This is a genomic window from Syntrophobacter fumaroxidans MPOB (assembly GCF_000014965.1).
In the GTDB taxonomy this organism is placed as follows: Bacteria; Desulfobacterota; Syntrophobacteria; order Syntrophobacterales; family Syntrophobacteraceae; genus Syntrophobacter; species Syntrophobacter fumaroxidans.
In genome coordinates this window covers 1,945,759-2,868,504 of the sequence record NC_008554.1, presented here as the reverse complement: position 1 = coordinate 2,868,504, position 922,746 = coordinate 1,945,759, and the positions used below count along the sequence as shown (strand labels likewise).

Annotated in this window: 714 protein-coding genes, 4 tRNA genes, 1 other RNA gene, 6 pseudogenes and 4 riboswitches (2 of these 729 cut by a window edge); of the genes and pseudogenes, 410 read left to right on the top strand and 315 right to left on the bottom strand. The window is 60.4% G+C overall.

The genetic code is table 11. From position 1 onward, the window contains the following. Positions 1 to 426: the 3' portion of a HAMP domain-containing protein gene (locus tag SFUM_RS12075; RefSeq protein WP_011699184.1), read on the top strand. The gene continues 192 nt to the left of window position 1, outside the view; the window shows 426 of its 618 coding nt (coding positions 193-618); its start codon lies beyond the left edge, outside the window; the stop codon is at positions 424 to 426. Positions 427 to 494: 68 nt separating this feature from the next. On the opposite strand, the gene SFUM_RS12070 is transcribed toward SFUM_RS12075, so the two are convergent. Continuing rightward, positions 495 to 1,928 (bottom strand): MATE family efflux transporter, encoded by a 1,434-nt coding sequence (locus SFUM_RS12070; protein WP_041440425.1) that lies wholly within the window; start codon positions 1,926 to 1,928, stop codon positions 495 to 497. Between the two features lie 329 nt (positions 1,929 to 2,257). Here SFUM_RS12070 and SFUM_RS12060 point away from each other — a divergent pair. Beyond that, a pseudogene (locus SFUM_RS12060) lies at positions 2,258 to 2,830 on the top strand (peptide-methionine (S)-S-oxide reductase MsrA); the annotation flags it as partial. 267 nt (positions 2,831 to 3,097) lie between these two features. On the opposite strand, the gene xth reads toward SFUM_RS12060, so the two are convergent. Further along, positions 3,098 to 3,895: an exodeoxyribonuclease III gene (gene xth / locus SFUM_RS12055; protein WP_011699181.1), complete on the bottom strand. Its 798-nt coding sequence runs from the start codon at positions 3,893 to 3,895 to the stop codon at positions 3,098 to 3,100. 79 nt (positions 3,896 to 3,974) lie between these two features. Beyond that, positions 3,975 to 4,259 (bottom strand): DUF3467 domain-containing protein, encoded by a 285-nt coding sequence (locus SFUM_RS12050; RefSeq protein WP_011699180.1) that lies wholly within the window; start codon positions 4,257 to 4,259, stop codon positions 3,975 to 3,977. A 583-nt stretch (positions 4,260 to 4,842) separates the two neighbouring features. Between SFUM_RS12050 and SFUM_RS12045 the strand changes: the two genes are divergently transcribed. Further along, the gene (locus tag SFUM_RS12045) at positions 4,843 to 5,649 is read left to right on the top strand and encodes an alpha/beta hydrolase (protein WP_011699179.1); all 807 of its coding nucleotides are present in this window, start codon (positions 4,843 to 4,845) and stop codon (positions 5,647 to 5,649) included. 259 nt (positions 5,650 to 5,908) lie between these two features. Here the strand turns inward: SFUM_RS12045 and SFUM_RS12040 are convergent, their stop codons facing one another. The 3 genes from SFUM_RS12040 to SFUM_RS12025 all read right to left on the bottom strand — a co-directional run bounded on the left by SFUM_RS12040 (position 5,909) and on the right by SFUM_RS12025 (position 10,941). Further along, a complete protein-coding gene (locus SFUM_RS12040; protein WP_011699178.1) occupies positions 5,909 to 7,066 on the bottom strand; it encodes an ATP-grasp domain-containing protein in 1,158 nt (385 codons plus the stop codon). Positions 7,067 to 7,500: 434 nt separating this feature from the next. Continuing rightward, positions 7,501 to 8,760 (bottom strand): AAA family ATPase, encoded by a 1,260-nt coding sequence (locus SFUM_RS12030; RefSeq protein WP_011699176.1) that lies wholly within the window; start codon positions 8,758 to 8,760, stop codon positions 7,501 to 7,503. A gap of 339 nt (positions 8,761 to 9,099) precedes the next feature. Continuing rightward, positions 9,100 to 10,941: an ArnT family glycosyltransferase gene (locus SFUM_RS12025; protein WP_011699175.1), complete on the bottom strand. Its 1,842-nt coding sequence runs from the start codon at positions 10,939 to 10,941 to the stop codon at positions 9,100 to 9,102. A gap of 498 nt (positions 10,942 to 11,439) precedes the next feature. Between SFUM_RS12025 and SFUM_RS12020 the strand changes: the two genes are divergently transcribed. The 3 genes from SFUM_RS12020 (at position 11,440) to SFUM_RS12010 (ending at position 15,558) form a co-directional block, all read left to right on the top strand. Beyond that, complete coding sequence (locus SFUM_RS12020; RefSeq protein WP_011699174.1) at positions 11,440 to 12,744, top strand: B12-binding domain-containing radical SAM protein; 1,305 nt, start codon at positions 11,440 to 11,442, stop codon at positions 12,742 to 12,744. A 437-nt stretch (positions 12,745 to 13,181) separates the two neighbouring features. Continuing rightward, a complete protein-coding gene (locus SFUM_RS12015; RefSeq protein ID WP_011699173.1) occupies positions 13,182 to 14,447 on the top strand; it encodes a DUF3300 domain-containing protein in 1,266 nt (421 codons plus the stop codon). A gap of 76 nt (positions 14,448 to 14,523) precedes the next feature. Further along, entirely contained in the window at positions 14,524 to 15,558 is a 1,035-nt protein-coding gene (locus SFUM_RS12010; RefSeq protein WP_011699172.1) for a DUF2950 domain-containing protein, read from the top strand. A 132-nt stretch (positions 15,559 to 15,690) separates the two neighbouring features. Here the strand turns inward: SFUM_RS12010 and SFUM_RS21780 are convergent, their stop codons facing one another. The 4 genes from SFUM_RS21780 to SFUM_RS11990 all read right to left on the bottom strand — a co-directional run bounded on the left by SFUM_RS21780 (position 15,691) and on the right by SFUM_RS11990 (position 19,318). Further along, a complete protein-coding gene (locus tag SFUM_RS21780) occupies positions 15,691 to 16,248 on the bottom strand; it encodes a phosphatidylglycerophosphatase A family protein (protein ID WP_011699171.1) in 558 nt (185 codons plus the stop codon). A 189-nt stretch (positions 16,249 to 16,437) separates the two neighbouring features. Then, on the bottom strand, positions 16,438 to 17,034 hold the full coding sequence (locus SFUM_RS12000) for an NAD(P)H-dependent oxidoreductase (RefSeq protein ID WP_011699170.1): 597 nt from the start codon (positions 17,032 to 17,034) through the stop codon (positions 16,438 to 16,440). Between the two features lie 794 nt (positions 17,035 to 17,828). Further along, the gene (locus SFUM_RS11995) at positions 17,829 to 18,911 is read right to left on the bottom strand and encodes a radical SAM/SPASM domain-containing protein (RefSeq protein WP_011699169.1); all 1,083 of its coding nucleotides are present in this window, start codon (positions 18,909 to 18,911) and stop codon (positions 17,829 to 17,831) included. 92 nt (positions 18,912 to 19,003) lie between these two features. Further along, entirely contained in the window at positions 19,004 to 19,318 is a 315-nt protein-coding gene (locus tag SFUM_RS11990; protein WP_150109504.1) for a hypothetical protein, read from the bottom strand. A 991-nt stretch (positions 19,319 to 20,309) separates the two neighbouring features. Between SFUM_RS11990 and SFUM_RS11985 the strand changes: the two genes are divergently transcribed. The 7 genes from SFUM_RS11985 to SFUM_RS11955 all read left to right on the top strand — a co-directional run bounded on the left by SFUM_RS11985 (position 20,310) and on the right by SFUM_RS11955 (position 26,885). After that, on the top strand, positions 20,310 to 20,960 hold the full coding sequence (locus tag SFUM_RS11985; protein ID WP_011699167.1) for a GntR family transcriptional regulator: 651 nt from the start codon (positions 20,310 to 20,312) through the stop codon (positions 20,958 to 20,960). 61 nt (positions 20,961 to 21,021) lie between these two features. Beyond that, entirely contained in the window at positions 21,022 to 22,335 is a 1,314-nt protein-coding gene (locus SFUM_RS11980) for an ABC transporter substrate-binding protein (RefSeq protein WP_011699166.1), read from the top strand. A 94-nt stretch (positions 22,336 to 22,429) separates the two neighbouring features. Further along, on the top strand, positions 22,430 to 23,323 hold the full coding sequence (locus tag SFUM_RS11975) for a branched-chain amino acid ABC transporter permease (RefSeq protein ID WP_041440408.1): 894 nt from the start codon (positions 22,430 to 22,432) through the stop codon (positions 23,321 to 23,323). Further along, positions 23,324 to 24,406, top strand: a complete 1,083-nt coding sequence (locus SFUM_RS11970; protein ID WP_049766364.1) for a branched-chain amino acid ABC transporter permease — start codon at positions 23,324 to 23,326, stop codon at positions 24,404 to 24,406. Continuing rightward, positions 24,403 to 25,152 carry an ABC transporter ATP-binding protein gene (locus SFUM_RS11965; RefSeq protein ID WP_011699165.1) on the top strand — a complete coding sequence of 250 codons (750 nt, stop codon included), beginning with the start codon at positions 24,403 to 24,405 and terminating at the stop codon, positions 25,150 to 25,152. Before SFUM_RS11970 ends, SFUM_RS11965 begins: the two co-directional genes overlap by 4 nt. Next, positions 25,152 to 25,862, top strand: coding sequence for an ABC transporter ATP-binding protein (locus tag SFUM_RS11960; RefSeq protein ID WP_011699164.1), 711 nt, complete (start codon positions 25,152 to 25,154; stop codon positions 25,860 to 25,862). Before SFUM_RS11965 ends, SFUM_RS11960 begins: the two co-directional genes overlap by 1 nt. A gap of 36 nt (positions 25,863 to 25,898) precedes the next feature. Then, positions 25,899 to 26,885, top strand: coding sequence for a nitrilase-related carbon-nitrogen hydrolase (locus SFUM_RS11955; RefSeq protein WP_011699163.1), 987 nt, complete (start codon positions 25,899 to 25,901; stop codon positions 26,883 to 26,885). 195 nt (positions 26,886 to 27,080) lie between these two features. On the opposite strand, the gene arfB is transcribed toward SFUM_RS11955, so the two are convergent. The 5 genes from arfB to SFUM_RS11930 form a co-directional block, all read right to left on the bottom strand. Continuing rightward, positions 27,081 to 27,515 carry an alternative ribosome rescue aminoacyl-tRNA hydrolase ArfB gene (gene arfB, locus SFUM_RS11950; protein WP_011699162.1) on the bottom strand — a complete coding sequence of 145 codons (435 nt, stop codon included), beginning with the start codon at positions 27,513 to 27,515 and terminating at the stop codon, positions 27,081 to 27,083. Between the two features lie 875 nt (positions 27,516 to 28,390). Beyond that, on the bottom strand, positions 28,391 to 29,461 hold the full coding sequence (locus SFUM_RS11945; RefSeq protein WP_011699161.1) for an SPFH domain-containing protein: 1,071 nt from the start codon (positions 29,459 to 29,461) through the stop codon (positions 28,391 to 28,393). A gap of 13 nt (positions 29,462 to 29,474) precedes the next feature. Beyond that, complete coding sequence (locus tag SFUM_RS11940; protein WP_011699160.1) at positions 29,475 to 29,924, bottom strand: NfeD family protein; 450 nt, start codon at positions 29,922 to 29,924, stop codon at positions 29,475 to 29,477. A gap of 143 nt (positions 29,925 to 30,067) precedes the next feature. Further along, positions 30,068 to 30,994: a DMT family transporter gene (locus SFUM_RS11935; RefSeq protein WP_011699159.1), complete on the bottom strand. Its 927-nt coding sequence runs from the start codon at positions 30,992 to 30,994 to the stop codon at positions 30,068 to 30,070. Between the two features lie 308 nt (positions 30,995 to 31,302). Further along, complete coding sequence (locus SFUM_RS11930; RefSeq protein ID WP_011699158.1) at positions 31,303 to 32,958, bottom strand: PAS domain S-box protein; 1,656 nt, start codon at positions 32,956 to 32,958, stop codon at positions 31,303 to 31,305. Between the two features lie 650 nt (positions 32,959 to 33,608). Between SFUM_RS11930 and SFUM_RS11925 the strand changes: the two genes are divergently transcribed. The 4 genes from SFUM_RS11925 (at position 33,609) to SFUM_RS11910 (ending at position 39,407) form a co-directional block, all read left to right on the top strand. Next, positions 33,609 to 34,742 carry an ABC transporter substrate-binding protein gene (locus SFUM_RS11925; protein ID WP_049766363.1) on the top strand — a complete coding sequence of 378 codons (1,134 nt, stop codon included), beginning with the start codon at positions 33,609 to 33,611 and terminating at the stop codon, positions 34,740 to 34,742. Between the two features lie 61 nt (positions 34,743 to 34,803). Further along, complete coding sequence (locus SFUM_RS11920) at positions 34,804 to 35,946, top strand: ABC transporter substrate-binding protein (RefSeq protein ID WP_011699156.1); 1,143 nt, start codon at positions 34,804 to 34,806, stop codon at positions 35,944 to 35,946. A gap of 141 nt (positions 35,947 to 36,087) precedes the next feature. Further along, on the top strand, positions 36,088 to 38,700 hold the full coding sequence (locus tag SFUM_RS11915) for a hybrid sensor histidine kinase/response regulator (protein WP_011699155.1): 2,613 nt from the start codon (positions 36,088 to 36,090) through the stop codon (positions 38,698 to 38,700). A gap of 23 nt (positions 38,701 to 38,723) precedes the next feature. Beyond that, a complete protein-coding gene (locus tag SFUM_RS11910) occupies positions 38,724 to 39,407 on the top strand; it encodes a response regulator transcription factor (RefSeq protein ID WP_011699154.1) in 684 nt (227 codons plus the stop codon). Between the two features lie 87 nt (positions 39,408 to 39,494). Here SFUM_RS11910 and SFUM_RS11905 read toward each other — a convergent pair whose 3' ends face one another. After that, entirely contained in the window at positions 39,495 to 41,318 is a 1,824-nt protein-coding gene (locus SFUM_RS11905; RefSeq protein WP_011699153.1) for a 3'-5' exonuclease, read from the bottom strand. A 132-nt stretch (positions 41,319 to 41,450) separates the two neighbouring features. Continuing rightward, positions 41,451 to 41,654, bottom strand: coding sequence for a tautomerase family protein (locus SFUM_RS11900; RefSeq protein WP_011699152.1), 204 nt, complete (start codon positions 41,652 to 41,654; stop codon positions 41,451 to 41,453). Between the two features lie 871 nt (positions 41,655 to 42,525). On the opposite strand from SFUM_RS11900, the gene SFUM_RS11895 reads away from it, so the two are divergent. Next, positions 42,526 to 42,753 (top strand): hypothetical protein, encoded by a 228-nt coding sequence (locus SFUM_RS11895; RefSeq protein ID WP_041440404.1) that lies wholly within the window; start codon positions 42,526 to 42,528, stop codon positions 42,751 to 42,753. Positions 42,754 to 42,877: 124 nt separating this feature from the next. Further along, positions 42,878 to 43,249 (top strand): hypothetical protein, encoded by a 372-nt coding sequence (locus SFUM_RS11890; RefSeq protein ID WP_011699151.1) that lies wholly within the window; start codon positions 42,878 to 42,880, stop codon positions 43,247 to 43,249. A gap of 163 nt (positions 43,250 to 43,412) precedes the next feature. Here SFUM_RS11890 and SFUM_RS11885 read toward each other — a convergent pair whose 3' ends face one another. Next, positions 43,413 to 44,870 carry an SBBP repeat-containing protein gene (locus SFUM_RS11885; RefSeq protein WP_011699150.1) on the bottom strand — a complete coding sequence of 486 codons (1,458 nt, stop codon included), beginning with the start codon at positions 44,868 to 44,870 and terminating at the stop codon, positions 43,413 to 43,415. A 290-nt stretch (positions 44,871 to 45,160) separates the two neighbouring features. Between SFUM_RS11885 and SFUM_RS11880 the strand changes: the two genes are divergently transcribed. The 5 genes from SFUM_RS11880 (at position 45,161) to SFUM_RS11855 (ending at position 51,699) form a co-directional block, all read left to right on the top strand. Next, entirely contained in the window at positions 45,161 to 46,873 is a 1,713-nt protein-coding gene (locus tag SFUM_RS11880) for a tetratricopeptide repeat protein (RefSeq protein ID WP_011699149.1), read from the top strand. 3 nt (positions 46,874 to 46,876) lie between these two features. Continuing rightward, the gene (locus SFUM_RS11875) at positions 46,877 to 47,620 is read left to right on the top strand and encodes a glycosyltransferase family 2 protein (RefSeq protein ID WP_011699148.1); all 744 of its coding nucleotides are present in this window, start codon (positions 46,877 to 46,879) and stop codon (positions 47,618 to 47,620) included. A 527-nt stretch (positions 47,621 to 48,147) separates the two neighbouring features. Continuing rightward, complete coding sequence (locus SFUM_RS11865) at positions 48,148 to 49,614, top strand: HAMP domain-containing sensor histidine kinase (protein WP_011699145.1); 1,467 nt, start codon at positions 48,148 to 48,150, stop codon at positions 49,612 to 49,614. A gap of 49 nt (positions 49,615 to 49,663) precedes the next feature. After that, positions 49,664 to 50,302 carry a hypothetical protein gene (locus SFUM_RS11860; protein WP_011699144.1) on the top strand — a complete coding sequence of 213 codons (639 nt, stop codon included), beginning with the start codon at positions 49,664 to 49,666 and terminating at the stop codon, positions 50,300 to 50,302. Positions 50,303 to 50,310: 8 nt separating this feature from the next. Then, on the top strand, positions 50,311 to 51,699 hold the full coding sequence (locus SFUM_RS11855; RefSeq protein WP_011699143.1) for a sigma-54-dependent transcriptional regulator: 1,389 nt from the start codon (positions 50,311 to 50,313) through the stop codon (positions 51,697 to 51,699). An 890-nt stretch (positions 51,700 to 52,589) separates the two neighbouring features. On the opposite strand, the gene SFUM_RS11850 is transcribed toward SFUM_RS11855, so the two are convergent. The 3 genes from SFUM_RS11850 to SFUM_RS11835 form a co-directional block, all read right to left on the bottom strand. Further along, positions 52,590 to 53,270 carry a 3-oxoacid CoA-transferase subunit B gene (locus SFUM_RS11850; protein ID WP_011699142.1) on the bottom strand — a complete coding sequence of 227 codons (681 nt, stop codon included), beginning with the start codon at positions 53,268 to 53,270 and terminating at the stop codon, positions 52,590 to 52,592. Position 53,271: 1 nt separating this feature from the next. After that, a complete protein-coding gene (locus SFUM_RS11845) occupies positions 53,272 to 53,931 on the bottom strand; it encodes a CoA transferase subunit A (RefSeq protein ID WP_011699141.1) in 660 nt (219 codons plus the stop codon). Positions 53,932 to 54,402: 471 nt separating this feature from the next. After that, entirely contained in the window at positions 54,403 to 56,538 is a 2,136-nt protein-coding gene (locus tag SFUM_RS11835; protein ID WP_041440389.1) for a sigma-54 interaction domain-containing protein, read from the bottom strand. Positions 56,539 to 57,025: 487 nt separating this feature from the next. On the opposite strand from SFUM_RS11835, the gene SFUM_RS11825 reads away from it, so the two are divergent. The 12 genes from SFUM_RS11825 (at position 57,026) to SFUM_RS11770 (ending at position 70,540) form a co-directional block, all read left to right on the top strand. Then, positions 57,026 to 58,354 carry an aminotransferase family protein gene (locus SFUM_RS11825; protein ID WP_011699139.1) on the top strand — a complete coding sequence of 443 codons (1,329 nt, stop codon included), beginning with the start codon at positions 57,026 to 57,028 and terminating at the stop codon, positions 58,352 to 58,354. A 146-nt stretch (positions 58,355 to 58,500) separates the two neighbouring features. Further along, positions 58,501 to 60,330 (top strand): aldehyde ferredoxin oxidoreductase family protein, encoded by a 1,830-nt coding sequence (locus SFUM_RS11820; RefSeq protein ID WP_011699138.1) that lies wholly within the window; start codon positions 58,501 to 58,503, stop codon positions 60,328 to 60,330. A 21-nt stretch (positions 60,331 to 60,351) separates the two neighbouring features. Continuing rightward, positions 60,352 to 60,585: a MoaD/ThiS family protein gene (locus SFUM_RS11815; RefSeq protein WP_011699137.1), complete on the top strand. Its 234-nt coding sequence runs from the start codon at positions 60,352 to 60,354 to the stop codon at positions 60,583 to 60,585. A gap of 139 nt (positions 60,586 to 60,724) precedes the next feature. Continuing rightward, positions 60,725 to 61,912: an ABC transporter substrate-binding protein gene (locus SFUM_RS11810; RefSeq protein ID WP_041440387.1), complete on the top strand. Its 1,188-nt coding sequence runs from the start codon at positions 60,725 to 60,727 to the stop codon at positions 61,910 to 61,912. Between the two features lie 520 nt (positions 61,913 to 62,432). Beyond that, a complete protein-coding gene (locus SFUM_RS11805; protein ID WP_011699135.1) occupies positions 62,433 to 63,290 on the top strand; it encodes a branched-chain amino acid ABC transporter permease in 858 nt (285 codons plus the stop codon). A gap of 24 nt (positions 63,291 to 63,314) precedes the next feature. After that, complete coding sequence (locus SFUM_RS11800) at positions 63,315 to 64,271, top strand: branched-chain amino acid ABC transporter permease (protein ID WP_011699134.1); 957 nt, start codon at positions 63,315 to 63,317, stop codon at positions 64,269 to 64,271. 13 nt (positions 64,272 to 64,284) lie between these two features. After that, positions 64,285 to 65,004, top strand: coding sequence for an ABC transporter ATP-binding protein (locus SFUM_RS11795; protein ID WP_011699133.1), 720 nt, complete (start codon positions 64,285 to 64,287; stop codon positions 65,002 to 65,004). 5 nt (positions 65,005 to 65,009) lie between these two features. Beyond that, positions 65,010 to 65,711, top strand: a complete 702-nt coding sequence (locus SFUM_RS11790; RefSeq protein ID WP_011699132.1) for an ABC transporter ATP-binding protein — start codon at positions 65,010 to 65,012, stop codon at positions 65,709 to 65,711. 97 nt (positions 65,712 to 65,808) lie between these two features. Next, the gene (locus SFUM_RS11785) at positions 65,809 to 67,089 is read left to right on the top strand and encodes a thiolase family protein (protein WP_011699131.1); all 1,281 of its coding nucleotides are present in this window, start codon (positions 65,809 to 65,811) and stop codon (positions 67,087 to 67,089) included. A 591-nt stretch (positions 67,090 to 67,680) separates the two neighbouring features. Continuing rightward, positions 67,681 to 69,450, top strand: coding sequence for a S8 family serine peptidase (locus SFUM_RS11780; RefSeq protein ID WP_011699130.1), 1,770 nt, complete (start codon positions 67,681 to 67,683; stop codon positions 69,448 to 69,450). A gap of 115 nt (positions 69,451 to 69,565) precedes the next feature. Further along, on the top strand, positions 69,566 to 69,895 hold the full coding sequence (locus SFUM_RS11775) for a hypothetical protein (protein ID WP_011699129.1): 330 nt from the start codon (positions 69,566 to 69,568) through the stop codon (positions 69,893 to 69,895). A gap of 135 nt (positions 69,896 to 70,030) precedes the next feature. Beyond that, positions 70,031 to 70,540: a hypothetical protein gene (locus SFUM_RS11770; protein ID WP_011699128.1), complete on the top strand. Its 510-nt coding sequence runs from the start codon at positions 70,031 to 70,033 to the stop codon at positions 70,538 to 70,540. A gap of 8 nt (positions 70,541 to 70,548) precedes the next feature. Here the strand turns inward: SFUM_RS11770 and SFUM_RS11765 are convergent, their stop codons facing one another. The 3 genes from SFUM_RS11765 to SFUM_RS11755 all read right to left on the bottom strand — a co-directional run bounded on the left by SFUM_RS11765 (position 70,549) and on the right by SFUM_RS11755 (position 72,674). After that, positions 70,549 to 70,848, bottom strand: a complete 300-nt coding sequence (locus SFUM_RS11765) for a hypothetical protein (RefSeq protein WP_041440383.1) — start codon at positions 70,846 to 70,848, stop codon at positions 70,549 to 70,551. Positions 70,849 to 71,029: 181 nt separating this feature from the next. Next, positions 71,030 to 72,043 (bottom strand): inorganic phosphate transporter, encoded by a 1,014-nt coding sequence (locus SFUM_RS11760; RefSeq protein WP_011699126.1) that lies wholly within the window; start codon positions 72,041 to 72,043, stop codon positions 71,030 to 71,032. After that, positions 72,036 to 72,674: a DUF47 domain-containing protein gene (locus SFUM_RS11755; protein ID WP_011699125.1), complete on the bottom strand. Its 639-nt coding sequence runs from the start codon at positions 72,672 to 72,674 to the stop codon at positions 72,036 to 72,038. The genes SFUM_RS11760 and SFUM_RS11755 overlap by 8 nt, the downstream gene beginning before the upstream one ends. 756 nt (positions 72,675 to 73,430) lie before the next feature. Between SFUM_RS11755 and SFUM_RS11750 the strand changes: the two genes are divergently transcribed. Further along, positions 73,431 to 75,167, top strand: a complete 1,737-nt coding sequence (locus SFUM_RS11750) for a cation:proton antiporter (RefSeq protein ID WP_011699123.1) — start codon at positions 73,431 to 73,433, stop codon at positions 75,165 to 75,167. A 452-nt stretch (positions 75,168 to 75,619) separates the two neighbouring features. Here the strand turns inward: SFUM_RS11750 and SFUM_RS11745 are convergent, their stop codons facing one another. Beyond that, positions 75,620 to 76,561 carry a universal stress protein gene (locus SFUM_RS11745; RefSeq protein WP_011699122.1) on the bottom strand — a complete coding sequence of 314 codons (942 nt, stop codon included), beginning with the start codon at positions 76,559 to 76,561 and terminating at the stop codon, positions 75,620 to 75,622. A 1,044-nt stretch (positions 76,562 to 77,605) separates the two neighbouring features. Between SFUM_RS11745 and SFUM_RS11735 the strand changes: the two genes are divergently transcribed. Next, the gene (locus SFUM_RS11735) at positions 77,606 to 78,241 is read left to right on the top strand and encodes a TVP38/TMEM64 family protein (RefSeq protein WP_011699119.1); all 636 of its coding nucleotides are present in this window, start codon (positions 77,606 to 77,608) and stop codon (positions 78,239 to 78,241) included. Between the two features lie 54 nt (positions 78,242 to 78,295). Here SFUM_RS11735 and SFUM_RS11730 read toward each other — a convergent pair whose 3' ends face one another. After that, entirely contained in the window at positions 78,296 to 78,859 is a 564-nt protein-coding gene (locus SFUM_RS11730; protein WP_011699118.1) for a hypothetical protein, read from the bottom strand. 756 nt (positions 78,860 to 79,615) lie between these two features. Between SFUM_RS11730 and rfbC the strand changes: the two genes are divergently transcribed. The 7 genes from rfbC (at position 79,616) to SFUM_RS11695 (ending at position 87,126) form a co-directional block, all read left to right on the top strand. After that, complete coding sequence (rfbC, locus tag SFUM_RS11725; protein WP_041442478.1) at positions 79,616 to 80,167, top strand: dTDP-4-dehydrorhamnose 3,5-epimerase; 552 nt, start codon at positions 79,616 to 79,618, stop codon at positions 80,165 to 80,167. A gap of 93 nt (positions 80,168 to 80,260) precedes the next feature. Further along, positions 80,261 to 81,328: a dTDP-glucose 4,6-dehydratase gene (gene rfbB / locus SFUM_RS11720; protein WP_011699115.1), complete on the top strand. Its 1,068-nt coding sequence runs from the start codon at positions 80,261 to 80,263 to the stop codon at positions 81,326 to 81,328. 244 nt (positions 81,329 to 81,572) lie between these two features. Next, on the top strand, positions 81,573 to 82,490 hold the full coding sequence (gene rfbA, locus SFUM_RS11715; RefSeq protein WP_011699114.1) for a glucose-1-phosphate thymidylyltransferase RfbA: 918 nt from the start codon (positions 81,573 to 81,575) through the stop codon (positions 82,488 to 82,490). A gap of 50 nt (positions 82,491 to 82,540) precedes the next feature. Then, entirely contained in the window at positions 82,541 to 83,425 is an 885-nt protein-coding gene (gene rfbD / locus SFUM_RS11710; protein WP_011699113.1) for a dTDP-4-dehydrorhamnose reductase, read from the top strand. Between the two features lie 197 nt (positions 83,426 to 83,622). Further along, the gene (locus tag SFUM_RS11705; protein WP_011699112.1) at positions 83,623 to 84,855 is read left to right on the top strand and encodes a glycosyltransferase; all 1,233 of its coding nucleotides are present in this window, start codon (positions 83,623 to 83,625) and stop codon (positions 84,853 to 84,855) included. 68 nt (positions 84,856 to 84,923) lie between these two features. Further along, on the top strand, positions 84,924 to 86,372 hold the full coding sequence (locus SFUM_RS11700; protein ID WP_011699111.1) for a lipopolysaccharide biosynthesis protein: 1,449 nt from the start codon (positions 84,924 to 84,926) through the stop codon (positions 86,370 to 86,372). 412 nt (positions 86,373 to 86,784) lie between these two features. Then, the gene (locus tag SFUM_RS11695) at positions 86,785 to 87,126 is read left to right on the top strand and encodes a hypothetical protein (RefSeq protein WP_011699110.1); all 342 of its coding nucleotides are present in this window, start codon (positions 86,785 to 86,787) and stop codon (positions 87,124 to 87,126) included. A gap of 495 nt (positions 87,127 to 87,621) precedes the next feature. On the opposite strand, the gene SFUM_RS11690 is transcribed toward SFUM_RS11695, so the two are convergent. Together SFUM_RS11690 and SFUM_RS22540 are read right to left on the bottom strand one after the other, a co-directional pair. Further along, complete coding sequence (locus SFUM_RS11690) at positions 87,622 to 88,704, bottom strand: ATP-binding protein (RefSeq protein WP_011699109.1); 1,083 nt, start codon at positions 88,702 to 88,704, stop codon at positions 87,622 to 87,624. A gap of 201 nt (positions 88,705 to 88,905) precedes the next feature. Continuing rightward, a pseudogene (locus SFUM_RS22540) lies at positions 88,906 to 89,235 on the bottom strand (DUF4372 domain-containing protein); the annotation flags it as partial. Positions 89,236 to 90,662: 1,427 nt separating this feature from the next. On the opposite strand from SFUM_RS22540, the gene SFUM_RS23335 reads away from it, so the two are divergent. Beyond that, positions 90,663 to 90,809, top strand: coding sequence for a hypothetical protein (locus SFUM_RS23335; RefSeq protein WP_167321342.1), 147 nt, complete (start codon positions 90,663 to 90,665; stop codon positions 90,807 to 90,809). A 725-nt stretch (positions 90,810 to 91,534) separates the two neighbouring features. Here SFUM_RS23335 and SFUM_RS11680 read toward each other — a convergent pair. Beyond that, positions 91,535 to 92,710: a glycosyltransferase family 2 protein gene (locus SFUM_RS11680; RefSeq protein ID WP_011699106.1), complete on the bottom strand. Its 1,176-nt coding sequence runs from the start codon at positions 92,708 to 92,710 to the stop codon at positions 91,535 to 91,537. A 267-nt stretch (positions 92,711 to 92,977) separates the two neighbouring features. On the opposite strand from SFUM_RS11680, the gene SFUM_RS11675 reads away from it, so the two are divergent. Beyond that, positions 92,978 to 94,093: a glycosyltransferase family protein gene (locus tag SFUM_RS11675; protein WP_049766359.1), complete on the top strand. Its 1,116-nt coding sequence runs from the start codon at positions 92,978 to 92,980 to the stop codon at positions 94,091 to 94,093. Positions 94,094 to 94,253: 160 nt separating this feature from the next. On the opposite strand, the gene SFUM_RS11670 is transcribed toward SFUM_RS11675, so the two are convergent. Beyond that, a complete protein-coding gene (locus SFUM_RS11670; RefSeq protein ID WP_049766358.1) occupies positions 94,254 to 95,480 on the bottom strand; it encodes a glycosyltransferase in 1,227 nt (408 codons plus the stop codon). Positions 95,481 to 95,496: 16 nt separating this feature from the next. Then, positions 95,497 to 96,711 (bottom strand): radical SAM protein, encoded by a 1,215-nt coding sequence (locus tag SFUM_RS11665; protein WP_011699103.1) that lies wholly within the window; start codon positions 96,709 to 96,711, stop codon positions 95,497 to 95,499. Positions 96,712 to 97,287: 576 nt separating this feature from the next. Here SFUM_RS11665 and SFUM_RS11655 point away from each other — a divergent pair. Together SFUM_RS11655 and SFUM_RS11650 are read left to right on the top strand one after the other, a co-directional pair. Then, positions 97,288 to 98,535 carry a zinc-dependent alcohol dehydrogenase gene (locus SFUM_RS11655; protein WP_011699102.1) on the top strand — a complete coding sequence of 416 codons (1,248 nt, stop codon included), beginning with the start codon at positions 97,288 to 97,290 and terminating at the stop codon, positions 98,533 to 98,535. A gap of 1 nt (position 98,536) precedes the next feature. Then, positions 98,537 to 99,472, top strand: a complete 936-nt coding sequence (locus SFUM_RS11650; protein ID WP_011699101.1) for a polysaccharide deacetylase family protein — start codon at positions 98,537 to 98,539, stop codon at positions 99,470 to 99,472. Between the two features lie 355 nt (positions 99,473 to 99,827). Here SFUM_RS11650 and SFUM_RS11645 read toward each other — a convergent pair whose 3' ends face one another. Beyond that, entirely contained in the window at positions 99,828 to 100,106 is a 279-nt protein-coding gene (locus SFUM_RS11645; RefSeq protein WP_011699100.1) for a hypothetical protein, read from the bottom strand. Between the two features lie 353 nt (positions 100,107 to 100,459). Here SFUM_RS11645 and SFUM_RS23950 point away from each other — a divergent pair, with 353 nt between their 5' ends. The 5 genes from SFUM_RS23950 (at position 100,460) to SFUM_RS11615 (ending at position 110,868) form a co-directional block, all read left to right on the top strand. Beyond that, on the top strand, positions 100,460 to 102,985 hold the full coding sequence (locus SFUM_RS23950; RefSeq protein WP_049766357.1) for a multicopper oxidase domain-containing protein: 2,526 nt from the start codon (positions 100,460 to 100,462) through the stop codon (positions 102,983 to 102,985). Between the two features lie 103 nt (positions 102,986 to 103,088). After that, positions 103,089 to 105,302 carry an efflux RND transporter periplasmic adaptor subunit gene (locus tag SFUM_RS11635; RefSeq protein WP_011699098.1) on the top strand — a complete coding sequence of 738 codons (2,214 nt, stop codon included), beginning with the start codon at positions 103,089 to 103,091 and terminating at the stop codon, positions 105,300 to 105,302. Next, entirely contained in the window at positions 105,299 to 108,601 is a 3,303-nt protein-coding gene (locus tag SFUM_RS11630) for an efflux RND transporter permease subunit (protein WP_011699097.1), read from the top strand. The genes SFUM_RS11635 and SFUM_RS11630 overlap by 4 nt, the downstream gene beginning before the upstream one ends. Before the next feature lie 356 nt (positions 108,602 to 108,957). Continuing rightward, the gene (locus tag SFUM_RS11620; protein WP_011699096.1) at positions 108,958 to 109,488 is read left to right on the top strand and encodes a hypothetical protein; all 531 of its coding nucleotides are present in this window, start codon (positions 108,958 to 108,960) and stop codon (positions 109,486 to 109,488) included. A gap of 333 nt (positions 109,489 to 109,821) precedes the next feature. Next, the gene (locus tag SFUM_RS11615; protein ID WP_011699095.1) at positions 109,822 to 110,868 is read left to right on the top strand and encodes a tyrosine-type recombinase/integrase; all 1,047 of its coding nucleotides are present in this window, start codon (positions 109,822 to 109,824) and stop codon (positions 110,866 to 110,868) included. A gap of 70 nt (positions 110,869 to 110,938) precedes the next feature. Here the strand turns inward: SFUM_RS11615 and SFUM_RS11610 are convergent, their stop codons facing one another. After that, the gene (locus SFUM_RS11610) at positions 110,939 to 111,733 is read right to left on the bottom strand and encodes a glycosyltransferase family 2 protein (RefSeq protein ID WP_011699094.1); all 795 of its coding nucleotides are present in this window, start codon (positions 111,731 to 111,733) and stop codon (positions 110,939 to 110,941) included. A gap of 254 nt (positions 111,734 to 111,987) precedes the next feature. Between SFUM_RS11610 and SFUM_RS11605 the strand changes: the two genes are divergently transcribed. From SFUM_RS11605 to SFUM_RS11540, 14 genes are all read left to right on the top strand, one after another. Next, on the top strand, positions 111,988 to 113,601 hold the full coding sequence (locus SFUM_RS11605; protein WP_011699093.1) for an ArnT family glycosyltransferase: 1,614 nt from the start codon (positions 111,988 to 111,990) through the stop codon (positions 113,599 to 113,601). After that, positions 113,579 to 113,989, top strand: coding sequence for a hypothetical protein (locus SFUM_RS11600; RefSeq protein ID WP_011699092.1), 411 nt, complete (start codon positions 113,579 to 113,581; stop codon positions 113,987 to 113,989). Before SFUM_RS11605 ends, SFUM_RS11600 begins: the two co-directional genes overlap by 23 nt. Before the next feature lie 19 nt (positions 113,990 to 114,008). Beyond that, the gene (locus SFUM_RS11595; RefSeq protein WP_011699091.1) at positions 114,009 to 115,430 is read left to right on the top strand and encodes a hypothetical protein; all 1,422 of its coding nucleotides are present in this window, start codon (positions 114,009 to 114,011) and stop codon (positions 115,428 to 115,430) included. Beyond that, on the top strand, positions 115,427 to 116,722 hold the full coding sequence (locus SFUM_RS11590; RefSeq protein ID WP_011699090.1) for a glycosyltransferase family 9 protein: 1,296 nt from the start codon (positions 115,427 to 115,429) through the stop codon (positions 116,720 to 116,722). Before SFUM_RS11595 ends, SFUM_RS11590 begins: the two co-directional genes overlap by 4 nt. 51 nt (positions 116,723 to 116,773) lie before the next feature. Beyond that, positions 116,774 to 119,809, top strand: a complete 3,036-nt coding sequence (locus tag SFUM_RS11585) for a glycosyltransferase family protein (RefSeq protein WP_011699089.1) — start codon at positions 116,774 to 116,776, stop codon at positions 119,807 to 119,809. A gap of 379 nt (positions 119,810 to 120,188) precedes the next feature. Further along, positions 120,189 to 120,989 (top strand): TVP38/TMEM64 family protein, encoded by an 801-nt coding sequence (locus tag SFUM_RS11580; protein ID WP_011699088.1) that lies wholly within the window; start codon positions 120,189 to 120,191, stop codon positions 120,987 to 120,989. A 69-nt stretch (positions 120,990 to 121,058) separates the two neighbouring features. Next, positions 121,059 to 121,520: a hypothetical protein gene (locus tag SFUM_RS11575; RefSeq protein WP_150109501.1), complete on the top strand. Its 462-nt coding sequence runs from the start codon at positions 121,059 to 121,061 to the stop codon at positions 121,518 to 121,520. A gap of 464 nt (positions 121,521 to 121,984) precedes the next feature. Then, positions 121,985 to 123,259, top strand: a complete 1,275-nt coding sequence (locus SFUM_RS11570; protein ID WP_011699086.1) for an aminotransferase class I/II-fold pyridoxal phosphate-dependent enzyme — start codon at positions 121,985 to 121,987, stop codon at positions 123,257 to 123,259. A 174-nt stretch (positions 123,260 to 123,433) separates the two neighbouring features. After that, positions 123,434 to 124,579, top strand: coding sequence for an ABC transporter permease (locus tag SFUM_RS11565; protein ID WP_011699085.1), 1,146 nt, complete (start codon positions 123,434 to 123,436; stop codon positions 124,577 to 124,579). Between the two features lie 10 nt (positions 124,580 to 124,589). After that, positions 124,590 to 125,342 carry an ABC transporter ATP-binding protein gene (locus SFUM_RS11560; RefSeq protein WP_011699084.1) on the top strand — a complete coding sequence of 251 codons (753 nt, stop codon included), beginning with the start codon at positions 124,590 to 124,592 and terminating at the stop codon, positions 125,340 to 125,342. 338 nt (positions 125,343 to 125,680) lie between these two features. Continuing rightward, complete coding sequence (locus SFUM_RS11555; RefSeq protein ID WP_167321341.1) at positions 125,681 to 126,982, top strand: TolC family protein; 1,302 nt, start codon at positions 125,681 to 125,683, stop codon at positions 126,980 to 126,982. Continuing rightward, positions 126,966 to 127,937 (top strand): efflux RND transporter periplasmic adaptor subunit, encoded by a 972-nt coding sequence (locus SFUM_RS11550; protein WP_167321340.1) that lies wholly within the window; start codon positions 126,966 to 126,968, stop codon positions 127,935 to 127,937. The genes SFUM_RS11555 and SFUM_RS11550 overlap by 17 nt, the downstream gene beginning before the upstream one ends. Before the next feature lie 141 nt (positions 127,938 to 128,078). After that, positions 128,079 to 129,215: a hypothetical protein gene (locus SFUM_RS11545; protein WP_011699081.1), complete on the top strand. Its 1,137-nt coding sequence runs from the start codon at positions 128,079 to 128,081 to the stop codon at positions 129,213 to 129,215. A 3-nt stretch (positions 129,216 to 129,218) separates the two neighbouring features. Beyond that, positions 129,219 to 130,919 (top strand): hypothetical protein, encoded by a 1,701-nt coding sequence (locus SFUM_RS11540; protein WP_011699080.1) that lies wholly within the window; start codon positions 129,219 to 129,221, stop codon positions 130,917 to 130,919. Here the strand turns inward: SFUM_RS11540 and SFUM_RS11535 are convergent. Continuing rightward, positions 130,916 to 131,326 carry a hypothetical protein gene (locus SFUM_RS11535; RefSeq protein WP_150109500.1) on the bottom strand — a complete coding sequence of 137 codons (411 nt, stop codon included), beginning with the start codon at positions 131,324 to 131,326 and terminating at the stop codon, positions 130,916 to 130,918. The genes SFUM_RS11540 and SFUM_RS11535 overlap by 4 nt on opposite strands. Positions 131,327 to 131,823: 497 nt before the next feature. Between SFUM_RS11535 and SFUM_RS11530 the strand changes: the two genes are divergently transcribed. The 17 genes from SFUM_RS11530 to SFUM_RS11445 all read left to right on the top strand — a co-directional run bounded on the left by SFUM_RS11530 (position 131,824) and on the right by SFUM_RS11445 (position 154,855). Further along, entirely contained in the window at positions 131,824 to 137,631 is a 5,808-nt protein-coding gene (locus SFUM_RS11530; protein ID WP_041442457.1) for an alpha-2-macroglobulin family protein, read from the top strand. 183 nt (positions 137,632 to 137,814) lie between these two features. Beyond that, entirely contained in the window at positions 137,815 to 140,121 is a 2,307-nt protein-coding gene (locus tag SFUM_RS11525; RefSeq protein ID WP_208597060.1) for a transglycosylase domain-containing protein, read from the top strand. A gap of 741 nt (positions 140,122 to 140,862) precedes the next feature. Then, a complete protein-coding gene (locus SFUM_RS11515) occupies positions 140,863 to 142,695 on the top strand; it encodes a fumarate reductase/succinate dehydrogenase flavoprotein subunit (RefSeq protein ID WP_011699075.1) in 1,833 nt (610 codons plus the stop codon). 11 nt (positions 142,696 to 142,706) lie between these two features. Then, complete coding sequence (locus SFUM_RS11510) at positions 142,707 to 142,934, top strand: 4Fe-4S dicluster domain-containing protein (protein WP_011699074.1); 228 nt, start codon at positions 142,707 to 142,709, stop codon at positions 142,932 to 142,934. Between the two features lie 84 nt (positions 142,935 to 143,018). Next, entirely contained in the window at positions 143,019 to 143,921 is a 903-nt protein-coding gene (locus SFUM_RS11505) for an NADH-quinone oxidoreductase subunit B family protein (RefSeq protein WP_011699073.1), read from the top strand. A gap of 13 nt (positions 143,922 to 143,934) precedes the next feature. Then, on the top strand, positions 143,935 to 145,383 hold the full coding sequence (locus SFUM_RS11500) for a Ni/Fe hydrogenase subunit alpha (protein ID WP_011699072.1): 1,449 nt from the start codon (positions 143,935 to 143,937) through the stop codon (positions 145,381 to 145,383). A gap of 8 nt (positions 145,384 to 145,391) precedes the next feature. Further along, complete coding sequence (locus tag SFUM_RS11495; RefSeq protein WP_011699071.1) at positions 145,392 to 145,904, top strand: hydrogenase maturation protease; 513 nt, start codon at positions 145,392 to 145,394, stop codon at positions 145,902 to 145,904. 109 nt (positions 145,905 to 146,013) lie between these two features. Continuing rightward, positions 146,014 to 147,351, top strand: coding sequence for an ABC transporter substrate-binding protein (locus tag SFUM_RS11490; RefSeq protein WP_011699070.1), 1,338 nt, complete (start codon positions 146,014 to 146,016; stop codon positions 147,349 to 147,351). A 148-nt stretch (positions 147,352 to 147,499) separates the two neighbouring features. Continuing rightward, positions 147,500 to 148,372, top strand: a complete 873-nt coding sequence (locus SFUM_RS11485; protein ID WP_011699069.1) for an ABC transporter permease — start codon at positions 147,500 to 147,502, stop codon at positions 148,370 to 148,372. Positions 148,373 to 148,417: 45 nt separating this feature from the next. Continuing rightward, positions 148,418 to 149,251 (top strand): ABC transporter ATP-binding protein, encoded by an 834-nt coding sequence (locus tag SFUM_RS11480; RefSeq protein ID WP_011699068.1) that lies wholly within the window; start codon positions 148,418 to 148,420, stop codon positions 149,249 to 149,251. 21 nt (positions 149,252 to 149,272) lie between these two features. Beyond that, the gene (locus tag SFUM_RS11475) at positions 149,273 to 150,217 is read left to right on the top strand and encodes an ABC transporter permease (protein WP_011699067.1); all 945 of its coding nucleotides are present in this window, start codon (positions 149,273 to 149,275) and stop codon (positions 150,215 to 150,217) included. A gap of 9 nt (positions 150,218 to 150,226) precedes the next feature. Further along, the gene (locus tag SFUM_RS11470) at positions 150,227 to 151,066 is read left to right on the top strand and encodes an ABC transporter ATP-binding protein (RefSeq protein ID WP_011699066.1); all 840 of its coding nucleotides are present in this window, start codon (positions 150,227 to 150,229) and stop codon (positions 151,064 to 151,066) included. A 23-nt stretch (positions 151,067 to 151,089) separates the two neighbouring features. Beyond that, positions 151,090 to 151,278: a hypothetical protein gene (locus tag SFUM_RS11465; RefSeq protein WP_041440361.1), complete on the top strand. Its 189-nt coding sequence runs from the start codon at positions 151,090 to 151,092 to the stop codon at positions 151,276 to 151,278. A gap of 5 nt (positions 151,279 to 151,283) precedes the next feature. Further along, positions 151,284 to 151,478 carry a hypothetical protein gene (locus SFUM_RS11460; RefSeq protein ID WP_041440360.1) on the top strand — a complete coding sequence of 65 codons (195 nt, stop codon included), beginning with the start codon at positions 151,284 to 151,286 and terminating at the stop codon, positions 151,476 to 151,478. Further along, the gene (locus SFUM_RS11455) at positions 151,465 to 153,243 is read left to right on the top strand and encodes a sigma 54-interacting transcriptional regulator (RefSeq protein ID WP_011699065.1); all 1,779 of its coding nucleotides are present in this window, start codon (positions 151,465 to 151,467) and stop codon (positions 153,241 to 153,243) included. The genes SFUM_RS11460 and SFUM_RS11455 overlap by 14 nt, the downstream gene beginning before the upstream one ends. 74 nt (positions 153,244 to 153,317) lie before the next feature. After that, a complete protein-coding gene (gene hypB, locus SFUM_RS11450; protein WP_011699064.1) occupies positions 153,318 to 153,986 on the top strand; it encodes a hydrogenase nickel incorporation protein HypB in 669 nt (222 codons plus the stop codon). A gap of 101 nt (positions 153,987 to 154,087) precedes the next feature. Beyond that, a complete protein-coding gene (locus SFUM_RS11445) occupies positions 154,088 to 154,855 on the top strand; it encodes a phosphate ABC transporter substrate-binding protein (RefSeq protein WP_011699063.1) in 768 nt (255 codons plus the stop codon). A gap of 451 nt (positions 154,856 to 155,306) precedes the next feature. Here the strand turns inward: SFUM_RS11445 and SFUM_RS11440 are convergent, their stop codons facing one another. From SFUM_RS11440 to SFUM_RS11420, 5 genes are all read right to left on the bottom strand, one after another. Then, the gene (locus SFUM_RS11440) at positions 155,307 to 156,197 is read right to left on the bottom strand and encodes a hypothetical protein (protein WP_011699062.1); all 891 of its coding nucleotides are present in this window, start codon (positions 156,195 to 156,197) and stop codon (positions 155,307 to 155,309) included. Between the two features lie 346 nt (positions 156,198 to 156,543). Continuing rightward, positions 156,544 to 158,241 (bottom strand): B12-binding domain-containing radical SAM protein, encoded by a 1,698-nt coding sequence (locus tag SFUM_RS11435; protein ID WP_011699061.1) that lies wholly within the window; start codon positions 158,239 to 158,241, stop codon positions 156,544 to 156,546. 121 nt (positions 158,242 to 158,362) lie between these two features. Continuing rightward, positions 158,363 to 160,897, bottom strand: coding sequence for an EAL domain-containing protein (locus SFUM_RS11430; RefSeq protein ID WP_011699060.1), 2,535 nt, complete (start codon positions 160,895 to 160,897; stop codon positions 158,363 to 158,365). Next, complete coding sequence (locus SFUM_RS21775; protein ID WP_011699059.1) at positions 160,887 to 163,358, bottom strand: hybrid sensor histidine kinase/response regulator; 2,472 nt, start codon at positions 163,356 to 163,358, stop codon at positions 160,887 to 160,889. The genes SFUM_RS11430 and SFUM_RS21775 overlap by 11 nt, the downstream gene beginning before the upstream one ends. Then, positions 163,355 to 163,747, bottom strand: a complete 393-nt coding sequence (locus tag SFUM_RS11420; protein ID WP_011699058.1) for a response regulator — start codon at positions 163,745 to 163,747, stop codon at positions 163,355 to 163,357. Before SFUM_RS11420 ends, SFUM_RS21775 begins: the two co-directional genes overlap by 4 nt. Before the next feature lie 586 nt (positions 163,748 to 164,333). Between SFUM_RS11420 and SFUM_RS11410 the strand changes: the two genes are divergently transcribed. From SFUM_RS11410 to SFUM_RS11385, 5 genes are all read left to right on the top strand, one after another. Then, positions 164,334 to 165,308, top strand: a complete 975-nt coding sequence (locus tag SFUM_RS11410; protein WP_011699056.1) for an ABC transporter substrate-binding protein — start codon at positions 164,334 to 164,336, stop codon at positions 165,306 to 165,308. After that, on the top strand, positions 165,305 to 167,239 hold the full coding sequence (locus SFUM_RS11405) for a SpoIIE family protein phosphatase (RefSeq protein WP_011699055.1): 1,935 nt from the start codon (positions 165,305 to 165,307) through the stop codon (positions 167,237 to 167,239). Before SFUM_RS11410 ends, SFUM_RS11405 begins: the two co-directional genes overlap by 4 nt. Positions 167,240 to 167,824: 585 nt before the next feature. After that, the gene (locus SFUM_RS11400; protein WP_011699054.1) at positions 167,825 to 169,411 is read left to right on the top strand and encodes an aldehyde dehydrogenase family protein; all 1,587 of its coding nucleotides are present in this window, start codon (positions 167,825 to 167,827) and stop codon (positions 169,409 to 169,411) included. A gap of 597 nt (positions 169,412 to 170,008) precedes the next feature. Then, the gene (locus tag SFUM_RS11395; protein ID WP_011699053.1) at positions 170,009 to 170,467 is read left to right on the top strand and encodes a CBS domain-containing protein; all 459 of its coding nucleotides are present in this window, start codon (positions 170,009 to 170,011) and stop codon (positions 170,465 to 170,467) included. A gap of 331 nt (positions 170,468 to 170,798) precedes the next feature. Beyond that, positions 170,799 to 171,122 (top strand): hypothetical protein, encoded by a 324-nt coding sequence (locus tag SFUM_RS11385; RefSeq protein WP_011699052.1) that lies wholly within the window; start codon positions 170,799 to 170,801, stop codon positions 171,120 to 171,122. Between the two features lie 133 nt (positions 171,123 to 171,255). Here the strand turns inward: SFUM_RS11385 and SFUM_RS11380 are convergent, their stop codons facing one another. Further along, entirely contained in the window at positions 171,256 to 171,456 is a 201-nt protein-coding gene (locus tag SFUM_RS11380; RefSeq protein WP_011699051.1) for a cold-shock protein, read from the bottom strand. Positions 171,457 to 171,938: 482 nt separating this feature from the next. Between SFUM_RS11380 and scmD the strand changes: the two genes are divergently transcribed. The 5 genes from scmD (at position 171,939) to scmC (ending at position 176,269) form a co-directional block, all read left to right on the top strand. Next, positions 171,939 to 172,244, top strand: coding sequence for a SynChlorMet cassette protein ScmD (gene scmD, locus SFUM_RS11375; RefSeq protein ID WP_150109498.1), 306 nt, complete (start codon positions 171,939 to 171,941; stop codon positions 172,242 to 172,244). Next, a complete protein-coding gene (scmE, locus tag SFUM_RS11370) occupies positions 172,244 to 173,365 on the top strand; it encodes a SynChlorMet cassette radical SAM/SPASM protein ScmE (RefSeq protein WP_011699049.1) in 1,122 nt (373 codons plus the stop codon). Before scmD ends, scmE begins: the two co-directional genes overlap by 1 nt. Continuing rightward, positions 173,362 to 174,468 (top strand): SynChlorMet cassette radical SAM/SPASM protein ScmF, encoded by a 1,107-nt coding sequence (gene scmF / locus SFUM_RS11365; protein ID WP_011699048.1) that lies wholly within the window; start codon positions 173,362 to 173,364, stop codon positions 174,466 to 174,468. Before scmE ends, scmF begins: the two co-directional genes overlap by 4 nt. Positions 174,469 to 174,863: 395 nt before the next feature. Further along, on the top strand, positions 174,864 to 175,082 hold the full coding sequence (gene scmA, locus SFUM_RS22535) for a SynChlorMet cassette protein ScmA (RefSeq protein ID WP_150109496.1): 219 nt from the start codon (positions 174,864 to 174,866) through the stop codon (positions 175,080 to 175,082). Positions 175,083 to 175,213: 131 nt separating this feature from the next. Next, positions 175,214 to 176,269, top strand: a complete 1,056-nt coding sequence (gene scmC, locus SFUM_RS11355; RefSeq protein WP_041440351.1) for a SynChlorMet cassette protein ScmC — start codon at positions 175,214 to 175,216, stop codon at positions 176,267 to 176,269. 459 nt (positions 176,270 to 176,728) lie between these two features. On the opposite strand, the gene SFUM_RS11350 is transcribed toward scmC, so the two are convergent. Further along, positions 176,729 to 177,235, bottom strand: coding sequence for a C40 family peptidase (locus SFUM_RS11350; protein WP_011699046.1), 507 nt, complete (start codon positions 177,233 to 177,235; stop codon positions 176,729 to 176,731). Positions 177,236 to 177,607: 372 nt separating this feature from the next. Continuing rightward, a complete protein-coding gene (locus SFUM_RS21770; protein ID WP_150109495.1) occupies positions 177,608 to 178,798 on the bottom strand; it encodes a DUF4328 domain-containing protein in 1,191 nt (396 codons plus the stop codon). Between the two features lie 379 nt (positions 178,799 to 179,177). Between SFUM_RS21770 and SFUM_RS11340 the strand changes: the two genes are divergently transcribed. Beyond that, the gene (locus SFUM_RS11340; RefSeq protein ID WP_041440350.1) at positions 179,178 to 180,911 is read left to right on the top strand and encodes a capsule assembly Wzi family protein; all 1,734 of its coding nucleotides are present in this window, start codon (positions 179,178 to 179,180) and stop codon (positions 180,909 to 180,911) included. 351 nt (positions 180,912 to 181,262) lie between these two features. Here the strand turns inward: SFUM_RS11340 and SFUM_RS11335 are convergent, their stop codons facing one another. The 11 genes from SFUM_RS11335 to SFUM_RS11290 form a co-directional block, all read right to left on the bottom strand. Then, the gene (locus tag SFUM_RS11335; RefSeq protein WP_011699043.1) at positions 181,263 to 182,411 is read right to left on the bottom strand and encodes an NAD-dependent epimerase/dehydratase family protein; all 1,149 of its coding nucleotides are present in this window, start codon (positions 182,409 to 182,411) and stop codon (positions 181,263 to 181,265) included. A gap of 46 nt (positions 182,412 to 182,457) precedes the next feature. Beyond that, positions 182,458 to 183,165, bottom strand: coding sequence for a class I SAM-dependent methyltransferase (locus SFUM_RS22530; RefSeq protein ID WP_083764032.1), 708 nt, complete (start codon positions 183,163 to 183,165; stop codon positions 182,458 to 182,460). 192 nt (positions 183,166 to 183,357) lie between these two features. Beyond that, entirely contained in the window at positions 183,358 to 184,296 is a 939-nt protein-coding gene (locus SFUM_RS11330; RefSeq protein WP_011699041.1) for an NAD-dependent epimerase/dehydratase family protein, read from the bottom strand. A gap of 15 nt (positions 184,297 to 184,311) precedes the next feature. After that, the gene (locus SFUM_RS21765) at positions 184,312 to 185,670 is read right to left on the bottom strand and encodes an exopolysaccharide biosynthesis polyprenyl glycosylphosphotransferase (RefSeq protein ID WP_011699040.1); all 1,359 of its coding nucleotides are present in this window, start codon (positions 185,668 to 185,670) and stop codon (positions 184,312 to 184,314) included. Between the two features lie 183 nt (positions 185,671 to 185,853). Beyond that, complete coding sequence (locus SFUM_RS11320) at positions 185,854 to 187,014, bottom strand: glycosyltransferase (RefSeq protein ID WP_167321339.1); 1,161 nt, start codon at positions 187,012 to 187,014, stop codon at positions 185,854 to 185,856. Positions 187,015 to 187,117: 103 nt separating this feature from the next. Continuing rightward, positions 187,118 to 188,674, bottom strand: a complete 1,557-nt coding sequence (locus SFUM_RS11315) for a DUF4091 domain-containing protein (protein ID WP_167321338.1) — start codon at positions 188,672 to 188,674, stop codon at positions 187,118 to 187,120. A gap of 165 nt (positions 188,675 to 188,839) precedes the next feature. Continuing rightward, positions 188,840 to 190,219 (bottom strand): ArnT family glycosyltransferase, encoded by a 1,380-nt coding sequence (locus tag SFUM_RS11310; RefSeq protein ID WP_150109493.1) that lies wholly within the window; start codon positions 190,217 to 190,219, stop codon positions 188,840 to 188,842. Between the two features lie 27 nt (positions 190,220 to 190,246). Further along, positions 190,247 to 191,542, bottom strand: a complete 1,296-nt coding sequence (locus SFUM_RS11305; protein ID WP_011699036.1) for a lipopolysaccharide biosynthesis protein — start codon at positions 191,540 to 191,542, stop codon at positions 190,247 to 190,249. A gap of 67 nt (positions 191,543 to 191,609) precedes the next feature. Beyond that, positions 191,610 to 192,824: an SDR family NAD(P)-dependent oxidoreductase gene (locus tag SFUM_RS11300; protein WP_011699035.1), complete on the bottom strand. Its 1,215-nt coding sequence runs from the start codon at positions 192,822 to 192,824 to the stop codon at positions 191,610 to 191,612. A 121-nt stretch (positions 192,825 to 192,945) separates the two neighbouring features. Next, complete coding sequence (locus SFUM_RS11295) at positions 192,946 to 195,183, bottom strand: GumC family protein (RefSeq protein WP_011699034.1); 2,238 nt, start codon at positions 195,181 to 195,183, stop codon at positions 192,946 to 192,948. A 224-nt stretch (positions 195,184 to 195,407) separates the two neighbouring features. After that, positions 195,408 to 196,523, bottom strand: a complete 1,116-nt coding sequence (locus SFUM_RS11290; RefSeq protein WP_041440343.1) for a polysaccharide biosynthesis/export family protein — start codon at positions 196,521 to 196,523, stop codon at positions 195,408 to 195,410. 1,254 nt (positions 196,524 to 197,777) lie between these two features. Between SFUM_RS11290 and SFUM_RS23140 the strand changes: the two genes are divergently transcribed. From SFUM_RS23140 to SFUM_RS21760, 4 genes are read left to right on the top strand one after another with little or no spacing between them, the layout of a single operon-like run. Continuing rightward, positions 197,778 to 197,918, top strand: coding sequence for a hypothetical protein (locus SFUM_RS23140; RefSeq protein ID WP_153307211.1), 141 nt, complete (start codon positions 197,778 to 197,780; stop codon positions 197,916 to 197,918). Then, entirely contained in the window at positions 197,915 to 199,051 is a 1,137-nt protein-coding gene (locus SFUM_RS23565; RefSeq protein ID WP_208597059.1) for a protein-L-isoaspartate O-methyltransferase family protein, read from the top strand. The genes SFUM_RS23140 and SFUM_RS23565 overlap by 4 nt, the downstream gene beginning before the upstream one ends. Beyond that, positions 199,048 to 201,717 carry a hypothetical protein gene (locus SFUM_RS11280; protein WP_011699031.1) on the top strand — a complete coding sequence of 890 codons (2,670 nt, stop codon included), beginning with the start codon at positions 199,048 to 199,050 and terminating at the stop codon, positions 201,715 to 201,717. Before SFUM_RS23565 ends, SFUM_RS11280 begins: the two co-directional genes overlap by 4 nt. Before the next feature lie 10 nt (positions 201,718 to 201,727). After that, complete coding sequence (locus SFUM_RS21760; RefSeq protein ID WP_011699030.1) at positions 201,728 to 202,804, top strand: hypothetical protein; 1,077 nt, start codon at positions 201,728 to 201,730, stop codon at positions 202,802 to 202,804. 333 nt (positions 202,805 to 203,137) lie between these two features. On the opposite strand, the gene SFUM_RS11270 is transcribed toward SFUM_RS21760, so the two are convergent. The 7 genes from SFUM_RS11270 to SFUM_RS11240 form a co-directional block, all read right to left on the bottom strand. Continuing rightward, a complete protein-coding gene (locus SFUM_RS11270) occupies positions 203,138 to 203,341 on the bottom strand; it encodes a hypothetical protein (RefSeq protein ID WP_041440342.1) in 204 nt (67 codons plus the stop codon). A 267-nt stretch (positions 203,342 to 203,608) separates the two neighbouring features. Next, complete coding sequence (locus tag SFUM_RS11265) at positions 203,609 to 204,475, bottom strand: TIGR02452 family protein (protein WP_011699029.1); 867 nt, start codon at positions 204,473 to 204,475, stop codon at positions 203,609 to 203,611. Positions 204,476 to 204,517: 42 nt separating this feature from the next. Then, positions 204,518 to 206,248, bottom strand: coding sequence for an HD family phosphohydrolase (locus SFUM_RS11260; RefSeq protein ID WP_011699028.1), 1,731 nt, complete (start codon positions 206,246 to 206,248; stop codon positions 204,518 to 204,520). 178 nt (positions 206,249 to 206,426) lie between these two features. Further along, entirely contained in the window at positions 206,427 to 207,035 is a 609-nt protein-coding gene (locus tag SFUM_RS11255; RefSeq protein WP_167321337.1) for a ComEA family DNA-binding protein, read from the bottom strand. Between the two features lie 200 nt (positions 207,036 to 207,235). After that, positions 207,236 to 207,694 (bottom strand): hypothetical protein, encoded by a 459-nt coding sequence (locus SFUM_RS11250; protein WP_041440340.1) that lies wholly within the window; start codon positions 207,692 to 207,694, stop codon positions 207,236 to 207,238. A 101-nt stretch (positions 207,695 to 207,795) separates the two neighbouring features. After that, positions 207,796 to 209,382 (bottom strand): citramalate synthase, encoded by a 1,587-nt coding sequence (gene cimA, locus SFUM_RS11245; protein ID WP_011699025.1) that lies wholly within the window; start codon positions 209,380 to 209,382, stop codon positions 207,796 to 207,798. Positions 209,383 to 209,755: 373 nt separating this feature from the next. Beyond that, positions 209,756 to 211,009, bottom strand: a complete 1,254-nt coding sequence (locus SFUM_RS11240) for an aspartate kinase (RefSeq protein WP_011699024.1) — start codon at positions 211,007 to 211,009, stop codon at positions 209,756 to 209,758. Positions 211,010 to 211,455: 446 nt separating this feature from the next. Between SFUM_RS11240 and SFUM_RS11230 the strand changes: the two genes are divergently transcribed. Then, positions 211,456 to 212,994 (top strand): B12-binding domain-containing radical SAM protein, encoded by a 1,539-nt coding sequence (locus tag SFUM_RS11230; protein WP_011699022.1) that lies wholly within the window; start codon positions 211,456 to 211,458, stop codon positions 212,992 to 212,994. Positions 212,995 to 213,280: 286 nt separating this feature from the next. Continuing rightward, complete coding sequence (locus tag SFUM_RS11225) at positions 213,281 to 213,589, top strand: DUF4389 domain-containing protein (protein ID WP_011699021.1); 309 nt, start codon at positions 213,281 to 213,283, stop codon at positions 213,587 to 213,589. 91 nt (positions 213,590 to 213,680) lie between these two features. Here SFUM_RS11225 and tsaE read toward each other — a convergent pair whose 3' ends face one another. From tsaE to SFUM_RS11190, 7 genes are all read right to left on the bottom strand, one after another. Then, positions 213,681 to 214,184: a tRNA (adenosine(37)-N6)-threonylcarbamoyltransferase complex ATPase subunit type 1 TsaE gene (tsaE, locus tag SFUM_RS11220; protein WP_011699020.1), complete on the bottom strand. Its 504-nt coding sequence runs from the start codon at positions 214,182 to 214,184 to the stop codon at positions 213,681 to 213,683. Beyond that, the gene (locus SFUM_RS11215; protein ID WP_011699019.1) at positions 214,181 to 215,746 is read right to left on the bottom strand and encodes a bifunctional ADP-dependent NAD(P)H-hydrate dehydratase/NAD(P)H-hydrate epimerase; all 1,566 of its coding nucleotides are present in this window, start codon (positions 215,744 to 215,746) and stop codon (positions 214,181 to 214,183) included. The genes tsaE and SFUM_RS11215 overlap by 4 nt, the downstream gene beginning before the upstream one ends. A 103-nt stretch (positions 215,747 to 215,849) precedes the next feature. Then, a complete protein-coding gene (acpS, locus tag SFUM_RS11210) occupies positions 215,850 to 216,275 on the bottom strand; it encodes a holo-ACP synthase (RefSeq protein ID WP_011699018.1) in 426 nt (141 codons plus the stop codon). Beyond that, positions 216,276 to 216,992, bottom strand: a complete 717-nt coding sequence (locus SFUM_RS11205; RefSeq protein WP_011699017.1) for a pyridoxine 5'-phosphate synthase — start codon at positions 216,990 to 216,992, stop codon at positions 216,276 to 216,278. 63 nt (positions 216,993 to 217,055) lie between these two features. Beyond that, positions 217,056 to 217,535 carry an rRNA maturation RNase YbeY gene (ybeY, locus tag SFUM_RS11200; RefSeq protein WP_244148057.1) on the bottom strand — a complete coding sequence of 160 codons (480 nt, stop codon included), beginning with the start codon at positions 217,533 to 217,535 and terminating at the stop codon, positions 217,056 to 217,058. Continuing rightward, on the bottom strand, positions 217,432 to 219,921 hold the full coding sequence (locus tag SFUM_RS11195) for an HD family phosphohydrolase (protein ID WP_011699015.1): 2,490 nt from the start codon (positions 219,919 to 219,921) through the stop codon (positions 217,432 to 217,434). The genes ybeY and SFUM_RS11195 overlap by 104 nt, the downstream gene beginning before the upstream one ends. 5 nt (positions 219,922 to 219,926) lie before the next feature. Further along, complete coding sequence (locus SFUM_RS11190; RefSeq protein ID WP_150109492.1) at positions 219,927 to 220,949, bottom strand: PhoH family protein; 1,023 nt, start codon at positions 220,947 to 220,949, stop codon at positions 219,927 to 219,929. Positions 220,950 to 221,322: 373 nt separating this feature from the next. Between SFUM_RS11190 and SFUM_RS11180 the strand changes: the two genes are divergently transcribed. The 15 genes from SFUM_RS11180 (at position 221,323) to SFUM_RS11105 (ending at position 245,054) form a co-directional block, all read left to right on the top strand. Further along, positions 221,323 to 221,904 (top strand): CvpA family protein, encoded by a 582-nt coding sequence (locus tag SFUM_RS11180; RefSeq protein WP_011699013.1) that lies wholly within the window; start codon positions 221,323 to 221,325, stop codon positions 221,902 to 221,904. Then, entirely contained in the window at positions 221,901 to 222,590 is a 690-nt protein-coding gene (locus SFUM_RS11175; protein WP_011699012.1) for a MazG family protein, read from the top strand. The genes SFUM_RS11180 and SFUM_RS11175 overlap by 4 nt, the downstream gene beginning before the upstream one ends. A 76-nt stretch (positions 222,591 to 222,666) precedes the next feature. Next, positions 222,667 to 223,173, top strand: a complete 507-nt coding sequence (locus SFUM_RS11170; RefSeq protein WP_150109491.1) for a hypothetical protein — start codon at positions 222,667 to 222,669, stop codon at positions 223,171 to 223,173. A 569-nt stretch (positions 223,174 to 223,742) separates the two neighbouring features. Further along, a complete protein-coding gene (locus tag SFUM_RS21755) occupies positions 223,743 to 229,061 on the top strand; it encodes an NHL domain-containing protein (RefSeq protein ID WP_049766352.1) in 5,319 nt (1,772 codons plus the stop codon). 95 nt (positions 229,062 to 229,156) lie between these two features. Further along, complete coding sequence (locus tag SFUM_RS11160) at positions 229,157 to 230,365, top strand: anaerobic sulfatase maturase (RefSeq protein ID WP_011699008.1); 1,209 nt, start codon at positions 229,157 to 229,159, stop codon at positions 230,363 to 230,365. Between the two features lie 151 nt (positions 230,366 to 230,516). Beyond that, positions 230,517 to 231,980 (top strand): sulfatase, encoded by a 1,464-nt coding sequence (locus SFUM_RS11155; RefSeq protein WP_011699007.1) that lies wholly within the window; start codon positions 230,517 to 230,519, stop codon positions 231,978 to 231,980. 1,072 nt (positions 231,981 to 233,052) lie between these two features. Beyond that, positions 233,053 to 233,514 carry a hydrogenase iron-sulfur subunit gene (locus tag SFUM_RS11145; RefSeq protein ID WP_011699005.1) on the top strand — a complete coding sequence of 154 codons (462 nt, stop codon included), beginning with the start codon at positions 233,053 to 233,055 and terminating at the stop codon, positions 233,512 to 233,514. 73 nt (positions 233,515 to 233,587) lie between these two features. Continuing rightward, the gene (locus SFUM_RS11140; RefSeq protein ID WP_041440331.1) at positions 233,588 to 234,205 is read left to right on the top strand and encodes a hypothetical protein; all 618 of its coding nucleotides are present in this window, start codon (positions 233,588 to 233,590) and stop codon (positions 234,203 to 234,205) included. A 42-nt stretch (positions 234,206 to 234,247) separates the two neighbouring features. Further along, positions 234,248 to 236,890 carry a molybdopterin-dependent oxidoreductase gene (locus SFUM_RS11135; protein ID WP_011699003.1) on the top strand — a complete coding sequence of 881 codons (2,643 nt, stop codon included), beginning with the start codon at positions 234,248 to 234,250 and terminating at the stop codon, positions 236,888 to 236,890. A gap of 5 nt (positions 236,891 to 236,895) precedes the next feature. Next, on the top strand, positions 236,896 to 237,741 hold the full coding sequence (locus tag SFUM_RS11130) for a sulfide/dihydroorotate dehydrogenase-like FAD/NAD-binding protein (RefSeq protein ID WP_011699002.1): 846 nt from the start codon (positions 236,896 to 236,898) through the stop codon (positions 237,739 to 237,741). 15 nt (positions 237,742 to 237,756) lie between these two features. Then, complete coding sequence (gene gltA, locus SFUM_RS11125; RefSeq protein WP_011699001.1) at positions 237,757 to 239,199, top strand: NADPH-dependent glutamate synthase; 1,443 nt, start codon at positions 237,757 to 237,759, stop codon at positions 239,197 to 239,199. Between the two features lie 14 nt (positions 239,200 to 239,213). Beyond that, positions 239,214 to 242,255 (top strand): FAD-dependent oxidoreductase, encoded by a 3,042-nt coding sequence (locus SFUM_RS11120; protein ID WP_011699000.1) that lies wholly within the window; start codon positions 239,214 to 239,216, stop codon positions 242,253 to 242,255. 77 nt (positions 242,256 to 242,332) lie between these two features. Beyond that, positions 242,333 to 242,812 carry a hydrogenase iron-sulfur subunit gene (locus SFUM_RS11115; protein ID WP_353743167.1) on the top strand — a complete coding sequence of 160 codons (480 nt, stop codon included), beginning with the start codon at positions 242,333 to 242,335 and terminating at the stop codon, positions 242,810 to 242,812. Positions 242,813 to 242,841: 29 nt separating this feature from the next. Next, on the top strand, positions 242,842 to 243,627 hold the full coding sequence (locus tag SFUM_RS11110; RefSeq protein WP_011698998.1) for a 4Fe-4S dicluster domain-containing protein: 786 nt from the start codon (positions 242,842 to 242,844) through the stop codon (positions 243,625 to 243,627). A gap of 101 nt (positions 243,628 to 243,728) precedes the next feature. Beyond that, positions 243,729 to 245,054: a (Fe-S)-binding protein gene (locus SFUM_RS11105; RefSeq protein WP_011698997.1), complete on the top strand. Its 1,326-nt coding sequence runs from the start codon at positions 243,729 to 243,731 to the stop codon at positions 245,052 to 245,054. An 8-nt stretch (positions 245,055 to 245,062) separates the two neighbouring features. On the opposite strand, the gene SFUM_RS11100 is transcribed toward SFUM_RS11105, so the two are convergent. The 7 genes from SFUM_RS11100 to SFUM_RS21750 form a co-directional block, all read right to left on the bottom strand. Continuing rightward, positions 245,063 to 246,460: a dihydroorotase gene (locus SFUM_RS11100; RefSeq protein ID WP_011698996.1), complete on the bottom strand. Its 1,398-nt coding sequence runs from the start codon at positions 246,458 to 246,460 to the stop codon at positions 245,063 to 245,065. A gap of 56 nt (positions 246,461 to 246,516) precedes the next feature. Further along, positions 246,517 to 247,233 (bottom strand): ABC transporter ATP-binding protein, encoded by a 717-nt coding sequence (locus SFUM_RS11095; RefSeq protein ID WP_011698995.1) that lies wholly within the window; start codon positions 247,231 to 247,233, stop codon positions 246,517 to 246,519. Further along, complete coding sequence (locus tag SFUM_RS11090; protein ID WP_011698994.1) at positions 247,230 to 248,003, bottom strand: ABC transporter ATP-binding protein; 774 nt, start codon at positions 248,001 to 248,003, stop codon at positions 247,230 to 247,232. The genes SFUM_RS11095 and SFUM_RS11090 overlap by 4 nt, the downstream gene beginning before the upstream one ends. Beyond that, on the bottom strand, positions 248,000 to 248,974 hold the full coding sequence (locus SFUM_RS11085) for a branched-chain amino acid ABC transporter permease (RefSeq protein ID WP_011698993.1): 975 nt from the start codon (positions 248,972 to 248,974) through the stop codon (positions 248,000 to 248,002). The genes SFUM_RS11090 and SFUM_RS11085 overlap by 4 nt, the downstream gene beginning before the upstream one ends. A 15-nt stretch (positions 248,975 to 248,989) precedes the next feature. After that, positions 248,990 to 249,868, bottom strand: coding sequence for a branched-chain amino acid ABC transporter permease (locus tag SFUM_RS11080; protein ID WP_011698992.1), 879 nt, complete (start codon positions 249,866 to 249,868; stop codon positions 248,990 to 248,992). Positions 249,869 to 249,974: 106 nt separating this feature from the next. After that, a complete protein-coding gene (locus SFUM_RS11075) occupies positions 249,975 to 251,198 on the bottom strand; it encodes an amino acid ABC transporter substrate-binding protein (RefSeq protein WP_011698991.1) in 1,224 nt (407 codons plus the stop codon). 200 nt (positions 251,199 to 251,398) lie between these two features. Next, on the bottom strand, positions 251,399 to 252,130 hold the full coding sequence (locus SFUM_RS21750; protein WP_011698990.1) for a Rossmann-fold NAD(P)-binding domain-containing protein: 732 nt from the start codon (positions 252,128 to 252,130) through the stop codon (positions 251,399 to 251,401). A 119-nt stretch (positions 252,131 to 252,249) separates the two neighbouring features. Between SFUM_RS21750 and SFUM_RS11065 the strand changes: the two genes are divergently transcribed. Continuing rightward, a complete protein-coding gene (locus SFUM_RS11065; RefSeq protein ID WP_011698989.1) occupies positions 252,250 to 252,645 on the top strand; it encodes a DnaJ family domain-containing protein in 396 nt (131 codons plus the stop codon). An 880-nt stretch (positions 252,646 to 253,525) separates the two neighbouring features. On the opposite strand, the gene SFUM_RS11060 is transcribed toward SFUM_RS11065, so the two are convergent. After that, positions 253,526 to 256,150 carry a UPF0182 family protein gene (locus tag SFUM_RS11060; protein ID WP_011698988.1) on the bottom strand — a complete coding sequence of 875 codons (2,625 nt, stop codon included), beginning with the start codon at positions 256,148 to 256,150 and terminating at the stop codon, positions 253,526 to 253,528. Positions 256,151 to 256,431: 281 nt separating this feature from the next. Further along, a riboswitch (cobalamin riboswitch) is annotated at positions 256,432 to 256,625 on the top strand. Between the two features lie 257 nt (positions 256,626 to 256,882). Between SFUM_RS11060 and SFUM_RS11055 the strand changes: the two genes are divergently transcribed. The 10 genes from SFUM_RS11055 (at position 256,883) to cobJ (ending at position 266,994) form a co-directional block, all read left to right on the top strand. Continuing rightward, positions 256,883 to 257,557: a precorrin-8X methylmutase gene (locus tag SFUM_RS11055; protein WP_011698987.1), complete on the top strand. Its 675-nt coding sequence runs from the start codon at positions 256,883 to 256,885 to the stop codon at positions 257,555 to 257,557. 12 nt (positions 257,558 to 257,569) lie between these two features. Further along, entirely contained in the window at positions 257,570 to 258,289 is a 720-nt protein-coding gene (gene cobI, locus SFUM_RS11050) for a precorrin-2 C(20)-methyltransferase (protein WP_011698986.1), read from the top strand. A gap of 26 nt (positions 258,290 to 258,315) precedes the next feature. Then, positions 258,316 to 259,389 carry a FecCD family ABC transporter permease gene (locus tag SFUM_RS11045; RefSeq protein WP_011698985.1) on the top strand — a complete coding sequence of 358 codons (1,074 nt, stop codon included), beginning with the start codon at positions 258,316 to 258,318 and terminating at the stop codon, positions 259,387 to 259,389. Then, the gene (locus SFUM_RS11040; protein WP_011698984.1) at positions 259,386 to 260,156 is read left to right on the top strand and encodes an ABC transporter ATP-binding protein; all 771 of its coding nucleotides are present in this window, start codon (positions 259,386 to 259,388) and stop codon (positions 260,154 to 260,156) included. The genes SFUM_RS11045 and SFUM_RS11040 overlap by 4 nt, the downstream gene beginning before the upstream one ends. 124 nt (positions 260,157 to 260,280) lie before the next feature. Then, positions 260,281 to 261,180 carry an ABC transporter substrate-binding protein gene (locus SFUM_RS11035; RefSeq protein WP_011698983.1) on the top strand — a complete coding sequence of 300 codons (900 nt, stop codon included), beginning with the start codon at positions 260,281 to 260,283 and terminating at the stop codon, positions 261,178 to 261,180. Positions 261,181 to 261,626: 446 nt separating this feature from the next. Next, entirely contained in the window at positions 261,627 to 262,940 is a 1,314-nt protein-coding gene (cbiD, locus tag SFUM_RS11030; protein ID WP_011698982.1) for a cobalt-precorrin-5B (C(1))-methyltransferase CbiD, read from the top strand. Continuing rightward, on the top strand, positions 262,925 to 264,205 hold the full coding sequence (locus SFUM_RS11025) for a bifunctional cobalt-precorrin-7 (C(5))-methyltransferase/cobalt-precorrin-6B (C(15))-methyltransferase (RefSeq protein ID WP_011698981.1): 1,281 nt from the start codon (positions 262,925 to 262,927) through the stop codon (positions 264,203 to 264,205). The genes cbiD and SFUM_RS11025 overlap by 16 nt, the downstream gene beginning before the upstream one ends. Positions 264,206 to 264,246: 41 nt before the next feature. Next, the gene (gene cobM / locus SFUM_RS11020; protein ID WP_011698980.1) at positions 264,247 to 265,026 is read left to right on the top strand and encodes a precorrin-4 C(11)-methyltransferase; all 780 of its coding nucleotides are present in this window, start codon (positions 264,247 to 264,249) and stop codon (positions 265,024 to 265,026) included. Then, entirely contained in the window at positions 264,995 to 266,215 is a 1,221-nt protein-coding gene (locus tag SFUM_RS21745; RefSeq protein WP_049766351.1) for a cobalt-precorrin 5A hydrolase, read from the top strand. Before cobM ends, SFUM_RS21745 begins: the two co-directional genes overlap by 32 nt. A gap of 29 nt (positions 266,216 to 266,244) precedes the next feature. Next, complete coding sequence (gene cobJ / locus SFUM_RS11010) at positions 266,245 to 266,994, top strand: precorrin-3B C(17)-methyltransferase (protein ID WP_049766350.1); 750 nt, start codon at positions 266,245 to 266,247, stop codon at positions 266,992 to 266,994. A 155-nt stretch (positions 266,995 to 267,149) separates the two neighbouring features. Here the strand turns inward: cobJ and SFUM_RS11005 are convergent, their stop codons facing one another. The 7 genes from SFUM_RS11005 to SFUM_RS10970 form a co-directional block, all read right to left on the bottom strand. Next, the gene (locus SFUM_RS11005) at positions 267,150 to 267,488 is read right to left on the bottom strand and encodes a lipopolysaccharide assembly protein LapA domain-containing protein (protein WP_011698979.1); all 339 of its coding nucleotides are present in this window, start codon (positions 267,486 to 267,488) and stop codon (positions 267,150 to 267,152) included. Further along, entirely contained in the window at positions 267,475 to 267,975 is a 501-nt protein-coding gene (locus SFUM_RS11000; RefSeq protein WP_011698978.1) for an HIT family protein, read from the bottom strand. The genes SFUM_RS11005 and SFUM_RS11000 overlap by 14 nt, the downstream gene beginning before the upstream one ends. Positions 267,976 to 267,984: 9 nt before the next feature. Next, a complete protein-coding gene (locus SFUM_RS23330; RefSeq protein ID WP_011698977.1) occupies positions 267,985 to 268,461 on the bottom strand; it encodes a metallophosphoesterase family protein in 477 nt (158 codons plus the stop codon). A gap of 420 nt (positions 268,462 to 268,881) precedes the next feature. Beyond that, positions 268,882 to 269,619 carry a UPF0280 family protein gene (locus SFUM_RS10990; protein WP_011698976.1) on the bottom strand — a complete coding sequence of 246 codons (738 nt, stop codon included), beginning with the start codon at positions 269,617 to 269,619 and terminating at the stop codon, positions 268,882 to 268,884. A 158-nt stretch (positions 269,620 to 269,777) separates the two neighbouring features. Beyond that, complete coding sequence (gene guaA / locus SFUM_RS10985; protein WP_011698975.1) at positions 269,778 to 271,334, bottom strand: glutamine-hydrolyzing GMP synthase; 1,557 nt, start codon at positions 271,332 to 271,334, stop codon at positions 269,778 to 269,780. A gap of 213 nt (positions 271,335 to 271,547) precedes the next feature. Further along, on the bottom strand, positions 271,548 to 273,023 hold the full coding sequence (guaB, locus tag SFUM_RS10975; RefSeq protein WP_011698974.1) for an IMP dehydrogenase: 1,476 nt from the start codon (positions 273,021 to 273,023) through the stop codon (positions 271,548 to 271,550). A gap of 49 nt (positions 273,024 to 273,072) precedes the next feature. Then, a complete protein-coding gene (locus tag SFUM_RS10970) occupies positions 273,073 to 274,089 on the bottom strand; it encodes a Ppx/GppA phosphatase family protein (protein ID WP_011698973.1) in 1,017 nt (338 codons plus the stop codon). Positions 274,090 to 274,305: 216 nt separating this feature from the next. On the opposite strand from SFUM_RS10970, the gene SFUM_RS10965 reads away from it, so the two are divergent. Beyond that, positions 274,306 to 274,920: an L-threonylcarbamoyladenylate synthase gene (locus SFUM_RS10965; protein WP_011698972.1), complete on the top strand. Its 615-nt coding sequence runs from the start codon at positions 274,306 to 274,308 to the stop codon at positions 274,918 to 274,920. A gap of 283 nt (positions 274,921 to 275,203) precedes the next feature. On the opposite strand, the gene sppA (SFUM_RS10960) is transcribed toward SFUM_RS10965, so the two are convergent. The 4 genes from sppA (SFUM_RS10960) to hisC (SFUM_RS10945) form a co-directional block, all read right to left on the bottom strand. Beyond that, entirely contained in the window at positions 275,204 to 276,076 is an 873-nt protein-coding gene (sppA, locus tag SFUM_RS10960) for a signal peptide peptidase SppA (protein WP_011698971.1), read from the bottom strand. A 325-nt stretch (positions 276,077 to 276,401) separates the two neighbouring features. Next, positions 276,402 to 278,192, bottom strand: a complete 1,791-nt coding sequence (locus SFUM_RS10955) for a 30S ribosomal protein S1 (RefSeq protein ID WP_011698970.1) — start codon at positions 278,190 to 278,192, stop codon at positions 276,402 to 276,404. Between the two features lie 111 nt (positions 278,193 to 278,303). Next, entirely contained in the window at positions 278,304 to 278,981 is a 678-nt protein-coding gene (gene cmk / locus SFUM_RS10950) for a (d)CMP kinase (RefSeq protein WP_011698969.1), read from the bottom strand. After that, positions 278,978 to 280,087, bottom strand: coding sequence for a histidinol-phosphate transaminase (gene hisC / locus SFUM_RS10945; RefSeq protein ID WP_041442373.1), 1,110 nt, complete (start codon positions 280,085 to 280,087; stop codon positions 278,978 to 278,980). The genes cmk and hisC (SFUM_RS10945) overlap by 4 nt, the downstream gene beginning before the upstream one ends. A 255-nt stretch (positions 280,088 to 280,342) precedes the next feature. Here hisC (SFUM_RS10945) and SFUM_RS10940 point away from each other — a divergent pair, with 255 nt between their 5' ends. Beyond that, a complete protein-coding gene (locus tag SFUM_RS10940; protein ID WP_011698967.1) occupies positions 280,343 to 281,323 on the top strand; it encodes a sigma-70 family RNA polymerase sigma factor in 981 nt (326 codons plus the stop codon). A gap of 338 nt (positions 281,324 to 281,661) precedes the next feature. Further along, a complete protein-coding gene (locus SFUM_RS10935; protein WP_011698966.1) occupies positions 281,662 to 281,928 on the top strand; it encodes a hypothetical protein in 267 nt (88 codons plus the stop codon). A gap of 63 nt (positions 281,929 to 281,991) precedes the next feature. Here SFUM_RS10935 and glgA read toward each other — a convergent pair whose 3' ends face one another. After that, on the bottom strand, positions 281,992 to 283,458 hold the full coding sequence (gene glgA / locus SFUM_RS10930) for a glycogen synthase GlgA (RefSeq protein WP_011698965.1): 1,467 nt from the start codon (positions 283,456 to 283,458) through the stop codon (positions 281,992 to 281,994). 480 nt (positions 283,459 to 283,938) lie between these two features. On the opposite strand from glgA, the gene ispG reads away from it, so the two are divergent. Next, entirely contained in the window at positions 283,939 to 285,018 is a 1,080-nt protein-coding gene (ispG, locus tag SFUM_RS10925) for a flavodoxin-dependent (E)-4-hydroxy-3-methylbut-2-enyl-diphosphate synthase (RefSeq protein WP_011698964.1), read from the top strand. Positions 285,019 to 285,197: 179 nt separating this feature from the next. Next, entirely contained in the window at positions 285,198 to 287,348 is a 2,151-nt protein-coding gene (locus SFUM_RS10920; protein ID WP_011698963.1) for a RelA/SpoT family protein, read from the top strand. Between the two features lie 100 nt (positions 287,349 to 287,448). Here the strand turns inward: SFUM_RS10920 and SFUM_RS10915 are convergent, their stop codons facing one another. Further along, the gene (locus SFUM_RS10915; RefSeq protein ID WP_011698962.1) at positions 287,449 to 287,736 is read right to left on the bottom strand and encodes an antibiotic biosynthesis monooxygenase family protein; all 288 of its coding nucleotides are present in this window, start codon (positions 287,734 to 287,736) and stop codon (positions 287,449 to 287,451) included. 433 nt (positions 287,737 to 288,169) lie between these two features. On the opposite strand from SFUM_RS10915, the gene SFUM_RS10910 reads away from it, so the two are divergent. From SFUM_RS10910 to SFUM_RS10870, 8 genes are all read left to right on the top strand, one after another. Then, complete coding sequence (locus SFUM_RS10910; protein ID WP_011698961.1) at positions 288,170 to 288,562, top strand: cache domain-containing protein; 393 nt, start codon at positions 288,170 to 288,172, stop codon at positions 288,560 to 288,562. A gap of 863 nt (positions 288,563 to 289,425) precedes the next feature. Further along, entirely contained in the window at positions 289,426 to 289,698 is a 273-nt protein-coding gene (locus SFUM_RS10900) for an HU family DNA-binding protein (protein ID WP_011698959.1), read from the top strand. 610 nt (positions 289,699 to 290,308) lie between these two features. Next, positions 290,309 to 292,246: an aconitate hydratase gene (locus tag SFUM_RS10895; RefSeq protein ID WP_011698958.1), complete on the top strand. Its 1,938-nt coding sequence runs from the start codon at positions 290,309 to 290,311 to the stop codon at positions 292,244 to 292,246. 143 nt (positions 292,247 to 292,389) lie between these two features. Then, positions 292,390 to 293,583 (top strand): citrate synthase, encoded by a 1,194-nt coding sequence (locus SFUM_RS10890; RefSeq protein WP_011698957.1) that lies wholly within the window; start codon positions 292,390 to 292,392, stop codon positions 293,581 to 293,583. Between the two features lie 100 nt (positions 293,584 to 293,683). Continuing rightward, complete coding sequence (gene sdhA / locus SFUM_RS10885; RefSeq protein ID WP_011698956.1) at positions 293,684 to 295,408, top strand: succinate dehydrogenase flavoprotein subunit; 1,725 nt, start codon at positions 293,684 to 293,686, stop codon at positions 295,406 to 295,408. A gap of 1 nt (position 295,409) precedes the next feature. Then, positions 295,410 to 296,123, top strand: a complete 714-nt coding sequence (locus SFUM_RS10880; RefSeq protein WP_011698955.1) for a succinate dehydrogenase/fumarate reductase iron-sulfur subunit — start codon at positions 295,410 to 295,412, stop codon at positions 296,121 to 296,123. Positions 296,124 to 296,360: 237 nt separating this feature from the next. Further along, positions 296,361 to 297,740: a class II fumarate hydratase gene (locus SFUM_RS10875; protein ID WP_011698954.1), complete on the top strand. Its 1,380-nt coding sequence runs from the start codon at positions 296,361 to 296,363 to the stop codon at positions 297,738 to 297,740. A gap of 54 nt (positions 297,741 to 297,794) precedes the next feature. After that, on the top strand, positions 297,795 to 298,730 hold the full coding sequence (locus tag SFUM_RS10870) for a UbiA family prenyltransferase (protein WP_011698953.1): 936 nt from the start codon (positions 297,795 to 297,797) through the stop codon (positions 298,728 to 298,730). A 554-nt stretch (positions 298,731 to 299,284) separates the two neighbouring features. On the opposite strand, the gene SFUM_RS10860 is transcribed toward SFUM_RS10870, so the two are convergent. Continuing rightward, positions 299,285 to 300,922, bottom strand: coding sequence for an RNA-directed DNA polymerase (locus SFUM_RS10860; RefSeq protein ID WP_011698951.1), 1,638 nt, complete (start codon positions 300,920 to 300,922; stop codon positions 299,285 to 299,287). A gap of 979 nt (positions 300,923 to 301,901) precedes the next feature. Continuing rightward, positions 301,902 to 302,789, bottom strand: a complete 888-nt coding sequence (locus SFUM_RS10855) for a carboxymuconolactone decarboxylase family protein (RefSeq protein WP_011698950.1) — start codon at positions 302,787 to 302,789, stop codon at positions 301,902 to 301,904. A 509-nt stretch (positions 302,790 to 303,298) separates the two neighbouring features. Between SFUM_RS10855 and SFUM_RS10850 the strand changes: the two genes are divergently transcribed. Continuing rightward, the gene (locus tag SFUM_RS10850) at positions 303,299 to 304,135 is read left to right on the top strand and encodes an AraC family transcriptional regulator (RefSeq protein ID WP_150109489.1); all 837 of its coding nucleotides are present in this window, start codon (positions 303,299 to 303,301) and stop codon (positions 304,133 to 304,135) included. A 619-nt stretch (positions 304,136 to 304,754) separates the two neighbouring features. On the opposite strand, the gene SFUM_RS10845 is transcribed toward SFUM_RS10850, so the two are convergent. Next, on the bottom strand, positions 304,755 to 305,597 hold the full coding sequence (locus SFUM_RS10845) for an amidohydrolase family protein (RefSeq protein ID WP_011698948.1): 843 nt from the start codon (positions 305,595 to 305,597) through the stop codon (positions 304,755 to 304,757). 783 nt (positions 305,598 to 306,380) lie between these two features. Here SFUM_RS10845 and SFUM_RS23325 point away from each other — a divergent pair. Beyond that, positions 306,381 to 307,190 carry an inositol monophosphatase family protein gene (locus tag SFUM_RS23325; protein WP_011698947.1) on the top strand — a complete coding sequence of 270 codons (810 nt, stop codon included), beginning with the start codon at positions 306,381 to 306,383 and terminating at the stop codon, positions 307,188 to 307,190. A 430-nt stretch (positions 307,191 to 307,620) separates the two neighbouring features. Here SFUM_RS23325 and SFUM_RS10835 read toward each other — a convergent pair whose 3' ends face one another. Next, positions 307,621 to 308,016, bottom strand: coding sequence for a hypothetical protein (locus tag SFUM_RS10835; protein ID WP_011698946.1), 396 nt, complete (start codon positions 308,014 to 308,016; stop codon positions 307,621 to 307,623). 223 nt (positions 308,017 to 308,239) lie between these two features. Between SFUM_RS10835 and SFUM_RS10830 the strand changes: the two genes are divergently transcribed. Further along, entirely contained in the window at positions 308,240 to 309,166 is a 927-nt protein-coding gene (locus SFUM_RS10830) for an AEC family transporter (protein WP_011698945.1), read from the top strand. A 44-nt stretch (positions 309,167 to 309,210) separates the two neighbouring features. Here SFUM_RS10830 and SFUM_RS10825 read toward each other — a convergent pair whose 3' ends face one another. The 3 genes from SFUM_RS10825 to SFUM_RS10815 all read right to left on the bottom strand — a co-directional run bounded on the left by SFUM_RS10825 (position 309,211) and on the right by SFUM_RS10815 (position 313,207). Beyond that, positions 309,211 to 310,599 carry a sigma-54-dependent transcriptional regulator gene (locus SFUM_RS10825; RefSeq protein WP_011698944.1) on the bottom strand — a complete coding sequence of 463 codons (1,389 nt, stop codon included), beginning with the start codon at positions 310,597 to 310,599 and terminating at the stop codon, positions 309,211 to 309,213. Between the two features lie 309 nt (positions 310,600 to 310,908). Next, positions 310,909 to 312,228: a dihydroorotase gene (locus SFUM_RS10820; RefSeq protein WP_011698943.1), complete on the bottom strand. Its 1,320-nt coding sequence runs from the start codon at positions 312,226 to 312,228 to the stop codon at positions 310,909 to 310,911. A 61-nt stretch (positions 312,229 to 312,289) separates the two neighbouring features. After that, complete coding sequence (locus SFUM_RS10815; RefSeq protein ID WP_011698942.1) at positions 312,290 to 313,207, bottom strand: aspartate carbamoyltransferase catalytic subunit; 918 nt, start codon at positions 313,205 to 313,207, stop codon at positions 312,290 to 312,292. Between the two features lie 360 nt (positions 313,208 to 313,567). Here SFUM_RS10815 and greA point away from each other — a divergent pair, with 360 nt between their 5' ends. Beyond that, on the top strand, positions 313,568 to 314,038 hold the full coding sequence (greA, locus tag SFUM_RS10810) for a transcription elongation factor GreA (protein ID WP_011698941.1): 471 nt from the start codon (positions 313,568 to 313,570) through the stop codon (positions 314,036 to 314,038). Between the two features lie 375 nt (positions 314,039 to 314,413). Further along, positions 314,414 to 314,674, top strand: a complete 261-nt coding sequence (rpsT, locus tag SFUM_RS10805; RefSeq protein WP_011698939.1) for a 30S ribosomal protein S20 — start codon at positions 314,414 to 314,416, stop codon at positions 314,672 to 314,674. A gap of 73 nt (positions 314,675 to 314,747) precedes the next feature. Here rpsT and holA read toward each other — a convergent pair whose 3' ends face one another. From holA to serC, 4 genes are all read right to left on the bottom strand, one after another. Then, complete coding sequence (gene holA / locus SFUM_RS10800; RefSeq protein WP_011698938.1) at positions 314,748 to 315,746, bottom strand: DNA polymerase III subunit delta; 999 nt, start codon at positions 315,744 to 315,746, stop codon at positions 314,748 to 314,750. 2 nt (positions 315,747 to 315,748) lie between these two features. Beyond that, a complete protein-coding gene (locus SFUM_RS10795; RefSeq protein WP_011698937.1) occupies positions 315,749 to 316,303 on the bottom strand; it encodes an LptE family protein in 555 nt (184 codons plus the stop codon). A gap of 30 nt (positions 316,304 to 316,333) precedes the next feature. Then, positions 316,334 to 318,823, bottom strand: a complete 2,490-nt coding sequence (leuS, locus tag SFUM_RS10790; protein ID WP_011698936.1) for a leucine--tRNA ligase — start codon at positions 318,821 to 318,823, stop codon at positions 316,334 to 316,336. 538 nt (positions 318,824 to 319,361) lie between these two features. Further along, entirely contained in the window at positions 319,362 to 320,444 is a 1,083-nt protein-coding gene (gene serC, locus SFUM_RS10785; RefSeq protein WP_011698935.1) for a 3-phosphoserine/phosphohydroxythreonine transaminase, read from the bottom strand. A 544-nt stretch (positions 320,445 to 320,988) separates the two neighbouring features. Between serC and SFUM_RS10775 the strand changes: the two genes are divergently transcribed. Together SFUM_RS10775 and SFUM_RS10770 are read left to right on the top strand one after the other, a co-directional pair. Then, complete coding sequence (locus tag SFUM_RS10775; protein ID WP_011698934.1) at positions 320,989 to 321,855, top strand: HesA/MoeB/ThiF family protein; 867 nt, start codon at positions 320,989 to 320,991, stop codon at positions 321,853 to 321,855. A gap of 240 nt (positions 321,856 to 322,095) precedes the next feature. Further along, positions 322,096 to 323,613, top strand: coding sequence for a leucyl aminopeptidase (locus SFUM_RS10770; protein WP_011698933.1), 1,518 nt, complete (start codon positions 322,096 to 322,098; stop codon positions 323,611 to 323,613). 164 nt (positions 323,614 to 323,777) lie between these two features. Here the strand turns inward: SFUM_RS10770 and SFUM_RS10765 are convergent, their stop codons facing one another. The 5 genes from SFUM_RS10765 to SFUM_RS10745 form a co-directional block, all read right to left on the bottom strand. Continuing rightward, positions 323,778 to 324,359, bottom strand: a complete 582-nt coding sequence (locus SFUM_RS10765; protein ID WP_011698932.1) for a four helix bundle suffix domain-containing protein — start codon at positions 324,357 to 324,359, stop codon at positions 323,778 to 323,780. A 465-nt stretch (positions 324,360 to 324,824) separates the two neighbouring features. After that, the gene (locus SFUM_RS10760) at positions 324,825 to 326,525 is read right to left on the bottom strand and encodes a transposase family protein (protein WP_011698931.1); all 1,701 of its coding nucleotides are present in this window, start codon (positions 326,523 to 326,525) and stop codon (positions 324,825 to 324,827) included. Positions 326,526 to 326,959: 434 nt separating this feature from the next. After that, on the bottom strand, positions 326,960 to 327,799 hold the full coding sequence (locus SFUM_RS10755; protein WP_011698930.1) for an MBL fold metallo-hydrolase: 840 nt from the start codon (positions 327,797 to 327,799) through the stop codon (positions 326,960 to 326,962). Between the two features lie 51 nt (positions 327,800 to 327,850). After that, complete coding sequence (locus SFUM_RS10750; RefSeq protein WP_011698929.1) at positions 327,851 to 329,500, bottom strand: acetate--CoA ligase; 1,650 nt, start codon at positions 329,498 to 329,500, stop codon at positions 327,851 to 327,853. Between the two features lie 334 nt (positions 329,501 to 329,834). After that, on the bottom strand, positions 329,835 to 330,443 hold the full coding sequence (locus SFUM_RS10745) for a CBS domain-containing protein (protein ID WP_011698928.1): 609 nt from the start codon (positions 330,441 to 330,443) through the stop codon (positions 329,835 to 329,837). 328 nt (positions 330,444 to 330,771) lie between these two features. Between SFUM_RS10745 and pyrG the strand changes: the two genes are divergently transcribed. From pyrG to SFUM_RS10650, 19 genes are all read left to right on the top strand, one after another. After that, positions 330,772 to 332,445, top strand: coding sequence for a CTP synthase (pyrG, locus tag SFUM_RS10740; RefSeq protein ID WP_011698927.1), 1,674 nt, complete (start codon positions 330,772 to 330,774; stop codon positions 332,443 to 332,445). A gap of 17 nt (positions 332,446 to 332,462) precedes the next feature. Next, complete coding sequence (gene kdsA, locus SFUM_RS10735; RefSeq protein WP_011698926.1) at positions 332,463 to 333,329, top strand: 3-deoxy-8-phosphooctulonate synthase; 867 nt, start codon at positions 332,463 to 332,465, stop codon at positions 333,327 to 333,329. Then, complete coding sequence (locus tag SFUM_RS10730; RefSeq protein WP_011698925.1) at positions 333,326 to 333,883, top strand: KdsC family phosphatase; 558 nt, start codon at positions 333,326 to 333,328, stop codon at positions 333,881 to 333,883. The genes kdsA and SFUM_RS10730 overlap by 4 nt, the downstream gene beginning before the upstream one ends. 262 nt (positions 333,884 to 334,145) lie before the next feature. Continuing rightward, positions 334,146 to 334,745, top strand: a complete 600-nt coding sequence (gene lptC, locus SFUM_RS10725; RefSeq protein ID WP_011698924.1) for an LPS export ABC transporter periplasmic protein LptC — start codon at positions 334,146 to 334,148, stop codon at positions 334,743 to 334,745. Next, positions 334,742 to 335,341, top strand: a complete 600-nt coding sequence (lptA, locus tag SFUM_RS10720; protein ID WP_011698923.1) for a lipopolysaccharide transport periplasmic protein LptA — start codon at positions 334,742 to 334,744, stop codon at positions 335,339 to 335,341. Before lptC ends, lptA begins: the two co-directional genes overlap by 4 nt. Continuing rightward, entirely contained in the window at positions 335,342 to 336,079 is a 738-nt protein-coding gene (lptB, locus tag SFUM_RS10715; protein ID WP_011698922.1) for an LPS export ABC transporter ATP-binding protein, read from the top strand. 12 nt (positions 336,080 to 336,091) lie between these two features. Further along, positions 336,092 to 337,558 carry an RNA polymerase factor sigma-54 gene (gene rpoN / locus SFUM_RS10710; protein WP_011698921.1) on the top strand — a complete coding sequence of 489 codons (1,467 nt, stop codon included), beginning with the start codon at positions 336,092 to 336,094 and terminating at the stop codon, positions 337,556 to 337,558. Between the two features lie 70 nt (positions 337,559 to 337,628). After that, complete coding sequence (hpf, locus tag SFUM_RS10705) at positions 337,629 to 338,171, top strand: ribosome hibernation-promoting factor, HPF/YfiA family (RefSeq protein ID WP_011698920.1); 543 nt, start codon at positions 337,629 to 337,631, stop codon at positions 338,169 to 338,171. A 93-nt stretch (positions 338,172 to 338,264) separates the two neighbouring features. Next, positions 338,265 to 338,726 (top strand): PTS sugar transporter subunit IIA, encoded by a 462-nt coding sequence (locus SFUM_RS10700; protein WP_011698919.1) that lies wholly within the window; start codon positions 338,265 to 338,267, stop codon positions 338,724 to 338,726. 319 nt (positions 338,727 to 339,045) lie between these two features. Next, a complete protein-coding gene (rapZ, locus tag SFUM_RS10695) occupies positions 339,046 to 339,921 on the top strand; it encodes an RNase adapter RapZ (protein WP_049766463.1) in 876 nt (291 codons plus the stop codon). A 9-nt stretch (positions 339,922 to 339,930) separates the two neighbouring features. Beyond that, complete coding sequence (locus SFUM_RS10690) at positions 339,931 to 340,374, top strand: PTS sugar transporter subunit IIA (protein WP_011698917.1); 444 nt, start codon at positions 339,931 to 339,933, stop codon at positions 340,372 to 340,374. 1 nt (position 340,375) lies between these two features. Next, complete coding sequence (rimI, locus tag SFUM_RS10685; protein WP_011698916.1) at positions 340,376 to 340,930, top strand: ribosomal protein S18-alanine N-acetyltransferase; 555 nt, start codon at positions 340,376 to 340,378, stop codon at positions 340,928 to 340,930. A 182-nt stretch (positions 340,931 to 341,112) separates the two neighbouring features. Further along, positions 341,113 to 345,363: a PEP/pyruvate-binding domain-containing protein gene (locus SFUM_RS10680; protein WP_041442353.1), complete on the top strand. Its 4,251-nt coding sequence runs from the start codon at positions 341,113 to 341,115 to the stop codon at positions 345,361 to 345,363. Between the two features lie 221 nt (positions 345,364 to 345,584). Further along, entirely contained in the window at positions 345,585 to 346,919 is a 1,335-nt protein-coding gene (locus SFUM_RS10675) for a type I glyceraldehyde-3-phosphate dehydrogenase (protein WP_011698914.1), read from the top strand. Positions 346,920 to 347,010: 91 nt separating this feature from the next. Next, complete coding sequence (gene gap, locus SFUM_RS10670; protein ID WP_011698913.1) at positions 347,011 to 348,021, top strand: type I glyceraldehyde-3-phosphate dehydrogenase; 1,011 nt, start codon at positions 347,011 to 347,013, stop codon at positions 348,019 to 348,021. 401 nt (positions 348,022 to 348,422) lie between these two features. Then, positions 348,423 to 349,616, top strand: coding sequence for a phosphoglycerate kinase (locus SFUM_RS10665; protein WP_011698912.1), 1,194 nt, complete (start codon positions 348,423 to 348,425; stop codon positions 349,614 to 349,616). Between the two features lie 365 nt (positions 349,617 to 349,981). Then, positions 349,982 to 350,746, top strand: a complete 765-nt coding sequence (gene tpiA, locus SFUM_RS10660; protein ID WP_011698911.1) for a triose-phosphate isomerase — start codon at positions 349,982 to 349,984, stop codon at positions 350,744 to 350,746. Positions 350,747 to 350,764: 18 nt separating this feature from the next. Beyond that, a complete protein-coding gene (gene secG / locus SFUM_RS22520; protein ID WP_011698910.1) occupies positions 350,765 to 351,376 on the top strand; it encodes a preprotein translocase subunit SecG in 612 nt (203 codons plus the stop codon). A 333-nt stretch (positions 351,377 to 351,709) separates the two neighbouring features. Then, positions 351,710 to 351,795, top strand: a tRNA-Leu gene (locus SFUM_RS10650). Positions 351,796 to 352,209: 414 nt separating this feature from the next. Here SFUM_RS10650 and SFUM_RS10645 read toward each other — a convergent pair. Together SFUM_RS10645 and SFUM_RS10640 are read right to left on the bottom strand one after the other, a co-directional pair. Beyond that, the gene (locus SFUM_RS10645; RefSeq protein WP_011698909.1) at positions 352,210 to 353,343 is read right to left on the bottom strand and encodes a Fic family protein; all 1,134 of its coding nucleotides are present in this window, start codon (positions 353,341 to 353,343) and stop codon (positions 352,210 to 352,212) included. Positions 353,344 to 353,628: 285 nt separating this feature from the next. Then, positions 353,629 to 353,820 carry a hypothetical protein gene (locus SFUM_RS10640; protein ID WP_150109487.1) on the bottom strand — a complete coding sequence of 64 codons (192 nt, stop codon included), beginning with the start codon at positions 353,818 to 353,820 and terminating at the stop codon, positions 353,629 to 353,631. 615 nt (positions 353,821 to 354,435) lie between these two features. Here SFUM_RS10640 and SFUM_RS10635 point away from each other — a divergent pair. The 3 genes from SFUM_RS10635 to SFUM_RS10625 all read left to right on the top strand — a co-directional run bounded on the left by SFUM_RS10635 (position 354,436) and on the right by SFUM_RS10625 (position 357,844). Continuing rightward, on the top strand, positions 354,436 to 355,038 hold the full coding sequence (locus SFUM_RS10635; RefSeq protein ID WP_011698907.1) for a type IV toxin-antitoxin system AbiEi family antitoxin domain-containing protein: 603 nt from the start codon (positions 354,436 to 354,438) through the stop codon (positions 355,036 to 355,038). Further along, positions 355,035 to 355,967, top strand: coding sequence for a nucleotidyl transferase AbiEii/AbiGii toxin family protein (locus tag SFUM_RS10630; RefSeq protein ID WP_011698906.1), 933 nt, complete (start codon positions 355,035 to 355,037; stop codon positions 355,965 to 355,967). The genes SFUM_RS10635 and SFUM_RS10630 overlap by 4 nt, the downstream gene beginning before the upstream one ends. Positions 355,968 to 356,110: 143 nt before the next feature. After that, positions 356,111 to 357,844, top strand: a complete 1,734-nt coding sequence (locus tag SFUM_RS10625) for a hypothetical protein (RefSeq protein WP_011698905.1) — start codon at positions 356,111 to 356,113, stop codon at positions 357,842 to 357,844. A gap of 227 nt (positions 357,845 to 358,071) precedes the next feature. Here SFUM_RS10625 and SFUM_RS10620 read toward each other — a convergent pair whose 3' ends face one another. The 5 genes from SFUM_RS10620 to SFUM_RS10595 form a co-directional block, all read right to left on the bottom strand. Beyond that, a complete protein-coding gene (locus SFUM_RS10620) occupies positions 358,072 to 359,415 on the bottom strand; it encodes an ArsB/NhaD family transporter (protein ID WP_011698904.1) in 1,344 nt (447 codons plus the stop codon). 107 nt (positions 359,416 to 359,522) lie between these two features. After that, the gene (locus SFUM_RS10615; protein WP_011698903.1) at positions 359,523 to 360,566 is read right to left on the bottom strand and encodes an amino acid ABC transporter substrate-binding protein; all 1,044 of its coding nucleotides are present in this window, start codon (positions 360,564 to 360,566) and stop codon (positions 359,523 to 359,525) included. A gap of 1,231 nt (positions 360,567 to 361,797) precedes the next feature. Further along, positions 361,798 to 362,298 (bottom strand): GDYXXLXY domain-containing protein, encoded by a 501-nt coding sequence (locus SFUM_RS10605; protein WP_011698901.1) that lies wholly within the window; start codon positions 362,296 to 362,298, stop codon positions 361,798 to 361,800. After that, positions 362,291 to 363,379: a DUF4401 domain-containing protein gene (locus SFUM_RS10600; protein ID WP_011698900.1), complete on the bottom strand. Its 1,089-nt coding sequence runs from the start codon at positions 363,377 to 363,379 to the stop codon at positions 362,291 to 362,293. Before SFUM_RS10600 ends, SFUM_RS10605 begins: the two co-directional genes overlap by 8 nt. Then, entirely contained in the window at positions 363,376 to 364,347 is a 972-nt protein-coding gene (locus SFUM_RS10595) for a DUF2157 domain-containing protein (RefSeq protein ID WP_011698899.1), read from the bottom strand. The genes SFUM_RS10600 and SFUM_RS10595 overlap by 4 nt, the downstream gene beginning before the upstream one ends. Positions 364,348 to 364,797: 450 nt before the next feature. On the opposite strand from SFUM_RS10595, the gene SFUM_RS10590 reads away from it, so the two are divergent. The 3 genes from SFUM_RS10590 to SFUM_RS10580 all read left to right on the top strand — a co-directional run bounded on the left by SFUM_RS10590 (position 364,798) and on the right by SFUM_RS10580 (position 367,187). Further along, on the top strand, positions 364,798 to 364,977 hold the full coding sequence (locus SFUM_RS10590) for a hypothetical protein (protein ID WP_041440308.1): 180 nt from the start codon (positions 364,798 to 364,800) through the stop codon (positions 364,975 to 364,977). 897 nt (positions 364,978 to 365,874) lie between these two features. Next, positions 365,875 to 366,306 (top strand): peptidoglycan-binding protein LysM, encoded by a 432-nt coding sequence (lysM, locus tag SFUM_RS10585; protein ID WP_011698896.1) that lies wholly within the window; start codon positions 365,875 to 365,877, stop codon positions 366,304 to 366,306. Between the two features lie 92 nt (positions 366,307 to 366,398). Beyond that, the gene (locus SFUM_RS10580; protein WP_011698895.1) at positions 366,399 to 367,187 is read left to right on the top strand and encodes a tellurite resistance TerB family protein; all 789 of its coding nucleotides are present in this window, start codon (positions 366,399 to 366,401) and stop codon (positions 367,185 to 367,187) included. A 255-nt stretch (positions 367,188 to 367,442) separates the two neighbouring features. On the opposite strand, the gene SFUM_RS10575 is transcribed toward SFUM_RS10580, so the two are convergent. The 8 genes from SFUM_RS10575 to SFUM_RS10535 all read right to left on the bottom strand — a co-directional run bounded on the left by SFUM_RS10575 (position 367,443) and on the right by SFUM_RS10535 (position 376,036). Further along, on the bottom strand, positions 367,443 to 367,958 hold the full coding sequence (locus SFUM_RS10575) for a hypothetical protein (RefSeq protein ID WP_041440306.1): 516 nt from the start codon (positions 367,956 to 367,958) through the stop codon (positions 367,443 to 367,445). Between the two features lie 590 nt (positions 367,959 to 368,548). Further along, entirely contained in the window at positions 368,549 to 368,776 is a 228-nt protein-coding gene (locus SFUM_RS10570) for a hypothetical protein (protein ID WP_011698893.1), read from the bottom strand. 353 nt (positions 368,777 to 369,129) lie between these two features. Then, positions 369,130 to 369,984, bottom strand: a complete 855-nt coding sequence (gene ypfJ, locus SFUM_RS10565; RefSeq protein WP_011698892.1) for a KPN_02809 family neutral zinc metallopeptidase — start codon at positions 369,982 to 369,984, stop codon at positions 369,130 to 369,132. A gap of 73 nt (positions 369,985 to 370,057) precedes the next feature. Further along, complete coding sequence (locus SFUM_RS10560) at positions 370,058 to 370,360, bottom strand: hypothetical protein (RefSeq protein ID WP_011698891.1); 303 nt, start codon at positions 370,358 to 370,360, stop codon at positions 370,058 to 370,060. Positions 370,361 to 370,554: 194 nt separating this feature from the next. Continuing rightward, positions 370,555 to 370,947, bottom strand: a complete 393-nt coding sequence (locus SFUM_RS21740) for a ComEA family DNA-binding protein (protein ID WP_011698890.1) — start codon at positions 370,945 to 370,947, stop codon at positions 370,555 to 370,557. A 221-nt stretch (positions 370,948 to 371,168) separates the two neighbouring features. Continuing rightward, positions 371,169 to 371,597 carry a hypothetical protein gene (locus tag SFUM_RS21735; protein WP_011698889.1) on the bottom strand — a complete coding sequence of 143 codons (429 nt, stop codon included), beginning with the start codon at positions 371,595 to 371,597 and terminating at the stop codon, positions 371,169 to 371,171. Between the two features lie 282 nt (positions 371,598 to 371,879). Then, on the bottom strand, positions 371,880 to 372,482 hold the full coding sequence (locus SFUM_RS10540; RefSeq protein WP_011698888.1) for a hypothetical protein: 603 nt from the start codon (positions 372,480 to 372,482) through the stop codon (positions 371,880 to 371,882). An 80-nt stretch (positions 372,483 to 372,562) separates the two neighbouring features. Beyond that, a complete protein-coding gene (locus tag SFUM_RS10535; RefSeq protein ID WP_011698887.1) occupies positions 372,563 to 376,036 on the bottom strand; it encodes a clostripain-related cysteine peptidase in 3,474 nt (1,157 codons plus the stop codon). 1,022 nt (positions 376,037 to 377,058) lie between these two features. Here SFUM_RS10535 and aqpZ point away from each other — a divergent pair. The 3 genes from aqpZ to SFUM_RS10515 all read left to right on the top strand — a co-directional run bounded on the left by aqpZ (position 377,059) and on the right by SFUM_RS10515 (position 380,206). Further along, a complete protein-coding gene (gene aqpZ / locus SFUM_RS10530; protein WP_011698886.1) occupies positions 377,059 to 377,763 on the top strand; it encodes an aquaporin Z in 705 nt (234 codons plus the stop codon). An 88-nt stretch (positions 377,764 to 377,851) separates the two neighbouring features. Continuing rightward, on the top strand, positions 377,852 to 378,184 hold the full coding sequence (locus tag SFUM_RS10525; protein WP_011698885.1) for a hypothetical protein: 333 nt from the start codon (positions 377,852 to 377,854) through the stop codon (positions 378,182 to 378,184). A 786-nt stretch (positions 378,185 to 378,970) separates the two neighbouring features. Continuing rightward, positions 378,971 to 380,206 carry a radical SAM/SPASM domain-containing protein gene (locus SFUM_RS10515; protein ID WP_011698884.1) on the top strand — a complete coding sequence of 412 codons (1,236 nt, stop codon included), beginning with the start codon at positions 378,971 to 378,973 and terminating at the stop codon, positions 380,204 to 380,206. Positions 380,207 to 380,328: 122 nt separating this feature from the next. Here the strand turns inward: SFUM_RS10515 and SFUM_RS10510 are convergent, their stop codons facing one another. Further along, on the bottom strand, positions 380,329 to 380,946 hold the full coding sequence (locus SFUM_RS10510) for a helicase HerA domain-containing protein (RefSeq protein WP_011698883.1): 618 nt from the start codon (positions 380,944 to 380,946) through the stop codon (positions 380,329 to 380,331). A gap of 143 nt (positions 380,947 to 381,089) precedes the next feature. Here SFUM_RS10510 and SFUM_RS23560 point away from each other — a divergent pair, with 143 nt between their 5' ends. The 3 genes and pseudogenes from SFUM_RS23560 to SFUM_RS10495 all read left to right on the top strand — a co-directional run bounded on the left by SFUM_RS23560 (position 381,090) and on the right by SFUM_RS10495 (position 383,649). Then, positions 381,090 to 381,290 carry a hypothetical protein gene (locus tag SFUM_RS23560; RefSeq protein WP_041440301.1) on the top strand — a complete coding sequence of 67 codons (201 nt, stop codon included), beginning with the start codon at positions 381,090 to 381,092 and terminating at the stop codon, positions 381,288 to 381,290. A 154-nt stretch (positions 381,291 to 381,444) separates the two neighbouring features. Then, positions 381,445 to 382,200, top strand: a pseudogene (locus SFUM_RS23795) (RecB family exonuclease). A gap of 72 nt (positions 382,201 to 382,272) precedes the next feature. Next, positions 382,273 to 383,649, top strand: coding sequence for an IS1380-like element ISSfu1 family transposase (locus tag SFUM_RS10495; protein WP_100255602.1), 1,377 nt, complete (start codon positions 382,273 to 382,275; stop codon positions 383,647 to 383,649). A gap of 403 nt (positions 383,650 to 384,052) precedes the next feature. Here the strand turns inward: SFUM_RS10495 and SFUM_RS10490 are convergent, their stop codons facing one another. Further along, positions 384,053 to 384,553: a hypothetical protein gene (locus tag SFUM_RS10490; protein WP_011698880.1), complete on the bottom strand. Its 501-nt coding sequence runs from the start codon at positions 384,551 to 384,553 to the stop codon at positions 384,053 to 384,055. A gap of 736 nt (positions 384,554 to 385,289) precedes the next feature. Further along, positions 385,290 to 385,568 carry a hypothetical protein gene (locus SFUM_RS22945; protein ID WP_150109483.1) on the bottom strand — a complete coding sequence of 93 codons (279 nt, stop codon included), beginning with the start codon at positions 385,566 to 385,568 and terminating at the stop codon, positions 385,290 to 385,292. A 352-nt stretch (positions 385,569 to 385,920) separates the two neighbouring features. Here SFUM_RS22945 and SFUM_RS10485 point away from each other — a divergent pair, with 352 nt between their 5' ends. The 4 genes from SFUM_RS10485 (at position 385,921) to SFUM_RS10470 (ending at position 392,417) form a co-directional block, all read left to right on the top strand. After that, on the top strand, positions 385,921 to 388,614 hold the full coding sequence (locus SFUM_RS10485) for an AAA family ATPase (protein ID WP_011698879.1): 2,694 nt from the start codon (positions 385,921 to 385,923) through the stop codon (positions 388,612 to 388,614). Between the two features lie 115 nt (positions 388,615 to 388,729). Continuing rightward, entirely contained in the window at positions 388,730 to 389,911 is a 1,182-nt protein-coding gene (locus tag SFUM_RS10480; protein ID WP_150109482.1) for an ABC-three component system protein, read from the top strand. 17 nt (positions 389,912 to 389,928) lie between these two features. Beyond that, entirely contained in the window at positions 389,929 to 390,447 is a 519-nt protein-coding gene (locus SFUM_RS10475; RefSeq protein ID WP_011698877.1) for a three component ABC system middle component, read from the top strand. After that, complete coding sequence (locus tag SFUM_RS10470; RefSeq protein WP_011698876.1) at positions 390,447 to 392,417, top strand: DUF3732 domain-containing protein; 1,971 nt, start codon at positions 390,447 to 390,449, stop codon at positions 392,415 to 392,417. The genes SFUM_RS10475 and SFUM_RS10470 overlap by 1 nt, the downstream gene beginning before the upstream one ends. Positions 392,418 to 392,770: 353 nt before the next feature. Here the strand turns inward: SFUM_RS10470 and SFUM_RS10465 are convergent, their stop codons facing one another. Beyond that, complete coding sequence (locus SFUM_RS10465; RefSeq protein WP_011698875.1) at positions 392,771 to 394,522, bottom strand: thaumatin family protein; 1,752 nt, start codon at positions 394,520 to 394,522, stop codon at positions 392,771 to 392,773. 673 nt (positions 394,523 to 395,195) lie between these two features. Between SFUM_RS10465 and SFUM_RS10460 the strand changes: the two genes are divergently transcribed. Then, on the top strand, positions 395,196 to 395,657 hold the full coding sequence (locus tag SFUM_RS10460) for a hypothetical protein (protein ID WP_011698874.1): 462 nt from the start codon (positions 395,196 to 395,198) through the stop codon (positions 395,655 to 395,657). A 40-nt stretch (positions 395,658 to 395,697) separates the two neighbouring features. Here SFUM_RS10460 and SFUM_RS10455 read toward each other — a convergent pair whose 3' ends face one another. Together SFUM_RS10455 and SFUM_RS10450 are read right to left on the bottom strand one after the other, a co-directional pair. After that, the gene (locus tag SFUM_RS10455) at positions 395,698 to 396,084 is read right to left on the bottom strand and encodes a hypothetical protein (RefSeq protein WP_011698873.1); all 387 of its coding nucleotides are present in this window, start codon (positions 396,082 to 396,084) and stop codon (positions 395,698 to 395,700) included. Positions 396,085 to 396,175: 91 nt separating this feature from the next. Next, entirely contained in the window at positions 396,176 to 397,375 is a 1,200-nt protein-coding gene (locus SFUM_RS10450) for a hypothetical protein (protein ID WP_011698872.1), read from the bottom strand. Positions 397,376 to 397,795: 420 nt separating this feature from the next. Between SFUM_RS10450 and SFUM_RS10445 the strand changes: the two genes are divergently transcribed. Next, positions 397,796 to 398,686 carry an MBL fold metallo-hydrolase gene (locus SFUM_RS10445; RefSeq protein ID WP_011698871.1) on the top strand — a complete coding sequence of 297 codons (891 nt, stop codon included), beginning with the start codon at positions 397,796 to 397,798 and terminating at the stop codon, positions 398,684 to 398,686. 237 nt (positions 398,687 to 398,923) lie between these two features. Here SFUM_RS10445 and SFUM_RS10440 read toward each other — a convergent pair whose 3' ends face one another. Continuing rightward, positions 398,924 to 399,349 carry a hypothetical protein gene (locus SFUM_RS10440; RefSeq protein ID WP_011698870.1) on the bottom strand — a complete coding sequence of 142 codons (426 nt, stop codon included), beginning with the start codon at positions 399,347 to 399,349 and terminating at the stop codon, positions 398,924 to 398,926. Between the two features lie 374 nt (positions 399,350 to 399,723). Here SFUM_RS10440 and SFUM_RS10435 point away from each other — a divergent pair, with 374 nt between their 5' ends. The 7 genes from SFUM_RS10435 to SFUM_RS10405 all read left to right on the top strand — a co-directional run bounded on the left by SFUM_RS10435 (position 399,724) and on the right by SFUM_RS10405 (position 408,286). Then, positions 399,724 to 401,037 (top strand): ATP-binding protein, encoded by a 1,314-nt coding sequence (locus tag SFUM_RS10435; RefSeq protein ID WP_011698869.1) that lies wholly within the window; start codon positions 399,724 to 399,726, stop codon positions 401,035 to 401,037. 5 nt (positions 401,038 to 401,042) lie between these two features. Beyond that, a complete protein-coding gene (hisC, locus tag SFUM_RS10430; RefSeq protein ID WP_011698868.1) occupies positions 401,043 to 402,164 on the top strand; it encodes a histidinol-phosphate transaminase in 1,122 nt (373 codons plus the stop codon). Between the two features lie 115 nt (positions 402,165 to 402,279). Next, a complete protein-coding gene (locus SFUM_RS21730; protein ID WP_011698867.1) occupies positions 402,280 to 403,323 on the top strand; it encodes a GNAT family N-acetyltransferase in 1,044 nt (347 codons plus the stop codon). Next, entirely contained in the window at positions 403,320 to 404,609 is a 1,290-nt protein-coding gene (locus SFUM_RS10420; protein WP_011698866.1) for an MFS transporter, read from the top strand. Before SFUM_RS21730 ends, SFUM_RS10420 begins: the two co-directional genes overlap by 4 nt. Continuing rightward, the gene (locus SFUM_RS10415; protein WP_011698865.1) at positions 404,606 to 406,909 is read left to right on the top strand and encodes a xanthine dehydrogenase family protein molybdopterin-binding subunit; all 2,304 of its coding nucleotides are present in this window, start codon (positions 404,606 to 404,608) and stop codon (positions 406,907 to 406,909) included. Before SFUM_RS10420 ends, SFUM_RS10415 begins: the two co-directional genes overlap by 4 nt. Positions 406,910 to 406,958: 49 nt before the next feature. Beyond that, positions 406,959 to 407,435 carry a (2Fe-2S)-binding protein gene (locus SFUM_RS10410; RefSeq protein ID WP_041440293.1) on the top strand — a complete coding sequence of 159 codons (477 nt, stop codon included), beginning with the start codon at positions 406,959 to 406,961 and terminating at the stop codon, positions 407,433 to 407,435. Beyond that, the gene (locus tag SFUM_RS10405) at positions 407,432 to 408,286 is read left to right on the top strand and encodes an FAD binding domain-containing protein (protein ID WP_011698863.1); all 855 of its coding nucleotides are present in this window, start codon (positions 407,432 to 407,434) and stop codon (positions 408,284 to 408,286) included. Before SFUM_RS10410 ends, SFUM_RS10405 begins: the two co-directional genes overlap by 4 nt. Positions 408,287 to 409,021: 735 nt before the next feature. On the opposite strand, the gene SFUM_RS10400 is transcribed toward SFUM_RS10405, so the two are convergent. Continuing rightward, a complete protein-coding gene (locus SFUM_RS10400; RefSeq protein WP_011698862.1) occupies positions 409,022 to 409,531 on the bottom strand; it encodes a hypothetical protein in 510 nt (169 codons plus the stop codon). A gap of 770 nt (positions 409,532 to 410,301) precedes the next feature. Here SFUM_RS10400 and SFUM_RS10390 point away from each other — a divergent pair. The 4 genes from SFUM_RS10390 to SFUM_RS10375 all read left to right on the top strand — a co-directional run bounded on the left by SFUM_RS10390 (position 410,302) and on the right by SFUM_RS10375 (position 414,863). Then, positions 410,302 to 410,973 carry a winged helix-turn-helix domain-containing protein gene (locus SFUM_RS10390; protein ID WP_011698860.1) on the top strand — a complete coding sequence of 224 codons (672 nt, stop codon included), beginning with the start codon at positions 410,302 to 410,304 and terminating at the stop codon, positions 410,971 to 410,973. 10 nt (positions 410,974 to 410,983) lie between these two features. Continuing rightward, positions 410,984 to 412,393: a sensor histidine kinase gene (locus SFUM_RS10385; protein ID WP_011698859.1), complete on the top strand. Its 1,410-nt coding sequence runs from the start codon at positions 410,984 to 410,986 to the stop codon at positions 412,391 to 412,393. 230 nt (positions 412,394 to 412,623) lie between these two features. Next, complete coding sequence (locus tag SFUM_RS10380) at positions 412,624 to 414,111, top strand: DegQ family serine endoprotease (protein ID WP_167321336.1); 1,488 nt, start codon at positions 412,624 to 412,626, stop codon at positions 414,109 to 414,111. 257 nt (positions 414,112 to 414,368) lie between these two features. Continuing rightward, positions 414,369 to 414,863 carry a GNAT family N-acetyltransferase gene (locus SFUM_RS10375; protein ID WP_011698857.1) on the top strand — a complete coding sequence of 165 codons (495 nt, stop codon included), beginning with the start codon at positions 414,369 to 414,371 and terminating at the stop codon, positions 414,861 to 414,863. 176 nt (positions 414,864 to 415,039) lie between these two features. Here the strand turns inward: SFUM_RS10375 and SFUM_RS10370 are convergent, their stop codons facing one another. Further along, the gene (locus SFUM_RS10370) at positions 415,040 to 415,264 is read right to left on the bottom strand and encodes a YMGG-like glycine zipper-containing protein (protein ID WP_011698856.1); all 225 of its coding nucleotides are present in this window, start codon (positions 415,262 to 415,264) and stop codon (positions 415,040 to 415,042) included. Between the two features lie 309 nt (positions 415,265 to 415,573). On the opposite strand from SFUM_RS10370, the gene SFUM_RS10365 reads away from it, so the two are divergent. The 5 genes from SFUM_RS10365 to SFUM_RS10345 all read left to right on the top strand — a co-directional run bounded on the left by SFUM_RS10365 (position 415,574) and on the right by SFUM_RS10345 (position 421,192). Continuing rightward, positions 415,574 to 416,344 (top strand): amidohydrolase family protein, encoded by a 771-nt coding sequence (locus SFUM_RS10365; RefSeq protein WP_011698855.1) that lies wholly within the window; start codon positions 415,574 to 415,576, stop codon positions 416,342 to 416,344. Positions 416,345 to 416,410: 66 nt separating this feature from the next. Continuing rightward, complete coding sequence (locus tag SFUM_RS10360; RefSeq protein WP_011698854.1) at positions 416,411 to 417,358, top strand: DMT family transporter; 948 nt, start codon at positions 416,411 to 416,413, stop codon at positions 417,356 to 417,358. A gap of 515 nt (positions 417,359 to 417,873) precedes the next feature. Beyond that, positions 417,874 to 418,539: a succinate dehydrogenase/fumarate reductase transmembrane subunit gene (locus tag SFUM_RS10355; RefSeq protein ID WP_011698853.1), complete on the top strand. Its 666-nt coding sequence runs from the start codon at positions 417,874 to 417,876 to the stop codon at positions 418,537 to 418,539. Between the two features lie 10 nt (positions 418,540 to 418,549). Continuing rightward, the gene (locus SFUM_RS10350) at positions 418,550 to 420,409 is read left to right on the top strand and encodes a fumarate reductase flavoprotein subunit (RefSeq protein ID WP_011698852.1); all 1,860 of its coding nucleotides are present in this window, start codon (positions 418,550 to 418,552) and stop codon (positions 420,407 to 420,409) included. Positions 420,410 to 420,424: 15 nt separating this feature from the next. After that, positions 420,425 to 421,192 (top strand): fumarate reductase iron-sulfur subunit, encoded by a 768-nt coding sequence (locus tag SFUM_RS10345; protein ID WP_011698851.1) that lies wholly within the window; start codon positions 420,425 to 420,427, stop codon positions 421,190 to 421,192. Between the two features lie 376 nt (positions 421,193 to 421,568). Here SFUM_RS10345 and yihG read toward each other — a convergent pair whose 3' ends face one another. Then, a complete protein-coding gene (gene yihG / locus SFUM_RS10340; protein ID WP_011698850.1) occupies positions 421,569 to 422,483 on the bottom strand; it encodes a 1-acylglycerol-3-phosphate O-acyltransferase, YihG family in 915 nt (304 codons plus the stop codon). Positions 422,484 to 422,964: 481 nt separating this feature from the next. On the opposite strand from yihG, the gene amrB reads away from it, so the two are divergent. Next, positions 422,965 to 424,536: an AmmeMemoRadiSam system protein B gene (gene amrB, locus SFUM_RS23790; protein WP_150109479.1), complete on the top strand. Its 1,572-nt coding sequence runs from the start codon at positions 422,965 to 422,967 to the stop codon at positions 424,534 to 424,536. Then, a complete protein-coding gene (gene amrS / locus SFUM_RS10330; RefSeq protein WP_011698848.1) occupies positions 424,511 to 425,728 on the top strand; it encodes an AmmeMemoRadiSam system radical SAM enzyme in 1,218 nt (405 codons plus the stop codon). Before amrB ends, amrS begins: the two co-directional genes overlap by 26 nt. 9 nt (positions 425,729 to 425,737) lie before the next feature. On the opposite strand, the gene SFUM_RS10325 is transcribed toward amrS, so the two are convergent. Together SFUM_RS10325 and SFUM_RS10320 are read right to left on the bottom strand one after the other, a co-directional pair. Next, positions 425,738 to 428,011, bottom strand: a complete 2,274-nt coding sequence (locus tag SFUM_RS10325; RefSeq protein WP_011698847.1) for a spermine/spermidine synthase domain-containing protein — start codon at positions 428,009 to 428,011, stop codon at positions 425,738 to 425,740. A 73-nt stretch (positions 428,012 to 428,084) separates the two neighbouring features. Then, complete coding sequence (locus SFUM_RS10320; protein ID WP_011698846.1) at positions 428,085 to 428,891, bottom strand: L,D-transpeptidase; 807 nt, start codon at positions 428,889 to 428,891, stop codon at positions 428,085 to 428,087. Positions 428,892 to 430,053: 1,162 nt separating this feature from the next. Here SFUM_RS10320 and SFUM_RS10310 point away from each other — a divergent pair. After that, the gene (locus SFUM_RS10310; RefSeq protein WP_011698844.1) at positions 430,054 to 431,988 is read left to right on the top strand and encodes an ASKHA domain-containing protein; all 1,935 of its coding nucleotides are present in this window, start codon (positions 430,054 to 430,056) and stop codon (positions 431,986 to 431,988) included. Positions 431,989 to 432,229: 241 nt separating this feature from the next. Continuing rightward, entirely contained in the window at positions 432,230 to 433,594 is a 1,365-nt protein-coding gene (locus SFUM_RS10305; RefSeq protein WP_041440290.1) for a TolC family protein, read from the top strand. Positions 433,595 to 433,648: 54 nt separating this feature from the next. Here the strand turns inward: SFUM_RS10305 and shc are convergent, their stop codons facing one another. The 3 genes from shc to SFUM_RS10290 all read right to left on the bottom strand — a co-directional run bounded on the left by shc (position 433,649) and on the right by SFUM_RS10290 (position 438,362). Then, positions 433,649 to 435,781, bottom strand: a complete 2,133-nt coding sequence (gene shc / locus SFUM_RS10300) for a squalene--hopene cyclase (protein ID WP_011698842.1) — start codon at positions 435,779 to 435,781, stop codon at positions 433,649 to 433,651. After that, the gene (locus SFUM_RS21725; RefSeq protein WP_011698841.1) at positions 435,778 to 436,404 is read right to left on the bottom strand and encodes a TetR/AcrR family transcriptional regulator; all 627 of its coding nucleotides are present in this window, start codon (positions 436,402 to 436,404) and stop codon (positions 435,778 to 435,780) included. Before SFUM_RS21725 ends, shc begins: the two co-directional genes overlap by 4 nt. A gap of 170 nt (positions 436,405 to 436,574) precedes the next feature. After that, a complete protein-coding gene (locus SFUM_RS10290) occupies positions 436,575 to 438,362 on the bottom strand; it encodes a S8 family peptidase (RefSeq protein ID WP_011698840.1) in 1,788 nt (595 codons plus the stop codon). Positions 438,363 to 438,928: 566 nt separating this feature from the next. On the opposite strand from SFUM_RS10290, the gene queD reads away from it, so the two are divergent. The 7 genes from queD (at position 438,929) to SFUM_RS10250 (ending at position 444,379) form a co-directional block, all read left to right on the top strand. Continuing rightward, on the top strand, positions 438,929 to 439,309 hold the full coding sequence (gene queD, locus SFUM_RS23535) for a 6-carboxytetrahydropterin synthase QueD (protein WP_011698839.1): 381 nt from the start codon (positions 438,929 to 438,931) through the stop codon (positions 439,307 to 439,309). Then, positions 439,310 to 439,957 carry a radical SAM protein gene (locus SFUM_RS23530; protein ID WP_011698838.1) on the top strand — a complete coding sequence of 216 codons (648 nt, stop codon included), beginning with the start codon at positions 439,310 to 439,312 and terminating at the stop codon, positions 439,955 to 439,957. Positions 439,958 to 440,001: 44 nt separating this feature from the next. Next, the gene (gene queC / locus SFUM_RS10270) at positions 440,002 to 440,706 is read left to right on the top strand and encodes a 7-cyano-7-deazaguanine synthase QueC (RefSeq protein ID WP_011698837.1); all 705 of its coding nucleotides are present in this window, start codon (positions 440,002 to 440,004) and stop codon (positions 440,704 to 440,706) included. Between the two features lie 54 nt (positions 440,707 to 440,760). Then, on the top strand, positions 440,761 to 441,228 hold the full coding sequence (gene queF / locus SFUM_RS10265) for a preQ(1) synthase (RefSeq protein WP_011698836.1): 468 nt from the start codon (positions 440,761 to 440,763) through the stop codon (positions 441,226 to 441,228). Between the two features lie 215 nt (positions 441,229 to 441,443). Beyond that, positions 441,444 to 442,694 (top strand): inositol-3-phosphate synthase, encoded by a 1,251-nt coding sequence (locus tag SFUM_RS10260; protein WP_011698835.1) that lies wholly within the window; start codon positions 441,444 to 441,446, stop codon positions 442,692 to 442,694. Further along, on the top strand, positions 442,695 to 443,558 hold the full coding sequence (locus SFUM_RS10255) for a sugar phosphate isomerase/epimerase family protein (RefSeq protein ID WP_011698834.1): 864 nt from the start codon (positions 442,695 to 442,697) through the stop codon (positions 443,556 to 443,558). It begins immediately after the preceding gene. Further along, the gene (locus SFUM_RS10250; RefSeq protein WP_011698833.1) at positions 443,555 to 444,379 is read left to right on the top strand and encodes a sugar phosphate isomerase/epimerase family protein; all 825 of its coding nucleotides are present in this window, start codon (positions 443,555 to 443,557) and stop codon (positions 444,377 to 444,379) included. Before SFUM_RS10255 ends, SFUM_RS10250 begins: the two co-directional genes overlap by 4 nt. A 142-nt stretch (positions 444,380 to 444,521) precedes the next feature. On the opposite strand, the gene SFUM_RS10245 is transcribed toward SFUM_RS10250, so the two are convergent. Next, complete coding sequence (locus SFUM_RS10245) at positions 444,522 to 445,370, bottom strand: tyrosine-protein phosphatase (RefSeq protein ID WP_011698832.1); 849 nt, start codon at positions 445,368 to 445,370, stop codon at positions 444,522 to 444,524. 278 nt (positions 445,371 to 445,648) lie between these two features. On the opposite strand from SFUM_RS10245, the gene SFUM_RS10240 reads away from it, so the two are divergent. The 13 genes from SFUM_RS10240 to SFUM_RS10170 all read left to right on the top strand — a co-directional run bounded on the left by SFUM_RS10240 (position 445,649) and on the right by SFUM_RS10170 (position 464,677). Next, the gene (locus tag SFUM_RS10240; protein ID WP_011698831.1) at positions 445,649 to 447,235 is read left to right on the top strand and encodes a carboxypeptidase M32; all 1,587 of its coding nucleotides are present in this window, start codon (positions 445,649 to 445,651) and stop codon (positions 447,233 to 447,235) included. A gap of 730 nt (positions 447,236 to 447,965) precedes the next feature. Continuing rightward, positions 447,966 to 451,031 carry a CoB--CoM heterodisulfide reductase iron-sulfur subunit A family protein gene (locus SFUM_RS10235; RefSeq protein WP_011698830.1) on the top strand — a complete coding sequence of 1,022 codons (3,066 nt, stop codon included), beginning with the start codon at positions 447,966 to 447,968 and terminating at the stop codon, positions 451,029 to 451,031. 72 nt (positions 451,032 to 451,103) lie between these two features. Continuing rightward, positions 451,104 to 451,862, top strand: a complete 759-nt coding sequence (locus tag SFUM_RS24195; protein ID WP_150109477.1) for a hydrogenase iron-sulfur subunit — start codon at positions 451,104 to 451,106, stop codon at positions 451,860 to 451,862. A 67-nt stretch (positions 451,863 to 451,929) separates the two neighbouring features. Then, the gene (locus SFUM_RS10220; RefSeq protein WP_279614599.1) at positions 451,930 to 454,971 is read left to right on the top strand and encodes an FAD-dependent oxidoreductase; all 3,042 of its coding nucleotides are present in this window, start codon (positions 451,930 to 451,932) and stop codon (positions 454,969 to 454,971) included. Positions 454,972 to 455,044: 73 nt separating this feature from the next. Further along, positions 455,045 to 455,476: a hydrogenase iron-sulfur subunit gene (locus SFUM_RS10215; RefSeq protein ID WP_011698827.1), complete on the top strand. Its 432-nt coding sequence runs from the start codon at positions 455,045 to 455,047 to the stop codon at positions 455,474 to 455,476. Further along, a complete protein-coding gene (locus tag SFUM_RS10210) occupies positions 455,477 to 456,427 on the top strand; it encodes a 4Fe-4S dicluster domain-containing protein (RefSeq protein ID WP_011698826.1) in 951 nt (316 codons plus the stop codon). It begins immediately after the preceding gene. 127 nt (positions 456,428 to 456,554) lie between these two features. Beyond that, entirely contained in the window at positions 456,555 to 457,607 is a 1,053-nt protein-coding gene (locus SFUM_RS10205) for a 4Fe-4S dicluster domain-containing protein (RefSeq protein WP_011698825.1), read from the top strand. A gap of 31 nt (positions 457,608 to 457,638) precedes the next feature. Next, on the top strand, positions 457,639 to 458,481 hold the full coding sequence (locus SFUM_RS10200; protein ID WP_011698824.1) for an FAD/NAD(P)-binding protein: 843 nt from the start codon (positions 457,639 to 457,641) through the stop codon (positions 458,479 to 458,481). A gap of 132 nt (positions 458,482 to 458,613) precedes the next feature. Beyond that, positions 458,614 to 459,840 carry a (Fe-S)-binding protein gene (locus SFUM_RS23940; RefSeq protein ID WP_083764016.1) on the top strand — a complete coding sequence of 409 codons (1,227 nt, stop codon included), beginning with the start codon at positions 458,614 to 458,616 and terminating at the stop codon, positions 459,838 to 459,840. Positions 459,841 to 459,926: 86 nt separating this feature from the next. After that, on the top strand, positions 459,927 to 461,144 hold the full coding sequence (locus tag SFUM_RS10185; RefSeq protein WP_150109476.1) for a hypothetical protein: 1,218 nt from the start codon (positions 459,927 to 459,929) through the stop codon (positions 461,142 to 461,144). Between the two features lie 23 nt (positions 461,145 to 461,167). After that, entirely contained in the window at positions 461,168 to 461,566 is a 399-nt protein-coding gene (locus SFUM_RS10180; RefSeq protein WP_011698822.1) for a secondary thiamine-phosphate synthase enzyme YjbQ, read from the top strand. A gap of 320 nt (positions 461,567 to 461,886) precedes the next feature. Continuing rightward, positions 461,887 to 464,025 carry an acetate--CoA ligase alpha subunit gene (acs, locus tag SFUM_RS10175; protein WP_011698821.1) on the top strand — a complete coding sequence of 713 codons (2,139 nt, stop codon included), beginning with the start codon at positions 461,887 to 461,889 and terminating at the stop codon, positions 464,023 to 464,025. Positions 464,026 to 464,143: 118 nt separating this feature from the next. Further along, entirely contained in the window at positions 464,144 to 464,677 is a 534-nt protein-coding gene (locus tag SFUM_RS10170; protein WP_011698820.1) for a ferritin, read from the top strand. A 616-nt stretch (positions 464,678 to 465,293) separates the two neighbouring features. Here SFUM_RS10170 and SFUM_RS10165 read toward each other — a convergent pair. Both SFUM_RS10165 and SFUM_RS23320 read right to left on the bottom strand, forming a co-directional pair. Then, a complete protein-coding gene (locus tag SFUM_RS10165) occupies positions 465,294 to 465,470 on the bottom strand; it encodes a hypothetical protein (RefSeq protein ID WP_167321335.1) in 177 nt (58 codons plus the stop codon). Between the two features lie 5 nt (positions 465,471 to 465,475). After that, complete coding sequence (locus SFUM_RS23320) at positions 465,476 to 466,153, bottom strand: 1-acyl-sn-glycerol-3-phosphate acyltransferase (RefSeq protein ID WP_011698819.1); 678 nt, start codon at positions 466,151 to 466,153, stop codon at positions 465,476 to 465,478. A gap of 745 nt (positions 466,154 to 466,898) precedes the next feature. Between SFUM_RS23320 and SFUM_RS10155 the strand changes: the two genes are divergently transcribed. Further along, the gene (locus SFUM_RS10155; RefSeq protein WP_011698818.1) at positions 466,899 to 468,047 is read left to right on the top strand and encodes a transporter substrate-binding domain-containing protein; all 1,149 of its coding nucleotides are present in this window, start codon (positions 466,899 to 466,901) and stop codon (positions 468,045 to 468,047) included. Between the two features lie 544 nt (positions 468,048 to 468,591). Here SFUM_RS10155 and sppA (SFUM_RS10150) read toward each other — a convergent pair. From sppA (SFUM_RS10150) to SFUM_RS10135, 4 genes are all read right to left on the bottom strand, one after another. Further along, positions 468,592 to 469,581: a signal peptide peptidase SppA gene (sppA, locus tag SFUM_RS10150; protein WP_011698817.1), complete on the bottom strand. Its 990-nt coding sequence runs from the start codon at positions 469,579 to 469,581 to the stop codon at positions 468,592 to 468,594. A gap of 72 nt (positions 469,582 to 469,653) precedes the next feature. Beyond that, entirely contained in the window at positions 469,654 to 470,535 is an 882-nt protein-coding gene (locus tag SFUM_RS10145; protein WP_011698816.1) for a radical SAM protein, read from the bottom strand. After that, positions 470,536 to 471,279 (bottom strand): 4Fe-4S binding protein, encoded by a 744-nt coding sequence (locus SFUM_RS10140; protein ID WP_011698815.1) that lies wholly within the window; start codon positions 471,277 to 471,279, stop codon positions 470,536 to 470,538. 49 nt (positions 471,280 to 471,328) lie between these two features. After that, on the bottom strand, positions 471,329 to 472,186 hold the full coding sequence (locus tag SFUM_RS10135; RefSeq protein ID WP_011698814.1) for a substrate-binding domain-containing protein: 858 nt from the start codon (positions 472,184 to 472,186) through the stop codon (positions 471,329 to 471,331). 540 nt (positions 472,187 to 472,726) lie between these two features. Here SFUM_RS10135 and SFUM_RS10130 point away from each other — a divergent pair. Beyond that, complete coding sequence (locus SFUM_RS10130) at positions 472,727 to 473,377, top strand: MBL fold metallo-hydrolase (RefSeq protein ID WP_244148122.1); 651 nt, start codon at positions 472,727 to 472,729, stop codon at positions 473,375 to 473,377. Positions 473,378 to 473,849: 472 nt separating this feature from the next. Here the strand turns inward: SFUM_RS10130 and SFUM_RS10125 are convergent, their stop codons facing one another. Next, the gene (locus SFUM_RS10125; protein ID WP_011698812.1) at positions 473,850 to 474,380 is read right to left on the bottom strand and encodes a hypothetical protein; all 531 of its coding nucleotides are present in this window, start codon (positions 474,378 to 474,380) and stop codon (positions 473,850 to 473,852) included. A gap of 429 nt (positions 474,381 to 474,809) precedes the next feature. Between SFUM_RS10125 and nuoE the strand changes: the two genes are divergently transcribed. From nuoE to rpe, 6 genes are all read left to right on the top strand, one after another. Continuing rightward, positions 474,810 to 475,301, top strand: a complete 492-nt coding sequence (gene nuoE, locus SFUM_RS10120) for an NADH-quinone oxidoreductase subunit NuoE (RefSeq protein WP_011698811.1) — start codon at positions 474,810 to 474,812, stop codon at positions 475,299 to 475,301. Positions 475,302 to 475,308: 7 nt separating this feature from the next. Then, positions 475,309 to 476,574, top strand: a complete 1,266-nt coding sequence (locus SFUM_RS10115; RefSeq protein ID WP_011698810.1) for a complex I 51 kDa subunit family protein — start codon at positions 475,309 to 475,311, stop codon at positions 476,572 to 476,574. 77 nt (positions 476,575 to 476,651) lie between these two features. Next, complete coding sequence (nuoG, locus tag SFUM_RS21720) at positions 476,652 to 479,108, top strand: NADH-quinone oxidoreductase subunit NuoG (protein ID WP_011698809.1); 2,457 nt, start codon at positions 476,652 to 476,654, stop codon at positions 479,106 to 479,108. 232 nt (positions 479,109 to 479,340) lie between these two features. Then, positions 479,341 to 480,306, top strand: a complete 966-nt coding sequence (locus tag SFUM_RS10105) for an ROK family protein (RefSeq protein ID WP_011698808.1) — start codon at positions 479,341 to 479,343, stop codon at positions 480,304 to 480,306. Between the two features lie 167 nt (positions 480,307 to 480,473). Next, a complete protein-coding gene (locus tag SFUM_RS10100) occupies positions 480,474 to 482,372 on the top strand; it encodes a phosphoglucose isomerase-related protein (RefSeq protein WP_011698807.1) in 1,899 nt (632 codons plus the stop codon). A gap of 62 nt (positions 482,373 to 482,434) precedes the next feature. Beyond that, a complete protein-coding gene (rpe, locus tag SFUM_RS10095; RefSeq protein WP_041440272.1) occupies positions 482,435 to 483,121 on the top strand; it encodes a ribulose-phosphate 3-epimerase in 687 nt (228 codons plus the stop codon). 210 nt (positions 483,122 to 483,331) lie between these two features. On the opposite strand, the gene SFUM_RS10090 is transcribed toward rpe, so the two are convergent. Continuing rightward, on the bottom strand, positions 483,332 to 483,670 hold the full coding sequence (locus tag SFUM_RS10090; RefSeq protein WP_011698805.1) for an EF-hand domain-containing protein: 339 nt from the start codon (positions 483,668 to 483,670) through the stop codon (positions 483,332 to 483,334). Positions 483,671 to 484,204: 534 nt separating this feature from the next. On the opposite strand from SFUM_RS10090, the gene SFUM_RS10085 reads away from it, so the two are divergent. The 15 genes from SFUM_RS10085 (at position 484,205) to SFUM_RS10000 (ending at position 506,082) form a co-directional block, all read left to right on the top strand. Then, positions 484,205 to 485,341, top strand: a complete 1,137-nt coding sequence (locus SFUM_RS10085) for a two-component system sensor histidine kinase NtrB (RefSeq protein WP_011698804.1) — start codon at positions 484,205 to 484,207, stop codon at positions 485,339 to 485,341. 1,701 nt (positions 485,342 to 487,042) lie between these two features. Next, on the top strand, positions 487,043 to 491,344 hold the full coding sequence (locus SFUM_RS10075; RefSeq protein WP_011698801.1) for an RHS repeat-associated core domain-containing protein: 4,302 nt from the start codon (positions 487,043 to 487,045) through the stop codon (positions 491,342 to 491,344). Between the two features lie 20 nt (positions 491,345 to 491,364). Then, complete coding sequence (locus SFUM_RS10070; protein WP_041440268.1) at positions 491,365 to 491,616, top strand: hypothetical protein; 252 nt, start codon at positions 491,365 to 491,367, stop codon at positions 491,614 to 491,616. Positions 491,617 to 491,956: 340 nt separating this feature from the next. Then, positions 491,957 to 493,774, top strand: a complete 1,818-nt coding sequence (locus SFUM_RS23935) for an RHS repeat-associated core domain-containing protein (RefSeq protein ID WP_011698800.1) — start codon at positions 491,957 to 491,959, stop codon at positions 493,772 to 493,774. Next, positions 493,771 to 494,022, top strand: a complete 252-nt coding sequence (locus SFUM_RS10060; protein WP_150109474.1) for a hypothetical protein — start codon at positions 493,771 to 493,773, stop codon at positions 494,020 to 494,022. The genes SFUM_RS23935 and SFUM_RS10060 overlap by 4 nt, the downstream gene beginning before the upstream one ends. Positions 494,023 to 494,634: 612 nt before the next feature. Then, a complete protein-coding gene (locus SFUM_RS10050; RefSeq protein ID WP_041440261.1) occupies positions 494,635 to 494,955 on the top strand; it encodes an IS1182 family transposase in 321 nt (106 codons plus the stop codon). 733 nt (positions 494,956 to 495,688) lie between these two features. Continuing rightward, positions 495,689 to 496,099, top strand: a complete 411-nt coding sequence (locus SFUM_RS10045; protein WP_011698798.1) for an NADH-quinone oxidoreductase subunit A — start codon at positions 495,689 to 495,691, stop codon at positions 496,097 to 496,099. Next, the gene (locus tag SFUM_RS10040; RefSeq protein WP_011698797.1) at positions 496,096 to 498,459 is read left to right on the top strand and encodes an NADH-quinone oxidoreductase subunit B/C/D; all 2,364 of its coding nucleotides are present in this window, start codon (positions 496,096 to 496,098) and stop codon (positions 498,457 to 498,459) included. The genes SFUM_RS10045 and SFUM_RS10040 overlap by 4 nt, the downstream gene beginning before the upstream one ends. Positions 498,460 to 498,498: 39 nt before the next feature. Next, on the top strand, positions 498,499 to 499,494 hold the full coding sequence (gene nuoH, locus SFUM_RS10035; RefSeq protein WP_011698796.1) for an NADH-quinone oxidoreductase subunit NuoH: 996 nt from the start codon (positions 498,499 to 498,501) through the stop codon (positions 499,492 to 499,494). Positions 499,495 to 499,733: 239 nt separating this feature from the next. Next, positions 499,734 to 500,270 (top strand): NADH-quinone oxidoreductase subunit NuoI, encoded by a 537-nt coding sequence (nuoI, locus tag SFUM_RS10025; RefSeq protein ID WP_011698795.1) that lies wholly within the window; start codon positions 499,734 to 499,736, stop codon positions 500,268 to 500,270. Positions 500,271 to 500,385: 115 nt separating this feature from the next. Beyond that, on the top strand, positions 500,386 to 500,904 hold the full coding sequence (locus SFUM_RS10020; RefSeq protein ID WP_011698794.1) for an NADH-quinone oxidoreductase subunit J family protein: 519 nt from the start codon (positions 500,386 to 500,388) through the stop codon (positions 500,902 to 500,904). After that, on the top strand, positions 500,901 to 501,245 hold the full coding sequence (gene nuoK, locus SFUM_RS10015) for an NADH-quinone oxidoreductase subunit NuoK (RefSeq protein WP_011698793.1): 345 nt from the start codon (positions 500,901 to 500,903) through the stop codon (positions 501,243 to 501,245). The genes SFUM_RS10020 and nuoK overlap by 4 nt, the downstream gene beginning before the upstream one ends. Beyond that, positions 501,242 to 503,155: an NADH-quinone oxidoreductase subunit 5 family protein gene (locus tag SFUM_RS10010; protein WP_011698792.1), complete on the top strand. Its 1,914-nt coding sequence runs from the start codon at positions 501,242 to 501,244 to the stop codon at positions 503,153 to 503,155. Before nuoK ends, SFUM_RS10010 begins: the two co-directional genes overlap by 4 nt. A gap of 30 nt (positions 503,156 to 503,185) precedes the next feature. After that, a complete protein-coding gene (locus tag SFUM_RS10005; RefSeq protein WP_011698791.1) occupies positions 503,186 to 504,667 on the top strand; it encodes a complex I subunit 4 family protein in 1,482 nt (493 codons plus the stop codon). After that, positions 504,664 to 506,082: an NADH-quinone oxidoreductase subunit N gene (locus SFUM_RS10000; RefSeq protein WP_011698790.1), complete on the top strand. Its 1,419-nt coding sequence runs from the start codon at positions 504,664 to 504,666 to the stop codon at positions 506,080 to 506,082. Before SFUM_RS10005 ends, SFUM_RS10000 begins: the two co-directional genes overlap by 4 nt. A gap of 966 nt (positions 506,083 to 507,048) precedes the next feature. Here the strand turns inward: SFUM_RS10000 and SFUM_RS09995 are convergent. The 5 genes from SFUM_RS09995 to lpxC form a co-directional block, all read right to left on the bottom strand. Further along, a tRNA-Pro gene (locus SFUM_RS09995) sits at positions 507,049 to 507,126 on the bottom strand. A gap of 405 nt (positions 507,127 to 507,531) precedes the next feature. Continuing rightward, on the bottom strand, positions 507,532 to 508,962 hold the full coding sequence (locus tag SFUM_RS09990; RefSeq protein WP_011698789.1) for a sigma-54-dependent transcriptional regulator: 1,431 nt from the start codon (positions 508,960 to 508,962) through the stop codon (positions 507,532 to 507,534). A gap of 58 nt (positions 508,963 to 509,020) precedes the next feature. Further along, on the bottom strand, positions 509,021 to 511,246 hold the full coding sequence (locus SFUM_RS09985) for an ATP-binding protein (protein WP_011698788.1): 2,226 nt from the start codon (positions 511,244 to 511,246) through the stop codon (positions 509,021 to 509,023). A 9-nt stretch (positions 511,247 to 511,255) separates the two neighbouring features. After that, positions 511,256 to 511,828, bottom strand: a complete 573-nt coding sequence (locus SFUM_RS09980; RefSeq protein WP_011698787.1) for a DUF4390 domain-containing protein — start codon at positions 511,826 to 511,828, stop codon at positions 511,256 to 511,258. A gap of 272 nt (positions 511,829 to 512,100) precedes the next feature. Continuing rightward, a complete protein-coding gene (gene lpxC / locus SFUM_RS09975) occupies positions 512,101 to 513,048 on the bottom strand; it encodes a UDP-3-O-acyl-N-acetylglucosamine deacetylase (protein WP_167321333.1) in 948 nt (315 codons plus the stop codon). Between the two features lie 374 nt (positions 513,049 to 513,422). Here lpxC and thrC point away from each other — a divergent pair, with 374 nt between their 5' ends. Beyond that, positions 513,423 to 514,928 (top strand): threonine synthase, encoded by a 1,506-nt coding sequence (gene thrC, locus SFUM_RS09970; RefSeq protein WP_011698785.1) that lies wholly within the window; start codon positions 513,423 to 513,425, stop codon positions 514,926 to 514,928. A 198-nt stretch (positions 514,929 to 515,126) separates the two neighbouring features. Then, positions 515,127 to 515,675 carry a gamma carbonic anhydrase family protein gene (locus tag SFUM_RS09965; protein ID WP_011698784.1) on the top strand — a complete coding sequence of 183 codons (549 nt, stop codon included), beginning with the start codon at positions 515,127 to 515,129 and terminating at the stop codon, positions 515,673 to 515,675. A gap of 150 nt (positions 515,676 to 515,825) precedes the next feature. Here SFUM_RS09965 and SFUM_RS09960 read toward each other — a convergent pair whose 3' ends face one another. Next, complete coding sequence (locus tag SFUM_RS09960; protein WP_049766346.1) at positions 515,826 to 516,098, bottom strand: hypothetical protein; 273 nt, start codon at positions 516,096 to 516,098, stop codon at positions 515,826 to 515,828. Positions 516,099 to 516,436: 338 nt separating this feature from the next. Here SFUM_RS09960 and SFUM_RS09955 point away from each other — a divergent pair, with 338 nt between their 5' ends. From SFUM_RS09955 to SFUM_RS09945, 3 genes are read left to right on the top strand one after another with little or no spacing between them, the layout of a single operon-like run. Then, complete coding sequence (locus tag SFUM_RS09955) at positions 516,437 to 517,225, top strand: DUF4412 domain-containing protein (RefSeq protein WP_011698782.1); 789 nt, start codon at positions 516,437 to 516,439, stop codon at positions 517,223 to 517,225. A 49-nt stretch (positions 517,226 to 517,274) separates the two neighbouring features. Then, positions 517,275 to 517,547 carry an ATP-binding protein gene (locus tag SFUM_RS24130; RefSeq protein ID WP_353743165.1) on the top strand — a complete coding sequence of 91 codons (273 nt, stop codon included), beginning with the start codon at positions 517,275 to 517,277 and terminating at the stop codon, positions 517,545 to 517,547. Then, complete coding sequence (locus SFUM_RS09945; protein ID WP_049766345.1) at positions 517,507 to 518,412, top strand: RluA family pseudouridine synthase; 906 nt, start codon at positions 517,507 to 517,509, stop codon at positions 518,410 to 518,412. The genes SFUM_RS24130 and SFUM_RS09945 overlap by 41 nt, the downstream gene beginning before the upstream one ends. Here SFUM_RS09945 and SFUM_RS09940 read toward each other — a convergent pair. The 3 genes from SFUM_RS09940 to SFUM_RS09930 form a co-directional block, all read right to left on the bottom strand. After that, positions 518,315 to 520,681, bottom strand: coding sequence for a dynamin family protein (locus tag SFUM_RS09940; protein ID WP_011698780.1), 2,367 nt, complete (start codon positions 520,679 to 520,681; stop codon positions 518,315 to 518,317). The two genes, SFUM_RS09945 and SFUM_RS09940, sit on opposite strands and share 98 nt — an antisense overlap. Positions 520,682 to 520,981: 300 nt before the next feature. Continuing rightward, positions 520,982 to 522,262, bottom strand: coding sequence for a DUF308 domain-containing protein (locus SFUM_RS09935; protein ID WP_011698779.1), 1,281 nt, complete (start codon positions 522,260 to 522,262; stop codon positions 520,982 to 520,984). Positions 522,263 to 522,393: 131 nt separating this feature from the next. Continuing rightward, a complete protein-coding gene (locus SFUM_RS09930) occupies positions 522,394 to 523,197 on the bottom strand; it encodes an SDR family oxidoreductase (protein WP_011698778.1) in 804 nt (267 codons plus the stop codon). A gap of 630 nt (positions 523,198 to 523,827) precedes the next feature. Between SFUM_RS09930 and SFUM_RS09925 the strand changes: the two genes are divergently transcribed. Both SFUM_RS09925 and nspC read left to right on the top strand, forming a co-directional pair. Further along, entirely contained in the window at positions 523,828 to 525,006 is a 1,179-nt protein-coding gene (locus tag SFUM_RS09925; protein WP_011698777.1) for a saccharopine dehydrogenase family protein, read from the top strand. A gap of 523 nt (positions 525,007 to 525,529) precedes the next feature. Then, positions 525,530 to 526,666 (top strand): carboxynorspermidine decarboxylase, encoded by a 1,137-nt coding sequence (gene nspC / locus SFUM_RS09920; protein WP_011698776.1) that lies wholly within the window; start codon positions 525,530 to 525,532, stop codon positions 526,664 to 526,666. On the opposite strand, the gene miaA is transcribed toward nspC, so the two are convergent. Together miaA and mutL are read right to left on the bottom strand one after the other, a co-directional pair. Continuing rightward, positions 526,645 to 527,562, bottom strand: a complete 918-nt coding sequence (miaA, locus tag SFUM_RS09915; RefSeq protein ID WP_353743164.1) for a tRNA (adenosine(37)-N6)-dimethylallyltransferase MiaA — start codon at positions 527,560 to 527,562, stop codon at positions 526,645 to 526,647. The genes nspC and miaA overlap by 22 nt on opposite strands. Before the next feature lie 256 nt (positions 527,563 to 527,818). Then, positions 527,819 to 529,831 (bottom strand): DNA mismatch repair endonuclease MutL, encoded by a 2,013-nt coding sequence (gene mutL / locus SFUM_RS09910; protein WP_011698774.1) that lies wholly within the window; start codon positions 529,829 to 529,831, stop codon positions 527,819 to 527,821. A 300-nt stretch (positions 529,832 to 530,131) separates the two neighbouring features. Here mutL and SFUM_RS09900 point away from each other — a divergent pair, with 300 nt between their 5' ends. Continuing rightward, complete coding sequence (locus tag SFUM_RS09900) at positions 530,132 to 531,580, top strand: GAF domain-containing protein (protein WP_011698773.1); 1,449 nt, start codon at positions 530,132 to 530,134, stop codon at positions 531,578 to 531,580. An 87-nt stretch (positions 531,581 to 531,667) separates the two neighbouring features. Continuing rightward, positions 531,668 to 532,690, top strand: coding sequence for a rod shape-determining protein (locus SFUM_RS09895; RefSeq protein ID WP_011698772.1), 1,023 nt, complete (start codon positions 531,668 to 531,670; stop codon positions 532,688 to 532,690). Here the strand turns inward: SFUM_RS09895 and SFUM_RS09890 are convergent. After that, entirely contained in the window at positions 532,683 to 533,093 is a 411-nt protein-coding gene (locus SFUM_RS09890) for a hypothetical protein (protein ID WP_011698771.1), read from the bottom strand. The genes SFUM_RS09895 and SFUM_RS09890 overlap by 8 nt on opposite strands. A gap of 113 nt (positions 533,094 to 533,206) precedes the next feature. Between SFUM_RS09890 and SFUM_RS09885 the strand changes: the two genes are divergently transcribed. From SFUM_RS09885 to SFUM_RS21715, 3 genes are all read left to right on the top strand, one after another. Then, positions 533,207 to 533,878 (top strand): CBS and ACT domain-containing protein, encoded by a 672-nt coding sequence (locus SFUM_RS09885; protein ID WP_011698770.1) that lies wholly within the window; start codon positions 533,207 to 533,209, stop codon positions 533,876 to 533,878. Between the two features lie 124 nt (positions 533,879 to 534,002). Continuing rightward, entirely contained in the window at positions 534,003 to 534,605 is a 603-nt protein-coding gene (locus SFUM_RS09880) for a hypothetical protein (RefSeq protein ID WP_150109473.1), read from the top strand. A 55-nt stretch (positions 534,606 to 534,660) separates the two neighbouring features. Next, positions 534,661 to 535,641 carry an ROK family protein gene (locus tag SFUM_RS21715; protein WP_011698768.1) on the top strand — a complete coding sequence of 327 codons (981 nt, stop codon included), beginning with the start codon at positions 534,661 to 534,663 and terminating at the stop codon, positions 535,639 to 535,641. Positions 535,642 to 535,744: 103 nt separating this feature from the next. Here the strand turns inward: SFUM_RS21715 and SFUM_RS09870 are convergent, their stop codons facing one another. The 3 genes from SFUM_RS09870 to SFUM_RS09860 all read right to left on the bottom strand — a co-directional run bounded on the left by SFUM_RS09870 (position 535,745) and on the right by SFUM_RS09860 (position 537,433). Then, positions 535,745 to 536,350, bottom strand: coding sequence for a PAS domain-containing protein (locus tag SFUM_RS09870; RefSeq protein ID WP_011698767.1), 606 nt, complete (start codon positions 536,348 to 536,350; stop codon positions 535,745 to 535,747). 161 nt (positions 536,351 to 536,511) lie between these two features. Further along, positions 536,512 to 536,997: a ribosome biogenesis factor YjgA gene (gene yjgA, locus SFUM_RS09865; RefSeq protein ID WP_011698766.1), complete on the bottom strand. Its 486-nt coding sequence runs from the start codon at positions 536,995 to 536,997 to the stop codon at positions 536,512 to 536,514. Positions 536,998 to 537,199: 202 nt separating this feature from the next. Then, positions 537,200 to 537,433, bottom strand: coding sequence for a hypothetical protein (locus tag SFUM_RS09860; RefSeq protein WP_011698765.1), 234 nt, complete (start codon positions 537,431 to 537,433; stop codon positions 537,200 to 537,202). Between the two features lie 275 nt (positions 537,434 to 537,708). On the opposite strand from SFUM_RS09860, the gene recD2 reads away from it, so the two are divergent. Together recD2 and tsaA are read left to right on the top strand one after the other, a co-directional pair. Next, the gene (recD2, locus tag SFUM_RS09855; RefSeq protein ID WP_011698764.1) at positions 537,709 to 539,907 is read left to right on the top strand and encodes an SF1B family DNA helicase RecD2; all 2,199 of its coding nucleotides are present in this window, start codon (positions 537,709 to 537,711) and stop codon (positions 539,905 to 539,907) included. Positions 539,908 to 539,910: 3 nt separating this feature from the next. After that, positions 539,911 to 540,306, top strand: coding sequence for a tRNA (N6-threonylcarbamoyladenosine(37)-N6)-methyltransferase TrmO (gene tsaA, locus SFUM_RS09850; protein WP_011698763.1), 396 nt, complete (start codon positions 539,911 to 539,913; stop codon positions 540,304 to 540,306). On the opposite strand, the gene SFUM_RS09845 is transcribed toward tsaA, so the two are convergent. Together SFUM_RS09845 and SFUM_RS09840 are read right to left on the bottom strand one after the other, a co-directional pair. Continuing rightward, the gene (locus tag SFUM_RS09845) at positions 540,290 to 541,216 is read right to left on the bottom strand and encodes a LysR family transcriptional regulator (protein ID WP_011698762.1); all 927 of its coding nucleotides are present in this window, start codon (positions 541,214 to 541,216) and stop codon (positions 540,290 to 540,292) included. The genes tsaA and SFUM_RS09845 overlap by 17 nt on opposite strands. A 464-nt stretch (positions 541,217 to 541,680) precedes the next feature. Further along, a complete protein-coding gene (locus tag SFUM_RS09840) occupies positions 541,681 to 543,540 on the bottom strand; it encodes a hybrid sensor histidine kinase/response regulator (protein WP_011698761.1) in 1,860 nt (619 codons plus the stop codon). Positions 543,541 to 544,035: 495 nt separating this feature from the next. Here SFUM_RS09840 and moaA point away from each other — a divergent pair, with 495 nt between their 5' ends. Continuing rightward, on the top strand, positions 544,036 to 545,025 hold the full coding sequence (moaA, locus tag SFUM_RS09835; protein ID WP_011698760.1) for a GTP 3',8-cyclase MoaA: 990 nt from the start codon (positions 544,036 to 544,038) through the stop codon (positions 545,023 to 545,025). Between the two features lie 459 nt (positions 545,026 to 545,484). Further along, positions 545,485 to 545,919 carry an OsmC family protein gene (locus SFUM_RS09830; protein ID WP_167321332.1) on the top strand — a complete coding sequence of 145 codons (435 nt, stop codon included), beginning with the start codon at positions 545,485 to 545,487 and terminating at the stop codon, positions 545,917 to 545,919. Positions 545,920 to 546,384: 465 nt separating this feature from the next. Here the strand turns inward: SFUM_RS09830 and SFUM_RS09825 are convergent, their stop codons facing one another. After that, entirely contained in the window at positions 546,385 to 546,750 is a 366-nt protein-coding gene (locus tag SFUM_RS09825) for an FmdB family zinc ribbon protein (protein WP_011698758.1), read from the bottom strand. A 794-nt stretch (positions 546,751 to 547,544) separates the two neighbouring features. On the opposite strand from SFUM_RS09825, the gene SFUM_RS09820 reads away from it, so the two are divergent. Then, a complete protein-coding gene (locus SFUM_RS09820) occupies positions 547,545 to 549,266 on the top strand; it encodes an IS1634 family transposase (RefSeq protein ID WP_041440246.1) in 1,722 nt (573 codons plus the stop codon). Positions 549,267 to 549,387: 121 nt separating this feature from the next. Here SFUM_RS09820 and SFUM_RS21710 read toward each other — a convergent pair whose 3' ends face one another. The 4 genes and pseudogenes from SFUM_RS21710 to SFUM_RS09800 all read right to left on the bottom strand — a co-directional run bounded on the left by SFUM_RS21710 (position 549,388) and on the right by SFUM_RS09800 (position 553,320). Next, positions 549,388 to 551,319 (bottom strand): hypothetical protein, encoded by a 1,932-nt coding sequence (locus tag SFUM_RS21710; RefSeq protein ID WP_011698755.1) that lies wholly within the window; start codon positions 551,317 to 551,319, stop codon positions 549,388 to 549,390. Positions 551,320 to 551,413: 94 nt separating this feature from the next. Next, a pseudogene (locus tag SFUM_RS24215) lies at positions 551,414 to 551,965 on the bottom strand (DUF6650 family protein). Between the two features lie 30 nt (positions 551,966 to 551,995). After that, on the bottom strand, positions 551,996 to 552,640 hold the full coding sequence (locus SFUM_RS09805; RefSeq protein ID WP_041440244.1) for a hypothetical protein: 645 nt from the start codon (positions 552,638 to 552,640) through the stop codon (positions 551,996 to 551,998). A gap of 476 nt (positions 552,641 to 553,116) precedes the next feature. Further along, positions 553,117 to 553,320, bottom strand: a complete 204-nt coding sequence (locus SFUM_RS09800; RefSeq protein WP_011698752.1) for a hypothetical protein — start codon at positions 553,318 to 553,320, stop codon at positions 553,117 to 553,119. 270 nt (positions 553,321 to 553,590) lie between these two features. Between SFUM_RS09800 and SFUM_RS09795 the strand changes: the two genes are divergently transcribed. Next, entirely contained in the window at positions 553,591 to 554,175 is a 585-nt protein-coding gene (locus tag SFUM_RS09795) for a hypothetical protein (protein ID WP_011698751.1), read from the top strand. Between the two features lie 245 nt (positions 554,176 to 554,420). On the opposite strand, the gene SFUM_RS09790 is transcribed toward SFUM_RS09795, so the two are convergent. From SFUM_RS09790 to SFUM_RS09645, 32 genes are all read right to left on the bottom strand, one after another. After that, positions 554,421 to 554,648, bottom strand: a complete 228-nt coding sequence (locus SFUM_RS09790) for a hypothetical protein (protein ID WP_011698750.1) — start codon at positions 554,646 to 554,648, stop codon at positions 554,421 to 554,423. A gap of 13 nt (positions 554,649 to 554,661) precedes the next feature. Next, positions 554,662 to 554,940 carry a T9SS type B sorting domain-containing protein gene (locus SFUM_RS09785; protein WP_011698749.1) on the bottom strand — a complete coding sequence of 93 codons (279 nt, stop codon included), beginning with the start codon at positions 554,938 to 554,940 and terminating at the stop codon, positions 554,662 to 554,664. 9 nt (positions 554,941 to 554,949) lie between these two features. After that, positions 554,950 to 559,884 carry a TipJ family phage tail tip protein gene (gpJ, locus tag SFUM_RS09780; protein WP_011698748.1) on the bottom strand — a complete coding sequence of 1,645 codons (4,935 nt, stop codon included), beginning with the start codon at positions 559,882 to 559,884 and terminating at the stop codon, positions 554,950 to 554,952. Positions 559,885 to 560,199: 315 nt separating this feature from the next. Then, positions 560,200 to 560,667: an NlpC/P60 family protein gene (locus SFUM_RS09775; protein WP_011698747.1), complete on the bottom strand. Its 468-nt coding sequence runs from the start codon at positions 560,665 to 560,667 to the stop codon at positions 560,200 to 560,202. After that, on the bottom strand, positions 560,667 to 561,278 hold the full coding sequence (locus tag SFUM_RS09770) for a DUF1833 family protein (RefSeq protein WP_011698746.1): 612 nt from the start codon (positions 561,276 to 561,278) through the stop codon (positions 560,667 to 560,669). Before SFUM_RS09770 ends, SFUM_RS09775 begins: the two co-directional genes overlap by 1 nt. A 2-nt stretch (positions 561,279 to 561,280) precedes the next feature. After that, entirely contained in the window at positions 561,281 to 561,631 is a 351-nt protein-coding gene (locus tag SFUM_RS09765) for a hypothetical protein (RefSeq protein ID WP_011698745.1), read from the bottom strand. Beyond that, positions 561,624 to 564,644: a phage tail tape measure C-terminal domain-containing protein gene (locus SFUM_RS09760; protein WP_011698744.1), complete on the bottom strand. Its 3,021-nt coding sequence runs from the start codon at positions 564,642 to 564,644 to the stop codon at positions 561,624 to 561,626. Before SFUM_RS09760 ends, SFUM_RS09765 begins: the two co-directional genes overlap by 8 nt. A 229-nt stretch (positions 564,645 to 564,873) precedes the next feature. After that, complete coding sequence (locus SFUM_RS23135; RefSeq protein ID WP_011698743.1) at positions 564,874 to 565,020, bottom strand: hypothetical protein; 147 nt, start codon at positions 565,018 to 565,020, stop codon at positions 564,874 to 564,876. Positions 565,021 to 565,160: 140 nt separating this feature from the next. Continuing rightward, entirely contained in the window at positions 565,161 to 565,553 is a 393-nt protein-coding gene (locus SFUM_RS09755; protein WP_011698742.1) for a hypothetical protein, read from the bottom strand. Between the two features lie 61 nt (positions 565,554 to 565,614). Then, positions 565,615 to 566,547, bottom strand: coding sequence for a phage tail tube protein (locus SFUM_RS09750; protein WP_011698741.1), 933 nt, complete (start codon positions 566,545 to 566,547; stop codon positions 565,615 to 565,617). Beyond that, positions 566,534 to 566,725 carry a hypothetical protein gene (locus SFUM_RS09745; RefSeq protein ID WP_041440242.1) on the bottom strand — a complete coding sequence of 64 codons (192 nt, stop codon included), beginning with the start codon at positions 566,723 to 566,725 and terminating at the stop codon, positions 566,534 to 566,536. Before SFUM_RS09745 ends, SFUM_RS09750 begins: the two co-directional genes overlap by 14 nt. Before the next feature lie 38 nt (positions 566,726 to 566,763). Then, positions 566,764 to 567,204, bottom strand: a complete 441-nt coding sequence (locus SFUM_RS09740; protein WP_011698740.1) for a phage protein Gp37 — start codon at positions 567,202 to 567,204, stop codon at positions 566,764 to 566,766. Positions 567,205 to 567,233: 29 nt separating this feature from the next. Further along, positions 567,234 to 567,665: a gp436 family protein gene (locus SFUM_RS09735; RefSeq protein WP_011698739.1), complete on the bottom strand. Its 432-nt coding sequence runs from the start codon at positions 567,663 to 567,665 to the stop codon at positions 567,234 to 567,236. Further along, entirely contained in the window at positions 567,646 to 567,933 is a 288-nt protein-coding gene (locus tag SFUM_RS09730; RefSeq protein ID WP_011698738.1) for an HI1506-related protein, read from the bottom strand. Before SFUM_RS09730 ends, SFUM_RS09735 begins: the two co-directional genes overlap by 20 nt. A gap of 157 nt (positions 567,934 to 568,090) precedes the next feature. Next, positions 568,091 to 568,972 carry a Mu-like prophage major head subunit gpT family protein gene (locus SFUM_RS09725; RefSeq protein ID WP_011698737.1) on the bottom strand — a complete coding sequence of 294 codons (882 nt, stop codon included), beginning with the start codon at positions 568,970 to 568,972 and terminating at the stop codon, positions 568,091 to 568,093. A 115-nt stretch (positions 568,973 to 569,087) separates the two neighbouring features. Then, on the bottom strand, positions 569,088 to 569,483 hold the full coding sequence (locus SFUM_RS09720; RefSeq protein ID WP_011698736.1) for a hypothetical protein: 396 nt from the start codon (positions 569,481 to 569,483) through the stop codon (positions 569,088 to 569,090). 11 nt (positions 569,484 to 569,494) lie between these two features. Next, entirely contained in the window at positions 569,495 to 570,574 is a 1,080-nt protein-coding gene (locus tag SFUM_RS09715) for a phage protease (RefSeq protein WP_011698735.1), read from the bottom strand. Positions 570,575 to 570,626: 52 nt separating this feature from the next. Next, the gene (locus tag SFUM_RS21705) at positions 570,627 to 571,133 is read right to left on the bottom strand and encodes a phage virion morphogenesis protein (RefSeq protein ID WP_011698734.1); all 507 of its coding nucleotides are present in this window, start codon (positions 571,131 to 571,133) and stop codon (positions 570,627 to 570,629) included. A 100-nt stretch (positions 571,134 to 571,233) separates the two neighbouring features. After that, a complete protein-coding gene (locus SFUM_RS21700; protein ID WP_011698733.1) occupies positions 571,234 to 572,610 on the bottom strand; it encodes a phage head morphogenesis protein in 1,377 nt (458 codons plus the stop codon). Further along, positions 572,607 to 574,355: a DUF935 domain-containing protein gene (locus SFUM_RS09700; protein WP_011698732.1), complete on the bottom strand. Its 1,749-nt coding sequence runs from the start codon at positions 574,353 to 574,355 to the stop codon at positions 572,607 to 572,609. Before SFUM_RS09700 ends, SFUM_RS21700 begins: the two co-directional genes overlap by 4 nt. A gap of 56 nt (positions 574,356 to 574,411) precedes the next feature. Then, positions 574,412 to 575,953, bottom strand: a complete 1,542-nt coding sequence (locus tag SFUM_RS09695; RefSeq protein ID WP_011698731.1) for a hypothetical protein — start codon at positions 575,951 to 575,953, stop codon at positions 574,412 to 574,414. A 4-nt stretch (positions 575,954 to 575,957) separates the two neighbouring features. Then, positions 575,958 to 576,554, bottom strand: a complete 597-nt coding sequence (locus tag SFUM_RS09690) for a hypothetical protein (protein ID WP_011698730.1) — start codon at positions 576,552 to 576,554, stop codon at positions 575,958 to 575,960. A gap of 69 nt (positions 576,555 to 576,623) precedes the next feature. Further along, complete coding sequence (locus SFUM_RS09685; RefSeq protein WP_011698729.1) at positions 576,624 to 576,866, bottom strand: hypothetical protein; 243 nt, start codon at positions 576,864 to 576,866, stop codon at positions 576,624 to 576,626. Then, on the bottom strand, positions 576,863 to 577,225 hold the full coding sequence (locus SFUM_RS09680) for a hypothetical protein (RefSeq protein WP_011698728.1): 363 nt from the start codon (positions 577,223 to 577,225) through the stop codon (positions 576,863 to 576,865). The genes SFUM_RS09685 and SFUM_RS09680 overlap by 4 nt, the downstream gene beginning before the upstream one ends. Positions 577,226 to 577,309: 84 nt before the next feature. Beyond that, positions 577,310 to 577,711, bottom strand: a complete 402-nt coding sequence (locus SFUM_RS21695) for a 3TM-type holin (protein ID WP_011698727.1) — start codon at positions 577,709 to 577,711, stop codon at positions 577,310 to 577,312. A 58-nt stretch (positions 577,712 to 577,769) separates the two neighbouring features. Beyond that, positions 577,770 to 578,327: a glycoside hydrolase family 108 protein gene (locus SFUM_RS23315; protein WP_011698726.1), complete on the bottom strand. Its 558-nt coding sequence runs from the start codon at positions 578,325 to 578,327 to the stop codon at positions 577,770 to 577,772. 185 nt (positions 578,328 to 578,512) lie between these two features. Next, complete coding sequence (locus SFUM_RS09665) at positions 578,513 to 580,573, bottom strand: tetratricopeptide repeat protein (RefSeq protein WP_011698725.1); 2,061 nt, start codon at positions 580,571 to 580,573, stop codon at positions 578,513 to 578,515. 784 nt (positions 580,574 to 581,357) lie between these two features. Then, positions 581,358 to 583,019, bottom strand: a complete 1,662-nt coding sequence (locus SFUM_RS09660; RefSeq protein ID WP_011698724.1) for a hybrid sensor histidine kinase/response regulator — start codon at positions 583,017 to 583,019, stop codon at positions 581,358 to 581,360. Between the two features lie 371 nt (positions 583,020 to 583,390). Next, positions 583,391 to 583,558, bottom strand: a complete 168-nt coding sequence (locus SFUM_RS23130; RefSeq protein WP_153307210.1) for a hypothetical protein — start codon at positions 583,556 to 583,558, stop codon at positions 583,391 to 583,393. Between the two features lie 296 nt (positions 583,559 to 583,854). After that, positions 583,855 to 584,073, bottom strand: coding sequence for a helix-turn-helix domain-containing protein (locus SFUM_RS09655; RefSeq protein ID WP_041440241.1), 219 nt, complete (start codon positions 584,071 to 584,073; stop codon positions 583,855 to 583,857). Between the two features lie 71 nt (positions 584,074 to 584,144). Then, entirely contained in the window at positions 584,145 to 584,411 is a 267-nt protein-coding gene (locus SFUM_RS09650) for a hypothetical protein (RefSeq protein WP_041440240.1), read from the bottom strand. 181 nt (positions 584,412 to 584,592) lie between these two features. Further along, positions 584,593 to 584,799: a helix-turn-helix domain-containing protein gene (locus tag SFUM_RS09645; protein ID WP_041440238.1), complete on the bottom strand. Its 207-nt coding sequence runs from the start codon at positions 584,797 to 584,799 to the stop codon at positions 584,593 to 584,595. 153 nt (positions 584,800 to 584,952) lie between these two features. On the opposite strand from SFUM_RS09645, the gene SFUM_RS09640 reads away from it, so the two are divergent. Next, entirely contained in the window at positions 584,953 to 585,687 is a 735-nt protein-coding gene (locus SFUM_RS09640; protein ID WP_011698721.1) for an XRE family transcriptional regulator, read from the top strand. A 3-nt stretch (positions 585,688 to 585,690) separates the two neighbouring features. Here SFUM_RS09640 and SFUM_RS09635 read toward each other — a convergent pair whose 3' ends face one another. Both SFUM_RS09635 and SFUM_RS09630 read right to left on the bottom strand, forming a co-directional pair. Further along, the gene (locus tag SFUM_RS09635; protein WP_011698720.1) at positions 585,691 to 586,860 is read right to left on the bottom strand and encodes a class I SAM-dependent rRNA methyltransferase; all 1,170 of its coding nucleotides are present in this window, start codon (positions 586,858 to 586,860) and stop codon (positions 585,691 to 585,693) included. A 73-nt stretch (positions 586,861 to 586,933) separates the two neighbouring features. Next, positions 586,934 to 587,206 (bottom strand): hypothetical protein, encoded by a 273-nt coding sequence (locus SFUM_RS09630; protein ID WP_011698719.1) that lies wholly within the window; start codon positions 587,204 to 587,206, stop codon positions 586,934 to 586,936. 312 nt (positions 587,207 to 587,518) lie between these two features. Here SFUM_RS09630 and SFUM_RS09625 point away from each other — a divergent pair, with 312 nt between their 5' ends. The 4 genes from SFUM_RS09625 (at position 587,519) to SFUM_RS09610 (ending at position 593,440) form a co-directional block, all read left to right on the top strand. Beyond that, positions 587,519 to 588,172 carry an LOG family protein gene (locus SFUM_RS09625; RefSeq protein ID WP_011698718.1) on the top strand — a complete coding sequence of 218 codons (654 nt, stop codon included), beginning with the start codon at positions 587,519 to 587,521 and terminating at the stop codon, positions 588,170 to 588,172. Positions 588,173 to 588,404: 232 nt separating this feature from the next. Further along, entirely contained in the window at positions 588,405 to 591,014 is a 2,610-nt protein-coding gene (locus SFUM_RS09620) for an ATP-binding protein (protein WP_011698717.1), read from the top strand. Between the two features lie 26 nt (positions 591,015 to 591,040). Further along, complete coding sequence (locus SFUM_RS09615; RefSeq protein WP_049766462.1) at positions 591,041 to 591,430, top strand: response regulator; 390 nt, start codon at positions 591,041 to 591,043, stop codon at positions 591,428 to 591,430. A 255-nt stretch (positions 591,431 to 591,685) separates the two neighbouring features. Beyond that, the gene (locus SFUM_RS09610; RefSeq protein ID WP_011698715.1) at positions 591,686 to 593,440 is read left to right on the top strand and encodes an ABC transporter ATP-binding protein; all 1,755 of its coding nucleotides are present in this window, start codon (positions 591,686 to 591,688) and stop codon (positions 593,438 to 593,440) included. Between the two features lie 121 nt (positions 593,441 to 593,561). On the opposite strand, the gene SFUM_RS09605 is transcribed toward SFUM_RS09610, so the two are convergent. Together SFUM_RS09605 and SFUM_RS09600 are read right to left on the bottom strand one after the other, a co-directional pair. After that, positions 593,562 to 595,916, bottom strand: coding sequence for a hypothetical protein (locus tag SFUM_RS09605; RefSeq protein WP_011698714.1), 2,355 nt, complete (start codon positions 595,914 to 595,916; stop codon positions 593,562 to 593,564). Between the two features lie 838 nt (positions 595,917 to 596,754). After that, positions 596,755 to 597,228, bottom strand: coding sequence for a hypothetical protein (locus SFUM_RS09600; protein ID WP_011698713.1), 474 nt, complete (start codon positions 597,226 to 597,228; stop codon positions 596,755 to 596,757). Positions 597,229 to 597,968: 740 nt separating this feature from the next. Between SFUM_RS09600 and SFUM_RS09595 the strand changes: the two genes are divergently transcribed. Continuing rightward, positions 597,969 to 598,553 carry a GAF domain-containing protein gene (locus SFUM_RS09595; protein ID WP_011698712.1) on the top strand — a complete coding sequence of 195 codons (585 nt, stop codon included), beginning with the start codon at positions 597,969 to 597,971 and terminating at the stop codon, positions 598,551 to 598,553. 123 nt (positions 598,554 to 598,676) lie between these two features. Here SFUM_RS09595 and SFUM_RS09590 read toward each other — a convergent pair whose 3' ends face one another. Continuing rightward, positions 598,677 to 600,173, bottom strand: a complete 1,497-nt coding sequence (locus tag SFUM_RS09590) for a serine hydrolase (protein ID WP_011698711.1) — start codon at positions 600,171 to 600,173, stop codon at positions 598,677 to 598,679. Positions 600,174 to 601,190: 1,017 nt separating this feature from the next. Between SFUM_RS09590 and SFUM_RS09585 the strand changes: the two genes are divergently transcribed. From SFUM_RS09585 to SFUM_RS09550, 8 genes are all read left to right on the top strand, one after another. Next, on the top strand, positions 601,191 to 602,429 hold the full coding sequence (locus tag SFUM_RS09585) for an amidohydrolase family protein (protein WP_011698710.1): 1,239 nt from the start codon (positions 601,191 to 601,193) through the stop codon (positions 602,427 to 602,429). A gap of 23 nt (positions 602,430 to 602,452) precedes the next feature. Further along, positions 602,453 to 603,517, top strand: a complete 1,065-nt coding sequence (locus SFUM_RS09580) for a phospholipase C/P1 nuclease family protein (protein ID WP_011698709.1) — start codon at positions 602,453 to 602,455, stop codon at positions 603,515 to 603,517. 370 nt (positions 603,518 to 603,887) lie between these two features. Then, positions 603,888 to 604,769, top strand: a complete 882-nt coding sequence (locus tag SFUM_RS09575; RefSeq protein WP_011698708.1) for a thermonuclease family protein — start codon at positions 603,888 to 603,890, stop codon at positions 604,767 to 604,769. A gap of 1,173 nt (positions 604,770 to 605,942) precedes the next feature. After that, positions 605,943 to 606,881 carry a type 1 glutamine amidotransferase domain-containing protein gene (locus tag SFUM_RS09570; protein WP_011698707.1) on the top strand — a complete coding sequence of 313 codons (939 nt, stop codon included), beginning with the start codon at positions 605,943 to 605,945 and terminating at the stop codon, positions 606,879 to 606,881. Between the two features lie 58 nt (positions 606,882 to 606,939). Then, entirely contained in the window at positions 606,940 to 608,640 is a 1,701-nt protein-coding gene (locus tag SFUM_RS09565; RefSeq protein ID WP_011698706.1) for a thiamine pyrophosphate-binding protein, read from the top strand. A gap of 13 nt (positions 608,641 to 608,653) precedes the next feature. Next, positions 608,654 to 609,355, top strand: coding sequence for an EthD domain-containing protein (locus tag SFUM_RS09560; RefSeq protein WP_011698705.1), 702 nt, complete (start codon positions 608,654 to 608,656; stop codon positions 609,353 to 609,355). A gap of 41 nt (positions 609,356 to 609,396) precedes the next feature. Further along, positions 609,397 to 610,149: a muconolactone Delta-isomerase family protein gene (locus tag SFUM_RS22495; protein ID WP_011698704.1), complete on the top strand. Its 753-nt coding sequence runs from the start codon at positions 609,397 to 609,399 to the stop codon at positions 610,147 to 610,149. 263 nt (positions 610,150 to 610,412) lie between these two features. Beyond that, complete coding sequence (locus tag SFUM_RS09550; RefSeq protein ID WP_011698703.1) at positions 610,413 to 611,900, top strand: ankyrin repeat domain-containing protein; 1,488 nt, start codon at positions 610,413 to 610,415, stop codon at positions 611,898 to 611,900. Between the two features lie 366 nt (positions 611,901 to 612,266). Here the strand turns inward: SFUM_RS09550 and SFUM_RS09545 are convergent, their stop codons facing one another. From SFUM_RS09545 to SFUM_RS09495, 10 genes are all read right to left on the bottom strand, one after another. After that, entirely contained in the window at positions 612,267 to 613,454 is a 1,188-nt protein-coding gene (locus tag SFUM_RS09545) for a SpoIIE family protein phosphatase (RefSeq protein WP_011698702.1), read from the bottom strand. Further along, positions 613,451 to 615,169: a [Fe-Fe] hydrogenase large subunit C-terminal domain-containing protein gene (locus tag SFUM_RS09540; protein WP_011698701.1), complete on the bottom strand. Its 1,719-nt coding sequence runs from the start codon at positions 615,167 to 615,169 to the stop codon at positions 613,451 to 613,453. Before SFUM_RS09540 ends, SFUM_RS09545 begins: the two co-directional genes overlap by 4 nt. A 9-nt stretch (positions 615,170 to 615,178) precedes the next feature. Beyond that, complete coding sequence (locus tag SFUM_RS09535; RefSeq protein WP_011698700.1) at positions 615,179 to 615,442, bottom strand: (2Fe-2S) ferredoxin domain-containing protein; 264 nt, start codon at positions 615,440 to 615,442, stop codon at positions 615,179 to 615,181. 17 nt (positions 615,443 to 615,459) lie between these two features. Then, positions 615,460 to 616,542: a [FeFe] hydrogenase H-cluster radical SAM maturase HydE gene (hydE, locus tag SFUM_RS09530; RefSeq protein ID WP_011698699.1), complete on the bottom strand. Its 1,083-nt coding sequence runs from the start codon at positions 616,540 to 616,542 to the stop codon at positions 615,460 to 615,462. Beyond that, positions 616,529 to 617,797 (bottom strand): [FeFe] hydrogenase H-cluster maturation GTPase HydF, encoded by a 1,269-nt coding sequence (gene hydF / locus SFUM_RS09525; RefSeq protein ID WP_011698698.1) that lies wholly within the window; start codon positions 617,795 to 617,797, stop codon positions 616,529 to 616,531. Before hydF ends, hydE begins: the two co-directional genes overlap by 14 nt. A 19-nt stretch (positions 617,798 to 617,816) precedes the next feature. Next, positions 617,817 to 619,229 (bottom strand): aspartate ammonia-lyase, encoded by a 1,413-nt coding sequence (locus SFUM_RS09520; RefSeq protein ID WP_011698697.1) that lies wholly within the window; start codon positions 619,227 to 619,229, stop codon positions 617,817 to 617,819. 95 nt (positions 619,230 to 619,324) lie between these two features. Continuing rightward, positions 619,325 to 620,731: a [FeFe] hydrogenase H-cluster radical SAM maturase HydG gene (gene hydG / locus SFUM_RS09515; protein ID WP_041442232.1), complete on the bottom strand. Its 1,407-nt coding sequence runs from the start codon at positions 620,729 to 620,731 to the stop codon at positions 619,325 to 619,327. A gap of 349 nt (positions 620,732 to 621,080) precedes the next feature. Beyond that, the gene (locus tag SFUM_RS09510) at positions 621,081 to 621,686 is read right to left on the bottom strand and encodes an outer membrane protein (RefSeq protein ID WP_041440233.1); all 606 of its coding nucleotides are present in this window, start codon (positions 621,684 to 621,686) and stop codon (positions 621,081 to 621,083) included. A gap of 293 nt (positions 621,687 to 621,979) precedes the next feature. Further along, positions 621,980 to 622,774, bottom strand: a complete 795-nt coding sequence (locus SFUM_RS09505; protein ID WP_011698694.1) for a patatin-like phospholipase family protein — start codon at positions 622,772 to 622,774, stop codon at positions 621,980 to 621,982. A 267-nt stretch (positions 622,775 to 623,041) separates the two neighbouring features. Then, on the bottom strand, positions 623,042 to 625,333 hold the full coding sequence (locus SFUM_RS09495) for a Tex family protein (RefSeq protein WP_083764193.1): 2,292 nt from the start codon (positions 625,331 to 625,333) through the stop codon (positions 623,042 to 623,044). A gap of 846 nt (positions 625,334 to 626,179) precedes the next feature. Here SFUM_RS09495 and SFUM_RS09490 point away from each other — a divergent pair. From SFUM_RS09490 to SFUM_RS09470, 5 genes are all read left to right on the top strand, one after another. Beyond that, positions 626,180 to 626,602 (top strand): RlpA-like double-psi beta-barrel domain-containing protein, encoded by a 423-nt coding sequence (locus tag SFUM_RS09490; protein WP_011698692.1) that lies wholly within the window; start codon positions 626,180 to 626,182, stop codon positions 626,600 to 626,602. A 414-nt stretch (positions 626,603 to 627,016) separates the two neighbouring features. Beyond that, the gene (locus tag SFUM_RS09485; protein WP_011698691.1) at positions 627,017 to 628,015 is read left to right on the top strand and encodes a D-cysteine desulfhydrase family protein; all 999 of its coding nucleotides are present in this window, start codon (positions 627,017 to 627,019) and stop codon (positions 628,013 to 628,015) included. A gap of 4 nt (positions 628,016 to 628,019) precedes the next feature. Further along, entirely contained in the window at positions 628,020 to 629,249 is a 1,230-nt protein-coding gene (locus SFUM_RS09480) for a CaiB/BaiF CoA transferase family protein (RefSeq protein WP_011698690.1), read from the top strand. Between the two features lie 188 nt (positions 629,250 to 629,437). Further along, complete coding sequence (locus tag SFUM_RS09475) at positions 629,438 to 630,505, top strand: galactose-1-phosphate uridylyltransferase (RefSeq protein ID WP_011698689.1); 1,068 nt, start codon at positions 629,438 to 629,440, stop codon at positions 630,503 to 630,505. Between the two features lie 248 nt (positions 630,506 to 630,753). Continuing rightward, entirely contained in the window at positions 630,754 to 631,713 is a 960-nt protein-coding gene (locus tag SFUM_RS09470; RefSeq protein ID WP_011698688.1) for a hypothetical protein, read from the top strand. A 224-nt stretch (positions 631,714 to 631,937) separates the two neighbouring features. Here SFUM_RS09470 and SFUM_RS09465 read toward each other — a convergent pair whose 3' ends face one another. From SFUM_RS09465 to SFUM_RS09445, 4 genes are all read right to left on the bottom strand, one after another. Beyond that, the gene (locus SFUM_RS09465) at positions 631,938 to 632,417 is read right to left on the bottom strand and encodes a DinB family protein (protein ID WP_011698687.1); all 480 of its coding nucleotides are present in this window, start codon (positions 632,415 to 632,417) and stop codon (positions 631,938 to 631,940) included. A gap of 227 nt (positions 632,418 to 632,644) precedes the next feature. After that, positions 632,645 to 634,132: an Rne/Rng family ribonuclease gene (locus SFUM_RS09455; protein ID WP_011698686.1), complete on the bottom strand. Its 1,488-nt coding sequence runs from the start codon at positions 634,130 to 634,132 to the stop codon at positions 632,645 to 632,647. An 8-nt stretch (positions 634,133 to 634,140) separates the two neighbouring features. Then, positions 634,141 to 635,502, bottom strand: coding sequence for a CoA activase (locus SFUM_RS09450; protein ID WP_011698685.1), 1,362 nt, complete (start codon positions 635,500 to 635,502; stop codon positions 634,141 to 634,143). Between the two features lie 355 nt (positions 635,503 to 635,857). Next, positions 635,858 to 638,923 (bottom strand): acyl-CoA dehydratase activase, encoded by a 3,066-nt coding sequence (locus SFUM_RS09445; RefSeq protein ID WP_011698684.1) that lies wholly within the window; start codon positions 638,921 to 638,923, stop codon positions 635,858 to 635,860. Positions 638,924 to 639,415: 492 nt separating this feature from the next. On the opposite strand from SFUM_RS09445, the gene SFUM_RS09435 reads away from it, so the two are divergent. Both SFUM_RS09435 and SFUM_RS09430 read left to right on the top strand, forming a co-directional pair. Further along, positions 639,416 to 640,255: an ABC transporter ATP-binding protein gene (locus tag SFUM_RS09435; RefSeq protein ID WP_011698682.1), complete on the top strand. Its 840-nt coding sequence runs from the start codon at positions 639,416 to 639,418 to the stop codon at positions 640,253 to 640,255. Beyond that, a complete protein-coding gene (locus tag SFUM_RS09430; RefSeq protein ID WP_041440228.1) occupies positions 640,252 to 640,986 on the top strand; it encodes an ABC transporter permease in 735 nt (244 codons plus the stop codon). Before SFUM_RS09435 ends, SFUM_RS09430 begins: the two co-directional genes overlap by 4 nt. A 73-nt stretch (positions 640,987 to 641,059) precedes the next feature. Here SFUM_RS09430 and bioB read toward each other — a convergent pair whose 3' ends face one another. The 6 genes from bioB to SFUM_RS09400 all read right to left on the bottom strand — a co-directional run bounded on the left by bioB (position 641,060) and on the right by SFUM_RS09400 (position 646,091). Then, a complete protein-coding gene (gene bioB / locus SFUM_RS09425; RefSeq protein WP_011698680.1) occupies positions 641,060 to 642,040 on the bottom strand; it encodes a biotin synthase BioB in 981 nt (326 codons plus the stop codon). Between the two features lie 193 nt (positions 642,041 to 642,233). Next, the gene (thiE, locus tag SFUM_RS09420; protein ID WP_011698679.1) at positions 642,234 to 642,902 is read right to left on the bottom strand and encodes a thiamine phosphate synthase; all 669 of its coding nucleotides are present in this window, start codon (positions 642,900 to 642,902) and stop codon (positions 642,234 to 642,236) included. Beyond that, positions 642,903 to 643,103, bottom strand: a complete 201-nt coding sequence (gene thiS / locus SFUM_RS09415) for a sulfur carrier protein ThiS (protein WP_011698678.1) — start codon at positions 643,101 to 643,103, stop codon at positions 642,903 to 642,905. It lies immediately after the preceding gene. A gap of 278 nt (positions 643,104 to 643,381) precedes the next feature. After that, positions 643,382 to 644,518, bottom strand: coding sequence for a 2-iminoacetate synthase ThiH (thiH, locus tag SFUM_RS09410; protein ID WP_011698677.1), 1,137 nt, complete (start codon positions 644,516 to 644,518; stop codon positions 643,382 to 643,384). A gap of 7 nt (positions 644,519 to 644,525) precedes the next feature. Continuing rightward, complete coding sequence (locus SFUM_RS09405; RefSeq protein WP_011698676.1) at positions 644,526 to 645,296, bottom strand: thiazole synthase; 771 nt, start codon at positions 645,294 to 645,296, stop codon at positions 644,526 to 644,528. A 6-nt stretch (positions 645,297 to 645,302) separates the two neighbouring features. After that, positions 645,303 to 646,091, bottom strand: a complete 789-nt coding sequence (locus SFUM_RS09400) for a HesA/MoeB/ThiF family protein (RefSeq protein ID WP_011698675.1) — start codon at positions 646,089 to 646,091, stop codon at positions 645,303 to 645,305. 55 nt (positions 646,092 to 646,146) lie between these two features. Beyond that, positions 646,147 to 646,241: riboswitch (TPP riboswitch) on the bottom strand. Positions 646,242 to 646,822: 581 nt separating this feature from the next. Between SFUM_RS09400 and SFUM_RS09395 the strand changes: the two genes are divergently transcribed. After that, entirely contained in the window at positions 646,823 to 647,491 is a 669-nt protein-coding gene (locus tag SFUM_RS09395; protein ID WP_011698674.1) for a type 1 glutamine amidotransferase, read from the top strand. Between the two features lie 358 nt (positions 647,492 to 647,849). Here the strand turns inward: SFUM_RS09395 and SFUM_RS09390 are convergent, their stop codons facing one another. Further along, on the bottom strand, positions 647,850 to 648,065 hold the full coding sequence (locus SFUM_RS09390) for a dodecin family protein (RefSeq protein WP_011698673.1): 216 nt from the start codon (positions 648,063 to 648,065) through the stop codon (positions 647,850 to 647,852). A 623-nt stretch (positions 648,066 to 648,688) separates the two neighbouring features. Here SFUM_RS09390 and SFUM_RS09385 point away from each other — a divergent pair. Continuing rightward, positions 648,689 to 650,404: an ABC1 kinase family protein gene (locus tag SFUM_RS09385; RefSeq protein WP_011698672.1), complete on the top strand. Its 1,716-nt coding sequence runs from the start codon at positions 648,689 to 648,691 to the stop codon at positions 650,402 to 650,404. Positions 650,405 to 650,595: 191 nt separating this feature from the next. On the opposite strand, the gene SFUM_RS09380 is transcribed toward SFUM_RS09385, so the two are convergent. The 3 genes from SFUM_RS09380 to SFUM_RS21690 form a co-directional block, all read right to left on the bottom strand. Beyond that, positions 650,596 to 651,693: a hypothetical protein gene (locus SFUM_RS09380; protein ID WP_011698671.1), complete on the bottom strand. Its 1,098-nt coding sequence runs from the start codon at positions 651,691 to 651,693 to the stop codon at positions 650,596 to 650,598. An 85-nt stretch (positions 651,694 to 651,778) separates the two neighbouring features. Further along, entirely contained in the window at positions 651,779 to 652,618 is an 840-nt protein-coding gene (locus SFUM_RS09375; protein ID WP_011698670.1) for a 1,4-dihydroxy-6-naphtoate synthase, read from the bottom strand. Beyond that, positions 652,615 to 653,511, bottom strand: a complete 897-nt coding sequence (locus tag SFUM_RS21690; RefSeq protein ID WP_011698669.1) for a phosphorylase family protein — start codon at positions 653,509 to 653,511, stop codon at positions 652,615 to 652,617. Before SFUM_RS21690 ends, SFUM_RS09375 begins: the two co-directional genes overlap by 4 nt. Before the next feature lie 408 nt (positions 653,512 to 653,919). Between SFUM_RS21690 and dusB the strand changes: the two genes are divergently transcribed. The 3 genes from dusB (at position 653,920) to SFUM_RS09355 (ending at position 657,828) form a co-directional block, all read left to right on the top strand. After that, positions 653,920 to 654,978 (top strand): tRNA dihydrouridine synthase DusB, encoded by a 1,059-nt coding sequence (dusB, locus tag SFUM_RS09365; protein WP_011698668.1) that lies wholly within the window; start codon positions 653,920 to 653,922, stop codon positions 654,976 to 654,978. Between the two features lie 22 nt (positions 654,979 to 655,000). Continuing rightward, positions 655,001 to 656,743: a 4-hydroxy-3-methylbut-2-enyl diphosphate reductase gene (gene ispH / locus SFUM_RS22490; RefSeq protein WP_011698667.1), complete on the top strand. Its 1,743-nt coding sequence runs from the start codon at positions 655,001 to 655,003 to the stop codon at positions 656,741 to 656,743. A gap of 200 nt (positions 656,744 to 656,943) precedes the next feature. Beyond that, positions 656,944 to 657,828 carry a glycosyltransferase family 2 protein gene (locus SFUM_RS09355; protein WP_011698666.1) on the top strand — a complete coding sequence of 295 codons (885 nt, stop codon included), beginning with the start codon at positions 656,944 to 656,946 and terminating at the stop codon, positions 657,826 to 657,828. Positions 657,829 to 657,859: 31 nt separating this feature from the next. Here SFUM_RS09355 and SFUM_RS09350 read toward each other — a convergent pair whose 3' ends face one another. Then, positions 657,860 to 659,074: an ABC transporter substrate-binding protein gene (locus SFUM_RS09350; RefSeq protein ID WP_041440227.1), complete on the bottom strand. Its 1,215-nt coding sequence runs from the start codon at positions 659,072 to 659,074 to the stop codon at positions 657,860 to 657,862. Positions 659,075 to 659,088: 14 nt separating this feature from the next. Beyond that, positions 659,089 to 660,429 carry a ribosome biogenesis GTPase Der gene (gene der / locus SFUM_RS09345; RefSeq protein WP_011698664.1) on the bottom strand — a complete coding sequence of 447 codons (1,341 nt, stop codon included), beginning with the start codon at positions 660,427 to 660,429 and terminating at the stop codon, positions 659,089 to 659,091. Between the two features lie 269 nt (positions 660,430 to 660,698). Further along, a riboswitch (cyclic di-AMP (ydaO/yuaA leader) is annotated at positions 660,699 to 660,834 on the top strand. A 56-nt stretch (positions 660,835 to 660,890) separates the two neighbouring features. Between der and SFUM_RS09340 the strand changes: the two genes are divergently transcribed. From SFUM_RS09340 to SFUM_RS09260, 17 genes and pseudogenes are all read left to right on the top strand, one after another. Beyond that, positions 660,891 to 662,876, top strand: coding sequence for a potassium transporter Kup (locus SFUM_RS09340; RefSeq protein WP_011698663.1), 1,986 nt, complete (start codon positions 660,891 to 660,893; stop codon positions 662,874 to 662,876). A 767-nt stretch (positions 662,877 to 663,643) separates the two neighbouring features. Beyond that, positions 663,644 to 664,213, top strand: a complete 570-nt coding sequence (locus SFUM_RS09335; RefSeq protein ID WP_011698661.1) for a 4Fe-4S dicluster domain-containing protein — start codon at positions 663,644 to 663,646, stop codon at positions 664,211 to 664,213. A 14-nt stretch (positions 664,214 to 664,227) separates the two neighbouring features. After that, complete coding sequence (locus tag SFUM_RS09330; protein ID WP_011698660.1) at positions 664,228 to 665,073, top strand: CoB--CoM heterodisulfide reductase iron-sulfur subunit B family protein; 846 nt, start codon at positions 664,228 to 664,230, stop codon at positions 665,071 to 665,073. 80 nt (positions 665,074 to 665,153) lie between these two features. Beyond that, a complete protein-coding gene (locus SFUM_RS09325; RefSeq protein WP_011698659.1) occupies positions 665,154 to 668,183 on the top strand; it encodes a CoB--CoM heterodisulfide reductase iron-sulfur subunit A family protein in 3,030 nt (1,009 codons plus the stop codon). 10 nt (positions 668,184 to 668,193) lie between these two features. Beyond that, positions 668,194 to 668,664, top strand: coding sequence for a hydrogenase iron-sulfur subunit (locus SFUM_RS23760; RefSeq protein ID WP_167321331.1), 471 nt, complete (start codon positions 668,194 to 668,196; stop codon positions 668,662 to 668,664). Positions 668,665 to 668,798: 134 nt separating this feature from the next. After that, positions 668,799 to 669,917, top strand: coding sequence for a (Fe-S)-binding protein (locus tag SFUM_RS09315; RefSeq protein ID WP_011698656.1), 1,119 nt, complete (start codon positions 668,799 to 668,801; stop codon positions 669,915 to 669,917). Between the two features lie 40 nt (positions 669,918 to 669,957). Next, positions 669,958 to 671,496, top strand: coding sequence for a CoB--CoM heterodisulfide reductase iron-sulfur subunit A family protein (locus tag SFUM_RS23505; RefSeq protein ID WP_271121193.1), 1,539 nt, complete (start codon positions 669,958 to 669,960; stop codon positions 671,494 to 671,496). A 14-nt stretch (positions 671,497 to 671,510) separates the two neighbouring features. Further along, a complete protein-coding gene (locus tag SFUM_RS23930; RefSeq protein WP_041440223.1) occupies positions 671,511 to 673,226 on the top strand; it encodes a CoB--CoM heterodisulfide reductase iron-sulfur subunit A family protein in 1,716 nt (571 codons plus the stop codon). A 57-nt stretch (positions 673,227 to 673,283) separates the two neighbouring features. Further along, positions 673,284 to 673,703: a hydrogenase iron-sulfur subunit gene (locus SFUM_RS09295; RefSeq protein ID WP_083764009.1), complete on the top strand. Its 420-nt coding sequence runs from the start codon at positions 673,284 to 673,286 to the stop codon at positions 673,701 to 673,703. 152 nt (positions 673,704 to 673,855) lie between these two features. Beyond that, positions 673,856 to 674,662, top strand: coding sequence for a 4Fe-4S dicluster domain-containing protein (locus SFUM_RS09290; protein ID WP_011698654.1), 807 nt, complete (start codon positions 673,856 to 673,858; stop codon positions 674,660 to 674,662). A 12-nt stretch (positions 674,663 to 674,674) separates the two neighbouring features. Continuing rightward, the gene (gene fdhF / locus SFUM_RS09280) at positions 674,675 to 676,711 is read left to right on the top strand and encodes a formate dehydrogenase subunit alpha (protein ID WP_083764008.1); all 2,037 of its coding nucleotides are present in this window, start codon (positions 674,675 to 674,677) and stop codon (positions 676,709 to 676,711) included. 377 nt (positions 676,712 to 677,088) lie between these two features. Then, a pseudogene (locus SFUM_RS24190) lies at positions 677,089 to 677,270 on the top strand (CoB--CoM heterodisulfide reductase iron-sulfur subunit A family protein); the annotation flags it as partial. A 14-nt stretch (positions 677,271 to 677,284) separates the two neighbouring features. Next, entirely contained in the window at positions 677,285 to 679,015 is a 1,731-nt protein-coding gene (locus SFUM_RS09275) for a CoB--CoM heterodisulfide reductase iron-sulfur subunit A family protein (protein WP_011698651.1), read from the top strand. A 182-nt stretch (positions 679,016 to 679,197) separates the two neighbouring features. After that, a complete protein-coding gene (locus SFUM_RS09270) occupies positions 679,198 to 679,629 on the top strand; it encodes a hydrogenase iron-sulfur subunit (protein ID WP_083764007.1) in 432 nt (143 codons plus the stop codon). A gap of 7 nt (positions 679,630 to 679,636) precedes the next feature. Next, positions 679,637 to 679,801: a hypothetical protein gene (locus SFUM_RS23125; protein WP_153307209.1), complete on the top strand. Its 165-nt coding sequence runs from the start codon at positions 679,637 to 679,639 to the stop codon at positions 679,799 to 679,801. A 32-nt stretch (positions 679,802 to 679,833) separates the two neighbouring features. Beyond that, positions 679,834 to 680,772: an NADH-quinone oxidoreductase subunit B family protein gene (locus SFUM_RS09265; RefSeq protein ID WP_011698649.1), complete on the top strand. Its 939-nt coding sequence runs from the start codon at positions 679,834 to 679,836 to the stop codon at positions 680,770 to 680,772. A 3-nt stretch (positions 680,773 to 680,775) separates the two neighbouring features. Then, positions 680,776 to 682,125 (top strand): Ni/Fe hydrogenase subunit alpha, encoded by a 1,350-nt coding sequence (locus tag SFUM_RS09260; RefSeq protein WP_011698648.1) that lies wholly within the window; start codon positions 680,776 to 680,778, stop codon positions 682,123 to 682,125. A 241-nt stretch (positions 682,126 to 682,366) separates the two neighbouring features. Here SFUM_RS09260 and SFUM_RS09255 read toward each other — a convergent pair whose 3' ends face one another. Then, positions 682,367 to 683,299, bottom strand: coding sequence for a universal stress protein (locus tag SFUM_RS09255; RefSeq protein ID WP_011698647.1), 933 nt, complete (start codon positions 683,297 to 683,299; stop codon positions 682,367 to 682,369). A gap of 1,257 nt (positions 683,300 to 684,556) precedes the next feature. Here SFUM_RS09255 and SFUM_RS09240 point away from each other — a divergent pair. After that, positions 684,557 to 685,582: a Tim44 domain-containing protein gene (locus SFUM_RS09240; RefSeq protein WP_011698645.1), complete on the top strand. Its 1,026-nt coding sequence runs from the start codon at positions 684,557 to 684,559 to the stop codon at positions 685,580 to 685,582. Positions 685,583 to 686,300: 718 nt separating this feature from the next. On the opposite strand, the gene tsaB is transcribed toward SFUM_RS09240, so the two are convergent. From tsaB to rpsB, 9 genes are all read right to left on the bottom strand, one after another. Next, entirely contained in the window at positions 686,301 to 687,038 is a 738-nt protein-coding gene (gene tsaB, locus SFUM_RS09230) for a tRNA (adenosine(37)-N6)-threonylcarbamoyltransferase complex dimerization subunit type 1 TsaB (RefSeq protein WP_083764005.1), read from the bottom strand. A 22-nt stretch (positions 687,039 to 687,060) separates the two neighbouring features. Then, positions 687,061 to 688,170 carry an RIP metalloprotease RseP gene (gene rseP, locus SFUM_RS09225; protein WP_150109470.1) on the bottom strand — a complete coding sequence of 370 codons (1,110 nt, stop codon included), beginning with the start codon at positions 688,168 to 688,170 and terminating at the stop codon, positions 687,061 to 687,063. A gap of 70 nt (positions 688,171 to 688,240) precedes the next feature. After that, a complete protein-coding gene (locus tag SFUM_RS09220) occupies positions 688,241 to 689,413 on the bottom strand; it encodes a 1-deoxy-D-xylulose-5-phosphate reductoisomerase (RefSeq protein ID WP_011698641.1) in 1,173 nt (390 codons plus the stop codon). Positions 689,414 to 689,464: 51 nt separating this feature from the next. Then, complete coding sequence (locus SFUM_RS21680) at positions 689,465 to 690,289, bottom strand: phosphatidate cytidylyltransferase (protein ID WP_011698640.1); 825 nt, start codon at positions 690,287 to 690,289, stop codon at positions 689,465 to 689,467. 285 nt (positions 690,290 to 690,574) lie between these two features. After that, positions 690,575 to 691,321, bottom strand: coding sequence for an undecaprenyl pyrophosphate synthase (uppS, locus tag SFUM_RS09210; protein ID WP_011698639.1), 747 nt, complete (start codon positions 691,319 to 691,321; stop codon positions 690,575 to 690,577). 1 nt (position 691,322) lies between these two features. Further along, positions 691,323 to 691,880: a ribosome recycling factor gene (gene frr, locus SFUM_RS09205; RefSeq protein WP_011698638.1), complete on the bottom strand. Its 558-nt coding sequence runs from the start codon at positions 691,878 to 691,880 to the stop codon at positions 691,323 to 691,325. Continuing rightward, positions 691,870 to 692,607, bottom strand: coding sequence for a UMP kinase (gene pyrH, locus SFUM_RS09200; RefSeq protein ID WP_011698637.1), 738 nt, complete (start codon positions 692,605 to 692,607; stop codon positions 691,870 to 691,872). The genes frr and pyrH overlap by 11 nt, the downstream gene beginning before the upstream one ends. Before the next feature lie 268 nt (positions 692,608 to 692,875). Next, a complete protein-coding gene (gene tsf / locus SFUM_RS09195) occupies positions 692,876 to 693,478 on the bottom strand; it encodes a translation elongation factor Ts (protein ID WP_041440215.1) in 603 nt (200 codons plus the stop codon). 374 nt (positions 693,479 to 693,852) lie between these two features. After that, positions 693,853 to 694,677, bottom strand: coding sequence for a 30S ribosomal protein S2 (gene rpsB / locus SFUM_RS09190; protein WP_011698635.1), 825 nt, complete (start codon positions 694,675 to 694,677; stop codon positions 693,853 to 693,855). Positions 694,678 to 695,309: 632 nt separating this feature from the next. Here rpsB and aroF point away from each other — a divergent pair. The 10 genes from aroF to SFUM_RS09145 all read left to right on the top strand — a co-directional run bounded on the left by aroF (position 695,310) and on the right by SFUM_RS09145 (position 704,883). After that, positions 695,310 to 696,326: a 3-deoxy-7-phosphoheptulonate synthase gene (gene aroF, locus SFUM_RS09185; protein ID WP_011698634.1), complete on the top strand. Its 1,017-nt coding sequence runs from the start codon at positions 695,310 to 695,312 to the stop codon at positions 696,324 to 696,326. A gap of 56 nt (positions 696,327 to 696,382) precedes the next feature. Beyond that, a complete protein-coding gene (locus tag SFUM_RS09180; protein ID WP_011698633.1) occupies positions 696,383 to 697,975 on the top strand; it encodes an anthranilate synthase component I family protein in 1,593 nt (530 codons plus the stop codon). Between the two features lie 14 nt (positions 697,976 to 697,989). Further along, positions 697,990 to 698,580, top strand: a complete 591-nt coding sequence (locus SFUM_RS09175) for an anthranilate synthase component II (protein ID WP_041440213.1) — start codon at positions 697,990 to 697,992, stop codon at positions 698,578 to 698,580. Then, complete coding sequence (trpD, locus tag SFUM_RS09170; RefSeq protein WP_011698631.1) at positions 698,577 to 699,590, top strand: anthranilate phosphoribosyltransferase; 1,014 nt, start codon at positions 698,577 to 698,579, stop codon at positions 699,588 to 699,590. Before SFUM_RS09175 ends, trpD begins: the two co-directional genes overlap by 4 nt. Positions 699,591 to 699,606: 16 nt before the next feature. After that, positions 699,607 to 700,404: an indole-3-glycerol phosphate synthase TrpC gene (trpC, locus tag SFUM_RS09165; RefSeq protein ID WP_011698630.1), complete on the top strand. Its 798-nt coding sequence runs from the start codon at positions 699,607 to 699,609 to the stop codon at positions 700,402 to 700,404. 54 nt (positions 700,405 to 700,458) lie between these two features. Further along, entirely contained in the window at positions 700,459 to 701,202 is a 744-nt protein-coding gene (locus tag SFUM_RS09160) for a phosphoribosylanthranilate isomerase (RefSeq protein WP_011698629.1), read from the top strand. Further along, entirely contained in the window at positions 701,199 to 702,431 is a 1,233-nt protein-coding gene (trpB, locus tag SFUM_RS09155; protein WP_011698628.1) for a tryptophan synthase subunit beta, read from the top strand. The genes SFUM_RS09160 and trpB overlap by 4 nt, the downstream gene beginning before the upstream one ends. A 215-nt stretch (positions 702,432 to 702,646) precedes the next feature. Further along, complete coding sequence (gene trpA / locus SFUM_RS09150; protein WP_011698627.1) at positions 702,647 to 703,441, top strand: tryptophan synthase subunit alpha; 795 nt, start codon at positions 702,647 to 702,649, stop codon at positions 703,439 to 703,441. A gap of 358 nt (positions 703,442 to 703,799) precedes the next feature. Continuing rightward, positions 703,800 to 704,114: a zinc ribbon domain-containing protein gene (locus tag SFUM_RS24125; RefSeq protein WP_083764004.1), complete on the top strand. Its 315-nt coding sequence runs from the start codon at positions 703,800 to 703,802 to the stop codon at positions 704,112 to 704,114. Positions 704,115 to 704,151: 37 nt separating this feature from the next. Beyond that, positions 704,152 to 704,883, top strand: coding sequence for a hypothetical protein (locus tag SFUM_RS09145; protein ID WP_011698626.1), 732 nt, complete (start codon positions 704,152 to 704,154; stop codon positions 704,881 to 704,883). A 133-nt stretch (positions 704,884 to 705,016) separates the two neighbouring features. On the opposite strand, the gene SFUM_RS09140 is transcribed toward SFUM_RS09145, so the two are convergent. The 4 genes from SFUM_RS09140 to SFUM_RS09125 form a co-directional block, all read right to left on the bottom strand. Further along, complete coding sequence (locus SFUM_RS09140; protein WP_167321330.1) at positions 705,017 to 707,755, bottom strand: CHAT domain-containing tetratricopeptide repeat protein; 2,739 nt, start codon at positions 707,753 to 707,755, stop codon at positions 705,017 to 705,019. A gap of 214 nt (positions 707,756 to 707,969) precedes the next feature. Beyond that, the gene (locus SFUM_RS09135; RefSeq protein WP_011698624.1) at positions 707,970 to 708,563 is read right to left on the bottom strand and encodes a superoxide dismutase; all 594 of its coding nucleotides are present in this window, start codon (positions 708,561 to 708,563) and stop codon (positions 707,970 to 707,972) included. Positions 708,564 to 709,252: 689 nt separating this feature from the next. Further along, positions 709,253 to 710,584: a radical SAM family protein gene (locus SFUM_RS09130; RefSeq protein WP_011698623.1), complete on the bottom strand. Its 1,332-nt coding sequence runs from the start codon at positions 710,582 to 710,584 to the stop codon at positions 709,253 to 709,255. Next, positions 710,574 to 711,425, bottom strand: coding sequence for a polysaccharide deacetylase family protein (locus tag SFUM_RS09125; RefSeq protein WP_011698622.1), 852 nt, complete (start codon positions 711,423 to 711,425; stop codon positions 710,574 to 710,576). The genes SFUM_RS09130 and SFUM_RS09125 overlap by 11 nt, the downstream gene beginning before the upstream one ends. Before the next feature lie 423 nt (positions 711,426 to 711,848). Here SFUM_RS09125 and SFUM_RS21675 point away from each other — a divergent pair, with 423 nt between their 5' ends. Next, complete coding sequence (locus SFUM_RS21675) at positions 711,849 to 713,084, top strand: THUMP domain-containing class I SAM-dependent RNA methyltransferase (RefSeq protein WP_011698621.1); 1,236 nt, start codon at positions 711,849 to 711,851, stop codon at positions 713,082 to 713,084. Positions 713,085 to 713,457: 373 nt separating this feature from the next. On the opposite strand, the gene SFUM_RS09115 is transcribed toward SFUM_RS21675, so the two are convergent. After that, on the bottom strand, positions 713,458 to 713,820 hold the full coding sequence (locus SFUM_RS09115) for a DVU0772 family protein (RefSeq protein WP_011698620.1): 363 nt from the start codon (positions 713,818 to 713,820) through the stop codon (positions 713,458 to 713,460). 237 nt (positions 713,821 to 714,057) lie between these two features. After that, positions 714,058 to 715,041 carry an aldo/keto reductase gene (locus SFUM_RS09110; RefSeq protein WP_011698619.1) on the bottom strand — a complete coding sequence of 328 codons (984 nt, stop codon included), beginning with the start codon at positions 715,039 to 715,041 and terminating at the stop codon, positions 714,058 to 714,060. Positions 715,042 to 715,528: 487 nt separating this feature from the next. Between SFUM_RS09110 and SFUM_RS09105 the strand changes: the two genes are divergently transcribed. From SFUM_RS09105 to SFUM_RS09050, 10 genes and pseudogenes are all read left to right on the top strand, one after another. Then, positions 715,529 to 716,191, top strand: a complete 663-nt coding sequence (locus SFUM_RS09105; protein ID WP_011698618.1) for a zinc-ribbon domain-containing protein — start codon at positions 715,529 to 715,531, stop codon at positions 716,189 to 716,191. Positions 716,192 to 716,207: 16 nt separating this feature from the next. Further along, a complete protein-coding gene (locus tag SFUM_RS21670) occupies positions 716,208 to 716,513 on the top strand; it encodes a hypothetical protein (RefSeq protein ID WP_011698617.1) in 306 nt (101 codons plus the stop codon). A gap of 205 nt (positions 716,514 to 716,718) precedes the next feature. Further along, entirely contained in the window at positions 716,719 to 717,237 is a 519-nt protein-coding gene (locus SFUM_RS09095; protein ID WP_167321329.1) for a cob(I)yrinic acid a,c-diamide adenosyltransferase, read from the top strand. A gap of 322 nt (positions 717,238 to 717,559) precedes the next feature. Further along, positions 717,560 to 717,787, top strand: a pseudogene (gene rpoZ / locus SFUM_RS24120) (DNA-directed RNA polymerase subunit omega); the annotation flags it as partial. A 173-nt stretch (positions 717,788 to 717,960) separates the two neighbouring features. Then, positions 717,961 to 718,323, top strand: a complete 363-nt coding sequence (locus tag SFUM_RS09085; RefSeq protein WP_011698614.1) for a hypothetical protein — start codon at positions 717,961 to 717,963, stop codon at positions 718,321 to 718,323. 411 nt (positions 718,324 to 718,734) lie between these two features. Next, complete coding sequence (gene dnaJ, locus SFUM_RS09075; protein WP_011698613.1) at positions 718,735 to 719,889, top strand: molecular chaperone DnaJ; 1,155 nt, start codon at positions 718,735 to 718,737, stop codon at positions 719,887 to 719,889. A gap of 293 nt (positions 719,890 to 720,182) precedes the next feature. Next, a complete protein-coding gene (locus tag SFUM_RS09065) occupies positions 720,183 to 721,133 on the top strand; it encodes an ABC transporter ATP-binding protein (protein ID WP_011698612.1) in 951 nt (316 codons plus the stop codon). Continuing rightward, entirely contained in the window at positions 721,130 to 721,900 is a 771-nt protein-coding gene (locus SFUM_RS09060) for an ABC transporter permease subunit (RefSeq protein ID WP_011698611.1), read from the top strand. Before SFUM_RS09065 ends, SFUM_RS09060 begins: the two co-directional genes overlap by 4 nt. A gap of 173 nt (positions 721,901 to 722,073) precedes the next feature. Next, positions 722,074 to 723,519, top strand: coding sequence for a GldG family protein (locus tag SFUM_RS09055; RefSeq protein WP_011698610.1), 1,446 nt, complete (start codon positions 722,074 to 722,076; stop codon positions 723,517 to 723,519). Next, positions 723,516 to 724,892: a DUF4340 domain-containing protein gene (locus SFUM_RS09050; RefSeq protein ID WP_011698609.1), complete on the top strand. Its 1,377-nt coding sequence runs from the start codon at positions 723,516 to 723,518 to the stop codon at positions 724,890 to 724,892. Before SFUM_RS09055 ends, SFUM_RS09050 begins: the two co-directional genes overlap by 4 nt. Positions 724,893 to 724,991: 99 nt before the next feature. On the opposite strand, the gene SFUM_RS09045 is transcribed toward SFUM_RS09050, so the two are convergent. The 4 genes from SFUM_RS09045 to SFUM_RS09030 all read right to left on the bottom strand — a co-directional run bounded on the left by SFUM_RS09045 (position 724,992) and on the right by SFUM_RS09030 (position 728,145). After that, a complete protein-coding gene (locus SFUM_RS09045) occupies positions 724,992 to 725,810 on the bottom strand; it encodes an energy-coupling factor transporter transmembrane component T family protein (protein ID WP_011698608.1) in 819 nt (272 codons plus the stop codon). Beyond that, entirely contained in the window at positions 725,795 to 726,541 is a 747-nt protein-coding gene (locus SFUM_RS09040; protein ID WP_011698607.1) for an energy-coupling factor ABC transporter ATP-binding protein, read from the bottom strand. The genes SFUM_RS09045 and SFUM_RS09040 overlap by 16 nt, the downstream gene beginning before the upstream one ends. Next, positions 726,538 to 727,086, bottom strand: a complete 549-nt coding sequence (locus tag SFUM_RS09035; RefSeq protein ID WP_011698606.1) for a biotin transporter BioY — start codon at positions 727,084 to 727,086, stop codon at positions 726,538 to 726,540. Before SFUM_RS09035 ends, SFUM_RS09040 begins: the two co-directional genes overlap by 4 nt. Before the next feature lie 120 nt (positions 727,087 to 727,206). Continuing rightward, a complete protein-coding gene (locus tag SFUM_RS09030) occupies positions 727,207 to 728,145 on the bottom strand; it encodes an REP-associated tyrosine transposase (RefSeq protein ID WP_011698605.1) in 939 nt (312 codons plus the stop codon). 329 nt (positions 728,146 to 728,474) lie between these two features. Here SFUM_RS09030 and SFUM_RS09025 point away from each other — a divergent pair, with 329 nt between their 5' ends. After that, on the top strand, positions 728,475 to 728,885 hold the full coding sequence (locus SFUM_RS09025) for a hypothetical protein (RefSeq protein ID WP_150109469.1): 411 nt from the start codon (positions 728,475 to 728,477) through the stop codon (positions 728,883 to 728,885). Positions 728,886 to 729,300: 415 nt separating this feature from the next. On the opposite strand, the gene SFUM_RS09020 is transcribed toward SFUM_RS09025, so the two are convergent. Continuing rightward, positions 729,301 to 731,061, bottom strand: coding sequence for a hypothetical protein (locus SFUM_RS09020; RefSeq protein ID WP_041440206.1), 1,761 nt, complete (start codon positions 731,059 to 731,061; stop codon positions 729,301 to 729,303). A gap of 668 nt (positions 731,062 to 731,729) precedes the next feature. Between SFUM_RS09020 and SFUM_RS09015 the strand changes: the two genes are divergently transcribed. Beyond that, positions 731,730 to 733,334, top strand: a complete 1,605-nt coding sequence (locus SFUM_RS09015; protein ID WP_011698602.1) for an alginate export family protein — start codon at positions 731,730 to 731,732, stop codon at positions 733,332 to 733,334. Between the two features lie 114 nt (positions 733,335 to 733,448). Here the strand turns inward: SFUM_RS09015 and SFUM_RS09010 are convergent, their stop codons facing one another. The 3 genes from SFUM_RS09010 to SFUM_RS09000 all read right to left on the bottom strand — a co-directional run bounded on the left by SFUM_RS09010 (position 733,449) and on the right by SFUM_RS09000 (position 735,889). Next, positions 733,449 to 734,591 carry a radical SAM protein gene (locus SFUM_RS09010; protein WP_011698601.1) on the bottom strand — a complete coding sequence of 381 codons (1,143 nt, stop codon included), beginning with the start codon at positions 734,589 to 734,591 and terminating at the stop codon, positions 733,449 to 733,451. Between the two features lie 378 nt (positions 734,592 to 734,969). Then, a complete protein-coding gene (locus tag SFUM_RS09005; protein WP_011698600.1) occupies positions 734,970 to 735,368 on the bottom strand; it encodes an Hsp20/alpha crystallin family protein in 399 nt (132 codons plus the stop codon). A 62-nt stretch (positions 735,369 to 735,430) separates the two neighbouring features. Beyond that, on the bottom strand, positions 735,431 to 735,889 hold the full coding sequence (locus SFUM_RS09000; protein WP_011698599.1) for an Hsp20/alpha crystallin family protein: 459 nt from the start codon (positions 735,887 to 735,889) through the stop codon (positions 735,431 to 735,433). Positions 735,890 to 736,169: 280 nt separating this feature from the next. Between SFUM_RS09000 and SFUM_RS08995 the strand changes: the two genes are divergently transcribed. The 5 genes from SFUM_RS08995 (at position 736,170) to cobD (ending at position 745,252) form a co-directional block, all read left to right on the top strand. Beyond that, positions 736,170 to 739,658 (top strand): UvrD-helicase domain-containing protein, encoded by a 3,489-nt coding sequence (locus SFUM_RS08995; protein ID WP_011698598.1) that lies wholly within the window; start codon positions 736,170 to 736,172, stop codon positions 739,656 to 739,658. A gap of 104 nt (positions 739,659 to 739,762) precedes the next feature. After that, positions 739,763 to 741,169 (top strand): cobyrinic acid a,c-diamide synthase CobB, encoded by a 1,407-nt coding sequence (locus SFUM_RS08990; protein WP_011698597.1) that lies wholly within the window; start codon positions 739,763 to 739,765, stop codon positions 741,167 to 741,169. A gap of 188 nt (positions 741,170 to 741,357) precedes the next feature. Then, entirely contained in the window at positions 741,358 to 742,902 is a 1,545-nt protein-coding gene (locus SFUM_RS08985; RefSeq protein WP_011698596.1) for a cobyric acid synthase, read from the top strand. Positions 742,903 to 743,024: 122 nt separating this feature from the next. Further along, on the top strand, positions 743,025 to 743,993 hold the full coding sequence (gene cbiB / locus SFUM_RS08980) for an adenosylcobinamide-phosphate synthase CbiB (RefSeq protein WP_011698595.1): 969 nt from the start codon (positions 743,025 to 743,027) through the stop codon (positions 743,991 to 743,993). A gap of 170 nt (positions 743,994 to 744,163) precedes the next feature. Continuing rightward, positions 744,164 to 745,252 (top strand): threonine-phosphate decarboxylase CobD, encoded by a 1,089-nt coding sequence (gene cobD / locus SFUM_RS08975; protein WP_011698594.1) that lies wholly within the window; start codon positions 744,164 to 744,166, stop codon positions 745,250 to 745,252. Positions 745,253 to 745,293: 41 nt separating this feature from the next. On the opposite strand, the gene SFUM_RS08970 is transcribed toward cobD, so the two are convergent. The 11 genes from SFUM_RS08970 to SFUM_RS23120 all read right to left on the bottom strand — a co-directional run bounded on the left by SFUM_RS08970 (position 745,294) and on the right by SFUM_RS23120 (position 755,887). Beyond that, the gene (locus tag SFUM_RS08970; RefSeq protein WP_011698593.1) at positions 745,294 to 746,223 is read right to left on the bottom strand and encodes a ketopantoate reductase family protein; all 930 of its coding nucleotides are present in this window, start codon (positions 746,221 to 746,223) and stop codon (positions 745,294 to 745,296) included. A gap of 518 nt (positions 746,224 to 746,741) precedes the next feature. Continuing rightward, positions 746,742 to 747,002, bottom strand: coding sequence for a hypothetical protein (locus tag SFUM_RS08965; protein WP_011698592.1), 261 nt, complete (start codon positions 747,000 to 747,002; stop codon positions 746,742 to 746,744). A gap of 226 nt (positions 747,003 to 747,228) precedes the next feature. Then, positions 747,229 to 748,575, bottom strand: coding sequence for an inositol-3-phosphate synthase (locus SFUM_RS08960; RefSeq protein WP_011698591.1), 1,347 nt, complete (start codon positions 748,573 to 748,575; stop codon positions 747,229 to 747,231). 118 nt (positions 748,576 to 748,693) lie between these two features. After that, a complete protein-coding gene (locus SFUM_RS23925; RefSeq protein ID WP_011698590.1) occupies positions 748,694 to 749,236 on the bottom strand; it encodes a methylated-DNA--[protein]-cysteine S-methyltransferase in 543 nt (180 codons plus the stop codon). A 48-nt stretch (positions 749,237 to 749,284) separates the two neighbouring features. Next, complete coding sequence (locus SFUM_RS08950) at positions 749,285 to 749,929, bottom strand: MBL fold metallo-hydrolase (RefSeq protein ID WP_011698589.1); 645 nt, start codon at positions 749,927 to 749,929, stop codon at positions 749,285 to 749,287. A gap of 91 nt (positions 749,930 to 750,020) precedes the next feature. Then, positions 750,021 to 750,854: a phosphonoacetaldehyde hydrolase gene (gene phnX, locus SFUM_RS08945; RefSeq protein WP_011698588.1), complete on the bottom strand. Its 834-nt coding sequence runs from the start codon at positions 750,852 to 750,854 to the stop codon at positions 750,021 to 750,023. Positions 750,855 to 750,934: 80 nt separating this feature from the next. Beyond that, positions 750,935 to 753,115, bottom strand: a complete 2,181-nt coding sequence (locus tag SFUM_RS08940; protein ID WP_011698587.1) for a xanthine dehydrogenase family protein molybdopterin-binding subunit — start codon at positions 753,113 to 753,115, stop codon at positions 750,935 to 750,937. Then, on the bottom strand, positions 753,112 to 753,567 hold the full coding sequence (locus SFUM_RS08935; protein ID WP_011698586.1) for a (2Fe-2S)-binding protein: 456 nt from the start codon (positions 753,565 to 753,567) through the stop codon (positions 753,112 to 753,114). The genes SFUM_RS08940 and SFUM_RS08935 overlap by 4 nt, the downstream gene beginning before the upstream one ends. A gap of 151 nt (positions 753,568 to 753,718) precedes the next feature. Continuing rightward, on the bottom strand, positions 753,719 to 754,456 hold the full coding sequence (pyrF, locus tag SFUM_RS08930) for an orotidine-5'-phosphate decarboxylase (protein WP_011698585.1): 738 nt from the start codon (positions 754,454 to 754,456) through the stop codon (positions 753,719 to 753,721). A gap of 84 nt (positions 754,457 to 754,540) precedes the next feature. Beyond that, positions 754,541 to 755,161, bottom strand: coding sequence for a GyrI-like domain-containing protein (locus SFUM_RS08925; RefSeq protein WP_086014326.1), 621 nt, complete (start codon positions 755,159 to 755,161; stop codon positions 754,541 to 754,543). Between the two features lie 570 nt (positions 755,162 to 755,731). Continuing rightward, positions 755,732 to 755,887 carry a hypothetical protein gene (locus SFUM_RS23120; RefSeq protein ID WP_153307208.1) on the bottom strand — a complete coding sequence of 52 codons (156 nt, stop codon included), beginning with the start codon at positions 755,885 to 755,887 and terminating at the stop codon, positions 755,732 to 755,734. A gap of 855 nt (positions 755,888 to 756,742) precedes the next feature. Here SFUM_RS23120 and SFUM_RS08915 point away from each other — a divergent pair. The 5 genes from SFUM_RS08915 to SFUM_RS08895 all read left to right on the top strand — a co-directional run bounded on the left by SFUM_RS08915 (position 756,743) and on the right by SFUM_RS08895 (position 764,489). Continuing rightward, the gene (locus tag SFUM_RS08915) at positions 756,743 to 757,873 is read left to right on the top strand and encodes a class II glutamine amidotransferase (RefSeq protein WP_011698582.1); all 1,131 of its coding nucleotides are present in this window, start codon (positions 756,743 to 756,745) and stop codon (positions 757,871 to 757,873) included. Then, positions 757,837 to 759,495: a glutamate synthase-related protein gene (locus tag SFUM_RS08910; protein WP_011698581.1), complete on the top strand. Its 1,659-nt coding sequence runs from the start codon at positions 757,837 to 757,839 to the stop codon at positions 759,493 to 759,495. The genes SFUM_RS08915 and SFUM_RS08910 overlap by 37 nt, the downstream gene beginning before the upstream one ends. Before the next feature lie 52 nt (positions 759,496 to 759,547). Beyond that, positions 759,548 to 761,881 carry an FAD-dependent oxidoreductase gene (locus SFUM_RS08905; protein WP_011698580.1) on the top strand — a complete coding sequence of 778 codons (2,334 nt, stop codon included), beginning with the start codon at positions 759,548 to 759,550 and terminating at the stop codon, positions 761,879 to 761,881. A gap of 368 nt (positions 761,882 to 762,249) precedes the next feature. Further along, positions 762,250 to 762,690 carry a Fur family transcriptional regulator gene (locus SFUM_RS08900; protein WP_011698579.1) on the top strand — a complete coding sequence of 147 codons (441 nt, stop codon included), beginning with the start codon at positions 762,250 to 762,252 and terminating at the stop codon, positions 762,688 to 762,690. A 338-nt stretch (positions 762,691 to 763,028) separates the two neighbouring features. Further along, the gene (locus tag SFUM_RS08895) at positions 763,029 to 764,489 is read left to right on the top strand and encodes a catalase (RefSeq protein WP_208597213.1); all 1,461 of its coding nucleotides are present in this window, start codon (positions 763,029 to 763,031) and stop codon (positions 764,487 to 764,489) included. A 485-nt stretch (positions 764,490 to 764,974) separates the two neighbouring features. On the opposite strand, the gene SFUM_RS08890 is transcribed toward SFUM_RS08895, so the two are convergent. Both SFUM_RS08890 and SFUM_RS21665 read right to left on the bottom strand, forming a co-directional pair. Next, positions 764,975 to 765,748, bottom strand: coding sequence for an ABC transporter substrate-binding protein (locus tag SFUM_RS08890; protein ID WP_011698577.1), 774 nt, complete (start codon positions 765,746 to 765,748; stop codon positions 764,975 to 764,977). Next, positions 765,745 to 766,623, bottom strand: a complete 879-nt coding sequence (locus tag SFUM_RS21665) for a DUF3786 domain-containing protein (protein ID WP_049766334.1) — start codon at positions 766,621 to 766,623, stop codon at positions 765,745 to 765,747. The genes SFUM_RS08890 and SFUM_RS21665 overlap by 4 nt, the downstream gene beginning before the upstream one ends. Before the next feature lie 340 nt (positions 766,624 to 766,963). On the opposite strand from SFUM_RS21665, the gene galE reads away from it, so the two are divergent. After that, a complete protein-coding gene (gene galE, locus SFUM_RS08875; RefSeq protein WP_011698575.1) occupies positions 766,964 to 767,920 on the top strand; it encodes a UDP-glucose 4-epimerase GalE in 957 nt (318 codons plus the stop codon). Positions 767,921 to 768,096: 176 nt separating this feature from the next. On the opposite strand, the gene SFUM_RS08870 is transcribed toward galE, so the two are convergent. From SFUM_RS08870 to trxA, 10 genes are all read right to left on the bottom strand, one after another. Then, positions 768,097 to 768,918: a metallophosphoesterase family protein gene (locus SFUM_RS08870; RefSeq protein ID WP_011698574.1), complete on the bottom strand. Its 822-nt coding sequence runs from the start codon at positions 768,916 to 768,918 to the stop codon at positions 768,097 to 768,099. Between the two features lie 104 nt (positions 768,919 to 769,022). Further along, on the bottom strand, positions 769,023 to 771,563 hold the full coding sequence (locus SFUM_RS08865; protein ID WP_011698573.1) for a DNA internalization-related competence protein ComEC/Rec2: 2,541 nt from the start codon (positions 771,561 to 771,563) through the stop codon (positions 769,023 to 769,025). A 203-nt stretch (positions 771,564 to 771,766) separates the two neighbouring features. Next, a complete protein-coding gene (gene murA, locus SFUM_RS08860) occupies positions 771,767 to 773,023 on the bottom strand; it encodes a UDP-N-acetylglucosamine 1-carboxyvinyltransferase (RefSeq protein WP_011698572.1) in 1,257 nt (418 codons plus the stop codon). Positions 773,024 to 773,026: 3 nt separating this feature from the next. After that, the gene (gene prmC / locus SFUM_RS08855; RefSeq protein WP_208597129.1) at positions 773,027 to 773,947 is read right to left on the bottom strand and encodes a peptide chain release factor N(5)-glutamine methyltransferase; all 921 of its coding nucleotides are present in this window, start codon (positions 773,945 to 773,947) and stop codon (positions 773,027 to 773,029) included. Continuing rightward, positions 773,937 to 775,004, bottom strand: a complete 1,068-nt coding sequence (gene prfA / locus SFUM_RS08850; RefSeq protein WP_011698570.1) for a peptide chain release factor 1 — start codon at positions 775,002 to 775,004, stop codon at positions 773,937 to 773,939. The genes prmC and prfA overlap by 11 nt, the downstream gene beginning before the upstream one ends. 395 nt (positions 775,005 to 775,399) lie before the next feature. Continuing rightward, complete coding sequence (gene rpmE / locus SFUM_RS08845; RefSeq protein WP_011698569.1) at positions 775,400 to 775,630, bottom strand: 50S ribosomal protein L31; 231 nt, start codon at positions 775,628 to 775,630, stop codon at positions 775,400 to 775,402. Positions 775,631 to 775,901: 271 nt separating this feature from the next. Further along, a complete protein-coding gene (rho, locus tag SFUM_RS08840) occupies positions 775,902 to 777,149 on the bottom strand; it encodes a transcription termination factor Rho (RefSeq protein ID WP_041442153.1) in 1,248 nt (415 codons plus the stop codon). 410 nt (positions 777,150 to 777,559) lie between these two features. Then, entirely contained in the window at positions 777,560 to 778,336 is a 777-nt protein-coding gene (locus SFUM_RS21660; protein ID WP_011698567.1) for an outer membrane protein assembly factor BamD, read from the bottom strand. A gap of 28 nt (positions 778,337 to 778,364) precedes the next feature. Beyond that, positions 778,365 to 779,300, bottom strand: coding sequence for a thioredoxin-disulfide reductase (gene trxB / locus SFUM_RS08830; protein ID WP_011698566.1), 936 nt, complete (start codon positions 779,298 to 779,300; stop codon positions 778,365 to 778,367). Between the two features lie 95 nt (positions 779,301 to 779,395). Next, positions 779,396 to 779,728, bottom strand: coding sequence for a thioredoxin (trxA, locus tag SFUM_RS08825; RefSeq protein WP_011698565.1), 333 nt, complete (start codon positions 779,726 to 779,728; stop codon positions 779,396 to 779,398). 225 nt (positions 779,729 to 779,953) lie between these two features. On the opposite strand from trxA, the gene radA reads away from it, so the two are divergent. Beyond that, positions 779,954 to 781,315 carry a DNA repair protein RadA gene (gene radA / locus SFUM_RS08820; protein WP_011698564.1) on the top strand — a complete coding sequence of 454 codons (1,362 nt, stop codon included), beginning with the start codon at positions 779,954 to 779,956 and terminating at the stop codon, positions 781,313 to 781,315. 44 nt (positions 781,316 to 781,359) lie between these two features. Here radA and mtnA read toward each other — a convergent pair whose 3' ends face one another. Both mtnA and gatB read right to left on the bottom strand, forming a co-directional pair. Then, complete coding sequence (gene mtnA, locus SFUM_RS08815) at positions 781,360 to 782,409, bottom strand: S-methyl-5-thioribose-1-phosphate isomerase (protein WP_011698563.1); 1,050 nt, start codon at positions 782,407 to 782,409, stop codon at positions 781,360 to 781,362. A gap of 173 nt (positions 782,410 to 782,582) precedes the next feature. Continuing rightward, the gene (gene gatB / locus SFUM_RS08810; RefSeq protein ID WP_011698562.1) at positions 782,583 to 784,013 is read right to left on the bottom strand and encodes an Asp-tRNA(Asn)/Glu-tRNA(Gln) amidotransferase subunit GatB; all 1,431 of its coding nucleotides are present in this window, start codon (positions 784,011 to 784,013) and stop codon (positions 782,583 to 782,585) included. A gap of 563 nt (positions 784,014 to 784,576) precedes the next feature. Between gatB and sucC the strand changes: the two genes are divergently transcribed. Further along, positions 784,577 to 785,743: an ADP-forming succinate--CoA ligase subunit beta gene (gene sucC, locus SFUM_RS08800; RefSeq protein WP_011698560.1), complete on the top strand. Its 1,167-nt coding sequence runs from the start codon at positions 784,577 to 784,579 to the stop codon at positions 785,741 to 785,743. 14 nt (positions 785,744 to 785,757) lie between these two features. After that, positions 785,758 to 786,639 carry a succinate--CoA ligase subunit alpha gene (gene sucD, locus SFUM_RS08795; RefSeq protein WP_011698559.1) on the top strand — a complete coding sequence of 294 codons (882 nt, stop codon included), beginning with the start codon at positions 785,758 to 785,760 and terminating at the stop codon, positions 786,637 to 786,639. Here the strand turns inward: sucD and SFUM_RS08790 are convergent. Then, a complete protein-coding gene (locus SFUM_RS08790) occupies positions 786,634 to 786,999 on the bottom strand; it encodes a winged helix-turn-helix domain-containing protein (protein ID WP_208597128.1) in 366 nt (121 codons plus the stop codon). The genes sucD and SFUM_RS08790 overlap by 6 nt on opposite strands. Before the next feature lie 337 nt (positions 787,000 to 787,336). On the opposite strand from SFUM_RS08790, the gene SFUM_RS08785 reads away from it, so the two are divergent. Beyond that, complete coding sequence (locus tag SFUM_RS08785) at positions 787,337 to 788,611, top strand: molybdopterin molybdotransferase MoeA (protein ID WP_011698557.1); 1,275 nt, start codon at positions 787,337 to 787,339, stop codon at positions 788,609 to 788,611. Positions 788,612 to 788,642: 31 nt separating this feature from the next. Here SFUM_RS08785 and SFUM_RS08780 read toward each other — a convergent pair whose 3' ends face one another. Both SFUM_RS08780 and SFUM_RS08775 read right to left on the bottom strand, forming a co-directional pair. Then, positions 788,643 to 789,266, bottom strand: a complete 624-nt coding sequence (locus SFUM_RS08780; RefSeq protein ID WP_041440198.1) for a UpxY family transcription antiterminator — start codon at positions 789,264 to 789,266, stop codon at positions 788,643 to 788,645. Positions 789,267 to 789,510: 244 nt separating this feature from the next. Continuing rightward, positions 789,511 to 792,432, bottom strand: a complete 2,922-nt coding sequence (locus SFUM_RS08775) for a DEAD/DEAH box helicase (RefSeq protein ID WP_011698555.1) — start codon at positions 792,430 to 792,432, stop codon at positions 789,511 to 789,513. A gap of 376 nt (positions 792,433 to 792,808) precedes the next feature. Between SFUM_RS08775 and SFUM_RS08770 the strand changes: the two genes are divergently transcribed. The 6 genes from SFUM_RS08770 to thiD all read left to right on the top strand — a co-directional run bounded on the left by SFUM_RS08770 (position 792,809) and on the right by thiD (position 799,511). Beyond that, positions 792,809 to 793,444, top strand: coding sequence for an MBL fold metallo-hydrolase (locus tag SFUM_RS08770; RefSeq protein ID WP_011698554.1), 636 nt, complete (start codon positions 792,809 to 792,811; stop codon positions 793,442 to 793,444). 171 nt (positions 793,445 to 793,615) lie between these two features. Next, complete coding sequence (locus SFUM_RS08765; RefSeq protein ID WP_011698553.1) at positions 793,616 to 794,626, top strand: radical SAM protein; 1,011 nt, start codon at positions 793,616 to 793,618, stop codon at positions 794,624 to 794,626. A 138-nt stretch (positions 794,627 to 794,764) separates the two neighbouring features. Continuing rightward, positions 794,765 to 795,847, top strand: coding sequence for a type IV pilus twitching motility protein PilT (locus SFUM_RS08760; RefSeq protein ID WP_011698552.1), 1,083 nt, complete (start codon positions 794,765 to 794,767; stop codon positions 795,845 to 795,847). A gap of 66 nt (positions 795,848 to 795,913) precedes the next feature. Continuing rightward, a complete protein-coding gene (locus SFUM_RS08755) occupies positions 795,914 to 797,083 on the top strand; it encodes a type IV pilus twitching motility protein PilT (RefSeq protein WP_011698551.1) in 1,170 nt (389 codons plus the stop codon). A 378-nt stretch (positions 797,084 to 797,461) separates the two neighbouring features. Next, on the top strand, positions 797,462 to 798,484 hold the full coding sequence (gene thiL, locus SFUM_RS08750; protein ID WP_011698550.1) for a thiamine-phosphate kinase: 1,023 nt from the start codon (positions 797,462 to 797,464) through the stop codon (positions 798,482 to 798,484). Positions 798,485 to 798,659: 175 nt separating this feature from the next. Continuing rightward, positions 798,660 to 799,511 (top strand): bifunctional hydroxymethylpyrimidine kinase/phosphomethylpyrimidine kinase, encoded by an 852-nt coding sequence (gene thiD / locus SFUM_RS08745; RefSeq protein ID WP_011698549.1) that lies wholly within the window; start codon positions 798,660 to 798,662, stop codon positions 799,509 to 799,511. Here the strand turns inward: thiD and SFUM_RS08740 are convergent. Further along, positions 799,490 to 800,620 carry a patatin-like phospholipase family protein gene (locus tag SFUM_RS08740; RefSeq protein ID WP_041440195.1) on the bottom strand — a complete coding sequence of 377 codons (1,131 nt, stop codon included), beginning with the start codon at positions 800,618 to 800,620 and terminating at the stop codon, positions 799,490 to 799,492. The two genes, thiD and SFUM_RS08740, sit on opposite strands and share 22 nt — an antisense overlap. Positions 800,621 to 800,750: 130 nt before the next feature. Here SFUM_RS08740 and SFUM_RS08735 point away from each other — a divergent pair, with 130 nt between their 5' ends. From SFUM_RS08735 to SFUM_RS08655, 16 genes are all read left to right on the top strand, one after another. Beyond that, the gene (locus SFUM_RS08735; protein ID WP_011698547.1) at positions 800,751 to 801,389 is read left to right on the top strand and encodes an alpha/beta hydrolase; all 639 of its coding nucleotides are present in this window, start codon (positions 800,751 to 800,753) and stop codon (positions 801,387 to 801,389) included. 305 nt (positions 801,390 to 801,694) lie between these two features. Then, on the top strand, positions 801,695 to 802,087 hold the full coding sequence (locus SFUM_RS08730) for an Lcl C-terminal domain-containing protein (RefSeq protein WP_011698545.1): 393 nt from the start codon (positions 801,695 to 801,697) through the stop codon (positions 802,085 to 802,087). Between the two features lie 34 nt (positions 802,088 to 802,121). Further along, positions 802,122 to 802,616 (top strand): tRNA (cytidine(34)-2'-O)-methyltransferase, encoded by a 495-nt coding sequence (locus SFUM_RS08725; protein WP_011698544.1) that lies wholly within the window; start codon positions 802,122 to 802,124, stop codon positions 802,614 to 802,616. 434 nt (positions 802,617 to 803,050) lie between these two features. Further along, entirely contained in the window at positions 803,051 to 803,533 is a 483-nt protein-coding gene (locus SFUM_RS08715) for a hypothetical protein (protein WP_011698543.1), read from the top strand. After that, on the top strand, positions 803,530 to 804,039 hold the full coding sequence (gene rfaE2, locus SFUM_RS08710) for a D-glycero-beta-D-manno-heptose 1-phosphate adenylyltransferase (RefSeq protein ID WP_011698542.1): 510 nt from the start codon (positions 803,530 to 803,532) through the stop codon (positions 804,037 to 804,039). The genes SFUM_RS08715 and rfaE2 overlap by 4 nt, the downstream gene beginning before the upstream one ends. A gap of 56 nt (positions 804,040 to 804,095) precedes the next feature. After that, on the top strand, positions 804,096 to 804,848 hold the full coding sequence (locus SFUM_RS08705) for a YfgM family protein (RefSeq protein ID WP_041440192.1): 753 nt from the start codon (positions 804,096 to 804,098) through the stop codon (positions 804,846 to 804,848). 326 nt (positions 804,849 to 805,174) lie between these two features. Further along, entirely contained in the window at positions 805,175 to 806,476 is a 1,302-nt protein-coding gene (locus SFUM_RS08700) for a phenylacetate--CoA ligase family protein (protein ID WP_011698540.1), read from the top strand. 21 nt (positions 806,477 to 806,497) lie between these two features. Continuing rightward, positions 806,498 to 806,929, top strand: a complete 432-nt coding sequence (locus tag SFUM_RS08695; RefSeq protein WP_011698539.1) for an ACT domain-containing protein — start codon at positions 806,498 to 806,500, stop codon at positions 806,927 to 806,929. Positions 806,930 to 807,307: 378 nt separating this feature from the next. Beyond that, entirely contained in the window at positions 807,308 to 808,465 is a 1,158-nt protein-coding gene (locus tag SFUM_RS08690; protein ID WP_011698538.1) for an ABC transporter substrate-binding protein, read from the top strand. Positions 808,466 to 808,543: 78 nt separating this feature from the next. Next, positions 808,544 to 809,419, top strand: a complete 876-nt coding sequence (locus SFUM_RS08685) for a branched-chain amino acid ABC transporter permease (protein WP_011698537.1) — start codon at positions 808,544 to 808,546, stop codon at positions 809,417 to 809,419. Between the two features lie 169 nt (positions 809,420 to 809,588). Next, entirely contained in the window at positions 809,589 to 810,542 is a 954-nt protein-coding gene (locus SFUM_RS08680) for a branched-chain amino acid ABC transporter permease (RefSeq protein ID WP_011698536.1), read from the top strand. Beyond that, complete coding sequence (locus SFUM_RS08675) at positions 810,490 to 811,281, top strand: ABC transporter ATP-binding protein (RefSeq protein ID WP_049766332.1); 792 nt, start codon at positions 810,490 to 810,492, stop codon at positions 811,279 to 811,281. The genes SFUM_RS08680 and SFUM_RS08675 overlap by 53 nt, the downstream gene beginning before the upstream one ends. A 49-nt stretch (positions 811,282 to 811,330) precedes the next feature. After that, a complete protein-coding gene (locus tag SFUM_RS08670; RefSeq protein ID WP_011698534.1) occupies positions 811,331 to 812,074 on the top strand; it encodes an ABC transporter ATP-binding protein in 744 nt (247 codons plus the stop codon). Positions 812,075 to 812,076: 2 nt separating this feature from the next. Further along, positions 812,077 to 813,333, top strand: a complete 1,257-nt coding sequence (locus tag SFUM_RS08665) for a phenylacetate--CoA ligase family protein (protein WP_011698533.1) — start codon at positions 812,077 to 812,079, stop codon at positions 813,331 to 813,333. A 166-nt stretch (positions 813,334 to 813,499) separates the two neighbouring features. Then, a complete protein-coding gene (gene lipB / locus SFUM_RS08660; RefSeq protein ID WP_011698532.1) occupies positions 813,500 to 814,186 on the top strand; it encodes a lipoyl(octanoyl) transferase LipB in 687 nt (228 codons plus the stop codon). A gap of 93 nt (positions 814,187 to 814,279) precedes the next feature. Beyond that, the gene (locus SFUM_RS08655; RefSeq protein ID WP_011698531.1) at positions 814,280 to 815,260 is read left to right on the top strand and encodes a hypothetical protein; all 981 of its coding nucleotides are present in this window, start codon (positions 814,280 to 814,282) and stop codon (positions 815,258 to 815,260) included. A gap of 204 nt (positions 815,261 to 815,464) precedes the next feature. On the opposite strand, the gene SFUM_RS08650 is transcribed toward SFUM_RS08655, so the two are convergent. Further along, on the bottom strand, positions 815,465 to 816,073 hold the full coding sequence (locus SFUM_RS08650) for a GAF domain-containing protein (protein WP_041440189.1): 609 nt from the start codon (positions 816,071 to 816,073) through the stop codon (positions 815,465 to 815,467). Between the two features lie 1,037 nt (positions 816,074 to 817,110). On the opposite strand from SFUM_RS08650, the gene SFUM_RS08640 reads away from it, so the two are divergent. The 7 genes from SFUM_RS08640 (at position 817,111) to SFUM_RS08610 (ending at position 825,072) form a co-directional block, all read left to right on the top strand. Then, on the top strand, positions 817,111 to 818,397 hold the full coding sequence (locus SFUM_RS08640; protein ID WP_041440186.1) for a bifunctional folylpolyglutamate synthase/dihydrofolate synthase: 1,287 nt from the start codon (positions 817,111 to 817,113) through the stop codon (positions 818,395 to 818,397). Between the two features lie 86 nt (positions 818,398 to 818,483). Beyond that, a complete protein-coding gene (locus tag SFUM_RS08635) occupies positions 818,484 to 820,754 on the top strand; it encodes an LPS-assembly protein LptD (RefSeq protein ID WP_011698527.1) in 2,271 nt (756 codons plus the stop codon). 143 nt (positions 820,755 to 820,897) lie between these two features. Beyond that, positions 820,898 to 821,326 carry a 50S ribosomal protein L13 gene (gene rplM / locus SFUM_RS08630; RefSeq protein ID WP_011698526.1) on the top strand — a complete coding sequence of 143 codons (429 nt, stop codon included), beginning with the start codon at positions 820,898 to 820,900 and terminating at the stop codon, positions 821,324 to 821,326. A 29-nt stretch (positions 821,327 to 821,355) separates the two neighbouring features. Next, positions 821,356 to 821,748 carry a 30S ribosomal protein S9 gene (gene rpsI / locus SFUM_RS08625; protein WP_011698525.1) on the top strand — a complete coding sequence of 131 codons (393 nt, stop codon included), beginning with the start codon at positions 821,356 to 821,358 and terminating at the stop codon, positions 821,746 to 821,748. Positions 821,749 to 821,935: 187 nt separating this feature from the next. Beyond that, positions 821,936 to 822,970, top strand: coding sequence for an N-acetyl-gamma-glutamyl-phosphate reductase (gene argC / locus SFUM_RS08620; RefSeq protein WP_011698524.1), 1,035 nt, complete (start codon positions 821,936 to 821,938; stop codon positions 822,968 to 822,970). A 105-nt stretch (positions 822,971 to 823,075) separates the two neighbouring features. Beyond that, complete coding sequence (gene truA, locus SFUM_RS08615) at positions 823,076 to 823,861, top strand: tRNA pseudouridine(38-40) synthase TruA (protein ID WP_011698523.1); 786 nt, start codon at positions 823,076 to 823,078, stop codon at positions 823,859 to 823,861. A gap of 14 nt (positions 823,862 to 823,875) precedes the next feature. Beyond that, entirely contained in the window at positions 823,876 to 825,072 is a 1,197-nt protein-coding gene (locus tag SFUM_RS08610) for a pyridoxal phosphate-dependent aminotransferase (RefSeq protein WP_011698522.1), read from the top strand. A 413-nt stretch (positions 825,073 to 825,485) separates the two neighbouring features. Here the strand turns inward: SFUM_RS08610 and SFUM_RS08605 are convergent, their stop codons facing one another. Then, complete coding sequence (locus SFUM_RS08605) at positions 825,486 to 826,142, bottom strand: response regulator (RefSeq protein ID WP_011698521.1); 657 nt, start codon at positions 826,140 to 826,142, stop codon at positions 825,486 to 825,488. Between the two features lie 369 nt (positions 826,143 to 826,511). Between SFUM_RS08605 and SFUM_RS08600 the strand changes: the two genes are divergently transcribed. Together SFUM_RS08600 and SFUM_RS08595 are read left to right on the top strand one after the other, a co-directional pair. Beyond that, complete coding sequence (locus SFUM_RS08600) at positions 826,512 to 826,916, top strand: response regulator transcription factor (protein ID WP_011698520.1); 405 nt, start codon at positions 826,512 to 826,514, stop codon at positions 826,914 to 826,916. A gap of 284 nt (positions 826,917 to 827,200) precedes the next feature. Beyond that, positions 827,201 to 827,485 (top strand): helix-turn-helix domain-containing protein, encoded by a 285-nt coding sequence (locus tag SFUM_RS08595; RefSeq protein WP_011698519.1) that lies wholly within the window; start codon positions 827,201 to 827,203, stop codon positions 827,483 to 827,485. Between the two features lie 513 nt (positions 827,486 to 827,998). Here the strand turns inward: SFUM_RS08595 and SFUM_RS08590 are convergent. Together SFUM_RS08590 and SFUM_RS08585 are read right to left on the bottom strand one after the other, a co-directional pair. Next, positions 827,999 to 830,929, bottom strand: coding sequence for an insulinase family protein (locus SFUM_RS08590; RefSeq protein ID WP_011698518.1), 2,931 nt, complete (start codon positions 830,927 to 830,929; stop codon positions 827,999 to 828,001). A gap of 572 nt (positions 830,930 to 831,501) precedes the next feature. Continuing rightward, a complete protein-coding gene (locus tag SFUM_RS08585; RefSeq protein ID WP_011698516.1) occupies positions 831,502 to 833,589 on the bottom strand; it encodes a hypothetical protein in 2,088 nt (695 codons plus the stop codon). A gap of 480 nt (positions 833,590 to 834,069) precedes the next feature. Beyond that, positions 834,070 to 834,248, top strand: a riboswitch (M-box (ykoK) riboswitch). Between the two features lie 448 nt (positions 834,249 to 834,696). Between SFUM_RS08585 and SFUM_RS08575 the strand changes: the two genes are divergently transcribed. The 3 genes from SFUM_RS08575 (at position 834,697) to SFUM_RS08565 (ending at position 837,429) form a co-directional block, all read left to right on the top strand. Beyond that, complete coding sequence (locus tag SFUM_RS08575; RefSeq protein WP_011698514.1) at positions 834,697 to 835,731, top strand: magnesium transporter CorA family protein; 1,035 nt, start codon at positions 834,697 to 834,699, stop codon at positions 835,729 to 835,731. Positions 835,732 to 835,978: 247 nt separating this feature from the next. Next, complete coding sequence (locus SFUM_RS08570; RefSeq protein WP_011698513.1) at positions 835,979 to 836,743, top strand: MBL fold metallo-hydrolase; 765 nt, start codon at positions 835,979 to 835,981, stop codon at positions 836,741 to 836,743. Positions 836,744 to 837,066: 323 nt separating this feature from the next. Next, positions 837,067 to 837,429 (top strand): DsrE family protein, encoded by a 363-nt coding sequence (locus SFUM_RS08565; RefSeq protein WP_011698512.1) that lies wholly within the window; start codon positions 837,067 to 837,069, stop codon positions 837,427 to 837,429. Between the two features lie 504 nt (positions 837,430 to 837,933). On the opposite strand, the gene SFUM_RS08560 is transcribed toward SFUM_RS08565, so the two are convergent. From SFUM_RS08560 to SFUM_RS08485, 14 genes are all read right to left on the bottom strand, one after another. Further along, complete coding sequence (locus SFUM_RS08560; protein ID WP_011698511.1) at positions 837,934 to 838,551, bottom strand: GTP-binding protein; 618 nt, start codon at positions 838,549 to 838,551, stop codon at positions 837,934 to 837,936. Between the two features lie 10 nt (positions 838,552 to 838,561). Next, positions 838,562 to 838,951, bottom strand: coding sequence for a roadblock/LC7 domain-containing protein (locus SFUM_RS08555; protein ID WP_011698510.1), 390 nt, complete (start codon positions 838,949 to 838,951; stop codon positions 838,562 to 838,564). A 294-nt stretch (positions 838,952 to 839,245) separates the two neighbouring features. Beyond that, positions 839,246 to 840,313: a chemotaxis protein CheB gene (locus SFUM_RS21655; protein ID WP_011698509.1), complete on the bottom strand. Its 1,068-nt coding sequence runs from the start codon at positions 840,311 to 840,313 to the stop codon at positions 839,246 to 839,248. A 2-nt stretch (positions 840,314 to 840,315) separates the two neighbouring features. Then, positions 840,316 to 841,902 (bottom strand): response regulator, encoded by a 1,587-nt coding sequence (locus tag SFUM_RS21650; protein ID WP_011698508.1) that lies wholly within the window; start codon positions 841,900 to 841,902, stop codon positions 840,316 to 840,318. Between the two features lie 211 nt (positions 841,903 to 842,113). Further along, positions 842,114 to 845,596 carry a chemotaxis protein CheA gene (locus SFUM_RS21645; RefSeq protein ID WP_049766329.1) on the bottom strand — a complete coding sequence of 1,161 codons (3,483 nt, stop codon included), beginning with the start codon at positions 845,594 to 845,596 and terminating at the stop codon, positions 842,114 to 842,116. 163 nt (positions 845,597 to 845,759) lie between these two features. Beyond that, on the bottom strand, positions 845,760 to 846,116 hold the full coding sequence (locus SFUM_RS08535; RefSeq protein WP_011698506.1) for a response regulator: 357 nt from the start codon (positions 846,114 to 846,116) through the stop codon (positions 845,760 to 845,762). A gap of 120 nt (positions 846,117 to 846,236) precedes the next feature. Beyond that, on the bottom strand, positions 846,237 to 848,735 hold the full coding sequence (locus SFUM_RS08530; RefSeq protein WP_011698505.1) for a methyl-accepting chemotaxis protein: 2,499 nt from the start codon (positions 848,733 to 848,735) through the stop codon (positions 846,237 to 846,239). A gap of 56 nt (positions 848,736 to 848,791) precedes the next feature. Beyond that, positions 848,792 to 849,313, bottom strand: a complete 522-nt coding sequence (locus SFUM_RS08525; RefSeq protein WP_208597126.1) for a chemotaxis protein CheW — start codon at positions 849,311 to 849,313, stop codon at positions 848,792 to 848,794. Positions 849,314 to 849,746: 433 nt separating this feature from the next. Beyond that, positions 849,747 to 851,756: a response regulator gene (locus SFUM_RS08520; RefSeq protein ID WP_011698502.1), complete on the bottom strand. Its 2,010-nt coding sequence runs from the start codon at positions 851,754 to 851,756 to the stop codon at positions 849,747 to 849,749. Between the two features lie 109 nt (positions 851,757 to 851,865). Then, entirely contained in the window at positions 851,866 to 852,897 is a 1,032-nt protein-coding gene (locus tag SFUM_RS08515; protein ID WP_011698501.1) for an ABC transporter substrate-binding protein, read from the bottom strand. Then, a complete protein-coding gene (locus tag SFUM_RS08510; RefSeq protein ID WP_011698500.1) occupies positions 852,894 to 853,706 on the bottom strand; it encodes an ABC transporter ATP-binding protein in 813 nt (270 codons plus the stop codon). Before SFUM_RS08510 ends, SFUM_RS08515 begins: the two co-directional genes overlap by 4 nt. After that, positions 853,693 to 854,388 carry an ABC transporter permease gene (locus tag SFUM_RS08505; protein WP_011698499.1) on the bottom strand — a complete coding sequence of 232 codons (696 nt, stop codon included), beginning with the start codon at positions 854,386 to 854,388 and terminating at the stop codon, positions 853,693 to 853,695. The genes SFUM_RS08510 and SFUM_RS08505 overlap by 14 nt, the downstream gene beginning before the upstream one ends. Positions 854,389 to 855,490: 1,102 nt before the next feature. Next, on the bottom strand, positions 855,491 to 856,375 hold the full coding sequence (locus tag SFUM_RS08495) for a phosphate/phosphite/phosphonate ABC transporter substrate-binding protein (protein WP_011698497.1): 885 nt from the start codon (positions 856,373 to 856,375) through the stop codon (positions 855,491 to 855,493). A gap of 757 nt (positions 856,376 to 857,132) precedes the next feature. Continuing rightward, on the bottom strand, positions 857,133 to 857,657 hold the full coding sequence (locus tag SFUM_RS08485; RefSeq protein ID WP_041440181.1) for a shikimate kinase: 525 nt from the start codon (positions 857,655 to 857,657) through the stop codon (positions 857,133 to 857,135). 37 nt (positions 857,658 to 857,694) lie between these two features. Here SFUM_RS08485 and SFUM_RS08480 point away from each other — a divergent pair, with 37 nt between their 5' ends. The 5 genes from SFUM_RS08480 (at position 857,695) to cysS (ending at position 861,967) form a co-directional block, all read left to right on the top strand. Further along, positions 857,695 to 858,399, top strand: a complete 705-nt coding sequence (locus tag SFUM_RS08480; RefSeq protein WP_167321328.1) for a lysophospholipid acyltransferase family protein — start codon at positions 857,695 to 857,697, stop codon at positions 858,397 to 858,399. Positions 858,400 to 858,564: 165 nt separating this feature from the next. Next, positions 858,565 to 858,940, top strand: an RNA gene (rnpB, locus tag SFUM_RS22260) — RNase P RNA component class A. A 25-nt stretch (positions 858,941 to 858,965) separates the two neighbouring features. Next, positions 858,966 to 859,673: a 2-C-methyl-D-erythritol 4-phosphate cytidylyltransferase gene (gene ispD, locus SFUM_RS08475; RefSeq protein WP_011698494.1), complete on the top strand. Its 708-nt coding sequence runs from the start codon at positions 858,966 to 858,968 to the stop codon at positions 859,671 to 859,673. Further along, positions 859,674 to 860,153: a 2-C-methyl-D-erythritol 2,4-cyclodiphosphate synthase gene (ispF, locus tag SFUM_RS08470; protein ID WP_011698493.1), complete on the top strand. Its 480-nt coding sequence runs from the start codon at positions 859,674 to 859,676 to the stop codon at positions 860,151 to 860,153. Positions 860,154 to 860,485: 332 nt separating this feature from the next. Continuing rightward, positions 860,486 to 861,967 carry a cysteine--tRNA ligase gene (gene cysS / locus SFUM_RS08460; RefSeq protein ID WP_011698491.1) on the top strand — a complete coding sequence of 494 codons (1,482 nt, stop codon included), beginning with the start codon at positions 860,486 to 860,488 and terminating at the stop codon, positions 861,965 to 861,967. A 200-nt stretch (positions 861,968 to 862,167) separates the two neighbouring features. Here cysS and SFUM_RS08455 read toward each other — a convergent pair whose 3' ends face one another. After that, positions 862,168 to 864,027, bottom strand: coding sequence for a hypothetical protein (locus tag SFUM_RS08455; RefSeq protein ID WP_011698490.1), 1,860 nt, complete (start codon positions 864,025 to 864,027; stop codon positions 862,168 to 862,170). A gap of 874 nt (positions 864,028 to 864,901) precedes the next feature. On the opposite strand from SFUM_RS08455, the gene SFUM_RS21640 reads away from it, so the two are divergent. After that, entirely contained in the window at positions 864,902 to 867,535 is a 2,634-nt protein-coding gene (locus SFUM_RS21640) for a mechanosensitive ion channel domain-containing protein (RefSeq protein ID WP_011698489.1), read from the top strand. A gap of 96 nt (positions 867,536 to 867,631) precedes the next feature. On the opposite strand, the gene SFUM_RS08445 is transcribed toward SFUM_RS21640, so the two are convergent. From SFUM_RS08445 to SFUM_RS08420, 5 genes are all read right to left on the bottom strand, one after another. Further along, entirely contained in the window at positions 867,632 to 869,017 is a 1,386-nt protein-coding gene (locus SFUM_RS08445) for a coiled-coil domain-containing protein (protein WP_011698488.1), read from the bottom strand. A 12-nt stretch (positions 869,018 to 869,029) separates the two neighbouring features. Then, entirely contained in the window at positions 869,030 to 870,304 is a 1,275-nt protein-coding gene (locus SFUM_RS21635) for a DUF6384 family protein (RefSeq protein WP_011698487.1), read from the bottom strand. Further along, the gene (locus tag SFUM_RS08430; RefSeq protein WP_011698486.1) at positions 870,297 to 871,475 is read right to left on the bottom strand and encodes a hypothetical protein; all 1,179 of its coding nucleotides are present in this window, start codon (positions 871,473 to 871,475) and stop codon (positions 870,297 to 870,299) included. Before SFUM_RS08430 ends, SFUM_RS21635 begins: the two co-directional genes overlap by 8 nt. 824 nt (positions 871,476 to 872,299) lie before the next feature. Then, positions 872,300 to 873,583 (bottom strand): DUF8689 domain-containing protein, encoded by a 1,284-nt coding sequence (locus SFUM_RS08425; RefSeq protein ID WP_011698485.1) that lies wholly within the window; start codon positions 873,581 to 873,583, stop codon positions 872,300 to 872,302. A 217-nt stretch (positions 873,584 to 873,800) separates the two neighbouring features. Beyond that, on the bottom strand, positions 873,801 to 876,269 hold the full coding sequence (locus SFUM_RS08420) for a mechanosensitive ion channel family protein (RefSeq protein ID WP_041440178.1): 2,469 nt from the start codon (positions 876,267 to 876,269) through the stop codon (positions 873,801 to 873,803). Between the two features lie 202 nt (positions 876,270 to 876,471). Here SFUM_RS08420 and SFUM_RS23920 point away from each other — a divergent pair, with 202 nt between their 5' ends. Beyond that, a complete protein-coding gene (locus SFUM_RS23920; protein WP_011698483.1) occupies positions 876,472 to 876,606 on the top strand; it encodes a hypothetical protein in 135 nt (44 codons plus the stop codon). A 104-nt stretch (positions 876,607 to 876,710) separates the two neighbouring features. Here SFUM_RS23920 and SFUM_RS21630 read toward each other — a convergent pair whose 3' ends face one another. Continuing rightward, entirely contained in the window at positions 876,711 to 878,450 is a 1,740-nt protein-coding gene (locus tag SFUM_RS21630) for a tail fiber domain-containing protein (protein ID WP_011698482.1), read from the bottom strand. Between the two features lie 593 nt (positions 878,451 to 879,043). Between SFUM_RS21630 and SFUM_RS08405 the strand changes: the two genes are divergently transcribed. From SFUM_RS08405 to SFUM_RS08365, 9 genes are all read left to right on the top strand, one after another. Beyond that, positions 879,044 to 880,984, top strand: a complete 1,941-nt coding sequence (locus SFUM_RS08405) for an HzsA-related protein (RefSeq protein WP_011698481.1) — start codon at positions 879,044 to 879,046, stop codon at positions 880,982 to 880,984. A gap of 92 nt (positions 880,985 to 881,076) precedes the next feature. Continuing rightward, positions 881,077 to 882,636, top strand: coding sequence for a CRTAC1 family protein (locus SFUM_RS08400; protein WP_208597125.1), 1,560 nt, complete (start codon positions 881,077 to 881,079; stop codon positions 882,634 to 882,636). A gap of 17 nt (positions 882,637 to 882,653) precedes the next feature. Then, entirely contained in the window at positions 882,654 to 885,578 is a 2,925-nt protein-coding gene (locus SFUM_RS08395) for a multiheme c-type cytochrome (RefSeq protein WP_011698479.1), read from the top strand. A gap of 31 nt (positions 885,579 to 885,609) precedes the next feature. Next, the gene (locus tag SFUM_RS08390; RefSeq protein WP_011698478.1) at positions 885,610 to 886,887 is read left to right on the top strand and encodes a ligand-binding sensor domain-containing protein; all 1,278 of its coding nucleotides are present in this window, start codon (positions 885,610 to 885,612) and stop codon (positions 886,885 to 886,887) included. A 62-nt stretch (positions 886,888 to 886,949) separates the two neighbouring features. Continuing rightward, positions 886,950 to 888,281: an ABC transporter substrate-binding protein gene (locus SFUM_RS08385; RefSeq protein WP_011698477.1), complete on the top strand. Its 1,332-nt coding sequence runs from the start codon at positions 886,950 to 886,952 to the stop codon at positions 888,279 to 888,281. Next, entirely contained in the window at positions 888,278 to 889,504 is a 1,227-nt protein-coding gene (locus SFUM_RS08380; protein WP_011698476.1) for an ABC transporter substrate-binding protein, read from the top strand. The genes SFUM_RS08385 and SFUM_RS08380 overlap by 4 nt, the downstream gene beginning before the upstream one ends. Before the next feature lie 197 nt (positions 889,505 to 889,701). Next, complete coding sequence (locus tag SFUM_RS08375; protein WP_011698475.1) at positions 889,702 to 893,103, top strand: FG-GAP-like repeat-containing protein; 3,402 nt, start codon at positions 889,702 to 889,704, stop codon at positions 893,101 to 893,103. A 57-nt stretch (positions 893,104 to 893,160) separates the two neighbouring features. Further along, positions 893,161 to 894,963 (top strand): CRTAC1 family protein, encoded by a 1,803-nt coding sequence (locus tag SFUM_RS08370; RefSeq protein ID WP_011698474.1) that lies wholly within the window; start codon positions 893,161 to 893,163, stop codon positions 894,961 to 894,963. After that, the gene (locus SFUM_RS08365; RefSeq protein WP_011698473.1) at positions 894,960 to 896,594 is read left to right on the top strand and encodes a tetratricopeptide repeat protein; all 1,635 of its coding nucleotides are present in this window, start codon (positions 894,960 to 894,962) and stop codon (positions 896,592 to 896,594) included. The genes SFUM_RS08370 and SFUM_RS08365 overlap by 4 nt, the downstream gene beginning before the upstream one ends. A 383-nt stretch (positions 896,595 to 896,977) precedes the next feature. Here SFUM_RS08365 and SFUM_RS08360 read toward each other — a convergent pair. Continuing rightward, a tRNA-Lys gene (locus SFUM_RS08360) sits at positions 896,978 to 897,052 on the bottom strand. A 19-nt stretch (positions 897,053 to 897,071) separates the two neighbouring features. Then, positions 897,072 to 897,148 (bottom strand) — tRNA-Arg (locus SFUM_RS08355). Positions 897,149 to 897,805: 657 nt separating this feature from the next. Between SFUM_RS08355 and SFUM_RS08350 the strand changes: the two genes are divergently transcribed. Genes SFUM_RS08350 through polA form a run of 4 tightly spaced genes read left to right on the top strand, consistent with a single transcriptional unit; the run spans position 897,806 to position 903,491 of the window. Further along, entirely contained in the window at positions 897,806 to 898,705 is a 900-nt protein-coding gene (locus SFUM_RS08350) for an AAA family ATPase (RefSeq protein WP_244148108.1), read from the top strand. Between the two features lie 38 nt (positions 898,706 to 898,743). Continuing rightward, positions 898,744 to 899,946: a hypothetical protein gene (locus tag SFUM_RS08345; RefSeq protein ID WP_011698471.1), complete on the top strand. Its 1,203-nt coding sequence runs from the start codon at positions 898,744 to 898,746 to the stop codon at positions 899,944 to 899,946. Positions 899,947 to 899,995: 49 nt separating this feature from the next. Then, a complete protein-coding gene (locus SFUM_RS08340) occupies positions 899,996 to 900,817 on the top strand; it encodes a PP-loop family protein (RefSeq protein ID WP_011698470.1) in 822 nt (273 codons plus the stop codon). Beyond that, complete coding sequence (polA, locus tag SFUM_RS08335) at positions 900,783 to 903,491, top strand: DNA polymerase I (protein ID WP_011698469.1); 2,709 nt, start codon at positions 900,783 to 900,785, stop codon at positions 903,489 to 903,491. The genes SFUM_RS08340 and polA overlap by 35 nt, the downstream gene beginning before the upstream one ends. Before the next feature lie 137 nt (positions 903,492 to 903,628). Here the strand turns inward: polA and SFUM_RS08330 are convergent, their stop codons facing one another. Further along, positions 903,629 to 903,925: a hypothetical protein gene (locus SFUM_RS08330; protein ID WP_011698468.1), complete on the bottom strand. Its 297-nt coding sequence runs from the start codon at positions 903,923 to 903,925 to the stop codon at positions 903,629 to 903,631. 585 nt (positions 903,926 to 904,510) lie between these two features. Here SFUM_RS08330 and SFUM_RS08320 point away from each other — a divergent pair. The 8 genes from SFUM_RS08320 to SFUM_RS08285 all read left to right on the top strand — a co-directional run bounded on the left by SFUM_RS08320 (position 904,511) and on the right by SFUM_RS08285 (position 913,053). Next, positions 904,511 to 907,060, top strand: a complete 2,550-nt coding sequence (locus SFUM_RS08320; RefSeq protein ID WP_011698467.1) for a TIGR03960 family B12-binding radical SAM protein — start codon at positions 904,511 to 904,513, stop codon at positions 907,058 to 907,060. Beyond that, the gene (locus SFUM_RS08315; protein WP_011698466.1) at positions 907,032 to 908,624 is read left to right on the top strand and encodes an Rne/Rng family ribonuclease; all 1,593 of its coding nucleotides are present in this window, start codon (positions 907,032 to 907,034) and stop codon (positions 908,622 to 908,624) included. The genes SFUM_RS08320 and SFUM_RS08315 overlap by 29 nt, the downstream gene beginning before the upstream one ends. A 409-nt stretch (positions 908,625 to 909,033) precedes the next feature. After that, positions 909,034 to 910,335: a glutamate-1-semialdehyde 2,1-aminomutase gene (hemL, locus tag SFUM_RS08310; protein ID WP_011698465.1), complete on the top strand. Its 1,302-nt coding sequence runs from the start codon at positions 909,034 to 909,036 to the stop codon at positions 910,333 to 910,335. 75 nt (positions 910,336 to 910,410) lie between these two features. Next, positions 910,411 to 910,650: an AtpZ/AtpI family protein gene (locus tag SFUM_RS08305; RefSeq protein ID WP_011698464.1), complete on the top strand. Its 240-nt coding sequence runs from the start codon at positions 910,411 to 910,413 to the stop codon at positions 910,648 to 910,650. A 29-nt stretch (positions 910,651 to 910,679) separates the two neighbouring features. Continuing rightward, positions 910,680 to 911,051 carry an ATP synthase subunit I gene (locus SFUM_RS08300; protein WP_167321327.1) on the top strand — a complete coding sequence of 124 codons (372 nt, stop codon included), beginning with the start codon at positions 910,680 to 910,682 and terminating at the stop codon, positions 911,049 to 911,051. 3 nt (positions 911,052 to 911,054) lie between these two features. Continuing rightward, positions 911,055 to 911,774, top strand: a complete 720-nt coding sequence (gene atpB / locus SFUM_RS08295) for a F0F1 ATP synthase subunit A (protein ID WP_011698462.1) — start codon at positions 911,055 to 911,057, stop codon at positions 911,772 to 911,774. Positions 911,775 to 911,862: 88 nt separating this feature from the next. Beyond that, complete coding sequence (gene atpE / locus SFUM_RS08290) at positions 911,863 to 912,234, top strand: ATP synthase F0 subunit C (protein ID WP_083763992.1); 372 nt, start codon at positions 911,863 to 911,865, stop codon at positions 912,232 to 912,234. A gap of 186 nt (positions 912,235 to 912,420) precedes the next feature. After that, on the top strand, positions 912,421 to 913,053 hold the full coding sequence (locus tag SFUM_RS08285; RefSeq protein WP_011698460.1) for a redox-sensing transcriptional repressor Rex: 633 nt from the start codon (positions 912,421 to 912,423) through the stop codon (positions 913,051 to 913,053). A 289-nt stretch (positions 913,054 to 913,342) separates the two neighbouring features. Here SFUM_RS08285 and uvrA read toward each other — a convergent pair whose 3' ends face one another. The 6 genes from uvrA to SFUM_RS08255 form a co-directional block, all read right to left on the bottom strand. Beyond that, positions 913,343 to 915,958 carry an excinuclease ABC subunit UvrA gene (uvrA, locus tag SFUM_RS08280; protein ID WP_150109467.1) on the bottom strand — a complete coding sequence of 872 codons (2,616 nt, stop codon included), beginning with the start codon at positions 915,956 to 915,958 and terminating at the stop codon, positions 913,343 to 913,345. A gap of 36 nt (positions 915,959 to 915,994) precedes the next feature. Beyond that, complete coding sequence (gene pdxA, locus SFUM_RS08275; RefSeq protein ID WP_011698458.1) at positions 915,995 to 917,032, bottom strand: 4-hydroxythreonine-4-phosphate dehydrogenase PdxA; 1,038 nt, start codon at positions 917,030 to 917,032, stop codon at positions 915,995 to 915,997. 38 nt (positions 917,033 to 917,070) lie between these two features. Further along, complete coding sequence (gene nadA, locus SFUM_RS08270) at positions 917,071 to 917,985, bottom strand: quinolinate synthase NadA (RefSeq protein ID WP_011698457.1); 915 nt, start codon at positions 917,983 to 917,985, stop codon at positions 917,071 to 917,073. A gap of 9 nt (positions 917,986 to 917,994) precedes the next feature. Continuing rightward, entirely contained in the window at positions 917,995 to 918,738 is a 744-nt protein-coding gene (locus tag SFUM_RS08265; protein ID WP_011698456.1) for a LolA family protein, read from the bottom strand. Positions 918,739 to 918,756: 18 nt separating this feature from the next. Next, positions 918,757 to 920,961, bottom strand: a complete 2,205-nt coding sequence (locus SFUM_RS08260) for a DNA translocase FtsK (protein ID WP_011698455.1) — start codon at positions 920,959 to 920,961, stop codon at positions 918,757 to 918,759. 213 nt (positions 920,962 to 921,174) lie between these two features. Beyond that, positions 921,175 to 922,746, bottom strand: partial view of a ribonuclease J gene (locus tag SFUM_RS08255; protein ID WP_011698454.1) — the 3' portion only. Its footprint extends 114 nt past the window's final position; the window shows 1,572 of its 1,686 coding nt (coding positions 115-1,686); its start codon lies beyond the right edge, outside the window — the gene reads right to left on this strand; it ends in the stop codon at positions 921,175 to 921,177.

The following is a 922,746-nucleotide window of genomic DNA, read 5'->3' as shown; positions in this document are numbered from 1 at the left end:
GTCCGGTCCCTGCGGAACAAGGCGATCCTCATGGTGTGCATCGTCATGATCGTCGTTGCCATCGTTTTGATGATGTTCATCAAGAAGATAACGGAACCCCTGCAGCACATGATCGAGACGGCCAGAAAAATATCGGCGGGCGACCTCAGCCGGACGGTGGCCATATCCACGCAAAACGAACTGTCGGAGCTGGGAAACGTCATAAACGACCTGACCAGCAACCTGCAGGAGCTTCTCCTGCTCTCGCAGGACGTGTGCACGGCGGGACGGCATTTCATCGCCGAGGTGGAGGAGATCCGCAGGCACCCCGGCATGGATGCCGCCGATGTCGAAAGGCTCGAAGCCGGGCAGGAGGCCCTGGGAAAAAAAGTGAAGATGCTTGGGAAGATCATCCAGGGCTTCGAAGTCTTCAGAATAGGAAAATAGGCGATTCCCGGCGGGTCGTGGATTCGCTGACGGCATTGGAAACGGCGGGGATCGTCCCCAACCGGGACTCACGCATCGGAAGATGAAATCGTCTTGTGCCAGTATCCCCTGTGAAACGTCCACGTCATCATGACCGCCTGGACGACGATCGAGGTCGACATGGCCAGCCATATGCCGAGCGCTCCCAGGTCCAGGGTGAAACTCAGGAAGGCGGCCAGCGGGATGCGAATCAGCCATGTGGCGATCACCACCACCGCCATGACGCCCCGCGTATACCCCGCTCCCTGCATGCCTCCCCCGAGCACGATTCCGAGAACCATCGCCGGCGCCACGACCAGGTTGATCCTCAAGTAGCGGATCGTTTCGAACAGGACGTCGGGATTCGAGGTCAGGCGATGGGCGATCCAGGGGGCGGCGGCATACAGGACCGCGGCGATCGCCGAAAGGGAAAGCACGCCCATGCCGGCGATCCTCCATCCGAATCGTCGCGCCTGTTCCACCGAGTGTGCCCCGAGGCTCTGGCCGACCAGCACCGCCGCGGCCATGTTCAGCGCGAATGCTGGCAGAAAGGTGAGCGATTCGATCCGCAGTCCGTTGGCGTATGCGGCCATGGCGGGCACGCTCCAATCCCCGAGATAACCCAGGAACTGGTAGATGACGAGGCTCGCGGCGTTCCATGCAATCTGGACCACCACGGCGGGCCAGCCGATGCGGCCCAGCTCCCGGAGCACCTCTCGCGACAGCCGCCATGTATCGCTCCACATCGGTTTCCATTCATGCCTCAACAGGACCGCCAGGATTCCACAGGCTCCGGCGGACATGGACACCGCCGTGGCGACGGCGATTCCCGCGTAGCCGAGCCTGGGCAGAGGGCCGAGGCCGAAGACCAGCCCGAAATTCGCCAGGATGTTGAGAGCGGCCACGACGAACATGATGCGAAAGGCGATCACGGGCTTGCCCACGGCGCGAAAGACGGCTCCCGCGACGATGATGACATAGTTGGGGAAGAGGGCGGCAGCGTATATCTTCACATAGACCAGCGCAAGGGGTTGCACGGTTTCGGGCAGGCTGAAGAGGCGCAGAACGGCGTATGGTCCCACGGAGAAACCGAGCAGCGTGAGCAGCAGCCCGGAAAGCACGCACAGGATGAGCGACTGCCGGGTGAGGTCGAGTACCCCGGCCCAGTCGTTCCTCCCGGCCGCCTTGGACACGACGGCCACAGTGCCGATTGCCAGGGCGTTGGCGAGGACGATGAGCACGAAGTACTGCTGGCTGATGAATCCCACGGCGGCCTGCACGTCCGGCCCCAGGAGGCCGGCCACATAGATGTCCGTGTAGCCCACCACGAAATTGAGCAGCATGAGGCCCAGCACCGGCCAGCTGTTGCGCCAGATGATGCCCGTAAGGCCCTTGGACGTGCCGTCGGTTTGCCGCTCCATCAAGAAGCCCTCTCCTCCATACTGTTGTCGTTCCACATCCCTGAAGACCGCAAATTTTCCCAACCGCTCCTTGTAGCCGATTTTTTCGACCGATGCACCCCTTGAAAGAGGTCCGCGGCGTGAATACCCGAAAGGATGGCCCACGGCGGTTTGCAGCGATGATGAAGACGGGTCTTTCAGACCTTGTCCACAGCGTGCGGGGCCGTGGCGGGTTGCAGAACTATAGAGTAATTCTTAACTTTCTCCTAATATTATGCAATTATAGCAAAGGAGAGCTTGAAATGTCTCGGGAACCGCTTATGGAAATGATCACGGCGGAGCCGTCCGTCAGAATCGCCGCGCCGGGCGCTGTGGAAACCGCTACTTTCGCCATGGGCTGATTCTGGGGGCCCGACGCCCGGTTCGGGTGCATCGACGGTGTTCTCAGGACGCGGGTCGGATATGCGGGAGGCCGGAAGAAGAATCCGACCTATCATGACCTGGGCGATCACACGGAGTCGCTGGAAATCGTCTACGACCCCGCGATGGTCTCATACGAGCGGTTGCTGGAGGTGTTCTGGGCGGAACACAATCCCTCCGTTCCTCCCTGGTCGAAGCAGTATATGTCGATCCTGTTTCATCATGACGAGAGGCAGAAAAGCGCGGCACTGCGGAGCAGGGACAGGGAATCGGCCAGGCGGATGCGCCGCGTATTCACCGAGATCCTGCCGGCGCGGGAATTTTACCAGGCGGAGTCCTACCATCAGAAGTATTACCTGCGGAGATTGCCTGAAATACTGAGGGAACTGGCAACCCTGTATCCTTCCGACACCGACCTCACGGCCTCCACGGCAGCGGCCAGGCTGAACGGGTACCTGGGAGGCTGCGGAAACCTCGCCATGCTCGAAGCCGCTCTGAAGAAGCTGGACCTGCCCCCTGAAGCGGGCCGGAAACTGCTCCGACATGTCCCGGGTGGGAGGCATTAGAAAGTCGGGCCGGCACACAAGGCGGCGGCGACGGACGGTCCGTCCCGGTGAACGGTCGGCGGCCACGGTTCCCCGGCCGTCCGGCCCGCTCAGGCAGGTTCCCGGAGGGGGAGCCGGAAGCCGTCAGGTTCGGAGCGCCGCCGGTCGTGACTCCCGCGAAGTCCGAACGCTCCCGCAACCGGGTCGAAGTTCGAGCGGACCCGGAAGTCACGAGGCCGAGGGCTCCGGGTTCGGCGCGACCTGAACGGCCTTATTACCTTTACCGGATCATTCGGCTCCCAGTCTTTCGAGATCGAACTCGGCCCAGACCGGAGTGTGATCGCTTGGGGTCTCGCGGCCGCGCGGCTCGCCGTCGGCCTGGCATTCCAGGCAGGCATCGGCGAGGGTGCGGGTGGCGTAGATGTGGTCCAGGCGCCACCCGAGGTTTCTCTTGAAGCTTTGCGGCAGCCGATAATCCCAGAAGGTGAATTGCTTGGTGTCGGGGTGGAGTTTCCTGAAAACGTCGACCAGTCCCCACGCGGCCACCGCCGCAAGGGCTTCGTGTTCCCTCGGGTGGAAACTGACCTTGCCCGCCAGCCTCTTGGGGTCGAAAAGGTCGATGGCTTCAGGGGCGACGTTGATGTCTCCCGTCCACACCAGCGGCTGCGAAGGCTCGAAGCGGCCGTCAAGCCAGGATTTCAGTCGGCCGAAGAAGTCCAGTTTGTACTCGAAGGCGGGCTCTTCAGGGCTGCGCCCCTGCGGCACGTAGGTGTTCACGATCCATATTCCGTTCAGTTTCACGGCGATCAGTCGGGCTTCCTCGTCGGGCTTTCCGTCTCCGAATTCGAGCAGGACTTCGGAGGGTTCCGATCTGCTCAGGACCGCCACCCCGTTGAAGGCCTTCTGACCCCTGAAGGCGGCGAAATAGCCTGCTTTCCTGAAGGCGTCCAGGGGGAAATCGGCGTTTTGGCATTTCAACTCCTGCAGGCACAGGGCATCCGGCCGGTGGCGGTCGAGCCACTCCAGCACCGGCGCCATGCGGGACCTTATGCCGTTGACGTTGAACGTGGCGACTTTCCAGGCCATGTTTCAGTCCTCGTTGCGTAAATGGTTTCGGGCTCCCGAATGCGTTCGACCCGGATCGAGTCCTCCTTCGATCCTCCCGTCAGTGCGCCGTTCCACCCGGCATCCGGATGGCGCCGAACTGTTCCTCGTACTGGTCGACGTGCTGCGCCAGAACCCCCAGGAGGGCCTTGGCATGCTGCGGCGACATGACGACGGAAGCCTGCCTCTCAACGATCATCCTGCCGTCGGTCCCCGTGAGCATCTGCCTGAAATCGATGCGAAAGTCGAAGTAGCTGATCTGCACGTTGGCATTGTTGGTGTAAATGGACTGGAATTTTTCCGATTGCACGTGCTCAACCTGAATTTTCTTTTTCTCGTCGGACATTTTACTGAGCTCCTTTGCTCGAGTCGGTCTTTCGCCGCTGCGGGAAAACGCCTCGCACCGTTGCCGCAATTCGTTTCAACACGTGACTTCAGTCCGCCGAGCGCCTCATTTTAAGGCAATGGCCTTTTCGGGGCACATTTCCCGGCAGCAGAAGCAGGTGATGCAGACCTCGGGACTCGCCACCCGAACACTGCCCCCCATGAGCAGAGGCGATACCGGGCATTGTTCGATACACGTGCTGCGGCCCGTGCGCGGCAGGGAACAGGCCTGAGGGCGCGGTCCACCGCCGGGCGCACGTTCTCGTAATCGGCGGGATGGATCATGACTTTTTGCATGTCGGGGCCCTCCGTGTCTTTCGGGTTTGAATAAGCACAAGAGTATAACAACGAGGGGCGAAGAGCACAAGCAACGACGGGTTGGGCCGGAGGAGCTTCGCCGGCAAGGGCGAAATCATGACAACGCACTTCCCCGGGACGCCGGCTTGTCATAGAATGTGGAAGCCGGCGGGAACTCGTCCCGGGAATTCGTCCCGGAGGCGCCCGGGTTCCACGGATGCCCCTTTTCCTGAAATCCAGGAGCGGACATGAGCGAAATTCGGATTCTGCGCGATTTCTATTCCTACCCGGAAGAGACGACCAGGACCCTGCGCATCTATACCCCGGATGCCTATCAGGCGCATCCGGACCGCCGGTTCCCGGTTCTCTACATGATGGACGGCCAGAACGTCTTCAACCACCCGGAATCGGCCCTCTACCATACCTGGTGCGCGAACACGACCATGGACCGTCTCATCTTCGAGGGCCGTCTCCAACCCTGGATCATCGTCGGGATCGACCACCTCCCCGACCGTTTCGCGGAGTACGTGCCGTGGCCCGAACCGGCCATCGGCGCGGACGGGCGCGGCCGGCTGTTCGCCGATTTCCTGGTCAACCACCTCAAACCGTTCGTCGATCAGACCTACAGAACGCTGGGGACCCCTCAATGGACCGCGGTCATGGGGGCCAGCCTCGGAGGACTGATGAGCCTCGTTTTGGGCAAGACCCACCCGGACGTTTTCGGCCGGATCGGGGCGGTTTCCCCTTCGGTCATGTGGGCGGGGAGTGAAATCTTCCGGTTGTGGGACCGCCCCACCGGACGGTGGTGCAAGATCTACCTGGATGCGGGGACGCTCGAGCGCTACTGGTATTATGATATCTACCTGGACTACGTGGAATCTGTGGCAAGCTTCCACCGGCACCTGAAGGACATCGGCCTGGGCGACCACGAGCTCAGGTTCGTGCTGGCGGAAGGGCATTTTCACAACGAGGAAGCCTGGCAGGCGCGCCTGCCTGACATCCTGCCGTGGCTCCTGGAGGCGGGGTCAAACCTACACTTTTCACATTTTTCATGACCCGGGGATCACAACGAAGCATGCAATTCTTTCGCGCAGACCCTCCATTCACACAAAGCGTCATTTCCTTCCGGTACCGTTGAAGGATGAAACGCCGCCCAGCGGCTGCATGACCCGAGGCCGCCCGATTCCATTTTCCATGTACCCGGCATGAGAGACCTCCCGCGGATCGAATCGAGAGCCGATCGAGGAGCCCCGCCACCCGATCCCGCGCCTCACTCGATATCGCGCGGCGATTGTGCGTGCGGCCCGGACCCGATCAGGCCGTCGCCTCGACCTTGGCGATGGCCTCCAGTATCTCGCCTTGATCGGGCGATCGCAGCAGGTACGCGTAATTGCCCATGGCGCCGCTGAGCGCGTCCGGAATTTCCAGGTGGTTGACCACCAGCGGACCGATTTCGGCGAGCAGCTGTTCGTGGCCGAACCGGTAGTTGACCCCATGCCGTCGCGAGGCATGCGCCGCGTGGTATTTTCGCTCGAAAGAGAAATCACGCCGGTCGTGTACGACCGACTCCGCCCACCAGCGGAAGAGGTCGATGTCGCAGGCGTAGTTCATCATATCCAGGGAGAAGCCGCCCGGTGGACGGACATTGATTTCCAGGGCGTGGTAGGTCGACGGGTCCCGGCGGAAGAATTCGATGTGGAAAAAGCGTTCCCGGACGTCGAAAGCGGCAACGGTCTTTCTCCCCAGTCTCTCGAGCTCGGGGGGGATGTCGCGCAGGGAATAGTAGTGCAGGTGGCGCCGCTCGTTCACCGTTTCCATGATGCCCGCGGAGAAGTGATGGGCCGTCCGGAAGACGATGGACCCGTCGCGGGCGGTCAGGCCGTCGAAGCTGAGCAGATCGCCGGACAGAGCCTTCTCGACCATGTACCCCGGAGGCAGGTTGCCCAGAACGGCATCCAGCTGTTCGTCGCCGGCGACCTTGAAGGTATCCGCCGCGCCGACGCCCTGGTCCGGTTTGAAAATGACCGGATAGCCGTGTTCCGCCACAAACCTGCGCACGACCGTCGCGTCCGTGGCAAGGACCCCGTCGGCGCAAGGAATTCCCGCCTTGATGAACCCTCGCTTCATCCCCGTCTTGCGGCGGTTGATTTCCAGGTCATGCGGTTTCTGGCCGAAAACGTTGAAATCCTCGCGCAGCCGTGCGTCGATTCCCAGCCAGAACTCGGTATGCGACTCGATGCGGTCTATTTTTCCATACCTGTGCGTGAAGAATCCGCAGGCCCGGAGCATGGCGTCGTAATCGCCCATGGCCGGGACCCGGTAGTATTCGGTCAGCGCGGCGCGAAGCTCCGGGCGCAACTCGTCGTAAGGGGAATCCCCGATTCCCAGAACCGTTGCGCCCGCCTCCCGCAGGGCCGTGCAGAAGTTGAACCAGGTGGGAGGAAAGTTCGGCGAAATGAATACGACGTTCATCGTGTCTCTCCTTTGGGACGATCATATTATGCACCGCCGGTGTAAGGCCACTCGAAACGACCGGTATTTACCCCGGCGCTCGGGGATTCCGCAAGTGGAATGCGCCGAAAGGAGCGGATTTGCCGGCCGGGCGTCCGGGCCGCGCGGGCAGGGCGGAGCGCACTTCCGGATCGTCGATACAACGAGAGGCGGCCGTTTTGCAGGCCGCGCCGACAAGGGCGGAGCGCATTCGCCCCGGTATTTCTGGAGTCGTTCACAAAACAGGGAAAGAGTGGGATGGAACCCGGCCCGACAATGCCGATCACGGGCGCCGGAACCGATGGAACCGGGGCATTCCGGGCATTGAAGGACATATCGCGGCGGCAGGGGGATTGCGCTGAAACGTTCGGTTCAACGCTCCGGGAAACGCTTCACGCCCGAAAGAGCACGCGGTTTCATGTAATGCTGTTCGCCCGATGATCGTCCATCCGGCGCTGAAATTGTGCCACCGCGCGGAGCAGATCCTTCTGATCGATCTTCTTCCGGTCTTCGAGGAGGGCATTGAGGACCGCCTCGCGGACCACGAGACGCAAATCCGAACCGGAATATCCCGCGGTGAGGCGGGCAAGCGCATCGGCATCGACGGAGGCGTCCATCCTCCGGAGGACCATCGCCAGGATCCGGCTGCGCATGTCTTCATCCGGCAGGGTGAAGCTGAGGACCTTGTCGAATCGCCGCCATGCGGCATGATCCAGCAACTGGGGATAGTTCGTGGCGGCAACGAGCAGAACGCCGTCCTCCACCAGGCTCACCTCGTCCACGGCCTTGAGGAGCGTGTTCACGGCGCGCTTCATGGCCCCGTGATCGTCCGAATCCCGGGTCTTGGCCACGAAGTCGAATTCGTCGATGAACAGGATGCACGGGCCCAGCTTCTTGGCCAGCATGAACACGTTGTCGATGTTCTTGGACGTCTCGCCCAGGTACTTGCTGATGAGCATGGAAAGGTTCACCTCCACCAGGGGCAGGTCGAACCACCTTCCCAGGGCTCTGGCCGATGAGGTCTTCCCCGTTCCCGGAGGCCCCACCAGCAGGATCTTCCCGATTTCGAACAGCCCGATGTCCTTGAGATAATCCCGGTATTCGAGGGCCTTCTGGGCTTTGGCGATTTCCTCGTGCTGCTCGTCGGTCAGGACGAGCTCGTCCAGCCGACTCCTCACTTCGCCCGGGACCTTTATGGTCACGAGCTTCATCAGGCTGTCCGCTTCTTCCCCGAACATCTTCTCGATCCTGGCCTCGATTTCCGAAACGGGCGGGCGCTTCCACCGGGCTTCGGCGTAACTGATGGTGGGGTCATCCTTCTGATAGTGGAAGGCCAGAACGGGGTTCGATTGAATCAGATCGTAGGAATCCTGGTGCGCCAACCACTGGGCGCCCGAGTCGAAGGGAGCCAGCCAAATGTGCCCGTCGGATTCCTCCTGTTCGATGAAGGGCAGCATCCGGACGATCGCGTGGCCGCCCTCGATGCCGTATATCTTTTCCACGTCGGCGAGGGTGACGCGCATGGGGCGCGAAACAATCCCGGTTTCCGGGTCGCGGTAATGGTCCCGAATCTTTTGGGGGAGGTCGTTTGCGCCGAGATCCGCGACGCTGTTGTATATGTCCGCCGTCAGCAGCAGTTCGATGATCTCCATTGCACCCGGCTTGTCAGCATCCATCGTCGTAACTCCATAAGACAGAGGAAAATGAACTGTTCAGCACATCGAGAGAACATGAGGAAGCGAGGCTTCTTCCGGAGCCGGCGTCAGACCGGGCGCAAAGGGAGGGATATCTTCGTCCGCTCACCCCCCCCTTGAACGCAAACCGTTCTTCTTCGATCGGTTCTCCGCACGGGTCGGAACCCAAAAACTCTATTCCGAATGGGAAGCGGTGTCAACTTTCATGTCTCGTCGCAGTCTCGCGCCCCATGACGGCTCACCGGACTGAATCGCCCGGCGGGGAGAAGCCGCGCAGCCCGCGGTACGGGGCGCTCGTCTTGCGAGCAAGCCGGTTCCGGGTCACTTCCCGTTGCTCAGCACGTAATGAATCGCCGACCGGCCGACGACCGTCACGGGACCGGCCTGGTTCAAGAAATCCGCCAGGTCGCCTCGGGTCGTCTCCCCCACGAAGACGACCTTCTTCCCGGAAGCCCACAGCCGCTGGAGTCCCGCGCCGTCGAGAAACCGATCGGGCGGCTCCCGCAGGCGACTCGCCACGCCCTCGAATCTCGGATCCTTGAGAATGTGCACGTAGCGTTTGGCGTAATAGGTGATTCCGCTGGTCCACATGTATTCGTAAGGCTCCTGGAAGACCACGACGTCCTCGGGGCTGGCCGCCCGCGTTACGATCTCGGCTGTCCGGGCGCTCGAATGGAACGGCTCCACCACCAGGAAGCCCCAGTGGATCATGAGAAAAAGCGGGGCCGTCATGACGGCGGTGATCCCCAGAGCGACTTTGGGGCGGGACTTGAGGGCGGCGACCAGGGCCGCAACGGTGAAGACGGCCAGTCCGGCCATGCTGGCGATGCTCGGGATGCGGAGCCGGTCGAGCAAGGCGGCCTGCTCGGGGCCTTCGATCCAGCCCGAGGTCGGCCAGGACGTGGCGTAGAACCGGAACACGACTTCCTGCCACGGGCCGAACACCGCGAAAGCGGCGAAGGCGGCCAGCACCATCACCCCCGCCATGACGCCGAGCGCCGTCGCCAGAGTTCGCCGCGAGGCCGGACCGGGTTCCAGGAGGTCGTCCCATAGCCTGCCGAGCAAGAGCGCAAACGCGGGGATAGCCGGCATGGCATAGTACTCGAGCCTGGACTTCGAAGCCGAGAAAAGGAGCACGACGACTCCAATCCACACAAGGGGGAGCAGGTCCACGCCCTTGAGAAACGGACCGGCCTTCAACCTGCGTACAGCCCGCCAGAGCGCCTGCGGAACCAGGGACAGCCACGGGAAGGTCCAGACGAAGGTCAGGACGAGAAAGACCGGCAGGGCGACGCATTCGTCCGGCGGGAAACGCTCGCCGGTGAAGCGCATCAAATGTTCGCGTATGAAAAAGTAGCCGAGAAAATCGGGGTTGGCCCGGGCCGCGGCGACATACCATGGGACGGCAATGGCCGCCGTCACGGGGATTCCCGACGCGAACCGCAGGGTCAGAAACGAGCGGAGCCGCCCGCTCAGGATGGCGTGAAGCCCGATGACGGCCGAGGACAGGCCGAGCCCGACAAGACCTTTCGAGAGGGTTGCCAGTCCGAAGCCGACAAACATCAGCAGCGACCAGCGGCCGGAGGCGGGAGACTCGATCAGGAAGCCGCGGACATACCCGAGGATGGCGAGGGTGATGCAAAACACCAGCGGCAGGTCCGGCATGGCGAGCTTGCCGAAGAGGTGAGGCCCCAGGCTGGTGATGAAGACCAGGGTGGACAGCCAGGCCGCGCGCGCGCCGTACAGCGACCTGCCGATGGCCCCCACAACCAGGGCACCCCCCAGGGTGGCCAGGGCCGCCCACATGCGCGCGGCATATTCCGTTTCCCCGAGAACGTTCTGGCCCAGGCCGATCAGCCAGTAGAGCAACGGGGGCTTGTCGAAGTGGCGTTTTCCGTTGAGGTGCGGCGTGATCCAGTCTCCGGTAAGGCGCATCTCCCGCGCGATTTCCGCGTACATGCATTCGCCGTCGTTGAATGCCGGAGTGCTCAGATCGAAAAGATAGAAGGGAGCGACCGCCAACACGATCCACAGGACCGGGTGGCGAAAAAATCGAAAAAAGCCGGTTTTCCCGGCCGGCCGCGGGGAATCCCCTTCCACCGGCGCCGCCCCGGAAGCATCGGTCTTCGAAGGAGAGGAATCGATGCGTTCGACATTCATCATGTTGTATCCTGCATCCGATTTGAGCAAACGGGGCCTGTTTCCCGCCCCCCGAACCGGCACGGATGATAACACAGCAAGCGACTATTTCAATAGCGCGCGGCAGCGGCGCCTGCCTTCGCACGCCGCGTCGCGGATTTCTCCCCGCCGCCCAGCGGGTCCCGTGGAAGACCGGGTATCGGCACCGCGACGCCGCGGGAGCCGGGGGTATTCCCTCGAATCCGCGGATGATCGCGAGGCCCCGCCGCATGCACCGACGGAAGGCATGGCCGCCCAACCCGGCTCGCGGGGCGGTCGTTCCAGGGTGCGTGCTTTCAAGGAAAGGCTCCATGCCTTAAATGAAGGACGCGGCACCGTGAGTCGTCGATAATATTGACAGGTGTGTCCAGTATTTTTATGATTCACCCGGTGCTGAAAACGCACGGGTTGAGACGTTTCTCTACAGGTCCCGGTCCGGATGGGGCCGTGGCCGCCCTCTACGAAAAAGAAGCGACGGAGACTATGAAAGTCCTAATCGTTCTACCGGCAACCGTCTTTGCGAACGGTCTCCCCTATAAAACCAAGAGGCGCTGGATCATGGGGCTCGCCCTCCCCTACATGGGCGCGCTGACTGCACCCCATGCGGAGGTCGAGCTCATAGACGACCGGATGGATGAAATCAATTACGACGGCCCCTACGACCTGGTCGGTCTTTCGGTGACCATCGGGACGGCGGAACGCGCGTATGAAATCGCCGCGAAATTTCGGAAGCGCGGAGTGGCGGTGGTGATGGGCGGATTTCATCCGACGCTGCTGCCGGAGGAGTGCCTCCAACACTGCGACGCCGTGGTGGAGGGGGAGGCCGAGTACGCTTGGCCGGAGCTGCTCGAGGATTTCCGGGCCGGCCGCATGAAAAGCCGATACAAGGCCGACCGGTTCCACGACCTCAAGAACCTTCCGACACCGCGTTGGGACTTGCTCGACCGCAGAAAATACTTCGTTCCCTACCTGCCGTTGCAGACGACCCGGGGGTGTCCGTTCAAGTGCAGCTTCTGCGAGGTCCCCATATTTTACGGAGGGACCTACCGGCACAGGCCCATCGGGGAGGTGATCGAGGATATCAAGCGAATACCGACCGGCAAGGTCCAGGTGGTGGACGACAACATCACCGGGAGTCACGAGTACGCCCGGGAGCTGTTCAAGGCAATGATCCCGCTCGGGGTGAGGTGGAGCTGCCTCTGGACCATCAATACTTCACGCGATGCGGAGTTGCTCGATCTGGCCGTCAGGGCCGGGGTCTACCACGTGAATATCGGGATAGAATCCGTTTCCCAGAAGAGTCTTTCCAGTATCAACAAGAGGCAGAACCGGGTGAAGGATTATGTGGAAATGCTGCGCGAGCTCGAAAGACGCGGCATTTTCTACTCGCTCAACTTCCTGTTCGGGCTGGATGAAGACACCCGCGAGATTTTCGCGGAGACCATGGACTTCCTGAAACAGGTGAGAGCCCCGATGGCCTTCTTCAACACGGTGACGCCGCGGGAGGGCACGCCCATGCGCTCGAGACTCATCGCGGAAAACCGTGTGCTCAATCGCATGGCGGATCGTTACCTCGGCATGGACTGCCTCTTCGTTCCGAAGAACATGAGCCCCCGGGAGGTGGAAGACGGAGTATGGGATTGCTTCCGGAAATTCTATTCCATTCCCTCCATCTTTCGACGTCTGTCCACCGCGCCCGCGTGGTCCTATGTCACCCAGGGGTTGCCCAGCAATCTCATTTTCTGGTGGGCGGTCCGGCACAGGAAAGACCCGGTGGATTACTATTGATACCGGCTGTTCCATGAAGGACAGGCAGCGATGACCCCGTACACGGGTAGACATCCGCCGGAATGCCGTATCCTTCCTTGATGGCTGCCTCAGCCCCTTGCGCACGAATGACGATGCCGATCGTCATGTTTCGGCGTGAGCCCTCCGGTTTCCGGCCTTCCGCGGAGATCGCGTCCCTTTGTCCCCCCCTCGGCGACTTCCATGGATGATTGCGGCAAGAGCATCGGGAGCGGTTGAGGCCCCGGAAGTCGCCATGAATAGGTTTCTCCACTGAAAGCATTACATTTGTCTGCCGGGTCATGGACTTGTTCTTGACGGTATGACGGGGCCGTGCTATCCACAATGCCTTGAGCTTTTTTACAAAAGCGATTTCATCCCGGTTGCAGTTCACTCATATCTATTACCCGAGACGCATGAAACCTGAAGGAGGGGGCGGCATGAAGCGAAGAAATATCCCATGGTGTTCTGTCTTGGTACTGTTTATTCTAGCGGCGTTGCCCGCCGGAGTGTGCGCCCAGGGCGGCGCTCCGCTTGCAACCCCCCAGCAGATCGATCAAATGACGGCTCCCGTGGCCCTCTATCCCGATTCCCTTCTGAGCCAGATTCTCATGGCGTCGACCTATCCGCTGGAGGTAGTGGAAGCGGACCGGTGGAGCAAGGCCAACCAGGGTCTCAAGGGCAAGCAGCTGGATGATGCCGTCGAACAGCAGGGCTGGGATCCCAGCGTCAAATCGCTGGTCTATTTTCCCCAAGTGCTGGATATGATGAGTCAGAAGCTGGATTGGACCAGCAAGCTCGGTGACACTTTCCTCGGCCAGGAACAGGACGTGATGGATTCGATCCAGCGCCTGAGGAAACAGGCCAAGGCGCAGGGGAACCTCAAGAGCACCAAGGAACAGAAGGTCGTCGTCCAACAGGACGTCATCAGTGTCGAGCCCGCGGATCCCCAGGTGGTCTACGTGCCCGTTTACAACCCGACCGTGGTGTACGGCGCCTGGGCTTATCCGGCATATCCTCCGGCTGTTCTCTATCCGCCCGGATACGTCGCGGCGCCCGGCTTCGTGAGCTTCACCGCCGGTTTTTTCGCGGGAGCGTATCTCTACGGCGGCTTCAACTGGGGCACCCACAACGTCATCATCAACAACAACAATTTCTATAACAGGAACGTCTGGAACAATCGGCGCGGTCCTTATCCGGGGCCTCCCCACGGTCACTACTGGAACCATGATCCCTATCATCGGCAGAATGTCCCATACAGGAACGCGAATGCCTCGCAGCGTTACAACCAGAGCCAGGCGAACGCCCGGCGTGATGCGGTCCGCACCAATCCATCGACTCTGAACAATCGCGGTTACGACGCGGCGCGATCCAATCAGCCCAAATCTGCCATGAACGTCGACAAGGGGCAGAGTCGGCAGAATCAGGCGTTCGGCGGCCTCGACAACGGGCGAAAAGACCAGTTCGCCGGTCAGCGCGGGCAGGCCAGCCGCAACAGCCCCACCTATCAGCGCCAGGTTCTGCAGCAGCCTTCAGGAGGTCAGGGGAGCCGCGGCGGATTCGGTGGCCAGAGCTTCCAGGGTGGCGGAGCGGGTGGCCAGGGCGCCCGTGGCGGCGCCGGTGGCGGCCAGAGCATCCATGGCGGCGGTGGCATGGGCGGCGGCGGTTTGCACGGAGGAGGCGGCGGAGGCGGTCGGCGACGATAGCCGAAGCGGTGCGAACCTGGTCAAGAGCTGAAATCTGAACGCCAATAGTTGGGAATTCTCGATGGAGGAAAAGACGATGTTTCAGTCTGAATCGAATATGCGGGTGAGGTCATTCCGGTACTTCGGCGTTGCTCTGCTTGCGACCGTCATGGCGGTCGTCCTTGCGGGTTCCCCGGCCTGGGCTCAGACGGACAAACAGGCTGCGCCGACTCCGGTTCGGAAGGTCAAACCGAAACAGCGGGCGGTCGCCCAGGAGATAAAGCAGAAGGCGTTCGCGAGCCCCGAGGAAGCTTTGAAGAGTCTCATGAACGCGGCTGAGGCGGGGGACAGGGGGCAGCTGCTGGTCATTTTCGGGGCCGAGGGCAAGGGAATCATCGCCTCGGGCGATGACGTCGCCGACAAGGCGGATCTCGACAGGGTCGTGCTGGCCTACAAGGAGATGAACCGGCTGGAAGCTCGGGGCGACGGAAAGGTGATCGCGCATCTGGGCAGGGACGAATGGGCGCTGCCCATCCCGATCGTACGGAAAGACGGCGGGTGGGTGTTCGACACCAGGGCCGGCAAGGAAGAAATTCATAATCGGCGCATCGGCCGCAATGAGCTCAACGTCATGGAAGTGTGCAAGGCCTACGTCGATGCCCAGCGGGAATATATCGGCAAGGACCGCGATTCCGACGGCGTGCTGGAATACGCTCAGAAGCTGGTGAGCGAGGAAAGGCAGGCCGACGGATTGTACTGGCCTTCCGGGGAAGGTCGGGAAGAGAGCCCCATGGGACCGCTCATGGCACTGGCCGCAAAGGAAGGCTACAAGAAACAGCCCGAAGGCGTGAAAGTGCCTTATCACGGCTATTTCTACCGGATCCTCAAGGCCCAGGGAACTCACGCGCAGGGCGGGGCCAGGAACTACGTGGTCAAGGGCGACATGACGGGAGGGTTCGCCCTCGTCGCCTACCCGGCCGAGTACGGCAATTCCGGGATCATGACCTTTATCGTGAACCAGGACGGCATCATCTACGAGAAGGACTTCGGCAAACATGCCGCGGAAGCGGGCTCCAAGATGAGCAGGTTCGATCCCGACAGGACGTGGAAAAAGGTCGAACCGCCGAAATGACGAAAGGATGAGAAGAGCTCCGGCCGGACTTGCGGGTCCGGCCGGGATTTCCCGCACCACCGCGGCCCCGGCCGCTTCGGTCTCCTGTTTTATCGACACCCGCCGCCCCTGAATCGGGGTCCGCGCCGGGCATCATCCGGAACCCGAAACAAGCCACGCCTCGAAGCCGATGCAACGCCCGATCCACATCATTGCGTACAGTCCCAGAACCGCGTAGCAGCCGCTCACCAGGTCATCGAGCACGATCCCCCAGGAACCGGTCAGCTCGCGGTCGATCTGCCTGGCGGGGGGAATCTTGACGATATCGAGCACGCGAAAGAGGATGAACCCCCACAGGGCCACCTGCCAGAATCTCCCGTGGTGGAATAGAATGGGCACCACCAGGTAGCCGGCGACCTCGTCGAGAACGAAATGCGACGGGTCTTTGCTTTTCCAGTGAGCGACGGCCCAGGGGGTCAGGAAATGGTTTGCCGCGCACACCAGGAGCAGGGCCCCAACGAGAGCCCCCGTGCACAGGTCCGGGGGGAGAAGGGCGAAGGCGGCGAAGTGTATCAGCACACCGAGAAGCGCGCCGCAAGTTCCCGGCGCCACGGGAGACAGGCCAAGCCAGAACGCCGACGCGACCATGAGCCGCAGGCGATCCGCCGATCCGGGGCCGGGTCCGCTCATCGATTTCGTATCCGTTTTCATGATTCCTCGGTGTATCGACGATAGGAGATCGAGCGCGTCCGCCGCGGACGGTTTTTCACCGGTCCGGAGCTCTCCCGGACGCATTCCGGGGACGGCGCATGGTGCACGACGCCGCGGGGGACATGCTCGATGCCGTGTCGAAGCGGCCGGAGCTCCCGAGTGAAGTCGGCGAGCCCGGACCGTCCCGGCTCAGGCTGCGGGGAAAACCTCGCCGACTAACCCCTTCGCCTCCTCGATCCATTGCCTGCGTTCCTCCGGCGTGCTCGTGACGATGACGCCAAACATCCTGCGGCAAAACCGCTTCACCCCGCAAAGGTCGAAAATACAGTTTTTCCACAGCAACTGCAACGGGTCGCCGAATACCTGTGATTCCCGTTCCGGCGGCGTATTGGAGGTATTGAACACAACGGCCGCCCGCGCTTTGAGCAAGCCGACGGGGACTCCCTCACCGTTGTCCCCCTCCTCGAATTCGTAGGCCACGCCAGGGCGGAGGACCCGGTCCACCCAGCCCTTCAGAATCGCGGGCGGCTGCCCCCACCAGTTGGGATGCACGATCACGACGCCGTCCGCCGCGGACAGCTCCGCGCAGTGATTCGCCACAACCGCATCCAACGCGGCGTCCCGGGCGTCTTCTCCCCGGGCGAGGAGAGGGTCGAAGCCCTCCGCGTAAAGATCGTGAAACACGACCCGGTGTCCGTTGCCGCGCAGAACCCCTGTGACGGCGTCGGCGATGGCCCGGTTGAAACTGGTATCGCTCGGGTGCGCAAGGACAACCAGAATGTTCATCGGCTTCATCTCCTCGGTGACTTGACTTGCGAACGGCGCGCCGCCGGTGTTTCGCGTCATCCCGGCAGCTTCGGGCGCGTCACCGCCCCCTTCATACGGATTTGCGTTCAAAATGATACTCTAAAAGCGTGGGGAACGTATCCCCCACACCCCCTCGCCGCTTCGCGGCTCCGTGTGGCGCTGCGGCGGCGGCCTTCGGCCAGTCGCCGACAGCGCCGAGCACTCGGCCTCACGCGCTTGCGCGTGTGGCCGAAACTTGGGGGGTGCGGGGGAATCATTCCCCCGCTTTTTTGTGCTTGAAAGATCCATCTTGAACGCAATTATCCATGCCCCCTGCGACACCCGCGAAGCATGAAAACAGACTCACCCGGGAATCTATTTTCTAGGTAACTTCGTATCAAACCGTTCAAGTTGCACAGGACGCCGTCCGGAAAGCTCATTTTCGCCTCTTTTGCTCCTTTCCCGGAAACCCTGTCGGCGCCCGTGAAGAAATACGCCCGGAAACCGCCCCGGACAGGGATATCGATCTTCGTCCGGGAGTCCGGACTGCCTGGGGTGCCGTCAAAGGCAACCGTCGCGGTCCATCATTGATACCACACAAGGGGTCGCGGTGCACAGCCGGATGTATGTGTGCCCTGCCCTGGAACCGGCGCGGGGGAATTGCCGGTCGGAGCGCGGCCAGGGTCAGGGTGGGGCTGTTGGATGGGTGGAGTCCCGGGATGGGTGGGGTTCCGGGATGGGTCGGGGCACGGCCGGCATGCCGGCTCTCCTGTGCGAGGGGCCTCGGCGAATCGTCAGCAGCATTCACTCTGGAACGCCGGGTGTTCCGTTCCATTGGCCCATCTCGTTTTGATCCCGTAAAAGCAGTAGGAGTCGTTGTGGAACATCCCCGTGTTCGCGTAGGACATGGCGTTGCAGCCGCCGCGGCACTGGTCGGAGCGGTCGCAGTCCGCGCAAAGCGAGTCTGGGGCGACGGAGGAGAATTTTCGATTGTACGCGAAGGATTCAGGATTGAACCAAAGGTCCCACAGGTCGCGCTCACGCACGCTGCCCTCGATGAGCTCGTCGGGCAGGGAGAGACAGCCCTTGATTCCCCCGTCGCTCGTTATTCCGCATGAAATCAACCCTGCCGGACACCCGCGCCAGGGAGGTTCGCCGTCGTCAAGCTCGGTGAAATAGCCAAAGGCATCGCCGGTCCGCATGACCATTCCCTCCGCTCTGGCCCTGGGTCCCCATTTTCTCACGAACGCGCCGAACTCGAGATATCCCCTTTCCGTCAAGCGGAACCGAATGCTGCCGGAGACTGCTCTCCCCAACGGCAAGATCGGCTGCAGCCGCCAGTTGCGTACGCCCACCGCCAGGAGCTCGTACATCATCTCCGCAAGCTCGTGGAGATTGCAGGGGTGAACGCCGGTGATCACCGTCAGGGGCAGGCCCGCTGCAACCGTGCGCTCAACGGACGCCATGACGCCGTCGTAAAGACCTTTGCGGCCGCGAATCGCGTCATGGGTCGCGCCCAGCCCGTCGATGCTCACACCGACCCCCTCCACCCCGGTCTCTTTCAGCAGCCCGATGGTTCGTTCGTTCAACAGGGTCCCGTTCGTGACCACTCTGACGGTGATGTCTTGGTCGCGAAGCCGTTTGGCCAAAAGCGGCCAATCCGGCCGCAACAGGGGCTCTCCTCCGGTAAAGTCGACCTCCTGCACCAGCAGGTGGGGAAGCTGATCGCACAAGGCCAGGGCTTCATCGGTCGAAAGTTCCCGCTGCCTCGGGATACCCGCTGCAGCCCCGCAGTGCCCGCACCGCAAATTGCACTCAAGCGTCAGTTCCCAGCCGAGGATCAAAGGGAATCCGTCAAAGGCTTCGTTGGAATCCATGGCAGGCTTTCTCCGTGGCGGGTGTGACCATTGTCCGCCGTCCAGGGCGGACGAATCGGCGTGGTCCTTTCTTTGTGGAATCGATGGGCGGCTTACCTGCCGCCCGCGCGAACAAACCGCTGGAGAGCGATGTATTCACCGGCCCGAAGCGTCGGCACTCTCCCGGCGCGAACATCCTCCGCGATGTTCAAGATCGCCGGCGCGATTTCCGTCGGGGGCATCCCACGCCCATCGATGTGGGCTCGGGTGTACTTGCTCACCACCGCGAAGAGCCGCCCGGCACTGCCGGGCCGGATGGACTTTTCGTGTTGCGGCAACCCGTCGGGGCCCAGGACCATGTACATCACCTCGGTCCTGCGTCGAAAGACCCACCCGGGAAATTCTATCCGAATCGATCGCAAGGTCATGGATTGTCTCTTTCCTCCTGAAGAATTGCCGTGCGGAAGCCCGATTTCCAATCCGGAACAGCCGCGGGAGGCGGTAACCGTCGCCATCTCCGTTCTTCATGGGACTTGACCGGCAAGCGCCTGTCGTGAAAACCCGGGGGCCGCCTTTCGATCGTTCCCGAAAAGGCCGGGGGCCCGCATCCTCGCTCCGGCCCGGGTTCAAGACGGCAGCACCGTTCTGCAGGGCATGAAGCCCCGCCCTGCAATTGAGCAGGCCGCACGGGGCGCGGGTCTTTCCCCGACCTCCTGCCTTCCCCTGATTCCTTACTCCGCGAGCGTGAGCGTGAGTCGCTATGGGACCGGGCCGATTCCAACCCGGCGGACAACTTTATGGGGTTGTCAAATGAACGTCAGGCAGCGTGAAAGAGAACTCGAGTCTTTGCTCCAGGAGGATGCGAACCGGCGGCGACGGTTCCGAGACGAGGTTTTCGGGACCGTCTGCAACATACCGAAGATCGAACCCGGCTCGAAGAATACCCGGCTGTTTCCGCGCGAGAACCCTCTTCGATTTCCGACGTGAAACGGACTACGCATAGGCACATACACAACATGCCCAACAAGCTAAGAATCCTCACCGGGATAATCAAATTAATTTCCTGCAATTTTTTTCCGCATGGAAGCCGCGCTCGAGCGACGCTGCGTTTCGGGGGCGGGGCGTTTTCTCGTAGAGACCCGCCTCGGTGATTCACGAAGCGGAAGGCGTTGCAGGATAGCGGCCCGCGCTGCCGTGCGCGTCCCTTCCGCGCTCGATTCAAGGCTGACGGCGGTTTCATCGGTCTTGGGCATCCGCTGCGCGTGTTGAAAAAAGCGATTGACAAAAGGGAAAAATCGCATAATAAATTGGATCATATTTAAGATAACGAAACTGATTACTGACGGGGCGGATCCGTTATTCTTGTTTTCGGCGGGCCGGCGGTCCGCCGTTTTCGCAAAAGTTGAGGGCGCATCGATTATGCAAGAAACTGAAACATCCAAAAATATTGAAGCATATCAAGCGATTAAACAGCTGATCGTAAACCAGAGACTATTCCCGGGACAGAAGCTCATCTATCGGGATCTGGAAGAGATGTTGGGGATGAGCAAGACGCCCATCATCAACAGCCTCATGAGACTGGAGCAGGAAGGGTTCGTTGTTTCGAAAAGAAATCGGGGATTTTTCATGAAAGAGGTCAGCGCCAGGGAGGCCGAGCAAATATTCGAGTTGCGGGAACGTCTGGAGGTGATCTCACTGGAATACGCGGTAAAACATCGAAACGCCGAGGACTTGAGGGCACTGGAAAAGAAGATATCCCTGTATGAAAATCACAAGGCGCTTATCTATGACAGGAAAAGGTGGGAAATCGATACTGCAATACACATGCAGATCGCGACGATGAGCAAGAACGATTTCTTTACCTCCATGATCAAGAGCTTTTATGACAGCATTTATTTCATATTAAATGTGGTTCATTTGACTCCTCATATTAATAAATTTAATGAAGAGCACCGGATTCTTCATGCCGCCATCAGGGATAGAGACGTTACTGTAGCGACTGAAGTGATCAGGTCGCACATACAGGCTGCCGGAAAACTCCTGATAGCGGCGTTATCTGTACGGGAGTAGCTTCTTGGGCAGAAAAGGCGGGCGGGCAAATTTTCCAACCATTCGGAAAAAGGGGACGGTCATGAGCGGTGATGAGAGGAAGGATTGGGGACGCAGTATTGAGATCATGAGTCGAGGGGTCAGCCGCCGGGATTTCATCATCACATCCATTGCCGCCGGCGTACTGACGATGGTACCCAGGTTTACGGGAGCGCAGGCGGGAGAACCTTACAGGATAGGCGTTTTGCTGCCCACCACCGGCAGCGGCGCGAACTATTCGGAACGCCCGATCAAGATACTGCCGCTGGTTGCCGCTCAGATCAACGCCAGAGGGGGCTTCCTGGGCAAGCACCCCATAGAGCTTTATTTTCGTGACACTCAGACGAAGCCCGACGTTGGGGCTCGAGAAGCCAGGTCCCTCATTCTCAACGACAAAGTGAAAACGATTATAGGGACCTGGAGCAGCGCGGTTGCAATGGCGGTTCAGGAGATCATACACGAGCACAAGGTTCTGCACCTGACCGCAACGAGCAACAGCTCAAAGATCGTGCACGAGAACTTCACGCCCTACACCTTCATGTTCGGCCCGGACACCAGGATGCAATCGGGAGCCACGGTGGTCGCGGTGGCCAAGTTGATAAAGGAGAAAGGCTGGAAGAAGTATGCGACCATAGGACTGGATTACGAATGGGGGCGTGACGCGCAGAAAGTCTTCGTCGAGAACCTCAAGGCGGCTTCTCCCGGCACTGAATTGATGAAGGAGCTCTGGGCAAAGCTTGGCGAAACCGATTTCACCTCGTACATCACCGCCGTCATGTCGTTGAAGCCCGATTTCCTGTTCGGGGCCATCGCGGGCAAAGACAATGAGACGTTCCTCCAGCAGGCCAAAGCCGCCGGACTTTTCAAGTCCGTGTCCTACCCGGGGGTATTCCTGCCTGTGACGGAATTGATGCAGCAGCGCCAGACCTTGCCTCGCGGCATCATCGGCTTGAACCGGTGTCCGTTTTTCGCGCACATGGACAACCCGATCATGCAGAACTACGTCAAGATTTATCAGGAGAAGTTCGGCAAGGACGATTACCCGGACGATTTTGCCTGTATGTACGCCGATTCCTTGAACGCTCTGGACCAGGCCGTCACAAAGGCGTCGACGGTGGAAACGGAGGCGATAAGAAAAGCGCTGACGGGGGCGACCGTCGACACCTGCCGCGGCAAGCTGCCGTTGCGCGACTGCAACAACCAGCTCGACGCTCCGTCGTATGTCGGCGAGGTCGTGGATACTCCGGACTATCCATTCCCCATTTTCAATCCCAAGACCATGATCATGGTGCAAGGCCATGAGGTTTGGGTACCGACTTGTGACGAGGTTCGCCGGCTGCAGAAGAAGAGAACCTGATCCGCTCGCGCCGGCCCGGTTTTTCCCGGGGCGGATGTGATGGATCGACTGAATGCGGCCGGACCGATTCGGGTCCATAATTCAGGATTCAGGTATGCCGACGGATATTGGTTCTCTCCTGATTCAGCTCTTCAGCGGTCTTTCCCGGTCCATGATGCTCTTTCTGGTTGCATCCGGGCTGTCGCTGATATTCGGGGTCATGAACATTCTCAATTTTGCCCACGCCAGCCTGTGGCTGCTGGGCGGCTATCTGACGTTCAGCCTCTACCAGGCGTTCTGCAGCGCCTTTGGACAGCACGGCCTTCTGCTGCTGCCGGCGATTGTCGTCGCAACCCTGTTCATGTTTGCCGTCGGCTGGCTGATTGAGAGAGTCCTGATCCGCAGGATGTACGCGCGGGAGCTCCCCGAGCAGTTGTTGCTCACCTTTGCCCTGATCCTCATCATCAGCGATCTGATCAAACTGATCTGGGGAGTTCAGAACCGCCGTATCTTCCTGCCCATCGAGCCGGTCGAAGCCTTGGGAGCCTACATCAATCCCTACCTGTTCGTGGTGATAGGGTGCGGATTCGGAGTGGCCGCCGGTTTGTGGTTCTTCCTGCACCGCACGCGGTACGGAAAGATCGTGCGAGCGGCCGTGCACAGCCGCGAGATGGTCGGGGCGCTTGGTATTCGAATACCGACGATATACGCCGGCGTCTTTGCCCTGGGGGTGGCGATTGCCGCTTTTTCCGCCGGCGTATTCCTGCCCATTGTGCCCATCGGCCTCGGGCTCGATATGGATCTTATCGTTCAGTGTTTCGCGGTGGTCGTCATAGGAGGGTTCGGCAGCATTCTCGGCACTTTCGTGGCCTCGCTTATCGTGGGAATAGTCTATTCCTTTTCAGTGTTGATCTGGCCGGGCGGCGCGCTGGCGATCATTTTCCTGATCCTGGTCGCCGTTCTCATCCTTCGGCCCTGGGGTCTTTTCGGAACTGAGATGAGGTTCTAAATGCCGACCACAACAGAGAAGCGTGTATCGACTGAAGGCACTGAAAGAAAGGGTTGGTTCCGTGCTCTTTACGGCCGCGCCGGCTTGTCCGCGTCGGTATTGGCGGTGCTGGTTCCCGTGGCGCTTCTGGCGCCGCTGGTTGCCGGTGAGTTCTCCACCGTTGTCGGCGTCGAAATCCTTATTCTCGGCCTTTTCGCTCTGAGCTTCAACCTGATCTACGGCTACATGGGTCAGATATCCTTCGGGCAGGCGGCGTTTTTCGGGCTGGGAGCATACGCCACCGCCCTCGTCTGCCGGGCTTTTCAGGCATCGACCGGGGAGATTGGCTACTTCCAGTTCTTTTTCGCGTTGTTTCTCGCCATTCCCGTGTCCGCGGTCGGAGCGCTCGTCGTCGGGTTTTTCCTCGTTCGGCTCACGGGTATTTACTTCGCCATCCTCAGTCTGGCTTTCGGGGAATTGCTGTTCTACCTGGTCTTTTCCTGGTACGGCTTTACGGGCGGCGATGACGGCATTCAGGGCATTCTCTCGCCTCCTTTCTTTCGAAATTCGATCCATTACTACTACTTCACGCTCGGGGTGGTGGCCGCGGCCATGGTCATCATCTGGAGAATCACCCAATCGCCTTTCGGATACACTCTGCGCATGCTTCGCGACAACCAGCGGCGCGCCGCGTTCGTGGGGATCAATGTGCGAAGGGCCATGCTCCTCAATTTCGTTATCGCGGGAGTGTTCGCGGGCATCGCCGGGTCCCTCTGGGCCCCCTTCCAGCGCAGTGTTTCACCTGCCCTGCTCGGATGGATGCAATCGGGCAGTCCTGTTTTCATGACCCTCATAGGAGGAGCCGACTTTTTTGCGGGGCCGTTGGTCGGCTCCATGATCTACACTGCCCTGAACGCCTACGTGACGCGCTACACGGTGTTTTGGCCTCTCACCATAGGCTCGATCATTCTTGTGATCGTTTTGTTTTTTCCCGGAGGAATCCTCTCGATCATCGACAGCCGGTTGTCCGGATCCTCTCGAAAAGCGGAGGAGCACGGGATGTCCGGATCGCCGGAGTTGGCAAACGACAGGGCTGTGAAATGAAAACAAAGATCCTGGAGGTAAGCGGCCTGAACAAGAGCTTTGGGGGTCTCCATGCGACCAGGAACCTGGATTTTGCGCTGTCGGAGGGAGACCTGGACGCGATTATCGGTCCGAACGGCGCCGGCAAAAGCACATTCTTCAATTTACTGACGGGCTATCACCGTCCCGATTCCGGAAGCATTCTGTTCAATGGAGAGAACATCGCCGGCCGGCTTCCGCACGAGATCACCCGGATGGGCATTTCGCGCGCCTTTCAGATCAGCAACATATTCCCGAAAATGACCGCTTTCCACAACGTGCGGTCCGCCGTGCAGGCTCAAATGGGTCTGGCTTTCAGTCTGTTCAGGTCCGCGGACAAAAGTGGCAACGAGCAGACGGAAGAAGTGCTTTCCCTGTGCGGCCTGATTGAAAAAAGGGAAGCAATGGCCGGGGCGCTGTCCCAGGGAGACAAGAAAAAGCTGGAATTGGCCATCGCGCTTGCCGGGAAACCAAAGCTTCTGCTTCTGGATGAACCGACCGCGGGCATGTCGCTGGAAGAGACCCAGGAGACGATGGCGCTGGTCGACCATCTCAACCGGGACCGGAACATCACCGTCCTGTTTACGGAACACGATCTTTCGGTTGTATTCAATCATGCGCGCAACATCACTCTCTTGCATTACGGCAGGATCATCATACAAGGCATGCCGGACCAGGTGAGAATGAACGAAACCGCACAGAAAGTCTACTTTGGCGAGCAATACTGATGGGAAATCTCAAGCTGAAGAACGTCCATACTTTTTTTGGAACGAGCCACATCCTGTTCGGAATCAGCCTCGAAGTGAAGCGGGGCGAGTGCGTGTGCCTGCTGGGCCGAAACGGAGTCGGCAAGACCACGACCTTGAAAACCATCATGGGACTTGCCCGGCCCAGCGACGGGGAAATCACTTTCAACGGGAAAAGCCTCGTTGGACTGCCCCCGTATGAAATCGCCGGGATGGGGGTCGGATATGTCCCGGAGGACAGGATCGTTTTCCCGGACTTGACGGTGCTGGAAAACCTCGAGGTGGCCGCCAAGCCGCCCCTGACCGACGACATACCTCCGTGGGATGTTCCGGCGATTTTCGGGCTTTTTCCTTCTTTGAAGCCGTTGGAAAACCGCCCCGCCGGCTACTTGAGCGGAGGGGAGCAGCAGATGCTCACCATCGGCCGCACCCTGATGGGAAATCCTCAGATGATGCTGCTCGATGAGCCCGTGGAAGGTCTCGCGCCCGTCGTGGTTCACGAAATAGTTCGTCAGCTCAAACACCTGAAAGAACTGGGCCTCACCATTCTCTTCACCGAGCAGAACATACGGTTTGCGACCGAGATTTCCGACCGGGCGTACATCATTGAAAGTGGTCTGGGAAGATACGAGGGGACCATGGCCGACCTCGAACGGCAACCGGACATAAAGAAGAAATATCTCATGATATAAATATGTTACGAACGGTCAACCTTAGAGGACAAACACATGAAGACGGATTTGCGCGTTGCGGTCGTTCAGGCGGGGGCAATCCCTTTCGACGTGGAAGGCAGTGTTGAAAAGGCGTGCAGCCTCCTGGCCGATGCCGCGGCCAAGGGAGCCGAATTGGCCGTTTTCCCCGAAGCCTTCGTTTCAGTGTATCCCAAAGGCCTGGATTTTGGCTGCCGGCTTGGAATGAGACTTCCCGAAGGCCGGGAGGAATTTCGCCGATACTGGGCAAGCGCCATAGAGGTTCCGGGTCCCTACACGGACAGGCTTGCCGCGGCCGCGCGCGAGAACCGCATGCATTTCGTCATCGGTGTTATCGAGCGAGACGGTGGAACTCTCTATTGCACGGCCCTGTTCTTTTCTCCCGAGGGAAGGCTGCTCGGCAAGCACCGGAAGCTGATGCCCACGGCGATGGAAAGGCTCGTATGGGGTTTTGGAGACGGGTCCACCATCCCCGTAATCGACACTCCCATCGGGAAAATGGGAGCCGTGATCTGCTGGGAAAATTACATGCCGCTCTTGAGGATGGCCATGTACTCCAAGGGCATTCAACTCTATTGCGCTCCCACGGCCGACGACCGCGAGACGTGGGTGCCGACCATGCGGCACATCGCCCTGGAAGGCCGTTGTTTCGTGCTCACAAGCTGCCAGTATATCAAGCGGGGAAGCTTCCCGCCGGACTATGCCGCCATTCAGGGAGATGACCCCGAGACTGTCATGATGAGAGGCGGCAGCTGTATCGTGGACCCCCTCGGCAGGGTTCTGGCGGGACCGGATTACGAGGGTGAGTGCATTCTCACCGCCGACATCGATCTCAACGATATTGCAAGGGCCAAGTTCGACTTTGATGTTGTCGGGCACTATGCGCGCCCTGAAGTCTTCAAGCTCTATGTAAATGAAACTGCGACCCCGCCCGTGGTGTCATGCGGCGATCAATCCGGGGAGCCCTTTGTCGCCGCCCGGGAAGCCAAGGCCAAGGACCAGTAAGGGTTTTTCGCGTTCAAATCGAGAAAACCCAATCGGCCTTGCATGGACCGATGTGCAGGTCATGCATGCAAGGGAGAGCCTTATACCCTCCCGCCCAATGCCGTCATCTCGAACGAAATTGCCCATGGCGCCCGCGTCACCCGCGAAGCATGAAAACAGGCTCCCCCTGGAATCTTTTTGCTGGGTAACCCGGCATCACATGTCCCGGTCGTTGTCGGCATTCCCCTTCGACCTCTGTCGCTTGACACTGCTCCGCAGCTTCTTCTCCTCCAATCGCCGCTCCTTGGCCGCTTTGCTCACCCGCGTCTCTTTCCTCACGGGCGCTCGCTTCAGCGCCGATTTCAGAAGCTCCGCGAACCGCTCCACGGCCAACTCCCGGTTGGCGTGTTGACTGCGCGTCGACTGGGACACCACGCGGAGCATGCCGTCCTTGGCGATGCGGGTACCGAGACGAGTGGCGATGAGAGCCTTGTCCTCCGGGGAAAGGCTCGGCGAGTTGGCCAGATCGAACCGGAGCGTCACCCGGGTGTTCAGCTTGTTCACGTTCTGGCCCCCCGGCCCGCTGCTGAGCGATGCGGTGAAGCTGAGCTCCTCCTCCGGGATGGATATGCGGTTCGTTATCCGTATCATGTGCCCACCCGATTCGGGCGTTTCCCTCGGCGCGCGGCGACAGCCATTCGGTTCCCCCCGGCCTGCGGCGCGGCCGGGAGCCCTGCGGACAACGAGGGACTCCGGGACACTCCATGGACGGGGTCCGGAAAGGAACGGAGCCCTTGAATCTGCCCCGGGGGGAGGCTCCTTCCGCGTTGCGGGGACCGATGAGGGAGCGCTCGCCGGGACCGGTCCGGTCCTCCGACGATGCCCCGGGGATCCGTGAGACTACTTGACATGGACCATGCGAGTCGGCCCGACGTATACAAATGATCGGCGTTCATGACAGCCGGACTTTCCATAGTTTACGGATTGATAGTTGTTATCATTGCATAATATATGGCTTCGATGATGCAATAATGCCGCAGCGGTTGCCCTTATCGTGTTGGAAGGGCGAGGCAAGCCTCGCCCGTGAGGAATTTGGAACTGTGCTGTAGTAGTATACGAATCCTAGTTTCAGACTATAAGTGATCCATGGAACAAATGCAATACATAAAAGCTAAATGAAAATTTATTCATCATAGATTAATGAATAATTATTAATGGTAACGAATTGCCTTCAAGAATATATCTCCACTAATATTCATATTGCGACAAATGGACATCCTTAATTCCTGACAAGATTATTCCCGGTCTCAAGGGCCCGGGTTCTGTTCCATTAAGGGTTAAGACCAGGTAAATCGAAAGGGAGCCTCGAATCCGCCGGTTCAACGAAACACCCCCGGTAAGCGGCGCGACGACTCCGGGGACGTGCGGCGGGTCGGTCCGGCGCGGCGTTTCCGTTCCGCCCGGCTCCAGGCCGCAAACCAACGGGCAACGAGAGGGCGCCCGTCGGCGGCACGGGAACGAGGGGGTCACTCGATGTTCGAAATGATGAGGTCGGAATCGTCACCGGCCTGACGAGGCGATTCCTTCGCGGGCTTCCCGGGAAAGTTCTGCATCGGCCGCATCGTTTCCAGCATATCCTTTATCCCGCCGATGGAACCGAGAACCGCCGTCGCTTCGTACGGCAGATAGACCACTTTGTTGTTCTGTCCGGACACCATTTCCTTAAGCGTCTCGATATACTTGACGGCGATCAGGTAGTTGGTGGGGTCGCCTTTGCTCAAGGCAACGGCCTCCGTGATCATCTTGATCGCCATGCCTTCCGCTTCGGCGGTTCTGACTCTTGCGAGCGCCTCCCCTTCGGCAACCAGGATGCGGGCCTGCTTCTCCCCTTCGGCCTTGTTGATCTCCGCGGTCCGCGCTCCCTCGGCTTCAAGAATACGGGCCTGCTTCAACCCTTCCGCTTCGAGGATCGCCGCCCTTCGATCGCGTTCGGCCCGCATCTGCTTTTCCATGGCGACCCTGATCTCGGGTGGAGGACTGATATCCTGCAGTTCGACCCGGTTGACCTTTACCCCCCACTTGTCCGACGCATCGTCGAGTATCGCTCTCAATTTGCTGTTGATTGTGTCCCGGGATGACAGCGTCTCATCCAGGTCCAGCTCGCCGATGAGGTTTCGGAGGGTGGTCTGGGTGAGCTTTTCGATGGCGTCGGGAAGATTGGCGATCTCGTACACCGCCTTCACGGGGTCGATGACCTGGAAATAAAGCAGAGCGTTCAGCTCGGTGACCACGTTGTCCTTCGTGATGACGCTCTGTTTGGGGAAATCATAGACCGTCTCGCGAAGGTCGATTCGCTTGACGGTTTCCCTGCGCACGAACGTCCGTCCGGAAGAGTCGGTCTGAACGTAACGCCATTCGATCTGTCGGGGTTTGTCGAAGAGGGGCCAGAGGATGTTGATGCCGGAGGAAAGCGTCCGGTGGTATCTTCCGAGTCGTTCGATGACCATCGTCTCGCTCTGCTGGATGATCATGAACCCTCTCACGGCGAAAAAGATAACGAACACGGCCAGTACCGTCAGGACGATCAACAATCCCATGGTCAATTCCTCCTCATTTCGATGTCGGAGCGCGTCTTACGATGACCTTGACCCCCTCGATCCCGATCACTTCGACCCGCGCATTCATTTCGATCGTTTCTCCATTGGCGGCGACGGCCTTCCAGTCATCGCCTCCAACCGTGACACGACCGGAACCGCCCGCATCGTCGATGGTTTCCGTCACGCGACCGATCGTTCCGATCAGTGCGTCGAGGTTCGTTCGCGTGTGCGGGGACGCCTTGTAGCAATACCGGGTAAACAGTGGCCGGACGGTGAAGAAGGCCACGAGGGTTCCTGCGATGAACCCGAGAATCTGCATCTTGAGGCCGAGGCCCAGTCCCGCTGCAAGCGAGGAGGCCATGCAGCCGATTCCGAAGGACGCAAGCACGAATGCGGGCGTAAAAATCTCCGCTATGAAGAGGATTATTGCCAGAATCATCCACAGATGCCATGCGGAAAGCATGATGCGTCCTCCCGGTGAATTGGGGCGAATCGAGAACCGAACCCGAACGGCGGCTGTCGGAACCGGAGACTATCAAGCAATTCAAAAGCAGTCAAAGGTTGTTTGAGCGGGCGCTTGCGAAGGACCCCGGGCGAGCCGCGGCCTCAATCGACGGAATGTCCCCCAATTCGCCGGGGAGGACGGGCTCGCGCCGGCTCCCGCCGGACCGCCGCATCCCGGGTGGTGTCGAGGGCCAGGACGACCGCGCTGGAGACGACCAGGACCCCGCCCAGGATCTGACGCAGGCCGACGGCTTCACTGAACAGCACGTAGCTCGCAAGGCCGCCGAAGACGATTTCCGACATCCCGACGATTCCGACTTCCGCGGAGGAGATGCAGGTCGCCGATTTGATCATGCAAAGCTGCGCAAGGCCCGCGGTGACGGCGATGCCGCCCAGAGCCGCCCAACCCTCGAGGCTCAAGGGCGTCGATGCCGGGCTGAGACCCACGGCGACCGCCGAGACCACCGCCCCGACCGCGCAGAAGTAGAAAAATGGGGTCACGGCGCCGTTGTGCCTGCTGAACCGGCGCACCAGAGTCAGGGCAAGCCCGTGGCAGAAACCCGATCCAACCCCCAGGAGGTGTCCCCCGTTGACATCCGAGACGGCGCCCTGCGGCCACAGGACAAATGCGGTTCCACAGAAGGCGACGGCGATCAGGGTCCACAGCTTCAGACCGATCCGTTCATCGACGAGGAACGGCGAGAAGAGGGCGGCGAAGACGGGATAGAGATACAGAAGCAAAACCGCCTCGAACACCGGCAGGCGAAACAGGGCGAAAATAAAGCAAAGCACTCCCACGACGAGAATGAGTCCCGTGAGCAGCATGCCCGGACGATTTCTGCCCAGCGGATTCAGATGGAAAGCCCGGGCCAGGACGGCTGTGAGAGCCAGTCCGAAAACGGCCCTGGTCAGAAGGATCTGCCAGGGCGTGATTCCCGAGGAACCGAAACGGGTGATGATGTCGTATATCGTGGCAAATCCGGCTGCCGCCAGCGCAAGGGTCAAACCCTGGATTCTTTGTGTCTTCAAAGCGATGATCCACGTTCACGAGAGGTCACGAGCACCAACGGGGAATCCGTTGCCGGTTTCCGAGTCCGGAACCGTCCATGAGCGGCATCCGTCCGGCTCAGCTCCGGGACCGTCCTGGAATGCCGGCCTTCGGCCAGGTACATCATAGGACGAGACGGGCCGGATCGGCAATCGGGAAATCTCGGCGAGTCTCGGCCGGCATCCGAAAACGGTTCGGACGAAGGAGGCCTTGCGCCCTCCCCGTCAGGAGGACGACCGGTACGGGTTTGCGGCCCAACGCATCTTGCCTGCGTCGGCACAGGGAAGCGTCAGTGTCCCTCCATCCGGAAGGGGCGCCACCGGACGGGCAGGGAGATCCGGATGGCGATAAGGCCGGGCGATTCCTGCGAAACCTCGATCTCCCCTCCGTGCTTGTGCACGATGATTTTCGACATGGGGAGATCGGCCGCCGGGTAGTCCATCTTCGATGTCGTGAAGGGATAGAAGAAGTGGTCCACGTCCTCGGGTGACAGGTTCCGGACCGGATAACGCACCAACAGCTCGATCACGTCCTCCTCCAGGGCGGAGGAGATGGTCAGCGTGTCGCCGGGAACCATTTGACTCAGCGCCTTTTTCAACAGGCTCTTCAAGACCTGCTTCATCTGGAGCTCGTCGACCGCGATACGGGGCAGGCCAGGGAGCAATGTGGCGCGGATGGCAACGGCCTTTTCCCTCAGGTCCGTTTCGATTCCGCGCAATGCCGTTTCCACCAGTGATTTCGGGTCCACCGGCGACAGCTCGAGCTCGATGGGCTGGATGTAATTGAGGATCATGCGCAGGATGCCTTCGAGACGGCTGACTTCCTTGACGATGATCTCCACCTTGTCCCGATTCGGGTCGCTGGGGGGCATGGACGAAAGCAGGCGCCGCGCGAACCCGCCCGCCGAAACCAGGGGGTTGCGGATTTCGTGCGCCAGTCTGGCGGAAACCTCGCTGATCGTCTTTATTCCTTCGCTCCGAATGAGTTGTTCCTGGAGCTTCACGCGCCCCGTCACATCCATGATGATGCCGTCCAGCGTGTTCACCCGGCCATCGGGCGTCCGGGTCGGGATGGCGTGGTCCATCACGTGGACGATGGAGCCGTTCTTGTGCACGACACGGTATTCGGCGATGAACTCCCTGCCGTCGAGAAGCGCTTTCTTCCGGAGGTCCGCGACCCTTGAGCGGTCTTCATCGTAGATCGCTCTACTCCACAGAGCCGGCTCCCGGAGTATCTCGGCCGGGCCATAGCCGATGATCTCCTCGACGAACTGATTGATGAACAGCAATTCCCCCGTCGGCCTTATGCGGTAGACGACCAGCGGAACGTTCTCGACGATCGTCCGGTATTTCTCTTCGGATTCCTCCAGGTCGGCCGTGCGCAGCCTCACCAGCGCCTCGGCCTCCCTGTATTCGCTCACGTCGCTCAGTATTCCGACAGAACCCACGAGTCTGCCGGACTCATCGTACCAGGGAAAGGAATGGTCTCTCAACCACTTGCGTTCTCCCGTCCTGGTCACGATCAGGTAGTCTCCCCTGTACTCCCCGGTTTTCCCTTCGTGCCGATCTCTGACCAGCACTTCCGGATCGACGTCTTCCTTTCCGGGCAGATCGATTCGGGTCACCAGCCGGGAAAAGCCGGAGTCCATGATTTCTTCCGGCGGATATCCGGTGAGCTTCTGGATTCCGGGACTCAGGTAGTCGTAGCGCATGGTGTCATAATGCAGGCGGTAGATGACATCCCCGGTGGTTTCCACCATGAATCGGAACCGTTCCTCACTCTCGCGAAGCAGGTCGTCCGACTGCGAGACCGCCGCTTGGTACAGTGCCCGGAGCTTCTCCAATTCCTCCCGGAGGTCCGCCTCCACCCTCGCGTTCTCTCGAACAGCCCGATCGAGAAGGTCCACTTTCCGTTTCAGCTCTTCATAGGATGGTTTTTTCGGCATGACTACCCCTGGAGGCGGCCGCCGGAACGAACGGCACCCCCCGCCTCCCTTTCTCGAGAAGGCGCGCGACGGCCACATTCCCGCTCAAACGGTTCACCGGGCAATAGACTGTCTGCTTCAACAGGATAAACGCATTGCTTTAAATCATACCACATTCCGCTCCCTGTTGAACGCATTTGTTGGCCTCCGGCCGTCCGAAGAGTGCAGACAAAAGACGTGTTCCTCGACACTCCACGGGTCGTCCCCAGCGTATCTTTACGTATGCCGGTGCCGGTCCGGCGCCCGGCATCGGCTCCGGAGTCCTGGGCGAACCCGAGATGCGGGAACTGGCTCCGGTGAAAAGAAAATGCTTTGTTATTTCATTCCTTTGCCGTAACATGTGCGTACACTGTAATGGCCGTTGCCGGCCCAATTTGCCCTCGCGCAAGGAAAGCAACCGCTCCGGCGCTGGTGCGGGCGGAGCACCGAAGAAGCCGCGGACGGGACGTCTATCCCCCGACGGTCAGCCGGTTCCGGCGGCCGAACCGACTGGGATTGCGTTCAAGGTCATGACGGCTGCCGCCCTTCGGGTGTGCCCTCTCCGGCTGAGTTCCATCCCGTGAGTGGATGCGGGCAAGCGGACGGCGACCCCTGTACCGGATGGGTGATCGATGATGCGACGGTTCGGCAGCCTTTGCGTGATGATCCTGCTGGCCATAGTCCTGTCTGCATGTCCGGGTTTGGCCGCTGAATCCATCACCGTGGGAGCGATCTTCTCCCTTTCCGGGATCGCGGCGACGCATAACGGGCCGCTGATTCCCATGCTGGAGCTTGCCGTCGAAGAGGTCAACGAAGGGGGCGGATTGCAGGGGCGTCCGGTGAAGCTCGTGTTCCTGGACAATCAAAGCACCCCCATCGGTTCCGTGAAAGCGGCCGAAGAAGCGGTCCGGCTGGGGATGACCGCCGTGATCGGCGCCCACTGGAGCTCCCATTCGCTGGCCATGGCTCCCGTTCTGCAGAAAGCGGGGATTCCCATGATCAGTCCCGGTTCCACTCATCCGATGGTGACCCGGGTCGGGGACTACATCTTTCGCATATGCTTCGTGGATTCCTTTCAGGGAAGAGCCATGGCCCGGTTCGCCTTTAAGGAACTGGGGGCCAGAAGGGTGGCGGTGGCCAAGAACATCGATGAGGACTACAGCGCGATGCTGGCCGATTGCTTCTCGGAATCCTTTCAGCTCTACGGTGGGAAGGTCGCATGTGAAGTCCAGTATCGCGGCAAGGCGGTCGATTTTTCCGATATCATGGAGCAGATCAGGCGGGCCAGGCCGGATGTCGTGTATGTTCCCGGTTATACGCGAGACAGCGGGCTGCTGATCCGCCAGGGGGTGTCCATGGGAATACGTGCCACGTTCCTGGGCGGTGATGCGTGGGATGAGATTTCCATATACGCCGGGGATGCCGTTGAGGGCAGCTACCAGTCGGCGCCGTGGCATCCGTCCGTTCCGCGTGCCGAGAGCCTTCGCCTGAAGGAACTCTATTTCCGGAAGTACGGCGCGGAAATCAAGAGCTTCAGCGCGCCCCTGGCCTATGACGCCGTGATGCTTCTCGTGGATGCGATCAGGAGGGCGGGGACGTCGGATCGAGCCAGGATCCGGGATTGCCTGGCGGGCACCCTGGACTTTCGGGGAGCGACCGGACTGATAAGCTATCACGGCGGGGGAGATCCGATCGACAAGGAAATCGTGATGTTGAAATGGGAGAAAGGGAGCCCCAGGTATTACCAAACCATCAAACCGGAATGATGGAAGAATCCGCCTCGATGAAAATGCCGGCCGGCAGGCGGTGCAGCGGACCGGAGGGCCGATGGACCATGGCGAACTGCAGGGGAACGCGATGAGGGGCGCCTTTTGGATGTTCATCGCGCTGGCCGCGGCCGTTGCGGCGTTTCCCGCGCAGGCCGCGGATGTCATCGAGATAGCGGCCATCTATGCCTTGACCGGGGAAGCCACGGACACCAACGCAACCTCCGTTCGGGGCGTGCGGATCGCGGTGGAGGAAATCAACGCGCGCGGCGGCGTTTTGGGCCGACGGCTCCGACTGGAGATCCACGATAATCGGAGCACCCCCATCGGCTCCCACCTCGCGGCGGAGCGGGCGGCGGATTCCGATGCCGTCGCCATATTGGGTGCGTCCCGGAGCCCGCATTCACTGCCGATTGCAAAAGTGGCTCAAGCCCGAGGTGTGCCGATGATCACGAACCATTCGACCGATCCTGATATCACGCGGGTGGGCAACTGCATCTTTCGCGTCTGCTTCACCGACGAGGTCCAGGGCGCCGCTCTGGCGCGATTCGCGCGAGAAGACCTCAAGGCCTCCACCGCAACCCTGTTCGTCAATCTGGCAAGCGAGTACAGCACCGGGATTTGCCAGGTCTTCCAGAAACACTTTGAACAGCTGGGCGGCAGGGTGATCCTGGTGAGGGAATACAAGTCCAGGCAGAGGGATTTCGAGGATCTGGTCCGGGACGCGGGCCGCGTGCAGGCGGACGTTCTTTTCCTGTCGGGATATGACGAAAGCGGTCTCATTGCCGTACTCGCCCAGGACAAAGGGGTGACATCCAAATTTGTGGGCGGAGACGGTTTGGCCAATCCGAGCTTTCTGGCCAAGGGTGGAGACCGTCTCAAACGGGCGTACTACTCATCGCACTGGACACCGGCCATGGATTCACGGCGGTCGAGGGAATTCACGGCACGATACGGCGACGTGCCCGATTTCGGCACCGGGACGGCCCTGGCCTACGACGCGGTCATGGTATTGGCTGATGCCATCAAGCGGGCGGGTTCCGCGGAGCGGGGCAGGATTCGTGCCGCACTGGCCGAGACACGCTCCTTCGAAGGCGTGACGGGGGTCATTTCCTTCAACGGCCATGGAGATCCGGTCAAGAGCGTGGTGATCATGGAGGTCAGGGACGGACGGCCTCACTATTTGAAGACGATGCTTCCCTGATGCTGCCGCCCCGGTAGCCGGGGAGGGCGCTCGGCTGCAATCGGCGCGGAGGGCGTCGCCGGTTTCGCGTAGGGCCTCCGCGCCGTGAAGCTTGCCGGCGCGAAGGCGGGAGTTGCCCGGTTCTCCTTTCCGAGGGTGTGGATGAAGATCCGAAGTCTGCGTTTCAAAATCAGTGCGGCTATTCTGGGGACTTCCGCCCTGATCGCCGTCCTTTCCTTTGCGATTCTCTATCCTTTCGAGATGAGCCGCCACGCCGCCTATGAAAAAAAGATTTTTCTGCTGCTGGACACCGTGTTCCATCAAAAGCGCGAAGACCTCGCCAATGAGCTGTTCGCCGGGCAGAAGAAGGCGCTCGCGGCGTCGCTGCAGGACATGCTGAAGGTCGAAGGAATTGTCGGAATAACGGTGTGCCTTCCGGACGGCCAGGTTTTCCTGGCCACGGAGGACGCTTTCGCCGTTCCCATGAAAGGCTCGGAACGTCGGGCCCTCTCCGAATCGTCCACTCTGCTGCCCAGGTACCGCACCCCCCGGTTCCCCTCACTGGGAGTCTACACACGACAGATTGGGGTCATCGGAATGCCGGTGGGGTACATACGGCTCTACTACGACGTTTCAGGGCTGGAGAGAGAAACCCAGTCCTTCGTCATGATCTTCGTGGTGTTGCTGGTGACGATCCTGGTCCTCATGTCGGGCCTTCTCAACTTCCTGCTCACGCGCTTCGTCACAAGGCCCATGTCGCTGCTTCGCGAAGCGATCCTCAAGCTCCAGAAGGGACACCTGGGCGAGACGGTGCACCTGCCTTCGGGCGATGAAATCGGCGACGTGGGGCGTGTCTTCAACGAAATGTCGGTGGACCTCGAGAGAAGCCAGGTGGCGCTCCAGCAGGCGGAGGAGAAGTACCGCGGCATCTTCGAGAATGCAACGGAAGCCATCTTTCAACGTACCCCCGGCAAGGGCCATTTCCTGACGGTGAATCCTTCCATGGTCCGAATGCTGGGATATGCCTCCGAGAAGGAACTGCTGACCAGCGTGACCGATATCGGCCGGCAGCTCTACGTCAGACCGAAGGACCACGAGGAATTCGAGCGCGTGTTGGCCGAGCAGGGGCGCATCGTCGGGTTCGAGACCGAGCTGTATCGCAAGGACCGCAGCACCGTGTGGGTGTCCGCTTCGGCCCGAAGAGTGCCCGGGACGAGCGGTGGAGGTTATTATTATGAAGGGCTGCTGGTCGACGTCACGGAACGCAGGGAAAAGGAGAAGGCCGAACGGGCAAAGGACACGGCCGAGGCCGCCAGCAAGGCAAAGAGCGAGTTCCTGGCGAACATGAGCCATGAAATCAGGACGCCGATGAATGCCATTCTCGGTTTCACGTCGCTCCTCAGCCCTCTGATCACCGACCCGCGCCAGAAGAACTATCTTCAATCGATCCAGTCGAGCGGGAAAAATCTGATGTCGCTCATCAACGATATCCTCGACCTGTCGAAAATCGAGGCGGGGAAGATGGAAATCCAATATGAACCCGTGGTGCTCCGCTCCGTCTTTGTCGATCTGGAGAAGGTCTTTTCCTGGATCATACAGGACAAGGGTCTGCAGTTCATCACGTCCATCGCCTCCGATGTTCCGGAATGCGTGCTCCTGGACGAGGTGCGGTTGAGGCAGATCCTCTTCAACCTGGTGGGAAACGCTCTGCGGTTCACCGAAAGCGGCTGGATCAGGCTTTCGGCCTGGAGGGAAGCGGGGGCGGGCGATGGGAGCTTCTGCCTGGTGATGGTTGTCGAGGACACGGGAATGGGGATCCAGCCGGAGGCTCACAACCGGATATTCGAGTCGTTTCGACAGCAATCCGGGCAGAGAGCGCGCGTGTATGGCGGCACGGGGCTGGGCCTCACCATCTCCAAGAGCCTGGTGGAAATGCTCGGGGGAACGATCTCCGTGCAAAGTCGCCCCGGTGCCGGAAGCGTATTCGAAATCCGTCTTCCGGATGTGTCTGAGGCGGCCGAGACTGACCGGGCCGAACAGGCCGAAACGTCCGATGTCGATTCGATCCTGCTGGACAAGGCAAAGGTGCTCGTGGTGGACGACCTCGACCTCAACCGCAAACTCGTGAAGGAATTCCTGCAGAACACCCGGGTCGAAGTCATCGAGGCGGACAATGGGCAAACGGCTCTGCAGGCCGCCGAGACCGCGAACCCCGACCTCATCCTGATGGACATCAGGATGCCCGGGATGGACGGCTATCAGGCGCTGCGGCGACTCCGCAGAAATCCCGGAACAAGGCGCATTCCCGTTGTCGCTCTGACGGCCTCGGGCATGAAGGAAGAGATCGAGCGCCTCGAGAGGAGCGGGTTCGACGGGTGGCTGGTCAGGCCTTTCAGCAAGCCGGAACTCCTTAAGGAACTGCACCAGTTCATCCATGATCGGAAAGCGCGGACGATTCCGGCGAAACGTCCCCAGGCTTCCGGCCTCGCATCCGCGGATTCCGTCTCGTCGCTGCCGGAACATGTCAGGGATGAAATCGTCGCTTTTCTGGAGAATGAGCTGATGGATCGCTGGGAGATCGTCAGCCGCAAGCAGCACATCTCGGAAATCGAAGACTTCGGCTGCCGCATCAAGGCGCTGGGCGACCGCTACGGAGTGAGCTATCTTTCGACATATGCCGACAATCTGTTGTTTCATACGGCCGGTTTCGACGTTGAAAACATCCGCCGGGCGCTCGACGCGTATCCCGAGTTCGTGGCCGGCGTCAGGAAGTGAGCTCTGTCTGCAAAGGAGCGGGGGTGAGCAGGATCCACAACGGGCAGTGCAACATTCTGATCGTGGATGATATTTCCAAGAATATTCAAGTACTCGGGAATATTCTGCGCCGGGACGGCTATTCCCTTTCCTTTGCCACCAGCGGCACGCAGGCGCTCGATATGGTCTTTGCCGACGACTACGATCTCATTCTTCTTGATGTGATGATGCCGGAGATGGATGGCTTCGAGGTCTGCCGCAAAATCCGCGAGCTTCCGGACGGTCAGGCCATTCCGATCATCTTCCTGACCGCCAAGACCGATGAGGAGGACATCGTCAAGGGGTTTCAGGCCGGGGGGACCGACTATGTGACAAAGCCTTTCAATTCCGAGGAGCTGCTGGCTCGAGTGCATGCGCATCTCGAACTGAAAAGGGCGAGGGACGAAATCCAGCTGGCTTATCAGGAGCTTGCTGAAAGGACCAACGACCTGATCGTCCTCAACGAGGAGCTGCAGAATGCGCTGAGAGAAATCAAGACGTTGCGGGGGTTTCTTCCCATCTGCGCCAATTGCAAGAAGATTCGCAAGAAAGATGCGCCCTACGACAGGCAGGATTCCTGGGTGGACATTGAGAGTTACGTGAAAGACCACACCGAGGCGGAGTTCACGCATTCCATCTGTCCGGAGTGCATGCGGCTGCTCTACCCCGATTTTGTCCGCAAGCCCTGAGCGGACATCGCCCCGAAGGCGCCGCCCGCGCCGCCGGGAAGGCTCGGAGGACCGTCGGCCTCAGGCGCTCTTTCCCACAGCCGTGTCCTAAAGACAGGTCGACATGTTCCTGATCAGCGAGTTCCTGCGGACATAAGGGATGCACAGCCTGTGGCGCGCTCTCGTCATCCCCACGAAGGCGTATCGCCGGGCGCGATCCGTCAGCCCGATGTCCGGTGCCAGTTCGTCCAGACCGAGCAGAAAAACGCAGGCCCAGTCGAGGCCCCGGGCACCGTGGATGGCCGATACGCATACCCTGTCGGTCGAAATGTCGTAGGAACGCCTGGCGCTGTAGTTTTCCGTGGTCCAGTCGGCGATGATGCCCCTGGATTCCAGCGCCCCGATGAGCAGCTCGGGCAATGAAACCCGCTCTCCTTTCGCATCCCGGGTGAACCGCACGGAATAGAGAACGGCCATTTCCGACAGGGGATATTCCCCACAGGCGTGCAATGCCTTGATCATGTCCGCCACGTGAAAAACCAGCTCTCCGATGTCCCCCATCCGGGTCATGACGGGTTTTGGCCCATGAACCGCGCATTCGGGCGGGAGCGCCGATTCGCCGGCATTCTCATACTTCATGAAGCCGAACGCAAACTGCCTTATTTCGCTGGTGAAACGGTAGGATGAACCGACCCGATCGATGCGGACCTTTGTCCCGTTTTCCGGAACATCCCAGAACGCGCCCTCGCCGTACAGGCTTTGTCCTTCATCGAGGGCCACGGTCAGATCATTCGAGTCGGGATCGAGCAGATTGACGATCACCTTGCCCATAGCCGGGGTGAAATCCTGGCCTTCGTCGACCAGAACGGCATCGTACTTCACTCCTTCGGTCCGCTGGCGCGCAAGGGTCTCCTCGACCACAAGCTCGTAATAGCTCTTGTCCGCACTGTCGAAGCGAATTTCTTCCCCGAGGATCTTCGAACAAAGCTCGAAGAAATGGCAGACCTCGACCCCGCCCGGTCCGAACCCCGCTTTCTTCTCCGAAAGCAGCCGCTTGACGTAATTGACGAGAGAAGCGTTGTGGCAGACGAAGAGCATGTTCTTGACGTCCTGCCTGTAGAGCCTCAGGAACACCGCCTTGTGAACCAGGATGAGGGTCTTCCCGCTTCCCGGGGGTCCCGTGATGATGTGCCGGCCCGGAGCGAACCTCCGTGCGAGGGCTTCCTGGCGGTCGTCGAGCACATTCAACCGCCTGGAAGGATCCACATAGGCGCACGCATCCCGTTCCGGTTGAGTGATGCGGACCACGGGGAAAAGCAGATGCTTCAGGTGATTGTATTCCGCCCGGGTGATGCTGAAGCGGAACCTGGGCGGAAACATGTCCCGGAGCTTCCTGCGGAAACACCTGCCGCTGCCGTCCAGGCAGATTTCCGAGCTCGCGTGCAGGTCGTCCCAAAGAAAGACGCGGTTGAGGTTGATCACCCTGTCCAGTCCACGCCGGCAGTATTCGTCCTTGCGGATGTTCGGGAAAACCACCCCGTAGTCGATCGGGACCTTGGGGTTGCCGTAATGTGCCGCATCCGTCGACAACAGCCTGCCGTCGGCTTTCAGCCTGTCCTTGAGGGAGTTGAGATACTCGCGAGCCTGGTGAAGAGGACTCTTCAGGCTCTTGGTGGCCTTGCCCATGCGCAGTTTGAAGCTGGACGGGTTCGCTTCCAGAATCTGGCTCAGCTCCCAGTCCTTGACCTCAAAGACGATCAGGCCGATCTCCTCGCAGTAGAGGATGAAATCCGGTTCTTTCCCGGCGATGTCGGGGAGATACCACGTGGTGAACTCACGGTCCGGCTTTGCGAACGTTTCCAGGAAACTGTAAAACTTGCGTTCGCCTTCCGTGGTGAATTCGTCGATGTCGTGCGGAATCATTGTGGCCATGATTGCACCCTGGTCGAGCATTCCGTTGCAGATGTGCCGCCGTCCCGCGAGCGGATTCCACACGGCGGGCAGCGACTCCCGCAATGCGCATCCGCTCCCCCGAAGACGCCGCAGCGGCGAGGCCGCGTGCGGCTAACGGCCCGTGCGCCGCCTGACCGTTACCGTCTCGCCTCCTATGCCCCAGTTGTCGGTGTCCACTTCTTCGATCACGACAACCGTCGTCTGAGGGTTCTTCCCCAGAATATCCGAAAGGAGACTCGTCACTCCCTTGATGAGGCGGGCCTTCTGTTCCGCCGTAGCACCCTCTCTGGTGATCTTGATGTTCACGTAGGGCATCGCAATCTCCTCTTTCAATAGGGTTTCCGCAGGACACAAGACCTCCCCCGCTCACGCTCCGTTCCTTGCCCGAATGACCCGTTTCCGCGCTTTCCCATGCGCGAGGCGCCGTTGTCATTCCTGACACTCAATCGGCTCCCGGAACGCGAAACTGAAGAAGCATCGGGCTGCCGCGTTGGAAGCCCATTGATCGCCAGGGGCGGTTCTTCCCGCCCGGGGATTGTCGAAAGCCGGAGCGGAGACGGTCGACTCAACCCTGCTCAAAAGCGGTCTCAACCGCCGGAACGGCCGTCCGTCACGTATCCTCATTGCAAATCGTACGGATGTCAAGCGGGTTCCCGGTTGAATCCCCGCCTCTGCATCCGTGGAATCCGATACTGCGGAAGTCCGCCCACCCGACTTCGCCGAAGTGAAGCGTAGCGGGATGGGTTCTTCCCGCCGTGGAGCCGAACCGTTCGCTTGTCCGGCCTGCCGAACGGCATTGACGCTCGGCGTGCGTTCCATTGCTTCGCGGGCCCCCTTATTTTTTTACCGGAAGAAAAGGAACGAGATCCCTGTCCTGTTATGATGGAATCAACTTGAAGATCCAAGGTGGAAAGTAAAAGGATTCCTATTCCGTGATTAGAGTAGGAATATTTAGTGCCTGCTTTCTAAGGAATTGGAATTATGAAAATATAGAATATAGTCATATTCATTGATGATTTTTGTTGACATGACATTCTATATATATTGATATTAGACTTGACCAATAAAGCGTAGTTCATGATACACAATAAACTATATCCATCAATAATAGTCATGGCCTTCGAAGGAGTGTCCGTTCGCGTGGAGGGAATCCTGATAGGAGCTTGTGTGGAAATGAAGCTATCGGATGAGCCTGTTTCCAAGCTTCGCGGGTGACGCCGGCGCCATGGCGATTGTGCTCAAGACGGTATTGCTGACGGGAGGGCATGAAGCTTTTCCCTTTTATGTGTCCGACCGGCGCACTCCCGCGGACGATCTTTCCGACGCGGAGACGGGGCATGGCCCGCCGCGCAGCCTGGGGACCTGGTGTTGTAGCGTCTCGAACGCGAATTGCTCCGGGGACATGAATTTGTGAGGGGGGAGCCGAGCGCGGGCGAAGTCCGGTGGACAAAGCGTGTTGGTCCGACGGGTGAGGTTGAGGAGGGTCTTGGTTTTGATCAGGTGAGTCGTTGAAACATCAAACCGACGAGGAGATTCGAATGAAAGCTGTTGTTTCACTCTCTCTTGCCGTTCTTTTCGCACTGTTGCCCCAATGGGGTCATGCGGCCGCCATGAATCCGTTATTCGACTTCGGGAGTCTGTACGGCTTTATGATGTTCCTGCTCGTGATCGCGGTGATTTTTCTCATCTGCAGGGAAATCGTATGCTGGTACTGGAAGATCAACAAAGCGATGGTTCTGCTGACGGAGATTCGCGACTCGCTCCGGGGGAACGCGCTTTCCGGGGGGAGACCGGGCGGGGCGGGGGCGCAAGGGTTGCAGTGCCCTTCGTGCGGCAAGACGGACGCCTACTACGACGTATACAACAGGCTGTTCTGCCCGAACTGCAAACGGTATGTGAACAACCCCTGACCGGCGCCTGACGCAAACCGAGCCATATCGTGGATCAGGCGCGGTTTACGGCTGCGGAGCACCCCGAAGGGATGGGGATCATCTCGAAGGGGTGCGCGATTTCGGGGAATACGGGGAACCATCGATGGATTGCCGATTCCATACCGCAGCTGCGCCTGATGCACTATTGCCCGGAATAGTATTTGACCCAGGTTCGTTTGCCGCTGGAGTCGTACTTGACGGTCGCGAAGCCAAAATCGTCCGAGGAGGACAATTGCGACTGGCCCGTCACGTAAACGTTCCCGGCACTGTCGACGGCGATGGCGCTCGGGGTGTCCTGGCCGTTCCCCTTCCCGTTGAATCGCTGCACCCAACACGTCTTGCCCCCCGGTCCGTACTTTATGGTGGCAAAGTCCGTGCCGGTGCCCGATCCGTCCGATTGTCCGGTCACATAGGCGGCTCCGCTCGAGTCCACGGCGATGGCCCGTGCAAAGTCAGAGCCGCGGGCAGGCCCGTTGTACCTTTTCGTCCACACGAGGGCGCCCGAGGAATCATACTTGACGGTCAGGAAATCCCCGTCGCCCGATGACCCTGTCACATATGCGCCCACGTTTCCACAGGCCGCGACCGCGCTCGGGTTATCGTTCCCTGTGCCCGAGTCGAAATTTTTCACCCATTTCCGGTTGCCGGTCGTCTTGTCGTAGCTCACCGTGGTGTAATCCTGCGAAGAGGAGCTTCCTTGAGTGCCGCCCGATACGTACACGGAACTCTTGGACACGGCCAGCCCCACGGGGTAGTTGACGGAACTGCCGCTTCGCGTGTGGCGCCTGGCCCAAATCTGTTTGCCGGAGGAGTCGTACTTGACAGTCGCAAAATCAAATTCCGATTCTCCTGACTGGGATGTCCCCGTCACATAGGCGTTTCCGAAGGAATCCACCGCGATGCCCGACGGCCTGCTCGACCCTTTGAGAGGACCGTTGTAGCGCTTCGCCCAGAGTTGCTTGCCGGCCGAATCGTATTTCACCGTGGTGAAATCCCACCGGGTGTCGGACACCTGGCTGTCGCCCGTGACATAGGCGTTGCCGGAGGAATCCACGGCGATCCCGGTCGGCCAGTCGGACCTCGATACCGGTCCGTTGTATCGCCTGATCCATTGTTGCTCGCCGCTCCTTGAATACTTCACGGTCGCAAAATCCTCTTGAGTGCCCGTCCCTGGGGAAGCTCCCGTGACGTAGGCGTTTCCCGCGGAATCCACGGCGATTCCGCCTGCAAGGTCGTCGCCTTTGGCCGGGCCGTTGTAGTGTCTCACCCAGGCCGCCGCACCGGCTTTGGAATACTTGATCGTCGCGAAATCGGAGTTGCCGGACGTATTGACCCATTGTCCCGTGACATAGGCGTTGCCTTGTGAATCGACGGCGATGCCGACAGGCTGGTTCGAATCCTGCAAAGGATTCCCCTGCGGATTTGACCGGCTCATGGGACGCCGCGCTGCCGGCCGGTCCTCTCCTTCCAGGCCGGTCGACACTCCGGTGCCCTGCCCGTCCGGGCCGGCTCCGGCTCCGGACACGATCCAACCCGATGCCAGGAACAACGCCAACGCGCAAAACACGATCCCATGCAAGGACCTTTTCAGGAAATCCATCGCTTCCTCCTCTGCGGCACCGTCGCCGTCCCGGAACACGACCCGCGCCCGGTCGTCCTGTTCCCGCAAGTTGCCGGACACACTGAAAACATCATGATATTGCGGCAACCCGGCCATCAATGTAATATTGAAAAAACAGGGGAGTCAACGAATAATCGCGGGGCGGAACAATACGTTAACCTTTGCGATGAAGAAGTGTTTCGCATGAGAAAGCGACTGGTGATTTTAAGGCATTCGAATCGCGGGAACCACAAGCCTTCCTTGGGCCGACCTCTCGCATGGGAGGGCAAATGATTCCGCAGCGAAGCCGATTTCCTGCCTCACTGTGGCACGAACCGGCTCTCCATCTTTCGGTCGTTGCTCTGACCGCCTTTCTATCCTATTCCAATACCTTCGACGCATCGTTTCATTTCGACGATGTGAGAAACATCGTTTCCAATTCCATCATCCGGGATTTCGGCAACTTCATCGAACCGTCACGGGTTGCGGATCACCCGTATTACTTCGACTTCAAGATGAGATACGTCGGTTTTCTCACCTTTGCGTTGAACCATGGTCTTCATGGATTGAAACTTGCGGGATTTCACGCGGTGAACCTACTGATCCATGTCGTCAACGGTTTTCTCGTCTACTTTCTCGTGCTCCTGACTTTCAGGACCCCCGGGATGCGTTCCACGGTCATGGGCGGCGAGCGACACGACGACGCCCAAACCGGCCCACGCCGCCTCATCGCGTTCTTTGCCGCCCTCTTTTTTGTCTCGCACCCGATTCAGACACAGGCCGTGACCTATGTCGTGCAAAGATTCGCTTCCCTGGCCACTTCGTTCTACCTGGCAGCGGTTGTGTCATATGCCGGGAGTCGCCTCAACGCAATGCATCGTCGCCCCGTCGCGGCCTGTTGTCTTTATGGGCTGGCGCTGTCTTCGACCGTCCTTGCCATGAAGACCAAGGAGATATCCTTCACCATTCCAATCATCGTGGCGCTCTATGAATACCTGTTCTTCGGCAAGACTTCAGGCAGCCGGGCCGCAAGATTGGCGCGGCTCGTCCCCTTCATCCTGACCTTCGCCGTGATACCGCTCGGCGCGGTCGATTTCGACGGCGATGCATCCGTCCTGAGTCAGTTGGGCGACCGTTCGAGAGTGCTGACCGGCATGTCCAGGCACGACTATTTTCTGACTCAGCTCACCGTAATCCCGGTCTATATCGGCTTGATCTTTCTCCCTCTCGACCAGAACCTCGACTACGATCATCCGATCCACACGGTGTTTTTGAATTCGCAAGTCGTGTACTCCACCCTGCTGATTCTCTTCGTGCTGTTCGTCGGGGCCTTCCTGGCGAGTCGCTCGCGCTCCGGTGCGGGAGGATGGAGGCTGACCGCGTTCGGGATTTTCTGGTTTCTTGTGGCTCTGTTGCCTGAGTCCAGCATTGTGCCGATCGTTGACGTGATCTACGAGCACCGGGTGTACCTGCCGTCGGTGGGGGCGTTTGTGGCCATTTCGTCCGGGGTCGTTCTGTTGGCCGAGAAATACCGGGCGGGACAACCATGGGCAATGCGGGCGGTGTGTTTGTTGCTTGGCGTGGCGGTACTTCTTTTTTCTGCGATGACGCACGCAAGGAATGCCGTCTGGAAGGATGAGATCACCTTGTGGGAGGACGTCGTCTCAAAGAGCGGGAACAAGGACAGGGCCCGAAACACCCTGGGGGCCGTCTACCTGGAGTCGGGCCGGCTCGATCGGGCGGAAGCCGAGCTCTTGAAGACCCTCGAGATAAACCCACGGTACTGGGCCGCGCACGTCAATCTGGGCAGTTGCTACATGAGGAGGGCCGAATCGGCGCGGCGCGAGGGCGGTTCATCCGAGCGGGTGCTGGAGTTGGTCGACAGGGCGATTGCCTCCTATCGGCATGCCCTGACGATCGACCCCGGCAATGAAATGATCGATTCGTTGATCGAATCGGCTTACCGGACCCGGCATGTTCTGACGACGAATGCTGAGAGGTGAAACGTGCGAAACGAAGGCGCCGTGGTACTCATTCCTGCCTACAGACCGTCGGAGGCTCTCACGGAACTCCTGAAATCCCTCACAGCGAGCCGACTTGTTCGGGCGGTAGTCGTTGTGGATGACGGAAGCGGGCCGGAATTCCACTCGTTGTTCGATAGCTTTTCCGAATTCGACGAACCCCTTATCATCCGTCACCGCGAGAACCTCGGAAAAGGTGCGGCGCTGAAGACCGGCCTGGGACACATCGCGCGGTTGTTTCCCGACGGCATCGGAGTGGTCACGGCGGACGCGGACGGTCAGCACACCGCCCGAGACACCCTTGGGATCGTCAAGGCGCTTGGAAACCGTCCCGGAGCCTTGATCCTGGGAGTCAGATCCTTCGGACGGAAGGTTCCATTTCGGTGCAGGATCGGAAATCTCGTCGTCGTGAACCTGTTGAGCCTCATGACGGGACGCCGGATAACCGACACCCAGACCGGCCTGCGCGGGATTCCCATGTCGTTCGTTGCCGATCTGCTCGACAGTCCCTGCGACGGCTATGAGTTTGAAACGGATATGCTCCTCCAGTGCGTACGCAAGAACATCGAAATATGCGAGGTCAAGATCGAGACGATCTACATCGACGGCAACTGCTCCTCGCATTTCGATCCAGTGCTTGATTCCGTGCGCATCTGCCGGGTTTTGCTTCGATTCGGCGCATTGTCGCGCCGCCTGCGGCCTTCCTCGACGGCGCGGTGTTCATGCTGACGTTCACGATCTGCTCCGGCATCGCCGTGCCCATGGGGACGGGAAGGCGCGTGGCTGGTTCTTTCAACGCCGTCTCGAACGGAAAAGTCCTGTTCCGATCACGGGAAGGAATTGTCCCGCCGCTCCCCGGATACGGGCTGCCTGTGGTTTTCTCGGGGATAACAGGATATAATTTAAAAGATCTCCTGTATACCTTAAGACCGGCACGGGTGTGTTTCTTGCCGGGGTGATATCCGAGACCGGCATGCTCATTCCGGAGTTTCTTTCATCGCTCGGCGGGGCTTGGTGTTTTTCCGGGAAAGGGAAAAGCTCCGGCGACGAGTTCCCGAAGGGTGGGGGAGGCACTGGAAATGACGGGGCGAGAATGATGCCGGACCGGGCGCATCGGGCGAAATGCCGGGAAGGGCTTGTCGCCCATGCGATCTGGGCCGGGCTTGGCGCTCCCGGGATGTCTGCCTGATTCCGACACGGTTCTGAAAGCGGCCTGAAGAGCCGATGGCGCTCCGGGTCCGAAACGAGTGAACCTCATGAGGCTAAGAATTTTCTGGCGCGTGATTTTCGCCCAGGGCGTACTGATCCTACTCGTCCTCGTGGTGAGCCTGTACGCCCTCGACAAGCTCAACTGGCTCATCCGGCTCAACGGACGCATTGTCGAGGTGGATACCGTGTGCCTGAAGGAACAGAGGCGGCTCTTGAAGACCTTTCTGGTGGAGATGCGCAATGCGGAAAAATACATGCTGATTCAGGACCCGGTTCTCCACGGAGCCTATATCGAGGCGAGGCAGGACTTCGCTGAAGCCCTGGCCAGGATCAACGCCTTGGTCGATTCCGAGCCGGAACGGAGTCTGATCGCGGAAATCAAGGACCTACACACCCGCTACGACGAGGAGTTCAAGCGGGCCGTGCCCGGGAAGGGTACCGAGGACCAGACCAGAAAAGGAATCGCCGAGGGGTTGCTCGAACGCGGCAATGAGCTCGTTCGCCACCGTGAAGAACTCATCGGCGCCAAGACCGTGGAAGCCCGCGACATGGCGGAATCCGCCGCCCGAGACATGGGCTGGCTGACGGTTGCCGGCATAGGAGGCGCCCTCATGCTCGCTTTTTTCCATGCGCGCGGGATGAGCAGGCCTCTGAAAAACCTGGCCCAGGAAATGCGCAGAGTGGGCCGGGGGGAGTTCACCCGCTCCCTCGACCTGAGGGCGCCTCTGGAAGTCGTGGAGCTTGCCGAGACCTTCAACTGGATGACGGAACAACTGGCCCGCCTCGAAGAGCTCAAGGCGGACTTCACCGCTCATGTCTCGCATGAGCTGCGCACTCCCCTCACCGCCATCCGCGAAGGAATCGCCCTCCTGCTGGAGGAAATCCCCGGACCGCTCTCGTCTTCACAGAAGGAAATCCTGGAGGTCGTGCGCGGCAACGGCGAACGGCTTTTTGTGAGCATCTCCTCCATCCTGGATCTTTCCCGGATGGAAGGTGAAATGATGGAATACCAGTACGCGCCGTGTGACCTTCAGACCCTCATAGAGAAAAGCGTTCAAGGGCTGGACCCCATTGCGAGGAAGAAAAACATCGGGGTCGAGACCATCCGAACCGGGAATCTGCCGCTCCTCATGCTCGATGAATCCAGGATGCGGCAGGTCATTGACAATCTCATGAGCAATGCGCTGAAATTCACCCCCGAGGGGGGCCGTATTTCCATAACCACCGTCCTGAAAAGAGATGACCGGGAGAAAGGGAGGGTGGTGGAGGTGAGAGTTTCGGACACGGGGCATGGAATTCCGGAAGAAGATGTCGAAAAGGTGTTCGGGCGCTTCTACCGGAGTCCGCACCATCGAGGCAAACGGCACCAGGGAACCGGATTGGGCCTGGCAATCGCCCGCCATATCGTCACTGCCCATGGAGGGCGAATCTGGGCGGAGAACGAGCCTGCAAGCGGTGCAACCATAGTGTTTACTCTTCCCGCAAATTTTGCTTACAATAGATCGTCGGTTTGAGATCGTCCGGGAAATCGATATCGCTGCGGGCTGATCCGAAGGTTTGAGCATGATGGCCACACATACCCTTGTATACAGAAGACTTGCGGGGCTGGTGCTCCTTCTCGTTGTGCTGGGCGGGTGTTCGACGAAGACGCCCGAGCCGCCCCCCCCCGTTCCCGCCGCCTCCATTCCGCTTTTTCCTCCACAGGAAGCCTTGACGGGCGGGGATTTCAGCGGTTTTGCGGAGGCGAACAAAAAGACACTCGAAACGTGTGACTCGGACGACGGGTGCGCCACGGCGCTTTTCAATCTGGGCGTCGTCCATGCCTATCCACCCGCACCGATCTATAACCAGTCGGAAGCCTTGAAGTATTTTCGAGAGCTCATCGCGAGATACCCGGACAGCCCCTGGGCATCCCAGGCCAAATTCTGGGTGGAGCTGCTCAGAAAGACCGTTGCGTTCGAAAAGGACCGCAAGCAGCTGCGCAGAGAGATCAAAGCCAGAAAGTCGGATATCGAAGAACTGAATGAACAGATTCGACGTTCCCGGGACATCGATACCGAAATCGATCAGAAGGAACAGGAACAGTTGCGACAGGAAATTAAAGAGAGAGAATCGGCCATCGAAGAGCTGAGCGAACAGATTCGACGTTCCCGGGACATCGATTCCGAAATCGATCGCAAGGAACGCGAGTTGCTGAAATAAGGGATTCAATGGCGGGAGAAAAGATCCTTGTCGTGGATGATGATCGGGGGCTGCGTACCCTGATGAAGGCCCGCCTGGAAGGGGCCGGGTACCGGGTGACGCTTGCGGAGCGGGGAGAGGAAGCTCTGACCGCCGCGCAGGAGGAGGTCTACAGCGCAGCCGTGCTGGATCTCAAAATGGAGGAGATGGACGGCATGGTGCTGCTGGAGAAGCTGCTCCTGGTTCAGCCCTACCTCCCCGTGATCATCCTGACCGCCTACGGGACAATCGCCGGAGCCGTCGAAGCCACCAAAAAGGGGGCCTACGACTTCATGACCAAACCGTTCGAAGCCAAGGATCTCCTGTATCGTCTGGAGAAAGCCCTGGAGGTGGGCAGCCTCAGAATGGAAGTGGAACGGCTGCGGACCCTCGTGCGCGAACGCTACCATTTCGACAACATCATTGCGTCGAGCGAGAAGATGCAGCAGGTTCTGCTCCAGGTGTCGCAAATCGCCGCCACCGACTCGACGGTCTGTCTCTACGGGGAAAGCGGCACGGGCAAGGAGTTGATCGCAAAAGTGCTTCACCTGACCAGCACTCGGTCCCGGGGGCCGTTCGTGGCGATCAATTGCGGAGCCATTCCCGAAGGCCTGCTGGAGAGCGAGTTGTTCGGGCACACCAAGGGTGCTTTCACGGGTGCGGATCAGGCGAAGAAAGGGCTTCTGCAACAGGCTGAAAGGGGCACGCTCTTCATGGACGAGATTGCGGAGCTCACTCCGGCACTGCAGGTCAAGCTATTGCGGGTGTTCCAGGACCATGAGTTCTATCCCGTCGGAGGCGTCCAACCGGTCAAGGTGGATACGCGCCTTGTGGCCGCCACCAACCAGGACCTATGGAAAGCGATCCAGGACGGGAAATTCCGGGAAGATCTATATTACCGCATCCATGTCATTCCGGTTTATCTGCCGCCTCTTCGCGAACGCCCCGAAGATATCCCGCTGCTGGCCCATCACTTCCTGCAACACTTCAACGGCACCATGAACAAGAACATCCCCGGCTTTTCTCCGGATGCCATGCACCGCCTGATGCTGCATCGATGGCCCGGGAACGTCCGCGAACTGGCCAACGTAGTGGAGAGGGCCGTCGTGCTGGCCCGGGAGGGCAACATCTGCGCCGAGCACCTGCTCCTGGAGCGGGAGGCGGTTTCCGACTCGGGGACCGAACTTCCTCCCCTGACGGCGGCACGGGACGAATTCGAACGGGCGTACCTGATCCAGGTCCTCCACAGCACGAAGGGCAACGTCTCGCGCGCGGCGGCCAAGGCGGGTCGATACCGCGCCGAGTTCTACAAGCTGTTGCGCAAGTACGATCTGGACCCCGCCACCTTCAAGGAAGAGGAACGCTCGTCCGGCGCGTAGCAGCCTCATCCGTTGTCTCCCCCTTTTTTCCTTCCTGTAGGGTTTTGCCGCCAGTCTTGCAGTGGTTTTCCTACACTTCGTCGTGTCGTCGTGGCGCGATGGCTGTGTCGCCGCGCCATTGACCTGTGCGCGGGCGCCCGGCGAGGACGCTTCGAAATCCTCGCTCCACGGAAGGGGAGACGCCCGCAAACCCTTTTCTGGAGCCGCCTCACCTTACTCCAGCGGTTGATCGTCACGGCCTGCCGATGAGCCTGAATGAAGGCGACAAGGCGTTCTTTGCCTCCCTTCCGCCTGGTTGGCATGTCGATTGCTCTACGGTAGGGGAAGGCTGCCGCACGGTTTTATACGGAGGTGCGTTCAAGATGACACAACACCTGCCCGTCGGGAGGTTGACGCGGGCGGGCTTTATGCCCTCCCGCCCAATGCACTCATATTGAACGCAAAATTGTCTTACAGGGATGGATATGAGCTTGCGTTCACCGCAAGATGAGAGAGCATGAAACCTTTCCTTTGCTGCGTCCGACCGGCGCGCCCCTGTGGACGATCTCCACGACGCGGAGACATGGTGTGAGACGCCCGTCGCACAGCCTGGCGAATTGCTGTTCTGTACTCTCGATCGCGAATTGGCACGAAGGATTTCAGGCGAGAAAACGAACCTGTCGTATTCCCGCTGGGGGCGCCCGGCAACCGAAGCAGTTCCGTGGCTCCGCTGCAGGGGACGGAGCCTGCTGCCCGGGTCGACCGGGGCTGGGGAATGGACGGTAAGAGGGGGCCGGGAGGCCCCCTCTTTGCTTTCGTGGTGCGCCCGGCAGGGGAAGCCCGGCGCCGGAGGCTCGGGATTTCGATGCTTTGTCTCCGTGCGCCGGCAGGGTGCACGCGCCCGGGAGCGCCTAGGCGGCCATGGTTTTCAGGCCGGGGGCAGTAATGAAAGCGGCTTCCGTGAGAGCGGTCAGTGCCTCAACCGTCACTTCGGGTGCGATCTCCCTCAGGATCAGCTTCCCGTTTTGGAAAGCGAACAGTCCCAATTCCGTGACCACCAGGTCGGCCTCGGCGAATCCGGTGACGGGCAGAGTGCAGCGCTTCACGAGCTTCGGTTTCCCATCCCTGGTCGTGTGCTGCATGCCGATGATCACCTGCCTGGCGCCGGTGATGAGGTCCATGGCGCCCCCGACCCCGAGTTGCTTGCCGTTGGGGATGATCCAGTTGGCGATGTTGGCTTCCTGGTCCACCTGGAATGCGCCGATCACCGTGGCGTCAACATGTCCCCCCCGGATCATGCCGAAGGACGCGGCACTGTCGAAATAGCTGCAGCCGGGAGTCTCGGTCACGGGCTGCCGACCGGCGTTGATCAGCTGCCGGTCGATCCGTTCCCCGACGGCCAGCGGGCCAACCCCCAGGATTCCGTTTTCGGCCTGGATGAAAACGTCCGCCTTCTGAATGTAGTCGGCCACCAGGGTGGGGATGCCGACTCCCAGGTTGATCACCAGTCCGTGGCCCACCCCGTCGAACTCCTCGGCGATTCGACGCGCGATGCGGACCTTGGCTTCCTCCTCTGAAACTAACGGCACCATGCTAGACTCTCCGTACCATGATATCGACGAAAATATGGGGAGTGACCACGGACTCCGGGTCCAGGCTGCCCACCGGTACGCTCTCGTCCACTTCGGCTATGGTCAGTGCCGCCGCCATGGCCATGAGAGGATTGAAATTGCGGGCCGTCTTGTAATAGACGAGATTGCCGAGATCATCGGCGCGACTTGCCTTTATCAGGGCAACGTCGGCGTGGATGGCGCGCTCGAGGACGTAGGTCCGGCCGTCGAAGACTTTGGTTTCCTTGCCCTTGCCCAATTCCGTTCCGGCGGATGCCGCCGTGTAGAACGCCGGGATTCCGACACCGGCCGCGCGGATGGCTTCGGCAAACGTTCCCTGCGGCACCAGCGTCACCCCGATTTCTCCCCTGCTGTAGGCGAGACCGACCTCGGGGTTCCAGTTGTAGTAGTTGCCGACCAGCGCCCGGATCTGCCCGTTGGTCAGGAGCTTTCCGAGACCGACCCCCGGAGAGCCGAGATCGTTGCTGATGATGGTCAGATCACCGATGCCGGAAGCCGCCAGCGCCTCGACCAGTCCTTCCGGGTATCCGGCGAGGCCGAAACCGCCCACCATGATCCTGGAGCCCGGCTGAATGAGGGCTATCGCTTCCGCAACCGTTCGAAACTTGCCTCTATCGCCCATGGAACAACCCCAAAAAGTCGTTTCAAGATGAGCGCCCGACTCGAAGGCCCGAGAAGCCCGTCCATCCCGTTGGGCAGGATTGTGGCCGGCTGTCCCGGGAGGGGCTCCGACGAGCCGGGCGCCCGATGCAAAAAAACCTGAATAGACGAAAAGAACCATTGTCATCGGATGTACCGAGCAAGACCCATGCCATGAGCGGAGGGCGGGGCTGCGGAGGGTTGAAGGCGGCAATTGACCGAAAGCACTGCGGAAAATTCCACTCTCGGGGGTTGGCGCGCGTGGAGTTTCCGGGTGCCGGGAAAATGCGTGTCCCGGGTTCCGGACGCCCGTCCCTCGTCTGCCTGCCAATCGATGAACCCGCGAGGCTGGAGGCGCGGCCGAAGGGAAATCGCGCGGGCGCGTAAGGAAGGCCGAAGGGCTGCGGTCCGATAGCGGGGGTGCAAACGGACGCGTGGCGGACTCTTGCGGTGCCTAATTGTCCCAATCGGGAAAGGGCGGTCCGGAAGAGCCGCCTCGCTCGGCAATGAGGAATTCCAGCAGTCCTTCGCCTTTCGGAGTGAGCGTCGTTCCCTGCTTGGTGGTTCCCACTCGAATCAGTCCATCGTTCCTCAAAAGCCGCAGATATCGCTTCATTCTTCCTTCGCTGACGAAATGGCCCCGGCTGCCGAGTTCACGCATGAGTGTTCTTCTGCCGTTCAGCAGCCTTTTGCGTTCGCGCAGAACGTGGAGCAGCCCCGACAATTCCTCCATCGACGCGCACGCCGACTCCAACAGGCGCCGGACGGTGTCGCGCTGGTCGCCGTCGCTCCCTCCCCGGGCCGGTCGCCGGTCGAGGGCGAAGGTTTCCGAAAGACTCCGCGGCACATGTTCCAGTTCGACCACTGCGGCGTTTCTGGATGAAATCTGAAGATAATCGGCAAGATTGAGCAGCTCCCGCACGTTTCCCGGCCAGCCGTAGCGCCGCAGACACTCGGCGACGTTCGGGGAAAACGCCTTGCGGCTGCCGTATTGTTCTTCGAGGTACCGGTTGAGGACGTAGGGAATGTCTTCGCAGTGCTCGCGCAGCGGCGGAATATCAAGCGGCAAAGTGTTCAAACGGTGATACAGGTCGCGTCGGAACTTCTTTTCGGCGATCGCCTCACGCAGGTTGCGGTTGGTTCCCGCAATGATGCGAACGTCGATGGGGATGATCCGGTCGGCTCCGACCTTCATGATTTCCTTTTCCTGGAGGACTCGAAGCAGCCTGGACTGGACGTTGAGCGGCGCGTCGCCGATTTCGTCCAGAAAAATCGTGCCTCCGTGAGCCTGCTCGAAAAACCCGGTCTTGCCCCCCTTCTTGGCCCCCGTGAAGGCGCCCGATTCGTATCCGAACAGCTCGCTCTCGATCAATCCCTCCGGAATCCCGGCGAAATTGACGGCAACGAACGGCCCGTCCCGCCGTGGCGAGCTCCGATGGATGGCGTGCGCGAACAGCTCCTTTCCGGTTCCGCTCTCGCCCGTGATGAGAATGTTCTTTTCCGTGGCGGCGAACTGCAGCGCTCTTTCCTTCAAATCGTCGACGGCCCCGTTCAGGGTCCAGATGTCGTCGAATCCGTACTTGGTGACATGCCCTTTGCGCGCGAGGTGCAGCCGTACATCCTTTTCCAGGCGCTGGAGGCGGGCGATTTCCCGGAAGGTGTAGATCTCCCGGACCTCGTTCTCGCTCACCACCGGGATCTTCTGAATCAGGATCTGTTTGCCGTCATGGTCGTAAATGGAGGACGAACCGGAATCCTTTGACGACTTGCCCGTGAGATTGACGGTGTGCTTGAAGCCGGCCAAAAGATCGTTGATGTTCGTGGCGAGTATGGCGTCGATGTCCTTTCTGAAAAGCCGGGCCGCCGATTGGTTGGCAATGTCGATTCGGCCGGTTTCCTTCACCGAAAGCAGACCGTCCTCGAATTGGTTGAGGATGACTTCCTGGTATCTGCGGAGCAGCTCGGACTGTTCGAGGACCGCGGCCAGCTTGCGGCTCGATTCCATCAGGAAGTTGTGATAGTAGGTGGCGAAGTTCTCCACGTAGCCGGGGTCGAGGTCCAGGGCGAGGAGCAACTGCAGAAAAGAGTGGATGCTGATGATGCGCGGCCCTATGTCGATCACCCGCCTGATTTCGCCGGGGCACAGGTGGGTCATCCCGGGGGAGATGGCGGCCGCGATGTCCCCCAGGCTCCGCTTGGAGCCCCTCCAGTAGGGCACGTAGTCGAGATGGGTGATCCCGAGGCTCTTGAGCGAATCGACGGTTTCCTCGGTGGCCGCCCTGGGATCGTTCACGACGAGCACCCTGGACGCGCGGGGAAGCATGAGCACCTTCTCGAGGTTGTAGCCGGTGATCAACCGCTTGGGCGCCACGATCGGCAGATCGGGGTAAATCGATCGCAGGCGCGGCAGCAGAAAGGCGCCCGACGTCATCACCACGTCGGTCCGCGGCGGCGCGGCGGCGCACTCCTGGAACGTCTTGCTGCGCACCTTCACTTCCCCCCCGATGATGTTGTTGATGATGGTACACAAGAAGTTGTTCACGTTCCTGTCGATGGAAACGATGAGAAGGGTCTTTTCCTGATGCTTCATGGTCCGAGCCTCCCCTCCGGTCGAAACGTCCGAGGCGCTGTGCGGCATCCCTTCGGGTCGTGCCGCCCCGGTTCGGTTCCCGGTCTTGATTAGGATGATCGGGGCAGTGATCTGGATTCTAAAAGTCCTAATAATCATGCCCCAGTTGGCTTCACCCTTCAAGCAAAATCTCCCCGGGGCCCGAACGAGCATTGCCGCCGCATATCGAATTCGGGCCGGTCCGCAGGCGGCCCACGCCGTCCCGCCGTTTCTCCCGCAAGGCCGGCACCGATCCTTCCCGACGCCGCGGTCCGCCGATCTTTCCGGCTATGGCGCCGCTTCTGCGCGGGCGTCCGCCAAAAAGGCACCGGCGATATTTTAAATCGCTTGGCACAGCTATTGCGTATAGCTCTCAAAGGAAGCGGGCGGAGGTTCCCGCCCGCGAGGAACATCGCCGTGAGTTTCAGACACAACCCGAATTTCATAACCGAAAGAGGTGCATGGTCCCATGAACGCGATTCCGGGGAACGTGTTTTCGAGGCGGCTCGACATGGCTCTGCCGGTGGCGGACGGAGCCCGCGGGCTGTGGATTGAAGACCGGGACGGCAACCGGTATCTCGATGCGAGCGGGGGGCCCCTGGTGGTCAACGTCGGCCACGGGCGGGAGGAAATCGCCCGAGCCATGTATGACCAGGTTTTGCGGTGCGATTACGTGCATCCCACCATGTTCACCACCCGGGCGGTGGAGGACCTGGCGAAAGCGCTGGCCGCTCACGCGCCTCCGGGCATCGGACGATTTTACTTTCTTTCCGGAGGGGGGGAAGCCGTCGAGACCGCGATCAAGCTGGCGCGGCAGATCCACCTCGAGAACGGCCGGTCCGGGCGCATCCGGCTCATTTCCCGCTGGAAATCGTATCACGGTCTTACCCTGGGCGCGCTGGCGGCAACTGGGAGGACCACGTTCCGGGCCCCCTTCGCTCCCCTGCTCACCGAGGTGGAACACATCCCGGCCCCATACTGCCTGCGCTGCTCTTTCGGTTCGACCTATCCGGAATGCGGCCTGCGCTGTGCCCTGGCCCTCGAAGAGACCATCCAGAACCTCGGTCCCGATACGGTTTCGGCTTTCCTGGCCGAAACGGTGAGCGGAGCGACCATCGCCGCCGTGCCCCCGCCTCCGGGCTATTTCCCCCTCGTGCGGCGGATCTGTGACCGCTACGGCGTGCTGTTGATCCTGGACGAGGTCCTGTGCGGATTCGGCCGGACCGGCCGATGGTTCGCGAGCGAGCACTACGACGTCGTCCCGGACATCGTCACGATGGGCAAAGGATTGGCTGGAGGCACCATCGCCCTGTCCGCCGCGGCGGTTCGCGACAGCCATTTCGAGGCCATTCGCAACGGCAGCGGCGGGTTCGTCCACGGCGGGACGTTTTCGCACCACAGCGTGGCCGCCGCCGCCGGGCTCGCGGTGATCGGCATCATGGAGCGGGAGGGACTGGTGGAACGGGTCGCCCGACTGGGCGAGGTCCTCGGAAAGAAGCTGCGCGCGGCCCTGGCGGATCATCCCAACGTGGGCGAAGTGCGCGGCATCGGCTTTCTGTGGGGGGTCGAATTCGTGAAGGACAGGAAGTCCCTGCAGCCCTTCGCGCGCGGCGAGAAATTCGTGGAACGGCTGTGGCGCAACGTTATGGCGCGGGGGGTCCAGTTGTATCGCTCGACCGGGCTGGCCGGAATCGACGGCGATGCGCTGGTGATCGGCCCGCCCTACATCATCGAGGAAGACCAGTTGGACCTGGTCGTCACGGCGTTGGCTGAGGGACTCGAACAGACCCTGGCATAGGGAGTGCTGTTCCTCCCTGGTTTCGGGCCTTGGAGGCCGGCCGGGGATTCCACCCGGGGCGTTCCATGTGAAAGAACGGAACACAAGGTGCCGGCGCCGCGGCGGCGGATGTGGTTGCGTAAACCATCAATCCGGAAAGGTGCGCAATGAACGGATGGATGGGGAAGATCCTGCGCGTGGATTTGACCCGGGGCGAAGTACGGGATGAGGCACTGGAAGCCCGGATCGCCAAGGATTATATCGGTGGGAGAGGCCTCGGCATCGAGACGTTGCTCCGGGAAGTGGACCCGAAATGCGATCCGCTGTCCCCCGAAAACAAACTGGTGATGGCCAACGGGCCGCTCACGGGCACCAAGGCTCCGACCGGGGCGCGGTACATGGTCATGACCAAGTCGCCTCTGACCGGTTCGGTCACCTGTTCGAATTCGGGCGGATATTTCCCGGCGGAGTTGAAGAAGGCCGGCGTGGATATGATCGTCTTCGAGGGACGGGCGTCCGAACCGGTTTATCTTTACATCGAAGGGGAACGCGCGGAGTTGCGTTCCGCGGCGCACCTTTGGGGAAGGACAACCCACGAGACGGACGCCGCAATCCGTCGGGAGACCGTTCGAGGGACACGTGTGGCCTGCATCGGACCGGCGGGAGAGCGGGGCGTGCTGTTTGCCTCGATCATGAACGACCGGGACCGGGCGGCCGGCCGTTCCGGGGTCGGGGCGGTCATGGGGGCCAAGAATCTGAAGGCCGTGGCCGTGCGAGGGGACAAGGAAGTCGTGCTGCACGATGCCAGGGCATTCGCTGAAATCGTCAGGAAAATCATCAAGCGGTTCCGGGATTCCCTCAAGGGCGGCAAGCACCCGCTCAACCTGCACGGGACCGCGGTCACGGTCATGGCCACGCAGAATTTCGGCGTTTTTCCCACCCGGAATTTCCAGCAGGGAACGTTCGACGCGTGGGAGGAGATCCACGGCGAAAGCCTCACGCGAAAGTTCCTGGTCCGACCCAAGGCCTGTTTCAATTGCCCCATCGGGTGCGGCCGGGTCACCAAGGTGGACGAACCCGGTTTCCAGGGGACGGGGGAAGGCCCGGAATACGAGACGGTGTACGCCATGGGAAGCAACTGCGGGGTGAGCAACCTGGCGGCGGTGACCAAGGCCAACTATATTTGCAACGAGATGGGAATGGACACCATCTCCATGGGAGCCACCATCGCCTGCGCCATGGAACTTGCGGAGCGCGGGTTCCTGCCGGAGGCCGACGTGGGAGGACCGCTGCGTTTCGGAGACGCTCGCGCTCTAGTGGAGCTTACCCTCAAGACGGCATCGCGCGAAGGCTTCGGGGATCTGCTGGCCCGGGGCAGCTATCGCCTCGCCGAGCACTACGGGCACCCCGAACTGGCCATGGTCAGCAAGAAACAGGAATTTGCGGGCTACGATCCCAGGGGTGCGCAGGGCATGGGACTGGCCTACGCCACCTCTCCCGTGGGTGCTTCGCACATGCGCGGGGATTCGGCCTATATCGAGCTTCTCGGGGTTCCCATGGTGCTCGATCCGCTCAGTTGGGAGGACAAGTCGGAGCTTGTGAAGGATTGGCAGGACGTGTTCACCGTCATCGATGCGGCGGGGCTCTGTGTCTTTTTTTCGGTGAGGAACCTGGTGACGCCCACTCGCGATATCCGGCCCCAGGGCATCATGGAGCTCCTGAACGCGGCAACCGGGGCGGACTACGGCCTGGATGAGCTGGTTCGGGCCGGAGAGCGGATTTTCAACGCCGAACGATTGTTCATGATCCACGCCGGGCTGTCGTGCAAGGATGATTCGCTGCCGCCGCGGATGACCGGCGAGCCGCTTCCCGACGGTCCGGCTCGAGGCAGTGTCTGCCGCCTGCCGGAAATGCTCCGGTCCTATTATCAGCTGCGCGGGTGGGATGAGAACGGCATACCGACCTGGACGAAACTCAGGGAACTGGGACTCGTCTGAGTCCGGCTGAGGGGGGCGGTCATGCGGGTGGAGGTTCAACTCTACGCCACGTTGCGAAAGTACGGGCCGCCGGACGGAGGCCCCCGGACCGTGGTCGTGGCGGAGGGCGAGCGCCTCGGACGGGTCCTGGAAGCGATCGGCATCCCGGCGGATGTGGAGCGGGTGATTCTCGTCAACGGCCGGCCCGCAACCGCCGACTCGGTGCTCCAAGAGGGCGATCGCGTGGTGTTGTTCCCCCCCGTGGCGGGCGGGTGACGGCCAATCGGCGGCTCAATTCAAGAAATGCGGCGAATCGTAGGGTCCGGGATGTTGCCCGGGGTCTTGGGGGATGAGGTTTTCCGCCCGGCGGGAAGGGCGGGAGCAACCATCAGTCATCGACAAGGGAGGTAGGGAAATGAGAGGGAACGGGAAAAGTCTGTGGATACTGGCTCTCATCGTCGGCCTGGTCCTGGCGGGCGGGCCGGTCTGGGCTCAGGACACCGTCAAGGTCGGTGTGGTCGGACCGCGGACCGGGACGGCGGCGGCAACCGGGAAAGCCTTTGAGGAAGGAATCAAGCTGGCCACGGATTACGTGAACGCCAAAGGCGGAGTGCTCGGCAAGAAACTGGAAATCGTGTTCGAGGATACGGCGGGCGCTCCGGACAAGGCTGCTTCCGGCTTCGAACGCCTTGTGACCAGGGACAAGGTGGCCTTGGTGCTGGGTGAGAGCCATTCTTCCTCCGCGTTGGCCGAAATTGAGGTCGCCGAACGTTTCAAGGTGCCTTTCATCGTGGTCGAGGCCTGGGCGGATCCCATCACTGCAAAGAATTACCGGTATGTGTTCCGGGCGGGCCCGTCCAACACCGGCGTGGTCAATGAATCCATAGCCAAGTGGGTGGTGAGCGAGAAGTTCAAGAAAGCTTACATCGTGGCGGAGAACACGGACTGGGGCCTGGGCATCGCCGAATTGTCCAAGGCTGCCCTGACCAAGGCCAACATCCCGTTCGAGATGCTGGTAACGGAGCGGCAGAGCCAGGATCACTACACCGAGCTGAACAAAATCAAGGCATTCGATCCGGATGTCGTGCTGGCCTATATCTATGGGACCGGCCTGCACTACTTCGTGGCCCAGGCGGGCGAAGTGAAACTGACCCCCAAAGCGATCGTGCTCGACGGGGCAGGTCCTCCGAGCCTCTGGCCGGATTACTGGAAGAACGTGGGGGATTACGGGGACCTGGAGTGTTTCGTTTCCTCGATGCACGAAAAGGTGGAGCTGACCAAGCTTGCAACCGAGTTCCGCCAGGCCTATGTCAAGGCGTTCGGCGGCCCGCCCACCGATTACAAGTCGCGTTCCATTTACGACAGCATTCTCATCGCGGCGGACGCCATCAACCGCGCCAAGTCCACGGATCCCGAGAAACTGGTGGAAGCCCTGGAGAAGACCAGCCTCGAGGTGACCCGCGGCACCGTCAAGTTCGGACTGGAAAAGGGCGGCACCACCTATCATCAGTGGGAGCCCCCGATGCTCATCGTCCAGTGGCAGGCCAAGCAGCAGGTGGTCCTCTACCCGGCGGCGGCGGCGACCGGCAAATTGAAGAAGTAATACAATTGACCTGGAAAACAGGCTCCCGGGTGAGTCTGTTTTCATGCTTCGCGGGTGTCGCAGGGGGCATGGATAATTGCGTTTAAGATGAGTGCATTGGGCGGGAGGGCATAAAGCCCTTCCCTACGTCTGAGGGGCACATCGGTCCGTGGCAAGGGGCGGGTTTATCCCCTCCCGCGTCAACCTCCCGACGGGCAGGTGCCGTGTCATTTCGAACGCACCTCGGTATAAGGACGATCGCGGGGGATCGATCCGCAAATCCTTGTGGGCGGTTCCCGGGAAAGGGGGTCCTGTCTTCCTTTTGTGGGAGGAGCGGGCCGCCTCTTTCGGCACGGAGACGAAGCCCAGGGTGGGTTGCTTCGAGCGGGATTCACTCCCTGCCGGGGCGCCAACGGTCTGAATTCCCCCTGTTCCAAAGCAAGGGGAGCGGGGGGGATTCGAGCTCAACAGCAGCCGGGTGCGGCGATTGGATGCGAGGACCGGCCACATCGAATCGCCGCGAGACGGGAAAGGTACTGTCATGTTTGCTCTAGCCGTCATGAACGGCCTGGTGATCGGGGTCATCTATGCCCTGGCCGCGCTGGGGGTATCCCTGGTGGTCGGTATCATGAACGTGGTCAACTTCGCCCACGGGGAGCTCTACATTCTGGCCGGTTATTTCAGTTACCTGTTTGCCGGGGCGCTCGGAGTGAATTTCGTGGCGGCGATGATCGTTGCCGTGCTGCTGGTGTTTCTCTTCGGCCTTTTTGTGGAATGGGTGCTCATCCGTCCGACCTATGGCAACGACATGTATTCGCTCATCCTCACGTTCATTCTCTCTATCGTGTTGCAAAACGCCTACCTGCTCATTTTCGGACCCTACCCGAACAAACCGCCCGGATGGGTCGGCGGCGCAACCAACGTTTTCGGGCTGTTCTACTACGGCAATCAGCGACTGGCCGCGCTGGCGGCCGCAAGTGTGGTGATCGCGCTGCTCTTCGTGGTGATCAAGAAGACCTGGTTCGGGCGGATCATCAGGGCCACGAGCCAGGACCGTGAGATGGCGGAGCTCAACGGGGTGAACACCACGCGCCTGAATATGCTGAGCTTCGGGCTCGGCTGTGCCCTGGCGGCGGCGGCGGGGGTGATCCTGGCTCCCGTGTTTCCGGTCACTCCAACCGCCGGGTTGCCCGTGGCGCTCACCGCCTTTGTCGTCGTGGTTCTCGGCGGCATGGGATCACTCTGGGGGTGCGTCCTGGGAGGCCTGATTCTCGGCCTGGTGGAGAACCTCGGGGCGGCCTTCATTTCCACCGGGTACAAGCACCTTTTTAATTTCATCATCCTGATTCTTGTGCTCCTCATCAGGCCGGCGGGTCTTTTCGGCCGAAGGGAAGCCTAGCCCATACGATTTACGAGGGGTTCGGTGACTGACAAACGCTTCTACCAGGTCCTTGTCCCGGCTGTCGTGCTGTTCGGCTTCCTGCCGTTCGGCCTCGGCTCCTATCACCTGCACGTGGTGATCGTCAGCCTGTTCTACCTGATGATGGCATCGAGCTGGAACCTGCTGGCCGGGTACACGGGCCAGGTTTCCTTCGCCCATGCGGCTTTTGCGGGGATCGGCGCCTACACGTCGGGGATTCTGGCCGTCAGGTTCGGACTGAACCCCTGGATCGGCGTGGTCGTCGGCACGATGCTGGCCGCGCTGCTCGGCCTGGCGGTCGGCGTTCTTTGCCTGAGGATGGGGGGCATCTACCTGTCCCTCACGACGCTGGGCTTTTCCGAAATCCTGCGGATCATCATCACCAACGAATACGAGGTGACCCGCGGCACCATGGGGCTCCAGGTGCCCGGCCTGTTCGCGGAGTATTCCAAGGTCGGCTATTTCTACGTCATGCTGGGGGCGGCGGTGCTGACCCTGATCATCATATACCGACTGATCCATTCCAACATCGGACTGAATTTCCGCGCCGTGCAGAATGATGAGCGGGCGGCCGCCTCGCTCGGAGTCGACGTGGTCAGGGTGCGCGTGCTCGCCTTCACGGTCTCCAGCGCCCTTGCGGGCATGGCGGGCGGGCTCTACGGGCACTACCTGCTCCTGATCACGCCGGAAATCCCGTCGCTCGATCAGCAGTTCCTGGTGCTGTCCATGACGGTGATCGGCGGCATGGGGTCTTTTCCGGGGCCGATCATCGGGGCTTTTTCCCTGGAGATCCTGTCCGAATACATTCGTGCGTACGGGGAATATCACGTCCTGGTGTTTGGCCTGATCGCCCTGGTGGCGGCCCGGTTCGCCCCCAACGGCCTGATGGGGCTGGCGAAAGATCGGCTGGTGCGCCGGCGTGCGCCTGCAAAGACGGTCGCCGCGGCGGCGAAATCTTAGGGAGGGAAGAACCTTGGCGTTGTTGGAGGGGCATGGGCTGACCAGGCGATTCGGGGGCGTGACGGCGCTCGACGCCGTGAGCTTCACCGTGGAAGAGGGAACCATCGTGGGGTTGATCGGGCCCAACGGGGCCGGCAAGACCACGCTTTTCAACCTCGTTGCGGGAGCGCTGAAACCCGGTGCGGGGAGGATCCTTTTCGAGGGGCAGGACATAACCGGGAGGCCGGCCAACGAGCTGTGCCGCAGGGGCATTGCCAGGACTTTCCAGGTGACGCGCCCGTTCGCCGCCATGACCTGCCTGGAAAACGTCGGAGTGGCCCTGGTCAACGGGCCCGCCCCTCAAGGTCGCGCCCTGTGGCGCCAGACCGCCCCACGCTACCTGGAAATGGTGGGCATGGGGGGCCTCGCCGATACCCCGGCCGGGAGTTTGAACGTGATTCAGAAGAAACGGCTGGAGATCGCCCGGTCCCTGGCCACCCGGCCGAAGCTGCTCATGCTGGACGAAGTGCTGGGGGGCCTCAACTCCCAGGAAATCGTCCAGGCCGTCGATTTCATTCGCAAGCTGCGCGACGAGCACCATTTGACCGTGTTCTGGATCGAGCACGTCATGGGGGCGATCATGAGGGCGGCGGAGAAGGTGATCGTCCTGGACCAGGGCAGGCACTTGATGAAAGGAACCCCCGAGGAGGTCGTCAGGGATTCGAGGGTCATTCAGGCCTATCTGGGAGAATAAGGACCATGCTCGAAGTATCGGCAATCGACGTTTTTCGGGGGGAGACCCAGGTGCTCTGGGAGGTCTCGTTCGACGTGCACCTGGGGGAACGCGTGGCCATTCTGGGCAGCAACGGCGCGGGGAAGTCTTCATTGTTGGCCGCCATTACGGGGGTCCTGCCCCCGCGACGGGGAGAAATCAGGTTCAGGGGAGAGCCCTTGAGAGGCATGAAACCCCACCGCATCATACAGTCGGGCGTGGCCCTCGTGCCGGAAGGCCGCCGCGTGTACCGCGAGATGACCGTGGCGGAGAACCTCGAAATGGGTGCTTACCCCAAGCGGGGTCGGGCAGACATGCAGCGCACCATGGAACACGTCATGCACATCTTCCCGGCGCTCGAAAAACGCAGGGGCCAGGCGGCGGGGACCCTGTCCGGCGGCGAACAGCAGATGCTTGCCGTGGGACGGGCGCTCATGAGCCGGCCCGAACTGCTGTTGATCGATGAATTGTCCCTCGGCCTGGCGCCCCTGGTCACCAGGGAAATCTACCGCGCGCTCGACCGGCTCGTGGAAGAGACCACCATCCTCCTGGTGGAACAGAACGTGGAACAGGCCCTGCGACACTCGCAACGGGCCTACGTCATGGAAAGCGGCCGTATGGTCCGCGAAGGGGTGTCGGCGGACCTTATGGAGGATGACGGCATTCGACGCGCCTACCTGGGCATGTAGCACCATTTTGTGCGGCGGGAAGGATCCCCGCGCCTTTGAAAAGCATTGTGACCACCCTCCTTGAAGGGGGCCTGGTTCAGCGAGGGAGATGAAGGAAATGGAACAGGTTGTGATCGCTTCGGCGGTGAGGACTCCCATCGGCAGTTATCTCGGGGCGTTGCGCGAAGTGCCGGCGTATGTCCTCGGGGCGCTGGTTCTCAACGAAGCGGTGAAACGCGCGAACGTGGACCCCGCCCGGGTGGAAGACGTCATCATGGGACAGTCCTACCAGAGCGGCGAATATGTGAATATCGCCCGGATGGCGCTCCTCACCGCCGGCTGGCCGGTGGAAGTCCCCGGCATCACCCTCGACCGCCGCTGCTGCTCCGGCTTGGATGCAATCTGTTTCGGGGCCATGAAGATCCAATGCGGTCACGCTTCCATTGTCGTCGCGGGCGGAGTGGAAAGCATGAGCACCGCCGAATTCTACATACCGGGGGAATTCATCAAATGGGGGATGGAGGGCCGGCGCGATCCGCGCTGGGGTTTCATGCCGCGCGGACATGGATCGCTTTCCATGTGGGGCCTTCCCTTGTTCGACCGGATCCAGCGGGCACGGGTAATGTCGCAGCCCATCGAACGGTTCGGGGAGCTCAACTCCATGATGACCTGGGCGGAAGCGGCCGCCCGCGGGGAGAACATATCCCGCGAGGAGGCGGACCGGTGGGCGTTGCGCAGTCACCGCAGGGCGTGTGAAGCCATCGATTCGGGCAAGTTCCGGGAGGAGATCGTTCCCGTGGTGGTTCCGCGCAAAAAGGGACAGTCGCTCGCCATCGACACCGACGAGCCGCCGCGCCGCGACACGGCCCTGGAGAAACTGTCGCGTCTGCCCGTGGTCTACGAAGACGGAATCTGCACGGCGGGCAATTCCTCGAGCGAAAATGACGGAGCCGCCGCGGTCGTGCTCATGGGCGAGAGCTGCGCCCTTGCGCTGGGCATTCAGCCGCTCGCCTCGCTCAAATCCTTTGCCGTTGCCGCCGCCGATCCGACGCTCACCTACCCCGCCGTGCCGGCCGCCGTCGACAAGGCGATGAATCGCGCCGAGCTCACCGTGGAGGACATGGACCTCATCGAAATCCAGGAGGCTTTTGCGGCCCAGATGCTCGCGGATGCGAAGCTCATGAAGATCGATTCCGCGGACCTCGACCGCAAGGTGAACGTGAACGGGTCGGGAATCTCGCTCGGGCACCCCATCGCAGCCACCGGGACCATGCGCATGGTCACCCTGCTCCACGAGCTTCGCAGGCGAAATGCCCGCTTCGGCCTGGAAACCATCTGCGGAGGCGGCGGCCACGGCATCGCCGCCATCGTTGAACGCACACCGGACGGCGATTCCTGATCGCGAACCGTTGATGCATGGCGACCGATGACATCCCGCCACGGACGCGGGCCGGATTTTTCGGCCGTACTCGGTGATGACGCGCGTTCGCGTCTTCGAGGCGCAATCCACAGGTCATGCAATTTTACCTGGAAAATAAGTTCCCGGATGAGTCTGTTTTCATGCCTCGCGGGTGAAGCGCAGCCTCATGGATAATTGCGTTCAGGATGACACAACACCTGCCGTCGGGAGGGTGACGCGGGCGGAGATAAACCCCACCACGACGAACCGATATGCCCGTCAGACGTAGGGAAGGGCTTTATGCCCTCCCGGCCAACGCGCTCATCTTGAAGGCACCTCGGTATAAGCCGTTCCCCAACCCCGAGAAGCCATTTCCCAATGCCGGATACGGTTGTCAGCCGAAGTGCCCGATGCGGCCGAGCGCCGTGCCGCGGTCTTGTATCCCTGTGATTTGTAGGCTATATTGCCCGTGTTTTCCGTAAGGTACGGGCAACGCCCACCGGGGCCGATCTTTCGCGGGGAAGCAGGGGGGCGTGCCGCGCGGGAATTTGCCGGAAAGGCATATGGGCGTCTCGTCGGGAGCAGCGGATCATGTGGCGGGCACTGAAGCGATTGGCCCTGATTTCCGCCGTGACCGTTTTTGCGGCGGTTTGGGCGGGGACAGGGAGACCGGGGGCGACGGTTTTCATCGAACGGCCGGCGAAGGTCGACCGCCTGGTGATGCGGAAGGCCTCGGAGGGGAAGACGGAATTTCTCGTGTTTCTCGCGGAACAGGCCGATCTGAGCGGCGCGGGAGACCTCGCGGACAAAGCCCAAAAAGGCCTGTACGTGGTTCGCGCCCTGACGGCTGCGGCCGAGCGCGCCCAGGGGCCGGTGATCGAGGCTTTGCAATCGCTCGGAGCCGACTTCCGGCCCTTCTGGATTGCCAACATGATATGGGTTCGCGGCGGGGCCGAGGTGGTCAACGCCATGGCCGCTCGTCCGGATGTGGCGCGCGTCCACGCCAATCCGTCGGTCCGCCTCCAGCAGCCGTTCCCTTCCGCCGCGGGCGCGGCGCCGCAATCTCCGGCGGCCGTCCAGTGGAACATCGCCAGGGTGAATGCCCCGGCCGTGTGGGATGCGGGGTTCACAGGGCAGGGCGCGGTGGTGGCCGGACAGGATACCGGTTACCAATGGGATCATCCCGCGCTGAAGCGTCAGTACCGCGGATGGAACGGAACCTCGGCAGACCACGACTACAACTGGCATGACGCCGTTCACAGCGGGGGAGACGGAACCTGCCCGGCCGATTCTCCCGTCCCTTGCGACGACTATGGTCACGGCACGCACACCATGGGCACCATGGTCGGCGACGACGGTGATGCCGACCGGATCGGGATGGCACCGGGCGCCCGCTGGATCGGCTGCCGCAACATGGACAACGGGATGGGCACGCCTGCGACCTATGCGGAATGTTTCCAATGGTTCATCGCCCCGACGCGGATGGATGGCAGCGACGCCGATCCCGCCATGGCTCCGGACGTGATCAACAACTCCTGGAGCTGTACGCCGGGTGAAGGCTGTGAGGATCCGAACGTTTTGCTCACGGTGGTGAACAACGTGAGGGCGGCCGGCATCCTGACCGTGCAGTCGGCGGGCAACGCCGGGGCCCCCTGTGAGACGGTCATGGACCCGGCCGCCATTTACAGGGCCTCTTTCACGGTCGGAGCCACGGACAGGAGCGACGTCATCGCCACGTTCAGCAGCCGGGGGCCAGTCACCTCCGACGGAAGCAACCGTCGCAAGCCGGATATCTCCGCGCCGGGAGTCTCCATCCGTTCCAGCTTCAAGGGCGGCGGTTATTCCATCATGAGCGGCACCAGCATGGCCGCGCCTCACGTCGCGGGACTGGCGGCGCTGCTCGTTTCGGCCAATTCGCGCCTCTCCGGGCAGGTGGATCTGCTCGAACGCATCGCCGAACGGACCGCGCTCCACCTGGTCACAAGCCAGGGCTGCGGCGACGACGGCCCCACGGACGTTCCCAACAACGTCTACGGCTGGGGACGGATCGATGCCTACGCGGCCTACCGGCGGGCCATATCGACCGGTACGCTCCAGGTGACCCTGGAGCCCTCGCAGGCGGTCGCCGCGGGGGGGCGGTGGAGAGTGGACGGAGGTCCCTGGAAAGTCGACGGGCAACAGGTTTCGGGTCTCGCGGCCGGAGGGCACACGGTGGAATTGAAAATCGTCGCCGGATGGAAAACGCCCGTTGTCCTGACGGCGGTCGTCGAACCCGGTCGGACCACTCGTCTGAGCGCGGTCTACAGCAGGCCGAATCCGGCGTCCTGGCTGCCGCTGCTGCTCAGGGACGGCTCGCGGTGACCGTGGCCGAAACCCTGCCGGGCGAGTCGCGCCATACGCATTCCGGCGGGGCCGGTCGCCGGGTGCGGGAGTCCTGTGGTTCCTGCCGGCCAAATACGTTTGAAGGAGTCTTTTCATGAACACGGCGAGGAAGATGCTGATATTGCCGGTGGTGTTCTGCTTGCTTGTCCTGACCGCGGGAAACGCCCTGGCTGATTATGCCTGGTACAACTGCACGGTGGTCAGAGTCGGGCAGAATCGGATGGGCGTCTTTCAGATCACCCTGGCGCGCCCGGGGGTGACCGAAAGCAGGACGTTCACGTTGCCCGCCGATCGGACGGACAGGCTCCTGGCCATCGCCCTGAGCGCAGTGAGCGCCAACCTGAAGGTGCGCGCCTATGTGGACTGGCGCTTCGAGGAAGGAAGAACGTTAAAAGGGCTGCAGGCTGTTGGCGCGGTCCAATAATGAAGCGACTTTCATGGTGGATGCCATCGCCGGGGTCGCACCGGGCCGATTGAAGCCCGGCAGGGCTTGTTTCATGATGGATTCCCCGCCCGGTCGGATTCAAGAGCCGTCGCGCAGCCAAGAGAGGGCAATGAGATGAAACGGCATATCCTTGCGGTTCTCGTGTTGTGGGGCTCGCTTGTCGGTGTCGCGGTCGGCGGCGGTAAGACCGCCCTGATCGAGCTGAACGACGGCAGCACCGTGCGCGGGGAAATCGTGTCCCTGGTCGACGGGGTGTATACCGTGCAGTCTTCGGGCCTCGGGACGCTCACCATCGATCAATCCAAGGTGCGGGGCGTCAGGATCGGAAGCGCGGTCGAGGCGGGGTCCGCCGCGGCGGTGCCGCCGAAGCCGGCGAAAGCGGGACAGATTTCCATCGGGGAACAGGTGGACGTGTTGAGGCAGACCATGGCAGGTAACGAAGAGCTCATGAGCATGGTCGGCAGTCTGGCCGAAGACCCGGATTTCCAGGCGGTTCTGCGAGACCCCGAAATCATGACGGCCGTGAATTCGGGCGATCTGAACACTCTTCTCGCCAATCCCCGATTCATGGAGCTCCTGAACAAGGCCACGGTACGAGACATTACCAATAGAGCGGCAAAGTGAAGCCGCCCTCAGCAGGCGGTTTCCGACGGGGTGAACTCGTATTCCTTGCCGTCCGCGTCGAAAACCAGCCTGTCCTCCGCGTTTTCCTTGAGCTTTCCTTCCACCATCCGTTTGCAGCCGAACGTATAGTACGTGATCTGGTAGGAGGGCGCCGGCCCGTCGCCGGGGTCGCTTTCGCTTGCGGCTTTCGGCTTTCCGGAGAGAGCGATCAGGCTCAACTTCTGGCAGATTTCCTTGCGTTCGAAGCCCCCGTGGCGGACCGCCACCCGGTAGCTGCCATGGAATTTCACCGGCATCTTGATGCTCATGGGGATCGCCTTTCCTTCGAGTTGTTCATATCCGGAGCTCAACGCCCCCGCCTGCATCATGCGCGGCGTTGAGCGAATCGCAGATCGTCGCGCATCGTATCCGTATAAGTGTATATCCGAGGCGATGTCCGCGTGCAACGGGTTTCCCCGGATTGGCGAAGCGATCCGTGCGGGTGTATGCCTAATAGGTGACAAGACCGAGCAGGTGGAAGCAATGGAGGAAGAAACCGGCAACAAGAGCGGCGGCCGGGAGCGTGAGAATCCAGGCGATCACCATGTGCCCGGCAATGCCCCACCGGACTGCGGAAAGCCGCTTGGAAGCCCCCACTCCCAGCACGGAGGACGAAATGGTGTGAGTGGTGCTGATGGGGGCGCCCACGGTGGAAGCCGCGGTGATGACCAGGGCGGCGGCGGTTTCCGCCGCAAAACCGTGAACGGCTTCCAGTTTGAAAATTTTGTGGCCCATCGTCTTCACGATCCTCCATCCGCCTGTGGCGGTTCCCAGGGCCATGGCCACGGCGCAGGACAGCTTTACCCAGAGAGGAATCTCCAGGACGGGTACCTGGTGGAAGAGGAACAGGGCCAGGGTCATGATTCCCATGGTCTTCTGAGCATCGTTCAGACCGTGGCTCGTAGCCATAAAAGCCGAAGAAAGCACCTGGAGCCTTCGAAAGGTACTGTTGCATTTGCGCGGATGGGACCTGAAACACAGCCACGCCAGCGACACCATGAGAACGTAACCGCCGATCATGCCGGCCATGGGGGACAGGAATAGGGGAAGAATCACTTTATAGAATATATTCCAGTAATTGAGGGAGTCCCAGCCGCCGTGCGTGACCGCCGCCCCCACGAGCCCGCCGATGAGCGCATGGGAGGATGACGAGGGCAGCCCGAGGTACCAGGTCAGCAGGTTCCAGGCGATCGCTCCGGACAGTGCGGCCAGAACGATTCCCTGCGACCCGGTGATCATCTCCGGGCGCACGATTCCGCTGCCGATGGTGTGAGCGACCTTGGTGCCGGCCAGCGCTCCGACGAAGTTCAGTACGGCGGCCATGAGCACGGCGGTTCTGGGGGACAGGACCTTGGTCGACACCACCGTGGCGATGGCGTTGGCGCTGTCGTGTGCGCCGTTGGTGTAATCGAAGATCAACGAGACCACGATGACCAGGATCAATATGATCAGTTGATCATGCATTCTTGAGGATTATCCCCTGTATGATGTCGGCGAGCCCTTCCGTGCGGTTGATGGCCTGTTCGATCCGGTCGTAAATCTGCGACCACTTGATGATGTCGAGAATGTCCAGAATCACTTCCGGCCGGTTCACATTGTACCCGTAGATTTCTTCCAGGGCCAGGAGCAGCAGCGTCTCGGAATCCTCCTTGAGCTGTTTGACGGTCTTGTAGTTCCCCTCAATTTCTTTCCGGGAGCCGAGCTTCTCCAACATCCGCCCGACCTCCACGATCATCGCGTTGAGGTGGTCGACCACTTCTTTGGCCGTATTGTTGATTCGCGTGAAACCGCAGATGGCTATTCTGGTGGAGACGGCGTTGATGAGGTTGTGGACGTCCTTTTGGGCCAGGTTGATCTGGTGGATGTCCTCCCGGTCGATGGGGGTGATGAATGTCTTGGATAACTGCCGGAATACCTCGTAGTAGATCAGGTTGGCGTCATCTTCGATGACGTGGATGCGGTTGCATCGTTCCTCGACGTCGGTGAAGTCGTGGAACAGCTCGGTCAGAATGGAGACCGATTCAATCAACTTGGCGCTCTGTTTCATGAAGAGGTCGAAAAACTTGGGCGTTTTCGGGAAGAAACTGAAACCCATCCTTGAGCTCCGTAGGAATTCCTTCATCCGGGTATTGCAGCGAGGTTTCCCGTGCCCTTGGGCACTCTCCTCCACGCCGCGGATTCGGAAAACCCCGTGTCCGGCCCCCGGGGCTCGTGAAAAGCGCACAAGGGAGGAAAGGGACGGGCAGACCCCATTGGTCCTTTTTCTTCCGAAGCCTGCCCCTCAGACTCCAGGTGGGATTCCTGCTCTCCGGACGGATATCGGGTTCGGGCGCGTAGCGTCTCCGGGCGTTTTCCGGCGAGATTATAGATCTCCGGAGCCTCCCGATCAAACAGCTTTTAACTTTTCGAATTCCAAAAGTCCTGCGTTGGGGGACCGTGATTCGACGGGGGACAGGCCACGCTTCCCCGTTTCCCTGCGAAGAGCCGGTCGGAGGAGTCTGTCGGAGAATTGGCATTGGAGGCTATTTTATGGTATCATGGCTCCACTATGGGAAAGCCGTTCAAGTCACGGCGACCGCAAACAAACGCCGCTGCTCCTGCCTTCTCTTCCGTGGTGGCATCGTCGGCTCGCACTGCGCGGGCGGTGATCCGTTCGTGGATGACCAAGGGCGGGTGTTCGATGCGGCCCAATGTTGTTTGGCGGAAGTCAGGTCTTCGTATCGCAGCGTGGTCCTCAGGAACATCGAAAGACTCAAGCCTCGCCCGTGGGTGATCGCCCGAACAGGGGAAACATCAATAGGCGCTATGATGCACAGGGAAAACCGACCAGCGTTCCTTGCGGGAGATACCGATGGATGAACTCGGCGTATTGATAACTTTTGCCACGGGCTTAACGGGAGCCTTGGTTTTCGGCTATCTTGCACTCCGTCTCAGGTTTTCCCCCATCATTGGTTACCTGCTCGCAGGCATTGTCGTCGGCCCATTCACCCCCGGGATCGTCGCCAACCGCGCGATTGCTGAACAATTTGCTGAAATTGGGGTTATTTTGCTTCTTTTTGGCATCGGCTTGCGTTTTCATTTGCGTGAACTGCTCGCGGTCTGGCGCGTAGCCATACCGGGCGCCCTCATTCAGAGCACGATATCCACGACCGCTCTGGCGGTGCTGCTGCGTCTGATGGGTTGGGACTGGACCTCCGGTTTTATCCTGGGAATGGCTATTTCGGTGGCCAGTACGGTTGTGATGGCTCTGGTACTGGCCGAGTGGCACGATCTGCATGCCAAGATCGGTCATATCGCGGTAGGCTGGACCGTTGTGGAAGACCTCCTCACGGTGGCACTTCTGCTCATCCTCCCCATCATCTTCGCCCCGGACAGGAGCGCCGGGCAGAGTATCGGGGCTGTTCTCGGACTGGCCGGACTCAAGATTGTCGTTCTGGTTGCGATCGTGGTGCTGTTAGGCAAATGGGGGGTCCCCCGGGCGCTGGAGCTGATAGCCAAGACCCGTTCGCGAGAGCTTTTCACTCTTGCGGTGCTGGTCCTCGCGGTAGGAATCGCCGTCGGCTCCGCTAAGATCTTTGGAGTCTCGATGGCCCTCGGTGCTTTTCTTGCCGGATTGGCCGTTGGTCGTTCCGAGTTCGCGGCACGGGCGGCCAATGACGCGTTGCCGATGCGCGACGCATTTGCCGTGCTTTTCTTCGTTTCGGTCGGCATGCTGTTCGATCCGCGGAGCCTGATCCAGGTCCCTCTGATAATCACCGCGGTGCTTTTTGTGGTTGTGGTTGCCAAGCCACTGGCCGCCATGCTGACCGTACGAGCCCTCGGCCAGCCGCTGACGTCGGCGCTGCCGATTGGCGCCGCTTTCTCTCAGGTGGGTGAATTCAGCTTCATCCTCGGTACCGTCGCCATCAGCCTCGGACTCATTGAAGCCAGTGGATGGAATGCACTGGTGGCCGCTTCCATCATTTCAATCGCTTTGAATCCATACATCTATGGCTGGGCGCGCCGCCTGGGGTCGAGGAAGAAGGGCGGCGGGCCGGTTCAGATTGAGGCAGGCAGGCGTGCCGCAGTCAATCCCAACCGCTGCATTCTGGTCGGCTACGGCCCGGTCGGAAGAATCGTACACCGGCTCCTTCTGGAACGTGGCGTCGAAGCCACGATCATCGATCTCAACCTCGACACGGTGCATCAGCTGAACACAGAAGGATACGCCGCATTATACGGCGATGTCTTGCGTACGGGAACCCTCGAGGACGCAGGCATCGCGACGGCCGGCAGTCTGATTCTGAGCGCGGATATCGAAGACGCAGCCGAAATCATCAAGCATGCGCTCATCCTCAACCCCGACCTGCGGATCCTCGTTCGTTGCGCTCATCTCCGCGACGCTCCCGCGCTGTATCGAGCAGGTGCCACGATCGTCGCCGCCGGTGAAGCGGAAGTCGGTGTGGCCCTGGCCGAAGTGGTGGCGGCAGGCCGTCAGCCGACCTGCGAAACGGCAGCCGAACATCGGGAAGCCATTCGCCGCAGTCTCTATGACACGCCGGAGGCCGCCGTGGAGGGCCTTGAACCGGGAAGACACGAAACGGGCTAGCTTTTCCCGCGATCTCCCGGGGCCGCCTCGCTCAACCCAAAGGGTGACTTGTCTTTTCCCGGCACGCGGACTTCGTCCTCAGGCCGGACTTGCCGGTTCGCAGGTGTGGTCCCGGCAAATGCCGGTCATCAGGTCCCCGCGCCGGACATTGTCGGTGGCCGGCCCGTCCTGCCGGATTTCGCCTAAGTCGAAGCGTGTCGCGATCACGAACTCATGAGCGCACCGGACATCGGCATCGAAAGAGACCGGGGGTTCAACGAGCTACACTGCCGGAAAACCCTCGAGGGACAGGCGAGGGAACCGGTAACTGTGAGCGCTTCCCCAACGGAATGTCGACTCCGTTGCGGTTTGGGATGAACGAGACCGTCCGGGAACCGTGAGGAACGGAATTTCCGTGCTAAACCATGCAAAACGGCGTTACTGCTCCCCGCGGCGAAACCGCCGCGGCCGGTTCAATCCGCCTTCACAGGTGAAACAAAGCTGCTGGGTTTGAGGGCCAGCAGCGAACAACGGAGTTCCGTCATGATGCTTTCGGCGGTATTGCCGATGAGAAAGCCCAGAATGCCGGATCTTGCGACCGTCCCCATTACGAGAATGTCAACGGCACGCGTCTCGACGAAGTTGGGGATGACTTTGCCGACTTGACCCCGAAGGTAGTTGAGATGATAAGTGCCGGCGATGCCGGAGTCCTGTATGAGGCGGCCGAGAAGAGCATGATGTTGGTTTTGCACTCGTTGCATGGCTCCGAAGATGGTTTCCTCTGGGACAGCCACCCGTGTATTCCGACGCAGGTATTCCTCGAACTGGTCATCCGAGCAACAAACGATGTCCAGTGCTCCGCTGCAGCTGTCGGCCAGGGAGCGGGAAAGCCGGAGCAGCCTCAACGACAGCTCGTATTCCGCCTGGTCCCGGCTCTCCGGGCTGATCGCAACGGCAACATGCACCTCCTGACGGGAACGCCCAATCGGCCGCGCCAGCCAGACCGGACATGGGCATTTGCGGAGCAGCGTCATATCCGTCGGGCCGAATCCTGTGCTTCCTTCTTTTGGCTCGGCCTCCTTGATAACAAGATCGTGCCCGTCACGGAGAACACGCCGGATAATAGTGATCGCCGTCGGAAGGTCTCCGCTTTCGACGTCCATTTTGACCGGCACCTCGGACTCTTTCATATCGAGGGCGGCCCGGGTTGCCTGTAGAGCCGTTTCAGCCTGGCTCAAGAGCGACGCCTCGAAGGTTTCCCTGTAGGCCTCCATACTCTTCGGCAATTCGGGGTAGACCAGGACGACCGTCATTTTCGCCCGACTCTCACGAGCCAGACCGAACGCTTGTTTGAGCCCTTCGATTTCTTCTCCGATGCCGGTGCTGGCGTAGAGCAGGTTGAAAAAGTCACACATTGCATTTTCTCCTTACCGGAAACACACTAGCGGGTTGGAAGTCGATGCGGAGCGCAATCCGGAACCCGTAATCGCAGGGATGAGCCATGCAAGCCAACGGACTGATCGACATGTTCACATGATCCGGACCTTGTTGTCAAGAAAAGGGCCGGGCAAAGTTCGAGGAGCTTTGTCACCTGGCCCGGCCGGGTGGGCTGACGCGATCCGCCGGCCTGCATCAGCGCAACATAACCCGGAAGTCGGCCCTATTCTCTTGCCTGCAGCAACATGCCGCCCGCAGTCAAGGCCAGGGCAGGAACGCGGTTCCCGCGCAACGGCCGCGTCCCGGCGCGGCCGCTATGCATCAGGAATGCCGCGACCGATCGGCCGGTTCTGTCCCACCTCCGCGCCCCGTCGAAACGGCCCCGCAAAGGCATGCCGTCTCCCTGAGAATCGCCATCCCGGTTTCCTTGCGGGAACCCCTTCCCCCAAGAACTCAAAAGGTTGAGAATGGTCCTCATAAGGACTTCCATATTCGGATTTTGAGATTTATATAATTGCTGGGCTTCGAAAACTGATGAAACCTGAGGCGGCGCCCCCCGCGCGAACGCGGTCGAGAAGCCGACGGCGATTCGAGGCTCGTGAGGGGGTGATGATTCTTCCGGTCGCCCATGGTCTCGTTGTTAAGAGGCGGATGGGGATGAATCCAGCCCTGTACCGGGCCGATGGCCCGGTTGTCGAGACTGTATCGCGCATCCGGCTCACACGACGGTTTCAAGGCTTGCCGGGGGTGGGAACGGGGGTCCGTTCGAGCGGCCGAAGACGGAATCTGATGCGTCCTCGGGGGGGAGGAACCCCTCGAGCGCCGGATCGATGCCGCAAAGTGTGCCCGACGGGGTTTGTCTTGTGTGGAAGGATTCCGATACTCCCTGCGATTGGGAGCCGGACGGGGCCGGGAGGTATTAGAAAATCGACGCGGAAAAGAAAAACTATGTATGGGCCAAGCTCCTGATCCTCATCATCATTCTCGGTGGTCTGTCGCTGTGGCTGTACACTTCCGGTCTCATGGCCGTCTTTATCAGCAAGAAAAAACTGTTGCACTTCCTGGACACGCTCGGTCCCTGGTCATTTGCCGGATTCGTCGTGCTTCAGGCGCTCCAGGTGGTCATGGCACCGATTCCGGGGGAGGTGACCGGTCTTCTGGGCGGGTTCCTGTATGGACCGATGATGGGGGTCATCCTTTCCACGATCGGGCTGACCGTCGGGTCATACCTGGCCTTTGCGTTGTCGCGGTACTTTGGCAGGCCCTTCGTGGAGCGGTTTGTCGACAAGGCGACCCTGGAGCGGTTCGACTACATTCTGCATCACAAGGGGGCTTTTCTCGTTTTCGTTCTGTTCCTGATCCCGGGGGTTCCCAAGGACTACCTGTGCTACATCCTCGGGCTGGGTCACCTGACGACGCTGGAATTTCTCATCATAGGCGGGACGGGCCGTTTCCTGGGGACCCTCCTGCTGACCCTGGCCGGCAACTATGTGCGGCGCGACCAATGGGGCAGCTTCTTCATCCTGGTCGGCATTGCCGTGATTTTCGCGTTGCTGGTGATGCTCTTCAAAGACAAGCTGGAAAGGCGCTTTCGTTACTGGCATGCAAAAAGCCGTCGGCGGAAGAAGAAACAGGATGTTTCAGACACCCCCACATGATGTCCTGCGGACCCCGTCAGCGGGATCGGGTGCAATGGCCTCGACGGCGAACGGTCACTCCTGGGCGTCCTGCCGCCGCGCATCGGGGGCGGGGGAATGTGGCCGGGCAGAGGCCCTCGTTTCGCCGGATCCGGGCGTCGGATTTTCTCCTGCCGCCTCCTTGCGAGGCTTGACCTTCGGGAATTCCTCCTTGAACGTTTCGAGCTGATTCTGGGTTTCGGCAAGCTTCTCCTGCACCACAAGAGTGGCGGCATGGTAACTCTCGATCAATTCCTCGAGCTGGGCCAGGCGAAATCTTGCACTGTCCAGCTGAGTCCGCAATTCGAGTACCTCCTGGCTCAGCGACCTGGCCTCGTCCTGGCTTTCGGTTTCGGAAGCGTGGAGCAAGGGTTCCAGCTCGACGAGTCTGCCGTGCAGCTTGCCCAATTCCCTTTCGTGATCCAGCGAGAGTGCATCGATCCGACTGGACAGGGCCGCGATCTTCTGGTTGGCCTCTTCGATTTGCCTGGTGATTTGCGGTGAGGCGTAGAACCTGTCGAGGGGATTGTCGTGGGTGAACAACCAATAGCCGACTGCGCCGGCAAGGGCGAAAATTATAACGGTCAATGCGTATTTCATGAATCACTCCGATCATCCTGGAAGCTTCCGTGTCCGGTGGCCGTCATCCCCGCCACCCTGCCCCCGAAAGACGAGATGACGAGGCGAGCCCCCCTCCGGGATGTCCGGGTTGTCTCATGTCTCTCGAGAGAGCTTTCAGGCCAAAGGGCAAGAGCTGAAGAGCCGTGGTCCCTCCGTCCCGGGCATCTGCGCTGTCGGCAGCCGGCGCGGGGGCGCTCGTCGATGCCGCTTGAGCCGGATGCACGGCGGGAGGAAGCGGCAGCGAACGAATGTAATGAATGAGGAATTTAATAAAAATTATTATGAATGGCGAGAAAAAGTTCAATTTATTCTTTTCTCAGGGTTATGGAAAAATATATCCCTCAGTCCGGCGCGAGCCGGAGCCCGGCGGCTTTTTCCGGATTCCCGCCTTGAGCGGGAACGTCTTTGATGAAGTTGTTCTTCATTTTGGTTCGGCAGTGTGGTTTAGGGCCTGGCATGCGACACCGCGATGCTTGCGGGTAAGCTCCCGGTTCCTGGCGGCTCGCGCGCGACGGCGGATTTCTGGCACGGGAAGGCCGCTTTCGCGGGAGCCGAACAAATGGACCGGCCGGCCCCGAGGCCTACTCGGCGCTCCCTTGTCCCACAGGAGGAAGCCTGCTGCCGTGAATGGGCATACGGAGCTTGACAGCAATTCCGGCGGGGTGCGATATTTCAAGTTCGAAAAGACATCTTCCGATGGAATGGAGAGTGGATTTCGACCGACGGATGTGAATGATGCGTATCGTACATGGCGACCTGCCCGGACTGCTTGTTTTGGAGCCCAGAGTATTCGGGGATTCGAGGGGATTCTTCTTCGAGAGTTACAATCAGAATACGCTCAGGCAATGGGGCATTGTCCTGCCGTTTGTCCAGGACAACCACTCCGGTTCCCGGAAGGGTGTTTTGCGGGGGCTGCATTACCAGGTGGGACACGCGCAGGGGAAGCTCATCCGGGTCGTCGCCGGCGAAGTGTTCGATGTCGCGGTGGACCTCAGGACGAAATCGCCGGCGTTCGGTCGCTGGTTCGGCATGATACTCAGTGCGGCCGAACGGAAGCAGATCTACATACCGCCGGGTTTCGCGCACGGATTTCTGACGGTTTCCGATTGGGCCGAAGTGCTTTACAAGACGACGGACTTTTATGCACCGGAGTGCGAGCGCTGCATCATCTGGAATGACCCCGACATTGGGATCGATTGGCCCCTTGAGTGTCCCCCCACGCTCTCCTCGAAGGATTCCGAAGGGTTGCCTCTGTCCAAAGCCGATCGATATGAAGATCTCTTCTGACGTTGTCCCCGGGAAAACGTCGGGGGGATGCCGACGAATCTCCGGCAATTCCGAAGGGGGCGCACGAACCGAGAGCGGAGGAATGATCTGCGCATGGAGACCATACTGGTAACAGGAGGCGCCGGGTTCATCGGAAGCGGCTATGTCCTCCGGCAACTCGATTTGAGCGACGTGCGTGTCGTCAACCTGGATCTGCTGACCTACGCCGGGAATCCCGCGAATCTTGCCGCCGTCGAAAAGCATCCCCGTTATGTGTTCATTCGCGGGGATATCGGCGACGCCGACCTGGTGCGCGCCGTCTTGAACGAATACCGGCCGGCCGCGGTGCTCAATTTCGCCGCCGAATCCCACGTTGACCGTTCCATTGCCGGTCCGGCGGCTTTCATGCAGACCAACGTGATCGGGGTCTTCCGGCTCCTGGAGGAGGTCCGGCGCTACTGGGAGCAGCTGCACGGCGAAATGAGCGAGTCCTTCCGCTTTCTCCACGTCTCAACGGATGAAGTGTACGGGTCGCTGGGTCCTGATGAGCCGCCCTTCCACGAGGCCACCCCTTACGCCCCGAACAGTCCGTATTCGGCGTCCAAGGCGGCAGGCGATCACCTGGTGAGGGCATATCATCATACCTACGGTTTGCCGGTCCTCACCACCAACTGTTCCAACAATTACGGACCGAGGCAGTTCCCGGAGAAATTGATCCCCTTGATGATCCTCAATGGTCTCGAAGGCAAGCCGCTGCCCGTTTACGGAGACGGCTTGAACGTGAGGGACTGGATATTCGTGGACGATCACTGCGCCGCCGTGGAAATGGTTCTGAACAACGGTCGCGTGGGTGAAACCTACAACATCGGAGGGGGGTGTCAGAAGACGAATCTGGAAGTCGTGCGGGCGGTGTGTGATATCCTCGATGAAGTCCGGGGGGATTCACCGTTTGTCCCTCACGCGTCGCAGATCAGGTTTGTCGGGGACCGGCCGGGGCATGACCGTAGATATGCCGTCGATTCTTCGAAGATCGAGCGGGAACTGGGCTGGGGCCCGATGGAATCGTTCGAGTCGGGTTTGAGGAAGACCGTGCGCTGGTACCTCGACAATCCGTCGTGGATCGATTCCGTCAGGTCGGGGGAATACCGGGACTGGATCCGGTCGCACTACGGTCCGGAATGATCGTTGTGTTCACCGGCCGAACAATTCCGTTGGTCCTCGCGATTCGGAATCGATATAGTGGTGCCTGAACGGAAATCCGGCGGCCCGGGTTATCGGGGGTGCCCGGACGGGCGATTCCGGGAGGCGCGGGACGCAGCGGGGCTTCGAGCGGGCTGCGGCCGGGCGCATTCGCTCCGGCGGATGCGCGGCGGCATACGGAACGGCGGAAGGCAGCGGAGCAAACTCAACGGGCGGGAGCGCGAATATGGATCGAATTTCGACGGCCCACGACGGCGGTACGCCGCCGTCCCGATGGAAAGGCATTATCCTGGCGGGAGGCTCGGGGACCCGCCTCTACCCGCTGACCAAAGCGGTCAGCAAGCAACTCCTGCCGGTCTATGACAAACCCATGGTCTATTACCCGCTTTCGGTTCTCATGCTCGCCGGAATCCGCAATATTCTCGTTATTTCCACGCCCGAGGATCTGCCGAGGTTCGAACTGCTGCTCGGCGACGGCAGTCAATGGGGAATCCGGCTGCACTACGCCGAACAACCCCGGCCGGAAGGACTCGCTCAGGCCTTCATTATCGGGCGGGACTTCATCGGGTCCGATCCCGTCTGCCTGATTCTCGGGGACAACATCTTCTACGGGCACGGGTTTCGCGGCATCCTGAGACGTTCCCTGGAGCTGGAAAAGGGGGCGATCATCTTCGGGTATTCGGTTCGCGACCCCGAGCGCTACGGGGTGGTGGAATTCGACGACTGCGGAATGGCGCTCAGCATCGAGGAGAAACCGGCCCGGCCCAAGTCGAAGTACGCCGTTCCGGGCCTCTACTTCTATGACAATGGTGTGATCGAAATCGCATCCCGGCTCAAACCCTCCGCCCGCGGGGAGCTCGAAATCACCGACGTGAACCGGGAATACCTGCGGCGGGGAGAGCTCAAGGTCGAAGTGCTGGGAAGAGGTTTCGCCTGGCTGGATACGGGAACGCACGAATCGCTGATCGAAGCGAGCAACTTCATCGAGACCATCGAGAAACGCCAGGGACTCAAAGTGTCCTGCGTTGAAGAGGTGGCCTTCCGAATGGGGTACATCGATGCGGAGCAAGTCAGGAAAATCGCGGAGCCTTTGCGGAAGAACGGCTACGGGGAGTACCTCCTGAGGCTTCTGGAGGAGCGCTGACGTTCTCTCCGATTCCTTCAACGATCAACGACCCTCAGATCATCCGAACCATGACGAAAATCCTGATCATCGGCCATAGGGGCATGCTCGGCACCGACCTCACGGAGAGACTCCGGTCGCAGGGCTTCGCGGTGGAAGGGGTGGACCGGGACGAATTGGACATCGCCGTGCCGGAGGAGGTTCTCCGCTGCCTGGAGACCATCCGGCCCCGCCTGGTCATCAACTGCGCCGCCTACACGGCGGTGGACCGGGCCGAGGGCGAACCCGGAGCCGCGTTCGCCGTCAACCGCGACGGGCCGGCTCACATCGCCGCCGCCTGCGGGCGGCTCAATAGCCCGCTCATTCACATTTCCACCGATTACGTCTTCGACGGCCGTGCGTCGGCGCCATACAAGGAGGATGATCCGGTCAATCCCGTGAGCGTGTACGGGCGGAGCAAATGGGAGGGGGAGGCGGCGGTCCGGTCCCGGCTGCAAAACCATCTCATCGTCCGCACGGCCTGGTTGTTCGGGGCGAACGGCAACAGCTTCGTGAAGACGATCCTCAGGCTTGCCGCGGAACGGGCGGAGCTGCGCATCGTTTCCGACCAGTACGGATGTCCCACCTGGACGGGAGACCTGGCGTCGGCTTTGACCGGTTTGAGCAAACGAGTCCTGGACGGTGCCCGTACCGTTCCCTGGGGAACCTATCATTACTGCGGCAAGGGCGCCGTTTCGTGGTACGAGTTCGCGCGGGCCATCGTCGAGGCCTCGGCCTTCGCCAGAGGCGGAAAGATGCCGGCGGTCGTTCCCATCGCCACCGCGGACTATCCGCTTCCGGCCCGCCGCCCGGCCTGGTCGGTGCTCGACTGCGGCAAGATGGCGTCGGAATTCGGCATAGAACCCGTGTCCTGGCGGGAGGGGCTGGCCGTGGTGATCGGGGCCTTGAGCGCGTGAGCCCAAGGGGGTCCCTTCGGAGGGGCCGGTTGTCGCCGGCGGGTGAGCGCAGGCCCACGAGAAGCCGGGGCGGAGAGGCGGAGTGTCTCGTCGCCGGCGAGAGCCGGACCGGCGGGGTTCTGCGTCGCACGCCCCGTCCAATGCCGCCGTCGGGAGCGCTGTATGGCGTCGGCCTTCCTGGGGTAGGTGGAGCGATCTTGGATTATCCGCGCATCGCGTTCGTTGGATTGTGGTTTCCCCTGGCTTCCGAGACGTTCGTCTTTCACGATGTCGTCCATTTGCGGGCGTTGGGGGTTCCGGTCAGGGTGTTCACCCTCTACGGGGAGCGGCCGGCAAACCTGTCTCCCGAGATGCGGGCGGTCTCCGGCCGGGTGGAGCGGCTGGGGATTCCATATCTCAAGGAAATCCACCGGTATCTGGTCTACTGGTGGAAACGGGCGCCCGCATCGGTGAGGCTCCTCTTTCGAACGGTGCCGTTCAGGCGCTGGTGCGATTTGGAGATGGCGGGCGAGAACCTGTGGGCCTTTCTGTGCGGATTCCGACTGGCCCGGCGCTTCGAGGAGGAGGGGATCCGGCACATCCATGCGTCCTGGGGCGGAGGTCCGGCCACCGCGGCCTGGGTCGCGTCGCGGCTCACCGGCATTCCGTTCAGCTTTTCCGTTCATGCCACCGATATTTATCCTCCCGACGGCGCCCTGGGGGAGAAGGTCCGGGATGCGGCCTTCGTTCGGACGGCAAACCGGGTCAACGTCGAACATGTCCTCCGGTTCGCCCCGGGTCATGAAGCGAAAATCCACGTGGTGCACATGGGGTTCGGCCTGGAACCGGGCGATCGGGTGCCCAGGGGTTCGGGCAGGCCCTTCAGGATACTGGGCCTGGGCCGTTTCGTGCCGAAAAAGGGCTTTGACATCCTGATCCGTTCCTGTAAGCTCCTGGAGGAAAGCGGGGTGGATTTCGAACTGGTCCTGGGGGGCTCCGGGGCATGCAGGCCAAAACTGGAGCGGCTCGTTCGAGAGCTCAAACTGGAAGCCAGGGTGCGCTTCCCGGGTTTTTTGACCCATGACGGAGTATCGGGCTTCCTTTCTTCCGGGGATGTGTTCGTCATGCCGAGCGTGATCGATGCGAGCGGGGATCGGGACGGTTTGCCCACGGTCATCATGGAAGCGCTGCTGCATGAGCTTCCCGTGGTGGCGACGGATGTTTGCGGGATCGGCGAGGTCATTCGCGACGGGGAAACCGGGTTTCTGGTGCCGCAAAAGGATCCCGTCGCCCTGGCTCGCGCGGTGGCCCGGGTGATCAGCGACCCGGAGGGCGGTTTGCGCATGGCCCGCAAGGGTCGTTTGCTCGTGCGGGAGGAGTTCGATCCGGAGAGAAGCTCCCGCGCCCTTCTGCGCTGTTTTCTGGAAACGACGCCGGCAGGAATCGAATGAGAAAACATCTTCCGATACATTTGCCCGTCGGTGCCGTCGGTTTGGTCAATGTCGAATAGGCGCCGTCCATGACGGATTCCCCTCCCACAATACATAAGCGTTCCTCCCACCGCATCATCAGCAAGCTCGCCTACCTGCTCAGCGCCAGGTGGGTCCGCGAGGCGCTGCAGGGCGTCTTTCTGATCGTTCTGGCGCGAATGAGCTCCACGACGTACGGCGAGTTCATGCTCGCCCTGAACGTCGGACAGGTGCTCCTGTTCGTCGTGGAATTCGGGCTGGACCAGCACCTGGTCCCGCAGCTGGCGCAAAAGAAGAACCGCCAGGGCGAAGTCCTGATGCAGTTCACCATGCTGAAGGTGATTCTCCTGTTCGCGGGGATGATTGGGATGCTCCTGTTCGTCCACTGGCAGGGCTACGCGCCGTCCCTGAGGATACTGGTCCTTGTGATCGGCACGGGAGTTGGACTCGAAGCCGTTGCCAGTTCCTTTTTTGTGGCCTGCCAGATGCAGGGCAGGCAGGATCTCGAAGGCAAATTGAAGTCGCTGGGCGCCACGGCGGGCTTCGGATACGGGATTGGGGCTCTTTATCTCGGGGCCCTGCCGTTGATCGTGGCCTTCTTCAAACTGATCGAAACCCTGGTCAACATGGCCGGATCGATGCTGATCGTGCTCAGGCAATCCCGCCTCCGATTTGCCGTGCCGGATTTGTGCAGCATTTACGCCACCGGCAGGGGCAGCTTGGTTTTTACCCTGATGGCGGTCGCCACGATCCTCTACGGCAAGGCCAACCTTTTCTTCCTCCAGAGCCATGCGGGGGCGGAGGCCGTCGCTCAGTACGGCGTGACCTGGCAACTCGTCGACGGCATGTCGTCCATCACCTCCAACGTGCTCCTGCGCAACATCCTCTACCCTCTTTTCGTCAACCTCTGGCAGTCGGACCGGACGGAGCTCTCCGCCGTGGCCGAAAACGCCGCCCGGTGGCTGCTTGCCGTCGCCATGCCGCTCATGTTCGTGCTCTACGTGGAGAGCGACCGGATCATCCCATTGTTGTACGGATCGGGCTACTCGGATGCCGTCTGGATGCAGAAGATTTTGGTGCCGACCATCGGGATATCGTTCATTCACAATCTTGCCGCCTACCTCATGCTGACCTCCGGGCGGGAACGGCTTTTGCTGGGATTCTACGTAGCCGGGCTCGTTTTCAACCTGATGCTGTGCCTCACGCTCATCCCGGGATCGCCCCTGATGGGGACGGTGCTGGCCATCGTTCTGACCAAAGGCGTCGTGGCCGTAATGACCGTGTACACATGCCAGGTCAGCCTGCGAATCCTGCAGCGGCGGTCCATGCTGCACCTGGGCGCGGCGCTGGTCCTGGGGGCCGCCGCGTACTGGCTTGCCGGGAAATTTGTGTTCCGGGAACTGGCCGAAGCCTTGGCCGTCGTTCCGACGCTGGTGCTCGGCTACCGCTGGTGGAAGGAGTTTTCGGGGCGGCCCCGGCCGGCGTCCGAAGCGGCCTAGCTCCGCGGCGCGCGATCGGCTGAAACGAACTTGCCTGGAAGATAGATTCCCGGGTGAGTCTGTTTTCGAACTTCGCGGGTGACGCAGGCGCCATGGGCAATTGCGTTCGAGAGGGTGATATTGACTGGAGGGCATAAAGCCCTTTCCCTTGTGGTCCGACAGCCGCACCCCTCCTGAAGATCTCTCCGGCGTAGGGACATGCATGACACGCCCGCCGCACAGCCTGGGGAACTGGTGTTGCGTAATCTTACCGCGAATTGACATGAGATGAGACTGGCCGGATTGTGATTGCGCGCATGCGGGGTGCACAGGGTTGTCGACCGGCGGCGTCTCTGCGTCCGTGACCGCGGACGGCCTAGGCCATTGCTGTAGGAACTGTTGTGGAAGCATCGCTGTAAGGAGAAGATTCCACATGGAAAGACAGGCGAGAGGCACAGTATCCGGAATGAAAATCTTTGCCGCCGTCTTCCTGGTTCTCCTGTTCTCTGTCACGGCCCGGGCACAGTCCATCCTCACAATGAATGAGGGATACCCGGTTTGTGTGTCGGAGAGCGCCTTGGACCGGTTCCTCACGTCCCAGGAGCGCAAAGACGACAGGTCGATGGCCGCGCTGTTGACGTCGGAAGAGTGCACCATCTCGAGGGGCGGGCAGAAGGCCTATCTTGAGGACTACACGATTTTCACTGGGAAAGTCAAAATCCGGCTCGAGGGGCGGACGGTGGGATTCTGGACGGTGAATGAGGCGATCAATTAGATTTGAAGCTGCTGAGTGTCAAGTCCTGCGATGTAGTCACAACATCCAGGTGACCGATGGCGTGAAGCGCCGCCGGGGATGGGTGCGCACGTGCCTTGCCGCGCAGGTGAGAATGCCGAGGTTCCGGGGCCACCGGCGAATTGCAGTATCGCCGGACTCCATCCCAACCCATGGGACGGCCCTCGCGTTCTTGGAATAGTGCAGGCGACCCATTACGGAAAAACCTCCAGGATTGCCGAGAGAAACGGTTTCCTGAGGACACTACGATATCGAACGACCTAACATGGCGAAAATACACCGTAAAAGCCTTACGGCGGAGCGTTGCTCCGAAACTCCTGATAGAGCCCGGATCCTAAGCTTCATTGGACAGCACCATAATGAAAAAACGAACCGAAATCAGGCATTCGTTATGATGTTCACATTTGCCTCGATCGAAAGAAAGAGACAATGGCTGCCTTAAAAGGGAAAGATATTTAAAGGCAACAGCAATTGACCCTAAACTCGTGCGTAGGTAATACTATCTCTCTCGAATTCGCTAATGATTTCATCCGTCAGAGATGGATGCATTCTTGACATCATGTGCAAAATGGTCTCTGTGGTTACTTTGTAATCTTCTTTCCTGGCAATTTCCTGTTCAAATGCGAATTGAGCACCCTGTTCAAAAAGGTACTGAATATCAGCCGGTGTAAACCTGGACGTCTCTTTCACAATCAGATCCAGGTCGATCTCTCCTCTATTTAGCCGTGATACGTAGTATTCTAAAATAGTTCTTCTCTCCTCTTCATTCAATCCCCCAACAGGAATGATACAGTCGAATCTGCCCGGACGAAGCAGCGCCGGATCGAGATGTTGAATAAAGTTGGTGGCGCATACCAGCAGCACCTTGTTCGCTTCGTTCTTGAACAGCGGAACCTGTTTGAGAAATTCGTTAGTGATGGACTTATCGAGGCGATCTGCGCGATCTCGATGCCCTGCCAATTCTTCAAACTCATCGATGAAAATGACAGCATCTTCAAGCTGTCGTGCCTTCTCCATCATTCTCCGCAGGTTGGCGCCGACCTTCTCCGTGCCGTCCTCCATAAGCATGCTGGGTGCAATTTCAATGTACCACCATGAAAGGACTCCAGCTATCGCCTTGACGAAATGAGTCTTTCCGGTGCCCGGAGGCCCAAAGAAAATGATGGTCTTGGGAGGACTCACGCCGTGTTTTCTGGACAGATCCTCTTCCGTAAGCGGGAGGATGATCCTCCGCTGAACCAACTGTTTGGGGGGTTGTGAATCGGAAATTACATCCCATAACTCTCTACCGATGGTCTGGGCTCCCATTTCCTTGAGAAGGTCTTTTCGTTTATAGTTCGTGTATTCGACAACCGCTTGTTCCATGTTTTCAAGAAAATCTATGCATGCAGTTCGAAAGCCCACATCTCGACCCACTTTTTCTGACAAGAGCCACTTATGCTGCAGGATCTTGCCCCACAAATCCTGTGCGATTGCGGGCTCAAACCTTGCGTCACTCAACTCGAAGATTTTGCTCGCGCATTCTTCAGGTGAAAGACTTTCTGGAATATTTTCATTCATGTTTGCTCACTCGCTGATCTGTAGAGAACTCCAGGTCGTGTCGCTTGAGACACGTCCACAATATCTCGATGGTAAATTCACAGTCCCATTGCGCCAGGACTCATAACGAGGTGCGTTCAAGATTATGCAACACCCGCTCAGCGGGAGGTGACGCGGGCGGGATAAACCCAGCCCCTACGGACCGATGTGCCGATCAGACGTGGCGGCGCCGATCAGGACGCGGCCGAAGTCCTCAAAAATGGGGTAATCAGGGCGTTCATTCGCGCCGGCAGGTGTTGTCCGGGAAACCGCCCCTTGAAATCCGATGTGGCAGAGTTTGTCCCGGTGGGAATTCGGGCATGTTTCAATGTCCCGCAGACTCTCTCGTCCCGACGGCTGGAAATATGCCGGGCAGAGGAACTGGTCGAAGGTGGTGAAGGTTTTTACCCGGTGCTCTCCTCGACATCGGCGGACGCAAAAGTCGAACTCATGCCGGGGGAGAAACTGGAGCAATTGGCGGGAAACGGCATTGCCGGAATATATGGTCGCCATCCCAAGGTGCCGGGAGGGCATCACCGGTCGAAATTCAAATCGAAAACGAAAAAATATGTCAAAGAGCTTTAAAAATCCAAGAGTTACAGGGGGTGATCAAAATTTTGCCGGACCGTAACGGGCTGCCGTCAGTAAAATGAGAGTAATCCAAGACAAATTCACCAGGTGAACTGTTTGAAGGCGGTTTCACCGAGTGCGACACCCTTCGTATCAATAACCCCTTCAAAAGAGTAAGGCAATGTCTTGCCTTGCATCGAGAGGTGAGAAACGGGCAAGAATTGAGACGAGAGGAGAAATTATGGCGCTCCAAGAGACCCTTCTCCAGCCTCGAAATTGAGTGCTGACCGACGACTGGTTCTTGATAGGTAACTGATCACGGGATATCTACATTTCAACATGATCTATCCACGCCGGATCAGAATGTTGTTCATGAGAAGGACGTGAATGCCTCCTTAGTTCATGACCGTTGAACGCAAGTTCCTATAAGACCGTACCATCACAGCGGTAAGGAACCCTTTTCATTTTGAAATAAAGCATGCCGAACGGCTCCTGATACTTGCCTGGCGGGGTCGCGTTAATGGGGGCCATTCATCCGTATGTGTGCGGATTGGAACCGTGTGGAAAGGCTGCGCCCTGCCGGCCGACGAAGCTCCGGATGGGGCTCAGCCTGTTTCGAAATGTGCGGTGCGTGCTTCCGTCACGGGAATCTCGTGTGAACGACGCTGTGGGCGTGCCTGAAGAAAAGGCCGGTACCGGCAACCGGCCTCAATTTCGGAGCCTGGGTGGGGGATGCGCGCCGTGGTTCCGTTTGCTGCGATCTCCCGGGCGGGGGACCGGGTATACTGGGGGTGGCTTTCCGGATTACCGCATCTTTATGAGAATCCGACCGACACTCCGGGGAAAGCAGGGGGCCGGTTCCTTCAGATGGGACGATTGTCCCGGATTTGTGAAAAGTGTAGGTTTGACCCTCAGTGTACACCACGATTTTCACTGGGAAAGTCAAAATCCGGCTCGAGGGGCGGACGGTGGGATTCTGGACGGTGAATGAGGCGATCAATTAGATTTGAAGCTGCTGAGTGTCAAGTCCTGCGATGTAGTCACAACATCCAGGTGACCGATGGCGTGAAGCGCCGCCGGGGATGGGTGCGCACGTGCCTTGCCGCGCAGGTGAGAATGCCGACCGCCCCGCGCGCCCCCGCGAATGGCAGTGTTGCCGGCCTGCCCCGCCTCAGGGACGATCCGCGTGCTTTCGTGAGGAATGTAGATTCGACCCCGTGCAGGAAAAACCTCCCGGATTGCCGAAAAAAACTCCGGAACTTTCCAGGGATTGGATTGTCAAAAAGGTTAAAGGCTCAAGTCGGCCCGAGTTGGAAGAAGATGGGTGATCAAATGAAGGCCCCATACCGGTCCGTGATGGAGGCGACGTCATGAAAACAGTTCGCCAATTCATTCAACACAATGTCAATTCCCTGCATGTTTACTGTCGACTTTGCGACCACATCCCCTGCCACATGGCCAAGAAGATTGCCAGGTTATATGACAAGACCATCCAGAGGCTGGTGTATATTATTTAAAAAATCACAGGCATGGAATAAAACAACCACAAAGAATATTGGGATTGTTATAAATAAGAGACAGTATGCAATAAAGTTAACATATAAAATCAAATATAATAATTTATTACAATGATAAAATGGAGATTCGGCATGATTATAACAAAAGTCAGATCAGTTATAATATCTGGAATTGCATTTATTTTACTACCATTAATTGGCTTTGCTCATTTGGATTGCAATGTAGAATATCATAATTGTATAAATAATATAACTTCTATCGATACCTGTATGCGCAGTAGAAAGCGAGTTTGCATAGATTCATGCTATATGCATGGAGGAAGGACTGAAGAATGCTATGCTGATGAGTGCGAATTTGATGCCGGTTGGGAACGAAGCTGCCGGGATCAAATCAAGAGGGAAGAGGAGAATTGTCGAAGCAACCTGAAGTCGTGTTCAAATAACATTTGAAGGAATTTGCTGCATTTTGCCGGTTCCGTTTCACGCGGCGACGCGGGAAGACTGGTTCGGCTCGCCGATATCAAAGTGCTCACGTCGTGTCGATTCCATGACCCAATGATTCGGGAAGGGAAGATGATCTCGTTTCAATGTGCAGGCGGACCCGAGTGTCTTTCCGGATGAGCGCCTTCCCGCGGGAACGCAATCGTTGACGCGGCGATGGCAGGGGGGCGGTCCGTCCCCGAGGAACGACCATCGGAAATTTGTGAAAAGTGTAGGTTTGACCCTCAGTGTATGGAGATGACTCTGCCCTTGGCGCCCACGCGATAGCGGATGCCTTTCCAGCGGATTTCATGCGCGCGCCAGGTTCGGAGGTGGCTCCATATCGCCACGAACACGGCCGCTGCCACGGCGGCCGGCCAATACGGGACAGGACCCGGGCGGGGATGGAACTTCCTGAGGGAGAGCCCGATTCCGGCCAGGCCCGCAAGGAACGCAAGCGAAGCGAGGTTTAGGAGTGAGGCGTCGGCACCGGTCAGCAGCAGGAGGGCCTGGAGGCCGGCCAGGGCGATGAGCGCTGCCAGGGCTGCGAGGAGCATGCCGGCGGCCGCCCAAGAGCCGGGGAAGCAGAATTTCAGGTACAGCCACTGGCGGGTCAGCCACCGGGTCCATGCCGAACAGTCCTGATCATTCAAGGGAGTGGTCAGGCACGCCTCCCGCACCGGCGTCGCCCGCAGGCCCGCCTGCCGGAGCAGCATCGCGAGCGACACATCGTCCACCACGTTGCCCGCCCACGTGTCCGCCACTTTCAGGCGTTCGAACAACGCTCTGGCGATGGCCGTGTTTCCGCCCCACGGCTGCGTGATGAACCGGCATTCCTGCAGTCGATACAAGGCCAGGACGGTGACGGCGCGCCCGAGCAGGGGAAGGGTGGCTCTTGCGGGCAGGATGTGGTGGTAGCCCGTGGTGACGGCGGTCCGGCCGAAGCAGATGGGGGCCACGAGGGCCCGCAGCCAGTCGGGCCGCGCTTCATGAGTGCTGTCCGCAAAGACGAACACCTCCGTGTCGGCCGCCGCGGCCGCGACGCCGGCAAGGAGGTTGTGGTTCTTCTGCCCGCATCGCGACGCGGGACCGCTCGTAACGAAGCGAACCAGGGGCGTGGCGCTCTCTTCCCGTTCCCGCGTCAGCCGGCGCAGCAGGGAAACCGCGTCGTCTTCGGCGTCGCGCGTGACCCAGAGGATTTCGAACGTCGGGTAATCCTGATCGAGCAGCGATCGAAGGGACGTCTCCGTGCAGTCCGCAATTCCGGCCACCGGGACGATCAGGGACACCCGGGGCCAGGTTGTCGGCCGGAGCGCCGGTCCGCCCTCCGCCCCGCGGGAGCGGCCGGAGCAGTCCGGCACGAAGAGCAGGCCCAGAGTTGCCAGCACGGCCGCCATCGATGCAGCGATCCAATAGACCATGGTCCGTTCCTTCGATCCCGAAAATGGAGTCCGGAGGCTCCGGTGATTCCAATTGACACGGGATGCGGCCTTTCGCAAGCAAATAATTCGAGCGACCGGAAGCCGGGGAGATTTTTCCAATTGCGTGCTCGGGCTTCATCCTTTATAAACGAAGCGCTTGCATCCGTATCGATCGTTTGCGAGGGGGGTGCCGCACCCGAATGACAACGCCGAGGCGGTGATGCCCCGAGGACTCCGTTGCCTCCCCTCCGGAATGGAAATGAAAGAATGGCCAGAATTCTGTATGGAGTGCACGGCACCGGCCATGGGCATGCAATCAGGGCTTTGACCGTCGCCAGGCGCTTTCCGGAGCACGAATTCCTGTTTGTCAGTCACAGTGATGGAGCGGCAATTCTCTCCCGCGAATACACGGTGTTCGACTGCCCGAACCCGGTGACTCCCATTCGGAACCACAAAGTCGCCACCGGGCCGGTCATCTTCCAGAATGCGGGGTTTTTCCTGCACGAGAAGGAGTTGTTCCGGTCGGTTCTGGACCAGATGGAACGCTTCAAGCCCGACGTGGCCCTCACAGACTACGAATACCTGGTGCCGCGGGCCTGCCGCAAAACGGGGATTCCCTGTCTTTCCGTCGATCACCAGCATATCACCAACTTCACCGATCACAGCATCCCGCGGTGGCAATACCGCAACTACCTGCTGAACTACTGGGCTTCGCGGTTCCTCTTCACCGAGGCTTCGGAGTACCTGGTGATTTCATTCTTTCATCCTCCGATGAAGAAAAACGTCCCGAAGGCCGTCCTGGCGCCGCCTCTGCTCAGGGAGAGCGTCCTCGCCAATATGCCGTCCGACGGCGGCTACGTGCTGGTCTACCAGGGCTTTTCCACCACGTTCAAAAACTTCTTCCCGTTCCTGCGAAGCATCGACCGAAACGTGATCGTTTACGGTTTCAACTCCGACCACCTCAGCGGCAACCTGCAGTTCAAGAAGAACTCCGAGGCGGAATTCCTCGCGGACCTGGCCGGATGCACTTACGTGATTTGCGGCGGCGGGCACACCATGATTTCGGAATCGCTCTACTATGGCAAACCCGTCCTCTCGATTCCGTTCAAGAACGCCTTCGAACAGCAGCTCAACGCGCATTACGTGGAGAAGCTGGGGTACGGCCTGTGCTGCTCCCACCTCAAACCCGGGCCCGGCATCATCCCCGAGTTCGAAGCGAACCTGGATCAGTGCAGGCGGAAAATCACCGAGGGCAATTTCATCGGAAATCAGGAGATTTTCGAACTGGTGGGGCGTTTCATACAGAGGTGCGTTCAAGATGACACAACACCAGCCCGGCGGGAAGTGACGCGGGCGGGGATAAACCCCGCTCCTACGGACTGATGACAGCCGTCGGCGCTGTGATTTCCAGCATACCCCCCCTTGTGCGGACTAATGCGCCGGTCAGACGCAGCGCTTATGGGGATAAATCCCGCCCCTTGTATGGACCGATGTGCCGGTCAGACGTGGCGGCAGGTGACGCGGGTGGGGATAAATCTTGCCATTACGGGATGTTAGGCCGGTCAGACGTAGGGGAAGGCTTTGTGCCCTCCCGCCCAATGCACCCCTCTTGACCGCAACCCTGTTTCATACGCGAACGGGCGATGGCCGTTCCATCGGGAGCCCGCTCATGGAGCAGGCGTTCGAAAATGTCTTCGTGCTGCCTGGCCGCCGTCCGGCAGTGGTGTTTTGTCTCCACTTTCATTCTCCCCGCCTTGCCGTAAGAATCCCGAAGGTTCTCATCCGAAAGCAGCCGGTCCAGCGCGGATGCCATGGCCCGGACGTCTCCCGCGGGGACCAGAAGGCCGGTGCGGCCTTCCTCCACCACTTCCGGAATGCCGCCCACGCGGGTCGCAACCACGGGGAGTCCGGTGGCCATGGCTTCGAGAATGACGTTGGGGAGACCCTCCCGAAGGGAGCTGAGAACGAACAGGCTGCTCTGGTGGAAGAGCGGGAGTAAATCCAGGCGTCCGGGCAGGAAGGCCACGCGGCTTTCGGGCAGGAGCGCGAAGGCGTGCCGCCTGACCGGTTCCAGGCGGGGGCCGTCCCCCACCAGCCGGAGCTCGGCACCCGGATGACGATCGGCGATGGCGGCGAATGCCTCCACGAGGGTTTTCTGGTCTTTGTCGGGGACGAACCGGGCAATGGACAGAATGACCTCGCCGTCCGGCGACCGAAAGTTCGGCGGGCGGAACAATTCGAGGTCCACCCCGTTCGGAACGACGCTCACCATGGCGTCGGGCATCGGGCAGCTGCGCAGCAGGACATCTTTCAAATCACGGCTGTTGCAGATGAGATGGTCCGCCCGGTTCCACAACCACCGTTCATGCTGGCGGCGAGGAGAGCCGCCTCCCCGGCAGGTACCCACGATCACCGGCACTTTCGCCGGCCTTCCGAGCAGCCTTCCCCAGATGTTCGGCACGACGGTGAACAGCACGAGCAGTTCCACCCGCTCCCGGCGCAGCAGGCGCCACAGGCGGAAAAGGCACAGCGGGCCGGCGAACCTCGCCCGGGAAAGCCATCGCAGGGGTATGCCGCGGTCGCGGGCCAGGGGGACCAGATCGTCTCCCGCCTGCATCATCCACAGCTCCACCGCGAAACGGGTCCTGTCCAGGTGGAGCGCCAGGTCCAGGACCTGTCGTTGCGTGCCTCCATACAGCAGATCCTGGAGCAGGAACACCGTCTTGACGGGCACATCGCCCGCGGGCTGCCGCGAGACGTTCGGGGGCATCGGGCGGGAGCGCACTTCAGTAACCCATGAGGCCGCAGCAACGGGAGCAGGCAGGCATGAGCCCGTCCTTCGTCAGGCTGCGCCTGAACTGCCGATAACGGGCAGAATTCCACAGCTCGGTGATGGATCGTTCCTTGATGTTTCCCACCACGTAATCGTGATAGTCCCGGCACGGGGACATGTCCCCGTTGCTGTTCACCTCCACGGCCTGGTAGATGGATATGCACCGGTCGAAGCCGAATCGGGCGCGATGGTCGGTGAAATAGGTCCGCAGATCGTCGCCGCCTCGAATATTGGGAATGAAAATCACCGGAGGGGCGTTCAAACCGCGCGACACGTCTTCCAGCGTTTTCATCTGCCGCTCCAGCGCGTCGCAGTCGTCGGGCTTCCAGTCTCCCGTCCAGCCCCAGTGCAGGGTGGGGGTGAAGCCGAACCGGCGCGAAAAATCCTCGTCATGCAATCGGGCACGCTCCTCGTCGATCCACCATGACAGGTAGAACACGAAGAGATCCGCGCGGTCCCGGAAGGTCTCGTAAATGTCGACCAGGTGCCGGCTATTGGTGCGTGAGATCACGGTGAGCGAGGCGATGAGAGGCAAACTTCCGCCTTGGGTTTCCCGCTCCCGCCGGACCGCCTGGAAGGCCGCTTCGATGGCGGCGAAGTTGTTCATTCCGCCCAGCGCCGGCCGCGCGCGGTTGTGCACCTCGGCGCAGTGGCCGTCAATGGACATCTGCAGCAGGAACATCGGTGCGGCCGCAAGTCGCCGGGCGTTGGCGGCGACGTGCGTGCCGTTGGTGGCGATGGAAACCGGCAGCCCCATCATGGAGGCCCGTTCGATCAGTTCCACGGAGCCTTCATAGAGCATCGGCTCACCGCCCCACAGATAGACGAACGGCCGGTGGCCCTCCCGAACGAGGTCCGACAGCACCTCCACGTAACGGTCCAGGGACACCTCCTGCTTCTTCAGCTCCTTCTGATCCCGGCCGTGCAGGAAACCGTCCTTCCCCCACTGGCCGCAAGTGGTGCAGCGCAGGTTGCAGATGTCGGTGATGCGAAAGCTCACCTGCCTGATTTTCTTTGCGAAACCCTCGTCGACTCGCGGATTCAAAAGATCGAAAAACCATTTTTCGGTCTGCAGCGATGCCAGCCGCAAGGCAATCTGCGGGTGCCGGGCCATTTTCCGGATGTTCTTGACGATTGCGTTCAACGAAATCGCACTGGTTCTGCCCATAAACGGTCTCCGAGTCAACAGTCCCGTACCGGCTTCGCGGATGTGGCGCGAGACGTCAAAATTACCTGGAAAACAGACTCCCGGGTGAGTCTGTTTTCATGCCTTGCGGCGACGCCCGCGCCATGGACAATTGCGTTCAAGGCGGCGACATCGGGCGGGAAGGGCACAAAGCCCTTCCCTGCAATTGCGCGGGTCGCAGGGGGTATTCTTCGGCCTCGCCTTCCCGTGATGCCTTGTTCCCCGCCCTTGAACGCGAATCGATATCAAACGCCGGGCATGCGAAAGGGCTCATCGGCTCGGCCTGGAGCGCCCGCGAACCGGCGAAGCCCGATCGACACTGCGCGGTGAAGCTGCGCGAGTGCGGTTTTGCCCGGTCTTTTCCGAACGGCATCTTCGCCCTTCCGGTCGAAATTTTCAACCGGAAGGTGCACTCCATTGACAGGGCAAGGCCATTCGTGACAGACTCGCGGCTGCGCATCCGGGCCGAAGGATGTCGGCCGCGGTCCGATACGATCCGACGCATTATAGTCGTATCGGACCCGATCACAAGGTCCTTGAGCGGTGGTGTGGAGGAAGATGAAAGCGCTGGTGTATCGACGTTCCGTCGTCCGTTATCTGCTGGGGCGGCTGCTGAGCCGTTTTCGGCCGCGCCGGTTCTTCCCGCGAGTGACCCCGCTGCGCCTGGAGCAGGTGCCGTTCGCTCCTCCTTCGACGGATTGGGTCACACTTCGCCCGAGGTATTGCGGCATTTGCGGGTCGGATCTCAGGCTCCTGCAGGGGGTGGAGTCATATCTGCTCGAACCCTACGCGTCCCTTCCCGCCGTTCTCGGCCACGAGGTGGTTGCCGAAGTGGTCGATGCGCCCGCCGGATCGGCCTGGAAGCCGGGGGATCGAGTAGTGGTGGAACCGGTTCTCCACTGCGAGGTGCGGGGCGTGCCCCCGTGCCGCTCCTGCGCGGCGGGCCATTACAACCTTTGCGAGAACTTCACGACCGGGGGTCTCCCTCCCGGGACCGTGCTGGGCTACACCCGGGGCGTCGGCGGCGGGATGGCCGAGCTGATGGCCGCTCATCCGCGCCAGCTGATCCGGGTGCCGGAGGAGATGCCCGACGAAACCGCGGTCCTGACGGATTCCCTGGCTTCGGCCCTGCAACCGGCGCTCGATCACTTTCCGGCCGACGGCGGCACGGTGGTTGTCTACGGGGCGGGCATTCTCGGGCAGCATCTCATCCGGATCCTCCGGGCGCTCGGCTCGGCGGCCAGGCTCGTGGCCGTCGCCCGGCATCCGTTCCAGGGCGATCTGGCGCTCCGGGGAGGCGCGGATTCCGTGCTTTTGTCCCCGGGGCGAGCCCGGTTGGGAGAAGCGGTCGGGGCCCGGATGATGCCCACGACCCTGGGAGGCGGAAACCTGGAGGGCGGCGCCGATCTTATTTTCGATTGCGTCGGCAGCAGCCACTCGCTCCAGGAAGGGTTGCTGGTGCTGCGCGGCAGGGGAACCTACGTGATGGTCGGAACGGCAGGGCGGCTGGGTCCCGTGGATTTCTCCAGCCTCTGGTTCCGGGAATTGCGCATGACCGGATCGGCCTGTTACGCTTACGCCTCCTTTCGGGGGCAGACCGTGCGCACCTACCGGATGGCCGTGGACCTCCTGGCGGATCCCCGTTTCCCCATCGAGGGGCTGCTCACCCATGTGTTCGGCCTCGATGCATATCCCGACGCGTTTCAGACCGCGTTCGACAAGGCGAGGAACCGGAGCGTGAAGGTGGCGTTCGACGTTTCGCGAATGGAAGGCCGGAGCCCGGTGCCCACGCCCAAGGGGAAGTGATTTGAAGCTGGTCTTCAGCATCGATGTTGAAGAGGAAGGGCTGTTCACCGGCGAATATTCCCGGGAGCCCCCGGGCGTGGAGAACATACGGGGGCTCGATCGCCTCGAGTTCGTTTCGAAGGAATTCGGTTTTCCCCTGACCCTGCTGGTTTCTTACCGGGTGGCCCGGGATGCGTGTGCCCGGAAGGTTCTCCTGGACTGGAAAGATCTGAGGGGGGCTGAAATCGGCGCGCATCTGCACCATTGGAGCACTCCTCCGTTCGACAAACTGCCCTATCCCGAACCGGTCCCCGCGGACCTGTTGCCGCCGGCTCTTCTGCGGGCCAAGCTCGAAAACCTGCTCGACGCGTTGAAGACGAACCTCGGCGTGACCGCGCGTTCGTTCCGGATGGGACGGTTCGATATCGGGACACAGGTTCCAAAGCTGTTGCCTGAACTGGGCCTGCTCACCGACAGCAGCATCGTTCCCTTGCGCCGAACGGCCGGAGGACCGGATCATTTCATGGCCCCCTGCGAACCCTACCGCCTGGAAGGTTCCGACGGCCGGACCCCCTCGGTACTGGAAGTCCCCCTCACCATGATTCCCCTCTTTCCCCGGACGCGAAACGCCGTCTATCGGCAGTCATCGTTTCTGCCTCCCCGTGTTCGGGATTTCCTGCTGACCGCCTATCGCCATGCCGCGGTCGTCGGGGTCCACCCCGCCTGGTTTTCTCTGAGCGCAATGAAGCTTGCCGCGAATCTGCACAGAGCCCGCGGCGGATGTGTCCTGTGCATGTTCCTCCATTCCTCCGAAGTCCATCCGGGAGCGACGCCAAAATTCCGAACGGAGTCCGATGTCAGGCGCCTGGTGGACAAGATCCGGGCCTTCCTGGCCTGGCTGGTGCGCACGGGTCCGGTCCGGGGGATGACGCTGGAGGACCTTCGCGCTTTTTTTTGACCCCGGCCTCCGTCGTTCTCAGGAATAAAATCCCTCGATGTACGCTGACGTGGGCATCCCGCGATCACTGCCGCAAAGCCCGGCTTTCGGCCGCTCGATTCGCGGCCCTGGCGCTGCAGATTTTACTTTAATTATATCGGTGTGTTAATTGTCTTCCGTCACGTTCAGGAAGGAGCAACGCCGGAGTTGCTCCCGAGGGGTGGTGGGGAAAACCCGGTATGGACCGGATAGAAAGGGGGGGCGAAGGATTCCGTTCGCGCCGCCGGTTTTTGTCAACAATACTGTCAGGCACATGGAAAAATAAGCAATTCGCTCTATGTACTGCGTCTCAGGCAGGTTATATTATTTCTCACCATTAAAAATAATTAATGTTTGAAAAGTTGACGTCCGGGTGAGCGGTAGATTTCATTTCCCCCCTCATTCTCGCGACATCGGCCGGGCCGATGAAGCGAACCACACCTGCCGAACCGCTCGACAACAGCAAAGGACAGGCATCAATTCGTGCCGTGCGGAGCCCGTTTCGGGTTGAATCGCCATAAACGATGCATTTTGAGAGGTTCATGACGATGTCGCCGAAGTATCTCGACTTCGCATCCGGTGAGTGAGATGTGGCGAGGAGAAAAGTCTTCTGCACCTTCTCCTTTTGAAGGTCATCCCTTCGCGTAATGGAGTTCCGACAAAATCGTCAAACCCGATAAATCGGCCGCTCCCCATATCCGGGGATGGGGCCTCCACTTCCGCGAAAGCGGGACTCCGGCTCTCCTGCAACTTCCAGTTCTCCGGTTACTACGGGTCTGATCCTGACGAGAGAGAGACGGCTTAGTGCTTGGTCTGCAGAACCATGCTGCACTCGATCCGAAAGGGGATTTGTCTCTTCCGGAGGGATTCGGGTCAATGGCAGGCATGTCACTGCCGCCAGGTCTTGAGGGTGACGTGAACCGTCATTCCGTCCGACCGAAAACTCGCACCACAAGGAGGTTTTACGCCATGAAAACAATCGAAAGAATCATGCCGTTTCCCGCATTGCCCACGGTTTTGTGCGCGGGGCTCGCTGTCCTGCTCCTTTGGAGCGTCCCGGCGATCGCGGTGCAGCCCACCCTGACGGCGGCCCCGATAGTCCGGGCGGCGCCCGCGCCGGCCGTGCAGACACCTTTGAACCCCACGAAAATACCGCAGTTCAGACAACCTCTGGATGTTCTGGACGTCACCGGGGCCACCGGGATTCCGGTCGCCGTCGGAACGAAGGATCCGGTCACCGGCAACCAGGTGATCGATGTCAGCATCTGCGAGTACCAGACAAACGTCCTGCCGCCGGGCACCCCTGTTGTGGGGGCTGTCGCCGGTGTTGCCCCGGCGACCTGGGTCTGGGGCTACCAGGAGGGCGCGGCTTGTACCCCAGGGCTTCAGCCCCGCTCCTATCTCGGCCCGGTGGTCCTCGCCAACCGCCACACGCCGACGCAAATGAATTATTACAACCGGCTTCCCGGCGCGAACGTGGCCAATGTCAAGGCGTACACCACATCCACCGACCAGACGCTGATCTGGGGCGATCCGCTGTCGCTCAACACCGCGCCGCCGCCCATCAACTTCAACGTTCCCGTCGGTACGGCCCTTCCGGAATTGAACCTGTGCTGGCAGGCGGCCCAGGCCTTTGTGCCGGGCGTGAGCGTCATGCCCGCCCCATGTCTCAACAATTACGGCTTCCTGGGGCTCCAGGCGGTCCCGCCGCCCGCGAGTTACGGCTCGCCCGTTCCTGCTTCGGTGCACATCCACGGCGGGGAGGTCCCGTCGGTGGTTGACGGCGGCCCGGACTCCTGGTGGACGCGAAACGGTGTCTTCGGGCACGGCTACTACTCGAAGGGCGGCACCAATGACGCGACCGCCGGCAAGGCGGTTTACGTCTACCCTAACGGGCAGGAGGCCGCGCCGATCTGGTTTCACGACCACATGCTCGGCGCCACCCGCCTGAACGTGTACGCCGGCCTCGCGGGCGGTTACATCATCACCGAGCCCGCGTCCACCCTCGCAAAGGGCCTGCACCCCCTGGGTCTGGCCGACGCCACATGGGTGCCGCCGGTTGGTCAAACCGAGAATGATCGCCCCCTCGCAGACCTCACCGTCCCCCTCATCATCCAGGACCGCATGTTCGACACCAACGGTCAGCTCTTCTTTCCGAACGTCGGCATCAACCCCGAGCATCCTTACTGGGTGCCGGAGTTCGTGGGCAACACGATCCTTGTGAACGGCAAAACGTGGCCCTACTTCGCCGTCCAGCCGAAGCGCTACCGCTTCCTTTTCCTGAACGGCTCCAATGCCCGCGCCTACGAGCTGTTCCTCATGAGCAAAACCACCGGGTTGAAGGGTCCCTCGATGTGGGTGATCGGCAACGACCAGGGCTACCTCGACGCGCCCCGGGAGATCAACCCGAACCTCAAGCCGAACGACAAGCTCGCCATTATGCCGGGTGAGCGCTACGAGGTCATCGTCGACTTTTCCGGAGTTGCCGGCCAGACCCTGGAGATGCGCAACACCGCCAGGACTCCCTGGGTCGGTGGCGCTCCCGTCAACGGCAACACCACCGGCAAGGTCATGCAGTTTCGGGTCGCCGCCACGCCCGTTGTGGACAAAACGTTCAATCCTGCCGCTCTGCCCGCTCCGGCCATCCGGGTGAATCCCGCCGACGGCCTCCCGAAACCCATGGTCCGCCTGACCACGGCGCTCGGCACCACGCCGGCCGCGGGGGTGACGATCCACAAGACCCGGCGCCTCACCCTCAACGAGGCCATCGGCGCGGGTGGTCCGCTGGAGGTCCTGGTCAACAACACCCTGTACGACGGCAGCAAGCCTCGCCTCTACAACGATTTCACCCCGATCAACACGATGTGGAACACCAGCTACTATTCCGAACTGCCGCACGAGGGTGAGACGGAGCTCTGGGAGATCCTCAACCTCACGGCTGACGCGCACCCGATCCACCCGCATTTGGTGGCGTTCCAGGTCTTGAACCGGCAGGGTCTCGACGTCAAGGGCTACCTTGCCGCCTACAACACGGCTTTGACTGCCGCAGGTCTTCCTCTGGACGGCGCGGGCCCGCCGCTGGACTACAACAGCTCCGGCGCCATCGGCTGCGCGGTCACCGCTCCGGGGAGAGGGGACCCCCGCTACAGCGGGCTGAACCCCCAGTGCGTGCTGGGAGGCAACCCTGATCCGGCCCTTACCCTTTCCCTGGTGGGCCTCCCGGTTCCGCCGACCCCGCAGGAGATCGGCTGGAAGGATACCGTCCAGGCGCTTCCGAATATGGTGACGCGCATCCTCGTGCGCTTCGCCAAACCCGACCTGCCCGCCGTCACCCTCGCCGACGCGGCCGGGTACGATTTCAGCCCGAATCACGGCCACGGCTACGTGTGGCACTGTCACATCATCGACCATGAGGACAATGAGATGATGCGGCCTTTTACCGTAAACGACAACGCGTTGTATCCTCGCAATTTCCTGATTGGAGTCAACTACTAGCCGCGCGTACCCGAGCGGAAACCGAAGGAGAGCCGCACGCAGGGCTCTCCTTTGTTTCCTGCGGCTGCGCCGAAAGTCCGATTCCAGGATAAACGGACGACTCATGCGCCAGCGAACGTTTCTGATCCTTGTCGCAATCCTGGTCCCCGTCGCTTTTATTGCCGGCTGGTACGCAAGCCGGGGGAGCGGGGGTACCGGGGGGGCCGGGGATCGGAAGCTCCTCTACTACGTGGACCCCATGAATCCCTCTTTCCGTTCGCCGGAACCGGGGACCGCGCCCTGCGGGATGCCGCTCGAGCCCGTCTATGCCGGCGGGGCCACGCCGGGCGGGGTTGGGACAACCCCTCCGGGGGCTGTGACGGTCCGCGCCGACCGGTTGCAGCTCATCGGCGTGGCGCGCGAAGCGGTCCGATCCGGCACCCTGCGTCACACCCTGCGGCTGGTGGGGACCGTAGCTCCTGATGAGACGCGGCTCTTCCGGGTCACGGCGGCGACCGCCGGGAGGATCCGCGAGATGGGCGCGGCGACGACCGGGAGTCTCGTGAACAAGGGCGAAATCCTGGGCTCGTACTACTCCGGTGAACTGCTCGTCCCCCAGCAGAATTTTCTTCGCATGTTCGAAACCTATCAGAACGTGCAGAAGGGTGGCACGAATCCTTACGACAACTTCCAGGGCGGCGGCCAGCTCGCGACCTACGTGCGGAACGTGGACGTGGCTCGCCAGGCGCTCCTGAATCTGGGCATGACCGCGGAACAGGTGGAAGAGGTTGCGGCAACACGCCAGCCCGCCTATCTCGTGCAAATCCGAGCCCCTGCCGCTGGGATCGTCACCTCGCGCAACGTCTCCCTCGGGCAGTCGTTCGACGCGCGTGCGGACCTGTTCACGATCGCGGATCTCAGCCTCGTCTGGGTGCTCGCCGACGCCTTTGAGGGGCAGGAGGAGCACTTCAAGGCGGGCACACGGGCGATTGTGATGCAACCCGGAGCGGGCCGCAGGTTCGCGGCCGTGGTCAGCGGGGTCCCACCCCGGTTTGAAGCCGCCACCCGGACGCTCAAGGTTCGTCTCGACGTCGTCAACCCCGGCCTCCTTCTTCGCCCCGACATGCTGGTGGACGTCGAGCTTCCCGTCGAGATCGGCCCCGGCCTTTTCGTTCCCAAGGGGGCTGTGATCGACTCCGGAACGCGCCGGATCGTCTTCGTGGAGCAGGGCGAGGGCGTGTTCGTGCCCCGCACGGTCCGCGCGGGGCGGCGGCTCGGCGAACGAGTCGAGATCGTCGGCGGCCTCATGGAGGGTGAGACGATCGTTACCGCCGGGAACTTCCTTCTCGATTCCGAGAGCCGGATGCGGGCTGCAGGGGCCGCTGTGGCCGGCATGGCACTCGACCCCATCTGCGGCATGGAGGTGGATGAGACCAGGGCGCGGGCGAACGGGCTTGTGAGCGAATATGGGGGAACGACCTGGTTCTTCTGCGCGCCGGTCTGCAAGCAGGAATTCGACAGCGATCCGAAGGCGGCGGCCGCCAAGGCCGAGGGCGTAAAGGAGGTTGCGGCGCAGGAGCGGCAGCCCGCCAACGGCATTGGGACAAAGGCGTTCCACATGGAGGACCCGGTCTGCGGCATGGACGTGGACCCGGACGAAGCAAGCCGCGCCGGGCTCATCAGCACCTTCCAGGGAGCGCCCTTTGTCTTCTGCTCCCCGGAGTGCAAACAGGAGTTCGACAAGGACCCCCGGGGCGTTCTTTCCCGTCCCGCCGGGGAGCGCTCCATGCCCCCCGCTGTTTCGGCCCCTCACGAGGATGGGCAGCACGGGATGCCTCCGTCGATGCAGGAGAAGACGCCACCTCCGGCTCCGCAACCGGAGCAGATGCCCATGCGGGCACCCGCCCGCGGTGACGATGAAAGCCACGGAGCGGCGTCCGCGGAGCCCATGCGAATGCAGGTCGATCCGGTCTGCGGCATGCGGGTCGACTCGCTGAAGGCCCGGGCAAAGGGGCTTGTGAGCGAATATGGGGGAAAGACCTGGTTCTTCTGCGCGCGGGTCTGCAAGAAAGCGTTCGATCGCGATCCACAGGCAGTGGCTGCCAAGGCACAGGGGGTGAAGGAGTCCGCGGAGCAGGAGCGTCGGCTGCCAAACGCTCACGAGAGCATGGCGTCCCGGATGGAAGACCCGGTTTGCGGCATGGAAGTGGATCCGGTGGAGGCCCGGGAGCAGGGTCTGCTGAGCGAGCACGCGGGAAAGACCTGGTTCTTCTGTGCGCCGGAGTGCAAGCAGGCGTTCGACGCCGATCCGACGGTCTACCCGCAGGTGGTCCGATGATCGACCGCATTGTCGACTTTTCCGTGCGCAATAAGCTCGTCGTCTTCGCGGCGGTGCTCGCCGCCGTGGTCGCCGGGTGGTGGTCCATCGTGCGAATGCCGCTCGACGCCATCCCGGACCTCTCCGACACCCAGGTCATCGTTTATTCCCGCTGGGACCGCTCCCCCGACCTCGTGGAGGACCAGGTCACCTATCCGATCGTGACCGCCATGCTCGGTGCCCCGGGGGTTCGGGCAGTGCGCGGTTTCTCGGACTTCGGGTACTCTTTCGTCTACGTCATCTTCGAGGACGGCACCGACCTCTACTGGGCGCGTTCACGCACGCTCGAATACCTGTCCCCGGTCGTGCCGTCGCTCCCGCCGGGGGTGAAGACCGAGCTCGGCCCCGATGCTCTGGGTCTCGGCTGGGTTTTCCAGTACGCGCTGGTGGACGAGACCGGCAAGCGCAGCCTCGCCGAATTGCGCTCGCTCCAGGACTGGTATCTGCGCTACCACCTCAAGGCCGTGCCGGGTGTGGCCGAGGTCGCCGCGGTGGGCGGTTACCAGAAGCAGTACCAGGTGAATGTTGACCCCGCGCGCCTTCGTGCCTACGGCATCCCGATCCAGCGGGTCACGGAGGCGGTGCGCGGCGGCAACGTCGAGACCGGGGCCCGTCTTATCGAGTTCGGCGGGACCGAATACATGGTGCGGGGGCGTGGCTATGCCCGTACGATCGAGGACTTCGAAGAGATCGTCGTATCTTCGAGCGAGAACGGCTCGCCGATCCGGGTGCGCGACATCGGGCAGGTCACGGTGGGACCGGACCTGCGACGCGGCATCGCCGAGCTCGACGGCCGAGGGGAGGTTGTGTCGGGCATCGTCGTGATGCGCCAGGGACAGAACGCGCTCGAGGTGATCGACCGCCTCAAGCGCAAGCTTGTCGAGATCGGACCGGGGCTTCCCGAGGGTGTGCGGCTGCTGACCGCCTACGACCGCTCCGATCTCATCCGCCGGGCAATCCGGACGCTCACCACCGCCATCATCGAAGTCATCGTCACGATCTCGGCCATCATCATGCTCTTCCTCTGGCATCCCCCGAGCGCGCTCATCCCGGTGGTCACGATCCCGGTCGCGGTGCTGATCGCCTTCATACCCTTCGGCGGACTCGGCCTGACCGCGAACATCATGTCGCTCGGCGGCATCGCGATCGCCATCGGGGCCCTCGATGACGCGGCGATCGTGGTCGTCGAGCAGGCCCACAAGAAACTCGAGGCGTGGGAGCGGGCGGGTCGGAAGGGCGACTACCGGCTCGTCATCCAGAAGGCGATCACGCAGGTCGCCGGTCCAAGCTTCTTTTCGCTGCTCGTGATCGGGGTCTCCTTCCTTCCCATCCTCGCGCTCGAAGCGCAGGAGGGGAGGCTTTTCAAACCCCTCGCCTACACGAAGACCCTCTCCATGTTCGTGGCGGCGGTCCTCGCGGTCACTCTCGATCCCGCGCTGCGAATGCTCCTGACCCGCCCGCACCCCTTCGAATTCGGGCCGGCCTGGCTTCGCCGCACTGCCAACGCCCTTCTCGTCGGCACCGTCCGCCAGGAGGAGAGCCATCCGGTGAGCCGCGTCCTCATGCGGCTGTACGCTCCCGTCGCAGCCTGGACCTTGCGGCGCAAGTGGCTCGTGATCGCCGCCGCGATCCTGCTCGTCGTCGCGACGGTGCCGGCTTTCCTGAGGCTCGGCAGCGAATTCATGCCGCCGCTCGAGGAAGGCTCGCTCTTCTACATGCCGACCACGATGCCCGGCATCTCGATCAGCGAGGCCGGGAGGCTTTTGCAGGTGACGGACCGCATCATCGCTTCCTTTCCGGAGGTCGACCGGGTCCTCGGCAAGGCCGGGCGCGCCGGCACCTCCACCGACCCGGCGCCGCTTTCCATGCTCGAGACCGTCGTTACGCTCAAGCCCAAATCCGACTGGCGAAAGATCGACACGTGGTATTCGTCGTGGTCTCCGGAGTGGCTTACCCCGCTGCTGAGGCACATCACTCCCGACACCATATCCCAGGAGCGCCTCATCGACGAGATGAACGACGCCTTACGGATGCCTGGACTTTCGAACGCCTGGACGATGCCGATCAAGGGGCGCATCGATATGCTCGCGACCGGCATCCGGACACCGGTCGGATTGAAGATCTCCGGCTCCGACCTCGCGGAGATCGAACGCATCGGCGTGGCGACCGAGGCCGTTCTGAAGGGTGTGAAGGGCGCCCGGAGCGTGTTCGCCGAGCGCACCGCCGGGGGGTATTTCCTCGATGTCGCCTGGAGGCGCCAGGAACTGGCGCGTTACGGGCTGAGCGTTCAGGAGGCGCAGGACGTCCTTGCTGCCGCGGTCGGCGGGGAGAGCGTGACGACCACCGTGGAGGGGCGGGAGCGCTATACGGTGAATGTTCGCTACCTGCCGGACTTTCGTGCTGACGAGGAGTCGCTCGCGGCCGTCCTGGTGCCTGTCGGCGACGGTCGGGTCCAGGTGCCGCTCGGCCGGCTCGCCGACGTCGTCGTGAAGACCGGTCCGGGCATGATCCGCAATGAGGACGGCCTGCTCACCGGCTACGTTTACGTGGACCTCGCAGGGCGCGACCCGCAAAGCTTTGTGCGGGAGGCCGAGGCGCTTCTGCGTGACCGCGTGAAGCTGCCCCCCGGCAACGCCCTCGCGTGGAGCGGCCAATACGAGGCGATGGAGCGAGTCCGGGAGCGCCTGAAGGTCGTGATTCCCTTCACCCTCCTGCTCATCCTGCTCCTGCTTTACCTCAACACCCGATCCGTGGTTAAGACCATGATCGTGCTCCTCGCGGTGCCGTTCTCGGCGGTCGGGGCCGTCTGGTTCCTGCACCTGCTCGGCTACAACATGAGCGTCGGCGTCTGGGTGGGGCTGATCGCGCTCCTGGGCGTCGACGCCGAAACCGGTGTCTTCATGCTGTTGTACCTCGATATTGCTTACGAGCAGGCAAAAGCCGATGGGCGGCTGCGCAATCTCGACGAGCTGCGGGCCGCAATCATGGAGGGGGCAGTCAAGCGCCTCAGGCCCAAGTTCATGACGGTGACGACCACCTTCATCGGTCTCGTGCCGATCATGTGGGCCATCGGGGCAGGGGCGGACACCATGAAGCGCATTGCCGCACCGATGATCGGGGGGATCCTCACCTCCTTCCTCCTCGAATTGCTCGTCTACCCGGCGGTGTACGAGGTCTGGAAATGGCACTTCGAGCTGAAAAAGGGCGGGAGGGCCTCCGTGCCCGCGCCGCCCGCGATATCCACCGAAGTCGGCACATGACGCTGTGGAAATTTCTCACCGATGGCGGGGGTGGGCCGTGAGGCGGTGCTTTCGCCCGGAGTGGATCCCGTTGGAGCACGGCGGGGCATGAATCGCGGAGAGGGGGGAACACCGGACGGGCGACGGGACCGCGCCTGCACCTCCGCCTGCGACGGTTCCGGCAGTGGATTGCACGGTGAGGCCCCGGGGGGGTTCTTTCCGGAATGAGTGGCTTTTCCCGTGCATGGACGGGCACCTTGACCCCGCGCGCGGGCAATTCCATACTGAAACTCCACCAGTGATGGATTTCGGGGATGCGAACGGGACAAAAATCGGAAGGCTCGCCGTCGCTGACGGCGAAAGGGAGGGGAAACGACATGAAGCAGGGGATCTGGTGGTCTTTGGCGTTGTTGGGGTTGGTGGGGATGATCGTGCTGAAGACGGACCCCGCATGCTCGGTAAGTGATCTCTGCCCCATGGGCGGTGTGATGGTCAGGGCCGCCACCGTGAAGGATAAAGCCCTGGACTGGGCCAGGGACCTGCCCAACGCCGCAGTCGATGCGGCGGATGCCGACGTCTGGGCGGTGCTTGCCGTCAGCCGCACGAACCAGGATATCGCCCTGCTCGTCGGGCCGGGATACGTCTTCTTCGGCGTTGCCGGCAGGGGCGGCGAGGTTTACCCGCAGGATATCGAAAGGGCCTTCGGGAAGGACCTCTCAAAACTCCGCGAGGTCGTGAAGAAAGAGATGGACGAACTCCGGAAGGCCGGCGTCGCCCGGATCGAGGGCGGCGATGTGCAGAAGATTTCCGACGCCGTCGGTCTCGGCTTTCTCGAGAAAGTCGGCCCGGACTGGGCACTCAGGACCACGGACTGTCAGGCCGTGGATCTACCCGCTTCCGGCCTTTAGCGGTCCCATCCTCAAGGCCGGTCCCCCTTCAATAAGCCAGCGTCAACCCCCCACGCGGGCCGGCCGGCTCCGTGGTGCGGGAATGATCCTCCTCCTGCCTTCGCGGATGTGAAAATAATTCGACGGTCCGATGCAATACCGCTCCCTGCCGAAAGCCATAACTACTTGAAATTTGTCTAATCTCTCCTGATTTTGCACCTTGTCGCTCTGTTATCATAGATTAAAATGCTGTGAGGGAATTTAGTAGCACTTATAAATTAAATGGTTTATGGTGCAGACTGTGTCACAGTGGTCTTTATGATCCGGACGATTCATCGTGTGGAGGGAACGGCAATGTCCGTGTACAGGCGAGGAGAGGTCTACTGGGTGGATGTCAAGGTGAAGGGACATCCACGGATCAGGAAGAGCGCCGCGACGTCCGAGCGGTTGAAGGCATTGGATTTCGAGGCCGCTTTGAGACGGACGCTGACGGGTGTGGTTTCGCATGAGCCGATTCGGGGGGAAATGAGCTTGAGTGAGGCCATGGCGCGGGCCTTCAAGGTCCACTGGAATCACAAGAAGAGTGCGAAGACCGTCGGGTTTCACGCAAGATCGCTGCTGGAAAAGCTGGGAAACGACATCCGACTGAAGGATATCGGCGAGAACGAGGTCCGGGGTCTGGTCAGGCAGCTTCAATCCGACGGGAACAGCGCGGCCACCATCAACAGTAAGCTCTCCGTGCTTCAAACCCTGCTGAGGATGTCGTGCAACGAATGGCGTGTCATCGACCGGGTGCCGCGATTCGACAGGCTCAAGGAAAAGGAGGGCAGGCTGAGGACCCTCAGCCCGGAGGAGGAGAGCAGACTCCTCGCGCTTTTGAGGAGAACGGGCAGGCACGATGCCGCGGACCTCTACATGGTGCTCCTGGACACTGGGGCCAGCCTGAGCGAGGTGTTGTCACTGAAATGGAAAGGTGTGGATCTGGTGGGCGGGAAAATCGGAATTGACGTGGAATCCGGAAGAAACAGAATCCTGCCGATGACCCGCAGGGTCAGATCGATGTTGATGCAGCGCATGGGAATGGGGATAAAGTCTCCCTTTTCGAACGTGACGTATCAGCAGGCCGAATACAACTGGAAGTGGGTTCGCAAGCAGATGGGGCTGGGAGGGGATCCCGGTTTTGTGATCCACTCGCTCCGGCACACCTTTGCGGCCCGGACGGTGCAAAGGGGTATCGGTCTGCCGGCGCTCAAGGCTCTTCTGGGTCATTCGACCATTCGATTGACCGAGCGCTATGCGCGGTTCGGCGCCGGGAACATCGACCGGGCCGTGGACGCCTGTTCGGGCGGCGGGGTTTCGGGAATGGAAAAACGCCTGCCTTTCGACGGGCGGCCCGGGTAGAGCGATGATCCCCGATCAAATGGGCGGGGCTTCCAGGCAGTTCGGGGATCGTTGTCCGCCGCGCGCGCCATCAGGGTGAGGAGGTCTTTTCCTGATAATAGGAAGGCGGCTTGATGGTGCGGCCGGAGGGCGAAAAAATCCTGAACCTTGCAATGCCCAGCCTCTGCAAAACGAACTTCACCGAGGTCGCCAGCACGCCCAGGCCGTATTTCACGCTTCGCCTGAAATTTATCGACGACGCTTCCGGAAAGTAGCGGGTCGGGCAGGAAACCTCCCCCACCGCGAAGGAGAAGTAGATCGCCTGGGCGAGCATCTCGTTGTCGAACACGAAATCGTCGGAATTCTCCCAGATGGGGAGGGTTTCGAGCACGCGCCGCGAGAAGGCGCGAAAGCCGGTGTGGTATTCGGACAGCTTCGCGTCCAGCAGCAGGTTCTCGAAAGCGGTGAGAAAACGATTGGAGATGTATTTGTAGAGCGGCATGCCGCCTTGCCGGGTTTTGCCGCCCAGTATTCTCGACCCGAGCGCGACATCGTATTCCCCGCTCGCAACCAGGCCCGCCAATGCCGGAATGATCCTGGGCGAATACTGGTAGTCGGGGTGAAGCATGACCACGATGTCGGCATCCAGCTTCATGGCCTCGGTGTAACAGGTCTTCTGGTTGCGGCCGTACCCCATGTTCCGCTCGTGCAGGAAGCACTTTATCCCCAGGCGCTGAGCCACCTTGATGGTTTCGTCGCGAGACGCGTCGTCTACGAGAAGCACCTCATCGATAATATCCATGGGAATGTCTTTGAACGTCTGCTCCAGCGTCTGCGCCGCATTGTAAGCGGGCATGACGACGACGATCTTTTTCCCGGTCAACATTTTCTTTTATTCTCTCCATGCGTCTGCTATATCGGTCGTGATTGATTCGGGAGGGGCTCGACCACCCGAATGGGAGCCTCACGCGACCGTGAGCTTTCCATACAGCAGTTTCGAGTAAAAAGCAATCAGGCGAGTGATTCATGCCCGTCGGACGCCGTTCTTCAGTCGGCCGTGCCGATGCCGGATGTGCGCGGACAAAGGGGCCGCGGCTCCACAGCCGTTCATGGATTTCTTTTCGAGATGCTCAGGTCTTCATGAAGCTAATGCCATCCCGCGCTTGCGGCTTCCTTTTCCCGGCGATACTTCTGTGTGCTTCCTTCCTGTTCCTGTACCGGCTCGACCATCGTCCCCTTTGGCAGGATGAGGCGGAAACGGCCTGCCTTGCCGGAAGCGTGCTCGAACACGGCGTACCCCTCGCCTTCGACGGCAAGAACTTCATCTCCCAGGAAGAAGGGCGGGAGTTCGGCTCGGACACGCTGTGGCGATGGTCGCCCTGGCTTCAGATATACATCGCGGCAGGCGCCTTCCGGGTGGGGGGCTTCACCACGGAAGCGGGGCGCTTCCCGTGCGCTCTGGCCGGTCTGGCTTGTGTGGCCATGGTTTTCCTGCTGATCCGCAGGCGCTTCGAGGATCCCGCCTGGGCACTCGTTGCCGCCCTGATCCTGGCCACTTCCGTCGTGTTCATCCTCTTTTCCAGGCAATGCCGGTATTACAGCATGGGCGCATTGTTGGCCACGGTTTCGGTGCACGCTTTCCTCGGAGACTGGCAGTCCCGCTGGAAGCCGGCCGCGACGCTGGTGCTGGCCTTATGTCTCCTGTTCTATGCCAACTATCTGCTGTTCTTTTGTTACGCCGGCTCCGCGGGGCTTGCAGCCATCCTCGTTTATCGAAACCGGCTGCCGCTCGTCAGGGTGTCCATGCTCGCTTGTGCAACGGCGCTCCTGCTGCTGCCGGGAGTATTCCTGTTCAGGCTCGGGCAGCAGTCGGGAATGCTGGATTTCACCCTGATCTTCGGCTCCCTCGGACGGTATTTTTCCGACTGCTTCCAGTTCATCGTTCCCCTGCCGCTCGTCCTGGTCCTGCTCTGGAAATGGAGGGACGCGGTTCTCAAAAGGAGGCTTCCCGAAGACCCGGGCGAACGCTTCGCCCTTTTCCTTGCCTTGATCATCCTGTTCAATGTTACGGTCATGCTCGCCGTTCCCCAACAGGAACACCGCTACCTGCTGCACTTGTACCCCCTGGCCGCGATGTTGCTCGCCTGGGTGATCCGCAAGCTGTGGAACCGTCAAAAATTTGCCGCCGTGCTGCTGGGACTGATGCTTGCGTTCACCAACTGGCTTCACATTCTCCCGATGGACTGGCTGGGCATCGTCAATCGTCCGTGGCAAAACGGCCCGACCATGCTCACCTCCCCCAACATTCCTCTCAGGCTTTTCCTGACCGAGCTCTTCTCGGATTATCCCGACGTGAACGGGAGCCTGATCGCATTTTTCAACGCCCACGCCCGCCCTGGAGACACCATTCTGACCACTTACGGGGATTTGCCCCTGCAGTTCTACACCGGCTGCCGGGTCATCGGCGGCCTCCAGGGCCCAGCGCTGCTCCGGGGGAAGACGCCCGACTGGGTCGTCAAGAGGCACTACACCCGAAGGAACCGGGAGCTGATGCTCAACGCGTCGGAGAGCGCCGCCCTGGAGTATATTGGCCGAAGCCTGGAATACGAAGCGATAACGCTGCCTTGCCCGGACGAGATGTACGGAAACAGGGCGGATCCCTACTACCACAGATTTATTCCCGAGAGAGAACCCTATCAGCATCTGGTCGTATACAGGAGGAAGGTTACAGGTGACGAAGGGAGTCCCCCTTGATTTCGCGCGAACCGGAAACGTTCTGCTGGTGTCGTCGCTGCTGCTGATGTTCGTCGTGGGGTTTCTGGAAACGCCGGACGTCGCTTTGCGGTTGTTTCCGGAACGTTTCTGGAATGAGGAAGCCCAACGGATCGAATCGAGAGCGGTCTCGGCGCGGATGATGCTTGCCAGGGCCGAGGCGACGCTGGAAGCGTTGCGGCTGATGGAAAAGCGAGGTTTGCCTCGACTCGGGAGCGCGCCGGAGCCGGGCCGGGCCGCCTGGGAGAGCGCCCTGAAGCGTGCGGAAGCGGAACTGCTGTACAGGAAAGCGGTAATGGAGGAAATGACGGACAGCTTGCGGCGGAATCGACGCAACGCGGATGCCGCCAGACGGAGGAGTGGGTTGTGACGATTGCGGGAGGTTGCCATTGACAAGCATCGCTACCGCCGACCGGCTCAAGAACGTGTGCGCCGCCGTTGTGCTGCCGGCTGTGACGGTTTTGCTGTTCTGGCGAGCCGGTTTCTTCTTCATCCAGGACGACTGGACCGCACTGGCACAAATGGCGGAAAACCCGCTCCTTCGATTTCTCGTTCTCCCGGATGGAGAACAATGGTTCCCGCTGTGTCACCTGGCGTTTTACGGGCTGATTCGAACCTTCGGGGATCGGTATTCATTCCTGGTTCTGGCAAACTGCATCGGTACCGGGCTGAATGCTTTTCTCTTCCATGTGCTGGCGAGGCGGCACCTCGGGTTCGCGAAAGCCCTGACGCTGAGTGTCGTGTATTCCGCGGCGGCGGCTCATCACGCCATTGCCTGGAACAGCTTCTACATCTGCTACGTTCTCAGCCTGGGTTTCCTGCTGGGGGCACTGCTGTTGACCCATGAATACGCGCGTTTTCCGTCCGCGGGCAGGCTTGCGGGCATTGGCTGCTGCGCCCTCTGTTCCGTGCTTTCGCACAATTACACGCTACTGGCGCTCCCCGTGATCCCGCTCTACCCGATCATCGCGATGCCTCCGGGAGTCGGCCGGGCGGGCCGGCGGGCTCCGGCGGCGATGATGGGCGCGGTTTACGTTTTGTTTTCAGTGGGATATCTGAGCTTTGCGGGTTCCATGGCGCCCGCCAGCCACAACCAGGCGGTTTTTTCTTCCATCCCCGGTCCGGCGTACCTGGTTCATTGGTTTTCGGGCTCGTTCCTGTCTCCCTTCCTCTATTTGTTCTGGGGACATTTTCATTTTCCGGTCTGGGACTATGTGGTAAGCATTACGCTGTTTGCGCTGGGGGTGTGGGTCATCCTGCGGTGGGGAAATTCCGCCGAGAAGAGGCTGGCCGCCTGGGCTTGCCTGTTCAACAGCCTGCCGATGCTGCTGGTTTCACTCACCCGGTACACGCGGCCCTCCGGACAGGCCTTTGTGGCTCGTTACGCGGTCTTTACCCTGCTGGGAGCACTCCTGCTGCTTGGGATCGCATGGACCATCGTGGAGCGCAAGACGCCGTCGCGCCGCTGGTCCACCCTGCCGGCGGTGACGCTGGCGATCCTGATGATCGCGGGCCAGGCATTCAGCCTGCCGCGTTGGCTGGATGCGTATACGAGAATGAGCCGCGCTTCGCTCCGGTTCTACCAGTCGCTCGATGCCGGGAAATGTTCCGACCCCGGTTTCCCGGACAGACCCTTCAACGAATTCTGGATGGATGTTCGGATTCCTTTGACGGGCCGTCAGTTCCTCGAGATTCGACGGATGCTGGAAGCAGCGGCAGTGCCGCCTGAAAAGGACCGAGGCGCCGGTGGAACCGGGCCGGAGATCAAAAGGGCTCGCCTCCTCTCTGGGCCGCTGGAGGTTGATCGATGAATGCCAGGCAGAAGATACGGATTGACCGGATGTTCGGCGCTCCCGTCGCGTATATGCTCAACGTCGCCGCGCGCGTGCTTGGCTGCGTACTGCGCCGGGACCACTCCTTCCCGGGCAGGCCGGGAGTGATCTGCATTGCGAAGTTCGTCGGCATGGGGAGCATACTGTCCGCCGGTCCCATGCTCCAATCCATCCGGCGACGTTACCCGGGCGCCCGGCTGGTCTTCATCAGCAGCAGGAACAACGCTCCCCTGCTGCAAAGGATGACGCTGGTTGACGAATGCCTCTACATCTCCGAAGCCTCGCTTCCGGCCATCGCCGGTACGACGCTGAAAGTCGTGTGGAAATTGTGGCGGTTGCGTCCCGCGCTGTACTTGGATCTTGAATTGTATTCCTTCTACTCGAGCATCCTCGCCACGCTCAGTTGTGCCCGGAACAGGGCCGGATTCTATCGGAAGTCCACGGAATTCAAGGACGGTCTGTTCACCCACCTCATTTTTTTCAACACCGGCATGCCGGTGGAGGCGCTGTACCTGCAGATGTCCATCGCGGCCGGGGCCGGCGCCGACCACGAGGCTCCGGAAGACGTGTCCATTGCGATCCTCGAAAAGGATCGGGATGAATTCTCGGTCTTCGCGAAAGGCTGGCTGGAACCCGGCGACCGATTGCTGGCGGTCAATCCCAATGCGTCGGACCTTTGCCTGGAAAGGCGGTGGCCGACGGCCTGCTTTGCCGAGACGATCAAGGCGCTGCTCGATCGCATACCGTCTCTCAAGGTGGTCCTGACGGGAAGTCCTGGTGAAAGGGAGCACGTCGAAGGGCTTGCTTCGGTGTTTGACGGGTATCAGGGACGCGTACGAAACGCGGCGGGGAGATTGTCCCTGGGGGGGTTCCTGGCGTTGCTGAACCGGGCGGATTGCTTTCTGACGAACGATTCCGGGCCGATGCACATGGCGTTCGCCCTGAAACGGCCGGCGGTGGCCTTGTTCGGACCGGGGCATCCGACGCACTACGTTCCCCGGCATGCCGGTGCCGACAGCCTGATCTTTTACGAGCACATCCTGTGCAGTCCGTGCCTGTATCACAGCGATCTTCCCCCATGCCGGGGAGACAACCAGTGCATGAAAATGATCGCGTCGGAGAAGGTGACCGCGGCATGCCTCGCCCTGCTGTGGCCGGAGGGCGTGTCCATCGAGGATCGAGCACCGCCGACGTGGAAACCCGCACCTCGCCGCCCGATCAATCGAACCCCCGACGGCAGACCTTTGGGGACGATTGCCTTCCGGCATTAGAATCGGGGGCGGAACCGAGTCGACAACACGATCATTCAGGGTGAATGCCTTATGAGAACGCATGTCCGGCCTGTCATGTTGCTGCTGCTCATCTTCGTCTGCGTGAACGGTCTAGTTTTCTTTCTCGGACGCAGCCTGATCCCGATGGCTCCGGGATACGGCCTGATCAGCCCGGTGCCATACGGCTACAAGGGGCCGATTTCCAAAAACATGACCTGCCTCGATCCCGCCGGCGCCTTGAACGTGGACTATGCTTCCGATGCATTTGCCTCTGGGGCCATGAAACAAGGGATACTGCCTCTCTGGAATCCTTACCAGGGGATCGGGCAGCCGTTCCTCGCCAACTCCCTGTTCGCGGTGCTCTATCCACCCAGTTGGCTGCGCCTCATTTTGCCTCCACAATGGTGGGACGTCGTGTTCCTCCTGAACTGGCTCCTGGCCGCCTTGTTCCTGTACCTCTACCTCGATGTGCTCGGGGTTCCGAAAGCGGCTTCGGTGCTCGGGGGGACCGTGGTTCTCGCCAGCGGTTACTTTCAAAGCTACCTCGCGCTCCGGGAACTGCCCGCTGTTGCGGCCTGGTGGCCTTTGCTCGCGTTCGCCGTGGAACGCATCGTCCATGATCCTTCCTGGAGGCACCGCCACTGGGTGCTCGCCCTGGGCATATACTGCAGCATCACGGGGGGGCAACCGGAATCGTCCTTCATAAGCCTCTTCGTCATCCTGGTTTATGCCGTCGTTCGACTCTTCCATGCCGGCAGGAAGGGATGGCGGGTGTTGCTGGGCTTCATTCCCGGTTCGCTCGCAGGGCTTCTGATCGCGGCTCCGCTGTGGGTCAATTTTTCCGAGTACGCGTTCACCTCCTTTTCGTTTCATGCCCCGGATTCCGTACACGGGCTGAAGGGCCGCTCGCTGAGTGCGCTCTACGCATATATTTTCCCCTATCTGTACGGCCCTCCGCAGGGATATCCGCTGGGCGTTCTCAATGATGCCGATTGGGATTCATCGCCGGGGTGGATCCCGGCCGTTGTGGTCTTTCTTGCCCTGTGTTCGTTCGCCGCGTGGAAGAAGAAGCGCGATGCCGGGCTCGTTTTTCTTTCCGTCCTGGCAGTGGCGGTCGGCGCAAAGATATGGTGTGCCCCGGGGATCAACGAAATAGGGGCGCTGCCCTTTTTCAAGCTCATCGTCTTTCCCCGCTATGCGGGATTCCTCTTCGTCTTCGCCCTTGCGGGCATGGCAGCCTACGGGATCCATTTCCTGGCCGGGCTCGAGGCGAAGAAATGGCGTCGGCTCCTGGTGCCGTGGGCGCTGCTGATGATAGCGCTGCTGGTGTGCGGTATCCATGCGGTGAGAGGCAACCTGGAAACGCTGGGCTACACGGGCGGGCCTGCGGTCCACCTGTTCGGTTTCGGTGTGCTGGGCCTTTTTTGGGCGATTTTGGGGCCGGTCATGCTGTGGATGGTGAAAAGGAACGCTTCGGGGCAAAACGGCGCGTTCTACCTGGTGGCCGCGGCGGGGATCGTCTTGCAGGGGACGGCCTACGCCCCCGTAGGCTTCGACGCAGTGAGCACCGGGCTGCTTTCGGGCATCTGCCTCGTTCTTTATTGCGCTTTCGCCTGGTGGCTCTCCCGTTTCCGGGTGCCTATTGGCCTGAAGCCGATGGTCGTGGCTTCCGCGGCGGCGGTCCTTCCGACGCTGACCATCGCCCTGCTCGGCCCGCACGGTTTGCCTGCCCGGTACAATCCGCTGACACCGGCGCCCTACCTCGACAAGCTTGCGGCATTGCAGCAGGGGGGCATATTCCGATCGTACTCTTTCGATGGGGTCCCCCAGCCAAATTTCGCGTCTGCCTTCAGGTTGTCGAGCCTGAGTGTCCTCGAAGCCATATCTCCACAAGGTACGGCTCGGTTCATCGAGCATTTTCTCGATCGCGGAGCTTCCGCACTCTGGCTGGCGGGAAACAAGACGGGTTTTCGCAGCAAGGGAAATCCTTCCACCGAGGTCGTGACAAACCTGAGGTACTATTCCCTCGCGTCGGTCCGGTTCTTTGTCGCGCGCGATTCCGAACCGCTCCTTGCCCCGGTCTACGACACGGATGATTCGCGTGGGGCGATTTCCCCCCTGCCGCTTCGCCGGCCTGCCGAGGCTCGGGTAGTCTGCCCGTCCGACAGACTGGCAAGAGTCGACGTCAAGCTCGATACCAGCGGTCGGGTCCATACGGGCCGACTCCTCCTTCGCGTTTTCGGCCCCGACGGCGCCGTCATTGCAACTCGTGAAGCGAGAAGCGAAGGGCTTCGCAACCACGCCTACCTGGGCTTCACTTTCCCGCCCGTCGACGGGCTTGAAGGGAAGGATCTCAGGCTTGAGATTTCCTATGTCCCCGAAAAGCGAGACTCCATGATCGCGGTTTACAGGTATCCGTCCAAACCCGAATTGGGTTTTGCCTTTCGCATGTATGACACGGCGGTTCTGCCGGGCGGCTGTTCTCTTCTGTATGACGATCCTGAGACGGGGGTTCGGATTTGGGACAATCCCGGGGCGGTTCCGAGGATATTCCTGGCCCCGTCCGCCGGCGTCGCCGGCACTTGGCAGGAGGCGATGGAACGCATGAGGGAAACGCCGGATCTTGCACGCCGCGTCTGGCTCAGCCGGGGCCCTGAAATCGTTTCCAACTATCCGCTGAACCTGCCAACCGGCAGGCTGCTGTCTTTTGATCTCCAGCCGAATGAAGTCCGCTCGAAATACGAAGCACACACGGCAGGCATTCTGACCTTTACGGAAAGCTTCTGCCCCGGCTGGAGCGTGACCGCAAACGGCAAGGAAACACCGGTCCTGCTCGTGGACGGGGTATTCCTCGGAATTCGGATCGACAAGCCGGGGACCTACGACCTTGTGTATCGATATCGTCCTCCCTTGTGGAGCCTGACCCTGGCGATGGCCGTGCTGGGATTCGTGCTCGTGCTCTTCGGCAATCGCATGACGGGGAGACGTCCAGGGAGCGAGGAACCCCCGGGCGTCCCCGAATCGATGAACAGGAACGGTGCTTCGTCGGGCGATGATCCCCCGACGTTCCCTCCTTTGAAGGCGTGATGGGGACATGAGCCGGCCCCGGGTACCCGAACCGGCACCCCCGGGAAGATTTTGCGGGGCATGCGGGGTTTGGGTGAAAACGCCCCGGCCCGGCACCTTCTCCACCTGACGTTGTGGCCTCCGGCTCCTGGGATATGTGAAAAGTGTAGGTTTGACCCCCTTGCCAAGACGGCGTGCAAAAGTTTAATTAAGGCAAATCCGTACGGTTCTCGATTCCCCATGAACAGGTGGAAGAAGCGGGTGCTTGTATGGAAGTCGTTGCATCATTTCGATCTGCATTGAATGTTGTACCGGTGATAAAGGTGCGGCTCGCCCGGGTTCTCTGGAAGAAATGATCGTCATGCATCACTGTATCGGACCCGGATATCAGGAACATTTTATGAAAAACCATACCTGGAAGCTATCCAATGTGGATTTTCAGAAATACGGCTCACGGATTCTGCTGGCTTGCCTGCTTTTCGCGGCCGTAGCGGTTTCGCTGTTTTTCCTGCCGGTCAAGAAATACGTGCTGGAAGTCCTGGAATGGACGAGGCACCTGGGGCCGCTCGGCCCTCTTGTGGTCGTCTTGTCTTTTCTGGTGGCATGCGTGCTGCCGATTCCGGGGTCGATTCTGGCCATGGGATCGGGATTTCTCTTCGGTCCTTTCGGCGGGACCGCCACAGCGGCAACCGGCTGCACTCTGGGAGCCTGTTTTGCATTCATCCTGGGACGAACCATCGCCCGAAGCTGGGTGGAGCGGAGAATTGCCGCCAGCGTCCGACTCTCGGCTTTTGACGAGACCCTGGGAGATCACGGGTTCAAGATCATCATGCTCATGCGGTTGAGCTCGGTGTTTCCTTTCGTGCCGTTGAGTTACGCGCTCGGCGCGACGCGGGTGTCCTTCCGGGATCATGCGATTGCCTCGGCCATAGGCATGTTTCCCATCGTGGCCGCCTACGCCTATATCGGTTCGGCTGCCGGAAACCTGGCGGACGTGATATCCGGGCGCACGTTGATGGGTAACCCGCAGCAGTTCCTGTACTGGGGTGGTCTGGGCGTCATTCTGGTGGTTGTCTTCCTGTTGATCCGTTATGCGGGCAGGGCCTTCAGAGTGGCCGCGGGACGGGCCCGGGCCGTGGAAGACGGGGCGGATGGGATGGGGCGCTACGAGGCCCGGCGGGAAGACCGGGACTGGTTGTAACGGTTGGAACCGGGTCGGTCGCGGAGGTTATGGCGGGATATGCTTCGTGTCCGGGAAAGAAGATGGCCGGTGGTTTGCGTCTTGCTGAGCGGCCTCGGCGTGCTTGGGCTTCTGTGGTTCAATCTGCTCTATTATCCCGGCATCGGCCTGGACGGCATCGGTGGCGACAATTCCGGTGCCGCGCTGACCGGAGCGGCGAAAGCCTTTGCCGAGTCCGAGTCCCTGTTTTTCGATCGACTGCTCGACTCCGATCAGCTCACGAAGCCGGACGGCGGCATTGTGGCGTGGTCGACGGTCGCGCTCCGGACCCGGGATGGACAGGAGCTTCGTGCCTGGGTCGCGCTGCAATGGACTCGGACCTGGGGCTGGAATCGATATGCGTGCCATCTGCTTGCGGACCCCCGCGACAGGATTCTTTTTTCCGAGAGTCAACTGGGAATCGGGAGCATGAACAAGGTGCGATATGTGTTGCGGCGTTTGTGGGCTGAGGAACTGCGCCGGTTCAGAGAGGTCCACAGGGTTTTGCTTTGAAGAACGGTGGCATGATGATATCTTGGTGAGCGCCCGGGCGGACGTCGGCGAAGCCAAGTGCCTGATCTTGAGGGGATATTCGTTACTAATGGGACTGTCTGCGGGGTGCGGGTACATACTGATAAAGAAAACTCCTATAGCTACGGGATCGCCCGGTTCTCGATGCCTTTCCCAAGGCGATGGGTGTTGATGGGGCGCGCCCCGGAGCGCGGATGGGCGCAGGGGGTGCTCCGATGGCCGCGGGCACGGCATCCGTCAGGGGTGCGCGGGCGAGGTGGAAGGGGATGCCCGGGTCGCTTCGCACCGTTCGGTCCCGGCGTGAGTGCCTGGGGGCCATCCGTGGGGAAGCGGCTTCTCGTTGGGGCGATTGCGGACTTTCTGTTGCAAGAACTTATGGATTTTGCTAGCATCTATAAATTTCGCGGGACAGGATTGATCATAAGAAAAGGAGCGAGACATCCCTTATGACGCTGAAGGAGCGTTGTTATCCGTTCGCTCACATGATTCGGACCGGTAAGGAAGAGGGGATTTATCCCTACTTCAGACCGGTGACCAGAACATGGGGGCCCGAGGTGGATGTGGGAGATCGTCATCTGATCATGGTCGGCTCGAACGATTACCTCGGCCTGACCCATGATCCGCGGGTGAGAGAGGCGGCAATTCGCTCCCTGAGCAGTTATGGAACCGGACCGGGAGGTTCGCGTTTTCTGTGCGGGAATATGGCCCTGCATGAAGTGCTCGAGGACCGCCTGGCGGCTTTTGTCGGGAAGAAACGGGCAATCGTGCACACCACCGGTTTTTCGGTCAATCTGGGCGCAATCGGCTGCCTGCTGAACTCGGATGACGTGATTCTGTGCGACAGAGAGGACCACTACAGCATTTTCGAGGGCTGCCGGTCATCGCGGGCCAAGATCGTTCCGTTCCCCCACAATGACGTGGAAGCTGCGTCCCGCAAGCTGGCGCATGCGGTTCAGAAGCATCCCGACGGAGTCGTTATTCTGATCACCGAGGGCGTGTTCAGCATGTCGGGCGACGTTGCGCCGCTCGCCGATTTTGCACGGCTGAAGAAGAAGTATCCGAATCTGTGGATGTACCTTGACGACGCTCACGGACTGGGGGTCATGGGGCCGGGGGGCAAGGGAACCGCGGCCCACTGCGGGGTGACCTCCCAGATCGATTTCATCATGGGCACTTTCAGCAAGGCACTGGCGTCCATCGGTGGCTTCATCGCTTCCGACGATGACGACATCATCGAGTACATGAAACACAACTCGAAGACGCTGATCTTTTCGGCCGCTTTGCCGGCCAGCAACGTCGCCACGGTACTTGCCTGTCTGGATGTGCTGGAGGAAGAGCCGGAGAGGATTCAGCGCCTGCGGGACATCACTCGCCAGGTCCGCGAAGGCTATCGCCGAATCGGATTGGCCGTCAGGGAGTCGGAGACTCCGATCATCCCCATCCGGATCGGTCCCGAGGAAAAAGCCTACGTGTTCGCTCAGGAGCTTTTTGAAAACGGCGTTTTTGCGCTGCCCGCGGTATTCCCCGCCGTTCCCAAGGGACAGGCGGTGATTCGCACTGCGTACATGAGCACTCATGAACAGCGGCACATCGACTACGTGCTCGAGACCGTGGACCGGTTGGCCAGAAAGCACCGGATCCGCAGCGTGGATCTGCCGGAAAGCGAAGCGTTCCTCGAACCGTGCGACTTTGCTGCCGCCAAGTCCTGCGGGGCGCAGTAGGGGCCGCCGCGTTGTCTTCGCGAAAGAAGCGCCTGGAGAAATGAAAGACGCGGGCTTTCGTTCCAACGGTCCGTGAACGGCGGCCCCACTCGGGAACGCAGCGGGGAAGAATCTCAATCCATGTTAAGGCTATTCGATCTCCTACGCGTCGCTGTGCGCCAGGTTATGCGCCAGATGCGACGATACCTCGGGGTGGTCCTGGCCATCACCGTGGGGACCGCCGGCTTCATCGTGGTCATAACGATGGGGCAGGAGGTCAAGAAAACGCTCAATACGGACCTGGACCTGCTGGGGGGAGCGACCCTCGTCAAAGTGCGTTTCGAGGAATACCTGCCCAACCGCGATCGGTTCTCCAAGCCTCCCACATTCCAATCCGAGACGGTAAACGCCCTGAAGACCATGCAGGGGGTGCAGGCGGTGAGTGCGGCCGCCGCAAAAATGACCTGGGGCACTTCCACGTGGTATAATGCGCGTCGTAGTTTCGCCGTACTGGCCGCCGACGGCCTTTTCTTCAGAGTGAACGGCCTGGCGCCGGTCTCGGGGGAGCTGTTCGGCGCGGATGCCGTGAATGAACGGGCCCGGATCGTGGTGATCGGGGAAGAGCTGGCGCGGAGCCTGTTTGAGACCGCCGACGCCACGGGCCGGATTCTGCCCATCGACAAGGATCTTTTCCTGGTCACCGGAGTGCTTGGGGGGACCCTGGCCGGCGACCGGGTCAATTCCGCCTTCATTCCGCTCACGACCGGCCGGGATCGCCTTGAAAATCTCGGTCCCGTGGACCGCCTCTACATCCGCTGTTCTTCCTGGGACGACGTCGCCAGAGTGGCCGAAGCGGTTCCCGCAATGGTGGGAATGCATCAGTCGGCCGAAAGGCTGCGGGTCGATGTCGCCTGGGATCCGTTGAAGCGTGTCCAACGGATTGCCTGGTGGATCGAAGTCTTTGTCTACCTCGCCATAGTCGCAACCCTGGTGCTCGGGGGGTTCGGAATCTGGAACGGGATGATGGCGGCCGTGCAGGCCAGGACCCGGGAGATCGGCCTGAAAAAAGCGATGGGCGCGGAAGACAGGGATATCCTGATTCAGTTCCTGATCGAATCGCTGTTCCTCAGTTCCGGTTCCGCCGCGATGGGCGTCCTTCTGGGACGGGTGTGCGTCGAGACGATGAGCTCCTTTCTGAAATGCCGCCCTCCCGAGGAATTGTTTGCAACCTGCGTGATGATGGGGATCGGTTTTTCGGTTTTGCTGGGGATAGGGGCCGGATTCTATCCGTCTTTGCGAGCCAGCCGCATGGAAGTGGTATCTGCGATCCGGTATGAATAAGGTGACGCTCTTGCATCGACATCGACCCGAGGAACCTGTCATCGAGATCTGCGATCTGACCAGGAGTTTTGAGAACGGGGTGGGGATGATCCCCGTTCTGCACAGGGTGGACCTTACGATATACCCCGGGGAGATGGTCGCCATCATGGGGCCTTCGGGCTCCGGGAAATCCACTCTCCTTGCCATCCTCGGGCTTTTTCTCGCGCCTTCCTCCGGGACCTACAAAGTGCTCGACCGAAATGTCCTGGAACTGTCCCGCGCCGCCCAGGCCGAGTTCCGAAGGAACGTCGTCGGCTTCGTATTCCAGAGCTGCAACCTGATCGAACATTCCACGGTTTACGAGAACCTGGAGTATCCCCTGATTTACGCCGGCATCAGGCGGCGCGAGAGAACGGGGCGTATCCTCGACGCCCTGACGCGCGTCAACATGAGCCATCGCCTGCACCATCCTTCGAATCTTCTCTCAGGCGGGGAACAACAGCGGGTGGCGGTGGCCCGGGCGGTTGTCAACCGCCCCAGGATCATTCTGGCGGATGAGCCCACGGGACAACTGGATCGCAGCAATGGGCAGATGGTCATGGACTACTTCAATCATTTCGTGGAGGATGAAGAGACCGCGGTCGTGCTGGTGACCCATGACCCCGAAGTCGCGGCCCGCTGCCACAGGATATGCTATCTCGAGGACGGAGTCCTGGTCTCGCGGGGGCGCCCCGGCGTATTCCGGAGCCGGTCGTCCTCGGTTCATACGCCGGGCGAAGCTTAAGGATGAACGGAGCGACCCGCTCCGGGCCCTGCGCCGGTGAATGCCCGGGGGGCCGTCCCGTTTGCCTGGATTTCCGCCTGCGCGGGAATGACGTTGACGATTTTTTATGCTTCGTTGTGCGCCACCGGCTCGCGGCGTTCGTGGGAACGGCGGCCGGGATTTCTCCGGATTCTCCTGGGCGGGCGGTCGAACGGTTTACGGTCGTTGCGTCCCGATGGGGTGAAGGGAGTGCGCCCAAACGGGGAGGGGATGCTTTGTGCTTGCGCGATAAGGGGCGGAAGGTCCGTCTCGATCGGGGACGGAGAACGGCGATAAGAAATCGCCTGGTTTCGATTTGCATGATGATCTGGTTGAGCGGCCTGCTGTTCGGCGTCGGCGTCGGGCGTGCGGATGAGGATGTCATGCCCGGCAAGGACGTGTTTCCGCAGGGCAGGAAGACTTTTTCGGAATGTGTGAGGCTGGCGATCACCCAGTCGCCGTTTCTCACCGTCAGTTCCCTGGAGGTCCAGCTCAAGCGGCTGGACGAGGCAGACAGCAAATATTCCCTGTTCCCGTCGCTTTCGTTGCACAGCCGCTACTATTTCGACCAGCCCAAATTTCAGAACGAAGACCCCAAGCCCTACACGCTGGCTTTCGTGACCGACGGATACAATCCCATCGAGGCCTATGTCACCCTCCAGGCCCAAAAGTTGATCACTCAAATCGCCATCTACGGTCACCTGCGCATTATTTCGGAGAGCATCCACAGGATAGCTTCCGGCTTTCTCGAACTGGACGCCCTGGAAGAGATGGGCGCTCTTCAACGGGAGGTCGTCGAGCTGGCTGAACGGAATGTCGATTATGTCTCGAGGCGCGTCGGCACGGGAGGGGCAACCCCGCTGGACTCCCGGGTCGCCGCCCAGGATGTGGAATTGGCGAATTTGGAGGGCCGGAAGATCGCCTCGTCCAAAGAAACGATTCAGGACGGGTTGAAGGCCCTGCTCGGGCTTCCGGCCGACCAGGTCCTGGAGCTGGACCTGCGTGACGCGCGAATCCAGGTCCTGGATCACGCCGGCCCGAATTCCCATACGCTCGATCAGGCCCGGGCCAACTCCTACGACCTCAAGATCGAAGCCCTCAAAAAAGAGCTCCAGACGCGGAACATCAAACTGGCCTATACGAGGTTCTTTCCCACGTTTTCACTCGGACTCCAGTCAACGGATCCGTTGAGCGGCATCGACAGCAACGGGTACTTCTTCTCCATCGGCTTCGATCTTCCCCTTTGGGACGGGTTGAAGCGCTACCGCAACGTCGGCCGCCAGGAGACCGTGCTGAAGCAGTTCCGGAACCAGGCGACCCAGAAGGACCTCGATATCGTCTCCAAGTGGAAGACCGGCGTGGAAAAAGCGTCCGAAGCCGCCGCGGAGCTGAAACTGGCACGCACCCAGGTGGAACTGATGGAACTCAAGCAACAGCAGGGGGAAATCGGCTACCAGTCCGGGCGCATTCCTTTTTCCGGCTTGCTGGCGGACAAGAAAGCCTGCCTCGAAGCCCGCAAGAATGCCCGCATCAAGACTCTGGAGTACGATAAGGCGCTGTTGAACCTTCGTTTTCTGTCCGGAGAACTGTCAAAGGCCTATGTCGATGCAAAAGTCATGTAGAATGAACACCCTGTTGAAACGGACGGCTTGGCTTGCCTGTTGTGCGATGTTGTTCCTTGCCCCTGCCGCCGGCATTTGCGCCGGGGCCCAGCCGGGCCGGGCGGCGGCCGAGGTGAAAACCGGCGATATCCTGCTGCAGGGGAAATTGATGTGCCCCTTGAAGCGGCAGGTGGCGGTGCCTTTTCGCGGAATCGTGACGACCGTGAAGGTTCACGCCGCACAGGCGGTGAAAAAAGGGGAGGTCCTTGCGCGGTATCGGCTGGGGGCTGAAGTGATCATGCAGTTGCGGCGCAGGCTCTCTCCTTCTCAGATCAGTGAGATGGGAACTCAGTTGGCCGAGATCGACAAGAACCTGTCGTCCCTCGAGGTCAGGCGCAAGGAACTCCGGGAGCTGTCCTCCCGGAATATGGCCCCGGCCCAAAGCCTGAATCAGGTGGAGAAGGAGATTCAACTGGCCTCGCGGCACCGCGTTTCCATCGAGTCCCGCCTGCGCCTGGAGCAGCAACTGGCCCGGGACGATCTTCTCGTGTTGAAGGAGCAGCTGGGCCAGGCGGTCAACGCGAGCAGCATTCCGGAAGAGGTGTCTCTCGTCGCCCCCATCGACGGATACGTCATCGCGGTGAGCCCCGACCTTCGGGAGGGGGCTGAGGTCGGTCCGGGGACGCCGGCGTTTATTGTCGGTGCGATGGACCCGATGGTGATGCGCTCCCAGGTGCATGAAATGGATGCCATTCATGTTGCCGTCGGGGACAAGGCGTCCGTGTCCTTCGACTCGATCCCCGGAAAGACCTTCGAGGGCAAAGTGAGCCGCCTGTCCTGGTCTCCGGCGGGGGCGGCGCTCGAACAGCCTTCGTACTATGAAATGGAAGTTTTGCTGCCCAATCCCGATCTTGCCCTGAAAGACGGTTTCAAGGGGCAGATCGTTCTTCCCGGGACGAAAGCGACCGGGCGTTGATGCGGTTTCGCCGTGTCGGCATTTCTGGCGCGCCGTCCGGCGGATTCGGCGCCCTTTGCGGATTCCGGAATGCACATCCGGGAACATGGTCGGCTTACAGCCGGGTTGCCGTGACGGTGCGCGGCTTTGGAGTTGCGGAGTATGAAGAATAACGGGATCACGGTCGTCCCCGTCCTCGATGAGGCCGGGATGAGGGAGTTCCTGAAGCTGCCCTGGAAAATCCAGGGAGACGATCCCTGCTGGGTTGCGCCCATCCTTTCGGAGCAAAAGCATTTTCTCGATCGCAAGAAAGGCCCCTTCTTCGAAATCGGCGAAGCCGAGTACTTCCTGGCTTACGTGGACGGAGAACCCGCGGGGCGGATATCCGCCCACGTCAATCACGCCTACGAAGCCCGCCATGACCGGGAGACGGGTTTTTTCGGCTTTTTTGAATGCGTGCGCAATCCGGACGTGGCTTCGGCTCTTTTCGAGGCCGCGGCCGAGTGGGTCAGGAAGAAGGGCAAGAACCGCCTCCAGGGTCCCATGAATTTTTCCATCTATGACGAAATCGGTCTGCTCGTCGAGGGCTACGACTCCATTCCGGCATTTCTACAGACGCACAACCCGCCGTACTACGCGGAGCTGGTGGAAGGGTGGGGATTTCGCAAGGCCATCGACTGGTTCGCAATGCGGATCACGGAACGCCACCCGGATGAAGAAGGCCTGGCAAGGCACCTCGAAGACATTCTGCGCAGACAGAAGCTGACGCTGACCGCGCCGGACCCTGAAACGATGTTGGAAAGAACCGAGGAAGTCTTCCAGCTGTTCAATGAAGCGTGGGAAGCCAATTGGGGGCACGTTCCCCTGACGCGCAAGCAGTTCACCGACGTCTTCAAGCTCCTCAAACCCCTGTTGCGCGCCGATTTGATCACCATGATCCTCGACGGGGATTCCGTGGCGGCATTCATCATCAACATCCCGGACCTCAACCCCGCCATCCGCAAGCTCAACGGGAAACTCACCCTCTGGGGCAAGCTCAAGCTCTACTACGAAGCACGGTACAGGCCGGTGCGCAGGATCCGCACCCTGCTCCTGGGGGTCAAGCGCATCTATCAGCGCAGGCAACTGCACCTGGCCCTCATCATGAGCAGCTTTCTGAGCATCTCGCGACATCATGAGCAGCTTGAATTCGTCGACTGTTCTCTGATACCCGAAACACTCCATCACTACATCAGGGCCATCGAGTCGTTCGGAGCGCGACGGTACAAGACCTGGCGAATTTATGAGCGGGAAGTCTGAGCCATGAACGTCCCGCACTCCATGCCGGAACCGGAGGCGCGGGTATGGCGGGACACGATCGTCGCGGCCCTCTGTTCCACCGCACTGTTCCTGTTCGCTCATTTCCACGCGCTATCGAATCCCTACGTCGTCAACGACGATGTACGCCAGCAGGTTTACTGGATGCAGCAGTGGCGGGATCCGGGGCTCTACCCTGACGACCTGCTGACCGACTACGCCCGCCGCTACGTTCCGTGGGGCGTCCAGGGAATCTACCGGGCGGCGTCCGAAGTGATGAGCCCTCTTTTCTTCTCCAAGATCCTCACCGGCCTGCTGTTCGTTTTCTTTGCCCTGTGCCTCTTCCGGATCGGCATGCTCATTGCCGGCCGAGAAACGGCCTGGTGTTGCGTTATCGTATTCTGGTTGATGCCTTTCTTCCTCGACAACCTCTCGGGAGGACTCTCCCGTGCCTTCGCCGGGCCGCTTCTGGCACTGTTCCTCCTGTGCCGGCTGAAACGCGCGCCGTGGGCGATGGGCGTTACCCTGGTGCTCCAGGCGCTGTTCATTCCCTACATCGCCGTCCTTTGCGCAACGGCCTGCGTCATGGCCTGGGGGGCGAGGGTGCTTGGCCGGGCCCCGTCGCCTCCTTTTCTTTCGAGGCCGTTTCACTTCATGTTCCTGCTTGCGGCCGCCGTGCCGGTCTATTGCATGAGCTCCGGCATGGACCTCGCGGGGTTCGGACCATTGGTTACGGAGGCCGACATGGCGGGCCATCCTGAATTCGGCATCCACGGGCGCTACTGGATCTTTCCCGGCCCGTCGGTTTTCCGGGACCTGGTGGTGGACCCCTGGGAGTACATCGCCCTGTTTCGCGAAGGGGGGACCGCGGCGGGCATCGTGAGTGTTGCGATCATCGTGATCGCCCTGCTTTCGGGCGCGGCGCGCGCGCCGTGGCGTTCTTTGGAAAAGGTCGCGGCCCCGGCGCTGTACCTTGCCCTTGCTTCCCTCTTCCTGTACGTTCTTGCCCGGGTATTCCTGCTGCGGCTTTTCATCCCGTCGCGCTACCTGATGTACACCGTCAACCTTTTCTATTGCCTGGGATTTGCCGTTTGTCTGCAGGGACTGTGGAGAAGGTTGCCGCCGAGGGGCGGGCCGCTGCCTGTCGTGCTGGTCCTGGTCCTGGTCCTGGTGTCGTCCGGGCTGAGGTTGAGAGGAGTGGCCGTTTTTGACTATTCGGCGGATGCCGAGCTGTACCGCGCCGTCGAACGGACTCCCAAACAGGCGCTCATCGCCGGGCATCCGGCGACCATGGACAACGTGATGACGTTCGGACGCCGGAAGGTCCTGGCCTCTTTCGAGCTCGCTCATCCCTGGTGCAAGGGGTATTGGGACAGGGTGAAGCCGCGCCTGGAAGATACGTTCAAGGCCTACTATGCCGCGGATGCGCAGACCGTAATCGCCTTTTGTGCGCGGTACGGCATTGATTTTCTCGTCGTGGACGAACGCCATTACGAGCCGTCGTTCATCGCCGGCCGGCCCTTTTTTGCCCCCTTCGACGATCTCATCCGCAACGTTGCGGGGCAACGGCGCGATTTCGCCCTGCTGTCCTCGGAGTGTTTCGATTCGATGAAGGCGGGGCGGCACCACCGGCTGATCGATATGCGGGAATTGCGAAAAGCAGCAGCCACGGAACCGGGCAATACGGCTTTCCCGGGTGAACGCTAGTTCGTGAGTCCCCTGGCGGCGATGTGCTGCGGTTTGGAGAAACGTTCGACTTCCACTTCGATGGCTGTTCCGGTCCTCGTGGTCAGCAACCCGCACACCCTGCCCCGAGCACAGACGCGGCCTCGAAAGGAATGTCCCGTGTAGTGCGAACCCGTGACCTGCCCGTCTTTGAACGAACCGGTGAAGTGGTAGACATCCTTCCTGTTGAACGGCCCGATCACGGTGAGCACGCCGTCGAGTCGTTCGTCGTGCTGATCCACCCGTGCGTCGATCCGGCTGAGAAAATGAGAACCTTTCCACTCGCCGGACAGGTCGTCTTCCCCGCCGAACGCTATCGACGCGGCTAAGAGCATCAAGAGCAGGCCCGCCACAATGAGCAGTATGGAGCGAATTTTGGAGCTGTCCATCGCATTGTCCGATTTGAGGTTTACGCAAGCGCCGCGGGGGACGGGGAGCTGACGGTCCGTCCGGAACGCGGCTCCGGCCGGCGCGGCAGGGGACGCGGTTCCACCCGTTGGCGTTCCGGTCACGGCCACCGGCATTCCATGCCGGTGTTCACCTGATTGCCATGCCATACTCATCGCGTGAAGTCCAGTCACTTTTCCGGCAAACGGTGTTTTCAATCGTCGTCGGCGATTCCGAAGCGGCGATGCCCGGCGGCCGTCCGGGGAACATCCCAACGCGCGGCAAACGGCTTCGTGCCGTTCGCGAAACGCGGGAAGCGGCTTCCCGGGCAGCGGAATCAAAAACCTCTGGCGGGACGTATGCGCAGAGTTTAAACTGACGCGGTGCCGAAAGTTATACCATGAAAGCGCTCATTGGATCGTATTTCCCGAAGGAGGATACTCCCATGTCGACCCGCCCGGAATCAGTCCTTTCTTCCGTTCACGGTCAACGTTTCCGCATGACGTTGTTCTCCGCATGCGCGCTGATGCTGTTGCTGCTTTCGACGGTGTTGTCCCCGCCTTTTCCGGTCCCCGGCATGGCGGCGGAAACCGCCGGGGGCAAAGGCGGAGTGGAGTTGCGCGTCGTGCGGATCACTCCATCGGGCGAAGACGTGCCCCCCGGCCGCCAGGTCGTATTCGAGTTCGATCGGGCCGTGGTTCCTCTGGGACGCATGGAACGCGACCCTTCGGAGATCCCCATCGGGTTTGAGCCCGCGCTGGCGTGCAAATGGAGATGGCTCAATCCGAAGACGCTGGCCTGCCAGTTGGACGAAAAGGCCGCGACGCTGCCTGCCACGCGCTACCTTTGCACCGTTCGGCCGGGGATCAGGGCGGAGGATGGCGCCACGTCGTCCGGGGAACTGACGCACACCTTCCTGACCGAACGACCGCGCGTGGTGGACGCCACGGTGAGGACCTGGCTCGCTCCGGGGACGCCTCAATTCGGCGTGCGCTTCAACCAGCCCGTTCGACTGGCCTCCGTAAAAGCGCACCTCTATTTTCGTTCCGAAAGCGGGGAGCGCATACCGGCTGTGGTTTCCGAAGAAACCGAAACCTATCGCTACACCAACTACAGGCGGGGCAGCGCCTGGATTCTCCGGCCCGGCAAAGACCTTGCCTCGGGAAAGGACTTCGACCTCATGGTCGAGCCGGGTCTGGCCGGCACGGACGGCCCGGAACCGGGTGTGGAGAAGAGAAAAATCGTGTCCTTTCAGACCTTTCCGCCGTTTCGCCTGATCGGCGTGAAGTGCAAGACTCTGGCCGGCAAGTCAGTGGTCGTTCGCCCCGAGGATCCTCCGGCGGGCAGGCCGCGGTGCAACCCGAACGAGGAAATTTCCCTCCTGTTCACGGCTCCGGTCTTGGCGGACAAGGCGCGCGACGGGCTGCGGTTCACACCGGCTCTTCCCCGGGGCGACGAAGACACGGACCCCTGGGACGCCACTTCCTCCTATTCGCGCCTGTCCGACCCGCACAAGAAGAACCAGGCCTACGACCTCCAACTCCCGTGGCTGAAGCCGTTTACCGACTACAGTCTCAAGGGGCGGCCGGGAGGCATTGCCGACGAATTCGGCCGGACGCTTGCCAAACCCGTCGACCTGCAGCTTTCCACCGACCACCGTCCGCCGGACTACGTGCTGTACAAGTCCATGCCCGTTCTCGAGAAGTATCTCGACACCGATGCGCCCGCTCTCACCACGAACATCAACCAGATCGACCTCTCCTATGAAACCCTGACGACCGAAGGGAAGACCGCGCGGCAAACGGCGGCCGTTCCCGTGAAAAAACCTCTCGATTCGACGGCGGCGGTTCCGCTGGGCATCCGCCGGATGCTGTCCGGGAAACCGGGCGTGGCGACGGGCCGGTTGAGCACCCAGCCGCCCGTGGGGGGCAAGGAGACGGGGGACAAGTGGTTCTTCGCGCAGGTTACTCCCTATTCGGTTCACGTCAAACTCGGACACCACAACACCCTGGTGTGGGTGACGGATCTCAAGACCGGCAAACCGGTCATGGGCGTGGACGTCCAAATCTACAAGGACGCCTACAAGGTCCTGACTTCATCCCCCCGGAGCCTCTCGCGAGGAAAGACGAAACCCGACGGCACGGTGGAGCTTGCCGGAACCGCCACGCTCGACCCGGACCTCAAGTTGAGCCATTCCTACAAATTCGATTCCCCTCACTTGTTCGTCCGGTGCGAGAAAGGCGAGGACCTGGCCGTGATGCCGCTGGTTCACGACTTCCGCGTCGACGCCGAAGGAGCCAATCACGACTACATTCCCAGCTATCAGCGCGTCCGCCACGGACACCTGCGGGCGTGGGGAGCGACGGCCCAGGGGATCTACAAGGCGGGCGACACGGTTCAATACAAAATCTACGTCAGGGATCAGGACAGCCACCGCTTTGCCCCGCCCCCGAAGGACCAGTACAGCCTGAAGGTGGTCGACCCCGTGGACAAGGTCGTCCATGAGCGTGAAGGGATCGTTCTGTCCGAGTTCGGGGCGTTCGACGGCGAGTTCGCGGTTCCGAAGACCGGGGCCGTCGGCTACTACCGGTTCGTGCTCAAACCCGCGTTCATCGAGGAGGACCTGGAGCCTCTGAAGGTTCTCGTAAGCGATTTCACGCCCGCGCCGTTTAAAGTCGAAACCGAGCTCAGCGGCAATCTCTTCGGGTCGGGAGATGCCGTCAAGGTTTCCACCCGTGCCCGGATGCACGCCGGAGGTCCCTACGCCGACGCGGATACCCGCATCATGGCCTATGTGCAGAGCCGGCCGTTCGAGCCGCAGAACCAGGCGGCGCGCGGCTATCAATTCGATGTCCAGGAGGGATCCGAGCATCATGCCCCTTCCACGGAGATGGTTCACCAGGCTCAGAAGAAGCTCGACAACGACGGGAACCTGGAGACGGAATTCAAGCTCGCCGAACTGGCCATTCTCTATGGCCGGCTGAACGTGGAGAGCGCGGTTCGTGACGACCGTGGAAAATTCGTTGCGAACAAAGCGGCCGCAACCTACTACGGCAGGGACAGGTACGTGGGCATGCTTCTGGACGGCTGGGTCTTGCAGGAAGGAAAACCGGCGAAGGCCGGGTTCCTGGTGGTGGACCAGAACGGAAGCCCGGTGACCGGAGTGCCCCTGCACATCAAGGTGGAATGGGAGCAGACGAAGGGTTCCCGAGTCAAGGGCGCCGGGAACGCCTACCGCACCGAGTACGTCACCGAGTGGGTTGAAACCGAAAGCCGGGACGCCGTATCCGCCTCCGCGCCCGGTCAGTTCGAGTTCACCCCGAAACGTTCCGGGGCGTACCGCATCACCGCTGCCATCAACGACACCCGGGGACGGCCGCACGAGACCAGCCTGCGCCGCTGGGCGACGGGAAAGGGCTACGTCCTGTGGGAATCGGTTCCGGGCAATCTGCTCAACGTGTCTCCCGAAAAGACGGAAGTCCGCGTCGGCGAGACTGCCCGCTTCCTTGTGCAGAATCCCTTTCCGGGAGCGCAGGCGCTGATCACCGTCGAGCGCTTCGGCGTGCTACAGAGCTGGGTGAAGACCCTGGCGAGAAGCACGGAAGTCGTCGAGATCCCGGTGCTTCCCGACTACCTGCCGGGTTTTTATCTTTCGGTCCTGGTGACCTCTCCCCGGGTGGACAAGCCGCTCAGCCCGGAAGGCGACGACCTGGGCAAACCGACCTTTCGCATGGGCTACGCGAAAATCGACGTCAAGGATCAGTACAAGGAAATCACCGTAAAGGCCAAACCGGAAAAGGAAGAGTACAAACCGGGAGACACCGTCACGGTGGAGCTCGAAGCGCGTCCGCGCAATCTCAGGCAGGGAGAGGCGGCGCCGCCCGTCGAACTGGCGGTGACGGTGCTCGACGAGGCGGTATTCGATCTCCTGATACAGGGCAGGAAAGCCTACGATCCTTACCTGGGGTTCTTCCAGGAAGTCGACGACCTGGACCTTGCCAACTACAGCCTGCTCATGCACCTGGTGGGCAGAGAAAAGCTGGAGAAGAAAGGGGCCAGCCCCGGCGGCGGAGGGGGATTCGATCTCGGGTTGAGATCGGTGTTCAAATTCGTGAGCTACTGGAATCCCTCGGTGCCGGTGGACGCTGAGGGCAAGGCCAGGATCCGGTTCAAGGTGCCGGACAACCTCACCGGCTGGAGGGTCCTTGCCATGGCGGTAACCCCGGACGACCGGATGGGACTCGGCGACACCACGTTCCGCGTGAACCAATCCACGGAGATAAGGCCCGCCCTTCCCAACCAGGTGATCGCGGGGGACGGCTTCGAAGCGGGCTTCACCGTCATGAACCGCACCGATGCGCCGCGCGTCATTGAAGTCTCCATCGAGGCGTCGGGACCGGTCGAGCTCAAGGATGGCGCTCCGCCGAAGATCGTCCTGCAGATCACGGCCGAGCCATTCCGGCGGCAGTCGGTCCGGTTGCCGCTCAAGACGACGGGACCGGGTGAGATCGTGTTCTCCGCCCGTGCCGGTGACGAACGCGACCGGGACGGGTTGAAACAGACCTTGAAGGTGCTTCCGCGCCAGTCCCGGGAGACGGTGGCCCTGTATGGATCGACCGAGGAAGGAGAGGTGAGCCGAAACGTCGCCTTCCCCGAAAACCTGCGTCCCGAAATGAGCCGGCTGGCCGTAACGCTTTCCCCGACCGCCCTCGCGGGGCTGGACGGGGCCTTCGCCTACATGAAGCAATACCCGTTCAGTTGCTGGGAACAGAAGCTGGCCGTCGGCGTGGCGGCAGCCCTCTACCCGCAGCTCAAGCCACACCTGGGCGAGTCCTTCTCGTGGGACGAGAGCGAAGCGCTCGTCGGGAAAACCATCGCTTTGGCGGTCGAATACCAGGCACCTAACGGAGGCATGACGTTCTACACGCCCAAGAACGAATACGTGAGCCCCTATCTGAGCGCCTTCACCGCCCTTGCCTTCAATTGGTTGAGGGAATCCGGCCATGAGATCCCCGGCGCGGTGGAAAAGAAGCTGCATGAGTACCTGCAGGGGTTGCTGCGCCGCAACGAAACCCCGGAATTCTATTCGCAGGCCATGGCGTCGACGGTTCGCGCGGCGGCGCTGGCGGTCCTGGCGGAAAGCGGGAAGCTCAAGGCGGAAGACCTCGACCGGTATCGTGACCGCGTCAAGGAAATGAGCCTGTTCGGAAAAGCCATGTATTTGCGCGCCCTGTTGCGGGTGCCGACGGCCCGGACGCCGCAGCGGGAGGTGCTCGAAGCCATCCTGGCCCATGCCGACGAGACCGGCGGGAAGCTCCTCTTCACCGAGACGCTCGATTCCGGGTTTCGCTGTTTCCTGGGATCGTCGATGCGCGACAACAGTGCCGTCTTGAGCACCTTCATCGCCTACCAGGCCGCCAATCCGGCGGCATCCGGCCTGGGCGACATGTCCGCGCGGCTCATGCGCGCCATCGTCGAGCAACGCAAAGGCCGCAACCACTGGCAGTCCACGCAGGACAACCTGTTTGCGATGAAGGCGCTGGCCGACTTCGCCCGTGTCTACGAAAAAGCGGATCCGGACATGAGTGTTTCGGCATTCCTGGATGCGACCCCCCTTGGAACCGCCGAGTTCAGGAAGAGCACCGATCCGCCCGCCCTGCTGGTCCGGCCGCTGGAGGCCGCCGATCCCGGGCGCAAGGCGGTGGTGAAACTGGAACGCAAAGGAACGGGGCGCCTCTATTACACTACCGCCCTGTCGTATACGCCTCGGGAGCCGAGCCGGGAGTCCGTGAACGCGGGCATCGAGGTCGGGCGGGAATACAGTGTCGAGCGCAACGGCTCGTGGGTGCTGCTGAAGAGCCCGATGGAGATCAAGACCGGAGAGCTGGTCCGCATCGACCTCTTCGTCTCGGTTCCCGCCGAGCGATTCTACGTGGTCGTCGAGGACCCGCTGCCGGGCGGCCTGGAACCGGTGGACCGCCAACTGGCCACGGCTTCGACGGTGGATGCGGCCAAGGGGGAGGCCGCCGTACCGGAGGGGTCCTTCCTGCGCCGGTACAGCGACTGGCTCGAGTATGGGGGCTCCCGGTGGAGCTTCTACCACAGGGAACTTCGGCACGAAGCGGCGCGGTTCTATTCCGAACGGCTCCCCGCGGGCAGGTATCACCTGTCCTACACGGCCCAGGCGATCGCTCCGGGAGAATTCGTCGCCCTGCCTGTCCGTGCCGAGGAAATGTACGATCCGGACGTCTTCGGCAAGGGGCTCCAGGAAACTCTCATCGTTCGACCGGGGGAGAAAACGGATTGATCCCGAGCCGTTCCGATTCGCGTTCGAGATCGCGCGGTCGGGGAGCCGCGGAAGGTGAGGCGGGGGGAATGAACCTCGCCCCTTCTGCGACTCGCGATCGTTGGGGCCGGCTTTATGACCGTCCGCCCGATGCGGCCGCCCTGAAGGCAGGCCGAGATCGGATCGTCGGCCCGTGGAAGACCGATGGGTAACCCGGTGGGTTCGAAAGCCATGACTTTAAAAGGGAGCGAAGTTTCCTCGAGGCGTTCCCGCCTTCTGGCGGGGTTGTTGGCCTGCCTTGCGCTCGGGGCGGCGGGGACGCTTCTGCTCGCCTGGAAAACCGTTCGCGATTTGCGTCCGCCGCCCGAAAGTCTCTCCCTCGGGGACGCCCCCGTGCGCAAAATGAAGATTCTCGACCGCAGCGGCATCCCGCTCTCGGTCACTTACATCAACCACTGGAATCTTCACGATGCCCTGCCCCTTCGGGACGTCCCGGAGCTTTTGAGGCAGGCGTTCATTACCTCTGAGGACAAGCGCTTCTTTGAGCATCACGGGGTGGACTGGCAGGCCCGGGGCCATGCCCTGTGGCAGAACGTGAAGGCGCTGAAAGCGGTGCGCGGCGCGAGCACGATCACCGAGCAAACGGTGCGGATGCTTCATCCGCGCCCTCGAACCCTCTGGTCCAGGTGGCTCGAAGGGATCGAGGCGTACCGGCTGGAACGACGTTTTTCCAAAGCCGAAATCCTCGAATTCTACCTCAACCAGGTTCCATACGCGCACCGAAGACGAGGGGTGGTCCAGGCCGCAAGGCTCTACTTCGACCGCGATCCGGATACTTTGAGCGTGCGGGAAATGCTGGCCCTCGCCGTCGTGGTGCGCGCTCCTTCGAGCTTTGATCTGCGCCGGGGGGGCCGGGGCGTGGATGGGGCCGTCAGGAGGCTGGCGGCGAACATGAAACGGCGCGGGACGCTCACCGAAGACCAGTACCGGAGCGCCGTGGAAGACCGCATCGAGCTGCGCGAAGCACGGCCTCCGGTGGACGCCACGCACTTCGTGCAGCATCTCCATCGCGCCGGGGCGGAAGGAGCCGCGTTCGGCAGCACCCTCGTCACCACCCTGGATGCGGCCCTCCAGGAGCGAGTTCGACACATACTCGGCAGTCGCCTGAGGGATCTGCGCTCGAGCGCCATCGGCAACGGTGCCGTGCTGGTGGTGGATCATCGGTCCGATGAAGTGCTGGCATGGGTGAACGGAGGCGCAATGGCCGAGGACGCCCCCGGTGCGTGGATCGACGGCGTCACCACGCCAAGGCAGCCGGGTTCCACCCTGAAACCCTTCCTCTATGCCCTGGCGCTCGAAATGGGCTGGACCCCCGCCACCCTCATTGACGACTCGCCCGTGGCGCAGGCCGTCGGATCGGGGCTCCACAACTTCCACAACTACAGCCGAACCTACTACGGGCCACTGCGGTTGCGGGAGGCGCTCGCCAATTCGTTGAACGTTCCCGCCATTCGCGCCATCCAGTTCACCGGGACGGAGCGGTTCCTCGGCCGGCTGCGCCTGCTCGGGTTTCAATCCCTGGCGCAACCGGCCGACTTTTACGGGCAGGGCCTGGCCCTGGGCGACGGGGAGGTGAGCCTGTTCGAGCTGGTTCGCGCCTACGCGGTTCTGGCTCGGCAGGGCGAGTACCGGCCACTGCGGACGACCCGGGCTCCCGTGACTGTGTCCGAGCCGCCGCGCCGCGTTTTCGCCGCGACCACGGCAGCCCTGATTGGAGACATCCTGTCCGATCCCCAGGCCCGGCGGCTGGAATTCGGCGACGGGAACCTGCTGCGGCTGCCCGTTCAGACGGCCGTGAAGACGGGGACGTCCACCGACCACAGGGACAGTTGGATCGTGGGGTTTTCAAGCCGATACACCGTCGGAGTCTGGATGGGAAATCTGGACCGCGGTCCGACCAAAGGCGTCACCGGCCTGGCGGGTCCCGGGCTGGTTTTGAGAGCGGTCTTCGCGGAGCTGAATCGATACGGCGACGCGGCTCCCCTTCCTCCGTGTCCGGGCCTGGCGATGGCGACCATATGCGCCGAGAGCGGGCTTCCGGCCGGACCGAACTGCCCCGGGTTGCAGGAGTGGTTCGAACCCGGGACGGTCCCCACCGGGGTGTGTTCCATCCACGAACGGCCGGGCCGACGCGATTCCGGCGGGGTCGTCGTCGAGGCGAACCGCTCCCGGGAGCTGCGCCTGCAGCAGCCGACGCCCGGGCTGCGGCTCGCCATGGATCCTCGTATTCCCGACGAGCTCGAAGCTTTTCCGTTCAAGGTTCCCGAGCGGCCGCCGCCCAGCCGCATCGAATGGCTGGTCGACGGAGAGGTGATCGGCGCAACGGGGCCCGGCGTGTGCCAATTCGCGTGGCCGCTCTCCAGGGGCGCTCATCTGGCGCGCGCCCGGGTGTGGCGCGCCGATGCGCCCGGAGCCGAGGAAACGCCTGAGGTGCGGTTCACCGTGGAGTGACGACGTCTCATTCCAGGTTGCGTTCAAGACCGTAATACGGTTGCGCGGGAGGGCTGTGAGGCCGGGTCGAATGCTTCCCATTTACTTCGGACAACGTCAAGGGTGGGCGCCGATAACTCTGTGTTCACGAACCGATACGTTTTCTTATCACATGCGATTCATGTTTGGATCGGCCACAGATCTAGGCCCCGTAAGGTTTTGAGCCCAAGCGATACGTTTCTGTATCGCCGATACGAAAATCTCTCCGGAAACCTCATTCTATAATACCCCATTATAATTGCGTTTTTTCACATTTCAAGGGCTGGCACGCCTCTTGCTCCATGTGCTGCCAGAGGCTTCCGCCGATTCCGTGTTTTTAAAACGGAACCTCCGGTCATCCGGGCATTGACGGATGGTCGTAGCGGTTGACGGTACGGAAGCGCTCGAAAACCTCACTTCCACGTGTGCCAGGAAGGGGAATCTGCCCGGCGATGAGTTGTCGGCGGATTCCCCTCTCCCTGCGCGCGATGGGATGCGGATGGAGGCGGGCGGATCAAAAGACAGACAGGGAACCCGGGATTGCCGGTCCGGACGGCTGGAGGTGGTTGCAGGGTCGTCGGTTTCCGGTGGAAACGGTTTCCACGTTTTTGAAGCCTCCGAGCCGTCGGGGGCATTTGAATGCAGGGGAGGTGATGAAGAATCGGGGTAGTTCCTGTGAATGTGGTGCTGACTTAAACAAACAATTGAGAATGAGGATGAATCATGGGTGTTAAACAAATCGACGCTGATGTTGTGATCGTAGGCGGTGGAAGCGCTGGAACGTTTGCGGCCATCAAGGCCAAGACCGCCAACCCCAAGGCCCGGGTCGTCGTCATGGACAAAGGCCCGATCGAGACCGCCGGGGCAATCGGCCGCGGCATGGACGCCTTGAACGTCGTCGCCGTTCCCGGTTACGGGACCCCCGAGGATGTTGTGGAGGCCTTGACGAAGGTATCGGAAGGCATCCTGGATCAGGAATGCGCTTATACCCTGGGCGCCGAAATCTACGACAGAATCAAGGACCTGGAAGAGTACACCGGTCGGGAACCGGGCGATCTCTTTCCGGTAGACGATAACGGCAATTACAAGTGCAACTATCTGCACCCCACGGAAAAGGCTCTCTACCTTGCGATGGACGGCGAGGAAATCAAGCGGGCCCTTGCGCGTGAAGTCAGGCGGCAGGGCTGCATCGTACTCGACCGCACTCCGGCGGTCCGGCTGTTCACCACCGACGGCAAGGTTTCCGGAATCTTCGGCTTCAACATCAGGACGGGAGAGCAATACCTGATCAAAACCCCGACGGTGGTGCTCACCTCCGGATGTGTCGGCAAGTTCGGGATGCCCCGCGACGGTTACCTGAGCGGCATCTACGAATTTCCGGGCAATACCGGTGAGGGTTATGCCATGGCCTATCACGCAGGGGCGGAACTGATCAACCTGGAGTGTTTCCAGACGAACCTGCTGATGAAGGACTTCAACGGCCCCTCCTGCGGTTACGTCGTGATTCCGCGCGGCGGATGCGGCGTCAACGCCCTGGGAGACAGGTACTGGACTCACGGTTACTGGTCCGGGGACATGTTCCTGGCCGTCTGGCGCGAATTCGCCGAAGGGCGTGGCCCCATCTACCTGAAACTCGACCATCTGCCCGAAGAGACCATCCAGGGTCTGGAGAAGATCCTGTGGGGTACGGAGCGCACGGTCCGCGGTCAGTTCCACAAGCAGCGCGATGAGAACTATCGCCGTTGGGATTCCGTTGAGCAGGGTCTGGAAGAGATCACCCTTTGCAGCGGTCACAGCATGTCCGGCATCCTGATCAACAAGAACACCGAGACGAGCGTACCGGGCCTTTACGCCGCGGGCGACTGCGCCGCGGTGCCTCATCAGTACCTGCCCGGAGCGTTCGTGTTCGGCGCCATTGCCGGCCGGATGGCAGCGGAATACGCGGCGAAGAACAAGGCTCCGAAGCTCGAAGTGGACGGCATGGGCGTCTGGAAGGAAATCAGAAAGCCCCTCGAGACCGCCGAGCCGGGAGTGCCCGTCGAGATGGTGGAAATCAAGATCCGCACCAAGGTCAGCCAGTATCTCACTCCGCCCAAGAGCGATCCCCTCATGCAGAAGATGCTGTGGTGGGTGGATCGTATGCGCAGGGAAGACGTTCCGCAGATCAAGGTCTGCGATTATCACGACCTCATCAAGGCCACCGAGGTGCAGAGCATCATCGACTGTGCCGAAATGGCCGCCAGGGCCTCCCTGTTCCGTACTGAGAGCCGCTGGGGACTTTCCCACTATCGCATGGCGTACCCCAAGGTCGATCCCAAGTGGGACGGCAAGTACGTCGTGGTGAAGAAGAACATGAACACCGGGGAGATGGAAGTTTCGGCCAAACCGGTTCCCGCATACAAGTGGAATTATCCCACCCGGCTCGAATACGAATATCCCAAGTTCAACCTGGACATTGGACCTGGCTTCAGCCATCCGCCCAATGACATGCACGATCCATGGATCTCGCAGAAACTCGGCGATGAAGGTTTGGCCGTACCCAAGAGAATGAGGTAGGAGGGCTGATAATGGAACGATACGACTGCAAGAAATACGAATGGGTGAAAGTGGATAGGACCAAGTGCGACGGCTGCGGCGACTGCGTGGCGTACTGTCCTCGTGATGTCCTGCGCATGGACAATCAGGGATACCCTTACATGGCCTACCGTGACGACTGCTGGTACTGCGACGTTTGCACGTTCATGTGCCAGTTGGACGCCATCCGGCTGGAGAGTGTTCCTTACCTGATCAAGTAGCTCGTAAAACCGTTCCGTCCGGCTCCCCCTGTGCAAACACGGGGGTGCCGGGCGGTGAGTGACATATGGCAGGAGGTAGGAGCCATGTCTGCGACCGTAGTCATTGAAGCCCTTTCCGCTCACTGCGCCGGCTGTGAAGTGGCCATTCTCGACCAGGGCGAGTTGCTGCTCGATATCCTGGAGAGGATTTCGATCGTCCACGCGCCCATTTTAATGGACAGTAAGTATCGCGACCCTGCGGGGGATTCTGATGTCGTCAGCATTCCCCGGGCCGACGTAGGGATTGTCTCCGGAGGTATCCGCACGGAGCACGGCCTGGCCGTGGCCAAGGCCGTTCGGGAGAGTTGCGACATCCTCATCGCCAATGGTTCCTGCGCTTGCATGGGGGGAATACCGTCCCTCGCCAACCTGGTTCCTCCCGACGTGTTGAAGCAGGGCGTTCCGAACCTGGAACACGGGGTGGAGGACGGCGATTTCGAACTGCCTCCCTTGACCGCCAGGGTGGCAGCCATCAACGAGGTGGTGCCGGTGGATATTTTTCTGCCCGGCTGCCCACCGCCCACGCACCTGTTTGCCGCCGCTCTGCAGGCCGTTCTTGAAGGCAGGAGTTTCGATCTGCCGGAGGACACCGTTTGCAACGAATGTTCCAAGACAAAGGAGAAGCGAACGGTTTTCGCCGACAACGGCCTCCAGTTTCCCGAAATGCTGAGGCCGCTGGAGACGCCGCCGCTGGATAAACGCTGCCTGATCGAGCAGGGGTTCTTTTGCATGGGAGCGGCCACTCGGAGCGGCTGCGGAGCTCGCTGTACGCAGGTCAACATGCCCTGCCGGGGTTGCATGGGGCCGAAACGGATCGGAGAGAACCCGCGGGCTGAAATGCTGGGTGCGCTTTCCGTTTACAACTATGCCTTGAGGGATGTTCACGACCGGCGAGCGGCCTTCAACTGGTTCACGGGTGGGCACAGCAACCTGCGACCGGTCCGCTAAGGAGATTGGCAGTATGGGAAAGAAGCTTGTCATCGAGCCAGTAACGAGGGTAGAGGGTCATGCAAGGGTCACCATCGTGCTCGAGGATTCCGGAAAGGTCAAGGATGCGCGGGTGCAGGTGATCGAGATGCGGGGGTTCGAGAAGTTCTGTGTGGGCCGCCCCGTCGAAGAAATGCCGCGCATTGTCACGGCAATCTGCGGTATTTGCCCGTGGGCGCACCACATGGCTTCATCGAAAGCAGCGGATGCCCTTTTCGGCGTCCAAATACCGGAAACGGCGCGCAAGATCAGGGAGGCCGCTTATTCCGCCCACATCGTGCACAGCCACCTGTTGCACTTTTTCTTCCTGGCCGCGCCGGATTTTCTCAGCGACCCCGGTGCGGATTTCGGGGTTCGAAACATCATCGGACTGGCCGCCAGGAATCCGGACCTGGTCAGGAGAGCGGTGCGGGCCCGGCACATGGCCCAGGAGATGACGGGGATCATTGCCGCCAACGCAACGCGTCCCGACGCAGTGGTGCCGGGCGGTTTCAGCAGGGCCATGAGCGAGGAGCAGAGGCAGGAACTCTTGCCCATGGCTCGGGAGGTCCTCGAATTCACGCGGTTCGCGGTTGACTTTGCCAAGGAAAAGGTTTTTATCCCCCAATGGCCTCAGGTCAAGGAGGAGCCTTCCCTGGCGACGGGTTTTCTCGGCACGGTCGACGCGAATGGAGGTCTGAATTTCTACGATGGCAGGCTGAGGCTGAAGCAACCCGGCGACAACGGAAACTACAAGGAGTTCGAGCCTAAAGACTACAGGGACTTCATCGAAGAACAGGCAATGGATTGGAGTTACGTGAAATTCCCCTTCGTCAGATCGGCGGGGCGCCTTTCGCTCGACCCCGAGGATCCGGTTGGGGTATACCGCTCCAACTCGCTGGCGCGCATCAATGTGTGCGACCACATCACCACGCCCCTTGCGCAACAGGAACTGCTCGAATTCCGCGAGACGGTGGGAAGGCTGCCTCAGCATTCGTTCCTGCAGCACTGGGCCAGGTTGATAGAAGCTTTGTACAATTCGGAACGCGCCGTGGAGCTGCTGAGCGATCCCGAAATCACGAATCCCAATGTGCGCGAGACCGTAACACCCGTGGCCGGAAGAGGCGTCGGCGTGGTGGAAGCCCCCCGGGGCGCGCTCATCCATGACTACGAGGCGGACGACAAGGGGTTCATCACCAAGGTCAACCTGATTGTCGCCACGACGCACAACAGCGCGGCGATGAACATCGACGTGCTCATGGCCGCGCGGCGAATCCTGGATGGCGGTCGATCCGACGAGGAAGCGCTCAACAAGGTTGAAATGGTCATTCGGGCATACGATCCCTGTTTCAGCTGCTCCACCCATGTGCTGGGCGGCGCGCTGCCCGTGAAGCTGCAGTTTCGCGACACTCGCGGGCAGGTCATACGAACGATTCAAAACTGAGGGAAGAGATGTATCGTCAGATCCGGGGTGCGGAGGTCATGGTCATCGGTTGCGGTAACGTCCTGTTTGGCGACGACGGCTTTGGCCCCGCGGTGATTGAGCGACTGCAGACCGGGTACCGGTTGCCCGACGGGATGGTAGCCGTCGACGCGGGAACCGCCGCGGGTGAGCTGCTGCTGGACGCGCTTCTTGGTGACGAAGCGCCCCGGACCCTGATCATTGTCGATGCGATGGATCTCGGCCTCAGTCCTGGAACGGTTGAAGAGATTCCCCTGGAAGCCATCCCTGAGAACAAACGGGCGGACTTCAGCGTGCACCAGTTTCCCGCTGTCGACTTCCTGAGAGAGCTCAAGGAACGCAAGGGCATTTCCTTGCGGCTTCTGGGGTGCCAGGTGGAATCGGTGCCCGGGGAGATTTGCCCGGGCCTGTCCGTCTGCGTTGCCCGATCCGTTGGGGAAACGGCGGAAGATATCTACCAAATGGTCTGCAAGGAGGTCGGAATCCAACACTCGACGATCTGACGCATCTCCGGACGCTGCTTGTGAGCGGCGTTTTTCGTGCGGGTAATCGAACTGCTTTTGTTGCATTTCCATTGGATGTGCCTGTGGAAACAGTCAAAGGAGATTGTTGATGAGCGAAGAAAAAAAGATCCAAAAAACGATAGATGACAGCCGGAGAGCATTTCTAAAATATTCTGGAATGGGATTTGCCTTTTCCACGGTGATGGGCATGATTCCCGGGAATCCCATAACGGGTTCGCTGGGCTGGAAGGCGTTTGCCCAGTCCGAAAAGAAAGTATCGGACGAGCTGATGGAAATTGCGGCCAAGTATGGAAAGCCCACCGGAAAGTACGGGAAGATCGGAGAGCCCGTTACGTTGACCGTGGGCTATCAGCCTTACTGCACCCCTTACTGGACTTCCTCCATCAACAAACAGGCCCAGCTCTGGAAGAAATATCTTCCCCAGGGAAGCAACGTCGTCTGGTTCAGATCGCTTTCGGGGCCTCTTATCAACAACAACATGTATGCGGGCAAGAACCAGTTTGGGTACATGGCTGAAACGCCGGCCATGAGGAGCGGCGACACGGTGCCGTGCGACCTCATATCCGTCACGGGCTACGACGTCGGCGAAGCCGGGGCAATCTGCATCGATCAGAAATTGCTCGAGGAGGGGAAATTCAAAGAGGCCAAGGACCTGGCAGGGAAGAACGTGGGGACCCCCGTGGGGTCGTTCTCGCACAGGCAGATACTCGCATGGTCCGAGCAGACGGGAGTGAAGACAAACATCCTGGACCAGTCGACGGAGCTCCAGATCACGAACCTCAGGGCGCAGAACATCACCGCCGCAGTCACCTGGGAGCCTTATCCCAGCTGGCTCGAACAACGCGGGATCGCCAAGCGGTGGTTGACGGGTCAGGACATGGCCTGCACCTGCAAGAAGTACAACCCCGAAGCTGTGGATCACACGTACAGGGTGGTGGGAAGCCTTCTGGCAATTCACGAATGGCTCAGGGACCGCCCCGATATCATGGTGGCATTTCTCAAGGCAGAGGAAGAATCCCGAGATATGCTCATGAATGACCGGGACCTTGCCGCGTACTACATTTCCACCGACATTTCCGAGATTCATCCCGCGGTGACCCGGGTGGTTCTGGACATGATGGTCTGGGACGGAAGGATCACTCCGGAATGCCGCAAGCACCTCAAGGCCGTGGCGCGGATGTGGAAGGAAATCGACATCATCCGCAGCGCCCGGACGAAAGATCCGGATAAATTCGTCGACGAGTGGGCCGATGACAGGTATTTGCGCCTGGCCATCAAGGAGCTCAAGGCCCAGGGGCAATGGACCTCCGAGCAGTTGCCGGGGTTTCCGAAAGAGGCTCGACCGGATCAAATCAAGCCGCATACCTGGAAAACCTATGAAAAGATTGAATTGAAAGAGAAACCGTGGAACGCAAGTAAAGCCTGATTCGTCGCGGCAGGTACAAAGTCCCACGCGCTTTCGGGAAAGGTGCGGGCGTGCCGCTCCCTGGGGGGGGACCGGCACGCCCCGCACTCATACCGCAAGAATAGTTTTTCCAGGCAGGGCGTATTCCAACGCTGAGGAGTAACAGGGCATGTCCAACTCGCCACAGGATCGGCAAAGCAAGGAAAATATCGTTACGAGCCACATGCGGGCGTCCGTCAAGGCTCGTTACGAAGAGGTCTATTTGAAACGGAGCCAGGAGCAGAAGAGACTGAAAAGAAGCCAGGTGATCACCGGTATTCTGGGCGGCGTAGCCTTTGTGATCTTCTGGCACATCTGCTCCCAGACGATCATGTCGAAACTTCCCAGCCCGTGGGACACTTTGGTCCAGTCCATCAAGACGGTCATGGACCCGTGGTATTACAAGAGCGTCTACCACAGCTTGTTTCGTGTCCTCCTGGGTTTCTGCACCGCGTCCGCGATAGCCATCCCACTTGGGCTCACCATGGGGTGGAACCGCATTGTGCGGGACCTGACAATGCCCGGGTTCGAACTCTTCCGGTCCGTCCCGCCCGTTGCCTGGGTTCCGCTTTCGATCATCATCTTTGCCCAGATGGAATACAGCATCGTGTTCATTACGTTTACGGGCGCCTTCTTCGTGGTGGCCCTGAACGCAAAGCTCGGAGCCGAGTCCATAGATCAGTCCCTGTTCAGGGCGGCGTGGTGTCTTGGCGCCAATCCACGCCAGGTTTTTCGCCACATCCTCCTGCCCGGTTCCCTTCCCTCGATCTTCATGGGGCTTGCCCTCGGCATGGGGATCGCGTGGCAGACAGTGGTTGCGGCCGAAATGATCGCCGGGCAGTACGGGCTCGGGTACCTTGCGTGGGAGAGCTACAGTCTCATACGGTTCCCGGAAGTGATCCTGGCCATGGCCAGTATCGGGGTGCTGGGATACGTCTGCAGCGCCATCCTTCGTGGAATTGCGAACAAGTACCTGGCGTGGCGGAAAGTCTACACGGCTTAGATTCCGCAAACTCCGAACATGACTCTCACTCAGGGGTGACAAATAATGGCAAAGGCAACAGAAGGCAACGTCGTAGCCAAGCATGTGAGCCTGGTGTACGACCCGCTGGGAGTGAACGTGCTCGCCGTGGCCGATTGCAGCTTCGAGATCGAAGCGGGATCCTTTCTGGCCATCGTCGGACCCTCGGGCTGTGGGAAGACCACGTTGCTCAACATGATCGCGGGCTTCGACACTCCCACCGAGGGCGAAATATGGGTAGATGGGGCCTGTGTCGCCTCTCCCTCGATCCGTCTCACTCCCGGGCCCGACAGGGTCGTGGTCTTTCAGCACGGGGCGCTGTTCCCGTGGAGGACCGTTCTTGAAAACGTGTGCTGGGGACCGGTGATGCAGGGGACCATGTCTCGGGATGAGGCTGTCGAGAAGGGAAAGGAAATATTGAAAATCGCGGGTCTCGAAGGCTGCGAAAACGAATATCCCATGAACATCTCCTCCGGGATGCAGAGACGGGTCGAGATTGTCCGGGCACTGGTCAACGAACCCAAAATACTGCTCCTGGACGAACCCTTCCGGGCACTCGACGCCATGACCAAGTCGGTCATGCATCAGTACCTTCTCGATCTGTTCGATGCCACCGGCAAGACCATCATGTTCATCACTCACGACCTCGATGAGGCCATTTTCCTGGCGGACAGGGTCTTTGTGATGACAACGAGGCCCGGGCGTCTCAAGCAGATGATCGAGGTGGATCTTCCCCGGCCGCGGAATTTGAAGACCAAGGTGACCGACAGGTTTATCCAACTCCGGAACGAGGCCCTCGACGCCGTTCACGAGGAGGCTCAAAAGGCTTTCGAGCGGGGCGAGCGTGAAATGGCCAAGTAGAACCGATCGTCGGGGCATCCAATGGAACCAACGGAAAGTGAGGGGGCCGAAGTGGCACAGGAAACCACAATAAGAATCGAATCCGAACAAGAAGCCTTGGGGGCCGGTAAAGCGGCTGACAACGGCGGGCAGGTGGACTGGAGCAACAGGATCGGGGCGTACAGGGAGTATTCCGCCCTTGAAAAGTTCCTGCGGCGCAGCGTCCGTGGTATGTTCAATTACTCGAACCTTCGAAAGATACTGTCTCTTGTCATCATTGTCATCCTCTGGCAGTTGGTCACCACGTACAAAATCCCTCCCTTCACGCGGGTTCCTTCCCCGAACGAGGTCTGGAAGGAAGCGGTCGCCTTTATTCCCAGCACGCACTGTCTCATGTGCGTGATCTTCAGCATGGGGCGAATCTACCTCGGGTTCATGATCGCGTGCCTGATCGGCATCCCCCTGGGTTTGATGATGGGGTGGAATCGCACCTTCAAGAATTTCACGTTTCCCACCTTTGAAAGCTTGAGACCGATTCCGGTGATTTCCTGGATACCCCTGTCCGTGATCATGTTTCCGCTCACCGAGCACAGCATCGTTTTCCTGGTGTTCCTCGGGGCGTTCTACCCCATCGTTCTGAACACGCTCCTGGGGGTGGAAAGCGTTCGCGCGGACTACATCCAGGGTGCCCTGTCCCTGGGGTCCAAACCGCGTCACATCTTTTTCGACATCATTCTGCCCGGCGCGCTGCCCTCGATCTTCACGGGAATGACCGTGGGGATGGGCCTGGCGTGGGTCATGGTGGTCGCCGCGGAAATGGTGGCCGGCGGCTACGGGCTGGGGTACATGACGTGGGAGTCGTACATTCTGATCGCCTATCCCCGAATCATCCTCGGGATGTTCATCATCGGGGCCTGTGGGTATCTTTCCAGCACTGTTCTGAGGTATCTCGCCACCAAAGCCATGCCGTGGCGAAGCCTTTTCTAAGGAGGACCAATGAGTTTACCCGCACTTAACACGGTGACAGGGGTTGAACCCGGTGAGATGGAGATGAGGGGTGTCTATTACTCCTTCGGCGAAGGGAAGGAAGTCCTGGACAATGTGTCCTTCAAGGTTGAAAAGGGGTCTTTTACCTGCTTCTGCGGTCCTTCCGGGTGCGGCAAGACGTCCATCATCAATCTGCTGGCCGGTTACACCGTGCCGGACATGGGGGAGTGCCTCATCGACGGCGTGCCCGTCAGCGGTCCGGGGGCGGACAGACTCGTCGTGTTTCAGGAAACCGCGTTGCTGCCGTGGATGACGCTCTGGGAGAATACCCTCTATGGTCCGAAGGTCCAGGGGAAGGACTTGATGGGCGAGGTTGCCGACAGGGCCGAGGAACTCATCAACATGGTGGGCCTCACCGGGTTCGAGGAAAAATACCCAAGCCAGCTCTCCGGCGGCATGCAGCGGCGCGCCGAATTGATCCGCGCGCTGATCAATCAACCCAAAGTCCTGCTGATGGATGAGCCCTTTCGCGGCCTGGACGCCATGACGCGCTCCATCATGCAGGAATACATCATCAAGCTGTTCGAACACTCGGGGACCACGATTCTGTTCGTTACCGCGGAACTGGAAGAGGCGATCTTCGTGGGGGACGTGGCCTATTTTCTTACCGTCGCGCCCGCGACCGTGAAGAAAAGGATGGTCATCGACCTGCCTCGCCCGCGCAAATTCGAACATCTCACGACGTCGAATTTCGTCGAGTTGCAGCGCGAAGCCATCGAAACGGTGGATGAAGAAGCTCAGAAGGCGTTCTCCGCTTTTGTCAAGGCCAAGGAGAAACGGACAAAATAGAACCGTGCAAGGGAGGCAACGGGATGGGATACGCTGACGTTTACAGAAGAAGCCGCAAACCCTGGAAAAGAATTCTTAGGGGCAGCGTTTACGCCGCGATTTTCGGTGTGCTGCTTTATTTCTCACTGCAACTGCTGGGCGCACAGTCGGGGTTGATGGTGGGAGGCGCCATGCCGGGCAGAGACACCACCACCGCGGCTCCCGGGAAGTGATTTCCATGAAGATGCGCAGGACGCGGATGCCGCGCGTGCTCGCCGCGTGGGTGGCGTTGCTGTTCTTGACCGTTATCTTCGTGGCCGGGCCGACGGGATTCCGCTGGGGATACTGGGTGTACGGCCTTGTCTGGGGGGTTGCCACAACTGCCATTCACTATCTGTTCCGGGGGTTCTTTGAGGAAGATGTTGAAGTCTGACAAGAAAGACATGGAACAGGGAGCCAACCTCCTGGACACTGTCCTTGAATTGGTCCAGGCCGGGATCGTGGTGATCGACAGCCAGGCCAGGATTGTCCGGATCAATGCGGTCGCCGAAATCCTCTTCGGCCTCAGTGGAGAGGAGATCGTCGGGGAGCCGTTGTCTGCAACCCTGGTCGATTCCGCTCTTGCCGACGTGCTGAAAACCGGCCAACCCTTGGGCCCCGTGTCCGAACATCGCAATGGGCGGCACTTGCTCGCCAGACATCACCCGGTGATGGACGAGGGCGGGAAAGTGAGCGGGGCCCTGGGGGTCTACGTCGACATCACCAGGGACGGCCGGGTAAAGCAGCAGCTGATGGAGGCGCGGCAAAAGGAGAAGGAGCTCGAAGCGCTGCTCGACCACTCCCACGATGGGGTCTGGATTATGGACGGCAAGGGCGTCACCCTTCGAGTGAGCAAATCGTGGGAGGATTTTTCCGGGATTAAGCGGGAGGAAGTCATCGGCCGCACGGTGTACGATCTTGTGGCCGACGGCATCTATACCGACTCCGCCGCCATCCACGTCATCGAAAAAAGAGAACCGGTCACCATCATGTATACGACCAGGACCATGAAAGTCGCCCTGGTCACGGCCAACCCCGTTTTTGGCGCCGATGGAAGGATCTGGCGCATAATATCCAATGTCCGCGACATCACCGAGCTGAACCGGTACAGGACGGAGCTGGAAAAAAGCGAGGCCAGCAGCCGCCGTTTCAGGGACGAACTCAAACTCCTGCGCCAGCAACAATCCGACGACAACGGCATTATCGCCCGCAGCCGGGCGATGAAACAGGTACTGGAGGCGGCGGCGCAAACCGCCGCTTCGGAAGCGACGATCCTGATCTCGGGTGAAACCGGGGTCGGCAAAGACGTCCTGGTCCGTTACATCCACGGCATGAGCGGCGGTAACGGCACGTTGATCAGGGTGAACTGCGGGGCGATCCCGGAAGCCCTGATGGAATCGGAGCTTTTCGGGTACGAGGAGGGGTCGTTCACCGGGGCGCGCGCAAAAGGCAAACCCGGGCTGTTTGAGCTTGCCCAAGGGGGCACGCTGTTCCTGGACGAGGTGGGGGAGCTGCCGGTCGCGATGCAGGCCAAGCTCCTGCACGTTCTTCAGGATCGCACCATCATGCGGGTTGGAGGGGTGCTGCCCATCACTCTGAACGTGAGAGTCATCGCCGCAACCAACCGGGACTTGAAAGCCATGGCCGAAGAAGGACAATTTCGCCAGGACCTCTACTATCGGCTGAATGTCATTCCTTTGCACATTCCGCCTTTGCGCGACCGACCCGATGATATTATCCCGCTTGTCATGCATTTCCTGGAAAAGCATAACAAGAGACATAAGACCTGCAAGACCGTCGGCTCTCGTGCCCTGGAACTGCTCAAGGAATATGTCTGGCCCGGCAACATACGCGAGCTGGAGAATACCATCGAGCGGCTGGTCCTGACATGCCCGAAGGATATGATCGATGTTCAGAACCTGCATGCACTCATCGACAAAGAAGACGTTCCGCCTCTGAAGGAACTGTGTTTTTCCCTGAACGCTTCCCTCAAGGACGCCAGGGAAGAAGTGGAGAAATCCATGATCGACTGGGCGCTGAAGCGCTTCGGCAGCACTCGCAAAGCCGCCGCGGCCCTGGGGGTGACCCAGCCGACGGTCGTAAGGCTCGCCCGCAAGTTTGCGCTCAACAAATCGGGCATTCGATTGCCGGACGAATAGAGGCGGCATTGACGGTTGCACAATGGAAGAAGACGTTCGAGTATTTCTTGAGCTTTCATAAAGGAGAAACAGCCATGGTTACAGCGCAGTTGGCGGAGGAGCCCACACGTACCAACGATGAGGCCGCGGCGGAGAACAGGAGCCTCTTGGAAAAACACGGCGTGGTGTTGCTGAACCTCATCGGCGAGCCCGGAGCAGGGAAGACGGCCATTTTGGAAAAGATTCTGCCCTTCCTGAAAAGCAGACTGAGTGTCGGGGTGATCGGGGCGGACATCCAGGCCGGCCAGATCGAGAAAATCGCGGCATTGGGAGTGGACGCGGTTCGGATTGAAAGCGAAGGAAGTCCCGGCCTGGACGCTTCCATGGTCAACAAGGCCTTGCGGCAATTACCCCTCGGCAACCTCGATCTCGTGGTCGTGGACAATGTCGGCAGCCTGGTTTTCCCTGCCGAAATCGATCTCGGCGGCGATTTGAAGATCGTGGTGACCAGTGTCATCGAGAGCATGGATACGCCGGCCAGATACCCCAATGTCTTCAAGCATGCCGCGGTGGTTTTGATCAGCAAAATAGACCTCTTGCCGTACGAAGAATACAGTTTGGGTCTCTATATCGAACAACTGGTCGCAGCCAACGAGAGCCTCAAGATATTTCCCGTCTCGGCCCTGAAGGGTGAAGGCATTGAGGAGTTCAGCGTTGCCCTCGGCAGGATGGTCTGGAAAAGAAGAAGACATCTGCCGACCTGAGATGGTCAAGACCCATCGTGATGATTGTATGGAGGCCGGGCAATGCCGGCCTCCCGATGCAGCCGAAAGCGTTCGCGCTCAAGGAGGAGCCTGTGTACCGAATGATTGTCGCAATTTCGCTGGTCCTTGTCTTGACCGGTTTTGCCGGCTCTGCCGGCTCGGTCTCCATTATCCGCTATCAGGGCTCTCCGGCTATAGCCAAGTTCATTGAAGTCGCCAATGTTGCCTACGGGAAGGCCTATTTTACCTCCAACGTGCTGACGAAAAGCAAAGGGGGCGAGGAGTGCGTTTTCAACGGCAGTTGCGACATCGGCGGGGTTGCGAATGAGCTCAAGCCCGGCATTTCGGAAAAAGGGGGAAAGGCTGTACTGATCGGAAAGGACGGCGTCGTGGTCATCATCCACAAGGATAACCCGGTGGAGACGCTTTCCCTGGAGCAACTCAGAGCGGTTTTTTCAGGGAAGGTGAAGAACTGGAAGGAACTGGGAGGGTTTGATGAACCGATTCAGCCGCTCGCCACGGCGCCCTTTTCGGCAACGCATGAGCTTTTCAAGAGAATCGTGATGGAACATGCCGATCTCAACGCGAAGGTCATGGAACCGGACCCCACCATACTGCTCTACGTCGCAAGGAACAGGGGGGCCATCGGGCTCACGAGTTTCTTTCTGGTCGACAAGCCCCGGGGGGTCAAGGCGGTGAAGCCCGATGGGAAGGAGGCGAGTGTTTCGAATGCCGCATACCCGCTCTTGAGGCCTTTGTACCTCATCACGAAAGAACCTCCTCGAGAGGATGTGAAGAAATTCATCGACTGGGCGGTTTCGAAGGAAGGGCAGTCTTACCTGAAATGCTGTTTCCACGGGATAGAGTAGTCCGTCCCTCTCCAGCCCATGTGGGGGCGCGGCGAGCAGTGATTCATGGCAACCCGGAGAGTGAATTCCTCTCCATCCCACGTGTGGGCGCCGCGGACGTCCCTCGGGGGAAAAAGGATGCGGGCAGCCTGCCTCAGGATGCGGGCGAGGATTGAAAGCCTGGAGGAAAACGGGCCATGGCGGAGGCAATGCCTTGCCATGGCCCGTTTTGTATCGTTTCGGACCGGAGCGGATTCAGCCCGACAAAAACTTATCGCTCCCCGGGGTGCCCCGCAAGAGGTTCCGGACCGACCCCTGGACCGGCCGGCATGAACAACCCGTCGAGGGAGCGCCGCCGCTGTCGGGTCATATCACGTTCACGACAGGCAGGACCGCGGGAGTGAGAAAACCGCGATCGGGACCGGATGCGCCGCCGGTCGGTCCATCCCCCCCTCCCCCTCGCTGCTCCACGCTATTTCACGGCGGAGCAATCGACCTCGACGTTCTTCGTGCCGATGCCGAACAGGGTGGTCGGCCCGTATTTGTTGCCGCCCAGGTGTTTCTGATCGAACGACAGGTCGGTCAAGCGACACGAACCGTCATTGCGCTTGAGAACGGTATTGGTGTTGATCTCTCTTTTCACGATGTTGCCGAACGCATCGCGGATGATCCTCCAGTCGGCTTCCACGATGATCACCTTGACCGGGGTTTCGTTTTTCCACCCTCTCGCCTTGATCGCGTCAATCATCTGGGCTTCGAGGGCAGGGTCCTTTTTCAGCGCCTGGGGGATCGATCCGCCTCCCGCTTTCTCTCCGGCCTGCTTCTTGAGCGTGAAAGACCCTTCGGCATACTTCGCTTCACATCCCGCCTTGCCGGCCCAGAATTCGAATCGTACGTCATGCTGCCCCGCGGGCAGTTCGTTTGCAATCTTCGTCCAGACTGCGGGGAACTTCTGATTGATCCTGTCGCCCTCATCGCCGGGAGCGAGGTTCGGGGTGACCTGGCAGGTCGTCCAGTTGCTTTCGAACCTCTGTTCGTGGACGAATCCCTTGTCCTGTTTGTCGACGAACAACTTCAAAAGATACCGTCCTTCGGCGTTGTCGCAGTTGGGCTTCTTCGATTCCCGCGACAACAGGAGCAGCGTATTGTTGAGGAACACCCTGCCGTAGATCGGGTCGGACGTGTTGAAGACGGTTTCGTACTTTATGCTGTCCTGCACATCCATCTTGATGCGTTGCTTGGCCCAGAGGATTTTCCCGACGTTCTGTTTGTGAGTTTGGCTTGTGAATCCCTGTCCGCCTTGAGCAAAAGCACTGGAAGCCACGAAAAGCATCATCAACGTCAGCGCGATCATTTTCCTCATGATGTGATTCCTTTCCGGATGGATCCTGTTTGAGTGAATCGAAACCGTCTTCCTGCCACGTTCTCCCGTACTCTCTTCTTCTCGCCCGAATTTGAGCAAGCCTCCGAAGATTTCCCCGTCAAGCCGACATCATTTGACGGGAAAGGCGACCCGCTCACCCGCACTCCCGCAAAAGCGCGCGCCTCCCGAAATATACCCGATGCCCGCGCGCGCGTATCGCCCTGCCCGCAGCCTGAGAGCCGGTGCTCAATCTTTACTTCGAAATAACTATGAATTTTACCTTTGGAGACTCTTGGTTACCATATCCCCAACCCGGGGTCAAACCTACACTTTTCACTTTTAACAGTTACTCATGGTGCTGTGTGGATTCCCGCGGCGAATCGCGCAGCACCGCGTGCACGAGCATGTGGTCGCGGTACCGGGGAAAGAACGGAGAGCGCCCGAACCGGTTCAAGTACGGCATCCGTTCTTCGTAGAACCGCCGGGCTTCGGCCTGGGTCGGGCCGTCGGAGACTTCGTAGTCGAACGCCACGGATACGGGATCGCGGTCGGTTCGATCCAGTACCCGGGTGATGTGAAAGCGCTCGGGGGTTTCGAGCATGTCGGCGCCTTCGAGCAGGATGAAGCGGGACTTAGACAACGCATCGATGCTGTCCCGGTGCGCTTCCAGGAAACGCATCGTGTCTTCCCGTTCCTGCCGGGTTTCCGAAGGGAAACCGAACATGACGAAAACCAGGTTCCGGATGCCGGCGCGGCGGGCATCTTCCAGGACCCGGCCCATGCGGTCCGCGCGAGTCCCCTTACGCATCAGGTCGAGCACCCTCTGGTTTCCGGATTCCACTCCCCACATCACAACCCTGGCCCCGGAAGCATGCAGCCGCCCGAGCAGCGCCGCGTCAAAGCGCGCCGTCGGTTTCGCGTAGGCCGCGTAACGGATGTCGAGCCCCGCTTCGAGGATTTTCCGGGCAAGACGGCTGAAGCGATGCGGATGGATCATTTCGTCCACCAGGCTGAACAGGACCGCTCCGTGCCGCCGGCTCAGCTCTGCAAGCCGCGAGACGGTGTATTCGGGGGGCTCTTCGCGGTAGGCCAGGTAGGTCTTCCGGTGCGTGCAAAACGCGCATCTTCTCCAGAAGCATCCCCGCGACGAAAGATACGGCAGGATGGGCATCGGGGACAGGTACGCCGCCGGGTTGCAGTCATCGAAATCGGGCAGGGGCAGCTCTTCGAGCTTCTCGATCCTGCGCGGACCGTTTCGCCGGACCCGTCCCGCATCGGAGTAAACCAGGCCGGGGACATGCGCCGGGTCGCAGCCGCCCGCTCCGGCGAGTGCGTCGATGCCCGTTTCTCCTTCGCCGACGATGAGCCCGTCGATGAAGCGTCCGAAAGGGATGCCGGCGCGGGTTTCGCCCACGGGGACCACGGTCCGGTCGGCGAGCAGGACCTCGGGGCGGGGCATGACCGAGAGCGTGGCCCCGCCGAAAACGATCGTCGCGTCGTCTTCCTTCAGGTACCGGGCGAGGATCGCGGCGAAGTACACCTGCTGGCTGAAGAGGATGGAAAATCCCGCCAGCCGCGGACGAAACCGTTTCACCGGGCGGATCAGCTCGCGGAAATATTCGTCGGCGAGGGGAGGGACCCGCAGGCTGGCGAGGAGCTTCCGGGCGAAGCTGTCGAAGAGGCCGTTGAGCACGGTTTCGAAGCTGCTGAAAAATCCGGCGTGCTCATCGTAGTCCGGCAGGGACGCGAACGCATCCAGCCCCTTTTCCCCCCGCAGAAAGCGGAAGGTGTCGGCCACGCGCTCGGCGGAGGATGCGTGGTCCATCTTCCGGAGGCTCATCTTCAGCCGCCCTTCCCGCATCCAGCGCAAGGCCTGTTCGTAGTGGGCGAGGTTGAGGTCGAACACCCTGACGGAACGCGACGGATCGCGCGAGAGCAGGAATGCCTTGAGGGCGGCCGCGCCGAGCGGAGGGCCGGTGGGGTGTATCGCGGGCGGAAACACGAGGGCGATACGCCGGTCTTCGGTTTCTTCCTTTGTATTCATCGTCCTCGGGCGGTGCCGGCGGGGCCGGGATGCTTTCGACCGCCGGGCGGCTCATCAATCGTTCGCGCATGAAGGAAAGCAGTGCCCGGGCCGGGTGGAAACGCCTTCGACCGGCGCCCGGTCATTGCTCGAAAAGATCGGACAGGTTCAACCCGGACGGGTTCACGAGGAATTCGGTCATGCGGTCGGCATCTACCGGCTGACTGAACAGGTAGCCCTGGGCTTCGTCGCACTGGTAGTTCCGAAGGACCGTCAGTTGCTCCTGGGTCTCGACTCCTTCCGCCACCACCTTCAGGTTCAGGGTCTTTCCCAGGGAGATGATCGACATGGCGATGGCCGTATCGTCAATATTGGAAGGAATGTGCCGGACAAACGACTGGTCGATCTTGAGAGCCCCTATGGGGAACCGTTTGAGATAACCGAGGGACGAATACCCGGTGCCGAAGTCGTCGATGGCCACGTTGACGCCGAGTTCCGCAAGGCCCTGGAGGGTCGCGACGGCCTTTTCGAGGTTTTCCATCATGGCGCTTTCCGTGATCTCGAGCTCGAGCAGCCCGGGGCTCAGCCCCGTTTCCTTGAGAATTCGATCCACCGTCGAGGTGAGGTTGTCTTTCTTGAACTGGTGAGTGGACAGATTCACGGAGACCCGGGGGTGCGGAACCCCGGCGTCCTGCCATTTCCTACACTGCAGGCACGCTGTTCTCAGGACCCACTCCCCGATGGGGATGATGAAGCCGCTTTCTTCCGCCAGGGGGATGAAATCCAGGGGCCACAGCAGGCCTCGATCGGGAAGATCCCAGCGGATCAACGCTTCGGCGCCCACGATCAGGCCGGTGTTGATGTTGACCCTGGGCTGGTAATGGAGCACGAATTCGTTGCGTTTCAAGGCGTAGCGCAAGTCGCCTTCGAGTTTCAACCGTTCGAGCCCGCCCGTGCTCATGGTGGATTCGTAGAACTGGTAGTCGTTCTTGCCGCTGTCCTTGGCCCTGTACATCGCGATGTCGGCGCATCGGAGCAGGGCCTGGACGTCCTCGCCGTCCCTTGGGTAGACGCTGATCCCGATGCTGCCGCTGACGAACACTTCGTGGCCCTGGACGCTGAAAGGTTCGGCCAGGACGTCGAGGATTCTTCGCGCGGCCACGGCCGCATCCTCGGCTCCGCGGATGCTCTCCAGGAGGATGATGAACTCGTCGCCGCCCCACCGGGCAAGGGTGTCCGATTCCCGGGTGCCTCCGAGCAGCCGCTTGGTGACCCCCTGCAGGAGAAAGTCGCCCACGGTGTGCCCCAGTGTGTCGTTGATGACTTTGAAACGGTCCAGGTCGAGGAACAGGATGGCGAATTCGTGCCGGTCGCGGCCGGCTCGCGCCAGGGCGTGGGTCAGGCGGTCGTGAAACCGCGCCCGGTTGGGCAGCCCGGTGAGGGCATCATGGCTTGCCTGGTAGCTGAGGCGCTCTTCGGCTTCCTTGCGCAGCGTGATGTCCCTGGAGATTCCCACGTAATTGGTGATCTTGTCCTCGCTGTTGCGCACGGCGCACAGGGTCAGCCAGGCGGGGAAAATATCGCCGTTTTTCCGACGGTTCCAGATCTCGCCCTGCCACTGCCCGGTGCTGCTCAGCGTGGCCCACATGGCGCGGTAGAATTCCTCGTGGTGATTTCCGGATTTCAGGAGGCGTGGGTTCTTCCCCACCACTTCGTGATCGGCATACCCGGTCATGGCCGTGAAGGCGCTGTTGACCCTGAGTATGTTGGCCCGGGCGTCGGTTATGATGATGGCTTCCGTGCTCCCCTCGAACACGGTGGCGGACAGGCGGAGATTGTCCTCGAAATTCTTGCGCTCGGTGATGTCTTCCACAATGTGTATGAAGTACTTGGGGACGCCCGCCGCGTCTTTCATGGGAGAAAGGGTGAGCTTGGTCCAGATGATCCTGCCGTCCTTATGGACCAGGGGAATTTCGAAGCCGTGATATTCGAGTCCTTGTTCGACGGACTTTTTCAGCTCGCGTTCGTGAACGTCCCTGTTCTCGGGTACGCAGAGGTCCGGGAAGGAGGACTCGATCAGCTCCCGTTCCTGGAACCCGAGCATTTCGCACAGGCGCCGGTTGATGAGCAGAAGACGGCCGTCCGCATTGACATGGGCGATGCCGACCGGTGCCTGGTCGAAGGTGACCCGGAATTTTTCTTCGCTCTCCCGCAGCTCGCGGGTTTTGTGGTGGCGAATCACGCGTTCCCTGTAAAGGGCCAGCGCGGAGTGGATGCGCATGAACAATTCGACTTCGTTGATGGGCTTGGTGACGAAATCGACGGCTCCCGCGGCGAAGCTTTTCTGCACGGCTTCGTTGTGCCGCAACGCCCCTCCCGTCACGATGATGACCGGTATGTGGCGGGTCGATTCGTGGGTGGTGATTCGCCGGCACATTTCATGACCGTCGATCCCGGGCATCATCATGTCCATCAGTATGACGCCGATGTCGCGGTGCGTTTCCAGGAACTCCAGCGCCTCCTGGCCCGAGGGGATCAAATGAACGACTTCGAATCCTTCGCTGACCAGCAGGGCTTCCATGAGATCGAGGTTGTCCCGAAGGTCGTCCACCACGAGGATGGGGATCTGCTTATTGGAGATATCGTCGGGCAAATATGGGAGGACCCTATCCGACATAGTGAAGTACCTCTTGCAATTGTGTTTCCAGAGAATCGCCTTTCTGGATGAATCCGACGACCCTCCGTTCAAGTTCGCGGCGTTCCGCGGCGGTCATCTGCTTGGCCGTCACCACCACCACCGGCAGCCGCCACAGGTGCTTATCGGCCCTCAACACGCGCAGAAACGTGAAACCGTCCATCTGGGGCATGTTGAGGTCGAGGAAAATCAGGTCCGGAGTGAACTCTTCGAGCACCTGCAGCGCTTCGCGGCCGTTCACGGCCGTGCGAAGCTCTCCCACCTTGTTTTCCAGGTGAGAAGCGAGCAGCTGCCTGGCATCCTCGTCGTCGTCGACCACCAGGACCTTGCTCACCGACTGCCGGCGGACGTAATGCTGCAGGAGCGCCTGGAGCTGGTTGCTCGAGATCGGTTTGGTGAGGGCGTCGACCGCGCCGAGCACCATCGCCTGGCGCCGGTTGGCGACGATGCTGATGATCACCACCGGAATGTGACGGGTTTCGGGGTTGTCGCGCAGGCGGCTCAACACTTCCCATCCGTCCATTCCGGGCATCATGAGATCCAGGGTGATGAGGTCCGGCTTGCATTCCAGGGCCATCTGGAGCGCCTTCTCACCGTCCTCGCAGGGAATCACTTTGGCTCCCATGCCTTCGATGTTGTTCATGAGCAGTTCCCGGGAATCCGGATCGTCATCGACGACCAGGACGCGCGCTCCCTTGATGGGCGCCTGGCTTTCCGGCCATTGCAGAGTGGGGGGAACGGGCCCCAATTCCTGCGGCTCAACGGGTGCGGCCGGTTCTTCAACCGCCGGCGCCGGTTGCCTTGCGGCGTCGCCGCCGAGGGGAAGACTCACGGTGAACGTGCTGCCCTCTCCGGGTTTGCTGCTCACCGATATTTCCCCACGGAGCATTTCCACGATAGATCGCGTGATCGTCAGGCCCAGCCCCGTTCCGCCGTATTCGCGGCTGGTGCTGCTGTCGACCTGCCGGAAGGGCTGGAAGATGGTTTCCAGCTTGTCCTGGGGAATGCCGATGCCGGAATCGTTCACTTCGATGTTCAGCCGATGCCCGCTCTGCGAGATCAACCGCACCTTGACCCCGCCTTTGTGCGTGAACTTGATGGCGTTTCCCAACAGGTTGATCAGGACGCGTTTGAGCTTCTCGCCATCCGTCTCGAACATCGGGATCTCGCCCGCCGTTTCGAAGGTCAGGGAGAGATTTCGTTCGTCGGCCTGGGGCCGCAGCATGTCCACCACTTCCTTGGTGAGGACGTCGATTCGCGTGGGCCCGATTTGGAGCTCCATCCGGCCGGCCTCGATCTTCGAGAGGTCCAGGATATCGTTGATCAGGTTCAGAAGATGCTTTCCGTTGCGATTGATTTTCTCGGCATAGCTCAGATCCGTGGCGACGAGATTGCCCCCCCGGTTTTTCATCAGGAGTCCCGAAAAGCCGATGATGGAGTTGAGCGGTGTCCTCAGCTCGTGGCTCATGTTCGCCACGAATTCGCTCCGCAGGTGATCGGCTTCGAGCAGCTCCATGTTTGCCTGCTCCAGTTGCAGGGCCTGCTGCTGCACGGTCTTGTAAGTCATGGCGTTGTTGAGGGCACTGCCGAGCGTGCCGACCGTGCTTTCCACGATTCTCCTCACCGTATCGTCAAGCTTGTGCATTGCCGACAGGATCAGGACCCCCAGGATTTTCTGTTGAAACAGGACGGGCACCCCCAACACGCTCCGCAGTCGGGCTCTGGTGAATCCGAGGTTCACTTCGGGCAGGGCCTGTTCATCGATATCCTTGATGGTCAGCCACTTGCGCTCGGACACCACTTGAGCCGGAAATCCATCCTCTGTCCTCGTGAGGGCGGCCAGGGCCTGAGAATCGATTCCGCGCTCCGCCACCCGCTGCAGCTTTCCGGAGCCCCTTTCGCGCAGGTAGAAAATCCCGAAATGCATTTCCGTTTCCCGCAGCAGGTATTCCAGGGTCTTCTCGGCGATGGCGTTGATGTCCACGGCGTTCAGGGCGACCAGGTATTCACCGAAAGCCGCCTGCCTCTCGAACTCCTGTTCGAGTTTCGCGTTCTGTTCCGACAGGAGCTTGCGGCTCTCAACGAGATCGTTCTGTCGATGTTCGAGCTCCCGGAAGGCCGACTGGATCCTCTCCGCCATGGAATTGATCGTCCTGGCGAGCATCCCGATGGCATCCTCCCCGGTGACCTCGGTGCGCGCCGAATAGTCCCCTTCTTCAATGGACCTGGCGGCATCGGCCATGAGCACCAGCCGATGATTCATCCGGCGGATGAAAAAGAGGCCGCCGACCAGCCCGAGCAGCGCCACGCCCACGTTGATTCCCATGAGGATTTCCCCCCTCACGGTAACGATCTGGGGTATGATCGCCAGGGCCGACAGCAGCAGGACGATGGTCAAAAACATCAGGGCAACGCGGTACATCTTGAACTTGTGAGATTTCATTCCCGCCCCCTGCCTCTCGACTCGATTACGGTGTTGATGGTTTCGATGAGCAGCATCTCGTCCACAATGGGCTTGCTGAAATAGCCGTCGAAACCCGATCCGATGAACCGTTCCTTGTCGTCTTTCATGGCATGAGCCGTCAGAGCGATCGCCGGAATACCCGCCAGCCGGGGGTCCGAGCGGATCCGGAAGAGGAACTGGATGCCGTCCATCCCCGGCAGCGAAATGTCCACGAGCATCAAGTCCGGCAGATGCGTTTGCGGATTGTCGAGCAGAGCCAGAGCTTCAACCGCGTCCGTACAGCTCTCGACATCGAAGGCATCTCCAATCAGAGCGCACACCAGTTCCCGGTTGTCTTCGTTGTCCTCGACCAATAGGATTTTCTTCATTCCATCAACCTCGCGAAACCGAGCAGGCCCCCTTTTCAGTGCCTCGGGACGCTTCCTCGACTCGGCAGAAACCATGGAAGAGGCATCACGCCCAGCCCCGAACCCGGCATGCCTGTGGCGGATTCCCTGGTCCTGGTTTCCATTTCCTTTCGCAAGTCCACAGCGATTTTCCCCAATGACTTCAAAGTGTTGTGAAAAATCTGCCTCATCCTCCCGTTCACCCGGTTTCTTCCGTCGGGAAATCGGCAGATGCGGGGTGGGGGCGAGAGATTGAAACTGGGATCATGCATACAATGAAACGCGTCAGGCTGCAATTGTTTACTGGCCCTGAGCCCGAATGTGGAAAACGTTTGCTGCGCAGCGGCCGTTCACTTCCAACGCACAAATTCCGCTCAACTCTAGATCGGATGATTGTCATGTAAAGTTTAATGTTGTAGTGTGCCCGCAATGTGGGATAAAGCAGGTTGCGGCGCTGTATCGCGGGTCTGCACGGGTATGGCGGCGGGGTGGGGACGCCGCGCGTTCAGGCAACCGGGCGGGCAGCGGCGCTCGGGTGTTCGCTCCCGGGGTGGGACAGGGACGGCTTATGAGGAAATTCTGGAGTATTTTCACCGCGCTCTTGCTCCTTTGGGCCACCGACTCGCTTGCCCAGGAGTCGTCCCGGAGAGTGTCCTACCTCCCGCACTGGCTGCCCCAGTCGCAGTTTGCCGGGTACTATGTGGCCTGCGAAAAGGGATTCTACAGGAAGCACGGCATCGACATCGAGATCCTCCGCGGCGGTCCGGACCGGTCCCCCATGGAATACCTGCGCCGGGGGCGCGCGGATTTTGCCGGCAGTTTTCTGTCCTGCGCCATTCGAGAACGAGTACGCGGGTTGCGGTTGATCAACATCGCGCAGATCATCCAGCGTTCCACTCAAATGCTTATCGCGAAAAAATCCAGTGGAATCGAGTCGCCCAAGGACATGGACGGCCGCAGAGTGGGTTTGTGGGGGGCGGATTTCCAGGTTCTGCCGAAGGCTTTCTTTATGAAGTACGATCTGAACGTCAAGGAAATCGAGCAGGGGCCGACCATGAACCTCTTCCTCCGGGGGGCGGTGGATGTGGCGTCGGCGATGTGGTACAACGAGTACCATACCGTGCTCAATTCCGGAGTCAACGAAGACGAGCTCACGACGTTCTTCTTTTCCGATCATTGCGTGAATCTGCCCGAAGACGGCCTGTATGCCCTGGAAGATACCTGCAAAAAAGATCCGGAGAAATGCCGCCGGTTCGTGACGGCTTCGCTGGAAGGGTGGGCCTATGCCTTCAGGCGCCCTGAAGAAGCGTTGGACATCGTGATGAAGTACGTCGATGAGGCGAACGTGGCAACCAACCGTTGCCACCAGAAGTGGATGCTCGAGCGCATGAAAGACGTCATCCTTCCCCCCGGCCTCGATGTTCCCGTGGGAGTCCTCCGGGAAGAAGACTATGCAAATGTCGTGAAAGTGCTCGAGACCGGCGGGTTGGAGGGTGAGGTGCCGGCATATTCCTCTTTTTTCTTGAACTGTGTTGAGCAATGAAGAACCGCGGTCTCGCTTTCAAGTTGATGGTTTTCATCCTCGCCAGTAGTGCCTGCATTTTCAGCGCGGCCTTTTCCTACAATTACTATTCGTCGAAGAAGACCGTCATCAGGGATGTGGAGGAAAATGCCAGGAATCTTGCACGATCGACGGTGTACCGGATCGAGAGCGTGCTGCAGGGAGTGGAAAAGGTCCCCCTGAACATGGCTTCCGTCATTGGGCGGTATCCCTACGGCGTGGTCGATATCTTCCACCTGGTGCAGTCGGCCGTTGCCAACAACCCGGAAGTCTACGGCTCCATAATTGCCTACGAGCCGTACAACTACGAACCGGATACCGAATACTTCGCGCCCTACTGCTACCGGGGGAGCAACGGCAGTATCAAGTCCGAAGTCCTCGGCGGCGAGGACTATCGGTACTTCGTCATGGACTGGTACCAGATTCCCAAGTTGCTCAAAGAGGTGGTCTGGAGCGAGCCGTATTACGATGAGGGGGGCGGCAACATCGTCATGGCCACGGTTTCCGTTCCATTTTACAAGGAAGCCGACGGCGAGAAGGATTTCCAGGGCATCGTGACGGCCGATATCTCACTGTCGTGGCTCACGGAGATCCTGTCCTCGGTGACGATATACCGAACGGGGTATGCCTTCGTCATCACGCGCAACGGGGTCTTCGTCACGTATCCGGACAACGGTTTCATCATGCGCAAGAGCATCTTCAGCATTGCCGAGGAGAATGCGGATCGGAACCTGCGCGACATCGGCAGAGACATGATCGCGGGCCGCGAAGACTTCATTCCCCTGGTGGACTTCGCTTCCGGGAAAAAATCCTGGATGTACTACGCTCCTCTGCCTTCCAACGGCTGGTCCGTCGGAGTCATTTTCCCCGAGGACGAGCTGTACGCGGATGTCTGGGACCTGGGAAAGGAAGTGGTCATCATCGGCCTGATCGGTTTCCTGTTCCTCTTCTTCACGGTGGCGATGATCTCCCAGACCATCACCAGGCCGCTCCGTTTTCTGGACGCGACCACGCACGAGATTGCCAAAGGCAACCTGGACATCGAGCTTCCGGAACCGAGGAGCAACGACGAAATCGGCCGCCTGACCCGTTCTTTCAAAGAGATGAAGTCGGCGCTCAAGGAGTATATCGCCAACCTCGCCGAGACCACCGCATCCAAGGAGCGGATGGAGAGCGAGCTGAAGATCGCCCGGACCATTCAGATGAGCTTTCTGCCCAAGCGGTTCCCGTCGCTTCCCGAAACGGAGGTGGTCGAAGTTTTCGCCACTCTCGAGCCGGCCAGGGAAATCGGCGGGGATTTGTACGACTTCTTTTTTCTGGACCGTGACCATCTCTTCTTCGTTGTGGGCGACGTTTCGGGAAAAGGCATTCCCGCCGCTCTTTTCATGGCGGTGAGCAAGACCCTGTTGAAAGGGGTGACCGAGCTCGGCATGGAACCGTCGGAGGTCCTGGAGCGGGTGAATGCCGAGCTTTGCATCGACAACGAATCCATGATGTTCGTGACGGTGTTTTGCGCCGTTCTCGACCTGAGAACGGGAGAGCTGCGCTATTCCAACGGAGGCCACGTGCCGCCGGTCCTGCTGCGCGAGGGAGGGGAGCCGGTCTGGGTGGAAATCCCCCCCGGGGTTTTTCTGGGAACCTTCGATGATGCCCGGTACAAGACCGGGACATTGAGTCTGATCCCCGGTGACACGATCCTGGTGTATACGGACGGGGTCTCGGAAGCGATGGATGCCCGGCGTGAGCTGTACACGGGCGCCAGGCTCATGACGGCGCTCCGGTCCGTCCCCGACGGGTCGCCGGAAACGGTCGTGAGGGAGGTCCTCGAGTCCGTCCGGGATTATTCCTCCGGAGAGCCCCAGGCCGACGACATCACGATCCTGGCCGTTCGATTCAAGGCATTCAAGACCTAGACGCTTCGAGTTGAAGCTCCGCAATGCCGAACGACTCCGTATGATACTCTAAAAGCATGGGGGACGTATCCCCCCCACCCCCTCGCCGCTTCGCGGCTCCGTGTGGCGCTGCGGCGGCGGCCTTCGGCCAGTCGCCGACAGCGCCGAGCACTCGGCCTCACGCGCTTGCGCGTGTGGCCGAAACTTGGGGGGTGCGGGGGAATCATTCCCCCGCTCTTTTGTGCTTGAAAGATCCATCTTGAACGCAATTATCCATGCCCCCTGCGACACCCGCGAAGCATGAAAATGGACTCACCCGGGAATCTATTTTCCAGGTAACTTCGTATCAAACGTAGGGGAGGACTTTATGCCCTCCCGCCCAATGCCGTCATCTTAAACGCAACGTGGTATCAAGCAAGGCGCGGTCCGCGTGGTCCGCAAGGCGGCCATTCGAGGGCGCCTGCGGCCGTTGCCGGGAACGGTCGGTTTTCCTGGACAGCCGGGGCCGGTTCCGTTATTCATTGTGTCAGCTTTGACATAATGAATAACAGGCGGGGCTCGCCACCCCCACATTCCAGATGCGGCAAGGAAGGAGGTTCGTTTGCGATGGCGGCTGAAACCGGATTCAGACTCACCTATTCCACCATGTTCGATCCCCCCGAAGTCCTTCACGCGCGGTTCGAAGAGGCCCTGGCCCGGACCCGGGCACGACTGGGCCGGGAATACGGGATGCTGGTCAACGGGAAAGACCTTTTCGCCGTGGACAAGTTCGAGGACCGTTCACCAGCCGACACGGAGGTGATCCTGGGCGTGTTTCAAAAAGGAGGCCCGCGGGAGGCCCATGCGGCGGTTGCGGCCGCCAGGGAGGCCTTCCCGAAATGGAGTCGCACTCCCTGGCGGGAGCGAGCGGCGTTGTTGCGAAAAGCGGCCGACAGAATAGACGACCGCATTTTCGACATAGGCGTTGCGATGGCCCTGGAGGTGGGCAAGAATCGCATGGAGGCTCTCGGAGACGCGGCGGAAACCGCCGACCTGATTCGATATTCCTGTGAACGCATGGAGGCCGGCAACGGTTTCGTCGCCGAGATGGGACGCGATCCGTTGCAGGGGTTCGATTCGCGCAATGTTTCGGTCTTGCGGCCCTATGGGGTCTGGCTGGTCATCAGTCCGTTCAATTATCCGTGCGCGTTGACGGGAGGCCCGGCGGGAGCCGCCCTGGTCGCCGGCAACACCGTGGTGGTCAAGCCCGCTTCCCTCACGCCCTGGTCGGCTCGGCTGATTGCGGAGTGCATGCGTGATGCGGGGCTTCCCCCGGGGGTGATCAACTTCGTCACCGGCCCGGGCGACACCCTGGGCCAGGCTTTGCTCGACCATCCCGATGTGGCGGGAGTCACCTTCACCGGTTCGAAAGAAGTCGGCATGGGCATCTGGCGCGCTTTTGCCAGGGGGCCGTGGGTGCGCCCCGTCATCCTGGAACTGGGCGGCAAGAATCCGACGATCGTCTCGCGTAACGCCGATCTCGATGACGCTGCAAGCGGGATAACCCGCTCCTGCTTCGGGCTGCAGGGGCAGAAATGCTCGGCATGCTCGAGAGTGCTGGTCGAGGCGCCCGTCTACAATGCCTTGGCGGACCGCTTGAGAGCAATGACGGCGAAGCTGGTCGTCGGGGACCCGACCGAGCGCGGCGTCACCATGGGACCCGTAATCAGCGAAGGCGCGCAACGCGATTTCAGGAATTTCGCCCGGGAGCTGGGACAAGCCGGGAGCTTCCTGACCGGCGGTGAAGTGCTGACGGAAGGCCGGTACGCAAGGGGCTATTTCTGCGCTCCGACGCTGGTGGCCGACGTGCCCCTGACCCATCGCCTGTGGAAGACCGAGATGTTCGTCCCCATCGCCCTGGTGGCGAAGGTCGACAACCTAAATGAGGCGATGCAAATCGCAAACGACGCGGACTATGGCCTCACCGCCGGCTTTTACGGTTCGCGGGAAGAAGCGGACCGGTTTTTCGACGGCATCCAGGCGGGCGTCGTTTACGCCAATCGTCCCCAGGGGTCCACCACCGGCGCCTGGCCGGGGTTCCAGCCTTTCGGGGGATGGAAGGGGTCGGGCTCGAGCGGGAAGAATGCGGGAGGACTGTATTACCTGCCGCTCTACATGCACGAGCAGGTTCGCACGATGGTGCGGCGTCTTTAATAAGAAGTTGCGCGCAAGATGGATCTTTCAAGCACAAAAGAGCGGGGGAATGATTCCCCCGCACCCCCCAAGTTTCGGCCACACGCGCAAGCGCGTGAGGCCGAGTGCTCGGCGCTGTCGGCGACTGGCCGAAGGCCGCCGCCGCAGCGCCACACGGAGCCGCGAAGCGGCGAGGGGGTGTGGGGGATACGTCCCCCACGCTTTGAGAGTATCATTTTGAAAGCAAATCCGTATAAGAGCGTCTGAGCCGCAAGCGCCCGGGCTGCCGGTCCGCCCGGAGGCCGGGCCTTGCGCCGGCATCCGTGCTCGACCCGACCCGCGTCGGGCGAGTCCCGACGAGCCGTGAAAATGGGCCGGGACGGGGAATTTTCACGCAAAGAGCGGTTCCCGTTTCTTTCCTGTTGGCGATGACGGGCCGGTTTGGGTATGCTTGTCGGGAAGGAGGCTCGGGGTTGCCCGGCTTCCATGAGGTCTCGTTCGATCGGTGCTGAACGAAGGCAAGGCTTTGGCGAGAAGTGTCGGTGCGGCGGCATGGCCCGGGAGCGGCCCGCCGCGGGCGCATCCGGCGGACCGGAAGGTCGGGGGAGGAAGGCGTACATGCTCAGAGTCGCGGATATCATGACCCGGGACGTCATATCGGTTTCTCCGCAAACGGAGATCGTTCAGGCGGCGAAACTCCTGCTGGACAAACACATCAACGGTCTCCCCGTGATCGACGATCGCGGGAACCTGGTGGGCATCCTCTGCCAGAGCGATCTGATCGCGCAGCAGAAACGGTTTCCCCTGCCGTCCGTTTTCAACCTCCTGGACAGTTTCATTCCGCTCACCTCGCCGAGCCGGTTCGAGAAGGAGGTACAGAAGATTTCGGCCGTCACGGTGGGTGAGGCCATGACGCGCGAGCCGGTGACCGTCAGCCCGGACACCACCATCGAGGAAGTGGCGCGGCTGATGGTGAACAAGAACCTTCACACTCTGCCGGTGGTGGATGGGAACAAGCTGATCGGGATCATCGGCAAGGAAGATGTGTTGCGAACGCTCCTTCCCTCCGATAAGTAGGGGGAGGGATTCGGCCATCGACGACATGACCGGGAGGTCCGCGTGGAACGACGGGAACGCGCGGCGCGGGACCCGGGCAGTCCGGCGCGGTTCGCGCGGGCCGTTGGCCGGGATTCGGATCGAAAAAACGAGGACGGTTCACGGGGCTCCGGAAGCTCCGGCGGACAGTCGATTGAGCGGCGTTGTCGCTTCGGCTGGGGGACCGCGCCTCCATGGGGTGACACCGGTCTACGACATGCGGGGGGTGAATCCCGTGCGGCCGGATGAGTGGAAGCAGGCTGAATGAGGAAGCACTTGGGGATTAACGAAGGACAGTTGGAGGAAGCCCTCTATGAAGAAGAAATCCTTTGTGGTGCTGTTCATGATTGCGGCGGTGTTCGTGCTGGTGACGGGAGCCGCCTGCGCGGAATCCATTCCGGATAAGGTTGCGAAACAGCAGAGCCGGATCGACCATGGAATACGGTCCGGCCAGCTCAGCGTGGCTGAGTCCGAGATCTTGCAGAACAATCTCAATCACATCAAGAATCGTTACTACAGGCTGGTTTCCGAGGGGAGGCTGACCCGATACGAGCGCGCGAGCCTCAACCGGCAGCTCCAGCAGAACAGCCACATGATCTACAACAGGAAACACAACGCCGTCAGGGCGCTGTATTGATGCCGTTCCGGGCGGACGCTCTCGATGTCGCCCCCGGATTCTGAAGAGAAGACGTCCCAAAACGAAAGAGGCCGGGGAAATGCTCCTCGGCCTCTCGATTTTCTATGCGCCCGGGTCAGTCCGGAAGCTTCGACTAGAGCTTCTTAACCCGCACCGCCTGAGGGCCTTTTGCGCCCTTTTCAATTTCGAAGGTCACTTCCTGGCCCTCGCTGAGGGTTTTGAAGCCTACTCCTTCAATCGAGCTGTGATGGACGAACACGTCCGGCCCACTGCCGGTTTCGATGAATCCATAGCCCTTTTGATCATTGAACCACTTGACTCGACCTTCCGCCATTTGCAATTCCTTTCGTAAGTTTTCGTTCTAACTGGTGGCGCGCTACTCAGAGCTACTACGGAAACGTTCTGTGAGGCGAAAGACCGATTTCCTGCATACCCCGAAATATCGAACCCCTTTACAAGAATGGCGCACTATAGCATCTTCGGCAGGAATATCAAGTACGATAATCAAAAAAGGTGCGATCCATGGAAAAATACTTTCAGCGAGGGGTGGGGACATGTTCGGCCCGGCCCCCGCTGCCTTGTCCGGCTTGGCATTCGGGTGGTTTGACCGCGGCGCCCGTGCATGTTAGTAATAACGACATGCTCAGACCGGTTGCTCGATCCGCCTGGCTCCCGTCCACGGCGTCGGGCGTTCGGGCATGACATAGGGCTGTGCCGCGGGCGCCCATCCAAGGCCGATGCCCACCGCCCCGCCATGTCTTGACCGGCAGCCGTTCCGCGGCGATTACGGGCCGCTTCAACCGTTCGATGAGGTGAATGAGAATGCATCTGAGCAAGCCGATTGCCAACCCCCTGATCGTCCTGCGCGAGGAGTTCGACGACTGGGCTATTCTGTTCGATCCGGAATCGGGCAACGCCTTCGGTCTCAATCCCGTGTCCGTGTTTATCTGGAAGTTGCTCGACGGACACCACACCGTCGCGCAAATCGTCGAGTCGATTCGCGCCGAGTGCGATGATGTCCCCGATGACGCGCAAGATCGGGTGATCGCCTTCGTGCAGGACCTGCTCGATCGCGGCCTCGCGCGGCTCCAAGACGGGGATCGGGAACCGCCGTGCGGCTGATGCAAACCCCGAAAAGCATGGACATTTCCATCACCGGTGAGTGTAACCTGCGCTGCGCGTATTGTTCGCACTTTTCCAGCGCGGGAGAGGTCGCCCGGGATCTCGGGACCGGGGAATGGCTCCGGTTCTTCGAGGAGTTGAACCGGTGCGCCGTGCTCGGCGTGTGCCTGTCGGGCGGCGAGCCTTTCCGCCGCTCCGACTTCGATGAAATCCTGCGGGGGATCGTTCGAAACCGCATGCGGTTTTCGATCTTGAGCAACGGGACCTTGATCGATGAGGACACGGCAGTATCGATCGCCGCCACCGGACGATGCGATTCCATCCAGGTTTCCGTCGACGGCTCCCGCCCCGAGACCCACGACATCTGCCGGGGCCCGGGGACTTTCCAAAAGGCTCTCGAGGCTATCCGCGCCCTGCGAAGGCACAACATTCCGGTCACCGCCAGGGTGACCATCCACAAGCACAACGTGCACGATCTCGAAAGTATCGCCCGGTTGCTCCTGGACACGCTCTCCCTCCCCGGCTTTTCCACGAATGCCGCTTCGTACATGGGGCTGTGCCGGCACAACGCGGAGCACCTGCAGCTGAGCGTGGAGGAGCGCTCGCTGGCGATGGAAACCCTTTTGACGCTCGCCGCCGGGCACCCCGGGAGGGTCTCGGCCTCGGCCGGGCCCCTGGCCGAGGCGCGGCAATGGCTGGAAATGGAACGGGCGAGGCAAAACCGAGCGCCGGGGTTTCCCGGCGCGGGATATCTGCGAAGCTGCGGCGGGGTGTTCGCGCGCCTTGCCGTGCGCGCGGACGGGGTGATCGTTCCCTGCAGTCAGATGAGCCACATCGAGCTCGGACGCATCAACCGGGACGATCTGCGCGAAGTGTGGCGCGGCCATCCCGAGCTCGAACGGCTGCGGCGGCGGCGCGAGGTCCCGCTGGGCGAATTTTCCTTCTGCCGCGGCTGCGAGTACATCCCCTACTGCCGGGGCAACTGTCCGGCCCTGGCGTACACGATTCTCGGAGAGGAAAACCATCCGAGCCCGGATGCCTGCCTGCGCCGATTCCTGGAAAGCGGCGGGAGGCTGCCGCGCGAGGAGCCGGTTTTTCCGGCGGGAGGTGAAACGGGGTGAGCGAAGCATCGCGAGCGGACGAAAGACATCCCCTGCGGCAGCTCTACTTCTACCTGACCGAGGGCTGCAACCTGTGCTGCCGCCACTGCTGGATCGGCCCGAAGCACCTGTCGGCGGCCGACCGTCCCACCGGGCTCGATGTCCGCCTGGTCCGCTCCATCATCGACCAGGCGAAACCCCTGGGGCTGAGCGGGGTCAAGCTCACCGGGGGGGAACCGCTGCTCCACCCGGGCATCCTCGACATCCTGGAGATCCTGCGCGCCGGGAACCTGCCCGTCAACGTCGAGACCAACGGAACCCTCTGCACGCCGGAACTTGCCCGCGCGCTCGCGGGATGCTCGAGCCCTTCCGTCGCGGTGAGCCTCGATGCCCCCGACGCCGAAACTCACGACTGGATGCGGGGTGTCCGGGGCGCGTTCGCCTCCGCTTTGAAAGGCATACGCAACATGGTCGGCGCCGGGTTGAAGCCGCAGATCATCATGTCGGTGGTGAGGCGCAACCGCGATGGGATGAGGGCTCTCGTTCACCTGGCGGAATCCCTCGGCGCGGCCTCGGTGAAATTCAACCTCGTTCAGCCCTCCGTTCGGGGCGAGCAGATGCACCGGGCGGGAGAGACGCTCCCCGTGCCGGAACTGGTCGAGCTGGGGAAATGGGCGGAGTCCGCGCTGGCAGCCGAAGCCCGCGTCAGGATTCATTTTTCTCATCCCCCCGCCTTCATGCCCCTCAGCCGGATGTTCGCGGAAGAAGGAGCCGGCTGCGGAACGTGCGGCATTCTGAGTATCCTGGGGGTTCTTTCCGACGGCTCCTACGCCCTGTGCGGCATTGGCGAAAGCGTTGCGGACCTGGTGTTCGGACACGCGGGGGAAGATCGCCTCGAAGCGGTCTGGCGCACATCGCCGGTATTGCGGGAACTGCGCGCCGGGCTTCCCGGGAGGCTGGAAGGGGTCTGCGCCCGATGCCTCATGAAGCACGTCTGCCTCGGTTCCTGCATCGCGCAGAACTATTACATCAGCGGGAATCTTTGGAGCTCGAACTGGTTCTGCGAGGAGGCGAAGGCGCGAGGGGTCTTCCCGGAATCCCGGCTGATCCCCGAATCCGCCTGATTCGCCCGCCTCATTGACCGGTCCCCGTGGCTCCTGCCGGTCGCGATCCTTTCCGCGTGCGATTCTGTATTGAAAATGAAAGAATATTAACTCTCTGATTATCTCACATCATGCGATTTTGCTTGCTATATTAGAATCCTCACCTAGAATGGGACCATTCATATCTCACGGTACCGCAGCGAACTGACATACTTTGGCCGCACCCGGTTTTTCCCGAAAGGACCGGAGGAGTGGTCGGGGCTTGAACGGCAGACCGGAGGATAATGCCGCTCCGGGCGGAGTGTATCTACATATCCGCCCGGAAGAATCGCGGTCCGGCGTTCCGCGCAGTGGAGTCGAGGGCTCACGGAAACCATCTCATGGCGGCATGACCGCCGGTGTTCGGATGGTGCGCCATGAACGGCAAAAAAGAAGAGTTGTCTTCGGATTCGAAAAAGAAGCCCCTGAAATGGCAGGTTCCCCTGCTCATCAGCTTTATCGCCACGGAGGCGTGGGCGCAGTCGTGCAGGACGGGGTCCACCGTGAGCGGGAACTGCTCCGTGGGCGGCACCGCGAGCAACTGCAACGCGGGCAGCCTCGCGGGCGGCTGTAAGCCGGGCTCCAGCGCGGCGTAGGAAGCGTTTCGCGGTCTTCGGCCGGCTTTGCGTTCAGCGATCCGCCGGGTGGGGCCAGGAGACGGCGTGACCGCGCGAATCGCTGAGAGCCCCGCGTTCGCCGGGGGCTGGGTATGGGTTGTGGGGGCAAAATGAAACGGGGCCGTCGTTTCCACTCCGAGGAACCCGGCTACGGGCTGCGGCTCGGCGACGGGGACGCCTGGTTCTTGACCGCGTCGGCGGACGCTCGGGACTGGCTGGACCGCTTTGCCCGCATCCTCGGGCTCGAAGGGGGCACGGGTTCCGAGCCGTTGCGGATCGTATTTTCCAGGGGGTCGGATCCCCATGGGAAAGGTTACCCCCCCGTGGACCCATGGGACCCCCGCCGTCGACGGACCGTTCGCGTCCGTTGCGCCGACAAGGCCTGCTCCGAAGTCCTCTGTGAAATCCTCAAAGACACCCCCGACGACGTTCGATGGGTGAGCATGTGGTCGGCGCTCATGCCGGTCTACCGGCGCGCCCGGGAACGGGGCGGGCTCCCTTTGCACGCGGCGCTGGCGGAAAGGGACGGGAAGGGTGTGCTCCTGGCCGCGCCCGGCGGCACCGGGAAGTCGACCGCCTGCAGGCGTCTGCCTGCTCCGTGGATCGCAAGGGCCGACGACGAGACGCTGGTGGTCAGGACCCGCAAAGGCGGTTATCGCGCGCACCCGTTCCCGACCTGGAGCGACTTCCTGTGCGGCAGGGTAAGCCCTGCCCGGAAGGTCGAACGTTCGGTGCCGGTTCAAGCGGTTTTCTTCCTGGAACAATCCGAAAAGGACGACGTGGCTCCTCTCGGCCAGGCGGAGGCGGCGGTCATGCTGAACGGGTCGGCGGTCGAGGTGTGTACCAAGTATTGGCTGGGGCTCGAGAAAGAGGACGAAATCGCCCAAAGGCGAGCCGTGTTTGCCAATGCCTGCGACTTTGCCCGGCGCGTTCCCGCGTACGCGCTTCGGTTGAGTCTTCACGGGAGGTTCTGGGAAGAAGTGGAAAAGGCCCTGGACGGCAGGCTGTTGCTCTCCGACGTAAGTCCGCCGCCGGATGCCGGAAGGCTGCGGATGCTGCGCTGCGTGGAAACGGGGGGCCGTTCCCGCGAGGCGGAGTCTCCGGGCTGTAACCCCTTGCCGAAGCGATTCGACCTGCCGGACTTCCCGCTTTGGGATTCGGAATAGCGTTTGAATGCGAACCGGCCCCCGCGGGACCGGAGCCGGTCGGGCCCGCCGCGCCGGCTTCATTGAACGATTCCCCGGGAAAACGTCATTGCCCGCCATGCCGCCGGTGGGGAAAGGCTCCGCAAGCCTTGGCAATCGCGGCGCAATCCGTCTTATGCGAAGTTGCGTTCAAGAGATGGATCTTTCAAGCACAAAAGAGCGGGGGAATGATTCCCCCGCACCCCCCAAGTTTCGGCCACACGCGCAAGCGCGTGAGGCCGAGTGCTCGGCGCTGTCGGCGACTGGCCGAAGGCCGCCGCCGCAGCGCCACACGGAGCCGCGAAGCGGCGAGGGGGTGTGGGGGATACGTCTCCCACGCTTTTAAAGTATCATTTTGAACGCAATTATCCATGCCCCCTGCGACACCCGCGAAGCATGAAAACAGACTCCCGAGGGAGTCTATTTTCTAGGTAATCCGTCTCACGGAGAGTCCCCGGCACCCTCCCGGCCCGGAAGGACTCTGCATGCTCCCAGGTAGTGCCTCCGCCAGTAGCGGTCCGAGAACCGCTCCTCCCTGACGCGTCCTCCCGAGCTGGGGCAGTGAATGAAACGGTCGCGGCCGGAATAGATCCCGACGTGGGACGCTCCCTTCCGCCATTCTTCGAAAAAGACCAGGTCTCCCGGCAGCAGCTCCTCGGGCGACACCGGGAGGCCGAATGCAGCCTGGTCCTGCGATTGCCTCGGCAGATTCACCCCGTGCTGGTGATAAACCCACCAGGTGAACCCGGAGCAATCGAACCCGGAATCGGGCGAGAAGCCCCCGAAGCGGTAAGGCCTGCCGATCTGGGAGCGTGCCGTGCAGACGACGTCTCCCGGCGGGCAGGGGCGCATCTCGGGCACGGCGTCCGGCCGGAGTCCGCCGCACCCCGCGCAGAGGCCGAGCACCAAAACGAGCACAAGAAAGCATGGAGCGAGAGCCAACCTCATCGCGACCGTCCCTGCATGAAATCGTCCCGACGGCGCAAGGGAACCCGCCGAACCCTTCCCGGCCCGGGCGCGCCGTCTCAAGACAATAGCATCAATCGAGTCGCGTGATAATAGCCTGTTGAAACCGTCCGGGTGGAAGCTGTCCGAAAGAGCCCGAGATGCCCCTTCTCCAGGCGTCCCGGGGGAAATCATTGTGCGAAGCGGGGAGGGGGAACCCTCTCGCGGGAACCCCGGGAGGAAATCTTTCCAGCCATGCGTGCAAGGGCGCGAGTGTGCGCGATTCGCCGCGGATGGCGGCAATGTCCCTCCCGTCATGCGCGCAAAGACGCCCGGGCAGGATAATCGACCGGATCGACGGGAAGGGGCTTCCCCTCACGAGCGCGAGTGAGCGTGGGCCATCTGCATCTTGGTGATTTTCTTGACAAGGATGAGAAACGACACGGTCAGGGGGATTTCCAGGACGTCCATGACCGCGGCGAGCGCGTTTGCGGCGATGAAATCCTGTATCCGTTCCCCGATTGCCCAGAAAAAACGAAAGACCGCATAGTTCGCAAAAGTGGACAGGAGCCAGAGGAACCACCAGATGCCGAGAAGCGCTCCGGACGGTGCCCCCTGCCAGTTGGCGGGGCTGCTGCTGGCCTTCCAGATCTCTTTCATGGCCTGGTAGGGTTTCCAGAGATTGACGATAGGAATGAAATAGGAGCCGACGGCCCACCCCGGAGTGAAGCGCATGCCTTCCGCTCCCAGTTGCCGCGCGTTGAAGTTCGCCCGGTGTATCCACTTCAGAGCCAGGACGGAGGTGACCGCGAACAGGAACAACTCCATGACGCTCAGGAACCGTTCTCTGCGGTCGAAGGCTTCCGACGCCGTTGCGGACAGGGCCGCCGAGGCATAGGTCCCGTCCCTCAGGTCCGTCAGAATGCCGTGGCTGACGATGCGCGTGGCGATTCCGACGACGGCGAGGCAAAGGCATGCCCAAAGACAGATTTCCACCCAGTTCACGAGCAGGGAAGGATCCCGGAATTTTCCCGAACGCGCGGCGGCGGGGGCAGCAATCGGCTTCAGGGCGATTTCCGGCAGCCGGGACGCTTTTTTGCCGGAATCCGCGCCGTGCCCGGAGCGCTCTCTTGCAGGCTCATCCACCCGGCTTCGGCTGGGAGCGACACCCGCGGGAGCCGTCCGAGCGGGCGTCGGCGAACGCTTTGTCCCCGCGCCTTCCGGCCGGAGCTTCCCGGCGGCGGTGGCGGAGGAGGATGAGGAGGAGGTAGCGGTTGTGGCGGAGGTAGCGGCGGCGGCGGCGGAGGAGGAGGAGGTAGCTGTGACGGCGGGCTTGACGGATGCCGTCCCCGGCCGCGGCGGCGCGGTTTTCGGAGGGGCGGTGCCGTCCAGAAGTCCCCTGACCCTGCCCGCCGGCACGGCTTGCGTCATATCGTCCCTGCGCACGGGCGTGTCGGGACGAATCTTGCCCGCCCGCGCGAGGCTGAAAAGAAACCTCGCGCTCAGGGGACCGTGCTCGGTTCCATTCAGCCATATGTACCACTGGTGCCGCGGTTGTCCGGCCATCGTTCCCCCGGTTTGGGCATCGCGGACCGGAGCCGCCCCTGCGCCCGGACCCGCGCGTTTTCCGTCCGATCGAGCCGAGGCCTTTTCCATATTTCGCCGGTTCGATCCTTGTGATTCTTTAGATCGGTCGATTCTTTCAAACGCTTCAGAATAGAATGTCATCCTTGAAACAACCAGGTGACGGAAAGGAATCGGACGGTTTCACATAATGTCTTTCCGTCGTTGGATCATATCCTCGAATAGATTCATCGGGTTCATTCCGACAACTGATGGACACACTATGACCTTAAACGCCATTTATTGGCTTGACCTTTTGGAACGGCGCGGGGTATAGATGGGGCATCGATGCAGCGTCAACCTCAATTCGGATGTTTCTATTATGACTTTTCCCACCAATGGTTCATGGACGGATAAGCTGTGCGCCGGGAACAAGATCGCGCGCACGGTTTTCGCCGCGGTGTTTCTGATCGCCGCCGGGATGGTGTCCGTCGCCCATTCCGTGCCCGTATCCAACAACGTTCCGCTCGACCACTGGTCCTACGGGGCGCTGGACAAGGTGGCCGGGTTCGGCCTCATTCGCTCGGACCTGCACGGGATCAGGCCGTACACCCGGATGGAAGTGGCGCGGCTGGTGCACGAGGCCCTGGCCGTCCGGGAAGAGAAATCGCTCAAGCTGCCGCCGCTCATCGAGCACTTCCTGGAACGTTTTCAGCGGGAATTCCGCGAGGAGCTCACCGTTTACGGAAGGGGCGATTCGGACGGCGCGGCGATCATGACGATCAAGCCCATCGAAGAGGCGCAGGCGCGCTATGCCTTCGTGGACGGGAAGCCTCGCGATTTCGTCAATTTCGGGAAGCGCAACGGGCAGTATCCCTGGAGCCCGAGCGGGATCGTCGCGTCGGAGAAAACTCCGCTCCTGTACGGGAACGAGGGAATCGTCTACGGCGAGGGGAGCAATTTCTCTTTGCAGTTTTCTTCGAGCGCGAAACTGTGGGACCTGTTCTCCGGGTACGTGGAACCGATCCTGATCGTCCGGCAGAACGAGGATCCGGGCCGGAGCCTGGACGGGTTGAGCGGCGGGCGGGAGCACGGAAGCCTCGGCGCATTCGACCGGGTGGGGTTCGATCTGCACAAGGGGTACGTGAAGTTTTCGCCGTGGAACGTCGAAATCGAGTTCGGGCGGGATTCCATGTGCTGGGGCCAGGGATACGCCGGCAGTCTCATCATGGGCAACAACGCGGGCCCGCTCGACATGCTCAAGATCACCAACCCGACCAACACGCTCCTCCCCTGGGTGTTCCGGTACCTGGGGCCCTTCAAGTACACGGTCTTCGTCGCGCGGCCGGACGATTATCTCAACCCGTTGAATCCCCTGCTGAGCGGGGGGAGCGTCAACTTCAAGCCGCTGCCCTGGCTGGAGCTGGGTTTCGAGACGGCTTTCCTGATGAACGGCGAGGACCGGCCGTCGACGTCCTTGTCCAACTACTTGAAGGCCCTGTTTGGGTTCGGATTCGGTCAGCCGAACGAGATCGACCAGGTGGGGTCTTTCGAGGCCAGGTTGCGCCTGCCGTTCCTGTGGAACGCGGAGCTTTACCTGGAATACGGGGGGGAGGACAGCGGCGGGGAGGAGTTTTTCGAGGAATGGTTCGGGTTCGGGGATGTCGGGTATTTGACCGGTATCTATTTACCCAGGATCACCCCGGACGGGAAAACCGATTTCCGGTTCGAATTCGCGCGGACCGCCCACCGCGTCGACTCGACGCCGGGGTTCTGGTACGGGCACACGAGTTATCGATGGGGATACACCAACGACCAGATGATCGTGGGGCACCGCATCGGCCCCGACGCGATCGATTATTTCGCGCGCGTGACCCGTTACCTGAGAAACGATCTGCGCGTGGGCGTCGACTTCGAGCACATGGTGCGGGGCGTTTCGCTCAACGTGGTGGAGGAGGAGAGCAACGGGTTCGGCGCGGACGTCGCCTGGGATATCGATTCGCGATGGAGCGTGGCGGCGCGCTACGCATTTCAGGACATATCCAACTTCAACCTGGTCCGGGGCGACGACCAGGCAAACCACCTGCTCGTGACCGGCGTGAAGTTCAGCTTCTGAACGGGGCCGGCCGCCCGGATCATCATCCGGAACGCACGGTCCGTTTCATACGGATTTACCTAAAAAATAGATTCACGGGTGAAACTGTTTTCATGCTTCGCGGGTGTCGCAGGGGGCATGGATAATTGCGTTCAAAATGATACTCTCAAAGCGTGGGGGACGTATCCCCCCCACCCCCACGCCGCTTCGCGGCTCCGTGTGGCGCTGCGGCGTCGGCCTTCGGCCAGTCGCCGACAGCGCCGAGCACTCGGCCTCACGCGCTTGCGCGTGTGGCCGAAACTTGGGGGGTGCGGGGGAATCATTCCCCCGCTCTTTTGCGCTTGAAAGATCCATCTTGCACGCAACTTCGTATCAGTTCCACCTGACTCCTCGATAGATGGCGCCGCGGTTGATGCTGTCGCGGTGTTTTTCCACCAGCCGGAACATGTCCGCCAGGGCTTCGCGGGTGAGGCAGTGCGGCTGGAGGCCGAGTTCCAGAAGTCCGGTGCACGCCGGGTTGTAGTAATGATTTTCTTTTTCGATCCTGGGGTTTTTGATGGAATCGATGCTCACCCGGTACCCCAGGTCCTCGCCGACTTCCTTCACCTTTTCGGCCAGATCCTTCACCGAGAACGTTTCCACGATCTGGTTGAAGATCCGCAGCTCCCCTCGGTCCGCCGGTTTGGTCAGCGAGAGGTACAGGCACTGCAGGCTGTCGATGAGGTTCAGGTAGCCCCGGACCTGGCTGCCGTTGCCGTACACCGTGAGGGGGTAGTCGGCGATGGCCTGGACGACGAAGCGGTTGAGGACGGTGCCGAAGACTTCGTCGTAATTGAAATTGGGCTGGAGTCGTTCGTCGCAGGCGGTTTCCTCCGTTGCGATGCCGTAGACCGGTCCCTGCATGAGGTCGGTGACCCGCAGCCCCCACGTGCGCACGTAAAACCACAGCAGGTCCGTGTCCTGGATTTTCGTGGTGTGGTAGAGGGAGCTGGCCTGGCGCGGGAAGAGGAATTTGTCTTTCCTGCCCCGGTGTTCGATTTCGATCCAGCCTTCCTCGATATCGATGTCCGGCGTACCGTATTCGCCCATGGTGCCGATCTTGACGATCTGGCAGTCGGGGTTCGTTTCCCGGACGGCGTAGGCGACGTTGAGGGTGCTCACCAGGTTGTTGTGGATGGTGGTCGCGGCCCTTTCCCGGTCGATCATGGAATAGGGGGCGGAAGGCTGTTCGGCGAGGTGGACGACCCCGTCGGGTCGGAAGTCTTCGAATAGGCCCCTGAGGAGGCGGTAGTCGGTGATGTCTCCGACCATGGCCTTGACGTCCTTGCCCGAAGCGTCCTTCCAGATTTGGACACGCCGGGCCAGGTTCGGGTTGGGGACCAGGGGTTCGCAGTCCAGCTCGCGGCACATGTTGCGCCGCAGGTAGTTGTCGACTCCGATGACCTCATGCCCCTGCTGCGAGCAATACATGCACAGGGGCCAGCCGAGGTAACCGTCGGCTCCCAGAATGAGAATACGCATAGTAGCTCCTGTTGAATTGGGGAAAAAGACACTGATGTACACCTCGCTAGGTATTCGATGCTGCGGTTCTCTTGGCAATTACCAGGTAATTTGCCAGTGTCTTGTTGACTTGTTTAAATTTAAGCTCAAAATTCGATAATAATTTAATTACAAAAAGTGGTATACCTATTTTATACAGTGTAGCTCCATAAATTGACATGATTTTTTTTATGGTAAATCTGTGTTTTGCTAATAAATATTTTATCAAATCATCGTCGAAACTGGTCATATGCCCCCAATGGTGAAATATGTGCTTGCATTGTGGACAAGAAACTGCTCCAGTTTTCAACTTTTCTTTTTTAGGAACTGTAAAAAACAAATAGCCATTTGGCTTTAAAATTCTATATATATTATCAAGTATATTATGTATATCATCTAGTTTGAAATGCTCTAGAAATTCATAACAGATAACAACATGGAATGAATTTTGGTTAAAAGGTAGTGGTTTGGTAGCATTGCCAAGAATGACTTTCCGTCCAGCTTGTTGAAGTAATTTAACATTACTAGATGAATAATCAAATCCAATTGCATTTACTCCTTTGCTAACCAAAGGATTAAGGATGCTTCCTCTCCCACATCCCAAATCAAGAACTAGATCATTAGAAGAGATATATTTCTGTATTAATTTGAATGTATATCTATCTTTACCATCTTCTAGGCCTATTGCATGTGCTCTTAAGTCATACATTTCCTTGTAATCGATATTCCTGCTCATTATTTATTCTCCTTAATGGGAACTTCCGTTTTGTGAGGTTGTGAACCTATACTACGAGGATTTCAGATATTAGCGACGCAAACCATCGCATGGGTCAGCTTGTGCCGATTGGTGTCGGGTGTGCAGTCCCCAAGAAGATTATTCATGGACCGCGCACACTTCAGTTGTCCTTGGGATTGTCCCTGCATTAGCTCAGCATCTCAGCCCTTTGAACCATTTCCATGTCTCTGTCAGGCCACTCGGCAAATCGGTTGCCGGCGAGAAATCCAAGTATTTCTCCGCCCGGGCGGTGGATACGTAATTGCGCAGCACCTCGCCCGCGCGTGGCGGAGCGTAGGTGACCGGGGGGAACCAGTCCCCCCCCACCGCCTCGCGCATCAAAGCCACCATGGAGTTGACGGTGGTTTCCCGGCCGCTTCCCAGCTGGATGGATCCACCGAAGGGCAGAGGCGCTTCCAGCGCCCTGGCGATGCCCTGGCAGAGGTCTCCCACAAACAGAAAATCCCGCGTCTGCTCTCCGTCGCCATAGATGGTGAGCGGCTTTCCGGCCTGCACTTCGCGGAAGAATTTGGCGATGACGCTCCCCTTGTGATAGGAAAACGGGCCGTAGATGTTGGAAAACCTGAGGCTGACAGTGGGCAGGCCGTAAGCCCCCCAGAAGGCGGAGCAGTACCCTTCCCCGGCCAGTTTGCTTGCCCCGTAGGGAGAGATGGGGTTGGGTGGCATGTCCTCGTGAACCGGAGGGGTGACGTCCCCGACGATGGCGCCGCCGGTGGAGGCGAAGACGAATCGCTCCACGCCGTGTTCGACGCTGGCCCGGAGCAGGTTGAACGTTCCCCGGACGTTGACGTCAAGGTTGAGTTCCGGGTTGGCGACGGATTGGACGACGTTCGTGTTGGCGGCCAGGTGGATGACCTTTCGCGCGCCCGCGACGGCGCGATGCACTGCTCCCGCATCCTGGATGTCGCCCTGCACGAACTCCACATCGAAGCCGTCGAGGTCTTCACGGCGCCCGGCGCTCAGGTTGTCGAGCACCCGTATCCGGACGGATGGTATCGAAAGGCGGCGGATCAGGTTGGTGCCGATGAAGCCGGCCCCTCCGGTAATAAGATAGACTATTGCTAAGCTCACAGGGCCTCCCCGGTTTCAGGTTCCTTTGCCCCAGACCATGACTTTCACGGTCTTGAACAGGATGAAGAGATCCAACAGGAAGGACTGGTGGATCAGGTAGAACAGGTCGTATTGCTGCTTGTCCGCCTGGCCGGCGTTGGAGCCGGCATAGTCATGGTTCACCTGGGCCCAGCCGGTGAGGCCGGGCTTGATCAGGAAACGCAACCGGTAATATGGGATTTCCCCGGCAAGGATGTCGGCGAAGTGCCGGCGGATGGGGCGTGGGCCCACCACGGTCATGTCTCCCCTGAGCACGTTGTACAGTTGGGGGAGCTCGTCGAGGCGAAGCTTGCGCAGAATTTTTCCAATACGCGTGATCCGCGGGTCGTCTTCGGTGGACCACTTCGGTCCGGTGAGGCCCTCGGCATTGTGGATCATGGTGCGCAGTTTATAGAGCCGGAAGGGGACTTCATTCTTTCCCAGGCGCTCCTGGATGAAGAGGACCGGCCCCGTGCTGTCCAACTTGACGGCCAGGGCGACAATCAGGAAGGCAGGCAAGACGAAGGGCGCCAAGAGAAGGACGCCCGTGAGATCCAATGCGCGTTTCAAGTTGCCGACCACGGCAGGCATGAAGATTTCCTTGTTCGCATTGAGCAGCAGCGAAAAATCGTCCAGGAAATGGAGAGGACACTTGTAGGTCAGCTCCTGGTAGAAATTATAGGCGTCGATGATGCTCTTCTTTCTGAAATTGGCGGTGATCAGGTCGTCGGCGATCTCTTTGACCAGCCCGCTACGGAGCGAGTAGACAACTAGCTCCACGTGATTCTTTTCCAGGTAGTCGTAGAGGTTCGGCCGCGAGGCCTGATGATTGTGCCGGTCCCACTGTTCCACCAGGTCGTAATGCTGCGCGTACTGCTCGTTGATGAGCAGCGAGATCTCTTCGAAAATCGGGTCGTTCCCAATGAACAGCAGGCGCTGTGGCTTGATGGGCACGAGTTTCTTGAAGGTACGTCTCCACATGAAGGTGAATGCGGCGGTTATGGATATGAACAGCAGCAGGTTGATCTTGCCTGGCCGCAAGGAAATAAGAAAGTAGGCGAGTGCGCTGTAAACGATGGTTACGGCTCCAAGCCCGATGCAAATGGTGAAAAATGTGATTTCCGAACCCTTGGGACTGGTCGGATCGTACAGGTCCAGCACATAGAACACGACGACCGTGACGGCGGGAACGGTGAAATAGATGGCAAGGATCTTGGCCAGGCTCCAGGCTGGCGGTTCCTGCCTGCCGGGTTCCAGCAACAGGACGATAGACAGGCTCCCCATGGTGAGGAGAAGATCGCCCACGATAAGGATGAGGCTGTATTTACGGTGTGCCTGCAGGATCAGCTTGTGCATAGTGCGAGAAAATCTCAGTTGCGGGTGGCGATATAATACAAGTTTACCCTTGAGAAAATGGCCCGACTGGCCAAAGGGCGAGTGTCTTTGGTGACGATGGAACCTGTGACTGGGCTCATCCAAAACACACCATTCTGGGCTTGATATTTGGCAATCCTAAGCCGTTGCTCAGACCAATCGGTGTTAGTCACCCCGTTTGCTAGAGTTCGGGTCGCGAATTCCAGCTCCCTGATCATCGACCAACCTCATGTAAAAATCAGACAACTCCTGGTGCCATCGCCGTGATGAGAATTTCGCTACCAGGGCTTGGCGAAATGCCGGAGATGGACAGACGGCTGTCGGAGTCGTTGACAACAGCGTCAGGCACCGATCCAGTCCCTGCGCCAGTCCCTTCGCGTCGGCGAACGGACAGACGATCGTCTCAGATGGGCAGAATTCATGTACTGCGGGGATATCGAAGGCCACTACGGGCAGTCCCATGACCATAGCCTCAAGCATGGCATTGGCAGTGCCTTCGTAGAGGGACGGCATAGCAAAAAGGTCAAACATCTGATAAAAGGGGATGACTTGCAGTTGGTGTCCCGTGAAGATCACCTTTTCTACCAGGTGGAGGGCATCAACCTGAGCCTGCAACCGCTGGCAATACGCTTGCTCTTCCGGCCAGATGGCGCCCCCCACCAGCACAAGCCTGGCGTGGGGCCAGCGCTCCGCCAATCGGGCGAAGGCCTCGATAGCCAGGTGGTGGCCTTTGGATGGCACCATCCGGGCCACGTAGCCGACAACCAGGTGATCGGGCGCCAGATGCCAGATCCGTCTGAGCCTTGACCGCTCTTCCACCGGGAGAGGTGGAGCATCGAGGAATTGCTTTAACCGCAAGTCCGGGTAGATTACCCTATGCTTGGCGTTGTTTCCAATTCCCTTCGTGGCGAAAGTGTCTTTGAGGTGGTTGGTGTAAAACAAATAATGAGTGGTCACCAGGCCCGCCAACCGTTCCAGGTTGATGAAGAGCTCACGTCCCGGCAGGCTTTGCGAAGACGAGAAACTGGGGCCGTGGACATCATGAACAATTATCGGCACACCGGCCAACCCGGCGGCAAGGCGCCCCAGTACTCCTGCTTTGGCGAGATGCGTTTGAACGATCTGGTACCTGTTCCGTCGAAACAATGAGCAGATATCAAAGAAGGCCTTAGCGTCCCTATGAGGGTAAATGTACTTGCTCAGGGCAGGGATGCGCCAGTAGGTGACGCCTTCCACTCCTTCAGAAATTAGCCTGCCGTCTCGCGGCCCGACTCCGGTGACGACATCCACATCGTACCCGAGATCTCGCGCGATCTTCGCCTCCATCCGAGTCCGCAGGCCCGAACTGTACTGATCGGTAGGTGTCGTTATGACGTGGCAGATGCGAGGCCTTGGATTCATCACTCTGCATATCCTTCAAGATGATCGATCAATTATGCAGCTCCCGCGTCTTGCCTTGCATAGCGCCGGTTCCGTCCGGCAACGTTGCGCTGATAAGTCGGGTTGATACCACGACGTTGGTCGTCGCCTTGCTGCCCTCGCCCTGCTGAACGCCCAGCCGGTCCAGCATATCCCCCATCTGGTTACGCAGGGCTTCCAAATCTGCCATGCTCACCTGTGGATCCAGTGCCTCGATGTTTCGGGTGAGCATTCCGGCTTTCTGTCTGATACCGGCAAACTCACTGGGGGCCAAGCGTTTCTGTCCGATAGCCTCTTCGACCAAAAGCAAGTATTGGCAGTCTTGAAAACCTCTGCGCAGGGCTTCCAGGCGCGTTGTCGGCACGGGTTTCCCGGTCGTGGGGTCGGGGTAATAAAAGGTCCCCCGCCGCAGACTGTCCTCTCTTCCCGGGTTTGCAGTCCAGGGGTCCTGGGGCCATTTGGCCAACCCCCAGAAGAGTATGCCGGGGAAGCGGTACTCGTAGAGATACCAGCCGATAAGCCGGAGGTTTACCAATGGCTGGTCTATGCCGTGCAACTTGTTAATATACAGCCACACCTCCTGACCCTGCCTGGTGGCCTCGGCAATCTGAGCGGGATTGTAGTATTTCGCATAGCTCACCCAGATGTCTATAGCCCCGGCAAGCTTGGGGTCCGGCTCTCTTCCGGCGGATGCGGTTCGGATCCCGGGGGCGAGAGACTTCACCAGTGCGTAAGCATTGCGCACGGCATCGTATGCAGCGGGTTCGGGCTCGTCGATGATCTTGATAACGGCCCGGTTTTCCCACCGATGCCGCTGCAAATATTCCAGCCACAAGGGGTAGAAAGTCTTAGCCTCTTCCACGAAGCCCCTGCCGGGACCTTCGCGCCCTCCCGCCCCGGGAAGCACGGGAACCCGGAAGAATCGATAATTCAAATCCTCCAGCACGTGGTGCACCATGCGATCGTAGGCGGGGAAATCTTCCACTTTCCTGGGCGGCCTCAGTTGGTGGGCCGGGAATGGGAGAATCCAGCCCAGAGCGTTGAACTTGTATGATCTCATGCTGCGCAGGTAGTCCCTGACCAGTATGTCGAATTTCTCTGGAGAGTCGGCGCCGTGCCGCGCAAACCAGGCCGGTTTGAAAAACGGGTTGCCTTCAATAGTGATCGGCAGGTCCTCGGGCAAGGCAAAGTTCCAGACCCTCAGTGCAATCGGCTGTACGTAGCTTCCGCGGTCGTCACTGAAATTGATTTCACAGGCATGGATCCCTCGCGGGCAAGTGGCCGGGATCCTAAGGGTCACCCAGACCTCCAGTGCATTCCCGGTGTTTTTCAGCCCCTGAGAGAGCGGGACAAGGGCGTCCGCCTGAAACAATCCATGCGCGGACAACGGCGCTGTGAGGACTTGGTATAACTGTGCTTCGATGGCACTTTCCCCCTTTGCCAGGAAGTTGCCTCTGAAGGAAGCTGCATTGGCGCCGCGGATCTGAAAGGACAGGTTCAGATATTCGTTGCGGCCCCCTGACACCTGCAGTGTCTCGACCGTTTTCTTGCCTGCCGCCCATTCCACGAGAACGGCCGGAAATTGCTTTTCGGTAGGAACTGGCCAAGCTCGCGCCGGCCGGGCGACAGCCGAAACTGCAGCCGTGAGAAGGCAAACCATCAAAGTCCAGGATTTAACACGGGCGTCTAAGCTCCTGGCGCGCTTGGGTCTCAATCTCATTTGTCGCGCCCCTTAACGTACAGGTGCCGGCACACGATCTGCAAGGGGGGGATCCGGATAGAGCCGACTGACGCCCGGCACCGAGCCGCCCGTGAACGACGAAAGGCCCGGTGCGGCCCCCCAAGCGGAACGATTGATGGCACGATGCTTTCCCCACAGGAATTTGGCGATACCATGGGCGGCAAGCGGCAGAATGATCACCGTAAAAATCAGGCGGTGACGCTGGGCTGCCGCGAGGTTACTCTGCAGCGCCGCAGACGCCGATACACCCACGACCAGATAGCTGAAAATGATCCCACCCCATTTCCTGTTCCGCCTGAAAAATTGCACCATTTCCGGAAGGAAGAAGAGATACAGGAGCCACAGTGCTCCCGAATCGAGCATGGCCAGACCCTGACTGACCTTCTTCACCTGCCAGGGAAATGGGCCGCCCATGAAATCGACGATGAGCAGAGGGAGATACTGCAGGATGTCAGTGAAACTGCCGTAGTTGATTGCGGGGGCGTAGGCTGACCCGGCATCCGCACTCGCCGCCTGCCGAGCGTTTATTGCCTCAATGTCCGAGTACTTCACTCCTTGCATGATTCTGGCTTGGGAGATCACATCAACTTTGTTGATCAGGCTGAAAATGAAGGCCAGGACTACAATCGCACTGGTCAGCGCAGTGATTCGAAAAAGAATTCCTCTCCGTTGCGTCGGGTTGAAAATGGTCTTGGCACACACCACGGAAAAAAGAATGACAAATATGATAGCGGGGCGCAGCAACCCTGCGTAGCCGAGGCTGAAGATCATCAGGAGTCGGTATTTGATGACTGGTTCCCGGTCATGCAAAAGCCAGAGCCGGAAAAACCAGAGGATGAAGAGAAGGGTCATCGTGTCCCTGAGGAGCATGGTTGACAGGAGGCAGAAGAGCGGTGAACAAACCAGCAGGAACGCTGCTAGCTTGGCGGTCCGCTCGTCGAACAAGTCCTCGGCGATGTGGTAGAGCTCATAGATGCACAGAATACCGAAGATGGTGCTGAGCAGGTAGCCGCAAAGGATGGAGTAGTCAAAAAGGTAGAACAAGATGGCGAGCGGGACGGTGTAAGCGGGAATTTGCTTGGCTGTCTCCATCAGGTTAATGGAAGTAATGCTCTGCAAAATACTCTTCTGCCAACCGGCGGCTATTGCCGTTGCCCAGGGAATGTACCGCTCCACCGCATCCGGAGTCAACCCGACGATTGGGAGCAGGTAATTCAGGATAGCAAATCCAGCCGTGATGAAGAAGAAAGCCAGCAGAAGAACCGACAGCATGTTGCGCCGTCGATAGAAAAAGATCGTCAGGCAGGCCAGCATGCAAGAACTCATGACCAGGCCCCCGATAAATGGTGTGTCGAGCAGCTTGTATAACACGATTTCACCTTTTCGGGTGCGTGCTTTTTAAGGCACTCGCCCGATACATTTCCTCCAGCCAGAGAGCACGGATGCCAGGTGCTGGAGGTCTGCTCGTCTCAAAAATAAAAGGGAGGAAGGTCTGGCCTTGAAGATCACGCATATGAGAAACATCAGCAGCATAGTCCCGCTCAGGTAGCCCCAGCTCAATGCCATGGCGGCGCCAGTGGCGGCCATGTGGGGAATAAGGGCCAGCCCAATCGTGACGTTTACCAGGAGGCCTCCCAAGCTGCCCAGTAAGGCCGTCCCAGCCCGGCCGTTGACGATCATGAAACTGGAGCAAAGGGTATAGAGGGAATAGCCGGCGAATCCCGGCAGCATAAGCCGGAGGAGCGCACCGGAGCCCTCGAATTCAGCGCCGTATACCAGCCGGACCAAGGGGTCTGCCAGAAGGCCCAGGGCGAACCCGCCGATAACCATGAGAAAGAGGGAGTGGCGGCAGAGTCTCTCGAGGTCGGCCAGTTGCTTTTCGGCTGAGTGGGAGACTCCTGCCTGGACGACAACATACAGAACACCGGAGAGCAGCCACAGGGCCTGCCCGAAATTGAGGGCGACCGAAAACAGCCCGTTATCCATGGAAGTTGCCCAGAATCCCAAGACGATTGTGTTGATACGCTGGGTACCCATGTCCACTGAAACCAATGCTTGGCTACGGAGGCCATAGGAGAGGCACCTACCCAGGGATTGCCACTGGCAGCGGAAGACGCCGGACTGCAGAGGAAGAAGGTATCCCGTCAGCGCGAGGGCTATGACGGTGGTTGCCAGATAAAAGAACAGCGTCAGTTCAAGCGAAGGTTCCCAGATCAGCCATGCCCCCAGAAGCAGGACCAGAAACATGCCGCGGCGCACGATGCGGACCATGGCATATCGGGCAAGCTCGCCCAGGCCAATGAAAAAGTTCATGAAAATGGTACAAGTGCAATCCAGCACCAGGCAGAAAATGAATATGACGGTCAGAGCCTGGTTGCCTCGTGCCAGGACGGGAATCTTCGAGGCCAGGGGAAAGCCCGCACAAAAGACGATCAGTGCCACCCCGGAGACGTAAATCAGGGTATTCGCGGACAGTTGACTCAGGGGAATGGACCGCAGATAGTAAACATTCCCGAGATGCATTCCGCCGGTAAGCAACGTGCCCACCAAGAGCACACTGGATGCGAGGAAGAAGTAATCCCCCTTCAGCGCCACGCCGAGATAGCGAGAGGCAACGATGTCCGCCAGAAAAATCAGCAGTGTCAGGACAATCCGCATCCCTACGACGGTTATGGTATTCTTGAGCAGACCCACAGATATACCTTATGAGGTTCGGTTGACCCGAAACGGGAAATGCCCCCGTCTCCGCTACAGGCATACCTTAGCGGCCGTGCTCGGCCCTAGCCATGCGCAGCACCCCGGCATCGGACGCGTCCTCCCCGTTGGTGGGTTCCTTGTGAAGATGGCCTTGGGCGGCCTTGTCCAACCTGAGAGTCGTACCTCTCCCGTTGTCCGGCGTGCGGGAAAGGTTCGGGCCGAAATACTCATCGAGGATTCCGTTATCCTCCATGTACACATTGATCTCCTCGACGGCCATGGGAATTTGTGAAGAAGAAATGTAGGGATTCGTGATATTCTGGTTGGGGAGCATGTCGGCGTAGCGATAGTCGATCCTGTGGTAAAACGACCGCAGGGCGGGAAGGATTGCGAACATGCTGGGGAGCTCCTTGACGCGGGCCACTTCCTCCTGGCTCATCAGCTCTTCGTAGAGCTTCTCGCCCGGCTTGGCTCCGATGATTTTCACCGGCACCGCATCCGGCTCGATCCCGGCCACGGGCGCGAGCATCTCGATCATCGTCCGGGCAAGGTCGACGATGCGCATGACCGGCATCTTGGTCACGAAGACCTCGCCCCCGCAACTCAGCACCGCCCCCTCGATCACCAGCCTCGCCGCTTCCCGGACCGTCATGACGAACCGGGTCATCCGGACGTCGGTGATCGTCACCGGCTCCCCGCGTAGGATCTGATTCGCGAAAATCGGGACCACCGATCCCCTGGACCCCAGCACGTTGCCGAAACGAACACTGGAAAACACCTGCGGCCCGTTGTTGTTCACGATGTTGGCCGCAGTGATGATCCGCTCCCCCATGAGCTTGGATGTCCCCATGACGTTGGTGGGATTCACCGCTTTGTCCGAGCTCGTGAAAATCACGCGCCCGACGTTGTTGGCCATGGCCGCCTGCACGATGTTCTTCACCCCGTTGATGTTGGTCTGCACCGCGTCGAACGGATTGTATTCCGAGAGGATCACATGCTTGAAAGCAGCCGTGTGGAAAACCAGGTCCACCGCCTTGGTGAGGTTCAGCAGCTTCTGCGCGTCGCGAATGTCCCCGAGGTAGCAGCGCACCCGGCCGGTCTCGCGGTATTCGTCGTTGAGAAAGAACAGCTCCGATTCGTTGTTGTCGAAGAGACGAATCTCGCCGGGCTCCAATCCGATGAGCTGGGAAACCAGCTCCCTGCCGACCGTGCCGGCCGCGCCGGTGACCAGGATCGTTTTGTTGCGAAAAAATTCCCTGAAGATTGTTTCCTCGTCCATCACTTTTCGCTCCTGTCTTTCATGCCCCGTCGCGGGCACCACCCTTGCCCGCCGGCTTCAATGCCGGCGCCGTAGGCCGCCAATCACCGCAAAACAGCGGCCGTCACCCCGGTGCGCAAGACTACCCCGCGCGCCCCGATCTTTTCCGGGAACCGTCTTCCCCCTCCGAACGATACCCCCCGTAGTACCTGTGGTAGTTTTGGTAGTAGCCGTAGTAGGCGCCGGGCCCCATGAGGTCCTTCCTGGCCATGGTCAGAATCCCGCCCAAAATATGGCAGTGGTTCTGCGTCATCAGCTGCACCGCAAGACGCCCGGCCTCGCCCGTGGTGCAGTGGTGCCTGAATACGAGCACCGCCCCGTCCGCATGGACCGAAAGCGAACGGGCATCCGCAAACCCGATGACCGGCGGCGAATCGAGAATGATATGGTTGTATTCCTCCCGGAGGCGCCGGACCAGGTTCTCGAAGGCGCTGGACATGAAGAACTCGTTAGGGTTGGGAGGCATCGGGCCGGCAGGGATGAAATGCAGGTTCGGGACCACGGTGCGTCGGATGATCTTCTCCAGGTCGGCACGGCCGGTGAGGTGGCTGCTCAGGCCGATCCGGTTGTCCTGCTCGAAAACCTTGTGCAGCCTGGGTTTCCTCAAATCGCAATCCAGGATCACGCATCTGTGGTCGTTCGCGGTCAGGGCCACGGCGATGTTCGCCGCCACGAAGGTCTTGCCTTCCATCGGGTTGGCGCTGGTGACCACGATACTCTGGGGCGGAGCCCCGGAAACCGACAGCATGATCGCCGACCGGATCTGGAAAACGGCCTCGCCCACCATGGACATGGGCTTGTAATGCGCGATGAGGTCCACGTGGTTTCCCTGCGCCCGCACCTCCCCGGCGTCGGCCAGCGGCACCACTCCCAGCACGGGAATCCGGCAATTCCTTTCCAGTTCCTCGGTGTTCTTGATGGAGCTGTCCAGGTATTCGACGAAAAAGGCCGTCATGGTGCCGAGCAGGGCGCCGATGACCGCGGCCAGGCCGAGAAAGAGCAGGGGCTTGGGCACCCACGGCTTGTAGGGCGTCTCCGCCGTGTTGACCACCGACACGTTGCTCGCCACCATGGTGCTCGCGATGCTCGCCTCCTTCATGCGGGCGAGAAGCCCCTCGTAGAGGGTCTGGTTCGTCTGCAGGTCGCGTTTGAGAATGTGGTGTTGCACCAGGCCGTTCTGCAAATCGATGACCTTCTCCTTCTGAAGGTCGAATTCCTTCTGAAGCAGGTTTTCCGCGCGCAGGGCCGCCTCGTAGTCCGCCCGGACGCTCGCTTCGATGCGCCTCACCTCCTGTCCGAGCCGCTCGCGCAGCTCGCTCATCCGCGCGCTCTGCCCCTTGTGTTCCGGGTAATTGGAACCGAATATCTGCCCGCTTCCCGTGACCTGGCCCTGGAGATCGATCAACTGCTGCCTGAGCTGCGTGACCAGGGGGTGGTTGGTGATCAGGGGGGCGTCGGCTCCCTTTTCGCTGATCTGCCGGGACTGCGCCTCCTTGATCGCCCGCTCCGACTGGGCCACGGTCAGCGCCTTGCTCACCTCCACGTATTTCTGGACGATCACGTTGAACTGGCCTTCCTCCAGGGACAAAAAGTCGTGATTCCGCCCGTCCGCGTACACGCTCCGCTCGGAAATCTCCAGTTTCTTTCCCAGGCGCGTCAGCTCGTCCTCCAGCCACTGCCGCAACAGGGTGTAGGACTGCTGCCGCGTGGTCATGGACAGTTTCAGGTACTCTCCCTGGATGGCCTCCGGCAGCTTTTGCGCGAGCTTCTGGTCCGTCGATTTGAAAGAGACGTTCACCAGGTAGGAATTCTTGACCGGCTCGATCTTGAGGTTGTCCAGCAGGAACTCGGCGTACTTCTGCCGGACGACTTCGGGCGGGTCGTTCCTGTTGTCGGCTTCCATCTCCTTGTAGGAGGGGTGCTCCTTCAGGTTCAACGAATCGATGAGCCCGTAGGCGATGGCCCGGGACTGCAGGATGTTGTACTGGGTCTCGTAGAAGCGGTCGAGCTCGCTCGATCCGGTCAGCGCCCCCAGGGGGTCCGCGCTGCTTCCGCCGAGGATGGCCGAAGGGTTGTCCTGGATGATCTGGAGCGTGGTGGTCACCTTGTAGACGGGATCCATCAGCAGGATCACCAGCAGGGTCGAAAGCATCACCCCCCAGAAAACCCCGATGAACCAACGTCTCCGCTTGGCCAGGATGTGCCAGTAGTCCCTGAGATGGACGACCTGTTCCTCCTCCATTGCGTAATACGTCTGCGCGGCCGCCGTCACCGACGCCGAAGCCGGCACAGCAATTTCGTTCGAAGGATGGTTTTGCATGGATGGAATCCTGTGATGCGTGAAAAATCGGGTGTCGCCGGGCTTCCCGCCCCGAAATTCCGGGATGGGATTCCGAGGCGCGCGGAAAAAGGGGTGCCCGGCGGGAGGCGACGCGGGCGGGATAAACCCCGTCCCTTGCTACGGACCGATGTGCCGGCCGGACGCACGAAGGAAGTACTTCACGCCCCGCCGCCCGATGCCGCGGACTCGAGCGCACCGCGGGTTCACAGCGCCGCCGGGTTCAAACCGACGCTGCCGGGGAGAAACATCTTGATGTCGAACAGGAACCGCCGGGTCGGGCTTTCGTGAACGTACACGATGTCGTTCGCCTTCAGCGCCACGTCTTCCTGCTTGCCCCCGGTGATCCGTCCCAGGTCTACCGGGAGGGTGCTGCGCCGCCCGTCCTCGTCCACGCGCAAAATGGTGGCGTGATAGGATGAGAGCACGATGTGAAGGCCCCCCGTCTGGGAAATGGCCTTGGTCACCGTCATGTTGTCCTGCAAAAGCACGCCTCCCGGCTTGGTGACGGCCCCCAGGACGAAAGCCGTCTGGGCGAACGGCACGAAAACGACGTCTCCGTTCCTGACGGGGACGTTCAACTCGGTGGCGCCCTTGAGCAGCAACCGGTTGAGATCCACGACGACGGTCTGCGTCCCCGAAGATGCGGACGGTTCGAGCGATTCGGCCGAAGACGCCGAAGCGCCGTCCCGGGGGCGTATGACGTGAACCGACTCGCCGGCCTTTTCCGACAGCCCCCCGGCCATGCCCAGCACTTCCAGGAGCGTGCGCGGGCCGATGAGCGCGTAGTGATCGGGCTTGTTCACCGCTCCCGTCACGGCGACCTTCTGATGCCGGTATTCCTTGACGGCCACCGCGATCTGGGGATTGCGCAGGTAGTCGCCCTCCCGGTAGAGCCGCGTGAGCTTCCTCGCGATCTCCACGGGCGTCAGACCGCTCACCTCCACGTCACCGACCAGCAGCAGCCGGATCCTGCCCTCGCCGTCCACCCGGACCTCCGAGCTGAGCTTCTCCGCATCGAGGAAACCGACCTGCAACAAATCCTCCGGGCCCACCCGGTAATCCTTGAAGTCGCCTCCGCCCGCCAGGGCGGCCTGCTTCAACAGCTGTTCCTGGAGCCGGATCTGTCTGGCCTGGGGGTCCACCTCGGTCAGGGCCTGCTGCGGCACGGACTGAACGGCCCGCGAAGACCGGGCGGACCGGATTTCCCACACGGGCCCGGTGCTGCCGGACACCACGCGGTTCTCCCACGTGGCCCCGCCGCAGCCCGATATCCACATGCAGACGGCCAGGATCGCCAAAAGACTGCGCGTCAACCTCATCGATGTTCCTCTCGTTCCGGATTGTCAGGCAAAGCACGAAAGCTTGCCCCCGCGACCCGCGCCCACGCCCGTGGACGGGTATTCCTCCACTGGCCGCGCAACGGGGCGGAGCGAACCTTCCGCGGCCGCGAAGGCCATACCCTCTCGATCACGCCGACTCGGGGTGATCGATACGGCCGAACGGAATCTGTAAACCATGCGCCCGCGAGCAACCGCGGCCGCGCGACATTCGTTTTCGGCACAACGTCTGCGCTCTTGCCTGAAGTGAGCGCTCAAAATCGGGGAACATTCAAGGACCGCCCGCGCAAAGCTCCGCAAACTCGGTTACAGATCCCTTTCATCATGTAACCGCCAGGGCGGAATCGATATGGGCTTGAAAACGCGATCACGTCCTCGGGAAAACGGAGCCACAAACGCACGCAAACATCCGACGTCTTTCGCTCCGACGGAACAGGAACAAACCTGTTCCATGCAAGAGGTCTCCCGAACGGACACTAAGAAAAGGTTAACTGCGGCGAACAACTAGAGTCTTGAAACAATACAGTGCAGGGGAGAGAAGAAGGTCAAAAGGATCGTTAAGAACTGTTCTCGGCTTTTAAGCTGAGCGCGTCATGCGGATCAATAGCTTGTCCCACACTGTTTCCGCCAATTATAGCGAGGTTCAAATAAAGATCAAGAAGATTTGCATGAAGTATGAATGTGTATCTGTGTGTCATAAATTTTATATACCATTTCAATGGGTTATACGCTGGATTCACCATAGGTCTCCAATTTTGATTCAATGGAGGGAAAAGACGAAAAAAAGTCAATCATTAAGAGAATTTAATATATTAATTCGGCCCTGAATCAGTGGTCGGAATAAAGGGGGGCGGCGAAGGGATGGTCGAAAAAAAATCGGTCTGTCCGGCTTCATGAGAAACAGAGGGCGAAGAAATGGATCGCCCGGGAAACCAGAGCGGCGACGGCCCCATCTTTCTCATGCCGCCGACGGCCGGGGCAGGGGGCCGTCAGAGCCGTGGGCTGCGCTGCCGCGCATCCCACCCTACGTTTCGGTGGGGTGGGCGCGGTTTCATCCCGCCCATGGCCAAGCCGGCAAAACGCTCCCCGCTCCACCCGGCTCGGGCGGCATTTTTTGCGGGACGGACGATTTTTCGGAGCACTTCACAAATCGCTTGTTGTAAGGTAGAGATGCACCGATTGGTCATTTGGTTCCGACCGAACGATCGATCGAGACAATCGCAAGGATCCTTGAACATGAACGTGTTCCGGGCGGCAGGACATGCTCCTGCCGCCCGGCGTCTTGAACCTCCCGGTTATCACGGCGGCCGGGATTCCTTTCTTTCCGGCACGGTCCGTATCGCCGCGGAGAAGCAGAGCTCGAGGAAGATGAAATGATCCACGGGAAAACCATGCGCGTGTTCGTTGTGTTTGCGGGAATCTGTCTTGCCGTTGCGGGCGTTTTCGTCTCCGCTTTCGCCTTCTCGCCGGACGACCGGGCAATCGCGCGGGGAGCGCCAGGCGCTGCTGGCCCAAGTCCCGGCGGCGTGGAACGGGACAATGCCGCGGAGCCGGGCCAGGCCGGGGCCGTCACGCCGGGACAGGGTATTGCCGCGGAGCGGAAGCCCGCCGGGACCCTTACCCCCGGGCAGGGCAATGTCGTTGCGCCGAGCCCGCCCGTCGCAGGCGCTCCGGGACAGGGCAATCCGGTGGAGCCGCCCCCCGCCAAGACCGTCACCCCGGCCCCGGCCGCCTCCCGAGGGGTGCCCGATCTCGATCCTCCGGTCGATTCCCTTCAGAAGTTCGTGAGCTATATGAAAGAAAAGCGGGGCGAGGAGGAAAAATACTTGAAGCAGCGCTTCGAGCGGGGAGTGGCGATGATCCACAACAAGGATCTGAAGACCGAAAGGGAGGTCAAGGCCTACCTGCTGACCCCGCGGGAATTTTTCTGCAGGAAATGGAATCTCGGCCGCGCCTACGATCACGCGTTTCTCGACATTCACTACGGCGTGACCATCTCCGGTCCGCACCTCGTCGGGCGCATGACTTCCGCCCTGGACCTCAAGCCCGGCGAAAAGGTGCTCGAAATCGGAACGGGATCGGGTTACCAGGCGGCGATGCTGGCCTATCTCACCGACCGGGTCTACACGGTGGAAATCATCGAGCCCCTGGCCCAGGAGACGGATCGGCTCTACACCGGGCTCGTCGCCGCCGGATACCCGGAGTACGCCGGCATCGGGCGCAAGGCCGATGACGGATACTACGGATGGGAGGAGCACGCGCCCTTCGACAAGATCATCGTGACCTGCGGCATCGACCACATCCCGCCGCCTCTGCTCAAGCAGCTCAAGACCGGCGGAGTCATGGTCATCCCCGTGGGACCGCCGGGGGCCCAGGTGGTCCTCAAGGTCACCAAGAACCGGGACGCCGACGGGAACATCGCCATCGTCCGGGAAGACATCTACCAGGGGCGCAAGAAGGAAGCCTTCGTCCCGTTCACCAAGAAGGGGGGCGGCACGCACTTCAAATGAGCGACATTGCGGGCACCGGCCCGACCACCGAGCGTCTCCCCCTCGGGGACACCCTTGCGCTGGCGCTCATTTCGGGCGCCGTCATCGCGTATGAGCTGTTCGTCATGCGCGTGTTCGCCAACAGCGGCTGGTCTCATTTCGGCTCCACCATCGTCAGCATTGCGATGCTCGGGTTCGGGGTGTTCAGCACCGTTCTGTGCATCTGGAAAGGGGCCTTCAAGGAACGGATGACCGCCTGGATGAACGGGGGCGTGATCCTGTTCGGACCGGCGATGACGGCGGCCAATTCGCTCGCGCAGAGCGTGCCTTTCAACCCCATTTTCCTCGCCTCGGATGCGAATCAGAAAGTCTATCTCGGGTGCTATTTCCTCCTGTACTTCATCCCGTTTCTCATCGGCGCCATGCTGCTCGGGCTGTTCTTCCTCATGGGGCAGCGAAGCTTCGGCAAAGTGTATTTCGCCAACATGTGCGGGTCCGGCTTCGGCGGGATGGTCCTCTTCGCGGCCATGTACGGGCTGCTGCCCGAGCGGCTCTACCTGGCGCCCCTCGCCCTGTGGGCGGCGGGGGCGCTCCTGTGGCTGGCAGGGCGGGGAAAGCCGCGGCTCCTGCCCGCCCTGGCGGTGTCGGTGCTGGTTTCGCTCCTCACGGGCCACGCATTCGTGCAGATCAACGTGTCCCCCTACAAGGGCGTGAGCTACGCCCGGCAGTTTCCCGACGCCAAGCGGGTCTACCTCAGCGCGAGCCCGTTCGGGCTGCTGGAAGTCTATTCCAGCTCGTATTTTCACTTCGCCCCGGGCCTCAGCGACGCGGCCACGCTCTACCTCGACGAGATGCCGGAACAAGCCTTTCTCGGGATGTACATCGACGGGGACGGCCCCATCGGCATCATGAAGAAGCTCCCGGACAAGCAGAAGGAATACATCCGGTTCCTGCCCCTGTCCATGCCTTATCTCCTGAAGAAGGAGCCCGAGGTGCTGGTGATGCAGTTCGGGGGAGGCATCTCGACGAACGTGGCCCTCGCCATGGGGGCGCGCAAGGTCACCGTGGCCGAGGGCAGTCCCATGGTGATACGGGCCGTGCGCGACAGCGCGTTCATTGCGGAGTTCACGGGGCACGTGCTTGCGAACCCCCTTGTCGAGCTGGTCCCGAGCGACGGCAGGATCTACGTCGGGCAACGGCGCGAGGCGTTCGACATCGTCGATCTCAGCCTGGCCGATTCGACGGGGCTTTCCATGCCGGGCGGGTCGCCCATCCATGAGAAGTATACCTATACGAAGGAGACCTTCCTGGAGTGTATCCGCGCCCTGCGCGACGGCGGCATTCTTTCGGTGACCGTCTGGAACAGGGAGGATCCTCCCAAGTCCGCGCTGAAACTTCTGACCACCATCATCAAGGCCGCGGGGGAGGCCGGGCCGGAACGCACCGGCCAGAGCCTGTTCATCGCTCACACCTATCTTTCCACGCTCACGGCACTGTACAAGAAAGGCGGGTTCACGGCGGAAGAATTCCGGGAGCTTGGCAAGTACTGCGCAAAGATGAGCTTCGAGGTCGTCTGGCCATGGGAAAAACGGGACGGGGCGGCCGGAAATCTCGCGGCCGTTTTTGACGCCTATCGGAGCGTGTACTTCGGGCCCCGGGGAGACGCGGGACCGGAAAGCGCGGGGTTTCCGATCAGCGTGGGTTCGCCGCCCGGGGAAACGACCGCCGCCGTGAACACGCCCGGGGACCTTTCCGCGGCGGTCGTTCCCGCCGCGGACGCTTCGGGCGGGCAGGCGGAAGCTCAGGATCTGTCGGCCGGAAACCTGTACCGGCTGGTGGTGGATCGGCTCATCCACGGCGATTTCAAGACGGTGAGCGACGGGTACGTCTTCAACACCGACTGGCTGACCAACGACCGCCCGTATTTCGCGGGGTTTGTTAAGCCGGCGGACATCGCGGATTTCGCGGACCGGCTGGAATCCATCTCCGACGAATGGGGATACCTGCTGCTCTGGGCGACGCTTTTCCTGTCCGCCTCCCTCGGGTCCATTCTCCTGCTGCTTCCCGTCGCTTTCGGCTGGAAGGCCTTCTTCGGGCGGCGCCGCGGCAAGCTCGGCATCGTGGCCTACTTTCTGTGCCTGGGCATCGGCTACATCGTCATCGAAATCGGCATGATCAGCAAGGTGCTGTTGTGCCTGGGAAACGCCACGGTATCCGTGGCGGTTCTGATCACCGGCATGCTGCTCTTCTCCGGGGTGGGCAGCTACGTGTCGGGAAGGTTCGTTTCCCGGGCGTCCGGCACCATCCTCGTGGTCTGCTCCTCCATCGTGGGGATTCTGCTGCTTTACGCCGTGGGCCTCGATCCGCTGCTGGCCGGCGTGGGAACGTATCCCTACTGGGCGAGGATCCTGGCGTGCCTCGCGCTCCTCTTTCCACCGGCTTTCCTGATGGGGTTTCCCTTCGCCCTCGGGATGGCCACCCTCTCGGAGCTGGGCAAGGAAGAATTCTTCGTGTGGGCGTGGGGCATCAACGGCTCCTTTTCCGTCGTGGGGGCCGCCCTTGCGCCGTTGTTGTCCGTGCTGTTCGGGTTGTCTTCGATCCTTCTCGTATCGGCCGTCGCGTACCTGGTCGCCCTGGTTTCCTTCCGGGGACTGCGCAAACCGGATGTTCCGGCCGCGGTTCGATGAGCGATCGCACATGGTGAGAGCGTTATCCTTGAAGCTGCTGCGCGTCGCCGTTGCGGCGGCCGGCGTGGCCGTGTGCTGCGTATCGGCGGTTCCGGCCGCCGGGGGAGCGGGCGCCATGGGGAATTCCGGTGGAGGCGGGGAGAACCCGGCACCGCTTTCGGCCGGGGAGAAACCGGGTTCTGAAACCGCGGCCCGGGCCGCCGAGGCAAGCCGGGCGCGGGAAGGCACCTTCATCGTTAACCTGGACGCCGCTCCGTTCCCCTATCGCGGCAAGTACGGCGATACCCGGGTGGATTTCTTCGATCACGTCGATCCCGAGACCGGCGCGCGCTCTCACACCAACCGGTACGGAGAGAGGCTCCCGGAAAAAGACCACTACGTGGATCGCGGCGTCCTGTTCCATGTCCCGCCGCATTTCAACCCGAAGAAGCCCTTCGCATTCCTGGTTTTTTTCCACGGAATCAAGTCGGACGTACGTAAGACCAACGCCGAGTTCAACCTGGACGGGCAGGTGGACGCTTCGGGCAGGAACGTGATCCTCGTGATGCCCCAGCTTGCCAGGGACGCCGCGGATTCGAGCCCGGGGAAGCTCTTTCGCAAAGGGGCGTTCGGCGCATTCATGGAGGAAGCGGCCGATACGGTGAGCGCGAGACTCGGCGGGAAACACCGCGACCGCTGCCGGAGCGCCCCCATCCTGCTGGCCGCCTTCAGCGGGGGATACAAGGCAGTGGCCTACATTCTCGACCGCGGAGGAGCGAGCGAGCGGATCGAAGGCGTGATCCTCCTGGACGCGCTTTACGAGGACGTGGACAAGTTCGGGAAGTGGATTCAAAGAAAGGGCCGGAAGGCTTTCTTCGTGAATGTGCATACGCGGGGGGCGTGCGAACGGAACAGCGCCGAGCTCGCCGCCCACGTCGGCCGACACGGGCTCCGCATCAACCGGGAATGGCCCGCGCGCCCGGTTTCCCGGGGAGAGATCTATTTCGTGGCGAGCGAGACGCCCCACATGGAGATCCCGCTCCTCGGGCCGCCGGCGGAACCCGTGGCGGACCTCCTGCGGCTCGTGGCCATCGGGAAGGGAAAGTGAAGCGGAAACCGTCCCTTATCGGCGGGATATCCCCCCGGGACGAGACCGCGCATCTCCCGCTTCGGCCGTGCGCCGCTTGAGCCCGGGCGGGAGGGCATAAAGCCCTCCCCTTGCTACGGCCGAACCGGCCTATTGCCATGTCTGACCGGCACATCGGACCATAGGCGCGGGTTTATCCCCGCCCGCCTCATTTTTCGTTGATTCCGTATCTTGCGATCCTGAATGCAACTCGGCATGAGGCCGCGCCGCCGGGATAATCCCTCGCCGTTCACGGGGTTCCGAAAGGGAACCGACGACGGAAACCGGGGGACAAGATCCGCGGGCTCCCGCCGATCAACCCCGAACCCTCGAAATGGTCCCGTTGCTTATCATTTCGTTGAACTGGGAGAGGAGCGCCTTCTCCTCTTTGTCCAGGACGCTGTCGCTGTGGGCGAGATCCATGATCGCCTGGTATTCCGACGGAGTCACCTCGAGATCCTGAATCGCGTGATTGATCAGTGCCTTCAGGTCGGTAGCGGATTTGCTCGGCTGTTTCATTCGGAATTCCCTCTCTTTTCGTTATGGGTGATAACTGACGGCCAACAAATATTTATTATAACAGATTCCATGCAGGAGGTGCACAGTTTTGCTCGCGGGATCGAGCTTCGCCGCATGAAAATTCGCTCATCCGGATTCCGGCGGGGCATGGGGCTCATTGGTGGCGCGCCTCCAGACCAGGCGCCACCGGAGCCGGGCGCATCGAGGAAGCGAAGGCCGCGCGCGCACCGGATTCCTTGGGTGAACGGCCCGGACCGTGCCGGCGGTCTATGCAAACCGGACTTGCCCTCCGCCGAACGCCCGAAGAAACGGTCCGATGAACCTTTCATCCTCGGACCAATCCGCTACGGCAAACACGACGCGTTCGAACGCACCGCGAAAGTCGGCTTCCAGGGCGTTTCGGAAAAGGTTCGCAATCTCGCCGGCGTCGTTTCCGAACGCCCCGCAACCCCAGGCCCCCAGCACGATCGCTTCGTGGCCGTGTTCTATCGCGACGGCCAGAACCTTGAGTATCCGCGTCTTCATTACGGGGGAAATCTCGGAAATGCGTTCGGGTGCGTAGCGCCACACCTGGAACGCGTTGACCGCGGGAGAAGTGATGATCGAGCATAAATACGGCTCCTCCAGCAGAACCCCGTCATCGTCGCGCAGCACCGGGACATCCGGGGAATGGAGCACATAATCGGTATAGAATGGATGGCGTTGCGCCCGGTGGTGGGCATACATGGGGTTATCGCGCAGGCAGGCCCACAGCGCGGAGGATCTCGCCAGGTATTCTTCCTGCGCCCGCGCGCCCTGCAGGAACCCGCCGCCCGGCGTCGTGGCGGAGGCAAAATTGAGGGCCGCGGTTTGCAGCCCCGATGCCGTCAGGGCGCGGGCCGCGGCCAGCGTCGTTTCATTACGCACTTCGACCATCGTGGCGCCCTGACGCGTCGACACGCCGAGCGGCGTTTTGCCGGGCGGATACGAGACCGTTCCGCGAACCGCAGCGTCGACCTGCCGCCGGATGTCGACCCGAACGCCCGATTCGGTGATGTAGTATCCGGCGCTCAGGATTGCGACGGTCTGTTCTCCGAGAGCTCTTGCCTTTTCCCGTGAAATCCGCAGTTGCTTTACGATCGTCCTGTCGGCCATGCGTCTCCCCCCATGGGAACCCACGCCGAAGCGGGCCCGGGTCTAACCTTCGTCCAACTGGTCGCGGCGGAGTTCCTTTTCCGCGTATCTCCGGTGAATGCCCTCCGAGAGGAAAAGATCCAGCAGGTCCGCGTCGATGTGACGGTCCTTCTTCATCGATTCCAGCACTCTGACGGCTTGAGACAGCTTCATGGGATGCTTGTAGGGACGGTCCCCGGCGGTCAGCGCCTCGAAAATGTCGGCGATGGCCAATATCCTGGATTCGATGGGCAGCTCGCCTTCCTTGAGACCCAACGGGTAACCCGATCCGTCCACTTTCTCGTGATGACCGGCGGCGAATTCAGGGACGCGGGCAAGCCTTCCCGGAAAAGGCAGCTCGCTCAGGATTTTCAACGTCATGATGGCGTGGTGCTCGATCACGGTTCTCTCCTCGCGCGTGAGGCTTCCGCTGGGAGTGGAGAGGTGGTGGAGCTCGTCTTCCGTGAGATAGGGGAATGCCGTTCCGCCCAGCGTGAAGGTCCGCGCGGCGATCGACTTCAACCGGTCGACCTTCGCGGGGGCCATGAACTCCCCGGGATTGTTGCACCGCGCAACGAATTCACGTTGTTCGCGCAACGCCCCCAATGCCGCGTCCAGCTCGGCCCGGAGAGGCGCCGACGACGGATCGGAGCCGCCGCTTTCCAGCCAGCGGATTCGACTTTCGAGGAAGTCGTTTCGAATGGTCTGTTCGATGAGTCGAAAACGGGTTTCGATGAGCTTTATCCGGTCATGGATGGCTTCGAGCCTGGTGCGCTTGTCGACGATGTGTTCCGGGGTCGTGATCTTCCCCACGTCATGCATCCAGGCCGCCATGCGGAGCTCTTCCAGCTGGTCGGCGTTGAAGGAAACCCCGGCCAGCGCTCCTTTCGCGGTCTCGTTGACCGCTCCGGCCAGCATCATGGTCAGGTCGACCACCCTGCGGATGTGTCCGCCCGTGTACGGGGACTTGTCGTCAATGGCCGTCGCGATGCTCTTGATGAAGGCGTTCAGGAGATTTCTGAGCTCCTGGATGAGTTGAGCGTTGGTCAGGGCGACCGCCGCCTGGGAGGCCAGCGACGCGACGAGGCCCACGTGTTCGTCGGGAAAGGCCTCAATGGAGGCTGTTTCCGGGTCCGTCGCATTGAGCAGCTGCAGGACGCCGATGATCTCGTTCTCGTGGTTCTTCATGGGAATGACGACCATGGATTTCGAACGATAGCCCGTTCTGGCGTCGTATTCCCTCGGGCCGGTGAAGTCGAAATGGCCGGCGACGTAAACATCGGGAATATTGGCAATTTCACCCGTCAGCGCGACATAGGAGGACACGTTGGCATGATTCGGCTTGCCGCCCTTCATGAGCGGAATGGGCGGCAGGTCGATGGCGTGGCCGCCGGCGCCGCCCATCATCACGTTCATGCTCTCGCACTGCATGATGGCGAAACGGAGCTCCGTCCTTCCGGAATCGACGATGTACAGGGTTCCCGCATCGGCATTGGTGAATCGGCGGGCCTCCGACACGATCATCTCCAGCAATCGGCTTATGTTTTTCTCGGAAGACAGCGAAATGCCGATCTGGGTCAGACGCCTGATCCTGGAGATCTGGTCTTCGGCGTAATTGCGCACTTCTTCGACGACCGTCCGCAGCAGCCGGTTGAGGCCTCTGTCGTGCGAGTATTTCCTGAGCAGCTCCAGGTCGCGCTCGTTTTCGCTCCGGTGCGACACGTCCGGTCCGTGGGTTGCGCCGTGCTCATTCATCTCGCCCTCCCTTCGATGAACTCCATGCCGGCCCGGTTTCTCCCCCGCGCCTTCTGCAGGGCGGGCGGTAATTTCGCCGAGCGGTTCCTCCGATCGGAGACAACGCCTCAATTGTGACGGGCATCGTGTTGAGGCCCGATTCAGGCACGCGGCAGCAGAGTCTTTGCCGTCCCTCCGGTCAGTGTGTGCCGGCCGGGGGGACAGGCGCCGCCTCGAGGTACTCCCGCCAGTTCTCGATCGTCTTCGGCCCGATGCCGGGAAGCTCGCCCAGCTCCTGCAGGGAGTTCCACGGGCGTTCAGCGCGACGCGCGACGATGGCGGAGGCGGTTTCCGGTTTCATCCGGGGGATGAGGCACAGATCCTTCACTCCGGCGCGGTTCAGGTCCAGCTTCCCTCCGATGGTCAGGAGAGCGGCGGCCTGCATCTCCTCGATCCGGATTTCCGGCGCGCCGGAAGGCCCTTTTGCGAACTGCACGGCCTGGCCGCTTTTCAAACGTTCCGTGAAGCCGATTCCGGCCGTTCCCTCCATCGTGATCCCGAGGCCGAGCCCTCCGGCGGCGTCAAGCAATCCGGCAACGGAATCCCGCCCCTGGTCCAGAACGTAGATTCCGGGATTTCGGACATCGCCGCGGGCTTCGGCAAGGATCGGGGCGGGGGAGGAAACGGTCGATGCCGACCGCGTATGGTGGAACCGCGCCGGAACCGTCAGAAAAACGGCCGCGGCAACGGTGGCGACGGCGACGCGGAGTTCGCGTTCGATGCTTCCGGTCCCGGAATTCTTTTCCACGTGGAATCCGGTGTCACGTTTCGCAAGTCCCGTGACGGCAATGCCCGGCCAGGTGCCGCGACAACGGCGGGACGACGCGCCCCTGTCCGGAGCGTTGTGAACAGGATAGTGCATTCCCGGGCATCATGCAATTCCCGCGACGTTGCGCGGGAGAGCGCAAAGCCGGTCCCCGGCGTCACGCGCCCGCGGCGTCGGGAGGACTACTTGTCGAGTCCCGGGATGCGTGTCATCTCGGCGGGCTTTTCCTTCTGGCCGCGTTCCCAGCTGAAAAAGACCTTGCCGCCTTCCGTGAAGAAACGAATTCCGGTCTCGGAAGTGATTTCCTTGCCGTTGATCGTGAATTCCCGCCAGCCGCGGTAGACTTTGCCCCCGCCTTCCGGTTTGGATCGATAGAAATAGAGTCCGAACTTGTCGCCGTATTTGGCCAGGTAGAACTCCACCGGTTCGGGGTCGTAGTCGCCGGTCTTCGGACGAAAACGCTGGTACACGCACTTCCAGCCGCCCAGGAGGGCGGGGTCGGGTTCCTTCTCGACCTTGGCGAATTCGCTCGGCACGCCCGCAACGTCGGATGCGCTGATGCCCCCATCCTGGGCCCGGGCAAGGGTACAGGCCATGAAAACAAACCCGGCTGCAAGGCATGCGAGATAAAGCTTCTTCATCTTCAACTCCTCTCCCCGTGGTTGGCCGGCAAGGACGGAATACGATGCCGGTGTTCCCGGATTTCCCGAACGCGCGCGAATTCGGCGACGCTCCCGCGGAATCAGTCTTCCCTGTCGGTCTTTTCCACCTTGTACATCTTGTAGTTGATGCTGTCCACAAGGGCCTGCCAACTCGCCTCGATGATGTCGTGGGATACGCCCACCGTGCTCCATTGATCCTGCGCATCCCGGGACTCGATCAGAACCCTGACTCTCGCGGCCGTTCCCGGGCTCCCCGGAAGCACCCTGACCTTGTAATCGCTCAGTTCCATTTCCTTGAGTCGCGGGTAGAATTTTTCGAGGGACTTGCGCAGGGCGTTGTCCAGGGCATTCACCGGGCCGTTCCCCAGCGCCGCCGTATGCTCGACCTTGCCGCCCACCTTGATCTGGATCGTTGCCTCGGCCACCGGCGGATGCTCTTCGGCCAGCTTCTGGTCGATCACCCGGAAGCCCAGCAGCTCGAAATAGCGCTTGCTGCGGCCCATGGCGCGATTGATGAGCAGCTCGAAGCTCGCCTCCGCCGCTTCGAACTGGAATCCCTGATTTTCGAGGTCTTTGAGCTCTTCAAGCACCTGCATGGCGATGGGATCCCGCTTGGAGATCCGAAGGCCGTAGTCCTGCGCCTTGCGCTTAATGGCCGCCCGACCGGACAGGTCGGAAATCAGAACGCGCCGTCGGTTTCCGACCCGTTCGGGATTGATGTGCTCGTATGTGACGGGGTTGCGCTCGACGGCGCTGATATGAACTCCCCCCTTGTGAGCGAAGGCGCTGCGTCCGACGAACGGCTGGTAACGGTTCGACGGTACATTGGCCACTTCCAGGATGTACCGGCTGACAGGGCGCATCTTGCGAAGATTCTCCTCGTCGATGCAGGAAATCCCCATCTTGAGCATCAGGTTGGGGATGATGGAACACAGGTTGGCGTTGCCGCAGCGTTCGCCCATTCCGTTGATGGTTCCCTGTACCTGGACCGCGCCGAGCTCAACGGCGATCAGCGTGTTCCCCACCGCCAGATCGGAGTCGTTGTGAGTGTGGATGCCGAAAGGAATTCCGGGAAACCGCTCCTTGACGGCGGTGACGGCGTCCCGGATATCGCCGGGGAGGCAGCCTCCGTTCGTGTCGCACAGGACGACGCACTCGGTGCCCGCGTCGACGGCCGCCTGGATCGTGGCGAGCGCGTATTCCCTGTTTGCCTTGAAACCGTCGAAAAAATGCTCGGCGTCGTAGAAAACGGTCTGGAAATGCCGGCGCAGATAACCGAGGCTGTCCCGGATGAGCTCCAGGTTCCGTTCGAGCGTCGTGTTCAGGGCGTCCTTCACGTGCACGGTCCAGCTCTTGCCGAAAATCGTGGCGACCTCGGTCCCGGCGTCCACGATCGCTTTCAGGTTTTCATCCGTTTCCGCGGTGCGCGAAGGATGGTGGGTTGCTCCAAAGGCCGTGATTCGCGCGTGTTTGAGATCGTAGTTCCGGATTTCGTCGAAGAACCCCATGTCTTTCGGATTCGAACCCGGCCATCCACCCTCGATGTAATGAAACCCCATGTCATCGAGCTTCAGCGCGATCCGGACCTTGTCTTCCACCGAAAGCGCGAAGTCTTCGGCCTGGGTGCCGTCCCGAAGCGTCGTGTCGTATATTTCCACTTTTCGCATAGGCTTGTCCTCGATGAATCTCGATCCCGGCCGTCGCCCGCAGTGCCGGGCGGCGGGGGTTTCAAGGCAAACATGAAAAGGAACCGGACGAGGTCTGCGTCAACGGGGAACATCGGCCGCGCCGGCAGGTCGTGCTCCACTGCTTGCGTCCCCTGCCGGGGGGTCGCGCAGCCTCCCCGGAAGCCGCGCAGGCAGCAAGCTTTGCACAAGAAGCCGAACGGCGGGAAAGCGTCGCGGATTCTCGAAAGGGCTTCCGGAGTTTTCCGGACCCGCGTGGCGAGTGTTCATCCGTTTTCAGCGTGAACGGGCGGCAAGGCGATGTGTTGCGGTGGAAGACCGGGGGAGCGAAACAGCGTGAACCCGCACTCCGCGATCACGTCTCTTCCTGGACCTCGATTCTCCCGTGGGGCGCCGTCTCGAGCTCGAACGCGTCGTGAAGCACTCTCACGGCCAGTTCAGCGTATTTTTCCTCGATGATGCACGAAATCTTTATTTCCGAGGTGCTGATCATCTTGAGGTTGATGTTCTCGCGAGCCAGCGAATCGAACATCTTGGCGGCCACGCCGCTGTGATTTCTCATCCCCAGCCCGATGATGGAAATCTTGGCGATGCTCGCATTGCCGTGAACGGGGCCCGCATCGATTTCCCGCGCCACGGCTTCAACGATCTCCATGGCCTTCTTGTGCGCGGTCTTGGGAACGGTGAAGGAAATATCGGCGCGTCCCGGAATCCCGGCGCCGCTCTGAACGATGAGGTCCACGTTGATGCCCGCATCGGAGATGGGCCGAAACACCCTGGCGGCCATGCCCGGCTGATCGGGAACATTGGTGATGGTGATCCGGCCCTCGTTCTTGTTGTAAGTGATTCCGGATACGACCACTTTTTCCATCTCTTCATCCTCCTTGGTGACGAGCGTGCCGGGGGCGTCCGTGAAAGACGAAAGCACCATGATGGGAACGTGGTATTTCATGCCGAATTCGACCGAACGCAGGTGCAGCACCTTAGCGCCCATGCTCGCCATTTCGAACATTTCCTCATAGCTGATCCGGTCGAGTTTCCTTGCCTTGGAGTAGACGTTGGGATCCGCCGTGAAAACGCCTTCCACATCGGTGTATATTTCGCACACGTCGGCTCCCAGGGCCGCTGCCAGCGCCACTGCCGTGGTGTCGGAACCCCCGCGGCCGAGCGTCGTTATGTTCCCCTCGTCGTCATATCCCTGGAAGCCCGCGACAACCACTATCCTGCCTTCATGAAGCTTTTCCATGATGGGCCGGGTCTCGATCCCGCTGATCCGGGCCTGGCCGTAGCTGCGGTCGGTGTTGATGCCCGCCTGGTAGCCGGTCATTGAAATCGCTTCCACTCCGAGGTTCCTCACCGCCATGCTGAAAAGCGCGACGGTGGTCTGTTCGCCGGTGGCCAGAAGCACGTCCATTTCCCGGGCGTCGGGAGAAAGGCTCACTTCGTGAGCCAACGCGATCAATCGGTCGGTTTCTCCGGCCCGGGCCGACAGAACGACCACGAGGTCGTCACCCTTCCGGCGACGGCCCACCACTTTCTCGGCCACGGCCTTGATGCGTTCCGGATTCGCAACCGACGTACCGCCGTATTTCTGTACGACAAGCGCCATATCTGACTTCGACCTCCCTGAAAAAGCCGAATCGTTTCACCCTCGCGTTTCGCAGAGCAGGGGAATACGTGAAGAAAAACCGGGACTGCCCGGCCGTAGAAAACATAGTTTAATAAAATAAATGTCCCGGTTTGTATAGTGCTTTTCATCCCTGCCCGGCGGGAATCGTCAACGACTTTGTGTCTTCGTGTCTTCGACCGGACATGGGCGCGGCCGCCATCGCGTCCGGGGTTCGTTTCGGTCGAGCCCGGAACCCGCGGCGGACCGTCCCGTTCAGTGGCTGCGGATCGCCGTCAAGCCGGAGAAGGGAATCGGAATCGTTTCCTTTGTCATGGGGAATGGCCGCGGGCCGCGTCGGGATTTTCTTGATTTGAGCATTCGCCGGTAATAAACTGCATCCCAGGTACAGTCTTGTTGCCGTCCCTCATGCCACAGAGGATCCATTCATGAAGATACTGTTCGTGTATCCCAGAGTATCTGAAACCTTCTGGAGTTTCCGCCACGCGTTGCGCGTCGTGCGCCGCAAAGCCGCTTTTCCTCCGCTGGGCGCCCTCTCCGTCGCCGCCATGCTGCCCGCTTCCTGGCAGATGCGCCTGGTCGACCTGAACGTACGGGAGATGTCGGACGCCGAGCTTCTCTGGGCGGACTATGTTTTCGTGAGCGCCATGCTGGCGCAAAGAGAATCGACCCGCGCGGTGGTGGACCGGTGCCGCGGGCTGGGCGTCAAAACGGTGGGCGGCGGCCCGCTGTTCAGCTCCTGCCGGGACGAGTTCCGGGATCTGGACCATCTCGTCATCGGGGAGGGCGAGGCCGTGGTCGGCAGACTGGCTTCAGACCTTGAAAACGGTGTGCCGAAGCCGTTGTACGAAGCCGGTTCGTACCCTTCCCTGGACAATGTGCCCATTCCCAGGTGGGACCTGATCGACTTCAAGGATTACGCCAGCATGAGCATCCAGTTCTCGAGGGGATGCCCCTTCGATTGCGAGTTCTGCGACATTATCGTGCTCAACGGTCGTGTGCCCAGGACCAAGCCCAACGGGCAGGTGATCGCCGAACTGGATGCCTTGTACGATCGCGGTTGGCGAGGGTCCGTGTTCATCGTGGACGACAACTTCATCGGCAACAAGCAGAAGGTTAAGAGCCTCCTGAGAGAAATCATCGCGTGGCAGAGCGTTAAAAAGCACCGACTGACCTTCTTCACGGAGGCTTCGGTCAACCTCGCCGACGACGTGGAATTGATGAACCTCATGGTTGCGGCGGGTTTCAACAAGGTGTTCCTCGGTCTCGAAACTCCGTCCGAGGCGAGCCTGAAAGAATGCGGAAAGGCGCAGAACCTGCGGCGCAGTCTCTCCGAATCCGTATGCGCCATCCACGCGCACGGGATGGCGGTGATGGGCGGTTTCATCATCGGCTTCGACAACGATCCCCCCGACATCTTCCAGAGGCAGGTCAACTTCATCCAGAAAAACGGCATCGTGACGGCCATGATCGGGCTGCTCACGGCACTGCCGGGAACTCGGCTCTACAAGCGGCTGGAAGAGGAGGGGCGGCTCCTGTTCAAGGCTTCGGGCAACAATACGGACGTGAGCGGGAGCCTCAATTTCACGCCCAGGATGGATCGCCAGACGATTATCGACGGGTACAAGTGGGTAATGAGCACCATCTATTCGCCGGAGATGTATTACAGGCGCATCCTGGCGTTCCTCAAGAACTATCGTCCGCGGGTGGAGGTCAAACTCGAGAGAAACGACCTGTTCACCTTCCTGCGGTCGCTGTATTACCTCGGCATAGCCGATCTGAAGCCGAGCCGCGAATACTACTGGAAACTGATCCAGGAGGGTGTCTCCAAATACCACCAGTCCTTTTCCGACATGGTGACCATGGCCATCTACGGCTATCACTTTCGGCGGCTGTTCTGGTCTCCCAAGCTGTCCTTGAATCCCGGGGAGTGGAATTGGCTGAAGACGGACGATCCCGTGGAATGAGCTTCGTCCTGGAGCCGGCCGTCCGGAGCGGGTGCTTTCGCCGTGCCCGCGGGTCGCGCCGGCCTGCGGCACGGCCGGGACGGAGCCTGTGCCGGTGCGCACGCGAACCGTGAGGGACCCGCTCCGCCGCGAGCGGCTCACGAGGTCCTTGCGCAGACCGAATGGTCTCGCCCGCATCGGACGAATGTGCCCCCATATTCACCGCAAGACTAACAGGTTCCCGTTTTTGCCGGTCGAGTCCGGCTGAATCCGGCGGAATCCCATCACACGTTACAGGAGAACTGCCATGAACGACACGGAAGGAACGAAGCTGACACGTGGGAAGATAGGACTGAGGCTGCTTTATACACTGCTCTACCTGATCATCCTGGAAGTCCTGAAAGTGGTGGTCCAGGTGACGGTGCTTTTTCAATTCGTCTATCTGCTCATCACGCAGAAGTACAGCGAACCCCTCAAGGAATTCTCCAACAAAGTGGCGACCTACGCCTATCGGATCATCCGCTACGCGACTTTGAACGAAAACGAGAAGCCGTTTCCGTTTCATGAATTTCCCAAGGAAGTGGAAAAGCCGGATGACCAGGTCCTGTTCGATTGATCGGGTGATGTTGCGCGGCGGGTGTCGAGGCAGGCCCCGCCGGGCTTCCTTCATGGCCGGGAGGCGGTGAAATGCCCGCGGGTACGGGAGTCTACCGGCACGCCCCGCTTTGAACGATCTCGAGCAGTTTCGCGAACCACTTCGGCGAGCGCGCATCGTTCCCGGCCCCGGACGGCGTCAGGATAAAGGTCCGGCTCTCGTCGCCGGCGATCTCGATGCCGAGGTCCCAGCGCTCTTCCGGGAGCAGGGCACCCATGCGTTCCGGCCATTCGATCACGGCCGCGGCGGCGCCGTACACCGCGTCCTGCCAGGGCAGCGTGTCCAGGTCATCCGGGCCGCTCAGGCGGTACAGATCGATATGGGCCAGGGGGAGGCGGCCTTCGTATTCGTTGATGAAGGTGAAGGTGGGACTCGTAATGGGCACGGACACGGGAACTCCGAGGCCGTGAGCGATGGCGCCGGCCAGGAATGTCTTGCCCGCGCCGAGCTCTCCCCATAGCGCCAGCACATCGCCGGGTTCCAGCAACTCGGCGATCCCGCGGCCGATGGCGCAGGTGCATTCCTCGGAAGGCGAATGGAGCACGATCCGTGTCACGACCGGCTCCGCAGGCGCTCCAGGCGGCCGATCACTTCCGGGACGTCGTCGAGGAGGTCCGAAGCCGGCATGCCGCGGGTGGCCACGCCGCCGAACCTGCGGTCTGCCGCGGCGCCGTGGATGTAAACCCCGAGGCACGCGGCGCGATAGGGTTCGTAGCCTTGCCCCAGGAATCCCGCGATCATTCCGGTCAGCGTATCTCCCATGCCTCCGCCGGCCATGGCCGGGTTGCCGGAGCTGTTGACGGCCAGCCGGCCGTCGGGGGCGGCCACAACGGTTCGAAAGCCCTTGAGAACCAGCGTTACTCCATATTTGCGGCTGAACTCGGAGGCGACTTCGATACGGTTTTCCTGGACGGTCTGCACCGTCCCGCCGATCAAACGCGCCATCTCCCCGGGATGGGGAGTCAGGACGAGAGGCTGCCGTGCCTTCTTCAGCAGATCGGGAGTCCGGGAGACGATGGTGACGGCGTCGGCGTCGAGGACCATCGGACAGGGGGCTTGAGCGATCAGGCCTTCCACGAGCCGCTGCGTGTCCGGGTGCAGGGAGATGCCCGGTCCCGCGGCAAGGGCCTGCTTGTCCCCGGCGAACTCGAGGATTTCCGGCAAGGCCGCAGAAGCGGGGGTCTGCCCGGGCGTTTCCGGTATGGGATAAGTCATCGCCTCGGTGAGCTTCACCTCCAGGATGGGATTGAGACTTGCCGGAATGAACAGGGTCACCAGTCCCGCGCCCACACGGCCCGCGCCGAGGCAGATCAGGGTTGCCGCCCCCGTCTTGCCCACAGAGCCCGACAGGACCGCCACGTGCCCGGCGCTCCCTTTGTGCGTGCCGACCGGGCGAGGTTCCACCCAAGCCGACAGGGATTCATCGGTCAGCCACCGGCGACGAATGCCGTGCTTTTCCGAAAGAGTCGGCGGAATGCCGATATCGATCACCTTGAGGCGGCCGACATAATCGCATCCGGGCTCGACGACCTGCCCGATCTTGAGGAATCCGAAAGTGGCCGTGGCGGTTGCCCGGATGGCTGTCCCCAAGGGTTTCCCGGTGCTCGCATCCAGCCCGGATGGGATGTCCACGGCGAGTATCGGAACCGGGAGCGCGTTGGCGGCTTCAATGACCTGCCGGTACAGTCCCCGGACCTCGCTTTTCAAACCGGTTCCAAGGATGGCGTCGATGACGGTCCCGCTCTCCCGGACCGCGCTCCACTGCGTATCGAAGTCCCCCTGTTCCTCCCAGGTCCGCACCGGGATGCAAAGCTTATCGAGAATCCTGAAGTTGGTCAGGGCATCCCCCTGAAGGTTTTCCGGCGGCCTCAGGCAGACCACCCGGACATCCGCTCCCTGGTTCTTGAACAGCCTTGCCAACACGAATCCGTCCCCGGCGTTGTTGCCGCTTCCCGCCAACACCGTGATGCGGCGCGTGAGAAGGTCGGGAACGACTTCCAGATAGAACGCCGCGGCTCCCCGCGCGGCGTTCTCCATCAGGACGATCCCCGGGATGCCGATTTCCTCGATGGTCGCGCGGTCCAGCCCGGCCATTTCGGACGCGGTTACGATGAACATGATGACCTCCTGGTGGGGACGCAAAGCAATGAGCGCGACGGCGCTGCGGCAGATCGGGGTTGAAGGCCGGAAAGGCGGGGTTTTTCCCCCGCCGGGGGACCGCTCAAGGCTCCGCCTCGCCTTCCGGTGATGTGCCGGGCGCCGCTGAGGGACCTTCGAGCACGACCACGGCGGCACCGTAATCGCCATCGTCGGTGAGGCTCAAGTGCCAGGAAGTGATATTGTGTTCCCGGCAGAACCGCAGAGCGCTCTCGGAAAGAGAGATCGTCGGTTTCCCGAGCGAGTCGTTCGACACCTCGATATCCTGCCAGGTGACCGGGTTTCGAAGCCCGGTACCCAACGCCTTGGCAAAAGCCTCCTTGGCGGAAAACCGCAAGGCCAGGCAGCCCGCATAGTCCTTTCGCCGGGAGCAGTCTTCCCGTTCGTTCCTGGTGAAAACGCGTTGTTCGAACCGCGCTCCCCAGCGCTCCAGCAGGAGACGGAGCCGGTCGACCCGGATCAGGTCGATGCCGATGCCGCGGATGGCCATCTAACCGTTCACCAGCGCAAGCATTTCCCGGACGGCGCGTTCCATGCCCACCAGCACCGCCCGGGCAATCACGGCATGGCCGATGCTGAATTCCTGGATTTCGGGGATGTTCCTCAGCCACAGCACGTTCTGGTAGCCTATCCCATGACCGGCGTGAGCGCCCAGACCCAGCTTGCGGGCGAGTTTGGCCGAGGTCACGACGCGCTCGTACTCTTCCTGGCGCCGGGTGTAGGAATCCGCCTCGGCGAACATTCCGGTGTGGATCTCCACGTACTCGGCTTCGAGCCGGTGGGCCACCTTGATGTGCCTGGGGTCCGGGTTGATGAACAGGCTGACCGCGATGCCTCCCTCGTGAAGGGTCTTGATGGCTTCCTCCAGCGCGCCCTCGAAGCTCACGACATCGAGGCCCCCCTCGGTCGTCAGTTCCTGGCGCTTTTCGGGGACGAGGGTGACCATCTCCGGTTTGATGTTGAGCGCGATCTGGATCATTTCCCTGGTCGCCGCCATTTCCAGGTTCAGCTTGCTCTTCACGGTCTGTCGCAAGACCTGCACATCCCTGTCCTGAATGTGCCGCCGGTCCTCCCGGAGATGCACCACGATGCCGTGCGCTCCGGCGAGCTCAGCCAGGGCGGCGGCGGTGACAGGGTCGGGTTCCGACGCCCGTCGTGCCTGCCTGACCGTCGCGACATGATCCACATTGATTGCAAGTCGGGCCACATTTTCTCCTTTTTCAGTCGATCCCTTGTTCTGCAATCTCGAACGCGAATCGGAATGCGATGATTAGTCCTGCCCGTCCACGTACCAAGCGAAGCTTTCCGCGGAATGCCCAAGCATTTTGAGCAGTTCCATGGTCTTGTCGGCCATACGGGCAGCCTCCCCGCGGCCTTGTTCGTGATCGTGGCCCACCAGGTGAAGGATGCCGTGAACAAGAAGAAGATCCATTACCGACTGAAAAGACGCGCCGTGCAACTCGCCCATGCGCTTCGCCATGGGAGCGCAGATCACGACATCCCCCAGGACCTCCTCGCAGACGTCGCCGAATTCCCCTTCCCGCATCGGGAACGAGAGCACATCCGTGGATGTGTCTTTGCGCCGGTACGTTGAATTGAGACCGGCCATTTCCTCGTCGTCGACGATCAGGATACTCAACTCGGCATCAGTGAATCCCAAGGCGTTTAAGATCCGGTTTGCCGCGCTCTTTATTCGCCGCCTGTTTGTCTCGATCCGGCTTTGCTTCTCGCTGATTTGGATCAACGGCATCGGCTCTGCCCTTCCCTTCGCTTGCCGAAACGCCCGGGTATTCAATGCGTTTGTGATGGATGGTGGCCAGTATCTGGTTGAAGTGCTTGGCTATTTGATGAAGATCCTTGAGTGTGAGCTCGCATTCGTCCAGTTGACCGTCACTGAAGATGTTGTTGATCAACCGGTGTACGAGTCCCTGGATCCTTGCCGGGGTGGGTTCGCTCAGGGAACGGCAGGCCGCTTCGACAACGTCGGCCAGCATCACCAGTCCTGCTTCCTTGGTCTGAGGCTTGGGACCGGGATAGCGATAATCGTCCATGTTGATCGGGGGCAGCAATGCGCCTTTGCTGGTCCTGGATTTTTCCCGGGCTTCCATGGCCTTGTTGTAAAAGAACGAAATGAAGCTCTTGCCGTGGTGCTGACTGATGATATCGATGATGTCCTTGCCCAGCCTGCTCTGCCGCGCCATTTCCGCCCCTTCCTTGACGTGGGAGATGAGGATCAGGCTGCTCATGGACGGGGCCAGCTTCTCATGGCGGTTCTCGCATTCGAACTGATTCTCGATAAAGTAGAGCGGCTTCTTGATCTTACCGATATCGTGATAGTAGGCGGCCACTTTGGCCATCAGGGAATTCGCCCCGATGGATTTGGCCGCAGCTTCCACCATGTTCCCCACGATGATGCTGTGATGATAGGTGCCCGGAGCCTCCACCATCAGCTCGCGGAGCAGGGGCTGGTCCATCGTGGCCAGCTCCAGCAGCTTGATGTCGGTTGTGTAGCTGAAGGCCATCTCGACCAGAGGAGTCAGCCCGGTCACCAGGATTCCCGCGAAAATGCCCCCGCAGAAGCCGAAGAAAGCGTTCGTGAGCACCCTCAGGAAAATCCACTGGTCCTGCAGATAGGCGCTGAGAAGGATCAGGACCACGTTGGCGCAGCCGACCAGGAGGCCCGCCTTGATGGGGATCATGCGATTCCTGCAGGGGGAGACTCCGTGAGCGGCCACGAAAGAACCGATCATGAAATAGAAGAACAGCCCGAAGTCCTTGCCGAACAGCATGCCCGCAAAAAGGGTGAGCACAAGGGAAAAGATGAGGGAAACCGTCACGCCGAAAAAAATGCACGCCATCATGGCGCCGGCGCTCAGCGGGATGGCGTAGATGAACGCATTGGCCGTAAGGTTTGCCGAGGCGTCGCCGATCAGACCCGCGACCGACATGGTCACGCGGCCCAGACTCATCAAGAGGATCAGGAGGATCGCCAGGAACAACAGGTCTTGATATTCCATCCGGAAATACGGGAGATGCTGCCGCGCCACGTGGACGACCACCCAGATGCACAGCACGCAGAACAGGAAGAGCGAAACGAAGACGAGCAGCCAGTGCCGTTCCGTACCGGCGCTCTGGTGGGCTTTCAACTTCAGGATTTCATCCTGGCCCACGCGCTGGCCTTCCCGCACCAGCATTTCATTTTTCATGACCTTGATCAGCACCGGCTTGACCTGGATGTAGGCACGTTCCCGCCGGCTTTCGGTCTCTTCGAAGTTGAAATGAAGGTTGGACTGAAGCAATTGCGTTGCCAGCGAGGTGAAGGCGATCATCTCCTTGATGTCGTGCCCCTGGTCCAGCGCCTGCATGACCATGAGTTTTCGCGCCTCTTCCAGGTCGGGATAGGAATAGGGCGGGTGTACCAGGTGTTCCTCCGACGTGCCCGCTTTTCGAATGACCACGCTCTCTGCGGCGTCCCGGTTCATCCATGCCTTGCCCGACACGATGCCCTGCTCGAACGAGGTCTTGAGCAATTGTACCAGGCGGTCCTGCAGATCCTTTCCGAACCCCTTCTCGAGGAAACTCGAAAAGACTTCCGAGCTGATCTGCAAGCCGAGGATGTTTTCGAAGTCCTTCTTCCTGCGCAGGGTCTGCTGGGCGGTTTCGGAGACCGGCAAGGCGGAAGCGTCCCCGGACCCGAGGCCGGAGCCGAAAGCACTTTCCCGGGGCATTTCCAGGCGAGGGAAGGGGTAACGGTCTTCGCTCAGGAATTCCCGCATCGCATGAAAGGCGCTTCCCACGCGCTCGAAGGTGCTTGCGGCGATATTCTCGTCGAGGTCGTAAATGATGGGCGATCGCCTGACGGCTTCCTCGCGCTGTTTGCCGGTTGCGGCTTCGTCTTCCACGAAGAAATCACGCTTGGCTTTCACGTTTCGATCCGCAATGTCACCCAACCGGAACGGCGGACTGTCGCTGGTGAAGGAAGGGGTCACCAGGACGGCGATGATCGCGCTGACAGCAACGAGTATGAGGACTTTCCGGCAGTAGATTTCTTCCCGACAGAACGGCAGGAAGCGACGGATCAGGGTCGTTCTGGGCCTGCCCTTGCTCTTCTCCGGCTCCCGTTTGTCCTTGTCCATACTTCTCACTTTTCTGATGGAGTCCTGGCGCCCTGGGCTTTCCGCAGCTCCACCTGCTCGTAGGCCTGTATGATTTCCTGTACGAGCCGATGGCGGACAACGTCCTTCTTGGAAAAAAAGACCATCTGTATTCCCTGGATCCCCTGCAGCAGATCGATGGCCTCGATGAGACCCGAAGGCTTGTTCTCGGGCAGATCGATCTGGGTGATATCCCCCGTGATGACCGCCTTCGATCCGAGCCCCAGCCTGGTGAGGAACATTTTCATCTGTTCCGTTGTGGTGTTCTGAGCCTCATCCAGGATGACAAAGGCGTCGTTCAACGTGCGCCCGCGCATGAATGCAAGGGGTGCAACTTCGATCGCACCCCGCTGCAACAGACCGGTGGCCCTCTCGAAATCCATCATATCGTGCAGAGCGTCATAAAGAGGCCGGAGATAGGGGTTCACTTTCTCCGCAAGATCTCCGGGCAAAAACCCCAGCTTCTCTCCCGCTTCGACCGCGGGGCGGACGAGTACGATGCGGCGCACCAGATCCTTGGTCATCGCCGCGACGGCCATGGCCATTGCCAGGTAGGTTTTGCCCGTCCCGGCCGGTCCGACCCCGAACACAATATCATAATGCCGGATAGCCTCAATATATTCCTTCTGCTTGACGCTCTTCGGCGTGATCACGCGACGGTTTGACGCAATGAACACATGGTCGAGGAATATGTCCTTCAAAGAACGCTGTATGTTCTCGCTCAATATCCTGATGGCGTAGACAATATCTCCGGCATACAGCGGATAGCCGCCCTGAATCAGTTCCCCAAGACCGAAGAGCAGTCGCTCGCTCAGTTCGACGTGAGGCCGGTCGCCTGAGATCGTGAACTGATTGCCGCGCAGATGGATGCGCACATCCAGCTGCTTTTCGATCAGCTTGAGATGATTGTTCTGCTCGCCTGCAAGCTGCTGCACCAGCTTGTTGTCGTCAAAGGAAAGCTGGGCCGTGCTCCCGCGTTGCTTTTCCGTCTCATGCGCTGTACTGGCCAAGGCTGCCCGCAATGCTCCCCGTGATTGTTCCGAAGTTGTTGGCCGGAGACTCCCGGCGTCGATATGACGGCTATTCTTATCACGTGTTTTTGATCCTGACAATATTCACATCAATGGAGGCCTCCCGCTGGAGGAGGGCCCACGGGGGGGCGCCGTTGCGAGAGGAAAGAATCGGCGCGCTCGATCAACCGCGGACGCTCGGGGCGTTGTCTTCCGGAGAGGAAATAAATGCTTTGCATTCCGGTCCGATGGGGTTAATTCTTGTTTTGGAATTTGCAGACGACGGGATGGTTCCGAGCGTAATCCATATTCCGCCGCGGGAATGCGAGCGCGCTGAACGGGGATCGCCCATCCCGGGGAGGCGGATCCGGTTATGAACGGTCTGGATTGGGTTGTGGTGGGGGTGGGAGCCTTTTGCGTGTTGCGTGGAATCATGCGCGGAGCGGTCTCCCAGATATTCGGCATCGCGGGAGTGCTGGGTGGCTTCGTGCTCGCTTCCCACCATTACGAGACTCTGGCCGCGCAGCTGGCCCGCACATTTCCCAAACTGTCGGGAACGCCCGCGATCAGCTTCATTCTGCTCTTCTGCTTGACATGGTTCTGTATCGCACTGGCCGGCTACGCCGTTGCAAGGCTCCTGCGCAAGACGGGGCTCGGTTTCCTCGACCGGCTCTGGGGCGGAGTGATCGGGTTCGGCAAGGCCTTGCTGATCGCCGTAGTGGCCATATCCATGCTGACGGTGTTCGTCTCGGCGAAGAACCCCCTGCTCACAGGGTCCGTTCTGGTCCCCTACATACAGGATGCCGCCAGGATCGTGGTGCAGCTGACGCCGGCGAGCGTGCAAAAGGCCTTCGAGGAGAAACGAAAGGCTCTTGAACGATACTGGCTGGAATCCAGGGAGAAGTCTCCCGGGGCCGATCGGCCGACGAGGCCGGTTGAGAGGAAACGCAAGTGACGACGAACGATTTGACGCGGTGGAATAAGGTCCGCCGCATCTATGAGATCATCGACCGGCTTCGGGGGGAGTCCGGTTGCCCCTGGGATCGGAAGCAGACTCCCGATAAAGTCCAGACCTATTTGATCGAAGAGGCCCACGAAGCGGCGTCGGCCGTTCGAGCCGGGCGCCGGGAGGAGGCCGCCGAAGAACTGGGCGACTTGCTGTTCATGGTTTTTTTCCTGATTCATCTCTACGAGGAATCCGGCGACTTCAGGCTCGAGGAGGTCTGCGACGCGATTTGCGAAAAAATGGTGCGCAGACACCCCCATGTTTTCGGGGAAACCCGTGTCGCTTCGGCCCGGGAGGTAAAGGAAAACTGGGAAAAGATCAAGGCGGACGAGAAGGCCACCGCGGGCAAGGAGCAAGACCGGGTGCCGGAGTCGCTTCCCGCGCTGATGCGCGCATACCGGATGCTCGCACGCCTCTCGCACAAACAGGGCGGCGATCTGAACGACGTTTCGGCTCAGACCCGCAAGTTCCTGGAAATGGGGAGGGGCCTGGCCGCCGATCCGGCGGGGGGCAACACCGTTTCGGCCGATGATTTCGGCGAGATGCTGCTTGCCCTGGTGAACCTGGCGCGGCTCAAAGGCTATCGTGCCGAAGACTGCCTCCACCAACGGCTGGTGCGATTGGAAACGCCATGAGAGATCGCGATCCCATGGATGCATGCCGTGGTGTGTCCCGTCGTCGGGCGTCCGACAGCGATTCCCGGCGTGTCCCGTGATCGGTGCTTCCATGCCGCCGGCCGAGATCGTCGCCGCGGCCAAACGCTTGCACGAGCGGATGGGGAAAGCCCTGCTCGAAGAACCCGCGTTGCGTCTCGCGCTTGAGGAATACCGGGAGGCCATCCGTCGGACGGGCGATTCGATGCGGGCCTGCGGGGTGGTTGCCGCCTGCGCCGCCTGCGCCGTCCACGGACCCGGCAGTTGCTGCTTTCAGGACATCCAGCATTGCTACGATCCGGTGCACATCCTGATCAATCTGCTGCTGGGATGCGAAGTCCCCGACATGGCCGAAGAGTTCGGGGAATGCTTCTTCCTGGGCAAGGCGGGGTGCCTCCTGGCGGCCAGGCATGCCTTCTGCCTGAACTACCTCTGCCCTTCACTGCGGGAATCGCTGGACCCCGATGCCCGGATGCGACTTCTGAGCACCGTCGGCGAAGAGCTCGACCGCGGATGGAAACTCGAACTGATCATCCGGCGTTTCATTTCACACTTCCCTGGCTGAAATCCGCTATGCCGTCCCACCCTCGGGCTCCCGCCCGGCTCCCATGGCAAAGCATTTTGCCGGATGATGAGTCCCGACGGATTGTCGGGGATTGCGTCGGTTGCGCGATCGGGCGCAAAACGATGCATCTTCGCATTCCCACGGCCTTTTTCTGCGGTATTCTCGATAATTCGAGGGAGAACGCCCCGGACCCTGGCTTCCGCGATATTCATGTCCGGAGCAGCCTCAACGTGATGGCATCCGGCGGACGTCACTCCAGAAAAGCAGGAAAAAGACGGCATCCTTGTGATGTCGGGTTATCGAACGGAAGCCCGAGGGATCGGGGTACATTACAAATCGTCAAAGAAAAGAGAAAACGGTTGATCGTCCTTGACGATTTTGGCAATAATAATTGAAGCGACTTCAGAATTATTCGATTTCGGATAAGCTGCGGCGTGGTTTCAATCGTGTCCGTATCGCCGCAGGCCCGTATCCGCCGGGGCTGTCGTCCGCGGCCAATCCGGGCGAAGAAAAGACCGGCGGCTCGTATCCGGCGGGCCAAAGGTTGCCCGGCTTTTTGGAGCTCAGTGATGTTTCGCCCAAACAGGCTTTCCACGATCGATTCGCGTTTCGTGCATAGCGCTGTCGTGTGGGTGGTGATTTTTCTTGCGATCCTCTTATTCCCCGGTCCTTCCTCCGCCGAGCGAGTGGTCGACACCGTCGCGGGACTCCAATCCGACGACGGTCCGGCCCTCGAGGCCAACCTGGATTCGCCTTCCGGTGTTGCCGTCGACACCTCGGGGAACGTCTACCTGTCGGACACCAACAATCATCGGATCAGAAAGCTGGATGTGGCCGCCGGTCAGATTCAAACCCTGGCGGGCGGGCAGTCCCCGGGTTATTCCGGCGACGGGGGGACCGCGGCGAAGGCCGGGTTGAACCGGCCCAGGGGCATTGCCGTCGACGCCGCAGGCAACGTCTATTTCGCGGATTCCAACAATCACTGCATTCGAAAAATCGACACCTCCGGCATCATCACGACCGTGGCCGGAACCGGATCCGCCGGTTCGAACGGGGACGGGGGGCCTGCCGCTTCCGCTCGACTGGCCTACCCGTTCGGCATCGCCGTCGATCCTTCGGGAAATATTTATGTCGCCGACCTGGGCAATCACAAGGTCCGAAGAATAGATGCCGCCGGGAATATTTCGACCGTTGCCGGAACGGGCTTATTGAGCAGATTGGGAGACGGGGGACCGGCAACTGAGGCAGGCCTCACAAGCCCGACGGGAGTAGCCGTCGACGGTTCCGGAAACCTGTTCATCAGCGACAGCGGGCGCCATGTCATCAGGAGAGTGGATGTCGGCGGCACAATCGACAGGGTCGCGGGTGATTATGAACAACGCTATCACGGTGACGGCGGTCCAGCGCTCAGCGCCGGCTTGATGAATGCCTACGGAGTGGCCCTCGGTCCAAACAACGACCTCTACATCGCGGACACCTACAATCAGAGAATCAGGAAAGTCACCGACGGCGTCATAAACACGGTGGCGGGAACCGGCTACGGCGGATCGCTCGAGGACGGGATTCCGGCCACCGGCGCAAGGCTCAAGTCTCCTGTTGCGCTGGCGGTGGACTCTCAGAACAATATTTATATCGCGGACACTTACAGCCATCGCATCCGGAGAGTGGACGCCGCGGGCAACATCGTCACCGTTGCGGGCAAAGGAGTTCCCGGCAATGCGGGAGACGGCGGGCAGGCCGTTGCCGCGATCCTCAAATCCCCTCACGGGCTTGCTTTGGGCCCGGACAATTCGCTCTACATTGCGGATCGAACGGACCATCGCGTCCGAAAGGTTACTGCGGCCGGGGTCATCAGCACGCTGGCGGGGACCGGGGAGGAAGGCTTATCGGCTGACGGCGCTGCCGCTGCGTTCGCCAACCTGGACGGTCCTTGCGCCGTTGCCGTCGGTCCTTCGGGAAGCGTGTACTTTTCGGATTCGGGGTCCAACCGGGTCAGGAAAATCGGGCTGGACGGCAATCTCTCCACCGTGGCGGGGAAGGGAGTTGCGGGGTACTCCGGCGATGACGGCCCCGCTGCCGAAGCCCGTCTCAACAACCCGAGCGCCATTGCCGTGGATGGTTCCGAGAGCATCTACATCGCCGACACCAACAATCATCGAATCAGGAAGGTGGACGGCGGCGGCACCATCACCACGGTGGCCGGCAACGGCACGCCGGGCTATTCGGGGGACGGGGCCTCCGCCACGGCCGCGTCCCTCAACTTTCCCAACGGGGTCGCGGTGGACGCCGACGGCAACGTCTTCATCGCGGACACGTCCAATCACCGTGTCCGGATGGTGGATTCCGGGGTCATCACCACGGTGGCCGGCAACGGCACGCCGGGCTACTCGGGAGACGGCGGTGCCGCCGTGTCCGCCTCTCTGAAGGCTCCCCACGGCGTGTGGGTCGACGCCACGGGAGCATTGTACATTGCGGATGCCCACAACTATCGCGTGCGAAAAGTGGCGGGTGGAAACATCGTTACCGTAGCGGGAACGGGAACCCCGGGCTATTCGGGCGACGGAGGGCTTGCCGCGGCCGCGGATTTCCGGTCCGTGCACGGACTGGTGGTCGACGGCTCGGGGAATTTGTTCGTTGCGGACATGGAGAACTCACGCGTCAGGAAGGTGTATGAAGGCTTCCCGGCGATCCCGACGACCCGCACGGTGTGCTCCGCGGGGTGCGGCTACACCTCCATTCAGGCGGCGATCAATGCCTCCACGGACCGGGACACGGTGCTGGTGGGACCGGGCACATACGCCGAAAACCTGAACTTCGGCTCGAAAGGTGTGGCGGCGGTTTCCCTGGAGGGGGCCGAAGGCACCATAATCGATGGAAACGGTTCGGGCACCGTGGTGAGGTTTGATTCGGCCGGTTCCTACCAGGCCCGGCTCGCGGGGTTCACTGTCAGGAACGGCCGGGCGGCTTCCGGAGGGGGCATCCGGATCAGCGGCGCTTCCCCAACCATCGAGGACTGCATCGTCACGCAAAACGAGGCGGTTTCAGCGGGCGGGGGACTGTACCTGGAAAACGGGGCCGCGCCGATTCTGCGGAATTGCGTCGTGACCCTCAACACGGCGGCCTACGGTGGAGGCATTTACTCCTCCGGCAGTTCCCCCCTCATTCAATCCACAACCATCTCGCTCAACACTGCCGGCAACGGTGGCGGCGGGGTTTTTGTCTCTGCCGGAAGTCCGACTTTCATGGGAGGCGTGATCCGGGAAAACACCGCCACCCTGGGCGGGGGCGGGGGTGCGGCATTCGCGAATTCCGCCAGGCCCGTCGTGCAGCGGTTCCACATTGACCATAATGAAAGCGCCTCCGTCGGGGGCGGGCTCCATGTCTACGGCGGCTCCGACCTGTTGGCGGCGAACACCGTCGTATCGTCCAACACGAGTTCGTCCGGCGGCGGAGGCATGCATGTCGACGGAGCCACTGCTTCCGTCTACAGCCTGACCTTCGCCGAAAACACCGGGGACCCCGCGGCGGGAGTCTATTCAAGAAACTCCACGGTTCGCATTCAGAACTCCATCCTTTGGGACACGAGTGCCGCATTGGGTTACGAGGGCACCGAACCCACGGTGAGCACCTCGGACGTCCGGATGTCCGGCGGCACGTATCCCGGTACCGGGAACGCCAATGCCGATCCTCTGTTCAAGGCCGGGGATGCGCAATGTCATCTTCAGGCCGGGTCGCCGTGTGTCAATGCGGGCGGGATAGCCGATTCACCCGCGATCGACACCGATCTCGACATAGACGGCCAGATCCGGTCCCGACTCGGTACAGGCGGCATCGACATGGGGGCGGACGAAGTCTCTTCCTGCACTCCCGTCGCGATCGCCCAGGACGTTACGGTGGAACAGGATCAAAGCCTGGCCGTCACATTGGAGGCAACCGACACGTACGGCAACGCCCTGGCATACACTGTCACGCAATCTCCATCCCACGGCGCGCTGAGCGGCGCCGCTCCCGATCTGACGTACACTCCCGTCACGGGCTATGTGGGTTCGGACACTTTCAGATTCAGGGCGGGCAATGATTATGCCACATCCGCCCCCGCCGTCGTCGCGATCACGGTCAAGAGGCACAACAATCCGCCGGTCGCGACCCACGGTTCCCTGGCGACCGACGAAGACACTCCGGCAAGCGCGCACCTCGCCGGCACCGATCCCGACAGTGACGATCTGACGTATTCGATTGTCGTCGAACCGGTGAATGGCACGGTGGTGATCGACGACGCCGCAACAGGCGCCTATACGTACACTCCGAAACGCAACGGCTCGGGCTCGGACGCATTCACCTTCAGGGTGTGCGATCCTTTTTCCTGCGCCGTGGTTCCCGGGATCATGGAGGTGACCGTCAGGCCGGTGAACGATCGGCCGAGGATTTCAACGATTGAGCCCCAGACCATCTCGGAAGACGCGCATACCGGCGCGCTCCCGTTCACGGTCGGCGATGTCGAAACCCCCGCCGAAGCCCTGGCGGTTACGGGCAGGTCGTCGAACACCGCCCTGGTCCGCAACGCCGACATCGTTTTCCGGGGTGAGGGAGAGAATCGCACGGTGACCGTGACTCCACTGCCCAACAGGAACGGAAAGGTTTATATCACCCTGACGGTCAACGACGGGTTGTTGTCCGCGCAGAGGACATTCCTCCTCACGGTCACTCCTGAAGACGATCCGCCGACAATCACCCCGATCGAGTCGGAGCGGACCAGGGAGAACGTCCCGACGCCGCCCGTAGCTTTCCAGGTCGATGATATCGACAATCCGGTCGAGACGCTTAAAGTCTCGGGCAGGTCCTCAAATACGGCCCTGGTTCCCGACAGGAACATCGTCTTCGGCGGTTCCGGCGCATCCCGCACGGTGACCCTGATTCCGGCTCCCGAGCGGAACGGGACCACGACGATCACGCTCACGGTGAGCGATGGAGCGCTGCACGCCGACACTTCCTTCACGCTCACGGTGCTTCCGGTGAACGGCCGGCCGATCGCCGACGCCGGACCGACTCAGAAGGTGAAAGAGGGTGCCGTGGTGATTCTCGAAGGGTCCAATTCCATCGACCCGGAACGAGAGATCGTTTCTTATGAGTGGACTCAGGTTGGGGGACCGCCGGTGACACTGCGGTCGGGGCCCGAGGGCAGGAGGGCGAATTTCACCGCACCCGGGGGCGACCCGGATGGGATGTCCCTGCTCTTCAGGCTGACGGTGAAAGACGAGGGGGGACAGTCCGCATCGGATACCTGCATCGTCAATGTGACCCGGGCGAACAGGCCGCCCGTCGCAAACGCGGGTCAGGACCGGACCGTGCATGCCGGGGACGTGGTGACGCTTGAAGGTTCGGCCTTGACGGAAAAGGGAATGGAAATCGCCTCATACAAGTGGACGCAAATCAGTGGGCCGCGGGTGTCGCTGTCTCCCTCCCCATCCGGCGACAAGGTGTCTTTCGCGGCGCCCGAGCCCGACTCGGTCGGCGTGTCCCTCATGTTCCGACTGACGGTGAAAGATCACCGCGGGCTGCGTTCCCGCGACGAGTGCATTGTCAACATCACCGGCAGGAACCACACGCCTGCGGCAGAGGCCGGGGGCAACCGGACGGTTCAATCGGGCGCCGAGGTCGTGCTGAACGGGTCCGGGTCCTCGGACCCGGATGACGGCGTGGCGGGCTACCTCTGGAGTCAAACGGAGGGGCCCCCCGTGGTGCTTTCAGACCCGACGGCGGCCCGGCCTGTTTTCACGGCACCGAGGGTGTCTCAATCGACTCGGCTGGTCTTCCGGTTGATCGTGACCGACCACTACGGTTTGCGTTCCAGGGACTCGTGTGTTGTGACCGTGAACCCTTTCGATTGAAGATGGGGCAAAGCCTCCGTGCACTGGGCGCCATGCCGGCGGTGCCGCGCGGGGGCAAGGGTTTGGATTGAAGATCTCCGGCCTGGAGATAGTGAATGGACGACATTTCCCTCTTGATAAAGCCTTCTTCAGCCCGGTGCAATCTTCAATGCACGTACTGTTTTTACAGCCGCGTCAAGGACCTGTATCCCGAGCCCCACACGCTGATGACCCTGGAGACCGCGGAAACACTGATCCGAAAAACTCTGGAGCTCGGGCTGCGGGAGAACAGCTTCTGTTGGCAGGGGGGCGAACCGACCCTCATGGGAATCGGTTTCTTCCAAGAGGTTGTACGACTTCAAAGGCGATATGCGACCCCCGGGCAGATCATCGCAAATTCGCTGCAAACCAACGGGATTCTCCTGGATGACAGGTGGGCGGAATTTCTTGCCGGAAACTCCTTTCTCGTGGGCCTCAGCCTGGATGGACCGCGGGAGTGCCACGACCACTACCGCACGACTCCATCGGGCAGGGGCACCTTCGATCGGGTCATGAGCGCGGCAAAATACCTTGAAGAACGGGGGGCGGAATTCAATATCCTGACTCTGCTCTCGGATCGGAACGTCAATCGGCCCGACGAACTGTACCGGTTCTTCCGCAGACACGGCTTTTCTCACCTGCAATTCGTCCCGTGCGTCGAGACGGACCATTCCACGGGGAGACCTTTTCCTTACTCCGTCGCAGTTCGAGACTTGGGCAGGTTCCATTGCATTCTGTTCGATCTCTGGATGAAAAGCGGCTTCTATGACGTCTCGATCCGTACCTTCGAGGAAATACTGATCGCCTTCATCGACGGTGTCGGCACCTCCTGCGTCATGCGCCCGCAATGTTCCTCTTATCTCGTCGTCGAACACAACGGAGACGTTTATCCCTGCGATTTCTTCGTGTACCCCGAATGGAAGCTGGGAAACATCAACGAAGACTCGTATTCCCGGATCTTCGCCAATCCGCTCAGGAAGAAGTTCGCAGTGATCAAATCGGCCTTGCCGGAACAGTGCCGATCCTGTCGCTGGCTGGACCTGTGCCGGGGCGACTGCCCCAGGTTCAGGCCGCCGGCGGAAAATGGGGAAGCGCACCCGAGCGTGTTGTGCGAGGCGAGGAAAATGCTGTTCCAACAAATGGAGCCGCACTTGCCGCGCATCAGGGAAGAAGCGCTTCGGATTCGACGAAGACGGGAGGGCGCCGGGGTCACCGGCGGTGTGCGTAGAAACGACCGGTGCCCGTGCGGCAGCGGCATGAAATACAAATCCTGCTGCGGCCGCTGAGAAGGGTTTATTCTCCCGGTGCCGAGGACGAGGCATCGCATGCGGAGCCGCATGTTCGTCGATGACGTCGGAGCCTTACTGCCGGACAATCCGGCCTCAATGGTTCGTCCGGCGATTGAGCAGCCGGCATGATCCCGCAAAGGAACGGGCAATGGAAACCATCTCGGAATCGATGAAAAGCCGGCGGCACTTTCTGAAGCTTCTTTCGGCTGGTGCCGCTTCGCTCAGTCTCTGGCCGGGCATCGGCCCTCATATCACTCATGCCGACGCTCAGGCCGTGCCGCAGGGCAAGCCGAACGTGCTCATGTTCGTCCTCGACGACATGAACGACTGGATCGGATGCCTCGGCGGCCACCCGGACGTCAAGACGCCGAACATCGACCGGCTGGCTCAACGAGGCGTGCTGTTCAGGAACGCCCAATGCTCGTCCCCGATCTGCAGTCCCTCCCGCGCCAGCTTCTTTACCGGAATCCGACCCTCCACGTCCGGCATTTACGGGAACTCCCAGGCTTTTCGCAAGATCATGCCGAATGCGGTGACCCTGCCTCAGCATTTCATCGCGCATGGATACCGCTCAATGGGATGCGGGAAGCTTTTCCATTTCATCAAAACCGATTCGCGGTCCTGGCACGAGTTCTTTCCGTCCAGGAGCATGGAGCGACCGTTCGATCCCGTTCCGCCGAACGCTCCCCTGAGCGGTCTGCCGGATGTCAACCAATTCGATTGGGGTCCCATCGACATTGTCGACGAGGAGTTGGGCGACGGAAAGTTGGCGCGCTGGGCGGCCGATGCCCTCAGGAGACGATATGACCGGCCCTTCTTTCTGGGCGTCGGCCTCCTCAGACCGCATGTCCCCCTGTACGTTCCGCGGAAGTACTTCGACATGTATCCGCCGGAATCGATCACCCTGCCGACGGTGAAAGCAAACGACCTCGACGATGTGCCGCCCACCGGCGTGTCCTGGGCGAAGCCCGAACGGCATCAGTTGATCGTGGAGCACGATCAATGGCGAAAAGCCGTGGCCGGGTACCTGGCCAGCGTCAGCTTCGTGGACGCGCAGGTTGGGTGGGTGCTCGACGCCCTGGACGAAAGCCCCTACGTGAACAACACGGTCGTGGTGCTCTGGGGAGACAACGGGTGGCATCTGGGGGAAAAATTGCACTGGACAAAGCTCACCCTGTGGGAGGAATCGTGCCGGGTGCCCCTCATCATCGCATTGCCGGGCCTCACCCCTCCGGGAAGAAAGTGTGCAAAACCCGTGAGCACCATGGACGTTTACCCCACCCTCAACGAGCTTTGCGACCTGACACCCAAACCGGAACTGGAGTGCCGCAGCATCCTTGAATTGCTGCGGAACCCGCAGTCGGACACATGGGACGGACCCCCTGCTCTCAGCACATATATGCCGGGCAATCACTCTCTTCGCGATGAGCGGTATCGCTACATCCGTTACAACGACGGGACGGAAGAGCTTTACGATCTCAAGGCCGACCCGATGGAATGGAACAACCTTCTGGCGGGCGGGGGGACAGGCCCTGCCGGTGTGAGAGATCGCCTGTCCGCCTTCCTGCCGAAGTTCAACGCGCCCCAGGCGCCCCTGGTGCATCGTTTCTGAACGCTTGCGATTCATCTCGCCGGTTTTGCCTCACAACGCGCCGGGGGAGGGGCGGCCGGCGTTAGGCTCCGGCAGCGGCCTTTCCCGGCAAGAGGTCGCCGCCTCCCGGTTGCGCCAGGATTTGCCCGTACCGCGCCACCACTTCTCCCCGCACGATCGTGTAATACAATTTTGCGTTCAAGATGAGTGCATTGGACGGGATGGCATAAAGTTCTCTCCTTGCTACGTCTGATGGGCACATCGATTCGTAGGGGCGGGATTTATCCCCGCCCGCGTCCACCTCCCGACGGGCAGGTGTTGTGTCATCTTGAACGCACCTCGGTATAAACCGGCATGCCCAAGCCTTCCAATCCCTCTCGGGACGGGATGAGCGGAGTATCTTACCTCGTTCACCTCTCCGATTATTGAAAATCTCCCTGGAACAGACTCTAAAGTATTGGAAATTCCAATTTGACCCATCGGCAAATACGGGATAGTTTACAGCCCGGAATTCAAATAACCTGCCAAGGACGCAACGATGTATGCACTTTTCGGCTTCACCTGACGCAGCACCTTCGCTCCTGCCCGTGTTCGGTAGGTGCAAAGCGGGACGAAGCCGGCTTTTCCACGTTTTCCTCAGCTGTTCACCTCCATTCTCCAATTTCCATTGCCAGGCTTTTTTGATGTGAATCGCGAGGCAGAATATGCCGGTCACCGGGACGAACCATGCCGGTCGGATTCTGTGGGAGCGTCCGGGAAGTTTCACAATGATTCGCGTTGAAGACCGCGGAACAGGGACCAGCGGACGCAAGGCGGAGGCGGAGAGACCCCGCCCCTCGTTCGACTCCGACTCCCGCGATTGCGGGGGAAAGCTTTCGGTCTCCCGGCCCGATGCTGCCGTCTTTCACGCAAGCCGGTTTCAGCCCGGGCTCGTTCCTCTCCGCGCATCAGGGGGCTGTCGTTTCCCGAAGCCGTCTTCGGGGAGAGGGATGCCGATCCCGCGCTCGCTGCCCGGCGGAATGGTCGTTGCCGCCGCGCGCTTTCGAGCGGCGGCGTGAGCCGGGAGCATCGTTTCACTGGAGGTCATATCGATATGCAGAACGGATTCGAACCCATTGTCGTTTGTTTCTGCTGCCACTGGTGCTCCTATGCGGCCGCCGACCTGGCGGGCAGCATGCGGCTCCAGTACCCGGCCAACGTGCGCATCGTGAAAGTGCCCTGCACGGGGCGGGTGGACGTCGTTCACCTGCTGCGCACGCTGGAACGCGGTGCCGACGGGGTATTCGTCTCCGGCTGTCTTCCGGGCGACTGCCACTACATTTCCGGAAACAACCGGGTGATCAGGCGGGTTGCGCATGTGAAGGGATTGCTGGCGAGCATCGGGATCGAGCCGGAACGAGTGGAGCTTTACTTCAACTCGGCGGCCATGGCTCCCCAGTTTGCGCAGTGCTGTCGTGATTTCACTGAAAGGATCCGAGAGCTGGGGCCGTGCCTGAGAGCCGCAAAGCCCGAAATCCGTTCAGCGCCGGGAGTGCCGGCCGGGACTTCGGCTTGATGGTTGGGAACCTTGCAGGCGATGCCGGTCCACGGGGGATGTCCCCGGGAGTGGCAGGAGAAAAGGGCAAGCGGTGACGAATGTGCAAGGCTGCGGAAAAGGCGGCTTCAATCCGGATTCGGAGGGCATGATGGCTGAAATCCTTTGCTTCGCATCGCACAACAAAAGAAAAACCGCTCAAAGAGGCTTCAGGGAGTGGCGGCGCATTTTCGGGTCCGCGTTCCACTTCGATGAGAATACCCGTTGGGCCGACCTTCCCGACGAAGTGATCCTGTTCCTGTGCGAAGAAAGCCCGGAAAGGAAGAACAGCCTGTACGACCTGCTGATGAGCGCCCACTGCGGAGGGAGCGCCCGGGACTTCGAGGCCCAGGCGTTCGATCGGCTTACGGGCCTGCTCAACGCCTATTTTCTGATCTCCGATCAGGCGCGATTCGAATGCATGCGCAGGCTCGGGTGGTTGGAGCGAATCATTCGGGAGAACCAGTCGATCGTTGAAATCGTCATGGACGCGGGAAGCTACGAATACTCGTCCGCCTTCGAAGTCCCGGAACCGACGCCGGCGCATCCGGCCTATGAGGAAGACCTGCAGTCGCGCGGCATGGACCGGCCGGCTCTGGTCAGGAAATTCATTCCCGAAGCGCTGAGGCTGTTCAAGGAAAGGGTGAAAAGAGAGTCGCCCGCAACGCAATGACGATGGGCGGCCGGATGTCGATCAGAGGTGATGATGGGTCTCGTGACATTTTGGATTGACGGCCGGCAGGTGAGGGCCAAATCAGGTCTGACGGTCATGGAAGCGGCCGATGAACTCGGTGTCGTCATTCCGCGACTGTGCTTTCACCCGGCATTGAGGCCGAGCGGTTCCTGCAGGTTGTGCGCGGTCGAAATCGACGATTTCCGGGGGCTCCCGGCGGCATGTTCGACACCGGTGGAACCCGGGATGCGGGTGAGGACCGCCACCGCCAGGGTCCTGGATTTTCGGCGCGAAATGCTGCGCGTGATCCTTCAGGACCATCCCCGGGAGTGCCTGGGGTGCCCTCGCAACGGAACCTGCGAGCTGCAGCGTCTGGTTGAAACGGTGGGAATCGATTTTCCCTATTCGCCAGAGGAGTTCGGCAGACATCGCGCAGAACAGGCGGGGCGCTACTTCGAGCGGGATTACGACCTTTGCGTGCGTTGCGGTCGATGCGTGCGCGTCTGCCATGAAGTGCGAGGGGCGAAGGCCATTGTTTTCAGGGAGAAACACGGACGCCAGGAAGTCGGCACCCCTTTTGACCGCCCCCTGGCAGAGACCGGTTGCCAGTTTTGCGGAGCCTGCGTGGACGTGTGTCCCGTCGGTGCGCTGCGGGAAAAGCTTCCTCCCGACGGGAGCGGGGGCCTGCAGGAGATGTCGCAAGGGTGCGGCGAACTGTCGAGTATCGTCATGGCCCTCTACAGGAAGGAATTGCCCCGGAGCGTCAAGACGTCCGTCTGTCCGGTGTGTTCGGCGGGCTGCAGCATGGAGTTCGAGATGGCCGGGGGGGACGGGATCATTCGGGTGCGACCGAGCGTTGGGGAGGCTTCCAACCGCGGCCAGGCCTGCGTTCAAGGTCGTTTCCTGCTGAAGGAATACCTTGGGCGGAGCGATCGTCTTTTGATGCCCATGATCAGAGAAAACGGGTCCTTTCGCGAAACGGGATGGGATGCCGCTTTGGACTTCATTGCCGATCGATTCCTCAGCTATCGTCCGGAGGAAACGGCGGTTCTGACCGATGGGCGTTGCACGAACGAGGAGCTGCGCAGTCTTCGGGAATTTTCTCGGATGGTGCTCCGCACGGATGCGTTCGGATGTGTCTGCCCTCCGGGGCACGCAGCCGCTTCGGAGATACTGCGAGAGACCACGGGGACCCCGGGCGGCATGGGATGTCTTCAGGAACTGGAGCGGTCGGACTGTATTCTCCTGTTGGGGCTCAATCCGCCGGCCAGCTGGCCGATTGCCGGAACCCGGCTGCGCGAAGCGGCTCTCGGCGGAACAAAACTGGTGGCGGCCAATCCCTGCAAGGTGGGGGCGGCGCGTTTTGCGGACGTACACCTGCAACACTACCCGGGAACCGAGACGATCCTGGTTTCGGGACTCATTCGCTTGTTGCTGGATCGGAATGAGGTGCATCCCGATATTGCCGGACGGTGGGAGACGGAATTGAAGGCTCTCGGAGAACATCTTTCAAGCTTTCATCCGGGGGAAGTGTCCAGAATCACGGGAGTGTCTCCCGAAGACCTGGTCGAGGCCGCCTGCCTCATCGGCCGCTCGGAAACGCTGAGCGTGCTGTACGGCTTGGGGGTGGCGGCGTCTCCGCGAGTCGCGGAAACCGTCCGGGCGATGCTCGCGCTGCTCCAGATAAAGGGCAATCTGGGCAAGCCCGGCTGCGTCGTCGCCCCGCTCTATGGAAACGGGAACCTGCTGGGCGCCTGGGAAGCGGGGATGGCCTCGGGCCACCTTTCAGGGTTGCCGGCGCAGGGCGGAGCATATCGTTCCGGCCCCTTTGACGTTCTTGCCGCGATCGACTCGGGAAAAATCAGGGCCCTTTACCTGGCCTGTGAAAGCCTGGAGGGCGATGCACTGGATTCCATCGGACCTTTGCTCGGCAAAGCGGAGTTCGTGGTCGTGCACGACGTGGCGATTCCGCGTGCAATATCGCGCGCGCAGGGGGGCGTGGGCGATGTGTATCTGCCGATGGCGGCGGCACTCGAGAAGGGGGGAAGTTACCTGGCTGGTGGACGCAAGGTGCGACGAATCGAACCGGTTGTTGCTCCGCCGGGGGAAGCCCGGTCCGTCGTATGGGTCGTGACGGAGCTCGCGAGGCGCATGCACGCCCGGGGCTTCGATTCCATGGATTCTCCGGTCTCGGCGGATGAAAGCAAGAGTTGTGTTCCCGCTTGCACGGCAGAGTCGCAAGGATGCGACCGCGGCGGCCCGCGGCCCACAGACCTCTGCCCCGCCGAACCCGGGGGAGAACCCGCACAGCGGTGGATCGGCTGGAAACCCGATGATCCCGGTACCCCGGAAGATCCGAGGGATGCAGAATACCCCTTTGCCGTCATCGTCAAGGAAGCGCTTCGTCCCTATTGCCTGGGACCTCTGCTGGCCCGGGAGTCCGCAGCCTTTTTCGGATCGGATGAGGAATTGGAGATGAATCCCGCCGACGTTTTCGGCATGGGGATGAGCGCGGGGGATGCCGCGCGGGTTGTGACTCGACACGGGGAGTGGGAAGGCCGAATTCGGATCAATGACCTGATCCCCGTCAAAACCCTGGCCGTTTCCGGGTCGATCGTCCGGCTTCATGTTGACCTGCGGGATATCGCCGGCGGCGCATTCGCCGCCAGGGTGGTGAAGAGGTAGTTTCCATGTTTCCCATTGTCCTTCACGAAGAGCTGTCTCCGGGGGTTCACCGGATGAGTGTGAAAGCCCCGGAAGTCGCCCGCAAGTGCGGGCCCGGCCAGTTTGTCATCGTCATCATCGATGAGAAGGGAGAGCGGATACCTTTCACCGTCAGCGGCTGGGACACGGCCGCGAAAACGGTGGACTTCGTCTATGTCGAGGTCGGCAAAAGCACCAGGCAACTGGCAGGGCTCAAACCCGGCGACAACCTGGCGCATCTGGTGGGGCCTCTGGGCAGGGCCGCTGAAATCGATCGCTTCGGTCACGTGGTGGCCGTGGCGAGCGGGTACGGCATTGCGGCCATTGTGCCGGTGCTCGATGCCTTGCGGGCAAAGGGGAACCGCGTCACCACGATCCTTCAGGCCCCCGATGTGGAGCGCATCTTCGGCAGATCGGCTCTCGAACGGTCGAGTGACCGGCTGATCCTGGCTGCCGGGGAGAACGGGCCGGATATGACCGCGAGCGCCACCTTCCCGTTGAGAAGACTCCTGGCCGATCACCGGGGCAGTCCCGTCGATCGCGTGATTGTCATGGGATCGATCTGCCTGATGCGGATCATCAGCGAGATGACCCGGCCTTACGGCGTCAGGACCATGGTGCACCTCACACCGCTCATGGTGGACGGAACAGGGATGTGCGGGGCCTGCCGTCTGAGTGTCGACGGGAACAACCGGTTCGCATGCGTTCACGGACCCGAATTCGACGGTCACAAGGTGACCGGCTGGGATGTGCTCATGGCGCGGCGCTGCACGTATTCCGACGAAAGCGTTCTGCGGCAGGGCTTCCAATGCCGCGGCTGTTCGCAGTGGTAGGTTCAAGGAGTCCGAATGATGAGTGAAGCCGGGGAACACACGGCGCGGCGGGGGGAAACCGGCGGCGGGAAGCCCAGGTTGAATTTGAACCGGCTGGAGATGCCCAAGCAGTCGCCCGGGGAGCGCAGACGCAACTTCAGTGAGGTTGCCACGGGCTACACGTATGAGATGGCCATGGAAGAGGCTTCAAGGTGTATCCAGTGCAAGAAGCGCAACTGCCGGGAGGGATGTCCGGTCAACGTCGATATTCCGGACTTCATACGGTTGCTGCAGCAGGGGAATGTCGAGGGGGCCTCGCGGGTACTGAAGGCCAAGACTTCGCTCCCGGGGATCTGCGGCCGTGTCTGCCCGCAGGAAAGCCAGTGCGAGCATGCCTGCACCCTCAACAAGAAAGGCGCCCCCATCGCCATCGGACGCCTGGAGCGATTCATCGCGGACTGGGAACGCACCGAGGGGACCGTAACGACCCCCGAGATCGCGCCTTCCACCGGGAAACGCGTCGCCGTGGTCGGATCGGGGCCTTCGGGGCTCACGGTGGCCTCGGATCTCGCCATCCGGGGCCACGCCGTGACCATGTTCGAGGCACTCCACGTTGCCGGGGGAGTCTTGATGTACGGTATTCCGGAATTCAGGCTGCCCAAGGACATCGTGCAGCGCGAGGTTCGGTATGTCGCCTCGCTCGGCGTGGACATACGCCTCGATACCGTCATCGGCATCAACTACAGCCTCGATGAGCTGCTCAATGCCGACTATCACGCCGTCTACCTGGCGACGGGAGCGGGGCTCCCGCAGTTTCTCGGGGTTCCGGGGGAAAACCTCAACATGGTTTACTCGGCCAATGAATTCCTGACTCGAACGAATCTCATGAAGGCGTACCTCCATCCGGAGTATGCCACGCCGGTGAAAATGGGCAAGCGGGTGGCCGTGATCGGCGGCGGCAACGTGGCCATGGATTCGGCGCGGTGCGCGGTCCGCCTGGGCGCGCGCGAAGTCTACGTAATTTATCGTCGCACCCGGCGGGAGATGCCCGCACGCCTCGAGGAGGTGGAGAACGCCGAGGAGGAGGGTATCCATTTTCACTTCCTGTGCACTCCCACCGCCTTCATCAGTGACGGCCGGAACAACGTGGCCGCAATGGAGCTTCTGCGCATGAAACTGGGTGAGCCCGATGCCGGCGGTCGCAGGCGGCCCGTTCCCATCCCGGGCAGCGAGTACGCCATGGACATCGACACGGTGGTGGTCTCCCTCGGGACGTCTCCCAATCCTCTTATCGCCTCCACCACTCCGGACCTGGAAACGACCAGGCGGGGAACGGTGACGATCGACGACAAAGGAAAAACCTCCAAGGCGCTCGTATGGGCGGGAGGCGACATCGTTTCCGGAGGGGCCACGGTCATCAGCGCAATGGGCGAAGGCCGGCGCGCGGCCACCGCAATGCACGAATATCTGAGCCGGTAGAAGAAGGTGAACGTATGTCGAACCTATCGCGAAATCTGGTCGGATCGGTCATGGTGGTCGGAGGAGGGATCGCCGGGGTGCAGGCGGCCCTGGACTTGGCCGATACGGGTTATTTCGTGCACATGGTCGAAAAGAGCGAAGCCATAGGCGGCGTGATGAGCGCGCTCGACAAGACCTTTCCCACCAACGACTGTTCCATGTGTATCCTGTCCCCCAAGCTCGTGGAATGTGGGCGGCATCCCAATATCGAGATTCTCACGTTGACGGAGGTCCGTGAAGTGGGGGGAGAAGCGGGGTGCTTCTCCGTGAAGCTCCGGTCGAGGGCCCGTTACATCGATGCGAAGAAATGCATCGCCTGCGGCGTGTGCGCGCAAAAGTGTCCCCGGAAGGTCCCCGATGCGTTCAACCTGGGATTGAACCGGCGCAAGGCGGCTTATGTCAAGTATCCTCAGGCCGTGCCGCTCAAGTACGCCATAGACAGGGAGCACTGTCTCTACTTCGAAAAAGGAAAATGCCGGGCATGCGAGAAGTTCTGCCCGGCGGGCGCCGTCAATTTCGAAGACGAGGACAGGGATTTCAGTCTTGAAGTGGGGAGCATCATTCTGGCTCCGGGATTTCAGACGTTCGATCCGAAAGTTTTCGATACCTACAACTATTCCCGCTTCCCCAACGTTATCACGTCCATGGAGTTCGAACGCGTTCTCTCCCCTTCGGGGCCTTCCGGGGGGCACCTCGCCCGTCCCTCCGACGGAAGGGAGCCCCGGCGCATCGCCTGGCTTCAGTGTGTCGGGTCAAGAGAGCTCAATCGCTGCGACAACGCCCACTGTTCGGCGGTCTGCTGCATGTACGCCGTCAAGGAGGCGGTCATTGCGAAGGAACACAGCCGCGAGCCGCTCGATGCAACCATCTTCTTCATGGACATGAGGACTTCGGGAAAAGATTTTGAAAAGTATTACCAGCGGGCGCGTGAGGAGCAGGGGATTCGCTTCGTGCGATCCCGCGTTCACAGCGTCGAGCAGGCCCGGGAATCGGGGAATTGCCTGATCCGGTATGCCGCCGATGACGGGTTGCCGCGTGAGGAGGAATTCGATCTGGTCGTGCTTTCGGTGGGACTCGAGACGTCGCCGCAGGTTCTCGAGCTCGCCCGCCGGATGGGGATCGCGATCGATGCAGCGCGTTTTGCGGCCACTGCTCCGTTTGCACCGGTTTCCACGTCCGTGCCCGGGATATTCGTTTGCGGGGCGTTCCAGGGTCCCAAGGATATTCCCCAGTCGGTCATTGAGGCGTCGGCGGCGGCGGCCGAGGCGGCTTCGCTTCTCGCGCCGGTGCGCGGCGCCGTCGCAAGAAAACCCGCGGAAACGGCGGAATCCGAGATCTCCGGCGAGGAACCTCCACGTATCGGTGTGTTTGTATGTCACTGCGGCATCAACATCGGGGCGGTCGTGGACGTTCCCGCCGTGAAGGATTATGCGGGAACGCTTTCGGACGTGGCGTACGTGGAAGAGAGCCTCTTCACGTGTTCGCAGGACGCCCAGGATCGCATGAAGGAAGCGATCCGCGAGCACGGTCTGAACCGCGTGGTGGTGGCGTCCTGTTCTCCGCGCACGCACGAACCCCTCTTTCAGCAGACCATCCGTGAAGCGGGCCTCAACAAGTATCTTTTCGAGCTCGCCAATATCCGGGACCAGAATTCCTGGGTACACCAGGATTTTCCGGAGGCGGCCACGATCAAGGCCAAAGACCTGGTACGCATGGCGGTGGCGAAGGTCGCTCTGCAAAAGCCGCTCGAGGAAATTCGACTCAACGTCACAAGGAGCGGGTTGGTCCTCGGGGGCGGTGTTGCGGGCATGGAGGCCGCACTGGCGCTGGGCGGCCAGGGATTTCCGGTGACTCTCGTCGAACGGGGGGACGACCTGGGCGGAAACGCTCGAAAGCTGCTGACCGTCTGGAACGGCGATCCCGTTCGTCCTTACCTGGATTCTCTCATCGAGAGAGTGGAGAACCATCCCCTCATCACGGTTCGCAAAAAAACCGTCCTGAAAGAAGTTCGGGGCTTTGTGGGGAATTTTTGTTCCGTATTGGAATCCGGCGGCAACAGCGAAGAAGTGCATCACGGGGTGGCCGTGATCGCCACGGGGGGACAGCCCCACAAGCCGGACGAGTACGGATACGGCACCGACGGGCGCATCTGTCTCAACACAGAGCTGGATGAAGCCGTTTCGAACCGCCGCAGGTCGTTCGTGGACGCACGGTCCGCCGTTTTCATCCAGTGCGTGGGTTCGCGAGAGCCTGCGCGGCCCTATTGCAGCCGGGTCTGCTGCAGCCACTCCATCGAGAACGCCATACGTCTCAAAGAGATCAACCCGGCCATGGATGTCGTCATTCTCTATCGGGATATCCGCACCCACGGACTTCGCGAAAATCTCTACAGGGAGGCCCGGCGAAGAGGCGTGCTCTTTATCCGTTTCGACGCGGATCGAAAGCCCGAAGTGGAAACCGGAGGGGACAGCCTCCAAGTTACGGTATTCGATCCCATCCTGCAAAGACGGATCGTCCTGCATCCGGATGTTTTGACGTTGGCGAGTGCCATAGAGCCGCGGGAATCGGAAGGGCCGGCGAAGCTGTTCAAAGTCCCCCGGAACCCGGAGGGCTTCTTCCTGGAGGCTCATATGAAGCTCCGCCCCGTGGACTTTGCCACGGAAGGGGTTTACGTGGCCGGCCTGGCTCACTGGCCCAAGCCCCTGGAAGAGAGCATCGCCCAGGCCAAAGCCGCTGCGGCCAGGGCGGCCACTGTCCTGGCCAGGGATTTCATCGTGGCGGGCGGCGTGACGGCCGTCGTGGAAAAAGACAGGTGTTCGGGCTGCCGCGCATGCGTCGAGTGCTGTCCCTTCGGGGCTGTCAGCTACCTGGAACGGGAGGGCCGATGTGAAGTGAACCAGGCGCTCTGCAAAGGCTGCGGAACCTGTGCTTCAGCCTGTCCCTCCGAGGCCGTTTCGCTGATGGGATTCAGTAACCCGCAGATCTACAGGCAGATCGACGAAGCCCTTTCGGCTTGAGGGGGACCGCGGGCCTTCGGCTGAACGTTCGGCTTCGCCTTTTGGCGTCCGATGTTGAGGACAAACGGGGAATGGACGTGGACGACAAGGCATTCGAACCGAAGATTCTTGGGTTTCTGTGCAACTGGTGCAGCTATGCCGGCGCGGACCTCGCCGGGGTGAGCCGCCTGCAGTACCCGGCCAATATTCGCATCATCCGGGTGATGTGCTCCGGAGGGATCTCTCCCCACCACCTCCTGCACGCCTTTCAGAAGGGGGCCGACGGGGTCTTGATCGGGGGCTGTCACATCGGCGACTGCCATTATCTCAAGGGCAACTACATGACCATGAAGCGGGTGAAGTTTCTGGAAGGGTTGCTTCAATTCGCCGGCTACGATCCTCGACGGCTCCGCCTGGAATGGATTTCGGCGGCGGAGGGCCTCAGGTTTGCGGAGGTGGTTCGGGAGTTCACCGATCAAATTCGCAGTCTCGGTCCCGCGCCCACCTTCGAGGCTGTGCCGGGGATGGATGCCCATCCGTCCGAAGCGTTTTCCGGACGAGGGGAGTTCATGGCGTAAGTATTCCGATACGTTCAGGATGGGTTCAAATGGACACCAAGATAAAAAGCCTTCTGCTTGAGGGACGAGTGGACGGGTTCTGGGGCTACCGGACGATGAACGGCTTTCCCTTTCCCCGGCTCTTTACCAAAGAGAATGCGAACGAGTTGGAGCCGTGGCGTCCGACCGTGGCCCGGTATCCTGTACTCAAGCTGCTCCTCCGGGAAATGCGCATGCATTCGGATCGGACCTACGGGGTCCTGGTGAGGGGGTGCGAGGAGCGGGGGCTCCGGGAGCTGTTCAAATGGAAACAGTTGGAACCGGACAAGGTGGTCGTGGTGGGGCAGGCATGCAGCCGGGAACTGGCTGACTGTTGCGAGTGCCGGCAACCCTTTCCCGATCTGCTGGATTACGGCGAGCCGGCGGCCCCGGTGACGCAAAGCCGAAAGGTCGACGCGTTGCAGGCCATGGCCATGAGCGAACGGCGCGCGTGGTGGCTCACCCACATGAATCGATGCATCCATTGCCACGGATGCCGCGATGTCTGCCCGGTATGCTTCTGCACGGAATGCAGCCTGGAACACCGCGAACTCGTTTCGGGGGCGAAACTGCCCCCCGACTCATCTTTCCATCTGGTTCGGGCGGTTCACATGGGAGGACGCTGCATCGACTGCGGACTCTGCGAAGAAATCTGCCCCGCCCGCATCCCTCTCAGGTCGCTCTACAAGGAAGTGAACCGACTGGTGGAGGAGATTTTCGATTATCGTCCCGGAGTCGACGAGGGCATGTCCCCGTTCACGTTTCCGGGCGATGAGCTGCTGTTGCCGACGGGATAACGACAGCACCGGGCCCAATGCCCGAAGATTCAAGGCCATGCGCGGAAGAACTCAAATCGGCGCTTGTTCGAACGTGTGTATTTTCAAGAAAGGACAATGACATGCAGGAAGCGATCACGAATCCGAAATTTAAGGACCCCGTCAAAGAGTATCTGGGCAAGTTCAATCTGAACCTCTGCCTGACCTGTGGGACCTGTACCAACGGTTGCCCCATCACCGGGATGCCCGGGATGGAGGGATGGGACACCCGGAAGGTGCTGCGCATGCTGGCGTACGGCATGACGGACGAGGTGGTGCAATCGAAGTTCCCCTGGCTCTGCACCGGCTGCGGCCGCTGCGTGCATGGGTGCCCCATGGGGATCGACATCGTCGGCATCATGGGACATATGAAATCTCTGCGGCCAAGGGAAGATGTCCCGGGGATTCTGCACAAGGGAGTCCTGAATGTCTTGAATACCGGGAACAATATGGCCATACCCCAGGAGGACTATTTCTTCCTGATGTCGGACATGGGACGCGAGCTCGCCGAGGAGGAGTGTCCCGGATTCTATGTCCCCGTCGACAGGGAAAATGCGGACGTCCTCTTCTTTCCCAATTCGAAGGAGGTCTTCTCGGACAATGAAGACATGAAGTGGTGGTGGAAGATATTCTACGCAGCCAGGGAGAACTGGACGATTCCCTCCGAGAACTGGGAGGCGGTCGACTGGGGGCTTTTCACGGGGAACAGCGAAGCCACCAGAATCCTGGCGCAGAGAAAGATCGATTTCATGAAACGGCATACAATCAATCGCATGATCATGCCCGATTGCGGCGGCGGTTCCTATGGTTGCAGAAAAGGCATGAAGGAATGCGTACTGGAGGATCCGAACAACAAGATCAACCACATCTACCTGTATGACTATCTCAAGGAAATCATCGAATCGGGGAGAATCAAACTCGACAAGAGCCGGAATGCAGGTCAAGTCTTCACCTGGCACGACTCCTGTAAACACGGACGTGAACTGGAGCGCAATTTCGGTAAAGGGTATTACGACGAGCCGCGATGGATCATCGACCAATGCGTGGACCGGTTCGTGGAGATGGTGCCCACCCGCGCAAACAATTTCTGCTGCGGTGCAGGGGGCGGCAACTGGCCGATGCCCTACGAAGAGGAATCGGCCTACCACGCGCGTTTCAAATACAAGCAGATCAAGGAAAGCGGGGCTCACGTCGTCGTCGTGGGATGTTCCAACTGCCGCGACCAGATGATGAGAAGAATCCCGAAATTCTACCCCGATTGTGACTACGAGGTGAAATACATCTGGCAACTGGTGGCCGAAACCCTGGTGATCGAACCCTGGGACGACGAAGAAATCGAGAAAGCCCAAAAAGAAGCCGCCGCCCAGTGGGAACGGCTGGGGGTCGTTGTTGACGAGGACATGGAATAGTGCCGGCGTTAGGCTCCGGAAGCGGCCTTGCCCGGCAGAAAACGGCCAAAGCCCGGTTGCGCCAGGATTTGGCCGTCCCGCATCACCACTTCTCCCCGCACGATCGTGTAAACCGGCATGCCCGTGACTTCCATTCCTTCCCAGGAGGTGGTCCGGGACTTGGTGTACATGTCCGCGCCCGTCAGGATCTTGCGGCGATTCATGTCGACGATGGTGAAATCGGCGTCCGCGTCGATGGAGATCGTCCCCTTGCGCGGGTAAACGCCAAAAATCCGGGCCGGGCTTTCGGAACAGTACCAGACCAGGTCTTCGAGCCTCAGGGTTCCATTGTTCACCTGGGTGAGCATGAGCGGGATGAATTCCTGCGCCCCCGTGATGCCCAGCGGGACCGAGAAATTGTCCTTCCAACCGGGTTCCATTTCCGCGACGGTATGCGGGGCATGCTCTCCCACGATCACGTCCGTGACGCCGCTCTCCAGGCTGTCCCAGGCGGTCTCCGGGCTGTACGCCCAGACATAGGTGCACGGCCCCACCTTTTCCGCCTGTTTCCTGGTCATGAGTGCCGTGGAAATCTCCAGCTCGGCGTAGACTTCCTGCCCGAGCTCGACCTTGGCGTGCCGGATCATCTCGTAGGCACCGGGGGGCATGACCCCCAGGTGAAGGACATAAAGGGAGACCCCGGCCAAATCCGCGTAGTAAAGCGAAGCAGCCAGGCCGGCCACCATGCCGTGCCCGTACATGTAACCCTTTTCATAGGCCTCCATGTAGTGCCGGTTTTCCGTCTTCCCTACGTTGATGTACTCTCGGAAAGTCATCCTCCGGCACCAGTCGGGATCGTCATGATGCACGGAGCAGATCAGGCCCGTGTCCGCAACCGCTTCGTAGATCTCGTAGAGCAGGCCGTGATTGAGTACGCCGAGCTCGCTGATATACGGATAGACTTCCTTGATGTGCCGCGTGTTGAAGACTTTGATGCCGATCGCTCCGGCACCGGCCAGCTTGCCGATCTGATCCGGGTAGAGTCCCGCCCCGTAAAGCCCGAAATCGACGCAGGCTTTCTCTCGGGCGATCCCCAGCTTCATCTGAAAGTCCTCCAGGGTCGACGGATGGGGAGTGTTGTTGGTCATGTCGATGCAAAAAGTGATTCCCCCCGCCGCCGCCGCTCTGGTCCCGGATGTAAAGTCTTCCTTGTCCGTGTGCCCGGGCTCTCGAAAATGGCAGTGCGTGTGCCACAGCCCGGGCAGGACGCACAGACCGGTTGCGTCCACTTCCGTTCTTGCCCGGGGAAAGAGCTCCGCATGCCCGATGGCGACAATCCTTTCATCCTTCACGGCAATGTCCGCGCGGTAATGTCCGTCCGCGGCATAAATCGTGCCGCCTCGCACGATCAGATCAATCGAATTCACCACAACCCTCCCGCTCTGTTCTTCACCACCCCCGAACGATCCGCCTCAAAGCTGCTTCAGGTCAGCCCCAGATAGGCTTCCCGGATCTGCGGATGCCGCAGCAGCTCCCCGGCATCGCCGCTCATTGTAACCTGCCCGTTGTCCAGAACATATCCCCGGCTGCTCAATTCCAGGGCGATTTCCACGTCCTGTTCGACCAGCAGGACACTCATCCGTTCATTGACGTTGATTTTCGCCAGCACCTCGGCCAGGCGCTCCACAACAACCGGCGCCAGACCCAGGGACATTTCGTCCACCAGCAGAAGCCCGGGGCTGGCCATCAGAGCCCGGCCGACCGCGCACATCTGCTGTTCTCCCCCGGACAGGTCGCCCGCCACCCGCTTCCTCAAACGCTCCAGTTCCGGGAAGTATCCGAACACCTTGCCCAGGTCTTCATGGACCTGTGGACGATCCTCGCGAAAGTGTGCGCCGATCATGAGATTGTCCATGACCGACATGCCCTTGAACAGTCGCCTCCCCTCGGGAACCATTGCCATGCCCTTCCTGATCCTGTACTCCACCGGCATGCCGGAGACTTCTTCACCGGCAAAATGCAGGCTCCCGGCCGCCGCGGGCAGCAGGCCGACGACCGTCTTCAGGAAAGTGGTCTTCCCGGCTCCGTTTGCTCCGACCAGGGCGACGAACTCTCCCCGCTCGATAGTGAGATCCAGTCCCCAGAGGACCTGGGTGTCACCATATTTCACCTCAAGGTCTTTGACAACGAGGATGCTCATGGTTGTGCCGCCCTTTGCGCCTGGTCCCTGCGCTGACGATCCGCAAAGCGCTTTCCGAGGTAGGCCTGGATCACCTCGGGGGATTCCACGATCCGGGCCGGGGTGCCCTCGGCGATCTTCTTCCCGAAATGGAGCACCACGATGCGATTGCACACATTCATGATGGCCTTCATGACGTGTTCGACCACGACGATCGTTATGCCCAGGTTCTTGTTGATGTGCTGTATGAGGGCCATCGTCTTCTCGATTTCCGCGTGATTCAGGCCCGCCATGACCTCGTCGAGCAAAAGAAGCGCGGGTTCCATGGCAAGCGCCCGGGCCAGTTCGAGCTGCTGCCGTTCGGACAGCGTGAGCTGCCGTGGAAAGAGGTCCGCCTTGGACGCGATCCCCACCTGTTCGAGGGCGACGCGCGCGCGTTCGATCACCCGGCTCCTGGTGGGAATTTTGTGGCCTGAAAACATGGCGCCCACGGCGACGTTTTCCACTACGGTCAGCCTGTCGAAGGGCTTCACCACCTGGAAAGTCCGGGCGATGCCGAGCTTTGCCCTTCGGTGGGGTTTCAGGCGCGAAATCTCGGTGCCGTTGAACTTCAAAGTCTCCGACCGGGCGGGACAGAGTCCGGAGATGGCGTTGAGCAGAGTCGTCTTGCCCGCCCCGTTGGGGCCGATCAGGTCGAGCACATCGCCCTCGTGGACCGACAGGTCGACTGCGCTCAGCGCCTGAACTCCACCGAAGCTCACGGATATGGCCTTGCCTTCCAGGAGGGTCATCGAATGACCTCCTTCGGCTTGCCGCGCCGTTTGAACCAACGGAGATGATGCAGCAATCCCTGCGGCATGAGCGTGACGACGAGCACGATGAGCATGCCCAGGATGAGCAGGTGAATTTTCAGGAACTTTCCCCAGATGATGGTGGCGAAAAGCTCCAGAAAGGCGGCTCCGATGAGCGGTCCGAACACGGTTCCCAATCCTCCCATGAGCATCATCACGTAGCCCTTGATGGAAATATTGATGTCAAAGGCGCTTGAAGGCTCTATGAAAGTAAACCAGTAGGCCCAGACCCCTCCCGCCAGGGCGGTGAACGATCCACTGGCGGCCCAGGCCATGATCTTCATGGCCGTCGTGTTGATGCCCATAACCTGGGCGCCCTGTTCGCTGTCCCGAAGCGCCCGGAGCGCATATCCCAATGAACCGCGATCGAGCCAGTAAACCGTGGCGGTGGCACCCGCCAGGATGAGCAGCATCACAAGGTAGATGATCTTGTAGAGCATGGCCGGTCCCATGGGGTTGATGGGCAAGGCGAGGCCCTGGGCTCCTCCGGTGATGCCCCCCACGTTGATGACCATCTCCATCATCGCCATGTTCAACGCCACCGTGGCTATGGCGAAGTAGTGACCGCTCAGCCGCAGCAGGGGCCAGCCCACCATGACGGCGACAACGACCGCCACGGGGACGGTCAGCGCCAATGCAAGGCCGAAAGGCAGCCCCAGCGCCATGCCGACACCTGTGCTGTAGGCCCCGATGCCGAAAAACACCGAATTCCCGAAGGCGTGATAGCCCGTGTACCCCACGATGATGTTCAGACCCTGGGCCACGATGCCGTACATCAGGATGCTCGTGAGCACTCGAAGCCAGTAATTGGACAAAACGAACGGGGCAACGATCAAAAACACGAGCACCGCGGCTCCAAGGACAATGGAGGGAAGTGCAGGGCCAGCGTCTTTCTTCTCGAAACCCGCCATGGGAAACCCTTCCGCCTAGGAAATCTCTCCGTAAAACCGCTTTCCGAACAATCCCTGGGGACGAAGGACAAGAATGAGCAGAAAAATGATGAATGCCACGATATTCTGGTAACTTACACCCAGTACGAGCGAGGCCAGCGCCTGGATCAACCCGTAGAGCAGGCCCGCCAGCACGCACCCTTCAACGCTGCCGATGCCGCCCAGCACGGTGATCACGAAAACGGCCCCTATGAACTCCCGCCCCATGATCGGGGAGATGGGGAACAACATGCTGGCCAGACTGCCCGCCGCTCCCGCCAGGGCCGCTCCCGCCCCGAACGTCAGGGAATAGACCCGAGAGGGATTGATCGCCATGAGCCGGGCCGTCTCCTTGTCGAGGGCGGTGGCCAGGATCGCGTGACCCGCCCGGGTACGCCGAAGGAAAAGGTAGAAACCGCCCGCGAGGATCAGGGCGAACGTGAAGGTGAGCAACCTCACGTAAGGAATGAAAGCCGTTCCGACCTTCAGGGAGCTCCCTGTGTAAGAGGTGTTCACGGAATGGAAATCCGAGGAGAAGAGCAGGATGACCACGTTGATGAAAAACATGTCCAGCCCGAATGTCAGGATCAGGGAAAGCAGGAGGCTCGTGCGCATGACCCGGTTCAGCAACAGCTCCTGGAGCAGGTATCCGATGACGAACAGCACCGCCATGGACAATGGAATCGTCAGGAAGGGGTCCAGGCCGAAATGGGCGAAAGCCCAGTAACCGACATAGGCTCCGATCATGATAAAGGCTCCGTGGGCCAGGTTGATCACCCCCATGACGCCCCAGACCATCGAAAAGCCGATCGTCGCAGTGGCGTACAGCCCGCCCAGGAGGAGCCCGTTGATAATGGTCTGAAACAACATATCCATTTTTTATCCCGACAACAGGAACGGACGATGCTCGATAACCGTGTTTCATGCCGGCTCCCAGGGCGATGACCCATGGGAACCGGCGCGTGTTCCGAATGGAGGCGGATCAGTTCCAGGGGGCCTTGGGGTACTGAACCGGGGTCTGCCGCACCTGGATGGGGAAAACCACCTTGGGTTGTCCATCCTGGATCTGAGTGACCGACAGCTTCGCCGCCGTGTTGACCCCCTGCTCGTTGAATTGAAAGTCGCCGTAAAATGTCTGCCCTTTCAATTTCAAGAGGGCTTCCCGGACTGCATTCGTGTCGAGCGAGCCCGCGCTCTCCACGGCCATCTGGAGGATGATGCCCGCGGCGGTGCCGCTGGCCGCCTGGTATGTGGGATCCTTCTGGAACTTTTCCTTGTACGTTTTTGCGTAAGTGTCGGAATCCTTCACGATGATTCCGGTGTAGGTGAGGGTCGGCACCCAGTAGTCGGTTCCCATGACTTGGTTGGCGGCCGAACCGAGCGCGTTCCTGAAGTCGGGAACGGCGATCGACATGGCAAGGCCCACCAGCTTGGGATTGACCTGCAGTTCCCGCATGGACTTCACCAACAGGATGGAATCCTGGGTGTAGCCGGTGCACAGGATCGCCTCCGGGTTCGCGCCCTTGACGGCGGTTGCGACCGAGGACAAGTCGGCGGCACTCTGAGGGTATTTCCCGAGATAGACCACTTTGATCCCCATTTCCTCGGCCTTCTTTTGTGCGGCTTCAGCGGTGATGTTCGGGAACAGGGAATCGGGACCGACTATGGCCATGGTCGCAGGCCTCTTTTCCAGGGTGCCGATGAGATCGAGAATGGGATACAAGCCCGTGCTAGCCAGCGGCGAAGGACAGAAAACGTAGCGGTAGCCGCGCTGGTAGATGCTGTCCGCGGTTGCCATCGGCACCATGGTCAGCATGTTGTATTTTTCGCTGATGGCCGCCGTTGCAGTTGCGATTCCTGAGGAATAGGGGCCGAATAGAAATTTCACCTTGTCCTCGGTGATCAGCTTTTCGGTCAAGCGGGCGCTGGTCTGCGGATCACTTTCGTCATCATTGTAAACGATTTCGACCTTGTATTTCTTGTCCCCGATTTTCACTCCGCCCTGAGCATTGGCCGCATCCTTCCAGTAATCATAGCCCTGCTTGAGAAACTCTCCTTCACGGGCGAACTTGCCGCTCAGGCTCACGGCCGCGCCGATCTTGATGACGTCCTCGGCACATGCCGTTGCCCAAAAGCTCACGGACATCGTGAACACTGCAACTGCCGCCAAAACGGGAATCAGTCTTACCTGGGGCCTGGATTTCATGGAGCACCTCCGATTGGGGTAAACTCGATGACACGGACCACAGCGGTCCGCAGTTCGCCTCCCTGAAGGGGAATCCGGACAGACCGAAACGGTTGTAACGCTATCCATCGGTATCCGACCAGGGGCCGCGATTGGCTCATTATCCTATAGAAAGGCGAATTCAGAAACACTCCGTCCGTGAACGGCATCCCGATCCGCCGTCATGGCCGCGCCGGCAAATCACGCTCCGGGAAGTATGACGACGCCCGGTTCCACTCAAGGCAATTCAGAACTCCGTGGCAGCGACAACTGGTGGCGACCAGGTACCGCCCCGGGGTTTGTTCGACGACCTTCAGCCGGGCGGCGAGATACCCGGCGGGGTAGCCCCCTACTCCGGGCGCAAGCTGCCAGCTCCTCACCACTACGATGCCGTAACCCGGAAGCACGATGCTTTCGAGGTGTTCGAACAAATTGCCAAGTCGTCGTTGCCGGGTGTGGGTGCAGATGTCGTCCGGTTCGTTGCACGCGTCGGGGCAGATGAACGTGGCGTAGCTGGCGAAGAGTGTTCCGTCCGCAACGCGGTAAGGATTCGGCACCTGGCTGTCGGCCGCGTCGGGAACGGGGAGCATTCGCGCGCTTCCCGTTCGGCTCAGCCTGTTGAGCACCCAATGAAAAGCCACATGAACAGGGACGGCGGGAATGATCCAAACCTCGTCGGAGAACTCCCCTCGGGACAAGTGCGATAATGCGTCCTCGGCTTGCGTCGGGAGTCCGAAATCCCTTTCCACGGCTTTAAGTCTCTCCTCCCGGTGATCCACCACGCGAATGGATGCCCTAGGGAATCGCTTCCCAAGTCTCTCCGCCGCGAGCCGACCGAAGCGGCCCGCCCCCAGGATGCGAATCGCCCGGGGAGGGAAGGGCTGCGGCACGGAAGAATTCCGTTGCTGGATCATCGATACCTTTCGTTTGATCTTTGCCGGGTCTATGGTAAAAATAAAAGATAAGAAAAGTTTTCCCGTTCATGCCGACGGGATGATCTCAGGTCATTGCGTCCACCTCGCAAAGGGTTAGGATGGGTAACATTTTTGCCATCTTCGACAAGATCGCCGAAGAGCGCATCCGGGAAGCCGCGAAAAACGGCGAATTCGATAACCTGCCCGGCAAGGGGCAGCCGCTCAACCTGGAGGACGACAGCCACCTGCCCCAGGATATCAGGCTGGCCTACAAGATCCTGAAAAACGCCGACTGCCTTCCTCCCGAACTGGAGCTCAGGAAGGAGATCCGCACCACGGAGGCCCTCCTGGCCGGCATGGAGGATACCCGCGAAAAATACAGGCAGATGAAGAAGCTGAATTATCTGATCATGAAGCTCAACATGACCCGTCGCTCGTCGTTTGCGCTCGAAGAGAACCAGGTCTACTACGAAAAAGTCGTCGACAAGATGGAAGCGAAAAAGGAAGAGAAGTAGATCGCGCCGCCCTGATGACTTGCCGGGCAGGGATCGATGAAGGTCCCTGTCGTTGCTTTCGCGCGCTCTCCATATTTTATGAAAAGCCGCCGTCAAACAACAACTGAAGAGTCTCTCGAAAGCTATAGGCTTTTTCCAGGCAAGCACCATCATATTCATAATATCAGAACAGTTTCTCTTGTCAAGACTTGTCATAATTTCCATGAGCGGGATTCCCTGTTGCTCGTTTCATCACACCATTGCGTCCTGGTTCCGAATGAATGACACCAGGGGTTAATCATGGCCGACCATTCGGAAATACACTGAATTCTTGCCCGGCAAAGATAATCCTGCCACATCATGATCGGTTTTCATCGTGCAGGAATGGTCCCATGCAATGACAATGTGTGAGAAAATACCGCGCTCATACCGGCGCAAGCCCGTATCCGTATGGTTTACCCGGATTCATGCGGACCTGAAGGATAGAATCGGGCGGCTTCGGAACATGTCGCCGCGGGGAGGTTTTTGATCGCTCGAGGGTGTCCTGGCGAAATGACGGTTTCGCATGAAGCCATCCCGGCCCGGCACATTTTCACAGTTCGGTGCCGGCCCAAGGTCCGTGCAGGTTTGCGAGAGCGCGCCCAAGACCCGGCACGTTCCCGCCCTTCGCGGTGATTCATCTCCGGCGGACCAGGTCGAGCACAGGGGGTGAGCGCGCGGCCCGGCCGGATCATGCCGTGCGCGCCGCCTTCCCGGGCGCTGTGTCGTTCCCGGTGCGGCGGTGTGGAATCGGAATGCCCGGGGGGACGTGAGCACGATAAAACCGTGCCCACCCTTGTATGCGCGGGGGGGTGGACGCGCGCTCCGGTCGGATCGTGGCCGCGATGAAACCGCGACCGCCCTACCTCCCCGCGGGAGAACCCGGCAACAGGGGGGCGAACCGCTTGTCCACCCGATCGATTTCCAGCTTGATCCGCTCCTGCAATTTCGCATAGGCCTCCTCGAGGGATGGTTCCATCACCACGATCTGCCCCTGGCTCATGATGATCCGCTTCAATTCCGGGATCTTGAGCTTTGTCGCAGACTTCAGGTAGACCGGCTGGATGTAGAGAATCATGTTGCTGATGGGCAGAATGATCATCTTGCCCCTGGCGACCTGCGACCCCACCTGGTCCCAGAGTGTGAACTGTTCGGATATCCTTGTGTCCTGGTTGATCAGTGCGTAGATTTGCGAGGGTCCGTAGATCAGTTCGCCCTTTGGGAAGTTGTAGACGATGATCTTTCCGTAATGGGGCGGGTCGGAGCCGGCCAGCGCCAGCGCCCTGAGATTGTCGCGTCCTTTGGGGCTCATGGGTGCGAGCAGAAGGAAATCGAAGCGGCTCGGATCGATGAGATCCAGTGTCACGTAGTAAGGCTTGATGGTCACTGGAGTCCTGTCCTGGAAAGTCTTGGCGGGTTCCCACATGTCTTCCTGCTGGTAGTAGACTTCCGGATCGGTTTGCTGATACTTTGCGTAGATGTTCATCTGGATTTCGAAAATGTCCTGCGGATAACGGACCTGGGCCTTGAGCTCGGGCGGCATCTGGTCGGCATTTCTGAACACTCCCGGATAGATCCTCGAATAGGCGCGCACAATGGGATCGCCGGGCTCGAATACGTAATATTCCACCTTTCCGCTGAATGCGTCCACGACGATCTTCACGGAGTTGCGAATGTAGTTGAACCTGTCCCTGCCCCACAGTGTGGGAGTGGCCCCGGGGTAGAATTCCGAAGTCGTATAGGCATCCTGGATCCAGTAGAGCTTGCCGGGTGTCACCACCGCATAGGGATCTCCGTCCAGAAGGAGGAAGGGCGTGAGGACCCGGATCCGTTCGAGGAGATTTCTGCGAAAGAGTATCTTGCTGTCCGGAGTTGTCTTGGTGGTGAACAGGAGGTTGCGGTCTCCGAAGTGATAGGCGAAGAGGATCCTTCTGAGAAAGGACGACAGGGGAACGCCGTCCTCGGCCTTGTAGCTCACCATGGTGTTGCTGTTTCCTTTCGGGTAGTCGATTTCCCCGGCGTCGTTGGGCGCGATGACGTAGGTGTAGGAACCCAGTCCGATGTAGACCCCCGGTTGTTCGATCCTGAAGCCGTATTCGGACTCGGGGGGAATCCCCTTGATGAACCAAGTCATGGGTTCGTCCCCGCCCTGGCTGGCCGGCGTCATGACCGCGCCGTAGCCGTGGGTGTAGGACAGGTGTTCATTCACCCAGTTGCGGGCCGCTTCGGGAATGAGCGTATAATCGAGCTCGCGCACGCTGAGGAAAACCTGCTGAGGCATCCCGTTGACCGTGTACCGCGCCACATCCACGCTGGGAAAGGTATAGTAGGTGCGCAGCTGCTGGAGCTGCTTGTAGACGTCGTCCAGGAGCTCCCCGTCCCAGACGGGAATATTCCTCAATTGCGCCTTGACCTTCGGCGACGCGACATCGGCCGCAGTGCGGGCCGGGGTGAAATCGCGCGTCTGGACCGTGTTGAGGTTGTATGCGGAGAGAGTGGCTTTGATGTTATTGACGATGAAGTCTCTCTCCCGTGAAACCTCATTGGGTTTCACCACGAGTTTTTCCACGGTCGCCGGCAGGAACGCGGAATAGCGCAGGCCCAGGACGAGCACGAATCCCACGGCGAAGACGACCAGCGGTTTCAGCCCCTTGCGGGTCTGGATGAATGCGATCATTGAGAAGGCGGTTCCCATGAGGAAGAAAAGGGTCAACCAGATGAGCGCCCAAATGACGTACATTTCGACGAAACCGCCCCCGTAAAACAGAGGCATGTGCGCCTCGCTGTAGAGGAGCTCGTAGCGCTGCAAAACGTAGTCCCAGGTCTCGATGAGAAAAATCAGGAGAATGAGAATGCTCAGATGCAGCCTGGCCCCCGCGGGAATGGGTTGCTCCTGCCGGGCGAGGAGCCGGCGCTCGAGCAGGTAGAGCGCCACCAGGCCAACGAGCAGCAGCACGAAGGCGATGAGCAGCCGGCGCTGGACAAGCGTATAGATGGGATAAGAAAACAGGTAGTAGCTGATGTCCTTGCCGTAAACCGGGTCCGGCACACCCGTCTTCGGTCCCGCCACGTACAGCAGAAAGGCTTCCCACTTCTCGAATATCGGCAGGGCGATAATGACGGCCAGGATAAGCGACAAGGGGGTGTAGACCCAGAGCGACCCGGACCTGAACATCCGGACGACGTTCAAGTACCGGTCGAGCGCGGCGATCCTGAACTTCGACGGGGCGGGCGGCACATTCCCCACGTATCGCGAAGCCACCCAGAAATTGAGAAAAAAAATCAGGAAAAACAAGAGGGTGACCGCTCCGAAGACGATGTAACGGTAGAGGAGCCGCAGCCAGTAGTAAAGCCCGTACCCGAGGGAATCGAACCACCAGATGTTGATCAGGTAGTCGACCGAAGCAAGGCTGGACAGGATAACAACAGCCGAGATGCCCAAAATGCCGATCAGGATGATGAGAGGCCAGCGTGCCCAACGATTCATTTGCGACTCCTTTGGCACCGGTGAGGGAGAAACCCTAATGATGCGATCGATGACTCCCGGAAAAATTGAGGAATTGAACCATATCGAACGCATCGGGTCAAAGATTTTCGCAGCCGTTTCCAGTGCATCCCCGCCGTGCTTCGAGCATTTGCGTTGACGCCGGCCGGCAAATGCGATAGACAGTGCATGAAGGGTCGTGCGGCGGCGTGGCCGTTGACCGTGCGCCGGGTTTTTCTCCATCGGGTTCATCCGCTGGAACAGGTAGAAGATAATCAGTTCTTTGAAATTATACAGGCACAGGTATCCAATATTGGGGATTCAAAAGGGAAGACGGTGAGATGCCGTCGCGGTCCCGCCGCTGTAAACGGGGACGAAAACCGCCGGTTTGCCACTGGTCCGGAATCAACGGGCCGGGAAGGCGTGGTGAGTAGGCTGATCCGTGAGCCAGAAAACCTGCCTGCGCCTCAGGGGTTCTCAGGGCCGGAATGGAACGGCATTCCGTGGGGAACGCGGTATTCCCTGATGAGAAAAGGATCAAGTCGAGCTGGGTGCAGTCCTTGAAACTCCGCAAGAAAAGGGGTTTTGAGGACTTTTTTTATTTGATCGCCCTCGACACGCCTTCGGGTACCGGGCGTGACGATGCCAAGGGGTTGTACGTGAAGCGTCGGGTTTGCGCCCGCGTGGTCGTGTCGCGTTCACCAGGTCGGCGGGCGTCGGGGTCGGAGAGATGCAATGGCTTTGAACGAGCTCATGGGTTCAACGGAGGATCGGCCGGGATTGGTGGAAGCGGGGCGCTCCATCGAGATGGAGAGTTTCCGCATCATCGATGCCGAAATGGGGGAGCATCCTTTTCCCGAGGACCAGTGGCAGGTGGTGCGTCGAGTGATCCACACCACGGGCGATTTCGATTATGCCCGGCAGATTCGGTTTCATCCCCGGGCTGTGGCCTCGGGGGTGGCGGCTTTGACACGGGGCGCTTCCATTTTCGCCGATACGCGCATGATTGCCGTGGGGCTGTCGCCGTGGCGATTGCAGTGGTACGGGAATGAGGCGGTGGTTCCGGCACTCCACCCGGAAAGCCGGATACGGGCCGAAGAACAGGGGGTCACGCGTTCGGTTGCCGCATTCAGGGGCGTTTCCGACCAGTTGAACGGCGCCGTCGTGGCCATCGGGAACGCACCCACCGCGCTGCTCGAGGTGCTCCGTCTGATTCGTGAAGACGGCGTGCGCCCCGCGCTGGTGATCGGTGTCCCGGTGGGATTCGTGCAGGCCGCGGAATCCAAGGACCAGCTCCAACGGATGACCGATCAGCCCGCCATCGCCGTTCTCGGCCGCAAGGGAGGAAGTTCGGTGGCGGTGGCCATCCTGCATGCGCTTCTGGAATTGGCCGGAAATGTCAACCAATAAGGATATTCAGCCATGTTCGGCACTCTTTACGGGGTCGGCGTCGGGCCCGGGGATCCGGAACTGCTCACGCTGAAGGCGGTGAAAGTTCTGAAGGAAGCGGCCCATGTTTTTGCCGCTTCCTCGTCCAGCAACGATTACAGCCTGGCGCACGACATCGTGCGGGAGCATCTGCCGCCCGGAACGCCCATCGACCAGCTGGCTTTTCCCATGACATTCGATTCCGAACACCTGGAAAATGCATGGACGGCCAACTGCGAACAGGTGGTCGAGATTCTCAGGCAGGGAAAGAACGTCGCCTTCATCACACTCGGAGATCCGCTCACCTTCAGCACGTTCATCTATCTCATGAGGAAGGTGCGCAGCAGGCTTCCCGATGTCAACGTCGTCGTCGTCCCCGGCATCACCTCCTACCAGGCCGCCGCGGCCTGCGCCAATCTGCCCCTGGCCGAAGGCGAGGAAGCCATCACCATCATATCGGGAGCCAAGGGCGGAACCCGCCTGAACGCGGCGATCGAAACGGCCGACAATGTGGTGCTCATGAAGACATACAAGCAGTTTCCCCAGATCCTGGCGCAGATCGAGGAAAAGGGGCTCGAAGACAAGTGCTGTTTCATCAGCCGCTGCGGGCTTGAGGGCGAGATTGTGGAACGGGACTATCGGAAGATGAGGACGCTCAAACCTCACTATCTCTCACTCATGATCATCAAGAAACGCGGCATGGAACCCCGGTGAAGGGAGGTCGGGAAGATATCCCCGCCATGGAACGAACGGTTCGGCGTCACACGGTGCTGTCGGGTCATTGCGGGATTTCCGTGCTGTGCTGGGCCGGATTTGTCCTCCTGATTGTCGTTGCCGCGTTCCTCGCTTCGGGAATCGGCTCCTTCGAAACGTCCTACCGCACGATATTCCGGCTCTGGATATCCCCCTTTGATTCCGATTCCGCGGCGGGCATCGATGATACGGTGCGATACATCGTTATCAACGTGCGGCTGGCCAGAGTCTGCCTCGCATTCATCGTGGGCGCGGCACTGGCGCTTGCGGGCACCGTCTACCAGGGAGTGCTGCTCAATCCGCTGGCCGACCCTTTCACGCTCGGGGTCTCCACGGGAGCGGCCTTCGGCGCCTCGCTGGCGATTCTTCTGGGACTGGGGGGCATGCAGCTTTCGGGGATCAGCGGCCTGCCCCTGGCGGCCTTTGCCGGAGCGATGCTCGCGCTCTACCTGGTCTATCTGCTGGGGCGCATTGACGGGAGGATCCACGCCACCACGCTGGTGCTTGCGGGGATCATCGTATCCACCTTTCTGTCGGCATGGATCAGCCTCCTCAAGAGTCTGAACGAAGACTCGGTATCCACCATCGTCTTCTGGATCATGGGGAGCCTTTCGGGCAAGAGCTGGACTCATGCCGTCCTGGTGCTGCCATATCTGGTGGCGGGCGGGGCCGGGATACTCATCTTCACCAGGGAGCTCGATATCCTGAGCCTGGGGGACATCCAGGCGCAACATCTCGGCGTCAACGTCCAGAGGGTACGATTCTGGCTGCTCCTGGCCGCTTCGCTGGCGACCGCCGCGGCGGTGGCGGTGAGTGGGATCATCGGGTTCGTCGGGCTTGTTGTGCCGCATCTCGCGCGCCTGGTCGTGGGACCCCGGCACGGGCGACTCATTCCGGCGACCCTGTTGACCGGCGGATTGCTCGTGCTCGTTTCCGACACCATCGCACGAAGCCTGCTGCCGAACGGCGAGGAACTGCCGGTAGGCGTCGTGACGGCGATCCTTGGAGGACCCTTCTTTTGTTACCTGCTGCTGCATCGCAAGAAGTACCTGCAATTGTGATTCGCCTGGACGGGGTGACCTGCGGCTATGCCGGGCAAACGGTGCTCAAGGACCTCTCCTTTCTTGTCCGGCGCGGGGAATTCATCGGCGTGCTGGGGCCGAACGGGGCGGGGAAGTCCACCCTCATGCTGGCGTTGAGCGGTATCGTGCCGGTGCAGTCGGGTTCGATCGAGATCGAAGGGAAACCGCTGGCCCGTCTCAAGACCAGGGAACGGGCCCGCCTGATGGCCGTGGTGGCTCAGGATATCGACCTGCGTTTTCCCTTTCGCTGCGAAGAAGTGGTCCGCATGGGGCGATATCCTCATCAGAAACGCTGGCAGATGGAGAGCCCGGAGGACGAAGCCGCGGTCCGGAGAGCGCTCGGGGCGACGGATACCGCCATGCTGGCCAAGCGTCTCATCACGGCGGTCAGCGGCGGCGAAAAACAGCGTGTCGTGATGGCGCGCTCACTCGCCCAGGAAACCCCCATCCTGCTGCTCGACGAAGCCACGTCGGCCATGGATATCCACCGCAAGCTCCTGATCTTCCGGGTGCTCGACCGCCTGAACCGGGAGGACGGCCTGACCGTGGTGGCGGTGCTCCACGACGTCAATCTGGCCGCTCTCTTCTGCAGGAGAATGATCTTTCTCAAGAACGGAGAGCTCGTGGCCGACGGCGCGGTCGATACAGTCTTGAACGCGGACGTTCTGGAGCACGTCTACGAGACGCCCGTGATGGTCCGCGAGATCGAAGGAACGGAAAAGCGGCAGGTGGTTTTTCTCCCGTAGTCGAACGGCGTGCCGCCGCGAGGTTCGCGCGAGGCCCTGAGCGTGTCCTTTCGGGACGCGGGTCCGTTGTGCGGTTGGATTTACGAAAACGAAGCCCGACACCGGGCTTCAGGGAGGAGGTTCCTTGAAGCCTTTTCGATGGATCCTGGCATTCCTTCTGGTCGCGTCGATTCTTCACACCCGCGCCGGGGCGGTGCAGATCACCGACGATCTCGGCACGACCGTCACGCTTTCTCAGTCGGCCGGGCGCATCATCTCCCTGTACGGAGCCTTCGCGGAAATGCTCTACGCCGTCGGGGCTGGCTCCCGGTTGGCGGCGCGCACCCAGGCGGATGCTTATCCCCCTGAAATCCTGAAACTGCCGTCGGTGGGGACCCACATGAAGCCCAATTTCGAAATGATCATCGGCTTCAAACCCGACCTGGTGATCCAGAGCGCCAGCCGCCGCGAGGAGATGCCCGACATGGAACGCTTGTCCGGAGCGGGGATTCCGGTGGCGGTGTTTGCCCCGAAGAGTTTTGAGGACATCTTTTCGACCATGGAGCGGCTGGGAGTTCTCACCGGTTGCGAAGGCGAAGCCGGAGCGGCCGTTGCCCGGATGAAGCAGCGGCTGGCGCGCGTACAGGCGAAGCTCGCCGGCGTCGAGAAGCGGCGGCGCGTTTTTTTCGAGGTCCGCGCGGAGCCGCTCACGGGTGCCGGGCGCGGCTCCATCGTGCAGCAGATCCTGGCTGCGGCCGGGGCCGAGAACGTTCTGCGGAGCGAGAAAGCCATCGTGCAATACAGTCTCGAGGCCCTGCTGCTCGACGACCCGGATGTGTACGTCATGCAGCGGGGTCCGATGAACCGGAACCCCGCCGAACTGGCAGCGCGGGCGCATTTCGATCGTTTGAGGTGCGTGAAGGAGGGCAAGATCGTTCCTGTGGATGAATTCATCTTTTCGAGGCCGGGCCCGCGTTGTGTGGAAGCCGTCGAGCAACTTGCCGCGGCGCTCTATCCGACGATATTCGACGAGGGCGGGCGTTAGTTTTGTGATAGGATCGGTCTGTGCCGGGACGCAACACCGGCTGTGACGGAATGACTCATACGGATTACCTAGAAAATAGACTCCCTCGGGAGTCTGTTTTCATGCTTCGCGGGTGTCGCAGGGGGCATGGATAATAGCGTTCAAAATGATACTCTAAAAGCGTGGGGGACGTATCCCCCCCTCGCCGCTTCGCGGCTCCGTGTGGCGCTGCGGCGGCGGCCTTCGGCCAGTCGCCGACAGCGCCGAGCGCTCGGCCTCACGCGCGTGGGCGTGTGGCCGAAACTTGGGGGGTGCGGGGGAATCATTCCCCCGCTCTTTTGTGTTTGAAAAATCCATCTTGAACGCAATTATCCATGAGGCTGTGCTTCACCTGCGAAGCATGAAAACAGTTTCACCCGGGAATCTATTTTCTAGGTAACTTCGTATCAGGGGATCTCGAAGGGAAAATGGCCAGCGCTTCCGATCATTCACACGGGCGCCGGGCAGGAAAGGAACTGCGCCGGGGATTCAGCACGGGGACGGCGGTGACGGCCGCGGCCGTGGCGGCGCTGAGGTTGTGCCTCACCGGCAGGGCGGTCGAGATCGTGGCGGTCCGCCTCCCGAACGATGTCTTCCTTCCCGTCGCGGTGACGGCCTGCCTCCTGGACGGTCGGTTCGCCGTGGCGACGGTGGTGAAGGACGGCGGAGACGATCCGGACGTGACCCACAACGCGGAACTGTCGGTGCGTTTGAAGTGCGATCGACGCCCGGCCGAAGCGTTTCATCCGGAGGATCCCCGCCGGCCGGAGGGACACCGTGACGAGCGGCGGTCGGGGGCGACGGACGGGAGCATTCCGGGAATTCGACTCATCGCGGGAGAGGGGGTTGGCGTCGTGACCAAGGCGGGTCTTCCCGTGCAGTCCGGAGAGCCTGCGGTCAACCCCGTGCCGAGGGAAATGATCGTGCGCAACCTGGCCGACGAGCTCCGGAGAACGGGAGGTTGCGGTCCGCTTCCTTTCGATGTTGCTTCGAACAGGAGCGAACCTGGAAAACCGAATGTGTTCCTTCCCTGGTCTCTTGCGGGGGCCCGCGTTGAGGGCGGTCCGATCCTGGAAATCGAGATCGAAGTGCCGAAAGGCAGGGAAATCGCGCGCCACACGCTCAATCCCAGGCTGGGAGTCGTGGGGGGCATCTCGATACTTGGGACGACCGGGCTCGTCAAGCCGTTTTCCCACGAGGCCTACGAGGAAACCATTCATGCGTCGCTGTCGGTTGCCGCGGCCTGCGGCTGCCGCGGCGTTGTGCTCAGTACCGGCGGGAAAAGCGAGCGCCTGGCACGCAGCCTCTTGCCCGAGCTGCCGCCGGAGGCGTTCGTCCAGGTGGCCGATTTTTTCGCATACTCGGTGCGTGAAGCCGTCCGCATGGGATTTCGGAGCATCATCCACAGCGCCTTTTTCGGCAAAGTGGTGAAAATGGCCCAGGGGCACGCGTACACGCACGCTCACAAGGTTGCCCTGGATTTGTCTCCGGTTGCGGAGTGCGCGGAACAACTGGGGCACGATACGGAATTTTGCAGTGAGCTGGCTGCGGCCAACACGGCGCGCCAGGCACTCGATCTGCTGCTCGGCCGCGATGCCGCGGATGTCCTGCGAGCCGTTTCATGCCGGGCGGCGGAACAATCCCGCCGGCTCTCGGAGGATCGGCTCGATGTGCGCTTGCTGCTCTTCGCCCATGATGGAACCCTGCTTGCGGATGTGACGGAACCATGCAGACCGGTCTAAAACCGAATCCCGAGGAATGGCGCCCTCCGCTGGTGGTCCTGGTGGGAATGGGAATGGGCGCGGAGGATCTCAGCCCGCGGGTGCTGTCCTGGATCGAACGGGCGGATGTGCTCGTCGGCGGGAAGCGGCTGCTCGATTGCTTCCCCGACCACACGGGGGAGCGCATTCCGCTGTTGTCCTCCCTGGATGAAACCATCGAGCGGCTGCGCTCGGTGGCGCGGAATCGGCGCACGGCGGTGCTCGCCTCCGGGGATCCCTTCTTCTTCGGGATCGGTCGCAGGCTGGTCCAGGCGCTCGGCAAGGAGCATGTATTCGCCCTGCCCAACGTCACCAGCGTCCAGGCACTGTTCGCGCGCCTGCTCGAACCCTGGGACGATGTCAAGGTCGTCAGTCTCCACGGCCGAAGCGAGACGGCCAATGCCGGGCGCTGGCTGGACGATCTGAGGCATTGTTCCCGGATGGCTTTCTTCACCGATCCCCGGCGCACTCCCGCCTGGATCGCCCGTGAGATGCTGGCGGCGGGATACGCGCACCACACCATGATCGTGGCGGAAGACATCGGGCTCCCCACGGAACGCATCGGGCGTTTCACGTTGCGGGAAGCAGCGGACGGAGCTTTTTCGACGCTCAACCTGGTGGCGGTATTTGCCGACCGGGACCAGTGCCGCGCTCCCGCCGCGCCGTTCGAGGACACCGTGTTGGGGCTGCCCGAGGAGGCGTTCATGCACGAGGCCGGGCTCATCACCAAGACGGAGGTCCGGGCCGTCGTGCTGGCGCATTTGCTGCTGCAGCCGGGCGGAGTGCTGTGGGATGTGGGTTCCGGGAGCGGATCGGTCTCCATCGAAGCGGCGCGCGTGGGGCGGCTTCGCGAGGTGATCGCGGTTGAACGCAACGCGGACCGGTTTCGTGATCTGGTGGCGAATATCGAGCGTTTCCGATGTCCGGAGGTTCGCCCGGTATTGGGGAGCGCCCTGCAGGTCCTGGCCGGGGCTCCCGATCCGGACAGGGTTTTCATCGGCGGCAGCGGGGGGGAGCTTCCGATGCTGCTGGACATGGTATCGAAGAGGTTGAGGCCCGGCGGACGCGTGGTCCAGACGGCGGTGACGCTGGATACCCTGGAGGCGGCGAGGTCTTTTTGGCTGGGGAAGCCGTTTGAGGTCCGCGTCGTGCAGCTCCAGGTCAGCCGGTCCGCCCCGATCGGCGGGACCTATAGGCTTGAGGCTCTCAACCCGGTGTTCATCGTCACCGTCCGGGAGCGGAGGTAGCGCGGTTGTCCCGGTGGCGACCCAAATCCGAGGCACTTTCCATGGCTCATCCCATTCATTTTGTCGGTGCGGGTCCCGGCGATCCCGAGCTGATCACGGTCAAGGGCCGGCGACTGTTGCGCGAGGCCGGTTTGATCGTATTCGCGGGATCGCTCGTGCCCGAGCGCCTGTTGGAGGACCGGGCGGCGGACGCGCAAATTTACAACAGCGCGTCTCTGACCCTGGCGGAAACGCACGCGCTGCTGGTGCGGGGCTACCGGGAGGGCAAGCGCGTGGTGCGCCTTCACACGGGGGATCCGAGCCTTTACGGGGCCATCCGGGAACAGATGGCGTTGCTCGACTCCGAAGGCATCCCATACAAGGTGGTTCCGGGGGTGTCCGCGGTGTTTGCCGCCGCCGCCGCGCTCAGGCAGGAACTGACCGTGCCCGAAATGTCCCAGACGGTCATCCTCACGCGCATGGCGGGAAGGACCCCGGTGCCGGAGAGGGAGCGGCTGAGGTCCCTGGCATCGCACGGGGCGACACTCGTCATCTACCTGAGCGTTCAGCAGATCGAGAGCGTCATCGCCGAAGCGGCTTCCGGCTATTCACCGGAAACCCCCGTGGCGGTGGCCTACCGGGTGGGATGGCCGGATGAGCTCCTGGTCGAAGGGACCCTGGCGGATATCGTCGCAAAGGTGAACGAAGCCGGCATCAAGCGGCAGGCGATCGTCATGATCGGCCGGGTGTTCGGCAGGGGCGGCCCGCGGGATGCCAGGCAATCGAAACTCTACGATGAGTCCTTCAGCCATGGATTTCGAGAAGCCAAGCCGCGGTCCTGACCGGACGGCCATCATCGCGCTCACCGGGCAGGGGGCGGAATTGGCCCTGCGCCTCGGTGAACGGTTGCCCTCGAGCAACTGTTTCCTGCCCCGCAGGCACGCGGTCCGGGGCGCCGCCGCTTTCGACCGGGTTTCCGAAGTTCTTCCCCGTCTTTGGGGCCGGTATGACCACCTCGTTTGCATCATGGCCGCCGGGATCGTCGTGAGGCTCATCGCGCCGCTTCTGTCCCATAAATCCACCGATCCGGCCGTGGTGGTGCTGGACGAGAAGGGCCGGTTCGCCGTGAGCCTCGTTTCCGGACACCTCGGAGGGGCCAACCGGTTGGCGCGCCGGATCGGGGAATTGATCGGAGCGCAGGCGGTGATCACCACGGCATCGGATGTCCAGGGGAAACCGGCTCTGGATCTGATTGCCGCGGATGCGGGGCTCGAAATCGAGAACATCGGTTTTCTGAGCCGGGTGAGCCGGGCCGTGATCGAAGAGGAGCCGTTGTGGGTCTTCGATCCCGACGGGAGGATCGGCTCCCGTTTCGAGGAGCAGCCGGAGGTGGTGCTGTTGCCGAAGGAGTACTCGGAGGGGTGCGAACCGGCCGCCGAGGAAGGTGAAGAGGCATTCCGGACGAAAGACACGGGGCCTGGCGCGAAGACGATTCCGGAGGCGAATCCGGCGGCTCGACGGGTGCGGCTTGCGGGCAGGCCCGACTGGCCGGGGCAGACCGAGGATGAACACTCCCGGGTACGCGCTCGGATTGGGGTATGGGTATCCGAGGTCATGCCTCCTCCGAAGGTCAGGTGCCTGAAACTGCGTCCCCGCAACCTGGTGGTCGGTCTTGGCTGCAACCGTGGGACCCCCGCCGGTGAAATCATCGAATTGGTGAAGCAGGCATTCCGCCGGGCGAAGCTCTCCCCGTTGTCCATTCGCAATTTTGCGAGCATCGATCTGAAAGCGGACGAGCCGGGTGTTCTTGACACGGCGAAAAGCTTCAACCGGCCCGTGTCCTTTTTTCCCGGATCGGCTCTCGGAGAGGTGAGAGTGCCGAGTCCATCCGCGATTGTGGCAAAACACATAGGAGTCGAAAGCGTATGCGAAGCGACCGCTCTCCTGAGCGCACAGAGCGGGACACTCGTCCTGACCAAGCGAAAAAGCGCGAACGCGACCCTGGCCGTGGCCCGGGTCGGCTTTCCATAGTCAGCCTCGGACCGGGCGACCGGTCCTTCATGGTGCCCGAGGCCCTGTCGGCGCTCAAGGCCGCCGAAGTGATCCTCGGGTACAAAACCTATCTCGACCTGATCGGCGATTTACTGGAAGGCAAAGAGGTCGTTTCGAGCGGCATGCGCAAGGAGGTGGGCCGCTGTCAGGCGGCCATCGATCACGCCCTGGCGGGGCGACGGACGGCACTCGTTTCCAGCGGCGACGCGGGGATTTACGGGATGGCGGGCCTGGTGTTCGATATCTGCAGGGAAAGGAACCTGGAGGTTGCCGGAATCGACGAGACCATCCCGCAAGATGTTGATTTCCGAATCGAAGTGATCCCGGGCGTGGCTGCGTTCAACGCCGGTGCGTCCCTGGTGGGCGCACCGCTGATGCACGATTTTGCAGCGGTGAGCCTGAGCGATCACCTGACTCCTTGGGATCTCATAGAAAAGCGGCTCACGGCCGCCGCTTCGGCGGATTTCGTACTGGCGATCTACAATCCTCGGAGCAAGAGTCGTCCCGACCTACTCGAACGGGCCCGGCAGGCGCTGTTGCGCTTTCTCTCCCCGGCAACGCCCGTGGCGGTCATCCGAAAGGCCATGCGCCGCGGACAGTGGCTGTGCATAACCACCCTCGAAGGGATTCCCGTTGAGGATGTGGACATGCAGTCGGTGGTGATTGTGGGCAATAGCAGGACCTATGTGTGGAAGGGCTGGATGGTGACGCCCAGGGGGTACCTCGACAAATATGCGCTGGACCGGGAAAGCGAATAGAGGGGGGCCGTCCGGTTTGCGTTCTCATGCCGAGCCGCCGGCAATCAGGCAGGAGAGCCTTTCATCGATAAGGAAACGGGCGGGGTCAACCCCGCCCGTTTCCTTCGTTTCCGATCAAGATTGCAGATTGACTTGCGGCGGCTTCCGCCCGTATATCACTCGCCCTGTTTCGCCGGTTCGGAAGCGGCGTGGACCGCTGCCGGCTCTCTGGAGGCGACCGAAGCCGTCGATGCCGCGGCGGCCTGCCGAGCCTCTTTCGCGCGGCGCCGGGCACCCATCAGGGGCTTCGTCATCAGCAGAATACCGACCAGGAAACCGAAGCCGGCGGATATGGCAATGAGCGAACAGAGGGAGTTCTTCCATTCCACGTTGCCCAGGTACCGGAGATCGTACTTGAAAGACACACTCTGCGCGAAGACAGGCAGGTTCTGGTAAACGAACAAAGCGATCAGCCCGAGAATGATGACGGTGAAGACCAGCTTAAACCACCTCATGAGCGCTCTCCTTTTTAAAATGGGGTAACAACTTGGTGTATGTCTGCTTCAGGTGTTCCGGGATGCTTCTGATATCGGCGAACACTGTGAGGAAGTTCGTGTCTCCTCCCCAGCGCGGCACTACGTGAAAGTGGAGGTGGTCTTTGACTCCGGCCCCCGCAACGGTCCCGAGATTCATTCCCACGTTGAACCCCTCCGCATTCATGACCCGCCTGAGAACCTGAGTGCAGAGCTTGATCCATTTCATGAGATCGAGCATCTCTTCGTCCCGGAGGCCGTCCATTTCGGATACGTGCCTCCACGGAGCCACAAGCAGATGTCCGTTGTTGTAGGGATACTTGTTCATCATCACCATGGTGTGCGTTCCACGGTGAAGAATGAGACGTTCCTCGTCGGACAGGCCGCCTCCTTCGGGACAAAATATGCAGTAAGGTTCTCGCTTTCCCAAGATGTATTCGATACGCCAGGGAGCCCACAGGTTCTGCACCGGTTTCTCCTAGAGAGTGACGATCTCCCCCGTTATGCGGTCCTCGATATTGAGAATTCCCAGGCTGTTGGCCCGTTCCCCGCGTCCAAGATAAACGGAGCCCGGGTTGAACCAGAATATGCCGTGTTCCACCAGTTGCAGCGCCTGGTGCGTGTGTCCGAACAGAATCGCCTCGACGTTTTCGAATTCGTCCATGAGCCTGTGTCTCAAACCGACCGGCGATCCCCAACCGTGTATGATTCCGAGACGGTGCCCCCGCACCCGGATGACTTTCTTTACGGGGAGCCTTTCGTGTATCCCGGAATCGTCCATGTTGCCCGCCACGGCTTCCAGGGGATAGCGCTCCAGGAAATTCAGGACCGAATGTCTCGCCCAGTCGCCCAGGTGGATCACCAGATCCGCCCCTTCGCAATAGGCGGCGCACAGGGATTCGAACCGGTCGGTCACCCGCTCCAGGTGCGTGTCCGACATCACCACGATTTTCATGTTCTCATACCGAGGTGCGCTCAAGAGTATACAACACCTCCCCGGGGGGAGGCGACACGGGCAAGGATAAACCCCGTCCCCTGCACGAACCGATGTGCCGGTCAGACGAAGCAAGGGAAGGGCTTTATGCCCTCCCGCCCAATGCACCCATCTTGAACGCAACCTTGTATCAGCAGTGTTGAGCCGTTCGTTCCGGGTTGCGACCGAAGAAGATATGTGGCGGATTCGGCCGAAGACGGTCAAGGAGGAAAAATACCCGGTCCCGCCCATCGAATGCAGAGGAAGGCCCCATTGCCTCCCGCCGAGCGCCCCCAATATGAGCACAACCCCGCATCGGCGTGTTGGGCGCCGAATTGCGCAGGAATCACTATAGCAACCCATCGAGAAAACACAAGATGTTTTTGGGAAAGGGATGGCGCGCTAAAGGCGGGCTACTTCAAGGTTGCCCCAGATCCCGAGCTTGTCCTTGATGACGATCAGAACGCCTTCAAGAGAAGGGATCGTCCGTGCTCTTTCCAAGGCCTCCTCGATATGCGACGGGGTTTTCACCAGGTTGCCGACGGCGGTTGCGGCGGCGTCGGCCAGGGCCGCGTCCTTTGCAGCCACGGTGACGGCGTCGGCTCTGCCGAAGCTGAGCGATGGCCCGACCGTTCCCGATGAGGTGCAGATTCCGAGGGGGAAACGGCTCCCTTCGAACCGCAGGCCGATGTTGCCGCTGAAGGGAGAATGAGGACCCGCATAAATGCCGATGGTGGTTTCTTCTCGAATGTCCAGGTAACAGTCGCCGCCGTTTTCGACGATCACGGAAGGCGAAAAGGGCTTGAGCGACAGGGCGACTTCCTGTGCGACGGCTCCCGCGACGCTCGCCATGGGACCTACGCCGGCACTCCGGGCGGCAAACAGCATGACCTTGACAAGGGGCGGCGCCAGCGGATCTTCGGGGAGTGGCGTGAGTGATTTCAGAAATGGGGGGTGTTCCGCGATGTATCGTTCCAACTGGCGGCGACAATTGAGGATCGCCGTGAAGGTTTCCCGTTCGAGGTTTCGTTGCGCCCGGACCCAGAGGTCGGTCTCCCGGTAACGGACCTGAAAACCGACCCATCCCTTCCGGTCCTGATGCTGAAGCCTGTAAAAGCGACGGGTTTCGTTATAGGGCATGGACGAATCCCGGTTCACGCCCCCATGTTCTTCCGTCCCCGGACAGGTCATCCCGTTGCCCGCGGGCGCTTCACGGGCTTTTCATCCGGGCGCGGCGGGTTCGGAAGGGTACGATAGTGTCTGCGGCCAACGTCGATCCCCCGGTCCCGCGAGGCAGGTCATTCCCATTCGATGGTGCCGGGAGGTTTGGAAGAAATGTCGTAGACCACCCGGTTCACGCCTTTGACCTCGTTGATGATGCGATTGGAAATCCTTTGAAGCACTTCGTAGGGCAGTCTCGCCCAGTCCGCGGTCATGGCGTCCACGCTTTCCACCGCGCGCACCGCCACGACCTGGTCGTAGGTGCGTTCGTCCCCCATGACTCCCACCGACCGGATCGGCAGAAGCACCGCGAAAGCCTGCCATACGTGGTCGTACCACCCGGAGGCTTCGATTTCTTCCAGGATGATCCGGTCCGCGTCGCGAAGAATCTCGAGACTCTCCGGCGTCACTGCTCCGATGGTTCGAATCGCCAGGCCCGGGCCGGGAAAGGGGTGGCGCATGATGATCCGTTCCGGCAGCCCCAACTCCCGCCCGAGCATGCGGACTTCGTCCTTGAACAGCTCCCGCAGGGGCTCAATCAGCTTCAGGTTCATCCGTTCGGGCAATCCGCCCACGTTGTGATGGGTCTTGATGGTCGCCGAAGGGCCTTTGAACGACACGCTCTCGATCACATCCGGGTAAAGGGTCCCCTGGGCCAGGTATTTCACGCTTTCCAGGCGGCCGGCTTCCCTCTCGAACAACTCGACAAACAGATTGCCGATGATCTTGCGCTTCCGTTCGGGGTCGGTGACGTCCTTGAGCCGTTCCAGGAAAAGATCGGAGGCGTCCGCATAAATGAGGTTGATGGAGAAGTGATCGCGAAAGACCCGCTGGACGCTTTCCGCCTCGCCTTTTCGAAGAAGCCCGTTGTTGACGAAAATGCAGTGAAGCCTGGAACCTATGGCATTGTGCAGGAGCACCGCGACCACGGAAGAATCCACCCCTCCGCTCAGCGCGCAGATTACCTGGTCGTCGCCAACCTGCTCGCGGATGGAGGCCACCGCGGATTCCACGAACGATTTCATCGTCCACGTGGCCCGGCAGCGGCAGGTGCGAAACAGGAAGTTGTCCAGGATGTCCTTGCCGCAAGGCGTGTGAACGACTTCGGGGTGGAACTGCACGCCGTAGAGGCGCCGTTCGGAATTTCCCATGGCGGCGGCGGGAGAATTGTCGCTGCGGGCCAGAATGGAGAAACCGGCGGGCAGCTCGAGGATACGGTCGCCATGGCTCATCCACACGCGCACGCCTTCGCGCTCGATGTCGCGAAAGAGCTCATCCGGCACATCGATGTCGATGGTCGCCGGACCGTATTCCCTGCGGTCCGCTCTTTCCACGGAACCACCGAGTTGCCGGGCCATCAACTGCATGCCGTAGCAGATTCCGAGAACGGGAACCCCCAACTCGAAGATCGCCGGATCCGAAAAAGGGGCGCCCTGTTCGTGTACGCTGGAAGGACCGCCGGACAGAATGATTCCCTTGGGCCTGAAAGCCTTGATCGACTCCATGTCCATGTTGAAAGGATGAATTTCGCAGTAGACATGGCTTTCCCGCACACGCCTGGCGATGAGCTGAGTGTACTGGGACCCAAAATCGAGTATCAGAACCCGTTCTTCGTGAAGATAATCGTAAGTCATCCCGAATCCTTGACCAAGGGGAGCCGGCGGCTCGCCCGGTTCTGGAGAGTCTGCCTCCGACCGGCCGGTGTCGCCGGGGCCCCCGCCGCATCGCCCCGGGCACCCGCGGCTCTGACGCCCGCGCCTTCCGGGCCGCCCGCGCCGATGGAACCGATGACGCACCTGCGGGTTTCGACGACCGAACCGACGGGCAACGACGGCTTTTGACAGACGCTACTTGAGGTCGACTTGATAGTTGGGAGCTTCCTTGGTGATGATGACATCGTGAACGTGGCTTTCCCTCAGACCGGCGCTGGTGATCCTCATCATCCGGGCCCTGGTCCTGAGATCCTCGAGGGTGCCGCATCCCAGATAGCCCATTCCGGCCCTCAATCCGCCGATCAGTTGATGAATGACGTCGGTGATGGGGCCCCGGTAGGGGACTTTCCCCTCGATTCCTTCCGGGACCAGTTTCTTCGGTTCGAAGACCTCGTCCTGGAAGTAACGGTCCTTGCTGCCTTCCTTCATCGCACCGAGAGAGCCCATCCCACGGTACACCTTGTAGCTTCGGCCCTGGTACAGAATGGTCTCTCCCGGACTCTCGTCCGTTCCGGCAAACAGGCTTCCGATCATCACGCACTCGGCTCCGGACGCAACCGCCTTCACGATGTCGCCGCTGTATTTTATCCCGCCGTCCGCGATCAGGGGAACGCCGTGCTCCTTGCACACCCGGTTACATTCCATGATGGCCGTGACCTGCGGCACACCGACACCGGCCACGATACGCGTGGTGCAGATGGAGCCGGGTCCCACGCCGACCTTGACCGCATCGGCCCCCGCCTTGATCAGGGCTTCGGCTCCCGATGCGGTGGCCACATTGCCCGCGATGATCTGGACAGCGGGGAATTCGGCCTTGATCAGTTTCACCGCTTTGAGCACGTTTTGCGAATGGCCATGGGCGCTGTCCACCGCAAACACATCGACTCCCACGCTGCAAAGTGCCGCGGCCCTGGCCAGGGTGTCCTTGCCGACCCCGAGGGCCGCGCCCACCCGCAGGCGTCCGAGTTGATCCTTGCAGGAATTCGGGTACTTCTTGATTTTCATGATGTCCTTGATGGTGATCAGTCCCTTCAGCCGGCCGGAATCGTCCACCACGAGGAGCTTCTCGATTCTCCTTTTCTGGAGGAGCTTCTTGGAGTCTTCCAGCGATATTCCCACGGGGGCGGTCACCAGGTCGTCCTTGGTCATGACTTCCGAAACCTTTATGCTTTCGTCGGTCTCGAAGCGCAGGTCCCGGTTGGTGATGATGCCCACCAGTCGCTCGCCTTTGACCACCGGCACGCCCGATATGCGGTACCGGGACATCAGGTCGAGGACTTCCCCGATTTTCTGATCGGGGTCCACGGTCACCGGATCGAGGATCATGCCGCTTTCCGATTTCTTGACCTTGTTCACTTCCTGAGCCTGCTGTTCGACGCTCATGTTCCTGTGGATGATGCCGATTCCCCCTTCGCGGGCAATACTTATGGCCGTATCCGACTCGGTGACGGTATCCATGGCGGCACTGACCAGCGGAATGTTCATGCGGATTTCGCGGGTGAGCCGGGTTGAAACGTTGGTTTCCACCGGCAACACCTCGGAGTAGTCCGGAAGCAGGGTAATATCGTCAAAAGTCAGCGCTTCAGGGATACCGGGCTGATGGTTCTGCATGGGTGTTCTCCATCGTGATCGGGGTTTGACGGTCTTTGTTTCTGAGGCTTTACTCTTTTTGCGGTCGCCATGTCAAGGGGCTGACCAGGGTCGAACGGATCCCGCAGCTCTTTTCAACCAGGTCGAGCAGGAGGCCTTCCAGGAGACCCGCGTCGGCCGCCGTGAGCGTGTCGACGTTGAATCCCCGGACGATTTCGCCGACGATGACGGCTCCTCCCAGGATAATGTCCTCGCGGCCCTTTTCAAGCCCGCGGATTCCGCCGCGTTGCGCGAGCGTGGAAGAGGCGAGCGAGGCGATCGTCTCCGAGATCCAGGCATAGGATAAAGCGAGCCCGTTTACCCTGAACGGTTCGTAGGGCTCCATGCGCAGATACATAGCGGCGAGGGTGGTGACTGTGCCCGCCGTTCCGGCCAGCAGAAAAGGCCGATCGGGCCTTATTGCCGCCAGGTGAGGCGCGACGGCCGATATCACCGGGGCGATGCTCCCGGCCGCGGCTGCCGCCGCGGCCGCAAGGGACGAAGCGGAAGGCGGGTCGCCGGCGAGGAAACGCTCGGTGAGCGTCGCTGCTCCAACGAACACGCTCGTTACGAAAAGAGGGGCGTCGGGGTGAACGGAATCCAGGAGAAGAAACTCCGTGCTGCTGCCGCCAAGGTCGAACAGCAGGGTCAGACCCGCGCGCGAAGGCAGGGCGCTCAGGGTCCCCTTGGCGGAAAGAAGCGCCTCGGAATCCTCCGAGAGCACGGCGGGAGATATGCCCGTCCGGCGCCGCACCTGGTCGAGAAAATCGTCCTGATTTCTCGCCCTGCGCACCACTCCGGTAGCCCCGCAGGAAACGAATTGGACCTCGTACCGACCCATGAGCCGCACGTATTCCTCCATGGCGGCCAGGGTCGCGTGCATTCCTTTCTCCCCGAGGCGGTCTTCCGTGCCGAAGTCCTCCGCCAGCCGCGTGATTCTGCGCTCCACGCGCAGCGGAACGATCTCCAGATCATCCCTCCGGGCGATCAGGAGCCGGACCGTATGCGAACCGAGGTCGATGGAAGCGAAACAATCGCCGGTCGACACCCCGCTCAAGGCGCGGTTCCTTTCTTGTCTTGACACATTGTCCGGCATGCCTTTATCTTCAAAAGGGAGAGTGTCTTCATGAAAGGATCCTGGCAAGTCATTCTCCGGTTCCCTCGAGAGGATTGATGGTCAAAGCGATTTTTTCGCAAAGATCACGGGGGGCCTTTGCGCGCCCCGGGGAACTGCCGGGTAACTCTTACACAGAAAGGGTTGCACATGATTCTGGAAATCAATCCAAGGCATCCTGAACCCAGGAAGATCCAGAAAATCGTCGAAGTGCTTGCAAACGGGGGGATCATAGCCTATCCCACGGACACGTACTACGGGATAGGCTGCGATCTTTTCAACAAGGCGTCCATCGAGAGGATCTATCTCATGAAACGCCGTTCTCCGCAGCAGCCCTTCAGCTTCATCTGCAACGACCTGAAAAACATCAGCGAATATGCCCAGGTGACCAATTACGCGTACAAGACCATGAAACGGCTCTTGCCGGGTCCCTACACCTTCGTTCTGGAAGGATCCCGGTTGGTGCCCAAGATCATGCTCACAAAACGACAGACGGTCGGCATTCGGGTTCCGGACAATCCGATTTGTCTTGCCATCGTTCAAGAATTGGGACATCCCATCATCAGTACCAGCGCAACCAATCCTGAAACAAACCAGATACTCGCTTCCCCCCAGGAAATCAAGGAAATACTGGGACACACGCTCGATCTGATCGTGGACGGAGGGAATGTCTCCGGCAAACCCTCGAGCGTCATCTCGCTCATCGACGACAGCCCGGAAGTCCTGCGCGTCGGTAATGGGGACGTCAGCGTCTTCCAGGTGTGATCGGCGGTTCCGGACCCACGGGCGAACCCCCGTTCCCTGCCTGCCGGCAGCCGGCGTTCGTCCCGTGAAGCCCATCCGGGATGGAAGCCTCGGCGTCACGGCGCCGTTCAAAATGTTCCGGAAAACGAAAACCCCGCCGGGAGGCGGGGTTTTCGTTTTCCGGAACAGGACGTTCGCAGCCAACGATGGATGGGATGGTTCGTCCGGAGTGTGCAGGCGTTCGGGCGGCCCACTCGGGGCGTCCCGCCCCCTTTCGGGAAGGCGGACGCCGGCGGCCTGCCCGTCACTGAGCGAACGGCGCCTGGTAGCGCAGGGACGCTCCCGGCTCATCGAGCCATGTGCTCAGCTTCTCGCTCGCGTCGCTGCCCAGGAGCAAATCCAACAGGGACATCCTCTTTTTCTTCGCATACACGATATCGGCTTCCCCTTTGACATGACCCAGGGCAACCGCGGCATCGACGGCATCCTCGAAGTTGCCCAGTTCATCGACCAGGCCGAGTTCCTTGGCCGTCTGCCCCAGGATGATCCGACCGTCCGCGATTTCCCGTATCTTTTCCTCCGGCATCTTGCGCCCCGCGGCGACGTCCCTGATGAACTGGCGATGCGCTTCATCCATGGACGCCTGCATGATTTCTTTCTCCTCGGGGGTCATCTCTCGCCCCGGATTGCCGATGTCCTTGTAGCGCCCGGCCTTGATCGTGACCATCTCGTAGCCGATCTTCCCGAACAGGTCGCGAAGCATCGGAAGGTACATGATCACCCCGATGCTGCCGGTGATGGTCCCGGGGCTGGCAACGATGCGGTTTGCCGCGGAGGCGATGTAGTAGCCGCCCGACGCCGCGATTCCACCGAGCGAGGCCACTACCGGCTTGTGCTTGATGGTGCGCTTGAGCTCCCGGTAGATCTCCTGGGACGGTCCCACCCCACCGCCGGGTGAATCGATCCTCACAAGTATGGCCCTGATGGACTGATCCTTCCGGAACTCCTTGATCGATTTCAGGACTTCCGAAGCATTGCTGATGGTCCCCTTGATCTCGACCACACCGATTCGGTTGGAACCCTTGAAAAAATCACTGTCGGAGCCGAGCAGCCAGACGATGAACCCACAGAAGACAAAAAAGGAAATGACGATAAACCAGAGCGTGCGCCGTTTCATATGCCTCTTCTCATGTCCCCCGGTTCCGGTTGCACAGTGGAGACCGGGAAATGACGAGGAATTGCAGGCGAGCCGGGGAACGGCGTCCCCCGGTTTCGCACCGGAAAGACAAATGCCCCGCCTCACTCGGCGGGGGTTATTGGAACTGACCTATACTATCGGCAGTATCGATCGAATACTGAAAATCCTTGGCGGCCGTCACTTCCGCGGGAGCAACGGGCGGTGCCCTGCTCCGAGTCCGGGCCGGAAAAGCAAACACCCGGCATCATGCGAGAGCGTGAGCCGGGTGCGAAATGCGTTGCGGCGGGAACCGATCGAGGTTCCGCTAGGACTTGTCGTTCGGAGTCGGATTGTTGGCGCGAGCCGCCTCCAGCTCTTCCTTCAACAACTCGCCAAGGTTCGAAGTGGCCGCCTTGGCACTGTTCATGTAGTCGTCGTAATTGGAACGCTCTTCCTGTTCCTCGACTTTCTTGATGGAAAGGCCGATCTTGCGGTCCTTGGGCGAAATATTGATCACCTTGGCGGTGATCCTTTCCGCGGTCTTGTACTGGCCCACGGGAGACTTGATCTTTTCCTTGCTGATCTCGGAAACGTGCACCAGGCCCTCGATGCCCTCTTCAAGCTCCACGAACAGCCCGAAATCGGTCACGTTGGTGATCGGCCCGGAAATCACGCTGCCCAGGGGATAGCGCTCCGGAATGCTCTCCCAGGGATCGGGTTCCAACTGCTTGATACCCAGCGAAAAGCGCTCGTTGTCCTTGTCGATGTTCAGCACGATCGCCTGGACCTCCTGGTTCTTCCTGAACACCTCGGACGGATGCTTCACACGCTTGGTCCAGGAAATGTCGGAAATGTGAACCAGGCCGTCGATCCCTTCATCGATCCCGATGAATACGCCGAAGTCGGTGATGTTCTTGATCTTGCCGGCAATGGTCGTGCCCACCGGATACTTCTGAGCGATGATATCCCACGGGTTGGGTTCGAGCTGTTTCATCCCGAGGGAAATGCGCTTGTTTTCCGGATTGATGCTGAGCACCACGGCTTCCACTTCGTCCCCCACATTGAGCACCTTGGACGGGTGGCGAACCTTTTTCGTCCAGGACATTTCGGAGACGTGGATCAACCCCTCGACCCCTTCTTCGATTTCGACGAAGGCGCCGTAATCGGTCAGGCTGACCACGCGCCCGTTGACACGCGTGCCGATGGGGTACTTGCTCTCCGCGCGGGTCCAGGGATCGGCCACCAACTGCTTGAGGCCGAGGGAGACCCGCTCGTGATCGCGGTCGAAGCTGAGCACCATGACCTTGATCCTGTCCCCGATCTGGAACAGCTCGGAAGGATGTCCCACGCGGCCCCAGCTCATATCGGTGATGTGAAGCAGGCCGTCGATTCCGCCCAGATCCACGAACACGCCGTAATCGGTAATATTCTTGACGATTCCTTCCACGACCTTCCCGTCTTCGAGGTTGGCAAGCGTCTGCGACTTCATCTGCTCGCGCTCTTTCTCGAGAAGGGCCCGGCGGGAGAGAACCACATTGCGCCGCTTCTTGTTATATTTGAGGACCTTGAACGGGAATGTCTGACCGATGAGGAATTCAAGGTTGCGGACCGGTCTCAGGTCCACCTGGGAACCGGGCAGGAAGGCCTGTACCCCGATGTCGACCGCCAGGCCGCCCTTCACCTTGGACACCACCTTGCCTTCGATGATGCCGTCCTCGTTGTAGATTCGGCTGATATCGTCCCAGACCTTGATCTTGGCGGCCTTCTCCTTGGAAAGGTGGATGGTGCCGTCCTCATCGTCGTGGAACTCGAGCAGAACATCGACATCGTCGCCGATGGCAGCCTGCACCACTCCCTTTTCGTCCTTGAACTCGTGGACGGAAATCTGTCCTTCGGACTTGTAACCGATATCGACCATGACGTAGTCATCGCTGATCTGCACGATGCGCCCGCGAATGACTTCGCCCTCCTGGATATTCCGAAAGCTCTGTTCGTAAAGATCCTTCATGGAATCCATGTCTTCGATTTCACCCTCAATGTTGGAATCGTCCGCCATCGAGGTGTCCGCGCCAAGCTCGGTTACGTCCTGTCCAGTCACTTCGTCTTTGTCAACCATTGAATTCGTTACCCCCTTAGACATATTTGGCACGAGGCCACTTCCAAACAACTAGTCTAGCAAAAAATAACAATTTTGCAATCTTAATTTTTGTGAGAAATAGTACAATGGCTAGCCGCGCGACTTTTCGCGTATCAAGTCCATCAGACGGCTCATCACCTCGGAAATATCCAGGTCGGAGGTGTCCAGAATCACCGCTCCGTCGGCCGGGCGCAACGGCGCCAGGCAGCGGGTGCTGTCGGCTTCGTCCCGCTCGCGGATTTGCCGTTCGAGCACCGCATAGTCGACCCGGATGCCCTTCGCGAGGTATTCCGCATGCCTTCTTCCGGCCCTGGCGGCAGGATCGGCGGTCAGAAACACTTTGACCCCGGCGTGTGGAAACACGACCGTGGCGGTATCGCGTCCTTCCGCAACCACCTTCCCCGCTTCGGCGAGCTTTCTCTGCCATTCGGTCAGAAACGTCCGGACGGCACGCATTTGGGAAATGCGGGACGCGTACGCGGCCATTTCGGGATTGCGCAACTCGTCTTCCAGGGCTTTCCCACCGCAATGGATCAGGAGCGAACCGCCGCGGGTGGAAAACTCCAACGGCAGCTCGGGCAGGGCCCGCGCAACGTGCGCCTCCGCCTCCAGGTCGACGCCCTCCCGCTGCAGTGCCCAGGCCAAGGCCCGGTACATCGCGCCCGAATCAAGGTAGGTGTACCCCAATTCCTTTGCGAGCAGTCTGCTCACGGTGCTCTTGCCGGCTCCCGCGGGGCCGTCGATGGCAATGATCGTCGCGTTGTTCAAAGAGATGCCCTAAACTGAACCAGCGTGTCGCTCAACGTTCTTATGAAGCGCTCATTTTCCTCGGGAAGACCCGCATTGATTCGAATATGATTGTCCATGCCGTAGGAGCTCATGGCGCGGACGATCACGCCCTGCCGCAGCATCGCCTCGTAGAACCACTTGGCGGGTCCCGGGACCTCGATGAGGAAAAAATTGGCCTCCGTCGGAAGATAGTTCAACCGCAGCCGTTCCACTTCCCGGTAGAGATATTGCAAGCCGTCCCAGACCACCCTCTGGGTCCTGTGCAGGAAATCCTCATCGTCCAGTGCCGCCAACGCGGCGATTTGCGCCAGAGTTCCTGTGTTGAAGGGCTGCCGCACGCGGTGCAGATAATCGGCAAGGAAAGGGTTCATCGCTCCGAAACCGATGCGCAGGCCGGCCAGTCCGTATGCCTTGGAAAAGGTTCTCAAAACAATGACGAACGGCCCCTGGCGGTCGATGTAGTCAAAACCGTTCGGGGTATCGGGGTCCCGGGCGAATTCGATGTAAGCTTCGTCGAGGACGACGACGATTTCGGGAGGGATGCGGTCCAGAAAGACGTCGAAATCCCGTTTCGAAATGAGAGTACCGGTCGGATTGTTGGGATTGTTGACAAATATCATCTTCGTCCGGGGCGTGACGGCTCCGGCGGTTTTTTCGAGGTCAATGGCGAAGCGCTTCAGCGGAATGTGGATCGCCTTGCCTCCCATGGTCTGGACTGCGAGCTTGTAAACCAGAAAGGAGGGGGCGGGCATGATGACTTCGTCGTCGGGAACCAGGAAAGCGCGAATAGCGAGCTCGATGATCTCGTTGGACCCGTTTCCGAGGACGATGCCGTCGAATGGGAGCGCATATTTTCCACTCAACCGCTTCCTGAGATAGTATCCGCTTCCGTCCGGATAGCGATGCAATCGGGACAGGGCTCCCGTGACGGCTTGCATCGCCTTCGGGGATGGACCGAGAGGGTTCTCGTTACTGGCCAGCTTGATGGAATCGGTGATCCCGTACTCGCGTTCGAGTTCTTCGATCGGTTTGCCCGGCGGGTATGGGACCAGCGAAGCGATATGTTCGGGTACAGAAGGCTTCATTTTGTTCGGTTGCCGCGTGGCCGGTCCGTCCGGGGGCCACGGTCCTCTTTCCTTCATTTTGTTCGGCCCTTATAATGGAAAGACATCGCAAAAGCAACTGCTTTTCCGGGCGAGACGGGGTTTTCCTTTTGAGCTTGTCTTGGACGGGTGGGTATAATACTATTCAAAAGATATGTCCCGGCATGCACGGGGCGATACGCGAGGTCTGAGCGCCTCCGGGGCCTCGAATCATCACGAACTTAAGGATAGTTGTTGATGCCAAAATCCAAGAAAAGCAAACGAGGCGGAGTCAGCCCGGATCGCGGCGATCCGCACGAGGCGGGAGAAGAATCCCGTTCCGGCTCCACTTTTCCGGCGGAGAGGCCGCAGGCCGTTTCGTTTGACCCGTTCCGCATCTACCTCGACGAGATCAAGCGATACCCCCTTCTCAGCAGGGAGGAGGAAACGGATCTGGCCATCCGGTACCGTGAGAAAGGCGATATTGAAGCCGGCTACAAGCTGATCACCGCCAACCTGAGACTGGTTGTAAAGATAGCCATGGATTTTCAGAGGTACTGGATGCAGAACCTCATGGATTTAATCCAGGAGGGGAACGTCGGCCTGATGCAGGCCGTCAAAAAATTCGACCCGTACCGCGGATATAAGTTTTCCTACTATGCTTCGTTCTGGATCAAGGCCTACATCATCAAGTTCATCATGGACAACTGGAAGCTTGTCAAGATCGGCACCACCCAGGCACAGCGGAAGCTGTTCTTCAACCTGCGCAAGGAGAAGGAGCGGTTGGAAGCGCAGGGAATCGAAGCTTCGCCGAAGCTCCTCAGTCACCGGCTGGACGTCAAGGAATCCGAAATCATCGAGATGGATCAACGGCTGAATAGCTGGGAGATCTCTTTGGACAGCCCGCTCAAGGAAGATTCCGAAGACACGCACAAGTCTTTCCTCCCCTCCGACGATCTTCCCGTCGACGATCAGATCGCAGACCGGGAAGCGAAGGCTATCCTGCATGACAAGCTCCTGCTCTTTCGGGAACAGCTGAAAGGCAAGGAGGCGGTCATTTTCGACAAACGGCTGCTGACCGAAGAGCCCATGACCCTGCAGGAGATAGGAGACCGTTTCGGAATCAGCCGCGAACGGGTCCGGCAGATTGAAAGTCGTTTGAAGAAGAAGCTCAAGGCATACCTGGAAGAAGAAATCGAGGACATCGATCTGCTTCAGGAGAGCATGGTCGAAGTCTGAAATCGCTTTGAAACGGTTTCCCGCAAAGAAGCACGAAAGGCAGGGGCTTTCGGGAGCGAGTTCCGGAGCCCGGAAAGGGAAGCTGCCGGCGGCGTTGCGCCCCGGGCGGGAAGACCGGCCGAGCCTGCTTCCCGTGCCGGAGCGCCTGTACGGAAAATCGTTGCGGGCGCCCGCTTCCGCCTCCGCATGCATGTCCTTCCGCCTGGAACGATCGAGGTCCGTGTCCGGACCCGGAGCCATTTTCCCCACGCCACCCGGAATCATAATCGACTCCGCTTCGAACGGGCGTTTTCCTCGATTGTCACGACGAGTCGCCAGGGGTGTACACGAGGCCAAATATGGCAGAAGCATTCGATCTCGCAAAAATGCTCGAAGAAATCATGGACGACGAGAAGATCAGCGTCTCCAAGGGCACAAGGATCTCTCGGGACGAGATCAGGAAGATGCTCCTCGAAAGGCGCAAGCATTTTGCCGGGCAAAGCCGGCGGAGCGCTCGACTTCCCCTGGGCGAAGCCCTGGAACGGGAGGGCCTGATTACCGGGGAAGAACTGAACCGGGTGACCATCGCCGATGAAGATTCCGTGCAGTCTTCCGTCGGTTCCTGACGGGCTCCGCCGCGGCGGGCCGCATTCCGGGGCCGCCCCGTTCCCGGCAGACGACCGCCCGGACTATTTCCTTGCGGCGATCAACCGGTAGAGATCGAGATACTCGCCGGCGGAGCGGGTCCATGAAAAATCCTGAGACATTCCCCTGCGCTGCATCGCCGTCCATTTTTCCTTTTCCCGGTGGAAGGCCAGCGCGGCGCTCACCGTTTCCAGCAGATTCGAGGCGCGATACTCGCGGAACTTGAACCCGGTTCCGGATTCGGGGTGCTCCATGACGTCGATCACGGAATCGTCCAGGCCTCCCGTGGCATGCACTACGGGGACGGTTCCGTAGCGCAGGCTGTACATCTGGTTGAGCCCGCAGGGTTCGTAGCGCGACGGCATGAGGAAGATGTCCGATGCGGCTTCGATACGATGTGCGAGCGATTCGTCGAAGCAGGCGAGCATGCGGAGCTTCTCCGGATACAAATTGGCGAATTCCTTCAGCCGCCGCTCGATGAGCGCGTCGCCGGTACCGAGGATCACCAGGGACAAGGGCAGTTCCATCAGGTCATTCATGATGTCTTCGATGAGATCGAATCCCTTCTGGCCCGCAAGACGGCTGATCATACTCAGCAGAGGGGTCTCGCGACTTTCTGCGGGCAGGCCCAGTTCCGCGATCAGTTCTTTCTTGCACCGGCGCTTGCCGGAAAGGTCCGTTGCGCTGTAACGGCATGGGATCAAGGGGTCCGTCTCCGGGTTCCAGGCTTCGGTGTCGATGCCGTTGAGGATGCCATGAAGCCGATCGCGGCGCTCACGGAGCACCCCGTCCAGGCCGTGACCCAATGCCGCGGTCTGTATTTCCAGGCTGTATCCGCGACTTACAGTGGTTAGAATGTCACTGTAGACCAATCCGGCCTTGAGAAAATTGCAGTTGCCCCAGAATTCCATGCCCTGCGGTGAGAAAGCCTCCGCCGGCAGACCGGTGAGTCCGAAATGGACGGCGGGAAAGATTCCCTGGTAGGCCAGGTTGTGAATCGTGAACAGTGCCCCGGAGTGCGCAAAGTTCGAATCACGGCGCCGGAGGCGATCGAGATAGGCCGCGGCAAGGCCGGTCTGCCAGTCGTGAAGGTGGAAAACCGAAGGATACCAGTTCAGACGATTGCAGAGGAGATACGCCGAGCGGCAGAAAGTGACGAATCGCTCGGCGTTGTCTTCATAGTCTCCCGTGGTCGGAGTCCCGTAGAGAAACCCACGGTCGAAAAACTCGTCCTTTTCAAGGAAGTAGACCGGAACTCCCGCGGCGGTGCGGCTTTCCCAAAGGTGGACGGTGTAGTCGTGCACGCCCACGGGGACGGACAGATTTCGGGCCAGCGGGGTGAGGGGATGTTCCTGCTCCCGCACGGACCGATACAGCGGCATGAAAATGCGAACATCGCATCCCAGCCCCTGCAGAGCGGCGGGAAGGGCGCCCGCGACATCGGCCAGCCCTCCCGTCTTGGCATAGGGAGACACTTCGGATGCGCAGAAAAGAACGCCGGGATATTTCATGGAATCGTTTCCCCTGGGAGTTTCAGGCCAATCGAGTGTCGACCGGTCCATTTCTACCGGATCGTGGGCCGACCCGTCAACATGCGATTCGCCGGACGCGATGCGATGTCGCGTTTCGATGCCCTGGAGACGACCATCCGCGCCGGGAAACCCGAACGGCACCCTTTGGGGAATCGGCTCTTCGAAACGCGATCGTGAGGAATGCGCACAGGATGTAAACGCCTTTGCGTCAAAGCCACCACCCGGTCACCACATGTTCCGGATGGGGCTCGCTAACCCGCTCGAGAGGCCTGCTCCCGGTCTTGACGCCAAATGGGTCCTTGGAAACCGCATGGATATTTTCTACAATACAATCGCGGACGCAGCCGGGCGATCCATGCCCCTCTCCGTGCTGCGGCCCATCCCTTTTTGGATCGCAGCGGATCGACCCTGCGGTGGTTTCCCGCGTGAACGACGTTGAACGGACGACAGGAGAGACAATTGAATCCTCTACAAAGACAAACCACTCGACAGCTATCGATCGGCGGGGTTCTCATCGGGGGAGGCGCCCCGGTCGTGGTCCAGTCCATGACCAACACGGATACCAGGGACTGGCGTTCCACCGTGGCGCAGATCGAGAGGCTCCATGAGGCGGGATGCGAGCTCGTGCGCGTGGCCGTGCCGGATGATCAGGCCGTTGAACAGCTTTCCCGGATCAAGAAGGCCATTGGGATCCCGCTCATTGCGGACATCCATTTCGATCACCGCCTCGCACTGGGCGCAATCAAGGCCGGAGTGGACGCGCTGCGGCTGAATCCCGGCAACATCGGCGGCCCCGACAAGGTGCGCAAGGTCGCGGCGGCGGCGCGGGAAAGGGGGATCCCCATCCGTATCGGCGTCAACAGCGGCTCGCTCGAAAAGGAATTGCTCGCCCGCCACGGCCATCCGACTCCGGAGGCAATGGTGGAGAGCGCGCTCAAACACGTTCGACTCCTGGAAGATCACGATTTCGATCTCATCAAGATTTCCCTGAAATCGTCGGACGTGCTCAACACGGTTGCCTCATACCGCCTGCTGTCGTCCCGGACGCGCTACCCGCTGCACCTTGGCGTAACCGAAGCGGGGACCCTGGTGGACGGAGCCGTCAAGTCGGCCCTGGGGATCGGCATCCTGCTGTTCGACGGGATTGGGGACACGCTGAGGGTTTCGCTCACGCGGGATCCGGAGGACGAAATACCGGTGGCCTACGGTATTCTCCGCTCACTGCGGCTGCGCGACCGCGGAGTGGAGCTCGTGAGCTGTCCGACCTGCGGCAGGACGGAGATCGATCTCATCCCGATGGTGGAAGAGATCGAAAGGCTGCTGAGAAAAGTGCGCACCCCGCTGAAAGTGGCCGTTATGGGATGCGTGGTGAACGGGCCCGGAGAAGCGCGGGAAGCGGACGTGGGAATTGCCGGAGGGCGCGGAAAGGGAATTTTGTTCAAGAAAGGGGAGCGGATTGAAACGGTTCCAGAGGCGGAGCTGATGAAGAGGCTGCTGGTTGAAATCGAGAAAATGACCGGCGAAAGGATCATGGGGTGATCTCGGCCGGAGTCGTTACGAGCTGCGTGGAGGGAGCCGAGGCGGTCATGGCCCGCTCCGTTTGTTGGCCCGGGTCGGCGAAAGCGGTGCGATGAGGGGGTTCGCGTTCGACGATTGCCCGGCACGGGGGGATTTGCCGGGAGTCAGGAGCGGGGAACCGTCTGTCGGGGAGCGAAAGCATGCGGTTTTTTGAAATCAGGGACCAGATGCTCAGCTACTATCCGAGCTCGGACAGTTCCCTGCTCGAAAAGGCGTACATCTACGTCGCATCCATACATCGCGGCCGGGTCCGATTGCCCGGGGAGCCTTACTTGAACCACTCTCTTGCCGTGGCCGGCATTCTCGCCCAGATGCGCCTGGATGAGGAGAGCATCGCATCGGGTCTCCTGCATGACGTCGTCGAAGACAAGTACGCGAATATCGATGAGGTGCGGGAGCTATTCGGCCCCGGCGTGGCGGGCATCGTTCAGGGCGTGACCAAGCTCAGCCGGCTTAGTTTCAGCAGCCGCGAGGAACGCCAGGCCGAGTATATTCGCAAGATGATCCTCGCCATGTCCCAGGACGTCAGGGTGATCCTGGTCAAGCTGGCGGACCGCCTTCACGACATGCGCTCACTGCACTCCGGAACGAGAGGCTCCGGAAATTCCATGGCTCAGGAAACGTTCGATATTTACGCGCCGCTTGCGGCCCGGCTTGGAATTGACTGGATGAAGCAGGAACTGGAGGACCTGGCCTTCCGGTGCAAGGAGCCCGAGTCTTACGAGGAAATCCTCGGGAAGCTGGAGAAGACCCAGGAGGAACGCAGGCGCTACATCGAAGACGTCATGAGCATCCTGAACGCCCGACTGGAGGAGCACGGCATCAAGGGACGGGTCAACGGGCGATCCAAGCACCTTCACAGCATCTACCAGAAGATGATCCGGCAAAACCTCGACCTGAACCGGGTGTACGACATTATCGCATTTCGAATCATCGTGGATTCCGTGAAGGCGTGCTATGAGGCTCTGGCGATGATCCATGCGCTCTGGGAGCCGGTTCAGGGACGATTCAAAGACTATATCGTGAAGCCGAAGTCCAACATGTACCAGTCGCTGCACACCACGGTCATCGGGCCTTACCATGAAAGGATGGAAGTCCAGATCCGCACGGAGGAAATGAACCGGATCGCCAACGAGGGAATCGCCGCGCACTGGCTCTACAAGGAAGGCCGTCCCCTGGGAAAGATCGACGAGCAGGAGACCCAGCGCTTTTCCTGGCTTCGCGAGCTGATGGAATGGAACAAGGACTGGCGCGATCCCAAGACCTTCTTCGATGCGGTCAAAGTCAATTTCTACCCCGACGAGGTCTACGTCTTCACTCCCCAGGGCGAAATCAAGTCCTTTCCCCGAGGGTCCACTCCCGTGGATTTCGCTTACGAAGTCCACACCGAGGTGGGGCATCGTTGCGTGGGGGCGCGGGTGAACGGCAAGCTGGTCCAGTTGCGCTACGAGCTCCAGACCGGGGACACCATCGAGATCCTGACCGCCGCCAATCACCGTCCCAGCAAAGACTGGCTCAAACAGGTGAAGACGAGCAAGGCGATCAACCGGATTCGCCATTGGTTCAAAGCAGAAGAACGGGAACGGTCGATTTCCCTTGGCAGGGAGTTTTGTGAGCGGGAATTTCGCAAGAAGGGCCTCAACTTCCACAATTACCTGAATTCCAACGAGCTTCTCGAGGCGGCAAGGGGCTTTTCGCTCCGCTCCGTGGATGATCTGCTGGCGGCTGTCGGCTACCGAAAGGTTTCGCCCGTCCAGGTGATCGGGAAACTGCCTTCCAAGATGGAAATCGAGGAAGCCGCAAGGGAAGACACCATCCCGGTCGAGAAACGCAGAACCGCTCACGGGGATGAGGGCGTCAAGGTCAGGGGGGTGGACGACGTCATGATCCGCATGGCCAAGTGCTGCAATCCCGTTCCGGGCGAGGAAATCGTCGGCTACATCACACGGGGGCGGGGAATCACCGTGCACCGGGTCCAGTGCAACAACATCGGGCGCGGGGATGCCGAGCGAAAGATCGACGTCCAGTGGGACAGCGGGGGCGGCCAGGTCTATCCCGTGGATATCAAGATCACCCATGCGTCCGACAAGGGAATACTCGCCGGACTGAGCGCCGTGCTGGGCCAGTTGGACGCCAATGTTGTGGACATCCAGGTCGAGCCTCCGGGAGGCTACAACCTCGGAGCGTGCCGGCTGAAAATCGAAGTGAAAGACACCAAGCACCTGCAACGAGTGCTCTCCGCGTTGAGAGCGGAAAAGGGCGTGTATCGCGTGCAGCGCAGCATGGAATAGAGCGCTTACCCGGGCAGGCGTGATTTTCCTGCCCGGGTGGTGTACAAGCGCGCACAAAGATCGGGAGGTATCATCGAAGGAGCGTCGGCAGCGGGCGGAGCTACAGATGAACGTACACGGTGACGGATTCTTTCCCGAGAACGATGGACTTCATTTCTTCCTGGATTTTCTTGCGCTCCGGACTGTTTTCCCATGACCTCCAGTCCTCCACGCTGTTCCAGTTGCTGATGGCGAGATACTTGTTCGGATTGTTCAGCGCCCGGAGCGTTTCACCCGAGATGTAGCCCTTGTTCTGCATCGCTTTGGCGCGGAGCTGCATCATCACGTGGTGAAGCTTTCCCTCCTGACCGGCCTCGATTTCTCTTTCAATCAGGACTCGAATCGCCATGGCTGACCTCCTTGTGAAAGTATCAAATAATTAGAATAGAATAAGAACTCCCCACTAGGCATGTGTATAAGGACGGTTTGCGGGAAAAGCAACGCTGTGCGCCCCGTTTGCCGGTGTGAAAGAGTGTTCAATGAACCTCCGACTCAGTCGGCCGGCGCAGGGCATGCACGGTGGGGCGGCACAGGGAGCTTCGGTTCCGTGCGCCCCCCCTTCCGTCCGCCTCTTTTGGCATTGCTTCGGCGCCGCTATTGATCGTCCCATCTCTATCGATGTCCATGGCTCCGTTCTCGTCGACGGATATTCGATGAGCCTTGACAGGGTGCTGATAGATGATTTGGATTATATACGGGTTTTTATAATTCCGGGAATACGGTGCGGTGGTGCAATCAGGGAACAAGGCTTTGAAATCACAACAAATCAAAAGGAGGAGCAGATGAGCCCGAGAGCACCGGAAGACGCAAAGGCCTGGGTGGAAAATGCGAAGCAGTTTTACCGGTCCGCAGGCAAGAGGATCGCCTTGGCGGAATTTACGAACCCCACGGGAATGTTCATTCAAGGGGAAATGTACATCTACGCACTGAATCCCAAAGGAACGATGCTCGCCCACGGAGTCAACGAGAAATACGTCGGCGAGGAGTTCATCGATCTCATGGATTCCGACGGCAAGAAATTCATCAAAGAGATCATCGACACCGCCAATGCCAAAGGCGCCGGCTGGGTGGAGTACAAATGGTACCATCCGGTCACCAAAGAATGGCTTCCCAAAATCGCCTATTTCGAAAAGGTCGACGACCTGATCATCGTCAGCGCCGTGTACAAGAACTAGTGCCGACCCGACCCCCTTCTCCTTCTCGAGCGGGCATTCCACACCGTCGCCCTCGATGCGAAGCTCTATCGCCGGATATCATACAACCTGGTGAGGATTTCTAAAGACCCGGGGAGAACCCCCTTCCCATCACTCGGTGAACGGCCGTGAACCGGGAGTCATGAGCGGTGAATGAGACTCATCGACGTCGTTTCCGCGCAGGCGGGGATCCGGGTTTTCCAGGGCGGTCCGGGTCTCGGCCTTGGCCCGGGTCACGTTCGGGATGCATTGTTGAACACGTTCCCGGGATAGGATCGATCGCAGCGGATTCATCACATCACTTGATTGCGCCGTCAAGCCCCGGGGTGGAGATGGTCCCGGCCCCTTCGAAATAAACCGCGGAGGGCGGCGGGTTCCATTTCCACCCGTCCGATTCGTTCCATGCGCCACCGTCGCGCCCCGCGAAAGAAATGTCCCCCCAAAAAAATCTCTGTCGCTCCTGTCTAAAAGATATTGTCTTTCGTGGAAGACCGCCGTAGAATGCCGCTAATTGGCTTCATAGCTGATATTGCAGTTTTCCAGGGATGGTCTTGGCCGACCCTGTCTTATTTTACTTTCTCGCGTTGCGCAGACGTATCCACTTTTCCTGATGTGAATGTTCCGGTTGCCAAGGCTTCTATATTATACCGTCATATCAAGGCGTTAGGCTGTCTGAAGAGGGTCTGGCGGCGGTGAAGACCGGGGGGGTGTCACAGCCCGCATCGATCAGGCAGATGACGTGCAGCGGGGCTCATATTGTCATCGACAGGAGGTGCGGCCGGAAAATCTGAAGGGTGATGTACTGGTGTGAGGGGTTATTTTTCAGTATCTGAGGAGGAAAGAGGATGACAAAAGCAGATTTGGTTTCCAAGATTGCGGGAGCCGGGGGTATTACGAAGGCCCAGGCGGAAAAGGCGGTCGACGGTTTTGTCGCGGCGGTATCTCAAGCGCTTTCGACCGGCGAGAAGGTGACTCTGGTGGGATTCGGCACATTCAGCGTCGGAAGCAGGTCGCAGCGGGAAGGCCGCAATCCCAGAACCGGTGAAAAGATCAAGATCCCCGCCTCCAAGGTGGTCAAGTTCAAGCCGGGGAAGAGCTTGAGCGACAAAGTGAAGTAGTGGAATCTCTTCCTGGCCGTTTCCCGGGCGCTCTTCGGTCGGGTTGGAGCGGGGGAAATGGGCCGGGAATTTCCGTCCGGATGGCCGAGGAATGGGATGTAAGACCCGTTCTCCGGCCATACTTGTTCCCTCCTAATGTTGAATCGGCCAAGGGTGCTCGCGATTTGCCGGCGTCCGCCGTGAGCCGGGCCGGCCCACAGCCCGCCCTTTTGTGAGAACTTCAAGAGTCAAGAGCAAACGAAGGGTGGGTAGGCACGGTTCCATCCTGCCCACCCTGCGATTCACGATACCGCATGAAAATGTGCCGGGCCGGGGCCGTATCGCATGAACGGGCACTCGATCCGGTACATGATCAGTCTCCGGCCGGGATCGGCCCCTTTCCCGGCCCGCCCGCGGCGCGGGGGCTCGGCGTCCCCGTTTGATTGACAACAATCGTCGTGGAGATTAGGTTTTGCTTGGCTGCGGCGGTCGGCCATGCGGTCTCGCGGGGAAGCTCGCGCCGGGGATGCATGCTCCCCGTTGGGGACGGGGGTGGTGCCGTGAGGGAGGAGCCGCGACGAAAACCTGAGTTCGATGACGTGAAACCCGATGGTGTTCCAAGGAGAGAAGAGTGGCCAAGAACCTGACCCGGAAGATCCTCGAGGCGCATCTGGTGGAAGGCCGTTTGACGCCCGGTGAGGAAATAGCGATCACCATAGACCACGTGCTGCTGCAGGATGCCACGGGCACCATGGCCATGCTGGAATTCGAGGCCCTCGGGCTCGATCGGATAAAGGCTCAACTGGCCGTCCAGTACGTGGACCACAACCTACTCCAGACCGATCACAAGAACGCCGACGATCACCGGTTCCTGCAGACCGCGTCGGCTCGGTACGGCATTCATTTCAGCCCCGCCGGAAACGGGGTGTCCCATCAGGTTCACATGGAGCGTTTCGGCGTTCCGGGCAAGACCCTGCTGGGAGCGGACAGCCATACGCCGGGCGCCGCCGGCATTTCGATGCTCGGCATCGGGGCCGGGGGGTTGGACGTGGCCCTCGCCATGGCCGGATACCCATATCATCTTCCCTGCCCCAGGGTGCTGGGCGTGAAGCTGACGGGGCGCCTCCCCGACTGGGTGAGCGCAAAGGACGTGATCCTCGAAATGCTTCGGCGCTACGGGGTGAAGAATTGCGTCGGCAAGATCGTCGAATATTACGGCCCCGGGGTGGAGAGCCTTTCCGCCACCGACCGGGAGACCATCGGCAACATGGGGACCGAGCTCGGTGCGACAACCACGCTCTTTCCATCCGATGAGAACACCCGGATTTACATGGCGGCCCAGGGCCGGGAGAGCGACTGGGTGTCCCTGCACGGTGACGAGGGCGCGGAATACGACGAGTATGCGGAAATCGACCTATCGGCCCTCGAACCGTTGATCGCCCGTCCGTCTTCGCCCGGCAACGTCGTCGCCGTGCGCGAGGTCGCGGGTCTCAAGGTCGATCAGGTCATCGTCGGCAGCAGCGTGAACTCGTCGTTCAGAGACCTGATGGCGGTGGCGAAAACCGTTGAAGGCCGGAAAGCCCACCCTCGCGTATCGTTTCATGTGAATCCGGGCAGCCGTCAGGTGCTCGAAAACGTGGCCGCTCGCGGCGGCCTGATCGCTCTGCTCAAAGCCGGGGCGCGGATCCACGAACCGGGATGTCTCGGATGCATCGGCATGGGGCAGGCCCCGGGAACCGGTGAGGTCAGTCTGAGGACCATGCCCCGGAATTTTCCCGGCCGCTCCGGCACCAAGGACGACCAGGTCTACCTCTGCTCGCCCGAAACGGTGGCCGCCGCGGCGTTGAAGGGAGTCATCACCGATCCCAGGGATCTGGCGGCTGAAATAGCGTATCCGCGCATCCGGGATCCGGAAAAGTACCTGGTCGACGCCTCATCCATCATCCATCCGTCCGAAGAGCTGTCGCGGACGGAGGTGCTGCGAGGTCCGAACATCAAGCCGCTCCCCGAGATGGGACCGCTGCCGGAGACGCTGGAAGCCGAGGTGATCCTCAAGGTCGGTGACAATATTTCCACGGACACCATCATGCCAGCCGGCAATAAGGTGCTGCCGTTGAGATCCAACATCTATGCGATCAGCGAGTTCGTCTTTTCGCAGATCGATCCGGACTTCCACAAAGAGTGCCGGGGAAAGGGGGACCTGGTCGTCGTCGGAGGCGAGAATTACGGCCAGGGTTCGAGCCGCGAGCATGCGGCTCTCGCGCCGCGCTACCTCGGAGTTCGCGTCAAGATCGCCAAGGGTTTTGCCCGCATCCACATGTCGAATCTGTGCAATTTCGGGGTCATTCCTCTCGTCTTCAGGAACCCCGGGGACTATGACGTCCTGTCCAAGGGGGACAGGGTGGTCTTTCGGGAAGTCAGGCGGCATGTGGAGAACGGGGACGAAGAGATCCCGCTGGAAGTGAACGGAAGAAGCATCGTGACCCTGCTGAAGGTTTCGGCGAGGCAGCGCAGGCTGCTGCTGGCAGGCGGGGCGCTCAATTTCGTGAAGCAGGGACTGCTGTTATAGACCGCGGCCCGTCGTTGGCGGTCCGCCCCCCGGGGATGTGGATGATCCGCAGACCGGCGGACCGTGTGTCGACCGGCGTTGAATTGAAGTCGGCGAGGGTTCCTTTCTGTTGACTCGTCGTTATGGTCGGGCTGGAGGAGACGATGAACGGTGAAGTTCGTGTAAAGAACATCGGCTTGCGGGGTGTGACCGTAGCGGACACCAAGATCAGTTACATAGACGGCGAAAACGGCATTCTCATTTACCGGGGGTTTCGCATCGAGGAGCTCGCCGAACGATCGTCCTTCATGGAAACGGCGTACCTGCTGCTCAACGGCGTGCTGCCGTCCGCCGAGGAACTGCGGGAGTTCACCGCCGAGGTCGACGCGGCGCGAACCGTCCCCGAATTTGTCATCGACAGCATGCGGCGTATTCCCCGGGAAGCGGATCCCATGGATGTGCTCCAGGGGGTGGTGCCGTTTCTGGGAGTCGCCGATCCCGAATTGATGGTGGAAACCCGGGAGGCGAACCTGCGCAAAGCGGTTCGGCTGATCGCGAGGGTTCCCGCCGTGGTCGCGGCCTGGAACCGTATCAGGAACGGCCTGGAGCCTCTTCCCCCGGACGAGGGCCTGCCGCACGCGGCGAACTTTCTATGGCAGCTCACCGGGAATAAACCCGACGACCAAATCGCCCGCGACCTGGACGTGTGCCTCGTGCTCCACGCCGACCACACTTTCAACGCCTCGACCTTTGCCTGCCGGGAAGTGGTCTCCACCCAGGCCCACATGTACGCCGGGGTGAGCGCCGGGGTCGGCGCGCTTTCGGGCAGCCTGCACGGCGGCGCCAATGCCCGGGTCATGAAAATGCTCTTCGAGGTACAAAAGGAAGTGAAATCCGAGGATGAGGTCGGCGACTGGGTGAGAATGCGGATGGAACGGGGCGAGAAGATCATGGGAATGGGGCACGCGGTTTACAAGACCTTCGATCCCCGTTCGAAGATCCTCAAGGAAATGTCCCTGCGGCTGGGCGTTAGAACCGGCCACGAAGACTGGTACCGGCTGCTCACCCGGATCGAGCAGGAGGCCTTGAAGGAATTCGAAAAAAAAGGCAAGGACAACATCAAGTCCAACGTCGATTTTTACAGCGGTTCGGTCTACTCCATGATGGGAATCCCCGTGGACATCATGACTCCCGTCTTTGCAATCTCGAGAATCTCGGGCTGGTGCTCCCACGTCATCGAGGAGAAATTCGCCGAAGCCCAGGATAAGCCTGCCCTGTACCGCCCGAAGGCCGAGTATGTCGGTCATTACTGCGGCGCCCTCGGGTGCGTGTACCAACCCGTGGACGCCCGCGAGTGAGCGTCGGGGGATGTTCGGTAAGGCGCCGGCGCCTTGAGGCGGCATCGTTCGACCCCAGCCGGTTGAGGCGGGCGGCCGGGTTCCCGAGAGGAGAAACGCCATGCATTTCAAACACGACGTCGTCATCGTCGGAGCCGGCCTGGCCGGACTTCGAGCCGCCATCGAGGTGGCCGGGAACGCGGACGTCGCCCTGATCAGCAAGGTCTATCCCACACGCTCCCATTCCGGGGCGGCCCAGGGAGGCATTGCCGCCGCGCTGGGCAACGAGGAGCCGGATTCCTGGGAGTGGCACATGTACGACACGGTCAAGGGGGGCGACTACCTGACCGACCAGCACGTGGCCGAGATACTGGCCAAAGACGCTCCCAGGGCGGTGTACGAACTGGAACACATGGGGGTTCCCTTCAACCGCACCGCCGAAGGCAAGATCGCGCAGCGCGCCTTCGGCGGCCACACCCGGGATTTCGGGCAGGCCGCGGTGAAACGGGCCTGCTACGCGGCGGACCGCAGCGGCAGGGTGATGATGGATACCCTGTACTTCGAGGCCGTGCGCAAGGGAATCCGGATCTACCCGGAATTCCAGATGCTGGACCTGGTCATGAAGGACGGCGCGGCCGTCGGGTTGATCGCCCTGGAGATCGCCACCGGGGAAGTGCATTTCTTTCACTGCAGGATCTTGCTGCTGGCCACGGGCGGTTTCGGCAAAGTCTACAAGACCACCTCGAACGCTTTCGCGAGCACGGGCGACGGCGTCGCGTGCGCATACCGAAATGGAATCCTCCTGGAAGACATGGAATTCGTGCAGTTCCATCCGACGGGACTCTACGGCCTCGGGGTGCTCATCAGCGAGGCCGCCCGCGGGGAAGGGGGAGTGCTCCGGAATGCCGCCGGCGAGCGTTTCATGGAACGCTACGCGCCGACCATCAAGGATCTCGCTCCGCGCGACATGGTGTCGCGGGCCATCTTCACGGAGATTCGGGAAGGGAGGGGAATCGACGGCCGGGACTACGTGCACCTCGATCTGACGCACCTGGGGGAGTCGAAGCTCAAGGAGAAGCTCTCCGACATCAGTTCCTTCATCAAGATCTACCTCGGCCTCGATCCCGCAAAAGACCTTGTTCCCACGCAGCCCACCTGCCACTACATGATGGGCGGAATCCCGGTCACCGTCGACGGGCGGGTCCTGGGCGCCGGCGAACGGATCGTTCCCGGCCTGTATGCGGCCGGCGAATGCTCCTGCATCTCCCTGCACGGCGCCAACCGCCTCGGCTGCAATTCGCTGCTGGATCTCGTGGTGTTCGGCAGGAGGGCCGGCATCGCGATGGCCGAAAACGTCCGCGAGCTCCCCTGGATCGATCCGCCCGACAGTCCCGAGCGGAAGGTGCGGGCCGGGATCGAAGGGCTTCTCGGCCGTTCCCCGGGCGGCGGGAAGGTCGCCAGGCTGCGCGGTGCCATGCAGCAGGCCATGACCGCCCACTGCTCGGTCTTTCGCGACGAAGGGAGCCTTGCCGAAGGGCTTTCCCTGATCCGGTCGCTTCGAGAGGAATATGCCGGGATCGGTATCGACAACCAGGGTAAGCGCTTCAACAGCGACCTGCTGGAGGCCCTCGAGCTGGAAGGGCTGCTGGACATCGCCGAAGCGATCGCGGTTTGCGCGCTCGCGCGCCGGGAAAGCCGGGGAGCGCACAGCCGGGAGGATTACCCGGAACGCGACGATGCCCGATGGCTCAAGCACACCCTCGTGCTCAAAACCGCCAACGGTCCCGAGGTGTCCTACAAACCCGTTACCATAACCCGATTCGAACCGAAGCCGAGGGCGTACTGAAATGGAAATGCGATTCAAGATTTTCCGGTTCGATCCCGAAACGGACGAGGAACCGTACTACCGGAACTACACGGTTGTCGCCGAACCCCAGGAACGCATCCTGGACTGTCTGAACCGGATCAAGTGGGAACAGGACGGGACCCTGGCCTATCGCATGTCGTGCGGACACGGAGTGTGCGGCTCCGACGGCATGCGCATCAACGGCGTCTGCGGTCTGGCCTGCCAGAAGCTGGTCAGGGAGTACGAGGGGCTGGAGGTTGTCCTGGAGCCGCTCCCCTTTTTCAAGGTGCTCAAGGACCTGGTCGTGGACATGGAGCATTTCCTTGACGGCATACGGCTGATCCGCCCTTACCTGGTTTCGGATTCGGCCCCGCCCGAGGCGGAGAGGCAGCAGAGTCCCGAAGACCGAAAGAAGGTCGACGACGTCATCCGGTGCATTCTGTGCGCCTGCTGCACGGGGTCGTGCCCGGTGATGATCCAGAACGAGAAATATGTCGGGCCGGCCGCGCTGGTGTGGGCGTACCGCTTCATCTTCGACACCAGAGACGATCGATACGCGGAGCGACTCAAGCAGATCGATTTCCATGACGGCGCGTGGTCCTGCGTGAACTTCTTCGAATGCACGCGCGTGTGCCCCAAGGGGATTCCCGTGACCAAGTCCATCAACTTTCTGAAACGGGAGATTCAGAAGGCCCTTCCGGGCCGCACGGGGTAGAGTCCGGCGGGAGGGGCCGGGGGTTGACGCTCCTCCAGGAGGGGGCTTCCATGCGGCTTGCGATCATGGGGTCGCCCCGGGAGCCCGATGAGTCTTTCGGTCCGACCCGCCGGGCCGGGACTCCTTTCGACGCGAAACGGAAATGAGGGGCCGGTTCCGCCCGGCAGGGAGAACCGGTGGCGGGCGTTGTGTCGCGGCCGGGGAGCGGCCGGCGGGAGCGCCGCGGGAGAGACGGGAATGAGGGAGAGAGCGGAGGAAGACGCGCTCGGAACGGTGATGGTTCCCGAAGACGCGTACTACGGGGCGCAGACCCGGCGGGCGCTCGACAATTTTCCCGTGAGCGGCTTTTCCTTCCCGCCGTCCTTTATCAGGGCGCTCGGCCTGGTGAAGAAAGCTGCGGCCATGGTCAACCGGGACCTCGGGCTGCTTGACGCCGACCTGGCCGAGGCGGTCATCGAGGCCGCGCGGGAAGTGGCGGACGGCAGGCTGGACGGCCAGTTCGTGCTCGATGTCTTCCAGACCGGCTCCGGGACCTCGACCAACATGAACGCCAACGAGGTGATCGCGGGGCGCGCCAACGAGATCCTCACCGGGAGGAGGGGCGGCAAGAGCCCGGTGCACCCGAACGATCACGTGAACAAAGGGCAGTCCAGCAACGACGTCATCCCGTCGGTGATCCACATCGCCGCCCTGCTCACCCTGCGCCGGCGCCTCATCCCCTCCCTGGAGGCGCTGCACCGGAGCCTGAACGAGAAGGCCCTCGAATTCGCCGGGGTGCTCAAGATCGGCCGGACGCACCTTCAGGACGCCGTGCCCATGAGCCTCGGGCAGGAGTTCTCCGGCTACGCCCGCCAGGTGGAACTGGCGATCGAGAGGGTGAAACGCATCGAGCCCGCCCTCGGCGAGCTGGCGCTGGGCGGAACCGCGATCGGCACGGGCCTGAACACCCATCCGGAATTCGCCGGGCGGGTCATCGCCGTCATCGCGCGGGAGACGGGCTGTCCGTTCCGGGAGGCGGTGAATCACTTCGAGGCCCAGGCCGCGCAGGATGCCGCCGTGGAGGCCGGCGGCGCGCTGAAGACCGTCGCCGTGAGCCTCGCCAAGATCGCCAACGATTTGAGGTGGCTCGCTTCCGGCCCGCGCTGCGGCCTCGGTGAGATCAACCTGCCTTCCCTGCAGCCCGGGTCCTCCATCATGCCCGGAAAGGTGAACCCGGTCATCCCCGAGGTCGTGCTGCAGGTGGCGGCGCAGGTCATCGGCAACGACGCCGCCGTGACCTTCGGGGCGCAGGCCGGCAACTTCGAGCTCAACACCATGCTGCCCCTGATCGCCCACAACCTGCTGCAGTCCGTCGAACTGCTGAGCTCCGCCGCCTCCCTGTTCGCATCGAAATGTGTCGCCGGGATCACGGCGAATCGTGAAAAGAGCGCGTCCAACATCGAGCGGAGCCTCATGCTCTCCACCTACCTGGTGCCCGCAATCGGCTACGACCGGGCGTCCGCCGTCGCCAGGGAAGCGCACCGGACGGGGAAAACCATCCGGGAAGTGGTGCTGGAGCAGGGATTGATGTCTCCGGAACGGATCGACGATCTCCTTGGAAAGATTCCAATCGCCTAACGGGAATCCGGCCGGACCGGGCGCCGGATCGTTTTCAACCTGCAGGAGGATGTCTTGGGCAACGGTTCGATCGTGAACACGCCGGCGATTTCGCGACTCCGGCTTTTCATGGCGCTCTCCCGAACCCCCCACGGGGTCCTGGACATGGCGACTCCCGCCTTGTGCGCGATGCTGTGCCTGGGGGCGGCCCCTCCGCTGGGCGTTGCGGCGCTTGGCCTGCTGACCGCTTTTGCCGGGTACACGGCCGTCTACGCATTGAACGACGTGGTGGACTACAGGGTGGACCGGCAGAAAATCCGCGAGTGCGGGCTGCCCTGCCTGGAGCGGGATATCGATGCGGTCTACGCCCGTCATCCGCTCGCACAGGGGTTGATCAGCCTCAGGGACGGCATCCTCTGGACGGCCGCGTGGGGCGGGATCGCCCTGCTCGGCGCCTATGCGTTGAACCCGGTATGCGCGGCCATCTTCATCTTCGGCTGCGTGGCCGAGGCGATCTACTGCATGATGCTCAAGGTGAGCTACCTGCGGGTCCTGGTGAGCGGCGTCGTGAAGACCGCCGGAGGCATGGCGGCGGTGTTCGCCGTGTCCCCCGACCCGCCGCCGGTTTTCCTGGTGTGCCTGTTCCTGTGGCTTTTCTGCTGGGAAATCGGCGGCCAGAACGTGCCCAACGACTGGAGCGACCTTGACGAGGATCGCAACCTCAGGGCTCAAACCGTCCCTGTGGAATTCGGAAGGGAGAAGTCTGCCCTGGTGATACTCACGTCGCTGACCGCCGCGGTGATCCTGAGCCTGGTGCTCTACTGGGCGACTCCGGCCGCGCTCAATTTCCTCTACATGCCCGGAGCCGTGCTGTGCGGAACGATGCTGCTGCTCGTGCCCTCCCTTCGGCTCCGCCGCGAACGCACCTCGGCCTGCGCGGCGGCCCTGTTCAACCGCGCGAGCACCTATCCCGTCGCGATGTTTATCCTGGTCATACTGAGCTCAATCTGAGGCGCGGGTTCTCCCTGTAGCGGGTTCTCCCGGGGATGACGGGGTCTCGTCTTTCGGCCTCTCGGGTCCGGGCGCGCAGGGGGCACTCCGATGGTGCCGCCGCCCGGGATCGCAGTGGCGGCGTTGAGGCGGGAACGCAGGGGGCGCTCCTCCGATTCGGCTTGCGGCATTCGGCCCGAGGGAACGGAGACAGACGGACATCGAAGGGCGTGGAACCGAAGACATGCGGCGGCGACTTCGGTTCGCCAGGAAGAGGTTCATGCCGGTGAAGTCCCTGTTCCATGCCCATTGGAACGTGGCCGAAGTCCTGGAAAATGCGGCAGTCACATCTTTCATTCGCGCCGGCAGACACAAGGGGTCTTTGGAATGTTCAACGCAAAAAGAATCAAGTTTTTCACACTTTTGTGGAAAGTGAAGAGTGTATGTTTGACCCCGTAATCCACTCGCAACGCCATACAGGCGGACTGGGTGGACTTTCCCCTTTTTCAACTTCGCGCTGCACATAATCGGCTCACCTTTCCCTCCGATCCATGTGCAGAATAACAAATCCACTTTCATGGAGATTTCTTTCTTTTCTTCTTTCGATGCTTGATAGTCGAATTAATTGACTCCACCAAAAAGTGATCTGATGCTTCCTGAACTTTTATGTTTTTCAGCCAGGGACGTTTTTCATCTTCATGCAAGTGCCTATCAATAATTCGAACAATCTGGCGTTTTTCCCATGAGTCTGCTCGGACAAAATAGCGACGTATCTCTAGAACCTGTCCCCGAGAAACAACATTTTCCAAAGCATCGAGCAGTGCACGGCCTATATACGCTCCTGCGTTTCGGCGTAGAGCTCGAAAGTGATCAAAGAGAGCATCGCCATCCTGAAAGCCATCAGCACCAAGAATTCGAATATAAGCAATTGCCAGGTACTCAGGAAGGTACTTTTCTTTGGTCAACTTAGAAGAAAAAGCATCTCTAATCGATGTTCTAATATTCTCGGAGATTTCATCTTTATGTTTGATCAATAAGTCGATGACATAGGGCGTGAATTGAGGAAACTTATCAAGAACTTGAGGGATAACAGCAAACAATTTCGTTTTTTTGCCATATAGTACAGCGCGTACAAATGTATGAATATCTTCAGAAGCCACAAGTTTCGAAGACTTTATTTTGTTTAATAGTGTCTCAGCATCAATTTCACTGAGTTTCTCTCTTTCAGCGGCAGTTGGTTTCCGAAATCTTGTGGGGATCGTGCCACCATACCCCGCAATTATGCGAAAAGGGTGCTTTTCTTCCGATTCCTTCTCCTCCAGTGGGTTTGACTTCTCACCAGTTTTCGCCTCCGCAGCTGCGCTGCTCTTCCTATCTTCCTTCTTCCAATCAGATACATCCTCAATCTTCGTCTTGCTTTTGTTGATTGTGAGGCCTTCCAGCCACAATCTCTCTATTAGCTGTGTGAGCCAGTGATGTGCAGTATGCGCATCTGGAGCAAAAATCCTATAATCATCCACAAATCGGCAAAAGCTTACTCCAATCGAAAGCAGGAAGTTGTCAACCTCCAAAAGTGATGCCTCTGCCAGAATTCGGCTTGCATTGGAACCCACAGGAAGTCCATACGAATCCCTGTTCGCCCAGAAAAGGAGCAGTTCGTTGAGCAATCGTACTTGGTTTTTATCAAGTGCCAGAGAAATGAGAATTGATTCGAGACGATGCAAATTAAGGCGATCATAGAAGTTCGCAATGTCACAGGAAACCAATACTTTTGTTTTTGTCTGTTTAGCCTTTTCTAGTGTGTACTTTGTAAACGATGTAATTGTATATTTCTGATCAAAAAGATATCCTTTACTTGGACTGTATCGATACGAAAAAACGATTTTCCTCGCCTTGGAGGGACGATATTTTTCAATTTCTTCTGCAAATAGAATTGTAAGAGTCAAATACTTGATTGTATCAAGAGGTTGTATCAACGCACATCGTCTAAAGTCAAAAGCCGCAGTTTTAGGAAGAAGAACATGTTCAATAGGAAACATCTTTAACGATTCTAGTGAGCCTCCGGAAATAGTCTTAACTACTTCACTCCTAATGGCTTTCTGAAACTCCTGGTTTTTGAGCAAGGCAGTTTCACAAGGTTGGGGAAAAATATCAGTGAGGCCCTCTTTCAGCACATTTGCAATTGCTATCTTAGCTGCCAGATCGATTTTCATGTGATTTATTCACTATTTTGTGACAGTCAGGTAGGGTGGTCATGTCCTTTTCCGCTCATCATTTGGTGGTCAAGATCGAGCGGAGCCTCCGACCAGAGCGCATGCTATACACGATGCCGTAAATGAATGCGCAGCCCCCAATTGCTAACTTGTTCTCCAGAGCTGATTTGGACCAACGGCCGACAAGGCTTATGCGAAATTATTTATGATGCTGAGTACAACAGTAATTTGACTGATCAGTATAAGATTCGGATATTCAGATTTTTTCCTACATAACACGCCATCAGAATGGTAGCCACCAGTGCGACAAGCCTTTACCTCTCAGTGATTGCGCTCTATCTCACAGCTTACCGAGGCGTTTTACAGGGATCAAGACAACAGTCTTTCTCCATTGCCTGAAAAACCTCCCGCCAGACTTGCGCACACCAGCAGGTCCCGGATTGAGGAGACCGGTACGGACGCCCCCACCTGAGGTCGCAATTGTCCACAGGCTCCTCAAGATCCGGACGTGGCAGGTGCTTTCGAGCCGGTAAGTCTCAAAGCAATAGCGTAGCGTGTGTCTGGTCTTACCTTGTGAAATCTGCATTGTCTACGGACCGATCGAAGCCTTCCTGACCAATGACCGTGCACGAACTATTCATTCATTGCCTATGGTTCACATTAACATCGTTACGCTACTAAAATACAATCAGATAGCTACCAAGTCAAATGAAAGGTGATGTTGTCTTACTCGACGTATTTGTTACCCAATTGCTGTCCGATTAAGGGAAAAGAAGTAGGCCTGAGTTCTTCCTCTTGTGGTATAGTGCTTACGTCAGCAACTCCCTAGAACAAAAGGAGAATCAGGTCGCGTTTTCTGGCGAAAACCAACCCAATGCTCTTCCCCGGACGGCGTCGGTGTCGGCGTATTGTTATCCGCTCCAAGTCCATGAGGCGACCCGGAACCTGCAATGAGGACACTGCGCAGCCCCGGGTGTCTTCACCTTGCCGCGGAGGCAAAAGCTTCCCGGGCGGCGGAAATGCCGTTGAGCGCCGCCGGAAACCCGGCATATACGGCCATCTGGTCCATGACCTCGATAATCTGTTCTTTGGTGAGGCCCACGTTCAGCCCCGATTTGATGTGGACGATGAGCTGAGGTCGCTGGGTGCCGGCCGCGCACATCCCGGCGATCGCCACGAGTTCGGTCTCCCCCGGCGACAGAACCCCACGGGAAAATATGTCGGCGTAGGAGAACTCGAGGATGAAATCCGCCATTTCCGGGGCAATGTCCTTCAGGCTGTCGACGACCTTCTCCCCGGCCCCTCTGCTCGTTGCATCCATGGTTTTCAGGCCCAGGGCCCGTTTGTCCGCGATCTTCTCCCGCTTGACCGGAGTGAATCTTATGCCCTTTTCCGCGAACACTTCCCGCGCCGCGGCGATGCCGTTGAGCGCCGCCGGGAACCCGTGGTAAACGACGGACACGTACATGATGTCGATGATCTGCTCGGGCCGAACGCCGATGTTCAGGGCCGCCGCGATGTGCCATTTCAGTTGCGGCGCGGCGTTTCCGAGCGCCGTCAACGCGGCGATGGTCGCCATCTCTCTGGATTTTGGGTCCAGCGCCGGACGAGAGAACACGTCGCCGTACGCAAATTCGACGAGAAAATCGGACATCTCCGGCGCGATGTCCCGCAGTCCCTCGATCACCTTGCCCGCGCCGTCGGCATTCAGCGCCTGCAGTGCCCGATATCCCTTTTCGTACCGTTCTCCTCTGTTGTCCGCCGCAAACAAGGCTCCCACCTCCAAGATAAGTGTTAATGCCGTCAACAGGCAAAGCGTTGGACCGAACCGGTGATGGACGCGTCTGCAGCGTGCCCTGTTCTTCATCGCAACCCTCCTCGAATTTCGGTGCCGGACTCCCGAATCCTTTGGGTGAGTTTCGGCTGCCCAAAAAGATTCCACCGCATGCTCCGCACTCTATCTCCATAAAGCTATGGCTTGCATCCGAAAGAAAGTCATTTTATTCTCGCAAACGGACATTCCGTCTGCGACGAGTTCCTTGACGAAGTCGCAAATTGACCGATTCCATGCACGGGGGGAAGACCGCGTGAGCCGCGATTTCCATTCTTCAGCCGCGTTCCCCGGTTCCGTGCGTGGGGGGCGCGAAAAGGAACTGGCCGAAATCGACATGCGGCCCCGGTCCCGTGCGGGGGGGGGGAAGGGACGGTTCACCGCGGACGGGGTAATCCGCGCCATCGCGCGGCGGGTTGGACGCGGATGTGAGCCTGCGAACCGGCCGGAGCGTGATCCCCGCGACCACGCGGGGGCGGCTTCCACGTCCGTTCGAATCCGCGCTACGCGCCGTGGACTCGCTCGACTCAGGAAAGCGTGATGAGATGATCGCCGAACACCTCAGGATCGATATTCCGCTCGCCGGCCGATTGGCGTTGACCTTGAGCGGCCGCCTGGAAACCTATTCCACCAGGCGGATGCACGTTCACGCCCATCACCAGGTGCTCAGGATTCAAAACGGGGTATCGCTCCTGGAAGACCGGTCCAGAAGACAGCCGTTGTTCGGGTCCATGGCCGCGCTCATTCCGGCCGAGCTGCCGCATCGCTCGACCGTGATCGGGGAGTCCGTCACGTACAAATCCCTGTATTTCGCGCCGGAGCTCTTCGACTCCGAAATTGCCAGGATCGTCATCTTTAATATGAGCAGCCTCGGCGCGGCATTGTTCGACCGGATCGCGGTTCGCAGAGGGTCGGATCTCCAGGCGGGGCTGAACCGTGAGTGCGTGGGCTTGCTGATGAAAATTCTGCATGAAGACATCGTCCGGCCCGTCGAGCTGGCCCGCCTGCCTCAGCCGAACCATCCGCAATGCCGGAGGGTCGTGGAGTTCATCGAACGCAATTATGCCCGCAGGCTGTGCATGTCCGATTTCACGGCGGCTTTTCCCTATTCGGGGCGTCACCTGTCGAGGCTCTTCAAGGCCGACGTGAGGATCGGCATTTTCGACTATCTTCGAATCTACCGGATATTGACGGCATCGGTCGAATTGAGTGTTTCGCCGCGCACCATCACCGAGATTGCGTACGATTGCGGATATGAGTCGATTTCCTCGTTCTACCGAGATTTCAACCTGTTCTTCGCCGTCGCGCCCAAGGCTTTCCGGCACCGGATGGCAAGGAGTGCCCAGTCGGAGTTGATGACTGCCGAACGAGGCAACCCCTGACCCGGGACCCGCGATCTGCAACGGAACGAAAATCCGAGGGAATCGGTGGACGCCTTCGTTTTTCTCATTCAACGGGATTGCCGACGACGGCTCCTCGCGATCTTCGATTCCCAAGCCTTCTCGGAGGGACGCAACACCGGCGGTCACCGCAACGCCGGGTATGCCGTCCGGAGCAGGGACGGATCGCGGTTTCGCCATGCCGTCCCGCGAAGTTTCCCGGGCTTGGCTGCGCCCTCACCCTCCCGCCGCAAAGGCCGAGGTCACCCTGCAATTTGAGGTGTTGCGGACCTCAGCCAAAACTTTGGAGAAGCCGATATCGCAGTGGGCGGCCGTGGCTTTCCCGGCTTCATCGGCGTGTTTTGAAAAAAGTGCAGGCGATCCCAAAGCCCCTGTGAAAAGTGTAGGTTTGACCCCCAGTTGACACACGCTTTCGCAGCGATCATGGCGAGTGTGGGTGCACGAGACTCGGCCTGATCGTGGGCACGGAGACACCGTGCCCACCCTACGGATCCGCACGGTCCCCGGGGTTTATCCCCGCCCGCGTCACCTCCCTACGGGCAGGTGCTGTGTCATCTGGAACGCACCTCGGAGTGAAAAGTGAAAAGTGTAGGTTTGACCCTCAGGGGAGTCCAAACAACCGGGCGGCGTTGCCGCCGCAGATCGCTTGCATGTGAGGTTCCGGGAGGCCGGATTCGGCCATTTCGCGAAAATACCGGGCGGGTTTGATGAGGGGATAGTCGCTGCCGAAGAGGATCTTCCCCGCCGGAAGCATTTCGGACATGTGCCGGTAGATGGACGCGTCGTAGAGGAAAGGCGAGGCGGCGGTGTCGTAGTAAACGTTGGCGAGGACTTCCCGGGCTTCCTTTTTCAGGAGCTCATAGAAGCACAGGCCTCCTCCCCAGTGGCCGAAGATGAGCGGGATTCCCGCCGCGTCGGCGGCCAGCCTGTAATAGAAGTCGAGGCCGAGCGGGGCCTTGCCAGGATAGACGTGCCCCACGGGTTCGTTGGCGTGGACGAGCAGGACCGACCGACGGGAGCGGCAGCAGTCGAACAGGTCCCGGAACCTGCCGAGCGCCGTCCGTTCGTCGCACGGCCCGTAGACGGCCAGTTCCCCCAGGCCCGCCGCGCCCGCGCGCAGGCAGCGTTCGGCCTCGATGGGGCCGGAGCGGGTGAGCGGGTTCACGCAGGCAAGGGGTACGAGCCGTGGACTGTACTTAACCGCCGATTCGAGGATGTAGTCGTTGTGCCGCGTGACGGTATCCGTGTCGAACCAGGGGAATCCGAAAACGACGGCACGGTCGACGCCGTCTTCGTCCATGGCGTCGATGAGCACTCCGGCGCTGGCCATTCGTGACTTGGGCGGGCTGTAGAGCAGCTTGAACCAAGGGTCGCTCTCGAAGTGCCGCTCGCGTCCCCAGATGATTTCCGGTGGAAAAATGTGCGTGTGCACGTCGATCCGCATGACCGTGACTCCCGATTCTCCCTCGGTTTCATGCCCGCGCGGGTTCGGACCCGTCCGTCGTCCGGTCCGTGCATCGATGCCCCGGGCCGCCCGCGGTCGTTCAAACCTCCGGGCACTCTTATGCTCCCAGTCATGGTTATCAAAAACGGCTCCTTATGTCCACTCCGGCATTTGACGGATGCCTCGACCGGTGAGCCCAGCGGGCCAAAGGCGGAAAATCGGGGGACCGTCCACGGGGAACGCGGCGGGCGAGAAACGATTTTCCTTTTGGAGCGAATGGGAGTAAGTAGGGATACGCCCGGGATCGGGTACACCGGGCTCCCGGACCATGATGCGGGAGGCGGCGTGCGGCGGCGGGGAGAGAAAGTCACGGCGAAAGCCGCACGGCGGGTAACGTCCCCGGCGGGTCAGCCGGATTTCGGGCGGCAAGCCGCGCGGTATTTTCGAGCGGGCGACTTCAAGGCAAAGGCGCGCAAGCCGAGGTATTCGATCGGTTGCATGGCGGCTTGCCCGGGCATTGCGCAACGCAAAACATCACAGTCGGGCTGTGATGCCAGGTTGCGTTCAAGACGGGTGCATGGGGCGGGGGCACAAGGTCCTCCCGTACGTCCGAGCGGCACATCGGTCCGCAGGAGGGGATTTTATCCCCGCCCGCGTCACCTTCCTCCGGGCAGGTGGTGTGGAATCGTGAACGTAATTGGCCATGGCGCCGGCACCACCACAAGGCATGAAAACAGACTCACCCGGGAGTCTGCTTTCCAGGCAAGTTCGTATGAGGCGGGAATGAACAGGGAAATTGAAAGCGTGGCCGAAGCGGTCGTGAAGGAGGCCGGGGATGTGATCCGCCGGCACATCGGGCAGGTCGCCGATTCCGATATCCAGAGCAAGGGACCGGCCGACTTCGTCACCAAGGTGGACCGGATGGTAGAAGACCGGATCATCGAAACGATCCGGGCGCACTTCCCGGAGCACCACATCATGTCGGAGGAAACGGACAACGACGGCCTCCAGCCCGGGATCACCTGGGTCATCGACCCCCTCGACGGAACCACCAACTTTATCCATGGGTTCCCGTTCGTGGCCGTATCGGTGGCGGTGTGCGTGGACAAGCGGCCTGAGCTGGGACTGGTGCTCGATCCGGTGCGCGACGAGCTTTTCATCGCCCGCAGAGGCGGTGGGGCGTATCTCAACGGCCGACGCATCCGGGCCCGGAGCGGGGCGGCGTTGGACGAGGCCCTGGTGGCCACGGGATTTCCCGTCCGCTCCAGGAGGGTAATCGAACCCTTCCTGGATACCTTCCGGGCCGTTTTCAACCGGGTCAGCGGAATCCGGCGGGCCGGAGCGGCCGCGCTGGACCTGGCCTACCTGGCCGCCGGGCGCGTGGACGGTTTCTGGGAGGTGGGGCTCAAGGCCTGGGACGTGGCGGCGGGAGCGTTGCTCGTTATGGAAGCGGGGGCGCTGGTCACCGACTTCTGGGGCGAGGACCGCTACCTGTACAACGGCCACATCGTGGGTGGGATCCCGGCCGTTTATCCCTTCCTGCTGGAACAGGTGCAGCGTTTTCTGACGCCGGCCCTGGAAGCGGACGCCTGATACCGGGTTGCATTCAAGATGGGCGCATTGGGCGGGAGGGCATAAAGCCCTCGCCTTGCACGTATGACCGGCACATCGGTCCGCAGGGGGGACCCCCACCCGCGTCACCTCCCGTAGGGAAGATGTTGTGTAATCTTGAACGCACCTTGGCATGAAGCGGCGGGCCCCCCGGAGTGCGCGTGCGGGGGGACGGGGCGGCAGAGCGCGTGATGAAAGACGAGGGCTGCGCCGGAGTGCGGGGGGACGGGGCTTCCCTTCGTTCGGGGGCGAAGCGCAGGGTGGACACGGTTTCACCGTGCCCACATCCGGGGCTGCCCATCGTTCGGGGCTGAAACGACAGATGCCGTCACAATGACTTGTCGCAGGTCGGGGGTTGTCCGTTCTCCCGGCGATCGTCAGTCCCGGGAGAAAGGACGGCAAACGGCGGAGGTCAATTGGGAGAGGGGAGGTTCATGGCCATGAGTTTCTTGCTGTCCTCGAAAATGACCTCCATCTTGCGCGGGGAAATGATTTTGCTGACCACGCCCAGGCCGAAGCTCAAGTGGGAGATCAGAGACCCTTCCTTGTAGGAATCCGTCAACCGGTATTCCGGCACGCCCTCGCGGCTCGCGTCCATGAGGAGCTGGCGCCAGTCGTCGTCCGTCTTGGGGCGTGATATCCCCTTATATAGCACCGAGGGAAGGAGGTCTTCCTCGTCTTCTCCCTCCTCGATCATCAGATCGTCCTCGCCCGTAAAGTCGAGCTCATCACCCTGGTCGAATTCGAGTCCCCCCTCGTCGTCGAATTCTTCCATCAACTGATCGTCTTCCATGTTCTTCTTGACCATAACTCTGTCTCCGTTTTTCCGCTTTATTTTCAACCTCGTTCCGTGTATTAGAACTCTGCGCAAAGGTCAAGCGAATTCAGCACGTTTCCGGAGCACGCACCAGACCGCGATCCCGCTCCCGGCGACAATCGCTTTCGGGCCGACCACGTTCACGCGCAAGCAGCGCGCAAGCCGCCGGGCCCCTTGAGTTTCCTCCTGTGCCAAGCGGTCGTTCGAGTCGAAGATGATCAACATACTGGTCAATACTATCCTGCCCATCTTCAGCATCATCTTCGTCGGGTACCTGCTGAAGCTCAAGAAAGTCATCGATCCGGCCTTTTCCCGCACCGCCAACCAGATTGTATTCAATGTAGCCATTCCTGCGATGCTCCTCAACGAGCTGGCGCAGGCATCCTTCCGCGAAAACTTCAACCTGCGGGCGGTGATTTGCACCCTGGTCGCCCTGGTCGTGGTGATGGGCGTCAGTTTCGTGTTCTGCCTGGTTCTGAACGTTCCTCGCAGCCGGCGCGGCACGTTCCTGCACAGCAGCTTTCACGGCAACCTCGGATACATGGCCTACGCCATCGCCTACTATACCCTCGGCGAGAGTCATTTCGCGAGGATGGCGATTCTGAGCAGCTTCCTCATGATCGGGCAGAACTCCCTTGCCGTATGGGCACTCACCACGTTCAGCGAAACGCATCCGCGACAAGGCCAGATCCGGAACCTGATCAAACTCATGCTCCGCAACCCCATCATCCTGACCATGATCGTCGGGATCACCTGGTCCGCGCTGGGTTTTCCCATTCCCAAGCCGTTTCAGAAGGGGCTGGACATCCTGTCCGGAATGGCCTTTCCCACGGCGTTGCTGCTGATCGGGTCGAGCCTCTCCTTCGGGGCCTTCCGGGAGATGGCCATGGAGATCGTCGGCATAGGGTTTCTCAAGCTGTTCGGCCTGCCCCTCACGGGTTACCTGCTGATGATGGTCGCCGGGGTGCCCGACATCCTGACTTTGCCCGCCATGATCCTGCTCGGTTCCCCTCCCGCCACCGTCACCTACATCATGGCCACCGAACTGGGCGGCGACCCCGAGCTCGCCGCCACCAGCGTATCCCTTTTCACCCTGGCGTCAGCCTTCAGCTATACCTTGATCCTGTGGATGTTTTCGTAGGGGGTGGTCCGGGTGAGGGCAGGGGACGGCTCCGGCCGCGGGGGCTATTCCTCTTCCGTGTCCAGGCCGTACTTGATCAGCCGGTAGCGAAAGGAGCGGAAACTGATGCCGAGCAGCTCGGCCGCCTTGAGCTTCACCCCGGCACTCTGCTGGAGAGCCTGCAACAGCAGCTTCTTCTCGATTTCCACGAGGTAGTCGTCGAGCTCGATGCCTTCGGGCGGGATCGACCCGGGCGTGATGACCGACGCCTCGCTCTGCGTCTTTTTGTAAGTCGAAAGCGTCAGACTGTCCGGGAGAATGATGCTCGACGCCTCGAGCGCCACGCCGCGCTCGATGATGTGCTCGAGCTCCCTCACGTTGCCCGGGAAATCGTAGTGCTTGAGAATGTCGATGGCGTATGAAGAGATCTTGTGGATGTCCTTGCCGAACCGCTTCCGGAACTTGGTCAGGAAGAACTGCGCGAGGATCGGAATGTCTTTTGCCCTCTGCCGCAGCGGCGGTATCCGGATCGGAAGCACGTTGAGGCGGTAATAGAGATCCTCCCGGAAGAGCCCGTCGACCACCATCTTTTCAAGATTGCGGTTGGTGGCGGAAATGATGCGGACATCCACCAGGATATCTTCGTTGTCGCCGATCATCTTGATGGTTTTTTCCTGGACCAGGCGAAGCAGCTTCACCTGCAGGGCGGGGGACAGCTCGCCGATTTCGTCGAGAAACAACGTTCCGCTCTGAGCCGCTTCCACCAGCCCCTTGCGGGTCACGCTGGCGCCGGTGAACGCCCCCTTCTTGTACCCGAACAGCTCGCTTTCGATGAGCGTTTCGGGGACCCCGCCGCAGTTCACAACCACGAAGGCTTCCTGAGCGCGAGCGCTCTGGCGGTGTATGGCCTTGGCGACCAGTTCCTTTCCGGTGCCGCTCTCGCCCGTGATCAGCACGTTGCTGGAGGTGGCCGCAACGCGCTTGATCAGCTCGTAGACCTTGCGCATGCCCGAACTCTCGCCGATGAGGCACCCGAAATGGAGCGGCCCGTCCTCGGGTTCCTGGGGCTGCTCCTCGCCCACCTTGCTGCGCAGGGCGTTCTCGATCACGGTTCGGATCTCGTCGACGTTAAACGGCTTCGGGAGATAGTCGTAGGCGCCTTCCTGCATGGCCGCAACGGCGGTTTCGGCGCTGGCGTAGGCGGAAATGATGATCACCACGGTCGAAGGCGAAATGACTTTGCACTGCTTGAGAACGTCGAGCCCGTTGATGGGCTTCATCCTGATATCGGTGATGACGAGGTCGTAGGTCTCGTTTTGGATGAAGTCGAGCGCCTCTTTGCCGGTTTCAGCGCACGTCACCTGGTAGCCTTGTTTCTGGAGCATGATCTCCAGAAACTCGCGCATGCTCGCTTCGTCGTCCACCACCAGGATTTTTGCTTCTGACGGTTGCATGGGTTATACGCGCACCCTGAAAATCGGGACCTGCCCCGCAGCCTCTCGCGCCTTGCGGTGCAGCCGCTCCTTCAAGGACACATGCCGCATCGCTGGACATTCGGACGGAAGCCCGGAGAAATAGTCGGTTAAACACTCGACCGCAGATCGAGCGCCGCGCGCGCAATACATGCCCGGCCCGCCCGACGACGGGCTTGCGCCGCGGCATGGCGTATAACGCTTCGCCTCTGCGGGAACGCGATGCCGGTCCCCCGGCACATCATCGACCTGTTCTTCTACATTCGGCTTTGAGCTGATTCCGGATGAATACTATTTAGACAAACGGGAAAAAGCGACCTTTCCATTGAAAAACGTCATCAGAGCCCGGCCCCTGGTCGGCTGCCCGTGGAACGGGCAGTTCCTGCTCTTGGACCGGAATGTCGTGCAGTCCAGGACGAAATAAAATTCCGGGTCCAGGTACGTCATGCAGGCACGTTGGTTCAAGAGCAGCGTTCCGAGCGGCAAGCCGAGTATGCGTGCCGGGTTGCAGCTCACCTTGGCGACGGCCTGGGAAGGGGTCAGCGTCTTTTCCCTCACGAGCTCGAGAATCAGCGGCAGAGCGCTCTCCAACCCGATGATGCCGTTGGCCGCGTACTCGAATTCCGTGTCCTTCTCGATACTGCTGTGAGGGGCGTGGTCGGTGGCGACGGCGTCGATGGTCCCGTCCGCGAGGCCCCGCTTGATGGCCTCCACATCCGCGGGGCCGCGAATCGGGGGATTCACCTTGTAGAGGGTGTCGAAGGTCATGAGCCGATCGTCCGTGAGAGTAAAGTAGTGCGGCGCCGTTTCCGCGGTCACGGGGACTCCGCGGCTCTTCGCCTCGCCAATCATGCGCACGGCTCCTGCCGTGCTGACGTGGGCGATGTGCAGTCTCGCTCCCGTGAGCTCGGCCAGGGCCAGGTCCCGCGCAACCATGACTTCCTCGGCCGCTTTCGGGATGCCGTGCAAACCGAGCAGCGTCGAAGTCGGGCCTTCGTTCATGAGGCCGCCTTCGGAAAGAGCGGGGTCCTCGGCGTGGCTGATCACCGGGAGGTCGAAATTCTTCGCGTATTCGAGCGCTCTGCGCATGAGCATGCTGTTGGCCACCGGTCGGCCGTCATCGGTCACCGCCACCGCGCCGGATCCCTTCAACTCGCCGAATTCCGCCAGGCTGCGCCCTTCCAGCCCGCTGCTCACGGCTCCCACGGGCAGCACGCGGCAATGGCCCTGCTCCCGGGCGCGTTCCAGGATGTATTCCGTCACCGCCGCGCAATCATTGACGGGTTTGGTATTGGGCATGCACGCCACCGCCGTGTAACCTCCGGCCACGGCGGCCATCGTCCCGGTGGCGATCGTTTCCTTGTATTCCTCGCCGGGTTCGCGCAGGTGCACGTGCATATCGATCAGACCCGGAACGATCCATTTCTCCGACGCATCGATCACCGCAAAATGAGCGAGCCGGTCGGAGGGCAGGTCGATATTCGGCTTGATATCGGTCAGAATGCCGTCGACGACGAGCACGTCGGCAACGGCGTCCAAGTCCCGGGCGGGGTCGATCACCCGCGCGCGGCGAAAGAGGTAATTGCAGGGATCCGCCTTCCCTTTCTTCATACCGCGAACTCCTTGGATTGCCCGGCCCGCGCTCGACCGTGCGCCTTCGAGCAGCCGGCGATCATTTCTGGCCCAACAGGTAGAGCAAGGCCATGCGCACGGCGACTCCGTTGGTCACCTGGTCGAGAATGACCGAATGCGGCCCGTCGGCGACGTCCGGGCTGATCTCCACACCCCTGTTCAGCGGGCCCGGGTGCATGATGAGAACGTTGCGCCGGGCCTTCTTCAGTTTCTCGGCCGTCAACCCGTAGTAGATGGAATACTCGCGCAGCGAGGGCAGAAGCATCTGCTGTTGTCGTTCCTTCTGAAGGCGGAGCACCATGATCACGTCTGCTTCCGGAATGATTTCACCCAGTTTGTGGCTCACCTCGACGCCCATCGTGTGAGCTTCGGGCGGTATGAGCGTGATCGGGCCGCAGAGGATGACCTTCGCGCCCATCTTCCTCAAACCCCAGATGTTGGAACGCGCCACGCGGCTGTGGGCGATGTCCCCGAGGATGGCCACCGTCAGCCCGTCGAGCTTCTTCTTGTGCTCGAGCATGGTCATCATGTCCAGCAGGGCTTGAGACGGATGCTCGTGCATGCCGTCCCCCGCGTTGATGACCGACGCCGTCGTATGCCGCGCAATGCGATGGGGCGTTCCCGACACGGTGTGGCGAAGGACGAAGACGTCCGGCTTCATCGCTTCGAGGTTCTTGACGGTATCGAGGAGCGTCTCTCCCTTGACCATCGAGCTCGCTGCCGTGGTGATGGAATAGGTGTCCGCGCTGAGCCGCTTTGCGGCGATATCGAAGGATGTCCGCGTTCGCGTGCTCGGTTCGTAGAAAAGATGAATGACGGTCTTTCCCCTGAGAGTGGGCACCTTCTTGATCGGTCTTGCATTGATTTCTTTGAGGGAAACGGCCAACTCCAGGATGTGCTCGATTTCATGGACGTCCAGTTCGCGGAGTCCGAGCAAGTCTTTTCTCTTAAACGGCATGAATTAACCTCACTCTTTCGAGTCCATTGGAGCAACCCCGATTCGCCGCTAATCTAGCATGAGTTGACCTGCCGGGCGAATGAAATTGAGCCGCTCCCGGCAAAAACCCAAACTGGAAACAATCCCGCGCAATTGCCTTGAAATGCACTCCGGTGACCCTTTCCCGGTCGAGCGATGCCGGGAGGAGACCCTCCCCCGGGGGCCCGTTTCCGGCGGACATCGAAAAGTCCCGCTGGAACGCGCTCGATCCCGCTTTACTGAAAGGCTCGGCGGGTTGTCGCGTGTCGGGTTTACGAGCTTGACACTTGAGACGAATGTTATTAAATGAATTCGCGATGATTTTCTGAAGGGAGATTCTTGATGCCGAGAGTACCGATTACCAAGGAAGGATTTGAGCGCCTGAAGATCGAGTTGCAGAGGCTCCAGCGAGACGAGCGGCCGATGGTGATCAGAGCGATCGAGGAAGCCAGGTCGCACGGAGATATTTCGGAGAATGCCGAGTACGAGGCGGCCAAAGAAAAACAGGCCATGATCGAAGGCCGGATTCAGGACCTTTGCCAGAAGATGGGCGAATGCGAAATCGTCGAACCATCGGATAACGACAACGGCCGGGCGATTTTCGGCTCCACCGTGGTGGTGGAAGACACCGAAACCGGGGAAGTCACCTCTTATCGCCTCGTGGGACCTTATGAAGCCGACGTCCAGTCGGGCACCATATCGGTGGTATCCCCGCTGGGCAAAGCGCTGATCGGCAAGGAGGAAGGCGAGGAAATCCGGGTGCAGACTCCCAAGGGGGTCAGGAACATCGAAGTGCTCGAGATTCGCAACTGAGGATTCGGCCGCCCGCTTTCCGTCGCCGCGGGCTCCTCTTCACCTCTTTGAATGTCGCCTGAGCAATCCGGTGAACAAACAGCCCGTGAATTCGAGGCCGCGATGGGCAGGCAGTCTCGTGCCGCGGTTTCACCCGCGCGACCGTGACGTCGGAATCCCTGCGGGTGGCCTCGTTCTTGCGGACCGGTGCGCGTGCTGCCCGTGCCACGGCGGGTTCCGGTCCGGTGATGGAAAATTCTTCCGGGATTTGTACGGATTGGGGTTGACACGCGTTGTCGCCGTGAATTATAAAAAACGCTTCGATTCCGAGGCGAAATACCGTTGTTTTTGAACGGTTCCGAACGTTATACTCTTTCAATGCAACAGGAGGTCGACTTGGCCAACCACAAATCAGCCCTCAAACGGGCCAGGCAGAATGAAGAACGACGTATCCGCAACCGTGCGCGGAAAACCAGGATGAAGAACGTCATCCGAAGCCTGGAGGAAGCCATCGCTTCGAACTCCAGGGAAACCGCCCTCGAACGCTTGAAAATGGCGGTTTCCGTGATCGATACGACCGCTTCCAGAGGGGTCATCCACAAGAATACGGCCTCCCGGAAAGTGGCGAGACTGTCCAAACGGGTGAACGCACTCTAGCCGCCGCACATCCCCGCCGGCTCGTCCATCCGCTCGTTTTCGGCCCCCGGTGCGATCCGTCTTCCCCGGGGGCTCAGTCGTTTTTCAGGCACATCCCCAGCGCCAGGTTTTCGAGCAGTGCCTCCGGGTTCGTCCCGGTGCTTTTGAGGGCGAAGTCCGTGTCGCAGATGGCACGGTGCATCCGGTACAGGTCGGCTTCGCTGAAAAGCGGCGCCTGCCGGGCATGCTTGCCCGCCACGAACTGATGGATGTTGAACTTGCGGGCCGCCTGCGGCAGCGGCATCCCTTCTTCCAGGGCGCTCTTCACCTGCCACAGCTGACGGACGTGCCGCGCGATCATGGCCAGAACCTGCAGCGGCGCCTGACCTTCCGCCAGCAGGGACCGCAGCATCGCCAGGGTCCGCCCGCTCTTGCGTTCCGCCACGGCATCCAGCAGCTCGAAGATCGTGTGGCCGCGTTGCGCGCTCACTGCCTGCAGGACATCGTCGGCCTCGATGGCCGCGTTGTCGCCCACATAGGTGATGAGCTTCTCGAGCTCACTTTCAAGTCTTTGCAGGTCGGTTCCCACTTGTTCCGCGAGGTGCATCGCGGCCTGGAAGGAGAGTTCCTTCCCCCGCTGCCGGGCCCGGTCCCGCAGCCAGCGGGGCAGTTCCCTCTCCGACGGGCCGTGAAGGTGGACGACGGTTCCAACCGCCGTCACCGCCGCTTCGATTTTCTCCAGCCCCTTTTTACCGGAAAGCGTGAGCACCAGGCATGCCGTCGGGAATGGGCGGGCGAGGTAGGAAAGCAGGATCTTGCGCTGTTCTTCGGGCCAGTTTTCGATGTGGCGGACCATGAGCAGCCGTTTCGGGGCAAACATGGGAAGGGCGCGCAGCCCGGCCACCATCTCCGCGGCGGTGTATTCCTTCGCCTGGTAGCGTTCCCCGTTGAACGCGCGGGCTCCGCCCGAGGCGATCTTCTCCACGAGCCGTTTCCAGGCCTCCTCGATCAACAGCTCCGCCTCCCCGACCAGGAAATAGACGGGCGACAGAGGTTCCCGTTCGAGACGCCTGAAGAATTCATCGGCCGGCATGGTCAAAAATTGCTCAGAAAGCGGTCATGAATGCGGGTTGACATTTCTTTCGCAAGGAACTGCAGCGCTCCCTTGCGGCTGTCGAAGCTGAAGATCGGATCGGGGTCCTGCGCATTGCGAAGCTGCCGGTATACTTTGAAATAGGTGAAATTCGGATCCTGCCACAGCACTTTTCCCGTCTTGATCTCAATGCACCGGATTTCCAAAACCACGTAAAGCCGCGTTTCGATGGCCAGCGCATTGTTGTAAGTGAGGGGAAGATCGCGGTGGGCAACCGCGGAACTGTAAATGTTGGTGATGATTCCCCTGAAGACGGCTTCCGCCTCGTCCTGGGGCACGACCCGCATCGAGCCTCTGCGCATGAATTCCTTGCGCAACTCTCCGGCAAAGATGGCGCCCAGGTCGGGTTCCGAAGTCTTGTTCTCGAAAACGGGGATGGCGATATTGTGCAACCCCGGCTTCGGTCCCGGCCCCTCTCCGGAGAAGTGATACCCGCACCCTGTCGTGCAGAGCAGCAGAACAACCGCGACGATGAGGAGTCTCGAACGGATTTGCATGACGTTGCGCTCTTTCTGCCGGAAGGCGGCCTATACGACGACGTTGATGATCTTTTTCGGAACGACGACGACCTTCCTCACCGGCTTTCCGGCAATGAATTCCTGCACGCGGGAATCGGCCAGCGCGGCCGCTTCCATCTGCTCCGGGGTCGCGTCGGAGGGAACGGTGATCCGACTGCGCAGTCTCCCGTTCACCTGCACCACGAGCATGACTTCTTCGGCCTGCAGGGCTTTCCCGCTCCATTCGGGCCAGGGTTCGAGCAGAACGCTTCGGGTATGTCCCAGTTCGTGCCAGATCTCTTCGGCGATGTGCGGCGCCATGGGAGAGACGAGCAGGATCAGCGCCTCCACCGCCTCCTTCACCACCGGCCAGATGTTCCCGGCCCTGGAGCCGCCTTCCACCACCTGGTAAATCTGGTTCACCAGTTCCATGATCGCCGCGATGGCCGTGTTGAAATGGAAGCGGTCCCGGATGTCTTCGGTCACCTTCTTGATGGTCTGGTGCGTCTTGCGATGCAGGGCTTCAAGCGGTTCCGGAAGCGCTCCGCCGCCGTTGTGGCGCGGCGCGGACCGCAAGGCGTCGAGATTGTCGGAAACCAGTCGCCAGATCCGGGACAGGAACCGGAATGACCCTTCCACGCCCTGGTCGCTCCATTCCAGATCCTTTTCGGGCGGGGAGGCGAACAGGCAGAAGAGGCGCACCGTGTCCGCGCCGTAGGCCTTGATCATGTCGTCCGGGTCCACCACGTTCCCCTTGGACTTGCTCATCTTGGCCCCGTCCTTGATCACCATGCCCTGGGTGAGCAGGTTCCTGAAGGGTTCGTCGACCTCGAGCGCCCCCATGTCCCGCAGCACCTTCACGAAGAAACGCGAATACAGCAGGTGGAGCACGGCGTGTTCGATGCCGCCGATGTACTGGTCCACGGGCATCCAGTACTTGACTTTGGGCAGATCGAGCGGCCCCTGATCGTACCTCGCACACGCAAACCGGGCAAAATACCAGGACGATTCCACGAAGGTGTCCATGGTGTCCGTTTCCCGGCGTGCGGGACCGCCACAACGCGGACAGTCGGTGTTGAGGAAAGGAGCGTGCGCCGGAAGGGGGGAGGCGCCGTTGGGCAGCAGCGCGACGTCCGTCGGCAGAACCACCGGCAGATCCTTTTCGGGAACGGGAACGGTTCCACACTTGTCGCAATAGACGATCGGGATGGGGGCACCCCAATAACGCTGACGTGAAATCCCCCAGTCTCTCAGCCGGTACTGGACGGTTTGCTCCCCGAGGCCCTTCCCGGCCAGGTCCGCGGTGATGGCGGTGCGGGCCTCGGCGGACGCCATGCCCGAATACGCGCCGGAATCGACCAGCACGCCGTCGTCTTCGAAGGCCGCGGACAGTTCCTGCGCGGCCGGAGCGGCCGCCGCATCGGCCGGCTTGATGACCACCTTGACGGGCAGCCCGTATTTGCGCGCGAATTCGAAGTCGCGCTGATCGTGGGCGGGAACGGCCATGACCGCTCCCGTACCGTATTCCATCACCACGAAGTTGGCGACGTAAATCGGCATTTTCGCCCCGGTGACCGGGTTGATGCAGCAGCTTCCGGTGAAAACCCCCTCCTTTTCGAGCAGCTCGGCCTCACGGTCGTTGCGCTTCGCCTGCTTGGCGGCCTGGACGAACCGCAGCACTTCGGATTCCTGGGGATTTCCACGACAGAGCCCCTCCACCAGGGGGTGTTCGGGGGCCAGGCTCATGAACGTCGCCCCGAAGAGCGTGTCGGCGCGCGTGGTGAACACCGTGATGGAACCGTCCCCGGATGCCAGGGGAAACAGGAGCTTGCTTCCAAGGCTCTTGCCGATCCAGTTCTGCTGCATGGTGAGCACCCGCTCCGGCCAGCCCGGCAGCCGGTGGGTATAATCCAGCAGTTCTTCCACGTAATCGGTGATTTTAAAGAACCACTGTTCCATTTCCTTCTGGACCACGGGCTGGTCGCAACGCCAGCATGCCCCGCCTTCGACCTGCTCGTTGGCGAGGACCGTCAGGCAGGTGCCGCACCAGTTGACGTACGCGCTGCGCTTGTACGCCAGCCCCTTTTCGTACATCTTCAGGAAGAACAGCTGCTCCCAGCGGTAGTAGGACACGTCGCAGGTGGCGAATTCGCGGGACCAGTCGTAGGAAAATCCCAATTGCTTCAACTGGCTGCGCATGTACGCGATGTTCTCGTAGGTCCAGCGGGCAGGGTGGGTTTTCGCCTTGATCGCGGCGTTTTCGGCCGGCATGCCGAACGCGTCCCACCCCATGGGGTGCAGCACATTGTAGCCCCGCATCCTCAGGAAGCGGGCGACCACGTCCCCGATCGAATAGTTGCGGACGTGCCCCATATGGATGCGCCCCGAGGGATAGGGGAACATTTCCAGGAGATAGAACTTCTCCCGGCCGGGAATCTCGGAAACCTCGAAGAGCTTTTCCCGTTCCCAATGTTCCTGCCATTTCTTCTCGATACGCTTCGGTGCATATTTATAGTCCATCATCCGCCTCATTTTGCTCGATAGGGTTTGCGCGGCACCCCCGCACAACGGAACTCGCCGGAATAAATCGCAGTTTTTTTAGCACAGTCCGGGCTTTTTAGCAACATCAAGGCCCGAGCGGGAGGGAGACGGAAGATGCGGGAGTCGGACCGGAGAGAAGGCTTCAAACAGAGGGGCCGCCCCGTCAGTCAAGCCGGAGCCTGGGAACGGACAGCTCGGAGTGACGCTTTCGAACGGAGTCCCGCCCCGCCGAGGCGAGGCGCTCATTCCCTCTCTCTTTCCCAATCGTTGCACCGGTGTCCCCCCTCGTTCGGGGGCGAAACAGTCGCGTGCAACAGGGTGCAACCGGAGGAGTCCCGGCCGTCAAGACGATTGACCCGGAGGGGCGAGGCCGGCGCACATGCAGCGCTTGCCTTGCCCGGGCACATCAGGGCTGCCCGAATCGCCGCGCCTCGTGCCGGTTCGGTTGGGAACGCCGCCCCCGATTTCCAGTCCCGCCCCGCCGAGGCGAGGCGGGCCTGGACCGTCTTCCGCCGGGCTATCCGTTCTTTCGCACGAATTCCTTCATGAAGTCCACGAGCGCCTCCACGCCTTCCAGGGGCGTGGCATTGTACAGGGACGCCCGGCAACCTCCCACCGAACGGTGCCCTTTCAGCCCGCCGAGTCCCGCGGCGGTGGCTTCCTTCACGAACTTGTCCAGGGCGGCGTCCGGCAGCCGGAACGTTACGTTCATCAGCGACCGGGAATCGGGTTCCGCCGTCCCCCTGTAATAGTCCTGGCTGTCGAGATAGCGGTAGAGGGTCTCGCCTTTCCGGCGATTTTGCTCTTCCATCCTGGCGATGCCCCCGACGGTCTCCTCGAGCCATTTCGTCACCAGGCTGACCGTGTAAATGGCAAAGCAGGGCGGGGTGTTGAACATGGACTTCTTTTCCGAAAACGTGGTGTACTTCAACATGGTCGGCAGTTCTTTGGGAACCCGCTTCAGCATGTCCTCGCGCACGATCACGAGGGTGACGCCCGCCGGGCCGGCGTTCTTCTGCGCTCCGGCGTAGATGAGCCCGAAAGGCTTCGGATCGAACACCCGGCTGAAGATGTCCGAGGACATATCGCTCACCAGCGGGATGTTCCCGGTATCGGGGAATGAGTGCCACTGCGTCCCCCGGATGGTGTTGTTGGACGTGATGTGCAGGTAGGCCGAATCGGGACGGACCTTCACCTGCCCGGGTATGTAGGTGAACTCGCGGTCTCCTGAGCTGGCGGCGACCTCGACTTCCTTGCCCTGGATACGCGCTTCCTGGATGGCCTTGGTGGACCACATATCGGTCTCGACATAGGAGACCGGCTTCCCGGGCAGCGCCAAGTTCATCGGGACCATGCAGAACTGCAAGCTGGCCCCGCCCTGCAGGAAAAGCACCTGATACGTATCGTCCAGCTTGAGAAGCCGCTTGATCCGAACGATGGCTTCATCGAGTACGTCTTCAAACCATTTCGAACGATGGCTGACTTCCAGGATCGACATGCCGGAGCCGTGAAAATCCAACATTTCGCGCTGCATTTCCTCGAGCACGGGTAGCGGCAGGACGGCGGGACCGGCGTTGAAGTTATAGATGCGTTTCGCCATGATCGTTTCCTTTTTTCTCTGAAGAATCCAACAGCAACATCCGCATTGTCAACTTGAGGTGATCGATTAGGCTAATGAGGGACCTTTTCTTTGTCAACGAGTATTTCCGGGGCGTTTGCACTTTTTCCGACAGGCGATCGGATGCCGCGGCGCACCGCTTCCACCGGGCATTTGCGCCGCGTGGCCCGGCCGGAAATCCGGTCACGGGGAGCCGTCCGTGGCGGACTGTTTCCGTCAAGCATTTCCGTTGCGGCCGAGCCGGGACTTGTGTATGTTTTTGCTGCTCGAGCGCCGAATTGAAGGGAACGGGGCCGACTCCGGGGGGGATGAGGGGATTGTTGACCCGCACTTCCGTCACATTCCGGGAGTCTCGTTCCGAACGCGGTTCCTCATGATGCCCGCATCGCCCGCGAAGCGTGAAAGGCGGTATCTTCAGGGCAGATCGGTATCGGGGCTTCGCGGATTCCGGCTCACTCGGGCAAGCGACGGCCCCGGCATGCCATGAACAAGGCGCGTTCCGGGCCGGAGGTTCCTGGGGACGTCCATGGAATTGAAATACATCTCATTTCCCGTGGAATACGAGGGCGAATCGAGGTTGGTGATCGATGACCGCTCCCTGCTCGAATGGGCTTCGGAGAAAGGGCGGATTCCGCGCCAAGCCGTGGCGGAGGCGATTCGATACGGCATCACCCCGTTGCGCTATCTGAAGAACTTCTCCGCGCTGAGCCTCGACGAGCAGCTGAAGCTTTGCGAGAGCACGGTTTTCATCTGCGGCTGCGGGGGACTCGGAGGGCACCTGGTCAACCTGGCGGCGAGGGCCGGGATCGGGTCGATCGGGATTGCGGACAAGGACATTTTTTTCCCGACGAACCTCAACCGGCAGCTGTTTTGCGATACCGGGCACATGTCGCGGCCGAAGGTTCATGTGGCCGAGGAAAGAATACGGTGCGTCAATCCGTTCGTGGATGTAAGGGTCTACCCCCAGGCCGTGGATGCGGGCAACGCGGAAGAGTTCATCGAGGGTGCGGACGTCGTGCTCGATGCGCTGGATGATCTGCCCGCGCGGTTCATCCTGGCCGATGCGGCCCGCCGACTGGGAATTCCTTTCGTGCACGGGGCGGCCGCGGGGTGGTGGGGGCAGGTTTGCACGTTCCTGCCGGATTCGCCGCTGCGACTCTCCAGCATATACGGATCGCGCACGGTAAAGGACCCGTCGGAGGAGCGGATGGGAGTGCTTGGCCCCACTCCCGCGGTGATCGCGGGCCTCCAGGCTTTGGAAGCCATCCGCATTCTTGCGGGCAGGCAACCCGCCTACGCAGGCCGGCTGCTCTATTTTGACGGTGAAACGGGGGCGATGGAAATCGTCCCCCTGGAAAGCCCCGGGCCCGCGGAGGGGCACGGCCCCGGGTAACGATTGCCGGTCCCCTGGATCACGGCACGTTTTTCCCGGCGATGCCGTTTTTCCGGGGTGGACTCAAGTGCGCCGTATCGCCGGGTCGCGTGACGGCGGGGGCCGAACGCGACGTCGGCAGGGACGAATCTTTCGGATGCACGGCGTGATGTCGTTTTTCGCCGATGTCCGGCACGGCGGCTGCGCGTTTGCAGCCGGGCGTCGGCTGCCCCGGAAACCCGAGTCACCGAGGAGAAATGGATGGAAATCGATTGGCAGATCGGTCCGGCTTCCGAATGGAGGGCGGACGCGCTCATTTTTTTCGGTCTCGAGGAAGCAACAGAACCCCTGCCCGGATTCAAGCGCTGGCTCGATCAGCACGGGCAGTGGCTGTCGGCCTCGCCGGTGCTCCGCGATTTTCAGGGGAAATACCAGGAAGTCGCGGTGTGCTACGGTCCGCCCGAAGCGAATATCCCCCGGGTCGTCATGGCCGGGCTGGGGACCAGGGAGAAATTCGACATGGAGCGGCTCCAGGGCAGCGCGGCCGCCGCGTTGAACCGGTGCCGCGAGCTGCGCCTCGCCCGCCCGGCCTTTTGCCTGCGTTCCTTTTACGGCCTCCCCCTGATGGTGGATTCGGCGCTCAAGGAGGCGCTCATCGGGGGGCTGACCGGTCTGCACCGCTACGAGGAGCTCAAGACCAGGGACATCGCGCCGAGCGCGGCTCCCTCACGCCTGGTGGTCCTGAACGAGTACGAAACCACGCCGGAGTTGCGTGCCTTGCCCGGTGCGGCTGCTGCCGCCGCGGCCGGGATTATCCTGGCGAGAGACCTCGTGTCCTCGCCCGCCAACCGGGCGACTCCGGCCTTCCTGGCCGACTGCGCGCGGCGCTTGGCCGACCGGGACGGCTGCCGGATCGAGGTCATCGGCCTGGAAAAGGCGGAGTCCATGGGAATGGGGGGCTTCGCCGCCGTCGCGCGGGGCAGCCGTCAACCGGCGTGCATGATCGTGCTGGAACGCTTTCCCGAAGCGGACCGGCGGGAGTCGCCCATTGTTTTCGTCGGCAAGGGGATCACTTTCGACACCGGCGGGATCTCGCTCAAGCCGCGGGACCACCTGGAAGAGATGAAGCAGGACATGGCCGGGGCGGCCGCCGTCCTTGGGGCCTTCGAAACCCTTGGCCGTCTGGGATCAGACCGGCATGTGGTGGGGATCATGCCGTGCACGGAGAACATGCCGGGGGGGAACGCTTACAAGCCCGGGGACGTGATCCGGACCATGTCGGGTCTGACCGTCGAGGTGATCAGCACCGACGCGGAAGGCAGGATGGTGCTCTGTGACGCGCTGACCTACGCGATGCGGTACAAACCCGCTGCCGTTTTCGACATCGCCACCCTCACGGCTGCCGTCATCATCGCTCTCGGTCAGCGGGTGGCCGCGGTCATGGCCAACCGGGACATCCTGGCCGAGGCCGTGGTCGATATCGGCGCCCAGGTCGGCGAACGGCTGTGGCCCCTCCCGCTCTACGACCTCTACTTCGATTACCTCAAGAGCGACGTGGCCGATTTCAAGAACGTCGGGGACCGCACGGCCGGGAGCATCGTCGGAGGCATGTTCCTGAAGCAGTTTGTGCCCGACACGACGCCCTGGGCACACCTGGACATCGCCGGGACCGCCTGGACCGACAAGGACCTGGGGACCACCCCGCGGGGCGGCACGGGCTTCGGCGTGCGAACCCTCACCGAACTGGCCCTCCAGTGGCCCGATCTCGGGATCCGATGAGGAGGGTCGGGTGAGTATACTCCCAGAAGTCCGGCTCAGGATGCGATGATACGGGTCGGGTGAGCCGCTGCGGGCCGGGCGGGGGTAAAAGGTGGTGCTTTTGAGAAGCATTACTGTTTTTGGAGGGCCTTTGAAGCCGATCCTCATTGCCTCAGGCCGACAATTCATTCGTTTTTGCCCTTTTCACGCGTTTGCCGGCGGGCGTGATACATCCGCTCGGTGAAACCGCCCTCAAGCAGGAAGCTGCGCTCCAGGACGCGCAATTGCCGGTCCAGGAGGTAATTTGTCTGGTGAATCAGGCAGATCACAACGTTTGCGGCGGTTTCAGGAAAGGCTGGAGAGGCGATATAGGGCCTATAGGTCGAATAGGACCTATCTTTCCTGTAGCAGAGCGATCGGATCTGCGTTGCTCGCGGATCGTCCTTGCCCCACAAGGGTAGCGCGTGCTGGCGGAGGTAGTCCTGATAATCCAACAGCAGTTCTTCCAGGCTTGCTCGCGCAATACCCACTAACTTGATCTCGATTTTCTTGGATGTGCCCGATGCCACACTTCCCTCGGCGATGTTTTGTTTACCGCTGCGCGCCGCCTGCACCATCTGGTCCAGTGTGCGAGAACGGCGGTCGATAAACCGGGTGCAGAACTCAACCGTGGCGTCATGGACAATTTCCGCCATTCGGTAGGACTTCAAGTCCCGGTACCCGCCGTGAGGCGGAATGAGCTGAGAGGAATTCTCCTCGTGGGTCATGGTATTTCGCCTCGCATTGCTGTCGTTCAGGTTTCTTATCACGGTATCATGGCAAGGTGAGTGTCTTCCGGTAAATTGTTGTCGCGGTTCCGGAGAGAGCAGCCGTTGAAATGTTGCTGGAAAGCGATCGATCGGGTTCGGGAGATGCAAAGCCTGCATGGACCGACAAGGCCCTGGGGACCACCCCGAGGGGCGGCACGGGCTTCGGGGTGCGAACCCTCACCGAACTGGCCCTCCAGTGGCCCGATCTTGGGATCCGGTGAGGAGGGTCGGGTGAGCATCCGCCGAGAAGTCCGGCTCAGGATGCGATGATGCGGGTCGGGTGAGCCGCTGCGGGCCGGACGGGGGTAAAAGGTGCCATGAGGCTCCCGCGCGGGGAGCGACTCTGCCCGAGGTGGGGCGGATGATCACAATGCCCCTGTTTCGATCCGCTTTCCCCCACGACGCGTGACAGCCTTTTCTCCCTCAGCGCGAGCGCTTTTTGCCGGCGATCGTTTCCATGAAGTCGCCGAAAAGGACCGGGTTGGCCTCTTTCATCACCCGGCGCACCTGGATCAGGTCGATTTTCTTGACGAACCTGAGGTTATCCTCGTTTTCGCAAAGGATCATGCCTCGAAAGAAGAGCTTTGCCGCGAGGCGGGGATTCTTTTCCCCGGCCCAGGCCTTTTCCATTTCGAGGTAATCGTCCGCCATCTCCTTGAGACCGTCGTTGACGCGGACCACTTTGGGCTCGAAGATTCCCTCCAGGCGCGCGTGACTCGGCAGCCACGCCGCCGCGAGTTCCTGGTCCGATCCGTAATCGAACGAGAGCTCCCGCTTGAGCTCTTTGAGGTCTTCGTCCTGCAGGTGACGCCAGTCGATCTCCGCGGGGTCGATGAGGCAGGCTTCCAGGTAGCACTGCCGGGCGGTTTTCCGATCGCCTCGAAGCCTGTACGCATCGCCGAGGTAGCCGTATACGGCGGCATTGCGGGGCATTTCGGGGATGGAGTTCTGGAGGCTGCGAATCGCCTCGTCGTAGCGTCCCGCGTGCAGAAGGACGTATCCGACGGGAATGCCTCCCGGGAGAACGAGCGACGCACCGGCGGCACCGGACGCAAGGGGGCGGGCGCGAGCCGGGCTCACATCCGGCGCAGCTACGGGGGAACCCATTCGGGCAGGACGCGCGGGTTCCGGTGGTGCGCCTCCCGCGCCCGATGAGGAATCTTCGGTCATGGACGGGACATCCCCTCCGGGAGACTTATCCTCGGTCCCGGTACACGGCGGCGGGGCGGATGGCGGTGACGCCGCGGCGCCCGGCGGGCGATGCCCGTCGAGCTCCTCGATCACGCGCCAAAAGAAGGCCCGTTTGACCTCCGCCGCCAGGACGGACCGTCCCGCGCGTTCGGATTCCATGCGGTCCTCGAGCGCATCCCAGAGGCCGCACAGAGCCCGCGCGCGTTGACGCGGTTCCCGGGGCGCCCCGCGCATGCCGTCGAGCAGGAATTTGGCCGCCGCCGACCATGAGCCGGCATCGTGCCCGTTGGGGTAGGTTTGACGGTGACTGCTGAAGAGATCGACGGCCTTGTCCAGCTCCATGGCCCGGTACGCCTGGATGCCCCGGTTCATGAAGCTCAAGTCGTTTTGGGCGAAGAGGGGGAGTTGCCTCGGCTGCCTCGCGGGAGGCGGGACCTCCGTGCCCCCCGTGTCGCCGGCCGGTGCAGCCGGAGTCTTCTCCGCCTCCGCGATCTCCGCCGCCATTCGAGCGCGCCGCAGAATCCGGCGCACTCGACCCGGCTCCACACCGAATAGTCGCGCGGTCTTTCTCATATCGCCGATATCTCCGGCCAGCCCGGCGATCAGGCGCTCGAAGGCGAACGTTACGGGGAACCCCGCTTCTCCCCACGGAGGGCCCGGACTCTGTCGTTCGTGTTCGGGACAATCCACGACGGGAAGCTCGGCGTGCAGGCGGGTTGTTCTTCCGCAGGTGTCCAGGTGGCGCCACGTTTGGACGGGGGAGCGATCACACGCGGGACGCGCCAGGCCACACCCGGGACAGGGAAAGAGGGCCGTTCGTTCGTAGTCGAGATAGACATCCACCTCATCGGCGCGTTCTCTCGGTACGACCGATTTCACCTTCCACGGAGGGGCCAGGCCCAGCAGATGAGCGTAAAAATCATTGAGTTCCATCTGACTGCAATTCCCCGTACGACTCCTTCCAGGTGAAATCCGCGCGTCTCATGCGGGTTTCGGCGCAGGAAAACACCTGCTTCGTGCTTTGGAGTGTCACGACCCTCGGGCCGACCGCATCCTGGCCGACTGCCTTTCATGCAGAGGTGCGTTCGAGATGACACAACACCTGCCTGTCGGGGGGCGGATGCGCGCGGGGATAAACCTCGCCCCTTCGGACCGATGTGCCCGTCAGACGCAGTCGGGAGGTGACGCGGGCGGGGATAAACCCTGCCATTACGGACGGTTATTCCATTCAGACGTAGCAAGGGGCGGGCTTTATGCCCGCCCGCCCAATGCACCCACCTTGAACGCAATTTTCCATGATGCTGATCTTCACCCGCAAAGCATGAAAACAGGCTCACCCGCGAATCTGTTTTCCAGGTAAAATCGTATCACACCTCGATGACGAACCCCACGTTGCCGAAGGCGAACCGCTCGCCGAATTCCGAGGCGAGGCGCGCCACGGGCTGCTGCCCCGTGCAGTGGCTGACCGCCAGAAGACCGATGTCGGCGCTCTTGATCGCTTCAATGGTCGGGTCGAACTGGGGGGCGGGGGAAAGCCCGAGGTGGGTTCCGCCAAGGATTGCGTGAATGCGCGATACCCCGGTCTTCTCCACTGCGTGCCGCATGATGTTGACCACCCCCGCGTGCGCGCACCCCAGGACGATCACGAGGCCCTTCGAGGTTTTCAGCACCAGCGAAAGGTCATCCAGCAAAGGATCCATGGCGAAGCCTTTTTGCGCGCGCACGGTGAATTTCGGGGAACCGAGCTCGAACAGTGTCCGGCGCGGGACTTCCCCGGTGATGAAGACGTTGGGCGCGATTTCGGTGAAGGCCCGCTCGAGGCGGAACCGGGCGCCGCGCGTGGAAAGATAGGTCTCCGGCCAGGGCATGCCGATGGAGACCGCCTTTTCACGACCGTCGGTTTCCATGACCCAGAACCGCTCGCTGAAAACATCCGGGTGGGCGACGATGTCGCAGCCGTCTCTCATGCCGAGGAGCGCGAGGATGCCTCCGGTATGGTCGTAGTGCCCGTGGCTCAGCACGAGCCGCGAAGCATCGGCCAGGTTTTTCCTGAGCCTAAGAGCGTTGTGGACCAGGGAGTAACCTTGCCCGGTGTCGAACAGAACGGTGTCGCCCGGAATTTCGACAAAGGCGGCAAAACCGTGCTCGCCCAGCAGTCCGGGGGCCGACACCGTGTTTTCGCACAAGACGGTGATTCTGCATTCCATGGTGTGTTCCTTTCCGATCCAACCGGGTGGACGTTTCCGACGCGCTGCCGTTCAGGCGCCCATGGCGCGAAGCTTCCTGCGCAACAGCTTGCCGGTGGGCGTGCGCGGCAGGCTCGGCACGTATTCGATGATCCGGGGCATCTTATATATGGCAATGATATCCTTAAGGAATTCACGCAATTCTTCGGAGAAGTCATCGTCTCCCTTGAAGCCGGGCTTGAGCGCGATAAAGGCCTTGGTCACCTGCCCCTTGTCGGGGTGCGGCACCCCGATGACGCCGACGTCCGCCACGCCCGGATGCCGTGCGATGGCTTCCTCGATTTCCGCCGGGCCGATGCGGTAACCCGAGCTCTTGATGATGTCGTCTTCCCGGGAAACGAAGAAGATGTTCCCGTCGTCGTCCCGGTAGACGGCGTCGCCCATTTGGTTCCAGCCGTTCACGACGCCTTTCATCTGGGCGTCCAGCAGGCGCTGGTTTTCGATGAAAGGTCGCCAGTACAATCCCCCGGAGGGGCCCTTGAGCATCAGGCTGCCGATCTCTCCCGGCTTGCAATCGCCGCCCCAGGCGTTGAGCACTCGCACCAGGACTCCGGGAAGGGGCTTGCCGATGGAATCGGGCACCGGTTCCTGGTTCATGGTGTTGGAAGTGACCAGGTGAAGCATTTCCGTAACGCCCATCCCTTCCCAGACGGGTTTTCCGGTGAGTTGCCGCCACGCTTCGAGCGTCTTGGCCCCCAGGGAATCGCCTCCAGTGGTGAAGAGCCGCACGGAGCTGATGTCGTGCCGTTTGAAGTCCGGATACTTGAGAAGCGCGCGGTAGGCCGTCGGGAGACCCGTGAGCACGGTGATGCGGTGCTTTGTGATGGTCTCCATCATTTCCTGGGGACTGAACCTGGGCAGGAGCGAAACCGCGGCCCCCCCCTCGAAGGAAATAAGCGTGAAGGTTCCGAAGCCGGCCGCAAAAGATACCGGCGCGGCACCTCCGAGCACGTCGCGCGGCGTGAGCCCGTAGACGAAACGGTTGACGACCCGGGTTTCGATAATGGTCTGACGCACGAAGTGCACGCAGCCCTTGGGCATCCCGGTGGTGCCCGAAGTGTAGAGGATGAGGCCGATGTCTTCGCCGTCCAACATCACCGCGGCGAGCTCGGAGGAACCTTCCTCCGTCATGCCCTGGAATGAAAGGTGGCCGGCACGCCGGACATCATCGCGGTTCCCGCCCACCACGATCACCCGGGTGTCGGACGTGAAGCGGCTTCGCGCATTTTCCACGGCTCCCATCAGGGGCGCGCTCACGATATAGAACTTCATCATGGCGTTGTTGGCCACGTAGGCGATTTCCTCGGCGGCCCACAACGGGGATGTGGGCACCGGGATCGCGCCCAGTTTTTCAACGGCGAGCACCGAGATGATGGCTTCCGGACAATTGACCAGGCGAATGCCCACGCGGTCCCGGGCTTCCAGGCCGGCATCCCGGAGGGAGCTTCCGAAACGGTTTACCAGGCGCTGGAGCTCTGAATAGGTGATCACCTGGTCCACGAACTTGACTGCCGGGCGGTCGCCGCGGCCGTCCCGCACGTGCCGGTCGAGCAGATAGTCGGCCAGGTTCAGCTCGTGGGGAGTGTCGTCGAATCCCGCGGGGACGACGTATTCCGGCCAGAGGTTCCTGGGCGGTAGAAAATCATCGGGTAACTTTGCCATCCTCATGTTCTCCAAAACCGCCCGGGCATTGCGTGACGACGTTTCTCAACACGACGCCCCGACCGGTTCGATCTTTCCACGTGAGTCAAACAGGCGTGAACGGACGGACGATCGTCATCGAACCGGAACGCGGGATCGATGCCGGTCATCGGGATGCCAGCGGGATTGCATCCGGCCCGGTCGTTGGCGGGCGTTTCGGAATGGGTCGTCAGGTATGGCCCGGGCAGAGCCGCTTCCGCCTTGACGATGATCCGTGATTGGCTATAGGCAGGGAACCCGACGAAAAACGCCGTCAGTATTCAACGCAACGGTGTTCCTTCACACGCTGCTCAATTCATGAAATCGAAGACAAAACCTCGATGCCATTTTCCTTGAGATCTTCCAGGATGGGTTTCAGATCGCATTTTTTCAGCCTCAGGGAATACGTCATATCCTCGTCTTCCTCCGAGGGCAGATGGCACACGCTGATGACCTCGGCGTCGTGCTGTCTGACCAGACGGATGATTTCATGCAGCGACGTCCGAGGGGTGGTGATCTTCACGTCCAGACGTGACGAATGCGAAAACATCCCCATGAAGGTGATGAAGGCCGACAGAATATCCACGGTGGTGATGACGCCGGTCAGCTTTTCGCCTTCCACCACGGGCAGACCGCCGATTCGCTTATCGAGGATCAGGTGCGAAGCTTCCTCCAGGGACATGTCGGGCGTAACCGTGAACGGTCGGCGGATCATGACGTCTTCGAGTGTGAGCTCCTCGAGCATGGAAGCGATGAGCACCCCTCTCAAATCGGCGTCGGTCACCCATCCCAGCAATTTTCCATCCTGGTCGACGACGGGCAGGTGGCGGATGGACCCCTGCTTCATGACTGCCAAGGCTTCCTGGATGGATGCCTCCTTGTTGATGGTGATCACCTTGGTGGTCATCCAGTGGCGTACGATCACTTTACCTAATCCTTTCCATCAATGGTACAGGCGCCGTCGCTCCTGATGATTTGTCAGTGATTGCGAGAACTTCGCCGATATTGTAGGCACGCTATGCCAGAATGGTGAAAATTGCAAGGAAAAACTTGGCCGCACAAAGGCGGATCAGCCTCCGCAAAAGCCCTTCCGCACAAGGACCTTCCCCCCCCGCCGACACGGACGCCCGGAAACGCCGCACTCCGGGGCGGTCGTGTCGGAATCGGCATGCGTTGACTTTGGATCTCCATTTGCTATACTGCTGTCGGCTTCAAAATGCTTGGGCAATGACATTGCGGGAAAGGACGACACGTTGCGCCAGACAAAGTTCATATTCATCACGGGTGGTGTCTTATCGTCGTTGGGGAAGGGGCTTGCGGCCGCTTCCATCGCCGCGCTGATGGAAAGCCGGGGACTGCGGGTGACCCTGATGAAGCTGGACCCCTACATCAACGTGGACCCCGGAACCATGAACCCGTTTCAGCACGGCGAGGTGTTCGTCACCGACGACGGCGCCGAGACCGATCTCGATCTGGGGCATTACGAACGCTTCACTCACGCCCGCATGTCCAAGAAAAACAACTACACCTCGGGCGGCATCTACTATTCGGTGATCACCAAGGAGAGGCGGGGCGACTACCTGGGGGGCACCGTGCAGGTCATCCCGCACGTCACGGACGAGATCAAGGACTGCATCAAGGGGGCGGTGGACGATGTCGACATCGAGATCGTCGAGATCGGCGGGACGGTCGGCGATATAGAGAGCCTTCCCTTCCTTGAGGCGATTCGCCAGTTCCGGACTGATGTGGGCCGGGAAAACGTGCTCTACATTCACGTGACGCTGGTGCCGTACCTGTCGACTTCGGGCGAGGTCAAGACCAAGCCCACCCAGCACAGCGTGAAGGAGCTCCGGAGCATCGGTATCCAGCCGGACATTCTGCTGTGCCGCACGGAGAAATTCCTTTCCGGGGACATCAAGAAGAAGATCGCACACTTCTGCAACGTGGACACGGATGCGGTCATTACCGCCAAGGACGTCGAATGCATTTACGAGGTTCCCTTGCTGTTCCACCAGGAGGGGCTGGACGAAAAGATCGTGAGGATGCTCAACATCTGGACCCGCGCCCCGCTCCTGGATACCTGGGCGGGCATGGTGCGGCAGCTCAAGGAACCCTCCCACGCAGTGCGCATCGCCATCGTCGGGAAGTACATCGACCTCAAGGAATCCTACAAAAGCCTTAACGAAGCGCTGGTGCACGGGGGGGCCCCCAATGACGCCCGCGTGATCCTCGACTACGTCGATTCGGAAAACGTGGAAAAGGATGGGGGCGAGGCGCTGATCGAAGGGGCGGAAGGCATCCTCATTCCGGGCGGCTTCGGACAGCGCGGCGTGGAAGGCAAGATCAAGGCGATCCGATATGCCCGCGAGAACAGGATCCCGTTCCTCGGGATTTGCCTCGGCATGCAGCTCGCCACGGTCGAGTTCGCCCGCCATGTGGCCGGCATCGAAAAAGCGCACAGCATGGAATTCGACAAGAACACGTCGCATCCGGTGATCTTCCTGATGCGTGAGTGGTTCGATTACAAGAATAACCAGATGATCCGCAGGAGCGAAGGTTCCGACTTCGGAGGAACGATGCGCCTGGGCGCTTATCCCTGCGTCCTGGAGCCGGGCAGCCTGGCCTATGAAGCCTACGGTTGCCCCGAGATTTCCGAGCGGCATCGCCACCGGTACGAGTTCAACAACGCCTACAGGGAAACTCTGGGTGAGCACGGGATGCGGTTCACCGGTCTGTCCCCCGACAAGAACCTCGTCGAAATCATCGAAATTCCCGATCACCCGTGGTTTCTCGGCTGCCAGTTCCACCCCGAGTTCAAGTCGCGTCCGATGGAACCGCACCCCATCTTCAGGGCCTTTGTCGGCAAGTCTCTGGAAGAGGCGATGCGAAAGCGTCCTGGTGATTTTGGGAAGGCATGCGTCTGCTGAGTTCTCGGAGATGAAGCGTGGCTGACTTTGAGGTGTTGGGGCAAACCGTCGGCACAAACCGGTTCTTTGTGATCGGCGGACCGTGCGTCATCGAGAACCGGGACATGACGCTGAGGATCGCCGAATTCCTTCGGAATGCCTGCGCCCGCCTTCATATACCCTGCGTTTTCAAGAGTTCTTACGACAAGGCGAATCGCACGTCCATCCATTCCTACCGAGGTCCGGGGATCGAGGAGGGTCTTGCTATCCTCTCCGAGGTGCGGCGGGAAATCGGGATACCCGTGTTGACGGACGTCCACGGCGTCTCGGAAGTGGCGCCGGCAAAGGAGGTGGTGGACATCCTTCAGGTCCCCGCTTTTCTGGCGCGCCAGACGGATCTGGTGGTGGCCGTCGGGCTCACGGGCAAACCCGTGAACCTGAAGAAGGCCCAGTTCCTTGCCCCTCGGGACATGTCCCTGGTGATCGAGAAGGTCCGGGGGACCGGAAACGACAAGATCCTGGTCACGGAACGGGGAACCCAGTTCGGTTACAACAACCTGGTGGTGGACATGCGTTCCATTCCCATTCTGAGTGAAAGCGGCTGCCCGGTCGTGTTCGATGCGACTCACAGCGTGCAGCTGCCCGGAGGGCAGGGAACCCGTTCCGGAGGGGAGCGCAGGTATGTGGCCGCCCTGGCTTGCGCCGCCGTGGCCGCCGGGGCTCACGGCGTATTTCTGGAGATGCACGAGGATCCTGACCGAGCCCTGTGCGACGGTCCGAATTCACTTCCTCTCGAGCAGGTATCGCCGCTTCTCGAGAAGCTCCTGGACATCCATCGCATCGTCCGGGACACGTACGGAGCGCAGGACGCGGACATCGAGCGGAAAACAGGGAGAGAACATTGACACCGGACACCCTCGAGGAGGCGCTGCGATTACGGATCGCGCGGTTGCGCATGATGATTTTCGACGTGGACGGGGTGCTTACCGACGGCCGGATCATTTATCTGGACGATGGTTCGGAGATCAAGGTCTTCGACGTTCAGGACGGCCACGGCATAAAGCTTTTGCAGCGGGCGGGCTTTGAGGTCGCATTGCTGTCGGGCCGCTATTGCCGGGCTGTGGAGCAACGGGGCAAAGGACTTGGGATATCCAGGATATACCAGGGAGAGAAGGTGAAGATCGAGGCCTATGAGTCCATTCTCCGGGACACCGGATTGAAGGATGAAGAAGTGGGTTTCATGGGTGACGATCTGATCGACATACCGGTGATGCGCCGGGTGGGATTCGCCGTGGCCGTGCCGAATGCTTCGCCTCACGTGCTTGCGTACGCGCATCATGTGACGCGGGCCGCGGGGGGACATGGGGCCTGCCGCGAGGTTTGCGAGCTCATCCTCCACGTCCAGGGACTCTGGAACACGGTGACGATGCGGTATTTCGGGACTGATCCTCCCAGCTGATCCACCTTTTCGGGACCATGTGCGAAACTTTTTTCACGGATATGCCTTTACAGGCATGGGTCGTGCATGCTACAGTAGCCTGTAAAGGATAATATATTAATTTCATTTGCGAAATTCAGCTTGTGACCGGACGGTGGTCCGGAGGGAGCGCAAGCGGGCAGATTTCTTGACGAAACGCCTGAGTTCTCGCCGGGAACGGCACGTGTGGCCCGGCGGTCCTCGACCCGCGTATGGCTTGCGGGGTCGGGCCGGTGTTGGAGCGATGGGGATTTCACGCAAGTTCATACAGGGGCTGGTGCTGTTCATCGCACTGGGGGTGAGCGCGGTGCTGGTCTTCGGGGTCTGGAGGGGAAAGACCCGGACGGCGCAACAGCCGGCTCCGGTCGCCGCGCCACAGGACGCCGAGATGAAGCTCACGGACATGGAGTTCACGGAAATGCAGGAGGGCAAGCGGGCGTGGACCCTCCGGGCATCCGAGGCGGAATACTTCCAGGACGAGCAAAAAACGGCGCTGAAGGCCGTACGGATCACTTTTTTCCTGTCGGACGGCGATGAAATCCGACTCGAGAGCAACGCCGGCATTCTTTACGCGGGCAGCAAGAACATCGAGGTCTGGGACTCTGTGCGGGCGAGCCTTCCCCGGGGGTACGAGCTGACGACGACCCGGGCCGCCTACGATCATCAGAAGCGGCTCATTTCGTCGGAAACGCCGATTCAGCTCAACGGAGCCGACGTTGTCCTCGAAGGGAGCCGCTGGCACTACCGGATTTCGGATGAAGCGGCGGTGCTCGAAGGGGGTGTCAAGGCTTCCCTTTCATTTCTACCGAAACAAGGCAAAACCACGTCAGCGAGGCCGAAATGATGGCAATAATGAAGAACCGTCTGCGAAGAGAGACGCTTGTGCTGCTGGTGCTGGTGCTGGTCGGCCTCTGCCTCCCCCGGGAAGCGGTCTCGGCCGAAAAGCGGAAGAAGCCCGCGGAGACGAAGCAAGGCACCCCCGCCGGCGAGAGACTCATGAAAAGCGATTCGCCTCTGCACATCGCAAGCGATCGAATGGAGGTGCGGCAGCGGGACAGGACGATTGTCTTTCAGGGGCACGTCGTGGTTCGTCAGGACGATCTGACGATTACGGGGAACCAGTTGAAAGTGACCGCGGCCCGGGTGGACCCGTCCATCCGCAACGACCAGTCCGCCATCGTGGAGAAGATCGACAGGATAGAGGTGGAAGGCGGGGTGAAGATCACTCAACGCGAAAAGCAGGCCACCGCCGACAAGGCGGTCTACTATCACCAGGAGCAGAAGATCGTGCTGCTGGGCAACCCCGTCGTGTCCCAGGGGTTGGACAAGGTGCAGGGGCGGCTGATCACGCTGTACATTGCGGAGGGGAAGAGCGTGGTGGAGGGGGGGGAGCAGACTCCCGTCCAGGCCCTGCTTCACCCGTCCCGAAAGGAACCGTGAGTGTCTTCGGAGGAGAAAACCCTGGTTGTCGAGGATCTCGTGAAGACGTACCAGGGCCGTTGCGTGGTCGACCGCGTGAACCTGACGGTTCGGGAAGGCCAGATCGTGGGACTGCTCGGGCCGAACGGCGCCGGCAAGTCCACCACGTTCTACAGCGTGGTGGGGATCATTCGGCCCGATCGGGGGGCGGTGATCCTGAACGGGGAGAACATCATCGGTCTTCCAATGTATCTTCGCGCGAGAAAGGGGATCACCTATCTGCCCCAGGAGCCTTCGGTCTTTCGCAAATTGACCGTGGAAGAGAACATCATGGCGATCCTGGAGACCTTGAACATCGGCCGTGACGAACGCAAGGTGCGGCTGCGGGAACTGCTCGGCGAGCTCAAGCTTGCGCACCTCGCCAAGAACAAGGCGGATCGCCTTTCGGGAGGAGAACGACGGCGGGTGGAGATCACGAGAGCCCTGGTGACTCAGCCCGGGTTCATCCTGCTGGATGAGCCGTTTGCGGGCATCGATCCCATCGCGGTCCTCGAGATACAGGGGCTCATACGGTCGCTCAAAGCGAAAGGGATCGGGGTCCTGATATCCGATCACAACGTACGGGAAACGCTCAAGGTGTGCGACAGAGCATATATTTTGCATGAAGGCAGGATTCTCGAGGAAGGTGATCCGCTGAGTATCGCCCAAAGCGATCTGGCTCGCCGGACCTACCTCGGGGATCATTTCAGCTTGTCATGACGGGATCGGACAATGGCGGCGCTTGAACTCAAACAACAACTGAAACTCAGCCAGCAACTGATCATGACCCCTCAGTTGCAGCAGGCGATCAAGCTGCTCCAACTTTCTCGTCTGGAACTGCTGGAGACCATTCACCAGGAACTGGAAACGAATCCCGTGCTGGAGGAATCCCAGGAGGAATCGGGCGAGGCGGAGGAGCCGGGGGCCGCGGAAGCCGCCGCGGAGGTCGCGGCGGAAGTCGCCGCCGAACCTTACCAGGAAGTGGAAATCCTGGAGAAGGTTCGCGAGGACTTCGACTGGGAAGGGTACCTGGATGAATACAACACCGGCACCCCGGTGCTCGTCGAAACCGATCCGAACAAGGAGTGGCAATCCTACGATCAGCGGCTGACCGTGCCGACCAGCCTGCAGGACCACCTGGTCTGGCAGATCAGGCTCTCGGACATGTCCGATGAAGAGCGGGAAGTCGCGGGACTCATCATCGGCAACCTGAACCGGGACGGCTACCTGGACGCCTCACTGGACGAAATCGCCGCAATGGGAAAAGTGAGCACGGACATGGTGGAACGCGTTCTCGCCGTGGTGCAGCTTCTCGATCCCGTCGGGGTTGCGGCCCGCGATCCCAGGGAGTGCCTCCTGATCCAGGCCCGCAGCCTGGAGCTCGAGGACGATCTGGTGGTCAGGATCGTGGAGCATTACCTGCATTTTCTGGAGAACAGGAATTATCCCGCGCTGATCAGGGCGCTCAAGCGACCCGCGCCGGAGGTCAAAGCCGCAGTCGACGTCATTCTCAGCCTGGACCCTCGTCCGGGCAGCAGATTTGCCGAAGAGTCCACGGAATACATCAGTCCCGACATCTACGTCATGAAGGTGGACGGTGAATTCGTGGTGTTGTTGAACGAGGACGGCATGCCCAAGCTGAAGGTCAGTTCCTATTACAGGCACGCGCTCACCGAGGACGCGGAGCTGCCTAGTGAAGCCAAGGAATACATACAGGGCAAGCTCAGGTCGGCCGCCTGGCTGATAAAGAGCATTCACCAGCGGCAACGGACCCTGTTCAAGGTCGCTCACAGCATCGTCAAGCTGCAGGCGGATTTTTTCGAGAAAGGGGTGTCGCACCTGCGGCCGATGGTTCTTCGAGACGTAGCGGAAGACGTGGGGATGCACGAATCCACCATCAGCCGCGTCACGGCGAGCAAGTACATGCACACTCCGCACGGGATTTTTGAGTTGAAATATTTCTTTAACAGTTCCATAAATAGCGTTCTGGGTGAAGCCGTGGCGTCTGAGAGCGTGAAGGAGCGCATTCGCCAGATCATACGCGAGGAGGATCTCGCCAGGCCTTTCAGCGATCAGGAGATCGTGGAGAAGCTCGAAGGGGAAAACATCAGCATTGCGCGGCGCACCGTCGCGAAATACCGGGAAATGCTCGGAGTGCTTCCTTCGAACAAGCGCAAACGGACTTCATGGGGTGAATAGCACCGGGGCATTACCGTGCCGGGCGGTGATGGGCCGTGTCAAATACGCATGAGATTGGAGAGTGTTGGAGATGCAGATCAACGTGACCTTTCGCCACATTGAGCCTTCCGACCCGTTGCGAGCGTATGCCGAGGAGAAAATCTCGCGGGTCAAGAAATACCTGGATGAACCCGTGGACGCCCACGTGGTTCTGAAGGTTGAAAAATTTCGCCACATCGCCGAAGTGACCATCGATGCCAACGGGCTGCGCATCAATGGTGCCGAAGAGACCGACGACATGTATTCGGCAATCGACAAGCTGGCCGATACGCTCGAAGGGCAGGTAAAGAAAGGCAAGGAGAAGGTCAGGCGCCGCAAACCGGTGACCATGGGGAAGGATTTCGGCGGCACGACCGTTCCCCCGGCGGCGGGCCTGTCGGAGGATGATCGGGAAACCCGGGTCATCAGGTCCGAGCAGGTGCACGCCAAGCCCATGGATGTTGACGAAGCGGTGATGCAGCTCAATATCGGGGGCGGAGAGTTCATGGTCTTCACCAACCGGCGCACCGGTCGCGTCAACGTCTTGTATCACAGGAAAGACGGCCACTTCGGGCTCATTGAAACCGTGGGATGAGATTGCGTTTTCCACGATGAACGGCGGTTCGCTCAACCTGTTGATGCGGACTCGATGGTTTCGGTATCGTTACTGTCGTCTCAAGAGGCTTTGATGAAAATTCTGGACATCCTTACACAGGAATCGATCATCCCCGAGCTGAAGGGCAGAACCAAAAGGCAGGTGCTGGAAGAACTCATCGACGCTATGCTTCAACATAAGCCCCAGATGGATCGCGAACGCCTGATGGGGGTGCTCCTCGATCGGGAGCGTCTGGGCAGCACGGGAATCGGAGACGGTATCGCGATTCCTCATGGAAAGATAAAAGATCTGGACCAGCTGATTCTCTCCTTCGGGAGATCGACCCAGGGGGTCGATTTTGAATCGATGGACGGAAAACCGGTGCATTTGTTTTTCCTCCTGGTCGCCCCGGAATCCTGCGCGGGGATTCACCTGAGGGCACTCGCCAAGATTGCGAGGCTCCTGAAGAACAATTCCGTGCGAAAACAGCTGGGGAACGTGACCGGCAAGGATGAGATATTTGCGGTCATCCGGCAGGAGGATGAGGATTTCTGAAGCCCGGCTTTGATCCACAAATCGACCAGGGGGCAGGATTCCCGAGCGCAGCCTGCTTTTTGGGGCCTTCCTTGTTTCATCCGTGTCCGCCCGGACAGTCCGTCACGGTTGCAGAGAAATCGGGGATTCTTTTGTGAAAAGGTGATCGACCTCACCCGGGGAGCACAGAGGCAGGCGGCCTGCTCCGCGAGGTGGACGGCGTGGGCGAGGAATCGCGGATTTTCCGACGCCGGCGGGTTTTTCGCTTTCCTTTCCGTGCACTGTGCCCTTGGAGCGTCTTCTTCCGGTAGGTCTTCTCCGGGCGTGGGAAATGATCGGCATGGAGCAAAGAAAAATGCACGTGGTCGTGGTCACCGGGCTTTCGGGTTCGGGGAAGAGCACGGCAATCAAAGCCTTCGAAGATCTGGACTACTTCTGCATCGACAACCTCCCCGTGCCCATGCTGCCCGAGTTTCTTGCCCTGTGCGAAAAGGATATGCCCGACATCCACAAGATCGCTCTGGGAATAGACATCAGGGAGCGAAAGTTTCTGAAGGACTATGCAAAGATTTTCCAGGATCTCGAGGAGTCGGGGTACCGTTTCGAGATCATATTTCTGGAAGCAGCCACCGATACTCTGCAGCGCCGATACAGCCAGACCCGCCGGGTACACCCCGCGGCGTCCTCGCAGTCCCTCCTGGTCGATGCCATCCATCAGGAGCGGGAACAACTGCGCGCTCTGCGAAGCCGCGCAACCCGCATCATCGATACGGGCACGCTGTCGGTCCATCAGCTCAAGGCCATGATCACCCGTACCTACTCAATGATCGGCGACACGGAGCTGCTGAGCATACAGGTGCTTTCTTTCGGATTCAAGTACGGCCTTCCGTTTGAGGCGGACATGGTGATGGATGTCAGGTTTCTGCCCAACCCGTATTTCGTGGAAGCTCTGAAGAATCTCGACGGCCGCTCCGAAGAGGTCAGCTCATGGGTGCTCCGGTGGACGGCCACTCGCGAGTTCGTGGAAGAATATGGTGCCCTGCTGCTGAAACTGATTCCCCTTTATATCCGCGAGGGAAAGAGATATCTGACCGTTGCGGCGGGCTGTACCGGCGGCAAGCACCGTTCGGTGGTGATCGCCGAGCGAATCGCCGGGACGTTGAGGGATCACAATTATTTTGTGAATGTCTTCCATAGGGACCTTCATTTGGAATAAAATATAAAAATGGCTTCCAACAACCAGAACGAACTCATCGGGATCGTGGCGGTTTCGCACTGCCGGCTGGCACGGGAGATGCTCGACGTGGCCGAGCTGATCGTCGGTCCCATGCCGGCCTGCAAGGCCATCTGCTTCGGGACGGATCAGCCGGTCGAGGAGATGACCCGGATGCTGCGCGAGACCATCAGGGAAGTGGACCGGGGGAAAGGGGTCCTGATCCTGACCGATCTTTTCGGGGGCACTCCGGCGAACATCAGTCTCTCGTTCCTGGGGCCGAAGGTGGAAGTCGTGTGCGGAATGAATCTTCCGATGCTGATCAAGCTGGCCGGATGCCGGAAGGATCATACTCTCAACGAAGCCGCGGCGCTCGTCAAGGAATACGGGCAGCGCCACATTTCCCTGGCCAGCGAGGTGCTGTCCCGGTCCGCGAAATCGACCGGAACGGGATAGGATGGAAAGGAAAAGCGGGAGGGTGAGGCTCGAGATCACGTCCCTGAGCCAGGCGGATTTGCCCGAAGTTCTGGAAATAGAGTGCCAGAGCCACCTGGAACCATGGACCGAAGAGCTTTTCATGGAGGAATTGCGGCGACTGCACTCGCGCATTCTGACCGCTCGTATTCCGCGGATGGAACTGGCCGGGGAAGAGAGGGAAAAGAGCGGCCACAGGCCGGGAAAAATTGTCGGATACATCTGCTTCTGGCGGGTGGCCGACGAAATCCAGATCCTGAACATAGCCGTCCACGGACAGTACCGCCGCAAAGGGGTCGGGAGGTTTCTCCTGTCCAACGTCCTGCGTCTGGGCAGGGAACAGCGGGCGAAACTGGCGGTGCTCGAGGTGCGGCGGAGCAACCGGGCGGCCAGGATGCTCTATGAAAGTCTGGGCTTTCGCCAGGTCGGGGAGCGCCCCAACTACTACGGCGTGCTCAAGGAATCCGCCGTTCTCATGGAACTGGAATTCGATCGGCGCATGGAGCCGGGGGCTTCCGCCCGGCAGAATCGGTTCTGAAACATCGCTGTTTGCTTTTTCCCGGGTTTCCCGCGCGGATTGCCGGGTCGGCGCCCGGGGTTGCATGAAGGCACCCCTCCCCGGCCGGGAGTCACGCGCCATGCGTGGCCATTAAGGTCCGCCATGCACATTTGAAGAGAAAGGGTCGGATCATCCCGATGCAGATAAAGGACACCAACTCGATGGAGTACGAAATCCAATCCGACGCGCTGACCAAGAATATGGACATCACCAAGGTTGCGGTCGATGTCCCTTCCTTGTTCGAAATCCTGCGGGAGGCGGTGAAAGGGTATGCCGGCAAGGAGCAGCAGGCTCGGGAGCTGCTGGTGGAATACCATCACCGGTACCGGAACTGGACCTTCGTCATCCAGGAAACGAAAAGATACGCGATTTCCAACCTGCGTCTCTACCATCGTCATCCTCTCAACGGGGGCGTCATTTTTCTGCTTTCGGACATACTGCTGGAAGCCCTGAAGCAGTCGGAGCGCTTCGAGGTCAGGAGCCTGGCCGCGGATCATCTTCTGGACTTCTGGTTCAAGCTGCTGGACGAAATGCCCGAAGAGATCGCCAGGCCGCTGCCGGACGGCCTGGCCGTGGATGACGTGGGCCGGGCGATCGAGACGCATGCGGCGTGCCACCAGGGGGTGTTGCGATATTTTTTCAAACAGCTGGCCGGGCTTCCGGAGGCGCCTTTCGAGCACCTCATGCGATGCTTCTACCAGCCCAAACGGCTTGCCGCCAGGCTGCTCAAGATCTGGTCCGAACCGGCCTCATTCGAAGAGATACGGGCGCTCCTGCGCCGTCTGCACGAGGAAACCTACCTGTTTTGGGTGTCCAAGGAAGACCCCTGCGGCTGGCTGGCCGAACAGGGAGGCGGGCCTTTGCCGACGTGTGTCGAGCTGTGCCGTCCCCTGGGACACGAGCAGTACCTGGAGTACATGAGGGTGCTGCGCACGGAAATCGATCCGGAGCCGGATCACCTTCAGGCCACGGCGGCGCTTGCGGGCCTCACGGACTATCACGACATCGTGCGGCTCTACTTCCGGCTGCCCGACAAGCTCAAGTCCTGCGAAATTCCTCTCGACGGCACCCCCCTCAGCCTCCTCATGCGGCTGAAGATCATAGAAGTGCGCGGGCTCGAAGGGATCCATGAAGAGACCCTGCGGGAAATCAACTTCGAGATTGCCCGGTGGATCCATCAGAAGCCGGTGGAAGGGCTTCAAAGCTTTCTGGAACGGATTTTCGACGTGCTCGGGCACTGCCTGCTCAACTATCCTGAAGCCGCTCTGCAAATCGTGCGGACCATCGGGCTGGAGATCCTCGAAACCAACGACCGCCAGTTGATCAATTTCTTCCTGCGCCACATCATCCGCATGGGGTTCCAGACCCCTCAGCTCGGGGGGGTGAGCGAACACTGGCAGATCGAAGTGAATCCGGCGCACCTGCCCAACATCCGTATCTGGCTCGAGATCATCAAGAAGAACCCAGAACGCACGGGCCTGCTGCTCTCGGCCCTTATCGTGAACCTGTTTCTCGGAGGCATCTATATCCGGGACACCGACCTGTTTCAAAAGGATGTGAGCCTGCTGCTCCATTCTCCCATACGCCCGGTCTACAACATGATCAAGCAGCTGGCGAAGATCTTTCCCGTGTACTTCAACCAGATCGGCGCGGAGGGGCTGCTGAGGACGGTTTCGACCGACGTGGACGAGCTTACCGGGCGCAGCGACCGGCTGATCCACTTCCTCAGAAAGCAGAGCCACGTCGAGAGCAACAACATCGTCGTGACGTTCATCCAGGCCATCATCGAATTCTGGCGCACTTTGGACAAGAGCCGTCTGCTCGAGCTCGTGCCGCCTGAAGTCTACCCGGAAATCGCCACCTCCGGTCCCCTGGTCGAGGAAATTCACCGAATCTTCGTGTCGATCTTCGAGTCGCGGACCATTCACCATGCTCCCGATCTCCTGGACCTGACGGAAGAAGGGACGCGCGAGCTCATATGGGCTGTCCCGGAGGTGTCCGAGAGGGAGCGCCGGCGCGCTTTCCTCATGATCCAGTTCTACCAGTTGCTCCACGAAAAATACGCGCTGAGCTTCAAGGACATCGAAGTCCACCTGCAGCGAGCGGCGAACCTCGGCCTGCCCGATCCCGGCGCATTGCTGAAGGCCCTGGGCAGCACCGACACGTATGTGAAGCTGGAAGCCATCCTGGAATACCTGCTGGAGCTCAAGGAGGTCATTCTGACTTCAAGGGAGCTCAACGTACTGGAGAACATTTACATCAAGCGGCATATCGCCGTGGATATCCCCTCCATGTACGGGTCCTACAACGAGACGAAGTTCGATGCCCTGGGGCTGACCTTCCGGCTCGAGAACCTGGCCAACGTGCTGTTCGAGGAGATCATTCTCTCTTTCAATCTGGGCTTCATTACGCGGGCCACTTTTTTCAGGATCGCCAAGTTCCTCCCGCTGTTCATGAAGGCCCTCGAGATCGACGGCATCAGCTCGAACCATCTGGAGCAGCAAAAGGAGCTTTTCCTGAAGGCTCTCGCGATACCGCGATTCTCCCACTCGCAATACATGGACCTCTTCAAGGGATTTTCGGAGGCCATCAAGCAGGTCATCCAGGCGAACTATCATAACCTGCACGAGGAGAATCTCGAAACCGTCATCAAGTGGCTGGGCCGGGACAGGCTGCTGAGCCGCTATCGGCGCGATACGGGCGACGAATCGGCGGCCGAGCGCAACCAGCGGATTTCCGAGAGCTTTCTGCGGGATCTGATCGCGCGGACGTTCGGGCTGCAGTACTTTGATCACTTCATCACCAGCATTCTGACCACGCTGGCGACGCAACGCGAGGAGCTGAGCGTCGACAAGCTGGACCTGCTGCTCAGCTACGACCAGGAGAGAACGACGTCCTACATCTACGAGCCCAACGCCAGGACTTTCGATCTCATCCACCTCGGCAACAAGGGGTATACCCTGGCCAAGCTCCATTCCATCGGCATTCGGGTGCCCCCGGCGTTCGTGATCACCACGGAATATTTCCGCTGCCGAAGCGTGATCGACGGCTTCACCCATTCCAACGTGGATTTTCAGGATCGGGTGATGTCGCACGTTCGGCGGCTCGAGGAACAGACGGGGCGAAGCTTCGGGGTCCCGGGCAATTCCCTGCTGCTTTCGGTGCGGAGCGGTTCCGCGGTGTCGATGCCCGGGATGATGAACACCTTTCTCAACGTGGGCATCAACGAAGACATCGTCGAGGGTCTCATCCGGCAGACCGGAGAAGGCTGGTTCGCCTGGGACAATTACCGGCGGTTCATCCAGTCATGGGCCATGTCCTTCGGCATGCAAAGAGATGAATTCGACGGCATCATGAATCATTTCAAGCGGCTTTACGGCAGGCAGGTGAAAAGAGAGTTCACTCCCCAGGAAATCAAGGAGCTTGCCCTGGCGTACAAGGAGGCGCTCAAGTCCCACAGGATCGATTTCTCCGATTCGCCGCGCGAGCAGCTCTTCACCGCCATCCGCATGGTGATGAAGTCCTGGAATTCGCCCAAGGCGGTGACTTATCGGGAAATCATGGGCCTGTCGGAGAACTGGGGCACCGCGGTGACCATTCAGGCGATGGTGTTCGGCAATCTCGACAACCAGTCGGGCGCGGGCGTCATGTTCACGCACAACCCCTGGACGGCGGAGAGCCATGTGGATCCGGTGGGAGACTTCACCCTGGGGAACCAGGGGGAGGATGTCGTGGGCGGCCTGGTGAAGACCCTGCCTCTTTCGGAAAAGCAGCGGATGACCCAGGGGGAGCGCAAGGATTTTTCGCTCGAAATGCTGTTTCCCAAGGTTTATCAGCGGCTGGTCGAAATTGCCAAGGAACTCATTTACGGCCAGCACTGGTCCCCCCAGGAGATTGAATTCACTTTTCAGGGAGCCGAAGGGGACGGCCTGTTCGTGTTGCAGTCACGAAACATGGCGCCGCGGGTGAAACGCGACTACCCGGTCTTCAAACCTTCCGAAGACCTGCACGCGGGATATGTCGGAAGCGGCATCGGGGTGAGCGGGGGCGCGCTGTCGGGGATGGTCGCCTTCGACCTCGAGACCATCCAGCGGTTGCGCCGGGAACACGAAGGCCGGCCCATTATCCTCATCCGCTCGGACACGGTGCCGGACGACATCCGGGAGATCAGCATCTCCGACGGGATACTCACCGGCAAGGGCGGAGCGACGTCTCACGCGGCTATCGTCGCGCATCGCCTGGGGAAGATCTGCGTGGTCGGGTTCAGCAAGATGAAAGTCTGGGAAGCGGAACGCAAATGCGTGGTCGATGGGCATGAGCTCCACACGGGCGATTTTATCGGCATCGACGGCCGAAGCGGCGCCATCTATGTCGGAGAGCACGCGACGGAACACGTGGAAGTGGTCAACTGATCCTGTGCGGGTATGATGGGGGACGATGCGCGGTCAGGGGCGGGATGTTCCGGGAGAATGCTCGTGCCGATGAGATTCCCTGAGCGGCGGGCGGTCAGGAGCGTTTGCCCGGCCGGTTGGGGGGAACTCCCGGGCGCGCGGTTTTTGACTTTTCGGGTTTCGTTCTTAAATTACGTTTTTGTGTGCATTTTTCGGGTTACGAATCAAAGCAGGGAGGTCTTATGAGCCGACACGAGCAGATGGTGCCCATGAAGCTCGGAATCAACGGCCTCGGCAGGATTGCCAAGCTCAGCATCTGGCACCACGCCGAGCGCAAGTTCTTTTCCGAATTGTTCGTCAACATCGGCCGTGGCGTAGGGACCCAACTGGAAGACATCGCCCGGTTCGTCGAAAAGGATTCCACCTACGGAGCGCTTCATACCTTTCTCTACGGCTGCCGTGCCTCGAGGGTGATTGAGGAGCTGAACGAAAAAGACGGGAGCATGCGCATCAACGGGGTGAAGACGACCTTCCTGCGCAAACATCGCAATCCTTCCGCCATCGGATGGCGGGAACACGGCGTGGAAGTCGTGGTGGACGCCAGCGGAGCGTTCGTGGACCCGACGGCCACTCCCGACGATCCCAAGGGGTCCGTTCGCGGGCACCTGGTTGCCGGGGCCAAGAAGGTGATTGTGTCGGCGCCGTTCAAGATCAAGGACAAGAGCCGCGAGATGCCGGCGGATGCGGTCACCACCGTGATGGGCATAAACGACACCGACTACAACCCCAAGAAACACCTGGTCGTCTCGAATGCGTCGTGCACCACCACCTGCCTGTCCTACATGGTCAAACCGCTGCTCGACTATTTCGGGCCGCAGAGAATTCTCTCCGCGTCCATGACCACCGTGCATGCCGCCACCAGTTCCCAGCAGGTGCTCGACCGAGCGCCCAAGACGGGGGCGACGGATCTGCGCAAGAACCGGTCGGTGTTCAACAATATCATCCTCACCAGCACGGGGGCCGCCAAGGCGCTGGGGCTGGTCATCCCGGAAATGAAGCGCATCGGGTTCATCGCGGAATCGGTACGCGTTCCCGTCACCACCGGGTCGCTCATCATCCTGGTCATGATGATCCAGGACGAGAGCATGCGCAATCCCATCAACCGGGAAAAGGTCAACGGGATATACAAGCAGGCCGTATCGCACTATCCGGAAGGATACCTGGTCTACACCGAGGAACAGAACGTCTCGGCGGACATCATCGGTCTGCCGCGGGCCGCCGCGGTGATCGAAGGCCACGAAAACCACACGCGGACCTCGGCGGTTCGGATCGACATGCACCACATCATGAGCGCCTACGAATACATGAATGCCCTGGGCGAAACCGCGCCGTCGGCGTCGCTGGACATCACCCAGCTCGCCAAGCCCTCGACGGACGCGGAAGGCCGGGCCCTGCCCCAGAGGATCCTGGAGGTGCCGGTCACCCAGGCGGTGATTTACGGCTGGTACGACAACGAACTCGGAAGTTACACGAACATGCTCGGAGACAGGACGGTGAGCATCGCGCGCATGCTCTAGGACTGGCCCTTCTTTCCTTCGCCTGTTCGATTGCTGAACGAAAATCAGACCTGAGGAAGCGGAACGGATAAGAAACCACGAGGAGGACCAAATGGCGAACAGAGTGGCTATCAATGGATTCGGGCGCATCGGACGCACTATTTTCAAGGCTCTCATCGACCGGCAGTTGCCGCTGGACGTCGTGGCCATCAACGACCTGACAGCCCCGGTGGAGCTGGCCTACCTGCTCAAGTACGACTCGGTGCACGGGGTATGGCACCGCGAGGTGTCGGCTACGGAGGACACCTTGACGGTGGACGGCAGGACCTTCAAATGCGTGAAGGTCAGCGACCCTGCCCAGTCCCCCTGGCATGAACTGAACGTGGATGTGGTGCTGGAGAGCACCGGGCGGTTCGCCGACCGCGACGGCTGCCAGAAGCACATCAACGCGGGCGCGCGCAAGGTCATCGTCACCGCGCCCGGCAAGGGCATGGACGCAACCTTCGTGATCGGCGTGAACGACGGCTCCTATGACCCCCGCACGCACCACATCGTGTCCAACGCATCGTGCACCACCAATTGCCTGGCTCCCATTGTGGCCCTGCTGCACGACCGCTTCGTCGTGGAACACGGTTTGATGACGACCATCCATTCCTACACCATGGACCAGCGGCTGCTCGACGCCATACACAAGGATCGCCGCAGGGCCAGGGCCGCGGCCCTGTCGATGATACCGACCACCACGGGCGCGGCCAGGGCGGTCGCCGAAGTGCTGCCCGAGCTCAAAGGCAAGCTCGACGGGCTGGCCATCCGGGTTCCGACCCCCAACGTGTCCCTCGTGGACCTGGTGTGCCGGGTCGGCCGCGACGTCACCCGGGACGAAGTGAACAAGGTCTTCGAAGACGCGGCCAACGGGCCGCTCAAGGGCATTCTACAATACGTGGACGAGGAACTGGTGTCTTGCGATTTCAACCACACCTCCTATTCCTCCAACGTGGATTCGAGGCTCACCTCGGTCATGCAGGGCCGGCTGGTCAAGGTGCTGAGCTGGTACGACAATGAATACGGCTATTCGAGCCGCCTGGCGGATCTGGCCCTGTTGATGTGCAAGTCCATGGAATAGGCCGGTTGCGACGCCGATTTACCGGCGCAAAAGCGCGGCATGGGATTCACCGTGCGAGGCCGCGGAACGGATCGGTCCCGGCTCGGGCGGGAATCCAGTGGAGTATTTGGGGGCCTGTCGGCCCCCGGCTTATGCCGATTCGCGTTCAAGGTCGCGCAACAAGGGATCGGCGAAAAGGGCGGGGCGGGACAAACCCCGCCCGTTGCATGACCCAATCGATTGGAGGGATGACTTTGCGCCCCGCCCGCCCGGTGCCGCCGTCCTGAACGCAGGTCGGTTTTGTGTCGGGGAAACGGTATGGGCAAACGTGAGTTTTCCTCAGGCAACCGTATCGGGCCTCGTTGGGGGCCGCCCGGCTCCGAGGCGTCCAGTGGGGGCTGATCCGGGGAGGAGTTTTCCAGATGAAAACCGTTGGCGAGTTGGAATTGAGCGGCAAGCGCGTGTTCATCCGAGTCGACTTCAACGTGCCGCTGGACAAGGAGTTTCGCGTCAAGGACGATTTGCGCATTCGTGCCGTTCTGCCGACGCTGAACAAGGTGATCGAAAAGGGGGGCAAGGCGATCCTCGCGTCCCACCTCGGCCGGCCCAAGGGCAAGCCGTCGGCCGAATTTTCGCTCAAGCCGGTTGGAGAGCACCTCTCCCGGCTGATCGACCGGCCGGTGCCGCTGGCGCCCGACTGCACGGGCAGGGAGGTTGTCGAGCGGATTGCGCAAATGAAGAACGGCGACGTGCTTCTCCTGGAGAACCTGCGTTTTCACGCCGAAGAGGAAAAGAACGACGAAGCGTTTTCGCGGGCACTCGCGGATTTGGCGGATGTCTACGTGAACGACGCCTTTGCCGTGTCTCACCGGGCGCACGCTTCGGTGCACGGCATGACGCGCTTCGCGCGGGAATGCGCGGCGGGGTACCAGCTCGAAAACGAGATCAAGTATTTCCGGAAGGCCATGGACAATCCGGCGCGCCCGATGGCCATGGTGATCGGGGGCGCCAAGGTCTCCACCAAAATCGGCGTTCTCGAACACCTGATATCGAGGGTCGATTTCCTGGTCATCGGCGGGGCCATGGCGAACACGTTCTTCAAGGCCCAGGGCAAGGAGGTCGGCAGGTCGCTGGTGGAGGACGATCACCTGGAAACCGCGGCCCGGCTGCTCAAGGCCGCCGCTGAAAAGGGCGTCAAGGTGTATCTGCCGGTGGATGCGGTGGTGGCGCCGAGCCTCGAGAGCTGCGGAGACGTGCAGCAGGTCCCGGTGGAAAAGGTCCCGAAGGACAGGCTCATCCTCGATGTGGGCTCGAAGTCCATCGAGGTTTTCGAATCGGTTCTGAAGAACTGTCGCACCATCGTGTGGAACGGCCCGCTGGGGGCGTTCGAAACCCCGCCGTTCAACAAGGGCACGTTCGCCCTGGCCGAATTCCTGGGCAGCCTCGACGCGCTGACCGTGATCGGCGGCGGAGATTCCGCGGCCGCCGTGAAGCAGGCCAACATGGAAGACAAGGTGAGCTACGTGTCGACGGGAGGGGGCGCGTTCCTGGAAATGCTGGAGGGCATAACCCTGCCCGGAGTGGCCGCCCTGGAGGAGTGTTGCGGGAGGTCTTAGCCGCCGGGGCACAGGACTCCGATACGGCGGCGGAGGGCGCTGCCCGGCCGGAAAGTGCGACCGTCATGCCGCGGATCGCAGCAAATGATGGAGACGGCTTGCATTCTGCCTGTTATGCTTCCGGATCGGCGCCTTCATGGTTTTTTGTTTTGTGAGCCCGCAGTTCACGGCGGGTGCGGGCAACGATGGAGTTGACTTTCCTGCTTCGTCGAGGCCTCTCTGCCCGCGGTGGGCGGTTTGTGTGAAAATGCCCTGGCCCGACTCGGCTTCATATTTCGTGGTGAGCCCGCGGGGGTTCACGGCGAATTGTGAAATGTGTAGGTTTGACCCCCCACGGTCTTGCGGCCGTAATCGAAGAGGAGAATATGGAAAAGAGAATTCCACTGATAGCGGCTAACTGGAAGATGCACAAGACGGTGGGCGAATCGGTCGCGTTCATCGAGGAATTGCAGCGCGAAGTCGGCGCGGTCACCGACCGCGAGGTGGTTATCGCTCCGCCTTTCACGGCGCTGGCGGCGGTGCGTCGCGTGATGACCGCGCCGGGTTACAGGCTCGCCTCCCAAAACTGCCACCAGGAGGCAAAGGGAGCCTTCACGGGAGAAGTCTCCGGGGGCATGCTCAAGGACGTCGGCTGTGAGTACGTCATCGTTGGGCATTCCGAGCGGCGGCACGTTTTCGGCGAAACCAACGAGACGATTCGCCTGAAGGTCGCCGCGGCCTTCGCGTGCGGGTTGGTGCCCATTCTGTGCGTGGGCGAAGTGCTTGCCGAGCGGGAGTCCAACCGGACCTTCAAGGTTGTGGACGAACAGGTCCAGTCGGCCGTTTTGGGCCTGACGCCGCAGCAGGCGAGGGAGCTCGTCATCGCCTACGAGCCCGTGTGGGCGATCGGCACCGGCAAGACCGCGACCCCCGACCAGGCGCAGGAAGTGCATGCGTTCATCAGGGAGCGCTATGCCGCGCTCTGCGACAAAACGGTTGCAAACCTTACCAGAATATTGTATGGAGGTTCGGTTAAACCGGATAATGTGGATTCGCTCATGGCACAGCCCGATGTGGACGGGTTGCTGGTTGGAGGCGCAAGCCTGGAGGTTGGCTCCTTCAAACGCATTATCCGATTTGTGTCTCCTTGAGAAGCGAGTAGTCGCACAATGTATATTTTCTTGATCCTGCTTCATGTTGTGGCCAGCGTGGCATTGATCCTGATCGTCCTGCTCCAGACCGGCCGCGGGGCCGAGATGGGGGCGGCGTTCGGGGGCGCCTCCCAGACGCTTTTCGGCGGCGGGGGCGGTTCGACCTTCATGAGCAAGCTGACTACCGGGGCGGCGATCGTTTTCATGCTGACGTGTCTCAGCTTGGCTTACATATCGGCGGGTCCGCAAAGCCGGTCCGTCATGAAGGATATTCCCGCGGAAGAACAGCAGCCGCCGCAGCCGCAGGGACCGGCCATTCCGGAAGCAAAGCCGGTTCAACCCGCGCCCGCTGATCCTGCGACGGCGCCTCAGGTCCAGCCCGCACCGCAGGCGCAGGCCGTGCCTCAGGGCGGTACGGCGCCCCAGGCCCAGGCGGAGGCTCCGAAGGAAGCAAAGCCCGCTCCGGCAGCCGAGAAAGCGGCGCCTGCCGCGCCTGCTCCGGCCAAGGAGACCAAGAAGGCTGCGCCTGCCGCTGCCGCCCCGGCCAAGGAGCCCAAGAAAGCGACGGCAGGCCCGGGACAGCAGCCGGCAAAGAAGCAAGCCGACAAGGGCGCCCAGAAACAGCAGTAGCGGGCCGGTGGAGGGAGCGGCGACGTCGGGCGGGGCGGTTGTCCCGATTCACGTCCCCGACCAATCTCCTGAGCTCCTTTTGCGTGAGCGGCGACAACGTCAAGCGGTGACATTGCCTCGATTGGGCGGCGTTGTGCTGCCGATGGAAGGAATAGCGGCGCAAATCGGCGGAGAGTGCCGGTTTGGCGGACACTTGCCGGCTTGCGAAATGTGCCGTCGGCGGAAAACGGACTTACCCCGGCCGGCGTACCGACGGGCCGAGACTCCGGCGACGCCCCGCGGCGGGTTTCGACTTGCCTCAGGCCCGGAGTTGGCTATAATATTTGATTACGTGCCGAAGTGGTGGAACTTGGTAGACACGCCATCTTGAGGGGGTGGTGGGGAAACTCGTGCCGGTTCGAGTCCGGCCTTCGGCACCACATAATAAAATCAATAACTTACAATCCTGCTCCCCGAAATCTGACAAGAATCTGCCAAGGTGATGCCATCCGGCCTAGATTTCATCGCCTTGGCACCTTGGCAGAGTCTGCCTAGGGCCTTTCCCAAATCCTTCCTTCCCCCGGAATCCAGTGCCCGTAAATGTCCACGGTCATCGTGATCGAATGATGGGCGGGGTGGTTGAAGACGTCGTTGCGGGAACCGTTTTCCCGGATGCTCTCCCTATACCGCGAAAGCGCTTGAGTGCGCATCCATCGACGACTGCATGCAATTCTTTCCAGGTTCCGCAATTCGGCCAAACTCTCAAAGCAACTTTACATAGGACAGCTACTTATGTAAGGGAAATGCGTTTTCCTTACATAACACAGACTATATGTAAACCTTCCCCCTCAGTCCTAATTGATAAATAGTTTCAGATAGTTCTCAAATTCAAACATGCGGTTTCTCTGGTAGCCGGTGATTTCCGTGAGGATGCCCAAGCTCATGAAATCCCTGATCAAAGCGCTGGCTGTTTGATGTGAGACGGCAAGCTTCTCCGCAACTTCATTGGCAGTCACAATGGGTTTCTGATATAGAATATTCAATAGGTTACCTCCATTCTGCGCCTTTTTGCCCAATTTAAAAAGCTTCGATTCCACCTCGGATCGGAGGGCCAGGATCTGTTGGAACGTGTGGCTGCCTTTTTTCGCTGTTTCGTGGACGGCCACAAGAAAAAACTTGACCCAATGGCTCAAATCGTTCGACGCTCTGACTGTAGTAAGGGCATCATAGTAGGCACCCTTGTGCTTCTCCATGTAGTCCGAGAGATACAGGGACGGTTTACTCAGAAGCCTCTTACCGACAAGATATAGCGTTATCAGCAAACGTCCGATGCGACCGTTTCCATCCAGGAAGGGGTGAATGGTCTCGAACTGGTAATGGCTGATCGCAATCCGAATCAGATGTGGGACGTCGATTTCTTCATTATGCCAGAATTTCTCCAGGTCGCTCATTAACTCAGGGACTTCCTCCGGCGCAGGCGGAATGAAAACTGCGTCCTGCAGGCTGGTTCCACCGATCCAATTCTGACTCCGCCTGAATTCTCCGGGGGGCTTGTGCTCGCCCCTGACACCCTGCATGAGGCGCTCATGAGTGGCGCGAAGCAACCGGTTGGACAGAGGAAGAGTGCTCAATTCCCGGACCGCGAGATTCATGGCCTGTACGTAATTCTGAACTTCTTGCCAGTCATCTCGTTTCTCGGGATCGATGTACTCCCTATCGAGGATTGCCTCATCCATTCCCGTTCGAGTGCCTTCAATCCGGCTCGAGGTGCTGGCCTCCTTGTAAACATGCATCATGATGAACAAATCAACATCGGGCACGATCAGCGAAAACGCATTGAGTTCAGCCATGGACTGGGATGCGCGTTCCAACAGGGTGTTAATCTTGGGATCCTCCCAAGTCCATGGCTGATTCACCGGCGAGGGAGAAAAGCTCTTGTACTGATACTGCTGCCTGTGTATACCGGATCGAAATTTTTCGAATTTCATTCTCGCACCATATCCAACAGGAAAAATCTCCGGATTCTGACAAAGATCTGCCAGAGCCGATTATTGCCGCCTCTCCGGATGCATAGCCGGGGTTTCGGGGATCTTAGCAAAATCTCAGTGCAATGTGAATTCAATCAACCCTAAGCTACAGTCCTCATTGGGCCGGGAAGAGGAAACCCAAGGATCTCGGCCTCCTCTCCCGTTCAAGATTACGCCCACTCACTTCTCAGCGCGCGCCCGCTCCTCTATCAGACGGTCTGACGGCGCCCCCTTTCCTTCGCCGCATCAGGCGTTATATCGGAAATTCTTCACCGAATCGGGCACCGGACGATACTTGACGTCCACCCCCTCGACGGCCTGTCTGAAAAATTCCTTCGGGTCCTCGCCGAGTTTCGCCGCCCGCTCCATAAGCCCGATCTCAAGCTTCAGGATCGCCTCCAGGAACGCGGGAGCCTTAAAGGCCAGGTACTCCATCAAAATCGCGGCCTCCATGGCCACCGAAAGAATCGTGTGCGGTCCGAATTAGTTCGTGTCCCGCTCCGGGAATCCGGCTTTCCGGGAAAGATCGCCGAGTCTCCCGTACAGGGTCGGGTCTGCTTGCCTCGCAAAAAGGAACGGCTTCAACTGGTATTGCGATACGCAAACCTTTTCGTCGACGCTCTCCGGATACCGGCAATGGACTTTCTCTTCTTCGTCGAACCACCAAGCGCCTTATCCTCCCTCCACCTTCGGGTCACAGGCAGGCAAGGGATCTCTTCGATTGCCGTCAGAAATTCTAGAAAGAGCCTCTGTCTTCAATTCTTCCATCCTCGCTTTGAGATTCAGTTTGCCTCATGATCCCGTCAATCAGGTCACCATGGCCTCCATGGTTGCCATCTTCCATGCGCCGATTAGAGTGGATTTTCCCGGGAATGGCGAAACGTTTTCCCCAAGTTGTTCGCACCTCCTTATGGTCGGAAGCATCGTGTGAATTCTGGGCGAGGGAATCAGCCCGGACGGTTAGGTTTGACTGCGCCGACACAATGTGTTACATAACGTCGGTATATAAATATAAGAACCAACATTTCGTAACACTATTGTGTGGGGGGTAGTATGGCACCGACAACGACGGAACAAGTTCTTGACCTTGTGGAGAAAGCAGGGGTCTTCCGTCCAAGGGAGCTCGATTCTTACGGTATTCCACGCGAATACCTCGTACGACTCTGTCGCAAGGGACTGGTGCGGCGCGTTGCGCGCGGGCTTTATACTTTCGTGGATTCCGATGTGAGCGAGCACCTTAGCCTGGCAGAAGCATCCAAGAAAATCCCTCATGGTGTCATCTGCCTACTGTCCGCACTTCGGTTCTACGGGCTGACGACGCAAGCCCCTTTTGAAGTCTGGGTCGCTGTCGACGTCAAGGCAAGGAAGCCCAGGAGCGATGGTCTGCCACTCCGCATCGTGCGCTTCTCTGGCGCTGCACTCCGTTCCGGCGTTGAGGACCAGCTCATTCAGGGTGTCAAAGTAAGGGTTTACAGCCCCGCGAAAACCGTTGCGGACTGTTTTAAGTACCGTAATAAGACCGGCCTTGACGTGGCTCTGGAAGCCCTGCGCGAGTGCTGGCGCGAGCGCCGCTGTACCATGGACGACCTTTGGCGCTACGCTAAGATATGCCGTGTTTCCAATGTGATGAGACCCTACCTGGAGTCACTGCCGTGACCCAAAACCGGCTTCGAAATGTTGGGGCGTCCGTCCGTCAGCGTCTCCTCAACCTTTCAAAGAAAAAGTCCGAACCCTTTGATCTCGTGCTGACACGCTACGCCCTGGAAAGACTATTGTACAGAATAGGGCGCTCTGAATGGCGAAGCAGATTTCTGCTCAAGGGTGCCATGCTGTACACCCTCTGGTTCGATGCGTCCTACCGCCCGACCAGGGACATGGTTCTTCTTGGCTTCGGTCCAGGCCAAATCGCTCACCTGGAAGGGACTTTTCGTGCCTTGTGCGAAGTCGCCGTCGAGGACGACGGGCTAACTTTTCTGAAGGAGAACGTTCGCGGTTCAGAGATCCGAGGTGAGAGCGAGTACCGGGGAGTACGGATGCAAGTGACCGCGATCCTTTCAGGTGCCGTCATCCCCCTCCAAATTGACGTAGCTTTTGGTGACGTGGTTCTTCCTGGTCCGGAGGAAGTTCGCTATCCAACGATTCTGGACCTTCCGGCGCCTGAAGTCCTCGCCTACCCAAGGTACACCGTTGTCTCCGAGAAATTTCAGGCCATGGTGATGCTCGGCATTGCCAATAGTCGCATGAAGGATTTCTATGATATTCGGGAACTGGCACGGCGGTTCGAATTCGATGGCTTGCTGCTCAGCCGGGCGATACGGGCTACGTTCGAACAGCGCAGGACCGTTCTGCCGGCGGAGATCCCGCTGGCTTTGACGGAATCTTTCTCCCATGACAGGGTCAAGATGACCCAATGGGGCGCATTCATCCGTAAGAATCGTCTCATGGAGGAGAAGGTATCCTTGCAGGAGGTGGCGGTTTTTCTGACGGGTTTTCTAATGCCTCCCGTTCGTGCCGCCCAACAGGGAGAAGCATTCGAGATGATTTGGACCGCTCCGGGCCCTTGGGAACCGCGCAATCCGACCTGACAGGAAAGAGGTAAGTCCGGGTAGAATAAAATCTCCGTGAAGGGAGACAATCAAAAATCACTCCATGATATCCGGTAATGCCTGGGTGATACGGTTCGGTGCAGTAGTGTCGAGAAAACTACAGAGGAAACTGGTGAAACACCATGAAAACGACCAAGAGCAGAATGCCGTTGAAACCCTATCTGGAAGCCGTAAGAGAACACTGTGAAACGCTGTCGAAGGATGAACTGATCGAGAGCGTGCTCGAACTGGCGCAAGAGGTATCGATAAGAGAGCGTTCCGGTTTTCTCGACAAAATTCGCGCTATCGCTCCCAAGCCCGTTGCCGGGAGAATGGAAACAGGCCGGGATTTGGCCGAGACCTTGCTCGAACGCATCGCGGGCCTCAGGGAGGAGATCGAGGAAAGAATCCGTTCCATTGAAAACGGCGACTATTGGGAGGAGTCCGAACACTGGGGCAATTGTGGTTACGACGATGAGGAGCCGGACTGCTTGGCGCCGGAGCAGGCCGAGGAATTGGAGAATCTGTTCGTCGAAACAGGCGGGCTGTTCCTGTATGGACGACTGGAAGTTGCCCGCCGCTTGTATGCCTCCCTTTTCGATCTTCTGGATGAGAACGAAGAGGCGGCCGGTTGCCTTTCCCGCGATGCACCGGACATGCGCGAGGAAAGGGCGAGGTATTGCCGTTGCGTCTATGAGACCAGCGATGAGAGGACCCGAGTTCAGGCCTTGTTCGAATGCATGACCGTACGTGGAGCGATGGACCACGATCGTCTGGACATCTCGTCGGAACCTTATCCCATGCTGCAGGATATCGTTGACTCCAGCTCGGGCCGGATGCCGGATTGGGAATCGTTCCTGCCCGCCTGGGCAAAAAGGTTGGAGTCCCATGACAACGACAGGGCCGCCGTGCTTCTGCTGGAAGCGACGCAAATGCTGGAAGGGATCGACGGTGTTTCCCGGCTGGCAAGGAAATGGAAGACCGACCAGCCGCGTGGTTACCTCTTCTGGATTCAGTGCCTTGAAAGGGAAAACGATTGGAACGCGATGCTGGATGCCTGCCGGGAAGCCCTGGAAATATTGCCGAGGTGCGGTTTCCGGGAGCAGGCGGCCCGATGCCTGACCAGTGCCGCGACGGTGCTCGGGAGGACGGAATGCGTGCTGCTCGGGAAACGGGAGCGGTTTTTGTCCGCGCCTCGTGAGCGGAACCTTCTCGAACTGCTTGATGAAGCAGAGAAACAAGGCGTTCGTTCCCGCGAATTGGAAGCCGTCCTTGCCTCGATGAAGGACGCCGGCAAGGAGGGGAAGGCCCCCGGGGACCTGTTCATCAAAACGCTGCTGATGGCCGGCAAGGTTGGTGAAGCCTTCCGGGAAGGTCGAGGCGAGAGGAGCATCGGGTGGTCCTATGGAAAGGCCGGGGTGCTTTTTGCCTCCATCCTGTCCGTCTTGACCGGAAACTCGCCCGAAGCATCCGTCATCAGAGCCTTGTTGAAGGAATACTCGGAGACGTATGATTCCTATCTCCATGAAGAGGATGAGGTCGGAAGGGGAGATGCCTGCCGCGCGCTGCTCACCGGACTTGAATCGGCGCAGATCGCGGAAGCGGAGGCCAAGAAATACGAGGCTTGGGCGCTAAAAATCGGCCGGGACCGCATCGATGCGATCGTGAGCGCAAAACACAGGGGGGCCTACGCCCGTGCGGCCCGGGTCCTGGGCGCCCTGGCGGAATTCCACACTCTGTCGAACGAGCGGGAGAAGGCGCGGTCGCTCCTGCACGAGTTCGTTTTTGTCAAGTACCCGCGACACTATGCGTTTCGTGCCGAGGTCAAGAGTGTTGCGGCCGGTTCGACCCTGATCAAAGAGCTCCGAGTGATCTGATCGGACCTGCGTCCCGGTGCCGGAATGACGAGGGAGGAAGCGTAGTTCAGAGGTGCACCATTGCGGGAGCCGTTCCGGCGGCGGCGCATCCCGGGGCCGTTACTCATTCGCATGCGCGCCGGCAAAGGTGCTTTCGACTCATCCCGGGTCTCTGCGGGCTTGCGAGAAAAGACGGCGCCTCCGCTGTACCTGCGAAGCCTGCCAAATGAGAACATGAAAACGGCACACTACCGTCCCGTCAGCCAAGTCAGCGCCAGCACATAGAAGGCTGACATGAGCAGCTGAACAGCGGTCACGGGGACCCCGTATCGAGCGAAAGTGGCAAAACTCACAGGTTTTCCATGTGCGGCACAGATCCCGGCACTCACCACATTGGCGGATGCACCAATGAGCGTTGCATTCCCGCCCAGGGTTCCCCCGAACATCATGGCGACAAATAGCGGCAAGGTGAAAGCCGGCCAGTCGGTGAAGGCCGCTCCGAGAGCCAGCTCCGGCACGAGTTGTGCTGCAACCAGGTACCCTTTGACCAGAAGCAGCATGGCCGCCACGACGGGAATATTGGCCAGCAGGCTGGACGACATGCCTACGCCCGCCAGCACGATTATGGCCACCACCAGCAAATTGTGGCCAAACCAAATATTCATGTGCCTGGACAGGCCCTGCAGGATGCCGGTTTTCGTGAATGCTTCAACCATAAGGAACATGCAGGTGAGGAAGATGAGGGTTTTCCAGTCCACGTCGTTCAGCACCCGTTCCACCGGTTCCACCTTTAAGCCATAAACAACAAGAAGCGCGAGGGATGCTGCAACAATGGCAACCGAAGGAGGAACGATGGGAACGGGCATCTTCTCACCGAAAAGAAAAAGCAGAATCATCACGACCAGCACCAGGAGTGCGAGCGAACAGAACGCGGGGCGTTCCAGCCGCGGCAGGGGCAGTTCGGCAGGCAGAGGCCGCTGCGTCCGCCAAATGTCTTTGAGCAACCAGGGGAGGATCGGGATGGGGAGCAGAACGGCGATCAGCCCCCCGAGGCTGACTCTATGCAGATATTCCCCGAAACTCATCCCAATGGAGCTCCCGACCAGGAAAGTGGCAGGGTCGCCCACCAGGGTCAACAGTCCCGCGGAATTGCTGATGATGGCGGTGAGAATAACGGGCGGGACGAAATCCACTTCGAGAGCCCTGGCTACGCGAATGATTATGGGAGCGAGAAGGATCACGGTGGTGGCGTTGGGAAGAACGGCACACAGTGGGGCCGTCAGGACGATCACCCCCAGAAGGAACCGCTTACCGCTTCCGCGGGTTGAACGAAGATAACGCATTCCCAACTGGTCGAAGATTCCCGTCGGCACCAGGGTCCGAGCGACCACCATGCCGCCGAACAGGAGTGCTATGGAGCCTCCGGCGTTCTGCGCTGCTTGTAGAAATTCGTTGCGTGTGAAAGCCCCCAACAGAAGCATGGTGCTGACGCCCAGGAGGGCAGCCAGAGCCATGTCGAGAAGGTTGAAGGCTATGGACAGAATAACCGCCGCAAAGACGAGCAGAGTAAGAGCGATTTGAGATTCACTCATGGTGTTCCTCGTTGACGGCAGGGGGTGGAACCTCTTCAGCCAGATTGAAAGAGGTGAGTGGATTGCCTTGTCTCCGTGATGATACATGCCGTGAGCAACCGAGATCATCATCGAAAGGGCGGGGCATACATGAGTCCTGCGTCTTTCCAGAGTTTGTTGGGCCCGCGTTCCAGATTCAGAGTACTTTGAGACCCCAGGTTCCGCTCGAAGACTTCGCCATAGTTTCCAACACTCTCCACCACGCGGATTCTCCAGCCCGGATCAATTCCCAACGATTTTGCGATGAGGCCGTCCAACTGCTTCCAGGACATCGCACGGAAGTCCGCGGTTTTCTCGAGTCGCGACCTGACGTTGGCTCCGGTATAGCCGCCATCCTCGGCAAGGATGAGCGTGAAAAGGACCCACCGCACGATGGTGAACCAATCCTCGTCTCCACGACGCACCACCGGTCCCATGGGTTCCTCGGAGATCGTTTCCTTCAGCAGGGAGTATTGGTCGGGACCGTCAGGTGCATTCATCCGCGCGGTCTTCAGCTGTGGACTCTCGGAGGTGAACGCCTTGCACTTCCCTTCGTTCAGAGCGGCCATCGCCTGGACACTGGATTCCACCTGGAGCGGCTGATAGGTCCAGTTCCTCGCGCCAAACGTCTGGGCTATGTGTTCTTCATGACTGCTTCCCCTGACCACGCAAACCGTGGCTCCATCCAGTTGGGAGAGTTCCGTTATCCCGCTGGACGTCGGAACCAGGAACCCCTGGGTGTCATAAACGAGCACCCCGGCGAAGAGAATCCCCAGCACAGCCTCCCGCTCCATCGTCCAGGTCGTGTTGCGGGCGAGAACATCCAATTCACCTGCTTTGAGCGCCGGAAAGCGCCGAGAGGCGGTCAAAGGCACGAAGTCCACCTTTTCGGGATCCTTCAAAACCGCGGCCGCTAACGCCCGGCAGAAATCGACATCCATTCCGGTCCAACGGCCGTCGGGCCCCTTCCAGGAAAACCCGGGGATGCCGTCGCTCACTCCGCACCGGAGCTTCCCCCGTGCCTTGATACGGATCAGTGTGTCTCCGGCGCTCGCCACGTTTTCGGGGAACAAGAGCACGGAAGCGATCAAAAGTGTCACGAGGAATCCAAAAGTCCGCTGCAAAAGCTCCACGCCTTCTCCTCATCCTTGTCCAGTAAGACTCAAGGGTATCGCTCATCAGCCCCTTTGATAACGCCGACTTCGGCGGATTCGAGGAGCCGATCCGAAGAAAGCCCCTCGAAGCAACCAATCGGCAGCGTCCGGAAACAGGCCTCGGGAAGGATTCAGGACAAGTTTTCCTACCGAAAGCGCGGCTCGTGTAAGTCCTCGATCCATTCCTCGACGCGCTTGTTGGTGAGAACCCGGTTTGAGCGGTGTATAGAACGGGCAATCCGCATTATCGGGGATTCCGGCGTGGAGAACCCAGGTCATCCACCCTTGGTTCCATTGCCGCCGGTCGATTGTTCCCCGTCCGCCTCCGGTCAGGGTTTCGGGATCCGAGGACTGTTAAGATGAACGCGTCGTTCCAGGTGGTGAAAGAAGAAGAGTGCGTGAACCGCGGGTACCATCCCGGGTTGAACGATTCCGGAGCTCAAAGCGCCGATTCGGGTTGGCGCAAAACCTGCCCGACAGGCCGAATAACCCGTTGAGCAGCAAGGGCGGGTTTGTTCCCGCCCGCAATGAATTGTGCCTTTGCCTCGCCCCATACACGAAATCGCTGAATTTGACGAATCATGGATCGCCCCACATCGGCAGGACTGTAAGGGCTTTCCCGAAATGGGGCTGTCTGTGATTCGTCCAAGGTGGCCCGCAGACTGCCATAAGGTCCCAAGAGGCGCTGCTTTCATCTCCGCCCCAAGGCGTTCTTGGCCTGAGAACGTGCTCAAAGTCTTGAGGATACACTCTCAGCTTGCCATGAAGACGCCGGGCATGATCATGTGCTCGGTGCAATCCTTCACGTATTTCCGATAGATCGGGTGCGGCCGTGTGTCAAGTCTTCGTGGCGGAAGATCCAGATAATTCCCGGAGTTTCTTCGCTGCGCGGGGGAGGCTCCGGGCGGATCCTCCATAAGCCCGAAGGAACAGCAGCGGGACGTGGGTCCGGGCATGGTTCCGGCAATTCGGTCAATTTGCGGTGGAGGAGTTCTCATTTGGCGCAACCTGGATCATGCAAGACCTCATGGGTAGGGCCGTATCCTCTCCGATCCGCCACCTCGGGAGAAAGGGACCGGGAACGGGGGGCGAACCTGCGTCCTTTCCTCCATGAGGCGCACGATAGTCCCTCCATGTGCCTTCCGATGCATCGGACTGGCAGGTACCGTTGCATGCCGTTGAATTCTCCGGACGGCAGAGGGTCCGGCTTTCAGCGCCGCGGAGCCTCTCCCAGCGGCTCGAGGTCCTTGCCGCGCAGCCCGGTGAGGATCGCGTCCCCGTCGGCGGCGACTCGGAATTCCCCGTAGCGTGCCGTCTCGTAACGGTCCGCGTGCCCTTCCTGGAAGAAGAATGCGTTGGTCGCAAACTTCACTTGACGATCGCGAACACGATAGCGCATGAGAAACTCATCCGGTGCCAACGGCCCCCCGACGTCCAGCCGCACGAACGAGGCGACCCCTCGCGCGTCGGGCTTCAACACGATACGCCCGTCACGAACCTCTTCGCGCACTTGCCCGCTGCCGAACGCATCGGTTGCGGCCTTGAAGCGCAGAGCCATGTAATCGCCCTGCATGAGCGAGCGCGGATCGACGGGGGCCAGCTCCAGCAGCGCGACACGGCCTTCGCGGATGATCCGTTCGCGTTCGTATATGGCGTAGTTGGCGACGGCGAGGACGACCGCTCCCATCAGGAGTGCGATGGCTTTACGCATGAGAGGCTTCCTCCGCGCTTTCCGGCGCGGGCAGACACTTGAGCAGCACGAGGCGCGCGATGAGCAGCGAGAGCCCGACGCCTGCCAGCACCTCGGACTTTTGCAGCAGAGTGGCGTCCAAAACGTAGTAGTAATGGGCGAGGTATCCGAGCAGCGCCAGAACGCCCAGCCCGGCAAGGCGGCGGTTGCCCGCCGCATGGCCCACGACGAGAATCGCAACGCAAGGCCCCAGTCCCGGGGCTTTCAGCGACGCCGCCGCAAGGATTCCTGCTCCCGCGAGTACCGCTTTCCCCGGTCTCGATCCAAGGGGGACATTCTCCCAATAGAGCAGGCGGATCGACACGCCGATCAGCACGGTTCCCGAGAGCCCCAGGCCAAGCCAGACAAGGAGATCGTTCCCGGGGGCCGGCACGGCACGCGACCACCATAGAACGCCCTCGCTCCTCCCGCTCAGCATGATCACCGTCGCGATAATGGATGCGGCCAGTCCGTAGCCTCCGGCCCGCAGCAGGGCGCCTCGACGCGGGTGCCTGAATTCGCTGAACCATAAGAACGCGAAAGCGGCCGTCACAATCCCCGGCGCAAAGGTGCTGAGCTTCAAGTCCCAAAACGCCAGGGCCAGCGCGAAGGAGCCCGCCCAGGCGCTCCAGACCCTGTGAAGGAAGTTCGGTGCCGCGAAGAACAGGAATGTCTCCACGGCAGTCATTGCCAGGCATACGGCGAAGAAATCCCAACGGAGCAATTCACTGATCCCGAAACAGATCAACGCCTGACCCGCAAAACTCAGGGCCAGGGCAAACTGGCTCGCAAAATCGGCTCGCAGCCCCGACCGGAAAAGCATTGCGGCCCCGGCGCACAGCAGCGTGCCGGTGATGATTGCGCCCGGCCAGTTCTCGATCAGGGAGTGAAAGCCTATGCCGATGAAAGCCAGCAGGAAAAGCGCTCCGATCCATCCCGCGATGCCGAGCATGACGCGAACGAACCACGGAGTGGGCGACGCCACGGCCGGAGGCAGTTCCCCATGCACCAGGGCCGCCGCCTCGAGGCGCTCCCAAAGCTCCTGCCGCTCGGCGCCGTTCATCGCTTCTCCTCTGCCGCAACGCGTTTGAGCCACCACCCGCCCGCCGCCGAAAGAGCGATCACGACCAGGCCGATGAACAGGAACGACCCGGCCTGATGATCGCGCAGCATGTGCTTCCCGAGAAAACAGGTCACCGTGACGATCACCGAAAGAACCCCGCCCGCAAGGGCGTAAAGGTCTTTGATGCGGAACCGGTAGACCACATAGACGGCGGCGAGCCAGGCGAGCCAGACCGGAAATCCCCATCCGCTGCTCCCGCGCCGGAGGCACAGGTCGGAAACCGCGAGGACGGTGCACAAAGCCCCGCCGGCGGTGATGATCAACCGCGCGGCCCAGCGTTCCCGCAGCCACGCCACGCCATGGGCGGCCAATATTTCCCAGATTGCAAGCGCCGCCGTATTCAGCCCCAAAAGTTGCCAGAGCAGTCTTTCCGGGCCGAACACCACGCCTGTGAAGCCGTGGAACGCAGTGGTGTAAAGCGTTACCGCGAGATTGACGAGCAGGAGCCAGAAGACGCACAACGCCGCGAACCGGCCGACCAGCACCCACGGCACGATCAGAACCGCCCAGGTCGCGAACAGTTCAAAGGAATCGGCGCCGGTCTGATAAGTCTGGCCGATGAGCGCGAAGATCGCGCCGACGAGCACCGCGCCGCCCAGAAGGGCGGCCTTGCCCGCGGGACGTTCCAGCCCGAGCTTCCAAACAAGAAACAGGGTGGCGAGAAAGACGGCCTCGACCATGCCGAACTTCGTAAAATGCCCGATTTCGTTCCAGTTGTAGGCCAAAAAGAATACGACGCCCGCCGCGGTCATCACCGACCCCATCCACAGGAGCATCCGGTCCAGAAAGAGCCGCCAGTCGCCGCCTGAGGGCAAAACTCCGGCGAGCTTGAGCGCCCGGCGCACATCTTCCGGCGCGAGACGGCCCTGCTCGGCCCATTCCAGGATTTCCCTGCGGCGGTCGGTCACTGGAGCTCTCCCATGAATGAATCGCGGGACAATGGACGGCGCGCCCCGAGTCGCCTGGAAACGGGCCTTTCGGGGACGCCCGAGTCGAAAACCATCGCTTCCTCGTAATCGGAGCGGTCGCGCTGGGGCATCATAGCACAGCCGCAGCTTTCCTCCAGGGGGAATAGAGTCCTTCAGGAGATGAAGTCGGATGCGGGATACGGTGCGTGCAACTCCGTCGCCGGCCGCATCTTTGCGTACGGGTATTCAATCGGCTGCCCCGCCCGCGGACTTTAGCCGCCGCGCGCCGCCTCGAGTCGGACTGTGGGGCGACCTGGCAGGCTGGTTCCCTGATGCCGGCGGCATCCTGTTTGTTATAATTCCAAAAACACCGATGCGCTTTTTCTTTGTCGAGGTGCGTCCCGATGGCCTCCGGGCTTTTTCCCGAACGACGAAAGGAGGGAACGAGGCATGACGATACTTGACGAAACGGGGGGAATGAGAATCTGGCAGGATGAAGCCGGAAAGCTCTGGACACTCGCCGATTCCCGTATCGATACCGAGATATTTGAGCTCATCGGGAGCCCGGTTCTCAATGAAGGGACAGGCTTGTGGTACCAGGAAGTCCAGGTGCGGACCGATACGCGATGATTTACGGCAGGGTTGAGGCCCGGTGTCGGCATTTTCAACGCAACGCGGTCTCAAGCCACGGCGCAACGCCGCAACGAAGGACATCCGTAGGGTGGGCACGGTTCCTCCGTGCCCACGATCAGGCCGGGCCTCGTGCACCCGCACTCGTCATGATCGCTGCGAAAGTCTGCGGCCACCAGTCTCTTCAATGGGCGCGTTCCACACGTCGGCTCCTGATCGTTCACGGCACCGAGTGCTGGGGCAAGGGTATCGAGACCGTGGGCTGCGCTGTCGCGCATCCCACCCTACTCGACTCAAGAGTTGACAAAGAACACAGTTGCTACGGAGCGATGTGCCCGTCAACAGAGCACGGGGCACGCAGCGATTCTCCACCAAAGCGCCCAATCCGGCCCCGGATAACGGAAAATGCCGCATCTGGAAGGTCTTTCTTCTGAAGAGCCGTTTTCTCAATTCCCGGGGCGGGACATTCCATCATCTCGAATCTGCCCCCGAATCCCGTGAGGTCTGCGCGCCGCCGACAGAAATTATTCTGGAATCTGCGTCGGAAAGGTTTAAAATACTGCCAGGCTGAATCGTTCGGCATACTGCGTCATCCGGCATGTTCTCGTGCCATGTATCGTGCATCAACCAATCGGTTTCGACGAGGCATCGAACCAGTAGAGGCCCCCGGATCGGGGTCTCCGGTCAGCCGTTTCATCCCTTCCTCCGCAATCGCGCGGCCGGAGGGCGTGCCGGTGATCGTCCGATGGAGACCGTGCGTCCGCGGGGACAAGCTTCGAAAGACATTCACAACGCCGATGGAAGGAGGGGAATATCGGCGCGGGGCAGGTGTGAGCCGGCGGGCGCGGATCGAATCGCGGAATCGTACCGAATCACCAGGAAAACGGGAGGATCGTCATGGGACTTTTCGATTTTGTCAAGGAGATTGGGAAAAAGCTTTTCAGCGGTGAGGCGGAAGCTGCGGACAAGATCAAGAACCATATTGAAGAGGCAAACCCCGGGATCCAGGGACTGAATGTTTCCTTTGAAGACGGGGTGGTCTCTCTTTCCGGGCAGGCATCGAGCCTCGAGGCCCTGGAGAAGGCCGTCCTGATGGCCGGTAACGTGCAAGGCGTATCGGAGGTCAGGGTCCAAGGCCTCCAGGCCCCACCCGCGGAGGCCAAGGTGGAATACTACGTTATCAAAAAAGGGGATACGCTTTCGGCCATCGCCAAACAGTTTCTGGGGAATGCCAATGACTATCCGAAAATCTTCGAAGCCAACCGTGAGGTCATCCGCGATCCGAACCTCATCTTCGTCGGCCAGAAAATCCGCATTCCTCTGAAGTGAGTCAATGGGGAGGACATCGTTTTCCGGCTGCCTTTCCCTGCGGAATTCCGCATGGGATCGGTAGAGTTCACTCGAAAAACCAGGAGAATGCCATGAGTCTCAGCGAAATATTGGGTTCCGTCATCCAGGCGGGGATGACTTCGTCGTCTCACGACCGGTTGAAGAATTCGCTTGGCGAAAGTGGGGGCGGCGGCTTGCTGGAGAGTCTTTCTTCGATGCTCGGTGGTGCCGGAGGCGGACTCGGCGCAGGCTTGGGAGGTTTGGGCGGTCTGCTGGGAAGTGTCCTGGGCGACGTCGAAAAAACCGTCGGCGGAAAGCAGAATCTCGCTCTCGGTGGACTTGGAGCGCTTGCCGGCGCGCTTTTGGGAGGTGGACGCGGTTCCATGGGGGGAGCCCTGGGCGGTGGGTTGATGGCGCTCCTCGGGGCCATGGCCTACAAAGTCTTGAAAGGCAGCGGCACTGAAACCTCCGGCGTGCCGATTGGATTGGCGGAACCGAAAACCGAGGCCGAACGGCAGGGGCTGGAGCAGCACGCCGAGCTGCTTCTGAAGGCCATGATCAATGCGGCCAAGGCGGATGGGCAGATCGATGAGAGCGAAGTGCAGCGCATCGTCGGCAAATTGCAGGAAGACGGCATAGACCGGAACGAGCAACAATTCATGATCATGGAGATGCAGAAGCCGATGGAGACGCAACAACTGATCGCCGCCGTCGGGGGGCGCCCGGACGTTGCGGCTCAGGTCTATGCGGCTTCGCTGTTTGCCATCGAGGTGGACACTCCCGGGGAGAAGGAGTATCTCAATCAACTGGAGGCCGGGTTGGGGCTGACACCGGAGGTGACGCAGCAGATTCGTGAGTTTGTCGGGGTGCATCCGGCATAAGGAGCCGGGAGGTCCCTTAACTCGACATATCACATGTCACGCGTGCAGCGAGCTTCACCGGGCAGGAGGGGACGGCAAGACTCTTCGCAACACGGCCGCGGCTGGGGCGAAAGGTCGGGAGAGTTCCTTCCCCTTTGCCCCGGCCGGCGGGCGAGCACCAGAGACAGCCGTCCGGTCGCATGCCCGGCCGCAACCCGGCGCTTTCGAGTGACGGGGCGGAGCCCGCGGGCCTGCTCTCAGACGAGAGCTTATCCGCTACTTGTTCACGAAATTCGCGCCTGCCCCCACGAAGATGATCCGATGACTCATCGATTCGACGCCGGCCTTGATCTGGACCGACACGCCCAGACCGTAAGTGAAAGACCGCACGTAACCCAAATCGACGGTGACGGTCTTGTAGCCGTTCGACCAGCTTCCTTCCTGCACCTTCACCTTGTTGACTCCGTCGTAGATGTGGATGGCCGATACCCAGGCGTCCACGCTGCCCGTGTAGAATCTCACTTTGATGTAGCGCACACCCTGGGTGGTTGACGCAATGGTCGGAACGGCGAAGTGAACCCAGTTGAAAGTCCCGGAGTTCAAATTGAAATCCAGTCCCCATCCGAATTCGAAGCGATTGTCGTTGGTGAATCGATCCTTGTACTCGATGTGCCCGCTGTTGCCATGAACCCACTGCCACGTTGCGTGGGCCGGACCGGCCAATACCAGTGTCGCCGTCAGGGCGACAGCAAAGACCAGGAAAATACGGCGCAAAACAATGATCTTTTTCATGATGCCCTCCTTGGTCATCGTGTTGCCGTTCGGCACGAACCCGGGAGGTCGTGCAGTGCATCGGTCCTGCGGCTTATAGAGCCTCCAGGGAGCGGATCGCACACCCGGAGGCTCACGCTAAGGCATTTTCAGAAGAATCCTGGTCACTGAAACCTCCCGCGAACGAGGAGTCTCAAGGAATCACGACCTGAAAACAGAGCTAACCGGAGTCGATTGAAAAGAGGGCACTTACCCGGAAGAATATTGAATTACCATATAAGATAATTAATCGAGTTGGGATGTAAAGGGGGATTTGTGGGCGGCAGTACCTGGTCAAATGCATGCCCGGCCTTCCTTGACGGCATGCCGCAATGCATGTGATGTCGACGGTTCATTGGTATCCCGTCGTACCCGCCGCCGTCCGGCCCGGAGTCCTGGATTCCGCCGCCGCGGGATTCCCGGATCGTTCGTGCGAACCTACCCCTTTCCCTTCGGCTGCGATCCGGCACAAACGATCGCATGATCCTGTCCGAACCGTCGGTACACGTGCTTGCTTCGCGCTGGAGTGTCCTGTATCGGTATCAAGCCGGCAACGATTGAATACCGGCGGCTCATGCCTTGGCGACAGTGGGGAAATACCCTTCGCCGCTCTTGAAGACTCCGATCTTTTCGCCTTTGCTGTTCAGGACGTCGTAAACCTGGGGATCGGTTGCCCGCAGCCTCCACCCCTCGGCAGTGCAGAATTCCTTCCTGAAGTCCCAGTAGCGCATTCCAGAAGTCCCTTCCATGACAACAGGCTCGGTTCCTGCGGCTTCCGGTTCAGTATTCTTGGTTTCCATGGGTTTCCTTTCCGTCTGGATTGAAGTGTCCCGGCAATTGTGCCGAGTGAGTGATCCCCCGGTTCTCGGTTCCGAAAACGATTCCTGGGCTTGGAGACAGGAAAACCGCCTCGGCTTTGCGAGGTGGAGCCCCCGGTCCAAAGCGGTTCAGTTGATCGGTCGACGCAACCCCGCGCTCGGGTGAAAGCCGTGTTTCGCAAAATCCGGCTTTCCCCCTCATGACAAAACCCTGCACTTCCGGGCCAAAGCGTTCCCACGTGACCCGAATAAAGCTCGACCTGCGGCCGGGCCATGTTTTGCGACCATACGACGCGCGGCTCAAGGACCGTGCATGGCGTGACGGTGGCGGGCCGCTACAGCGATTTCTCCTCGAAAGTGTTGCACTGCTTGACGTCCCCCGTCTCAAAACCCCGCCGGAACCATCTCACCCTTTGAGCCGATGTTCCGTGCGTGAAGGCGTCCGGGACGACCGTGCCGCTGGTCCGTCGCATGATCCGGTCATCGCCGATGGCGCTGGCGGCACCCAGCGCCTCTTCCAGGTCCCCCGTCTCCAAAAGCCCTCGAGACCTGTCCGCATAGTATCCCCAGACACCGGCATAGCAGTCGGCCTGCAGCTCCATCCTGACCGACAGGCGGTTGGCCTGCGCCTTGCTCGCGCGCCGCATCGTGGACTGAACCTTTTCAGCGATCCCCAGCAGGTTCTGCACGTGGTGGCCGACTTCGTGCGCGATCACATAAGCCTGGGCGAAATCGCCCGGTGCCTGGAAGCGATTCTTCATTTCCTCGAAAAAACCGAGGTCGATGTAAACCTTCTGGTCTCCGGGACAGTAGAACGGCCCGGTGGCCGCCTGGGCAAAGCCGCAGGCGGAGTCCACCGCGTCGGTGAACAGGACGAGCTTGGGCTCCCTGTAAGTCTTCCCGTATTGTCGGAAGATGCCGTGCCAGGTTTTTTCGGTATCGGCAAGCACCACGGAGACGAACTGGGCCATCCGGTCCTGCCCTCCGTAAGGTTGTTGCCGTTGTTGCGTTACGTAAGGGGGAGCGCTCTGCTGTGAGGTTTGCAGGAGCATGGACGGGTCGATGCCGAAATAGAGAGCCACGAGCACAATGATGATCGTGCCGATTCCGCCCCCCACGAACCCGCGAGAAGCGGGGACTCCTCGCCGGTCTTCCACGTTTTCGCTTCGTTCCTCATCTTCCCACCGCATGAAGTATCCCTTTCCCGGCGCGCCTTCCTTGCTCCCTGTGGAACCGCCCCACTCGCACTGCAGGGATGTGCGGTTACGGCTTCTTTGCCGCTCCCGCCTTCGGCGCCTGCTTTTCTTTCTGTCCCTGGACTTCGATCTTGGAGGCTTTCATGAAATAATAGACCGTCACCTTGGAGCCCACCTTCAACTCTCCACCCTCTATTTTAGTCACTTTGTCCAGGGCGATCTCCCATTTTTCCTTGCCTTTTTGAACGATGACGACATCGTCTTTTATCTCCAGGACCGGTCCCGTCACCTGGTACTCTCTCGGGCCCGCGGCAAAGGCGGCGGCGGAAAAGAACGCCGTGAGAAACAGGATCACCAAGCATTTTTTCATAGTCCGTTCTCCTCTCCATGTCCCATGATTTGTTTCGGATGCCCGCGCAACACCGCATTCCGGCTAGCGCGGATTCAAAAACCCGTCATTCCGCGGCCGTCCCGCAGGAGGAGCGGACGGGCCTGCGATGTCAATGCCGCAACCGCCCATCGAAGAGGACATTTATGGGCATCGGGAGCCCGCATGGCCGCCGGCTATTGAACGGTGATGAGATCCTTGATCTTCTCGTAAGTCCCCTTCTTGATTCCCTTGACCTTCATGATGTCCTCGGGTTTCGAATAGGGGCGCCCGGCGATGATGGCCTGCGCCTTTGCGGGGCCGATCCGCGGAAGCGCCGCCAGTTTCTCCTTGCTCGCGGTGTTGATATTGACCTTTTCTCCCGGTGCAAGCTTGGGGGCCTGCGCCGGTTTCTTCACTGCCGCGGCTCCTGTTCCCGAAGGTGAGGGAGTCTGCGAAGGCGCGACCGTGCTTTTCTGCATCTGCGCATGAAGCGTCGGAACGCCGCAGATGAAACCGGCCATGAGGAAAATCACAGCCACGACGCAGCCCGTGCAACGGCGGGCTAAAGTACCTCTACTCGGTATCATGGGCCAACCCCTCCTTTTCTGCGGTCCTCGAGACATTGAAAGAAATGCAACGCTTAGTACCGGATGACTCTGAAACATGCCGGCAGAATCGCACAGAATCGACACTCACTTCCAGTGAAAAATATCGTGCATTTCATCGATCGCCGCAGAGAAGGGGTGAATGCGCGCACTCTCCTCCCGGTGAGCCGGAAACGGGTCGTGCCGAGCGTTCGGCGGCGGTTCTACTTTATGGAAAAAGGTGCGCTCCCAGCCAATTGATCGTTGACGTAAACGTCGATCTTGTAGTTCCCGACCGGCCAGCCGTTGGTGGGCCTCGAAAGCATGAAATGCACGGTGGCGTTTCCTTCCCTTATGAACTCCACAACGGCGGAATCGATTTCATAGTTCGGTGTCGAAATGGCGTCCACCGAGACCCAGACGCCTTTGACCTTCGTCCCCGGAGCGGGATCCACGACCGACACGAGTGCATGAACCGCCGCCTGGTCCGGTTTGAACTTGTCCGTGGCGCCCACCGGCTTGGTGGCGGTATCGTCCACGTTCTGACACGTGACCACCGAAGTGACCCGGGCGGCCTCCGCAGCCCCCTGATGGTAACCGAAGGACAGTATGCCGATGATGAGAACGAAAATCCTGAGACTGTTGGAATGCATAGATCATCTCCTTTTTGATGTTGTTCCGGGTTGTTCCTCTGAGAGCCTCCATTGCATGTCGGACGAGGGTGGGACGAGACGCCGTTCAGTGTTCGTCCGGGTCCGCTGAACGGCGTTTTTCCGATCGTCGAAAGACTTCCGGTCCGGGAGTGGGGACGGCATTGGGAAAACCCGGCGAGGCAACTTCCGGAATGGTTTGGTCGGTATCGGCTCCACGGTGCGAGGCCGGGTTCGACAGCGCCGGATCGATACCACGGATTCCGAATACCGTCCCGACGGATGTCATTCACAGAGGGCGGGCGCATACAGGTCCCCCTCGTACATCAGTTCGGTGATGGTGCCGTCGGCCGCCTGGTTGTAAACGGCGGCCACACCGGTGCTTCCATCGGAAAAAGCGAGGTGGACCCGGTTTCCGAGGACTCTGTAAGTACCATGGTCCGAAGGGTCCCCACCGCCTCCGTACCCCAGACCCGATCCTGAACTGAAGGAGCTTTCCGAGCTGTATGTGAACCGTCCGTTGCCGTCGAAAGTGGCTCGAATGGAGTGGGAGTAACTGCTTCCGGACCCCGAAGAACCTGACCAGTGGCAGAAGGTTCCCCGCAGCAGACCATTGAGATTTCCGGAAGCGGGTGGACCCACCTCCGCAGCCAGGCGTGCTTGCCCGGAGGGGAGCGTGGCAGGAACCTGAGGAATTCCCGCCTGTATCCTCATTTGAGTTGGTGGGGATGCCGGGAGGCAGGCAAAGCGGATTGGCGGCGAATCGCCTGGGAGTGAATGACCGTAGAGCGGAGTGGGAACGGGCATGTCCATCCAACCGGTGGTCCCGAACGCAAACACCACACCGAAAATCAGGATAACGCAGGATTGCCCGGCCGTTAGGCGCATGATCGATCTCCTTTCGATGCGAGGGAGCGGGCGGCGACCGCGGCGTGTTCGAAGGGTACACGGGCTCGACGAAGAACGCTCTACTGCTTTCTGCGGAACCGGAACGTCTGGCCTCCTGAGTCTCTCAGGGTCAACTGTTGACCCGACAGGCTGAAACTGAAGCGTTCCACCTCCCCGGTTATCGCGCTTCTGGTGATCAACTGCTTCCCGCGGATCTCATAAACCCCCTTGTCCTCCAGCATGTTGAACTCATAAAGCTCATAGGTGGACTCGCCCATCTTCAGGACTTCTCTGTCGGGGCCGTACCACAGGCCGGCGAGAGATGCGCTCGGTGAGGGCGGCTGGACCTGGGAAGGAACGGGAGGAGGGACCGTCATGCCGGGTCCGGGAGCCGGCCCGGTGGCTGTGCCTTGCGGAGCCTGCCGCTTCGCCCAGAGAAGGAGCCAGCCTTTCGGGACCAGGTATTTGAGGATCATTCTTGGTGCGCCCTGGTCCCATCGCGACACGAGCATCGTGAAGTTCATCGCCTCGACCGGCCGGCCCTCGTCATCGAAGGAGATGAGCCTCAGAGTCGGCATCAGCCGTGTGTCGAGAAGAACCGCCATGGGCGTGACTTTCCAGCTGGAATCGCCCGGGTTTTGTATCTTGGCGATCAGAACTTCCGGGTTGGAAGGGGATGGCGCAATCTCGGTGAACGGCGGGATCGAGTTCCACTGCCCGTCTTTCAACCCGTGCCATTGCCAGGTCCCGACGAGGTCCTTGAGTTTGACCTTTCGAGCGTTCTCCACGAAGGATTGCTCCTCTTTGGTCAATGCTTCCAGCTTGATTTGCGTGGTGGCGAACGACGACTGTCCCGCTATGGATTCCGCCCGCATCGCCACCGTCAGGTTGGACGGTTCATCGGTGTCGATGACAAGCTCGAGCCCCTTTCCCCACTTCAACGTCTCCCCGGCCACATAGCCGGCCTTGCCGTCGTCGGAGATGAACTCGAAGAGCAAAGTGACCTCATCTTCGGGTTGCAGCTTGACTTGACGATACGCCACGGTTCCGTCCTTTTGAGGCAGCTCGGCGACCACATTCGCGACCGTCCAGGTGACGGCGTTGAAAAACAGGGTCGCAAAACACTGTTCCGCTCCCTGCCGTTTCAGAGCGACGGGGACCGCGGCATGCTGGAGGTCGGAAAGGCTCGAGGCGTCGATGGTGGCCCGGGCTGCATGCCGCCCGTCGGTCACTTTCAGATGCCGCCCGATGAATTCCTTCGACACCTTGTTGCGATTGCCCTTGAACTCGGGCATGATCAAGTCCACCACATCGGCCACGGCCCCCTCCTTCTTCTTGTAGAATTCGGGATCGTACACATAGCCTTTCTCGAGAAGGGCAAAGCCGTTTCTTTTGTCGTCTCTGACCGCCTGCATGTATTGCACCCACAGGATATTTTCCCCTTCCACGGTCGCCTCAACCTTGAACCCCCCGCCCGGTTTACCTCCCTTCACAGGGTTGCCTGTTTGAGCGTCCACAACCCGGATATCGGTGACCCTGGGAGGGGAGAGCTGCTGTTCCTGAGCTTTATGGAGGGCGGACAACATGCCCTGCCACGCACAGGTCTTGCTCATCCGGATTTGCAGATAGTCGGGATCGAATTGAGCGCCCCGTACGGGAGCGTATACGGCGAGTCCGTGACTGAGCCGGTGGCGGGGCGAGGCATGTTTTGCGATAATGGCCTTGTCCATGATCGCGACGATGTCCTGGTATTCCTTCTGTGCAGGAAAGTTGGGGGTTGAAAGGCGAAGGCGGTTCAATACATCCATCAGGTCCACACTCGCAAGCACTCCTGACTTCCTGCGAATGTCCGTCCGGTCGGCGTATCCCTCCGAATAGTATAAGGACCGCGAGACCTCCGGCCATGCACCCGGAACCGATTCCGACATCTTTCGCGCAAAGTCGCTCAGAGAGCTCACCAGCTTGTCCGTCTCGCCGAGATCCACGGCTGAGAGCGTGGCAACACGCTCTTTGCGCTCTCCGTAATACTTTCCGTAACTTTCGACGATCTGAGCGGCCAACCGCCTGGCGCCCATGGTTCCCTTCCCGAAATAGGGCAGTATCTGGTCATAGGGCCAGCCGTCCCCGGGTTCCACAGCCTGCGATGCCAACATGATTTCGGCAAGTCCCGAGAGCTCGCAGGCCACTTCGAGCTGGGCCATGAGGCACATGTCAAACCCAATGATATCGATCCGTTGTCGGCCGGTGTCCTTCAGTGCCCCCGCGACGGCCTCCCTCAGTCTTGGGAGCGTCATTTTGTCGCGGCCTTTGGGGGCGCCCGGCGCCTTTTCGTCGATGAGGTGGGCGGCCCAGCCCCCGCCGTGATCCCACAGAATCAGCGCGTGATGCTGTGCGGGAAAGGCCTTGAGCACCGAGGCCAAAAAGGTGTGGAGAACCTGGGGATCCGCCATGTTCACTTCACCGGCGGTCGTGATGACCTCCGATTTGGTGGAGCCCGCAATGTCCTTGCGGATTCGCACGACCTGGCCTTCCCCCCCGGCGCGATCCAGAAACACGATGCATTCGACGCCTTCTTCGGAAATTCCGCGCTCCATTTCCTTCAAGTCCTTCAGGGCGAAGGGTTCGAGATCGTTATCTCCGTCCAGATACACGGCTATGGTCCAGATTCGTTGCGGGTCTCTGCGTTCGGGGCCCAGATCGAGGCTGAAAGGCGGCCTGGCCGGATCGCCCCCCCGGACCGAGAAGGCAATCTTTCCCGCCGTCTTGCCGTTGATGTACAGGTCGAATCTGTAGTTTCCCGCAGGCCATCCTCCCTCCGGTTTTTCCACCAGGAAATGCACGGTGTCCCCGCCTTCCTGCCCGAATTCGGCCTCGGTGGCGTTGATCTCGCGGTCGGAGCCCCCCGGTTGTCCCAGAACGCTCCAGATTCCCTTGAGCTTCGTCCCGGGAACGGCGCCTTCAACCTTTGCGAGCACGTGAAGCTCGGGGGTTGTGGCATCGAAGGTGTCGGTGACGTTGATCGGGCTGAGTCCCGGGCTTGCCACGGCCTCGCATGAAACAAGGGAAACCAGTTTGGGGGAAGGTGACTGAGGGGAGGATTGGGAAGACGCCGGGGCGGCCATGGGTGATGCCGCGACAGCGAAGGGTACGGACGTCAAAAGGGCTCCGTCAAGGTGAAGATCCACCTTGTAGTTCCCGACGGGCCATCCTTGATTGGGCCTGGAGAGGGAAAAATGCGCGGTACCTTCTCCATCCTTCGAAAACTGGGATTCCGAGGAGTCAATTTCGTAGTTGGGGGTCTTGATCGCATCCACGGAAATCCATGTTCCCTTCACCTTGCTGCCGGCCTTGAGCCCTTCAAACTGAACCAGAAGATGTATTTCGCGGGTGTCCTGCGTGAACCGACTTCTCACCCCCACGGCTTTCATGCTCGACGGTTCGACACTTTCGCAGGTTGTGATGGAGACAATCCTGGCCGCAAAAATCTGCGAAGGGAATACGAACCCCAGAACGGCACAGATCAGAAACCACTTTCTCGGGCGTATACGAGACATTTGTCCCTCCTTCATCCCAGGCGGTTGCAGGGGAGGCCGTATGGCCTGCGGGCCGTTTTCCAATGTCTACGAAGAAGTGCCGGTCGAAACCGGAAAGCCGTGATCGTTTATTGAATGGTTGGACTCTGTGGGACCCTGCCGACTGGTGTGTCGTTATCGAAACCGGGAGTTTCACGACCGCTTCATGTTCTCGAGAAAGAATCGTGCGGTGCGGACGAAGCGTGCGAGCGGGAGAGTGGGCTCAATGGGACTGCCTGCCGCGAAGCGGGTCACGGGAGGCGTCGGTCACGGGCATTCCGAGGCAGACCTCTTTGAATCTCTTGATCCTGCCGTGGATCGCCTTTTGATCTGCAGGAACCGTTGAAATCGAATTGAAGCGTTACAGCATAGCGATGCGCAACATCGTGAGACAAACACCCCGGTCGGAGAGGAGGCGTTGAACAGATCGCACATCGGGAGGCCCGATCGCCTGACGCGAGTCCATGATGGAACGCCGCGCCGCCGCCTGCCATGAGTTTCAATGTAAACTTTGCGAAAAACGAGTGTCAAGTCCAAAAAAATTCCTTTCTAAAAACGATTCTTCTGGTTGTTTTCCACGGTTCCGGGGGGACGGCGGGTAGTGCGTCCATTCGCCCTGAACGCCCTTCGACGACATCGGCCGAACGAGGGATCGATCGGGCCGCCGCATCTCGAAGAGCCCCCCGATTTTGCCGATCCTGAAGTAGACAATCCCGGGCGATCGAGCGTCTTATGAACCAACGGCATGCGAAACGGGGCGAGGGGCATTCTCCGGGCAGGTGGAACAGGTGGTGCGGAACAGGAGGAGAGGCGGCAGGCAGATCGTTATCGTATTTGATATTGTCGCAGTGGGGTTCCGTCCTCTATAATGCATGCAAAACGGCTCTTTTTCACCATGCGCCGCGTGTTGCGGGCATGCATTTCCAACGCTGCACAATATCCTGATCGTGAAATAGCGTTTCGCTGAATCAACCACCAAAATTTCACCGCGAAAGGAGACCGAGATGCGCCTTTCGAACCGAGTATTGGCGGAGTTTATCGGTACGTTCTGGCTGGTGTTGGGGGGCTGCGGCAGTGCCGTTCTGTCGGCGGCTTTTCCCAAAGTGGGCATTGGACTTTTGGGTGTTGCGCTTGCGTTCGGCTTGACGGTGCTCACGATGGCCTATGCCGTCGGACACATATCCGGGTGTCATTTGAATCCGGCCGTCTCCGTCGGGTTGTTCGTGGGCAGACGTTTCCCCGGTTCGGACCTGATTCCGTACATAGTGGCGCAGGTGGCGGGCGGCATTGCCGGGGCGGGAGTCCTATATCTCATCGCAAGCGGGCAGGCCGGTTTCAGCCTTGCGGGAGGCCTGGCCTCCAACGGCTTCGGAGATCACTCCCCCGGCGGGTATTCACTTTCTTCCGCCCTCATCACTGAAATCGTGCTAACCTTCATGTTTCTGATGATCATTCTGGGCTCCACCGACGGCAGGGCACCCCAGGGGTTTGCGCCCATCGCCATCGGTCTGGGGCTCACGCTGATTCATCTCATCGGTATTCCCGTCACGAACCTGTCGGTGAATCCCGCGCGGAGCACCGGACCGGCTGTGTTCGTGGGAGGATGGGCGATCGCTCAGCTCTGGGTTTTCTGGGTTGCACCCATCATCGGCGCGGCACTGGCCGGTCTCGTCTATCCGGCCGTGGCCGGAAAGGCGGAACGGGAATAGGCACGGGAACCAGCTCCACGAGCTTATCGATATAGGGCTTTTTCGTCGAGGTTTACCATCTTTCCGTTCTTTCCAAGGAGGCACCATTATGAAAAAACGCGTGATCGTTCTGTCTGCAATTTTTTTCCTGGTTTGCACCGGTTTGCTTTCCGGCATGGCGCTGGCGCAAAAAGGAATCCATGCGGAAATCGACCAACAACAGCGCCGGATCGACAAGGGAATCGCTTCGGGTGCCCTGACCCGCAATGAAGCCGAGGTTCTGCAGGGGAATCTGTCTTACATCCGGAGTACCTATGACAGGGCGAGAACGGACGGAACCCTCACCCCCCGCGAGGAAAAAAGGCTTCGCACCATGCTGAATGAGAACAGCAAACAGATTTACCAGAAAAAGCACAATATGCCGGTAAGAAAACTGTATTAGCGCGCGATCGTTGAAAGGCAGGCGGTTGGCGTGCGCTTGACAAGGAGATGTCCGGCTCGGGAATCGAGGCGAATCGAATGCCGGGCGGCCGCACCGGAGGATGTTCCGGTCTGCGCGGTCCGGGTGCCGCGGCGAAAGCCCGGGCACTTGAAAAGAGTCCGGGGAATCCGGGTTTGGCACCGTCAATGAGGAAGGAGAGGCACAGGCTTTCGGGCTTGCGCCTCTCTTTCGTTTGCAGGGGAATGGGAGCCTGGCACAGGCAAAGGCCGGGCTCCCGCCGGTCTTCCCGGATTTCGGCGCGCGCGGGAACGGCAACAACGGTTTTCATGCTTCATCAGTGAGCTTCCTGCGCGTGACGGTGCACGAAAATCGATTTCGGTGCGGGTATGTCCGGGCTCCCGCACGGATTGAGGCAGCACGACGGAGCTGTTACGTCTCCTCGGTGCAAAAACCCTGAAAGCGCCGTTGCCGGCGGCTTCGGGAACTTGCTCGGTGGGGTATGCTTTTTGTTTACGCGCTGTTTCCCGCTGAATTCAGTTTGAGTGTCCGCGGTATTGAACCTATAATCGGGACCGCGTGCCTTGCCGGTGCATCTCCAACGTCGGCCTCACCGGATGGATGGCACGGCAGGTGTTCGGTCATGGAATCATCGATGGAAGGTGGATGCCGACAGCCGTGCTTCGGCGGCCGCGCCCGGCACGTGCCGATCTTTCGACGATTCCATTGCCGCGCATCGTTGCGGGTATCGAATTCGGGCATGACGTTGTGACAGGCACAGGACGGCCAATGCGCAAGTTTTCGGATACGCCGCTCGGAAAATTCTTCGGCTTCGAGCGGAAAGGCGCTTCCATGCTGCGCCAGGGTTTGGCCCTGGTGAAGGGCAATCCGCACATCATCGAGACATCGGTTCGGGAGGTCTGGAACAATCTCGTCGGAGTGCCGTTATACCGCCGATTCGATCCCGGCGGCAGCACGCTTCCCGGGGAAATCACGCTCGACCTTACGAGACGGTGCAATTTGAAGTGCGCCATGTGCACCCAGATTCGCCACACCGCCGAGATTCCTCCGGAACTGAGCTGGTACGATTCGGAGCGGGAGTTGCCGTTGTCGAAGTGGATCGACATTCTGGACCAGGTGACGGCCTTTCGACCCAGGCTCCATATTACGGGTGGAGAACCGCTTCTCTATCCCGGCTTCAGGGAGCTTATCCGGGAAGCGAAAAGGAGACGTTTCTTCACGCGGGTGACCTCCAACGGGACGCTGCTGGCCGGGATGGCGGATCTCCTCGTGTCCCTGGGCGTGGAAGTGGTTTCCGTCTCCCTTGACGGTCCCGAGGAGGTCCATGACCGGATAAGGGGAGTTGCGGGAGCGTTCCGGCGGACCACGGCCGGAGCGAAGACCCTGCTCGAGCTCCGAAACGCGCTCGGGAAAAGGATACCGCTCCTTGCGGTCATTTGCACCGTCTCCAAAGACAGTCTGAACACATTGAAGGAGACAGTCCCGCTGGCATTGGCTCTCGGAGCCGATGTCCTGGAAGTTCACCACACGTTTTTCGATTCCCCGGGGAACGTTGCGAAGCACAACCGGATCTTTTCCGCGGACCGGGCCCGCAGGAGAGGGATGGAGCTGATTCTGCCGGAGGTTCTCGACTTCGAGTATTATCGGAGCCGGATCGAAGCGGAGGATCTGGCTCTTTTGCAGGAGACTCTGAGCGAGATGCGCGAGCGGGCCAAAGGGCGCCTGAACATGGTTTTTGTGCCCAACCTCCCGAGGGAATTGATCGGCCCTTACTACCTGGACCTGGAATATGCCTTCCCCGAAGTCTGCAAGAGTCTTTGGAAAAGCTGCCGGATCTACCCCGATGGAAGCGTGGCTCCCTGCCTCCATGTCTACATCGGAAACATCACCGAGCAACCTCTACTGGAACTATGGAACAGTCCCGGGATGAGGGCGTTCAGGGAAACGATAAACGAAGGCCTGTTCCCCGCCTGCGCGCGTTGCTGCAGCAGACGTTTCACCTGACGGGAACATCCGACGCCGGTGCCCCCAAAGGAGACGATACGCGACATGCCGTCGAGACGAAACGCGGAGAGTGTCCGGCCAGCCTTGAGCGCGCGGCAACCGTTCTTTGCCCCGCGGTCCTTTCACTTTTGAGAACCCTCTTCAAGGAACCCCGGCCGATCGTTGAACGGGCTTGCACGCAGGGTGCCGGTCAGCGCTAAAGAGCGGCGGGCTGTCCCCTTTGCCGCGTCCTTCCCGGGGGAATTTCCCCTCCTCGGCAGATCCAGAAGGGTGCTCCCGGGAAAGTCCATGAGGGTCAGCAGCGAGTGGCGAAAGATATGCTCCAATCGCGGACCCCAGAACTCGGGCCAGATTTTTTTGAATACTGAGATCAGGCCGGAGACAACGAGATGATAACGGTCAAGGGGCACCTTCTCCAGTGGATTGAACGCAATCGGATATTCCAGGTCACCGGGATTGAAATAGATGACGTCATGGATTCTTTCCTTGGGAACGAAGTGGAGGATACTTTCCGCCAGGTCACCGTGAGGGTCGATTAGGGCAAGTCCCTTTCCGTCCCGGATATCTGAGATGGCCATCTGGCTTATCAGAGTGGATTTTCCGGTACCGGTCTTTCCCACGACATACATGTGAGCGCGCCGGTTTTTCTGCTTGATGCCGAATACCTTCCGGATGTCCCGGTAGTTGGTGACAGCGAAGGGGGTGATTGAGTTGGCAGCATTGTGCTCGGATTCAGTCATGCCTCCATTCTACTGATCGGCGATTTCTGGAAAAGCTGGGCAAACCTGCTTCCAGCGACAATTACACCCTCCTTACCCATGCCACCCGGTTTCCCTAAGCTGGAGATAGCACATTAAATCTTCATCGAAGAGAGGAGCAGCTTATGGGAAAGACGATGAAAACTATCGAACTAAGGACAGCGGAGGGCAAGCTCATCGTGAGCCTTCACCTCATTGAGAAAGAGGTGGACTCAAAGGGAAAGCCCACCACTCCTGCAAACAGGAAACCGGAAACTCGGACGGAAAAGAACCAGGGCAACGGTTCTCAGAATGACGAACTGATGACCGAAGCCCAAAGACGGTAGCTCTTCCGGATCCTGGCTGACCAGGGCATCGAGGGAGACAGCGCTTTCGAGCGGCTCAAATCTCTCTTTGCCGTTAACGTTCTCAAAGAAGTCACCAAGCGCGACGCGAGCGCCATGATCAGCCGAGTTCTGGAAGAACAGGGAGGTGCCGGCGATGGATCACCTTTCTAGCAGCCAGATGAATCTCTATTTCCAGTGCAGCCTGAAGTATAAGTTGCAGTATGTTGACGGGCTGCCAAAACTTTTCAAAGCTTCGGGCCTGGTATTCGGGAGCGCTGTCCACTTCGCCATTTCCTGGTTTCACAAAAACCAGATGGCAGGGCGGCAGGTAACGCTCGAAAAACTGCATTCCATTTTCACTGCCGACTGGTATGGCCAGAAGGTGGAAAGTGAAATTCGGTACCGGGAGGGGGAGACGGAAGCGAGCCAAATACTCTTGGGAAAAGAAATACTCAGCCTCTACTACCACTAGCCGCGCCGAAATGTGAAGGGGACGGAGATTCCTTTCACTGTTCCTCTGGTCAGTCCCGGAAATGGGGATCACCTCGGAATCAACCTTGAGGGCTACATTGACCTGCTTGAGGAAAATGACATCATCGTGGAGTTCAAAACCTCCGTCAAAACCATGGACCTCAAAGACGTGAACCTGCAGCTCAGCGCCTACAGCTATGCCTACGAGATGCTCCATGGGAAGCGGCCTCGGCTTCTGCGAGTGGTGAATTTCCTCAAGACAAAAAAGCCCAAGATGCTTTCGCTTGAGGTAAAGCCGGTAAGCATTGACCACCAGCGGTTCTCTCATTTTGCCAAGGAAGCGCTCAAGGGTATCCGCTCGGGTGTCTTTTTCCCAAAGCTGAGTTTCTGGTGCAACGGATGCGAGTACACAGAACCGTGCCGGGCTTGGAACGGTTAGCGAAAGTGGCTTAGCCCGGAAAATTCATAAATAGTGCTTGAAAAAGAAACGGACATCCTGTAACGTGTTGACTTGACAAGAGAAAACACGAAACAAAAGGAATGTCCGTTGAATACAGTCTGTCATAAACAACTCTCTTTTGCAAACCTTGATTCGCGCTCTGTTGTGGCCGAGTTTTCGGCCGGCCCAATGACCTCGGACGGCGGCTCATTGCTGCTGCGGGAAATCGATCGCGCAACGGATCTTTCTTCCTCCATGAGCCGGGCACTTTCCGACCGTCGCGATCAGGCCAAAGTGCACCATGGCCAGGAGGAACTCTTGCGCCAACGCCTTTTCGCCATTGCGATGGGCTACGAAGACGGCAACGATCATCAATCCCTGCGCTTTGATCCGGGGCTCAAAACCGCCGTTGGCAGGTTGCCCGAAACCGATCCGGCACTGGCTTCCCAACCGACGCTCTCACGTTTCGAAAACCGTGTAGGGAACTGTGAGCTTCGCCGCCTGAGCGACGCCCTGATTGACGCCTATGTGGCCGCACACCCGGCTCCGCGCAAGGTAATCGTGCTCGATATGGACGCAACGGATGATCCCGTTCACGGCTTGCAGCAACTCTCCTTCTTCCACGGCTACTACGATCAGTACATGCTGCATCCGCTGCTGATCTTTGACGGGCTCACCGGTTTTCCGGTAGCCGCGGTGCTGCGCGCGGGCAACGCACACGCGTCCAAAGGAGCGGCGGCAATCTTGAAGCGCATCATCCGCCGCCTCAAACATGCCTATCCGGGCGCCACTATTCTGGTGCGCGCCGATGCAGGCTTTGCCGTACCGGCCATCTACAGGCTCCTTGAGCGCGAGAAGGTCAAATACACGATCGGCCTGATCACCAATGACCGTCTTCGCAAACGTGCCGCCAACCTGGTGATCAAAGCCGAGAGGCAGTTCGCCAAAACCGGAGCGAAGCAAAGACTCTTTGGCAGCTTTTACCATCGAGCCGGATCCTGGCAACGATCACGTCGGGTTATTGCCAAGGTCGAGCGACTCTCCCGGGGCCTCAACACCCGCTTTGTGGTGACCAACATCCTTGAATCCGCCGCAGGGATTTATGACGGCATCTACACCGGCCGGGGCGATGCCGAGAACCGGATCAAGGAGCTCAAGGTTCATCTCAAAGCCGATCGGCTGAGCTGCACCCGGTTCCAGGCCAACCAGTTTCGGCTGCTGCTGCACACCTTCGCCTTCGTTCTGTTTTGGCACCTGCGCCGGAGCCTTGCCGGAACGGAACTGGCTGCCGCCACAGTCGACACCCTCAAGCTCAAACTGCTCAAAGTCGGCGCACGGGTGGTCCAGAGCGTGCGGCGCATCCTCTTTACCATGCCGCGCGCCTATCCCTATCAACGCCTCTTTGCCACCGCACTGCAAAATATTCGGCAAATGCCGCTCCGATGCTGAAGGCACGGCCTCCCGTACCGAAGCCTGATCACCATGAAAACCGATGTCAACACTACAGGTGCGCCCAATATCGGGCTGTCGGGCACAAAAATATGAGGCGAAAACCGAAACACAGGATTCGGGACCGATTCCAGTGCCTCTCAACAGCACGGACCACCGAAAAATCCGTCTCCGTCACTCATGATGGTCACATTCAACGGCTTTCTCGCCAAGCCTCGTGAATAATGCGGGTTAGAAAATTAAGGAAGCAGAAAGCCTGCTTCCTTAATTCATTTCTGCTTTGTTTGAAAAATTATCCCACCGCTCTAAGCCGTATTTCGAAAGAATCTGGCGAAAATTCAATTTATGTGGCTATGAGGCAAGGCGCGTGACAGTTTCCAGCAATTGCCGCCGCGCCGGCAACTCACCCTTTTCTTCCAGCCCGAATTTCCGTCATCAGTTTATAGGCCTTGACAAATTTCATGGCCTCGTCTTCATTGCGAATTGACATTAGTGCCGGGCTCTTCACACCGCCGAAGTTTAGACAGACGTTGAATTTTTCATTGGCCCAGGTGAGCTTGAATGTTGGAAACCTCCTGCCTTTGTGGCGGAGATAAATCGGGCCATGATCATCCAGGGTGACTCCGTCTATTCCTTTCAGGCTTGCCGACAAAATTTTCTTTACTTTGTACTGACTCATCGCAGTCTCCTTTTGACTGGCCAGCTGGCACCGGCCCCAAGGTGTGGTTGTCCATTCCCAGCAATATTCATCATATTTTTTGATCTCTCCTTTCAATTTGCAGTGGGCGTAGGCTGGCGCCACCGCCTCCTGCTTTTCGTAATGGAAACAGTTTTTACAGCGCACTGCCTTTTGGGATTCTTCAAGAATTCGCTGCAATTCCCAGTCATCAATTGTGTCATCCATCGCTATTCCCCCTTTCTTTCTTCATTTAATTCCTGCGTTCAAACACAATTTTTAAAAACTACGATTTCTGCCGAAAAACGGAGAAAAATAATGACAAATTGGCAAAATATATAATTAATGGAATTGATTTATATAATTCGTAATAAATTCCGACCAAAATTGCAAATTGTAAAGATACATATCAATGGCATTGGTGGATAAATAATCAATCCATTTTATATTTAATAAATCAATTCCATTTATATGATTGTTATATAATTCGGAGCCAATCGCAGTTATCGATCACATTTTAAAGCTACGATTTCAGCCGAAATGGAGAGAAAGCTAATGAAAATCAAATGTTGGATTGTAATTTTGGGGTTTGGTTTTATATTTTTGAATCAATTTCGGTTGAAATTGGAAATTGTTAATTTAATTATATTGACATAAGTACATTTTAATTATATATAAATTACAATTGGGAACTAATTCCGATTGGATTTGAATTTGTGATTGAATTAAAATTTAATATTATTATTTGAATAGATAGTTGGAATAGAAATAGTATCTACATCCAATAGTGGTATGGCATAGGTTGCAATGTATACCACAAAATAATTTTGAATGTCAAGAAAAAATGCGGCAATCTTCCAGATTGCTTATGCGTTGCAGGCGGTTGCCAGACAGCTTGTGATGCTATTGTATTTAATATTCCATCTTATTATATTACTCAACTTATTAGCTTTATATAAATTTGTTATTTGGCTATTTTTTCAAAACCACTTTCATATTGACATATCACACCTATAATTAACGCCTCTGGGAAAACATGAACCTGCAGCTCATTGCCTACAGTTATGCCTAAAAAAGGCTCCGCGGAAAACGGCCGCGGGTTCTGCGAGTGGTGAATTTTTTCAAGACCAAAAAGCCCAAAATGCTTTCGCTTGAGGTAAGGCCGGTAAGCATTGACCACCAGCGGTTCTTTCATTTGGCCAAGGAAACGCTCAAGGGAATCAGCTTTGGCATTTTTTTCCAAGACTGAGTTTCTAGTGCAACGGGTGCGAATACGTAGAACCGTGCCGAACTTGGCAGGGCGGATAGGTCCTGGGGCAGGTGAAATTTGGGGCAAGTGCAATCTTCACTTGCCCTTTAGAATTTTTGGTGAGATCTTGAGCTTAGTGGATCAGCTGTCCCTGAATTCAAGGAGGCTCACAAGGCAGATCAATCAACGGTGACCTATCCAGTGCAATCGTAAATTTCTAGAATTGTTGTAATTTTCATGTTTACTTTCGTCCTAGTCGCTCTATAATGTTGCCCTAAAACATTGGACCGTAGGAGGTGGTTGGAATCGCTGGGACTTTAAGTTTCTACGCTAAATAAGGAACAAAATGTCTCCGATCAAAAAGATTCTCTCTTTTGCACAAAACCGTGATCCCTGGCAACAGGATCTTATTCGAAGAATCTATACAAAGAGTGAGCTTAGGAAGGAGGATACGGATCAGGCCCTCCAATTGTTGAAAGTTTGCTACGGTATTCTTCCTTCCGAGCAGGCGCCATGTCCTGAATGTCTCACTGAATCCCATACTGCACCAGAATCGCCGCAAGTACCCAAGGTGACCTTATACTCTCTCGGGGAAGTTAAGTTCGTTAATCGCTTAGCGGAAAACCAGACGCTCCAGTTCGCAGTTGACGGAATTACTGTCGTCTATGGTGATAATGGGAGCAGGAAGAGTGGGTACTGTCGGTTACTCAAAAAGCTCTGCCGCGTCCGGTCAGGCGGAGAAGAACAGATCTTCGGGAATGCCTTCAAGTCGGAACAAACCCCGCCCGCTGAAGTAACGGTACGCTTTTCGGCAGGAACCGATGCCCCAAAGAAGGTCCGGTGGCTCGATGGAGAAGAACCACCACCGGAACTGGGCCGGTTCTCTGTCTTTGATACCAGGACAGTTCCGATCTATGCCGACAAAGAAAACAAATTAGAGTTTCTGCCGCACAGTATGGATATTTTACCGAAACTCGGGGCGTTGTGTCAGTCACTTGCCGGAAGCGTTGATACAGAGATTAGAGCACTCGAAGTCCAACTTGCCACCCCTTTGCCTCAATTCGCGCCTCGCACCAAGATTGCAGAGATAGTTGCCAAGCTTGTTTCTGCGACACCCACTAAAGCATTGCCCACTGTTACCCAGTTGAGAGAGTTGGCCCAGTGGGACCAGGAATCCGAGCAGGAACTCAATAGGATTGAACGCACGCTAAAAACAGATGCACAGGCCCTCGCCGCCCGGTGTCGTCAACTAAAAGCGGGGGTTGAGCAGCTGAAAACTGACCTAAGCAATGCCGGAGCAGTAGTAGGGGATGATGCCCTTCGAAAACTTATCGCGAATGTTAAGACTACCAAGACAGCTCGGGCGGCAGCTGCTTTAACGGCAAAAACAGCCTTTCAAAACGAGCCGCTGTCCGGTGTTGGTACAGAACCCTGGCGGCTCATGTTTGGGTATGCCCGGAAATATAGTGAAATTGCCTATCCCGGGTTGTCTTTTCCGGTCACTGGTGCCGGTAAGGTCTGCGTCTTATGTCAGCAACCTCTCACACCGGACGCCTCTCATCGTCTTAAACGATTTGAAGCCTTCATAAAGGATACTGCTGAAGCGCAAGCCAAAAAGCTGGAGCAATCTCTGACTAAGGAGATAGCGACCTTTAGTCGGTTTACACTTCGGCCCCGTAATGAGATCGAAACGTTTTTGCTCGGCATGGAGACTATTGATCCCGCCAGCAACGCGCTGGAAGAAGAGATTGTGGAGTTCTTCAAAGCGGTAGCCACTCGCCAAACTGCCTTCGTGAAATCCTGGCAGGAACTAGTGGGGCTTGAAGCACTGCCCGTGCTGCCGCCTTCACCCGCACCAAAGCTTTCCTCTGCGATAGAGCGACTTAATAAATTGCTACGCGGATATGAGCAATCACAAAACCCTGAGCAACGCGCAATTTTGGAGCAGCGCAAGGAAGACCTTTTGGCTGGCAAGCAACTGTCAGAAAATATTAGGATTATTTTGATTCGCCTCCGGCAACTTACAACCCTATCTAAGCTCAAGCAGTGCAAAGCTGCCTGCGACACTACGGCAATTTCCAAAAAGAATTCAGAGTTACGTAGGCTCTTTATTACGCAGGAGTTTGAGGAACGCCTAAGCAAGGAAGTTAAAGAGTTTCGTCTTGAGCACCTACCCTTTAAGATTCACGAAAGAAGTGATCGAGGAGTTAGTTTTCTCGGCGTTGACCTCGATATCGTTCAGCGACTGCAAAACAAGGATATTCTCAGTGATGGAGAATTCAGGGCGCTGGCCCTCGCCTGTTTTCTCACCGAGGTGAACACGATTCCTCATCACAGCGGGATTATCCTCGATGATCCGGTTTCCTCATTGGACCATGTCCGGACTCGTCGGGTAGCGATGCGATTGGTGCAGGAGGCTAAAAGAGGCGGCCAGGTAATCATATTTACCCATGACCTCGTATTTTACTATGAACTTTGGATGGCAGCTGCGGAAGCCCAAGTGCCCCTAACCCGCCATTGGATTCGGGCTACCAGTGAACATGGATTTGGAACTATCCTCAACAAAGAGGAGCCTTGGCAAGCAAAAAAGGTAAACGCTCGCCTTCAATATTTAGAGGAGAAGAAATTACCGCTTATCCGGAATATTCAAGATACCTCGGGAGACCAGTATCGAAGAGCTGTGATGGATTTTTATAGTAGCTTGCGGGAAACATGGGAGCGCCTGGTGGAAGAGCTCCTTTTCAACGGGGTGGTGACTCGGTTCCAAACAGGAGTGATGACGCAGTCTTTGAAGGGGGCTCAGGTAGAGGATGAAGATTATCGACGGATCTATTTTGCGATGAAGAGAGCCTCTGAATTTTCAGGACACGACAGAACCAGAGCCAGGCAGGTTTCTTTCCCCGGTCCCGATGAGATCAAGAGAGATCTGGAAGATCTGAGGATTTACGCAAAGGGGCTTAAGGCCAGAAATAAGTCTCTGGAAGAATCAAGAATTACCCTGGAGAAGCCACCAGAAGGGCTTCTTGTACAGAGAGGCTAAACGAAAACAGATACCAAACAAGTGACCGACATTAATATCTTGAGGAGAGAAAATCACTTTATTATTTACTCTCCTCATGCGCTCTGGAAAACATGTTCAAGCCAAGGCTAAAAAGATGCGGAGAAAAAAAATTGAGAGAAGTCCGACTCAGGCACCTGGTCAGTACTTGGGCTACTCACTGCAAACTACTCGCTTGCTGGCAAGGCTATTGGATGCTCTTTCAGAACACACCATTAGCCTCGAGGTCTTTGAAGATGTCGGAGCGGAAAGAGAAGATGGGACCCGAACCGCTGAACAGGTTAAGAGCGCGATCTTCAGCAATCCTGTCTCTGATCGTGCTGAGGGTCTTTGGAAAACCTTTGCCAATTGGATAGATGCGGTAACGGCTGGGGCTTTGGAACTGGACAAGACCTATTTCGAAATTTACGTCTCAAAAGTGGTGCCCGCCGGTATTGCAAAGCAGTTCTCAGATGCAGCCACTTTGGAGGAAGCAGTTTCTGCTTTTCAGGAAGCCAAAGCGATTCTTGGGATTTCGAAGAAGGGATCAGAACCTTTACGCGGGATCAGTGATACCTTACGGCCATACCTGGCTAAGGTTTTTGAGGCTGACGAATCAGTAATAAGTCGGATAATTTTCAGGTTCAAACTTGTCTTCGGCAGCGGAAGTCCTGTATCCGATTTGGCGCCGTTGCTGAAGAGAACTTTTGTGCCAGACGATATGGTCGACGACGCAATCAGGTACTCTCTCGGCTGGGTCAAAGAAAAGACTGACAAATTGCTCGAAAAAGGGGTTCCAGCCAACATATTAGTAGAAGAGTTTAGAAAGGATATGATAAGCTTTGAAAGGGCTCATGATAATCGGACTATTCTGACATCGTATGCGCAAGAGCCGTCTCGGTCAGAAATAGAAAGGGACCTAAAAGTTAGACAATATGTAAGGCAGCTGGAAATAATTGAGGCTAGTTATGGCCAGAAAATAATGGCGGTCAAAGACTATCTGCTTTCATCTGCTGATCGGACTTTATGGAGCGCCAAAGGGTTAGTTCATCGGACCAGTTTCGACAAATTCGAGTCAAAACTGGTAAGAACATGGGAAAACCTGAAGCAACAAACAGAAATTGCCCTAAAAGACAAGAGCGCTGTTGAGAGAGGGAAGTATCTTTACTCGGACTGTGGAAATCAAGAAGTGAAATTGGAAGGGCTAGAAGTTCCACCCCATTTCACACCGGGAAGTTTTCATGCCTTGGCCGATGATCTCAAGGTCGGATGGCATCCGGAATATGAAAAGAATTTGTAATAGTTGGGAGTCTTTAGATGCTCCAAGATATGTCAAGTCTCAGTCGAGAAGTGGAATACGTTCAGAATCCCGCCTTAGGGGGAATGCTGGTATGGAACTTTTCTGTCGGGTATGAAGAGAATAGCGAAATTCGGTCGGCTGTTCCTCTACCCTTGCTATTTATTGTGCTACCAATCGTCTTGCACGAAGCGACTTTCCGGTTTGTGCTGAATACCCAAGAGAGGTCCGGGCTGAGAGCCTTAGCTGCCAAATTCTCCACTTCCAGGGAATCGAAATCAGATTTAATTCTGGCCATACATGATCGAGCCCTTCAAATGCGCAGCTTAACCATGGAATCTCTGACCTTTGCTATTGCGTCCAACCTTTTGATGCTGGACATGATGAGCGGGAAAGCCATACCTTTATCACAAACACCACTTCGAGCCGGCATCCCCCAATCCATAAGACCGATGTTCGATGGGACCAAAAAACTCGGGTCCTGGTGCTCAAAGCTCTCTCTTTATGAAATTTCTATCATTTTGAAGGTAGGATTCTGATGTTTTTTCAAATAAAAGAGATCGTCCTCTGGCCGAAAAATGGAAGCCTGGAGCCTCGTCGCCTGCCGTTCGAGAAGGGCAAAGTAAACGTTATCAGCGGCGGTTCCAGGACTGGAAAATCAGCAATCATACCGATCATAGATTATTGCCTTGGTTCCAAAAAATGCAGGATTCCAGTAAACACTATCCGGAACTCATGCGAATGGTTTGGAGTAGTAGTCCAGACAGGTACCGGCGAGAAACTGTTTGCCAGACGCGAACCTGGGTTTCAAAAAGCGACGGGCGACATGTTCATTATTGAAGGTAAAGAAGTGGAAGTTCCTGAAAAGATTAATCTCAAAAACAGCGGTGTCGAAGCGGTTAAGGCTAGTCTGGATGAACTGGTTGGCTTGACGGCGCTGGATTTTGACACCGAAAGCCTCGGCAGTGGGTTTAAGGGGCGTCCCAGTTTCAGGGACTTGTCGGCGTTTATGTTCCAACCGCAGAACATTGTGGCAAACCCCGATGTGTTTTTTTACAAGGCTGATACCTATGAGCATCGCGAGAAGCTCAGGACTATTTTCCCCTATGTTCTTGATGCGATAAATCCGCAGATCCTGGCAATGCAGCATGAACTTGCCCAACTAAAGAAGGACCTCAGAAGAAAACAGGCCGAGTACGAAAACATCAAGCTGGTTTCCGAGCGATGGTTAGCCGAATTGCACGCCAAGATTTCCGAGGCCAGAGAACTGGGTTTGATTAAAGCGGTGGTTCCCGAGGACGCTTCCCGAGAACAAATGATAGAAATCCTAGCCGCTGTGGCGAAATTCTCCGGAGATGAGATTAAAGTCACTGAGCAAAGCGTGAACGAAGCCATTGAGGAACTGAGGCGACTTGAAGATGAGGAAAGGAGCGCTTCCTTTGAGCTTTCTGAGCTTAGAGGCCGCTTGGACGAGATGTCTGCTCTCAGGCAAAGCACCGTGACCTATCATGGGGCACTCCACATTCAAAGGGACAGACTCAAAGTATCGGAATGGATGCTCAACAACCTTGACAAAGAACAAGAGTGCCCGATGTGTGGCAGTTCCTCTATTCAGGTCGATGAGAAGCTGGAGTGGCTGCATAAAGCGCTTAAAGAGATAGAGAAAACAGCTGGAGAGTTCGAGCAGGTCCCAGCAGCGTTCGACCGAGAATTTGAAAGGGTCGGGAGAGAAATGCGGGACGCCTCTGAAAGACTACGCGGCATCCGGATCAGAATCAGTGCTCTTAGGAAGACTTCTGAGCAGGCTCAAAAGCGGCGTTACGACGCGCTGCAAACGTCTCGGTTCATTGGAGGCCTGGAAGAAGCTCTTCAGATGTATTCGAGAATCGGAACCGATAGTGTATTGTGGAACGAAATCAGTGACCTGCGAGAAAAGATCACCGCTCGCGAGAACCAGATATCGGAACGTGAAATAAGGGAAAGAACTAGGCGGGCTCTGCGAAAGGTCGAATCGAACGCCGGGAGAATTTTGCCACATCTGGATACTGAGAGACCTGACGATCCTGTCAGTTTGTTGATCAATGACCTCACGATCAAAATAGGGGGAGTCTCAAGGGAAGATTATTTATGGGAAATCGGAAGTGGCTCCAACTGGCTCTCATATCACATCGCCGTGATGGTAGGATTGCATCAGTTTTTTTTGTCTCTTAGATACAGCCCTGTTCCTTCCTTTCTTATTTTAGATCAGCCGAGCCAAGTCTATTTTCCTAAGACTCTCTCATTAAAGGAATACGATGAGGGAAAGGAGATTGCTTTACGTGATGAGGACGTCGTCGCAGTACGCAAAGCATTTTTAGCTTTGTCTGTTGCGGTAACAGCGAGCAAAGGAGGATTCCAGGTTATTGTACTCGATCATGCTACAGAAAACGTTTGGGGTAATATCTCAAATGTCCATCTGGTTGAAGAATGGCGTGATGGCAAGAAATTAATTCCTCCGTCTTGGGAATAATATATTAGCCACCACCACTTATGGAGAACTTTGGAATCTTGGATACCAATGTCGATACAGACCAGCTTGTTTTTTATTGATTCATTCTAATCTGATAAGTCGAATTAATTAATGCTGAAGTTTAACAGTATCAAAAAAGTATTTTAGTCATTTTAATAAGTTACATCATCACAAACACGTTGTGGCACTACCTTTTCGCGTTTTTCAAAAACCGATCTAGCATTCATGCGGGTTTACAGCCCGCGAACGCCCGGTCACTGTTAAACTTTAGCTCGGCCGGGGCGAAGGGGGGCATTCCACCGGTGGTCGGCGATCCCCCGTGAGAGCCGATGCAGCCTCTTCCCGCGCCGGCTCTACATGCTGGGGCAGAAGGTGATCAGGTAATCGGCGTCCTTGCACTGAAAGGTGCTGCTGTTGTCATTGAATTGCCAACTGTATGCATCGGGGCACTGGCTCTTGTAAATCGCCTGATAGTTGCAGTTCGCTTCGCTCAGCCCGGCATTCTTGCACCACGTCGCATTCGGTTTGGGCCATTTCTCGTAATGGCAGATGCCTCCGTGAGGGGTGGGCAGATTCTTGTTGTAGGGCGAACAACCGTACTTGCAGTGAATGTCTCCGCACCCGCACCCGGCCCCGCAGTCGCAGGCGCAGCACACCAGGGCTCGCTTGTCGGGGTTGTTGTAGATCGCCTTCAACACCGAATGCTTTTCACGCTGGATCGGGTCCATCACCGCCTTGCAGAGGCTCCAGCAGACTTTCTTCCCGCTCCCGTCGACCGCGCTCAGCTCCGGAGGGCACTTCCTCATGTCGAAGGTGCACTGCGCTTTCCCGCAGTTGTACTTTGGAAGTCCGTTGTAGGGGCTGACTTTCTTGTACCTTCCCTTCAGGGGTTCCACCTTGATCGCGCGGCTGTAACCGTCCACGTTGGTGAGATCGTAGGTGTCGGTTCTTATCACGGCGACTCCGTTGAAGAATCCCGTGGACGGATTGAAAGTGACTTCAAGGGCGTTCGCGGGGGGAGCCTTGGTGCCCCCGTTGCACGGCACCCTGAATCCCGCAGATGCGTTGCCGCAATCGCCGGTGTCGCAGATGAACCGCGGCCCCTCCCAGCTGGGGTTCGTCTCCCATCTGCAGCCGGTGCGCGCCCAGAATTCCGCCGATTGCAGGTTGTTTGGAACCTGGATGATCTTGGTGTTTTTGTTCGCTGTCGGAAGAAGCTCGAAACCGGTGCTTGTACCCTTCCAGGGTTTTTCAGGGCAGCTTTGCTTGGCGCAGTTGCACGCGGAACAATCCGGAACCGTTCCGGACGCGCCCACCCAGATCTTCCGGGAACAGTTGTTGTAAAAAACGAGCGTCCTCTTGCCGGGCGGAGTGGGCGGTATGGCGGGCAATTGCGGGGTCATGGCCCAAGTCACCGCGGCATCGAACAGTTTCCACCCTTCGGCCGTCATCACGTTCGGGGCGTTCCGCGGCAGATAGTAGCCGATGCGGATGCCCGGCGCCGCGAGCCCAGGCATCCGCGCCCCCGCCTTGTAGGCGAAAATCGCGTACATGTCCGGAGAGTTGATCAGGGTGGCGATGGGGATGGCGTTCGTCCCCGGCGTGCCGAATCCCATCCTGATGTCCCGTTCGGCGACTTCCACGACGCCGTCGAGCGAGGCGGCCAGGGGATGACCCGGCCTGGCGATCACCAGGTTCTGTTGCTCTTCGACCGATCCGTACGATTCGCCCGGCTTGGAATCCGTCATGCCCAGGTCGTCGAACTGGTAGGGTTCAAAGCAGATGATGGGGGTATGCACGTCGCGCAGAAGCGTCTTCAGCCCTGTGGACACCACCGACTCGGAGATGATGATCAAATCCTTGTCGAGGGCGTTCGCGACGGCGACATTCCCGGTATCTCGAACCACAACCACAAATCCCCTTTTTACCAGGCGGTCCTTGAGGATCAGTTCCCCCACGGTCGGAGTGGTTCCCCCGATGACATAAAGCACCTGCGTGGCGAAGGCGTGGGAGGCGCTGAGCAGGACCGCCAGGACGACCGCCAGGAAACCCGCCTTGAGACTGTGGGACGGCATTTTCGGATGTGCAGTGGGAATGTTCGGCATGGGTCTGTTCCTCTCTTCTCACGCCACCGCCGGGCGGTCCGGAAGGGGCGCGCGGATGAATGTCCGGTCCCCGGCCGCCGCTCCTTCATGCGCTGAAATCGCGCGCGGCACCGGTCGATCGGACGATGAAGCCCTGTTTTTCTTTTTTGATGCATGGAAAAGATTGCGTGTGGGGTCGACCACTGGCGGACGTCCGACGGGAGCGTCCTGCCGTGTCTCCAGCAAACCTGAGGCAGGAAAGGGACATGCGGCGCAGCCCCCTTCCATCGGAGCGCCGGCAGGGCGGATTCCCGAGATCCGGTGCCGGTGCCGAACGGCTTCAGGTTCTGCCGGTACGCCCTATAATCCACTACTTCGCAGCCGGTTTCAAGCGGTCGTTTGATGTCTTCCAAATGGCGAGGGAAGATAATTGAAAGGCAAGAAGACAGAGAAGAGGAATCGTCCCGCGTACCGGGAGCTTTCCGCGCTGGCGTTTGGCGGCCCATAGATCGGATTGACGGGCCGCGGGGAAGCGATGGGCGAAGGGTCGGGGCCGGCCTCCAATTTCTTCTTGCATTCTGGGCGCATTCAATATATCGTGAAAAAACGAATAGATAGTCCCATGTTTGGCATGGGAGGGTTGCTGTTCCGAGGATTTACGCGCTGAATCGACAGGCTGCGAGCAGGAGTCAAAATGTTCTTAACCATTCTGCACATGCGGTACATGAGGGCCATGGCCGAATATGCCCTGCTGCTTCTGGTGGTGGCGGCCGCCGTTATTGCCTGGGGGACCTGGGTTGCCGGTTTCTCGTTCTTTCTCGTTGCAGCCCCGGTGCTGCCGGTTGTGGAGTCTGCAATCCGGTTCCGGCGGACCACGCCGCTCGCGGAACGGACCGCCTTTGCAGTGAGTCTCGCCGCTGCCCTGGCCCACGCCGTCTTCCTGTACCTCGCGCAGCGGGGGAGTGTCGATGGGACCTTGTTTGCCGTGATCTGCCAGTACCTGTCGCTGATGATCCTGGGAACGGCCCTGGGATGCATGCTGTTTACGGAGAAGATCCTCGCCTTCAAAGAACCCAAAAAGGCCCATGTCCTGGGCAAGGGCAAGGGCGGGTACCAGCGCCCCAGGAAAAACACGATCAAGAAGCCGAAGAAATAAGGCCGCAGGGGTGGCCGGCTTCTCTTGCACCGCCGGAGGGCTAAAGCCCCAGGGTCAGGCGCAGGACCACCCCGAGCACGGCAACCGCCACAGCCAGTGCGAGGAAGAAGATCACAAGGAAGCCGAACGCCCGGAGAGCGGAGTTTGTACCCCCGGTCGCGGAATCGAAAGGAATCCATTTCGCCTCATTGGCGGTCGGCTCCTCCCCCTTTGCCAGGAAAAACACCGTGACAAGCGTCGTCAGGGGGATTCCGGCAACGCAAATTCCGATGACTCCCGGCACGAGCACGCCTCCGACGGCAAAGGGGAGAATGAGCGCACCCAGCAGGCGCGGCCTGTTTCCACGAAGAATCCTTCCCCCGTAAAGGGGCAGTCTTCCGCCGAAAATCAGGCAGAATGCAATCACCGCAAGAGCCGTCGATGCCATTTTTCCACCCGCTTTTGCCGGGCTCTCGGTGCGCATGGAACATGGTCGAGTGCCGTATCGCCGGCCATAACGGTCTCGACCCTGCGTCCGGTCAGTGCACCTCGAACCACGGGATTCCCAACCTGCCGTTTCGAACGCTCACCTGCACGGTGTCCCCCGTTTTGTAGCGACGATAAACGGTCCTGGAGACCTCGATCTCTTTCGCCTCCTTCCGTGGCCCCCAGGGGGAGAGTTTCAAATGATAGGAAGAGGACTTTCCGGTACAGCCCCGGGCGGAGAGCACCCGCGCCTGATAGGGGACGGGAGCGGATGCGTCCAGGAGACCGTTCACCGAGATTGTGGTTCCATAACCGTAGGCGGCGCAAACGCCAAAGAGCAGAAGGGCGGTGGGAATCTTCCGCCATGTGTCCCCGGCGTGCATGATCGCCAGGAACCACATGCCGAGAAACACTGCGATGAAGGAATACCCGAAATTATCCCATTCCAGGATGTTCCAATCCTGGAATGCGCGCAACGCGAGCGCCCCGCAGGAATAGCAGAGTGCGGGGGCAATGCCGGAATACGCGCTGCGGGCTTTCCACTCGAATCGAAGAGCCCCCCTGAAGAATCGCAGGGAGGCGAGAGCCGCGGGAGGCAATACAATCAACGCCCCAATCGCGTATTCGTACGGGGTGGGCTTGATATAGGCCCAGAGAGCAACGCCCGTGCCGACGACGCTCAGGCACGTCGCCCACCGTTTTGCCCTCCTGAGCGCCAGGGTTCGCTCTTCTTCGGTGCTGCCCAGGGCGGCATCACCCAGCGCCTCCTTCATCTCTTCCTGGAATTCCGTTTCATCCAGATTGGTCAAACGCCGGCCGGCCCACTCCACGAAATCCTTTTTGTCCCCGATGGTCAGGGCGATTCCGATGCTGGGGACCGCCGGATCTTTGGGCACCAGGGTCAATGCCTCCCGGTTCTGCGTGGTGACCATTCTGAAGCCGCGAATGGCGTCCATCCGGATCTCCTTCGTTCCGAGGAGCCGGATGTACCTGATTCTATCGGAATAGACCTCGAGGCGGGTCCTGAACGTGGACGCCAAGACATAAGCAAGGCACGCGATCATCGCCGATCCCGCTCCCAGGAGCACATAGGCAACGGTGAGATCGCGCCCGCGCGGCGCGCTCCTGGAAAAGGCGGTCCCCAGAATCATGAGGAAAAAGGCGAGTCCAACGATCGTGACGGCCGCAACGAGCACTTTGTAGCCCCAGGCGGTCGTGTAAACTCGAATCGGGGACCCCTCCGAGAACGTCATGTCGCTCCCGTTCAAAACGTTCCTCCCGTGGCTCAAAGATGCTTCCATGGCAGCGCGGGGTACCGGTCATCCGCGCTGTCCTCCCGCGGAGCTTTCCGGTCTCGCTTGTATCGTCGGCCGGCGAATGCGGGGACTTTAACGGAATTCCGGCATCGCGGAGACGGAGTGTTTTGCCCGCGGTCCCGCGTATTGACGGCGCATCGAGAAGTGCGCGGCGGCCCGGGTGACCGCCGCCAATCCTGCCCGATTCAGAGGCACGCGGATTTTTGCTGAACGGGGGCTTCAGTCATGCGGCGGCGTGTCGCCGGACCGAAACAAAATATTGATCATCGCCGCCAAGGTGCGATAAATGTGAACGTGTCGGCGGTTTTTCCCCAAACCGGTTTTATCTGCACTTGACATTCACTGGGACGGTTACTCATGGAACTGCGAAAATTCGGATGTATCACCGTAATTCCCGGGCGACAGGAGTCGCGCTACCCGTATTGCACTTCGCTGTTCATCGATGACGAACGCAAGGCCGTCATCGACCCGGGCTCCGACGAGGAGCTGCTCAGGGACATCGCCTCCCGCAACAGGATCGACGCCCTGATCTGCACTCACTACCACGAGGACCACACCGCCTTCAATCGTCTTTTCGATGACGTGCCGCTGTGGGTCCACGAGGCGGAGGAGATGTGTTACAGGTTCTACTCCACCCTTCTGCACTGCTACGGCGTCGATGACGGGCCCTTCACCGGGGAATGGCGCGATTTTCTGGTCGGGGAGTTCCATTACCGGGAACGTTCCCCCGCCCGGACCTTCAGGGACGGCGACATCCTGGACTTCGGCCGGACGAAGGCCCGGGTGGTTCACACACCGGGCCACACCTTCGGGCACTGCGCGCTGCACTTTCCGGACGAGGGAGTCCTTTTCCTCGCAGACCTTGACCTGACTCCTTTCGGCCCCTGGTACGGCGACCGGGTATCGGATATCGACGCGACGATCGCATCGGTGGAGCGGCTGCTGAAGATCCCGGCGGACGTTTACATCACCTCTCACGAGGCCGGCATCATCGAAGGGGACATTACGGGGCTTGCCGAGCGGTACCTTGCGGTGATCGACCAGCGGGAAAAGAAACTGCTGGAATTTCTTGAAGAAGAGCCGAGAACCCTGGACGAGATCGTCAATCGCCGGATCATCTACGGGAAGGAGCGCCTTCCGCTCTTCTTTTTTGACATGGGCGAGCGCGGCATGATGGCAAAGCACCTGGTTCGCCTGATCCGGGAGGGCAGCGTGCGTGAGCGGGACGGCCGCTTCTCCCTGCGCTGAGCCCCTTGGTCGGGATACGGGAAACGAGAATCCGACGCGCCGATCCAGGCAGCCCAGGCACAATGGCCGCGCCGCGACACGGCAGGTTCTTGAGTCGACTGGCGATCGAGCGTGCCCGGTTGCACCTCCCGGCCAAGGCGCAACGGCCTTCCGCGGGATGGACCCGATTGCACCTCACGAACGCGGGGGAATGGCGGTATGACGGCTGCGGAACCGGGCGCCTCAGATTCCTTGGGCTCACGACTGCGGTGAGGCGGTGTTAACGATCTTTTCGGGCCGGACTTCCGATACGCCCGGACCCTGCTTGCCGAGAATCCACCAGGCGATCAGGAGGAGGAGGACCGGGAGCACGAACCCCACCATCATGGGCGTGATGTCCCACAGGAGGCCGAGGGAGGAACGGCCGCCGATTCCGAGGAAACGGCGGACCTTGAGCCCAACCGGGACGGCGGTGAAGACCAGCGTGGGAATGAGTATGTAGGCGTAATGGCGCAGCCCTTTCCCGACCAGCCTGGAGAAGAACAGCTGGGCGGAGAGCACGAGAACGGCTCCGATCATGGCGGGGACGGCTCCCGCCACGGCCGCGAGGAAGGAAGCAAATTCGCGGAAGATCAGCAGGGCGATGACCGCGATGACGATCTTCCTTGCGGTGTCGAGGTTCATCCTGAGTTCCCCTTTCCGGAAGTCCGAGTGTTCGGCCGGTCACCCGGACCGTTCTCCTCACGGCTTGCACCCGGGCCGATTTTCTCCCGGGAACCATTATCTTGGGTAAGATCGGTTCCGTCAAGCGGTTCGGATTGGAAGGCGGGCGGAATCGATCCCGGGAGCGGGGGTTCCAATGCCCCGAACCTCCCGCGGAGAATCCCCACGGGGCACCGTCTTATTGATTTGACTGGGCGAAAGCTTGGGCTATAGTGAGTGCCCGAATCAGGAGATGCCGACGTCAAGACGGGGGCCTCGTGCAGCCCGCGGCCCGGATGCGGGCGGATTCGCATTCTTGTCCGCCGCTGCCGTGCGACCGTCGGCAAGGGGGGGAATTGAACCGGGAGCATACTCACGCTGTTGTCTTGAGAGTGCGGGGGAACGCGGTTTTCCTGCCGTTGGTGACTTCCTTCGTGGAACTGTCCGCCGGCGCCTTCGGACTTGGGAAGAAGGAGGCCCTCGGGCTGACGCTCGCCGCGGAAGAGATCTTCACGCACCTGTGCGGCGTCATGGGGGCAAAGGGGGGCGAGGTCAGGGTCCGGTGTCGGACTCACGGCCACTACGTCCGTGCGGACTTTTCTTTTCCGGCGGTGGACTTCGACGTGCGCGCGTTCAACCTCACCGCCAAAGTGTCGCCCGCGGACGATCGCTGTGAGGACGAGATGGGACTGGTGCTGGCGTCCAGAGCCGTGGACCGGTTGAATGTGACTCATGCACGCGAGCGCGGGTTGCGCCTCACGCTCATCAAGGAAAAAGCCTATCCGAAGACCGAGGCGGACATCCCGCTTTCGAGCCGGCCTCTGCAGCAGTTTTCGATTCGCCCGCCGGAACGGGACGAACTGAAGGTTCTCGCGCTCCTCACGGGAAAGTATTACCGCCGTGAGGGTCTTCCCGGATTCTTCGATTACCCGGGCAAGCTCGTGGACATGGTGGGCGGCGGCGAATACCATGCCCTCGCGGCACTCGGGCCCGCGGGCGAAATCGGCGGCGGCATCCTGTGGTGTTGGGCGGGATCGAAAACCGTGGAATTCTACGGTCCCTATGTCTTTGAGCAGGAACCGAACACCCGGATGCGGAACGCTCTGCTCGACGCCGCCATAAGCACCATTGCCCGGACGCCGGCCGTGGGGTTGTTGAACCGTTGTCCGCCGCCCGATTTTCCTCAGGAGTACTTCGAGCCCCTGGGCGGCATCCCGCTGCTCTCCGAAGACGGTACCGTGCTGGAACAACGCGCGTGGTTTCGGCTCATGCACGAAGACCCGGGCGCCGTGGCGTGGGTGCACCCCGAGCTGGAAGAGTTCGTCCGCGGCGAATTCAAGCGGCTCGTTCTGCCCCGCGAGGTCCGAATGGTGCGCGACGAAGGGGAAACCGCGAACGCACATTCGCTTCTTTCCGCCGATTTCGACCGGCCGCAAAAGACCGTGACCCTGAAGCCGGTCTGGCCGGGCCGGGATGCGGGTGAGAACGTCGCCGGCCACGTTGCGCTCCTGCGCTGCGAGGGGCTCCGGGACGTTTTTTTCGCGCTTGATCTCGGGCAGTCCTGGCAGGCTGTCTTCACCCCGCACGTTCTGGCCCGTGGATTCGTGCCTCGCCTCCTGCTGCCGTATGCCGCAGAGGGCGACATGGTCGTTTTCCAACTCCAGGTGTAGCGCCCATGAGCAACTTCCCTCCCCTGGACAGGCTCACACCCGAATACATCAGAAACTTCGAACCCTACATCCCGAGCAAGCCCGACGAGGAACTGAAAAGACTCTATGGTTGCGAGCGGCTTTTTCGCTTGAACAACAACGAAAACCCCTTGGGGCCTCCTCCCGCCGCACGGCGGGTGATCCGGGAGTTCCCGCCGCCGCGGGCATCCGTCTATCCCAGCGGGGATGCCTACTACCTGCGGTTGAAGCTTGCCGAAAAGTTCGACATGCATCCGGATCAGTTCCTGGTCGGGAACGGAGCCAACGAAGTCATCTCCTTTGCGATCAAGGCATTCTGCGAGGCGGGGGACAATATCGTCACAGCGGACAAAACCTTTGCGGTCTACGAGTGGGTGGCCACCTTTTCCGGATTCGGCGCGCACCTCGTTCCGCTCGCGGACTTCGGATTCGACGCGGAAGGGATGCTCCGGGCGATGGACGACCGCACCAAGATCCTGTTTGTATGCAATCCCAACAATCCCACAGGGAGCATCTGGAAGAGGGGTATGCTGCGTGGTTTCCTGGATCGCGTGGCAGGGAGCCGGATTGTTGTCGTTGACGAAGCATACGCGGAATTCGTGGAAGATCCGGAATTCCAGAATGCCATGGACCTGATCCCGGAATATCCCAACCTCGTCGTGTTCAGAACCTTTTCCAAGATGTATGCCCTGGCGGGGCTGCGCATCGGGTACCTGGCAGGGGCGATGGAAGTGGTCGACGTCATTCGAAGGACCTGCGTCGTCTACTCCGTCAATGTGCTGGCGCAACTCGCCGCCCTGGCGGCCATCGAGGAATGCGCGGAACACATCGAACGCACGCGGGAGCTGGTGCGGAAGGGGAAGTCCTTTCTCGTACGGGAAATCGGGGCGCTGGGACTGGAGTACGTTTCCGGCGAGGGGAACTTCGTCATGCTCAAACTGCCCATGAATGACGGTCTGGCCTATCGCAAGCTCATGACTCGGGGCGTCATGATCCGCAGCATGACCGGGTTCCGTTTTCCCAACTGGATCCGGGTGACGGTTTCCACGGATGAAGCCATGGAGTGCTTCATCGAGGCATTGACCGAAGCGCTCGGAGAACGCGGGTGAAAATGCGTCCCGCGCAGCGCACGGGGCGTCCGCTCGCGGAGGCCGCGTGCGAAGGTTCGAGGGATGCCTTAGCGCCTCGCGATTCCCTGTTCCGGGGACGGGAGAAGAACCGTTGATGAATCTCGCGGAACGCGTTCGACGCATTGAACCGGAGGAGCACGTTTTGCCTTCCGGCGAAAAGATGGAGGTGGGCCTTTTCCGCCCGGAGGACGGAGCCGGTATCGGGGAACTGTTCAGAACGATCTATGGCGACGGGTACCCGGCGCGGCACGTGTACGACCCGGTCGAGCTTGCGGCGGCCCTCGAGCGGGGCGACAACTACCCGGTGGTCGCGCGCGGACCGGTCGGCAAGATCATCGGCCATGTGGCCCTCTTTCGTTCCTCGCCTTACGGGAAGCTCTTTGAGGCGGGCGCCGGGGCTGTTCTGCCGGAACATCGAAACGCCGGAATCAACCGGCTCCTGCTGGCTTTCGCATACGAGCGCCTGGCCCCGGAGTTGGAACTGGAGGAAACCTGGGGAGAAGCGGTCTGCAACCATATATACATGCAAAGGACAATCGCCACCTTCAACCACGTCGAAACCGCCCTGGAAGTGGCGCTCATGCCTGCCGAGGCCTATGAGAAGGAACGGAGTGCCGCCGGGAGGGTGGCGTCGGTGGCTGTCTTTCGTGCCTACAGGCCGCGGCCTCACGTGGTCCGCGTGCCTGAAGCCTACGCCGAAGCGCTGCGCTTCCTCTACGCCGGACTCGACGATGCGAGGACACTTTCCCCCGGCGAGGCGGACATTCCGCCGGATTCGGTGAGCCGGGCCGAAGTCGGGATGCTTCCGTTTGCGGGGGTGGCCAGGATGGCCGTGGCGCGGGTGGGAGGCGACTTTGAATCCCGCCTGGACGCGCTCGAAAAAGATGTGCTCCCGCAAGGCTTCAAAGTGATCCAGGTTTCGCTCGGCCTCGGCCGGCCGTGGATCGATCGGGCGGTGAGCGCTCTGCGCGGCCGGGGCTACTTCCTCGGGGGTGTCCTGCCGCGCTGGTTCGATGAGGACGCGCTGCTTATGCAGAAAATCATCGGAGACCCCTGCTGGGAAGGCATCCGGCTGTTTTCGGAGAGGGCCGCGAAGATCCTCGAGCTTGTCCGCGAAGACTGGAGAAGAACACAATGACGTCCCCGGCCGCCGGCGTTCCTGTGCTCGAACGGGATGGGTCCACGTCGGAGCCGAAGCGGCTTCTATCCTTTGAGTTTGTCCTGTTGAGCGCGGTTTCTTTCTTCGGCTTCTGCAACATAGCGGTCTTCTACAGTTTTTTCAGCTACCTGGAGAGAATCGGCGTCCCCGCCGAGTGGAGGGGATTCCTGCTGGGGCTCGAACCCATGGCCGCTTTTGCCCTGCGCCCTGTTGCCATCGCCTTTCTGCACGCCGGAAACGCCCTGCGCGCATTGGTATTCTCCCTGGTCATGATTGCGGTCGCCCTGTGCGCGTACGCTTTCACGACAAGCCTCGCGGGCCTGGCGGTACTGCGCATCTTTCACGGCGCCGCCTTCGTCTTCCTGGTGTCGTCCATCTTGACCCTCATCGTGCATTTCATCCCAAAGGAAAGAAGCGGCCAGGGATTCGGCATCCTCAGTGTCGCGACACTCCTTCCCTATGCGGTCATGCCTTTCGTGACCGAAGCTCTCTTGCCGCGGACAGGCGATGAGGCGATCATCTACGCCTGGATTTCCCTTTTTGCCCTGCCCGCGCTGATCCTGACGCTGTGCTGCGGGAAAAGAATACGGGCCGCGCTCGAAGGCGTGGATTCCGCCGTCATGGGGAGGCCCGCCGCATACGAATTTCTGCTCAATGTTCGTCGAGCCGATGTGCTCCTGCTCATCGCCGTCAACCTGCTCATCTACTTTTGCCACTCGACCGTCTTTTTCTTCATGAAAAGCCTGGCCCTGCAAATGGATGCAGGCAACATCGGTGTTTTCTTCCCGATCTACACTTTGGCCATGATCGTTGTCCGCATTTGCGGCGGGGCGTATTTCGACAGGGTGAACCAGCTCAGAGCGATCGAAGTTTTCATGGCCCTGCTGGCCGGTTTTTTCCTTGTCTTCGCTCATGCGGCCTCCGCCGAAGCTTTCTACGTGCTTGCGGGTTCCTACGGGCTCTGCCTGGGCGTTGTTCTGCCCCTGCTGAACTCGACGATGTTCAGGATATCCCCGCCGCGGTTCCGGGGAGTCAACACCAACCTGGCGCTCTTTTCCATGGACGCCGGTTTTTTCCTCGGTCCGTTCGCCGGGGGGGCGCTCCTGGCCGGGGGCTGCCCTCCGACCCGGCTGCTCGACGTTTGCGCCGGGTTCGTGTGCCTGGCCCTGGTCCTTGTCGTCGTGCTGGAACGGATATCAAGACGCGAATCGAGAGATACGGGGTGCGCCGATGCGGTCGCGCGCGGCGTCCCCGGGGAGGAATGACGTTGCGCCACGGGACGCTGGAGATCGGATGCCCGGTTCCACGGGTTGACGCCGCCGCGAAAGTCACCGGCGAAGAGAAGTATGCGATCGACCACACCCCGGAAAACATGCTCTGGGCCGGGGTGAGGCGGGCCGGAGTACCTCACGGAAGGCTGAGGACCGTCCATGTGGAGGAGGCGAGAGCGCTTCCGGGGGTCCTGTGCGTCCTTACGGCCTCCGACGTTCCGGGGACCAACCGCCAGGGGATCGTCCACAAGGACCAGCCCGTTCTGGCCGTGGACCGCGTCAGGCACTGCGGCGATCCGGTGGCGCTGGTTCTGGCCGAGGACCGGGAAACGCTGGCGAAGGCTCTCGCCCTGGTCGTGCCGGACATCGAGCCGCTCCCTTCCGTGCACAGCCCCGAGGAAGCGTTGAGACCCGATGCGCCCGCGATCCACGACAGTGGGAACGTTCTGCTGCGGGCCGTCATAGAAAAAGGCGATGCGGGCGGTGCCTTCGGGGAGTGCGACGCGGTCGTGGAGGAAACGTTCGAAGTCCCCTTCCAGGAACACGCTTTCCTGGAAACCCAGAACGGGATCGCGCACCGGGAAGCCGACGGAAAGCTCGTCATGACCGTCTCGACCCAGGCGCCGTTCAGAGACCGTTTCGAGATCGCTCACGCCCTGGGGCTCGATCCGTTCTCGATCCGGATTATCAGTCCCTACCTCGGCGGGGGATTTGGCGGAAAGGACGGCGCCACCGTGCAGTGCCTGCTCGCCCTGGCGGCCATGCACGCGGGGGGGCGTCCGGTCAGGATGACGTGGGAGAGGGAGGAAAGCTTCATCGCCGGGTACAAGCGCCACGCCGTGAAAATGCATTACCGCGTCGGGGCGAAACGGGACGGAACCCTGCACGCGCTCGAATGCGACCTCTACTACGACACCGGGGCCTACGCGCATCTCGGCGCAGAGGTCATGGAACTCGGGATGGAGCATGCCGGGGGGCCCTATCGCATTCCCAACGTCCGGGTGAAAGGGTGGTGCGTGTACACGAACAATCCCATCGCAGGCGCCATGCGCGGATTCGGGGTATGCCAGACGGCCTTCGCCGTAGAGAGCGTGATGGACATGCTCGCCGCAAAGCTGAACCTGGATCCCCTGGAATTTCGGAGGAAAAATGCCCTTCGACGCGGGGACGAGAACTGCGCGGGGGTGACGATGGTCCATTCCACGGGGATTGGTGCGTGCCTCGAGACGTTGAGCCGCCACCCGTTCTGGCTGGAACGGCGGGATTGGAAGCGGGCGGCTCCGCCCTTCAAGCGCCGGGGCGTAGGTCTTGCAGCGGTTTTCAATGCCATGGGCTACGGGCGCGGGCTCCCCGATTCCGCCATCGCCAGGCTGGAACTGACTCTCGACGGCAGAATCCGGATCTACTGCGGCGTTTCGGACATGGGACAGGGGAACTCCGCGGCGTTCGTTCAGATTGCCGGGGAAATCCTCTGCCAGGACGCTTCCCGCCTGGAACTGATACTGCCGGACACCGACCGGACGCATCCTTCGGGCTCCTCGTCGGCAGGCCGAACCACCTACACCTTCGGCAATGCCCTCGTCCAAGCCTGTAACGCCTTGAAGGAGAAGCTGTTTCACCGGGCGGCGCTGGTGCTCATGCTGGACGAAGAGAAAGGACTGGCCCTGCTGCCGGGAAGAGTGCGGCATCTTCCGTCGGGGCGGGAGGCCTCGTTCGAGTTGCTGGCCCGGATGCTGCCCGAGGCGGACCGGGCGAGTGTCGGGCAGTTCATCATGCCCGTGGCGCACGATGTGCCGGATACCGGGAAGGAGTTTGCCATCGGCTTCCCGCACGTGTTCTTCGCCTATGCCGCTCACCTCGCCCGCGTGGAAGTGGACGAGTTGACCGGCCGGATCGAAGTCACCGAATACCTGGCCGTAACGGACGGGGGAAAAGTGATCAATCCGCAGGGCTTCGAACAGCAGGTTCACGGGAGCGTCGCCCAGGGGCTCGGCTATGCCCTCACCGAACAGCTTCTTTTGGACCGGGGCGCGATTCTGAATGCCGGTTTCGCCGATTACATCCTGCCGACCGCCCTGGATGTTCCGGAAATCATTTCCGTGGCGGCCGAGACGTTTGAACACACGGGACCGTTCGGCATGAAAGGGATCGGTGAAGTGGGAACGAACGGGCCGCTGCCGGCCGTGGCAAATGCCGTGAACGACGCCCTGGGGCGACGCCTGACGCGCTCGCCCCTGACGGCGTCACGCATTTTGCGCGCCATGGAAGAGGGACCGGCACAGCCGGTGACGTGAAAGCTCCGGTGACGCGACACGGGTGTGCGATGCGGGGAGGGGGGTCGAGTTGAAGCTCAGGTTTGTCCTCAACGGTGAGAGCGTTGAAATCGAGGTCCGTCCGGACCGCAGAGTGGTCGACCTGCTGCGGGAGGATTTCGGGCTGACGGGAACCAAGGAATGCTGCGGATCGGGAGAGTGCGGTGGGTGTACCATCCTGGTCGACGGTGATTGCCGGTTGTCGTGCCTGATGCTGGCGGCTCAGCTGCACGGCAGGGAGGTCGTCACCATCGAGGGCCTGTCCCGCAATGATCGGCTTCATGCCGTGCAGGAGGCCTTCATGGAACACGGAGCCGTACAGTGCGGATTCTGCACGCCGGGAATGGTGCTCGCGGCCGTCAGCCTGCTTGCCCGGCAGCCGCGTCCCAGCCGGGAGCAAATCCGGGAAGGGTTGAGCGGTAACATCTGTCGGTGCACCGGTTACGTCAAGATCGTGGATGCGGTGGAAGCGGCCGCCCTGAAACTCGCGAATGGGGACCGGCGATGACGAACGTCCTGATACCCGAATCGATGGAGGAGCTCCGGCGGATCCTGGAAACGCACCCCGGGGCGCGGGTCTATGCCGGGGGCACGGACCTTCTGGTGAAAATGCGAAGCGGCCTCGAAGCCGTGCCGCCCTGCCTGGTCTGTCTCGAAAGAATAGCGGAGCTTGACGCGGTGAGCGAACACGGGGAGGTGGTGCGTATCGGCGCCTGCGTCACGCACACCCGGCTCCTGGCCGATCCCGTGGCGACCGAACACCTGCCGGTCCTGGTCCGGGCGGTTGAAGTGCTGGGGTCGCGGCTCATCCGGAACATGGGGACCATCGGCGGAAATGTGTGCACGGCCTCCCCCGCGGGCGACACCCTCCCGCCGCTCTATGTGCTCGATGCGGAACTGGAGCTGCGCGGCGGGACCGGAAGTCGAATCGTGGCCCTGAAGGACTTCATCAAAGGGCCCGGGCAGACGGTCCTCGGCGAGAACGAAATCCTGGCCGCCGTTCGCATCAGAAAGCCTCGGATGTTCAACTTGTTCCATTATGAAAAGGTCGGGCAGCGCAAGGGGCTTTGCTGCTCGGCCGTGAGCCTCGCCGCAATGCTGCGCGTCTCCTCGGGGGGCGTGGTCGAGGACGCCGCCCTGGCGTGGGGAAGCGTCGGCCCGACGGTCGTGAGGTCCCGGGAGATCGAACGAATGCTGATTGGCAAAGAGCTCACCGCGGAGCGGATGAGGGAGGCTGCAGCGGAAGTCGGGAAAATCGTTTCCCCCATAAGTGACGTGCGCGCCGATGCCGCATACCGCCGTGCCGTTGCCGGAAACCTGCTGCTGCGGCTGGCGGCTCGGGACGGGTCTTCCCCTTGACGCCCGGAAGCATTCTCATACAGTTTTACCCAGAAAGTAGATTCCCGGGGTGAGCCTGTTTTCATGCTTCGCGGGTGTCGCGGGCGCCATGGGGAATTACCTAGAAAATAGACTCCCTCGGGAGCCTGTTTTCATGCTTCGCGGGTGTCGCAGGGGGCATGGATAATTGCGTTCAAGATGGGTGCATTGGGCGGGCGGGCATAAAGCCCGCCCCTTGCTACGTTTGACGGGCATATCGGTCCGTAGCAACTGTGTTGTTCAGTAGGGTGGGATGCGCGATAGCGCAGCCCACGGTTCCGATATCCTTGCCCCAGCGCTCGGTGCCGTCAACGATCAGGAGCCGACGTGTGGAACGCCCCCATTGAAGAGGCTGGTGGCCGTACGCTTTCGCAGCGTTGATGAGGAGTGCGGATGCACGAGGCCCGGCCTGATCGTGGGCACGGAGGAACCGTGCCCACCCTACGGATCCGCACGGTCCCCGGGGTTTATCCCCGCCTGCGTCACCACCGGCCGCGTCTGACGGGCACATCGGTCCGTACAAGGGGCGGGGACACGCCCGCGTCACACCTCCCGACGGGCAGGTGTTGTGTCATCTTGAACGCACCTCGTTACCAGGGGGAGGCCTGAACTCGCGCCCGCCCTTCCTGAATTTGTGCGGTCTCAGCCTGCCGCCCGGCACGGGGGGCCGTGCCCGACGGCAAAAAGGCTTGTGAAGCGAATCGTTCGGGTCGGTGGCTATTTTGTGACGGGATCGAGCCAGAAATTGGTGGGCGAAGATCCCGGGCCGTAGGCCTGACCGCTGTACGAGAACACCATCACCGTCGCCTGCGGCGGCACCAGGACGGTGTGCGTGAACGGGATCGCGTCATTGACGTTGTTGTCATAGGAGGTTGTGAGCATCTGCCGGTGCAGCACGTTGCCCTGAGCGTCGGCAAGGATGAGGCCGAGCTCGAATGTCCTCACGACCGAATAGTTGGCCGCGATGGGACTGGCGAACCGGACGCTCCCCGACAGCTGCATGTTGCTCCCCGAGAACACATACTTGTATTCGACGTTCAATTCATTGGCCGTGAACCGACCGCTCTGCGGCCCGTCCCTGCCGATCGTGACCGGGTTGACAGCCTTGCTGTCCAGCCGCTTCGCCTGAGCCGCGGCTGTCGTTCCCCGAATGCCCGCAAGAAAAGCCATCGCAAGAAGAAGAACCATGAGCGACCACAAGCTGTTCCTGGATCGAAGCGCTTTCATACACCATCCCTCCTTTTGGGGAATCTCCCCTGTGTCCCTGGTCGATACGTTGTCATGGAAGGTCACTTTGCGTCTGCTACCGGCTTGCGTTCAAGACGGCAACATCGAACGGGGGGCACAATGCCCTGCCCTGCAATTGCGCGGATCGTGCGGTAGCAACTGTGTTCCTGGTCAACTCTTGAGTCGAGCATAAGGGTTGGGGTTGCCCTGCCCCTTGCCCATCGCGGATCCCTCTTTCCGCGATTTCCAAAGCGAATCGGCATGAGAACCCGCTTCTCCCAATCCCTTGAAAATGCGGCGTCGAAGGGGCGCGAACACCAGCCGCCGCCAAACCTCCTCCATGTCCTGGGATAATACGTTCCCGAGACCGCTCGTTCCCGGGGTGTCGACGGCTCTTCTCCTGTATCGGCGGGCGGCACGGTCCGCTTCATTTTATTATTCCATCCCGTCCGCCGATGCAATGATGACGATGACGGGGGTTTGCATCCCGGGCATATCCGGCTCTGACGGACACGGACGGATTCAACGCCGTGCGTCGTCATCTCCATCGGGAACAACCGCCTTCGAATCAACCGGTGCCGGCGTTCCGTTCGAAGGAGCCTGCCGGCCGAGCGTCGGCGATGCGAGGCTTTCCCTGGACGTGAAGCTCGGGTGTGCGGCGGTTGTGCCGTTTCGGTGAGGCGGCTTTTGCATGTTGCCGCCGGACAGGGTAAAATAAAAAAATTAGCGGATTGACCGGTGGACTGCTTTTCGTGGGCACGGAGTGACGAATGCGGCTCCTGGTGGTGGAAGACGAGAAGAAAGTCGCGAGCTTTATCCGTAAAGGGCTGGAAGAAGAGGGTTATGCGGTGGACGTGGCCCTGGACGGCGAGGTTGGCCTCCAGATGGCCATGGACCGGGTGCACGATCTGATCATCCTGGACATCCAGCTTCCGCGCCTGAGCGGAATGGAACTGCTCCGGTCGCTGCGCGCAAAACGGATTTCGACGCCTGTCCTGCTGCTCACCGTGAGGGCGACCATCGAAGACAAGGTCCTCGGTCTGGATGCTGGCGCCGACGACTACCTGACCAAGCCCTTCTCTTTCCGCGAACTGGTCGCGCGGGTGCGCGCCCTGTTGAGGCGCCGGGCGGAAAGCAGTCAGACCGAGCTCCGGGTAGCCGACCTGACGCTCGATCCGGTCAGGCACACAGTGTCGAGAGGTTCGGAAAAGATCGAGCTCACGGCCAAGGAGTTCGCGCTTCTCGACTATTTCATGCGCAATCCGGACCGGGTCCTGACCAGGACCATGATTGCCGAACACGTCTGGGATTATGATTTCGACTCGATGACGAATGTCATCGACGTTTACGTGAATTATCTTCGCCGCAAGATCGATTCCGACCGCGAACCGAAGCTCATCCATACCGTTCGCGGGGTCGGCTACATGCTGAAGACGGAGTGAATCCGCAGACATGAAATCCATCCGGGCGCGCCTCACCCTTTGGTACACGAGCCTCCTGACCGTGACCCTCGTCCTGCTCGGGGGGACCGCATACGCTCTCCTTTCCTACAGCCTGTCCCACGAAGTGGATGCGGCGCTCAACGGCGTTGCACGGTCTCTGACCGAACGCGCGCACGGTCCGTCCGCCTTTGTTCCCGCCGAAGTGGACGAGGCCTTTCGCCGCTTTTTCGGGTTTTCACCGTGGAACCGGTACTTCCAGCTCTTCGATCCCCTGGGACACCGAGACCCGCGCCAGCCCGCGCCGCATTCGGGAAGGCTGCCGCTCAGCGGCGAGGCCCTGAACAACGCCGCCAATGGAATCTCCACCTACGAAACGGTGCCGGGTTCCGAGGAACACCCGGTGCGCGTCCTCACCATGCCGGTCATGGAGGGAGGGCGGATGGTCAACCTGGTCCAGGTGGGGATGTCTCTCAAGAGTGTCCTCGAGACGCGCACGCGGTTTCTGCTCATCATGGCCGTGCTTTTCCCCGTCGGCCTGGTGCTTGCCGCGACGGGCGGGCTGCTGCTGGCGCGACGGGCGTTGCGGCCCGTGGACCGGATGGCGGAGGCTGCCCGGCGTATCAGTGCCGAACATCTTGCCGAACGCATCGGCGGAACCGGCGCCGGCGATGAACTGGACCGGCTGGCGTCGACTCTGAACGAAATGCTGGGGCGCCTGGATACGGCGTTCACACAGGTCAGGCGTTTCAGCGCGGACGCGTCTCACGAGCTGCAGACGCCCCTCACCATACTCAAGGGGGAACTGGAAGTCGCGCTTCGCTCGCCCAGAACCCCGGAAGAATACCAGGCCGTTCTGAAGAGTGCGCTCGAGGAGATCGACCGGATCGCCCACCTGGTGGAAGGACTTTTGCTGCTTGCCAGGGCCGAAGCCGGCGTCCTGCGCATGGACCGCCGGCCGGTGGACCTGGAGCAGCTTGCCGAAGAAGTCTACTGGCGGCTCAAGGTATTGGCGGACTCACGATCCATCCGATTCGACAGCGAGCTTGCCGAACCGGTCGTGGTCCCTGGAGACCGTGAAAGGCTGAGGCGGCTGCTGTTCAATCTCGTCGACAACGCCATCAAGTACACCCGGCCGGGAGGCGTCGTGCGGCTTTCCGTTCGATCCGCCGATGGAACCGCCGTCGTGGACGTTTCCGATTCCGGTCCGGGCATTGCCGCCGAGGATTTGGAGAAGATCTTCCTGCCGTTTCAACGGGTTCCCATGACCGCTCCCGGCACGGAGCGCGGAGCGGGGCTCGGGCTGAGCATTGCCCGCTCCATCGCGACGGCGCACGGAGGGCGGATCCAGGTTCGAAGCTTTCCCGGGAAGGGAAGCACCTTCAGCGTGTACATTCCCATGAGTCCCGAAGCGCCCTCCTGAGCGCGGCTTTCTCGCCGAGCGATTTCCTGTCGACATTAGAGACTTCTAATCCACGTCTAATCTTTTCTTAATTCCGCCCGCTTATGTTCCTTCTCGAGAGCATGGAGGGAGGCTTCCCGGGGCGTGTGATTCGCAAGCCGGTCGAGACCGGTTCGAAAACCGGTACGGTGAGGCATCTCCGTGCGCGCGATTCACAAGGGTTTCCATTCTCGGGAAAGGAGGAACAGGCGATGTCGAACGAATTGAGGCCCTTTCTCCAGGGCCGGCATTTGAAAGCGAAGGTGACGACGATGGTGGTCGCGGCCTTCTTTGTGGGCGGTTTGGCGGCTTCATCGGGATTGAATCCCGGTAGACTTCTCGCGGTGCCGGATGCGGCCCAGGCAGCGCCCGCTGAAGGGGATCAGCCAGGAGTAACCCCAACCAGCCCGTTCGCCACGCTGGCGGCAAAACTCACGCCCGTGGTGGTCAACGTCAGGGTGACCAAAATCGAACGGGCGGAGTTCCCCGATTTTGAAGGACCGGAGCAGCCGTTCGGAGACTTTTTCAGGCATTTTTTCGGCGACCGGCGGGGATTTCCGAATGTCCCGGCGCAGGGCGCAGGTTCGGGAGTGATCATCCGCGGCGACGGGTATGTCCTGACCAACAATCACGTGGTTGAAGGCGCCAGGGAAGTGACCGTGACGCTTTCCGACAAGCAGGAACACAAAGCGCGAATCGTCGGGCGGGATGCCAAGACCGACCTCGCGCTTCTCAAAATTGAAGCGGGCAAAAGCCTGCCTGCCGCCAGCCTGGGCGATTCCGACCAACTCAAGGTCGGGGATTGGGTGATGGCCATCGGCAACCCGTTCGGTCTCAGTGAAACGGTCACTTCCGGGATCGTCAGCGCCAAAGGCCGCGTCATTGGGGCGGGCCCCTATGACGACTTCATCCAGACCGATGCCTCGATCAACCCGGGCAATTCGGGAGGACCGCTTTTCAATATGAAGGGCGAAGTCGTGGGGATCAACACCGCCATCATCCCGAACGCCCAGGGAATCGGATTCGCCATTCCCGTCAACACGGCCAAGCCGCTGATTCCTCAGCTGGAAACCAAAGGCGAAGTGACTCGGGGGTACCTGGGAGTCAGCATCCAGTCGATCACGCCCGATCTTGCCTCGGCAATGGGGCTGGGTGACGGGAAGGGAGCGCTGGTGGCGGACGTCGTTGAAGGCGGTCCCGCCGACAGGGCCGGGATCCGGCGCGGGGACGTGATCCTCGCCTTTGGAGGCAAGGACGTCAAAGACAGTCACGATCTCTCGTTCATGGTCGCCGCGGCCCCGGTGGGCAGGGAATCCGCGGTGACGATCATGCGGGAGGGCGTCGAGCGGCGGCTGGACGTCAAGATCGGAAAACAGGAATCCGAGGAAGGGGCGAAGGAGGAATTTTCGAAACAGGCTCACGGCAAATGGGGCCTCCAGCTCCGGGATGTGCCTCCCCGGGTTGCGGAAGAGCTCGGCCTCGAGTCGGAGCGCGGGGCACTCGTGGCCGGCGTTCTCCCGGGAAGCCCGGCGGATCGGGCCGCCCTGCGGCAGGGGGATGTCATCCTGGAGGTCAATCGTCAGCCCGTAACATCGGCGAGCGAGCTCAAAGAAAGGATTGCCGGGGCGGGCGAGCGGGGTGCCCTGGTTCTCCTCGTGCAGAGCAGTCGGGGGACGAGGTACGTCGTGCTGAAGGGCTGAACCTCGACCGGGCCGTCGTCGCGTGCCTGCAGGCGCGCAATCCTTCCGGGATTGCGCGCCTGCAGTTCCCGGTGAAGATGCGGCGGGTCACTCCGGTGCCGCAGGGTCGGTTCGGGGCGGCACGGCGAACCGATGAACCATCCGTTTGATTTTATTAGGAACCTCGAGGCGAATCTGCTAGTCTTGCATCCGTGTGCCGGGGCAACGACACGGAAGTCCTTTCCCTTCCCGACCCTTGTGAAGGGGGGAGGCCTCTCATGGAATACGCTTTCGAACCCATTACACGGAAACACCGCGAGGCGGTCATCGACATCTTCAACCACTTCGTCGTGAACAGCTACGCCGCCTATCCCGAAAGACCCGTCGAGTACGACTTCTTCGATTACCTCTACGTGGAACCCCGGGATTACCCCGCGGTCGCTGTCACCAGCGAAACGGCCGGGATCGTCGGCTTCGGCTTCATGCGGCCGTATGATTCGGACGAATCCTTCAAGCATACCGCCGAGGTGACCTATTTCATATTGCCTTCCCATACGGGAAAGGGACTTGGCACCGGCATGCTGCGCCTGTTCTGCGATCAGGCTCTGCATAGGGGGATACGGTCCCTGATGGCCAACATATCCTCATTGAACGATGCGAGCATCAGCTTCCACCTGAAGAATGGTTTTCAGGAGTGGGGAAGATTCTATAGGGTCGGTTCGAAATTCGGGGTGGAGTTCGACGTCCTCTGGATGGAGAAATGCTTGAAATGATTTCCTGTCGGATATTCCCCGGCGCGGACCGACGGGAACTCACCTGCCCCCGGGCCGGCCGTGAAATGCACGTGCGGCCGCGCGGCGGGTTCGTTCCAGGAGGATGTGCAGCGGGGCGGATCGACTCCGTCCGGCGTCGCGATGGGAAGACGGCGAGCCGGACGGAGCGTATTCACCTATCGTTCGATTTCGTCCACAACGTAGCCGCCGACGACTCCGGCCGCGGCGCCCGCTGCCGCTCCAACCGCGAGCGGCGCTCCCACGATCGCGGCCGTGCCGAGGCCGGCCGCCGTGCCGATGGCCCCGCCGCTCAGCATCCTCTGCTGCGTGGCGGTCATCCCAGCACAACCCGTAAGGAAGGCCGCCAACACAAAAACGAGCACGATTCCGGTCAGCTTCATTCGAGTTTTCCCTCCTTCATATCACATGCCTGAAACAATGCCTCGAGATGAGCCGGTAAGCCACTGCTCACCCTCGGTCCGCCACTCTATACGGATTCGATGCGATATGCAACCTTGACCCTTATCTCCCCCCGGGGGGGCCGGACGGGGTCGGGTCCACAATCCATCCCGGCGGATGCCCCATTATCTTCGCACCCGCGGACGAGCGCGCTTGTGGACGGCGGCGACCTTCGATAAGATGTCATGGTGCGGACACGTACCGCAGTGATCTTTTCTGCGCCAATGAACCGCGTAATACGGAGCCCGGAGATGCAGCCCTCAGACATCATCGACGCGCACGCCCATTGCGGGCGACAGGACAGAAGCCCTCCCCAGGCGTTGGAGGATTACCTGGAACACAGCCGGGGCAGCGGCATAGTCGGAGCGGTCATGTTTCCCCCGGTTTACGAGATCTACGACCGCTATGATTATTCGTTCGAGGACAATGACCACTGGCGCCGCAGGCGGGATGCGGCGAATCGCTACCTGATCGAGCTGGAGACGCCTTTCGAGGTCATTCCGTTCTATTTCGTCTGGAATGATTTCGCCGTGGACAACATCACCCCCTTGCACAGAGGGATCAAATGGCATCGTCACTCGGATGAGCCGGAATACCATTACGACGATCCGCGGTGCCTGGCGGTGCTCTCGGAGATAAGACGGCGCAACATGCCGGTCGTCCTCGAGGAAGAGTGGCACAAGACGACGATGTTCATCGACACGCTCGCATCCGGCATCAGGGTCGTCATTCCCCACTGCGGACTGCTGAACGGCGGATACGAGAGATTCAGGCGGCAGGACATATGGGGACACCCGGACATCTACACGGACACGTCCCTCGTGCCGGGTGAAGTGATCACCGACTATGTGGATCGGTACGGTTCGGAACGTATCATGTTCGGCTCGGATTTCCCGTTCGGCGATCCTCGCCATGAGCTCGGGAAAATCATGAGACTGCGGTTGGCGGACGCTGAAAAGGAGGCGCTCGTCGGCGGCAATGTGAGGCGTTTGCTGGGCGGTGGAGGAGGGCGGGTCGGATGATCGTCTCGTGAGGGGGATTGTTTTGCCCGTGTAAGGGATGCAACGAGGCAACGGAAGAGCGGGATCATGGACCAGGGAGCAGCCGTCATACCCAGGAGGGGGTACCTCTACGTCATCGCAGCCGCCCTGCTTTGGGCGGTTTCCGGTGTTTCGGGCAAGTTCCTGTTTCAGAGGGGGGTTACCCCCATGGAGCTCGTGCAGCTGCGCGTCACCCTGGCGTCGGGCCTCCTTTTCGCCTGGTTCCTTCTTTCGCACAGGGAACGGCTGCGGATCGCCCGCCGGGACATCCTCTACTTTTTCATTCTGGGCGCCGTCGGCATGGCCACCCTGCAGTTCACCTATTTCTATGCCATCAGCAAGATCAACGTGGCCGTGGCCATTCTGCTGGAATATCTCGCGCCGGCCTTCATCGCCATCTATTCGGTGGTGTTTGCCGGGGAACGGCTGACGCGGCCGACCCTGGCCGCGTTGGGAGGGTCGCTGGCCGGCTGTTACCTGGCGGTGGGCGCCTACAATTTCGACCTCCTGGCCATGAACTGGAAAGGGATCGTGGTCGGGATCATCTCGGCGATCTCTTACGCCTGGTACGCGGTGCACGGGGAACACGGCATGAGGCGCTACGATCCCTGGACCGTGCTGTTCTACGCCCTGCTGTTTGCCGGCGTGTGCTGGAACATCGTGTTGCCGCCATTGAGCGCGTTCCGGTACACGTACTCCTCCGTCGAGTGGGCATGGATTCTCTATATCGGGGTCTTCGGGACGGCGATTCCCTTCGGCCTCTATTCCAAGGGAATCAGCCTGATACGGGCCACCCGGGCCAGCGTCACGGCGACCCTGGAGCCCATTGCCGCCGGCTTCGTCTCCTTCTTTTTCCTGGACGAGCGGTTGCAGCCGCTGCAGATCGCGGGAGGTGTCCTGGTGATCGTGTCCATCCTGCTGCTGCAGATGAGGAAGGAGTACGACGACAACACTGCCGCGCTGATCCGGGCGCGAAGGGGAGACCTCGATACGTGACGCGTCGAAGGCGGTCGGGCGCGGTATGGAACGGACGTCATCGGAAGCGGAGGAACCGGGATTTGCTGAACGTCGAGGTCGAGTACGCGGCGGAGGGCTGGAATCGCTAATGACAATTATCACAAGAGAACGGTTCTTCCGCCAAATTCAGGCCGACCGGCAGGGTGGGGCATGATTTAAACTCATAAATTTCGAGTAGTTGAAAGAGACAGTAGAAAGTCCGAAAATCTGATGAAAAATTTAATTGTATTTACAGGATGTAATGCCAAGATGGCGAATCCTTATTTGGTGATTGTTAGGCTCGGATATATCCGAATCACGCCGCGGACAAGCCTCAAAAATCCTCGGAATTATTCCCCAAAATTTTTCAACATCTTGCATAAGACCGGTTCAAAGTTGTGATAAAAAGTACTTGACTTTTTCGGCGTTCTATTTTTTTCTGGGCGTACGCGCGAACCCACGTTTCTTTCTGACCCAATTTCTTAACAGCCATTTAGGAGATTAGAGGGAAAACAATGTCTGACCAAACTTTAGCAGCTCGAGTGGAACCTGTACGAACCGATGCCTATTTGGATTTTTTCCAAATGCTGACCGGGGTCTTGCTGGTCTTGTTCATGTGGATGCATATGATCCTGGTAGCCAGCGTCAACCTCGACTTCGGGGGGGGGCGGGTAATGAACTGGATCGCCCACTTCTTCGAAGCCACCTACATGGCACAGCTTGGCGGTCCGATGATTTTTCTCACCATGCTCGCCCATTTTGTGCTTGCCTCGCGCAAACTCCCGTTCCAGGCCCGTGAACAGAAGGCCATCTGGGCTCACAGCAAGCGCATGAACCATCTGGACACGTGGTTGTGGATGGTCCAGGCGGCGACGGCCTTCATCATTCTTGTCATGGGCTCCATCCACATGTGGGTGGTGCTGACGAATCTCCCCATTACCGCCGCAAGGAGCGGGGCTCGCATCCAGACCGGTTGGTGGTTGCTCTTCTACATGGTTTTGCTGCCGATGATCGAGCTCCATGTGGGTATCGGCATCTACCGGATCGGAGTGAAGTGGGGCTACATCAAACGAGCCAACCGCTCATTCTTCCACAGTCTTGAGAACAAAGTCACACTGGTTTTCATAACGATTGGGGCGATTACTCTGTTTACCTTCTATGTCTTAGTTAAACCTATGTAAGGAGCCGAAATTGGATACCTTCTATACCGATCTGTTGTGTGTAGGGGCGGGTTTGGCAGGCGAGCGCGTGGCAGTGGCGGCGGCCTCTGAGGGCTTTTCGACCATATGCCTGAGCATCGTACCACCAAGGCGTTCCCATTCTTCTGCCGCCCAGGGCGGCATGCAGGCCTCGCTGGGCAACTGCTGCATGGGCGAAGGCGATTGCCCTGACGTTCACTTTGCTGACACGGTAAAGGGCTCCGACTGGGGATGCGACCAGGAATGCGCACGTTTGTTTGCTGAAACGGCGCCGATTGCCGTTCGTGAAATGGCGTTTTGGGGAATTCCGTGGAACCGCGTGGTGGCTGGTGAAGGAACGTATTACAAGGGCGGCAAGCAGTATCAGAAGATCGAAAAGAAAGAAATGGAGGGGACGATCACCGCCCGCGATTTCGGCGGCACGGCCAAGTGGAGGACGTGTTACACGTCGGACGGCACGGGCCATACGCTGCTGTTCACCATGGACAACAAGGTGGTGGAACTGGGCGTGACCGTACACGACCGGGTCGACGCCATCTCTCTGATCCATGACGGCGAAACCTGCATGGGCGTCGTGGCAAGAGACCTGAAGACCGGTAACCTGCGTGCATACCTGGCCAAGGCGACCCTCATCGCCACGGGCGGTTACGGCCGCACGTACAGGGAAACGACCAACGCGGTCATCAACGACGGCAGTGGTGTCATTCTCGCCCTGGATACGGGCATTGTCCCCTTCGGCAACCCGGAGGCGGTGCAGTTTCACCCCACCGGCATCGTTCCCACCAACATTCTGGTGACCGAAGGCTGCCGTGGAGACGGTGGAACCTTGAAAGACGTGAACGGCGAACGGTTCATGCACATCTACGAACCCGGAAAGCAGGAATTGGCGTCGCGTGACGTCGTTTCCCGCTGGATGACCCATCATATCCGCATCGGGAAGGGTGTGCCGAGCCCCTACGGGCCGCACCTGTGGCTCGATATTCGCCATCTGGGCGCAGCCCACATCAAGACGAAACTCCGCGACGTCGAAGAGATATGCAACGAATTCCTCGATGTCGATCCCATCACCCAGATGATCCCGGTCCGCCCGGCCCAGCACTACAGCATGGGCGGTGTGCGCACCAACAAGGACGGTGCCGCGTACGGATTGAAGGGTCTTTTTGCAGCCGGTGAGGCCGCCTGCTGGGATATGCACGGATTCAACCGCCTGGGCGGCAACTCGCTTGCCGAGACGATCGTTGCCGGTAAGATCGTGGGCGAGAAAATCGCCGAGTTCCTCAAGGGATACGAGGTCAATATCAAGACCGAAGTGGTGCGCGACGCGGTGAACAAGCAGGAAGCGCGGATTGCGGCTCTCATCGCCGGCCGCGACGGCAAAGAGAGCGTCTACGCCGTGCGTAACGCCATCCAGGATGCCTTGATGGAAGGCGTCGGGATTTTCCGCAACGAGGCCGACCTGAAGAAAGCCGTCGACACCCTGCAAGTGGTCTATGAAAGGTCCAAGAAGGTCGGTATTCAGTCGCGCGTTATCGGTGTCAATCCCGAGGTGGCGATGGCTCTGCGCATTCAGGGCATGTGCCGTATCGCGCTGTGCGTCGCTTATGCGGCCCTGCAGAGGACCGAGAGCCGCGGCGCTCATGCCCGCGAGGATTACCCGGAACGCAACGACCGCGATTGGCTGAAGCGGACGCTGGCGACCTGGAAAGAGGGCGATAACCTGCCTACCCTGAACTACGAGAAGCCTTCGAAGGTCTGGGAACTTCCGCCGGGCGAAAGAGGTTACGGCGTGGCGAAGATCATTTACTCCGAAGATCCCGAGGTTATCGGTTCGAGCAAACCGGCTACCAACTAACGCGAGGTGTTTTAAATGGGACGACCGTTAAAGTTTAGCGTTTTCAGATTCAACCCGTTGGATCCAACGTCCGTTCCCCACATGGAGACTTTCCATCTGGAGGAAACCGACGCCATGACGTTGTATATTGCCCTAAACCGCATCAGGGAAGAGCAGGATCCGACGCTTCAGTTCGACTTCATGTGCCGAGCCGGAATCTGCGGTTCCTGTGCGATGATGATCAACGGCAGGCCGGACCTCGCCTGTCACACCAAGACCAAGAAGCTTCCCACCGACATCACCCTGCTGCCGCTGCCTGTGTTCAAGCTGATCGGCGATCTATCGGTGGATACGGGGTCCTGGTTCCGTGCCATGAATGAAAAGGTGGAGTCGTACATCCACACGGACAAGACGTTCGACCCGAAGGCTCCCGAAGAGCGGATGTCGAACGAGCTGGCCGAGGAAATCTACGAACTGGAGCGCTGCATCGAATGTGGCTGCTGCGTGGCCGCCTGTGGGAAAGCGAACATCAACAACGATTTCATGGGCGCCACGGCGTTCAACCGTATCGCCAGGTTCATGCTCGACCCGAGAGACAATCGGAAGACGGACGAGTACTTCGACGTGCTGCGCGGCGATGAAGGCATTTTCGGGTGCCTGGGGCTTCTCGGCTGTGAAGACGTCTGTCCGAAGAAGATCCCCTTGCAGGATCAGCTCGGCATGCTGCGTCGCAAGATGGGTTTTGCCTCCATCCGGCACCTGTTCGGCAGGATTCTGCCCGGTGGTGAAGAAGCCCGCAAATAGAGGGGAAAGCTCCATTCCGCAATCCATCGCGGCATGAGAATTCCCGGACGGTTCTTGCGTTGACCGCCAGACAGGCGGAAGCGTTTCGCTTCCGCCTGTTCTTTTTTTGGTGCGCCCGGCAGGGCGCGCCTGCCTGGAGGTGAGAATTCCAGCTCCGGGGTCGGGTTTTCGAAATGAGCCTCACGCGACGCCGCAACGCCGCAACGAATAAGATGCGGGGTGGGATAATGTGTTGTGGTTGGTAAGAATCGGAGTGAAAAGACGTAGCGCCGTGGCGTCGTTGCGTGAGACACAAGAAGGGGCAGGTGTTTCGGGCAGTGGGGGTTTTGGTTTAGAATGAAGCCCCACGCGAATCCGCAGCGCATGGCCACACCGGTCATCCTTCGGTCGGGCCCACACGGGTGACGCCGAGCAGCTTTTGCATGAGGTCGTCCTTGTCAACCCACAGCGTTCCCAGCCAGTTCTGAAACCGCTCGCGAAAGACCTCGTCCGAGAAGTAGTCGCCGATCAGGTCTTCGCCGACGAAAAGCGATTTGACCCGGACCTTGATGTCGGTGACATCGCCGCGCAGGAACGCCCAGAACCCCCTGTTTTCCCCCGGATAGGCGATGGTGACGTCGAGGATGTGGCGCATCCTGTCTCCCATGGCGGCAAGAACCATGGCAACGCCGCCGGCTTTGGGCCTGAGCAGATGGCGGTACGGCGAATCCTGCTCTCGATGCTTTTTGGGAGTGAAACGGGTGCCTTCCACGAAGTTCATCACCGATATGGGGATGTTCTTGAATTTCTCGCAGGCCTTCCGTGTGATCTCGAGATCCATGCCCGCGCGTTCGGGGTGTTTCTTCAAATAGCTCTTCGAATAGCGCTTCATGAAGGGGAAGTCCAGCGCCCACCAGGCAAAGCCGAGAAACGGCATCCAGATGAGCTCTTTCTTGAGGAAGAACTTGAGCAGGGGAATCCTGCGGTGAAAGATCTTTTGCAGCACAAGGATGTCTGCCCAGGACTGGTGATTGGATACCACCAGGTACCATTCCTGGGGTTTCAGTGAATCCGTGCCCTCGATATCCAGACGGACCCGATTCAAATAACGCATGTTCAAATTGTTGACGGCGATCCAACTGTTGGCTATGCAATGCAGCAATCGATCGAACAATCCGGTGCTGCTTCCCCCGCGAACGAGCCATTTCAAAAGGGCGACGGGGAAAAGGAGCGTCGTCCAGAAAAGCGTGTTGAGCGTATAAACCAGGAGGATGAAGCCGGCGCGCAGTGGGCCGAATATACGATTGTTCACCAGTGTACGCCTCTGTGGAAAGAGATCGCCTGTCCGGTCGGTTCCGGCGGAAAAGGTCAAACCGACCGTGACATGTTCCCTGAGCGAATGGGCCCGCGGCCGGATCGGGGGCGCGATGAGCCCGCGTTGCGCAAAGGACGGGGCCCGGTCCCGAAAGAGAAACCCCATGGGCTGCGCCGGTGCGGGAGCTCAATTTGCGACTCCCATAAGGAAGACACCGCACTATACCCCAAAGGCAGATTGGAAAGAACCACAAAAGCCGCCGCGCAGTTGGAGTTCTCAGCCTCCGGGAAACAAATCGGGCGGGATGTTTCCCGCGCGTCATTCGGAGGCGCCGCCCGACCGTTCACTGCGCTTCCATTCGCCACCTTTGTGTTGACCTCGGGGGATGGCGCTCTTTATAATGAATGCGGTGTCTTTTGAAAAGTCTTTGAATTTTCAAAACAAAACAGATATTCTCAATCATTGTCGGATGCCTGCCATGATGAACTTCCACAATAAAGCGTACAGACGGTTTGTCTTCCTGCTCCTGGGGGCTGTGCTGGTCCTTTTCCGGTGCCCGGGCATTCAAGGCGACGGCAGCGCCGCGGCGGGGGCCCCGGAACAGGTCAGAAAACCGGCGATTGCGGGCACTTGGTATCCCGCTTCTCCGGTGGAGCTGAGAAAACAGATCGAGGGGTTTCTGAATCGGGTTCCGGAGCCCAAGCCTCGGGGGCAATTGGTTGCGCTGATCTCTCCGCACGCCGGCACCATCTATTCCGGACAGGTTGCGGCCTACGGGTACAAGCTCCTCGAGAAACAAAAATTCGCATCCGTCATTGTCATATCCCCGAGTCATCGTGCCCGTTTCGAAGGCGTGGCAACCTACGAGCTGGGAGGTTTCCAGACGCCTCTGGGCATTGTTCCCCTCGACCGCGATCTGATTGAAGCCCTGAGGCGTCGCGACAAGCGCATCGCCCATCGCCCGGAGGTCCACTCGGAGGAACATGCGCTGGAGATCCAGCTTCCCTTCCTGCAGACGGTCCTGGAAGAATTCAAGCTGGTGCCGCTGATCATGGGGGAGCAGGACTTCGCCACGTGCAAACGGCTTGCCGAGGCGATCGCCGACACGGTCAGGGAGAAACGGGTGTTGGTGATCGCCAGTTCCGATCTTTCGCATTTCCATCCGTACGAACGGGCCAAGGCCCTCGACAAGGTGGCGGCGGACCGGGTGGGTGCCCTCGACCCGCAGGGGCTCAGCTACAGCCTGGCCGGAGGGGAGTGCGAAGCGTGCGGTGGCGGGCCCATGGTCACGGCGATGCTGGCCGCAATGCGGCTGGGGGCGAATTCGGCCGAGGTGCTGAAGGTCGCGAACTCGGGTGACGTCACGGGAAACAAGAACGACGCACGGGGCGTGGTCGGGTATATGTCGGCGGCCCTCTGGCGGGGCCCGTCGGGGAAGGCCGGGGCGGCCGGAACATTCGATTTGATTGCGAAGGCCGAAGCCGCCGGGCCTCCGGAATCAACCGCCGCAGGCTCCAACCTGACCGCCGAGGAGAAGGAGGCGTTGCACCGCATTGCCAAACAGGCGATTGAGGCCAAGCTCCGAGGCGGCCCGGCGCCGTCCGTGGACAAGGCTTCGGGAAATCTGAAGGAGCCTCGAGGCGCTTTTGTGACCCTGCACAAAAGAGGAGAGCTCAGGGGCTGTATCGGGCACATCATTACCAGCCGGCCCCTGATCGAGACGGTGAGCGAGGTGGCGGTGGCGGCAGCCGTGCAGGACCCGCGTTTCAGGCCGGTGACCGCCGAGGAGTTCAAGGATTTGGATATTGAAATCTCGGTTCTGACCCCGTTGCGGAAGATCACCGGCGTGGAGGAGGTCGAGGTGGGAAAGCACGGCCTGGTGATTCGCCGAAACGGTGCATCCGGGCTCCTGCTTCCCCAGGTCGCGACACAATACGGGTGGGACCGCAGGGCGTTTCTGGAAAACACGTGCAGGAAGGCGGGCCTGCCGTCGAACGCCTGGCAGGATGAGAGGACGGAGATCTATGTTTTTTCCGCCGAAGTGTTCTGATCCCCCGCCGGCGACCGCTCGCGCCCAGGCGAGGAGACCGGTCGGCAGAAGAGAGTTCCTGGCGCAATGCGGACGCTGCGCGCTTTTGTGCGCCGGTTTCAAGGCCCTGGATTGGGCGACGCCTCCGTCGGTTCGTCCCGACGGTCCCGGCCGGGGATACATCGGACGCAAGTTGTCCCCCTATTTTTCCCCGCTGGGCGGCGGACGAATCCGCTGCGAGCTCTGCCCCCGCTTTTGCGAAGTCGACGACGGGGAGCGCGGGTATTGCCGGGTCAGGCAGAACCGGGAGGGACACTACTACTCCCTGGTGTACGGCAACCCGTGTGCCGTTCGTGTCGACCCGGTGGAAAAGAAGCCGTTTTTTCACGTCCTTCCGGGGTCGCTCTCCTTCTCCATCGCCACGGCGGGATGCAACCTGAACTGCAAGTTCTGTCAGAACTGGGAGATTTCTCAGGCGAAACCGGATGATACCTACAACTACCAGGCCCCCCCAGAAACCGTGGCGGAAAATGCCGCCCGGAACGAGTGCGCTTCCATTGCCTCCACTTATGTCGAGCCGACCATCTTCATCGAATACATGATCGATATCGGAAAAGCGGCCAAGCCGAAAAGGATTCTGAACGTCATGCATTCCAACGGCTACATCAATCCGGCCCCCCTCGACGATCTGTGCCGGTTCCTGGACGCGGCCTGCATCGATTTGAAAGGGTTTACCGACGAGTATTACAGGGAAATGACCGAAGGAACCCTCGAACCGGTTCTGAGCACGCTGAAGAGGCTGAAGCAGCTGGGCGTCCACACGGAGATCGTCAACCTGGTGGTGCCCGGGAAAAATGATAGGATGAGCGGGATCAGGGAGATGTGCAGGTGGATCGGCAAGGAACTGGGTCCGGAAACCCCGCTGCACTTCAGCCGGTTCCATCCGCTCTACAGGCTCCAGAGTCTCCAGCCGACGCCGGTTGCCACGCTCGAAGAAGCATGGAAGGCCGCTCGAGAAGAAGGCTTGCATCATGTGTATGTCGGCAATGTGCCGGGTCATCCCGGGGAGAGCACGATTTGTCCGAAATGCGGGACCGTGCTCGTGGACCGAATCGGGTACACGGTGAGAAACGTTCGCCTCAAAGACGGAAAGTGCTCGCAGTGCAGCCGTCCCCTGCCCGGTATATGGAAACGACCCGAGGCGGATGCGTAGGGCGGCGGGTCATTTTCGGGGCCGGATGAGGGTGAGGGAACACGCGAGGCAGAGTACGGCGAGGGCTTTGAGCGTTGCCGCGAGTCCGTAGACGGGCACCAGGAACAGCGACGAGAGGACGACACCGCCTGCCGAGCCTGCGAGGTCCGCGGCGTAGAGGGCGGGGCCCTTGAGGTTCACGGCGGGACTCGTTCCCGTGCGCACCGTCACCGCCAGCCCGAAGTGGAGGCCGCCCAGGAGGCCGGCCGCGAAGGCCAGGGCCGAGAAGACGAACTTCACGAGCGCCATGGCGTCGGAAGACTCTTCCAGGTAAGTGCGCAATGCGGACATGATCGGCATCGTCGCGACCAGCAATGCCGAGAATGCCGCCTGGACCGCAGCCATCCCCGGCGCGCCGTTCTCTATCCGTTTCGCGCCGAAAGCCGTCACGGCGCCGCCGGAAGCCAGCCCCGCCATGTAGAAGGACACGATCAAAGCCAATTGGGTGTACACGAAACCCGCAAGGACCTGGAAGCCCACCAGCAGCACGATTTCGAGGGTCATTTGAGCGGCGCCGACGACCATCACGTTCATGGCCACGGCTCGGGAATACCCCGCTCTTCCCCTTGCGAAGGTCGCAAGGATCGCGAGCGAGACCGCGCCGAGGGCACCCCACAGGACCCCTTGACCCGCGCCCGAGAGCCTGTTCAGAGCGGAACCGATGGAGGGGTCAAGCTGGGCTCCCCACACTGCCAGGTTGTGGAAATAGCACCTCGGTTCAAAATCGCGGTTGACCTTGACCCCTTCGGTTTCCTGCAGCACGTTTGCAAGGTATGCGATTCGAAGCGGATTGAGATAGTCGAAGAGGTAGTATTCCCTGACGAATTTCAAGTCGAGACGCCGCGCGGAGATGCGGTCGATGAGTTCCCGCGGGTCGCTGAGCAGCCGGCCGTCGGGGTCCGTGCCGAGGAACCGGGCGCTTTCCCCCGGGATGACCAGGACTGTGGGAAAGACTTCGCGCAGAGTGACTTCAAGCGACCGCAGGAAACGGGCCTGAACGGGGCCGATCATGTCCGGTGACGATGAAACCGCGAACGAGAAGACCCCTTTTGGATTCAAACGCCCGCGGATGTCGGAAAAGAACTCCTCGGTGTAAAATCGGTTCATTTCCGCGGTCAGGGGGTTGCCGAGATTCAAGACAATCACGTCGTAGCGGTGTTTTCGCGTTCTCACGAAAGATGCCGCATCCTCATGAAAAAGATGCACCCGGGGATCTTTGAGAGCGGCGCGGGGCGCTCCGGCCGACAGTTCTTCCGCGATCCGGATGATTTCGGGGTCGGGCTCGACGCAGTCCAGGCGCTCGAGCTCCGGGTGCTTGACCGCCTCGGCGGCCAGCCTGGGGGCATCCCCGCCGATGAGCAGAACGGCGGCGGGGTCGGGATGCTGGAGCAGGGGGAGATGGACGCAGTATTCCGCCGTTTGCGGGTCCGGAAAGGAAAAGAGCAGCAGGCCGTTGCCGAACAGGCTGTACTGGTCCGCTTCGCGCAGCAGAGCCAGATTGTGAAACGGTGTGTCGCGGGCGAAAAGGAAATTCGATCCCCACTGTAGCCTGCGGCTCGCATCATCGAGGGCGGGGGAGAAGGTCAGCCCGATCCCGAGGAGAACGAGCGCGGCCAGGCACGTTCCCGTAACGGCTTGCGTTGCGCGTCGGTCGGATCGGCGCGGCTTTGGCAAGGCGATGCAACCGGCAATAACGATGGCGGCGACGATCAGCGCCGCGGCAACGGCCGATACCGCGGGCAGCAGGACAAAGGTGTAGAAAAGCCCTCCGACGGCGGCTCCCGCGGCCTCACCGAGGTAAATGGCGATCGGGCGACCGTTTGTGTGTGCGTTGCCGGCTCCGGCCTGGGTCCAGGCGAGAGCGAATACCATTCCGGAGGCCAGGCAGAACGGAGCGGTCACCGACAGGGTAATGCCGAGCATCAGGCCCGGTCGCACGATCTCGCCGACGGGAATGGCCCAGATGAGCCTCGAAGCCCTGATGAAGAAAACGGTCAAGGGGAGCAGCAGAGCCAGGAAGGGCAGCGCCGCCGCGAGTCCCACCCCGTCCGGGTTCATTTTCTTGTGAAAACGACCGGCGAGCGTGCTTCCCAAAGCAGTCCACAACAGCCATCCGGCGAATATCAAACCCGTGGAAAGCTCATTGCCGTAAAAAAGGACGAGCAATTCCCTCAGGACCAGTATCTGCCCCGCCGTGGAGGCGAAGCCGGCCAGAAGAACGGCTGGGAACGGCGCAGAACGCATAATCGCTCGGCGTAGGGGTGTTGAATGCTTTCCGATTGAGGCGACTCGTACGGGCAAACACGGTTGTCGACGGTCAACGGCTGCGGATGCCGGATTTGCCGGGTGCCGTGCCGTCCAGGTCCTTTACGGAATCGACGATCACCACCGGAGTGCCTTTGTCGGCCCACTCGTAGAGGTCCTGCGCGCGCTTCGGGGGAAGGATGACGCACCCGTGAGAGCAATACGCGTTGGAGACGTCTCCCGCGTGGATCCAAACCGTGTCGTAGACCCGCAGTGCCCACGGCATCCAGGCCGGTTCCCCGAAGTCGTTGGAGTAACTCCTGGAGTAATGATCGGGGTCTTTCTCCAGGACTTTGTAGAAACCCCTTTCGGTGGGTTCGGCTTTCGTTCCGATGCACGCCAGGGCGTCCCCCGCCATGTGTCCCATTTCGTACCAGCCGAGAAAAGGAATGCTCCTGACCACCACGATGAGTCTCGGAATGTCGGCGAACCGAGGCAGAAACCGGGGCATCGGGGTCCAGTCCCGGAAATCGGCGAAGTCGTCCGGCACTTTGATGGGCCGCCCGTGCCGGATGTCGTCATAGATGTAGTAATGTGCCCGGCGATTGAGCCGCGCGAGTATCTCCCGACAAAGGATCGGGTCAATCCGGGCGGCCTTTTCGCAGGAATTCCACAGCTCGTCCTCGCCGATCACCTTCTCAGTCCAGGTGAGCTTCGGAGTCTGCTCCTCGCCGTCCACGCCTGAGACGAACTGCTCGATTTGCGTTCCGTTCCGTGCCGCAACATCGGCGCAACGGCATTGATCCCGCGCTCCGAAGCAAGCCAAACCCAGGACCACCGCACAGACAATAACCGCGCATTTCACCGCTCCAGCCACCATTGACGACCCCTCTCAGCCCACTTTACAACGATCGGACGGCTCCGATCGGATACCGTCATGGATTCAGCCCTGCCCATGCCGGCCGCGCAGCCCGTCTCTTGCGTGAACGCTCCGTGAAGAGCCGCACTCCGACGGAACGATACTCTACACTGTCCGCCCGCAGTTGAAAATCCTTTCCTCGTTCGCATGATCCCTGACCTGACGCATCCTCGGGGAAAAAGGCGGATTTCGGCCCGGAACAACGGTCATTGGGTCTCTTATACGAAGTTGTGTTCAAGATGTATCTTTCAAGCACAAAAGAGCGGGGGAATGATTCCCCCGCACCCCCCAAGTTTCGGCCACACGCGCAAGCGCGTGAGGCCGAGTGCTCGGCGCTGTCGGCGACTGGCCGAAGGCCGCCGCCGCAGCGCCACACGGAGCCGCGAAGCGGCGAGGGGGTGTGGGGGATACGTCCCCCACGCTTTGAGAGTATCATTTTGAACGCAATTATCCATGCCCCCTGTGACACCCGCGAAGCATGAAAACAGTTTCACCCGTGAATCTATTTTCTAGGTAAATCCGTATTAGCGGGGAAGGAGAGCAAAATCCGTGGTCGCCTTGCGCGAGAAGTCGGGACAACCCACGGCGGGCGGTAACTCCCGGCTGACCGTCACGGAACGCAGCCGTCGTTTCGCATCCCGAAAAGAATCCGCCGTCAAAACTCTTGTGTTCGGGTTCGTTCTGCATTATCTGTGGAAGCGATGCATCGCTTTGCGACAGAGCCGCAGCAGGCGGAATCAAGCACGGGACCCAGCTTTATCGCTTTCTTTTCGGACGCCGCTCGTCACGTTCATCCTGAATGGCTGCACCGGCCATGCACCGGAGCCGGCCCTGCTCCATGAACCCTCTTTCGTCATTCCGTGTGAGGAAGTGCCGGGATTTGTCCTGTGATCGACAATCGGCGGATCGTGCCGGACGAGAACGATCCGGTTTTCGGAGGCCGATCTCGGGGAATCGGACGAAGGTCCGTCGGAGTGGGGACGGCCCGCAGTTGATACGATCAGAGCGGGGCTTTCCCCCGGTTTTGACGGCGTCGCGGGCAGGAATCGACGGGGCCGGTGCGTGACGCCGCGGGAGGTTCCGGGCGTGCAGATCAGAAAGGAGAGTCCTTACACGGCTTGCCATGACCAGGAATGTCATTTTTGAACCATACGGAATCACGATTGCCGTGGAAGATGGGGAGAACCTCCTCCGCGCGGCCCTGGATGCAGGCGTGCACGTCAATGCTTCGTGCGGCGGCCAGGGGGTTTGCGGGAAGTGTAGAGTGATCCTGGAATTCGGGGAATTGGAAACGGATCCCGGTGAGAACATCGGCGAGTCCGACTGGAACGCCGGATACCGTAATGCCTGTCGGAGCCGGGTGTATTCGGACGTAGTGGTTCGGATTCCTCCGGAATCCCTGCTGGATCGGCGCTCGATCCTGCGCCGTCATCCCGGAATCGCCCTTCGACCCAGCCCCATCGATTTCAAGGCCATCAAAGCCGCGGGCCTCTACAGTCCGGCATTTGAAAAGAGGCTTGTCGAGCTCACGCCGCCGACTCTCATGAACAACCTCTGCGACATGTCCCGGCTGGAGGCCGGCCTCGCGCGCCGGCACGGGCTGGATGCCGTCACCCTCGACTTCTATCTGACCCGGGCGCTGAGTCGGGCGTTGCGGGAGAACAACTTTGAGGTGACGGCGACGCTCGACTTCTCGCGCCGCCGCTATCATTTCCCCCATGTGCTGAATGTGGAGGGGGGGGATACCACGCAGCGGCATCTGGCTTTCGCAGTCGATATCGGCACCACGACCGTGTGGGTGCAACTCATCGACATCGCCGCGGGGGAAGTCCTGGGCCATGCGGCCGACTACAACGGTCAGTTGACCTACGGGGACGATGTCATCACGCGGATCATGTACAGCCAGAAAGAACAGGGACTCAAGCGCTTGCAGGAAGCGGTGGTCGCCACCATCAACCGGCTCATGCACCAACTTCTCCACAAACATGCCATTCCGGCGGATGAAATTTCGCACATCACCATGGCGGCCAACACCACCATGACGCATCTGTTCTACGGTATCGATCCGGGTTCCATACGTCTGTCACCTTACGTTCCGACGGTCTGCAACGTCCCGTTGGTGAGAGCCCGCGATCTGGGGCTCGATGTCCCTCCCCACGTGTTCATCAACTGCGTGACGTCGGTGTCCAGCTACGTGGGCGGCGACATTGTGGCGGGGGTATTGGCTTCGGGGATATACAAGGACCCCAGGCTCACGCTCTATATCGATCTGGGCACCAATGGGGAAATCGTGATCGGCAACGAGCAGTGGCTTGCGTGCGCCGCCTGCTCGGCAGGACCGGCCTTTGAAGGAGGCGGCATCAAGCACGGCATGCGGGCGACCGTTGGGGCCATCGAAGAGGTGAGCGTCAATCCCGAGAACTACGAACCGATGATCATCACCATCGGCATGACCAAGCCGAAAGGCCTCTGCGGATCGGGCATGATCAACCTGATGGCGGCCTTGATGGAGTCGAGCCTGTTGGAGCCCAACGGTCGGTTTCGAACCGACCTGAATACGCCGCGGCTCAGGATGGGTGAATTCGGCAGGGAGTACGTCGTCGCATATGCCGAGGACAATCAGATCGGTCAGGACATCACATTCAGCGAAGCGGATGTGGACAACCTGATCCGGGCCAAGGCGGCGATGTTCGCCGGTTACGTGACTCTGTTGGAGAGTGTTGGGATAGAGTTCGGGGACATCGACCAGGTCATCCTTGCGGGCGGATTCGGCAACTTCATCAATATCGAGAATGCCGTCACCATCGGAATCCTCCCGGATTTGCCCCGGGAACGGTTTCAGTTCGTCGGCAACGGTTCGCTCCAAGGGGCCACCCTGATGGCATTGGCCCGGGAACTACTGGATCAGGAACGCCGGGTGGCCGGCATGATGACCAATTTCGATCTCTCCGAAGTCCCCAGCTACATGAGTCACTATGTGGCCGCGTTGTTTCTGCCTCACACGAAAGCCGAATTCTTTCCGACGGTTACGGAGCGACTGCGAATGCAGAAACCCTGAGCGCAGCCCGGCCGTGCGATTCCCGATGTCCCCGTGCCCGGACGATCGCTCCCGGATGGCGACACCCGCCTTTCAACCCTTCTGAATTTGTTTGACACGCATCCTCTTGTTTCATTAAGTAAATGGCCACTGGCAGCGCATGAGATGATCGGGAGCCTGCTTTTTCAAGCTCTTCGCCCGGAGAAAAGCGATGGTCCGGAACCCGTCGAACAGGAACATAAGTCGAAAGACCTCTTTGTGGATGTCCGTGTTCGCCCTGGTGATCCTGGTGGCTGTTCCGGCAGGCGGCGAGGCGCGCGCCGGGGAACGGCTTCCGGTTCCACGCGACCTGCCCGCCCGGGTTTTCACCATTCAGGAAGCGGTGGAATACGGCCTGGCCCATAACCCCGTCATGCAGGCGGCGGATGAAGACATCAAGTCGGCTGAACAGGGGGTGAAGGCTGCGCAGGCCGATTTCCTGCCGAGAGTGGACGGTTCCTACAGTTTTACCCAATGGCAGGACAAGCCCATCGCCAAGATCACCGACTTGCCGGGTTCCCCCTATGTCCAGTTCCAGACCAGTGACACGACGCTCAATCACTGGCAGGCTCAGATCACGCAGCCCCTGTTTCAGGGATTTGGAATTCAGGCCCGCTACGAAATGGCAAAGCAGGAGAAGCACATCGCCGGCCACCGGCGCTCGGAGACGTCATTGAACCTGGTGCGGGACGTGCGGCGGGCCTTCATCAGTGTACTGTACGCTCAGAAGGTGATCGAGGTGGTTCGGCAAAACGTGACCCAGCTCAGGTCCCATTACGATGACGCGGCCGCGCTGTACCGCCAGGGACTTACGGCCCGCAACGACACGCTCAAGGCGGACGTGGCCCTGGCGGACGCACTCCAGCGCGAAAAAGAGGCGGTGAAGCAACTCTCGATCCTCCGGTTCCAACTGAATCGCCTCCTGGGGATCGAGGAATCCGCGGAACTTGAACTGATCGAATGGGAGAAGACGCCTCCCGCGGACGGCACCCGGGATGCGCTGCCTCAATTGAACGAGCTTTTCCTGCGCGCCGAAAAGAACAGGCCCGAACTGGCGTCCATCGACGCCGGCATACGAGAGGCCGAAGAAGGGGGGCGCGCTGCGCGCAGCGCGGCATTTCCCAGGGTGTCCCTGTTTGGCACCTATTACCGTGAAGGCAAGGATTTTCCGGCCACGGAAAACGATTTCTCCAACGATCACAACGCCGCGGTCGGAGTGAGGGTGGACTGGAACTTTTTTGAAGGCGGAAAGACGCGGGCCAACATCAGTCAGTGGCGGCACCGCCGCGAGGCTCTGAAAAAGCGGCGGACGGACCTGGTCAAGCAGGTGCAGATCGAAGTCAAGGAGGCGTTCGAGCAACTGGAAGTGGCGCGCGCCAACCTGGCCACCGCCCGTGTTGCCGTGACCCAGGCCGAGGAGAACCAGAGAATCACCCACGTCCAGTATCGCGAGCAGATGGCCATCGAGACCGAGGTGCTGGATGCTCAGTCCTACCTGGTTCAGGCGCGGAACAACTTCTATGCCGCCCTGTACGGGTATCAGCTCGCCTGGGTGAACCTGGAACGCGCCGTGGCCGAGTCTTTCTGAAACGGCGCCGCTTTTCAGAGTTCGGAACTTCGGTGCGCCGTTGCGACTGGCCGGTCACAATGCAGAACCGTTCGGGGTGGTCTCGCCATTCCCGCCCTCCCTGGCGGACCGCCGCAGCTGCAGGTGGTACCTGGCGCGGCCGAGGGCCATCAGCGGGAAATAATGTCGATACAGGTTGTAGTTGATCATGAACGCGCGCTGGAGCTCGGTGCCCTGCTTCAGTGAGGCGCCCATGTCCCGGAGGCGTATCCGTTCTCCCACACTGTACCCGGGGAATCCGGTTCCGGTGTATTGCGGTTCTTCCCACGTACCGCCATGTTGGGCGAACAGCAGAAAATCGATTCCGCGCCGGACGGTATCGTCGTGGGCGCCGCTGCCCACCGCCACCAGGCCCATGATCGCCCAGGCCGTCTGGGATGCCGTGCTTTCCCCGACGCCGCGCAGGGAGTCGTCCATGTAGGAAGCCGGCGTCTCTCCCCATCCGCCGTCGGCGTTCTGGCGGGACGCCAGCCAGTCGGCCGCCCGGAGCACATAGGCCGACGACATGTCTTCGCCGATGGCCCGCAGGGCCGGCAATACCGTCGCCGTTCCGTAAATGTGGTTCACACCCCATCTTCCGAACCAGCTTCCTTCAGCTTCCTGCTCCCGTCGAATGAAACTCACGGCCGCCTCGATTTCCCTCGATGTCATGTCCCAGCCCAGCGCGGCCAAAGCCTCGATGACATGCGCGGTCACATCGACACTCGGCGGATCCAGCAACTCTCCGAAGTCGCAGAAGGGAATCTTGGTCACCAGCTTGAAATCATTGTCCCGGTCGAAGGCCGCCCATCCCCCGTTAGAGCACTGCATGGCGAGAACCCAGTCCCTGGCGCTACGGATCGCCCGGTCGACGGCCGACTGGTTCGCCGTGAACGGCCTCAGCCTTGCGAGCACTTCGATCGCCACCGCCGTGTCGTCCACATCCGGATAGAAGCTGTTGGCGCGCTGGAAAGCCCAACCGCCGCAGGGAACACTGGGGACACGGACAGCCCAGTCGCCAGGCACGCTGATCTGCCTGTTCAGCAGCCACTCCAGAGCGGAAGCGATCGAAACGGACGCTTTCCGTTCCTCGCCGCAGTCGGCCAGGGCGCGGAGCGACAATACCGTGTCCCATACGGGAGATTCACTGGCCTGGAGGTAGATGCCTCCGTCGCGCTCATAGGACCAGTGAGAATCGAAAGCGCGCAGGCCCGCCCTCAGGATCGGGTGATCGAGTCCGTAGCCCTCGGCGTGCAACGCCAGCAGGGCGTAGATCCACGGGGGCTGAATGCCCGACCATGCCCCGTCGGTTTCCTGGCGTCGGATGATCCATTCCAGGCATACCCGGATGGCGGTTTCCCGAAACGGAGCACGGCGCGTGCGCGCATAAAGGCGCAAAATGCGATCGCACACGTGAAAGAAGCCTTCCCATGAAAGCCAGCCGTCCTTTCGCGGCAATCTGAAGTCGAATGCGGAGCGCCCCTGGGGGAACAATTCGTCGAGCCTGCGGTCCTCGGGCAGCGGCCTCACCGGGCGCCGGGCGGAGAGGATCGACAGCGGAACGATGGTGCTGCGCGCCCAGGAAGCGAAATGATAGATGTTCAACGGCATCCGGGGAGGGAAAAAGATCAGCTCGGGAGGAATGGTCGGCGTGCCTTCCCAGGGCCATTCCCCAATCAGGGCCAGCCAGTACTTGGTGAAATTACGGATGTTCGCGAGCCCCCCGCCGGCAAGAATCCATTCCCTGGCACTGCTCAGGGGGGCGCTCTCGGGGGCCAGCCCGGAAGCGCGGAGCGCTGCGTAACACTCAACCGTCGTGTTGATGTCGCCGTTGGGCGCTTTATGGAAAACACCCCACGAACCGTCCGCCCGCTGCTCGCCAAGTATCGCGCGAATTACCCCGTCGTATTTCGGGTCATCGTCGATGCCCAGAAAATGCATGGCGAGCACCCACTCCGCTTCCATGCAGGAATTGGACTGAAGCATTCCCGCCCAGAATCCATCGGGATGCTGATCGCAAACCAGCCAGTCGACCGCGCGGAGAATTCCCTCGTCCAGCCGTGACCTCAACGGCTCCGCTGGGGTCGAACAGGAATGTTCTTCCCCGGACGGTGGTTTGTCGCGGGAACCCGTTGGTATTTCAGGGGGAAACGTATCGAGTCTTCTCATAAACGCGACGGAGCCTCGTCTTTGCTGCGTGGTTTGATCCCGTGAAGCATCACATCGAGCACCTGGTTAAGGTAACGATCGTCAACTTCTTCCGCTTCTTCGTTGAAAAGGCTCAAGTAGTAGGAGCGGTTCTGGCACCAATACAGGGTCAGCGCCTCGGCCATGAGGAGGAGAAGAAGCGGGTCGAGCTCCCGACGGATAAAGCCGCCGGTTTGCAGGTTGAGGATTTGAACGAACATCCTGTGCACCAGCACTTCCGCCTCCGGCCACAGGCTGCTTTCGCCTTCCAGGTTGGACCATACCGAAAGTCTGAGCAAGTCGTCGTTTTTCCGTAGGAACAGGAATGCGCTACGGATGAACTCGCCGATGAAGGAGATGTCTCTCGGAGTATCCTCATTCAGGGGCATCGCATCGCGAGCCTGCTCCATGAGTCTCTGTTTGATCGCGCGGTAGAGCCCCTCCTTGCTGCCGAAGTAGTGATGGATGAGAGGCTGGGAGACTCCGGAGGCTTTCGCAATCTCCCTCATGGAGGTGCCCGAAAAACCGTTTCGGGCAAAAAGGCGTTGTGCCGCGTCCAGAATCGCTCGACGTGTGCCTCCGGAATCGCGTGTACGGACTTTCATGGGCGGCTCCCTGCAATGGTGTTTATTTATCGATCAGTAAATACTACAGGCGCACCCCCGCTGTCAAGCTTGAACACTCTCATCATCGAATCAAGGAAGCGGCTCGAGCCTCCCGCCTCCGACTCTCCCGGAGCGGTCTCGCGGCCGAAAGCGCTTGACGGATTCCGCCGTCAGTTCTTCGGAAACAGGAATGAGCGAGCGTTCACCATGCCGGCTCCGAATGCTTCCCGATACGAGATGGGTTTTCCCCCCAGATGGCAATAGCCGCTGCTGCATGGGAGCCCGGTGAGGTCGCCGCGCGATTTGTCCCTTGCACTCAAGGGCGGAGTGGTGTTTTCGTCGATTTTCCGCGCGCCTTCCTTAAGAAAAAAGACCAGGAGTTGAGGATTGTGGCGCAGCCAGGGGTAGGCTCCGGCGAGCAGGGCCAGGGCCGCCGACACATGCGGTGTTGCCATGGATGTCCCCTGCATGACCGTATAGCATTCGGAAGGGTTTGGAAACCCTTTGGCGGTGATCCTGTAACAGGGTACCACGAGGCCCCAGTTCGAAGTGGTGCTGAAGGTTTCCCAGGCACGAAACGGCTTGTCTCTTGTGACCGGCCAGCCCGGGGTGCCGCCCCCGTCCGCTGCGGGGAGATTGAATTTGCGGGCCCCCCCCGGGGCCGCCACATCGATCCTGGGTCCGTAGTTGCTGTAGTAGGCGAGCTGATTCAGCTTACCGGCTCCGAAAGGTTGATGGCGGTCGGACTCGGGCTTGCATGTCGCATTGAACGATTCCGCGCTGTCGCCGGGACAGGCGGGCGATGCGGCCTCGACAACGTTGCCGGTCGCGGAAACCATCACCACTCCGGGGATTCCTCCGGGGACCGCCCACTGACCGTGCAGATCCTCCAGGTAGCCGCCGGGCGTGGTCATACTCCCGTGGCTGAGGACCTCGCCCCCGGAGCCGATCCGCACGTGTTCATTGCCGGCCGCCGCGACGATCACGGTGCCTTTCTTGAGAGCGTAGGAAACCGCCGCGGCATACCGACGGTAAGTCTGGTCCTGCTCGGGATCGCTACGGTCGACGTACCCGCCGAACGAAATGCTCACGATGTCTATGCCCTTGTCCGCGGCGTAAAGGAATGACGCGATGATGGTCGAATCGTAGGCGTAGCCGCACCACTGCGCAATTTTGAGCGAGACCAGCCCGACTTCAGGGGCTATGCCGTTGATCCCGGCGCCGTCGAGCATCGCGGCAATATTGCCGCCGATCCAGGTCCCGTGCCCGTGCCAATCGGTTCTCGCGGGTCCGCCGTAGATTCGGGCGTTGTCCAGATCGGACTGGCCGAAATAGCTTTCGCAGATCGGGGAATCTTCATCGGCGGTGAGGTCCTTCACGTGCACGACCTGGGATGCGAGCTCCGTGTGGGTGAAGTCCAGACCGGTGTCGGCGACTCCAACCAGCACGCTGGACGATCCGAGAGTGGTCTTCCATGCGGCCGGGGCACGAACCCTGTGCACGTTCCACATGAGGCCCGCCAATTTGAACGCGGGATCGGGGATCACCTCGCTGCACAAATCCCGGGACACTTTCACTTCATAGGATTTGCGCGACCCGTCGGAATTGAGCAGTTCCCGCTTCATTGCGGGCCGAACGAGCGCCCGCAATCCGTCCCTGGCGATCCCCGCGGCGTGGCTGATTGCTCCGGGCCTGGCGAGGTCCCTCCTGTGCGGCGGAATCGAAACCGCGAACGTCAGAATTCCCGGCATCTCCCGGATGATGGTCGCGCCGGACCGGGTGAGTTCCTCCCGGAGCAGCCCGAATTCTCCGCCACTTGCAGCGGTCGCCATATACCTGTTTTGGGGTTGTGCGAGAGGCGCCGAGTCGGAGGCCCAACCCGGCTGATAACCGGAAAGCAAGGCGAAAAGAAGGCCCAGGACGCAAAACCGGGCGGGATCGAGGTTCCGGCGGTGCATCGTTTCCTCCTGTGCTGGGATTGTCTTTCCATCTTCAGTTCAATGCCGCGCCCGGCCGACCTTCCAACACTCCGGGCGCAACCGCGCGTGAGGCGCGGACGGCGATCATTCGGATTTCCCATCCCTTTTACTCCGGTTGCGGGGGGGGTGCAAGCAAAGTCGGGTGCGGGGCGGCCGTTGAGCTCGCCGGAAACCGTGCGGCACGGTCGCGAGAAGGCTGCGATGCCCGGAGTTTCGAGCCGGGCGGGAGCCTCGATTCTCCGTGACCGTCCGGTGTTGCCCGAGTGACTAATTTGATTGCCCGGTGAAGAAATTTTGCGTTAAAGTATGAAAGCTTGAGCAAAGGCGTGAAGAAATGCGGAAGACGACTCCTCGCGCGATGTGGCGGGCAGCCGCGCGGAATGCCTGACCGGCAACGTCGGCACGGTCCGGGGCGTGGGGGGCCGTATGGGTTCAATGGCCTCGGCGTGCGGGCCTCGCGACGCGGTGAGGCTGTTCGAGGTTGAACCTTCTCTCGCGGGCGTGATGCAGGCTGTGGACCATTCGAGGCGTATTCGGGGAGAACCATGCCGGGGGTTTATGAAGTCTTTTTCCGATCGGGTTTTTCGGCGGCCCATCTTCTCCGCGATTACCCGGGAGACTGTGCGCGGCTTCACGGTCACAACTGGACGGTGGAAGTGTACGTGGAGTGCCGGGAGTTGGACGAAATCGGCATCGGAATCGATTTCTACGACATCGACAAAGCCCTGAAGCAGATCATGGTCGAAATGGACCACTGCAATCTCAACGATCTGGCTGCCTTCAAGGATCGGAATCCAACCTCCGAGAACCTGGCCCGATATGTATACCGGGAATTGTCCGGGAAACTCGATGCCCCCGCGATCAAGGTGGTCAAAGTGAAGGTCTGCGAGACCCCCGACGCGGGAGTGACGTATCGGGAGGAATGAGTGGCGCTGCGGGTGAACGAGATCTTCCACAGCATCCAGGGGGAATCCGGGTATGCGGGATGGCCCTGCGTGTTCGTGCGATTGACCGGGTGCAACCTGCGCTGCTCCTATTGCGACACCCGGTACGCCTACGATGAAGGAGACTTCGTCACCCTGCGGGAGATCATCGGCCGGGTGCGTCGGTTCGACTGCCCGCTGGTGGAAATCACGGGGGGGGAGCCTCTTCTCCAACCGGAAACTCCGGAGCTTGTCGCAGAACTGCTCGACCTGGGCCACACGGTGCTGGTCGAGACCAACGGCAGCATGGACATCTCCGTGGTGGACCGCCGCTGCGTGAAGATCGTTGATTTCAAGTGTCCGTCGAGCGGCGAGTCGGACGCCAATGATATGGAGAACCTGGAGCGCCTGGGATCGCGTGACGAGATCAAGTGCGTCATCGGAACGCGGGAGGATTACGAATTTGCCAGGGAGATCGAGCGGTTGGCAGCGGAACGGGCCGGAACCGGCAGCACGGTTTGTTTTTCTCCCGTTTTCGGCAAATTGGAGCCGAGGGAACTGGCTGAGTGGATCCTTGCCGATCGTCTGCGAGTCCGGCTCGGGTTACAGCTCCACAAGATCATCTGGGAGCCGGATACACGAGGAGTCTGACAAGCGGACCACCGCCGGGAACCATTGGAGTGAGGGGATCTTTCTTGGGACAGGAACATCGTCGCAAAGCCGTGGTGCTCTTTTCAGGGGGCATCGACTCCACCACCTGCCTTGCCGTTGCCAAGGCGGAGGGATTCGAGGCTTACGCGTTGAGCTTCTTCTACCACCAGAGGCACGGGGTGGAGGTGGAGGCCGCCCGGCGTTCGGCACCCGCCCTGGGGGCAAGGGAACACCTCGTGCTGGAGCTGCCGCTGGATCGGATTGGAGGGTCCGCTCTGACCGGCCATGAGGAAGTTCCCAAAGACGTTCCCGTCGAAAAGATGTCGGACCGTATTCCGGCAACCTATGTGCCGGCCCGGAATACCATCTTTCTGTCCTTTGCGCTGGCGTGGGCGGAGGTGCTCGGCGCCGCGGACATATTCATCGGCGTCAACGCGCTCGACTATTCGGGGTACCCCGACTGCCGCCCGGAATACATTGCCGCCTTTGAAAGGATGGCCAACCTGGCGATCCGGGAAACCGTGGAAGGCAGAATGCGCATCAAGGTCCATACCCCGCTCATTCGTCTGACCAAGGGGGAGATCATCAAGCGCGGTCTTGAGCTCGGCCTCGACTACAGCCTGACCCATTCCTGCTACGATCCCGACGCCCGGGGACTGGCCTGCGGACACTGCGACAGTTGCATTCTCAGAAAGAAAGGATTCATGGAAGCAGGAATACCGGACCCGACGCGCTACGTTCGGGATTGAGCGCGTTTCATCCCGCGGCAACCCTGAAAGCAATTCCCGTTCTAAGGAGATCCAATGCCCATCGATGGCTATTCATCACTGACTCAACTGGGACGGCAGGCCGGCGTGCCCGCCAATCCGGATGAGGCCGTTATCGAGACGTTCGCCAATCCGCATCCGGGAACAAACTACACGGTCCGCCTCACCGCTCCGGAATTGACGACCATCTGCCCCATTACGGGACAGCCTGATTTTGCCACCCTGATCGTCGACTACGTTCCGAGGGACCGGCTGGTCGAAAGCAAGTCGTTCAAGCTTTTCCTGGGAAGTTTCCGGAACCTGGGGACTTTCCACGAGGACTGCACGGCCTATATTCACAAGCGTTTGAGCGATGCCCTCGATGCCGCGTTTCTCCGGGTGGTCGGCCTGTGGAACGCCAGGGGGGGTATCACCATCGATTGCGTCGTGCAGACGGGCGAACTGCCCTCGAACTGTGCCCTGCTGCCCCTGGGCAGAACCGACTACCGGACGGGCAGGATATAGCCGGACCAGGCCCGGAGGGACTTCGGGAGCGTGTTGAGCCGTTGGAGCAAAACGCTCCCGGGCGAAGCGAAAGATTCTGCGAGGCCGGGTGGATTGCTCCGCCCTCCGATCTTCCCAGGCATTTGTTGCCGCGCTTCCCTTGCAGTGGGGCGCGGGGTGCCCAAGAATTCGAGCCGAAAACCCGGGTCGGATTGCGTTAAGGATTCGAGTCTCCAATGAAAAGCAGGAAAGTCGGCGTCTGGTTGATCGGGGCGTTGGGGTCCATCTCCAGCATGGTGGTGGCGGGAGCGGCGGCCCTGCGGCGCGGCCTGGCCGCTCCGACGGGAATGGTGAGCGTTCTCGAACCGTTCGGGCGCCTGGACCTGGCGGGCGTGGACCGGCTCGTGTTCGGGGGATGTGACATCCGTGCCGGGAGCCTGCGCGACGAGGCGTGGGCTTTTGCGGAAAAGACCGGGGCGCTCGATCAGCGGATCCTGCAGCAGGTTGAGGAGGATCTGCTCGAGACCGATCGCCACGTCGGGGTGGGCACCGTCCGCAATTGCGGTGATGCGATCCGCCGCATGGCTTCCTCCGTCGATTCCCCCCGGGTTTCCGTGTGGGAGGAAATCGTCCGTATCGCGGAACAGCTTCGAAGCTTCAAACGAAAGACCGGAGCGGACATCGTGGTGGTCGTCAACCTGGCGTCCACCGAACCGCCCCTGGCCATTGACGAACGACACCTGGAGCCGGACGCCCTCGAGCGGAGCATCGAGCGGAACGAAAGCGAGGCCGTGAGGGCGAGCACCATCTATGCCTATGCCGCGATTCGCGAGGGATGTCCCTATGTGAATTTCACTCCGTCCAACGGCGCTCTGCCACCCGCCCTGGTGCGCATGGCCGAAGCAAGAGGGGTCCCCGTTATGGGCAATGACGGGAAGACGGGCGAAACCCTGGTCAAATCGGCACTCGCGCCGTTGTTCGTGTGCCGGAATCTCGAGGTCCTGAGCTGGGAGGGGTTCAATATTCTGGGGAACATGGACGGCGCCGTTCTGGAAAACTCCGCGAACCGGGAGTCCAAAATAAAGACCAAGGACGGCGTCTTGTCCAGAATCCTCGGGTACACGCCGCACTCTCGGGTCCGCATCGATTACGTGCCTTCTCTGGACGATCAGAAAACGGCCTGGGATTTCGTGCACTTCCGGGGATTCCTGGGGACGAAGATGACCGTGCAGTTCATTTGGCAGGGCTACGACTCGCTCCTGGCGGCTCCCCTGGTCATCGACCTGGTGCGTTTCGCGGAATTTGCCGCGAGGAACGGCGAATCGGGGCTCATGCCGCATCTTGCCTCATACTTCAAAGAACCGCTGGGTGTCGATGAATACCGTCTCCAGCAGCAATTTGAAATGCTGCTGGACTACGCCCGGGCGTTTTCAGGCCGTAAAGGCCTCGATGGTCCCTCCCGGAAATCGGCGACCGGAGTGAATTGAATGCCGGGGCTTTCCTTCAGCACCAACGCGTTCGTTCGCTTTTCCGTCTGTGAAGCGGTGGAGCGCATCGCGGCGATCGGATTCGACGGAGTCGAGGTCCTGGCGGATGTGCCCCACCTGTTCGCAGGCCGGCGACTCGATCCCGAGCTTGCCGGGCTCAAGGCGGTCCTCCGTCGCTCCGGCATCCGCGCGGCGAACGTGAACGCAAACACGGCCGTGGGGTATTACGGCGGGTGTTTTTGGGAGCCCTTGTTCGAGCCTTCGCTGGCGAACCCGGACCCGGATGCGAGAAAATGGCGAATCGAGTATTCAAAGCGATGCGTCGAAATCGCACATGAACTGGAATGCCCGAACGTGAGCGTGACCTCCGGTCGAATGGTTCCGGGGACACTCCCCTCGGAATCGCTCGAACTGCTGAAGGACTCACTCGAAGCCGTTCTTCGGTGCGGAGAAGCCCATGGAGTCCGAATCGGCATGGAATATGAGCCGGGGCTTCTCGTGGAACGGTGCGGGGAGCTGGAGGCGTTGATGCGGGCGCTGGATTCTCCCTGGTTCGGCGCAAACCTCGACCTGGGGCACAGCCATGTTCTGGGCGAAGAGCCGGAATTCGTGGTCCGTTCCCTGGGGGCTCGGATTTTTCACGTGCACATCGAGGACATCGCGCGGCGAAAGCACTATCACCTGATTCCAGGGCTGGGGGAAGTCGATTTCGCGGCCCTGTTCCGAATCCTCGACGACAACCGCTACGACGGGTTCATTACCGTGGAGCTCTACACCTATCCGCACCAGCCCGAAGAAGCGGCCACCCGGTCTCTGGCCCATCTCCGACCACTCATTCACGAAAAACCACAGGTCGACCCATGAAATTTGCCTTCAGCTCCAATGGATTCCTCAGGCATTCCCTCAAGGATACCATCCGCATCCTGGCGGATATCGGATACCAGGGCATCGAAATCATGGCGGACGTGCCCCACGCCTATCCGACGCAACTCAGCGCCGCCGGACGGAAGCAAATCCGGGCGGCGCTACGCGAACATCGCATGGAAATATCCAACGTCAACGCCTTCATGCATCATGCCGACGGGGATACCTATCATCCGTCCTGGATAGAAAAGGATGCCGGGGAGAGAAAGAGACGGGTGGAGTACACTCTGAATTGCATCGATCTGGCGCGGGATCTCGGTGCCCGCACAATTTCCACCGAACCGGGCGGCCCGCTGGACGGGATCACCCGCGAAGAGGGGTTCCGATTCTTTCGGGAAGGGCTTGCCGCCGTCGAGGAAAGAGCCCGCAAGAAAAGGGTCCGGATTCTCATCGAACCGGAACCGGGCCTGCTCATCGAAAACAGCCGGCAGTTCCTGGAACTGTTCCGCCTGCTCGACCCGGAGGTGTTCGGATTGAATTTCGACATAGGCCATTTCTTCTGCGTCGGTGAAGACCCTCAGGCGCTCATTCCGAAAATGAAAAGCATGATCGGGCACTTCCACCTCGAGGACATAGCGGCGTCGCGCATACACCATCACCTGATGCCGGGGGAGGGAGCCATCGATCTCCCGGCGGTCCTCGAAGCCGTTCGCGGCATCGCATTCGAAGGATACGTCACGGTGGAGCTCTACACCTATGTGGACAATGCGGTGGAAGCGGCCCGCGACGCCTTCCGTTACCTGCGGAAGGTGATTTCCTGAGCGGAAGGGGAACCCCCGCATCACGCCGTGGCGCCGTCCGCGGCTCCGCTAACGCGAGTGCATGCGTTCGGGCATCGCTGCCGACTACGGGAGGACGCATCGGAAGAAGGAAACGGCGGGGAAGACGGGAACGGTCCGGCGGCTAATGAGGATGCACGCCGAACAGGGAAAAAAATCTTCTCAGCGGGGAATCGACGGATGCCTTGCGCAGGGGCACTGGGTCGGGCAGTCTCACGGGCTCGCCCCGGATGATGCTCCAGGGCGTCTCGTCGACCATCCGGCGCGCCGATTCCTCGCCCACTATGGACACGGCGGCGCTCAGGCCATCGGAGAGCCGGGGAGTGCGCACATGGAGGCCGTGCGCATCCGTTGCCAGGATATGAGCGAGGTTGTGAGACATGAGGAGAACGGAAAACCTCCGCACCTCGCTTCCAAATCGCCCGAGAAGGCTTGCCGACGTGATCTGGACGAGGACTCCCATCTCCACCCAGCGATAGATGAGCGGTGCATTGCGCATCAGGTGCCCATGCCTCTCGGGATGGCTCAGGACCGGCGTGATTTCATTGGATTGCAGCTGCCAGAAAACATGGTCCATGTTGCCCGGCAGAAATCGGTCGGGGAACTCGATCAGCGCATATCGCCCCGTATCGTTGATAGTGAGCACCTCTCTGGACTTGATCTTGCCCGCCAGGTCGGCATCCAGGCGCAGTTCGGAGCCCGGGTACACCGACAAGGGAATCCGTTCTTCGGCGAGCTTGCGTCTGAAGGATTCCAGGCGGTCGAGAACCATCTCCGCCGTATTGTCGTAGAAGCCGGAAATCCAGTGCGGGGTGCAGACGATGCCCGAAACGCCGTCGTCCACCGCCAGCCGTGCCATGGCCAGGCTCTGCGGCCAGTCGTCGGCTCCGTCGTCGAGTCCCGGCAGGATATGATTGTGCAGATCAAGGATGCGATCGGTCTTCTCAGCCGGCGGGTTTCTGTCTTCGGTCATCGATTCACGCTCATTATGCGGGCTCTCTTGAGTCTTCTGTCTTTTTGCAGGCTATCATAAAATTGTCTAACCGTCTTTGGCAACATCGATTATAGTAGTGTTAAATTCTCTTAAGAAACAGCCCGGTCGAGGGTGTGGATCGCAGACTCCGGCCGGTGGAACGACTGGACTTCACCTTCCTTTTCAAGCCGAACCCTGCTTGGTTCGGCGACCTCGCGCACGATCCGTCCGAGCTCTTCATGTTTAAATCCGAACCCGCGGGATTCACGGAGGGCAGGATGAGGCCCCGGAAAGCGTATGAGTGGCTGTTGTCTCACAGCAGGGAGATCGCCTGTCTGGAATCGATGCGCTCTCTGCTGATCTGGGATCAGCGGGTGTGCATGCCGGCGGGAGGCCATTCCCATCGCGCGGTCCAGTTCGGCGCCCTTGCCGAGCTGCTGTCGGCCAGGACGACCGATCCAAAGATCGGAGAGATGCTCGAGAGGGTGGAGGAATCGCGGCTGGTGGAGGATCGGCTGTGTCCCGAAGCCGTCAACGTTCGCGAATGGAGGAGGAGCTTCGACCGGGCGGTGAAAGTGCCGCGCACGCTCGCGGTGGAACTGGCCAGGGCGGCGGCTGAGGGGGAATTGGCCTGGGAGGTTTTCAGACCGCGCAATGACTGGAAGTCATTCATGCCGTATCTGAAAAGGATCGTGGAGCTCAAACGCAACGAAGCGAGCCTGCTCGATTCCGGGAACGAATTCTACGACGCATTGCTCAACGACTACGAACCGGGAGAGACCGCGGAAAACATCGAACCCCTGTTCGGGGTGCTCAAAGAGGCGCTCCTGCGGATTCTGCACTGCATCGAGAACAGCAACGTGACGCCTGACCGGGAGAGATTCCCGCGGCACTACCCGGAGCCCGCTCAGGAAGCGCTCGCCAGGGAGGCGGTCCGGCTGACGGGCTACGACTTCAACTGCGGTCGAATGGACCCGGCCGCGCATCCGTTCACGGCCACCATGGGTCCGGGAGACGTCCGAATAACGACGAGATACGACACGTCCTGCTTCGGCATGGCGTTTTTCAGCGCCTTGCACGAGACGGGACACGGTTTGTACGACCAGGGGCTCGATTCCGGGCACTGGGGGACTCCCATGGGGCGCGCGGCGTCCATGGGGATTCACGAATCCCAGGCGCTCACCTGGGAAAACTGGGTGGGCCGGTCCCTGGGATTCTGGGAATTCTTCTATCCGAGGGCCTGCAGGTTCTTTCCGCACCTGGCGGAATCCTCCCTGGAATCCTTTCACCTCATGGTCAACGATGTGCGGCGCAGCCTGATAAGGACCGAGGCCGACGAGGTGACTTACAACCTTCACGTGATGTTGCGTTTCGAACTGGAACTGGCGCTCATTCGATATGCCGTCGAGGTGCGTGATCTGCCGGAATTGTGGGAGCACAAAACCCGGGAGTATCTCGGGCTGTCCGTACCCGATCACAGCCGCGGCCTGATGCAGGACATCCACTGGGCCGAGGGGTCCATCGGGTACTTTCCCGTCTATGTGCTGGGGAATCTTTACGCAGCCCAGTTGTTTGCCCGGGCGGAGGACGAACTGGGAGATCTCGATGCGTCTTTCTCACGGGGGGAGTTCGCACCGTTTATCGACTGGCTGCGATCGAACGTGCATTTGCACGGCAGCCGTTACAGGCCGCGGGAACTCTTGAAAGCGGTCACCGGAGAGGATTTGAATCCCAAGTACTTCATCGCCTACCTTGTGCGCAAGTACGGGGCACTCTACGGATTCGACATGTCGAGCGTGCGAGCCGCGAGGCGGCCCGAAAAATTGTGCAAGACCGATTCTCCGGCGCCGGCATGCACAAAATAGCGTGGGTTTTCGGAGGGAGTATCCGGGTGGATTGCCGGGCGGTGGGGCGGATGCAAGTCGCGGCAAGCCTTTTCGGACTTGGACGGGACGAATGCGGAACCTCTGTGGGAGCGAGGAGCTTTCCCCTTCCTCCACGCTGGATTGTGAAAAAGGCTAGTATCTAAAGATGTTGCATTTTTGCTGCCGCGAGCCGCATTTTTGCCCAACATGCCCCTTGACTTCGCAAGGTCGGTGGATTAAGAGACACAATCATTTAATGGGGATATGGATACTGAATTTTTAGGTGATGTTCAAGCTTGGCTTAGATGTCGGAGCGTCCGCCCATCGTTCCAGGATGCTGTTTCATAGAAGACACGGGACCCGGCTTGCCGCTGTCCGTCGTTCACCATTCATTCACTCGGGTTTGGATCATGTTCTTCGGGGTGCGCCGTTGATCCCGGTCTCGCCGAAGAGTGTGGGGATTGTGCGGAAAAGCGATGTGCATCCTGTTTTCGGAAGGTGCATTCCCGGGCAGAGCAGGGTGTCCCCGGTCCGAGTTCTTTGAACCACGAGCGTTTGTCCTCACGTCAAACCTTCCGTTGATTCCGTGAGTCGCCGTCTGCCGAGAGGATTTGTGACTTCGGTCACAATCATTTGTTTCCGTATGCTGAGGTCTTGATAGAACGCTTGTTTTCCTGTGCGAATGAATCGTCCCAGTGTTTTTCCGTAACCGGCTATGGAGTGTGAGTTCATGAAGAACAAGAATGAATTGAAGCCAGTCACCGGCGCAGTGATGGTGGTGGGGGGCGGTATTGCGGGCGTGCAATCGGCCCTCGATCTCGCGGATTCCGGCTTTTACGTCTACCTGGTGGAGAAAAGCCCATCGATCGGCGGGGTTATGGCCCAGCTGGACAAGACGTTCCCGACGAACGACTGTTCAATGTGTATCCTCTCGCCCAAGCTCGTCGAAGCGGGTCGTCATCTCAGTATTCAACTGATCACCAAGGCGGAAGTCGAAAAGGTGGAAGGGGAAGCCGGCGATTTCACCGTGACGGTGAGGGAACAGCCGCGGTACGTGGATTCGAGCAAATGTATCGCCTGCGGCGTTTGTGCCGAGAAATGCCCCAAGAAGGTCGATGACCTGTTCAACGAAGGGCTTGGAAAGCGTAAGGCCGCGTACGTCAAGTACCCGCAGGCCGTGCCGCTCAAGTATGTCATCGATGAGGACAACTGCATCTATTTCAAGAGCGGGAAATGCCGGGCCTGCGAAAAGTTCTGCCCCGCCGGCGCCGTCGATTTCTCCCAGAAGGCCAGGGACCACGTCATCAAGGTCGGTTCGCTCATTCTGGCTCCCGGCTTCCAGCCCTTCGAGCCCGCCGTGTACGATACTTACGGGTTCGGCAAGTACCCCAACGTGATCACCAGCATGCAGTTTGAGCGTATCCTGAGTGCTTCGGGCCCGTTTGAAGGACATCTGGTCCGGCCGTCCGACGGGAAGGCGCCCCAAAAGATCGCCTGGCTGCAGTGCGTGGGCTCCCGCGATATCCATCGGGGAGCGCACGGTTACTGTTCGGGCGTCTGCTGCATGTATGCCATCAAGGAGGCCGTCATCGCCAAGGAGCATGCCCACGGCGACCTGGACACGGCCATATTTTTCATGGACATGCGCACCTACGGGAAGGAGTTCGAGCGCTATTACAATCGGGCGAAGACGGAAACCGGAGTGCGCTTCATCAGGTCCAGGATTCACAGCATCGAGCCAGCCGGGGCCGGGTCGCACGATCTGAAGCTGGAGTATGTCGACGACGGCGGCGTGGCCCGGAGCGAAGAATTCGACATGGTGGTTTTGTCCGTCGGCCTGGAGGTCTCCAGGGACATCCGCGATCTCGCGGCCAGGCTGGGCATCGAGCTCAATGAAGACGGTTTCGCCGCGGCCAGCGACTTTGCCCCCGTGGAAACCTCCCGTCCCGGGATCTTCGTCAGCGGTGCGTTCTCGGGACCCAAGGACATCCCTTACTCGGTCATGGAATCCTCCGCAGCATCCGCCGCGTCGGCTGCCTTGCTTGCGGCTTCCCGTAATTCGCTCACCAAGGAAAAGACCTATCCGGACGAAAATCCGGTCTCGGGAGAAGAAACCCGGATCGGCGTCTTCGTTTGCCATTGCGGGATCAATATCGGCAGCGTGGTCGACGTTCCCGCGGTCCGCGATTACGCCAGGAGCCTGCCGCTCGTGGCTTATGTGGCGGACAACATGTTCACCTGCAGCCAGGACACGCAGAAACTCATCCGCGATGCCATCGTGGAACACAAACTGAACCGGATCGTCGTGGCCGCCTGTACGCCGCGCACCCATGAACCGCTCTTCCAGGAAACCATCCGGGAAGCCGGCATGAACCGTTATCTCTTCGAGCTGGCCAACATCCGCGACCAGGACTCCTGGGTCCACCAGGCGGAGCCCGAGAAGGCCACGCAAAAGGCCAAAGACCTGGTTCGCATGGCCGTGGCCAAGGTGGCCCTGCTCGAGCCCATCGAGAAGTTGCGGGTGGAGCTGAATCAGTCGGCCCTGGTGATCGGCGGGGGCGTGGCGGGGATGAGCGCGGCTCTGAACCTGGCCGACCAGGGATTCAAAACGTTCCTCGTGGAAGAAAAGAACGAACTGGGCGGGCACGCCCTGAAGGTCAGGAAAACCTGGCGCGGAGAGGAAGTCGGTCCCTTCGTGGCCCGGATGCGCGACCGCGTTCTGAATCACGAAAACATCGAAGCGCTGGTCGGTGCCAGGATCCTGGACGTCCAGGGTTTCATCGGGCAGTTCAACACCACCGTGCAGGTGGACGGGAGCGAGCGGAACCTGGAGCATGGCGTGACCGTCCTGGCCACGGGCGCTCACTCTCTCAAGCCCGAGGAATACCTCTACGGTCGAAGCGAGCGCGTGACTCGGTGGCACGAGTTGCAGAAGCTCTTCGATGAGAAGCCCGGGGAACTGGAGCGGGCGGAGGCCGTGGCCTTCATTCAATGCGTGGGGTCTCGCGAGCCCGAGCGGCCTTACTGTTCGAAGATCTGCTGCACGGCTTCCGTTCAGGAAGCCATCGAGCTGAAGACTCTCAAACCCGATCTGGACGTTTTCATCCTCTATCGCGACCTGCGTACTTACGGGCAGCGGGAGGAACTCTACCGGAAGGCACGGGAGCAGGGTGTGCTCTTCATCCGGTATTCGGTCGACGAGAAACCCCTGGTTGAGACGATCCCCGGCTCGGAGAAACTGCGGATTACCGTGCGCGACCACGTGCTCGGCAGGCCCGTGCAGATCGATGTGGACTACCTCAACCTGGCCACTGCCATCATCCCCAAGGGCCAGGAAACGCTCGCCAAGTTCTTCAAGGTGCCCCTCAACGAGGACGGGTTTTTCCTCGAGGCGCACATGAAGCTGCGCCCCGTGGATTTTGCCACGGACGGCGTGTTCATTGCCGGTCTGGCGCATTATCCGAAACCGATCGAAGAATCCATCGCCCAGGCTCAGGCGGCCGCCGCGCGCGCGGCGAGCGTCCTGGCCAAGCCTTTCGTGGAAGTCGCCCCCGTGGTTTCCGTAGTCGACCAGGAAGCATGCATCGGCTGCGGGTTGTGTGAAGCCTTGTGCCCCTTTGGCGCCATTCGGCTCCACAAGGTGATCGGAAAGGGATTCCGCGCCGAAACGATTTCGGCTTCCTGCAAAGGCTGCGGAGTCTGCTCCGCGTCATGCCCCCAGAAGGCCATCGACATGAAGCACTTCCGCGACCGGCAGATTGTGGCCGCCATACGGGCGGGAGGTCAAAGAGGATAAGCCGCACGCTCGCTGGATTCGTGCGCCCGGTATTTCCCATATTCAAATCCAAATGTCAGCAGGAGACAGGAAATGAGTGAAACGTTCGAGCCGAAAATCCTGGCCTTTTTGTGCAACTGGTGCGCCTATGCGGGCGCGGACCTGGCGGGTGTGTCCCGATTCCAGTATCCGCCGACCATCCGCGTGATACGCACCATGTGCTCGGGCCGCGTGGATCCGCTCCACGTGGTGGAAGGGTTGAAGAGCGGTTTTGACGGGGTGTTTGTTTTTGGCTGACACCTTGGTGACTGCCATTACCTGGAAGGTAATGTTTATACGGCCAAGAGGATGAAGATCGTTGAGCTGCTGCTGGGGCTTTCCGGCATGGACCGCAACCGGATGCAGCTGCGATGGGTGAGCGCCGCGGAGGGACAGATTTTCGCCGATTTCGTGACCGAGCTGAGCAAGGTCATCCAGGACCTCGGGCCTTTCGATCCTGAGGAAAACAAGCTTCGCCTGGCGGCCGTGGAGGGAGCCCTGAATTCACCGCGATTGCGCTGGCTGATCGGCATGGACCGGCAGATCACCGAACGGGAGAACGTCTACCACGCAAAGCTCGACGAGAACACGTACCAGGAGCTGCTCCGGACGGCCGCGGAAGAGGAATACCAGAAGGCCCTGATCCTGGAAGTGCTCAGAGACGGACCGCAGTCGGTGCGGGACATCTCCGGCAAGACCGGTCTGCCGGTCTACACCGTGTCCCAGCGCCTGAGCGACGTCGAGAAGACCGGGCAGGCGGAATTCTGCGGCTATGAAGGCACCACCCCCAAATTCATCAGGCTGGCGGCATAAATCCGGGCGGGAACGCGGGCGGTTGCGCCCGCCGCGCCCGTTAACCCAACGAGTGGCAGAGGAAGCGATGACAGGAATGGTTATGGCGAACTCAGACAAGAATGAGAAAATCGGATCGGTCATGGTGGTCGGCGCCGGCATCGCCGGCATGCAAGCGGCTCTTGACCTCGCAAACACCGGATACTACGTCCACCTTGTGGATCGGTCGCCCACCGTGGGCGGGCTGATGGCCCAGCTGGACAAGACTTTCCCGACCAACGACTGCGCGATGTGAGTCATTTCGCCGAAACTGGTCGAGGTCGGCCGGCATTTGAACATCAACATCATTACGAATACCGAAGTGGAAAAACTCGAAGGGGAAGCGGGGCATTTCACGGTGACTCTCAAGAGCGAACCTCGCTACATCGATCTGTCAAGGTGCACCGGTTGCGGTCAATGCGCCCAGGTTTGTCCCGTGACCGCCGTCAACGAGCACAACTGCGGTCTGGACCGCAGGGCGGCCACCTACATCAGGTACGCTCAGGCCGTTCCCCTGGTTTTCTCCATCGATCCGAACGTGTGCATCGGCTGCGGGCTGTGCCAGAAGGTATGCCTTGCGGAAGCCGTGACGTACGGCGATACGCCGAAGCGGGCGGAACTGGAAGTCGGCGCGGTGATCGTGGCCACGGGGAACGAGGTTTTCGATCCCGCCATTTTCGACACTTACAACTATGCGAACCTGCCCAACGTGATCACGAGCCTCGAGTTCGAGCGGATTCTGAGCGCGTCGGGGCCGTTCCGCGGCCATCTGATGCGGCCTTACGACCGTGAAGAGCCCAAGAAGATCGCGTGGCTTCAGTGCGTGGGGTCCCGTGACCTGCATCATTGCGACAACTCCTACTGTTCCGGCGTCTGCTGCATGTATGCCATCAAGGAGGCGGTGATCGCCAAGGAGCATTCGCACAGCGGGCTCGACGCCGCCATCTTCTTCATGGACATGCGGACTTACGGCAAGGATTTCGAGGAATACTACGATAGGGCGCGCAACGAGCACGGCGTGCGTTTCATCCGGTCCCGCATTCATTCCGTGGAGCCGATCGGTGACGGAGACCTGGAAATCACTTATGCGAACGAAACAGGGGAGATGAAGAGCGAAATCTTCAACCTGGTGGTTCTGTCCGTGGGGTTCCAGGTGGGCATGGAAGGCGTCCGGCTCGCCTCGACGCTCGGCATCGACCTCAACAAGAACCGGTTCGCCGGCACGGACAGCTTTGCCCCCGTGGCCGCTTCCCGGCCGGGAGTCTTCGTGTGCGGCGCCATCCAGGGCCCCAAGGACATCCCGCAGTCGGTCATGGAAGCATCCGCGGCCGCTTCGGCCGCCGGCCTCCTGCTCAACGAACGCCGCTGGTCCCTGGCCAGGGTCAAGGAGAAGGCCGTCGAAACGAACGTCGTGGGAGAACGTCCCCGGGTGGGTGTATTCGTGTGCCAGTGCGGCATCAATATCGGCGGCGTGGTGGATGTGCCCAAAGTTCGCGAATACGCCAGGTCGCTTCCCTACGTGGTCTACGTCGAGGACAACCTCTACACCTGCTCCCAGGATACCCAGGTCAAGATGGCCCAGGTGATCAAGGAGCAGGGCATCAACCGGGTGGTCGTCGCCGCCTGCACTCCCCGCACCCATGAGCCCCTGTTCCAGGAGACTCTCGAAAACGCGGGGCTGAATAAGTACCTCTTCGAAATGGCCAACATCCGCAACCAGGATTCCTGGGTACACAGCGGAAATCCCGCGAAGGCCACGGCCAAGGCCATGGACCTGGTCCGCATGGCCGTTTCCAAGGCCGCCCTCCTGGAACCGCTGCAGGAAGCGGAACTGGAGGTCACGCGCAAGGCCCTGGTGATCGGGGGCGGTGTTGCCGGTATGGCTGCCGCAAGGGAACTGGCCGATCAGGGATACCCCGTGTACCTGGTCGAGCAATCGGCGCAGCTGGGCGGCCAGGCCCTCAAGCTCTACAAGACGTGGCGCGGGGAAAACATCCGTTCCTACGTCAAGAAGCTGGCGGAGTCGGTCCAGAACCATCCCGGGATCACCGTGATGCTGTCGAGCACGGTCACCGGCATGGAAGGTTTTGTCGGGAAAATGAAAACCACGGTCCAGAACGGAGGCGAGCCGCAGGTATTCGAGCACGGAGTGGCGCTGATCGCCACCGGCGGCAGCGAGTTTCGGCCGTCCGAATACGCCTACGGAAAGGATCCGCGCATTTTGACTCACCTGGAGCTGGATCAGCGTTTCGTTGACAAGGATCCTTCACTGAAAAACGTGCAGACCGCCGCGTTCATCCAGTGTGTCGGTTCCAGGGAGCCCGACCGGCCGTATTGCAGCCGGGTTTGTTGTACTCATTCGGTGGAGAGCGCTCTGGAGATCAAGCGGATCAATCCCGACGCGGATGTGTATATCGTCTACAGGGACATGAGGACTTACGGGGAACGGGAGGAGTTGTACCTGGAAGCCCGGAAGGCCGGAGTGATCTTCATCCGCTACGACCTGGAACACAAGCCCCGGGTGGATGTCGTGGACGGTAAGCTGCAGCTCGAGGTGATCGACCATATTCTGCAGAGGCCGATCCGTCTCGCGCCGGATCTGATCACCTTGGCGACGGCCATTGTGCCGAGCCCGTCCGCAAGCCTGTCCCAGTTCTTCAAGGTTCCGGTCAACGAGTCGGGGTTTTTCATTGAAGCCCATGCGAAGCTGCGTCCCGTGGACTTTGCCACGGACGGCGTCTTCATGTGCGGGCTGGCTCATTACCCGAAGTCCATCGACGAGAGCATCGCCCAGGCCCAGGCCGCCGCATCCCGGTCGGCCACGCTGCTCGCTCGCGATACCGTGCAGTTCGCCGGGACGGTGGCTTTTACCAATCCTGCGCTGTGCAGCAGTTGCGGGACGTGCGTGAATATCTGCCCGTTCTCGGCTCCGAAATTCACTGAAAGCGGGCGCGATGCAGGCAAGGCGGAAATCAACGCGGCGCTCTGCAAAGGGTGCGGTCTGTGCGTGGCTTCGTGCCGATCCGGCGCAATCCGCCTGCGCGGTTTCGATGATGCCCAGATTTATGCCATGATCGAAAACGTCTTTTGAGACAACCGGGCAGGAGGCTTGTGGCGGGTCGAGGTCCCCCGCTTTCCTGCCAAGCATGGATGGGAGACAGAACATGTCCGATTGGGAACCGAAAATTGTCGCTTTCCTCTGCAACTGGTGTTCTTACGGGGCGGCGGATCTGGCCGGCGTCAGCCGGATGCAGTACCCCCCCGATTTCCGGATCATTCGCGTGCCCTGTTCCGGTCGAATCAATCCCAAGTTCATCCTCTCGGCGCTCAGGAACGGGGCTGACGGAGTCTGGGTTTCCGGGTGTCATCCGGGAGACTGCCATTACATCGAGGGAAACCTCTACGCCAGGCGAAAATTCGCGCTGCTGAAGCAACTGTTGGAACACACCGGAATCGAGCCCGCGAGACTGCATTTCTCATGGATTTCATCGGCTGAAGCGACCAAGTTCGCCGACGTGGCGCGGAAGGTGGTCGCGGATGTGAGAGCGTTGGGCCCGGCCAGGCACTTTATCAAAAAGCAAGCTGAGGTGGCATAAATGCAAGCATATACCGAAAAGATCCGAGAAGCTGCAAAGCGCCTTCTGTCCGAACAGCGTGTGGATGTCGTGATCGGCTTTCGCAAGGGAACCGTTCCGTTCATGAACGAACCCTTCCTGGCAAAAAGTCCCGACCAGGCCGATCAACTCTACTGGGACGGCAATTGCGGCATAAACCTGGCCAACTACCTGCCCAAGAGAACCGATCGGATTGCCATCGTCGCCAAGGGTTGTGATACCCGCAGCATCGTGGTTCAGCTGCTGGAGTACCAGATCCGGCGCGAGCAGCTCTACATCCTGGGCGCCCCCTGTCACGGGATGATCGACAGGCGCCGCATCGCGGACGAGCTCAACGGGAGGGAACCCAGCCTGGTCGAGGAATCGGATTCCGGCATCCGCATCACCGGGCGGGACCTGGACTTGACGCTCGAACGCGGCTCCTTTCTGCAGGAAAATTGCGCCATATGCATCCACCGGAACCCGGTCATCTACGACGAGCTGTTGGGAGAGCCGGTGGCCGAACAACAAAATGTCGACCGCTATGAGGACGTGAAGGCGGTCGAGGCGATGGGGGCCCAGGAACGCTGGGAGTACTTCGAAGACCTGATTGCCCCCTGCATTCGCTGCTATGCCTGCAGGAATGCCTGCCCGGCATGCTACTGCCCTACCTGCTTCGTCGATGAAGCCAGGCCCCAGTGGGTGGGCAAGAGTACCGACCCGACGGATACCCGGACCTTTCACTTTCTCAGAGCCTACCATCTCGCCGGCCGTTGCACGGATTGCGGCGCGTGCGAGCGGGCCTGCCCCGTCGGGATCAAAGTTCGCCAGTTCACCAAGAAGCTGGAGAAAGACGTCAAGGAACTCTACGGCTACGAGGTCGGATTGAGCCTGGATGAACGGCCTTCGCTGGACACGTACCGGCCGGGTGATCCCGAGTCGTTCATAAAATGATTCGGAAACCGGGGAACGGAGACGGCGAAGGGCACGCGGACGCGGTCAACCGCCCGCGGGCGTCGGCCGATACCGACGAAACCCTCTTCTTTGCTGAAGTGAACATTGATTAGGAAGGGACACATTCATGTCGGGAGCTTATATTTCCAAGAACAAACTTCCCGGAGCGATAACAGGGCTCCTGGGCCGATACAAGGTCTTCGGACCGGTCCGCCGGGGCCGCTATCACGAGTTCGCCGAGATCCGGAACGCCGAGGACGTGGACTTGGCGTACAGGAACACGCGCCTGTCGCCGAAGGGATTGTTCCATCCGCAGGGCGAGCGGATGTTCCAGTTTTCGTTGGCGGCCGGCGACCCCGATAAAGGGATCCTCAAAGAGGCCCCCAAGGATTTCTCCCCCAGGGTGATACTCGGAATCCGGCCCTGCGACGCCAAGGCGTTTCACCTGGATGACGCCAACTTCGATACGGCCGCCATCAAGGATCCGTGGTGGGTGAAAAGACGCGAAGCCACGACGCTGATCGGGCTCGCCTGCAACCATCCGTGCAGCACGTGCTTTTGCACTTCCGTGGGAACCGGGCCGTTCGACGCTTCCGGCCTGGACGCGATGCTGGTGGATACGGGCGACGGCTACGTCGTCGAGGTTCTCACCGAGAAAGGCAAGGCCGCCGTGGAAGCCGTTTCCGAATGGGAAACCGCGCCGACCGGAAGCGCTGAAGCGATCGCCGCTCTGAAGAAATCCGCCGAGGAAAGCATCGGAAAGCAGTTCGACATCAAGGCGGTCATTGACCAGGATATGCTCGAGCTTTTCAACGGCGCCTTCTGGGAAGAGGTCCAGTTTGCCTGCATCAACTGCGGGACGTGCACCTTTCTTTGTCCCACCTGCTGGTGCTTCGACATCCAGGACGAAGTGTGCGGAGAGCAGGGCGATCGTTTGAGGATGTGGGATTCCTGCATGTTCCCCCTGTTCACCTTTCACGGTTCCGGCCACAATCCCAGGAGCCAGAAGGTTCAGCGGGTGCGGCAGCGGTTCATGCACAAGCTCAAGTACTATCCGGACAAGTATCACCAGGGCGTCGCCTGCGTTGGTTGCGGCCGTTGCGTGAGCGCCTGCCCGGTCAACATCGATATTCGACAGGTTGCCCGGTTGATGTCGGCCGGTTGTGTGTGCCCGGCATAACGTCGTGCGTCAATGAGATGGAGGAATCAAGGTGAACAACCCTTACTTGCCCTACCCGGTCCGAATCGAATCCATTGTGACGGAGACGGAAGATCGAAATCTGAAGACGTTCAAGCTGGTTTTCCTGAACCCCGAGGACGAAGCCAGGTTCAGCTACATGCCCGGCCAGTTTGCGGAGCTCTCAGTCGCCGGGCTCGGTGAGATTCCCATCGGAATCGCTTCTTCTCCCACCGAGAAAGGCTTCATCAAGTTTACAGTGAACAAGGTCGGAAAGGTGACCAGCTACCTTCACAACATGAACGCGGGCGACATCATGGGCGTTCGCGGGCCCATGGGAAACTGGTATCCCTGGGACATCCTCCAGGGGAAGAACGTGGTGATCATCGGAGGCGGCTTTGCGTTCACCACGCTCCGGTCTTCCATCGTCTACATGCTGGACCCCGCCAACAGGCCCCGGTTCGGCGAGATCAACGTGGTTTACGGTGCGCGCTTTCCGGGACTCCTGCTCTACAAGGATGAGCTTGCGGCCTGGGAACGGCGCGACGATATCAAGATGCACATCACCGTGGACGGGACCGACGATCCCAACTGGAAATACAACGTCGGTTTCGTTCCGGCGGTGACCAAACAGAAAGCTCCGAGTGCCGAGAATGCCTACGCCATCATCTGCGGACCTCCGATCATGATCAAGTTCACGCTGCCGGTCCTCACCGAGTTGGGCTTCCCCCCCGATCGCATCATCTCCAGCCTGGAGATGCGGATGAAATGCGGGATAGGCATTTGCGGCCGATGCAATCTCGGCACCGAGTACGTGTGTAAGGATGGGCCGGTTTTTACCCTGGAGAAATTGTCCCAACTTCCCAACGAATACTGATGGAACACGGTCGCGACGGGAAAGAGTCATGCGCCGGATGTTTTCCCTGCGCCGCGCGGAATGTGAAAGAACTTTAAAAGCCGGAACCAGTGTGGTAAGTGATAGCGATACAACACTTTAAGGGAGAGAACTATGGAGCCTTTGTTGTTGACGAAACGCGAAAAGCGCAAGCTGGCCAGCCAGTACGCCGACTTGTGCCTGACCTGCGGCACGTGCGCCGGAGGTTGCCCGGTCACCGGAGTGGACGGGCTGGATGTCCGGAAATGCGTGCGCCTGGCCCTCCTGGGACTGGACCAGGAAGTGATCGATTCCCGGTTCCCCTGGGTATGCACGCTGTGCGGTCGATGCGAGCATGCCTGCCCGATGGGGATCGACCTGCTGGCCTTGTTGCGGTCGGCCCGCGGCATGAGGGCAAGGGAAAAGGTGCCCGGCGTGCTCCACAAGGGCGTCGAGATGTGCCTCAAGACGGGCAACAATGTGGGTATCCCCAAGGAGGACTTCCTCTTCCTGCTGCAGGACCTGGGCGAAGAGCTTGCCGAGGAGCTTCCCGGCTTCGAGGTTCCCGTCGACAAGAAGGGCGCCAAGTACATGTTCACGGTCAACTCCAAGGAACCTTTCGCCGAGCCCGAAGACATGATGTACTGGTGGCGCATCCTGTACGCCGCCAACGAGTCCTGGACGACGACCTCCGAGAACTGGGAAGGCGTCAACTGGGGTCTGTTCACCGGCGATGACAACGCGATGAAGGAAATTGTCGGGAGGATCGTCAAAAACTACAAGGAACTGGGGTGCGAGTATCTCGTCTTGCCCGAATGAGGGCACGCATATTATGCGACCAGGCTTGGTCTGCAAAAATGGTATGCGAATGAAGGCGTGAAGTTCCTCAGCATCTTCGATCTGCTCAAGCAGTACGTGGAGGAAGGTCGAATCAAGCTGGACAAATCGATCCACCATCACCTGACCACCTACCACGACCCCTGCAATTACGGCCGCAAGAGCGAGCGTATGTTCGGGCACGGTTACTACGAAGAGGGGCGCTGGGTGACTCAGCAGTGTTGCGAGGATTATGTGGAGATGTACCCGAACCGGGCCAACAACTTCTGTTGCGGAGCCGGCGGCGGGGCATGGGCTGCTCCCTACGTCGAGGAAAGAATCTTTTATGGCCGGGTGAAAGCCAAGCAGATCAAGGACACGGGCGCCAAGCTCCTGATCGCCCCCTGCCATAACTGCCGTGACCAGATCATGAAAAGCCTCCGCAAGGAGTACGACTTCATGGATGTCGAGGTCAAGTACTTGTGGGAACTGGTTGCGGATTCCTTGATCACGGAACCCAGGGAAGAGGAAGCGGAAGAAGAGTAGATTCCGCCGTTCAACCGTTCGACAAGCCCCGGAACCACCTATGCAGGCGCGTGATGGGGCTTTTCTCATTGTGGGCGTTCAGATTCATGGCAAACAGAAAAAAAGATACCAGGAAAAAGGAAACGGGGGTCGGGTTGTCCGCGGAGGAATCCGACGAGCTGCAGATGATCCTGGACCGGCTGTCGGTGCAGAGCCCGGAGGGCGAGACCCTCGACAATTACCTCGAATCCCTGCGTTCGCTCCTGGGCGGCCGGGAGAAGATGGCGGCCGCCCTGATCGACCGGGTCGGCAGACCGCCCACGGAAGTCGGATTCAGGGCTTTCCTCGCCTTCCGGAATCTGGTGGAAAGCGGGCCGTACCGCAAGGTCGTCAAACAGGCCGCCTACCGGTTTTCTCAAAAAGGGCTCATGGTCGAACGGGACGAAGACCAGCCCGGGCAGGTGGTCCTCATCCGGCGGGAAGTGAGGCGACCCCTGGCTCACGTGACTTTCGTTCCGGACGGCTTCTGGCTGGTTTCGGCGCTCATTCCCGCCGACGACCAGTCCATGCCGATGGCGGTTACCGCAATCGCCGAGGGCAGCTTCGACCATTTGAGCGTGAAAGTGAGCGAGACGTCCAATCGTCTCTATCGCGAGTATCTTCAGAAGATCGATTCCCATGCGGGGAAGAAACCGGGTGAGGTGCCGATTCGGCATGCCGCGCGGCTGTTGTTCGAAATGCTGGATTTTCACGGGCGAGAAGTGGCCGATTCGGACGTCGAAGCGGCAAAGAGACTGCTCAGGCCTTTCCACGATCCGGAAAAGCCGCCCTACGTCTATGAAATGATGCCGCCAGTAGAACAGCCCGAGGTCAGGGTGCGCGAGGTGAACGGCGCACGGCTGCTGGAGAGGACGGACATCGGATGGCTGGTTTTCACGAGGGACGAACTGGCATTCTACCGGCAGAAGATCCAGGAATTGGAAAACCCCCTTCTTATGGTTCCTCCCGAGATACAGAAGGAGCGCATCGAGGAAGCATTCCGCAAAGCCGCGGACGAATTGTGCGTGGGCAGAAAGAGGGAGCTGTTCCGGCGCTTCTTCGAGGAACAGGCCATGTTCGCCAGGCTCGAGGCGGGAGTGGAAGAGGCGATGGACGCCTGGATCATTGCCCGGCACCTCGCCACCGGGGCAAATGCGAGTGAAAACCCCGTGGTTGTGGACGTCGTGATCGCTTCCATGCAGCGCTGCTGGCCGGACGATTTCAAGCAACAGGAGCAAGAGCCCGGAGGCGAACGCATGACGGAATCCGGTCTGATCCTGCCCTGACGCCGGAAGGAAAGGGGAACCCGATGATTGCCACGGTTACGGTCAAAACGCCCGCGCACAGCGCAATGGTGGACATCACCCCGTCGGTTTCGGCGAAAGTGCGTGAAAGCGGCGTACAGGAAGGCTGCTGCATCGTCTATGTGCCGCACACCACGGCGGGAATCACCATCAACGAGGGCGCGGACCCGGATGTGGTCGTGGATATCCTGGCCGCGTTGGACAAACTCGTCCCCTGGAAGGGCGCCTGGCGGCATTCCGAAGGCAATTCGGCGGCTCACGTCAAGACGGCTCTCATGGGCGGCAGCGTCCACGTCATCATCGAAGGGGGGCAATTGGTGCTGGGGACTTGGGAACGCATCTTCTTCTGTGAATTTGACGGTCCGAGGACCCGCAAAGTTCACATCAAGATCATGGACGGTTGACAGGCCCGGAGCCTCCTGCCCCGCGCCTGCCTGAGGGAGGATACCCGGCGCGCCTCCGGGGGCGGCGCCCGGGGCGGCGCGGGTTCGTGCAAACCGGAAGCTCAGGGCAAAGCCCGGCTCGGATCGGCGATGCCGGGCCGCAGACAACGGATTCCTGTCCCGGGAAGCGGCGAGTACGTTCGATCCGCCCGGGCTCCGAGGGGTTCGCTCCCTCCAGACGACACTTCACCTTGATTTTGAAAGCGACACGTCTTCCTGCGGGGCTCATCCCGCTGCGCGCCGATCATTATTCGACAGGTCCAGGGAAAAGGAGAAACAGGATGGATAAGCTCGATGCGATTTTTGCCCCAAAGTCGGTTGCCGTTATCGGAGCTTCGACGAAACCCGGGAAAGTCGGTCATGACATTTTCGTGAACATTCTCAAGGGGAACTACCAGGGAACGCTCTATCCCGTCAATCCAACGGCCAAGTCCATCCAGTGCGTGCGTGCCTATCCCGCGATTTCCGACATTCCGGATCCCGTGGACCTCGGAATCATCATTCTCCCTCCGCCGGAGGCCCTGAAGGCGGTGATGGAATCCGCGCGGGTGGGAATCAAAGGAATCGTGATCGTGTCGGCGGGTTTCAAGGAGGTCGGCGGGGAAGGACGGAAGATCGAGGAGCAGATCACCGCGATCTGCCGCGAGGCCGGGATGCGGCTGGTCGGCCCCAACTGCCTGGGCGTCATCAATCCTCATCCCGCGGTCAGGCTCAACGCCAGCTTTTCGGCCCGCATGCCCGCCTTCGGCGAGATTTCCTTCATTTCGCAGAGCGGCGCGCTGTGCACGGCGGTGCTCGATTTCGCGGCGGACCGGGATTTCGGGTTCTCCAAGTTCATTTCCATCGGCAACAAGGCCGATGTGGACGAACTGGATCTGCTCCGCTATTTCCACAAGGACAAGGAAACGGAAGTGATCATGATCTACCTCGAGGAGCTGCGGCGCGGCGCCGATTTCATCCAGGAGGTCCGGGAGATGACGTCGGGAGAGCGTCCCACGCCGATCCTGGTGATCAAGTCGGGGCGCACGTCGGCGGGAGCCGCGGCCGCGGCCTCGCACACCGGGTCGCTGGCGGGATCGGAAGGGATCTACGAGGCCATCTTCCAGCAATCGGGGATCATTCGCGCCGAGTCCATCGAGGAGCTGTTCAATTTCGCCGAGGCGTTTTCCGGGAGGAAAATTCCCAACGGCAAGCGGGTCGCCATCATCACCAACGCGGGTGGTCCGGGGATCGTGGCCACCGACATGACCGTCACGTCCGGCCTCAAGCTCGCCCGGCTGTCGGAGGAGACCATCGAGACCCTGGCCAGCCATCTGCCTGCCACCGCCAATGTGCACAACCCGGTGGACGTCATCGGGGACGCTTCCCAGGACCGGTATGAAAACGCACTGGGGGCGGTTATCCGGGATGCGAACGTGGACGGGGCGCTGGTGATCCTGACCCCTCAATCCATGACCAATGCACTGGGGACGGCCGAAGCCATCGTGAAAATCGCCAAGCGGTCTCAAAAGCCTATTCTGTGCTGTTTCATGGGAATCATCGACGTGTCGGCGGGGGTCAAGCACCTCCAGGAGAACGGCATTCCCGTGTTTCGCTTCCCGGAACACGCCGCCCAGGCGTTCGCGGCCCTGTACAGATACTCCAAGTGGACCGGCCGACAACACCTGGCCCAGTTCGCCTTCCAGCACGACGTCGAACGCGCCGCGGAAATCATTCGCACGAACCTATCCCGGGGAAGAACGTACCTCGCGGATGCGGACGGCAATGAGATCCTGCGCTGTTACGGATTCCCCACCCTGCCGACATTCACGGCGAAGAGCCGTGAGGAGGCGCTCGATTATGCCGAAAGCATGGGCGGGCCGGTGGCCATGAAGATCATATCTCCCCAGATCGTTCACAAGACGGATGCCGGCGGCGTCATGATCGGCGTCAAGGGCCGTGAAGCCGTGATAAAGGCTTACGACACGATCATCGAAAACGCGACCGGGTTCGATCCGAATGCCGTGATCGAAGGGGTGCTGGTGCAGCGGATGGCGGAAAAGGGAGAAGAGGTTATTCTGGGCATGAGCCGTTTCCCGGGCTATGGACCGCTGCTCATGTTCGGCCTGGGCGGGGTGCTCGTGGAAGTGTTCAAGGACGTCGCGTTCCGGCTCGCCCCCATCGGGCGCAATGAAGCGCGGCGCCTGGTGAAAGGCATCAAGGGACGCGTCATCCTGAAGGGATACCGGGGGAGACCGCCTTGCGATACCGGTTCCATCGAGCGGTGTCTCGTGAGTCTGTCAGACCTGTCCATGAACCATCCTGAAATCAAGGAGATGGACATCAATCCGTTTATTGTCTACGAAAAGGGCAAGGGAGCGGTGGCGGCGGATTGCCGGATCATCCTCGAACCGCCCGCCGCCGAAAAGGCAGCCCGTTAGGAGAGCGGCATAAAGCGGTTTTCCGGTGGGAGACCTGGATATCCCCCGGAGTGAACGGGTGGCGTCACCGGCGCGGGAGCAACTCTCGATAACCCGGTCAAGGAAAGGATCAACGGTCATGTTGAGCGACAAAATGGAAAAGGCGCTGAACGAGCAGTTGAATGCGGAACTCTATTCCTCATACCTTTACCTGTCCATGGCTTCCCACTTCAAGAAGATCGGCCTGCCCGGGTTCGCGCGGTGGATGGAAGTCCAGTCCCTCGAAGAGTTGACCCACGCCATGAAGTTTTTCGACTATGTCGGTGACCGTGGCCAGCAGGCGATCCTGGCGCCCGTGCCGGGGCCGCCCTCGACCTGGGTGTCGCCGCTCGCCGCGTTCGAAAACGCCTTCCAGCATGAAGTGAAGGTATCGGGGCTCATCAACGCCCTGGTCAACCTCGCCATGGAGCAGAAGGATCACGCCACCAACAATTTCCTGCAATGGTTCGTGGCGGAACAGGTCGAGGAGGAAGCGAGCACCGATGCCATTGTTCAGAAGCTGAAGCTCATCCGGGACAGTCACGGGGGTCTCTTCATGCTGGACCGGGAGTTGGGGCAACGGACTTTCACGGTTCCGCCGGGGACAACCGTCCTCGGGGGCAAGGCTCAATAGTACCGATTCAAGGTCAAGATGACACAACACCAGTTCGCCGGATGGCCTCGATATTGCCTCGGCAGGGACGATGAGCCGTCGGCGGGACAAACCCCGCCCCTTGCTACAAACCGATGTGCCGGTCAAACATGGCGGTAGGTGACGCGGGTGGGGATAAAACCCTGCCGTTGTGCGGACGGATGGGACCGTCAAACGTGGCAACTGTGTTCTTTGTCGACTTTTGGGTTGCGTAGGGTGGGTTGCGCGACAGCGCAGCCCACGGTCCCAATGCGCTTGCCTCTTCCGTCGTGGCCGCCCCACTAAGGGGCGGGCTTTATGCCCGCCCGCCCGATGCCGGCATTTTCAACGCAACGCGTTCTCACGCCACGGCGCAACGCCGCAACGAATGAGCTGCTGGAAACGAGAGGAGTCGCGCCTCCGCGCGCGACGGGGTGAGATCGACAGGTTGAGCGGCTTTGCGTCTGCCGGCGGAAGTCGCCCGACGTAAGCAGGAGGCTTTCGTGGCGCCGTTGCGTCGTTGCGTGAGGCGATACGACGCCTGGGGTGAGATCGTCAGGTCGCGACTCGTTCCGAACCCTTGAAATGAGCACCGGCCAGGGGCAACTCCGCATCGACATCACGTTTCTTCCGGTTCGGGCATGCCCGCCGCGGACCAGTATTCCTCGTCCCACAAGCACCCCTCCGTTCCGCAGGGGGACACGTCGACTCTCTCCTCCCGCGTCTTCGGGGTGAGGCAGTCGAATTCTACGGGGGTCGAGCCCGCGGTTTCCCGCCGTTTGAGCGAATCTCCCATCTTCTTCAATCCACCTTCATGCTGTCCACGATTCGGCGCAGCCCGGGCGCGGTGACTTCCCCGGGGGGAACGGGTTTTCCGACCACAAGCAGGGTTCTTGCCCAAGATCGGCGGAAGGGCTTGGTGCTCATCGGCTTCCCGTATTTGCGGCTGAAGTAGCTCCCCCACAAGCCGTTCAAGCACAAGGGGATCACGGGGACCGGCGTGGTGCGAACGATCCGCTCGACGCCCGGCCGGAAAGAGATGGTGTTCCCCGTCCGGGTCAGCCTTCCCTCGGGAAACACGCACACGATCTCGCCTTTTTCAAGCTCACCTGCGATGCGTTCGAAAGAAGCCTCGAGGAGTGCGGGACTCTCCAGGCCGCTCGCGATGGGAATGACCTTTGCGTCCTTGAAAATGCGGCGCAGCAACGGCACGTGGAAGAAGCTGTGGTGCATGATGAACCGGATCACGGGCCGGAAGGCCGCTGTGAGAATCAGCCAGTCCACGTAGCTGACATGGTTGCAGACCAGAACCGCGGGACCGCGCGAAGGGATGTTCTCCCGGCCGACGATCTTCAGCCGGAACACGGTGAAGGCGAGGAGCCGGCAGACGGTCTGAAGAAAGAACGTATGAACGCGGACAAGGTCGAAACGCGGCAAGGCAAACCTCGTTCCCAAGACGTTGACGGTTGCAGGGCTCATTTCCGCAATCTGCTCCACGGTCGCTGTCGCCGCCCCGATTGGGGCCGGCGTGTCGGCCGCCCGGAAGCGCCCGGGACCTTTCCGCGCATGGGCACGGGCCGGGAACGCGCGACGAAGCGCGAGGGTGTGCCGGGCCGTGGCGTTTCCCAAAAATTTTCGTGTGCCGGGGCCGTCCTCGAACGATGAAAATCGACCCCTCGGCGACGTGCCCCGATGCCGCCCGGCTCCGTTTTCCATGCAGGACGCAAATCGGCATGAAACGATGGACCGTCCTGCCTGCGCCTCCACCCATCGCTGCGACCGTTCTTCAACTGCCGGCCGATTCGAGACGATTCTCATGGAGTATAATGAAAGAATCCTGCAAAATACAGTCATCAATTCGAGACGGGCGATTGCCGGGGCGCGGTTCCCGGCCGGCCGGATGGAGATTCGCGCGGGGAGCGGCGTTTGTTGTGAGCAGTCGGGCCCGCGGGGACAGCGGGCTGTCTTGAGGTCTCAGCCTGTGCGGGCGCACGGGCTTCGGGTTGCCGGGGCCGGACGATATGTCCGGTTTGGTGCCGGGGGCCCCGGGACACCCGGCTGCTGCCGGCTTGCATCCGGTGTGGAGTCGCCGAACCCAAGGGGATGGCGATGCACTTTTCGGACCTTTCGAGAACGGGCAGGTGCCCCCGAGCGGACCGGCTTCCGGTTGCCGTGCCGGACGATGCGGGTGGGTGGTGAACGACAGATTGAGATGGAGTGCTCCATGAAACCGATGCGGTACCGGCTGATGCGGGGGTGGATTCCGGCGGTGGCGGTGGCGGTGGCGGTATGCCTTGTCCCGGTTTTGCGGGGGGGTGCGCGTGGCGCACAGGACGAGAAGGACTATGCCGTCGCCGTCTTCGTGAGCGGATTGCCCTTCTGTGGCAGGGCGACCGACGGCGAGTACTTCGGGTTTGAGGTGGAACTGTGGAGGGAAATCGCCCAGCGGGTGGGGATCAAGTATCACCTGGAGGAAACGAGTCGCTTCCCGGCAGCCCTGCAGGCGCTGTCCGAAGGGAAGGCGGACTTCGCCCTCGCCACGGTCACCATGACGGGCAAGCGCGCGCATTCCATGCAATTTCTCTATCCCTACTACGTTTCCGGGCAGGGGATCCTGGTCAATGTCAAAACGGCCCGCCCCCTCGCGGTGTTCGCCGGAGTCCTGTGGTCCTCCGCGATCTTGCATGCAGTGGTCCTGCTCGTTGTCCTCAACATCCTCTACGGGCACATCCTGTGGATCGTCGAACGCAAGAAGAATCCACTGGTGAGCGAGCGTTACATTCCGGGAGTGCTCGAAGCCATGTGGTGCGCTTTTGCCATCAAAACGACCATCGGTTTCGGCGATCTTGTCCCGCGGATTTGGCTGGCGCGGCTGATCGCCGTCCCGATCTGGCTCACCGGCATTTTCGTTGTGTCGGTAATCAGCGCTCAAATGGTCGGGGAGTATGTCGCGCACAGGTTCGACATCGGTTCCGTCGCCAATTACTACGATCTTGCCAGGAAGAAGGTGACGGTGGTTGAAGGGACGACCGGCTATGATTCCGTCAAGGAACTGGGACCAAAGAAGATCGTGCAGGTGGAAAACCCGGTCGATGGGTACTTGAAACTCCTCGAAAATGAGGTGGATGCGGCGGTGTTCGACTATCCTTTCCTCGTGCACGCCGCTCAAGTCATGCGCGCCGAAGGCAAGAAGGTGAGAGTGGTGGGGCAAGCCTTCACCGAGGAATTGATCGCGATTCCCGTGAGCCTACAGCTCGCCGCTCGGGACCCCGCTTTAATCGCGCGGATCAACAGGACCATCCTCGAGCTCCGCGACGAAGGCTTCATCGACAGCCTGAGACTCAGATACATTGAAAGTCTCGATGCCGGTTAAAAGCCGCATGCTTTCGCAGCGATCATGACGAGTGCGGGTGCACGAGGCCCGGCCTGATCGTGGGCACGGAGGAACCGTGCCCACCCTACGGATCCGCACGGTCCCCGAGGTTTATCCCCGCCCGCGTCACCACGCGCCGGGCAGATGTTGCGTCATCTTGAACGCACCTCGCTCTCATCTATTCTCCGCCCGCCCCGGGAGCCAGGCCTCTTCCCGGGTGAGGTTTGCCTGGAGCGCCTTATACGGATTTACCTAGAAAATAGATTCCCGGGTGAGTCTGTTTTCATGCTTCGCGGGTGTCGCAGGGGGCATGGATAATTGCGTTCTAAATGATACTCTAAAAGCGTGGGGGACGTATCCCCCACACCCCCAAGCCGCTTCGGGGCTCCGTGTGGCGCTGCGGCGGCGGCCTTCGGCCAGTCGCCGACAGCGCCGAGCACTCGGCCTCACGCGCTTGCGCGTGTGGCCGAAACTTGGGGGGTGCGGGGGAATCATTCCCCCGCTCTTTTGTGCTTGAAAGAACCATCTTGAACGCAACTTCGTATTATTCGCCGCCCGCTCCGGGGAGCCAGAGGTAATAGAAGCCGCTGTGAAGCGACGAGAAGGAATCCGCCGGCCCGAGATCGATGAGGCTGATTCTGCCGCCGTCGGATTTGCTCGTGGAAACGTTGTACAGGTTGTCGTCGGGGTATTCGGCCCGCCGGTAGACGACCACCCTGGCGTTCGGAGGCAGGCCGGCGAGGGTCTGCGCCTCTCGCAAAGCATCGTCGACGTATCCCACCTTGTCCACCAGTCCCAGGCGAAGAGCCTCTTCGGCGAGATAGACGCGCGCCGTGGAGACGTCGGCCAGGGCGGCCGGCTCGAGCCTGCGGTGAGCCACCGTGAGGTCAATGAATTTCCTCGCCAGTTCATCGATCAGGTGTTGCAGGATTTGCTGCTCCTCCGCCGTGGTTTTTCGGAAGGGGGATCCCATGTCCTTGTTCCTGCCGGACTTGTCCACCTCGACCTCGAGGCCGATCTTGTCCATCAGCCCGGTGACTTTCGGCCTGATGAAAATGACGCCCACCGATCCGGTGATCGTGCTCGGATGAGCCACGATGCTATCCGCGGGCAGAGCGATGTAATACCCGCCGGATGCCGCCGTCCCCATCAGCACCGCCACGAGCTTCGCCCCGCTGCGGCGCTTGAACTCCATGATTTCGTGGTAGAGGATGTCGCTTGCACTCACGGACCCGCCCGACGAGTCCACCTTGAGCAGCACCGCCTTGACGGTCTTGTCCTTCTCCGCCTTCTTGAGCTGCGAAACGATCTCCTGCACCATGGCCGGTTTTTGACGCAGAACGAACCCTCGAGACGTGTCCGAGATGAATCCCTTGACCGGGATCAGCAGGACCTTGTCCTTGCCCTCGCCCTGCAGAGTGTGTTCCAGCAAGGGTTCGGTCGCATCCGGGAAGACCGTGATTTTGGGTTTGATGCAGCCGGTCGCCAGGAGCGCGATCATCACGACGATTGTCGAAAGGGCGTAGCGCGTCATCGGTATTCCAGCCTCCCCGGGTCATTTGTTCGTGTACGATTGAAGAGAGGATGCTTCAAACCGGGGGGACAGTCAAGCGGAAGCGGTGGAGCACCGGGTCGAAGGGAGCTGCCTGCACGATCGGTCGTCGGCCAGGAGCCCCGCGGCATCCGCGCGACACCGTCGGCAATGGTGCATCTGGGGCAGGAAGACCGCGGCCGTGCGCCGCAGCCGGGCGAGGTGCGACGCCGATGGAGGGATGACATCCTGCAGGGCCGTGCCCGGGAGCGGGATGATGCCGATCAGGTTCATCAGATCGGCTCCCAGCTTCGCCGCGCATTGCGCAACGGCACACACGTGCCGGTCGTTCACTCCGGGGATGAGCACCGTGTTGACTTTGACCGCAAGATGTTTCGCCTTCAACCCGGCAATGGTCTCCATCTGCCTTTCAAGAAGTGCCGCCGCCGCATCGCGGCCCTGCAGCACGTCGGGCCCGATCCGGACGTCGGTGTATATTTGGGCGCCGATGTCGGGCGACACCGCGTTCATCGTGACGGTCATGAAATGGACTTCCAGGCCGGACAGATCAGGGATGAAGTCGCGGACGTTCAGACCGTTGGAGGACAGGCAGAGCTCCAGGTCCGGGTGTTTGCGCCGGATGAGCTCCAGCGTTCTCAGGGTTCGTTCAGGCTCGCAGAAAGGGTCGCCCGGACCGGCGATGCCCGCGACCGAGACGAAAGGCATCTCGCGCAGGGCCTTCTCCAGCCGGGATGCGGCTTCCTCGGGTTCGAGCACAACACTCGTCACCCCCGGCCTGCTCTCGTTGACACAGTCGCAGGACCGGTTGCAATAGCCGCATCGGATGTTGCAGCGCGGCGCCACGGGCAGGTGAATGCGACCGTAAAACCGGCCGGCCGCCGCGTCGAAACATGGGTGCCGGCTGTGCGGCTGGTGCCTCGGGGCGTCATGGAGCATCTAGTCGGACTTCTTCCTGCCGAAACGGATCGCGTCCGCCGGACAAACGTCGAGACAGTCGCCGCAGTTGTTGCAGTTCATTTCAGCGGGGCGCGTTCCCATTTCGCAGACCTGCAGGCATTTGTCGCACTCGTTGCAGTCGCTCGTCTTGTAAAACCTGAACAAGGCGAATCTCTTGAGAATCTCCAGCACGCCGCCCGTGGGGCAGGCGAAACGACACCAGCCGTTGGCGAGCGCCAGTCCCAAGGCCAGGAATCCGAGCACGAAAAAGGTCCTGACCAACCACAGCGTGTTGGCATGCTCGAAAGTGAGGGCCGCGGATTCGAAAAAACCGCCCACGCGGATGGGAACGGCAGCACGGGGCTGGCCCAGCGCGAAATACGCGTAAAGCGCGACGGCAACGCCCAGGACCATGCCCAAAGGTGCAAACCGTGTGAGGACGTTTCGCACTCGCAACTTAATCGGCGCCGAAGTGCCGAGCAGCTGATTGACCAGTCCGCCGGGGCATGCCCACCCGCAGAAAGCCCTTCCAAAGAAAACCACGGACAACGGCAGGAGCAGCCAGAAACCCCAGAAGAGGCTCAGTATCCGCCCATGGCACGTGATCACCGGGCAGGTTTCGCAACTGATGTAAGGAACCAGGAAGGGACAACGGAAAATCCCGTAAAAGGACCACTGCCCGACGACCGCGAGCATGGCCAGTTGGCCGAGTCTTCGCCACGCTTTCAGACCCGGACGCGGCATGACGCGGCTACCCGGCGCCGCAACGGCCGCCGCCCCGGCGCTTTCGTCTCTAGGCATCCTTCACCCCCAGTTTTTCCGTCAGTTCCCTGCCTCGATCCGAAATGGCGGGAATGAATCCCGCCCGCTCGAAAAACGCCTGTCCTTCGGAGGAGGTGATGAATTCCACGTAGTGATCGGCCAAAGCACGATCTTCGGCGTCTTTCATGACCCCGATGGTGAATGTGAGGGGCGGGGGCGGGAACAATTCGAAAGGAATCGGAATGATCTCCACCCGGCCTTGAAACTCGGGCATCCTGGTGAGCCTCAGCTCGACGACGGAAACGTCTCCCCTGCCTTCCGCAAGTTCTTCCATGGTGCGCTGCACGCAGGATCCGAGGCTTACCGCGTTCTTCATCGCGGGTTCCAGCACCCCGGCCTTCTTCAAGAGAACCTGCGCGGCCTGACCTCCCGGCGGGGACGCATCGGGAGCCAGAATCACTCTCACCCCGGGCCGTGCAAGGTCCTGGACGCTTTGTACGCGCGCGGGATTCCCCCGCGGCGTTGCCAACACGTAGGTGGTGAAGCACAAGGGCTTGAAGTAAACCATTTTGCCGGCCTGCCGGAGCTTTTTTGCAAGGTCCAGCACACGGCCTCCGAAGACTTCCGTTTTGGCATTGCCCAGGAGCGACTTGCCGAGCGCTGCGGCAAACGCTCCGGTATAGGCGATTCTTACCCCGGTCCTGCCTTCGAAAAGCGCGTTGGCGGGCATGAAAGCCTCGGCGAGTCCTCCGCATGACCAGACCTGCAGGGTGTCGCGGCTGAATGCGGCGGCACGGCTCTCGCCGGCGGGTAGAACCGCTCCCGCGGCGGACGCCAGCGCCGTCTTCAGGAAAGTCCTCCTGTTGTGGCCATTTTGCTTATCCATCATGCTCCGTCTCCGACACGAAATGGCAATCGTTTCCCGCAGCGTCGGCAGCCCCGGGAAAGCAAGGCGGACACGCCGTCGGGGAACATCGGCCCGCTCCACTCGGAGCGGACCGCGGCAGGGCATTGAAGAAAAACGTTCGGGTTCGCGAGTGTCCCTTAGCACACCAGGTAATTGATATCTAATTGATATTTCCAAAGAGGAAGGCAATGTATATCGGTATTCCCTATCGATACGATCGAACGGTTGCGCGAGTCCGCGGGGTTTTCCTGAGGCCGGGCGAACCGGTGGGGTTCCCGAAGCGGCGTGGAAACAAAAAGGTGCACCGGCAGGGTGTGAAAGGCGCGTGCGGTTGTCTTCGAGATTATTGTGTATTAATAATGATCGGTGTGGAAAACGGGCCGGTGCTTCCGCCGATCGGTCTGCTGTTCACGGTTTTGTGCCGGGGGCGCGGCATTCGGCGGGATTCACGCGGGCGATCGCGTAAACGGAGAAAACGATTCTCACGGGCTGATGACGGAAAGGAACACACCATTGAAAATCATGGAAGGACTTCATGCGTTCATGTGGAATTCCATGAGCGCCAACAACTGCAACACCTACCTGATCGACGCCGGGGCCAGGGTGCTCATCGATCCGGGGCACCTGACGCTGTTCGAGCACGTGAACGCCGGCCTGAAGGAGCTCGACCTGGGACCCGGCGACATCGATCTGATCCTGTCGACTCACGTGCATCCGGATCACGTCGAGGCGGTCAAGTGGTTCAACGGGACTCCGGCTCTGTTTGCCGTCAACGAAGAGGACTGGCGGCTGTTCAGGGAAATGGCGATCTCTCTGGGCGCCGGCATGGATGTCGAAGCGTACGTGCCCGATTTCTTCCTTGCCGAAGGGGAACTGGACGTCAAGGGGTTGAAACTGGAGATCATTCACACTCCCGGCCATTCTCCCGGGTCCGTTTCGATCTATTGGCGGGAACGTAAGGTGCTCTTCACGGGCGACGTGATCTTCAAGGAGGGGCTGGGAAGGACGGATCTTCCCGGCGGAAACGGCGAACTGCTGAAGCGGAGCATCAAGCGGCTCTCGGAATTCGATGCGGAGTGGATGCTCGCGGGGCACGGGGACGTGGTGGCCGGGGCCGAGCGGGTGCGCAGGAATTTCGAGAACGTGGCCAGGTACTGGTTCAACTTCATCTGATACGAAGTTGCGTGCAAGATGGATCTTTCAAGCACAAAAGAGCGGGGGAATGATTCCCCCGCACCCCCCAAGTTTCGGCCACACGCGCAAGCGCGTGAGGCCGAGTGCTCGGCGCTGTCGGCGACCGGCCGAAGGCCGCCGCCGCAGCGCCACACGGAGCCGCGAAGCGGCGAGGGGGTGTGGGGGATATGTCCCCCACGCTTTTAGAGTATCATTTTGAACGCAATTATCCATCCCCCCTGCGACACCCGCGAAGCATGAAGACAGGCTCACCCGGGAGTCTATCTTCCACATAGCTCGGTCTGCGACGGGTATACCGGCCGGGGTCGACATTCATGGCTGCCGGAACCTGCGAGGCGTGCATGCGCGGCGATTGCGCGAGGGAGCACCGAATCCTGTTGCGGAGCATCCCTCGAGTTCCCCAAAAAAATCCGGAGGACGAGCAGAGCCGGGAATTCCTGAGACCGGGCGGTCAGCGCTTTGCCGCGGCGATTTCACGGCCCAGCTTCTCGACAACCTTCTCCCTGAGCGCCTCCTTTTCCCCGGCCCAATCGCTGTCCGCATCGAGGTTGGGCACGACGGCCGACCCCGAGACTTTGCACGCATCCAACAACAGCATCTTGACGTGATCGATGCGATCCCGGGTCATGGACGCAAGGGTGGCGGCGTACTCGTCCAGGAGGGACTCGATTACGCCGGTGTCCACCGCACAGACTTCGGACAGGAGCGCGAGCAATTGCCGGTTGTCCCGGTCGGGATCGAGGCGCCGGGCGATTTCATCGCACAGGATGTCGCCGTTCAGGGCAGGCACCGTCTCCCGCAGGCTCTGCAGTTCTTTTCGGAAACCTTCAATGGGCAGCAAACCATCCAGGTATCTTCCCGTCAATCCGGAGAAGCGTTGCCTGAATTCAGTCAGCGCCTGTTCGCGCTTCTCGTCTTCGGTCAGGGTCAGATTCCTGGTTCGTTCCATCACCAGGTCCAGAGTGCTCTTGATTTCGGCCATAGGGATTCCGATTCAATTTGTTCAATGTATTCAAAAAGTTGTCAGTGTTCTCGCAAGGTGGTCGAAGAAACGTGATGCAGTTCCGCTGTAACATGTCAGGCGAGGTTTTTCAAGCTCGCGGAAGGTGAAAGAACGCTTTCCCGAGCATGAACGGAAGACCGCGGGACCGTTGCCCCCCCGATCGACTGGGAATGCCGCTCCTGGAAGGCTTTCTTGACTTTCAATGCCAAGGTCTTAGATTTTTCACACTGTGGTTGAAACGAGAGGTCGCTTTGAAGGCGTGATCGCAACGCGGGTCCGCTCCAGGCTCGTCGGCGATTTCGTGGAGGGGGGGAAGAACATCGTCCCATTTCCGGGGCTTGGGTGTTTGGGCCCGAGGGGCCCAATTTGCGCCCGTTTGGATCTTGCTTTGAAGGATTTCAAGCGCAGATGATCCCTGAAGAAATGAGAAGCGCTCTGGCGCGAAAAGCGGCGTCGGCGGAAAGTCCCCGGGAACAGGCCATCGATGTCATGTTCGAATTGCAGGACCACTACGGGTACATGACCGATGAAGCCATGGAGGAGGCGGCCGGGATTCTCGGAATGACGACCCTGGAGCTCGAAGAGCTGGCCACCTTCTATGACCATATTTACCGCAGCCCCGTGGGCAGGTACGTCATCCACGTCTGCGACAGCGCCGTCTGCTGGATGGAGGGGTACCAAAGGATCATCGATTACCTTTGCCAACGGCTTAAGCTCACCGTGGGCGGCACATCGCCCGACGGCCTCTTCACCCTGCTTCCCGTTTGCTGCATCGGGTATTGTGACAGGGCTCCCGCCATGATGATCAATCGGAATGTCTACGGTCGGCTGACCCGCGAAAAGATCGACAGGATACTCGACCGGCTGATCGAGCACTCGCAATTTCACGAAATGGAATAATCGACCCATGTATCCCCAGGTACTCTTTCGGAATCGCAAGCCCGATCGCATCGTCACTCTCGACGAATATCGGGCCGGGGGCGGTTACCGGGCATTGGGAGACGTCCTGCGCAAGCGGAGCGCCGGGGAGGTCTGCCGGGTGGTGGACGAGGCCGGCCTGCGGGGTCGGGGAGGAGCGGGTTTCCCGGCGTCCAAGAAATGGGAGTCCGTTCCGGCGGACGGGGCCTACCCGCGCTACCTGGTCGCCAATTCGGATGAGATGGAACCCGGAACCTTCAAGGACCGGGTGCTGATCCATGCCGACCCTCACACCATCATCGAGGGAATGATCCTTGCCGGGTACGCCATTGGAGCCTCCAAGGCGTTTTTGTTCGTGAGGCCCTCTTACGAGAGCAGTGCGGCGATCATGGAAAGAGAGCTGCGGATTGCGAGGGAGGCGGGGTATCTCGGCAGGAACATCCTCGGAACGGATTATTCCCTGGATATCGTCGTGCATCGCAGCGGCGGGCGCTACATCTGCGGCGAGGCCAGCGCCCTGCTGAATGCCGTCATGGGGAAACGGCCGAACCCCCAACGGCCGCCTCCGTATCCGACGGTCAAAGGGCTCTGGGAACGTCCCACGGTGGTGAACAACGTGGAAACCCTGGCCAACGTGCCCCATATACTGAGAAACGGCCCGGAATGGTTTCGCGGCCTGTCCCGGTCGAAGACTCCGGGAACCAAGCTGTTTTGCATCAGCGGCAAGGTGAGCCGGCCCGGGTGCGTGGAACTGCCCATGGGGACCCGGTTGAACGAAATCATCGAAGAACATGCGGGAGGCATGGCGCCCGGGTCCGAGTTCAAGGCCTGTCTTCCCGGAGGCGCTTCGACCTACTTCCTGACCAGGGACAACCTCCACGCGGGAATGGATTTCGACGGCATGGCCGCCGTGAAGAACCGGCTCGGCACGGGAGCCGTCATAGTCTTCGACCGGAAGACCTGCCTCGTGGGGGCCACTCTGAATCTGATGCGTTTCTTCGCCCGCGAATCCTGCGGGTGGTGCACGCCGTGCCGCGAAGGCCTGCCGTACATGCGGGACTTGCTGGAGCGTATCGAAGAAGGGGAGGGGCGGGAAGAATACATCCCGATGCTGCGGCTCATGTCCAGGCAGGTCTGGAACTCATACTGCGCGCTCGCTCCCGGAGCGGCCTCGCCCGTGGAGAGCCTGCTCGATCACTTTGCCGACGAGGTGCACGAGCACATCAGTCAGAAGCGGTGCCCGTTCAAGGATTGAAGCATCTCAACGGGGGGGGGAAGGGCGCGTGATGTCGTTCGGGTTCTCATCCCGCGCCGCGGGGTTCGAGGAAAACCATGCCAAGCTTGATCATAGACGACCTCGAAATCGAAGTCCCGCAAGGGACGAAGGTCATTGAAGCGGCCGAGCGACTGGGCATCATGATCCCTCGATTCTGCTACCACCACGCGCTGGGATCGGCGGGGGCCTGCAGGATGTGCGCGGTGAAATTCCTCCAGGGCCCGTTCAAGGGAGTCCAGATGAGCTGCATGATCGAGGCTCAGGACGGCATGGTGGTTTCCACGACGGACGAGGAGGCGGTAAGCTTCCGCAAACAGGTGATCGAATGGCTCATGCTGAATCACCCTCACGACTGTCCCGTCTGCGACGAAGGCGGGCAGTGTCTGCTGCAGGATGAAACGGCATCGAGCGGCCACGGCATTCGCCGGTACGCGGGCCGGAAACGCACCTACCGCGACCAGTATCTCGGGGCCTTCATCGCGCATGAAATGAACCGCTGCATCCACTGCACCCGTTGCGTTCGTTTCTACCAGGACTACACGGGCTACCGGGATCTCGGAACGATGGGGATCGCCTCTCACGTTTACTTCGGACGCTACGGGGACGGGCCCCTGGAGAGCCCGTTTGCCGGTAACCTCGTGGAACTTTGCCCCACGGGGGTCTACACGGACAAGCCTTCCCGCTACAAGGTCCGACACTGGGACCTGGAACGGTCCCCTTCCGTTTGCATTCACTGCTCGCTGGGATGCAACACCGTTGCCGCCGCCAGGTACCGTGAGATCATGCGCGTCGAACCGCGTTTCAACGAAGCGGTCAACGGTTATTTCATCTGCGACCGCGGGCGCTATGGCCTGGCATATGTGAACCATGTGGAACGGCCTCGCGGGGCCGTGGTCGATGGTGTTGAAACCGACTGTGAAACCGCCGTTCGGGCCGCATCCGAGCGGTTGTCGGCGATCTGCGCGGAGGCCGGTTCCGATGCGGCAGCGGTGCTCGGGTCGGCACGGAACAGCCTGGAGACCCAGGTCCGGTTGGAACGCCTGGTGAAACGCAAAGGCTGGAGGGCGCCGCGCTACTTTGTCGATCCGGGTCTCGCTCACCGGGTGGAGCGGGCTGTTGCCGGTTTGAGTGACCGGACGGCGGTGTCGCTCCGCGAGATTGAAACCGCCGACGTCATCCTGGCAGTGGGCGTGGACCCGGTCAATGAGGCCCCCATGCTGGCACTCGCAATGCGGCAGGCACGGCGCAGGGAGGCTTTCGTCACGGTGGTCGATCCGCGTCCCGTGTCGCTGCCCTTTGCCTTCGAGCACATCGCGATGCATCCGGACGATATCGACCGATTTCTGGACGCGCTGACAGAACTGATGCGGGACCCGGCACAAAAGCCCGTGAGCGGTGCGAGGGCGGTGGGCAAGGCGGATTCGATTGCGGTGCCGGCCGGAAAGCTTGCGGGTGGCGGTTTTCCCGTCATCGTCTGCGGTACGGCCGTCACTCGCGAGACGACCCCGGATCGTGCAGCCGGCCTTGCGGACGCAATCCTGGAACGGGGGAGCAGGACCGGCCTGTTTTACGTCCTTCCCGGTCCGAACGCTTTCGGGGCCGCACTCTGGGCGCCGGCGCGGCAGAGGTCTTTTTCGGAAACGCTCGAAGGAATTGAAAACGGTGCGATCAAAGGGCTCCTGGCGGTCGAGGCGGACCCGCTCCGGGAGTTTCCGGACCGGCCGCGCCTGGAACGGGCGCTGAAAAAGCTCGAACTGCTGGTCGCGGTGGACTGCCTGCCTTCTGAAATCCTTCGGTTGGCTCACATCGTCATCCCTTCATCGACGCTGTTCGAATCGGGCGGCAGTTACGTCAACCAGGAAGGGCGGGTCCAGTACGCCGAGCCGGTCTACAGGGGAGGTGTTCCCATCGGTCAGGCGGGCGGCGGGAGTCATCCCCCGCGAGCTTATGGAGTGGGCGTCCCGGGGGCGGAGCCGCGGTCGGCGCCGCTGATCCTGGCCGCTCTTGCCGGGGACGCCGACGCATCGCCGGCGGATCGCTCCCGGCCCGACGTCCCGTTCCGGGAAATCGCGGACGAATGTCCCGCTCTTGCCGTAATCGGGCAATCCTATCCGGTGGACGGCATTCGCGTTGTGCCCGCCAAAGCGGGGGCCGAAAACCCGACGGCGCAAGTCGCCCGGTACGAGACCGCCCGGCGAGATGACGTTCTCGAGCTCATACTCGCCGACATGACTTTCGGCAGCGAAGAGCTCTCGCACTACTCGCACATCACGCAACAGGTCGAACCTCAGCCTCACGCCGTCATGCACGCGGCGGATGCCGCCGCGGCGGGCCTCTCGGACGGTGACCGCATCCGACTGAACTTTGCCGGCGGTCCCGTTGAGATCGACCTCATGATTTCGACCACCGTGGCGCAGGGAGTGCTGATCGTGCCCAGGCACAGGGATGTCGACTGGCGCCGGATCGGGAGCTTCCGGGCGACGATCCCCCTTAGCGCCGTCGAGAAGGTCTGAAACCGGATCGTGGGTGACGCGCGGAACTTCACTTGCGAGGAACTCCTGTTCTTCCGAGCCATCATGATATTCCATTTCGGATCCGACTGTAATACTGTGAGCGCAATGCGGGCATTTCCGTCCGCCGTCTTTCGGTCGCGGCGTCCGCGGGCAAGCCGCGGAGCTTGTCGTTGCCGGTGCGCCGAAGCATTTCTCGCCGCGACCGCGCATAACGGAATGGGAGGTTGTTCGGATGTCGTCGAAAAGGTATGCCGTCGGTGTGGATCTCGGCGGCACCAAGATCGCCGTGGCACTGGTGGACGATCGGGGAGAGGTGCTCAAGCACGCCCGATACCTGACGTTTGTGAGGGAGGGGCCGGAGGCCGTCAGGGACCAGATCATCGGTGCCGTGAAGGAAATACGCAAGGGAACGAAAACTCGCCCGGCAGGTATCGGCATCGGCGTGGCAGGGCAGATCGCCCGTGACGACGGGATGGTCAGGTTCGCGCCCAACCTGGGCTGGCGAAACATTCCACTGGGCGAGCAGCTTCGCGCGATCACGCGGCTTCGCGTGGTGGTGGTCAACGATGTTCGGGCGGCTGCCGCGGGCGAGTGGGCGTTCGGCGCCGGCAAGGATTGCGGGGATCTGATCTGCATGTTTGTCGGGACGGGCATCGGCGGCGGGATTGTGGCGCAGGGGCGGATGCTCCACGGATGCGGTAACTCGGCCGGGGAAATCGGCCATGTGGTGGTCGACATGAACGGTCCGCTGTGCCATTGCGGCAGGCGGGGATGCATGGAGGCGCTGGCCGGAGGCTGGGCGATCGCACAGAAAGCCCGGGATGCCATTCTTCTCGATCCCGCCCTGGGGACTCCGCTTCTCAGGCTGGCCAAAGGGCAGATCAACAATGTCACGACCGAGCTTGTGGCGACGGCCTTCCGCATGGGGGATCCCCTGGCGCGGCAGCTCATCGACCGCGCCGCCGAGGCGCTCAGCGTGGGGGCGGTCAGCCTGGTGAACGCCTTCAACCCGTGCCGGCTGATTCTTGGCGGCGGCGTCGTCAACGGTCTGCCGGAGCTGATCGAGCGCGTGAGGGAGGGAATCCGCCATCACGCGTTGGTCACGGCCGCCGAATCCGTAACGGTGGTTCCGGCAAGCCTCGGGGATGATGCGGGGGTTATCGGGGCGGCCGTTTTGGCCATGCAATCACCGGCCTGAACGATGCGCCCGGGAGAAAATTCCGTTGCTTCCGCTCGGGCGTACCGGAAAACCGCGCGACCGGTTCCTTGAAACTGTGTCCCGGAGGGAATATGATGGGCGGACCATGTCGCAGGTGCCCGCTCCGATGGGCTGTCCGGACGGAAACGACGGAGCGATGATTCCTCATGCTCCGTTGCCGGTCGGCGAAGGGCGGGTACGGTTCCACCGTGCCCACGACCGAGCCCGCGGCGCGGCGGGCGACGGTTTTTCAGGTTGCGCCGCGCGATGCCGGTCATGGTGAGTTGCGCGCAACCCGGTTGCAGTTGCCGAGCGGCAGTCAAGACGACACGATGAGCGAGGAAACGATGACCAAGAAAGTGTCGGATCTCTACCCGGTGAATGCCTTTCTCGGCGGGCACGCGGCTGAAATCCAGGCGAGGATCGAGGCCCTGGAAAAGGATCGTTTTGCTTCCCGTTTCTGGCGCAAAGACCCCGATCTGTGGAAATCGGATCCCGAGAACCGGAAGTCGATCGCGAATTCCATGGGCTGGATCGATCTTCCCGACAAAATAAGCCTTCATGCCCCGGCACTCGCCGAATTCGCGCGCGACCTGAGAATCTGCCGTTTCAAGCACGTGGTTCACATGGGCATGGGCGGCAGCAGTCTTGCCCCTCTCGCATTCCGGGAAATCTTCGAACCCGGCGCGGAGGGGCTGGCTCTGACCGTGCTGGATTCGACCTCCCCTTCGACCATCCTGGAGATTGAACGTCGGCTGCCCATGGCGGAAACCTTTTTCATCGAGGCGAGCAAATCCGGCGCAACCGTGGAAAGCCGGTCGCTCGGCGAATACTTCCATGCCCGGATGAGAGCCGTGAAAGGGAAAGGTGCGGGGGTACATTTCGCGGTCGTCACCGATCCCGGGTCCGTCCTGGTGAAGCTGGCGGAGGAAAGAAACTATCGCGGCACCTTTCTGAATTTCGCAGACATCGGTGGGCGCTACTCGGCCCTGTCCTTTTTCGGATTGGTGCCGGCGGCGCTGATGGGGCTGGATGTCGAGGAAATTCTCGCCCGCGGCCTGTCCATGATGGAAGCGTGCGGGCCGGACGTTCCCGTGAAGAAAAATCCCGGCATGACCCTGGGCGTGGTGATGGGAGAAATGGCCCTGCGCGGCCGCAACAAACTCACCGTGATCGCTTCCGAATCACTCTCGGCCCTCGGCATGTGGCTCGAGCAACTGATCGCCGAAAGCACCGGAAAGGAAGGCAAGGGTATTGTCCCAGTCGTCGGCGAACCGCTCGGCGATCCTGCGGTGTACGACGATGACCGGTTGTTCGTGGTCCTTTGCCTTGAAGACGAGGTGGACGGGGTCCTCGAATCTCGAATCGACGCCTTGCGGAAGGCGGGGCACCCGGTGATCGTCGTCCCGATGGCCGACCGGCTGGATCTGGGCCGGGAATTTTTCCGCTGGGAGATTGCGACCGCGACCGCCGGGGCGATCCTGGGGATCAACCCTTTCGATCAACCCAGCGTGCAGGAAAGCAAGGACATCACGAAGCGGTTCCTGGAGCAGGTGCGCGACGAGGGCTGCCTGGTCGAGGGCAAGATTGAATTGGGGGATGGTCCCCTGCAGTTTTACGGGATTGCGCCGGGCGCGGCTTCCGCGGGGCAGGCGTTGTCCCGGTTTCTGAAGGGAGCCCGAAGCGGCGATTACCTGGCCTTTCTCGCTTATCTGCCTGAAGCCTCCGGTGTCGAGCCGGGCCTGCGGAATCTGCGCGGCCTGGTGAGGGACCGGCTGAAGCTGGCCACAACTTTGGGCTTCGGCCCCAGGTATCTCCATTCCACGGGGCAGCTGCATAAGGGGGGGCCGAATACCGGGGTGTTCCTGCTGATCACCTGCGACGACCCGGAAGACGCCCCGATTCCGGGGCAGCCATACACGTTCGGGGTATTGAGACGGGCCCAGGCGCTGGGCGATTTCGAAGCCCTGGCAAAGCACGGTCGGCGCGTGCTGCGGGTGCACATCGCCGGAAATCCGGTCAAGGGCCTGGCGGCCCTCGAGAAAGCGTTCAGAGAGGCGCTTTGACGGTGATGTGGATAGACGGTGCGTGACCCGGCGGTGGGAAAAACGGGAGAAGCTGAGACGTGATGACGGAATTTCCGGAATCGGAGCGCAAGAGAAAGAGCAAGCTTTCCGCGTCGATCCTGTCGGCGGATTTCGGGAAGCTTGCGGAAGAAGTCAAGGCGGTGGAACGAGCGGGAACGGATTGGATTCACGTGGACGTTATGGACGGCCATTTCGTGCCCAACATCACCATCGGTCCCGATGTGGTGAAGGCCATCCGCGGCGTCACCGCCCTGCCGCTCGACGTTCACCTCATGATCGAAAAGCCGGAGCGGTACATCGAGGCTTTCATCCGGGCGGGGGCCCACTACCTCGGGGTTCACGCCGAAGTCTCCCCGCATCTGCACCGCACGGTTCAACGCATTCGCGAGCTGGGGGCCAGGCCCGTGGTGACCCTCAACCCTTCCACCCCCCTTTGCGCCGTCGAAGACGTCCTCGGCGACATTGACATGGTGCTTCTCATGACCGTCAACCCGGGGTTCGGAGGGCAGAAATTCATTCCTTCCATGCTTCCCAAGATACGCCGATGCCGGGAAATGATCGATGAGTCGCGGCTCCCGGTGCTGCTCGAAGTGGACGGAGGAGTGAACCGGGGCACGATCGACGACCTGGTGGATGCGGGAGTGGACGTCTTTGTGGCCGGTTCGGCGGTTTTTGCCGGGAACGACTACGCCCGGAACGTCAATGGTCTGGTGGAGCGCATGCGCTAGGCGGGTACTGCGGGGGGGGGCCGAAGGCACGGGGCTATGGGCTCCCGGCATGACGCCGCGCCGGGTGTGGCGCGGCTCGTCGCGGGCTGTGGTCTTTATTCCGAAGACAAGCCTTGACGGCGCTACGGCTCCCTTTAAATGAAAACGCTCCAACAAGAATCCGCCTTCGGGAAAAACCCCCGAAGGCGGTGGTCAACGACGGGCTGAAGATTACTGGGGCATTGGCCCTCTGCCTCCGCCTTTACCCCTTGCCCCGGGGCCTGCGCCCGAGCAGAATTCTTCTCTCGTCAGGGTGCCGTCCTTGTTGCCGTCCCTGTTTGCGAAGTTCTGTTCCGCATTCCCGCGCCGATGAGGTACCGCCATGAACTCGTCCTTGCTCACCATTCCATCGTGATTGGTATCCAGCTTGTCGAACCGTTCCGAACACCTCATCATGGGCCGCTGAGCGGATTGTGCCTGGGTGCTCTGAGCCGCGGCCAAACCGGTCCAAAACACGGTGAGTGCGATCAACAGCGCCATACCCAGTGCCGTCCGTCTTGATGCTTTCATGTTCCACTCCTTTGCTGACGTTCGAGCCTTCATCCCGAATGCGCCCGGCATGCGGGGCTCTCGCTTCGTGTCGGTGTTTGGTCCGGCCGGGTTGTCGGAGAAAACGTACGGACGGGAGCGCAGCGCAGAACTGGGGTTCCGCTTCGGGATGGTCCACGGTCTGACTCCAATCTAGACACTGCCCGTTCGATGTCAATCGGGGATACGACTGGTGCGGATCGGACCGGTTTCCCGCGTTCTCCCCCCGGGTGACTCTCCGCTGTGAGGGCTCAGTCTGAATGTCGGCGGCCTTCCCCCGGTGGAAAACGGAGGAAATCCCGTCCGGAGCGACGCTTTTTGTGGATTCCGCCGCGTGCAAGGGCGAAAATGGCGTATGGGCTGAGTCCGCTCAAAGCCGCGGCACGCGCATGTCGGAAGTCTTGCCGTTCCATTCACCGACAGCGGACGTTCCACGGGAACGTCGCTGCCGTTTGTTATGCAATCAAATAGCCAAAGACGAGGGACGTTCCACGGGAACGTCGAGGAAGGTGGCCAATGAAACTCATCGAGGCATGCTGCACTCACGGGGAACTCTGGGAGATCATTCTCTCTTCCATCAAGGAAGCGATCATCCTTTCGGACACGGCGGGACGCGTGCTGAGCGCAAGCCCCGCCGTGGAAAGGATTCTGGGGTATAAGCCCCATGAGCTCGAAGGCGAGGACCTCTCCCTTCTTTTCACCTCCGAAGACGTTTCGTGCCTGTGTCCCAACATCCTTCACCTGGCCGTGAAGCATCGACGGTTCGACGGGGAGCTCATGCTGGTTCGCAAGGACGGGTCGCGGTTCGTCTGTTCGATGTCGGTCGAGCGCCACGTCGACCCGGAAGAAGGGAAGGAGATTCTGCTGTTCTGTGTCGAGGACGTGGAGAAGCGCAGGGAATTGGAGCGGACCGCCGCCGGAAGCCATTACCAGGACCTGATCAAGATCGCGAACGGGATCGCTCACGAGATCAGGAACCCCCTGGTCAGCCTGGGAGGTTTTCTGAACCGGATCTACAAGACCCACTCCGGGGATGATGAACTGATGAAATACCATGACATTTCCATGAGAAGTCTCAGGCGCATCGAAAACCTGATCGCCAAAGTCGAGCTCTTCGCCAGGCTCCCCACGCCTCAACTGGAGGAGACCGTCATTCGGGATTTGATCGAAGAACTGGCAAAATCCTACGAGGACGAGCTGAGAAAACGCAAGATCGAGCTGCATCTGACAGTCGACGATGCAGTGCTTCTTGTCGACCGGAACCTGATCGCCAAGGCGCTTGCCATTATCATCGAGAACGCGATCCAGGTGTTGCCCGGAGGCGGGCGGATAGAAATCCTGTCGAGGAGCATGTCCGATCAATACGAGTTGAGCGTCATCGACAACGGCCCGGGAATATCCGCGGACGATCTGCCCTATGTTTTCAATCCCTTTTTCAGTACCAGACCGGACGGGGTGGGAATCGACCTGGCAGTGGTCCGGCGGGTTGCGGAAACCCACGGCGGATGCGTCGGGGTCATTTCGAGCCCGGGTGAGGGGGCGACCTTCTATCTGAGGCTGCCCGTCGAGAGGCGTCGATCCATCCGCACGATGCGCCTTTCCGAAGACCACGGGGTCAAACCTACACTTTTCACTTTTCACAAATCTCCATGAACCGGGGGCTCACAACGAAGAATCAGGAACTCCCGGACTGATGATATCATCACCTCACACGAATGGTCATTCCCTGCGGGCACGCTTGAACGATGAAGAGCGGCCCCGCCGCTAAGTCGCCCGAAACCTCCCGATTCTATTTTCCATGTATTTTGCCGGTTGTCCGGTCGATAGGTTCCGGAAGCCTCAGGGACGGACCTGCGGGACCGAAGCATCGCGCCTGCGGGACCGAAGGGGGGCGGGTTGAAGGAAACGATGGTTCCTCCGGACTCCTGCCGCGCCTGGAAGGACATTCGTGAATTCAATATTCCATCCGATCCGAGATTCAGAGAAGAGAGATAAATCAGATCCAGTCAAGCGGATTAGCATCTAAGTTGCGTTATTTGATTGGAGGCAATCATAAAGGCCAAGTCAAGACGAACCATAATCTCACTCATTTTCTTGATAATATTTTCAACATTCAATGGAGTCATATAAATGAGTAAATGACAAAGACTGTCCATTGTGTCATAAGAAATACATTAGAATTTTTTAACAAAAATCTTAAAAAAACGTGTTGACATTGCCATGCTATTCTGTATCGTAGCCATCTAATGACTTATGAGTCATAGAGTGCCAGTCATAGAGTGCCAGTCATAGAGTGCCAGTCATAGAGTGCCAGTCATAGAGTGCCAGTCATAGAGTGCCAGTCATAGAGTGCCAGTCATAGAGTGCCAGTCATAGAGTGCCAGTCATAGAGTGCCAGTCTCAACCGAGTGTTTTCCGATCAGCAGCAAAAGGAGCGATCATGTTCAAGCCGGGACGATTCAACGGAAGTCTATTACTGCTCGCTTTCGCCATCAGTCTTTTCCTGAGCGCAGGTGGGGTGCGGCTTGCCGTGGCACAACCCTGCAACGGGATAGGTCAAAGTGTGCCGGGAGAAGTCAATATCCAGCCTCAGTGGGAACCTGCGATCATCCCACCGACTGAGAACCTTTCCAGCGAGGGTTGTCTGCTGGTTGGCACTCACAATTTCACTCCATCTGGCGGATCACCCCCATACACATGGCAAGTGGATGTGGGTACCGTGGAATACGAGGTTGATCCGGAAACCGGCACTTTGAATCTCACGGTCGATGAGAGCGATTGTGGCGCCGTCCACGTTAACCTCTTTGATGGTATGGGACGAAAGGTCTCCACATCTGCCTGCATAGACCTGAACAGCCAGTGGGTAAGAACCGGCGCACAGGGGTGTTGTGACTGGGGCAGTGTGTGTGCCGTCTGCGTCGACGGTGCCTTCAGGTACGAAGTCTGGATAGCTTCTCCGGGGATGTGCGGAAGTACCGCTACCTGCGGTTTGAGTTCCCCCTGCTCGGCTTGTCAGCCCACCGGTAAGGATTTCGTGGGGTGGATAAAGATTTGGACGAGGACATGCAAGTGAAAAGCCCCCGGCATTTCCGGAAGAGCAAATCGACAGTGATGGCGTGGAAGGCTGCAGGAATGATTTCACGAACTCTTGCGAAACACAGAGGGTCATGAGCACTCACGCACGAGCCTTGTCGGGAACGGGCCAAGCTCGCACTGAATCATGATTTGGTTGATGGTTATGTCGCTCATTTAATTAAGGCATCGTATCCAGCTTGTTCCGGTGTTCTTGCGCGCGGCTGAATTTGAAGCCGGTTCGGCACAGATTCTTCTTTCCTGGCGGAGAAGGAGCCAACGATGGCAAATAAGATATTTCGCAGATCGGCACGGTTTTTCCTGTGTGTGTTTGTACTCTCATGCCCTCTCGTCTGGGCCGGTTTGCCCGTCGCGCCCGGCCTCAATTCTCCGGGAAACGACACTTGGGTCCCGTTAACGGAAACCGCTCGAATCGAAACCGCCTCGGCGGCGCGCTGTCTATTGGCCGCCCACGCCGGCGGCAAGGGCGCAACCGGGCTTTCCCCGAGCCCGGGGCACGGCGAAGCGCTGAGCGCCAAGCCGGCCCTGGAAGACCTCGACTACGGGGTGGACACCGAAGCGTTCTTTCCCGGCGGAGACGTGCTGGGGGGGACGGTGAGCATCCTCACCGGAAACGCCGTGGAGACGGCGGCCGATCTTGCCTACCCCTCCGCCCACCGCTTGGGGCTGACCTTCGGGAGGACTTACAACAGCCGGGCCGAAACCTCGGGGATCCTCGGCACCGGGTGGACCCACACCTACGGGGCGAGCCTGACGCCTCCCGTCTCCCCCGACCCCTATCTCAAGGTCGTCGACTCCACGGGCCGTGCCAGGTATTTCACCGAGGAGAGCGCCGGGGTCTACAGGGGCGCCTTCAACGATCACACCAAAGTGCTCGTTCTCGTGAACGGCAATTACGCCTGGTACCCGCTGGACGGCACGATATTCATTTTCTCTCCCACGGGTTTGCTGCTCCACATCCAGGACATCGCGGGAAACCGGCTGAGCCTCACCCACGACGCCCAGAACCGCCCGTCCACGGTGAGCGATCCATCCACGGGCCGAGCACTCACCTTCAGCTACAACGGTTCCGGGCTGCTCGAAACCATCACCGGGCCGCTTCCCAACACGACCTCGACGGGGACCGTCGCGACCTTCACCTACGATGCAAATTCCAACCTCACTTCCGTGCTCTATGCGGACAACTCGGGGTTCACTTACGAGTATGCCGACGCCAACGACGTGCACAACCTGACCCTCACGCAAAACAAGGCCAACCATACCCTGTTCGAATGGACCTACGACGCCCAGGACCGGTGCGCCTGGCATCGGAGCCGGCGCGCCAGGGGATCGTTTTCCGTGAGTTACGTGAGCGACACCCAGGTGGACGTGACGGATCCGTACAATTGGGTGCGCTCCTACACCGTCGCAACGGTTGCGGGGAGAAAGCGCGTGACGGCGGTGGTGAATCCGGCCTACCCCGGCGACCCTGATAAGGCCGCCAACGCCCCGTATGCGGCAAGCAACGCCCTTGCCTGGACCTATGATGCGAGCACGGGAAACCTCACGGACGCGACCTTCCCCAGGGGAGTCGTCAACCAGTTTCGGAACTTCATCGTGCGGGGCTATCCTCAGACGGTGATTCTGGCGGCGGGGAGCGCGCAGCCCCGCACCATCGCCTACACCTGGCATCCGAGCATGAACGTGGTGCTCACCCGCACCGAAGCCAGTGTGCTGGGAGCGGGCAACAAGGAGACGATCTTCGATTACGACGATCCGGCGGCCGCGGGTGACGACCCGGCCGTCTACAACGAGAGCCCCACGAAGTTGCTCTACCGCAAGATCGAGAAAGGCTACCGCAAGACGGTGGCGGGAACCGTGGCGTCCTACGAATACGTTACGGCCCTGACCTACAACGCCGGGGGACAGGTGCTCACCATCGACGGGCCGCGTTCGGGAACCGGCGACACGACGACCTTTGCCTACGATGCGACGACGAACGATCTCTTGTCCGTTACCCGGCCGCTCGTTGGGGCCACGGTGTTTTCCAACTTCGACGCCGCGGGGAACCCGCGAAAGCTGACCGACGTCAACGCCCAGGAACAAACCTTCGTCTACGACAGCCGGGGAAGGATAAAAGAAATCCACAACACGGCCGACTCGAGCGTGCGCACCGTGACGTACAACGTCGCGGGGCTTCCCGCGACGCGAACGGACGAGGACGGGGTCAACGAGTCCCACACCTACGACAACACCTACGGGCAGCCCCGGCGGGTGACCGATCACGAGGGTAATTATGTAAAGACCATTTTCAACGCGGCGGGCAATCTCACGAGCGTGCAGCACCTCACGGCCGCCGATGAAATCACCAGGGAGAGGACCTGGAGCTATTCGGGTTCGGACTATCCGGGGCTTCTTTTCAAGGAATACGAAGCCGACGGCGTCACCCACACCCGCACCCAGTACGACGCCTCGGGCAACGTGCGATCCGTTGTCGATCCCAACGGGAACCAGACCGACTACGCTTACGACGCGTTCAACCGGGTGATTTCCATCACCCGGCCCGGGAATGCCGTGACCCATTTCGAATATGACTCACAGGGGAACCTCGCCAAGGTGGTCGATCCGGAAGGCGATCCGGCCAATCCCGCCCTTGGCCACACCACCACCACCACCTACGACGACATGGGGAACCTCATCGGGGTCGGTTCCCCGGATTCCGGGACCACGACTTACGGGTACCGGCCGGAGGGGACCATCTGGTGGAGGATAGACGCGAGAAACATCCAAACGACCTATTCGAACGACGCCCTCTACCGGATCAACCAGGCGAGCTACCCGGCCGTGGGGGATCTTGCCGCCTACACCGTGACGTACTCGCACGACCAGCGCGCAAACGGCAAGGGGCATCTGACCACCGTCACGGATCCTTCCGGCACCACCCTTTTAAACTACGACGCCCGGGGAAGGCTCAAGGAGAAGAAATCCACCGTTTCGGGGTTTCAATTCACCCTCTCGCGCACGTTTTCCCCCGCGGGCCGAGTGAACCAGCTGACCTATCCGAGCGGCAGGACGGTGACTTACAGCCGCGCGGGTTGCGGATGCAAGCTCACCGGGGTGAGCACGACCTACGGGGCCGAATCGGCCACGACCATCCTCGAGAACCTCAGCTACCAGCCCTTCGGCCAGGCCACCGGCATGGGCTGGGGAAACGCCGGGAGCGTGGTGAGCGAATACGATCTCAACGGGCGTCTCACCACGGCAAATCGCGGCGCTCCCATGCAGCGCGACTTCACCTATTACCCCAACGGGCAGCTTCACACCGTCGCGGGCACGGCCTCCACGCCGTGGGTGAACCGCGTCTACGCCTACGATACCCTGGACCGGCTGAGCCTTGCCGAGCGCCCGCAGCTGACCAAAGCCTACGACTTCGACTCCGCGGGAAACCGGCTGCACACCATCGTTGACGCCTCGGTGAGCGAAACTTACGCCTACGCTGCCGGAACGAACCGCCTGAGCGCCGTCGCGGCCGCGCAGGGCAAAACCTTCGACTATGACGCCAACGGGAACACGATCCTCATCGCCTCGGGAACGAACCGGGTTTTCACCTACAACCAGGAAAACCGTTTGATCGGCGTCGCCGAAGACGGGAACCCGTTAGGCACCTACGTCTACAACGGGTTCGGCCAGAGGGCGGCAAAGACCGCGGGAGGGGTCGCGACGCTCTATATCTACGATTTTAGCGGGAACCTCGTCTGCGAGGCCGAGGGAACCGGCGGCGGCATTCAAAAGGAGTACATCCACCACGGGAGGAGCCGCCTTGCGATGGCCGATCCCGGCGCCGGGGCCGTTTGTTCGGGGAACACCAAGGTGTGCGTGTACTTTACCCACAACGACCTCCTGGGAACGCCCGAGTTCATGACCGATTCCACCAACACCGCGGTCTGGGAAGCCGCCTACGACGCCTTCGGCGAAGCGACGATCCATCCCGCTTCCACCGTCGTCAACAACTTCCGTTTCCCGGGCCAGTACTACGATGCCGAGACGGGCTTGCATTACAATTGGCACCGGTACTATGATCCCAAAACCGGAAGGTACATGACCCCTGATCCCATCGGGCTTGCAGGGGGGATCAATCCTTACACTTATGCGGAAAACGACCCGATCAATTTCATTGATCTCTACGGACTCTGGCGGTTTCCCGACTATGTATCAATTAACTTTAATATAGCAATCCCAACCCCGTGGACAGCCACATTGCTTGGAGGCACCGCACAGGTAGCTTTGGATAGATATGGTAATTTTTACGCGGGGCCCGGTGGAACTGTTGGAAAAGCGGCAACAGTTTTTTCTCTTAGCGCGACAGTAGGATGGTTGGATACAAGCGAAAAGCCCTGCGAAAAGACATTGGATAATTTCTTGTCTGGTCATAGCTTCAACGCTGGTGCGGGATTCTGGGGGGGCGGCGGGGAAACATGGACCCCTGGTGTCGGCACCGGCACGGAGGTCGGCTTTGTATCCCCTCAAGCTGGGGCAAGTTACCATTACTCTTGGAAAGTAACAAAATTCGGATTCGGGTGGTAAGATAAGGAGTTGAGAATCCAATGAAAAATGAACTGGGTACTTTGATGATCGCCTCAACTTTCTTATTGGGCGGGGTAGCGTGCTTCTTTTTCCCAGATAAAATTCAGACGGCAGCCCTTAAATACTTCGCCCGATACCCATCAGCTGCCAGACTCAACCCATTTCTTGAGTGGATGAAGAGTCACAGCTATATTATTTCTCTGCGGATTGTCGGATTCATTGGAATAGCAGTATTTTTTCTAACTCTAATAGCTTTCGCTAGAGGAAGGTGAACAGTATCGGTTACGGGGTCAAACCTACACTTTTCACTTTTACACCCGAATCGACGACCGGAGCTGTCGAAGGGGTTGGCGGTCAGTTCTGCGAACACTGCAATTCCTGGCTGTCCCGACAGAAATCGATATTCTCTCCTGGGCGCCAAGGGGCTGTTTTCTGTGAGCTGCGTGAGCGGCAGCCAGGCGGATGTGGCGGATTCCTGCAATCGGATTTGCTCTTACGCCGTCACAAAGGTTGCCGGCAAAAGGCGCGTAACCACCGTGGCGAATCCCCTCCTGGCCGGGCGATCCGGCCAATCCCGCCCTTGGGCACACCACCACGTACACGTACGACGACATGGGGAACCTCATCGGGGTCGGTTCCGCGGATTCCGGGACCACCACGTACGGGTACCGGGCGGAAGGGACCCTGGTGTGGAGGATCGATGCACGAGGCATCCGCACGGACTACACCAGCGACCTTCTCTACCGGATCAAGGAGGCGAGCTACCCGGCCGTGGGGGATCTTGGCGCCTACACGGTGAGCTACACCTACGACCAGCGCGCAAACGGCAAGGGGCATCCGACCACCGTCACGGATCCTTCCGGCACTACCCTCTTGAACTACGACGCCAGGGGAAGGCTCAAGGAGAAGAAATCCACCGTTTCGGGGTTTCAATTCACCCTCTCGCGCACGTTTTCCCCCGCGGGCCGAGTGAACCAGCTGACCTATCCGAGCGGCAGGACGGTGACCTACAGCCGCGCGGGTTGCGGATGCAAGCTCACCGGGGTGAGCACGACCTACGGGGCCGAATCGGCCACGACCATCCTCGAGAACCTCACCTACCAGCCTTTCGGCCAGGCCACCGGCATGGGCTGGGGAAACGCCGGGAGCGTGGTGAGCGAATACGATCTCAACGGGCGTCTCACCGCGGCAAATCGCGGCGCCTCCATGCAGCGCGACTTCACCTACTACCCCAACGGGCAGCTTCACACGATCGCGGGCACGGCCTCCACTCCGTGGGTGAACCGCGTCTACGCCTACGACACCTTGGACCGGCTGAGCCTTGCCGAGCGCCCGCAGCTGACAAAAGCCTACGACTTCGACTCCGCGGAAAACCAGCTTCACACCATCGTTGACGCCTCGGTGAGCGAAACTTACGCCTACGCTGCCGGAACGAACCGCCTGAGCGCCGTCGCGACCGCGCAAGGCAAAACCTTCGACTATGACGCCAACGGGAACACGATCCTTATCGCCTCGGGAACGAACCGGGTTTTCACCTACAACCAGGAAAACCGTTTGATCGGAGTCTCCGAAGACGGAAACCCCTTAGGCACCTACGTCTACAACGGGTTCGCCCAGAGGGCGGCAAAGACGGCGGGAGGGGTCGCGACGCTCTATCTCTACGATTTTAGCGGGAACCTCGTCTGCGAGGCCGAGGGAACCGGCGGCGGCATTCAAAAGGAGTACATCCACCACGGAAGGAGCCGCCTTGCGATGGCCGATCCCGGCGCCGGGGCCGTTTGTTCGGGGAACACCAAGGTGTGCGTGTACTTCACTCACAACGACCTCCTGGGAACGCCCGAGCTCATGACCGATTCCACCAACACCGCGGTCTGGGAAGCCGCCTACGACGGCTTCGGCGAAGCGACGATCCATCCCGCCTCCACCGTCGTCAACAACTTCCGCTTCCCGGGTCAGTACTACGATGCCGAGACGGGCTTGCATTACAACCGGCACCGGTACTATGATCCAAAAACCGGGAGGTACATGACCCCTGACCCGATAGGATTAGCAGGCGGGATCAATCCGTATGTTTACACGGAGAATGATCCTATCAACAAGATCGATCTGGCAGGTGAGAACACCATTGCGATCGGTGCTGGGGCTGGCAGCTTTATTGGTGGTCCCCCAGGAGCAGTTATCGGTGCGGCCATTGGTGCAGGGATTGGTGTGGCCGCAGGATATGCCATATCGGAGCCATGTAAAGAAGATGACCTCGAACGAAAGTGTGAAGAAAATTTGACAAGGGACTTGGCCACCTGTTCAGCGCTTGGCAAGAGAGATGGAAAAACAGCGTATGCAATATGTGAACGTCAAGCGTACGCACGTTATGCCCGTTGCTTACAGGGAAGCGATATAACGCCACCACTCCCACCATGGGGTACAAAATGACAAAACAAAAAAGAGCTGTGATGATAGGTTTGGAAAGATCTGCTAATTCCAAACTTAAAATCACTATGGATGATCTAATTCAAATAAGTGATAAACCGTCAAAATGGATAAAAGATGTTATTATTACATTTAAGGAATATGATGATAGCATTTTTGAAGAACTTGATTTTACTGAAAAAGACTTAGCAGATTTTGGTTACAGCATAATTGCTAGACTTTATGCATTCTATAAGCAAGGTGAGATCTGAAAGTAAGCTATAGATCAATATATATACTTCATCCAAATAGATAAGTTCAAAATGGTCACACTTCGTGGATTAATCGGTCAGATCTACACTTTTCACTTTTAACAATTACTCATGATGCTGTGTGTATTCCCGCGGCGAATCGTGCAGCACCGCGTGCACGAGCATGTGGTCGCGGGACCGGGGGAAGAACGGAGAGTGGACTACGGGGTCACCCATTTAAAAGGCTGGGGTCAAGAGTAAAAACCTCCCCCAAGGCAAGGAAGACACCATTTTGCGAAAAACGATCCAGGCCGAGTTTGCCTCTTGGGGCGGACCGCCTTTCGCTCATTGCTTTCCTGCTATGTGCAATCGTCACCAACATCCTCGCAGCTCCCGCAGTTTCCTTGGGTTTTCGCGGTCAGTTTCTGCCGCACCAGTCACCCATCAGGATTAGGGTCGTTTCGGAAAGAATTCCTGTGTTCTCGACCCGTTCCGCCCGAGGCGGACCAGAAAATCTTCGGTTCCATGCCATGTCCAAACGATTTTTCAAACAGGAGTTTCGGAGCATCGACTGACTAGGAGCGTGTCGGAGAATTCGCATTGGAAGCCATTTTATGGTATCATGGCTCCACTATGGAAAAGATGTTCAAATCCTGCGACCGAAAGCAACTGCTGCTGCTCCCACCCTCGTTGCTGGACTGGCTCCCCGAGGGACACTTGGCCCACTTCATTTTGGATGTGGTCGAGCAGCTGGACCTCTCGGAACTGTACGCCTCCTACAAGGGAGACGGTCGGGGTCAACCCCCGTATGAACCCGGAATGATGACCGCGCTTCTCTTCTATGCTTATTGCACAGGGTTTCCCAGTTCCCGTCAGATCGAGAAGAGAACCCATGAAGACGTTGCCTTCCGGGTGATTGCTGCCAACCGGCACCCGGATCATGACTCCATCTGAGTGGACTACGGGGTCAAACCTACACTTTTCACAAAACCCGCTTCTCACAAATTGCCGTGAGCGCGGGTCCGCAACGGAACATGAAAATCCTTCAGGCCGAGGGTATTCTCACAGAAATCGTCATTCCCCGCGGGCACGCTTGAACGATGAAGAGCGGTTCAGCCGCGGCGTCGCCCGAAGCCTCCCGATTCAATGTTCCATTTGGCCGCCTTGAGGGATGAAGCCCCTTTTATTGCGTGCACCGCGAATCAGGTCGTTTACTACAAGCCGTTTCAGTCTTAACTTGGCCGGTAAACGGCAAGACTGATACCGGGGCGCGTTCAAGATGACACAACACCTGCCCATCGGGAGGTGGCGCGGGCGGGGATAAACCCAGCCCTTACGGACCGATGTGCACGTCAGACGTAGAAAAGGGGTGGACTTTATGCCCTCCCGCCCAATGCCGGCATTTTCAACGCGACCCGGTCTCACGCCACGGAGCAACGCCGCAACGAATGAGTTGGTGGAAAAGAGGGGAGTCGTGCCCCGGCGCGCGACGGGGTGAGATCGTCCGGTCGAGCGGCTTTGCGTCTGCCTGCGGAAGTCGGCCGACGCAAGCAGGAGGCTTTCGTCGCGCCGTGGCGTCGTTGCGTGAGGTAATACGACGCCCGGGTTGAGCCGCGAAATCATGCGCATTGGCGGAATGCGGCCCGGCGGACCGGGCGTGGATGCTCGATGGAGCTGTGGAGAAGGCATGCAACCCATATCCCCCGATGGATCGCTGTCGCCCTGGGAACCGGGCATGTTCAGCCTGGCGGTCTACGCCGTGCTGGTGGCGGCTTTCGTGGCCGTCCAGTTGTTCGTCGCGTGGTGGCTGGGAGAACGAAAGCCCGGCGTCGAAAAGGCCCGGCCTTACGAATGCGGTATCATTCCCACCGGGTCGGCGCGCCTGCGCTACCCCGTTCCATTTTACCTGGTGGCGATCTTTTTCCTGATTTTCGATATGGAAGGCGCCTACATCCTGACCTGGGCCGTCGCCTTCGAGGAACTGGGCTGGGCGGGATGGCTGCAGATGTCTTTTTTCATCGGCTTGTTGCTGGTCGGGCTGGTGTACGTCTGGAAAAAGGGAGGGCTTGATTGGAGGCCGTCGTACGGGAAAAAATGAGCGACCGTTTTCTGAGCGCGGCGGACTTCGTGCTCAACTGGTCGCGCAAATACAGCCTTTGGCCGCTGTTTTTCGGGCTTTCCTGCTGTTTTGTCGAGGAGGCGACAGCCTTCACGCCGCGCTACGACATGGCCCGGTTCGGCGCCGAGGTGTTGCGTCCTTCACCCAGGCAGGCCGATCTCCTGATCGTCTCCGGAACGGTGTTCAAGAAGATCGCTCCGGTCGTCCTGCGCCTTTACGAACAGATGGCGGAGCCCAAATGGGTGATCTCCATGGGGTCCTGTTCCAACTGCGGGGGCATGTACGACGTTTACAGCGTGGTGCAGGGAATCGACCAGATTTTGCCCGTGGACGTTTACATCCCCGGTTGTCCGCCAAGGCCCGAGGCGGTACTGCAGGGGCTCACGCTTCTTCAGAAGAAGATCGCCGCCGAGGAGCGGCCGGCCCGTTCGGTGCTGCATCTGCCGGGAGGTTCCCAGGGGAGCACTCGCCCCGTATTGGTGGATGGTGCGACCAAATCCCGCGACCCGCGAGGTCCCGGGATGGAAGGGACGGTCATCCGCGGAACGGCCAACACCCCCCCGGCCTTCACGGGAAGCCGCTCCGATCTCATGTGGACGCCGCCCGCGCGGCGCATCGAATCGAGCGAAAGGGAAAAGGAACTGGCCCGCGTGCTTAGCGAGCGCTTCGGCGATGCGGTCCGCGAAGAGCCATTCACCTCGGACATGCCCACGTTCCACGTCGAGACGAACCGCCTGAAGGATGTGTTGGGTTTTCTCAAGAAGGAGGCTTCACCGAGGTTCCTTCGCCTGGATGACCTCACGGCCGTCGACGAGTCCGCCCGACGCGACCGGAGCGCTTATCCCGACTGGACGATGGTCTATCACCTCCTTTCCTTCGAGCCCGCGGGGAGAGTGCGCCTCAAGACGGGTCTCCACGGCCGGCAGCCGGCCTTGCCGAGCATTACGGACATCTGGCCGTCCGCGAACTGGTACGAACGGGAAGTGTACGATCTTTTCGGGATTCGTTTCGAGGGGCATCCGAACCTGCGCCGGATCATGATGCCCCACGACTGGGAAGGGCATCCCCTGAGAAAGGACTATCCCGGACGGGCCACGCAGATGGCTCCGTATACCCTGGGCGATGCCCGGGTTCATCAGCCTCCGGACGGAGGAATATTCACAAAAGACCCCGGAGGGGACCGGCTCGTGCTCAACATCGGTCCCAGCCATGTCAGCACACACGGCTTGCTGCGCTACGTCGTGTCGCTCGACGGGGAGGAAATTTCCGATCTCGAGCTGGAGATCGGCTACCATCATCGCGGCGTGGAGAAGATCGGAGAGCGCCAGACCTGGCACCAGTTCATCCCTTACTGCGCGCGGGTGGACTACCTGGCCGGGGCCGCCAACGATCTCCCCTACGTGATGGCCGTGGAAACGCTTGCGGACATCAAGGTTCCCGAACGCGCCCAGGTCATCCGGGTGCTGCTCAGCGAGCTGTTCCGGTTGAGCAATCACTTGGTCTGGTTCGCCACCTATGCCCATGACGTCGGCGCCATGACCCCCAATTTCTATACGTTCACCGAACGGGAGATGATTCTCGACATCGTTGAGCTCATCACCGGGGGGAGGCTCCATCCTTCCTGGTTCCGGCTTGGGGGCGTCGCGGCGGACCTGCCGGAGGGTTGGAAGGAAGCCGTGGACGCTCTGGTGAGGATCTTTCCGGGCCGCCTCCGGGAATACGAGAGCCTCATCCGGAAAAACCCCATCTTCAAGGCCAGGACGCAGGGCGTGGGGCGGATTTCCCGCGAGGATGCCGTGGACTGGGGGGTGAGCGGGCCGAACCTGAGGGCCTGCGGTCTCGAGTGGGATCTTCGCAGGAAGTTCCCCTATTCGGGTTATGAGAATTTCGAGTTCGAGGTTCCCACGGCGGTCGAAGGAGACTGCTATGCGCGCTACCTGGTGCGGGTCGAGGAGATGCGCCAGAGCCTGAGGATCATCGAGCAGGCGGCGGCGAACATGCCTTCCGGTCGTCATGTGACGGACGATTACCGTTACGTGATTCCCGACCGCCGGGATACGTTGAAGAACATCGAAAGCCTGATCCATCATTTCGTCAACGTCACCCGCGGGCCGAGAATCCCGAAGGGTGAAGCCTATGTGTCCTGCGAGATTCCGCGGGGCGAGCAGGGGTACTACGTGGTCGGCGACGGCCTCGGATACGCGTACCGCATGCGGATTCGAGGGCCGGGGTTCGCAAACGTCCAGGTGATGCCGCTCCTGGCCAGGGGGGAAAGCATCGCGGACCTCATCGCGATCATCGGGTCGGTCGACTACATCCTGCCCGACATCGATCGGTGAGGCGGCGCTTGGAATGACGGTAATCCGACGGTGGAAGACATGCTGAACTGGACGGCGGGTTTTCTTGTTTTGATCGCCAAGCTGACGATCGTGCTGGCGGTATTGCTCCTCGTGGCCGCCTACCTCGTGTGGCTCGAGCGCAAATTCCTGGCGCGGCTCCAGATCCGCTACGGACCCAACCGGGCGGGAAAATTCGGCCTGCTTCAGCCCATCGCCGACATCGTCAAGATGGTCGCCAAGGAAGACACCGTGCCCGAGGGGGCGGAGAGAACCATTTTCATGCTGGCTCCGGCGGTGGTTGCCGCCACGGCGCTGCTCGTGTTCGCCGTGATTCCCTTCGGGAAGGACGTGACGCTGTGGGGCATGAAGATACCGCTCGTGGTGGCCGACCTCAACGTCGGCCTGCTCTACTTCTTCGCGCTGTCGTCCCTGGGAGTCTACGGAGTCGCCCTCGGCGGCTGGGCTTCCAATTCCAAGTACAGCCTTCTGGGGGGGATAAGGGGCGCGGCCCAGATGATCAGCTATGAGCTGTCCCTGGGACTGGCCATCGTGCCGGTCGTCATGCAGGCACGTTCTTTCAGCCTGGTGGATATCGTTCAAGCCCAGGAGAAGTACCCGTTCATCCTGACGCAGCCGGTCGCTTTCGCGATTTTCGTGATCAGCGCGATGGCGGAGATCAAACGGATTCCGTTCGACCTGCCCGAAGCTGAGAACGAGCTGGGCGCCGGCTTCCACACGGAATACAGCGGGATGCGTTTCGGGCTCTTCTTTCTCGGAGAGTACGTCAACATGCAGGTGTTGGGCGGCCTCGTCGCGGTGCTTTTCCTCGGGGGCTGGCACGGGCCGCTTCTGCCGCCCGTTGTCTGGCTGTTCATCAAGATCGTCCTGGTGGCGCTGATCATGATCTGGGTGCGAGGCACACTGCCCCGGCTGCGCTACGATCAATTGATGGCGCTCGGCTGGAAGGTCCTGATCCCTCTCGCCCTGGTCAACATCATGGTGACGGGAGCCTGGGTACTGTGGATGGGGAAGTGATGTCCGGCGTTCCTGCGGGCGCGGGTGCCGCGGTGGAGCGGAATGGCCCCGCGGCCGGGCCGGGAGCCGCGGTCCTGAAAACCTTGCCGGATCGGGATTGCCGCATTTGCGCGAAAATGCCCTCGGCCCCAAAGGTTTTCATGGTTCGTTGCGATCCCCTCGGCCCCTGGAAGCTTGTGAAAAGTGCAGGGATGTGAAAAGTGTAGGTTTGACCCCGAAGAGAAGGAAGGCTTGAGGTCATGTCGTCGGCATGGGAAGCGGTCAGAGCGCTTGCATCGGGATTCGCCACTACGTTCGTGCACCTTTTTCGCAAGCCGGTGACCGAGGAATACCCGGAGGTCAAACGCGCTCTGCCCGCCCGGACGCGCGCGGTGATCGTTCTGACGCGCGACCCGGACGGCGGCGAACGGTGCGTGGCGTGCTATCTGTGTTCGGCGGTCTGCCCGGTGAGCTGCATTTCCATGCAGGCCGCGGAAAGGGAGGACGGGCGCCGCCACGCGGCCTGGTTCCGGATCAATTTCGCGCGCTGTATCTATTGCGGGCTTTGCGAGGAAGCCTGTCCGACCTCGGCGATTCAACTCACCCCCTTTTTCGAAACGTGCGAACGGGACATTCTGAAGCTCGTGTACGAGAAGGAGGACCTGCTGGTGGACCACCAGGGGAAGGACAAGGAGTACAACTTCTACAAATACGCCGGCGTGACCACGGATGTGGGCGGCAAGGGAGAACACGTCCAGGAGGATGAGCCGGTGGACCTCCGGAGCAATCTTCCGTAACGGCGGCCTTCGGGGCCCGATTCCGCGGATCATCGTGGAGAAAAGCCATGGACTCCGGAGCAATCTTCCATAATTTCGGTCTTCGGGGAGGCGTCTTCGGACGGGCGGGTTGCGTATGACCCTTTATGCGTTTCTCTTCTATATCGTGGCGGGGATCACCGTCGCATCGACGGCGATGGCCATCACCCGCCGAAACCTGGTGCACGCGGTGATCTACCTGATCTTCTCCTACTTCGGCACCGCCGTGCTCTTCTATCTCTTCGGAGCGCCGCTCCTGGCGGCCTTCGAAGTGATCATCTACGCGGGCGCGATCATGGTCCTGTTTCTTTTCATCGTCATGATGATCCGGATCGAATCGTACGGGGAGCTCATGTTCCCTCCCGGCCAGTGGCTGCCCGCCGCCGTTTTCGGCCTCGTTTACCTCGTGGTCGGAATTCTCATGATATCGGCGACCCCGGGGACCGAAATCCCGTTGCAGACGGTTCTGGCCACCCCCCGGGAGTTTGCCCGGTATGTTTTTCAGAATCACTGGCTTTCCGTCGAGATCGTGTCCCTGCTGTTGCTGGTGGCCCTGGTGGGAGCCCTTCACCTGGGAAGACACAAAGGAAGAAACGAAGTCGAGGAAGTGGAATGATCGTACCCTTTGGCCATGTCCTGCTGCTTGCCGGCGCGCTCTTCGGGCTCGGTGTCTTTTGCGCCGTCGCTCGACGCAACCTGATCATGATCGTGCTGGGCGTGGAAATCATGCTCAACGCCGCCTCCATCGCCTTCATCGGGGCGGCGGCGCGCTGGCAGAGCATGGAAGGACAGGCTTTCGTTCTCTTTATCCTGGCGGTGGCCGCCACCGAGGTGTCCATAGGACTCGCCATCATCGTCTACGCGTTTCGGCGGACCGGTTCTTTCGATCCGGCCGCGTACAACCTTATGAAGGCGGGTGACGCCATGCAGTCATTCGAACGGCGAGGACCGCAATGAGCCCCTTCCAGCCCGAGGACATGACGCTCACGACGGCCGTGCTCACAACCGTGGCGCCTTTCGTCTCCTTTGTCCTCATCATGCTCTTGACCCGGTCGCGTCCGCGGCTGTCCGCCGGTCTGTCCATCGGGGCCGTCACGGTTTCCCTGGTCGGCGCCGTTGTTCTGCTGTGCCTTCACTGGCACACCGGAAAACCGGTTCAATACACCACCCGGTGGATGATTTCCGGCGATACGGGCATCCCCGTGGGATATCTGCTCGATCCCGTCAGCCTGCTCATGCTCCTGGTCGTGGCGGCGGTGAGTTTTCTGATCCAGGTGTACTCTCTAGGATACATGGCCGGCGACACGGGTTTTTCGCGCTATTTCGCCTTCATGTCGCTCTTCGTCTGGGCGATGATGTGCCTGGTCATTGCTCCGACCCTGTTCCAGCTCTACGTGTTCTGGGAACTGGTCGGACTGTCGTCTTACCTCCTGATCGGTTTCTGGTACCGGAAATTCAGCGCCAGCCAGGCGGGCAAGAAAGCCTTCGTGATGACGCGAGCGGGGGATGTGGCGCTGTTTATCGGCATGTTGCTCGTCCTGCTGCACCTGGGCAACCTCAACATCCTGGAAATCGACGGTCCGGAGATGGCGCAGCGCATGCCTCCGAACCTCCTCACGCTTTCCGCCGTCCTCATCTTTGGCGGGATCATCGGAAAAAGCGCGCAGTTCCCGCTGATGACCTGGCTGCCGGACGCCATGGAAGGTCCGGCCCCGGTGAGTGCCCTGCTGCATTCCTCCACCATGGTGGCCGCGGGGGTTTACCTTTTCGAAAGACTTTTCCCGTTCTTCCTGCTGTCCCCCGTCGCCATGACCGTCGGTCTGACCATCGGCACCGTCAGCATGCTGCTGGCTTCCACCATGGCCATGGTGAGCCGGGACATCAAGCAGATATGGGCCTACTCCACGATCAGCCAGCTGGGTTTCATGATCATGGGCCTGGATGCCGGGAGCCTTTTTTCCGGCGTCTTTCACCTGACGACCCACGCCGGATTCAAGGCGCTGCTGTTCCTTTGCGCCGGGGTGTTCATCCACAGGCACCAGACCAACGATATTTTTGAATTGAGCCGCCTGGGCGTGCGGAGTCTCAAGGCGCCCATGGTCTGCACCGTCATCGCCGTTGGGTCGCTTGCCGGCCTCCCCCCGCTTTCCGGGTTTTTCAGCAAGGAGGTGATCCTTGCGGGACTGGGCGATCTTGCCAATCCCATGTGGCTTACGGCGGCACTCCTGGGCGTGTTCCTGACCGCCTACTACGGTTTCCGGCTGGTCTTCATCCTTCTTTTTCCACGGGAGCCGGCGGAGCGTGCCGGGCAAAACGAAGGCGACCGCGGATCGGAAGCGGAGCACGGTCACGGCGGGACCGCTCACTGGTTGATGACCTGGCCGCTGATCCTCCTTGCCGCCGCCACGGTGCTGCTGGGCTTTCTTGAAAAGCCGCTGGAGCGTTTCCTGCTGGGGGGATCGGCACCGCCGGGGATTCATTCCTCAGGCTACCTTGCCCTCGTGCCCTACATCGCCTTGGCTCTCGCATTGGCGGGGATCGGCCTGGCGTGGGTGGAATTCGGCCGGCGCTCCGCTCCCCGGGTGGGATTCGTGGAGCGCGTTCCGGCGCTGCACAGGCTGTTTGCCGAACGCTGGTACATCGACCATTTCTACCGCCTGGCGCTCGACCGGCTGATCGACCGGGGGATTGCGCGCCTGTTCCAGGACAATGACGACAAGGTGATCGACGGCGGCATCGACGGCGTGTGCAGGGGCACGGTGTTTGGGGGCCGGCTGGCGTCCGCCCTCCAGTCGGGCATGATCCAGTACCGGTTGCTGGCGACGTTTGTGGTCATGGTGATGTTGGCGGTTTACTTTTTCCTGTAACGATATCGTCGAAGGAGAGTTCCGAGCTCGATGCAGATCGCGGATGCCGGTTTCCCATACCTTTCCGCCATCCTCGTCAGTTGCCTGGCGGGGCTGTTGCTGATCGTGGCGATTCCCGAGGAACGCAAGGCCCTGATCCGCCGGGTGAGCGCGGTTTTCTCGGGGATCACCCTGGTCCTGTCCGTCATCGTGTTCTGTGCATACGACAAGAGCCAGGGCGGTCTGCAGTTCGTGGAGAAAGTGATGTGGATCCCCTCGCTCGGCATTCAGTACTTCAATGCCGCGGATGGGTTCAACCTGCCCAACCTGCTGCTGACGGGAATTGTGTTCTTCACGGGCGTGCTCACCATGTGGGAGCTGGAAACGCGGGTAAAGGAATACTACGCTCTCTATTTTCTCCTGGTGCTCGGGGTCTTCGGGCTCTTCATGAGCATGGACCTGTTCTTCATTTTCGTCTGGTATGACGTTTCCCTGTTTCCCATGTACCTGTTGATCGCCGTCTGGGGGCACACCAGGAAGGAATACGGGGCCATGAAGCTCACCCTGTACCTCCTGGCGGGGAGCGCCCTGATACTGCCGGCCATCGTCTACCTGTTCACCCGGTCGGGACTGAACACGTTCGACGTGGTGGCGCTCATGCAGCCCGGAGTTTTCAGCGCCGACGTTCAAAAGTTCGCTTTCCCGCTGCTCTACCTGGGTTTCGGTATCCTGGCCGGCGTCTGGCCGTTCCACACCTGGTCTCCGGTGGGGCACGTGGCCGCTCCCACGGGGGTGAGCATGGTTCACGCGGGCGTGCTGATGAAGATCGGCGCCTTCGGCATCCTGCGCGTGGGCATCTTCCTCTGCCCCCTGGGCTGGCAGTACTGGGCGCAGCTCATGGCGTTGCTGGCCGCCGTCGGCATCATCTACGGCGCCCTGGTGGGGCTGCGGCAGACGGATCTCAAGTACGTGATCGGGTATTCGAGCGTGTCGCACATGGGGGTTGTCGGCCTCGGGCTGTCCACTGTCTCGGTGGACGGGCTCAACGGGGCCGTGTTCCAGATGTTTTCTCACGGCATCATGACCGCGCTGCTGTTTTCTTCGGTGGGCTATATCTACGACCGGACCCACACCAAGATGATTCCGGAGCTGGGCGGGTTGAGCCGGATCATGCCGGTGGCTTCGGCGTATTTCATCCTGGCGGCCCTGGCGGGAATGGGAGTCCCCGGGCTGGCGAATTTCTGGGGTGAGCTGGTGGTCTTCATCGCGGCCGTCAAGGTCTACCCCGTGCGGGGCATCGTGGCCGTGCTCGCCCTGGTGGTCACCGCCCTGTTCATGCTGCGGGTGGTGCAGAAGACCTTTTACGGACCGGAAAACGAGCGCCACGCGCACCTTCCCGACGTCTCCTTCGGCCTGGGCGTTCCACGTATGATCCTGGCGTTCGTCCTGGTGCTTTTCGGGCTCTACCCCGCGCTCATGTTCGACGTGATTCAAACCGCATCGATTCCCTTCATGAACGGGTTGCCGAAATGAACTGGATGTCGTTTGCCCCCGAGCTGATCACCTTGACGTCGGCGCTCTGGTTCCTGCTGCTGTCGATGACGGCGCGGTCCGACCCGAAGCGGGAGCACGTCGCGGCGCTTGTGCTTTCGGCCCTGGGCCTTGCGGCGTGCCTGGCCTCGGTGGGAGCGGAAGGGTATTGCTTCGCCGGGGCCTACAAGGTGGACCTGTTCTCGCAGGTCTTCAAGGTGCTGCTGGCCGCGGGCCTGTTCCTGATCGTCACCCTCTGCGGGGAGTTGAGCGATATCGAGGAACGGAACCGCCGGGAATTTTACGTCTTGCTCTTTGTGTGCACGCTGGCCATGATGCTGCTGGTCGGGGCCAACCACTTCCTGGTCGTATTCATTTCGCTGGAACTGTCGAGTTATTCCCTGTACGTGCTGGTTGCCCTGCGCAGGGACCGCGGCCTCGGGCTGGAGGCGGGCATCAAGTATTTCCTGGTGGGCATCTTCGCCTCAGGGGTGATGATTTTCGGGCTCGCGCTGCTGTATGGCGCATCCGGGATCGCCGCTCTCGACGGGATGGCTCGGGTGCTGCCCGGGATCATCCACCAGCCGGCCGTCGTCATCGGACTGCTCCTCACCCTGAGCGGATTCTTCTTCAAGCTGGCCGTCTTCCCGTTCCACTTCTGGGCGCCGGACGCCTACCAGGGCGCGGCGAACCAGGTTTCCGCCTATATCGCGACGGCGTCCAAGGTCGCGGCCATCGGTGTGCTGGTGCGGGTGATCGCTTCGGCGGGTGATGGCGGCACGTACCTGGTGCACGTGCTGGCGGTGCTGTCGGTGGTCTCGATGACCGTGGGGAATCTCGCGGCCATCGCCCAGCAGGATCTCAAGCGACTGCTGGCGTATTCGACGGTGGCCCACGCCGGCTACGTGCTGATCGGGGTCTTGAGCATGAATCCGGCGGGGTACTCCGCCGCGGTGTTCTACGCGTTCGCACTGCTGGTGATGAAATTCACGGCGTTTCTCGTCCTGGTGGAAGTGGCCTCGGACGGCGGGAACCTGCGCGTCGAAGAGCTGGCCGGCCTTCACCGGCGCTCCCCCATCCTTGCGCTGGCTTTGATGGTGTCGCTGTTCAGCCTGGCCGGCATTCCACCCACGGTGGGTTTCACCGGCAAATTCCTGGTCTTCGTCGCGGCGATGGGGGAGGGGCATTTCACGCTGGTGCTCATCGCCATGATCAACGTCGTCATTTCCCTCTATTACTATCTGCTGGTGATCAAGGCGGCCTACCTCCTGGAGCCTCGGCAGGAACTGCCCGCGCTCCGCGTCTCCCCTCCGCTGAAGCTCCTCTCCGGCGTGCTGGTGATCGCGATGGTGGCGGCGGGTTTCTTTCCCAACCAGATCATCCGTGTTGCCGAAAGCGCGGCCAAGGCGCTGTTGTGATACGAAGTTGCGTGCAAGATGGATCTTTCAAGCACAAAAGAGCGGGGGAATGATTCCCCCGCACCCCCCAAGTTTCGGCCACACGCGCAAGCGCGTGAGGCCGAGTGCTCGGCGCTGTCGGCGACTGGCCGAAGGCCGCCGCCGCAGCGCCACACGGAGCCGCGAAGCGGCGAGGGGGTGTGGGGGATACGTCCCCCACGCTTTTAGAGTATCATTTTGAACGCAATTATCCATGCCCCCTGCGACACCCGCGAAGCATGAAAACAGACTCCCGAGGAAGTCTATTTTCTAGGTAAATCCGTATGAAATCAAGGCCGGGTAACGCGTTTTCCTGTAACTGACGGCGGCTTGCTTTCAAGACGACGGCGTCGGGCGGGAAGGCACAAAGCCCGCCCCCTAGTGGGTCGGCTACGACGGAAGAGGCAAGGGTATCGGAACCGTGGGATGCGCGACAGCGCAGCCCACGGTTCCGATACCCTTGCCCCAGCGCCTGGCGCCGTGAACGATCCGGAGCCGACGTGTGGAACGCCCCATTGAAGAGGCTGGCGGCCGCACGCTTTCGCAGCGATCATGACGAGTGCGGCTGCACGAGGCTCGGCCGGATCGTGGGCACTGTGTTCCCTCCTGGCCAGGCCATCGGCCCGATGGGGAAGCTCCCGGCCGGATCGTGGGCACGGAGGAACCGTGCCCACCCTACGGATCCGCACGGTCCCCGGAGTTTATCCCGCCCGTGTCATCTCCCGACGGGCAGGTGTTGTGTCGTCTTGAACGCACCTCGGTCCGAGCCGGGCAAGAGCGGGTGTCGAGATCCGGTTTTGGGATACGCCGCCCCTGGGTTCGCTCAAATCGCGAGGGGCCGCCGCGCGGCTCGAAGGAGTGCTTGCCGAAGGGCGGGCATCATAGAGGCATGAAAAAAGGCCCCTTCGCTGTCGAAGGGGCCTTGGTATCGCGGGGATTTTGCGATCATGGTCGGGACGAGAGGATTTGAACCTCCGTCCTCTTGCACCCCAAGCAAGCGCGCTAACCAGGCTGCGCCACGTCCCGACGATGTAACAATATAAGTTAGCAGCAACACGGACGAGTGTCAAGCCGGTTGTCCCTTCCCGCCGCTTCGGCGATTCGCTGCGGCAAGGCGGCACGTCTTCCGCCGGAGAGGCTTCCGGCGGCTGCCCGGGGGAAATTCATTTCCCGGCGGACCGCCGTCAGGGAGCGGTCGGTCCTCATCCCCGCTCCGGACCGAATTGTCCCTTCGCCCGGGGAGATTCCGATGACGAATGCAGAGGGGGCACGCCTTCAGTTGGATTGTCCCTTCGCCCGGGGGGTGTTCTGTCCGATTTCATCGACAGCTGCGGCCCGTTGCGGATTGTCCCTTCGCCCGGGGAACACTCCTCCCGGGGTCTGCTTCTCCAACCCGTTTCCGGTCCCTTCCCGCGCCGGCTGTTTCGTTTTTCACTCCCCCGTGCCCCTCTTGCGCGCTTCGGCGTCGTTGGGGGGACTCTCGTGAGCGTCGAGGGTCTCTTCTCGTTCGCGGATCCCCAGGGCTTTCATTTTCCGATGGAGATGGCTGCGCTCGAGCCCGACCTGGGCCGCGGTGAGGGAAACGTTCCAGGCGAATTCGTCGAGCTTGCGCAGCAGGTAGGCGCGTTCGAACACCGACCGTGCTTCCCGGAGGGTCGCGCACTGGTATGGACCGGCTTCTTCGGGGGGCTTGGGCAGGCGGTTGAGAAAATCGAGCGGCAGGTCCCGGGGTCCGATCCTCTGGCCCGGGGTCATGATGACCATCCGTTCGATGAAATTGCGCAGCTCGCGGATGTTTCCGGGCCAGGAGTACTGCTGCAGCGGTCCGAACACCGCGGGGTCGATTTCCTTGCGGCCCATGGCGCTCTCCGCCGCCATATCGTCGAGGAAATCCTCCACCAGGAGCGGGATGTCCTGGAGCCGATCCCGCAACGGGGGCACGAAAATAGGGATGACGTTCAGGCGATAGTAGAGATCCTGGCGGAACCGGCCCGCCTCGATCTCCCTCTGGATATCCTTATTGGTGGCGGCAACCACGCGGACGTCCACCTGGATGGTGCGGGAGCCGCCGACCCGCTCGAACACCTGTTCCTGAAGGATCCGCAGGATCTTGGCCTGGGTTCTGAGGCTCATGTCCCCGATTTCGTCCAGGAAAAGCGTTCCCCCGTTGGCTACGTCGAACCTGCCCCGGCGCCGTTCGTGCGCGCCCGTGAAGGCGCCCTTCTCGTGCCCGAACAACTCGCTCTCGATGAGATCCTCCGGGATGGCCGCACAGTTCACTTCGACCATGGGCCTGTGGCTGCGCTTGCTGAGCTGGTGGATCATGCGCGCCGCCAGTTCCTTGCCGGTACCGTTCTCGCCGGTGATGAGCACGGTCGCGTTGGTGGGGGCGGCTCTTCGAATCTGTTCCCGGAGCGACTCAACGGCTTCGCTCCGCCCCGTCATGTGACTGGTGCGGTGCGCCTTCTGGCGCCACAGGAGGTTTTCCTCCTCGAGGCGGTGGAAGTCGAGGGCATTCTTGATGGACACCAGGATACGTTCCAGCGAGAGCGGCTTCTCGACGAAATCGAAAGCCCCCATCCGGGTCGCCTTCACCGCCGTTTCGATGTTGCCGTGGCCGGAAATGATGATGACCGGGAGGTGCGCGTGACTCTTCTTGATCTCCTCAAGCACCGCCAAGCCGTCCATGCCGGGCATCCAGATGTCCAGCAGCATCAGGTCGGGCGTGTCCCGGCGCAGCTCCTCCAGAGCTTCCTCCCCGGAGGCGGCCACTCCGATCCGGTACCCCTCGTCCTGCAATACCCCGCGCAGCGATTGCAGAATGCTGATTTCATCGTCCACAACCAGGATCTTCGGCTTCATGGGACCCTCCAATAACCGATACACGGCGGATGCCGAAACGGAACGCGATCCAACCCGCTCATCGCCCGGGCAGTTCTATGACGATCACCGTGCCGGCCGGCACGTTGTCCCGGACCCTCACGAACCCGTTGTGATCGGCAATGATGCTGGCGACGATGGCCAGCCCCAGCCCGGTGCCCTTCCGACGCGTGGAATAGTACGGTTCGAACATGCGCAACTTGCCTTCGGGCGATATCCCGCGGCCGGTGTCCGCGCATTCCATCCGCGCGATATTGAGGACCGGGTCGTAGGAGACCCGGTTGGTGATGACGCCCTTCTCCCTGCCGATCGCGTAGACGGCGTTCTCGATGAGGTTGATCATAACCTGTCGGAATTGATCCCGATCGAGCCTGAGCGGCGGGAGGTCGTCCATCTTCTCGAGAACGAAGGAAATGTTCGGATACGTATGACGGTACAGGGCCAGGCTCTCCTCGATGATGGCGCACAGATCGCTCGGCACCGGGCGGGCGCGGGGCAGGCGCGCGAACTTCGAAAACTCGTTGACCAGGTGCTTCATGTGATCGACCTGTTGAATGATGGTGCGCGTGCATTCATCGAAGACCGAGTCCGCCTCCTCGAGCAGCTCCGGGTGCTTGCGGCGCAGCCGCTGGGCCGACAGCTGAATGGGGGTGAGCGGGTTCTTGATCTCGTGGGCGATGCGCCGCGCCACCTCCCGCCAGGCGGCCATGCGCTGGGCTTTCTCCAGCTCGGTCAGATCGTCCAGCACGGCCACCACCCCCATGAACTCGTTCTTCTCGTCCTTGAGCACCGAGGCGTTGATGAGCAGGGTCATCGGCTGCTCGCCCACCACGACCTGGACCTGCTGTTCCAGGTACGGCTGCCGGGTGGATTCGTACATTTCCGTGAAGGACTTGACGATCTCCAGGTGCGCGGGCCGCAGGAAGCTTGAGTAATGCAGCCCTTTCACCCGGTCCGCATGCAGCCCGAACGTTTCCTCGGCCGCCTTGTTCATCGTCATGATCCGTCCCCCGGCGTCCACGCTGACCACGCCCGCGGCGATGTTCTTCAGCACGACTTCCATGTACCGCCGCCGGTTCTCCAGCTCCAGGTGGCTTTGCTGTAAGGCCAGATAAGCGTTGGCCAGCTTCCCCCGGCTCTCGCGCAGGTCCTCCACCATGTCGTTGAAGGAAGTGATCAGCATGCCCAGCTCATCCTGGCGCTGGGATTCGAGATGAACCTCCAGGTCGCCTTCGGCGATGCGTTGAGTGGCGGAAACCAGGGCCTGGATGGGCACGGTGAGGCTCCTGGCAATGAAGAAACCGAACCAGATGGCGGCGAAGATGGTGAGCAGCGTAACGATGGAAAAAGTGATGAAATGGCTCTGCTTCAAAGGAAAGTGCAGAAGCTTGAGTTGCAGGTAATCTTCGTAGCCGCCGGTGATGGTGCCGAGTTTTTCCATGATGTGGGGAGGAAGAAGCCGGAACGCGATCAACTCGCTCCCCTCGCCGGTGGGACCGCTCCCGCGCGGGAAGAACACGTGAGCGGCCAGTCCCTCGCGTTTTGCCTCGGAGCTCAGGGTGTAGCTCCTGGCCGTCTGTTCGGATTCCTTTTCAAGCAGTTTCCGGAGGGCCCCGGGTTCGATTTCGCCGAGCTCCGGGGAGACCGTCTTCCAGGTCAGGCGGCCGGAACCGTCGAAGAGAAAAAGCCCGTCGATGCGGTACTGTCCCATGTAAGAGGAAGAGATGCGCTCCAGTGCCGCGGGCGCAGGTCTTTCCTCTTCGTCGAGCTTCAATACCTCGGCTTTGATCGACCGGGCATCGGTGACCAGGTCGGCTCCTTCCCGTTCCAGGACGTTCTTTCCCAGTCCCACCGCCTGCTCGAGCGACTGCTCCACCTGGTAGCTGAACCATTGGTCAAGGCTGGAGAAGATGAACTGCGTCGCCAGCCAGAACAGCGGTATCGTGGGGATGAGCGTCAGTCCCACGGATGCGATCACCAGCCGGGTCCTCAACTTGTGCCCGAGGATATTGCGCTTGCGTTCGAAAACCAGCTTGACGATGTTTCTCAAAACCAGGTACGCGAGCAGCAAAAGCAGGATGACGTTGATGTTGATGAAGGCGAACAGCAGGATATTCCCGGACAGGGGCAGGTCCGATTGCAGCCGGAAAAACCAGCCCTCGAAGAATCCGACCGTGATGATCGCCGCAAACACGGCAATCACCAGGATGCGTTCCCGGGTACGGCGCCTGCTGGTTTTATCCGGTGGTCCCTGACTGGAATTCATAAAGTCGACTTATAAGGTGAAATCCACTTTTTGCCAATCGGTTTCAAAGTCCCACAGAGAAACAAAAAAGAAGATGTAACGGAAAAACAGGGGCAGTTGAAACTTGGAAAGCTCCGCCTTGAGCCGCAACTCGTAAGTCTGCCCCTCCTCGAGCCGCTGCAGGGGGATGAGGCTATACCGGCTGACCGTGCTCATCCAGCGCTTGGCCTGCTCGAAGTCCCTGGTCCGCAGGATTCTGTCGGGATGCTCGGGAACCTGCACGTGATATTCGTTCTTGAGAAGATCGTACTTGATGGTGTGTTCGATGGCGGTGTCCACAATCCGGGAGCGAAACGGCAGGTTCCCCTGTTCAAAAACCACGAGGATGCGAAACGTCGTGAGGACGCCGGTCTTGATCGCCTCCTCCATCTTGGGGGTAAAGCAGTCCTTGATGCGCAGGCTCACCTGCAGGTTCCCCCGGTCCCGGTTCAAAGCGATATCCACGATCTGAGCGCGGTTCGCGGCCGATACGGGCAAGGCGCACCAGAGAAGCAGGATTGCCAGGAGTGTGCCGCATCGCGCTATCGACTTGAAATATATCATGATATCAACTAGTTAGGGGAACGGTTGATTGACCCGGAATCGATTCTAGCCAATGGGCATATTGATGACAAGAGGATTCTCTCGATGCGGTTCGGCAGGGAAACGAAACGGGGGAGCGCCGACCTGACCGTGGGAAGGCGAGGGGTTGAGCGTAGCGGGCCTCGTGCGTCGTGAACGGCCGGTGTTGCCGACAGGGGGGAGGGAACAAAACGGGCGCCCTGTGGAAGAGGGCGCCCGAGGGCTGATCCGGGAAGGCGGAGTCCGGGAACGGGTCAGATGGGCTTCGCCACGGAAGAGATCTGACCGGCGAACGCCGGGAGGCGGGACGCCGGGAAAACTCCCGTGGGGATGCAGGAAGGCTGGGCCAGGCTGCAGGTGCCGGGGCGCGTCATGAGCTGTTTCAGGAAACGGCTGTGCAGGGAATGCCCGGCCCTGTGGACATGAAAAGCGCCCACCACGGGCATGCCGATCAAGGCCAAATCTCCCATGAAGTCGAGGAGCTTGTGACGCACGCACTCGTCCGCGTAGCGGAAGCCCTCGCGGTTGAGGAGCCCGCATTCGTCGAGCACGATTGCGTTGGCCAGGGACCCGCCCTGCGCTCTCCCCATGGTTTGCAGCTTTCTGACGTCTTTGAGAAAGCCGAAGGTCCTCGCCTTGGCGATTTCCCTCTTGAAAGAGTTCTCGCAGAAGGACCAGGAGTATCTCTGCTTCCCCACCAGGGGATGCGGGAAGTCGATGGCGCAGTCGATGCGGAAATGATCCGACGGTGTCACGCGGATGTAGGCCCCATCTTCCTTGACCACCATGGGGCGGTCAACGATCAGGCACCTGCGCACGGCATCCTGCTCCCGGACGCCGGCCTTGCGGATGAGCCCGGTGTAAGGAGCCGCGCTGCCGTCGAGAATAGGGATCTCCGGACCGTCCACTTCCACCAGGACATTGTCCACGCCGCAGCCGTAGAACGCCGCCATCAGGTGTTCGACGGTGCCGACGACCGCACCTGCGATTCCGATGGTGGTGGCCTGAAAAGTGTCCACGACCTGTCGGTAGTGAGCGGTGATGACGGGTTTCCCGGTGAGATCCGTGCGCTGGAAACGAATGCCGAAATCGGGTGGAGCCGGCTTCAGGCGAATGGTGACGTCAGCCCCGGTGTGCAGGCCCACCCCTCCGCACCACACCTCCCTGGTGACAGTATGCTGCCTCGGATAGAAAAATTTCACGCCCCATGTCCTCCTCAAACGGCTGTTTAACAGCAAGATGTGTGCCAAATTACCCGGGCAGGGGCAAGCCGGCAATCGTCCCTGGAGAAGGCCCGATTTGCGGGTCTTTTACAAAAATCTCTCCCGAACGTCAAGACCCGGCTCGAAACAATGTGCGGTGCGGAAATGCCACACATGGCCATGAAGATGTGTTGTTTATGCAACAGTCACGGATGGATGTGCTTCCGGCGGAACCCACTTGGCGGTTGCTTTCGGCGCTTCGATAGTGTTAAGAACGGGCTGCGGGGTGAAGCGGACCGCGGCCCGCGCGATGGGTTTCCATCCGAATCGCGGCGGCGGTGGAGGCGAGTGGAACACAACGGGAGCCATGACCCATGAAGATCGACCAGTTTCCGGAACATATCCGGCCGTACCTGGTGCCCCGGGCGGGCGGCGAGTATGCGTACGAGTGCTTCTCGTGCGGTCGGGAGCACGGTATCGAACGGCTGCTCTACACCTGTCCGGACTGTGGCAGCGTATTGATGATCAAGGACCTGGAATGGAGTCGCCTGAAGCGGATTCCGGGATCCTTGTGGCGCGAGATATTCGACTACCGGAGTATGCTGACGCTTCCTGCCCTGCGGGGTATCTATCGGTACCACGAGTTGATCGGTTCGGTGATTCCGCCCGAATCGGTGGTCTGGCTCGGAGAGGGATACACGCCGGTGGTGGCGGCCAACGCGGTGCTGTGCGACTGGGCGGGCTGTGCCTTCTTTTTCAAGAACGACGGCCAGAATCCCAGCGCCTCGTTCAAAGACCGCGGAATGGCCAGTGCTTTCAGCTATCTCAACTACCTCATCGGGCACCGCGGCATGGAGGATGTTCTGGCCATCTGCGCATCGACCGGCGACACCTCCGCTTCGGCGGCGCTCTATGGCTCATATTTCGTGCACGGAGTGAAATCCGCCGTCTTGCTGCCTCACGGCAAGGTCACCCCGCAGCAGCTCGGACAGCCGCTCGGAAGCGGTGCCCGGGTCATCGAGATCCCCGGTGTTTTCGATGACTGCATGAAGGTCGTCGAATACCTTTCCGAGCACTACTCCGTTGCCCTGATGAATTCCAAGAACGCCTGGCGTATTCTGGGCCAGGAATCCTACAGCTATGAAATCGCCCAGGCATTCGACTACGAAATCGGGGACCTGGCGGTGTTCGTGCCCATCGGCAACGCCGGCAACATCACGGCGGTGCTGCAGGGATTCCTCAAGCTCCACGACCTGGGAATCATCCCGGCCCTTCCGGCCGTGTTCGGCGTGCAGTCCGAACACGCGAATCCGGTCTATCTCTACTACCTGGAACCCGAACGCGAGAAGCGGCGATTCCGCCCGGTGACGGTGAGGCCGAGCGTGGCCCAGGCGGCCATGATCGGGAACCCGGTCTCCATGCCGCGCGTGGTGAAGCTGGTCGAAGAATATCGACTGCGGGCGGGCGAGGATGCGGTGCGGGTGGTGGAGGTGAGCGAGCAGGAGATCATGGACGCCATGCTGACGGCCAACCGGAACGGGCACATCGTTTGCACCCAGGGCGGCGAATGCCTTGCCGGCTGCCGCAAAGCCGTCGCTTCGGGAATGCAGGCCGCCGGGCGGCGCGCCGTCCTCGACGCCACCGCGCACGCATTGAAGTTTTCCGTTTTTCAGGACAAATATTTTTCCGATAGCTTCGAACCGGAATATGAAGTGGTGCCGAAGGCGGAGCTCCGGAACGCTCCCGTGCTGGTGTCGCCCCCCGACGGCGTTCCGAAGCCCGTGCCGGGGCGGGAGATGCCCCCGGAGGATTTCCGGCGGTTCCTGGCCTTTGCGTCCGGCGCCGTCGCCGAGCTTCTCGGGCTGAAACGGAAGCAGTGAGCGCCGACTGTGACCGGCCGGGGTCATGAGTGGTTTTGTGCGAGTATTCGATCCGCTCCGGGACGGCCGTGATTTCCCCGGAGCGGGCGGGTCATCGAAGAAGGGGAGTCGGAGCGCGGCTCGGGCGGGATATCGGCCTTCAAATGCCCCCGGTTTCATGCCGGGCAGGTCGGAGTGGAAAGGGAAAGGATCGGTTTCATGGGAGTTCTGCCGTACAGGAACGTCATGCCCAGGCTCGCGGAAGACGTGTTCGTCGCCCCGGGAGCGTGGGTGATCGGAAACGTTGAGATAGCGGCTCGCAGCAGCGTCTGGTTCAATACGGTCATTCGCGGCGACGTCCACACCATTCGAATCGGGTCTGAGACCAACATCCAGGACAACTGCTCTTTGCACGTGACGGAGCCGGATTTTCCGCTGGAAATCGGAAACCGGGTCACCGTCGGCCACCGGGCCATCGTCCACGGATGCGTCGTCGAAGACGACTGCCTTATCGGCATGGGGGTGATCATCCTCGATGGAGCGAAAATAGGACGGGGATCGGTCATCGCCGCCGGAGCGCTGATCACCCCGGGGTTTGTCGTTCCACCGAAGTCGCTGGTGATGGGTTCTCCCGCGCAGGTCAAGCGGCCGATCACGGACGAAGAATTCCAGCGCGCGCAGAAGAGCTATTTCCACTACATCGATCTGGCCTCCGACTACCGGGACCCGGGCAGGGAAGGAATTCGGATCAAGGGGTTCCTGGGATAGCGGGGCTGCGTTCCCGTCTCCACGGGAGTGACGGTTCGCGCCGGCCTTCCCCTTGGAAACATCCTCCGGATGCCGCCGCGCATCGTCGTTTCCGCCGGGCCGCACCACGGGCGTGCTCGGACGAAATCGTCCCGCCCGCGCGTCGCGGTCTTACGAAACCGACTGCCGTGACGGGCACCAATTGGTGCTGGGGCTGATGTGGAGATGTTTGTCCGGCGTGAAAGGGGGCACGACTTCCAGGACGCCAAGCCTCAGCAGTTCAGCCGCGGCCGCATGCAGGCTTTCCGTGGTGCCGTTCCATCTCTCCCGGGCGCTGTTGAGCGAAGGCGGTTCCCCCTGGTCCATGAGCGCGCAAATGAGAATGTAGAGTGAAGTCGCTTCCACGCTGGCGTTCAATTCGAAAATGGCTCGATCCATGTTCACCGGGCAACCCTCCTGAAGGACAACCGAAATACTCCACCCAATCCGGGCGGAACAGCCAATACTTCGAACCATCCTAACAACGCCTCGTCGAAGAGTCAATGAAAGCCGCGCCGGACCGGTCCGGAACGACACCCGGTCCTTTCCGGACCGGACCTTCAATCGGGTGGTTTCCGGCGTATTCCATTCGCGGTCGACCTGCCGGGGGCCGGTCGGGGCGAAGAGTCCCCGGCGCGGGATCATTCTTTTTGACAGCCGTGTCATGTGCATTTAAGCTTGATGGACGCATTTCCGAAATCGAGCATTAAAAGATCGAACGCATAAACGCAAAGGAGAGATGAATGTTTCACAGGCAATGGAGAGTGTCCGCGCCGTTGGTCGTTCTCATCGTGCTGTTCGCCGCTTCGACGGCTTTCTGCGATCTGTCGTGGGAGTCGGAAAAGGTTACGGACAACGTACCGGGGCAGGAAGACGGAACGACGATTCAGAAGAACTACTACACCTCGCATGCCTCCCGGGTGGAGATGGGCGACGGTACGGTCATGATCATGGATTTTCAGAAGATGATGATGTACCGGCTGAATGCGCAAGAACGCACCTACAGCGAAGTGAACCTGAGCGAAATGGGGGTGCCCCGGGACGTGCCCGCCGAAGACAGGGAGCGGATGAAGAAGATGATGGGGGATTTGATGATGAGCTTCAGTGTGACCCCCACCGACGAGACGAAGACCATCGAAGGATACAAGTGCCGGAAGTACCTCGTGTCCTTCATGCGAGTGAACAGCGAATACTGGCTGTCCAAGGACGTCAACGGCTACGATGAGCTGAAGAAAATCGGTGCCGGACTGTCCAAGTACTACCGGCAGAATCCGATGCTCCAGCAGTTGGACATCACCGGCATGATGGACAAGCTTGACGGTTTCCCCGTGATGACCAAGACCGAAATCATGGAGGGAAGCATGACGACCGTGCTGAAGAAGGTGGATGTGAAAACCCTGAGCCCCGATCTGTTCACGGTTCCCGCGGGCTATACGCTTCAGAAGGCGGAATCTCAACAACAGGGACAGGGCCGGATGCCTCCCTCGCAGCCGCCTCAATCGTCGCAACCGCAGCCCCGGCGCGGATATTAAGGCCCGAGGCGAAGCCTCCGGCCCCATCCCGCAATGGGAATGAAACTCGCTGCCCCGAGGCTGCGTCCGACCGGCACATCGGTCCGGACAAGGGGCGGGGCTGGGCCCGGCCAATGTGCGCAAGACCGTGGAGGCCCATGGAGGTGAGATCGAAGCGCTCGGCCCGCCGGGAGAAATGACCCGCTTCATCATCCGCCTTCCCGCGGAGGTGAAGGAAAAAGAGCGGCAGGAACCATGGCGAAAACCGGGGCGATGGACAGGCGGAGCCGAGGATGACACCCATGGATTTCCGGATCCCGGATACCGACCGCTGGACGGCTGATCCGGCCCTGAAAGGGACCGGGCTTGCGCGCCTCATCGCCCGATACCTGCTCATCTCCGAGGACCGGGCGGAGGATCTCATCGATTTCGGGTCGGTTTACATTGACGGGCGCGTCGAGCGGAATCCGGCACGAACGCTCCGGGGCGGCGAGGAAATCGTCGTCAACTGGCCCCGGCACGGTACGCAACGGCACTATGAGATCGATCCCGCCCGCATACTCTACCGGGACGCTCACCTGCTGGCCTACGACAAGGAAGCCGGGGTCCCCAGCCAGCAGACCCCCGCCGACGCTTACAACAACCTCTACGCGGCGCTGATCCGGTTTCTCGCCGGGGAAGCCCGCGCCTCGGCGCCGTACGTTGCGCTCCACCATCGCCTCGACAGGGAAACCAGCGGCGTGATGGTGTTTGCCCTGGATCGCGCCGTCAATCGCCGGCTCGGGGAGTCATTCCAGGAGAAGCGCGTGGTGAAGGATTACCTTGCCTGGGTGGACGGAGTTCCCGTCCTGGACCGCTGGACGGCCGTCGAAGACATTTGCAGAAAGGACGGGCGCTACCGAACCTGCCCGCAAGGGAGGGGAAAAGCGGCACGGACCTTGTTGCGAGTGCTGTTGCGCGCGGGCGACAGGGCGTTGATCGCCGCCCGGCCCGTCACCGGGCGAACCCACCAGATCCGGCTTCATCTCGCCGCGTGCGGCCATCCGGTGATCGGCGACCGGCTCTACGGCGGGACCTCGGGGGAACGGCTCCATCTTCATGCCCTGCGGCTCAGGCTCCCTCATCCGAAGCACGATTCGGAGCTGGTTCTGAGCGCTCCTGTTCCGGAGTACTGGCCGGAACCTCGGGCAGTGGACATTCCGGATTGACGGCGCAACGCAGTTCATCGAGCTCTTCCACCATCGCTTCGGCAATGGCCGCGCACCGGTCGATGGCGTCCATTTTCAGCTGCAGGCCGGCCCCTTCGGCCTCGCGGCGTTCGAGCAGATCGGCCAGGTCCATCTGCGCCATCTCGGCACGGGTGCGGAATTCCTCGAGCAGGTGAAGCGTTGCTTCATCGAGCATGCGGAAGAGGAAGACGGTCTTGAACGTGTCCCGGTAGTGCTGAAAGGCCCGGAGCAGTTCCGCCCCGGCTTCCGCCTTGACGAGCCGGATCGCCTCGGCGACGGTTTCCTCCCGTTGGGGTTCCGCCTTGAGCAGGTCCTGGTGCCTGCTCACATGCGTCCGCAGGCTCCCGATGAACCGGGCGAACCGTCCCAGGCCGAACTTCATGAGCAGAACGCCGCGCCCGATCGCTTCGCGGTCGAGGAACGCGCTGAACGCGGGCGGCACGATCTTCACATCGTCGGGCCAGTCGTATTCGACGGGTTCATCCGCCGCGCCGGACGGCGTCGGGGCCTGGGCGAAATCCCGCCGGTATTCGGCGACGGCCACGGCGAAAAGGGTCCAAAAGGCGCGGCAGGAGCGGTTCAGTCGGTCTTTCAGGGAAGCCTCTTCGGTTTTCGCGAATTCGATCACCCTGAGGTTCACCCGTTCCACCAGGTAGCGGGAAAGGGACTGACGGAATTCGATATAGAACCGGTAGAGCTGCCGCAGGACCTGCCGGTGGTCGCCAAGCTCCTCCCGGGTGTGGGCGTCGATTGCGAAGTGCTCCACCATCTCCAGGGTTTCCCGCACGATCCGACCGTGCGCGGGATCGAAATATCGGTCCACCGTGTCGCCCACTTCACGCCGAAGGGAATCGTTCAGTCCGGAAATGGCGTTGGCGAGCGTCACGAGAGTGCCCCGAAGGGCCGGCCGACGGTTTTCGAGCTGCCGGGCGGCATCCTGAATGGCGGAAGGGCTGCGGGCGATGTATTGCCGGTGGACACGCGCGGTGTCCAGGACGCTGCCGGCCACCATGCTCAGGCGGCTCAGCCCGCTGCCGAGCAGGATCCGGGCCCGCTGCCCGCCGATCCGACGTTCCAGATGTTCCCGAAAAGAGGCAAAGCCGTTTTCGCTCGCTTCCGCCAACTTCCGATCTTCCCTCCACAGCTCCATGCGCCGGCGTTCCTTCTCGGGGGCGTTCGCGCCGAGCTGCCCGACGAGCTGGTGGAGTGCGGAAAACGAGAACAACCGGGGATTCGGCACGACCCATTCGAGCTCCGATCGGACCCGATCGAACTGCCCCTGCAATTCTTCCTCGCTCGTGTGGACGTCCAGGTCGACGTTGAGCACGAAGGTCGTCTGCGGAAACATCCGCAGCGTCTTGATGAAGTCGATCAGCTTGAAATCGGCTTCGCGCAGTCCCGTGCGACTGCTGATCACGTAGAGTATGAAATGGCTGCCGAGCAGGTATTGCTGGAGCAGTTCGAAGTGGAGAGGATTCGGGGAATCGCTGCCCTGGCAGTCGGCGATCTCGACCTTTTCTCCAAGCCACGGGAAAGGGTAGTGAAGTTCCACGTCGCGCACGTAAACCGCCGGTCCTTCATGTCCGACGTAGCGCTGGTGTCGATGGAGGGAATCCCGGTCGAGGATGAGCCGGTTGACCTGTTCTCCGATGCTCGACGCAAGGCTCCCGTAGCCGTCCAGAAAGCCCTTGAGAATGATGAAGCCGGCGTCGAGGGAACCCTTGCGCTGCAACCACTCCACCCGGGTCTTCTCGACCAGGAGCCGGAGCTTTTCCCGGTCCTCCTCGACGCGGATGTCGAGCGGTTTGCCGCCGGCGTCCTCTTCCTGGAAAGCGGGCATCGCGCGCACCACGGCGTTCAGCTCGTCCAGTGCCTGCTCCCAGGTTTTGAGCTCGATCCAGCCCCCGACGTCATTGTCCGACAGGACCCGCGTGATGAACGCCGTGACGATGCCGGCGCCGCGCTTGAGAAGATCGTGCTCCGCCAGAGCGTTGATCAGGGTGCTCTTGCCGGACTTGACGGACCCGACAACCGCGATGCGCAGCAGAGTGTCCTGGAGCGAGCTTTTGACCAGCGCCAGGTGCTTGTGCCAGCGCGCGACGGCGGCGCTCTCGATCATGCCGTGAGAGTCCGCTTCCTGGATGGCTTCTTCGAGGATTTCCACTCGAGTTTGAATGGTGCGCTTGAACTGCAGATATTCGTTCATGATTTCCCGCCGGCTGTTGTCCATCCAATGGCTGCGTTCCATATGAGGGGCCTTTGCTCCGCGATCGCGCCGGGGCGGCGACCACTCCCTACTTACGCGCAAGTCGCAAAAAAAAGCAAGGGATTAACTGGAGTCGTTGCGCGGGCGCAAGGAAAGAAGTTTCCTTTCGCGGACGGTCCTTTGTCCGGATCAACGTGGTGGAGATCGCCCCGATATGAATGACGAAGCCTCACGGAAAGTCACGTCAGGCCCTTGCCGTGCGCGCGTGTTTCAACAGACCGTCTGATTCCGCGCACCCGGCCTCTTGCCGGACGGCCCCCTTCCTTGCTGCATTGACGGTTGTCAACCGCTTGCCTGCATCCGGGTCAACTCCTGGAGGAGGGACGCCAGCGCGAAGAGAAGCAGGCCGTTGACGACGAGAATTCCGGCGACAACCAGGCCTGAAACGAGGCTCGGTACGAGCATGGATACCCCGAAGACCATCGTCACGAGATTGAGTACCGTCTGAGTCAGCATCAGTTTCCTGACGGTGGGGGGAACCGGGGAAGGCGCCGCCGCGGGGGCTCTGCTCGCGTGCGGCATCGGGGCATACCGCCTGACGAGTGCCGAGGCCCCGCCGATGATGTTCACAAGCCCGAGGAATGTCTGAATCATTCCGGTCAGCATGCCCGGAACGATACACGAGACGATCCCCAACGCGGCAAACACGAGCCCCGTCAGTATCATCAGCGACGAGCGCCTGTACCGGCCCAAAGGGGTGTCTCCCAGGGCCATCATCTGGATGGCCGTGAGGGTCAGCAGAACGCCGAGCTGTCCGTCCGGCGAGAACGGAAGCAGGCCGATATTCACCGGGAAGAGGAGCAGTCCGAGAAGTGTCAGGAGGATTCCCAGCAGGATCAGTATCGCCGGCATAAGGGAAAGGGAAGCATCCCGGAACAGCCCGAAGCACCTTGTTGAACCGGCATTGTCCGGATTCGGCGCACTCGATGCGCCATCCGGCGAATCTTCGGGAGGATACGCTTGTGCAGCCTTTCGAATGCACCACGACAGGTAGAAAAAACCAGCCCCGTAGCCGATGAGAAGCACCGCGGTCTGCCGATCGGTCGTGAAGCCGGGGAAAAGCGTGATCAGGCCTTGAACGACCGTCATTGCATAGACGACGCCGCAGGCTACGGTCAGCTGCCGCAATATTCCCGCGATTCTCATCCAGGTCCTCGCCTTCTCCTCGGAAAAGAACAGCTGCGCGAGAAGGACCGTCCCGCCGGCAAGAAGCACCGTTCCAACCAGCATGCGGACAAGCCCGGTAAGGGTGCCCGGAATGAAACAGGCGGTCATCCCGAGGACCGCCGTGCAGATCCCCGTCATTATGAGCGCCCGGGACCGGCGCAGATCGCCGAACGGCGTCTTCCCCATCGTGATCGTCTGAAAGGAGACGATGACCAGGAAGAGCCCGTAGGTTCCGTCGGGGTTGTACGGCAGTTCCCCGGTGTGAATCTTGAACAGCAGCAGGCCGAAAAGGACCATGAAGACACCCAGGACGAGCAGGATGACAATTTCCAGGGAGAGATCGGATTCTTCCGTTATCCTTGCATAGCCCGGTCTTTGCTGAAGATGAGACGACAAATGAATGCGCTCCTCGTGGCGAGTGACGTCTTATGATATCCGTGCCGGTTCTTCATCATCCCCTGACGGGAAACCGGCATGCGAGTCTCCCTTCAACCATCCGCGCCGGGCCGGCCCTGTCCCCTTTCGGTCTACATGGCGGTGTAATTGCCGGCCTTCCGGGCCGCGGCGATATGGTTGAAATAATCGTCCATGAACGGCTGCAGATCCGGATGGTTGCAGTTCTTCGCGCCGTCCATGTCGCTGGAAGTGACAAAGACGATCCTCATATTATCCTTCACTTTCTCAAGGATGACGCGTGCCGATTCCTCCGGCTTCAAGGCGCCTTTCGGAACCCGGGACCCCGCGAATATCGGAGTGGCCACGGTGCCCGGTATCACCGAATGCAGGAAGATGTTCTCGTCCCAGCATTCGGCCCGCAGGGAGAGCGTCAGCGCGTGCAGCGCCGCCTTCGTCGCGCTGTACATGGCCTGCAGCGGCATCGGGGCAAATGCGATGCCCGAGGCCGTGTTCGCTATATGCCCGCCGCCGCCCTGCGCGCGCATCACCCGTCGCGCCTCCAGGGTGCCGTACAACGCGCCGTAAAAGTTCACATCGAAGGCGAATTTCCAGTCGTCCATGGTGATCTGGTCGATCGGCTTCGTCAACCCGAGCCCGGCGTTGTTGAACATCAAATCCAGCCGGCCGCCCTTTTCCACGGCATGATCCACCAGCGCCTTCACCTCATCGGCTTTGCCGATATCCGTCTTCCTGGCGAAAACCTTGCCCGGGTACTGTTCCTCCAGCCGGGCGGATTCGGCGTTCAGCCCGGTTTCGTTGATGTCCGCCATGATCACCACGGCCCCGAACCCCAGCATCAGCTCCGTCATCGCCAGGCCGATGCCCGAGGCACCGCCCGTCACCACCGCAACCTTGTTCGCATAGAACGTTTTCATATCCGTTGTCTCCCGTTTGTTTTCAGTGTGGGCAAAGCTCCCGCCTCGGAATCGATCCGTGCAAACCGGTCCCGGTTGCGCACGGCGCCGCGGACCCCGAGGGTCGGGAGCGGGGACGGTCCCGTAATGACGGCCCACCGGATGATATTCTCTCACCCGTCGCAGCGAGCCCGGGTGATCGTGGCTTTCCCATGCCGCATAGCGTTCGGCCGGGCACCCCGAACTGAAGGGGGCGGCAGTCGCCGTGCGGCATCCGGTCCACCCCGCGGCTCCCGGGGCGTCGCCGCGCAAGGTCCTGCACGACCGGGCATTCGCAACAACAGGCGGAAAAGCGAAGGAGACGCGCCTGCCGGTTTCCCCCTCAAGAATCGGCAGATGCGCTTTCATAGCTGTATACAAAAAGCGTCCATGCTCGTAAACCCTGGTCTTGCGGTTCTCATCCTTCATTGACTCCTTTAAGTGATCCACTATAATTATTTTTTCAACGGGCAAGCGGTGCGGGACGGGCGCCTGAGTGCGGGACGGGCGCGCCGCGTTTCCCGGAGCGATCGCCCGGAAGGCTTCGTGGGAGGGCTGTCCCGGTCGGGCCGCCGGCTGTCATTACGGATGGCGATGAATAAAGGAGTGGCGATGAGCAAGGTGCTGATCATCGGCGCGGGCGGCGTCGGAGGCGTGGTGACTCACAAGTGCGCGCAGGTGCCCGAGGTCTTTTCGGAAATCACCCTGGCCAGCCGGACGTTGTCCAAATGCGAGCGGATCAGGGACCAGATTGCGCGGCCCATCCGCGTGGAACGCGTGGACGCGGACAACGTGCCCGAGCTCGTCGCCCTGATCCGGGCCGTGAAACCGGATGTCATCATCAATGTCGCACTGCCGTACCAGGATCTCTCCATCATGGAAGCCTGCCTGGAAACCGGTGTCGACTACCTGGACACCGCCAACTACGAACCCCCCGACGAAGCCAGATTCTGTTACAAGTGGCAGTGGGACTACCATGACCGCTTTCGGGAAAAGGGGCTGATGGCGCTCCTCGGATGCGGCTTCGACCCGGGCGTCACCAATATCTATTGCGCCCACGCCCTGCAGAAACACTTCGACGCCGTCCACGCCATCGACATCATGGACTGCAACGCCGGGGAGCACGGGCACCCCTTCGCCACCAACTTCAACCCGGAAATCAACATCCGGGAAGTCACGGCGCGCGGCAAGTACTGGGAAAACGGGCAGTGGCTGGAAACGGAGCCGCTCTGCGTGCACGAGACTTTCGATTTCCCGGAAATCGGGCCCCGCGAGATGTACCTCATGTACCACGAGGAACTGGAATCCCTGGTGAAGCACATCCCCGGGCTTCGGCGGATCAGGTTCTGGATGACCTTCGGGCAGGAATACCTCACGCACCTGCGCGTCCTCCAGAACGTTGGCATGACGCGCATCGATCCCGTCTCCTTCCAGGGCTGCCGGATCGTGCCCCTGCAATTCCTGAAGGCGCTCCTGCCGGAACCGTCCTCGCTGGGCGCCAACTACCGGGGCAAGACCTGCATCGGCTGCATGATCACCGGGACGAAGGAAGGAAAACCGCGCAAGTACTTCATCTACAATGTCTGCGACCACGCCGAAGCCTACCGGGAAGTCAAGGCCCAGGCCATATCCTACACGACGGGAGTTCCGGCCATGCTCGGCGCCCAGCTGATGCTGACCGGGAAATGGCGCGGCCGGGGCGTCTTCAACGTCGAGCAGTTCGACCCGTCGCCGTTCATGGAGAGAATCGGCGGTTACGGCCTGCCGTGGACGGAGAAGTTCCTGGAATGATTGATTGCCGGGATGCTCACGCCACGGCGCAACCCCGGGCCAGGGAAGAGCGAAAACCGGGGGGCTGACGGGAAATACCCGGGGATGCTCACGCAACGGCGCAACGACGGCAACAACGGAAAGCGCCGACTGCCCGGAGGGGCGGTCTGGGGGTGCCGGGCGGCACGGGGAACGGGAGATTCGGCTCGGCCGCGATGCCGTTAAACCGGGGGGCATCTCCGTCCGCACCGGGGCTCGAGATATGGACGCGGTTCATCCCGACCCGCGCCGTGAGAAAGGGCGTGGTCTGCGGCGCAAATCGTAGCAAGGGGCGGGGTTTCGGTTTGGGGGCGGGGATAAACCCCGGTCCTACGCCCGTACGGGGAAGAAACCCCGTTTTTTGTCGGAAAACCGCTCCGGCAGACGCCTCATATCGGCGCGGGGCGAGGCACGCTTTTGGGGGTGCGATGTACGACTCGGCATTCCACAATTGTCGGAAATTGCCAATGGTTACGCCTGGAAAACGCTTTTTGAGGCACGATGCATGACCTTCGATCTTTCGAACATCGAAACCCCTTGTTACGTTGTCGACGAAGCGGCCCTGGACCGCAACCTGGCCGTGCTCGACACGGTTCGGCAGCGCACCGGGTGCCGCATCCTCATGGCGCTCAAAGGGTTTGCCATGTTCAGCCTCTTCCCGCAAATCCGGGAAGTTCTGGCAGGCGTTGCGGCCAGTTCGCCGGACGAGGCGCGCCTGGGATTCGAGGAATTCCGCGGTGAGGTCCACGCCTACGCCCCCGCTTACCGGGAATCCGAGCTCACGGAGCTCCTGGAGTACTGCGATCACCTGGTGTTCAATTCCTTTTCCCAGTGGAACCGTTTCAAGTCCCGGGTGTTCGATCACCCGGCCCCCGTCCGGTGCGGGATCCGCGTGAATCCGGAACACTCCGAAGTGAGCGTCCCGATCTACGATCCGTGTGCCCGCTTCTCGAGGCTCGGGGTCCCACGGAGCGCCTTTCGCGAGGAAGACCTGGACGGCATCAGCGGTCTGCATTTTCACACGTTGTGCGAGCTCGACGCGGATTCCCTGGAGCGGACTCTGGCGGCGTTCGAAACCCGGTTCGGAGCTTTCCTGGAAAGGATGGAGTGGGTGAACTTCGGCGGCGGACACCACATCACGCGCCCCGACTACGACGTCGACCTGCTCTGTCGGCTGATCGACGATTTCAGAAGCCGCCATCCCCTGGAAATCTACCTGGAACCCGGGGAGGCCGTCGCACTCAACACCGGGATTCTTGGCGCATCGGTCCTTGATCTCATTCACAATGAAATGGACATCGCCATCCTCGACACCTCGGCCGCGGCCCACATGCCCGACGTTCTGGAAATGCCCTACCGCCCGGAAATCGATGGCGCGGGCATGCCGGGAGAATACCCTCACACCTACCGCCTGGGCGGGCTCACCTGCCTCGCCGGCGACGTCATCGGCGACTACTCCTTTCCCGAGCCGCTCCGGATCGGCTCAAAGCTTGCCTTCCTCGACATGGCCCACTACACCATGGTGAAAAACAACACCTTCAACGGAGTGCGCCTCCCTTCCATCGCCATCCGTGACCGGAGGGGAAACGTACGCGTCGTGCGCAAATTCGGCTACGAAGACTACCGTAACCGGTTGTCGTGAAGATCGGGGGTTTCCCGCACGATCCGGGCCACAAGCCCGTGCGTGTCCGCGGCATCGAACCACCGGTATTCCGGGTCGGCGCGAAACCAGGTGAGCTGCCGCTTGGCGTAGCGCCGGGTGTCGCGCCGGATTTCGTTCACGGCCTCATCCAGGGACATCTCCCCGCGCAGATGGCGCGCCATTTGCCTGTAGCCCAGCGACTGCATGGGCTTGAGCTCCGGCCCGCAGCCCATGGCGAGGAGGTTTCGCACCTCATCGAGGAAACCCTGCGCCATCATGGCGTCCACCCGGTCGTTGATGCGCGCGTAGAGTACTTCCCGCGGCCGGTGGAGGAAAATCTTGAGCGTCCGGTACGGAGCGTCTTCGAAGCGGTGTTGCCGCTGCCAGTAAGAGAGCGGCTTGCCGGAATGGTGAAAGACTTCGAGCGCCCGGAGGATGCGCTGGCGGTCGTTGGGGTGGATGCGGGCGCCGAGCGGCGGGTCCACGTCGCGCAGCCGCTCGTGGAGAGCGGGAAGCCCGAGGGTCAGTTCCTCCTCGATCAGCCGTCGGCGCACGTCGGGATCGCCGGGAGCGCCCGCGCAGATGCCGCGCGTGAGAACCTTGAGGTAGAGCCCCGTGCCGCCGACGACGATGGGGACCTTGCCCGCCTCGTGCAGGGTCGCGATGACGGGTCTTGCCCGGGCCAGGTAGTCGCCCGCATCGAAGGGTTCATCGGGGTCGACGATGTCGATCAGGTGGTGTGGAACGGCCGAGCGTTCCCGCGGGGTGGGCTTGGCGGTGCCGATGTCCATGTGCCGATAGACCTGCATGGAGTCGGCGTTGACGATCTCGGAGCCCAGGGCGCGGGCGAGCTCGACGGCGAACGCGGTCTTGCCCACTCCGGTGGGGCCCGCCACGAGGACGACGGGAAGGTCGACGCGCGTGCGCCCGAAGTCGCCGAGCGTCTCCGGGAACCCGTCGCGGGAGGCCGGGGAGCAATTGAGAGTCTTTGCCGTTGTGTCGTTCAAGGATTCACCTGTCCTGTCCGTATGACCCTACAATCCGGGGGGCGGGCGTCCACGGTCTTTGACGGTAGTTCGCTCAAGGATTCGCCTCTCCTCTTCGTACCCCTTCCGGAAGAAGGGGGATATCGAAATCCGGCTGTTGTCCCGGTCATGTGCGCTGGAAGAGCCTGGCGACGTCGGAGAGGGTCATCTTGTACCAGACCGGGCGGCCGTGCGGGCAGGTGGAAGCGAACCGGGTACGGTCGAGCCCTTCCAGGAGGAGCCGGATTTCCTCGGGTCTCAGCCGCTGGCCCGCCCTCACGGCGCGGTGGCAGGCGGCGGTCTTGGCCAGGCGGCCGAGGACGTTCCAGCGCGGGGCGTCATCGCCTTCGATGGCCGAGGCGAGCAACTCGCGGACCAGCCCCTCGGGCGGGCATTCGCCAAGGGGTGCCGGGACGGCGTGCACGACGAAGGAGTCGCCGCCGAAGGATTCGATTTCGACGCCGATTTCCTCGAGCAGCGGCAGCCAGCGGCGGAGCATGGCCGCATCGCGCGGGGGGAGATCGATGACGGCCGGGCGTATCAGCCTCTGCCGGGCCGGACCGCCGGCCGGAAAGGAGAGGGCGTCGAAGATGATGCGCTCGTGAGCCGCGTGCTGGTCGATGAGGATCAGCCCGTCGGGGGCTTCGAGCAGGATGTAGGTGTTGGCGAGCTGGCCGATGACGGGAAGCTCGGCAAGAGCCGGGACATCGCCGGCATGGAGGTGTGTCGCGGCTTCGAAGGCCTGGAAGGCGTCCGCGAAGGCCGCCGTATCGACCGTGACGGGCGCATGGGTCGAGGCCGGCCCGCCGGCCGCCCGCTTCGGTTCGGCAAAAAAGTCGGTGTCGGGATTGTCGGGCTGCGGCGCCGCGCCTTCGTCGAAGAGTGAATCGGCGGGGGCTGCGGGCGGAGATCCGGCCTCGCGGCGGGGATTCTCCGTCGGCGCCGGCTCGCGCAAGAGCGGGTACGGCGGTTCGGCGTCGGGCCGGTGCCTTTCGCGCCAACGCTCGGACGGGAAGCCTGGCGGGCGCGAGAGGGGACGGCCGCGGTCGAAGGACAATTGGCCTTCCCTCACCAGGGAATCGCGGAAAGCCCGCTGGTCCGCCGTTTCGGAGAAGGGACGGGGTGCGGCAGCGGCGGAGCCGTGGAGCGGCCTGAGGTGGCACAGAGCGTCGCGGATGGCCCCGCGCACGGTGTCGATGACGCCTCCGGGGTGCTTGAACCGGACTTCGCGCTTGGTGGGGTGAACGTTGACGTCCACATGGAGGGGATCGAGCTCGAGGAAGAGCACCGCGACGGGGAACTTGCCCCGCGGGATGAGGCTCTCGAAGGCCGCGAGGATCGCCCGGTTGACGGCGCGGTCCCAGACCGGCCGGCCGTTCACGAAAACGAAGAGGGAATGGCTGTTGGCCCGCTGCAGGTCGGGTGTGCCGACCATGCCTCGGAGCCTGGCGGACGCGTTTTCCACGCAAAAGGGGATGGCGCGCTTGAGGGTCTCGGCGCCGAGAACCTGCCCGGCCCGCTCTTCGGGCGAGGCCGCGCCGGGGAAGTCGTATTGGGTGCGTTCCCGGTTGATGAGCTGAAAATGGACGGCGTGGTGAGCCATGGCCAGCCGCTGGAACTGGTCGCAGATGTATGCGGTTTCGGTGTCCGCGGCGCGCAGGAATTTGCGTCGAGCGGGCACGTTGTAGAAAAGGTCGCGAACGGTGATCCTGGTTCCCGCGGGGGACCCGGTTTCGCGGACCTCGCGCACCACGCCGCCTTCGACCCGGATGAACGTCCCCGCGACGGCATCGGGTTCGCGCGTCACCAGTTCGAAGCGGCTCACCGCGGCGATACTGGGAAGGGCTTCGCCGCGAAACCCCAGGGAACCGATCGCCTGCAGGTCCTCGATGGACCGGATCTTGCTGGTGGCGTGGCGTTCCAGGGCCAGGAGCGCATCGTCGGGGTGCATGCCCGAGCCGTTGTCCACCACCCGGATCTCTTTTCGGCCTCCGTCGGCGATGGACAGGGAGATCCTTCGGGCGCCGGCGTCGATGCTGTTCTCGAGGAGCTCCTTGGCGACGGCGGCCGGCCGCTCCACCACTTCTCCGGCGGCGATCTGGTTGCACAGGATATCGGGCAAAATCGTGATTCTGGCCATGTGATTCTCGCTTTACTTTTTCCCTTTAATACTCTAATGGAGTGATATTCACCGTCTCCGAAAAACAAGGTGAGTGCCCCCATCCCCGGACACCGGAGGCATTATAACGCGGAAGCGACGCCAAGCCTGCAGGGATGGGAAAAAGGAGTCCCCGGGACCCGCAATTCCTGTTCCCCGCCGGGTTCGAACACCCCGGGCGACGCTCCCGAAAGCGATGCAAACCGGCGCTCCACCGGGCCGGGCGCCTCCGGGGGAAAGCCGTTGCCGGAAGGATTCATGAGCGGAAGGCGAATGTAGCGTATGCACCCCAATCCCTACCAATCGCTTGTAAGCCTCCTCAGCAACATCCTGGAAGCCTACACGACGGCTTTCTTCGTCATCGACCCGAAACTTCGACAGCTCAGCATGGCGGCTTCGCAGTCGTTGAGCAAGTTCCTTCCCGAACGGGTGACGCTGCCGCTGGAGCAAAGCGGCATCCTCTCCCAGGTTCAGAAGGTCGGTCAGACCATTCACCTGGACAAGCTCCCGGATATATCGGCGTCTCTTGCGTCCACCGTTCCTTTTTATCGTGAGGGGGAGTCGCACATCAAGGGGCTTTTTGCAGTTCCGGTGGGCGACGGCGCCGGGGTGCTGTACGTGGACACCAAGTACGGCTGGGGGTTCAACGACAAGCAGCAGAAATGGATCCGCGAAATCGCGGACGTCCTGCACGAACTCTTGCTGCGCCAGCAACAAGCCGTTCAACGGCACAATTACTCGCGCATTTTCGAGCTTTGGACGCGCCTGGATGATGTGGCGTTCAAAGGGCATGCCCTCGAGGATTACAGCCGGTTGGTGGTCGAAGAATGCTGCCGGCTGGTGGGCGCGGAATACGGTTTCCTCTCGCTGCGCGACCCGGCGAGCGCCAACTACCGCCTCTACTCGTGCACGCCCAACGTGCCCCGCAGCCTCATCAGCACGCACTACGTGGTCAAGCAGGGGCTGATCGGGCGGATATTCCAGACCGGCAAGCCGCTTCTCATCACGCGGCTCAATCCCCAGGCCTCCGAACATTTTCTGTTCACTCCGGCTGAGAGCCTGCCGCATCACGGCACCCTCTGGGGGCTGCCCGCGGAGACCTCGCTCGGGCACGTGCTGGCCATGGCGTTTCTGTCCCGGCAGGCGATGGAGTTGAACCAGGAGTTCGAGCAGGCCGTGTCGCACGCCCTGCACTTCTTCCAGTTGCTGCTCGAACAGCTCTGCTACAAGGAGGAATGCGATCACCTGCGGGCTTACGATCTGGCCACCGCGCTTTACAATCCCTTCAGCTTTGAAGCGCGGCTCGATGAGATGCTGGGAGCGGCGATGCAGGGGAGCACGCCTTTCACTCTGGCGGTCGTCCAGTATGAGCCGTGGCAGGTGCTTTACACCAAGGCCGCCCCCAAACTGATTCGCCAGTGGCAAAGGGATTTGGCGGGAGCCATCTGCGGCATCCTTCCCGCGGAAGTCTCCGTGGGCCAGATGGCGGAAAACCGTTACGGCATCATTTTCCCGGAAACGACCGTTCAGGAGGCCGAACTGCACCTCGCCCGCATGGAGGACATAGGCCGTCAGATCATCCGCACGCGAGGCAAGGGAGCGAAGCTGCACGCCTATGTCGCCACCGTCGGGTTTCCCCAGGACGGCACGCACGGGGATGAACTGTGGTCCCTCGCGCATCAGCGCCTCTTTGCCGGCTTCCACGCCCGGACCGAGCCTGCCGGAACATAAAGTGATTGACCGGCCGGGGCATTCTCTATAGACTTTACGGCCACTGGATCGAATGGAATGCATCCCGACAAACACAAAGGGTCACCTATGTTTGAACGGCTTTTATCATATTTTTCCAAAGACCTGGCCATGGATCTGGGGACCGCCAACACGCTGATCTATCTCAGGGGCAGGGGTGTCGTCCTGAACGAACCGTCGGTGGTCGCCATCAACCAGGACACCCACCAGGTGATCGCCGTGGGGCAGGAAGCCCGCAACATCATCGGGCGCCACAGCCAGCGCGTGGTCACCATCCGGCCGCTGAAAGACGGTGTCATCGCCGATTTCGAAGTCACCGCGGTGATGATCAAGTATTTTCTGAGCAAGGTGCTCAAACGCCGTCAGTTCGTCCGGCCCCGGCTGGTGGTGGCCGTTCCCACGGGCATCACGTCGGTGGAGAAACGGGCGGTCATCGAAGCGGCCGAACAGGCCGGGGCGCGGCACATCCACCTGGTCGAGGAACCCATGGCCGCGGCGATCGGGACCGGTCTGCCCGTGGACCAGCCGTTCGGCAACATGATCGTGGACATCGGCGGCGGCACCACCGAGGTGGCCGTCATTTCGATGTTCGCGGTGGCTTACAGCGAATCCGTGCGGGTGGCGGGGGACGAAGCCAACGAGGCCATCCTTCGTTATATGCAGCGGGAGCGGCAGATGATCATCAGCGAAGTCCTGGCCGAGAACATCAAGATGAAAATCGGCACGGCGGCGCCCCTGGATCAGCCCGAGACGCTGGAAGTCACCGGCAAGGAAATCCTCACCGGCATTCCCCGCACCTTCACCGTCACCGATGAGGAAATCCGGGAAGCCATCAAGGAACCGGTCTATGCCATCGTGGAAGCGGTGAAGCGCGCCCTGGAAAAAACGCCGCCGGACCTTGCGGCGGACATCCACGACAAGGGATTCTGGCTGGCCGGAGGCGGAGCGCTGCTCCGGGGCCTCGACCGGCTGCTCAGCCAGTACACCACGCTCAAGGTGAACATCGCCGAAGATCCCCTCACCGCGGTCGCGCGCGGTGCCGGCACGGTCATCGAACACCTGGATTTTCACCGGTCCGTGTTCATCAACTAGGTTTGCCGCCGCGGCCGCCGGGGAGGATTCTGATCTGCCGGCGGCGCTGGTTGTGGAACCATTCCTTGAGCCATTTCTTTCCGGCCCTTTTTTCTTCCTCCACCACCATGAGGTACTGCCTGCGTTTTTCTTCCCGGAGAGCGTCCTGAACCCGGGTTTCCTCGCGGGCCCGCTTGAGGCGATGGAAGGCGAGAAAGGACGACCAGAAGTTGTAGTTGAGGGGAGTTCCGTAGATGGCTTCGAGTTCGCCCCGGGTCTGATCGGCATCGTGGTCCGCCAGAAATCGCTCCAGGTCGAACAGTTCGTCGGCGGGAAGGAAATACGGGGAGATCTCCCATTCCTCGATAGCCTCGGAGAGCTTTTTCAGCAGTTCCTGGTCTCTGATGTTCCCTTCGCCTCTCACCCGATCCTTCCTCCCGCCGTCCGAAACGACTTTGATGTTGACACCCGCGCCGCTGAATTCCTATTCTATTCAGTCGACAGGGGGAATGGAACAAAATAATAAGGAGGGGCATCATGTACGTCGGCTGGTATATGAAGACCAAGCTGCTGACCATAACCCCGGAAACCTCCGTGTTCAAGGCCCGGGAAATGATGGACAACCACCGTATCTCGCATCTGCCGGTCACCGACGGCAAGGCGCACCTGGTGGGCCTCGTGACGGACCGGGATCTCCGGCAGGTCTGGGCTTCTCCGGCCACCACGCTGAGCGTGCACGAGCTCACCTACGTGCTGCAGAAACTGACCGTGGCCAACGTCATGACGCGCAATGTCGTAACCGCCACTCCCGACATGCACATCGAGCGGGCCGCGCTCATCATCCACGACAAGAAGTTCGGAGCCCTCCCGGTGGTCAAGGACGACAGGCTGGTGGGGATCATCACGGTCACGGACCTGATGCAGGTGGTGCTGACCGCTCTCGGGTTGAGCGACAACACCAAGCGGCTGTCGCTGCTGGCGGTCGATCGCATCGGGCTCCTGGCCGAGGTCTGCAATTACATGGCGCAGGCGGGAATCAACATCAGCAGCGTGCTGTTCGTCCCCCTCGTCGCCCATCCCGATGTCTGGCAGGTCATCCTGCGGGTGAACACGGATGTCTACGATAAGGCCGTGTCCATCCTCACCGAGGCGGGGTACAAGGTGATCACCCAGTACGTTGAGGATCTCACTGCCTACCTGCCGCGCTGACCCGCCATTGCGGCGTCCGGCGGTCCGGGAGGGGAAGGGACGGCCGGGTCGATGCGGGCCTGGCGTCCGGCGGTCTTTGCGCGCTTTCCGGAGCGGCTTGCCCGGGATCGCGCGGAACGGTGCCGTGGCTGACATCATCCAATTCAAAGACAGAGGCGGAGGTCGGGGGGACAACGTGATTGTCCGCCGGCCCCTGGAATTCCGGCGGGGCGAGTGGCGGAGCGGCTTCGTCATGATGTGCACGCGGGAGGAATCGGGCCGGTTCGAAGCGCATCGCGAGGACGCGCTGCGCGCCGAGGGCCACCGGCACGTCGCCTTCGTCCCGGATCACATCACCCTGGACGGAGGCCTTCATTTCACGGTGATGGGTCTCTACCGGCACCGGGACGACGAAGCGTCCATGCGCCGCGTCTATCGGCTGGCGGCGATGATGGAATGCGTGACCAAGGAACCTTCGCCGATCCTGCGCACCGACCTGCTGCGGCGCTTCTACAAGACGATCACCGAGGAAAGGGACGCGTTGCGCGTGATTTGGCGCGGCAGCGTCCAGGATTTTCTGCTGCCCGTTCACCCCGTCTGGTACGATCTGCAGCGGTTCGGGCGGCGCGTGGCCGGGGCCGGTTCTCTCAAGGCCCTCTACGACGTGATCCGGGAGGAGAGCGACGCCCAGTTCGACGTGCTCTCGCTTCACTACGTGTTCTACCTGCCGGAGAGCTTCGTTGGCTGAACGCAGGCGGAACCGCCGCGGGATCCCCGCGGCGGCGCCCGCACCCTGGAGTCCCATGACCGAGGACCTGGTAATCGGAATTGATGTCGGCGGGACCAACATGCGATCGGCCCTCGTCGATCCCCGGGGACGAATCGTTCTGCAGAGCCGGACGGCGACCGGGGCGTGGCTCGAGGGCCGGGAGACGGCCCGCCGCCTGATCGAGGAATGCCGTTCCCTGCGGCTCGCCGCGTCCGGTTTCGGCGCGGCCGTGCGGGCCGCGGGCCTTGGAGTGGCGGGCAGGATCGATCCTCGTGAAGGACGCGTCGTCTTTTCTCCCAATCTCCCCCGTATGAACGGCTACCCTCTTGCCGCGGAGCTCCGAACGGCGCTGGACCTTCCCGTGGTCATGCTCAACGACGCCGATTGTTTCGGCATCGGTGAAAGCCGGTTGGGCGCGGGCCGATCCATTCCCAACTGGGTCGGTCTGACCCTCGGAACGGGGGTGGGAGGGTGCCTGGTTCTCGACAATCATTTGTGGACCGGGGACAACCTGGGGTTTGCGGGCGAAATCGGGCACATGATCGTCGTCCCCGGCGGACGCCCCTGCGCATGCGGCGCGCGCGGGTGCCTGGAGGCCTACGCGTCGGGTCGGGCCCTGGTCGAAGGGTTCCTGGAAGCGGCCGCGACGGGCGCACCTGTAGCGGGAATTGAACAGAGGCCGCTGGAGCCCGCAAAGGTCGCCGCGCGGGACGTTCACCGGCTGGCGCTGCAGGGAGATCCCCTTGCGCGTGAGGTGTTCCGGCGCATGGGATGGGCCATCGGGCTGGCGTTGAGCAATTGCTTCACGGTGCTGGGCGTGCGGCACGCCGTCATCGGCGGGGGAGTGAGCGCGGGTTGGGACCAGTTCGAAGGGGCGCTCGTGGTGAGTCTTGCCGAGCACGCGACGATGTTCGAAGCCGCGGACGCGGTCATCCGGCGGGGTGTCCTGGGAGATGATGCGGCACCGCTCGGCGCGGCCCTGGCCGCCTGGCGGCAGCTCGGGCATGGAGCCTGAGCCCGGCATCGAGCGGACGCCGTTGGGGTGAGCTCCGAACCGATTCGCCGCGGATTTGCCGTCCGGATTTGGGTTCGTTTGGAATCCGCGGTTCCGTCTCCCGTCAAGGGTCCTTTTCGGGACGGTCCAAACGGACCTTCTCGAAACACTCCGGGCAAATGCCGTGCGAGAACTGCACGTCGATGTGCGTCTTGATGTACAGCTCCACGCTGTCCCAGTACTGCGCGTCGTTGCGGATTTTCTTGCAGTAGGAACAGATGGGAACGATACTTCTCAGTTCCACCAGCTCGGTGACGTCCTGGAGCACCAGGAGCGCGTATCCGCCCGCCTGGTATTTGAACGGCGCCGCGGTGACGAAGAGGTCGATCGTCCGGGCGGGGGCGCTTTTCGGCGCCACCTCCATCAGGGCTTTCCTGCGGATCGCTTTGCCCTCCCGCAGACACTCTCCGACCGCGTTCCTCAAGATGCAGTCCCTGCACAGCGGGGCTCTGCCGCATCCTTCTTGGGTTTCATACGAATGGACGCAGTGAAGAAGCTCGCCCGTGCGTCTGCGGATGACCGTTTCCGGGTCGCTGCCCAGCAGTTGCGAGGCGCTCTGATTGTAGGCGATGATCCCCATGTCGTCGTCGACGACGAACACCGGCAGAGGCATCGCATTGAGGATACCCCCGACAAAGCTGTCCGTTTCCAGCAATCCCCGTAAAATCACGATTCCACTCCCCCCGATTCGTTTGTGTGATGGAATGCGGAAAGAATCCGCCGTCCGCTCTTACACGGCTCCATATAAGCACGGATCGACCCCGGGGTAAAGCCCGGGGCGGTTCGCCCATGAAGCGGCCGCGCCCGTGGTTGTGTCGGGCCGGATCGCGCTCAGGAGCCCTCGAGCGAAAGCGCTCTCAGGGTGCGAAACAATGCCCGGGAAGACTTGGGGGGAGCTTTTGCTTCCCGTTCCCTGCGGGCGTTGAGCGCGAACCGGCGCAACATTTTCCCGTCCGCTCGCGGATGCTCGGCCAGGATCTGCGCCAGTGTCTCCTCGTTGCCCTCGATCAACTCCTCCCGCCACCGTTCGAGCTTCTGAAAGAGCCGCGCATCATGTCCGCGGCCGTGAGCGATGGCCTCGAGGGCCTCCCGGATCGGTTCCGGATCGATGTCGCGCATGAGCACGCCGATGTATTGCATCTGGCGGCGGAGTGCCTCGCCTTTGCCGAGCGTCCCGGCATGGAGCACGGCTTCGCGGAGGTCCGGGTCGAGGTCCATCCGGTTGAGCCGGTCCTGTCCCAGCTTGACCAGCTGTTCTCCGAGAGACTGCAGGGCCAGCATTTCCCGTTTGATCTGCGATTTGCTTTTCGGTTCCATCAGGGGTCCGATCGTTTTCAAGCCGGGGGACAGGGAAATGACTCCGGGGTGCGATGTCGGGGGGATGTCCGGGACCCCGCCGGAACGATCCGGGGGGCGCTTGCGGGAAGGGCTCGGGGATCGCTCCGGTTGTCCCGTCCGGGAGCGGCGGGCCGCGCGCCGTGCAAATGAAAAGGGCACCCGAGGAGGGTGCCCGTCGTCGTCATGCCTGCTGGGTACTTTCCGATGCCTTCTTCAGGTACTGGCGTCGCCTGGACCGCCGCGGCGGGCGCGGGCGCAGGAAGTCCACGCGGATGTACTCATGCTTGTTGACGAAAGACACAAAAACCCGTTCGATGTTGAGTTCCTTTTGAACGACCGCTCGAATGGTGTCAGGATCCGAATACTTGCTGATACCATGTTTGCGATAATCGTCCGTTTTGATGTAAAGAGACATCAGGCAAATCCCCCCGAGTAATAAAATAGTCCGGTCCTTCAAGCCTGGGCACTTAAGGGTCCGCCGCTCCCACGGAGATGAACCGGGGCGTGCCCGTTTCAATAGCAAATTTCTTGCATGAAGTAAACCGTTTACGCCCCCCGCCGCGGGATAGTGGTATATTAACATGCGGCTTTGGATTGTCAAAAAGATATTGCTCTCCCGTCAACAATGATAGACTTTGCAAAATCATCATTGTACGGGAATAACTTGCGGACTTGCCGGGGAACGCGGATATGGCGGAACAAATCAGAGGCTTGGTGGAACGCCTCACCTACAGCGCGGAGGAGAACGGGTACAGCGTCCTCAAGGTCAAAATCCCGGGCAGGCGGGAACTCGTGACGGTAGTGGGGAATTTCGTGTCGGTGACCCCCGGCGAGGTGCTCCTCATGGAAGGTTCCTGGACGGTGCATTCCCGTTTCGGGGAGCAGTTCCAGGTGGAGCGCTACGAGACGACGATGCCGTCCACCGAGGTGGGCATCCGCAAGTACCTGGGATCCGGACTGATCCGGGGTATCGGGGCCAAGATGGCGGACCGCATCGTGGACCGTTTCGGGGTGGATACCCTGGAAGTGATCGAAAACGAACCCGAACGGCTGCGGGAGGTCGAGGGGATCGGGGCGTACCGGCTGGACCGGATCCGCAAGGCGTGGGAGGAACAGAGGGACATCCGCGACGTGATGGTTTTTCTTCGGACTCACGGCGTCAACGCGGCGTATGCGGCCCGCATTTTCAAGCACTATGGCAAGAGCTCCCTGGAAGCGGTCAAGGAGAATCCCTACCGGCTGGCCATGGACGTATCGGGGATCGGCTTCCTCACCGCGGACCGGATCGCGCAGAGCCTGGGTTTTACGGCGGACTCCCCGCTGCGGGCCGAGGCGGGCGTCCTGTTCGTGCTCCACCGCAGCTCGGAGGAGGGGCACGTGTGCGTTCCGCACGAATGGCTGGTCGAACAATGCCGGGAGTTGCTCCAGATTCCGTCCGAGGTGCTCCGGGACGCCGTGTCCCGGCTGACGGCCGACCGGAGGCTGGTCCAGGAGTCCCTGCCGCCTCAAGCCGCAACCCGTTTCGGTGAGGATCGGGCCGTCACCCTGCGGGGCTACCACGTGGCGGAAACCGAAGTGGCCCGGCGGCTCACCCAGCTGCAGACGTACCGGCCGTTCCGGCGCGGGGTGGACCCGGAGGCGGCGGTCAAATGGCTGAAGAACAAACTGCCCTTCAAGCCGGCTCCGCTGCAGGAAGAGGCGGTGAAGCGCGCCTTGACCGACAAGGTCGTGGTGATCACGGGCGGCCCCGGCACCGGGAAGACGACCCTGGTCCGGGCGATTCTCGCCGTCTTCAGGGAAATGCACGCGCGGATATGCCTGGCCGCGCCGACGGGGAGGGCGGCCAAGCGGTTGAGCGAAACCACCCGGTACTCCGCCGGGACGATTCACCGGCTGCTCGAATACAGCCCTCAGGCCGGCGGTTTCGTCCGCAACGAGCTCAAACCCCTCCCGGCGGATCTCGTCATCGTCGACGAGACCTCCATGCTCGACCTTCTGCTCATGCATTACCTGCTCAAGGCGGTGCCGCCCCAGGCGACCCTGGTGCTGGTGGGCGACGCGGACCAGTTGCCTTCGGTGGGGCCGGGGAACGTGCTCAAGGACATCATCGATTCGGGGCGATTTCCCGTGGTGAGACTCGACGAAGTCTTCCGCCAGGCCAGGCAGAGCCGCATCGTGGTCAACGCGCACCTGGTGCGGCAGGGGAAGTTCCCGCAAATGGAGAACGAGCGGGAGGGCCTGCAGGACTTTTACTTCATTGCAAAGGAAGACCCCGAGGAAGTGTGCCGCGTGATCCTCAAACTGTGCACGGAACGCATACCGCAGCGGTTCGGTCTCGACCCGGTGGAGGACATCCAGGTGCTCAGCCCCATGCACCGGGGGGCCGTCGGCGCCCAGCGGCTCAACACCGCGCTCCAGGAGGCGCTCAACCCCGAAACCCGCTTCGTGCAGCGGGGAGACCGGACCTTTCGGCTGCACGACAAGGTCATGCAGGTCCGCAACAACTACGACAAGGACGTCTTCAACGGGGACCTCGGGCGCATCGCGAAGATCGACTTCGAAGAGCAGCTGGTGGAGGTGGATATCGACGGCCGGCGGGTCCCATATGACTTTTCGGAGCTCGACGAACTGGTTCTCGCCTATGCGGTCAGCATCCACAAGGCGCAGGGCAGCGAATACCCGGCCGTTGTCTTCCCGCTGCTCACCCAGCATTTCATGATGCTTCGGCGCAATCTCCTCTACACCGCCATCACCCGCGCCCGCAAGCTCGTGGTTGTCGTGGGGAGCAGGAAGGCCCTCGCCATCGCCGTTCGGAACAACGACACCGACCGGAGGTTCACGCTGCTGCGCGAACGTTTGGAAGGGGTCGTTTTCACGAGCCCGGAGTGACACATGACGCATGCACTGACGATCGAGCCCATCGGAGTGATTCGAAGCCCCCTCCGGAGTGCCGCCGAAGCACCCCGGCAGGGTCGGGAAGCCCGGATCGAAGGGGTCCTGGAAATCGAGGAACGATACCGGGACGCCTGCGTCGGGCTCAAACCCGGCCAGAACATCGTCATCCTCTACTGGATGCACCTGGGGGAGCGCGACCGGCTCCAGGTTCACCCCCGGGGCGACCGCTCCCGACCGCTTCGGGGAGTTTTTTCCACCCGCAGCCCGCATCGGCCCAACCCGATCGCCATCGAAAACGTCGAAATCCTGGCCGTCGAAGGAACGAACATCGCCGTCCGGGGCCTGGACGCCTTCGACGGCACGCCGCTCCTGGACGTCAAGTGCGAGTACTGACCGCCCGGGACGGTTTTTCGGCCGCCTGCGCGAACACCTTTTTCGTGACGTCCATGAACGCCTGCAGGGTGGGTGAAATCCATCGTTCGCGGTACCAGACCATGAGCACGGCCACCTGGATCCCGCCCTCGGACCAGGGGAGAACGACCATCCGCTTGCGGGCCACATCCTCGGCCACGGCAATCGACGGCAGGACCGATATCCCCACCCCCGCCATGACGCAGTGCTTGATCACTTCCACGCTGCTGAATTCGAACCGGTTGAACCGCGTGACCTCTTCCTGCTCCAGGATCTGTTCCAGGACCTTCCGGTAACTGCAGTCCACCCTCGAAAGCAGGATGGTCGAACCGGTCAAATCCCTCGTGTGCACTTTCCTTTTCGCGGCCAGGGGATGATCCGGGGCGGCCACGAGCACCACCGGCTCGAACCCGAGGGTCGCCATGTCGAGATCCGCCGCGTTTATCGATTCGGCAAGCAGGAACGCCAGATCGGTTATGCCCTTGCGCAGGTCCTTGTCCAGCCCTTCGAGCGCGCACGTGATGAAGTTCAGCCGCACCCTGGGGAACCGGGAGTGGAATTCCCTGAGCACGGCCGGCAGCCGGCGCACGCCCAACGTTTCCGGGATCCGGATCGTCAATGACCCGGTGGGCTCGTTGACCCGGTTGACCATTGAGTTCGTCTCGTCCACCAGGTCCAGTATCTTGTTTGCATACTGGAGCAACCGCACGCCGGCCTCCGTCAGCTGCACCCGCTTGCCCAGGCGGTCGAAGAGCTGCACCCCCAGCTCCTCTTCCAGGATTTGAATCTGGGCCGAAATGCTCGACTGTGCGTAATGAAGCTGCCCGGCCGCCTTGTTGAAGCTCAAAAGGTTCGCCACGACCCTGAATGTCTTGAGCTGTCGCAACTCCATGACCCTCTCCTATCGATTCAGTCGATCGATGCGTTCATTTTAAATCATCGGATACGAGATAAGCTCTTTTTGTATTCTGATACGAAGTTGCGTTCAAGAGATGGATCTTTCAAGCACAAAAGAGCGGGGGAATGATTCCCCCGCACCCCCCAAGTTTCGGCCACACGCGCAAGCGCGTGAGGCCGAGTGCTCGGCGCTGTCGGCGACTGGCCGAAGGCCGCCGCCGCAGCGCCACACGGAGCCGCGAAGCGGCGTGGGGGTGTGGGGGATACGTCCCCCACGCTTTTAGAGTATCATTTTGAACGCAAGTCCTTATAATATAACGATATTGTCCGGACTGCAATCGCAAAGACGGGGTTCGGACAGGCGGCTGAACGCGCGGGACGAGGCGGTGAGCGGGGCGGCGCGTGCCGGTCCGTTCCGGGGTGGAACGGTGGAACGGGATTTCTTCTTTGCGGGGGATGTCAGGCGGCCGCGTTGAGCGCCCGGGTCAGGCTTTGCTTGAGCTCCTCGAGGGTATAGGGCTTGTGGAGGAAGCCGGCCAGTTTCTGCCCGGCGAAGCGATTGGTGGCATCCTCTTCGCCGTAGCCGCTGCAGAGGATCACCGGGACGTCCGGCCGTATCCGCTTCAACTCCTGGTATGCGGCCAGGCCGCTCATGCGGGGCATGGTCAAATCGAGAAGCACGCAGACGAATTCCTTTGCGTTGTCCCGGAAGAGCCGCAAAGCCTCCTCGCCGTCCGCGGCTCCCACGGCATGGAACCCGAGCCGCTCCACGTGAGCCATGCACGGCTCGCGAATCCCGTGTTCGTCGTCGACCACCAGGACCGACCCCATCATGGGCGGCTCGCTTGCCGCCGCGGCCGGGAGCTCGGGGGCCGCGGAAACGGGTGGTTCGCAGGCGGGGAACAGCACCCGGACAGTGGTTCCCCAGCCCACCTCGCTCTCCACCAGGATGGCCCCCCTGTGACCCCGCACGATCCCCATAACCGCGGACATCCCGAGGCCTCGGCCCGTGAACTTGGTGGTGAAGAAGGGGTCGAAAAGGCGCTGCCGGGTCTTCTCGTCCATTCCGCAGCCCGTATCCGACACCTCGATGTAGGCGAAGCGTCCCGGGGGAGGCTTTTCGTCCAGGCAGCTTCGACTCAGGCACTCCTCGTCGCAATCCATCGTCCCCGTGGTGATGGCGATCCCGCCGGGGTTCTGGCCGATGGCTTCGGAGGCGTTGGTGATGAGGTTCATGACGACCTGCTGAATCTGGCCCGGATCGGCCTCGACGGTGGCCGGCCGGGAGCTCAGCGCAACCTCCAGGGTGATGGTCCGCTCAATGGCGGCGCGGAAGAGCTGCGCGTTCTTGCGCACCTCGTCGCTGAGGTCCATGGGAGAGGGCCGCAGGTGCCCTTTCCCGGAATAGGCCAGCATCTGGCTCGTCAGCTCCCCCGCCCGGCGGCTTGCCTTGTAGGCCTGCTCGACGCAGGTGCGGGCGCGGCAATCGTTGGGGAGGTCCAGGAGGGTCAGGTCCAGGTTTCCCATGATGGCCATGAGGAGATTGTTGAAGTCGTGGGCGATGCCGCCGGCCATGACGCCGAGGCTCTCGAGCTTCTGGGCGTGGAGCAGCCGTCGTTCCATTTCGAGCCGCTCGACCTCCGCCCGTTTGCGGTCGGTAATGTCCCGGCGCAGCTTCTCGTTGACCGTCTGCACCTCCTCGAGAAGCTTGAGGTTCTCGAATTTCAGCGCGATGGCCGAAGTGATGGCGCTGTTGTGGGTGAACGAATAGCGAACGATGGTGAACAGGTAGACGACGATCAGAAAAGCGATCGTGACTCCGATCTGTCCCCCTTCCATGACGCACCGCGCGGCGTAGAACAGCATGGCCGGCACCGCCCATGCGGCGGGGGCGAGCTTGATGGAGGAATGCGACACCGTGGTGGCGGCGGCGAGGCTGGCCATGACGAGCACGAAAAAGGGCATCAGCGCCATGTTGTCGGACGGATACAGCAGAAAGGCGGACAGCCCCCAGACGATTCCCGAAAAAAGGGCCAGGGCAAGGTAAACGTTCGTCCACTGCTTTCCGGGAAAAGAACCGTCCCGTATCTTGACGAATCGACGATGAAGGTGTACCCGGCCGACGACAACCGCCAGGATGAGCGACAGCCACACGAGGATTTTCGGCAAGGGGACCTGATTGCGGACGATGAAACACAGGACCAGGGCGACGATGAAGGAAGCGGCCTGCATCGTTGCAAGCTGCCGCATCGCCAGGCGAACCTGCTCCTCCCGGATGGTGTCTGCAAAGTCGTTGTGCGTCGTTTTTGTATCGTTCATGAAAGCCGGCTCATGGCAGAGTTGTCCTCTGAAGATTTACGATACCACACAGTATAGCACAACTCCGGCGTACAGGAAGTGTTAGTGTGCGGGAAAAACCGCAATGAAACGATATCGAATGTCGGCCGGTCGGCCGTGCGCGATGCGGAGCCGGGGCGCAAAGACTCGCGGCGTCGCGCGTGCCCGCCGCGAAACCGCTTTTCATCGCCCCCTCGGCCGCGACGTCGCGAAAAGCGCTCACGGATGGGCTGGCTTTTTGCCCGCGGGGGGGATAGAATAGCAGACGTTCGAAAGGATCGGCCGGTCCGGGAGGATAACGCCTCGGAGGCACATCCTGCATGGAAAAGGGACCGGGCGGGGTTTTCGAACGGATGCACGGGGGTATGTCCCGGCACGCTATGGCGGCCTGTGCCGCGAGTCGCCGCCGGACGGGGTGGCCGCGTCGAGACCATGGATGCTATTGACACGCTTCGAACTCACGCTCAAGGAACGGCCATGACTTCTCCTCCCACCGATCCCTATCAACGCCGCATCGACTATCTGCGGCTCTCCATTACCGACCGCTGCAACCTTCGCTGCACCTATTGCATGCCCGAGGGCGGCGTTCCCAAGCTGGCCCACGGCGACATTCTGCGCTACGAGGAAATCCTGAGGCTGGCCCGGATCGTGACGGCCATGGGGATCTCGAAGATCCGGATCACCGGGGGCGAACCGCTGGTGAGAAGGGACGTGCTCTTCCTGTGCGGTTCAATCGCCGGCATCCCGCAGCTCAGGAGCTTGAGCATCACCACCAACGGGGTGTTGCTGGGCCGCCTGGCGGGAGGGTTGTTCCAGGCGGGCATCAAGCGCATCAACGTCAGCCTGGATACGCTCAAGCCCGGGAGATTCGCGTCCATAACGCGGCAGGACTGTTTCGAGGAAGTCTGGAAGGGGATCATGGCGGCTCATGAAGCCGGGTTTGCGCCCATCAAGCTGAATGCGGTGGTCATGCGGGGGGTCAACGACGACGAAATCGCGGACCTCGCGCGGTTGACGTTCGAATACCCCTTTCACATGCGGTTCATCGAGTTCATGCCCTTCAAGGAAGCCGATTACGACGACCGGTTCCTCTCGTCCGAAGACATCCTCGACCGGTTGAGGAGCGTCGGGGAACTGGTTCCCGTCGAAAGCACCGATTCCAACGGTCCTGCCCGCCACTACCGGTTTGCGGGGGCGATGGGCAAGATCGGGATCATCAGTCCCATTTCGAATCATTTCTGCCCGACCTGCAACCGCTTGCGCGTGACCGCCGACGGACGGCTCCGCACCTGCCTTTTCGCCCGCGAGGAAACCGACCTCAAGCGTGCGTTGCGCCTGGGGGCTTCGGACGAAGAAATGATGCTGCTGATCCGCACGGCCATCGCCGACAAGCCCGAACGGCACGAACTGGACAGCCGGGCTTTCCGCAAGTGTATCAGTCGCCCGATGTTCGCCATCGGGGGATGAACGCCCGCGGCGGGCGATGGGGCGGATTCCGCCGCGCGGGCGGCGCGGTTGGCTGGGCTCTGCGCGGGCGGCGATGACGTGCGTTGCGGGAACCTGCCGGTCGCAGCTCGAATCCCGGGGAGGTGAGGGAACTCCTTCACGGTTCCGGCCCGGCCGGGTCGCCTGAATCCCCGGAGGTGGAACGGCATTGCGGGAGCGCACGACCGGCTCCCGGACCGGGCGATTCTCCTCTGCATTCCCACCGTCCGCGACACGAAACCGGCGACATCGGCCCCGATGACCTTTCACTTACGTTTTTCACAGGAATATCCAATGATTCGACAGGCCTCCGGCGGGTCACGCGAGGCCTTCCTCCGCGACATCCGGTCTTCGCGATGCGCGTCGCAAATCGCCGGAAGCCGGGTCGGCGCATCTTTGAGGCGGCTCCCCGTGGGCGTCGGAATGAGAAGGGAGAGGAACATGATCTATACGGTCAAGGTCGACGTGAAGGAGATCGAGAATCGCATCGTCGAATGCAAGGTTCGAAATCATGTGGTCCGTGTCGATCAGCCAAAGGAGTTCGGGGCGGACGATACGGCGCCGACCCCTCCGGAGATGCTGGCGATTTCTCTCGGCAGCTGCGTTGTTTCCACGATTCAGTTCATTGCAGCGCAAAGGAACCTCGATGTCGGGAATATCGAAGTGAGCGTCGAAGGCAGCATAGACTTCTCGAGGGCGATGGGCGTAAGCGACAGGGAGCGGGCCGGTTTCGGCGCCTTGAAGGTTGGAATACGGTTCGATTCCGGAATGGCCTCCAGGGAAAAAGAGGATTTCATCAAGACGGTGTTTGAATGCGGGGCATCGATTGACAATATTCGGAATGCGACTCCCGTGACCTGCGAAATATTGGAATAGGCAACGGACGGCCGTCATCCGATTCGCGGTTGCCCCGGCCGGCCGTGGGTCTGATACGAAGTTGCGCGCAAGATGGATCTTTCAAGCACAAAAGAGCGGGGGAATGATTCCCCCGCACCCCCCAAGTTTCGGCCACACGCGCAAGCGCGTGAGGCCGAGTGCTCGGCGCTGTCGGCGACTGGCCGAAGGCCGCCGCCGCAGCGCCACACGGAGCCGCGAAGCGGCGAGGGGGTGTGGGGGATACGTCCCCCACGCTTTTAGAGTATCATTTCGAACGCAATTATCCATGCCCCCTGCGACACCCGCGAAGCATGAAAACAGACTCCCGAGGGAGTCTGTTTTCCAGGTAAATCCGTATGAACCGTCATGATCGGCCCCGGCCGCCCGAAAATCGTATTCGCCCGGTCCGGCTTCCCGAATAGGGCGGGGACGGGTCGCGATTCCGTCGGAGGCGCCTCGCGCGGGTTACAGGTCGTCATCGCCGAACCCGGCGCCCGTTTGGGCCGCGGCATCTCCTTCGGCCATGGCTTCGTCCACGAGCGCGTCGACGTCCTCGGCGCCGAGGTCGTCCCCCATCTCGCGGCCCATTTCCTTCATCCACCGGGCCATGCTCTTCGGGTCGTTCTCATCCAGTCCCGCGAATCGCGACGGGTCCGCCAGGCGTTCGAGGCGGGTCTCCTCGGAGAGCCGCACGCGAACCCGCGAGGGCACGCGCGCCACTTCCTCGCTGCTGCAGTGTTTGCAGACGGGCGAGAAGGCTTCGGACACCCGCAGCGTGAGAATCTCGCTCTTCCTGCCGCATCGACTGCACCGGAATTCGTAAATGGGCATCCCTTCATCTCCTGTATCGGTAGGGGGTACCTGGGATCCAGGTCATGGCCGCGGCTCTCCTGGGCATCATCTCCTGTATCGGTAAGGGTACCTGGCACAAGGGTTTGCGCAAACCTCTTCCTCGCGAAGCAAGTGTGGCATTCGTCAAGCAGTTCCAAGTTACAAGATGTCCGATACCGGCGCTGACAGCCAATTGGGGCAATCCCCAAATATCGGGATGTTTATGGAATGCCGCGCTGGCTGTGTGCGTCAAGTTCGGCGATCCGGTCACGGCATATCGGGCGATCCGGGTCGCGAAGGGCGGCCGGAACCGCTTCGGCGGAGGGCGACGGCAACGGCCGCCGCGCCCTTTTGCCGCTGCTGCCGCGATGATTGGCAGCGGATGCGGCGGAATCGACGGGCGACGCGCTTCTTCCCGAACACCCACGGGAAGGCGACGCGCATTGGCGCGGACTCCTCACGCCGAAAGCCTCCCTCGACAAGATGCGGCACCACCCGCCGCCGACATTGCCGCGCCTTTCCCGACCTGTTCTTGAGTAGCAATTGTCCGGTGAAAGATCAAGAGCCTTGCCCCGCGCATGCAGTCACGATTCGCGCATCCCCTTATCGGCTCGATCGGGAGTTTAAGGAATGCCAGCCCTCCCGAACGGTTTTGTCAATAATTCAAGGCACTTTTAGTCGCCCACACCGTAGATCCTCCAAGATGCTCGAGATTTAGGGGAAAAATCTAGAAAAATTGAGGTGTTGTTCATTTTTTGCTTGACATGTCAGACCCTACTACGTATAGTGCCCGTATGGCGCACCTACACAAGAAAATGAAAAAGGATAGACCCTACTACTACGTCCGTGAGATGGCCAGGGTCGATGGGAAGCTCAAGGTGGTCGAGCAGATCTACCTCGGCAGTCCGGAGCGCATTAAACAACTGGCTACTGCGGAAAAAGGGACCTGCACCAGAATCTCGGTGCGGGAATTTGGGGCATTATGGCTTGCCAATTTGCCGGCAGGGCAGATCGACCTTGCCGGTATCGTCGACTCCGTTGCCCCAAGAATGCCAAGGGAGAAAGGACCGACGATTGGCGAGTACTTTCTCTATGCGGTATTGAACAGAATGGTGGAGGCTCGCTCCAAAAGGGCTCTTCCGACGTGGTACCAAAACACCGCCATCCAGCATATCAGGCCCGTTGATGTAAACAAGCTCAACTCGCAACGCTATTGGGAGAAATGGGAAAGGGTTGCACCCGAACAAATCGAGCAGATATCGAGTCTCTTTTTCTCAAAAGTTCGGACAATGGCCGAGAGCCGCTCGGATTGTTTTCTTTTCGATACGACCAACTACTACAGCTACATGGCCGGCCAAACGGAGTCGGAACTCGCGAAGCGGGGGAAGAATAAGGATGGAAAAGATTGGCTGCGTCAGGTCGGAGTTGCACTGCTGGCTTCAAGAGAAGGCCGTCTTCCGCTTTTCTACCGGGAGTATGAGGGCAATCGCCATGATTCGAAGGTGTTCTGGCGGGTAATGGATGAGGCGTTCTCCGCCATGCGGGGGTTTGCCGATCCCGGAGCCGAACTCACGATCGTTTTTGACAAGGGAATGAATGCGCAGGAAAATATAGAGCGAATCGATGCGTGCAAAGGTTTCCACTTCATAACCACCTACTCCACCCATTTTGCCGAGGAGTTTCTGCGCGCAAAGCTTTGCGCTTTCAAACCGGTCGATTCGGCCAGGAATCGTGAACTCGAAAGGCTTGGCAAGGAAGACGATCGCATTGTTGCCTGGAGAGGTGCAGGGGAGTTCTGGGGGAAGGAGAGGACGGTTGTAGTTACCTACAATCCCCGGACTGCCGCAAAGCAGAGGTACGGTTTCGACCGGAAGCTGCTCGAACTCCAGGAGGTGCTCTATGAACTGCGAAGCAGGGCCAAGTCCGGCAAGGCACCCTGGAATCAGTTAAAACATCTTGAGAAACATTATCTTCAGGCTTGCGAAAAGCTCTACCTGCCAAACGACCTTTATCAGTTCGATCTTGAAAAGGAGGCTGGCAAACCGAAGTTCGTCTTCAGAAAGGATTACTACCGGATAGGCAAGCACATCGAGAGGTTTGGAAAGAATATCATCGTTACCGACCACGCGAACTGGTCAACTGATGAGATCGTAAGAGCAAGCCTGGATCGCTACCTGGTCGAAGAGGCATTCCGGCAGTCAAAAGATGACGAACTCGTCAGCGTGCTTCCCATGCGGCACTGGACGGACGGAAAGATTCGCTGTCATATTTTTACCTGCATGGCAGCCCTCACGTATCTGCGCGTACTTGAGAACCGTCTGGCTCAGGCCGGAATCGGGCAAACCGCCGCTGTGGCAATGGAATCCATGCGCAACCTTCATTCATGCTTGTGCTGGTATGCCGGAAAGTCAAAACCCCAATGGATGATCGAGGAGCCCACCGAGGACCAATCCGCCATTCTCAGGGCATTCGGTCACAAAATCGCCAGTGGGGTCTTACAAAAATTAAGCGGCTAACTATTTGAATTACTTTGCCTAATATCCTGTTTTGCCCTGGGATTCCTTAAACTCCTGACAAAAGCAATTCCATACGTTGTGTCGAAATGAAAAATTGTGATCTTTCAGGGAAATGAGCGTCTTATTTGGGGATTTTCGATAAGAACTTTGCGGAAAGCAGCTTGTGTAACCTTGCCGCAAAAGATTTTTCCTGTTGCTTGAAAAAACGAGGCAATGAAAAATCAAAAAAGAACTTTAGAAATGTCAAGAATCCACCAGTCAATATCAAAATATTAAAAATACTGGTGTAAAATCTTGAGTTTACAACGAAAGGAGTAGTTATGAACGAACTAGCAAAAGCAATGAAAAAGAGTAAAATAAGTGCAATCACCTTTACCAATAGAAAACAAATTTTAGCTATTTTTTGAGAATACCAAAATATATTTGTTTTAAGATTTTCTGCTTCAAGCCTTAAAATATTTCTTTCCGCTGTAACTGTGCGAAGCTCCTTCTCTCCGACTGCTAATGCTTGCTCCTTTTCTTTTACCAAATCGGCTTTTACCCGCTCAAGAATAATTCTGATACTTCCTCCGCTAAGTGCTTCCTCGTTCCCGAGAGTCAGATCCATCAATTCCTTGGCTACCACCGGGGAAGCCCTGAGCAAAGCGTGATCATCTGGCGTTAAAGTCCCCTTTAGCCTGAGTAAATCGAGTTCCCTTAAGTATTTGGTCCATAAAGAAGCAGTCGGCTCCATCGCCGCGTAACACGCAGCCATAAGCTCCTTGGTTGGAAGTTCAGGGGCTCCAAGTGGGGCTTTCAACCATGCAACATTTGCGAGGCTGTAGTCGGTGATTACACTCGAAACCTCTTTTGTTGAATTATGATTCTTTCCAACTTCAAAAGCTGCTTCAGCAAAGCTCGTATTTGTCGTGACAAAAACGGCTACTGCATCCTCCAGTCTTCTTGGCACTTTTCCACCACGTAGTACATAAATGCTTCTAACTGAATTGATATCATGCTTAATGGCATCAGGATTTCTGTAGTGGACTTTGGAGCTTATCGCTTCTTCTAGCTCTGCTTCTGAGATTTGCAGATCTATCTTATAAGCTGGGGTGGGGAGAATAATAAATTTCTGTTCTTTAAGATGTTCAATTAAATTCTCGCGAAGAAGTATTAATTCACTTCTTTTATATTCATTTCTCCGCATAGATTGAATCAGCTTACCCTCTGCGAGTGGATCGTCCAATTTCTGTTCAGCCCCCAAGAGAACTCTACGGATCTCGTCAATAGTGTGCTCGAATATCGCTATTTTCCCCTTCAGATGACGAATCAAGGAAAACAATTCTTCAGCAATCTGATGTTCTTCATCCCCTTGTAGCTTTAAATAATTAAGAGCTAACGCTGTATCAATATAAAAAGTGAGTTTATTGAACTTTTTTTCAATCGATTCTAGATCTGGGCAGACTAGAGCATTTGAATACATATGTCCTTTGACCAAAATTATTACGCTATCAAAAACTGGGTTATCTTCCTCATGCAAAGTTTTGATAAATTTTCCTACTATATATTGTTCTCGTGGTGCAGATAGAGGGACATGGGGTAGCGAAGTCTTAAAAACATATGCTCTCAAAAAATCAACGCCAAACCTGCTGAGAAAAGCAAATAATGCTCTAGATATATCACTTTCGGACCAATCAAAACCATATATTGATTTAACAAACAATTTTAGATGCTCATAAACATCTGATATATTACGCTGTGCACTCTTGCGCTTTTCGTGAAAGTCCACTAATGGTAAATTGCCACTAATAGTATATAAATTATTTGTTTTTTGGAGCAACCCCTTTTTAACCATTCTCCGAAGGACCAGTTGAGAACCACGCAAGGGAATTTGAAGGCCAAAATCTTGAAGTAATAATTGACTAATAATATCATCAGTTACTAAATCGGGTTTATGTGCGTTTAGAACGTGAACTACCAATGATTGCATATAATCTAAATAATCACGATTTGTCTCATCCAAATCAACTTTTAAAATTGCAAGGCTAACAAGGGTGGTGAGCTGATCGGTCATATTGGGTACCTGTTAAAAGTGGAGTGTTCGATAATGTACCAGCGCAGGCTCTTGTGGACGCTGGGATTGTTCTGGCCTTTGCTCGTGAAGATGACTATTTTGGATTCTTGGATTTACTGCTTCGCCCCAGAGCAGGTGTTTCAGAGTCGCTTTGTTCATCTTCCGCTGGTAGAATCTCGTTGAGTTGTTGTTCAATCTGGAGATCATATGCGCACGCGATGCGTGCGATGTGAAGACCGAAAATTGCCCTCAGTTCACCAAGAGCTTGGCATAGATGACTCTCCATTGCCCAGTGTTGTGTTCGCCTCGGGCCTTCGCCTTGAGTCGCTGTCAGAAATTTGCGGCAACAATCCCGCATTGCAGTAACGGCTTGTCCAAGAACGTTTTCGCGTGAAATCTGCTACAAGTCGACCGTAAGGCGTTGGCGAATCTCCAGGATGGACTCGACCACATAGTATCCCACTTCACTGTCGTAAGGCATAAAGAGAACGCGTCGATCCTCGAGGAAGACAAGCAACTTTTTGGCAACATCGGCTTCAGCGATTGGTGGAGTCCAATTGACGCCGCCGACTGGCGTTGAAACCCCCGTGAGCCTGCTGAGCAGTCCCTTGCCCTTGAGTTTGGTAAGGCTTGGCTTCTTGCTCATTTCTCCCCTCTCAGACGAAAGATTCCTGTTTCATTTCAGCCACCCAGCAATCTCTGGAGCGGCAGTGCCGAGTATCGCGCCCACGAATAACCACAGTGCACCCACAAGAGAAATGCGTAAACCGCCGATCTCCGACATCTCCAGCATAGCGCGAAGGTCTTCAACTTGTCTTCTGCGTGTCTCTTGTTCTGTCTCTAAGAGATCAACCTGGGTTTGGAATCTATCATCGATTTCTTTTTGAGTTTGGGTTATTCGATCGTTGATGTGCGATATATTTTCTTCCAATTTATCGACGCGTGTCTCAATCGTGGCATCGGAATTAGCGCTCGCTGCGGCATTTGCACGCCCCTGCCCCGTAAACACTGGCATAGTAGAATTGACCTCTCCGGATACAGCCTGTCGCCAGCATGGAAGAAAGATACTAAACCACTGGCGAACTACGCTAAGTGAGTCGGGGCGCCCGAAGAGCATGCGGGTTTTCTGAATTCCCCATACTACGGTGAATAACCCGGCAAGTTGAAGTAGTAATCCAGCAATTCGTATTCGCGGTTCGCTAAACCCATATTTCAAACACGGAAAGATCACAATCAATATAAGAAAGAGAGCAAGCCAAAGGTGCCAGGCTTTTATTAATTGGGACCAGGACACCCGGAACTGGCTTAACAGTCTATCCATCTCAGTACGAAGGCTCATTGCGATGATGACCACCAATGTCTTTGTGGCATGTTTGCATGTGTCCAGGAAGGAAAACGTTTCTCCTTCCCAAATCTAAATACAACATTCTGTCCGGTTAGTGAATTCCCATTTGTCATAATCGCCGCACCGCGCTATGTTGATCAGAATGGCTGGCCACTGCAAGTCGTTGTGTCCGAACAGGCTGCACGCGGTTCTTGTCCGCAGAATAGGTAGCCCATACGCAACCTGATGGGGACAAAGCATCCCTCCTCACTTCGCCGCGCACCGCAGCAACAAGGGGCGAATTCTCCGGAATGTCTTCCATGCCGTGACGAACCTAAGGACTATTATCACCGTGCTTGCTGGCCACGTTGCCGCAGAAGCTGCAAGGCTCGAATAGACAGCACGTTGTGAACAAAAGGAGTGATTTGAATGCCATACCAGGGTATGAGGCGAAGAGTATTTATATCGGCTCTTCAATCAACCTCCACATACCCGAATTCAAACCTGTTCTCCCCGCCGCAGGCAAGCGTCACCGTGAACCGCAGGACATGTTTCCCCTTTTTCTCATCTCCCGGAAACTTGAACCGCAGCCTCACCATCGGGGAAACGATCTGGAGAGCCCCGTCGACCAGGTCGGCGGTCGCCTCGGCCGCGCCGAGGAAGCTTTTGACGATCACGTTTGAGATCGGGTCTCCGGCCGGGTCCGGCAGAGTTCCCCGGAAGGAAAAGACATACGGGCCTCAGTACCGGGTTGCGGATTCACCTTGAGGTTTGCCACATCAAAATCGCGGTTCCGTCTGCGAATCGGTAAGAGACCGACCTCTCTCCGCCTTATACCATGATTGTTCGGATTTCACACATATGCCTTCAGATGTTTAGCTTGACATTTCACGGCGGTAAAATATCCTATTGTCATTTGATTATCTTTGATTACGAAAGGATAATGAATGGCATCCAAGGAAAAGATCGAGGAGCCTATAGTTCTTCCCAAGCTGAACATCCAGGAAATGCGGATCACGCTTATAGGGGATTCGCCGCTCATCTGTCATGCGTGGTCTGAAAAGGCAAAAAAGCAAATATTGGACAAGCAGCAGAAAAAGGCGCGTCAGGCCAGGGCGGCAAAGGATCCTCAACGTGATTTCGAAGAATCGCTCTATAGGCACCCGGAAGGGGGTTACGGTTTCCCTGCCGTTGCTTTCAAGGCGGCGGCCGTCGATGCCTGTTCTCATGTCGAAGGGATAACGAAGGTCCAGGCCCGGGGGGCTTTTCATATCGTAGGCGAGCTGGCGAGGCTCGACGGGGAGCCCCGGATGCGGGCGGACATGGTCCGGGTGGGCCTCGGAACGGCCGATATCCGGATACGGGCGGAATTTCCCGCGTGGTCGACCACGTTGGACATCCGCTATAACGGCAACGTGCTGTCGATGGAACAGATCGCCAACCTTTTCAACACGGCCGGTTTCGCCGTCGGGGTCGGTGAATGGCGGCCCCAGAAGGACGGTTCCTACGGCATGTTTCATGCCGAGGCGTGAGTGTTTGTCGACCGGGCGGATTGTACGAGGCACGGCAACAGGCGGAGCAAGGCGCAACGGAAATGGCGTGGCAGGGCAGGCAAGGCGTGGCGTGGCGAGGCTAGGCAAGGCGTGGCTAGGCTTGGCAGGCTCGGAGGTGAGCGCCGATAGGTTGCTCCGCACGGAGAACGGGGAGGCACAACGCCTCTCCGTTCCATTTTGCGCCTTGTTAACCGGTCTGACAGCCGTCACCATCGCTTTGTCGCTCATTCCCTGCTCGCCACCACGATTTGGGAAAGAACCTGGTTGCCCCTGATCGTGACCACGGGTTCGAGCTTGCAACCGTGGGCGTCGAGGACCTGCTGGAGCGCCTTGGAGCATTCGAGCACGCGCTGCGTTCTTGCCGTCTCCAGCATCCGCGCGGCGTCTTCGAGCGTCGGTCCGGCTTGTGTGTCCGGCGCGCACTCCATCGCATTGTTCGGGTATTCGTTCATTTGGCTCCTTTCCTTACCAGTCGACGTCTTCATTGGAACTCACTGTGCCGGGATATTTCGACACCAGCAGGGCATCCATGTCATCAAACGCCTGTTTCGGGACCGCGATCAGCGATTTGACGAAGGCATCCGCATTCGGATGCTGGGCCGTTTCCCGGCGCACCACGTTGCCGCCCGCATCCAGGATGGCCACGGTCACGGCCGCCTCCGCATGGTCCCGGTAGAGCTGGATCGTGATCGCCTCGATTTTTGCCGTGGTGATCGTCACCTGCGTCGATAGCGCGATGCTCATTTCACCTCCTTACGATGTTGCGAGGAACCTCATGTTTTCCAATGCGACCAGGATCGCCTTGACGGCCGTCTGCAAGCTCGTGGAGTCGGCATCCGGGTCCGCAATGTGCGGTTGCTGGTAGAGCCTGAGCTCCGGGCCGCCTTCAAGACGGAAATGCGGGGCGGCGTTCCCGGCCGATATATCTTTTGAATACATCTGGAAGGCGTCGGCCGGGGAGCTGGTGGGCGCGGTCCCCGTGCCGACGCAGAGCACCCTCGCGGCGCTCGTGCCGAACGTGGTTCCGCCGATTCTGAGGTTTGCATCCTTGTCGAAAAGAAACAGGTTGACCAGCGACTCATCCGTCAGGCGCTGCCGGATCGTGAACTTTCCGTAAGGGGTATATCCGCCTAGATTCAGGTACGCCTCGCCGGGACTCGATGCATGAGCGCGGCCGTACATGACAAGCGACGCCCCTTTGAGCCCATCCTCCCCGGCGCAAATGCTGAGATATGAGTCGTTGACGTAGGCCCCGATCCGCAGCGCGGACGTGACGATGTTCCCGACGGAATCAATCTCGAACACATTATTGTATTCCGATGCGTTGCGATTCCGGATAACGAGCTTGCCGGTCGACGCATACCCGCCAAAGGTCAGGTACATATTCCCGGCACAAGTCGCATGATCGCGGCCGTAGAGCGTTACCCCAGCCCCGGAAGTCACGTTGGTGGCGCCATGCACGTTCAGATAGCTGTCGTCGACATTCCGGGATATGTTCGCCCCGGTGAGCTGGCCGCCATTGATTGGAAAGAAATCGGCAGCGTCTTTGCCGTCCACCTGGTCGGCGTTGAGGTTCGTAACCTTTGTGGTCGAGGCAACCGTCATCGGTGCCGTTCCAGTTTCCAGGGTGGATTTAATCTGCCCAGCCAGAATCGTAACCACGCCACCGAGATATATCGTATAGGCATCGATGTTTACGATTCCCCCGCCAGAAGGTGTTGTCTTCAATTGAATGACATCCGCATCGACCCTGAAACGCCCGTCGCTTTCAGTGTTCATTTCCAGTGCGACGGCGTAGCTGTCGTTTGACGCATTGAACTTGATCGTACTGTGGTTCCCGGAGCCCACCCCATAGGCCCTAAAATACATGTGGCCGCCCTGAGAGAAGTGGTAATCCCCGTTGACCTCAATCACCAGAGAATCGTCGAAAGTGTCATTCCATGCCCATATCCGCGCGATAGGATAGGAAACATTCGTTCCCCAGTTGACACTTCGAGTGGAGTCCCAAGTTTGACCGGTTACAGGAAGAATCCTGACGCCAGTGCTCTCCAGGATGACATTGCCGCCCCCCAGATACGCCTTCCCGGTGCTTGCCAGCAGGTAGAATTCCTTGGTGGTTTCATCGGAGTAGCCGGCGATCTGTCCCTTGCTGATGATGATCCTGGGGTCCGGGGAGAGGCCCGTGCGAAAGTAGCCGCCGTCGGTCAGGGTGATGGCGCGCGCCCAGAGGCCGTCGAGGAAGAGATCCTGTTCGGTCACCAGGGTGGCGCCGTCGGATTTCTTGAGGTTGCCGGGAACGGTGGAGCCGTTGCCGAGGGTCGAGCCCAAAGTCGCGCCGGCTTCTGCGGGTTCCAGGGCGTCCACCGTGGTTCCGGTCTTGTAGCGCAGATCGGCGGCGAGCTCGATGCCGTGGATGAGGATGGAGCGCGAGGCGGCGTATTCGATGAAGAGCTTGCGGTTTGCCGTGTCCACCGGCAGGAGCGCCACGGCGTAGCGGGTCTGGCGCTCGACCCCGAGAACCTGGTAGGAAGAGCCGTCGGCCACCCCGGAAAAGAGCCATTCGGCCTTTTCTCCCTTGCGCCCGGCCACGCGGTACCACACCTCGTAGTGCTTGAAGGCCGGATCGGCGCAGGGTTCGAAATCGATGTCGATGCCCTTGACCTGCCTGCCCCCGGGGCCGTCGACGCTGATTTCGGTCAGTTTCACCCGCCTGGGCTGCATGGCCTTGAGGGCGAGCTGCGCCGCACTCCCCGGGTTCGGGGCCGAATCCTCGTACTGGTAGACCTCCGGGCGGTATTCGATAAGGGAGAGGGTGCATTTTTGCTCCATCGACTTCCTGATGGAAAGCACCCGGAAAGGGCGCGTGATGGTGTCGACCTGCCCGAAGGCGTAGACGTCGAAAGGCGCCGGGATCGGATCGAAGGGAACCGAAACGGAAAGGGTCTCGTGCGATCCTGCCTCGGAGGTTACGATGCGTTCTGCAAGGGAGTCCCCGGAGAGGCGCACGATCACCTTGCAGGTGAGCCCCGCCTCGATGCTCACCGCCTTGTCCAGGGTGACCCGGGAGGCTATGACCGTGGCCACGTCGAAGTTTTCAAGCACGTTGAGCTCTTCGGCGACGAAGTTCCCGCTCTGCCCGGCAAGGGTGAGGCGGCCTGCGGCCGTGCCGGCGGCCCAGGACCCGGACGTGACGTCAACCGCCACAACCCGCGCCGACGCCCAGGAGGTACCCCCGATGACGGTGTCGCCGGGCTTGATTTCATACGGGCCTCCGGAGGTGAAGGAAAGGACCGGGGCGATCCGGCCCCCTTCGCCCCACTGGGGCACGTCGTGCTGGATGTGGACCACGTCTCCTATGTCCGCGTTCACGGCTTCGACGTCGAGATCGAGCTCCACGGTGCGGACCAGGTACTTGTTGCACATGAGCCGGAACATGCCCGCGCGCCACGCCTCGCTGCGCTTCGTCACCCCGAAGAGCTCGATCGCCGCCCGGTACCCGGTCGACCGCGCGATGTCCGGCCGGTAGACCGTGAGCTTGTCCCGCTCCCAGGTTTCGCCGTCGATGAAATCGACCTCGATTTCCGTCGCCCGCTCCTCAAGGGGCAGGAAGATTTCCCGGAATTTGGACTCCTCGATGTTTCCCACCGTGTAGAGGTTCACGGGATCGGCGGGCTTATCGATTGCGACGGTGAGCTTGGAGCCGTTCCAGACGGGAATCGCGCGGCCCACCTGGCAGACCCGCGCCACGGCCTCCCACATGGACGTGTCGTAGTCGAAGCCGCCGTTGAAGGTGATGCGCTTTTCAAGCCCTTCGTTCGTTACGGCCCAGTAGGCCGTATCCGTGGGCGGGGGCGAAGGGACCGCGGTCGCCTGGATGCACATGTATATCCTGCCCGCGTAGCGCACCCTGTCGTTTACGGCGTAGGCGACGGCGGTGCTGAAGGGCGACCCCGTGCCGTCGCTTACCTTCTCGTCGCAATACTGCGCCCATTCAAGGAATTTTGGCGCATCGAGGCGCTCGGGAGGCAAACCGTCGTAGCGCAAGACGGTGTAGGGATTGGCCTCCGTGCCCGCGCCTCCGATCACGGGCTGGCTCAGGATGTCGTAGGCGACCCAGGCCGGGTTGTTCGAGTACTCGATGCTCCAGCTCGATCCGTCAAAGACCCGGATCACGGCCATCTCCCCGACGCACGAAAACCGCAGCGACCCCGAGAGCTGGTCCGTTGCCCGGGCGCTCACGGCGACCAGCACGTGCCGGGGGTATTCGAAGGGGTCGCACAGCACCTCGGCCACCCCCGCAAAATACATGTCCTGGCCGTACCGGTTCTGGGGAGTGGCCGTGGGCGTCACCCGCGTCACCCGAACCTGGTATTGCCCCTTTTCGCCGTCCGGCACCCGGTAGCGCATGGTCCAGTGCCTGGGCTTCTCGCTCTGGCCGAAGGCGTCGAAATAATCCTGCCAGACCTCGTAGGAATCGGTTGAAGTGGCTATGTATTCGCCCCCGTCGTCTCCGATCCAGTGCCAGAACAGCTCGGTCTGGTCGGGATAGACCTCCCCTTCGTAATGGTCGTAGAACCCCGACGTTCCGGCGAGGTTTTCAAACCAGACGTCCGCCCCTTCGTGGCCCGTCCAGTCGGGATCGGCCCCCGGGTCCACCCATTTGCCCAGGGACCAGCGGGCCCCGGAGACGAACACCTTGTTGTACCCGGCAACATCCGAGGGCTGCCGGGCGATGTGATGCCACGTGGAGGTTCCGACCTTTCGCACCGCGATCTGGAACCGGACGGCGAAGCCTTCGAGGCCCGAGCTTTCGGGCGGGTAATGCCAGAGCCCCTCGGGAAAGGAGATATCGACTTCCAGGGCGTCGAAATCGTTTCCCACGGTCGTGTAGGTGTACGGGGAGCCGTGGACCACCTTGACCGAGGCGGGGTATTCGATCTTGGTCTTCTTGAAGTCGGAGATGGGGGCCTGGTTTAGGCGGCCGTAGCGGACGCGCACGTGCACGGCCTTGAAGTGCTTGATGGCCTGGTCGTTTATGCGAAAATCCCCGAGGCTTTTCACCGGTCCGAGCCCCAGGCAGATGAGGGCGTTGAGAATCTGGGTCGAGTCGCGGTTTTCGATGTGGCTTGCGACGATGTTGCCGTAGATGCGGTTCTTGCCGTACCAGCGCGGGACCGGGACTCCCTGCTGCTCGGTGTTCTGGGGCGCCCAGTTGTAGGCCTGGCTGTCGAGGGCGGTGTCGGGCTTTTTGGGGGCCTGGGGAGGAAGCAGCACGTTGATGAGGATGCCGCCCACGAGCATGGTTCCGAAGATGAGCCAGCCCGGCACGCCCATCGCCTGCATGATGAAACCCGCGGCCACCAGGGCGATCTGCAGGATGAACCGGAGGATGCCCTTGAATCCGTCGTCGAAGCCGAGCTCAGGGACGATGAGCACCTGCCTGCCGGGCATGGGATAAACCCGGGAGCGCTCGCCGGGGGCGATCTCCAGGCCGTCGAGGAAGACCTTCACGGGGAGGTTTTCCGGGACGCGCGATGCGACGACGTCGGAGAGGCTCATGCCCGGCTTCCATTCGACCAGGTCGATGCGCCGCTCCGATCGCCGGAACGGGTGATCGACGCTCACCACCCGCAGGTGCCCGGGCGGGACGGGGGCTGTCCCTTCAACAAGATCCTTGGATTCGCTCATTTAATCGGTCCTGGTTTGGTTCTTTCTTTTTTTCCTCACGCCACGGCGCAAAGACGCTACGAAAACCGTCTGATACGGATTTGCGTTCAAAATGATATTCTAAAAGCGTGGGGGACGTATCCCCCACACCCCCTCGCCGCTTCGCGGCTCCGTGTGGCGCTGCGGCGGCGGCCTTCGGCCAGTCGCCGACAGCGCCGAGCACTCGGCCTCACGCGCTTGCGCGTGTGGCCGAAATTTGGGGGGTGCGGGGGAATCATTCCCCCGCTCTTTTGTGCTTGAAAGATCCATCTTGAACACAACTTCCTCTGAATACGGTTACTCGGGCCAAGGGGGCATTCCATTGCAGTTCCTTATTTCCCAGAACCCGGTGATGCGGTGATGCCAGGACAGGCAATCGAGCCGTTCGACGGCCACGCGGCATCCCCGCATGATGTGGATGAACCGGAAGCGGTCGGCCAGGACCACGCCGATGTGCGACGTGAAGGGCGCAACGATCCGGAAGGTCACGAGGCAAAAGGGCTCCGGGGAGCCAAGCTCGATGAAGCCGTCCGCGGCGGCCCTTGCGATTTCGAGGTGGCAGCTTCGAGCGTCGCGGCCGTGCGTGTAATCCTCCGGGATGGGGCGGCCGACGCGCCGGCGGACCTCGGCCGCCAGGCCGTAGCAGTCGTAGGCGTTCGGCCCGCGCCCGCCGAGCTCGAAGGGTTTGCCCAGAAGGTCGACGTAGGCAAGGGGCTTCTCGATTTCGGCGACGGGACAGGCGTCCCGGGCAGGCGTCGTCGGCATCACGCAACCCTCCATCCCTTCTCGGAGAGGCCCCGGTAGCCGCCGAACCGGCGCGTGTTGGACCGCTTCTCGCAGTTCTCGAAGCTCCGGTCGCAATCCGTGAAGGCCCCCGAATAGCCGCATTCATGGCCCTTGAATTCCCAGTGGCAGTGTTTTGCGATGAACCGGAATGGGGGAAACCTGCGCCTCAAGGGGTTGGGGGCTCCCAGGGTGAAGACGATCCATTCGGCGTCGGCCGAAGTCGAGACCACCGTGAAGGTCATGTCGAGCTCGGATGCGTCCTCGGAGAGGTAGCCCGCGTTCACCACGCGGATGGTGACCGTCGCCCCGACGGCGCCGTCGAGCTGCTCCAGGTAGGCGTGGATCACCTGCGTGACGTTTGCCACCTTGAGCGACACCGACGGGATTTCCCCCTTGCTGTTCTCCTCGGTGGGCTCAAGCAGGAATGGAAAGGCCGTGTAGACCCGGCCGCTCCAGGTGACGTTTTGGTTGTTGCTGCAAAAATAGAGCTTGTGCGTCGCGTCGAGCTCGATATCGAGGAGCACGATCCACGGGTCGGGCGTGGCCAGCTTGTTCTTTTCGCGGACCAGCACGGCGGGCAGGGATTTCACGGCTACACCTCCTCAAGGGTCATTTCGACCTTCCACCAGGTTTTGTGCCAGAGGGCCGTGTATTTCACCGGCTCGGCGAAGCGCACCACCTTGATCGCGCCGTCGATGGGATGGGTCCAGTTGAAGGAATCGGCCCCGACTTTGACCGTGTCCTCGAATTCGGCCACGGCCGTCTTGTCGAAGAGGTGGAGCGGCGAGTAGACCACGGTGTATTTTTTCGGGATGCGCGTGGTGCGGGCGCGCGTCTTGGTGTAGCCGGCCTCGGATCGCGCCCGGATCGTGGGGTCGAAGGCTTTTTCCTCGGACCAGGAATCGATTGCGGGCGTTGTGTCAAACGTCGGGAAATCAGCCATTGCGGTTCCCCCTTATCATCTTCCAGATGTCTCCCCCGCGGCTGTAGTCGTCGAGGATCACGTCGACCACGTAGCGTTTGCCGTCGAAGGCCGCGCGGGTCTTATCGGCCGTGACCGGCGTGTTCGTCTTGTTTTGGACGTTGACGACGACCTCCGGGGCGCGGTTTGCGGCGCCGTATTCGCGGGTTTCCCGGCGCGAGAGCACCCGCTCGCCCCGCTGCAGGACGGCCGGGAACTCATCCGGGGCGAGCCCGTCGTGGAGGCGCGGGGCGCGGGCGAACAGATACGAGGCCACGTATCGGTGGTCCGGCAGGCTTTCGGCCGGTCCTCCCCGGTGCCCGATCCCGGCGTAGGTCTCGACCCCGTAGGCGCCGGTGGTCGGACCGCCGCCGCCAAAGAGTCCCTTTAGCCAATCGAAGAGACCGCCTTCACCGCCGAACATTTGCGTGAGCAGTGCCTTGTACTGCATGCGGAGGATGTCCCTGATGATCGAGTCGGCAAAGCTCGAAAAGTCCATCTTGCCGGTCATGGTGAATTCGGCCAGGGCGTCGGCCGCGGAATCGATGCCGCGCTTCAGCATTTCGATTGCCTCAAGGCCCTGGCCGAACGCCGTCGGCATTTCGCGCTGCCATTTCTTGAGTCCTTCGGACAGGCCGTCCATAAAGGAGCCGTCGCGCTGGAGGCGGAGCAGCCGTTCCTGCTCGGCATAGAGGCGCTCGTAGGCCGCCCGGAGCTCCGGGTCGGCCGCGAGGATCTTCCGGTCCTTTTCGGCCCGGAGCAGGAGAATCTGGAGGGCGAGCTGCTCCTGGAGGGTTCCGGTCAGCTTGCCGTATTCGAGGTTCAGTTGGGCGAGATCCTCCGCGCGTTTCGCGTCGTCTTCGGCCTTCTTCATGTCCTTGGTGAGTTGCAGATTGCGGTCGACCTTGTCGCCGTATTCCTGGGCGGCTTTCTTCAAGGCGTCGTATTTCGTCTTGAGATCCGCAAGCTGCGCCCACGCCTCGGCAGTTCCGCCCCGGCTGCCGGAGAGTTTTTGCTCCATTTCGAGATAGGCCTGCTCTGCATCGGCCACCTCCTTGGCGAAGGCTTCCTTGCGCTTTGCGGCCTGGCGGTCGATCCGCTCGGCTTCGGCGTCGTAGTTGCGGCCGGATTGTTCGAGCTGTGCGATGCGGTACTCGGAGTCGAGGTCTTCGAGCTCGGAGTAGAGCTTTTGCATGCGCTCCCTGAACTGAAGCACGTCCTTGTCGATCTTGTCGATGTCGATGGGGGATGCGCCGGAGGCGGCGCCACGGGCCGTGGTTTTGCGGACGGCTTCGGCGCCGGCCAGATATCTGCCCCAATACGCCTCTTCTTCGGCCTGTTGTTTTTGTGCCGATATGGCGGAAAAAACCTCCGGTGCGGCATTTTCCTTGAGAGCCAGTTCCCAGGCTGTCGCCTGTTTTCGAATTCTCTCCGTATACGCGGCGGCGATCGCCTGCTGCCTGGGGTCCCCGCCTTGAAGAGCGACCGCGATCTTAGCCTTCAATCCCTCAATGGACTTGCTGAGATCGTCGCTCAGGCCGGTGAGATTTATGCGGGCGACTTCTTCGAGCTTCTTCTTGAACGAGTCCAGGTCCATTGCGGCTCTGGCCGCCTCATATCTCACGCTGCCGATGTTCCCGGCTGCCGTTTCCTGTGCCGCGGCAACCGCGTCGGAAGACTGCTTGAGGCTTTTGAGGAAGGCGTCGAGCTCCTCGGTGTTCTGGGCGGCCGCAACCATTTGAGCGCGGAAGTTCTCAAGGGAGGTGACCGAATTCGAGATATCAAGATTCGCCAGGCCGATTTGAGGGGCGCCCAATATCGACCCGCCAATGCCTCCGGCTTTCCAGTTGGCTATGGTTTGCTGGTCTTCGACGATTTTCGCCATGAGCTGCTTCACGCGCTCCAAGCGCTGCACGTCGGTAAAATCAGCCAGCTCCGGACCGGCAAATCCGGCTGGAGTATTCTGAAGGGCGGCCGCCTTTTGAGCTTCCTTCATCGCCTTGTATGCGATGCCCACGGCCCCGAGCGTTTTTGCAAGGCTTTCCGCAAGGGCAATGGCCATGCGCAGAGTGTCGTTCAGGAGCTCGAAGGCGTTCACCAGTTCCGGGTTGAGTTTCAAATTCCCGGTGACCGCATCGACCTGGAGCGCATAGTCGGTGAATCGCTTGAGGCTCGCTTTGAGGCTCTCGAAAAATGGTTCGGTGGCTTTGCCCAGAACGTTTGCCAGGGCATCCTGGGCATTGCTGAGGAGCCCCGAATAAGTCGTCTGGGTGACCTGGCCGAAATCCTGGAACGCCTGCAGCTTGCCCATGATGAAGGTAAACAGGCCTTCCGCGTCCCCCTGGAGTTTTCGAATATCCTCCGGTGTGATGCCGAGGGCGGTCGCGATAAGAGTATTGCGCGGAGTGATCGTCCCCTTGAGCAGGGACCGGGTCTCTTCCGCCATCATGTCGAGAGGGATTTGCATGGCGGAGGCGGCCTGCACCATCGCCAGGGTGTATTGTCGCACCTGGTCGACGGAGAGTCCCTCGGACAAACCCGGCGAGAGCGTCTGCTGAAACGCCTTGAGCAATTGCTGAAACGTGGCCGTCGTCTTGAGGTTGTCGACCTGGAGCTGCCTGGTGAGATCGGCCGAATAGGCCATGGCCGCGTTTATCCTTTGCTGCCCCTGCAATTGTTGGCCCTGTTGATCGACAAATTGGCCTTGTGCCGCCAGGAGGGTCGCTATGCCGAGGCGCGCATCCTCGACCTCTTTGTTGAAGCCAAGACCGATCTCAGCGGCTTTCGCCGCCGCCATAGCGGCAGCGAAGCCCTGCAAAAGGCTGATGGCCGAGGCGAGGCCGGCGCCCATCGACGAAATCGCGCTATTTGTGCCCGCAATGGAGTTGCAGGCGGAGGATTTGAACCGATCGAATTCGTCGGAGACCATGCGTATGTTCTTCACGGCCTTACTGGAATCGGCAACGATCACAATCTGGATCCTGTTTTCCGCCATTGTCGGTTCTTCCCTCCAGGCAGGGCTGAGGCCTCGCCCTGCATCCGAAATGACCCGTTCAAAGCCGCCGGTTTTCGTAGCGTCGTTGCGCTGTGGCGTGAGCAAGGAAAAGAAGAACCGAAGCAGCCTCACGCACCGTCGCTACGGCGCCACGTTTCGAAGCCTTGCGTGATTCCGGGTGTGAAACACGCGTGCCGCGTGCTTGCGCACGACGTGCCATCTCGGCTCCTCAGAACCCGCCCATCGGGCACGCCTGCCTGGCCCGGATCTTTTGCTTCAGCACCGCCAGGTCGAGCCAGAAACTGTAGGGGAAGGCGTCGGCCGCGAACGGAAAACCCGCCGCCTGGAGCGCGTGGACCGTGTAGAGCCGCTCCACGTAAGGCCCGATCTTGCGTTTGCGCTTCGAATTTTTCTCACATTTCGTGCAAAGAACCGGGAGGGTTCGCCCCTCGCAATCCTCGACCGTTTCGGGGTCGCACGTCTCCCGGAGCAGCTCGGCGATCTCGGCCTCGAGATCTATTCGTCCAAAGGGGCCTCAAGCTCGGCCTCCCGCGAAACGCCCGTGGATTCGAAGGCCGCCATCGCCACGGCGCACACCACATCCGGCGCGTTTTTCACGAGCTGCTCTTTCCAGTCATCGCGGTAATCGGGATCGGCCGGGTCGCTCGCGAACGGCCTGCCGTCGCATCCGAAGGTGCCCTTCTTGAAGCCGGTCAGGATGCGGGCGCCGTATTTGATGCGGTTTTCGATGATCCGGCTCATGAATTTCCGGCCGCGCCGCGCGAAGAGGCCGTTCTGGTAAGCGGCGATCTCCTCGGTGGTGGGGGGCCGGTAGTGCATCTCGTGGACGTCGCCGGAAACGCCGTCCTGGATTTCAACGATGTTTTTCTGTGCGGACAGGTCGCGCATGGGTTCTCCTTTCCTCTGCGAATCTTTGCGGCATCGGCTTACGTATCGGCCCGGAGCGGCATCAGGTGATGGTGATGCTCAGCTCGTCGTCGCCGTCGGTCATGGCCAGGGCGATGGGGACGGTGTAGGCCATGACGCCGTTGCGATCGGCGTAGGTCATGTCTCTCAGTTGGGCTTTCGGGCAGTTCACGGTCAGGATGTTCCCCTCCACGGTGCCGATGGGTCCGATGTTGAGGATCCTGGCCACGGCGTCTTCCCAGTTCGCCCAGAAGGGATGCGCGGCCTCGAGGACCGTCTCCGGATCGAAGGAGCCTTGAGGCTGCCTCCCCACGATTTCAAACCCGATGATCCCCGACGCCGAGTTGAGGGATTTTCGTTCCTTGACGTCGTTGTTGATGTCGATTTCGAGCTTGGTCGCAACGGCCGAGTAGCCGCCGAAGGAAAACCCGGCGCTCAGCACGGGAACGGGCTTCATGGCCGCGAAAGTCTGCGCCCCGGGCGCGGCGTCGGTGGGCGAGGCATAGAGGCCCTTCATGGTGAATTCGACCGTCGGGTACTTGCCCACCTCGAAGTTGAGCTTGAAGCTCCCGCGGCAGCCCAGGATCTTGTGGAAGATGCCGTCCATGTACACGTAGATCGCGCAGGATTCGAACCCGGCGGACACGGGGGCGTAGACGATTGAGGTGTTTGCCGTCACGGTTTCGGACATGCCGCAGGCGCGAAAGAGCGCCCCCGTCCAGCCGGTGTTGGGCAGGGTTCCCCGGGCCGTGGTTCCGTGCAGCTCCGTGCGGAAACTGAGCTCCACCTGGCGGATGCCGCGCATGAACATCAGGGGGCTCAGCGATGAGCGGATGAAGTCGCGCTCGATCACCTCGCCCTGGACCTTCAGGTCGACGTCGCTCACCAGGAGCGCGTTGTTTGCCGGCGTCGGAACGGGATCGACCCCGTAGGTCGCTTCCGGCTTGACGAGGATTACGGTTTTACGTGTGAGCATCGTCGGTTCCTTCCTTGCGGTTCACGGACGTTTTGTTTCCCGTGGCGTCGTCCGGGCTCGAAAAGCCGTTTTCCGGTTCCAGCGGGGTTCCATCGGCCTCGCGCCAATACTGGCCTCCGGAGCGGACTGAGATGTTCATTCCCTCCGGGGGGCGTTTCTTTCCATCCTTTGCCTTCATCCTGGCACTCCTTTTGCGGACCGCGCTTCACGGGTGATTCAAAGCGCGAACCGGCAGCGGGTTTCGAAACTGATGCCGTAGATCGAGAGGTTCCGGTCGCCGTCGATGGCCCGTTCGATTTTGGGCAAAAGGGGATCGATGCGGAGTCCGCAGTCCCGTCCGCTCAGGGCCACACGGACGGCTTCGAGCAAGCCGTAAACCCCGTTTTCGTCTCCGTGGCCGTGTCTTGCGGCTTCATCTCCCCTGGCGTTCCGGGTCATGACGAACACGTTGAAGAGCATGGTGCGATCCTGGACTCCGTTCATGCGGTGTTCGTAGCTTCCCTGTTCGTAGGCCACGAAGGCTGCCGGGAACAGGAGGGTTGCGTCCTCGATCTCCTTGAGCAGGAATTGGGCCAGGGAACCGCAGATTTTGAACCGAGGCTCCCGGCTCCGGAGCTCTTCGACGATGGCGTTTTCGATTTCGGCAATGGTGTGCATCGAGACTCCACGGAGAATTTTCGGGGACCCTAGAATCCCGTCAGGGTGTTCCGAGTGAACGCCCGGCGCGGGTTTTCCCCGGACATGCACGGCGCGTCGGATTCGGGCGGATTCCCTTCGGGGTCCCGGCGGCCGAGGGAGAGACGGCCCCCGGACACCTGTTCGAGAAACCGGAGCGCGTTCCGGTAGCGTTCCACCCGCATTTCCGGGACGTTTTCCCGCCGTCCGTAGAGGTTGTAGACGGCAATGTCGACCGCGGCCTTGCGCAGCATGGGAGGAACCGGGTCGAGCGGCACGGCGTATCGCGCGCCGACATGGGTGTCGATTTCTTCGCCGGCGTCCTCGATGGCCCGCTCCACGCGCGCCGCGTTCACCGTTCCCGTTCCCTCGTCGTCCGTGAGTTGGATGAGCTTCGATTCGTCCAACTGGTTCCTGATGTCGTCAATCGTGCAGTAAGCCATCGGGGTCGTCTCCCTTTCCGGAGCTCCTGCGCGCGGACTTTCGTGAAGGACCGCCGGTCGCCGGTTTCGAGTCGCAGTCAGGTGGGGAGTCGCCTGCCGAAGCCGGGCCGGTATCGTCTTTCACCGTTTCCACCCGCAGCATGGGTTCGGATTTCAACCGCTCCAGTTGCGCCGCGGTGAACCGGTCATCGGCATGGTCGGTCCATGCCGCCGGGTGGGCGATTCCGCACCGCCGAAATCCATCGTTGAAAGATTTGATGCGAATCACGATGTTCCTTTCCGGGCGGGGTGGAGTTCCCGCCCATGATGCAGCTCGAGCACAATCCGAGCCGTCCGGACCGTCATCCCCGCAAATCGCCGTAAACCCCGGGCGCGCGACGAAGCACGAAAAAGGCGACGGCTCGACCGGATTCTTCGGCGGCTCGTCAAGCCAGCCAGGGAACGACGGCCAGTTCAGCGGTGCCGTACCATGGATTTCCGGCTCCCGCGGCGTCGTTGATCACTTTCAGCACCGAACGCCCGGCGCTTTCCAGCGTCGGAGGCACCACCAGGTGCGTCGGCGTGATCCCGAGGGGCACGCCGTCCTCGTTTTTCAGGCCCATCATGGCGGCCCGGGCCACGGCGTAGTTGGCCGCGGTGAGCGTCTCCCGGGAAGCATAGGCCAGCTGCCACAGGCCGAAGCCGACGTTCTTGCGGTCATCCACGCCATAGCGGTACTTTCGGCGCATGAAAACGTTCTCGTTGCCGGGGTCGTCCAGGGCGACCAGTTCGGGGCGCTTGCGGATCTGGAGGATGATCGGTTTCATGGGACGCGAGAGATCCATGAGAAACCAGGCGGTGCCCGAGCCGCCGCCGAAGTTGGAGACACTCCCGCCCGCCGAGGGGTGATCCGTATCGAAGAAGTACTGACCGTCGTAGCAGGTTGTCGAGAATCCCTTCCCCAGCAGGTCGAACACCAGGAGATCGGGATGCCTGCGGGCCGCATCGGCCAGTTGCAGGATTCTCGGGCGGTGGATGCCGATCCGGTCGTCTTCGACGTCGTTGCGATCGACTTCGATGGTGGCTTCGAAGTCCTTGTTCACGATGGCGTAGTGGAACGCGGAAAGGTCCCGGATCACCCGGTTGCCCACCCATTCCTTCATCATGGGGAGATCGCCGAGCCAGTCGTAGTTTTCTTCCCGGGCTTCGCTGGGCACTTCCATGGCCACCAGGGGCCACTGGCTGGGAGCCGCGGTGTCCCAGGCCTCGCTGAAAATCGTCCGGAAGGATTTGTAGATGCCTTGAAGATTCGCTTGATTGACGATCATTTCGTCTCCTTCGTTTTAAGGGCCTCGGGGTTTCCCCCGGGCTCTGCCGCCCGCCGCGGGCGAAGGGGGCTTGGCGGGGACGTCGAATCCTCCGTCCCCGCGTCCCCCGCCGCCGCTACTGAATTTCGACCCACACGCCGTCGGATTCGATTCCGATGCATCGGCCGGCGACGATGGAATTGGTGCCGCCGGTGGCGGCCACCGTCTCGTCGTCTTCGACGTAGACGCTGGATCCGACGCCGGAGAGCCCCACCGCGTGAGTGCTCGAATTGCGGTACTTGAAGGCCATCTTGCGGCAGGCCGTCACCAGAAGGTCTCCGTTCTGGCCGCCGGAATTGTCGGCGCGCATATCGGCCCTGCCCATGACCTTGAGTCCCGGGCTGTCGGCTGCTTCGACGGCGTAGCCGGAAGCATTCACCGCGACCATCTTTCCCGCTTCGATGAGCGTTCCCGCCGCAACCGGCAGCGGGATGAGGTCCCCGTCCTGCATTGGTGTCTTGCGATCCGCCATGATTGCACCTCCTAGAGTTCGTCTTTCGGACCGAATTTTTTCCACGTTTCCGCGCTGATCCCCATCATCCGGTTGATGATCGTCTGCTCCCCGTCGGAGGATGCGGGACCGCCCGGGCGAACGTCGCCGATGATGTCCAGGGATTCGGTGCGCACCACTCGCGGGGCCTTTGCCGTGAACAGTCGAAACCCGGCGGGATCCCGCAGGGCGTATGTTTGCGCCCATTCCTTCTGGGCCGGGGTGATCTTGCCTTCCCGCAAGGCTGCCGCAACCAGGTCGTCCCGATCGTGTTCGGCCAGTTTGCGTCGGAGCTCGGCCACCTCAACGCCCAGGTCCGGCCTTTGTCTCAGGGCGTGAATGGACGCGATGACTTCGCCGGCGCCCGCATCCCCGGGGAGCTCGAGCACACGGCGAACGTCCGCGCAGGCGACGCAAGCGGAGCCGGTTCCGGAGTTTTCCACGAACGCTCCGGAAGCCGCGGCGGTCTGCCGGGCCGGCTTTTCCACAGCTTCAGTCACATCCTGCTCCTGCGCCCCTTCGGGCGGTCCCAATGGTTTTGCGTTCCTCTCGAGATACATGCCTTCCTCCGTTCGTGTTGACGTTGATGTCAGGGCGAGCTGCGGTTCGGCGTCGATCCGGGCCACGATCGGCCGGAGGCGGTTCAACCGCGGGGCGTTGGTGAGAGCCACCCGAAGCAGCTCCATCAGCCGCCGGTCCGTCCTGGACACAAGAAAGACGGGCGAAAAGTAGCGGTACTCCCGGTTGGCCAGGTATTCTCCGGCTCTTTCAGTCCATTCGACCCTCGCCCACAGGCCGTCTTCGCCGCGGTTCTCCAGCGCCTTGATCCAGCCCGCCGCCGGCGCGGGGTTTCCTTCTTCGGTCTGGTGTTCGTAGTCGACCACCATGTCCAGGCCTCTTGCCCGGAAACGGTCGACCACCCGGTCCATGGCGGCGTCATCGACAATGACGGGATCGTCGCCTTCGATACTCACCGGTCCATGCGGGAAAACCTGGAACGCACCGGGGACGGCCGTCGCGCCGTCGCCGGACAGCGCGGCGGTCAGCTGCTGCAACAGGGTAGCCTTGTTCATCGAGCGTCTCCTCCGGGGTTTGGATGTAAGCCCGCGTGCAGCCGGGGCGCAATCAATGCTGGGCGAGATAAGCCGCCACGAGGGTGCGCAGCTCCCCCCAATCCCTCAGTTTCAGCCCCAGGTAGGGACGGGCGGGAATCCCGGACGGGCGCGGACTTCCTTTGGAACCCCGGCCCTTTTTTCCCGCTCGACCGATCGTTTTGGAAACCATTTGCGCCGTCCCGCCCGACAGCGGTCCGCCACTCCCGAACTGGTGGACCGGTCCGTACACCACCGGCGTTCCAATCCGGACCTCTTTGGCCGAAACCTGCACGTTGATGGAATTTCTCAGGGTGCCGGTGTCGATGAGGGTTTTGCCTCCGGACCGACGTACTCTGTCGGAGGGCCTCCACGCGCCGCCCTCCGGGCCCTTGCCCTCATCGAAGCTCTGCATCGCCCGGGCGTGGACGATCTCTCCCAGTTGCCGCAGCACCGGCGAGAGGTCGAGGAGCATCTCGTGGAGCGTGTGCATCCGGAGCTTGATGCGCCTTTCATCGATAGTGATGCTGACGTGAGCCATCGAACCGTACTCCTTCCTTCGGGGCGCTGCGCGCGGCGTCGCTCGCCTCGATCGAGTCGTTTCCCCGTGGTTTTCACTCCGTTCCCCGCCACGATACCCCTCACAGCTCGTCCATCAGCTGCTCCCACAGCCAGAACAGCCGGATCAACTCCCCGAACGGCCGGTCCGCGGCGATGTCCGGCTTCTTCTCGTGAACCATGGCCCAGAAGCGCTCGGAGAGGTTTTCGGCGTTCTCGGAGAGGTTCAGCTCCGTGATGAGCTTCTTCTCATCGGTTTCGTCGATGTCGAGCTTGCGCAGAACGGCCCGCAGGTGTTCGACCCAGGCGGAGTAGGTGCCCGGTGCCCGCGAGCGCGACTCGGTGAAGGGCGAGAGCCTGCATTCCAGGTTGAGCGCCCGGGCGGCTTCGGCCAGATAGTGCCTGGCCCACAGGTCGTTTACGGCTTCCTTGATCGCCGAGTAGTCCGGATCGGAGTTGTACCGCTTGATGTCGACGGGATGTCCGAGGTGATGTCCGAATTCGTGAATCAGGAGGCGGAACGCGTCGATTTCCGCTTCCGTCCGGATCGCGCCGATATTGAGGATCCAGCGGATTCGATCATAGACGCCTTCGGGAAGAGCGATTTCCCCCGTCCTGGGGTTGCTCCACCCCGTTACGCCCTCTCCGGGGAGCGGCGCAATAGTAAGCGGGTTTCTTGAGGCCGTGATCCCGGTCTGGGCGAATCCGTCGCGCAACCGCGTGAGATCCTCCTCGAGGGAGGGGATGTCCCAGGGGCGCCCGATCATGTCCCGGGTGATGAGCCCGCGAGCTTCCGGGCCGTACCGCGCAAGATCCGGCTGCCAGCGGACCATTCCGGGGTTGAAATCGAATCCCGGGTCCGGACCGTGGGGTGGCGCCTCGTTTTCGAGCGGCAGCTTCATCCGTTCGAACCGGTCTTCCGAAAGGCTTCGCACGGTACACCTGCAGTTGAACCCGTTCGGGGGGTACCAGGCGTTCCAGAACGGGTGGTCGAAACGATATACCTTGCCGTTGAGAGCGGCGTGGAGCGGCCTCGTGCGATGGTCGCCGACGGCATCGTACATCCAGTAGGGACGCACGTGGGCCGTCTCGACGAGTTGTTTGAAGCGCCCGGCCTGGTAGGCTGACTGCAGGTTCGTGCGGTAGATGGTTTCAAGGCGCGGGCCGGTCAGAGCCCCCGGCGGCCTGTCCCGTTTTTCGCTGAACCAGCCTTTTGCGGCCAGCAGCCGGGACAGCCCGGATTTGAACTGCTGAATGGAAGTGCCGTCCGCGACGGCTTTGCCCACCGCCTTGCGGATGTCCTCGAGGACATCGATCGCGGTGACCCGGGCCACGGTAAAGGCGTGAACGTGTTCGGACGCCCAGACGTCCCGCCAGGAATCGGGGGAGACCACGATGTTCTTGGCGTTGAAGAATTCGATGGCTTCCGTGAACGGGAGCAGTTCCGGGAAAGCTTTCATGATCGGGATTCCTCCGCGGCGGTGAGGTAACCCAGGAGGTTGGCCGCGAAAACGGCCCGGTGAAGGGCTTCTTGCAGCCGCGCCGTATGAAGCGTGTCGTAGCCCGCGTACACGGACTCGAGAAGCTCCTCGTAGGAGCCCGCCTCCTCGATTGCCGTGAAGATCGCATCGAATAGCGGCGCCAACGGCGATTCACCCCGGTTCATGCGGTCGGCCATGGCGTCCACGGATTCCTGCCCGGGGTCGCTTGCGCCCGCGGGGGAATCGTTTGCCGTCGCGGGAGGCGATGAGCCTTGCGACTCCGTTGAGGACGACGGCTCGAGGGGCTCCGTGCCGAGTGTGCCGGAAGCTGGAGCGAAGCGGAGTGCCGATGCGCGGACCGGCTGCCGTGCATCCGGCGGCAGGGCGGATCGAAGCTTCGCGTCGCCCTTGGGTGCGCCCTCCCGAATGCCGGGGCCCCGAGCGCCGTTCATGTCCGGGTTCTTGAGCGGGGCTGCAAGAGGTTTTTCCCCGGGTTTTCGAACGGGGACCTTGAATCGTTGGCTGAGATGTTCCTGGCTCAGGTCGAAGCCCATTTCGGCGAGAATCCGGTAGGTTTCGGCGGCGGCCCGCAGGTCTTCGGGCGGCTCGAAGAGGAAACCGAACCGCGGCACGGGCGCATCCCATCCGTAATTGAAACCGACCAGCGGTCCGAGGAGCTGCTGGGTGATTGTTTTGCCGAGCGCTCTGCAGTCGGCGGCGACGAGATCGTGGCGGACTTCGCCGTGTACCCGGCCCAGGGCATAGGAGCCCGTTCCGCCCGGGCTTCCGGCTTCGCTGGTGAGCGTCTGGCCGAGAACGGCCTTGGACGTCTGCGCGTCACAGAACCGGGCCAGGCTTTCGTATACGTTCTGCGAGGACGATCGTTGCGTTTCGATGAATTCGATTTCCGTGGACTTGGAAATGACGCCGGCGGCGTCCGTTCCCAGAGACCTCACGGCCTGGACGAGCGCTTCGCGGTCCATCCGGCTCGCCCCCGGTTCGTAGCGGCCGATGCGCAAGGGCATCCCGTAGATCTCGGCGAAAGCCACCCAGTCTTTTATCGAGTAGTTCTTGAAAAGATACATCCAGGCGCACACCCGCATGAGGCCGCTGCGCGTGTCATGACCGGATCGAGCCTTGTAGCGGTGATAGACGAACTTGAAGGGCGGAGGGTCGATGCCGCGAACGGGTTCTTCGACGGTGAGGATCCGCGGCGAGACCGAGTCCCAGAAGGTCACCTTCTTGGGATGAACCCAGCGCAGGCCGCGGATGCGGCTTTGCCCCGCGGATGTCTCCCAAAGAATTTCCATCGTGCTGTACCCCTTGGCCAGAGCATCGAGGAGGTCCAGGACATGCTCCTCGAAGTCCGTAAACCCCTCGAGAAAGTCACGGCAGAAGGCGGCGGTTTCACGCGCCCGTGCGGTTTCCGTGCGAGGGGTCACCTCCCACGGAAGACCCTGGACCGCGAGTTTGCGCACCTGGAACTGGGAGGCCAGGTGGGCGTCCTTCTCCTCCATTTCCTCGAAAAGCTCGGCCTGGCGAAGCATGTCTCCATGGTCAGCCTCGCGAAATATCCGGGCGAGGCGTTCCGGGGTCAGACCGTTCGACGGATAATTGCTCCACCGGTCCCGAACTTGAACCACGGCGAGCTCATGGACGTCCGGGCGCCGGGTGGCGGACGTTTCAACCGGTCTTCCCAATGCATCGTAGATGACCACCGACACGGCATGCTCCTTCGAAGGAAAGTTTGACCGTCTTCATACTTTCAAGCGACGGGCCGTCACCAGGCGCCTCGCGACGCCGCGAATCGCGTTTCCGCAACGCTCTCGTACTCAATTTCGCCGCCGTCGCCGCTGCGGGCGGCACTCCAGGCGAGGGCGCAGGCGACGGCGGCGTCCCCGTGCCGCTGCCCGCCGTCCCGCCCCCGCGTGCGATATCGTTCGGGCACTTTCGCCACCCCGCGCTCCAGGCGGATTGCGCGCAAGTCGTCGAGAATGTCCGGGTCTTTGGGGATGACGATGGATTTGTCCTCGAAGGCCGACCGGAAGGACGGCATGTGCTCGAGGTACCACTTGTCGGAGAGCATCACCTGGCGGATGCGGCCCGCGCCGTAGCGCTGCATGGCGACTTCGGCCAGGTAGTGGCCGTTGCCGCGCGCATCCAGCGCCGCGGCGCGGAAGCGGGGGAGCCGGTCGATGATGAAGAAAAGGATCTGTTCCTGCTGCCGGAACGGAACGTTTCTGATTTCGGCGATGAATGGCGTGCGGAACTTGAAGCCGGGCTGTTCCTGGAGCGGGACGATGGCGGTGAGGTCCCCTGTGCGGCCGAAATCCTCCCCGCACCAAGTGGCGAAATTTTCGGGGAGGTCTCGAAGCGCCGGGCCCAGCAACCCTTCGCACCAGTCCCTGGTGTCGGCCTGGCGTACGGATTCGCCGAGCTCCGCGAAATCGGTCCGGCATGCCCAGCGGAAAACCGGAACGGTTTCATCCATGCAACCCTCGATGACCGCCCGCGCCAGGAAGAGGCCGGAGCCCCGGCTGGGCGCGCAGAACAGCTCCTCTTCGGCGTCTTCTCCATAGACCCTCACCAGTTCCTCGCGCCACTCGGATTCGGCTTCGGACGACCAGGGCGTTCCGAGCTTCAGGCAGATGCGGCGGTGGAGCCCTTCGGCGAGGGCGTCGTCGAGGGTGATGCGGTGGAGGCTGTAAGGCTTGCGGCCGGACCGAATGTCCTTGACCAGTTCGTTGAAGGGATTGTCCTCGCCGTTGTGGGTGCTGATGACCGCCACTCGGCCTCCCCACATGAGCAAAGCGATGGCGGCTTTGAGCAGCCCGGGGAGGTCGTCGTGGAAGGCGGCTTCGTCGATCACCACTTTGCCCTGCTTGCCGCGCAGGTTGCTGGGCCGGCTCGACAGCGCCGTCACGCGGCGGCTCGAAGCGAACTTGATGCGAAAGGCGAGGATGTCCCGGTCTTCATCCCTGACGAGATCTTCCTCGAGAGCCGAGGCGGCCAGCCGGTACTGTCTTACCCAGAAGGCGGTGTCATGGATGAATTCGAGGGCCATGTCCTTGTTGTACCCGATGTACCAGACGTCCATGCCGTTTCGGGATGCGGCGGTGAGTGCGTCGTCGGCGGCTTCCGACCAGGAAAGCCCGACGCGTCGTGATTTTTCGCAGATTTTCACCGGGCTTCGGTCCGAGATCCAGCGTTGCTGATAGGGAAGCAGGACCGGAGGCGGGCCGTCGAAAGCGGAGCAGGGTGGCGAGGCGGCGTGGAGGCCATGGGAGGCAAGGGATGCGCGGGAAGTGCGTTCGGCGTTCATGGGGCTATCCTTCCTCCCGCAGGCCAAGGATCTTGCGGCGGATTTCGTCCGCCGTGTCCGAGGACAGGCCGGATGATTCGGAGGCAGGGGTTTCCGCGGGCCGGACCGTTTTCATGGATTCCAGGAGGCGGATGGCGGCGATGAGCTCCTTTACGGCTTTGAGTGAAACCGCGTCGGGTTGGGCGAGAAGGATGTTGAGCTTCCTCTCGACGGCGTCGCGCAATGCCTCGGCGGCTTGCGCGGGGGTTTCGATGTCCCGTTTCCCCTCCTCGGGGGTGCAGGCGAACGACGGGGCGTCTCCGGCGCGTTCCCGGGCGGCCGTCGTTTCCATGCGGGCCACGGCGTTCACGAGGTGCGGGTCGAGGCTTTCGAGTGCCTTTTCCACCAGCCGTTGCCGCAGCCGCGTGGTGTTGCGCCTTATTTCAGCCAGAGAATGCCGATACTCTCGACGGAGCTCCGCCCACTTGGACGCGGACGACCACTTTGTCACGACGCTGACGGAGACCCCCAGCAGGGCCGCAATCCGGGGTATGCACATGCCCTCGGTGACGTAAAATGTTTCCGCGCGGTCCCTGACTTCCCAGGAGTGCACTCTCGTCATGGCTGCCTCGACGGTTGCGGTGCGTTCATTCCCGTATTGGAGGTGATGATCCGATCCCCGACGGTCAACCTATCGGCCAAGGGTCTTTCTGATCAGCGCCATTTCGGCGATCGCCTCGCGGCACTGGACCTGCAAGTCGGCGAATTCAAGCGCAAGGGCCGCGAGTTTTTCACCGTCCAGGTCTTCCACCGTTTCGAACGGGTCCAGGACGTCGCGCAGGGAGTCCCTGAGCCCCCTCAGCCGAAGCCTGAGCCGTTCGGCCTCGAGACGTCTTTCCTCGAGTCTTCCCAGGAACTTCAGCCGTTCGTTCATGGCTCCACTCCTGTGGCGTATTTTTTCAGTCTCACCATGGGACAGAACTGATTCCGGTTGATGTCGTCCGTGACCCGCTGCCACGCCTGGGTGTTGATCGTGACGACGTCCTTGAGATTCCCCGCCAGGGACAAATAGTCCCGGACCAGGTCCGCGTTGTTCTCGTACATGCGCCGGATCTCCTGCATCCCTTCCTCGTACATGCGGCGCTGCTCGATCATGTCCTCCCGGTACTGCTTCAGGGTGCGCTCGTGGGACTTCTCGCTGAAGGCCCAAATGATCAGGACGATCCCCGGTATGCCGAAGTTCGAGACGAGCTTGATCACCGCGTCCATCGCGATCCCGTCCATGCCTGTCATGTCGTTCGCCTTTCTGCGCCGCGTCCGGGCCGCGATGCGGCTCCGCCGTGCCGAGCCGCCCTTTCCCGCGGTCCACCGGGATTTCTATTTCTTCCATGTCGCAATACCCTTCTCCACGGTTCTGCCGAGGATGTATCCTCCCATGCCGAGCTTGAGCAGTTCCCACATATCCTGGGGCAGATCGAGGCGCGGCAGGGAGCACAGGGGCGAGATGATGTGGTTGTGGGCGATGATGTAGGTGAAGGTGAGCATGAGCAGCGGGCGCCAGTTGCGCTGGAGCCAGCTCGCCCCCGCGACTTCGGCGGCGACGACGGCGGCCTGGGCCTCGATTTCCTTTTCGACGAAGGAGAAGTCCTTCTCCAGCATTCGCATTTCCAGGTTGTGCTTGAGTTTGGCCGCCTGGTCCTTGTCCTCCACCACTTGGTCGATAACCCCGAACAACTGCCCGAAAAGCTTGCCGACGATCGGCACTGCACTAAGAAACATGTTGTGCTCCTTGTGATGGTTCGGTTTCAACGGTTGTAGAGCGGGGTCACCCCGCCACCTAGGCGATCGCCCGTTTGATCCATCCGGCCAGGAACCTGACTTTGCCGATTTGCAGATATCGTGCGACCGCACGGAGTTTGAGCGCGGCGAGCAGATACCGCGGCTCGGGATGGCCGTTGACCGCGGCCAGGGTGGCGTCGCCCAGCCTGCCGTCGACGACGACGACGGGCCCGTCGAGGGTTTCGCACAGGGCGGCCTGGAGCAGTCTGTGAGCGGGCGACGGACCGAGGTTCACCGCCAGGTCGAAAACCTTGGCGGCAATTTCCGTGTCGCTGATGGCGCCGTACCGATGTTGCTGCCACCAGTCCCGAAAGTAGATCTTTTCGGCATCGGCCCGGGTCAGGTTCCGGATGTCCAGCGCGGGATAGCTGCGTTTGCTGATTCCGAAGTGGGTCTCGCCGCCGGAGTCCAGTGGATCGTGGGCGTAGCCGCCTTCATGGAGGAGGGTTCTTTCGAGGGCGAACCGGAACTTGCCGTCGTTCGGATCGCGGATGGATGGTTCGGCCGCCGCGAGCGGGGCCGGTTGTGCGGGCGGCGCATTGCGTGTGGCTTGCATGATTCCCCCTGCCTCTTCTGAAGGACCCGGCCGGAAACCTTTCGAGGTCGCGCCCGGAACTTAGCAACATCGGGCGCAACCTTTCCCCGAAGCCGTTCATTCGGCTCCGGGGCGCCGTCGTTTTCCTCGTTCGGGGGCGACCTTAACAAGGGGGTTTTTCAGGTAGGGATACTTTTGTCGGGGGATTATCTGGAAAGGACCGTGAGGGCGCGAGTCGCTTCTTCGTTATCGGGGTCCAGGCGAAGGATTTCCTTGAACTGGATGCTCGCCAGGTCGCGTTTTCCCTGAACGGCCAGGAGTTTTCCAAGTGTGGCGCGGACATTGATGTTGCTGGGGGCAAGCCGGATGGCCTCTTCGAAATGCATCACCGCACGGTCCGGGTTCCTCTGCTTGACGAAGGCGGTTCCGAGGTTGGCGTGAATGTTGGCGTCATCGGGTTTCAACCGGAGTGCGGCGATGAAGTGCGGGATGGCTTCCTCGACCCGGTCCGCCATCATCAGGCAATATCCCCAGTTGTTGTGAGCGCTTGAATAACCCGGCCGGGCGGCCAGGGCTTCCCGGTAGTGCGCGATGGCCTCCTCGGTTTTTCCCTTCTGAGCCAGCAGCACGCCGAGGTTATTGTGGGCGTTGGCATAATCCGGCCGGATGGCCAGAGCTTCCCGGTATTCGGCCTCGGCTTCCTCGGTCTTCCCCTGGCGGCCTAGAACCAGGCCGAGGTTGTTGCGAAAATTCGAGGCACGGGGCTGGAGCCTCACCGCTTCCCGGTAGTGCTTCTCGGCCTCTTCGACCCTTCCCCTCCGGGCAAGCACAAGCCCCAGATTGTAGTGTGTGACGGCGTGATTCGGACTGATGGCCAGAGCCGCCCGGTAGCTCTCGATGGCCTCTTCGGGACGTCGGGCATCGTCCAAAGCGATCCCGAGCTGAAGATAGGCCCACGAGTTGTTCTCCGTCACGTTCGCGCAATGGGTGAACAGTTCGATGCCGGTGCGCCAGTGGGATATCTGGATGAAACTGAGGAACGTCAGGAAACCAAGCGTCAGGGCCGATGCCGCCGCCAGCAGTGCCGAGCGCTTTCTCCATGCTCGCGTGAAGTCCTCGACGCCCCAGGCCGTCAGGATGAACAGCCCGATGAGAGGCACGTACGTGTAGCGGTCGGCCATCGCCTGAGCGCCCACCTGCACAAGGCCGATGACCGGCACCAGCGTGCCGAGGTACCAGAACCAGCCGGTCCTGGAATATGGAGCACGATGCCCTTTCCAGGCGATGAGAAGCGTGATTTCGAGCAGCAGACCGGCTGCCGGGACCAGCAGCCACCAGGGCGGCATGCCCCGGTGAGGGTAAAAGATCGCCAGGTCCGTGGAAGCGACCATCAGGGCAATGTACTTGATGGTGGAAATGACGGCGTTTCCCAACCGATCCGCCACCGGCACGTCGGTCAGCGCTCGTTGCTGAGCGTATAAGGTCACGCCGATCGAGAGGATACTCAGCGCGAGGAACGGAAGTTTCTCGACCAGGAGGCGGCTTACGACGGCCCGGCCGGGGGCTCCGGTTTTTTCCGCTTCCGCGGTGTCGTCCCAGGGAGCTTCGGGCGTCACGGGTTTCAGAGGCGCCGCTTGCCGCCGGAGACGATTCAGGGGCCAGTAGTCGAGAAGAAGGAGCACGAACGGGAGAGTCACGAGCATGGGTTTGGCCAGAAGGCCCAGAGCGAACAAAAAGAAGGCGGTAAGGTATCGGATGATCCCCGGCTTTTCAGCGTAAAGGACGTAGGCGCCCATGGTGAGCATCCAGAATAAGGTGCTCAGGACATCCTTCCTTTCCGAAGCCCAGGCGACGGATTCCACGTGCAGCGGGTGAAGGGCGAAGAGTGCCGCAACGAAAGCGCTCCTCCAAAGCGCATGGGTCATGCGGTGGAGCACCAGGAAAAGCAGCAGGGCATTCGCTACGTGGAACAGGACGTTCATCAAATGGTGAGCGCCCGCGTTCAGGCCGAACATCTGCACGTCGAGCATATGGGAGAGCCAGGTGAGGGGGTGCCAGTTCCCCGCATCCCTGGAGGTGAACGCCCATTTCACTCCGTCCGAAGTCAAACCCCGCAGGACCTGCGGATTGGCGGTGACGTATTCGTTGTCGTCGAAGGTGATGAACTCGTGATCCTTCACCTGCCAATAAACACCGGCCGTGGAAATCGCGAGAAACAGGCAGACCAGCAGGACCTCGGCCCTGCCGTGCCGTCGCGTTCTCATCATATGGCCACCTCGGACCTTTCGGGGTCAGGCCTACAACACTCCAACGGATGGGAGGCTCACGCACGCCCTGGTAACGCGCATCAAAAATAGTATAGATATTCCATAATTGCAAGCCTGTCCCCATCGTCGCAAGCCCTGAGCGGCGTGACCGCGTTTCGATCTCCGTGTCCGTCCGCGCGATCCCGCACCGCGCCGCCAAGACGGTGCGGTCCCGCGTTTTCTGCACCGTGGGAAGGCTTTTGCTACTGTTTCCAGCCTCTTATACGGATTTGCGTTCAAAATGATACTCTAAAAGCGTGGGGACGTATCCCCCACACCCCCTCGCCGCTTCGCGGCTCCGTGTGGCGCTGCGGCGGCGGCCTTCGGCCAGTCGCCGACAGCGCCGAGCACTCGGCCTCACGCGCTTGCGCGTGTGGCCGAAACTTGGGGGGTGCGGGGGAATCATTCCCCCGCTCTTTTGTGCTTGAAAGATCCATCTTGAACGCAATTATCCATGCCCCCTGCGACACCCGCGAAGCATGAAAACAGACTCCCGAGGGAGTCTATTTTCTAGGTAACTTCGTATTACTGGATCGCCCCGGGATGTTCCGATGGAGAGGGTGAGCAGGTTGGGGAGAGAAATGGAAAAAGGGGACTGTCGGCCGGCCGGGCGGATCGGATGCCTGTGGAAAGACTGTGTTCGCAGCCTGGGCGCTTGACGTCCACAAGGATGGCCGCCCTGCCGGAGACGCCGTTTTGGCAACAAGGTTTCCGGCACGTTCGTCGAAATCGTCGTGCCGCGGGCCTAAATCCGGGCCAGCGGCCAGGTGACGCTAACGGTTGTGCCCCGGCTCGGAGCGGAAGTGATCTGAAAACGGCCTCCGGAGAGCTCGGCGCGTTCCTTCATGCTGGTGAGTCCCAGGCCCCTGGTGCTTTCGTCCTTGGAGATCATGGAATCGGGATCGAAACCGATGCCGTTGTCTTCTATGGTGAGTTGAATCCGTTCGTGCGTCTTTTCGAGGCAGACGGTCGCCTGGCTGGCCCGGCTGTATTTGGCCATGTTGTTCAGGGCTTCCTGAAGGATCCGGAAAATGACGATCTTGAGCGGTTCCGGCACATCTTCTTCTTCAATGTCGATCAGCTCTTCGATGTCGACCGCCGTGTACACCTGCCGGCACTGCCGGCAGAACCATCGCACGGTAACAACGATGCCCAGATCGTCCAGGATCGACGGCCTCAGGTCGGTCATCAGCCTGCGCGACTCGTCGATGGCGTTTTGTGTCATGTTCATGAGAGTGACGAAAGTCTCGGGATCGGTCTTGCCTTTCCTCATCTGCTCCATGGTGTTGGCGAGGCTGAACTTGATGGCGCTGAGCGCCGATCCGATGCTGTCGTGGAGCTCCCGGGCAATTCTGCGGCGTTCTTCTTCCTGCGCCTTGAGCAGCTGAGCGGAAAGAAACCGGAGCTGTCCCTTCGAGCGGTTCAAGGATTCCAGGGCCTGCACCAGCTCTTCCGTGCGTTCCTCGACCCGGCGTTCGAGCTCGTCGTTGGCTTTGCGGAGCACGTCCTGGGCCGCCTTGAGGACGCTGATGTCTCGCCACGTCGATATCCCCCCGGTGATGTTGCCCTTGTTGTCCAAAATCGGGCCGGCATTGCACATGGTCGGAATCTGCTCACCGCCCGGGTGGCCCATGATCAGCTCTTCGTCGATGATCACCGTTCCATCCCGGGTAGCCCGGACCAGGGGCAGTTCCTCCGTGTTCAGCCGGGTCCGGCCGTCCGGACCGTACAGGATCCATTGCGCCGGGTCCTTCAGATCGTTCGCGTCCCCGGGGTGATCGTACAGGCGGGTTTGCAGCTCGAGCGCATAATTGCTCACGGCGCGTATGGTCAGATCCGATGCGTCGGCAATGGCAATACCCGTCGGCACGTAGTCCATCAAGGCGTGGAGGATGCGACGCCCCTCCTCGGCCTCCGCCGCCCGGCGCTCCGCGTCCGCCCTGGCTTCCACGTGCTGGCGGGTCCGCTCCTCGACCAGCTTCTCGAGGTGCTGGCGGTACTTGGTCAGTTCTTCTTCGGCTTGCTTGCGTTCGACGGCGTAACGGATCGATCGTTCCAGGATGGGTCCGGTGAGTTGCCCTTTCACCAGGTAATCGGCCGCTCCCGATTTCATGGCCTTGAGGTCGATTTCGTAGTTTCCGTAGCCCGTGAGAAAAATGATCGGGAACCGGCATCCCCTGGCGATCGCCTCCTGGAGCAGATCCAGGCCGTTGCGGTCTCCGAGCAGATAGTCCAGGAGGCAGACGTCGTGCCGGCATTGAAGGATTGTTTCCAATGCTGCGTCGAAGGTCCGAACCCATTCGAGTTCGTACCTGGAGAACGTGACTTCCGAGAGCATGTCCCGAACGAGCACAAAGTCGTCTTCGTCGTCCTCGATCAACAGGACCCTGGTTCTGTCAACGTCCATGACCGATCCGTCCTTTCGATTGAACCGTCAACTCATCCCCGGCCGCTGAAGATGATGATTATTACCGCACATTTCACGAGCAGACAACCCATGAGTGCGCGTCGGCGAGCCGGACTGAGGCCGAGCCCTCTCATTCCGTGCCGCTCCTTTGCGGACGGCTCGGTCATGACCGCGGCCGGAGAGATGCGCAGACTTTCGCGGGAATAAACGCACCGGGGTTGAACGTTCCCGGCACTCCATGTGGGACGCGAAGCCTCGCATCGAACGGGGCACCGATGCTCTTGCGATGCCGGCGCGCCGGACGGCTGCACATCGTTCGAAAGCTCTGGATGGGAATCGAAGCGGCTGTTCGGAAAGGGATGCTGACCCCGTCAGCGTTCTCCCCCGATGAGGGTGTTGAGATCGCGGATGAGGGATTCCTTGGATTGGGAGCACTTGTCGCAGGAATCGATATGGTCCAGGAAGGCGCTGATGTTCAGGCCCTCACAGGTCTTGATGCCAAGTTGGGTCAAATCGTTTCCGCAAATCAGGCGAATCATGTGTACCCTCCGGTTGAAACGCTCGATGCGGGCATCCCGAGCCGGGCCTTGAATGTAATTGCCCGCGGCCGGTCTGCGGAAATCAGCCCGAAACGACCGTTTTCTCGGATGCCCGTAACCGAGGGGCGCGGTAAACGGCCATGGGGCTCACGTCCTTAATACTCCTTTTCGCATGGCGAATACAGGACAAAATTCCGCGGTTGCCTGGAAGGCATCGCGACCGTCGGGCGAGCGCCCCGGAGCTTCCGCCGGCGCTCACCCGATCAGTGCCCAATATCCGGTTGCCCGACGGCCGCCTACTCGCGCCGCCTGAAATCTTCGACGATGACGATCCCCTTCTCCAGCCTGATGGGCATGACACAGCTGAAAGAATCGATCCACCTGCGAGCCGTGAGCTCGCTGGCGCCGAGTTCCTCTGCGATGCGAGCGAGCGAGATGCGCTTGTGTTCCTTGAGGAGTCTTTGCAGGATCACGGCATGGTCCCGCATTCTGCCCCTGTGGCCGACCCTGGTCATGGCGTTTTCCTTCGCGCGAAGCATTGTGCCGGGCAAGGGGCGAGGCATGGCCCCGCTCGCCCCGAACCGATTCAAACCCCCGCCCCGAGGCTCTTGCTGAGCTCCCACAGGATCTGCAGGTTCACGTCTCGGAGCTCATGGCCCGCACGCTTCCTGATTTCCTCCAGAAGATGAGCCATGGGCTGGAAATCCAGCCTGACGATCAATCCGCCGTCGGGGCTGGAGCGGCGCAGGGCGAGTTTTTTTCGTCTTTCCCGGTGATAGCAGGCGGGACACAGGCCATGCCCGATGATCTTTCCTTCCCGGGCGCACGACCGACATTTTCTGACGCGTTCCATAGAGGGCTCCTTGTGCGTTGGAGGTGAAGGATGCTTCGGTTTGTTTCTGCTGTGATCATGAAACGTCACGGCGCTTATCACCAAAATAATGGTTATTCTTTTTTAATCGAACCAATTATTATGTCGTTTGAGGTTGACATGGCAACCTGACGCCTGCTAAGCTTCGTTCGGAAGGGGAAGACTAACGACGCTTTCCGAACTGCTCGGGAAAGACTCCAGTTAATTCCGATTTGATTGCGAGCGCAATTTCGGACATGATTCTCCGGCTGACCATGCGCCGGTTCACTACCAGCGAGACCGAGTTGGGCGACACTCCCAGCTTGCGCGCAATGGACCTCATGGAAACGCCTTCCCGGAGGAGGGCGATCCTGATCTCGAACGGAGACATGATTCCTCCCTATTGGATGTCCCGGGGGGGGGATTGGCCGCGATGCTATCAATAAAATATTGGTGAGTCAAATAAAATTTTTGGTCTGGAGGAGAAGCGGTTTTATGGAATAATGTGTCAATAATACAAATAGATACATATTGAGGTGGGTCTATGTCGACGGTCAAAAGCCAATTAAAATCCAAAAAAAATACCGAAATGGCGGTGAGGCTCAAAAAAATAATCCAGAATTCTGGTTTATCCCTCGCCGAGTTTGCCCGACGCACGCAGGTGTCCAAGAACACGCTGGTCAATTACCGGGATGAGGCGACTTCTCCCACCGGAACTTTCCTGGAGAAGGTGTGCCGCAATTTCTCGGTCAGCGCGTCCTGGCTCCTGCTTGGGGACGGAGGTCCGTACGACGTTTCGGGAGGCGGAAAGCGCGCCGTGGAATACACCCTCATCCCGCTGCTCAAGTCCCGGGTGTCCACGGGACCCGACGGAGAAATTCTGTTCGGAGACATTGAGGACCACTATCCATTCAAGCTCTGGTGGTTGGAGAAGCTGGTGGGGGAGGGAGAGCGGAGACAGAAAGGGCTTTTCCTGATCCGGGTGCAGGGGGACGCCATGCTTCCGACGGTCAATCAGGGGGATGTGGCGCTGGTGGACAGCGACGAGGCGGAGCGAATGCGGGTGCTCTCCGGTCGCATCTACCTGGTGGTTCTGCCGGACGGCGCCACGGCCTTCAGGCGACTGGCGCTGAGCGGGGGCCGGGATTGTCCGCGGCTGGTCTGCCTCTCGGACAACACGGCGGCCTTTCGCCCCTTCGAGTTTGCGCTCGACCCGGGCAAGCCGCTCAGGAATCACATACTGGGCCGCATACGGTGGGTCGGCAGGGAGTTTGAATAGGAGTCAGACGACTTCCAGGAACCAGCATTTGAGGTAGCGGGTTTCGGGCATGGCGAGCAGGACCGGGTGGTCCGGCGCCTGGCCGCGCGATTCCATGAGCCGCAGCTGTCTGCCGCCGGCCCGCGCTGCCTGCAGCAGAGCTCGGGCGAAGAGCTCCTCGCTCATGTGGTAGGAGCACGAGCAGGTGACCAGCAGGCCCCCCGGGGCAAGGGCGAGGAGCGCCCGACGGTTCAAATCGGTGTATCCTTTCTGAGCCTCCGGCAGGGCGCTCTTGGTTTTCGCGAAGGCCGGAGGATCGAGGACGATGACGTCGAAGTCGCCTTTCCTCAGGGTTCTAAGGTATTGAAGGGCCTCCGAGCGGATGAATTCACACCGGTCGGCCACGTTGTTTGCCGCCGCATTGGAACGCGCCTGGTCGACGGCTTCTGCGGATGCGTCGACCCCAACCACTCGGGAGGCACCTCCGCGGGCGGCGGCGAGTCCCCAGGCACCGGTATAGCAAAACAGGTCCAGAACGCGCTTGCCTCCGATCCAGCGGAGCAGGGCGCGGCGATTGTCCCTCTGGTCGAGAAACAGGCCGGTCTTCTGGCCTCCCAGGGGGTCTACCCGGAGCTCGAGACCGTCAATGTTCACCCGGATGTCTTCCGGGAGCTCGCCGAACGCGAGCCCCTTCTCCAGCGGGAGGCCTTCGAGCCTGCGCACCGACGTATCGTTTCGGCAGACGATGGCTGCCGGCCGGAAGAGTTCCACCATAAGCTCCTGGATCAGCGATTGCATGCGGGCCATCCCCAGGGTGGTGACCTGGATGACGAGCACGTCGCCATAACGGTCCACGATCAGGCCCGGGATGCCGTCCGATTCCCCGAAGACGACGCGGTGGCAGGTGGACCCCGGATAGTAAAGCAGGGTGCGTTTTTCCTCGGCTCTGCGCAGCAGCTCGGAGAAGAACTCCCGGGTCGGTTCCTGACCCGGGCCGGTCACCAGCCGCACTGCAATGAGCGATCGGGGATTGATGTAACCGCGGCCGAGCGGGACTCTTTTCGATGAGAACACTTCGACCCAACTCCCCGGTTCAAAGTCGGGGAGCCGTCCGTCAATCTCGTTGTTGAACACCCAGCGATGTCCCTGGAGGATTCGCTTCTCACGTCCGGGGAGCAAGAAAAGAGGCTGCATTGTGTGTCCTTCACGGCGCAAACAAAAAGAGCGCCCCGCAAGGCGCTCGAATGAACGGTTCTTCCGCCCGGTCTCATGGATTGCCGTCGGTTCTCACGGATTCCAGAAGGATATGGTAGTCTTCATACATATCGGCGGAGCTTTCAATGACCTCGTAGAGATCGTCGAGGTCCATGCCGATGACCGCATCCTTGTCCGGGGACTCTTCCTTCAACTCGATCCAAATCCAGTCGAGCAGCATCTCCTCGGAATCGCCGTAGCCTTCTTCCCGTTTGTCGAGGGACCCGTCTTTCACTTTCTGAGTCACCTTTTTCAAGGCCGCCTTAACGAAATCCTTCATTTCCATAAGCACCAGCCTCCATTATGAATTAAGAGCCCCACCGGGTCTATTCGGAGGGTCTCGAATGAGAAGGCACTGATCGCGACGTGCCGAGAACAATTCATAGCGCTAAATAGCTTATTTCGCATAGCGATTCAATCCATTTGTCCAAATATTTCGCCATGGCGCTCCCATGATCCGATTCAGGGCCCAAAAGCCTCCATAGTCCTTGATTTCCCGCTCTACTCTTCCTAATATAGAACCCCCCGGCTCAGATTCATCGGAACCATTCATCGTGTAACCGTTCGTAGCGCAGTGATGGTGAAAAGGACGAGACCCATGCCAGAAAAACAATATCTCATCGATGCCATAACCGTTCATGATTCGTGGCGCCTGTTCAAGATCCTTGCGGAATTCGTGGACGGTTTCGAATCCCTGGCGGATCTCTACCCGGCCGTATCCATCTTCGGTTCGGCCAGGGTCAGGCCGGGCGACGAAATATACGAACGGACCGTGACCATCGCCCGCAAGCTCGCCCAGAGCGGTTTCCACGTCATCACGGGGGGCGGTCCGGGCATCATGGAAGCCGGCAACAAGGGGGCGAAGGAGGGAGGGGCAAAGTCCGTGGGCCTTAACATCGAGCTGCCGCTCGAACAGGAACCGAACCCTTTCGCCACCACCCGGCTCTTCTTTCAGTATTTTTTCGTGCGCAAAGTGATGTTCGTCAAGTATGCCCAGGCCTACATCGGGATGCCCGGCGGGTTCGGCACCCTGGATGAAATCTTCGAGGCCCTGACTCTGATTCAGACCAAGCGCATCAAGCCGTTTCCCGTCATTCTGGTGGGCCGGGACCACTGGTCCGGGATCATGGACTGGATACGCAACGTCTTGCTGTCGGGCAAATATATTTCGCGCGAAGACCTGGACCTGGTGACCGTGCTGGACGATCCCGATGAAGTGGTCTACACGATCAAGCGGTATGTGATCGTATGATCTCGACGTGCACCGGCAACCCGTCTTTGCGCCGATAAACGGGTCGACCCATCAGGAAACGGGGCGCCGCAGGGGCTGCTTCCCCGGTCTTTTCTTCTCCTGTGCCCCAGGACAAGCAGTCGTTCAAATTTTCCCACAGCGTTCAGTCATTGCCTGGATTCCCCAATCGGCGCAGCCGTGCGGTCGGGATCGAGTTCTCTATGATCGGCCGGTCCGGTGAGGGCAGAACCAAATGGCGACTTCGCCCGAATTCATGATACCTCGGGGTAGGTTTTGGCAGAGCATCCGGGGCAAACTTGTTCTCCTTCTCCTGGTTCTGCTCATCCCGACCGTGCTCGTTCAAGCCTATTCATTCCATGACCAACTCAAGGCAAGCCGTGCACGCGAGTTGCAGGCCAACCTCGAGCTTGCCCGCGCAGTGGCGAAGACGTTCGAATCGTTCGTGCAGGACGTCCTCCATCAAGAGCTGGCGCTCGGGCTTGCGATCACTTCTTCCCGGCCCATGGTCCCGACGGACATCACGCGGCTTCTGGAAAAAAGCCAGCAGGGCTACGCGGCCGTGCGCGATTTCTCCTGGGTGGAACCGGACGGCGTCTTCCGTCATTCGAGCAACTCCGCCATGTTGGGGAGAAACAACAGGGATCGGGCCTATTTTCGCGATATTCTGAGCGGGCGGCAATGGACGGTTGGCGAACTGGTCAAGGCAAGGACGACCGGCAAACCGGTCTTTGGCATTTCTAGGGGCATTCGCGACGAAAGCGGCGTTCTGCTCGGCGTCGTGGTCGCCACGGTCAGCCCCGAGCAGCTGGACTCGGTGCTCTCGGTCGAGAGAGGCAAGGGCGGAGGTCTTGCACTGGTCGACCACAAGGGCATGCTGGTCTATCGATATCCGGCCATAGACGTCTCGTGGGAAGAGCGCGAATGGCTCAGGCAGTATCCGGAGTACGTGGAGGTGTTCAAAGGCAAAGAAATCACCGCGTCGGTATACGCGGATTATGAAAAGAGGAGACGCCTGGTCGGCTTCACCCCGATTTCATCCATAGGCTGGGCGGCCACCGCCGGGCGCACGGAAGAGGTTGCCATTGCGGCGATCACCTCCACTCTTCTGACTCAGACGGTCATCTTCCTGGTCATCAACCTGGCGGCGTTCGGCGTCGCCCTTCTTTTGTCCCGTTCCATTTCCATCCCGGTAAAGCGGCTTCGTGACCACGCCCTGGCCATCGGGCGCGGACAGGGGGGCGAGCCCGCGCCGGCCGTCGGCCCCGCCGAGCTCGGGGAGCTCGCCGATTCGTTCAACAGGATGGCCGAGACGTTGCGGTCCAGGGAAACGAGCCTGCTCGAGGCACAACGACGCCTGACGGCCATCATGGACAGCATCGCCGACGGCTTCTACACCCTGGACCGGGAATGGCGGTTCACGCACATCAACGATGCCGCCCTCGCCTATTTTGGAAAGACGAGGGAGGAGGTGGCCGGGCGTTCCATCCTGGACGTATTCCCAGGAGTCGCGGGCAGTGTTTTCGAGGCCGCGTACCGGCGTGCCCTGGAAACGGGGGAATCCCAGTACCTGGAAGCCGCGTCGGTGGTCACGGGCCGGATGATCGAGATCTTCGTCTATCCCGGTCCCGAACATTTGACCGCCCTGTTCCGGGACATCTCGGAGCGCAAGTGGATGGAGGAGGAGTTGCGCCGGTCGCGTGACGAGCTCGAGCGGCGGGTTCTGGAGCGGACGGCGGAGCTGGTGAACGCCAATAAGCAGCTGGGAGAGAAGGCGGCTTTGCTCGATCTGGCCCACGACGCCATCCTGGTTCGAGATGCGGATGAGAAAGTCGTCTTCTGGAACCGGGGGGCCGAGGAGACCTACGGCTGGAGTGAAAGCGAGGCACTGGGCAAGCCGGTGCGCGAGCTTCTTGGAACCCGGTTTCCGCTCCCCTGGGAGCAAATAAAGGCCACGCTCCTGAAGGAAAACGGATGGGAAGGCGAACTGGTTCACACCGCCGAGGATGGAAGACGTGTCGTGGTGAATAGTCGCTGGGCTCTGCAAAGAGATGGTTCGGGTCAGCCGGTGGGGATCCTCGAAATCAATCGCGACATCACCGGCAGGAAGAAAGCCGAGGATGAGCTCAAAGCGTATGCGGAGCGCCTCGCGCTGATCAACCAGGAACTGGAGGAATTCGCTTTCGTGGCTTCACACGACCTCCAGGAGCCATTGCGCAAGATCAAGACCTACGGCGACCTGCTCCAGAAACGGTGTGCGCCGTGCCTGGACGATGCCGGACTGGGTTTTCTCGAAAGAATGCTCCGTTCGGCCGATCGGATGCGCCGCCTTCTCAACGACTTGCTCCAGTATTCGAGAGTAGCGGCGAAACAAGAGCCGTTCAAGGAGATTCAGCTCGGAGAAGTGGTGCGGGAAGCGGCGAATGTATTTGAGCAGCGGGCGGGCGGGTTGATCGAAATCCGGAAATTGCCCACCATCGAAGCCGATGAATCCCAAATGCTGCGGCTCTTTCAAAACCTCATCGGCAACGCGCTGAAATTTTGCGGCGCGGCAAGCCCTCAAGTCAAAATTTCGGCAAAGTGCGACCACAAAGGGGGGTGTGAAATTCACGTGGAGGACAACGGCATCGGGTTCGAGCAACACTATGCGGAACGGATTTTCAAGCCTTTTCAGCGACTGCACGGCCGCGACGAGTACGAAGGGACTGGGATGGGGCTCGCCATATGCCGCAAAATCGTCGAGCGGCACGGGGGAAATATCCGGGTCGAGAGCGAGCCCGGGAAAGGCTCCACGTTCATTATCAGACTGCCCGTGAGACAGCACGGGCCGGAGGAAAGACATTGAGAGGAAAAGATGGTCCGGCGGTGTTGATGGCCGATGACGATGTCGAGGACTGCATGCTGGCGACCGAGGCCTTCGAAGCCAGCGGAGCGGCGGGTGCCTTCTCGTGTGTCAAGGACGGGATCGAGCTTATGGAGTACCTTTCGGAGCGCGTGCGATCCGTAGCGGAAGAACTGCCCGGGCTGATCCTGCTCGACCTCAATATGCCTCGCAAGGACGGCCGCGAGGCGCTCGTGGAAATCAAGGCCGAACCGGCCCTGAAGCATATCCCCATCGTCATCCTGACCACTTCCCGGGAAGGCCGTGACATGACCTTTACCAGGGAGGCGGGAGCGAACTCGTTCATCACCAAACCGGACACTTTCGACGAATGGGTCCAAATCATGAAGTCATTGGCTCAGCGTTGGCTTGCAGAGTAAGGTGGCGTGCCCGCCCGTTTCATCGCCCCGGAGTTCCGGGGGCAAGCGCCTGTTCCGAAGTACGGGTGAATGTTTCCTCCGGTGTCCGCTCCGGGGAGACCGCCTGATCCGAAGAAGATGCAGGAGGGAGCCGGCCTCGTTGCGCCCAATCCCCGCTGCGAATGCGAACGGCCTGAAGTGTTGTTGAACGGGCGACAGGCCGATTGACGGGGAGTCGATCGTCGCTGTGATTCCCCACGGGGGTGAGGAAGCAAAATGAGACGAGAAATTCTGAGATACCTGTGGCCCTACCGTATTCCTTTCACCATGGCGCTGTTCCAGGTCATTCTGATCAGCGCGTTCGAGATTCTCAAGCCATGGCCTCTGAAGGTGGTCATCGACAACGTGCTGAGCGGGAAGCCTCTGGCGTGGTCATTTGCGGCGACCTTCGACAACGAGACGATCCTGGTCCTCTCCTGCATCGGTCTTGTGCTGATCTACCTGCTCCTGGGCGGCCTGAGCATTCTCAACAACTACACCACCATCAGGATCGGGCAGCGCATGGTGAACGATTTCAGGAGCGATCTATACAGCCACCTCCAGCGCCTGTCTCTGGCGTTTCACAGCAGGAGCCGGGTGGGCGATCTGCTCTACCGCATCACCTCGGACACCTACTCGATCCAGGCCATCACGATGAACGGCGTTTTCCCCGTCGTGACCGCCACCGCTTTTCTCGTCATGATGTTCCTCGTCATGATAAGGCTCGACTGGCTGCTGACTCTGCTGGCGCTCGCCATCTGTCCCGCGCTGGTCATCACCATCTCTCTCATGAGCCGAAAGATCACCGAAGCGGCGACCTATTTCAGGGAACGGGAAAGTGAAGTCTTTTCCGTGGTGCAGAGGGCCATGTCCGCCATACGGATCATCCAGGCCTTCACGAAGGAGGAGGAGGAGCACAGGAAATTCATGAGGGCCAGTGTCGCAAGTCTCGGGGCCAGTCTGCGCCTCTTCACGCTCGAAAATTTCTATTCCGGGGTCGTGAACGGCGTAATGGCCCTCGGCACGGCGTTGGTCTTGTACATCGGGGCCAGGCATGTACTTTCCGGCAGCCTCAGCGTCGGAGAAATCGTCGTCTTCACGGCGTATCTCGCCTCCCTCTATGCCCCGATCAACACGCTCAGCCAGACCTGGGGGGTCATTCAAACGGCCAAGGTCGGAGTCAGGCGCGTGTTCGAAATCCTGGATGTCGAAAGGGACCTGAAGGACGGCAGCCGCGTTTTCCCCGAAAAGGGGGCGAGAGGGGAGATCCTCGTGGAAGGGGTGTCTTTTCGGTATGTCGCCGACCAGCCCGTTTTGAAGAACATCTCCGTACGCATCGAACCGGGGCAGAAAGTGGCCATCGTCGGGCCCACGGGAGTCGGGAAATCGACCCTGGTGAGCCTCGTCCCCCGCTTCTACGACCCGGTGGAAGGCCGGGTCCTGATCGACGGAATCGATGTCCGGGAGTATCAGCTCAAGTCGTTGCGAAATCAAATTTCCATGGTGCTACAACCGCCCCTGGTCTTTCCCGTCAGCGTCAGGGAAAACATCGCCTACGGGCGCCCCGAGGCAAGCGAGGATGAGATCGTTTCCGCCGCGCGCCTCGCCCGGATCCACGATTCCATCATGAAGCTGTCGAAAGGGTATGACACCCTGATAGGGGAACAGGGCGCGACCCTGTCCGAGGGGGAGAGGCAGAGAATCACCATAGCCCGCGCAATCCTGCGGGATTCCCCCATATTGATTCTCGACGAGCCGACATCGTCGGTGGACGCGGAAACGGAAGCGGCCATCATGGAAGGGTTGAACCGGCTCATGGTGGGGCGCACCACTTTCATCATCGCGCATCGCCTGTCCACGGTGAGGGCCGCGGACAAGATCCTGGTGCTCCGGTCGGGGGAAATCGTGGAGCAGGGGAGCTTCAACGAACTGGTGCGCGCCAACGGCTTCTTCGCGTCCCTGTATCGAACGCAGTTCGGACTCGAAGAGTGAAGATTGCGAGGATTCGGATTGTCGCCCGGACGCGGGGGCCCGGGGCGTGACGCCCATCCTCCGGAGTCCCCGTTGCGAGGGCCTCCGGAGGACGAGGTGAAAGTCGCTTCAACCGGTCCCGTCAAGGAGCCTTGGCTGGCGCAGGAGCCGGAGCGGGCGCGGGAGCCGGAGCGGGCGCGGGGGCAGGTGCGGGAGCCGGAGCGGGCGCGGGGGCAGGTGCGGGAGCGGGTGCTGCCGCCGGCGGGGCGGCCGGAGCAGGTGCCGGCGCAGGTGGAGCGGGTGTTTGAGTGGTAGCCTGCTTGGCGCTCATCGCTTTCAACCACTCGCTCACATACCCTTTCTGCACCAAGAACAACGCCGCGACTGCAAGCACGGCCAGGAAGATGTAGAATTTCCAGGGCCTTTGCTTCTCGGCGAACGGGTCCACGAGCGAATACTGCGCCCCTTCGGGAAGCCGCGCAAGGGCGGTGAGCGTTTTTCCGAAGGGAATGTTAATGGTGGCTCGCGTGTTCACGGCCCACCCGTTGGCGTCGAGAATGGGCGCAAGGTTGCGTTTGCGAAGCTTGAAGTAGGCCATGATCATCGACGGCCCTGAAATGAGAAGCATCAAGCCGGCAATGGCCATGGGCATCTGCCACCAGCTGAGGCTGAGGAATCCCGTGAGGACCGAGGCGATGGCCGTGCCGATGGCGCCGATGGCAAGGCCGATGGCCGCGAAGATCCCCGCGAACTTCCCCACGTCGAACGGCGCTTCGGCGGGCGGCTTGCCGGCCTCGGCCGCTGTGGCCGCGCCGGAAACATGCGTCGCGGCCGATTCCTTGAGCTTCTTGTCCTGGGCGCCCGCCATTTTTTCGATCTGTTCGTGGATCATTTTGGCGATCTGTCGATAGGGACTCCAGAACGCCTCCCGAATACTGATCGGGTGTTCGATGAGCTTGACGATGGTGGCGTCCCAGTCGTTGCCCTTGCGGTCGTAGAACACGCCGTTGCGCCCCACCATGAGGTTGCCTGCGTCTCCATCCGTCAACGCGGCGGCAATGTTCATTTTCTGCGCATCCCCGTTGCGCCTGCACTCGCAGTAGGCGATGTAGGTCTGGCTCAAATTGGCCATGGCGCTGTGCTTTGCAACGTCATCCACCTTGATGCACAGATCGCTGCTGCGGCCGTCTATGTAGAGGCTGCCCGTCTGGAAAATGGCCTTGGTCCCCGGGGAATAGAAATCCTGGAACGACGCGAAGTTGTTGAGGAGCGTGAAAAGATCGCGATGATACCGGACCAGCCTGTCGACGGATGCAATGGCATCGGCTTCCTGTTCCAGGGCGTTGTCCTTGTCGACGAGGGCGGTGAGGGATCCTTTCAGGTCGCCGCCCAGGATCTCCCGAACCCGGTCCAGGCCCAGTTTCTCCACGGCCTCCCCTTTCCTGGCGTCATACCAGGCTTCGTAAGCCGCGAACTTCGCGCTGATGAGCGCCCATTGGCCGGGCTCAAGGGCCGCCTTTTCACCGAACATCGGAGTCACGACGGCCGCTCGGAGCTTGGAGAGCCGATCGGCCCACGCCGGATTGACGCCGTCGCCCAGGGGCAGGGGCTTGCCGACCCCTATGGTCGCCAGCGGAAGCGCGGCGATCTCCTCGGCGGCGGCCGAGAGGTCCTTGCGGGCCAGTGCCTGGTATTCCTCCGGTGAAGGGTTGAGCGGCCCGGCCGCTCCCGCGTCGAATTCGGCCAGGCGGCAACGCGTGAAGTAATCGTCCACCTTGGTCCTCACGGCCTTGAAGACTTCCGCCGCATCGCCCGTTGCGTCGCCGAACGCCAGAATGTTGGCCGCATCCTCTTCGGCCGTGCGCCACCAGTCGGAATAGTCCTGCAGTTCCCCGTAAAAGCTGTCGATCTTTTCCTGGGTGATTCCGGGTTCTCCGCTGCGGTCCGGCTCCGACCCGAAACACTCCATGATGTCCGTGATGACGTTCCTGAGCCTGTCGTCGTCGGTGCAATCCAATGGAACGATACCGTCTCCGTTGAACTTCGTATGGGCGAAGATGGCGACCGTGTCCGTGGTGTCCTCGACGGTCAGGAAGGTGGCATCCGGCTTGCCGAGATTGATGAGGATTTGCTTTGCCGAAGCCAGGAGCCGGGCGCCTTCCGGGGTGTTCTCATCGATGGCCGCCAGGGGGAGAACCTCGGCGCGTCGGGTCAGATCGTCGGGATTCTTCAGGACGGACTCGATCCATTTGACGGCGGCGAGGATCTCGGGGACCCTGATGCGCCCGTCCCCATCGCTGTCGATGAGTTCGAGGGTCTTGGGGTCCAGTTCGAGCCCATGGGTGGGACAGCTCAGGCTCGCCCACAGTTTCTGATCGAGCTGGTCGAGGGAACGCAGGTCCGCGCCCGTTTCCAGTCGGACCTGGTCGAAGCCCCCCACCCGTGCAAACCGCCATCTGTGCGGTGCGGATGACTTTTCATTCTTTTCGGCATCCATGCGCGAATCTCCTTTGTTCCATATGGTCGGTCATTTTTCGGAAAAGGACAGGTGCCGTTCAAGGATCACCGTGGAAACCGGCTTGAGTGGCTATGACTGAAAACCCTGAGGGAAGCGTCACGCGATCCCGTCACAATTTAATACACAACTATCGCGCAGTCTTTTCGATGTCAATTCAAATTGTACGTCGGGATTGCACTTTGGCTGTCGATTGATAACAATGAAGAACTGTTTCCGCCGGCGGATGCTGGGGGCAGGAGGGGGGCAGGGCTGCAATGCTTGGGATGGTTTCGCGGGACCCTGGTGAACCAGACCGCAGTAATTGGCTGAAAAGGATGGAATAACGTTCGTTCGCGCCGATCGCGCCAATTCATCGCATCCGCCTTTCCACGCCGCGCCGATGTCGGTGAGTGTTGTTCGTGCCGGAAGAGCCGCCGTGAAACGGACGATCGTCCTCGCTTCGTCGCTCGGCGACCCTCCCGGGCAATACGAAAGCATACCCGTCCGTAACCATGCACTGCGCGTCATGACACGCCGCGCCCGCGACGAGATTCGCTCGGTATCACGGGCATATTGCAGTACTGATACGGATTTGCGTTCAAAATGATACTCTAAAAGCGTGGGGGACGTATCCCCCACACCCCCTCGCCGCTTCGCGGCTCCGTGTGGCGCTGCGGCGGCGGCCTACGGCCAGTCGCCGACAGCGCCGAGCACTCGGCCTCACGCGCTTGCGCGTGTGGCCGAAACTTGGGGGGTGCGGGGGAATCATTCCCCCGCTCTTTTGTGCTTGAAAGATCCATCTTGAACGCAACTTCGTATGAATGCCCGCATCCGGAAGCTAGTTGCGCACTTCTATCCCACGCAGAATCCTGCAGTCCGAGGCCCCGCAGCCGATCTTCGGTCCGCTGCCGGGATCCGTTTCATACCAGAGCCACACTGTCTTTCCGTTCGCGACGGCCGTATCGAATGCGGTCAGAAAATAGTCGGCCACCGGGTTGGCGAGGGTGCCCTGACCTATCGCAACGGCAAAGTACACGATTGACGTGCCCGGCGCGGCCGCGCCGCAACGCAGATGGATGCGTCTGCCCATGGGGCCGTTGTATACGGCATAACCCGCGGCGAAACACGAGTTGTATTGAGAGATTCCGTCAACAGCCTCCACCTGCGAATCCGATTCGGCCGGCGGCTGGGCCTGCTCCGCTGCGGCCGGTGCCGGCAGTGCTGTCAATAGACCGAAAACCATGACGACCACGCACACGGTTGAAAAAACAAGGCCGCGAAAAGCCGGGGAATGGAATCTGCTGCTTGACATGTGACGCCCTCCTTCGGTTGCCGGTTGTTCTTTCAATGAAAAAGCACATGAATGAAACTACGTTCACGATATACATACCCACAAGGTCTTGCAGCGTCAAATATATTGTCTCTATTTAATTTTCATTTACAGATCGCTATTAAAAACATCAGGTTCTCCCCGCGATATTCCGTTGAAATGGCGCGATACCTTGTAATAGCAGTGGTTGTGCGATTCGTGTGGGGATTTCAGCCAGCATACCGGAGACTCCGGTCCGGGAACATGAAAGAGGGGATGTCGCCTGAACGTCTTCGTCCTTGCCCATGCCGGCGGGAATTACGATCGTTGGCGCAGGTCATGGAGGAAATCGCTGTCGTACATGAAATCGCTAGGTTCACTTGAAATCTTCTGTTAAACTTGGTCAGGGTCTGAATTCCCTCGATTGTGCGATGCCGGTTTCCCATCCGATACGGACCGTTCAGGCGGATGAAGTGTTTTACAGACCAGGGCAAAGGGCCCGCCGAGCCGAGGCTGTCTCGGTGGGCACGTCGAGCGGCATCCGCATCCGGCGGCACTGCTTCGGGCGGTATGGTGCGCTCTCTCCCGCTGGTTCAGGACCTGTAACGGGGTTCCACGGAACCGGGTGGGCTCGTCTCCATGCAGGTTGAACGAGGCGGGGATCAGGGGAGTGACCTTCGGCGCGGGCATTCCGATCGCGGCGACGGATGCGCTGTTTCTTCTACCAGAGGAGGGTTGACCCTATGGCACCGCTTCAGAAAACCTACTTCGATTCGTTTCGGAAGGTCGTGAAGGCGATCAATTCCACCCTGGATCTGCAGGAGGTGATGGACCTGATGGTCAAGAGCCTGGTCGAGGTCATGGGCGTGAAAGCGGCGGCGATCCGTCTGCTGAACCCCAAGAAACGGACGCTCGAGTTACTCGCTTCTCACGGGCTGAGCGACAAGTACATCCGCAAGGGCCCTTTGGACGCATCCCGCAGTATCGCGGAAGCCATGCAGGGGAAAGTGGTCGTCCTCAGCGACGCGCGCAGGGACCCCAGGGCACAGTACCAGAGCCAGGCGAGCGAAGAAGGGATTGCCACCATCGTGTCCGTTCCGCTCAACCTCAAGGGAAGGATCATCGGAGTACTGCGCCTCTACACGGGCAGCCCGAAAGAGTTTTCGGAAGAGGAGCTCGATTTCGCCCAGTCCCTGGCGGAAATGGGGGCGATCGCCATCGAGAACGCCAGAATGTATGAGAGAATCAAGAAGGACTACGAGAGCATCATCAACGAGACCCACAGCATCGGAATGATCAAGAGCATGTTCCGCAAGGAAGAGGAATAGCCGTCTTTGCAGCTCCGCCCCGAGACCGGCCTGCCGCGGTCCCGCGTCCCGGTTGAATCCCGTGCGCAACGCCCGGATTCGGGATCGGATCGGGGGAGTGCGGCGCGCCCGGGGCCGCTCCCCTCACCGGATCTTTTTCAATACACGGGTTTGGCCGTTGTAGAAGATGCTCATGGCGCCCACTCGCCCTTTGTCGTCCCGAATAAAAGCCACGGTGGCCACCGCGTCGGAGACTCCCTTGAGGAAGAACCGGTCTTCGGATTCGCGGAAAAGCCGGGCGCGGAACTGCCCGGGGAGCAGGACCTTGAGGCCTTCTCCGTACAATGCCACGGTTGCCGTCTTGTCCGTGTTTTCCTTGCGTTGGTCGTCGCTGCGTTCGACCAGGTACGTCCCCGTGTAAGGGATCAGTGAATCCGCGGCAACCTCGGAGGCCTTGCGCAGCTTGAGCGGTTCGACTTGCCTGCCGTCCAGGAGCGCCCAGAGCTGAAAGGCCAGGTCCTGGTTCACCGTCGAGTCCTGGTTTCCGAGCACGATGACGCCTGTTTTCTTCTGCAGGTCGAATATCACGGCGGCCAGGTAGCCGAACGTGTCACCCACGTAGAAGACCACGTTGGTATCGGGCCGTATCAGTCGGATCCAGCACAGGCCCATCTCGCCGATGGGCTCCGCGCTCGCGTGCCCCGCCATGGCGATGTCCATGGCCGTTCTGAGCGGTGTGTCGATGAGCGCCAGGTGGGCGCGAACGTAGATGGACAAATCCTCGACCGAGGAAATCAATGACCCGCCGGGGCCCATCACGCCTATTTCCTCCAGCGGAACGGGATCCAGGTCGGCACGGTGTCCGCGGGCAAGACGCGACTGCTGTTCGGGGGTGAGCACCGTGCGGGTGTCTTTCATGCCGAGGGGCGTGCAGATGGTATCCAGGCAGGATTGCTCCCACGTTTTGCCTTGAATGTTGCCGACAATATGCCCCAGAATGGCGATGCCGACGTTGCTGTACTCGAAACGCTCTCCGGGAGCCCGGGTCAACCGGTAGGAGGAAAGCCATTTGAGCAGCTGCGTCATGGTGTATTCTCCACCCAAAGTAGCGGTGGAGGGAGAGGTCAGGAAATCCGCCGGGAGCCCGGGAAGCCCCGAACGATGCGTGGCAAGATCGAGCAGCGTGATCTTGCGTTCGCCCCATTCGGGAACGGATACGAATTCAGGAAGATACATCCCGATGGGGTCATCCACCCGGACGATGTTCCTGCGGGCCAGGTCGGCGAGCTGGACTCCGACGAACGTTTTCGTGATGGAGCCGACCTGAAACAGGGTGCGCCCGTCCGGCGTGCGGCCCGAATCCTTGGCCGTTCTGCCGTATCCGAGGATGAGCGTTTCCTTGCCCTGGATGAGGCCGATGGCATACCCCACGGCGTATCCCGAGTCCATTACGGGTTGAACCAGGGCATCGACTTTGGTTTTGAGGTCCTGGCGGGACCACTTGGTGGAGGACGGGGCGGGAATGGCCTCCCGGCGGGAAGGCGCCGCCGCCGCGGCGGGAGCGGTCAGCGACGTCACCTGGAGGAGCAACAGGGTTGCGATGACCCCATGGCGGATTCGCCGTGGTCTGCGGATGTTCATGTGCGTCTTCTCCTCGAATAGAAGGGCTTCGGTCGGACCGGCGGCGTGCGGACGGCGACTGAAAGCGGGAGGCCCGCAGGCCGCCTACGGGTGCCGGTCGGCAGCCCGCGGAGGGGCCGAGGGATCAGGCACGCGCCGTCTTGCGCCGCGGAGCGCGAACAATGCATTCTTCGCACGCTTCCTGGAAAGGCTCTATTGCTGCATCAAAATAGCGCAGAGTCACGGCCGTTTCAAAGCGAAAAAGGAGCCGGGGGCCGCACCGGCGACGCGTTCGGGCCCGTTCGATCGCGCGCCGGCGCACGTCGCGCCATGCGCTGCGCGTCCCTCGGGCTGGGCGGCAGACTGGTTCGGGCGATCTTCGGTCAAGGGCGCCGCGCGGCTCCGAAGGGAGTATCCGGTAGGGACGTGGTCGCTGCGATTCGGAGCAGAAGAAGCATTTGGGTACAAGAAACCTTTTCGAATAGCCATCTATTGTTAACAACATGTTGATCCCATCGCCGGGTCAAATAGATCATCCAATTGGTTCAACGGATAAAATCCATTCAAATAATGGATGATTTGAACGCTTTGGCCGTGCTGCCCTGAAAACCATTCCAAAGATACATGCCGGTAATTGGAAAACTCATCCAATCGAATATTTCATCCTTGACACCATTGCGATGTGTTTGCATAATAGGCTTATAAGTATACTCCTTCAGATCATTGCATGGATCATTGCGCGATCTCGAACGCAGCCCGTCTATCTCCCAACAGCCCCTTTGTCGGATGGAGTGCGAATATGACCACAAGCGCACGCATGAACCGATGGCGACGATTCCGTGGTACAAAAGAGGATTTCGGATCGTCCGGGCGGAACGTGCCGGTGGATGTTGTCCGAACACTTGAATCCGGGGACCCTGCATGAGTTGAAAGCAACTCCATCGCGCCCGTCGTGCGGGCCGGCGGCGCGTCACGCGTGCCGGGAAGCGGTGTTCGCGTCTTCGGCGGTCTCCGCTCGGGAGACGGAAGGAAAGGACCATGAGGATCGATTGTCACTGTCATGTGTTCAACAACGATTGCATCCCCGTCAAGGGGCTCCTGCAGAGCCGGTTCGGCATTGTCGTCGGGGGTCGCCTGTCCGACTGGCTCATCGATGCCGGGAAGGACGGCGCCATATCCTTCCTCGATGCGTTTCGAAGCCGATTTTCCATGGATTTCGATTCACTGCTCGGCTCCCTCACGGATCCGTCCGAGAAGGACGGCATCCGCTATCTGCTCGAACACCCGGGCCAATTCGTCCGGTTCTTTCTGGCCGGCAAAAGGAGTGTTCGCGAAATCGTGGCGGATATGATCGAAAAGGCCGATGACATCGACCTATGGGTTCCTCTGATGATGGATACGCAGAGCGCCTACGAAGGGAGTTCCCCGCTGTGCGGTTTCGATGAGCAGAAGCGGATTATGATGGAAGTGACGGCGGAAGCGCGGGGCCGGGTGCTGCCCTTTTTTGCTTACGATCCGAGATCGAGGCCCGTTGAAGCCGTGCGGGCGGCCATAGAGCACGAGGGGTTCGTCGGCGTAAAGCTCTATCCGCCCATGGGATTCAAGCCGTGCGGCAATGAAGAACCGGCGGTGGAAGGCAACCTTCAAGACTTGTACGAGTATTGCGCCGCCGGAAGATCGGACCCCATACCCATCGCCGCTCATTGCAGCTGGAGCGACGGCGTCACTTCGAACAGAAAAGCCCATGGGGTGAACAAACACAAGGAATACTACCGGGAAATGGCCCATCCGTCTCACTGGGAGGGGGTGCTTGCGAAACACGGGAACCTGAAGCTGAACCTGGCCCATTTCGGCGGCGCCGGGGAATGGGAGAGACGGGCGCTGACAGGGCCGTTGCCGGCGGGGAAGAAGAACTGGGCGGACACCATTTTGAAGCTCATGAAGGACCATGAAAACGTGTACACGGACCTGTCCTTTCATGGAATCCTCGTGGGAAACGTCCGGAAAGCCTACAGCAGGGCGTTGCTGGAGACGATTCAAGGCGTCGAGGAAAAGGTCCTTCTTGGGAGCGACTGGTATATGTCGGCCCTCCAGTGCGGGCTCGAGGATTACTGGCTCCGCTTCAAGGAAGCTTTTCCAAACCAGTTCAATGACATGACCGGACGGAACGCGGTCCGGTTTCTCCGATCCGAGGCGACGAAAACGTTTCTGCCCGATTTTCTCGCTTCTCGGAACGGGTACCAAAGCAAATACCTGGAGCCTTTTCGGGATTCATGACAAGCCGATGAAAGGAGGGGGCCATGAGCAAGAGAACCCTGCAACGGGACGTCCCGGTCAGTGAGTTGAAGGAGACTTTGAAGGAATTCTCCGCACGTGCCGGTCGATTGAAGAAGATCGCCGGTATCCGCCGAAAGCCCCTTCGCCTCAATCGAAGGCTCGTTTCAAGGATGGGGAAAGACGAGACCCGGCTGCTTCTCTGGAACAAGCTCAAAGAAGCCGCCCGCGCCGACATCTATGACGATATCCATGAGTTGATCAGGCTGACCCATGAATCCTACGAGCAGTTCAAGCGGATCATCGGAACCCGGTACAGTACGCATCGGTACATCACCGGCCAGGCGCTGCAACTGGTTGGCGCGGATCCCGCCGCATTCCCGAAGCTCCTGGGCTACTCGACATACCCGGATGAGTCGGAGAGCGACATGCGGGACATGGTGTTCGAAGGTCATTTTTATGGAAAGATTTTTTCGGGGGGTGAAGGAAATTTCCTCGAGAACCTCTTCCCGGAGGGGTTGCTGGCTGTGTTGGAGATGGTCAAGAAGCTGAGGCACGGTTTCGATGAGGACATCCGGGAACACGCGGTGATGAATTTCGCGAAGAATTGCGCGAGGGTGCGCAACGGGGGCCCGGAGCATTTCCACCTGGGCGTGGCCGCCCACTACCTGCAGGACCTCACCGCGCCCCATCACGTGGGCAACTACCCGGCCGTCCCTTACGTGGACCATTACTTCTTCGAAAAATACGCGAGCCTGTACGTTCACGACAGTCCGCAGTTCGTCATCGCCAAGGCGGACTACGACAGCTTCAAGGGCTCCCTGACATCGAACCCGGATCAGCCGGAACAGTTTGCACTGGAGATCTACCACAGGGCTACGGAGTTTATCCCCTATATCGCCACGGGGCTCCACGCCGAATCGCCGGGGACTCCCGGCTATGAGAACGCAGTGGACGATGCCGTCGATGCCTGCAACAGCCGGCTCGTTTCCGGTTCTTACAAACCGTGGGATGACGCAATCAACAATGCCGTTCCCCTGGCCGTCTACGCGACGGCCTATCTCTTCGAAACGGCGCTGCGCCTGCGGTGAAAACCGGTGTGGGAGCTGCTCGATCACGGGAAAGGCTTTTTTTGCTTTCTCCGAGGGAAATGTCGGCGTGATCGAAAGCGAAGTCCGTGCTTTCGGCTTTCTTCGCCCATTGGGCAGAGCCGGGCGGTGAACGGCGGGATGATGGTTTTGACGATCCGGTTCGCTACGGGAAATCCTCCGGGGAGTGCCGGCCAAGGAGGTGGGACGAGCCGGCCGCGGAGCCGCTGTTGCGGGTTGTTCGGTGGACGAGGATTGACAAATGCACAAATGCGCTGTTTCATACTGCCGGTGTGCCGGCCGGACGTGTTTCGCCGGTTTCGGCAGGCGGTGAACCGGCTCCCGGTAACACCTTCAACGACAGGAGGTTGTCATGTCTCTGGGGTTCTATCGATTGATCAAGGGACGGCTGCTCGTGCATTCAAGACAGTCACCGGACGGCGACAGCATGCGGTTCACGGCAAACGACATGTCACTGTTCCAGGGGCTTCCTCGCTTTTCGGCGCCCGGCGAGGCCGGGGGCATAGAAAGCTATCAGCTCCGGCTCCAGGCCATCGATACGCCCGAGCTCCACTACGGCGGAGCCGGCCAGCCACACGGCATGGAGAGCCGGAACGGGTTTCTCGGATGGCTGGGCGTGGAGCCGTCGGGTTGGGACTGGGAGGTGGCGCCGTCAGGGTTCCATTGGGAGCAGGATGCGGCCGTCCTGTGCGATGCCTTTGAAGGCCACGGCCGACCGATCGTTTTTGTCCTGAAGGGACTGGACGCGCAAGACGGCTCCGATGTAAAGCTGACGAGCTCGCTGCTGGCCGAAACGTACAATCACCACGCCGTGACGACGGGACTGGCCTATCTCGGTCTCTATTCCGGAGGGCTCTCGTTCGAGATCCAGTCAGCCCTCATTGCCGCCTACAAGGAGGCCAGGGATTCGAAAGCAGGGCTCTGGACATTGGACAAGACGAGCCGCTTTACCGTCAACACGCTCGACGACATCGGCCCCGAGCAGGGGAGCCTCATTTACCCGAAAGTCTTCCGGCGCTGCGTCGATGCGCTGCGGTGGGCAGGCGGGGAGTTTGAGCCGGGACGGGACGTTGATGATTTCCTCGCGGTCTCCCCGCACGAGAACGATCAATTCGTCGTTCACGCCGCTCACGGCGGCCGGCTGAAGAGCAGGCTCAGCGACGTCCTGGAGCAGGTCAACAACCAGATCAAGATCCAGGTCGACCTCAATACGGTTGAGTTTGTTTCCAAGTAGAGGGGGCCGGCGGGACCGAGTGGAGGTCCGAATCTGATGTGGGCATCCATGCACGCGGCTGTAATTGGATGCGCACCATGGAGAGCGGAGACGACCCGGCCGAACCGATTCAGGTCATCGATACACGTTCTCAATGCCCAAATATTCATGACGCTCTGTATATTATCAAACTTAGCCATTGGAGTGTATTGACAGGCAAAAGCCATTTGTAATAAATGATCATTTCAATGCTCATAAATTATTGATATGATATCTGTCATATTCAGAATCTTCACGGGTCTGTTTATAGCAGAAAGCTCATTCAATATCTAGTATATTCATATCTATATATAGTGGTATTTTCCTAAATATTCCTGAATGTTCTGATACAAATATAATAAATATATTCCATTTAAACATTTTCTTCTTGACACCATCGCAATGTGTTTTATCATCAAACCATAGGATCTTCTTCGACTCATGCTATGACTGAGTGCTCCATTTGAGACGCTCATGTCGGTTCGCTCCTGATTTCACCTTACCCCAAGAGACCCGGAGTATGATCGCAGGTGGACACATAGGCCAACTGCGACGATTCTCGACAGGAAAGTCCAATTGCCGACCACCGCTGCAGAACGTGCCTGTGGATCCTGCTTGCCGCCCCATGCTGACGACCCGGCTGCATCAGGTGTTTCGAACGCGCCACATCGATCGACGAACAGAACAGGACCGTTGCTGCCGCGCGAAACGGCTCATCTGCTTTTCGCAACGCCTGCCGCGAGGCTGAGACGGCGGAACAGGTGATCAGGCCCTTACCGGCACAGTCGGCCGAGAAGGGGAAGGGCCGCGGCCCGAACAGGATCATGTGCGCACGCAGGCTCGGAGTTTGCCTGCCGTATTGGTGGGAGAAGGAGTGGAGGCCGTTGCGTCGGATCGGTGATCCATCGTGAGACTGCATTGGGAAACGCAAGCCATGGGAAAGCGACACGTAAGCAATCGGATGTCGGAGTTGCCGTGGCCGGCGGCGTCGTCGTGCGCGGGCGCAGCGGGCGATGTGGCACGCCGCGTCGTCCCATGGCGCATCGGGTCGAACAGGTGAGGGCTCGGGGAGACAGGCAATGTGGAGCTGCCGTTTCGTTCACCGAAACGATCGAACAACAGGATTCAACCAGGGACACACAGAGGAATGCGAACATGAGCAAATCGATCCTGATCGTACTTTCGGAATGGGGTTTTTGGGGGGAGGAACTTGTGGGGCCTTTGGAACAGTTCGACAGGGCGGGCTACCGATCCGTGTTCTGCACGCCGACGGGCAGACGCGCCCATGCTCTGCCTCCCAGCATGGATCCCGAGTTCGAGGATCCGCCTCTCGGCAAGAGCGTGACATCCCGTGAGACGGCCGAAAAGGTCAAGGCTGTCGAAGACGCTTCGAACCCGCGTCTGGACAACCCGAGGAACCTGTCGGCGATATTTCCGGAACGCCCCTACTGGAGCGACAGGGAAGAAATCCGGTACATGGACGAAAGCGGCGAGCTCGAGACCGTGAAGTCGCCGCTACGGAAGTGGGAACGCTATTATTCGTTGCGCGCCAAGGCCCAGCGGGAAACGGCGGACGAGTTCGACGCGCTGCTGATCGTCGGGGGCAGCGGTCCGATGATCGATCTTGTGAACAACTACCGCGTCCACGACCTCATCCTTGGATTCCTGGAGCAGGACAAGCCGATCGCGGCCGAGTGCTACGGGGTCGCCTGCCTTGCCCAGGCCCGCAATTTCGACGACAGCAGGAGCATCATCTGGGGAAAGCATGTGACCGGCCACGCCAAGGAATACGACTACAAGGACAATACAGGGGTGCTCGATCCGGAAACGGGGCGGATCCTGACCCGGGCTTCGGGCAACTGGGTGAACCTCGGCCCGCCCTTCTACACCCTGGAGTATATGCTGCGCGACGCCGTCGGCCCCGACGGGCAGTTTCATCCCAACGTCGGCCGCGAGACATCGGTCATCGTCGACTATCCGTTCATCACCGGACGCTCCACCCCGGACTCGGTCCTGACCGGCGAGATGATCGTGAAGCTCCTGGAAACAGGCGGTCCACGCCGGTGGGGCTGGGCCACCGCCAGGCAGTCGTGACGAAAGTCGATTGCCGCGGCAATTACACTGTACATCCGGTTGGAGGAAAGGCGCCGCCATGGACAAGAACACCGGACGCTTCGCACTGCTTCGGCAATTGCTCGCAGATGGCGTCACTTCTTTGTTCGGCAACCCCGGCTCTTCGGAGCAGAACCTCCTCGATGCCCTTCGCGACGAGGAATTTCAGTCGATCCGGTACTACCTTTCGCTTCACGAAGGCACCGCGGTGGCCATGGCCGATGCGTACGCGCGCTCTCTCCGCACCCCTGCCGTCGTGCAACTGCACAGCTACGCGGGCCTGGCGAACGGCCTGGGCATGATGTACTACGCGCGGCGGGGATACACGCCGCTGGTGGTCGTCGCCGGAGAAGCAGGCCTCAGGTACGAGGCGCTTGACGGACAGATGGCGGCCGACCTCGTTACGATTGCCAAACCTTTCGTCAAGTCGGACCACAACGGCCCGTGTGCGTGGCGGGTGGCGGACTCCGGCTCCCTGCTCCGGCTCCTGCGCCGCGCTTTCAAGGCCGCCGCCACTCCTCCGATGGGACCCGTCCTTCTCGTTTTGCCCATGGATGTCCTCGACCAACCGAATACCGAACCCATCGTTGCGACCCGGCCCGTATATTCCCGGATTGCGCCGGACGCGGGCGTCATCGGCAATGCCGCCCGGCTTCTCTCCGGGGCGACGAATCCCCTGATCTTGATGGGCGACGGAATCGCGGCATCCAACGCACAGGACGAGCTCGTCGCCGTGGCCGAGCGGCTCGGCGCCGTCGTTTGGGGGGCGAACTGCTCGGAAGTCAACATGCCGGCGTCTCACCCGTTGTTTGCGGGTTACGGCGGGCACATGTTCGGGGAAGTCAGCCGGAAATACACGGCTTTGGCCGACGCGGTCCTGATCTGCGGAACCACCGTGATGCCCGAAGTGTTTCCGTCGATCGAAGGGATTTTCGCCGCGGATGCCCGGATCGTCCAGTTCGACCTCAACACGAGCGAGATCGCGAAGAATTTTCCCGTGACGGTAGGGGCCTTGGCCGACCCGAAACCGGCGCTCGGCATGCTTGCCACGGCACTCGACGACGTCATGGGGGCGGCTGAAAAGAAAGAGGCCGGCGAGCGGATAAGGCGCATCGAGGCTCAGAAGCGCCGCGAACGGGAGCAACTTCGGGCAAGCGATGCCGCCGTGCGCGACCGGACGCCCCTTCGGGCCTCACGCTTCTTCGAGGATCTTGCCGGCCGGGTGCCCGACGATGCGCTGATCTTCGATGAGGCTCTGACACATTCCCCGGAGCTGCTGCGCACTCTGCCCCAGGACAAACCGGGCACGTACTTCCAAACGCGAGCCGGAATGCTCGGAACCGGCCTCCCGGGGGGGCTTGGACTGAAGGTGGCGCACCCGGACAGGGTGGTCGTCAGCGTCGTCGGCGACGGGGGAAGCATGCAGACGATCCAGGCGCTGAGCACCGCCGCCCGTCACAACATCGGGACGAAATTCGTCGTGTGCAACAACCGGAGCTATCGCATCCTGAAATACAATCTGCGGCAGTACTGGAAGGACCACAACCAGCCAACCGATCAGGCGTTCCCGGACGCTTTCGACCTTGCGAGGCCGATCCTGCGCTTCGATACGTTGGCTCAGGGGCAGGGAGTCGATGCCGTTCGCGTGGAAAAACCGGAGGAGATCGCTCCGGCCCTGGACCGTGCGTTTGGCGACGACCGGCCGTTCCTGATCGACGTCGTTCTCGATTCCGGTTTGTAGAAAGGAAAAGACGATGATCCACCAGTTCATCTTCGCCGGACCGAAACCGGGGCTCTCCGCCGAGGCTTTCCAGTGCTACTGGGTTCACTTCCATGCCGTCGATTACGCGGCAAGGATTCCCCAGATTCGACAATACCTTGTCGCCCCTCGCCTGCGGTACCCGTGTAAGCGCGAGGTTCCATTCTTCGAAGGCGTGGCCGAAATCTGGGTTGCCAACGAAGAGGAGCAAATCGCATCGTTTCGCAGCCCGGAGTTCCTCCAAGGCGCGCGCGCCGATGAGCCGCGGTGGGCGGCTTTCTGGCAGACATTCGTTCACGAGGCGGAGTCGGTGGTCATTCGAGAATCCGTCAGCTCGACCACCGAATTCACGAAATTCTACTCATTCTTGAAGAGACAACCCGGCACCGATCTCGACGAATTTCGGCGACTCCTCTTGAAGGCGCACGGTGAGACCGTGCTCGCGCTTCCCGGACTACAGGGCTACCTGATCGGGTTTGCCCGCCGGGGGTTGTACGGATTGGGTGAACCTCGCTTTGACGCAATCGAGGTCTGGTCGTTCGAAGACCTTGAGAAGATGCGGGAAGCGCTTGTGCCCGAGCGATTGGAAGCCGTGGAGGAGAGCTGGCGATCCGTTGCCGACGACCGCTACCTTTTTACCTTCGTGGGGCGGGAGAACTGGATCATCCGTCCCGGCGAGCGGTCGGGCGGGGCCTGAATCGGGACTGACCCAAACCCCGGATGACGAGGAGGACTCGTATGCTTTTCTATGTCCAAATGAAGTGGAACTACCAGGGGCGCATCAGCCAGGATGAGTTGTGGAGGCTTGAGGCGCGGGAAGGCGAGCACGGCCTCGAGGGAATCCGGTCGGGGTTGGTGAAGGGTCTCTACAAGGTCGTCTCCCAGCATCGGGTGATCGCTATCGTGGACGTCGATTCGCTCGAAAACCTGGACCGCAACTCAATGGGATGGCTGCCGATGCGCGAATACCTGGAATTCGAGCAGGTGTGGGCGCTTCGCGACTATGCCGGGTTCGTCGAGGACGTGAAGGCCGGGTTCCCGTCTCCTCCACCTCCGGGCGCGACGGCAACGTCCTCTCCCGACGAAACGCGCCGCGTGGCGGTGAGCTGGTTCGACAATCTCTCGAAAGGGACTTTCGATGAGGCTCTGAAGCTCGTTCACCCGGACGTCGTCTGGGAGAACATAGCGCCTACACCCGGGGTCAGCGATCTTGCCCCCTGGCTGGGCTCGTACCGGGGGCTGGAAGCGGTCGTCAAGAGTTTCGAGGTCTGGGCGCGATACTCGCGCATGCTGGCGATGAACCTGCAACAGCTCACGGTGGAAGGCGAGGACGCGCTGGCGATCGTGCATGAGCACGCGCAGTGCCTGGCAAACGGGAACGAGTACGACCTGTATGTGGCCACCAACCTGAAAATCGTCGGCGGCAAGATCCGGCGCTGGAAGGTGTACTGGGACCCCTCGCCGCTCATTCGGGCGTACAAGAACCTGTAGGCGCTTCCTTGCGGGATCCGGGCGGCTCCTGCCCGGAATACGCCTTGATTTCCCTGCCGGGGGAAATGTCCGCGCGACCGGGCCGGTTCCTGCGCGGGACGCGCCGCACAAGGAATCCGCGCGAAGACGTTACCGTGCGGGGCCTGGAGCGGAGCGCCGGAGATGGGGACGGCAGGCGCGCCCCGCAGTGGCGGGGCCTCATGCATGCGGCGGACCGCGGCTCGCCCGTGCGGCGGGAATTGCTTGAAGGAGGGAGCGGGCAAATGACAGTGTCGTCCGATACGACTCGGAGTGTCGCGGAGCAGTGGTTTCGCGCTCTGCGGTCGGGCCATGGAGAGGAAGCCCTGGGTTGCCTCGATAAGGATGTCGTATGGATCAATAACCCGCCCGAAGCGGGTCTCAGCGACATCATCCCCTGGCTGGGGGAATACCGTGGAATCGAGGCGGTTCGGAAAACATTCGCTGTCTGGGCCGAAAGGGCGGAAGTCCGGAGTTTCGAGCTGCGCAAACTCGTCATCGACGGTGACGAGGCTTTGGGAGTCGTGCACGAGGTCGCGGAAGTCAAGGCCACGGCGTTGTGCTACGACATCGAATTCATTCAGCGGTTCCGGGTGGGCGACAGCAAGATAGTCTTCTGGACGTCCTACTGGGACACCGTCAAGGGGATCGTGCCGTTTCGCGGGGATCTGCGCGCGCGGCTCATCGCGGCGGCGGAAAAAGGCGATGAGAGGGAGGCCTTGAACCTCCTGCCGTTCGGCGCGGATCCCGGCGTCCGCGACGAGAGGAGTGGGTTGACCGCGTTGATGATTGCCTCGGCGCGCGGGCATGCCGGCCTCGTCCGGATGTTGATCCGGTTCGGAGCGGACCCGAACGCGGTGGATCGGCGCGCGGGCGCCTCCGCTTTGCACAAGGCCTGCCAGGGGGGGCACCTCGAGGCCGTGAAAGCGCTCATCGAAGCCGGCGCCCGGATCGACCTGCAGGCGGCGAGCACGGGGCACACGCCTCTGTTCGAGGCAATCTGGTTCAAGTCGGACGCGATTGTGGACCTCCTCCTCAAGCACGACGCCCGGATCGAGGTGCTCACCCATTACGGATTCACCATCGATCGGCATATCGAGTACGCCCTCAACGTGAACAAGGGGGAGGCCGGGCTTGCGGCTCTCAACAGGATCAAGGAAATGGTCCGGGAGAGGCGCGCGTCCGACGATTCCAGGCAGTGCGCGGGCGGCGTCAATCAGGCCGTTCTGGAAGGGAACCTCGAAGGGGTGCGAACCGCCCTCGCCAGGGGCGGCGACCTGGAGGAGCGGTTTCCCATCGTCGGCAAGCTCTGGGACGGTCACACGCCATTGCTCATTGCATCGCTCCGGGGGCATGTCGACATCGTGCGGGAACTCATCGAGCGCGGCGCCGACGTGAACGCGATCGAGCCGGTGTTCGGCGCGGTTCCGCTGCACAAGGCGACTTACAACGGGCACACTGAAATCACGCGCCTGCTCGTGAAGGCAAAAGGCGTCAACCTGGACTACCAGGGACCGGCGAACGGCTACACGCCCCTGCACGACGCTTTGTGGCACGCCTACCCGGATAGCGCTCAACCGCTCATCGATGCCGGCGCCCGCCTGGACATCGTTGCCTACGACGGGAAATTGCCGGTCGATATCGCCGTCGAGGAACTCGGGCCGGAACATCCCATTGTCGGTCAACTCAAAGAACGGGCGTCGGGAACAAAAGCGAAGCAACCCGTCGGGTGAGCCTCCGGCGTTTATCGCGCAGTCTCGAATGATTTTGCCGAGGGTCGAGCGGCCGCGCGGAACATGGCCTGCAGGAGATCGAAGCGACCGCGGTTCGACGCAGGCCGTTTATGGATACAGGAAGGCTGATCCCGGAGCGACGGGAAGCAGGATAGGGGCACGGGACACGGCGGACAAACTGTGGAAGCAGCATCACGGTCAGGCCGGCGTCTCGGAGTCACCGGGATTGCGCACCGGCATGCCTGGAATACCGCGCTCTGTTCCAGGCACGCAACGCGGGTCACGCTCTGCGGCCAGGGAGACGTGGCCGGCGAAACCGGATGCCGACCATCCCCACCAACCAGTACCGGCTATCGCGCGAAGTTCCTAAATGAACCGCTTGTGGGTTTCCTTCAGGTATTTCTCTTCGAGCAGGTTCGTGATCTTCTTGATGATGTTCCTGCGGATGTCGAGCTCGACGGGGAGATTCGGGTCCTGGTGCGCCTCGTTGATGCGCGTGCCCACGACGAAGAAGATGATGTCGCTGTCGAGCAGATTGGACACGAGGGTGGTCGCGGCGTTGGCGCGCATCAGCTCGGGCTTCTGCCCCCGTTCGAGGATGTCGGCCACCTTGCTGAGCGTCAGGGTGCCTTCCGTGATGAGGTCGATCCCTTCCATCATGGAAGAGGGGGGAACGTCGGGATCGAGGCTGTCGAGGTTCATGTCGATGTCACGGTCGAGCTCCCGGCCGATGATCGATGCTGTCGTGCCTCCGCAGATCACCTTGCGCCCTTCGAAGGCTTCCACCATCTGGGCCAGTTCCGTGTCCTTGGTGTCCGAGTAGGGGGGGCCCGTCACGACGAGCAGGGATCGGGGGTGGCGCAGGTACATCACCCCGCAGGTGATGTCGTCCTTGGGTTCGTAGCCGTCGATCTGCCGTGCCCGAATGGCGGTTTTCATGGCCAGGACGCGCGACGAAATGTCGTCCTCCCAGCTGATCCATTTCTTGAGTTGCTGGATGACGTTTTTCCTGCCCCAACCAAGGGGATACTCGGGGCGGCCCATGCCCGCCTGGCTAACGCCGTCGGAAAAATAGAGGATCCGGTCCCCGATGCACGCGTTGAATTCCGAGAAGCTCACTTCCCGGTCATGCCACTTCTTGAGCTGGATCGGGGTCTTCTCGACGGGAACGCTTTCGGTTTGCCGCATCAGCACGTAGGCCGGGTTGCCGTGTTCGATCACGCGCACGTGCCCCGAGCTGTTGATGTCGACAATGGTGAAGGTGGAGTAGCTGATCTTGCGCACGCTGCAAACGGGAAGCGTGTCCATGATGACTTCGGCGGTTTCCCTGATGTCCGCGTAGTTGGAGATGTATTTGAGCGCCATGGTCGCGGTCAGGGTGGCGAGAACGCTCGCCTTGATCCCGCTGCCCAGCCCGTCGGAGAGAACCGCGATGAAGCGGTTGTCCTCCTTGAGCTTGTGCGACAGAAAAACATCCCCCGCCACGTACTGCCGGTGTTTGCAGTACTGGTAGTAATCGATGTCCAGGAAGAAATTCCGCAACGGTTTCATCATTCCAGCTCCGGCGATGTCATGGAATGGATGATGGAATTGAGGATCACTTCGGATTCCGCCGCGTTTTCACCCAGCAGGTAAGCGATCTGCTGGACGGTGGCGAGGTTCTTCTTGATGACGTCCTGGGCTTTCTGAATCATGGCTTCCTTGTGCATGGTGGGGCTGGTGATGTCCTGGAAGATGCCGCAAACCACCCGGTACTGCTCGATGGAGAAGATATCGATGTGCAGGACCGATTTCTTGTAGCGCAGATCGCGGTTCAGGATGTCCTCGCCCTTTTCGAGAACGGTTTTGAAAAGTGAGTAGAACGGGGCGATCTCGTGGAGGAAGATCCCTTCGAGCCCTGGCTGCTCATCGTAGAGGTTTTCGGCATCCGGGCCGATGATTTTCGCGAAGTTGTAATTGGATTCGATGATCTTGAGCTCCTCGTCCACGAGGACGATGGCGCTCGGCGTCTTCTCCATGAGGGCATTGGTTTTTTTCTGGGCCAGTTTGCGCATGTAGGCGACGCACATGACCTTCTCAGCCTTGCAGTCGATCAGCGCCCGGGCGAACTCCCGGCAATTGTCGTAGCCGCAGCCGCCGCAGTTGAGCTCGTCTTCCGGGCCGTACTTGCCGACAGCCTGCAGGGTCTGCCGCAGGATCTTGTCGCTGTACTCGGGCCTGGGCACCGGATCGGGATACAGTGCGTCCCCCCACACAGGGGCAGTGGGCGGCCGTGGGATTTCCTCCTGGGGATACCTGGCGTACTGGATGATCTGGGAGCGCTTCAGGATGGTCCCTTTGCGCCGGTTTGCCTTGGGGCCGTTGACGCAACCGCCTTCGCAGGCCAGGAGCTCGAGGAAGATGGGATGAGTGAGCCGCATGTCGCTCAGATCGGCCATGGCCTTCTGGATGTTGCGGATTCCCGAAAAAGACATGCATTCGGCCTCCATCACGCTGCAGCCGGCTTTTACCCCCGCCACCATCCCTCCGTCGATGGGATAAAGCGCTCCTTCCTGGGCCGAATACGGCACAAAGGATTCCTCGTCGCCGCGACCCGGCTGGAAAGCGATTTGTTCGAGCTGCAGCCAGTGCCGCATGTCCTCGAAGGTCAAGGCGATGTCGAGCAGCTGGGAATTGTTGTCGGCCTCCCCTTTCTTGGCGATGCACGGGCTGAAAAACACGATGCCGATGGACGGCCCGTAGGTTTCGCGCAGCAGCTCACAGTGGGCCAGTACGGGTGACACGTAGGGAGACAGGCATTCGGCATACTGGGGGTGGTACCTGCCCAGGTAGTTCACCACCACCGGGCAAGCCGTCGAGATGATCACTCGCGGCGTCTTGTCCCGAAGTTGCCCGGCAACGCTGCCCGAAACCCGTTCGGCTCCCAGGGCGGTTTCTGAAACCCCGGCGAACCCCAGCTTCTTCAAGGCCCGGATGATCGCCGAAGGCGGGATGTCCGGAAACTCGCTCACAAATGACGGGGCCAGGGACGCAAACACCTGGTCCTTCTCCTTGAGAAGCTGCCGAGCCTGTTCGAGATCGTCCCGAACGTGTTTTGCCCCGTTGGGACAGACCTCCACGCAATGGCCGCACAGCACGCACAGCTGAGGGATGACGGCCGCACAGGCGTTTTCCACCTTGATCGCCTTGACGGGGCATTCCCGGATGCACTTGAAGCAGTCCTGGCACTCCGTCCTTTCCGTGAATATGATCGGTGCATGATTGTTCATCGTCGTTCACTATTCCTGCTTCCTGATGTTCTCTTCAAGCAGCACGTTGATGGAAGCCGAATCGATGGAATGAAAGACTTCGCCGTTCAGCGTGATGTTCGGACCGTCCTTGCAGAGCCCTTCGCACAGATGCCCCTTGAGCGCCACCCGGCCGCAGAGTCCGTGGCGGTCGATGTATTCCTTGATGATCTTGATGTTGTGCTTGTTTCCCCTCGAAAAGCATGAGCTTCCCATGCAGATCGCAAGTTCGGCCGTTTCCTTCGTATCACTCATTAAGAATCTCCATTCAATCAGCTCAGTGAGGCTCTAAGGCCCGGAGAGCTCCGAACGCGCATGACGCGCCTCCCGGGACCCATCCCTATGATGCGTCCCATTCGTCTGATGCGATCTTCGATTCCGGGCGCACCGGGAGCCGAGTCGGCAAGATAGGCCTTGCCGGGATAAATCTGGTAATTGACCCGGTAGCGGCGGGGCGTGAGGTTGGGCATGAAGACGTTGGCGCCCCGCATCAGGCCCAGCTCCACTCCGCGGACCCTGTTCAGGGTGGCCAGGGCCGTGGTGCTCGGAATGTTCGCATCCGGGCAGGTGAGTCTTGCCAGGGCAATCACCTTACAGGTCATTTGCTCCGAGTTGGGCACCTGCTCCTCCGCGGCGATGCCGGGCCGCCATTGGCCCCGACCCATGGGAGTGTCCGGGTGCGGCAGATACGGGCCGATCCCGATCATGTCCAGGTCCAGCTCCCGAAACAGCAGGATGTCTTCAGCCAGGCTCGCATAGCTTTGTCCGGGGATGCCGACCATCACCCCGCTGCCGGTCTCGTATCCGAGCGTCCGGAGCGTTCCGAGGATGGCGATGCGCTCCGAGCTGCGGCCCGGCAACGGCGGATGTATCTGCCGGTAGAGCTCCCGGTCCGAGGTTTCGAACTTCAGCAGGTAGCGGTCGGCGCCGGCCCGGCGCCAGGCCGCCAACTCGGCTTCGGATCGCTCCCCGAGGCCCAGAGTCACCGCGAGCCCCGTTTCGCGCTTTATCCGTTCGACGAGGGATTCGACCCAGAATCGGGTCAGCCCGAAATCTTCCCCCGATTGCAGGACCACCGTCCCATAGCCGCGGCGCTCCGCTTCGCGCACGGTGTCCATGATTTCGTCCGCGCGCATCCTGTAGCGCTCGATGCGCGCGTTTTCCGCCCTCAGGCCGCAATAGAAGCACTGGCGCCCGCAGTGGGCGCTTATTTCGATCAGCCCGCGCAGATGCACCGCGTCGCCCACGTGTTCCCGGCGGATTGTATCGGCCATGCGCCAGAGGGCTTCCAGCCGCCGCGGGTCTTCTTCCCGCAGCCAGGCCAGGACCCGTGCGCGGTCATCATCGGCGGCCATCGCCGTCTCCTCCTGGCCCGCGGGCGGCGCCCTTCGCCTCGCGATAGACGCGGAGGGCCGCCGGAAAGGGTTCCAGGGCGCGTTCGAGGATCCCCAGGCTGTAGGCGATCACCACGCCGTAGTTGGTGATCGGGACCCCCGCCTGCCGGCAGTGCAGGATCCGGGTGAGCATCTCCCGCCGGTTCCACATGCAGGCGCCGCAGTGGATCACGAGCCGGTAAGGCGACAGATCTTCCGGGAAATCGTGTCCCTGGACGTGATCGAATTCGAGCTTGCCGCCGACGTATTGGGTCAGCCAGCGCGGTATCTTGACCCGGCCGATGTCGTCGCCGATGGGGTGGTGGCTGCAGGCTTCGGCGACGATCACGCGATCCCCCGCCTTGAGCCGATCGACGGCGAGCGCCCCCTGCACCTGGGTGAGCAGATCGCCCTTGTAGCGCGAAAACAGGATCGAAAAGCTGGTGAACGGCACGCCGGGCGGCACGTCGGCCGCGACCTTGAGAAACGCCTGCGAATCGGTGATCACCAGTCGGGGCGGAGCGTTCAACCGATCGAGGGCTCGCCGCAATTCGCGTTCCTTGACCATGAGGCAAAAGGCATCGCTGTCCAGCAGGTCCCGAATGGTCTGTACCTGCGGCAGAATGAGGCGACCCTTGGGCGCCTCCTTGTCGATGGGAATGACCAGGATCGCCATTTCGCCGGGTCCCACGAGGTCCCCCGCAATGGCGGGATTGTCGATCAGGTCGGCGGGGGCGTTGTCGAGCAGCGCCCGGCGGAACGACAGGATGCCCTCGCCGGACCGGGCGCTCAGCGAAACCGCCGGAAGCTTGCGATCCGCCAGTTTCCGTAGCAGGCCGGGATCGGGCTTCCCCAGGTCGCTCTTGTTCAGCACGATCACCACGGGGATCCCGTGAGCGCTCAGCTCTTCGAGCATCCGGTCTTCGAATCCGCCCCAGAGGCCGGCTTCAGCCACCAGCACGCCAAGGTCCGTGCGGTCGAATACCTGGCGTGTCTTGCGCACGCGCAATTCCCCGAGCGCCCCTTCGTCATCGATGCCGGCCGTATCGATGAACAACACGGGGCCGAGCGGCAACAGTTCCATCGGTTTCTCCACGGGGTCGGTGGTCGTGCCCGCGATCTCGGAAACGATGGCCACTTCCTGCCTTGTCACGGCGTTGAGCAGGCTCGACTTGCCGACGTTGCGGCGGCCGAAAATGCCGATGTGCAAACGCATGCTCTTGGGTGTCTTCATCACGACGATGCGGCGTCCTCGTTCAAGAGGTTCCCAGCCGGCACACGGCCTCCGGGCTGATCAGTTCCTCGAACCGCTCGGCGGTCAGGATGTTCTCGTCCAACACGATTTCACGCACGCTCCGCCGCTCCCGGCGGGCGCGCTCGACAACCCCGCACACCCCTTCGTAGCCCAGCACCGGGAGCAACGCCGTGGCCGCCGCGGTGGAATTGCGCACCCGGCTCCGGCATTGTTCCTCGTTGGCTTCGATCCCGGCAACGCACAGCCGGCGCAGCATGTCGCAGCTTCGCGCCAGCAGGTCGGCTCCGTCCAGCAGGGTCGCCGCCACGAGCGGCAGGAAAGGATTCAATTCCAGGCTCCCCGATGCACAGGCGATAGTGAGCGCGGCGTCATATCCGAACACGAGCATTGAAGCCTGGCTGGCCGCTTCGGGAATGACCGGGTTCACCTTGCCCGGCATGATCGACGATCCCGACTGGCGCGCGGGCAGAGCGATCTCCGCCAGGCCGGTTTCCGGACCGGAGGACATGAGGCGCAGGTCGCCGCAAACCTTGAGCAAAGTCGCGGCGCAAGCTTTCATGATGCCGGAGACCTCGACGAAGACGTCGGCGTTCTGCGTGGCCTCCACGAGGTTTTCGGCCCGGGCGAACCCAATGCCGGTGTTGGCGCGCAGGGCGTCCGTCACCCGGAAGATGAAATCCCGCGGCGCGCCAAGTCCCGTGCCGATCGCCGTCCCGCCCAGGTTGACCACGCGCAGACGTTCTTCGCACTTGTAAATGCGCCAGCGGTCCCGGCCGAATGCCTCGGCGTAGGCGCCCATCTCGCGTCCGAGGGTTGTCAGCACGGCGTCCTGCAGCTGCGTCCGTCCCACCTTGACCACATGCGCGAAGCGTTTTTCCAGGGACTGGAATTCTTCCTGCAATTCGAGGACGCGGGCTTCGAGGTCCCTCAACGCGCGAATGGCCGCGAGCTTCAGGGCCGTCGGATAAGTGTCGTTGGTGGACTGATGCAGGTTGATGTCGTCCAGCGGCGACACCCGGTCGTACCGTCCATGCGGTTCTCCCAGCAGTCCGAGGGCGCGATTGGCGAGCACTTCGTTGACGTTCATGTTCGTGCTGGTGCCGGCGCCTCCCTGCAGCAGGTCCACCACCACGTGACCGGTCAATCGCCCTTCGGCCATTTCCGCGCAGGCGGTTTCAATGGCGTCGGCTTTCCGAGGCTCGTCCTTCCAGACCCCGAGACTTCGGTTTGTCCGGGCGCAGGCCAGCTTGACCTCCCCGAAGGCACGCACCAGGGCAGGATGAACGGGCCGGCCGGCCAGGGGGAAATTCTCCATTGCACGGGCCGTGTGGATGCCGTGAAGCTCCGCCATGGGGACGGGCAACTCGCCGATCAGGTCCCGTTCGATTCGAAAGTCGCTGTCCGTCATCCTCATCCCTTCACCCAATGCGGCACGGCCTTCCAAACATCGTTCGATCCTTGATGGCGTCATTCGATCACGAGTCCGTCACCTCCGCAAGGAGAGCCCGCTCAAATGTAAACGTCGCGCCGCCCGCCACGCACCTTGTCGAGCATCTTCGAAGCCGTTCGACGCAGCCTGTCGTCCATGCGCGCCAGCTGTTTCTCGATGAGCCTTTCGCCGGCGGCGACGGTATCCGGCGAGGCGTAGTCGAGCAGGTATTCCAGGAAAGTCGACAGAGCGTTCGGGTCGCAGCGGTACTTGATGTCTCCCGGCTTGGCCAGTTCCATGAAATCGTGCCCGGTGCGTCCCAGCCGGTAGCAGGCCGTGCAAAAAGACGGAATGTAACCCATGTCGGCCAGATCCCGGATCACCTCGTTCAAGGGACGGTGATCGCCGAGTTGGAACTGGGCGTCGGTTTCCTGGACGCCGTCGGAATAGCCCCCGGGATTGGTGCGGCTTCCGGCGGAGATCTGCGAGATCCCCAACGCCAGCGTCGCACGCCGGGTTTCCGGTGTTTCGCGCGTGGACATGATCATTCCCGTGTAAGGCACCGCCATGCGCAGGATGGCGACGATCTTCAGAAAATCGTCGTCACTCACCGGGCGCGGAGGATTCGCGGCGATTTCGGAGCCGACTGCCGGCTCCATGCGCGGGACGCTGATGGTATGCGGACCAACGCCGAAGACCTCTTCCAGGTGCCGTGCGTGCTGCAACAGGGCCAGGACCTCGAATCGCCAGTCATATAGCCCGAACAGAAGGCCCATCCCCACGTCGTCGATCCCGCCCCGCATGGCGCGGTCGAAGGCCGTGACGCGCCAATCGTAGTCGCGCTTGCGACCGCCCGGATGCATGACGTCATAGGTGCGACGGTGATAGGTTTCCTGGAACAGCTGAAAAGTCCCGATGCCGGCGGCTTTGAGCTGTTTGAACTGTTCCACCGTGCATGGCGCCAGGTTCACGTTCACCCGTCGGATTTCTCCGGGACCGCTGCGCGTTTTGTAAACGGTTTCGATAGACTTGATGATGTAGTCGAAGCCGTCCTCCCGGGGATAGCTCTCGCCGGAGACGACGAGCACCCGCTTATGTCCCTGTTCCACCAACAGCTTGATTTCATTTGCGATTTCATCTTGGTTCAGGGCGCGGCGGTGCACTTCCCGGTTGCTTGCCCGGAATGCACAATAGAGGCATTCGTTATGACATAGATTGGAAATGTACAGAGGCGCGAACAGGACGATCCGGGGCCCGTAGATGGTCTCCTTGATAAACCGGGCGGCGGTGAAGAGCTCCTCCAGCAACCCCCGGTCCGTGACCACCGTCAGCACCGCCACTTCCTCGGGATTCAGCCCCTTGAGCTCGCGCGCTTTCGCCAGGATTTCCCGCACGTGCACCGGGTCGGCGACCGGACCGAGACCTTCCAGTGTCTGAAAAATGACGCGTTCGTCGATGAATGCGCCGCCTTGCGTCGAATGATCCATGCTGCCCGCCCGAGCGTTCACGTTGAGCACCGTTTCGCGTCGACAGAGAGAAGATCGAGCCGGCACAATCCGGCCCCAGCTTATTTCTCAGTAATGTACTTCCCTTGCTCAATTCTTTCAAGGCGTTCACCGAAAAAAGAGACCGAATGTTCCTTCCGAAGGGGAGGAGATGACGCGGGGGGCGGGAATCCGGGCAGGCATCTTGATTCCCGGTTTCCGGCGAGGCGACGGTTGCGCTTTGCGGAAAACAAAATCCGGTGGCCTCCTCGCGTGCTGCATGCGGGAGGCACCGGATGTCGTCGAACCGGAACATGCGCCGAATTCTGCGGGGAATCGGCGTCCATGGCCGCTAAAATGTATATCCCACCTGCGCTCCGAGCCTGAAATTGTCGGCGCTCGTATGGGTGTTGACCCCGTCAAGCTCGATGTCCTGGGTGATCTGGTACTTGATGTTGGCCCCGACAAACCAGTTCGGAGCCAACCTGTAGTTGACATCGGCGAAGAATTGTCCACCGAAGAGCCAGTCATCGGAGCTGTACGATACGTTTCCGAAATCCGCCTCGAAGCCGAACCAGTTGGCCGAGATGCCGGCGCCCAGGTCGAACTTCACGCAGGGGGTGATATCGAAAACGTACTTGAGGTTGAACTCAACGGGCACATAATCGACGTTCAGATCAAGGCTGTAAGGATCGACGGAGGTTGACGTTCCCGCCCAGCCTATTTCCGCTCCGAAGTATAGATTGGGGGAAATGCAGCCTATCACGTAATACACTTCGAGACCAACATAGACACCGTTCTCCAGATCCATATCCGCAAGGCCGTTGTCGGTGAAACGAAACCAGTCGATCTTTATGGCCGCATCCCCGAAACCGAGGGCATTTCCTTGAGAGGCGTGAACCGGTGGAACCGCACAGATCAAGCCGACAAGAAAAAGACTCAGAATCAATTTTCTCATCTCTTTCCTCCTTTTTCCTGGAATTCCTTGCAGGCGCAACATTCGGTTCCCTCCCTGCAGCGGGATCGCACGCAAAGCACCAGTCCCATGGAGGGAACGGAATTACCGTCGCCAAATGAGGCAACGGATCGGAACTCATTTTGGTTCTGAAAGAACCACCTTTATCAATTCGCGCCAAACTTACCGTTCACACTATGGAATGTCAATCATATATTACAAACCACATTCAGATGGCTTGGAAGCAGGCTTAATAATGTCTTCATCAATATCCCGCTGACGGGTGAGTGTTTTTCTCAGGCCTTGTCCATGAGTTTTTCGAGAGACATCCTGAATTCGGCCGCGTCCTCCCGAACGCCGTCGAGGATTTCTTTGTGGCGGTGGAAGTCCAGCACCCTGATATTCGTGAGGCTCGGTTTGACATACAGATCGGGAGGGGAGAGCTTCATTTTCGCTTTCAGGATGGCGGCCTGCATGATCTGAAAGGTGGACAGGATATTTTCCACCATGTTGGGCACCGGGTCGTCCTCGGAATAGGCTTTCTCCCCGGAAACGTCGATGGCGATGGTGAAATCGCATTCCGGCTGGATGAGGTCGTAGGGCAGGGGATTCACGGCCCCGCCGTCGACGAGGACCGTTCGGTCCATGACCACCGGCTCGAAAATCCCGGGCATGGCCATCGACGCCCGCAGGGCGGTGCCCAGGTCGCCGCTCTCGAAAACGACCTGCCGACGGTTCCAGAAGTCGGTGGCCACGACCTTCAAAGGAAGGGACAGCTCTTCGAAGGTCCCGACAGGGATCTTTTTCATGAGGTACTCTTCGACGCCCTTGCCTTTCAGAATGGCCGACTGGCTGAACACGGAAAAATCCATCGCCATCCGGTACACATCCAGCAAGCCGAGATCTTCCAGCTCCTGTTCGATTTCCAGCCCCGACACGCCCGCCGAGTAGAACCCACCGATGATGGCGCCGATGCTGGTACCGGAAATAACGGCCGGCGTTATCCCCAGTTCGTCGATGACTTTCAGGAACGCAATATGGCAGATCCCTTTGGCGCCTCCGCCTCCCAGCGCAAGGCCGAACTTTTTCATCGATGCTCTCTTTTCGGGTCAAGCTTGCCGTATTCCCATTCCGTCCTCCCGGTTCCACGGGCCGCTGACGAATGATCCACGGAAATTCGGCGGTCCATGCCGGGATACGCCATGAGGCGGAAACTCACGCCGGAACACGGAAACCTTATCGTCATTGCGGCGCAGGGCGTGAGGCGCCGGGAAAACGGCAACAAACCCGGCACCCGCCGATGTGACCCCCTCTGTTTCCGCACGGATTGCGGCATGGCACGCCTGACCCTGTTGGGGTTACGCTTTCTTGAAAGCCTTTTCGAACGGATTGTTGAAACGGCCTCCCTTCGCGGGTGGAGGTGTCGGTCCATGATGCGCGGCGCCTTCCGGCGAGTGATTCTTCACGGGCCGGTCCCCCCGTGCCTTGGTCTTTTTCGATTCGGCTCCGGGCGGGCGGCCTTCCTTCATGGAAAGGGAGATACGGCCTCTTTCGAGGTCCACATCCAGGACCGTGACGGTGACGCGCTGCTGAACGCGGACCACCTGCCGCGGATCCTTCACAAAGCAATCGGAAAGCTCGCTCACGTGAACCAGGCCGTCCCTGTGAACCCCGATGTCGACAAAGGCGCCGAAGGCGGTGACATTGGTGACGATGCCGGGCAGTTTCATGCCGGCCCGGAGGTCTTCGGGTTTTTCGATTCCCTGGGCGAAGGAAAAGGATTCGAACGTGGCGCGCGGGTCGCGGCCCGGCTTGGCCAGTTCGGACAGGATATCCAGAAGGGTCGGGAGGCCGACGTGAGCGGTAACGTACCGGGCCGGGTCGATCCGTTTGCGCAGGTCCGCGTCGCGCATCAGGTCGGTCACGGAACAACCCAGGTCACGCGCCATGGCTTCCACGATGTGATAGGATTCCGGGTGGACGGCACTGGCGTCGAGAGGATTTTCGGAGCCGCGGACCCGCAGGAAGCCGGCTGCCTGCTGGAACGCCTTGGGGCCGAGCCGCGCGACTTTTTTCAATTCGTTGCGCGAACGGAACGGACCGTTTCGGTCCCGGTGCGCGACCACGCTTCGGGCCAATTGAGGTCCCAGCCCGGAAACATAGGTCAGCAGTTGCGGGCTCGCCGTATTGACCTCGACTCCCACCGCGTTCACGCAGCTCATCACCACATCGTCCAGGCTCTTTTTCAGCTCGCTTTGATCGACGTCGTGCTGGTACTGGCCGACGCCGATGGCTTTCGGGTCGATCTTGACCAGTTCGGCCAGCGGGTCCGTCAGCCGCCTGCCGATGGAAACGGAACCCCGTACCGTCACGTCCTGGTCCGGGAATTCCTCGCGGGCGACGGCGGAAGCGGAATAGACGGAGGCCCCGCTTTCGGCCACCATGATGATCTGAACGGCGGTCGGAAGGCCAAGGCCCCGCACGAAGGCTTCGGTTTCCCTGCCCGCGGTGCCGTTGCCAATTGCCACGGCCTCGATGCCAAAACCTGCGACCAGGTCCCGCAGCCGCTCGGCGGCCTTTGCCGATGCCCGCTCCCCGGTATGCGGATAGACCGTCTCGTGGTGGATGAGTTTCCCCTGCGGGTCGAGACACACCACCTTGCACCCGGTACGGAAGCCCGGGTCGACGGCGAGCACGTTCCTTGCCCCGAGCGGCGGCGCCATCAGGAGATGGCGAAGGTTGTCCGCGAAAACCCGGATGGCCTCCCTGTCGGCGCGTTCCTTGCTCAATTGTCTGGCCTCGGTTTCGAGGGAGGGGGCCAGCAGCCTTTTGTATCCGTCGGCGGCCGCGGCCGCGACCTGCCGCGAGGCGGGGGAGTCGCCCCGCACAAACAGGGATTCGAGGATGGACAGGGCTTCGGTTTCCAAAGGAGCGATATGCAGCGTCAGGAAACCTTCCTTCTCGCCGCGAAGTACCGCCAGAACCCGATGCGATGGAGCGTCCGCCACGGGTTCCTCCCAGTCGTAGTAGTCACGATAACGGATGCCCTCGCCCTCCTTCCCGGGAACCACCCTGGCGCGGGTTGTCCCCCTGCCCGCGAACAACTCACGCAGCCGGGCGCGCGCGCCGGCATTCTCGTTTATCCGTTCAGCGACGATATCCCGGGCCCCCGCCAGGGCGTCGTCAGCGCAAACCACTTGCCGGTCCGGGTCCACGAACCGTTCTGCCTCGGCGACCGGGTCTGTGGAGTCGTTCTGGGCGAAAATGAGGTCGGCAAGGGGTTCCAGTCCTCTCTCCCGGGCCACCGTGGCCCTGGTACGGCGTTTGGGCCGGAAGGGCAGGTACAAGTCTTCCAGTGCGCTCAGGGAACCGGCTTCGAGAACCGCCTTTCGCAGTTCCTCGGTCAGTTTTTCCTGTTCTTCGAGCGATTTCAATACGGTCGCCCGTCGTTTGTCCAGAGCGTCGAGTTGCGCGAGACGGTCGCGAATCGCCGCAATTTCCATTTCGTCCAGGGAGCCGGTGGCTTCCTTGCGGTAGCGCGCGATGAATGGGACCGTCGCGCCTTCTCCCAGAAGCTCGACTGCGGCACGGATCCGATGTTCCGGGAGACCAAGCTCGCCGGCGATCAGGAGGATGTGCTGTTCGTTCATGTTTTCCTTCCAGGTGGTTCCGGATTCTTCGCCGGATTCGATTTCAGCCCGGGCTCGTACGAGGTGTTCGTTCACGAGCACACTCCATTGTACTTGATATCAGGGATTTTGGCAGTCGGCAACGCAATCCGCCAGGCGGTGGGGCGTGGGCGGAAAACGGCCCGGAAACAGGGGCGTCGTGAGAAGCGGCTGTGCTCTGGAAAAAGTTCATCGCAAAAAGAACCGCTCCAGGAAGAACCGCACCCATGGCGGCGCTGAACCCCGTCCGCCGCGCGGGAGTAAAAACACAAACCGTAGACCGGCTCGCAGAGCAGGTTTACAGGTGTACAAAATTGGCTGTTTTCGGTCTTTGAGCGCTAAGTCCTTGACTTTTATAAATTCGCCTACTAGGATGGCGAAAAGTTGGATCGGGCATGCTCGTTGACCGTCGCACCGGGCGGCAGGGATTAGATGCCCGCGGGATCGAGGGGGATATGGCTCTTATGGCGTACGACAGGCGATCGCGGTATTGGATCGAAGCAGGCGGCATGTCGGGCGGGTTGTGCCCTGAATGCCCGTACGTCCCGGAGTCCCTCAACTGAGATAAGTGACAAGTGGCCTGTGGTCTGCTCATGTACAGGGAGCGTTCACAGGCCATTTTCATTTGAGATGGGCGAAACGCCGCAATCTTGCGCTCGACATGGCTTTTGCCCGTAGATCAACATGGCTTTTGCCAGTGCGACCTTTGAAAATCAAGAGGGATCACCGTTGATCGATTTTTAACAGAGTGACACTCCGAGAGTGAGAGTCCGTCGATTTTTCGTTCATCTCCGGAATGAGCGGAAACCCACAGCAGGAGAAACAGAGATGTTAAAAATTGTCAAGATGATGAGCTTGTATTTCCTGGCCGCCACCTTGTGTGAACAGACCGCTGCAAGTCTTCCGCAGAACATGCTTGTCACCGACGCCGCCATCCATCATGTGATGGTTTCCGCGTATGCGAACTCCCCCAAGTGCACCGGATCCAGGGGCGGCATAATGTCTTCCGCCGTCAAAATCAGGCCCGAACATTACGGGAAAGTCGTCGCGCTCAGCCAGGATATCGCCAGACAGTATCGTTTCGGCGATCGTTTCAACCTGTGGGTCAAGGGACGCGTTCACGACGTCGCCTTCCAGGATAGAATGCCCGGCAGGCATCGCGGCAAAGTGGACCTTCTGCTGCCTTCGGTGCAGTCATGCAGGCAATTTGGAAGGAATCCCGGCATCCTTGTCCCGCGCGACAAAGCCTGAACCACCCCGGCCGAGGGGGCGGTTGTTCTTGGTGAACGCCCGTCCTGCACCGGATGCAGGCCGAAGCCGTTGCGGCCTTCGTCCATGCACGGCCGTCTGCTCCACACCTCCTCTGACGGCGGGCCCGCCGTTGCCCGCCGTCACTCCCAAAAACCACCGGCATGGAAAGGGTTCCTTCATGCCGCGCGTTCCCGCCCTTCCATCGGGCTCCCATCGTCTTTTTCAGCATGACCTTCCCTCGAGTTTTTCGATTTGCGCGATACGACGGTCCCGTGAGAAGATGGGGTCACGCGGGTCGGTCCGAAAGGAGGACCGGAGGAAGCCCCGGCGGTTGACTCCGGCCCCGGCTGTCGGACCCCGATTCCCATCCCGCAAATGACTCGCCCGCAGGGCATGCAATGAGGGTGACGCGCAATGAGCATCGGAATCGACGAGATGCCCAGAATTGAAATCGGTTTCTTCCCGACGCCGCTGGTCGAAGTCAGGAGACTTGCCGCTGTTCTCGGAGGGCCGCGCCTTTTCATGAAACGCGACGACCTGACCGGGCTGGCGCTGGGCGGCAACAAGACCAGGAAGCTCGAATTCCTGCTGGGAGATGCCTTGAGCCGAGGTTGCGATACAGTGATCACAGGCGGCGCCGCTCAATCCAATCACTGCCGGCAGACGGCGGCCGCGGCCGCCGCGGTCGGCCTGGAATGCCATCTCGCGCTTGGCGGCGAAGAGCCGCCGCTGGTGAACGGAAACCTGCTCCTCGACCGTCTGTTCGGCGCCGTCGTTCATTGGTGCGGAGAACAGCGCAAAGGCGAACGCATTCCGGAAATCGCGGCAGGGCTGCGTGCACTCGGGCGCAGGGTCTATATCATCCCTTACGGGGGGTCCGATGCGGTCGGCGCGATGGGCTTCGTGGCAGCCGTCCGCGAGCTCAAACAGCAACTTGCCTCGCGGAACGAAAAGATCGACACCGTGATCATTCCGTCGAGTTCCGGCGGGACCCACGCGGGTCTCACCGTGGGAATCGATGCGTTCGATTTTCCGGCACAGGTGATCGGCATCGGGATCGACAAAGGGGTGTCGGGCGGGGGTTCATACGAATCCGAACTGGCGGTCCTGGCCAACCGGATTGCCGGGACGCTCGGGCTGCAGGCGAACTACGACGCCGACCGGTTCCGGATGCGCTATGAATACCTGGGTGCCGGATACGGGGTGGTGGGCGACCTCGAGCGCGAGGCGATCCGCCTGCTGGCGCGATGCGAAGGGATCCTGGCCGATCCGGTCTACACGGGGAGAGCGCTGGGCGGCATGATCGACATGATCCGCGGGAAGGAATTCGCGCCCGGCGATACGGTGCTGTTCTGGCACACGGGGGGCGTGCCGGCGCTCTTCGAGTATGCGGGCGAGCTCCATGCCGGGTGACGAGATGAAACCGAGTCTATCCGATATCCGTGTCCTGGAACTGGGCCAGGTCCTCGCTGGGCCGTACGCCGGGATGATCCTTGGCGACCTCGGGGCCGACGTCATCAAGATAGAGCCTCCCCTGGGCGGAGACAGCGCGCGCGGCACGCCGCCTCACTTTTACGAAGGCGAGAGCGTCTACTTCATGGCGCTGAACCGGAACAAGAAAAGCGTCTCCATCGATCTGGCCTCGGCGGAGGGGCTCCAGGTGTTCTACGACCTGGTGAAGACCTCCGACGTGGTCCTGGACAACCTCAGGTACGGCGTTGCGGAAAAGCTGAAGATCGACCACGAAGTGCTGCGCGCTCACAATCCCCGCATCATTTGCTGCTCGATCAACGGTTACGGATCGGACTCCCCCGACCGTTTCAAACCCTCCTTCGACCTGATGATGCAGGCCCGGGGAGGGGGAATGAGCCTGACCGGGGAGCCGGGGGGGCCTCCGCTGCGCATGGGGATTTCCGTTTCCGATCACGTGGCGGGCATCTATGCCGTCGCCGGGATCCTCGCGGCGCTCCACGCCCGCGAGCGGACCGGCGACGGTCAACGCATCGAAGTGCCGCTCTTCGCGGTGATGATCTCCCTGCTGAGCTACGAAGCGGCGTTCCATCTCTACTCCGGGGAAATCCCGGGTCCGGTGGGGTCGGGCCACCGGTCGCTCATGCCTTACAACGCCGTCACGACTCGGGACGGGCACATTGTGATCGACGCGCATCTGCCGAAGTTCTGGTCGTTGCTGTGCAAGGCGCTGGACGATGCGGACCTCGAGAAGGACCCCCGCTTTCACACGCTCGATGCACGAAACTGCAATCGCCGGGAGCTCATGGACATACTGAAAGAGCGGTTCTCTTCCCGAACAAGCAGTGAGTGGCTCGAAATTCTCTCGGAGCGCGGAATCCCGTGCGCTCCCATCAACGACCTGCAGGCGGCCCTCAACGACCCGACCACTCTGGCATTGAACATGGTCGTCGATATCGACCACACAGGAGTCGGACTCAGGTTCAGGGCCACGGGAAATCCCGTTCGCATGTCGGGGGCCGAAAATACGCGCTATGGGTCGCCGCCGCTCTTGGGCGAGCACACCGAGGAAGTGCTGAGGGGACTTTCCGGGTACTCGGATGAGAAGGTGGCGGGCCTCCTGCGGCGAGGGGCCGTCCGCGGGCAATCCGGCCCGCGGACCGGAGAGGGAACGTAGCAACGGTTTTCTTTGTCGACTTTTGAGCTCGCAGGGGAGAGCTTCGGACCCTCTCGCGGTCCCCGGTTTCGACGTGTAAAGGGGGGCACGCGCCGCCTCCGCGCGGGGATGGGGCCGCGTATCCTGCGGCCGGATCGTTCGACCCCTACACGCAACTCATGCTCCGAACCTCCCGAGGATGTTCAGCCATGAAGGAGAAAATCCGTTTTGAAAGTCACGTGCAGTCGTCCACATTCCACAACCCGCTGCTGGACAACCGGCTCGTCACCCAGCAATTGGAAATCCGAAAGGACCCCCTGACGGGAAAGCAGTCCGTTTTCAACCCCAGCATTGAGGGCAAGGCGGGGTTTTTCGGCGTTTCAGACCAGGCGCTGCTGGAGCGTCTCGCCCGGGAAAGCGCCCCGAAATGCTTCCTGTGCGGCGACCGCTGGAAGGAACTGACCCCCACATACCCCGAGGATCTCGTGCCCGGCGGAAGGGTCCGCGTGGGAGAATCGGTGCTTTTCCCCAACCTGTTTCCCGTGTCCCAGGTCCACGCGGTGCTCCGCGTCGGCTCCGATCATTATGTGCCCTTGCAGGAGTTCTCGACTCCGCTGATCGAAGAAGCTTTCCTTGCCTCGATCACGTTCATCAGGCTTCTTTTTCGGGCACGGGAAGGGATTCGATTCCTGACCGTCAACGGGAACTATCTCGCACCTGCCGGAGCGAGTATCCTTCATCCTCATTTCCAGGTGCTGGGAAGTGACATACCCTACACGCACACGGGAGAGCTGATGACCCTCGGCAGGGCCTACCACGCGCAACACGGCTCCTGCTACTGGGTGGACCTGGCCGAAAAGGAACGGGAACTGGGGCTGCGCTTCATCGCCCGGACCGGCGCCGTGACCTGGATTGCCGCATTCGCTCCCCGGGGGACCAATGAAGTCCTGGGTATTCTCACTGAAAAGCGGGATTTCATGGAGATGGAGGACCGGGACTGGGCGGAATTGTCCTACGGGTTTTCGACTGTGCTCGAGGGATTCGGCGCTCAGGGGATTTCAACCTTCAATTTCACGCTCTATTCCGGTCCGCTCGGCGCCCGCGACGATACCTTCCGGTGTTTCCTGCGGGTCATCTCGCGCCAGAACGTTTACGAAAACTACCGCACCGACGATTATTTTCTCCAGAAGCTCCTGAGGAACGAGTTGATTCTAAATCCCCCCGAGAAACTTGCGTCGACGCTGCGCAAGTGTTTCGAGCGGCGGCGCGGGGAGTAATGAGGCATCGCCGGCCGTGTCATCCTCTCCGCCGCAAAAGCCGATAAAAGAGATGGACCGCACCGCCGTAACCCTGCGGAACCGGTTGGCCGGCAGGGACGGTCGTGGGTTCAATGGCCGATGCGATTGCGGAAGAGAGCGCCGAGCCGAGTGCGCCAATTCCGGCGGGAACCGGACGTTCGGATCGTCGTTTCGGCCGGCGAAAAAGGTTTGGGAGGGTCCGTCGAGACAGCCAAAGGAGGTAGCGGATGAATTTTTATTACAGGGAAACTCTGGACATTCTGCTCAAAACGTTGCCGTACCTGCTGGTGCGCATGGGAATCTACTCCGTTCTTGGTGTGGCCGGAGCGTTGATCATCGGTCTGCTGCTGCTCCTGGGGAAGGTTTTCGGCGGAGGGGGCGTGATCTTCTTTCTCATCGGCGTCGCGCTGCTCGTCGGCCTGGTGCGCGTCGGGAAACAGTATGCCCTTTACCTCGTCGATGCCGGCCACATTGCGGTGATCACCGAACTGCTTCAGAAGGGTTCGCTTCCCGAGGGCGTCAACCAGTTTCAGTACGGCAAGGACCTGGTGACCCGGATGTTCAAGGAAGTGTCCGTCCTGTTTCTGGTGGACCGCCTGGTGGACGGCACCATCCGCGCGATCAACAGGACCGTCGCTGCCGTTACCGACATCCTTCCCCTGCCCGGCATCGAAGGTTTGACGAAGATTGCCAACAGCGTGATCAATTTCTCGCTGACGTACGTGGATGAAACCATCCTGAGCTACAACCTGTCCCGCGGGGACGAGAACATCTGGGAAAGCGCCAAACGGGGAGTAATCCTTTACGCTCAGAACTGGAAGCCCCTCCTGATAACGGCCGCGGCATGCACGGTGGCCAATTTCGTGGCTTTCGTGGTCGTGCTCCTCATTTTCCTCGTTCCTTTCGGAGTCCTGGCCGCCGCGACCCATAACGAAACGCTGAAGTTCTTCTGGTTTGCGGTGGCGTTCACGCTGGCCTACGGGGTCAAGCTGGCACTGTTCAAGCCCTTCTTCCAGACTTCCATGATCATCACGTTCAGAGAGGCGGTCAAAGGCCAGGTTCCCAACCCGCAATGGGAAGACAGGCTGGAAACGGTTTCCGACAAATTCAGGGAGTTGAAGGACAAGGCGGCAGGTTACATGAAAACGCGCGCCGCATCCGCTCACACCCCTCCGCCTACAAACTGAACCCGAGCTGCGTTCATGATGACACAGCACCTGCCCGTCGGGAGGTGGACGCGGGCAGGATAAACTCCGCCCCTTGTATCGACTTCGCCTAACCCGGGCGAATCGGAGCGGAGGGTGAAAATGTGCCGGGCCGGCGCATTTTCACAAGAAAACGCGAGACCGATCCGCAATCGCTTTCCCGCCGTTCACCGCGGTGACGGCTGGACGCGCGGAATAAGGAAGGCTCAGGATCCCGCGGCGATTTTCATGTTTGCGAAGTGCTCGCCGCCGGACTGCAGGACCACCATTTCAACGACCTGCTGGGCGGTGACGTTGCCTTTCACCAGGGCGAGGTGGGCGGACCGGTCCAATTCGGCGTCTTTCAATCCGGCCACATAAGCGGCTAGCATCTCACCGTTCTTCTCCAGCACTTCCAGTACTTCCGCCTTCTTGCAGTCCGCGTGTTCCACGGCATGCCGGTTCGCCATCTCCACGATCTGCGCGGCGGTGATTTCGGGCAGTTTTTCCCCGGCGACGATCATCTTTACCAGGTCGAGGATGGTGTAATGGCCCGCGCCGATGTGCCGCGCCGTCACGCCCACGGGCCACTGCTCCCAGGCGCACACCTTATTCCACTGCTCCTCGGCGCACCCCTCCACAAAAGCGATCACTCCACGGTTGAATGCCCTGAGACTCTTCGCCAGTTCCTGTGCTCTCTCACTCATGATCGTCCTCCGCCAGGATATCGGGGTATCGGTTTGACTCGTTGCCCACCACGTGCTCAATCAGTCGTTCGAGCTTTTCGAGAGCTGGTCTTCGGGCGGGAAGTCCGGCGGCGCGAATCGGCGGCGGGCATAATCGATCTGCCTTCAGTGCGCCGTGGGTGAAAAAACCATCGGCGGAAACGTATTGAAAAAAGCGGGCGGGGGACGTGCCCCGCCCGCGCATGGTCCTACGGTTTCTCCTGGGTCTCCCGGGCGGTGAATTCGAGGTGTCCGTCGTGCGGCAGCATGGTGGCGAGGGATTCGATCTGGATGTTGGTGCCGTAGCGCTCCTCGAGGCGCGTGAGTTCCTGTCTCTTGCGGTTGAGCAGGTAATGCGCGACTTCCGGAGCGAAGGTGGCCCGGACCGAAGCCGGCTTTTTCTGAGACAGGGTGAGCCAGATCTTGCGCAAGTAGCACAACGCCGTCGTTTCCGCCGAACGAACCATGCCGGCGCCCTGGCACAGCGGGCATTCCTTGTAGGAGCCCCGCATGATGTTCAGCCCGAGATGCTGACGGGAGAGCTCCAGCAGCCCGAAGCGAGAAATCCGGCCGACGGTGATTTTGGCTTTGTCCTTCTTGATCTCTTCCTTGAGACGCCGTTCCACCTCGCGAGTGTGGCGGTTGTCGCGCATATCGATGAAGTCGATGACGATAAGTCCTCCGAGATCCCTCAGGCGCAGCTGCCGCGGGATTTCCGCGGCGGCCTCCATGTTGACCTTGAAGACCATCTCCTCGAGCGCCCCCTCGCCGCTGTTGGTGCGGCCCGAATTCACGTCGACGGCCACCAGGGCTTCGGTGGGGTCGATAACCAGGTGGCCCCCGGACTTGAGAGGAACCTTCTTGCGGAAGATCTGGGCGATCTGCTCTTCGAGATTGTACTTGCCGGTGATCGGCCCGTCTTCCTTGTAAAACCGCACGACCCGGTCATGCCTGGGGCTGATGATGCGAATGAAATCCTTGACCTGTTTGAGGACTTCCCGGTCGTCCACCAGGATGGTCTTGATGTTCGGATTGAAGTAGTCCCGGATCACGCGAACCGCCAGGTCCTGTTCCTTGTAAATGAGCGCGGGCGCGGGAGTCTCCTGGACGTGTTTCCTGATCTCTTCCCAGATCTTCATGAGGTGATTGAAGTCCTTGGTTACCTCCCGCTTGGTTCGTCCCTCGGCCGCCGTTCGAAGGATCACCCCGAATTCTTCCGGGACCTTCAAATCGCCCGCCAGTTCCTTGAGACGTTCGCGCTGGCCTCCGTCCTCGATCTTTCGGGATACTCCGCGTTGACTCTGACCCGGCATCAAGACAACATCGCGCCCCGCCAGCGAGATATAGGTGGTCAGCAGAGCACCCTTGCTCCCGAGCTCTTCCTTGACGACCTGGACCAGGACCTCTTGTCCCGAATGGATCACATCCTGGATGCGCACCCTTTCGTCCGAGTCCTCTTCGTAGTACTCGGGGTGGATCTCGGGGAAGGGAAGAAAGCCGTTGCGCTCCATCCCGTAGTTGACGAAAGCGGCCTGGAGACTGGGCTGAACGTGGGTGACGATGCCCTTGTAGATGTTGCCGACAACTTTTCCGCGTGTGGCCGTTTCAATGAAAAAACCTTCCAGTGTCTGGCCTTCCATAAGAGCGACGCGAAATTCCTCAGGATGTATTGCATTGATGATCATGGTTTGAGACATGTCTTGCCTTATCGTTTCGTTCTCGCGGTGCGAGATTCAAGGTGCTGTTTTGCCTGATAGACGAAGGTGCGCAGGGCGGTTTCCCGATTGGGCTGAATGGCTCCGTCGTAAGGCGCGTCGAGATACGGGACCTTCATGTCATGCAGCAGCGGCTTCAGAATGGAGGCGCAGATGGTGCTGGGCATGCACGTGAAGGGAAAAACATTGACGACGCCGTCGAACCCCTCGTGGGCGTATTCGAGAGCACCGCCGATACTGAGCGCCGCTTCGGTCCCGATATCGAAGGTGAAGAGCCGGTCGCGCTGCAGCCGGCGCTCGATCTTCCGTATACTGTGATCGACCGGTATGTCCAGATGCTTTAGCGCCCTTCGATAGACCTGGTGTTGCCGCACCTGCTGGTAGAGTCCCTCGATCAGGTTGCCGAACAGTGCGCGGGTGACCTTCCGGAGCCGGGAATGGTTGCGGTCGAGCCACGCGATTTTCCAGGCCCTCCGCAATTTCCTTTCCTGCTCGAAAGTGACGAAATTGACCCACTCGCCCAGGGAAGCGTCCAGGACCTCGGCGCCGCATTTTTCCAGCTCGCGGATGATGTTCTGGTTCGAATCCGGGTGACAGCGCAGGTATATTTCGCCCACGATGCCGATACGCGGCTTGCGGGGTATGCGCGGATCGGCGATGTTCCGGGCGGCGACGACGACCTCTTCGAGCTGATCGAGAAGCCTGGGGAAATTGAGCGCGGCCCCCACCTCTTCGATGGTTGCGGCCATGGCGTCAACGGCCTGGGCCATGAAGGCGTCCGTGGCGCCGGGGCGGCTTTCGTAAGGCCGAATCCGCCAGACAACACGGTCCATCACGTCCGCAACGATGATGGCGACGTAGCTCAGTTTCCGGAAGATGGACGACTCCTCCGGCGGCATGATGCCGCCCGTCGCGTAGGAGTCTTCGGTGGACAGATAGACGATGGGAATTTCCTTGAATTCGGGGAAACGGTCGAGGATCAGCCGCTGAAGCTTGTTATACATGCCGAAGCGGCAGGGGCCGTCCGCCTCCGGCATGAAGTACACGTACCGGTCCGGGGAAAAGGAGGAACCGAGTCGTTCCTTTTCCTTCTGGAGGTGGTACAGGATGTCGCCGAGGGTCACCTGGCAGGGGAAGCACTCTTTCCCCGAGGTGAATTCCTTGCCCAGGGCCAGGCCGGTGTAAGTCTCCATGACCTTGGCATTGACCCCGACGGCGCGAAAGCACGCTGCAAGAAGCCGTGCCCCGAAAGGGGCCATGTCCGGCAGCAGCAGGGTCTTGCCGGAAACATCGAACTGTCTGACGCTGGTGTGGAACCGATCAAAGGACGAACGATCGTTGGAAACTGCCATTCTTCGTTCTTTCCGAACCCGATACGAATCGCGTGCCGTGAGGCTCCGCAGATGATCGTCAATGCAAAATGTCATTGTCTGTGCGTTGGACCAATCCCAACCGCTCCAATCGTCACCCCGGTGCGTGCCGGAATGCGGGAGCCCCCGAGGCCCCCGTGACTTCCGACCGCCCGGGAATGATGGGCATGCCCGGGCGTCGGGAGAGCCGACCCGCGCCGGACTCGCGCGTGCGCCGGAACAAAGGAGCCGAGGATCGCCGTTTGCCGTGGACCCCCGGCGTACGGCGACCTCCCGGGACGACCCCAAAACCGTTCTCGCCCGCTTTGGCGAAGGATCGTCCGCGTTCCGGGCGGTCCTATCGGCCGAGAGCCTGGCAGGGCATCCCTTCATTGCCCGTCTGCGGCGCGTTCTTTTCCTGCAGATTCTTCACGACGTTCTGATACGCTTCGATGCGGGTCAGCAGACCGGCGACGGCGCTGTGCTCGTCCAGCTCGAGAATCAGGGACGGCTTCTCCCTGAGCGCATGCCGGTAGAAGTGCTCCATGAAAGAATCCGCTCCACAACTGAAGTTGGTGAGGTGTACTCCATACCAGTTCCGATTGCGGGCGATGCGCTTGGCGGTACGCAGGATCCTCGCCCCCAGCCCCCAGTACATGTTGGGGAAATCGCTCAGATCTTCATCGTCCGCGTTCAGATAGTCCATGGGCAGCGCAAGGATGCCCAGCTTGGCGAGCTGCTTTCCCAGTTGAAGGTTGAGCCTCTCGTCATGCAGGTTGTAGGCGCGGCCCGTGACGATCCAGACGGGTTCATCGGCGCTCGTGCGCGCGAGGATTTCCCTGCCCCGGGAATGTAATCGATCCCGGAAGGCCGTCTGCCTTGCCCAGGCACGTTCTATCGCCTTTTCCATCCGCGTCGCCCCCGGGCGCAGCACGTCGGGGAAACCCTGCAGGAAGGAGCGCGCCAGGTGTTTCAGGTCGTCCTTCAAATGCAGGGTCGGCCGGATCATCCGCTTGTCCGGCACGGAGCAGGCCGCCCTTACCATGTACTGGGAACTCTCCACGAGCGGACAGAAAAACCCGGTCTCTTCGCTGCTCGGCGTCGGCATGTTGATGACGTTCGGCAGGAACAGGTATTCCGCCCGGTCGAGCAAGTGACGCACGTGCCCGTGAAAGACCTTCACGGGAAAGCACGTTTCCGCCGTCATGCTCTCCACGCCGCTCAGCACGATGCGGTTGTTGGTTCGGGGGCTGAGCACCACCGAAAAGCCGAGCTCCGCGAACAGGTGCGCCCACAGCACCCCCCACTCGAGGGAATGAAGCGCCATGGGAATTCCAACGGTCGGCCGATCCGTACGGTCCATCCGCGTGAGGTCCGTCGTGGAGACTCCCGCTTCCTCCAGGGCTTCCAGGAAGTAGTCCTGGCGCTCCTTGAAGTGATCTTCCCGGCGAACCCCCTCGTATCGACTTGCTTCGTAGCGCCCGCAATCACCGCCCCAGACGCTCTTGTGCCCTCCGAAATTGTAGATTTTCAGCTTGCATTCGTTGTGGCATTTCTTGTCCGCGCGGCAGATGTTTTCGGAGAATCCCACCTCGGTCGCCGCCAGTCCTTCCAGGTCCCGGCTGATCCGGCTGACTTCCCCTTTCACGAACATCTCGCGCACCGCCAGCGCGGCGCCGAAAGCCCCCATCACCTCGCGGTGTTTCGGCACGAGCACCCCGCGGCCCAGCACCTTTTCGAAGGCGGCCACAATGCCCCGGTTGAGCGAAGGTCCTCCGAGGAACATGACCCGTTGGCCGACGTAACGCTTCTCGACCACACGGTTGAGGTAGTTGTAGACGATGGCATAGCAGAGACCGCCGATCAGGTCCTCCCGCGCCGCTCCCTTTTGCGCGTAACTGGCCAGGTCCGATTCCATGAATACCGTGCAGCGTTCCGCCAGGTGAATCGGCGCCTGCGCGGAAAGCGCGATTTCCTGGAATTCCTCCACGATGTTGATTTTCATCTTGTTGGCCAGCTCATGAAGAAAGCTGCCCGTTCCCGCGGCGCAGACCTTGTTCATGTCGAAATCGAGCGGGTGGGTGTTTTCGATGCGGATGTACTTGGAATCCTGCCCGCCGATTTCAAAGATGGTATCGATCTCGGGATCCACCTGGACGGCTCCGCGCGCGTGCGCGGTGATCTCGTCGATGATCAGGTCGGCGCTCAGGAAATCCCCGGCCACGTTCCGGCCCGATCCGGTGGTGGCGATGGCCATGAGCCGGATGTTCCTGCCCACCTCCTTGTGCAGCGTCCGGAGCAACTGCTGGGTCACCTCGATGGGCTTGCCCCGGGTGGGCAGATAGCACTTGTGAATGATCCGCAACTGGTCGTCGATGAGGGCATACTTGGTGGTGGTGGACCCGATGTCCACGCCGAGGTACGCCTGAACCGGCTTCTTGTGCCGTGTTCCCCAGGGGGACAGGGAGTTGTCCGAGTCGAAGTGAGTGAATTCCAGTCGAAGCCGTTCCGCCTTGGGGAAATGTTCCTCCGATCCGGAGTGCGAAGCGTCGAGCCGAGACAGGTCCACCCGGTTTCGCCAACCCTGCTTCTGGGCCTGAAGAGCGACGCCCAGGGCGCCCAGGGAAGTGTGATACGCCGGTACCAGCAGGTTTGGAAAGTAGTGCTGCATGGCCCGGACCTGGAGCTCGTTGGATGCCATTCCCCCGATGAAAATGACGGGTTCGATCAGCTCCCGGTTCGCCACGATGGTGCTGAGGTAATTGGCGGCATTGCCGTAATGAAGTCCGGCGATGATGTTCGGCAGGGTCTCCCCTTTATTCTGCAGGTGGATCATGTCGGACTTGGTGAACACCGTGCAGCGGCAGGCCACCGGAGCCGGGTAGGTGCTCTTCAGCCCCAGGGCGATGAAATCCTGGAGCGTCTGTTGGAGCTTGTCCTGGTCCATGTTGAAGTCGGGGCCGTACATGGACAGGGCGAGCCGCTCCGCCTGCTGATCGATGAACGATCCGGTGCCCGAGGCGCAGGGACCGTTCATGTTGAAGGCTTCGAGATGCCAATGGCCGTTCTCGTGGGCGAGTTGGAACAGGGACGCGTCCTGGCCGCCGATGCTGATGATGCTCCGTACTCCAGGGACCACAAGGTTGGCCCCCAGTACCTGGGCGATCGTCTCCACCTCGCAGGGAGCCCCCAGCGTCCTGGCGATCAACTGCCCGTGGACCCCCGTGAAGGAAACGGACCGTATGGTGTGTTCGCCTTTCAGAAAGGCGGGACTGAAAAGTTTGGAGAGCACTCTGCGGGTTTCTTCGAATGCCAACCCGAAATGGCGCAGGTAAGGCACCTCGACCACGATTTGTTGCCGATCGTCGATCACGACACAGTTGATGCTCACCGAACCGGCGTCGACTCCTACATCGTACTCCATAAAGCTTTCCTTTGATCCCGTTAATAAAAAATGAATTCCGGATGATCCGGCCGTTCAAAATGACGTAGTATAATTTTTTCGATCAACTTCTTCAATAATTCAATTACAATTCCAGGGTTCAAGGCGCCGGGACATCCCGTCGCGGGTCTGCCGCCGGAGAACACCCTTGACAGACGGTTGTCTTCGGTCGCAAAGTGCCTTGGCGCCTCGGTCTTCGCGATGGCCGCAGGTCCCCGGCGGGACCGAAAGACAGGAGCACGCGGCAACACGGCCGTGGTTCTCCCATGGACGGGAGCCCTTCGGATATTCGAAAAAGCCGCAGTTGTCAATGGGCTGCATGTGCACCCGACCGGGATTCGCAAACCGTTGCGGGACCGGAGCGATATCGAAAGTTGGATGTTCGACCTTCTCCTGGCCGACATCGGCAGGATTGAATGGTCCGCGACCGACGATGAGCCGTGAACCGCGAGTCATGAACGACGGGCCGCCTCCGTGATCCGGATCGACAAACTCACCAAGAAGTACAAATCCGTGCACGCCCTGCGGGGGGTCGACCTCCACGTGGAGGAGGGGGAGCTGTTCGCCTACCTGGGCCCCAACGGATCGGGCAAGACCACCACCATCAGGATTCTCACGGGGCTGGCCTACCCTACTACCGGAGACGCTTGGCTGCACGGCTTTCACGTCATCTCGGAGACGCTCGAAGCCAAAAGGCAGTGCGGCCTGGTGCCGCAAACCCTCAACCTCGATCATGAGCTCACCGTGGTCGAAAACCTCAACATCCACGGGAAACTCTTTCACATGAAGCGGCGCGAGCGCGCCGCGCGCATCGATGAGCTGCTCGACTACGTGGAAATCAACGACCGGAGGAACAGCCCCGTCAAGCAGCTCTCCGGGGGGTTGAAACGGCGGGTGATGGTGGCGCGGGCGCTGATGCATTCGCCGCGGATCCTGTTCCTGGACGAACCCACGGTGGGGCTGGACCCGACCATACGCAGGCGCATCTGGTCGCTGGTCAAAAAGATTCAGCAGAAGGGATGCACCGTCTTTCTCACCACGCATTACATCGAGGAAGCCGAATTCCTGGCCGACCGCGTGGCCTTTCTCAATGAGGGGACGATCGTGGCCCTCGACACTCCCCGGGACCTCATGGCGCGACTCGGTTCCTGGGCCCTGGACAAGATCGTCGACGGCGACATGGAGACCGCGTATTTCAAAGACCGGGAGGAAGCCAACCGGCATATTGAAACCCAAAAGGGGAGCTTCTCCCTGCGCAGGGTCAACCTGGAGGATGTTTTCATCTCCGTGACGGGCAAGAAAGTGCAACCGTGAGAGGCTGTCTGGCAATTTATCAACGGGAAATGCTGATCCTTCGGAAGAAGTTCTTCCGGCAGACCGCTTCCATGTCGGTGGCGCCGCTGCTCTACCTGATCGCCTTCGGGCTGGGGATGGGGCAGGGGGTGAGCATCGGCGGGCACACTTACATGGAATTCCTGATCCCGGGCCTCGTGGCCATGAGCAGCATGACGCAGGCGTTCGCCATCGCCGGCGAAATCAATATCGCCCGCTTCTACTGGCGAATCTTCGAGGAATTCCAGGCGGCGCCGATCCGCAACATTGCCTACGTCACCGGGGAGGTGCTGGCCGGAATGACGCGGGCACTGTTGTCCGTGGGGGTCATCCTGCTGATCGGGTTGATTTCGGGGGTCGTGCTGCACTACGGCGCGTTCTTCTGGGTCGCCGTTCTGCTCAACAGCTTCGTTTTCTCCTCGCTTGCCGTCTGCCTGGCCATGCTCGTCGCGTCCCATGCCGACCAGGCGTTGCTCACCAACTTCTTCATCACCCCCATGGCCTTCCTCGGCGGCACGTTCTTTCCCGTCGACCGGATGCCGCCCTGGGCGCAGAGCGTTCTCAACTTTCTCCCCCTCACGCACGCTGCCCACGCCATCCGAGGCTCCGCCTTCCAACAGCCCGCGGAGCCTTACCCGTATCTGCTCCTGGCCGGGATCGGGACGGTGCTCTTCGTCTTGGCCTTCTGGTGCGTCAACCGGGCCAAGGAGTGACGGAAAGCGCAGGGGACACGCCCCATGAGTCGTCCCCGTGCCTTGATCGAAGCCCCGGTTCTTCGGACGTGCCTCAGTTGAGCGCCGATGCCGGGAATTCGAGGTCTTCGAGCATCCGCAGGTCGCTGGATACGTCCCGACCCGCAACGGTGAGCAGCGGTCCCACCATCATCCCCGTGGCTCCCGCGTAAAAGATCACGGCCTGCAAGTCTCCCATCCGGACACGGCCCGCGCAAACCTTCACCTCGGCTTTGGGGTTCATCATCCGGAACATGGCGATGCTGCGGATCATGTCCAGCGGCTTCATCGGCGGCCGGGCCTCGAGCCGGGTTCCGGGGATGGGAACCAGGAAATTCAATGGGATGCAATCCACCTCCTCCCGGGCCAGCAGCGCCGCGAACTCCACCCGCTGCTCCAGGCTCTCGCCCAGGCCCAGGATGCCCCCGCAGCAGACCTCCAAGCCCACTTCCCTCACCGCGCGAACCGTGTCCAGCCGCTGGGCGTAGCCGTGTGTCGAACAGATTTCGGGGAAATAGCTCTCGGCGGTTTCCAGGTTGTGATGAAAACGACTGACGCCCGCTTCTTTCAGGAGCTGGAGCCGGGACCTGTCCAGGCACCCCATGGAGGCGCACCAGGCCACGCGGGGGTCCGATGTGTTCCGCACGGTTGCGGCGATGGCCTCGATGTCCTCGTCCGAGAGCGCCCTGCCGCTGGTGACGACCCCGAAACGGCTCACGGGCAGCTCGGCCGCCTTCCGGTACGCCGCCGCGATCTCGTTCCCGTCGAGCAGGCCGAACACCTCGGCGTGGGTTTCATGATGCGCCGATTGGGCGCAGAAGGCGCAGTCCTCCGAACACGCCCCGCTCCGGGCGTTCAGGATGGAACAGAGCTGCAATCGCTCGCCGAAATGACGCCTGCGCACCGCCGTGGCGGCATTCATGAGCTCGGGTATTTCATCGGGGCGAGCGAGCAGGATGTCGAAGGCCGTTTCCTCGGACACAGGCTCGCCGCGATCGGCGGCGCGCCGCAGGTTCTTGACGGTTGACGGTTTCATCGCGTGGAATCCTTTCCTGCGAACCGGGTTGACGGGCTGAAGGGTCCGGAAGGTTTTACAATGCGCTTCGAAACGCTGTCAACAGATTGTTAACCCAGGATTGATTTTTGGTTGACAACAAGACCGGCAGAGGGAGGCTTCGACTGCGCGGCTCCTCCGGAAAGCCGGGGGAGAAATGCCGGCGGGAAATCGGTCAGGACGGCCGCGAATAGCTCCTGATCTTTTTCCGGAAGGCCCGGACCGTTTCGGCGATGTCCGGGGCCATGGTGATGGCCGACACCATGGCGATCCGGCGCGCCCCGTTTTCGAGCACCCGATCGATGTTGGAGGCGTTGATGCCGCCCATCACCGTGAAGGGGATGTCCAGATGGGGGCTGATTGCTGCGATGGCTTCCGGTCCGAGAAGACGATCGACCCCCGCCTTGGTCTTGGTGGGGAAGATGGGGCCGATGTTCACGTAGTCCGCGCCGTCGTGCTTCGCCCGCAGGGCTTCTTCCAGGGAATGCGTGGAAGCCCCGAGGATCAGGTCGGGGGCCAGCCGCCGCGCCGCGGCGAGCGGCAGGTCGTCCTGGCCCAGGTGGACTCCGTCGGCTTCAGCGGCGAGAGCGATATCCAGGTGATCGTTGATGATGAAAAGAACCCTCGCCCGGGCCGTGACTTCGCGGAACTTAAGGGCGAGATGGTAAAGACCCCGCTTGGAAAGGTCCTTCTCGCGCAGTTGAATCATCCTGGCGCCGCCTTCGATGACGGCGTCGAGCACTTCGAGGTCGGTTCTGCCGTTCGAGAGCTTCTCGCAGGTCACCGGATAGATGTCGGCATCGAGAAGAAGGGCTGTCCTGGCGGCCTTGATCGTTGTTTTCATCTATCCTCCTCCGACGAACCTGATGATTTCGATGGAATCGCCGTCACGAATGGTTTCACCGTCCATGGAGGACCGGTCGAGGATTTCCAGGTTGCGTTCGACCACAACCGTCCGCGGATCGATCCCCAGGGCCTGCAGCAGGCCTCCGACCGTGAGGGGCTTGTCGTATTCTTTCGGTTGTCCATTCACCATGATTCGCATGATCGATTTCCCGACTCGGCAGCGATCGGTCCTGAAACCGATCGCATGGTGCAAGGCCGCCGTTTGGGGTCGGTGTCTCCTCCCGGTCCGGGCAGACCGGGGGAGAATCCGCCGCGAATTGGAGTTTCCGGGGAAACCGGCCTCCGGAACGTCACGAGCGAGGCGGAGACCCTGGCGCGAGGCCGGGAGAGACGGGCGTGGACCCGGCATCGCCGGTCTTTGTGAAGACCCCGCGCACGGCGACAGGGGTGCAGGTGGCCGGTTTTCCCGTCCCGGCGTCAGGCGGCGGCGGTTTCACGTCCCGGGGTGAGGAAGATGCTGTCCCAGTCCTTCCACACCGGCTCGTAGCCTTTTTCCCTGAGCATGTTCGCCACCTCCTCGGGAGATCGTCTGTCGGCGATCTCGAACTGCGCTTCGGCCTCCGATTCGCGACTGTACCCGCCCGGTTCCGTGTGAGACCCGGCGCTCATGGTGGTGATGCCCAGCGGCACCAGGTGGTCCCTCAGGGACGCGGGTTCGCGGGTCGAGAGCACCAGGGAGGCGTCGGGCAGGAACAGCCGCAGGGCGGTCAGCAGTTGCACAAAGTCGATATCGGAAACGGGATGAGCCGGCTGGAAGGCCCCGGCAGCCGGTCGCAGGCGCGGAAAGGAAATGCCGATCTGCGACTTCCAGTAGGTGCGCAGCAGGTACTGTGCGTGCAGGGCGAGGAAAAACGCTTCCACTCGCCAGTCGTTGAGCCCGAGGAGGGCGCCCAGACCGAGCCGGCGAAAGCCTGCCGACCCGCCCCGGTCCGGGGTTTCCAGCCGCCACCGGTAGTCCCTCTTCTTCCCCCCCAGGTGGACTTTCCCGTACAACTCCTCGTCGTAGGTTTCCTGAAATACGACCAGTCCGTCCAGGCCATGGTCGATGAGCTCGGCGTACGCGGCGGTGTCCAGGGGGAAAATCTCGACGGAAAGGGACGGGAACAACGGGCGCAACACGTCCAGCGCGCTCTTCAGGTAGTCCATGGTGACGATCTTGGGGGCCTCTCCGGAAACCAGGAGCAGGTGCCGGAAGCCGAGCGCCCTGATGGCCCTGCCTTCCGCTTCGATCTGCTCGACGGTGAGCGTCAGGCGGGCGACCGGGTTGCCGGCGTTGAAACCGCAGTAGGCGCAGCGATTCATGCACACGTTGGAAATGTAGAGCGGCGCGAACATGGAGATCACGTTGCCGAACCTGCGGATCGTCAGCCTGTGCGCTTCTTGCGCCATCTCTTCGAGCAAAGGTTCGGCGGCCGGGGAGAGCAGGCTGATCAGCCCGTCCAGGTTCACGGGCCGAGACCCGAGTGCCCTTTCCACGTCCGATCGCGACCGGCTTTTCAGGTCGCGGCCGATGTCCGACCACTTGTACTGTTTGATTTCATTGTAGAAGCTCATCTTCATATCACCTCAGAAATCCCGTGAGAGGACTGGACGCCTCGGCCGTTGCGCGAGTACTCCCGAGTCCCGCCAGGTATGCCTCGCGTCCCGCCTCGACCCCTTTCCGAAACGCTTTCGCCATGGCCTCCGGGTCTCCGGCAACGGCTATGGCCGTATTCACCAGCACGGCGTCCGCCCCCATTTCCATCGCCTCGGCGGCGTGGGACGGCGCTCCGAGACCCGCGTCCACCACCACCGGTACATTCGCCTTCTCGATGATGATGGCGATGGAATCCCTGGTTCTGATCCCGCGGTTGGAGCCGATCGGGGAACCCAGAGGCATCACCGTCGCCGCTCCCAGGTCTTCGAGCCGCTTGGCCAGGATCGGGTCCGCATTGATGTAAGGAAGCACGATGAAGCCCTCCTTGATCAGAATCTCGGCCGCCTTCAGCGTCTCCACCGGGTCGGGGAGAAGGTAGTGCGGGTCGGGGGTGACTTCGAGCTTCACCCAGGGCTCACACCCGGCCGCGCGCGCAAGGCGCGCAAGGCGCACGGCTTCAAGGGCATCCCTGGCGCCCGACGTGTTGGGAAGCAACAGGTAACGGCTGGTGTCGATGGCGCTAAGGATGCTGTCTTGCGGGTTTTCCAACTCGACCCTGCGCAAGGCGACCGTGACCACTTCGGAGCCCGACGCCTCGATGGCGCGCTTCATGGCTTCGGAGGAAGAGAACTTGCCGGTCCCGAGCAGAAGACGGGATTGGAACGAGCGGCCGGCGATGACGAGAGGTTTGTCCATTTCAGTTTACCTTTCCGGACGAGAGTGTCGGTTTGAGTCGCATGCCTTGCACCGCTTGGAAAGCGGCAGGCCGATTTCACGAAAAGCCATGGTCCGCAGGTCCCAGGTGAGCAGCCTGCCGACAAGGAGATCCCCGCAGCCGACCAGGTACTTGATGGCTTCCGCTGCCTGAATGATACCGAGTGCGCCGGGGACGCAGCCGAGCACGCCCACCCGGTCCGCCGATTCGACCGTTTCCGCGGGCGGCTTTTCCTGGAAAACGCACCGGTAGCACGGTCCTTTGCCGGGAACGATCGTCATGGCCTGCCCGTGCAGGCCGACGGCGGCGGCATGACAGAAGGCCTTGCCCTGGCCGACACAGACGTCGTTGATGAGGAACTTCGCATCGAAGTTGTCCGTGGCGTCGATCACGAAGTCGTACGGAGCGATGGTCCGCGCCGCGTTTTCGGGGGTGAGCCGGAATGGGTGGAGGTTGAGCCGCAGGTCGGTCCTCAGCTTCAAAACGCTTTCCCGCGCGGATTCTGTCTTGGGTCGGCCGATGTCCGCGGGGCCGTGAAGGATTTGGCGCTGCAGGTTGGTTCGGTCGACCCGGTCGCCGTCGGCAATGCCGATTTCCCCCACCCCCGCGGCCGCCAGGTAGCAAAGGGCGGAACTGCCGAGGCCGCCGAGTCCGACCAGCAGCACACGGCTTTCCGCAAGCCGAAGCTGGCCGGCTTCACCGATCTCGGAAACGAGAATGTTGCGGCTGTACGTTTCTTTCTGGATGTTGTCGAGTCGTGCAACAGGCTGCGCCATAAAAAAACCGCTTCCCGGCAGGGAAGCGGTCATTTTCACGAGAGTTCCAAAAAAAGAGCCCTCACAACCATTTCCCTACGCTGGTATTATCCAGATCAGGTAATCAGGGTTTCATCTCAGCTCTATATCCGAGCACCCCTAACGGCTGTTCGTAAGTTGATCAATCATATCTGTGCAAATGTGAAAAGTCAAACAACATCTCGGCGATTTCGGGATGTAATATACTCTCGACTATCCCGAGGACGTCTCATGCCAATTCGGGCTGGAGATCACACAACACCGGTTCGCCAGGTTTTGCGGCGGCGTGTCATGCCGTATCCCCACGCCGCAGAGATCGTCCACAGGGGGCTGGGCTGGGCGGAGCCGCCGGATGCTCCCGTTGGCGGACAGGCAAGACTGCCGGCCGCGCGTGACGTCTTTGCGACGAGGCCCCCCCCGGATGCGTCGCTTTCCTCCTGGAGCGATTCTTGCTAACACTAGTGGCCAAAGGAGTCGCCGGATGGCTTTATGAAAGGAACGCGTCCATGCGGGCTTTCCGCTGAAGCACGGTCCGTTTTATGAAAACGCGGCCGCTGTCCAAGCGAAGGCCGTGGTCCGGACCGGATCCACGGCTTACTGCGCTTGTGTGAAAATGCCCTGGCCCGACACCTTTTCATGCTGTGCTGTGAGCCTCGGGTCATGGGAGTTTGTGAAAAACGTAAATATGTGAAAAGTGTAGGTTTGACCCCGAAATGATCGTTATCGTTCAGAATGATCCGGAGGTGCCCTGCGGGGTTCTCCCCGAGCTGGCGGAACAGAAATGTATCGGGTACGAAATTGTGCCGGCTTTTGAAGGCGTCGAGTATCCCGAAGTGCATGGAATCCGCGGTGCAGTTGTGTTGGGCGGCAAAATGAGCGTGCACGATATCGCGATCCACCCGTTCCTGGACCGCGTGAAAAAGTACATCGGAAGACTTCTGGCTGATGCCGTTCCATTCCTGGGGATCTGCCTGGGGGGGCAGTTGCTGGCGGAAGTCCTGGGGGCCCGGGTTTGCAGAAACTCGCATGGAGAACGCGGCTGCCGGACGGTTTCAGTCACTTCGCAGGGATTGGCGAGTCCGCTCTTCCGGGGTCTCCCCGAACGTTTCGTCACCTTCCAGTGGCACGACGATTCTTTCGACCTGCCGGAAAGCGCCGTCCGCCTCGCGCGTTCCGAATCGTGCTCGAATCAGGCCTTCGAATGGGGTGGGAACGCATACGGGCTCCAGTTTCACCCGGAGGTCGACGGCCGGATCGTAGCCGCCTGGAGCGACGGCGATGAGCGCCATGTGCGGGAATTTGCCGACCGGGAGGGGCACTATCGGGCCCACTCGCGACGCCTGCTCGAGAATTTTCTGGATATCGTCCTCCGCTGCCGATAACCCCCTCCGGAATGCGCCGGACGGCGGCCGCGGCGTTCATGCGAGTGGTTCCGCCTGTCCAGCCGATAAACCTGTGCGCAACACACCGGACGGCAGCCATGAGGATCGACCGAAGGCCGTCCATCCCGGCGGGCCCCGGAGTGGAGTCCGGGACGGGTGCCGGACTCCGGAGTTTCTTTCCCGGTTCCCGGCCACGCCGGAATGACGGCGGCTGACGTCGTTCTTCGTCGGAAACCTCAAGGTTATGGCGGTCCGCCGCGCCGGCGGACCTGACTTGGAGCAGTGCAACCACTCATCATGCGGTCTTCGGGAAGAGCAAAGGCGCGTCCCGGAGCGCGACGCCGATTCGCCCCGCCCGTTAATCTTCAGAGTGATACTTGAAGGACACCTGCAAGCGGGCGCGGTAGGCAATGACCTTCCCGTTCTCGACCTTGACGTCCAGCTTGCTCACCTCGGCAATTCTCAGGTCTTTCAATGTCTTCGATGCGGTATCGATCACCTTCTTGGCCGCATCCTCCCAGGATACCGTGCTCGTTCCCACCAGCTCGATGACTTTGTAGATGCTGTTCTCCATGGCCCACTCCTTTCAGCAACATCCGCGTTACGTTTTTGTTCAAACGACCGCCGCCCCGTTCCTTGCAGCGAAACCAACGGTGGCTGCCTCATTTCCCGGGATCGGCGGCCCCTCTTTCTGCGCGGTGAAAAAGCCGGTGCTCTCCAGTAAAACCCGGCGCAAAGCTCTCCATGGGTTCGAGGGTGGAACGTGGAATCCGTTGCGCTATGAACAGGGATCAGGACAAGGCCTTCGTGCTTGGGAAGTGTTGATTCGCCGCGAACAATCGGACAGGGATCGAGTGCCTGAGTCGTCGCATGATACACAAGATAAGCCTTCCCCAAGGGAGATCAAGGTGCGGCGCAAAATCCCCCCGGGGAGCCCGGGCTCGGGGAACGCTCGTCGCAGTGAACCACGGAGGGCGGCGCTGATTTGGGGACGGTTCCGCACGACGTTTCTTTATCGCGGCACGAAAATGGGTTATCCTCCAAAGCGTTCAAGGCCTTTGGGCTCCACTCCGGATCGGGCACCCCGCCGGCCGACGGCACACCGAGTTGCGGAGGGTCTTGTGAAACCCCGGCTGGTTCGCTCGTTCACGGGGGTTTTCCGCCCGCACATGCAACGTCGATCAAGGAAGAACCGGAATGAGAATTTCCTCGGGAATCCGCGGTTTCAGGAGAATCAAGAGATTCGGGACCATCTCCAGGATTCTGCTCAAGCATGGCGCAGGCGACCTGGTCGATCGGATTTCAAACGGAAGGAGAGTGAAGGAGGGTACGAATCTTGCCGAGGGAATCGCTCTCGGCACCGGTTTCCCCTCGCCGAGGCGCATCCGCCTGGCCCTCGAAGAGCTCGGGCCGAGCTTCGTCAAGCTCGGTCAGTTGATGAGCACCCGGGCCGACCTCTTCCCGCCCGAATACATCGAAGAATTCAAGAAGCTTCAAGATCGGGTTCCACCCATTGCTTTCCAGGACGTGAAGTCGGTCATCGAGCTGGAGCTCAATCGGCCCATCTCCGAGATTTTCGCCGAGTTCCATCCGGACTCGCTGGCCGCGGCTTCCGTCGGGCAGGTCCACCTGGCAAGACTCTTCAGCGGCGAGGCGGTGGCCGTCAAGATCATCCGCCCGGGAATCGACAGAAAAATCCGGGAAGACATCCGCCTGATGTTCTACCTGGCCGAAAAGATCGAAGGGTCGTCCGATGTGGGGCGGATCATCGGGCTCGTCAACCTGGTGAAGGAATTCGAACGGATCATTTTCCGCGAGCTGGACATGCTCATCGAAGCGGGCAGCATCGAGAAGTTCGCTCACAACTTCAAAGACGTCGCAGAGATTTACATCCCCGCCGTCCACTGGGATTACACGACCAGGTCGGTGCTCGTCATGGAGCACATCGAAGGCATCAAGATGGACCAGGTCGACGCGATTCGCGCCCACGGGATCGACCCCGGGGGAGTCGCCCTGATCGGGTTGCGTTCCTTCTCCAGGCAGTTGATGCAATTCGGTTTTTTCCACGCCGATCCCCATCCCGGCAACACCATCGTCATGTACGACGGGCGTGTCGGCCTGGTCGACTTCGGCATCACCGGGTACCTGGATGAGGAGACGATGCACCAGATCGCGAGCCTGTTCCTGGGCTATGCCGAACACGACTACGACCTGGTCATGGACGCTTTGGCGGAAGCCGGCCTGATCAGCGAGGAATCCGTCGATCTCAAGGCGTTTCGGAACGATCTCAAGGACGTGAGCGAGGCGTTTTACGGGAGATCTCTCAAGAACATTTCCGTGAAGGATGTCTACGACCAGGTGATGCACCTCGTCCTCAAGCATCGCATCAAGCTGCCCAGGAATCTCCTGCTGCTGCTCAAGACCTTCATCCAAACCGAGGCGCTGGGCAAGATCCTCGGCAGCGACGCAAGCATATTGGAGGTGACCAGGCCCTTTGCCAAAGATCTTCTCAAGCGCGGCTACGACGCCCGGAGCGTGGTCAAGAACCTCGGCCGGGACTTCCGCGCGGCAGGCAATCATCTCAAGGCCACGCCCAAGCTCCTCAACGACATCATGAGGCATGTGGCGAGCGGCAGGCAGCAGTTCGAGCTGCGCCACACCGGACTGGAAAGCCAGGTGAAACGACTGGAAAAAGGGATCGACCGCCTGACCGTGGGCCTGGTCGTCTCGGCGTCCATCGTGGCGGCCGCCATGGTTCTCAATTCGGGTCAGCACATCGTCGACGTCACGGTGAACGTCCTGGGGCTTTCGAACCTGTCGCTGACGGCGCTGCTGGGGATAGCCGGATACGGGATCGCGACCGTCCTCGGGCTGGGGCTCATCGTTTCGATTTTCCGGTCGTCAAGACCCTGAGCCGCCCCAGGCTCTCCGCCGGGCGGCACGCAACCGGCCCGCGCGAAGCCGTGCCGGAGAGGGTTTCGCTCGGACCGGATTGCGGACGGGGCCTCGATGCGTTGCCGCGTCGTGCGAAACGAGATACGCGCATTGCGGGCGGGATTCTCCGTTGCCGTTCGCGATGAGCGCCGGCAGCTCACAGCCCGGTATCAGACTACGCTCAAGTGGAGGATACCCGCCGGCGGAGCCGCGATTCGCACGCTCCCCGCAGCGGAGGTCTCCTTGTCCAGGCACTCCCAGAAACCCACGTTCCCGTCGTAGCCGATCTTCACCAGGGTCATCCGGAAGGACATGCCGTCCTCGATGCCGGATTTTCGCAGACCCTGTCGGACGCGCCCGCCCAGAGTGCCGCAGACACGGTCGATCTCCTTGCGGGCCGAATCGTCTTCCGGTTGGGTGACGAACCGGTCGAGGCCGCGGCCGAGGGACTCGGCAAGCCCGGATTCCCGCAGTTCCGCGAGAAGCGTTTCGAAAGTTCCATCGGACAGGCCGTCCGGAGCGGGAATCGAAGGCAGCTCGAAACACTGCACGGGCAGAGTGAGGCCGAGCCTCCCACAGTGGGTTCTGAGCGGGTCGAGGACTTCCTCGACGACCTCCCCGGACAGGGCCACCAGCACCGGGGCCGCGTCGGGGGGGGCATGGAGAAACAGCCTGGACCAGCAGGCCATCCTGTTGGCAAGCATGTAGAAAATGTCCCGGTTTTCAGAGGCCAGGGGGGGGCTTAGGAGCTGGGCCGCTTCATCGAGCTCCTCCTCGGGGGATACCCCGAGGATCTTTTTGAGGTCGGCTTCCATCCGGTTTGACTCGGCTTTTATCGCATCGAGGTCTCTTTGCCTTTCGTCGAGTTCCTGCGCCATCTCGATGAAAACCGCCGCTTCCATGAGAAGCGCCTGCTTCAGGTCGGCATCGCCAATGGACCTGCCGCTCAGCTCGCTTTGAATCCCGGCGCGGCTCTCCAGCGTCTCCGCGCGCCACTTGTCATTCATCGAGGCAAGCGCGCCCCCGTAGCCGTGAATGCGCGCCAGATCCCGGAGCTCCTTCAGGAATGATCGCGTACTGGCGAGCAGTGCGGCGTCCCCGATGACCTTCCGGCCGGGGAAACGCTTTTCGGCCCATGGGGAAAGAACGGGCCGGTCCAGGACCTGAAGCAGATGCACCCGGGGAATCACGAGGGTGAGTCGACGGGCATCCGTTTCCGGCGGCGAGGTGTGGGGGAAGAGAAAATAGTCGAGTCTGTGATCGTTCATTTCATCATCTCCGCAATCTTCGAAACGGCGGGATAGTTCTCCGCACGGCGTTGGGCGACGGAAGTTCATGCCGCGTTGGAGCGTCTCAGTCGTCCCAGAACAGGGGCTTGGCCGGGACCGCCAGTTTCCGGTATTCCGATGCGGCCTTCAGCATATAACGGACGGCCGCCTTGCCCTCCACTCCGGCGTCGAGGCTGAACTCGTTTACGAACATTTCGATATGGCGACGCATGACCTCATCCTCCATTTCCCGGGCGTTCTCTCTGACATAGGGCCATGCCTCTTCAGGAAACCGCCGGGAAAACAACAGGCTTGACCGGATCAGTGCTTCCACGCGCCGGGCCAGGTCTCGCCCCAGGTCGCGCCTGATCAGAATACCGCCCAGCGGGAGCGGCAGCCCGGTGGTTTTCTCCCACCAGCTTCCAAGGTCGAGAACCAGATTGAGGCCGAAGGAGCCGTAGGTAAACCGGCCTTCGTGGATGATGACCCCGGCATCGACCTCCCCCTGCGCAACGGCCGGCATGATCCGGTCAAACGGCATGACGACGCATTTTCCCCGGTGCAGACCGGTCAGGCCGAGGAGGAGATGGGCGGTGGTCATGGCGCCCGGCACGGCAACCGTCTTGTCCCGCAGGTCGTCCGCCGGGATCGGTTGCCGGGCCACCACGAGGGGCCCGCAGCCGCGTCCGATGGCACCCCCGGAACCCAGGAGCCAGTAGTGATCGAGCAGGTGCAGCACGGCGTGCACGGACACTTTCGTCACGTCCAGGAGCCTGTCTCCGGCCTGGTGATTGAGCACTTCCACGTCTGCCAGGGACACCGTGAAGCGTAACGCGTCCAGGTCGATTCTCCGGTGCGCCAGGGCATAGAAAATGAACGTGTCGTTCGGACAGGGCGAATAGCCGAGCTTCAATCGGTGCGTCATGATTCCCCTTGCTTGTCCGGTGTTTTTCGCGGCTTCGGCGAATGGCCCGGCACCCGGCCCCGGAGTTCTTGCAGCAGCCGCAAAACGATGCCGTGACAGTTGCGGAGGGCCAAGTCGACGTTCCACTGTTCCCTGTCGCGGTTTCCCGCGATGTTGGCGATCCCGCGGCACTCGATGACCGGCGTGTCGAAGCGGAAGCAGGCGTGCGCCACGGCGCTCCCCTCCATGTTTTCGGCGCAGGCCCGGTAGCGTTCATACCGTTGGGATGCCACTTCGGGATCTCCGCTGGCCATGCCGACCGTGAGGCTCGGTCCGTAGGCAAGGGTGAAACATGCCTCTCGCCAATCGGGCGGCGGGGTCGCCTCGGGCGCGGCGGGAGTATGCGGGATGGCGTAACCGGGGGAGGACCCTGCAATGATGCGGTACGGACCCGGTTGAGCGGCCATTTTGATGCACTTGTGCATGGGGTGGAGATCCGACGGCAGGCGGTCATGGAATTCCCCGGCACTGCCGGACAGGACCGGAATGCCGATGGATCGGGCCGACAGGACGCCGTTTCGCATGAGCACGCCTTCATCTCCGAAAATGCTCTGATCGGTGATGAGGACGTCGCCGATTTGCAGATGCGCTCCCGCGTATGCGCCGGCACTGCCGATGTTCCACACGGCGCCCGCCGAAAAACGCTCGAGGAGCGTCGCCGTAGTGATTGCGGCGTTCACTTTGCCGAGCCCGGTGACGCCGATCAGCATCGTTTTTCCGAGGTGGATTCCAGTACGTGCGGCATTCCCGGCAAGGTCGATCTCACGGGGATGGCTGAGCAGGGGATAAAGCGGCTCAACTTCTCCAGGTACGGCCCCGAGTATGGCGATTTCCAGAGATTTTCTCTTTTCCATCCCCCTACTGTTTCCCTTCGGGTGTCTGCGACATCGAAACCGGCATGATGTCCCGGAAACTAACAGAGGCGGGCATGCGTGTCAATCGAGGACACATGCAAGGGCAATCGTGCCCGCGGGCTCTCATGCCGCGGTGTCGGCCGCGGTGTCGGCCGCGGTTGCCAACCTTTGGGGAAACTGCTAGACTTCCCGCTCGATGCGAAGAAGCGCGTTGTATTATTATCGAAAATGGAGTTTGAGGATTTTCTCCCTTCGGATGCCTTTTGAGGTGACCATCGTTGCGCGGCATCCCGAAGCGTCGCGAGGTTGCCGCCGACAGGAGACGTCCCGCCCAGGCGAGGCGGCGTGTCATGATGCGGGGGGCGAGGCGTTGAGCCGAAGAGCCGCGGCAGAACGGAATCATCGTATATGACGCAAGACACGGCGCATTTCCGTCCGAAACCTTTGCGGATCGGAAAACTGCTTCTTGACCTGCCCCTGGTCCTTGCGCCCATGGCGGGGGTGACCGACAGCGCGTACCGGGCGCTCATGGCTGATTTCGGGGCCGCGATGGTGACCACCGAGATGGTGAGCATCCAGGGCCTCGTGCGGAATCAGCGGGCAACCCTGGATCTCTGTCGTCAGCAGCATCCCGTCGGCGTTCCTCTTGCGGTCCAGGTATTCGGCAGGGACCCCGCGGTCATGGCGGAGGCCGCCCGGCTTGTGGAACAAGGCGGCGCGGCGCTGATCGACATCAATGCGGGATGCCCGGTCAGAAAAGTCGTGCGGCAGGGGGCGGGAGCGATTCTGTTGAAGGATCCCGACCGGCTGGCCGCGATGGTGGAGGCGGTGAAAAGGGCCGTGAGCGTTCCGGTGACCGTGAAAATACGGGTGGGCTGGGACAATGCGGCCAATGGGGTCGCCGGTCTCGCCCGGCAACTGGTTTCGGCCGGGGTCGACGCCATCACCGTGCATGGCCGCACGGCGGCGCAAATGTACAGCGGCCGCGCCGACTGGTCGAGGATAGCCGAAGTCAAGGCCGCCGTCGCCGTTCCCGTCATTGGCAACGGCGATGTGACGAGCCCGGAACTGGCCGAAAGAATGATCCATGAAACGGGATGCGACGGCGTCATGATCGGCCGGGCCAGCCTGGGTAACCCCTGGCTGTTCGCGGTCATCTCCCGCCGCTGGGGGCGTGGGGCACGGCAAGGCGACTGCCCCGGGTGGAACGACTTTCTGCGGACGGCCGAGGCTCACCTGGAATCGTTCCGGACCATGCGGCCCCGTGCCGACGGACATCTGAAGAAGCTTCTCATCTGGTATTCCAAGGGCTGCCCGGATTCGGCCGGCCTGCGCTGTCGTATCGCCGGTCCCGACGGAATTGAGAGCATGCTGGCGGCGTTTCGCTCCTGGGTGCACGAGCTGATGGCCAGGGGGGTTCCCTTCCTGCCGTTCAAAGTCCCGGAAGCGGGGCCGACGAGGAACTGAGACGACGGAAGGACAAGTCCCGATGAAAGTGCTTGTGGCCAAGACTGCCGGTTTCTGCAAAGGGGTCAGAGACGCCCTGGAAGTGACCCTCGGAGCGATCAAGAACCAACAGGACGGGGAGAACATCTGCACGTTCGGGCCGCTGATTCATAACCGGCAGGTTCTGGCCATGCTGGAAGCCAAAGGGATCCGGGAGGTGAACGAAATCGAGGGTTGCGCGGACCGCAAGGTGGTCATCCGCGCTCACGGGATACCGCCCGAGACTCGACAGACCTTGCACCGGCTGGGGGCAACCCTGCTGGACGCCACCTGCAAGCGCGTGGCGAAGGTGCACGCGGCCATCAAGCGGCATGCGCGCCGCGGCTATTACACCGTCATCGTGGGTGACGCCGATCACGCCGAAGTGATCGGCCTCATGGGCTATACGGAAGGCAGAGGCGTGGTCATCAACCGCGTCGAGCAGCTCAACGAGCTGCCGGCGGAATGGGAGAACGTGCTGCTCGTTGCCCAGACCACCCAAAACGAGGAAGTGTTCCAGGAAATCCAGGAAGAGTTCCTCAAGAAATACCCCAAGGGCAAGGTCAAGAATACCATTTGCGATTCAACCCATGAACGTCAGACCGAGGTCCGTGAGATGTGTTCCCTGGTCGAGGCCATGGTGATCGTGGGCGGCTTTCACAGCGGAAACACGCTGCGGTTGGCCCAGGTCGCCAGGGAATGCGAAATCCCCACCTACCACGTGGAAACGGAAGCGGAGCTCAACCCCCAGGAACTGGCGAAGTACTCCCGTGTGGGAGTGTCCGCGGGAGCTTCCACGCCCAACTGGCTCATTCGCAATGTGGTCCGGTTCCTGGAATCCATCCGACCGGAGCAGCCGGAGCCGCGATTCAGCGTGAAGAAGACGCTGGAGCTTCTCGCTTACGCCAATTTTTCGGTAGCCCTGGGCGCCGCCCTGTTATCCGCCGCGGCCCAGGCGCTGAGCGGGCTCCCCGGCTCCTGGACCTACTCGCTCATGGCCGCCTGCTACGTCTACGCCATGCATTCCCTCAACATTTTCCTGGACCGGAACGCCATACAGCTCAACGACCCGCGGCGCGCGGAGTTCTATGAGCGGTGGCGCCTGACCTTCATGAGCACCAGCACCCTTGCGGTGGTGCTCGCGCTGGGCCTCGCCCTGGCCCACGGGTTTCTGCCGTTTGCGGCCATGGTTGTCCTCGTGCTGCTCGGGTCGCTGTACGCCGTGCCCCTCATCATCCCGGCGGGCTGGCGCGGTTCATCGGTCTTCAAAATCAAAGACATTCCCACCTCCAAAACGTTTTTTGTGCCGATCGCCTGGGCGTGCGTGATCGTGCTCGTGCCTCACCTGTGGGGACTGCGGGAATCTTTCGGTCCGCTCGTATACGCTTCCTGGGTGGTTTTTCTCATGGTGCTGATTCGCACCACCCTTCTCGACCTCATCGCCGTCCAGGGAGATCGGATCGTCGGCAAGGAAACCCTGGTTGTGCTCATGGGGGAAGTCAGGACCTCCCGATTCACCAATGCCGTGTTCGGATTGCTGAGCCTGTCGCTGCTGCTGGGACCGGTTTTGGGCCTGGCATCGTGGTTCGCCTGGGCGCTGATCCCTGCCGTGGCCGCCTACTGGTGGTATCTCCATGTCGGTTCGAAACGGCGCCTCAAGGAGGACCCGGTGTTCGAGAGCTATATCGAATTCATGCTCATCGGTTCCGGCGCCCTGGGCATGGTCTGGAACCTGGCGGCGGGTTGATCCGCCCGGGGAGGAGACTCCGAGCCGCGTCCGGGATGATTGGCCGCGGGTTTTCGGCGCATGACGGTTTGCCGGAATGAAGATGACGTTTGCTCATGCCTTGTTTTGACCCGCGAAGCATCGCGGTTCGACCGGATGACGGACTCGGCCGGACTCGATCGTCTCCCGCGGTTTTTTCGGGCTTCCGGATGCGAGGCGATATGACGACAGCCTGCCGGCAGACAGTCTCGGTGATCGTTCCCACTTACAACCGCAGAGCGTTCGTGAAGGAGGCGGTGGCTTCGGTGCTGGCCCAGGAGGGCGTTTTTCCGGAGATCATCGTGGTTGACGACGGCTCCAGTGACGGAACGGATCGCGCCCTCGAAGTTTTCGGCGAGCGGATCCGCCGCCTGCGGCGCGCTCACGGAGGGGCCAGCGCCGCGCGCAACACCGGGATTCGCATCGCAGCCGGGGAATGGCTGGCATTTCTGGATTCGGACGATTTGTGGCTGCCTTCCAAGCTGCGCCGACAACTTGACTTCCTGACCGCTCACCCGGAATTCCTCGTCTGTCAGACCGAGGAAATCTGGCTCAGGAACGGGGTGCGCATCAACCCGCGCAAATATCATCGGAAGCCGCGCGGCCATTGCTTCGAACGGCTGCTTGACCGCTGCCTCGTGAGCCCCTCGGCAGTCATGATCCACCGGGACGTTTTCGACTCGGTGGGCTTGTTCGACGAGAATCTGCCCGCTTGCGAGGATTACGATCTCTGGTTGAGGATCGGCTGCACGTATGCGCTCGGCCTGGTCGAGGAGCAACTGGTGGTGAAACGGGGAGGGCATCCGGACCAACTGTCGGCGACCGTTCCGGCGCTCGATCGCTACCGTATTCGGGCTCTTGCCAATCTGCTGCGCAGCGGCCGCCTCGACGATTCCCAGGCTGATGCGGCATTCCGGGCGCTGAAGGTCAAAAGCCGGATCTTCGGCGAAGGTTGCGCCAGGAGAGGCAAAGCCGAAGAAGCCGAAAAGATGCTGGGTCTTCCTGACGCCATCGCCGGGGAACTCGGGCTGCCGATTTCTCCGGAAACAGGGGAGCTTCCCGGTTGATCCGGGCTCCCGGACCTCCGCGGGCGCCGGTTCACCGACCGTCCTGCGCCGTCTCCCGTTCCCTGGGGAAAATGAACTTTCCGTTCACGTAGTTTGAAGGCTCGAGCGTGTTCCACGTGGTTCCCCGCTCGTCGAAATAGAACGTTCCGGACAGCCCATGGTAGGGGTTATCGGGGCCGGTGGCGCGGATCAACCGTTCTCGGACGCTCCTTCGGGTGATCGGCCGATCCCGGAGCGCCGTGCCGATCCAGCGCACACAGTCATAGCCGATACAGGCGTCCCGGTTCGGTTCCCGCCGGTAGCTTCGCACGAAAGCGTCCCGGAATTCCCGTTTCGTGTCGCCTGCCGCGACGGCCGACACGGCGGGTTTGAGAAAAAAGAAATTTTGGGGGACCGCCAGGAGGAACTGGTCGAGGAAGGGCTCGGTGCAGGAACTGGGGAAAAGGAATCGTCCCCGGGCGCCGTTTCTCGCGAGCATTTCGGCCATGACGGCCGCCCAATCCGGAGGCCCGGCGAGCCACGCGAAGGTATCGTCCCCCGTGATGCCCGGTCGCATAGGTTTTCCGGCCTCGAGATCCTCCCTCCCCAGCCGTTCGCGTCGATACTTCAGCCCCGCCTTTGCGGCCCCTTCCGCGAATCCGGCCAGAAGCACCTCGCCGTATGGGCCGGGGTCGTAAATCACCACGGCCTCACCGCCGCTCGCCCAGCCGGACAGGACGGATGCCGCCAGGGCCCCTTCCGTGCGGTCGGATGCCGCGAGAGGCAGCACGGCGGACCGGTCCACCAGCTTCTGGTGGGAGTTTCCGGGTACCACCAGGAGAAGATGTGCCTTTTTGGCCTCGGTCACAATTTCCGACAATGCCGAAAGCGGCAGAGGGGCGATGACGAGAGCGGTGTCCGGGTTCGACGTCGCAACGCTCAGCCGCTCCCCGGGGGTCAGGGGCTGTCCCTCGGAATCGGTCGGATCGAGCGTCACCTTGACGTTTTCGGCTGCGAGCCGCATGACGGCCAATTCGGCGCCCATGCGAAACATCGCGGCGTCGGCGCGAAATTCCTCCCTCTCGGGCAGCAGCAGTACAAGCCGGGGAGCGTCGATGGGACGGTCCAGGCCGGCGCGCGACGATTCCGGGGATTGCGGGCCGGGAAGAACGGCCTCCGGCAGCAGGCGGTAAGCGACGGCTGCGAGGGCTATGAGCACGGCCAGGGCCGGCACCAGGTAGCGCCCTTTGAGACGGCGCGCAGACATGAATGAGCCCGGGTTCACGATGTCCCCCCGGTCCGCTGCCGAGGGCGAAAGATCAGCCGGATCGGCGTCTTGTCCAGTCCGAATGCTTCCCGGAACCGGTTGGTGAGATAACGTTCGTAAGAAAAATGGATGGCTTGCGGGTAATTGCAGAACAGCACGAATGTCGGCGGCCGGACGGCGGTCTGTGTGGCGTAGTAGAACTTGAGCCTGCGCCTGTTCCCTGCCTGAGGGGGTTCGTGACGCGCCAGTGTTTCCTCCAGTGCGCGGTTCACGATGCCCGTGGTCACCCGCTGGTTGTATTGGCGGAAAACCTCTTTCACCGTCGGCAGGAGTCTCGCCACGTTCCGGCCGGTGAGGGCGGAGAAAGTCAGAACCGGTGCGTATGTGAGGAAGCGGAACCGGTCGTGCAGGTCGTCCATGAAACGTTTCGTGCGCTTCGGGTCCTTGTCCGCGGCGTCCCATTTGTTGATTCCGACAATACAGGCCCGGGAACGTTCCTTGATGTACCCGGCGATATGAAGATCCTGGTCCGTGACACCCTCGACGGCGTCCAGGAGCAGGACAACGACATGGCTTCGCTCGACACTCTGCAGTGCCTTGATGATGCTGATTTTCTCGAGCTTCTCCCGGGTCCTGCCCTTGCGCCGGATGCCGGCGGTGTCGATGAGCACGTATTCCTGGCCGGCCTTGACGATGTGTGAATCGACGGCGTCCCGGGTCGTGCCCGGAACCGGGCTGACGATCACGCGCGGCGCGCCCAGGAGGTGGTTGACGAGGGTCGATTTGCCCACGTTCGGACGCCCCAGGATGGACACTCTGATGGCGCCGCCGGATTCCTCCTCCTCGGCGGTCTGCGCGGGCGCTTCCGGAATCGCCGCGCAGAGATCGTCCATCAGCTCCGAGATACCGAACCCGTGTGCGGCGCTGATGGGATAGATGCGGTCCAAACCCAGTTCGAAGAATTCGGCCGCGTGACGTCTTTGTTCCGAACCGTCGATCTTGTTCACGGCATAGAAAACGGGCTTGGAGGAACGTCGCAGCAAATCCGCCAACTCCGCGTCCCCGGGGTGCAGGCCCGTCTTTGCATCCGCCACGAACAGCAGGATATCGGCTTCATCCAGCGCCAGAAGAATCTGCTCCCGAGTGAGTTCCTCGAAGGCGGAGGTGTCTTGCCCGACGAAGCCCGCCGTATCGATGATGACGAACGGTTTGTCGTTCCAGGAGACCCGCGCGTAATTGCGATCCCTGGTCACACCCGGAAGATCGTCGACAAGAGCGCTGTTGTCTTTGCTGATGCGGTTGAACAACGTGGATTTCCCCACATTGGGGCGTCCCACGATGGCGACGACAGTCATGAATTGCGTTTTCTCCTCTTTGGCGATGTGTGCTTGCTCTTGTGCTAAAGGTTATGCGGTAAGACGGAAATGGTCAAGGCGGAAGAGACGTTCTTTGCAGGACAAATGCCCCGCTCGCCGCTCAACCGCCCAGTTTTTGCCTCGACCGAGTCCTTGCCGGGCTGAGCGGAAACGATCGCGCGTATTGATACCTTGAACGGAAGCGCGGGCGGCGGCAGCCGTTTTTCGAATGATCATGTTGACGTGGAAGGAATTTTGCATTAAGAAGTCCGGAGTAATCGCCGAGTCCTGCATGGGCAGGAGCGGGGGAACCGAGTTTTTGGGGCGTATCGCCGATCATGGCGAAGGGCAAGCTCTTCGGCCCGAGCCCGTCAGCTAACCTCGCAGGCGTCGAAGGGTAGAGCCTTCCGAAGGTAGGTCGGAGGTCTATCCTCACGATCTCGGGCTTCGGAGGCATTGGAATGAAAGGGCTTTTTCCCGCCGGCGGGGGTAATCCGCCTTCCTCGTATTTATCCCGATTCTTGCCGCATCGCAAAGAGCGCTCCCCGGAGAATGTCACATCCGGTCGCAACGGTGTTCCACATCGGGGCAGAATGCTTTCACTGGCCCTTGGAGCCCTCGGGATCGTTTACGGGGACATCGGCACGAGTCCGTTGTACACGATCAAGGAGTGTTTCCACGGAACTCACGCCATCGCGCCCAACCCCGCCAATATCATGGGGGTCCTTTCGCTGATCCTGTGGTCCCTGACCATGGTGGTGAGCATCAAGTACATCACGTTCATGATGCGGGCGGACAACCGGGGCGAGGGAGGGATCTTCGCTCTGCTGGCCCTGGTCCCGATGTCGGGAAAGCTGATCTCCAGGGGCGCCCGCGCCGTGGTGGTGATGGCCGCCCTGACCGGTGCGGCCCTGCTGTACGGCGATGGTTTCATCACGCCTTCGATCACGGTACTGTCCGCCATCGAAGGCCTGGAGGTGGCCACCGATGCGGCGAAGAACCTCATCGTGCCGCTGGCCTGCGGCATCCTGCTCGGCCTTTTCCTTGTACAATCACGGGGCACCGCAAAAATCGGCAGGATTTTCGGACCCGTCATGCTGGTCTGGTTCGCAACCATCGCGACGCTCGGCCTCCTGTGTATCGTTCGGAATCCGGTGGTGCTGGATGCGGTCAGCCCAGTCTACGCATACCGCTTCTTTGCCGAACACCACGTGCACGGGCTGGTGGTTCTCGGCTCGGTGGTTCTGAGCATCACCGGCGGAGAAGCCCTGTACGCGGACATGGGACATTTCGGCCGCGTTCCGATCCGCCTCTCCTGGTTCGCCATGGTGTTTCCGTCCCTGCTGCTGAACTATTTCGGCCAGGGCGCGGCACTCCTCGAACAGCCGGACCTGGCGTTCAACCCGTTCTACGGTTTGGTGCCGCGGGTACTGCTGCTGCCCATGGTCGCCCTGGCCACCATGGCGTCCATCATCGCGTCCCAGGCGATGATTTCCGGGGCCTTCTCGTTGACGCGCCAGGCCGTGCAATTGGGCTACATTCCCCGGGTCACCATCGTCCACACTTCGGCGGAAACCGAGGGGCAGATTTACATCCCGGAGGTGAACCGTTTGATGATGGTCGTCTGCATCGGGCTGGTGCTGGTTTTCCGGGCTTCCAGCGGCCTTGCGGGGGCATACGGGGTCGCGGTGACGGCGAACATGGCGATCACATCGGTGGTCTACTTTTTCGTGGCCACCCGCACCTGGGGATGGTCGACGGCGAAGACCGCTCCTCTGGTCGGGCTGTTTCTGGTTTTCGACATCACCTACTTCGGCTCCAATCTGCTGAAGTTTTTCGACGGCGGATGGTTTCCCCTGGCGGTCGCGCTGGTGATCGTGATCGTCATGGCATCCTGGAAGGACGGGCGGGCCGAGCTCTACAAACACATCGTGAAGTCCTCGCCGACACTCGATATGTTTCTCGAGGACGTCTCCCGGCACAACGTTCACCGGGTGGCGGGAACCGCGGTCTTCATGGCGTCCACGTCCTCCTTGACGCCGCCTTCGCTCATGCACCACTTCAAGCACAACAAGGTCCTGCACGAGGAAGTCATCCTGCTGACCATCGAAGTGACACATACGCCCCAGGTGCCCGCCGCGGAAAGGATCAGGGTCGAGGAACTGGGTGAGGGGTTTCACCGTATCGTGGCCCGGTTCGGGTTCATGGAGACGCCCAACGTCCCGCAGATCATGGATTCCGCTTACCGGGCCCGGCTGGTTCCGCAAGTTCTGCCCGTGAGCTACTACCTCGGCCGGGAGACGCTGATCCCGTCGGGGCCTTCCCGAATGATGCCCTGGCGCAAACGGTTGTTTGCGTTCCTGTCGCGAAATTCTCAAAGCGCCACCAACTATTTCGGGCTGCCCCCCGGTCAGGTTGTTGAGCTGGGAGTGCAGATCGAGTTTTGAATCCGTTCTATCTTGACATTTCAAATAGTTTGGGATAATTGAACAGGGAGACTTTGGGGAGGTTAATTCCTTGTCTGTAAGGTTTCATGTAGAGATTCTCACATGAGGCGGCAATGCCCGGCGATGGGAAACGGGCCGGGGAGGCTGACGCTTCGGGTATCCCTTCCGCATGACCGGTCCGGGAGCGGTCTTCCACGGATTTTTCGCGGGGGAGGAGATTTTTCTCGCCAGGCAAGGATGGTCGGGGGAATTCGAGCGTAGAGTGCCTGTTTGCGATAGTGCGGGGGAATCATTGATGAAATCTATCACAAGAGGGGGAGGCCATGGGCGATGTGCGATCCTTGGCCACATATATGTTCCATTATAAAATCATTTGCATTGGCGAGGTACTTGTGTTAACTAGCACAATTACAGGGTCAGCAATTGTCGATCACTTTGTGAAAAGATTAATTAGCTTGCGTGGCGTTTAGGGCATTTTGGTCGCTGAATTGAGTGCAGGGTTACTCTCGGACCGGTGTGATTCCGCTGTTTCACTCAAACGCCAGGCGGAGAGCGTTCGCTCGAAAGCGGATGCTGACCGGGGTTTCGAAAATCCTGCCTTTGAAAAACCTTCTGTTTCTCGATTTCTCTGGAGTGTGTCGCGTGAACCACGCCCTGTTGCCTTTCGGCTTTGAACGTGCGCTCAACGCCCCGGGGATGCGGGTTCACCCCGAAATAGGTTGGCTCTTCAAGATTTGCCCATCTTACTCAGGAGACCTTTTACTGACATGCAGCAGACCGGTTTGAGTCCCGATTTTGGTTTTCTGGAGAGAGCGGAAGCCGCCGGGCCGTTTAACGCTGCGGAGTGCTTCCAGTGCCGCAAATGCACCAATGGCTGTCCAGCCACCTTCGCCATGGACCTCTATCCGGATCAGGTGATTCGCCTGGCCATTCTCGGCCGGAAGGAGGAAGTCCTGCATTCGAAGACGATTTGGGTTTGCGCGTCCTGTGAGACCTGCAGCACGCGCTGTCCCAACGGGGTTCGGATTGCGGAGTTGATGGACTACTTCAAGGAACTTGCGGTCCGGCTTGGAATTCCGTCGCCCGAGCCCGCGGTGACGGCGCTTCACCAGACGTTTCTGGAGAATGTGCGCTACACCGGCAGGGTATTCGAAGGGGCGCTGCTGCCCGTGTTTCTGCTCCGGAGCGGGCAGCTCGGCAGCAAACTGGAGAAAGGCACCTGGCGTGACGAGGTGAAGCTGGGCTGGCAGATGTTCCGCAAGGGACGCCTGGCTCTCGTGCCCAAGTTTATCCAGGGGAAAGGTGAGATCAGCTCGATTCTTCGCCCATCCAAGTAGACAGGAACCCGATCATGAACGTGACGTATTATCCAGGTTGTTCATTGGAAGGCACGGCGCGGGATTACGCAGACTCGATTCACGGTGTGTGCGCCGCGTTGGACATCCGTCTGCAGGAAGTGCCGGATTGGAACTGCTGCGGAGCGACCGCGGCTCACTGCATCGATCATGCGGCGAGTATCGGGCTCCCGGCGCGCAACCTCAAGCAGGCGGCGCAACTTCCCAATTCCGACATGCTGGTGCCCTGCCCGATGTGTTTCAATCGTTTGCGGACGGCGGTCTGGGAACAAAAGGAGAAGGGCGCTCAGACGGATGCGGAGCTTCCCCAGATCTGGGACCTGGCGAATTTCTTTGCCGCCGAGGGGATGATCCGCAAGCTCTCCGCCCAGGTCAGGAAGCCTCTCAAAGGCCTGAATGTGGTTTGTTACTATGGCTGTATGGCGAGCCGGCCGCCTCACATCACGGGGGCGACGGACTACGAGAACCCGCAGAGCCTGGACAGGATTGTGGCCGCGCTTGGGGGGACGTCCGTGGCCTGGCCGTACAAGACCGACTGTTGTGGGGCCAGCCTGATGATTTCACGCCCGGATATGGGCTACAAGCTCGTCGGCAAGCTCTATGACATGGCCAAGCGCGTGGGGGCTCAGGCAATCGTGGTATCGTGCCAGATGTGTCAGGCGAATCTGGACATGTACCAGGACAAGATCGAGGCGGAGATGAGCCGGTTGTTCAGGCTTCCCATCATCTACTTCACGGAGTTGATCGGCCTCGCATTCGGCTTGCCGGGGACGAAAGGCTGGCTGTCCCGGCACTTCACGGACCCACTTCCACTGCTCCGCAAAGGCGGGCTGCTGGACTAGGGAGTCCGGGCGCGGCGTACGGGGCCCGGTGGAGGCATTGAAAGGCTAATCCGTCCATGTCACAGCAAGGAACGAACGCAATGCGGCAAGCACAGAAGATTGGCGCAATCACTGTCGTCGGGGGAGGAATTGCCGGTATCCAGAGCGCTCTGGACATCGCCAATTCCGGCTTCAAAGTTTACCTTGTGGAGGAACAGCCGAGTGTGGGCGGCATCATGGCCCAGCTCGACAAGACTTTCCCCACCAACGATTGCTCCTCGTGTATGATGGGGCCCAAGCTGGTGGAACTGGCCAATCATTCCAACATAGAAATCCTGGCCTATTCCGAGCTTCTTGACGTCACGGGGGAACCCGGGAATTTCAAGGCGACCGTCAGGCGGAAGGCTCGCGCCGTGGATCCGGAAAAGTGCGTGGGGTGCGGTATTTGTGCGTCGAAATGCCCGACGAAGGTGCCCGATCCATTCAACGGCGAGATGAGCGAGCGCAGGGCGATCTATGTACCTTTCCCGCAGGCAGTGCCTCTGGTCTATACCATCGACAAGAGTGTCTGTCGGTATTTCACCAAGGGGAAGTGCCGGATTTGCGAGAAGGTGTGCAAGAACAAGGCGATCGACTACGATCAGAAGGATCAGATCGTTGAGCTGGACACCGGCGCGGTCATCCTCACCGGCGGCTTTCGGCCCTTCGACGCGAGGCTGAAGCCGGAATACGGTTACGGGCTGTGGCCCAACGTGGTGACCAGCCTCGATTACGAGCGGATCCTGTCCGCGGCCGGCCCTTTCCAGGGGCACATTCAACGCCTCTCGGACGGCAAGACGCCGGAGCGCATCGCCTGGATCCAGTGTGTGGGTTCCCGCGACAGCAGCATCGGCCGGGACTATTGTTCCTCGGTCTGCTGCATGTACGCCACCAAGCAGGCGATGATCACCAAGGAACACGAACACGACGCACAGACAACCATTTTCTACATCGACATGCGCGCGCAGGGCAAAGGGTTCGACCGCTTCTTCGAGCGGGCGCGCGACGAGACCGGGGTGCGCTATGTGCGTTCGATGATTTCGCGCGTGCTGCCGGTGCCCGAGACCGACCGGCTGCAGATCAGCTATGTGGATGAAGCGCAGAAGCTTCAGCAGGAGGAGTTCGACATGGTCGTCCTCTCCGTCGGGTTGTGCGCTCATCCATCCACCATGGACTTAGCGAAACGACTCGGGGTCGAGGTCGATCCCTTCGGCTTCTGCAAGTCCGATGCGATGGATCTTGTGGCCACCTCCAGGCCGGGGATCTTCGTGAGCGGTGTGTTCCAGGGACCCAAGGACATCCCCGATTCCGTCCAGCAGGGAAGCAGCGCGGCGGCCTGTGCGACTGCTCTGCTCGCCGATGCGCGCGGCTCCCTCATTGTGACACCTCCGAAAGTCGAGGAAAAAGACATCAAGGGACAGAAACCGCGAATCGGCGTTTTCATCTGCCATTGCGGCATCAACATCGCGGGGGTGGTGAACGTCGAGGAGGTGGCGGCCTACGCAAAGACGCTGCCGGGAGTGGAGTACGCGAGCAACTGCATGTTTGCGTGTTCCACGGATCAGCAGAAGGAAATCAAGCGGGTCATCGACGAACAGCAGTTGAACCGGATCGTGGTGGCTTCCTGCACTCCGCGGACGCATGAGCCGCTGTTCCGGAACACCATGCGTGAAGCCGGTTTGAACCCGTATCTTTTCGAATTGGCCAACATCCGCGAACAGGATGCCTGGGTGCACCAGGGAGAAGCGGGCGCCGCAACGGAAAAGGCGAAGGACCTCGTGCGCATGGCGGTATCGCGCAGCACGCTGCTTGAGCCGCTGCACGACTTCTCCTACCAGGTGGTGCAGTCTGCGCTGGTGATCGGAGGCGGGCTGGCGGGCATGACGGCGGCTCTCGCCGTTGCCGACCAGGGTTTTCCGGCCGTTCTGGTGGAATCGGCCGAGGAACTGGGGGGGAATGCTCGGACCCTCTACTATACCGAGGATGGCGCAAGCCCGGCCGAATATGTTCAGGAACTGATCAAGAAGGTGGAGAGCAACGCTCTGATCACGGTCCGCAAAGGGGCGGAAGTGGTGTCCCTGATGGGAAGCTGCGGCAACTTCACGACCACCATCCGCTATCACGGTCAAACGGAGGAAATTCCCCACGGTGTCGGCATCGTCGCCGTCGGCGGAGAGGAATACAAGCCCGAAGAGTATCTCTGTGGTCAGGACCCGCGGGTGATGACGCAGAAGGAATTCGAATCGCTGCTGGCGAAGGAGCCGGAGAAGGCGAAGCAGTTCGGGCGGGTCGCCATGATCCAGTGCGTGGGCTCGCGGGAACCGGAGAATTCTTACTGCAGCAGGGTATGCTGCACGTCGGCGGTGAAGAACGGCATCAAGTTGAAGGAGCTCAATCCGAAAGCGCAGGTTTCGATTCTCTATCGCGACATCAGGACATTCGCCTTGAAGGAGCTTGCCTACCAGGAGGCGAGGCGGCGGGGCGTGCGCTTCATGCGCTTCGACGCCGATCGGAAGCCCGAGGTGAAGGCGAACGGGGCGGGGCTGCAGATTGCGCTTCACGACGGCCAACTGGGACGCCCGATCAGCCTCGAGGCCGATCTGCTCGTTCTGAGCGCCGCAATCCGGCCGCGCGCGGACAGCAAGAAGCTGGCGGAAACGCTGCGCATGCCCCTGGACCAGGACGGGTTTTTTTCGGAAGCGCATATCAAGCTGAGGCCGCTTGATTTTGCGACCGCCGGGTTCTTCCTGTGCGGGTTGGCCCAGGGACCGAAGTTCGCCAATGAGGCGATCGCCCAGGCGCGCGGAGCGGTGTCCCGGGCCTGCACGATTCTGTCGCAAAAGGAGATCGTTGCTGAAGGTGTGGTGACCCAGGTGGATGCCGCTCTTTGCCGAGCCTGCGGCGAATGCGAGAACACCTGTCTGTTCGAGGCGATCAAGGTCAAGCAGATGGAGGATGGTCGGAAGCGGGCGATGGTGAATGAAGCGCTGTGTACGGGATGCGGGGCCTGCAACGCGGCATGCCCCACGGGAGCGGCTTCGTTGGCCCATTTCCGGGACAAACAAGTCAACGCGGTGATCCAGGCACTATGAGGAATTTCGAATGTCTGATTCGTTCGAACCAAGAATCGTCGCTTTTCTCTGTAACTGGTGTGCGTACGCAGGGGCGGATCTGGCCGGGGTGGGGCGCATGCAGTATCCCACCAACGTTCGCCTGATCCGCCTGATGTGCACCGGAAGAATGAACCATGGTTTCCTGCTCAATGCCTACAAGGCGGGGGCGGATGGAGTGATGGTGTCCGGGTGACACATTGGAGACTGCCATTACCTGGGAGGTAATGAAAAGTGCAAGAAGGTGGTGGAGGATACCTGGAAGGTCCTCAAGCTGCTGGGGATCGATGAGAGATACCTCCGCCTGAAATGGATTTCGGCTTCCGAGGGAGTCATCTTTGCCGAGGAAATCCGTTCCTTCACCAAGCTGCTGAAGGAACTGGGAAAGAATCCTCTGGCGGAGAAGGAGCCCGCGGCGGCGGATATGGAAGCGGCGACGCCTCGCGCAGCCGCCGCCGGATGACGGCGGGCCTGTGGGGGCTGATGTTTGTCCTTGATCCGGGCGGGGGAGTCCAGGAGCCCGGGAATGCAATTGCCGCTGTGAAGCGAGACGCGGTGCAGGCCAACTGACAGCTAAACGCTTACATGGGATAGACCATGAAAATCACCAAGGAACAAATCGATTATTGCATGGAATGTGGCGTCTGCACGGGAAGTTGTCCGATAAGCAGAGTGATTCCCAGTTTTTCTCCACGGCAGATGATCAAGAGGGCACTCATGGACCGGGACGAAACGGTGGTGCAGAGCCGTGAATTGTGGGCCTGTCTCACGTGCGCCCGGTGCAGTACGCGCTGTCCGGTGCAGATTGATTTCCCGGAATTCGCCCGCGGCTTGCGCGAACGGGCCAGGGGAGAGGGGAATCTGCCGCAGTTGAGCCATCATGGAACGCTCCAGGCGATCTCGGCGCTGCAGACGCGAAAGGTGAAACAGAACCGCACCGAATGGGCGGAGGCGGCCGGGAAGTTCGCTGCCCAGGGCGATACCTTCCTTTTCGTGGGCTGCGCGCCTTTTTTCGATGCCGCCGTCAAGTACGGAGACACGTCTCTCGATCCTGCCAGGAGTGTTCTGAGGTTGCTCAACCGGATGGGGATCGAGCCGGTGATCAGCAACGATGAGCGGTGTTGCGGTCATGACGCGCTCTGGAGCGGCGACGAAGATACTTTTCTCAAGCTGATGGGGATGAACCTCGAGGTCATCAAGGGATCGGGTGCGAAGAGGGTGCTGTTCAGCTGCCCGGAGGGGTATGCGACCTTCAAGTATCAGGCTCCGAAGTATTTTGGCGACCTGCCCTTCGAGGTCCTTCACGCGACGGAGTTTTTCGCGAAGGAGATTCCCGGATCGGGCCTCCAGTTCAAGCCGGTGGAGAACGGCGACGGCGTGGTCACCTACCAGGATCCGTGCCGCCTCGGGCGGAAAGCGGGGATTTATGAACCGCCCAGGGATCTGGTGAAGCTGGTTCCGGGGGTGAAGCTCGAAGAGATGGGCCTGAACCGTGAAAACGCGGCATGTTGCGGCACCAGCGCGTGGATGGAATGTTCGAATTGCTCGAAGACGCTGCAGATCGAGCGTTTGCAGGAAGCGCTGGAAACCGGGGCGAAGACCCTGATCACGGCCTGCCCCAAGTGCCGGATCCATCTGACGTGCGCTCAAAGCAACACGGACATCAAGATGGACATAGCCGATCTGTACACCTTCGTCTTGAACCGTGTCGAATGACGGACTGACGGACGACTAAGGACCGGAAGGAGACATACTCGTGAATCGGGAAGTTCTTGTCATTGGAGGAGGCATCGCGGGCATCCAGGCATCGCTGGACCTGGCCGAGATGGGGATCAAAGTCCACCTGGTGGAGCGCTTGCCCAGCATTGGCGGAAAGATGTCCCAGTTGGACAAAACCTTTCCGACCAATGACTGCGCCCTCTGAATTCTCGCTCCGAAGCTGATGGATGTCGGTCGACATCCCAACATTCGTTTGCTGGCCTACTCGGAACTGGAGAAGGTCGAGGGGGAAGCGGGCAGCTTTCGGGCGACCATCCGCAAGAAGGCCCGGTATGTGGATGAGAGCAAGTGCACGGGATGCGGAGCCTGCAACGAGAAATGTCCGACGCCCGTGACAGACGTCTACAACCTGGGTCTGGGCAGGACCAAGGCGATCTACCGCTATTTTGCCCAGGGGATCCCGTCCACGTATACCATCGATGCCACGCAGTGCCGCAACTTCCAACCCGGGAAAAAGTGCGGCGTCTGCGCAAAGACATGCCAGGCCGGCGCCATAGACTACAAGCAGGAGGACAAGACCGTCGAAGTCGAAGTGGGTGCCATTATCGTGGCGACCGGATACGAGCTCTTCGACGCACGCCGGATTCCGGAATACGGATACGGGCGCTTCCCCAACGTGGTGACGGCTTTGGAATTCGAAAGATTCCTGTCCGCCAGCGGACCGACGCATGGACATGTTTACAGGCCGTCGGACCTGGCGTTGGCGGCGAAGCTGCCGGAAACGGAGAAAGCGGCGCAACGGGCCATAAAGGGCCTGGAGCGCTATGAGAAGCACTTCGGCCTGACCTCCGATGCATTTTATATCGAACATGAAGCGGGAGCGAGAACCGGGGACGAGGATTACGACAAGTGGGCGGAAGCCATCCGGGAGTTCAGGCGACTGGACGGAGACCTCAGGGTTCTGAAGGAGAAGGTGGAAAGCATGGAATCGGCTCACCGCCTGGCCTTCATCCAGTGTGTCGGTTCCCGGGACATCCGTTACAATCGGTACTGTTCGGGCTTTTGCTGCATGCACGCGATCAAGGAAGCGATCATCGCGCGCGAGCACGACAAGGAATCCGCGGTCTACATATTCGGAATGGACATTCGAGCGGTGGGGAAAGGTTTCGAGGAATACAAGCTTCGCGGGGCCAATGAAGCGGGCATTCAGTACGTTCGGAGCCGGGTGGCGGAAATCACCGAGGGCAAGGACCACGAGTTGGTGCTCTGGTATGAGGACACCAAGGAACGGGTGGTCAAGCAGCTTCCGGTGGACATGGTGATCCTGGCGACCGCTTTGGAACCGAGCCCGTCCACGAAGCAGCTTTCCGAGATCATCGGGCTGGAAGTGAACGATTTCGGTTTCTTCAAGACGAAGCAGTCCCCGCCGCTGGATACGACGAAACCCGGAGTCTTTGTGTGCGGTTGCGCCCACAGTCCCATGGACATTCCGGAATCCGTCGCCCAGGCCAGCAGTGCGGCTGCTCGGGCGGCGCAGGTTCTGTCGGGGTCCGAGCCGATGAGTCTCGCATCCTGAAGGAGTACAAGTCAATGAGTGGGAACGGAAAGAACACGGGTCCGAATGCTGAAAAAGTGCGCATAGGAGTGTTCGTCTGCCATTGCGGCTCCAACATAGCGGGCTATTTGGATTGCGTGGCATTGACCGAGTTTGCGGCCACTCTTCCCGGGGTGGTGTACGCCAAGAACAATCTTTACACCTGTTCCGATTCGGGCATTGCCGAGATACAGAAGGCGATCAAGGAACAGGGGCTGACCCGGGTCGTGGTGGCGTCCTGTTCTCCCCGCACGCACATGCCTCTGTTCAAGAGTTCGTGCGCCGAGGCGGGATTGAACCAGTACCTTTTCGAAATGGCCAACATTCGGGATCAGTGTTCCTGGGTGCACATGCAGGAAACGGAAGCGGCCAACCTGAAAGCGATGGACCTGATTCGCATGGCGGTGGCCAAGGCAACCTTTCTTACACCCCAGGAAGACATCGAATCGTCCCTGGTACGCAGGGCACTGGTGATCGGCGGCGGTGTGGCCGGGTTGTCGGCGGCGGGGGCGCTGGCCGACGTGGGTGTTGAGGTGATCCTGGTCGAGAAGGAACCCGAGCTGGGAGGTCTTCTGCGTCGGATCAACCGGCTGGCGCCTCGCGGCGAGGCCGCGGCCGACGTCGTCCGGGACCTGGTTTCGCAAGTGGAGTCCAAGACCAACCTCAAGACGTTGCTCGGGGCCGAGGTGACTTCCGTCACCGGGGTGATCGGCAACTACGAGGCGACGGTCCGGAAGAGCGATGGAACGGTGGAGCAGGAGACGGTCGGGTGCATAGTGGTCGCCACGGGCGCGGTGCCGTTCAAGCCCGAGGGTCTGTTCGGATACAACGGTCGGAACGTCATCACCCAGATCGAATTGGAAGAACGGTTGCGCGACGGTTCTTTTGACGCAAAGCACGTGGTCATGATCCAGTGCGTCGGAGCACGGAGCGCAGAGCGTACGTACTGTTCCAGAATATGCTGTCTCACGGCGGTGAAGAACGCCTTGTACATGAAGGAGCGGAATCCCGACAGCCAGGTGCACATTCTCTACCGCGACATCCAGATGTACGGCGCGGAGAACGAGCGTTTGCTCTGGGAATCGCGCAACAAGGGGGTCCGTTACGACGTATACGATGCAGACAGGCCTCCGGTAGTGAAAGATGGGGTGGTCGAAGTGTATCAGCCCCTGTTGGGAGAGACCGAGGAAATTCCCTGCGATCTCGTGGTTCTTTCCACTCCGCTCGTGGCTCCGGAAGACTCTCCCGCGCTGGCCAACCTGATGCGCATCCCGTTGGACCAGAACAATTTCTACCTTGAAGCCCACGCGAAACTTCGCCCTCTGGATTTTGCGACCGACGGCATTTTCCTGTGCGGAACGGCCCGGTATCCGGCAACGGTCGGGGAAGCCCAGGCTCAGGGTTTGGGAGCGGCATCCCGGGCGAGCACGATCCTGTTCAAGGACAAGCTCGTTACGAGCGCTCTGGTATCACAGGTGACGGACCGTTGCGACGGTTGCGGATACTGCGTCGACCTCTGCCCGTACGGAGCCCTCAGCCTGGAGGAATATGAAGAAAACGGGCAGGTACGCAAGAGGAACAAGTCGGACAAGATACTCTGCAAAGGTTGCGGATTGTGCGCGGCGACATGCCCCAAAGGGGGCGTGGTCGTGGTCGGCTTCACCAGGAGGCAGCTCGAGGCCCAGGTGGACGCGCTCCTCGAAGCGCTGTGACCCGCGTACTTTGAAAGTTATACGGGTTGTCAAAATATGAGAAAGGACTTCTCCGCCATGTCAGAAGATTTCAAACCGGTAATCGTCGGATTTCTGTGTACGTGGTGAGCATTTGCCGCTGCTGACCTGGCTGGGGTCAGTCGTTCGCAGTACCCGCCCAATCTGCGCATCGTCCGGATGATGTGTTCCGGTATGGTCAGCCCCGACCTGATCCTGCGCGCACTGTCGAAAGGTGTCGACGGAGTTCTGGTGCTCGGCTGTCACCTCGGGGAATGCCATTACCTGGAAGGCAATTACATGGCGGCAAAGCGGGTCGCACTGCTGAAGCAATTGCTCGCTTTTTCCGGGATCAATCCGGATCGGCTGCGGGCGGAGTGGCTGTCGTCCGCCGAGGCGCCGACTCTCGTCCGGGTTGCTACCGAATTCAGCGAACAGATCAAGGCGCTGGGCCCGTCGCCGTTGAGGATGGCAGCCTGAGATGGGCGAGCGGTGCCGGTCGTGAGAGGGAATTGAGTACCGGGAAACCCTGATCGGGTTTCCACGCCGGGTTGCGGGGAGTCGCGGTTCCGGGTCTCACGGGCGGAGCGCTCCCGGCAACGGGTATGTTCCCGGCGAGAAAGGTTTGACTTATGGTTGACGAGATCAAGGCAAGAGTGCAAGAGCTCCTGGCGTCCGGCAAGATCAAAGGATTTCTCGGCCTTCGGGAGATGCACGGTCAGGTCGGGCCATATCTTTTCACGGATGGAAGCGACCTCGACGGACTGGTCGCGGGCGATCGAAAGAGTCCCGGCGACAGCCGTTACCCTCTCAACCGGCAACTCATGATGATCGCCGGTCATTATCCGAAGGAGACGTTCGGAGTTTTGATTCGAGGCTGCGATGAGCGCGGCTTGAAGACGCTTTTCAGCTCCAATCAGCTCATTCCTGAAAAGGTCGTCCCGGTGGGCATTGCCTGTCCCCAGGAACTGGCCGATGCCTGTGAATGCATGAAACCTTTCCCCGACGAATACGTTGCCGGCGAACCCGGCGAGGGGCGTCCGTTCGGAACGGTCGAGCGCATTGAATCGTTGGCGCTCGACGAGCGGTTCGAGCTTTGGATGGCCGAATTCGCCAAATGCATCAAGTGCTACGGTTGCCGGAATATCTGCCCGATGTGTTATTGCAGGGAGTGTACGCTGGAGAGCAAGGATTTTGTGAACATCGGCAGCCTTCCCCCGGAAAGCCCTATCTTCCACCTGACGCGCGCCGTGCACATGGCGGGCAGATGCATCGACTGCGGGCTGTGCAATGAAGCCTGTCCCGCGGGTATCCCCGTCCGGACCTTGTACAAGAAGGTTGCCGACATCGTCCAGCAGGAATTCAATCTTCGGCCGGGGTATGATAGTCCAAATGCCGAGCAATCCTCCAGCAGCCTCGGTGAAGCTGCAAGACACTGAGAGGAGCCCCCTATGGAGTACCGGAGTGTATTGACCACTTGCACTTACTGCGGTTGCGGGTGCGGGTTCTACCTGACGGTCATTGACGGCCGGGTGGTGGACACCATCCCGTGCAAGACAAACCCGGTAAACGAAGGAAAGCTTTGCATCAAAGGCTGGAATGTCCATGAGTTCGTACACAGCCCCAATCGTCTGACTCAACCGCTGCTGCGCAAAAACGGCACGTTGACGCCGGTGTCCTGGGACGAGGCCCTGGATTTCACGGCCTCTCGTCTCCGGGAAATCAAGGAGGCGCACGGCAGCGACAGCGTCGCCTTCCTGGCATCGGCCAAGGTGACCAACGAAGAAAACTACCTCATCCAGAAATTTGCACGCGCCGCGGTGGGCACCAACAATGTGGACCACTGCGCGCGGCTCTGACACTCCTCGACGGTGGCAGGTCTTGCCGCGTCTTTTGGCAGTGGGGCGATGACGAACTCCATCGCTGAACTGGAGGATTCGGACTGCATTCTCGTGATCGGCTCCAACACCACGTCGTCTCATCCCCTGGTGGCGACACGGATTTTTCGCGCCAAGGAAAAAGGTGCGAAAGTGATTGTCGCGGACCCGCGCAACGTTCAACTGGTGAAAAAGGCCGACCTGCACATACGGCACAACCTCGGCACCGACGTCGCGCTGGTGAACGGGATCATGCACGTCATCCTGGCCAGGGGCTGGCACAACCAGGCTTTCGTGGACGAACGGACCGAGGGGTTCGAAGAGTTCCGCAAGGTGATCGAGCAGTACACCCCGGAGCGCACCGCGGAGATCACCGGTGTCCCGGCCGAGGACATCATCACGGTCGCCGACTGGTATGCCAACGCTCGAGCCGGCTCCATCGTCTACTGCATGGGGATCACGCAGCACACGACGGGTGTGGACAACGTCAAGAGCCTGGCAAACCTCTCCATGCTGACGGGCCACATCGGGCGGGAATCGACCGGCGTCAACCCCTTGCGCGGCCAGAACAACGTGCAGGGAGCCTGCGACATGGGCGGCCTGCCGAACGTCTATCCGGGATACCAGCCGGTGAACGTTCCGGCCAACAAGGAGAAGTTCGAGGCGGCCTGGAACGCGAAGCTCTCCGACAAGGTCGGGTTGACCATCCCCGGCGTGCTCGAAGGACTGAGCGCGGGCACGGTGAAGGCGGCCTACGTGGTGGGGGAAAACCCCATGATGAGCGATCCTGACGTACATCACGTGGAGAAGGCCCTGCGCAACGCCGAATTGCTGGTGGTGCAGGACATCTTCCTCACGCCGACGGCCGAACTGGCCCACGTGGTGCTGCCCGGGGCGTCGTTCGCCGAAAAGGACGGGACCTTCTCGAGCACGGAAAGACGAGTACAAAGGGTGCGGCAGGCGGTCAAGCCGGTGGGCGATTCCCGTGCGGACTGGGAGATCCTCCAGGAGGTGTCCACGCGATTCGGCTACCCCATGAAGTATGCGTCGCCTGCGGAGATCATGGAGGAAGTCGCCCGGATGACCCCTTCCTACGGAGGCATCACTTTCGATCGCCTGGAAGGGGACGGACTTTGCTGGCCGTGTCCGACCGCGGACCATCCCGGCACGAAATTCCTGCACGCAGGAAAATTTTCAAGGGGCCTCGGCCTCTTTCACGCCATCGAGTACAAACCGCCCGCGGAAGTGGTCGACAGCGAGTTCCCGTTCTGGCTCACCACCGGGCGAGTGCACGTCCACTACCACACCGGGACCATGACTCGCAATTCACCATCCCTTCACCAGGAAATGCCCGAGGGGTTCCTCGAGCTCAATCCTCAGGATGCGCAGGAACTCGGCGTGAAATCGGGCGACAGGGTGCGGGTGGTTTCCAGGCGAGGAGAGATGGTCACGCGGGTGGACCTGACCATGCGGGTCAGGCAGGGAATGGTGTTCATGCCGTTCCACTTTATCGAAAGCTGTGCGAACCTTCTCACCAATTCGGCCCATGATCCCATCGCCAAGATCCCCGAATACAAGGTGTGTGCGGTGTCACTGGAAAGGGCCGTGTGAGGCGGGATGGCCTGGGGTGCCATGATGTCGGAATAGCGAATAGCGGGTCTCCGAGGATTTGCTGAGGTTCCTGTCGAAGGACACGGTTTGTTGCACGGTCGGCAGGTTGATGTAATAATTGTTTGAACGAATGAACAGTGAGCGCGGCGTTCAAACATCAGCGTGTGCCTACATTTGGGATGGCGCGTCGGATACGTCCGACGCGGCCGTAGGCATTGAAAACTCGAAGGTTTTTGAGTTCGGGTCTGTTCCGCGGGACCTCGCCGGACTAACGGAAGTCGATGTTTCGGGGTCTGGAAGGCACTCGCCCGGAGCATGGTCTGTACCCTGCCAAACCGGGGCCGCAGCTCACCGAGATCATGGAACTGTAATCTGTCGATTTCGGTTTCATCAGGACGAGGCGGCCCCCGCCGCTGGTTACCACCAATCCCGGAGTTTTTGTGTGCGGATGTACCCGAGTGCCATGGACGATCCATTGTCCATTGCTCAGGTCAGCAGTGCAGCCGCGAAAGCGGCGCGGGTTCTGTCAGGTTCCGAGACAATGAGTCTCCCATCCTGAAGGAGAACAAGTCGATGAGTGGAAATGGAAAAAGCACGGTTCCAAGTACTGAAGAGGTGCGGATAGGGGTATTCGTCTGCCATTGCGGCTCAAACATTGCCGGCTACCTGGACTGCGAGGCTCTGACCGCCTTTGCCGCCACTCTTCCCGGCGTGGTGTACGCCAAGAACAACCTCTACACCTGTTCCGATTCGGGTATTGCCGAGATTCAGAGAGCGATCAGGGAGCAGGGATTGACCCGGGTCGTGGTGGCTTCCTGCTCTCCCCGCACGCACATGCCTCTGTTCAAGAGTTCGTGCGCAGAGGCGGGATTGAACCAGTACCTTTTCGAAATGGCCAACATTCGGGATCAGTGTTCCTGGGTGCACATGCAGGAACGGGAGGACGCCACCGCGAAAGCCAGGGATCTCATCCGGATGGCGGTTGCCAAGGCAGCCTTCCTCGAACCTCAGGAGGACATCGAGTCGTCGCTGGTTCGCAAGGCGCTGGTCATCGGCGGGGGAATCGCCGGACTGTCCGCCGCGCAGGCGCTGGCCGACATGAAAATGGAGGTCCTGTTGGCCGAGAAGGAATCCGCGCTGGGAGGGCTTCTCAACCGGATCAACCGTCTCGCCCCGAGCGGGGAAAGCGCTTCCGAGCTCATCGGGACGCTCATCGCCGACGTCACTTCCAAGCCGAACGTGAAGGTGCACCTGGAATCCGAGCTGGTTGGGCTGGGGGGAGTCATCGGGAACTACGAGATCACACTGCGCAACCGCAAGGGAAAGGAAATTTCCGACACGGTGGGTTGCGTCGTGGTGGCGACCGGAGCGGAGCCCTTCAAACCCAAGGGCATGTTTGGATACAACGGCAAGAATGTGATCACCCAGATCGAGCTGGAGGAGCGGCTGCGCGACGGCAAGTTCAAGGCCGACCGCGTGGTGATGATCCAGTGCGTCGGCGCGCGCTGCGATGAACGCAAGTACTGTTCCCGCGTGTGCTGCCTCACGGCGGTCAAGAATTCGCTCTACATCAAAGACCTCAACCCCGACGCCCACGTCCATATCCTGTATCGCGACATTCAGATGTATGGGACGGAAAACGAACGGATGCTCTGGGAATCCCGTGGGCGCGGAGTGCGCTACGACGTGTACGACGTCGACCGTCCGCCGGTCGTGAAAAAAGACGGTGTGGTGGAGTTTTATCAGCCCCTCACGGGTTTGACGGAGGAGCTCCCCTACGACCTGGTGGTGCTTTCAACCCCGCTCGTCGGGCGCGAGGAGAATTCCGCGCTTGCACAGCTGATGCGCATCCCCATGGATCAAAACGGATTCATGCTCGAGGCTCACGCCAAGCTGCGTCCCCTCGATTTCGCCACCGACGGGTTGTTCCTGGCCGGCACGGCCCGCTACCCTGCCACGGTGACCGAAGCGCAGGCACAGGGGCTTGGGTCGGCCTCACGGGCCGGTACGGTGCTGTTCAAGGACAAGCTGGTCACGAGCGCACTGGTTTCATATGTGACTGATCGTTGCGACGGCTGTGCCCTCTGCGTGGATCTTTGTCCCTACCTGGCGCTCAAGATCGAGGAAGTGGAAGAAGAGGGTCGCAAACGCAAGCGGATCAAGACCGACAATATTCTCTGCAAAGGTTGCGGTGTTTGCGCGGCCACCTGTCCCAAGGGGGGCATCCTTGTTCACGGTTTTACCCTGCAGCAGTTGAAAGCCCAGGTGGATGCGGCTCTCGCTTCGGTGAGGGCTGAAATATAGTGCGGCTCCCGCGGCCACGGACGTGCCTGCGCTCGGAATCCCGGCGGTCGCGGGCTCTGCGGGGGCGGATACCGCGACGACTTCGTGGTGTGGGAAGATTCGGGAATCGCGCGGTCGGGAGTGGATGGCGGTTTTGACTAAATTGCGGCAACCTACCAAGACTCTTAGAAAGGAGTTCCTTGATGTCTGATGATTTCAAACCGGTCATCATAGGATTTCTGTGCACGTGGTGAGCATACGCTGCTGCTGACCTGGCTGGGGTCAGTCGTATGCAATATCCTCCGCATTTGCGGATCATCCGGGTCATGTGCTCCGGCATGGTGAACCCTGAGCTCGTGGTGCACGCCCTGACCCAGGGAGCGGACGGCGTCATTATCATGGGATGTCACCTGGGCGAGTGCCATTATCTCGAGGGCAATTTCAAGACGGACGCGCGTTTCGAGGGCACGAGAGTGGTTCTCGAAAATTGCGGAGTCGATGCCGAGCGTTTCGAGACCGTGTGGGTGTCGTCCGCCGAGGCGCCTAAATTTGCGGAGAACGTGGTCAGATTTTCCGAGAAAATCAGGAAAATGGGCCCGAACCCTCTGCGTGTCCAGAAGGTGGTCAACGCCTAAGGTGAAAATGGAGCCGGGATCGCTGGTCCGAACCGGTCTTTCGGTTGCACGGCAATCGCTCGGTTCGGGGCCGGTGGAGCTCCAGCTGCGGATGCGGACGGCGCAGGTGTGGCGTGATGTGGCGTCGCCGGGGCCTGAAAAGGTGCCGGTGGAAATCGACGGTAAGGTTTGAGCTCCCGGAGCGCCGGAACAAGGGGTGATTCTATGGCAGTCAAAGTTGCGGAAGAATGGTTGAACGCATGTTCGGGATGCGAAATCTCCATCGTGGATCTGGGTGAAAGGTTGCTGGCCGTGCTGGACCTGGTCGAATTCGTCCACATCCCGGTGCTGTTGGATCATAAATATTATGGTCAACTGGGCGAAGGCAAGCACATCAACATCCCGGAAGCGACGGTGGGCATCATCAGCGGGAGTATTCGGAACCACGAGCACCTGGAAGTGGCGGAAGAGATGCGCAGGAAGTGCCAGATCATCATCGCCCTGGGCACGTGTGCAACCCACGGCGGGATCCCGGCGCTCGCCAACTCCTACCGGAACCAGGAAATCCTGGATCGCTACTACCATACCGAGACCACCGACAAGGTGGATGAATATCCAAGCGAAGGGATCCCCCACCTGCTCGACTCCGTTTATGCCCTGGACGAGAAAATCAAGGTGGACATCTATTTGCCGGGCTGCGCTCCGCATCCCGACCAGGTCTTCGCGGCGCTGGCCGGATTGCTGGCGGGTGAGCTGCCCAAGCTTCCCGACCGGAGCGTCTGTGACCAGTGCCCCACGGTCCGGGAGGGCAAAGGACAAGTGAAACAGCTGCGCCGCTTTCTGGAGGCGCCTCATTACGGTGCGCCGGATGAGCCTATCGACAAGATGCGCTGCCTCCTGGAACAGGGCTTTCTCTGCATGGGATCGGTTACCAAGGCCGGATGCGGAGGCGACAAAATAGTGCCCCGGTGCATCGCGGCCAGGGTCCCCTGCCGCGGCTGCTACGGGCCGGTCCAGCACGATGGCAATCAGCTCCTGCAAATGTTGAATGCGCTGGCATCCAATGGAATAGACATCCACTCTCTGCCCGATTATGTTTCTCTCTTGAGGTTTTCCGGTGCTCACAAGCTGCTGCGCCCCGGGCATAAACAAAAGGAGGCCTAGGACATGTCGCGAGTCATCAACATTGCGCCCATCACCCGGATCGAGGGGCATGCCTCGATAGCCATCAAACTGGACGCAAAGGGGAATGTGGCGGACAGCAAGGTTCATTACCAGTCTTTGCGGGGATTCGAAAAATTCATTGAGGGAAAACCGGCGGAGGAAGTGCCTCGGATCGTGAACCGCATTTGCGGCATCTGCCCGTGGCACCATCACACGGCGTCCAACAAAGCCGTAGATCTGTGCTTCGGCGTCACCGTCACGCCCGCCGGGCGTAAACTGCGCGAGCTCATGCAGATCATCTCCCACGGTGAGGACAAGATACTGAACTTCTTTTTTCTGGCGGCCCCCGATTTCGTCATGGGTCCCGATGCCGACTACGGCGTCCGCAACGTCATCGGAGTGGCCAAAGCTGCTCCTGAGCTGGCCACAAAAGCCGTGCAAATGCGCTACAAGGCGAAAATGATCCTGGAGAAATTCTCGGGGAAGGCCATCCACCCGCACGCCGCAGTGGCCGGCGGCTTCTGCAAGCCCTTGCTTGAGGCGGAACGCCAGGAGTTCCTGCCCCAGATCCGTGAATTGCTGGACTTTTCGCTGTTTACCCTCGGGTTTGCCAAGGCCGAGGTGTTCCCGAAGTATCTCGATGCGGTCAAAGTGCTGGGCGTGATCAACACCGGCTTTATCGGCACGGTGGACGAGCAGGGGGCTTTGAACGTCTTCGGCGGAAACCTCCGCATCATGAAGCCTGACGGCACTTTCGTCGAATTCGATCCTCAGAACTACACCGATTACATCGGTGAAGCCGTGACGCCTTTTTCGTACGGCAAATATCCTTATGCCAAGTGCTGGAACGAGGGCTTTTCGCTCGATATCGACAACCCGAAGGGAATCTACCGGGCCAACTGCCTGGCGCGCATCAACGTGGCGGACAAAATGGCCACCCCGCGCGCCCAGGCCGAGCTGGAGGAGTTCCGGGCGGCTTTCGGCAGACCCGCGCAATTGACGTTGCTGTACCATTGGGCAAGATTGATCGAGGACGTCTATGCCTACGAGCGGGCCATTGAGCTGCTGGAGGACCCTGAGATCACGGATACCAACGTCCGCGCCAAGGTGGAGCCCAAAGCAGGCAGAGGCGTGGGATGCGTGGAGGCGCCGCGAGGAACCCTGATCCACGACTACTCGACCGACGACAAGGGGTTGATCACTCGCGCGAACCTGATTGTGGGCACCACTCACAACCTGGGACCGATTCACATGAGCGTCCACCAGGCGGCAAGAGCCCTCATCAAGGATGGCGAAGTCAACGAAGGGATATTGAACAAGATTGAAATGGCGGTACGCGCCTACGACCCCTGAATTTCCTGTGCAACGCATTGCCTGGACGGCAATGGCGGCATCTCGATCCGCATCATGGATTCCAAGGGTGAGGTGATCAGGAATTATCCTGGCGGAAGATAACCGTTTAAACCGGTCAAAGAACCGGAACCGGACCAGGTCCGATAACAGTGAGGGGGCGCGACGCACCGCGTCCCCTCACCCTGTTTGAAACCATCAGAGACTCACGATGACATTCCACTGGAATGTCCGGCGTGCCTCATCAGATGACGATCCACAGCGCCACGTTCTTCCCGAGCTGAGTCAGCTTGGTGGCGACGCGGCCCATGTTGAATTCCTCGACTTCGGATACACCTCTTCGGCCGACCACGACCGTACCGATCCGTCCGCTCTTTGCTTCTTCGAATATGGCGGCGGCGCGGCTCCCCACTCCCGAGATGACCTTTGTCTTTATCTTGGACGCATCGACGCCGCAATCGATCAGAGTCTTCGCCGCTTTATCGAAAACCGGCTTCATGACACTTTCGGCTTCCGCCTGGAGCTCTTTGATCAGCCCTTCGTTGTTCCCCTGCTCCCCCTCTTCGTGGGGCACCCGCACCACGTGAACCATCTCCACGGAAGGAGCCGATCCCGTCAGCATTTTCCCGGCGAAGGATACCGCACGTTTTGATCCCCACGAGTTATCGACGGCTACCAGTATCTTCTTGGCGGAAGGCTTGCCCCCGACCAGGCAGATGGGTATTTCGGTGGTGTGGATGAGCACTTTGCTCGCCACGCTGCCCAGCATGGCGTCATCGACCATGCCGAGGCCTTTGCGTCCCACCATCACCATGTCGTAGCCGAATTTGGACTCCGCCAGGATGTCGCGCGCGATCCCCTCTTTTCTTTTCTGGACATTGAGGCTCACATTGTCCGCGGGAACACCCGCCGCAACCAGCAGTTTGCGCGCCTCGTCCATGAATTCCCGGATCTTGGCTTCCTTGTGGGCATCCCAGTTCTTCATGTATTCCATGTGTTTGTTCACCAGGGGGTCTTTTTCACGATCCCAGAAGATATCGGGCGCTTTGTCCATGACATGGAAAAGCACGATTTCAGTCTGGGCCAGGTTGAGCACCGAACTCGCATACTTCACGATCTCGAGCGACTGGTCCGATCCGTCGACACCCAGCAAAACTAATTTTCTCGCCGATTCCATCACTCTCCCTCCTTTTCACATCTCAAGAATCCGAAGCCGTCGATCAACACAATGGAGCGTCTACTTTCTCGATTCCATAAGATTTATCGCCGGGCTATCCCCCGAATTCGCAGCCGGAATCCTCCAAAACGGCATGAGGTGCGACAAAGGCCTGTACCGCGGTCTTCTTCTCTTTCCTTTGCCTCGCTCCGGCGGTAAGGAAAGAAAGGGCATCTGCCGTGGAAAATCCGGGCTGAGGCCTCCGGGAAGCCGACAAACTCTTCCAACGCGCCCGGACCAGCCTGGAAGCCACGCATCTGCGCGTTGGAGCCCGCATTCCGCGTGAATCGATGATGACGCTGTGACCTGTTTGTCCTGGAAACCCAGAACTGAACACCCGACCGGAGTGACGAGCGCTATGTCCCAACTCGTGTGCGCAAAAGGATCGCGACCATGGAGTAACAACAGTAGTTGAGGCTGTTTCGGAATTGACTCAAGCAGTTGAACTCTAACCAGAACCCGTTACTACAGGCAAACGCTCGCAGACCCTGCCACCATAACAGAATGGCGTCACATTTCAATAAGTAAATAATGACGATCCCTATAAAAGTCCACCCTGACAGTCCGATTGATATATCACCGGTCAAAAATCATTATTGTGCATTCCAACATGACTGCTTCGGCGCGATAGACCGCTATCCGCCGCCGCCGAATCCCTATTTCGAACGATAGACCCTGGAATCCGGTACCTTGTGAATATTCTCATAGATGCATGTTCCCCTTTGTGTGCCGGCGGGCCTTCAAATTCAACGAATCAACCCCGCCGGGGATCCCGCCGTTCATGCGCGCGTTTGCACGCGGGGCAGGGCAAAAATCCCCTCCCGCACAATCCAAGAGGTCAACGATCAACGACCGGCAGCGGGAATGGGAATACGCGCCGTGTGGGGGAGCCATCGCCAATGCCGCAAATCTCTCGATCATTATTGCCGGGACATTGAGATTCTGATATTTTCCCATGGTCAGGATGCGGTTTGCATCCGTCGTTCTCAGGGCGGGTCCCCAACGACGTCGAAGCGACGTTTGCGGTTACACATAACGGAGTCCGGGGCGGGAAATGACTGCCGCACGGCCGGATCCGCCGGAGCATGCATGGTCCGCTCTTCGGCGCCGGCGGAGACTTCCGGTGGGAGACCTCGCAATCCGACGGCGTGAAGGTGGTTCCAAACCAATCACTGCTGTGAAAGCCGCTTACAGCATTCGAGCAGGAGGAAACCCGAAATGAAGAAAAAGGCCTTGTACCTGGCCGTGTTGTTTTCGATCATCGTCATGTTCTGCGTTGCCACGCTGCTGGAGTCCAGCGCCTGGGCACGCGCGGGCGGCGGATCGTCCTCGGGAAGTCGGGGCAGCCGCAGTTTCTCGGCGCCGAGCGCCCCTCCCTCGAGACCCTCCCCCGGCCCATCCCCCTCGAGCCCGGGGTTCGGAACGCCCGGTTCCAGGCAGATCCCCGGTTCCCCCCCACCGTCTACCGGTTTTTCCAGGAGTCCGTTCTGGCAGGGGATGGCTGGAGGGCTTGCCGGAGGGCTCATCGGCAATATGCTGTTCGGGGGGCGAGGCTACGCCGGTCCCGGAGGTGGTGGCGGAGGCGGATACGGTGGACCCGGCCTGCTGGATTTGCTCATCATCGGCGTGGGGATCTACTTCCTGATGAAATTCCTGAAACGGCGACGGGAACAGCAGGCGGATACGCTCCTCTACAGTGACTCGGGCATGGCTCGTCCGCAGCAACCCTATTACGGCGGCGGAGGGCAACCGGAGTATCTCCCGCCCGCGGACGACGTGGAACGCGGCTTTCAGGAGCTCAGACGTTTCGATCCCGGTTTCAATGAGGAGAGCTTCAAAGAGACCGTTCAGGATCTCTTTTTCCGCATCCAGGCGGGTTGGATGAATCGCAGTCTCGACGGTATCGAAGGGTTGCTCGCCCCCGAGATGAAGGCATTTTTTGCGAGTGAATTCGATCGGTTGAGAAGGTCCGGGCGAATCAATAAACTGGAGAACATCGCGGTGCGCAAGGTCGAGCCGAGCGAGGTCTGGCAGGAGGAGGGCAAGGACTATGTGACAGTGCTCTTTACCGCCAATCTCCTTGACTACACGGTGGATGACAAGACCGGCCAGGTGGTCGAGGGGGACAAGCTGAATCCCGTCAAGTTCCAGGAATTCTGGACGTTCTGCCGGGATATCGGCACTCAGCGTTGGCAGCTAACGGCCATCAATCAGATGAATGAACCATTGCCGCACCTCAATTAACCTCCGCTTTGCCGAAGGATCCCGGACTTCGGGATCCTTCATCAGAAAGTCGCATTCTTCCCTTTCGAACACACGGCATGGATTGGATCGATGAGGGTGGATGGAGCAGAGGCTCCGTCCACCGTCCCACTCCCAGAGAAAAGCGCAGAAACGGTGCCCCTTTCCAAGTCCGTTGCCGAAAATGTCTTTCCAGCGCTGGGTGATTTCCGAGCTCGGCGGGAAGTCGGGATAACCGCTGCAGATTTCACAGCACCACCCACAGTGGCTGCAATAGCCGTCTGCAAGCTCATCTTTGCCGACGGGCGGCCGGGGCGCAAGCTCCCCCCGGGCGGCTCTCCACCGCTTCACTTCAAGGTGAAACCTGCTTCGCTCCCGGAAGAGCCTGCGAATTCGGCTTTTTTGAAGCCTGGGGGAGAGTGCCCGCCAGTTGGCGTCCGCCTTCAGGGATGCGACATTGCGCAGGAAGAAGGTCATGGGGAAAGAGGGGTCTGTGACGGCCTTAGGTGCTGCCGAGCCGGTTCTGGGGTGACCGTTCGATTTCTTCAGGACTCTTAGCAGGTGACGTCGGGATGCATCCATCAGGGTGAGTCGCTGTTCCATGGTTTAAGCCAAGTCGTGCGCAAGATGACACAGCACCGGTTCGCCGGGTCGTACGGTGCGCGTGTCGTTGCCATGTCCCCGCGCGGGAGAGATCGTCCTCAGGGGGGCGCCGGCCGGGTCAGAAACAGCGGTCGGGGTCGATATCGGCCGGTGACTTTGAGGGTTGGCCCAGATGCGGATAGTTGATTTCCGCCTCCGACGGTCTCACGTAGATCGGGACTGCTGTTACCGGGTCGTCCGCCATTCCCGCGGAGAATTTGCGGGCAGCCAGTTCGGCCACCGCACCCGCGCGAACGACATGCTGAGAAGCCGGGGCTTCCACGGCCAGTCTTCCCAATTTCTCCATGAGCGTGCGTCGGTAGAGCAACCACCCGTCGCCACAGAAAATCGTGGGTTCCTCGATCATGTCGACGATCCGCTCAGGGGCGATAGCCCGGTAGGGTCCCGGGCGGCAAATGCGGTTCGATTCATCGGCCCGGTAGAGGGCGCAGTAGACTTCCTTTTTCCGGGCGTCCAGCATGGCACAGACCGGCAGCCGCGAGAAACGGAACGGGGCGGCCAGCGCATCAAGGGTGGGGATGCCGGCGAAAGGCTTGCCCAGGACCCAGGCGAGTGTCTTCATGGAGGTCAGTCCGATGCGGATTCCGGTGAAACTCCCGGGTCCGGTCGAAACGGCGAACCCGTCCATTTCGGCAAGTTCCCGCCCGGTCTGTCGAAGGAGGTCATCGATGGTCCGGAGCAGCCTCCGATTGTGAGTCCGAGCTGACTGGAGGGTCCACTCCGCCGTCAGGATCGGACCTTCCATGAGAGCTACGCTCCCCGAAGACGTGGACGTATCGAGTGCGAGAATTTTCATGTTTGCTGGAGACAAGGCTTCGTCACGGTGACAGTTGGGGTTTTTGCCCCGGAAGCAGCCTCATGATGTCATTGTAAAACACGAAGGCCATCAGAACCAGCAGCAGAAGCATTCCGACCTTCTGCGCCATCTCGATCTTCTTCACACCCAGGGGACGCCCGAGGACCGCCTCCACGAGAAAAAACATGATATGCCCCCCGTCCAGTATGGGGATGGGCAGCAGATTCAGCACCGCGAGGTTGACGCTGATCAGGGCGATGAAGTTGATGAGCTCCAGCAACCCTTTCTCGGCCTGCTGCCCCGCCATCTGGGCAATCAGGATCGGGCCGCCCAGAACGTTGAAAGGCAGGGCGCGCTGAATCAGCTTGATCACGACCGTGATGGAGAACTTGGTGAGGTGCCAAGTCTGAAGGAGGCTGTAGTATCCAGCCTCCAGTGGGTTGATTTTCTTGATGAAATAGTTGGATGAGGCCACGACGCCGATGAGCGGCGTCTTGATCTTTTCCTTGAGCTCGCTTTCCTTTTCGCCCATGTAGGGAGTAATGGCGACGTCCAGGGTCTCCGTTCCACGCTGGATCCGTATCAGCAGGGGATGCTCTCCGCGTGCTTCAACCGTTTCCGACAATTCATACCACGTGGAGATCGGTTTTCCGTCAATGGCGATCACTTTGTCTCCGGCTTTCAACCCGGCTTTTTCGGCGGGTGAGCCCTGGGTGACCGAAGCGATGTCCGTGGTGATTTCGCGGATTCCCGAGAACGCGAAGAGAAGGGTGAATATGACGATGGCAAGGACAAAGTTGGAAAGAGGCCCCGCCATTACAATAGCCATGCGCTTGCCCACACGCTGGGACGAAAAGCTTCGCTCCATCTGTTCCGGGGTGACGTCTTCCTCGGAATCCTCGCCCAGCATTTTGACGTAGCCGCCCAGAGGGATCCAGGAAATCCGGTATTCGGTATCTCCCCGGGTGAATCCCCAAAGTTTGGGCCCGAACCCGAGGGAGAATCTCAAAACCGTGACGTGCATCCATTTGGCCACCAGAAAATGTCCCAGCTCATGAACGAATATCAGGACCCCCAAGACCACTATGAATGAGCTCATCATCCGTGCATAGTATGCGATATCCAAAATCAAGACCTCACTTGTTCAAAGGTTGCGGCTGATCGGGTTTCGGATCGAACCTGTTTCAGCCCGGTTGCTCGTTTCAGCGTCTTATATCGTCGATCAGCCGCTCGGTCTCCACCCTCGCCCACCGGTCCGCTGCGATGACGGCGTCGAGGTCCGGCTTTGCCGGTGCTTTGTGCTTGCCCATGGCTGTTTCGATCACCCCGGGAATATCTGGAAAGGCGATCTTCTCATCCAGGAAGGCGCCCACCGCTACCTCGTTGGCGGCGTTGAGAACGGCCGGATACGTCGAACCCTTCCGACAGGCATCAAAAGCCAGGCGAAGACATGGGAAGCGTTCCTCGTCCGGAGGATAGAAAGACAGTTTCTGAAGCCGGAACAGATCGAGGGACGGACTCCGCACGGGCAGTCGTTCGGGATACGTCAGCGCGTAGGCAATGGGAATCTTCATGTCGGGGATGCCCATCTGCGCGATTACCGAGCCGTCCACGTATTCCACCATGGAGTGGACGATGCTCTCGGGGTGCACGTGCACCGCGATCCGGTCCACCGGCACTCCGAACAGCCACCGTGCTTCGATGACCTCCAACCCCTTGTTCATGAGGGTTGCGGAATCGATGGTGATTTTGCGCCCCATGGACCAGTTGGGGTGACACAGCGCCGCCTGGGGCGTTACCATAGCCAGCTCTTCACGCGTCTTGTTGAGGAAAGGGCCTCCGGAGGCCGTGAGGAGAATGCGCTTCAGCGCGTCGCGGTGGTTGCCCTGCAACGATTGAAAAATGGCGCTGTGCTCGCTGTCGACGGGCAGGATCTCGACCTCGTGCTCGGCGGCAAGCGCCATCACGATCTCTCCAGCCACCACGAGGGTCTCCTTGTTGGCGAGCGCCAACCGCTTGCCCGCCCTGATCGCGGTCAGGGTCGGCAGGAGCCCTGCCGCGCCCACCATCGCGGAAACGAGCGTTCCCGCCTCCGGATGCGCGGCCACTCGGTCGTAGCCGTCGGAACCGAAGAGGATTTCCGGGCGATAGGCGTCGCCTTTCAAGGACCGATCGAGCTCGTCGGCGAGGTTCGAATCCAGAACGGAAACCGACAGGGGTCTGAAGGCTCTGATCTGCTCTCGCAGCAGCTTGATGTTCCGGCCCGCACCGAGCGCGATGACGCGGAATCGATCCGGAAACTGCCGTACAACCTCAAGGGTGCTTTCGCCGATGGAACCGGTGCTCCCCAGAATGCTGATCGTCCTTGAACCCATTGTCTCCTGCCCGGGTCAGGTTACCGTACATCAGGCCTTACGGCCGATAAGTCAAAACATCCATACCAGGAAAAACCATGCGGTCGGAAAAGCGAAAAGCAGGCTGTCGAGGCGGTCCAAAAGGCCTCCGTGCCCCGGGAGCAGGCTGCTCGAGTCTTTTATTGCGCTCATCCGTTTGAGCATCGATTCGAAGAGATCACCGGCCTGGCTCACCACGGCAAGCGTGGCGCTGAAGACAGCCAGTCTGCCGGCGGAAACACCTTCCATACAAACATACCCGAAAACGACCCCCGTTACAACGCTGGCGGCTACGCCACCCATGGCTCCTTCAACGGTTTTCTTCGGGCTCACGCGCTCGTAGAGCTTGTGTCGTCCAAGCCAGGTGCCGACATAGTACGCTCCGACGTCGCTCGCAACGATCACGAGAAGAATGAATACAAGCCAGAGCCGCCCGCCGCCCAATGTTCCGATGAGCAGTACATAAGACAGCAGATAAGGGATGTAAAGCCATCCCAGGCAGAGCCTGGACAGTAGGTCGGTCCGATGGAGGTCGAGCGGCGAACTGACCAGCAGGCCGAAAAAGCCGGAAAAAAGGCACAGAACCAACGCGCAGTGCAGTCCCGAGGGCCCGGCCGCAAAGGCTGCGAAGGGCATGGACAGCCCGACCGTGAGGTAGGAAACGAGAAGCGGAGGGGACAGGCCCTCGGGAACGAGCAACCGCTGCAGTTCCCAAAGCCCGAGTAAAACGGCGGCCAGGATGAGGACAAGCCAACTCCAGGCGGGACCGACCGCGATGATGAGCAGCAGAGGAAGCCCCAGCAGCACGCCTGTAATCAGACGTTGCCGATGGGAACTCCACTGATTGGTGTCGAACATGATTCGAATCCGGTATTCCCCTTGAACTGGGCGTCCGCCCAGGAAGAGGAAGGCATTGAACAGGCCCTCCGCAACCCTTCCAGGAATGGACCCAGACTATGATTCATTTCCATCCGAGGGAGCCCAACCCGGCTGGTCAAGACAGATCAAGGAATTGCCGCTCCCCCCGCGGGACCGAGGCTCCTCGATCCGGTCCCCCGCACGCGGCCGGTTCGATTTGTCCCGGCAGCGCCGGAGAACGTCCGAATGACTCCAAATCGCCACGAGCGTCCATCCGACAAGACGCTATGTAAAACTGACGGTGCGCAACTGGTCGCTCGTTTTCCCAAACCGCCGCTCCCGCCTCTGGAATTCGGCCAGAGCTTCATGGAACTGTGGTTCGCGGAAATCGGGCCACAGCGTTGCGGTGATATACAGTTCCGCGTAGGCCAGTTGCCAGAGCAAGAAGTTGCTGACGCGGTATTCTCCTCCCGTTCGGATGATGAGGTCCGGGTCGGGAAGATCAGTGGTGAACAGGTACCTGGAGAATTCCTCTTGAGACAGCGCATCGGATTCGGCTCTCCCCGCGAGGACGTCCCCGGCGTATTTCCGTGCCGCCCGGAGGATTTCCTGCCTTCCTCCGTAGTTGATGGCAAGACTGAGCACGAGCCGATCGAAATCGGCAGTCGCTTCCACTACGTGCCGCAATTCGTTGAGGACTTCCATGGGGATATCATCCGGATCCCCCAGATGGCGGACACGTATTCGCCTGGACACGAGATCGGCAAACTCGGATTTTAGAAACCGCCTCAAGAGATGCCAGAGGGCGGTGACTTCGCTTTCCGGTCGCTGCCAGTTTTCTTTGGAGAAGGCATAGAGCGTGAGGTAAGGGATACCGAGTTCCAGGCAACACTTTACCACTTCGCGGACCGAATTGGCTCCTTCATTGTGCCCGAAAACCCGGTTAGCCAATCGGAGATTGGCCCAGCGGCCGTTTCCGTCCATGATGATCGACACATGGCGGGGCAGGCGATTGAGATCGAGTCGGTGCATCCTAGATTTCCAAGATCTCCTTCTCTTTGGCGGAATAAACCACGTCAATTTTCTTGATGAAATCGTCGGTGATCCTCTGTGTTTCTTCCTGCGCCTTGAACTGCTCGTCCTCGGAGATCTCCTTCTCCTTCTTCAAATCCTTGATCATCTCGTTGACGTCGCGCCGGATATTGCGGACGGCCACCTTACTTTCCTCACTCATCTTCTTGACCACCTTCACCAGTTCGCGACGACGATCGGCGGTCAGCACCGGAATATTGATGCGGATGACCTTCCCGTCGCTCATGGGCGTGAGCCCGAGCTCGGACTTGAGGATCGATTTCTCGATCTCGCCGATCACCGAGGTGTCCCATGGCTGGATCATGATGGTCCTGGGTTCCGGAATCGTGATGGTTGCCAGTTGGTTCAGCGCGGTAGGGGTCCCGTAGTACTCGGCTCTGATGCCGTCCACCAACGAAACGGAGGCTCTGCCCGTGCGCAGTCGTTTGTAATCGGTCTCAAGATTGTCGAGAGCCTTCGACATCCGGTCACGAGCGTCCGCAAAGACATCATTGAGCATGATCGCATCCCTCCACCACGGTTCCTATGCATTTCCCGAGCACAATCTTTTTAATATTACCTTTTTTCCGCAGATTGAAAACGACGATCCGCATGTTCTGGTCTTTGGCCAGCGAGATGGCGGTGGCGTCCATCACTTTCAAATCCTTTTGAAGCACTTCGGAGAAGCTGATTCGGTCGTACCGAAGGGCCGAAGGGTTTTTCTTCGGGTCGCTGGCGTAGATCCCGTCGACTTTGGTGGCCTTCATCAGGACTTCCGCGCCCATTTCAATCGCTCGCAACGCGGCCGTTGTATCGGTGGTGAAAAACGGGAGGCCCGTGCCGGCGGCGAATATGACGATACGGCCCTTTTCCATGTGGCGCAACGCACGCCGGCGGATATAAGGTTCCGCCACCTCTTTCATGTCGATGGCCGATTGCACGCGCGTCGAGGTGCCGTGTTTTTCGAGCGCCTGCTGAAGTGCCAGGGCATTCATGACGGTTGCCAGCATTCCCATGTAATCGGCGGTGGATCGGTCCATGCCGCGGGATGCCCCCGAGACCCCGCGAAAAATGTTGCCTCCCCCGATCACTATCGCCACCTGGACTCCCATCTGATGAACAGCGGTCACCTCTTCGGCGATTTGGTCGAGCACGCTTGAATCGATGCCGTACGCTTCCTTCCCCAGGAGCGCCTCGCCGCTCAACTTGAGGAGAATTCTCCGGTAAATGGGCTTCTGTCCGCTCATTGTGACGGTCGCCATCGGCCCTCCCTTCTGCCTTGCACCCTGTGAGAAAGACCATGCCCCCGTTGCGAAGGAACGGCCCGTAAGGAGTCTCGGCAAGCTCGGGCACCGTACCTGCGCGCCGCGGTTCATCGGGGCGGGAAGCACATCCATGACTCTTCTCCCCTGCCGTGGAAGACGGGCAAATGCGGCCTTGCCTGTGCGTGCAAAACAGCCGGGGATCGTCGTGGAGCGCCATCCGGAGAGGCCGATCCTCTCCGATTCCGCGTTGCTATTCCGAACCCAATTGGAATCGGGCAAAACGCCGGATGATGATCTTCTCGCCGATCGACGCGGTCAGTTCGTTGAGGTAATCCTGAATGGTCTTGTCGGGATCTTTCACATAACTCTGCTGCAGGAGTGTGGATTCCTCGAAGAACTTGCGCATCTTGCCTTCGACCATCTTTTCCAGAATGTTCTGCGGCTTTCCGGATTCCTGTGCCTGGGCCAGGTAGATGGCCCGTTCACGCTCGACGACGTCCTGCGAAATGTCTTCAGGCACAATGCCCAGCGGATTTGTGGCCGCAACCTGCATGGCCACGTTCTTGACGAACTCGACAAAATCCTCGCTCTTGGCGGCAAAATCCGTTTCGCAATTGACCTCGATCAGAACGCCGATACGCCCTCCGGCATGGATGTAAGCGTGCACCATGCCTTCAGAGGCTTCTTTGCCCGCACGCTTCATGGCCTTTGCAAGACCCTTCTGGCGCAAGAGATCGACGGCCTTTTCCAAGTCGCCGCCAGTCTCCTGCAGGGCCTTTTTGCAGTCCATCATGCCGACGTTTGTCTTCTCCCTCAGGTCTTTCACCATTGCGGCTGTAATTTCCAACGTCATGTCCTCCTGAATATGATTTGGGGCCTCCATGAAGGAGGCCCAAGGGACCAGTCAACCAAACAACCCGGGGCCTGACCCGGAAGCGGTGATTCCGCAGGGCTCGGCAGGCCGGTGAAGCATCGGCCGCCGCCTCAAGCGGGTGTCGGATGCCTCGCCCATTCAGGCCTCACTGCATCGCGATGCTGCTCCGGACAGCATTCAGGCGGGAGTGTGCCCGCCTGTGATATGCCCGCTCAAACGGGCTGCCCCGGTTCACCCGGCACCAACGCCTCTTTGCCGAAAGTGTCCTCGCGTCAATGCCCGTCCTCAGGGACCTCGATCCATCCGCTGGACACCGGGGCGGCGGGAACGCCGTCGCCGCGCTCCATGCCCGGCTACTGCTCTTCTTCCGCCTCAGCCACCGGATTGACGATTTCCACAATCGGTCCGCTCGCCTCATCCTTGAGAATCTGCCCGGCCGGGACCTCCTCCAGGGCCGTGAATTCCTTGTCGTGGTCGGCCTGCTCCGTTTCCTCGAGGCGCCGGCGTCCTTCCGCGCAGGCATCGGCCACCTTGGAGGTGATCAGCCGAATAGCCCGGATTGCGTCGTCGTTTCCGGGGATCGGGTAATTGATGAGGTCGGGATCGCAGTTGGTGTCCACGATGGCAACCACCGGGATCCCCAGCCGGTTGGCCTCCAGGACCGCGATATTCTCACGTTGCGTATCCACGACATAAAGAGCGCCGGGCAGCCGGGCCATATTCTTGATGCCGCCGAGGTTCTTCTCGAGCTTCTCCCGCTCGCCCATAAGTTGCAGAATTTCCTTCTTGGGAAAGCGATTGATGCTCCCGTCCTCGACCATGGCGTCCAGTTCCTTGAGTCGGTCAACCCTCAGCTTGATGGTCTTGAAATTGGTGAGCATCCCGCCGAGCCAACGCTGGTTGATATAGTACATGCCGCAACGCTGCGCTTCTTCCGCAATGGTGTCGCGCGCCTGCTGCTTGGTGCCGACAAACAGAACGTGTTCTCCGGAGCCAACGGTCTGGGTCACGAACTGGTAGGCGGTGTGAAAGAGGCGGACCGTGCGCTGGAGATCGATGATATAAATACCGTTGCGCGCGCCGAAAATGTAAGTCTTCATCTTGGGGTTCCATCGACGGGTCTGATGACCGAAATGAACCCCGGCTTCCAGCAACTGCTTCATACTGATCACTGCCATTTCCATACTCCTTCTGGTTTCTGTCCTCCACCCCTCCACATCCGGAACGGCTGCCCGGACACCAAAAGGAAAAGGGGAGTGCGGTTTAGTAAATCGAGCTTGTTTAACACGTTTGCGCGAAAACTGGCAACAGAAAAAATGGCGCCGTGGCTCGAAGACCGGCGTGTGATCGGTCCGGGAGAGAGGGTCTCTCGGGAATCGTAACTCCCCTTCGGAACACCAGGCAGGAACGGCGACTTCGAAGCGGTCCGGGAAAAGAACGATCGTGCGGAATAATCATTGACAACCGGTTGCGTCATCGGATATACAGGGAAAACCATGAATGAGAGGATTTGCGCGATGCGTGGTGTTTCGATTCAAAAATCGTGTTCTTGGTGCTGGTGGTGGACTGGCGGGGAGAGGTGCGCCGACAGGGTCTTGCCTGACTGAACCATCAGCATGAATAGATAAGAAGCAGGGACCGTGGGCCGCACCTGGCTCACGGTCCCTTTGTTTTTGGAAAAGGGGACTGTGGGAAAAAACCCGCAAGTCCCCTTTTTGCTTCCGGGGCCGAGGGTTCGTAGCACAGTGAATTGGAGACGAAAAACGAGCCGGCGTTTTCAAGAGGATGCCGGCCGGAAGAGGAGAAAGAGATGTTGATCGTGATGGACAAGAAAGCGACGCCCGAGCAGGTCGACAACGCGGTGGCCGCCATCGAGAAAAAGGGGTACACGGCCCGCCCGATTCCCGGGGGTGAGCGGGTCGCCATTTGCGTGCTGCACAACCACGGTCCCGTGGAAGCGGGCCACTTCCTGGCATTGTCCGGAGTGAAGGAGGCCATTCCCGTGACGCATCCCTACAAGCTGGTGAGCCGGGAATTGAAGCCGGAGGATACGGTGATCGACGTTTCCGGTGTTGCCGTGGGCAACGGGCACCTGATGATGATCGCCGGGCCGTGCGCCATCGAGAGCGAGGAGCAGGCTTTGAGCACGGCTCGTCTGGTCCGCAAGGCGGGCGCGCGGATGTTCAGGGGCGGAGCGTTCAAGCCCCGGACCTCCCCCTATGATTTCCAGGGGCTTGGCGAGGAGGGCTTGCGGATCCTCGCCAAAGTGCGCGAGGAAACGGGGATGCCGGTCGTCACCGAGGCCATCGATCACGAGGTTTTCGAGCTGGTTGAAGCCTATGCCGACGTGATCCAGATCGGCGCCCGCAACATGCAGAATTTCAGCCTGTTGAGGCGTGCCGGCAAGGCATCGAAACCGATCCTGCTCAAGAGGGGGATTGCGGCCACCATCGAAGAGTGGCTGATGGCCGCGGAATACATCATGGAGGGCGGCAATCCCCGGGTGATCCTGTGCGAGAGGGGCGTTCGGACCTTTGCCCATCACAGCCGCAACACGCTCGATCTTTCCGCTATCCCGGTGGTCCGCAAGGAAAGCCATCTGCCGGTCATCGTAGATCCAAGCCACGCCGCCGGACGTCGCGATCAGGTGATTCCGCTCAGCCGCGCGGCGGTTGCCGTCGGTTGTCACGGGCTGATGGTGGAAGTCCACCGGGCTCCCGAACAGGCGCTCAGTGACGGGGCACAGTCCCTATACCCAGAACAGTACGAAGACCTTTTCAGACAGATCGAACCCATTTTCAACGTCTATCGGCAATTCGGCCTGTGATGTCTCCGCGCGGAACGCAACGGGTCGACAATAATCGCAAAGCAAAGGGCTTCACCATGAAATTGAAAGCATATCCGAGCAGAGACGAATTCCTGGAACTGGCGGAAACGGGCAATGTAGTGCCGGTCTGCCTGGACATCCTTGCCGACACGGAGACGCCCTTGTCCGCACTGGGGAAGATCTACCAGGGCACGGGGCCGATCTTTCTGCTGGAAAGTGTGGAAGGCGGGGAGCGCTGGGGACGGTACAGCTTTCTGGGCCTGTTCGCTCACTGCAGCGTCCGGGTCTACAAGAAGACCGTGACCGTTGAGAGAAACGGCAGAGTCGAGATCATTCCTCACGACGGCGACCCCCTGTCCATCCTGCGTTCCATCATGGCGCGCTACCGGGCGGTCGCGCTTCCCGGCCTCCCTCGTTTCTGGGGCGGCATGGTGGGCTTTTTGAGCTACGAGTCGGTCTCTTTCTTCGAGGCGATCCCCAACCGGTGCGCGGATGATCAGCCCCTCGCGTGTTTCGTAATTCCCAGCCGCCTGTTCATCTTCGACAACGTCAGGCACACTCTGACGCTGGTGGCCTACGGTTTCATCGATGACGGGCGGTCCGCGGGCGAGGTGTACGAGGAGGCCCGGGCGTCCGTGAGCGCGATGAGGCGGTTGTTGAACCGGCCCCTGATTCCCTCTCCGGCTCCATCCACGGCGGTTCCACGGCTGGAGCCCCTGACCGATCCCGAATCCTTCCGGTCGCAGGTATCGACGATTCGCGAATACATTGCGGCCGGAGACGTCATCCAGGCGGTGCTTTCTCAGCAGTTCAGGTGCGACGCCTCCGTCGATCCCTGGATGCTCTACCGGGCCCAACGCTACGTCAATCCCTCCCCGTACATGTATTTCATGCACCTGGACGAAACCGTGCTGGTGGGCTCGTCCCCGGAAACCATGGTGAGGCTCGAAAACGGCGTGGCAACGCTTCGGCCCATCGCCGGCACGCGGCCGCGCGGAGGCTCCGAACAGCAAGATCGCCGCATGGCCGACGAGCTCCTCCAGGACCCCAAGGAAAGGGCCGAGCACCTGATGCTCGTGGATCTCGGCCGCAACGATCTGGGCCGCGTGGCGGAAACCGGGACCGTGCAGGTCACGGACCTTATGGTGGTGGAACGATATTCCCACGTCATGCACCTCGTATCCAACATTTCCTGCGATCTTCTGACCGGTCTGGACGCGTGGGATCTATTGAAGGCCTCCTTTCCGGCCGGGACCCTGACCGGCGCGCCCAAAGTCCGCGCCATGGAGATCATCGCAGAACTTGAGCAGGAACCGCGCGGGCCTTATGGCGGTGCGGTCGGATACGTTTCTTTCACCGGCAACATGGATCTCGCCATAACGATTCGGACCGCGTGCATTCAGGACGGATGCCTGACGGTGAGGGCCGGAGCTGGTATCGTCGCGGATTCGGATCCGGAAAAGGAGCGGCTGGAGACGATCAGCAAGGCGATGTCCATTCAGCGCGCGCTTCAGCTCACCGGAACCGAGGGCAATGAGGTCGACACTCCTGGCGGGGAAGCGGCGGACCGGCCCTGTGTGACGTCTTCGGTGGAATCCGTGCAATCCGCGGACACGGGGGAAAACGATTCCCGATGTTTCCAGGCTTAAACGAGGAGAAAGCCATGATAGCGGTCATCGATAACTACGATTCGTTCACTTACAACCTGGTCCAGTACATCAGAATGCTGGGCGCGGAAGTGAGGGTGGTCAGAAACGATGCGGCGTCGGTGGAGGAGATCGGGTCCTGGAATCCCGACGCCATAGTCATTTCCCCCGGGCCGTGTCGTCCCGAAAACGCCGGCATCTCCATCGATCTGATTCGGACCTACTCGGGACGAATTCCAATCCTCGGCGTATGTCTCGGCCATCAGGCCATCGGGGCGGCCTTCGGAGCCCGGGTGGTTCGTGCCGCCCGGTTGATGCACGGCAAGGTCTCCACCGTCAATTCCGACGGCAGGACCATCTATGAAGGAGTCGACAGTCCCTTCCAGGCGATGCGGTATCACTCTCTGGCGATTTCCAGGGAAGGTTTTCCCTCCTGCCTGGAAGTCACGGCGGAATCCGAAGACGGTGAAATCATGGGCATCCGCCATCGGGAACACGCGACGGAGGGGATTCAGTTCCACCCGGAATCCATCATGACTCCGGCGGGGAAGCGGCTGCTGCGTAATTTTCTCAAAGGCTTGAACGGTAGCGGAGGAAAGCGGCAATGATTCAGGACGGCATCAAGAAAATCATTCAGAGAGAGGACCTCTCGGAAACGGAAATGTCCGCCGTGATGAGTGAAATCATGTCCGGCGAAGCCACGGACGCCCAGATCGGTGCATTCATGGGGGCGCTGGCCACCAAGGGCGAGACGTTCGAGGAACTGGCGGGAGCGGCCCGCACCATGCGACGCAAGGCCGCCCGAATCCAGGTCACCTCCCCCGTGATCGTGGATACCTGCGGGACGGGCGGCGACCGCAAAGGGACCTTCAATATCTCGACGACCGCCGCGTTCGTGGTTGCCGGTTGCGGCGTGACGGTCGCCAAGCACGGCAATCGTTCGGTATCGAGCCAATGCGGCAGCGCCGACCTGCTGGAGGCCCTGGGGATGAGACTGGATGCCCCCGCGGAGGTGGTCGAAGAGGCCATCGGCCGCATCGGGATAGGCTTTCTTTTCGCGCCCCTGTTTCACGGCGCCATGCGCCATGCGGCCAGGGCCAGGAAGGAGGTCGGCGTGCGGTCCATCTTCAACATGCTGGGACCGCTTACCAATCCGGCAGGGGCCAATTGCCAGGTGCTCGGCGTTTATGCACCCCAGTTGACGGAAATGTTCGCTCAGGCGCTCCGTTTGCTCGGGGCCAGGCGAGCGTTCGTCGTCCACGGACAGGACGGGCTTGACGAAATCTCGGTATGCGCCCCCACTCGGGTTTCGGAACTGGATGGAGGGCTGGTAAGGACCTACGACCTGCAGCCGGAGTTGCTCCTGGGCCGAAAGGCCGACCCCGAAGATCTGGCCGGTGGGGACCCGGGCGTCAACGCGAAGATCACCAGGGACGTTCTCGGCGGCGCCATCGGCCCGCGGCGCGACGTCGTGGTGCTGAATGCCGCTGCAGCGCTCATTGCGGCCGGGGCGGCCGAGGGCTTTCCATCGGCCGTGCGCAATGCCGAGGAGTCGATCGATGGCGGGAAAGCCATCGAAAAGCTGGAAGCCCTGGTCCGTTACACCAACGAGAATTGAGGGGACGGAGCCGACCATGTCTGATTTCTTGAGCACCATCCTGGAAGAGAAGAAACGCGAAGTGGAGCAGCGAAAAAGGACGATTTCGGAGGAGTTCCTCGAGGAGCGTTCCGCCTCGGCCATGGAGCGGAGAAGCCTGTGCCGGGCTCTGGCTACCCCTGGACGCCGGGGGATCAACATCATCGCCGAGGTCAAACGTGGTTCGCCTTCGCGCGGGGTCATGAATCCCGGACTCGATGCGGCACAGTTCGCAAGACGTTACGAGAGCTGCGGGGCGGCCGCCGTTTCGGTTCTGACCGATGCCGGTTTCTTCCACGGCAAGGCCGGCGACCTGAGGAGCGCCAGGGCGGCCGTGAAGATTCCCGTGTTGCGGAAAGACTTCATCGTTTCCAGGTACCAGATTTTCGAGTCCGCCGTGATGGGCGCGGACGCCGTGCTGTTGATCGTCCGGGCCATTTCACCGGAACTGCTCGGAGAATGCCTCCGTCTATGCCGCCGGATCGGGCTCGACGCCCTTGTGGAGGTTCATTCGGCGGAAGAGCTGGATGCGGCATCGGAGGCCGGGGCGGTTCTCATCGGCATGAACAACCGGGACCTGAGCACTTTTACAACGGACATCCGGACCTCGATACAACTGGTCCGCCGAATGCGCCCGGGGCAGGTTGCCGTGTCGGAAAGCGGCATTCGGTGCCGCGAGCAGATCGACCGGCTGCTCGACGCCGGGATTTGGAACTTCCTGATCGGGGAAAGCCTGGTGACCGCGCCGGAACCTGAAGCGGTCCTGGCCCATCTGTTCGGAGCCTACGCGGCTTGACCCGACCCGGGGAAATGTGGCTGCGGCCATCGAAGAATGAAGGATTTGGAAAAAATGAGCGACTCAATGAAGCCACCCGGCAACGGATTCGAAGGGAACCGATTATCGTCCGTTGCGGAGCGGCGGGCGAAGGGCCGCGAACTGTCGGTGCCGGCAGTGAAGGTGTGCGGTCTCACCAGGGTGGAGGAAGCCCTCGGATGTGCCGCCTTGGGCGTGAGCGCCATAGGACTGGTGTTCTTTCCGAAGAGCCCGCGCTACGTGTCGGATGAGCAGGCGAGGGTCATCGGTTCGAGCCTGCCGCGCGGCGTTTGTGCCGTCGGTGTGTTCGTGAACGAAGACTACCGCACGATCATGAAAAAGGTGGAGCTCTGCGGACTGGGTGCGGTGCAACTGCACGGCAGCGAACCCGTCGAGTTGGTCGAGGCTCTGACCGGGCAAGGTTTGATCGTGATCAAGTCGGTTTTTGCGCACCGGGAACCGCTCATTGCCGGCGCCGCCGACTACGGGGCTGCCGCCTGCCTCGTGGAAGGGGCGGGGGGGCCGCTTCCGGGCGGGAACGGAACGGTATGGAACTGGAGCGCCGCGAAGCTTCCCCGGGAGCTTCCTTTTGTTCTGGCAGGCGGGCTCACGCCGGAAAACGTCGGATACGCGGTTGAAGAAGTTCACCCGGACGCCGTGGATGTCAGCTCGGGTGTCGAGGCTGCGCCGGGACGCAAAGACTTGTCAAGAGTGAAGGCCTTCATGGACGCGGTTTCACGGAACCGCGGCGGCAAAACATACAGGAGGATTTTCGGATGAAGACGAACCAGCGGGCAGCCCCTGTTGCCTTGCGGCAGCCCATTCATGCAAGCATGCCCGATAGTCATGGCCACTTCGGACCCTTTGGGGGGCGCTATGTGGGGGAAACGCTGATGCCGGCCATCATCGAACTGGAAAAGGCTTACGCGAGGATTTCCGCGCTTCCGGGTTTCCAGGAGGAATTGCGGCGGCTTCTGAAGCACTACGCCGGCCGTCCCACGCCGCTCTTTCCGGCCGCCCGCCTCACCGAGAAGATCGGAGGGGCCGCGATCTATCTGAAACGCGAAGACCTGGCCCACACCGGCGCCCACAAGATCAACAACACACTCGGGCAGGCGCTCCTGGCCAGGTGGATGGGCAAACGCAAGGTCATCGCCGAAACCGGCGCGGGACAACATGGGGTGGCCACGGCGACGGTCGCGGCCCTCTTCGGGATGGAATGCCGAATCTTCATGGGGACCGAGGACGTGCGCCGGCAGTCTGCCAACGTGCAGCGCATGGAACTGCTCGGAGCGGAAGTGGTGCCCGTGGAATCGGGGACGGGGACCCTCAAGGATGCCATGAGCGAGGCGATGCGCTACTGGGTTTCCGCGGTGCGGGACACGTTCTACGTCATCGGCTCCGTTGCGGGACCGCACCCCTACCCGATGATGGTTCGGGATTTCCAGCGGGTGATTGGCGACGAGACGAAAGAGCAGATGCTCGAAGCCGAAGGACGCCTTCCCGACATGCTGGTTGCCTGCGTGGGGGGAGGCAGCAATGCGATGGGCTTGTTCTATCCGTTCATCGACGATCCCGGGGTCGAGATGGTCGGCGTGGAGGCCGCGGGCTACGGCATCGCCACCGGCAAGCACGCGGCAACCCTTGGGGCGGGTTCGGTGGGGGTCCTCCATGGCTCCAAGTCATTCGTCCTCCAGGATGAAGCCGGCCAGATCATGGAGGCGCATTCCATTTCGGCAGGGCTCGATTACCCCGGTGTGGGCCCCGAACATTCCCTCCTCAAGGAAATGGGGCGCGCGCGTTACGAGGCTGTGGACGATGCCGGAGCCCTGCATGCCTTCCACGAACTGTGCGCCCTGGAGGGGATCATTCCGGCCCTGGAAAGTTCCCACGCATTGGCCAGAGCCATGGTGGAAGCATCCGGCCAGCCCCGCACCCGGTTGATCGTCGTCAATCTCTCGGGTCGCGGCGACAAGGACCTGGGCATCGTGCAACAGGCAAGAGCCTGACGCCGCCTTCCGCGCCCGGGAGCTTGTCGCCGGAGCCGGGGGAACATCTTCCTTCAGCTTCCGGAATGGTTGTGAGCCGCAGGCCCGCAACGCAGCATGAACATCATTGCCGTCATTCCCGTGCAGCCGGGAATCCGGGAAAACACTCGGGTTTGAGGAGCCTGCCGGGCTGACATTGCGAATGGATCATTGAACGCATTTTGAGAGGTCGTGCGATGAACAGGATAGACGAGAAATTCGAACAGTTGCGAAAACGAAACGAAAAGGCCCTGGTGGGCTTCGTGACCGCCGGTGATCCGGACCCCGGGCGGTCTCTGGAAATCATCCGAACCATGTGCAGGTCGGGCGTGGACATCCTGGAGCTCGGGATTCCCTTTTCCGATCCCACCGCCGACGGCCCGGTCATCCAGAGATCTTCGACGCGGGCACTGAAGGCCGGGATGAACCTGTCAAAAGCCTTTGAGATGATTCGGGAACTGCGCGGAACCTGCGACGTTCCCATCGTGGCCTTCAGTTACTACAACCCCATCCTGGCCTATGGAGGCGCCAAATTTTACCGTGACGCCCTCGACAGCGGAGCCGATGGAGTGCTCATTGTCGACCTGCCGCCTGAGGAATCGGACGAGCTCACCCGCCAATGGCCCGATCGCGACCTGGCCTTGATCCGGTTGGTCGCTCCCACCACTCCGCCGGACCGGATGAGCGCCATCGCGCAAAGCGCCTCAGGCTTCATCTACCTGGTTTCCATGACCGGCGTGACCGGAGGCGGTGAGCCGGACCTGACGGAGCTCTCTTTTCTGACGAGCGAGCTCCGTTCCAGGTGCGACGGCATTCCGGTGTGCGTCGGGTTCGGCATTTCGTTGCCCGAGCATGCTCGGGCCGTGAGTCCGCTGGCCGATGGCGTCGTGGTGGGCACTGCGTTTGAGCGCATCATCGAGGCGCACCAAAACGACTCGGCCGTGGCATCGAAGGTCGGGGAGGCTGTGGGCGCACTCAAGGCTGCTCTCTGACGCAGCGGCCGAGCCCACGGATTTCGGTGAGGCCTAACGAATACATGCCGAGGAACCGATACCATTAACAAAGGCGGGGTTCTTTCGGGCTCGGCATGGGGGCGATCTTTGAAACGGAAAACAGCCTTTAAACGACGTGGTGATATCCGAAAGTAAGTGTGAAAACAAATGATTATCTGTGCTGACGACTCCTCCCGCGGACGCGGGATGCGGTGCGATCGCCGACCCGGCAAAGAGTTTTGGCGAGGCTTTGCCCGGTATCCCCGCAATGCTTGATGGATATTGCTTCCGATGTGTGCTATAAAAATGCCGAATACCGCTGATTGTGCCGCGGCATGGCCATCTCGGAGATTTTCGAATGTTTTTTTTTATTGGCGGGGTTCAACCCAAGACCATAACCCTTGACCAGACGCCGAGGCTATGTACGGCGTGCGGGCTTGCGCAGGCCCGACTGAAACGTGTCGACCACTACCTAAGCCTGTTTTTCATTCCTCTGATCCCGGTCAAGAGAGGTGAACCCATGGTCGTTTGCGACCGATGTGGAGCTGCATCCTCCCCGGATCAGCCCCCGGGAGTAGCTGCCGAGCGCAGACGCCGGGACGGATGCTCCCGCTGCGGCTATCCCGTGGAAGCTGACTTTCGGTATTGCCCTCAATGTGGAAGCCGGATATAAGGCGACAGGCGGAACCTACTCAATCTGGCGGGCGAGAATGATGAAAAACACCAGGAAAGTAATCGTATTTCCCACCGTGGCCGATCCCAGCGTCGAGGATGTGTTGACGGAGTTCCTCAAGGATCAGCAGCGGCGCCTCCGGACGAGGACTTATCATCGCTACGAGGAAGTCATCGACCTGCTCCGGCACTGCCTGAACGGTTACGGGTACCATGACCTGGACAACTCCTCGGAAGTGGCTTTATACGAGAAGCTGTATTTCCAGAAGAACCTGGAGTTTTGTTTCATTTTCGGGCCGGATAAAATCCTTCCTTCACTGGGCAATTTTCTGAACTACTTCATGATTCGCAAGGTTATGGCGTCGGAGGCGCTGTTGCAGGCGACCGGGACCGTGGTCAAGAAGCTGATCAAGTGGCTGGAAGACCGGGGTTACGTCGACAGGGAACAGGCCCTTCGATCCACGCGGATCGCCAGCGAAGCCGCGCGGGAGTTGCCCGCCGCCGAACGCCTCGCCCGACTGCTGTATGAGTATGCACAGCACCACGCGCCCCGTTACTGGACCTCCGAGCTCGACGACTACTTCACCATCGAAAAGGTCAGCGCCGGAGTCCTGCTCCTTTCGGGAGCGGGCAGTTCCGGTCTCGTCGAAGTGAGGGTTCCCAAGGAGATCACGGACCATTGCCGGGTCGGCTGGCAGGTCAACCTGCTCCTGGGGAAGACGCGCAACGGCTGGTGCATCCTGGAAACCGGCAACGTCTATCCCTCCTGATATGAAGTTACCTAGAAAATAGATTCCCGGGTGAGTCTGTTTACCTAGAAAATAGATTCCCGGGTGAGTCTGTTTTCATGCCTCGCGGGCGGCGCGGGTCTCCTCGTCCGGCTCGGCGGGGAAGCGTTCCGGGCTAGCGGCCATCCCCGAAGAGCACCAGTGGAGCCCAGAAAAAGGGATGTTGGTAGATAGCGCCGTGGTCTCCTCGAATCATACGCAGCTTGGCGTCGCGCAGGGCCTCCGCGGGCCGCTTGCCCGATTGCAGACCCCGGTGGAGCCCGACGTTCAAAAGCCTCACCGAATTCGATTCAACGGACCACAGCGTGACGGCAACGGCGGGGGTTCCCGCATACATGAAGGATCGCGTCAGACCGATCATCCCTTCGCCCTTGAGAACCTTGCCGCTCCCCGTGTTGCAGGCGGACAGGGTTACGAGTTCCGCGTTCAGGTGCAACGAAAAAACGTCAGCCATGGTGACGAATCCTTCCCGTCTCGTCACGGGGTCCGGGTGGGACAGAACGAGGGCGGGCTGTTGCACTTCGTCGATTTCCTCGGGCAGGATGCCGTGACAACAAAACACCACATACCGGTATTCGGCGAGCTTCCGGTTCGCATCGAGGTCAAGAAGATTGCTCCGGGACGCGGCCTGCCGCGACAGTACGGGATTGCTCGAATCCGGAGCGCCGAAAATGGACTTGATCTCCCTGGCCTCATCTTCCGTATCGGGCAATTCCTGGAAAATCCCTTTCATCATTTCGGTGTAACCGGCGGTCCTCAATTCCATGAAGCCGCTGCCGGCTGAAGCGGATTCGCCGGCATCGGTCCGTTTCGACAGCGGCACGGTCATCCCGTGCGGGATCGGGGCTGTTGGATAGGATGGATTGGCGAAGACGAGCAACGGATAGTCCGCCCCCGCCTTCCTGATTGCCGCCGCCTCCCTAAGCGTCTTGAGCAGCGAAGCGGATGAAAGGTAGAGAATCGCCTGATTTTCGATCAAATATTGGGTTTTTCGACTTGTTTTCGTCGCCGCCGGTCGCACCAGCATCTCGAACGGGATGGTGTAGAGACTGCCCGTGGGAACGACCAGAAGGACTTTTGCGCTCGATATCAATTCTCGGGCCTTGGCAGGAATGAGCAAATCGTGAAGCTCGCCCGCCCGTCGCCGGAGCTCGTCTGCCGAACTGCCGACGGCGGACTCGGAGAGCGATCCCGATTTCCCGCTTCCTGCTTCTTCCAGGACCGAATGAAGGGCATTCCTGATTTCGGCGACCTTCCAGTTGATCGCCTGCTCGCCCGCGTCCACCCTGACGAGCTGAAACCGATTCGTGGCGATGATCCAAAGGAGGGTCCCCTTTTCCAGCATTTCATAGGCGAGGATGACCTCGTCGGGCTTCAGGACCTGCTTTTGTATCTCGTCGAGAGTGGCCGGCCTCGGGTGCATCAAGTCGTAGTGCCTCGGATACTCCCTTTTGACCGTAGCCTCCAGCGCCTCCAGTTCCTGCCTGGTCCTGCGTATCTGCTCGTCCACCAAGGCTGTCCGGTCCGGAGTCTGATTCTCGGGCTCATCCCCGAATGTGGACTTGAGGCTGTCCAGTTGCCCTTCGAGCTCGATCAGCCTTGCACCGATGCTTTCCGGGAGTCCCGAAAAGCTGCGAACCGCGCTCTTGCCGATCTGATCGAGCAGGACCCTTCCCTGCTTGCGTTCGAAAACCTCAAACGCTCTTCGATCGTAGCCCGAATGCGGGGAATTGACGTGCATTCTCCACAGGAGTGCCATCAATTCGTTGTAGACTCCAAACTTCTCCTGCATGAAGGTAATTTGGGCTTCACCGCCGCGGATCCGGGACCTCATGGACTCGATGGTGTCGATCGCCTGGAAGTAAAACGACACCGCATCGTCGGCCCTGTGCTGTCTGTCGGCTACCAGGCCAAGGCCCCGTTGTGAATTCCACAGAGGCTCCGGCAGGCCCGCTTTCTCACTGATCGCCCTCGACTCCGTAAAGGGCTGTCGCGCTTCTTCAAAACGGCCGAGCCGGCACAGTGTATGCCCGATCCGGTTCAGGGCGCCGCATTGCCCCAACGGGTAGCTGATACGCCTCGCAAGGGCCAGCGCCTGCCTGCTGTAATCGAGGGCCTTGTCGTACTGGCGCAGACGCAGATAGATCAAACCCATGCCCATCAGGTCGTCGCTTTGGCCTCGCAGATCCGAAGTGTCCTTCCGGACCGCGAGGGATTGTTCGTGAAACTGCAAGGCCGTGTCGTATTGTTTGAGCCCGGTGTAGTCTCTGGCCAGGTTGGACAAGGCCATCGCCTGCCGGAATCGGTCGTTGACCGTGCTGGAAACGGCCAGGGATTGCCTGTCGTGGTCGATGGCTTTTTCGTACTGTCCGAGGGAGCGGTAGATGGCTCCAATGTGTGTGAGGTCGGCCGCCTCGCCCCTCCTGTTGTTTGTGGCCCTTCTAAGGGCCAACGCCCTTAAGTCGTACTCCAGAGCCTTTTCGTAATCTCCGAGATTTGCGGTCGCCCCACCCATGTTTGCGAGGGCCATGCCCTCCAGTTCCTTCGACTTGATATCCCGGGCGATTCCCAGTGCCCTGTCGAGCAGTTCCAGGGCTTTCTTGTTCTGGCCGATGCTGCGATACACCATCGCCATGTTCGCCAGCGCCCTGCCCATCTTCAGCTTGTTTCCCGACCGCGACGCGTCGTCGAATGCCTCCCGAAACTTCGAAAGGGCCTCCTCGTAGTCCGATTTGAAGAAGGCTTTCCGTCCATCCCGGATTTCCATCCTTGCCGCCGCCGGCCCGCTTGCGAGAATCGCAAGACTGATGACGACCGGAAGCGCCGTCTTCCAGACCTTCCGCATACGCTCCATTTTGCTTCTCGCGCTCCTCATGCCAGGTTGCATTGCACGGGCGAAAAACGAACGACTTCGTCCAATGCTTATATCGTTGAAGGGCTGATTGGCAAGCTGGTTTTAATCGAGGCGGAAATGAAGCGAACCCGTTTCCCCCGGGTTACGGAGGAAACGGGTTCGAATGCGGTCTGCGATCGGGTTCGCCGCAGTCGGAGAAGACTTTGGGCCTGCATCAGCCGAGGTTGGAATTGACGAAATCCCAGTTGATCAGTTTCTCAACGAAGGTGGCCAGGTAGTTCGCCCTCAGGTTCTGGTAGTCCAGATAATAGGCATGCTCCCAGACATCGACCACCAGCAGTGGCTTGACCCCATGAGCAACGGGAGTATCGGCGTTGGGGGTCTTGGTCACTTCGAGCTTGCCGTTCTTGAGGACCAGCCACGCCCAGCCGCTGCCGAATTGGGTCATTCCCGCGTTCTTGAATTCTTCCGCGAATTTTTCGAAGCTGCCGAAATCGGCGTTGATTTTCTGCGCGACGGCACCGGTCGGCGCGCCGCCTCCATTCGGTTTCATGCACTTCCAGTAGAACGCATGGTTCCAGGCCTGAGCCACGTTGTTGAACATCCCGGCCTTGGAAGCATCCCCCACAATCTTCTTCAGGACCGCCTCGGGATCCGCGTTCTCGAATTCCGTGCCCGCGGTCAGCTTGTTCCCCATGTCGACGTAGGCTTTGTGATGCTTGCCGTGATGGAATTCCAGAGTGCGGGCGCTGATATGAGGTTCGAGCGCATTCTTGGCGTAGGGCAGATCGGGTAGCGTGAGTGACATATTCCCTCCTTGTCGTTGAGGTGATGTTGGCGATGATCCTGCCTGGTAAGGGTTTAAAGGCACATCCGGCTGTGTGTGCTGAAAAGACGTGCCGGACAACTTCGTGGTTCCCCCGCGGGAATGGAACGCGTGCGGACGTCTCATGAATAAGCATTGGTTTTTGAAAACTCAACCTCTGTTGTGAAAGAAACTTTTATTCCATTGTTGATGTGCTTGGAATGAGTAATGAAATTGCACTCTAACAGGATTATTTCTTTTATGGTTCATAATTATTCAATATTGCTGGATTAGAATCCTTGCAACGTCTACCGTTCGTTTACGGCACGAAATCGGCTTTCGGACAGGTCCCGGATATCGAGCGGGTTGGGCGCAACGCCGGTCGGGCCGTGCGCCCGCGCGGATGAGCATCCTGAGGTTGTCGGGTTGGGATGCAGGTTTGCGAGCCTTGTTCGGCAGGAGTCCTGTACCAACGCGGAGCGGCTGCGCACGACGCCGTCACCCGGACCTGGGGATTTGCAGCGACTGTGTTCTTTGTCAACTCTTGAGTCGCGTAGGGTGGGATGCGCGGTAGCGCAGCCCACGGTCCCAATACCCTTGCCCCTGCCGTCATAGCCAACACACAAGGGGAGGGTGAGTGCGGCCCACGCGACGTTCCTGCAGGAGTCGCATTGGCACGCGAGGCTGCCGGGTCATTCAGGAGTGCGGGAGGGCCTGGCCCGGAGGATGTTCCCGCCGACGTTTGATGTTGGATCGAGGCTGGGATTGAAATATCCGAACCGCAGGCGTGGAAAACGTTGTCCGAGGCGCTGCATCAGCTGCCGGATTCCGATTGCGCGACCTCCGGCCGGCGCTCCGATACGACTCAGGTACCACTCGGGGTCGATGTTCAGGTTGCGCATCTGGATGAGGTCGATCCGGGTTTCTTCGATCAATCGGCACAGCGCGTCCAGTTCATCGGGCTGGTCGCTGAAACCGGGAAGAATGAAGTAGTTGATCGAGACGAATCGCCCCGCGGATTTTGCAGCCAGGATGGATTGCCTGACGTCGTCGAAGCGATACCCTTGAGGATTGAAGTAAGCGTGGTAGTAGGCGGGTCGGGCGCTGTTCAAGCTGATCCGGATGCTGTCCAGGCCTGCCGCGCACAGCTCCGGGATCATGTGCGGCAGGCTGCCGTTGGTGTTGAGGTTTATGGTCCCTCGGGGCGTGGCCGCTCTCATCATCCGGATGGCCTCGGCGAGCGTGTCGGCCTGAAGCAGCGGTTCTCCCTCGCAACCTTGGCCGAAGCTGACGACGGGTCGCGGTGCCTGCTCCAGATGGGGCACCGCGACGCCGCAGATTTCCTCGGGCGTCGGCACGAAGGTGATGCGGTCCTGGGTGGCGCGCAGGTCCTTTCGGTCCTGCAGGCTGATACAGCCGAGGCATCGGGCATTGCAGACGGGGGAGGTGGGCAGAGGCGCTTCCCATCGCTCCATGAACAGGTTCCTGGCGGCGGGACAACCGTAGGTCAGGGCGCATTTTCCCAGGTGCTGGATGAGACGGTTGTCGCGCTCACGGCCCATGCGCCGCCTGGCGTTCCGCTCGATGCGCGCGCGATCGAAATTTTTCAAATCCTGGCGTTCGTCCTGGTCGACGCGAATGCCTGCCGCGACGAAGCCGTCCTTGTGCCACCCGACCGCGGTGTAGGCGAAAAGCGGCAACAGCGGAGCATCCCGCTCGGCATGATAGGCGGCGGAGTATACGGCGGTGTGAGCGGGGGCCATGAATGCCGCAACGGCCTGCACCCGCCGGGAAGGGCGACGAGGATCGCGGGAGAGGATTTCAAAGCGTTTGGTGTGGGGGTCGTGTCCCACCGGCAGCCGTTGGGGGAGGAGAAACAACTCGCTGCCCGGGGGAAGGGGAATCCAGTCGCCCGCCTGGATACGCCGGAACTCGTGACCGCTTCGTCCCGCCATTTCCATGCCGGGCCAGTCAAAAATATGGCCTTCCGCATCCGCGTAGACCAGTGTGGGCCTACTCCGCATCGTTCCTTTCCAGGATCTCCCTGAAACTCAGCAGACGCGTGCCGGTGTGATGCTTGAGCAGGCGGAGCAATTCGTCGAGGAATTCGAAGGCGAATCGGGTCATGCGGTGATGATGGATCATGATGCCGACGGGTTCTTTTTTCACGGACAGAGTCGCAAACTCATCCATCAACCCTTGAAAGTCCGCAGCACCATCCTTGGCCTTTCTCGTGTGCAAGTCGATCTGAATCCTCAGGTTCGGCAGGAGGACGGAAGGCTTGACGCCTCTCGGAAAGGGGCCGGCCAGGGAAACGCCGCTGAAGCCCAGTTCCTGCAGGATCTTCAGCGTAGAGGCGGACAACCTGTTCCAGGGGGGCGTGAACACCTTGAGGAGATGTTTCCCGAAAAGATCTTCCATCTTCTGGTTCCCCTGGGATATATCTTTCATCTGTTTTTCGATCGGCCGCTGTTCCCCGAATTCGGATTTCTTGCCGCTCCGCTGCCAGTTGACGTGCCGCCACCCGTGTTGATGCCAGGCCCAGAAGGGCTCATCCAGAGGCGCGGACCGGAACAGTTGCTTTCTGCGGATATCACTCAGCCAGGCAGGCACCACGGCCATTGCAAGGGGTACCTCATGATGCCGAAACAATCCGCAGAGCGCTTCGAATGCGCGACCGCCCGCTCCGATGTCGTCGGCGCGGAAGAAAACGGACAACTGGCTGTTGCCGGAACTGCGGTCCAACGTTGCGCCGAGCTGCTCTCTCCAATCCCGGGGCGCATCCTGCCACAGGGAGGCGAATTGCCTCGGCCTGTAATCCCCGGGGATGCCCCAACCGTTCAGGTGCATGCTCTGTTCTGTCACGTGCGCCGCTCCTTCCGTGTTCAAAGATCCAGGTCAAGACGGGCTGAATGTTCGTTCGAATCTCCGCAACAGAGAAGGATATGGAGACGCAGCTATCCACATTCGCTATCAACGCTCCGGGTTTACGAAAGAGTATAGGAGACAATCTGTTTCGTCAAGTCATTCGATGGCATAAGTAGACCTAAAAACTATTAAAATTTAACACAGCGGTCGCTTCCGAGCCCCCGGGGAGCCCCGGTCGTTGTCAGGTGGTTCCCTATTCGCCTTCCCTCTTGCGCGTCCGGCGACTGCACGGTTTGCACCGAAAGGGTGCCGTGAAAGGATTATCATGAAATTTCAAGGCATTGTGCAGTTCGCCGGGGGCTTGGGCCGGACTCCCGGGACGCCGCGCGTTCGAGAAAAGGTCCCGCGAGGTAACCCGACATGACGGAAACTTACACAACCGAGTACCTTGAGAGCAAACGTTACCAACGGCACATCAAACGGCACGTCCTGGCCCCGGTGCATCGTTTTGCCGCCGTGACTCCGCCGGAGCTTGCGGCCTTGTGCCGGCAGGAAGCCGAAATGGCGGGATTCGACGTCACCGGGCTCAGTGATGCGGGAGTCGAATTCACCGGGAACTTCGGCGCATGCTATGAGGCCAATTTGTGGCTGCGGACCGCAAGCCGCATCCTCTGCCGGCTTCCGGCATTCCGGGCGGGCGTCAGGGAGGAGCTGTTCGGAAAGGTGTCCGGCATCCCGTGGGAATTGTGGCTGAACCGGAGCGTTCCGGTTCGCGTGGAAACACACGTTGAACATTCGCGAATCAATCATGAAGGGATGGTGCTCGAAACGGTTCTTGACGGGCTTCGAAGGCGTTTCAGGGAAAAGGGGATCGTTCCGCCACCGGAATGGGACCGTTCCCGGGGGCAGCCGGGGAGCGAATCCGATGAGAATTCACGGAAACAACGCATCCTGGTCCGTCTTGTCAGGAACCACTGTGAGCTCTCGCTGGACACCACCGGGGATCATCTGCACCGGCGGGGTTACAGGATGCGCCATGCTGGGGCTCCAATCCGGGAAACTCTCGCTGCGGCGATTCTAATGAAGGCGGGTTGGAATGGAAACACGCCGCTGGTCGACGGTATGTGCGGGGCGGGAACAGCAGCCGTGGAGGCGGCCCTGCTGGCGCGCCGGATGCCCCCCGGACTGGGGCGGTCGTTTTTGTTTCAGTCCTGGCCGTCCTACCGGGAGAAGACTTGGGAATTCCTTCTGCGCAAAGCCCGGGAGAAGATGTCCGCCCATCCCGCGGCTCCGATCGTTGCCCTTGACCGAGACCCTCGAGCCCTGGCGGTTGCGCGTGAGAATGCCCGGAAAGCCCATACCGAAAAGGAGATCATCTGGCGGGAAGAGGATTTCTTTGATTTTCAACCCGCTCGAATGGGGCTGTCCGAAGGATTGCTCATTTTGGACCCTCCCTACGGCAAGCGGCTGCCTGGGCCGGACCGTGGGTTCCACGAACGGCTTGGCGCTCATTTGAGGCGCTTGTACACGGGATGGCGGATCGCGGTGCTTTGCCCCGAACGCGGGATCGCCGTCACGGGGATCCGGGCCGTGCGATATTGGAGGATTGTCCACGGCGGGACGTCGATCTACGTTGCCATGGCCAGGGTGGAATGAATAATGGCGCCTTCGAGATGGAAAACGGCGTGAGCCGGCAAGGGCTATAGGACCTATATTGTCCCAGCGGGGGCATCCGGGTGGGGGTGATGTGAAATAAGCCCTATAAGCCCTATAAGCCCTATAGGACCTATATTGTCCCAGCTGGGGGCATCCGGGTGGGGGAGATGTGAAATAAGTCCTATAAGACCTATAGGACCTATATTGTCCCAGCGGGGGCATCCGGGTGGGAGGTGATGTGAAATAAGTCCTATAAGACCTATAGGACCTATATTGTCCCAGCCGGGGCATCCGGGTGGGGGAGAGGGGGACAAGTCCTCCACGTTCTTTCATGCCTGCAATCACGGTCCGTCGTCTACCCGGGTGTGCAGCCTCAACAGGCGAGGCTTTTTTCCAGCCATTCCCTGAGCTCTTCGTTGGGGGCGTATACACCGACTCCCGGTTTTCTTCCGCCCTCATCAACGGACTTCTTCACGAGATCGGGGGGCGCCTGGAACTTGGCGATCTCCTCCACGCCTGCGGTGTCTCTGCGAAGGAGAGTCACCTGCGGCGGTTCCTCCCAGTTGTAGATAACGAAATAATAGGATTCCTGGCCGGCGTAGCGAACGAAATCATCTTTTCTCGACCAGCCCGTTCCCCATTCGAGGTAGGTCTCAACGGCCTTTTCCGGAGTCATTTCCCAGTCGATCCGGTCGAGGACGTCCCGGTGTTCTCGAAGTTCGTCAAGGCTCCACATCGTTTTCCTCCCGAGCGTAAAACACAAAGGCCGTGATCTGTGCTTTCACCTCATGGCCGCTCGTTTTCCTTCCGCGCATGGAGCACGGCATAGAGTCTCATATCTCCACCCGGGCCCGCTCCCGATGCAGAGTCCGCCAGGGGCAGGCGAACACGCCCCGGATCTCCCCGGCGCCATGCCGGGCGGCTCATGCTCGCCCTCACGCACCGCAACGGCCCTCCATGACACATCGCGCATCTATTGCCGAGGCATCATAAACTCGGGCCCCACCGGCGTTTTGATGCGCCTGGCGAGGATGTCATTGATCGTTTGCAGGTCGTTCGGTTCGATTCTCCATCCGGAAACCCCCGCATTGTCCTCCACTTGCGCGGCCGTTCTCGCTCCGGCAATCACCGCGGTCACGCCGGGCTGCTGCAGCGCCCAGCGCAACGCGAACTGCGCCGGCGTTCGGTGATACCGGGCGGCGATCTTTCGGAATTCGTCAACCGCTTTCACGTACTGTTTGAAACGGTCCGGCTTGAATTTCGGATCTGCCCGGCGGAGGTCTCCGCGAGGGAATTGTTCGTCACCGGTGAACTTTCCACTCAGAAGCCCCCGGCAAAGACCTCCGTAGACCAGCGTACCGACGCCGTTTTCCAGGCAGAAGGGGAGAAGCTCCTTTTCGGCCTCGCGTTCGAACAGGTTGAAAGGGGGTTGCAGGCTCTGGACGGGCCCGGCGTCGAGGCAGCCCCGGAGTTGTTCGACGTTGAAGTTGCTCAAGCCGATGGCGCGGATTTTGCCCTGTTCCTTGAGCTTTATAAAGGCTTCCATGGACTTTTCAAAAGGGACGCTCGGGTCCGGCCAGTGAATCTGGTACAAGTCGATGCGGTCCACGCCCAGCCGCTTGAGGCTCTGGTCGATCTCGTAGAAAATCCTTTCGGGGCTCGAATTGCGCCGAATGCTCTCTTTCTCGTCCCATTCGAGCCCGCACTTGGTGGCGAGAACCACGTCCCCCCGATTACCCCACTCCTTGAGGGCCTTCCCGATGATCTGCTCGGACTTGCCGAATCCGTAGACGGGCGCCGTGTCGATGAAGTTGATTCCCAACTCGAGGGCACGAAGGATGGCCGTGACCGAATCCCGTTCGTCACTCCCGCCCCACGCCCATCCTCCCGTTACCCAGGTGCCCAGAACCACGACTGAAACGTCGAGATCGGTTGTTCCATAGCGGACCTTCTCCATACGCCCTTACCTCCTCAACATCGTGTTCTTCCGCGGACCGCGCGTTTGCATAAACCGCCTTCGGCTGCGCCGGTCCCCTTCAGGTCGCCGCCCCTGCCGTTCACCAGACTCATCAAAACTAAGTACGTTCCGCCCCTTGTGAAAGCATGCCGTTTCAAGAAACACCGCGGGGGATCATTCCCGGGTTGACGAAAAGTCGGGCTCTTGCCGATATATGTAGCGGAAATAAGTCTATGCCGAATCGACTGTTTAGTGTAAATTGTCACCAAGCGGTCATGAAGCTTGGCCTCTCTCTTGGACCGGCCCCGCTTCCCGCCGCAGGCCTGTTTATTTCCGGCCCGCAAGAAGATCGGGGACAGGGAAACTCAAGCTCCGCTTGGAAAACGACGATACTTTTACCCTCACCGGGCCTTTCCTGTCAAAGGAAAGGGGATGCCGCCGCCTGCCCGTAAGTTCTGCGCAGGCGGCTTGCCAGAGGAGAAAAGGCGTGAAAGTCAATTGTCCAGGATGCCATGCGGCGTTTACCGTTCCCGACGAAAAGATTCCCGATGTCAAAGGCGTGAGGATTCTGTGTCCCAAGTGCAAGGTGCCGATTGACCTTGGGCAGAGAATCGAGAGCAGCATTCACGCGGTGCAGGGGGAGTTGTCCGCGCTCGGGGTGGATGGGGAAGTTGCGGACCTGCAGGAAGACGTAATGGCCCTCGACGTGGTGGAAGAGGGCGTGAAGACCGCACTGCTGTGCTCGACGGACCAGATCAGGGCCGAGAAGATCAGGCAGACCCTCGATGAGCTCTCCTTCTTTGTCGTGCAGGCGGGGCGGGCGGACTATGCCCTGAGAAAGCTGAACAACAACCACTACGATTTGATCGTCCTCGAGGAACGTTTCGGCAGCGGAAAACCGGGCGAAAACCTCGTTTTGCACCATCTGCAGCTGTCTCCCATGCATCTGCGGCGGCAGTTTTTTCTCCTGCTCTTCAGCGACACCCTCCCCACGCTCGACGGGATGCTGGCCTACCGGATCGGTGTGAACATGATCATGAATTACAAGGACATCGAGAAGACGAAGGTTCTTCTTGTGAGGGCGATGAAAGATCACAAGATGTCCTACGGCCTTTACATGGATGAGCTGACCAGGCGTGGACAGCGCTGACGCGGAAAGCGGCCCGATGATTTTCAGAAAAAACCGCCGGAAGAGGGTTCCAGTCCTCACGAAACACTTGCGACTGCGAGTGGAGAGTTGCGTCAACACCATCCTGGAACTCAACGTCCGTCTCGGCGAAGGCAAGATCAAGCCCGAGATCATCCAGCAGTTCGAACGTCTGAAGGATTCGCTCCAGTACGTAAGGGACGATTCGGTGGACGAGGAAGACATCGACCGGATCGAGGAGGCGACCAACCAGTTACTGGCCGAAATTCGCACGACATATGGGGAAACACTTTCTGTGCCGTCCCGCGGAGGGCAAACCCATTGATTCTTCTCCTCGTGTCGTCCCGCGTGTCATGACGGGAATAGCTGCCGTTCTGAGCGTGCCCGGCATTGGGATGTCGTCCGCCGCATGGAAGTGAGGACTGAAGGGCGAGCTTCTTGCGGGGCCTTTCAGAAGACTTGGGGCCGCATACCGGGGTTCATCGCGCAGACCGGCCGTCCATGGAACGAAAACCTGGGGGAGCATGAGAGTGGATGTATTTACCTTTTCAAAAAAGGGAGACCAGGGACAGACCAGTCTGCTCACAGGGGGGCGGGTTTCGAAGGCGAGCCTGCGTCCCGAGGTCTACGGTACCCTGGATGAAGCCAGTTCCGCCCTGGGGCTGGCCAAGGTGTTCACCCGGGACGCGACGATTCAGGAGATGATTCGGACCGTTCAGGAAGACCTCGTGGTCCTGGGGGCCGAGCTGTCCTGCGAGGGGGCTGCGGAGAAACAGTACCGCATCGGGACGGAACGAACGGCGAGACTGGAGGAGTGGATCGAACGACTGCAGCGGGAAGTTCCTTTGCCGAGGCAGTTCATTCTGCCGGGAGGAAACCCTGCGAGCGCCGCGATCGATCTGGGCCGGACCATTATCCGCCGCGCGGAACGTCGCGCGGTTGCTCTGCGGGAGTCGGGTGAATTGGACAGCCCCGACGTGCATTCCTATTTGAACCGGCTGGCGGATTTTCTTTTCACCCTTGCGAGGTACGCGGAACAGAAGGCCTGATCGCAGTGGCGTCGACGGAGGCGGTTTCGGACGGGGCGGGCGGGGGATGAACCCCGCCCGCCCCGCTGTTGATGGAGGCGACCCGATTCTTCCGCGGATAGTGAGCCCGGCCGTGGGGTGACCCACCCGGGAAAGCAGGGCGTGATTTTGGGATTGCCAAAAGATTCTTTCGTGACCTAAAATATAAGATTGGACAAAGACCGAAGGATCGGCATTTTCGGCTGCCCGTTCGGGCCGTGGCGGGTTTAGAGCCCCGCGGTGCGGATTACTCGAATGAACCCCGGATGCCGAATGTTTATTTGAAGCTTGAAGGAGGAGCCGAATGGCTCGCGTTACCATTGAAGATTGTCTGAAGGAAGTCGACAGCCGGTTTACTCTGGTGCACCTGGCGGTCAGACGTGTGCTGCAGCTCAGAGGCGGGGCTCCACCCCTGACGGAAGTCAGGAACAAGGAGGTTGTGCTGGCTCTGCGGGAAATCGCGGCGGGGAAAGTCACCGTGGACAACATCCGCCGGCTCGAAGAGGCGAAGGCCCTGCCCGAACCCGTCGCCGTGACGCAAAAAGAAGACGTCGCGAGGCTCGAGTTGAAGGAAATCATGGACGAAGCCACCCTCTACGACGCCTCCATGGAATTTGACGAGGCCCAGCAGGTGGTCGAGCCGGACGCGGAGCCGAGCGAGGAAGGCTAGTTCAATATTGGGGCTCAGAAAAGGCGCGTTGACCCATGGCGAAAAACCATCTGCTCGAGTGTCTCGAAAAGCGGGATCTGCTCAACGAAGACGGCGCTTCCGAAGCAACATTGCTGGGCTGGGGGCGACGATTTGAAGAAGCCGGCCTGCTCAACGACGCAGTGGAGTTCTACGACAGGGCCGATTCCAGTGAAGACCTGAAGCGGCTCCACGACATTGCCCAGGAGGAAGGGGACCTTTTTCTTTTTACCAAGCTTTCCCGTATCCTCAAGCACGACCCTTCCCGGGATGAGTGGCTCATGCTCGCCGACCGAGCGGAGGCTGCGGGCAAGTTCTCTTTTGCCGCGGACGCCAGGCGCAGGGGCGGGGGAGTGGAAGAAGGCGGGGAACCCGCTTGATGCTGCCGGTCCGGGAGTCTTCCTCCCGATTGCGGCGGCGAAAACTGCGGAATGCGCGGTCTTCCGCCGCACCTGAGGGCGCGGGGGTGGAACGGATGCACCGGGGTGAATTGCGGAATGCGGACCGGATCGGGCCGGCCGTTCTTCGTTCGGGCATGCCGCAAGCGTGGACATTATCCCGGGTGATTCGTAACATTCATATGAGAAACATCGTGAAAGATGTGGGCGACGGCGGGAGGGAATGCACGACCGGAGTGGAAACCGAGTGGGGGGCTTGCGATCCCCGCGGTGATGCTCGCGGGTAGCCTTGACAAGCCTTGGGAGCGTGTTTACGAATGAAATGGCCTGCCCGAGGATAGGTTTTTTCAAAGTTCGGACGCTGTCGGAAGAGCTGGGAGGAATGGGAATTCGATGGGCAAAAGAGACTATTATGAAATCTTGGGCGTCACTCGACAGGCGAGCGAGGAAGAAATAAAGAAGGCCTACCGCAAGCTGGCTCTCAAGTATCATCCCGATCGAAACCCGGGCGACAAGGACTCGGAGGAGCTTTTCAAGGAAGCCGCCGAAGCCTATGAAGTGCTTCACGATGCCCAGAAGAAGCGAATCTACGACACCTACGGTCATGAGGGTCTCCGGGGCACAGGGTTCAGTGGCTTCAGAGGCTTCGAGGATATCTTCAGCTCGTTTGGCGACGTGTTCCAGGAATTCTTCAACTTCGGTTTCGGGGCAGGCGGCCAGTCAAGGACGGCGGCCAGACCCGGGGACGACCTGCTCTACGATCTCAGCCTGACCTTCGAGGAGGCGGTGTTTGGGACCGAAAAAGAGATCCGGCTGCAGACCCTGACGACTTGTGAGGAATGCAACGGGAGCGGCGCCGAGCCGGGCACCCGGGAAACGGTCTGTCCCGTCTGCCAGGGGAGCGGGCAAGTCGTCCAGTCCCAGGGGTTCTTCCGCATCAGCGCCACCTGTACGCGATGTCAGGGGATGGGAAAAGTGCTCGTCTCCCCCTGCAAGACCTGCAACGGGCAGGGGCGTACGCGTCAGAGCAAGACGGTTCAGGTGAGAGTCCCGGCCGGAGTGGATACGGGCACGAGGCTGCGCCTTCGCGGGGAGGGAGAAAGCGGCTACAGGGGAGGGGTTGCGGGGGACCTTTACGTCCGTCTGCACGTGAATCCCCACGAGTTCTTCGAAAGGGATGGCGACAACCTCTATTGCAAGGTGTCGGTGTCTTTCGCCCAGGCCATCCTGGGAGATCAGATAGAAATCCCGACCCTCGACGGTGGAAGAGAGCTCAAAATCCAGCCCGGAACCCAGCCCGGGGCGGTCATCCGCTTTTCCGGCGAGGGAGTGCCGCGTTTGCGTGGCTATGGCCGCGGCGATCTGTTCATCGAGGTGGAGGTGAAGATTCCCACCCGGATTACACCCCGGCAGGAAGAGATCGTCACCGAGTTCATGCAGATCGAAAAGGAGAAGAGCGGCGAGAAAGTCAGGAAATGGCCGTGGAGCAAGCGAAAGGATCGCGAAAAGAAATCCATGGCTGAATCCACCCGCGAGGCGCGCACCTGAACCTTGTTGTTGAGGGAAGAGGAGTCGAGCAATGAGGCGTGGGGTGGCTCGAGGGCAATTTGAAGACTTCAGGGCGTCCGCCCTGTATTGCCCGGCGTGCAAGCGGGCAATGCCGGTGCGGAGCCGACTATTGCTGATCCTGCCGGACGGGGAGTTGCACGAGTACCTCTGTCAGGGGTGTGCCACATCGCTGGGCACCAAGACCGTGCGCGAACAGAGACCGTCCCGGATAGTCACTCCTTAGCATCCAGCTGCAACAATCCCGGAATCGAGAAAAACAGTGAGGAACGGTCATGATTGAAGCGGAGGGTTTGACGAAGTTCTATGGCTCTTTGCCGGCCATAAGAGACGTGAGCTTCCAGGTTGAAAAGGGGGAAGTGGTGGGGTTCCTCGGTCCCAACGGGGCGGGAAAATCCACCACTATTCGCATCCTGACGTGCTACATGCCTCCCACGACGGGAGCGGCACGGGTGAACGGCCTCGACTGCTTTGAGAAATCCCTGGAAGTGCGCCGTGTCGTCGGATATCTGCCGGAAAGCGTGCCGCTCTATGGAGAAATGACGGTGACGCGGTTCCTTCGTTTCGCGGCGGCCGCCAAAAAGGTCGAAGCCCGCGCGATCAAGAAGGAGATCGACCGGGTGGTCGACGTTTGCGCCCTGGAGAAAGTCTCCAACCGCATCATCGGTCATCTGTCCAAGGGCTATCGCCAGAGGGTGGGATTGGCGCAGGCGCTGCTCAACAATCCGCCCGTACTGGTTCTGGATGAACCCACGATCGGCCTGGATCCCGGCCAGATCATCGAAATCAGGAAGCTCATCCAGGAATTGGGCGGGGAGCACACCATCCTGTTGAGCAGCCACATACTGCCGGAAGTGGCGCAAATCTGCCAGCGGGTGATGATCATCAATAAGGGGCAGATCATCGCGACGGACAGTCCGTCCAATCTGACCAGCCGGCTCCAGAAAACGGCGCGCCTCGTCATCGAGGTGAATGGTCCGGCCGAGCCGCTCATCCAGGCCCTCGGGGAGCTCAAGGGCGTCCAGAAAGTGACTCCCGGCCAGGAAAACGGGGCACGCATGACCATTGAAACGGATCCCGGCGCCGACCTTCGGGCCGAGATCGCTCGCCTCGTCATCGGGAAGGGTCTTGACCTGCTCGAGCTCCGGGCCGTGGACCTCAGCCTGGAAGATATTTTCGTGCAGCTGGTCACCGAAGAACCGTCTCAGGAGGAACCTCAGTCATGAAAGGTTTTTGGTCGGTCTATCGCAAAGAGCTTTACAGTCTGTTCGCTTCCCCGATTTTTTACGTGGTGGCGTTCATCTTCCTGGTGATATCGGGTTATTTCTTTTACAGCATCGTCGCCTACTACAACGTGCTGAGCTACCAGGCGAGCCAGAATCCCATGATGGCAAGGCAGTTCAACATCCTCGAGATGATTTTTCGTCCGTTTTTTCTGGATCTCAGCGTGGTGCTGCTCCTGATCGCGCCTTTGCTCACCATGAGGCTGTTCGCCGAGGAGCGCAAGGCGGGAACCCTGGAGCTGCTCTTCACTTATCCCATCTCCGACTGGGCGATGGTTCTCGCCAAGTTCAAGGCCGTGATGAGCGCCTTTGGCATCATTCTGCTGGGGACGGTTCCCGGTGTGCTTTTTGTGAGCGTTCTGGGGAGTCCTTCCTGGAAGCCGGTTGCCTGTGCCTACCTGGGCATTTTCCTTCTCGGGGGCTCGTTCATCTCCCTGGGCGTGTTCACTTCCTCCCTCACCCAGAACCAGATCATCGCCGCAGTGCTGTCTTTCGGCGGACTGCTCCTTTTGTGGGTCATCGGCTGGCTCAAGAACGTCGTCGAATCCCCGGTCGGCGAAGTGGCCGACTACCTCTCGTTTGCCAGGCACTTCGACAGCTTCGCCAAGGGGGTCCTGGATTCGCGGGATCTGCTGTTTTATATCCTGTTCACCGTTTTCTTCCTGTTCCTGACCCTGAGACAGATGGGGTCCTATCGCTGGAGGGGTTAGAGACCATGTCGGTCCGCGACGCCGGCGCGCACGGCACCTTTTCCGTGATGCGGTTCGCCGCGTCGGCGAACGATGGCGGGCCACAGGCGGCACGGGGGCGGCATCAGCCCGGGAAGATCGTGATCGTGAGCGCCGGTGGGCATTCGGCGCATAGGTAACGGAGGCGCAAAATCATGCCAGGTAAAGTCACCGGAAAACGCAACTGGACCTACGGTTCCAATTCCGTGATCGCAACGCTCTTTTTTCTGGGTACGCTGATATTCATAGTGCTCATCGCCGAGAAACACGCATGGCGGCTTGACCTAACCGAGGCGGGCTCCTACACGCTGTCCGAACCGACCCTGAATGTGCTCAAGACGGTGGATCAGCCCGTTCGAATCAAGGGTTTCTTCCAGACCGCATCCCCAGAGGAAGGCAAGGCTCAGGATTTGTTGGACATGTACCGTTTCGCATCGAAAAACATCACTTTCGAATTCATCGATCCCGACCGCCGGCCGGAAGTTGCCAAGAGCTATGAGGTGCGCACCTACGGCACCCTTGTCCTGGAAGGCTACGGAAGAAAGCAGGTCGCTCAGAATCCCGACGAGGAAGGCATCACCAACGCCCTCCTGAAGCTGAGCCGTAACGAACAGAAGAAAATCCTGTTCCTGATCGGCCACGCCGAACACCCTCTGGCTTCCACGGACAAGGACGGCTTCTCCAGCCTGAAGGCTTCCCTTGAAAAGGAAAACTATCAGGCCGAGGAACTGAACCTGCTGCAGCAGGCGGAAGTTCCCAAGGACGCCGCCGTGGTGATCGTCGCCGGCCCCCAGAAACCGCTCCTTCCGCAGGAAATCGACACCCTGAAGCAATTTGTCGAGCGCGGCGGCCGCCTGATGGTCCTGCTCGATCCGTTCTTCGATGGAGGTCTCAAGGACTTCCTTGCCGGCTACGGCATCAAGCTGGGAGACGACATCGTCGTCGACAAGCTCAGCCGTGTGTTCGGCGGGAGCTACCTGATGCCCGTGGTGGTCGAATACGGTCAACACAGGATCGCGGAAAATTTCGGGGCCGCGACGTTCTATCCCGAGGCGCGCTCGGTGCAGCCGATCAAGCCCGCGCCGCAGGGGATCGAAGTGGAAATCCTGGCGTCGACATCCCCCCAGGCATGGGCGGAGAGGAACATCCAGGTGGTGAGGCAGGGACAGGCGGCTTTCGACGAAAATGAAGACGCCCCCGGGCCGATCCCCCTGGCGGTCATTGCGGAGATTGACGTGACGGCATTCAAGTCGGGTGCCCAGGGTGAAGCTCCGCCGAAAGCGCCCGGAAAGCCGGCCGCGAAAGCCCGCGACAAGGGCCCCGAAAAGGTCGGGTATCTGCTGGCGACCGGAGATTCGGACTTTGCCTGCAACACCTATTTCGGCCTCTCCGGAAACGGGGATCTTTTCCTGAATATGGTCAACTTCATGGCGCAGGAGGAAAACCTGATCACGGTCAAAGCCCGCGAAAAAGGCGGACAGATGATGATGCTCTCGCAGAATCAGGCTCGAGGCATCCTCTTGACGGTCATGGTCCTGGTGCCTCTGCTGGTGCTCCTTTCCGGCCTGGCCGTGTACCGTGTGCGGAGGTCGCAGCGATGAAGTGGCGGCAATCGATCATCTACCTGGTTGTGCTGCTCCTGGCGGGCGGATACTTCTATTATTTCGAGGTCGTGAAGAAGAGCGAAAAGGAGGCCGCCGAACGCGAGTCCAAAAGGGTGCTCAGCTTTCAGGCCGGCTCCGTCAAGAAGCTGGAAATCACGTCGGCCGCGGACAAGACGATCAGGATCGAAAAGGACGGCAACTGGAAGATCACGGAGCCGATCGAGGCCGATGGCGACAAGCTCACCCTGGAAGGCATCGTCGCGAGCGCATCCAACTTGATGATGATGCGCGAAATCGCTCCGTCTCCTCCGGATTTGGCACCGTTCGGCCTGACGGAACCGTTGCTGAAAGTGCGGGTACTGGCGGAGGAGCGTTGGCACGAGCTGCTATTTGGCGAAAATAACCCCACCGGAGAAGGGCGGTATGCCAAAATCGCGACGAAACCCAACGTGTTTCTCGTGGCCGAAACCAATTTCAACGCGATCAACAAGAACCTCAAGGATGTCCGCAAGAAGGACCTTTTCGCGTTCCAGCTCGAGGACGTGACCGGCCTCGAGATCGCATGGGCGGGCGGAAAGGCTTTCTCCGTGGCCAGCGCGGACGAGGGGCGGACCTGGAAGAGCCCCGCGGCGCCCGATGTCCCGATCAAGCCTTCCAAGGTGTCCAATGTGCTGGAGCAGATCCGCTGGCTCAAGGCTACGGCGTTCCTCGAGAACCGGCCGGACAACCTGGCCTCCCACGGACTCGATCCGGCGGTGGTGACCGTCGGCCTGAAGCTCAGGGACGAGCGTACCGTGAGCCTTAAGCTGGGAGCCGTCGACGAAGTGAAACGGCAGGTGGCGGCGGTCGGCAGCGAATTGCCTGCGGTGGTCCAGGTGAGCGCCGGCATCCTGCAGGACATCCCCAAAGACGTGAAAGGCCTGGAAGATCGTTCCCTGGTTTCCATCGACTGGGACGCCGTGAAGCAGCTCAAATGGCGCAAGGGAGATGCCGCGGGCCACTTCGTCCGCCTGGACAAGAACAAGTGGGGAGTGAAGCAGGACGACGGCCAGCCCCGGGAGTTCAAGGATTCCTGGAGGGCGGGCTCCCTCCTGTGGGATTTTCGGGACACCGAATTCGAAAGCCGGACCGAGTCGCCCGGGCCAATGCCGGAAAAGCCGTGGGGCCGGGTCGAGCTCCTCGATGACGCCAGGGTGATGGCCGTCATCTCCTGGGACAAACCCGCCGCTCCGGTCGACGGCCTCGTTCCGGTCCGCGTTGAGAAGGACGGAGCCGCCAAGGAGGTCAAAATCAAGCTGGATGGCCTTCAGAGGATCGAGGACGATCTCGATCACATCGTGAAGGCCGAACAGGCGAAGCCCGCTCCATGATTCCCAGGGCGCAGGCTTGGCGCCATCGTCCGGATCGCTGCCCGGTGCCGCCGGGCTGCGAATCCCGGGATACCTGCCCCTGCGTGACGGTCAACCCTTCTACGCGGCGGTTCTTCGAACCTCTTCCATGAAATCCAGAAACTCTTTGGCGAGAATGTCGGGAACGGGGCCGGCAAAAAAGACCACGAGGGCGGCGAGGAATGCCAGGCCGAACAAATGGCGGGCGGGGATTCCGCCCATGCGGGCCGGCAGGTCTTCGTCGTAGCCGCGGGCCGCCAGCGCCAGTGCCATCTGGTCGGCTCGGAGCAGGGATTTGCGAAACAGGGGCAGGGCGAAATACTTGATGCGTTCCAGAAGATTCCTGCGCTGGTGCGCCAGCCGGGATCGACCCGCCAGCCGGACCTCCTCGCCGTGGTCCATGATGAGCGGCAGGAAGCGCAGGGTGAGGCTCACCATCAGCGCGATGCGTCGCGCGGGCAGGAAAGGGAACGGCTTCATGATCCACACCAGCGCGTCCTGCAAATCGTGGGGGCGGGTCACGGCGGTGAACAGGGTCGCGTAGCAGAGTATGAGCGCAAGACGCCAGCAGGAGAGGAACGCCAGGACAAGCCCGGGCTTGGTCACTGTGAGCCACGGAAGCACCGACGGCTCCCGCCCGGACAGGGAAACCGCCTGCAGGCAGAAGATGAAGAGCAGAAACAGCCCCCACAGGCGCAAATCCCTGAGGAATTCCTTCCAGGGGAGGCGCGACAGGGGCAGGGAAACCGCAAACGCCGCCGTGAAAAGGCTCAGGCCCGGAACGTCCATGTAGAGCAGGCCGATGGATATGACCAGGAGGCCGGCGAACTTGCATCGGGCGTCCCAACGGTGGAGCGCCGAGTCGCCGGGGGTGAAGTGGAATATCAGTCGCCCAGCCATGAAATCATCCTTTCTCCGAGCAGGCTGAAACAGGGGGGGCGGATGTGGTGGGCGGCCAGTTCCGGCAGGATGGTGTCGGGGCGGCCGAGAGCTTTCAATTCTCCGTCGAACAGGATCGCAATACGGTTAACGTGGGCGATGACCTTCTCCACGTCGTGAGTGGATACGATGACGGTGTGGCCGTCGGCGTGAAGCTTCAGGATTTCCTGCAGCACCTGCTGCACGCCGGGGTAATCGAGGTTGGCAAAGGGCTCATCGAACACGAGGACGCGCGGGCGCAGGGCCAGTACGCCCGCAACCGCCACGCGGCGCTTCTCCCCTCCCGAAAGCAGATGACAGGGTTTGTCCGCAAGCTTTTCGAGGCCAACCCGCTCAAGGGCCTCGGTCACCCGACGGTCGATTTCTTCGGGGTCCAGCCTGAGATTTTCCGGGCCGAACGCCACGTCCTCCCGGACCGTCTCGCCCACGATCTGGCTGTCGGCGTCCTGGAACACCATGCCCACCCGCTGCAGCACTTCCCTCTCGTGGCGGGAGGTGTCCAGCCCGTCCACGCACACGCTGCCGGACCGGGGCCGGAGCAGACCGTTCAGGTGCCGGATGAGCGTCGTCTTGCCGCTGCCGTTCGGGCCGCAGATCAGCATGAACTCACCGGCCTCGACGGTCAGAGTGACGCCTTTCAGCGCTTCCGTTCCATCCGGATAGGAATAGCGAAGGTCCTTGATTTCGATCATGATGCAACCGTTTCCATCTGCCTATTCACCACCGGGCGCAGCGCCTTTGCCAGTACCACCGCCGCGGCGGCCTTGACCGCGTCTCCCGGCAGAAACGGGAGCATGCCCGCGAGCAGCGCTTTTTCCAGGGTCATTCCGGTCACCACCATGAGCCATGGGACCCCGAAGACGAAGAGCATCAGATCGCCCGCCGTGACCGCCAGGATGTCCCGCCCAAGGCTCGACCTGCCCCGCTCGGCGATGAACCCCGTGACGTAGGCGCAACAGGCGTAGCCCACCAGGTAGCCGCCCGTCGGTCCCATGAAGTGCGCCAGGCCCCCCTTTCCTCCGGTGAAGACGGGTATTCCGATGGCGCCGACCAGCAGGTAGATGCACATGCTGATGAGTCCCCAACGGCTGCCGAGCAGCAATCCGGCGAGCAGAATGAATATGTTCTGCAAAATGATGGGCACCGGTCCGATGGGAATCGGGAGGTAGGCGGAGACGGCAACCAGGGCGGCCAGGAGTGAGGCGTATACGGTCCTCTGCAGGTCCCTTGCGAGCATGAGCTTCTCCAACTCCAACATCCAGCCGAACGCGGCGGTCTTTGTTAACCTGGTCAGGCCATGAGGTTAACCAATAATGATGAAAGTGTCAAGCAAACCTTGGGGTCAAACCTACACTTTTCACTTTTGGAGTCTTGATATCAGTTCCTCCACCGACTCTCGCAGGCTCTGGTCCTCCCCTACGGCCTCCGCGACCCGCCGGCTCATCTGAGTGACCGCCGAAAGCCCGATCCCGAATTCAGCCCCGATTTCAGCCAGAGTGCACCCGCTGTACCGATGGCAAAGGTAGATGCTTATCCGTCGAGCCTTCCGGCGGTCAGTTGGATACCTTTCTTCCACGGCTTTGCGAATCGCCTTCGGAGAAGGCCCGGGAAGGAGTCGGGACAAGGCGGGCAATTCACGATCCGGAAGGATTTCTTCAAGAAATCGCTCTTTGACCGATTTCACGAACGATTTGCTTCCCATGATCGTTGCCGCCAGCACATTCATTAGAGGGCCGGGATGATCTTCCACTTTGGAGCACTCCACGAAACCCCGGTATTCTGCCTCGGCCCTCGTAGCCCTCGATCCGAACAGGGACAGAATGAGACTCCGGTTGAGCCACGTAGGCGAATGCGTCAGACCGCAGTAGGCCCGATAGCTCGACCACCTGTAGTCGCCAGGCGTCGCGGAGATCCCGGCACGGACGGGGTTGAGGTGGATGTAACGCGAAAGCTCCCGTACATATTCGTCTTTGTCGACGAGGATAGCTTTATAACGACCCTGAAACAAATGCCCGGGACGCTGGTGCTTCAGATTGAAATAGGTGGTATAGGCTCCGTTGATGTGTCCCATGATCCGCGACAGGTTTCCGAGAGGAGTCTCAACCAGCAGATGGTAATGGTTTGGCATCAGGCAGTAGAGGTGGACCTGCGCTCCATAGCGGACAGTAGCCGAGTCCAGGTAGGACAGGAATCGCTCCCGATCCGCTCCGTCCAGAAAAACCTCCTTGCGCTCATTTCCTCTGGACGTCACATGATAAAATGCTCCGGGATACTCTATGCGCAGTGAACGCGCCATGGTCCAGTCTCTCTCCCTTCCGTGCTTCATACATATGGAATATTATAATACACTTTGCCACCTTTCTCGCCATAACTGTAAAAATGTAGCTTTGACATCTGATTATTACAACAGGATGTGACGGCGCAATAACTATTTTCTTGTCCGGAGATACTGGAAATCAGTCGATTGGGTGATGATCTGGGCTGTACGAATGGTGGGGGATTTTTTTATAGCCCGAAATGTGAAAAGTGTAGGTTTGACCCCAAGTTACTTGACAGGCCCGGGGAAAAATGGCTTCAATGGACAGGAAGAAAAGAGCGGCCGGGCAGAGAACAGGGAGGGGAGATATGAAGCGCAAGGCGGTGTTTCGGCTGGTGGTCACGCGTCGCGAGACCATGTACGTCCAGGACCGGTTCGATCATTCCATGATGCTGGTGGAGATGGAAGGCGAGCCCATCGAATACCAGGTGGGCGTGGCCGGGGAATTCATATCCCGTCGCAGCGTAACGTTTCACGACCGGGTTCGCGGCACGGGGACGACGAAAGGATACTCGATCACAACCTTTCAGGACGGCTCGGTTTCCACGACGTTTGAGGGGGGGCGGGACGCGGCCACCAGGCTCACGACCGGGACGTGGACGGTTCTCAGAGGCACGGGCAAGCTGGCCAACATCAGGGGCAGCGGGCGGTTCACCGTGCGGGAGAGAAAGGAGCAGCACGACTTTGTCCTGGAAATGGAAGGCGACTACGAACTGTAAATGGCTGCAGGGTTATGTTATGCCATGAGCCGAAAAGTAAGCATCCGGTAAACCCCACCTGCCGAAAGAAAGGGGGGTGAGCACAACGGTCCGTGCTCACCCCCGTAAGCCTGTGGCCGGCGGCGTGGGCATTGCCGCGCCCATGCCGCCTGAATGCCCGCCCGTGCGGGTGGGCACCGCCCGGCAATCCATTTTTATGAGCCGATTGACTGAATACCCGCCCGTGCGGGCGCGCACCGTTACGTTCCTTTTTGCATTGGCTGGATGGGGCGCGCCGCACGTTCGTGCCTGGCTGCCTCCTGGAGGGCCGGCCTTTCCCGAGGCATCGCTTTTAATGTCCAACCGGCGGCGGCAGGCCGCGCGCCCCTCGAAAGGGAGCGACCGGCAACGATCCCGCCTCCGAAGCGCGACTCCTCTACTGTTTCTTTGCCTGTTTCTCCGCGTCGGGCTTGGCGGCGACGTTCAGGCTGTAGCTGAAGATGGTGCTCCTGGAGTCGTATACCTTGAGCAAGTCCTTCGCGTTCACCTGGCTGACCACGAGTTGCTGCGTGTTGTCCCCGCTGAAGTCCCCGATCCGGAGCGCGGTAACCATGCCGTTGATGTCGCGCGTCTTCCAGTTCTCGACCATGCCGAGCTGATCCCACGAGAAGGAGACGATCTCGCCCCGGTCGTAAAATTTCATCGACTCGGGGAGGAACTTGTCCGCGGCGGTGGTGTTCCTGGTGAGCACGATTTCGGGGATGCCGTCCTTGTTGATGTCGGTGACCAGGATCGGCGACGGGACGACCGCCATCTCGACCATGTTGTACCGGCGGTCTTCCACCTTGCCCTCGAACGTGTTCGTGGTAGCGCAATATACGCTGTAGTTCTTCCAGATCTGGTCGCCGGCCGTATTCAGGATGATGAGATTGTGAGACGAATCGACAAGAATGATCTCATCCATCTTGTCGTTGTTGATGTCCGCCTTGGCGAAGTTGAAAACATTGCACCGTTTCGGCAGGTTCGCCGAGCCCATGGGGACCACGGAATTGCCGCGCAGAGCCATTTCGTACACGTCGCCCTTGAAGGCCTTGTCGGACGTGCCGCCTTTCTCCTGACCGATCAGGATTTTGCCCCTGGTGCCCATGTTCACCGCGTTGAGCAGGTAGGGAACATTCTGGGCCACCATCTGCAGCTTCCCGCCTTCCAAGCTGAGCACAAAGGAAGAAACGTCCTGCACGAAGCCCATGCTTCCCTTGGCGGAGTCGGTCTGGGCCGTCGATGTGGTGTTGCGCTTGCGCAGGTTGGTGACGAAGATCTTGCCTCTGCCCTCCCGGGCCATGTCGACAACGCAAACCCAGACAAAACGGTCGATCTTGAGACCGCTGTGCATGGCGACGACCTTGAGTCCCTGGTATTCCTTGCGGTAGACGGTCAGTTTGTCGTGGGTGATGGCGACCATTTCCACGCGTCCGTCGCCGTCGAGGTCGCCGATATCCATTCCGAGGATCCCGCCCTGCAGGGTCTGGCTCGCCCAGAGCCCGGACTGTCGCAGCGCCCCATCGGGAGTCACCTCGATGAAATTGGGATTCAAATAGGAAATCTTGTCGGAGCTCATCATGGTCCCGGCCACCAGGAACTCGGGGTTGCGGGTGGCGAGGAGCTCGGCTTCGCCGGCGGCGGCTTCCTGGACCTTTTCGCCCGGCCTGGCAAAAACTTTCTGGTTGATCTGCTGGGCGAAGGCGTTGATCTGCGGGATGACCTCATCCATTTTGGCCTGTGTGGAGAGGCTGATCGGGTCGCCCTTTCCGCTCACCGGCACCATCCGCGCATCGATGCTGATCGCCTGTCCCAGTGCGGTGATGCTCCCGTAGAGCACGTAGTCGGCCCTGAGCGTATTGCCGATCTTCATGGCTTCGGCCGGGGACAGGTCGGACTTGGGCGAGCGGACCGCCTGGTCCGTCACCGAGCGGTCCAGAACCTGGACCTTTCCCTGCCAGGCGAGACGGGAAGTGAGCATGTCCCGGACGCCGCTCTGCAGGTAAGCCAGGTCGCTCGGGGCATGCATGGTGAACGGCAGAACCGCGACCTTTACGGGCCCGGCCTGCGACTCGGCGCTCCAGGCCGCCGGCGCGCACGGACCCGACAGCACCAGAGCGAGAATAAGCAAATACCCTAACAAGACTTTTCTATTCATCGGTACTTCTCCTCTTAGACGATTCCTTGGCGATTCGCCCTGCTCGAACGCTTGCGTTCGGGTTTTTTCAAAGCCATTTACCATACCCCATTCCTCCTGCTTTGCAAATGACAAAACCGCCGAGTGACGGCGGCGATGCCGTGGTCCGGGGCAAAGCACCGCGCGCCGTGAAAACGGAGAAGGATATAATGTCCGCAGACCCATCGGCGTCCAGACAGATGCGGGTCCGCGACGGCCGAAGCCGAAGTCCGACCCGGGCAATCCATTTGCGCGCAACTCCCGCATCTCCCTTTTCCAAGGGATAAGCTTTTGAGAACCGCAACGAGCGGACTCCGGCCGAGAAAACGCTTGTGCCGGCGTGCCGCGACCATTCGTGGGCGTCGGAAGGGGAGAGCCTCGCCACGTTCCCCGAATGGAAATAATGTATACGGAAACCGGCAATCCGCCGTTTGACGGATACTTGTTGGCAGTTGGAAAAAAGTGCGTGTTCGAGCTGCTTTTAGCTTGACATTCAAATTAGTTCCACTGTAGATTGCGACGAAAGTGATACTAGGGGCAAAGTATTAACCTTTTGGCTGAAAGGAGGTGGGAACGACGCAAAGTGGCTTCGTACAAGGGCTAAGTTCGAGAAACATGTGTACAAATGCTAGCTTTTGAGGAGGAAAGAGATGAAGAAGAATCTTGCGATTTTGACGGCGTTGCTTCTGGTTGTCGCATTTGCGATGCCGGCCGTCGCCGCCGTTGAGTTCAAGTACGGCGGTCAGTGGCGTACCCGCTGGGCCTCGGGGGACAACATCTATGACGGCACCAACAGCATGGGTGAGTTCCAGGACGCCCACGGGATGACGCACTACACCGACGACGACAACCGGAATTTCATCGATCAGAGGCTGCGCCTCTATTTCAGCTTCATCGCCAGCGAGAACCTGAAGGTGGTCACGAAGTTTGAAATGGGCGACACGGTGTGGGGCGATGCCGGCAGCACGAAGGGCGGCCGCGTTGGCGCTGACCAGGTGCTCGTCGAGCTCAAGAACGCTTACGTGGAATTCAACGTTCCCTGTACGCCGACCACCGCCGTCATCGGTATCCAGACCCTGACCCTGCTGGATTCCTGGATTGTCGACGACGATTTCTCCGCGGCGGTCGCGGTGACCAAGCTGGATCCGTTCAAGATCACCGTCGGTTATGTCGGTGGCCAGAACGGCGGTGTGAGCCTCGCCGGCGACATGCCGTATACCGATCCCAGCCGGAACGTGGACGATCTGTTCCTGTCCCTCGATTACAAGAACGGGCCATGGAAGGGATCGTTGGTGTTCTTTTATCAGAACGCCCACAACACCGCTGCCAGCATCGATCCCAGCACGTTGTCCACGCCTGCCCCCGGATTGTGGGGTAATGCGGACAGCAATTTCTTCCCCGTCATCAACTGGCTCGGCACGGACTACAACCTTGGGGTTGAGAACAACCAGTTGTTCGACATCGGTATCAACCTGAGCTACAAGATCGACTGGTTGAGCGCGTATGTGAACTTCGTGAAGAACCTGGGCAGCGTGGACGGCGTCCTTCTGGGTGCAGGTCCCGGCTCGCCTGAGTTCAGCTCCGATTACACCGGCTGGATGATCGACGCCGGCGTCAGCTACTACTGCGGTCCTTACACCTTCAACCTGGGCGGTTTCTACACGACCGGTCCCGAGTTCCACAAGGGCTACAACGGCGACAACTGGGCCAACGAACTGCTGGTTCAGAACGATGATGTTTCCTGGTTTACCTATCCGCTCGCAACCGCCAAGTACTTCTCGGAAATCATCGGCGGCGGCGTGCTGGGTGACGACAGGTACGCGTATCGCGGGTTTGCGGACAGCAACCTGGCCGGCCAGGGCGTTGGCCAGTTCCGCACGATGTACTGGAGAGGCTACGGCTTCCCGTCCAACCTGTGGACCATTACCGCGGGTGCCGCATGGCAGGTGGCCGAGAAGACCAAGATCAGCGCCTCCTACTGGTACTTCGGGACCTCCGAAGAAGTTCCTGTCAGGTACAATCCCCTTGCCCGCAATGGGGTGGGGCAGTATGAATTCTCCAACAGCATCGGCCACGAGCTCAACCTGTACATCGATCAGGGTATCGTTGACGGCTTGAACCTGACCCTCGTTGGCGCTTATCTCATCGCCGACGATGCGTTCTGCCCGGTTCCCGCCACGAACTCTTCTTCGTACACGAGCAACATGGCTGACAACGCGTGGGAACTTGGCGCGCGTTTGCAGTGGAACTTCTAAGCTTTACCTGCTGATTTGAGGTAAACGGCCCGGGTGGTTCGCCACCCGGGTTTTTTTATTGGGTGTGCGCCCGGCGGCAGGGTAAAGGGAAGTCCGTCGGACAGAACATCGCCGCTATATATACCGGTCCGCAAGCTCGGTGATGAGCTTTTCCAGGTCGCCGCCCGTCTGCTGCACCAATTCTTTCATGGCCAGTTGAAGCCTTCCCCGCATGACGGGATCATTCAGATCGTCGAGAGACACAAGCGCTCCCCCGCGCCGGCCCAGCCTGTAAAGTTGCCGTTCTTCAAGCGGCAGCGCCAGGTAGCGGTCGATGGTCGCGAGCATCGCCGGCTTGTCCTGGGGAAACCTGCCTTCCACGTCCTGAAGCAGATTCATGATGTGATCGGAAGCCAAAGTGCTGTGAATGCCGTCCAGGGTCTCGATGAAGAGGCGTATCTCCCTGACGACGTCATCGTCGGACAGGGGGACGAAACGGCCCTCCGCCTTGTCCTTGTAAAGCGGCGCGCGCGGCGGTATCCGCAGGCTGCGCAGGCGGATGAAATGGGGGTCTATGGCGTTCAGCACCCGCGCCGATTCGACGGCGTGTTCCTCTGACATCGCGACTCCGCCGAGCCCCGGCATGATGTATTCGGAGAGCTCCATGCCGGCTTCGATCACCCTGCGCCCCCCTTCGATGTGCTGGGCCGCGGTGGTGCCCTTCTTGACGAATTCCAGCACGCGATCCGCGCCGCTTTCCATGCCCACATGGATGCGGTCGAGACCGGCGGCCCGCATTTCCTTCAAGTCCTCGACACGCTTTCGAGCGAGCGTGCTGCTGCGGGCGTAGGACGTGATACGGGTGATGCCCGGGACCTTGCTCCTCAGGTACTGCAGGGCGGCGATCAGCATGGGGGAGGGGAGCATCAGGCTGTTGGCGTCCTGGATGAAGACGGTCCCGTTTCCGACGATGTGCCAATAGGCCACGTGGCGGAAGCAATCGTTGTGAGAAGGATCGCTGAAAACGGCGCTCAGCACCTCGCGGTTCATTGCCCCGGCGAACCCGAGGGAAAAGGAGAGCTTTTTCAACGCCTCGATGATTTCGAAAACGGCGTCGATATCCTGCTTGATTTCCTCGAGGGATCGCCGGCTGAATTCCCTGCGCTTGTAGACCGGGCAGAACGTGCACTTGTTCCAGGGGCAATTCCGGGTGAATCGAAGGAGCAGACTGCCCGCTTCACTGGGAGGCCTGATGGGGCCCTGTTCGAACGATGCCATGGTTTCCCTCTCTCATGGGGTCAAACCTACACTTTTCACATTTCTCCATGAACCGGCGGCTCACAACGAACGATGAAAATACTTCAGGTCGAGGATATTATCACACAAATTGCCCTTCCCGGGGCACCCTTGAATGACGAAAATCGTCCCCCGGCGACGCAACTCGAGGCCGCTTGATTTCTACTCACCATGTAACCGCACGGTCCGGGGGGCTTCGGCCGTGGCTGCGCGGGCGACGGGCGACGGTTGTCGGTCAGGTTCGCGATGGCCCGGGATGCCGCCGTGGCTGCGCGGGGGACGGGCTCCCCCGGCGGGCCACGTGGAAAAAAAAGCCGGTCAAAGGACGGTCGACCGGCGCTGAAAGGCGAATTGCCGTGCTCACCCGGTTTTGACGGTAATCTTGCGCGGCTTGTTGATGTCGGCCTTGGGCAAGGTCAGGGTCAGGACCCCATCCTTTATCGCGGCTTCTATCCTGGCCTGGTCTATGGTTCTTCCCAGCGCGAACTGGCGGTAGTAATCTCCAATTTCGTATTCCTGGGCGAGCAGGCGCTCCTTTGTGTCCGGGAGATCGATCGAGCCGCGAACGGTGAGTTGATTGTCGCGCACGTCGATGGTGACGTTTTCCGCGGAGACTCCGGGCATATCGGCGACGAGGGTGAGTGCGTCGTCCGATTCGTAAATGTCCACGGCGGGAATGAAAAGCGGCAGATCGCGGGTGCTCTCTCCTTCCGCCTTGTGCTCAACCTTTTCTCTGGCCTGCATTTCCTTTTCGGTCATGTTACCAACCCTCCTCACTATGCCGAAGCGCATCGGATCACGGCACAGCCGTGCCCGGGCTCTCAGTCGGATTTGACTGTGATCTGTTTGGGGAGCGCTTCCCGCGCCTTGGGCAGGACGATCGAGAGGACTCCGTTCCGGCAGACCGCGCTGACGCCCTCGGGATCGATCCTGACAGGCAATGCCACGATGCGGCGAAAACTGCCGCCCTCCCGTTCCCGGCGATGGTAATTGACACCCTCCCCGGTCTTGTCCAGCTTGCGTTCGCCTCGAATCATCAGGGCATCCCCTTCGACGGAGACTTCCATGTCCGCGGCCTGAATCCCCGGGAGCTCGGCGCGGATGTACAGGTTCTCCTCGTCCTCGCTCACGTTGATGGGCGGAAAAACCGCGGCCCGCAGAGATCCTCCCCGGCCGGAAAAATCCGAGAAAATACGGTTCACTTCCCTCTGTAACCGCTCCATCGCCTGGCCCGCCCGAGGAGTGGATTCAGGGCGATCGTACCAGCGGATCACTGCCATATCTACCCTCCTTTCCTATGAAAAAACAAGCTATTGGGGTTGTGCATGGAAACTAATATTTCCCTTGAATACTGTCAAGCCGCTTTGCTGCAACAAGGACAAGCGGTACAAAGCGGTTTGCAGGTTCCTGCATTGACATTTCTCAAAGCGGCGTCTAAAAATCGAGGCTGGTTCCAGGGAAGGTTCCCGGTTCGGAGCGCTGTTGCGCGTCCGGGAACAAACACCGGCACTCGCGCCGGTGAAGGCGAATCGTCTCGAAGCAATCGCGTGGAGCAGCGAAATGCGTGCAAAGGGGGCAGTCTTCGGAGCACTGTCCGATGCCGAACAACGTGCGCGGTCTCTCGATCCGTCCGGGAGCTTTCATCTCGAAGCCCCGGCCGGTTCCGGCAAGACGTTCCTGCTCACCGCCCGTTTCCTGCGTCTGCTCGGCCTGGTGGAACACCCGCAGCAGATCCTGGCCATGACGTTTACCAACAAGGCCGCGAGCGAAATGCGGGAAAGGGTGTGCCGATATTTGCAGCGCGCGAAGCGCGGCGAGCGTCCCGAGGCCGAGCCGGACGGCGAACTGCTCGATGCCGCCGCGAAGGCACTGGCACGCCACCAAGCCCACGAACCGCTCCTCATGGGAGGCGAGTTGCTGCGCATTCAGACCTTCCATTCGTTCTGCCATGCGCTGGCGGCCCAGGCCCCCCTCGAAGCGGGCATCGCACCCGGCTCGACCCTGATGGCGGAGCCGGAGCAGACCTTTTTCCTCCGGGAAGTGATCGACGATACACTGCGGGAGGTTGCGCTCCGCCGGCCTGAGGATCCCTGCCGCACGGCCCTGGAAAGCCGGCTGCTCTACCTGAACAATTCCTGGTGGCTGCTGGCCGCGGAGATGGAGGGCCTGATGCAACGCCGGGAGGTCCTCTACGACCTGACGGCGGCACTTGACCGAACGCGGACCGAGGACTACGCCGCACGGGCCGTCCGGGAGCTGGTTGAAGTCGAGCTCAGGGCGTTGCGCGGCGCGTTTGCAGGGAGCCCTCTGGGGAAGGCCTGGGGTTCCTTTATCGAGGATCTCGAAAACCGGGGAGCCTCGGCCGGCACGGAGCTTCCCCGCCCGGTGCCCGGGGCGACGTGGGAAGAACTGCCCCAGTGGCGGCGCATTGCCGATGCGCTGCTCACGAAAGCCGGTGCGCCGAGGAAGAGCTTCGGTCCTGCGAGCGGTTTCTATTCAGGGTTCGGGAAAACGCCATGGTGCAACTTGGTCCGGGAACTGGAGGGAGATACCGCCGACCGGCTGCACCGCATCCGGGAACTCCCCGTCAAGGAGGCATCCAGGCCGGATGCGGAGACGCTCTTCGACCTCATTCTCCTGCTTCACGCGATCATCGAGGCCTATGACGAACGCTGCCGCAGCCGCCGGCTCCTCGATTTTTCGGCCCTTGAAATGGCGGCCCTGAGGTTGTTCGACCAGGTCCGGCCCTCAGACCTCCAGCTTCTGCTCGATCACCGGGTAAGGCACGTGCTCGTGGACGAATTCCAGGATACGAGCCGTCAGCAGTGGCGACTGCTGCGGCACTTGTTCGAAGGCTGGGAGGCCGGCGACGCAAAAACGCTGTTCGTGGTGGGCGATCCGAAACAGTCGATCTATGCGTTCCGCAAGGCAGAGGTGATGCTGTTCACCGAAGCCAAGAACGGATTGCCCATCGACGAACACCGACGGCTTCCGCTGGAGTCGCTCGTTCTCAGCACCAATTTCCGCTCTCAGCCTCACCTCATCCAATGGGCCAACGGGCTGTTCGGACAAACGGTAATGAGAGACCCCAGGCCGGAGATCGATGAAGTCCCGTTCATTCCGTCCGTTGCTTCCCCCGCCACCCGCCCGGTGGAATGCCCGGAACCTCCGGAGCTGGCGCTCTTCAACGGCTGGCCGGCTCCGGCCGCGGCGCGGCGGCGGGAGGCGGAGTGGCTGGCCCGGAACGTCTGGGAGGAAACCAGGGAAAGTCCGGACACGCGAATCGGTGTCCTGCTGTTTGCGAGAACGCACCTGGCGACCTACCTGGAAGCCTTTCAACGCTGGAAAGTTCCCGTCCAGGTGGCCGAGGGGCTGAAGCTCCTGGAACGCCCGGAGGTGAAGTATCTCCGGCAGCTGTGCCGCGCCCTGGTGTTGCCCCATGACGATCTCGCCTGGGCTTCGCAGCTTCACAGTCCCTGGCTGGTGCTGGGGTTCGACGATCTTTACGCCGTTTCCCTCGAAACCGGGGATTCCTGGGTCGAGAAGATCCGGTCCTTTGCACAGAAGGACGAACGGGTTGCGGGCTTCTGGAATGGCCTGGAGGCGGCCAGACGGCATCTCGGCCACGAACCGCTCGCGGATGTCATGGAAATCGCCTGGCTCGACCTGGGCGGCGCGCGCATCGTTTCGCAACGCTGGGGCGGCCGCGGCCTGGCATGCTGCCGTCGCTTCTTTCAGCTGATCCGGGAGGCGGAAACGCACGAACCGGTCGAGACACTCCGGCGCCTCGAAGAGCTCCTGGAAAACGCATACGAGCCGGTGGACCCGGAAACGGCGCGATCCGGGGTGTCGGTCATGACGGTGCACCGCGCCAAGGGCCTGGAATTCGATTCCGTGTACCTGCCGTTTCTGGATTGGAACCCGGTCGTTCGGCAGAGAAGCTCCCAGCAGCCGTATCTGCTCGAACGCGTGCCGGGATCGGGCGAGCTTTTCCTGCTCGCAGCCCACCCCGACCGGCTGAAGGGGGAGCCCGATCCGCTCTTTTCGTGGCTTGCGCGCCTGCAGGCGGATCGCGCGTGGGGGGAGGCGAAACGTCTCTTCTACGTGGCGGTGACGCGATCCCGAACCCGGCTCCACTTGAGCGGCGTTGTTCCCCTGAGGAAGAGCAGCGAAGAGTTGATTTTTCCGCCAAAGTGTCCCCTTGCATGGCTGAACGAGCATTTCGACTTCTCCGAATCGCCTGGGGCTCAAGGCTTCTCACTTCCCGAGGGTTCCGAAGGCGGGGAGGTCCCTGCCGCCTGGCGTCGGGAATGGAGCGCCGGGGGGGACGCGCTTCGGGTTCTCGTCGAACCGGCGCCGTCGAAGCCTCCCGCCGGCGCAGCGGAAACGTACGAACCGGTGGAGATTCACCCGGCGGCGTTCGAGCGCGAGCGGCCCCTCTTCAGAATCACCAGCCCGTCGTCGCTCGCACTCCCGTACGACGAAGAAGAGGGCGAGGAGGATTTTGAGCCCTCCGCTCCGTGGGAATCTCCGGAAACCTTGCCGCGTCTTCGAGGCACCCTCGTCCATCGTTTGCTGGCGGATTTTGCCTGCGGGCGGAAACTGCCCTCCATCGAGGCGATCCGTTCCCGGCTCGGCAGGGAAGGGATGGATGCCGAGGGGGCGGGGGAGACGGCCCGTTCCGTCCTGGCGGAAGTGGAGCGCTGTCTTGAGGACCCCTGGCTCAGTCCGTGCTTCGCTCTTCCCCCGGACCTGCTTTTCGTCGAATATTCCCTGGAGAGTCTCCATGATCCCCGGGAACTCCTCTCGGGCAAAATCGACCTCGCGGCGTATCTCGACGGCAGATGGCGCCTGATCGACTACAAGACCTCTCGCGGGAAGGCCGGGGAATCGGCGGAAACGCTCTGCCGGAGGGAGTTGGAGCGCTATGCTCCCCAGTTGGCGGCGTATCGTCAAATGTGGGCCCGGCTCAGAGGCGTCGAAGAAGGGGAAGTGGAGATTTACGTTTACCTGACCGCATTCAACCTGCACCGGAAGTCGGCGGATTAGGGGCGCGGCGCGGCTCGCCCATCCATCGGGGCGGTTCGGCGCCGGGCGCCGGCTCCGAGATTTCGTGCTGCCGATCATCCAAGTCACGTGTTACGGGTGTACCCATGAACAGAAAGCAAGCCTTCATGATTGCCGGAACGCAGAGCGGCTGCGGCAAAACCACCGTCGCCGTCGGCGTCATGGCGGCCATGAAAAGCCGCGGGTTTCAGGTCCAACCCTTCAAGGTGGGGCCCGACTTCATCGATCCCGGGTTCCACACTCGAATTTGCGGGACGGAGTCGCGCAACCTGGATGGATGGATGCTCAGCAGGTCCTACAACCGGGCGCTTTTCGGCAGGCTCCTCGGGGAGGCGGACGTGGCCGTCGTCGAGGGAGTGATGGGGCTCTACGATGGATACGACGGGCTGACGGAAGCGGGAAGCAGCGCCGAAATGGCCAAGTGGCTGGACATCCCCGTGGTACTGGTGGTGGACGCGCGCAGCATGGCACGCAGCGCGGCGGCGCTGATCAAGGGCTTCCGGGATTTCGACCCGATGCTTTCGCTGGCTGGAGTCATATTCAACCGGATCGGGGGAGAAGGCCACCTGGAATACCTGAAGGAAGCGATGTCGACGGGCATCCCGGACGTCCCCGTGTTGGGCGGCATCCCCAGGGAGGAGATCATCCGGATTCCGGAGCGGCACCTCGGGCTGGTGACGGTCGATGAAACCCCTCTTGATCGGACCTGGCGGGATACGCTGGTCGATCTCGTGGAGCGCAACGTGGACCTCGACCTGGTCCTGTCGCGGTCCACGTGCCGGGAAGGATTTCCCGAGCGCTTCGGTCCTGAAAAGAGACGCTCCGATCCGGTGCGGCCCGTACTTATTGCAGTGCCCCGCGATGCCGCTTTCTGCTTCTACTACCCGGACAACCTGGAACTGCTGAGGCGTGCCGGTGCCGAGCTGCATTTGTTCTCGCCGGTTGCGGGGGAGACCTTCCCGAAGGGGGTTGGAGGGGTTTATCTCGGGGGAGGATACCCCGAGCTTTTCGCCGAACGGATTTCCGAATGCCGCATCTTCCTGGAATCCCTGCGGAGCGGGGCGAAGTCGGGCATGCCGATTCATGCGGAGTGCGGCGGCCTCATGACGCTCGGCCGATTCATCGACACGGTGGACGGAAAAAGATTTCCCATGGCCGGCCTGCTGCCCTTCGGCACACGAATGTTGAGCAGACGTAAGGCACTGGGGTATACTGAAGTGGTTTTGAGGGAACCCTGCCTGCTGGGAGAGCCGGGTACGGCCGTTCGGGGACATGAATTTCATTACTCGGAAATCACCGATGACGGGGACTCTTCCGGCCTGCGATTCGCTTATGAGCTGCGGGCGCGCAAGCACCAGGCGGCTCGCTCCGAAGGGTACATGACGGGCTCCGTGCTTGCGAGCTACGTCCATCTGCACTGGGGAAGCGAGCCGTCGGTCCCGGAGGCTTTCGTTCGCCGGTGCGGGGAGTATCTGGGACGAACTTGCGTTTAGGGAAAGGGCGGGTTTGTCCCTTGATCGCCCAATGCTGCCGTGTTGAAGGCGAATCGGCATGAGAATAGCCAAGGGTGCTTGAAGCACCGGGGGATCTCCGGTGCCGCTCCGCGGCGGTCGCGGGGACGCCGGGCGGAGAAATGGGCCGTGAGGATGAACAAGACCAATCCGGGTGAAGTGGAATCCAAATGATCGGACGCGCCAGACCCCTGATGTTTCTGGGAACCGGTTCGGACGTGGGTAAGAGCGTGCTGGCCGCGGCGTTCTGCCGCATTCTGAAACAGGACGGCTATTCCGTGGCCCCTTTCAAGGCGCAGAACATGGCGCTCAATTCCTACATCACCCCGGAAGGCGGCGAAATGGGCCGCGCGCAGGTGGTCCAGGCCGAGGCCGCGGGCATCGAACCGCATGTCGACATGAACCCGGTCCTGCTCAAACCCACCTCCCAGATGGGCTCGCAGGTGATCGTGCGCGGCCGGGCCATCGGAAACTACTCGGCCCAGGAATACTACGAATACAAGAAAAACCTGGTCGAGGTGGTGCGGGAGAGCTACGAGCGCCTGGCGGCGCGCTACGACGTAGTGGTGCTCGAAGGCGCGGGCAGCGCGGTCGAGCTGAACCTCAAGGAGCACGACCTGGTGAATCTCGCCATGGCCAAAATGGCCGATGCGCCGTGCATCCTGGTGGGGGACATCGACCGCGGCGGCATATTCGCGGCTCTGCTCGGAAGCACCATGCTGATGACCCCCGATGAGCGGGACCGCACCATCGGGTTCATCGTCAACAAACTGCGGGGCGATCCGCGGCTGTTCGCGAGCGGTGTGGATATCCTGGAATCCAGGTCGGGACTTCCGGTGTTCGGCGTGGTTCCGCATTTCGACCATATCGCTCTGCCCGAAGAGGACAGCGTCGCGCTCGGACGCAGGGCGCGCCGGGTGGAAACCCGGGGTTCCGAGGACGCACTGATGGTCGGGGTCGTGCGGCTTCCCTACGTCTCCAACTATACCGACTTCGACTGCCTGGAGCACGAACCCGATGTCGAACTGCTTTATTTCGATCGGCCCGAACAGGTTTTCGGGTTCGATGCGGTCATTCTGCCGGGGAGCAAGAACACCATCGAGGATCTTGCGTTTTTGCGGAAGAACGGCATGGCCGAAGCCGTCGTGGCGTTTTACAAATCCGGCGGGACGGTGGTCGGGTTGTGCGGCGGATACCAGATGATGGGACTCAGAGTGAGCGATCCTCACGGAGTGGAAAGCTCCATCCGGGAGATCGCCGGACTCGGTCTGCTCGATATGGAAACGGAGATGTTCCAGGACAAGGTGACTTCCCAGGTGACGGCCCTGAATATCGGCGGCAGCGGCCTGGAGGTTTCGGAAGACGATGCCCTGCGCGGCTACGAGATCCACATGGGGCGAAGCGCCTCCATGGGTGGTGCACGGCCCTTGTTCCGGATCGTGAGTCGCGACGGTCTGCCCGTTCAGGTCGAAGATGGATTGATCCAGCCCGGTGGCCGGGCCTGGGGGACATACATCCACGGCATCTTCGACAACGACGGGCTGCGCAAAGCCTTCCTGGCGGGCCTCAAGAGCCGGTCGGGAAAGACGCGGGTCGCCCTCTCCGCCGGTTTCTCCTACCAGGATTGGAAGAATGAACAATATGACCGTCTGGCCGACCACATCCGACAACACGTGGACGTGAAGCGAATCCGCCGGATCATCGGACTGTGGTAAACAGTCTCGAAATCGTCGAACGAACCCGTGCGTCGGGGAGCGGACCCGGGGCGATCCTCACCTGTCCGGCCGTCGTGGCGTTCTCCCCGGTGACGGTCCCGATTCTGCACTGCGGAGAGAGAATGCAGCTCCTGCCCTGGCAACTGGCCGCCGCATACCTGCTGGACCTCCTGGCGGGTGATCCCCAATGGCTTCCCCATCCCGTTCGCTGGATCGGCCGCTTGATCCAACGGGCGGAGGCGATCTTCCACGACGCCGAGGCTTCCCCCCTGCTGCAGCGGCTGGCGGGGATCTGTTTCTGGGCGCTGGTGGTGACCCTGGTGGGGACGGCAACGATGCTTTTCGTGAGTGTGCTCACCCACCTGCCGCCTTACCTCGAACACGCCGGAGTCGTCTGGCTCGCGTACACGACGCTGGCCACGCGCAGCCTCCACAAGGAATCCTCCCATGTGGCGCGGGCGCTCCGGGACAACGACATCCCGCTCGCTCGCGAGTGCCTCGGTCGGCTGGTGAGCCGGGACACGGCGCACCTGGAGGAAAGGGACATCGTGCGTGCGCTGGTCGAAACGGTCTCCGAGAGCGTCTCCGACGGCATCGTGGCCCCGCTGTTCTACCTGGCCGTCGGGGGACCGCTGGGGGGCATGATTTACAAGGCCGTGAGCACCATGGATTCCATGGTGGGATACATGAACGACCGTTACCGGTATTTCGGATGGTTCGCCGCCCGCGCCGACGACGTGGCCAACTGGATCCCGGCGCGGTTGAGCGGGGTTCTGCTGGTCGGCGCCGCGGCGTCCCTCGGGCTGGATTGGCGCGGTGCATGGAGGATCATGCGTCGCGACGCCCGGAAAATGAAGAGCCCCAACGCCGGGTTTCCGGAAGCGGCGGCGGCGGGGGCGATGGGCGTGCAACTGGGCGGCGCCAACGTCTACTTCGGGCAGGTGGTCGAGAAACCGCTGCTGGGAGAGAACGTCAACGCCCTGACGCTCGATGCATACCACACCATGATCCGGCTCATGTACATGACATCGTTTCTTGCCCTTGTGCTTTCGGTTTCCATGAGCCTCCGGCACCTGATCGCCGTCGGCTGATGGGCCTGCGCGAGGACCGCCGGGTGATCCCGACGTGTCCCTCATGCGGGGGGAGCATCGTGGATTCCCGGCGACCCGGCCGGACCGCGCCACTGCGGGCGTTCCATGGACCGGCGACGGACCGGCGTTCCGCAACGATACCGAAGTGAACTTCCAGAGGAGACTTCCTGATGACTCTCGCTCATGGCGGCAACGTCTACGAAATATCGGCCCGGTTGGGCTGCTCGCCCGACGCCATCCTGGACTACAGCGCCAGTATCAACCCCCTGGGTCCTCCTGCCGGGCTGCTCGACGAATTCACATCCCACTATCATCGCCTGCAGCACTACCCGGATATCGGGAACCGCGCGCTGATCGAGGCGATCGCCGGGTATCACTCGGTTTCGCCGAGCCGGGTCGTGGTCGGCAACGGTTCCACGGAACTGATCTACTGGCTGCCAAGGGTACTTGGGGTCCGCCGCGGGGTCGTCGTGCTGCCGACGTTCAGCGAGTATCAGAAAGCATTCGAGCTGAACGGCGTCGAGCTTCAGAAGCTCGTCACCTCGTCGGCCAACGGATTTCAGCCTTCGGTGGAGCAATTGGAGCACGTCTGGGAAGAGTCTCTGCCCGAAACGATCCTTTTCACTCACCCCGGATCGCCCGCCGGCACCCTGCTCGACGTCTCCGTGCGGGACTGGATCCGGAACAAATGTCGGGACGACGGCCCGATCTGCATCCTGGATGAGGCTTTCGTGGACTTCTGCGAGGAAGAATCGCTCAAGGGCCTTCTCGAGGCGTCCGAGAACCTGGTGATCATTCGGTCGGTGACCAAATTCTACGGCCTGCCCGGCATACGGCTGGGGTACCTCTTGACCTCGGAGGACACGGCGAGGAAGATGCGCGGGACCCTTCCGCCCTGGTCGGTCAACACCTATGCCCAGATTGCGGGCACGTACTGCTTCACCCGTTCCGGATATCGAGAGGAGACACTCCGGGTGGTGGAAAGCGGGCGACGATCCGTGAAAGAGGCGTTGGAAGCCGCGGGGCGCCTGAAGGTGTTTCCGGGAAAGGCCAACTACCTGCTGGTGGAAATGGATGCGCGGCTTCCCCCCGCCCATGTTCTGCAGAAGGACCTGCTGGCTTCGGACCGGATTCTCATCCGGGACTGCCGTTCCTTCGAGGGACTCGGGGATCACCATTTCCGGGTGGCGATCCGTCGGCCGGAGCAGAATCAACGGCTGATCGACGGCATTTGCGGCTGGCTCAAAAACACGGCCTGATCGTTGGCGGGGCCGGTGAAAAGAACACGACCCCGTGGCGGTCAAGCCTGGGCGAGCGCCTTCAACTCACCGGGTTTGAGCACGGCGTAGGCGGTCTTCATCACCGGCGTCGGCACGTGCAGATCGTTTCCCATCCGCACGACGATGCCGATCATGGATTCGATCTCGCACCTGCGCCCGGCTTCGATGTCCCGCTGCATGGAAGGCTTTATTCCCGCCGCGCTGTCGTCGATGAAGGCCAGCGTTTTCGGAACGATGTCGGGATCGAGCTTCACGCCCTTGGCCCGGGCGACCGCGGCCACCTCGGACAGGGCTTCGGTCAGCACGGCCCGCGCCTCCGGCACGGCGCGATATTCTCCGAACGTCACCCGGGTCATGGCGCCGAGCGCGCTGACGGCGGAAATGAAAACGAACTTGGTCCACAGGATCTGCTCGATGTTGTCCACGAGCTCAACCGTTGCGCCGGTTCGGGCGAGGACGTCGCGGAGGGTTTCGACGCGCGGGGTCCTGCGTCCGTCCAGCTCACCCAGCACAATACGGCGGAACTGGCTGTACTGGCCGATGACTCCGGGGGCTTCAATGGCCGCGGAGAGCCATGTCGCGCCTCCCAGCAGGTGTTCCATGCCCACCGCCGCCCCGATGCGGTCGGCGGAATCCACCCCGTTCTGGAAAGAGATGACCATCGTGTCTCGAGCAATCATGGGCTGGATCGCCTGTGCCGCTTCGTCCGTGTGATAGGTTTTGGTTGAAATCATGACGAGATCGACCGGCCCGATATCGCCCGGCTTGTCGGTCGCCTTTGCCGGGGCGATCCGAAAGTCGCCGAACACGCTCTTGACCTGCAGCCCGTTTTCACGGATCGCCCGCAGGTGCGCGCCTCGAGCGATGAAAGCCACGTCCTCGCCGGCCTGTGCCAGCAGTCCGCCGTAATATCCCCCTACGCCTCCCGTTCCCATGATAGCGATTTTCATGTGGTTCCTCCCGTGAAGGTGAAGACCGGTGCGCTCTTGCCGGAACGGCCGTCGCCGGCAACCGCCGCTCGAAGACGCGGCCACGGACGGCCGTCCGGCGGAATCCGGCACGAGCCTTATACCAGGTTGTGGTTAAGATTATGCAGCATCCGCCCAGCGGGAGGTGACGCGAGCGGGATAAACCCCCTTTGCGGACCGATGTGCCGGTCGGACGTAGCAACTGTGTTCTTTGTCAACCTTTGAGTCGCGTAGGGTGGGATGCGCGACGGCGCAGCCCACGGTCCTGAGGCCCCTGATTCGGCCATCAGAGCCGCGTAGCAATGGCGTGCCAATCGCAGCGCAGCCCAGGGACCCAATGCCCTTGCCCCTGCCGTCGCAGCCAACATAGCAAGGGGCGGGCTTTATGCCCGCCCGTTCAACGCACCCACTCTGAACGGAATTGTCCATGATGCTGCGCTTCACCCGCGAAGCATGAAAACAGGCTCACCCTGGAGTGCGTTTTCCAGGTAACCTGGACCTCAGTGCTCGTGCGATTCGTCCTTCAGAAACAGGCTATGGTATTCCTCATCCGTAATGTGTTTACGCATGATGGAACCGATGAGCTCGAAAATCCGGTTGATCTCCTCGTCGGAAAGCCGCGGCACAAGCCTGGCGGCGAATTCGTCTTCAGAAAACTTCTGCAGATAGTAGATCAGGGATTTTTCGTCCACTTCCCGCGAGAACCCAAAGGCGACGATGCCGTCGTAGGTCTCCACAAAGTCGTGCCGGTGTTTCTTCATGGGAGTGCTCACTTTCATTGCAAAGGGACGCGCCGGGCGCCGCCGCCGGGAGGCTCCTGCGATGCCGCCCCTTCCCGTGGAAGCGGGCAGGGGAGACGCTCAGGGCGGAAAAACCGGACCGCCCGGGCTCAAATGCGACTCGGGGGACTCGGAATGCTCGATCCGGAATTCCCCGCCACGGATTGAACCGGGGTCTCCCTGCGGCGGAACGAAAGCGCGGGACCGACTATCGCTCTTCGCCGTTCAAATAATAGTCCAGGCCGAAATGGGTGATCTGTTCCTCGCCCATCAGATACCGCAGCGTGTTCTTCAGCTTCATGGACTGGATGAAAATGTCGTGTTCCGGGTAGAGGCTCTCCTTGTGCATCGGGCTCTTGAAGTAAAAGGAGAGCCACTCCTGAATGCCGTTCATGCCGACTCTCTGGGCTAGGTCGGTGAGGAGCACCAGGTCCAGGATGAGCGGTGCGGCCAGGATGCTGTCCCGGCAAAGGAAATCCACCTTGATCTGCATGGGGTAGCCAAGCCATCCGAAGATGTCGATGCAGTCCCAGCCTTCCTTGTTGTCCCCCCGGGGCGGGTAGTAGTTGATGGTGACCTTGTGATAATAATTCTTGTACAGGGTGGGATAGAGGTGCGGCTGCAGGATGTATTCGAGCACGGAGAGCTTGCTCTCCTCCTTGGTCTTGAAGGAATCCTTGTCGTCGAGCACCAGGCCGTCGCGGTTCCCGAGGATGTTGGTGGAATACCAGCCTTCGAGCCCCAGCATGCGGGACTTCAAGCCCGGCGCGAGGATGGTCTTCATCAGTGTCTGGCCGGTCTTGAAATCTTTGCCGGCGATGGGAACGTTCGCCTGTTCGGCCAGCTCCAGCATGGCAGGAATGTCGAGGGTGAGGTTGGGGGCGCCGTTGATGAACGGAACGCCGCATTCCAGGGCTGCCACCGCATACAGCATGCTGGGAGGAATCCGGGAGTCGTTTGCGTCGATGGCGCGCTGAAGGGCGTCAATGGACTGGTGGATGGCTTCCTGCTTGAGATGGATCTCGGTGGAACCACACCAGATCATGATACAGCGCTCGAGGCCGTTGGCGGCCTTGAACTGCCCGATGTCCTCTTTCAACGCTTCCACGTGTTTGCGCAGACTGTTGCCCTTCTTGATGTGAGTTCCATCCAGGTTGCGCACGAACCGCCGGTCGAAAACGGCCTTCATGGGCACGATGCCGGTGAGATAATCCTTGATGGACTCCAGGTGATCGCGGCTCAACACGCGCGCGTACATCGCCGCCTCGAAGCCGTTGGCTTCGTACAGGTCCCAGCCTCCGAACACGAGTTGGCCGGGATCCGTCAGAGGAACGAATTCCTTGATTTTCGGGGCGCGATGTTCAAACCGTTTTCCCAGCCTGATGGTTCCCAACTGGGTGAGAGAGCCGATGGGCTCTGCAAGGCCCCTCCGTACCAGTTCCACGCCGGCGATGAAGGTCGTGCTCACCGCGCCTCCAACCCCGGGGATCAGAACGCCCAGCTTTCCTTTCGGGGGGATGATCTGATCTTTCCTTCTCAGACTTTTCTCTTTCAACGCCGATCCTCCGTTTTCGCAGGGAAAAAAGCACCAGAACAAGTTTTCGGCAACATAATGCTCGTGCTGCACCGAATGTCAAGGCAATAGAATCGCGTTCCCCGGAACGCGATGCGGTTCACGCCTGACGGCCGTGACGTTCTATGTCCAGCAGGGCCTTCTTGATCTCCAGCCCCCCGGAATATCCGCCAAGGCGGCCTCCGGCCCCGAGCACCCGATGGCAGGGAACGATGATTGCCGCGGGGTTTCTGCCGCAAGCCTGTCCCACGGCCCTGGAAGCCTGACGCCGACCGATTCTTCGGGCAATCTCTCCGTAGGTCCGGGTTTCGCCGAAAGGAATCGATTGAAGCTCCGCCCAGACTGTCTGCTGGAAGGGGGTACCTCCCGGCAGGTCGAGGGCAATCGGAGGCAGGGGGACGCCTTGTTCGAGATAGGCGCTCACGGCATCACGCGCCGCGGCGAGCAGCGGCGGAAGAGGGGAGGATCTGACCGATCCGTTCGGATATGCCCGCAAAATGAGGTTTTCGACGTCCTTTTCAAGCGGTTTGTCGCCTCCGAAAAGATGCAGCAGGCAGACCCCGCGGGCGGTCGAGGCCAGCACGACCCAGCCCAGTCGCGACTTGAACGTGGATTGGAAGATTGCCAGGCGTTCTTCATGCATATGCTTCGAGCCTTCCGGGGTGTTGCATTCAAGGAGGAGCCGGCCTTCTCAGTCCATGAAGTCGGTGATGTAAGGGTTCGTCTTCATCTCGTGCTTAACGGTCGAGAAGGGGCGGTCCCCGTAATCGTGACCGGGCCAGACAACGGTGTCCGGAGGCAGCGTGACGATCTTCGTCTTCAGCGACTGGATCAACTCCCCGAAGGAACCGCCCGGCAGATCGGTTCGGCCCACAGCTCCGACAAAAAGCGTGTCGCCGGTGAAGAGGTTCCCGTCGATCAGCACGCAGCAAGACCCGGGGGTGTGACCGGGAGTGTTGATGAATTTCATGGTGAGGTTGCCGAAAGTGAGCTCATCTCCGTCTTCAACCCGTACATCCGCCGGAGGGGCCGGCTGGAACCCCATCATGCGAGCGAATCCCTTGCTTTCGGGACGCTGAAAATACTGGTCGTCGAGGGTGTGCATGACCACCTTCGCACCGGTCGCATCGATGATCTTCCCGTTACCACAAGTGTGGTCCGGGTGACCGTGGGTGTTCACCACGTAACGAAGCTTTACGCCCTTCTCCTTGAGAAGCTGGATCAGGCCGTCCTCGTCCCCCGCGGGATCGATCAGTATTCCTTCCCCGCTCACCTCATCGTAGACCAGGTAACAGAAAACCTGCATGAATCCAACCGGTATCTGTAGTATTTTCATAAAGTTAACTCCATCTCCGAGTTCCACTGTGAAATGAAACGGTTGATCGCCCGTCCGCCCGCGGAAGGCGCATACTCCGCCGGAAGAAAGATCACGGTCGCTCGCCCCCCGCGAGCAGTTCGTTGATGTCGCGGATAACGGCCGGGCAGTCCCGGAGCCCTTGCGCGACGAAGTGCGCTCCGGCATTGCGGAATCGCTGCTCGATGTTGTCCATCCGCCGGCGAAGCTCCTCGGGGTCCATGGCGGCCACTTCCTCCTCGCTGAGTCCCAGCTCATTTCCGGTCAGGGTCAGGCCGATGGTCCACATGCCGGCGTTCAGCCCCTCCCGGATGTCCGCCACCGTGTCGCCGATCTTCACCATCGCCGCCATGGGATAGACCTCGAGATTGATGGCGTTCTGATAGCACATCCATGGGAAAGGCCGCCCTGCCGGCACATCGGAAGCGCACACGATACTATCGGGCCGGTACCCGTTTTCCTCCACGGCCGGCACCAGCATATCCATCATATCGGATGTGTAGCCGGTGCTGGAACCGATTCTGATTCCCTGCCCGCGTAAGGCTTCCACGGCCTCGACCACCCCGGGGATGAGGTCCGCGTGCTGCGCGATGGTGTAGGCCAGATGCGCCTCGACCATCCGAGCCATATTCCCGATGTCCATTTCGGAAGGAGGCGCCCCATGCACGTCCTCCCATTTCCGGGCCACGGATTCCGCGCGGCACATGGCCCGCAGGTGGTCCTCCCTGGACAGTCCCATGGGGGCGCGGGCTTCTTCGATGGTCACTTCGACCCAATTGTGCCTGAAGACTTCCACAAAGACGGACAGCGGGCCGATGCAGCCATAGTCGACGGTGGTTCCTGCCCAATCGAGGACCACTCCCTTGACGGGTCCCCGATACGGGTTGCTGCGGGAAAACACTTCCATGACGTCCGATTCTCCTGCTCTCTGCGCATGTGAATGACACGGGCGTTCCCGAGGGGCACGGCGGCGATTTCCGCCCCCTTTCACGGATTCTTCGCGCGCGCGCGTCCCCGCGCGCCGCGCGCCCTGAGCGGAAGCTTCCTGATCCTCGACCCGGTCAGGTTGAACGCGGCGTTGGCGATGGCCGGAGCCACGGCCGGGACGCCGACCGCTCCGATGCCGCCCAGAGTGCCGCCGGAAGGGAGCATGAGTATTTCGATTTCCGGGGTTTCATCGGCTGCGAGGATCTCGTATCCGGAGAAATTGTGGCTTGCCACACCGCCGTTCGTGAATTCGACCTCTTCTTTCAACGCCGCGCTCAAACCGAAAATAATGCCGCCTTCCATCTGGGCCGCCACCGCGTCCGGGCTGATGACCGTGCCGCAGTCCACGGCGCAGGTGACCTTGAGGATTTTCAAGGCGCCCTTCTTTTCATCGGCGGCCACTTCGGCCACCTGGGCCACGTGAGTGCCGTGCGATGAATGATAGGCGAACCCCTTTCCAATCCCTTTCCGGGGATGCCGCCCCCACCCGGAGCTCTTGACGAGCTCTTCGATCAGGCGTGTGGCGCGGGCGTTTTTCTTCAGATGGGCAAGCCGAAATTCAACGGGATCCTTCCCCGCGGCGCGGGCGAGCTCATCCATGAAGCTTTCGACCGCGAACGTATTGTACGAATAGCCCGCCGACCTCCAGAAGCCGACCGGTACAGGAAGATCGGCTTTGACGTACTCCACTTCGAGATTGGGGATTTCATAGGGCATATCAGTCAGGCCCTGGACAGCGAACGGATCCACGCCGTCCGAAACCTGATCGGGAGCGATCCGTTCGAGGATCGAAGAAGCGGCGATCTTGTGCCTCCAGGCCGCAATATGCCCGCCCGCGTCCAGGCCCGCTTCAATGCGGCAGGCACAGGCCGGGCGGTAGAAATCATTTTGCAGGTCTTCTTCCCGGGTCCATACGACTTTCACCGGCTTTTGAACAACCTTGGACAGCTGCACCGCTTCTGCAACGAAGTCCGTTTCGAGCCTTCTGCCGAAGGCGCCTCCCAGGTAGGTCGTATAGACGAGAACCTGGTCGGGGCGCAGACCCGTTATGGCGCAAGCAGTATCGACGGCGCCGGTCTGATCTTGAACGGGCGCCCAGATGTCGCAGCCCTCTGCGCGGACGTGAGCGGTGCAGTTCATGGGCTCCATTGTCGCGTGGGCAAGGAAGGGAAGGGTGTAGTGTGCCCTGAGCTTTCTGGATGCGGCGCCGAGGGCCGGACCGCAGTCGCCCGTGGAATGCGCGGTTGCTCCCGGTTTGTTGAGGAGGGGGAGAAGACGGTTTTCCACGCCCGCGGTGTTCAGTTCGGGGTGGGACCCCCTGCTCCACCTGACGTTCAAAGCCTTTTTCCCGGCCCAGGCCTGATGCAGATGATCGGCGCAAACGGCGATCCCGCGTTCCATCGGGACGACTTGCCGCACTCCGCGCACTTTCCCGGCCGCTTCGCGGTCGAAGGCCAGGGGTTTTGCTCCGAATGCCGGAGGGCGGGCGATGCTGGCGTGGAGCATGTCGTTGACGAAGACGTCCATGCCGAACACGGCGGAACCTTCAATCTTGTCGAGGATGTCCAGACGCGAAACTGAGGAGCCGACGATTCTTTGCGGGGATTTGGACTTGATTGCGGGTTGCCTCGGCACGGGCAACCGGGCGGCCTGCCTGCAGAGCTCGCCGAAGGTCAGGCTGCGGCCGCTCACCTGGTGCCTGACCGTGCCTTTGACGACCGCGCAGGAAGCGGCGGGCACTTTCCACGTCTCGGCGGCGGCCCGCAGCAACATCTCACGGGCGATTGCGCCCGCGGTCCGGAGAGGCGCGATCATTTGGCGGACACTGGTGCTTCCACCCGTATACTGCCGTCCGGACACGGGATCGAGGTACCGTTCCCGGGCGGGAGCGATCTCGAACCGCACCTGGTCCCAATCGGCATCGAGCTCCTCGGCAACGATCATTGGCAGGCTCGTCGTCACGCCCTGGCCCATTTCAGACTTGTTCACGATGACCGTCACCAGGTTGTCGGAAGTGACCTGTACCCAGGCGGCGGGGCTGAAGATCTCGACCTCCTCCCGCGCGCGCCGTTGCTGAGGCCAGACCTCACAGACGAACGGCTTCAGCGAGACGGCCACTGCAAAGCCGGCTCCGGCAAGCGTTTTCCGCAGGAATTCGCGTCGGGAGATCGTGGCGGTCATGGCATTCCCCTGCCTCCCGCAGCTTTGCGGATGGCTCGAAGAATGCGGGGATACGTTCCGCAACGGCAGAGATTCCCGCTCATGGCGCGACCGATCTCCTCGTCGTTCGGGTCCGGGTTCTCGCCGAGCAACGCCGCCGCCTGCATGATCTGTCCGGGCTGGCAGTAGCCGCACTGGGGGACCTGAACTTCCAGCCAGGCCTTCTTCAGCGGATGATTCTCCGAAAGCCCCTCGATGGTGGTGATCCTCCTCCCCTCGACCTTGCCCGCCGGGATCATGCAGGAGCGCTCGGCCCGCCCGTCGACATGGACCGTGCAGCAGCCGCATTCCCCGATGCCGCACCCGTACTTCGTTCCCGTCAGCCGCAGATGGTTTCTGAGCACCCACAGCAAGGGCACTTCGGGATTGATATCCACTTGATAGCGAGTCCCGTTGATCTCAAGAGCAATCATGATCGGAATCCGGGGTCGGAATTGAAGGATCGAAATTTACCCGTCGACGCCGTTGCCGCGAGCACCGGCTCTTCGCCAAGGTCGCGGCCGGGTCGATGCCGACAAAGGCGAGCGTGATCGAACAATGCGCCTCCTGCGTGCGAAGACAGGGTCAACCTCCCGCCTCGCGCGCCTCCAGAGCTTCTTTAATGGAAACCTTCATGCCCGCCACGAGCTCATGCGGGTTCGCGGCCTGGCGGATGGGCCTGCCGACGACGATGTAGTCCGCACCGTTCAGAAATGCCGCGCGCACGTCCACCACGCGTTTCTGATCGTCCGCCCGGTTGGCCACCGGCCTGACTCCCGGAACGACCACCAGGAATCTGTCGCCCAGCTCGTGTCTGAGCCGGGATGCTTCCAGGCCGGAAGACACCACGCCGGCGCAACCGATCCGGAGTGCCCGTCGCGCCCTGGACAGGACAAGCTCTTCGGGAGAGCATTGAAAACCGAGATCCCGTAGATCGCCTTCATCCAGGCTGGTCAGAACGGTCACCGCCAGGATCTTGACGTCGTATCCGGCCGTCACCGCCGCTTCGAGGATGGCGTCGTTTCCATGGACGGTCGTCAGGGAGATGCCCCTGTCCCTGAGTTGGGATACCGCGGAAGCAACGGTCTGAGGCACGTCGAAGAACTTGAGATCGACCATCACTTCCATGCCCCGCTTGACGATCCAGTCGATGATGCCGAACCCTCCGGCGAGAAACAGCTGCAGCCCGACCTTGTAGAAACCGATATCTCCCTCCAGCCGCCTCACCCACTCCCGGGCTGTTTTCGGAGACTCCACATCCAGGGCGAAAATGATGCGCTTGTCGATGGCGATGGACTTGCCGGGACCAGGCGTTTGCGACATGGTTTTTCGAACTCCGCAACACCCGCGCCCGCTCATCGATCGGATCGCCGCCCGAGCGGGGCGTGAGAGGACAATGTGGACGAATCATTCATTCCGGGATATCGGCTGACGAAGGATGGTCTTCAGTTTTTCGGGTACCGTCCGGCGCGGATCGTTCAAGTATATTTCGTGGTGCTTTCCTCGTGCGATCCACCCGTTCTCCATCATGAGGGCGTGCATCTTCTCGATGGTCCGATGCTCATCGCAGTAGGCTCCGACATGCAATGCCTGTACGGCCGGTCCTTCCTCGCAAGCCTCCAGCCTGACATCCGGGAGTGCACGGTCCTTTTTCTTCACCATCAACTGCTTTCGGGCTTCCGCGACCATGACGGGTTCAACGTGTTCGGGCTGTCGGATCATCAGGGTCCATCGCCAGGAATGCAGATCGCGAAAGGAGAAGGAAGACGAATCATCCGTCCACCAAAGGCATTCCAGGGGAGGAACAACGAAGTCCGGGAAGGTTCCGGCCTTCTTGAACGTGGACTTCAGGCTGTACGCAATACCGAACAGGGTCTCAACCGTTCGGGCGAATTCCGGAGTCTTGGTGGGATCTCCCCGGCCGTCGGCCATGAGGAAGACCATCGCCGGAACATCGACAAGCACGGGCCAGCCAGCGGGCGGCCTGTATAGATCTTTGTGCTGCTTCTTGAAATCTATCGTTGTCACAAGCACTCCTGCAGCGGGCTCCATAGCACTCACAGCAAGTGAGCCTATCGGTTTTGACTGTTCGTGTAAACGAAAAAGAAGAGGGCTCAGCGCCGTAAAAGGCCGCTACGGCATGAAATGAAAACGCGAGGGCAAGGGAAGTCCGAGTCGCAGGTTTCGACGCCGGCTTCCCGTTGTGGAGTCCGCTTGACCTTCACACTCACGCATGCTTCCCATCCCGAAGGGTTATCGGGATCGAGCTTGACTCCGGCAATCCCGCCGCGTTCGCGAACCCCCTTCGTATCGGTTCGGAACTGCAAGCCTTCGCCGGGCTCCTCAGTAATGGGCGCCGATTTCGAGTCCCCCGGAAACGGAGGTCGTAAACGCCGGCCTCGAAGCGGCATGGTTGTCGATTCTCGCAAAAGACGCTGAATTCCTTTCTGCACGGGCACTTGACCCGGATTCCACGGGACGAGCCCCGCAAAGTAGACTCGCCGATTGTCCCGCGCGGACCGCGACACAGGCATGCGATCCCCGCTGTTTTGGAATCGCCGAGATAGGCTCCCGGCTTCCGCTCCTTGATCCGGGTGATCACTTCTCGCTCCGGCACAGGCGGTCGATTCCATCGAGGATCAGCAGACCGCCGCCGACGACCGCAACGCATGCCGGAAATGAACCCGTCGAGACCTGATACAACCCGATCAGAGCGACCATGCAACCGACAATCACTTGAATCGAGCTAACCATATTTCACCTTCTTAGTCAAATCCTGTCACATCCGATTCGATCCAATACGACAGCCGTTGCTCTCAATGGTAGCAAGGCCCGTGCCAAGAGCCCGCCGACCCGAAGGAGGAGGCGAAGCGGTCCCCACTGAGACATTGGCTGCCGGAGACCCGGTATCGCCCCGCCGTCCGTTTCCCAGCCGGGGTCCACCGGGAAAGTGGGCCGTGGCGTCCTGCCCGGATGCTTACGCGGAGCCGCATTGGGCTGGCCGGTCATCCCGGGGGCACCGGGAATCCTTTTGGTTCCATAGTGTGCCGATCGGGGCAAAAGGTTACAAAAACGTCCGGTGATTCCGGGCAGGCATGGTCGAGCTGCGACGTTCGTTGTCATGACGTGCCGAAAGGGAATGCGCGAGTCATGCTGTCATTTGAGTAAAATGATGAAATATCGTCATTTTGCTGTGAAAGTGGGAAAAGTCTGCGTGGGTGCAAAATTCTTTCTGGAAGTCTTCGGTATGTATGTTATTTTTGTGTCACACCGGTTGTTGAGGTTCAAATATCGTTTTCGATGGGTCGCGGGGGCCGTTTTTGCCTTGCAATGCTTTGACGGATCGGTAGGATAGCGAATTTTGAGGTCAGCCCGGACGGAACGCGGGCGGAGTGCGGCGCGGGAAGACGGTTTCACGACAGAGCCCGTTGTTTTTCCGCGCCGTTTATGTTCTTAAAAAAAGCTGTGCGTTTGCGGCGGCCGTATTACACGGACCGGACGTTGTGGTGACAAATATGTCCGGGCAGTGCGGCCTCGTCGATATATTGGAGAACCGCCCCCGCCTCAGGGTAGGACTTCCCGCGGTTCGGAAAAGGAGAAGAGAGTGCGATGTGCCGATTGTTTGCCGTAACCAGCGAGGAACCTCAGTCTCCCATCATGGCCGTCAAGGCGCTGGATGTGATGCGGGAGGGGCACGACGGTTCGGGTGTGGGACTCTTCATGAGCGATCTCGGCGGTCCCCTGGAAGAAATGAAGGGCGCCCCCATCCTCTCGGGGATTTTCACCAACGAGGGGTTGAAGCGCCTGGATCAATATATGATGAACCTCGGCTTCATGACCAAGTACAAACTGTCCATCAAGGTTCCCAAGAATCCGCCCGCGGGAGTCCCGAGGCGGGACATCTACCTGGTCCGGGCCTATGAATACCCGGAGGCCTGGGAGGGGTTGAGCGATCGGGAGCTTCAGCAGCGGTTGCTGATGACCCGGATTCAACTCCGCAGCATGGGAGAGGAAACCGGGGACATGATCGTGTACAGTTTCTGGCCGGATGTCATCATGATCAAGGAACTCGGGGATCCGCTCTCCGTGGCGGAATACCTGAGGCTGGACCGGGAGGAGCTGCAGGCGCGGGTGATCCTGGCTCAGGGGCGTCAGAACACGAACTACGCCATCAATCTCTACGCCTGCCATCCCTTTTTCATTCAGGGCATCGCTTCCATGACCAACGGCGAGAACACGGCTTTCGTGCCCATCAGGGAATTCCTCTCCACCCGCGGATTCCCGGGTTACATCGGGTACCAGTCCGATTCGGAGGTGTTCACGCACATTCTTCATTTCACGCTCAATCGACTGGGATTGCCTCTGGAGGCGTACAAGCACGTCATCACGCCGTTGCAGGACGACGACCTCGAGCGCCATCCAAACGGCCCGCTCCTCAAGCAGCTCAAGCATTCGTGCCGCAGGCTGATCATAGACGGTCCCAATTGTGTCATGGGATGTCTGCCGGACAACACCCTGTTCGTGGTCCAGGACCGCAAGAAGCTTCGTCCGGCCGTCGTGGGCGGGCGCCCGGGTCTCTACGCCGTCTCCTCGGAGATGTGCGGTCTTGACGCCGCCATCCCGGACCGCGACAAGAAGAAAGACTTTCAACCCATGCACCTGGACACCGCAATCATTCGTCCCGATCGTTCGGAGGTCAAGATATGCTCTCAAACGGAACCCTTACCCCTTCCACTCTAAGCGTCAAGGACCTGCTGTGGCAGATTCACTGGGAGAAGGACAAGTGCACGCTGTGCGGCCGCTGCACGGCGGTGTGCCCGGTGCACGCTATCGAACTGGGGGTGCACCGGAAGCGATCGGTCCGGCTCCCGGCGCTCGCCGAAATCGGGCCCGGCAGCGGCGGATCGAACGTGTACGAGGTCTACCACGGCATCCGGCAGAAGACCGACCCGGCCTATGCATGCGTGGGTTGCGCCACGTGCAGCCTGGTTTGTCCCAATGACTGCATCGCGCCCTACCGGAGCGATGAGGTGGACAAGCTGCGCTTTCACATCAATCGGGGCGGCCAGGCGCGCAGTCGAGGCGGCCGCAGGAATGTGCCCGAATTCGCCGGGGGCAGCGTTCTGGACCGGATCAAATTCATCCGTATCTCGATGCTCACGGACCCGGCGCTCGACGCCGGGCGGCACGAATTCGAGCTGCGCACCCTGCTGGGCAGGGTCCTGCCGCCCGAGGAGAATCTGAGGCTCTACAGGGAACAGGGATGGATCCCCCCCGTGCGTGAGATCTATCCGCTCATCATCGGCGGCATGTCCTTCGGCGCGCTTTCCCCCAACATGTGGGAAGGCTTGCAGATGGGTATCGCCTACCTCAACGAAGAGATCGGCATGCCGGTTCGTATGTGTACCGGCGAGGGCGGGTGCCCTCCGCGGCTGCTGAGGTCCCGTTTTCTCAAGTACGTGATCCTCCAGATCGCCAGCGGCTACTTCGGTTGGGACGAAATCGTGCACGCCCTGCCGCACATGAAGGAAGACCCCTGTGCCGTGGAGATCAAGTACGGCCAGGGGGCGAAACCCGGGGACGGCGGGCTGCTGATGTGGTACAAGGTGAACAAGCTCATCGCCGCCATTCGCGGCGTGCCGCCCGGAGTGAGCCTGCCGAGCCCGCCGACCCACCAGACCAAGTATTCCATCGAGGAAGCGGTGGCCAAGATGATCCAGTCCATGTACATGGCCTGGGGTTTCCGCGTCCCCGTCTACCCGAAGATCTCGGGGACCTCGACGGCCCTGGCGGTCCTTAACAACCTGACCCGAAACCAGTATGCCGGGGGCCTTGCCATCGACGGCGAAGACGGAGGGACCGGGGCCGCATACAACATCTCGATGGACCACATGGGACATCCCATCGCGAGCAATATCCGCGACTGCTATCTCAACCTGGTGAAACTGGGCAGACAGAACGAGATTCCACTCTTTGCCGGCGGCGGCGTGGGCAAGAACGGCAAGCTGGCGGCAAACGCGGCCGCCCTCATCATGCTGGGGGCGAGCGGCGTCCAGTGCGGCAAGTACATCATGCAGGCAGCCGCAGGCTGCGTCGGGTCGGAATCGGATCGCTGCAACGTGTGCAACGTCGGTTTGTGTCCCAAGGGCATCACTTCCCAGGACCCGAGGCTCTACCGGCGCATCGATCCCGAGAAGGTGGCCGAACGCGTGGTGGACGTTTTCCTGAGCTTCGATATGGAGCTGAAAAAGATCGTGGCGCCGCTCGGCCGTTCCACATCGCTCCCCATTGGAATGTCGGACGCTCTGGCCATCAACGATGCCGATGCCGCCCAGCGCCTGCAGATTCAATACGTCGTCTAGCCCGTGCGGCATGCCCGCTGCGAGGGCGGCCGGTCAATATGGAGAAATGCAGATGAGCAATCAGCCATACATTCGGATACCCGGTGTGGAGAACGGCCACCGCCTGGAATCGCGCATCCTGGAGGAACGGATTCAGAAGGCGGTCGAAAGCGGCTGCCGGTATCTGGAAATCGAAGCCTACGGCCAGCACGGCCTGGGGGGACGCTTGTGGAGGGCCGGTGAAGATCCCGTCTATGTCAAGATCACCGGTTCCGTCGGTCAACGTGTGGGTTCCATGGGGTTTCCGAACACGCGCATCGAAGTCTTCGGGCCGGGATCGGACGATGTCGGCTGGTTGAACGGGGGCGCCGAGATCACCATTCACGGCAATGCGGCCAACGGGATCGGCAACGCCATGGCGCAGGGCAAGATTTACGTGGCGGGCAACACGGGCGCCCGCGGGATGACAATGACCAAGCGCAACCCGCGCTTTGAGCCTCCGGAGCTGTGGGTGCTCGGTTCCGTGGGCGATTACTTTGCGGAATTCATGGCCGGAGGCATTGCGGTGGTCTGCGGATACGAGCCGCAGAATCCCGAAAACGTGCTCGGCTATCGGCCTTGCGTCGGCATGGTGGGCGGCAGGATTTACTTCCGCGGGCCTCACAAGGGGTACAGTCGCGCCGATGCCCGGCTCATGCCTCTTTCCGATGAAGACTGGTCCTGGTTGTCCGGGAACCTCAAAACCTATTTGCGGGCCATCAATCGTCTCGAACTGCTCGATCAACTGGAGGACCGGGAGCAGTGGCAATCGCTGATCGCTCGGGGGCCGCAGGAAAAGTACGCCAAACCGGCCCGTTCCATGGCCGCCTTCCGCCGTGAAATCTGGGACGAGGAACTCGGCAGGGGCGGTCTGATCGGGGATCTCACGGACCTGGACCGCGGTCCGATTTCCATCATCACCACGGGACACTTGCGCCGGTACGTGCCCGTCTGGGAAAACCGGAAGTACGCCGCCCCCTGTGAGGCGAGCTGTCCCACGGGGATGCCCGTGCACGAGCGGTGGCGCCTCATCCGGGCCGGCCGAATCGACGAGGCCGTCGATCTCGCGCTGTCCTATACGCCTTTCCCGGCTTCGGTCTGCGGGTACCTGTGTCCGAACCTGTGCATGCAGGGCTGCACGCGCGGGACGATCAACATGGCTCCCGTCGACGTCAGCCAACTGGGCAAGGCGAGCATAAAGGCCAGGCTGCCCGAGCTGCCCCCGCTTTCCGGGAAACGCGTGGCGGTCATCGGCGGCGGACCGGCGGGTATCTCGGTCGCCTGGCAACTGCGCCGCAAGGGCCATGAGACCGTGATCTACGATACGCGAGGCGCCCTCGGCGGCAAGATCTCCGCGCTCATCCCCTCCTCCCGCATTCCGGGAGACGTCATCGACGCAGAGGTGGAACGCATCCGGGAAGCCATTCCTCATGTGCATCTGCAGCAGAAGCTCGATCGCGGCGATGTCGAACAGCTCAAGGCCGACAACGACTTCGTGGTGGTTGCCGTGGGCGCGAACAAGCCCCGGGTGATCCCCATTCCGGGCAAGGAGCGGATGATCCCGGCGCTCGATTTCCTGCTGCAAAGCAAGAGCGGCCGGATCCAGGTCGGTCGCCGCGTCGTGATCGTCGGCGCCGGCAACGTCGGCTGCGATGCGGCAACCGAGGCGTTTCGCCTGGGCGCCGAAGAAGTCACCCTGGTGGATATCCAGGAGCCGCTTTCCTTCGGGAAGGAGCGCAAGGCGGCCGAAGAGGCCGGCGCCAGTTTCCGCTGGCCGTGCTTCAGCAAGGCCGTGACTGAAGAAGGCCTCGAGCTGACCTCCGGGGAGGTTATCCCCGCCGACACCGTGATCATTTCCGTCGGCGACATGCCCGACCTTGATTTTCTGCCGGAGACCGTAGCCGTGGAACGGGGCTTCGTGAAGGTGGACGAATCCTACCAGACGACGGATCCGCAGGTCTTCGCCATCGGCGATGCCGTGAAGCTGGGACTCCTGACCGATGCCATCGGGGCCGGCCGCAAGGCGGCCCAGGCCATCTCCGATATCCTCGAAGGAAAAAGACCGCGCGGCGACGCTCGGAAGATGATCGACTACAACCGCATCAGGCTGGAATACTTCGACCCGCGCATGCTCAAATTCGACGGCATCGAGCAGTGCGCGTCCCAATGCTCCTCCTGCGGTGCGTGCCGCGACTGCGGCATCTGTGTCACCATGTGCCCTCAGACCGCCATTTCCAGACAGGAAAAGGACAATCCCTTCGGCTTCGAAATGGTGGTCGACCCCGACCGCTGCATCGGCTGCGGATTCTGCGCCGGTTCGTGTCCGTGCGGCATTTGGGACCTGGTGGAAAACGATCCGCTGGAATAGTGCGAACAAACCGCTTTGACGACGGATCGATCCCGGCGCCGCCGGCATGACGCGTTTGAATCCACCGGCTTGAAGACGAATCGGGGGGGCAGCCGCCCCCCTTTTTGTCCGAAGAGCTCACCGAGCTTGTCCGCCCTACTCGGAAGCGTTTCCCGGAGACTCACGTTCGCCGTTCAATGAGGACGCGCGCGACGATTGCGGTTTCCCGGTGCGGCCCTCATCACCGCCGCTTCCTTTCCCCGTGGAATCCTCCGTGCGCCGAGGGTCTCGAGTAGAATTATTTTATAAGAATATTTCCTATTGACATTGCTGTCTGTTTAGATAATACTTCTCCTTAACGTGCCACTCTGCAGAAAGGAGTGTGAGGTATGGGTGCACATCAGGATCGAGTGGACCTGGTCATCAAAAGGCTCAAGCAAAAGGGATGCCGGATCACACCCCAGCGGCTCGCCATAATCCGGATATTGGCGGAAAGCAATGTGCACCCGACCGTCGAGGAGATTTACGAGAGGGTCCGGGTCAATTTCCCCACCACAAGCCTGGCCACCGTCTACAAGACCGTGTCGGTGATGAAGGAACTGGGAGAAGTGCTGGAGCTGGAATTCAGCAGCGATCAAAACCGGTATGACGGACACAATCCGAGCCCTCACCCCCACTGCATCTGCGTGAAATGCCGAAGCATCGTCGATCCCGAATTGGGCAGTCTCGCCCATATCACCCGGGAACTGGCTTCAGGAACGGGGTACAGGATCTTGAGCCATCGCCTTGATTTTTACGGAATATGTCCAAAATGTCAGGGCGAATCCTAGACGTCTTCCCGTTGCTTGTTTGCAGAGAATGGTTATCAATAAACACATCTGTGGCCAGTATGCATCCCCTGTCGGCATTTCAGGATAACCGACGAGTCTCTCCGTGATGTGTCGAAGCACCCCCTCGGGGACAAAGGGGTGCGGTACATGGAGGACGTATTTGCAGACGGCTTTTCGGCAGGTGGGCCTGTCACCGGTGTGTGGCCGTGCGCTTCGTTTGACTTTGAGCCGCCGTCGCGAAAATGACGGAACAAGAGCGATCGGGCGGAACGTGCCATTTGACCGCGTCTCCAAAGCATTCCATTCAACCACAACCATGCAGACCAAGGAGATGAATGATGAGCGAGAAGAAGAAACTCACCACCAGAAACGGTGCTCCCGTCGTTGACAATCAAAATACCATGACCGCGGGACGCCGGGGCCCCGTATTGCTGCAGGATGTCTGGTACCTGGAGAAGCTGGCCCATTTCGATCGGGAGGTGATTCCCGAGCGCCGGATGCATGCCAAGGGATCCGGCGCTTACGGCACCTTCACCGTCACTCACGATATCACCAAGTATACCAGGGCCAGGATTTTCTCCTCCATCGGCAAGAAGACGGACCTTTTCGTGCGTTTCTCCACGGTAGCGGGCGAGCGTGGGGCCGCCGACGCCGAGCGGGACATCCGGGGCTTTGCGGTCAAGTTTTACACCGAGGAAGGGAACTGGGACCTCGTGGGCAACAATACGCCCGTCTTCTTCCTGCGCGACCCCCTGAAGTTCCCGGACCTGAACCATGCCGTCAAGAGGGATCCTCGCACCAACCTGCGCAGCGCCCTCAACAACTGGGATTTCTGGAGCTCTCTGCCCGAAGCGCTGCACCAGGTCACCATCGTCATGAGCGACCGGGGCATCCCGGCCACCTATCGCCACATGCACGGTTTCGGCAGCCACACGTTCAGCATGATCAACGCCAAGAACGAACGCTGTTGGGTCAAGTTCCATTTCCGCACCCAGCAGGGGATCCGGAACCTCACCGACGAGGAGGCGGAGGCGGCGATCGGCAAATGCAGGGAAAGCCACCAGCGCGATCTCTACGAGAGCATCGAGAAGGGCGATTTCCCCCGTTGGACGCTGTTCATCCAGGTGATGCCGGAAAAGGATGCCGCCAAGTACCGTTTTCACCCCTTCGATCTCACCAAGGTCTGGCTGAAGAAGGACTACCCGTTGATCGAAGTCGGCGTCCTGGAACTGAACCGCAACCCCGAAAACTACTTTGCCGAGGTTGAGCAATCCGCCTTCAACCCGGCCAACGTCGTGCCCGGGATAGGCTTCTCGCCCGACAAGATGCTGCAGGGACGACTGTTTTCATACGGCGATGCCCAGCGCTACCGGCTCGGCGTCAACCATCACCAGATCCCGGTCAACGCTCCCCGGTGTCCCTATCACAGTTACCACCGCGACGGCTCGATGCGGGTTGACGGCAATTACGGCAGCACCCTCGGCTATGAGCCCAACAGCTTCGGTGAATGGCAGGAGCAGCCGGAATTCGCCGAGCCGCCCCTTGCGCTGGATGGTCCCGCGGACCACTGGAATTTCCGTGAAGACGACGATGATTACTACACCCAGCCCGGCCTGTTGTTCCGCCTCATCGGCCCCGAAAAACAGGCGCTGCTTTTTGCCAACACCGCCCGGGCCATCAAGGACGCTCCCGTGGAGATCCAGATGCGCCACATCGGCAACTGCCTGAAAGCGGATCCCGCATATGGCAAGGGAGTGGCCGACGCCCTGGGCATTTCGCTCTCCGACCTTCCCAAGTAGTCGAAGCTCTCTCGTTTTGATGTGAGATGAAAACAGGGGTTCACCCGCTTTTCGAGCGGGCGAACCCCTTCATTTTGGCCCTGTTGCCGACGATGGGAATCGAGCGTTGCTCGCCTTGACGCATCGAGCGATCGAATGGCTTCCTCTCGCGCTCGAACGGTCATTTCCCGGGCGGCTCCTCCGACGATGGGAATAGGCCCTGCGGGGACAATTTGCCGAATGCGTCCGGCTATGTTTTCCACGCAAGGCCGGGGGGCGATATCGCGGCGCGTTCGGAGGCGGGCCCCCCAAGCCGAATTGTGCCTGAACCCGAGGTGCGTTCAAGATGACACAACACCTGCCCGTCGGGAGGTAACGCGGGGGATAAACCGCGCCCCTTGTACAGACCGATGTGCCCTTCAGACCAGGGGAGGGCTTTATGCCCTCCCGCAATGCACTCATCTTGTACGCAAAATTATATGAGGTGTTGCGGGCCCCGCATCGACTCACAGTGCGCAACCCGGATACAGTGCCTCGCACAGCCGTTCCACCATGTCCACGATCCGCGGGCCGGACCGGCAGGTCAGGCCGCAGTCGTACACGTGGACCCGGCCGTTGCGGACGGCCCGGATTTCCCGCCACAGCGGATCCTTCTCCAGGAGGGGCTTGATGAACGGTTCGCAAAAGAAGATGACCTCGGGGTTTCTCGAACGCACCGCAGTGGGATCGCAGACGTAGTAAGGGGCCGGACCGTCTCCCATGAGGTTGCGGCCGCCGGCCCGCTCGACGGCATCGTGCTGAAAGGAACCTGAGCCGACCGTGATGAGCGGTTTCCAGTGCATGATGCGGAACACCATCGGCCTCAGTGCGGGGCCGGTGTCGTGGACGAAGCGGTCCACGCGCTCCAGCCGCTCTTGGAGCCCTTCCACCAGTGTTGCCCCCACATCCTGACAATCGAGGATTTCCGCCAGTTCGAGGATAGCCTCCAGGGATTCCCGCACCGATTTCGGATCGCCGTGGACCACGCTGATGCCTGCTTCGAGCAGCGTGTCCCGCACTTCCTCGTGGTGACTTCCGAAGGTGCACACGAGGTCGGGTGCGGCGGCGATGACCCGGCGAAGGTCGGGGGCGTACCATGAGCCGAACCTGGGAATGTGTTCCACGCCATCCGGAAAGTCGCAGTTCTCGGTGACGCCGATAAGGTTGCCCAGCCGGTCGAGCGCCGCGACGATTTCGGTTTGAGTCGGCGCAAGCGATATGATTCGGGATACCGTCCTCACCGCTCTTCCCCCGGGAGCAAATCCCGAGCCGCCGCCGCAAGCGTCCTGCAAAAGACTCCCGTAAAAGCCCAGAGCGTGTCGAGCGCCTTGAACTGGGTGCTCACGGTTTCGTCGAAAAGAATGTGCAGGGCGGGCTCGAACTCCTCGTCCCCCTCCCACAGGACGACCAGCAGGGGCACCCTCGGGAGCACCTGGAATTCATAAGCGGCGTCTCCCAGATCGACGGGAGTGCCGCCGAGCAGTTCGGCGGTCGCTCGAAACAGCCTGGCATCGGGTCCGAACAATTCGATGAGGCTGTCGACAGGGAGGCGATGCAACCCGCGGAAGAACGCCTCGCCCGAAGGAATGTCCTTTTCGCCGATCCATTTCCGGGTGAGAGCGACGTTTTCGGCTTCCAGGAGATAGTGGAGCAACGACAGGTTCAGCTCGAAATCGACCCTGGGATAAGGCGGTGAATCCAGGACTTCGGTGGTCTCTTCCCCGGGGGTGATCAGGAGTTCGGCATTGAGGAAAGGCACCACGTAAGCGCGATGTTCGTCTTCATACTCCACCAGAGCGTTATGGCAGACGGTTTCGGGATCCGCTTCGCGGAGCCGCTCCCACAGGAGCGGGTCGACATCGGAGGGGTCCGAGTAGACGGGGGCGGAACGCACCTCCCGGAGCACTTCGTCGATGACCTCACGAGCTCTGGGCGCCATATTCTCCGGCACGAGGATCAGCCCCCAGCCCTTTTGAGGTACGAAAAGAGCGGAGTAGGGAGTCTCCTGGAAGGGACGGAGAATAGCCGGTATGCTTTCCTGGGACAGGGCGTCCATCAGGATATCGCCTTCGAAGCGATCCTCCAGCGTACAAACGGATATGAACTGGTCGGACATGTCTGCGGTTCCGGAGAAGCCGCGGGCGTGCCGGTTCCCAAACGGGACCGCCCGCACGGGGCTTCTGAAGAAGGGTTCGGTTGCGACCGGTCCGACAATCCGGAAGAGACGGCGATCATCGCCCGGAACCGGTATCCGGTCTTGAAAATGGTCACGGCAGCGAAGCACGGCCGGGGGTGCCGCAGTGAAAAATGCACTCCGCGGCAAACTGCGTTTCCATCTTCGTTCCAAAATGCCCTGCAAATGTGATAGAAAGGCATGGCATTTGAAGCCGTGAAGCTTTCCTCGGAAATATTAAGGGAATCGGGACCGATTTTCCAGCGATAATCAGGAGGCGCTCGTGAACATACTGGTCACCGGTGGGGCGGGATACATCGGCTCCCACACTTCGAAGCTTTTGAGAAAGGCGGGGCACACGCCCATCGCGTTCGACAATCTCTCCAACGGCTGGGCCGAACTGGTCAGGTTCGGTCCGTTCGTATTCGGTGACATCCGCAACGAGGAAGCGCTTGCCCGGGCACTCGAAGTCTTCAAGGTGGATGCCGTGATTCATTTTGCGGCGAAAGCCTACGTGGAGGAGTCCACCCGGCTTCCCGAAGAGTACTTCGACAACAACGTCGGCGGAACCGTGGCCCTCCTGAAGGCCATGAAACGGGCCGGGACGAAGACCCTGGTGTTCTCGAGCTCTTGCGCCACCTACGGCAACGCGCGAACCCCGACCATCAAGGAAAACCATCCCCAGGAGCCGACCAATCCCTACGGCCTGTCCAAGCTGATGTGCGAACAGGTGATTTCCACGGTGGCCCCGGTGGCGGGCATCCGTTTCGCCGCTCTGCGCTATTTCAACGTCATCGGAGGCGATCCCGAAGGGGAGGTCTACGAGCGGCACGAACCGGAAACGCACGTTCTGCCGAACCTGATGAAGGCCGGTCTGTCCGGCGCGGAGTTTTCACTGTACGGCACGAACCATCCGACACCCGACGGCACCGCGGTTCGGGACTACGTCTACGTCATGGACCTTGCGGCGGCGCACGTCAAGGCGCTGGATGTCTTAAGAGCACGGGACCGGCTGATCTCCAACGTCGGCAGGGGCCGCGGGACTTCCGTGCGCGAACTGCTGGAAATCGTGCGTCGGAACGTGAAGGCCGAACTGAACGTGGTGGAAAAACCCATCCGCCCGGGCGACCCGCCGGAACTGGTGGCCGACAACACCTACCTGAAGACCTGGTTCGATCACGAGTTCAAGAGCACGGCCGATGTAGTGAAGGAGCTTGCCGGGACATCACGAGCGCGGTAGCCCGGAGGGTATAAACCAGGGTTGCGTTCAACGGTTATGAACCGGGGGGGCGTTCATCCCCCACCACGTCTGGCCGGCAGATCGGTCCGTAGCAAAGGGCGGGATTATCCCCGCCCGCATCGCCTTCCGTTGGTCCCGTGTTTCAAAATATTGAACGCAGATTGTATCAAGACGTGCTATGAGCGGCTTTCGAGCAGTTCCATATATTTTCGCAACGTGGGCACGATGTGGCAGAAGCGAAGGGCGAGCATGTCTTCGATGAGTTGGCCGGTGGGGAAGGGAACGCGAAAAAGGGTCAGCGTGTCCGATTCGTTGTCGTAGAGCACCGAGTTGGCGATGGGGACGCCATCGCGATAGGGGCCTCCGACGCTCCCCGCCTTGATCCAATATTTCGAACCGGGCTGCAGGTGGAGAACCAGGTCCGCGTCGGGCGCGGGGCTGTAGGTCCGGATGTCTTCGAACCGGGGTCGCTCGGCTGTGTCGGGAAGCTCGAATACCGCGGGAACATGATCGTGTCCGCTGAAAATGAGCCGGTGCGGGTACTCGTGCCAAGCCGACAGGCATTCCGTCAGCGCGAATTCGTCCAGATAGTTGAAGCAATCGATGGTGGGCAGCTCTTCGGCGGCGGGCAGGTGGAAGGGGCTGTGATGGGTCACCACGAATTCCGGGCGCTCGAAGATCAACGGCAGGTTCGAGAGGTAATCCAGGGCCTGCGGAATGGAGGAAAGCAGCCCCGCGTTGTATGCGGTGGCCTGCATGCGGTCTACCTGGTGAGGATGATCGACGAACAGGCCGCACACGAGCAAGTCATGATTTCCCGCCACCGTGGAGATGCCGAGGGAGCGCATCCGCTGCAGGGTGCGATCGCCGAACGGAAGCCAGCCGACCAGGTCCCCCAGGCAGAATAGGGCGTCCGTTTTCTGCTTGTCCATGTGTTGCAGCACGGCCTCGAGGGCGTAGCCGTTCCCGTGAATATCCCCGAAGAAATAAGTGCGCATCCGAGCCTCCGATAAAGGGTGCAAGGCGCTGAATCGTCATTTCTCCCGGCTTGGTCGCCGGACAATTCCGTCTGTTGTGCCGGACGGTGATGCTTGCGCTTCGTTCAGTATCCGCCGGAGAGCGACGATCCTCCGGAACTGCCCATGAACGTCGAGAATTCCCAGCGGGTTCCGTCCGAAACCGCATGCACCGCGCCGTGCCGGTCGGTCCGGTAGACGGCCACTCCGTGCTTCCGGTACGTCTCGAGAACCGCGGGGGAGGGAAATCCGAACCGGTTGTCGGCCCCGCACGAAACGACGACCGCCCGAGGTTTCAATCGTTCCACCATGAAGGGACTGTTCGAACGGTCGCTGCCGTGGTGCGGAGATCCCAGTACCACGTTCCCCCAGGCGGTGCCGGTCCCGAAAATCACCCGTTCCACCGACTGACCGATGTCTCCGGGCAAAATGACTCCCGTTTCGCCATAGTCGATCTTCAATACGAGCGAAGCATTGTTTATATCCCCATTCCACTCAGTTTCAAGATATTTTTGACTGGGGTGAAGGAGCTTGACGCGGCAGCGCCCGATGGCGCATTCCCCGGGGATTTCGTGCGTGAGCCGGACGGGGATGCCGCGCAACGCGGCGATCGTCTCGATGGATTCCCGGTCGCCCGGCCGGCACGCGAGGGCGCCGGTCCACAGACAGCCCACCTCGAACCGCTGCATGACGAAGCGAAGCCCGTTGCGATGGTCCGGATGATCGTGGGACAGCACCACGTAGTCCAGTCTGCGGATGCCGCTCCGCCACAGGAAGGGGGCCACCACCGCGCGGCCGATGTCGTAGGAATCGTCGAAGAAACCGCCACCGTCGACGAGCATGGCTGCACCGTCGGGAAATCGAACCAGGGTGGAGGTGCCCTGTCCCACATCGATGAAATCCACCAGCAGATGATCCCGCTGATCCTCGGCGGTACGCCAATGGGCAACGGCGGAATCCGCCGCCATAAAAAGCGCGAGGGCGCACAACGCGGCGCCCTTCCGCTTCCGGTGCCACGGGCTCAGCAGAACGAACAGTGCCAGGTAACACGCGGCCATGCCGAGCAACGAAAAAGGGCCCACATGGAAGTACGCCCAGGAAAGGTCGCTGAACCATCGGATGAGGTGATGCGCCAGGGTCACCCACCAGGCCCCGAATTGCAGCAGGAGCGCGGCGAGGGATTCGTTGAACGCCAGCAGTCCCAGCCCGAGCAGGCCGGACGGGAGCACCAGGAACCCGACCAGGGGCACCAGGATGATGTTGGCAATGAATCCGGCCAGGGAAAAACCCTGGAAGTAAAAGACCGTGAGCGGGAGAACCAGGATGTTGACCGCCACCGAAACGTGGAAGGCCTCCTCGAAGGGTCGTGTGATCTTTCCGGCCATGCGGTCGCCGCCGAACACGGGGTGGATCGCGGCCAGCCGGCAGCGCTGCAGTCTCGGGTAGATGACAAACAGCGCCACCATGCACGCATAGGTGAGTTGGAAGGAAACCTGCCAGAGAACGGCGGGGTCGATGACCAGGATGATCAGTGCCGTCGCGGCCAGGATGGTGAGAGAATCCGCATGCCGGTAGCAAAAGGAGGCCCACAGACCGAGTGTGAGCATCAAGAGGGAGCGCCAGATCGGGGGCACGCCGAATCCCGCGAGGAAAGCGTAAAGCAAAGCCGCCGCCAGGGCGGGCCAGAGGGCGAGTTGTTTGTCGCTCAGACGGTGAAGCGCGGCGGGGCAAAGACGCCGGATAAACTTCCGGCAAATCCAGAAGGTGAACATGCTGACCAGACCGAGATGCATTCCCGAAATCGAAAGGAGGTGAGTGATCCCCACCCGGTTCAAATCTTCTTTCCAATCAGCGGAAATCAACTGCTGGTAACCGAGCAGCAGGGCCGCATAGAACGCGGCCGTGTCGGGATCGAAGTGCTTGCGAAGCCAGAACAGGCTTTCCTGCCTGAACCGGTCCACCGTGCTTCTTACCGCCCGGAAGACGGAGCAGCCCGGGAGCCCGTTCCCGGGCGCAAGCCGAACCAGGAAACGATCGTCAGGGGACCCGGCCCGCGCGTGGATTCCGCGCTCCGCCTGCCTCATGACATAGTCATACCCGCCGGGATTGTTGAAATTGTGAAAGCGCCTGAGCGTGAGGCGCGCCAGCACGCGATCGCCCGGGACCCATGCCGCGCGTTCCACGCCGGTTCGAGCCACGGAGAGGAGCACTCCTGCGTCGAGCGGAACGTTTTCATCATCGAGCAAGGCCGAGCGCAGCCTCAGGGTGAGCCGGATCTTGTCCGGGAAAAAATCGGGAGGCGATGCAATGTCGGCGATGAACAACGTATGGGGACGATCCAGTACCCGCTCCAATCCCGGCGGACAGGGGACAAGGGGGGCGGCGACGCGCGCGAGGGCGAAACCCAGGGCAAGAAACAACACCAGGGAGACCGGCACCGATGCGCGTGAGCGCTCCCGGGATTTCGAACAGAGAAAGGCAAGACAGAGGAGAAGCAAGGCGGGGAAACCGATAATGAACGCCGAGGGCAACGAAAGGGGGCAGACACGCTCCGCGGCGATGCCCAGCGCAAAGAACACCGTGAGCCACAACAGGGGGCGGGTCGGGCGGACCGGCTCACGGCTCATCGGTCGATGCACACCCGGGATCGTGAATCACGGGAACGCTGCATGGCGCCTGCCTCAATGCAGAGGGTATTCCGTCACCGCGTGCGCGCGCGTGACCGCACGGCCTATCCGCACGGTTCGTCGTGCCCGCTCGGTCGCGGCGGTTCGCGCGAAGGGGGGGATTTCACCGGACATCCGGTGTCTTGCGCCATGAACGGGAACCTTCAGCTCCCGTTGACCTGACGCCGGATCCTGGCTCCCACCGCGGAGAGCTTGCCGTCCATGTCCTCGTATCCCCGCTCCAGGTGATAGATTCGCGTGATTTCCGTGACGCCCGTCGCCGCCAGCGCCGCAAGCACCAGCGACGCGGAAGCGCGCAGGTCGGTGGCCATCACCGGGGCGCCCGACAGGTGGGAGACTCCGCACACCCGCGCGTTTCTGCCGTCCAGTTCGATGTCGGCTCCCAGCCTCTTGAGCTCCAGGACATGCATGAACCTGTTCTCGAAGATTTGCTCCGTGATCAGGCTGACACCGTTTCCCAGAGTCATGAGCGACATGAACTGGGCCTGCATGTCGGTGGGAAAAGCCGGATAGGGCCATGTCTTGATGTCCACGCTCCGGATCGGACCGTTGCTCTGAACGTCCACGATGCCCTCGCCGGTTTCGATGGTCAGGCCGGCGGCCCGCAGCTTCTGAATGACGGCTTCGAGATGCGCCGGTTCACAGTTGGTCAGCCGCAAACACCCGCCCGTAATCCCCGCCGCCGCGATATAGGTCCCGGCTTCGATGCGATCCGGAATCACTCTGAATGTCGAGGGGGTGAGCTCTTCCACCCCGTCAACAACGATCTCGGAAGACCCGTCGCCTTCAATTCTTGCTCCCATTTTTCGCAGATAGTCCGCCAGAGCCACGACTTCCGGCTCGCGGGCCGTATTCTTCAGAATGGTCCGGCCTCGAGCGAGCGTTGCCGCCATCATGAGATTCTCGGTTCCGGTCACGGTCACGAGATCGAAGATGATGGTCGCGCCCCGGAGCCGGTCCGCCCTGGCGACGACATAACCGTGCTCCAGTTCGATGTCCGCCCCCATCTCTTGCAGGCCGCTGAGGTGAAGGTTGATGGGGCGGGCTCCGATGGCACACCCGCCGGGAAGGGACACTCGGGCGAAGCCGTGGCGGGCCAGCATGGGTCCAAGAACCAAAACGGAAGCGCGCATGGTCTTGACCAGGCGATAAGGCGCCTCCAGCGCACGAATGTTGCCGGAATCAATGTTCAGCGTCGCGCCGTGCTCGCTCGACGCCCCCATGTGTCCGAGGAGATTGCACATGGTGTGAATGTCTCTGAGCCGAGGGACGTTGGTGAAGGAATGCTTGCCGCACGCCAGAAGGGAAGCCGCCATGAGGGGGAGGGCGGCGTTCTTGGCTCCGCTGATGGAGACCTCTCCCCGCAGGGGGACGCCGCCCTCGATCACGAGTTTATCCATATCTCACCCGTTCGCTCTACAGTGCATCACTCTCAAAACGCCAGAATAATCCCTGATAAAGCCGCAGGTGTCAATGCGAGAATTATCGGGCACCAGGGGAAGCATTTCGTCCTGTCCCTTGCCGATTTCGATGAGCAGGGACCCTCCGGGTTTGAGAAAAAAGGGGGCTTCGGCCAGGATTTTCCGGATGACGTCGAGTCCGTCGACTCCGCCGCGCAGGGCCTCCACGGGCTCGTGTTCGGCGATCTCGCGAGGGAGCGCGGCGAATTCGAAGTCGCCGATATAAGGTGGGTTGGCGACGATAAGATCGAAAACGGGGACGGCCGGCAGGAAAGCGCTGAACAGGTCCATGGCCGCCAGCCAAACCCGGTCTTCCACCTTGTGCCGAACGGCATTGCGCCTGGCAATCTCCAGCGCTCCGGGGGATCTGTCGGTGGCCACGACGGTGAGGTCTTTGCGTTCCGTAGCCAGTGATACGGCGATGGCGCCGGACCCGGTGCCGATGTCCAAAACCCGTGCCCGCGTGCCGGGCAGCAGCTCCAGCGCCTTTTCGACGAGCACTTCGGTCTCCGGCCGGGGAATCAATACCGCCGGTCCGACTTCCAATTCCAGGGACCAGAACTCCTGGCGCCCCGTGATGTATTGAGTGGGCTCGCAGGAGGCTCGACGCCTGATCGCTTCACGGTACCGGGCGAGCTCGGCGGAGCCGAGGGGCTGGTCATAGCGGAGGTAGAGCTGAATGCGTTCGGTGTCAAGCACATGGGCCAGGAGCACTTCGGCGTTTGCCCTGGGCTGGTCGATTCCCTTGCGGCTGAAAAAGCCCGTGGTCCATTGGAGCACCTTCAGGATGGTCCAGGTTTCGTCCATCATGCCGCAGTCCTGGACGATGCCGACGCCCGTGCCGTACCGGCCGTCACTCTTCACGCCTGAGGGCTTCCGCCTGGAAATGAGTGCTCAACGGGTCGATGATTTCATCCAGCGCCCCGCCCAGGATGATGTCCAGCTTGTAAAGGGTAAGGTTGATCCGGTGGTCGGACACACGATTCTGCGGAAAGTTGTAAGTGCGGATGCGTTCGCTGCGGTCCCCCGTTCCCACTTGACTCTTGCGATCCCGGGCGATGCGGGCCTCCTGTTCGCTCTGCATCTGATCGAGCAGGCGGGCTCGAAGCACCTTGAGCGCCTTGGCCTTGTTCTTGTGCTGCGATTTCTCATCCTGGCAGATCACCACCAGGCCTGAGGGAATGTGCGTGACACGAACCGCGGAGTCCGTCGTGTTGACGCTCTGGCCCCCGGGGCCGGATGAGCGGAACACATCCACCCGCAGATCGTTGGGGTCGATGTAGACGTCCACTTCTTCGGCTTCGGGCAGCACCGCCACCGTGACCGCGGAGGTGTGGATTCGACCCTGGCTTTCGGTGACCGGGACTCTCTGCACCCGGTGAACCCCGCGTTCGAACTTCAGACGGCTGTAAGCGCCCTGTCCGTTGACCGCGGCGATCACTTCCTTGAGGCCTCCGATGCCTGTCTGATGGCTGTCGAGTATTTCCACCTTCCAGCGGCGCAACTCGGCGTAGCGGGTATACATCCGGAACAAATCGGAAACGAACAGGGCCGCTTCTTCACCGCCGGTTCCAGCCCGGATCTCGAGAATCACGTTCTTGTCGTCATTGGGATCCCTGGGCGCAAGCATGAGCTTGAGACCGTTTTCGGTGTCCTCGATCTGCCTCTTCAGCTCGGCGATCTCCTGCCGGAACAGCTCACGCATCTCCGGGTCGGTTTCCTGTTCGAGGAGTTGCTGGTTGTCGAGGAGTTGTCGATGGAGGCCCTTGTAAAGTCCGTAAGCTTCCACAATCGGAGCGATCTCGGCATGTTCCCTGGCGATCTTCTGGTATTCTTTCTGATTTGCCAACAGTTCGGGATTACTGAGGTCTTCCTCGAGCTTGCGGAACTTTTGAGCGACACTTTCCAAACGGTCGAACATAATCACGGCCTGCGACAATGACGCGGTGTCCGTTGTCTGATACCGGGTTGCGTTCAAGATGAGTGCATTGGGCGGGAGGGCGTAAAGCCCTTCCCTTGTATGTCTGCCCGGCACATCGGTCCGTGGCAAGGGGCGGGGTTTATCCCGCCCGCGGCACCTCCCGCCGGGCAGGTATTGCATAATCTTGAACGCACCTCAGAATGAAATCGGTCCGTCCCAATACAAAAGCCAATCGACCCCCCTTGCCCGAACAGGGCAAGCGATCCGGGAAGGCGTCCCACAGGAAAGGGCCGGCCATCCACGGCGTGGAGCGCCGAATTGGCGAGATGAAGTCCGTGGACCTCGAGAAGCGGAAAATCGACCGTCCCGCGCGGCGCGAGCGGTCGCGATACACGTTATTCGGTTGATTCCGGAGTTTCCTTCTTTTGGAACTTTTCGTATTTGCGGCGGAATCTTTCGATTCGCCCCGCGGAATCGACCAGTTTCTGTTTGCCGGTGTAGAACGGATGGCACTTGGAACAGATTTCGACCCGGATCTCCTTTTTTGTGGAACCCGTGGGAATTTCCGCCCCGCATGCGCATCGAATCACCGTTTCATGGTATACCGGATGTATGCCTTCCTTCATCGGGAATCTTCCTCCTTAAGGGAATTGCAGAACTCTGCAAACCATGTAGTATAATCTGATTGCGGATTTATTCAAGCAGATTGTTGCACTGCCCGGCAGGTCAAAAGGCGTGTGCTCACTCTCGATTGGAAGCCCCATCGGGACCGCCGCCGTACTCCGGGTCCTCCCCGCGGGATGACGGACCCGGAGCAGAGCGCAAGAGTGCGGCCTTCCCGACCCGGGGAGACCGGGCCGGGCCGACTGAATGAGGTCATGCTTTTCCCCAGGGGCATCAGCGGTTCATTGAAGCCAGAAAATCCGCGTTGTTCTTGGTCCCCTGCATCTTGTCCAGCAGAAACTCCATGGCGTCGATAGGGTTCAGGGGGGACAGGAGCTTGCGCAGGATCCAGATTCGGTTCAGGTCGTCGGAAGGCAACAGGAGCTCTTCCTTGCGGGTCCCGGACTTGTTGATGTCGATGGCCGGGAAGATGCGGCGGTCGGCCAGCTTGCGGTCGAGCACGATCTCCATGTTGCCGGTGCCCTTGAATTCTTCGAAAATCACTTCGTCCATTCGGCTGCCGGTGTCGATGAGGGCCGTGGCGATGATGGTGAGGCTGCCTCCCTGTTCCACGTTGCGTGCCGCTCCGAAGAAGCGTTTCGGCCGGTGGAGCGCGTTCGAATCGAGACCTCCGGAAAGGATCTTCCCGCTCGGCGGGACAACGCTGTTGTACGCGCGAGCCAGCCTCGTGATGCTGTCCAGCAGAATGACCACGTCGCGCTTGTGTTCGACCAGGCGCTTGGCCTTCTCGCTCACCATTTCGGCCACCTGCACGTGTCGCTGGGGCGGTTCGTCGAAGGTGGAACTGACCACCTCGGCGCGCACGTTGCGCTGCATGTCCGTCACTTCCTCAGGGCGCTCATCGATGAGCAGCACGATGAGATAGGCTTCCTTGTGATTGACGGTGACGGCGTTGGCGATGTTTTGCAGCAGCATGGTTTTACCGGTTCGCGGCTGCGCGACAATCAGGCCGCGCTGTCCGAAACCGATGGGAGTCAGCAGGTCCATGACCCGAGTGGACAGGTTGTCGGCGATGCTTTCCAGCCTGACGCGGCGATCCGGGTAAAGCGGGGTGAGGTTGTCGAAGAGGATTTTGTCCCGCGCGACATCCGGATCCTCGTAGTTGACGGCCTCCACCTTGAGCAAGGCAAAATAGCGTTCGTTGTCCTTGGGGGGGCGAATTTGCCCGGAAACGCTGTCGCCCGTCCGCAGGTTGAAACGTCGGATTTGGGACGGCGAAACATAGATGTCGTCGGGACCGGGCAGGTAGTTGTAGTTCTGGCTCCTCAAGAAACCGAACCCGTCCGGAAGGATTTCCAGCACGCCTTCCCCGTAGATCAATCCACTCATCTCGGCCTGGGCCTGCAGCAGAGCGAAGATCAGTTCCTGCTTGCGCATGGAACTCGCTCCCTCTATGTTCAGCGCCTTGGCAATCGTCATCAGTTCCCTGATGTTCTTGCTTTTCAGCTCGACCAGGTTCATCTCGTTGCGATCGCGCGCGTCCTGATCTTTCTGGTGAGTGTCCGGGGTCGATACATCGTTCATCATCGTTCTCCGTTGTTTATGGTTTCCAACTTCCATGCTTGCGTTGGCATGTGGTCGTATCCGGCTCAATGGAATTCGCACGGGTCATGGCGATGCTTCGGGATTGGGATGCGACATTAAAACCGAAGAAGCAGGTCCGGTCGATGGCTCAAATGCTTGAAGGTTCTACCGGCTGGCCGGGGGGAGGCACCCTCCCGGGGCGGACCCCGGAGAAATTCCTCCAGGTGACTCCAAGCATGCAGAAAACGTCTCCCGTTTGTCAACCAATAAATCGTGTTTTGGCAGGGTTCCCGATGAACCCCTCCGTTCCAAGGAAGGACATGTCTCAAGAGAGTCGATTGCGAGGACTAAAAGCCCAACCGTGTCCAGACGCTTGGCTTCTTTTCTCCCTTAGCGCACTCCCGCTCGCTCTTGGCAAGCATCTTATCGATGTCTTTCTGGAGTCCCAACTCCTTCGCCGCCGTGGAGTACTTTTCGTTGATTGTCCGCAGCCTGGCCCGGGTGGCGAAGTACTCACCCATGCGGTAATACAGGGACGCCACGTTGAATTCATGGGCCGCCGCCCGCTTCTGGCACTCGAAGAGCTGTTTCTGAGCGCGCCTGGCGTAATCGGACTGCGGAAACATCTGGACCACCCGCTGAAAAGCCTCTATTGCGGCCTGAGTCTCTTCCGGATCGCGGTCCGTCGTCGTGAACGTCAGGAAGTGGCTCATTCCGATCTGGTAGAGGACATAAGGCACGACTTCATTCCTGGGGTGCAAGCGGGCAAACTCCTCGTAGGCTATCGCCGCCTCGCTGTACTTCTTATCGTGGAAAAGGGCATCCCCGATTTTGAGCTCCGCCAGGATCGCGTACTTGCTGTAAGGATAATGCTCTTTCAGCTTTCGAAAAGCCTTGAGGGCATCGTCGTAATCCTTTTTCTGCATTTTCTGCATGCCTTCCACTGCAAGCTGCTCGGCGGTCTTGTCCACCGTGCTCGAGCTCTTCTTCCCGCCGAGGAGATCCCCGAAGTAAAACTCCCCGAGGAATGTGCCGCAGCCACCGGTGACCAGCACAAGCGACAGGAGTGGAACGAATGCAGCAAATCGGTAGACCTTCCGTATCTTCTCCAGGCCGATCCGCATGAAATGTCCTCAATGATTGTGGTGGAATCTAAAGATGACTTTCGATGTGGCGCCCGGCGTTGAACGCCGCGGTGGCCCCATCCCCCACCGCCGTCACGATCTGACGGAGCTCCTTCACTCGCACATCGCCGGCTGCAAAAACACCCGGCACCGATGTCTTCATCTCCTGATCGGTACGAATGAACCCGAACACGTCACGGTCCACTTCCGTGGGCACAAAACCGGAATTCGGCTGAATTCCGACAAAAATGAAGACCCCGTTCACGGGGAGTTCGTCGATTTTGGTGCCCTTGGCTTCCCGGATCGTCAAGCGGTCCACGCCCTGTTCGCCGCTTCCCTTGATCTCCGTGACGACGCTGCTAAGAATAAAGGAAATCCTGTCATTTTGTAAAGCACGTTCCTGTATGATGCGCGTTGCCCGCAGTTGGTCCCTGCGATGGATCACGTGCACGCGACTGGCAAACTTGGTCAGGTAGATGGCTTCTTCGATGGCCGTATCTCCGCCGCCCACCACCGCCACTTCCTGATTCCGGTAAAAAGGCGCGTCGCATACCGCGCAGTAGGACACTCCGCGCCCCGTGTACTCACTCTCGCCGCGGACCCCCAGTTTGTTCGGGGATGCTCCCGAGGCGATGACGACGGTTTTCGCAAGCAACTCCGCGTCGGCAAGCCTGACGACCTTTATGGGCTCGTCAACCAGGAGATCCGTCACCTCGGCATTGCGGGTGACCAGACCGAATTTGAGCGCCTGGGCGCTGATGAGCTCCGACAAGCCGAAGGCTCCGATGCCCTCCGGAAACCCCGGATAATTGTCCACTTTCTCGTAAGTGAGCAGCTGCCCCCCGAAGCCCATCCGTTCAAGCAAAATGACCTTCAGCCGTGCTCTTGCGGCATACAGGCCCGCCGTAAGTCCGGCAGGCCCGCCGCCAATGATCGCTATGTCGTAGATGTCATTCATTTTCATGCTTGAAAGAACGGTTTTCTGACAGGGGAGAAAACACTGCAGGGAACCTGAATGAAACCGCGCCTATCGGTCCGGGCCCATCGGCATCATCCGGCTTAGCCGACGGCCTTGTCGATGGCGGCAGTGATCTGGGACTTTGCCACGGCCCCCGTGATCTGCTCGCTGACATTCCCGCCCTTGAAAATGATCAAGGTCGGGATGGCTCGAATGCCATACCTGCTGGGCGTTTTCGGATTGTCATCAACGTTGCACTTGGCCACCTTCAGCCTGGCCTCGTAATCTCCGGACAATTCTTCGATAACAGGAGCAATGGCCCGGCACGGACCGCACCACGGAGCCCAGAAATCCACCAGCACCGGCACATCGGATTGCAGGACTTCCTGGTCGAAGCTGCCGTCCGTGACCTCGATGATATTTTTACCCGCCATCAGAAACACTCCTCTCCTTCTAAGGGAACTTACCAGCTCACGGTAAGGAAAAGCTTGGTCCATCAATGGACACAGAATATAAAACACTATTTTCAACTTTGTCAATTGAACATTCCGGGGCGAATCGGGATGCGGTTCCCAGTTTGCCCGCCCCTCGGCCGTGGAATGGTGTATAGTGTAGTGAATACGAACACAAAGGATACTCATCGTTCAGCAGGGAGGCATATGGGGGGTCTCAAGACGATCTATCGATGTCAGCAGTGCGGCTACGTGAGCCCGAAATGGCTGGGCCGTTGTCCCGAGTGCCGGAGTTGGCAGAGTCTGGTGGAGGAGGTCACGCATAAGGCTTCAGGGCGGTTGGAGCCCCATGGGCAAGCGGCTCGTCCCCTGCCCCTGGCGGAAATTCCGATGGAGTCGGAAGCACGGTTCACCACAGGCATCGGTGAGTGGGACCGAGTGCTGGGAGGAGGGCTGGTCAGCGGGTCCCTCATTCTGCTGGCAGGCGACCCCGGCATCGGGAAATCCACGCTCCTGCTCCAGGCGCTTGCCCTCATGTCGCAAAAGAAAAAGGTCCTCTACGTCTCCGGTGAAGAGAGCCCGCAACAACTGAAACTGCGGGCCGCACGGCTGAGAATCGAATCCGGAGGACTGCTCATCTTTTCCGAAACCTCCCTGGAGGCCGTCCTTGACGTCATCGACCACTCGCATCCGCAGATCCTGGCGGTGGATTCCATTCAGACCATGCACACCATGGGGCTCGAGGTCGCTCCGGGTTCCATAAGCCAGGTCCGGGAATGTGCGTTGCGGCTGATGCGCGCCGCAAAAGACGGCAACATCAGTATCTTCCTGGTCGGCCACGTCACCAAGGAAGGCTCCATCGCCGGTCCCCGAGCCCTCGAACACCTTGTGGACACCGTTCTCTACCTTGAAGGGGATCGCACGCATACGTTCCGGCTGTTGCGAGCGGTCAAGAACCGATATGGATCAACCAACGAGGTCGGTGTGTTCGAAATGAAGGAGGCGGGATTGGAGGAAGTGCCGAATCCTTCTCAATTCCTTCTTGCGGAACGGCCCACGGGTGTATCCGGATCGGTGGTGGTGTGTTCGATGGAGGGCACCCGCCCCTTGCTGGTGGAGCTGCAGGCGCTGGTCGGCGCCACCGGATGGACCCAGCCCCGGCGGACCAGCATGGGAATCGATACCAACCGGGTTTCCCTCCTGCTGGCGGTGCTCGAAAAGAAGCTCGGGTTCAATTTCGGTCAACAGGATGTTTTCGTGAACGTGGCGGGAGGTGTCCGCCTGCAGGAACCGGCCGCCGACCTCGCCCTGACGACGGCGCTGATGAGCTCTTACCTCGACCGGCCGTTGCCCCAGGAACTGGCGGTGTGGGGCGAGGTCGGACTGGCGGGGGAAGTGCGCGGCGTGGGGCATGGCGCGGCCCGGGCCATGGAAGCGGCAAAACTCGGGTTTACGCGCTGTCTCATGCCGGGCAGCAATGCCGAACGGCTTTCACCGGATGCGGGTGTCGTCTACATGGGCGCTCGTTCGCTACAGGACGTTCTGCGGATGCTGTTTGACGGCACATAGCGTGCCGCGGGCAGGCCCGGCCGCAAGCGGTGCACGGTTCGGGGTCATGCCTTGAGCGCCTGGCGGATCGCTCTGCCGAAGGGCTTCGAAAGGATGCCGACTTCCGTGATGATCCCCGTGATGTACTTGTTCGGGGTCACGTCGAATGCCGCATTCAAAGCGGCGGCTCCTTGCGGGGCGACTCGGCGGCCGTTGAAGTGCGTGACTTCCTTCGGAGCCCGTTGTTCGATGGGGATTCCGTCGCCGTCCGGGAGCGAGGCATCGATGGTGGAACGAGGGGCGGCCACGTAGAAGGGAATGCCGTGCGTGCAGGCCAGCACGGCCGCCATGTAGGTTCCGATCTTGTTGGCGGTGTCTCCGTTGGCGGCGATCCGGTCCGCGCCCACCACAACCACGTCGATCATCCCCCGGCTCATGAGGCTGCCGATCGAGTTGTCGGTGATCAGCGTGACGGGGATTCCCGCCTTCATCAGCTCGTACACCGTCAGGCGGGCTCCCTGCAAAAAAGGACGGGTCTCGCATGAAAACACTCGAATTCCGGGATCCGCGTCGAAAGCCGCGCGGATGACTCCCACGGCCGTGCCATAGTCCGCCGTGGCCAGGGCTCCCGCGTTGCAGTAGGTCATGATGCCGGCGCCTCGCGGAATGACGGTCTTGCCCCATGAGCCGATGGCGACGTTGCCGGCGACATCTTCGGCGAGGATCAGGTCGGCCTCCCGGCGAATGAGCTCGTGAAGCCGGGGAACGTCGGCATCCCGGTTGCCTTCCACCAGGGCATGAATGCGATCCACCGCCCAGCCCAGGTTCCGGCCGGTGGGACGGGCCGTCCTCACCTGGCGGCACAGCCGGGCGAACTTGCTTTTGAACGTCCGGGCATCGGCGGCCTGAATCAGAACCGCCCCGAGAGCCAGCGCCATGGCCCCGGCCACGCCGACCGCGGGCGCTCCCCGGATCGCCATGTTCTTTATCGCCGCCACCACCTGCTTCGGAGAAGTGCAACGAATCACCGCCTCACGCTGGGGAAGCAGTCGCTGATCCAGGATCGCAACCGCGTCCCCGTCCCAGTAAATCGGGGGTAACCACTGTTGGGGCATACTGAACCGACTCCCGTCATGATGAGCTGAATGTCAAGATAGAAAAAACACCACTCGCCGGCAAGGGGCCGGCACGTTTTCGCGCCTGGTCGAAGGCCTCCCGGTCGATCGCCGTTTGCTGGAATCACAGGGCAAATGCGAACGGTTGCGGCAGGCGTCTCCGGAGTTGGAACCTAGCCGGAGAGCTTGCCGCGCAGAATGTCGTTGACCAGCTTGGGATTGGCTTTCCCTTTGGATTTTCGCATGACCTGACCGACGAAGAACCCGAAAAGCTTCTCCTTTCCGGCCCGGTACTGTTCGACCTCAGAGGGATTCTCGGCGAGGACTTCAGCCACGATCGCCTCGATCGCGCCTTCATCCTTTACCTGGACCAGGCCCTTTTCCTCGACGACGGCCCCGGCCTTGCGCCCTGTGGAGTACATTTCCAGGAAAACAGTCTTGGCGATCTTGCCGCTCACGACTCCCTTTTCGATCAACTGCAGCAGATCCGCGAGGTTTTCCGGCGGAACCGGACATTCCTCGATCTCTCTCTCGTCACGTTTCAACTCGCGCAGCAACTCGGACATCATCCAGTTGCTGACAATCTTGGGTTGTGGAAAGGCCGCGACGACCGATTCGAAATACACGGACAGCGCTTTGGAGGAAGTGAGAACCCGGGCGTCATGGGACGGCAGGCCGTATTCCCCCATGAACCGCTCCCGCCTGGCGTCCGGGAGCTCGGGGAGGGAGGCCCGGACCTGTTCGATCCATGCCTCGTCCACAACGACGGGCACGAGGTCCGGATCCGGAAAGTAGCGGTAGTCGTGGGCCTCTTCCTTGCCCCGCATGCTCAGGGTGATGCTGCGGTTGGCATCCCACAGGCGGGTTTCCTGCACGATGGGTTCACCCCGTTCAAGAAGCGCCCGTTGTCGTCGGATTTCAAAATCCAGGGCCCGCTGTACGTTGCGGAAGGAATTCATGTTTTTGAGCTCGGTCTTGACGCCCAGTTCCTCGGCTCCGACGGGGCGCAGCGAGATGTTCGCGTCACACCGGAGGCTTCCTTCCTCCATGTTTCCGTCGCAGATTTCCAGGAAACGCAGGATCTCGCGGACCGATTTCAGGTAGGAAACCGCATCTTCCGAGCTGCGGAGGTCGGGTTCGCTCACGATTTCGATCAGGGGCACTCCCGTGCGGTTGAAGTCCACGTAGCTCACGGGCTTGTTGTCGTCGTGAATGAGCTTGCCCGCATCCTCCTCCATGTGGATCCGGTGGATTCTGATCCGCTTGGGCCCGTTCCCGCTCTCGATTTCAATCCAACCGTTGCGGGCCAGCGGCAGTTCGTACTGGGATATCTGGTAACCCTTGGGCAGATCCGGGTAGAAATAGTTTTTCCGCGCGAACTGACCGTACGGGGCAATTTCGCAATGGGCGGCAAGCGCCATTCTCAGACTGAATTCGACCACATCGCGGTTGAGCACGGGGAGCACCCCCGGCATACCCAGGCAAACGGGGCAGGTCAAGGTATTGGGGCTCGCACCGAAGGTGGTCGAGCAGCCGCAGAAGATTTTGCTCCGAGTGGAAAGCTGTGCGTGAATTTCCAGTCCGATGACGACTTCATATTCCATTGATGAACTCCATGTCCGGGCACGATGATCCGAGTCCGATTTCCTTTACCATAATCTCGGGCATTATTCACCGTGCATTTTGCGTTTCCGCAGGCATGAGGTCCGCGCTGCCGGTGCCGGAGACGACGGACCGCTTGCCGTCGGGTTTGAAACCGCGGAAGATTCCTGTCGGCATGCCCTCCAGGGAAGGTTCACGACCGCGAGGGGGACTTTCCTTCCAAACGAGGTCGGCCGGGCGGAAGTTGTGAAAAAAGAGCCAAGAGTTTCGAGGCAAACGCGATGCCTTCGCGGGGAGTGGCGGGGCAGTTGCCGGGCCTGTCCGCAAAACTTTTGGGACAAGATGCCCATGTTGTGCCATTATCGAAATTGCTTTCGGTCCGCGTTCGGTTGAGTCCGGGCGCAGAGTTTGTTCAAAACTTTACAAACAACGTTTGACATTGTGAGATCTTTCATCTAGGAATAGAGGTTATTCGAGATCAGCAGATGATTTTTGGGTGAGGGCTCTCGTTGGTGAGACATGATCTGCACTGGATTGAGTTGTTTCGGGGATAGCGAGGAGAAAAATGAAAATTCACGAGTATCAAGCCAAACAGTTGTTCCAGAAGTACGGAGTCCCCATTCCTCGTGGGAAAGCGGCTTTCACCGTTGAGGAAGCGAAGGCGGTCGGCGCTGAATTGGGAACGTTTCCGGTGGTAGTGAAGGCCCAAATCCACGCGGGTGGACGCGGTAAGGGCGGTGGTGTAAAGCTGGCGAAGAGTGCCGCCGAAGTCGATCAGTATGCGAAGGGCATTCTGGGCATGACTTTGGTGACGCATCAGACCGGCCCGGAAGGCCGCCTTGTGAAGAAGCTCCTGGTGGAAGAAGGTTTGCCCATCGAGAAGGAGCTCTACCTCAGCGTCCTCCCCGACAGGGGAACCTCGAAAATCGTGTTCATGGCAAGCGAAGCCGGTGGTATGGACATTGAAGAAGTCGCCGCCAAGACGCCCGAGAAGATCATCAAGGTTTTCATCGATCCGCTGCTGGGCTTCAAGGGTTTCCACGCCAACGAGCTTGCCTACGGGTTGAATTTGAAACCCGAACTGATCAAGCAGTTCAACGCGATGGTCGCCGCGCTCTACAAGCTGTGCACGGACTATGACTGTTCGCTGGTGGAAATCAACCCGCTCGTCCTGACATCGGACAACAGGGTCATCGCCCTGGACGGGAAGATCAACTTTGACGACAACGCCATGTATCGCCACAAGGATATCCAGGAATACAGAGACCTCGACGAAGAGGATCCGTTCGAGATCGAGGCGTCGAAGTTTGAGCTCAACTACATCAAGATGCCGGGTGGGAATATCGGCAACATGGTGAACGGCGCCGGTCTGGCCATGGCGACCATGGACATCATCCAGCAAGCCGGTGCGGCCCCCGCGAACTTCCTGGACGTCGGCGGCGGTGCCAGCGCCGAGCAGGTGGAGAACGGATTCCGGATCATTCTCGCCGATCCTGCGGTCAAGGGTGTGCTCATCAATATTTTCGGCGGCATCCTTCGGTGCGACAGGCTGGCCAACGGGGTTGTGGAAGCGGCCAAGAAAGTGGGCATCAGGGTTCCCGTGGTCATTCGCATGGAAGGGACCAACGTTGAGCAAGGTCGGGAGATCCTGGCAAAATCCGGGTTGAACCTCATCAATGCCAAAGATGTCGCAGACGCCGCCCAAAAGATTGCAGCGGTTGCCAAAGGGTAGAAGGGGGAAATCAGATGAGCATTTGGGTGGACAAAAACACGAGGCTGTTGGTTCAGGGTATTACGGGTCGCGAGGGCCAGTTCCATACCATCAATTGCAAAGCCTATGGTACGAACGTGGTCGCGGGTGTTACCCCCGGTAAAGGCGGGCAGGCGGTCGAGGGCATCCCGGTTTTCAACACGGTGGCAAAGGCCGTGAAGGAGACCAAGGCCAATGCGGCCATGGTGTTCGTGCCGCCTCCATTTTGCGCCGACGCGATTCTGGAAGCCATCGAGGCCGGCATTCCCCTGATCGTGGCCATCACCGAAGGTATTCCGGTTATGGACATGATGAAGGTGAAAAATTACCTGAAGTCGAGCAAGAGCCGCCTGATCGGGCCCAACTGCCCGGGGATCATCACCCCCGGCCAGTGCAAAATCGGCATCCAGCCGGGCCACATCCATACGCCCGGTCCCGTCGGCATCGTCTCCCGCTCCGGAACCTTGACCTATGAAGCCGTGCACCAGATCGGAAAAGTGGGCATCGGACAGAGCACGGTTATCGGGATCGGCGGAGACCCGGTGAACGGCACCAACTTTATTGACTGCCTCGACGCATTCCAGAAGGATCCTCAGACGAAGGCCATCATTATGGTCGGTGAAATCGGGGGTTCCGCGGAAGAAGACGCGGCGGATTTCATCAAGAAGAACGTGACCAAGCCGGTGATCGGTTTCATCGCTGGTCTGACGGCACCTCCGGGACGCAGAATGGGCCATGCGGGCGCCATCATCAGCGGTTCCAGCGGAACGGCCCAGGGCAAGATCAAAGCCATGCGCGCGGCGGGCATCACGGTTGTGGAAAGCCTCGGCGACATGGGACAAATCGCCAAGGAGGCGTTCAAGAAGGTCCTGTCATAATCCGTCGATGAAGAGGTCCTGAAAGAGGGTATCAGCCGCTGTTTCGGTCAACGTCTGAAGATGCCGAAACCGTTCCACGAGAGCCTTTCCAAGGGGGGTGAGCTCAGAGCCGCCCCCCTTGGTTCCTCCCACCTTTCGCGTCAGCAGGGGCCTGCCAAGCCGATCCTCCGTCGCTTTGATCTTTCCCCAGACCGCCCGGTAACTCATGTTGAGCGTCTTGGCCGCCAGGTGTATGGAACCCTGCTCCTCGACCGCCCTCAAAATGCGCAGGCGGCCGGCCCCAAAGACAACTCCGCCGTCTTCATCCGCGATCCATATCTTGGAGCGAATGGTCAATCTTCCCGGACTCTTCTTCGCCAAGGTGCTCTCCATTCTCCGGTCTCACCATTGTTGCCGACGGTCGTCAACCTTTTCCGGCATCGGTTGCGTTCCGTCGAAGTTCACCCGTCATCCCCCCGGAAACAGCCGCAATGAAGTCCAACCCATTTCGGTTTTCCCCTCGTAGAAGCATCTTCCCGTCCCGCCGCTTCCTTGTGCCCGTTTCCATGTTGGATTATAGTGCCATGTGAAATGCCTTCCCAAGGAGTTTTTTCGCGTCGAACACAACCGAACCGGTCCTCCAAAGGCAAATGTCCGGTGCAGCTTCGGTTTCGGCTTCGATTCCGGGGCATGCCGCGGCAAGATTGACAGGTGTAATATGGCGGGAAAAACCGTGTCGAAGTTTCTCAAGGTGAAATCGTCCGACGAGGTGCTTGCGCTGATCGATCGGCTGCATCCGTTGCCGGCGGTGGAGGTGGAGTTGGCTGCGGCGTGCGGCGAAGTGCTGGCCCTGTCCGTCGTCGCTCCGGAGTCCGTCCCCCACTTCTCCAGAGCCACCATGGACGGCTATGCCGTGCGCGCCCGGGATACTTTCGGGGCATCGGAAACGCTGCCCGCTTTTCTTGAAACGGCGGGGGAGATCAAGATGGGGGAAACGGTCACCCGAAGGTTGGAGCCGGGGACGGCGATCGGCGTACCGACCGGCGGCATGCTCCCCGAAGGGGCCGATGCGGTGGTGATGGTGGAGTACACATACCCCCTCGACGATAAGACCATCGAAGTCACCAGGCCGGTGGCTCCCGGCGACAATCTGCTCCGGGAAGGTGAAGACATATCCGTCGGGCGGGAGTTGTTTCCCGGCGGATGGAGGCTGCGGCCCCAGGACGTCGGAGTGCTGGCCGCACTGGGCGTCACCCGCGTGGCCGTCCGGCGGCGGCCTCGAGTCGCCGTCATCTCGACCGGCGATGAAGTTGTGCCCGTCGGGGCATCGCCGGTTCCGCCCGGAAAGATTCGCGACATCAACAGCTTCACCCTGGCGGCGCAGGTGGAGGAGGCCGGCGGGGTGATCGGCCTGCGGAAGGTCATCGCGGATGATCTCGCACTATTGACCGATGTGTGCCGGCAGGCACTGGAGGATCACGACGTGATCATGCTTTCCGGGGGCAGTTCCGTGGGCGTGCGGGACTATACGTTGAGCATTCTCGAACACTTGCACGACAGTGAGTTGCTGGCGCACGGCGTGGCGGTCCGTCCGGGCAAGCCCACCATCCTCGCGCGGGTCGGTGAAAAGGTATTCTGGGGACTTCCAGGTCAGCCCGTATCGGCGATGATGATCTGCAGGGCCTTCGTTTTGCCGTCATTGGAGCGTCTGCAGGGCAGAACCTCGAAGCATGCCGCATTCGCGGTCAACCAACTGAATGCCGTGCTCGCCCGAAAAGTCCCGTCCGTCCATGGGCGAACGGATTACGTGCCGGTCCTGCTCTCCAGCGCCCATGGCCGGTTGAGCGCGGAACCCGTGTTCGGGAAATCGGCGATGATCAGCACTCTGGCCGCTGCCGACGGGTACATCATCGTTCCGGAGCACGTGGAAGGCCTCGATCAGGGAACCGATGTGCTGGTCTGTCTTTTCTCCGGTCCCGGAAAGGCCGGTTGATCGTTGCCCGGTAAACGCGGAGGCAGGGGAGTCACGATACAGGCGAGGTGCCCGGGGGCGGAATCGTGGCTTCCACATCCTCGACGTCAAGCTCCACGCTCACCGACTGCCTGATGCAATCCACACTCACCACTAATCTGCCCTTTTTCGGGGCGTGTCGCTTCAGAATTCCAACACAACCGCTCAGCGGACCCCGGATGACCCGGACCCACTCCCCTTCTTTCAGATAGGGATGCAAATCGAGCGATTTGGAAGAATTCAGGATAGTCTGCAGGTTCTCGATTTGATAGACCGGGATGGGCAAAGGCCCCTCGGAGTTCTTGAGAATACTCAACGCACCCGGAGTCTTGAGAATGTTCACGTTGGTGTAATTGTCGAGGACGGTGTGCACGAACACGTATCCGGGGAAAAGCGGCAGGGTTATCCTCTTTCGCCTGTCCAGCCGCTTGCTCCAGCACTCCATCAGCGGCAGGAAGCAGTCGATGGATTTCTGATCGAGTCTCCGGACGACTTCCTTCTCGTGTTTCACCTGGACGTAAAGCGCGAACCAGGATTTCGTATCGCCGCACAATTTCGGAAAAATCAGTGGACTACATGCCTCTTCAGGCAGGGTGCAGGAATTCGAGGGCCATTTCTTGCATCTGGAGTCCTTCATGAAACCGCCTTCCATGCACCCGGAGGATACCCTGCGTCAGTCATCGCGAAGATCGACGGGAGCCGAACCCACGAGCGGCAACGAGGCGCATCGTCCAAAGACCCTGAGGGCGAAAGTGATTCGGTCACGATTCGCGTCATCTTATACCACAGGCCACAGTGAAAGCAAGCACCCGTCACGGTCGGAAAACGGAACCGACAGCGTGCACAATCTGTTGAAACTTAAGAATTCCAGAGAGTTGAATTCACTTCTTCACGAGCGCGTCCAGGCTCCATGGCGTGGGAATTCGAAGCAACCTGTTTCTGCGATCGGTGTAAAGGAGGTAGCCGTTTTCGAGAGCAAAGCGGAAGAGATCACGTGTCAGCAGGACATCCATTTTGCAGTATTCGATGAGCGAATCCCACCGGTTTTGCCGGTACCATTCGACAGCCTGCACCCCGTCGGAGATTTTGGGCCGGCCGAGGGTTTTCTCGGCCAGATGCCCGAGACTCAAACGGAACCCCAGCCGCTCATGGATATCCCGCAGGAGATCGAACGTGGGCAGGCGGTTCAGGTCCACTGTTGTGTAAGCCTTCAAGACGGCATAGTCAAATTGAGCGATATTGAATCCGACCACGAGATCCAGTTCAGTCAGGCGTTTCACGAGCTCGGGAACCTCGTTTTCCCTAAAGACGTGAACAGTGTCCGGGGGTGTTTCCAGAAGGACGGCCACGGAGACTTTCATGAGATGCTTGTTCTGCCATCCGCCCACCTCGTCGGCCAGCCGCTGCGTTTCGAGGTCGAAGAACCCGATGCGGTATTCGGGAACCGCGGCAGGCGCGGGTGGGTTGGAGGCTGCAACGGGGATGTTCTCCGGATCGATCGCCGGGACCTTCTCGGCAAGGTTCAGCTCGCCGAGAAGGTATCGCAGGAGGAGGTGCGCGGCCTTCTTGTCCAGGGGCTTGTTGCCGGAGCCGCATTTGGGAGAATGGATGCATCCGGGGCACCCGTCGGTGCAATCGCAGGACGCGATGAGCTCCTTCGTTTTGAGCAGCAGGTCCCCGATGATCTCGTATCCTCTGGCGGCGAGGCCGATTCCGCCCGGATAGCCGTCGTAAATGAAGACGGCGCCCTTTTCAATCTGCGGATGCAGCGGAATCGATATCCCGCCGATGTCGTTTCGATCGCACAGGGCGAACAGGGGGAACATGCTGATGGCGGCATGTTCAAGGGCATGGATGCCGCCCATGAAATGGAGGTTGGCGGCCTGGATGTTTTTTGCCAGCAGGGGTTCGATTTCGATCCAGAATCCCACGGTCTCGAACGTTTGCGGCGGCAAGTCCAAAGGATCGGACCCAAGAAGCTCCTGCGTGAAGAGCTTTCTCTTCTCGTAGCCCAGGATGTTTTCCGTGACCCTGAGGCGCCCGAGTCGAACGATGAAGTTTCCGACCGGTTTGGATGCGAAGACTTCCAGAATTTCAGTTTCCTTCTCGCTTTTGACCCGGGTGAAATAGGGCACGTTGCAGGCGGAAACCTGGATGGTGCGTTTTTCCAAGTCCAGTCGCTCCACCTGGTAGGTTTCCCCGCGATGAAGATAGATGGCGCCCGGATGGCATTCCTTCAGAGCTCGGATGCCTTCGTTCTTCCCGAGCGGAAGCTTGCGGTCCGAGTCCGATTCCATGAAGATGGCGTAAGATGGTCCGACCGAACGGATATCCACCGTTCGGTGGGGGTTGAGCGCGGCGGATAGCCATTGTTCGCCGTCGGCGGCCCTGAGGAGCCTCGCCGATTCGGTCAATTCGCTCACGACGCGGGTCAGGACCGGGTCCGCGTCGACCTCGCGCTGTAGAATCGGAAGCTCGGCCGCCGCACACGGCAAGTGCGTTTTGAGAATTTCCTCGTTCATGGGATCCGTGACCGCCAGCTCATACCCGCTGTTCAGAAAATCCTGGGGATGATGAACGATATACTGGTCCAGGGCATCCGGTTGCGGGAGCAGGACGATGGCCGATTCCCGCCCGCTGCGGCCGACGCGCCCGCCTCTTTGCCAGGTCGTCATGACGGTTCCCGGATAACCGACGAGGATGCACAGGTCCAACCCTCCGATATCGATCCCCATTTCCAGCGCGCTCGTGGAAATCACCGCGTCCAGGGCGCCGCCGGACAGCTTCTGTTCGATGATCCGGCGCTCCTCGGGCAAAAAGCCCGCCCGGTAGGAACTGACCCTCTTGCGCAACTGAGGAGCCATCCGGAGGACGCTCATGTGCACCAGTTCGGTGAGCCTGCGGGATCGGGTGAACGCGATGGTTTTCAGCCCCGTTCGGGCCGCATGCGCGATGAGTCGGGCGGCGCTGCTCGATACCGGCGCGGCGGCGATTTCCTCGGGTTCGAGGAAAACGAAGTGACGCTTCGCCTGGGGAGACCCGTTTTCGACAACCACGTCGATATCGTCTTCCGGAGCACCGATGAGTTGTCCGGCGAGTTGGCGCGGATTGGATATCGTCGCGGACAACAGGATGAATTGAGGATGGGTTCCGTAGTATTCGCAAATACGCCTCAACCTGCGGAAAATCTGGGAGACATGACTTCCGAACACCCCCCTGTAGGTGTGCATCTCATCGATGACCACGAACCGCAGGTCTTTCCAGAAATTCTCCCATTTGCCGTGGAAGGGGAGCAGAGCGTAATGCATCATATCGGGGTTTGTGAGCAGGACATGCGGGAGGTGCTGGCGGACCTTGGTCCTCTGGTACGGAGTCGTGTCGCCGTCATAGACCGCTGTCCGAAAGCGCATTCCCGCGCCGGCCTGGGCCGACATTTCGAAGAAATTCTCCAGGGTTGCCAGTTGGTCGCGGCTGAGCGCCTTGATCGGGAAAAGATACAGCGCCCGCTGTTCGTGGTTCTCGGAAAGGCCCTCAGTGACGGCTAGATTGTAAATAAGGGATTTCCCGCTGGAGGTGGGGGTGGCGACGACAATGTTTCGCCCCGCCCGTATCATCTCCAGCGCCTCGGTCTGATGCGCGTACAGGGCGGATATCCCCATGCGTGTCAGGGATTCCTCGAGGGCTTGGGGCAGAGGCGGGCGCAGCGTCCCGAAAACGGGTTCCTTTTCCGGAAGGACGGCATGATGCTTGACCTTGAAACCGGGCCACCTCTGGTTCAGAAGGGCATTCAGGAATCGCTGCATTCGAAAGCTCCGGATTTGGCCGCCGGGAAGTCACGGAACATCGTCGTGTCGAGAAACCGCACCGGTTTCGGATCAACATTAACCCATGCGGGGTAGAGGAGCAAGGGGCAGCAGGGGCCGTAAGGGGATATCCGATGCGTGGTGCTCGAGAAGGGCCGGATTTTCAGGGAGAAACGTCGGACAGGGCGATAAAAGGAAAGAATTCCGGGACGATCGGGTCAAAATCGGCCCGGATGGGCGAAAGTATTATTTGTAGAAAGTTCAAGCTGAGGTAATATACCACCGTGGTCTGCATCCTCGGGCCCGCCCTGATTAGTTTCCCGCGATATGAGTGAGCCAACCAGTGTTCAGGACGACAGAAAATGAGGAGAATATCATGAAGCTTGACGACGCCATCAAGAAAATCCATTGGCTTGGGCACGATACGATCCGCCTGGAAGGGAGCGTGGTGGTGTATTTCGATCCGTTTCAGATCACGACGACGCGGCCGGCCGACCTGATCCTGATCAGCCATGATCACTTCGACCATTGCTCCCCGGAGGACGTCGCGAGGATCCAGAGAGACCACACGGTGATCGTTACGGATGCTTCCTCGGCCGGCAAACTCAAGGGAGACGTCCGGGTCGTTGCTCCCGGCGACCGGGTGCAGGTGAAAGGCCTCGATATCGAGGTGCTTCCGGCCTACAACACGGACAAGGAGTTTCACCCCAAGGAAGCGGACATGCTTGCCTTCCTGGTGACCATGGACGGTGTCCGGTACTACCACGCGGGCGATACCGATTTCATTCCCGAAATGAAAAACGTCAAGACGGACATCGCCTTCCTGCCCGTCTCCGGGACTTACGTCATGACGGCCGAACAGGCGGTTGAGGCTGCCCGGGCCATCAAGCCCGGGGTCGCCATCCCCATGCACTACGCCGCGATCGTCGGTTCGGAAGAAGATGCGCTCAAATTCAAGAAGGCGCTTGAAAAAGAGATGAAAGTGGTTGTCCTCCCCAAGGAAACCGACTGATTCGCATCCCGGGCGTGATTCGACCGGGGGGGACCGGCGCGATATGACGCGGGCCGGTCCCCCCTCCGGGCTGCGACGGTGACGGAGCACGGGAAGAAAAGCCTTCGGGAGCGGCTCGACCGTGCCCGCACCCGCCAGGCCATGGTCGCACTCGGGTCCGGGACGTCACTGATGTGCGGTTCCACTTGTTCAATCATGTGCCCGCCTCGGGCGCAACCCGTGAGGGTCTTTTTTGCGAGGGAGTCTCCGGTGCCGGCAGCTTACCTTGAAGCACATGCAACGGGGCGGTTGGCGGAGAGCATTCGTCGCAGCTTCCGGTGGATGAGAAAGTGCACCATGTGCCCGCGGATGTGCGGAGTCGACCGCATGTCGGGCGAAAAAGGCACCTGCCGAACGGGAAGGCATGCCGTGGTGGCGAGCTATGGCCCGCATTACGGAGAGGAAAGACCTCTGGTCGGCAGAGGCGGTTCCGGAACGATATTCTTCTCTCACTGCAACCTGTTTTGCAGTTTCTGCCAGAATTGGGAAATCAGCCATGGCGGCGAAGGGAGCCCCGTGCCCGCGGAGACCCTGGCTCAAGTCATGATCCGGCTCCAGGACCAGGGATGCCACAACATCAATTTCGTCACTCCTTCCCATGTCATCCCCCAGATTCTGGAAGCCCTTCCGATTGCCGTGGAAAAAGGGCTTCACGTACCGTTGGTGTACAACTGCGGCGGATACGAGCGGGTGTCCGCCTTAAAGCTTCTGAACGGAATTGTCGATATATACATGCCGGATTTTAAATTCTGGGACAGCGAAACAGCGGGGTCCGTGTGCGACGCCGCGGACTATCCCGAGAGGGCCAGGCGTGCGTTGCGCGAAATGCACAGGCAGGTCGGGGATCTGGTGTTGGACGCCCGAGGCATTGCCCGACGGGGGTTGCTTGTGCGTCACCTGGTGTTGCCCGACGGGCTTGCAGGGACCGCTCACGTCATGCGTTTTCTTGCTGAGGAGATATCCGTCGACACTTACGTGAATGTCATGGATCAGTATCATCCCTGCGGAGAGGCGGTCGGGGCGCCGCACCTTGGCCGGAGAATCAGCCGGGAGGAATTTGAAGCGGCTCTGAGAAACGCTGTGCAGGCGGGGCTCAGACGGCTGGATGACAGGCACAGGCATTCGGTTTTTCTGGAATTCTGATCTTCCGTTGGGGAGGCGCGGCGATAAGGGAGGCATCTGCGATCGTGTACGGCTCGCGCGCCTCCAAATACCGAAGGATCACGAAGGAACATATGCTCGAACCGGTTATCGATCGTATCAAGAGCCCGAGGAGATTCCATGGCGAGGATTGACGCGTTTTTCAAGCTGATGAACGACCAGAAAGCTTCGGACCTTCATCTGGTTTCCGGCCAGCAGCCGGTATTGAGGATCCGGGGGGATCTGGAACGGATCAAGTACAAGGTCCTGGATGACGACGAGTTGCGCTCCATGCTCTACGAGATCACTCCGGAGGATCGAATCAAGACGTTCGAGGAAACCGGTGATCTGGATTTTGCATATGAAATCAAGGGGCTGGCTCGTTACCGCGCCAACTATTTCATGCAAAAGAACGGCATCGGGGCGGTATTCCGCGAAATTCCAAGCGAGATCCTTTCAGTGGAGCAGCTGGGGTTGCCTCCTGTGGTGAGCCGCCTGTCGATGCTTCCGCGAGGCATGGTTTTGGTGACCGGGCCCACCGGCTGCGGGAAATCGACGACTCTGGCTTCCATCATCGACGAGGCGAACCGGAAGCGCAAGGACCACATCATCACGATCGAAGACCCCATCGAATTCGTGCATACCAGCAAGAACTGCGTGGTGAACCATCGGGAGTTGGGCACGCATACCCGATCCTTTTCGAACGCCCTGCGGGCTGCCCTCCGCGAAGATCCGGACATCATCCTGGTGGGCGAAATGCGCGATCTCGAAACCATTCGTCTTGCCATTGAAGCCGCGGCCACGGGGCATCTTGTCTTCTCGACGCTGCACACGACCAGCGCATGGAAGACGGTCGACCGCATCATCGAGGTATTCCCCACGGGAGAACAGGCTCAGATCCGATCGACTCTGGCCGACGGCATCCGGGCCGTCGTCTCGCAGGCTCTATTCAAGCGAATCGACATCAAAGGCCGCATCCCCGTCCTGGAAATACTCATTGCAACACATGCCGTGCGGGCGATGATCCGCGAGTCCAAGACCCATCAGATTCCCTCCGCGATGCAAACGGGAAGAAAGTACGGGATGCAGACGCTCGACGACGGTATTTTCGCACACCTCAAGGCGGGTCGGGTCAGCCCGGGCGAGTCCTACATGAAGTGCGTGGACAAGGAAAAATTCCGTCCTTACCTGACGGAGCCGCCCGAGGATTTTACGGAAGTATAGGTCATTCAAAGCGCCCGCGCTTCTGCGGGCGTTCACACGATCACCCTGTTTCCGGGAGATGCGACGGTGAAAAGAGCGGACTTGGATTTTCTTCTGGGCCACATGCTGGATCAATATCCGCGGGCCTCAGACATCAATCTCACGGTCGGAAAACCCCCTCAGGTCGAGGTTGACGGGGTTCTCATGCCAACCTGCCAGGATTTGGGACTCAGCAAGCTGACACCGTTCCATACGGAAATGGTCATGCTCAATCTTGCGGGGGGAGACCGGCGCAACCTGCAGAATCTTCTCAACCACGGCTCATGCGACCTGTCCTATCACCTGCCCGGAAGAGCGCGCTTCCGAGTCAACGTCTTTTCGCAGCGCGGAACCTACTCCGTCGTCATGCGCCAGCTGCCCACCCAGGTGCCTACGATCGATGAGCTGAAACTGCCGCTTGTGCTCAAACAGGTGGCCGAGGAGAAATTCGGCATCGTGTTCGTAACGGGGGCCACCGGAAGCGGGAAAACCACGACTCTGGCCGCCATGCTGAGTGAAATCAACCAGAAGAAGTCCTATCACATCATTACGCTCGAAGACCCGGTGGAGTACGTGCATCCACAGCTGCAGTCCACATTCAATCAGAGGGAGCTCGGGCTGGACTTCGACGCATTTGCCAACGGCCTCAGGGCTGCACTTCGCCAGGCGCCGAAAGTCATCCTGGTCGGCGAGATGCGCGACCGGGAGACGGTGGAAATCGGATTGAGCGCGGCGGAAACCGGCCATCTGGTGCTCACGACCCTCCACACCATCGATGCCGGTCAGACCATCAACCGCATTATCGGCATGTTCGAGCTGGAAGAGGAACGGCTGATCCGTATCCGCCTGGCGGATACCATGCGCTGGGCGATTTCCCAGCGGCTGCTTCCGAAGGTCGGGGGAGGCCGGATTGCGGCCATGGAAGTGATGGGATCGAACCTGCGCGTCAAGGAAGCCATCATCAACGGCGAAGCGGAGGGCAAGACGTTCTACGAAATGATGCAGCAGGGCAAGCCGTTCGGCTGGACGACCTTCGACGACTGGATCATCGGTCTGTACAGGCAGGGAGAAATTACCGAGGACACTGCCAAGGCCTACGCTTCCAAGAGAGCCATCGTAAAGCGCGGAATCGACGACATAAGAGCTGCCCGTGGTGAGAAGACGTCGGACATCGACGGGCTCAGAATCGACCGCGACTACGCAGGGAGCATCGATTGATCGGAGCGAGCAGCGGGGCGGCAGCCGCCGAACCGCTGCCGGTCCGACGCGACGAAAACAAGAATGTCACAGGCGGGCGCCGCCCGCCTTGCCCGCCACGCATGCATTCCGTAGTGCCTACCCGATAGACGAGATCTTCGTATTGTTCCGATTTCACCGGGGCTGCTTCCGCCTCCTGAGCGCCGCTGCCCATATCCGCCCGGAGGGGGAGCCCTGAGGGCAGGGTTCGATGGCTCTGAAGCGGTTTCATCCGTGCCCGTCGTCGTATCCTGCGGTCGCAAATGGATGATGGTCTTGGGGCCGATATCCGTGTATAAATGAGCCGAAGCATGAGCATCCATCGGAATGCGGTCACGACCGATTTGACGAGGTAACGGCATGAGGATCGGGGAATTCGGAGAATTCGAGCTGATCCGGAGGATCGGCACATTCCTGCCTGGTCCGCCTGGCGACGTGGTCGTCGGGATAGGCGACGACGTGGCGGTTCTGAACGTATCGGGGCCCGAATATCTCCTGGCGACCTGCGACGCGCAGGTGGAGAACATCCATTTCATCCGGGCTGCGACAACTCCGTACCAGTTGGGACGCAAGATTGTCGCCATCAATGTCAGTGACATTGCCGCCTGTGGTGGCCGACCCAAGTGGGCTCTGGTGTCTCTTGCGCTGACCCCGGATACGGGTGTCGATTTCGTGGATGGCCTCTACGCGGGCATGCAGGAGGAAATCCATGCCGCGGGAGCGTCCATCGTGGGTGGGAATTTGAGCGGCATTCGCGGGGAGATCGTCATCGATCTGAGCCTGCTCGGCACGGTGTCCCCGGAGTGTCTGATCCTGCGCAACGGGGCGCGCAGCGGCGACCTGGTTCTCGTAACCGGCACCCTCGGGGAATCCCGGGCCGGCCTCGAGCTCATTTTGCGCCCCGAGTTGGAAGTGGAGCAGGAAGCCGGCGACAGGGTCCGGGCCCGCCACCTCACGCCCGGTGCGCGTCTGCGGGAAGGGCGTATTCTTGCAGCCACGGGAAGCATCCATGCCATGGCGGATGTGAGCGACGGCGTGCTGGGCGATCTGGGCCACATTTGCAGGGCCAGCGAGGTCCAGGCGGAAATATGGCCGGAAAGCCTTCCCATCAGCCCCGAGTGCCTCAGGGTGGCGGAAGTTGCCCGTTGTGACGCGGTGCAATGGGCATTGAGCGGCGGGGAAGACTACGAGCTTCTGTTCACCGCCGATCCCCGACGGGTCCCCGAGATCCGGGGCCGGCTCGAAGCGGAGACGGGGACCTCCTGCCACGTGATCGGACGAATCACGGGAAAAGGAGAAGCCGTTCTTGTCAGGTCCCGGGAAGGCATGAGCTCCGACTATGGACGAGGTCCCGCGGGGTGGGATCATTTTCGCGCCGGGTAGCCGACCGGACGGGGGCAAGGTTCGGCGCGCGTGGACGATCTTTTCGGAACGGATCGGGAAAACGCGACCGACCTCTCCGCTGCCTGCGCCCGTCGAAGGCCGGACGGTGCGTATCCTGGCGGGCCGTGCGTCACGGCGGCAGGCGGCGTGACCGACACAACAGAATGGAACCGATATGAAGAGCATTCCAAGAGCCTTGACCATCGCCGGGTCCGATTCCGGCGGAGGTGCGGGCATACAGGCCGATCTGAAAACATTTGCGGCTTTCGGGGTTTACGGTATGAGCGCCATCACGGCGCTCACGGCTCAGAACACGGTGGGTGTACGGGGCATCGTGGAGATCTCTGCGGATTTCGTTGCATTGCAGATTCGTGCAGTGGTGAGCGACATCGGTGTGGATGCTGTGAAAACGGGCATGCTGGCCGGTGCTTCCATCGTGTCGGCGGTTGCTCGGGAAGTCCGGCAGCTTGGCATCGAAAAACTGGTGGTTGACCCGGTGATGGTGGCGAAGAGCGGGGATGCGCTTCTGAAACCCGACGCCGCGTCGGCGCTCGTGCACGAAATTCTTCCCCTGGCCCTGGTCGTGACGCCCAACCTGCACGAGGCATCGGCCCTGGTCGGTTTCGAGGTAAGAGACCTTGAGGGGATGAAAGAAGCGGCCCGGCGTATCAAGTCGTTCGGGCCGCGATGGGTGGTCGTCAAGGGCGGCCATCTCGAGAGCTCGCCCCTCGATCTCCTGTACGACGGAGTGGAGTTTCACGAATTCTGCGGCCCCAGGTTCGACACCCCGCATACTCACGGGACGGGGTGTTCGTTTGCGTCGGCGATTGCGGCGGGCCTTGCCCTGGGACTGGATGTCCCGGACGCGGTGACTCGAGCCAAGGCTTTTATCATCGGCGCGATCCGCGAAGGCCTGCCGTTGGGGAAAGGTCAGGGACCGGTCCATCACTTCCACGAGCTTTACCGGCTTGCGGGATGGAGCTTTCCTTCCCCGACGTCGAAACCTCACAGGAACGCGAACGGATGACGCCAATCACCGGAGCGGGCGGGGTGAATCAGGCCGGACAGGGTGCGCCACCGCCTGGTCCGGCGTCTTTGCCTGATGGTGTCGATGTTTTGCGCCAGGGCCGCTCGCCCCGCGGCCAGGCAACGGTCGATGGCTGCAAAATTCGCCCAGGAAAGCCGGCCGATTTCCGGCGTAATGAGTACGTCCGCGCTGGCTTTGCGATGCCGGGTGAGGAGAATGCGGGTCATCTCGTTGCACCTGAAGAGGCTTTCGAGGGCGGACAGAGGCGGTGTGCCGAGTCCGGGTACTTCCAGCGTGGTATCGACGGCGATGACGAAATGGGCGCCCATGGCGATGGCCGGGGCCACCGGAACATTGTCCGCCCATCCCCCGTCGACCAGAAGCTTCTCCCCCAGAGCGACGGGCGGCATGATACCGGGAATGGCCGCGCTCGCCGCAATGGCATCCCGTATGGAGCCCCTGGCGATCACGATCTCATCGCCGCTGCGAAAATCCATTGTCGAGGCGGCGAAAGGCAGGGGCAGATCCTCGATGGAATGGTCCGGGATCAGGTCAGTCATGAGTTGCCGGTAGACTTCCCGCGACACCAGCGCGGGGCGGATCATTGAGTGAGTGAAATAAACCCCTTTCTTAAAAAGCCCCATGAAACGGTGGAAGAATCCGTCGGGTCCCATTTCCGCCTCCTCCTCCGCTACAGCGGAGACGGCGCGCGAGAAAAGATCGCTCTCGACCAGATTGCGAATGCGTTCGATGACGATGGACGCCTGCCCGTGGATCGCGTAGAGACCGCCGATCAGTGCCCCCATGCTCGTTCCCACGATCAGATCCACCCGGATGCCGCGCTCCTCCAACTCCAGAAGGATGCCAAGGTGAGCCAGCCCACGGGCGGAACCTCCACTCAACACCAGGGCGGTTTTGTACCGGTTGTGCAGCATGGCATGCTTCCTCGACCCGTTCGGATTTCTGCCGGAAACCACGGCGTACGGCCTGTCGGGAAAGTCCGGGGGCAATGGGACTCCTCCCACACCGGTCCGTCGGCGCTGCGCGATCCCGGTCCGCTCCGCCGGAGAAAAATCCGACGCGAAGCTCGATTTGGGATGATTTTTCATATCATCTCTTTATATGATGTTTGTCTTGCTTGGCAAACGAATTCAATCGCAACCTCCGGGGCGCGATCCGTTCGTCCCGGGCGGTTTGAGAAGTAACGCACGTTGCATTTTCCCGGAGATGGAGGCCGACATGTCTGAAACCCCTCTGATGATCCAGCTGCCCGACGTGAAACTCGAAGCCCTCTACGCCAAAGGCAACGGAAAGGAGGCTGCATTATTGTGCCATCCCCACCCGCTCTACGGCGGCAGCATGGACAACAACGTGGTGCAGGCCCTCCAGGAGACGTACGAAAAGTCGGGATTCGGAACGCTGAGATTCAATTTCCGCGGCGTGGGACGCAGCGAGGGGGTCTACGGGCGGGGTCAATCCGAGGCACGGGACGTCCTGGGGATGGCCTCATATCTCAGAGAGCAGGGTTTTGAAGTGTTGCACGGGGCCGCCTATTCTTACGGCGTCTGGGTCCTGCTCATTGCCGCCGGCCTCGGGTTGAAGGTTGAATCCCTGGTGCTTGCTTCCCCTCCGGTCGACTTCCTGCCCTTCGACGAACTGCAGCTGCCCGCCGAGCCGAGTCTCGTCACTCTTGGCAGCAGCGACCAGTTCTGTGCGGTCGACTCCCTGCAATCCTGGCTGGACGGGGCATCCGCGCCGGATCTCGTTCACGTGGAAATCCTGCCCGTTTGCGATCATTTCTACTGGGAGCGCGAAGAGGCGCTGTCCGAGTTCGTCGCGTCGTTTTTGAAGGATCATGTGGCTCGCACCGCGACCTGAAGTGGAAACGGGTAAAGGCGTTCGACTTGTCCGGTCACCCGACGCGAGTGCACGTTGCGTGACCGCCCGCCGGTTTGCCGCGGTGAGCTCGGTCGGTTCCGGCCGGCCTCGAAGGGGGCCTTCGGGAGCGGCCCGTCAAGGAAATCACCCGGGATTGCGTGGATGTGCCTGCCGTTGAATGGCTTTTCTCTCCTCTGGTTTTTTGTTAGAAAAGACTGACTGCGCGCACGGCGATTCGTAAGTGTTCGAAGAACCGAGGTCGAATGGTGCATGGGATGGCCTGGGGGTTCTGAAATGGAGGTGAAATGGCTGATCGGTTTGAGTTGGTGGACAAGATGGCGGTGTTGGACCGCGAAACGGGGCTGATGTGGCAGCGGGAGGCTTCCGCGGAGCGGATGCCCTGGGGGGATGGCGCCGCCTGCATCGCGCGGCTCAATACAAGCGGGTACGCGGGCTTTAGCGACTGGCGCTTCCCCACGAGGGATGAACTGGCGGGCCTGATTCTAGCGGAGGAGGACAGGCAATCCGGGTTGTACATCGATCCGTTGTTCGGTACTCAGAGAAACTGCTGGACCTCAACGCAATCGGAACATCACAAGGCCTGCTACGTGGATTTCTACTACGGCGACGTTTATCTGATCGAAGAAAACTATGCGAACCATTTCGTCCGCGCCGTTAGAACGCAACGGGCGGGCTGAGCGCACCCCGGATTCGAAAAGAGGCAGCCGGGCGATGGTGGGACACGGAGGCAAATCCGTTTTTCAAGTCGTACTTTACCAGCCGGAAATTCCTCAGAATACGGGCAACATCGCCCGAACCTGTGCGGCAACGCACACCCCTTTGCATCTGGTCGAGCCCCTCGGCTTCAGGATCACGGACCGAGGTCTGAAGCGGGCCGGGCTGGACTACTGGCCGCACGTGCGTCTGAAGGTGCATCCCGATCTGGAATCTTTATGCAGGGAGATCGGCGACCGGCGCTGGGTCTACTTTTCCGCCCATGCGGACCGCCGCTACTGCGATTTTCGATTTCAGCCGGGCGATTGTCTGTTTTTTGGATCTGAATCTTTCGGTTTGCCCAATGATTTGCTTGTATCAAGACCGGGGTTTGTGATAAACATCCCAATTAATCGGGCCAGAGTGCGCAGTTTGAATCTTGCCACATCCGTGGGTATTGCGCTGTTCGAAGCCCTGCGACAACTGACTTCTCATGATGATTGCCGCCGATAGAGGATATGCGTCCGAGCCTGGAGGGGGTTCGGACAGGTTGAACACTTGTTGAGGCTGAGTTGCACAAGCGCACCGACTCGAGATCTATTGGGGAAGAGCAATGATGCGAGCGGAGAGGGAAGGGCTGCGGGCCAAGCTGTATGAGCTTTGCCCCGAGATGGAAAGATTTGGCATTTACCCGATTGTGACGAACCGAGGAAACCGGTATTGAGTGATTTTCTTCGAGAGCAGGGACTGCTCAAGAAGAAACCCCCCTTTGAGCTCGTTTCGGATCATCAAGAACGGGGACGAAAAGAGCTCCTACTCGATGAAACCAGCCTGGGAAAGAGATCTGAGGCTTGCCGTGTCGGAGGCGAAACGAAAAGTGCACATTGATATGGAGGTGAAGATACCTTCGTGCCGATAGTCGGACCAAACGAACCGGAGTCGGATCAGTGGCGGTCGTCGAGTGGAAGGGCATCAAGTGGAAAGCTGCGCACGGCGACCTTTCCGTACCGGAACTGTTGACCATACTGAAGGGTTTCGGGCCGATGGAGGTCCTCGAATTCGAGAATCCCGGATGCTATCGAGGACAACTGAGCCTGTGCCTTACGGAAGAAGGGAAGAAGGAAATATCCTTGTACATCTTCGAGGTGCTGGGTCCCAAGCGGGCCGGCATCGGGAGGGCGGCTTTACATCATTTGCGCAAAATGTTCAAGGGTGAGTTGTACGTGGAAGACCCTGGAATCATACGGGTCGAAAAAGCCACGGAGGAAAGCCTTCTCTTCTGGGTCAAAATGTTTCGGGAAGGATTGGTCGATGCCGTCGACTGGGAAGATATCAGTTTGTATCCCGGAATGAGCGGGGCCGAGTTGGCCCGCATCGAGGAAGACCTCAGGAAGTCGATGGAAAGTCAGAGAAGTGTGGCCGGAAAATGAGGGCCGCCGATAAAATCACAGACCTTCGCGAGCTCCAGGCTGTCTGTTCCCGCCATCGCCAGGAAGGCAGGCGCATTGTCTTCACCAATGGCTGTTTCGACCTGCTTCACCTGGGCCATGTACGCTACCTCGAGGAGGCGCGCTCCCTTGGAGACGTGCTCATCGTCGGCGTCAACACCGACCGTTCCGTGAGTGAGATCAAGGGGCCACGACGTCCCGTGACCGGCCAGGCGGAGCGAAGTGAAGTCCTCGCGGCGCTCCAGTGCGTCGACCATGTTGTCCTGTTTGACACCCCCGACCCATTGCCTCTGATCGTCGCCCTCGAGCCGGATGTCCTGGTCAAGGGGGCGGACTGGGCGGAGGGCCGGATTGTCGGCGCCGATGTCGTAACGGCAAAGGGAGGGCGGGTGGTTCGCATTCCGTTGATCCCGAATGCGTCCACCACGTCGATCATCGACAGGATCCTGGAACGCTTTGGGATGGGCAGGACGCTTTCTGAGGTGTAAGATCATGCAACCGGCCGTAGACTCTTCAAGGCGGTCGGAATTTCACCCAAGGAGAGATGAATTTGGGGCTCAAGAAAATCAAAGTCGCCAAGAAGACGCCCGGCAAGGACGCGGCTCTGCTGAGTCTTTCCGAGCGCTGGGATTTGTGGTTTGAGAAGAACGCGCGGTACCTCATCGGCGGGGTGGTCCTGCTGGTGGCGCTGGCCGGCGCCGTCTGGGGCGTGACCGCGTATCGGGAGAGCCTGGAGGCGCGCGCTCGGACCGAATATGTCGCACTGCTCGGCAAACTGCCCGTGGTGGATGGGGAGAGTTCCGGGGAATGGGAAAAGCGCATCCCGGAGCTCGATGCCTTCATTCAAGCGCATCCGGGAACGAAAATCGTCATCAATGCCCGGGCCGACCTGCTGCAGGCGTTTACGAAAGTCGGGCGTTACGAGGATGCGGTCAGGCAGGGCAATCTGATGCTCAAGGAAATCGACCCGCGGCACCCGCTGCGGCCGATTGCCCGGGAGCAGTTGGCCATCGCCTACGATGCCGGGGGCAGGATCGACGACGCGCTGCAACAATGGAATGAAATGAAAAGGGAAGGCTTTGAGAGTTACAGCCGCGTGATTTCCTGGAACCTCGCCAGGCTCTACGGGAAAAAGGGGGATTTCGCAAGGGCGGCACAAGAATTTGAAGCCGCTTTGAAAACGGAGGGCGCGTATCCGGACTCGGCTCTTCTGGAGGACGAACTGGCCCGCGTGCGGCTCCGGGCGGCCCCTGCCGCGGAAGGGAGCAAGGCTGAGCCTGCAAAGGGCAATTCCTGAGAGCCCGTCTTTTCGGTCCATTTTGCTTGACAGGCATTCGTGAATCAGGTAAGCAGTAAGGGCTTGAATATTGAAGCATTGGAGCGAAAAATGAATTCCCGGTTCTTCTACTTTAGCAGCTTTCTTTTCGGAGGAGGCTTCTTCTTTTCGAGGCCTACCTATGGGGGCAAAGTAGGCTGAATCGGACCTGACATTTGACCAACACCATGGGTAGGCGCAACAAAGCGGCATCCATGGTTTTGTTTTCTTGAGCCGTGGATTCACGAACCCACGGCTTGTTTTTTTTGGGGCCCGGGTCCGACTCTCATCACGGAGGAAAAGCAAGGATGATTCACAACATGGAGTACGAGACAATGCCGCGGGAGGCGCTCGAGGCCATTCAGCTGCGCCGCCTGCAATCCACCCTGGAAAAGGTTTACGCGACGGTGCCCTTCTATCGTCGGAAATTCCAGGAGGTGGGAATCACGCCGGCCGACATCAAGAGCCTTCGGGATCTGCGCCGTCTTCCATTCACGTACAAGCAGGATTTGCGCGACAATTATCCGTATGGAATGTTTGCGGTGCCCATGGACAACGTCGTTCGCATTCATGCTTCGTCGGGAACGACCGGCAAGCCCACCGTGGTGGGGTATACCGCCAGGGACATCCTCACGTGGTCCGAGTTGATGGCGCGCGCCCTTGCCGCCGGAGGCGCCTCGCGCGGCGACATCATTCATAACGCTTACGGGTACGGCCTTTTCACGGGGGGACTCGGGATCCATTACGGGGCCGAACGGCTCGGGGCTTCGGTGATCCCTATCTCCGGCGGCAATACCAAGCGCCAGATCATGATCATGAAGGATTTCGCACCCACAATCCTGACCTGCACGCCGTCCTATGCCCTGCATCTTGCCGAAGTCGCCCGGGAAGTCGGAGTCGATTTCAAGGACCTGCATTTCAAGTCGGGGATCTTCGGCGCCGAACCCTGGTCCGAGCAGATGCGTGAGGAAATCGAACGCAAACTCCATCTGAATGCACTCGACATTTACGGCCTCAGTGAAGTGATCGGACCGGGGGTGTCCATAGAATGCCTCGAGGCCAAGAAGGGCCTCCACATTTTCGAGGATCATTTCATCCCCGAGATCATCGACCCGGTCACCGGTGAGAATCTGCCTCACGGCGAAAAAGGCGAGTTGGTGTTCACCTCGATCACCAAGGAGGCTTTCCCGATCATCCGCTACCGAACCCGGGACGTGACGTCGCTCAATGCCGAACCGTGCATCTGCGGGCGCACGCACATCAGGATGCATCGTGTGAGCGGGCGTACCGACGACATGTTGATCATCCGGGGGGTCAACGTGTTCCCGTCGCAGATCGAGAGCGTTCTGATGGAGACGGAAGGGGTCGAGCCCCACTACCAGCTCGTCGTGGATCGCGAGGACAATCTGGATATCCTTACGGTGTTGGTGGAGGTCGGCGAGCTGCTCTTTTCGGACGAAGTCCGCAGGTTGCAGCAACTGGAGAAGGCCATCGCCAAAAACATCAAGGAGTACCTGGGAGTATCCGCCAAGGTGAAATTGGTTGAACCGAAAAGCATCGCCAGAAGCGAAGGCAAAGCCGTTCGGGTCATCGACAATCGGAAGATTTAGAAGGACGGAAAGGAGCCTGAAATGCGGGCAGAACAGATTTCGGTTTTTTTGGAAAACAAGGCGGGAAGGCTTTCGGAGGTCACGCGTATCCTGTCGGAAGCCGGTGTGAACATCCGAGCGCTCTCGCTCGCCGACACTTCCGATTTCGGCATTCTGCGGCTTATTGTGAACGACAACAACAAGGCCAAGGAAGCATTGAAGAAGCACGGGTTCACCGTGGGCAAGACGGATGTGGTGGCTGTGGAGGTTGACGACCGGCCGGGCGGACTGCACCGGATTCTGGACATTCTTCACCGCTCGAATGTGAACGTGGAGTACATGTACGCTTTCGTTCAGCAGAGCGGCAACAATGCCGTGATCATTTTTCGTTTCGACAATCTCGATGACGCGATCAAGGTGCTTCAGGACAACGGCGTAAAGGTGATCGAAGGGAACAGGCTCTACGCGATGTAGCGCCGGATTGCGCTGCCGGGTGCAACGGAGCGGCGCGTCAGACGAGTGAAGACGGCCAATGGCCGATATGCCGGCAGGACGGCATTTGTCGCCGGAGCTCCGGGAACGGAGCGGTCTGTTGGGTCGGGAGCCGCCCCCTCATCTCCTCGAATGCCCGGGTCCGGAACGTTGTCCGGATTGCCGGATCACATGGAAAAGGAGCATCGGGCGGCTTCGAATGACGCGGCCGTGGGGCCGATTTTCATCGTTCGAGGGTGCCCGCGTGGTACGTGAATCCCATCGGCCCGAGGTTTTTCTGCTTCGTCGTGAGTCTACGGCTCATGGGGATTTGTGAAAAGTGTAGGTTTGACCCCGTATTGACGGGAAGAAGGGGGAGTCATGAATCGCACGATGTCATTGATCGGGAAATCGTTGGCGGTATTGCTGATCGGTCTGCTCGTCGTTCCGGCCGCAGCCTGGTGCAAGGAGCCGTACAAGATCGGCGGGCTTTTTTCCGTAACCGGTCCAAGCTCATTCCTGGGAGACCCCGAGAAGAAAAGCCTGGAACTGGCGATTGACGAGATCAACGCCCGGGGCGGAATCGACGGGCACCTTCTGGAGGCGGTCATTTACGACACCGAGGGCGATCCCGGCAAGACGAACCTCAACGCGAGCAAGCTGATGACCAAGGATAACGTCATCGCGATCATCGGTCCAAGCCTCACGCCCACCACTCTCGCCATCGTGCCCCTGGCCGAGAAACAGCCTGTCCCCCTGATCAGCTGCGCGGCCGGTATCCTGATCACGGAGCCGGTGAAGCCCTGGGTCTTCAAGACGGCTCAGAGCGATGTCCTGGCGGTGGCGGCGATTTATGGGCACATGCAGAAGAAGAATATAAAGAAAGTGGGGATCATCACGGTGGAGAGCGCCTACGGCGAAAGCGGGCGCGACCAGTTGACGGCGCAGGCCCCGAAATTCGGCATACAGGTGGTGCAGGCTGAAACCTTCGGCGCCAAGGATACCGATATGACCGCGCAGCTGACGAAAGTCCGCAGTGCCCAGCCCGAGGCCGTGATCTGCTGGGGCACCAACCCCGGTCCGGCGGTCATCGCCAGAAACTTTCAGCAGATGGGATTCAAGATCCCGCTCTACCAGAGCCACGGGGTGGCTTCTCCCAAGTTTGTCGAGCTTGCGGGGGAGGCGGCGGAAAACATTGTTCTGCCGGCCGGCAAGATACTGGTGACGGACCAGCTTCCCGACTCCGATCCGCAGAAGGCCGTGCTCAAACGCTATGTGGAACAGTTCACCGGTCGTTTCAAACAGCCCGTGTCGCCGTTCGGCGGGTATGCCTACGATGCCATGATGATTCTGGCCAAGGCGCTGGAAGGCACGGAGGGAAAGAAGGACGCCGTGCGCAAGAGAATCGAGGAAGTCAGGGGACTCGTCGGAGTGACCGGTACATTCAATTTCTCCCCTCAGGATCATAACGGCCTTGGTCCGGACGCCTTCGTCATGGTGCAGATTCAGAACGGGAAGTTCAAGGTGATCGATCAATAGAGCGGAAGCCGGGCGACGGGCTCGCCCGGCTGAAACGCAAACGCGGGCGAGCGGCCGCGGATGGGTCTCAGAGGCATCATGCAGGAGTTTCTTCAGTACGTTTTCTCAGGGGTCACCAATGGCTCGGTCTACGCCATTATCGCCCTGGGATTTTCCATGCTGTTCAGCATGACGGGTCTGATCAATTTCGCCCAGGGGGAATTCGTCATGCTGGGCGCGCTGGGCATGATTTCCCTGTGGAAAGGAGCGGGGCTGCCGCTGCCGGCCGCCATTGTGCTTTCCACCATCGGGGTGTCCGCGGTCGGGTTGCTCCTGGAGCGGGCGGCGATACGCAATGTGCGCAAACCTCACCCGATCGTTCTTGTCATCGTGACGATTGGAGCGTCCATTTTCCTGCGGGGAGCGGGCATGATCGGATGGGGCAAGGAGTCGTACAGCTCGCCCGCCTTCTCACGCCAGGGCGCATTTGAAGTTGCCGGCGCCACGCTTCTGCCCCAGAGCCTGTTTATTCTGGCCGCGGTTTTGCTCATCGTCTTCGGCTTGCAGTTCTTCCACCGCAGGACGCTTACCGGAAAGGCCATGCTGGCCTGCGCCATCAGCAAGAGAGCGGCGTGGCTCCAGGGCATTCCAAGCGAAAGACTGGTGCTGCTGGCTTTCGCGCTGAGCGCGGGAATGGGGGCGATAGGAGGCATTCTTATCGCGCCGATCTCGATGAGCAGCTACGACATGGGGATGACACTCGGCCTGAAAGGCTTCTGTGCCGCGATGCTCGGCGGATTGGGCAGCTCTCTCGGGGCGGTGCTGGGGGGCCTCCTGTTGGGGCTGCTGGAAGCCTTCGGGGTCGGTTTCTTCTCCTCGAGCCTCAAGGATGCCATCGCCTTCGTTTTGCTCCTGGGCATTCTCTATGTCCGTCCGGGAGGGATACTCGGGGCGAAAGTGGTGAAAAGGTTCTAGCGGGTCGGCGCCCGCCCGGGTGTGCCGCGCCCGCTCGTTCAATGGTTTTTTCGGAAGAGCGTCATTTCCCGACACGCTCCCGGCGGTGGTGCAGCGGGATGATGAACGATTTGGATGCGGCTGGAGGCATGGTTCTGAACGGAACATCAAAGCAGGCGTGCGACTCGAAATGAGAAATGCCTTTTTTGTACTTGTCATCGCGGTGGTGGGACTGTCCGTTTCCAACGCATACCATTTCCAGCTGTTGACCTTCATCGGCATCAACACGCTGCTGGCCCTCGGCCTCAACATGCTGATGGGCTACGCGGGCCAGATTTCCCTCGGTCATGCCGCATTCTACGGCTTGGGGGCCTATGCCACGGCGATCCTCACCGTTCACTTGAATTGGTCCCCGTGGCTGGCCTTGCCCGTGGCGGTCGTCCTGACCGTGGTCATCGCGTTCCTGGTGGCCCTGCCGATGCTTCGGCTGTCGGGCTTCTACCTGGGCATGGGCACGCTCGGATTCGGGATGATCGGCTATATCATTTTTCGTGAGTGGAGTCGCTTCACGGGAGGGGATTCGGGGCTGGTCGGAATACCTTCGCTCGAGTTGGGACCGATTTCCTTTGCTTCCGCAAGGAACTATTTCTACCTGGTCTGGGCTGTGGTGCTGGTCTGCCTGCTGCTGTGCGAGCGATTGGTCGATTCACGCGTGGGGCGCGGGCTGCGGGCCATTCACGACAGCGAGCAGGCCGCGGCCGCGATGGGCATCGACACCAGCCGGCTGAAAATACAGATTTTCGTGCTGAGTGCGGTTTTCGCCGCGCTGGCCGGGTTTCTATATGCGCACCTGGTGAATTTCATCAGTCCGGGGTCGTTTGACTTCCTGGTATCCGTGCGCATCGTGACGATGGTGGTCATCGGCGGCATGGCGAGCATCTGGGGCTCTTTGCTCGGAGCCTCCCTGCTGACGGTTCTTCCTGAGTTTCTGCAGGCCTTCGCCGACTCTGAAATGATCGTGTACGGCCTCATCCTGATGGTGATCATGATTTTCCTCCCGCAAGGGCTCACCCGTGGGATAATGGATGCCTATGAAGGTGCAAGAACCCGAAAAGCCTCAAAATCCGCCTCTATTAACAGTTGAATCGCTGTCCAAATCCTTCGGCGGAATCCAGGCCCTCTACAACCTCTCATTCGAGGTCTCCCCCGGAGCGATTCACGCGGTGATCGGGCCGAACGGGGCGGGAAAGACCACGCTTTTCAACATCATTACCGGGTCGTACGATCCCGATGAAGGCACCATCCGGTTTCGGGACCGCAAGGTTTCGGGGCGGAGCGTTCACGAGCGGGTGGGCTACGGGATCGGGCGTACTTTTCAGAACGTCGAGCTGTTCGGTTCCATGACGGCACTCGAAAACGTGCTGGTCGGCCGCCATGTGAAGACGCGCTGCGGATTCTGGGGGGCCGTCACGCGTCTTCCCCGCGTGCGCCGGGAGGAACGTGAAGCACGGGAACACGCGATGGAGCTGTTGCGCTTCGTGGGGCTGGAAGAACTGGCCGACCATCGCAGCTCGGATCTTCCCTTCGGCTGGCAGCGTTTTCTTGAGATCGCCCGGGCGCTGGCCGTGGAACCCGCCCTGTTGTTGCTGGACGAGCCTGCTTCAGGTCTGAACGCCGTGGAAACCCAGCGTCTCGGAGAACTGCTCGAACAGATCCGCGGACGCGGTATCACCCTGCTGCTCGTGGAACACGACATGTCCCTGATCATGTCGATCTCCGACCGGATCCTGGTGCTGCACCAGGGGCGTAAACTGGCGGAAGGGACGCCGCTGGAGGTCCAGGCCAATGAAGCGGTAATCTCCGCCTACCTGGGTGCCGACTAGTGCGGGGAATGCGGACGTGGAACCCGGCGTATTCCAGGAGTTGAGAGCCATGTTGCGTATTCGCAACCTCAAGTGTTTTTACGGACGGATCCGCGCGGTCAGCGGTGTGAGCCTCTCCGTGCGCCGGGGGGAAATCATTGCCCTCATCGGAGCGAACGGGGCCGGCAAGAGCACACTGCTCAACGCGATCTGCGGTTTGCATCCCCAGTGGAACGGCGAAATCCTGATCGAGAAGCAATCGCTGAGCGGGTTGAAGCCGCCTGACATCGTCAAGATGGGAATCAGCCTCGTTCCCGAAGGAAGGATGCTGTTCCCGCCGCTCAGCGTCATCGACAACCTGAAGCTGGGTGCGTACGTCCGGTACCGGAAAAAGGAGCATCGGGAGATCGAGGGCGACCTCGGCACCGTGCTCGAGTTGTTCCCGGTATTGAAGGAAAGGATGAAGCAGCCCGCGGGGATGCTTTCGGGCGGGGAACAACAGATGCTCGCCATCGGCCGTGCGCTCATGGCACGCCCCCGTCTGCTGCTGCTCGACGAGCCTTCCATGGGGCTGGCTCCCTTCCTGGTGCGGTTGATCCTCGACGTGCTCGTCCAGCTCAAAGGGCAGGGAATGACGGTTTTGCTCGTCGAGCAGAACGCGCGCGCCGCGTTGCAGATCGCGGACCGAGGCTACGTTCTGGAGAACGGGAAGGTGATTCTCGACGGCAATGCTTCGGAACTGCTCACGGACCATGACGTCAAGCGCGCGTACCTGGGCAAGGACTATCGTGAATTCTACGAAGGGAGGGCCTGATCATGCCCATCTGGAATCGCAGGGATGAATGCTACGATGCGGACGAGCGACTCCAGCAGCAGATGGAGCGTCTGCAGAGCGCGCTCAACCGAGCCTACAACGTTCCCTTCTACCGGAATCATTTTGCCCGGCACGGGGTTGAGCCTTCCGTAGTGGAAAGCATCGAGGACCTGTCCCGCATTCCGTTCATCGAGCCGTGCCATTTCAGTGAGAATTACCCCTACGGCCTCTTTGCGGTGCCCCTGCGCGATATCGTGCGCATCCACACCGCGCGCGGCAACGGCCCTCTGCCGGTGGTGAGCGGCTACACGAAAAAGGATCTGCTGATTTGGAGGGAACTGGTGGCACGTGCATTGACGGCCGCCGGTGTGTCCTCCACGGACATTCTGCAGGTCGAGCTCGACCCGGGCCTGGCCAACTGGGGGCGCGACTACAAGGACGGGGCGGAATCCGTGGGCGCCGGCGTCATTCCGATGACCACACTGCCCCCCGAAAAGCAGTTGATGATCCTGAAGGACTACAAGACTTCCGTTCTCGTCACCAGCGCGTCGGGGGCGGAGCAACTGGTCTACCACCTGTTCCGGGCGAACCTGAATCCCAACGAGCTCGCCCTCAAGACGCTCATCCTCGTGGGTGACGCTCCCGGAGACAATGTCCGGGGCAATCTGGAGGAGCAGCTCCATGTGCGCGCGTGGCTGCACCATGGACTGAACGAAGTGCCGGGACCGGCTTTGGGATTCGAGTGCGAGGAGCGCAACGGGCTCCATGTCAGTGAGGACCACTTCCTGATCGAAGTCGTCAATCCCGATACCGGGGAACTCGTGAAGGCCGGCGAGGAAGGCGAACTGGTACTTACGACCCTGACCACGCGCGCCTATCCCTTGATTCGGTTTCGCACCGGAGACCGGGTCCGGCTTCTGCACGGCGCCTGTCCCTGCGGACGCACTCTGCGACGCGTGGAATGGCTGCCCTATCGCGCCGACGACATGATGGTGATTCGCGGCGTGAAGGTCTATCACAAACAAATCTTTCACATTCTCACGCGTGAACTGGGATTCGAACCCCCTCTCTATCGTTTCATGGCTGTGAAACAGCAGATGATGGAATACCTCGAGGTTTCCCTGGGCGTGAACGAGAGCATCTTTTCCGATGAGATCAAGGAAATGCAGAAGCTCTCTCAGAAGCTCTCCGACGAGCTGTCGTTGGAAATCGGCTTGCCCGTCGCCATCAGACTCAAGGAGCAGGGGTCTTTCACATAAAGCCGGAAGGACACGGGAACCTCCACGCCGGGCCGACGCAACCGGTTGCATGAATTAAGGCTCTTCCCTGCAAGGAATGCCCGAAACCCGCCGGGAATCCTGCCCGCAACATCCGCCGATTCGGTCGAAGGCGGGAATCCGACGGTGTCTTTTCCTCGAGGGTCAAATGCTTCGGAAGGCGTTTCTCCTCAATCTCGGCATGCTTGATTACAACCGCTCCCGGGACCTCCAGAAGCGGCTTCACGCGAGAAGGGTCATCGATGTGGTGCCCGATACGGTACTCCTCGTGGAGCATCCTCACACCATTACCCTGGGACGGCGCGGAAACAGGCTTTGCCTGAAAGCGTCGCCGGAGGATCTGGAAAGAATGGGAATCCCCGTCGTCCAGGTCGAAAGGGGCGGGGACGTCACCTATCACGGTCCCGGCCAGGCAGTGGTGTACCCCATCCTTCATCTGCGTGAAAGCGGTCTGAGCCTTGCGGATTACGTGTCGGCGCTCGAAAGTCTTGTCATCGGCGTACTCGGCGACTTCGGGATCAAGGGGAGACGCAACGGCAAGAACCGGGGCGTGTGGGTCGGAGGCGACAAGATCGCTTCCGTCGGAATAGCGGTCAGCAGGTGGGTTTCCTATCATGGTATCGCACTGAACTGCACCACGAATCTCGAATACTTCGGGTTGATCGACGCCTGCGGATTGAAAGGGGTCGAAATGACCTCCATATCCAGGCTCCTGGGAAAGGATGTGTCCGGGTCCGAAGTGCACCGAAGCATCGCTTTTCACCTCCGCAGGCTGTTCGAAAGAGACTGGCAGGAAAGAACACTGCCGGAAATCGAGGCGCTTCTGAACGACTGAGCCGGGGGGCGACCGCCCGGGATTTTCAATTCTCCTGCTGAAACGATACACTGGATAAAAGAAGAAATCTCACCGCGATCGGGAAGGAAGATCATGAAACCGCGACTGCTGATATGCATGGGTGGTTTAAGTATTATATGCTGGCTCGGGTCGTGCCTGGCCATCGTTCACGTCGTGGAGGCCGCGGAGGCTAGGCCCGCCCGGACTCAGGGCACAATGGACGCCTCGGTCATTCGTGTCGACAAGTACGGGGTCTACGTACCCAACATCGTGTTTTATTTCGACCCGGAAACGAGCAAGCAAAGGAGCGATGCGCTTGCCGCCGCCGCTCAAAAGCTCATAGGCAGGAAAGCGAGCATCACCTACTCCGCCACCGCCGATTTGACCAGGGACAAGCATCCTCTGTTGGTGGACATCGTTCCCTCGAAAAACGAACCCTCGGCACACCCTCCCCGGGCGGATCGGGGGGACGAGACATCGAAGTACGGGGATGAAACCGACGAGCGGAGACAATTCACCCCGGAGCCGCCCGTGAGCGGGGAGCCGAAGGGTGCTGTCGCAACCGGCCGCCGGCTTCCGCCGGATGAGGTGGAGGAATCGCCTTCCGCACCCTCCGGGGTGCCGCCCGGGGCCGCTTCCCGAGCGGAACCGCCCGTTCCTCCCGTTGTCGACCGCGCAACCTCCATTCGCAGAGAGGAAATCGTCGAATTCGTCGAGGGCTGCATGGATGCCGTCGCGGAAAAGGACATCAGTGCGGTGCTGTCCTGTTACGCGGACAAGGTCGACTACTATTCCAAAGGGACGGTGAGCAGGGAGTTCGTCCGGAAGGACAAGGAGCACTACTTCCGAAGGTGGGATACGATCGAGTCGTCCATCGACGGGAACGTGGTGCTGATCGTCACCGACCAGCAGGATGTGAAAATTGCCAAGTTCATCACCTCTTTCAGCGTCCGCAATGACGAAAAATCGGTTTCGGGAAAAGCGGAAAACATCTGGGCCATCCAGAGGATCAATGACGAGTTGAAAATTGTGGACGAAAAGCAACGGATACTCAGAAGCGAAACCTGGCAGTGAGCGTTGCGGGACAGGTCCGGCCCCGCTTTCCGCCTTGAGTTTCCATGCGAGACCCGAGTGCTTGCGCGACGGGGGAAGCCGGCCTGGAAACGCTTTCAGCCGGGGAGGATCCGTTTCAAGTGAGGGATCGGGAAGCGGTGTCGCCCCGTGCCTTGCGCGGCCGGGATGAGCGCGACGTTCCTTGCATGTCGGGACGACGGCACTTCAAGGCTTGGGAATATTCTGCAGCTGGGTGCGCAGGAAGTCGATGGTCTTTTCCCGGTTTTCGATTTCCTTCTGCAGCTTGGCGTGGTGTGCGGCTATGGCGATATGGTTTGCCACGGTGATCAGGAGATCGATCTCCTCCTGATCCAGTTCGATATCCCTGTTGGCCGTCAGGTTCATGACGCCGGTTATGTTGTCCATGACGATGAGCGGGATGCAGATCACGACCTTGAAACCCTTGCGTATGAGCAGCGACATCCGGTCTTCTTCCTCGAGCTCGGAGACGTGCTGGGCGATAAACGCCCTGTTACGGACGGCTTTCCCGGTGAAACCTTCATTCCGGTTGATTTTTTCCATGCCCCTGGGATCCGTTCCGATGGCCGCGGCCAGGGCCAGGTAGAGGCCGCTCTCATGCATCAGGTAGATTCTGCCTGCGTCGAGGTCGAAATGAGCCAGGACTTTCCAGATGGCTCCTTCCAGCATTTCCCTGAGGCTGAGGGAGGCTGAAAGAAAGTTGCCGAGCTCATGGATGAGGGCCATCTGCTTTTTGAGGTCTTTCGGCTTGAGATCGGCGGTCATGATGGAGATGATCGTGTTGCTGATCGTCATGATGGGTATCCCTCTGGAGCGGTAGCTAAGGTATCCCGGGGTTTCCGGCTGTGTTCCCGAATCACGCGCGTGCCGGCCGAAAATAGACACGCCCCGGGAAGGTCCCCTCCCGGGTGAATGGCTCCGCGGTTCCACGGCCACCGCCGCTTCCCGCCACGACACTCACCTTTTCTCTCGGTTGTTATATGGAGAAAGAACATCGTCCGGTGCACATCCGAAGAGACGCGATCCCCTCCCCCCCCCGCGGAGAACATGCCGTATCTCCCCCGAGGAAAGCGCATTGGCAGGACTCGTTTCCTCCAGCGCACGGCATGCGGGGATATCTCGACCCGGCGCACAAGCTTGCGACAACGATACTATCTAGCAAAGGCCCCGGGACAATTCAAATCATTTCAACCACCGGCGGGGCGAAAGACGAAAGGGGACCGGATATTCCGGGCTGCAGGGCATTTCCGGTCTCGGCGCAGGGTCCTGCCGTTTCGGATGGAACGCGCGACCGCGGGTCGTTGTGTATCGGCGTGCTCGGAAAACGGGGTTCCAGGTGAACCTGTTTTCATCCGCCGCGCATGACGAGGGTGCCTGAGCAAAGGAGTCGCGTTCAAACCGGCAACATCGGACGGGAGGGTACAAAGCCCTGCGCCCCTAATGCGCGGATCACAGTGGGGCTTGCCCCCGTCTTTCTCCCCGTTCACTGATTCCCTGTTCCGAGGGCTTGAACGCGAATCGGTATCATGGGGTGGGAATAATGATCGTTTCGAACGTGGCGGAAATGTGGTAATAGATGAAAACCTCCGCGGCGACGATTTTCTGCCGCCTTGGGGGGTAATTAATGTTGCCGTTGGAAGAATCTCATCAGCGCGAGTCATCATCCTGGCGAACCCCGGATCGGCGTCCAAGACAGGCGCAAAGGCCGGGGAAAGCGTGATCTCCCGGGTTCCGGCTTTCGCCGAAATGACATCCGAAAGTTCTCATCACGAGGCGGCAAAGGCCTGAAGCAATAATATCGTCCGATGAGGGGTGATCGAGGAATGCTTGAGATGTCGCTTTCCGAGTACCAAGATTCCGTGGACTATTTGTTCGGATTGCAGAAACACGGCATCAAATTCGGGCTCAACTCCACGAACAACCTGTTGATGCGGCTGGGGAATCCTCATCGCAGTCTTCGTTGTATTCATATCGCGGGAACGAACGGCAAGGGCTCGACCGCGGCCATGCTGTCCAGCATGTTGAGGAAACACGGGGTGCGGGTCGGTTTGTACACCTCGCCTCACCTGGTGCGCTTTACCGAGAGGTTTCGTATCGACGAGCGGGAGGTGCGCATCGATCGCATCCTTGCGATATTTGAAAAAGTGAGAAAGCAGATCGACGACCGGGAACCGCCGACGTTTTTCGAGGTGGTTACGGCCATGGCACTGCTGTTGTTTGCGGAAGAGAATGTGGAATGGGCGGTCATCGAGACGGGGATGGGCGGACGGCTGGACGCCACCAATGTGATTCATCCCAGGGTTTCGGTGATCACGAATGTCACTTTCGATCATCAGGAATATCTGGGCTCTACACTGTCCTCGATAGCCAGGGAGAAGGCCGGCATCATCAAGGAAGAGGTGCCGGTGGTAACCGGGGTCACGCAGCCCCTGGTCCACGGTGTCCTGACGGCGACCTGCCAGCGAAAGCGCGCCGTTCTATACCGGCTGGGCAAGGAATTCAAAGCGAGAAGAAGACCCGGCGGGGCAGCCCGATACCAGGGGTTGAAATGGGACTGGCCTTCCCTGGAGATCAGCCTGCCCGGGGTGCATCAGGTGCGCAATGCAGCCCTGGCCATAGCGGTACTCGAGGTGCTCGAGGAGAAGGGGGATTTTTATATCGATTCCGGTGCCGTCGAACTGGGCCTTTCAGCGGTTCGCTGGCCGGCGCGACTCGAGGTCCTCGGCCGGAGACCGCTCATTGTTCTGGATGGCGCCCACAATCCCCAGGGAGCCGAATCCCTGAGGGACGCGCTGAGGAATTGCTTCACCTACCAGAAGCTTCACCTGGTCATGGGCATCATGGAAGACAAGGACATTGCCGGCATCTTTCGACGGTTGCTGCCCCTGGCCGAAACGGCAATATTCACCCAGCCCAGGTATTCGCGAGCGGCGAAGGCGGATCGACTGCGGCAATTGGCCAGGCCGTATGCCGGAAATCACTGTGTGATTCCCGATGTGGCGGAGGCGATACAGCAGGCGGGCCGATTTGCCGGGCCGGACGATTTGATCTGTATCACGGGTTCGCTCTATTTTGCGGGTGAAGTGAAGGAATTGTTCGGCGAGCCCATCGAAAGGTGAGTGACTGAACCGCTGTTCCGGGTTGATGTGAGGCTTCCGGGACGACGAGCACCCAAAAATTCGAGACAACCTGATCAAGAGCAGCTATGAGCCATTCCAGACACCTCGCAATGTGTGCGGTTCTCTTCACCGTGGTTGCCTCGGTTCTCCACATGATCGCGGTTCCCTGCGCTGCCGAGCCAAAGAGCGTCACAACCCTCGGATTCAGCCGCGAAAGCTTTCTGGGAACCGTCCAGGGGACATGGAGAATCGAAGCCGGGAGCATTGCCTACGACCAGTCCAAACAGGTCTACACGGCGGAGGGCGGCGTTCGGATCACATCGCATGAACGTGTCATCCAGGCCGACTGGGCCACCGTGGACATGGAAAAGAGGCAGGCGGAACTGCGCGGACATGTATTTCTCCAGTACGGAAGGAACTGGCTGAAGGGCGAATACGTTCTATGGAACCTGGACATGGAAACGGGGTGGCTGGACGGCGGTCTCATCTATTTTGCCGAGAATCAGTTGTACGCGGAGGGGAAATACATCACCAAGATCGGTCCCCACCAGTTCGAAATGAAGGAAGGCTTTCTGACGAGCTGCGATCCGGCCAATTCGGACTGGAAAATCAAGTACGACGAAATGAACGTCAATTTGAACGGTTTTGCCTGGGCTACCCACACCTCTTTCTGGATCAGGGATTTTCCCGTCTTCTACTCTCCCTATATCGCGCTTCCGGTGGACCAGAGGAGACAGTCCGGGTTCCTGCTGCCCTGGGCCGGTTACTCCAAGCTGGATGGAGCGGATTTTGAGATTCCGTTCTATTGGGCGATGCGGGGGGACATGGACGCGACGCTTTTCGCCCGTTACATGGAGAAGCGCGGCTTCATGGCCGGCGCCGAGTATCGCATCAATCACCGGACATGGGGCGAAGGGGTCTGGGCGGTCAACTATTTGCGGGACCAGGCCGACAAGGACTTCCTGTTCGACCAGGGCTACCCTTTCCAGACCCGGGACCGTTACTGGGTGAGGGCCAGGCACAATTTCGATTTGCCGGGGGAAATCGAGGCGCGTTTGAACCTCGACTACGTGAGCGACCGGAATTTTCTCCAGGAGTTCACGAAAGGATCGGTCTCCTATGACTATTCCAACAAGGTGTTTCGCGACTACTTCGGACGCGGCATACTCGACGACAAAACGTCCTTGACGCGTGAATCCGCTTTGTACCTGGACAAGAGGACGGAGTCGACACTGGTCGGCCTGGACATCCGCTATTGGGAACAGCTTGACGATTCCCGGGACGAATTCACGTTCGAGCGGCTGCCTGCGGTATCGTTCAATGTCATCCCGTCCTGGATCGAGCGGTTGCCGGTCTATTACACGTTCGACAGCTCGCTGGTCAACTACTGGCGCAGGGAAGGCTACAAAGGGGACCGCCTGGACGTGTATCCGCGCGTCCACTACCCGATGCACTACAAGAACTACATTGACATCGAGCCTTCGGTGGGGATGCGCGCCTCCTCGTACTGGGTCGACTGGGGGGGCGACAGCTCTCTCAACCAGTTGCAGGGGAGGTTCCTGACCGATGTGCGGATGGACATGAGCACGCGGCTGAATCGGGTGTATCCGATCAAGATCGGCGACTATGTGGCGCTGGAGCACGCCATACGGCCCGAGGTCGTGTATGAGTACGTCCCGGAGGCCATCCAGGGAGACATCCCGCGGTTCGATCGACTGGACCAGGATCAGGCGAGAAACGCCTTGCGATACGGGTTCACCACGTTCCTCACGGCCAAGGAGGTTCGGCAGGATTCCGAAGGGAATTCGGTCACAAGCTATCGTGAATTCGCGCGGTTGAAGTTGTACCAGCTGTTCAACATCGAAGACCCGCCGCCCGACGAAGCATTTTTCAATTTCGGCGAGGAGCAGGGGTTCACATCCGTGGGAATGCGGATCGACCTCATGCCGAAGCGCTACCTCACGCTGTCCTACGATGCCAATCTTTATTCGGACTCACCCAACGGCTACCACCAGGATTTCCTGCTGACCCTGGACGATGGGAAAGGCCACGCGGTGCGGTTCGACTACCAGTTCCGCGAGGACATGCCCGTCAACGAGCTGACCACGGAAATCGTGTTCAAGACGTTTTCAAACCTGTATTTGAACACGTACCATGATTACTCCTTCGACCAGGGCACGATTTACAAGCAAGGCTACGGGATAAAGTACCTGCGCGGATGCTGGGCCCTCGGCGTGGCCTTTGAGAAGGAAGACAACGACGAGCGGGTGATCGTTTCGCTCAACCTGCTCGGTCTGGGCAACCTGGTGGGCAGTTTCGGCTACAAGACGGGAGAGAGTCCCTCCGGTCTGCCGTGACGACTGGCGGACGGCGCCCGGGTCCCGTCGAAAATTGCGACGCGGTTCGGTCCTGCCTGCAAGAACGCTCTTGACATTGGAAACCCGATCTTTTATACATCACTGCTTCGGGTTTGACTTATTTTAGATGCGGAGAGCCGTCAATGAAGACAATCAGCGCGAAGTTTGAAGCAAGTCAGCGCAAATGGATCCTGGTGGATGCCGAGAACCAGGTGCTGGGAAGACTCGCCAGCCGTATCGCCATGCGGCTGAGAGGAAAGCACCTGCCCGCATTTACCCCCCACGTGGACCTCGGGGACTTTGTGGTGGTGATCAACGCCGACAAGGTGCAGCTGACCGGAAATAAATGGGACCAGAAACTGTACTATCGCCACAGCGGTTACATGGGTGGGGTGAAAGTGCAGAGTGCGCGGAAGCTCAATGCCGGCAATCCGGAGAAGCTGTTGCGATTGGCGGTGTGGGGCATGCTTCCCAAGAACCGGCTCGGCCGGAAGCTCATCAAGAAGCTCAAGGTCTACAAGGGCGCCGAGCATCCGCATGAAGCTCAGCAACCGACGAGGATCGCCTTGTAGCACAATAAGAATAGCAGGAGAGTTCAGCGATGGCGGATCAGCGTTTTTACGCAACGGGGAAACGGAAGACTGCGGTCGCTCGGGTCTGGCTCAAGCCGGGATCGGGCTCCGTGACCATCAACAAGAGAACGATCGAGGAGTATATCGATCGCGAAACCAGCAAAATGGTCATTTACCAGCCCCTGGTTCTAACGGGCACCTTCGGCAAGCTGGACGTAACCGTGAACGTGTTGGGCGGAGGCGGGTCCGGCCAGGCGGGGGCGATCCGTCACGGTATCTCCAAGGCCCTTCTGGAGTTTAATCCGGAGTTTCGAGAGGTACTCAAGAGAGCTGGATTTCTCACGCGGGATTCGAGGGTCAAGGAACGGAAAAAATACGGCCGTCGAAGCGCCCGGGCAAGATTCCAGTATTCCAAGCGGTAGAGAGACTTCCCCGTTGCAGTTCATGGCAGGATCACGGAGACTGTCGGAAACCCCCGGCATCACGCCATCCTGAAGGCTGCTCCAGGCGACGTTGAAACGTTGCGGCCGCCGGTTTGCCGCAAACATATCATAGGGGTGATGCGCGCGATGCGTGTCCCCCTACATTTTATTGTACGAGAGGAAAGCTATGCTGCGGGTTGCCATTGCCGGCGCATCCGGCTACACGGGATTCGAGCTTGTGCGTTTGCTCGATCGACATCCCCATGCCGAACTGAAGATGATCACCTCGCGGGTCCATCGGGGACAGAGGCTCGACAAAGTCTACCCGGCGCTGCGCAAGCATTGTGACCTGGTGTTCGAGGAGCCGGACCCCGAACGGCTGGCGGCCGAGGCCGATCTGGTTTTCACCGCTCTGCCCCACCGGGCGGCCATGGATATGATCCCGGATCTCCTCAAGGGAGGAGCGAAGGTGGTCGATCTGAGCGCCGACTATCGATTTCTTGACGCAGCCGTGTACGAAGCCTGGTATGAGCCGCACAAGACCCCGGAACTGCTGAAGGAAGCGGTGTACGGACTGCCGGAGCTCCACCGGGAGGAGATCCGGAACGCTCGACTGGTCGGCAACCCGGGATGCTATCCCACCAGTGTCATTCTTGCGGCAGCCCCCCTTGTCGCCGGGAAACTGGCGGACCCCCGCACGTTGATCGCGGATTCCAAGTCCGGCGTGTCCGGCGCGGGGCGCGGGGTCTCCCTGACCGTTCATTTCTGTGAAGTCAATGATGGATTCAAAGCCTACAAAGTCGGCGAACACCGGCATACGCCCGAAATCGAGCAGGAACTGAGCCGCCTTGCGGGAGAGAAGCTTGCCGTCACGTTCACGCCTCATCTCGTCCCCATGAGCCGGGGGATTCTGAGTACCGTGTACGCGACCGTGATTCAAGGAGTGACGCCGGAGGACATCAGCGCTGCTTATGAGTCCTTCTACCGGAATGCCCGGTTCGTTCGTTTGTGTCGCGCCGAAATGCCGACGACGTTGCAGGTGAGAGGCAGCAATTATTGCGACATCGGCTGGCGGCTTGATTCGAGGACAGGTCGCGCGGTCCTGATCGCGGTCATCGACAACCTGACCCGCGGTGCTTCGGGTCAGGCGATCTGCAACATGAACATCATGTGCGGATTTCCGGAAGACTGCGGACTGCAGGATGCTCCGTGGCAACCCTGATCGCCTCGATATGCCGCGGATTGCGGGACGTCCGAAGGGGCGCAGAAGCGCACGCCCCCGATGGTCTCCCCCTCAACCCGAAAGCATTCCCGTGATGTCACGACGATGAACCAGTACGATCTCCCGGAAAGAAAAAACTTCAAGCTCATCCTGGAATACGATGGTTCTCACTACCACGGATGGCAAAGACAGCTGGGGGTGCTGACCATCCAGGAGGTGCTCGAATCCCGGTTGGAGGTCATGCTGCAATCGCCCGTCGGTGTTCGTGCATCGGGCCGGACGGACGCGGGTGTCCATGCCTGCGGCCAGGTCGTGAACTTCCACGTCCACACCCGGTTGAGGCCCGAGGAGATTCTGCGCGGCATCAACAGCCTCCTGCCGCCCGACATCGTCGTGCTGCACGCCGAGGTGGCGGCCGAGTCCTTTCATGCGCGCTTTTCCGCCACGGGGAAGACCTACGAGTACCACATATTGAACAGGCCCATACGATCCGCCCTGCAGCGCCGATATGCATGGCACGTTCCCCAGCCGCTGGAACCGCAGCGCATGCGCGAATGTCTCGGAAGCCTGCTGGGGCGGCATGATTTCGCGGCTTTCATGGCATCCGGCTCCAAGGTGAAATCGACGGAGCGGACCATTCGAAGGGCCGACCTGGACTGCCTGGAAAATGGGGAAATGAGGCTCGTATTCGAGGCAAACGGTTTCTTGAGGCACATGGTGCGAAATCTCGTGGGAACGATCGTCGAGGTGGGCAGAGGGGTGCGGGCTCCCGAAGAGTTCCTCGACATCCTGTCGAGCAGGGATCGCAAACGCGCGGGGATGACCGCTCCGGCGCATGGTTTGTTTCTGACGGCCGTGCACTACACTGAAGACCTGACCTGCAACTCTTAGAAAAGGGGAAGGCAATGAAGCTTGCCGAAAGAGTATCAAGAATCAAACCATCGGCCACATTGACCATCAATTCGAAGGCGAAGGCACTGAAACAGAGTGGTGTTCACGTGGTGAACTTCGGTGTCGGCGAACCCGATTTCGATACCCCTTCGCACATTCAGGAAGCAGCCGTGGAAAGCATGCGCAACGGTCAGACGCGCTATACGGCCGTGGGCGGCATCGACGAGCTCAAAGACGCCGTTTGCCGGGATATCGAGAACGGCTACGGCCTTACATACAAACGTGAAAACGTGTTGATTTCCTGCGGTGGGAAGCACGCTTTGTACAACCTGTTTCAGGCCGTCCTGGATCCGGGTGACGAGGTGATCATTCCCTCTCCTTACTGGGTCTCCTATCCTGACATGGTGGAACTGGCAGGGGCGGTTCCGGTGGCGGTCCCGTGCTCCGAGCAAAACGCGTTCAAATTGCAGCCGGAGCAACTCGAGAAGGCCATCACGTCCCGCACCCGGCTCTTTATCATCAACAGTCCGAGCAATCCGACGGGGACCCACTACACCGCTTCGGATCTGAAGGGACTGGCAGAGGTGCTCGCCCGTCACCCCGGTGTGCTCATCGCCAGTGACGACATTTACTGTCGGATCCTGTTCGGAGGCCGTGAGTGGACCAACCTTGCCATGGTGGACGAACGGATGATCGACCGGTGTTTCATCATCAACGGAGTGAGCAAGACCTACTGCATGACGGGGTGGAGAATCGGCTACCTGATCGGAAATGAGGAAGTGATTCGCGCCGCCACAAAGATCCAGGGGCAATCGACCAGCAATCCGACCTCCATCTCCCAATATGCCAGTTTGGCCGCCCTCAACGGCGACCGGCGTCTTGTCGACCAGATGGTGCGAACCTTCGAGGAGCGGTCCCGATATGTGCTTGCGAGGATCGGCGAGCTGCACGGCGTCACGTGTCCGACTCCCGCGGGCGCTTTCTATGTCTTTCCCAATTTCAGCGCTTACTTCGGCAGGAAGGTGGGGGGCGCAAGCATTGCGAATTCGCTCGACCTTGCCGACTACCTTATGGAGAAAGCACACGTCGCCGTGGTGCCCGGAAGCCCCTTCGGAGAGGATCGGTGCATCCGCATCTCCTATGCGCTGTCGATGGACGATCTGAAGGAGGGGTTCGATCGAATCGGCACCGCGCTGGCGGCCCTTCAATAGGAATCATCACGGCACTCCCGCCGTGTCGCAGTGAGTGAAGGTCCGACCGGGGCGGACCGGCGGCGGAAACACGCCGGGCTCGGCCTGCCGACGGAAATGCGGGAATACACGGTGGAAAGGCGGTTGTGCCGGTTTGTGTTCAGGATTCCGGAACGAGGGATCGGCGGAAGGTGACACAGGCGGGGACAAACCCGCTCCCATGAGCTGCGCAATTGCAGGGCAGAGCTTCATGCTCTCACGCCCGGTGTTGCCGTTTTGTACTCACTTGCCCATCGCACCCGCGACAACCCCCGCGAAGCAAGAGCGCAGGTTCCCCCGGGAATCCATTTCCCGCGTGATTCACACGTATCGGGCGACACCCCGAAGCATGCAAACCGATTCATCCTGGAATCCGTTTTCCAGGCAAGCCGGTATTATTTGGTGATGAGGCCTTTTTCCATGGCGAAGGCAGTCAACGAGGAAGCGCTGTGCAGATCGAGCTTTTTCATGAGATTGGCGCGGTGCTTTTCGACGGTCTTGGCGCTGATACACAAGTAGTCCGCGATGTCCTTGTTCTTGTATCCCTCGGCGATCATCTTCAGGATCTCTTTTTCACGTTGAGTGAGCGTGTCCCAGGAAGTGCTGGATTTGATCGTCTTGCGCCCCTCGAGATAACCTTCGATGACCTTTTCGGATATGCTCGGGCTGAGGTAGGATTTTCCGGAAAAAACGCATTCGATGGCAAGCATCAACTCGCTGTGAGTGGCATCCTTGAGCACGTAACCGTCCGCTCCGGCCTTGAGTGTGGCCAGGATATATTCCTCCGACTTGTGGACGGTCAGTACCAGAATTTTGGTCGCCGTGCACTGTTTCTTGATCTCCTGGATCGCTCCCATCCCGTTCATGCGCGGCATGGAAAGATCCATCAGCATGAGATCCGGCTTCAGGCTCTCAGCCAGTCGAACGGCGTCCAGACCGTCCTGTGCCTCCCCCACAACTTCAAAATCGGGATTTGAGGAAAGAAGCATTCGGAGCCCCTCCCTCAGAATGGTGTGGTCTTCAGCGATGACGATTCGTCTCTTGTCTCCCATGGCTTTCTACCCCGTCCTGGCGAATGAATTGGCTGCGCGGCAGCTCGCGCCGACCGGTGACGATCCCTCAGGAACCCCGAACCATCGTAACATACTGCGGATACGCAAATTTGCTTATCATATTGATTTTGTAGCATACAGTAAACGGCACCAAAGGTGTAGTCTTTTTTGACATGGGCCTCCTACGGGACCTCCCGCCCCACCGCGGTAAAATACTGTATTGCGCGGATACAGATACTGTGTCCAACCCATTTACCCCATACAGTCGATTCGGGAAAATGGCCGGGACTACCATCGAACGTTTTTCATGGCCATCAGGAATCTACGACACGGACCTTTCCCGACGTGTCGGCGCACGGAGAAAGCGTCATGTGCCATGCTTTGATCGTCGAAGACAACTCGAATTTCCGCCAGTCGTTGCGGGAGACGCTATTGGCGCGGTTTCCGTTCATGAGTATCGAGGAAGCCGAAGAGGGGGGAGAAGCTCTTCGGAAGCTGAATGCGTTCAGTCCGGAAATCGTCTTCATGGATATACAGCTCCCGGGAATGAACGGGTTGGAGCTCACCCGAAGCATTCGGGCCGGGCATGCCGGTCTGGTCATTATCGTTCTTTCCAGTTATGATCTGCCCGAGTACCGTGAGGCCGCAAGGCAGTGCGGCGCCGATTACTTTTTCAGTAAAGTTTACAACACCAGCCAGGATATCACCGGTCTGGTGGATACGATCCTCTCCGGCAAGCCCGAGACCGCAGACGGCATGAGGATAACGAGTTGAACGAGGCGGTCCGGCCGCACTTTCGAAATCCCGTTCGTTGTTATCCCCCATGCTTCATGGATTTGCATACAGTGTTCGTCCCAACCGAAATACCTTCTAAAACTATTTATTTACAGTGATCACCGTATTTATCTCCAGCACTTTTGTAGAGTAAAAGGGACCCATGAATAGCGATAATATGCCGGTTTAGCTGCCGGTGTTGAAGGTGAGATGGTACCGGGGATTACGGGAGTATTCTCGCGCCGTTTGTGACCGGACGAAAGGGGTCCGGCAAGGAGGGGAAAATGGTTGAGACTTCGAGAATCAAGGACCACCTGTCCGCGGAGCAGATCAGGATGAAAATGCAAATGACCGCGGGCTTCATGAAGATGCAGAAGTGGCTGGTCATTTACAATGCCATCATCGATCCGCGTCCGGTTTCCGAAATCGCCAAACATACCGGTCTCTCCGAGGGCAGCGTGTACAGAATCATCTCCGAGTACAACAGGTCGGGTCCGGAATCGCTGGACAGCACGGGCGCGAACGGTTCGATGTGGTTTGACGTCAAGGTGGATCCGATTTCAATGTGAGACACTTCATCCTTTCCCGGGCCGCGGCCTCCGGCGCTTTCGAAGCGAACACCCACGCCGCGGTTCCGGGCAAGGGGAGATATCCGGACCCGGTCCTGTGCGGACCGACATGGATGAGATCACAGGTCTACTCCTTCCATGTCTTGCGAAGGCGATCCGGCTGCGGGAAAAATCATGGTCCGCGGGGGCCGTCCTCTGTGCGGGAGCACCGAGGGGGCTTATCGTCAGATAACGAGACACGATCGTGCGGCCATGTGTTTGGCAACCATCCCCCCCTCACTCCCTCCGCTTTTCCGAGAAAACCACTTGATCCGAGGCATTCCTTCGCGTCGTTGCGTGCTTCCCGCACAGGGGACATAAGGCAGTGGTCCGCCCGGTTCAGGGTGTTGCGGGACCAGGCGCCGCCGCCTCCACCATCAGGGAGGCTCAAGGTCTACCGGAACGAGTTCCCCGGAGATTCATGGCAACACAATTCCCCGGCAAGGCCGGCACGAGGAGAATCCGTTCCATCGCCTACAGGACCGTCACGAGCTCGATCTTCCCGCTTCTGCCGATGGGAGAGTCATCGACAGCGGCTTTTGACCCGAGCACCTTGACGATCGCATGATGTCTGACGGCATCCAGGACTTCGGCGAAATCTCTGAAATCCCGGGTGGTGGTCGCGAGGATTTCGTCCCGCATTCTCTGGCGATCTTCTTCCATGTCGCCGGTAATGGTCCGCAGCATGGAGACGTATCCCCGGGCGTCCGGAAGCAGATAGGTATCCAAGGTGCCGATGGCGCCGACGATCGCCTTGGTGAGCTCGTCCTCGCTCAAATTGACGGTCCGCAGGAAATCCGCGGCGCGGTCAAAGGCTTCCAGGGTTCGATCGAGATTGGGGTCACGATAGGACACAAAGGTGAGTATCCCCGAAATCCGATCGAACAGGCACATTGCCCCGTAGGCTCCTCCCTGCACGCGAACCTGCTCCCACAACCAGGAATTTCTCAGGTAGGCGGTGATCACCTGGACCGATCCGTGGAAACGGTATCCCAGCCGGTAGAGGTCGAGTCCCTTGCCTACATAGTTGACCTGCGAGGGGATGAGCAAGCCTTCAAGCTCGGGGTTGTGCTTCGGATGCCAGTCGCACCTGCCGGGAGGCCGAGCCGGAAGTTCCCGGACGAATTGTTCGAAATCGCCGCGGACCCGGCTCCAGTCGGACCGATCCGCGGTCACGTTGAAGATCATGCCGGTCCGGTTGATCAGAACGTGGCGGAGATCTTCGAGCGTTGCAAGAATGCCGGACCAGTTTTCGTCGATGTCGGAGACCAGCTTGCGCAGGAACGTGAGGTAACTGATCCCGGAGGTCTGTTCGGCCGCCCAGTCCGCTTCGCCGAAGTGGGCGCGCAGGCGCAGATTCACCATCTGATGCCCGCCGGGAATGAGCCTTTGCTCTTGTCGTGCCTTTTCTTCGAGCACCATCTGCCGGAACCGTTCCCGATCGTCGAGTTTGACCGTGAGCAAAACGTCCCGCAATATGGAGAAAAGCTCGCCGGCCCGCGGGACCGTGCTCTTGCCGCGAAGAATGAGCCGTGCAGCGCCGTGCGGGCTGCTTCTCACCGCCGACGTGAACACATCCGGTCGGATACCGCCGGTCCGACGGCTGATTCTCGTGGACAGAGACACGAAATCCTCCGTTTCGGTACCGATTTCGACGAGCGCCCGGCCGAACAGCGGAGCGAAAGGCAGGGCGTGCTGCGGCAGAGAGTGGATGTCGAATGCCATGTCAAGATAGAAGATGCCGTTGGTATGGATATCGTGAAAGAGCAGCCTCGAGCCTTCCGGGAACGTTTCTTCCATGGGGATCTTCTTGTTGGTTCTTTCCAGGTCCTCCCGTTTCAGGGTGGGAATGGCGGCAAGGGCTTCGGGCGAATCCGGCGCTTCCTGTCTGCGTCGCAACTCGCGAGTGTTTTCGACGACGGCCCGCAGTTGCTCCGCGCTCATGGTGGAACGGACTGCGGCAAGACGTTCGCGTTCCCGGGCTTCCTCCGCATCCGCCCGGGTTGGGTCGGGTTTCAGGATCAGGGTGGTGCGGTGCGGATTCTGCAAAAAATGCCGCTCGATCATTCCTTCAAAATACCGCTTCCCTGCGGCGGCCGAAGACTTGACGGCCTCCAGCGGGGCCTCGAATGCGAGCAGCGCCGCCGGGTCACCATCGTAGAGCCAGGTGGAAAGCGCCCGGAGCATGAGGACCAGGCCGCGTGGGTAACCTCCTGCGTTGTTTTCGCGCAGCCGGAACTCGACGGTATTCAGAGCCGCTTCGACGAATTCAGGCGCGATCCCGTCCCCCGCTAGTCCTGCGAGGGTGTCCAGAATGAGCTTTTCGACATGATCGGCCTGGTCGGTGTCGATGCCCTTCAGCCCGGTGGAGAAGTATGCCTGCCGGAGCTCGTTCTCGAGTCCCGTTCCGGCCAGGTCGTCGCCGAGTCCCGAGTCGATCAGTGCCTTGCGCAGCGGCGAACCCGGCATGCCGATCAGGATGTGCCGCAAGACCTGCAGGGAAAGATTCAAGGTCGCATTCGAGGTTTCCGGAAGCAGCCAGTTGAGCGTCATCATGCCGCGCGGTTTGGCTCCCCGGCCATGACCCGCCTCGGTTCCGGATGCAAAGCCGCGACGGATGCGCCGGGGCGCGTCGAAAAACGGCTGCAGTCCCACGGATGAATCCGCCGGGACGGCCGAAAAATCGTCCAGGTAGGTCCTCAAAAAGCGCAGACGCTTCTCCGGATCGTCATTGCCGTAAAAGTATATATAGGCGTTGGAAGGGTGATAGTGTCTTTCATGAAATGCCTTGAATCGCTCGTAGGTCAAATCGGGTATCTTCTCCGGATTCCCGCCAGAATCCAACCCGTAGGTGCTTTCCGGAAAGAGCGACTGCTGTGAGTATTCCGCAAGAAGGTTATCCGGCGAAGAATAGGCCCCTTTCATTTCATTGAAGACCACTCCCTTGTAAGAAAGCGAGGAGTCCTCGGACTCGAGCTCGTAATGCCAGCCCTCCTGCTGGAAGATATAGGGCGTGATCAGCGGATGGAAGACCGCATCCAGGTAGACGTCGATGAGGTTGTAGAAGTCCTTGTCATTCTGGCTTGCCACGGGGTAGCAGGTCTTGTCGGGATAGGTGAATGCATTGAGAAAAGTCTTCAAAGACCCTTTGAGCAACTCGACGAAGGGCTCCTTCACGGGAAACTTGCGCGACCCGCAAAGAACGGAATGTTCCAGGATATGGGCCACGCCGGTTGAGTCTTCGGGCGGCGTGCGAAATGAAATCCCGAAGACCTTGTTCTCGTCGTCGTTGATCAGCGACAGGACCTGCGCGCCTGTGCCGACATGCCGCAACACCTTGATCTCCGTGCTTATCTCGGGGACGTACTGCTGTTTCAACAGTTCGAAGCCGTTGTGGACCGTCATTCAATCCTCCTGAATCGGGAAGGGCGGCCAGGGGTTGTCCCGGTCCGCGTCTCGATGTGAAGCGTCAGGGGTGGTTGCCTCATTTCATTTCCTTTCGGAGCCTGCCGATGTCATGCGTTCGGGGGCCTTGCCGACGGTTTTGCGCCGGGACAAAACTGCCGGTGCTCTGCTTCCCCGACCGCGCATTTCGACGCCTGCCGCGGCCATGGCCCCGTTCGCTGCAGGACGTTCCCCGGCCGGCTCCCGCGGCGGCCTGCACATGCACTCGACAACGTCATATGAAACTACACCCGAAAGCGCCGCATTTCCACCCCTACCGCACAACAAACGGGATGCGCAATGCGTTCAAGGCACTCCCCGCGCATGTCTCCAGCATGGACCGCGAGGCGCTTCACCCCCGGCGCAACCACGGGAACGACCTCCCGGAATATTCTCCGACTCGTCCCTGGCCGCCGCCTCGAATGAAATGTTCGCGGATGTCGAGCACCATCGTGCCCGACTCATGCCGGGCCGGTTTCCGGGGGAGAGGAGAATGCATGCGGGATGTCGGACGCGGGAGCGCCCGGTCGGCTTCAAGAACGGACGGTCACGAGTGCGTCGAGTGCGGGGAGCGTCAACGTCGAACCGAGAGGGTTCCCGTCGTTTGTCGCGGGATCCTGATCGGGGCTGCCGGACAGCCGTCTGAAACTCCCGGTCGGACACAGCGCGCCCAAGTCGAAAGTTGCAGGCGCGTCGGAAGGGTTTGCGAAAACCGCGCCGCCCTCGAACTCCCGGTACATGAGGTCGGGGAACGCCACAGCCTTTATCCGGCGAAGCCTGAGGCGTTCCGTGCCTTCGGCGGAAATGCAGAACGTCGAGGAACCCGAGGGCAAGGGGCGAAACGAGAGGACAAGGTGATTCCAGCTCCTGTCGACCGGCACCTTGAGGATGGGGAGCTTGGAGCCGTTCGACATCTTGACGGTCACCGTCACGATGCGCGGCAGGGTTACGGGAAATTCTCCGAGGGGTTCGGCATATGCATCGAACACAAGCACCAGGTCAGGCCCGGGAACGGACACGGGAGGCAACTCGACCTCCAGGTCGGCGGTCTTGGCCTGCAGGCAGAGGTGAGCGCCGGTCGAGGTGGAAACCCGCTGGATCACAGCCGCCCCTTTGACACCGGCAATGAAATCGTCGGTTATCGAGACTCCGGCCCCTTCATAAAGATCGGGCTGCTTTTCCGCCAGATGGATGGCGGGACGCAAGGGCCGTCCGAGCCATCCGTAGGTATCGAGGCTGCCCCCCCGCGCTTCATCCCAGATGGTGAAAACGTCCGGGAAATTACCGGCATCGGGACCCGGCTTCAATCCCAGAGTGCTCCCCGGGACCGGTTCGTCGTAAAAGGTGAATGCGGAGTCCGAGAAAAGAGCCGCGGCCATGGCCAGCCTGAAAGCTGAAAACCTGGTCGGGGGATCGAACGGGGGAGTGAACTTGTACATGCCGTAGGAAAGAACAGGAGAGCGTCCGTGGTTTTGGAAGAACCTCAAAATCGACAGTGCCTGCGACCACTTGTAGATGTCGAAATCGGCCGTCGTTGGAACCCCTTCGAGCTCGACGCCGTTCACATCCGCGGTGTTCGCACGCTGGCCCAGTCCCCCGTCCGTCAGCAGGAACCGGTTCGGACCCAGCATGGTTCGCAACCGGGCGGTAAGCTCGACTTGGCCGAGCACATACGTATCCGTGCCGTTCCTAATCCCTCCGTCCACAACCCCGTCCCCGTCGGCATCGATTTTGGCGGTCCGTCTGCCGCCGAGGCTGAACACGTCCAACTCCATGCCATCCAGGAAGTCGAGACTCCCGCCGGATGCAAAACGTGGCTGCAGCCCGTCGATCATTGCGTCGATGACATGGCGTCCCGCGGAATCCCGTGGCGATAGTGTCGAGAGGTTATAACACCAGAGCTTTTGTCCCCCGGGAAAGTAAGGACCTTCCGTGGCGTGCGCCGCAACGTAGCTGCCGGCCGGCCACGCCCGGGCAATCGATCCGTACTGGCCCCGCCTGACAATGAGCGCGGAGGCGGCAGTGTTGATGCGTACGAGGCGAATGTGCTCGACGATGGCAAAATTGGGTTTTCCATTGGGTTTTCGTGCGGTTATGATAAGGTCTTCCCACAGGTTCCCGAATCCGTCGGCTTCCAGCTCAAACCGTCCGATATCGGAAACGGAAATGCGAGTGGCAGACCTGGTCAACGATTCGACCATCAGAGTCCCGGCCTGGTAAAGCCACCAGCCCGCGTACCAGCCCTCCGTCTCGAAGGTGGGAAGCCGGGAGCGGCCGTTCAGGTGGAGCAGTGTGACCTTGTGGGGGTAACGCTTCTTGAACTGTCTAAAATACCTGATATTTCTCTCCGTAACGGTATCCGTTCGTTCCTCGGGGATCAGCTTGCCGACGACGCCCGCCAGGGGGCGTAACGCAGTGTCCCAACTCGAGTAATCTCTGAGGTTCGCGAGCACTTCCGCCTGACGGAAGGCAAACACTCTCGGATACCTGTCGCGAAGAATCTGAAGCAGTGGTACATCGGCTGCCCTTGCGCCCGGAGGTCCCGTGAAGGGCAGTCCGACCAGGGCGAGCAGGGAACTCATTGTCGAAAGGAATTGTCTCCGCCCGATAGAGATGGGCATCTGTTTCTCCATTCATGCCGTGGCGTGGAAGACAACAAACGGCCCCAAGGGCATCGAAAGACGGCAGGCATCGATCCTGAACGACGAGTCCGATCGATCGGGTGAAGATGCCGAGGCGCGTCTCTCAGTCGGGTTCTCCCCTGGAAAGTCTTGTCGAACCCTTGAACCATTTGAAATTCTACAACATTCTCATCATGATGCGCAAGCGCAATTCCTGCGGGATCGGTCCTGGCGCTCCGGAGGGGCTCCAGTCCCGGGAGACGCCCGGAGCCGGCGGCTGCAGGCCGGTGCTTGTCGCCCGATGTTGTGGCGCCCTTGTCCCCGATGTCACTCGCCCGGGCTCAACCGCCAACGACTTTCTTTATGGGCGGTAATTCCGCCGATTTTCGGTGGATTTTCGATTGACACGGGCGCATTATGGGTTTACGTAACCGGCTGATGAGAGTGCCTTGCCGGGTGCTCTGATGAAAGAATTGAAAATCGATCCTCAGGTAGGTGAGGCTCCCGTGTGACACACAGGCCGCTGCCCAGAAGTATCCAAAGATACGGCGCAACAGGGTAGAACAGGCACTCCCGGATTAAGGGTTTGCCTAAGGCGGCTGAGGCGATAAGCGTCTCTTACGGTGCACGGTGCTGAAGCTTGAACGAGTGGGGGAATCGGGTTTGGTTTGACGCCTTTTCGACAGGCTTCAACCTGAAGCGGTTTAGCCCTTTCTCTGCTCGAAGGCTGAGGGAAAGGGCTTTTGTTATTTTCTCCTTCTCTCCGGCCAATCAGGTAACCTTTTTGGAGACAAGGACCATGAAAGAGAAAGACACCGAAGACCAGCCTCCCAGTAGGGGCGATTCACGCACTGGCACGTGGAAGTCGCGTCCGTGATACGATAATCCGAGTTGTTCCTTTCTTATCGCCTCACCCGACCGCTTCTTCCACAACCCATCAGTGGTGAAAGCGGAGGGTACGGGGCGTTCCGGCTTCTTCCCGGAAATAATCCAGCAGAGCCCATCCCTTTTCCCTCCCAGGTTTTGAACTTGGTAACCGTTCCACGAGCGAGGTTTATTCTGTTTGGACGGTTGCGCATGTCTTATCCGAGCGGGAGGTAAGAAAAAATGAAGAATCAATTTGAGATTTGCCAGGGGGGGCTTGTTCAGAGCGATTCGGCTGCGGCCAATATCCTGGTCTATGCCGCACCGGGCGTAGCGGAGAAAGAGGAGCTGCTCAAGATACTGCAGTTCGATGCGCATGACTTGGAATCGGCTCTCGATCCGGACGAGATTTCGCGCGTGGAATTCAACCCGGAAGGTATTTTTATCATCTGGAAACGCCCGAACCGAGCCTCGTTTGAGGAGATGTTGAAGTTTGAAGTGTCATCGGTGGGGGTATTTCTTCAACCGGACCGAATGACCGTGATCGTTAACGAAGATGCACCTTTGTTTACTGCCGGGAAAGAATTCCGTGATGTGACCTCTCTTAACAATATGCTCCTTCGATTCTTGCTGCACACAACCCGGCATTACTTAGATCATCTCAAAGTGATCAAGCAACTGACGGGCGAATTGGAAAGGAAGCTAAGCCTTTCCATGGAAAACCGGTATCTGCTCCAGATGTTCGGTCTGAGTGAAAGCCTTATTTACTATCTGAGTGCGCTTGAATCGAATGCGGTCGTGCTGAAGAGGCTTCGAGCCAATGCGAACCGGATCGGCTTCTCCGAGGAAGAACAGGAGACGATGGACGACATCATTATCGAACACGACCAGTGCCGCAAACAAACGGAGATCTACTCATCGATTTTGTCCGGCCTGATGGACGCCCGGGGGAATGTCGTCAACAACAACATGAACGTGCTGCTGAAAAACCTGACGCTGATCAACGTGGTCTTCCTGCCGCTGAATCTCATCGCCAGTATCGGCGGGATGTCTGAATTCAGCGCGATGATGAAGGGAATGGACTGGCGGATTTCTTACTCGCTGTTCATGCTTGCCATGGCGGTGCTGGGATGGATCACCTGGGCGTTCCTGGTACGAAAGATCGAACGAGGGAATGGAAAGGCCCGTGCAGCAAGAGAGCTCCAACCGCAATTTGCCGGCGGCAGGACCTCTATTGGCCTGTGCGTTGATCGCGGCGACTGCGGTCCGCAACGATGAGCGGCAAGGCTGTGCCATCGGGTGGCGCGTTCTTTTTCCGGCGACGGCCCGGAGGACAAACCGGGCGTTCTTGCCGGCTGTGTTGGCTGGGCCTGATGCCCACCGGGTCAAGGCTGAAGGCGTTCTTGCGCCGGGACAGGCACTTTTGCGTCCCGGCGCTCTCGCGGAAAAGCCGGTGGGGGACACTGCCCGGGAACCCCGAAAAAAGGAACGTATCCAACTGATACGAAACGGGAGGGAAGACGCGATGAAGATAACCTTTCTCGGGGTGGGGGAAGCCTGTGACGCAATATTGCCGAACACGTCGCTCTGGATCGAGACCGGAACGGGGGGACGGCGGTGCTCCGTGATGCTGGATTGCGGTTTTACCGTTCCGCCCCGATACTGGCTTCAAACCGAAAACCCCGACGATCTGGATGCGCTGTGGGTTTCTCATTTCCACGGCGATCATTTTTTCGGGACGCCCGCCTTGCTGCTAAGATTCTGGGAAACGAGGCGCACCAAGCCGCTTGTTGTCATCGGACAGCCCGGCATCGAACAGCTCATCCGGAGCTCCATGGACCTCGCCTATCCAAATTTCCTGCCGAAGCTGACCTATCCGTTGGAGTTTCATACCGCAATTCCGGGCGAAACGATGCACGCTGCCGGACTCGACTGGAATTTTGCGGAATCGGGCCATGGACAGCGCAACTTGAGCGTGCGGGTAGACGACGGAAGCGAGGCGATATTTTACAGCGGAGACGGCCTGCCGTCCGTGGACACCCTGGAGCTGGCGAGAGGCTGCGCCTTGGTGGTTCACGAAGCGTTCCGCCTGGACCAGCCCACGCCGGGGCACGGGACGGTGTCGGAGTGCATCGGGTTTGCCCGGCAGGCCGGTGTCCGGCGGCTGGCACTCGTGCATTTTCAAAGGGATGAAAGAAAAACGAAATGGCCGGCCATTCTGAATTTGGTGCAAAAAGCGCAAGATCTCGAAGCGATCGTTCCGGAACCAGGCGCCGTGATGGAATTGTAGTCTCTGGTCCGTGGGAGGGCGGATTGCATCACCCGATTCCTGCATTAACATAGGAAATGGGATCGGGCGGCCTCGGGACAGGCAGCCGCGGGAGTGATTCAGATTGCACGCTGGTGACCTGGCTCCGTTCGTATTATCGGGATGTTATGGGACGGGTGGTGCGGAATTCCTTCGTTTGCAGGACTCTTGTCCGCCTGCATTCGATGTAGAGGATCGCATTGATTGCCACCGGGGAAGAAGGCCGGCTGCGCGCCGGCACGACACGGAGACGGCGGTTCGGCGCCTGCCGGCAACCGCCTGTTTCAGAATAGGAAGGAACGAACATGCAGAAGATGCTCTTCATCATCAGCAAGGGATTCGAGAAGTCCGGCGGAGCCACGCGCGCGTTCCAGTTTGCCTCCATTGCGGCGGAGCAAGGGAATCCCGTCGAAGTGTTTCTGATCGACGATGCCATTCACTGGGCCCAACTGGGGATGGCGGAAGGCATACGGTCCTCGACCGGGGAAAGCATGAAGGAACTGCTGGATTCACTTGTGGCGCACAAGAGCCCCATTCACGTCTGTAAGGCGTGTGCGGACAAGCGCTTGATTTCACCGGATGAACTGATCAAAGGGGCGCAGATCTCCGGTGCGCAGGTTCTGGTCAAGATGATGACGAGCCCCGAATATAAAGTGGTCACCTTCTAATGCCGAGGTGCGTTCAAAATGATACTGTAAAAGAGTGGGGGACGTATCCCCCCCCTCGCCGCTTCGCGGCTCCGTGTGGCGCTGCTGCTGCGGCCTTCGGCCAGTCGCCGACAGCGCCGAGCGCTCGGCCTCACGCGCTTGCGCGTGTGGCCGAAACTTGGGGGGTGCGGGGGGAATCATTCCCCCGCTCTTTTGTGCTTAAAAGATCCATCTTGCGCGCAACTTCGTATGAGTCGTGCAGGGTGGGATGCACGGCAGCGCAGCCCACGGTCCCAATACCCTTTCCCCTGTCGTCATAGCCAACCTACAAGGGGAGGGCTTTATGCCCTCCCGCCCAATGTCACGGTCTTGAACGCAGGCCGGCACGACGCGCGGGCGTGAGGTTTTCGCAAGAGGCGCGCCGCCCCTCTTGCGGGAGGCTGCATCGCTCGGTTGAAGACCGGCTCGGGAAACAATCGTGCGGGGGAAGGGGAATGCGATGAAACGTAACGGCTGAGGCGGCTGTCAGTACTGTCCCTCACGCAACTTCTGCGTGATGTTTCTGATCATCCTTTTACTGACTTCCCTCAACGTCTCGTAGACACCGACTCCCTTGATGGCGCTGGCTTTGAAGTAGGGCACGCCCAGGTCCCGGTTCAGATCGTATTCGAGTTCCTCGACGGAGAGGGTGGGAATGCTCGTTCCGGCCAAGTCGAACTTGTTGTATTGCAGCACCAGGGGGAGAGAATGTATGTCAAGCTTCTCGCCCTTCAGGTTCTCGGCGAGGTCGCGGATGCTTTCGATGTTCTGCTGTTGTTGAATCTTCAGCGCGTCGGCCACGAAAACCACGCCGTCGACGCCGCGGAGCACGAGCTTGCGCGTGTCGCTGTATACGATCTGTCCCGGCACGGTATAAACCTGAATGCGAATGGTCAGGTCCATGATTTTGCCCACAGAGAGCGGCAGGAAATCGAAGAAGAGAGTCCTGTCTCCACGCGTGTCGATGGTGACCATCTTTCCGCAGACCTGCTTGGACATGGTCCGGAAGAGATGCAAAACGTTGGTTGTCTTTCCGCCACGGCCGGGACCATAATAGACGAGCTTTGACTGGATCTCTTTTCGCTTCATGTCGATGAAGGCCATGGGTTTCCCTCTAGGCTGTCAGCATGGGCAGCATTTTTTCGGTCGCTCTGCTCGATCCGAGCCGGATCAAACCCACCGGTACATCATTGTTGAAAATGGTGACAAGGATGAAGTCCAGGTTCATGCGGCAGAAATGGATATTACACTCTCTTCCCTTATGAAACAATAGGGTAAAATCCCTTTCACCGATGATGTTCGCCATCCTTTCGGTGGCTCCGAAATTTGCTGCGGCCAAAGCGGCGAGGGGCAAAAGATCCTCTATTCCCAGCTCCCCCTGTTCCGTGATCAAGTTTCCCGAAGCATCGACAATGAAAGCGTGTTTGACGCCGTTTTTCAGAAGCTCCTTGTCCAGGATCTCCTCGATCTTGGAAATGGACTCCCCGGAAAGAACAAGGTTCATGGTCTGCCCCCTAGTCGAAAACACCGCGCCGGCACTGAGATACTGTGAGGATGCCAATGCATCAGAGGGCTCAGGTATCTCTTCTCACGAAGCCACACAATAGATTCCATCCGCCGCTTGACAACCGAACTCGCTATCCGGAGCGCGTCAAGGGCCTGACATCCGGTGTCGATTCACCGTGGTCAGCACTAACCTGCTTCATTCCCCACATATTTGCAACACCTAAATCAGGGTCTGAGCGCCTCAATAGTTATCGGCTCTCGAGGATTGTTCCATTACACGGCGAGACAAGGTTCAGAACTTGTCCTGAAGCCACGATTCGAGGCGCCCGGCAATGCCTTTGTTGGTCATGAGCGCGTCGACCACGTTGTGCTGGAGGGCATTCTCCACAAGATTCGGATAAACGCAGCATTCGTGGTCCTGAGCTATCGTCAGACCACCTTGCTCCTTGATTGCGCGCATGCCTTCCGTGCCGTCGACGCCCACTCCGGTCAGCAGCACTGCACAGGCACCGTGCTTGTACTGAAACGCCGCGCTCTCGAAGAGCTGATCGATGGGGAACTCGGGGTTCGGCGGCACATAGACCATGAGCTCGTCGGGGTTTTCGATGGATGTGCCGATCCGCAGGCCCAGAAAGGTGGAACCGAGATACACCCTCCCCTGGCAGAGCGGGACCGAATCGGTTACCGGAACCACTTCGAGCGGGCTGATCTCATTGAAATAAGAACAAAAAGGGACCAATATCCGCGGGTGAATCTCCTGCAGGGCCACCACTGCCCCGCTGAACTCGGGATTCAACTGGGTCACTATGTGCATGATCGTGTTCGGACCGGCCAATGTCGTGCCCATGGCGACGATCGAGGAAGGAGCCGTTTGACGGTGATCGGTGATGACCGGGGATTTCTTGTGCCTGCGCACTCTTCGCATGCGATGCACTTGCATTCCCGCGGCGGCGCGCACGCGCATCCGGACCAGTTCCTCCTCGCTGGCCCAGTCAGTGTTCACGACCTTGGACGGTTTGGGAAGAAAATCCATGACCCCGAGCCGCAACGCTTCGAAAGCAAAATAGCCGTCCTGGACCAGGGAACTGATAATCACGATCGGAATTTGGTGCCGGACCATGATGTTCTTGACGGCCGTGATACCGTTCATGACCGGCATATCGATGTCGAGCGTCACGACTTCGGGTTTGAGCTGCGGGATCTTATCCAGGCAATCCTGGCCGTGGACCGCCGTGCCCACGACTTCGATGTCCCGATTCTTGGCCAATATCTCCTGGATGACCTTGCGCATCAGGGGAGCGTCGTCCACGACGAGAGTCCTGACAGGCGAAGTGCGCGTATGATCGGAAAATACGTTCATTTTTACCAAACCTCCATTAGATTCTCCTGTGTCGCCCACAGGACTTGTTCCGGAAAATGACTTGAAATGGACTGAATCGCGTCCAACATTTCAGTGCAGATAGCCGTATCCCGAGGAGGCAATATCAACCGGAGGCCCTTTTCCAGGAGCCTCTCGATCGCCTGCCGCGGCAGTGTCTGAGCGGCGGACAGAAAATACACGCTCATCCGGCCGGATGCCTGAACGGCCAATTGATCCAACCAGCAGAGTACTCCTTCCTGCCAGTCGACATCCCCCGGATGATCCAATTGCACTTTCAGAGACATGGATTCCGGCAAGTACTCCAGACCGGCCTTTCGGCAGGCATTGCCGAGATAGAAACGTCCCCCGGAGATATTCATTGAATCCACGATGGGCACAGTCTCCGATCCGGTTTCCCGGTCGATCAGTTTGCAGAATTCGGCCAGCAAAGCGTCGGATATCTTCTGCAGACCGATGATCGTCCCATTCCGGGCGAGCCTGGACAAAGGAAGCCGAAACCAGTCCATATAAGCCCCCTCGGCCCCCAGAACAATCAATAGCCTGTCTGAGGGCATGCCCGCTTCCGTCTGCACGGCCGGCCCCTGTCGTCTTCTCCAACGCCTGAAATGAGAAACGTGGGCGCGCGCCGTGCCCTTGACCAGTTCCCGGAGCTTTTTGGAATACGCTGCCAGGTCTTCCTTGACACGGGGCTTGGCAGCAAAGTCCACCGCTCCCAATTGCAGAAACTCAAACACCTTGTTCAACGAGCCCGCCTCAAACGCGCTCAGAATAAGCACCGGTATGGGATGCCGGATCATGATGTGCTTGAGCGCCGTGTCGCCGGGCATTACGGGCATTTCGACATCGAGGGTGATGAGGTCGACAGCGGGTTCCGTCGCCAGAAAATCCACGCATTCCCGGCCGTTTTTCGCCGTTCCCACCACCTCGATGCTCCCTTCCTCCTCGAGAAGTTTCTTCAATTGCCTGGAAAAAAAAGGCGAGTCGTCGACGATAAGGACCTTCGGCGGCCGAGCCGTTCCGGGGTCTCCTGCCGCTCTCCGGGCTTTCGTTGACGTTCCCCGCTCTTCCTCCTCCATCACCTGCTTCGCAACCTGTTCGAGCTCATCGAACATGTTGTCGATGCGAAATTCCAGATCGTCGTCTTCCTGGCGGGTCGCACCTCCCGGGCCGTCCGGGAAACCCGCGGAACCTCCTCCGGCCCCGGGCAGCTCATCGCGCTGCCGCATGGCCTCGATGAGAAGGTGCTCCCATGATTTGCTGACGGATTTCACTTCCGATTCCTGAAAAGGAATCATTTCAAAGTGTCCGTCTTTCCATCTCAGTATCTCGAAGAAAGCGGATTCGCCCTGGAGTGATTCCGTATGGGCGTGATAGACCTGTCCTTCTTTGACGTAGATGATGCCTGTACCGTTATGTGACTTCACGCGGATGATCAAATCGGAACGAGAGAGGCACAGCATCTGAATGAGGTCGGTAAGCTCAAGGCTTACGGTACCGGTGAACCCCTGGGGGGTGGTTTCAGTTTGCTGTGTGGGCTTTGGGCCCTGCTTGCGCTCTTCGCCCGACATCCATGCTCCCCTTGGGTGAGCCGGCCCGCCTGCTCGGACGACGGATTCGCTCACCCGAAGAACCTGCCGGGGGCCGGGCCTGCGGGACCGGCTCCCTCGAATGGCATGATCCTATCTCGTGGTTCCGAGGAGTGTTGGACTCCGCGGCATATTGACAAAATCTTTCCGCCTCGAATGAAGGGCGACAGGATCGCCGTCCATTCGAACCGGTTTAGTGCAAGGTCTCGGCCCTCACCATTCTGGGATCCCGGAAGGCATCCTTCATGATCCTGAGCAGGGACGAAACATCGAGGATCAAGGAGACCGTCCCGTCGCCCAGGAGCGTTGCCCCCGAGAATCCATCGAATTTGTGGACGCCGTCTTCCAGCGGCTTGATGACCACTTCACGCTCACCCAACAGGCCGTCCACCACCAGGCCCACCTCCCGGAAGCTCGTCGCCACGATGACGATGGACCGGTGTTCGTTTTCGTCCACCACGGACGACATTTTGAGCAGCTTCCCGATATGGACCAGGGGAATGGTCTTGCCGCGCAAAGATATGACTTCGAACCCCTCGATGGTGTGCGTTGCGTCCTCGGTGTACCGGAGTATCTCGGAAACGGTGCTCAGAGGGATGGTGAAAATCTGCTGAGCGCCCTTGACCAGCAAGGCCCTGATGATGGCCACGGTAAGAGGGATCTTGATGGTGAATCGAGTCCCGAGACCGGCGTATGACTCGACCTCGATGGCTCCGTTCATGCGTTCCACGTTTTCTTTGACCACATCCAACCCCACACCCCGTCCGGCGGTTTCGTCCACTCCTTCGTGAGTGGAGACGCCGGGCAGGAATATGGCATACATGAGTTCCTGGTCGGAGAGACGTTCCAATTCGTGGGTACTGAGCTCTCTGCGTTCCTCCAGGATGGTCCTCAGCTTCTTGGTGTCGATGCCGCGCCCATCGTCTTCAATCTGCAGGGTCACGTAGTCCCCCTGGTGGAAGGCGGAGAGGCGGATCATCCCCGTTTCGGGCTTGGAGGCGCGCTTGCGCTCTTCAGGGGTCTCGATCCCGTGAGCGATTGCGTTGCGCAAGAACTGCACGATGGGATCATTCATCTGTTCCAGAACTCTCTTGTCGATTTCCGTCTCCCCGCCCTCGACCAGCAGTTCCACTTTTTTCCCGAGCTTGAGCGACTGATCGCGCACGACCCTGGGAAAGCGCTGAAAAAGAAACGAAATCGGGAGCATCCGGATGCGCATCACCGAGTCCTGGAGGTCGTTGGCCACCCGGCCCAGCGAAATGGTGGACTCGTTCAGCCTGAAACTGAACGCACGGAGTCTTCTTACTTCCTGTTTCGTCAGTTTCCCCTGGGCCACGATCTCCCGGAGCATATCCCTGAAGGAAGTGGAGAACTGGATGAATTCGGACCTCGTCACCACCAGTTCTCCGACCTGGTTGAGCAACTGGTCCACTTTCTGCGCATCCACGCGCAGAGTCGAAGACGGGGCTATTTCTTCAGCGACCGTTACAACACGGCCTTTCTGCTGTTTTTTCTCAGTGGACCTGGCAGGCAGGTCCGGTTTGGGCTCTTTTTCCTTTCCGGCGACAGTCGGGACCACCGGAGGCTTGGTGTCGGGTACGGGAGCCTCGGGTGCGATATCGTCCGCCGACAGGTTCTCGGGCATTACCTGGTCCGGGGTAATGAGCAAATCGATCTGGTCGATCCCCGTGTCGAGGGCCGTCACGGATTCACCGGCCGGCGCCGATTCGGGAACCGCTTCCGCGGTGGGTGAAAGCTGCGCCAGCCCTGGAAGCGCATTCTCCAACCGCTTCCCGTAACGATGCAACAGCTCCGACAACGTCTGGCCATCCCCCAGCCCGGACAGGTGTGAGTGTTGAAAGTTGATTTCCACCTCATTGACGAGATTCAAAACCTCCTCATAGTCCATATACTGTGAGGAGGATTTCAACCGTTTGAAGAGCTCGAGGCATTGCTCGAAGTTCTCTGCGGAGAGGAACTCCCCCGGTGCCTCCGGGATCAGGACGTGGAGCTTGAAATAGAGCTCCCGAAATGAATCGAGAAAGATGGTGAGGAGCTCGCCGTCTTCCTCGCTCATCCCCTCGCGGTTAGCCTGGGGCGATTCATCGGGACGAAGCGGAAACGGAAGATCCAGGCCGGGAATCATTTTTTGCAGCCGCGCGCCGTAATCGTTGAGCTGAGCGAGAAGGAACTCCCCGTGCGCACCGCTCTGCCGCGAGGTGTTGAGGATGGATTCGTCCATTTCGATCAGGGCGTTGGCGACGTCCTGATAATCCATGTACTGGGACGACATGATCATCCGTTTGATGATGCTGCGGGATGCCTCGAGCTCGTCCTCGGACAGGATCGATTCGGGAGAAATGGTGATGCGATTCGCCAGTTCCGCGAAGGCCTCGCGAAAGGAATCCGAAAAAATGGAGAAGAGCTCTTCATCTTCTTCGGGAGACGCTCCCGTATCTTCAGGTATTCCCTTCCCGGAATCCCCATCCGACAGCTGCCTCAGACCGGGCAGTATGTCCCGGAAACGCCGGCGATGAGATTCGAACAGCTCTTGCACGGGCGCTCTCTGGTAAGCGGGAGGGGCCTTGCCGAGCCTGTTCATCCTGTTCTCCCATTCCGACAGCGCGGCGGCCAGCTTCTCGTAGTCCATGTACTGGGAAGAGGCGATGAGCCGTCGGATGATGTCTCGGACGCCATCGGCGTCGGCCTCCGGCAGAGAATCTCCGGTGGACGATTCCAGGATTCCGCCGATTTCGGTCAGTCCTTCGGAGAACGCTTTGAGGAATATCTTGTAGAGTTCCTGGTCCTCCTCCTGGATTTCTTCCATCTCATCAAGTGACCATACGGGCTGTTCCTCTTCCCGCAGGCAGGCCCCAGCCTCATCGAAACCGGGTTCGGAAGACACCTCTTTGCGGAGGAAATCCTCCGCCCGGTGGAAATCGCCTTCGGGTTCGGTTGCCCCCAGTAAGGTCTCCACCGCGTCGAAACCGGGTTCGGAAGGCGCCTCTTCCCGGGGGAAGTCCCTCGCCCGGTGGAAATCGCCTTCAGGTTCGGTTGCCTCCAATGGGAGCGTTTCCTCTGCGTCGAGGGATTGGCCGGACTGCCGGTGTTTTTCTATGAGCCCGTCCATCTCGTCGAGAGCCGCCTCCAGGTCCTCACTGCCGATATCCAGCCTCACCTGGTCGAATTCTTCCCGCATTGCCATGGGACTGACCGCAGCCGATGCGTCCGGTTCCGGGACAACTCCAACGGGCTCGTCCGGTAAAGGCGGCGGCACCTCGGGTTCCGCCTCCCTCAGGGAGAGCACATCGTGCAGGTCTTCGAGCAGAGACTCCGGTAAGGCAGGTTCCATGCCGGTTTCCTGCAATTGTCTCACCGCGTTCGCGACGAAGTCGACGCAGGAAAGCATGACGGTTATCCCTTCGGGCGGCACAGGTCGCGACTGGCTCTGGATTTCACTGATCAGGCTTTCGAGTCGGTGAGTGAGGTTGGCCAGTCCCTCTAGCCCCATATATGCGGAAGCACCTTTGATGCTATGGGCCGCCCGGAATATCTGATTGATTTCTTCCTTGTTGGTCCCTTCCTTTTCCAGAACGAGAAGGGAATGCTCCAATTCCTGGAGATGCTCCTTGACCTCTTCCACATATTCCTGCAGGAAGTCTTGGGATTCTGCCATATGAGCCTCATTCTCCGGTCGATTTGTCCTTTTCCATGGCAACCGTTGCATGCGACAAGCCGCACAAAACTCAACCACGGTCAAGTCGACCATCATATCATTCATGATTACAGTGAACTCCCGCATACGCCGGACAAGAAAACCGCCCAGCAGCAGGAGTCCTTTAATCCAAAGCTGCCAAAGTACGAAGAAGCTCCTCTTCATCCCCTTTTTTGATCACTTTCATTATCGCGATGTTTTGAAGTTGAGCTTCCATATTCGGAGAATCGAGTAGAGTGTAAAAAATGATTAATGCTTCCGGATTGAGCTCAAGGATATCCCTGGCGGCTGAGATGCCGTCCTTGCCCCGCATGGTGACGTCCATGGTGACCACATCCGGACGCAGTTGCTTGTACAGTGCCACGGCTTCGTTCCCGTCCCGGGCTTTACCGACGACCTGGTGGCCGGCGTCCGAGAGGCACTGAACGATGCAATGCCTCATCAGGTTCGAATCATCTACAACCAGAATACGTTTTGGCATTTGTGTGACTCTTTCTACGTAAAATCCTCACGTTCTAGGCTCCGGATTTCACGGTACACCCGGGGACGGCCGCCGGGCTGCCGCCCGACGACCGTCGTTGCATACAATGCCATGCAGGGATCAGGAATTGAGGTTCAGCTCGTCGGAAACCGCCTGGACGGACGGTTGCGCAACGGTTCTCAACTTGGGACGCCCGTCTCCGTCTCCACCGCTTTGTTCGATCCTGAACTGGGCGATCAAGATGGAGAAGTCCGCCATAACTTCCGCAAGACGGTCGGAGAACTGCTGGGAGTTCTTGGCGCCCGAGGCGTTGGTCAAGGCGGTATTGCTCATTTCCTGCATGATCTGCTGCAGCGCCTGGCTGCGTTCTCTCTGCGCCGTGGTCATGTTGGTGATGTTTTCGGCGCGTTTGTTGGCGTTCATAACGTCCTGCATCACCTGGTCGGCGCTTCGCACCTGGTCCTGGGTGGAAGTCGAGACGTTCTGAGACAGCTGATACACGTCCTGCATGATGTTTCCGGCGCGTTCGCGGCGTTTGCCCTGTTCCGATGTGAGGCCGGAGATTTCGTTGGCGAGACCTCTCAGCCGCTCCATTGCCTCGGCAACCTGCAAGATGTTCTTTCTTTGTTCCGAAGTCGCCTGGTCGATTTCCTTGATGAGACCGGTGGTCTGACCGACGGCGTCAACGATGTTGGCCAGCGCCTTCTGGCTCGATCCGGCCAGCTCCGCTCCTTCCTTGACGCGTTCCCCTGAGTTCTTGATCAGACCGGAAATCTCCTTGGTGGACTCCGCCGTCCGTTCAGCCAGCTTGCGCACTTCCTCGGCAACGACCGCGAAACCACGTCCGTGTTCTCCGGCGCGCGCGGCCTCGATGGCGGCGTTCAGAGCGAGCAGGTTGGTCTGGTCGGCAATGTCCGAAATAACCTCGATGATTTCCGTGATCTGCTCGGAGCTTTCAGCAATACTCTGCATACCGAGCACCACCTGCTCAACCGCCTTGCGGCCCTCAACGGCTGCCTGGTAGGACACTTCCGACTGGCGGTCGGCCTGGGAGGCTTTGTTGGCGACGTCACCGATGGACGCGGTCATGCTCTGGGCGGCGAGGGCCGTCTGCTCGGCGGACGCTTGCTGCTGGTTGGCGCGCCCTGCGACCTGCTGGGCCGTCTCACCCATGAGTCCGACGATGTCCCTGGCTTCTTCCACCAGCGCCGCCTGTGACTGAGCCATCTTCGCGATTTCCTGGATACTCGTGGTCAACTGGGTGATCGATACCGCGGTGTCGCCGTAGGATTGCTGGCTTTCCTTGGCGTTCAACTGAACCTCGCTCGCGGTCTGTCCCATGGTTTCAATGCGGTTGAGCACGTCTTGAGCTCTGCGGCTCTGCTCCGTCGCGTTGGTCACGATCCGCCCGGAAATTTCCTTCACGCGCTCCACCGCCGACGACACCTGCCGGTTGCCCTGGACGATGGTGCCGAATGTGTCGCGCAGCTTGGCGACCATGGTGTTGAAGGTCTCACCCATTCGGGCGATTTCGTCGCGACCCCTCACTTTAACGGTCTGGGTGAAATCCAGGTTGGCGGTCACCGCGCCCATGGTGTTGGCGGCTTCCAGGATCGGCCTGGTGATTCTGCCGGACATGAAAACGGTGACGAGGGCGACGAACAGACCGAATACCGTGGCGAAGATGAAGCTTCTGTTTCTTTGTTCCGGCAGCGCCTTGAAGATTTCGGAGTATTCAGCACCGGTACACACAACCCAGGGTTTCTTGAATCGTCCGTATCCTTCCGAGCGCGCGAAACCGACCGCGCGGTGGGCCGTGATTTTGGTCTGAGGGTTGGTGAATTCGTAAATGATGGAGCCGACCGGTTTGGCCTGGTAGGCGGCGATAACCATGGGGACGTTGATTTTGGGATCGTTCAGTTTCAAGCCCATGAGTTCCCGGGTTTGGCCGTGAGCGAGCAGCATGTGGTCGGTCACGTCGACCAGGTAGGTATAACCGGAGTTTGAAACCGGCATGGCCTGCAAGACGTTGTTGACCGTTTCCCACTTGATGTATGCCGCCAGTACGCCGCGCACTTCATTCTGGATGATGACGGGTTCAGCGATGATCATCGTCCAGCCGTTGGATGCCGGAAACAATTGCTTGATGGTCGCATCGACGCCGGGATCGGAGACCTGTTCCTTGCCCTGCATAGCGTCCTTGAACCACTTCTGATCGTTGAAATTCATCTTGATCGCCTGGGGCATGCTGGACGCAATGCATGTTCCGGAACGATCCAGGATGTTCACCATGTCGAACGTACCGAAGCTCTTCACGACGTTCTCGAGAAAAGTGTTGGCGCCGGCCTGCCCGCCGCCGATCTCCGTCGCGGTGTGGATGACGTCGACCGCCGCCCAGGATGCGGCTTCCAGGATTCTGTCGTTCATGGACATGTCAAACTGCAGGGAGATACGACGTGAGTTGGCGGACAGACGGGCGTCCATGTCTTCCTCGATCTGTTTCGCCATGTAGTTATAGTTCAAGTAACTGAGAGCGAGAATTGGTATGATGGTGATGGCCAACATGGTCCCCACCAGCTTGTTCCTCAAAGACCGTGTGAAAAAATCTCTCCCGATCATGGCTAAAAACCTCCCTCTGGGTGTTCGATTTCACTCAATATTCTATTCGCAAGAGTTTACACACTATCCGATTCCTGAGCGGGGGCCGGAAGGTCTCCCGCTATGACCTTCTTGTCGAGCAGGGCCAGTTCCCTTTCCTCCTGCGGCTTCAGGATCTGGCGGAAATCCAGAAGAATGATGAGCCGGTTGGGCAGCTTGATGACCCCCTGGATATAGACCGCGTCGATGCTGGAGACCACCAGGTGGGGAGTGGGTTCGATTTGACTCACTTCCACCTTCATGACCTCGGACACCGAATCCACGATGAAGCCCGTCACGTGACCGGCCATTTCCACGATCAGGATCCGGGTTCTACGGTCGTTTGCGGTGGGCATGTTCCCTCGAATTCGAAGCCTTTGCCTCAAATCGATGATGGGAATGATCTTGCCGCGCAGATTGATCATTCCAAGGATGGATTCAGGTGCGTTGGGTATGGGCGTGATGGTTGGCAGTCGAATGATCTCCTGCACCATCAGGATGTCCACCCCGAATTCCTCCTCGCCGATGCGAAAGCTGACCAGCTGTTTGGTTTGGATCATTTCTTCCTGGGTATGCGGTACCCTTGATAGAAGAGAAGGCAATCTCATCTTTTTCCTCCCTGTCTCAAGCATTTCGGTGCCGACACCGGATCGTTGTCAGCCGAGGAGTCCAACTCCTTCCCCCCCTGGTGCAAGAAACAGGGCAGGGTGCTCGACAAAACCTCTTTTCCCAACCCCTTTTCTTGCATCAAGGGGGAGGGGGTGTTCATGGAACATCGGCGTGACCGACAATGCAGGCCCGAAACTGAAAAGTTCACCGCTGATGAGCGAACGCCGACCGCGGCCGGGGAAATCTTCCACGTGCGCGGGGCATTCAAACCGTATCCGCTTCCATTCGCAATCTTCACTTGTTCCTCGTGTACAGGTTCAACTCTGCTCCAACGCCATCGCGGGGTTTCGGAACTTTTTCCTGCGAGACACCAACACCGGATCATCATTTGCCGTTTTCGCTTCCTACGTTTTGCAGGAGTGATGCCAGCTCCGATGCCGATTTCACTTCCTGCGCAAAGCCGTACTGCAAAATCCTGCGGGGCAGGTCGGGTTCGAGACATGCCTCGGGTGACAGCACGTACGTCTTTCCTCCCGCTCTTCGCACATGTTCCATGCCTTCAATTCCATCGTGGCCCGTACCGGAGAGCAGAACCGCCATGGCATGCTCCCCGAAACCGTCTCCGAGGCTGAAGAGCAGGCGATCGAAGGGCCGATGCTCGGCCGCGCTGTCCTGGTCGCATCGGGCCATGGTTTGGTCGTTCTCCCTGACGAGGTGAAAGGAGTCTTCGCATGAGAAGAGGTAGGAACTGTTCGGCAGCAGGATTCCGCCCGGCGGCGTCAGTTCCGTCATCCTCATGGAGGAGTCCTTCTCCATGTTGGGCACCATGGATTCCACAGCCTTTTTGGACAACGCGATACCACCCAGCAGCGTGGGAAGGCGATCGGTATTCTCGATGGAAAAAAGCATCTTCAGCAGAGACGGAAAACCTCCCGAGCCGCACAGGATGACCGCGAGCCCATTCGACGCGTGCTCTGCCCGGTCGCGCGCCTCCGGAGAAAATGCGCCGTCTTTCTCAGCGGGCTTGCTCCGTCCGCCGCTGCGAATGTACTGAGCCGCCTCGATGCGCACGCAGGAAGCCTGCGCGACCCGGTCGCGGATGAGGCGGCTTTCATGTTCCCTGGAACCGGGATTGCCTCCCGACGGCTTGGTCAAGACGTCCACGGCGCCGTACTTGAAGGACTGGTAAGTCAGCAGGGACGTTTCCTTTGTGAAGGCACTGACCACGACCACCGGCCTGGGATTGCGGATCATGATGTGTTTGAGCGCGGTCAGCCCATCCATGCGGGGCATCTGCATGTCCAACGTCAAGACGTCGGGCTTGAGCTGCTCGATGAGCTCCAATGCCTGGAGTCCGTCATGGGCGAATCCGAGCACCTCGAAGCGGGGATCCTTGGCGAAAACATCCCGTAGCGCTTTGCACATGAGGTGGGAGTCATCGACGATGAGCAGGCCCCTCCTGGGGATCGGGCTTTCTTCGGGTACCACTGCCACGTCGCCCAGCGAGAACCACTTCGACAGACAGCACAGGGTGCGAAGCTGGGACAGCGGGGAGGCTTCGACAACCTGCCGAACGGTGGCCTTGCCGTCTATGAGGTTGTAAAGCACCTTCAGTTCGGCGAAATAGTACACGGCCCCGTCGTCAAGCGCCGATTCCGATTCCGTCTTTGTAAGAGAACGGTTCAAGTCCGGAACGAAATGATAGAGAAGGTTGGCTTCGCGGAACAGCTTCAGGGCTTCGTGAAACATGAACTCGATCGGACTGCTCTGGTCGGTGAACTCGATCGTGTCCAGCGGTTCCCACAGGTAGCTCCCTTTCGACCAGGTGAGGAACTCGAGGAAGGCTTCCGTTCCCGAGAGGTGTTTGAGCGTCGATCCGGTCAAGTAGCCGTCGCGCAACAGGAAAGCGCCCTCGCCGCCTTCCTCGTCGAACAGGGACAGTTTCCCGCTGGCTTTTCGCAGGGCCAGGGAGGTGGTGAGCTCCAGGGGACTGTGCGAAATGAAGCGATTGGTCCCCGGGAGTTGCATGCGGTTTTGCTGCCATTCGGCCACGGTTTCCAGCCAACTGCAGAAGGCCGGTATATCGAGTTGCTCATCGAAACGGTCCACGGACAGGCGGGGCCACTGACAGACCGCCTCGAAGGACCGTGCGTCGGCAAGTATCCAACAGGGAACGAGGTACGTGTGAGGATGCGACCGCCACTCGAGCAGCGCGTCGAGCGTTCTCGGGTTGGCCCGGTCGTAGCCGGCCACGATGATGTCGATGTTTGCGGAATCCGAAGGACAGATGCGGATTTCGTCAGCGCTGATCACGTTGGCGCCCTCGACGACCGAAGACAGGTCGCGGAGTCGTTCAGCGTATTTTTGTTGCGGATCCAGCAGCAGGACGTTCATTTTTTTTCAAGCCTGTTGAGAGTTAACCTTGCTCGGTAGCGACCCGAGGAAACGCCGGCGGTTGAGACCGCGGGCCATGGGCTCCGGGTATTGTTTGCCCGGACCGCACTCACTGCACGAGAACCTTGTCCACCGATGAAACCTTTTCGACCTTGACCGCTCGGGCAAACCGGTTCTCCACCATTGCCGAGAGATCGGGCCGCCCGTCGAGCAGGCCGGCGGACCGCATCTCCTCGGCCACCTGCTCCATTTCCTCCACCGCCGGAGTATACAGGTCGAAGCGGATCCGGCCGGGAGGGTGCTCAAACGCGTACGAGACAACCTTCGGGTCCTGTCCCCAATAACGGGCCGCCAGGGCAACGGCGTCCTCGATATGGTCCCTTGCCCAGAATCCGGACCGCACCGAGGCCGTAACCAGGGTCTGTACCCAATCGGGATGATCGCGGACGAGGTCATCCCGGACGATCATGAGGTTACAAATGAACTTCGGCCAGATTGCCTCCACGTCCACCAGCCGGGTGGCTATCCCGCTCACCAGCGCCTTGCTCGCGAAAGGTTCCCCGACGAAGTACCCGTCGATGCCGCCGGTCGACAATGCGGCGGGCATATCGGGCGGAGGGATTTCCACGAGGCGGATGCTCTCGGGCTCCATACCCTGCTCGCGCAAATAACGTTTGACGGCGAGCAAATGGCCCGAGTACCGGATCGGGACTGCCACGGTTTTTCCTCGCATTTCAGAGAGCGAACGGCATTGGAGGTCTTTCCTCTGCACCAGGGTGCTTTCATGCCGGTTGCCGATATAAACGACCTTCAGGGGCACCCCCTGCTGATGCAGAGCCACCGCCAGCGGTGCGATGATGAAAGCCGCCTGGATATGCCCGGATCGGAACGCCTCGGACATTTCCGCAAACGAGCCGAATTTCAGCGCCTCGAAGCGCACACTCGCCTCTCTGGTCGCATAGTCCACCACGGGGGCGGCCAGGTTGGTGATCACCGGCATGTAGCCCATGAGGACGTGGTTTGCCGGGGGCCGTTCTCCATTCAAAAAGAAGTGCATACCGCCGACGAGGATCACCCAGCCAATGGCAATGACGGCAATGCGCAGCGCAGCCGGTAATTGTTGCAGGGAATTCGGCATCATATGGCTGTATGAACCCCGAGATGATGATAGATGTTGGCCCTGAGATCGCTCAGATCCTCGGAGGCCAGATTGCGCGGATGAGGCACCTTGATCGACCGGACGCATTTCACCTGCGCCGGCGGCTCGCTCAAAATGATCAACCGGTTGCTCAGCTGCAACGCCTCGTCGATGTCATGCGTCACGAACAGAATGGTCGTGTCCTTCAACATGATGTGCAGGTAGAGCATCTCTTCCCGCAGGTGCAGGCGGGTGAGATGATCGAGTCCCGAGAACGGTTCGTCCATCAGAAGGATATCGGGCTGGGCGGCGAGCGCCCGGGCGATCTCGGCCCGTTGCTTCATTCCTCCGGACAGCATGTAAGGGTAGTAGTTCTCGACCCCTTCCAGGGCCACCAGCGCCAGGTACTCCTGAGCCTTGCTTTGGCGTTCCCTGGCGTCTTTCACCGAACGCAGGGCCATGGCGACATTTTCCCCGATGGTGAGCCATGGAAACAGCGCGCCTTCCTGGAAGACGAAAACATGGTCCGGGCGGGGTCCGACGACTTCCTCTCCGTCGATCCACACCTTGCCCGTGGAAGGCGTGGAAAAGCCTGCGATGATCTTGAGCAGCGTGGACTTGCCGCACCCCGAGTGACCGAGAATGCTGACGAACTCACCGTGTTGGATCTCGAGGCTGATGTCTTTCAGGACAACTCGCCCGCCGACTTCGCAAGGAGACGGTTGTGTCTTGCGAAGCCCGAACCAGGATCGCTTCACGTTGTTCCCGTACTCAACCGTCACGCGATCGATTTTGATCTTACTTTTGCTCAAGTCTCCACCTCACGGCTTCCATGCCCTCCAGCTTCGTCATGAAGTAGTCGAGCAGCAAACCGATCACTCCAATGGTGATCATGGCCACAACCACGTAGTCCAGGCGAAGGGCGTTGCGGGCATCGATGATGAGATAGCCGAGGCCGCTCTTCACCGCGATCATCTCCGCCGCCACCACCACCATCCAGGAAACGCCAAGGGTCACTCTCAAAGCCAGCACGATGCCCGGCAGACACGCCGGCAGGATCACGTAATAGACCGATTCCCAAACACTGAACTGAAGGTTCGCCGCAACCTGGAAGTACATGGGATGAATCGATGCGGCGGCTTTGACCGTGGAAATGAGCATGGGGAAGAAGCTGGCGATGAAGATGATGAAGAGCGCGGGTTTGTCCCCGATTCCGAACCAGAGCATGGCAAAGGGGATCCACGCCAGGGGAGAAATGGGCCGCAAGAACTGGATGACCGGGTTTGTGCATTGGTGGATCAACGCCTGCCGCCCCAGCAGAAGCCCCAGCGGTACCGCCAGAAGCACGGCCAGGTAAAACCCGACAGTGACGCGGAACAGGCTGGCCACGGTGTATCGCAACAGGACACCGTTGTTCGCCAGCTCCCAGAACGCCGCGAGAATCTGCTGGATTCCCGGCAAATGTTCCGTTCCGCTCCATAACGATCCCACCATCGGAACCCTCCCCCGGTTCCCGTCACTTTCCCGCGGTGGCTGCGAGAAACAGCAGCACCGCCGCCGAGCCGGTCCGAGCGCGCGGCGAGGATTTCCCTCCTGCGACTGCGCTCCTCCGTACAAGCTCGTCCGGGGTTTCCCGGTCTCGCCGTGGGTCCGCAATCGCGGTCAAAGAATACGAATCGTTCCCGGGCGCGGTCATTGGCTTGTTCCCGTTCCCGTATCCGATCCAGACTGCATGGACATTAGAAGCTTGATCCGATCTCGGTCGAAGACATGCACTGACGTTTTCGTGTTTCCCCGCAATGGAATTGCAGCGGTCGGCATATCGCCCCACCCCGGACCCGCAATCCCTTATGTGCCTCAAGGCCGTACCGGCCCCGTCGGCAAAGGCCCCGTCTCTCACTGCGTCCAGGCACGCGACCACCGGAGCGCAATGCATGGCTTCCTTCCGGACGGCCGTCCAGCCGTTCCGAGCCGCAGCATCCGTTGGCGCCGTGACCATCAGGGCCCGACCTGCTTCGTCTCTTTACTGAAGCAGTCAAACACAAACGATCGTCGGTGCCGGCAGTTCAACTTCGTCGTTCGTCACCGATAACCTTCCCGGCACTGACAGAGCCGCAGGGACCGACGGCTCTACAGCGTTTATCGGCCGCAGATCGGCCGAACTTAAAGAAATTTAATATTGACTCTTGAAAATCCCTTGGCATTCTCCCCGTTCACGCGTCCATGGTGAAAGAGCGTGCAAACGCCCATCGACAGTCGTCCTCAAGGGTTCCAGTGCCGCGCACCGGGAGGGGGCACACCCGCGGTTCCTCGTCTCCATCCCGAGACGGAATACTGCGTCGAGTTGGCCATGAGCATCAGTAAGAGAATGAAGATCCGCACGACGAGGCAGGACAGGTTCATCCCCCCGACGAAATCGAGCATCGTCCGAAGAATCCAACCCGGGTCGAGCGATTCGGCCCCCGATAGCGGCCCTCTCGCCGTGCGCTCCCTCAAGCTCGGCAGAGGTCGCGGCGGAACCGATCGCTCGCATCAAGTTCAAACGGCAGGGCGGCCGGCCGCGATAATCGGCGACCCGGTTTGCCCGTGCCCGGTCTCACCGGCCAAAAGCACCGTACTTAACGACGGTGAGACATTCGACCACCGGCGTATAGTCCAGTGCGGCCTTCCAGCCCACGATCTTCGCGTTCTTGGCCGCGGGGTCGTTCGGCCCGATGGCGACCAGCGCTTTTGTCACCTGCTCCCTCAGGGCAGTCGGAACATGCGCGCAGGCGCCCATTGGGTACTCGGGGTAGAGCCTGGTCGAATGCAGCAAAGGAAAACCGTCATTGCGCTGATTGATGACCCTGAAATCCTCCGGCTTGACCTTTCCTTCATCGAGCATCTTTTCAAGCGATCCGGAGCGAACCGACCCGGCGGCAACGGCTTTGTTCATGATGGCATAAATGACATTGTCGTGCGTGTGCAGTTCCCGGAGGACCACATCCTGGCGCGGGTTCATGCCGGCTTCCACCAGCACGCGCTCGGTCATCAGCCAGCCGCCGAAGGCATTTTTCGCGGCGGTGCCGAATTCCTTGCCCTTCATGTCCTGCACGCTCATGATGGGACTGTCCCGCCTGACCAGAATCGTTCCGGCCATCTGGTCCATCTGGTTGCCCTTGTATTGATTGATGATCGTCGCGATCGCCTGCACGCCGTACAGCTTGTTCATCTCGGCGAACATCGCCGGGTTGCCGCAGACGAAATCGATTTTCTTGTCTTTGGTCCATTCGGGAAGTTGCTCGTAAGTCAAGGGGAGAATGACGAAAGGCTTGCCGATGGCGGCTGTAAGGTGTTCGGCCGTGGCGTTCCATTCGCGTAGCGCTCTGGCTGCCCCACGGTTGGCCAAAACCCCTATCTTCAATTCCTGCGCATAGGACAGGGGCGCCACCAGTGAGACACAGATGATCATCAAGCCTATTACTGCGATTTTTTTGCACATGATTTCTCCATCCCTTCGGTTTGTGAGTTATGGATTATAGAGATATACGTATCTGCTTATCAATCGGAAAACTTTTAATACTCTAAACTTAAAAATATTTAATCTTTACGCTCAAAAACAGGCTCCAAGTCCGATCGAAAAAATTCGGCGAATCAGCCAAAACAGTCAAGGAATACCAGCATTGTACAGACATTACGATGACGGTTGTCTCACTTCACATTGGATTCAAAATTGAGCGATATTTCAGTGAATCGAGAAAACAATGGAATGCCTGATTCTTAAAATAGACAGTGTCGGCATCCATGTGAAATACGTGCTCCATAGAGCCTGTCCGGAATTCAGACTGGCTGAAATGAATCTGACGATGTCCGGGCTTCAGCGCGGGATCACGCATCATGGCGATTTCGAGAAAATGTCATGCCACATCACGGTTTCATTTTTCATGCTAATTTGGAGATTCATTCCGATTTGTGAACGAATATTAATGAAGTGCCGGACTCTGTTGCTGTGCATGGCGTCCATCTGGGGCCAGATCTTGACTGGATTGATGCAGATGACTTGTGTCTGTTGTCGCGAGTCGATGGGCTATGGCGGTTTCAGGGGATGACCACGGAGGCTTGGCAATCCAGTGAGGATTTGCGGCTTCCGCTTGTGGGCGGGAATGGCAAAGAGGGGGCGGGTCTGTCGGGCGCTTGAGGAGGCATCGGTACAGGTTGGGGAAGCGAACGGGGAGAGCGGGGGCATCTCTTGTGGAAAATCAGGTGGAAACGAATCTCGCGATGGCGGACACTACATCCGGCGGCGCGAGGAGATCGGTGGAAAGGGTGAGGTCCGCCGTCCGGGCGTAGAGAGGAGATCGTTCCTCGAGGAGTTGTTCCACCTCCAGGGCAGGGGACAGATCGGTCAGGGGGGGACGGTCATGGATGGTATTGGGGTCCCGCGCGAGACGTTCGAGAATGGTTTCCCTGGAGGCCGTCAGCCAGACGACGACAAAGTGCGCCCGGAGGGTTTCGCAATTGGCCGGGTCCAGGATAATTCCGCCGCCCGTGGCCACCACGAGGTCGGCGCCGCCGGCAAGCGCCTTGAGAAGCCTGGATTCTTCGTCCCGGAATGATTTCCAGCCATGGGTACGCACCCAGCATTGGATGTCGCGACCGAAGGTTCCGGTCAGGTGCCGGTCCATGTCGATGAAGGTGAAGCCCAACTCCCCGGCCAGGAGCCTCCCGACGGTGCTTTTCCCTGTTGCGCGGAAGCCGATCAATGCTATGTTGCGTTTCTGCATTGCAACGTTTCCTTTCGGATCGACGAGGGTGAATCTCATGAGCCGTGATAAACGACACCGGCCCGGTGGAGGCGGGCGTTCCCGCATCGACGTTGTCGGGAAGCTGCCTTTCCTGCCGGCGCTCATAGCCGCCATGCTGCGATTTCTTTACCGTACCTGCCATATTACCACTCTCGGCCGGGAACATGAAGATTTCGTGAAGGGGTTGCCGGGGCCGGGAATCGCCACCTGCTGGCACTTCGCCTTTCCCACGGTGGTCTATCACTACAGGGACCTGAACGTGGTGACCATGGCGAGTCGAAGCAGGGATGGCGAGCTTGCGGCACGAGTGGCCGAGCGTCTCGGAATGCGGTGTTTCCGGGGGTCGCCCGGCAAGGGCGGCGGCGCTGCCCTCAAGGGTCTTATCGATGCGTTGCAGTCATCCTACGGCGGCGGATTCATCGCCGACGGCTCGCAGGGACCGCCACGGATCGCCCAAAAAGGCATCCTCCTGCTCGCCCGGTACTCCGGAGCGCCGATCCTGCCCGTCAGCATCGCGGCCAGACCCTGCTGGCGGTTCCGGAGCTGGGACCGCACGGTTCTTCCGAAGCCTTTTGCACGCATCGTGGCGGCTTTCGGCCCGCCGCTGATCGTTCAGAGGGATGTCAGCCCGGAGCGTCTCGAGGAATTGCGCCTGGAGCTCGAGGCATCGCTGAACAATCTGACGCGGGATGCGCAACGGGCGCTCGGCCTGCCGGACTGAGCCCGCCCGGGCCCGTCTGCACGAACAAGGAACGGAACCGCCGAAACGGTTCCGGGTGCGCTTCAGTGTTGCAATATCGCCCCGGCTCTGTTATTTGGACCCGTGAACGGCGGCACGAAATTGCCATCATTACGAATATATGATTAACTGATAAATTGGGAATTTGGAGTAGCACAAATGATCGCCGGTTCCGTACGGGATCGGAGGAAAGTCCGGGCTCCACAGGGCAGGGTGCTGGGTAACGCCCAGTCCCGGTGACGGGGAGGATAGCGCCACAGAAAGCAAACCGCCCTGCATTGCGCAGGGTAAGGGTGAAACGGTGAGGTAAGAGCTCACCAGTCCCGATGGTGACATCGGGAGCTAGGCAAGCCCCACCCGGAGCAAGACCGAATAGGAGAGCGTTTGAGGGCTGCCCGTCCGAGGCTCTCGGGTAGGTTGCTTGATCCCGCCGGCAACGGCGGGACTAGAGGAATGATCATTGCCTTTCGTCGCCTGCGGGCGTTCGAGGGGAACAGAACCCGGCTTATGGGCTGCTCCAAATTCCTTTTTTTCTTCACGGATTTCGTATGTCGACGACATGTGCAATTGTCCCCGCGGCCGGACGCGGCTTGAGGATGGGAAGAGACAGGCCCAAGCAGTTCCTGGAGATCGCCGGCCGGTCCATCCTGCTCCACACGCTGGATGCCCTTGCCGCCGCGCCGTTCCTCGCGCAGACCTATCTCCTGGTTCCGGAGGACTTCCAGGATGAGGCGCGCGGCCTGGTATGCGGTCATCCTTCCGTCACGGTCGTGGCCGGCGGGGCCGAGAGGCAGGACAGCGTGCTCAACGGTCTGCGAAGCCTCCCGGATGAATGCGGTTGGGTGCTCATCCACGACGGGGTTCGGCCTTTCGTTTCGTCCGCGCTCCTCGAAGCCGCCTGGAAGACGGCTCAACGTACGGGAGCGGCCATCGCGGCGGTACCCGCCACCGATACCGTGAAGCGGGGCCAGGGCGGGACCGTGGTCGAAACCTTGAACCGGGAGGAAATTTGGTTGGTGCAGACTCCCCAGGTGTTCCGACGGGATATCATTGCCAGTGCCTATGAAGCGGCCGTCCAGCGCGGCTGGGTGGGAACCGACGACGCCTCCTTCGTGGAACGGTTGAACCTGCCCGTGTCCGTGGTTCTCGGAGAGCGCACCAACGTCAAGGTCACCACTCCCGAAGACCTGGACTGGGCGCAGTGGTTTTTGTTACGGTCCGGTGGGCTCGCGGGAAGGATCTCCGGGAGGGAATGAATGCGGGTGGGATTCGGATACGACGTGCATGCATTTGTCGAGGGACGCCCCCTGGTGCTCGGAGGGGTGAAGGTTCCGCACGATCGCGGTCTGCTCGGTCATTCGGATGCGGACGTGCTGCTGCACGCCATCTGTGACGCCCTCCTGGGGGGCGCGGCGCTGGGGGATATCGGACGGCATTTCCCCGACACCGATCCGCGCTTCAAGGGGATATCGAGCCTGCTGCTGCTCCGGCAGACGGTGGAACTCGTCCGTCGCGCGGGGTTCCGGATCGCAAACATCGATACGACACTGGTGTTGCAGAAACCGCGCCTGGCGCCCTACATCGCCCGGATGGCGGAAGAAATCGGCCGTGCGACGGACCTGCCCGTTTCTTCCGTCAACGTCAAGGCCACCACGACCGAGAAGCTCGGGTTCGCCGGACGCGAGGAAGGTGTTGCCGCATATGCCGTGGTGCTGTTGAGGAGCGACGGCCGGTGAGCGCGGATGGGGCGGGGTGGCCGGCATCGAAGCATCGCCTCAAGCCGCCCTCGTACCTGAAACCCCGGCAAGCTCCCGCGTTCCGCCGGGAAAGGCGGCCGGATAACGGAGCGCGAACAGGCACTTACCGGGAAGCCGGGAGGGGCGGAGCGGAGGTCTTATGCTTTGCCGGTCGTTTGCACCCGCGGCGGGCGCGATGCCGAAACGGTCGGGATCCCGCCTCCGCTCGTTGCTCGGAGTATCCTGAATCGAATCGGTCCAGGGCATTGGTGGAACATCCGGGGCGTCGATTCGGCGGCGCGACGAACGGGTGGGAAGGAGACACACGATCCATGGTTTTGCACGTTTACAACACCCTGACCAAAAGCAAAGAGGAGTTCATCCCCCTGGAACCGGGGAAGGTGAAGTTCTACGTTTGCGGGGTCACGGTCTACGACCTCTCTCATATCGGCCATGCCCGTTCCGCCATCGTTTTCGATGTCATATATCGTTACCTCAGGTTCCTGGGGTTTGAAGTCACCTACGTTCGGAACTTCACCGACGTGGACGACAAGATCATTCGCCGCGCCAATGACGCGGGTACCGACTGCAGGAGCATTGCGCAACGCTACATCGCCGCTTTCTACGAAGACATGGATGCGCTTGGGGTGCTGCGCCCGGACCTCGAACCGCTGGCCACGGAAAACGTCCCCGGCATGATCGAGATCATCCGGGTGCTCATGGATAAGGGGATTGCTTACCAGGCCGGTGCGGACGTGTTCTTCGAGATCGAGAAATTTCCCGGCTACGGGAAGCTTTCGGGGCGGCAGATCGAAGACATGCTTGCGGGTGCGAGGGTCGAGGTAGACGCCAGGAAGCGCAATCCCCTGGACTTCGTGCTCTGGAAGGGGAGCAAGCCCGGGGAGCCGAGCTGGGACAGTCCATGGGGACCGGGACGGCCGGGCTGGCACATCGAATGCTCGGCCATGGGCAGCCGTTTTCTGGGAAAGACCTTCGACATCCATGGAGGCGGAAAGGACTTGATCTTTCCGCATCACGAAAACGAGATCGCCCAGAGCGAGGCCGCTTTCGGCATGCCCTTCGTGCGCTACTGGCTTCACAACGGCTTCGTGAACATCAACAATGAAAAGATGTCCAAGTCCCTGGGCAATTTTCTGACCATCAGGGACGTCCTGCAGAAGGTCCACCCGGAAACGGTACGCTTCTTCGTATTGAGCAAGCACTACCGGAGTCCTGTGGATTTCTCCGATGAAACGATCGGCGAGGCCGAGAAGGGGTTGGAACGGCTGTACGGCACTCTCGGGGCGGTAAAGGAACGGGCGGCCGCCGGAGTGGAGGAAGCGTTCCAGGAGAAGGCCCTGCGCGGGCAGGACCCGGAACTCTTCGATCAGATCGCGGCGCTTTCGGGAGCCTTCCGGGAAGCCATGGACAACGATTTCAATACCGCGCAGGCGCTGGGAAACCTGTTTTCCCTGCAACGTCACCTGCAGCGATTCCTCGACAAGTTCGGCCGCAAGCAGCTCAAGGGGCCCGCATCGGCACTGGCGCGCGCCGGGGCGGACGCCATCCGGGACCACGCCCTGGTGCTCGGGCTGTTGACCCGGGAGCCTGAGGCCTTCCAGGCCGAGCAAAGAAGCCTCAAGATCAAGTCCACCGGCCTCACGGAAGCGGAGGTCGAGCGCTGCATCGAGTTGCGCAGGCAGGCGAGGCAGGACAAGAATTTCGCGGAAGCCGACCGGCTTCGTGAAGAGATCGAGAAAAAGGGCATCCAGCTGGAAGATTCTCCCGCCGGAACGCGCTGGCGGGTGGGATAAACCGAAGCCGTATTCAGCCCGGGATCAGACCTTCAACCGCACTCATTCCCTTGATGAATCACTCCGTGATACGGGGCTCGCCAATGCCGGGCAAGGCGAGCCCCGTGCCTGCGCACCCCGAATCCCTCCGCCGTTCGGATTCAAAGGCGGGCATCGGCAACGATGCCCCTGAGAATTCCTTCACCTTCGGGAACCCGAGTTTACGGCGGACACTCATCGGGGATGAGCGATGGGTCCACAGCGCCTTTCACCATGATCCACTGGTCAACCGTGCCGTTTTCGTGTGCGTATGTTCCAGAAACGCAATCGCGTGTGCTGTTGATCGTACCGACGTAGTTTCCCGAACAATCCTCCTCGCATGTTCTCCATCTGTTACAGTCAAAGCGGGTGAGCGTTACCTTCAGACCGTCGATGGTGCCCTTTACTCTGCACCACGGCGCGATCCAGCTCATGTCGTAGCAGATCATGAGTCCTGTCAACGAGGTTCCCAGTTGATTGAAGCGGAAGTATTCGCCGTAGCAATAGGTGCTCGTGGTTCCCGTCCAGTTTCCCTTGATGCAGCGGGCATCCGCCCACACCTTGAATGCTCCGCCCTCGCGGGTGCCTCCAACAACCGCCACCACCGTGGTCCATCGGTTGGGACCTTGAAGCGGAATTCTTCCGTAGGAGTAATGGGTCTTGGTGCCGCTGGCTATCTTCATCCACTTGCCGTTCTGCAACCCGATGAAGCTGTATGAGAAAGTGCCCTTGGGCGCGTCAAAACCTATGGTGAGGCAGGTAAGGTCATCTTCCAGCTCGAATTTGAAGTATTTGGTGCCGTAGGGTTTGACACTGTCGTCTATCGCCGTATCCGCATCCTTGACCACAAAGGCGGTCCTTGCAATGGGAACATGACTGAGAGGGCCGAACGTCAGGCCGCATGCATTCACGATCCTCTCGTCTTCAGTGTAGTCGTAAGTCCGGCTGGAATTGGCGAGATCTTTTATGAAGTTTGTGTTGTTCCAGAGGGTCACGAAATTGTCGAACCTGTAGCCGAGATCGCTCCTGATGGCCGAATCCACCGCGGCCTTGCCTTTGTGTCCATTCGCCTTGTACCTGGTCCAAACGTCTTTGATGATTTCCCAGCCGGAAGGCGCGGTTTCCGTGAGCTTCACCCAAAAGTGGGCGGCATCCACGGCCCTTTCTTTGATCAGGCCCTTTTCGGGTTTTGTCAAACCTTCATTCATATAGAAAATATAATCTGCAATATTATTGTTTGTATATTTGTGAATCCATGCTGCGGTGCCTTCCGTCATCCATCTCATCATGGCGGTTCCGCTGATATAGCCATAACTATATTGAACTCTATGGAAAAGCTCGTGAGCTGATACTACTCTTCTACGACAGTCATTACGAACCCAGGTGGAGCATAATGTAATACTGTTCTCAAAAGAAGATGTCCATCCGCTTTTCTTAAGCAAATAGTAGACTTCTATATCAATGACTTTCCGGTTTCCTGATAGATAATACTTTGGAGTTGTGAAATTTGTCGAGTACTTGTTCCAATAAGATTCGAGAAACTGTGCGGTTGCTTGTATGTGAGCGAGTGTCACGTTGTTTTTTGAATCGGCATCGTTGTCCGTATATCTAAAATTGAAGTGCTTGCTCTTGTATGTCTTTGGCAAAGGGGGTTTGCTTTGGGCGATGATGTGATCGACGGCGGTCCGGGTGTCGTCCGAGATCTGAGGGTTCCGCAGAGCGGCAAAGAGCAGGCCGACTTCATATTCTCCACACCGGAACTGATTCGCGCTCTCAACCCGTGCCTCCTCCGTTTCGTCCGGGCGTTCCACGCCGAGGGGAGGGTAGAGCTCCCGGGCAAGCGCGATGACGTCGTCGTCCGTCCGCGGAATATCGGCGTTTTCACCGAATTGTGCCGCAAAGTCATTCTCGGAGAGAATGTCGATCGTGATGCCGCTGTTTTGAGTGAAGATGAACACCCGGGAATTCCCGGCGGCAACGATCGTCGGCCCAAGGAGCAACAGGACAAGCACCAGCCTGGCGATCCTTTGAACTGTTTTCATGACCGTCTTCCTTTCAAGTTATCCCTCTTGAGAGGGTGTGAAAGGACGTGCCCGGAACATCACACCGGCAGGAACCGGAGGCCGGGCTGTTCTTCTGGGTGCCTGCTTTTGCAGGAATGACGTCGATGATGATCGTGCTACATATCAAACACCCGGCCCATGGCGGTGCGCGGGAATGACGAAGAGGGGTTCCCTCGTCCTTTTCAGCCGGCTGTCGATACAGCGGGACGATCCCGGAGGGCGTTCCGGGAAACCTCACCGCAAGAGGATATCACCTCCTCTCAGATGACGGGGCGGCATGGCTGCAATCGAGACGGAAGTCATCCGGAAGGGGAATCTGAACGTTGATGACCGGCTCAGCATTGTGGTTCTGATTGAATGTATGATTGTACTCGTAAGATATCTTTTTTCGCCGGAAAAGCAAATGCGATAATATCCCGCCGGGGGGGCACCGCGCATCCGGGACCGCCTTGAAAAGGGGGAGGAAGGGGGGATGCACGTGGTTCACGGAAATGGTTTCAATTCTGACGACCGTTCCTCAGCGGATCGGAGCCGGCGGTAGCCCTCCCGCGCAAACGGACGGGACTGAATCCGCCGCGCCGCCTGAAAGGGCGGTCGAAAGCCGCTCATGAGACGGTTTTTGGTCCTTTACAGCTCTTCATATTGCCAAATAGGGTTTTGCATGTATTCACACGGCGCGGCTGTTGGGTTAGAAGAACAGACGGTGTGCCTGCAAAAGACTTTTTTCGGCCGCCGTTGGTTGCCGGGCGATTGGCCCGCGCCGGAAGGAGGGCGTTTTGCCTGCCGGGAACGGGAATCGGGCATAACGGCATGGCGGAACGCAATCCAATAACCGAGCCATTGGAGACAACGCATGCGCAAATCAGGTCGTTACGGCTTTCTGCCGGTGGTGCCGGCCTTCATTCTTGTACTCGCCCTGACGACGGGTCTGCAGGCCGGGGAAAAACCCGATGAGCCAAGCGCGAGGACCGGGACATCGGCCACAAGTCCTGAGAAGTTGCCGGATATTCTGGCGGAAGGCGCCTCCAAACTCCAAAACAGCATCACCGCCCTGCGGCAGCAGCAAGAGCCGGCCAAACAGATGCTCGAGGGCCTCGTCAAGGAGAAAGAGGAGCTGCAGGCCTGGATCGCGGCGTTGAATGCCTCCATGGCGGTGAACGATCTGACCCTGGCCAAGGCCCGGGAAGCGCTGAAGGCTCTGATTGGGCACGAGGAGCAAACCGGCGCCCGTTTGAAAGGACTTGCGGGTGAAGAGGATGCCTTGCGGCAGAAGATCGAGGAGCATGCCGCCGCTCTACTGTCGGTGGAAGCGTTGATGGCCGAGTTGGCCAAAACCGATCATCCTCTGCGCAAATCCAAGGAACTGGAGAAGATTTACCGCGCATATCGGCAGCTCGGCCAGGAATATGACAAGGCGGCAAAAGCCCATCAGGGAATCGTGGGGAAAAGCGTCGAGAATCTGCAGAGCTCCATGACGCTGCTCGCCGAAACCAGGACGAAACTGGAGCAGGACTACCTCCAAAAAGCTCTCAAAGGGGAACTGCTCAAGCGTCAAACCTTTCAGCACCGGCTGCTGGAAATCGGGCAGATTGCGCTCACTCTGGCGGCCCTGCCCGGCAAGGCTTATGCCTGGCTGGTGGAGATGGGCCGCTCCGGAGTGTTGTTCTCGTTCGTTCAGGAGAACTGGACCAATCTCACCGGGCTGTTTCTCTTCCTGGTATTGCTGAGCGCGGCGACGGTCCGCTTGAAGAAACCGGCGCTGCTCAGGCTGGTCGGTTGGGAGGAACGCTTGACGGAGCTTGGCCTGAGAGTGCTCCTGACCATAGTGTCGGTTTCCTTGAAGCGTCTCTTCTCCCTCGGTTTCGTCATCTGGCTCTACGTGGCGTTCTGGTCGCTGGGGATCCTTTCGCACAAGGTGGCCTGGCTGGTCTGGTCCCTGGCGGCGAGCCTGGTGGCGTTGCGCATCGTTTTGAACGTGCTCCATCAATGTCTGGCCGGCGAGGAAGCAGGCGGAGTCCTGCCCGTGCCCGGGGATTTGGCCCGGTTTTTCCGACGGCACTTATCGTTCATGGCCATCTTCGCCGTTCTCCTGCACATCTCCATTCTACCCAACTCGGAAATCCTGGGGTTCACGCCCGAAGGCGCCAACAGTCTGCGGAGCCTCGTCCAGGTCGTGCTGTTGGGCTGGGCACTGTGGCTCATGAGGCCGAATCATTTCGATCCCTTCCTTTCGGTTCTGCCCGTACCGGCTTTCGTGAAGAACAAGGGATTCCTGCGGGCTCTGAGGGTCGCGGCGTTTCTGGTGTTCGCTTTCGTGGTGGTTGCAGGTTTGCTGGGGATGAAATTCCTCTTCGAATACGCAGCCCAAGGGGCCTATTTCACCGTCGTGGTGCTCGCCCTGGCATGGATTCTTGGAGAAGGCGCGCACACCATCCTGCGCTTGACGCTCCATCCAAAAATGGGGCTGTTGGCCCGACGATTCCCGCGGCGAGATCAGCTGTTCCTGAATTCCTACCGGTTCCTGACTCGGGCGGTAAGGGTGCTTTTGGCGTGCGTGGCGCTGCTGGTGGCCCTCAATGCCTGGGGTGTTCCCGCGGACCGACTGGGCTGGGCCTTCAGGTGGCTCGGCTGGGGTCCATCCGTCGGCCCCGTTCGACTGACCCCTGTCTCCATCGGGCTCACCGCTTTGGTCATTTTCCTGGGGTTCCGGCTCTCCCGCGTGCTGCGCGCTTTCATGGAGCTCAAATTCTTTCCCGCAAAGGACTGGGATTCCGGTATCAAATACACCGTATCCACGAGCATGCATTATGTGATCCTGGTCCTCACGGCATTGATCGCGCTGAACACCCTGGGCATATCCCTCACCAATCTGGCCCTGGTTGCGGGCGGCCTGGGCGTGGGGATCGGCTTTGGTCTTCAGAACATCGTCAGCAATTTTCTGAGCGGTTTGATCCTCCTGTTCGAACGTCCCGTCAAAGTCGGGGATATGCTGGTCATTGACGGCCACTGGGGGACGGTCAAAGAGATCCGGGTGCGAAGCACGATCTTCCAGACTTTCGACCGGTACTTCCTGATCATTCCCAACTCGGAGCTGATCTCCGGCAAGATAATCAACTGGACTTACGGGGGATGGGGGATCAATCGCCTCACGCTCAAAGTCGGGGTGTCCTACAGCTCGGACCCGTTCAAGGTCACGCGGATCCTTGAAGAAATCTGTCGCGCCAACCCGCGGGTCCTGGATGACCCGCCTCCCCAGATCTTCTTCGAAGCTTATGGCGACAGCTCGCTGAATTTCAATATTTGGGTTTACCTGGCCACGCCGGGCAGCCGGATTCCCGCCACTCATGAGCTGAACAGCGCCATTTTCGAGGTGTTCCAGGCTCAGGGCGTCGAGATTCCATTTCCTCAGCGCGACCTGCATGTCCGCAGTTGGTCGCGCGAGGCTGCGCCGGCCAGGCCCGCGCGGGGCGACAAGCATTCCGAATAGGCTGTGCAGAGGGTGTTCCGCCACCGGGGTTCCGAAGAATGGCGATGGGGCCCGCGGTGGGGGCATCTCCGCCTTGCAGATCCCATGGAACCGAGCCTAAAAACCGCCGCCGGTGCGGAAGTCGCCGCCGCCGCCGAAGTCTCCCGGTGCGTCGTCGAACCCTCCCGGACCGCCTCCAAAATCATCCCAGCCGCCTCCGGGCCGCCCCCCTTGATGGTGGCGACCGACTTCCCCCCAGACCGTGTCGGAGTTCATGAGACCCTGCAGCATCTGTCCCAGCAGGACGCCCAGGGAGAAGCTGCCGGGGAAGTGTGAATCGTAGGCGTCGTAGCCGTTGTCGCGGTACCGACGCCGCAGTTCCTCCAATTCTCCCAGATTCCTTTCCTGCTGCTGCAGATAGGTATTGAGGGACTGGATTTCCGAGTTGATCCGGTGTTGCTCCTGCCGGATCTGCTGCAATCGAGCGACGATGGTATCGTCTTCCTGCCGGGGGGAGCTGCGGGCTTCCAGCAGGAGCTTGGAGAGCTCCTCCCGCTGCAGGGCGGCCACCTGCAGTTCGAGGACCTGTTTCGACACGGGGTCCGTTGCCGTATTGAGGGCGTTGAGATCCTGGAGAAGCCGCCGATTCCGGGCCACTTCGGCTTCCATTTCGACATCGTGCTGCTTGATCTGCTTTTCAATATCCTGCAAGCCGGCCTGCAATGAAGAAATACCGGCGGCTTCGGCAGCCTGTTTCTCCATTGTCTGCAACGCCTGGGACTCCAACTGCGCCGTCTGCTGCGCTTTGACGGCATGTTCGCGGAGCCGGCGCGGCAGTTCCTGCAGCATGTGGTAGTTGACGCGGTTGCGCGCGAAGTCGATGCATTTCGCCACCCAGCCGTCCAGCCGGCGGGTGAGCCAACCGGCCTGGTAATTCGGCGTCAGGTAGCCCCGCTTCCACAGGTACATGAACAGGTTGTCGGCTTCGTAGGTTCTGCCCTTTTCAAGCCGGTCCTGTTCCGCGCGCGATGCCTTTTCATCGGCATGTCCGGCCACTGCCGACAGTTCCCGGACTCGGTCCAGTTGGCGGCGGTAGTCATCCGTTTCCACGATCCGCTTGCGGGCCTGCTCCAGTTGGTGCCGCATTCCCTCGCCGGCCTCGTCCCGTCGGCGTTCCAGCTCCTTCCTCCGTTCTTCGAGCTGCTGTTGCCTGGATGTGCCCGCTTGGACCTGTTCCTGCAAGTCACGGCGGGTCCCTTTGAGCTGTTCCAGCAGCTTGAGTATGGCCTGGTCGCTTTCATCCAGCCGGGAGACCAATTGCCCGGCCTGTATGTTGTCCAGTCGAATTCTCGCCAACTGCCGGTAGCGTTCGGTGGTTTCCGTGTGCAGGGCGTTAAGCTGCCGGTGCAGCTCTCCCAGGCGCAGGCCTGCCGTCTCGTGTTCCGTTTGTGCCTGATGGAGGTGCTGGTTGATCAACTGCAGGTTGTCTCTTCCCGTTATCATGGCGACATTCTCTTACCACCGGGTGATGGCACCGCCGGTGGTGGGCATCAGGTACTGGGGGGTCAGATAACCGCGATTCTTAACCCCGAAGCGGTTGTTTTGAATGATACCGTCATCGGACTTGTCGCGGCGAATCTTGTCGAAAAGCGTGCCGTCAACCCGCAGGCCCCATTGCGAGACGTTGCTCGTGGCGCCGTCCTCCTCGCTGGTAATGGGCATGGTGAGGCGTTCTCCCTTAGGGGTGACGGCCTCGACGATCACGTAATAGTTGCGGACCCCGGGCCTTTTCGGAGGTTCGCGCCACACGCCGCTTTGAGCGCCCGGTTTGGACACGATGCGCAGCTCGTACTCCTGCACCACCCGTCCGTACAATTCCTGCAGGGCATCCGACCCCTTGCGGGCTCCCTGGACATCGGCCCCGTTGAGCGCCGCCAGTGCATCGGTGTAAAGCTTCTCCGCCGTTCCGCGAGCCGCGCTCTCCCGGATTACATCCAGCAGGCTGCGGTACTGCCCGGCGAGCTTTTCCCGCAACATGGCGAGTCCGCCCAAATCGGCAAGGGCCGCCTCGGCCTTGTCCAAATGCGCCGTCACCTCGTTCAGCAATCCTGCCCTCTGTTCCACGCGGAGCCGGACGGCGTCACCTTCCCGAGCGAGGCTTTCGGCGCTCAAGTCAGGCTTCATGGGCAGCTTTTCGAAGGCCTGAAGCCTGGTACCGGCCCCGGTCAACTGCCCCCCGGCTTCGGACAGAAGGCGTGCGGCCGCAACTTCCATAGATGGGGGGGCCTTGTCGACAGAGCTCTTCAGGGTCTGGCTCAAGTGTGTCAGGCGCTGCCTGAGGATGGTGAACTGATCCTGCTGCCGGCTGATTCGGGTATTGATCTCCTGAGTCGCCTTCGCCTGCCGGCGCGCCTCGGGCGAAACAAAGACAAACCGGTAGACGAGAAAAACGGCCATCAGGCACAAGGCTCCCCACCCCGCGGCTTTTGCCCATCGCTTCCGGTTGACGTAAAGTTTGGCCAGCCACAGCGTTCCCCGAGGTGGAGGCGGCCGGTAAACGAACCGTTCCTCGCGCAGGGCGGCCACCCCCTCGGCGATGATTTCGTCGGTAACCTCGATGCCCTGTGAAGCGTACATGCGCTTCAACTTATCGAACAAGGCCTGGTCGCGTTCGTCCGACGCAAGCTCCCGTTCCACCATTTGCTCCTCGTGGCGCAGAGTGTCCACGACATCCATGGCGAGCATCACTTCGTCGAACCGGGTCTCCTCAGGCTTCCTCTCATCAACCATTGGGCAGGATGTCTCCGGCTTTGGTCAATTCCACAAGACGCCGTTTGCCGGTTTCCACGGCCTGGCGGATTTCCTCTTCGTTGCGCGCGCTCAACTGCCGCAGTTCCGTGATGAGGGTCCTCGACTTCTCCTGAAAATTGATCACGGAATCCAGCAGTTTCTTGACGCTCTGCGCCTTCAGCGTTGGACCATAACCGGCCCGAAGAGCGTCCTCCTGGACCTTTCCCCCCACCTCGGCCAGAGTCTCGAGGCTCTGGTTTATGCCCTCTTTCATGACCTCCAGGGTCCGGGTGCTCTCGTGGAGGCCCTGCAGGCTGGTGAAGGAAGCGTTCAGGGCGGTGAACACGGTTTCATTGGTGCCGAAAAAGGTCACAGCCTGGGAATACACCCGCTCCTTCACCTCGTTGGACTGCACCATCCGGGCCATGATCACTTCGCTCGTGTTGTAGTTGATGGACAGGTTTTCGGCGAGATCCTTGGCAACCTGGTAACGCTTGTCCTCTTCCTGCAAATCGCGCAGCCGCTCATCCCGGGCCAACTCGAGTTTGGCGATTGCCACCTGGTCCGTGTCGGTATTGGTTTCCAGGGCTTTGGAAGCCTCCTCCAGGCGTGTCTTGGCCTCCTGCAGACAACTTTCCGCCTTCTTGAGGATTTCGTAGGCCAATACCTGAGACTCTTTCAGCGCGCCGCGAAAATCACGGTAACTTTCCAGGATGCTCAGCTCCCGATCGATCTGTTCCCTGCTGTCGCGGGTCACCTCGTCGTATGTTTTCTTGATCTTGTCGAAACGGCTTGGGATGTCGCCCCGAGTGACATTCATCCAGAAATTTCCCATGCGCTCCAGGGTGTCGATCTTGCCGTCTTCGAGTTGGCCGACCATCTTCTGGGCGTCGTCGCGGATGCTGTTGAACGCATTGGCTATCTGCTCGTAGCGCTCACCGACCTTCATCGATGAGATATGTTCGCGCACGACCTCGTTGAACACCGTGGTGTGATTCAGGGTGCGCGCAATGGCAACGGCCTTTTCTTCATCCAGATCGCTGACCTTCTTGATGATGGCCACCACCGGAGTCTCATTCGGCTTTTGGGGCGCAAGCCCCAGGTCACGCAGCTTGCTCAGCGCCTTGTCAAGGTAATTCAAAGGCATGGGCACCAGGTCTTGTGTCGTCATGGTCTCGCTCCCTTTTCTTTGCGACTCGTGGCTTGCGAGGGGGGCGCCGGTTGCCGAGGGCTCATCCAGGGCCGGAAGGTATTCCTCTGGGACATGTCGGTGCGTGCGGGACGAATCCGGGCACCATGAAGGGCAACCAGGACATTTTCGGGCCGGGTCTTAGCGTCGTCGCCCGCTTCCGGGCTTGTAAACTACCCCCTCCACTCTAAAAATTCCCGATTGTCTCGGGCTTGTTATCCATAAGCTCCTTCGTCCGAGGTCCAATCCCTCGGAGCCTTCATCCTCGGTCCGTACGAATTCCCGTACTCGGTGGGTTCCCCGATATTGCATTACGGGGGCATTTTCCAGGAAACCGGCTTCGGTCCGGGCAGCTTCCGGATTGTCTTATACCGAGGTGCGTTCAAGATGACGCAATACCTGCCCATCGGGAGTTGACGCGGGCGGGGATAAGCTCCGCCCCTTGCTGCGGACCGATGTGCCGGTTCGACGTAGCAAGGGGAGGACTTTATGCCCTCCCGCCCAATGCACTCATCTTGAACGCAAAACTGTCTTATCCGCCGGCCTCCTCGGGTCTTCTTCCCATCCGGAATGAGAGGCGCAACCGATGAGATCCGCTATCACTCTACTCCAGAACCCGGTTCAAAGAAAACAGGAATGTTTCTTCTTCACGAGTCCGAATCAGGCGCAGTTGAGGGGGCGCCGGGACGTCGGGGGGTGAACGAGCGAAACCCTGTTGATTTTTCCAGATATGATCAAATTGACCATGGCCGGGTCAAAAAGGACTCCCATGCGCTCCAGGACGCTGTCCCGGCGCGACGTCCGTGTCAATCCGCCGAGCGACTGAGCCTTTTCGTAAAGTAAATGGAGGCCGCCCGCTCCAGGTCGGCCTTGGTGATATGGATCGGGCGCTGCTCATATGCGCTGATGGAGGCGATAATATTTAAGATATCAAGAGGATAACATGCGCGAAGCTGACCGCCCGAGGCCTGCAGGCACAGTGCGCGGAGCCGCTCGGCGCTTCCCGGCTCACTGGAGAGCTTGTTCTCCACCACAAGCCTGTCGAAAATTCTGTCGAACAAATCCGGTTTGCACGGTTCCACGTAAACATGGTTGCGGATCCGCCGGAGAAACGCTTCGTCGGCCAGTTCCTGGGGGTCGAGATTAGTAGCGAAAACAACCATCGTGGCGAAAGGGATCTGGAATTTCACACCGTAGCTGAGGGCCAGGTAGTCGACGCGGCGGTCCAGCGGCACGATCCAACGGTTGAGCAGATTGCGGGGAGCGACGATCTGCCGGCCGAAGTCGTCGATGACAAGAATACCGTTGTTTGCTTTCATCTGAACCGGGGCCGCGTAAACCCCCGAGTTGGCATCCAGCTGCAGTTCCAGCATGGATATGTCGAGCTCTCCCCCGACCACTATGCAGGGGCGCTCGCAGAGCACCCAGCGGAGATCCTCCTTGCCGTTTTCGCCGTCATCGACCTTGTTGTGAACGGCGGGATCGTAGAGGACGATGATTTTACCGTCAAACTCCACCGCATAAGGAATGAGTATCGGGTCTCGATAGACCCTCTGCAAACGCACCGCGACACTCGTTTTCCCGTTACCGGTGGGGCCATAGAGGAACAGCGACGATTGTGAAATCAGCGCGGGGCCGAGTTGATCCAGGAATTCCTCGGTCACCACGAGATCGGACATTGCTGTTTTCAGTTGCTCCCGAGTGAGTGCCCGCTTTGGAATCTGTGCTTTGACCATGGCCGTGTAGCTTTGCAGCGAAACGGGGGCGGGTCCGCAGTACTGGGAGACTTTGAGTCGCCTTTCGGCCAGCTCGCGGCCGGCGGAAGTGAGGCAGAAGTTGTAATTGTTCCCGGACATGCCGGTCACTTCGATGAGCTGCTGTTCGCGCAGTCGCTGAAAGATGGAGTGAACCACGGGAAAAGACAGCCGGAGCGCTCGGCTGATGGATTCGATATCGCTTTTGTCATCCATGTAAATGCGCCGGACCATCAGTTCGGTGACGATCGCCTCCGGGATGTCCAGCTCCTGCAGGGTAATGGCGGCTCTGTGAGCGAAGCCCGCCGGGTTTTCGGCTGAATTGGCTCTGTCCATGATTGCGAAATGTCCTTCCAAACGGGTTGTTTCTCTACAGGGGAACAGTCGGTACCCCGTCTCTGGCGAAAACAATCAGGCAAATGCCTGCCTTCAGGCTACGCCATGTTCCGGATAAACACAAGAGGGACATCCGGCGACGGGGGGACATCCGGCGAGTGCTCGCCCTCGCCGCGCAGGTTTGGCCCCTTGGACCGGGAAACGGGATCACGTTTTGTCAGGACTCGGATTCAGCCTCGGACTCCAGTTTCTTCTTCGCGATCTCCTCCTCGGCCAAAACGGCCGCGATTGCCGCTCCTGCGGCGGCCGACAGCACGTCCTTGCGGGGGGAACCTTCGCCGCCTTCCTTCGACTGGCCTTTGTCGCCCCCCTTGCGGGTGGACGCGTCTTCAGGCAGGCGCACCATGACATGCCTCGTGGCAAACTCCAGACCCTGCTCGGCAAACAGCTCTTGAAGGCGCCTGAGAACCTGGCGCTGGATCAGGAACTCCATGCCCGGTTTTGACTTGAACTTGATTCTCATGTTAAGGGCGGAGTCGCTGACACCCCGCACACCTGCCGATTTGATGGGGCTGAGCAGGGCGGGTCCGAGTTCCTCGTCTTTTTCAATTTCCTTGTTGATCTTCTTTACGACCTTGCGGACCCGGTCGATATCGGTGCTGTGAGGAACCGGGACATCCAGTTTGCTGATGATGTAGTCCCTGGAGAAATTGGTCACCATGCCCAGTTGACTGAAGGGCACGTTGTGCACCATGCCGCGCGTGGCCCGAAGCTTCAGCGAGCGGATGGAGATCGCCTCCACGGTGCCTTTCGCCTTGCCCGATTCCACGTAGTCTCCGATGCGGAAGGCGTCGTCGATGAGGAAGAAAAGGCCCGACACGATGTCCTTGATGAGATTCTGGGTCCCGAGACCTACCGCCAGGCCGACGATTCCCGCGCCGGCAAGGAGTGGCGAAATGTCGATGCCGATCGCCGACAGGACGATCAGGCCCACCGTCAGGACCAGCACAACGAGCAGGAACTTGCGCAGGAGCTGAAGCAGGGTGCCGATCCGGCTGCCGCCCTTGCCCCCCGAATCGGAATCTTCATCCACCGGGAAATCTGTCTGCACCGTCTTGAGACGACGGTTTATGGCTCCCTCGATCAGCCTCCAGGCAACGTAGGCAAGTGAAATCACCAGGAGGACCTTCAGCGCGGCCCCCGTGACGGCTTCGCCGAACCGTACTTCAAGCCCCCACAGGTGCAACACCCAGAAAACAATGACCCCGGCTATGGAAAGGCTCAAACAGCGGCGGATCACCGGCACCAGGCGGCCCACGTGGTATGCGACCGCGCGGCCTTCACGACCGGCCGCTTTTAGGGGTTTCTCTCCATCGGCCGCCGCAACCGCGGTCGCCCCGGGCTCGGGCTCCTGCTCACCCCCTTCCATCTTGTCCACAAGCCCGAAAATGGCACTCAGGAGCCTTTGTCCCAGTCTGTCGAGGATGACGAAGATCGGCAGACTGGAAATGAGCGCGAGCATGGGTATCACCAAATCCGCCCGGCCCACGAGCAGGTAAAACATCCAAAGTGCCCAGACCACCACAAAATATGGGATGGCGAGCAGGTGCCAGAACTGCGCGAGTTGCCCTCGGAACAGCCTGTCCCCCTCGGGGTGGTCCCCGGATCTGTGGTGGATGAACCCGGTGACCGCTTCACGGTTGTCGAAAACCAGGCAGGCCAGCATGAAGAAGACAATCCCGGCGGTGGTCGCTCGAATGAAAAGGATACTCTCCTGTGTTATGCCCTGTAGCTCCAACAGAGCGCGGAGCAGAAACCCCGTGCCGGAGACCAGGACGATTCCCATGACCCAGCGGTGAATGGAGCGGGCGGTGCGTTCCTGCACGGGCAGGACCCTCAGTTCGGGGATTCCCGGCGCCAGGAGGAAGCGCAACGCCAGGCGCGTCCCCCGCACCACCAGGACTGCGGCCAGGTAGGTCAAAAGCACCAGCCTGGCGAATTGCCCTCTGTTGAAAAAGAGGAAGAACAAAGTCAGGGTCGCCACGCAAAAAACCAGGATGGATAGAATTTCTATCGCGGCGCAAACCACCTGGCGTTTGATCTTGACCGTCCAGTGAGCGGGCGGGGAGGTCGCGAGCCGATTTCGCATCCCGGCCGTATAGCGCCCGAAGAGCCACTCCGCGGCCAAACCTCCGATAAGGAGAATCAGGATCGCGGCGAACATACGCAGGGTGTCCCCGGTTCCTCCCTTGCCCCTCAGGTTCGAGTACGTCTGAGGAAGGAATTCCGGGACGGCGACCGCACCTGCCCGGAGTTCGCTCAGGCGCTGGTGAAACAAAATGACGTTTTCCTCGGCGCGCTTGACGATGGCGCTGACGCCGTCGACCTCCTCCTTCTGCCGTTTTCCCGCGGCGACTGCGGACGATTTCTCGAGTTCCTTCAGCAGCAGCCTTCGAACCTGATCATCGCTAAGCCCCGCAACGATCGAATTGATCCTGTCGCGGTCGGCGTCGGCGGGAATCTCCGGCAGTTCCTTTACCGATTTCTCCCGGGCCTTCGAGGCGCCTTTCATCTGCAAGAGCGTCAGCGGGTCTTTGCCTTCAGCCGGGAAAGGGGCGCCGACAAAAAACAGACCCAGTGAGACGATCAGGGATAGCCAAAACACTCTTGAGGAATGCTTCGCCATAAGGATTCCTTTTCTCTTGCGGAATCGAGGAGGGTTTGATGCCGGACCGGGAACCGGCACCTGTTTGGAAAACTTACCACTATTATCGTAAAAACGCACGCCGGAAGAGACTTGCTCGTGGCGCCTCCGTCGGGAAGTCGCAGGATGTCGTGGTAGAAACCGTCCTCCCCATTCCATGGTGGCGTGGGCCCTGGGGGTGTGGATGTTCTTCCTGGTGCAGTCCGTCTACTTCGTGCTGACAGGCGATTTGGGCGACACGGAAGAGGCGGAAATCGCACTGGATCCCTTCGAAAAGGTACGACGACAGGCCGAGGAGACCCTTACGACAGGAAGGTAGAGTCGATGATGTGGCGTGCTGACCGATGCCGGCACGCCATGGACTCATTGAAAGGCAAAGGCCGGCGGCTCCGCCGGCTCAGCCCGTACGGTGCAGGGTTTGATTCATTTCCCGGCTTCGGTGTTCTTGGCTACCATGGCCTCCAGCGCAGAAATCCTTGCTTCGAGCTCAGCAATTCGCTTCTCTTTTTCGCGCACCAGGGAGTTGAGCTCCTTTATGGCCGCCAGAGCTACACCGGTCGCATCCATCGGCGCGATGCTCAGGTTGTCGTTCCCCAGCCCGAAGGCCGCATGGAAATCCTGGGCCATCGGTCCGAGGTGCCGGGCCGCGTTGTCATCTCCCTTGAAGTTCCAGGTCGTAACGGGCACCTGTTCCAGGCGGGAAAGAACCATTTGTCCGTCGACGGGTGAAATGTTTTCCTTGGAGTTGACATCGGAATTCTGGGTCAGGGTCCCGGCTATGTTCAAATCCCCATCGTTCTGGAGATAGAAGAGAAGTTGAGTTTGCGATCTCAACGTAAGCCACCCTGCTCTGCCCATAGTCAGAGTTCCACCGGAAGGGTTGGTGATGCGGAAATAATCGTTTGTCTGCTCCATTCCGGCTTCCCACGTGTGACCAGTGTCCGTATTGCTGAACTTCATGGTAGGGGCACCGTTGTTCTGAAGCAGGAGAATATTCCTCAGCGCGGGAGGAGCAGCAGCTTCCGAGACGTGAAGGCGAACGCTGGGGCTTGCGGTGCCGATACCGACATTGCCGGAGGCGGCAATATCGATGCTGCTGGTGGGAGCGCCCGGCCGGACTCTGAAGGGAAGTCTGCTCCCGCCGGTTACGTCACGCAGAAAAAAATTGGCTTCGTTTCCCGCCACGTCCCAAGTCTGAGCGGTGAAGCCGCCCGCGCTGTCCTGCTCCAGTCGCAATGCCGGGGTGTTGCTGGTTTTGGCATGAAGATCGAGCACCGGCGTGCTGGTTCTGAAGCCGACCCGGCCAGTGCTGTCCACAAAGATCGAGTTGTTCGCAGCCCCGGCCACGATGGTAAAAGGAATCTTCGCTCCGGTTACGTCCTCGATGGAGAACTTGTTGAGGCCTCCGCTCGCGCTGTCGTTTGCCGTGAGCTGCCAGTCGTTGGCGGGAAAACCGGCGGTGGTGGACGAATCATCGAACTTGATGCGCGTGTTGTCTTCCTTGAGTCTGATGGTGTCAAAGCCGAAGCTCTCCCCGTCTACGCAGTCAAAACCAACGCACAGGCTGCTCTGGACGATCAGGTCGTCGGCGTGTACCACATCCTTCAATGGGTCAAGACCATCAGTTGGCTTCACGCTTATTCCGCTCGCAGTCTTTGCCGCGGTTGCCTGCTGCTCCTGCCGGGCGATCACGAAGGCGCTCCCTGCGATCGAGAAACTCCCTGATTGGACAAGTCTCTCCCGGGGGAGCACGCCTGCCTTCCGCAACTCCTCCACCGCGGTCATATCCCCCGAAGTGCGGGCCTCCTGCAGTACCTTGCGGGTATTCTTATCAACGGAGGGAACCACGACAAGCTCGTAAGTATATCGGCCATCCGGCAGGATACTGCCCGACCTGTCCGTGATTTCGAAAAACGGGTTCGCTCCCGGCTCAAACTCCTTGCGGAGTACAGTGCCGCGGGGAGTGGAGACGGTCAGAACCAGACGACCGTATTCCACCGTGGGATGCCATTCAACCCTCGAAGGCCCTATGTTCAACTCTGCCACCGCTCCTGCGGGTGGCGGATTTTCCTGTCCCGATGAGGAAGCGGTTGGTACGAAAAAGAAGGCCAGGACCAGGATTGCCAGTGTTATGATTGTGCTGGGAACCGGATAACGCTTCATGGCTCGTACCCTCCTTCTCTGCGGCCCCAATGGCTGCCGGCCGGGCGGAGCATAATCTTCACAAGCCTCCACAGCGAAATCCACTCGAGGACTCGGCTGAAGAGCCGTTTCTTTTCTCCCGCTCTGAAGGCGGGGATTTCAGTAGCGATCATGAAAATAGAAACTGTAAACTGCTCTTATATCATTAAACTATATTCAATTACTGGTGGTCAAGAGCAAACAGGCAACCCCTCCCCGAGCGCAGACCTTCGGCCATGCCCAGGGCCATTGCTCTCCGTCGCCGTTATCGACAGCCTCGCGGAAACGATGAGGGAAACCCTGCGATGGGTTCTCCCGGGCATGTTCCAAGAACAGGCGAAGAGTCTCCCATTGCCCCGGCCCCTCGGGAGCTTGACACCGCACAATGCCCATGATAGTCAAAAACTGAGAGACCTAACCCAAGGTCATTATTCGAACTCCCGTTGATTCCTGGTCCACGATGGGGGCTGACTTCAGGCAGATGCGCTCGCGGTGAAGCTCTGCATGTCACAGAAGGGCTCGACCTCAACGGTTCTCAGTAGAAAACACCATCATTTTCGTTAAGAAAGCCCTTTATGCCGTCCAAGCTTCTGAGACCAATCCTTGCCGTCGTCCTGGTGGCGGTCGCTTTGAGCCTGGAATCCGTTGCACCGGCGGATGCGGCATCGTACGATGAGCTCATCTTCGTTGAGGTTCCGGCCGTCGCCGGTCCGGCCCAACCCGGGAGCATGTCAGGGCTTCCATTCGATCGGTATGTTGACGGCTGCCGGGTTGTCCGTCTTTCATTTCGGGGTTCCCGGGCCGTGGCGGTGCCGCTGACTAAGGAATTCGTTTCCGCTCGAGATCCTGCCGTATCGTTTGACGGAAGCCACATACTGTTTGCCGGTAAGCGGAACAAGGAGGATTCGTGGCAGATCTGGCGTATGGATAAGGACGGCGGCAACAAGCACCTGATAAGCTCGGGACCTGGAGACCGGGTGTCCCCCCTCTATGTCGGCTCCCTTTTCTACCTGGACGACAAGGCACCAACCGAACAGATCTGCTATGTCGGTACCGAGCACGGCTGGATTGAGGGTCGAGGCAAGGCCCCGACACTCGCCCTTTATGCCGCCAACATGGACGGCAGCAAAGCCCGCCGGATTGCCTACAATCCGTTTTCGGATTTCGACCCGGACGTACTTCCCGACGGCAGGCTGGTCTACAGCAGTCGGCAGCCGACTGAACCCGGCTCCGGAATGCGGGAGATGACACAACTTTTCGCCGTAAATATAGACGGCTCCGATGCGATGGCATATGCGGGCGATTCGGAGCCACCCTCACATATGGAAATGGCGCGGGTGGATTGGAAGGGTTCCCGGGTATATTTCATCGAATCGAGGGTCCACACTTGGCCCGGCGGCGGGGCCCTTGCCTTCGTTTCGCAGAGACGGCCGTATCACTCCCGCGCCGTTCTCGGCGCCAATGAGAAGGGTTTCTTTCACAGCCCGTGCCCGCTGCCGGACGGCGGCCTGCTTGTCTCCCACCGCGCGAATCGGCCCGGGGCGGTCTTCGGCATCCATAGAATAGACCCGGGAACGGGCAAACTGCTCAAGGCTGTCTATTCCAGTCCCGGCCGGCATTGCTTCGGCACAAGGATCCTTGCCCCGCATCCCGCCGCAAAAGGCCGATCGTCGGTTGTGGGCTTTCGATACAAGGACAGCGGGGCGTTTTTCTGCCTGAACGCTCACATCACGGATCGATCGGACGTGAAACGGTTGCCCGCCGGTTCGATCAAGCACGTAAGAGTCATAGAAGCCGTGCCCTTCCAAAAGGGCGAGGGGACACATTCCTCCACCTCATCAGGGCACGGTCGGGATGAGTTCCCGGCGGATCCCATTCGAACGCGGCGCATATTGGGTGTGGCGCCCGTGGAACCGGATGGGTCGTTCCACATTCGGGTGCCGGCCCAAATCCCGATAAGTTTCCAACTGCTGGATGAAAATGGCATCGCACTGGCCGGGCAGCGCTCCTGGACCTGGGTCATGCCCGGGGAATCCAGGGGGTGCATAGGATGCCACGAGGACCGGGAGATGGCGCCTCCCAACCATCTGGCACAGGCCGTGGTGAAGCCCGAAGTCCAGTTGACGATCCCTCCTGAAAACCGCAGGTCAGTCGATTATGTGAGAGACATCGCGCCGGTCATTCAATCGAAGTGCGTCGCGTGCCATTCACCGGGGGGAACACTCCCTCATTTGGGCGAGAGCATCGCAGCCTTCCGGACACTTTGCCTCGACGGCAAGGGTTACATCGTCCCGGGCAGTGCCGGGAAGAGCGCGCTCGTGAAGCGCCTGTTCCTTGGGATTGGCGGGAAATCGAGGGATGAAGCCGGGAGTCAGAATGCTTCCGGCCAAGTGCAGTGCGCATTGTCGTTAAACGACGCGGAGCGGGCCCTGTTCGCAGAGTGGGTCGATTTGGGCGCCCGGTACGACGGGGGACAGGATGCCAAGGCCGTCGAGAAGAGGGGCGGACCGCTGTGAAAACCACAATCAAACGGGCGACACGGGGCCTTACGGTTGCCCTCGCTGTGTGCCTTCCACTCATTCTTCATTTAAACGGGCAGGGCGAAGAGGTGAAGCTGCCCATCCTTGTGGACGTGACCGAGCAGGCAGGCATCAGGTTTGTTCATAGCTTCGGCGACGACCATCTCAGCAATATTGTTGAAACGACGGGCGCGGGAGTCGCCTTATTCGATTATGACGGTGACGGCCATGTCGATATCTATCTGGTAAATGGCTGTTATCTCAATGGAATAAGTGATCCGAGCGGGCGCGAGTCGGCGGATGCCCTTCAAAACGCGCTTTATCGAAACAACGGTGACGGGACGTTCACCGACGTTACGGACAAGGCCGGCGTGGGTCACAAGGGCTTCGGCATGGGCGTCTGCGTCGCCGACTATGACAACGACGGCGACGCCGACCTCTACGTCACCAACTTCGGCCCCAACGTCCTCTACCGCAACAACGGCGACGGGACATTCACCGATGTTACGGACAAGGCCGGGGTGGGCGTTGACTCCTGGTCGACCGGCTGCACCTTTTTTGACTACGACGGCGACGGGAACCTCGATCTATACGTGGGCAACTATCTGCAATATGATACCGCCTACAGTTACTATTATCCGGGAAACGGCTTCCCCGGCCCGCTCTCGTACCAGGGCCGGCCCGACGTCCTCTACCGCAATCGCGGCGACGGCACATTCGAAGACGTTACCAAAGCGGCGGGCGTATACAACCCCGAAGGGCGTGCGATGGGGGTCGTGGCTTTCGACTTCGACGACGACGGAGACATGGATATCTTCGTTTCCAACGATGCCATGGAAAACTACCTGTACCGCAACAACGGCGACGGGACCTTCACCAATGTCGCGCAGACGGCAGGCACGGCATTCGGCCAGAACGGCGAAACCGGCTCGTCAATGGGACCCGAGGTCGGGGACTACGATTCCGACGGACTGATGGATGTGCTCGTGCCCGATATGGGCTACGCAAGTTTGTATCGGAACGCGGGGCAGGGAATCTTCGAGGAGATGAGTGCGAGGACGGGTCTTGCTGCCGCAACCGGCCAGTACACGAGTTGGTCCGGGAGCTTTTTCGATTTCGATTGCGAGGGCCGGCTCGATATCTTCCTTTCCAACGGCGACAGCCGATTCCTCGAGCCTGAGGAAGCCCTGCTCCTGCTGAACGACGGCAACCGGTTCCTGAACGTCTCCGGGCGGATCGGACCGGATTTTCAGAAGAAGTATGTCGGTCGCGGATCTGCCGTGGGTGATCTGGATGGGGACGGGGACCTGGATGTCGTGGTTCAAAATCTGAATTCCAGGCCCAGGCTGCTGCGAAACGACGGAGGAAACCTCAATCACTGGCTGCTGATTCGCGCCGTCGGCACTCGAAGCAACCGGGATGCCATTGGAGCCCGCATTCGACTGACGGCCGGCGGCACGACCCAGACCCGCGATGTGGTCAGCAATTCCGGGTACCTCTCCCACAGCGATCGCCGAGTCCATTTCGGCCTCGGAAGCAACGAAAAGGCGGATAGAATCGAAATTCGATGGCCTTCCGGCCGGAGGCAGGTGCTCGAAAATATCCGGGCCAACCAGGTGCTGACGATTACCGAGCCCGGGCCGCAATAGATTCGGGAGCCCTTGAAATGTCACGAACTTCGAGGATTTTTCAACTCAGCCTGTTCCCGGGGCTTTCTTTGCTGCTTCTTTTCGTCCTCGGAGCCTCTGCCGCCCGGCAGGGTGACCCTGCTGAACCGCCTGCCCGGGCCAAGGTCCAGGCAACCGCCGCCTCGAAGGCGAAGCGGTTCTACGTGGGTGTGGCGTCGTGCCGAAAGTGCCATGACGACCCGAAAGGCAGGAATCAGTTCAACGTTTGGTATCTCCTGCCCCACGCCAAGGGTTACGCCACTCTGGCCATGCGGGAATCAGCCCAAATAGCGAAGCTTTCGGGGATAAACATCGATGTTCTGACCAGCCCCATCTGCCTTGGCTGTCATTCCACCGCATCCGATGCCGAGAATTGGGAACGGGACAAGGGTTTCCACCTGGAAGACGGGGTCCAATGCGAGCGATGCCATGGTCCGGGGAGCGAATACAGCGATCCGGCCATCATGGCCGACAGGGAAGCCGCAGTCAGGGCCGGCCTCCGGATCCCGGACAAAGACTATTGCATGAACTGCCACGAAGAGAAGGGATCACACCAGAGCGTCCTCAAGGTAAAGCCTTACGTTTTTGAAACGGCGATCGAGACGATCAGCCACAAAGGGAGGGGCGGAGCTGTTCCGGAGACATCGAAGCGTTCACAGCCGTTGCTTGACGGGCCCAAGTACGTCGGGGTCATGGTCTGCGCCCGGTGTCACAACAAATCCACAACCGGTTTTGCGTTCAGCAAATGGCGGCTTTCGTCTCACGCCGACGCCTGTGTGACGCTTGGCAGCGACAAAGCGAGGCAGATAGCCTCCGGCGCAGGTGTGGAAGGCGATCCCCGGCAGGCCCCGGCCTGTCTCAAGTGCCATGTCACGGGGCAGGGAGAGCCGGAAGGGCCGAGTCTCAAGACCTTTGAACCGATGCGCGGCGTTCAGTGTGAAAGCTGTCATGGACCCGGCAGCGAATACGCTCGGGAAGAAGTGATGATCGACAAGGCCGCATCGAGGCGGGCAGGGCTCAACGATGCGCCAGGGGAGACTTGTTTGCGATGCCACAACGGATTCCACGGCAAAACCTTGGAATACGAGAGTATGTGGAAGGCAATATCGCATTCGAAACCCGACGACGCGCAGAATCGGCAGCAGGCCGTCGAATACAAGACCCCGTTCAACCTGGCCGTCACCCGAGACGGCAGGCGGTTGTTCGTTGCCTGCGAAGGCTCCGGCAGCCTTATCGCAGTCGACACGAAGAAGCGGGCGGTCATCGCGGAGACGAAAGTGCAGAATCTGCCCCACGGGGTTTCGCTCTCGCCCGACGAGGAGCGTGTGTTCGTGAGCAATCGCGGCTCCGATACGGTATCGGTTGTCGATGCGCGTACATACAAGGTCGTTGCTGCCTTCTCCGTCGGGGACGAGCCCCACGACCTCATGAGCGATGTTTCCGGCAGCACCCTCTATGTGGCCAACGCGGGCTCGAACGACATTTCGGTCGTCAGCCTGCGCGAGGGGCGTGAAGTGAAACGACTCTCCGCGGGGCGCGGGACCTGGGGCATGAGTCGCAGTCCGGACAATCGGCTCATCTACGTCACGAACAACCTGTCTCACTTCGTGAAATTCCGGGCCCCGTCAAGGTCCGAAGTGACCGTCATCGATACCGGGACTGCTCGGGTCAGGAACCGCATCGTGATTCCCGAAGCCAACCTGGTGCAGGGCATCGACTTTTCACCAGACGGCGAGTTCGCTCTCGTTACGCTGCTGCGCACGAAGAACCTGGTGCCCATGGTGCGCGTGGTTCAGGGCTGGGTCATCACCAACGGAATCGGAATCTTGTGGAAGGACGGTCGTGTGGACCAGTTGCTTCTCGACGAATTCGACCATCATTTTGCCGATCCCACGGATGTGGCGATCACGGCCAAAGGCCGGTACGCCTATGTCTCCGGCGGCGGGGTGAACGCCGTGGCCGCGATCGACGTCGAACGAATGAAGGAAGTCCTCAATCGCGCATCCAGTGAAGAACGGGAGTCCGTCCTGCCCAATCACCTCGGTGTTCCAAACGATTACATAGTCAAGCGGATCGAGGTGGGTCGTGGTCCGCGAGGCCTCGTCGCATCGCCCGACGGTCGATTTGTCTATGTGGCGGACGCCCTGGACGACGCCGTGTCCATCATCGATACGGCAAAGCAGGAACGTGTGGGCGTCATTGATCTGGGCGGTCCAAAGGAGGTTACGCTCGAGCGCATGGGCGAGAGGATTTTCCACAGTGCCGAAGCCACCTACGGCTGCCAGTTCTCCTGTCATTCCTGCCACCCGGACGGCGGAATCGACGGCATCACCTACGACATAGAACCGGACGGCATCGGGATCAATCCGGTGGATAACCGCACCTTGCGGGGGATTCTGGACACGGCGCCCTTCAAATGGACGGGGAAGAATCCTTCGCTGAGCCGGCAATGCGGCCCTCGGCTGGCGGTCTTCTTCACCCGGGTTGATCCTTTCACTCCCGACCAGGTCAAGGCACTCGACCGCTACATCTGTTCCATTCCCAGGAATCCCAACCGGTATCGTTCGGAGGATAGACTCACTCCCGCCCAGCGCAGAGGCAAGGCCATATTCGAGCGCACCCACACGAACACCGGTGAAGAGATACCCGTGGCCAACCGCTGCGACACCTGCCATCCGGGGCCCTATTTCACCAACAGGCGCATAGTGGACGTGGGCACCAGGTCGGAACTCGATACCGGCGGAAAATTCGACGTCCCGCAACTGAACAATATCTATGAAAACGCACCTTTTCTTCACGACGGACGTGCGGATACCCTGGAAGAGATCTGGACGCGTTTCAACCCGGAAGATCGACACGGGGTGACCAACGATATGACCAAGGATCAGTTGAACGATCTGATCGAGTATTTGAAGACCCTGTGAGAGGCCAGACCGGGAGAGGAGCGCCGGCCAAATGCGGAACAAACGATCGTCTTCGGGCATGAGGACAACCGTGGAAGTCCGGGGGGGCACGCCCGTCATTCCTCCCGTGATCCTTCCGTTTCATCCGGATTGTCTACGCTATCTGCGCAATCTGCGGATGCTTCCTGTCGCGCAGGTTGTTCTCGCGGCCATTCTCCTGGCAGGCGTTTTGATCGGATTGTCCGCGGCCGCGGAAGAAGCGGCTCAAGCTCCCCGATTGTCCGGCGAACCGTTCGTCTACACGGAGTGGCAAACCTTCTATGTGAAGGACGGCCTTCCGAACGACCACATCTTCGCGATTCGAGCCGACGGCGACAGGCTGTGGGTCGGAACCGAAGGGGGCCTTGCCCTTTACGAAGAAGGCCGATGGAAACGCTGGACCGAGGAGGACGGGCTGCCGTGGAAGGTGGTCACAGGGATTGCAGTCAGTGCCAAGACTGGAGATGTGTGGCTCGCGCTGTTTGGCGGCGGCCTCGCCCGTTTCAGCGGAGGCCGGTTCGACCATTTTCACCAACTGAACAGCGGCCTGGCGAACGATGTGGTCTACGGTGTGGCGGTCCAGGACGATACCGTCTGGGCGGCGACCACTGCGGGGGTGAACTCGTACAACACCGTGACCGGCGAGTGGGAAATCTACACGGAGAAGAACGCTCCCCTGGAGGAGATCTGGTGCTACAACGTAACGGCCGCCGATGACAAGGTGTTCGTTGCGGTCTGGGGCGGCGGGGTCCTCGAGTGGGACGTGAAGACGCGCAGGTGGCAGGCTTACCACGACCCCGACCGCCAAATGGAAATCGATCTCTTCAGGGATGACGGGCTGATCCACATCATTACGACTGCCGTGTCTTACATCGATCGGGTTCTCTGGGCATCCACCTATTTCGGGCTGAGCCGCTACGACGGGCGCCACTGGCGCGGTTACATGGATCACGACAGCGGGCTCTCGAGCAACTTCATCAATTTCGTCGTGGGGCGGAGCGCCGACTCCTCATACAGCGCCACCGATCGAGGCCTTTCGGCGCTGGTGGATTACGCGACGGACACCTGGGTGACCTACAGGCGGGAGACGGACGAGGCTCAAACGTGGACGGCGAACATAGGCGTCGGGAAAGACGTCGTCCGGACCCTTCCCACGAACCTGACCCTGCCCAATCATTTCGTCATCTGTCTTGAATTTCAGGGTAATGACGTCTGGATCGGCACCGGTCATGGGCTGGCCCGGGGCGTGGGACGCGGATATTATTCGGGGCTCCGACAGGCGGGGGATTAGAATTTCATGTGCGATGAACGGTTAAGGACAACCACCGAAGGGTGGCGAGCAAGGGCCGCAAAGTGAGAACCGGACCATTCCATCTCTTCCTGCTGCTGGTGGGCTGTGTTGCGGGATTGGCTGCAATTGCGCCCGTGCATGAGCCAATGGCCGCAGAGGCAGGCCCCCAGGAGAACTACGGGCGCACGCCGCGTGAATACCTCCCGTACAACCGGTTCACGGAGCCTTACAAGCGCTTCTTCATGGTTCCCAACGAATACCGCGGATACGGCCGCAGCCTTCCGGAACCCGAGCGCGTGGAAAGTGTCCGGATCGGTTTCCTCGGCCCCATCACAAAGACCGTTTCCGTTGCAACGGGTGGAGTTTCCCACGAGGAACCACTGGGTCACAAGATGCTCCAGGGCGCACAGCTCGCCATCGAACAGGCCAACGCGAAGAACGGGTTTCGCGGGAGCGGGATTCCGTATGAACTGATGGTTCGAAACGACAACGGGCTCTGGGGAGCCAGCGGCAGCGAGATCATCCACCTTGCCTACCGGGACAACGTCTGGGCGATCCTCGGGACCATCGACGGCGCCAACAGTCACATAGCCATTCGCGTGGCCCTGAAGATCGAGATCCCGATGATGAACACGGGAGACACCGACCCGACGTTCATCGAAACCGCGATCCCATGGGTTTTTCGATGCATCACCGACGACCGGCAGATGTGCTATCTGCTGGCCGACTACGTGTTCAAGAAGCTGAAACTGACGCGGGTTGCGGCCCTGCGCGCCAACAATCGCTACGGGCGCATAGGCATCGGCGAATTCAGGGACGCCGCCACTCGTCTGGGCCACCCTTTCATTGCCGAACTGAACTACCAGGTCGGCGACAGGGATTTCGCCCCGCAACTCGAGCGGATCCAAGCCGTTGACCCCGAAGTGCTGATCACATACGGAGACGCCGCGGAATCGGCCCTTATCCTGAAACAGATGCGTGCGATGGGCATGAGCCAGTGGCTCATAGGAAGCGATCGCATGGTGTCCGCCGAGTTCCTGAGCAGTGCGGGAAAAGAGGAGGAACGGGTCGCCGCCCCTTGCCCGTACAACCCCCGAAGCGACGATCCGGGATACCTGAAATTCAAGCGCGATTTTACGGAGCGTTTCGGGGAAGAGCCCGAATCCTTTGCGGCTCATGCCTATGATGGAATGAACATGACCATCGAGGCGATCGAGAAAGCCGGGCTGAACCGGGCGAAGATCCGCGACGCCCTTGCCGAAGTGAAGACTTACCGGGGAGTCACGGGCGTCAAGGAATTCGATGTCGTATTGAACAATATCAGCCCGCCTTATCTGGCCGTCCTGAAAGATGGGCAATTTCTCTTCCACTCGCGTGACGAGGTGCTCAAATGAGACATTGTTCGCGGGTCTTGCCGGTTCATTGCGACAGGCGAAAGCTCGGGAGTCGTCTCTGCCGGGCAGTTCTCGCGGCGGCATGCCTTGTGCTGGCGGTTGGCGGCGTGTGCGCTCAAGGCCCCGGCAGTTCAAAGCCTTACAGGGTCATGCTCGATGACCCGCTGCAGTCTACCTGCTACGGAGGACCGTCGGTAGATCCGGCATTCGTACGTGAGATCGCCATCGGCCTCTATTCACCGCCCGAATCGGCCGATCCGGTGGGACGAGCGATGGTCGAAGGGGCCGGCCTCGCCGTCGAGGAGGCCAACGCCGGGGGAGGCTGCAACGGCGTTCCTTTCCGGCTGGTGAGGCGCTGGGCTGAGAATCCGTGGTCGGCCGGATCGAAGGAGATTGTCCGCCTGGCCTATGAGGACAATGTATCGGCGGTGATCGGATTCTTGCAGGGAACCACCAATATTGCCGAACAAATTGCCGCAAAAGCCTACCTTCCCGTCGTGTCGCCCGTGTCGACGGACTCGTCGCTCACCCATGCCCGCATCCCCTGGATATTTCGATTGCCGCCGGACATCCGTACCCAGGCACATTTGCTGGTGAAGCGGGGCATGGTCCCGTTGCGTCTCGGTCGCGTGGGGCTGGTGACTTCAACCGACCATGACGGCCGTATGGCCGCAGAGGACCTCCGCCGGGAGATGGAAGGGCAGGGAGTGCCGCCCGCTTTTCATTTGCCGATTGGTACAGACGTGAACGATCAAAGCAGGGTTGCAAGCCGCATCAAGGCTTTTTCTCCCGACGGCCTGGTCCTTTGTCTACCCCCGAAAATCGCACTGAAACTGGCGGCAGCCCTCAGGGGAACAAACGTGACCTGTTCCATCTTCGTCCCATGGATTCCGGGTCTGAAGGCAACGGACTTACATGCGGTGTATGAGGGGCCCGTCGTGACGGTCGAACCCTTCGAGGAGTCGGCATCCACCATCGCGTTCAGGGAAGCCTACCTGCAACGATTCGGCGCCGATCCGAGCCCCTCTGCGGCATACGCTTACGACGCAGCCAGACTCATCGTCGCGGCGGCCCGAAGTGGTGATCCGACACGCAGCGGTTTGCGCGCCGGGTTGGCCGCTTTGTCGGGATTCGACGGCGTTACGGGACCCATCCGATGGGACAACGGCGGTGGAAACCAGGTCCAACCTGTTCTTCGTGTTTTTTCGAACGGGATGCCCTGATGCCGGTCTATACTGTGATGGGATCGATGCCGTCATCCGGAGGCAAACCCATTGGCATCGACCGGAGCGCGCAGATTGCGGCCGGCAGGTGTGCCGGTCGCATGGAATGAAGCGCGAGCCGCCCCCGGCAACCCGGGGACGAAGGAATCGCGGATACAGGTGCCCTGCACGGGTTCGACGGAAGGATCACCCTGGACATGCGTCAATCATCAGATCGAACTTGCCTCCACTGCAAACAAGCGATTCGGATTCTGACCCTGACTGCCTTCTTTACGTTCTCCGCGGCCGCATTCTGCTCGACTCCCGCTTCAAGTCCGGCCGGCGGGCTTGATTCCGCCGCCGTTGCCGTCCACAACAGGGGGGTGGGCCTGATGGGGCAGTTCGACTATGAGGCCGCTCGGCGCGAATTCAGCGCCCTGGCTCAGCAGCACCCCGACAACGATGACATCCAGGTCAACCTGGCCATCGCCACCTTCAACCGTCAGACAAAGGGTGACGAAGACCTGGCCTTGTCCATTCTTGCCGGGGTTTTCAAGCACAATCCCGAGCACCTGCGCGCCCTGTACTGCACCGGCCTTTTGGAACTGCGGGTGGGGCGGCCCGCGGAAGCGGCGGAATATTTTAGAAAGGTGATTGCCCTCGATCCCCGCGACGCGGAAGCGGCTTACTTTCTGGGCCAATGCCTCATGCAACTTTCCCGCTATGAAGAAGCCCTCGGTTGGTTCAGGAAATCGATCGAAGGGGACCAGCTCCTTCGAAGCGCATACTACAATGTATTCATGGCCCTCCAGCGCCTCAACAGAAGAGACGAAGCGGCCGCGACGCTCAAGGATTTCAATCGCCTCAAAGAAGACCCTCGGGCGCGCCTGCTTGAATTCAAGTACAGGAACATGGGGCGGAAAGCCGAAGTGACGGCCGTGGGGGTCGATGCCGTCCAGCCGGTTCCCAAGCCTGCCGGGCCGGTTTTTGGCGCTGCGATCCCCCTGGGGAAAGCCCTCGAGTCGGTCGCCTGGACCGACGCAGGCCAGGTGAGCTTCATCCCCGTGCACATGAGCGTGGTCGACCTGAACGGTGACGGTCATCCGGATATTTTCATCGCAGGAGCGATCCAAACTTCGGACGGAACGGTCAACGCGATTCTGGTGAGCGGGAGCGACGGTGCCGAATACACGCTCCGGATGGATCACCCGCTGTCAAGGCTCCGGAACGTCAACGCCGCCCTCTGGGGCGATTATGACAACGATGGCCTGACCGACGTCTATTTTTGCAGGCAGGGTCCGAACCAGCTGTGGCGGCAGGTTTCCAGGGATCAGTGGCGGGACGTCACCGATGAAACAGGCACGGCGGGCGGGTCTCTGAACACGGTGGACGGCGCATTTTTTGATGCGGACCATGACGGCGATCTCGATTTTTTCCTCGTCAATGCCGACGGGCCAAACGAGTTTCTCAACAACAACCGCGACGGCACGTTTCGTCCTCTGGCGGCGGAGCGGGGCCTTGGGGGAAGCGGCAGCCACAGGTCCGTCGTCGTGGCCGACCTGGACGGCGACCGCGATCTGGACTTGATCGTGATCAACCGGAAGCCGCCTCACGAAGTCTACGTGAACGATCTCTTCTGGGAATACCACAAGGCGCAGGGCTGGGAAGCGTTCCAGGCTGCCGACGTGCAGGCGGCTGTGGCCGCTGACGTCGATTCCGACGGTCGGACGGAGGTCTATTCCATAGATTCAGCGGGAACAATCACGCGCTGGCAACGAGAGCCCGACAACACCTGGGGCGGAACTCCCCTGAACAGGGGCCTGGAGACCGAAGCATTCCGGGTGACGGGTTCAGTTCGCATGGCCGTGGCGGACCTGGACGGCGACGGTATCCTCGATTTGGTCGTCTCGCATTCCTCGGGGTGGTGGGCGGCATCCATGGGGTCGAAAGGGCTCACACCTCTTTTCGAACACCGGGGCGGCGAGGGGGCCGGCCTCGATGCCTGGACCCTGCTTTCGTCCGTCAACGGTCCGCACCTGGTTGCGTGGTCTCGAGGCCGTCCTCCGTATGAGTGGCCTCCGGGTGCCGGGCGTTATCCCTTCGTGACCCTGGCGTTGTCGGGGATGGAAGAGAAAGGTGCGTCTCTTCGGTCCAACTCATCGGGCATCGGTGCAAGGATAGCGGTGCGCACAGGTTCGCGCTGGATTGTGCTCAATACCCTTCGAAACGATTCGGGGCCGGGGCAGAGCCTCCAGCCCTTGCCGGCAGGGCTCGCGGGAGCGGGGAAAATCGATTTCGCGGCTATTGACTGGCCCGACGGAGTCTATCAGACCGAACTCGACCTGCAGGCCGGAATGTTCCACCGGATAACGGAAACCCAGCGTCAGCTTTCGAGCTGCCCGGTGCTGTTTGCCTGGGACGGAACGGCATTCCGGTTCGTCACCGATCTCCTGGGCGTGGGCGGTCTGGGGTATGCTCTGGGACCGCGGAAGTACGCCGAACCCCGCCCTTGGGAACACCTCATGCTGCCGGGCGGAATTCTCAAGCCCGACGAGGGGCGGCTCATCTTCAAGCTCACCGAACCCATGGAGGAAATCACCTACCTGGACGCAGTGTCCCTGGCGGCCTACGACCTTCCTCCAGGCTGGTCCTTGACGCTTGACGAACGTATGGCCACCGGGGAGCCCGAACCGGACGGCAGCCCGGTCTTCTATCGGTCGTTCGTACTTCCCGCCAAGGCGGAAAACGGCCTGCACCAGGACGTGACCGCGGCAGTATCGACAAGGGATCTGACGGCGGCTCCCCCGGGGGAGATAGACCGGCGTTTCATAGGCAGGCTCGAACAAGATCATGTTTTGACGCTCACTTTCTCCGAGCCGTTGGATTCCCGTGCGGGCCGGCCGGTTCTCATCGCGGACGGCTGGGTGGAATATCCGTATTCCCAGACCAATTTCGCCGCCTGGCAGGCGGGGGCCGACTACCGTGCGCCCACGATCGAGGCTCGAGGGGCCGATGGGCATTGGCACAGGATCCTTGACCGATTCGGCTATCCCGCCGGGATGCCTCGCCAGATGTCCGTGCCGCTGCCGGGTCTTCCCGAGGCGACCAGGGAGTTGCGCATCGTTACGAATCAGGAAATCTATTGGGACCGGCTCGGCATCGCCTTCGCAGAAGACTGCCCCTTGGTCGCGCGCCGTGAATTGCCGCTGGTTGCCGCGCGTCTCGACGAGATCGGATTCCCCGCGCGAACCGACGGGCCCCAGCGTCTCCCCGGCTACAACTACGAACGGCGGCGCCCCAGGTGGGATACGCACTTCATGGAAGGCTACTACACGAGGATCGGTCCGGTGGAGGAACTGTTGAAAGCCCGCGACGACGCGCTGGTTGTCTTTGGCCCGGGTGACGGGGTCACGCTCGAGTTCGGCGAGGGTCTCGGACCGCCGGAGACGGGCTGGACGAGAGTCTATGTGCTTGAGGCTCACGGGTGGTGCAAAGACATGGATCTTTACACCGGTAACGGCGACACGGTCGAGCCGATGCCGCATTCGGGCGGAAAAAGCGCCGACAGGGACATCCTGCATGAGACATACAACACGAGGTATCAGTCCGGGAGGGAGTGATTCCCCGGCAGCATCGAACGGTTGACGGCGTTCAGCCGGTCTGAAGGATATCGGTCCATGCGCAGAGTACGATTTGCCGGCATCATCAAGCGGTGTTTCGCTTTGACATTTGCGCTGCTCTTCCCGGCCACCGCATTCCCTGCGGCTGCTCTCGCGGCAACGAGCGCGCATGCTCGGCCAGCCGAACAATCCTCGTCGAGCGGCCCGATATTCGTGGACATCAGTGAGACTTCCGGGCTGGATTTCGTCCACTTCAACGGCATGTCGGGCGAGTACTACTTCCCGGAGATGATGGGCCAGGGCTGCGCGTTTCTCGACTACGACAACGATGGCGACCTGGACGTCTACCTCGTGCAGGGCAGCATGCTCGGCCCCGGGAAGACACTTGCCGATGCGCTTTCCCCGCCTCGAGATTCCAATCCCCGGCACCGTCTCTATCGTAACGATCTCACGATCGGCAGCGACGGCAGCAGGACCTTGCGTTTTGTGGATGTGACGGATCAGAGCGGAATCAATATCTCGGATTATGGAATGGGAGTTGCCACCGGCGATTTCAACAATGACGGCTGGGTCGACATCTTTGTCACCAACCTCGAGTCGACCAGGATGTTTTACAACAACGGTGACGGGACCTTTACCGATGTGACCGAAAAGTCCGGCACGGGCGGCAGGCTGTGGGCCACGAGCGCCTCCGCATTCGACTACGACCGGGACGGATGGCTCGATCTCTATGTGGCGAACTACCTCGATTTCGACCTGGTCCTGAACAGGAAATGCTACGCGCCGAACAGCCGCAGGGACTATTGCGGCCCGTCGTCTTTCACGCCGCAGTCCCACCGTCTTTTTCACAACAAAGGGGACGGGACATTCGAGGACGTGACGACGAGGGTGCTGGCCGACTACAAAGCGTATGCGGGACTGGGAGTCGTGGCCCTAGATGTCGACGGCGACGGCTGGCCGGACATCTATGTGGCCAACGACGGCTACCCGAATCAGCTCTGGTTGAACAGGGAAGGAAAGATGTTCCGGGAAGACGCCCTTTTTGCCGGTGTCGCTCTGGACCGGGATGGACGCCCTCAGGGCAGTATGGGGATTGCCGTGGGCGATTTCGATTCGGATGGCGATGAAGACCTCTTCGTAACCAACATCATGGGAGAGACCAACACCCTGTATGCCAACGACGGACAGGGTCTGTTCGAAGACCGGACCATAGCGACGGGGCTCGCTGCGGCCACCGTTCCATATACGTCGTTCGGAACCGGCTGGATCGATTACGACAACGACGGTTGGCTTGATCTCTTTATGGTAAACGGCGCCGTGCTGATCATCGAGGAACTCGCCAGAGCGGGAGACCTTTACCCGCTCCGTCAACCCAAGCAATTGTTCCGGAACGAAGGCGGGAAAAGGTTCGTCGACATTACCTCCGATGCCGGCAAGGATCTGTTCGGCCCGGAAGTCAGCCGGGGGCTTGCCTTCGGAGACGTGGACAACGACGGGGATACGGATCTCCTGGTCGCCAACAACAACGGCCATGTGAGGCTGTATGAGAACAAGGCGGGGCAGCAGAAGAAGTGGTTGGGCTTGAGGCTGGTGGATTCTCAAGGAAAGCGGGATATGATCGGGGCGCTGGCGGGCCTCAAGCGCGCCGGCATGCCGACTCTCTGGCGCCGCGTTCGGACGGATGGCAGCTATTGTTCGGCCAATGATCCGAGGCTCCTTTTCGGTCTGGGCGACAGTGAAACGGTGGATTCCATCGAGATTTACTGGCCGGACGGGACGAAAGAGGTATGGGAGAAACCGACGCCCATGAAGTACACTACGCTGAAGAAAGGCTCCGTGAACAAGGAGACCGGGCAATGAAAGGGCTCAAGTGGGTCGTCCCGATTCTATTGGCCGTGTGCGCGGGCATGGCTGCCGCAGGCAGTTTTTTGCCGGTTGCGTCCGGGGCTCAGAGCGATCCGCAGAAAGCCAAAGTCCTCGAGCCCATCTCGTCGAGCGACCTCAAACCCGTCCCCGTTCCCAAGCTCGACAACCTCGAGAAGGCGGTGCGCGAACAACTGGAGGAAGAGCAGAAAAAGGTCGATACGGCGGTAGCCACCCGGAGCGCCGGAAGGCAGGAATGCGCCCAGGCATATGTCGAACTCGGCGAAATGTACCATGCCTATCAACTCAACGACGCAGCCGAGGCATGCTATCGCAACGCCTTGACACTGGACCCGACTCGTGTGGAATGGAACTACAATCTGGCTTTTCTTCTTCAATCGGTCGGCAGGTATCCCGAAGCAATCGAACTCTACGGGAAAGTGTGGCGGACCCAGCCCGATTCTTACGTTCTGCCAATCCGTGTGGCGGAGTGCCATAAGAGCCTCAACCAGCTCAAAGAGGCGAAGGATGCTTTGGAAGCGGCATGGCGGATAAACCCGGATGGACCTGCCGTATTGGCTCGAATGGGTGAGATTGCTCTCGAGGAAAAGCGGTATGAAGACGCGGTGAAATTTCTTTCTTCAGCCCTGGACAAGCAGCCAGCGGCGAACCTGATCCATTACCAGCTGGCCATGGCCTACAGGGGGCTCGGCGATGCCGGGAAGGCGCGCGAACACCTCGCGCAACGCGGAATTGTGGGATTGCAGCCGCCCGATCCGCTCAAGGAGCGGCTCGATAAGCTGGTAACCGGCTACCGCGTGCACGTCCTCACGGGGCGACGCGCTTATGGGGCGGGACGTTTCGAGGAGGCGGCCGAGGCCTTCCAAAGGGCCGTGGACGCCAATCCTGATGATGTGGGCGCCAGGATCAATCTCGCTGCGGCGCTGGCCGGTCTGCAGAAGGTGCGGGAAGCGATGGAGCAACTGCAGGAAGCAATTCGCCTGTCGCCGCAGAATTCGACCGCGCACTTCAATCTCGGCCTGCTGCGCTCGCACATGGGTGAATACGCGGAGTCGATCAAGCATTTCCGGATCGCGCTCGAAGCAAGGCCCAATGACCACCAGGCGCACGCGGCCCTGGCCGATGCCTTGGTTCGCGAAGGCAAATTCGGCGAGGCATTCGATCAGTACAAGGCGGCCGTCGATCTCGAGCCCAACCTGACGGCGGCATGGCTGCAGATGAGCACGATGTTGACCGTGGCGGACCAGCACGCCGAGGCGTTGGCGGTGCTCGCGGAAGCCCACAGGCGCGTTCCGAAGAATGGGCCGATCAAACACGCCATCGCGCGGCAGTTGGCCGCATCCCCCGAACTCAGGCTTCGAGACGGCAGGCGTGCTCTGGAGATGGCCATGGAAGTCTATGGGGAGCGTGCAAACCATGAACATGCCCGCACCGTGGCCATGGCCCATGCCGAGACGGACCAGTGCGGGAAGGCCGTCGAATGGCAGGAGCGCGCCCTCTCGCTCGCAAAGGAAGAATCCATGCCCCCCGAAGTGATGGTCACGTTGAACAAAAACCTGGATCATTTCAAGACCCAGCGCCCGTGCAGGGTTCCCGGGAAGCAGTAGGGCATCCGGCTCAAGAACAGGCGCCCGAGCATTGATCCGCCCGGCCCTTGTCCCTCCGCAACCCGCCGGTATCCCTGCTTACGGGTCATGAACGGTTGCGTTCAAGACGGCAGCAGTGGGCGAGAAGGCGTAAAGCCCTTTTTTATGTCCGAACGGGACCGTTACGCTGGACGGACTCCGCCTCGGAAGCGAAGGGACGTTCCCCGGCGTTGCCCTATCCTCCGGGCTGGCAATGACAATCTAACATGTACAACTCAAACGACGAAACCGGTTATCTCTTTTTGCTTGACAAGAGAGGAAGGTGTTCACCCGGGTTGCACGTACGTAATGCGTACGTAACGAAAAGGGGTTACGATCCATCGACCGTAACCCCTTGATTTTTCTGGTGGGCCGCCAGGGTCTCGAACCCCGAACCTCCTGATTAAGAGTCAGCTGCTCTACCGTTGAGCTAGCGGCCCGGAAATCGCCGGTTGTTCCTGGTACGCCCGGCAGGATTCGAACCTGCGGCCTGCGGATTCGAAGTCCGACGCTCTATCCACCTGAGCTACGGGCGCATACCATCTCAACCAAACGAGAATAGACTTGTATACCCAAACCCCGGGCAATGTCAAGGGGGTTCCCCCTTCTCCCGGAAAGTGATGATGAATTCCGGAGAATTCCTGTCAAATTCCGCCCCGGACGGCCGCCTCACCCCCTTTTTCGTGCTGGAGCATCCTGCGTTCTTCCCGCCCGTTTCGTTCAAAATTCTCAGACGGTCACCACGACGGCTGGGACGTGTTCCGGGGCGGTTCGTGTCGCTCAGGCGCCCGCGGTCGAGGGTTCCCTTTGCGGGGCATCGTTCTCGCGGGAGGCTTCGTCCGTGCTCTGTGTTCTCTCATTCCTTCGCCGGTCACCTGGAAAACAGAACCGGGCGGCCTCGAAACACGCGGCCTCGGGGGCCGGTTTTGGTCGTTCGAGGATACCTCCCGGGAATGACGATTTGTGTGAAGATGGCCTCCGCCCGAGAGGTTTTCATGCCGCGTTGCGGAGCCCCAGTTTATGGGAAATTGTAAAAAGCGAGGTTGGACCGGGCATGCCGCCTGCTTGCCGGGACGGGGGTTTGCGTGTCTGTGTGCTTGCGTTGCCGTGACGGGTGTTCCGATTCACACTCGTTTGCATTGCCAGAACCGGGGCCGTTGAATATAATGCCGTGTTTAATCAGGAAAAATATCGTGCTGCACGACGCCCTGGCGGGTTGGCGCAACGACGTGATACCCGAACATGCACCTCAAGGAGAAAAGGGAATGCGCTTCGAAGGGACCGAACGATACTATCTCAACCCCGAACTGCGGGAGATCGTCAATATCGCCATCACCATGGAAAAACCGCTGCTCCTGACGGGCGAGGCCGGGACAGGCAAGACTCAACTCGCCTTCGAGGTTTCCCGCGCCCTGGAACTGGCCATGGAGGAGGCCCGCTGCAAGTCCACCTTCAAGGGCGAGGAGCTGTGCTACGTATACGACACGGTGCTGCGGCTCAACGATTCCCGGTTCGGCAGCGGCGAAACCGGCCGCGACGTCAACGACATCTGGGACTACCTTCGGTTCGGCCCCATCGGCCGCGCCTTCCTGGCCGAAGACCGCCGGGTGCTCCTGCTCGACGAGATCGACAAGACCGACTCCGATACCCAGGACAACCTGCTCGACGTCCTCGAGGACGGCTCGTTCATCATCCGCGAAATCAACCACAAGGTGACGGCCCGGCAGAAACCGGTCATCATCATCACCAGCAATGCCAAGCGGGAGTTGTCCGATCCGTTTCTGCGGCGCTGTTTCTGTCATTACATCCCGTTTCCGCCCCCCGACGAGATGGCGGTGATCGTGCGGCTGCACTTTCCCGATCTCCCGGATGCCTTCGTCAGTGCGTGCCTCACCACGTTCTACCGGCTGCGTGAGCAGGGTTACGAAAAGCCGCCGGCAACGGCCGAGCTGCTCGACTGGATCGGAGCCCTGGCCTCCGACGGCGTGGGCGGTCCGGGCGCGGGCCGCGAGGTGAGCCACATCGGCACCCTGCTCAAGCGCACCCAGGACCTGCTGAAATTCAAGGGCGTGCGCAAGGCGACGCGTTTCTGAGCGGACCGGCGGCGACGGGCCGCTCTCGAGGTCACGGCATGATCGGGTTCATCTATCGGTTGCGCGAAGCCGGAATCCCGGTGAGCGTGCAATACATCATCGAATTCTACCAGGCCCTTCAGCGAGGGCTGGCGTCGAACCTCGACCGGCTGTTCCTCGTGGCGCGTCTCTATTTCGTAAAGCGCGTGGAACACTACGACGCCTTCGAACAGGTGTTCGCGTCATACTTCATGGGCGCGGCGCCGTCCGGAGCGGGCGCCACCGACTGGGAGGAATTGTTTGCCGGGAAACCTTTCCGGGACTGGCTGGAGGAGGAGATCGAGAGCGGCCGGCTGACTCCCGAGATGATCCGGCAGTTCGACACGGAGGAGCTTCTGGCCCGTTTCTGGGAAACCGTTCTGGCCCAGCAGGGCAAGCATCGGGGCGGCAACCGCTGGGTCGGCACGGGCGGCGGGTCGCCCTTCGGTCACGGCGGCAGACACGCGGGCGGCATCCGGGTCCACGGCCGGGGTCTCTACGGGACGGCCCAGAAGGTGATCGGCGACCGGAGGCACATCAACTACAGCGACAAATCCGTTCTTTCCACGGAAAACCTCCGCCAGGCGCTCACTTCGCTCAAATCCATGAGACCCGCCGGGGCGGAAACCGAGCTGGACATCGACGAAACCATCGCCCGCACCGCCAAGAACGCCGGCGAAATCGAGCTGATCTTCCGGCGCGAGCTGCGCAACCGGTTGAGGCTCATCGTCCTGCTCGACAACGGCGGCTATTCCATGATGCCGCACGTGTCGCTCGTGAAGACCGTCTTCAACAAGATCCGGGATTCCTTCCGCGACGTCGCCTACTACTATTTTCACAACTGCATCTACGGCACGGTCTACCGGGACGCGCCGCGGACCGTCCCGATCCGGTGGGAGAAGTTGTTGTCGGAAAGCAGGAGCACTCGCCTGGTGATCATAGGGGACGCCAACATGGCCCCTTATGAATTGAGCGCGTCCTACGGTTCCATCGACGTGTTCACCACGGAGCGAAGGCCCGGCTGGGAATGGTTGAAGGAGCTGCGCAGCGCGTTCCCCGCGAGCGTGTGGCTCAATCCCATCGCCCGGGAGCGTTGGGAGTATGAAAGCGTCACCATCGCCCGGATCGGGAAGATCTTCCGGATGGAGGATCTGACCCTGGCCGGGATCAAGAATGCCGTGGCCTATCTGAACGTTCAGGGCCAGGCGTTCGACGGACACTGAGGAAGCGGCGCGTCGCGGCTTGAAGCATCGGGAGCGAAAGCGGAGTACCATGGCATACATCGATCGGGAAGTGCGCCGACTGCTGGGCAAGGCCATCTACGAATACGAGCTGATCGACGATGGGGATCGCATAGCGGTCGCGGTGTCCGGCGGCAAGGACAGCATGCTCCTGCTATGGCTGCTGCGGGAGCGTTTGAGCCGTATTCCCGTCAGCTACGACCTGGTTGCCGTTCACGTGGACCCGGGTTTCGATCCGCAGGGAGCGGACCGGCTCGAAGCTTTCTTCGTCCGGGAAGGGTTCCGTTATGAAGTCATCCGCACCGACCACGGGCGGATCGCTCACGGGCCCGACAACCGGGAGAACCCCTGCTTTCTGTGCTCGCGGCTTCGGCGGACCGCCCTGTTCCGGAAAGCGCACGAGCTGGGGTGTTCCAAGATCGCCATGGGACACAACCAGGACGATCTCATCGAGACTTTTTTCATCAATATCTTCTACGGGGCCCAGGTGGCCGGAATGGTGCCCAGGCAGTCGTTTTTCGACGGCGCCGTGACGGTTATCCGGCCTCTGGCCCTGGTCCCCGCGGCCAAGGTGCTGCGCCTCTCCCAGCGGCTCGGACTGCCGATCGTGGCGACCTGTTGCCCATCCGCGCCGCTCAACAAGAGGCAGGAGGTCCGGAGCATGCTCGAAGGGCTCTACCGTAAGAACGCCAAGGTCCGCGGGAACATCTTTTATGCCATGAGTCATGTCAATCTCGAATACCTGCCGCCCGCTCCGGGAACCCGCAAGAAACGGGAAAACCCGGCGCGGGCGGGGAAAGGGAAAAACGGACCCGATCATGACGGAACAAGCCAGGACATTCTATCTCGTTGACGGAAGCTCCTACATCTACCGGGCCTACTATGCCGTCTCGCGGCTGACCAACTCGAGGGGGTTCCCGACGGGCGCCGTCCTCGGTTTCGCGCAGATGCTCGACAAGGTGGTCCGGGAGAAAAAGCCGGACTACATCTGCGTGGTCTTCGACGCCCCGGGTCCCACTTTTCGTCACGAGATGTACGCCCCCTACAAGGCAACCCGCCAGAAAGCTCCGGAGGACATGATCGCCCAGATTCCTTACATCAAGGACCTGGTGAGGTTTCGCGGCATTCCCCAAATGGAGCTGCCGGGGTACGAGGCCGACGATCTCATCGCCACCCTGACGCACTGGGCCGTGGAGCAGGACATCGAAGTGGTTGTCGTCTCGAGCGACAAGGACCTGCATCAACTCATCGACGATCCCGTCGTGCGGCAATGGGACCCCCAGAAGGACCGGGTGTTCATGGAGTGGGAGGTGGAAGACCGCTACGGCGTCCCGCCCGGGCGAATGGTCGACTACCTTGCGCTGGTCGGGGATTCTTCGGACAATGTCCCGGGCGTCAAGGGCATCGGGGACAAGACGGCCAGACAGTTGCTGCAGGAATGGGGTTCGCTGGACCGGATATACGCGAACCTGGCCCGGGTCGGCTCCGCTTCGGTGCGCGACAAGCTCGAAAAGCACCGGGAAGAGGCTCTCCTGTCACGGCGGCTGGTGTCCTTTCGGGAAGACGTCCCCGTGGAGAGGAAGCTCGAGGCGTTCGCGCCGGGGCCGCCTCTCAAATCGCAGCTTATCGGACTCTTCGAGGAACTGGAATTCAGGTCGCTGCTCGATTCCCTGCGAAAGGAATTGAATGCGGTCGAACCAGCCGCCGCGGCCCCCGCGGGCCGAACGAAACACAAGATCGCGGGCTCCATGGATGAGCTGCGAACACTTGCGGAACGCCTGGCGGGCGAGCCCGTCGTTTCGATCCAGGTTGAAACCACGCGCAAGGATGCGATGGCGTCGGACCTTGCGGGGCTTTCGTTCGGTTTCGAGGACGACGGGGCCTGGTACGTTCCCCTGGGCCCGGACGGTTCGGAAGGCGATGGCCGACTGCCCGCGGCCGTTGCGCTCGCCGCGCTCGAACCGGTGCTTGGCCGTTCCCGACCGGCCAAAATCGGGCACGATCTCAAAACCGCCTGGATCGTTTTTAAGAAGCACGGAATCGAGTTGCGGGGGATTGCCTTCGACACGATGGTGGCCGCCTACCTGCTCGATCCGGGAAAACAGAACTACGGCATCGACCGCGTTGCCGCCGAATGCCTCGGTGAGAACATCGATTCCTACGAAGACGTCACGGGGAAGGGGAAATCGCAGGTCGGCTTCGACACCATCGACATCGGGCGGGCCGCCGCCTATTCGTGTGCCGCGGCCGACGCGGCCCGGCGGATGCACCCCGTTTTGAAGCGCAAGCTCGATGAATCCAGGCTGACGGAGCTGTTCGAAAAGATCGAATTGCCCCTCATCACGGTCCTGGCCCGCATGGAATTCAGAGGGATAACGGCCGACGCGGAGAAACTGGAATCCCTTTCCATCGATTTCCAGAAAGCCCTCGATCGGACCGCCGACACAATCTACGATCTGGCCAAGGAAAAATTCAACATTCAGTCTCCCAAGCAACTGGCGTACATTTTGTTCGAGAAACTCGGCCTGCGCGTGGTGAAGAAGACCAAGAGCGGCCCATCCACGGACATGGCGGTGCTCGAGGAACTGGCGCTCGAACATCCCATCGCGGATCACGTTCTGGTTTTCCGCACGCTGGCAAAGCTCAAGGGAACCTACGCGGATGCCCTGGGGAAGCTGATCAATCCCCGGACCGGGCGCATCCACACGAGTTACAACCAGACCGTCGCGGCCACCGGCCGGTTGAGCAGCTCGGATCCGAACCTGCAAAACATCCCCATAAGGACGGAGGAGGGGAGGAAAATCCGCTCCGCGTTCATCCCCGCCCCCGGGTGGTTGCTGCTTTCGGCCGACTACTCGCAGATCGAGCTGCGGATCCTCGCCCACTGCAGCAAGGACGAGCACCTGCTCGAGGCCTTCCGCGACGATGAGGACATCCACCGACGCACGGCCGCGGAAATGTTCGGTGTCTCCCCGATCGAGGTCACGCCCGAGATGAGACGCCAGGCCAAGACGATCAATTTCGGAATCATCTACGGCATGGGACCTTTCGGGCTGGCGCAGCGGTTGCGGATCAGCACGAAAACGGCCAGGACCGCCATCGACAAGTATTTTCAGGGCTACCGCGGCGTGCGAAGATTCATCGACACCACCATCGAGCTGGCACGGCGTCTGGGTTACAGCGAAACGCTGCTCGGCCGGCGCCGTTTCATCCCCGAGTTGCAGAGCCGCAACAAGACCATTCGACAGCTCGGCGAGCGACTGGCCATAAACACTCCTCTCCAGGGCACGGCCGCCGACCTCATCAAGAAGGCGATGATCGACGCCGAAGATGCCTTGAACGGGAGCGGGCTGCGCACGGTCATGCTGCTGCAGGTGCATGACGAGCTGGTCTTCGAGACGCCGCGGGAAGAGCTGGCGGCGGCGCAGGAGCTTGTGCGGAGGGTCATGGAGGATGTCTGGAAACTCGATGTGCCGTTGAAGGTCGAACTGGGATGGGGGGACAACTGGGCCGAAGCCCACGCCTGACGCGGTGTCCGCGGGTTGTCCGGCACAGCGGCCGGGAACGGAATGCGGCCCCGCGAACCGGCGGCGGAAATCAAAAGCCGCCCCGAATCATCGAGGCGGCTTCATGATTTGCCGAGAAAACGGAAACGACCGGCGGTCTAGGCGGACTTCGCCTTTTCGAGCTCCGCTTTCAGTCTTTCCACTTCCTGCCGATATTTTTCGGCTTCTTCCTTGACGCCCGCTTCGGAGCCGACTTCTCCCTCGGCTTCCCTGTTCTTGGGGAAGGGGAGCTTCTCTTTCACTTCGTCATAGCCCAAGTAAGCTGCCATGGCGCCGCCAAGCAGGAGGACCAGCGGAATGGCACCGGCGATGAGGTTGAAGAACTGCCCGCTGAAAGCAATAACACCGATAAGACCCAGGAACGCTGCTGCAACGCCACCCACAAACACCTTCATGATCTTTCCTCCTTAGCTTGATTCGCAATGTTTTAATTGCTGGACGCTATGATCTGAATGGTCGATGTCTCAAACACGCATCGTTATTCTTATCGCGCCGATTGTGAGGCAGGAAAAAGCGATAACACGCTCCCTTGAAGATTGCAAGCGGAATTTAAGCCCAAAGACCGGCTTCCCCCCTTGGAGGATCCCGGGAGCCACCCTTTGCCCTGGAATGGAATGTAATGCCTGACGTGCGCGAGCACAATGGGAGGTCGGATTCCCCGTTGCGGGACGGCGAAACGGAGCGATTCCGACGGGTTCCGTCCCGGGAAACCGCGCGCTTCAATTGCCCGCGGCCGCTTTTGGGTTGACTCTTTTCCGGGAAGAAAAGTATAAATATATGTTTTACTTTGCGGAAATCTTCCGGCCCGGGCGTTGTCGAAGGGCCGTGCGAATGTCCGTCGTCTCTTTCCGACAAATTGCCGAGGCGCCGCGATGCGGCGCTTCCCGGAATGTTTTCATATGCGTTCCGTTCAGCTCCGAATGCGGATGAACGCGGGATGCACCGCCGGCGCTCGACGCCGGTGCACAGGAAGTTCTCGAATGCTGGAGAAAACGCTGTACGGCATTGAAAAGCCCGGACGCTACATAGGAGGTGAGGCGAACGCGTACCGCAAGGATTTCGACGAAGCCGCGGTGCGCTTCGCTCTGGCCTTTCCCGACGTCTATGAAGTGGGGATGAGCCATCTCGGTCTGCGACTGCTCTATCACCTTCTCAACCGGATGGATGACGTCATGGCGGACCGGGTGTATGCGCCGTGGCTCGACTATGAGGAAAGGTTGAGGTCGCTGCGGCAGCCTCTGCGAGGCATCGAAACCGATCGGCCCCTTTCGGAGTTTGATTTCCTGGGCTTCAGCCTGCAGTATGAGCTGAGCTATACGAACATCCTGACGATGCTCGACCTGGGGAACATCCCATTCGAGTCAAGCCTGCGGACCGCCGGGCATCCCTTTGTGATCGCCGGCGGGCCGTGTGCTTTCAACCCGGAACCGCTGGCGGACGTTTTCGATCTGGTCGTCCTCGGAGAAGCCGAAGAAGTTCTGGCGGAACTGGTGAAGCTCTACAGGGACTGGAAGCGATCGGATGGAAGGCGGCGTCGGGCGTTTTTGGATGAAGCCCGCAAGATCGAAGGAGTGTACGTCCCGTCGCTCTTTGAAGTCCGTTATCTGCGGGACGGCGCAATCGCCTCCGTGGAGCCTTTGGTTGAAGAGTACCGCTCGATCGGGAAACGGTTGGTCCTCGACCTCGACAACGGCAGTCCCATTCCGGAGAACCCCCTGGTGCCGCTGTTGGACATCGTGCACAATCGGCTGGGGGTGGAGATCGCTCGAGGGTGTACGAGGGGGTGCAGGTTCTGCCAGGCCGGCTTCATTTATCGGCCCGTGCGGGAGCGCGATCCCCGGGTGGTGTTGAGCAAGGCTGAAACGGCGCTCGCCAACAGCGGTTTTGAGGAAATGTCCCTGCTTTCCTTGAGCACCGGCGACTACTGCCGGATCCAGCCCCTCCTGGCGGCGCTCATGGAGCGTTGCGCACCGGAGAGAATCGCGGTTTCCCTGCCGTCCATGCGCGTGGGCACGCTGACCCCGCAGCTTATGGAGCTCATCCGCAAGGTCCGCAAGACCGGCTTTACGCTTGCCCCTGAGGCAGGCAGTGAACGGCTGCGCCGCGTGATCAACAAAGGGGTCCGGGACGAGGACCTGCTGGATGCCGCCGAGAATGCGTACGGTCTCGGATGGCGCCTGCTGAAGCTGTATTTCATGACGGGATTGCCCACGGAGACCGATGACGACCTGGAGTGCCTGGTGGACCTGTGCGAGAAGGTCTGGCGGCTGGGGAAGACATCCCGGTCTTCGGTCAACGTATCGATTTCCACGTTCGTGCCCAAGCCGCAGACTCCCTTTCAATGGGTGCCGCAATTGTCGCGACCGGAAATGGAGCGCCGCCTGGGCCTGTTCAAGGAACGGTTGAGGAAGCCCGGGATGCGCCTCAAATGGCACCATCCGGCTCACAGCATGCTGGAGGCCGTCTTCGCCCGGGGCGACCGCAGGCTGCTCGGGCCTCTGGTTCGTGCATGGCGGCTCGGGGCGAGGTTCGACGGCTGGACCGAGTTTCTTCGAGAGGACATATGGGAACGCGCGTTCCGGGAAACCGGGGTCGATCCTTCCTTTTACAGTCTCCGGGAACGGGCGGTCGATGAGACCCTGCCCTGGGACCACCTTTCCGCCCGGGTGAAAAAGGATTTTCTGCGGAAGGAATATGAACGGTCTCTGGCCGGGGAATTCACCGGCGACTGCCGGTGGGATCGGTGTTCGCAGTGCGGAGCCTGCGATCATGAGCGGGTCGGGCCCGTGCTGTTTCGGGACGAAGCAGTCGCCGCGACGGCCGCGGCACACGCGGCCGGGGGCGGCGAGGACCGGACGTTCCTGTACGTGGTGCGCTATTCGAAGTTGGGCAAGGCGCGGTTTCTCGGTCAGCTTGAAATCGCCCGGAGCTTCAGCCGGGCGGTGCGACGGGAACGCTTGCCCGCCGTCTATTCACAGGGTTTTCACCCTCACCTCAAGATGTCCTTCGGCGAAGCCATGCCCGTGGGTATGGAAACTTTGGTGGGGGAAGCCTCGCTCGCCCTTGCCGTAAAGCTCGATCCCGATGAGGTCGGCCGTCGGCTCAACAGGCATCTCCCCCCCGGGGTTCGCATCGAGGAGGTCCGTTGCCTGGAAAAGAAACCGCCTGCCTGCGCCAGGGGCCGGGCCACCTACCGGATATCTCACTTGAGCCTTTTCGTGGTGAGGAGTATCTTGCAGGTCTGGTCCCAGCGCCTCGACCTCGAACTGGTGAAGAAGACCAAGAAAGGGGAAGTGAGGGCGCAGCTCGGGGACGTTCTTCTCGATGTCCGGCAGGTGAATGATTCCTCCCTTGAAATGGATCTCCTGGAGACTCAACAGATGAGCATCAGGCCGGGGGCGATCATGCTTCAGCTGCTGCCCGAGGCGAGCGACCAGATAGCCGAATGCGGGATCTGCAAAGTAGCGATCTCACCCTTTGCGGAATTGGAGGGAAAAGAGGATGTCCGCAGAGCTAATTATCAACGGTAGCGCTTTTGAGACTCGTGTGGCCCTGGTGGAAAACGGCCAGGTGGCGGAGCTCCACATCGAGCGCAGCTCGGATCGAGGGATTGCCGGCAACATCTACAAGGGACGCGTCGTCAAGGTGCTGCCCGGGATGCAGGCCGCCTTTGTCGATATCGATCTGGAGAAGGCCGCCTTTCTGTATGTCAGCGACATCCACCATCCCATGGGCGACGTTGAGCAACTGCTTCTGTCCACGTGCGAGGTGGAACCGGACGTCGAAAAGGTCGACTCGGCCAGGGAACCGGGCGCGCCCGAATTCCAGGACGTGCTTGATCTCCAGAGATATTACAGCAGCGTTCCCATCGAGGAGCGCCTCCAGGAAGGCCAGGAAATCCTGGTCCAGGTGGCCAAGGAACCGATCGGACACAAGGGCGCGCGCATCACGACGCACATCACGCTTCCCGGAAGGCATCTGGTTTTCATGCCCACCATGGATCACGTAGGGGTGTCGAGGCGCATCGAGAACGAGGTGGAACGCAAGCGACTCCGGGAAATCATGTGCGAAATCAAACCCTCCCACTGCGGGTTCATTGTGAGGACCGCTGCGGAAGGAGCCGAACCGGAGAAGTTGCAGGTCGAAGTCGATTTCCTCGTGAAGGTCTGGCAGAACATTCAGCGCCGATTCGAAAGCGCATCGGTTCCTTCCCTCGTTTACCAGGAATTGGACATTACGCTGCGGGCCGTGCGCGATCTGTTCACAAAGGAAGTGGATCGGCTCGTGATCGATTCCCGGAGCGAGCACAAGAAAATCACGAATTTCATTGAAACGTTCCTGCCCGCCCTGCAGAGTTCCATCGAGCTTTACGAAGGGGATGAACCCATTTTCGACGCGTACGGCATCGAAATGGAAGTCCAGCGGGCGCTGAGCAAGAAAATCTGGTTGAAGTCCGGAGGCTACATCGTCATCGAGATGACCGAAGCGCTCACCGCCGTCGACGTCAACACCGGACGGTACGTGGGGAAGCGCAACCTGGAGGAGACTATTCTCAAGACCAACCTGGAGGCGGTGAAGGAAATCGCATACCAGCTCAGGCTGCGCAACATCGGGGGAATCATCATCATCGATTTCATCGACATGGAAAAGGAGAGCAACCGGGAAAAGGTGTGCAACGCCCTCAAAGACGCCATGCATAAGGACAAGAGCAAGACCAACATCCTTCACATGTCGGAACTGGGGCTCATCGAAATGACCCGCAAGCGGACCCGGGAAAGCATCGGGCAGGTGCTTTGCGAGCCGTGCTTCTATTGCGAGGGCGAGGGCTACCTGAAATCACGGCAGACGGTTTGTTACGAGATCCTGCGGGAATTGGAGCGCGAGAAGCGTGATCTGTACGGTCAGAATATCATGGTGCTGGCGCATCCGGAGGTCGCCGCGCGGTTCTGCGACGAGGACCGGGGACCGCTCGAAAGAGTGGAGGAGACGCTCCATGCGCGCATAATGGTAAAGGGAGACCCGGGCTTTCACCTGGAACAATACGAGATTGCGCCGCTCGAAAGCGAGAAGCGTGTCGGGGATGGCGTTTCTTGAAAGCATCTCGGAAAAAAGCGGGCGCGGCATGCCTGAACGGACCCGGTCCCGTAGGGAGGGCATCTCCGCCCGCGTGACCTACGTCTGACGGGCAGGTGTTTTGTCATCTTGAACGCACCTCGGTCTGAAACCCAAAGCGGGGAGTTTGACTCCCCGGATTTGTATCTGAATTGAGCGTTTCCTGCCACGGGGCGGGGAAAGCGCGATTCACCGCGAGGGGGCAGGCCTTGCCCTTGCCCGACCGACTGGTCGGCCTTTCGCGGGAGCGGGCTTTGCGCCTGCCCGGATCGGCGCTTTGAGCCATGGAATCGCTCACATCAAGTCACCCTCCGTTCAGGCTCCCCGGGACGGGATGCGCCGCAGTTCCCGGCCCCGGGACCTTTATGCGCGGGGAGGAAGCGAGAAACTGATGACGAGAGATCGATCCAACCTTCTCTATGAAGACGCCGGCCGGTTCATTCCCGGGGGCGTCAACAGCCCGGTGCGCTCGGGGCGGGCCGTCGGCACGAACCCCATCTTTATCCGGGAAGCCAAGGGCTGTTATTTGTGGGACGAGGACGGCAACCGCTATGTGGACTTTGTGGCTTCCTGGGGTCCCCTGATTGTCGGGCACGCTCACCCGGCGGTGGTGGAAGCGGTGCGCGCGGCGGTGGAAAAGGGGACTTCCTACGGTATCCCCACGGAGATCGAAGTGCGGATGGCCCGCAAGGTGGTGGAGATGGTGCCGTCCATCGAGATGGTGCGGATGGTGAACTCGGGCACCGAGGCCACGATGAGCGCTATCCGGCTGGCGAGGGGGTATACCGGAAGGCCCGGCATCATCAAATTCAACGGCTGCTACCACGGGCACGGAGATTGCCTGCTGGTCAAGGCCGGGTCCGGGCTGGCCACCTTCGGAATCCCCGGGTCGCCGGGAGTTCCCGAGGAAGTCGTGCGCCACACCATCCCCCTCTCGTACAACGACCTCGATGAAGTCGAGAGCGTCATGGAGCGGGACGGGGACCGGATCGCCGCCATCATCCTGGAACCGGTCGCGGCCAACATGGGATTGGTGCTTCCCAGGCCGGGATTCCTGGAGGGGCTGCGCAAGCTTTGCGACAAGCACGGGGCGCTGCTGATCTTCGATGAGGTCATTACGGGGTTCCGGCTCGCTCGCGGAGGAGCACAGGAATTCTTCGGGGTCACCCCCGATCTCACCTGCCTGGGAAAGATCATCGGCGGGGGTCTCCCGGTGGGGGCCTATGGGGGAAGACGCGACATCATGATGAAGATGGCTCCCGTGGGCAACGTTTACCAGGCAGGGACGCTCTCCGGGAACCCCCTGGCCATGGCGGCCGGGCTCGCCACGCTCGACCTGCTCTGCGAGGACGGGGTGTATGAGTCCCTGGAAGAGAAGACGAACCATCTGGTCGATGGACTCAATGAGGCGGCCGGGGCCGCCGGGGTGCCGGTATTCACCAGCCGGATCGCCTCCCTGGGGTGCGGCTTCTTCACTTCCGAGCCCGTTTTCGACTTCGCGTCGGCCCTCGCCTCCAACACGGATGCCTACGCCGTCTTCTTCCGGGAGATGTTGAACCGGGGGGTGTACTTCGCGCCGGCACAGTTCGAAGCGTTCTTTTTGAGCATGGCGCACGAAAGCAAAGATCTGGATTTCACCATCGAAGCGGCCGGAAATGCATTCGTGCGGGTCAAGGAGCTTTGTGCATTTTAATCCGTGAAAATAGCCGTTGACGCGCAGGGGGTAGTGTGATAGGCATGCGTGTGAACATTTACACGAGATGAGCCCTTGAAGGAAGAAAACAGGAAATATCTAAGGCAGCTGGCGGACGCCAGCTCAGTGGGGCTTCAGTTCGTTTTGTCGATTTTCATCGGTATTCTCTTTGGCCGCTGGCTGGATAAAACGTTTGACTCCTCACCGTTGCTCACTTTGATTTTTCTCGTGTTCGGAATCGCTGCCGGTTTTCTCAACTATTATCGGTTTGCGGTGAAGCAGCGTAAGGAAGACGAAAAGGGCTCCGGCAAGTAGTGGGGGACACACTGGCAGGTGAAAGGCTTGTGCGGCGCATCGAGCGGGTCGGCGCCATCCTGCTGGCGGCCGCGACGCTTGGGGCGTGGGTTCTTTATGATGCCCGGATGGCTCTTGGCGTGTTTCTGGGTGGAGTCATCGTCATCTTGAGCTTCCAGGTGCTCAAGTGGCAGCTCAGGCGGGCGTTCCTGGTGCCCGGCAGGATTCCGGGCAAAGCAGGGCTCTTCGCCAGTTACTACCTGCGTTTCCTGGCGACGTTGTTCCTGGTGTTCGTGGTCATGTATTACGGATGGGCGAACCCCATTGCTTTTGTGGTTGGGCTGTCCGTGGTGGTTTTGAGCATATTTCTGGTTGGAGGGCTGGAACTATTGGTGTTGCTGGCAAAAAAGGGGGAAAGCTGAGTTATGGAACACCCGATTCTTTTCTTGAATCTGCTGTTTGAGAAGCTGGGCCTTCACGTGGTTGGCCCGGAGCAGGCCAAGTCCTTTGGAGATTTCCTGCTTCAGCCTCATGTGACCTACACGTGGGTGGTCATGCTGGTTCTGCTCGGCTTGGGCAGTATGGCCGCCAAGGGCCTCGAAATGGTGCCCAAGGGCGCTCAGAACTTTTTTGAAGTCGTGATCACCGGCATCGAGGATTTCATGATCTCGATCACCGGGGAGGAGGGACGTTTCGTGTTCCCCCTGATCGCGTCCCTCGGGATGTTTATCCTTTTCAGCAACTACCTCGGCATGATTCCGGGGTTCTTCTCTCCCACGGCGAACATCAATACGACGGCGGCCTGTGCGCTGATCTCGGTGGTGTTCACGCACGTGATCGGCATCAAATTCCACGGCGTCAAGTACATCAAGCATTTTATGGGGCCCGTCTGGTGGCTGACTCCGCTCATCATGCCCATTGAAATCATCGGTCACATCGCCCGTGTGCTCAGCCTCTCCATCCGTCTTTTCGGGAACGTGTTCGGAGAAGAGCTGGTGCTGGGGATTCTGTTTTTCCTGGCCGGTTTCTACCTGGCGCCCCTGCCGATGATGTTCCTGGGATTGTTCACCGGATTCATCCAGGCATTCATTTTCTGCCTGCTGTCCATGATGTATTTCGCCGGAGCGATCGAACACGCGCATTAAACTGGCGGTTAGGGTTGGAGGAAGGCCGTTCGACATATTGGTTGTGGTTTCGAGGCACTGTTTCAAACAAACAAGGAGGTTTTTCTAAATGTCCAGGAAAGTTACGCTTTTTACGACGTTGTTGGTCCTCGGGTTGACTGCCGCCGCTTTCGCCGCTGAGGCGGGTGGTGGTGAAAAGGCAGCCGGTGTGCAGTTCTTCGTTTACTCCGCTGTTGCCGCCGGTTTCGGCATCGCGATCGCCGCTTTCGGTTGCGGTATCGGCCAGGGCATGGCGGTTCGTGGCGCGGTCGAAGGCATCGCCCGCAATCCCGAGGCTTCCGGCAAGGTTACGGTTACCATGCTGATCGGTCTGGCCATGATCGAGTCCCTCTCGATCTACGCCCTGGTTGTTTCTCTGATCCTCATCTACGCGAACCCCGTGTCCACCGCGATGCAGGGTTTTGTGGGTCTGGGCAAATAACCCGGCTGTGAAATCGTGTACCGGGGGCGGGATTCAAACCCGCCCCCGGGTCTGATTACGGAAAGCCTTCGGGCTTTTTTTTGGGCCGAGCAATGTGAATTATATCACACAATTGCGCTGAATATCTTCACCGCGCAAAGCTGCTGGTCATTCGCAAATCCAGCGGCTTGTCTCTTGAGGTCGGGAATGAAATTTGCCAAAATTCCAATGGCTACCATCATCAGACTCTCGATTTACATGCGGACTCTGCAGGAATTGCTGGAAGACGATGTGGATGTGATCTCCTCGGAGAGGTTGGCCAAGCAATGCGGAGTCAATCCCGCGCAGATTCGCAAAGACCTCGCGTACTTCGGCGAATTCGGGGTGAGGGGAGTCGGTTACCGGGTGAACGAACTGGTCAATCAGATCAAGGAAATCCTCGGTCTCAACCGCCCGTGGAACCTGGCCATGGTGGGGCTGGGGAACCTGGGATCGGCGCTCATCCGGCATGGTAATTTCATCAAGCACGGATACATGTTCACCGCGGCCTTCGATGTCGATCCCCAGAAAGTCGGGAAGCGACTGCCCAACGGTCTGGTCATCAATCACGTCGATGAGCTTGAAGACGTCATCAAGGAACGCGAAGTGCACGTGGGGATCATCACCACTCCGGCGAGCGAGGCGCAAAGTGTGGCCAATCAACTGGTGCTGGCCGGTATAAACGGCATCTTGAATTTCGCGCCCGTGCAGATTCAGGTTCCGGACTGCTGCCATGTGGAGAATGTCGATTTCACGATAAAGCTCGATTCCATCGCTTACCATCTCTCTTTCGGAAGCTGATTCAGCCAATCGCTCTTCTTGAAACGTTTCCCCGGAAAATCAATCGGATCGTTCGCCGGATGGGCGGGTATGGCCGAACTTCTCCTGCCCGGGAACGAGTGGCCGCTCATCGACGATCGCGGAAGACTGAGGGGCTCGTCCCCGCTTTCACAAATCTTTCAACCCAATTCACGGTAAAACCACGCGACACCGGCTCGTCGGGCTGTGCGGCGGGCGTGCCGAGCCATGTCTCCGCGTCGCGGAATTCCTCCGCAGGGGTGCGCCGGTCGGATGGCGCATGGGGAAAACATCATTCCCTCCCGTCAAGTTTACCTTCCGGAACGGAAGTTCGTTTCAAAACCTCCCTCAGGTAACGGCCGGTAAAGGAAGATTCAACCGTGGAAAGCTCCTCCGGGCTGCCGGCTCCGATGAGATACCCGCCTTGCTCTCCTCCTTCAGGGCCCAAATCGATCACGTAGTCGGCTGTCTTGACCACGTCGGGATGATGTTCGATAAGAATCACCGTGTGGCCGAGGTCGACCAGCCTCTGGAGCACGTGCAGCAGCCGCTCGATGTCTTCGAAATGCAAGCCGGTAGTGGGTTCGTCGAGGATGTAGAGCGCCCTTCCGATTCCCTTGACGCCGAGTTCCGCGGCCAGTTTGACGCGTTGTGCTTCACCGCCCGACAAAGTGTTGGCCGGCTGCCCGAGCCGAAGGTATCCGAGGCCCACTTCAATGAGGGTATCGAGCTTGGCGCGGATGGCGGTGAAGTTCTCAAACAAAACGACCGCTTCGTGCACGGTCATGTCGAGCACGGAGGCGATGGAATGCCCCTTGAAAAGGATGTCCAGGGTGTCGTTGCCGTAGCGCGTTCCGCCGCAGACCGGGCAAGTGACGTAGACGTCGGGCAGGAAGTACATTTCGATCCGCTGAAGGCCTTCTCCCTTGCAGGCTTCACAGCGGCCCCCCTTGGCATTGAAGGAGAACCGCGCCGGACGGTATCCTCGGGCGCGGGCTTCAGGCACTTGCGAGAATACCTGGCGGATGTGGTCGAAAAGGCCGGAATAGGTGGCGGGGGTGGATCTTGGCGTCTTGCCCAGCGGTGACTGATCGATGAGAAGGATTTTCCCGACGGCTTCGGCATTGCCGAGGGTGTCGAAAGGGGCGACAGGGCTTCGGCTGCCGTGAAGTCGCCGGGCGAGCGCCCTGTAAAGTGTGTGCAGGACAAGCGTGCTTTTCCCCGAACCCGAAACCCCCGTGACACAGATCAGGCAGCCCAGCGGGAAATCGACGTCGATGTTTTTCAGGTTGTGCCCACGCGCCCCGCGCAGTTGGAGTGTGCCTCGAGCGAAAGGCTTCCGTCTGGGCGGGATGGATATGACCTTGCGGCCGGAGAGGTACTTCCCGGTCAAGGAATCGGGATGCTCGAGCATTTGGGCGGCAGTGCCGGAAAAGACCACCTCCCCGCCGCCGGCTCCGGCTCCGGGCCCCATGTCCACCACGTGGTCGGCCTCGAGGATGGTCTGCCGGTCGTGCTCGACCACGATGACGCTGTTGCCCGCGTCGCGCAGGCGGAAGAGAATGTCGAGCAGTTTCCGGTGATCCCGGGGGTGAAGACCGATGCTGGGTTCATCGAGCACGTAGAGCACGCCGGAAAGCGAGGAACTGAGCTGGTGCGCCAGACGGATACGCTGAGCCTCTCCGCCGGAAAGTGTGTCGGCCGCGCGGTCCAGGGTGAGATACGCCAGTCCCAGTTCGAGCAGGTGGTTCAAGCGGCCGATGATTTCCCGCAGGGGACGATCCGCGATCAGCGCCTGTGAGGAAGAGAGGTTCAAGTCCGCGAGCCAGTCCAACACGGCCTGCAGCTGAAGCCCGCACGCTTCGTGGATGCCCAGGCCGCCCAGGAAAAAAGACCGTGCCGATCCATTGAGCCTCGATCCGCCGCAGGACGGGCAGATTGTCCTTCCGGGATGGGACTCCCCATCCCCCTCCTCGACTCCGGCGTCCCCGTCATCCGTTCCGGTTGCCGGCCCGCGAATCCTCACCCGCCGGCCCGGCTCGGGAACGGTATGATCCAGAAAACCCAGACCGCGGCATTCCGGGCAGGTTCCCAGGGGATGGTGAAAGGAAAAGAGGCTGGGTGTCGGCCTGGGCACATCGTATCCGCAGGCGACGCAGCGGTGAGCTTCGCTGAAGCGCATCTCGCCGCCCTCGAGGCGCACTGCGCCGGTCATGCCGCGACCGATTCCGGCGGCAACCTCGAAAGAGTCGGTCAACCTGCGTGCCCTCGATTCGTCGAGCACGATGCGATCGACGACGACTTCGAGGCGGAATTCAGCGCGCCGGGGAAGAAGCGGCAAGGGATCCAGCTCGAAGACGACGTCATCCATCCTGATCCTGGCGAAGCCGTCTCTTGTCAGCTTCTGCAAAACTTTCGGGAGATGCTTTGCAGGGACGGGTTCAAGGGGGGCTACAATCAGGAGCCTGCTGCCGGAAGGCCATGCGGCCAATACCTCCTGAACCATTTGCGGCACCGTGTGGGCTCGGACGGGATGTCCGCAGGAAGGACAGTGCGCGATGGAGAGGCGGGCATACAGGAGCCGCAGATAGTCGTTGATTTCGGTGAGTGTTCCGACCGTGGACCTTGGATTGCGCGGCAATCCTTTCTGTTCGATGGCTATGGCGGGACTCAGTCCGCGGATTTCATCGACGGGGGGAGCGGAGAGCCGCTGCAGCATCTGCCGCGCATGGGTGGAGAGGGATTCGACATAGCGGCGCCGGCCTTCGGAAAAAAGGGTGTCGAAGGCCAGCGAGGATTTTCCCGAACCGCTGACGCCGGTGATGACCACGAACCGGTTTCTGGGAAGCTCCAGATCGATGTTTTTCAGGTTGTGCCCGCGGGCGCCTTTGATGACGATCTGATCCATGGGTGCCATCTGTTCGGACGGAATGCAGCGTTTCGTTCAGGGTACGACCGGCGAAACCGCGGCAAACCGGTTGTGCGCCATCAACGCAGCAAGCTGCACGGCGGCGGTCAGGCTTCCGGGATGGGCCCTGCCGGTACCCGCCAGATCGTAAGCCGTTCCATGATCGACCGAGGTCCTGACGATGGGGAGGCCGAGGGAGACGTTGACCGCGTCGTAGAAGTGAACGAGCTTGATGGGCACCAGGCCCTGGTCGTGGTACATGGCTACGACGGCATCGAATTCGCCCGCATGAGCCCGCTGGAACAAGGTATCGGCCGGGTACGGGCCGGTGACCGTACAGCGGCCCGGAGGGCGGAGGCTTTCTATTGCGGGCCGGAGGATCTCGATCTCTTCTCTTCCGAACCGGCCTTCTTCTCCGGCATGCGGATTCAGTCCCGCCACCGCAAGGCGCGGGGCCTGCAGGCCGAAATCGCGGATCAGGGCTTCAGCCGTGATCCGGATCACCTCCCGCAGCATCTCGACGTTCAAGAGGGCCGGAACATCCGCGAGGGCTTCATGAATGGTGGCCAGGGACACCCTCAGCCTGGGGCCGGCAAGCATCATGACGACCCGCCGGGAACCGGTGAGTGCCTGGAGGAATTCCGTGTGGCCGGGAAAGTCGAAACCGTGCTCGTGCATGCGGGCTTTGTTGATCGGCCCCGTGCAGACTCCTCGCACCTGGCCCGCCAAGGCGAAAGCCACGGCGCTCTCGATATATCGCACGACGGCCCCGCAGGTCGCGGCGGTCGGTCTTCCGTGCTCGATGTCGCGTCCGGAAAGCTCCACCGGGGCGATCAGCGGGATGCGGTCGGACCCGGGATCGTCGGGAAGCTCCGCCGGTTCCCGGAGGACAAGGACCTTCTTGGACGCACCGCTCAGGGCCATCGATCTTTGGAGAGCGGACGGGTCCCCTACGACGATGGGCGTGCAGCACTCAAAGAGGGTGGGGGAGGCGAGCGCCTGTGCAATGACGTCGGGGCCGACCCCACAGGGATCGCCCATGGTAAGGGCTATGCGAGGTTTGCTGCTGCTCATCGGTTCGGGCAATCCTTCCGCGGTATCCCGGACCATCCTCAACGGATGGCGAGCATACGCTCCACGGCTTCCAGCGCCCGGAGGCGGATATCCTCGGGCACGGTGATCCGGGGCTCCATCGTCTCCATCGAGCGCAGCACGTCCTCGAGGCTCGTCTTCTTCATGTCCGGGCACACCATCGTATTGGATGCGGGATAGAGGCGCTTTTCCGGGTTCCTCTTCTGCATGGGATACAAGATGCCCGTTTCCGTGCCGATGATGAACGACGACTCGCTGCTTTCGCTCACGAACCGAAGCATACCGGAGGTGCTGTGCACCAGGTCAGCCAGTTCCAGGACTTCCGGGCGGCATTCGGGATGAGCGATGAACAGGGCTTCCGGATGCTCGGCCTTCCGTTTGCGGACTTGCTCGGCGGTGAGCTTGTGGTGAATCGGGCAATAACCCTCCCAGTAATGGATCGTCTTACCCGTATGGCGGGCGGTATACATGGCGAGGTTCTGATCCGGGGCCATGTAGAGCGTATCTGCGTCCTTGAACGATTGGGCGACGCGGATGCAGTTCGATGAAGTGCAGCAGACGGTGCTCTCCGCTTTCACGGCGGCCGTGGAATTGACATAAGTGATGATCGGTACCCCGGGGTATTGCCTTCGGATATCCTTCACGTTCCCCGGGGTGATCATGTCGGCCATGGGACATCCGGCCCGGGGGTTCGGCAGGAGGACGATTTTGCCCGGATTGAGTATCGCCGCCGTCTCAGCCATGAAACCCACTCCGCAGAAAACAATGACCGCGGCTTCGGTGGCGGAGGCATGCCTGCTGAGCTCGAGCGAATCGCCCGTGAGGTCCGCCACGTCTTGAATGGCGGGCGGCTGGTAGTTGTGGGCAAGGATGATGGCTTTCTTTTCCTGTTTGAGTTCCTGAATGCGTCGAATGGTGTCTTTGCTGACGTTCATGGGTCTTCCCTACTTGGATTGGAGCTTCTGTTTGAGGTTATCGATCTCAGCCGGGCTCAGTTCCCGGCCGTCCATATCGGTGGCGGTGACGCCGGGAGGAGTATCGAGTTCAAAGAGCTTCCGGTCGAGTTGCGGCACGGAATTCTGAGAGTCCAGCATGATGCGGTTGGCGTTGCCCAGGGCATCGTGGCTTTCGATGGTGATGATCTTGTAGGTCTGCAGGTCGATGCGGAGGAACAGTGCCTTGATGTTGGGATCCTCCTGCTTCGGGACCAGCCTCAGGACGGCCGTCGCCTTGCTGGACTGCTTGGGATCGAGGCTGACCTGGAAGTGCTTCTTGAGCTCGACCATGCCGTCGAAAAACGTCTGGGCCAGCGGCGAAGCGAAGAGAGTCTTGGCGTCGAAGAGCGAGATCTGCTTGTCCGCGGGGACATAAAGCCAGGCGAGGTCACGATTGGCGACGAACACCTGGGGTTCGGGTTTCTCATATTCCCAACGCATCTGCCGCGGCTTCTCGTAGAACAATTTACCCGATGCCTGCGTAGTCGTCATCGTGCTCGCGGCCGACGACGTGGTCGATTGGTGGAAATTGGCTGTAAATGCCTGTATCTTCTGATAGTTGGCCTCCGTCTTTTTCAGGATCTCGGACAGGAGCGCAGCTTGGTTCGCGCGCGCCGTTCCGCACCACATGGATGCCAGGATCAGGAACAGAAACAGTCCGCATGAAATGTGAAAGTTCTTCATTGCTCTCATCACGGGTCATTTTCCTCATCAGTTTCGCTTGCCAAAGACTTCGCGCGGCTTGACACCGTCGGACACGCCGACGATTCCCTGCTGCTCCATGACTTCGATCATGCGGGCGGCACGGTTGTATCCCACCCTCAGCCGCCTTTGCAGCATGGAGATCGATGCCTGCCTGGTTTCGATGACCAGTTGAACCGCTTCGTCGTACTTCTCATCCAGTTCCTCCTCGGCGATCTCGTCGCCGGACTTGGAATCTTCAAAATCGACCCTCTCGCGCAACGGGTCTTCAACCAGTTGCTGTGCCCTCCAGAACTGGGTGAGCTTCTGCACCTCGCCGTCGGAGATGAAGGCGCCGTGGATGCGTTGAAGCTTGGCGGTGCCGGGGGGCAGGAAGAGCATGTCGCCAGACCCCAGGAGACTCTCCGCACCGGATGTGTCCAGGATGGTTCGGGAGTCGATACGCGAGGAGACCTGGAAGGAGACTCGCGTGGGGATGTTCGCCTTGATAATGCCGGTCAGCACATCCACCGAAGGCCTCTGCGTGGCCAGAATGAGATGGATCCCGGCGGCGCGCGCCATTTGCGCCAAGCGCGTGATGGACTCCTCGACTTCCCGGGAGGCCACCATCATCAGGTCTGCCAACTCGTCGATGAAGATGACGATATAGGGCAACCGGTGGTGCTTCAGCACGGGTTCTTCCGCGCCGGGATCGTCGGGCTTCGGTTTCGGGGTTTTTTCGCGGGCAAGCGCGCGGTTGTATCCCTCGATGTTGCGGACGTTCTTGTCCGCGAGCAGTCGGTAGCGGAGCTCCATCTCCTCGACGGCCCAGCGCAACGCCCGGGTAGCCATCTTGGCGTCCGTGACGACCGGATGGATCAAGTGCGGTATGCCTTCATAGCTGTTCAGCTCGATTCGCTTCGGGTCGATAAGCAGGAACCGTATATCGTCCGGGGTGTTCCGGTATAAAAAGCTCGTCAGCAGGCTGTTGATGCAAACGCTCTTTCCCGTGCCCGTGGCGCCGGCAATGAGAAGATGCGGCATGCGGGCCAGGTTCGCAACCACCGGCTGCCCCATGATGTCCTTGCCCAGCGCCATGGTCAGGGGCGCGGTGGACGATCCGAATGCCTCCGCCTCCAGCACCGCCCGGATGGTTACCATTTCCCGCCGTAGATTCGGAATCTCTATGCCGATGGCCGCCTTGCCGGGTATCGGGGCCACGACCCGGATGCTGGTGGCCTTCAGAGCCATGGACAGATCATCGGAAAGGCCGACGATGCGGCTGATCTTGATCCCGGGCGCCGGAGCATACTCGTACATGGTGATCACGGGTCCGGGACAGATCCCGATCACTTTTCCCTGCACTCCAAAATCCGCCAGCTTTTCCTCCAAAACCGCCGCATCCTGTTCGAGCCGTTTCCAGTCGGGTTTTTCCGTTTCGGTTTCGTAGGAATCCAACAAATCGAAGGGCGGAATCACATACTGACCCGGGGCTACGACCGGAGGCGCCGGGATCGGAGACTCGACGGGCTTCTTCTTCTCCGCCTTTTTCGGAGGGGCGGGCAGCAGGATCTGCACGGGGGCCGCGGATGTCTTGCCGGGTGCAGCCGTCGTCAGCACCACGGGTTCGACGGTCTGTCGCGAACGGAAAAGCCCGCTCAAAATGCGCCGCGTCGCTGTCGAGATTCCCCGGCAAAGAGACAAAAAGCACCTGCCCGCCCAGTCCAGGAGGGACTTGAGGGTCAGGGGGGTCGAGAGCAGCAGGGCGATGAGGAAGATGCCCGCCAGAAGGATATGCGCACCCACGGAGTGCATCTGTTCCGCCAGGAAGTACGCTATGCCCCTGCCGATGAGCCCTCCGGTCATGAATTCCTGGTCGGCGATCTTGATGGTCTTGTGATGGAGCGCGGCAATGCTGACGGTCGAGAGAATCAGCAAAGACAGGCCGAAAACCTGGAGTCTTCCATAGCGAAGAAAGGCCGTTCCCCGAAAAAGCGCCCAGCTCAGCCACAGTCCGACGTAGACGAGACCGTAGGCACCGATGCCGATGGCGTTGAAGAAAAACCACGCCACGTAGGCTCCGAAAACCCCGACCCAGTTCACCGGCGTCCGGGTCGTGGATGAAGAGCTGAAAATCGTCTGATCCGAAGAATGGAACGACACCAGACTGAACAGAACCAGAAGAGTGAGAGTCAGCACTATGAGTGCCCAGATTTCGTGCTTCTTCTCTTTCACGCCAACCCTCCGGTACGCATCGGCGGGGCCGAATCCACCGGCTGCCTCATGACGCATTCGCCGCGTGGAGCCGATTCCCGAACATCTCCGCCCTTGCGGGCTTTTCCTTCGCTACGAACGTTTTTCGAGTCTTCACGCAAGTCAGGACCGGGCTCCCTCGGAGCCGTCGGTGGAGAACCGCCCGTTCCCGGAGAACCGGTCCCTCGTGGTTTATCATATTTCCACCACAATCGGGTAGATCACCGGGCGCCGATCCAGCACCCTGTTGAAAAAACGCTTCAGCTCCCGCCGGATATCCTCCTGGAGCACCGTACAATCGAGCTCCGCACCCTCACTCAGCTGCTTGTCGATGGTTTCGAAAATCACGCATTTCGCATCGTCGAGAAGCTCCGGTTTGGCCTCTTCGTGAATGAAGCCCCTGCTGAGAATGTCGGGTCCGCTCACCAGTTCCTGCGTTTCCTTGTTGAACACGAGGGAGGCGATCACCATCCCGTCCTCGGAAAGATGCCGCCGATCCCGGAGCACGAGTCCGCCAACGTCGCCCACGCCTTTGCCGTCAACCAGGACGCGGCCCGTCTCCACGTGCTCGCCGGTGAGCACTCCGTCGGGATAGAACTCCACAACGCCCCCGTTTTCGATCAGCAGGCAGTTCTCCTCCGGGACCCCGGTATCGACGGCAAGCTGGCGGTGCTTCACGAGATGCCGGAATTCACCGTGAACGGGAATGAAATAGTTGGGCTGGACCACGTTGATCATGGCTTTGAGCTCTTCACGGTAGGCATGGCCGGACACGTGGATGTCCCGCACCTGTTCGTATATGACCTCGGCCCCGTGCCGGTACAGGTGGTTGATGATGTTTTGAATCGTCCTCTCGTTGCCGGGTATGAACTTGGAGGACAGCACGATCGTATCCCCCGGCTTGACCTTCAACTTCTTGTGATCGTTGAAGGCCATCCTGGTCAGGGCGCTCATGGGCTCTCCCTGGCTTCCGGTCGTCAGCATCAGCACTTCCGAATCGGGCAGGTAGGCCAGGTCCTGCAGCGTGATCTCATCATCGCCGGGGAAGTCGATATACCCGAGCTCTCTTGCAATCCGGACATTGATCACCATGGAACGGCCGTTGAGGAGGACTCTCCGACCGAACTCGCGCGCCAGCTGAACCACCTGCTGGATGCGGTGCAGATTGCTCGCAAAAACCGCCACAATGATCCGGCCCGAGCACTCCCTGAAGATATCCCTCAATGTCGCCCCGACATCCTTTTCCGACAGAGTGTACCCCGGCCGCTCCACGTTGGTGGAATCCGCAAACAGTGCAAGCACGCCCTGTTCGCCGTATTTCCCAAAACGGGCCATGTCGAAGCGCCGGCCGTCCACAGGCGTGTTGTCGATCTTGAAATCTCCCGAATGGATGATGACCCCCACCGGCGTGCGAATCGCCAACCCCACTCCATCCGGGATACTGTGGCACACCTGGATGAATTCGATGTCGAAGGGGCCGATGCCGATCGTCTCCCTCGGTTCGACCCGGCAAAGCTCCGAGCGCTCCAGCAGACCGTGTTCCTTGAGCTTTTCCTTGATGAGCGCCAGGGTGAGCGTCGTCGCATAGATGGGTACCGGGACTTCGCGCAGCAGGAAGGGTATGGCGCCGATGTGGTCCTCGTGACCGTGGGTCACAAGGAGAGCGCGAACACGGTTCCTGTTCTTCTGTAAATAGGTGAAATCGGGGATGACGATGTCGATTCCCAGCATGTCCTCTTCGGGGAACATGAGGCCGGCATCGATAAC

Coding starts and splice junctions, on each gene's coding strand:
- xth (WP_011699181.1), bottom strand. CDS start 3,895: ATGGCCTGGAAAGTCGCCACGTTCAACGTCAACGGCATAAGGTCCCGC.
- SFUM_RS12050 (WP_011699180.1), bottom strand. CDS start 4,259: ATGTCCGACGAGAAAAAGAAAATTCAGGTTGAGCACGTGCAATCGGAA.
- SFUM_RS12045 (WP_011699179.1), top strand. CDS start 4,843: ATGAGCGAAATTCGGATTCTGCGCGATTTCTATTCCTACCCGGAAGAG.
- SFUM_RS12040 (WP_011699178.1), bottom strand. CDS start 7,066: ATGAACGTCGTATTCATTTCGCCGAACTTTCCTCCCACCTGGTTCAAC.
- SFUM_RS12030 (WP_011699176.1), bottom strand. CDS start 8,760: ATGGATGCTGACAAGCCGGGTGCAATGGAGATCATCGAACTGCTGCTG.
- SFUM_RS12025 (WP_011699175.1), bottom strand. CDS start 10,941: ATGATGAATGTCGAACGCATCGATTCCTCTCCTTCGAAGACCGATGCT.
- SFUM_RS12020 (WP_011699174.1), top strand. CDS start 11,440: ATGAAAGTCCTAATCGTTCTACCGGCAACCGTCTTTGCGAACGGTCTC.
- SFUM_RS12015 (WP_011699173.1), top strand. CDS start 13,182: ATGAAGCGAAGAAATATCCCATGGTGTTCTGTCTTGGTACTGTTTATT.
- SFUM_RS12010 (WP_011699172.1), top strand. CDS start 14,524: ATGTTTCAGTCTGAATCGAATATGCGGGTGAGGTCATTCCGGTACTTC.
- SFUM_RS21780 (WP_011699171.1), bottom strand. CDS start 16,248: ATGAAAACGGATACGAAATCGATGAGCGGACCCGGCCCCGGATCGGCG.
- SFUM_RS12000 (WP_011699170.1), bottom strand. CDS start 17,034: ATGAACATTCTGGTTGTCCTTGCGCACCCGAGCGATACCAGTTTCAAC.
- SFUM_RS11995 (WP_011699169.1), bottom strand. CDS start 18,911: ATGGATTCCAACGAAGCCTTTGACGGATTCCCTTTGATCCTCGGCTGG.
- SFUM_RS11990 (WP_150109504.1), bottom strand. CDS start 19,318: ATGACCTTGCGATCGATTCGGATAGAATTTCCCGGGTGGGTCTTTCGA.
- SFUM_RS11985 (WP_011699167.1), top strand. CDS start 20,310: ATGCAAGAAACTGAAACATCCAAAAATATTGAAGCATATCAAGCGATT.
- SFUM_RS11980 (WP_011699166.1), top strand. CDS start 21,022: ATGAGCGGTGATGAGAGGAAGGATTGGGGACGCAGTATTGAGATCATG.
- SFUM_RS11975 (WP_041440408.1), top strand. CDS start 22,430: ATGCCGACGGATATTGGTTCTCTCCTGATTCAGCTCTTCAGCGGTCTT.
- SFUM_RS11970 (WP_049766364.1), top strand. CDS start 23,324: ATGCCGACCACAACAGAGAAGCGTGTATCGACTGAAGGCACTGAAAGA.
- SFUM_RS11965 (WP_011699165.1), top strand. CDS start 24,403: ATGAAAACAAAGATCCTGGAGGTAAGCGGCCTGAACAAGAGCTTTGGG.
- SFUM_RS11960 (WP_011699164.1), top strand. CDS start 25,152: ATGGGAAATCTCAAGCTGAAGAACGTCCATACTTTTTTTGGAACGAGC.
- SFUM_RS11955 (WP_011699163.1), top strand. CDS start 25,899: ATGAAGACGGATTTGCGCGTTGCGGTCGTTCAGGCGGGGGCAATCCCT.
- arfB (WP_011699162.1), bottom strand. CDS start 27,515: ATGATACGGATAACGAACCGCATATCCATCCCGGAGGAGGAGCTCAGC.
- SFUM_RS11945 (WP_011699161.1), bottom strand. CDS start 29,461: ATGGGATTGTTGATCGTCCTGACGGTACTGGCCGTGTTCGTTATCTTT.
- SFUM_RS11940 (WP_011699160.1), bottom strand. CDS start 29,924: ATGCTTTCCGCATGGCATCTGTGGATGATTCTGGCAATAATCCTCTTC.
- SFUM_RS11930 (WP_011699158.1), bottom strand. CDS start 32,958: ATGCCGAAAAAACCATCCTATGAAGAGCTGAAACGGAAAGTGGACCTT.
- SFUM_RS11925 (WP_049766363.1), top strand. CDS start 33,609: ATGATGCGACGGTTCGGCAGCCTTTGCGTGATGATCCTGCTGGCCATA.
- SFUM_RS11920 (WP_011699156.1), top strand. CDS start 34,804: ATGGACCATGGCGAACTGCAGGGGAACGCGATGAGGGGCGCCTTTTGG.
- SFUM_RS11915 (WP_011699155.1), top strand. CDS start 36,088: ATGAAGATCCGAAGTCTGCGTTTCAAAATCAGTGCGGCTATTCTGGGG.
- SFUM_RS11905 (WP_011699153.1), bottom strand. CDS start 41,318: ATGGCCACAATGATTCCGCACGACATCGACGAATTCACCACGGAAGGC.
- SFUM_RS11900 (WP_011699152.1), bottom strand. CDS start 41,654: ATGCCCTACGTGAACATCAAGATCACCAGAGAGGGTGCTACGGCGGAA.
- SFUM_RS11895 (WP_041440404.1), top strand. CDS start 42,526: ATGAGCCTGTTTCCAAGCTTCGCGGGTGACGCCGGCGCCATGGCGATT.
- SFUM_RS11890 (WP_011699151.1), top strand. CDS start 42,878: ATGAAAGCTGTTGTTTCACTCTCTCTTGCCGTTCTTTTCGCACTGTTG.
- SFUM_RS11885 (WP_011699150.1), bottom strand. CDS start 44,870: ATGGATTTCCTGAAAAGGTCCTTGCATGGGATCGTGTTTTGCGCGTTG.
- SFUM_RS11880 (WP_011699149.1), top strand. CDS start 45,161: ATGATTCCGCAGCGAAGCCGATTTCCTGCCTCACTGTGGCACGAACCG.
- SFUM_RS11865 (WP_011699145.1), top strand. CDS start 48,148: ATGAGGCTAAGAATTTTCTGGCGCGTGATTTTCGCCCAGGGCGTACTG.
- SFUM_RS11860 (WP_011699144.1), top strand. CDS start 49,664: ATGATGGCCACACATACCCTTGTATACAGAAGACTTGCGGGGCTGGTG.
- SFUM_RS11855 (WP_011699143.1), top strand. CDS start 50,311: ATGGCGGGAGAAAAGATCCTTGTCGTGGATGATGATCGGGGGCTGCGT.
- SFUM_RS11850 (WP_011699142.1), bottom strand. CDS start 53,270: ATGGTGCCGTTAGTTTCAGAGGAGGAAGCCAAGGTCCGCATCGCGCGT.
- SFUM_RS11845 (WP_011699141.1), bottom strand. CDS start 53,931: ATGGGCGATAGAGGCAAGTTTCGAACGGTTGCGGAAGCGATAGCCCTC.
- SFUM_RS11835 (WP_041440389.1), bottom strand. CDS start 56,538: ATGAAGCATCAGGAAAAGACCCTTCTCATCGTTTCCATCGACAGGAAC.
- SFUM_RS11825 (WP_011699139.1), top strand. CDS start 57,026: ATGAACGCGATTCCGGGGAACGTGTTTTCGAGGCGGCTCGACATGGCT.
- SFUM_RS11820 (WP_011699138.1), top strand. CDS start 58,501: ATGAACGGATGGATGGGGAAGATCCTGCGCGTGGATTTGACCCGGGGC.
- SFUM_RS11815 (WP_011699137.1), top strand. CDS start 60,352: ATGCGGGTGGAGGTTCAACTCTACGCCACGTTGCGAAAGTACGGGCCG.
- SFUM_RS11810 (WP_041440387.1), top strand. CDS start 60,725: ATGAGAGGGAACGGGAAAAGTCTGTGGATACTGGCTCTCATCGTCGGC.
- SFUM_RS11805 (WP_011699135.1), top strand. CDS start 62,433: ATGTTTGCTCTAGCCGTCATGAACGGCCTGGTGATCGGGGTCATCTAT.
- SFUM_RS11790 (WP_011699132.1), top strand. CDS start 65,010: ATGCTCGAAGTATCGGCAATCGACGTTTTTCGGGGGGAGACCCAGGTG.
- SFUM_RS11785 (WP_011699131.1), top strand. CDS start 65,809: ATGGAACAGGTTGTGATCGCTTCGGCGGTGAGGACTCCCATCGGCAGT.
- SFUM_RS11780 (WP_011699130.1), top strand. CDS start 67,681: ATGTGGCGGGCACTGAAGCGATTGGCCCTGATTTCCGCCGTGACCGTT.
- SFUM_RS11775 (WP_011699129.1), top strand. CDS start 69,566: ATGAACACGGCGAGGAAGATGCTGATATTGCCGGTGGTGTTCTGCTTG.
- SFUM_RS11770 (WP_011699128.1), top strand. CDS start 70,031: ATGAAACGGCATATCCTTGCGGTTCTCGTGTTGTGGGGCTCGCTTGTC.
- SFUM_RS11765 (WP_041440383.1), bottom strand. CDS start 70,848: ATGAGCATCAAGATGCCGGTGAAATTCCATGGCAGCTACCGGGTGGCG.
- SFUM_RS11760 (WP_011699126.1), bottom strand. CDS start 72,043: ATGCATGATCAACTGATCATATTGATCCTGGTCATCGTGGTCTCGTTG.
- SFUM_RS11755 (WP_011699125.1), bottom strand. CDS start 72,674: ATGGGTTTCAGTTTCTTCCCGAAAACGCCCAAGTTTTTCGACCTCTTC.
- SFUM_RS11750 (WP_011699123.1), top strand. CDS start 73,431: ATGGATGAACTCGGCGTATTGATAACTTTTGCCACGGGCTTAACGGGA.
- SFUM_RS11745 (WP_011699122.1), bottom strand. CDS start 76,561: ATGTGTGACTTTTTCAACCTGCTCTACGCCAGCACCGGCATCGGAGAA.
- SFUM_RS11735 (WP_011699119.1), top strand. CDS start 77,606: ATGGCCGTCTTTATCAGCAAGAAAAAACTGTTGCACTTCCTGGACACG.
- SFUM_RS11730 (WP_011699118.1), bottom strand. CDS start 78,859: ATGAAATACGCATTGACCGTTATAATTTTCGCCCTTGCCGGCGCAGTC.
- rfbC (WP_041442478.1), top strand. CDS start 79,616: ATGCGTATCGTACATGGCGACCTGCCCGGACTGCTTGTTTTGGAGCCC.
- rfbB (WP_011699115.1), top strand. CDS start 80,261: ATGGAGACCATACTGGTAACAGGAGGCGCCGGGTTCATCGGAAGCGGC.
- rfbA (WP_011699114.1), top strand. CDS start 81,573: ATGGATCGAATTTCGACGGCCCACGACGGCGGTACGCCGCCGTCCCGA.
- rfbD (WP_011699113.1), top strand. CDS start 82,541: ATGACGAAAATCCTGATCATCGGCCATAGGGGCATGCTCGGCACCGAC.
- SFUM_RS11700 (WP_011699111.1), top strand. CDS start 84,924: ATGACGGATTCCCCTCCCACAATACATAAGCGTTCCTCCCACCGCATC.
- SFUM_RS11695 (WP_011699110.1), top strand. CDS start 86,785: ATGGAAAGACAGGCGAGAGGCACAGTATCCGGAATGAAAATCTTTGCC.
- SFUM_RS11690 (WP_011699109.1), bottom strand. CDS start 88,704: ATGAATGAAAATATTCCAGAAAGTCTTTCACCTGAAGAATGCGCGAGC.
- SFUM_RS23335 (WP_167321342.1), top strand. CDS start 90,663: ATGAAAACAGTTCGCCAATTCATTCAACACAATGTCAATTCCCTGCAT.
- SFUM_RS11680 (WP_011699106.1), bottom strand. CDS start 92,710: ATGGTCTATTGGATCGCTGCATCGATGGCGGCCGTGCTGGCAACTCTG.
- SFUM_RS11675 (WP_049766359.1), top strand. CDS start 92,978: ATGGCCAGAATTCTGTATGGAGTGCACGGCACCGGCCATGGGCATGCA.
- SFUM_RS11670 (WP_049766358.1), bottom strand. CDS start 95,480: ATGCCCCCGAACGTCTCGCGGCAGCCCGCGGGCGATGTGCCCGTCAAG.
- SFUM_RS11665 (WP_011699103.1), bottom strand. CDS start 96,711: ATGGGCAGAACCAGTGCGATTTCGTTGAACGCAATCGTCAAGAACATC.
- SFUM_RS11655 (WP_011699102.1), top strand. CDS start 97,288: ATGAAAGCGCTGGTGTATCGACGTTCCGTCGTCCGTTATCTGCTGGGG.
- SFUM_RS23950 (WP_049766357.1), top strand. CDS start 100,460: ATGAAAACAATCGAAAGAATCATGCCGTTTCCCGCATTGCCCACGGTT.
- SFUM_RS11635 (WP_011699098.1), top strand. CDS start 103,089: ATGCGCCAGCGAACGTTTCTGATCCTTGTCGCAATCCTGGTCCCCGTC.
- SFUM_RS11630 (WP_011699097.1), top strand. CDS start 105,299: ATGATCGACCGCATTGTCGACTTTTCCGTGCGCAATAAGCTCGTCGTC.
- SFUM_RS11620 (WP_011699096.1), top strand. CDS start 108,958: ATGAAGCAGGGGATCTGGTGGTCTTTGGCGTTGTTGGGGTTGGTGGGG.
- SFUM_RS11615 (WP_011699095.1), top strand. CDS start 109,822: ATGTCCGTGTACAGGCGAGGAGAGGTCTACTGGGTGGATGTCAAGGTG.
- SFUM_RS11610 (WP_011699094.1), bottom strand. CDS start 111,733: ATGTTGACCGGGAAAAAGATCGTCGTCGTCATGCCCGCTTACAATGCG.
- SFUM_RS11605 (WP_011699093.1), top strand. CDS start 111,988: ATGAAGCTAATGCCATCCCGCGCTTGCGGCTTCCTTTTCCCGGCGATA.
- SFUM_RS11590 (WP_011699090.1), top strand. CDS start 115,427: ATGAATGCCAGGCAGAAGATACGGATTGACCGGATGTTCGGCGCTCCC.
- SFUM_RS11585 (WP_011699089.1), top strand. CDS start 116,774: ATGAGAACGCATGTCCGGCCTGTCATGTTGCTGCTGCTCATCTTCGTC.
- SFUM_RS11580 (WP_011699088.1), top strand. CDS start 120,189: ATGAAAAACCATACCTGGAAGCTATCCAATGTGGATTTTCAGAAATAC.
- SFUM_RS11570 (WP_011699086.1), top strand. CDS start 121,985: ATGACGCTGAAGGAGCGTTGTTATCCGTTCGCTCACATGATTCGGACC.
- SFUM_RS11565 (WP_011699085.1), top strand. CDS start 123,434: ATGCGACGATACCTCGGGGTGGTCCTGGCCATCACCGTGGGGACCGCC.
- SFUM_RS11555 (WP_167321341.1), top strand. CDS start 125,681: ATGATGATCTGGTTGAGCGGCCTGCTGTTCGGCGTCGGCGTCGGGCGT.
- SFUM_RS11550 (WP_167321340.1), top strand. CDS start 126,966: ATGCAAAAGTCATGTAGAATGAACACCCTGTTGAAACGGACGGCTTGG.
- SFUM_RS11545 (WP_011699081.1), top strand. CDS start 128,079: ATGAAGAATAACGGGATCACGGTCGTCCCCGTCCTCGATGAGGCCGGG.
- SFUM_RS11540 (WP_011699080.1), top strand. CDS start 129,219: ATGAACGTCCCGCACTCCATGCCGGAACCGGAGGCGCGGGTATGGCGG.
- SFUM_RS11535 (WP_150109500.1), bottom strand. CDS start 131,326: ATGGACAGCTCCAAAATTCGCTCCATACTGCTCATTGTGGCGGGCCTG.
- SFUM_RS11530 (WP_041442457.1), top strand. CDS start 131,824: ATGACGTTGTTCTCCGCATGCGCGCTGATGCTGTTGCTGCTTTCGACG.
- SFUM_RS11525 (WP_208597060.1), top strand. CDS start 137,815: ATGGGTAACCCGGTGGGTTCGAAAGCCATGACTTTAAAAGGGAGCGAA.
- SFUM_RS11515 (WP_011699075.1), top strand. CDS start 140,863: ATGGGTGTTAAACAAATCGACGCTGATGTTGTGATCGTAGGCGGTGGA.
- SFUM_RS11510 (WP_011699074.1), top strand. CDS start 142,707: ATGGAACGATACGACTGCAAGAAATACGAATGGGTGAAAGTGGATAGG.
- SFUM_RS11505 (WP_011699073.1), top strand. CDS start 143,019: ATGTCTGCGACCGTAGTCATTGAAGCCCTTTCCGCTCACTGCGCCGGC.
- SFUM_RS11500 (WP_011699072.1), top strand. CDS start 143,935: ATGGGAAAGAAGCTTGTCATCGAGCCAGTAACGAGGGTAGAGGGTCAT.
- SFUM_RS11495 (WP_011699071.1), top strand. CDS start 145,392: ATGTATCGTCAGATCCGGGGTGCGGAGGTCATGGTCATCGGTTGCGGT.
- SFUM_RS11490 (WP_011699070.1), top strand. CDS start 146,014: ATGAGCGAAGAAAAAAAGATCCAAAAAACGATAGATGACAGCCGGAGA.
- SFUM_RS11485 (WP_011699069.1), top strand. CDS start 147,500: ATGTCCAACTCGCCACAGGATCGGCAAAGCAAGGAAAATATCGTTACG.
- SFUM_RS11480 (WP_011699068.1), top strand. CDS start 148,418: ATGGCAAAGGCAACAGAAGGCAACGTCGTAGCCAAGCATGTGAGCCTG.
- SFUM_RS11475 (WP_011699067.1), top strand. CDS start 149,273: ATGGAACCAACGGAAAGTGAGGGGGCCGAAGTGGCACAGGAAACCACA.
- SFUM_RS11470 (WP_011699066.1), top strand. CDS start 150,227: ATGAGTTTACCCGCACTTAACACGGTGACAGGGGTTGAACCCGGTGAG.
- SFUM_RS11465 (WP_041440361.1), top strand. CDS start 151,090: ATGGGATACGCTGACGTTTACAGAAGAAGCCGCAAACCCTGGAAAAGA.
- SFUM_RS11460 (WP_041440360.1), top strand. CDS start 151,284: ATGAAGATGCGCAGGACGCGGATGCCGCGCGTGCTCGCCGCGTGGGTG.
- SFUM_RS11455 (WP_011699065.1), top strand. CDS start 151,465: ATGTTGAAGTCTGACAAGAAAGACATGGAACAGGGAGCCAACCTCCTG.
- hypB (WP_011699064.1), top strand. CDS start 153,318: ATGGTTACAGCGCAGTTGGCGGAGGAGCCCACACGTACCAACGATGAG.
- SFUM_RS11445 (WP_011699063.1), top strand. CDS start 154,088: ATGATTGTCGCAATTTCGCTGGTCCTTGTCTTGACCGGTTTTGCCGGC.
- SFUM_RS11440 (WP_011699062.1), bottom strand. CDS start 156,197: ATGAGGAAAATGATCGCGCTGACGTTGATGATGCTTTTCGTGGCTTCC.
- SFUM_RS11435 (WP_011699061.1), bottom strand. CDS start 158,241: ATGAATACAAAGGAAGAAACCGAAGACCGGCGTATCGCCCTCGTGTTT.
- SFUM_RS11430 (WP_011699060.1), bottom strand. CDS start 160,897: ATGTCGGATAGGGTCCTCCCATATTTGCCCGACGATATCTCCAATAAG.
- SFUM_RS21775 (WP_011699059.1), bottom strand. CDS start 163,358: ATGAAATCTCACAAGTTCAAGATGTACCGCGTTGCCCTGATGTTTTTG.
- SFUM_RS11420 (WP_011699058.1), bottom strand. CDS start 163,747: ATGAAGAAAATCCTATTGGTCGAGGACAACGAAGACAACCGGGAACTG.
- SFUM_RS11410 (WP_011699056.1), top strand. CDS start 164,334: ATGAGGAAATTCTGGAGTATTTTCACCGCGCTCTTGCTCCTTTGGGCC.
- SFUM_RS11405 (WP_011699055.1), top strand. CDS start 165,305: ATGAAGAACCGCGGTCTCGCTTTCAAGTTGATGGTTTTCATCCTCGCC.
- SFUM_RS11400 (WP_011699054.1), top strand. CDS start 167,825: ATGGCGGCTGAAACCGGATTCAGACTCACCTATTCCACCATGTTCGAT.
- SFUM_RS11395 (WP_011699053.1), top strand. CDS start 170,009: ATGCTCAGAGTCGCGGATATCATGACCCGGGACGTCATATCGGTTTCT.
- SFUM_RS11385 (WP_011699052.1), top strand. CDS start 170,799: ATGAAGAAGAAATCCTTTGTGGTGCTGTTCATGATTGCGGCGGTGTTC.
- SFUM_RS11380 (WP_011699051.1), bottom strand. CDS start 171,456: ATGGCGGAAGGTCGAGTCAAGTGGTTCAATGATCAAAAGGGCTATGGA.
- scmD (WP_150109498.1), top strand. CDS start 171,939: ATGAGAATGCATCTGAGCAAGCCGATTGCCAACCCCCTGATCGTCCTG.
- scmE (WP_011699049.1), top strand. CDS start 172,244: ATGCAAACCCCGAAAAGCATGGACATTTCCATCACCGGTGAGTGTAAC.
- scmA (WP_150109496.1), top strand. CDS start 174,864: ATGAACGGCAAAAAAGAAGAGTTGTCTTCGGATTCGAAAAAGAAGCCC.
- scmC (WP_041440351.1), top strand. CDS start 175,214: ATGAAACGGGGCCGTCGTTTCCACTCCGAGGAACCCGGCTACGGGCTG.
- SFUM_RS11350 (WP_011699046.1), bottom strand. CDS start 177,235: ATGAGGTTGGCTCTCGCTCCATGCTTTCTTGTGCTCGTTTTGGTGCTC.
- SFUM_RS21770 (WP_150109495.1), bottom strand. CDS start 178,798: ATGGCCGGACAACCGCGGCACCAGTGGTACATATGGCTGAATGGAACC.
- SFUM_RS11340 (WP_041440350.1), top strand. CDS start 179,178: ATGACTTTTCCCACCAATGGTTCATGGACGGATAAGCTGTGCGCCGGG.
- SFUM_RS11335 (WP_011699043.1), bottom strand. CDS start 182,411: ATGCGTATTCTCATTCTGGGAGCCGACGGTTACCTCGGCTGGCCCCTG.
- SFUM_RS22530 (WP_083764032.1), bottom strand. CDS start 183,165: ATGAGCAGGAATATCGATTACAAGGAAATGTATGACTTAAGAGCACAT.
- SFUM_RS21765 (WP_011699040.1), bottom strand. CDS start 185,670: ATGCACAAGCTGATCCTGCAGGCACACCGTAAATACAGCCTCATCCTT.
- SFUM_RS11320 (WP_167321339.1), bottom strand. CDS start 187,014: ATGGAGGCGAAGATCGCGCGAGATCTCGGGTACGATGTGGATGTCGTC.
- SFUM_RS11300 (WP_011699035.1), bottom strand. CDS start 192,824: ATGGACGAGGAAACAATCTTCAGGGAATTTTTTCGCAACAAAACGATC.
- SFUM_RS11295 (WP_011699034.1), bottom strand. CDS start 195,183: ATGCAAAACCATCCTTCGAACGAAATTGCTGTGCCGGCTTCGGCGTCG.
- SFUM_RS11290 (WP_041440343.1), bottom strand. CDS start 196,523: ATGAGGTTGACGCGCAGTCTTTTGGCGATCCTGGCCGTCTGCATGTGG.
- SFUM_RS23140 (WP_153307211.1), top strand. CDS start 197,778: ATGAACGTGTTCCGGGCGGCAGGACATGCTCCTGCCGCCCGGCGTCTT.
- SFUM_RS23565 (WP_208597059.1), top strand. CDS start 197,915: ATGATCCACGGGAAAACCATGCGCGTGTTCGTTGTGTTTGCGGGAATC.
- SFUM_RS11280 (WP_011699031.1), top strand. CDS start 199,048: ATGAGCGACATTGCGGGCACCGGCCCGACCACCGAGCGTCTCCCCCTC.
- SFUM_RS21760 (WP_011699030.1), top strand. CDS start 201,728: ATGGTGAGAGCGTTATCCTTGAAGCTGCTGCGCGTCGCCGTTGCGGCG.
- SFUM_RS11270 (WP_041440342.1), bottom strand. CDS start 203,341: ATGAAACAGCCGAGCAAATCCGCTACCGACCTGAAGGCACTGATCAAT.
- SFUM_RS11265 (WP_011699029.1), bottom strand. CDS start 204,475: ATGGCCGACAGGACGATCGTAAAGCAACTGCGGATTTCACGGGAAAAG.
- SFUM_RS11260 (WP_011699028.1), bottom strand. CDS start 206,248: ATGAATGAGCACGGCGCAACCCACGGACCGGACGTGTCGCACCGGAGC.
- SFUM_RS11250 (WP_041440340.1), bottom strand. CDS start 207,694: ATGAAGAAGCTTTATCTCGCATGCCTTGCAGCCGGGTTTGTTTTCATG.
- cimA (WP_011699025.1), bottom strand. CDS start 209,382: ATGCGAAAAGTGGAAATATACGACACGACGCTTCGGGACGGCACCCAG.
- SFUM_RS11240 (WP_011699024.1), bottom strand. CDS start 211,009: ATGGCGCTTGTCGTACAGAAATACGGCGGTACGTCGGTTGCGAATCCG.
- SFUM_RS11230 (WP_011699022.1), top strand. CDS start 211,456: ATGAAGATACTGTTCGTGTATCCCAGAGTATCTGAAACCTTCTGGAGT.
- SFUM_RS11225 (WP_011699021.1), top strand. CDS start 213,281: ATGAACGACACGGAAGGAACGAAGCTGACACGTGGGAAGATAGGACTG.
- SFUM_RS11215 (WP_011699019.1), bottom strand. CDS start 215,746: ATGTTCATCGTAACCGCGTCCGAAATGGCCGGGCTGGACCGCGCGACC.
- acpS (WP_011699018.1), bottom strand. CDS start 216,275: ATGGCCATCCGCGGCATCGGCATCGACCTGATCCGGGTCGACCGGCTC.
- ybeY (WP_244148057.1), bottom strand. CDS start 217,535: ATGCCGTTGATCCAAATCAGCGAGAAGCAAAGCCGGATCGAGACAAAC.
- SFUM_RS11195 (WP_011699015.1), bottom strand. CDS start 219,921: ATGGACAAGGACAAACGGGAGCCGGAGAAGAGCAAGGGCAGGCCCAGA.
- SFUM_RS11180 (WP_011699013.1), top strand. CDS start 221,323: ATGAACGGTCTGGATTGGGTTGTGGTGGGGGTGGGAGCCTTTTGCGTG.
- SFUM_RS21755 (WP_049766352.1), top strand. CDS start 223,743: ATGTTTCGCCCAAACAGGCTTTCCACGATCGATTCGCGTTTCGTGCAT.
- SFUM_RS11160 (WP_011699008.1), top strand. CDS start 229,157: ATGGACGACATTTCCCTCTTGATAAAGCCTTCTTCAGCCCGGTGCAAT.
- SFUM_RS11155 (WP_011699007.1), top strand. CDS start 230,517: ATGGAAACCATCTCGGAATCGATGAAAAGCCGGCGGCACTTTCTGAAG.
- SFUM_RS11145 (WP_011699005.1), top strand. CDS start 233,053: ATGCAGAACGGATTCGAACCCATTGTCGTTTGTTTCTGCTGCCACTGG.
- SFUM_RS11130 (WP_011699002.1), top strand. CDS start 236,896: ATGTTTCCCATTGTCCTTCACGAAGAGCTGTCTCCGGGGGTTCACCGG.
- gltA (WP_011699001.1), top strand. CDS start 237,757: ATGATGAGTGAAGCCGGGGAACACACGGCGCGGCGGGGGGAAACCGGC.
- SFUM_RS11120 (WP_011699000.1), top strand. CDS start 239,214: ATGTCGAACCTATCGCGAAATCTGGTCGGATCGGTCATGGTGGTCGGA.
- SFUM_RS11110 (WP_011698998.1), top strand. CDS start 242,842: ATGGACACCAAGATAAAAAGCCTTCTGCTTGAGGGACGAGTGGACGGG.
- SFUM_RS11105 (WP_011698997.1), top strand. CDS start 243,729: ATGCAGGAAGCGATCACGAATCCGAAATTTAAGGACCCCGTCAAAGAG.
- SFUM_RS11095 (WP_011698995.1), bottom strand. CDS start 247,233: ATGAGCATCCTCGTTGTCAAAGACCTTGAGGTGAAATATGGTGACACC.
- SFUM_RS11090 (WP_011698994.1), bottom strand. CDS start 248,003: ATGACCCTCCTGGAAGGCAAGGCCATATCCGTGAGCTTCGGTGGAGTT.
- SFUM_RS11085 (WP_011698993.1), bottom strand. CDS start 248,974: ATGGCGGGTTTCGAGAAGAAAGACGCTGGCCCTGCACTTCCCTCCATT.
- SFUM_RS11080 (WP_011698992.1), bottom strand. CDS start 249,868: ATGGATATGTTGTTTCAGACCATTATCAACGGGCTCCTCCTGGGCGGG.
- SFUM_RS11075 (WP_011698991.1), bottom strand. CDS start 251,198: ATGAAATCCAGGCCCCAGGTAAGACTGATTCCCGTTTTGGCGGCAGTT.
- SFUM_RS21750 (WP_011698990.1), bottom strand. CDS start 252,130: ATGATCCAGCAACGGAATTCTTCCGTGCCGCAGCCCTTCCCTCCCCGG.
- SFUM_RS11065 (WP_011698989.1), top strand. CDS start 252,250: ATGGGTAACATTTTTGCCATCTTCGACAAGATCGCCGAAGAGCGCATC.
- SFUM_RS11060 (WP_011698988.1), bottom strand. CDS start 256,150: ATGAATCGTTGGGCACGCTGGCCTCTCATCATCCTGATCGGCATTTTG.
- SFUM_RS11055 (WP_011698987.1), top strand. CDS start 256,883: ATGGCTTTGAACGAGCTCATGGGTTCAACGGAGGATCGGCCGGGATTG.
- cobI (WP_011698986.1), top strand. CDS start 257,570: ATGTTCGGCACTCTTTACGGGGTCGGCGTCGGGCCCGGGGATCCGGAA.
- SFUM_RS11045 (WP_011698985.1), top strand. CDS start 258,316: ATGGAACGAACGGTTCGGCGTCACACGGTGCTGTCGGGTCATTGCGGG.
- cbiD (WP_011698982.1), top strand. CDS start 261,627: ATGGCCAGCGCTTCCGATCATTCACACGGGCGCCGGGCAGGAAAGGAA.
- SFUM_RS11025 (WP_011698981.1), top strand. CDS start 262,925: ATGCAGACCGGTCTAAAACCGAATCCCGAGGAATGGCGCCCTCCGCTG.
- cobM (WP_011698980.1), top strand. CDS start 264,247: ATGGCTCATCCCATTCATTTTGTCGGTGCGGGTCCCGGCGATCCCGAG.
- SFUM_RS21745 (WP_049766351.1), top strand. CDS start 264,995: ATGGATTTCGAGAAGCCAAGCCGCGGTCCTGACCGGACGGCCATCATC.
- cobJ (WP_049766350.1), top strand. CDS start 266,245: ATGGTGCCCGAGGCCCTGTCGGCGCTCAAGGCCGCCGAAGTGATCCTC.
- SFUM_RS11005 (WP_011698979.1), bottom strand. CDS start 267,488: ATGAGGTGGTTTAAGCTGGTCTTCACCGTCATCATTCTCGGGCTGATC.
- SFUM_RS23330 (WP_011698977.1), bottom strand. CDS start 268,461: ATGAAAATCGTGGTGATGTCGGACACGCACCTGGAGCGGGTGACCGAC.
- SFUM_RS10990 (WP_011698976.1), bottom strand. CDS start 269,619: ATGCCCTATAACGAAACCCGTCGCTTTTACAGGCTTCAGCATCAGGAC.
- guaA (WP_011698975.1), bottom strand. CDS start 271,334: ATGACTTACGATTATCTTCACGAAGAACGGGTTCTGATACTCGATTTT.
- guaB (WP_011698974.1), bottom strand. CDS start 273,023: ATGCAGAACCATCAGCCCGGTATCCCTGAAGCGCTGACTTTTGACGAT.
- SFUM_RS10965 (WP_011698972.1), top strand. CDS start 274,306: ATGATTCTGGAAATCAATCCAAGGCATCCTGAACCCAGGAAGATCCAG.
- sppA (WP_011698971.1), bottom strand. CDS start 276,076: ATGAAACGGCGCACGCTCTGGTTTATCGTCATTTCCTTTTTTGTCTTC.
- SFUM_RS10955 (WP_011698970.1), bottom strand. CDS start 278,192: ATGGTTGACAAAGACGAAGTGACTGGACAGGACGTAACCGAGCTTGGC.
- hisC (WP_041442373.1), bottom strand. CDS start 280,087: ATGAAGCCTTCTGTACCCGAACATATCGCTTCGCTGGTCCCATACCCG.
- SFUM_RS10940 (WP_011698967.1), top strand. CDS start 280,343: ATGCCAAAATCCAAGAAAAGCAAACGAGGCGGAGTCAGCCCGGATCGC.
- SFUM_RS10935 (WP_011698966.1), top strand. CDS start 281,662: ATGGCAGAAGCATTCGATCTCGCAAAAATGCTCGAAGAAATCATGGAC.
- glgA (WP_011698965.1), bottom strand. CDS start 283,458: ATGAAATATCCCGGCGTTCTTTTCTGCGCATCCGAAGTGTCTCCCTAT.
- SFUM_RS10920 (WP_011698963.1), top strand. CDS start 285,198: ATGCGGTTTTTTGAAATCAGGGACCAGATGCTCAGCTACTATCCGAGC.
- SFUM_RS10915 (WP_011698962.1), bottom strand. CDS start 287,736: ATGGCGATTCGAGTCCTGATTGAAAGAGAAATCGAGGCCGGTCAGGAG.
- SFUM_RS10910 (WP_011698961.1), top strand. CDS start 288,170: ATGAGCCCGAGAGCACCGGAAGACGCAAAGGCCTGGGTGGAAAATGCG.
- SFUM_RS10900 (WP_011698959.1), top strand. CDS start 289,426: ATGACAAAAGCAGATTTGGTTTCCAAGATTGCGGGAGCCGGGGGTATT.
- SFUM_RS10890 (WP_011698957.1), top strand. CDS start 292,390: ATGAACGGTGAAGTTCGTGTAAAGAACATCGGCTTGCGGGGTGTGACC.
- sdhA (WP_011698956.1), top strand. CDS start 293,684: ATGCATTTCAAACACGACGTCGTCATCGTCGGAGCCGGCCTGGCCGGA.
- SFUM_RS10880 (WP_011698955.1), top strand. CDS start 295,410: ATGGAAATGCGATTCAAGATTTTCCGGTTCGATCCCGAAACGGACGAG.
- SFUM_RS10875 (WP_011698954.1), top strand. CDS start 296,361: ATGAGGGAGAGAGCGGAGGAAGACGCGCTCGGAACGGTGATGGTTCCC.
- SFUM_RS10860 (WP_011698951.1), bottom strand. CDS start 300,922: ATGAAAATCGATCTGGCAGCTAAGATAGCAATTGCAAATGTGCTGAAA.
- SFUM_RS10855 (WP_011698950.1), bottom strand. CDS start 302,789: ATGAAGAACAGGGCACGCTGCAGACGCGTCCATCACCGGTTCGGTCCA.
- SFUM_RS10850 (WP_150109489.1), top strand. CDS start 303,299: ATGATCGCCGAACACCTCAGGATCGATATTCCGCTCGCCGGCCGATTG.
- SFUM_RS10845 (WP_011698948.1), bottom strand. CDS start 305,597: ATGCGGATCGACGTGCACACGCACATTTTTCCACCGGAAATCATCTGG.
- SFUM_RS23325 (WP_011698947.1), top strand. CDS start 306,381: ATGAACAGGGAAATTGAAAGCGTGGCCGAAGCGGTCGTGAAGGAGGCC.
- SFUM_RS10835 (WP_011698946.1), bottom strand. CDS start 308,016: ATGGTCAAGAAGAACATGGAAGACGATCAGTTGATGGAAGAATTCGAC.
- SFUM_RS10830 (WP_011698945.1), top strand. CDS start 308,240: ATGATCAACATACTGGTCAATACTATCCTGCCCATCTTCAGCATCATC.
- SFUM_RS10825 (WP_011698944.1), bottom strand. CDS start 310,599: ATGCAACCGTCAGAAGCAAAAATCCTGGTGGTGGACGACGAAGCGAGC.
- SFUM_RS10820 (WP_011698943.1), bottom strand. CDS start 312,228: ATGAAGAAAGGGAAGGCGGATCCCTGCAATTACCTCTTTCGCCGCGCG.
- SFUM_RS10815 (WP_011698942.1), bottom strand. CDS start 313,207: ATGCCGTTTAAGAGAAAAGACTTGCTCGGACTCCGCGAACTGGACGTC.
- greA (WP_011698941.1), top strand. CDS start 313,568: ATGCCGAGAGTACCGATTACCAAGGAAGGATTTGAGCGCCTGAAGATC.
- holA (WP_011698938.1), bottom strand. CDS start 315,746: ATGCCGGCCGATGAATTCTTCAGGCGTCTCGAACGGGAACCTCTGTCG.
- SFUM_RS10795 (WP_011698937.1), bottom strand. CDS start 316,303: ATGCAAATCCGTTCGAGACTCCTCATCGTCGCGGTTGTTCTGCTGCTC.
- leuS (WP_011698936.1), bottom strand. CDS start 318,823: ATGGACTATAAATATGCACCGAAGCGTATCGAGAAGAAATGGCAGGAA.
- serC (WP_011698935.1), bottom strand. CDS start 320,444: ATGGCGAAACGCATCTATAACTTCAACGCCGGTCCCGCCGTCCTGCCG.
- SFUM_RS10775 (WP_011698934.1), top strand. CDS start 320,989: ATGGAATTGAAATACATCTCATTTCCCGTGGAATACGAGGGCGAATCG.
- SFUM_RS10770 (WP_011698933.1), top strand. CDS start 322,096: ATGGAAATCGATTGGCAGATCGGTCCGGCTTCCGAATGGAGGGCGGAC.
- SFUM_RS10765 (WP_011698932.1), bottom strand. CDS start 324,359: ATGACCCACGAGGAGAATTCCTCTCAGCTCATTCCGCCTCACGGCGGG.
- SFUM_RS10760 (WP_011698931.1), bottom strand. CDS start 326,525: ATGGAACTCAATGATTTTTACGCTCATCTGCTGGGCCTGGCCCCTCCG.
- SFUM_RS10755 (WP_011698930.1), bottom strand. CDS start 327,799: ATGGAATGCAGAATCACCGTCTTGTGCGAAAACACGGTGTCGGCCCCC.
- SFUM_RS10750 (WP_011698929.1), bottom strand. CDS start 329,500: ATGGCAAAGTTACCCGATGATTTTCTACCGCCCAGGAACCTCTGGCCG.
- lptC (WP_011698924.1), top strand. CDS start 334,146: ATGGGGATTTCACGCAAGTTCATACAGGGGCTGGTGCTGTTCATCGCA.
- lptA (WP_011698923.1), top strand. CDS start 334,742: ATGATGGCAATAATGAAGAACCGTCTGCGAAGAGAGACGCTTGTGCTG.
- rpoN (WP_011698921.1), top strand. CDS start 336,092: ATGGCGGCGCTTGAACTCAAACAACAACTGAAACTCAGCCAGCAACTG.
- hpf (WP_011698920.1), top strand. CDS start 337,629: ATGCAGATCAACGTGACCTTTCGCCACATTGAGCCTTCCGACCCGTTG.
- SFUM_RS10700 (WP_011698919.1), top strand. CDS start 338,265: ATGAAAATTCTGGACATCCTTACACAGGAATCGATCATCCCCGAGCTG.
- rapZ (WP_049766463.1), top strand. CDS start 339,046: ATGGAGCAAAGAAAAATGCACGTGGTCGTGGTCACCGGGCTTTCGGGT.
- SFUM_RS10690 (WP_011698917.1), top strand. CDS start 339,931: ATGGCTTCCAACAACCAGAACGAACTCATCGGGATCGTGGCGGTTTCG.
- rimI (WP_011698916.1), top strand. CDS start 340,376: ATGGAAAGGAAAAGCGGGAGGGTGAGGCTCGAGATCACGTCCCTGAGC.
- SFUM_RS10680 (WP_041442353.1), top strand. CDS start 341,113: ATGGAGTACGAAATCCAATCCGACGCGCTGACCAAGAATATGGACATC.
- SFUM_RS10675 (WP_011698914.1), top strand. CDS start 345,585: ATGAGCCGACACGAGCAGATGGTGCCCATGAAGCTCGGAATCAACGGC.
- gap (WP_011698913.1), top strand. CDS start 347,011: ATGGCGAACAGAGTGGCTATCAATGGATTCGGGCGCATCGGACGCACT.
- SFUM_RS10665 (WP_011698912.1), top strand. CDS start 348,423: ATGAAAACCGTTGGCGAGTTGGAATTGAGCGGCAAGCGCGTGTTCATC.
- tpiA (WP_011698911.1), top strand. CDS start 349,982: ATGGAAAAGAGAATTCCACTGATAGCGGCTAACTGGAAGATGCACAAG.
- secG (WP_011698910.1), top strand. CDS start 350,765: ATGTATATTTTCTTGATCCTGCTTCATGTTGTGGCCAGCGTGGCATTG.
- SFUM_RS10645 (WP_011698909.1), bottom strand. CDS start 353,343: ATGAAATTCGAAAAATTTCGATCCGGTATACACAGGCAGCAGTATCAG.
- SFUM_RS10635 (WP_011698907.1), top strand. CDS start 354,436: ATGGCACCGACAACGACGGAACAAGTTCTTGACCTTGTGGAGAAAGCA.
- SFUM_RS10625 (WP_011698905.1), top strand. CDS start 356,111: ATGAAAACGACCAAGAGCAGAATGCCGTTGAAACCCTATCTGGAAGCC.
- SFUM_RS10620 (WP_011698904.1), bottom strand. CDS start 359,415: ATGAGTGAATCTCAAATCGCTCTTACTCTGCTCGTCTTTGCGGCGGTT.
- SFUM_RS10605 (WP_011698901.1), bottom strand. CDS start 362,298: ATGCGTAAAGCCATCGCACTCCTGATGGGAGCGGTCGTCCTCGCCGTC.
- SFUM_RS10600 (WP_011698900.1), bottom strand. CDS start 363,379: ATGAACGGCGCCGAGCGGCAGGAGCTTTGGGAGCGCCTCGAGGCGGCG.
- SFUM_RS10590 (WP_041440308.1), top strand. CDS start 364,798: ATGACGATACTTGACGAAACGGGGGGAATGAGAATCTGGCAGGATGAA.
- lysM (WP_011698896.1), top strand. CDS start 365,875: ATGGGACTTTTCGATTTTGTCAAGGAGATTGGGAAAAAGCTTTTCAGC.
- SFUM_RS10580 (WP_011698895.1), top strand. CDS start 366,399: ATGAGTCTCAGCGAAATATTGGGTTCCGTCATCCAGGCGGGGATGACT.
- SFUM_RS10575 (WP_041440306.1), bottom strand. CDS start 367,958: ATGAAAAAGATCATTGTTTTGCGCCGTATTTTCCTGGTCTTTGCTGTC.
- SFUM_RS10570 (WP_011698893.1), bottom strand. CDS start 368,776: ATGGAAACCAAGAATACTGAACCGGAAGCCGCAGGAACCGAGCCTGTT.
- ypfJ (WP_011698892.1), bottom strand. CDS start 369,984: ATGCGGTGGGAAGATGAGGAACGAAGCGAAAACGTGGAAGACCGGCGA.
- SFUM_RS10560 (WP_011698891.1), bottom strand. CDS start 370,360: ATGAAAAAATGCTTGGTGATCCTGTTTCTCACGGCGTTCTTTTCCGCC.
- SFUM_RS21740 (WP_011698890.1), bottom strand. CDS start 370,947: ATGATACCGAGTAGAGGTACTTTAGCCCGCCGTTGCACGGGCTGCGTC.
- SFUM_RS21735 (WP_011698889.1), bottom strand. CDS start 371,597: ATGCATTCCAACAGTCTCAGGATTTTCGTTCTCATCATCGGCATACTG.
- SFUM_RS10540 (WP_011698888.1), bottom strand. CDS start 372,482: ATGCGCCTAACGGCCGGGCAATCCTGCGTTATCCTGATTTTCGGTGTG.
- SFUM_RS10535 (WP_011698887.1), bottom strand. CDS start 376,036: ATGTCTCGTATACGCCCGAGAAAGTGGTTTCTGATCTGTGCCGTTCTG.
- aqpZ (WP_011698886.1), top strand. CDS start 377,059: ATGCGCCTTTCGAACCGAGTATTGGCGGAGTTTATCGGTACGTTCTGG.
- SFUM_RS10525 (WP_011698885.1), top strand. CDS start 377,852: ATGAAAAAACGCGTGATCGTTCTGTCTGCAATTTTTTTCCTGGTTTGC.
- SFUM_RS10515 (WP_011698884.1), top strand. CDS start 378,971: ATGCGCAAGTTTTCGGATACGCCGCTCGGAAAATTCTTCGGCTTCGAG.
- SFUM_RS10510 (WP_011698883.1), bottom strand. CDS start 380,946: ATGACTGAATCCGAGCACAATGCTGCCAACTCAATCACCCCCTTCGCT.
- SFUM_RS23560 (WP_041440301.1), top strand. CDS start 381,090: ATGGGAAAGACGATGAAAACTATCGAACTAAGGACAGCGGAGGGCAAG.
- SFUM_RS10490 (WP_011698880.1), bottom strand. CDS start 384,553: ATGGATGACACAATTGATGACTGGGAATTGCAGCGAATTCTTGAAGAA.
- SFUM_RS10485 (WP_011698879.1), top strand. CDS start 385,921: ATGTCTCCGATCAAAAAGATTCTCTCTTTTGCACAAAACCGTGATCCC.
- SFUM_RS10480 (WP_150109482.1), top strand. CDS start 388,730: ATGCGGAGAAAAAAAATTGAGAGAAGTCCGACTCAGGCACCTGGTCAG.
- SFUM_RS10475 (WP_011698877.1), top strand. CDS start 389,929: ATGCTCCAAGATATGTCAAGTCTCAGTCGAGAAGTGGAATACGTTCAG.
- SFUM_RS10470 (WP_011698876.1), top strand. CDS start 390,447: ATGTTTTTTCAAATAAAAGAGATCGTCCTCTGGCCGAAAAATGGAAGC.
- SFUM_RS10465 (WP_011698875.1), bottom strand. CDS start 394,522: ATGCCGAACATTCCCACTGCACATCCGAAAATGCCGTCCCACAGTCTC.
- SFUM_RS10460 (WP_011698874.1), top strand. CDS start 395,196: ATGTTCTTAACCATTCTGCACATGCGGTACATGAGGGCCATGGCCGAA.
- SFUM_RS10455 (WP_011698873.1), bottom strand. CDS start 396,084: ATGGCATCGACGGCTCTTGCGGTGATTGCATTCTGCCTGATTTTCGGC.
- SFUM_RS10450 (WP_011698872.1), bottom strand. CDS start 397,375: ATGACGTTCTCGGAGGGGTCCCCGATTCGAGTTTACACGACCGCCTGG.
- SFUM_RS10445 (WP_011698871.1), top strand. CDS start 397,796: ATGGAACTGCGAAAATTCGGATGTATCACCGTAATTCCCGGGCGACAG.
- SFUM_RS10440 (WP_011698870.1), bottom strand. CDS start 399,349: ATGAACCTCGACACCGCAAGGAAGATCGTCATCGCGGTCATCGCCCTG.
- hisC (WP_011698868.1), top strand. CDS start 401,043: ATGAGCAACTTCCCTCCCCTGGACAGGCTCACACCCGAATACATCAGA.
- SFUM_RS21730 (WP_011698867.1), top strand. CDS start 402,280: ATGAATCTCGCGGAACGCGTTCGACGCATTGAACCGGAGGAGCACGTT.
- SFUM_RS10420 (WP_011698866.1), top strand. CDS start 403,320: ATGACGTCCCCGGCCGCCGGCGTTCCTGTGCTCGAACGGGATGGGTCC.
- SFUM_RS10415 (WP_011698865.1), top strand. CDS start 404,606: ATGACGTTGCGCCACGGGACGCTGGAGATCGGATGCCCGGTTCCACGG.
- SFUM_RS10405 (WP_011698863.1), top strand. CDS start 407,432: ATGACGAACGTCCTGATACCCGAATCGATGGAGGAGCTCCGGCGGATC.
- SFUM_RS10400 (WP_011698862.1), bottom strand. CDS start 409,531: ATGAAAGCGCTTCGATCCAGGAACAGCTTGTGGTCGCTCATGGTTCTT.
- SFUM_RS10390 (WP_011698860.1), top strand. CDS start 410,302: ATGCGGCTCCTGGTGGTGGAAGACGAGAAGAAAGTCGCGAGCTTTATC.
- SFUM_RS10385 (WP_011698859.1), top strand. CDS start 410,984: ATGAAATCCATCCGGGCGCGCCTCACCCTTTGGTACACGAGCCTCCTG.
- SFUM_RS10380 (WP_167321336.1), top strand. CDS start 412,624: ATGTCGAACGAATTGAGGCCCTTTCTCCAGGGCCGGCATTTGAAAGCG.
- SFUM_RS10375 (WP_011698857.1), top strand. CDS start 414,369: ATGGAATACGCTTTCGAACCCATTACACGGAAACACCGCGAGGCGGTC.
- SFUM_RS10370 (WP_011698856.1), bottom strand. CDS start 415,264: ATGAAGCTGACCGGAATCGTGCTCGTTTTTGTGTTGGCGGCCTTCCTT.
- SFUM_RS10365 (WP_011698855.1), top strand. CDS start 415,574: ATGCAGCCCTCAGACATCATCGACGCGCACGCCCATTGCGGGCGACAG.
- SFUM_RS10360 (WP_011698854.1), top strand. CDS start 416,411: ATGGACCAGGGAGCAGCCGTCATACCCAGGAGGGGGTACCTCTACGTC.
- SFUM_RS10355 (WP_011698853.1), top strand. CDS start 417,874: ATGTCTGACCAAACTTTAGCAGCTCGAGTGGAACCTGTACGAACCGAT.
- SFUM_RS10345 (WP_011698851.1), top strand. CDS start 420,425: ATGGGACGACCGTTAAAGTTTAGCGTTTTCAGATTCAACCCGTTGGAT.
- amrB (WP_150109479.1), top strand. CDS start 422,965: ATGATGAACTTCCACAATAAAGCGTACAGACGGTTTGTCTTCCTGCTC.
- amrS (WP_011698848.1), top strand. CDS start 424,511: ATGTTTTTTCCGCCGAAGTGTTCTGATCCCCCGCCGGCGACCGCTCGC.
- SFUM_RS10325 (WP_011698847.1), bottom strand. CDS start 428,011: ATGCGTTCTGCGCCGTTCCCAGCCGTTCTTCTGGCCGGCTTCGCCTCC.
- SFUM_RS10320 (WP_011698846.1), bottom strand. CDS start 428,891: ATGGTGGCTGGAGCGGTGAAATGCGCGGTTATTGTCTGTGCGGTGGTC.
- SFUM_RS10310 (WP_011698844.1), top strand. CDS start 430,054: ATGACCAGGAATGTCATTTTTGAACCATACGGAATCACGATTGCCGTG.
- SFUM_RS10305 (WP_041440290.1), top strand. CDS start 432,230: ATGTCCGTGTTCGCCCTGGTGATCCTGGTGGCTGTTCCGGCAGGCGGC.
- shc (WP_011698842.1), bottom strand. CDS start 435,781: ATGAGAAGACTCGATACGTTTCCCCCTGAAATACCAACGGGTTCCCGC.
- SFUM_RS21725 (WP_011698841.1), bottom strand. CDS start 436,404: ATGAAAGTCCGTACACGCGATTCCGGAGGCACACGTCGAGCGATTCTG.
- SFUM_RS10290 (WP_011698840.1), bottom strand. CDS start 438,362: ATGCACCGCCGGAACCTCGATCCCGCCCGGTTTTGCGTCCTGGGCCTT.
- queD (WP_011698839.1), top strand. CDS start 438,929: ATGCCGGGGGTTTATGAAGTCTTTTTCCGATCGGGTTTTTCGGCGGCC.
- queF (WP_011698836.1), top strand. CDS start 440,761: ATGCCCATCGATGGCTATTCATCACTGACTCAACTGGGACGGCAGGCC.
- SFUM_RS10260 (WP_011698835.1), top strand. CDS start 441,444: ATGAAAAGCAGGAAAGTCGGCGTCTGGTTGATCGGGGCGTTGGGGTCC.
- SFUM_RS10255 (WP_011698834.1), top strand. CDS start 442,695: ATGCCGGGGCTTTCCTTCAGCACCAACGCGTTCGTTCGCTTTTCCGTC.
- SFUM_RS10250 (WP_011698833.1), top strand. CDS start 443,555: ATGAAATTTGCCTTCAGCTCCAATGGATTCCTCAGGCATTCCCTCAAG.
- SFUM_RS10245 (WP_011698832.1), bottom strand. CDS start 445,370: ATGACCGAAGACAGAAACCCGCCGGCTGAGAAGACCGATCGCATCCTT.
- SFUM_RS10240 (WP_011698831.1), top strand. CDS start 445,649: ATGAGGCCCCGGAAAGCGTATGAGTGGCTGTTGTCTCACAGCAGGGAG.
- SFUM_RS10235 (WP_011698830.1), top strand. CDS start 447,966: ATGAAGAACAAGAATGAATTGAAGCCAGTCACCGGCGCAGTGATGGTG.
- SFUM_RS10215 (WP_011698827.1), top strand. CDS start 455,045: ATGTCCGATTGGGAACCGAAAATTGTCGCTTTCCTCTGCAACTGGTGT.
- SFUM_RS10210 (WP_011698826.1), top strand. CDS start 455,477: ATGCAAGCATATACCGAAAAGATCCGAGAAGCTGCAAAGCGCCTTCTG.
- SFUM_RS10205 (WP_011698825.1), top strand. CDS start 456,555: ATGTCGGGAGCTTATATTTCCAAGAACAAACTTCCCGGAGCGATAACA.
- SFUM_RS10185 (WP_150109476.1), top strand. CDS start 459,927: ATGGCAAACAGAAAAAAAGATACCAGGAAAAAGGAAACGGGGGTCGGG.
- SFUM_RS10180 (WP_011698822.1), top strand. CDS start 461,168: ATGATTGCCACGGTTACGGTCAAAACGCCCGCGCACAGCGCAATGGTG.
- acs (WP_011698821.1), top strand. CDS start 461,887: ATGGATAAGCTCGATGCGATTTTTGCCCCAAAGTCGGTTGCCGTTATC.
- SFUM_RS10170 (WP_011698820.1), top strand. CDS start 464,144: ATGTTGAGCGACAAAATGGAAAAGGCGCTGAACGAGCAGTTGAATGCG.
- SFUM_RS10165 (WP_167321335.1), bottom strand. CDS start 465,470: ATGGGAGATTCGCTCAAACGGCGGGAAACCGCGGGCTCGACCCCCGTA.
- SFUM_RS23320 (WP_011698819.1), bottom strand. CDS start 466,153: ATGAGCCCTGCAACCGTCAACGTCTTGGGAACGAGGTTTGCCTTGCCG.
- SFUM_RS10155 (WP_011698818.1), top strand. CDS start 466,899: ATGAAACCGATGCGGTACCGGCTGATGCGGGGGTGGATTCCGGCGGTG.
- sppA (WP_011698817.1), bottom strand. CDS start 469,581: ATGACGCGCTACGCCCTTTCGACAATCGTCGTGATGATCGCGCTCCTG.
- SFUM_RS10145 (WP_011698816.1), bottom strand. CDS start 470,535: ATGCTCCATGACGCCCCGAGGCACCAGCCGCACAGCCGGCACCCATGT.
- SFUM_RS10140 (WP_011698815.1), bottom strand. CDS start 471,279: ATGCCGCGTCCGGGTCTGAAAGCGTGGCGAAGACTCGGCCAACTGGCC.
- SFUM_RS10135 (WP_011698814.1), bottom strand. CDS start 472,186: ATGATGGATAAGCAAAATGGCCACAACAGGAGGACTTTCCTGAAGACG.
- SFUM_RS10130 (WP_244148122.1), top strand. CDS start 472,727: ATGGAAGGACTTCATGCGTTCATGTGGAATTCCATGAGCGCCAACAAC.
- SFUM_RS10125 (WP_011698812.1), bottom strand. CDS start 474,380: ATGGCCGAAATCAAGAGCACTCTGGACCTGGTGATGGAACGAACCAGG.
- nuoE (WP_011698811.1), top strand. CDS start 474,810: ATGATCCCTGAAGAAATGAGAAGCGCTCTGGCGCGAAAAGCGGCGTCG.
- SFUM_RS10115 (WP_011698810.1), top strand. CDS start 475,309: ATGTATCCCCAGGTACTCTTTCGGAATCGCAAGCCCGATCGCATCGTC.
- nuoG (WP_011698809.1), top strand. CDS start 476,652: ATGCCAAGCTTGATCATAGACGACCTCGAAATCGAAGTCCCGCAAGGG.
- SFUM_RS10105 (WP_011698808.1), top strand. CDS start 479,341: ATGTCGTCGAAAAGGTATGCCGTCGGTGTGGATCTCGGCGGCACCAAG.
- SFUM_RS10100 (WP_011698807.1), top strand. CDS start 480,474: ATGCTCCGTTGCCGGTCGGCGAAGGGCGGGTACGGTTCCACCGTGCCC.
- rpe (WP_041440272.1), top strand. CDS start 482,435: ATGACGGAATTTCCGGAATCGGAGCGCAAGAGAAAGAGCAAGCTTTCC.
- SFUM_RS10090 (WP_011698805.1), bottom strand. CDS start 483,670: ATGAAAGCATCAAGACGGACGGCACTGGGTATGGCGCTGTTGATCGCA.
- SFUM_RS10085 (WP_011698804.1), top strand. CDS start 484,205: ATGAAACTCATCGAGGCATGCTGCACTCACGGGGAACTCTGGGAGATC.
- SFUM_RS10075 (WP_011698801.1), top strand. CDS start 487,043: ATGGCAAATAAGATATTTCGCAGATCGGCACGGTTTTTCCTGTGTGTG.
- SFUM_RS10070 (WP_041440268.1), top strand. CDS start 491,365: ATGAAAAATGAACTGGGTACTTTGATGATCGCCTCAACTTTCTTATTG.
- SFUM_RS23935 (WP_011698800.1), top strand. CDS start 491,957: ATGGGGAACCTCATCGGGGTCGGTTCCGCGGATTCCGGGACCACCACG.
- SFUM_RS10060 (WP_150109474.1), top strand. CDS start 493,771: ATGACAAAACAAAAAAGAGCTGTGATGATAGGTTTGGAAAGATCTGCT.
- SFUM_RS10050 (WP_041440261.1), top strand. CDS start 494,635: ATGGAAAAGATGTTCAAATCCTGCGACCGAAAGCAACTGCTGCTGCTC.
- SFUM_RS10045 (WP_011698798.1), top strand. CDS start 495,689: ATGCAACCCATATCCCCCGATGGATCGCTGTCGCCCTGGGAACCGGGC.
- SFUM_RS10040 (WP_011698797.1), top strand. CDS start 496,096: ATGAGCGACCGTTTTCTGAGCGCGGCGGACTTCGTGCTCAACTGGTCG.
- nuoH (WP_011698796.1), top strand. CDS start 498,499: ATGCTGAACTGGACGGCGGGTTTTCTTGTTTTGATCGCCAAGCTGACG.
- nuoI (WP_011698795.1), top strand. CDS start 499,734: ATGTCGTCGGCATGGGAAGCGGTCAGAGCGCTTGCATCGGGATTCGCC.
- SFUM_RS10020 (WP_011698794.1), top strand. CDS start 500,386: ATGACCCTTTATGCGTTTCTCTTCTATATCGTGGCGGGGATCACCGTC.
- nuoK (WP_011698793.1), top strand. CDS start 500,901: ATGATCGTACCCTTTGGCCATGTCCTGCTGCTTGCCGGCGCGCTCTTC.
- SFUM_RS10010 (WP_011698792.1), top strand. CDS start 501,242: ATGAGCCCCTTCCAGCCCGAGGACATGACGCTCACGACGGCCGTGCTC.
- SFUM_RS10005 (WP_011698791.1), top strand. CDS start 503,186: ATGCAGATCGCGGATGCCGGTTTCCCATACCTTTCCGCCATCCTCGTC.
- SFUM_RS10000 (WP_011698790.1), top strand. CDS start 504,664: ATGAACTGGATGTCGTTTGCCCCCGAGCTGATCACCTTGACGTCGGCG.
- SFUM_RS09990 (WP_011698789.1), bottom strand. CDS start 508,962: ATGAAGCCGAAGATCCTGGTTGTGGACGATGAAATCAGCATTCTGCAA.
- SFUM_RS09985 (WP_011698788.1), bottom strand. CDS start 511,246: ATGAATTCCAGTCAGGGACCACCGGATAAAACCAGCAGGCGCCGTACC.
- SFUM_RS09980 (WP_011698787.1), bottom strand. CDS start 511,828: ATGATATATTTCAAGTCGATAGCGCGATGCGGCACACTCCTGGCAATC.
- thrC (WP_011698785.1), top strand. CDS start 513,423: ATGAAGATCGACCAGTTTCCGGAACATATCCGGCCGTACCTGGTGCCC.
- SFUM_RS09965 (WP_011698784.1), top strand. CDS start 515,127: ATGGGAGTTCTGCCGTACAGGAACGTCATGCCCAGGCTCGCGGAAGAC.
- SFUM_RS09955 (WP_011698782.1), top strand. CDS start 516,437: ATGTTTCACAGGCAATGGAGAGTGTCCGCGCCGTTGGTCGTTCTCATC.
- SFUM_RS09945 (WP_049766345.1), top strand. CDS start 517,507: ATGGATTTCCGGATCCCGGATACCGACCGCTGGACGGCTGATCCGGCC.
- SFUM_RS09940 (WP_011698780.1), bottom strand. CDS start 520,681: ATGGAACGCAGCCATTGGATGGACAACAGCCGGCGGGAAATCATGAAC.
- SFUM_RS09930 (WP_011698778.1), bottom strand. CDS start 523,197: ATGAAAACGTTCTATGCGAACAAGGTTGCGGTGGTGACGGGCGGTGCC.
- SFUM_RS09925 (WP_011698777.1), top strand. CDS start 523,828: ATGAGCAAGGTGCTGATCATCGGCGCGGGCGGCGTCGGAGGCGTGGTG.
- nspC (WP_011698776.1), top strand. CDS start 525,530: ATGACCTTCGATCTTTCGAACATCGAAACCCCTTGTTACGTTGTCGAC.
- mutL (WP_011698774.1), bottom strand. CDS start 529,831: ATGGCCAGAATCACGATTTTGCCCGATATCCTGTGCAACCAGATCGCC.
- SFUM_RS09900 (WP_011698773.1), top strand. CDS start 530,132: ATGCACCCCAATCCCTACCAATCGCTTGTAAGCCTCCTCAGCAACATC.
- SFUM_RS09895 (WP_011698772.1), top strand. CDS start 531,668: ATGTTTGAACGGCTTTTATCATATTTTTCCAAAGACCTGGCCATGGAT.
- SFUM_RS09885 (WP_011698770.1), top strand. CDS start 533,207: ATGTACGTCGGCTGGTATATGAAGACCAAGCTGCTGACCATAACCCCG.
- SFUM_RS21715 (WP_011698768.1), top strand. CDS start 534,661: ATGACCGAGGACCTGGTAATCGGAATTGATGTCGGCGGGACCAACATG.
- yjgA (WP_011698766.1), bottom strand. CDS start 536,997: ATGGAACCGAAAAGCAAATCGCAGATCAAACGGGAAATGCTGGCCCTG.
- SFUM_RS09860 (WP_011698765.1), bottom strand. CDS start 537,433: ATGTCTCTTTACATCAAAACGGACGATTATCGCAAACATGGTATCAGC.
- recD2 (WP_011698764.1), top strand. CDS start 537,709: ATGGCGGAACAAATCAGAGGCTTGGTGGAACGCCTCACCTACAGCGCG.
- tsaA (WP_011698763.1), top strand. CDS start 539,911: ATGACGCATGCACTGACGATCGAGCCCATCGGAGTGATTCGAAGCCCC.
- SFUM_RS09845 (WP_011698762.1), bottom strand. CDS start 541,216: ATGGAGTTGCGACAGCTCAAGACATTCAGGGTCGTGGCGAACCTTTTG.
- SFUM_RS09840 (WP_011698761.1), bottom strand. CDS start 543,540: ATGAACGATACAAAAACGACGCACAACGACTTTGCAGACACCATCCGG.
- moaA (WP_011698760.1), top strand. CDS start 544,036: ATGACTTCTCCTCCCACCGATCCCTATCAACGCCGCATCGACTATCTG.
- SFUM_RS09830 (WP_167321332.1), top strand. CDS start 545,485: ATGATCTATACGGTCAAGGTCGACGTGAAGGAGATCGAGAATCGCATC.
- SFUM_RS09825 (WP_011698758.1), bottom strand. CDS start 546,750: ATGCCCATTTACGAATTCCGGTGCAGTCGATGCGGCAGGAAGAGCGAG.
- SFUM_RS09820 (WP_041440246.1), top strand. CDS start 547,545: ATGGCGCACCTACACAAGAAAATGAAAAAGGATAGACCCTACTACTAC.
- SFUM_RS21710 (WP_011698755.1), bottom strand. CDS start 551,319: ATGACCGATCAGCTCACCACCCTTGTTAGCCTTGCAATTTTAAAAGTT.
- SFUM_RS09805 (WP_041440244.1), bottom strand. CDS start 552,640: ATGGATAGACTGTTAAGCCAGTTCCGGGTGTCCTGGTCCCAATTAATA.
- SFUM_RS09795 (WP_011698751.1), top strand. CDS start 553,591: ATGGCATCCAAGGAAAAGATCGAGGAGCCTATAGTTCTTCCCAAGCTG.
- SFUM_RS09790 (WP_011698750.1), bottom strand. CDS start 554,648: ATGAACGAATACCCGAACAATGCGATGGAGTGCGCGCCGGACACACAA.
- SFUM_RS09785 (WP_011698749.1), bottom strand. CDS start 554,940: ATGAGCATCGCGCTATCGACGCAGGTGACGATCACCACGGCAAAAATC.
- gpJ (WP_011698748.1), bottom strand. CDS start 559,884: ATGAGCGAATCCAAGGATCTTGTTGAAGGGACAGCCCCCGTCCCGCCC.
- SFUM_RS09775 (WP_011698747.1), bottom strand. CDS start 560,667: ATGCCGACGACGCCTGCCCGGGACGCCTGTCCCGTCGCCGAAATCGAG.
- SFUM_RS09765 (WP_011698745.1), bottom strand. CDS start 561,631: ATGGCTGATTTCCCGACGTTTGACACAACGCCCGCAATCGATTCCTGG.
- SFUM_RS09760 (WP_011698744.1), bottom strand. CDS start 564,644: ATGGCGGAAAACAGGATCCAGATTGTGATCGTTGCCGATTCCAGTAAG.
- SFUM_RS09755 (WP_011698742.1), bottom strand. CDS start 565,553: ATGCGCGACCTGTCCGCACAGAAAAACATCGTTGAAATCCAGGACGGC.
- SFUM_RS09750 (WP_011698741.1), bottom strand. CDS start 566,547: ATGCTCACACGTAAAACCGTAATCCTCGTCAAGCCGGAAGCGACCTAC.
- SFUM_RS09745 (WP_041440242.1), bottom strand. CDS start 566,725: ATGAAGGCAAAGGATGGAAAGAAACGCCCCCCGGAGGGAATGAACATC.
- SFUM_RS09740 (WP_011698740.1), bottom strand. CDS start 567,204: ATGCACACCATTGCCGAAATCGAAAACGCCATCGTCGAAGAGCTCCGG.
- SFUM_RS09735 (WP_011698739.1), bottom strand. CDS start 567,665: ATGGCTTACTGCACGATTGACGACATCAGGAACCAGTTGGACGAATCG.
- SFUM_RS09725 (WP_011698737.1), bottom strand. CDS start 568,972: ATGATCGTCAATCAAGCGAATCTTCAAGGCATCTACAAATCCTTCCGG.
- SFUM_RS09720 (WP_011698736.1), bottom strand. CDS start 569,483: ATGGCGGATCGCAAGACACCAATGCAGGACGGGGACCTCATCCCGCTG.
- SFUM_RS09715 (WP_011698735.1), bottom strand. CDS start 570,574: ATGAACAAGGCTACCCTGTTGCAGCAGCTGACCGCCGCGCTGTCCGGC.
- SFUM_RS21705 (WP_011698734.1), bottom strand. CDS start 571,133: ATGGCTCACGTCAGCATCACTATCGATGAAAGGCGCATCAAGCTCCGG.
- SFUM_RS21700 (WP_011698733.1), bottom strand. CDS start 572,610: ATGAAAGCTTTCCCGGAACTGCTCCCGTTCACGGAAGCCATCGAATTC.
- SFUM_RS09695 (WP_011698731.1), bottom strand. CDS start 575,953: ATGAACGCCGAACGCACTTCCCGCGCATCCCTTGCCTCCCATGGCCTC.
- SFUM_RS09690 (WP_011698730.1), bottom strand. CDS start 576,554: ATGACGAGAGTGCACTCCTGGGAAGTCAGGGACCGCGCGGAAACATTT.
- SFUM_RS09685 (WP_011698729.1), bottom strand. CDS start 576,866: ATGAACGAACGGCTGAAGTTCCTGGGAAGACTCGAGGAAAGACGTCTC.
- SFUM_RS09680 (WP_011698728.1), bottom strand. CDS start 577,225: ATGACAGGCATGGACGGGATCGCGATGGACGCGGTGATCAAGCTCGTC.
- SFUM_RS21695 (WP_011698727.1), bottom strand. CDS start 577,711: ATGTTTCTTAGTGCAGTGCCGATCGTCGGCAAGCTTTTCGGGCAGTTG.
- SFUM_RS23315 (WP_011698726.1), bottom strand. CDS start 578,327: ATGCAAGCCACACGCAATGCGCCGCCCGCACAACCGGCCCCGCTCGCG.
- SFUM_RS09665 (WP_011698725.1), bottom strand. CDS start 580,573: ATGATGAGAACGCGACGGCACGGCAGGGCCGAGGTCCTGCTGGTCTGC.
- SFUM_RS09660 (WP_011698724.1), bottom strand. CDS start 583,019: ATGGACGTTGACAGAACCAGGGTCCTGTTGATCGAGGACGACGAAGAC.
- SFUM_RS23130 (WP_153307210.1), bottom strand. CDS start 583,558: ATGATTCGCCTGATTTGCGGAAACGATTTGACCCAACTTGGCATCAAG.
- SFUM_RS09655 (WP_041440241.1), bottom strand. CDS start 584,073: ATGACCAGGGTCGGCCACAGGGGCAGAATGCGGGACCATGCCGTGATC.
- SFUM_RS09650 (WP_041440240.1), bottom strand. CDS start 584,411: ATGGAACGCGTCAGAAAATGTCGGTCGTGCGCCCGGGAAGGAAAGATC.
- SFUM_RS09645 (WP_041440238.1), bottom strand. CDS start 584,799: ATGTCTCCGTTCGAGATCAGGATCGCCCTCCTCCGGGAAGGCGTTTCC.
- SFUM_RS09640 (WP_011698721.1), top strand. CDS start 584,953: ATGTCGACGGTCAAAAGCCAATTAAAATCCAAAAAAAATACCGAAATG.
- SFUM_RS09635 (WP_011698720.1), bottom strand. CDS start 586,860: ATGCAGCCTCTTTTCTTGCTCCCCGGACGTGAGAAGCGAATCCTCCAG.
- SFUM_RS09630 (WP_011698719.1), bottom strand. CDS start 587,206: ATGGAAATGAAGGATTTCGTTAAGGCGGCCTTGAAAAAGGTGACTCAG.
- SFUM_RS09625 (WP_011698718.1), top strand. CDS start 587,519: ATGCCAGAAAAACAATATCTCATCGATGCCATAACCGTTCATGATTCG.
- SFUM_RS09620 (WP_011698717.1), top strand. CDS start 588,405: ATGGCGACTTCGCCCGAATTCATGATACCTCGGGGTAGGTTTTGGCAG.
- SFUM_RS09615 (WP_049766462.1), top strand. CDS start 591,041: ATGGCCGATGACGATGTCGAGGACTGCATGCTGGCGACCGAGGCCTTC.
- SFUM_RS09610 (WP_011698715.1), top strand. CDS start 591,686: ATGAGACGAGAAATTCTGAGATACCTGTGGCCCTACCGTATTCCTTTC.
- SFUM_RS09605 (WP_011698714.1), bottom strand. CDS start 595,916: ATGGATGCCGAAAAGAATGAAAAGTCATCCGCACCGCACAGATGGCGG.
- SFUM_RS09600 (WP_011698713.1), bottom strand. CDS start 597,228: ATGTCAAGCAGCAGATTCCATTCCCCGGCTTTTCGCGGCCTTGTTTTT.
- SFUM_RS09595 (WP_011698712.1), top strand. CDS start 597,969: ATGGCACCGCTTCAGAAAACCTACTTCGATTCGTTTCGGAAGGTCGTG.
- SFUM_RS09590 (WP_011698711.1), bottom strand. CDS start 600,173: ATGAACATCCGCAGACCACGGCGAATCCGCCATGGGGTCATCGCAACC.
- SFUM_RS09585 (WP_011698710.1), top strand. CDS start 601,191: ATGAGGATCGATTGTCACTGTCATGTGTTCAACAACGATTGCATCCCC.
- SFUM_RS09580 (WP_011698709.1), top strand. CDS start 602,453: ATGAGCAAGAGAACCCTGCAACGGGACGTCCCGGTCAGTGAGTTGAAG.
- SFUM_RS09575 (WP_011698708.1), top strand. CDS start 603,888: ATGTCTCTGGGGTTCTATCGATTGATCAAGGGACGGCTGCTCGTGCAT.
- SFUM_RS09570 (WP_011698707.1), top strand. CDS start 605,943: ATGAGCAAATCGATCCTGATCGTACTTTCGGAATGGGGTTTTTGGGGG.
- SFUM_RS09565 (WP_011698706.1), top strand. CDS start 606,940: ATGGACAAGAACACCGGACGCTTCGCACTGCTTCGGCAATTGCTCGCA.
- SFUM_RS09560 (WP_011698705.1), top strand. CDS start 608,654: ATGATCCACCAGTTCATCTTCGCCGGACCGAAACCGGGGCTCTCCGCC.
- SFUM_RS22495 (WP_011698704.1), top strand. CDS start 609,397: ATGCTTTTCTATGTCCAAATGAAGTGGAACTACCAGGGGCGCATCAGC.
- SFUM_RS09550 (WP_011698703.1), top strand. CDS start 610,413: ATGACAGTGTCGTCCGATACGACTCGGAGTGTCGCGGAGCAGTGGTTT.
- SFUM_RS09545 (WP_011698702.1), bottom strand. CDS start 613,454: ATGATGAAACCGTTGCGGAATTTCTTCCTGGACATCGATTACTACCAG.
- SFUM_RS09540 (WP_011698701.1), bottom strand. CDS start 615,169: ATGAACAATCATGCACCGATCATATTCACGGAAAGGACGGAGTGCCAG.
- SFUM_RS09535 (WP_011698700.1), bottom strand. CDS start 615,442: ATGAGTGATACGAAGGAAACGGCCGAACTTGCGATCTGCATGGGAAGC.
- hydE (WP_011698699.1), bottom strand. CDS start 616,542: ATGGCCGCCGATGATGACCGCGCACGGGTCCTGGCCTGGCTGCGGGAA.
- SFUM_RS09520 (WP_011698697.1), bottom strand. CDS start 619,229: ATGAGGATGACGGACAGCGACTTTCGAATCGAACGGGACCTGATCGGC.
- hydG (WP_041442232.1), bottom strand. CDS start 620,731: ATGGATCATTCGACGCAAGGCGGCGCATTCATCGACGAACGCGTCATT.
- SFUM_RS09510 (WP_041440233.1), bottom strand. CDS start 621,686: ATGAGAAAATTGATTCTGAGTCTTTTTCTTGTCGGCTTGATCTGTGCG.
- SFUM_RS09505 (WP_011698694.1), bottom strand. CDS start 622,774: ATGAAAAAGTTCGGCCTTGCGCTGGGAGGCGGAGGCGCCAAAGGGATC.
- SFUM_RS09495 (WP_083764193.1), bottom strand. CDS start 625,333: ATGAACGAACAGCACATCCTCCTGATCGCCGGCGAGCTTGGTCTCCCG.
- SFUM_RS09490 (WP_011698692.1), top strand. CDS start 626,180: ATGTTAAAAATTGTCAAGATGATGAGCTTGTATTTCCTGGCCGCCACC.
- SFUM_RS09485 (WP_011698691.1), top strand. CDS start 627,017: ATGAGCATCGGAATCGACGAGATGCCCAGAATTGAAATCGGTTTCTTC.
- SFUM_RS09480 (WP_011698690.1), top strand. CDS start 628,020: ATGAAACCGAGTCTATCCGATATCCGTGTCCTGGAACTGGGCCAGGTC.
- SFUM_RS09475 (WP_011698689.1), top strand. CDS start 629,438: ATGAAGGAGAAAATCCGTTTTGAAAGTCACGTGCAGTCGTCCACATTC.
- SFUM_RS09470 (WP_011698688.1), top strand. CDS start 630,754: ATGAATTTTTATTACAGGGAAACTCTGGACATTCTGCTCAAAACGTTG.
- SFUM_RS09465 (WP_011698687.1), bottom strand. CDS start 632,417: ATGAGTGAGAGAGCACAGGAACTGGCGAAGAGTCTCAGGGCATTCAAC.
- SFUM_RS09455 (WP_011698686.1), bottom strand. CDS start 634,132: ATGTCTCAAACCATGATCATCAATGCAATACATCCTGAGGAATTTCGC.
- SFUM_RS09450 (WP_011698685.1), bottom strand. CDS start 635,502: ATGGCAGTTTCCAACGATCGTTCGTCCTTTGATCGGTTCCACACCAGC.
- SFUM_RS09445 (WP_011698684.1), bottom strand. CDS start 638,923: ATGGAGTACGATGTAGGAGTCGACGCCGGTTCGGTGAGCATCAACTGT.
- bioB (WP_011698680.1), bottom strand. CDS start 642,040: ATGAAACCGTCAACCGTCAAGAACCTGCGGCGCGCCGCCGATCGCGGC.
- thiE (WP_011698679.1), bottom strand. CDS start 642,902: ATGAAAACAACGATCAAGGCCGCCAGGACAGCCCTTCTTCTCGATGCC.
- thiS (WP_011698678.1), bottom strand. CDS start 643,103: ATGCGAATCATGGTGAATGGACAACCGAAAGAATACGACAAGCCCCTC.
- thiH (WP_011698677.1), bottom strand. CDS start 644,518: ATGAGCTTCTACAATGAAATCAAACAGTACAAGTGGTCGGACATCGGC.
- SFUM_RS09405 (WP_011698676.1), bottom strand. CDS start 645,296: ATGGACAAACCTCTCGTCATCGCCGGCCGCTCGTTCCAATCCCGTCTT.
- SFUM_RS09400 (WP_011698675.1), bottom strand. CDS start 646,091: ATGGCGCAGCCTGTTGCACGACTCGACAACATCCAGAAAGAAACGTAC.
- SFUM_RS09395 (WP_011698674.1), top strand. CDS start 646,823: ATGATCGTTATCGTTCAGAATGATCCGGAGGTGCCCTGCGGGGTTCTC.
- SFUM_RS09390 (WP_011698673.1), bottom strand. CDS start 648,065: ATGGAGAACAGCATCTACAAAGTCATCGAGCTGGTGGGAACGAGCACG.
- SFUM_RS09385 (WP_011698672.1), top strand. CDS start 648,689: ATGAGAATTTCCTCGGGAATCCGCGGTTTCAGGAGAATCAAGAGATTC.
- SFUM_RS09380 (WP_011698671.1), bottom strand. CDS start 651,693: ATGAACGATCACAGACTCGACTATTTTCTCTTCCCCCACACCTCGCCG.
- SFUM_RS09375 (WP_011698670.1), bottom strand. CDS start 652,618: ATGACGCACCGATTGAAGCTCGGCTATTCGCCCTGTCCGAACGACACG.
- SFUM_RS21690 (WP_011698669.1), bottom strand. CDS start 653,511: ATGGAAAAGAGAAAATCTCTGGAAATCGCCATACTCGGGGCCGTACCT.
- dusB (WP_011698668.1), top strand. CDS start 653,920: ATGACGCAAGACACGGCGCATTTCCGTCCGAAACCTTTGCGGATCGGA.
- ispH (WP_011698667.1), top strand. CDS start 655,001: ATGAAAGTGCTTGTGGCCAAGACTGCCGGTTTCTGCAAAGGGGTCAGA.
- SFUM_RS09355 (WP_011698666.1), top strand. CDS start 656,944: ATGACGACAGCCTGCCGGCAGACAGTCTCGGTGATCGTTCCCACTTAC.
- SFUM_RS09350 (WP_041440227.1), bottom strand. CDS start 659,074: ATGTCTGCGCGCCGTCTCAAAGGGCGCTACCTGGTGCCGGCCCTGGCC.
- der (WP_011698664.1), bottom strand. CDS start 660,429: ATGACTGTCGTCGCCATCGTGGGACGCCCCAATGTGGGGAAATCCACG.
- SFUM_RS09340 (WP_011698663.1), top strand. CDS start 660,891: ATGAAAGGGCTTTTTCCCGCCGGCGGGGGTAATCCGCCTTCCTCGTAT.
- SFUM_RS09335 (WP_011698661.1), top strand. CDS start 663,644: ATGCAGCAGACCGGTTTGAGTCCCGATTTTGGTTTTCTGGAGAGAGCG.
- SFUM_RS09330 (WP_011698660.1), top strand. CDS start 664,228: ATGAACGTGACGTATTATCCAGGTTGTTCATTGGAAGGCACGGCGCGG.
- SFUM_RS09325 (WP_011698659.1), top strand. CDS start 665,154: ATGCGGCAAGCACAGAAGATTGGCGCAATCACTGTCGTCGGGGGAGGA.
- SFUM_RS09315 (WP_011698656.1), top strand. CDS start 668,799: ATGAAAATCACCAAGGAACAAATCGATTATTGCATGGAATGTGGCGTC.
- SFUM_RS23930 (WP_041440223.1), top strand. CDS start 671,511: ATGAGTGGGAACGGAAAGAACACGGGTCCGAATGCTGAAAAAGTGCGC.
- SFUM_RS09290 (WP_011698654.1), top strand. CDS start 673,856: ATGGTTGACGAGATCAAGGCAAGAGTGCAAGAGCTCCTGGCGTCCGGC.
- SFUM_RS09275 (WP_011698651.1), top strand. CDS start 677,285: ATGAGTGGAAATGGAAAAAGCACGGTTCCAAGTACTGAAGAGGTGCGG.
- SFUM_RS23125 (WP_153307209.1), top strand. CDS start 679,637: ATGGAGCCGGGATCGCTGGTCCGAACCGGTCTTTCGGTTGCACGGCAA.
- SFUM_RS09265 (WP_011698649.1), top strand. CDS start 679,834: ATGGCAGTCAAAGTTGCGGAAGAATGGTTGAACGCATGTTCGGGATGC.
- SFUM_RS09260 (WP_011698648.1), top strand. CDS start 680,776: ATGTCGCGAGTCATCAACATTGCGCCCATCACCCGGATCGAGGGGCAT.
- SFUM_RS09255 (WP_011698647.1), bottom strand. CDS start 683,299: ATGGAATCGGCGAGAAAATTAGTTTTGCTGGGTGTCGACGGATCGGAC.
- SFUM_RS09240 (WP_011698645.1), top strand. CDS start 684,557: ATGAAGAAAAAGGCCTTGTACCTGGCCGTGTTGTTTTCGATCATCGTC.
- tsaB (WP_083764005.1), bottom strand. CDS start 687,038: ATGAAAATTCTCGCACTCGATACGTCCACGTCTTCGGGGAGCGTAGCT.
- SFUM_RS09220 (WP_011698641.1), bottom strand. CDS start 689,413: ATGGGTTCAAGGACGATCAGCATTCTGGGGAGCACCGGTTCCATCGGC.
- SFUM_RS21680 (WP_011698640.1), bottom strand. CDS start 690,289: ATGTTCGACACCAATCAGTGGAGTTCCCATCGGCAACGTCTGATTACA.
- uppS (WP_011698639.1), bottom strand. CDS start 691,321: ATGCACCGACTCGATCTCAATCGCCTGCCCCGCCATGTGTCGATCATC.
- frr (WP_011698638.1), bottom strand. CDS start 691,880: ATGCTCAATGATGTCTTTGCGGACGCTCGTGACCGGATGTCGAAGGCT.
- pyrH (WP_011698637.1), bottom strand. CDS start 692,607: ATGAGCGGACAGAAGCCCATTTACCGGAGAATTCTCCTCAAGTTGAGC.
- tsf (WP_041440215.1), bottom strand. CDS start 693,478: ATGACGTTGGAAATTACAGCCGCAATGGTGAAAGACCTGAGGGAGAAG.
- rpsB (WP_011698635.1), bottom strand. CDS start 694,677: ATGGCAGTGATCAGTATGAAGCAGTTGCTGGAAGCCGGGGTTCATTTC.
- aroF (WP_011698634.1), top strand. CDS start 695,310: ATGTTGATCGTGATGGACAAGAAAGCGACGCCCGAGCAGGTCGACAAC.
- SFUM_RS09180 (WP_011698633.1), top strand. CDS start 696,383: ATGAAATTGAAAGCATATCCGAGCAGAGACGAATTCCTGGAACTGGCG.
- SFUM_RS09175 (WP_041440213.1), top strand. CDS start 697,990: ATGATAGCGGTCATCGATAACTACGATTCGTTCACTTACAACCTGGTC.
- trpD (WP_011698631.1), top strand. CDS start 698,577: ATGATTCAGGACGGCATCAAGAAAATCATTCAGAGAGAGGACCTCTCG.
- trpC (WP_011698630.1), top strand. CDS start 699,607: ATGTCTGATTTCTTGAGCACCATCCTGGAAGAGAAGAAACGCGAAGTG.
- SFUM_RS09160 (WP_011698629.1), top strand. CDS start 700,459: ATGAGCGACTCAATGAAGCCACCCGGCAACGGATTCGAAGGGAACCGA.
- trpB (WP_011698628.1), top strand. CDS start 701,199: ATGAAGACGAACCAGCGGGCAGCCCCTGTTGCCTTGCGGCAGCCCATT.
- trpA (WP_011698627.1), top strand. CDS start 702,647: ATGAACAGGATAGACGAGAAATTCGAACAGTTGCGAAAACGAAACGAA.
- SFUM_RS24125 (WP_083764004.1), top strand. CDS start 703,800: ATGTTTTTTTTTATTGGCGGGGTTCAACCCAAGACCATAACCCTTGAC.
- SFUM_RS09145 (WP_011698626.1), top strand. CDS start 704,152: ATGATGAAAAACACCAGGAAAGTAATCGTATTTCCCACCGTGGCCGAT.
- SFUM_RS09140 (WP_167321330.1), bottom strand. CDS start 707,755: ATGGAGCGTATGCGGAAGGTCTGGAAGACGGCGCTTCCGGTCGTCATC.
- SFUM_RS09135 (WP_011698624.1), bottom strand. CDS start 708,563: ATGTCACTCACGCTACCCGATCTGCCCTACGCCAAGAATGCGCTCGAA.
- SFUM_RS09130 (WP_011698623.1), bottom strand. CDS start 710,584: ATGCGGAGTAGGCCCACACTGGTCTACGCGGATGCGGAAGGCCATATT.
- SFUM_RS21675 (WP_011698621.1), top strand. CDS start 711,849: ATGACGGAAACTTACACAACCGAGTACCTTGAGAGCAAACGTTACCAA.
- SFUM_RS09115 (WP_011698620.1), bottom strand. CDS start 713,820: ATGTGGAGCCTTGACGAACTTCGAGAACACCGGGACGTCCTCGACCGG.
- SFUM_RS09110 (WP_011698619.1), bottom strand. CDS start 715,041: ATGGAGAAGGTCCGCTATGGAACAACCGATCTCGACGTTTCAGTCGTG.
- SFUM_RS21670 (WP_011698617.1), top strand. CDS start 716,208: ATGATTTTCAGAAAAAACCGCCGGAAGAGGGTTCCAGTCCTCACGAAA.
- SFUM_RS09085 (WP_011698614.1), top strand. CDS start 717,961: ATGGCGAAAAACCATCTGCTCGAGTGTCTCGAAAAGCGGGATCTGCTC.
- dnaJ (WP_011698613.1), top strand. CDS start 718,735: ATGGGCAAAAGAGACTATTATGAAATCTTGGGCGTCACTCGACAGGCG.
- SFUM_RS09065 (WP_011698612.1), top strand. CDS start 720,183: ATGATTGAAGCGGAGGGTTTGACGAAGTTCTATGGCTCTTTGCCGGCC.
- SFUM_RS09060 (WP_011698611.1), top strand. CDS start 721,130: ATGAAAGGTTTTTGGTCGGTCTATCGCAAAGAGCTTTACAGTCTGTTC.
- SFUM_RS09055 (WP_011698610.1), top strand. CDS start 722,074: ATGCCAGGTAAAGTCACCGGAAAACGCAACTGGACCTACGGTTCCAAT.
- SFUM_RS09050 (WP_011698609.1), top strand. CDS start 723,516: ATGAAGTGGCGGCAATCGATCATCTACCTGGTTGTGCTGCTCCTGGCG.
- SFUM_RS09045 (WP_011698608.1), bottom strand. CDS start 725,810: ATGGCTGGGCGACTGATATTCCACTTCACCCCCGGCGACTCGGCGCTC.
- SFUM_RS09040 (WP_011698607.1), bottom strand. CDS start 726,541: ATGATCGAAATCAAGGACCTTCGCTATTCCTATCCGGATGGAACGGAA.
- SFUM_RS09035 (WP_011698606.1), bottom strand. CDS start 727,086: ATGCTCGCAAGGGACCTGCAGAGGACCGTATACGCCTCACTCCTGGCC.
- SFUM_RS09030 (WP_011698605.1), bottom strand. CDS start 728,145: ATGGCGCGTTCACTGCGCATAGAGTATCCCGGAGCATTTTATCATGTG.
- SFUM_RS09025 (WP_150109469.1), top strand. CDS start 728,475: ATGAAGCGCAAGGCGGTGTTTCGGCTGGTGGTCACGCGTCGCGAGACC.
- SFUM_RS09020 (WP_041440206.1), bottom strand. CDS start 731,061: ATGAATAGAAAAGTCTTGTTAGGGTATTTGCTTATTCTCGCTCTGGTG.
- SFUM_RS09015 (WP_011698602.1), top strand. CDS start 731,730: ATGAAGAAGAATCTTGCGATTTTGACGGCGTTGCTTCTGGTTGTCGCA.
- SFUM_RS09010 (WP_011698601.1), bottom strand. CDS start 734,591: ATGGCATCGTTCGAACAGGGCCCCATCAGGCCTCCCAGTGAAGCGGGC.
- SFUM_RS09005 (WP_011698600.1), bottom strand. CDS start 735,368: ATGACCGAAAAGGAAATGCAGGCCAGAGAAAAGGTTGAGCACAAGGCG.
- SFUM_RS09000 (WP_011698599.1), bottom strand. CDS start 735,889: ATGGCAGTGATCCGCTGGTACGATCGCCCTGAATCCACTCCTCGGGCG.
- SFUM_RS08995 (WP_011698598.1), top strand. CDS start 736,170: ATGCGTGCAAAGGGGGCAGTCTTCGGAGCACTGTCCGATGCCGAACAA.
- SFUM_RS08990 (WP_011698597.1), top strand. CDS start 739,763: ATGAACAGAAAGCAAGCCTTCATGATTGCCGGAACGCAGAGCGGCTGC.
- SFUM_RS08985 (WP_011698596.1), top strand. CDS start 741,358: ATGATCGGACGCGCCAGACCCCTGATGTTTCTGGGAACCGGTTCGGAC.
- cbiB (WP_011698595.1), top strand. CDS start 743,025: ATGCAGCTCCTGCCCTGGCAACTGGCCGCCGCATACCTGCTGGACCTC.
- cobD (WP_011698594.1), top strand. CDS start 744,164: ATGACTCTCGCTCATGGCGGCAACGTCTACGAAATATCGGCCCGGTTG.
- SFUM_RS08970 (WP_011698593.1), bottom strand. CDS start 746,223: ATGAAAATCGCTATCATGGGAACGGGAGGCGTAGGGGGATATTACGGC.
- SFUM_RS08965 (WP_011698592.1), bottom strand. CDS start 747,002: ATGAAGAAACACCGGCACGACTTTGTGGAGACCTACGACGGCATCGTC.
- SFUM_RS23925 (WP_011698590.1), bottom strand. CDS start 749,236: ATGCATGAAGAACGCCTGGCAATCTTCCAATCCACGTTCAAGTCGCGA.
- SFUM_RS08950 (WP_011698589.1), bottom strand. CDS start 749,929: ATGAAAATACTACAGATACCGGTTGGATTCATGCAGGTTTTCTGTTAC.
- phnX (WP_011698588.1), bottom strand. CDS start 750,854: ATGGAAGTGTTTTCCCGCAGCAACCCGTATCGGGGACCCGTCAAGGGA.
- SFUM_RS08940 (WP_011698587.1), bottom strand. CDS start 753,115: ATGACCGCCACGATCTCCCGACGCGAATTCCTGCGGAAAACGCTTGCC.
- SFUM_RS08935 (WP_011698586.1), bottom strand. CDS start 753,567: ATGATTGCTCTTGAGATCAACGGGACTCGCTATCAAGTGGATATCAAT.
- pyrF (WP_011698585.1), bottom strand. CDS start 754,456: ATGTCGCAAACGCCTGGTCCCGGCAAGTCCATCGCCATCGACAAGCGC.
- SFUM_RS23120 (WP_153307208.1), bottom strand. CDS start 755,887: ATGGTTAGCTCGATTCAAGTGATTGTCGGTTGCATGGTCGCTCTGATC.
- SFUM_RS08915 (WP_011698582.1), top strand. CDS start 756,743: ATGTGCCGATTGTTTGCCGTAACCAGCGAGGAACCTCAGTCTCCCATC.
- SFUM_RS08910 (WP_011698581.1), top strand. CDS start 757,837: ATGCTCTCAAACGGAACCCTTACCCCTTCCACTCTAAGCGTCAAGGAC.
- SFUM_RS08905 (WP_011698580.1), top strand. CDS start 759,548: ATGAGCAATCAGCCATACATTCGGATACCCGGTGTGGAGAACGGCCAC.
- SFUM_RS08900 (WP_011698579.1), top strand. CDS start 762,250: ATGGGTGCACATCAGGATCGAGTGGACCTGGTCATCAAAAGGCTCAAG.
- SFUM_RS08895 (WP_208597213.1), top strand. CDS start 763,029: ATGAGCGAGAAGAAGAAACTCACCACCAGAAACGGTGCTCCCGTCGTT.
- SFUM_RS21665 (WP_049766334.1), bottom strand. CDS start 766,623: ATGTCCGACCAGTTCATATCCGTTTGTACGCTGGAGGATCGCTTCGAA.
- SFUM_RS08870 (WP_011698574.1), bottom strand. CDS start 768,918: ATGCGCACTTATTTCTTCGGGGATATTCACGGGAACGGCTACGCCCTC.
- SFUM_RS08865 (WP_011698573.1), bottom strand. CDS start 771,563: ATGAGCCGTGAGCCGGTCCGCCCGACCCGCCCCCTGTTGTGGCTCACG.
- murA (WP_011698572.1), bottom strand. CDS start 773,023: ATGGATAAACTCGTGATCGAGGGCGGCGTCCCCCTGCGGGGAGAGGTC.
- prfA (WP_011698570.1), bottom strand. CDS start 775,004: ATGTTCGACCGTTTGGAAAGTGTCGCTCAAAAGTTCCGCAAGCTCGAG.
- rpmE (WP_011698569.1), bottom strand. CDS start 775,630: ATGAAGGAAGGCATACATCCGGTATACCATGAAACGGTGATTCGATGC.
- rho (WP_041442153.1), bottom strand. CDS start 777,149: ATGAACCTGGTCGAGCTGAAAAGCAAGAACATCAGGGAACTGATGACG.
- SFUM_RS21660 (WP_011698567.1), bottom strand. CDS start 778,336: ATGCGGATCGGCCTGGAGAAGATACGGAAGGTCTACCGATTTGCTGCA.
- trxB (WP_011698566.1), bottom strand. CDS start 779,300: ATGAAAATGAATGACATCTACGACATAGCGATCATTGGCGGCGGGCCT.
- trxA (WP_011698565.1), bottom strand. CDS start 779,728: ATGGCGGGTAAAAATATCATCGAGGTCACGGACGGCAGCTTCGACCAG.
- radA (WP_011698564.1), top strand. CDS start 779,954: ATGGGGGGTCTCAAGACGATCTATCGATGTCAGCAGTGCGGCTACGTG.
- mtnA (WP_011698563.1), bottom strand. CDS start 782,409: ATGCCCCAACAGTGGTTACCCCCGATTTACTGGGACGGGGACGCGGTT.
- gatB (WP_011698562.1), bottom strand. CDS start 784,013: ATGGAATATGAAGTCGTCATCGGACTGGAAATTCACGCACAGCTTTCC.
- sucC (WP_011698560.1), top strand. CDS start 784,577: ATGAAAATTCACGAGTATCAAGCCAAACAGTTGTTCCAGAAGTACGGA.
- sucD (WP_011698559.1), top strand. CDS start 785,758: ATGAGCATTTGGGTGGACAAAAACACGAGGCTGTTGGTTCAGGGTATT.
- SFUM_RS08785 (WP_011698557.1), top strand. CDS start 787,337: ATGGCGGGAAAAACCGTGTCGAAGTTTCTCAAGGTGAAATCGTCCGAC.
- SFUM_RS08780 (WP_041440198.1), bottom strand. CDS start 789,266: ATGAAGGACTCCAGATGCAAGAAATGGCCCTCGAATTCCTGCACCCTG.
- SFUM_RS08775 (WP_011698555.1), bottom strand. CDS start 792,432: ATGCAGCGATTCCTGAATGCCCTTCTGAACCAGAGGTGGCCCGGTTTC.
- SFUM_RS08770 (WP_011698554.1), top strand. CDS start 792,809: ATGAAGCTTGACGACGCCATCAAGAAAATCCATTGGCTTGGGCACGAT.
- SFUM_RS08765 (WP_011698553.1), top strand. CDS start 793,616: ATGTGCGGTTCCACTTGTTCAATCATGTGCCCGCCTCGGGCGCAACCC.
- SFUM_RS08760 (WP_011698552.1), top strand. CDS start 794,765: ATGGCGAGGATTGACGCGTTTTTCAAGCTGATGAACGACCAGAAAGCT.
- thiL (WP_011698550.1), top strand. CDS start 797,462: ATGAGGATCGGGGAATTCGGAGAATTCGAGCTGATCCGGAGGATCGGC.
- thiD (WP_011698549.1), top strand. CDS start 798,660: ATGAAGAGCATTCCAAGAGCCTTGACCATCGCCGGGTCCGATTCCGGC.
- SFUM_RS08740 (WP_041440195.1), bottom strand. CDS start 800,620: ATGAAAAATCATCCCAAATCGAGCTTCGCGTCGGATTTTTCTCCGGCG.
- SFUM_RS08735 (WP_011698547.1), top strand. CDS start 800,751: ATGTCTGAAACCCCTCTGATGATCCAGCTGCCCGACGTGAAACTCGAA.
- SFUM_RS08730 (WP_011698545.1), top strand. CDS start 801,695: ATGGCTGATCGGTTTGAGTTGGTGGACAAGATGGCGGTGTTGGACCGC.
- SFUM_RS08725 (WP_011698544.1), top strand. CDS start 802,122: ATGGTGGGACACGGAGGCAAATCCGTTTTTCAAGTCGTACTTTACCAG.
- rfaE2 (WP_011698542.1), top strand. CDS start 803,530: ATGAGGGCCGCCGATAAAATCACAGACCTTCGCGAGCTCCAGGCTGTC.
- SFUM_RS08705 (WP_041440192.1), top strand. CDS start 804,096: ATGAATTTGGGGCTCAAGAAAATCAAAGTCGCCAAGAAGACGCCCGGC.
- SFUM_RS08700 (WP_011698540.1), top strand. CDS start 805,175: ATGATTCACAACATGGAGTACGAGACAATGCCGCGGGAGGCGCTCGAG.
- SFUM_RS08695 (WP_011698539.1), top strand. CDS start 806,498: ATGCGGGCAGAACAGATTTCGGTTTTTTTGGAAAACAAGGCGGGAAGG.
- SFUM_RS08690 (WP_011698538.1), top strand. CDS start 807,308: ATGAATCGCACGATGTCATTGATCGGGAAATCGTTGGCGGTATTGCTG.
- SFUM_RS08685 (WP_011698537.1), top strand. CDS start 808,544: ATGCAGGAGTTTCTTCAGTACGTTTTCTCAGGGGTCACCAATGGCTCG.
- SFUM_RS08680 (WP_011698536.1), top strand. CDS start 809,589: ATGAGAAATGCCTTTTTTGTACTTGTCATCGCGGTGGTGGGACTGTCC.
- SFUM_RS08675 (WP_049766332.1), top strand. CDS start 810,490: ATGAAGGTGCAAGAACCCGAAAAGCCTCAAAATCCGCCTCTATTAACA.
- SFUM_RS08670 (WP_011698534.1), top strand. CDS start 811,331: ATGTTGCGTATTCGCAACCTCAAGTGTTTTTACGGACGGATCCGCGCG.
- SFUM_RS08665 (WP_011698533.1), top strand. CDS start 812,077: ATGCCCATCTGGAATCGCAGGGATGAATGCTACGATGCGGACGAGCGA.
- lipB (WP_011698532.1), top strand. CDS start 813,500: ATGCTTCGGAAGGCGTTTCTCCTCAATCTCGGCATGCTTGATTACAAC.
- SFUM_RS08655 (WP_011698531.1), top strand. CDS start 814,280: ATGAAACCGCGACTGCTGATATGCATGGGTGGTTTAAGTATTATATGC.
- SFUM_RS08650 (WP_041440189.1), bottom strand. CDS start 816,073: ATGACGATCAGCAACACGATCATCTCCATCATGACCGCCGATCTCAAG.
- SFUM_RS08640 (WP_041440186.1), top strand. CDS start 817,111: ATGTCGCTTTCCGAGTACCAAGATTCCGTGGACTATTTGTTCGGATTG.
- SFUM_RS08635 (WP_011698527.1), top strand. CDS start 818,484: ATGAGCCATTCCAGACACCTCGCAATGTGTGCGGTTCTCTTCACCGTG.
- rplM (WP_011698526.1), top strand. CDS start 820,898: ATGAAGACAATCAGCGCGAAGTTTGAAGCAAGTCAGCGCAAATGGATC.
- rpsI (WP_011698525.1), top strand. CDS start 821,356: ATGGCGGATCAGCGTTTTTACGCAACGGGGAAACGGAAGACTGCGGTC.
- argC (WP_011698524.1), top strand. CDS start 821,936: ATGCTGCGGGTTGCCATTGCCGGCGCATCCGGCTACACGGGATTCGAG.
- truA (WP_011698523.1), top strand. CDS start 823,076: ATGAACCAGTACGATCTCCCGGAAAGAAAAAACTTCAAGCTCATCCTG.
- SFUM_RS08610 (WP_011698522.1), top strand. CDS start 823,876: ATGAAGCTTGCCGAAAGAGTATCAAGAATCAAACCATCGGCCACATTG.
- SFUM_RS08605 (WP_011698521.1), bottom strand. CDS start 826,142: ATGGGAGACAAGAGACGAATCGTCATCGCTGAAGACCACACCATTCTG.
- SFUM_RS08600 (WP_011698520.1), top strand. CDS start 826,512: ATGTGCCATGCTTTGATCGTCGAAGACAACTCGAATTTCCGCCAGTCG.
- SFUM_RS08595 (WP_011698519.1), top strand. CDS start 827,201: ATGGTTGAGACTTCGAGAATCAAGGACCACCTGTCCGCGGAGCAGATC.
- SFUM_RS08590 (WP_011698518.1), bottom strand. CDS start 830,929: ATGACGGTCCACAACGGCTTCGAACTGTTGAAACAGCAGTACGTCCCC.
- SFUM_RS08585 (WP_011698516.1), bottom strand. CDS start 833,589: ATGCCCATCTCTATCGGGCGGAGACAATTCCTTTCGACAATGAGTTCC.
- SFUM_RS08575 (WP_011698514.1), top strand. CDS start 834,697: ATGAAGAATCAATTTGAGATTTGCCAGGGGGGGCTTGTTCAGAGCGAT.
- SFUM_RS08570 (WP_011698513.1), top strand. CDS start 835,979: ATGAAGATAACCTTTCTCGGGGTGGGGGAAGCCTGTGACGCAATATTG.
- SFUM_RS08565 (WP_011698512.1), top strand. CDS start 837,067: ATGCAGAAGATGCTCTTCATCATCAGCAAGGGATTCGAGAAGTCCGGC.
- SFUM_RS08560 (WP_011698511.1), bottom strand. CDS start 838,551: ATGGCCTTCATCGACATGAAGCGAAAAGAGATCCAGTCAAAGCTCGTC.
- SFUM_RS08555 (WP_011698510.1), bottom strand. CDS start 838,951: ATGAACCTTGTTCTTTCCGGGGAGTCCATTTCCAAGATCGAGGAGATC.
- SFUM_RS21655 (WP_011698509.1), bottom strand. CDS start 840,313: ATGAACGTATTTTCCGATCATACGCGCACTTCGCCTGTCAGGACTCTC.
- SFUM_RS21650 (WP_011698508.1), bottom strand. CDS start 841,902: ATGTCGGGCGAAGAGCGCAAGCAGGGCCCAAAGCCCACACAGCAAACT.
- SFUM_RS21645 (WP_049766329.1), bottom strand. CDS start 845,596: ATGGCAGAATCCCAAGACTTCCTGCAGGAATATGTGGAAGAGGTCAAG.
- SFUM_RS08535 (WP_011698506.1), bottom strand. CDS start 846,116: ATGCCAAAACGTATTCTGGTTGTAGATGATTCGAACCTGATGAGGCAT.
- SFUM_RS08530 (WP_011698505.1), bottom strand. CDS start 848,735: ATGATCGGGAGAGATTTTTTCACACGGTCTTTGAGGAACAAGCTGGTG.
- SFUM_RS08525 (WP_208597126.1), bottom strand. CDS start 849,313: ATGATCCAAACCAAACAGCTGGTCAGCTTTCGCATCGGCGAGGAGGAA.
- SFUM_RS08520 (WP_011698502.1), bottom strand. CDS start 851,756: ATGAACGTCCTGCTGCTGGATCCGCAACAAAAATACGCTGAACGACTC.
- SFUM_RS08515 (WP_011698501.1), bottom strand. CDS start 852,897: ATGATGCCGAATTCCCTGCAACAATTACCGGCTGCGCTGCGCATTGCC.
- SFUM_RS08505 (WP_011698499.1), bottom strand. CDS start 854,388: ATGGTGGGATCGTTATGGAGCGGAACGGAACATTTGCCGGGAATCCAG.
- SFUM_RS08495 (WP_011698497.1), bottom strand. CDS start 856,375: ATGTGCAAAAAAATCGCAGTAATAGGCTTGATGATCATCTGTGTCTCA.
- SFUM_RS08485 (WP_041440181.1), bottom strand. CDS start 857,657: ATGCAGAAACGCAACATAGCATTGATCGGCTTCCGCGCAACAGGGAAA.
- SFUM_RS08480 (WP_167321328.1), top strand. CDS start 857,695: ATGAGCCGTGATAAACGACACCGGCCCGGTGGAGGCGGGCGTTCCCGC.
- ispD (WP_011698494.1), top strand. CDS start 858,966: ATGTCGACGACATGTGCAATTGTCCCCGCGGCCGGACGCGGCTTGAGG.
- ispF (WP_011698493.1), top strand. CDS start 859,674: ATGCGGGTGGGATTCGGATACGACGTGCATGCATTTGTCGAGGGACGC.
- cysS (WP_011698491.1), top strand. CDS start 860,486: ATGGTTTTGCACGTTTACAACACCCTGACCAAAAGCAAAGAGGAGTTC.
- SFUM_RS08455 (WP_011698490.1), bottom strand. CDS start 864,027: ATGAAAACAGTTCAAAGGATCGCCAGGCTGGTGCTTGTCCTGTTGCTC.
- SFUM_RS21640 (WP_011698489.1), top strand. CDS start 864,902: ATGCGCAAATCAGGTCGTTACGGCTTTCTGCCGGTGGTGCCGGCCTTC.
- SFUM_RS08445 (WP_011698488.1), bottom strand. CDS start 869,017: ATGATAACGGGAAGAGACAACCTGCAGTTGATCAACCAGCACCTCCAT.
- SFUM_RS21635 (WP_011698487.1), bottom strand. CDS start 870,304: ATGGTTGATGAGAGGAAGCCTGAGGAGACCCGGTTCGACGAAGTGATG.
- SFUM_RS08430 (WP_011698486.1), bottom strand. CDS start 871,475: ATGACGACACAAGACCTGGTGCCCATGCCTTTGAATTACCTTGACAAG.
- SFUM_RS08425 (WP_011698485.1), bottom strand. CDS start 873,583: ATGGACAGAGCCAATTCAGCCGAAAACCCGGCGGGCTTCGCTCACAGA.
- SFUM_RS08420 (WP_041440178.1), bottom strand. CDS start 876,269: ATGGCGAAGCATTCCTCAAGAGTGTTTTGGCTATCCCTGATCGTCTCA.
- SFUM_RS23920 (WP_011698483.1), top strand. CDS start 876,472: ATGTTCTTCCTGGTGCAGTCCGTCTACTTCGTGCTGACAGGCGATTTG.
- SFUM_RS21630 (WP_011698482.1), bottom strand. CDS start 878,450: ATGAAGCGTTATCCGGTTCCCAGCACAATCATAACACTGGCAATCCTG.
- SFUM_RS08405 (WP_011698481.1), top strand. CDS start 879,044: ATGCCGTCCAAGCTTCTGAGACCAATCCTTGCCGTCGTCCTGGTGGCG.
- SFUM_RS08395 (WP_011698479.1), top strand. CDS start 882,654: ATGTCACGAACTTCGAGGATTTTTCAACTCAGCCTGTTCCCGGGGCTT.
- SFUM_RS08390 (WP_011698478.1), top strand. CDS start 885,610: ATGCGGAACAAACGATCGTCTTCGGGCATGAGGACAACCGTGGAAGTC.
- SFUM_RS08380 (WP_011698476.1), top strand. CDS start 888,278: ATGAGACATTGTTCGCGGGTCTTGCCGGTTCATTGCGACAGGCGAAAG.
- SFUM_RS08375 (WP_011698475.1), top strand. CDS start 889,702: ATGCGTCAATCATCAGATCGAACTTGCCTCCACTGCAAACAAGCGATT.
- SFUM_RS08370 (WP_011698474.1), top strand. CDS start 893,161: ATGCGCAGAGTACGATTTGCCGGCATCATCAAGCGGTGTTTCGCTTTG.
- SFUM_RS08365 (WP_011698473.1), top strand. CDS start 894,960: ATGAAAGGGCTCAAGTGGGTCGTCCCGATTCTATTGGCCGTGTGCGCG.
- SFUM_RS08345 (WP_011698471.1), top strand. CDS start 898,744: ATGATCGGGTTCATCTATCGGTTGCGCGAAGCCGGAATCCCGGTGAGC.
- SFUM_RS08340 (WP_011698470.1), top strand. CDS start 899,996: ATGGCATACATCGATCGGGAAGTGCGCCGACTGCTGGGCAAGGCCATC.
- polA (WP_011698469.1), top strand. CDS start 900,783: ATGACGGAACAAGCCAGGACATTCTATCTCGTTGACGGAAGCTCCTAC.
- SFUM_RS08330 (WP_011698468.1), bottom strand. CDS start 903,925: ATGAAGGTGTTTGTGGGTGGCGTTGCAGCAGCGTTCCTGGGTCTTATC.
- SFUM_RS08320 (WP_011698467.1), top strand. CDS start 904,511: ATGCTGGAGAAAACGCTGTACGGCATTGAAAAGCCCGGACGCTACATA.
- SFUM_RS08315 (WP_011698466.1), top strand. CDS start 907,032: ATGTCCGCAGAGCTAATTATCAACGGTAGCGCTTTTGAGACTCGTGTG.
- hemL (WP_011698465.1), top strand. CDS start 909,034: ATGACGAGAGATCGATCCAACCTTCTCTATGAAGACGCCGGCCGGTTC.
- atpB (WP_011698462.1), top strand. CDS start 911,055: ATGGAACACCCGATTCTTTTCTTGAATCTGCTGTTTGAGAAGCTGGGC.
- atpE (WP_083763992.1), top strand. CDS start 911,863: ATGTCCAGGAAAGTTACGCTTTTTACGACGTTGTTGGTCCTCGGGTTG.
- SFUM_RS08285 (WP_011698460.1), top strand. CDS start 912,421: ATGAAATTTGCCAAAATTCCAATGGCTACCATCATCAGACTCTCGATT.
- uvrA (WP_150109467.1), bottom strand. CDS start 915,958: ATGGATCAGATCGTCATCAAAGGCGCCCGCGGGCACAACCTGAAAAAC.
- pdxA (WP_011698458.1), bottom strand. CDS start 917,032: ATGAGCAGCAGCAAACCTCGCATAGCCCTTACCATGGGCGATCCCTGT.
- nadA (WP_011698457.1), bottom strand. CDS start 917,985: ATGAACGTCAGCAAAGACACCATTCGACGCATTCAGGAACTCAAACAG.
- SFUM_RS08265 (WP_011698456.1), bottom strand. CDS start 918,738: ATGAGAGCAATGAAGAACTTTCACATTTCATGCGGACTGTTTCTGTTC.